A 918,618-nucleotide genomic window follows, 5' to 3' on the forward strand; every position below is an offset into this window, starting at 1 on the left:
CGGTGTAGACGAGCGGGAAGGCGCCGACGAGGGCGAACAGCAGGAAGAACGGGGAGATGTACAGGTACGGGGAGAGCTTGACGTCCCAGCGGCTGAGCCGTTGAGTGAAGCCGACCCGGCGGGGTGCCGGATCAGGGTTGCCGCGCGCAGGTGCGGGCGCGGGAGTGTGCAGGGCAGTCATCGGTGGCTCCAGGGCTGCGGAGTGCGGCGGCGTGGGGCGCCGTGGGTGCGAGTGGGCGGTGCGAGCATGCGGTGCGGTGAGGCACCGGCGGGCCGTGCCGGTCGGAGATCTTCCCGATCGGCACGGCCCGCGCGCGTCACATCAGGCCGAGGCCGTTGAACTCCTCGACCGCACTCTCCCAGCTGGAATCGGCGTCCTGCTCACCGGTCACGTCCACTCGCAGCACCGCGTTCTGCACGGCCTGGTGGATGGAGAAGTAGTTCGCTCCCTTGAACGGCACCACCTCGATCGCCTCGGCGCGGGAGGTGAAGATCTCCCCGATCGGGGCGTCGTTGAAGAAGTCGTTCGTCGCGGACTGGACCTCCTCGGAGGTCTGGGCCTCGATCTGGGAGGGGAAGGTTCCGGCGTTGCCGAACGCTTCGGTCTGCTGCTCCGGGTGAGTAAGCCAGGCAGCAAGCTCGGTCGCGGCCTCGGTGTTCGCACCCGAGGCGGGCACGGTCAGGAACGATCCGCCCCAGTTGCCACCGCCACCGGGGAAGACGTCGGCGAGGTTCCATCCGTCCACACCACCGGCGCGCTCCTCGACCGGACCGGTCATCCACGCCGGGCAGAGCATGGTGGCGAAGCCGTCGTTCTGGAATGCCGCGTCCCAGTCGGCACTCCACTGCTCCAGGCCGGCCGAGAGACCGTCGTCGACGGATGCGGAGAGGACCTGGTCGTAGAGGTCGCGGACTGCGGTGTTGGTGGACAGATCGAGAGCGTCACCGGTACCGGCGTCCTCATAGGCGGACTCGAGCTGGTTGACCATGCCCTGGTAAGTGGCCTGGGCGCCGTCGAACCAGGCCGCGTCGGAGTTGGCGACGAACTCGCGCCCCGCTGCGAAGTAGTCCTCCCAGGTGGCGTCGTCGCCACCGAGCAGCTCGGCCACCTCGGCCGGGTCGGTGGGCAGGCCTGCGGCTTCGAAGAGATCCTGCCGGTAGCAGATGCCCTCCGGGCCGATGTCGGTGCCGTAGCCGAGCAGGCGGCCGTCCGCCGTGGTGGCCTGGGCGACCTTCCAGTCGACCCACCGGCCCTCGAGCTCGGGGTCGGAAAGATCGGTGAACAGGTCGGGGTACTGCATCAGTTCGGGCAACCAGTCGACCTCGATGCCCTCGATATCGGCCAGGCCCTCGCCGCCGGCGGCGATCTTGGTGGTGAGGTTGGTGCGGGCGTCCTCGGAGGAGTCGGCGGTGATCAGCTCCACGGTGATCCCGGGGTGCTCCTCCTCGTAGCGGTCGAGCATCTCGTCGGTGTAGCCGAACTGGTTGAAGGTGGCGACGGTCAGAGTGATCTCGTCCCCGCCGTCCCCGGAGCCGGTGGTGCCGGGGTCCTCGGAGTCGCTCCCGCTGTCACCTCCTCCGCAGGCGGCAAGCGCGGTCATGGCCGCGATGCTGGTGGCTGCCAGGGTGATTCTCGTGCGTGTCGTCATGATGACGTCCTTGTCTGTGAGGGTCTTCGGTGACCGTGGTAGCGCTCCCACCCCCAAACGTGGAAGCGCTCCCACACGTAAGTCATCGTGCGGTGATCGACGGGAGATCGTCAACCCTGCGGTGTCGTGCCCAGGGTCGTTGATAGGCATCGCTGCAGGTCAGCGACCTGCAGCCGGTGACAATGTGTCCTGATTGTTATCTACTCGTGCCGTCGCCGGGCCGCCCGGCGGGCGAGTTTGCGCAGGCGGCGGAAGCTGGGTCGCGGTGGTTTCCACCCGACCGACTCCGGGAGCACCCAGCCGCGCCACTGTGCGAGCAGGCACAGCACGGCGCCGAGCGCGGCCCCGGCGAGGCTGCCGAACGTGCTCGCACCCAGCAGGGTGAGACCTGTCGCCAGGACGGCGGCGGCGAGTGCGCACGTGGCGTACAGGGTGGAGCGCCCCAGGATGCGGGGAACCTGGCGCATCACCACGTCCCGCACGAACCCTCCCCCGACGGCGGTGACGACCCCGAGCATCACAGCAGCCAGCGGGCCCAGGCCGACCGCGAGTGTCTTCTGCGCGCCCACGGCTGCCCACAGGCCCAGGGCGAGGGCGTCGATCGGCGCGAACGCCCGGTCCCAGATGCGGCCTTCGAGCCGCACGGCGAACGCGATCACGGCACCGGCGAGGGCGGTCAGGACGTAGGCGTTGTCCGTCAGCGCCACCGGTGGACCGGCCTGCAGCAACGTGTCCCGGATGAGCCCGCCGCCGAGGCCGGAGAGAATGGCCAGCACCGCGAATCCGATCGGATCGAGCCGGTGCGCCCGGGCGACGACACCGCCGAGGATCGCGTTGAACAGGACCCCGGTCAGGTCCAGCCAGCGGATGAGCGCCTCAGGGTCCACGTCACCCCGAAGTCAGACGCGCCTGGACGGCCGCCCGGAGCTCGGCCTGCCACGGCTGGCCCAGGTGCTGCTCGGCGAGGAAAGCCACCATCTGCGGTGGCAGGCTGTCGAGTGCGGCGAAGGTGGGCGCCGGCAGTGCTGCCTCCCACGGCACCAGATTCCACATCGGCGCAGCCGCCCGGGTGAACTGGCGGTCATGCTCGGCTGCGGAGGCTTCCTCCACGCCGTCCATGCTGCGCCAGTACCAGCGGCCGCGGGTGAAGGACGCGTTCAGCTCATCCCAGCCCCGGTAGCGCGAGCGCAGGCCGGCCGCGGCTGCGAGCGCCAGGTCGCGTCCTTCGGGCTCGCTGAGATACCCGGCTCCGACCCCGGCGCGAGCGAGCAGAATGACCCGGTCCAGGTCCCAGGCGAGGAAGTCGATCGACCGCGCCCCCTGCGCATCGGTGCGGATCCGCTCGAAGCGCAGGTACTCCTCGCGGGCGGTGGGCGAGGCCTTGGCCGCCCTGGCGAGATCCTTGCGGAGCTGGCGCTGCCCGGCCTGATCGAGGGAGAGCCAGTGCGCACGTTCGGCGTCGAAGGAGTTGCGGTGCCCGGAGACCAGCAGGCTGAGCATCTGCGCCACCAGGTCGGTGCGGGAGTGCACGTCCCACGACTCGGCGAGGATCCGTGCGCCCTCGCCAGGTGCGGGATAGCCGAAGACGTCCAACGGCTGGTTCGCCGCCACCGCATGGTGCCCACTGGCCACCAGTAGCCAGCCGGTGGGGTCCTGAGCGATCGTCTCTGGACCCCACTGGAAGGTCACGGTGTGTGCGCCGTTCTTGAACTCCTTGACCACCGCACGCTCGGCCCGTCGACGTTCACCGCGCTCACCGGCGCGGCGGTACAGCAGGGATATCCCGAACCAGCTGGCTCCGACGAACAGGATGACGGCGGCCCAGGCAGCAATCGTGATGAGGTCCACGGGAGATATCCCACCACAGACGCAGGATCTGCGGGTGAAAGGTCAGTTGCCGGCGGCGCGGAACTGCTCGATGACCGTGGCCGGAACGCGCTTCTTCGCGGGCACCTCGATGCCGCGCGCACGGGCCCATTCCCGGACGGCGCGGGTATCGACGGGCGTCTCATCACGGACGGATCCGCCGTCTGCCACACCGCCGCGCACCCGGCGTGCCGCGGCGGCGAACGGGGCCAGAGCGCGAACCAGCTTGTCACGGTTGGCGCCGTTGAGGTCGATCTCGTACACGGCGTCCTCGAGAGAGAACCGCACCGTGTGCTGTGCCTCGGTGCCGTCGAGGTCGTCGGTCAGGTCGATGATCGTCCTGGTGGCCACTTGGTCTCCTGAGTTGGGGGTCATCACTATCGTAGGTGGTGCCATGGCACGTTCCACCGACGGCGGTCGCTACTCTGACGCCATGACTTCCCGCCGGTCCGTGCGCACCGCTCTCAGGCGCGCGTGGGTGTGGGTCACTGCCGGCCGGTGGCGGCAGATCGGAGCGGGGGTAGCCGTAGGCATGCTGCTGGCACCGGTGGCCGTCGCTGTGGTGGGCGGATTCGCCGCCGCCGATGACGTGCAGGCGCAACGCTACGCCGTCGGGCAGCGGCTCGACCTGGGGCAGGTGGAGGTGGAGGTGCGATCGACGTTCGTCTCCGCCGACGTCCAGACCCACGCGCTTCCCGAGGAGGCGTCGGCATGGCTCGGCGTGGTGGTCGAGGTGGTCAACCGGGGGGATGAGGAGGTGATCCTCAGCCGCGACCTGCTCCGGGTGCCGGGAATGGACCCGCTGCAGGAGCATCCCCGGACCACGGTGGTGGTCAGCGACGAGTCGTTCTTGGTCACGCTTTCCCCGGATGTGCCGCACGAGGTCGCGATGCTGTGGCCGCTTGCGGGCACACCCGCCGCCCAGTCGGTGGAGGTCGAGCTCTATCCCGTGCTGGCGCAGGAGAGCATGCTCGACCCTGGCAACATCTTGTGGCAGGTCGAGCCGCTGCTGGGCGTGGTCGAGGTGCCCGTCACCGATGTGCCGCCCACGCTCGTGGATGAGGAGGAGTGATGCGACCGCGGCTCTCGCTGTTGCTCGGCGTCCTCCTCGTGCTTGCCGCCGGGGTGGGGGTCAACGCCGTGACCGCCGGGACCGAACCGTCCGGATCGGTGTCGACGCGTTTTGCACTCGGGGAGGATGTGCGTATCGGCGAGTTCCAGGTGCACGTGCACGACGTGCGCGCGGCTCAGACCCTCGACGATGACGGCGTGCCGCTGCAGACCAGCGGGATGTGGGTGATCGTCGACTACTCGGCCGCCACCACACGCGAGCCGGCCTACTCGCCCGGCCTCGGGCTCCGGGACTCCGAGGGTCGTACCTATGCGATCTCGAGCCGCTCTCCCGTGTCCGACTGGCGGGTCGCTCCGGACACGTGGACACGCGGTGAGGTCGCGTTCGAGGTGGCAGCCGATGCGCTCGGGGACCTCACGCTGTTCGTGTGGGCCTACCCGCGCACGGTGGCCGAGGACGTTCCCGTGGGCTACGGCGTCACGACGATCTCGCTCGAGGAGATCTCGGCCGATCGCGTGATCCTCGCCGAGCCCGAGCTGCTCGGTGAGGGGGAACGGTGAGCGGCGCATCCGCCGGCACAGCCGGTCCGCGTGGGAGGCGCCGCACCCTGGTGCTGACGCTCGTCGCCCTGATCTCGCTCATTGCACTCGGGTGGCAGGTGACCCGGGACGCGCGCGAGTCATGGTGGCCCAGCGGTCCACATGCGGCGCTCGGTGCGGGGGAGTCCCTTGACGGCGTCCAGGTGGAGCTGGTGGCGATCGAACCCGCCGCTCGCGTGCTCGAGTGGGACACGGTCTGGTCTCCGCCCGAGGGGTTCCAGCCGTGGCGGATCTCGTTGGCGGTGACTACGACGCAGGATGAGTACTCCTTCGTCACCACGCTCGTGGAGTCGGCCGACGGCAGGTTGTTCGAGGCGGGTCAGAACGTGCCGCTCAGCAGCGACGACTACGAGTGGTCACTGTCTGTATCTGCACCGGAGCCGGGGGAGGACCCGATCCCCGAGGTTCAGCACCTGCTGGTGCTGCTGCCCGAGGATGCCGAACCCGCAGCAGTCCGGATCGAGGAAGTCGTCCGCTACCCGGAGTACATCCGGCTCGAGGTGGAGCAGTAACTCGCCGCTCAGCGGACCGGGCGTTCTCGCAAGCGCAACGCAGTCGGTGCCCCCAGTCGCGCCAGCAGCCGGTCGGCCGTCGCCGCCAGCAGCGTGGCCGTGAGCACCATGACCAGGATGTCGGAGGCGGCCGTCAGCGGCGCCCACCATGCGTTCCACGCGAGGGCGTCGAGCCATGGCGTGATTGCCCGGAACGCGCCCCATACGAGGTAGGGGACGAATGTCAGCAGCAGGTACAGCAGGCAGTACGCCGCCAGGGGTGCCCATCCGGAGCGGACCATGAGGCCGAGGCCGCCGATGAGCATCCCGAACCGCCCCTGCGGCTGACTGATCCTCGTCCATGCTCGCACCACCCTCGGGTCCTCCACCCGGGAAGCGATCCGCTGTGCGAACGGCGCTTTCGCTGAGACGTCCGCCATGCTGACCAGCTCGTTGGTGCGGATGCCGTAGATCACCAGGCCGATCGTCAGCCACGCCAACGGGACCACGACGGCGGTGATCGCCCCGGTGAAGAGCACTCCTCCGGCCGCCACGAGCCAGGAGACCGCGCTGCCCAGGCCAGGCAGTGACAGAGCGACAGAGTCCCACCAGGCGGCCAGCGCCCGCGCGATCACCCGTGCGTGCCACCAGCCGCGTGCTTCGCCCATCGCGTAGGTGACCACGGAGGCGCCGAGCACGATCCAGACGAGCTCGAAGTACCCGACGATGACCCGCAATCCCATCCGGACCGGAGCGTCCTGGTCCGGCCAGAGCGAATCGCGTTCGACCACCTGCGAGCCGACACGTCGCAGTACCAAAGCGACAGCCACGATGGCGAGTACGAGCGGCGAGGTGGCTTCCGCCAGGCGGGTCGTCCCGTCGACGTCGTCGATGTCCATCCGGCCGATGTCGTCCCACACGCCCGCCAGGGCGTACACGCGGCGATCCTCGGTGAGCCCGCCGCCGCTCTCGTACACCACCAGGAATGGCACGAGCACGCTGCCGAGTGCCGCGATGAGGTCCCGCGCCATGCTGCGAGAACGGGCCCGGCGGCGGAGCACCAGGAGGATCGCGACCGTCGTCAGTAACGTGGCGAACGGCACCAGCGTCAGGGTGAGGAGTCCCGGGACCGCACCGAGTCGTCCGGCCAGGATGGACAGGTCCTGCAGGTACAGGTGCGCGGTCACGCCGACCAGGGCCAGTACCAGGACGGCGAACCAGTGTGTGCGCAGCAGGCGCGCGGTGGTGACCAGCAGGGCGATCAGCTCCACCGCGAGTGCGCGGAACGAGAACGGGTCACCAGCGTGGGCGACCGCGGCTGACTCCTCCTGCGGCGGGTTGCTCATGGGGGTGACGATAGCGAGTCGGTGACCTGCGCCGTCAGCGGGCCATCCGGGTGGCGAGCCAGGACATGACCTCCTGCGCATAGGCGTGGCGGACGCGGGATGAGGAGAGCGCCAGATCGTGCCGGCCGCCCTCGAAGCGGCGTACGGTCACATCGGCTCCGAGCCTGGGCGCACGCGTCCACGTGTGCGCCACGTTCAGCACGCAGTCGGCGCCGGTGAGATCCTCCGGAGACGGGTGGTTTGGGTGCCCGCTGCGCCCCGAGGTGCACACCAGAACCGGCACCTGGATGTCCAGGCCGCGCGCGACCCGGGCGTGCCCGCGCCGCACCGCCCGCAACCAGCCGGCGTGAACCGGGACGTCCTCGATTGGCTTCCAAGCCAGGTCGTAGTCCCAGTCGCCGCCGGTGGAGGTGTGCAGGCTGCGCCCGTACGGCTCACCCAGGGTGCCCACCCGCAGTAACGGGAAGCAGGTACCGAGCACGTCGATGAAACGGGTGGTGATCACCCGGTTCACCCAGGAGGAGTTGAGATCGAACCACGGGCTGTTGAGCACCAGGGCGTCCACGGCTCCAGGGTGGTCGGAGACGTACAGGGAGGTGATCAACCCGCCGGTGGAATGCCCGAGCAGCACCACCTGCTGCGCGCCGGCCGCGCGGACCCGGGCGAGTGCGAGACCGATCTCCTCGTCGTAGGTGGCCAGGTCCGCCACGAAGCTCGGCGTGCGGCCGGGACGGATCGACCGGCCGCAGTCGCGCAGGTCCAGAGCGTAGAAGTCGTAGCCGGCATCCAGCCACGCCTGGGCATGCTCGGTCTGGAAGAAGTAGTCGGTGAAGCCGTGCACATAGAGCACGGCCCGTGAGGGTGTCGCTGCTTCGGCTGGATCAGCAACGCCGAGGGGTGCCCTGGCGCTGACCAGGGTCGCGACGGGTTCGCCCGCCGCCTCGGGTCGCAGCCGCAGCGTCTCCTGCTGCCAGGGGTGTCCCAGAACGTCCGTCGTCATGCACCGAGACTACGGGTGACGTTCGAGTCCGGGCGCTGCTGCTCGGGCTGGGCTCAGTGCGTGCCGGCCAGTACCTGCGCCACCGTCGGCACGGTGCTGGCAGCCGGGCCGCACCCTGCGCCGGCTGCCGCGGTCGCGAGCACCGACGGTGCATCCGCCTCCGCATGCAGATCCTGCAGCAGCCCGATCGCCTCCGGCAGTTCACGCTGGTCGTCCTGCGGCTGCCACCGGCCGCCGACCACCTCATAGGAGGCGCGGGAACCAGTGGTCAGGTACTGCTCGATCCCGGCGATGAGCCGGTCCACGTGCTCGGAGGTGGTGCCGAGCCCGATGCTGGCGCGGAGCCCGGCTTCCAGCCCGCGCGCGGCGAGCAGCGGATGGGCACAGAACCGGCCGTCGCGCACTCCGATGCCATGTTCGGCGGAGAGATAGGCGGCCACCAGGCCGGCATCATGACCAGGCAGGCTGAACGAGACCACGGCTGTCGGCTCGGCCGAGTCCGCCCACAAGCGCAGCACCTGCACGCCCTCGATCCCCTCCAGCCCGTCGATCAGCCGTGCGCGCAGCGCAGCATCGTGCTGGGCCAGACGCGCGGCCACCGCCTCCAGCTGGGTGCAGGCCACCCCGAGTGCGATGGCCCCGATCACGTTCGGGCTGCCGGCCTCGTGCCGTTGCGGTGCGGGTTCCCACACGGTCTCCTCGACCGCGACGTTCGTGACCGCACCACCGCCGGCGAGGTACGGCGTGCCCACATCCAGCCAGTCCCGGCGCCCGATCAGCGCACCGGCGCCGTAGGGCGCGTACAGCTTGTGCCCCGAGACGGCCACGTAGTCGGCACCGGTGGCTTGCAGCGAGAACAGCCGGTGTGGGGCCAGCTGGGCGGCGTCGACCACCACGCGGGTTCCGGCCTCGTGCGCGGCGGCCACCACCTCGGCCACCGGCAACGACTCACCGGTCACATTTGAGGCCCCGGTGATCGCTACCAGGGCGTAGTCGCCGGCAGTCAGAGCCTCCCGCAGTGCCGTCACCGTCTCGGCCACGGATGCGCGCGCGGCGAGCACGTCGGCGCCGCGACGCTGCCACGGCAGCAGGTTCGCGTGGTGCTCGATGTCGAGCACCAGCACCCGTCCGGGTACGCACCCGCCGAGCAGGTTCAGCGAATCGGTGGTGTTGCGGGTGATGACCACCACGTCATCGGCCCTCGCCCCCACGAAGCGCCCGACCGCGGTGCGAGCCTGTTCGTACAGGGCCGTCGAGACCTGCGAGAGGTACCCCGCCCCACGATGCACGCTCGCATACAGCGGCAACGCCCGCGCGACGGCGTCCGCCACAGCCGCCAGTGCCGGTGCGCTCGCGGCATAGTCGAGGTTCGCGTAGCCGATCGACGAGGCGCCATCCCGCGGGACCGTCAGCGGGACCGTGGTCTCGGCGCCGACGAGCGGGAGAAGTGTGTGCTGCGACATGTGATCCTCCGGAAGGTCCGTCGGACCCCGAGGGGTCCGCGCTTGCCGGGCGCCACCGCGACGCCGGCCTGGTCGTCACCCGGGGCACCCCACCGCGGTTGGAGGGTTGCCGGCCAGCTAGCCGGGGCTGTTCGCTGGCGCTCATGACCTGACACCTAGGATGCCATAGCCGCCGATGGGGCGGTCCGGGTGTCTCAGTACGCGTACTGCTCGCTGCGTCGACCGTTCGATAATGACGGCGTGGCTGCTCCCGCGGGACCTGTCCTGTCAGGCCTGGTGGAAGCTCCCCTTCACCTGACCGAGGCGGCCCCGATCGTCGAGCGTGCAGATGGCAGTCCCATCCGGTGCGGCCAGGGTGAGGCCCTCGGGCGCCTCACCCAGGGTGAAACCCCGCCATTGGGCGTAGCCGCGGATCGCCCGGTCCCAGTTGCGGACCTGCCCGGCCTGGGCCACTTCCGCGAGCACCCGTGCCGCACGGATCGCGCTCGGTGGGGTGGGAGCCAGCTCGGGAGACTCGAGCAGAAGTGCCGCGACGGTGCCGCGGCCGGCATCGAGCGTGTAGTGCGTCAGCCCGCCGCAGATCAGACCGGCAGCGGCGCAGATGTGCCCGGCCACCTGGCGCGGTTCAGCGTCCAGGGGGACCTCGGCGTCCCGTAGTTGCGGGATCGCGTACTGCTCGCCGAACCCGCGTACCTGTTCGGCGCGTGCGACCAGGGGACCGGCGTACTGCGGGTTGGCCCACGCCCACAGCCACGACCGGGGGCCAGGTGCGGCGCTGCCCAGCAGGTGCGCCGTGGCGGTGAAGGTTCCCGCAGGGCCGGTGAACGTTGCGGTGCGGGTGTCGAGGTCGACGCCCCACGTGCGCTCTTCCTCGGGCCCGCACGCCTCCAAGCGGCCCAGGAGGTCGGACTGCCGGTCGTGAGCGGTGAGCAATGAGTCGTCGAGGACGTCCTGGAAGGAGCTGATCTGAGTCACGCCTTGAGATTACGACAGCAGCACCGACGATGACCCCGGTCTCGATTCACACACCGTGTGCAGACTGACGCATCTCCGGCGCGACATGGCTGTGTGTCAGTCTGCCGATCCTGGTTCAGACGGTGAGGTGCACGCCCCCTTACCCCCAGGAAGTGGCGACCACCACAGGCCTTACCCGGCCTGCGCCGTCGTGGGGCACGGGGTAAGGGGGCCGGGCGCAGACGGGACGTGACCACCCCATCCCCCGATGTCAGACCTCAGGAGCACAGTGAGGCTCATGCCGAGCACCGAGGAGCACACCATGAACACCCACGACGACCTGTTCCGAGCGGAGATGGCCGACCGTCGGGAGCGGCTGCTCACCCAGCTCGTCGTACCCCGCACCCGCCGGCGGCTGAACATCCGCCGGCTCATCGCTCAGCGTGCCGCCGCACAGACGGTACGAGCTCAGCCCAGCCTCGCTCACCAGGACCTGGAGCGGCGAGCCTGACAGCGCGGTGCATGACACGATGACCTCCGTGGCACGGGTCGGGTCTGAGATCGCGCTGGTCGCGCGCACTGCGGAACTCGCCCGCCTGGACGCCGTGTGGCGGGAGGCGGTCGGCGGGTCCGCAGCTGCCGTACTGCTGCCCGGGGAAGCCGGCGTGGGCAAGACCCGCCTGGTGGGCGAGGTCGCCGGCATCGCCGAACGCACCGGCGGGGTCGTCCTCATCGGGCATTGCGTCGGCCTCGGTGACGCTGCCCCGCCGTATCTGCCGGTGGTCGAGGTGCTCGAGCAGATGCGCGACATCGACGCCTCGTTGGTGGCGGACGCGCCGGCCCTGGCGACCCTGGTGGCGCGCGGTGGCACCGGGCGGACTTCAGAGCAGCTCCAGGTCTTCGACTCCTTCTTCTCGGCTCTGACCACCCTGGCCGAAAGGGCACCGGTCCTGCTGGTGATCGAGGACCTGCACTGGGCTGACGCCTCCACCCGCGATCTGCTGACCTTCCTGCTCGCCCGCGTCTCCGGGGAGGCGCTCGCGGTGGTGCTGACCTACCGTTCCGACGAGATGCACCGCCGCCATCCGCTGCGCCCGATGCTCCTCGAGATCGCGCGGATGCGGCGGGTGGAACGGCTTGATCTGGAGCCCTTCTCCGAGGCTGACGCACGCGAGTTCGCCCGGGCAGTGGCGGCCAGGGACGAGCTCGTGCCCCGAGACGTCGAGGTGGAGCAGATCGCGGCCCGATCCGGAGGTAACGCCTTCTTCGTGGAGGAGCTGCTCGCCGCACCTGGGAGCAGGTTGGCCGGACCTCTCGCTGACGTGCTCCTGGGTCGGATCGAGCAGCTCGACCCCGACGCGCAGCGCCTCGTGCGGGTCGCCTCGGTGGCCGGGCAACGTCGGGTGCGGCGCGCCACACTGCTGGCGGTCACCGAGTTCGACGAAGACAGGCTTGAACTGGCGCTGCGCGAATGCCTGGCCCGCTACGTGCTGGTGCTCGGCGAGGACGACACGGTCGAGTTCCGGCACGCGCTGCTCCGGGAGGCCGTCTACGCCGACCTGCTCCCCGGGGAACGGACCCGGACGCACGCGGCCTTCGTGCGCCTGCTGCAGGAACGACGCTATCCCGGCTGGCGGGGGGCGCAAGCGCATCACGCCACCCAGTCCGGCGACCTGCCCACTGCCCTCACGTCGCACATCGGTGCCGCACAGGAGGCCGAGGATGTCGCCGCCACCGCCGACGTACTCGCCCACCTGGAGCAGGCGCTGGCGCTGTGGGACGCGGTGCCCGACGCGGCCGAGGTCACGGGAACCGACGAGTTCACGCTGATGATCCGGGCCGCGGATGCCGCCGTCGCAGCCGGGCGCACCGAACGGTGCACGGCATTCCTGAGGTCCGCTCTCCGGCTCGCCGACGCCGGCGGTGACCCGATCGCCCGCGCCGGGGTGCGCCGTCGGCTGGCGAAGGTGCGCTATGCCGAGGACGACTGGGCTGAGGGGCGGCGGATCATCGGCGAAGCGTGGGAGCTGGTGAGGGACCAGCCACCGAGCGGAGAGCGGGCGTGGGTGCTGTCCACCCTCGCGTTCGGCGGACCGTCCGCCCAGCATCGTTCCTGGGTCACCGAGGCAGTCAGTGATGCCCGGCAGGCGGGTGCCGGGGACGCCGAGGCCGACGCCCTGATCTCCCTGTCCTACCTGCTGCTGCACGAGGGGCAGGAGAAGGAGGCGATGGCGGTCCTTGACCAAGCGCGCGCCCGTGCCGCTCAGGTGCGCGCCTACGAGGTGGAGCTGCGTGCCCACTTCAACCTCACCGTCGGTGAGTTCGAGCGCGGGAACCTGGCGCTCGCCGTGGAACACGCCCGTCGCGGGCTCGCCCGGGCCCGGCAGGAGGGGCTCGTCTGGGCGACCTATGGCCGGGAACTGGTGTGGTTGGCCATCCAGGTGTTCTATGCGGCCGGCGCATGGGATGAGGCGGAAGAACTCGCCTCGCCGCCGGGCGAGCAGGCGCCGGACTGGCTCTCGGCGGTCATCGGCTGCTCGGCCGCGCTCTTGGCCGCCGGCCGGGGGCGGTGGGAGGAGGCCGACGCTCGACTTGCGCGGGCGCGCACCTGCGGAATCTCCGATGAGGAAGTGCTCAAGATCGCGGCCTATGCGACGGCGGAACTGGGCCTGTGGCGTCACCGTCCCCACGAGGTGGTCGCCGACCTGGAGAGTCTGGTCGAGCGCAGCCTGGCTGAACACGCGGTGTCCGCAGCCACCGGCCACCACGGGCCACCGCTGCACCTGCTGCGGATCGGTGCTCTCGGGATCGCGGCGGCAGCGGACGCGGCTGCCCAGTCACGCTCCCACCATCACGACGATGCCGCCCAGGATGCTGTGGCCGCCGGCGAGAGATTCGCAGCTGTGGTCGCCCGGACGGAGCAGGAGGGTGCACCGCGTGGGGCGACGCTGGGACCGGAAGGGAAGGCGTGGCTGGCGCGAGCGGAGGCCGAGAGCGCTCGTCTGCGCGGCCAGGCAGCGCTGGGAGCGTGGGCACGCGTCATCGCCGCCTTCGACTACGGCGATGTGTACCAGCAGGCGGTCGTCCGATGGCGCTACGCCGAGGCACTGCTGACCGAACAGCGCACTGCGCCAACGCAGGAGGTCGAGCACGGCGAGGGTGCGCGGGAGCGGGCGTGCTCGGAGCTTCTGCAGGCGTTGCAGGTGGCGCAGGAACTCGGCGCCGCGCCGCTGAAGGCGGAGCTGGAATCCCTCGCGCGGAGGCACCGGCTCTCCGTGCCGGGCGTGCGGCTCGCCTCCACCGACCTGCTCACGCCGCGGGAGCGGTCGGTGCTGGAGCTCGTTGCCCAGGGTCTGACCAACAAGGCGATCGGCGCCCAGCTCTACATCAGCGAGAAGACCGTGAGCGTGCACCTGACGCGCGTCATGGCCAAACTCGGGGCGCACAGCCGCACCGACGCCGTCGCCCGTGCGTTGAGCCAGGGCCTGATCGAGGGGTTCTGAGCGGCAGGTCCCGACGGCGGCTCAGCAGGTGGCTGGGTCCGTGGAGCGTTCCGGCCGGTACTCCACCGAGACGTCCTCGGCACTTGCCGTCAGCGTCGGCCCGGCGTCGTCGGTTCCTTCGGCGAGTAGCACCTCCACCACGAGCGCACCCTCCTCGACCAACGGTTCCCACGCCGTCGGGAGCGTGGTCTCCTCGGTGATCCAGGTGACGTCGTTGAGACGTCCGAGCCGCCAGATGCCGCAGGCGTCGTCCACCGTGAGCCGGTAGGTCCACGGGATTCCGGGCTCGATCACCGCGCCGCTGGTGACCGGCTGCGGATCGGTGGATGCGTCCACCAGATCGGGGTCGAGGCCGATCTCACGGTCGGTTGCCGTGCTGCCCGGCTCGGACAGGTCCACAGCCACCACGGTGCGCTCCTCCGGGGCGCCGGCGGGCGGATCGTCGGCGCCGAGCTGCACGTGGAACGGGCCTTCCGGGAGCGCCTCGCGCTCGACCGCCACCACGTAGGCGTGCGGGTTCGCATCCTCGGTGCATGCTTGGGGTGAGCCCGGGATCACGATGTCAGCGTGCAGCACCCGGCCGGTGACCACGACATCATCGAGCCGGACCGGGCAGCTGGAGCCGTACAGGGCACCGAACCACACCACGATCTCGGTCTCCAGATCGACCTCCGGGGGCGCTCCCGCGACCCCGGCGCGTTCCCACAGGTCCGCGTACTGGTCGGCCGTCGTGGCCACCCCGGTGCGGAAGGTCTCGCCGGTCAAGTCCTCCCCGAGCAGACGCCACTGCTCGCCGGCGGTGGGCTGCTCCCCGGGCTCGACGACGTCCTGCTCCTCAGGTCCCGAGACGCAGATCGGCTCCCCGGCGAACTGATCCATGGCCTGCAGGTTCTCCTCGGAGAGCACCGTCAGATCCACCGTGACCACGCCACGGTCGGGGGCCGTGCCGATCCCGGCGATCACACCCTCGGGGGTCTCCTCCTGCACCCGCGCGGCGAGCTCGGCCAGCTGGTCCTGGGTGTGCAGCGCCTCGACGACGGCGATTCCCTCGCCGGGGAACTCGGTCTCGATCTCCGCGCGGAGCTCGGCGACGTCCTGCGTGAATGCCACGGCCACCCAGCCGTTGTGCTCCCGGTCGATCCAGATCCCCGCGTACCCGGGCTGTTGCTGCGCCCAGGTCTGCACGTCCTCCACCGGCTGATCGTTGCCCACGTACACCGGCTCGTCCCGGTAGGTCTCATCAGGCGCGCGCAGCGTGGTGACGTCTGCGCACGCGATGATGCTGTCGTCGACCGGCGGCGCACCGGGCGCGGACGGCTCAGCCGTGCCGCAGGCGGCCAGACCGGCGATGGTCACGATCGTCAGTCCGATTCCGAGACGCTTCGGGTTGCGCATCTGCCCCCACTTTCCGGGTTCACCACGATCATGTCCCGCGAACCGCTCGTGTTGCACCCGGCTCCAGCCTAGCCGCGATGTCCGAGGCGTGGGCAGGGACCACCAGTGACATGACAGCCCAGGCTCTGCGGTCCTACGATGCACGAGACCATCCAGAGCAGCTGAGAGATCTGGCTCGACGACGCTGCAGCAACCTCGCCCACGAAGGTGCTACCGCCAGAACCGATGGAGGAGTGCATGTCCGAGCAACTGTCCCACCCGGCCACCGCGGGCCCACCCGGTCACCGCTACCGATTGCTCACCGGCCCCGACGACGCCGCCTTCTGCGAGCGGGTCAGTGCGGCACTCGCCGAGGGTTACCTGCTGCACGGGTCGCCATCGGTGACCTTCGACGGCTCCCGTGTGATCGCGGCCCAGGCGGTGCTGTGGCCCTCTGACCCCGAAAGCCCGACCGTGGAGGTGCGGCCCCTATGAGTTATGCAGGTGACCTGAACCCGAAGGACGCGTGGGCGTTCCTGGCCGAGCACGCCGACGCCGCCCTGGTGGACGTGCGCACCCAGGCCGAGTGGTCCTTCGTCGGGGTTCCCCGGACCGACGAGATCGACCGCCCGACCCTGCTGATCGAGTGGAACACCTTCCCGAACGGCTCGCGCAACCCTGCCTTCCTCGACCAGCTGCGTCAGGCCGGGTACGAGGCCGGCGACGGCAAGCCGCTGGTGTTCATCTGCCGCAGCGGGCAGCGTTCGATCGCCGCCGCGGAGGCGGCCACGGCGGCCGGGTACGGGCCCGCGTACAACGTCAGCGACGGGTTCGAGGGGCCGACGGACACCGAGGGCCACCGCGGTCAGGTCGGGTGGCGCGCGGACGGCCTGCCGTGGACGCAGAGCTGAATAGGTTCGTCGACCAGTGAGCGATCCGCGTCCCCAGTCCAGCCTGCCCGACGGCCTCGGCCCGGCCACGCTCGCCGTGCGCGGCGGGCAGCAGCGCACCGAGTTCCGCGAGACCTCCGAGCCGCTGTTCCTCACCCAGGGCTACACCTACGACCGTGCCGCCGACGCCGAGGCCGCCTTCAAGGGTGAGGCCGACCGGTTCATCTACTCCCGCTACGGAAATCCCACGGTTTCGGCCTTCGAGGAGCGGCTGCGGTTGCTCGAGGGTTCCGAGGCGTGCTTCTCGACGGCGACCGGTATGTCTGCGGTGTTCACCTCCTTGGCTGCTCTGGTCGCCTCGGGTAGCCGGATCGTGGCCGGCAACGCGCTCTTCGGCTCCACCTTCGTGGTGCTGGACGACATCCTCGGCAAGTGGGGCGTGCAGGTCGACTACGTCAACGCCCACCGGATCTCCGAATGGGAGGAGGCGCTCGCCACCCCGGCCGACGTGGTGCTCTTCGAGACGCCCTCGAACCCGATGCAGGACATCGTCGATGTGCGCGCTGTCTGCGAGTTGGCGCATCGGGCCGGTGCGACGGTCATTCTCGACAACGTCTTCGCCACGCCGATCCTGCAGAAGCCGCATGAGCTGGGTGTGGATGTGGTGGTGTACTCGGCTACCAAGCACATCGACGGCCAGGGCCGGGTTCTCGGCGGGGCGATCCTCGGCAGCCGGGATTACATCGAGGGCCCGGTCAAGCAGATGATCCGCAACACCGGTCCGAGCCTGAGCCCGTTCAACGCCTGGGTGCTGCTCAAGGGCCTGGAGACGCTGGCGGTGCGGGTACGGGCGCAGACCGCCGCAGCACTGGAGCTGGCGACCTGGCTGGAGTCGCAGCAGGGAGTGCGAGGGGTGCGCTACCCGTTCCTGGACTCCCACCCGCAGGCTGAGCTGGCGCGAGCCCAGATGACCGGTGGGGGCACGGTGGTGACGATCGACCTGGACGTCGACGGCTCCCCGGAACAGATCAAGGAGCGCACCTTCGCGTTCCTGGACTCCCTGCAGCTGGTGGACATCTCCAACAACCTCGGTGATGCGAAATCGCTCATCACCCACCCGGCCACCACGACCCACTCGAAGATCGCACGGGAGAAGCGCTACGCCGTCGGGATCACCGACTCCACCGTGCGCCTCTCGGTGGGCCTGGAGGACGTCGCGGACCTGCAGGCCGATCTCACCCGGGCGCTTCGCACCCTCTGAAATCACACGTCGATCTGGCGGCTGTGGCGGCGGTGCGAGCAGCCAATTCGACGTGTGATTGTGGTGGTGGGTGTCAGTCGACGACGCCGTAGAGCCGGTCGCCTGCGTCACCGAGTCCGGGGATGATGTAGCCCTTCTCGTTGAGGTGATCGTCGACGGCGGCTGTCACGATGGTCACGTCCGCCCGGTCCCCGATGGCGTCCTGGACAGTGCGCAAGCCCTCGGGGGCGGCGAGCAGGGTCACGCAGATCACGTCACGGGCGCCGCGCTCGAACAGGTACTCGATGCTCGCCACGAGCGTGCCACCGGTCGCGAGCATCGGGTCGATCACGAAGCACTGCCGGCCGGTGAGGTCGTCCGGAAGCCGGTTGGCGTAGGTGATCGCCTCCAGGGTCTCCTCGTTGCGTTGCAGCCCCAGGAACCCGACTTCCGCGGTCGGGAGCAGGCGCGTCATCCCCTCGAGCATTCCGAGTCCGGCGCGCAGGATCGGCACCACGATCGGGCGCGGTTCGGCGAGCGCGGTGCCCATCGCGTGGGCGACGGGGGTGTCGATCTCCACCGACTCGGTGCGGATGTCCCGGGTGGCCTCGTAGGCCAGCAGCGTCACGAGCTCCTCGGTGAGCTGGCGGAAGATGGGAGAGGGAGTCCGCACGTCCCGCAGGACGGTCAGTTTGTGGGCGATGAGCGGGTGGTCGGCGACGTGCAGGCGCATGGGTGCCAATCTACGCGGTGGGATCGGTTGGGGGACACACGTTCCCGGTGCCGACGCCTGTCGCCGACCTAGGCTCCGGGCCCGGAGGTTGTGTCGCCGCCGGAGCGGGCACACTGGTGTCATGACGGAGAGCAGCCCGGAGCGCACGCTCATCATGGACGCGATGGGCCTCGCGCTCGACGAAGCCCGTACGGCGGGGGAGGCCGGAGATGTGCCGGTGGGCGCCGTCGTGCTCTCCCCGACGGGGGACGTGATCGGGGTGGGCCGTAATCGCAGGGAGGCCGACGGCGATCCCACGGCTCATGCGGAGATCCTCGCCCTGCGAGAAGCGGGCCAGCATCTGGGCGGGTGGCGCCTGACCGGCTGCACGCTGGTGGTGACGTTGGAGCCGTGCACGATGTGCGCCGGCGCGATCGTGCTGGCGCGGGTGCCGCAGCTGGTGCTGGGGGCGTGGGACGAGAAGGCGGGGGCGTGCGGGTCCACACGGGACGTCGTCCGGGACTCCCGGCTCAACCACCAGGTGCGGGTGACCGGGGGTGTGCGCGGTCAGGAGGCGGTGACGATGCTGCGGGAGTTCTTCGACCAGCGTCGCTGAGTCATCGGCCCACACTCGAGGAAGCGTCAGAGGGCGGCGTCGAGCGCCTGGAGGGTCTCGGAGGTGCCCGTGTGCAGGTGGAGGGTGGCCAACTCGTCGCCGCGAGTGGTGCCGCGGTTGACGATCGCCACCGGCATACCGTTCTTATGGGCGTGGCGAACGAAACGCAGACCGGACATCACAGCCAGGGACGAGCCCGCCACCAGCAGCGCCTCGCCGGAATCGACCATCGCGAATGCTCGCGCGACCCGTTCCTTGGGCACGTTCTCCCCGAAGTAGACGATGTACGGCTTGAGCATCCCGCCGCAGACGGTGCAGGCAGGGACGCGGAAGCCAGCAGTGGAGTCGATGACGGCGTCCGCGTCCGGGGCGATCTCCACGTCACCGACCTCACGGCTGAAGTCCGGGTTCAGTGCTTCGAGCCGCTCGTGCATCTGCGTGCGGGAGATTACCGTGCCGCACTGTAGACAGATGACCTCGTTGTAGTGGCCGTGCAGATCGATGACGCGTTCAGAGCCGGCGGCCTGGTGCAGCAGGTCCACGTTCTGCGTGATCACGCCGGTGACGAGACCACGCTGCTCCATCCGCGCCAGCGCGCGGTGTCCGTCGTTGGGTTCGGTGCGGCGCATGTGCCGCCAGCCGACATGGTTACGAGCCCAGTAATGACGGCGGAAACCCTCGTCTCCCACGAACTGCTGGTAGGTCATGGGGTTCCGAGGAGGCGAATCCGGGCCGCGGTAGTCCGGGATACCGGAGTCGGTGGAGACTCCAGCGCCGGTCAGCACGGTGAAGGTCCGGCCACGGAGGAGGTCGACGAGCCTGTCGACCTCGGCCTGTGAAGTGGTGGCGGTGGTCACTCCCCGAGCCTACGACCCGTCTCGGTTTGGGTGTACCGGTGGTGTCCGGGTACTCTGGCTCGCCGAGGTAGCGTGTCCGAGCGGCCGAAGGTGCAGCACTCGAAATGCTGTGTGGTTCATAGCCACCGTGGGTTCAAATCCCACCGCTACCGCCATGTGAGTAGAGCCCCGCCACGTCTTTCGGCGGGGCTCTACTCACATATCAGATGGGGGATTTGGGAGGAGCTCGCGCTAGCGAGGGACGGCTCCCACCGCTACCGCCATTGTGATGTCTCGCGACATCGTGAACGGGTGAACCCCCACCAGGGTGGGGGTTCACCCGTTTTTTGGTTGGTAGGTGCGGGTGGGGTCGAGGGTGAGTTCGCTGAGGATCTCGCCGGTGGTGGCGTTGATGACGGTGGCGTGGTCGTTGTGGACGAGGCAGGTGATCTCAGTGCGGGCGAGTCAATGCCGAGCACGCATGTGCCCGGAGCGGTTGTTGTCGTAGCGAACGCACCGAATCCACCCCGCGTCGTTGCGGGCCCCGTAATCGCTACTGCTACTGGCGATGCAGGCAGACGTTCACAGACGTCCACCCAGTTGACGGAGAGTCCATCTGCTCTCGGTCACGTCGCGGGCTTGACACCGGGTCTGTCGGGTTGGTTCTATGGCCGATAACGATTTCGGGACGTTTCGGTGTCGTGTTGATTCTTGTCGATCAGCACGCTCGGCGCGGTCCGATGGCGGCTGTGGGCGGGTTGGCAGTCGCGACTTCAGCTCAAGGAGGAGACTTTCGATGACTAGGTCCACGAGATTGCGTACCGGTGTGGCTGCGCTTGCGGCTGCCGGGGTATTCGCTCTCACCGCTTGTTCCGATGGTGGTGACGGAACCGACCCCGGCGGTGAGCCTGCCGAAGAGGTGTCCGGTGAGGGCATCGACGATGGCACCACGTTGACGATGTGGACCCGTGCTCCGCTCGAACGCCAGGCGGTCAATGCTGTGGAGGCGTACAACTCCTCGCACGAGAATCAGGTCGAGCTCGAGATCCTGCCGAACGACGACGTCGAAGGGCGCGTCGGCGCCGCAGCGCAGACCGATGCTCTGCCCGACCTTCTGGCCGGCGACGTGGTGCGCATCCCGTACTGGACCAGCCAGGGCATCTTTCAGGACCTGAGCGAACAGATCCAAGGGCTCGACACCCTTGACGATCTGCAGGTCGGGCACATCGATGCGGGCACCATCGACGGCGCGCAGCACACGCTGCCGTTCGTCACGGACATCTCCGTGATGGTGTGGAACAAGGACTTGTACGAGCAGGCCGGACTGGACCCGGAGGCCGGGCCCACCACCATCGCCGAGTTCACCGAGCACGCCGAAGCAGTCGCAGGCCTGGGTACCGACGGCGTGGCCGGGAGCTACCTCTCCGGTCAGTCCGGCGGCGCGCTCGTGTTCACCCTGCTGCCGTCGATCTGGGCTTCGGGAGACGAGCCGCTCAGCGAGGATGGCACCTCGGCCAACCTCGACAGCGGTTCTGCGCTCGATGTCTACGAGGCCTATCGCGGGCTGGCGGAGACCGAGAACGGGCTGGGTGCAGGATCGCAGCAGGAGACTGGCGCGACCTGGACTGCTCCCTTCCAGGAGGGCAATGTCGGCGTGATGCCCTACCCGTACACCGCCGTGACCGGCCTCTTCGAGACGGCGGACTTCGAGATCGGAGTCGGTCCGATCCCGGGCGTCGACGGCGGTGAGTCGACATTCCTGGGCGGTGACGCCATCGGCATCTCCTCCGACTCGGAGAACGCACCCCAGGCGTGGAACTTCATGCAGTGGCTGATGTCCGAGGATGCACAGCAGGAGGTCTTCGCCGACAACAACGATACGGCCGCGAACCTCGCGGTGCTCGAGTCGGGCTACGAGGGTGCGGATCCGCGCACCGCGATCGCCAATGCCACGGTTGAGCACGGGCGCACACCGGTGGCCGTGCACTTCAATGAGGCGTTCAACGCTGCTGGCAGCCCGTGGCAACTGCTCATCCAGGACGCGGTGTGGGGCGATGCCTCCACGATCAGCTCTCACAACGAGGCGATCAACACGATTCTGGCCCAGTAACCACCCCGCTTCCGCACGGACGATCGGGCCGGCCGGTGCCACACGGGCCGGCCCGATCGCGGGGTCGACGTCAAGGAGTCCGTCATGGCCGTCATGGCCGATACCGATGAACGCCAGGTCGTTCCGCACAGGCGTTCGCGATGGTCGCGCACCGACACGTTGCGTGGTTGGGCCTTTCTGGCACCGGCGTTGGCGTTGGTGGTTGTCTTCTTCATCGTGCCGGTCGGGCTCGTGGTGTACATGTCGGCCACGGACTGGACGTTGTTCGGCGGATTCACCGCCATGAACTTCCCCCAGAACTTCGTCGATATCGCCAGCGACCCGATGTTCGCGAAGTCGCTGGAGTTCACCCTCAAGTACACGGTGCTGACCACCGTGATCCTGATGCCCCTCGCGTTCTTCCTCGCCCTGCTCGTGCAAGAGGCTCGCCAGTGGAACAAGTTCCTGCGGACGGCGATCCTCCTTCCCTCCGCTCTGGGCATCGCCTCCTCCTCGTTGCTGTTCTACGCGCTGTACTCCCCGCAGGTGGGCCCCCTCAACCCGATCCTGGACTCACTCGGATTGATGGACGCCCAGCAGACGATCCTGGGCACCGCGGACGGGGCGCTGTGGGCCACCGTGGTGCTGGTGGTCTGGCGATTCACGGGCTACTTCATGCTGCTCACGCTGATCGGGGTTCAAGCGATCCCGGGCGACATCTACGAGGCCGCGAACCTCGACGGGGCGGGCCGCCTCAGGAAACTGCGCAGTATCACGCTGCCCATGCTCAAACCCACGATCGCGATGACGATGATCCTCTCGGTCACCGGATCGTTGCTCGCCTTCGACCAGTTCTTCATCCTGACCAAGGGTGGGCCGAACAACGAGACGTTGACGACGGTGCTGCTGATCTACAAGTACGCCTTCGAGACCAAGAAGGACCTCGGTATGGCTGCTGCGCTGTCCGTGGTTGTGCTCCTCGCCCTGGTGATCATCAACGTGCTCCAGCTGCGCGCCCTGGGCGTGGGCCGGTCCGAGGAGAAGTGATGGCGAACCTGCTCACCAAGCGCGTCGTCTACTACCTCCTGACGGCGCTGATTGCGATCACCTTCATCCTCCCGCTGGCCTGGGCCGTGGTGAACTCGATCGCGCCGAACTCCGCGACCTCTCAGTCAGACGGCTACGGCCTCGGCAACTACGGCGCTCTCGCCGTGTACGGCGAAGGTCTCACCACGTACCTCTCCAACTCGGTGATCCTCACCTTTGTTGCCGTTGCCGCGTGCCTGATCGCCGCCACGATGGCCGGATACGCCATCGCCCGCTTCACCTTCGCCGGCAAGGGTCTGATGTTCGTTCTGGTGCTCTCCATCCTGATGGTGCCCTATGCGGCGTTGCTGATCCCGCTGGTGGTATGGATGAGCGAACTCGGCCTGGACAACACGCTCGTCGGCGTCGGGTTCGTGCTCGCGTTGTTCCAATTGCCGTTCGGCACCTTCGTGATGCGAAACGCCTTCGAGAGCATTCCCAGCGAGCTTGAGGAAGCGGCCAAGCTGGATGGCTGCGGGACGTTCGCCACGTTCATGCGGGTGATGGTGCCGTCCGTCAAAGCCCCGATGGTCACGGTAGGCCTTTTCGTCTTCCTGAACGCGTGGAACGACTTCATGGTCCCGCTCTACCTCCTCGGTCCGCAGAACGCACCTCTGCCACTCGCCATGGTCAACATGCGACAGCAGGTGATGGGCGTGATCGACTACGGCCTCACCACCGCTGGCGTGGTCGTGCTCGCGATCCCGGCGGTCATTCTCTTCCTCGCATTACAGAAGTACTACATCAAGGGCCTCATCAGCGGGGCAGTCAAAGGTTGATACACGTCATGACGATCACTGACCGCACGTCTACGTCCACCTCTCGCGCACCGGTGGTGCCGTTGGCGCCCACGGCGCTGCGCCCGCTCGGGATCGATCAGGTGCGGCTCGACGATGGATTCTGGGGACGCCGCCAGGTGCTCAACGCGGCGGCCACCATCCCGCACTGCCTGCACTGGGAAGGTGAGGCCGGATGGATCGCGAACTTCGATGCCGTGCTTGAGGGCACGATCGCTGCCACCCGCACCGGTCGACAGTTCGCCGATTCCGACGTCTACAAACTGCTCGAGGCGATGGCATGGGAGATCGGACGGAGCGCGGATGCGTCACTGCAGCACCGGTTCGACGAGATTGTCGCCACGATCGAGCGCGTGCAGGGCGAGGACGGATATCTGAGCACCTGCTTCGGCAATCCCGGTCAGGCCGACCGCTACACGGATTTCGAGTGGGGTCACGAGCTGTACAACGCCGGCCACCTCATCCAGGCAGCGGTGGCTCGGCTGCGAACCGGTTTCGGCCGGGACGACGACCTGGTGCGGATTGCGTTGAGGGCGGCCGATCACGTATGTGAGACGTTCGGCACTGACGGGCTCCAGCGCGTGGGAGGCCACCCCGAGATCGAGGTCGCGCTGGTGGAGTTGTATCGCGCCACCGGAGAACAGCGCTACCTGGACCAGGCTCGCGTGTTCCTGGAACGACGGGGGCACCACACGCTGGCGGACATCGAGTTCGGCCGGGCGTATTTCCAGGACGACGTACCAGTCCGCGAGGCCGAGGTGCTGCGCGGCCACGCCGTGCGCGCGCTCTACCTCGCCGCGGGTGGCATCGATGCGGCGCTCGAGTCGGGCGATGACCAGCTGTTGGCGGCGGTCACTGCGCAGTACCGCCGGGCGCTCGCGCGCCGCACGTACATCACCGGCGGGATGGGTTCACACCATCAGGATGAGGCCTTCGGCGCCGACTACGAACTTCCGGCTGATCGCGCCTACTGTGAGACGTGTGCCGGCATCGGCTCGATCATGGTGGCCTGGCGTCTGCTGCTGATCACCGGCGATCTCACCTACGGTGACGTGATCGAACGCACGCTCTACAACGTGCTAGCCACGAGTGTGGCAGAGGACGGCCGTGCCTTCTTCTACACGAATACGTTGCACCAGCGCACCGCCGGGCACGCCGCCAGCGCGGACCGCATCTCCCCTCGCGCCCTCGATATCGGGCGCGCGGCGTGGTTCGAGGTGTCCTGCTGCCCCACGAACGTGGCCCGCACCCTGGCACAGTTCGGCACCTATGTGGCCACCACCTCCAGTGACGGCGTGACGCTCGTGCAGTACGCATCAGGCGATATCTCGGCCACGCTCGGCGATGGCCGCGATGTCCGTCTGCGAGTGACCACGGATTACCCGCACGAGGGCCGCGTGCGGATCGAGGTGCTGGATGCGCCCACGGATGCGTGGGAGCTGACGATCCGGATTCCCGGCTGGGCTGATGGAGCGACGGTCGATCTCGGCGACGGACGCGGACCTCGCAGCGCGCCGGCTCCGGCGTTCACCCACTCCGGCGTGCTGAGGCCGGGCACTGTGGTGCAGCTCGATCTCCCGCTCACGCCGCGGTGGGCGCATCCGGACCCGCGTGTGGACGCGGTGCGGGGCTGTGTAGCGGTCGAGCGTGGGCCACTGGTCCTGTGTGCCGAGTCCCTCGATCAGGTCGGCGCTGCGGATGTGTCCAGACTTGTTGTGGACTCCTCGGCCCCGATCAGGCCGATGAACGGTTCTGGTGCGGTGGCCTCCGGAGGGTTGCTCGACGTCGGTCATGCACCGCTCTTGTACGGACCCGAACCGCATGTGCCGACGATCGAGGCGGCACCGATCCGGTTGGTGCCCTATCACTCGTGGGGCAACCGAGGGCCGAGCACGATGCGGGTCTGGCTTCCGGCCATCGGAGACCTGCCATGAGCCGGGGGCCTGACAGCCCGGAGAGCGCCCAAGCCTGATACCTTTCGACGACGATTTCGGACGCGGTGGGCCATACGGCGAGATGCAGAGGACGGGGGTGACGATGGCGGAGAAGAGCCCCCAGCGGCGAGCCACGTTGCGCGACGTCGCCCGTGATGCCGGTGTCTCGGTCGCGACGGCCTCCAAGGCGCTGAACGGCCGCAAGGAAGTCGCCGAGGACACGCGACAGCGGGTGCGGGAGGCAGCCGAGGCGCTCCGGTTCACACCGAACTCCGTGGCTCGTAGTCTGCTGACGCGCCGCACCGGGACCGTGGGACTGCTGACGGGAGACCTCGAGGGCCGGTTCGTCATCCCGATCCTCATGGGCGCCGAGGATGCGTTCGGCGCCGGCCGCAACAACGTCTTCCTGTGTGACGCCCGCGGTGACTCGATCCGCGAGCGGTACCATCTCAATGCCCTGCTCGAGCGGCGCGTCGACGGGATCATCGTGGTGGGGCGCCAGACAGATCCGCGGCCGTCCCTGGGGCAGGATCTCCCGGTCCCTGTGGTGTACGCCTATGCCCCTTCGGACGATCCGCGCGATCTCTCCTTGACGCCGGACAACGAGTCGGGTGGGAAGATCGCCACCGAACATCTGCTCTCCCTCGGCCGCATGCGGATCGCGCACATCACCGGCGATCCTCAGTACGTGGCAGCACGGGATCGGGCGCGCGGATTCATCGGCGCGATGCGGGCCGCCGGCCTCGAGCCCTGCGGTCAGCCGATGTTCGCGGCCTGGACCGAGCAGTGGGGTCGCGATGCCGCTGCAGCTCTGTTCGAGCAATACCCGAACGTCGACGGAGTGGTGTGCGGGTCCGACCAGATCGCACGCGGCGTGATCGACACGCTGCGAGATCTCGGCAGGTCGGTTCCGGACGACGTTGCGATCGTCAGTCACGACAACTGGGAAGTCCTCGCGACCGGCTCGCGTCCGACCCTGACCAGCGTCGATGCGAATCTGCAGGATCTGGGCCGGCTGGCGGCGCGCAAGCTGTTCGACGCACTCAGTGGTGAGGACGTGGGCAGCGGCGTCCACCGGCTACCGGTGACGCTCGTGACCCGCGGTTCGTCGGTGCGCTCGCGCGCGTAGCACCGCGCTCACGGCATTTCCCCGCCCCGGCCGACCAGGCGTCCTGGCCGGACCTGGCGCTCGCCTCCCCGAGAAGGCTCGCGCCAGACAGCTGGGTGGAGGCCACTCAGTCCGAAACTTTCCGAAACCCTTTGACATTGGTTTCATCGGATCGGTACGGTCTCGTCAGCCGCTTCATCGACTCAACGACGAGAGGTATGCCGACCATGGCTGATGGAACCCGCCCGGGGAGTCTGCGCGCCGCAGTGGCCAGCGCGATCACCCTGGCCCTCGCAGTAACGACCCTGATGCTCGGCAGCGCACCGGCCAGTGCGGTGCCGAATTCCGACATCCCCTATCCCGAGTTCAGCGGATCCGAGAACCCCGTACCGGAAACGGGTGTGGACTACGCGCCGGGAGGCTATCTGCAGGAGGTCTTCGACGCCGATCTCGCGGCCGGCGCCGGCTCGAGTCCGGCCCAGGACTACTGGATCGACGGCATGCTCGCCCGGTACGGAACCGCTGGCGAGGCCGGGGACAACAATCAGTGGCTCTTCTCCCGCGGTCGCGCCGTGTTCATGAAGTCCCACTCACCCGCCCAGCTCGGCTTCGGTGGCCAGGTGGCCTATTGGGAGTCCATCGACGACCGCAGCGCCTACACGATCGCCGTCGAGCAGGGTGGTGAGCCCGTCTCCGTGTCCGAGACCACGTCCGAGCGCAAGCAGACGCCGAGCTACTGGCACTCCACCCACACCGCAGCCGGCCTCGAGCTCGAGCAGACGAAGTTCATCACGGACGGCAATGTCGCCATCACCGTGCTCGAGCTGAGCAACTCCGGTGGCAGCGACATCGACGTGACGCTCGCGGCGAGCTCGCCGTACGCCACAGTGGCCGGCGACGACGAGCTCACCGGCGTCGTGGACGCCTACAACGACCTCACGACCCTCTTCCCGCGCCTCTCCGGCGACGGCTTCGCCGTGGACGGCGATCGGCTCACCCGGGAGATCACCGTTCCGGCGGGTGAGGCGGTGACGACGAAGGTGCAGCTCGGTTTCGTGGCCGACGAGATCGACGCCTCCCGGGCGGAATACGACCACTACTCCGCGCTCGCCCCGTGGGAGGCCTACACCGAACACGTGAGGGCCTACAACCAGTGGTGGGCCGAGAACATCCCCTATCTCGACACCCCCGAGGACAACATCGACAAGGTGCTGTTCTACCGGTGGTGGCTGATGCGCTTCAACTTCCTCGATGCGAACATCCCCGGTAACGACTACCAGTTCCCGACGGCGATGGAAGGCGTGCTCGGCTACAACAACGCCATCGTGCTGACGACCGGTATGTTCATCGACGACCTCAAGTACTTCCGCGACCCGGTCTACTCCTACGGGCCGTGGGTAGGTGCCGGTGAGGTGTCCCGAAGCGGCAAGTACGTGGACAACCCGGGTGATCCCGCCAACTGGTCGAACAGCTACACCCAGTACATCTCCGAGGCTGCCTGGCGCGCCTACCAGTTGCACGGGGGCCCGACGGCGATTGCGGGCAACCTCGCCCGGTACGCCGAGTACGACGTGCGTGATCTGCTCGAGGACTTCGACGAGGACGGCAACGGTCTCATCGAGTACGACTGGGGCGCCATGACGGGCAACGACGCGGACGCCGTGTCCTTCGACTGGCGTGCCGGCAACCTGGACCGCACCGAGAGTGCCTACCTGTACTCGAACGCCCTCGCCTCCGCGCAGGCCTACCGAGTGGCCGGACAGCCCGACAAGGCCGAGGAGATGGAGGCCCTGGCAGACACGGTGAAGCAGGCAGTGCTCGACCACCTCTGGGACGAGGAGGAGAACCTCCTCAAGCACCGCCACGTGGAGACCGATGCTCTGGTGCCGTGGAAGGAGATCAACAACTACTACCCGTTCACTGTCGGCCTGATGCCTCGCGAGGGAGAGGCCGACTACGACGACGATTACGTCGAGGCGCTGCGCCTGTTCGGCGACGCCGACGAGTATCCGATCTTCCCCTTCTACACCGCGAACCAGGCGGACAAGGCCGAGGCCGCGGCCCAGGGGCACCCGGGCTCGAACAACTTCTCAGTGATCAACTCCACGGTGACCTTCCGCATGCTCTCCCGCGTGCTGCACGAGTACCCCAACGAGTACATCGATGCCGAGTGGTACAAGAAACTCCTGTACTGGAACGCATGGGCGCACTACATGAATGACGGTGACAACCGCCTCCCGGACCAGAACGAGTTCTGGTCCGACGGTTCGGCCGACCCGCAGAACATCGGCTACCGCTCCTGGATCCACCACACCATCCTCGGCACGACCAACTTCACGATGATCGAGGACGCGATGGGGCTGCGCCCGCGCGAGGACGGGATGATCGAGCTCGACCCGATCGAACTCGACTGGGACTACTTCACCGCGGACAACATCCGCTACCGCGACCGCGACCTCACCGTGGTCTGGGATGACGTGGACCACTACGGTTCCGCGGTGGCCGACGGCTACTCCGTCTACCTCGACGGCGCGCTCGCCTTCTCGGTGGACTCCCTCGCCCACGTGGTCTACGACCCGGCCACCGGCGATGTGCAGGTGCCGGACGGCGTCACCGTCACCTCCTCGACGGCGATCGATGTGCAGTCGCCCACGGAGGTCACCTTCGACGACGACGACCGCATCGTCTCGATGATGGCGAATGCGGGCGCCGATGTCGCGACGGCCAGCACCGGGAGCGAGAACCTCGCCGTCGGCGCCGCCGTCTCGGCCACCTACACCGATGACGCCCGCACACCAGAGGCGGCCGTGAACGGAACCACGATCAACGAACCGTTCTGGGGTAGCGCCGGTTCGCCGAACACTGAGGACACGTTCACGGTCGAGCTCGATGGAACCCAGACGTTCGACGACGTCCGGCTCTACTTCTACCGCTCGTCCTCCTCGGCGACCGTTCCGGGCTACTCCGCTCCGGCGATGTACACCGTGGAGTACCGCTCCGGTGGCCAGTGGCACAACGTACCGGGTCAGGCCCGCGAGCCCGCGCACCCGCAAGGCAACTACAACCACATCGGCTTCGAAGAAGTCACCGGTGACGCAGTCCGTGTCACCATGACCCACGCCGACGGTGCGCACACGGGACTCAAAGAGATCCAGGTGTTCTCGACCGGCATCGAGACGGCACCCGCCGATAACGCCGCACCACTGGTCCAGGCCTGGCAGGACGAGGGCACCTCGACCCCTGGTGCGGCGGCGCTCACGGGCAGCGTGCGCGACGACGCCCTGCCCACCGGGCACCTCGAGTCCGAGTGGACCATCGTGGACGCCCCCGAGGGAGCGTTCGCCACGTTCGCGGACCCGGCATCGGCGAGTACGACGCTGCGCTACTCCACCGAGGGCACCTATGTGGTCCGGCTCAGTGCCACCGACGGCGAAGAGACGTCCTCGGTCGACGTCACCATCGAAGGTGAGGCCAATTCCGGTGGCGGCAACCTCGCACCTGCCGCAACGCCGTCGGCGGAGTTCACGGCGAGCTGGAACGACGTCAACGCCGTCAACGACGGGGTGATCCTCCACTCCGGCGGTGCTCAGACCAGCCTGTGGGGTACCTGGTCGGGATCACACCCGGCCACCCGCTGGCTTCAGTACGACTGGGACAGCCCCGTCCGGGTCGGCTCCACTGAGGTGAGCTTCTGGTCGGATCAGGCGGACCCGTCCTCGAGTAACGGCGTGAACGTGCCGCAATCGTGGCGCGCGCAGTACTGGACCGGCGATGCGTGGGTGGACGTGCCCGACCCGGATGAGTACGGCGTGGCCCGGAACGAGCCGAACAGCACCTCCTTCGACCCGGTCACCACCACCAGGATGCGGCTGATTCTCGACGCCGCCGGATCGGACCCCTATGCGGCCGTCGGCGTGAGCGAGTGGAAGGTGTTCGCCGACGCTCCGGTGTCCGTCGAGCCCATCGACGTGCGCACCGCAGTGGGCGAACTGCCGGACATGCCGGCAACGGCGGACGCCATCTTCGCCGATGGAAGCCGCGAGGCGATGGAGGTGACGTGGCCGGCCATCACCGAGGATCAGGTCGCCGCCGAGACCAGCTTCACGGTCAACGGTCTCGTCACCGGGGCGCCGCAGGTGGCGGAGGCCACGGTGTGGGTCCGCGCGACGCCACCCGGTCAGATCAACCAGGTCGACGCCGTCACCGTTGACACGCTCGCCGGTGTGGAACCGGATCTGCCGGGCACTGTGGGTGTGCTCTACAACGACGGCTCCCGCCAGGACCTCCCGGTCACCTGGGATCCGATCGATCCCGCGGACTACGCCGACGATGGCACGTTCACCGTGGACGGCACTGTCGAGTCCGATATCGCCGGGCCCAAGGACGCCCTCGCGAACGTGACCGTCACCGGCGGTTCGTCCGGCCCCGACACCACCGCCCCGGTCGTATCGATCGAGCCGGCCGAGGAGCCCGCATCCGGCTGGCACACCGGCGCCGTCGAGGTCACCGTGGAAGCGAGTGACGATCGCGACCCCGAGCCCGTGGTCGAGGTCTCCCTCGACGGCGGCCCGTGGGAGGCGTACTCGGCACCGGTGCCGGTGTCCGGGGAGGGTGAGCACGAGGTACGTGCCCGCGCCACTGACGCCTCCGCGAATGTGTCCGAGGCCGCCGTCCTCGACGTGGCGATCGACAGCACGCCGCCGAGCGTGTCCGCAGTGGCGGACGAACACCTGCGCACCGTGACGATCCTCGCGACCGATGCGCTCTCCGGTGTCGAGCTCGTCGAGTACCGGCTCGACGGCGGAGCGTGGGCGGAGTATGACGGGAGCCTGCTCGTGGGGCCGGCCGCGGTGACCGTGGAGTACCGCGCGAGCGATGCTGCCGGTCACGGCTCCGAGATCGGGTCGATCGAACTCGACGAGGCGACCTCCTACAGTCTCAACCTCGCCCTGGATGCGACCCCCTCGGCGTCGGTGACGGCGGGGTGGAACAGCGTGGATGGTCTCAATGACAACGTGCAGCCGCAGACCTCCGGCGATGTGGACCCCAATGACAACGCCAACACGTGGGGCGCGTGGCCCGAGATCGGTGAGCAGTGGGTCCAATACGACTGGGACGAGCCGGTGACATTCGAGCGCCTCTCGGCCTACTTCGTGTCCAACCTCGACGGTGACGGCCTGGGGATCGACGTGCCGGAGAGCTGGGTCGCCGAATACTGGGACTCGGCATCGCAGGAGTGGACCCCGGTGCCGGATCCCTCGGACTACGGCACCGAGGTGGATCAGTACAACGAGGTGACCTTCACCGAGGTCACCACCGACCGGCTGCGCCTGGTCATGCAGGCCCGCGGGACCGAGGAGGGCGCCGGTTCGCTCGGTATCAAGGAATGGCAGGTCTGGCAGGACAGTGGCGAACCCGGACCGGATACGCAGGCGCCGGAAGTGTCAGCCGAGGTGACACCGCCGGTTCCCGCGACCGGGTGGCACACGGGCGCGGTCACGGTCACCGCAGCTGCTCTGGATGCACGCGATGACGATCCGATGATCGAGACCCGTCTCGACGGCGGAGCGTGGGAGCCCTATGAGTCGCCGGTGACGCTGGCGGAGGATGGTGAGTACCAGCTTGAACTGCGGGCCACGGACGAGGCGGGCAACGTCTCCGAGGTGACCCTCCTGGAGATCGGCATCGATTCGCTCGCACCGACGGCCTCGGCCACGATCGACGAGGACGAGCGCACCGTACGGCTCGAGGCAGGCGATGCCACCTCCGGTGTGGACCGGATCGAGTACCGCGAGGTTGGCGGGGCCGACTGGACGACCTATTCGGGGCCGATCGCCGTGGACGAGGAGGAGCTGACGTTCGAGTACCGTGCGGTCGACGTAGCAGGCCACGTCTCACCGCTCGCGGAGGTGACGATGCCCGCCGCCGATCCGGGGGGCGGTGGCGACCAGGTCACGGGGGAGGAGCAACTCCACATCGGCCGTACTCGGGCTGCCCCCGGAGACGAGGTGACGGTCGAGCTCACCGGTGGCGTGCCGGGTGCAACGTTCGTGATCGAACTGCGGTCCGATCCCGTGCAGCTCGGCACGCTCACGCTCGGGTCCGATGGTTCAGGGACCGTCACGGTGACGGTCCCCGCCGACACTGCCGGCGGCGAGCACCAGCTCGTGGCCGTGCTCGGCGAGATGGAGGTCTCCGCTCCGATCATGATCGTCACTGCCGCTGAACCTGGTGACAGTGATGGCTCTGGCGGAGGCGGGTCTGGGTCTGATGGTGGAGCCGACGCCGGATCTGACGGTGGCAATGGTGCGGGATCCGACGCAGACCTTCCCTCCACGGGGGCGGGTGTACTGGGTATTGCGGGCATCGCGTTCCTGGTTCTGCTCATCGGAGCGGCCCTGATCCGCGCCTCGTCCGGCAGCCGTCGCGGCGAAGACTCGCTCACGAGCTGAGTCGCTCACGGACTGAGTCGCTCACCACCCCGCCGGGCGCGGCGATCGCAGCGCCGCGCCCGGCCCCACGAGGAGGAGTCAACGATGACGCGCCATCTCCGCGTCGCGGCGGCCTCAGTCGCCGCCGCAGCGGTCACCGCAGTGCTGGTCGCCGTGCCCGCGGCCGCCTATGACAACCCGATCCTCGACGACGGGTCGTCCTACTCCGCCGATCCCGCCACCCTGGTGGTCGACGACACGCTGTACATCTTCGCCGGTCGAGACGAGGCGGGCGCCACCACCAACGACTTCATCATGAACGAGTGGCAGGCCTTCTCGACCACCGACGTCGCCTCGGACTCCTGGACCCATCACCCGGAGCAAATGCGGCCCGAGGAGGTGTTCGACTGGGCGACGCCCGGGCGCGCCTATGCCGGACAGGTGGTGGAAGGCACCGACGGACGCTACTACTGGTACGTCCCGGTACACGAGACTGGCAGCGCCTCGCCGGATCCGTTCGGGATCGGCGTCGCCGTCGCCGACTCGCCGCTCGGGCCGTGGACCGATCACGCCGGCGGACCGATCATCTCCCAGGAGATCATGGGCAACACCCTGCACAACATCGACCCCACTGTGCTGGTCGACGGTGACCAGGTCTACCTCTACTGGGGTTCCTTCTCACAGCTGCGCGGCATCGAGCTGGATGCGGATATGAAGACGCTCGTGGGTGATCCTGTCGCGGTCCACTCACTGACCGGCTTCTTCGAAGGTGCGTGGCTGTTCGAACGTGCCGGCACCTACTACATGGCGTACGCGGGCAACAATGCCGGACCAGCATCGTCATGCACGCCCGCGCACTACCACGCGTGTATCGCCTATGGCACGGCACCGGACCCGCTCGGGCCGTGGACGCATCAGGGCACGATCCTGCCGCCGGTCTCCTCCACCACGAGCCATCCGGCGATCACCGAGTTCGACGGCGAGTGGTACCTCGCCTATCACACGGCCGACGCCGAGGGCGGCAACCACTTCCGCCGTTCCGTCGCGATCGACGATCTCGAATGGGACGATTCGGTTTCACCTGCGCGGATCCTGCCCGTGACGACGACTCCGGAACAGGGCCCCGATCTCACGCCCCGCACCAATGTGGCCCCCTGGGCGCAGGCGTCCGCCTCGAATGAACCGATCCCGACCCAGTACTGGATCAAGGCGCTCAATGACGAGATCGTGCGCCCCAACCCGCTCCCGCCGGACGTCTGGGGCAGTTGGGCTCCGCAGCGACCCGCGCAGCAGTGGATCCAGTACGACTTCGGCCAGCCGGTGCGAATCGACAGCACGAGGATCACCTTCTGGCGCGATGTCCCGCCCGGCACGGGTAATGGCGTCTCCGACCCGGATGCATGGGTGCTCCAGTACTGGACCGGCACTGCGTGGAGCGACGTCCCAGAACCGTCCGGCTATCCGACCTCGACCACGCAGATGCACACGGTGACGTTCGAGCCGGTGACGACGTCGCGCGTCCGGGTCGTCATGGACGCCGCACCCGGGCCCGGAGGCATGTACTCAGCACTCGCAGTTCAGGAGTGGGAGGTGCACATGGCACTGGCCTCCGATTACGTGGCCAGTGAGGTGACGACGGAAGCAGGCACCGCGCCGGAGCTCCCGCCGACCGTCACGCTGACCTTCGACGGTGGGCACAGTGTCGAGACACCCGTGCATTGGAACGCCGTCGAGCCGGCGGACTACGCCGAGGAGGGCACGATCGTTGTCTCCGGAATGGCGGAGGGGTTCGGTTCGGGGGCCGTCGAGGTGGAGGTCGCCGTCCTGGGTGACGATCCGGACCATTCCGATACACAAGCGCCGGAGCTCTCGGTGCAGGTGGATCCGCAGGCACCAGCGTCCGGCTGGTTCACGGGCCCGGTGACCGTGACCGCATCGGCGGTTGATGCTATTGATCCGTATCCGGTGATCGAGACTCGTCTCGACGGCGGGGCGTGGGAAACGTATGAGTCGCCGGTGACGTTGTCCCGCGACGGTCGGTACTCGATGGAGTTGCGTGCTGCGGATAGGGCGGGCAACCTCTCCGAGGTGACAGTGCTAGACATCGGCATCGATGCTGAGGGCGCATCTGAGACTCCGGTCGGCGACATCGATTCGGAGGCTGACTCAGGGAACTATGAGCGCTCGAACCGAAGCGAGCAGCCTTCCACCTCTGGCGGAGAACTTGCTTCGACCGGAGCCGACCACACCGCGCTGGCACTGGGGTCAGCCCTAGCCACACTTCTGCTCGGCCTGGCATGCATTCGCGCCGCGGGGTGCCACCGTGAGGGCCACGACTCAAGCGGACTCGGTTCCTCGTGAAGTCATATGGGAGTGTTGGCCCGGACGGACGGACCAAGAGTGACCTGAGTCTGGACCATGCGTTGTTCGAGTGTCCGAGCCTCGATCCATGGATCGGCACGACGGGTAGTAACCAGTGGGGAGTGGCGGCAGCGCGGGTGAGGTTGAATGCCATCTCCGCGAGCACGAGCCAGGCCGCGTTTGCGGTGAACACGCCCGAGGGCGGGTTGCCCCTGATGATTGCGTGAGCCGGGTATGTCTTGCCCGGCGGCCTTGGGCCTCACCCCTGCAGCAGCGACTCTGCGCCGTCGATCCACACCTCGGTTCCACTGATGTGCGAGGCGGCGTCCCCGGCGAGGAAGGCCACGAGCTCTGCGACCTGTTCGGAACTGCCTGGTGTGTTTCCGGTCAGCGGAATCGGGCCGGCAGGGAACTCGACCGGGATCTTCGCGCTCTGGTTCCGCACGTCCGTGTTGTCCCCGATCGCGGTGTCGATGGCACCCGGGCAGATGGCGTTCACGCGGATTCCTCGCGGACCGAGCTCGACCGCCAGCATCTTCGCCAGGGCGATCTGGCCGGCCTTGGAGCTGGAGTAGGCCGAGGCCCCGCTGTTGGAGAAGATGCGGCTGCCGTTCACGGACGAGGTCACCACCACCGATCCACCTCGGCGCAGATGCGGTACGGCGTGCTTGATGGTGATGAAGGTGCCGACGAGGTTGATGTCCAGCGTCGAGCGGAACTCCTCGACCGTTAGCTCCTCGATCCCCGCCCACGTACCGTTGACGCCGGCGTTGGCAACCACCACGTCCAGCCCGCCATGCGCGTCCAGGGTGGCCTCCACGGCCGCCGAAACGGCATCGCTGTCAGTGACGTCAGCGACAGCGACGATTGCTTCGCCGCCGCGCTTGCGAATCGACTCTGCGACCGTCTCCAACTCGGATTCGGTCCTGCCGACGAGCGTCACCGCGGCCCCACGCTCGGCGAGCAGGTGCGCCGAGGCCGCTCCGATCCCTGAACCAGCGCCGGTCACCAACGCCACCTTGCCGCGCATCTTCGCTCTCCTTGAGTGTCGGGCCGTCCTGCCGCGTCCAACCTACGCGCGACCGTGCGGGTTTCGCCCGGGAAGCGCCGGCTGCTCGCTGACCGTGCCGACACGCGTACGTGAACCCGGCACTGCATGTTGCCGCAGACCGACGGAGCCGTGTCGATCCGCTCAGCGCTCTTCTGCTTGCGGCACCCGCATCACCACCCGTGCCCCGCCCAGCTCGGAGCCGGTGATCACCACGTCCCCGCCCTGGGCGCGTGCCACCTCCCGGGCGATCGCGAGGCCCAGCCCGGCGCCTCCGGAATCCCGCTCGCGCGCCTCGTCCAGCCGCACGAAGCGTTCGAACACGCGCTCCCGATCGGCCTCCGGAATCCCGCGCCCGTCATCGTCCACGCAGACTTCGCCGTCACTCACCCGCACGCGCACAGCCGAGTCGGCGTGCCGCACTGCGTTGTCGAGCAGGTTGCGCAGCACACGGGTGAGGGCTACCGCGTCACCTTGGCCGCGTCCGGCTCCCTCGACGGCGATCTGTGCCCCCGGGCGCGCGTCACGGACGGCGCCGCTCACCAGCTCCCGCAGGTCCACTTCGTCCTGGCGCGGGGGAGCGGACCCGAGCCGGGAGAGCAGGAGTAGATCCTCCACGAGCGCCTGCATCCGGCCCACTTCATGCCCGAGATCGGACACCAGCTCCTCCTGGGAGTAGCTGTTCGGGTGTGCGGCCGCCACGTCGAGGCTGGTGCGCAACGACGCCAATGGCGAGCGCAGCTCGTGCGCGGCGTCGGCGACGAAGGTGCGCTGCCGCGCGGCGGCCGCATCCAGTGCATCCAGCATCTCGTTCAACGTCTGTGCCAGTGCCCCCAGCTCGTCCTCCGCGCGCGGCACCGGCAGCGTTCCTGGCCCACCCGTACGCGCCACCCGCTCCGCCCCGCGGCGCAACTCCTCCACCGGGCGCAATGCCCGTCCGAGCACCAGCCAGATGGTCCACGCGAGCAGCAGGGTCAGCACCGGCACGATCGCCACCAGTGAGATCGCCAGGGCCCTCAGCAAGTCCCGGACCTCGGCCAGTGGCATGGTGACCACCACGGTTGCCGGTTCCCCGCGGTATTCGGTCGCGAGCGCCGCGAGCCGCACCTCCTCGTCATATGCCGTGCCCACGGTCGTGAGCGTCACCTCCCCGTCGCGGCTCATCCCCAGCAGCCGATCCAGCTCCGCTGTAGCAATCACCGGCAGCGTCCTGCTCGCGTTCGGCGAGGACGCCAGCACCTGTCCGTCGGCATCCAACAACTGGGCGATCTCCCCGGGCTGCGCCACCGGAAGACTCGCCGCGATCCGATCGTCGGTCGCCAGCCCGGCGATCGTGTTCGCCCGCGCCGTGGTGATCTCGTCCAGCGTCGCGACCCGGCCGCGGGAGAGCACCGTCGTCAGGGCGAGCGCCCCCAGCGCGAGGGTCACGCACAACAACCCTGCGGTCAGCAGGGTCAGCCGCAGCCGCAACGGCCGTCCGGACCACCGCCGTGGCGAGCCGTCCTGACCAGCCGGACCTGCGCCGTCGGGATTCACCCGCCCTGAACCCGATACCCGGCGCCACGCACGGTGGCGATGGCCTCCCGCCCGAGCTTGCGTCGCAGGTAGCCGACGTACTGTTCCACCACGTTGACGTCCTCCCCGACGCCGTCCCACACGTGATCGCGCAGCTCCACCTTGCCCACCGGCCGATCGGCGTGCCGCATCAGGTACTCCAGCAGCGCCAGCTCCCGCGTGGTCAGCTCCACCGGCACGCCTGCGTGCGTCACCGCCCGGGCCGCCGGGTCCAGGTGCAGATTCCCGACGGCGAGGGTCGGCGGGCGGCTCTGTGCCGGCCTGCGTAGCAGTGCTCTGATCCGGGCCAGCAGCACCACGAACGCGAACGGCTTCGTCAGGTAGTCGTCGGCCCCCACGTCGAGCCCGTCGGCCACGTCGTACTCGCCGTCCTTGGCCGAGAGCATCAGCACCGGCGTCCACACCTGCGCCTCGCGCAGCGCCGTCACCACGTCGTAGCCGTTGCGTCGCGGCAGCATGATGTCCAGCACGATCACGTCGTGCTCGCCCTCCAGCGCCGCCTGCAGGCCGGTCTCGCCGTCGTAGGCCACATCTACGGCGAACCCCTCCGCGACCAGGCCGCGGCGCAGGGCGCTCACGAACCCGCGCTCGTCGTCCACCAGCAGCACTCGCACCCGACCAGTATCGCCGCCCGCCCCGGGCCGGGCCCACGGGGATTCTCAGCGCGGTCTCAGCCACCGGCGCGCACACTGGATTCATGAGCACTTCTCGCACCCTCTCCCGCCGAGCCCGGTGGGCCGTCCCGGCAGTGGCCGCAGTGGTCGTGGCCGGCGCGCTCGCCGGCCCACCGCTGCTTGCTGCGGCGGATGAGCCCGCACTCCCGGAGGCCACCCCGGTCGAGCTACTCACCAGCATCGCCGAGGCCGAACCTGCCGCCCACTCCGGCACTGTCGTGCACACCGCGCGCCTGGGCCTGCCGACCGGCGGGCTCACCGAGATCACTGGTGCCGACCCGATCGGGCTGCTGGACGGCAGCTCGACGCTGCGCGTGTGGACCGACGGGGCCGAGCGTTCCAGGGTCTCCCTGCTCGGGTCCGCCTCGGAGTACTCCGTGGTGCACGACGGTCCGCAGGCCTGGACCTACTCCAGCACCGACGACGTCGTCACCCACTACACCCTGGATGCCGCCGCCCAGGCCCGCTACGAGGACGCACAGGAGGGTCAGACCCCGCCAGGAGCACCGGAGCTGCCCACCCCGGAAGAGGCAGCCCAGCAGGCACTCGAGCATGTCGAGGAGTTCTCCTCCGTCACCGTGCTGGAGCAGGCCACGGTCGCCGGCCGGGATGCCTACCAGTTGCAGATCACGCCCGGGACCGACGGCACGCTCGTCGAGCAGGTGCGGATCGCCGTCGACGGGGAAACCTTCACGCCGTTGCAGGTGCAGGTCTGGAGCAGCTCCGACACCTCGGAGACCCCCGCGCTCGAGGTCGGGTACACCGACATCACCTTCGCTACCCCGGACGATGCGGTGCTCTCCTTCAGCGCCCCGGCCGGTGCCGAGGTCGTCGAGGAGACGGTGTCGCTGCCCTCTGAGGAAGCATCCGGCGAAGCGTCCGCTGAGCACACCCCACCCGAGACCATCGGCGAGGGCTGGGAGTCGGTGCTCATCATCGACGACGTGGACCTTCAAGGCCTGCTCGCCGGAGACCCGGAAGCCCTCGCCGACGCTGCCGCATCCCACCCGATGCCCGGGTCGGACAGTGGCCAGGAGCTGATGGAGGAGTTCATGTCCGACTCCGAGGGCAACCACGGCCCACCCAGCCTGGACACAGCCGCCCTGTACGAGCAGCTGACGACCGAGGTGCCGGAGGGCCGGGTGCTCAGCACCACCTTGTTGAGCGTGTTGATCACCGACGACGGCCGCCTACTCATCGGGTCCGTGCCGGTCGAGACGCTGCAAGAGATGGCGTGACCGACACCCGCACGGCCGCCTCGCCCGCCGCCTCACCCACCCCGGGTGGTGCGGCGGGCTCGCCGCGTGCCGCACGCGCCCCTGAGGAGATCGCCGAGCAGGAGGGCGCCGAGTTCGCCATCCGCACGCAGGCGCTGACCAAGCGCTTCCGCTCCGGGCAGGTCGCTGTCAACGGCATCGACCTGCAGGTGCCGCGCGGAGCTGTCTACGGTTTCCTCGGCCCGAACGGGTCCGGGAAGACCACCACGATCCGGATGCTGCTCGGGCTGATCGGTCCGAGCAGCGGGCAGGCGTGGCTGCTGGGCCGGCCGATGCCGGCCGCAGGCGCGGATGTGCTTGCCCGGGTGGGTGCGCTGATCGAGGGGCCAGCGTTCCACCCGTGGCTGAGCGGGCGGGCGAACCTCGTGCGGTTGGATGCGTGTGATGCCACGGCTCCGCCGGACCGCAAGGGCCGGATCGACGAGGCGCTGGAACGCGTAGGGCTCGGGGCCGCGGCACACAAGAAGTACCGGCAGTACTCCCTGGGGATGAAGCAACGACTCGGCCTGGCTGCCGCATTGCTGCGCCGGCGGGAACTGCTCGTCCTGGACGAACCCACCAACGGTCTCGACCCTCAGGGCACTCGCGAGGTGCGCCGGCTCGTCGGTGAGCTCGCTGAGGCGGGCACCACCGTTCTGGTCTCCTCGCACCTGCTCGCCGAGATCGAGAACGTGTGCACACACGTCGGCATCATGAGCACCGGTCGCCTGGTGCTTCAGGGGGAGCGCGCCAACCTGACGTCCCAGGCAGACCGGCAGCTGTGGGTGCGCACGGATGCTGAGCACGCGGCCGGCGCCGCGCAGGTGCTCACCACCCTCGGCCTGACTGACGTGGTCACCGACGGCACCGAGCTGCATGCCCTCCTCGGTCAGACTCGCCCCGAAGACGTCACGCGCGCCTTGGTGACTGCCGGCATTCCGGTGCTGGGGCTGGCCGAGCGCGTTCCCACACTGGAGGACGTCTTCGTCCGGTTGACCGGGGAGGGTTTCGATGTCGCCCGCTGAAACCGCCACACCCGCGACGGCGCACCGCACCGGGGGTGGATTGCGTCGCTTTCTCGGCAGCGAGCTTCGCCTGGTGTTCGGGCGGCGTCGCAATGTGGTGCTGCTGCTCGGTCTGGCGGCCGTGCCGATCCTGCTCGGCGTGGTCATCTTCATCACTCAGGACAGCGTGCTGGGATCCCAGGGGCCGGGCTTCATCGGACGGGTCGCCGGCAACGGGCTCTTCCTCGTCGTGGCGGCACTGTTCACCTGCCTGCCGTTCCTGCTTCCCCTGACGATCGGCATCGTCTCCGGTGACACGATCGCCGGGGAGGCCGCGACCGGAACGCTCCGGTCCCTCGTCACCGTGCCGGTGCCGCGCACCAGGCTTCTGCTCGTCAAGGCGGTCGTGGCCCTGTGCTTCGCCGCAGCCGCGGTGATCACGATCGCGCTCGTCGGGTTGATCACCGGCTGGGCGTTGTTCGGGATCTCCGATCTCGTGCTGCTCTCCGGGGACACCATCACCGCTGGTGCAGGTCTGCTCCGAGTGCTCGGCGTGGCTGCCTACGTGGCGATGTCGATGAGTGGCCTCGTCGTGGTCGGTGTGCTGCTGTCCACCCTCACCGAAACCCCGGTCGCCGCCATGGCCGGGACGGTGACTGTCGCGGTCGTCTCCGCGGTACTGGACAGCCTGCCGCAGCTCTCAGCAATCCACCCCGGCTTGCTCACCCACTATTGGATCGACTTCGCCGAGTTCCTTCGCCTCGAGGTCGACCCGGCCGCGCTCGCACCCGGGCTGGTGGTCCAGGCCGTCTGGGTGCTGCTCGCCGGGACCATCGCCTGGAGCCGGTTCACCACGGCTGACATCAGTTCGTGATCGGGTCCGTCATCGCGGCGGCTTCAGCTCCCGCACCATGGCCCGCATCGCGTCGATCGCTGTGAGCGCGCCCTCGTAGTCCGGCAGGTTCGGTGCCGGCGACCACATGGCGTCCGCGTCGGTCATCGCAGCGGCATCGCCCACGATCTCGCCCAGGTCCGTCAGCAGTACCCCCTTGGAGGAGTCGCCGGCCAGGTTCGCCTGGATGCCTGCCACATCCAGGGGTGCATCCGAGGCGATGAGCGTCGCGTTGCCGAAGCGTGCTCCGTGCAGGACCGAACCCTGGATGATCATGCCGACGTGGTCGAAGAGCTCCCGCAGCGTGGCGATCTCGCGCCGGGTGAACTCCAGCTGCGGACCGGCCACCGAGTTGATCACGAGCACACCGGCCGGCCGTAGTGTCTTCTGGGCCGCGGCGAAGCACTCCAGGGACGTGAACGCCGGCGGGATGCGATTCGCGGCGAAGATGTCCAGCACGACGGCGTCCAGGTCACCAGCCGTCGGCGCCTCCAGCCAGGAGCGCGCATCACCGACCTCGATGCGCACTCCGGGCGGAGGTGGGAAGCGTGACTCCACCAGCGTCACCAGCGCCGGCTCCAGCTCCACCACCACCTGCTCGGCGTCGGGCCGGCGGGCCGCGATCGCGCGCGGCAATGTCAGCAGGCTGCCCCCCAGATGTGCTGACCGGGCCGGGAGCGCATCGCCGAGTGCGGCCAGCATCCACCGCACCGACGTCAGTTCCGGCGGCTGGTGGACCGGGCCCACGTGAGCCTGCCGGATGCCGTCGATCCGCAACGTCCAGCCCTCGCCGTCACGGATCAGTTCGGCTCGGCTCCCGTCGGAGAAGGTGACCTGTTCTGCGGCGTCCTGACCGCCGTCAGGACCATACGCGGTGGCTGGTTGGTCTGCCGGAGTCTCGCCGGATGGGGACATGTCCCCGATCCTGCCAGAGCCGCGTGTCCCCTCGGGTCGGTACGGTGTGGGCGGAGTAGTGCGTGAGAGAGCGGGAGGAGCCCAGTGACGATCTGGGAAGTCGGTGAGGACGACCGGCAGGTCGAAGGGGTGGACGAGACCGGTCGCCCCGATCCGCACTATGCGGCTGCGCTGGGGTTGGTGCCCGCGCCCCTCCCGCGCCGCGCCGTGGCCGCTGCCGTCGATGCCGCGATCTACCTGCTGCTGCAGGTGCCCTACTGGGTGTTCACCCTCCCGCTGCTGCTGAAGTTCCTTGACGCCCGAATCAGCTGGTACGGCTTCACGAATCATCCCCAGTTCATCCTCGCCGTGGTGATGCTGGCCGTCTCGTTTGCACTCAGCCTGGCCTACTGCATCGTCCAGCTCGTCTTCCACGGGCGCAAAGGAATCACCATCGGCAAGGGCATCATGGGCCTGCGCTCGATCAACGTCGCCACACTGGAACGTCCGGGTGTCTTTCGAGTCTTGCTGCGTGTCCTCGTGGTCTGGGCGTCCGGCGTGGTGCTGGTCGGCCCGCTGCTGTTCCTCCTCTCGCCGCTCTTCGATCCGGAGAAGCGGGGTCGTGGCTGGCATGACCGGGTCGGCAGGCTGTGGCTGGTGGACGTCCGCGAGGGCCTGCAGCCCTATGACGCCAAGCGCATGCGGATCGCCCGGAAGACCGTGACCGCGGAGCCGGTCGCCCAGCCCAAACCGCTGCCGTCGCTGGCTACTCCGGTCGACCCGGATGCCGCACAGGCCTATCGTCCGGGCGCACGCGTCAGCGCTGGCGTCCTCGGGGTGGCACGCCCGCACGGGGAGGGACCGCGGCCGGTGGTCGGCCTCTCCGGGATGGAGACCCCCCAGCCGGTGGGTGAGCAGGGTCAGCCAGTTCCGGGTCACCCCGTGCTCGGCGCCTACCGGCGCCCGTCCGAGCCGGAGGAGTCCGACGACGGCGCCCCCACCGAGCTCTCCGCCTCACCGTCGCCACATGGTCGTCCCGAGCAGGGGACGCCCGGGCCGGACTTTCCCGCATCGCCCTCAACTACTCCTGACGTACCGGCGCCGCCGGTCGCTGGACCGGTGGTGACTGGGTCGCCGTGGGGTGCTGCGTCTCCGGTCGCTGGCGGTTCCGAGGTCCCACCGGCCCCGCCGTCGCAGGCGCCTCCTGCCCCCGTCGGCGCGGCGCAGCACTCGCACGCTCCGGTACCTCCCAAGCCCGCCGCGAACCCGGCACCCGCGCCGCCCTCCGGCCCAGTGCCGGCTCACCCCCAGGCAGCGACGAGTCTGGCCCTCCAGCTCGACTCGGGCGAGGTGGTGCCGGTGTCGGGACCAGTGGTGATCGGTCGCAACCCGGTGGCGCCGCACACCGCACTGGATGCCCACCGGCATCCCATGTCTGACGACACCCGCTCGGTCTCGAAGACGCACCTGCTCGTGCGCCCGGGCCAGGGGGGGATCGAGGTGCTCGATCAGAACTCGACCAACGGCACCGGGATCGTACACCAGGGGATCGAGCGCGAGCTCGCGCCGGGCACCCCGGCCCTGGCGGTCGCTGGTGACACACTCAGGATCGGTGAACGGACCGCCACGGTCGTTCCCGCATGATGGTTTCGAACTCCGCACTGCCACGAAGGGGGCCTGACTCGTGAAGGTCAAGCTGATGCTGCACCGCGAGGGCCTGGCCCCGGCGGATATCGTGGTGACGGCCGACTCGACCGCCACCGCGGCCGACGTCGCTCGCTATATCGCCGACTCCGACCCGGCTCGTTCGATCATCGCCGGTGAGCACGATGTACTCACGCTGGCAGTGGCCCCACCGACGGCGGACCGACTCGAGCCGCTGCAGCCCGACGTGCCCATCGGGGAGGCCTCGATCGGTTCCGGCTTCGCCGCGTCGGTGCTCAACCTGGGCGCGCGATCTGCGCAGTCGACCCCGGCCGGCGCTCGCAGCGTCGGGGTGCTGCGAGCCACGGACGGCCCGTTGCGGGGCCAGGAGTTCCCGCTCTCGATGGGGCACACCTCCATCGGACGTGATCCCAGCAACGGGATCGTGCTCGCCGATCCGATGGTCTCCAAGCGGCACGCCCGGATCGAGGTTGGTGGTTACGTCGAGCTCGTCGACCTGAACTCGGCCAACGGTGTGCTGGTCGATGGTGAGCTCGTCCAGCGCGTGCGGCTGGTTCCCGGGAAGCCGTTCGTGATCGGCGGCACGACACTGGTGCTCTACCTGGCCAGCGACTTCGACGGCACCGGTGAGGACCCGGTGCTCGAGCGCGGCGGGGGGCTGCTGTTCAACCGGAGCCCGCGCGTGGAGGTCCGCTACCCGGGAACAGAGTTCCCGCCGCCGAGGCTGCCCACGGAGGCAGTGCAGAAGCTCTTCCCGTGGGTGATGCTGGTCGCGCCGGTGATCATGGCGCTGTCCATCTATTTCATCACCGACCGGCCGCGTGCACTCCTGCTGGTGGTCATGACCCCGCTGATGGCGTTGGGGAACTTCGTCAACCAGCGCAACCAGACCGGCAATAAGCGCAACCACGAACTGATGCTGTTCGAGCGGCAGTTCGAGGAGCTGGAGGAGAACTTCTACCGGGCCAAACCCGAGGAGGAGCGGGCGCGCAACGAGGAGGTGCCGCCGGTCGCCGAGGTCTTCGAGCACGCGATGCGCCTCGGCCCACTGCTGTGGACCAGGAGACCTGAGCACTGGAACTTCCTCGCCCTACGGCTGGGCATCAGCCGCGCTCCGTCGCGGAACTCGATCGCCGACCGTGACTCCCAGGATGGACTGCCCGAGTACATCGAACGCCTCGATCGTCTGAAGGAGCGCTACCGCTATGTCGATGGCGTTCCAGTGATGGACACCTTGCGCGATCTCGGTTCGATCGGTGTCTCAGGACCGACCGGGCCCGCCTCGGATGCGATGCGCGGGCTCGCCGTGCAGATCTTCGGACTGCACGCCCCGAACGAGGTCGTCTCCGTCGCTTTCACCGACGCGGAGTGGGCCGGAGAGCTGGAGTGGATCAAGTGGCTCCCGCACACCACCAGCGAGACGAGCCCGTTCAAGAGCCTCCCGCTCGCGGACTCGGCACCGGCGGCGAACGCCCTGCTGAACTCACTCGAGGAGTACGTCCTGCGGGGTGGGTCACGCCCGGACCCGCGGGGGCCGTTCGCGGAGCGGTGGACCCCGATGAACTATGGGCGCGACGTCAGCCGTGCTGCGGAGCAGATGAAGCGCCCGCATCCGATCAACGTGGTCGTCTTCGTCACCAACGACGCACCGGTGGACCGTGCGCGCCTGGTGCAGGTGCTCGAACGAGGGGCGGACGTGGGCGTCCACGCCGTGTTCGTCTCCCCGACCGTCGAATCGCTACCCGCTGTCTGCCGCGGCTACCTGGACGTGACCGCGGGACTCGAGGAGGTGACGGTCGGCCTGGTCCGCAGCGGTGAGGCCTACCAGGGGGTGAGTATCGAGGGGGTCTCGAATGCCTACATGCACACCTTTGCCAAGCGGCTCGCTCCGGTGGTGGACGCGAGCACCGTCGTCCACGACTCCTCCGACATCCCGAACTCGGTGATGTTCCTTTCCCTGGTGGGGCACGAGGTGGCCCGCGAGCCGCAGGCCGTGGTGGACCGGTGGCGCCAGAACAACACCATCGTGGATCGATCGGACACGCCCCGCCCGCGCCTGAAGAAGGCCGGAAATCTGCGCGCGATCATCGGTCAGGGTGCCAGCGACGCGATGACGCTGGACCTGCGTACCCAGGGGCCTCACGCTCTCGTCGGCGGGACCACCGGTGCCGGGAAGTCGGAGTTCCTGCAGGCCTGGGTGCTGGGAATCGCCTCCGCGCACAGTCCCGACCGGGTGACCTTCCTGTTCGTGGACTACAAGGGCGGGTCGGCGTTCGCCGATTGTGTGGAGCTGCCGCACTGCGTGGGATTGGTGACGGACCTGAGCCAGCACCTGGTGCGACGTGCTCTGACCAGCCTGCGGGCAGAACTGCACTACCGCGAGCACCTGTTCAACCGGAAGAAGGCCAAGGACCTGCTGGAGCTGGAGAAGCGGCAGGATCCGGAGTGCCCGCCGGCGCTGGTGCTCGTGATCGATGAGTTCGCAGCGCTCGCCGGGGAGGTTCCTGAGTTCGTCGACGGCGTCGTCGACATCGCCCAACGTGGCCGCTCGCTCGGAATCCACCTCATCATGGCCACGCAGCGCCCGGCCGGTGTGATCAAGGACAACCTGCGCGCCAACACCAACCTGCGGGTGGCCCTGCGAATGGCCGACGAGGCTGACTCCAAGGACGTCGTGGACGACCCCGTCGCGGCCACCTTCCCGCCCTCGATCCCCGGGCGAGGCATCGCCAAGACCGGCCCCGGGCGACTGGTGCCGTTCCAGTCCGCCTACGCCGGTGGCTGGACCACCGAGAATGAAGTGGTCTCCGCCGAGGTCCGGGTGGCCGAGCTGCGGTTCGGCTCCACGACCGAGTGGGAACCGGAGCGCCCCCCCGAGTCGGATTCCCACGACGAGGATCTCGGTCCCAACGATCAGCGGTGTGTGGTCAACACGCTCATCCGGGCTGCCGATCTTGCGAACCTGCCCATTCCTCGCCGCCCGTGGCTGGATGATCTTGCTCCTGTGGTCGACGTCCGCGATCTGCCCGCCGAGGGCGATGGCCGGGTGCTGCTCGGCCTGGCGGACCTGCCGGCACACCAGCGCCAGGACCCGGTCTACTTCGCACCGGACCGGGACGGTTCACTGCTGATCTTCGGAACCTCCGGCGCGGGCAAGTCGACCGTGCTGAAGACGATCGCGACCGCAGCGGGGATGCGACCGGATCTCGGCAGCACCCAGGTGTACGGACTCGACTTCGCCTCGGGTGCGCTCGGGGTGCTGGAACGGCTGCCGCACGTGGGATCGATCATCGATGGTGACGACGGCGAGCGCCTGCAGCGTCTGCTGCGCACACTCGACTCCGAGCTGAGCCGCCGCTCCGATGCCTTCTCGGCCGCGAACGCCGCGAACCTGAGCGAGTACCGCGACCTGGTGGACCCGTCGATGCCGCGGATCATCCTGCTCATCGACAACTTTCCCGAGTTCAAGAAAGAGTGGGAGATCTCCTCCGCGAGGGCCCCGTTCTACCGCATGTTCATGCGGATACTCGGTGAGGGCCGCCCGCTCGGTGTGCATGCGGTGCTCACGGCCGACCGGGGCGGTGCCGTCCCCACCGCCGTGGTCTCCAACATCTCCCGCCGGGTGATCCTGCGCCTGGCGGACCCGAACCAGTACTTCATGCTCGGGGCGCCCAAGGATGTCCTCGACGACCAGTCACCTCCGGGGCGGGCGGTCGTGGACAAGAACGAGGTCCAGACCGCCGTGCTCGGTGGCTCGACGAATGTGGCCGAGCAGACGAAGGTGCTCGATGAACTTGCCGAGCAGCTGCGTGAGAGGGGCATGCCGGAGGCGCCGCAGATCAGGTCGCTGCCGAGGCGCCTGAGCATCGAGGACCTGCCGGACCGCGTGGACGGGTTGCCGGTGGTGGGCATCGCCGACGACACCCTCTCTCCGCGCGGGTTCGACCCGATCGGCTCGTTCACGATCACCGGTCCGCCGCAGTCGGGCAAGACCAACGCGCTACGCGCCTTCGTGACGGCGGTGGAACGGTTCGATCCGGACGTCAAGCTGTTCCACTTCGGCAGCAGGCGCGCCCAGCTCACCGAGTTCCGGGACTGGGTGCGTAGCGCCACCCGTCCCGACGACGAGAAGGAGCTTGCGACCGAACTCACTGAGATCCTCGCGGACGAGAGCGTCCCGGGGAGGATCATGATCGTCGTCGAGGACGTTCCGCACCTGGCCGACGGTCCGGCGGACCGTGCCGTGCGCGCCATGCTGCAGGCGTTGAACAATAGCGATCACCTGCTGGTCGGCGAGGCCGACGTCTCGAGGGCGGGTGGTGGTTCCGGCGTGCTGGGCGAGTGGAAGTCGCCCCGCCAGGGGATCGCGCTCAAGCCCGATACCTACGATGGCGACACGCTGTTCAAGGTGCCGTTCGGGCGCGTCAAACGCACCGACTTCCCGGACGGGCGAGGGATCTTCGTCCAGGCCGGCCGCGCGGTGACCATGCACCTGCCGCTCGTGGACGGTGACGGACGCCGTCGGGAACCTCTGCCGGACACCGAGCGGGCCGTGCAGGGTTTGTGAGGGAGGCGGGTACCCCATGGGGACCAGTCCCCATTGAGCGGGCGGCCACGCCACCATAGAGTCCTTCCTGGGTGATCCAAGTAGGGGCCCGGAACCGATACGTAGGAAGGTTGGGATCGATGAGCGACTTCGGTGCAACGTACGACGAGATGGAGTCCACTGCTGACAAGCTGGACGACGGCAAGGACAGCATCGACACCGCGCTGGAGGAGTGCCAGGGGTACGTCGACGAGCTCGTCGAGGACGGGTTCAAGACCGAGAAGGCGTCCGGCAAGTTCAAGGACGGCTACGACGAGATGACCTCGGGCCTCAAGGATGCCTCCGAGGGAGTCAGCGAGATGGCGCAGGCGCTGCGGGACATGGCGCAGTCCATCCGCGATCTGGACGACCAGCTCGCCGGCGGCTGATCGAGACGACATCGGCTGTGGGACCGGCCGCGTATGGCCGGTCCCACAGCCTTTCGTGCGGACCGCCTGCGGTCCGCAGACATGGTCAGACAGTGGTGCGGGTGCACCGGCAAGGGTAGGGACAAGCGTGAGGAACCGGGGCCGTGGCTGACATCTACATCTCGCTGGACGAGCTGCGGGAGATGAGTACTCAACTCGGCGACATCGTCGAGGAGTTCGAGAACGCCACCAGCAATTCGGAGGCGTTGGAAGCCGCGATCGGCTACCCCTTCGGTGAGGGCAAACTGCGATCTGAGGCTCGCGAGTTCGAGGAGCGCTGGGACGACAAGCGCAACGATCTCAAGGAAGCTCTTGCAAAGGTCCAGGAGCACGTCGACGGCGTGATCGAAGGGGTCGAGGAATGGGAAACCGAGACCGCGCTTGCCCTCGAGCCGGAGGAGTGAGACCGATGCACGGGGAGAATGAGGGAACGGTTCGATGACATTCATGCCACTGTCGCCGCGCTACCGGACGATTCAGCATGTCGAGGGCAGCCCGCAGGAGATCATTTCGCGGGGGACCGACATCGAGACGCTCGGGGGCCAGATGCGCGAGAGCGCCGGCGTTCTGGAGAGCATCAAGAATCGGGCCACCGATCAGCAGGGGAAGGCGGTCGATGCGCTGCGCGAGTCGATCGGCGATTCGTATTCGGTGCTGTATGAGGCTGCTGACCTGTATGAACCCGTCGGGCCGGTGATCCGCGGGTACGGCGAGGCGTTGGAGTCGATCAAGCCGAAGATCGACGGGCACGCTGACACGTGCGAGACGTTGTGGAGCACGTTCTACAACCTGCCACCGGTCGGGTCGATGCGGATCCCGCGTGGCGCGGGCGGCTGGGGACAGCCGGACGAGGGGAGCCCGGAGGCCGAGCAACAGGCAGACGAGGACGCCGCCAAGCAGGAGGCCTACGAGAACTGGGAAGCCGAGGCGATCGCGTTCGACAACGACTACGACACGTGGGAAGAGGCCTACGACGACGCTGTCCAGGGCATCGGCGAGGAGATGGCCGACTCGATCAAGGACAGCTTCTGGGACAACTGGGGCGACTTCATCAAGGGCTTCCTCAGCTGGGCTTCGTTGATCCTCGGGATCGCCGCCCTCATCATTGGCGGCCCGATCCTCGCGGCCCTGGCTCTCGTTGCGGGTCTGGCCTACCTTGCCGTCACGATCTACGAGTACTCCGAGGGCGATGCCACCGGGTGGGACATAGCCTTGGCGGCACTCGGTGTCCTACCGGTCGGCAAACTGGCGAACCTGACCAAGGGGCTGCATTTCAACAAGGCAGCCTTCCAGGCGATGGGCAAGGGAATGCTCGGCAACTTCGGGAAGCTGAGCGGACCGGCTTTCAGGATCGCCGACGACTCTCTGATCGGGCTATGGCGAAGTGGTGGTGCCAGGGCGGGGATCACGAAGCTCCTCACCGGCGGTAAGGGGTTTGACGACGTCTGGGCCTCCCACCGCGCCTTCTATCAAGTCGACGACGCCGCCCGATACATGAACTCGGTGCGTAACCTCGCCGGGATCGACTTCGGTCTGAGCACGGTAGGGAACCTGCTCGGGCACTACGGTCGGGGTGCTTCGGTCACGCAGCTGACGCCGCTTCCTGACCTTCCGAAGACTCCAGGCTGGGTGGGTGTTGGCCTGTGACGGCGTTGCAGCAGGGATCCACGTGGTTCCTGGACGTCGTCGATGACCTGCAGATTCCGGGCTGGTTCTACGTTCCGGGGAACATGAGCAGTTCCGAGCAGCGGGAGTGGCTCGCCGCCTGTCTCGAGGCGCTCCCCACAGCTATTGGCACGCGGGGCTACGACGGGAACGAGATCGGCCCTGACGACGTGCTCCCCAGTCTGCGTGAGGCGCTTGAGATTCGTTCGACGTCGCCCTCGCACGGCATCTTCCAGGTCTGGCCCACGCGAGGGCCGGGGTCAGTGTTCTGCCATGTCACGATCCTCGACACCGCTGTGGCTCCCCGCTGGTCGGAGCTGGATGCCGTGTGCCACTCGATTGATGCTCCGCACATCGGTCCAGGGCTGCAGTGCTCGATCGAGGGGGTGGTCGAGCGTGACGGCACCCGGATGGATACGGCCTCGGTACACCTGGTGTTCGACGATGGCGAGACCACGCTGATGCTCAGCATCAACGAGTCGTTCGCACCACTGGTCGCGTACGCACTGCCTGGTCTGGTCGCGCTGATGGAATCGGTGAGGATGGTGGACGCCGGCGGCAGGCAATTCCGTTCGATCGCTCCGTCAGGTCTGCTGGAGGAAGCGCCGTGGAACGTGGAGGATGATCAATGAGCGTGCCGAGTCTGCGCGACGAGCTCGGGGTCCGTCCCGATCCCGAGTTCGAGATGAACCTTCCTGCAGGCTGGAGCCGGCAGGAGCCGGACGAGGAAACGCAAGCGCGGATGCTTGCCGCGGTCAAGCGCCGTCTGATGGAAAGTCACCGGCCAGACCTGTTCGCCCAGATGAAGACCGCGCTCGACCAGGCGTTCGAGGACATGCGAAAGAACGGCGTCTTCGCCTTCTTCTCTGCCACTGACCCCGGGCCTGACACCCTGTTCGTCCCTTCATCATTGAACGCCTCGATCCTGCGAGCCGAGCCGGAGCGATCTCTCGACGACGTGGCTCGCACCTTGTTCAGCAGCCACGGGGCGACGCCGCTGTTCGGTGACAAGCGGACTCTGCGGGCGGAGAAGGAGAAGAACACCCGGATGGGGACCGACACCGTCATCAATCACTCCGTGGTGTACCTGACACCGATCCCGGGATCGAAGCGTCGTCGGGCCCTCCAACTCGTGGCAGGATTCGCACGCAAGCCCGAGATGGCGCCGGACGATCCGTGGGTCGATTCGATGCGGCTCCTGTTCGACTCCTGCGTCTCGTCACTGCGTTGGCGGCCACCAACGCAGTGACGGCGAGTTCTCGGCCAACGACGAGGAGCAGTGTGAGGAAGCCGAAGACGACAGTGGAGGAGTGGGCCCGGACGGAGCCTTTCGTCGAACCGATCCGGTGGGGAGAAATCGAGGATGCCGTCCTCAGCCGGCGCCTGCCTCCTCGAGCGAACGAGTCGCTACGCGGGCTGCGCTTGGTCATCAAGGCCGTTGTCTTCGTTCTCGCCCTCGCTATCTACGGTGCCGGTGCCATCGGCCTCGCGGCTGTGCTGCTCGCCTCGGCTGAGGGAGCGAGCGAGGCAGACCCCTGGCACCGGGTGGCGCTCATCGCACTTCTGGTCGCCGTTGCGACGATGGCAGCGACAATGGCGGCCTGGCTCGGTGATGGGCGTCGACGCGGACCCTGGGATCTGATCGTCGCGGCGGTGACCGGAGTTGGTGCGTGCGGAGCAGGCGTTGTGATCTTCACCAGGTGGAGCGAGCCCGGGGTGGCGGGCGTGCTCGCAGCGATTGCCGGTGCGCTCGGCGTGGGCGGGTTGGTGGCTCTCTTGATGGCGTCCACGGGTCGTAACGACGGGCGTCGCCGCTGGAGTATCGATCCGGTCAAGGACCGTCGCTACCTCGAGGCACGACGGGCGGTCCTGCAGATCCTGATCGACCGTGGCTACGCCGGGGGACTCAGCCGCGGGCAGCTCCAGCAGCTGGAGACGGCGCCGTTCGGATCGTGGCACGAGTTCGATCACGGACCGGGCGATCGCGGATGATCAGGGCGCACCGAAGCGCGCGTCTGATCCTGGCTCTGATCGGTAGCGCTGTGTTGATCGCGGCCTGCTCCGGACCGACCCTGCCCAATAGCGTCATCGTCGGCACGACGGCGACGGTGGGGTGGCCCGGTCAGTTCCTCAGCGCCAACGCCGCAACTGTCGACGCGACGTCAGGCGATCTGGACGTGGCGGCGATGACCCGGTCCCGCTTCGCCGAACTCATCGACGGCGTGCCGGCGATCGATGAGAGTTTCGGAACTGTCGAGATCACCGACCCCGAGGGCTTCACCGTCCGATACGACCTCGCCGAGCCCGACTGGTCCGACGGGATCCCGGTGGACGCAGCAGACCTGCTGCTTGCGTGGGCTGCAGGTTCCAACGCATTGCTTCCCGACGACGTCGACCCGGCCGACCTCGACGACGGGGATGAGGGGGATGACGCGGGGGCCAGCGCGAACGTCCCGTGGTTCGACTCCGTGCCCACGGGGCTGAGCGAGACGCAGGATGTTCCTGCCTATGACGAGTTCGAGCGGGCCATCGAGGTCACCTATCCCGACCCTGTGGTGGATTGGCAGACCGCGCTGGACGTCGCCGTTCCCGCTCACGTGGTCGGGGCGCTCGCGTTCGGTCTGACCGACCCGATGGAGGCGAAGCAGGCCGTCATCGACGCGATCGTCGAGGCAGACACCAGCCGGCTCGCGACGATCTCGCGCGTCTGGAACGACGGTTTCACTCTCGGCGACGGCGATGGCAGCTCCATCCCGGAGGAACTGCTGCTCTCGAGTGGGCCGTACCGGGTGGAGGTGGTCGATCAGGCGCGCCTCGATGCGCAGCATGTCACGCTCGTGGTCAACACCCGGTACACGGGCACATCCACGCCCGAGTACGAGCGGATCGAGCTGACACCGGTGCCGACCTCGGACCCCCTGACCTACGTCGGGGAGACGCTCGACGTCGTCCAGGTGCCCCCCACCGCACCGAACCGTGAGACCACCCGCGAGATGGAGCGGCTCGACTACACCGTGGCCACCAGCCACACCGGCGAGCTCTGGGCGCTGGTACTGCGCAGCGACCGCGGAGAGTTCTCTTGGCAGAGTGCCAGGGAGGCATTCGTCGGTGCCGTGCCCGTGCGAGATGTCGCTGAAGCGGGTGCCGGGCCCTGGGCTGGACTACACGAGATCACCGACGTCGTGCTCTTTCCGCCGGGCACCGACGGCCACCAGATCGTCGGTGAGGATCTGGACCCGGAATCGCGCTTCGAGCACTCCGAGGAGGACGCGATCGCGGAGCGTGAAGCCGCCGGGATCGAGTCCGGCACGCGCATCTGCGTGCTGTACGACGCTGGTGAACGGTATGCGGTCGATGCCTTCCACGAGCTTCGCAGCAGCGTCGAACCCACGGGTTGGGACGTGCGCGACTGTGGCAGCGATAACCTCGAGCCGAGCCTTCATGATGACGGATGGGACGCCGTCCTGACTCGTATCCCCATACCTGAGACTACGGACGGGATCAGCGCGCAGTGGGGGAGCGACGGCCCAGCGAACCTCAGCGGCACCGCCGACGAGGAACGGGATGCTCTGATCGACCAACTCGCTCACACGGCCGATCACTACGAAGCCCGCGACATTCGAGTACAGATCGAGGCCTCCATCATCGACGAATCGATCGTCGTGCCATTGACCATGGACATCGCCGTCACCGTCTCGGATCGCGACATCGAGGTTCCTGGGCCACGCGGTGGCGCGAGAGCAGCCCTCATGTCAGGGGTCGTGGAGTGGCATCTCGCCGATTGATGCGCTGTTGTTCTGCGGCAGCCCCATCCGCGGATTACTGTGGTTGTTCACAGGTTGTTCAGTCGGTGCCCGGGCAGGTGCGCCGGTTGGGCGGCCATATAGCAGGGGAGTATTCACGTGGAAGAACAAGTTGAGACGGAGCCTCGGGACCGGGCAGCGACGACCCGTGCCCGCATCCTCCAAGCGGCGCTCGACGTCTTTGCCGAGGAAGGTTTCGATGCGGGTCTGCGCGCCATCGCCGCCCGCGCCGGCGTGACGGCCGGACTCATCACGCATTACTTCGGGTCCAAGACGCAGTTACGCATCGAGTGTGACGACTTCATCATCGAGCGTGTGGTCCAGGGACTCCCGGACCTGTTCGACATCGGCAAGATGGACGTGCAGTTCACCACCGATGCCGGTGCCGTGATGCGGAGCATGCGGTACAGCATGCGCGGATTGTCTGAGGGAGGCCCGCTCGCGGACCGGATCCTGGCGGTGACGATCGAGCACGTCTTGCAGACGATCACGGCAGGAGTGGAGAAGGGGCTCGTCGAACCCAGTGAAGACGAAGCCGAGCGTGCGCGCGTGGTGGTGCGCTACAGCGTCGGCGCAGCGATGCTGGACTTCGCACTGGACCCTCCTAAGAGCCCCGACGAGGTCCGGGATGGACTGGCACACTACTGGCGCAACGTCGTCCGGCCGATGATCCGGGTGACCGGCGGCCGTCACTTCGTCAGCTCCCCCAATCATGGGGGGTTGCTCGGCCGCTCAGCTTTCGAGGCCCCGAGGGCTCAGCACGGAAACCAGCCTGAGCTGGCGTGATGTCGTGAAGGCGACTGCCCGTGCGCAGCCGGAGCCGATGCGTTAGGCCCCGGTCAGCCAGATCGCTGCCAAGATCAGGGACCATCCGGCCGTGGCGACGCTGCTGATCACCAGCCCGGCGGTCGCCACGCCGATGCCCCCGACGTTCGTGCGGCGGATGCTCCGCAGCGCGAGCATGCCGCAGATGATCCCTGCCACGGCCGGCGCGTAGAAGAGTACGCCGAGGCAACCCAGCAGCAGCGCCGCGATTGCCAGACCGGACGTCCCGGGCGGTGAGGCCGAGTAGCCGGGGCCGGCGAACGTGCGCGCTGGATCCGGCATCGGCAGCGTGTAGGAGTTCACGAACGGCGACTGCTCGCGACCGGTCGCCATGGTCAATCCTCAGCTGAGGCGGACTCGTCGGTAGGCTCCGCCGTCGATAGGGGCGTGCACCCTTGGGGTGCAGGGATCTCGAGTTCGGGATCGATGTCGATCTCGTCCGCCGAGCGCAGCGTCTCGAATGTTGCGCCGAGCACGATGTCGACCGTCTGGTCGGAGCGGTCGTCGACGTCGATCACGGCGCCCGGGAAGAGTACGGCCGTGGTGAAGGCCGCCGCCAGACCATCCTGGCCGCTGATGATGCGGGCTGTGCCCGCGAACGGCGAGGACGCGTTCGCCGTCCTGCTGACGGCGATGCCACGCTCGCCGAGCTCCCCCGAGGTCCGCGCTGCAAGCCCTGACTCGCTGGTGCCGTTGAGCACGTTGGCCGAGATCTCGCCCAGCGGGACGTAGGTGGCGTCGGCGGGCGGGCACGGACCGGCGTCAGCGGTCTCCGTCGGTTCCGGGGAGCTGATCGCCACGTTGAACGGTGACGGAAGTACACCCACCCATACGGCACCTGCACCCAGGCCGATCAGAAGCATCGCGAGGATGAGCGTGCCGAAGATGACCGTCTGGCGCTGCTGCAGGTGGCGCCGTCTGGCAGCTCGAGCCTTGGCTGGGGTGGTCACGGTTACGAACTTAACGCACAATCGGCCGCCGTCGGTCGAGGCGGCGGCTGGTCAGTGCTGGTCACTGCTGGTCAGTGCTCTCACAGCTCGAGGACTCGTGCGTGGAGCACATTGCGCTGCTGCAACGCCGTCCGGAGGGCACGGTGGAGCCCGTCTTCGAGGTAGAGGACACCGCGCCATTGCACGACGTGGGCGAAGAGATCGCCGTAGAAGGTGGAGTCCTCGGCCAGCAGGCTGTGGAGATCGAGGGTCGCCTTGGTGGTGACCAGTTCGTCCAGGTGGACCTGCCGTGGCGGGATCGTGGCCCAATCCTTGGGTGAATGATGGCCATGGTCCGGGTAGGGACGGTCGTCGCCGACGGACTTGAAGATCACATCGACGATCCTAGGTGAGGAGATGGTGCGAGGCCTCCACCTTGGGTTGGATCTCATTGACCGGCGACTGGACCGTTTGGCTGACGCTGGGACTCCGTTCGAATCCGTTTCCAGCGTTCGAATCCACGTGTGAGCGGCCGAAGGTGGATTCGAACGCCGGACCTGGATTCGAATGATCGGCTGGCGGAGGATGGGGGAGCCGGCCTTCCTCGCTCCGCTGCGGAGGCCTCCCGAATCCGCAGCGCTCGATAGACGCCAGAAGCCCCGACCGAAAAGCGTGGTCGGGGCTTCTGGCATCTGGCGGAGGATGGGGGAGCCGTCGTCGCTCGTCCCTCGCTCCTCCTCCCGAATCCCGCAGCGTCCAGTACGTCTCAGAGCCCCCAGCCGAAAAGCGTGGCTGGGGGCTCTGAGCCGTGGCGGAGGATGGGGGAGCCGGCCTTCCTCGCTCCGCTGCGGAGGCCTCCCGAATCCGCAGCGCTCGATAGACGCCAGAAGCCCCGACCGAAAAGCGTGGTCGGGGCTTCTGACATCTGGCGGAGGATGGGGGATTCGAACCCCCGAGGGCTTGCACCCAACACGCTTTCCAAGCGTGCGCCATAGGCCACTAGGCGAATCCTCCAAGGCGACCTCCAGGGTAGCGGGTCGGCAGCGGCAAGACGAACTCACGTGGTGTGACGGATGACACCGGGGTCGCAGTGACCGGACGACGGCGCACCCTCCGCATCCGTTGTCCGGCACCGGCGCACGGGCGGTACAGTGGAACCAGACCCCTCGTGCGGCGTCATCTCACTGAACTCCCCCAGGGCCGGAAGGCAGCAAGGGCAGGTGGGCTCTGGCGGGTGTGCGGGGGGTCCTTTACACGTCCGACGGCAATGGTGCTTCCCGGCCCGTGCCTTCGCCCGAGCTTCTACCCCTTGTGGTGTTGATCTGACGTGCCGCGTGAGTCGGATCAACACCACAAGGTGCTCCGGGGCGCCGCCGCTCCTGATGCATCCGCAGATCGGTGGGATCCGGGCACCAGGACCCCGATCAGGGCCCACCTGCCGGATCGGCTGGACGCGATGTCGGTACTGCGGCCTATTGTGAGTCGGGTGAGCACTGCGTTGTACCGCCGATACCGGCCCGAGACGTTCGCTGACGTGATCGGTCAAGAACACGTCACCGAACCGCTGATGGCTGCGCTGGGCTCGGGCCGGATCAACCACGCCTACCTGTTCTCCGGTCCCCGCGGCTGCGGGAAGACCACGTCGGCGCGGATCCTGGCGCGATGCCTGAACTGCGCCGAGGGCCCGACGGCGACGCCGTGCGGTCGCTGTGACAGCTGCCTGGAACTCGCCCGTGGCGGATCGGGGTCGCTGGACGTGGTGGAGATGGACGCCGCCTCCCACGGTGGTGTCGACGACGCCCGCGAACTGCGGGAACGGGCGGCGTTCGCGCCCGCCCGGGACCGGTTCAAGGTGTTCATCATCGACGAGGCGCACATGGTGACCCCGCAGGGGTTCAACGCGCTGCTGAAGCTGGTGGAGGAACCGCCACCACACGTGAAGTTCGTCTTCGCCACCACCGAGCCCGAGAAGGTCATTGGGACCATCCGCTCGCGCACTCACCACTACCCCTTCCGGCTGGTTCCCCCGGACCGGCTCACTGACTACCTGCAGAGCCTGGCCACAGCCGAGCACGTACAGATCGACTCCGGCGTGCTCCCGCTGGTGGTGCGCGCCGGTGGTGGATCGGTACGCGACTCCCTCTCGGTGCTCGATCAGCTGATCGCCGGCGCGTCCGAGGGAGTGGTCGGGTACGAACGAGCCGTCGCGCTGCTGGGCTTCACACACGGCACCCTTCTCGACGACACGATCGACGCCCTGGCCGCGCGCGACGGCGGGAGTCTGTTCCGCGTGGTCGACCGTGTCATCGGATCCGGGCACGCGCCACGCCGCTTCGTGGAAGACCTGCTCGAGCGGCTCCGTGACCTCATCGTGGTCCGCGCCGCAGGCGAGCACGCCGGCTCAGTGCTGCGGGCGGTGCCCCAGGACCAGCTCAACCGGATGGAGGCTCAGGCCGGCCACTTCGGTGCGCACGCGCTCTCCCGTAGCGCGGACCTGGTCAACGAGGCGCTCACGGAGATGACGGGCGCCACCTCTCCACAACTGCAGTTGGAGCTGCTCTGCGCACGGTTGCTGCTCCCGGCCGCCGACGACGGAGTCGAGGGTTTCGGGGCCAGGCTCGACCGGGTGGAGGGTGCCCTCGCCGCAGGAACGCCTGTGCCCGCTGCCGTCCGTATGGCACCTGTCCAGCAAGCACCCCGGGCCGAGCCTGCGTCCGAACCCGCTGTGCGCCAGCCCGTGGACGAGCCTGCGCCTGCACCCCGGCAACCCTCACCTGAGCAGACCCAGGTGCCGGAACCCACCCAGAGGCAGGAGCAGGACTTCGCGCCCGCGCCGAGCGAGGGAACAGCGCCGCCGGTACCCCAGCCGGTTGAGGAACCCGCGCCGCCGGCGGCCCGCGACGAACGGCCCACTGGGATCGCCGAGTCGACTCCCGATCTCGCTCGTCCGGCCCCCGAGGTACCTGCTCCGGAGGCTGCACCATCGGTGCCCTCGGCGGCGCCGACGGTCCCGACGGCGAGTACGCCGGTCGAGGCCAGCGCACCCACCTCCGCAGCCGAGACGACGGGGATGACGGCCGACCAGGTCCGGCGCCGATGGCCCGAGGTCCTCGAGACGCTCGCCCGCCTCAAGCGCATCACGTGGGCGCTGATCTCCCAGGACGCACAGGTCGTCGACCTGACTGCGACCACATTGACGCTCGGCTTCTCCACTCCTGGACTCGCCTCCACCTTCCGCAATGGACCGCACGCCGACTTCGTCGCGCGGTCCTTGCAGGAGACGCTCGGTCTCGGGGTGCGAATCGACTCGGTGGTGGCCGACGGGTCGGCCCCTCCTGCTCGCGGCTCTGCCCCTGCGGCGTCCGCATCGGCTGCCCCACCTGTCTCGAGCGACTGGGGTTCACCCGCACCCTCGCCCGGGGGGAATCCGCCAGCGCAGCCGACGACCGGCCCATCCTCCAGCCAGCAGGCAGCCCAGAATCCGCCTTCGCCCGCAGCGCCCCCGTGGGACGTCCCGGAACAACGGGACCGCGAATCCCACTCCGGCCCGCGCTCGTCCTCCGAGGACGGCGACACCTCCGATGCGGAGGCTGACCCAGCCGCCCCCAGCGTCACGGCTCGAGAGGTGCCCGGCCAGGATGCTGCGCTATCGACGGCCCCGGCCCCGGCCCCGGCCCCGGCCCCGGCGCCCGCCGACGACTGGCCCGATCTGCCGCCGGCACCCGCAGACTGGGATCAGGAACCCCCGCCAGACGGAGATCCGCCGGCGCCCGATCCCGGTCCATCGCTGGACGGGGAACGTTCCACCGGCACGCCGGAGGGGATGACCTCGGCCCGCGATCAGGCGTTCGCCGCAGCGCGGCAGGCGAGGACCGCACCCGCGCCAGGAGTGACGCAGTCGGGTGAGGCAGCTCCCCGAACGCAAGCTCCGTCGTCGGCGTTCGAAGACGACTCCCCGAGCCCCGACGATCCGGATATTGAATCCACCGGACTGATCGGTGCGCCGCTCGTCGCACGCCTGCTCGGCGGTACTGTCATCGACGAGATCGTCGACCACCCGGACGGGAGTGACCAGTGAGCGCATACGACGGCGTGGTCCAGGAGCTGATCGACGAGCTCGGCCAGCTCCCCGGCGTCGGCCCCAAGAGTGCTCAACGCATCGCCTTCCACATCCTGTCTGCCGATACCGAACGCGTGCATCGGCTCGCCACCGCACTGACCGAGGTGAAGGCCCGGGTACGGTTCTGCGAGATCTGCGGCAACGTCTCCGAAGAGGACCAATGTCGCATCTGCCGCGACCCGCGCCGCGACAGCGCCCTGCTCTGTGTGGTGGAGGAAGCCAAGGACGTCGTCGCGATCGAACGCACCCGCGAGTTCCGCGGCCGTTATCACGTGCTCGGAGGTGCCATCAACCCCATCGACGGCGTCGGACCGGATGACCTGCGCATTCGTGAACTGATGACCCGCCTCGCCGACGGGGAGGTCACCGAGGTCATCATCGCCACGGACCCCAATGTCGAGGGTGAGGCCACGGCCACCTACCTGACCCGCATGTTGCGCCCGATGGGAATCGTCGTGTCCAGGCTCGCCTCTGGGTTGCCTGTGGGTGGAGACTTGGAATACGCCGACGAGATCACCCTCGGGCGGGCGTTCGAAGGGCGAAGGAGCATCGATGTCTGAATCGCTGGAGCTGGACTCCGACCTGCAGGCACTCGGCGGCGCCACCGCAGCGGTCGCCGAACGCTACGTGGAGACCATTCGCCAGGTCGCTTCCGGAGCGAGTCCGGAAGCAGCGATCCCGCTGCTGCTGCTAGCTGTCTCCGACCTCACCGCCGCCGGTGCCCGCCTCGGCGCAATCGTCGACGTGGTCCCTGCGGCCCGGTTCGAACCCGACGACGGCCCCGACCCGGACGTCGAGCCGCTGAGGCACTCCCTGGTGAACTTGCTCGACGGCGTCGATGAGTACCACGAGGTATCGGACCCGCTGGTCAGCCGCGATGTCACCGACGGCAGTCTCAGCAACGACCTCACCGACATTGCCCAGGCGCTGCTCGTCGGTCTCAACCACCAGCGCGCAGGGAACCTCTCCGAGGCGCTGTGGTGGTGGCAGTTCTCCTACCTCTCCGACTGGGGTGAGCGTGCCGCCAGCGCCGGCCGGGTACTCCTCGGGCTCATCGCCCACCTCCGACTCGATGTCGACCCCGACGTCGCCGGCGAGGCGGAGTTCGAGGCGTTGCACGCCGACGACTGACGCCGGCTCCACTCGTGGGCCGGGCCGTGGTACTACTTCCTGGTGACCGACCTCGCCATGCTGGCTGATGCGACTCTCACCCTCCCCGGATCGGCCGGCCTGGAGATCACCGTCTGGGTGCTGACGCTGCTCGTGTTTGCCGGGCTCGCGGCCGGTTTCGTCGACGCTGTCGTCGGCGGCGGTGGGCTGATCCAACTCCCCGCGCTGCTGCTGGTGCCGGGTATCAGCCCGGTGCAGGCGCTCGCGACCAACAAGGTCGGCTCGATCATGGGAACCTCGACGAGCTCGATCACCTACTACCGGCGTGTCCACCCGGATATGCGTACCGCTGCGCCGATGGCGATCGCGGCGCTGCTCGCGGCCGTCGGCGGAGCGGCACTGGCCGCCAACATCCCAGCTGAGGCGTTCAAGCCCATCATCATCGTGGTGCTGATCGCCGTCGCCGTGTACACGGTGGCCAGACCCCAGGTCGGGGTCTCCACGGAACTGAGGTGGACCGGCAACCACCATTACGGCATGGCGATGCTCGTCGGAGCTGCCATCGGCGCCTACGACGGGCTGCTCGGTCCCGGGACCGGCAGCTTCCTGGTGATCAGCCTGGTCAGTGTGCTCGGCTACGCCTTCCTACCGGCGACGGCGCTTGCGAAGATCGTGAACTTCGCCACGAATCTCGGGGCGCTCGCTTTCTTCGTCCCGCACGGTGCGGTGCTGTGGGGGATCGGCCTCGCCATCGGCTCGGCGAACATGCTGGGTGCGTACATCGGCGCCCGCACCGCAGTGGCACGAGGAAGCCGATTTATCCGGATCGCGTTCGTGGTCGTGGTGGCCGTGCTGATCGTCAAACTCGGGTGGGATGTCGCGCACGGGCGATGACCGCCGTCGGGGCCCTCATCGCTCTCCCGGATAGGCCGGGTGAGGTATCGAGATCCGGACGACCCCAGGTCCAGCACCCGGGACGCGGGTACCATGAACCGTTTGATATTGGCCTTTCGATCCCAACCCCCCGGAGCGCCCAGTGGCACTCATCGTCCAGAAGTTCGGTGGTTCATCCGTCGCGGATGCCGAGAGCATCAAGCGCGTCGCGAGACGGATCGTCGAGACGAAGCAGGCAGGGAACGACGTGGCCGTCGTCGTCTCCGCCATGGGAGACACGACCGACGAGCTGCTCGACCTGGCTTCACAGATCACGTCCACTCCGCCGTCGCGCGAGATGGACATCCTGCTCACCGCCGGTGAGCGGATCTCGATGGCACTCCTCGCGATGGCGATCCACGAGCTGGGCGTCGACGCGCAGGCTTTCACCGGTCAGCAGGCCGGGATGATCACCGACACCGCCTACGGCAACGCCCGCATCGTCGATGTCAGCCCCAACCGCATCCAGGAGACGCTCACCGCCGGAGGTGTGGCCATCGTGGCCGGCTTCCAGGGCGTCACCGAACACACCAACGACGTCACGACGCTCGGCCGCGGCGGGTCGGACACGACTGCCGTGGCGCTCGCCGCCGCTCTGAACGCCGCCGTCTGCGAGATCTTCACCGACGTGGACGGCCTGTTCACCGCCGACCCGCGCATCGTTCCCACGGCGCGCCGGATCGACCGGATCAGCATGGAGGAGACGCTCGAGATGGCCGCGCACGGTGCGAAGATCCTGCACCTGCGCGCGGTGGAGTACGCCCGCCGCTACGGTGTGCCGATCCACGTCCGCTCCTCGTTCTCCCAGCACAACGGGACGCTCGTCACCGACCAGGAAGAAGAAGGATCCATGGAACAACCGCTCATCTCCGGCGTCGCGCACGATCGCTCGCAGGCGAAGATCACGGTGCTCGGGGTGCCTGATGTTCTCGGGAGCGCCGCCCAGTTGTTCGAGGCTGTCGCCGCTGCCGGCGTGAACATCGACATGATCGTCCAGAACGTCTCCGCTCACCACTCCGGCGTCACGGACATCTCCTTCACGCTCCCGCACGAGCAGGGTGAGGCGGCGCGCGCCGCGTTGCAGGCCCTGGCTGCCGAGTACGGCTACCAGGAGGTCCAGTACGACGAGGGCGTGGGCAAGCTCTCTCTGGTCGGCGCCGGGATGCGCTCGCACCCGGGTGTCTCCGCCCAGCTCTTCGGTGCGCTGCGTGACGCCGGGATCAACATCGAGATGATCTCCACCTCGGAGATCCGCATCTCGGTGGTGACCCGCAGCGAGGACCTGGACGAGGCCGTGCGTGCCGTGCACAGCGCGTTCGGACTGGATGCCGACAAGGTCGAAGCCGTGGTCTACGGCGGGACGGGGCGCTGAGATGGGTGTGAACGTTGCCGTCGTCGGCGCCACCGGGCAGGTCGGAGCGGTCATGCGCCGCCTGCTCGACGAACGCGACTTCCCGCTCGACTCGCTCCGGTTCTTCGCCTCCGCCCGCTCGGCAGGTACCACTCTGGAGTGGCGCGGTCGGCAGATCGAGGTCGAGGACACCGCCACCGCTGACCTGAGTGGGATCGACATCGCCCTGTTCTCGGCGGGCGGGTCCACCTCCAAGGCGCAGGCTCCGCGCTTCGCCGAGGCGGGCGCCGTCGTCGTGGACAACTCCTCCGCATGGCGGATGGATCCGGACGTGCCGCTGGTGGTCTCGGAGGTGAACCCGGAGGCGATCGACCAGGCGCGCAAGGGCATCATCGCCAACCCGAACTGCACCACCATGGCCGCCATGCCGGCCCTGAAGGTGCTGCACGAGGCGGCCGGGCTGCAGCGGTTGATCGTCTCCACCTATCAGGCGGTCTCCGGCAGCGGCCTCGCCGGGGTGGACGAGCTCGACAGTCAGGTGCGCGGGACCGTGGACCAGCACATCGCCGGGCTCACCCATGACGGCTCCGCCGTGAAGTTTCCCGACCCGGTCAAGTACATCGCCCCGATCGCCTACAACGTGGTCGCCCTCGCCGGCAGCCTCGTCGACGACGGGTCGGGCGAGACCGACGAGGATCAGAAGCTGCGCAACGAGTCCCGCAAGATCCTCGGCCTGCCCGAGCTGCTGGTCTCCGGCACCTGCGTGCGGGTGCCGGTGTTCACCGGTCACTCCCTCTCGGTCAATGCCGAGTTCGAGCGTCCGCTGAGCCCCCAGCAGGCCGAGAAGCTGCTCGCCGAGGCGCCCGGTGTGCGCCTGGCGGACGTCCCGACGCCGTTGCTCGCTGCGGGTCAGGACCCCACCTTCGTCGGTCGTCTCCGGCAGGACCCGGGGGTTCCGGACGGGCGCGGACTGGCGCTGTTCATCGCGGGGGACAACCTGCGCAAGGGTGCAGCGTTGAACGCCATCCAGGTGGCCGAGCTGGTGGCTGCCAAGCAGACCGCTTCCGCCTGAGCGCACGCGAAGCTGCCCGCATCGCTGTGGGAAGAACGCTCGCCGATCGAGTCGCTGACAGCGGCCCGATCGGCGAGCGTTCTGCGCTGCGCTCCTTCAGCCGGTGAGAGCTCCCGATTCGATCCAGCCCTCGAGCCGTCTCGGTTCGTCGGGCTCGAGGGCGCGGTGCCGCTGCGGTCTCACGTGTTCGATTCCTTCTCGGTCACGGATCGCGCCGGATCGAGCAAGCGGCGCATTCCGACGTTGAATAGCTCGGGGTCGGGCGCGACGTCGCCGGCGAGCTGGATCAGGCCGGCGCCTTGATCCAGCGCGGCCAGTAGCTTGCCGACATCCGAGACAGCAAGCGTCTCGTGCTCGGCGCGAGCCTTCTGGGCGATCGCGTTGTAGTAGTCGAGGACTGCCACGAGGCGCTGATGCAACTGTGGCGCGATCGTCTCGTCTCGGGCTGCGCTGGCGATGAACTCCAGCGTAGCCAGCGCGAACCCCTGTGTTGCCGCTGGCGGGTAGCCCTCTCGCTCCGCTACGTCGTGCCCAGTAGAGGCAGGGTTGGTCGTCTGCTCGAACGGATCTGTCCGGTCGGCTTCCGCAAGCTCGAGATTCCGATCCATGACGGCAAGGAACAAGGCGGACTTCCCGTCGAAGTTCGAGTACACGGCGCCCTTGGAGAAGCCGGCTTCGCGCGCGATCCGATCCAGGCTCGCGGCGTGATAACCATCCTCGGCGAACACGCTGCGCGCCGCGAAGATCAGCGCCTCGCGCGTCTGTTGCTGTCGATCCCGGCGGGAGAGAGGGTCCGGAAGCTCACTCATGCCTCCAGAGTAGAGCGATTCGAGTCGCTTGACGTACTGCCAGTATCCGGATACCGTCAGTATATGCATACCGACGGTATCCGAACTGACGCGAGTGCCGATGTTCTCCGCATCACTGGCCTGACCCGGCGCTATGGACGCGTCGTCGCCAACGACGACATCTCACTCCGCGTCCGTGCCGGGGAAGTCGTGGGGCTGTTGGGTCACAACGGGGCGGGAAAGACCACGCTGGTTTCCCAGGTTGTCGGTCTGCTGAAGCCCGACGCCGGCGAGATCCGGGTGGGAAGCGCCGACGCCGTGCGCAATCCGGGCTCAGCACGTCGGCACGTGGCCCTTCAGCCGCAGGCGCACGCGCCCATCGACGGACTCACCCCACGCGCGGCGATCGAGATCGCCGCGCGCCTGCGCGGGCTCTCATCGCGCGATGCCCGTGCGGTTGCCGTCGATCTGGCCGCGGAACTCGATATCGGCCCCTGGCTGGACCAGCGCGCCCTGCCCGAGGGTGGTGGCCTCTCGGGTGGGATCCGGCGGTTGACGGGTTTCGCTATGGCTGTGGCAGCACCCACGCCGCTGCTCATCCTGGATGAGCCCACCAATGACATCGACGCGTCCCGACGCCGCTTGCTCTGGGACGCCGTGCGCCGCCGCGGGGATCTGGGGAGCGGAGTCCTGCTCGTCACTCACAACGTGGCCGAGGCCGAGCGGATTGTGGACGAGCTGGTCATTCTCGATCGTGGCCGTCTCGTCGCCGACGGATCACCGGCACGTCTGCGGGGAACCCAGGACAGCGACCTGCGCCTGGAGCTGCAGCTGCCGCCTGAGGGTGTGGACCCATCGGAGGAGGGCCTGGGCCTGCCGGTACTGCGTCGCGTGCGAACCGGACGGCGCACACTGCTGACCGTCGCAGCGAGCGAGGCAGCAGCTGCCGTTTCGTGGGCTACGGCCCACCATGCGGAGGGCCGGATCGAAGGCTTCTCGCTCGCACCGGCGAGGCTCGAGGACGCCTACCTGGCACTCACCGAGCCATCTGTCCCTGTGTCCGACGCGCCCGGCGTGGCCACCACTACCCCCCAGGCCGCCCCAACCAGCGAGGAGGCAAGCCATGTCTGAGTCCACCGCCACGCCAACGGCGTTCCCCGGCCCGCCCGTCGAGCCGATCGCCCCGGTCCAGGTGAGCTTGTGGACCAGCTTTCGTACCCTGATGCGCTGGTCGCTGGCGTCGATCGGTGCGATGCTGCCGCTCATCGTCATCGTCCAGGCCATGCTGGCCGCCGGGGTCGTGATCGGGTTCGGGTTCCTGATCCCCGGCATCACTGCGGATAGTGCCCTCGTCCTGTCCTCCGGTACGCCGACGATTCTGCTGCTGACCATCGGTCTGGTCATCGTTCCGCAGGGTGTCTCCCGCGCCAGGGCTTCGGGTGCGTTGGACTATCAGCGTGCTTTGCCCGTGTCGCGGCCGCTGTTGCTGCTGGTCGACCTCGTGGTGTGGACGCTCATTGCGCTGCCCGGGGTAGCGATCGGCCTCGTCGTCGCGTGGTTGCGCTACGACGTGACCTTCTCCTTCGACTGGCCGTTGCTCATCCTCGCCTCGTTGTTGGTGACGACGATGGCGACCAGTGTGGGATACGCGATCGCTGTGACGTTGCCGGCGATGCTGGCTCAACTCCTCTCGCAGGTGCTGGTGTTCCTCGTCTTGCTGTTCTCGCCGATCACTTTCCCGGCCAGTCAGCTACCGGACTGGTTCCAGGCGGTGCATGCGATCCTGCCTATCCAGCCCGCTGCGGATCTGATGCGGGCAGGGATTGCGTCCGACGTCTTCGCAGCGGACGGCCGAGATCTGCTGGTCCTGGCGCTCTGGACGGCGCTCGGTCTGCTGATCACCACCCGCGCCCTGGTGCGGCGGAAGTGACCTGATTGCCGGTGCGCCTAGGCTCGGCGCTGACGCGTCTGACGTGCCGGCAGCCCGAGCGGGTCGGCGCGCACGAGCGCGACTGCTCGCTGCAGCGCACCCGTGCGTACGACGTCTGCCCCGAGCGTGGAAGCGGTGATCGTGGGGTGCGGCGGATGGGTGTACTCCCGCAGTAGTTCCGTGGCCTGGGCGACGACCGGCTCGGCCGCGGGTGCGATGGCGCCCGCGACGATGATCCGCTCCAGGTCCAGCATCGTCGCTATCACCGCGCACACGCGGGCCAGACGGTCGGCCAGCTGGGCCACGATGTCAGTGGCGAGCGGGTCGCCATTGAGGGCGGCGGCGAACACATGCTCGGCGTCCGGGCCGGCCGTGCCAGCGCGCAGCAGAGCTGAGCCGGGCGGGACGGTCTTGTTCGCCATCGCCTCGTGCGCCATCTCCCGGGCTGCGTAGCCCAGGCCTTCCGGTCCCCCGACACCAGTGACGAGGTCGAGCAGGCGAAGCTCACCCGCGCCTCCGGACCGGCCCCGTAGCAATTTGCCGTCGACGATCAGGCCGGATCCGAACCGCTCACCGGAGAGCAGCACCCCGAAAGACTGCAGGTCTGTGCCTCCGCCGACGGCACCTTCGGCGACTGCGGCGAGGTTGGCGTCGTTCTCGACCTCCACGATGGGTGCCTGCTCGGAGAGTGCGTCGGCGAGCGCGGGATTCATCCGCTCCCAGAACTCGTGGCCGCGGGGAGAGGTGCCGGCAGCGTCGGTGGGTGCAGGGACACCGGCGACGATCGCCAGTACCTCCTCGCGCGCGACCCCGGCGTCCGTCAGCGCCCGGTCGAGTACTGCCAGCACAGTCTCACGGCGCAGCGCCGGATCGGTGTCCGCCTCGCCCAGGCTGGCCTCGGCCGCGCCGCGTGGGGTGCCGCCGAGATCGGCGACCGTCGCGGCGATGCGGTGCCACCCGGCGTCCACACCGACGACGTACCCGGCCTCAGCTGCGAACGCGTAGCGGCGCGCAGGGCGCCCCTTCTGGTAGGTGCCGGCGGATCGGGCGTCCTCGAGTTCGGTGATCCACCCGCGCTGCACCAGTTCGTCGCACATTCCCAGCACGGTCGACCGGGTCAGGCCGGTCGTTGCGATGACGTCACTGGCAGTGAACGGGGCGCCGTCCCAGACGGTCCTCAGCACTGTGGCCGCGTTGCTGCGCCGCAGGTCCTGCGGAGAGGTCACGACGGCGCTCGAGGTCACCCCTTGACTCTAACGGAGATCGCCGCCATGATTCATGCATTAAATCTTGCCAGTAGATTTAGTGCGAGAATCAACATCGGGCGAACCAGGCTCGATGCCGTCCTAGGGAGACAATGACGTGCTTACCTCACAGTCATCGGCGCCACCGGACCCCACCAGGAGAGCGTTCCTGGCCGGTGCCGGGCTCGCCGGTGCGGGGCTCGCTCTGAGCGGATGCACCGCAGGACCAGGAGCCGACGAGATCACCTTCTACCAGTCCAAACCTGAGGTCATCGGCTACTTCAATGACCTCGTCGAGCAGTTCAGCACCGACCGTCCCGAGGTCCGCGTGAGCCACGACTCGACCTCGAACCTCTCCGGCGGATTCGTGCGGAGCTCACCGCCGGACCTCGGGTGCCTGAACTACAACTTCGAAGTCGCACGGTTCGTCGACCGGGGTGCGCTCACCGACCTGAGTGACCTGCCGGCGGCCCAGCGGATCAACCCCGATCTGCAGCCACTGATCGAGCTCACTGCGAACTATCCGGGTCGCACGAGCGTGCTGCCGTACTCGCTGATGATGGCCGCGGTGCTCTACAACCGGGAGATCTTCGCCCAGCACGATCTCGACGTCCCGACCACCTGGCCGGAACTGATCGAGGTCTGCGACACACTGGCCGACGCCGGCATCACGCCGATCTACTCCACCTTCGCCGATCCCTGGACCGTGGGTCAGGGCCTGTTCGACTACAGCGTCGGGGGCATGGTCGACGTCACCGACTTCTTCACCCGGCTTCGCCAGCAGGGTAGCGACGTCGGCCCGGACTCGCCCGTCTCGTTCCAGAGAGACTTCGCCGAGCCCGTCCAGCGGATGCTCACCTTGGCCGCTTACTCCAACGACGACGCCACCAGTCGCGGCTATGGGGACGGCAATCTGGCTTTCGCGGGCGGCCAGGCGGCCATGTACCTGCAGGGGCCGTGGGCACTGACCGAGATCGCCAAGTCGAACGAAGCGATCGACGTCGGTGCGTTCCCGCTGCCGATGACCGACAGTGCCGACGACCTGCGCGTGCGGGTCAATGTCGACCTCGCACTGTGGATCCCCGAGATGTCCTCTCACCAGGATGAGGCTCGTGAGCTGCTGACCTACCTGATGCGGCCGGAGGTCATCAACGCCTACAACGAGTTCGCCAACGGCTTCGGCGTCACCACCGACGCGCCCGACGTGTCGAACCCGACACTCCAGGAGCTGCAGCCGTTCTACGACGACGCCGCGTTCTATCTCGGCGCCACCCAGCTCATCCCGCAGTCGATACCCGTGCACAACTACGCCCAGGCGCTGGTGACTGGTTCGGAGCCCGACCAGATCCTGCGCACGCTCGATGCCGACTGGGCCCGGCTCGCCTTCCGCTCCTGACTATCCCGAGAGGACTGCCATGGCAACCTCACTCACCAGTCGCAAGGTCGCGGCTGCTGACTCAGCGTCCGTTCCACCCCGGCGTAGCCGTGTGGACACCACCTTCTACCTGTTCTTGATCCCGTCGCTGGTGCTGTTCACCCTCGTCATCAGCCTGCCGGCGGTGATGGGGATCTTCTACAGTTTCACCGACTCCATCGGCTTCGGCGAGTTCGAGTTCGTCGGCTTCATCAACTACATCGCGATGTTCTCCGACCCGGCGATCCTCGGGTCCTACGCGTTCACGATCGGATTCTCGCTGGTCACCGTGCTCGTGGTGAACGCGGCCGCCTTCTTGCTGGCGATCGGCCTCACATCGAAGATCCGCGCCAAGACGGCCCTGCGCACGGTCTTCGTGATGCCGATGGTGGTGTCCGGAATCATCATCGCGTTCGTCTTCAACTTCCTCTTCTCCAACTCCCTGCCCCGGCTCGGTGCCGCGCTCGGATCGGACCTGCTCTCGCAGAGCATCCTCGCCAATCCGGACCTGGCATGGACGGCGATCGTGTTCGTGACCGCATGGCAGGCGATCCCGGCCACGATGCTCATCTATATCGCGGGGATCGTCGCGATACCGGGGGAGGTGTACGAGGCGGCTTCACTGGACGGTGCCTCACCGGCACGACAGCTGGTATCCATCACGCTTCCGCTCGTGGCCGGCTATGTGCTGATCAACATGGTGCTGGGATTCAAGAACTACTTGAACGCCTACGACATCATCGTCGGTCTGACCGACGGTGGACCGGGCACGGCCACGCGCAGCGTGGCCATGACCATCTTCTCGGGCTTCACCGGTGGTGACTACGCCTACCAGATGGCCAACGCCGTCATCTTCTTCCTCATCGCCGTCGCGCTGGCGATGCTCCAGCTACGTCTGACCCGCGGAAAGGTGTCGGTCTGATGTCAACGAACACTGTCTCAACGAGCGCCGTGCCAACGAGCGCCGGCCGCCCTGCGGCGCGCGCCGATCGACGTGATCGCGCCAACATTCCCGTCACCATCATTCTCGCGGTGGCGTCGCTCGCCGTGCTCGTACCACTGCTGGTGACGGTCTCGATGGCTCTGAAGTCGACTGCCCAGGCCGTCGACGGGAACGCGTTCTCGCTGCCCGATCCCGTCAGTGTCGCCGGGGTGGCCGAGGCCTGGGTGATGACCAACTTTCCACGGGGCTTCGTGGTCTCGCTGTTCGTGTCCACGGTCACCGTGGGCGGCGTCATCGTGTTGAGCGCGATGGCCTCCTATGCGATCTCCCGCAACTGGGAACGCCGCCTGTTCCGGTACTCCTTCTTCTACCTGCTGGGTGCGATGTTCCTGCCGTTCCCGGTGCTGGCGCTCTCCCAGGTCAAGCTCACCGGCCTGGTCGGTCTCGACAACCCTGCTGGCGTGGCGCTGCTGCACGTGATGTTCCAACTCTCGTTCAGTACCCTGCTGTTCACGGCCTTTCTCAGGTCGATCCCGGAGGAGCTGGAGGAGAGCGCCCGGCTGGACGGCGCCACGACTCGCCAGGCATTCTGGAGGCTCGTCTTCCCCCTCCTGGCACCGATGAGCGCGACCGTCGGAATCCTCGCCTTTCTGCATTCCTGGAACGACTTCATGATGCCGTCGCTGATCACGTCCGACCCGGCGTGGCAGACGCTCCCGGTGCTGCAGAGCATCTTCCAGACGCAGTTCAGCAACAATTACAACGTGGCGTTCGCCTCTTACATGATGTCCATGGCCCCTGCGATCGTGGTGTACCTGTTCACACAGCGGTGGGTCATGTCCGGCGTGACCCAGGGTGCGATCAAATAGTTGCCAGCAGCCGCTCACGGGCCCCCGTGTACGCGGCCCTTCCCCAGCTCGACGAGACAACCAGAAAGAAGAGCTACACCCCATGCCTCACTCCCTGGCCAGCGAACCCCGCGCCGAGGTTCTCGCTTCCGACCCCACATGGTGGCGGCAGGCCGCCGTTTACCAGATCTACCCACGTGCGTTCGCCGATTCCGACGGCAGCGGGCTGGGTGATCTGCGTGGGGTGACTGAGAAGGTCGACTATCTCAGCGCCCTGGGGATCGACGCCGTCTGGCTCAGCCCGTTCTACCCCTCGGCCCTGGCCGACGGTGGCTACGACGTCGACGACTACCGCGACGTCGACCCCAAGCTGGGGACGTTGGCCGACTTCGACGAGATGGTCGTAGCCCTCCACCGCGCCGGGATCCGGCTGATCGTGGACCTCGTGCCGAACCACACCTCGGACCGGCACGAGTGGTTCCAGGCTGCCCTCGCGACCCCGAAGGGCTCGCCCGAGCGGGACAGGTACATCTTTCGTGACGGCAAGGGCCCCGACGGCGCAGAGCCGCCCTCGGACTGGGGTTCCACCTTCGGCGGACCCGCCTGGCATCAGGTGGCCGACGGGCAGTGGTACCACCACTTCTTCGCCAAGGAGCAGCCGGACCTGAACTGGGACAACCCCGACGTCCGGGCGGACTTCCTGCACACGCTGCGGTTCTGGTCCGACCGCGGGGTGGACGGCTTCCGGGTGGACGTCGCGCACGGCCTGGCCAAAGATCTCCCGCTCGACCTGCCCAGCCAGAAGGCACTCGATGCGATGCCCCAAGACGGTACCCACCCGATGTGGGACCGGGACGAGGTGCACGAGATCTACGCCGAGTGGCGCGAGGTCTTCAACTCCTACGACCCGCCCCGTATCGCAGTCGCCGAAGCATGGGTGCCTGCGGATCGGCGTTGGCGGTACGCGAGCGAGCACGGGCTCGGGCAGGCCTTCAACTTCGACCTGCTCGAGGCGGACTTCGACGCCGCGCAGTTCCGGGAGATCATCACGTTCAACCTGGAGCTGGCCACCGAGTCGGGTTCGTCGACCACATGGGTCTTCTCCAACCACGACGTCGTCCGTCACGCCACCCGGTACGGGTTGCCTCCCCGGAACGGGGACGAGCGCAAGGCCGGGTCCGCTTGGTTGCTCAGCGGTGGCACCGAGCCGGTGCTGGATGCCGAGCTGGGCCTGCGGCGAGCACGGGCAGCGACGCTGCTGGAGCTCGCGTTGCCGGGTTCGGCCTACCTGTACCAGGGGGAGGAACTCGGACTGCACGAGGTGGCCGACATCCCCGCCGACCAGCGCCAGGACCCGACGTTCTTCCGCACCGGGGGCGCCGAGATCGGCCGTGACGGCTGCCGCGTGCCGCTGCCGTGGGCCACGGAGGGAGTCTCGTTCGGCTTCGGGTCCGTCGAGCCCGATCTGCCGCAGCCGGAGTGGTTCGGACGGTACTCGGTGCAGGCTCAGGATGGGGTGCCGGGCTCGACGTTGACGATGTACCGCGAGGCGCTCGCGCTGCGCCGGCAGCTGCAGACGGAGGAGACCCTGGAGTGGCTGGAGACTGGGGACGAGCAGGTGCTGGCGTTCACCCGGCCCAACGGCTGGGTGAGCGTCACGAACTTCGGAACCTCCGCCGTCGAGCTTCCGGCGGGTGAGGTGCTGCTCACCAGCAGCCCCCTGACGGCGGACGGTCGCCTCCCGGGCGCCACCACGGCCTGGCTGCGGCTGCGCTGATTCCCATCGGCACTCCCGCCCCATCGCCACTCCACTCGACCCCCGCATGTAGAATGCATGCATGGTTGCGATGCAGATTCGGGACGTCCCCGACGACGTACGTGATGCACTGGTCGAGCGAGCCCGCGAGTCGGGGCAGTCGCTCCAGGGTTTCCTGCTCAGCATGGTGGTCCGAGAGGCCAACTACACCCGGAACCGCGCCATCATTGCCGAGCTGGATTCGTGGACCACCGGCACAGGGGTCACGGGTGAGGACGTGCTCGCTGCGCTGGACACGGCACGGTCCGAGCGCTCGGGTGACGCCGGATGATCGTTCCGGATGCCTCGGCCGCTACGCTCCTGTTCACCGACCCAACCGCCGACTCGAGGGCTGCGTCGGCCCGGACGGTGCTAGCGGCAGACCCGGCATGGATCGTGCCGGAGCACTGGCACACCGAGGTGTTCAGTGCGATCCGCGGACTGTGGCTCGGTAAGAGGCTGGACGATGCCCACGCCGAACGTGCCGCCGAGACCCTTGCCCGAATGGTCGTCGGCGCTACCCCCACGGCCCCGCTCCTGCCGCGCATGTGGGAGCTGCGCTCATCGCTGAGCGCGTGTGACGCCGCCTACGTTGCCGCCGCGGAATCACACGCCTGCACCCTGGTCACTGCCGACGCCCGCATCGCCCGTTCCGGCGCCGCTCGCTGCGACATCCGCGTCATCGACTGACCACACGGCGGCGAGCACCCCGGCCTGTCACAGCCGGCCGAGCACGAACTCCAGCTCGGCCCGCATCTGCCGCACCCGTTCGTCATCGACCACCGACCCGTGCCCGGCGTCGTAGGTGTAGGTCTCCACCTCGCCGCCGTGGGAGCGCAGCATCGTCACGTAGTTCTCGATCTGCCGATAGGGGCAGCGCGGGTCGTTCGTGCCTGCGAGGATCAGCACCGGCGCGCGCACCTGGCCCACATAGGAGATCGGCGAGGCGTCGGAGTACGCCTGCGGCACATCGGCCGGGGAGCCGCCGAACAGCGACCGGTCGAACGCCTGCAGCGCGTCCATCTCGTCCTCATAGGCGGCCACGTAGTCGGCCACCGGCACGCCCGCTACGCCCAGAGCCCACCGGTCCGGCTGTGTGCCCAGTCCCAGCAGCGTCAGGTACCCGCCCCAGGAGGCCCCGGCAAGCACCGATCGCCCGGCGTCCACCACTCCGGCCTTCACCAGTGCCTCGTGCACGGCGGCGATGTCCGCCAGCTCGGTGTGCCCGACTCGCCCCTCCAGGGCGTCCCGCCAGGTGTTGCCGTACCCGGTCGACCCCCGGTAGTTCACGCTCAGCACCGCGAACCCGTGATCCACCCACGCGGCCGCGTACGGGCTGAAGGAGTCCGACTCGTGCCACGTGGGCCCGCCGTGCACCTCCACCACCACCGGATACGGCTCCTCGATGCCTTCCGGGCGCCGCAGCAGTGCGTGCACCAGACCACCGGGGCCCTCGGCCCAGACGTCCTCCACCGGTACCGAACCCGGGACGCGGTTCGCTCCCAGGTCCACCAGGCTCGCACCCGTTGATGCGACGATCACATCGCGCGGCTCGGCGGCGGAGGATCGGGCGAGCCACACCTCACCGTCAGGTCGTGCCGTGGCAGCCGAGACCGTCCCGACGGCGGCCCCCACCTGCCGCACGGTCCCGTCCACCAGGTCGTAGCGGTAGGTGAGCGTCCTGGCCTCGTGGTCCATGGCCACGAGCAGTCCGCGTCCGTCCGGGTACCAGTGCGCGTCCGCCACTTCGCCGGACAGGCCGAGGTCGATCGGCCGCACCGCACTGGTGGCGACGTCCCACAGCAGCAGCCGCCCCAGGTCGGTGCGCTCGTGCCGCACCAGCAGCCGGGTGTCCCCGGCGATCGGGGCGAATCCGAGCGCCGTCAGGCCGTGCCCTGGTCCGTCGTCCAATTCGCCGGCTGTGGTGCCGGTGTCCACCCGCAGCACCCGTAGCGCCGGGTGCCTGGAGTCGCCCCGCTCGGAGTGTTCGATCGCGACGAGGTTCCCGTCCCGGCTGAGCGCTGCCGCCTCCGCCGACTCGGCGTGGGCGTACAGCAGGCGCGGTTCGGTGCCGGCTGCCACTGGCCCTACGTAGAGCGTGTGGATCTGGGTCCCGAAGTCGCCACTGCGGCCGATGACGACGGTCCCATCCTCGGCGAGCAGCAGTCCCGCGTCGTAGCCGGTCGGCAGGGGGATCGGCCGCTCGGCGTGCCGGGTGGGGGTGGAGTCGAAGCGCTGCCGCCGCCACCGGCCGAACTCGTCACCGTCGGAATCGTCGAACCACCAGATCCACCGGCCGGAAGGGTCGATGGTGGCATCGGTGGTGCCGTTCGGGCGCTCTGTCGCACGCACCAGCCGCCCGGTCGACGGCGTCCATGAGTGCACTTCCAGTGTGCCCCCGACGCTGGCGACCACGACCGCCCGATCGGGGTCGAGCTGCGCCCACTCCGGTAACCCGAAACGCTGCGCCCGGAACCGGCGCTCCCAGTCGGGCGGTGGCCACTGACCAACCTGCCCGATCGGCTCACGCGGGATCACGCCTGCCGCCGGAAACGCACCAGGAGCGCAGCCACGCCACCGATCACGGCGAGAGCCGCCACGACGAACAAGGCGATCCGACCTGCCCCGGGGCCGTCGTCTGCTTCGCCTGCCGCGTCGTTGTCGGCGGCATCCTCACCTGCGTCGTCGTCCGCGGCGGGCTGTTCGCCCGACGGATCGGAGTCGGCGCCCGTGGGCGCTGTCTCGTTCGTCGGCTCGTCGTCGGTGGCCGCGGCCTCCTCGGCATCGGCGGTGTTCTCCGGCTCGGACTCGCCGGCCCCACCTTCAGCGGGCTCCTCCCCGGTGCCGGCCGTGGCCGTGAAGGTCAGCTCGCCGTCGATCGGGTGACCGTCGGCGGAGACCACGCGCCAGATCATCGTGTACTCGCCGGCAGCCAGGTCCGCTGCGAGCGGTTGCGTCACCTCAGGGCCGTTCAGCACGGGATCGCCCTCTCCCGCCTCCGCACCGTCCGGGCCGGTCACCTCGATGCTGGTGCCCATCTCCAGGATGTCCTCGTTGAAGGTCAGGACCACCTCGGTGGGCGGTGTGTCGAGCACCGCCCCGTCTTCCGGGTCGGAGGAGATGAGTGCACTGTGTGCCGACGCCGGGGCTGCCGGGAGAATCAGGGCGGTGGCGGCCGCAACGACGAACGCCACGATCGAGGTACGGGCGAGCGGAGAACGCATGGCATCAGCGTAAGCCCGGGCGAGACCTCCTCCGGCGAGTTGCCGGCTGTGGCCCGTGTGAGTCCGCTCGCACGGACCACAGCGGGCAACTCGCAGCTCCCGCCGCCGCCCATCACCGCGCGCAGATCGACGCGATGTGGATACATTGCAGGAGGCGAGTGCACCAGTCCCCGCAGAGCAACCAGTCGGGCCAGATCCGCGGGACCGGTCAGCCTCGCCAGGCCGAACCCACTGTCGGAAAGGGACCATCGATGCCGATCACCCACGAGGTGCGGGTTCACCCCAGCTCAGCGAACCTGCCTCGCACCGAGCAGCTCGCCTGGAAGCTTGCCGAGGTTGCGACCGACCCCGCTGACCTTCCCGGCGAGGTGGTGGATATGGTGATCAACCGCATCATCGACAACGCCGCGGTGGCCGCCGCCTCGCTGCTGCGTGAACCGGTCGTGGCCGCCCGCGGTCAGGCCCTCGCGCATCCCTACCATCCAGGTGCCTGCGTCTTCGGCCGCAGCTCCGAGCTGCGCGTCAGCCCCGAATGGGCAGCCTGGGCGAACGGCGTGGCGGTCCGTGAGCTCGACTTCCACGACACCTACCTGGCGGCCGACTACTCCCACCCGGGCGACAACATCCCCCCGATCCTCGCCGTCGCCCAGCACACCGGTGCCGACGGAGCCGCCCTCGTGCGCGGGATCGCCACCGGCTACCAGCTGCAGGTCGACCTGGTCACCGCCATCAGTCTGCACAAGCACAAGATCGACCACATCGCCCATCTCGGTCCCAGTGCCGCTGCCGGCATCGGCACCCTGCTCGGGCTGGAGACCACCACCATCTTCCACGCGATCGGGCAGGCACTGCACACCACCACCGCCACGCGGCAGTCGCGCAAGGGCGAGATCTCCACGTGGAAGGCGTACGCGCCCGCCTTCGCCGGGAAAGTCGCTGTCGAGGCGGTCGATCGGGCGATGCGCGGCCAGTCCTCTCCGGTGCCGATCTACGAAGGCGAGGACGGGGTGATCGCCTGGCTGCTGGACGGCCCGGACGCGAGCTACCAGGTGAACCTGCCCGCTCCGGGCGAGGCGAAGACGGGGATCCTGCGCACCTACACCAAGGAGCATTCGGCCGAGTACCAGTCGCAGGCGCTCATCGATCTCGCTCGCCGCCTGCACCGCACCCATCCCGAGCTGACCGACCCGGCGAACGTCGAGAGCATCGTCATCCACACCAGTCACCACACCCACTACGTGATCGGCTCCGGCGCGAACGACCCACAGAAGTACGACCCGCGCGCCACCCGCGAGACCCTCGACCACTCGATCCCGTACATCGTGGCCGTGGCCTTGCAGGACGGCGACTGGCACCACGAGCGCTCCTACGCACCCGAACGTGCCGCCCGGCCGGGCACGGTGGAGCTCTGGCGCAAGATCACCACCGCCGAAGATCCCGAGTGGACCCGCCGCTATCACAGCGAGGATCCGGCCGAGAAGGCATTCGGGGGCCGGATGGAGATCACCCTGACCGACGGGCGTAGGCTCACCGAAGAGATCGCCATGGCCGACGCCCACCCGCTGGGCGCCCGGCCGTTCGCGCGCGCCCAGTACATCGAGAAGTTCCGCACGTTGTCCGACGGCGTGCTGGAACCAGCCGAGTCCGCCCGGTTTCTCGAGTTGGTCCAGCGCCTGCCGGAACTGACCCCCGAGGAGGTCGTGGGACTGACGGTGGCTGCCAGATCCGGGTTGCTCGGCACAGTGCGCAACCCCAAGGGGCTGTTCTAGGTGCTGTATTCCACGCTCACCCCGGCGGCCAAGCGGGCGCACCTGCGCGAATCCCTGGCCAGCGGTCAGTTGCTGCGCTTCCCTGGGGCGATGAACCCGCTCTCGGCGCGGTTGATCGCAGAGAAGGGCTTCGAGGGCGTCTACGTCTCCGGAGCGGTGATCGCCGCCGACCTGGGTCTGCCCGATATCGGGCTCACCACGCTGCCGGAGGTGGCCACCCGTGCCGGGCAGGTCGCCCGGATGACCGATCTGCCTACCCTGGTGGACGCCGACACCGGTTTCGGAGAGGTGCTCAATCTCGCCCGCACGGTCCAGACCCTAGAGGACGCCGGCCTGGCCGGCTGCCACATCGAGGACCAGGTCAACCCGAAGCGCTGCGGTCACCTGGATGGCAAGTCCGTCGTCGACCTGGCCACCGCGACCCAGCGGATCACTGCCGCCGCCGATGCCCGGCGAGACTCCGCATTCCTGCTGATGGCCCGTACGGACGTGAGGGCACTGGAGGGGGTGAGGGCCGCCGTCGAGCGGGCGAAGGCCTTGGTGGACGCGGGGGCGGACGCCATCTTCCCCGAGGCCATGCGTGACCTGCGCGAGTTCGAGGCCATCGCCAGTGCCGTGGACGTGCCGGTGCTGGCGAATATGACCGAGTTCGGCAAGTCCGAGCTGTTCACCACGTCCCAGCTTGCCGATGCCGGGGTGCAGATCGTCATCTACCCGGTGACGTTGCTGCGGTTGGCGATGGGTGCGGTGGAGGACGGACTGGACCAGATTGCGGCCGCCGGCACCCAGGCCGAGCTGGTCGAACGTATGCAGACCCGCTCGCGACTGTACGAGTTGGTCGACTACAGCGGATACGAGGAGTTCGACGCGACCGTGTACCGCGGTCGCTGAGGAGTACGCGGTCGAGGAGGACCCATGACGGACATCCACAAAGGGCTCGCAGGCGTGGTGGTCGACACCACCGCGATCTCGAAGGTCAACCCGGACACCAACTCGCTGCTCTACCGGGGCTACCCGGTGCAGGAGCTGGCGGCGAGATGCTCCTTCGAGCAGGTCGCCCACCTACTCATCCACGGCGAACTCCCGACGACGGACGAGCTCGCCCAAGCGCAACGGCTGGAACGGTCGCTGCGGCCGCTCGACCCGCGCACCAGGGAACTGATCGACTCCCTGCCCGCCACGGCGCACCCGATGGATGTGGTGCGTACCGCCGTCAGCCAGCTGGGCACCTTCGACGACACGCTGGGCCAACCCGATGGGCTCACTGACCGGACGCTCAACCAGGGCCGGGCGATGTACCTGTTCGCGCAGCTGCCCTCGATCGTCGCCTACGACCAGCGCCGCCGCCGCGACCAGAAGATCATCGAACCGCGCGACGATCTGGGGTATGCGGCCAACTTCCTGTGGATGACCTTCGGGGCTGAGCCGGAGCCGGTGGTCGAGCAGGGTTTCAACGTCTCGATGATCCTGTACGCCGAGCACTCCTTCAACGCCTCCACCTTCACCGCACGGGTGATCGCCTCGACGCTCTCGGACCTGTATTCGGCCGTCACCGGTGCGATCGGGGCGCTGAAAGGGCCGCTTCATGGGGGCGCGAACGAAGCTGTGATGGCCACGTTCGCCGAGATCGGCACTGCGGATCGGGCGGAAGCATGGCTGGACGAGGCGCTCGCGGCCAAGCGCAAGATCATGGGCTTCGGGCACCGGGTGTACAAGCACGGCGATTCCCGGGTGCCGACCATGAAGGCCGTACTGGACAACCTGGTGGATCACTACGAGCAGCAGGACCTCGGCGAGCTGTACACCGCGCTCGAGCAGGCCATGACCGCGCGCAAGGACATCCTGCCGAACCTGGATTACCCGGCTGGCCCGGCCTATCACCTGATGGGATTCGACACCCAGATGTTCACCCCGTTGTTCGTCGCCTCGAGAGTGACCGGATGGGCCGCCCACGTGATGGAGCAACTGGAATCCAACGCGTTGATCCGGCCGCTGAGTGAGTACTCCGGGCCGGAGCAGCGGGAGGTACCGGGCCGGCGGGACTGATGTGTGCGGCGCCCCGGCTGGGTCCTGCGGCCGCAATAGCTCATAGCCGTATAGCAGCAATGCAGCAATGCTGCGCTGCGGTTGTCGTCGTAGGCTTGGAGTTATGAGTACGCTCACCAGTCATCGCTACCTCGGAATCCAGGGCCGGGGCACGATCGCGCTGCCCGCCGACGTCCGCCGGCGCCTGCACCTGGATGAGCCGGGCGCGCAACTTGAGATGGTCGAGCGCGCCGACGGTGTGATCGAATTGCGGGCTGCGCTTCCCGTGCCAGCCGACCAGCGATGGTTCTGGACTGATCGTTGGCAGGAGCGTGAGCGCGAGGTCGACGAGCACGTGGCGGCAGGGCGTGTGGCGGTGCATGAGTCGACTGAGGGCTTCCTCGATCACCTTGACCTCGACCGCGAGTGAAGTTCGAGACGACGCCGGCCTTCGACAGCGACTACCGCAGGCTCAAGCGGGAACACGCCCAGACGTTCAAGAAGGTGGTCCGGGAGAAGTTCGCGCCTGCTTGCGACGCTCACATCGAGGATCCCTCAGCACCATGGCCAGCCGGGCTCCGCGTGAAGTCGGTGCAGTCGGCACCGGGCGTACTTGAGATGCCTTGGTCCTTCGCCAGTCCGGACGGCCGTGCGACTTTCGAGCTGGTCACAGTCGGCGGCGAGCTGCGATGCCGGTGGCGGCGAGTTGGCGACCACGATGTCTTCAAGCAGCCCTGACCGACCGCGGGCCGCTCGGCGTCCTGTGACATCGCTGAGGGACCTCCGCCCACGTCGCGTCGAGGTGTCTTCAGAGGAGATCCTGCGCGAACTCAGAGGCGAGCGGTGATCACCCTCTGCCTCGACGTGACAGCGTCAGGCACCTGCTACGCTCCCGGTATGCATTCGGTTCGTTGGTATTGGTTTGCGTCGGCTCCGGCCGCCGCATCCTGCTGACGCGCGCGACCGGAGCCGACCAAGGCGTGGACCACGAGGTCCGCGCCTTCGCCATTTCAGGCGGGCGCTCCGGGCATCTTCGGCGGGTCCGCCCTCATCACACGAGACGAGGACCTGAGGATGACCACGACTGCCGCTGAACGCACCCACGATCTGCGGGTGCTACGGATGGACCCGCTGCCCACACCCGGTGAGGTGCTCGCCGAGCTGCCCTTGCCGGATACGTCCGCCGATCTGGTGGCACGCGCCCGTGCCGAGACCGCCGACGTGCTCCGGGGCGACGACGACCGGCTGCTGGTGCTGGTGGGCCCGTGCAGCGTGCACGACCCGGTCGCGGCGATCGAGTACGCCGGGCGGCTGGCCAGCGCTGCTGAGAGGTACGCCGACGACCTGCTCCTCGTCATGCGCGTCTACTTCGAGAAGCCGCGTACCACCACCGGGTGGAAGGGACTCATCAACGATCCGGGCCTCGACGGCAGTTACGACATCCCGCGCGGGCTGCGCCTGGCCCGGCAAGTGCTGCTCGACGTGCTCGCCGAGGGTGTGCCGGCGGGGTGTGAGTTCCTCGAGACGACCTCGCCGCAGTACATCGCCGACACTGTCAGCTACGGTGCGATCGGCGCTCGCACGGTCGAGTCGCAGGTGCACCGCCAACTGGCCTCTGGGCTGTCCATGCCGGTGGGTTTCAAGAACTCCTCCGACGGCGACCTCCAGGTGGCCGTGGACGCGTGCGTGGCCGCCGCCTCGCCGCAGGCGTTCCTGGGCGTTGACTCCGAGGCGAGGGCGGCGCTCGTGGAGACCGCGGGCAACCCGGACTCGCACGTGATCCTGCGTGGCGGGCGCCGGGGACCGAACTACGGGGTGGAGCATGTGCGCGATGCCGCCGAGCGGTTGGGGCGTGTCGGGCGCTCCGGTGTGGTGGTCGACGCCAGTCATGGCAACTCCGGCAAGGACCACGTGCGTCAGGCACAGGTGGCGGCGGAGATCGCGGGCGCGGTTGCTGCGGGTGAGCGCACAGAGGCCGGGGTGATGCTCGAGAGCTTCCTCGTCGCGGGAAAGCAGGAGCCGGCGCCGTCGGGCCTGACCTACGGCCAGTCGGTCACGGATGCCTGTATGTCCTGGGAGGTGACCGAAGGCGTGCTGGAGCAGCTCGCGGCCGCTGTACGGGCGCGCCGGGGGTGAGGCGCGCCGTCGGGGATGGGTGTGGCGTGGCTGGGCCGCCGGGGACGGGTGGCTGCGGTGTCGGCCCGCCCGGTGACTAGCCCGCCCGGTGACTAGCCCGCCCCGACCCCGCTTTCGTGGGTCCGAAACTCAGGGTCGAACCCCTTCAGGGGCCGAAAGATTGACCCGTGAAATCGGGTGCGCGAGTGCGAGCGGCGTGCGGGGGTCTGAAACTCAGGGTGAAACCCGAGTAGGGGTCAATTCTTCGGCCCGTGGGCGATGCCGCACACCGCGCGGGGACAGCCGTGCAATCGCGTGCGCGTCAGCGTGCGACGTAGCAGCGACATAGGGACGGCAGTCTCGGACCGTAACCAGGTAGACGCGAGGAACGGCGGACGAGGGCATGGCAACACCGGAGCATCAACCTGGGCCGCCGCAGATCCCTGGGCCCGGTTCCGCATTCCCCCAGGCTCCCGCGGTTGCACCGCGGCGCCGCGGATGGGTGGTGCTCCTCGCGGTCGCCGTGCCAGTTCTCGTGGGCGGCCTGGTCATCGCCCTGGTGCTGCCGCGGCTCCTCGGTGGGCCGTCGGCATCGGAGCCGCCGTTGCGTGCCTATCCCGAGCAACCGACCGAGGCGTGGACGCTGACGGCGTCTGAACTCACCGCCTCAGATGAGGGGTGGCTCCAGGGGGTGCCTGCATCTCTTGGTGAGGACACGATGGTGGTGGTCGCCGGCAGCGGAGAAGAGAGCGCGAGCATTGCTGCCATCAGCATCACGGGAGAAGTTCTCTGGCAGGTGGAGGAGGACCGGACCATCGCATGTGTGGTGGGCAACGACCGCATTGCGTGCGTGGTGGGGCCCGCCGGCGAAGAGATACTCGTTCTCGATGGTGACGGCTCCGAGCGCGCCCGGTTCCCCTCACCGGTCGCTGTCGATGCGATCTATCCGCTCGAGGACGGTGTGGCGCTGCTGGGAGACCGAGAGGAAGGATCCCCGGTGCTGCGCCTGCGGGACGACGGCACGCAGGTGTGGGAGCAGCGCCTGACCGTGCAGAACCCGGACTGGCTCCCACCGACTCTCGTCGAGGACGCCGGGACTCTCGTTGTGTCCTATCCGATCGACCAGCCGTGGGGCTTGCCGGCTGGTGACCCGTGGGAGTTCGACCTCGAGACTGGCCAACTCGTTGCCGCTGGTGGCACCACCTGCTGCAGGTTCGACGACGGCACCGTGCTCGAGATCGGCGAGAGTGCCAGCAGTTGGGTCAGTGTGGACGGCGAGGTGACCGTACTCCCGGGTCGGGCGACGTCCGCGCTCACCTGGGGAACCGAGCCCAGGCTGTGGGGGACCGCGGTGGCACTGGTTCCGAACTGGGATACCTTCACCGTGCTCGACCAGGCCACGCTGTCGGTGTACCAGCGTGGGAGTACCGTGCCGCTCGCGACAATCACCGATGTCTGGCCGGAAGAGGCAAGCAGCGAGTATGGCCCGGTGATTCCCGTAGTCGTGTCGCCGGAGGTGATCGTGCTGGTGATTGCGGACGCGAACGCGGCCTTCGCTCTGCGCGCATATACCCCGGAGGGGACGCGGCTGTGGTCGGTGACCTTGGACAGCGGGCTCCGGGGGCTCCCGATGAGCGATGGGGCCCGGGTGGTGGTCGACGATGACGACGGCACGATCCGGGCCTTCTCCATCCTGGACGGATCCGAACAGTGGCGCCTGCCGTCGGAGGCGCAGGGCATGCTCGTGCCGTTGGATCGGCACCTGATGCTGGTCTCCAATGGTGACGCCGACCATTCGATCACTCTGCTGAATCCATGACTCGCGAGGAGATGACCGTGGGCTCATTCATCGAGGCCCGTTCGCTGATCGTTGCGGGCGCCATCGTCGCCCTGCTTGCCGGGTGCACCGCCCCGGGCACTGCCGGAGGTTCGCAGACGCCCGCTGATTCTGGTGCCGGGTCCGATGCGAGCGCGGACAGCGGCGGCCCGGCCGATGGCGCTGCGGACGCTGGCGACGGCTCACAACCGGAGCCCCGGACTGAGCCCGCGGATACGGTGCTGGACCCGCTGTACCAGACCGGTCCCGGATACGCGGTGAGCCTCGGCGACTACCAGCTGATCACCGCGCAGTCGATGGAAGCAGTTGGAGTCGATTGCCCGAATGTGAACCCGTTCCACGTGGACGAGTTCGCCGGCACCGAGTACGCCTACTACGTCCGGGACGGGCAGCAGGATCTGCTCGGCCAGCTCCCGGAGTGCGACCCCACCAACCACGTGGGCAGCTGGGCACTGCTGGAGCGGGAGCCGGGCATCCCTGGGCTCGTCGAGGTCTCGTTCCAGGCGATCGACGAGGACTCCTTCCTGGTCGACGCGGATGAGGTTGAGCCGGTCGAGTGCCTCAGCAGCGACACGGCGGCCCTGTGCCAGGTGAGGGATCAGACGTGGGCGACATTCGCCTCCGCTCCCCTCGAAGGAGATCAGCAGGAGCAGTACGACCAGCTGACCGCGATGGCACAAGAGCTGCTCACCGTCGTGACTGAATCCGAGCAGGGGTACCTGCCGTCGTCGGGCGTGGACATGTACTACCCGCACGGTCCTGGCGTCCCCATTACTCTCGGCGACCTCGCGCTGGTGACGGCCGAGGACCTGGGGCTCTCGTTCCACCTGCGCGAAGCCGGTGGCACATGCGACCGCACCGACTACCTGAACTCCTCGACCGTGTACTACCTACCGGAGGGGTCGGGCGTGGCAGGGCTCGAGATGAGCGACGGCGACTGCAATCTCTTCAACGAGTTCCTCGCCGGCGACATCCCCGAACTGGTGAGGCTGGAGTCGCCCCACTACCAGATTCCGTACGGGCAGCCTCAGCCGGAGTCGAGCTCATGTGACCTCCAAGAGCAGGTCGTGTCCTGTTTCTACAACCGTGACGTCTATCAGGTGGGGCTGAGCCGTCAGCTCGGTGCATCCGACGGTCGTGACGACTGGGAGGCGCGGCTGCTCGAGATGGCTCACCAGTACGTCGACGTCCTCGCCGAGCAGGTCGAGGGTGGGACAGTCAGGATCGCCCAGGAGGAACTGCCGTCAGGCCTCTAGGGGCCTCACCACTCCCACCGGAACCCCACCCCCTCGCCTGATATCGCACCGAGATAGCGGTGAGCTTCGCCGTCGGCGTTGGGCGTGACCGGCTCAGCCGAGAGCGGACCGGACCCTAGTCGATCGGCGGACCATCGGCACCACTCCAACCGGCGCGGCCGGCAGCGAGGATGGAAGGCCACATGAACGGTGACGTTCTTCGCTTCGTTCCGGCTGACGCGCCGCACGAGCGGCTTGGGCGGGTGCTCGTGGGCGAACAGCACCTGGTACTCCAGGGACGCCGTCTCGCCAGGTTGGAGTGGCTCGGTCAGTGTGATGTCGACGGCGTGCAGGTCTGGTATACCGCTCGGGGTCATGTCGGCGGCACTGCCCCCGCGCAGTACCTGCACCGCGGTCACATCGCCGTCGAAGCGGCACTGCAGGTTCGCCACGGGTGCGTGGGCGCGGATCACCTGCACCGTGCGGTGCTCCACAGGACGCCCGTCCGGACCGAGCCGGTGGAAGTCATGCGCGGATACCGTCTGGTAGGCCGCCGCGGAACGGGGCGAGACCCTCCCGGTCAGGGGCACAGCGGGCGGGAGGGCTACGGACGGGTCGGGGTCCTCATCCAGCAGCAGGCTCCACGCGGTACGTGCTTCGGCGTCACTGATCCCGAACGCCTCGATGATCAGCTGCAGCATCGTCGGCGGCAACGACCGCCCGGAGAGTGCCCGCGAAACCCTGTCCTTGAGCCGCCGTGGGAGCGCGATGTCGAGTTCGGAGGCCTGGCCCGTCTCCCACAGGTGCTTGCTCAGCACCGTCGCAACAGCCGCCTGGCTCAGCCCCTGCCGGTGCCGTTTGCAGTAGGGCAGCCACACCTCCCGGTAGGAGCGGGTGAGCAGGTCGCATACAAAGGACGCCGCTCGTGGTTCAGTGCTGATCCTGGGTTCTTCAGTCAACTGCATGGTGGGTGGCCGGTCTCTCGCGCTCGCGTCGAGGTCACTGGTTGAGACTTCAACGTAGGGCCGAGGGGCGTCCGCCGGTAGGTGTACTTTCTCACCACAGGCGGCAGGAGGGTGTGGTGGTGGTAGAACGCAAGACGATCGGACTCGTTGAGGATCATCCCCTGGTCGCGCTAGGGCTGCAGGGCTCCCTGGAAGCCGACGGCGTAGCCTCCGTCTGGGCGCCGGCAGTCGCCGAACTCCTGCAGCTCGAGCGTCACCTGGACCTCGCTGTACTCGATCTGAACCTTGCCGACGGCTCTCGTGTGGCCGCGAATGTGGCTGCCCTCCGCGCCGCTGAGCTGAACGTGCTCGTGCTCACGGGCGCCGACAATGCCGCACTTGTGCGCGAGGCGGCCCGCAGCGACGTGCTCGGGATCGTCCGCAAGTCGCTGCCCGAGCACGAGGTACGAGAGGCGGTGCAGGCGGCCCTGCGCGGGGAGACGGTGACGTCGCTGGAGTGGGCCGCTGCCCTCGACGCCGACCCTGACCTCCCCGACGCTCGCCTGAGCCCCCGTGAGCGCGAGATCCTCGCTCTGTATGCCTCCGGGGAGCAGGCGAAGAGCGTGGCACGCGTCACCGGACTCACCGCCGCGACCGTGGCGAACTACATCAGCCGGATTCGCACCAAGTACGCCGATGTGGGCCGTCGGGCTGAGAGCCGCGTGGACCTGTACCACCGGGCCGTCGAAGACCGTCTCATCCAGGACGGCGGATGACCGAGTCCGGCGCACGCGCCCGGATCGAACGCCTCGTCGTGGTCGCAGTAGGGGTGGCTGCTGCTGCGTACACGGTCGTGTGGCTCGCGCTCGCCCAGAGCCAGTTCGGGCTGCTCACCCCCGGGTGGGGGCCGCTGTTGTACGTCCTGTGCAGTGCCCTCCCAGTGCTGGCCGGTGCGCTCGCCTTCCTCGGCAGGTGGATCGGTGGACCCGCGGGCCTGATGCGGTGGGCGCGAGTGGTTCTCGTGGGCTACTGCTGTGTCTACGCCTTCGCGTTGCTGGCGTGGGTTCCCCTGATGGTGGTTCCCACGATGCCCGGCGAGGGTGCTCCGTGGACATGGCAGATCTCCTCTATCCCGACGTCGGCCGCTGCGGCGATCCTGTCCGCCCGCCTGGCCTGGGCGTACTACGGCGGCGTCGTGGTCGCCACCACGCTGTTGCGTCAGCTGGCCTCACCCGGGCTGGAATGGCCGGTCGCCGTGCAGGACGGCCTGTTCCTGGCCATGCTGGCGGGGATCCTCACGCTGCTGATCCGGGTGACACTGGGTGCCGGTGGGGCGCTGGACGACGCCGCGGCGCAGGCACGAGATGCCGCCAGATCCGAGGCGGCGGCACGGAGCACCGCCTGGCACCGGGCACGGCTGGACGCACTCGTTCACGACCGCGTCCTGTCAGTCCTGCTCGCGGCCGGCCGGGCTGGGCCCGAGGCGCGCGAGCAGATCCGCAGCGCGGCACGGGCGGCCCTTGACGTGCTCGATCCCGCGGCCGAAGCCGCACCGATCTCCGGGCCGGAGATGGTGGCGCGACTGCGATCGGTTGTCCCCGACGGAGTGGTCGTGACGGTCGACAGTGCCGAAACTGCTGTTGCCACAGCGGCGGTGCCGGCCGATGTAGCCACCGCGCTCGTGGAGGCGGCGGGCGAGGCGGCGCGCAACAGCATGCGCCACGCCGGCCAAGCGCGCCGGGAGATCGCGATGCGCATCGATCACGGATCCGTTCGTATCACCGTGGCTGATGACGGGCGAGGATTCGAGCCGGCGCACGTTCCGCCGTCGCGGCTGGGACTGCGGGCGAGCATCGTGGACAGGATGGCGAGCCTGACCGGAGGCCGTGCGCAAGTGCACTCCCGGCCCGGGCGCGGAACCGTGGTCACCCTCACCTGGACGCAGAGCCGATGAGTGGGCGGACCCTGGCCGGGTTCTTCCGGCTCGACGAGTGGCCGGGGCGGGTGATCCTCGCGCTCTTCACCCTCAGCAACACGGTCAACACCCTCGCCACGCTGAACGCCGTCCGTTCCCCGGTTGCTGCGGTAGCGGCGCTGATCCTCGCCACAGCGGGGGCGGTGCTGCTGTTGCTGCCCACCCGCTCCTCGCGCTATCCGCGCGCTGCCGCCTATGCCGTGGTCCTCATCGTCGTCGGGCTCTCGCTCGCCTCCTGGAACCTGCCCGCCTCCGGCTGGCCCGGCTGGGCCTCGTGGAACTGGTTCGCCAGCACGCTGCTGCTGATCGTGCTGGTGCTGCGCGGCCGCGTGCTCGCTGCGTGGATTGGCTTCGCTCTTCACGTGCTGTTGGTGTTCGGGTGGGTGGCCCAGGCCGGGCGCCCACTCATCCAAGGGGTCGAGTTCGTCGTGCACCATGCCGTGCTGCTGGTGGTGTTCACCGTGTTCTCGAGTGTGCTGCGCCGCACCATGAGATCGATCGCCCAGGTTGAGCAGGCGCACCTTGAGCTCGTCAGCAGCAGGGCCTGGGCTGACGCCGCAGCCGGTGCGCGCGAGGAGCGGGTGGCCCGCGTGACGTTGGCGGCTGGTGACCTGCTGGAGATCCTGAGTGCGGACACCCCGCTGACGGACCAGCACCAGCGGGAATGCCTACTGGCGGAAGCCACCATCCGCGATGTGCTGCGCGGAGGCGTCCTGGCCAGTGACGACGTGCTGGCGGCCGCGCGGGACGCGCGCTTGCGGCACGTGACGGTACAACTCCTCGATGACGGCGGCCCCTCGCGCCCGGACGGCGGTGATCTCGAGCGGATGCACGAGGCGGCATGCGCCGCTCTTGAGCGCGCCGACGACGGGACGCTCACGATCCGGCGGCTTCCGCCAGGACGTCCCCAGCTGGCCACGATCCGCCTGGCCACTGCGGGCCGTGCTGAACGGCTCGACGTGCCCGCGCGCACACCGCAGCGCGACGTAGCCGCGACATAGGTTGGTGATCCTGACAGTATTGCCCGACCACTCCGAGGAGCGTCTGTGAGTGAGCCACCCTCTGTTGGTCGACCCCGACGGCGTTCAGCCAGGCTGGTCGTGATGGCCGCCATCGCCGTGGTGCTGGTTGTCGCAGTGATCGGTGGCATCTTGTGGTTCCGCGACGATACGTCCTCGCCTGCGCCGGTGGGGTCCGGCGACGCGGACGCACAGGCCGTGGCGGAGGTGTTGCGCGGCCTACCGCAGGATCCGGCGGCCGGTTTCAGCGCGGATGTCGCCGACGAGGTGGCGAGCGATCCGCACCAGTACGTGCCCGATGGGGCGGTGATCGAACCGGATCAGGAATCGTGGCAGGAACTGGCCGAGGACATGGGCACGGTGGATCTGGTGATGACGATGCCGGACGGCACCCAGCGTGAGTACCGCGCCGTCATGATCCGTGAGGAGGGGGCGTGGGTGGTAGCCGCGACGATCGAGATCGAGGTGACGGGATGACCACGAGAGCGATGCCGATCGAGCGGCGGGGAGGCCGGCGTGTGGTGCTGTTCGCCGCGTTGCTGGTCGTGGCAGTTGTGCTCCTGACAGCGGTGGTTGCCAGGCCGGCGGGCGCCGCACCTGCGGGTCCGGATGGGGCGGATGACCCGGGCGCCCCGGAGTGCACCGGGAGCGGACTGACCCACGCCGGGATTGACCCGGCTGACACGGCGAACGATGGTTCCGCGCTGACCCACGTCCCGCTCCAGGACGGCAGCTTTGTCCCAGTTGTGCTGGTGCACGGGTGGCGGGGATCGGTCGGCACCTGGGATCTGCACATGGACCTGAGCGAGAACGCGACGGCCGAACCGGGCACCTCGCACCGGTCGTTCGTGGGGAACCTGCAGGATGTTCCCGGGGTGAGCGTCTTCACCTTCGACTATTCCAGTGTCAATACGTCCTGGGTGACAGCCCCGGCGATCGGGCCCACCCTGGCTACCCACATCGCCTGTTTGCACGATGCCTTCGGCCAGGACGTGATCGTGATCGCTCACTCGATGGGTGGCCTGGCCACGAGGCAGGCATTCGCCGAAGCCCCCGAGGCGGCCGAGATGGTCAGCCAGGTGATCACCTACGGGACGCCGAACACCGGCTCCGACCTTGCAGCTGGGGGAGTCACCACCGCGGTGGCGTTGCTCGCCGTGAATGCGGCACCCGATCCGGACCGCACGATTCGTGACCTGGCCGGCGACGCCGCCGTGGACCTGGCCACGGGCTCCCAGGCACTCGCCGAGCTGCCGGACTGGCCGGACGGGCCCGCGGTTCATGCCTTGTACGGCGATACCAGCATCGAGATCCCGACAATGGGCCTTCTCGCGGGCCCGCGCCCTGGCGGTATCACCGTGGAGATGGGTGACATGATCGTCCCCACCTCCTCCGCCACAGCAGGGGCGAGTACCACCGACGGTGTCACGTGCGACTACTCCTACAGCCTGACCCGCCGGGCCGGCGAGGCAGTTGAAGAGCTCTTCCAGGTGCTGGGCACGGACCGTACCCGGGCAGGTAATCCGATCGGTGCGCGGGCCCCGTGTTTCCACGGCAATCTCATGCGTACCCTGGAGCTCCACAACGCGATGCTCGGGTATGTCGTCGACGACCTCGAGGCACGTGCTGTCCCCTCACTAGACCTCGACGAGAGCGCCGTGCCAGATGACCTGCGCGGCCAGTGGTGCTACCGCAGCAACCCGGACGACTGTTTCAGTTTCGCGGAGCAACTAGTCGAGCACCCCGGAAGCCTGTTCCTCGACTCTGGATCGGGCGAAGTGCGCTCAGACGGCAGTGTGGCTTATGGATTCTGCTTCGATCTCGGCACGTTCACTGACCCTGACGGGTGCGCGCGGGCCAACCTCTCCGGCTACACATTCTTCCCTGCGGGCGTGCCGTGGGACTGCGAGGCGGCCAACCCCCGCACTAAGGCACCAGAGTCATCTCCGTGGGAGTACGAGGGTGGATGCAACCCCGACTTCAGCGATCAGCACGACCTGGCAGAGGACCGGCTGGTCAGGTGGGCGAACCATCCTTTCGACGAGGATCTGAGTTTCCACGATGCCGAGCCCTGGTATCGCCGCTGACGTTCACCATTCCCACCCGAATCCGAACCCGACCCCCTCGGCCTCGATCGCCTCGACGAAACGGTGAGCTTCGCCGTCGGAGTTGAGCCGAACCGGCTCGGCGGAAACCGGCTCGGATTCCAGGTGGTCGGTGTTCCAGCGGCACCAATGAAGGCTGCGGGGGCGGCGGTCGAAGGCAACGTCGATGGCGACATTCCCGGAGCGTTTCAGGCTCACCCGCCGGAACAGCGGTTCGGGTGGCTCTTGGTAGGCGAGATCGTGCGGTACTCCAGGGACGCCGTCTGGCCGGCTTCGAGCGGTTCGGTGAAGGTGATGTCGACGGCATGGAGCCCCGGAATCCCGCTGGGGACCAACTCGGCCGCACGACCGCCGCGTGGCACCTGCACGACCGCGGCGTCGGTGTCGAAGCGGTACTGGAAGGTGGCCAGCGGGGCATGCGCGCGGATCACGTGCACGGTCCGCTGCCCTCGACTGGTGGGTCCGTCGGATTCGCGGCCACGCGAGCGATGCTATCGAGAATGCCCGCATGCATCGCCGGTGCTCGGCATACTGGGCCCGGAAGTCAGCAGGCCCACGTCTGAAGGAGACCCCATGACCACCGTCACTGTGCCCGAGCCCGTTCATTCGTTCATCGAGACCGTCAATGCCCACGACGAGCAAGGCTTCCTCGACGCGTTCACAGCCGACGGTTTCGTGGACGACTGGGGCCGGGTCTTCACTGGCCGGGCGGAGATCAAGGGCTGGAGCGACAACGAGTTCATCGGCGCGACTGGCGTGCTCACCCCGAAGTCGGTCACCACTGACGGCGACCTCGTCACCGTGATTGGTGACTGGCGCAGCACCCACGCGAATGGGCTCTCCCGGTTCGCATTCCGGATCGCTGGTGACAAGCTCGCCTCGATGACCATCCGCGAAGGCTGAGACCCGCAACGCCGCCGTTCCGAACGAGAAGGGTAACTTTCCAGATGTCCGTACTTGCCCGCCCCTCCCACCGCCGTTCCGAGGTCGGTGCTGCGGAGTTGTTCTTCGACCTGGTCTACGTCTTCGCGATCATCCAGCTCTCCCACCTGCTGCTGCATCACCTCTCCTGGCACGGTGCCGCCGAGACGGTGATCGTGTTCGCCGCCGTCTGGTGGGGCTGGAACTACACGGCATGGGCGATGAACTGGCTCGACCCGCAGCGCACCGGCGTGCACCTGTTCACCGGGGTGCTGATGCTCGCCTCGCTCGGAATGGCGGTCGCGATCCCGGAGGCCTTCGGTGACAAGGCATGGCTGTTCGTCGCCTGCTATCTCTTCGCCGGCGTGCTGCGCCCGGTGATGATGATGGTGGTCTTCCGTGGCCAGCAGATGGCGGCGAACTACCGGATGCTGCTGCTGTGGACGCTCGGAGCAGGCGTCTTCTGGGTGGCGGGCGCGTTCGTCGATGACGAGCTTCGGCTGTGGATCTGGCTGATCGCGGTGGTGATCGACTACGCGGCGCCGCTGATGAACTTCCGTGTGCCGGGTGTGGGCGCGGCGCCGATGCAGCTGTGGGACACCGACGCCGAGCACCTCGCCGAGCGCAATCGCCTCGTGTTCATCATCGCCCTAGGCGAGTCGATCCTGCTGATGGGTGGTGCCGTGGTGGACGCGGGCGATCTGACCGCGTCGCTGGCGCTCAGCCTGCTGCTGGGCTTCGCTGGGCTGTTCGTGCTTTGGTGGAACTACTTCGCGCTCGCCGGGCACCAGGTCGAAGGTGCCAAGACCACGACGGCGGCCCTGCGCTCCGCTTTCGCCTACGCCCATGCGTTCATGGTGCTGGGCGCGATCCTGTTCGCGGTCTCCGTGGAACTGCGTCTCTCCCACGAGCACCTGACGCCCACCGTGGTGATTGTGACCGTGGCCGGCCCGCTCGTGTACCTGGTCGGCAACCTGCTCTACCTGGGCTCGCGGTTCGGCCGGTTCGCCCGTTCCCGGTTCGTGGCGATGGCCGCACTGGTGCTGATCGGCGCGGTGGGCGTGCTCGTGGCAGACCAGCTGCCCCCGGTGGTGCTGAGCCTGGCCGTGCTCGCGGTCACGGGCTCCTTGGCTGCTCTGACTGCCTACAGCCGGAGCATCTCCCACGCTGAACGCTGACTTCTTCGACTTCCGGCGGCGACGCCGAGGAAGTCAGCGTCCGCAGGTGGGCTCGTGGGACCTGGTGGGGCTAGCGGATGAAGCGTGGACCCGTGGCTGGGTCGTAGGCGAGGGCGTCGGCGATGCGTTGACGGGAAGTCTCCTGCAGGTCCTCGGGCAACACATCCGACGGGAACCAGGCCACCTCGAGGGATTCGTCGTCGGCCACGTGCGCTGCGCCGTCGAGGTAGCGGCACCGGAAGGTGAGGTCGAGGTAACTGGCGCGGTCGCCGTTCGGGTAGGTGATCTCGTCCCCGCTGAGCGCTGAGACCAGGGCGTCCACCTCGACCCGGATCCCCGTCTCCTCGGCGACTTCCCGGATCGCAGCGACAGCCGGCTGTTCGCCCGGGTCGAGGATGCCGCTGATGACCGCCCAGCGGCCGGTGTCGGCACGGCGGCCGAGCAGGATGCGATCGTTGGCGTCGAACACCACGGCACTCACTCCGGAGAGCCACAAGTGAGCGGTGCCCACGTGACGGCGGAGTTCGAGCACGAAGTCGGGGACTGGCATGGACCGATCCTCGCACGGTGGCGAGCGGGTTCCGTGGCATTGCCAGCCGCCCACTACGATCTGGCGAGGCCATGATCGTGGCGCGATCGAACGAGGGAGAACCGTGGGCAGCTGGACCCTGTACCGGGACGGAAAGACCATCGCACCAGGAGAGGTGGTGGCACCCGGGCAGAGACTGAGCTGGCCGCGCACCATCGGCATCGGTGCCCAGCACGTGGTGGCGATGTTCGGTGCCACGTTCCTGGTGCCGTTGCTGACTGGTTTCCCGCCGGCGACCACGCTGTTCTTCTCCGCGATCGGGACGGCCGGGTTCCTGCTGATCACCCGGGGCCGGGTGCCGAGCTACCTGGGCTCGTCTTTCGCGTTCATCGCCCCCATCGGTGCCGCGACGGCGTCGCAAGGGATGGCCACCGCCCTCGGGGGAGTGCTCGTGGTCGGCGTATTGCTCGCCGTGGTGGGCCTCGTGGTCCATCTCGCCGGGGCGCGCTGGATCGATGTGGTGATGCCGCCGATCGTCACCGGCACGATCGTGGCGCTCATCGGCCTGAACCTGGCTCCGGCTGCGTGGGGCAACGTGCAGGCCGCCCCCGTGACGGCGGTGGTCACCATCGCTGCCATCGTTCTGATCACCGTGCTGTTCCGGGGCCTGCTGGGCCGGTTGGCGATCCTGCTCGGTGTGCTGGTGGGCTACGCGGTCGCGGTGGCTCGCGGTGAGGTCGGCTTCGACGCTGTGCGGGATGCCGCCTGGGTGGGCCTGCCGCAGTTCACTGCTCCGCACTTCGATGTCGCGGTGCTCGGGCTGTTCGTGCCGGTGGTGCTGGTGCTGATCGCGGAGAACGTCGGCCACGTGAAGTCCGTAGCCGCGATGACGGGGGAGAACCTGGACGACGTGATGGGGCGCGCACTGCTGGCCGATGGTGTGGCGACGACGCTCGCCGGCGCCGGCGGCGGTTCGGGTACGACCACCTACGCCGAGAACATCGGCGTCATGGCGGCCACCAAGGTGTACTCGACGGCCGCATACTGGGTGGCGGCAGGATTCGCGCTGCTGCTGAGCCTGTCCCCGAAGTTCGGAGAGCTGGTGGCCACGGTGCCGGTCGGTGTGCTCGGCGGTGCTGGCACAGTGCTGTACGGCATGATCGGCATCCTCGGTGCGCGCATCTGGGTGCAGAACAAGGTCGACTTCTCCGACCCTGTGAACCTCACGACCGCGGGTATCGCACTGGTGGTGGGGATCGCGAACTTCACCTGGGTCGCTGGTGATATGACGTTCGAGGGCATTGCTCTGGGCACGGCTGCGGCGCTGGGGATCTATCACGTCATGCGCGCTGTCGCCCGGTGGCGGGGCACGTCGGCGGAGCCGGCGAGCCCGGCGTCGGCGGCCAGGGAAGGCTGACGGTAGCCTGCGCCAGTCCTGTGGCTACGCCTGCGGCGGGCGTGTGGCACGGCGGGTGACGCCGTCGGTGCCGTGGACCAGGTCGAGCAGGTGGCTGAGCACAGTTCCAGCCTGCGTCACGGCACTGGCTCCGGCTTGCTCGACGAGGGCGGACTCCAGTTCGGTCCGAGCCTGGCGACTGTCGGTGACGAGTTCGTGCCCGCGCTCGGTCAGCGACAGCCTCCGGACTCGCGCATCGTCGGCGTCGGCTGCGCGCTGCACGTACCCGAGGCTCTCGAGCTCTCGGACGTACTTGGACGCGGCCTGCTGGGTGACGCCGAGGTGAGCCGCCAACTCGGTCACGGTCGGCCCGCCGTCGATGAGGTGCTGGATGACGTAGCCGTGCGACGTCCGCACGCCCTGATGGCCGAGGCGGTGCAGCCGCTCGAGCAGGTAGTCGTTGGCGGCCGATCCGGTCAGCCAGGCGAGGGTGGCGATGTCGAGGGAGGCGGGGTTGACGGCAGGCATGCCTCAGTTTCGCACAACCATGGTTGAGCATTTGTAGATCAACAACTACGGTTGTGGATATGAGATCTCAGAACGAAACTGACGCGCCGTCGACGACTGCATCCGAGAGTGAGCCGTTCACCGTGCTCCGCAGGCTCCACGAGGCGCTGGAATCCGGAGGGCATGGAGAGCAGTTGCGTGAGCTCTTCGTGCCGGAGGCAGAGCTGGTGGAGCGACCGAATGTGCTCAAACCGGATGGAGCCACAGCGACCGTCGGGGACATGATCGCCGCATCCACGGCTGGGGCGTCACTGCTCGCCGTGCAGCGCTACGCGGTGCACTCGTGTGTGGCAGCGGGGGATGAGGTGGCGGTCCGCCTGACCTGGGAGGGTGAGGTGGCAGCCGACGCCGGACCGTTCCGTCGCGGGCAGGTCCTCACCGCTCACATCGCCCAGTTCGCGACAGTCCGGGACGGGCGGATCGTTCGTCTGGAGACCTTCGACTGCTACGAGCCGTTCGATCGGTAGGTCGCGTGGCGGGGAAGCCGTGCTGCAGAAGCTCGTGCCGCCGGGAATTCCCGTTGAATAGGCGATGAGTTCGCGCCCGTCGGGGGAATGACAGGAGGCCCCTGATCTGCGTTTCCGCAGGTCAGGGGCCTCCATCTGTCGGGGTGGCGGGATTCGAACCCACGACCTCTTCGTCCCGAACGAAGCGCGCTACCAAGCTGCGCCACACCCCGGTGCAGCCCGGCCAGCATAGCGGAGCACAAGCCTGAGGGAGAAACTGGCGCTGTGTGCGCAGTCACATCCGCCGGCTGCATCCGTCGACGCCGTGGGGGCAACTGGCTCTAGCGGTCAGCGCGGCGTCAGCGTCAGCACTGTCACGCTCGGGCGGCACGCGAAGCGGACCGGCGTGAACGGGCTCGTTCCGACCCCGTTGGAGACGTGCAGGTAGGTGGATCCCGCCTCGCCGGCGGCGCCGGGCCAGCCGCTGAGGCCACTGGCGCGCGCGGTGTCGAGGTCGCAGTTGGTCACGAGCGCACCGTAGCCGGGCACGCAGAGCTGACCACCGTGGGTGTGCCCGGCGAGGATCAGGTCGCAACCGTCGGCGTGCATCGCGTCGAGCACGCGCCGGTACGGGGCGTGCGCCACGCCGAGGCGAAGCACCGGGGCGTTCGTATCGCCGGCCCGGCCGGCCAGTGGAGTGGGCATCCTGTCGCGGTCCAGGTGCGGGTCGTCGACGCCCACCAGGTCCACGGGAGTCCCGTTCACCTCGACGGCGTCCCTGCGGTTGGTCAGGTCGCGCCACCCTGCCGCGGCGAACGCCAGGCCGAGCTCGTGGGCCGGCAGGTCTTCGGGCTCAGGGGCAGCCTCATGACGGCGCGGATCGGCAAGCAGATAGCGGGCCGGGTTCTTCGGCTTCGGCCCGTAGTAGTCGTTGGAGCCCATCACGAAGGCCCCCGGACGCTCCAGTAGAGGTTCCAGCGCTCGCAGCACTGCTGGCATGGACTGCGGGTGAGCCATGTTGTCGCCGGTGTTGATGACCAGGTCCGGTTCCAGCTCCGCAAGGCTGCGCAGCCAACGGATGGTGCGGCGCTGCTGCGGGAGCAGGTGCAGATCGGAGAGGTGCAGAATCCGGATCGCGGCCGCCCCAGCGGGGAGGACTGGCGCACGCACGTGCCGGACCGTGTAGGCCTTCGCCTCGGCAAGGGACCAGGCGAGCACTCCGAAACCAGCAGCGATCACTCCGGCGCCGTATCGCCGCCCCAGTGTCCCTAGCGATGCGTGGTGCGCAGGTGTCATCTGCTAGTCGTCATCGCCATTGCCGGGCCCGTTGCCGTTCCCCGGTCCGCCATTCCCGTTGCCAGGTCCGTCGTCGTTCCCGTCGTCTCCGTCGTCATCGTTGTCGTCCGGCTCCTCCTCCGGTTCCGGACCAGAACTGAAGATCACTCCCACCTCGGAGCCCGGTCGGAGCTGGCTTCCCGCACCAGGTGTGGTACCGATCGCGCGGTCCACGGGCACCGAATCGCTGGGCTGACTGCTGGCCGAATAGGGTCGGAACCCAGCCTCACGGAGTACGTCACCGGCCTCGGGCCCGCTCATCCCGACCACGCTCGGCACCGGGCGCCGCTCACCGAAGATCTCCCGGTCGCGAGCGTCCTCGAACTCCTGGACCGGCATGCCGTCGACCGCCTGGGACATGTAGTCGTGCCAGATGGGTGCGGCCGTGTTTCCGCCATACCACTGTGAGCGATAGACGCCGTTGATGGTCGCGTCGAACATCGACCGGCTACTGCTCTCCGAGTATCCGACCCATACAGCGGTGGCGAGCTGCGGGGTGTAGCCGACGAACCAGGCAGCGGAGTCGTCGTTGGCTGTTCCTGTCTTACCTGCCACGGGCCGGCCGGAGATAATGGCGTTGGCGCCCGTACCCCCCGGGCTCACCACCTCCTGCAAGGCGTGATTCATCGCGTTAGCGATCCGTGGCTCGAGGACCTGGTTGCACTCGGCATCGGGCACCGCCAGTTCCTCGCTATCAGCATTGACGACGCTCTCGATCGCAATGGGCGTGCAGTAGGTGCCGCCCGAAGCAAAGGTGGCGAAGGCGGCCGCCATGGTCAAGGGAGCCACTTCGTTCGCACCGAGAGCCATGGACGGCACCACGGCCATGGAGTAGTCGCCGTACGGCTCGTCATAGTCCGGTCCGGTGTATGGCTCGCCGAGATCGACGGTCGCGTGATGGAACCCCATCCGTTGCACGGTATCGGCGATATCACACTGATTGAGTTGGTTGGACATGTTGACGAACGCGGTGTTCACCGACTCTTTGGTTGCCTCCAGCACCGTCATGGGCCCCGTTCCGAATCCGTCAAGATTGTTGGGCTCATACGGTCGGACATCGACGAACTGTGGCAGGCACGTGTTCCAGGATGACCGCGGGAAGGACTGATTCGGTGACCCGTCGACGATCTCATTCAGCGAATGCCCATCGATCAACCACTGAGTCAGAATGAACGCCTTGAAAGTCGACCCGGTCTGGAAGCCGTTCGACCCACCGTGGGAGTTGTCGGCGTTGAAGTTCACCTGCGTGGCCCGTGGTTCCTCGTCAGAGGGGGTGCCGTAGGGCGTGTTCTGCGCCATCGCCAGGATCCGGCCCGTGCCGGGTTCGATGGTCGAGGTGGCAGTGGACACCCCGGAGTCGTCGTCCACCGGGATGTTGCTGACCAGCGCGTCGTACGCCTGCTGCTGCATCTCAGGGTCGAGCGTGGTGTGGATCTGCAGGCCGCCGCGCACCAGCAACTGGTAGCGCTCGGCCTGGGTTTCACCGAACACCGTGTTGTCGAGGATCTCTGCGCGCACGTAGTCACAGAAGTAGGTGCTGATGCCGGCGTCGCAGCCGTTCGGTGTCGGCGTGACGTCCAGCATCTCCTCGATCGGGATCGCCACTGCCTCGTCGTACTCGGCCTGGGTGATCTTCCCCTGGTCGAGCAGCAAGCCGAGCACGGTGTCGCGCCGGTTCTCCCCGTTCTCCGGATTGACCACCGGGTTCCAACCAGCAGGATTCTGCGTCTGCCCCGCCAGGAGCGCCGCCTCAGCGATCGTCAGCTCAGCAGCGCTGTGGCCGAAGAAGTAGCGAGAGGCTGACTCGACGCCGTAGTGCGAGGGGCCGAACTGCGCGATATTGAGGTACCCCTCGAGGATCTGGTCCTTGCTGCGGTGCTGCTCCAGGGAGATCGCGAGTTTCGCCTCCCGCAGTTTCCGGCCCAATGTGGGTGCGGTGGCTGCGGCGATGGCATCCGCATCCTCGGCGTGTCGGCCGGCCTCGATGAGCACGTTCTTCACGTACTGCTGAGTAAGGGTGGACCCACCCTGAGTATCGGGACTGACCAGGTTCTGCACGGCAGCACGGATCAAGCCCTCGGGATCGACGCCGCTGTGCTCGTAGAAGCGCCGGTCCTCTACCGCGACCACCGCCTCCTGCATATTCTCGGAGATCTCATCGAGCGGACGCACGATCCGGTTCTCCAGATAGAACCGCGCCAGGATCGAGCCGTCGTTGGCCAGGATCACGCTCTGCTCGGAGAGCTCTTCGCTGCCGAGTTCGGTGGGTAGCTCGTCGAACATCCGCGAGGCCGCGTCGGTGGTCGCACCGACCGTCGCCACCGCCGGCATGATGAAGCCCGCCGAGAGCACGCCACCGACCCCGGCCACCATCAGGAAGGCCAGGAACATCGAGATCAGCTGCGCCACGTTGACCGTGCGGGAGGTCGATCGCGAGGGAGGAGCCATGGGCCAAGGGTACGATGCCCGGCTGACTGTGCCCACCGTCGCGCGCGGTTCGTGGCAGGCTTCACGCTCGGCGTCGGGGACGCCGTACGAGCCGCCGCGGATACCCTCCCGTTGATCAGGGGGTTCCATCGGCCCCCTCATCCGGGGTATAACTCCGGGGTGGCCCTGTGCCACCAACGATGCATCAGGTAGATCTCGGGGGAGATCACAGCGGGTCGTGGCCGATCGGCTGTTGATGGGTCACGCCACTCGCAGTGGAAGAGGTGGGGAATGAGCATGACCTTCGATGAAGACTGGACGCTCAAGGCAGCGTGCGCGAAGCGTTCGCCGGATGAGTTGTTCGTGCAAGGGGCGGCGCAACGCCAAGTGCGCGAGATCTGTTTCCAGTGCCCGGTGCGGATCGACTGCCTCGTGGATGCGCTCGACAACCGGATCCAGTTCGGTGTGTGGGGCGGGATGACCGAACGCGAACGCCGTGCATTGTTGCGCAGCGAACCGGACGTCGACTCCTGGCGGGCGCTGCTCGGCGATGTGGATGACGCCGAACTGGACGAGTTCGTCGGCATCCGGCGGAGCCGTCGGGTCATGCGCGCAGCGGGTGCCTGAGTACACAGGGCTCCTGTGCGGCCGCGCTGAGTGCGTAGGATCACTCGTATGACACGCTGGGAGTACGCGACAGTTCCGCTGATCATCCACGCCACCAAGCAGATCCTTGACCAATGGGGCGAGGACGGCTGGGAGCTCGTCCAGGTGGTGCCGGGTCCGGACAACAACGGGCTCGTGGCCTACCTGAAGCGGGAGAAGCAGTGACAGCGTCGCAGCGTCTGGCTGAGTTGGGCATTGAGTTGCCCGACGTTGTCCCGCCCGTGGCGTCCTATACCCCGGCCGTCCGCCAGGGTGATGTCGTCTACACCGCGGGCCAGTTGCCCTTGGTGGCCGGTGCGCTCCTGCACACCGGCAAGGTCGGTGACGGGGACGGACTCGTCAGCGAAGCCGACGCCCATGCTGCCGCCAGAGTCGCCGCACTCAACGCCGTCGCCGCTGCGGCTTCCGCGGCAGGCGGCGTCGACAACATCGCCCGGGTGGTCAAGGTCGTCGGCTTCGTGGCCTCGGAGGCCACTTTCACCGGCCAGCCCCGGGTGATCAACGGCGCCTCGGACGTGCTGCAGGAGATCTTCGGTGACGCAGGCGTGCACGCACGCTCCGCCGTCGGGGTGGCTGTGCTCCCGATGGACGCCCCTGTCGAGGTGGAGCTGATCGTCGAGGTGACCACCCCGTAAACGCAAGCGCTCGACGGCGACCCACCGGCCGCCGTCGAGCGTTTCGTTGCGTGTGGTTCAGCGAGCCCGGTGGGTGAGTCGGTCGATATCCACCAGCACCACCGTGCGCCCCTGCAGCTGAATCCAGCCGCGGTTGGAGAACTCGGCCAGGGCCTTGTTCACCGTCTCGCGGGTGGCACCCACCAGCTGGGCGAGCTCCTCCTGGGTGAGGTCGTGCGTGACCCGCAGACCGCCGTCGGTCCGTTCGCCGAAGCGACGACCCAGGTCCAGCAGCGCTTTGGAGACCCGGCCGGGTACGTCGGAGAAGATCAGGTCGGAGACCTTGTCGTTGGTGCGGCGCAGCCGCAGCGCGAGGGAGCGCAGCAGGTGCTGGGACACCTCCGGTCGCTGATCCAGGATCTGCAGCAGCCCCTGATGACTCAGCTCCACCAGCTCGGTGGTGGCCAGGGCGGTCGCGGTGGCGGTGCGCTTGCCTGGGTCGTACAGGGACACCTCGCCCAGGATCTCGCCCGGCCCGAGGATGGCGAGCAGGTGCTCCCGCCCGTCCGGGGCCATGTGCCCGAGCTTGACCTTCCCAGAGCCGAGGACGAACAGCCGGTCGCCAGCAGACCCCTCGTGGAAGATCTCCTCACCGCGGCGGAACGTGAGTTCGGCGGTGCGCTCGCGGACCGCGCGGTAACTCTCGTCGCTCAGTTCGGCGAAGAGTGGGGCGGATCGGACCACGGCCTCGTCCATCAGAAGAATCCCTTCATCTCGCTGTGAGGTCAGCCACAGTCTGCCACTCTCATGGTGTTTGGCGCGCCAGCAACGCAGGCTGAGACGGGATCGTTGTGATCGATGTGGGGCGGCTCACGATATGAAGACCACGTGAGGCAACCTTCCGCAGTGCTGGGCCGTGTACAGGGTATGACCAACCATCTGCAGGCTGAGGCGCGACCCGCCGCCTCCGAAGGCTCCGACCCGGTAGAGCCGGAGCCGGACCTGACGGTGGTGGTCGAGTCCGCGGCGAGGCAGAGCCGTGATGAGGAGTTCACGGAGTTCGTCCGTACAGCGGGCGCCGATCTCGCCCGGACTGCCTGGTTCCTCTGCGGTGACGACTATCAGGCTGAAGAACTGACGCAGCAGGCCCTCGTTCGCACCTATGTGAAGTGGCACCGGGCTCGCGCCGGTGACCCGCTGGCGTATGCGCGTCGAGTGCTCGCCAACCAGCGAATCGACTCCTGGCGCAAACGCCGCCGAGAGGTTCTCGCGGCAGAACCACCTGAGCGTGTCGGCGAGGACGAGACCGGGATGCTCGCCGAGCGTGACCGGCTCGTGCGGGCGCTCCTCGCTCTTCCTCCACGTCGACGCAAGATCGTGGTCCTTCGGCACCTCGTCGGCCTTCGCGAGTCCGAGGTGGCCGATGACCTCGGGATCTCCGTGGGCACGGTCAAGTCGACTGTATCCCGCTCCCTCGCCCAGTTGAGGGCGACGCTGGGCGAACACGACCACCTCGATGAAGGGACCATCCGATGAGCCGCGCACCCCACAACTCCCGGCCCGATCCGCTCATTGCGCGCTATCACCGTGCTGCTCCCGAGGTCAGCATCGACCCGGCAGCGGTGCTGAAGGCAGGGAAGCGGCGTCGCCTCACCCGGACGGCTGGCGCAGCAGCCGTTGCCGCGCTGACCGTGACGGGTGCCGGATGGGCCGTGACGGAGCTGCCGATGAGTTCCGGCACGGCGGTGGCTACCCAGGAGCCTACCGAGAGCACTGGGCAGCCGAGCGATGCGGTGGCCGAGGAGGTGCTCGCTCTCGCTGATGAGTTGGAGGCGAATGCACAGCCGGTGCCGGAGGGGATGGCCTTCCACTATGAGGGCACCGATTGGCTGGTGACGTCGAACACAGTGGAGATGATCGGTGAGGAGCGCACGTCGAATCCGGATGGCACGATCGTCCAGGTGGAGATCCTGGCGGGTTCGGGCAGCGACCTGGTCGTCGGTGATCCGATGCCGGCCGATGCTGAGCGCACCGAGACCGGCCCGATCGAGCAGGGGCGCCCCGACTGGGCGTTCGAGGAGGACCTCCCGCTCGATCCGGACGAGCTCCGTCAGGCCTGGGTGGACAGTTGTCCCTTGGCCCCATCAGTCGGCGCGACCGAGTACCGATGCGTCTACGTCGGTATGCAGGAAGCTGTGCCGATCGCGACCGACGCACTGGCCGCTGCCGCGCTCCGAGTCCTTGCGGCCGAGCCCGACGTCGAGATCGAACGGATCACCGACATGCTGGGCCGGGAGCGGATCGCCGCCACCTTCGATCTGCCCGACGAGGGACTGTGGAGTTACCTCATCGACCCCGAGACCGGCCGGATCGACGGTGCTCAGACCTCAGGTGAGTACAGCACCAGTATCGGCACGTTCACCACGGAGTGGGTCGACCCTGTCAGCGATTCCTGAGACCACCGAGGGGCGGGGCGAGGCTCGGCGGGCTACTCCAGCCCGCCGAGCCACTCGATCAGCAGCTCACTGACCTGCTCCGGCGCTTCCTCCGGCAGCCAGTGCCCGGCCCCGGCCACGCTCACCCGGGAGTAGGTGGCGTGCACGTAGTCGCCGTCCCGCCGGTAGGAGGAGTCGGTGAACACCGGGTCCGCCGTGCCGCGCATCGAGAGCACCGGCACTGTGATTGCCTTGTTCACCGCAGCCCGGTACCGCTGGCCGTCCACGCGGGGGGTGGACCGCAACGACCAGCGCAACTGCTCCATCGCGCTGTGCGCGACGAACGGCAGCCGCACCGCCTGGGTGTACAGGTCCACGCCCTCCGGTTCCCACCCGGGAGCCCCCCAGGCCCGCAGAAGGTGAGCGACGCCGTCGGCGTGGGTGAAGGACCGCTCCGGGAACCACGGCACCTGGAACCGTGCCAGGGTGCGCAGCGTGCTCACGGGCGCCACCCGGACCGACGGGGTGTGCAAGGGAACCGGGTGCGGGGCGGCGAGCACCCCCACCGCACGCGTGACCGCCGGGGCCATGGCCGGCATCGACCACGCCACCTGGCCTCCGAGGCCGTGTCCGATCACGACGGCGGAGCTCGCCCCGAGTGAGCCGATCACCCCGCGTACGTCCGCCACCATCGAGGGCGTGTCGTGACCGGAGGGCGGCTTGTCGGAGCCCGCGTAGCCGCGCAGGTCCATCGCTGCCACCCGGTAGCCGGCCTCTGCGAGCGCGGGGATCTGTGCCCGCCAGGCCCACCAGAACTGTGGGAAGGCGTGCAGCAGCACCACCAGCGGTGCCTGCCCATCGTCGGGCCCGGCCAGCGCCACATGGAAGCGACCGCCGTTGGCGGCGACCATCCGGTGGGTCCACGGGCCGGGTTGCTGCACAAGCGCGGGGTCGGGTGTCACGAGAGGCGAGGCTACCCGCGCGGCGCAGCAGAGCGAATCATCCGGGAGGTGGAGAGAAGAAATCCCTCGTCGATCTGGCGGTTGAGTTCGAACTGTCAACCACCAGATCGACGAGGGATTTCCACAACCACGGAATCGCACGTCGAATTGGCGGTTGAGGCACAGCCAAATCGACGAGGGATTTCGGGTCAGTCCTGTGCGGAGGAGCCCTTCATACCGCTGCTGATCAGATCCATGACGGAGCTGTCGGCCAGCGTGGTCACGTCCCCCACCTGCCGGTTCTCGGCCACGTCGCGCAGCAACCGCCGCATGATCTTGCCCGAGCGGGTCTTCGGCAGCTCCGCCACGACGAGGATCGAACGAGGTTTGGCGATCGGGCCGATCTCGGAAGCCACGTGGTTGCGCAGCGCCGCCACCACGTCCGCACCCTCGCCCACCTCGTCGGTCTTCTCCTTCGCGTCCCCGCGCAGGATCACGAAGGCCACCACCGCCTGACCGGTGGTGTCATCGCTGGCGCCCACCACGGCCGCCTCGGCCACCCACTCGTGGGAGACCAGGGCTGACTCGATCTCGGTGGTGGAGAGGCGGTGCCCGGAGATGTTCATCACGTCATCCACCCGGCCGAGCAGCCAGATGTCGCCGTCGGCGTCGTACTTGGCGCCGTCGCCGGCGAAGTAGGTGCCGGGGAAACGGGACCAGTAGGTGTCGGAGAACCGCTGCTCGTCGCCCCAGATGCCGCGCAGCATCGACGGCCACGGCTGGTCCAGCACCAGGTATCCACCGCCACCGGGGCCGACGGCCTCACCGGCGTCATCCCAGATGCTCACCGAGACGCCCGGCAGCGGCACCTGCGCCGAGCCTGGCTTGGTCGCAGTCACGCCCGGCAGCGGGGAAATCATGATCGCGCCGGTCTCGGTCTGCCACCAGGTGTCCACGATCGGGGCCTTGTCGCCACCGATCACGCGGCGATACCACATCCACGCCTCGGGGTTGATCGGCTCGCCCACGCTGCCCAGCAGGCGCAGCGAGGAGAGGTCGAACTTCGCCGGAACGTCGTCGCCCCACTTCATGCAGGTGCGGATCGCCGTCGGGGCCGTGTAGAGGATCGTGACGCCGTACTTCTCGACGATCTCCCACCAGCGGCCCTGGTGCGGGGTGTCCGGAGTGCCCTCGTACAGCACCTGCGTGGCGCCGTTGATGAGCGGCCCATAGGTGATGTAGGAGTGGCCGGTGACCCAGCCGACGTCGGCGGTGCACCAATAGACGTCAGTCTCCGGCTTGAGGTCGAACACGTTCCAGTGCGTGTAGGCAGCCTGGGTGAGGTAGCCGCCGGTGGTGTGCAGGATGCCCTTGGGCTTGCCGGTGGTGCCCGAGGTGTACAGGATGAACAGCGGGTGCTCGGCCTCGACGGCCACCGGCGCGTGCTCCGCGGACGCCTCGCCGAGGGCGTCGTGCCACCACACGTCCCGGCCCTCGGTCCAGGCCACGTCCTGCTCGGTGCGACGCACCACGAGCACGTGTTTGACGTTCGTCTCACCCTTGGCCAGGGCGTCGTCCACGGCCGGCTTGAGCGCGCTCGGCTTGCCGCGTCGGTACCCGCCGTCGGCGGTGATCACGGCGGTGGCGTCGGCGTCGATGATGCGTGAGTACAGCGCCTCGGCGGAGAAACCGCCGAATACTACCGAGTGGGCGGCACCGATACGCGCGCATGCCAGCATCGCGATCACGGCTTCGGGGATCATCGGCAGGTAGATAGCAACTCTGTCACCTGTCGCCACGCCCAGGGATTCCAAGGCGTTCGCGGCCTTGGACACCTCGCGCTGCAGGTCGGCATAGGTCAGGGTGCGGGTGTCGCCGGGCTCTCCTTCGAACAGGATCGCGGTCCGGTCGCCGTTGCCTGCCTCGACGTGCCGGTCGACGGCGTTGTAGGCGGCGTTGAGGCGCCCGTCGGCGAACCATCGCGCCGTCGGGGCGCCGGAGAAGTCCAGAACCTCGGTGAACGGGGTGTCCCACGTGAGGTGGCGGCGGGCCTGCTCGGCCCAGAACTCGAGGCGATCCGCTTCAGCGTGGGCATACAGGTCGCCCTTCGCATTGGCGGCGGCTGCGAACTCCTCCGACGGCGCAAAGGCGCGCGTCTCGGTCAGGAGGTTCTCCAGGGCGGGGTTGTGGTCGGTCACTGTTCCTCCGAGCAACGGCTATGGTGCATGGCTACCTACCTAGCCTATGCCCAACGCAGCCGGTTGCTGCAGGCGGTGGCAGCCTCACGGCTTGTCCCACGACGGCGGAGGCCGGCTCCCGTCGGGAACCGGCCTCCGGCAGAGGTACTGAAGCCGCTCAGGCCTCGGCAGCGATCTTGCGCCGCTCCTCGCGCCGACCCTGCCGCCGCGCTCCGTGGGAGACGATCCCGACGAAGATCAGCACAACCCCGTAGAGCAGCAACCGTCCGGCGTGCCCCTCGGAGATGAGGTGGTCGTAGACGTTCGTCCCGAACTGGCCGAGCCGGTCGAAGAGGGCGGACTGGTCGTTCAGGAAGTCGTTCACGATCACCGGGACGGCCAGGAATGCGGCACCGATGACAGTGCCGATCGACCCGACGATGATCGACCCCAACGAGGACCAGCGCGCGGCCAGCAGCAGCACGATCGCGCACAGGAGGCCTCCGGCCAGTTCCACGAGCCCGGCCACGTTCACGGCCTCGAGGTTGCGGTCCAGGGAGAAGGCGATCCGCTCGCCGCCGTCGGCCAGCAGGTACCAGGCGACGGGAGCGAAGACGATCGCGATGAGGATGCCCCACCAGTGCGCGGCAGCCCGGGATCGTGGGCCGTCATCCCAATCGCCGAACGGGTCGTCCTCCGCAGGTGCGGGTTCGGTCTGCACCGGTGCAGGGGCGACGGGGGTCGCAGGCGTGGGTGGAGCCGCGGTGGGTGGAACGGGCTCTGATGCGGGTTCACCGGTGCTCCGGCCGAAGCGACGCGCCCGCTCCTGCCGGAGCGCTGTGTCCTCGTCCTCGGTAGGCAGCTGCCGTGTGGCTGGCTCGGTGCCGAGTGTCGTCGTCGGTTCTGAGGTGGAGGGAGCCGGTGGCGGCGGTGGAGTCGGTTCGGACGGTTCAGGTGCCGCCGCTGCGTGGTCGGAGCGCGTGCTCTCGGTGTTTGTGACGTTCTCGGACGCGCTGGTGCCCTCGGTCGCCGCCTCGTCGGGCGCGGCGGTCGAGTCGCGGTCGTCGCGGTCGTGCGGTGGGACGGTGCTCACGTGGTCCTCCAGTTGGCTGGTGGCCACACCGTATCGATGCCGGGCCTCCGGAGTGATCGTGGCACGCCGGGGCGCCGCCAGCCAGGTGAGCCGATATCCACAGGTGAGTGCCGCCGTCGGTCTGTCCACACCCCGCCTCCTGAGCGGGCGAGTCGAGCTTGCACACCGGTCAGGGTGGAGACGTGAAGGGAGCAGCGATGAGTCAGGACGAACCGATCGTGGCCTTGCGGTCTGCCCGCACCGATGTGATCGATGCCGTGCGCGAGGTGGTGGCGCTTGCTGACCGGCCGGTGGTGGTGCATCCGCCCGGTGCCGGGCCGGCCCCGGCCCGGTTGCTCGTCGACAGCCTCGAGGAGCGCACACCGGAGGATCCGCTTTGGGTGCGACCAGGCTCGCGCTCGGTTGCTGTCAGGATGCAGGACGCGGATGTGTCGTCCCCGGCACTTCGACGGACACACGCGTCCGGTGAAGGTCGCCCGCTCCAGCTGCCCGCCGACGCGCAGGAACTGCTCACCCTGGTCCGCACCGCGGCGCGGGAGCGCCGGGCGAAAGTGATCGGCGTGGTCGGCGCCCGCGGTGGTGCCGGCGCCTCCTGCCTGGCTGCAGCCCTGGCCCGCACCGCCGTCGATCGTGGACTGGGGACGGCCCTGGCCGACCTCGACACATGCGGAGCCGGGGTCGATCTCCTGCTCGGGATCGAGCACAGCGGCGGGCTGCGATGGGCTGACCTCTCCACCGGGGACGGGTCCCTTCCGCACGACCAGCTCGCTGCGGCCCTGCCCTCGTGGGGCGGGGTGCGGGTGCTCTCGGCCGACTGGCGCGGAGGGCCGGATACGTCGCAGGGCTCCGAGGCGCTCGACGCCCTGGCGGCCGGGCACGATCTGCTCGTGCTCGATCTCCCCCGGGCGCAGGCGGTGTGGGCCGGGATGTGCGACGTCGTCTACGTGGTGACCACATGCGATGTGATGAGCGGCGCGGCCGCACGGATGCTGGCCGCAGGATGGCAGGGCGGGGATCTGCGGCTCGTGGTGCGTGGCCCCGCGCCAGGTGGCCTCACAGCCGCCGAGGTGGCGCAGGCATGTGGATTGACGCTGGCGGTGAGCATGCGGGAGGAACGGAGCCTGGCGGCTGCGCTCGAACGCGGGGTGGCGCCCGGGGAGAACCGGCGTGGGCCGCTGCGCCGAGGTGCGCTCGCTGCACTGCGGGATCTGGACCTGGTGGACGAATGAGCACCGGACTCACCGCGGTGCGGCAAGCCCTCCTTGACGGCCCGGCCGATGTGGGCCCGGCCGAGGTCAGCCGGGCGGTGCGCCGATCGGCAGGGCTGCGCCCCGACGGGGCGTTGCTCGACCTGGACCGCCAGGCACGGGCTGAGATGCTCGGCGCCGGACCGACCCTGCAGCCACTGCTCGACGATCCGGCAGTCAGCGACGTCGTCGTGAACGGCGACGGCTCGGTCTGGGTGGACCGCGGTGGCGGCCTGACGCTCCAACCGGGGCGGCTGCGTGAGACCCGCGCTCTCGCCACCCGGCTCGCTGCCGCCGCCGGGCAGCGTCTCGACGATGCCGCTCCGATCGCCGAGGGTCGTCTTCCGGATGGCACCCGGCTGCATGCGATGCTGCCGCCGCTGTGCGCTGAGGGGGCCGCGATCTCACTGCGGACGATGCGAACCCGGGCCTTCGACCCGACCGAGCTGCAAGCCTCTGGGATGCTCGGATCGCGTGGAGCCCAGGTGCTGGAGCGGTTGATCCAGGTGCGTGCGAACGTCCTGGTCAGCGGGGCGACCGGTGCGGGTAAGACGACGCTGGTGGCAAGCGCGCTCTCACTGGTGGCGCCCGGTGAACGGATCATCTGCATCGAGGAGGCGGCTGAGCTCGTTCCCGCCCACCCGCATGTGGTGCATCTGCAGGTACGCCGCCCCAATGTGCAGGGGGCAGGTGAGGTGACACTGCCGGACCTGGTGCGTACGGCGATGCGGATGCGCCCTGATCGGATCGTGCTCGGCGAGTGCCGCGGTGCGGAGGTGCGGGACGTGCTCGGGGCGTTGAACACCGGCCACGACGGCGGATGGGCCACGATCCATGCCAACACCGCTCGCGATGTGCCGGCCCGCCTCATCGCGTTGGGGGCATTGGCGGGTATGCCTCCGGGGGCTGTTGCCGTGCAGGCCAGGAGCGCCATCCACGCTGTGCTGCACCTGGTGCGACGCCAGGGGCGGCGCATGCTCGCCGAGGTGGCGGTGCTGCGCCCGGACGGCGCCGAGGACGTCGCCTGCGATCTTGCGCTCACGCTCGGCCCGGACGGCGATCTCATCGAGGCCAGTGCCTGGCCCGGGCTCGCCCGCACGCTGGACTCGGGTGAGCCGCGCTGATGCTCGCCCTCGCCGCCCTGTTGCTCGTCCTGGCGACGGCGTTGCTCACCGTTCCCGGACGTCGCCTACCGTCGATGCCCGCCACCGCGAAGACGGCTCGCCCGCGCCGCCCGCGCCGCCGGGATGCGCGTGCCCAGACACCGGTCGGCACCGTGCTGGTGGAAGTCGCCGCCCGTCTGCGTACCGGGGCGTCCGTCCAGGCTGCGTGGCGGGAGACGTGCGAGCGGTACCAGGATGTGCCCGGGCCGCTACGTGAGCTTGCGGGTACGACCGGGCCGGGTGTGATCGGGCCGGGTGCACCAGCCGCCGGCGCAGGACCGGGGGCCCTGGCGAGCGGCGCTTCTCCCCGGACAGACGCCGTCGCCGGGGCGGTGGCTGCGGTGCGTATGGCCGAGCGCCTCGGTGCGCCGTTGGCCGACGTCCTGGAATCCTGCGCCCACGGAGTGGCCGAGGCCGAGGAGGCGGCCGCGAACCGGCGCACCGCGCTTGCTGCTCCACGTGCGACGGCGCGGCTGCTGGCCTGGCTCCCGCTTGCCGGTGTCCTGCTCGGGCTGATCCTGGGCGTCGACCCGACCGGGGTGTTCCTCGACGGTAGCTGGGGCACGGTCAGCATGGCGCTCGGTCTTGCGCTCATGGCGGCCGGCCACCGATGGACAGGCGCCCTGGTCGCCGCTGCCGAACGCGCCGGCCGGTGATCTCGTGGGTGTGCTGGTGCTGGCCCTGGTCACCGCGTCGTTGCTGCCCTGGGCACTGACCCGCCCGGTCACCGGGCGCCCGGCCGACGGGCCGATCGTGTCCCGGCGGCGCCGACGCAGCGCACACCCGGGGCACGTCGATCCGGCCGTGCAACTGGACCTGGTGCGCAGTGCCCTCGCCGCCGGGGCATCCGTCCCCGCCGCGCTCGATGCACTCGGCGACGCGCTAGGCCGGGATGCCGGCGCCCAGCTGCGCCGTGTCGTGGCCGCACTCCGGTTGGGAGCCGACTGGGACGAGGCCTGGGACCTCATGGGGCCACCGGATACGACGGCGTCGACCCGATCAGCGCTCCAGACGGCCGATTCCAGCCGGATCCGCGACTGCCTGGCACCGGCATGGCGGGACGGCGTGGACCCGGACCCGCTGCTGCGGCAGGCAGCCGCGACGATTCGCAGCGGCCGTAGCGCTCGCGCGAGGGAGGCAGCGGCCCGGCTTGGAGTGCGGTTGGTGCTGCCGCTCGGCTGCTGCCTGCTCCCGGCGTTCGTGCTGCTCGGTCTCGTGCCCGTGCTGCTCTCCACTGGTGCCGACCTCATTCGGCCCTGACCGCCGCGACCGTGCTCGTGACCGTGGTGGCGAGCAGGTGCTGTCGTTTCCACAACCCGCCCCCTCCGGTCAGCGCCGCTGCCCGGGTGCGGCGCAGCCTGGTGACTCCCGGGGTCGACCGACCCCCGAACGAAGGAGAACACCATGACATCGACCACCATCCGGCCGGCTCATGTGGGCCGACCGGTAGCACGCACTCTCGCCCGGCGATGGGCTCGCCTATGCCGCCGGTCCGAGGCAGGGATGGCCACCGCCGAGTACGCGATCGCGACCCTCGCCGCTGTCGCCTTCGCCGGGCTCCTGCTGACGATCATGGGCAGCGACCAGGTGCGCGGCATGCTGGTGCGGATCATCCAGCAGGCCCTCTCGATCGGTTCCTGATGACCGGCGTCCGCGCACCGCGCGATCGCGGTTCGGTGACCGCCGAGCTGGCGATCCTGCTGCCAGCTGTGGTGCTGATGCTGGTGGCGGTTCTGACCGCGGCGGCAGCCGGCGTCGCTCAGGTTCGGTGCGCGGACGCTGCCCGTGCGGGTGCACGTGCCGCGGCACTGGGGGAGACCACCGGGCAGGTGGTGGAAATCGCCGAGCACGTTGCCGGGGCGGACGTCGAGGTGGGTGTCTCCCGCGACGGCGAGTGGGTCATGGTCGGGGTTCGTACGGGCCTCCCGCTGGGGCCGCTCGGCCGGCTGATCGAGGTATCTGCCGACGCGTCCACCCCCGTGGAGCCGGGATGGGCGGAGGGTGCGCCATGATCCGCCGAACCCGCGATCGCCGTGATCGAGGCTCGGCCACCGTCCTGGTGCTCGCCGTCGTGGCAACCGGCCTCGTCGCCATGGTTCTCCTCGGCGGCCTGGTCCACGCCAGCCTCGCCCGCGGTACCGCCCAGGCGGCAGCCGATCTGGCGGCCATCGCGGCCGCACGGGAGGCCACGCGAGGTGCACCGGACCCGTGCCGGATCGCCGCCGAGGTGGCCGAACGCAACGGCGCGGACCTCGCCTCATGCATCGTCGGGGATGGCGCACTGGTGGACGTCCGGGTCGATGTCCCCGCCGAGCCGCTACCGGGATGGTCACGGGCCGCCACGGCCGAGGCCCGCGCCGGCCCGGTCGGGATGGGATGAGGATGCGTACCGGATGGCGGTATAGCCGTCATCTGCTGCCCGCCTTGAGACACTGATGGAGTGACCTACCCCGAGCCCCTGACGGCGCTGCTCACCCCACGTCGGCAGCAGGCCGGTCTCGTGCACGTGGAGACTGTGCCGGCCCGTGCGGGTCGCCACGCACCGTGGCCGTCGTGGGCCGACGCCGACCTCGTCGCCGGCTACGCCGCACGCGGGGTGCAGCGCCCGTGGGAGCACCAGGTCGCAGCAGCCGAGGCCGCCTGGGCAGGCCGCCACGTGGTGCTGGCCACCGCCACCGGGTCAGGCAAGTCGCTGGCCGCGTGGCTGCCCGCCATCACTGCCGTGCGCGAGGCGTCCCGGAACCTCGGGACCAGTATCGCCGCGCTGAATCGGCGCCCCACCACCCTGTACCTGAGTCCCACGAAGGCGCTCGCGGCCGATCAGCTGCACGGGCTGGAGACGCTCCTGCGCAGCGCGCAGATCCGGGACGTGCGCGCCGCCACCTGCGACGGCGACACCGCGCTCAGCGAACGCGACTGGGTGCGAGACCACGCCGACCTGGTGCTCACCAACCCCGACTTCGTGCACTTCTCACTCCTGCCACGCCACCAGCGGTGGCAACGTCTGCTGCGCGGGCTGCGCTACGTCGTCGTGGACGAATGTCATGCCTACCGCGGTGTGCTCGGCGCGCACGTGGCCGTGGTACTCCGCCGCCTCCTGCGGCTCGCCGCCCACTACGGTGCCCGTCCGACGGCGATTCTCGCCTCCGCCACCACCGGTGACCCGGCCGTGTCGGCTGCCCGGCTGCTGGGCGTCGACACTGACGCATTGGTCGCCGTGACCGACGACGCCGCACCGGCCGGTCGCCGGACCGTCGCACTCTGGCAGCCGCCGGTGCTCGACGACGGTGCTCCGGTCGAGGAGATCGATGGTGGCGAGGGGGAGGACGGTGTGAACGCGTGGCGGCCGACGGGCACCCCGGCGGACGGCCCCCGGCGCTCCACCCTCGCCGAGACAGCGGAACTGCTCGCCGACCTGGTGCGTAGCGACAGGCGGGCCCTGGCCTTCGTGCGTTCCCGGGTGGGGGCCGAGGCGATCGCCGATCAGACCCGGTCGATGCTGCGGGACCGGCCCGGCGCTCTGGACAGAACCGCGACAGAACCGGCCGACACGGTCGCCGCCTACCGCGGCGGCTACCTGCCCGAGGAACGCCGCGAACTCGAACGCGCACTCCGCACCGGCGACCTGCGGGCGCTGGCCACCACCAACGCCCTCGAACTCGGCGTGGACATCTCCGGCCTGGACGCCGTGCTCATCGCGGGCTGGCCGGGCACCCGCGTCTCCTTCTGGCAGCAGGTCGGCCGCTCCGGCCGGGCGGGTGCCGAAGGGCTCGCTGTGCTCATCGCCAGCGACAACCCCCTCGATGCCTACTTGGTGCACCACCCCGAGACGATCTTCTCCACCCCGATCGAGGCGACCGCCTTCGATCCCGGCAACCCGTACGTCCTCGCCCCGCACCTGTGCGCTGCGGCCGCCGAAGTCCCCTTGACTGAGCAGGACCTGGTGACCTTCGGGCCCACGGCTGCCGACCTGGTCGGTGAGCTGGTCGCACGAGGCATGCTCCGCCGTCGCCGGAACGCCTGGTACTGGAACTACTCCCGGCCGGAGGATCCGGCCTCCCTGACCGACCTGCGCGGCGGGGGAGGACCACCGGTGCAGGTGGTGGAAGAAGGCACCGGGCGCGTGCTGGGAACCGTGGACGCCGGCCGCGCCGACGCCACGGTGCACACCGGAGCGATCTATGTCCACCAGGGCAGGACCTACCTGGTCCGGGACTACGCCGACGACGTCGCGATCGTCACCGAGGCGCAGGTCGGCTACCGCACGCGCAGCCGCAGCGAGAAGCAGATCAGCGTGCTCGAGACCCGGGCGGAGCAGCAGTGGGGGCCGGTGCGCTGGTGCTACGGCGCACTCGAGGTCACCGACCGGGTGGTGGGCTACGACCGGCGACGTCTGCCCTCGCTCGAGCTCATCGGCTCCTACCCGCTGGACCTGCCCGAGCACACACTGCGCACCACGGGCTGCTGGTGGACCGCAGCGCCGGAGGTGTTCGACGATCTCGGCCTCGCACCGGCTGACCTACCCGGGGCGCTGCACGCCGCCGAGCACGCCGCGATCGGGCTGCTCGGATTGGTCGCCACCTGTGATCGCTGGGACATCGGCGGCCTGTCCACCGCAGTGCATGCCGACACCTACCAGCCCACCGTCTTCGTCTACGACGGCTACCCCGGCGGGGCAGGATTCGCCGAGCGAGGATTTGCCGTGGCGAAGCAGTGGATCACCGCCACCCGGGACGCCGTCGCCGGCTGCTCCTGCGAGACCGGCTGCCCCGCGTGCATCCAGTCACCCAAATGCGGGAACAACAACTCCCCGCTGGACAAGGCCGGGGCGCTCGCGGTGCTGGGGCTGCTGGTGGAGTTGGCGCCGGAGTGACGCCTCACCCCCCGGTTACCTCAATGTGCGCGCCCTCTGAGATCGCCAGCGGATTGCGCGTCCTGTGCTCTTGATACGCCTCGTAATCCATGAGCATGGTGTAGATCGTGTAGCTGCCCGCCGGAATTGGGTTGCCGTAGCCATTGGCAGGGTTGTTGCAGCGATCGGCGAGTCCGTGGCCGGCTGTCTGTGTGTCGACCTCTCCGGGGGCGAGGTCGACACGGAGGATGGCGTCCGTGCCGAGTACCTGGGGCGAAACCACGATGCCGTCCTGAACGAGGATCGTCCACAAGTACATTCTGAAGCCCAACGTCTCACTGCTGACGTTCTCGATGGTGACCTCCGCGTTGGGGAACCTCCCATCGATAGCGGCCGGGACCAAGGGAGCGTCGCCCCACTCAGCCTCGATGCGCAGGCCAGTGCTGGTGGTCGGAGGGATCCAGGTGTCGCCACACTCGGGCAGGAACTCTGGCGGAGGTAGCAGTGCTGCTGGCTCTTCGGTGCGGGCTTCCTCGGTTTCGGAGGGGGCGCTCGGCTCGTCGGTCTCCGGATCGGGGCTCGGCTCCTCGGTCTCCTCGGCCGGTGCCTCAAGCCGCCCGCTGACGAACGTCAGCTCCTCGGCCGACGTCGCCCACCAGGCACCATCGTCCGCTGTCAGGGCACCCACCGAGACTGGCGCGGCACCGGTGAGATCGTCGACGCACACGGTCATCGCGTCCAGGCTGCGCCCGAGGCTTACCTCCCCGCCCGCAGGAACGGTGACAGCTCCCTGATCGGGACCCACGCTGTAGGCGAGGATCTGGTCCGTGCCCGGTGCCGCCACGATGACGTCGATCCGGTCGGTGAGGTGCACGTCCTCCTCGGAGCGCAGTGTCACGTCGATCGCGTGGGTGCCACCGGACGTGGTCACATCGACCTCGGCGTCGACGGCGTGCTCGATGCGGTCGGTGACCTCGCGCAGCGTCATCCCGCACCAGTCGCCGGCATCCCCGGTGGGTTCGACGGTCGGCGAGGGCGAAGCCGGCGGCGGTGCCTGCCAGTCCAGCAGGCCCGTCTGGGTCACGCCCCAGACGCCGCCGATGACGGCGGCGAGAGCGACCGTCGCCCCGGCCGCGGTGCGGCCCCGCCGCCGGCGCCGCACGTGCGAGGCGATCTCCTCCACCCTCCCGGTCAGCGGGTTCGGCCCGTCCATGCGCCTGCTCCGTTCCGCGTCCCTGCGCAGTTCGTCGTCGAGGTTCATGACTGGTCTCCTTCCACTGCCAGCACACGCGCCAGGCGCCCTTTTGCCTCGTGGAGGTAGCGCTTCACCGCTCCGGCTGAGAGGTAGAGCTCGTCGGCGATCTGGGGCACGGTCAGATCGGCGTAGTAGCGCAGTACGGTGCAGGCGCGCTGTCGTTCGGTCAGCGTCTGCAGGGCACGCTGCACGTCCACCCGGTCACCGGCACTATCCACCCATGCCGGGGCTCGGCCGTTGTGGTCGCTGGCGTCAGTGCGGGTGAACAGGTGGCGCACCGCCGACCACCGTTGCTGCCGCCGTGCCCGATCGAGGTAGAGACTGAAGATCGTCCGGCGCACGTACGCTTCGGCATACTCCAGCGCGTCGTCGCGGGAGCGGCGCCTGAGTGTGGTGAATACCTTCGTCAGCGCTTCCTGCGTGAGGTCCTCCCCCTCGGAGGAGTTGCCGCACAGCATCGTCGCGTACGCCGTCAGCGCCCGCCCCCGGGTAGCGATGAGGTCGGTGAGCACAGGCTCCCAGTGCGCCATGATCGTCCTCCTCTCCCCGGGTGCGGTCTGTCATGAACCTAGACGCACAGGGTCGGCAAACCGTTGGGCGCTCTCCCGGGTGGTGAGGCATGTCACGTTTTCCTGGTTAGACTCACCGGACACCCGCCACACCCGGGCGGGGTTACGTCTGTTCGTCGAGGAGGACGGATGCTGCAGCTCGGAACCTCGAGCCTCGTGATCGTGTCGGTGATCGCTGTCGTGGCGGTCGTGGCCCTGGTGCTCGCCGTGGTCCTGCGACGGCAAGTGCTGGCTGCCGGCGACGGAACCCCGGCGATGCAGTCGATCGCCACCGCGATCCAGGAGGGAGCCCAGGCCTACCTGAACCGGCAGTTCCGCACCTTGGCGATCTTCGCCGTCGTGGTGTTCGCCCTGCTGTTCCTGCTCCCCGGCGACGGTGGCGTGAAGCTCGGCCGCTCGATCGCCTTCCTGTTCGGCGCGGCGTTCTCCGCCGCGATCGGCTACCTCGGCATGTGGCTCGCCACCCGCGCGAACCTCCGCGTGGCAGCGGCGGCCACTGGCCCGAACGGACGCCAAGAGGGCGCACGAATCGCCTTCCGCACCGGCGGTGCCGTCGGGATGAGCGTTGTCGGTCTCGGTCTGGTGGGCGCCGCCGCTGTCGTGCTCGTCTACCGTGGCGACGCCCCCGCCGTCCTGGAGGGTTTCGGTTTCGGCGCCGCACTGCTGGCGATGTTCATGCGCGTCGGCGGCGGCATCTTCACCAAGGCTGCCGATGTCGGCGCCGATCTGGTCGGCAAGGTCGAGCAGGGGATCCCCGAGGACGACCCGCGCAACGCTGCCACCATCGCCGACAACGTGGGCGACAACGTCGGTGACTGCGCCGGTATGGCCGCCGACCTGTTCGAGTCCTATGCGGTCACCCTGGTCGCCGCACTGATCCTCGGCAAGGCCACGATGGGTGAGGCCGGCCTGGTGTTCCCGCTGATCGTCACCGCCATCGGGGCGCTGGTGGCGGTGCTCGGCGTCTTCATCACCAAGGTCCGCGGCAGCGAGTCCGGGCTACGGGCCATCTACCGCGGCTTCTACGTCTCCGCCCTCATCGGCGCCGCCCTGGCTGCCGTGGCCGCCTTCGTCTACCTGCCCTCCTCCTTCGCCGATCTCACCGGTGTCGGGGAAGCCCTCGCTGACCATGACGGCGACCCCCGCCTGGTCTCGGCCGTCGCCGTGCTCATCGGCGTGGTGCTGGCAGGCGTGATCCTTGGTATCACCGGCTACTTCACCGGCACGACGGCGAAGCCCACCCGGACCGTGGCAGCCGCCTCTCGTACGGGTGCGGCGACCGTTGTCCTCTCCGGTATCGGCGTCGGCTTCGAATCGGCCGTCTGGACGGCGGGCATCATCGCTGCTGCACTGTGCGGGCTGTTCCTGATTGCCGGCGGCTCGATCTGGCTGGCGCTCTTCCTCATCGCCCTGGCCGGTTGCGGTCTGCTGACCACGGTCGGGGTGATCGTCGCGATGGACACCTTCGGCCCGGTCAGCGACAACGCGCAGGGCATCGCGGAGATGTCCGGCGAGGTGGACGAGGCGGGGGCGCAGATCCTCACCGATCTGGACGCCGTCGGGAACACCACGAAGGCGATCACCAAGGGCATCGCGATCGCGACCGCGGTGCTGGCCGCGACAGCCCTGTTCGGTTCCTACGGCGACGCCGTCAGCATGGCGCTGGCGGAGCTCGGCGCGCAGGTCACCACGGACGGCACGGTCGCGGCCATGCTCAGTTACGAGATCATCAACCCCATCACGCTGGTGGGAGTGATTCTCGGTGGGGCGACCGTGTTCCTGTTCTCCGGGTTAGCGATCGACGCGGTCACCCGCGCCGCCGGGGCGATCGTGTTCGAGGTTCGCCGTCAGTTCCGTGACCACCCCGGCATCATGACCGGTGAGACCCGGCCGGAGTACGGCAAGGTCGTCGACATCTGCACTAAGGATTCTCTGCGCGAGCTCGCGACCCCGGGCCTGCTGGCGGCGTTCGCGCCGATCGCCGTCGGTTTCGGGCTCGGTGTGGGCCCGCTGGCCGGCTTCCTCGGCGGCGCGATCGGGGCCGGGGTGCTGATGGCGGTGTTCCTCGCCAACTCCGGTGGTGCCTGGGACAACGCGAAGAAGATCGTTGAGGACGGTCACTTCGGTGGAAAGAACTCCGAGGCTCACGCGGCGACAGTGATCGGTGACACGGTGGGCGACCCGTTCAAGGACACCGCCGGGCCCGCGATCAACCCGCTGCTGAAGGTCATGAACCTGGTCTCGGTGCTCATCGCACCGGCCGTGGTGATGCTCAGCGTGCCCGAGGATGCCAACCACACGCTGCGGATCGGGATCGCGCTCGGCGCCGCCCTGATCGCGTTCGCAGCGATCGTCGCTGCGAAGGTGCGTGCGGGCAAGATCGATATCACCGACGGCATCGATGAGAAGGAGACGGTCAGTACCGGCTCCTGAGCCTCGGTCTGACGGCAACGACACGGACGCGCAGATCTGCGGCTGCCTGAGCCTGCAGACCACGTATCCGTGTCGTTGCGGTCAGGGACTCCACTCGTCGACCGATGCGGCGAGGCTTAGCATCAGGTCATGGCTACCGCCCGCACGTACCCCGGACCCGCCCGCACTGCCCTGATCACCGGCGCCTCCCGCGGGATCGGACGCCACCTCGCCGTCGGCCTGGCCGATGCGGGCCTGGACGTCGCCCTCCTCGCCCGGGACTCGGGTCGGCTGCAGGAGGTCGCCCACGAGGTTTCTTCCCACGGGCGCAAGGCGCTCGTCCTGACGGCGGACGTCACCGATACCGACGCCGTCACCCGGGCGGTGGCCACCGCCGAGCAGGAGCTGGGCTCGGTGGACCTTCTCATCAACAACGCCGGGGTGATCGATGCGGAGGTGCCGCTGTGGGAGGCCGACCCGCAGGAGGTGCGGCAGGTACTGGACGTCAATGTCTACGGTGCGTTCCTGGTAGCCCGGGCGACGGTGCCGGGGATGCTCCTGCGCGGCGGGGGCCGGGTGGTTGACCTCAGCTCCGGCGCGGGCGTGCGGGACATGGACGTCATGGCCGGCTACAACATCGCCAAGACCGCGCTCTTCCGCATCGGCGGCGGGTTGCACGAGGCCGGGTACGAGCGTGGCCTACGCGCCTTCGAGGTGGCACCCGGCGTGGTCGCCACGGAGATGACGGCCGGCATGATCGCGCACGCCGACCGCACCGACTGGACGCCGCCGGAGGCCGTGACCGCGATCATCCGCGCGATCGCGACCGGCGAGCTGGACCATCTCTCCGGCTGCTACCTGCGGGCCGGTACAGACACGGTCGAGGATCTGCGGGCGCGTGCTGCCGCCGCGACTGACGGGCAGCCCACTGGCCGGCGCCTGACTGTCACGGATTGGGAGAGTCCTCTGGGGCAATGACCGGTGCGCCGCCTACCCACGAGTTCTTGCGCCCGGCACCGTGCCGAGGGGAGCAGTTCAGCGGCTGGCCTGGCTCGTGACAGGCGTCCACAGCCGATCGAGGGGCATGACGTGGAGGCGGTCGGCGTAGGTGTAGGAGCGAGACCCGGTGGTGAGGACGATTCCGCCAGCGAATCGCGGACCAAGGAGATCGCGTAGCTGGGCCAGACCGCGAAAGTCGGAGCCAGGTGCGCGTTCGTTGGCCTTGACCTCGAACGCGAGGACGGTTCCGTCGTCGTACTCGACCACCACGTCGACTTCGGCACCATCGCTGGTTCTCCAGTGACCGACGGTCACCGCTTCATCGAGCCAGGACAGTTGCTTGCGGATCTCTCCGACGACGAAGGTCTCCAGCAGGTGCCCGAAGTCGGTCAGTGATGCCGGGTCAAGTCCTGCGAGCTTGTCGGGTGTGAGCCGCAGGAGCCGGGCGGCTAGGCCGGAGTCGACGACGTGGACCTTGGGTTTGGCGCTCACTCGCGAGCGCAGTGTCTTGCCCCAAGCTGGTAGTCGTACGACGAGGAAGAGGTCCTCGAGCAGCCGGAGGTGACTGTCGACGGTGGCCCGGCTGACGCCAAGCTTGTCGGCAGTGGCGGAGAGGTTCACGAGTTGCCCGGTCTGCGCAGCGAGCAGGCCCAGCAGGTCCGTCATTGCTTGTCGTTCACGGATCCGGCTCAGTTCGAGAGCGTCCCGTTCGACCGATGCCCGGACGAAGTCGTCGAACCAGCGCGCCCGAGCCGAGCCGGAACGCCGCACTGCCAGGGGTAGCCCCCCGGCGCAGACGCGTTCCACGTAGTCCTGGCGGACGGTCTCGGAGGTCGGGATCTGCCCGACCGCGCCGTCAGGGTCGGCCCTGAGCGCCTCGAGCAGGTTCTCCCGGACTCCGGCGACCGCCGCCAGGTTCCCGACGACCGCCTCACGCACCTCGACGTCGTCCAGGTCGAGAACCGACCCTCGGGCGTCGGCTGCGATTCTACGCAGCACCGTGGATTTACCCACCGAGCGGGCCGTGCAATGCGATCACCGGTTCCACGGCGACCAGATCAGCCAGGCGCTCGCTGAGTCTGCGTGGCACGAGCGATTCCAGAACCATGGCACGAACTCAGCAGACATGAAGCCCGATACTTAGCAAATGTGAGTCACCGTATTGAGCAAACGTGAGCCGTTGAACGAAGCAACTATGCGAGCAGCTCGCCTTGCGACGTGGAGCAGGGGTGCCGACCGGCCAATGGCACGGGGACAACGTCGCGTAGGAATACGGAGCCCTGCTCGACATCGACGCGGTTGAGCGCGACGGTCCGGCTCGTGCGGCGTGGCGCTTCCATGCGAACAGGTGAGAATCCGGCCAGGGAATTCGTGGAGGGGTCGGTCGCTCGGGGCCGCCGGATGAGGATCGGTTTATGACCGTTGCTTGAGCCGAACGAGACTGCCACGAAGGTTCGCGCCGGTCGGGTCGGGTCGCACTCATGTGCGGCGCGCCTCCGTCATGATGGACTTGACCATTGCCTTCGACGGTTTGACGACGTGCATCGCCTCGATGCCTCGTTGCGTCCGGAGACGTAGCGCCAGATCGTGTGATCGAGCGCGGTCGGTGAGACCCCGAGTATCTCGGCTGCCTGAGTCACGACGTTGGCAGCTTCGTCAGGACGAAGGTACCCGAGGGTGGTCTCGCGGCGGATGAAGCGGAGGATCATTCGATCCGGTTTAACTCCGGGTACACCGGCGAGCATCAACATGTACCGCCACGTTATGCCGGACCGTTGACCATGGAGGCCGAGCCAGTCTCTCTTGAGGGCCGCTAGATCCTCGGTGTCGAGGCTGCGCAACTCGTACGTCGAGGTGACGCCACGCTGGTGGAGCGTCAGTGCTGTCGACCTGACCACCTCGGCCTTGAGGATTCCGCCTCGAGTCGAAGTCAAGTGGGGTTGCCAATGGTCGAGACCCACTCATCGACCCCGCCGAGGGTCTCGAACGTGCGCAGGAGTTCCTGCGTACCGTCTCGACTCGCGTGAGGCTGACGGTACTCGTGGTAGCGATGGACTACGTTTCGTACGCCGGCCCAGCGCACTCCGGTCGAATAGATGGAGGCGACGATGCATAGCGCGAGCGAGCTCGGGTACCCCTCGGGGGCCGCCCATGTCGAGCGTTCAGGCAGACGTCGAGTGGCCGCTTCGACTACTTGCTGTGCTGCTGAGTTGTCCACGCCTTCTCCGTACCTCGATGTGAAACTGCAACCTGGCGGTGTGCGGTCGACAATAGAACTAGCACCGCCACCCTCTCAGCGGATCGGAAAGTTTGGGTGTGCGTTCGGCTCGCGGGACGGCTCTGCCAGCGTGTTCAGAGTGCTCGGAGCGTGGCCACGGGTGCGAGTCGCATGTCCTTGAGTAGCGCTTGCGACCGCTCGGATTGAGCGAGCGCGGGAAGCTACTTTCTGGCGCGCCGGGCGGCGACAAAGAGATATGCGGCTTCACGCCGCATATTGAGCCGTGCGCCCAAGTATGGAGAGAGTGCTGTGAGCGCAGCAGGCGCCGCTACTCCTGCTCCGGCCAGCCCTCCGGTGATGCCGCCAACGACCATGGTCGCCACAGCGACGCCTCCTGGGATGACTGCCTGCCACCCGCGGTCGGTCATCGCCGTCTTCTGGAGTTTGTGGGATGCGGCCTCGAGCTGGTTTGCCAACTCTGTGATCGCGTCGACACTGTCGCCATCGCTTCTTGCAGTCTTCAAGGAAGCTCGGACCTGGCGTCGTAGGTCATCGACCGCATGCTCGTTCTTCAGGAGCTTTGCTAGGTCCGGGCTGCTCAGGCTGGTCAACTCTGGAATGTCAGCCCACAGAGCCGCCTGCGCTTCAGCGATCCGCACGTCACGTTCCCTTCTGCGCAGCAATCGTGCTTCGAACAGCGATGCCGACACGTACTCGGAGCCGAAAACGTCGGCTGCAACCACCCGCTCGTGCGTTCGCTGCACGAATGCCCCAACCGCGGAGTCCTTGACCTGGTTGATCCACGGTTCGTAATTGAACTCCGGGTCGTATGGCTGGAGCATTGTCATGGTGAAGTGTCTGGTCTGCCTATCCACCGAGTCCGGATCGGTGCGAGCGTGCAGCCAGAATCTCGCCTCCTCGCGAGCCAGGTCATCGGCCGCGCGAACGAGCAGGGCCTCGCGAGCAGTCGGCCCCTCCAAGATGAGTTGCCGACGCACCCAATCAGTTAGCGCCGTCACCTTCAGATCTCTCGCAGTCAGCTCCTGCACCGTTGGTCCTCGGGCCGCCATCGCCACTCCGGGCGGAACCGGGATCGCAATACCACTGGCCAGCAGTTCAGCGTTCATGAGTTCCGATGCTGCGACCTCCTTCAGGCGCCGCATGGTGGGGTTACTGCGCACGGTGCGGAACACGTGGTCCGGGTACAGCACATGGTCAGCTAAAAGAAGTGTGCGGCCGAGAAACTGGGCGACGTCGAGTTCCTGGTTCCACAGCATCGTCTGTCGCGGTGTCTGCTGCGCTAGTTGAGCTACTGTGCAAATGGTCGCAGCGGCGAGCTGAAGCACGGCCTCGGTGATGTCATCAGGCGGTGTGTCGTCACCAGAAGGCATGCCCGCCAACCGGCGAAGAACCTCAACGCGCAGCCCCCCGAGCTCCTCGACGCTCAACGCGTTCGCGCCGTTACCTAAAGCACCTGCCAGGTCGGCCTCCCAGTTCGTATAGGAGATCGAGCTCGGCTCCGGACCGCCCGACGGGATCGTGATGGGTGTCCCACCAGGCATCATGTCGACCAATGCATCATCCGCCACCGACGTTGACGGACTCACAAACCTGCTGCCGTCCCGGTCCAGCGGCAGCGGCGCACCCGGCTGGGAGGGGGGCCGCTGGTTCCCGTGGCATGTCTTGTACTTGCGTTCGGAACCGCACCAGCACCGCTCATTGCGTCCGTACGGGGCCAATAGATCGATGCGTTCCACGAGAACGATCATCTCGCAACCGGCCGCGTTCGGGGCGGATCAGGTTCACCGTAGCGTGGGACGGCGGCATACCAATCGGCAAGTGGCATAGCACTGGAGCCGTTCTGAGCGGTATGCAGCGACGTCGAATCGTCCTCCAACGTCCTCTGGCAGGGTTCTAATGTGCGGCCGTTCAGGCGATCACTTGGAGGGTGCCCGACGACCGCGCTCCACGAGCTCGTCATGCGAGCCGGCTGCTGCAGGCCGAGCCCAAACTCGGTCGCCCCTGCGCGCGGGCAGAGACCGGAGATCCGGTTCGTCTCCTTGCACGGTGGAGGATCGGGTCGAATAACAACATCGCAGGGCCGGTCGCATGGTCCATGCATGCAGCGTTCGAGGGAGGCGTAATTCCGGCGCGCGAGCGGTCACGTCCCACCGCCACGAGATCCGACATGTTCAAGCGCCGTCGTGGCGGGGCCTCGCCCCAACATGAGGCGCCAGGTGGTAGGGATTGCGCACCGTCAGTCCATGCCGCTTCGCGGCCGCCGGACCTCGGGTGGCGTCACTCGGACCAACAGGTCCTTGTCCGGCTGCCAGGAGTTCAACTCTCCCTCAATGGGAGTGGCCCGCACCACGAGAATGAGGTCGAGCTCCTCGCTGAGGAACGGCGTCGTCTGTACTCGCGGAGCAACGCCGTCCTTGAGGAAGACTCCTGGCCAAGGCGGGTAGGCCCCCGACGGTGTCAGCGAGAAGTCGACATACCAACGCCTGTTCCAGTGCGATTCAGGTATGTCGAGAATGTGTGCGGAGACGCCACCTCGTCCAGGATTCCGCGGATACGGATGGCGCTTGCCGAGAACCGCCGTATACATGGCTGCGAAGAGAGTTGGCTCGCGAAAGTCTGTGATCGGCCCGACATAGGTGTCGCGCAATACCTGCGAACCGTTACCGTCCGATGTCACATGGGTGACTCCCGACGCATGGAAGCTTGTCTTCGCGGATGCCCGTGGAAAGCGCCCGAAGTCTGCCGGCACCGTAATGGCAGTCGGCTGTCCCGGCACTATGCGTGTGCTCGGCAAATCGGGGGTTGGATGTGGAATGCCCCAGTAGAAGTTGGTGCCGCGCAACTCAATCCAGATTACGTAGCACATCGACTGAGTGGTCGCGTTGCGCAGGAAGATTCGTCCGCGCAGCCGTTTCCCCACCTCCGGCATGCGCCCATCCTACCCCAGGCTGGCATCGGGGCCGGCTCGGTGCTGTGCATGCGGCGCAACTGACAACCCGCGTCGATCGCGGCGAAAGGACGCGGGCCCACGAGCGGGCTCGCTCGTTCATGCGACCGCTCTCAGTGCTCCAGCGTCGACGACGATGCACGGGGAAGTGTCTGGCCATCATGCGAGGGTGTTGCCATGGCGAACGTGGGGGACAACCCGATCCGGAAAGCTGAACAGGATCTGCTCAAGCGGGCCTCTGGTGCGATCACCATCGCCGACGGCATCCGTGATGTCGACGCATCGGAGGGATACGTCGTCGCTGTCGTCGGCCCGTGGGGCTCGGGAAAGACCTCCATCGTCAACCTAGTCATGGAGGCACTTGCCAAGGACCCGACGTATCCCGTCATCGAGTTCAACCCGTGGGTGTTCTCCGGCTCGGACGAGCTGGTCCAGGTCTTCTTCCGCGAACTGGCTGCCCAGATGCGACTCAAGGGCGACCGCCTCGCCAAGATTGCCGAATCGGTCGACAGCTACGGCGAACTGTTCGAGCCGATCGCGGCGCTCCCGTTCATCGGCGCATGGTTCGCCAGGTTCCGGGGCGCGGCCAAAGCGCTCCACGAGTTTCAGGAGCGCAGGAAGGGCAGCGTCACAGAACAGCGCAACAAGCTGTCGGCAGAGCTTGCCAAGTTGCCGCAGCCGATCGTGGTCGTCGTTGACGATATCGACCGGCTCGAGTCCACCGAGATCCGCGACATCTTCAAGCTCGTGCGGCTCACGGCGAGCTTCCCGAACATCATCTACGTCCTCGCCTTCGACAGGCAGCGCGTGGAAGCCGCCCTCACGCAGTCCGGGTTCGACGGCCGGGCATACCTGGAAAAGATCGTTCAGCTCGGCTTTGACGTGCCGCCGGTGCCGGCGTCGGTACTTCTGCGGCTCCTTGGTGAGTCGCTGCAGGCCGCGGTCGAGGACCTGGGTGCGCTGGAACGGTTCAATGAGTCGGCCTGGCCCGACGTACTGGTCGAGATCATCCGCCCGTTGGTCTCGAACATGCGTGACATTAGCCGGTACAGCGCAGCCGTGCGGGCGACCACCCGCACCCTTGGGACGCAGGTCGAGCTTGTGGACATCATGGGCTTGGAGGCCCTCAGGGTCTTCCGACCCGACGTCTTTGACAAGCTCGTCGCAGCCCGCGAAGGCCTCACCACCCCTACGGCGGACTTCGCCGCGCGCAGTGAAGACCCGAACCTGAAGTCGCAAATCGAACAGCTCCTGGAAGCAGGAGCCGACATGCCTGATGTCGTCCGCGCGGTCGTGTCCAGGCTGTTCCCGGCTGCCCGCCGGCACATCGGCGACGGCAACTATGGAAGCTCGTGGCAGGCGGGGTGGCTTCGCAGCCGCCGTGTCGCCCACCCGGACGTTCTTGCCGTGTACCTGGAGAAGGTTAGCAACGAGACGCTTGAAGCATTCGGGAACGCTGAGCGTGCCTTCGAAGTCCTCGTCGACGAGGACGCACTCAACACACTGCTGCGTGCCATCAACCTCGAGGAGCTCGAAGACGTCATCAGCGCGCTCGAGGCGTTCGAGACCGAGTTCCCGGCTGACGCTGCGGTACCCGCATCTCGGGTGCTGCTCAACCTCCTTCCCGACCTACCGCAACGCCCGCGCGGGATGATGAGCTTTATCGACGAGCGACTAGTCGTCGTCAGGGTGATCCTTCGGCTCCTGCGCCGCCTGGACTCCCCGGAACAGGTGATGGACGCTGTTGGGCGCATCCTGGCCGCCGTCGGGTCGTTCTCGTCCCGGTTCGAGCTCGTCACCATCGTCGGCCACCGCGAAAACGCCGGGCACAAGCTGGTATCCAAAGACGACGCCAGGATTCTCGAGCTGCAACTGCGGGAACAGATCGAAACGGCGGACTCAGCTGACCTCGCCAAAGAGCGCGGACCGTTGGCGCTGCTCTACCACCAGAAGACCGTCGGAGACTCCGGAAAGCCCGTCACCGTCGACGCCTCAGACCTGCTGCTCGGCCGGGCACTCCTGCTCGACTCCCAATCGACCGTGCGGAGCCAGACCGTCGACAGCCGCTCCGTGCGCCGCACCGTTCGCCTCAACTGGACCATCCTCACGGACGTCTTCGACGGTGAGGACAACCTGCGCCGTGCCGTCGACGCTCTCCGGCCGCACGCTGAAGAGGGGCTTGCCGACGTCATCGATCTTGCCGACAGATACCTAACTGGTTGGCGCCCATCGGAGTGGGGAGACGACTAGATACAACTCTCGCAATACCGTGACAACTCCGGCGCAGGCCGCAAGTCCGGCCTCAGGTCATAGCGGGATTGACGCATCCATTTCGATCGTAAGTGCGACCGGCTACCGGCGAGCGGGCCGCTGCGGCAGCAAATTGGTTGCGTTCTGTCGGTGGCCCCCGGGAGAGACTGGAGGCCGGTTCGAGAGAGGTGAACACTGGTGCAGGTCGCGTTGATGGCTCCGATGAGCGAGGAGCTGGTCTGGGCCAACGTCATGCGCCCAGAGGCCCCGTTGGTGTATCTCGACCTCAACACGATCATCTATATCGCGAAGGCGCTGCGCGGGGACAGGAACGTGCCTACCGGATACGGGGAGTGTACGAGTCCGTTCTGCGGGCTAAGTCAGAGCAGCGTGCGGTGTTCCCGCTCGGCGGCCCGCACCTGTGGGAGGTCGCCAAGATAGCCGACCCGAAGGAGCGCCGACGCCTGGCCGAGGTCATGGAAGAGTTCTCGGACTTCAACTACCTCCCTGGCAGACGCACCGTCGCCGAGCTGGAGTTCGCCGCCGGCATCGCGAGGGTGATGGGCGAGCAGCCTCGCCTGGAGGCCATCTCGTTACTGCGTCCGACCTTCGGCCATGTATTCGGCATGTAGGCGGAATGAAGATCGTTGACGCCGACGGCCGCGACAGTTCCGCGGCTGTCCTGGGCGGGGATGACCGACGACGACTACTTCGCCCTCCGCCAACGCATGGCGTCGAGGTCGAGCGGCAACGGCTGCGAGGCCCCTCCGACGAGGAGCTGCTCGAACTCCGTAAGGACCCCAATTACCGGCCTGCGGTCGCCATCGCGAGCCACCAGAGCCGGGTCGAATGGGAAATCGACGCTCAGCGAGTCCTGAACAATGACCCGAAGTGGCGCCGCGGGCGGCTGCGCGACTTCGTCGCTGCCCGGGAGTTCGTGCACGAGTGGAACGACATGCTAGCCCGAATGCGGGTAGAGGGAGTCCGGTCGGGCTTGCCGGCCTTCGAGCCCGGCCAGGACAAGTTCCGTTCGTTCCTCAGTTCGATGCCCCACACCCAGGTGGCCGTCAGTATCAAGACGCAGAAGTACAAGAACCCGCGCCACACCTGGACGCCCAACGGCATCAGCGACATCGACGCCATGTCCGTGGCGTACGCCTACTGCGAGGCGGTCTTCCCGACAAGGCCATCCGTCACGCGCTGCTGAACTCCAAGGAACTCAGGTCAATGGGCACGTTCGTCGCGCGCCGGACTGGATAGCTGACAGACTGGCTCGACGCGCTGCCGGCTATCGTCGGACCGACATTCCTAGTTCCACACCCGCCCAAGAACCAAGTTGTGTCCCGGGCTCCGGCCAGAATGAAGACGTGACCACCTCTCTCGAACTCGCCATCAACGCACTCAGTGAGCCCAGCACCTCGACGGCAGACGCGTTCCGCACCCTGCTCGTGGTGTCCCGTCGCATCGACGCTCCCAACCTGAGCGACTGGCTGAACGCCGAGCTGAACGGATACCCGCTGGAGTCTGAAGTCCCTGACTACCGGTCGGCGAAGGCGTTGCCGATCGAGCTGCATTTTGACGGGCCCATGCGGAGTTCGACCAAGATGCACCTCTCACCCGGCGACCTCCCGGCCGAGCTGGGAGCCAGCCTGGCTAGTTACGCCCTTCGGGACCCCATCGCGGAGCTTGAGGCACTGGCAGCGGGCGACCGGAATCCCCATATGCCGCTACCGGCAATGTGGGTCGAGCTCTATCGACACTTCATCGAACAGGACAAGGTGCCGCGGCCGACCATGATGATTCTGAACAGGGCCGCGCTTACCATTCCGTCGACGCACTTGCGCGGAACCATCGATCGCGTCAAGACAGCAGCCCTCGACCTTGCCCTGAAACTGGAGGACGTCGCTCCCGAGGCAGGGAGCCCGGGTGGGCCGAAGGTCGACGAGGTTCCGCAACTGGCTCAGACCGTGAACGTCTACCTCACCCAGATCCACGGAGGCGGCGCGACGGTCGCGGTCGGTGCCGGCGCTCAGGCCGTCACAGTCAACGTCGGCGACTTGGAGGCCGTCTTGGCGCACGCGACCAGCTTCCTTGCAGCCTCCGAGGTCGAGGATCTCCGCCGAGCGCTCGCAGACGACGGCGACGAGCCTGGCGAGAATACCCGCACATTCCTTCAGCGAGTAAGAACCGGCGGCGCCGCTCTTGCCGTTGGCGTCGCATCATCAGGCGCCTACGAGGGACTCCTGGCGCTGCTGCAGCAAGCCTTTCCCGGATTCATGAGCTGACGGGTCACCCGCCTGACTGAGGACCCATGCTGGTCCGAAACTTCTCCTCCGCAGCGTGACCCGTCGCTCCGAACTGATGAGAATGGCTGATGGACGTTGACAAGGCGACGGTCATCAATTTCACCGTCGTGCAGCTGGTCCGCACCCCGACGGTCTTCGCGTTCATGGAGCACATCGACGGACACCTCGGCGCGAAGTTCGTCTTGATTGAGGTGACCAAGACCGGCGGTTTCGACTTGCTCGCCCTTTCCGACGCCGAACGTGACCGCTATCTCGCCCTCGCCGGGCGAGCGTGGGCCCCGCGGCAAGACGAGCACGACATGCAGGCTTCGAAGCTCCGGACGATGGTTCGCAAGCTCGACGAGCTCTCAACTCAAGTGACGGCGTGGCACTGGAACGTTCTGGCGTCGCCCGAACCGGTCCTCATCTCAGGCGACTCGCCGGTAGTGACATTGAACCCGATCGGATACCACTGGGCGGGCCTCATCCCGGAAGGTTCCCCGTTGTGGACGCCATTGAGCCCGACGATGCTCCTGGTCGCGGAACCGGTGAAGCCGCTGGTGGTGCAGTCGGTGTTGAAACGACGAGTTGGTTGCGTTTGTGACCGGTGCGCTGGCGCGGCCAGGCCGATCGGGCCCTGTTCAACGCACCGGGACGGGCTTGGCCGCCGGGGTTGGCCTTCCCGGCTCAGAAGCCGACGCTGCCGGAGCCAACGGTCACCTGGAGCAAGTCGGCCGAACCGACGACGTTCTCTGCCACGTATCGGCCGGTATCGTCAGCGGCTGTTGAGGCGCTGCTGGAGGAACTAGGCGCCGTCAACACTGTCGACTAACCGGACCGAGACATGCTGGCGGGAACACGAAGTTCGATTTTCCACCAGTGAAGATCACGGGGGGGGGGGGGTAGTTCCTACTTGTCGCCGTACGCGGTGGTGAATTTGTAGAGCTTGTCGAGGAGCTCGAGTGCGTTCTGGTGATCCTCGTTGGCGGCGTTGTATAGTCGGCCCTCGCGCAGCGCGTCGCGGAGAATCCAGCCGGCGCTGTGGCCGGCGTTGTAGAGCTCGGTCCCGAACTCTTTGGCCGTGGAGCGGACGGCGGGGTCCGGGTGGCCGGCGGCCATGACGTTGACCGCGGCGAGGTGGTGGTCCCGCTGGCCGAGGAACTTCTCGTAGAGCGCCTGGACGTCTTGGTCATTAACCGGGGCGTTGATGGCGAGCCGTTTGGGATTGATGATGATCTCAAGGTACTCCCGGATCGGGCCGAGGGTCTCGGCGTCGCGGCTGAGCTGTTCGCGACGGTGGGTCTTGTCCTGGGTGCGAACGTTGAAGAGAGTGGTCACGCTGGCGCCAAGGAACGCACCGGCGCCGCCGGCAAGGGCGACGACGAGTGCGATGGTTGTTTCGGTCACACCTCCATTCTGCCGGGAGGTCTCGATGGCCCGGCCGTTATTGGCCGTCCGGGTCGGTCAGCGGAGGCGGCTGGACTTGTCGAGGGTGCTGTCCTGCCACTCCATGAGGATCTTGTCGGGGAGGTCGAGCCCGAACTTCCGCAGGATCTGCTGGGCCAGGTCGACGCCGATGGCCCGTGGCGTGGCAAGCAGCGCCGGTGCCGGGTGCACGACTCGCGCGGTGAGGACTTCGGCATGGGTGATGTACCGCCCGTGAAGTTCGCGGTCCCAGCTGCCGGAGATGAGTTCGCGTCCGGCGATGTTCTGCAGGCTGACGTCGATGGCCACGGTCTCCGCGCCGAGCGCGGTGGCGTAGCGTGCGCCGAGCTCCGCGACCTCGACGAGGTAGAGGAGGATGTCCCAGACGGCGACGGCACCGGTCGCTTCCGGTGCCTCGGCCTTGAGTTCGGCGGCGTCGCGAAGGTCGGTCGCGATGACGCGGCGATGCAGGAACTGGCCGCTGGTGAACAGGCGCCACGCTTCCAGGTGGGGAATGATCTCTGCCTGGAGGTCCTGGGCGATCCAGTTTCCGTGGTGCGCCACGGGGTCGCGGTTGCTGAACATCGGCACAGGCCATCCGCGCAGCCGTACGGCCTGGGTGCCGGCGAAGTCCTCGAGCTGGCTGGGGCTGATGCGGCCGGTGTCGTAGGGCCCGGGCCGGACGGTGATGTCGGTGAAGGCCGACGTTACGATGCCGGACGCCAGTACGTCGCCGACTGGATCGTCGATCGAAGACGGTGCAGCCCACGCCTCGGAGGCTTCGGCGTCGAAAGCGGCGGTGTCTTGCTGTTCGGGGGAGAGCAGTGTGGACAGAGTGGATGGCGCGCTGGCGTACTGGGAGCGGCGGAAGTACTCGCGGACGCCTCTGTCGATGGCCAGGTTGTGCAAGTCGCGCATGTCCACCAGCGACGGTACCTGGCTCGACTGGGGTTTCCCACGGGGCCGGACATACGTCTGCCCGGCTTGCAGGACACCCGGGTAGTCTTTCTTGCAGATGTGCAGATCGATGTCGAACTCCTCGGCGTCGAGGACGACGACCTCGGCGTCGGAACTGAGCGTGAAGTGGTGCAGGTGGAAGGAGACCGGCGGGTCGCAGTACCGGGCGAGTTGGTCGCTGACGTTGTCGTAGTCGGTCCACTCGGCGACCTGGGCGGGGGGCAGGCCGGGCTTCATGGCGGCAATGTGGCCGTCATCGATTCCGAGGCACACCTGACCGCCGTCGCGGAGGTTCCCCATCGCCATGACGGCGCGGGCGACTCGTGCGATGTACTGCTTGTCGGTGATGCTCCCGGATCCCTTGACCTCGAACGACCGAGACTCTCGGCCCAGGCGGAGGCTGTCCTCGATGTCCTGCTGAGTCACCACGTCACGGAGTCTATCTTCGGTGCCGGACCGTGCCGCGAGGGAGGCGCGTCAATCTGGGCGGAAGGCAGCAGGAGCTCCGGTCGGCCGCGTAGGAGCGTTCCATATGAGGAACCACAACCGGCAAGATGCCCAGGCCAGAAGCTCATACAGACCCGGCCACCCGGCTGACGTCCCGTAACAGCCGTCCGGGCCTCATTACCGGGACCGGGACGCCTTCTGACATCCAGACATGACAGCCCCGAACCCACCACCAGACGTGGCCCAACGACTCAGCTTCAGGAGTCGCTGGTCGACCCACCCTGCCGACCTGCCTCGTGCGGTTCGGCGTCCACTGCAGCCTCGCCCAACGCCGACTCGGCGTGATCGTGCGGCTTCACCGGCCACAGCAACCCCAGCCCGACCACCAGCACCAGCACGATCCCGAGGATGCCCCAGTACTGGGCCTCGTCGGACGTCGTGGCGTCCGTGGTGGCGATTCCGACCGAGATGGCCACCGAGAACATCGCCGGTGCCAGGAAGCTCACGGCTCGCCCGGTGGTCGCGTACAGGCCGAACACCTCGCCCTCCCGGCCCGCCGGGATGAGCCGGGCGAGGAACGTACGCGAGGCCGACTGCGCGGGTCCCACGAAAGCAGCCAGGATCAGGCCGCACGTCCAGAACACGGTGCGGCCGCCGTCGTGCAGGAAGAAGATCAACAGGCCCATGACCACCATCGAGATCAGGGCGGCCATGATCACCCGCTTCGGGCCGATCGCATCGTCGAGCCGGCCGGCGAGGATCGTGGCGATCCCGGCGACGACGTTGGCGACCACACCGAAGATGATCACGTCTCCGGGGGAGAAGCCGAACACCCCGGCGGCGATCACCCCGCCGAAGGTGAACACCCCGGCGAGCCCGTCGCGGAAGACCGCGGAGGCCAGCAGGAAGTAGACCGTGTTGTGGTCGCGGTTCCACAGGTCGACCACCGTGCGCCACAGCAGTTTGTAGGAGCCGATGAGCCCGACCTGGGCCGTCTTCGGATCGCTGCGTCGGCGCCGGTCGCGCACCGTCAGCAGCACGGGGATGGAGAACGCTAGCGTCCACACCGCGCACAGCAGCATGCTGATCCGCACGTCGAGACCGTCCTCGCCGGTGACGCCGAACAGGCCGACGTCGGGCTCGATGAAGCCGAGGTAGACCACCAGCAGCAGGACGATCCCGCCGATGTATCCCATTCCCCAGCCCAGGCCGGAGACGCGGCCTACGTTCCGGGGCGTGGAGACATCGGCGAGCATCGCGTTGTAGTTCACGCCGGCGAACTCGAACGCGATGTTCCCGCCCGCGAGCAGCGCCAACCCCAGCCACAGGTACTCGGGGGCGGGCAGCACGAAGAACAAGCCCGCAGACGCAAGGATCACCAGGACCGTGTTGACCGCCAGCCACAGCGTGCGACGCCCGGCCCGGTCCGCCCGTTGACCCGTGACGGGGGCGAACAGTGCGATCAGGAACCCCGCACCTGCGAGCACCCAGCCGAGTGTGCGCTCGGCCTCCGGACCGAACGGGTCCGAGGTGAGGTAGACAGTGAACACGAAGGTGGTGATCACCGCGTTGAAGGCTGCCGACCCCCAGTCCCACAACGACCAGGCGATCACGGGCCAGGTGAGGGTCCGGTCCTTGGCGTCCCGAGGCAGGGGTGTGCTCGTCATGGAGACACTCTGGCACTCGCAGGTGGCCAGCGGGTGTACATCGGTCGAACCGAGGGGTTGCTCCGCGCCCGCGAAAGCGCGGGTGTGTCGTTGACATGCCGGCCGCGATCCTGGAAAGATCACCACGTTGGAATCGTTTCCAGGGGCTACTGGTGCCTCAAGTGGAAACGATTCCACTCAGTGCTCGACGGCGTGCCTCACTCCTCGTGCGCTGCCGCCCATCAATGACGAGGAGATCCGATGAAGCAGTCTCTGCCCTCCCTGCGCGCCCGGCTCAGGCATGCGGGGGTGATCCTCGCCGTGGCGGTCGGCCTCAGCATCACGGCCGTCCCCGCGCATGCGGCCGATACCGGCACCCTGAGCGTGGGAACAGCGCCCGCCACCGCCGCAGGCGAGGTGGACTACACCGTCTACCTGCCGGCCGGGTACGACACCGATACCGAGCGGCGCTACCCCACGCTCTACCTGCTGCACGGGCGAGGTGACACCCAGGCGGCGTGGCAGCAGGTGGCCGGAGACCTCGACGAGATGATCGACGAAGGACAGATCCAGCCGATGGTGGTCGTGATGCCGGACGCGCCCTGGAATGACCGGGGTAACTGGTACACCGACTCGCTATACACCGGCGACGCCTCGACCGGGGCCGGCGTGGCCGTGGAGACGGCCCTTGCCGCGGACCTGGTTGCCCATGTCGACGCCACCTACCGTACGGCGGCCGATCGCGAAGCGCGCGCCGTCGGTGGGTACTCGATGGGCGGTGCGGGCGCGTTGAGGTTTGCGCTGGCACACCAGGACACGTTCTCGGCCGCGATCGTGCTGAGTCCGGCCACCTACGTGCCGCAACCCCCGCCCGACTCCTCAGTCCGGGACTACGGAGCGTTCGGGGTCGAGAATGAGCTGTTCGACGCGGACCGGTACACCGCGCTCTCCTACCCGGCTTCCCTCGAGACGTTCGACCCCGCGCTTCCCGTGCACCTGTTCATCGCGGTCGGTGACGACGAGTGGGCGAATCCCGACCCGGCCCAGGCTGACCACGACCTCGATTTCGAGGCCGCGCGCCTGTACAACACGGTGCGGCGGGCACCGGGGATCACCGCCGAGCTTCGCGTCCTGGACGGCGGCCACGACTGGGACGTATGGCAGCCCGCCTTTCGTGAAGCCATCGTGGACGTCTCGCAGCGCCTGCGCACCGCACCCGCCGAGGGGTGGGACGCAGAGCTGTTCGGTTCGACCGGCGATGATCGCGCCGGCGGCATCGTCGAGACGGCCGACGGCGGCCACGCCATGGTGCTCAACCTCGGCGCCGACTGGGACGGGTACGCCACCGCCGGGAACATGGACGCACTGGTGGTGCGCCGCGACCCTGCCGGTCACGAGGTCTGGCGGCACGCGCTCGCGTCAGCGGGTAATGATCGCGCCTACGGGGTGGTGACCGGCGCCGACGGGACGCTTCTCGTCGCCGGGTATACCCGGGGCGACCTCGAGTCCGGGGCCGCGAACGAGCAGGATGACGGCTTCGTCGCCGCCATTGGCACCGGCGGGACGCGGGCATGGACCACGCAGGTGGGCGACCCTGCGGCTGCCGACCGCTTCTATGCCCTCGCAGCGGACGGCGCCGGCGGGGCCTACCTGGCCGGATACACCTCCGGGTCCTTCGCGGGTGAGGCGAGCGCAGGCGACAAGGATGCCGTGCTGGTGCGCGTGGGTCCCGCCGGCGACGTGCTATGGAGCGTGCAGCTCGGCGGCAGCGGTGAAGACAAGGCGCTCGCCGTCACCCCGGTCGACTCCGGCGTGGTCGTCGCCGGCGTCACCGGGGCCGGCATGCCCGGGACCGAGCACAGCGGCGCCGGTGACGGGTGGGTCGCCCAGTACGACGAGGATGGCGCCCAGACCTGGATCCGAGCCGTCGCCTCACCGGAGAACGACATGGTCAGTGGGCTGCTCACACTGGCCGACCAGACCGTGCTGGCGGTCGGGCACTCTCGCGGCACGATCGGGGCGCACCACCTCGGTGATAACGACATCGTGGTCCAGGCTCTTGACCAGGACGGGCAGGTTCTCTGGACCACGCAGACCGGAACGACGACCGACGACCGCGGCGTGAGCGCCGTTGCCGGCCCAGGTGGGGGCGCCACGATTCTCGCCACCACGTACGGGGCGATCGGTGAGCCACATGGCGGCGTGGACGTTGCGGCGATCCCGCTCGACGCCGCAGGCACTCCGGGTGCGGCCCTGCAGTTGGGGTCGGTGGAGCGCGACGGCGCCGACGAGTGGGACGAGGCCAATCTCTTTGCCGCGCCAGGCAGTGCCGGTGCGTGGCTGACGGGCCTCACCTTCGGTGGTGTCGACGGCCAGGCGAACGCCGGTGCCGGTGACGTTTTCGTCACCACGCTTCCGGTCACCTCCGATCCCGGACCTTCCGGGGAACCGACTGACGGCGCCACGGACGGCACCGGAGGCACCCCAACCTCGGGCGACCCGGGCACCGGTGGGGGTGCAGGTTCCGACGCGGCCGGCCCCGAACCGGGCGGTGACCTCGCCACTACGGGTGCCGGGCCAATTATGATCGGCGTGCTCGCGCTGGCGCTACTCGGTACCGGCCTCGCTCTGGTCCGGCGACGCCTCCTGCTCCGCGGAGCGTAGCGACAGGTACTGTCGTGCATCATGCACGATCCCCAGGTGGTGGCCCGGCTGCGTGCCGATCTCGACGGTGCTGGCTTCGGCGTTGACCAGCTCGCCGAGGTGCTCGGCACGGTGGCGACAGCGGCATTGGGTCGCGAGCAGGTGCTGCCGGCCGTGCGTGCAGCGCGCGCGGCCGGCCCCGAACCTGCCGCAGTGCTCGCCCGGCTGTTCATCCTCGGCGATACCGTCACCGAGGATGAAGCCGGGCGAGCACTGCCGCGCACTGGCGTTGACCGGGCGCAGCACGGTGGACTCCTGACGATCAATGATCGAGGACAGGTGCGTGGCGCCGTCGATCTGCGCCCCATCGATACGCCCCACGGCGCCTTTTACCTGGCCGCCGATCTCGGGGAAGCCACCACTGGACGTGCCGTCGAACGCGACCATGTGCTCGGCGTCGGCGGAGCGTCGCGGACTCTCGCGGAGCTGACGGTCAGGCGCCCGGTCCGCCGCGCACTCGACCTCGGCACAGGGTCTGGGGTGCAGGCACTCAACATCGCTCCATTCGCCGACCAGGTCGTGGCCACCGATCTCTCTGCCCGGGCGCTCACGTTCGCCCGCTTCAACGCGGCCCTGAACGGTGTCGAACTCGATCTGCGCGAGGGTTCGATGCTGGAGCCGGTGACTGGTGAGCGGTTCGACCTCGTCGTCTCCAACCCGCCGTTCGTGATCACGCCACGCGAGTCGGGGCTGACCGAGTACACCTACCGCGACGGCGGCCGGCGCGGCGACGACCTGGTCCGTGCCCTGATCACCGGGGTAGCGGACGTGCTCGCCCCGGGTGGCATCGCCCAGCTCCTCGGCAACTGGGAGGTGCACGAGGGGGAGGGGCTCTTCGATCGGATCCAGCAGTGGCTGGCCGATTCCGGCCTGGACGGCTGGGTGATCCAGCGCGAGAGCGCCGATCCGGCCGAATATGCCGAAACCTGGTTGCGCGACGGCGGCATCACCCCCGACCGCGACCGCCTCGCCTGGGACAAGGGGTACGCCGCGTGGCTGGCGGACTTCGAGGCTCGAGGCGTGACCGCCGTCGGGTTCGGCTACATCACCCTGCACAAGCCCAATATCCCCGACGGCGCAGCGTCGCCTCCGCAGCCGTGGCACCGTGTGGAGGAGGTCACCGGCACGCTGCCCGGTGCCCACACCGGCGGCCTGTGGCCGGCGATCGCGGACACACTGACGGCGAAGGATGCGCTCGCGCGGCTCTCCGACACCGAGCTCGCTGGCCACGCACTCACGGTGGCTACCGACGTGACCGAGGAGCGCCACTACCGGCCCGGGTCTGCGGACCCGGAGGTGATCGTGCTGCGGCAAGGGGGCGGCTTCGGGCGCACGGTGCGGGCCGACACGGCGCTGGCGGCCGTCGTCGGCACCTGCGATGGCGACCTGACCGTGGCGCAGATCGCCGCGGGCGTCGCAGCGCTCACCGGCCTTGAGAGGGACGCGGTGCTCGACTCTGTGCTTCCCGACGTCCGGGGGCTGGTGACTGACGGGTTGCTGAGACTGCCTCGGCGCTGACAGTGCGGTGGATTCCAGTCACTGTGTATGACTGCGATCGGCCGCACAGTACCGGAGAACATCCGCCCGGCGTGCCCTCCCAGCGATCTCCCAGCATTGGTGCTTACCGTGCAGCATCATGGCCACGATGACTCCCGCGCGACCGCCTGGTGCGATGCCCCCGGCACCGCAGCCGGGGCGCGCTCGTCTGCGCGGGGCCGTTCCTCCGCTGCTGGGTGCGGTGGCCTGCGCGGTGGCGGTGATCGTGATCTGGCGCATCTTCGTCACCACCGCCCGGGGGCAGCAGCTCGACGACGTCGCCGCTCTGGGTGCCTCCTTCGGGCGGGACACGCTCGAGCCGCTGCTGACCCCGGTGCTGACCGTCGTCTCCGTCCCGTTCGTCGCGGCCGCAGTGCTCGCCGCGGTGATCGGCGCGGTGATCCAGCGGCGCCCGGCGATCGCCCTGGGTGCGGTAGCCATTCTCGGCGGTTCGAACCTCACCACGCAGGTCCTCAAGGACGTGCTAGAACGTCCGGACCTGGGCGTCACCTACGCTCTCGGAAACTCCCTGCCGTCCGGGCATACGACCGTCGCGGCGTCGGTCGCGGCCACGGCCCTGCTGATCGCCCCACGCCGCTGGCGGGGCACGATCGCCCTCGCCGGTGTGGCCTACAGTGCGCTGACCGGGCTGGGCACCCTCGTTGGGGGGTGGCACCGGCCCTCGGACGTGGTCAGCGCCTTCCTCGTGGTCGCCGTCTGGTACTTCCTGGTGGAGGCGGCGCGCCAGTTCCCCGCCCGGGCTCCGCTTCCGCGTGGGTATCGGCCCGCGCCGCCGGTGAACGCGGCCACCGCTCTGGTGGTGCTCGGGACCCTGGCGGGGCTGATCTCAGCGGCGATCGGTGCCGGCGTGCTCAGCGCCCTTCCACCGGTGGGCACAGTGATGGCCGCCACGGGCGGCTTGACCACCGCGGCCTATGCGGGGGGTAGTCTCGCGGTGGCAGCCATCGCCTGCCTGACGACGGCTGGCATGCTGGTGATGCGGCCCTACCGCAGGGACTGACCCGCCACCAGGTACCGTGCGCGGTGCGACGAGACGGTCCGGCACGTTGTACCGTCGCACCTCGAGAGCACTGTGCGTAGCAGCGCACCCCGAACGAAGGAAGGTCCGCGTGACCGCAACGGCCCGCAAGCTTGTGATCGTGGAGTCCCCGGCGAAGGCGCGCACGATCGCTGGCTATCTGGGGTCCGGCTTCGACGTCGAGGCCAGCGTCGGGCACATCCGCGACCTCGCCCAGCCCTCCGAGTTGCCGGCAGAGATGAAGAAGGGGCCGTACAAGAAGTTCGCGATCGACGTCGAGAACGGCTTCGACCCCTACTACGTGGTGGATGCGGACAAGAAGAAGAAGGTCAGCGAGCTCAAGAAGCTCCTGAAGGATGCCGACGAGCTCTACCTCGCCACGGATGAGGACCGCGAGGGGGAGGCCATCGCGTGGCACCTGCTCGAAGTGCTCAAGCCGAAGGTGCCGGTCAAGCGGATGGTCTTCCACGAGATCACCCGCGAGGCGATCCAGCGGGCCCTGGCCGAGCCACGCGACCTGGACACCCGGCTCGTCGACGCCCAGGAGACCCGCCGCCTGCTGGACCGCCTCTACGGTTACGAGGTCTCTCCGGTGCTGTGGCGCAAGGTGCGTCAGGGCTTGAGCGCCGGGCGCGTGCAGTCGGTGGCCACCCGTATGGTGGTCGATCGCGAACGCGAGCGGATGGCGTTCCGCGCAGCCGAGTACTGGGACGTCAAGGGCTCCTTCACCGGTGGCCGCGGGGCGACGTCCGGCACCACCTTCGGTGCCCGCCTGGTGGCCGTCGACGGTGCGAAGGTCGCGACGGGCAAGGACTTCCGCGACGACGCCACGCTCAAGAACCAGAAGGTCCTGCACCTGGACGAGGCGACCGCCACCGGGCTGGTCTCGGCGCTCGAGGGTGCCGACGTCACGGTGAGCTCGGTCGAGGAGAAGCCCTACACCCGCCGTCCGGCGGCGCCGTTCACCACCTCCACGCTGCAGCAGGAGGCTTCCCGCAAGCTGCGGATGAACTCCCGCGCGGCGATGCGCACCGCCCAGACGCTGTACGAGAACGGCTACATTACCTACATGCGTACCGACTCGGTGGCGCTGTCGGGTCAGGCGATCGATGCTGCCCGCCGGCAGGCCACGGAGCTGTACGGGGCTGATTTCATCCCGGCCAAGCCGCGGTTCTACGCCTCCAAGTCCAAGGGCGCTCAGGAAGCACACGAGGCGATCCGCCCGGCGGGGGACTCCTTCCGCACCCCGGCGCAGGTATCCGGCGCACTCAGCGGAGACGAGTTCCGCCTGTATGAGCTGATCTGGAAGCGCACCGTGGCCTCGCAGATGGCCGATGCGAAGGGCTCGACGGCGTCCGTGCGGTTGCAGGGCACGGCATCCGATGGTCGTGTGGCCGAGTTCGCGGCCTCCGGCACCGTCATCACCTTCCGCGGCTTCCTCGCTGCCTATGAAGAAGGTCGCGACGTCGAGCGCTACTCCGACGGAGAGAATGCGGGTGGCAAGGATGCGCGCCTGCCGGACCTGCAGACGGGTGACGGCGTGGCGACCGATGCGCTGGTGGCTGAGGGGCACGAGACCTCCCCACCACCGCGCTACACCGAGGCCAGCCTGGTCAAGGCGCTGGAGGAGCGCGGTATCGGTCGGCCCTCCACCTACGCCGCCACGATCTCGGTCATCACCGACCGTGGCTATGTGTTGCGGCGCGGGCAGGCACTGGTGCCCAGCTGGGTGGCGTTCTCGGTGATCCGGCTGCTGGAGGAGCACTTCCCGAAGCTCATCGACTACGACTTCACAGCCGAGATGGAGTCCGATCTGGACCGGATCGCCGCCGGGGAGGCCGACCGGGTGGACTGGCTCGCCGGCTTCTACTTCGGTCGCGACGGCGCCGAAGGTCTGCAGAACCTGGTGGCGGACCTCGGAGAGATCGACGCCCGGGAGATCAACTCGATCGCGATCGCGGACGGGATCACCCTGCGGGTGGGTCGGTATGGGCCGTACCTGGAGGGAACGCCGTCGGAGGAGGGCGGGCAGGCGCGACGCGCCTCGGTGCCGGATGACATCGCGCCGGATGAGTTGACGGCTGAGAAGGCGGAGGAGCTGTTCGCCGCCAGCGCCGAGGACGGTCGCGAGCTGGGCGTGGACCCGGAGAGCGGGCACACGATCATCGCCAAGAACGGCCGGTTCGGTCCGTATGTGACCGAGGTGCTGCCCGAGCCAGAAGAACCGGCCAAGGGTAAGAAGAAGCCTGCCAAGCCGAAGCCGCGGACGGGCTCGCTGTTCAAGGACATGGACTTGGCGACCGTCGACCTCGCGGCCGCCCTCAAGCTGCTGTCGCTGCCACGGGTGGTGGGTACGGACCCGGAGTCCGGGGATGAGATCACCGCCCAGAACGGTCGGTACGGTCCCTACCTGAAGAAGGGCACGGACTCCCGCTCGCTGACCAGCGAGGATCAGATCTTCGACATCACCCTCGACGAGGCGCTGGAGATCTACTCCCAGCCCAAGCGCGGCCGGGGAGCCACGGCCGCGAAGCCGCTGAAGGAGCTCGGAGAGGACCCCTCGAGCGGGAAGCCGGTGGTCGTCAAGGACGGCAGGTTCGGACCATACGTGACCGACGGCACCACGAACGCCACGCTGCGGGCCGCCGACTCGGTGGAGACGATCACCGCAGACCGGGCGTACGAGCTACTCGCGGAGAAGCGCGCCAAGGGTCCGGCCAAGAAGAAGGCCCCGGCACGTAAGCCCGCGGCTAAGAAGGCACCGGCGAAGAAGGCTGCTACGAAGAAGTCCTGACCGCGGCGTGGTTGCTGGCCGCCGTGCACCTAGGGTAAAGCCATGACCATCCACGATCCCGCCTACGGTCCCGACCCTGCCGACGCCCCGCCGCTGCGCTGGGGGATCCTCGCTGCAGGCGGGATCGCGGCCAAGTTTGCCGCTGATGTGCCTGCACACTCCTCCGGCACGGTGGTGGCCGTGGGATCGCGCAGCCTGGAACGGGCTCAGGCGTTCGCCTCCACACACCAGATCCCGACGGCGCACGGCAGCTATGCGGACCTCGTTGCCGACGAGCAGGTCGAGGCGGTCTACGTGGCCTCGCCGCACTCGGAGCACCTCGAGCACGCGCTGCTGGCGATCGAGGTGGGAAAGCCGGTGCTGATCGAGAAGTCCCTGACCCGTAACGCCGCCGAGGCGCGGGAGCTGTTCGCGGCAGCGAAGGCTCGCGGGGTGTTCGTGATGGAGGCCATGTGGAGCCGTTTCCTGCCGCACATGGTCGCGATGCGGCAGATCATCGCCTCCGGTGAGATCGGCGAGGTGCACATGCTCACTGCCGAACACGGTCAGGGGCTGGACCACCTCGAGGACGAGCACCGGCTGAAGAACCCGGACTTGGCCGGTGGTGCGGTGCTCGACCTGGGTGTCTACCCGATTTCGTTCACTCAGGCGGTGCTGGGGGCCCCGGATCAGATCACTGCCGTGGGAACGATGACCACCACCGGGGTGGACGAGAGTGAGGCGATCACCCTGCGCTACGGCAACCGGGCGCTGGCACTGCTCGGCGCCAGCCTCAAGGGGGCCACACGCAACGCTGCCACGATCACGGGCACCAAGGGCCGGATCGAGATCGAGCCGACGTTCTACGCCCCCACCACGCTCACCGTGGTCCCACGCGAGGGCGAGCCGCGCTCGATCACCCCCGCCGTCGGTGGCGGATTCGAGTACCAGGCGGCCGAGGTGGCCCGCTGCGTCGCAGAGGGCCACCTGGAGTCCGACCTGCACACCTGGGCCCACACCCTCGCCGTCATGGAGACCATGGACGAGGTGCGCCGGCAGCTCGGGGTCGTGCTGCCGGGGGAGTGAGGTGCACGTCGGCCAGAGCAGCACGGCACAGGCGGTCTCCGGGCTGAGCCTGACCGGAGGAGAGGGCTGGACGGCGGCCCTCGCCGTCCGGGACGCCCTCCGCCTGCCGTGGTCGGCGGACGTTCCCGTGCTCGAGCCTGCTGTCCCGACACGCTCCGGCGGTGCTGCGGACGTCTCCGAGCGCGACTGGTTCGCGTGGCTACGGCAGGTGGCCGACGCGCCGCGATCGAGACCCGTCCCGCACCACAGCGCGCCGCTTCGGGAGGCTCAGCGCCAGGTGCGACCGAGCCTGCAGGAGCACGAGGAGATCTGGGACCGCCAGGTAGCCGACCTGGCTGACGCACTCCGGGACGTGCTCAGTGGGGCCATCGCGGGTGGCGGTCGTATCACCTACCTCATTCAGATCGTCCCGGTGGCCGGGGCGTGGAGCCTCGATGTCAGCGCGGCCCACCTGCTCGCCAGTCCCGCGGCGCTCGCGACCCCCGATGCCCGGCGGGAACTGCTCGGGCCGCGGCTCCGCCGTGCTGTCACCGGCTGAGGTTCTGGAACTGCCGGACCGCCAGCGGTACGAAGACGACCAGCAGCAGGACGGGCCAGATCAACGCTCCCGCGATCGCGTGCCCCTCGATCCAGTAGGTGCTGGTGGCCAGATCAACCCCCGGCGTCTGGAAGAGCTCGCGAATCGCGGATGCAGTCGAGGAGACCGGGTTCCAGGCGGCGACGGTGCCCAGCCAGCCGGGCATCATCTGCGGCGGTGCGAAGACCGAGGAGATGAAGCCGAGCGGGAAGGCGATCGCGAACAGGTTCCCGGCGCCCTCGGTGTTCTTGACCCGCAGGCCGATCCAGATCCCGACGAAGATCAGGGCGAACCGCAGCCACAGCAGCAGACCGAACGCCGCGAGCGTATCGGTGACCGGACCGGCGGGACGCCAGCCGATCGCCAGCGCGATGCCGACGATCACCGCGAGGTCCACCGCCGCCTGGATGATGTCTGCCACGCCCCGGCCCGTCACCACGGCGGAGGAGGACATCGGCATGGACCGGAAGCGGTCCATGAACCCCTTCTCCTTGTTGAACGCCACCGGGAACGCCGTGTTCATGAACCCGAAGGCGATCGTCATGGCGAACATGCCGGGCATGGCGTAGTCGATGTACCCCACGCCCGCACCCATCCCGGTCACGTCCATCGCGCTGCCGAAGACGTAGACGAACATCAGCACCATCACCACGGGCATCCCGAGCTGCCAGGCGAACGTGGACGGTTGGCGCAGCAGGTGCATGAACTCCTGCAGCACAATCGTCCAGGTGTCCTTGAACGCCCACAGCACGCGGCTTCCGGGAGTCTCGTCGGGTGCGGTGAGCGGCTGGGTCGATGTGGTGCTCATGAGGTCTCCTCAGTCGGTCCGGTCAGCACGGCCTGGTCGCCCGTCAGCTGGAGGAAGGCTTCGTCGAGGGTCGGGCGGCGGAGCGCGATGTCGGCCAGGTCGAGGCCGGCCGCCCGGATCTCGGAGGCCACGTCGGTCAGGGCGCGCACGCCGTCGGGTACCGGCACGCTCAGGGTGCTGCCGCCGGGTGTCGTGTCCGCCACGAGCTCGGTGACGCGCTGCACGAGCTCCACCGCCTGATCGAGGTCGGCGGGGTCGGCCACGGTCAGTTCGAGCCGCTCGTCGCCGATGCGGCGCTTGAGTCCCGCCGGGGTGTCCTCGACGAGATTGCGGCCGTGGTCGACCACGCTGATCCGGTCACAGAGCTGGTCGGCCTCGTCGAGGTAATGGGTGGTCAGCAGCACTGTGGTGCCCTGGGCCGCGAGCTGTCGGATCGCGTGCCACACCTCGCGCCGTCCGGCCGGGTCCAGCCCGGTGGTCGGTTCGTCGAGGAACAGCACCTGCGGTGCGAGGATCATCGAGGCCGCCAGATCGAGGCGGCGGCGCATCCCGCCGGAGAACTTCTTCGGCGCCCGGTTCGCGGCCTCGGCCAGGCTGAACTGCTCGAGCAGCTCGTCCGCACGTCGCGTGGCCGATCGCTTGTCGAGCCGGAACAGGCGCCCGAACATGGTGAGGTTCTGCCGGGCGGTCAGCAGATCGTCGACTGCCGTCTGCTGGCCTGTCAGGCCGATGGCCCGCCGGACCAGGCGTGCTGAGGTCTTGACGTCGTGACCGGACACTGTGGCCCGGCCTTCGTCCAGGCGGGTCAGCGTGGTCAGGATGCGCACGGTCGTGGTCTTGCCTGCGCCGTTCGGGCCGAGCAGCCCGTGCACGGTGCCGCGCGGGACGGCGAGATCGACGCCGTCGAGAGCGACGGTAGGGCCGTAGCGCTTGGTCAGGCCTCGCGCTTCGACCGCCAGGTCGGTTGGTGGCATGTCCCCTCCTTCTGGGTGCGGTGTACGCACAAACTACTGCGTACGACGCACCCGGTCAAACTGCGTACGATGCACGCGGAAAGATTGCTACAGTAGGAATCCATGGCCACCACCACATCCGAGTCGCACGAGAGCGAAGCGCACGCCCAGCTCGTCCGTGCTCTGGAACTGCTCTGGCACGGCCACACACCGACCGGACGCGGCCCCAAACCGGGGCTGACCGTGGAGGCGATCGTCGACGCAGCTATCGATGTCGCTGATGCCGACGGGGTCGAGGCGCTCTCGATGCGTCGGATCGCCCGGGAGCTCGGCGTGGGCACGATGAGCCTGTACCGCTACGTCCCGGACAAGAACGTGCTCCTCGCCCTCGTGCTGGACCGGGTTCTCGCACCGACAGGTGAGGCGCCACAGCCACCTCTCACGTGGCGCGACACGTTGGAGTCCAACGCGCGCTCCGCCCGAGCCCTGTACCTGCGGCACCGATGGCTGCTTCAGGTCAACATGACGCGACCAGCGCTCGGTCCGGGCACGGTGGCTGGCCTCGAGCGGACCATGGCGGGCCTGGTCGATCTGCCGCTCAGTGACAAGGAGCGGATGAACGTGGTGGTCGCACTCGAAGGCTTCGTGACCGGCGCGGTGCGCGAGCAGATCTTCTACGAGCAGATCGCTGAGGAGTCCGGACTCGACGACGAGGCCTTCTGGGGAGCCCAGTTGCCGTTCATGGAGGTTGCGATGACATCCGGGACCTACCCGACGATGGCCTCGCTGAGCAGCGACACCTTCGAAGGAACCTGGGAGGAGACGTTCGATCTGGGCCTGACCTGCTTCCTCGACGGGTTGGAGCGACGGGTCGGTCGGGGATAGTCGGTGGGCGCCGATACGCTGCTCCGGTGACCCCCGGACTGTTCATCTCCTTCGAAGGCGGCGACGGCGCCGGCAAGACCACCCAGCTGAACCGCCTCGCTGACTGGATCGCGGAGGCGACTGCGCGTGAGGTGGTGCGCACCCGCGAACCGGGAGGGACCGCCGTCGGGAAGACGTTGCGCGAAGTGCTCCTGCACGGAACGGATCTAGACCCACGCACCGAGGCGCTGCTGTTCGCCGCCGATCGTGCGTACCACGTGGCATCGCTGGTCCGGCCCGCCCTGGAACGCGGGGCCGTGGTTCTCAGCGACCGCTACCTCGACTCCTCAGTCGCGTACCAGTCGGGTGGCCGCGCGCTTCCGCCCGAGGAGGTCGAGCAACTCTCCCTCTGGGCCACCGAGAGTCTGCTTCCCGATCTCACCGTGCTGCTGGACCTGGACCCGGTGCACCTGGCTGAACGAATCGGCGACCATCCCGATCGGCTCGAACGGGCGGGCAGCGAGTTCCACCGCCGCACCCGGCAGGCGTTCCTCGACCGAGCCGCCGCCGATCCGGGTCGGTGGCTCGTGGTCGACTCCTCCCGGCCGAAAGGCGAGGTGGCCGAGCGGATCCGCAGCCGGGTCGAGACGCTGCTGGAGGACATGCCGTGAGCGTGTGGACCGAGCTCGTCGGGCAGGACCGTGCCGTCGAGGTGCTCTCCGCCGCAGCATCCGAACCTGCTGCCATGACGCACGCGTGGCTCATCACTGGCCCTCCCGGCTCCGGCCGGTCGGTGGCTGCACGCGCCTTCGCCGCTGCCCTGCAAGACCCTCACGACAGCGATGGCTCCAGCCACGAGGTCCGCACGGCGCTCGCGGGAACGCACGCCGATGTCACCGTCTTCGCCACCGAGAAGGTCCAGATCAGCATCGCTGAGGCCCGCGAGCTCGTCGGGCTCGCCCAGCGTTCCCCCTCCCAGGGGCGCTGGCGGGTGATCATCGTCGAGGACGCCGACCGCATGACCGAGCGCACCGCGAACGTGCTACTCAAGGCCATCGAGGAGCCGCCGCCGCGGACCGTATGGATCCTGTGCGCCCCGAGTCCGATGGATGTGCTCGTCACGATCCGCTCCCGTTGCCGGCCCGTGAACCTACGGGTTCCTCCGGCCGAGGCGGTCGCCGACCTGCTCGTGCGCCGCGACGGCATCGACCCCGAGCTGGCCCTCACCTGCGCGCGTGCGGCACAGAGTCACATCGGCATGGCGCGCCGCCTCGCCACCCATCCGGATGCCCGCGCCTACCGGGAGAAGGTCCTCGCGGTCCCCACCTCCATCCGGGGTGTCGGCGACGCGGTGCTCGCCGCCCAGACCCTCGTCGAGGACGCGACCGAGCAATCCAAGCTCGCGACCACCGAACGTGACGCCGCCGAGAAGGCCGAGCTGCTGCGCACACTCGGGGCCGAGGAAGGAGCCCGTATCCCGCCCGCGCTGCGTGCGCAGATCCGTCAGCTGGAGGAGGAGCAGAAACGCCGAGCCCGCCGCTCTCTCATCGACCTGCTCGACCGGGCGATGATCGATCTGCTCTCCTTCTACCGGGACGTGCTCGTCACTCAGCTGGGCAGTGACGTCCCGCTCATCAACCAAGCTCAGACCCAGCAGGTGCAGGCGATGGCCGGCGCCACCGCCCCGGAGCAGTCCGTGCACCGGATGCAGGCCGTGGGACTCGCACGCACCCGCATCGCCGCCGGAGCGGCACCGTTGCTCGCCGTCGAGGCCCTCACGATCGCGTTGCGCCCACAGGGGTGACGGCGGAGCTGCGCATCCCCCACACGTAGACTGCCGTCGTGGTCTTCTCCCGCGCGCGCCTCGCTGCCTCCGCCGTCGGCCTCGCACTGCTCACAGGGTGCACGACTGCCGCACCGATGGTGCAGCCCACCGACACCAGCGCACCCGTCCCGGACGAACTCGAGCAGTACTACACGCAGGAACTCGACTGGTCCGAGTGCGGGACCAACTTCGACTGTGCCGATGTCACGGTGCCCATGGACTACGACGAACCTGACGGGGAGACGATCACGATCGCCGTCAAGACCTTCCGCGCCGCCGACACGGCCCAGGGAACGCTGTTCGTCAACCCCGGTGGTCCCGGCGGCTCCGGCATCGAGATGGTCGAGAACATCAGCTCCTACTTCGGCTCGGAGCTGCTGCGCAACTTCGACATCGTCGGTTTCGACCCGCGCGGAGTGGGGGAGTCCTCTGCGGTGCGCTGCTACGACAGCGCCGAGCTCGAGGAGTACTACTCCCTGGAGTTCGACCTCGAGACCGACCAGGGGTGGGACGACTACGTCCAGGCGCTGACCGACTATGGCGACGCATGCGAGGCCAACACCGGCGAACTGATCGGCCACGTCGACACCATCAGCGCCGCGCGTGACCTCGACGTGCTGCGCGCCGTCATGGGCGAGTCGACCTTGACCTATCTGGGCTACTCCTACGGAACCTTGCTCGGCGCCACCTACGCCGACCTGTTCGGCGACAACGTCGGCCGGCTCGTCCTCGATGGAGCGATCGATCCCTCGTTGAGCTTCACCGAGGTCAGCACGGGCCAGGTCCGCGGCTTCGAACGGGCCTACCGCTCCTATCTCGAAGACTGCCTCGCCGGTGCCGACTGCCCGTTCTCCGGCACGGTCGACGAGGCCATGCAGCAGACGATCGATCTCGTCGAGCAGACACGCGACACCCCGGTCGAGACCAGCGATCCGGACCGGCCCGTCGACGACGCGTCTCTGTTCAACGCGATCACCGTCACCATGTACAGCCCGGCGTCCTGGCCGTCACTGACCAGCGCTATCGACGCGCTGCTCAAGGATGACGGTTCCCAGGTGCAGTTCCTCTCCGACTACGCGCTCGAACGCGAGGACGACGGCACCTACCCCGAGGACCAGGGTGCCTTCCGGGCAATCGACTGCCTCGACTATCCGGTCGAGCTGGACCGGCAGACCAGTACGGCGAACGCTGAGGCGAACGAGGAGCTCTCCGAGCTGTTCGGTGAGGCGTTCAGCTACGGGGAGCCCGGGTGCGCCACCATGCCCGTCGCCTCCGACGCCGTCCGGGAGGAGATCGCCGCCCCCGGTACGCCGCCGATCGTCGTCATCGGCACCACCCGCGATCCGGCCACACCGTATGAGTGGGCCGAGGCGCTCGCCGAGCAGCTCGAATCGGGCGTCTTCATCGGCTACGACGGCGACGGTCACACCGCCTATGGCGCGGGCAGCGCGTGCGTGGACGAGGCCGTCGAGGCCTTCCTGCTGGAGGGCCTCGTGCCGGAAGACGGCCTCACCTGCTGAAGCTGCGCCGTCGGGAGTGAACGTGAAGCCCGCCACAGGTGGGCTCTCGTTTTGGTGCAGCCCGACGGCGCCCGGTACAGTGGGTGCCGCCTCATCGCTGATGAGCGCGCCGCCTTAGCTCAGTCGGCAGAGCGATTCACTCGTAATGAATAGGTCAAGGGTTCGATTCCCTTAGGCGGCTCAGAGGATGATCGGCCCGGTTGCTGACGAAAGTCGGGACCGGGCCGTTCTGCTTTCGATCCGCTCCACATTCTCGACCCCAACCCACACCCCGATGGTCCTGCGAGGATTTGAAGCCTTACCCTGACCTACTCGCCCATGTTGGCAACTACTCGCAAGACCGAACAGGCGCGTACCTCATCGCGGAGTTGGCCCGGTCTGACGACTATGGGTCGGCTGACCTTCCCGGCCGGCTGCTTCTCGAAGAGGCCATGACGGCAATTGGGGCGGTCTCTTTGGTCGTGAGTTCCCCTCAGGGCCGGGAGCGCTTTAAGGTGTGCTCCCGACGTATCTGGCGCGTCAATCCGGCACCACAAGCATCCGGTGCGTCAGCCCGGCCACACCCACTCCGCCACCTCGGGGATGTCCTGCCCATGATCGCGGGTGTACTGGCGTGCCCGTAGCCGCGCGTCCGCCATCTGCTGACGCAGCCCAGCGGCCCGTGAGCCGAGCGAGGTCACCCGGTCGATCACGTCCATCACCAGGTGGTACCGGTCGAGGTCGTTGAGCATCACCATGTCGAACGGCGTGGTGGTGGTGCCCTCCTCCTTGTAGCCGCGCACGTGGATGTTCGGATGCCCGGTCCGGCGGTAGGTGAGCCGGTGGATGAGCCACGGGTACCCGTGGAAGGCGAAGATGACCGGCGCATCAGTGGTGAACACCTGGTCGAACTCGCGGTCGGTCAAGCCATGGGGATGCTCTGCGGCGTCCTGCAGCCGCATCAGGTCCACCACGTTCACCACCCGCACCCGCAACTCGGGCAGGTCCTGGCGCAACAGGTCTGCCGCGGCGAGTGTCTCCAGAGTCGGTACGTCCCCCGCGCACGCGAGCACCACATCCGGGTCCTCGCCTGCGACCTCGGCACCCGCCCACTCCCAGATGCCCAGCCCGCGTGCGCAGTGCGCCTGTGCCTCCTCCAATGGGAGAAACTGCGGCCCGGGCTGCTTCCCGGCAACGACGACGTTCACCAGCTGCCGGGAACGCAAGCAATGGTCGTAGGTGCACAACAGGGTGTTCGCATCCGGTGGCAGGTACACCCGCACTAACTCGGCCTTCTTGTTCATCACCACGTCGAGGAAGCCCGGATCCTGATGGGTGAAGCCGTTGTGGTCCTGGCGCCACACGTGGCTGGAGAGCAGGTAGTTCAGGCTCGCGATCGGTCGCCGCCACGGGATCTGGTTCGTGGTCTCCAGCCACTTGGCGTGCTGGTTGAACATCGAGTCCACGATGTGCACGAACGCTTCGTAGCTGGTGAAGATGCCGTGCCGGCCGGTGAGCAGGTAGCCCTCGAGCCATCCCTGGCACTGGTGCTCGGACAGCATCTCCATCACCCGCCCGGCGCGAGCGAGGTGGTCGTCCACCTCCGGGCGCAGGTACTCGGCATTCCACTGCTTGCCGGTCACCTCGTAGACCGCCTGCAGCCGGTTCGAGGCCACCTCGTCCGGCCCGAAGAGGCGGAAAGTCTCCGGGTTGAGTCGGATCACCTCGCGCAAGTACTCCCCGAGGGTGGTGGTAGCCGCACCGTGCGTAGCGCCCGGATCGGGGACGTCGACGGCGTGATCGGCGATGTCCGGCAGCACCAGGTCGCGAAGCAGCAGGCCACCGTTTGCGTAGGGGGTGTCGCTCATGCGCATCGGCCCTTGTGGAGCGAGTGCGGTGATGTCCTCGGCTACCCGACCGGCGTCGTCGAACAGGTCCTCGGGCCGGTAGGAGTGCAGCCAGTCCTGCAGCAGCTCCAGGTGCTCCGGATTATCCCGAGGCGCGGAGATCGGCACCTGGTGTGATCGCCAGGAGTCCTCCGTCACCTTCCCGTCGACCGTGGCCGGGCAGGTCCAGCCCTTGGGGGTGCGTAGCACGATCGCCGGCCACGCGGGTCGTTCTGTGGAGCCGGCCTCTGCTTCGGACTTGATCCGGGCGATGTGGTCGAGCACCTCGTCGAGCAGAGCCGCGAATCGCTCGTGAGTACTCACCGGGTCTTCGTCGTCGAACCCGCCGGTGAACACGTACGGGGTGTGCCCGTACCCGCGCAACAGCGCCGTCAACTCCTCTTCCGGGATCCGGGCGAGCACCGTCGGGTTGGCGATCTTGTAGCCGTTGAGATGCAGGATCGGCAGCACGACGCCGTCGGTGTGAGGGTTGAGGAACTTGTTGGAGTGCCAGCTGGTGGCGAGTGCACCGGTCTCGGCCTCGCCATCACCGATCACCGCCGCCACGAGCAGGTCCGGGTTGTCGAATGCGGCGCCGTAGGCGTGCGAGAGCGCGTACCCGAGTTCCCCGCCCTCGTGGATCGAACCCGGCGTCTCGGGCGCCGCATGGCTGGGGATCCCGCCGGGGAAGGAGAACTGGCGCATCAACCGGCGCAGACCGTCCTCGTCGCCGGTGATGTGGGAGTAGATCTGCGAGTAGGTGCCGTCCAGATAGGCGTTCGCCACCATCCCCGGGCCACCATGTCCTGGGCCGGTGATGTACAGCGCCTGCTGGTGCCGCTCGCTGATCACCCGATTCAGATGCGCGTAGAGGAAGTTCAGACCCGGGGTGGTGCCCCAGTGGCCCAGGAGCCGCGGTTTGATGTGCTCAGGTGCCAGCGGCTGCCGCAGCAGTGGGTTGTCGAGCAGGTAGATCTGGCCCAGCGAGAGGTAGTTCGCTGCGCGCCACCACCGGTCGACCTGTCGCAGCCTGGCGTTGTCTGGGCCCACGTGCGTGCTCATCTGAGTGTGCTCTCCCTCGCGAACTGCCGGCCGCAGCCGACGTGGACACGTCCACCTCCATCCAAACCCACGCGGCCGCAGTCTGCCTCCCGGGAGCCCGGCCGGATGGCGAGTCGCCGGAGCATGCGGCACAGTGACGCACAGGATCCGACTCGTCACGAAGAGGAGCGTCGCGATGCCCGGACTGGTGTTCATCGGAGCAGGACTCGCCACCGCCACAGCGGTCACGGCGTTGCGGGAGGCTGGTGACACCCGGCCGCTGACCATCGTCGGCGACGAGGGCGAGCTGCCGTACGAACGCCCCGGGCTGTCGAAAGGTGTCCTCCTCGGCGACGATCCGGTGGACTCGCTCTACGTGCACGACGCCGACTGGTACGCCGCGCACGACGTGAGCACGATCCTCGACGACGCCGCTGTTTCTCTCGACCCGAGGGCCCACACCGTCCGGCTCACCTCGGGTGAGGTTCTCGACTACGACGACGTCGTCGTCGCCACCGGCGCCGCGGCGCGCCGGCCATCGATCCCGGGCGTTGACCTTCCCGGTGTGCTCACCTTGCGTCGCATCCCTGAGTCGACTGCGCTGCGTGCGGCCTTCACGCCGGATCGCTCGGTGGTGATCGTCGGGGCTGGATGGATCGGCCTGGAGGTCGCCGCTGCGGCCCGGACAGCCGGTGCGTCCGTGACCGTCCTGGAGTCCGCCGACGTCCCGCTGCGAGCTGCGCTCGGCCCTGAGCTCGGCGCCCACTTCGCCCAGCTGCACCGTGATCACGGTGTCGATCTGCGCACGGGTGTGGCCGTGCAAGCTATCGAAGGCGAGGAGACGGTCACCGGCGTCGACGTCGACGGGCAGACGATCCCGGCAGACCTGGTGGTGCTCGGTGTCGGCGCCACCCCGAACATCGAGCTGGCTCAGGCCGCGGGACTGGAGCTCGAGAACGGTGTCGTCGTGGACGAGCAGCTGCGAGCGGCTGCGCACGTCTACGCGATCGGCGATGTCGCCGCCGCCCGGAATGCCGCCATGGGCACCACGCTCCGGGTGGAGCACTGGGACAACGCCAAGCGTCAGGGGGTGCTCCTCGCCGAGGTGCTCACCGGCTCCGGCGCCCGCTACGACTGGGCTCCCTACTTCTTCACCGACCAATACGACCTCGGGATGGAGTACGTCGGCCACAGTGCTCCCGATGACGAGGTGGTGCTGCGTGGTGCCCCGGAATCGGGGGAGTTCCTCGCGTTCTGGACTCGCGACGGCGCGCTCACGGCGGCCATGAACGTCAACATCTGGGACGTCTCGGACGATCTGCGCGCGCTGCTTGGGCGCTCGATCGCCCCGGCCCGCCTGGTCGACGAGTCGATCCCGCTCACCGAGCTGTGATCTCCCGGCGCGGCCGGACTTCCCGGCTGCGTGCAACGATGGGCTCGCTGGTGACACAGAACCTCTGACAGTGGCGTGCCGGCACCAGGAGAGGTCGATGACGAGCAATGACGAGACGTGGTTCGAGGACCAGTTCACCGCCCACGTCGACGCGGTCCACCGCTTCCTGCTGCGACGTGGCGCCGGCTCCGATGCCGAGGACCTCTGCGCCGACGTCTTCGCCACCGCCTGGCGCCGTCGGAACGATGTGCCGGGCGGGCACGAGCTTCCGTGGCTCTACCGCACCGCGGGTTTCATCCTCGCCAATCACCGGCGCAAGCTCCGTCCTGTCCCGGTGCCTGAGGTCCCCGAGGATCACGACGGCGCCCCCTCCGATCCCGCCGACCTCGCCTTGGCGGACGTCGAGCTCACGGAGGTACTGACGGCGTTGAGCGCCAAGGACCGTCACGTGCTGCTGCTGCATGCGTGGGAGGGCCTGGACGGCGTCGCGCTGGGGCACGCCCTCGGCATCAGCCGTGGTGGAGCGGCGGCTGCTCTCTCCCGTGCCCGGTCTCGCTTGCGGGAGGCGTGGCAGGAACGCGTCGGGGCGTGATTCCCGCCCACGATGCGCTGCACCTGCAACGTCTGACCTGATCACCACACAGGCACGGTAACGACCACCCCGAGACCGGGAGATCCGATGACTGATCACGACCACGAGGAACCGCTTGACCGGCTTCGCGCCAGCGACCCCGCCGCCGAAGCGCCGGCCGTGGACCGTGCCCGTGTGCGCGCGGCCGTGGACGCCCGGCTGGCGGGTGACCACTCGGCCGGCGGGGCGCCGGCCGATCAGCTGGCTGCGCGCCGTGGTCGCAGGTGGCCCCAGTACGCGGCCGCGGCCGCGGTGGCACTGCTCATCGGTGTCGGCGGATACTCGCTCGGTGCCTCCGGTGCAGGCGGCACTGGTATGGCCGCGGAGGACGCAGCGGTGGGAGACGGAGCCAGTTCGGAGATGGCGGAGCAGGACTCCGCGACCTCCGACATGGCGGCGCCGGGCCCCGGATCGTCGGAGGAAGCCGACAGCGCCAGCGAACTGTCCATCGGCCCGTACTCCCCGCGCACGGTGTTCACCGCGTCTGGGCTGAGCACCCAGGCGGGCTCCGCGCCCGTGTACGGACTGGACGCCTCCGGTGTGGCGACCGCCGAACGCGCCCGCCAGATCGCCGAGGCGCTCGGGCTCGAACCCGATCCGGTCGAGGAGGACGGCGCCTGGAGCATCGGCTCCTACGACACCGGAGAGCCCGTGCTGCGGCTCTACGCCGACGGCACGGTCGAGTACTCCGACCCGGCCCGCGATCCGTGGCGGTGCGGGGAGGCCACCGTGCGCGACGACGCTGATGATGTTGACGACGCCCCGGGCACCGAGGAGGGCGGCATTGAGCCCGCCTCGCCCGCGTGTGCTGATCCGCAGGGTGAGGCACCTGCCCCCGACGAGGCCGAGGCGATGTTCGCCGAGATGCTCACCTCCCTCGGTGTGGACCCGGCCGACTACGCCGTCACCGCCGACCGCGGTACGGAGGGCCCGGTCGCCTACGTGAACGCCGACCTGCTCGTCGAGGGCGAGCCGACCGGCGTCACCCTCGGCGGCGGGGTGACCCCCGACGGCGTCACCCACGTGTGGGGATCGCTGGCCGTCCCGTACGACCTGGGAAGCTACGACGTCGTCTCCGCTCAGGAGGCCGTGGAGCGGCTCATGGACCCCCGGTTCGGCGGGTCGAGCAGCGACGTGATGCCCTATGCGCTCGAGGACGCCCCGGTGGAAGGGCCGCCGCCGGCCTCTGAGCCCGAATCCATCGAACCGGGAGCGTCCATCCCGTGGCCGGTGCGGCAGGTCACCATCACCGGTGCCGAGCTGGGGCTGCAGAGTCTGTATACCGACTCCGGCCAGGTGCTGCTGGTGCCGACCTACACCCTCACCGGTAGCGACGCGGGTGGTGACGCAGGCACCTGGACCGTGATGGCCGTGGCCGAGAATGGCCTGGACCTGGGCTGATCCCACCCGTGGCAGACTGACACGGTGTCGAACGCGAGCACTCAGACCACCACCGATCCGGGCGTCGCCGGCCTGGTGACCGCCCTGCGCGCGGAACTCTCCGGTGATGTGGACGCCAGTACGCGTCGCCGCGCCGAGTACAGCACGGATGCCTCCAACTACCGGGTGGTCCCGCAGGTGGTGGTGTTCCCGCGCAGCACCGACGACGTGCTCGCCACCCTGCGCGTGGCCCGGGAGCGGGGGGTGCCGATCACCGCTCGTGGCGCCGGAACCTCGATCGCCGGCAACTCCGTCGGTACCGGTGTGGTCATCGACTTCTCCCGGTACCTGAACCAGGTGCTCGAGATCGACCCGGAGGCGCGCACCGCCCGTGTGCAACCCGGGGTGATCATGTCGGATCTGCAGAAGGCCGCCGCACCGTACGGGCTCCGGTTCGGCCCCGACCCCTCCACCCAGTCCCGCGCCACACTCGCCGGCATGATCGGCAACAACGCCTGCGGACCGCACGCCGTGGCTTGGGGGCGGACCGCCGACAACACCATCTCCCTCGACGTGGTGGATGGAGCCGGGCGACGCTTCACCGCGGGTGCCGGTGACCTCAGCGCCGTGCCCGGCCTGGAGGAGCTCGTCCAGGCCAACCTCGCCACCATCCGCACCGAGTTCGGCCGCTTCGGCCGGCAGGTGTCGGGCTATTCGCTCGAGCACCTGCTTCCCGAGAACGGGGCCGACCTGGCGAAGTTCCTCGTCGGTACCGAAGGCACTCTGGTCACCGTGCTGGAGGCGACTGTGCGGCTCGTGCCTATCCCGGCCGCGCCGGTTCTGCTGGCTGCGGGCTACCCGGACATGCCCAGTGCCGCCGACGCCGTGCCGGCGATGCTCGCCCACGGTCCCCTCGCCGTCGAGGGACTCGACGCCGAGCTGGTGGAGATGGTGCGCCGCCACAAGGGTGACCACGCCATCCCTGACCTACCCGAGGGTGCAGGATGGCTCCTCATCGAGGTGGGTGGTGACACCGAAACCGAGGCCCTCGCCAAGGCTCGTGAGATCGCTGCCGACGCCGGCACCGAGGCCGTGCAGATCGTGCCCGCCGGCCCGGAGGCGGCGGCCCTCTGGCAGATCCGTGCCGACGGCGCCGGCCTGGCCAGCCGTACCCTCGACGGTGCACAGGGATGGCCCGGGTGGGAGGATGCTGCCGTCCCGCCCGAGAAGCTCGGGGCCTACCTGCGCGACTTCCAGGCGCTTATGGTCGAACACGGCGTCTCCGGGTTGCCGTACGGGCACTTCGGAGATGGCTGCATCCACATCCGCATTGACTTCCCGCTCGATCCCGAGGACGGTCCGGCGGGTGTGGCCGTGTTCCGCCGATTCATGGTCGCCGCCGCCGAGCTGGTCGCCTCCCACGGGGGCTCCCTCTCCGGCGAGCACGGCGACGGTCGTGCTCGCAGCGAACTGCTGCCGCTGATGTACTCCCCGGAGGCGATCGCAGCCTTCGAGGCAGTCAAGGCCATCTTCGACTCCGGTGACGTGCTCAATCCCGGCGTCGTGGTCCGCCCGCGCGCCCTGGACGACGATCTGCGACGCCCGCACGTGCGGGCGCTGCCGATGCTCGCCGGGTCCGGCTTTTCCTTCTCCCATGACGGCGGCGACATGGCTATGGCTGTGCACCGCTGCACCGGAGTGGGCAAGTGCCGCGCCGATCTGCCGAGCTCGTTCATGTGCCCCTCCTACCTCGCGACCAAGGATGAGAAGGACTCCACGCGCGGCCGGGCCCGGGTGCTGCAGGAGATGGCCAACGGGTCGCTCGTGCAGGGCTGGGATGCTCCCGAGGTGCACGAGTCGCTCGATCTGTGCCTGTCCTGCAAGGCATGCTCCTCAGACTGCCCCACCGGGATCGACATGGCGCAGTACAAGTCCGAGGTGCTGCACCGCACCCACCGCGGCAAGATCCGCCCGGTCGCTCACTACGCGCTCGGCTGGCTGCCGCGCTGGGCCCGCGCCATCACCAGCGCGGGAGTGCTCGCGAAGGTGACCAACGCCGTCCTCGGGGTGCGTCCGATCGCTCGTCTCGTCCTCCGCCTCGGTGGCATGGACTCCCGGCGCAGCATGGTCACCTTCGCCGAGGAGCCGCTGCGCCGGTGGTGGCGCCGGCGCCCGACGGCGGAGCACACCGCTCCCGGAACCGCACCGTTGCGGGAGGTGCTGGTGTGGGCGGACTCGTTCTCCACGTATCTCGACACTGCCGGTGGCCGGGCGATGATCGCGCTGCTCGAGCAGGCCGGCTTCACCGTGCGGATGCCAGAGGCGAGCGCCTGCTGCGGCCTGACCTGGATCTCCACCGGCCAGCTCGACGGTGCCCGTACGCGGCTGCGGCAGACAATGGACGTGCTTGCCCCCTACGCCAAGGCCGGGATCCCGATCGTCGGGATCGAGCCTTCGTGCACCGCGGTGCTGCGATCGGACCTGCCGGACTTGTTCCCGGACGATCCTCGCGCCCGCTTGCTCGCGGAGAACACCCTGACCCTCGCCGAACTGCTCACGGGGGAGCATCGACCTGCGGGCTGGCGGCCGCCGGACCTGACCGGCACCACAGTGATCGCTCAGCCGCACTGCCACCAGCACGCCGTGATGGGCTACACCCACGATCTGGAGCTGTTGCGCCAGGCCGGTGCCGAGGTCACCACGCTCACGACCTGCTGCGGTCTCGCCGGTAACTTCGGGATGGAGACCGGTCACTACGACGTCTCGGTGGCCGTGGCGGAGCAGTCGATGCTCCCCGCACTGCGAGGAGCCCCCGACGGTGCGGTCTTCCTCGCCGACGGGTTCTCCTGCCGGACCCAGGCCGAGCATCTTGCTGGGGTTCGCGGCGTACACTTGGCCCAGTTGCTCACGACCCCTGGGGGCAGGGCGGATCGCGAGCAACCGTGAATCCCGCCTATCATCCATCGAGAACGGTCGCCTCAACGCCATGCCGTCCTTCGCCTTCGATTCCGGTCTCCTCGTCCCCACTGTGCTCGGCCGACGAACGAGCACGCCACTGACTCCTGAGCTGCGACGGGCGTTGCGGCAGTACCTGCTCGACGTCGTCGATGTGGACCTGCTGCCGATCTCCTGGTCGGACGAGGCCGAACCGGTGCTCACGGCGATGGATCCTGCGGGGCAGGTCGTTACCGCCATCGTGGTCGACTCGATCGACGGCGTCGGGCTGGTGCGCGCTCTGGCACGTGCTGGGGAGACAGCTGCCTCCTCATGGCTGGCGATCGCCTCCCGCCATCCCGGCGGGGTGGACGAGTTCCGCCGCGCCTGGTCTGCGTTCCGGGAGACTCGGCCCGCAGGTGCTCAACCCGGCCCGCAGCTGATCGTGCTCGCAGGGGCGGTCGACCCGGAGGTGCTCGCCGCGACCCGGGTGATGCACGGGGTGCTCGTGTATTCGGTCGATGTGCGGGAAGGATCGAACGGCGACGAGCTCGTCGATGTCTCGGCCGTGCACCGGCCCCGGGTGCGGGTGCTCGATCACGACGTGGTCCACGAACCCGAGCAGCTCGCGCTCCTGTCCGATGGCGCAGCCCCCGGCGCCCTCGTCGCCCTCGCCCCGCCCGCGGTAGCTGGGGACGAGGCTCCTCCGATCGAAGATACGGCGGTCATCCCACCGGTGGTGCCCGATGACGACGCTGGCGACGAGCTGCGCATCGACCCACAGCTGGTGGCCGTGGCCTCGCTCGTGGGCGCGCCGATGCCCATCGAGGCCCACACGAACGGTCAGTTGCGGACAGGCTCGTTGCAGGCGGACGGTACCGTCCTGGTGGACGGGGCGGCCCACCCCACGTTGGAGAGCGCGGCGGCACGCATCGGCGCCGAGCCCGCACACGCCTGGTCACTGTGGCAGATCGCTGGGTTCCCCATGGCCGACGCGCGCGACGAGGCCGCGCGGGCAGCGGAGGAAGAGTCGGCCGTCGAGACGCGGTCGCGACGTCGGCGCCACTAGCGATCAGAGGGAGGGTGGTGGTGCCGTGCTCTCCCGGACGACGAGCTCGGTGGCCAGATCCACCCGCAGTGCGGACGGTTGCTCCCCACGAGCGAGTGTGAGCACCATCTGCGTCGCGGTCGCGGCCATCTGCCGGAGCGGCTGGTGAACCGTCGTGAGCGTGGGGGAGTACCAGGACGCGATCGGTAGATCGTCGTAGCCGACCACGGAGAGATCCTCGGGGACGCGCAGGCCCAGTTCGCGTGCCGCGCGCAGCACGCCCACGGCCTGCATGTCCGAGCCCGCGAAGACCGCGGTGGGCCGGTCGGGGCGGCTGAGCAGGTCACGCGCGTGCTCTTCCCCGCGCCAGATGTAGAAGTCGCCCCAGCGCACCAGGGCAGGGTCGTAGCTGAGGCCAGCGCGCTCCAGGGCACTGCGGTACCCGTCCACCCGGGCACGCGAGCACAGCACGTCCGGCTGCCCGGAGATCACGGCGATCCGCCGGTGACCGAGGTCGAGGAGGTGCTTGGTCGCCGCCAGGCCTCCATCCCAGTTGGTCGAGCCGACAGCAGGCACGCCCGGGTGAGGCTCGCCGTCGGTGTCCACGACGACCGAGGGGATCCCGCGGGAGGTGAGCTGGTCGTGCTGGGCGTCGGTGAGCCGGGCGAGCACCAGGATCACCCCGAGTGGACGACGCGCGAGCACGTTGTCGAGCCAGTCCTGTGCCGGGCGGTGGCGGCCGCCGAGCTCGGAGAGCACCATGCCGGCGCCGGCGGTGGCGGCGCTCTCCTCGACGGCCCGGATGATCTCCATCGACCACTCGTTGGTGATCTCATGGAAGACCAGGTCGATCATCGCGGGCCCGGATCGTGCCGGACCTCGTGGGCGGCGCTGGTACCCGTGCCTGCTGACGACCTCCTCCACCCGGGCGCGTGTGGCGGCGGCGACATCGGAGCGGCCGTTGAGGACCTTCGAGACGGTCGGGACCGACACCCCGGCCTCGGCCGCGATCGAGGCGATCGTCGGCCGTGACGTCGCTGTCATCCGGAGCTCCTCTCGCAAGTTTCGGACCTGAAGGCTAGCACGCGTGTATCCGATCGACGAGCGACTCCCTGGCCCCGACGCTGTTGACGCTGCTTCTGCGGTGTCGTATGGTCATGCCACTATCGCAATGACCGCGAAAGTTTCGATCCCTCGCTGGGCGAAGCTGACCGACGAAGGAGTCCGATGGCGCTGCACGCCGACGCCGATACCCGCTGGCAGGACGACACCCTGCCGGTGACCTCCCGCGTGGACGCCCTTCTCGAGGACCTCACCCTCGAGGAGAAGGTGGCCCAGCTCGTCGGTCTGTGGGTCGGGGCCAACCCCGAGACCGGGGATGTGGCGCCGCAGCAGTCGGAGATGGCCACGGAGCCGGTCTCCTGGGAGCGGGCGATCCAGTACGGACTCGGCCAGCTGACGCGCCCGTTCGGAACCGTGCCGGTGGAGCCAGAGGCTGGAGCTCGGGGTCTTGCGGCCTCGCAGCGGGAGATCATGGCCGCCCAGCGGCTGGGCATCCCCGCCCTCGTGCATGAGGAGTGCCTGGCGGGTTTCGCCGCCTGGAAGGCCACCGCCTACCCGGTGCCACCCAGCTGGGGTGCGACCTTCGACCCCGAGCTGATCGCGCAGATGGCCGCACGGATCGGCGTCTCGATGCGCGCTGCCGGTGTGCATCAGGGTCTCGCGCCGGTGCTCGACGTCGCTCGCGACTACCGGTGGGGCCGGGTGGAGGAGACCATCTCGGAGGATCCGTATCTCGTTAGCGCCATGGGTGCTGCCTATGTCCGCGGTCTGGAGTCGTCCGGGATCGTCGCCACTCTCAAGCACTTCCCTGGCTACTCCGCCTCGCGCGCCGGACGCAACCTCGCTCCGGTCTCGATGGGGCCACGGGAGCTGGCCGACGTCATCCTCCCGCCGTTCGAGGCGGCTCTGCGCGCAGGGGCGCGCTCGGTGATGCACTCCTACACCGAGATCGACGGCGTTCCCACCGCCTCCGACGAGCGTCTCCTGACCGGGCTGCTGCGCGAGGAATGGGGCTTTGACGGGACCGTCGTGGCCGACTACTTCGGCGTGCGCTTCCTGCAGAGCCTGCATGGCGTGGCCGGTGACGCGGCTGAAGCTGCCGCACTCGCCCTGCGTGCCGGCGTCGACGTCGAGCTGCCCTCGGCCGACGCCTACCCCTCGTTGGTCGAGGCCGTCCGTGCGGGGGACGTGCCCGAGGAGCTCATCGACCGGGCGGTGCGTCGCGTGCTCGCCCAGAAGATCGAGCTCGGCCTGCTGGACGCCGGCTACACCCCCGAACCGGCCGGCCCGGTGGTGCTCGACGACGCCGAGAGTCAGCAGCTGGCGCTCCAGCTCGCCCGGGAAGGGCTCGTGCTTGTGGCCAACGACGGCGTTCTGCCCCTGGCCCGGGAGCGCCGGGTCGCGGTGGTGGGCCCACTGGCAGAGGACCCTTACGCCATGCTCGGGTGCTACTCGTTCCCCGCCCACGTCGGGGTGCGCCACCCCGAGCGGGCGATGGGTATCGACATCCCCACGGTGCTTGCCGAGCTGCGCACCCGGACGAACGCGACCCATGCCCGTGGTGTCGACGTCACCGACCCCGATACCAGCGGAATCGCCGAGGCCGTCACGACAGCCGCACAGGCCGACGTCTGCGTCGCCGTGGTCGGGGACCGGTCCGGTTTGTTCGGCCGGGGCACCTCCGGTGAGGGGTGCGATGCGCGCGACCTACGTCTGCCGGGCAAGCAGCAGGAGCTGCTGGAGGCCCTGCTCGCCGCCGGAACCCCCGTCGTCGTGGTGGTCCTCAGCGGCCGGCCCTACGCGCTGGGTGAGGTCGCGGACCGGGCGAGCGCCGTCGTCTGGGGCTTCTTCCCCGGGCAGCGCGGGGGGCAGGCACTGGCGGAGATCCTCACCGGTGAGATCGCGCCCTCAGGGCGCCTGCCGCTCAGCATCCCCGCCGAACCGGGCAGCGGACCCGGCACCTACCTGACCCCGCCACTCGGGCGGCCCAGCTCGGTCACCACCATCGACACCACACCCGCGTACTGGTTCGGCCACGGCCTGACCTACACCAGCTTCGACTGGACACCGGCCCAGGTGGCAGATCCGGTCTGGGACACCGCCGGCAGCGCGAGGCTCACGCTGCAGGTCCGCAACACCGGCGAGCGTGCGGGCACCGAGGTGGTCCAGCTCTACCTGCACGACCCCGTCGCCCAGGTCACCCGCCCCGTGGTGCGGCTCGTCGGCTTCGCCCGGCTCGACCTCGAGGCCGGCGAGCAGGCAACCGTGACCTTCGAGGTGCCGGCCGACGTCACCGCGTTCACTGGTCGCGACCTGCAGCGCATCGTCGAACCCGGGCGCATGCAGCTGCGGCTGGCGCGATCCGCCGGAGACGTCCAGAGCACCCTCGAGCTCGACCTCGTGGGCCCTGTTCGCACGGTCGGCCACGACCGTGAGCTGTTCTCGGCCGTTCACGTGGAGGTGAACTGATGGCTGCGGTGACCACGCCGAGGAGCGCCCCGGCCCAAGCCCCACCGGATCGCCCGCGCAAGGGCCGCCGTCGGGACGGCCGCCCGAGCCTGCGGCGCTCGATCAGACGCGACTGGCGGCTCTACACCTTCCTGGTGCTGCCGATCGTGTACCTGCTCGTCTTCAAGTACACCCCGATGGCCGGGAACATCATCGCCTTCCGCAGGTTCCGCCCCGGCGGGTCGATCTTCGGTGACGAGTGGGTGGGACTGCACTACATCGAGCAGTTCCTGAACGACCCGACCTTCTGGCGGGTGTTCACCAACACCCTGGTCCTGGGCTCGTTGACGCTGCTCATCGTCTTCCCACTGCCGATCATCCTCGCCCTCATGCTCAACGAGGTGCGCACACGCTTCTTCAAGCGGTTCGTGCAGACCGTCAGCTACCTGCCGCACTTCATGTCGATCGTGATCGTGGCCGGGATGGTGCTGCAGCTGACCTCCCTCAACGGTTCGGTCAACCAGCTGATCGAGGCGATCGGCGGCGAACCGATCTCCTTCATGCAGGATCCGGACTGGTTCCGCACGATCTACATCAGCTCCGAGATCTGGCAGACCGTCGGCTGGGGGACGATCCTGTACCTGGCAGCGCTGACCACCATCGACGACCAGCTCTACGAGGCGGCCCGCATCGACGGTGCCGGACGTTGGCTGCAGACGTGGCACATCACCCTGCCGGGCATCCGGCCCACGATGATGGTGCTGCTGATCCTCAACATCGGTCAGTTCATGGCCGTCGGGTTCGAGAAGATCCTGCTGCTGTACAACCCGCTGCTGTATCCCACCGCCGATGTGATCGCCACCTACCTGTACCGGGTGGGCATCGGCTCCGGCAGTTACTCCTACTCCACTGCGATCGGCCTGTTCGAGGCACTCATCGGGGTCACCCTGGTGATGACCGCGAACGCGATCTCCCGCCGAGTCTCCGGGAGCTCCCTGTGGTGACCACGAACCAGTCCCCCGACCTGACCCGCGTGCGGCCCACCACCGTGGCCGACTCCCGTGGCTATCGCGTCTTCCAGGTGGTGAACACCACCGTGCTGCTGCTCGTCGCCGCACTGACGTTGTATCCCTTCGTGAACCTCGTGGCGAAGGCCTTCAGCTCCGAGGGCTACATCGTGGCCGGGCAGGTGAACCTGATCCCGCGCGGCTTCAACACCACCACGTTCACCGCGGTGATGAGCGATGAGATGTTCTGGCTCAACTACCGCAACACCGTGGTCTACACCGTGGTGGCGACTGTGATCGCGATGGCGTTGACGACCACCTTCGCCTACGCCCTCTCCCGCCGTGAGCTGCGCGGGCGCACCTTCTTCATCGGTATGGCCGTGTTCACGATGTTCTTCAACGGCGGCCTGATCCCGAACTATCTGCTGATCAACTCCCTCGGCTTCAAGAACACCATCTGGGCGATCGTCATCCCGAACGCGATCAGCATCTTCAACCTGCTGATCATGAAGTCCTTCTTCGAGAACTTCCCGAAGGATCTCGAAGAAGCGGCCTCGATCGATGGCCTGACGACGTACGGCATCTTCGGCCGGATCGTGCTGCCGCTGAGCAAGGCGGTCATCGCCACGATGGTGCTCTTCTACGCAGTCTCGTTCTGGAACAACTGGTTCCAGGCGTTTCTGTACATGGACAGATCCGATCTGTACCCGGTGACCGTGTACCTGCGGAACCTGCTCGCCGCGGCCACCAGCACCGAATCCCTGGGCGCAGACAGCGCCCAGATCGCCGCGAATGTGCAGGCGGTGACGATGGTGCTCACCGTGCTGCCGATCGTGTGCGTCTACCCCTTCATCCAGCGCTATTTCGTGTCCGGAGTGATGCTCGGCTCCGTCAAGGGCTGAGTCTCGCCACCACCCACCTCGAACCGAACGAGGACGTTCCCAGGAGGAAAGAATGAGAAGGAATCGCCGCTCCGCGCTCGTCGCGGGCGCCATGATCACCGGGCTCGCGCTCACCGCGTGCTCCACCGACAGCGTCGGTGGGGGAGGTGAGGAAGCACCTGAGGAGCTCGGGGCCGTTGGCGCGATGGAGAACTTCGAGGCCGGGACCACCTTCGCGGCCACCGAGCCGGTGACCTTCAGTCTGCTCTACCGGGACCACCCGAACTACGCCTTCCAGGAGGACTGGGACATCCTGCAGCAGCTGGAGGAGAACCAGAACGTCACCTTCGACATGGTGAACGTCCCCCTCTCGGACTGGAACGACCGGCGCAACCTACTGCTCGCCGCCGGGGACGCCCCGGACATCGTTCCCTCCACCTACGTGGCCGACGCCGATCAGTTCGTCGCCTCCGGCACACTGCTGCCGATCTCGGAGTACCTGGAGCACATGCCCAACTTCACCGCCAAGGTGGAGGAGTGGGGTCTGACCGAGGACCTCGACCGCACCCGGCAGGAGGACGGCAGCTTCTACGTGCTGCCCGGGCTGCTGGAGAACCCCAAGCCCACCTACACGATCGCCATCCGGCAGGATCTGTGGGAAGGCGCTGGTCTCACGGAGGATCCCGAGACCTGGGAGGAGTTCGCCGACCAGCTCGAGACGATCGCCGAGACCTACCCCGAGATCGACTACCCCTACTCCGATCGATGGTCGATGAACGGGCCGATCGAGGCCACGCTGCAGGCCGCCGCCGGCAACTTCGGCACCGAGGCGGGATGGGGCTACGGTGACGGCGTGACCTGGAACGGCTCCGAGTACGAGTACACCGGCGCCCAGGACGGCTACCGTGATCTGATCGGGTACTTCGCCGACCTCGTCGACCGCGGCCTGATGGATCCCGAGTCCCTCACCCAGGATGACGACTCGGCGAAGGCGAAGCTCGTCAACGGCCAGTCGGCCGCGATCGGCTCCAACGATCAGGAGATCCTCGGCTACCGCACAGCGTTGGATGACGCCGGTGTCGAGGGCGCCGAGCTGCGTCAGATCGTGGTCCCCGCCGGCCCGGCCGGGAACCGGATGGACTCCTCCACCGGGGGCCGGTTCGAATCCGGGATCGTCTTCTCCTCCAGTGCCGCGCAGAATGACAACTTCGTCGCCATGCTGCAGTTCGTGGACTGGCTCTACTACTCCGACGAGGGCCTGGAGTTCGCCAAGTGGGGTGTCGAGGGCGAGACCTACACCACCTCGGGCGACGGCTCGCGCACGCTGGCCGAGAACATTGACATCAACGGCCTCAACCCCGGTGCACCGGAGGCACTGAACACCGACTACGGCTACCACAACGGGGTATGGATGCTCGCGCACGGATCCACCCAGGATCTGCTGGACTCCATGCTCCGGCCCGAGGTGGTCGACTTCCGGGCGGCGATGAACGAGAAGGAGGTCGCCGACCCGGGCCCCGCGATCCTCATGGACGAGCTCGAGCGGGAGCAGGCCTCGCTGCAGCAGGCCGCACTGGAGGACATCGTCATGCAGAACACGGCGGCGTTCATCCTCGGCCAGCGGCCGATGGCGGAGTGGGACGACTTCGTGGCCGAGCTCGAGGGTGCCGGCATGAACGACTACGTCGAGCTCACCAACACCGCCGCCGGGGTCGAGTGAGGTGACGCAGGCACGGCCGGGTACACCCCTCCCCGGGGAACCGGGGCGAGGTGTGCTCGGCCGTACCACGCTGGCACTGCACTGGGCACTCGTGCTCACCGTCTGCTGCGGCGTCGCCTCTGCGCCGGGACTGGTGATCGTGAGCCTTCTCGACGGCGCAGGCTCGCCGCTGTTCGGTGCCCTCGCCCTGATCCCGGTCGGACCGGCGTTCTCGGCCACGCTCTACGCGTGGCGAGAGCGCGTCACCGGGGAAGAGCAGGCTGCCCCCTGGCGGGCCTTCCGGCGCGGCTACGCCTCCGGGTTCGGGGACGTGCTGCGCGTGTGGGTTCCGGTGCTGGCGGTGCTGGCGCTGCTCGGATCCTCCGCACTGGCGGTGCTGGCCGGCGGCGCCCCGCGCGGGTACCTCACGCCGCTCGCCGTCCTCGCCCTCATCGCGGTGCTGGCGGGCGTGCAGGCCCTGGTGATCGCCACCTTCTTCTCCTTCCGCACCCGGGACACCATCCGCCTGGCCGTCCACCACACCTTCCGGCTCCCCGGAGCCACGGTGAGCGTGCTCGCCCTGGTGATCTGCGCCGTCGGGGTGCTCTGGCTCGCCGGGGACGGCGTGCTCGTGCTGCTCGGCGCCCTGTTCGCCCTGGCCCTGCGGCACGCCGACGCACCTCTGATCGACCACATCGAACGCCACTACACCACCCCCTGATCCGCAAGGAGCTCCATGTCCGCCCCCCGCACGCCCAAGGTTCTCTACGGTGGCGACTACAACCCCGAGCAGTGGACCCCAGACGTCTGGGAGGTTGACTACGCGGCCTTCGACCAGGCGCGCATCGACACCCTGACCCTCGGGGTGTTCACCTGGTCGCTGCTGCAGCCCGACGAGCAGACCTACGACTTCACCGCACTCGACGCCGCGGTGGAACGCGCCGTGGCCGGTGGCCGGAAGATCGTGCTCGCGACCGCGACCGGTGCGATGCCGCCGTGGTTGGGGCACCAGTACCCGGAGGTGAACCGGGTGGACTTCGAGGGTCGGCGTCACACCTACGGCCAGCGGCACAACCACTGCCCGAGTTCGCCGGTGTTCCAGCGCCTGTCCGCCGCACTGGCCGACCGCATCGCCGAGCGCTACACCGGCACCCCTGGTCTGGTCGCCTGGCATGTCGGCAACGAGTACGGCGGACCGGACGGGTCGTGCTATTGCGAGAACTGCGCTGCCGCGTACCGGGAGTGGCTGATGGAGCGCTACGGATCCCTGGACGCTCTCAACGAGGCCTGGAACACCACGTTTTGGTCCCACCGCTACACCGACGTCGCACAAATCCAGGTGCCGAACGCTCTCAGCGAGCACTGGAAGGGTCCCCACCACACGGCGTTCCAGGGCAACACCCTCGACTACCGGCGCTTCATGTCCGAGGCGCTGCTGGCGAACTACCGGGCCGAGAAGATGCGGATCCGCGCCCACGATCCCCACACTCCGGTCACCACGAACTTCATGGGTGCCTTCCGCCCGCTGGACTATCACCGGTGGAGCGAGGAGCTCGATTTCGCCTCCTGGGACAACTACCCGCCCGGGCGCGATCAGCACGTGCGCATGGCCTTCACCCACGACCTGATGCGCGGGCTCAAGGGCGGCGAGCCGTTCTGGGTGATGGAGCAGACACCGACCATGACGGCCAGCCGTGGCGTCAACCCGGTCAAGCGGCCCGGGGTGCTCGGCCTGTGGTCCTGGCAGGGGATCGCCCACGGCGCCGACGCGATGCTGTATTTCCAGATGCGCGCCTCCCGGGGAGCCTGCGAGAAGTTCCACGGTGCGGTGCTCGACCACGCCGGTCGCACCGACTCCCGCCCGTTCCGGGAGATCGCCTCACTCGGTGAACAGCTCGAGCAGCTGGGTGAGGCGGTAATCGGCGCCCGGACTCCGGCCAAGGTCGCTCTGATCTTCGACTGGGACAACTGGTGGACGACCGAGATCACCGACGGACTCAACCGCAACGTCTCCTATCTGGCCACCGTGTTGCGGTACTACGGTGCCGTCTGGGCTGCCGGAGCGGATGTGGATGTGGTGCCGATGACGGCGGACCTCACTGGCTACGACGTCGTCCTCGCTCCGTTGCTGCACCTGCTCAAGGACGATGTGGCCGAGCGACTGCACGCCGTCGCCGCCCGTGGTGGCACCGTGGTGACCTCGTTCTGGGCCGGGCGCGTGGACGAGTCCACCAACGCCTACCCGATGGACGCCCCGGGGCCGCTCGCGCCGACCTTCGGAATCCGGGTGGAGGAGATCGACTCGGCCGAACCGGGGGTGACGAACCCGGTGACGCTGACGTTGGACGCCGGGCCGGTGGTCTCCCCAGCCGACCAGGTGATGGAGCTGATCGTGCCGGCGGGTGCCGAGATCGTGGGGACCTACGGATCGGACTTCTACACCGGGACGCCTGCGGTCACCAGGCACCGGGTGGGGGAGGGCGCCGGTTGGTACATCGGCGCAGGTCTCGACGAGTCGGGCTTGGGTGCGATCGTGCGCCAGATCCTGGGCGGGTATGACCTCGTCGGGCCCTACGCAGGCCGGCTGGAGCACGCGGTGCGCGAGCGTGACGTCGACGGCCGGGTCGTGCGCACCCATTTCCTGCTGAACCACGGCGGCGAGCCGGTGGAGGTGACCGCGCACCTCGGCGGCACGGATCTGCTCTCGGGTACGCAGATTGCCGCCGGCCAGTCGTTGCGGTTCGAGCCGACGGACGTGCTGGTGCTACGCGAGGCCTGAGAGGTCGTCAGAGCAACGGCAGGATGGAGCGCAGGTCGGTCAGGCCGTCGCTGAGGAACTCGGGGCGCAGGGCCTGACTGGTGGTCACCTCGTCCCAGGTGCCGCGCCCGGAGGCCACCCGGATCCACACCGCGGCGTCATCCACTAGCACCGTGACGCCGGTGCGATCAGCGACCACCTGCGCGAACGCCTGCGCCACCAGCTGGCGTGCCCCGGCATCCACCGGTGCCGGGGCGGCGAGTGCCGGTGCCAGGTCGTATCCGTGCACCACCAGTTCGATCAGCCGGGTGAGCACGAAGTCGGGAAGTTTGATGGCTCCGCGCCGCCCCCGGACCACCACATCGCCCTGCTGGGCGAGGGCGTCGAGGTGGGCGAAGGCCCGCTCGGCCACCGCGTCGAGGCCGGCGAGCGGGTCATCCGCGATCTGCTGGGACATCTCCCGGGTGACGCGGTCGATCCGATCGGCATCAGCGGCATAGGAGGAGAGGTAGTCGGCTACGCTCAACGGCTCCGCGGATGGGTCCGGTTCGCAGGCAGTGATGGCGTCCAGGGCACGGCCCAGGTGCGCCATCAGGTCCCCGACGGTCCAGCCGGGCAGGGAGCTCGGTGTGGCGAGCACGTCACTGCCGACATCGTCCAGGCGCTCGCGCAGGAGGTCCCACTGGTCGCGCAGCTCGTCGCAGTATCGCGTCAACGTCACCATGGGCGATAGCGTCTCAGATATGGATGCACAGACGCGATGGGGATTCCTCGGCCCGGGTCGGATCGCCGAGAAGGTGGCGGCCGACTTCGAGCATGTGCGAGGAGGTGCCCTGGTGGCGGTGGGCTCGCGATCGGGCGAGCGGGCCGAAGCGTTCGCGGCTCGGCACGCAGAGCGGTCCGGGCATGCGGTCCGCGCACACGCCGGCTACGACGCGCTGCTTTCCGACCCCGAGGTGGACGCCGTCTACATCGCCACCCCGCACACCGACCACGCGAGCCAGGCCATCGCCGCCATCGAGGCAGGCAAGGCGGTGCTGGTGGAGAAGTCCTTCACCGCCACCCTCGACGGCGCCCGCCGGGTTGTCGAGTCAGCCCGCCATCACCAGGTGTTCGCGATGGAGGCGATGTGGACCCGCTTCCAACCAGCCGTCCGGGCCGCGAAGAGCCTGATCACCGACGGCGCGATCGGCGAGGTCCGTGCCGTCCAGGCCGACCTGGGCGTGCGTCGGGAGTTCGACCCGGACGACCGGATGTTCTCCCTCGAACTCGGCGGCGGCACCCTGCTGGACCTGGGCGTGTACGTCGTCTCCTTCGCCCAGCACATCCTCGGCACCCCGGACCGCGTGGTCGCGACCGGCTCCCGGCTGGAGACCGGGGTGGACGGTGAGGCGGGCATCCTGCTCGGCTACGACGACGGTCGCAGCGCCACCCTGCACACGTCCTTCCACATGCCCCTGCCGGGGCAGGCCCGCATCTACGGCACGCACGGCTGGATCGACATCCCGCCGCGGTTCCACCACCCTGTCTCCCTGGTGCTGCACCGCCAAGGTGAGGATCCGTTGCGCGAGCAGCTGCCGCCGTCGGGAGCCGGCTATGCCGAGGAGTTCATCGAGGTGGGACGCTGCCTGGCCGAGCGGCGCACCGAGAGCGACGTGATGCCGCTCGCGGACACGCTCGCCGTGCAGGCGGTGCTGGAGGAAGCGGCCGATCAGCTCGGGGTGCGTTTTACAGAACGCTGAGAAGCTCGGCCAGGATGGGTACGAGCTGGTCGTCCTCGATGAGGAAGCCGTCGTGCCCGTAGGGGGAGTCGAGCTCGCGGTAGATCCCGTGCGGCGCACCACGGGCGATCCGTGCCGACTGGGACGGCGGGAACAGCCGGTCCGAACGCACCGCCAGCGCGAGCGTGGGCATGGGCAGCGTCGCCAGGGCCGCCTCCACGCCGCCGCGGTCACGTCCGATGTCGTGGGTGAGCATCGACTCGGTCAGCACCACATAACTGTTCGCATCGAATCGACGCGCCAGCTTGTCCGCATGGTGGTCGAGGTAGGACTGGACCGCGAACCGTCCGCCACCACCCAGCGGGTTCTCCCCACCCTGCGGCAACCGGCCGAAACGCTCGTCCAGCTCCTCCGCACTCCGGTAGGTGGTGTGCGCGATCTGCCGCGCGATGCCCAGGCCCGTGTGCGGTCCGTCCCCGTCGGCGGCGTCGTAGTAGTCCCCGCCGCGGTAGCGCGGATCGGCCCGGATCGCACCGATCTGGGCGTGAGCCCAGGCGATCTGGTCAGCCGAGGTCTGCGCACAGGTGGCGATCGCGGCCAGCGCCGCCACCCGCTCGGGTGCGATCAGGCCCCATTCGAGCACTCGGTGACCACCCATCGAGGCGCCGATCACCAGTTTCCACTGTCCGATCCCGAGCCGGTCGGCCAGTTCGACCTCGGCCGCGACCTGGTCCCGTACGGTCACATACGGGAACCGGCTGCCCCACGGGGTGCCGTTCGGAGCGTCGGAGGCCGGGCCGGTGCTGCCCTGGCACCCGCCGAGCACATTGGGTGCCACCACGAAGAAGCGGTCGGTGTCGATCGTCTTGCCGGGGCCCACAGTCGACGACCACCAGCCCGGCGAACGGTGCCCCGGCCCTGCTTCGCCCGTGACGTGCGCGTCACCGGTGAGTGCGTGCAGCACCAGGATCGCGTTGTCCCCGGCGGCGTTCAGCTCGCCCCAGGTCTGGTATGCGAGGCGCACGTGCGGCAGGCGTCCGCCGGCTTCCAGATGCAATGGACCCAGATCGACGAACCGACGTTCCCCGACCGGATCGCCGTCACGCCAGGCTCCGGACGCAGGGATGGGCGTCTCCGGGGCGCGACGGCGCCCAGGGGAGCGCCGAGCCGGCGCGCTCTGCTCGCCCTTCTCGATGGTCACGGGGTCCACGGTAATTGCTCTGCGGTTCACACGCGCGCAGTGGCTCAGGCGCTCGCGGTCGCCGCGGCGCCGGAACGCACGGCGGCAGCCGCCTCGAAGCCACGCTCCAGGTCGGCGAGGATGTCGCCTAGGTGCTCCAGTCCCACTGACAAGCGCACCAGGCCGGGGGTGACGGCGCTCGCGGACTGTTCGTCCGCCGTCAGCTGGCTGTGTGTGGTGGAGGCAGGGTGGATCACCAGCGAGCGCACGTCACCGATATTGGCTACCAGCGAGTGCAGCTCGAGTGCATCCACGAAGGCCTTCCCCGCCTCGAGGCCACCCTCGATCTCGAAGGCGAGCACCGCACCGGGGCCCTTCGGAGCGTACTTCTGGGCGAGGGCGTAGTACGGGCTGGAGGGGAGCCCGGCGTAGTTCACCGAGAGCACATCGGCGCGGGCGTCGAGGAACTCGGCCACCTTCTGGGCGCTGCCCACGTGCCGGTCCATCCGCAGCGAGAGGGTCTCGATGCCCTGCAGCAGCAGGAAGGCGTTGAACGGCGAGATCGCCGGTCCGAGGTCGCGCAGCAGCTGCACGCGCGCCTTCAGGATGAAGGACATGTTGACCCCGAACGCGCCACCCTCGCCCAGGTCGCGGGCGTAGACGAGGCCGTGGTAGCTCGGGTCCGGGGTGTTGTAGTTGGGGAACTTCTCCGGGTTGTCGGCGTAGTTGAACGATCCGGCGTCCACGATGACGCCGCCGATCGAAGTGCCGTGACCGCCGAGGTACTTCGTGGCCGAGTGCACGACGACGTCCGCTCCGTGCTCGAACGGGCGCACCAGGTAGGGGGTCGCCACGGTGTTGTCGACGATGAGGGGCACACCGACCTCATGCGCGACGGCGGCCACGGCGGCGATGTCGAGCACGTCACCCTTGGGGTTGGGGATGGTCTCGCCGAAGAACACCTTGGTGTTCTCCTGCGCAGCAGCGCGCCACGCGTCCGGGTTGTCGGGATCGTTGACGAAGCTCACGGTGATTCCCAGCTTCGGCAGCGTGTAGTGGAGCAGGTTGTAGGTGCCGCCGTACAGGGACGAGCTGGCGACGACGTGGTCGCCGGCCTCGGCCACGTTGAGGATGGCGAGCGTCTCGGCTGCCTGGCCGGAGGCGACCAGGAGGGCGCCGACGCCACCTTCGAGGGAGGCGATCCGGTCCTCGACCACGGCCGTGGTCGGGTTGTTGAGCCGGGTGTAGATCGGGCCGAGCTCGGCCAGGGCGAACCGGTTGGCCGCCTGATCGGTGTTCTCGAACACGAACGAGGTGGACTGGTAGATCGGCACGGCGCGTGCGCCGTGATCGGAGTCGGCTGTCTGCCCAGCGTGGATCTGACGGGTCTCGAAGTGCCAGTCGGCGGTCATCGCGGGTCTCCTTCATCGGGGGCCGGGATGAGTGGGCTCGACATCTCCAAGCCCTCGAACCCAGCGTGATCGGGCTGAGCGTGCGCGTCAGCGCGGCGCTCGGCGGTCCATATCGTCACAGTACGGTCCGGCGGCGGTGATCTCATCTGGCTGACGGCAACGTCTCACATCGCGGATTCTTCCGGTGTGAGCGCACGGCGTGATGATCGATGGCTGTGGCAGATGTGACTACTGTGACTATTGCGCCTGGTGTTCACATTCGGTGCTACATCGACTACCTTGGGGAGCGGTCACGGCAGCCGCGTCAACACGACACGCCGAGTGGGTGTCGGTTCGTCGGCGTTTCGTGGCTGGTGACTATCCCTGATCGAGGAGACGTTGGTGCGAGTACAGAAGGTCTGGCGACCAGCTGCTGCGGCGCTGGGTGCTGTCGCGCTCTCCCTCGGTCTGCTGGTCTCCCCGGCCTTGGCCGACGTACCGAGCGACGATGACATTGAGGATGCGCAGGACGCCGTCGATGACACGGCCGCCCAGATTGCGGCGCTCGAAGTGCGGCTGGCCGCGAATGCTGCGGCCCGTGACGAGTCGCAGATGGCGGCGGCGATCGCGGCGGAAAAGTACAACCAGGCCGCCGTCGAGCGTGACCAGGCTCAAGCTGACGCTGATGCCGCAGCCGATGCAGCGGCCCAGGCCGATGACGACGTAGCCGCGGCCAGCCGGGATGTCGCCCGGATCGCGAACGCCGCCTACCGCAACGGTGGCGAGTTGCAACAGATCGGCATCTTCCTCTCTGCCGACGGTCTCGACGATGCGATCGAGAGCGCCACGACCTTCCGGATGCTCGGCGGCGACGCGGACGAGGCCTATCAGCGGCTCGACGCCGCCGAGCGGGTCGCCGACGTCATGCAGACCCGAGCTGATCAGGCGCTCGCCGATGCCGAGGCGGCAGCAGCCGATCTCGAGGAGGCGTCCCGGGAGGCCGACGCGGCAGCACTGACGGCTGAGAACGTCGTGGCCGACAATGAGGCGGAGCGGGACTCGTTGATCGTGGAGCTCGCGGCGCTGCGCAACACCACCGCTGAGCTCGAGGAGGAGCGCCAGAATGCGCTCGATGCTGAGCGCCGTGAACGGGAGAACGCCGCGGCTGCCGCAGCGATCGGTGCACCCGCCACGGAGCGTGAGGACGATCGGGACGAGTCCGGTTCGGGCCAGTCTGACTCAGGTCGGTCTGAGTCCGATCAGAGCGCCTCGCCGGATCCTGCTCCGAGTCCGGACCCTCGACCCAGTCCCGAACCGCAGCCAGAGCCCGAGCCGGAACCCAGCCCGGAACCGGAACCCAGCCCCGAACCGCAGCCTGAGCCGGATCCTGAGCCCGAGCCGGAGCCAGAACCGGAGCCTCAGCCCGATCCACCATCCACGCCCGCCAGCGCCGGCCAGGGTGCGGTGAACTGGGCGATGACGCAGGTCGGCGACCGGTACGTGCTCGGTGCCAGAGGCCCGGATGCCTGGGACTGCTCCTCGTTGACTCAAGCGGCCTACCGCTCGGTCGGCATCCATCTGCCGCGCACGTCCGGTGATCAGTACCGGGCCACCGCGAACGTGCCGATCGGCCAGATCCGCCCGGGCGACCTGATCTTCTACTCCAGCAACGGCCGGGCCAGTGGCGTCTACCACGTGGCCATGTATGCCGGCAACGGGATGCGGGTGCACGCAGGCAACCCCTCCACCGGAGTGCAGTACACCTCGATGTGGTGGGCGAACGTGCTCCCGATGGCCGGGCGGCCCTGAGCTCGCTCAGGTACTGAGCGAGGCGAGCTGTGCGGGCGTGAGCACGATCGCCGGAACGGAACGTGCGCCGTCGAGGATGGCCCCGAGAAGGCGGTGGTACCCGTCCAGGATGACCAGGCCACCCTGCCGCTCGACCGCGTGCACCGGATAGGCGCGATCGGCCGCGCGCACGCGTGCCAGATGATCGGGGTAGTGGAAGGGTGTCGCCAGCACGTCGCGCGGTGAGACCTGAAAGCGCCTGCCGTCGCGTTGCCACAGCGGTAGGTCGAGCAACCAGTCGAAGGCCGCCACCGGCACGTCGACCACCGGCTCGCTGACCGCCCACAGGTCCACCAGCAGCCACGCGTCGTCCCCGAACGCAGCGCGGATCGCCTGAGGGGTTTGCTGCAGGAGTTCCGCCCGACTGAGATCCGGCGCCGCCCGGTCCCGCGGCGGCATCGGCTCAGTGCCCGATGTGCGGCTGCGGGTGGGTGTACCCGGTCTCCTCGGCGCGGGTGAAGGAGTTACGGATCTCCTGTTCTGCGGCCTCGCGGCCGACCCAGTGGGCTCCCTCGACGGACTTGCCGGGCTCGAGGTCCTTGTAGACCTCGAAGAAGTGCTGGATCTCCAGCCGGTGGAACTCGGAGACGTCGTCGATGTCGCTGCGCCAGCTCGCGCGCTGGTCCCCGACCGGCACGCACAGCACCTTGTCGTCACCGCCCGCCTCGTCACGCATACGGAACATCCCCAGTGCGCGGCACCGGATCAGGCAGCCAGGAAAGGTCGGCTCCTCCAGCAGCACCAAGGCGTCCAGCGGGTCGCCGTCTTCGCCGAGCGTGCCGTCGATGTAGCCATAGTCGTCCGGATAGCGGGTGGAGGTGAAGAGCATCCGGTCGAGCCGGATGCGCCCGGTCTCGTGGTCCACCTCGTACTTATTCCGCTGCCCCTTGGGGATCTCGATGGTGACGTCGAATTCCACGGCCTGTCTCTTCCGCTCGCTGGGTGTGCTACCCCTAGTGTGGCCTACGCTGGCGCCCTTCGTGGACACGACGCGGGGTGAGAACCACGCTTGTCACGAGGGAAGATCGACGTTGCCGGAGGGAGGGTCAGTGTCTCAGCAGGGTTCGCCGCGACCAGTTCGCACGACGGCGTCCGGTCGCCCGCCCGCGCCACGCCGCCGGCCCTCATCCCCGGCCGCGCGTGAGGCTGCTCGGGCAGCGGCGCGCCGCCGCGTCTACCGGCGCCGCCGGATGACTGCGCTCTCCGTGCTGCTCGTGCTCCTGCTGGGGGGCTACGCAGCCCTGGACGCCAACGATGTGGTGCCCGGCGTGCTGACCCGGACGCCGCCGTGGCCCGACGCCGAGCCGTTCCCCGAGGTTGCCGCCGCGGGACTGACAGCGGCACCGGACCAGGTCCCCTCCCTGTCGGGGGAGGCGCCCGTGCCCAGCACCGAGGAACTCGCCGCGCTCGCTTCATCACTGGTCTCCAGTGGTGCGGTCGGACCAGCGCCGGGTGTGCTGGTCACCGATGTCCTCACGGGTGAGGATCTCTACGGCGCGCGTGCCGCTGAGTCGTACGTGCCGGCCTCGAGTCTGAAGCTTCTGACCGGACTGGCAGTGCTGGCCAGTTACGGCGACCAGCACCGGTTCGTCACCTCGGTGGTCGACGGCGGGAACGGCGACGGTGTCGACGTCGTCACCCTGGTCGCCGGGGGAGACCTCACCCTGGCGGCGGAGGAGGGAGACCCGAGCTCCGTCGTCGGGCATGCGGGCCTGGGGGACCTGGCGGCGGAGGTGGCCACCGAGCTCGCCGCCCAGGGGCGCACCGAGGTGCAGGTGAGCTTGGACGACACGCTGTTCACCGGGCCGGGACTGGCGCCGCGGTGGGGCCCGGTGGATCTCTCGGGTGGCTGGGCGATGCCGATGGCGCCGATCGCCGTGGACATCGGACGGCGGGACGGCACATCGGTGCGGTCCTCGGATGCGGCGTTGGACGCGGCGGAGACGTTCGCTGATGCTCTCGCGGGCGAGGGCATCAGCGTGACCGGCGATGTGCAGCGGGTGGCCGCGCCGGACGGGGCGAGTGAGCTCGGCGCTGTGGAGTCCGCGCCATTGCGCGACCTGGTGGCGTTCACCATGCAGCAGTCCGAGAACGTGCTCTCCGAGGCGCTGGGGCGCATGACGGCGGTGGCGACCGGGCATGAGGCGAGTTTCGCCGGCGCAGGGGAGGCCGTGCTCGCAGTGCTGGCAGATCTCGGGCTGGACACATCGGGAAATTCGCTGTCTGACACCTCCGGGTTGAGTTCGGAAAGTGTCGTGACGCCGCGGCTGCTCACCGATGCGGTGCGATTGGCGGCCGATGGATCCCATCCAGAGTTGACATCGTTGCTCGCGGCTGTGCCCGTGGCCGGACTCGAGGGAACCCTGAACAGCAGGCTGACCGACACCGCAGCGACGGGCGTCGTACGAGCCAAGACCGGGACCCTGCCACAGGTCGTGGCGCTCACTGGGATGGTCACCACGGAGGACGGACGTCTGCTCGCCTTCACCGTGCTGGCCAACGACTTCGATCGCGGCTCTGCCTATCTGGCGCGGATCGCCGTGGACGAGTGGATCTCCTCGGTGGCGGAGTGCGGGTGTCGTTGATGTCGAGTCTGTGGATGAATGTGAACCCGCAAGCGGCTGTCCTATGACGGTATGGCCAGCCCAGTAGGATCCAGCCGTGCTAGGTCGATCGTTCCAAGAGGTGTTGCGTTCGTCAGTTCTTGCCGTTTCCTCGGTGAGTTTCGCGATTGCCACCATCCTCGACCTCGCTGGTGCGCGGGGAGTGTGGCAGATTCTCGCTGTCTCGTTGAGCGTGGTGGGATTCGTGGCACTTGGCGCCTCCTCGATCGGCGCGTGGGTGGCCACCTCGCGACGTCGCCGACGGCATCGTGAGACGGCGCTGCGAACTCTCGATGTGCGCGACGTAGATCGAGGTGTTGCGGTGACGCATACGTCGGTATCGTCAGTCGAAGAAGGCGCAACTGGAGATTCCGGGGCCGATGACCTGCTCGCGAAAATCGGCCAGCCGAGTTCGGTTCGCTTGGCCGGCGGTCAGGATCTGATTGCAGTTGCTCAGGCCGGTAAGGACGCGATCGGTGAGGATCTGTTCTACGACCGCTCCGAACTTGCCTCCTACCTTGAGGCTCAGCGCGATGCCGTGTGGTGTATCGAGCGGATGGTGAGTGGTGAGCGACGGCTAGTGGGGTACGCGATCCTCCTCGCCCTCCGCCCGGTGACGGTTGAGCGGATCAAGTCAGGCGAGATTGCTTACGGCCGGCACATCCTTGCCACAGACATCGCGGACTCGATCGACGCAAGTGATGCCATGTATGTATCGATGGTGCATGGCTTCGACCTGGCGGCTCAGATTGACCTTGGTCTTGCCGTCCTGCGTCGCGTCATGCGCTCGCACCTGAAGCGTCGTCCGCAACTCATCTTGGCGCGGCAGGGATCGCATGCCGGCGGGCTGGGCATGAAGCGGCTGGGATTTGGGCGCTTCGGGTCTGCTCCGTATATCAAGGCGACCTACACCGATGCGCCTGCGTTCGCCTCGGAACTTCGGCGTCGTGAGCGCCTCTATCGGCGGCTGGGGAGCCGATAGCGCCGGTGGTCCGGCCGGGGAAGATCGGCGGGGGAGTGGGTGTGTGCGGCACCGGTGTCGGTGGTCGGTCGGACCTTATGGCTCATGGCGTCGATAGGTGCGTGGGCTAGTTTCTCGGATTCGGTCGCCTGTAGTGATGGTGTCATCGCGCGAAGGCTACGCGGGGCTACGGATCCATTGGCGTGTGCAGCTGCCGGCATGGTTGCTGGAGGGATCTTGCCTGCTCTGACCTGGGCGAACCGGGCGATGTCAGTGGTGGGTGGGAGAGTGTTTTCATGACCTCGACAGCAGCTCACGACAGCTTCTCGGTTCCGGCCGGGAAGGGTTTGTTGGCTGCGGTGCGGGCTACTGGGGTGGCGGCTCGCGCGGTGGAGGTCGAGCGGGCTGAACTCGTCCTGGCGTGGGTGAGGGAGGGGGCGATTATCCCGGGTGAGGTCTCCCCCGATGACGTGGTCGACGGCGGTGGGGTGTTCGATCCGGATGTGCATGCCGGTTTGCCGGGTACGCAGGAGCCGATGCGGTTGGCGGGTGCGGGTGCTCCGTGGGTGTCGGATCTAGGGTTTGTGTCGTTGGCGGCGGCGTTGGGGATGTCGAACGAAGCCGCCCTGGGGTACGTCGGCACCGTAGTCGAGTTGGCCTACCGGTTGCCGACCCTGTGGGGCCGGGTGCGGGCCGGGCAGGTCAGCATCACCCGGGCCCGGGCAGTGACCCGGTTGACGAAGCGACTCCCCGCCGATGGGGCAGCGTGGGTGGACTCCCAGGTGGCGTGGACGATCGGGTCGTGTTCGTCGGGCCAGATCGAGCGCACCGTCACCGCGGCGATGGAGTCCTTCGATCCCGACCGGGCTGAACGCGACCAGCAGGCCGCATTGGAGGGCCGGCGGGTGGACATTCGCCTGGGTGATCTCGCCACGGCCGCTGACCCCAGCGCGGGCGCTGTGGTGGCCTTTGATGGCGGGTTGGGTGTGGCTGACGCGCTGGACCTGGAAGCGGCCGTGGCAGCCCGCGCCGCCGGGTTGAAGACCCTCATGCCGGATGCGAGTGAGGATGTACGCCGTTCGATCGCGTTAGGTGACCTCGCCCGTGGGAAGGCCACGTTGGCGCCGGCCGCGACCGCGGATGCTCCGGGTGGCTCAGCCGTTCCGGGTGTCTCGACCAGGGCGTGCGTCACCGAGCCCGCCGGGGCTGGTGCCCCCACTGGCCCGGCCGAGACGACCGGGGACCCGGCCGCCACCGGCACCACGGGTCTGGAGGCCACGGGGCGCACGGTGATGCTGTACCTGCACCTGCGGGCCGATGCCCTCGACCAGCACGGTCGGGGTGTGGTGGGCCGGTGTGAGAACACTCGTTCGCCGGTCACGGTTGAGCAGGTGCGTTCCTGGTGTGGGAGCGCGGGGCGGGTGTTGGTGCGGCCGGTGATCGATCTGAACGATCAGTATTCGGCGTCCACATATGAGGCCAGTCCCAGGTTGCGTGAACAGGTGATCCTGCGCGACCAGCGGTGTAGGTTCCCGTTCTGCCCGCGCAGTGCTCGCACGGGGGATGTGGATCACATCACCCCACACGAGCAGGGTGGTCCCACCAGTTCACGGAATCTGGCGGTGTTGTGTCGGCGTCATCACCGGGTGAAGACTCACACCGACTGGACGTATGAGCTGCTCAGCCCGGGGATGTATTACTGGACCGGGCCCGATCGGGTGGCGTATCTGGTGAGCCCGGCGGGCACATTCGTACTCCCCGGCGTGACGAGTACCCCGGGTCAGCCGGTGATCAAGACCCGCCGTATCGCTATCGCGTCGATGAGAGCCAATGCCCGGGCTATGCCTACCCGCCGCCACCAGGTGCGACCAACGGCAGAGCTACACCCCAGTTCCAGTAGCACCGACCCGCCACCCTTCTGACCACCCCGCCCCGAACCCCGCCGACCCGCCCGTCGACGGGGATATCGGCATGCGGTGATCCTGGTGGGCGATGGTGCAAGCACGGATAGACAGGCACGGAGACGCCTACTCGTGACGCTCCGTGTGCTCGCTCACTGCCCGGCCACGACACTGTCCCTGTTGCCCACCCCACCCCGGCCATGCGCTCCCGTCAGCGAGCACACACCGCCCCAGACTTCGACCCGTACGCTGGAGGCATGACGCAGACAGCAGGCCGCCGGGACGCCGTCAACTGGCAGCTCGCTGCCTCTCGCGCCGCCGCGATCGTGCCGGCCGGTCCGCGCGTCGACCGGGAGACGCTGGCGGATTTCGTCGCCGAACTGCGCACCTGCGCCGCGGAGGCACCTGCGCACGTCGGAGCGGTGACCGGCCTGCTCGAGCCGGCCCTGCAGGCTGGCGCCGGCCCGGTCTACGTGGTGGATCGGCCACGGTGGGCCGCCGCGAATATCGCCATGCTGCAGGGCACGGTGGGCGATGTACTGCCCCGCCCGTCCGCGATGTGGGGTGACCGCTTTGCAGGTGAGGAACTGGGAGCTCTTCTGGCGCTCTTGTCGGCGAAGGTGCTGGGCCAGTACGACCCGTTCACAGGGCGGCTCGTGCTGGTGGCCCCCAACATCCTCCACGTCCACCGCGATATCGGTGCCGATCGGCGCGACTTCAGTATGTGGGTGTGCCTGCACGAGCAAACGCATGCACTCCAGTTCGCCGCCGCCCCCTGGCTCGCCGACCACATGCGCAGCACCATGCGCTCCCTCATGACCACCGTCTCCGACGCCGAGAACGGTGGCCGACGCCTCCAGGACCTCCTGCGTGCCCTCCCGGGAGTGATCACCGGCGAACGCAAGGACGCACCCGCCGGCGCACTCCTGGATGCCGTCCTCACCGAGGACGAACGCGACGCCGTCGAGGAGTCGGTGGCAGTGATGTCCCTGCTGGAAGGCCACGCAGACGTGGTGATGGACGCCGTCGGGAAGCGTGTGGTGCCCTCGGTGAAGAAGATCCGCAAAGCCTTCGAGAAGCGGCGCGACGGGACAGGCCCGCTCGACCTGCTGCTACGCCGCCTGCTCGGGCTCGACGCCAAGCTCGCGCAGTACCGCAATGGTGCAGTGTTCGTGCGTGCCGTCGTGGACCAGGTCGGGCACGAGGGCTTCAATGCTGTCTGGGCCGCCCCGGAACACCTGCCCCGGCCAGGTGAGATCGCCGACCCGGCGGCCTGGGTGCGGCGCGTGCACGGCTGATGCCCGGACCAGCGGCCCCGGTCGCCCGGCTGCGGCACACCACCCGCACGTTCCTCGCCGAACGACTCACCGCCGGTGACCTGGCGCGAGGTGACCTGATTCTGGTGGCCTGCTCGGGTGGGCCCGACTCCCTGGCTCTCGCGGCCGTCGTGGCCTTCGTGGCGCCGCGGCTCGGCCTCCGGGCTGGTGCCTGCGTCGTCGATCACCAGTTGCAGCCAGGCAGCGCCACGGCTGCGGCCACGGCCCGTCAGCGCTGTGACGAGCTGGGCCTCGACCCTGCCGAGGTGCTCACCGTCACGGTCACCGCCGGTGGACAAGGCCCCGAGGCCACTGCCCGGGACGCCCGCTATCAGGCGCTCAGCGAGGCTGCCGACCGACAGGGCGCGCGAGCGGTGCTGCTCGGTCATACTGCCGACGACCAGGCCGAGACCGTCCTGCTGGCGCTCGCACGCGGGTCCGGCACCCGCTCGCTGGCGGGGATGGCCACCGTCCGTGGACGGTTCTGGCGCCCACTCCTGACGGCGTCACGCGCCGACACCCACGACGCGTGCGCCTCGCTCGGCCTGCCGGTCTGGCACGACCCCACCAACGCCGTCGACGGTCCGTGGCGTACGGCCGACGGGCGCCCCCTGCCCCGGGCATCGGTGCGGCACCGGGTGCTGCCTGCTCTCACCGAGGCACTCGGTCCCGGTGTGCGCGCCGGCCTGGTGCGCACGGCGCGCCTCGCGCGCGAGGACTCCGACCTGCTGGACCGGCTCGCCGCCGAACAGTACGAACTCCTCGAGGCGAGGCATCCCGACGACGGAAGGGACGTCGTCGTGGACGCACGCCGGATTGGTGAACTCCCTACCGCGCTCAGACTGCGAGTGCTGCGCAGACTGGCGCTGGATGCCGGCGCACCCTCCGGGGTGCTGGGGCAGGTGCACATCGATGCGATCGATGCACTCGTCACCGCGTGGTCCGGGCAAGGTCCCGCTCAGCTGCCGGGCGGCATCACCGTCGCCCGGACCTGTGGCAGGCTTGTGCTGAGCGCAGGCCCGTCTGGTCCTGAATGAGAGCGGCGAACATCAGGGAGAGTGGAGTGGACGCGACCGACATGGGCTCTGACCTCAAGGAGGTCCTGCTCACTGAGGAGCAGATCGGCTCCACACTCGACCGGATGGCGGCCCAGATCGACGCCGACTACCAGGGCAAGGAGATCCTCCTCGTCGGCGTCCTCAAAGGCGCGGTGATGGTCATGGCCGACCTCTCCCGGCGGCTGCACACGAACCTGACGATGGACTGGATGGCCGTCTCCTCCTACGGGTCGGGCACCAAGTCCTCCGGCGTGGTGCGCATTCTCAAGGACCTTGATACCGACATCGACGGCAAGCACGTGCTCATCGCCGAGGACATCATCGACTCCGGGCTCACCCTCTCCTGGCTGCTCGCCAACCTGCGCAGCCGCAACCCCGCGTCCGTGAAGGTGGCCACACTCCTGCGTAAGCCCGACGCCGCGAAGGTCGAGGTGGACGTCGCCTATGTTGGCGTCGACGTGCCCAGCGAATTCGTCGTCGGCTACGGCCTGGACTACGACGGCCGGTATCGCAACCTGCCGTTCGTGGGAACCCTCGCCGAGCACGTCTATCAGCGCTGAGCGCATGGTCGGCGGTACTGCCATAGGCGAACATGTGCACGAGCACTCGATCTGGTCGTATAGCGTCACCCGGTAGAACTGCTAGCAGGAGGGACCGGGGCTCGGCCCCATAGGTGCGATGAACGTGAAGAAGCTGCTGCGTGGGCCGCTGATCTGGATCCTCATCCCGATCATCGTGATCGTCGTGAGTTTTCAGCTCCTCGGTGGTGGTGGCGTACGCCAGATCGACACCTCCGTGGGCCTGGAACTGCTCGAGGGCGACACGGTTGAGCAGGTCGAGATCACCGACGGTCACCAGCGTGTCAACCTGACGCTGAGCGAGCCCTACGTCGGCGAGGACGACACCGACTACGGCACCGATGTGGAGTTCTACTACGTCGCTCCCCAGGCCGAGACCGTGGCTGAAGCGGTCGCCGCTGCGGAGCCGGAGGGCGGGTACAACTCGGTCGTCCCGCAGACGCCCTGGTGGTCCAGTCTGCTGATGACCCTGCTCACCGTGCTGCTGCTGGTGGGTGTGTTCTGGTTCATCCTCTCCCGCATGCAGGGCGGGAACTCCCGGATGATGAACTTCGGCAAGTCGAAGGCCAAGCAGGTCTCCAAGGAGACCCCGTCCGTCACCTTCTCCGACGTGGCCGGTGCCGACGAAGCCGTCGAAGAGCTGCACGAGATCAAGGATTTCCTCGCCGACTCCTCCCGGTTCCAGGCCGTCGGGGCGAAGATCCCCAAGGGTGTGCTCCTGTACGGCCCGCCCGGAACGGGTAAGACGCTGCTGGCCCGATCCGTGGCCGGCGAAGCCGGAGTGCCGTTCTACTCCATCTCCGGATCCGACTTCGTCGAGATGTTCGTCGGCGTTGGTGCCTCACGTGTGCGTGACCTGTTCGAGCAGGCCAAGGCCAACGCCCCGGCCATCATTTTCGTGGACGAGATCGACGCCGTCGGCCGCCAGCGTGGCGCGGGCCTCGGCGGCGGGCACGACGAACGTGAGCAGACCCTGAACCAGCTCCTGGTGGAGATGGACGGCTTCGACGTCAACACCAACGTCATCCTCATCGCTGCGACGAACCGGCCGGACATCCTCGACCCGGCGCTGCTGCGTCCGGGGCGCTTCGACCGGCAGATCGCCGTCGAATCGCCCGACCTGAAGGGCCGCGAAGCGATCCTGGCCGTGCACGCCACGGGGAAGCCGATGGCGCCGGATGTCGACCTGCACGCCATCGCCAAGCGCACCCCGGGATTCACCGGTGCCGACCTGGCGAACGCCCTGAACGAGGCAGCACTCCTGACCGCCCGCACCAACGGCACCGTCATCGGCAACACCGAGCTCGACGAGGCCATCGACCGCGTCGTGGCCGGGCCACAGAAGAAGACCCGGGTGATGAACGAGAAGGAACGCAAGGTCACCGCCTACCACGAGGGCGGTCACGCGCTGGTGGCGGCGGCCCTGCGTTACACCGACCCGGTCACGAAGGTCACGATCCTCCCGCGCGGCCGGGCGCTCGGCTACACGATGGTGATGCCCAGTGAGGATCGGTACTCCACCACCCGCAACGAACTGCTCGACCAGCTCGCCTACGCGATGGGCGGCCGGGTAGCCGAGGAGATCGTCTTCCACGACCCCACCACGGGTGCCTCCAACGACATCGAGAAGGCCACAGCGACGGCCCGCAAGATGGTCAAGGAGTATGGGATGAGCGAGCGGGTCGGCGCGATCCGGCTCGGCACTGCCGACTCCGAGGTCTTCCTCGGCCGTGACATGGGACACCAGCGCGAGTTCTCCGAGGACGTCGCCGGGCTGGTGGACGAGGAGGTGCGCCGCCTCATCGAGAGTGCCCACGATGAGGCATGGGCGGTGTTGACCGAGTACCGGCACGTGCTTGACGCGCTCGCCCTGGCGCTGCTGGAGCGGGAGACGCTCAACCAGGCCGAGCTCGCCGAGGTCTTCTCCCCGGTCATCAAGCGCGACCCTCGACCGGTCTGGCTCTCCAGCCAGGAACGGACAGTCAGCCACATCCCTCCGGTGCAGACGCCCCTGGAGATCTCCCGCGGCGAGGAGCAGATGCCTCCCCAGGACGAGGTCGCCGCTGCTGGTGAGGACGGGCTGCCGGGTGCCACGGCCCCGACGCCTCCCGAGGGGGACCGGTGACCGACGGGGCCAGTTCTCCCCGCCCGGTGCGCCCGTATGACCCCGCGGGCGTGGAACGTGCCGTACGTGACCTGCTGGTCGCCGTCGGGGAGGACCCCGAACGCGAAGGACTGCAGGACACTCCCGCGCGGCTCGCCAAGGCGTATCAGGAGATCTTCGCCGGCTTGCGCCAACGCCCCGAGGAAGTCGTCCAGACCTTCTTCGACATCGACCACGAAGAGATGGTGCTCGTCCGCGACATCGAGGTGTACTCCACCTGCGAGCACCACTTGCTGCCCTTCCACGGGGTGGCGCACGTGGGCTACATCCCCTCCGAGGACGGCACCGTGACCGGGCTGAGCAAGCTCGCCCGGTTGGTGGACGTCTACGCCAAGCGCCCTCAGGTGCAGGAACGACTGACCACCCAGGTGGCCGACGCGCTGGTCGAACTGCTGGATGCGCGCGGCGTGATCGTCGTCGTGGAGTGCGAGCACCTGTGCATGTCGATGCGGGGGGTGCGCAAACCGGGCTCGCGTACCGTGACCTCGGCGGTGCGGGGGCTCATGCGCCAGACGGCGACCCGGGCTGAGGCGATGAGCCTCATCGCACGAGGCTGACGCTCGACGTGGGTAGGGTGGCCCGCGTGAGGGACGAGCTGCACCCGGACGAAGGGTCACGCACGCTCGTCATGGGCGTCGTCAACGTCACCCCGGACTCCTTCAGCGACGGCGGGCAGTGGTTCGAACCCGACGTCGCCGTCGCGCACGGCCGCCACCTGCTTGCTCAGGGTGCCGACATCGTCGATGTGGGCGGCGAGTCCACCCGGCCCGGTGCGGAGCGAGTGAGCCTGGAGGAGGAACTCGGCCGCGTACTCCCGGTGGTCACCGTGCTCGCCGGGGCGGGCGCCGTGGTCAGCGTCGACACGATGCGCGCGGAGGTGGCCGCCCATGCGCTCGCTGCGGGTGCACAGGTGATCAACGACGTGTCCGGCGGCCGCGCCGACCCGGAGATCGCGACCGTGGTTGCCGAGTCCGGGTGCCGGTATGTGCTCTCCCACTGGCGCGGGCACTCCGAGTTCATGAACGACCTGGCCGAGTACGACGACGTGATCACCGAGGTGTGCACCGAGCTTCTCACCCAGGTCGAGGCCGTCCGCTCCGCAGGTGTGGGCGACCATCAGCTCGTGCTCGACCCCGGGCTGGGGTTCGCCAAGGAAGGCGGGCACAACTGGGAACTGCTCGCCGGAGTGGACGACCTGATGTCACTGGGCTACCCGGTCCTGATCGGCGCATCCCGCAAGCGCTTCCTGGGTGAGCTTCTCCAGGCCGCCGGCTCGGAGTCCCTGCCCGCGTTCCGCGACCGTGCCACTGCCGCCGTCACGGCCCTGGTGGCGGCGCGAGGGGTGTGGGGGGTGCGGGTGCATGACGTGACCGGGTCCGTGGACGCCGTTCGAGTGGCCCAGGCCTGGCGCGCGGCCGAGAATGGGCGGCAACGAGCACCCGAGGAAGCGGACGGCGCACAGAAGGGGTCGCAATGACAGGCACCGAGGCAGCCCTCGACGAGATCCGCCTTCTGGGCGTCGGCGGGGTAGGCAGGCACGGGGTGTTCCCGGAGGAACGACGCGAGGGGCAGACCTTCCTCGTCGATGTGGTCATGGCGGTGGATACCCGTGCTGCGGCCGCCTCGGACGACCTCGCCAGCACCGTGGACTACGCAGCGGCGGCGCGGGAGATCGTCGACTTCATCGAGGGTGAGCCGGTCAACCTCATCGAGACGCTCGCGAACCGGATCGCCGAGGCGATGCTCTCCCGCACGGGTGTGCGGTCGGTGGACGTGACGGTCCACAAACCAGAGGCTCCCGTGGGCGTGCCGTATTCCGACGTCCAGGTGCACGTGCGGCGTTCTACCGACCGCCAGGACGCTGACGCCCCTGCGCCCGAGCCTGCCATTGCCAGAGCGGAGCCCGCCCCTGCCAGGGCGGAGCCGGAGCACGCCCAGCCGGATCTGGACGCCGCTCCTGAGCAGCCCGTGCCGGTCGTGCTTGCCCTCGGAGGGAACGTCGGCGACGTGCGCACCACCTTGCGTGGTGTGATCGCCGACCTCACCACGACCGATGGGCTCACGGTGGAGGAGATCTCACCGCTCGCGCGTACCTCGGCGGTTCTGCAGCCCGACGCGGTCGCACAGCCGGACTATCTCAACGCCGTCGTGCTCGCCACCACCACCCTCGCCCCACGTGAGCTCCTCGATCTCGCGCACCACCTCGAGGGAACATACGGACGGCAGCGCACGCAGCGATGGGGCGAGCGGACCCTCGACGTCGACCTGATCGTCTACGGCACGCTCACCTCGACCGATCCGGAACTCACTCTGCCGCACCCCCGCGCGAACGAGCGAGCCTTCGTGCTCGTGCCGTGGGCGCAGGCTGACCCGGACGCTTTCCTGCCGGGTCTGGGTGGCGGGCCAGTGGCCGCCCTTGCCGAGACCGCTCCCGATCGGGCCGGTGTGCGGTGGCTCGCGCTGGACTGGCTGGAGGATCCCGCGCCCCGCCCGGCGCCGGCCGCCGCCGTCTCCCCGTCCTCGCCACCTTCTCCCCCTGACGGCGTCCCTCACCTCCCGCAGGAGGCTCCTGCTGAGCCGGAGGACGACGTCGAGGAGGAGAATCTGGAAGACCTGGAGCTGCTCGCCCACGGGGACGAGGACTCCAGCGAGGCGGCTGAACCCGAGTCCGACGACCTGCTGCCGTGGGTGCGCAACCAACCCGCCGACGAGGCGCCGATCGCGCCCCGTTGGCAGCCGCTGCACCGGGACGAATGATCGCCACCCTGCGCTGGCCCACCCTCGGTGCCGTCACGGTGGTCGCCGGGACGGTCAGCATCGTCGCCTTGCGGTGGTGGACCACTCGCGGCAATGTCCCCCCGGACGTGCCGGTCCTGCTGGCCGGTGTGCTTGCCGCGATCGCTGCCTTGGTCCTGGTGCTCGGGATCCGGGTGCGGCGAGCGGTGGCGGACGCCCGCTTGGACGACCCGGTTGGTGCAGCGCGAGTGCTCGCACTGGGCCAGGCCGCCGCGGTGACGGCGGCCATCCACGTCGGATACCTCCTCGCCCAACTGGCGATGATCCTGCCTCGGCTGACGGCCCCGGAACCGCGCGAACAGTTGCTGCGCGTCGTCCTGGCGCTCCTGGCAGCGGGAGCGCTCGGTGTCGCCGGCATGGTGACCCAGTGGTGCTGCCGTGTGCCGGACGACGGTGACGAGGGTCAGGGGCGAGACGACGAGGACGACGCCGCGGCTGCGTGAGACCCGCCGTCGGTGCTGGGCGATGCGGTGACCGTCAGATCCACCGCACCGACCCCGGGCAGGGCTTGGCGCAACGCCTCCTCGGCGCGGGAGGTGACGTCGTCGGAGGTCGCCACCGTGGTCTCGGCCGGTAGCCGTAGCTGTGCCTGGACGGCGAGCCGGTGTCCGGTCCAGCGCAGCCGGAGGCGGCCGACGCCGGCAATGGTGGGGTCCGTGCCAAGGGTCGCCAGAGCGCGCTCGTACAGACCTGGATCGACGCCGTCGAGAAGGCGCCGGCCGACATCGCGGGCCGTGCTCCACAGCAGGACGAGGATCGCGGCGGTGATCACCAACCCGATGATCGGGTCAGCGAGCGGGAAGCCGGCCCACACTCCGATGACGCCCAGTACGACGGCCAGTGAGGTGAATCCGTCAGTCCGTGCGTGCATACCGTCGGCGACCAGAGCAGCCGACCCGATCCGCCGTCCCACCCGGATGCGGTAGAGGGCCACCAGCTCGTTCCCCGCGAAGCCGATCACCCCGGCAGCGAGCACCCAGCCGAGGTGCTCCAGGGGCTGCGGCTGAGTGAGCCGGCGGATCGACTCCACCCCTGCCACGACGGCAGAGAGCGCGATCATCGCCACGATGAACGCCCCGGCCAGATCCTCCGCACGCCCGTATCCATGGCTGTAGCGGGCACTGGGCGCCCGGCGCGAGAGCGCGAACGCGATCCACAGCGGGATGGCCGTCAGGGCATCCGAGAAGTTGTGGATCGTGTCGGCCAGCAGTGCCACCGACCCGCTCACGGCCACCACGGCCAGCTGAGCCAGCGCGGTCACGCCGAGGATGATCAGACTGGTGCGGACCGCGCGGATTCCCTCGGTACTCGCGGCGAGCGCGTCATCGATCGAGTCGGCGACATCGTGGGAGTGCGGGATCAAGAAGTGCCGGAGCCGGGCGGCGACACCGTGATGGTCGCTCATGGCCCAGTGCTCGACGGCCCCGTGCTCGGCCGATGGTGAGCCGGGTGCTCCTCGAGGGCGTGCTGAGCCTGGAACACCGCCTGTGTGACGAGGGTACGGGCGTGTTCGTCCACCAGTGAGTAGAAGACGCGGTTGCCCTCCTGTCGCGCTCGCACGATGCGGCCCCAGCGCAGTTTCGCCAGATGCTGGGAGACGGCGGTGGGCGGCTTGCCGACGGACTCCGCGAGATGGTTGACCGACATCTCCGCCTCGCGCAGGGCGAGAACGATCCGGATCCGGGTGGGGTCGGCCAGGAGTGAGAACACCTCGGCAGCCAGGTCGACGTAGGGCGAATCCACTCCGAACGTGCACGTCTGCGAATCTTCGAACACATGCAGATACTAGCACCAGTGACGAGGTCTGGTCCCAGATTGCCCGCAGCGTGAGTCACAATGGCGACCATGAGTTCCGGATCCGCGTTCGAGGTCGACGGTGCCCAGTGGCAGTCCGTCTCGCCCAAGCTCGTCCCCGTGCGCCAGATCGGTGTGGCGATCGGGCTCGGGATCCCGCTCGTTGCGTCGGTGGTGGTGGCGATCGTCACCACGCCGGTGGTGTGGGTGGCGCCGGCCGTGCTCGGCATTCTGCTCGTCTGGCTGTTGTGGCTGGTGCCGCGGCAGGTGCGTGCCATCCGGTACGCCGAGCTGGAAGACGAGCTCCTCATCCGTAAGGGAGTGCTCTTCCGGTCGATGACGGTCGTGCCCTACGGGCGGATGCAGTACGTGGACGTCGACGCCGGGCCTATCGCTCGGTCGATGGGCATCGCCCAGGTGCAACTGCACACCGCCTCCGCGCAGTCCGACGCCTCCATCCCGGGCCTGCCGGAGGCCGAGGCGGCACGCTTGCGCGATCAGCTCTCCGCCCGCGGCGAGGCCAGGTTGGCCGGCCTGTGACGTCGACGGATCACATCGACTGGCACCGTCTGCACCGCATCACGCCGGTCCTGAACGCGTGGAAGGTCGCCGCGGGGCTTTTCGCGGTCTTCGTGTGGCAGTCGGCCGACCAACTCGGTGAGCTCGACCTCGCCGTCACCACACTGCTGCTGATCGTCGCCGGGGTCATCGTGCTCGGGGCGCTGCTCGGTCTCGGCTTCTCCGCCCTGGCGTGGTCACGTACCAAGTACGGCATCACCGAGGACAGCATCTTTCTCCACTCCGGCGTGCTGTTCCGGCAGCAGCGCCACGTGCGCCTGGACCGCCTGCAGACGGTGGACGTCACCCAACCGCTGCTGGCGCGGTTCACCGGTTTCGCGGCGCTGAAGATCGAGAGTGCCGGAGGTGCAGGCTCCAACCTGACACTGGCTTATTTGCGCGAGGACGAGGCGCAACGGCTGCGCAACGAGCTCCTCGCCCGGGCTGCCGGGGTGCGGATGGAGACCGACGAGGCCGGCGTGCAGCACGCACCGGCAGCGCCGGAGATGCACCTGTACACCCTCTCCCCGGGTCGCCTCGTCGGATCCCTTGCGCTCTCCGGCGGGATCGTCACGATGCTCGTGGCAGCCGTCGGCCTCGTGCTCATCGCCATCGTCACCGAGAACCTCTCCTCGGTGTTCGCGATGGGTGCCCCGCTGATCGGTGCCGCTGCCTACTTCTGGAGCCGGTTCGCGGGCGAGTTCTCCTTCCGGGTGGCCACCTCGCCCGACGGCATCCGCATCCGTCAAGGTCTGCTCGAGTCCAAGGCTCGCACCGTCCCGCCCGGCCGGGTCCAGGCCATCCGGCTGGCCCAGCCGCCGCTGTGGCGGTTCAAGGGCTGGTGGCGGATCACTGTCAACATCGCCGGTTACGGAGCGGAGGAGACCACCGGTACCGTGCTCTTCCCGGTGGCCACCGAGGCCGAGGCGGCACATCTGCTCTCTCTCGTTCACCCCGATCTCGGGGACGAGCGGCCGCTGGAGGTCCTCCGCGCCGGCCTGACCGGGGACGGTGACGAGGAGGGTTTCCAGCACACCCCTGCGCGGGCGTGGTGGCTGGATCCCCTCACTTGGCGGCGCACCGGGATGCGTATGACTGGCACGGCTGTGCTGCTGCGCACCGGCCGGTGGTGGCGTTCTCTCGTTCTCGTCCCGCACGAGCGCATCCAGTCGCTCGGCGTCGCTCAAGGGCCGTGGGAGCGCAAGCTCGACCTGATGACCTTCTCGATCCACTCCACGCCCGGCCCCGTCACGCCGACGGTGCACCACCAGGACGCCGAGGCGACCAGTCTTCTGCTGGCTGAGATGACCCGTCGCGCCCGGAACGCTCGCCGCAGCGCCGGCCCCGAGCGCTGGATGACGCCGACCGAGGAGGGATCCGGGGCGCTGCACGAGGGTCGCGGCTTCGGCGGCGTTCTCCCGTCCCGCGTGGTCAGTTCTGCCGGGGTCCTCCCGGCCTCGCCTCGGGCCCTGACGGATGATCCTGGGAGAATGGCCACGTGAGCTCCCGTCCTGGCCGCCTCGGTGTCGGCATCGTCGGAGCCGGGCGCGTGGGGGCGGTACTGGCGAGCGCGCTGCGGGCCACCGGCCACGCCGTCGTGGGGGCCAGTGGTGCATCCGAGGAGACGCGCGAGCGGATCGAGGTGCTCCTGCCGAACGTTCCGGTGCTCGACGTGCGCGATGTCGTAGAGCGCAGCGAGCTGGTGCTGCTCACCGTTCCCGACGACGTCCTGGGCGACCTCGTCGCGGGCCTCGCCCGGCTGGGTGCCTTCCAGCCTGGGCAACTCGTGGTGCATACTGCCGGCCGGTACGGCGTCGGTGTCCTGGCCCCGGCGCGGGCTTGCGGTGCGATCCCGCTCGCGATCCACCCGGCGATGACGTTCACCGGCACCAGCGTCGACCTGAGCAGACTGGATGGGCTGCCCTTCGCAGTGACCGCCGACCCGCCGGTGCTGCCCATCGCCCAGGCTCTCGTGGTCGAGCTCGGGGGAGAGCCAATCGTCTTGCCGGAGGAGGCGCGTGCGCTCTACCACGCGGCTCTAGCGCACGGGGCCAACCACCTGGTCACCCTGACGAGCCAAGCGATGCGGGTGCTGACGGCCGCCGGGGTGAGTGATGCGGGAAGGCTGCTCACGCCGCTGCTCTCGGCAGCCCTCGACGGCGCACTGCGCGGTGGCGAAGTCACACTCACCGGGCCGGTGGCGCGCGGAGACTCCGGCACGGTGGCCGAGCACCTGGCGGCGCTCGCGGGGATCGTGGCGGCCGATCCCACGCTGGTGGACGTCCCGGAGACCTATGTCGCCCTCGCGCGGGCGACGGTGCAACGCACACTGGCGGGTCGGCGCATCTCCGAGCCGGCCGCCACGCGACTGCTCGACGTCCTGGACCCGGTGACAGATCCGGCGACGGACCACGAGGTGGAGGGCGGGAGCGGAACCGAGGTCGTCAGGACGGTGGCGCAGCTACGGCAGCGACGGGAATCGTGGAACCAGCCGGTCGCCGTCGTGATGACGATGGGTGCCCTGCACGAGGGGCACCTGGAGCTGGTGCGTGTGGCGCGAACACTCGCCCCCCGAGTGATCGTGACCATCTTCGTGAACCCGTTGCAGTTCGGCGCGGGTGAGGACCTGGATGCCTACCCGCGCACTCTCGACGCCGACGTCGAGGTGCTGCGTCAGGAGGGGGTGGACCTGGTCTTCGCCCCTCCGGAGTCCGAGATGTACCCCGACGGCGCACCTCAGGTCACGATGACGGCCGGCCACATGGGGGAGGTGCTGGAGGGAGCCGACCGCCCGGGCCACTTCGACGGCATGCTCACCGTGGTGGGCAAGCTGTTGCACCTGACCCGTGCGGACATTGCGATGTTCGGGCAGAAGGATGCCCAGCAGCTGGCACTCGTACGGCGAATGGTCTCCGACCAGAACATCCCGGTGCGGATCGAGGCAGTACCGATCGTGCGCGAGCCGGATGGACTGGCGATGTCCAGCCGCAACGCCTACCTGGACGAGGCGGAACGCGCTGCGGCACTGGTGCTCTCGCGGGCGGTGGCTGCCGGTGCGCAGGCCGCGGCCGACGGGAGTACCGTGGACGACGTGCTCGCGGCGGCTCAGCGCATACTGGACGAACGGGACCGGGATCTGGTTCGCCCCTCGTACCTGGAGCTCGTGGACGAACACACGATGACCGCGTGGGGTGAGCGGCACCCTGACGGGCGATCACCGAGCAGGGCCCTACTCGTCGTGGCGGCCCGGGTGGGCGCGACGCGTCTGATCGATAACGCGGTGGTCTCCTGGCCACTGCAGGAAGAGGCACGATGACCGGGATGCTGAGGCCGATGATGGTGGGCAAGATCCACCGCGCCACGGTGACGCAGGCCGATCTGAACTATGTGGGATCGATCACGGTCGACGCCGAGCTGCTTGAGGCTGCCGACCTGCCCGAAGGGCACCAGGTCGACGTGGTCGACATCACGAACGGATCCCGGCTGACGACGTACGTGATCGCCGGTGAGCGAGGGGCCGGGCAGATCTGCATCAACGGCGCGGCCGCGCACCTCGTGCACCCTGGCGACCTGGTGATCATCATCGCCTACGGGCTGATGCCCGATGCCGAGGCCCGCACCTATGCCCCTCCGGTGGTGCACGTGGATGCGCAGAACAAGATCCGCTCTCTCGGTCATGATCCGGGAGCGGTCGGACCGGGCAGTGGTCTGGCCACGGCCGCCGTCCCGTGGCACTCGAGCACGTCGTTACGATGACCGGGTGAACACCGAGAACTCGCCCCAGCAGCCCCCGGCAACGGACGTCGACGTCCCCGAGCAGGTGCGGGTGCGGCTGGAGAAGCGGGCCCGGATCCTCGACGAGGGCGGTCAGGCCTACCCCGTCTCAGTGCCGGTCACCCACACGATCGCGGCGATCCGCGAGGCCTATGACGGCACGCTGGAGGCTGGGGAAGAGACTCAGGACGTGGTCGGCGTCGCCGGGCGCGTGGTGTTCCAGCGCAACACCGGCAAACTGTGTTTTGCGACCTTGCAGGACGGTGAGGGCCGCACCCTGCAGGTGATGCTCTCCCAGCGCGAGGTCGGGGCCGACTCCCTGGCCGCGTTCAAGGCCGATGTCGATCTCGGTGACCACCTCTTCGCTCACGGACGCGTGATCGTTTCCCGCACGGGGGAACTCTCGGTCTTCGCTGATGACTGGCGGCTTGCCGCCAAGGCGATCCGACCCCTGCCGGTGCTGCACAAGGAGAGCTCGGAGGAGAACCGCGTGCGGCGCCGTCACGTCGATCTGATCGCCCGCCCGGCGGCGCGCGAGATGGTGCGCACCCGGGCGGCCGTGATGCGATCCTTGCGGGAGTCCTTTCACCAGCGGGACTTCCTCGAGATCGAGACTCCGATGCTGCAGACGATGCACGGAGGGGCCAGTGCGCGCCCATTCGTCACGCACATGAATGCCTACGACATCGATCTGTACCTGCGGATCGCACCGGAACTGTTCCTCAAGCGAGCCGTGGTCGGTGGAGTGGAGCGGGTCTTCGAGATCAATCGGAACTTCCGCAACGAAGGTGCCGATTCTTCACATTCGCCCGAGTTTGCGATGCTCGAGGCGTATGAGGCCTATGGCGATTACAACACCATGGCCACCTTGACCCAGGATCTCGTCGTCACCGCCGCTCGGGACGCCCTCGGAACGACGGTCGTCACCTTGCCCGACGGTAGCGAGTACGACCTCGGGGGAGAGTGGAAAGACATCCAGCTCTACCCTTCACTCTCGGACGCTTGCGGCGAAGAGATCACCCCGCACACGCCACTGGCCCATCTGCTCACATTGGCGGAGCGGGCCGACATCTCCCTCGACGAGAAGACCGCCACCCCGGGCAAGGTCGTCGAAGAGCTCTGGGAGCACTTTGTCGGCGACGATCTATATGCGCCGACGTTCGTGCGTGACTTTCCGCTTGATACCTCTCCGCTCACGCGCGCCCACCGCTCGCAGGAGGGTGTGGTGGAGAAATGGGACCTCTACGTGCGCGGATTCGAGCTCGCCACGGCATACTCCGAGCTGGTCGACCCTGTGGTGCAGCGGGAACGGTTCGAACAGCAGGCTCGGCTGGCTGCCCGTGGCGATGCTGAGGCGATGCAGGTGGACGAGGAGTTCCTGCAGGCGATGGAACACGGAATGCCCCCGTCGGGCGGTATGGGAATGGGGATCGATCGGCTCCTGATGGCTCTGACGGGTCACGGTATACGTGAGACGATCACCTTCCCGCTGGTCAAGCCGCGATCATGACCGCCGGCGATCTCGTCGCAGCTATTGCGCCTTCCCTCGGGCTCGCAGTGCTGTTCACGATCGTCATTCGGGCGATCGTGCAGGCAGATCGAAGAGAGCGACGAGCGCAGGCGCGCCTCGAGCAGGAACGAGCCGACCGAGAGCCAGGGGAATCTCACCCGGAAAACTTTTGACATCAATGCCATCGTCGTGCGATTCTTTCAGGGAAAGGCGAATATCGCGCGTTCGAAAGGAATGTTGACATGGCACAGAAGGTACGCGTGCTCCTCATCGATGACATCGATGGTTCGGACGCCGAAGAGACGGTCACGTTCGCGCTCGATGGGGTGACCTACGAGATCGACCTCAATGCCAAGAATGCAGCGAAGCTGCGTGATGATCTGGCGCCGTGGGTCGGCTCCGCCCGTCGCTCAGGTGGACGTAAGGTCTCCGGCCGGAAGGTTGGCGGATCGCGCTCGGGCAGCTCTGATGCCCAGAAGATCCGTGAATGGGCCAAGGCGAATGGTTACCAGGTGAGCGACCGTGGCCGGGTCTCGGCCGAGATTCGTGAGGCGTACGCCAAGGCGCACTGACCCGCATCTCATTGCACGTCATGGCATCCCACTGTGCGTATGGTGGGGTGCCATGACTGTATCGAGGCCATCATGAGCGTGAATCATCTCCTGGGTACCAATGGAACTGGTCCTGGCCACGGGATCTGGCGGGTGAGTGCGACAGACCTGTCCAGCTGGTCGCAGGCGGTCCCTGAGCTCGTCGCCGAGGCACCTGCCCCGACCTACCTCGCGATCCATCCTTCGGCCGAGCGGGTCTACGCCGTCGGTGAAGGAGCGGACGGAACAGTGGCGTCCTTCGATATCCGCGCCGACTGTTCACTGCGTCGGACGGCGCGGGTCGCGACCGGTGGTTCCTCGGCCTGCCATGTGCTCGTGCACCCGTGGGGTCAGTGGCTCTATGTGGCGAACTACGGCAACGGGGTTGCCTGTGCAGTCCGGCTGGACGAGGCCGGCGACGTCACCGACGAGGTCATCCTGTTGCCTCACCAGGGCAGCGGCCCGGTGTCGGATCGCCAGGATCACCCCCACGCACACTTCTGCGCGCTCAGCGAGGGCGGTGGCTGGCTGCTCGTCGCCGATCTGGGCACCGATCACCTCCGTGCCTACCCGCTCGAGAACGGTCGACCCGTCGAGCCCCCCGTCCTGACCGAGCTGCCCGCTGGCTGCGGCCCCCGGCATGTGGCCAGCCGGGCCGGCTACCTCTATGTGGCCGGTGAGCTCAGTGGTGAGGTCCTCACCCTGTCCTGGGACGAAGGGACTGGGCAAGGCCAGGTGCTGCACCAGGAGGCGGCATCCGGTGCCGAGGGCCTGCACCAGCTCTCCCACATCGAACGTCGCGGAAACTTCCTCTACGTCGGCGTGCGTGGCACCGATACGCTCTCAACTCTGGAGATTGCCGCCGACGGGGCCTCGGTGCGCCGCGTTGCGGAGGTTTCCACGGCCGCCTGGCCACGTCATCATGCGGTCACCGAGGACGCTGTGATCGTGGCGGGCCAGCACGCCGATCAGCTGGCGGTCCATCCACTGGTCGACGGCATCCCCGCGGAGATCGTCACTGAGCTGGAGCTGCCTGCTCCGATGTGCGTCCTCCCACTGTGACGACACCGGTGTAGGTACGGCAGACTGGAACCATGACCTACACCCTGGTACTGCTCCGCCACGGCGAGAGCGAATGGAACGCCAAGAACCTGTTCACCGGCTGGGTCGACGTGCCCCTCTCCGAGAAGGGCATCGAAGAGGCCCGGCGCGGAGGGCGGCTGCTCACCGACGCCGGTGTGCTGCCCGATGTGCTGCACACCTCGCTCCTTCGTCGCGCGATCACCACAGCGAATCTCGCCCTCGACGCCGCCGACCGCCACTGGATCCCGGTCAAGCGCTCCTGGCGGCTGAACGAGCGCCACTACGGGGCCCTGCAGGGCAAGGACAAGAAGCAGATTCGTGACGAGTTCGGTGAAGAGCAGTTCATGACCTGGCGCCGCTCCTACGACGTGCCGCCGCCATCCATCGAGCACGGGTCGGAGTACTCCCAGGACGCTGACCCGAGGTATGCCGGCGAGCCGATTCCGGACACCGAGTGCCTCAAGGACGTGCTCGCGCGCGCCCTGCCGTACTGGGAGTCCGAGGTGGTGCCCGACCTGAAGGAGGGCAAGGTGGTGCTCGTGGCGGCGCACGGCAACTCCCTGCGGGCCATCATCAAGCACCTCGACGGAATCGACGACGAGACGATCGCCGGCCTGAACGTCCCCACCGGTATCCCGCTGCTCTATGAGCTCGACGAGGAACTGCGCCCCCTGAACCCGGGCGGCCGCTACCTCGACCCGGAGGCGGCCAAGGAAGCCATCGCGGCCGTGGCCAATCAGGGGCGCTGACCGAACCTTCAGCACGCACACAACGACGACGGCGCCCACCTCGCGGGAGGTGGGCGCCGTCGTCGTTCTTGCGGAGCGTGTCCAGCCGGGCCGGTCAGTCTGAGGACACGCCGTCCAGATCACCCGTCACGAGGTAGGAGATGCGCTGTGCGACCGAGACGGCGTGGTCACCGAAGCGCTCGTAGAAGCGGGCCAGCAGCGTGACGTCCACCGTCTCGGTGGTCGTACCCCGCCAGTCCGGGGACAGTGTGGTCGTGAAGGTGCGCTGGTGCAGCTCGTCGAGCTGCTTGTCGTCGGACTCGATCGCGGCCGCCAGCTCGAGATCGTGGCTCTCGAGCAGGGCCACGATGTCGGTGGCGGCCCGGTTCGCCGCCTCGGCGAGGGCAGCGAATGTCTCCCGCGCCTGCTCTGGGATCGCCTGTTCTGGGTAGCGCATCCGCGTCACCTGGGCGATGTGGCGAGCGAGGTCGCCCATTCGCTCGATCGAGGCACTGATCCGCAGTCCGGAGACGATGACACGCAGGTCTGTGGCCACCGGCTGCTGCCGGGCGAGCAAGGTCACGCAGCGCTCGTCGAGCTCGGCCTCGATGGCATCGATCGCGTCATCGGCGGCGATGACCTGCTCGGCCAGCTGAAGGTCCGCGGATGCCAGCGCCGTGGAGGCATCGCGGACCCCGGCCTGGACGTGCCGGGCCATCTGCAGCAGCCCTTCACCGACCTGTTCCAGTTCCTGCTCGAAGATCGCTCGCACCGTCGTCCGTCCTCTCGTCCTGCGCCCGTCCGGGCACGTGCAGCGTCCATTCCACTACATCCGCACCCCTTACAGTCTCACGGCCGGGTGAATACCTGGTGCCGAGAAGGTGAACATCGCCCCGCCCGGACAGCGCCAGTGCGGACCGGCTTCCCCGCTGCGTCTAGTCTGGCGGCTGTGGACCAGGCATGGCTGATCATCGGCGTCGGCGTGCTCGGCCTGTTCGTCGGGGCGAGCGCTGCGCTCGCCTTTCGCGTGTCCGAACGCAGCCAGCGCGGCCCGGCCGCGAGAGAACCGGAGGGTGACGTGCTCGATGACGACGTCGCGGCCCTGCTGGCCGCGCTGCGCTCGCTCTCGGTTCTGGTCGGGCCCGCGGGCGAGGTGCTGCGAGCCGCTCCAGCTGCCTATACCGACGGCCTGGTGCGCGGCGGGCGCCTCGCGCATGCACCGCTGGAGGAGCTGGTCGAGCAGGTGCGCACCGGTGGATCCAGCCGGGACGAGCAGATGATCATCCCCCGCTCGCAGGTGCCGGGCTCGGACCGGCTGGCCTTCGATGTGCGGGTGGCGCCGCTGACCGGCGGCCGCGTCTTGGTGCTGGCCGAGGACCGAACGGCCGAGCGGCGGGTCGAGGAAGTGCGGCGGGACTTCGTCGCGAACGTTTCCCACGAGCTCAAGACACCCGTGGGCGCGATCGCACTGCTCGCGGAGACGGCGGCCGACGCCGCTGACGACCCGGACGCTGTCCGGCGGTTCGCTGCCGGGATGCAGCGCGAGACTGCGCGCTTGTCGGCACTGGTGCAGGAGATCATCGAACTCTCCCGGCTCCAGGCACCCGAACACGAGGTCGACTTCGTCGAGGTTCCGCTCGAGGCCGTCGTCGCCGAGGCAATCGACCGGATCGCCGTCGAGGCGCAAGCGCGGGACGTGACCGTCGTCGTCGGCGGCCAGACGGGCCTGTTCGTCCAGGGTGACCACGCGTTGCTCGTCACCGCCCTGCGCAACCTCCTGGACAACGCCCTGCGGTACTCCCCGACCGGGACGCGGGTGAGTGTCGGCATGCGTGAGGTGGAAGGCATTGCCGAGGTCGCCGTCGTGGACCAGGGCGTGGGCTTGTCTGCGGAGGACGCCAGTCGCGTCTTCGAGAGGTTCTACCGTGTGGACCCGGCCCGCTCCCGCGAGACCGGGGGCACGGGACTGGGCCTTTCGATCGTTAAGCACGTGGCCGCCAATCATGGCGGCGAGGTGAGGGTCTGGTCGACCCCCGGACGGGGTGCGACCTTCACGCTCCGCATTCCCTCTGTGGATGCACCGGAGAGTGAGAAGGACCCGCAGGCAACGACCGGTGCGCCGCATGACGGCGCAGAAGGAGAGAGACAGTGACCCGCATCCTGCTCGTCGAGGACGAGGACTCCTACCGGGAGCCGCTGACGTACCAGTTGACCCGGGAGGGTTTCGAGGTGGTCGCAGTCGCGACCGGATCCGATGCCCTGGTGGAGTTCGACAGGGTCGCCGTGGATCTGGTGCTGCTGGATCTGATGCTTCCCGGGCTCTCCGGGGTCGAGGTGTGCCGCGAGCTCCGTCAGCGCAGCTCGGTGCCGGTGATCATGCTGACGGCCAAGGACAGTGAGATCGACAAGGTCGTGGGGCTTGAGATCGGCGCGGACGACTATGTCACCAAGCCCTACTCCTTCCGGGAGCTCCTCGCCCGTATCCGGGCGGTGCTGCGGCGCGGCTCCGACGGCGGGGCCGAGCCCGCTGAGCCCGCGGTACTGTCCGTCGGGCGGATCCGGATGGACACTGACCGGCACGAGGTCACCGTCGGTGGAGACCCGATGGCGCTGCCGCTACGGGAGTTCGAACTGTTGGAGCTCTTCCTGCGCAACCCGGATCGGGTGCTCACCCGTGGCCAGCTGATCGACCGCGTGTGGGGTGCCGATTACGTGGGTGACACCAAGACCCTCGACGTCCACGTCAAGCGGATCCGGGCCAAGATCGAGGAAGACCCGGTACACCCGCAGGTGCTGGTGACCGTGCGCGGGCTGGGGTACAAGCTGGTGGCCGAGCGCTGAGCGCTCTGGCGTCACTCGCTGCTGGGCAGGTACTCCCCGTACGGGGGGATGTCTCCGTTGAGCACTGGGACCGGAAGCGTGATCGAGCCGGTCTGCTCGGTGGAGACCTGAAGCTCCAGCACCGCCCCCGGGGGTACCGGAACGGCCGGGAAGACCACGTCTTCATGGTCGGGGCTGAGGAGCAGCGTGGAATCGGCCTCGACCGTGAGCTGGATCCCTCCGGTGACCTCGGCGTTGCTGAGTGTCACCTCGACCGCCTCCGCACCTCGGTTGACCAAGGCTCCGAGCACGGTGCCCGGGGCGCCCTCCTCAGCGCTGAGCACCATGAGGTTCTCCACGAGGACCCGGACGTCGCCGCCCTCGAGTTCTCCCTGGACGCCGTCGCTGGGCGCGTAGGACTGCATGGTGGTGATCGGGCTGCACGCGCCGACTCCGACGGCTGTGGCTGCGGCCAGCGTCAGGGCGGCCACGAGACGACGGGTGCTGCGAGCCACAGGGCTCTCCTCTCCACGGTGCGGGCGTACGCCCCAACCTTAATGCCTGCGCCACCGCAGGAGCGTCTTCACCGCTCCTGCACATCTCGTTCGATGTGTCCGACGCCACTGACCTGCGCAAACATCATCAGGACGTAGGTGAGGCAGACCTTTCCCATGCTAAACTCGGTATCTGCGAAAGGGGAGTGCGAGCACATGACCTTCACAGTCGGCGAGACCGTCGTCTACCCGCACCATGGAGCGGCCCTCATCGAGGAGATCTCCAAGCGCATCATCCGGGGGGAGGAGAAGCTCTACCTGCGCCTGAAAGTGGCCCAGGGAGACCTCACCATCGAAGTCCCGGCAGAGAACGTCGATCTGGTCGGTGTTCGTGATGTTGTCGGCAAGGAGGGCCTGGAGAAGGTCTTCGAGGTGCTGCGCGCGCCCTATACCGAAGAACCCACGAACTGGTCCCGTCGCTATAAGGCGAACGTGGAGAAGATCGCCTCCGGTGACGTGATCAAGGTGGCGGAGGTCGTCCGTGACCTGTCCCGGCGCGATGCCGATCGCGGCCTCTCTGCTGGTGAGAAGCGGATGCTGGCCCGTGCCCGGCAGATCCTCGTCTCCGAGCTCGCACTCGCCGAGCACACGGAAGAGGAGAAGGCCGAGGCACTGCTGGACGAGGTTCTCGCCTCCTGAGCGTCACCGTGCCTCGCGTCGGGGTCGTGCTGACGGCAGCCGGTTCCGGTCAACGTTTCGGAGCCGATCTCCCGAAGGCACTGGTCCTGTTGCGAGGCCGGCCGCTGGTGGCGCACGCGGCCAGCCGGCTGGCCGCGTCCGGTGTCGTCGACGAGATCGTTGTGACGGCGCCAGCGGGCTTCCTCGAGCATGTCCATGCTGCCGTGACGAGCGCGTGCGACCTTCCGGTACGTATCGTCGCCGGCGGGGTCTCGCGTCAGGCATCGGTGGCTGCGGGCATCGCGACACTGACCTCGGCCGTGGAGGTCATCCTCGTCCACGACGCGGCCCGCCCGCTGGCGTCTGCGGCACTGGTGCGACGGCTGGTCGCCGCCGTGCAGTCGGGGATCGATGCCGCGATTCCGTCGGTTCCCGTCGTGGATACGGTCAAGGAGATCGGTCCGGGCGACCCGCCCGTGGCGGCGCGCACCCTGGAGCGATCGCAGTTGCGAGCCGTGCAGACCCCGCAGGCCTTTCGCGCCGCCGTCCTTCGTCGTGCGCACGAGGCTGGGGCCGCGCGCGCTAGGGATGAAGTGACCGCAGTCAGTGACGATGCCGGACTGGTGGAGGCCCTTGGCTTGCCTGTGCATCTCGTGGACGGGGAGGCGGCCGCGTTGAAGATCACGACACCGCATGATCTTGCGATCGCCGATATCCTTCTCTCCGAGAGCGATGGTGCGTTGTGAAGCTGCCACGAACCGGAATCGGCGTGGACATCCATGCCTTCGCGACCGACGGGCGCACGGGCCTGTTCGTGGCAGGGCTGTCGTTCCCGGACGAACCGGCACTCGAGGGGCACTCCGACGGTGACGTCGCAGCCCACGCCGCAGCAGACGCGCTCTTCAGTGCTGCCGGCCTGGGAGATCTGGGGCAGCAGTTCGGCACCAGCGATCCCCGTTGGGCGGGAGCCGCGGGGGTGAGACTGCTGGCCGAGGCGGCCGCACGGGTCCGGGCGGCCGGCTTCGAGATCGGCAACATCGCGGTGCAGGTGATCGGGAACCGGCCCAGGCTCGGTCCTGTCCGCGGCGAGGCGGAACGCGTGCTGTCCGACGCAGCCGGGGCATCGGTGACGCTCTCGGCCACGACCACCGACGGGCTGGGCTTCGCCGGACGCGATGAGGGCCTGGCGGCCATCGCGACGGCGCTTGTCGTCTAGATCTCAGGCTCGATGAGTGCGCGCAGCATGCGCCGGAGCTCCTCCTGCTCGCTGGTGCTGAGGCGTTCGAACATGGCCCGCTGAGCCTCGTCGCGGCTGCGTTCGATGTGCGCGACCAGGTCGCGTCCGGCGGCGGTCACCTGGACGTGCACCGCGCGCCTGTCTTCGGCGGAGCGGACCCGTTCGACCAACCCGCGCTCCTCCAGGCTGTCCACGACCTCCGTGGCGGATCGGGGGGCGATACGCAACCTGCCGGCGAGATCGGAGACGCGACCACCGTCGTCAGCCATCGCTTGCCGTAGCGCCATCGCATGGTGTGGCGACAGGCCCCACTCCTCGAGCGAATGCGCCCAGGCGCGGCGCATCCCGTGGGCTGCGTACAACAGCAGCTCGCTGAGATCGGCGTCGGGGCCCGGGGGCTCGCGGTGGCGGTGTGAGCGACCTTTCACCAGTGCAGCCTATCCTGCTACCCACATGATGAGGTAACCTCACTAACTGGAAACCTCAGCAAGCGAAAGGAGGGTACCCGTGCGACCGGAAACCCCGACCCGCATCGACCCTCGCGACAAGGCGCAACTGGCCGCGCACCCTGTGTCCGGACGGCGCGTGCTCGCACTCTTCCGGCCCCACAGTCGCGGCCTCGCCATCGTGCTCGCGCTCATCGTGGCCACGTCTGCAGTCGGTCTGGCGACCCCGTTCCTGACCCAGCGTGCCATCGACGATGCCCTCGCGAACTCTGACCTGCGTCTGCTCGTGATCCTCGTCGCCCTGATGGTGGCGGTCACGGTGATCATGAATGTCTTCGGCGTCATCCAGACGTGGTTGTCCACCACGATCGGGCAGCGCGTCATGCACGGCCTGCGCACGAACGTCTTCGCTCACCTGCAGCGCCAGCCGCTGGCCTTCTTCACCCGCACGCGAGGCGGCGAAGTGCAGTCACGGCTGACGAACGACATCTCCTCCATGCAGAACGTCGTGACCAACGCGGCGACCTCCGTTGCCTCAAACGTGACCACCGCCGTCGGGACGATCATCGCGATGGTCGCCCTGAGCTGGCAGCTGAGCCTGTTCTCGCTGCTGGTGCTGCCGCCCGCGATCTGGCTGACGCGCAGGGTTGCCCGGATGCGGCGGGAGATCACCGGCGAACGCCAGCGCACCATGGCGGGGCTGCATTCCCAGATCGAGGAGTCCCTCTCAGTCAGTGGAGCGGTGCTGGGCAAGACTCTTGGCGCGACCGGCTACCTCACGGACCGCTTCACCAGCACCTCTCGCGAACTGCTCGGGCTCGAGGTGCGCTCCCAGCTGGCCGGCCGCTGGCTGATGGCGGCGATGACGATCGTGATGGGTGTGATCCCGGCACTGCTCTACCTGATGGCGGGTCTCCCGTTCGGTCAGGACATCACGATCGGCACCCTGGTGGCGTTCGTGGCGTTGCAGTCCGGCTTGTTCCGCCCGCTGATGGGAGTGCTGAACGTTGGCGTGCAGGTCTACAGCTCGATGGCCCTGTTCTCCCGGATCTTCGAGTTCCTCGACCTGCCCGTGCCGATTGACGACCCGGCCGCGCCGGCTGCCGTGGATCGCAGCCAGGTGCGCGGGCACCTCCGCCTGGATGGCGTCACCTTCCGCTACCCCGGGGCGGATTCTGACGCCGTCCATCACCTCTCGCTCGACGTTCCCGCCGGGAGCAGCGTGGCACTGGTAGGTGAGTCCGGCGCCGGGAAGAGCACGGTCGCGTCGTTGCTGGCCCGCCTGCACGACCCAGACGAGGGCGGGATCACCATCGACGGTGTGGACCTGCGCGACATGCGGCTGACCGATGTGGCCGGACTCGTCGGCGTGGTCTCCCAGGAGACCTACCTGCTGCACGACACCATCCGGGAGAACCTGCGCTACGCCCGCCCGGAGGCCACCGATGCGCAGATCGAAGCGGCCGCCACAGATGCCCAGATCCATGGGCTCATCACCGGCCTCCCGGACGGCTACGACACGGTCGTCGGCGCTCGCGGATACCGCTTCTCGGGTGGGGAGAAGCAGCGCATCGCCCTCGCCCGGACCTTGCTGCGGGACCCTCGGATCCTCGTACTCGATGAGGCGACCAGCGCCCTGGACAACGAGACCGAGCGCGCCGTGCAGGCGGCGCTGGAGGTCGTCAGCCGCGGGCGCACGACCGTGACGATCGCGCACCGGCTCTCCACAGTCCGCGATGCCGACCGGATCGTCGTTCTCGACCACGGCCAGGTCATCGAGCAGGGCTCGCACGAGGACCTGGTGGCACGGGGCGGAAGGTACGCGGCGCTCGCGGCGCGGGAGCCGATGGGGGCTAGTGCACGGCTGCAGCACGGTAGTGCAGCAGCAGGTTTACTATAACCTCCTTGAATTTATCCTTCAGTACGGCTACTGTCAGCGTCACTCGGGACGATCCAGCACAGAGAGGTGTGGAGAGTGGACGACAGGATGTCGGTAGCGGACAGCGAATCGGCCGATCTCAGCAGGCTGCCGAGGCTGCGGCGTCGGCAATTCTTCGGGGCCGCGACGGCGGCGGCGACAACATCGCTGGTGGCAGGTGCGCTCGCTGCACCACGTGCTAGCGCCGCACCGGCGGGTCGGGAACCTGTGGCCGTGCCGCCGCGCGCGCCGGACCTGGCGACCAGCCCAGTGCCAGCGGCTGTGCCTTCGCCCGAAGTCATCGCATACCCGCCAGCGGCCTACGCGTCGGCTCCCACCGACCCAGGGGTACTCAATGTCAAGACCCTGTTCGGTGCCGCCGGGGACGGCGTCACCGACGACACTGCAGCGATCATCGCAGCGATCGATGCCGTCGAGAAGGAGGTTCGCGATTCCGTGCCCAACGAGGGCACCTACCACCCTGGTGCGAACTCCACGCAGAAGATCATCTACTTCCCCAAGGGGACGTACCTGGTCTCCGACACGCTGGTCTACTCCTTCACCTTCTTCGAGCGTAGTCCGAACACCAGTCTCGAGGGCCATACGTCGTTGCGCTTGCGCGGTGAGAGTCAGACCGAGACGACGATCAAGCTTGCCGACGGTGCGCCCGGTTTCGGGACCGGGGAGCGCAAGCCGGTCCTGTGCTGGGGCAAGGCGCCGTTGGAACGAGCCAACCCTCACAACAACACGGTTGGTTCGAACTTCCTCGAGAACCTGACCATCGACACCGGGTCAGGCAACCCTGGTGCCATCGGGGCGATCCTCACCGGATCGAACTGCAACGCGGTGCGCCATGTGACGATTCGCAGCGGTGATGGGGCGGGAGCTGCGGGTCTCGATCTCTACGTCGGGGGAACGCAGTGGTACGGGTACAACATCGATATTCACGGATTCGATGTGGGTCTGCGGTTCGCAGCAACTTATGCGTCGTGCTCCTCCTTTGAGCGGCTGAGCCTGTATGACCAGAACGTGCGAGCGGCGGAGGTGGCGGATGGGTCGATCGCTCTGTACCACCTCCGCACTGAAGGTGCGGTGCCGGGACTTCTCGTCGACGGTGACTCGGCGATGGCTACGGTTCTCGACTGCGCCATGATCACTCAGACGCCCGGTCTGTCGGCGATCGAGCTGCAGGAGGGCGTGCTTTACGCGAGGAATGTGCAGGTCGAAGGATTTGCGACGGGAATCTCGAGAGAGGGTACGGCGGTCGCTCACGGGGACGTGGAGAGATTTGTGTCGACCGAAGTGACGGCTGCGTTCCCCGAGGCCAGAGCTCCGTTGACACTGCCGATCATGCCGTCGCCGACCTTCGTGTGGCCTGACCCGGCCACATGGACGAGCGTCGCGGACTTCGGTGCCGTGGGTGACGCCACCGAGGCGGGCGGTGGCGAGGATGGCACAGACAACACCCAGGCTCTCAACGACGCGTTCGCGTCCGGAGCCGAGACGCTGTGGTTTCCGCCAGGTCAGTACCGAATCAGCGGGCGTGTGACCATCCCCGGAACGGTCAAGCGGATCAATTTCATGTACTGCCGCATCGTGGTGGACCCGGCGCTGATCCAGCCGCTCGGTACACCGGTGGCCGATGAGCTCCCGGTCTTCGACATTCGGGGGAACGGCACGGACGAGCCGCTCCTGATCGAAGACCTGTACACCCGTCCGCTCCCAAGCGCGGATGGCGCCTACCGGGTGTTCAAGCACATGTCGGATCGCACAGTCGTTCTCAGCGACATTCACTTGCAGCAAGGGCCTGTCTACAAGAACGGGCTCGTTCCCGGGGGCGAGGTCTACTTCGAGAATGTCGCGAGCAGGACTGCTTCAGGTCTTGGCAATCCGGCATTCGTCCTCAACGGCGGCAAGCAGGCGTGGGCACGTCACATCAATCCAGAGAACGGCCATCCTGAAATTCTGCTGCGCGATCACTCCAGCATGTGGATCCTGAGCCTGAAAAAGCAGGCTGACGGGACGTTGCTCGAGGTAACGGATGGGGCTCAAGCGGAGTTGCTCAGTGCCATCGTAGTGTCGATCCCAGAGATTCCAGTTGGGCGGCCGTTGCTGCGCTGTGTCGACTCCTCCATCGGCGCTTCCTTGGCCACCCGCACGTCACCGGTAGACCTCGACTACTGGAACAGGGTCATCCACGAGACGCGCGGCGGGGTCGATGGCTATGTGTTCCACGACGACCTCCCGCCGCGCGGGACAGCATCGCTGGCCGACTATCAGCGCTTCCTGCCGATGTACGTCGCACGATCGTGAGGTAGCGGCGGTTTCTGCTCAGAACAGCGTGGTGCCCCGCGACTCCAGGTCGAGCAGGTAGCGCTTGGCGGCCATCCCGCCGCCGTACCCGGTGAGTGACCCGTCCGCGCCGATCACCCGGTGGCACGGCACGATGATGGAGATCGGGTTCCGGTTGTTCGCCAGGCCGACAGCGCGGGCGGCACCTGGTTCCCCGACGGCGGCTGCGATCTCTCCGTAGGACCGTGTTTGCCCGTAGCCGATGGTCAACAGTGCCTCCCAGCACTGGTGCTGGAACTCGGTCCCGTGCAGACGGATCGGCACATCGAAGGTTGTGCGCTCACCCGCGAAATACTCCTCGAGCTGGCTAACCACGTCACGGAACGGTCCAGGATCGATCGTCGCGCCCTCAGCAAGGGTGACGGTGGTGTGCCCGGGGTAGAGCAATCCAGTGAGCGCTTCGCCGTCGCTGAGCAGCACCATCTGCCCGATGGGGGAGGGGAGATCGTGCCGGTATGTCATCGTGTTCCCTCCAACTGTGCGTGCCGCCACAGATGGTGAGCGGCATAGGTGCGCCACGGCGCGAACTCGGTGCCGCGGGGATCTGCGGGTCCGCCCCCGAGTGCCTCGGCCGCACGGCGTAGCACCAGATCCGTCCCACAGTAGGCGTCTGGGTCCCCGAGTGCCCGCATGCGCACGTACTGTGCCGTCCACGGACCGATTCCTGGCACGGCGAGCAGGCCCGCCTCGGCCTCGTCGGCGCTGCCCCCACCGTCCAGGTCCAGCCCGTCCACCACTGCCCGGGCCAGAGCGAGCACCGCCCGACGGCGTCCGGCCGGCATGGCGAGAATGCTCTCCTCCGGTCCGGCGTCCGTGCCGACGGCTGCCACCTGGGCGGGCGTCGGGAACAGGTGCGTCACTTCGCCCACCGGCACCGGTAGTCGCGTGCCCGCCGCACTCACCAGGCGAGCGGTGTGGGTGCGCGCCGCCGAGAGCGAGACCTGCTGGGCGAGCACCGCCCGGAGCGCGGTCTCGAAGCCGCCGGGATGCTGGGGTGCTCGCAAACCCGGCCGTGCGCGCACGAGCGGCCCCAGCCAGGGGTGCTCGCCGAGCCCAGCGACCACATCGGCCGGGTCCCGGTCCAGATCCGCGGTCCGGCGCAGCAGCACTTCGGCCTCACCCCTGTCGACCGGCTCGCTCAGGTGCACCCGCCCACGGAGGCGAGCTTCGCCGTCGGGGCGGTGGAGCTCGAGCACCCCCGGACCGGAGGTGAGGTGCACCGCGCGACGGTAGCGGACGCCGTCGAGGCCCTCCACCCCGGCGATCGTGCGGGCCGCAAGATAGGCCCACAGCGCCTCCCCGTCCAGGGGAGGGGTGAACGGTAGCGCGACCTCGACCAGATGCATGCCGGCATCGTGTCATCCGGGTCTGACATCGAGCGTCCGGCGCTGCGGCTAGCATCAAAGCATGCGACTGACGGAGACTGGCGCGCCGCTGGCCACCGCGGTACGGGACCGTCACCTCTCCGCGGTGCTCGCAGCGCTGATGGACAAGCCGCTCGCGCGTAAGGAGATCGCCGAACGCACCGGCATCAGTTTCACCACCATCACCGTGCTCGCCCAATTCCTGATTGCCTCCGGGCTGGTCGAGGAGGTCGCCAGCTCTGCTCCCGCGCGCTCCCGCGGGCGGCCGCGGACGCCGCTGCGTCTGGTCGAGGGGCGGCGAGGCAAGGTGGTCCTCGGGATCAACATCGGCGACTCCGACGTGGCGTGCGCTGCCTACTCACTGACCGGAGAACGGATCGAGGCTGCGGAGGAGGCCGTGCCCGGGCGAGAGCCGGGTCAGGTGCTTGAGGGCGTCGCGAGCCTCGCGCGGGGTGTGGTGGAGCGGATCGGCCGCTCGCGGGTGCTCGGGGTGGGGGTCAGCACTGGGGGTGTCATCGACTTCGAAGGAGGGCGAGTTGTCTACGGCCCGTTGCGTGGGTGGAAGGATGTCGAGGTTCGTGCGTACCTGACCGAGACCCTGGGGGTGCCGGTCGTGGTGGATGAGTCGGTGCGAACCTTGGCGTTGCTGCGCTTGTGGTGGGAGCGCGAGCAGGCCGACTCGATGATGGTCGTGTTCGCCCAGCGGGTTGTCGGATCGGCGCTGGTGATCCATGGCGAGCTCTACCGGGGGCCAGGTGCCACGGCCGGCGACATCAGTCACATGCCGGTGGCTGGTGGCCCCGGCATCCAGTGCCCGTGCGGCGCGGTCGACTGCGCGGGGATGCTTCTGACGAACACGGCAGTGCTCGAGCGTGCGATCGAGCTGGGACTGCTGCCTCCGGCCGCCCCGCCCAGTGCCATCAACGCGACCGCCGGCGCTAACGCCGAGCAGCTCGGCGAACTCCGGCGGGAGCGTGCGGTGCGGCTGGGCGAGACGATCGGTCATCTGCTGGAGATCATCGACCCGGAGAAGCTGATCCTCGTCGGCGGTATCGGCACCGCCGATGAGGTCGAGCTCTGCCTGGACACGGCGCGGCGGCGTGGGCGCACGACCACCGGCCGATCAGGCCATCAGATCGAGCACTGGTCCTACGACCACTCGATCTGGGCCCGGGCCTCTGCTGCCTTGGCCCTGGATGAGGTGATGCGTCACCCGACCCGTTCGCTCGACGCAGTGTCAGGGTGAGCCTAGGCCTCACGCCCCGGCGGCCCCCAGATGACGGCTCATGTGCTCGGCGATCCGCGGTAGATAGCGGTCCTGGGTGGCCGTCGGGGCGGTGAGTGCCGCCGTCAGTCGATCGGTCAGCGACGTGGGGATACGTCCTCGCTCGGCCAGCCGGTCGAGCGCGTTGGCGGACTGCAGGCGCACAGGTTCGTCGTCGTGGCCGAGCAGGGCGATGAGGTGCCCGATGGCGGCCTCGTCGGCCACGGCCTCGAGGGCGATGATCCGGATGCCCGGCACCGGGTCGTGCACCAGCAGCTCGAGCGTGCGTTGGTGCTCCTCGCGCAGTGCCGCATCGATGCCCGGGTGCTCGGGGCAGGTCAGCGCCGCCTGGGCAGCCCGCGCGGCCCAGGCGCGGATGGCCGAGTGTGGATGCGTCGCGTGCTCGCCGCTAGGGACCGGCTCGTGGCGGGCGACGGTGGCTGCCAGCGTCATGAGGGTGCCGAGGTCGCCGTCGCCGAGTGGCTCGAAGGAGCCCTCGAGGAGGAACCCGGTGTCGCCCACCTCCCGCATGTGGTCGTCGAGACTGGCGCTGAGACGGTCGCGGATGTCCGCATGGCGAGGGTCGCCGGCGAGGTTGTGCACCTCGTCCGGATCGGCCTGCAGGTCGTAGAGCGCCTCCGCGTGCTTGTGCTCCCAGAAGGTCCGCTGGACGGCGGGCAGGTCACCCGTGCGCGCGAGCTCCTCCCACTCCTGGACCGACTGCTGCTGCCACATGTACCCCAGGTGCTGGCCTGCAGGCAGGCACGGCTGGTAGTTGCGCAGGTAGCGGAAGCGGTGGTCTCGGACGGTGCGCTGCAGGTCGTAGCGTTCGTCCATCCGGGACCGGCCGCCGAACACCAAGGTGGGCGCGGGGCGGCGGTGCGGGCCCAACGCGGCCCGGCCGTGCAGGTGGTCCGGTGGGCGGATCCCGGCCAGGCTGAGCACGGTGGCTGGCAGGTCCATCAGCGTGATCGCCTCGGCGGACGGGCCAGGATCTGCGGCTGCATGTGCGCGCCAACGTTCCGGGACGTGTACGAGCAGGGGCACAGCGAGGCCCGAGTCGTAGCAGAAGCGTTTGCTGCGTGGCTGCACCCCACCGTGGTCGGCGTAGTAGACGACGATCGTGTCCTCGCTCAGGCCGTCGCGCTCGATCTCGTCCAGGACGGTACCGATCTGGTCGTCCAGCCGGCTCATGTGGTCGTAGTAGTGGGCCAGATCCGCGCGGACCGTCGCCGTGTCCGGCAGGTAGGCGGGCACGCGCACGCTGCCCGGGTCCGTGTCGGTCTGATCGTGACCGTCGAACAGGCAGCTCTCGTGGGTCTCCATGAAGTTGACCACGCTGAAGAACGGCTGGCCGGGTGCGCGGTCACGCCAGTGCGCGTCCTCGCTGCACTGGTCCCACGCCGCCTCGATCGAGACCTTCGCGTTGTAGTCGGTCTTGCTGGCGTTCGTGCAGTAGTAGCCGACCTGGCGCAGGTACGCGGTGAACGGGTGCACATGGGGCGGAAGGTCCACGTTGGCCCGCATGTGCTCGGCGCCGGGGACCGACCAGGGGTACATCCCGGTGATGATGCTGAACCGGGATGGTGCACAGACGGGGGCGACGGCGTACGCCTGGTCGTAGCGGATCCCCTCGGCGGCCAGGGCGTCGAGCCGGGGGGTGTGCGCCACCGGGTCGCCGTAGCAGCCCAGGTAGCGTGAGTTGTCCTCACTGACCAGCCACAGGATGTTGGGCTGTGCTGTTGACGGCGGCATTGCTCTCCTTCAAGTCGTCCGTTCAGCCGGGTAGGTCGGCGAACGGTGGGATCGGGTTCGGCGCCGGAACGCCGGCACCGATCTCGCTCAGGTAGTCGTCCAGCAGCCGGCCGAGTTCGGCGGCCCGGCGGGGATGCTCAGCGGCGACGTCCGACGACTCGGACTCGTCGTCGGCCATCCGGTACAGCTCGTCGCGGTCGGTCTCGTAGTGGCGGACCAGCTTCCAGCGCCCCGCCCTGACGGCGGTCGCCGGGGTAGCGCCGCTGTGGCTGTAGTGCGGGTAGTGCCAGTAGATCGGACCGCGGTCCTGCTCCTCGCCGCGCAGCATCGGCGCGACATCGACACCGTCGATGCCGACCGGAGGGAGTGTCGCGTCCGTCGCGCTGTTCAGCGTGGGGAAAAGGTCCACCAGACTGACGGGGGCGTCGATCACCGCTCCCGCTCTGGTGACCCCAGGCCACCGGACGAGCAAGGGGACCCGCACTCCGCCGTCGTAGGTCCAACCCTTGCCCTCGCGTAGGGGAAGGTTGCACGTGGGTGCCACATCGGTGGAGGACAGGCCGCCGTTGTCGGAGGTGAGCACGATCAGGGTCCGATCGGCTCGCCCGGACTCGGAGATCGCATCGAGCAGCCGGCCGACATTCGCGTCGAGGTTCTCGATCATGGCGGCGTAGCCGGGATCGCTCTGCGTGACGCGCCGGCGCACCAGGTGGTGGCGCCGGTGCCAGACCGGGTAGGGCTCACCGGTCTCGAATTCGGGCTGATCGTCGAGCAGAGAGCGCTTGCGTTCGTACTTCTCCACCAGCTCCGCCGGACCCTGGATGGGTGTGTGGACCGCGTAGTGCCACAGGTTCAGGAAGTAGGGCCGATCGCCTGCGGTGCGGATCAGGTCGATCGCCTCGTCGGTGAGCCGGTCGGTCAGGTACTCACCCTCGCGCCCATCCGGCAGGGTGTCGATGCCGTAGGGGCTGTGGTAGCTGCCCGGCCGGCCGCGTTCGCACCCTCCGACGTTGACGTCGAAGCCGTGCTGGTCCGGCCAGCTATGTCGTGGGCCGAGGTGCCACTTGCCGACGTGCCAGGTGGCGTAACCTGCCTCGCGCAGCGTTCGCGCTAACGTCACCTCGTTCGCCGGGAGCGCCGGCAGCGTGGGCACCTCACCCAGCCGGCCGACGCCGTGGCCACCGATGAACTGCGTCAGCCCGATCCTGGCCGGATCGCGCCCGGTGAGGATGGCCGCACGGCTGGGGGAGCAGACCGGAGAAGGGGCGTAGGCCTGCGTGAACCGGGCGCCGGAGGACGCCAGCCGGTCGATGTGGGGTGTCTCGTAGAACGTGCTGCCCATGCAGGCCAGGTCACGCCAGCCCAGGTCGTCAATGACGATGAGCACGATGTCCGGTCGGTGAACCACCCGTCCACCGTAGCGACCTTCGCTATTTAATCAAACCACCTTGATCTATACGGGTTCCGGTGCTAGCGTCCTCGCAACCCGCTGGAAAAACACAGAGAGGTGTGTCCCGTGCAGCACGACAAGCAGGTACAGGAATCCCAAACGATGAAGCGACGTGTGTTCCTGGGGACGGCGTCCGCTGGTCTCGTCTCGGCGATCGCAGCCGGACCCGCGGTTGCGGCGTCGCCGGGTTCGGGCCCGCTGCCAGCCGGCCTCGGAGCCGGTCGGTCCTGTGCTGCACCGGTGGTACCGGAGGCGGTTCCCTCCTCGGAGCTGATCCGGTTCCCGGAGGCTGCGTATGCGACTGAGCCGGATGCGCCGGGCGTGCTGAACGTGAAGACCCTGTTCGGCGCTGTGGGCGATGGCGTGACCGATGACACCGATGCGATCATCGCCGCGATCGACGCAGTGGAAGGCGGCATTGCCGACTCCATCCCGGAGGAGCGCCCATTCCACATCGGACCGCTCACGACGCAGAAGGTCATCTACTTCCCCGAGGGCACCTACCTGGTCTCCCGGACTCTCGTCTACTCCTTCCCCTACTTCACAACACGCCCCACCACCACCATCGAGGGCCATACCTCACTGCGACTACGAGGTGAGTCGCAGACCGGCACCGTCATCAGGCTGGCCGACAACGCCCCCGGCTTCGGCGAGGGAGAGCAGCGCCCGGTGCTCGCCTGGGGAAAGGCATACGAGAACGACAACCCGTACAACAACACTGCCGGCTCCAACTTTCTCGAGAACCTCACAGTCGATACCGGCAGCGGCAACTCCGGCGCGATCGGCGTGATCCTCAGCGGATCGAACTGCAACGCATTGCGGAACGTCACGATCCGCAGCGGTGACGGTGCCGGTGTGGCCGGGCTGGACCTGTTCGTGGCCGGTACGCAGTGGTACGGCTACAACGTCGATATCCACGGGTTCGATGTCGGTGTGCGGTTCGCCGACACCGGTGCGGCCTGCTGCGGGTTCGAACGGTTCAGCCTGTACGACCAGAACGTGCACGCCGTCGAGGTGACGTTCGGTTCGTTGTCGCTGTTCAACCTGCGCACCAACGGCTCGGTCCCGGCGGTCGTCGTCGATGGCGAGGGCGCGATGGCCACGATCACGGCGAGCGACCTGCGAACCGACGCCGCCGGTCTTGCGGCGATCACGCTCGGTAGGGGAGCACTCGCGGTCCGCGACGTGGCCGTCTCCGGTTTCGCCAGCGGGATCGAGCGTGACGGTGCCGTGGTCGAACCGGCATCCATCGGGCACTACGTCTCCGAAGGGCCGTTCACGGCGTTGCCGACCGAGCCTGCGACAGCGCTGGGTCTGCGGCCGCCTGCGCCGGGAGGGTTCACCTGCCCGCCGGGGCGTGCCGGCGCGTTGGGATACCCGCCCGGGCGCCCCTACGAGCACAGCTGGGGCGACCCGTCGACCTGGGTGAGTGTGGCCGATTTCGGTACCGTGGCAGACGCCATCGCTGATGACACGGCGGCGATCGCGGCCGCCTTCGCTTCGGGCGCGGCGACGATCTGGTTCCCGCCGGGACAGTACCGCGTCACCGACACGATCGAGATCCCGGGCTCGGTGAACCGCATCAACTTCATGTACTGCCGCATCAACGTCGACGAGGTCTTGGTGCAGCCCGCGGGAACGTCGGTCGAGGACGAGTACAGCGTCTTCCGGATCACCGGCTCCTACGACGACGAGCCCCTCCTTCTCGAGGATCTCTACACACGCCCGATGCCGTCCGTCCCGGGCGCTTACCGGATGTTCGAGCACGCTTCGGACCGCACGCTACTCATGCAGGACATGCATCTGCACCAAGCGGCGGCGTACCGGAACACGGCGCCTGGTGGCGTCGTGCACTTCGAGGCCGTCGCGAGCCGCACCAGCGGTGTGGGCGAAGGCAACCCGGCCATCGTCCTCGATGGCGGGAAGGTCGCCTGGGCTCGCCACATCAACCCCGAAGACGGCTTCCCCGACATCCTCGTGCGCGGCGGTTCCCAGCTGTGGGTGCTCAGCATGAAGAAGCAGAACAAGGGCACGATGCTGCACGTCGAGGGGAACTCCGTGGTGGAGATCCTCGGCGCCATCGTCTTCGGCGGACGTACGGAGGACGGGATCCCGCTGATCCGGTGCATCGACTCCACCGTGAGCGTCTCGCTCGCCCACCGCACCGCACCGGGCATCCTGCGCGGGTACACGCCACTGGTGCACGAGACCCGCGACGGTGTGGACGGGTACGTCCACGACAGTGAGCTCCCGGCCCGCAACGTTCCCCCGCTCTCGGATGCCGAACGCTTCCTGCCCCTGTACGTGGCGCGCCACACCGCCGCACAGCCGATCTGAAGGAGACCGTAGGTGACGCAGACCATCAGTCGCAGCGGCCGGCGGGCAGGTGGCACCGCCGCTCCGTCAGGCAGTCCCCCTGCTACCGGCCGCAAGCCGTGGCGCCGCCGCGACCGCGCGATCGCGAGCGTGGCCGTCCTGCCCCTCCTGCTGCCTTTCGTCCTGTTCGCTCTGGTGCCCATCGGCTACGTCGTCTACCTCAGTTTCACCAAGTACAACGGCGTTCTCGACCCGGTCTGGGTGGGCCTGAGCAACTACGAGATCCTCATCACGGACACGGTGTGGTGGCGGTCGGTACGCAACACGCTGATCTTCGGTGCTGGGTCGGTGGTGTTCGAGATCCCGCTCGCGCTGGGCCTGGCGCTCCTGCTCAACAGGCGGGTGCGCTTCGGTGGCGGCTTCCGGGCGATCTTCTTCATCCCCAACGTGGTCTCCATCGCCGTGATCGGCATCGTCTTCTACTTCCTGCTGCGCCCGGTCGACGGCGTGATCAACGGCCTGCTCAGCTGGACGGGGCTGGTCCCCGAGCACTACGACTGGCTCGGCTCGGGACCGAGCGCGATGGCCAGCCTGATCGCGATCGGCGTGTGGTCCGGGTTCGGGGTCAACACGGTGTTCTTCCTTGTCGGTCTGCAGACGATCCCGAAGGAGGTGGTGGAGAGCGCCACCCTGGACGGTGCCACCGGCTGGAAGCACTTCTGGCACATCACGTTGCCGCTGCTGGCACCGATCCTGCGGGTGGTCATCATGCTCACGATTATCTTCACGATGCGCTCGTTCGACATCGTCAAGACCCTCACCGACGGCGGACCGGCGGGCCAGACCGAGGTGATGTTCACCTACCTGTTCGGCTACTTCTTCAGCCTCGATCGCGGCGCGCAGTACGGCTACGCCTCGGCGCTCGCAGTGGTCGCGAGCATCATCATCGCGATCATCTCCCTGATCTACATGCGGTTCAGCCGGGACGGAGGTTCCCGATGAGCCCGACGACGCAGATGCGCGGGGGATACCGTGCGCGCCAGCGCACCGCGAACGTGGCGACCTACATCATTCTGATCTCGGTGGCGATCCTCACGCTGCTGCCTCTCGTGTACGCCTTCTTCGCCTCCTTCAAACCACTGGACGAGCTGCTCTCACAGGGCGCGCAGCTCTTCCCGGAGGAGTGGACGACAGGCAGCTATCAGGAGGTCTGGGAGCTGGGTGGGTTCCAGCGCTACTTCATGAACTCCATCCTGGTGGCGGCGGGTGTGGTCGCGGTCGACTTCTTGATCGCCTCCCTGATCGGGTGGATGCTCGCCCGCAACCTCCTCGTCTACGGCCGCGCACTGTCCGCTGTCATGGCGAGCGTGCTCTTCATCGGCGTGGGCACCGCAACGCTGTACCCACGCTTCCTCATCGCCCAGGCTCTCGGTATCGACAACCTCATCGGCATCATCCTGGTGGAGGTCTCCGGCATGTCGGTGATCCACACCTTCCTGGTCCGGGCGTTCGTGCAGACCCTGCCACCGGAGCTGGAGGACGCCGCGCGCGTGGACGGCTGCCGGACCTTCGGGGTCTACCGCAGGATCTCCCTGCCCCTGATGCGACCGATCCTGACCACCACGGTGATCCTCGCTTTCCAGGCTGCGTGGAATAACTTCCAGATCCCGTACGTGTTCACGCTCGCTCAACCGGAGATGCGCACACTCGTCGTCGGCGTGTACGCCCTGCGAACAGGGGGTGAGGTGACCGATCCCTACCACCTGATGATCGCCGGAGCGATGGTGGTGATCGTCCCGATCGTGGTCGTGTTCCTGCTGTTGCAAAGGCACTTCATGCGCGGGATGACCGAAGGCGGCGTGAAGGCATGAACAGCGCAAGCGTTCTCGAGTCCCGCTGGCACCGTGTGCTCGCCGTGTACGCCGATCTGGTGAAACTGTGCGCAATCACCGCGCTGCTCAGCCTCGGGGTGGTCACCATCCCGGTCGCGCTCGCCACGGCCTACGACGGCGTCCGGCACCTGGTGCGCACTGGTGACCTTCCGCCCTCGGGCAGGGCTGTGCAGGAGCTGTGGCGCCCTGCCACCGTGACCGGTCTGCCGCCTCTTGCCCTCGGAGCCGGAGCGGTCCTCATCGTGGTGCGCTCGCCGTCGCCCTTTCTCAGCGCGGCCGCCCTGGCCATCGCAGTGATCACGATCATCGTGCTCGTGCGTGCCGCGGCCACGATCTCCCGTTCACCCGGAGCGACCGATGCTGCGGCGTGGCAGAGGGTGCTGCGCGATCTCGTGCTGTACCCCGCGCAGACCGTGCTTCTCGTCCTGCCATGGGCAGTGGTCGCCCTCGTCGTGGTGTTCGTGCCGGTAGCGATGACGGTCCCGCTCTGGTGCGTCGCACTCTCCCTCCCACCGTGGGCCGGTGTGCTCACCGTCCGGTGGGCATCCACCCTCCTCACAACCCGTTCCACGCACGTCCTGACAGAGAGGTCAATCCCATGACACGACAACAGCTCCGGCGCCGTGGGCGCCTCCTCGGCGTCGGCGCCACCGTGGCCGCGCTGCTGGCCACTGCCGCATGCGGCGGCCCCGATACACCCGGTGGCGGAACAGAGGGTGGCGGCGTCGGCTCCGAAGGTCCCGTGACCGTCTGGACCGACAGCGGCGTCGACGCCCAGCTCGTGGAGCAGTATCTGAGCGACTGGGCCGAGGAGAACGGTGTCGACCTGACCGTCGAGCACCAGGTGGGCAACGAGTACCAGCAGACCATCCAGTTGGCGTTGCAGACCGGGAACGGCCCGGACGTGTTCGCCGGCAACCGCACCAACGTGCTCATCGCAGCCGGCTACGTGATGCCGCTGGACGACTTCGTCACCGACGACATCCGCGAGGCATACGGCGACCTGCTCGACCCGCCGCAGACCTACATGTCGGGCGGGAGCCTGTACACCCTCCCCAGTTCGATCACGACGACGAGGCTGGCCTACAACCGGGACATCTTCACCGCGGCCGGTCTCGATCCGGATGCCCCGCCCGAGACCCTGGGTGAAATGCGCGAAGCCTGCGAGGCGATCGTCGCGGCCGGAGACGCGTCCTGTGTCGGCGTCCCGCTGAACTGGAACGGCTTCGCCACGTGGTATGTCGACCGGATGGCGGCCTCCTCCGACGACGATCTGACCGTGCAGGGCGCGTTCCGGCTCAGCGAGCAGCAGTACGACTTCAGTGTCTACGAACCCGTGATCGAGTTCTTCCGCGAGGCAGTGGCGCAGGGCTGGGCCTACCCCGGCGCCAGCTCTGTGGCCAACGACATCATCCGCACCGAGTTCGCCGCCGGAAACATCGGGATGGTGATGTCGGCCTCCTGGGACGTCGGGGAACTCAACGAGGTCCTGAACACCGAGATCGGCTGGTCGGCCAGCAACATTCCGGTGCCCGACGGTGCGGAGTTCGTGCAGAACCTCGGCAGCAGCGGTGGCGGCTGGGCGATCAATGCCGCGACCGAAGCACCCGAGACTGCCGGGGCGATCGTGATGGCCCTCGCGAGCCCCGAGGTCGCCGAGATGAACGCCGCTGAGTTCGCCACCATGCCGATCCGCCCCGACGTCGAGATGCCGGACCGCGACGACCAGCTCCTCGACTACGCGCCGACCGATACCGACAACCCGACCCTCAACTCTCCCGTCGCAGGGCTCGCGATCCAGGGAGAGACCTATCGGGATGTCCTCACCGCGCTCGTGCTCGGCGATGAGGAGATCGCGCCAGCGCTGCAAGAGCTCACCGACCGCTACAACGCCGCCCTCGACGAGGCCGTGGAGGACGGTTCGGTGAACCTGGCTGACTACGCCGGGTCCTGACGCATCACCCACGGTTCGGCGGTCGGGTACCGGCTCGACCGCCGAACCGACCCGCAGACCGACATCCCACGAACGCCTGGAGACCCTTGATGCCACGAGATGGACAGCACCGTCCGGACCTGCCGGACGTGGTGGTCATCCACTGCCACGACCTGGGCAGACACCTCGGCTGTTACGGTGCCGCCACCGTGGCCTCCCCCCACCTCGACGCACTGGCCGCCGAAGGTGTGCTGCTCGAGCAGATGTTCGCCGCCGCTCCGCAATGCAGCCCCTCGCGCGCTGCGCTGTTCACCGGCCGGTGGCCGCATACCGCCGGTGTGCTCGGCCTGACGCACCACACCTTCGGCTGGGACCTGAACGCGGGTGAGAAGCACCTGGCCCGGCACCTCGGCGAGGCCGGATACCGCACCGAGCTTGTCGGGGTGATGCACGAGGCGCGGCGCGGCAGCAACGAGCAGATCGCCGCCGCCCTCGGGATCGACAGGGTCAGGACCGGGGGGCGGCACATGCAGGTCGCGGAGGCTGCCGAGGAGGCGGTTGCGCGGCTGGCCGGCGAGCCGGAGCCGTACTACCTGCAGGTCGGGTTCTCCGAACCGCACCGGTTGCCCGGAGAGCACGACGCCCCGGGCGTGATGGGTTTCCTGGGCGACGAGATCAGCCCCGACCAGAGTCTGGGTGTCCAGGTGCCGGCTTACCTGGAGGACACCGCGTCCGCCCGCGAGGAGGTGGCCGAGCTGCAGGGCGCCATCCGGGCGATGGACAGCGCTTCCGGCCGGGTGCTCGCGGCGATCGAGGCCGGTGGGCGTGCACACAACACCGTGGTGGTGTTCACCACCGACCATGGCCTTGCCCTGCCGCGCGCCAAGTGCTCGCTCTACGACCCGGGTCTTGAGGTGGCGTTCATCGTCCGTTGGCCGGCCGGTGGGTGGGACGGCGGACGCCGCCTGCACCGCGCGCGCACCAATATCGACGTCGTCCCCACCCTGCTGGATGCGCTCGGGCTCGAATCCACGGATGCGCCCCCGATGCACGGGGAGAGCTTCGCCGCAGACCTGGGCGGCGCCTTGGAGGTGGATGACCCCGAGGAGGTGATCTACGGTGAGATGACGTACCACGACTACTACGACCCACGGCGGTGCATCCGCACCCCCCGGGCCAAGCTCATCGTGAACTTCACCTCGGCCCCGGAGTTCATGGACCCGAGCCAGTCCTGGAACCGCCGATGCGTGCCCGTCGAGCGCCGGAACGGCAACGCCGGATCGCACCCTACGGTCGAGCTGTACGACCTCCTCGCCGATCCGCTGGAGCTGACCAACATGGCCGAGGACCCGGCCTACGCTCAGACGCGTGCCGACCTGCTGCGCCAGCTCGGCGACTGGATGCTGCAGACCCAGGATCCGCTGCTGGACGGAGCGGTGACCTCGCCGCTGCACCAGGACAGCCTGAAGGCGGTCCGGGGGTGAGTGACCGCGTGACGTTCCGCGTTCCGTGCGCCGGTCCGGTGCTACTGCCTGCGCTCAACGCCTGGGGTCAGGACGTCTACCTCCAGCAGGCGGACTTCGAGCTCGACCCGGTCACGGTCGCGGCGTCGTCCACGTCGGGGTCTCCCGTGCTCCTGGCCGAGGGTCTGTTCGTGGGTGTTCTCTCACCGATGCCCGGGACGAGGTTTCGCCGGGTGGACGGTGTGCTGGAGGTCAGCTCCGAGGCCGACCTATTCGTGCGTACCGGTGCCGAACCGTTCGACGCCTGGGCCGAGTACTCCCGTGTGGTCATCGGCGGCGGGTGGCGCACCGGCCCGACCAGTGCTTTCCACGACGCGGTCGAGTACTGCACCTGGGTGGAGCAGAAGGCTCGAGCGACGCGGACCGGGGGGACGGCGCGCGAAGCACTCGACGAGGGGATGCTGAACGAGTTCCTGGACCGTATTGATGCGATGGACCTGCCGCGCGGCAAGGTGACCATCGACGACGGCTGGGCACCCGGGAACGCCCCGGGCGGGGTCGGTGACTGGGAGCCGGACACCGAGCGCTTCGCCGACCTGGACAAGACCGCGGCCCGCATCCGCGCCCGCGGGCACGTCCCCGGCCTGTGGTTCGCCCCAGGTCGCGCGGCGCTGCGATCGGCCTTCCGGGCCGCGGACCCGGCGGCCTTCCACCCGGTGGCCGATGGCGCCGCCGAGACGGGGAGCCGGGTGGCCGAGGAGTGCTACGCGGACGCCACCAGCACCGTTCTCGACCACTACCGCCGGGTATTCGGCCGGTACGCCGGGATGGGCTTCGAAAAGTTCAAGCTCGACCTGTACTACGGCCCGAAACACCGGATGACCTCCCAGCTGCAGCTCGCCTACGCCGCCATCAAGGAGATCGACCCCGGCCTGGAGGTGGAGCACCACGTGCCGGACGTGTTCGCCAGCAGATGGGCCGACGTCGTCCGCAGCAACGACGTCCTCGTCGGGCCCGGGCGGCCGTGGCGTTCGGTGGCCACGGCGCACTGGCTGATCACGCGCTGGTCGGCGCCCGACACGGTGGTCAACCTCGATCACATCGGTGGCAACGCGGCCGACGTGACGGCCGAGGACTTCTGCGCGCACCTGGACCTGATGGACGGTGAGTACGGGCACCCGGTGGTCAGCCTGCTTCCGGACCGGTTCGGTGACGAGGTCGTCCAGCGACTGCGGCACTCCCTGGCGACCCACCACGCGGCCAGGCCGTTGCAGACCAGACCGCCGGCTCCGCCGTCGTGGGAGGACTACCAGCAGGCACGGGCCGAGCTACGGGCACGGGAGGATGAGGCATGACCGCGGGCATGGTGCGCACGGACGACTACCACGTGGATGTCGCTGTGATCGGCGGGGGCCTGGCAGGAGTGTGCGCCGCGATCGCGGCGGCACGGCAAGGCGCGGACGTCGCCCTGGTGCAGAACCGCCCGGTGCTCGGCGGCAACTCCTCCAGCGAGGTGCGGGTGTGGGTGTGCGGTGCGACGGCGCACGGGGTGCACCACTTCGCGCGCGAGACCGGGATCATGGGCGAGCTGTTTGTGGAGAACCAGTTCACCAACCCCGAGGGCAACCCGTACTACTGGGACCTGGTGCTGCTCGAGGCCGTGCGCGCCGAGCCGCGGATCCAATTGTTCCTGAACACCGACGTGACCGACGTCGAGGCGAGCGGCCCGGACGATGCGCGCCGAATCCACGCCGTGACCGGGTGGCAGTCCGGATCCGAACGGCGTGTCCGCGTGAGCGCCGGCGCCTTCGTCGACGCCACCGGGGACGGGCTCGTGGGGTACCTCGCCGGTGCCTGGTACCGGCTCGGCCGGGAGGCCCGGGAGGTCTACGGGGAATCGTGGGCACCGGAGGTCGAGGACGGGGCGACGCTGGGATCGACGATCCTGTTCTACTCCACCGATGCCGGCCGGCCGGTGAAGTTCGTGCCGCCGTCCTTCGCCGTCGACATCATGAAGACCGCCATCCCGGAGCTGCGACCCATCAGCGTGGAGGCGAAGGGCTGCCGCTACTGGTGGATCGAGTGGGGCGGCGAGCTGGACGTGGTCGCCGACAACGAGCGCATCCGGGATGAGCTGCAGGGTGTGGTGTACGGGATCTGGGACTACATCAAGAACTCCGGGAGGTTCGACGCGGACAGCCTGACGTTGGAGTGGATCGGGTCGGTCCCGGGCAAGCGGGAGTACCGCAGGTTCGAAGGTGGGTACACGCTCACCCAGCACGACGTGCTCGACCAGACCGTGTTCGACGATCGCGTGGCCTTCGGGGGCTGGTCCATCGATCTGCATCCCCCGGGCGGGGTGTATGCCACGGAGAAGGGCTCGCGGCACTGGCACCCGGACGGGAACTATCACATCCCGCTGCGCTGCCTGTACTCGGCGAACGTGACGAACATGTGGATGGGGGGCCGCAACATCTCCGCTTCGCACGTGGCGTTCGGTTCGGTCCGGGTGATGGCCACCTGTGGCTTGACCGGTGAGGCCGCGGGTCTCGGTGCCGCGGTCGCGCTCGCGGAGGGGGTCAGTCCGGCCGAGCTGGCGACGCAGCGGTTCGACGTGATGCGGCGGGCGCTGATCCGTTCGGACGCGTCGGTGCTCGGCTTGGTGCACGAGGACCCGGCCGACCTGGCGCTGCAGGCCAGCGTGGACGTCTCCTCCACCTGGGACCGCGTGGAGGAGACCGGCGCCGTCTCGGGCTCCTACCCGCTGACGAACCATCTGGGGATCCTCGTGCCCGTGGCGCCGGCGATCGACGGGGTGCAGGTGCAAGTCGATGCCTCGCGGGACACCGAGTTGGTTGCGGAGCTCTGGAGAACCGGGGCGCCCCATGTCTACCTGCCGAAGCAGCAGGTGGCCGTGGAGCGCGTGGGTGTTCCCCAGGGGAAGGGTGGGTGGGTACGCCTTCCCCTGGCCTGGCGGCCGAAGACCGAGTGCAACGCGGTCATCGTGCTGAGGGCCAATCCGGACGTGACAGTCTGCCTGCAGGACGAACCGATCCCCGGGGTGGCCACGATCGGGCACAAACCCTTGCCCGATGGCGAAGCCATGCCGGAGATCTGGCGGTACTGGCGGCAGGCGCTCGAGCATCACGTGCCGCGGCTGCGGTTGGACGCACCGACGGCCGCGTATGCGCCGCGGCGTGCGGTCGGCGGCTACGCGCGCCCCTATGCTGGTCCGCAGATGTGGGTCTCCGCCCCGTTCGCGGAGGACCCCGAGCCCTGGCTGCAGCTGACCTGGCATGCTCCGGCCGATGTGGGCGAGGTGACGATTGTCTTCGACGACGATGTGCAGGAGGACCTCGTCAACCTGCACCGTCACCGCACACCGTTCGAGGTGCTGCCGACTCTGGTGCGCGACTACCGCGTCGAGGTGGTGCCGGAAGGCGCCGACGAGTGGCAGGTCGTGGCCGAGGTGACCGGGAACCGGGTCCGGCACCGCCGCCATGAGCTGTCGCGGCGGGTGACGCGGCTGCGGGTGGTCGTCTCGGCGACGAACGGTGTGCAATCCGCGCGGATCGTCTCGGTGCGGGCGTGGGCAACTGCCGGTCAGCAATGAGCATGCACAGCGCGAGAATCGCCTCCGGCTCCGGTGAGCCGGAGGCGCCATCGTCGACGGATTCCTCCGCGTGCACTTCTCGGACATGAGGGCCGATCCGGGTGGGAAGCCGAACCTGGCGACCGAGGAGACCCGGCCCGTGGCCGCGTGCGGACCGGCACGCTCCGCACCGCGTCGAAGGGAGCGAACCTCACCTCCCGTCGCTAGACTCTCCGAGTGACTGTTCGCCTGCATGATTCCGCCACTCGCGAGGTTCGTGACCTCGCGCCCCGACGACCGGGCCATGTGGGGATCTACCTGTGCGGCGCGACCGTCCAGGGGGCTCCCCACATCGGGCACCTGCGCTCGGCGATCGCCTTCGACATCCTGGTGCGCTGGCTGCGCCGATCGGGTCTTGAGGTGACCTTGATCCGCAATGTCACCGACATCGACGACAAGATCCTCGTCAAGTCGGCCGAGGCGGACGTGCCGTGGTGGGCCTGGGCACACCGGTTCGAGCGGGAGTTCGCCGCCGCCTACGCCGCGCTCGGGGTCCTCCCGCCCACCTACGAACCGCGGGCCACCGGCCATGTGCCGGAGATGATCGAGCTGATCGACCGGCTGATCGAGCGCGGTCACGCCTACCGCGGCGAGGAGGGCAACGTCTACTTCGACGTGCACTCCTGGGGGAAGTACGGAGCGCTCACCCGGCAGCTGCTGGAGAATCTCTCCGTCGACGAGGACGAGGCCTCCGACAAGCGAGACCCGCGCGACTTCGCCCTCTGGAAGGCCACCAAGCCCACCGACCCCGACGGCGCCGCATGGTCCACCCCGTGGGGCCGGGGCCGGCCCGGCTGGCACCTGGAGTGCTCGGCCATGGCCCGCAAGTACCTCGGTGAGGGCTTCGACATCCACGGCGGCGGGATTGACTTGCGCTTCCCGCACCACGAGAACGAGCTCGCACAATCGCAGGCCGCCGGGTGGGACTTCACCGAGCTGTGGATGCACAACGCCTGGGTGACCGTCGGTGGGGAGAAGATGAGCAAGTCGCTCGGGAACTCCCTCACGGTGGACGCCGTGCTCGAACGCACGTCCCCCGTGGTGCTCCGTTACGCCCTCGGCGCCGTGCACTACCGCTCCACGCTGGAGTTCACCGATGACACACTCGCCGAGTCGAGTGCTGCATGGGACAGGATCAGCCAGTTCGTGACCCGCGCCGGTGAACTCGCCGGCGTCGTCTCCGGCGAGGACGTCGCCAGCGCGAGGCTTCCCGAGGCGTTCAGCGCCGCCCTGGACGACGATCTCAACGTCTCCGCAGCGCTCGCCGTCGTGCACGAGCACGTCCGCCGCGGCAACACCGCCCTCGCCTCAGGTGAGGACGCCACTGTCGCCACCGAGGCGGTCGCAGTACGGGCGATGCTGTCCGTCCTGGGCCTGGACCCGCTCGCCGAGCCGTGGGCCGGTGAGGCAGCCCATGACGGCGGAGCTCACCACGCCCTGTCCGTTCTGGTCGAGGCTGTGCTCGCCGAACGAGCCGAGGCCCGTGCGGCCAAGGATTACCCCCGTGCCGATCTGTTGCGGGACCGCCTCGCGGAGGCGGGAATCGTCGTCGAAGACTCTGCCGGCGGCGTCCGGTGGAGCGTGAAGGGTGGCACCCGTGGCCGGTAACTCGAAGCGTCCGGGGGCCGTGCGCAAGCCCGGCTCCAAGAAGGGCGCGCAGGTCGGAACAGGCGGGCACCGGCGTAAGGCGCTCGAAGGCAAGGGCCCGACGCCCAAGGCCGAGGACCGCCCCTACCACCCGGCGCACAAGCGTAAGGCGGCGGCCGAACGTGCTGCCGGGAAGACCGCGGGGGGCGCTCGGAGGGTCCAGCGGGTAGCCAAGAGCCACGAGCTGGTCGTCGGCCGCAACTCGGCGGTGGAGGCGCTGCGCGCGCAGATCCCGGTCAGTGCCGTGTACCTCGCAGCGGGAATCGATGCCGATGACCGCACCCGGGAGATCGTGGCCGCCGTGGCGGCACGGAATCTGCCCGTCAAAGAGATCCGCAAACCCGAGCTCGACGCGCTGACCGACCGGGCCGTGCACCAAGGCGTGGCCCTGGAGGTTCCCGCCTACTCCTATGCCGACCCGGCGGATCTGCTCGACATCGCGGCCGAGCGCGGCGATGCGCCGCTGATCGTCGCGCTCGACGGCATCACCGATCCGCGCAACCTGGGAGCCACGTTGCGCTCGGCAGGAGCGTTCGGGGTGGACGGACTGGTGGTGCCCTCACGTCGCTCCGCTGGCGTGACGGCCACGGCGTGGAAGGTCTCCGCCGGTGCGGCTGCGCGGGTGCCGGTGGCGCGTGCGACGAACCTGGTGCGTGCGTTGCAGGACTACAAGAAGGCCGGTTGCTTCGTCGTCGGCCTCGATGGTCACGGCGAGACCCGGATCGGTGACCTGGAGCTGGCGACCGAGCCCCTGGTGGTGGTGCTGGGGTCGGAAGGGAAGGGCCTGAGCAGGCTCGTCCAGGAGACGTGCGACCTCGTGGTGTCCATCCCGATGGCCGCGGCCACCGAATCGCTCAACGCGGGCACCGCCGTCGGGATCGCGTTGTATGAGATCGCGCAGCGCCGGAATCGGTAGGCTCGGACATATGAGTACCTCGACGTCGTGGCACCGTTGTCAGGGACAGATCACGGCGCCGGAGCAGCAGGTGCTGCGGGCGGCCGGCTTCCTCGACGGTGCCCTGGTGGTCGCGATCCTGGAGGCCGATCCGGAGGAGCCGACGACGGTCACCGTCACGGTCGCCACCGACGACGAGCAGCGGGTCGCCGTTCTGAACGAGTCCCTGACCTCGGTCATCCCCGGACCTCCGCTGACCGAACTGGTCGAGGCGCTCGCCGCCGAGTGCCAGGGGCGTGCGCTCTTCGGTGACGTGACGGCAGGCGACGATGATGACGACGAGGACCCGTTCGAACCGCATCTGGATATCGCGAGCGTCACCGAACGCGCTGTGATCCTCACGCCGGCCACCGGCGAGGAGCTCGACGATCTCGCCACCGACGCGACGATGAACGTGTACGCGCTCTCGGTGGCCGGTGGCTCGGCGGTCCTGGTCGAGGACGTCGCTGGGATCGACGATCTGGGACTTCGTGAGGGACGTCTGCCGGCGGTCGTGCTCGAGCAGCGCACCGTGCGTGCGGCGCTCTCCGTGGTCGGTGCGATGAGCGCGCAGCACGTGTGGGGCCTGGAGCGAGCGACGATCCCGGACGGGCATCTTGCCGAGTCTTTCGCCGAGCAGGTGCTCGGCCTGGACCTGCTCCTCGACCGGGCGCAGGAGGCGTGGCCGGGCGACCGGGACCGGCTCCGCACCGCTCTCCTGGGCGAGGTGCAGTTCGCGGATGTGCTCGGCTCGCTTGGCCTGGACGACGAGGCCGTGCGGCTCACCCGGTTCCTTGAGGGGGAGACCACCGCCTCGGAGGTGGAGGGCGCGCAGCTCATCGAGCCGCTGACCGTGTCCGAGCAGGTGCGCAGGCGCGCCCACGTGGCGGCCGAGGATGCCCGGCGGGCCGCCCACCAGGCTCGCGAGGATGCGCGCGCACGTGCCCATCAGGCGGCCGAGGATGCCCGCACCGGGATGACGGCCTTCGCAGATGCGGCCGAGGAACCGGTGCGCACCTGGGCCCCGTACGTCGTTGCCGGGGTGGAGGCCGCGCTCGGCGGACTGCTCTGGCACCGGGCCTCCCGCCCGGGCACCCGCCAGGGGTGGGCGATCGCCGGCAAGGTGACGGCGGGTGTGCTCTGGGGTGGTGCCGTCGCCAACGTGGCGGCGGCTGTGTGGCCGCGCGTGCGCGGCGAGCGCTGAGCCGACTGCATCCGATGGCCGTGACGATGCGCCAGGTGGCGAGCCACGCCGGGGTGTCGTTGAAGACGGTCTCGAACGTCGTGAACCAGTACGAGCACGTCAGTGTCGCGATGCGGGCTCGGGTGATGGCGGCGATCGACGAGCTGGGCTATCAGATGAACGTCACCGCGCGGAACCTCAGCACCGGCCGGACCGGCATGCTCGCGCTCGCCGTACCGGAGTTGCGACTGCCGTATTTCGCCGAGCTTGCCGATGCGGTGATGAGCGCCGCCGACCGGCTCGGATACACGGTGCTCATCGAGCCGACCACCGGTGATCCCGCCGGTGAGCTCGAGGTGCTGCGCAGCCCCCGGCGCAGTATGACCGATGGGCTCATCTACTCCCCGACAGCGCTTCGTGAAGCCGACGCCGCCGCGCTGGCTGTCGACTTCCCGATGGTGCTGCTGGGGGAGCGCTCATTGCGCTCGGATGTGGACCATGTGGCCATGGCGAATGAGGCGGGTGGGACGATGCTCACCGAGCATCTGCTCGCGCGCGGGTGCCGCCGGATCGCGCTGATCGGTGCGCACGATGCGGAGGTGGGTGCCGGCTCACTGCGTGTGCGCGGTGTGCGGGCGGCACTCGCCCGCGCCGGGCTGGATCCGGACGGTCTGCCGTCGGCCGGTTCGCAACGATGGTCGAGGGAAACCGGTCGGGCCGCCGCTGCCGAGCTGCTGGCCCGGGGGGAGACGTTCGACGCTCTGGTGGCACTCAACGATGCGATGGCGCTGGGGGCGATGCGCGCGCTGTGGGACGCCGGAGTGGACGTGCCCGGTGAGGTGCGGGTGGCCGGCTTCGACGACATCGAGGACTCGGAGTATGCGCGACCATCACTGACCACGGTGAATCCGGGCCGGGAGGAGATCGCGCGCACGGCCGTCCGGCTGCTCGTCGATCGCATCGAGGGGCGAGCCGACGCGGCCTCTGAGCATCAGGTTCCGGCCGAACTGGTGGTTCGCGAGTCCACCGGCTGAGAGATCGCTGGCGTGAGGGCCTTGACATCGCCGCTGCGGCAAGTCACCATTTACACCGGTGTAAATTTCGAGTGACGAGCAACGGCGCATCGGAGCGCCGGGATGGAGCCGACATGGGAACTGTCAGGAACGCACAGGTGTGGGGGGCGCTGGCACTCGCCGGCCTGGTCGCACTGGCCGGATGCTCTCGCGGAGGTGCTGCTGAGTCCACCGGAGACGAAGGCGATGTCACCATCCGGTTCGCCTGGTGGGGCAACGACGAGCGTGCCGCCGTCACGAACGCGGCCGTGGACGCGTTCGAAGACGCGAACCCGGGCATCGTCGTCGAGACCGAGTTCATCGACTTCAACTCCTACTTCGACCGCCTCGCCACCGCGACCGCAGGCGGTGACGCGCCGGACGTCATCACGATGGGCGGGGCCTACCCGCGCGAGTACGGCGACCGCGGGGCGCTGCTTGATCTGGCCGAGGTCTCCGAGTGGCTCGACCTCACCGAGATCGATGACAGTGCCCTCGCCAACGGCTACTTCAGCGACACCCAGTACGGCGTGCCCACCGGCGCCAACACCTTCGGCGCGATCATCAACCGGGATCTGTTCGCCGATGCCGGCGTGCCGCTGCCCGATGACGAGACGTGGACTTGGGAGGACTACGCCGACCTCGCGGTGCAGATCAGCGAGGCCACCGACGAGGACACCTATGGTGCCCAGGACCCGACCGCGGCTGACATGCTGGACGTCTACCTCTATCAGCACACCGGGCAGGGCCTCTACACCGAGGAGGGAACGCTTGCCGCACCTGCTGAGGTGATCGCCGACTGGTTCACCCTCACCACCGCGTTGCGGGACAGCGGCGGCACGCCGTCGGCCTCCCTCACCTCGGAGCTGAGCACCCAGACGGCGCCCGAGCAGAGTCTGCTCGGCCAAGGTCGCGTTGCCATGGGCTTCGGCTGGTCGAACAGTATCGGCGCCCTGCGTGAGGCATCCGGTGACGACATCGTGCCCGTGCGGGTCCCCGGGGACTCCGGTGAGCACGGTTCGGGCATGTGGCTGCAGGCGTCGCAGCTGTACACGATCAGCTCGGGAACCGAGCACCCGGCGGCAGCCGCGCGGCTCGTGGACTTCCTGGTCAGCAGCACCGAGGCGGCCGACCACATCGGCACCGATCGTGGCATCCCGTCCCACCCCGAGATCCGCGAGCACCTTGCGTCCGCAGGGCTGGAGGAGAACACTCAGATCGAGTTCGACTTCATCGGGAGGGTGAGCGAGTTCGTGGACGGCCATTTCGTGATCGGGCCGACCGGCTCCACTGAGACCGCGCTGATCGTGGACCGGCTCAATGACGCGGTGCTCTTCGACGAGATCACCCCCGAGCAGGCAGGCGAGCAGTTCGTGGACGAGGTCACGGAGGCCATCTCCTGAGAACCCAGCACTCGGTGAGGAGAATCGATCGGCGGGCGCTCGTCGAGCGGCACTGCGTTGAGGTGGACGGAAGTGATCCCCGCTCGCCCCTGAGCGTGGGCAACGGGGAGCACTGCCTGACGTTGGACGTGACCGGCACGCAGACCCTCCCTGAGTGCTACCCAGTGGCTGATCCTGCTGGGGGGCCCGACGGGACGCTGCTCGGGACGTTCACCCAGTGGGCGTGGCACTCGACGCCTCGCCCGCCGGGCGCCGAACTCGACGCCTTCCGTCGGCCCTACAGCACTGCACGCGGTCCGGTGCCCTACGTCGACGCACCACCGCTGAGCCGCGACGACTCGGGCCTGGATCCTGCGCTGCTCTGGCTCCGGTCCAATCCGCACCGCCTGCACCTGTACCGGATCGGCTGGGTGTTGACCGACGGGTTCCGGCAGCCGCACAGCGGTGAGATCACCGGGCATCAGCGGCTCGACCTGTGGACCGGGACTGCGCGCTCCCAGGTGCGCCTGGCTGGGCATCCGCTCACGGTGCGTACCGCATGCCATCCGGTCAGGGACGCCGTCGGGTGGGTCGCCGACGTGCCTGCGGGCGCGGTGGCGCTGGAGCTGGAGTTTCCCTACGGATCCGAGGCGTGGAGCGGCGGAGCGGACTGGGCAAGTCCTGAGCGCCATCGCACCCGGGTGCGCTCTCGGGCGCGCGGCACCGAGGTGGTGCGCACCCTGGACGGCGCCGACCACCATCGCCTGCGCCTCTGGCACGGACCGGAGCTCACGGTCAGACAGGTGGCCGAGCATCGCCTCCTCCTGGTTCCGTCCGGGTCGACGATCGAGCTGGTGGTGGAGGTGCTGCCGATCGCGGCCCCGGTCGGCAGGCCGCTGACGGCGTCCGGTGTGCTGACCGCATCGGCGCGGCACTGGCCGGGGTTCTGGAGGTCAGGTGGTGCCCTGGACCTGCACGGGTCGGATGATCCGCGTGCCGGGGAGTTGGAGCGCCGGGCCGTTCTCTCGCAGTACCTCACGGCGATCCACTGTGCAGGGTCGACGCCACCGGCCGAGACGGGCCTCATGGTCAACAGCTGGCGCGGGCGCTTCCACCTGGAGATGCACTACTGGCACGCGGCCCACTTTCCGCTGTGGGGAAGGCCGCAGCTGCTGGAACGGTCGATGCCCTGGTACCACCGGATCCTGGACGTGGCGCGGGGGATCGCCTCGGCGCAGGGATACGCCGGCGCCCGGTGGCCCAAGCAGGTTGCCCCGGATGGTCGTGAGAGTCCGAGCAACATCGGCCCGTTTCTGCTGTGGCAGCAACCGCACCCGATCCACCTCGCCGAGCTGCTGTACCGTGCGGGCTCGCCGGAGGTGGTCGAACGTCACGGTGAACTGGTCCTGGCCACTGCCGAGCTGATGGCCGATCTGGTGGAAGCCGGACCGGACGGGTACGCGCTCGGGCCGCCGCTGATACCGGCGCAGGAGTGCGACGCGGACCAACGCGAGCTGCTGCGTGATCCGCCGTTCGAGTTGGCCTACTGGCGTTGGGGGCTGGAGGTAGCGAACCGGTGGCGAGGCCATCTCGGTCTTCCGGTCGACCCGCGCTGGGCCGAGGTGTCAGCCTGGATGCGTCCCGCGCATGTGCGCGATGGGGTCTACGCAGCGGTGGGTGCACCGCCGTGGACCACGCGCCGTGATCACCCCTCGCACCTCTATGCCCTCGGTGTGGTGCCCGACACCGGGTACGTGGATCGGGCGACGATGTTGCGAACTCTCAAGGACGTGCTCGCGGACTGGGACTGGGAGAGCACCTGGGGCTGGGACTACCCGGCCATGGCGATGACGGCCGCCCGCTTGGGAGAGCAGGGACTCGCCGTCGATCTGCTGTTGGCAGACCGCCCGAAGAATGCCTACCTGCCGAACGGGCATAACTGGCAGACCGATTCGTTGCCGGCCTACCTTCCGGGCAACGGGGCGCTGCTCACCGCCCTGGCGCTCATGGCCGGTGGCTGGGACGGGGCGGACGGCATGGACGGCACGGACTCGTCAGCACCGGGTTTCCCGCAGAACCGGTCGTGGGTGGTGCGGCACGAGGGGCTGGTTCCGAGCCCATGAGGGTGCCCGCCCAATGATGTATCGTTGCATCATCAAGAGGACGACGGTTGGTTGTTCGACGCAACATATCTAGACTGTCGATAACCGTGACCTTCGAGGACGAGGATGGCTGTGACGACGCACGACACGCCCGCACGCCGGGCCCTGGTAGTACGAGGCGGCTGGGAGGGGCATGCTCCGGTCGAGGCGACCGACATGTTCCTGCCCTACCTGCGTGAGCACGGGTTCGAGGTAGAGGTGCACGACTCCCTCGACGTCTATGCCGACGCCGAGGTCATGGCCGCGACCGATCTGATCGTGCAGTGCTGGACGATGGGCACGATCGAGAAGGATCAGTTCTCCGGCCTGGCTGCCACGGTCGCGGCGGGTACCGGGTTCGCCGGATGGCACGGCGGGATCGCCGACTCCTTCCGTAACACCAACCATTACCTCCACCTGGTAGGCGGCCAGTTCGCCACCCACCCCTCCCGTCCGGCCGAGCAGTGCGTCGGGGAGCAGCAGGACAACTACCTGCCGCACCGGGTGAACGTCACCTCCGACCATGAGGTGGTCGCCGGTATCGAGGACTTCGACCTGGACACCGAGCAGTACTGGGTGCTCACCGACGATCTCATCGACGTGCACGCCACCACCACCCACCCCGCGCGCGAGGACCAGCCGTGGCACCGCGAGGTCACCTGCCCGGCGGTGTGGACGCGTAACTGGGGTGAGGGGCGCGTCTTCGTGGCCACCCCCGGGCACTCGGTGGACGTGCTCGAGCACCCGAGTGTGCGCACCATCATCGAGCGCGGACTGCTGTGGGCGGCGCGCGAGCAGGCGGGGGAGCAGAGATGAACGTGCGCATCGGCATCGTCGGCCTGGGCAAAATCCTCGACCAGTACCTCGCTACCTTCGATCGGCTCCCGAACGCCCGGGTCACGGCGGTCGCGGATCTGAACGCGGCACGCGCCGAGGAGGTCGCCGCCCAGGTGGGTGCGCGGGCTCTCAGCGTCGAGGCGCTGGTCGCCGATCCTGAGGTGGACGTGGTGCTCAACCTGACGATCCCCGCCGCGCACGCCGAGATCGCACACGCGGCGATCGCCGCTGGGAAGCCGGTGTACTCCGAGAAGCCGTTGGCGGCCACCACGGCCGACGGGATCGGAGTGCTGGAGGCGGCGCGGGCTGCCGGGATCCGCGTCGGGGGAGCGCCGGACACAGTGCTGGGCGCGGGGATCCAGACCGCACGAGCCGCCGTCGACGCCGGACGCATCGGTACCCCCACGTCGGCGACGGCCACCTTCGCCTGCCCGGGGCACGAGTCCTGGCACCCGAATCCGGACTTCTACTACCAGGCCGGTGGCGGCCCGCTGCTGGACATGGGTCCCTACTATCTGACGACGCTGGTAACCCTGCTGGGTGAGGTGACGTCCGTCGTCGGGGCCTCAGGCGCGGCGCACGAATCCCGCACGATCGGCTCTGGCCCGCGGGCGGGGGAAAGCGTACCGGTGGACGTGGCCACGCACGTGACAGGCATTCTCACCCATGCCAGTGGTGCGATCTCGACGGTGGTCATGAGCTTCGACACGGCCGGTACGGAGGCGCCGAAGATCGAGGTGCACGGGACGAAGGGATCGCTGAGCGTGCCGGACCCCAACCGGTTCGACGGCGACGTCCGGCTACGCGAGCTCGGTTCGCCCGAGTGGGCGGTGCTGGAGCCCTCAGCCGGTGACATCCCCGGCGGTCGCGGGATCGGCGTCGTGGACATGATGGTGGCTGAGAACGAGGCCGGGGTGCGGGCCTCGGGCGATCTCGCGTTGCATGTGCTTGAGATGATGGAGGGGATGCTCAGCTCTGCTGAGACGGGCCAGGCGGTCAGAATCTCCTCCCGGGTGGAGCGTCCGGCCCCGGTGCCCCTCACCACCACCCACCCCTAGCGGGTGCTGCCGCGGGTGAGGAGCCGGTGGGGCACCACCACCTCCGCTGGGGGCGTGCCGGCCCCTTCGATCCGGGCGATCACGAGGTCGACGGCGGCCCTCGCCACCGTGCGAACGTCCAGGTCGACCGTGGTCAGCGGGGGTGAGGTGTAGGCGCCTTCGTCGATCCCGTCCCAGCCGATCACCTGGACCTCGCCGGGGACGTCGCTTCCCAGCTCGCGCAACGCGTGCAGGGCGCCGACGGCGAGGATGTCGCTGGCACACACGAGGGCGTCGAACGGGCGGTCGGCCCGGTGCAGGTCCGTGACCGCTCGTGCCCCCGCGGCGCGGGTGTAGTGCGGTGTGCGGACGATCAGGTCCTCGCTCGCTCGCGACCCGAGTGCGTCCATGAAGCCCTCGGCCCGCAGCCAGCCCGTGCCGTACCGGTGCCCCGGGTCGGCGCCCAGGAACAGCGGGCTCGTCGACCCGCCGGCGAGGACGTGCTCGGTGGCCTCACGGGCGGCACGGTGGTTGTCGTAGATCACGTGGTCCAGTGGTGAGTCGGCCACGCGTTCGCCCAGCAGCACCAGCGGCACATGACTCTGCGCGGTCACGATGCTGGCGCCGTCCAGTGCGACGGGGCTGAGGATGACGCCGTCGGCCACCTGGGTATCGAATCCTCGTAGGGCTGCCCGTTCACGTGCTTCGTCTCCGCGGGTCTCCGTGATCAGCGCCGTGTACCCGCGCTCGGCGGCTGCTGCAAGCACCTCGTGCGCGAGGTCGGCGAAGTAGGGCGTGGTCAGTTCGGAGACGGCGAGAGCGATGATGAACGAGCGGCCGTACCGGAGCTGACGGCCGGCGGCGCTGCGGCGGTACCCGAGATCGGCGATCGCCTGCTCGACGCGTTCGCGGGTCGCGGGGCGCACGTTGATCTGCCCGTTCATCACGTTCGAGACCGTCTTCCAGGAGACTCCGGCACGTGCGGCGACGTCCTTGATGCTGGGTGGGCGCTGCGGACCGGGCTCCTCGGGCACGTCGGGTGATCCCTCTCTTGACGGGCGGACACTCTGCCACCTACGGTAGCGGAGACGACGATTACAACGTGAGAATCCAAATGCTGGATTCTTCCCCGAGACGATGAGGTTGCGCCATGACCGCCGAGATCCCCCGCCCGGAGCACCCTCGCCCGCAGGTCGTCCGCGACACCTGGATCAACCTCAACGGCCGCTGGGACTTCGAGTTCGACCCGGGTGACTCCGGGCTTGAACGTGGACTGCTCGAGACGGCTCTCAGCGGGACGATCGTGGTGCCCTTCGCTCCCGAGTCCGAGCTCTCGGGAATCGGTGACGTCGATTTCCACGAGGCTGTCTGGTACCGGCGGGAGGTGACGATCCCGGCCGGGTGGGCCGGTCTGCGGCCACAGCTCCACTTCGCCGCTGTCGACCATGACGCCACCGTGTGGGTGAACGGGAACGAGGTGGTGCGCCACCGGGGCGGCTTCACGCCGTTCACCGCCGACCTGACAGGTCTCGCCGAGGCCGGTCAGACGGTCACCGTGACCGTGCGGGCGCGGGACCCCCGCCGGGGGCCGCAGGCGCGGGGCAAACAGGCCACCTGGTACGCCAACACCGGCTGCCACTACACGCGCACCACCGGCATCTGGCAGACCGTGTGGCTCGAAGGTGTCCCCGAGGTGGCGATCGGACGCCCCCGGATCACTCCGGACGTGGCCGGCGGCCGGTTCCACGTGAGCGTGCCACTGACGGCGAACCGTCCCGGGCAGCGCGTGCGCGTCGAGGTGCGCGACGAGGCGGGCGTGGTGGCCGCGGACGAGGTGGCAGCGGATCTGGATCTGGCGCCGGCCGCCGTCGTGAACCTCCCGGCCGAGCGGGTGCACCTGTGGCAGCCCGGCGACCCCCACCTGTATGACGTGGACATCACCCTCCTAGATGGCGACACCGTGCTGGACCAGGTGGCCAGCTACGCCGGGCTCCGGTCGGTGAGCATCGACGGACGCAAGATCCTGCTCAACGGCAAGCCCGTCTTCCAGCGGCTCGTGCTGGACCAGGGGTACTGGCCCGAGAGTCTGATGACAGCACCGAGTGAGGAGGCGCTGGTGCGCGACATCGAGCTCTCCCTGGCTGCCGGGTTCAACGGGGCACGGCTGCACCAGAAGGTGTTCGAGGAGCGCTTCCTGTACCACGCCGACCGTCTCGGCTACCTGGTGTGGGGCGAGTTCGGCGACTGGGGTATCAGCGGCCATGGCACCCCGGGCGACCATCAGCAGCCGACGGCGTCCTTCGTCACCCAGTGGCTGGAGGCGGTGGAGCGCGACTACTCCCACCCTTCGATCATCGGGTGGTGCCCGCTGAACGAGACCTACCAGCACCTGCACGACCGGATCACCCAGCTGGACGACGTCACGCGCGCGATGTTCCTGGCCACCAAGGCCATGGACACCACCCGGCCCGTGCTGGACGCCTCCGGCTATTCCCACCGCGTGATCGAGACCGACGTGTGGGACTCCCACAACTACACCCAGGATCCGGAGCAGTTCGCCCGTGAGGTCGGTGGCCTGGCCCGCGGGGAGGCCCACACGAACACCGACGATGGCGCCACGATCTCCCAGCCGTACGCCGGGCAGCCGTACTTCGTCAGCGAGTACGGGGGCATCTGGTGGAACCCCGAGCGCGCAGCCGAGGCACTCGGCACGAAGCGCGACGACTCCTGGGGATACGGCGACCGGGTGCGCGACGAGGAAGGCTTCCACGAGCGTTTCGCGGGTCTGACGAACGCGCTCCTGGATGATCCGGAGATGTTCGGCTACTGCTACACCCAGCTCACCGACGTCTTCCAGGAGGAGAACGGGATCTACCGCTTCGACCGGTCGGAGAAGCTGGACGTCTCCCGGGTACGGGCAGTGCAAGAGCGTCCGGCAGCGTTCGAACGGGAGGGCTGAGGCCTCAGACGTCCTCGCCCAGCGCCCGCAGGGTGGCGGTGTCCAGACCGAGGATCGCCTCCTCGTCGGGGCGGTGCTGGAGCACGGTCTCGATGTAGTGCGGCACGACTTCGCTCATCGGGATGTCGTGCCCGGCCTCCTGCGCCATGAACCAGCGGTGCTCGAGCACCTCGTGGTAGATCTCGGCCGGTTCGAGCTTGCCGCGCATGTCCCGCGGGATCGCGCGCACAGTCGGCTCGAAGACATCCGCGAGCCACTCGTGGGCGACGAACTCCTCGTCCTCGTTCTGCTGCTCGGTGGCGGCCTGGTAGGTGTCCATATCGTTGAGGAGCCGGCGGGCCTGGTTCTCCTCCACGTCCAGCCCGGTCAGGCGCATCAGCCGCCGGTGGTGGTGGCCCGGGTCGACGACCTTCGGCTGGATGGACAAGGTGGTGCCGTCGATATCGGTCGTCATCTGCACTTCGCCGACGTCGTAGCCGAGCTGGTTCAGGCGCTGGATCCGCGCTGCGACCCGCCACCGATCGTCGGCGCCGAACTCCTCGACCCCGAGGAGCTCGTTCCACAGTTCCCGGTAGCGGGTGACGATCATCTCGCCCACGGCCACGGTGTCGACATCATCGACCAGCAGTTCCCCGGCCTCCAGGTCCATCAGCTCGCCGATGATGTTCACCCGCGCGATCTCGAGGTCGTACTCGCGCTGACCGTCGGTGAGGGTGTCGTGCAGGTCGCCGGTCTCAGCGTCCACGAGATAGGCGGCGAACTCGCCCGCGTCGCGCCGGAAGAGGGTGTTGGAGAGGGAGACATCGCCCCAGTAGAAGCCGGTCAGGTGCAGACGCACGAGTAATACGGCAAGCGCGTCGATCAACCGGGTGGCGGTGTCCGGGGCGAGGTACCGGCTGAACAGGGCGCGGTAAGGCAGGGAGAACTTCAGGTGCTGGGTGATCAGCACCGGGCTCAGCTCCTCGCCCTCGGGGGTGCTGCGCCCGGCGATCACCCCGACCGGCTCCACGGCAGGGACATCCAGCTTCTGCAGGTCGCGCAGCAGCTGGTACTCGCGATAGGCGACCGATTCGCCGATCTCCTTGACGGCAAGTACCTTGCCCGACAGACGCACGAAACGCACCACGTGCCGGGAGATACCGCGGGGAAGTGCGGCGAGATTCTCGGCCGGCCAGTCCTCGAGTGCGATGTGCCACGGCAGATCCAGGATGGCTGGATCCGGGGAGGCGGAGGTGATCTGCAAGGACTGCGGCATGGTCCTAGTCTCTCAGGTTCGGCGTTTGCGGCACCCTCTCGCCTGGGGCGGGTGCCCGGACATGCGAAACGGGGGCGGGCCGCAGTGGCCCGCCCCCGTTCCAGGGCTAGTGCGCCCGGATCACTCCGGCAGACGCTGGCCGGTGGCGGAGGAGAACAGGTGCTTCTGACCGTCCTCAATCTTGATGTAGACCGTGTCACCCTTCATCGGGGGGTTGCGCGGCTCGACGCGCACGATCACCTGGGCGTCGCCGGCACCGGAGGAGATGTGCTCGGAGGCCTCCTTGTCGAGCATCTCACCGTAGACGAAGGCGTCCGAGCCGAGCTCCTCGACCAGGTTCACCTTGATGCCGAACGATGCCTCGGTGCCCTCGGAGACGAGGTGCGTGGCCTCCGGGCGGAAGCCAAGGGTGATCTCGCCCTTGTCCTCCTCGGTGATCGCATCGAGGGTGGTGCGGGTCAGCGGGATGTGCGCCCCGCCGAGGTTGGCCTTGCCGTCGGCGACCTTGAAGGATCCCAGGTTCATGGCCGGGGAGCCGATGAAGCCAGCGACGAACACGTTCTGCGGTGTGTCGTACATGTCACGCGGGGTACCGACCTGCTGCAGCACACCGTCCTTGAGCACGCAGATCCGGTCACCCATCGTGAGGGCCTCCGTCTGGTCGTGCGTCACGTACACGGTGGTGACGCCGAGACGGCGCTGGAGCGAGGCGATCTGGGTACGGGTCTGCACACGCAACTTCGCGTCCAGGTTCGACAGCGGCTCGTCCATGAGGAACACCTGCGGCTGACGCACGATCGCGCGGCCCATGGCCACACGCTGACGCTGACCACCGGAGAGTGCCTTCGGCTTACGGTCCAGGTACTCGCTCAGGTCGAGGATCTTGGCGGCCTCTTCGACGCGCTGGCGGATCTCAGCCTTCGGCTTGCCGGCGATCTTGAGTGCGAAGCCCATGTTGTCGGCGACGGACATGTGCGGGTACAGCGCGTAGTTCTGGAACACCATCGCGATGTCGCGGTCCTTGGGCTGAACGTCGGTGACGTCGCGGTCACCGATGAGGATGCGGCCGGAGTTGACGTCCTCGAGACCGGCGAGCATGCGCAGGGACGTGGACTTACCGCAGCCGGAGGGGCCGACGAGAACGAGGAACTCGCCGTCCTCGACCTCGAGGTTGAGAGCGTCCACCGCGGGGCGCTCGGTGCCGGGGTAGATCCGGCTTGCGTGGTCATAGGTCACAGTTGCCATGACTGCGTCTTTCCCTTCACCGGCAGGTACGTGCCGGACGATCCGTTGTGAAGAGTGCCATGCGAGTGTCTCCGCTGACACGGCACCACCAGTCGGAGGTACCGCGGATCATTGTGTCACAGGTTCACTCGTGGTGATGTGACGCCCGCCACGATGCGAGATCGGTGAGCACCCGTGCCATCGCCGGTTCGTCCGCCACCCGGAAGGGTGCCACGGTCTCGGCGTGACCCACCTTGATGCCGAGGTCACCTGGGCCCAGCGTGGCCAGTGCGGTCTCGTCGGTCACGTCGTCGCCGGCGTAGAGCACCGCCACGTCGCCGAGTCGCTCGCGCAGGGCTGTCAGCGCGGCTCCCTTGGTCACATCGACCACTGCGAGCTCCACCACCTGGTTTCCGCGCATCGCGTGCACGCCGGGCCAGTGCCCCGGCCCGTCGTGGGCCGCACGGAGGGCACGCTCGGCCACATCCTCGGCCGCGGTGCGGGTGTGCAGCACGGCCGCGGCCGGTTTGTGCTCCACCCAGGTGCCCGGCTGGAGCGCGGCGATACTCTCGACGGCGGAGGTCACCTCGGCGAGCAGGTCCGCCTCGGCCCCGGCGAGGGTGAACGGCACCCGCTGCAGCGTGCCGTCGGCGTCGAGCTCAGCGGTCTCCGCCCCGTGGCTGCCGACCAGCCAGGTACGGGCCGGAGGTTCAGCGAGGTCTCGCAGCTGCTCGAGCGGACGCCCGGAGACCAGGGCGAGCTGGACGCCGTCGGCTGTTGCGAGCCGGCGCAGTGCCTCACTCGCCTCCGGGAGCGGCCGGGCGTCGGCCGGGTCGGGGACGAACGGGGCCAGGCAGCCGTCGAAGTCCAGGGCGATCAGGACGCTGGGTGCGGCGGCGAAGGTGCGCAGCGCCTCGGCGAACGGAACCTGACCAAGGTGACCTACGCCGTCGGGAGTGACATCGGGGGATGCGGACACGGTGACCTCCTGGCTGGGCTAGACGTGGCTGGTTCGCTGCGGCATGTTCTGCAGGACGGACAGGAACTTCTTCGCCCAGCTCTGCACATCGTTCTCCAGCACCCGTTTGCGCAGCGTGCGCATCCGGCGCCGTTGCTCGGCCGGTCCCATCGTCGCGGCCTTCAGGATCGCCTCCTTCATGCCCTCGATGTCGTGCGGGTTGATCAGTAGGGCGTGGCTGAGCTCGTCCGCGGCACCGGCGAACTCGCTCAGCACCAGGGCACCGCCCAGGTCCGGCCGGGCGGCGACGTACTCCTTGGCCACGAGGTTCATCCCGTCGCGCAGGGCGGTCACGAGCATGACGTCGGCGGCCCGGTAGAGAGCCACCATTTCCTCGAACGGGTAGGAGTGGTGCATGTAGTAGATCGCCGAGCGGCCCCAGGAGCCGTGGTCGCCGTTGATATTGCCGACCATCACCTCCACCTCCTGGCGCAGAGTCTTGTACTGCTCGACCTGCTCACGGCTGGGGCTGGCCACCTGCACCAGCGCGGTCCGGGGGACCGTGACCTTTTTCTCGGCCACCAGCTCACCGAAGGCCTTGATCCGGTGCCGGATGCCCTTGGTGTAGTCGAGCCGGTCCACACCGAGCATGAGGACGTCTGGATCGCCGAGCTCGGTGCGCAGCTGTGCGGCACGCTTGGTGATCTTCTCGGTGCGGGCGAGCTGGTCGACTTTCTGGGAGTCGATGGAGATCGGGAATGTCCCCACGCGAACGTGCCGTTCCGGGCGGTTCCAGTGCTGCCCGATGGTGATCTGCTGTCCGCGCGTGCTGTGGGAGGTGAAGCGGCGAACCGCGCGCAGGAAGTTCGCGGCGTCACCGGTGCGCTGAAAGCCGATGAGGTCGGCACCGAGAAGTCCTTCGATCACCTGCCGGCGCCACGGGAGCTGGCCGAAGAGCTCTACGGACGGGAAGGGGATGTGGTCGAAGAAGCCGATCCGCACGTCAGGGCGCAGCCGGCGCAGCATCTCCGGGACGAGCTGCAGCTGGTAGTCCTGCACCCAGACCGTCGCGCCCTTCTCGGCGGTGCCTGCTGCCGCCTCGGCGAAGCGGCGGTTGACCTCCACGTAGGAGTTCCACCAGATGCGGTGAAACTCCGGGGGCACGATCACGTCGTGGTAGAGCGGCCACAGCGTGGCATTGGAGAAGCCCTCGTAGTAGCGCGCGACCTCTTGTTCGCTCAACGGCACCGGCACCAGGTGCATCCCGTCGGCGTCGAACGGGTCGAGCAATTGGTCGGCCGAGCCGGACCAGCCCACCCAGGCGCCGTCCTGGGCGCGCATCACGGGTGCCAGGGCGGTGACCAGTCCGCCCGGTGCGGGAGTGGAGGAGACGTTGCCTTCCTCGTCCACGCGGATGTCAGCAGGGAGGCGGTTGGCGACGACGACGAACTCGTGTGGTGCTGGCATTCTTGCTCTGACCCCTTTTCTCCGGCGGCGCGTCCAGGCTACTTGGTCCGGTGGTGGCGTAGGTTGCCGGTATGGACGCAGGGCCCGAGCAGCGGCGGCCGATCCGGGAGGTCGGCGGGTACCGCCTGCTCGAGGTGCTCGGCTCCGGTGGGATGGGCACCGTCTACGAGGCGATCGACGCTGAGGACCGGCATGTCGCGGTCAAGCTCCTGCATCCGGTCTTCAGTGCTGACGACGCTGCACGCGAGCGGCTGCGACGGGAAGTGGCGACGCTGCACCGGGTGCGCGGTGAACATGTGGCGCGTGTGCTGGACGCGGAGGCTGACTCCGCCGAGGCGTTCATCGTCACCGAGCTCATCGACGGGCAGTCGCTGGAGGAGTCCGTGCGTGAGCACGGCCCGCTGGACGCCGAGGAGCTCGCCGACCTCGCGGACGGGTTGGCTGACGCGCTCGAGGCGATCCACGCCGTCGGGGTGGTCCATCGCGACCTGAAGCCGGGCAACGTCATGCTCACCGATGACGGTCCGGTGGTGATCGACTTCGGCATCTCCCAGCTCGCGGACGACCCTCGCCTGACCCAGACCGGGCTGGTGACCGGTACCCCCGGATACGTGGATCCGCAGGTGATGCGCGGCGCGGACCCGGGGCCGGTGGGGGACTGGTGGGGGTGGGCGGCGGTGCTCGTGTTCGCCGCCACGGGGCGTGGTCCGTTCGGGAACGCTCAGGGGGTGTTGCTGCGCGTAGAGGCCGGACGCGTCGACACCGAGGGTTTGCCGCCGCGGATAGCGCAGGTGCTGCGACGGGCTCTGCACCCGGACCCTGACCGGCGGATGCGCCCGGAGGTGGTGCGTCGCGCGCTCAGCGACCATGCGACCGGCCGGGAGCCGACGTCGCTGCTCGCCGATGGTGACGAACCGGACGAGAACCTGCACGAGCCGACGGGGCGCACAGCGTTGGTGGCAGATGATCCCGATCTGGCTGTGCCGGCGCCGCTGCCGCCCTCCATCCCACCAGGTTCGGCCCCTCCTGAGCACACGGCGGTGATGCCGCAGCAGCTGCGCGACCAGTACCCCTCCACGGCGCAGTACCCCTCCACTGCGCAGTACTCCTCCACGGCGCAGGGCGAGCAACCGCCACCTCCCGACGGCGCAGCTCGCCTCCCCGATCCGGTTCACCTGGGGACTGGGCCACCTCTCCCATCGATCCAGGCCGACCCGTCTGCACCGGTGGTGCAGCCTCCTGCGTATTCACTCGGCGCCGATGGTCTTCCCGAGCGCCCCGCATGGGCCGTGCCCGCCCGTGCCCGCCCGTGGCTGTCGCTGGTATGGCTGGTGGCGCTGTCGCTGCTCGGTGGCCTCTACCCCTCGGTGGTGATGCTCGCCGCCGTCGTGCTGGTCGTCATCTTCGGTGCCATCGGTTCGGACGCACGCGCACTGCGGCAGCGACGACTGAGCCGTGGCCCGGGGCGCTGGGACCTGCCGCGCGCCACCGCTGCCTTCCCGCTGCATGTGGTGCTCGGGTTGCTGCTGACACTGCCCGGGGTGGTCGTGGCAGCGGCCGGTGTGGTGATCGTGTGGGTGCTGGCCGTCCAGGCCGTCCCGCTGGTGTTCCTTGTGCCGGCGGTGGTGGCGGTCGCGCTGCTGCTGCTGTGGTGGACTCCCTCGAGCGGGAATGCCCGGGAAGGTCAGCGAACGGTGCTGCGAGTGCTCGCGCCCGCGGGTGCCGCCGCCGCGGTGTGGGCGCTGATCGCTGCCGGGGTTGGCCTGACCGCATTGGTCCTCACAGCCCTCGGCGACGGCGCGGTGCAGTGGTGGCCGTTCCCCGTGCCGCCGATGAGGTTCTTCTGACGCCGGCGCCTGCCGAAGGTGGGTCAGACTGCCGGAGTTGTGCAGATGCGCCGGTGCGTGCGGCCCGTGGAGGTCGGCCGCGTATCCTTGCGGTCATGTCCGGCTCGTTCCTGCACCACGCACGCGTTGTTCCGCGTGCGCTGCGGCGTGCTGCCCGGCTGTCCTCGCCCGCTGCGCTGGTGTCGGTGCTGAGTGGCTGGTCGGTGCTCTCGATCGTGCTGGGGCGGGTGCTGCTGCCCGCCGATTGTGTGAGCGCGGACGGCGTGGCCGGATTCGTGGCTGCGAACCTGGCGCAGATGCGCTCGGTGGCTGCTTGCCCGACCGGCACGCTCGGATACGGCCCGCACACCCTCGCCGCTGTGGGCGCCTGCGCAGCGCTGCTGGCAGCGCTGGTCGTGGCACATGTGACCCTCACCGGGGTGGCGCTCTGGGTTGCCCGGGCGGCGGCGGGCGTGCGCGGAGTCCTCGCGGCCCTGCGGATCCTCCCGGGCAAGGTGCGGGTGCCGCAGCTGCTGCCGCGGGCTGAGCAGCCTTCCTGGTACAGCCGCCCCGCTCGTACAGTCCTGCAGGTCCGCCCGGTGTGGCGCCGCGGGCCGCCGGTGCTCGTCTGAGTATCCGCCCCCACCCTTTCGACCTGTAGGCCGCGGCAGCGGCCGGACAAGGACTTTCCCATGGCAACCAGCAGCAAGCAGAGCAAGATAGAGCGGCGCGAAGCCGCCCGCAAGGAGGCCGAGCGTCTCCGCAAGATCCAGGATCAGCGCAATAAGCGCAACCGAGGCGTACTCATCGTGGTGGTCGTCGCCGTCGTGGCGCTGATCGCCGTCGCCGGCGTGATGATCTACCAGGCCTCCGGCCGCACGCTCCTGACGGACTACGAAGGCGAGAGCCCCGCGGGCTCGGACCTGCACGGTGGAATCACCTTCGGGGCCGACGGCGTCGGCTCGCCGAACGAGGGCGCCCCGACCGTCGACGTCTACCTCGACTTCCAGTGCCCGCACTGTGCAACCTTTGACGCCGTCAACGGCGAGGATGTCACGCAGGCGGCGGCTGACGGTGACGCCACGGTTGTGTACCACCCGGTGGACTTCCTGGACGGCGCCGCGATGAACTCGACCCGGTCGGCGAACGCGTTCCTCGTCATCGCCACCGAGGCTCCGGAAGCGGCGTCGGAGTTCATGGCCACGATGTTCGAGAATCAGGCGAACGACGTCACCGACGAACAGATCGCCCAGATCGCCGTCGATGCTGGCGTGCCCCAGGAGGTGGCCGACTCCTTCACCGAGGGCACCTACAACGAGTGGATCGAGCTGGCCTCTGACCAGGCCATCCGCGACGGTTACTCCGGCACGCCGGCGATCGTCATCGACGGTGAGGTCTGGGGTACCGACGAGAACGACCCGGCCGGGCAGTGGACCACCGAGGGGGCCCTGCTGGCCGAGCTCCAGAGTCGCTGACCACGTCGGCCGGGGCAGGCAGCGATTACGCCCAGCCCCGGCCGATCTGGCACACTCGACTCGCCCCTCGTGGGCGCGCCACCTTAGCTCAGCTGGTAGAGCACCCGCCTTGTAAGCGGACGGTCGTCGGTTCGAATCCGACAGGTGGCTCCGTGAACCTCACCCGCCTCCGGCGTTTTCCTCCTGACGGCGCAGAAGTCGTACCGTAGGGCCGTGTCCGAGACCAGCATCCCCACCGAACCTGCACGCGCCTATGTGATCGCCGGCTCCGAAGCGACCGGTGGCGCCGGGATCCAGGCAGACCTGCGGACGTTCCAGGCCCTGGGTGCCTACGGCTTCGGCACCCTCACCTGCATCGTCTCCTTCGATCCCGCGGCGGACTGGGTGCACCGGTTCGTCCCGGTCGAGTCCGCCGTGATCGCTGACCAGATCGAGGTGGCCCTGGCATGCCACGCACCGGAGGTCGTCAAGATCGGGATGCTCGGCACCCTCGGCACGATCGACACGGTGGCCGACGCGATCGCCGGCCACCCGTGGCGGCATGTGGTGCTCGACCCGGTCCTGATCTGCAAGGGGCAAGAACCTGGTGCCGCGCTCGACACCGACAACGCCCTCCGGGAGCGGATCCTGCCACTGGCCACCGTGATCACCCCCAATCACTTCGAGGCCCGCACCCTCGCAGGGATGGAGCGCATCGAATCGGTGGACGACCTCGCTGAGGCCGCCCGGCGCATCCACGCTCTGGGCCCGAGATATGTCGTTGCCAAGGGTGGCGTCGAGCTGGACGGGCCGGACGCCGTCGACGTGCTCTTCGACGGGACGACGACGACCGTGGTGAGTACCCCGAAGATCGGCGAAGAGCGGGTCAGCGGTGCCGGTTGCACGTTCGCCGCGGCCGTGACGGCGGAGCTCGCCAAAGGGACTGAGGTGACCGATGCCGTGCAGGTGGCCAAGCGGCTCGTGACCCAGGGGATCCTCGACCGGCTCTCCTCCCGTGCCCCGTTCGACGCCGTTCGGCTCGCCGGGCCGGTGCCCACGGAAGGCCCCGTGCAGATCCGCACCCTCTGAGCGGGTGGGGTTCTAGGCTCGCCTGTATGCGACCCGAGCACCTGAGCCTGTTCCGCCAACCCGGCACGCCCGCCGCACACCCCAGCGGCACCTGGGCCGTGGTGGCGATCGCCCGCCCCGACACCGAGGCCGACACTTACCCCTCGGCGCTGTGGCGCCTCAGCCTGGACAGCAGTGAGTTGCGCCCGTTCACTCACGGGCCGGGCGACTCGGAACCGGTGTTCTCTCCGGACGGGCGGTGGCTAGCGTTCATTCGTGCTGTCTCCGGTGGCAAGCCGCAGGTCGCGCTGATGCCTGCTGGCGGCGGAGAGCCACGAATCCTCACGGCACACCCGGCCGGTGTGTCCGGCCGGCTCGTGTTCTCCCCGGACTCGACGCGCCTCGCATACACGGCCCGGGTGCCCGAGGAGGGCCGGTACGGCACCGCTGACGGCGTCGGGTCCGATGCCGAGGCGCCGCGCCACATCACGCGGCTCACGTACCGCACCGACGGTCTGGGCTACTACGCCGACCGGCCCCAGCAGCTGTTCCTCGCGCGGATTCCCTCGTCCCGGTCCCCGTTGCTCGACCCGCTCGCCGACCCGCCGTTGACGACGGATGACGGTCAGAGCGCCCATGCTGCCGCAGGCGTCGAGGTCACGCAGGTCACCACCGAACCGTATGACCACGGCACTCCCGTCTGGACCCCGGACGGCGCGGGACTGCTGACGATCCGCTCGGCCCCCGACGCGATCGCCGGAGACCTGCTGCATCACCGGGCGGAGGCGGAATCCCAGGCAACCGTTCTCGACGTCGGCTCCCACGTGCCCGGTGCCGTGACCTTCGATGCCGCGGGGCGGCTCTGGCTGCTGCTCACCGATCAGGGTCCGGACCGGATGGACTTCATCGGCCGCTCGCCCGCGCTGTACCGCGCCGCACTGGACGGCACCACGCTCAGCGGCCTGACCCGCCTCACGGATCCGCACACGCTCACTCTGACCGGGGTGCTGGAACCGGCCGGGGACGGCGTCTTTCTCGTCGGGGCCGAACGCGGCGCCGCCCCGGTGCTCCGGTCCGACGGGGACACGGTGGTGGCTGTGCTCGACGGGCAGGTGGAGGCGCGTGCGGTCGCGGCGATGCCTGACGGCGCAGCCCTGGTGGCCGCCGGCAGTCCGGACAGCGTGGCTGACCTCTGGCACGTCCCGGCGGTGGCCGAGCCTCGGCGCGTGACCGACCTCTCCGCCCGGCTCCGGCGGGAGGCGGGCGCGGTCGAACCGGTCGAGCTGATCGCGAGCGGGGATGACGGCTACCCGGTGCACGGCTGGGTGAGCCTTCCCGAGGGTGATGGGCCGTACCCCGTGCTGCTGCTCATCCACGGCGGACCGGCCGCGCAGTACACGCCCACGTTCTTCGATGAGGTGCAGGTCTATACCCAGGCGGGCTACGCCGTCGTGTTCTGCAACCCGCGCGGTTCGATCGGCTACGGGCAGGACCACGTGCGGGCCATCATCGGGGCTTGGGGTGACCGGGACGCCGCCGATGTGCTCGCCTTCCTCGACGCGGCGCTCGCAGCGCATCCACGGCTGGATGCCGAGCGAGTGGGCGTGCTCGGCGGCTCCTACGGCGGCTACATGACGGCGTGGCTGACCACCCAGACGAGGCGGTTCGTCGCGGCGATCGTCGAACGCGGTTTCCTCGATCCGGTCAGCTTCGTCGGGTCCGCCGACATCGGATGGTTCTTCTCCCACGCCTACCTGGGAACCGACCCGGAGCAGATCGCTGCCCAGAGCCCGATGGCACATGTGGATCGAGTGCGGACACCGACCCTGGTGATCCACTCCGAGCAGGACTGGCGATGCCCGGTGGAGCAGGGCCAGCGCTGGTACACCGAGCTGCGCCTGCGGGACGTGGAGGCCGAGCTGCTGCTCTTCCCCGGGGAGGGGCACGAGCTGAGCCGCTCCGGTCGGCCACGGCACCGGGTGGCGCGGTTCGAGCACATCCTGCGCTGGTTGGCGAAGTACCTGCCGGTCGCCTGATCGCGCACAGCGGCGTTCGGCGATCGTCCGTCGCAGCAGCGCTGAGTAGCCCAGCCCGCGTCCAGACCGGTGCGGGAGTCGTTCATCTCGGTGATGTCGCCTATTCATCGCGAGCACGCCGGTGAGCCATCTGGCGTACCTAGCCTCGAGAGGCTCGTCGAAGCCTGTCTATGTGTGCACCGAGAGGAACCGTCACTCGTGATGTCTGGCCCCCACCGCAGAACCCGCACCGCAGTCGCCGCACTGTGCACCGCTCTGCCGATGCTGCTGTTGCCGACCGCGGCATCCAGTGCTCCGGTCGCGTCCGCGGCGACCGACCCCGTCGGCGATCTTCCACTGCTCAGCGACCCGTTCCTGCAGAGTCCTACCGCCGACGGCGTCCACGTGGTCTGGAACACGGAGTTCGAGGGAAGTAACCACGTCGTTCTCCTCGGTCCCCAGGTCGCCACGCTCACGGCCGAGCAAGCTCAGCAGGCCGCAGCCGGCGCGACCTTCACCGGTGTGCGCGTCATCCACGCCGAGTCCCTGAAGTACTCACGGCTCGCGGAGGACAGTTCCTCGCGTATCCCCGATGCGGTCAGGCCCACGGAGGAGGAGGGAATCGTCCACCGTGACGTGTGGCGCCATGAGGCGACGATCGACGGTCTCGCCACCGGTGAGGTCGTGCCGTACCGGGTCGTCTCGACCGATGCGGGGGATGCGGCCGTCTCAGGCACCTTCTCACTGCGTCCTTCCCCTGCCGCCGACGACGATCTGCGCATCCTCCTCACCAGTGACCACCAGGCCATGGCGAACACGGCCGCGAACCTCCAGCTGGCTGCTGAGACGATCGGTGACATCGACGGGGTCTTCCTCGCCGGCGACCTCGTCAACCATCCTGATCGCGCGTCGGAATGGTTCGACGATTCCCGAGGCAGCGCCTTCCTTGCGGTGCTGCAGGGCAATGGCAACCGGCTCGACAACCATGGCATCACCGCCTACCACGGCGGGGAGATCATCCAGAACGCACCCTTGTTCCCGGCCGTGGGCAACCACGAGGTGCACGGACGAGTTGCCGGTGCGGCGAGCATCGGGGCAGCCTACGGCTCACCCGTCCCGATCGCCGTCGCCGAGGCGGAGTACGAGAGGGTCGCGGCGGAGGTGAACCCCACGGACGATCCGCAGACGAGGGCGCAGTGGATCGAGGACAACTCGTTCAGCACCACGAGCTACGAGGAGATGTTCACGCTTCCGGACGACTCTCCGGGTGGCGAGACCTACTACGCCACGACCTTCGGTGGTGTCCGTCTCGTCTCGCTCTACTCCACGCGCATCTGGCGCAGCCCGACGGCGGTTGCCGATCCCGAGGAGCGGACGTCCTCCAGCAGGTACCAGGAGGCGGCATCGAGTCTCGATGAGCCACTGGAGCAGGGGTACGGCGAACACATCTTCGAGTCACTGGCCGTCGGCAGCGAACAATACGAGTGGCTTGAAGAAGAACTCGCGAGCGATGAGTTTCAAGATGCCGCGTATCGCATTGTCATGTTGCACGAGAGTCCGCAGGGCCTGGGTGACAACGTGATGCCGCAATTCGCTGATCCGGTTCGCATCGAGGAGACGAACGATTCTGGCGAGGTCATTGGCGTCCGCTACGAGTATCCGCCTGAGGGCAACATCTTGCGCCACGATCTGCAGCCGCTGCTCGAAGGAGCCGAGGTGGATCTGGTTCACAATGGCCACTCACACTTGTGGAACAGGTTTGAGTCGGAGAATGGCGTGAATTACCTGGAGACGTCGAATACCGGCAACACCTACGGCGCATACCACGAGCTCAGTGGCAGGTCGCGACCCCTACCAGGGCTGCCGTGGGATGACGAGAACTATCTTGCGCAAGGTAACCCCGGCGGGCTTGAGCCGATCGTCCCGAACGTGGAGCCGTTCACCGCGGAAGACGGTACGCCGCTGCCGTTCGTTCAGAGCAACGACCTGGCGGTCTTCGCGATGTTGGACACCGGAGCCGGTGAGGTGGTCTCGTACGCGTTCGATGTGCGCACCCCCGAGATCGACCCGTGGGTGATCGATCGCTTCGAACTCGGCCGCTCCGTGGGTGAGGAGCCCGGTGGTGAGGAGCCGGGTGGTGAGGAGCCGGGTGGTGAGGAGCCGGGTGGTGAGGAGCCGGGTGGTGAGGAGCCCGGTGGTGAGGAGCCCGGTGGTGAGGAGCCCGGTGGTGAGGAGCCCGGTGACGACGGTGAACCGGCTACCGTCACGCTGTCCACGTCCTCGGTAGTTGCCGGTGATGCGCTGGAGGTGAACGGCTCCGGATTCCCTCCTGGCGAGGAAGTGCGCATCGAGCTGCACTCTCATACGATCGAGCTCGCAACGGTCGAGGCCGATGGCTCTGGAACTGTCACTGCGCAGGTGACGATCCCGGCGACGGCTGTGGGTTCGCATCGAATCGTGCTCATCTCCGAGTCGGGCGTACGGGCCTCGGCCGCGCTGACTGTGACCGCCGCGGCGGGAGGAGGCGACCTCGCCGAGACCGGCTCGGACACCCCGGTCTGGATGGTCGCCGGCAGTGCCGCACTGCTCTTCGGCGGTATGACGATGTTCCTGGTGGCCCGTCAGCGTCGCACCATTCCCGAGAGCTGAGCCTGCAGTAATGACGGTGAGCCCCGGCGGGTCTGCTTCCCGCCGGGGCTCCCGCATGGCGGTAGGTATCCACCCGATGTCTCATGATGAAACAATCGGTTGCAGTGAAGGAAACTCTCTCGGAATCTCTATCGGGATGTCTGCCCGGATGGTGTGATGATCCACGTCAATGTTCGTCTACTCCAGAAGAATGGATCACCGCATGAAATTCGTCACCAAGTTGCTGGCTATTCTGGCGTTTGTTGCCGGAGTGAGCGTTATTGCTCCGGCGCCAGCTCAGGCTGCCGATCTCAATGATGCCGTCATCGCGAACTCGAGCTCGTCCACTCATGCCTTCGTCGTGTGCCGGGACTGGGCCAGCAACGGCACGTGTGCGTACGGCTCGCCCCGCGGGTGGCTGTATCCCGGCCAGAACACCCAGTCGAAGTTCGGGTGGGCGGATGCAGATGGATTCCATGTCGACGCAGGGTGCCGGGCCTACCTCGGGCAGGGCCGGACGGCTTACGGTCCGCAGTGGGTGAAGATGTACGGATCCTGGGGCTTGACGCAGACGGTCAACTACCGCTGCTGATCCGGACTGACCTGTAGCGCGGGTACCTCGGCCCACCTGGCCCGAGGTACCCGCGCTCACGTTCACAGGCGATAGCGCCGGGCCAGATTCTCGGCAGTGGACGGGCCTTCGGTGGCGGTGGCGATCCACGGGCCGGTGCCCGCTGAGGGGTCGAGCACACCCTCCTCGGCCCATCTGAAGTCTCCGGCCAGCACTTGTGCGGCCACTGCCTCGTCACCATCGTCGCTGTTACGCCACAACTCGCGGAAGAGGCGCTCCACCCGCACCCGGGACTGGCGGCAGAACGCGTCGGCGAGCCGCTGCCGGCTACCGGCTACCGGCTTGCGGGCCGCGTGCGCCTGCACGGCGGTCTGGGCGAACAGCTCGGCCCCGATGTCCACGACGCGTGCCAGGAATCCCTGCCGCTTCTCCAGGCCGCCCTGCCACCGGACCATGCCATAGAACGTGTTCCGGGCGAGCCGGCGGGAGGTTCGCTCGATGTACCGCAACGCCGGTGCGGCCGGGCCGTAGGACGCGAAGGAAGCTGGCAGGTCGCCCGGTCCGGCAACCAGTCGGGGCAGCCAACCGCCGTAGAACTTCGCGGCGTCCGTGGCTGCCCGGGCCCGGTCGGCTGAGTCGGCATCGGGGTCGATGAGCGCGCCTGCCACCCGGAGGTGCTCGTCCACGGCTTCCCGGGCGATCAGCAGGTGCATGATCTCGCTGGAGCCTTCGAAGATGCGATTGATCCGCAGGTCACGCAGCAGTTGCTCGGCGGGGACGGCGCGTTCCCCGCGCGCAGCCAGTGAGCGAGCGGTTTCATATCCCCGGCCGCCACGAATCTGCACCATCGCATCAGCCACCTGCCAGGCCATCTCACTGCACCACAGCTTGGCCAGGGCCGCTTCGATCCGGATGTCCGCAGTCTCGGAGTCGGCCAGCTCAGCGGCAATCTGTACCACTGCCTCCTGGGCATAGGTGGTGGCGGCGATGAAGGCGACCTGATGCGCGATGGCAGCATGCTTGCCGATGGGTACTCCCCACTGCACCCGCTCGCGCGCCCACTGCCTGGCGATAGTCAGGGACCACTTGCTGCCTGCCACGCACAGGGCCGGGATGGACAGTCGCCCCGTGTTCAATGTGGTCAGAGCGATCTTGAGGCCCTGACCCTCGCTTCCCACCACGTTGCGTGCCGGAACCCGCACCTGGTGGAAGCGAACCACCGCGTTCTCCAGCCCGCGTAGCCCCATGAACTCATTGCGACGTTCGATCGTGATGCCGGGGGTGTCGGCCTCCACGATGAACGCCGTGATCCCACCGGCCCGGCCGTCGGGATCGGGTGGCACCCGGGCCATCACCACGAACACCTCGGCGATCACGGCGTTCGTGGCCCACAGCTTGATCCCGTCGATCAGGTAGTCCCCCTCGGGGGTGCGGCTGGCGCTGGCATGCAGCCGCGCCGGGTCCGATCCCACATCGGGTTCGGTGAGCAGGAAGGCGGAGATCGCGCCCTCGGCGCAGCGCCGCAGGTAGATCTCCTTCTGCTCCGGGGTTCCGAACACCTTGACGGGCTCGGGGACCCCGATGGACTGGTGGGCCGAGAGCAGCGCACCCAGGCTGGGGTTCGCGCTCCCCGCGAGTATCAGTGCGCGGTTGTAGTCCACATGCGAGAGGGACGCACCGCCGTACTCGCGTGGAATGGTCATTCCGAATGCGCCGATCCGGGCGAGCCCGGCCAGTACCTCGTCGTCGATGTGGTCCTCGGCCTCGATCCGCGCTCCGTCGACGTGCTCGTCGAGATAGGTGCGCAGGTCTGTCAGGAACGCTTCCGCCCGGGGATCTGATGGTGGCGCTGTCTCGTCCGGGTGCGGCCAGAGCACCTCGGGCCGGAACCGGCCGAGGTAGAGCTCTCGTGCGAACGAGGCGTGTGTGAATTGGCTGCTGCGTGCCTCTTCGGCCACCCGGCGGGCTTCCCGCGCGGTGACCTCCGGTTGCGACATGAGGGCCTCCTCGGATGCTCCCACCAGTGTGATCGGTCGGGGCCGAGCCCGCCAGCGGACGCTATTGGGCCGTCCCGACGGCGCAGCGTCAGTTCATATGCCGCGTCTGCGCTGATTCCGGGGATGGTTGCGTGCGGTGCGCTCGTTGCCCCGCTTGTAGTTGCCGGTCAGCCGGGCCATCAGTTCCTGGGGATCTTCGCGCTCCACCCGGGCGACGAACTCCGCCGCGCGGTTGCCACGGAGGACGACGGCGGAGCGCCCGTGGTGGGTGATGTGCACCTGGCTGCCGTGGACGGTGTACTCAAACCCGTGCGCGTCAGGCATGGGAGTGTTCCTCCTGGTCGGGGAAGGACACCGGACGAGGTTCGGGTCGCTTGGGCAGGTGTGCGTCACCGGAGGAGCGCCCCCGCAGCCTGCGGGTCGCCCACGGGTACACGTCGCGGGCCATCCACTCTGCGTCCGCGCGGAGCCGCTCGGCGGCCGGGCGAACTGGCGGGCGCGGCAGCGGAACACGCCAGTTCGAGTGCTCCGGCGCCAGTCCCAGCGCGACCAGCGCGGCGTCGGCTACCCGTGCATGCCCCAGGCTGCTGAGGTGGATCCGGTCCTGCGCCCACATGCGCCAGTCCTGTAACGGATGTAGGCCCCAGACGTCGAGCACGGTGGCGCCATGGCGCTGCGCGATCGACCAGATGTGCGCGTTGTAGATCGCGACCTTGGGCCGGATCCGGCGCAGCAGTCCCGCATTGCGAGTATCGGTCCCCGTGGCCAGCAGCACGTCAGCGCCCGTGCGGCGAGCGGTGCGGACGGCGCGGTCCAGGCTGACGGCGAGCCGGTCCGGGTCTGCCCCGGGGCGCAACAGGTCGTTACCGCCGCCCACGATCGAGATCAGATCGGGTTCGGCGCTGAGGGCGCGGGGCAGCTGGTCGGTGAGGATCGGGTCGAGGAGACGGCCGCGGACGGCGAGGTTCGCGTACTCGAGCGGCTCCACCCCGTGCTGGGCCTGCCGTGCGGCGATCGCGGCAGCGAGCCGGTCGGCCCACCCACCGAGCTCGCCGGGGCGGTGGGGGTTCTCGTCCCACAGTCCCTCGGTCATGCTGTCGCCGATTGCGACGTACCGGCGCCACGGGAGAGTCGGGCTCGAGGTGCTCACCCGTCCTTCCTATCCCGGACGGTGCCCTCGCGCCAGGTCTTTGCCGCCCCGACGGCGACCGGTCACCTCCCTGGGAGGTGCCCCACTAGGGGAGGGTCCAGTCCACTGGGGCACCACCCTGCTCGGTCAGGAGTGCGTTGGCGCGGGAGAATGGACGTGAGCCGAAGAACCCTCGCGAGGCTGACAGGGGGCTCGGGTGGGTGGTCGCGATGATCGGGGTCTGGCCGAGCAGGGTGCGCAACGACTGGGCATCGCGTCCCCACAGGATTGCCACGAGCGGCTGGTTGCGCGCGACCAGGGCCTGGATCGCGGCGTCGGTCACGCGCTCCCACCCCTTGCCGCGATGGGAGGCCGGCTCGCCCGGTCGCACGGTGAGGCTGCGGTTGAGCAGCAGTACCCCGGCGTCGGCCCAGGCGGTGAGGTCGCCGGTCGAAGGGGCCGGCACACCGAGGTCCTCGGTGAGCTCGCGGAAGATGTTCTGCAGCGAGCGCGGAATCGGCCGCACGTGCGGCTGTACCGAGAACGACAGGCCCATCGCGTGCCCGGGCGTGGGGTAGGGGTCCTGGCCGACGATCAGCACCCGCACCCGCTCCAGCGGGTGGGTGAAGGCCCGCAGCACATGCTCACCCGCCGGGAGGTACCCGCGCCCCGCGGCGATCTCGGCTCGCAGGAAGTCGCCCATCGCGTGAATGTCGCTCTCGACCGGCGCCAGGGCTGTGGCCCATCCCGGGTCGACGAGGTCGGTGAGCGGGCGGTGCGGGGGTGCTGGCGTCGTCTCCACCGGCCCAGCGTAAGAGATTGCAGGCTCCCGGGCGGGTGCGACGGTGCCGCGCGATTATCACACCGAGGTGCGGCGAGGGCGAATGACACGGGTGTGGTTTGCCCGTAGGATGGCCGTCAGTTTGCAGATGTCCGATGCACAACGACCACACGAGGAGGACCGATGGCGGCAGCGCAACCGCTCCCCACGTCGAGCAGTACGGTCGAGTCCGGGCTCAGTGAACGCGATGCCGAGATCCTCGCCTTCGAGCGGCAGTGGTGGAAGTACGCCGGCGCCAAGGAGAGCGCGATCCGCGAACTCTTCGACATGTCTGCCACCCGGTACTACCAGGTCCTGAACGCCCTCATCGACGAGCCGGCTGCGCTCGCGGCCGAGCCGATGTTGGTCAAGCGCCTGCGGCGTATGCGTAGCGTGCGTCAGCGGGAGCGCTCCGCGCGTCGTCTCGGTCACGAGCTGTGACCGCCCGCTGACGGGTTAGCCTGCCTGTCGTGAGCAACCCGGACCCCTCCTACCCCTACGACGAGGACGAGTTCGACACCCTCGGTGCCGAGCGCACGCCCGAGGGCGTGCACCGTGCGCGGGTGCCGTGGTGGCGGCAGGCACTGCCGTTCCTGGTGGTGCTGGTGCTGGCCCCGCTGCTGGCGTTCGTGGTGGTGCAGGCGGTCTCCCGGGATACCGGTGGAGATCCGGAGCCCACCGCGAGCGTGAGCTCGTCGGAGACCGGCGGTGAGACGGAACCCACCGAGGAGCCTGCGGAGGGCGAGTCCGAGACGGACGCCGACGGCGCCGGCGATGGTGACGCGACCGACGAGCCCACCGACGACGAGACCGACCCCACGGACGAGCCGGCCGACCTTGACTTCGGCACCGCGGTCTGGGTGCTCAACGGTGCTGGTGTGGGGGGTCTCGCCGGAGAGAACCAGGGGGTTCTGGCCGCGGCCGGGTGGACGAACGTCGTGGCCGACGACTATGCCTACAGTCAGCCGGCGACGACCACCATCTACTACCGCGACGCGCAGATCGCTGCTGAGGCGGAGGCGATCGGGGCCGAGCTGGGCATCACCGACCTGGTCGAGGATGCGGCGGCGGCGCCGAACGGCATCTATGTGGTGCTGCGTCCTGACTTCGTTGGCTGACGAACGGTCTCGGCTGAGGAGATGGTGAGGGACGCCGTCAGGGGTTCTGTTCGAGGGCGACCAGGGTGAGCAGCACGAGCGCGCAGGTCCAGGCGAGCGGGGCGACGGCGGCCGGTGCGCCGTCGGGCCCGACCTTCTCAGGGATCGCGCCGGTGGTGGTGCGGTGGTTGTCGAGCCAGTCGAGCATCTCGATGGCGCGTGTGCGGTCGCCGAGGCTGGCTGCGGTCCAGGCGTAGAGCGCGGTCTGCGGAGTCCAGGAGTACTGCGTCTCCGGCCATGCGGCCCCCGGCGCCAGCCCGCCTCCGGGGCGGGTCATCGTCTCGATCGAGGCCCGCCACGCGGTGGCTGCACCCGGGAGCGGCTCGGCCACGAACGGTGGCAGCACGAAGGAAGCAGCGGCGTCCTGCAGGGATCGGCCTGGATAGCGACCGTAGCCGAAGGTGCCGAACCTTTCGGTGATGGCCTCCCGCAGCGCCTCTGCTGCCGCGGTGCTGCGGGTGGCGTTTCCGGTGTCGCCGCGCAGGTCGTGCAGTCGCGCGGCAGCTTCCAGGCCCGCGAGTACCGGTGCGGCGGTCCCGAGGGTCACCTGGGTCTCGCGGTGCTCCCAGTAGTCCGACGACGGCGCAGGCAGTGGAGACCGGTCACTCACCTGGGCGAGCAGGAAGGTCGTCGAACGCTCGATGAGCGGGGCGAAGCGGGTGAGCAGCGCGTCGCGTTCGCGGTCGGTCCCGACGGTGTCCGTCGCCTGCGCGAGAGCCCATAGTCCCCAGCCGGTTCCGTCTGTCTGGGTGCCGCGGTCGTCTGGAGGGAGTTGCTCGGCGACGGTGTACCGGGCGTGGAAGGAGCCGTCTGGGGCCTGGACGGCCTGGAGGTAGTCGAGGATCTCGAAGGCGTCGTGGTGGTGGCTGGTGGCGCTGAGTGCCGCGGCGATGAAGGCGGCATCGCGGGGCCAGACGTAGCGCCAGGCCGTACTGGCGCCGGCGATGGCCCCTCCGCCTCCGCGCAGCAGTGCGTGCAGGTCGAGTAGGGCGTCGTGGCCGAGGTCGGCGAACGGGGTGCCGGCTCCCGGGAGGGTTCCCGCAGCGAGCCATGTGCGGGTCTCCTCGGCGAGATGCTCGGCGGCGGCGATGGCGTCCTCGTTGGCGCCCGGGTCCGGGGCGAGGACGCGGGTGCCGGCGAGGTACCGGGGGGTCTCGCCGGTGGGGATGGTGGCGAGCGCTCCCGCGGCGGTGAGGCCGATTCCCTCGTGGTAAAGGCTGACGTTGTCGGCGCGGGTCTGCGGCGTTGTCAGCAGTCCGACAGCGATCAGCGCAGCCACGAGAACGGTGCCGCAGACGACGGGCAGCGGGCGTCCGGACATAGCGTCGAGCGTATCCCGGAGGCACACCTGGATCCTCTGTCGACGCGTCCAGCGCGCCACGCTCAGGATCTGAGACGTTATCGATTTGTGACATTTGTGAGGTGACATACACCTTGAACGTCCGTAGAGTCTGGCTGTCGCCGTCTGTTCACGGGGCGGCATCCAACTGCAAAGGCCACGAGCCCCGATCGGGGTGACGGGCACCACGCACACAAATGGCTCGGGGGAGTTACGTGCAGAAGAGAAAGCATGTCGCGCGCAGACGAGCGCGCACCGCATGGCAGCGGCCGCTGGCCGGCGCAACCGCCATGGTCGCTGCAGTCGCACTGGGGGCCGTCGGCCTCTCTGGCACGCTGTCACCAGCGGTTGCTGCGCCGGGCGATGACAGTGAGGCGCTCGCTGAACTGATCGACCTGGACGCGCTCGGACTCGGCGTCGTTGACGCGGTCCGGACCGAGTCCGGCTTCACCAGCGAACCGGGCCCGAACGACGCTGATCTCGACGTGTCCGTCCTGGAAGGCCTCGCTGACATCACTGTTGGCGGTGTCAACATCCCGCTGATCGGCGATGGCACCAACGATGGCCTGCTCGACCTCGGTCCCGGCGCCGAAGCGGGGCTGCTGAACGGCTACGCCTCCTCGCTCGATGGGCAGTCGTCCATCGCTGCGTCTGGTGCGCTCGGCGCCGACGGTGCGATCAACGCTGACGCCGGTGGCGACTCCGACGTAGCGACCGTTGACCTGACAGCACTGCTCGGCCAGCTGGGCGTGGACGGTCTGACGGACGAGATCGTCGACCAGGTGGGCCTCGAGCTCGGAGCGATCGCCTCCCGCGCCGAGGTCACCGACGGTGACAACGTCACGAGCGAGTACCTCATCGCCGATGCGCAGGTCGTCATCAGCAGCCCGCTGGTCGGAGACCTGAGCACGACTGTCCAGAACACCGTGGGGACCGCCGAGGACGCGGTCAACGGCACTCTTGGGCCGGATGGAGCAGTTCAGGGCCTGTTGGATGCCATTGATCTCGGGTCCGTTGGTATCCCGACGGTTCTGGAGATTGATCTTGGCTCGCCAACCCTCAACGCGAGTGTCGACCTCACCGGAGTCACGGACGGCATTCTGACCGACTCGATCAGTGACGGCGCGGTGTCGATCAACCTCGCCGACGGCACGATCGCCATCGACCTGGAGCAGCTGCACCCAGGCGGGCTGAATGGGCTGGACCCGAACACGCAGGTGCTGACCGCTGCCCAGATCGACCAGGTGCAGATCGGGGTCACGAACCTCCTCGATGACTTGCTTGACGACATCGTTCAGGCGGTTGACGATGCGATCCTCGGGACCAACGTCACCTTGACACTCGACCCGACCTTGGACGCGCTTGCTGGAACCCTGACCGGCGACGTAGGGGTCACACTCGCAGGGTCTCTTGGGGACTTCCTTGGGCTGACGGGAACGGACCCCGTTCTGGATGTCACGGGAAGTGTCACCGTGGACCTGCCGGTCCTGCCGGACGTCACTCTAGAGGCGGACGGGCTGTTCGACCTGATCGAGCCAGTCATCCTGGGTGCGCTCACTACTATCGGTGACGCCTTCGACGGCCTGCTGAACCCGGATGGCTCCGACGGTGCACCAGCACTCGGCGTGGTGGGCGTCTTGCAGGCCACCCTGTCTGGCGTGATCGGCGAGCTCGACGTGCTCGACCCGCTGCTCAGCCAGTTGCTCACGATCACGATCAACGAGCAGCCCACCGAGGAGCCGATCAACGCAGCGGGCGGCGACCTGGGTGACGGTTCCTTCACGGTCCGCGCCCTGGCGATCGATGTCCTCCCGGGGCTTGGTGCCGAGACGGGCATCGACCTTGCCTCCTCCTCGGTCCGTGCGACCGTTGACGACGGCGGCGACGCTGACACGAACGCCAACGCCTCGGCGTCGGCGGCCGCGTCCGCGACGGCGGACGACGACAACAATGCAGCGGCCGATGCTGCGGCTGAAGCCGCGGCGTATGCCGACAACACCACGGACTCCTCGGCTGCGGCCGACGTGACCGCGGCTGCTGCGGCTGATGTTGCTGCTGACACGGACGCCTCGCAGGATGCGTCGGCGGATGCGACCACGGACCCGGATGCTTCTGCTGCTGCGGCGGCAGAGGCGGCGGCGAACGCGGACAACACCTCCGACACCAACGCGGACGCTTCGGCAGCGGTCTCGGCGGACTCGACCTCGGACGCCACTTCGGAGGCTGCCTCGGCGGCTGACGCGGCGGCCACGGCGGACTCCTCCACCGACGCCTCTGTCGCGGCATCGGCTGACGCTGACTCGTCCACGGACCCGGACTCCTCGACGGACCCGGACTCGTCCACGGACCCGGACTCCTCGACGGACCCGGACTCGTCCACGGACCCGGACTCCTCGACGGACCCGGACTCCTCGACGGACCCGGACTCCTCGACGGACCCGGACTCGTCCACGGACCCGGACTCGTCCACGGACCCGGACTCCTCGACGGACCCGGACTCCTCCATGGATGCGGACACGAACACCAACGCCTCGGCGTCGGCTGCTGCTGCGGCGGACGCTGACGACGACAGCAACGCGGCGGCAGAGGCTGCTGCAGAGGCGGCGGCGTATGCCGACAACACGACGGACTCTTCGGCTGCGACCGACGTGACTGCGGCTGCGGCGGCGGAGACGGCTGCTGACACCGACGCCTCGCAGGATGCGTCGGCGGATGCGACCACGGACCCGGATGCCTCGGCTGCTGCGGCTGCAGAGGCGGCGGCGAACGCGGACAACAGCTCCGACACCAACGCGGATGCTTCTGCAGCGGTCTCGGCGGACTCGACGTCTGACGCCACTTCGGAGGCTGCTTCGGCGGCTGACGCGGCGGCCACGGCGGACTCCTCCACTGACGCCTCGGCGGCGGCTTCGGCCGACGCGGATGCTTCGGCGGCTGCTGCTGCGGACCCGTCCAGCGACGCGGACTCCGACGCAGACGCCGGTGACCTCAGCGCCACGGTTCTCTACAAGAGCATCGTGCGTGACACCGGTGTGGAGCAGGAGGCCTACGGCTTCGGTTTCGAGCCGGGTGAGTCGGTCACTGCGACCGTGAACTCCACCCCGTTCGACCTGACCGCCACGGCGGACGAGGACGGTGACGTCACGTTCACCTTCCCGATCGACGCTGACTTCGAGCTCGGTGATCACCACGTGACGATGGTCGGCGAGGTTTCCGGTGAGATCCTGGCGGAGAACCTCGACACCGACTTCGTGGTGACTGAGGCCAGCGGCCCGTCGCTCCCGGACACCGGTGCCGAGCTCGACCAGTTGTTCGGGCTGATCGCCGCGGCGCTCATGTGCCTCGGAGCTGGCCTGCTGCTGACCGGCAACCGGCGGTCGACAGTGCGCTGATCTGCATCTGCGGATGAGCACAGAATGAGGGTTCGGTCCCGGAGCGCACAGACGCTCCGGGACCGAACCTCGTCCGCTGACTGTTCTTGCAGCACGATGGCCCGGTGGGGAACGAACTGATATGACGAGCAAGGATGCGGCGGCTGACGCCGACGCAGTCGCGGAAGGACCTGCGGTGGACCCAGCCGGCGACGGTGCGGTCCGTACACCGCTCAGCAGGCTCAAGCGGGCCGTGGTGGTGGCGGCGGTCTTGTTCACCGCCTTCCACATCTTCGCCACGTTCCTGTGGATCGCGCCCGCTTCCGGACTCCGTCAGGTGATCCCGGGCGACCTCCTGCACCGGTACATGATCCCGATGCACGGGCAGAGCTGGAGCGTGTTTGCCCCCGAGCCCATCAATGGGGACTACCGTCTCCAGGTTCGCGCCACCCTCAACCGAGACGGTGAGGAGATCGAGACCGAATGGGTCGATGCAACGGCCGCCGAGCTCGACATGCTCACCCATAACCTCTTCCCGCCGCGCGCGGCGATCACGGCCAGTCAGGTGGCCAGCACCTTCCGTGGCGCTTACCTCGACCTCAACGACGAACAGGAAGAGATCGTCGCGCTCGGCTACTACAACGGCAACGACTGGCGTCCGCGGCTGGAATCTGCGCTGCGTTCACACGACAACGCCGGCGCCGTCGCCGAGTACATGCAAGCCGAGGAACTCGCCAATGCCTATGCTACCCAGGTGGCCTACGCCATGTGGGGCGAGGACGTCGTCCTAGTGCAGTTCGTCGTCAGCCGGCAGAACGTCGTCCCCTACGGGCAGCGCAACGAGCCCGACGCCGAACGCCCGGCTGTGCAGCCCTACGTCACCGGCTGGCGTGGCCTGATCGAGTATCCCGGTCAGTCGCGCGAACGATTCGCCGAGATCTTCCGCCCGGCCGTCGAGGAGTCCACCCGATGACCTCCCGCGCCCGCACCCTTGCTCGCACCAGTGCCCGTGCGACCGGCACACTCGTCGGCGATCTCTACGGTGCTGTTTCCTCGCTGGTACACCGCACTCTGACCTGGACCGAGAACTGGCTCGTCGGTGCCAAGCGTGCCCGATACGGACTCGCCGTCACCCGCATCCTCCTCGGACTGACCGCTTTGGGCCTGCTTGCCACGAACTGGCGCACCCGCTACTACGCCTTCGGAAGCGGCTCGGTCTGGAACGGCGAAGCAGCCCAGCCGCTGAGCGACTTCCCGCAGATCCCGCTGTTCAGCATCTTCCACCGGGTGGCGTTGAACGACTGGTCCTTCACGATCCTCTACGTCGCGCTCGCCTGGCTCGCGATCCTCGTGACCCTGGGTTGGCGCATGAAGATCGTGCTGCCGATCTTCTTCGTCGCCTGGACCTCGTTCATCGAGATGAACGACACCCTGGGCGATCAGGGCGACAACATGTTCCGCATCACCCTGCTGGCACTGCTGTTCGCCGACACCGCGGGCCGGTGGTCACTGGATGCGCGCCGCCGCGCTGATACCGACGCCCAGACCGGACCCTGGCTGCGCCGTGCCTGGAACGGTGAGCCGTGGGCGCCCGCATGGCTGACGAACCTGAGCCACAACCTCGTACTCGTCGCCGTCACCTGCCACGTGTGCTTCGTCTACGCCTCCGGTGCCCTCTTCAAGGCCGGGGGAGCGCCGTGGCAGCACGGGTACGCCATCTACAACCCGCTGCAGACAGTGCGTTTCGGGTCCTGGCCAGAGCTCAGTGACCTGCTGACCGCGTGGGCGCCCGTGGTCACGATCATCTCCTGGAGCTCGATCATCCTGCAGATGATCTTCCCGCTCGCACTGCTGTGGCGACCCTCCCGGGTGATTGCGCTCTTCGGCATCACCTCCTTCCACATCGGCATCGCCGTCCTCATGGGGCTGCCCTGGTTCTCCCTGGCAATGATCGCGATCGACGCGATCTTCATCCGGGACGTCACCTGGCGGAGGCTGGCCGACCGGATCACCGGGGCCTGGCGCAGCGCACGCGACCAGGACGGTGAGACCGACGAAAGTCCGCCAGAAGAACCCGAAGGCGCAGACTCCGACCCTCCGGATGAATCCGCACGGGAACGCGCCAGCGTGACGCACTGACCCCGCCCTCACCCACGACCAGGCAGACTGGAGGCATGGTGCGCACCAGCACGGACGCCGTCGTGATCGGATCCGGCCCGAACGGACTGACGGCCGCGGTCACCCTCGCCCGCGCAGGGCTCGAGGTGACCGTGCTGGAGGCGCAGCCGGTCGCCGGTGGGGGAGCCCGCACGCTGGCTTCACCCCTGGCCGACGGTCTGCGCCACGACATCTGCTCGGCTGTGCACGCCCTGGCCCTGGCCAGCCCGGCGTTCCGGGAGTTCGACTTCGCCGCACGAGGCGTCGAGTTGGTCAGCCCTGAGATCTCCTACGCACAGCCACTGGACGGTGGCCGTGCTGCGGTTGCCTATCACTCACTCGGACGGACCGTGGCTGAGCTGGGCGTCGACGGGACGGCCTGGCGGCGGTTCTTCGCCCCGCTGGTGGAGAACGCGGAACTGCTCACCGCTCTCGCACTCGGGAACCGGCGCGAACTGCCCGCCGGGGCGCTGAGTATCCGCGGGATCGCAGCGATGGCGGCGACCGCAGTGCGACTGGTGGAGCAAGGAAGCCCCGCATGGAATCTACGTTTTCGTGAGGATCTCGCCCCAGCGCTGCTGACAGGAGTCGCCGCGCACGCGATCTCCACTCTCCCGAGTCCGGCGGCCGCCGGTACCTCGATCATGCTCGCCACCTTGGCGCACACCGTCGGCTGGCCGATCCCCGTGGGCGGCTCCGGTGCCCTGACGGCGGCCCTGGTGTCGGACCTGGAGGCCCACGGTGGTCGTGTGGTCACCGAGCACGAAGTCACAGCCTGGCACGAACTCCCTCGTGCTCGCGCCTACCTCGCCGACACCTCGCCGGCCGGTCTGGTCCGCATCTGGGGCGACCGGATGCGCCCGTCGGTGCGTCATGCGCTGGAACGCTTCCGCTATGGCAATGCAGCCGCGAAGGTGGACTTCGTGCTCTCCGGGTCAGTGCCGTGGGCTGATGAGCGCGTGGGTCGCGCAGGCACCGTGCACGTCGGCGGGCGGCGGGAGGAGATGGCCCGTGCCGAGGCCGACGTTGCTGCCGGCCGGGTCCCGGAGCGCCCGATGATCCTGTTCTCCGACCCCACCGGTTCCGATCCGGCACGAGAGGTCGGGGGGCTGCGCCCGGGCTGGGCGTACGCGCATGTGCCGGCTGGCAGTGGTGTGGACGTCACGGAGGCTGTGACGGCGCAGATCGAACGCTTCGCGCCGGGCTTCAGGGACGTCGTCGTGAGTGCGCGCTGCACCCCGGCATCCCGGATGAGCGAGCACAACGCCAACTACGTGGGCGGAGACATCGCCGCCGGGGCGCTCTCGACATGGCAGATGGCGGCACGGCCCCGGCCCGCGCTGGACCCGTATGCGACGTCAATCCCGGGCGTCTACCTCTGCTCGCAGTCGGCGCCACCCGGACCAGGGGTGCACGGGATGGCCGGCTGGCACGCCGCCCGGCGCGCACTCTCGCAGCGGTTCTCCCTCCCGGTGCCCTCGCTCGCCCCCTGATTCAGTCCGCATCTTGCACTCTCGACCCGAGAGTGCCAATAATGGCATTAGCACTCTCGCACTGAGAGTGACAACTGTGGTCAGCGAGACGAGGCGCCGACCCGGTGCGTGACGTGAACGCATCGGATCGACGTCGTCCGTCGCGGGCGTCCCGCCGGCCGAAACCGAAAGCCAGTTCCGGAGGATCGAACCGCCAATGGCTAAGCAGATTGCCTTCAACGAGGAGGCCCGTCGCGGGATGGAGCGTGGGCTGAACGCCCTCGCCGACACCGTCAAGGTCACCCTCGGCCCGCGGGGACGCAATGTCGTCCTCGAGAAGAAGTGGGGCGCTCCCACGATCACCAACGATGGTGTGTCCATCGCCAAGGAGATCGAGCTCGAGGAGCCCTACGAGAAGATCGGTGCAGAGCTCGTCAAGGAGGTCGCCAAGAAGACTGACGACGTCGCGGGCGACGGCACCACCACCGCTACCGTGCTCGCCCAGGCGCTCGTGCGCGAGGGCCTGCGCAACGTCGTCGCCGGCGCCAACCCGATCGCCCTGAAGCGGGGCATCGAGAAGGCTGTCGACGCCGTCACCGAGCAGCTGCTCTCCTCGGCCACCGAGGTGGACACCAAGGCTCAGATCGCCGCCACCGCCGGCATCTCCGCCGGTGACCCGCAGATCGGTGAGCTGATCGCCGAGGCCCTCGACAAGGTGGGCAAGGAAGGCGTCATCACGGTCGAGGAGTCCCAGGCGCTGGGCCTCGAGCTCGAGCTGACCGAGGGTATGCGCTTCGACAAGGGCTACCTCTCGGCCTACTTCGTCACCGACCAGGACCGCCAGGAGGCGGTGCTCGAGGACGCCTACGTCCTGCTCGTCGAGGGCAAGATCTCCAACGTCAAGGAGGTCCTGCCGCTGCTGGAGAAGGTCATTCAGTCCGGCAAGCCGCTGCTGATCATCTCCGAGGACGTCGAGGGCGAAGCCCTGGCCACCCTCGTGCTCAACAAGATCCGTGGCACCTTCAAGTCCGTTGCCGTCAAGGCGCCGGGCTTCGGCGACCGCCGCAAGGCCATGCTCAACGACATCGCCATCTTGACCGGTGGTGAGGTCGTCTCCGAGACCGTGGGCCTCAAGCTCGACAACGTCGGCCTCGAGGTGCTCGGTACCGCGCGCAAGGTCGTCGTGACCAAGGACGAGACCACGATCGTCGAGGGTGCCGGTGACGCCGACGCCATCGCCGGACGCGTGGCTCAGATCCGCGCCGAGATCGAGAACTCCGACTCCGACTACGACCGCGAGAAGCTCCAGGAGCGCCTGGCCAAGCTCGCTGGTGGTGTCGCGGTCATCAAGGCCGGCGCCGCCACGGAGGTTGAGCTCAAGGAACGCAAGCACCGCATCGAGGACGCGGTGCGCAACGCCAAGGCTGCCGTGGAGGAGGGCATCGTCGCCGGTGGTGGCGTCGCGCTCATCCAGGCTGCTGCGCTCGCCTTCGCCAAGCTCGAGCTGGACGGCGACGAGGCCACCGGTGCCTCGATCGTGCAGATCGCGGTGGACGCTCCGCTCAAGCAGATCGCGGTCAACGCTGGTCTCGAGGGCGGCGTCGTCGTGGAGAAGGTGCGCGGACTGCCCACCGGCCACGGCCTCAACGCCGCGACCGGCGAGTACGAGGACCTGCTCGCCGCCGGTATCAACGACCCGGTGAAGGTCACCCGTTCCGCTCTGCAGAACGCGGCCTCCATCGCCGGGCTGTTCCTCACCACCGAGGCCGTCGTGGCCGACAAGCCGGAGAAGGCTCCGGCCGCACCGGCTGGTGGCGACGACATGGGTGGCATGGGCGGTATGGGCTTCTGACGACACACGTCGTGGAGGTTGGGAGCGAGGAACGAGCTTCCGGCCGAAACTGAGTGTGAGGAAGAAGCCCGGGCGGGCAAGGCTTCTAAGAAGCCAGCACCGCCTAAGCTGCTGAGCTCAGCACCCTGTCGAAAGCCCCCGGTTCCCTTGCGGAGCCGGGGGCTTTCGCATTGCCGGCACCGTTCTCCGCCGGCCGCCAGCAACTCCGAATAGCTCAGAGCCCGCGCAGCTCCGCCTTGAGGTTGGCGCGTGCCTGCGCCTGCCATCGTGCTGCGCCGACCCTCGTGCGGAAGAGCGGTTCCTGAGCGAGCAGGTGCTTCACGACGGCGGAGCGACCCGTCCGCCAGTCCGCGTCCGTGACGTGGGCGTACTCCGCCCGCACCTGCCGCTGATAGCGGGCGTAGCCGGCCTCGTCCCGGCCCAGGACCGCCAGGTCAGCATCGCAGAGCAGCGCACCGTGCGTATCGCCGGGCCCGGGGGAGTGGTCCCGCGTGAGCAGCACCAGGCGAACCGCCTCGTCGATCTCCGTGCGGTCCAGACCGGCCCCCGCCAGCGTGGACTGTGCCAGCTCGGCGGACGCCTGCTCGTCCACACCGGCGACGCCGCGGTAGACGGCGTCGTGGAACCAGGCAGCGAGCAGCACCGGCCGCGGCGCCTTCCTGGGAACGCAGAGGAGGTCCAGCGCCTCCAGCACATCCAGCAGGTGCGCACTCGTCTGATAACTGCGATGTGTCTCCTCCCACCGGTCGAGCAGGTCGTTCCCCAGGGTCGCGGCCGTGCCCGGCGCGGCTTCGGGCACCATCTGCTCCCAGCGGCTCAGCAGCGCAGCCCGGCGGTAGTGCGGGCGCTGCCGTGCCGGGATCCGCAGCCCGCTTGCCCGTAGCCGCCTGATCAGCTCCCCGGCCGGAACGCTCACTGCGCCGCGCGTCACCAGATCGTCGTGCATCCGCGCGGGCACGTCGTAGTGGTCGGCATCGAAGGCCCGGGTGCTGACCCCCGCCGCTGCGGCGAACGCGTGCAGCTCGGCGAGCGAGGCGTCTGAGACCAGGTGTGAGAACCAGGTGCCGTGTGCCGGCCACAGCGGCGGGTCGATGAGGATGGCCACCTCCTCAGCGTAGATCCGGGGCGAGCCGACCCGCTCAGCGGGCGAAGAGCCTCGTGTTCGTGGTCTCGGCCGCCTCGTACTCTCGGGCACCGGTGTCCAGCGCCAGCGAGATCTGCTCCAACGATGCTTCCACTTGCTGCTGCGTGGCACGCCACTCGGTGATGAGCGCCGTGAACGAGGCCGAGGCGCTCCCGTGCCACGAGCTCTGCAGCGAGGTGAGGTGCCGCATCATGTTCGTCACTTCGGTACGGATCGCCGCCGCCGACACCCGGGCGCTCGCACCTGCCCGCGCCACCTCCGCGCTGTCCACCTGGAACTGTGCCATCTCGTCCTCCTCGTTCTCCAGGCGGCCCTGTGCGCGCCCGGTACTCGGAGGCTAGGCAACAGGGGCGCAGCGGCGAGGTGCGTCGTCGTGAGGGTTGTGGACGCACCTGCATCGGCACGCATGTATCGGCACGCAGGTCAGGGCGAACGCATCCGCCGGGCCACCTGCGTCACTGGCGGGAAGCGCGCCGCCCGTACTTGATGGCCGGCATCTTCGGGGGCCGGCTCAGTGACGGTACTGTCCCCGAATCCGAGCGGTCGTCCACCTGCTCGCTCTGATCGGTGCGGGTTGCCGTCCGTTCCGCGTCGGGCGTCTCCTCGGGCTCAGACCTCTGTTCGGGCTCGGATTCCTGTGTGGTCTCCGCACGAACGGGCACCGGGCGGTCGTGGTCCTCGAGATCCGTCCGCTCCTCCTCGGCCAGTGTGGCCTCGGCATCGGCACTACCGGCGGCCGGGATCTCGGCGAGTGCAGCGGTCAGCCGGTCGTGCTCGGCAGTGAGGTTCTCGCGCGCGGCGTCCTCCCACGACTGCGCCAGCGGGCTGGCGAACAGATTGTTCCGGCCGAGCAGCTTGGTCACGATCGCCAGCCGGGCCTCCAGGTAGTCCCGGTCCGGGATGTGCCGGTACTCCTCGCGCACCTCGCGGCGATACGCCTGGTAGCGCTGCGGTTCGGACGCCAGCCCGCCGAGGTCGGCATCACAGAGCGCCTGGGCGTCGATATCGCCCTTCGGTGCGGCATGCCGGGAAATGGCGATGATCAACTCTGAAACCCTGTCGACCACGTCACTGGGCACGCCCAGCTCTGTCAGCTCCGCGCGGGCCAGGTCGGCCGAGGCGATCTCGTCCACACCGCCGCGGTGGGCGTAGGCCTGGCGGGCGGCCGCGTCGAAGGCAGCACCGTGGAACCAGGCCGCGATCCGAACCACATCCGGGTTGTGAGTCTCGGGAGCGAGTTCATCCACCCGGGCCAGCACCCCGATGAGCCGCTTCAGATTGTGGTGGATCCGGCTGGGATCTGACCAACGCTCGATCAACCGCTCACCGCAGGACTCGATCGCCTCGCGGTCGGCCGTCGCGCCGACGGCCTCCAGGCTCCGGCGCCATGCCGCGAGTACCCATCCCGGTGCGTCAACGACGCCCATCGCGCTCACGTTCCTCATTCGGAGAACAGGTTCACGTCATCGTAGACCCGCGCCGCCGCTTCTCGGACCCAGGAGAGGCGGCCAGGCGCCAACTGTTACCGCCATGTCATCTGCGCCAGCGGGGTGCCGGCCCACCCGCGACTACGCTGGGACCATGTCAGCAGCTGTTCCGGCCGCCGTGATCACGGTCTCGGACCGATGCGCCCGCGGGGAGCGGGCGGACCGGTCAGGGCCTGCGGCTGCTGCGATGCTCGCCGAGGCAGGCTACGACGTGGCACCTGTGGTGCTGATCCCGGACGGACAGGACACGGTCGAGAGCGCCATCCGATCGGCACTGGCCCGGGGAACCCGCGTGGTGCTGACCACGGGCGGCACCGGGGTCTCACCGCGAGACCTGACGCCGGAGGGCACCGCCCGCGTGCTGGACCGGCTGCTTCCCGGGGTCGCCGAGCAGATTCGCAGGCAGGACGCCGACGACGTCCCCACCGCGGTCCTCAGCCGTGGGCTCGCAGGGGTGGCTGGGCATGCCCTGGTCGTGAACGCGCCCGGTTCCGTCGGGGGCGTCACCTCGGCCGTACGCGTGCTCTTGCCGCTGATCCGTCACCTTCTTGATCAGCTGGACGGGGGCGATCACGCGTGAGTTCGACGTTGAATGACGCGCCGGTGGTCCGCGCGGCGATCTGCGCGCAACCGTTGGGCGTGGGCGCCCACCAGGATGCCGTGACCGGGCCTGCGGACGGTGCGATGGCCTGCTTCGTCGGGACAGTGCGGGACCACAGCCCGGATGCGGCCGGACGCGTCGTGCTGCTGGAGTACATAGCGCATCCAGACGCGCAGGAGACGCTGGAGCGGATCGCCGCCGACGTGGCGGACCGATACGGCCAGGTGCGGGTCGCCGTCAGCCACCGCACCGGTGAGCTGGGCGTGGGGGATGTAGCGATCGTGGCGTGCGTGGCGTCGGCCCACCGGGCGGACGCGTTCGACGCCTGCCGCGACCTGGTGGAGACCGTCAAGGCCGAACTGCCGATCTGGAAGAAGCAGGTGCTGGCGGACGGATCGCACACGTGGGTGGGGGCGCCGTGAGCACGAGTAGCCCCGTGAACGTCTCCGCCCACCTCGCCCGGCCCCTGGTCGACTCCTTCGGACGCGTGCACCGGGATCTGCGCATCTCCCTGACGGACAAGTGCAATCTGCGCTGCGCCTACTGCATGCCGCCCGAGGGTGTGCCGTGGCTGAGCAAGAACAACATCCTCACCACCGATGAACTTGTGCGAGTGGCCCAGGTGGCCGCAGCGTTGGGCATCGTGGAGGTCCGGCTGACCGGCGGGGAACCGCTGCTGCGCCAGGATGCGGTGGACGTGGTGCGCCGGATGGCAGCGATCGAGGGATCCACCGGGAAGCTCGAGGTCTCGATGACCACGAACGGGATGGCGCTGCCACGGGTGGCCGCCGATCTCGCCGATGCTGGTCTGGCGCGCGTCAACATCAGCCTCGACACCTTGAGCAAGGAACGCTTCCACGAACTCACCCACCGCGACCGGCTCGACGATGTGCTCGCCGGGATCGATGCGGCCCTCGCGGCCGGGCTGAACCCGGTGAAGATCAACGCTGTGGCGATGCGGGACGTGAACGATGACGAGTTGGTGGACCTCGTACGTTTCGCCGCCCGCTCCGGGTGCGAGATGCGGTTCATCGAGCAGATGCCCCTGGATGCCGGGCACATCTGGTCCAGGGTAGCGATGGTGCGCGGGGAGGAGATCCTGGCGCAGCTGGAGCAGGCGTTCGAGCTCACTCCGCTTCCCGGGCGTGGGGCGGCGCCTGCGGAACGGTTCCTCGTCGACGGCGGCCCCACCACCGTCGGCGTGATCCGGTCGGTGACGAAACCGTTCTGTGGGGCGTGTGACCGGGTCCGGATCACTGCCGACGGTCAGTTGCGCAACTGCCTGTTCGCGCGGGAAGAGTCGGACCTGCTGACGGTGCTGCGCTCCGGCGGGAGTGACGATGATGTGGCCGCGCTCATGCACCGGTGCATCGCCGGCAAGTTGCCGGGCCACGGGATCGACGATCCGGGCTTCCTGCAGCCGGACCGGCCGATGAGTGCGATCGGTGGCTGAGGCTCCCGCACCGCAGGCGCCGCCGGAGTTGGGCGTTCTGCCGCAGCTCCATGACGCACTGGCCGCCCATGGCACCGTGGCGCTCGGCGGATCCGGTCTGCTGCGCGCGCTCGGCCTCGACGTGACGGTCAACGACTGGGACCTCCTCACCGACGTCGCCCCGGACCTGGTGCGCGGTGTGGCCGAGGGGCTGGGCCTTTCCGTCCAGGAGGTGGCCGGCGACAGCACCAGGTTCGCCACCCGCACGCTGTTCGAGCTGACCGACCCAGGAACGGGTCGGGAGATCGACATCATGGTCGACTTCGCGATCCGCGACCAGGGCCAGGTTGTGCCGATCCCGGTGCGCCCGTTCCGCCGATGGCGCGGGCTCTGGCTCTCCGATCCGCGCGACTGGGAACTCGCGTACCGGCTGATGGGGCGCTGGGAGAAGGCTGCGATGGTGCGCGCGTGGCTCGCCGAGGCGGACGGTGCCTGAACGCCCGGTGACGGAGCGACCCGGTCGGTGAGACGGCCCCGCACAACCCGAGCCGCTCTGGCAGGTTAGGGGCATGGACTCTGCCGCTCTGCTCGATCTGCTCAAGGAGACGGCCGCAACCGTCATCACCCCGCGGTTCCGCGCCCTCGCCAGCGAGGAGGTGATCGAGAAGAGCCCCGGTGATCTCGTCACCGTCGCCGATCGTGAGTCGGAGGTGGTTCTCACCCGGGCACTGCAGGCGGCCTACCCGGACGCCCTGATCCTGGGCGAGGAGGCCACGGCTGCCGATCCGAGCCTGCTGGAGGCGTTTGCCGCCGCCGAGCACAGCTTCACGATCGACCCGGTGGACGGGACGAAGAACTTCGTGAACGGCTCCCCCGATCATGCGGTGATGCTCTCCGAGTTGCGCGGTTCGGAGGTGGTGCGGGCGCTGATCTGGCAGCCCGAGCACCAGGTAGCGTGGGTCGCCGAGAAGGGTGCCGGCACCTACCGCAACGGCGAGCGGGTGGCACCGATCGCCCGGGAGAGCGGGCCCGCGGGATTGCGGGGTGCGACGTCGTCGGTGCTCGGCGGGTCGGCGGCACCGGCCGGACTGCCCGCCATGCGGGAGTCCTGGTGGTGCGCCGGGGTGGACTATCCGAACCTCGTGACCGGCACGGTTGACTATCTCGCCTTCCGCAAGGACTGGCCGTGGGATCACGCGCCCGGTTCCTTGCTGGTCAGCGAGGTCGGTGGGTATGTCGGACGTCTCGACGGGGCAGCCTACGACCCGCGGGTGCTCACCGGGTGGATGGTCGCCGCGGCGACGCCCGAGATCTTCGAGGCCGTGCGGGGCCCGATCGCGGCTGCCCTGGCCTGAGGCTCAGCCGCCCGCGAACGGTGGCAGTACGTCGACCACGTCGGTCTCCTCCAGCGTGGTCGCATCTTCGGCCACCACCCCGTCGACGAGCAACGAGCACCGGGTGAGCACTCGCTCCAGCTGTTCACCGTGCCGCTCGACCATCAGCGCCCGCAGCTCCCCGATGGTGTTCGCGGCCAGGGACTCCCCGTGCCGGCCTGCGGCCTCCGCGGCGGCGGCGAAGTAGCGCACCTCGGTCATCGGTCCACCTCCTGCTGCTCGCTCGTCCAGGCATGGGCCAGTTCGCTGACCCGCTCCGCGACGACCCGCGCGTCACCGCCGGAGGCCACGGCGATCCCGGCGATGAACGCCGTCACCGGTGCGGCCGGACGATCCACCTGGTGCGCGACGTCGCGGGTCATGTCCAGTAGCGGTCGCAGATCGACCAGGCCCGGATGGACGTCCAGCTCGGCGCAGACGTGCTGCACCCAGGCCTCGATCGGGGGAAGGGCCTCGATCGGGGGAAGGTCAGTGCTCATCGCGTGCCTCGATTCTCCGCTGCCGAAGGGCTGGTGCCGAGTCTGCCAGACCCGGGGCCGATCGCGCCGCCCGCAGATCCTCCTCGGTGTCCACGTCCCGCCCGGCCGTACTCGTGACCGCGCGCAGACGCAGGGGTGTGAGGAGCCGCCGCAGCGAGGCGCCCTCCACCCGGCCCAACCGGTCGAGTTCGCTCTGCAACGACGCCCGGCGATAGAGGCCGGCGAGCCACTGCCAGCGCCCCTCCGGGTCCTGCAAGCACACCCCGTCCATGCTGGCCCCCGCCTCCGCCGCCACGGACAGCAGGTCGGCCACTGCCTCCTCAGCCTTGGGTAGATCGGCAGCCAGCAGCAGCACCCACGGTGCCGGTCCCGCCGGCCCGGGCGGCCCGGGCGATGCGGGTGGCGGCACGTCCGCCAGGGCGCGAAGACCGGCGTGCAGCGCGGCCACCGGACCCCCGAACGCCGGCTCCTCCCGGGAGCGGAGCACCCCGTCCGGCAGCGCGTGATGCTCGGGCCCGACCACCACGGTGCGCCGCGACCCAGCGCTCGCGCGCAGAGCCCGGTGCAGCAAGCTCTGCCCGCCCACCACCAGCGATGGTTTGTCCGCCCCGCCCAGGCGGGAGGCCCGCCCACCGGCCAGCACGACGGCGTCCCTCACCACCGCGGCCGGCGCACCAGCCCGAGGGGTGGGGTTGCCGTCGGACATCGGGCTACTCCGCCCGGTGCCAGTCGCCGGACTTCCCACCAGTCTTCGCGACCAGCCGGACCTCCTCGATCGAGGTGCCCTTGTCCAGACCCTTGACCATATCGAGCACGTTCAGCGCCGCCACACTCACCGCCGTCAGAGCCTCCATCTCCACCCCGGTGCGGTCCGCCGTGCGGGCCGTCGCCCGCAACGCCACTCCCTCGTCGGTGACCTCGGCGTCCAGCACGACGCCGTGCACACCGATCACGTGCGCCAGCGGGAGCAGCTCCGGAGTGCGTTTCGCGGCCGCGATGCCGGCGACCCGCGCCACCGCGAGCACATCACCCTTGGGTACCGACCCCTCGCGCAGGGCCGCGACCACGTGCGGCGCGCAGCGCACCAGTCCCTCGGCTGTCGCTGACCGGACAGTCGGCTGCTTCTCGGTCACGTCCACCATGCGCGCATGGCCGGCGTCGTCGAGGTGGGCGAAGCGGGGGGCCTCGGTCATCGGTCCGTTCCTTCCAACAGCTCGATCATGTCTCCGGCGTGTACCTCGGTCACATCAGCCGGCACACGCGCCAGCGCATCGGCCGAGGCGAGGGTGCCCACCAGGTGTGATCCCGACCCGCGGGCGCTCGCAGGCTGGACTTTCACGACCTCGACCGGATCGGTACCGGTGGCCGCGGTGACCACCCGCACGGGCATGAACTGTTCCCGCCCGGCAGGTGAGGTCCATCCCCGCCACGCACGGGCCGCCGTCACCGGGATCTCCTCGGGAACCACGCGGCCAGCGAGCCGGTGCAGCGCGGGGGCCACGAACACCTCGAAGGAGACGTACACGCTCACCGGGTTGCCCGGCAGGGTGAACATGAGCGTGTCGTCGCGCAGGCGACCGGATCCCTGCGGCTTGCCGGGTTGCATCGCCACCGGGCCGAACCACATCCGGGGCTCGGGAGCCAGCACGGCCTTGACCACGTCGTACGCGCCGACGCTGACGCCGCCGGAGCAGATGATGGCATCCACCTGGCCACTGGTCTCGGCGATCAGGCGGGCGAAGGCGACCTCGTCGTCGGGGACGGCACCGATGCGCACCGGTTCGGCGCCCGCTTGGCGCACCAGCTCGGCGAGCAAGTACGAATTGGAGTCCGGGATCTGCCCGTGCTCGGGCCGGGTGCCGGGGGTGATGAGCTCGCTGCCGGTGGAGATGACGGCCACCCGGGGGCGCGGGTGGACCCGAAGCCGGCCGTGACCGGCGGCGGCCGCGGCGGCGACCTGTCGCGCGCCCAGGGTGGTGCCGGCGGTCAGCACCACCTCACCGGCGCTCAGATCGTCGCCGGTGTGGCGCACGTGCCGGCCCACCTCGGGGGCGAGCGTCAGGCGCACATGCTGGGTTCCGCCGTCGGAGTACTCCACTGGCACGATCGCATCAGCGCCCTCGGGGAGCGGGGCGCCGGTCATGATGCGCGCGACAGCACCCGGGACGAGCGGGGCGATCCGGGTGGCGCCGGCGGGGATGTCGGCGCAGACCTCCAGGGTGCGCGGGCGCTGCTCGCTGGTGCCGGCCAGCTCCGCCGCGCGGACGGCGTACCCGTCCATCGCGGAGTTGTCGAACAGGGGGATCGGCGTGGTGGAGGTGACGTCCTCGGCGAGGACGAGGCCGCCGGTCCCGGCGAGGTCCAGGGTGCGCGGTGGCAGCGGCTGGACGTCGGCCAGGATGAGGTGGCGATGCTGGGCCGCCGTCCGGGTCATCGGCTCTCCCAGGCGGCGATGCCGCCCTCAAGCACGGTCACCGTGTACCCGTGGGAGGCGAGGTTGGTGGCGGCCTGCTCGGCGCGCGGTCCGTAGGCGCAGTACGCGATCACCTCCGGGGGGTCCCCGATCTCGCCCCGGCCGGCCTCGGTGAGGGCGCGAGCCAGGGGAACGAGACGGGAACCGGGGATGGAGCTTCGCATGTACTCTTCAGGCTCACGCACATCGAGGAGGATGAAGTCGTCGCGGCGGTGGCGCCGTTCAGTGAGACGGCGGTCGAGTTCGGCGGGGGTGAGGCGGGCGATCGGGGGTGGGGTTGGGCGGGGCTCAGCGGTGCCAGGGGGCTCAGCGGTGCCCGGGGCGGGCCGTGCGGCGGCGGTAGCGGTGGGGCTCGGGGCATCGGCGCTCGAGCGCAGCGGCAGTTCGGTCCACCGGGCGTTGAGCGCATCCAGCACCAGCACCCGGCCCAGCAGCGGCTCCCCGATCCCCGCGATCAGCTTGATCGTCTCGTGCGCCATCACCGCACCCACCTGACCGCACAGGGCACCCAGTACGCCGGCCTCAGCGCATGAGGGGATCTCACCCTCGCCGGGTTCGTGTGGGAAGAGGGTGCGCAGCCGCACGGGGTCCCGGCCCTGCGGCGGAGACGCCCAGAACACCGAGACCTGCGCATCGAAGCGCAGGACCGACCCCCACACCAGCGGCAGACCGAGCCGTGCGCAGGCGTCGTCGACCACGTACCGGGTGGCGAACGTGTCGGTGCCGTCGAGCACCACGTCCGCGCCGCGCAGGAGGGCATCGGCGTTGTAGGCGGTGAGCTGCTCGTTTCGGCGGTCGACGGTCAAGTCCGGCGCCAGCTCCCACAGAGTGGCGGCGGCCGAGTCCACCTTGGGCCGGCCCAGGTCGGAGACGCCATGGGCGATCTGCCGGTGCAGATTGGACCGTTCGACCACGTCGTGGTCGATGATCCGCAGCGTGCCGACCCCCGCAGCGGCCAGGTACATCAGCGCCGGGGAGCCGAGGCCCCCGGCGCCGACGACGGCCACTGTGGCACCGCGGAGCCGGCGCTGCCCGATCTCCCCCAGCTGGGGCAGCAGGATGTGGCGGGAGAGACGGTCCGTCTCGGCGCGGCTGAGCGCCGGACCCGGTTCGACGAGCGGCGGTAGCGGCATGGTCCTACGGTAGCCCGGCCGGTTCCGCCCGATGTGCGAACACAGACGACGGCCCACAGCCATGCTGTGCCAGATATGGCACAGGTTCGCTGAGGGCCGTCGATTGCGTCAGTGAGCGTGTGACGGGGCGTCGTGGGTGCAGATGCCCTGGATTCACCGCGGCGGCATCCGCAGGGCACCGTCCAGGCGGATCACCTCACCGTTGAGCAGCGGGTTGGCCACGATGTGTGCCACGAGGTCGGCGTACTCCTCGGGCCGGCCGAGGCGTGCGGGGTGCGGTACCAGCGCCTCGAGCGAGGCCCGCACCTCCTCACCCAGCCCAGCCATCATCGGCGTCTCGAACACTCCGGGGGCGATCGTCATCACCCGGATCGCCAGGCTGGCCAGATCCCGCGCGGCCGGCAGCGTCAGGCTTGCCACCCCGCCCTTGGAGGAGGAGTACGCCGCCTGACCGATCTGCCCGTCGAAGGCGGCCACGGAGGCGGTCATCACGATCACCCCGCGGTCGCCGTCCAGTGGATCGTTGCTGGCCATCGCTCCCGCGGCGGCCTCCAGCACTGCGAAGGTGCCGATCAGGTTGATCTCCACCACCCGCCGGTAGTCGGCGAGAGGGAGTATCCCCTGTTTGCCGAGGATCCGGCCCGGGGTGGCCACGCCGGCGCAGCAGACAGCGGCCCGTAACTCTCCCAGGCGCGTCGCCTGCTCGACGGCGGCCCTGACCTGCCCCTCGTCCGTCACGTCCGCGGGCGCGAAGCTTGCGGCTGGGCCCAGCTCCTCGGCCAGAGCAGCCCCGCGGGAGGTGGGCAGGTCCAACAAGACGACGCGGGCGCCGTCGGCGATGAACCGGCGGGCCGTGGCCTCGCCGAGGCCGGATGCGCCACCGGAGATGAGGGCAACGGAATCCTTGGTGATCTTCATGACCCGACGGTACGCCAGGCCAATCCCGTGCTGTTGACGAAGTCGTGAACCACGTTGCTCCGCGCCGAACGCCCCGCCAGTCCTGCAGCGCCTGGGAGACCATTCCTGCACAGTACGAAGGCTCCAGCCGCCGGTCCTGACGCCATCCACAGGTACTTCCTGCACATCCAGGCACGCGGTTCACCCAGGACCTCAGGCTGCTTGTGCCTCGTGTGCGGTGATGACGTACCCGTCCGGGTCGCGGAAGGCGAAGTGCAGGCCGAACGGGCTTGGTGCCACCGGGCGCACGATCTCCACACCGTCGGCAACGAGACGGTCGTGCAGACCTTGCGGATCGTCGACGCCCAGCCACAGCGCAGCGCCGAGCCCTGCCGGTCCCGCGTCGAGATCCGTGCCGGGTAGGGGTGTGCGCACGGCGAACGGGATCGGGGTGGTCTCGAAGACCACCGCTCCGGGCCGCTGCGTGCCTCGCGGCAGTCCGATATGAGTCTCGTAGAAGTCGGCCGATCGGGCGAGGTCGCGCACCTGCAGGCCGATGAAGTCGAAGCCGGTCATGTCTCACTCCTTGTGTGTCAATGTATTGACATCACCGTATGTCAGAATATTGACATGAGTCAAGGATCGTTGGAGGGCGTCACCGGCTACCTGCTCAAACGAGTACACGCCGCGCTGCGCGCCGAGATGGAAGCAGTGCTACGCCCGCTCGGTCTGACCGTGGCGCAGTACGCCTGCCTCGAGGTTCTCGACCGCGCGGACTCCGCCACGAGTGCCCACCTGGCGCGGGGAGCATTCATCTCCCGCCAGGCGATGACGGTGCTGCTGGCAGGAATGGAATCTCATGGTTGGGTGGAGGTCGTGCCGGGCAAGGGCCGGGCGCGGCCATATCGCATCACGACGGCGGGTCGTGCGGCGCTCGATCCTGCCCGGACCGTGGTGAACGACGTGGACGCGCGCATGGTCGGTGGTCTGGACCCTGCGCAGCGTCGCGACCTGCACGCACTCCTCGGGGAGTGCCTGCACGGTTTGACGGGATGAGAGAGTCGACTGTCTCAGGTTCGTGAGATATCGCCGCCGCGTGGCGCACCTGCGGCGATTAGCATGGCTCCCATGCCGCATTATCGGATCAGCGAAGCTGCCACTCTCTTGGGCGTCAGCGCCGACACCGTCCGCCGCCGCATCGACGCCGGTGACCTTCCCGCCGCCACGGATGACGCCGGCCGCGCCGTGGTGCCGGGGGAGGAACTCGCGCGGTGGGCTCAGCAGCGAGCCGCTGTGCCCGTTGGGCCAGGGCAGAGCGGCGGCTCCAGCGCCCGGAACCGGCTGGAGGGCCTCGTCACGGCGATCACCACCGACACTGTGATGGCGCAGGTGGAACTCCAGTGCGGGCCGTTCCGGATCGTCTCTCTGATGTCCTCGGAGGCCGTGCGTGATCTCGGCCTCGAGGTCGGCTCCCGCGCTGCCGCCGTGGTCAAGGCGACCACGGTGATCGTCGAGGCGCCGAGATGACATCACGACGGCGCAGGCTCGCCGCCGTCGGCGTGCCCGCCCTGGCCGCTGGTCTCCTTGGGCTGGCCGGGTGCGGCACCGCCGCGGCGCCCGAACCAGCGGAATCTCTCACCGTCTACGCCGCCGCCTCCCTGGTCGGGCCCGTGAGCGACCTGCTCGCCGAGTACGCCACCGACCACTCCGAGGTGAGCGTCGAACCCGCTGTCTTCGACGGGTCTTCCACCCTCGTCACCCAGATCACCGAGAGTGCCGCACCCGACGTCATCGTCACCGCGAACGAGACCACCATGGCCGACCTGACCGCAGCCGGGCTTGTCGACCAGCCTCATGTCGTCGCCACCAACACCCTCGTCATCGCCGTCCCCGAAGGGAACCCTGCCGGCATCGCCTCCCTGACCGATCTCGCAGATGTCGACACCGTTCTGTGCGCACCCCAGGTGCCCTGCGGCGACGCCGGCGCCACGCTGCTGCAGCTGAACCAGGTTGAGTTGGATCCCCTCAGTCTCGAGCAGAACGTCACCGCAGCCGCCGAGCGCGTGACCTCCGGTGCAGCCGAGGCCGCCCTCGTCTACGCCACTGACGTCGCCGCCCGCGAGGACCAGCTTGACGCGATCGTCCCGGCGCGTGCCGAGGAGGTGGTCAACCGCTACCCGGCCGCCACGCTGACCACCGCGAGCCCCGCCGGTGCCGAGTTCGTGGAACTGCTCGGCTCCGCACGCGGCACCGCGGTGCTCGCCGACTACGGGTTCGGACCCCCGTGAGCGCTCCCGTGAACGCCGTGCGCCCGGCACGTGAGGCGGGTGGTCGTATCCCGCCGCTGCTACTGGCCCCCGCCGTCCTCGCGGTCGCGCTGCTCACCCTCCCGCTGCTGGCACTCCTGCCCCGGGTCGACTGGGCGGGTGCGCCGCAGGCGCTCACGTCACCGGAAGCACTCGCCGCGGTGAGCCTGTCCCTGCGGACCGGACTGGTCGCCGTCGGGTGCTGCCTGATTCTCGGGGTGCCGCTCGCGCTGGTCCTCGCCCGCGCTCCAAGCCCCGTGGCCGCCGCGCTGCGGGTGCTGGTGACACTTCCTCTGGTGCTGCCGCCGCTCGTCGGCGGCCTCGCCCTGCTGTACCTGTTCGGCAGGCAAGGCTGGCTCGGGCAGGCAACAGGCGCCGTCGGGATCTCCGTGCCGTTCACCACGGCGGCGGTGGTGCTCGCGCAGACGTTCGTGGCGCTGCCGTTCCTGGTGATCTCCCTCGAGGGGGCCCTGCGCACGGCAGGCGGGCGTGCCGCCACGGTGGCCGCCACTCTCGGGGCCAGCCGGTGGACGGTGCTGCGCCGGATCACGCTCCCGCGGGCCATGCCGGGGCTGATCGCGGGTACGGTGCTCGCGTTCGCGCGGGCGGTCGGGGAGTTTGGTGCCACCGCGATGGTGGCTGGGAACGCGCCTGGGCGCACGCAGACCATCCCGATGGCCATCTACACCGCGTTCAACGGTGCCGGGGTGAGTCGGGACTCCGCACTGGCGCTCGCCGTGCTGCTGGTGATCGTGGCCCTGGTGATCCTCATCGGACTGCGTGACTGGCGCCGTCGGGAGGCCTGGTGAGCGAACTTCGCGCCGAGGTGAGCCTGGAGCGGCCCGGCTTCCGGCTCCACGTCGAGTTGATGGTCCCGGCCGGGAAGGTGCTGGCGGTGGTCGGGCCGAATGCGGCCGGGAAGTCGACCCTGCTGCAGGTGCTGGCGGGGCTGGTGCGACCGACATCCGGATCGGTGCGGCTGGGAGAGCGGGTGCTGACCGGGGACGGTCTCCACGTGCCGCCCGAGCGGCGTGGGGTCGGGCTGCTCGGCCAGGACCCGTTGCTGTTCGACCATCTGAGCCTGCGTGAGAATGTCGCGTTCGGTCCGCGGGCGGCGGGGGTGCGCCGGGGGCCGGCCCGGGAGGCGGCTGGCCGGTGGCTGGAACGGGTGGGGCTAGCCGGCCTGGCGGACCGGCGGCCGGGCACGATCTCCGGCGGGCAGGGGCAGCGGGTGGCGCTCGCCCGGGCGCTGGCCGCGCAGCCGCAGGTGCTGCTGCTGGACGAACCGCTGGCCGCCCTGGATGCCGAGGCCGCACCGGAGATCCGCCAGCTGCTCGGGGATCAGCTGCGTGAGACCGGGACGACAGCGGTCGTGGTCTCCCACGACATCCTTGACGCCGCGTTGCTCGCCGACGAGATCATGGTGCTACGAGACGGAGAGGTGGTCGAGTACGGCCCGGTGGCGCAGGTGCTGGCGGCCCCGGCCACTGCGTTCACTGCGGCGTTGATGGGTGTGACACTCGTGCCTGGGCTCGCCCGGGGCGGGATCGTGCACACGGCGTGGGGGCCGGTGCCGGCGGAGATTCCCGACGGCGTCCGGTGCGCCGTGCGTGTACCGCCGGCCGCCGTTGTGGTCGCCGGTGAGGGTGATGGCGTGCCTGCCAGAGTGCGGTGGCTGGAACCCGCCGCGGGCGGGATACGGGCGCGCCTGATCCATGCCGACGGTGCGGAACTGCTCGCCGACGTCGACCCGGCGCAGGTGGCGCCGGGTCTGGAAGCGGGGGCGGCCGTGGGGGTGCGGTTGGATCCGGGGCGGGTGAGCGTCGGGGCCGGGTAGATGCCGGTCTGTCCACAACCCGGGCGGACCGGTCCGCCCGGGTTGTGGGTGGCGCGCGGTCTCATGCTGTCATGACCGAAGGGACTGACTACCATGACTGCTATGACCACGCAGGCGCCCGGGTTGCCGCACGGACGGCCACTCACGCGCGCCGACCTGGATGCGCTCGATCCCGATGATGGGCACCGCTACGAGCTCATCGACGGGGTCCTCATCGTGAGCCCGGCGCCGCGCCACATTCATCAGCGGGCCCTGGGCAACCTCCACCTCGTGCTGCGCGCGGCTGCCACGGACGCGGTCGAGGTCCTCTTTGCGCCCTTCGACGTGGCACTCGCTGACGACACGGTGATGCAGCCGGACCTGCTGGTCGCCGAGCGGGAGGCCTTCACGGCGCGGGACCTCCCGACGGCACCGCTGCTGGCGATCGAGGTGCTCTCGCCCTCGACCCGGGGTATCGACCTGCTGCTGAAGAAGGACCGGCTCGAACGCGCTGGCTGTGCGAACTACTGGGTGGTCGACCCGGACGAGCCGTCGGTGACGGCATGGGCCCTGGCCGAGGGTGCGTTCCGCCAGGTCGCCCGCGCCATCGGTGAGGAAGGGTTCGAGGTCGCCGACCCATTCCCGATCCGGTTCACGCCGGCGTCGCTGATCGTCTGAGCCGCACGGTGATCGTCGCCCCGCCACCGGGTGTGGGCTGGTGTGCGACGGTTCCGCCGTGCGCGGCCACGATGGTTGCCACGATCGCCAGGCCCAGTCCGGAGCCGCCGGAGGAGCGGGTGCGGGAGGTGTCGGGCCGGTAGAAGCGTTCGAAGATGCGGTTGGCGTCTCGAGTGGGCACGCCCGGGCCGTGATCGACGACCGCCAGCATCGCATCGCCGTCGATCGTGCCCGTGTGCAACTCGACGGGCGTGCCGGCAGGGGTGTGCTGGACCACGTTGCCGATGAGGTTGGTCACCACCTGCCGTAGCCGGTCGGCGTCGCCGGTCACCCGCACCGGCCCGGAGGCGAGCAGTTCCACCGGGCGGGAGGGATCCAGAGCCTTCAGGTCCCCGACGGCGTCCCGTGCGATCGCCGTCAGGTCCACCTCGTCGCGACGCAGGTCCCGGCCCTCGTCGAGGCGTGCGAGGGCGAGCAGGTCGTTCACCAGGGATCCCATCCGGATCGCCTCGCTCTCGATCCGACCCATCGTGGTGGCCAGCTCCGCCGGCGGCACAGCGCCCATCCGGTACAGCTCCCCGTAGCCGCGGATGGAGGCCAGCGGTGTGCGTAGCTCGTGCGAGGCATCGGAGACGAAGCGTCGCATCCGCGCCTCGGAAGCCGCTTGTGCGGCGAAGGAGGTTTCCAGGTTCGCCACCATCGCGTTGAAGGACATCCCCAGTCGGCCCACCTCGGTGGTGTCCGGGGCGACCGGGGCGCGCCGGCTGAGATCTCCGGAGGCCACGGCGGCGGCAGTGTCCTCGATGTCTCGCAACCCGCGCAGGGAACGCTGCACGGCGACGTACCCGGCGGCGGCTGCAAGGGTCACCACGCCCAGGCCCACGAGCAGGGTGAACAACTGCATCCGGGCGAGGGTCGCCGTCACATCGTCCATCGGGAGGGCGACGGCTACGGTGACGGGCGTGTCCTGGCCGACGAACCCCCGCAGCAGCACCATCCGCCACGTCGAGGTGCCCTCGACCGAGCCTATGGTCTGGGTCTTGCCTGCCAGGGTGTCGAGCTGATCGTAGGTAACCGACGGGAAGTCCGGCACTGCGTCGGTCCCGGTGGTGGCGGGGATGTCCATGAACGTGGAGCCGTCGGCGGCCAGCACGCGCACGTAGTACGTCGTGACCGGTTGCTCCCGCTCGTCTTGCGGGTCGAACGGGCCACGGTTCTCCAGCAGCTGCACGGCGTTGTCGAGATTGTCATCGACCTGGGCGATCAGGGACTGTTTGAGCAACGTCATCGTCACCACGCCGGTGGCCACGAGTGCCGCCACGAGCAGGGTCACCATGATCAGCACGAGGCGCACCCGCAGCGGCATACGCGTCAGGACGGTCTCGCGCTGCTGGGCAGGCTCGTGTGTCGGCTCCTGGGCCGGCTCCGGCGCCGGCTCGTCCTGGGCCTCACTGCTCACGGAGCACGTACCCCACGCCGCGCTTGGTGTGGATCAGCGGTCCGGACGGTGAAGACTCGGCGAACGGGGCGTCCACCTTGCGGCGCAGATAGGAGATGTAGGACTCCACGATGGCCCCGTCGCCACCCCAGTTGTAGGCCCAGACGTGGTCAAGGATCTGCGCCTTCGACAGCACCCGACCGGCATTGAGCATCAAGTACCGCAGCAGGGTGAACTCGGTGGGGGAGAGGTCGATCTCCTCACCGGCCCTGCGCACCTCGTGCGCATCCTCGTCCATCACCAGGTCACCGACCCGCAGCATCGACTCCTCCTCGGCTGCCGCAGCCGTCTGCGCGCGGCGCAGCACCGCGCGGATCCGGGCGATCACCTCGTCCAGGCTGAAGGGCTTGGTCACGTAGTCATCCCCGCCGACGGTCAGCCCGGCCACCTTGTCGCCAGTGTCGTCCTTGGCGGTGAGGAACAGCACCGGAACGTGGGTACCGTTCTCGCGCAGCCGCCGGGTGACGGCGAAACCGTCGAGATCGGGCAGCATCACGTCCAGCACGATGAGGTCAGGGTCGCACTCGCGCGCCAGGCGCAGTGCTTCCTGCCCATCGGCGGCGACGCTCACCTCGAAGCCGGCGAACCGGAGGGAGGCCGAGAGCAGTTCGCGGATGTTCGGCTCGTCGTCGACCACCAGCAGCCGCGCCTCGGCGGAGGTGTCCTGTGCTGTGCTCATGGCTCCAGTCTGCGCGCGATGCCTGGATGTTTCCTGGGAAGCTGCTGGGAGTTGCCTACGTCGCGGTGCTCGATTCCAGGAGAAGGGGTCCGAAAGTGAGGGTCAACCCTGTTCATGGGCCGATTATTCGACCCCTGAGCCGGGTCGACCCTGATCTTCGGGCCCGTGGACCGGTCGACTGGGCTGCTACAGGTAGCGCGCCGGGTCGAACGAGGCCAGCGGGATGATGCGCACACGCGGCAGCGGCACGGTGAAGGCGTGGATGTCATCCTCCAGATCCACCACCTCCAGGCCGCGGTCGGCCAGCTCGGCGAACTGCAGGTTGACGAACTCCCGGAAGGCAATGAGCCCGACCCGGCGCTCGCCGTCCAGCAGGTCCTCCACCTGGGGGAGGAAGTCGCCGTCGTGGCTGGCCAGCAGCACGTCACCGGGCCGTGAGCGCAGCTCGGCGAGGGTGCGCTGGATACCGATGTCGACGACCTTCTCGCCCGGATCGCCCGACAGCGGGATCGGGTGGTAGCCCATCGCGAGCAGCGCCTGCACGAAACTCATCGGCATCTGGCCGCTGGTGGCGTTGAGGAAGAACAGCGCCGTGACCGGATTGCCCCAGCGCGAGCGCGCGTGCTCGGTGATCCGGTCCCAACGAGGCCGCTCGTCGGGGTTGGGTCGGCGTCCCAGCACGCTCATCCCGAGGGTGGCGTCGATGTTCTCGCCGTCCACCAGCAGGTACGTGCGGGGGCCGTCCGGAGTCTGCGACATGGACCCACAGTAGTGCGCAGCGCAGGCGGTGCCATCGACACGTGCCCTCAGCACGTCAATCGACACCCGCCCCACGAAGAAATCCCTCGTCGATGTGGCTGGCCACCTGACCAGCCAGATCGACGAGGGATTTCGGGAGGGGGTGCGAAGCGCCCCGGGTGACGTCAGCGGCGCGTGCCTAACTGCCGATCTGCCCGGCTGGACCGCCCGACTTCAGCGCTGCCAGGCGCGCCTCGACCTCGAGTGTGTCACCGGCGGTCTCCAACTCGTCGAACTGAGCGTCGAGCGAGCTGGCAGCGATCTCTGCCTGTCCGGCCACCAGGGCTTCCTGACGGCGCACCTGCTCCTCGTAGCGGGAGAGCTCGCTCGTGGGGTCCAGCACGTTGATCGAGGACACGGCGTCCTGCACCTTTGCCTGCGCTTCGGCGGACTTGGCGCGTGCGGCGAGCTGATCCCGCTTCACCTTGAGCTGCCCGAGCTTGTCCTTCATCACCGCGAGGCCGTTCTTCAGCTTCTCCACGACCTCGTTCTGGGAGGCGAGGATCGGCTCGGCCTGCTTGACCTCGCGCTCGAACTCCAACTGCTTGCCGAGCGCCACCTTGGCGAGATTGTCGTAGCGGTCGGCTCCGGCGGCGTTCCCCGCCTGGCGCATCTCGTCGGCCTTGCGGGAGGCGGCCAGCGCCTTGTTCCCCCACTCGCGGACGGCGGCTACGTCGTCGTTGTAGTCCTGTTCGGCCAGGCGCAGGTTGCCGATGGTCTGAGCCACGGCCTGCTCGGCCTCGGCGATGTTGTTGGTGTAGTCGCGCACGAGCTGATCGAGCATCTTCTGCGGGTCCTCGGCGCGGTCGATCAGGGAGTTGATGTTCGCCCGGGTGAGCTGGGCGATCCGGCCGAGGATGGTCTGCTTCTCCGTCATGGACGGTCCTTTCGCGTGAAAGTCGGGGTCTGTCTCGTGATGTTCAACGTGCGAGTTCCCGAGATCGTCTCGGGTGGATGTCCTCTCAGAAGCGACCGCCACCTCCTCGTCCGCGGCCACCGCCGCCTCCGAAACCGCCGCCGAAGCCTCCTCCGCCACCGCGCGAGCGACTGCCGCCGAAGCCGCCGTTGAACCCGCCCCCGAAGCCGCCGAGCCCGCCGCCACTGCCGCGACCGCCCCCGAGCGTCTGGCCGAGTATGCCGCCGAGGATCAGCGAGCCGACATCGACGCCCGATCCTCCGCGCCGCCCGTAGCTGCTGCGGCCACCGTATCCACCGCCGCCGAAGCCACCGTCGTGGTGGCTCTCCTCCCAGCGGCGCACGTCCGCATGAGCGAGATCGCGTGCCTGCGAGGCCGCCTGCCAGGAGCTGTTGATCCGCTCGATGGTGCGCGCCGGATCCGACTCCTGACCGGAGCGCGCCTGCCCGAGCAGATCTGTCGCATCGGCCAACCGGGTGCGCGCTTGCGGGCCGATGGCCCCGCGATGGGTCTCGATGTAGGCGTTGACCTGCCGGATGAGATCCTCGGTCCGTTGCAACCCGGCGGGGATCTTCGCTGCCGCGCGTTGGCGGGACTCGGCCTCCTCCCGGTGAGGTGCCAGGGCGTCGTCGAGGGCATCCTCGGCTCCGGTGATCTCCGCGAGTGCGGCGATCGGGTCCCCGCTCTCGCGGGCTGCCTCGGCCTGTTCGATCGCGGTGTGCGCTCGCGGGAGCAGTCCCTGCACCCGCGAGTCGTGGCCGGCGAGCCGCTCCACATCCACCAGGTCGGCCCGGATGGAGGCCAGGGCGGGGTCGAGCTTCGAGCGTGCCTCGGCCAGCTGCAGGCTGCCGTGGTGCACCGACTCGACCAGTGCCACGGCCTGGCCGAGTGCGTCTTCGGCGGTGCGCACATAGGCCACCGCCCCGTTGCGGTCCTCCTCGGCGAGCCGGTCGCGGCCGGCTCGCACCGCTTCTGTCGCGGCCGCGAGGAGCTGCCGTGCCTGGTCGGGCGCCTTGGCCACCGACTCCAGAGCCGTGGCTGGATACGTGGCACGCAGCTGGCCGAGCGCGTGCTCGGCCGGGCCGATGGTGTCGGTGATCTCCTGGACGCGCTGCTCGATCTCGTCGAGCGCTTGCGGGGCGCGGGCCTGCACGTTGCGCAGTTCGGCGAAGCCTTCCGCCTGGTCGTCCAGTGCCTGGTCCGCCTCGTCGCAGAGGGTCAGGATGCGGATGAGCTGTGCACGACGCTCGGCCTCTGAGGTCGCCGAAGCGGCACTCTCGAGCCGGTTCTGCGTCGCGAAGGCCTCACCCAACTGCTTCTTCGCACCGTCCAGTGTCGAACGAAACTCCTGGATCGCCTGCAACCCGAACTGAGCCTCAGCGAAGGCGAGTTCCTGCTCGGAACTGCGGACGGCGTCGTCGAGGGCAACCAGGGCCGAGCCGGCCCGCTGCTCCAGCTCTGGCAACGGTACCCGCGCCAGTTGTGCCTCGAGTGAATCCGGCGGAGGTGGTGGCGTGCCAGGCCGTCCGGGCGCGTCGCCGCGGGATGGCGCGCCTGCCCGCTGGCGCGAGCGCGACCAGGAGCGCAGCACCACGACGGCGATGATGACGACCACGCCGCCACCGAGCAGCCACCAGATCGCCGATCCACCGGACCCCCCGGTCGCCTCCTCCCGCAGCCCGTCGGCGAACGCGACGCCGGCCCCGGACCAGTCGTCGGAGGCCAGGTAGCTCTCGGCGTCGGCCGCGACCCGTTGGACCTGGGAGTCGGTGAGCGGGAAGCCTTGATCCAGGGACCAGGAGTAGGCGCGGTCTTCGACGGCGACAGCGAGCAGCGCGTCATTGACCCCCAGGTCGGACATGACGGCCGTCTCGTCCGCCCAGGTCTGCGCGGTCGACCCGTCGAAGGAGTCCACGTAGACCACGAACAGGTCCAGATCGGTCTCTGCGGCAAGTCGCTCGGTGGCGGCCTCGACGTCGTCCGCATTCGTCGAGAGGACCGCGTCAGAGGTGCGGTCCTCCACGTGACTTCCCACACGGAAGGGTTCCTCCGCCAGCCCGGGCGCCGCCGTCAGCAATGTCAGGACCCCGGCGGAGGCGGCAACGGCGAGCAGGCGCGAGATGGTGCGGTTCACTCCTCGATCTTCGCCGTTCGGCAGCGCCGGCGCAATGACGTCCGCAGGGGAGGTCTCACCACGTCGGTGCTGCGCCGCACGAACACGGCGTTGTGACCGCTATCACGAGCCGATTGGGTTGTGCTGGTATCCGGAGTTATGTTGCCTGCCGTGCCCCAGACTCCTTCCCCCGAACACGTCACTCCGGTGGTCACGGTGATCCAGCATCAGGACGACGTCCCGCTGGGCCTGCTCGCCGAGACCTTGGCCGACGTCGACGTGCGCCTCGTGCGCCCCGACGCCGGCGACCCGCTGCCCGCCGCTGCCGAGATCGATGCGCTCATCGTGCTTGGCGGCACCATGGCTGCGATCGACGATGCCGAGCACCCGTGGTTGCCGGCGGTGCGTGACCTGCTGGCAGACGCTGTCGATCGAGACGTCCCCACCCTGGCGATCTGCCTCGGCGCCCAGATGCTCGCCCTCGCCGGCGGCGGTCAACTCGAGGTGGCGGCGCCGGTCGGACCCGAACGCGGTGTGGTCGAGGTGCGGATGCGCCCCGACGCGTACAAGGATCCGGTGCTCGGCCCCCTTGTCGAGACGATCGGGCGGGATGTGCCGGTGCCTGCGATGCACAGCGATGCGATCACCGTGCTGCCCAAGAGCGCCACATGGCTCGCGTCCTCGTTGCAGTACCCCTACCAGGCGTTCCGGCTCCGTAGCGCGCTGGGTCTGCAGTTCCACCCGGAGGCGGACGAGGAGATCATGCGCCGTTGGGCCGTGAACGAGGGCCTTGACGCCGAGGAGCTGACCGCCGGCTATGACACGCACCGCGAAGCCCTGGCGATGGTGGCCAAGCAGGTCGCAGTCGCGTTCACCGCGCAGCTTCGCCGGCAGGTGAGTGCGGCGGGTTTCGGCCTCTGACGCACGCTCAACGCATCGTCTGGTCCAGGAACTCCCACACGCGCGCCTGCAACTCGGGTACGAACGCGTGCGGCGCATCCAGGAACACCCCGCGATAGGCCGATGCTGCCCCCGCCTGCTCGTATCGGGCGGCGATGTGCTCGTGTGCGGCGCGCATGCCCGCGACCGGGAACAGTGCGTCGCGTTCGCCGTAGCCCACCAGCAGCGGCCGTGGGGCGGCTGCGGCCGCGATGCCGGGCCAGTCCGCCACCCGCCCGATCCCCGGGTTCATCATCATCCACGTGTGGGTGTGCACGAAACCGTCGAGGATCTCCTCGAAGGCGGCCATCATGCACAGCACGGCGGCCGCTCGCACCTGGTCGCTCAACGCTGTCAGCAGGGCGGCGCGTGCGCCCCCGCCGGAGAGGCCCAGGACGGCGACCCCTCCGTCGCGTACATCGGCTCGCCTGGCGAGCAGATCGACGGCGATGAGATCCTCCCGGGCGACCATCCCGCCCCAGGAGGTGCCCAGCACGCCCAGCAGTTTGGCCATCGCATCCTCGTGCGGGCCGGCGTGGGCGTCGTAGCGTTCGGTCTCGCTGACCTCGCGCCCTGCTCGCCGCGCGTGAGCCTCCGCCTGGGCGAGCTGCAGTTCGGCGACGGCCCTCGTGCGGGCGGGCATCGCCGTCACCGGGATGCGCCTGCTGCCCCAGCCGAAGGCATCGTGCGCCAGCACGGTATACCCACGGCGGGCGAGATCGTCCGCCACGGCACGGCCGCCATACAGGTCGTCCCAGATCCGGCGGATCGCCGGTGGTGCGGGATCGGGCCCGTCGGCCACCTTCTCCTTGCCGATGTACTTCACCCCGCCGTGGCAGTGCAACACTACGGCGCCGGGGAGCGGGCCGGTCTCGCCGGCGGGGCGAAGCAGCCGTCCGCGCGCCGGTGGCCCGACGCCGGTGTCCCACTCCAGCTCCACCCCGGTGACGCCGTCCCGCGTCCAGGCCGCGACTTCCTGCGCCTCGGGCGGCGCCGGCTCGGTCCACACGCCGAGGGTGTCGATCAGCCGCTGCCGGATCTGAGCGCCCGAGGGCTCGTCGGAGCCGAACAGCGGGCCCTGTGATCGAGCCAGGTCCAACAGGCCGGACAGGCCTGCTAGATCGGCTGGTTCGGCAGGCTCTGGCGGGCGGGTCGGTTCGGTGGGTGTGGTGCTGTCGGTGTTCACGGTGTGTCCGGTCGTCGGTGGCATCGGTGCTCCGCTCAGCACACTAGCGGGTTCGTCAGTTTCATGTAAGCGGTTCCATCAACGGGTGGTCTTGGTTTATAGTCCGTCAGGTCATCAGCAAGTAACCGGTTTCACGATGTCGTGACCATGAACCAAGGGAGTCGACGATGACTCAGCTCAGCAGGCGGGGATTCCTCGCCGCCGCCGGAACGGTCAGCGTGGGAGCGCTCACCGCCTGCGGTTCGAACAGCAGTGGATCGAGCTCGGACGCGGTCGAGCTCACCGTGATGGCGTGGGCAGACGCCGGCCAGGCCGAACGCTACGAGCAGGAGTTCGCCACCTTCACCGAGAAGAACCCTGACATCGCCGTCTCGCTCGAGTGGATGGATGTGGGCAGCTACCAGGACAAGCTCAACACCCTCTTCGCTGCCGGCGACCCGCCGGACGTGATGTTCATGGTCGGACGATGGCTGGGGGAGTATGCCACCCGCGGCGTGCTGGCCGACCTGAGCGGCTCGGACCAGCTCGACTTCTCCACGATGAACTCCGGTCTGCTGCTGCAGGGGCAGTACCAGGGAGCGCAGTACGCGGTGCCGACCGGCTCCACGGCGATCGCGATGATCTACAACACGCGGATCGTTGCCGATGCTGGGCTGGAACTTCCCGACGACCGCACGTGGACCTGGGCGGACTATGCGGAGTTCAACGCCGAGATCTACGACGCGACCGGTGTGCACGGTGCCGGCTTCTACGTGCCGTGGTTGCCGACGATCACGCAGTACACGCGTCAGCACGGGCAGGATCTGTTCACTACCGACGGCACGCTCGGGGTGAGCGCCGAGACGATCACCGAGTACTTCCAGCTGATCACCGACATGCGCTCGACCGGGGCCTTCGCTCCTCCCGGTTCGCTGGAGGACAATGGCACCTCGGTGGAGCAGTCGCCGCTGGGCCGGGACTTCATCGCCTCGCAGATCATCCCCTCGAACACCTTCGGCGACTACAACTCCGTGATGGGCGGCGATCTGGTGCTGCGCCGGCTGCCCGGTGAGACCGAGGGCCCGCGCCCCGGCTACACGGTGACGCCCACACTGCTGTGGTGCCAGGCGGAGGCATCCGAGCACCCCGAGCAGGCGGCCCGGTTGATCGACTTCCTCACCAACGATCCGGACTCCTTCGCGGCCCGTTCCACGCTGCTCGGGGTGCCGATCAACGCCGAAGTCGCCGAGCAGGTCTCCACCGGTCTCGACGAAGACGCCCAGGAGTTCGTCGACTTCACGGTGGCGCTGCAGGAAGAGGAGCTGGCGCCGTACGAGATGGAGCCGGCCGGTGCGGGAGAGGTGCAGAACATCCTCGTGTCCCTGTCCACCGAGGTCGAATTCGAGCGGATGAGCCCGCAGCAGGCCGGCGAGGAGTTCATGAGCCAGGCCGGCGCGGCCCTCGAGGATGCGGGCTGAGCCCGATGGTCACGCTCACCGCTCCGCCTCGCTCGCGCACGTCTGCCGCTCCAGCAGAGCGTTCCCGACGGCGTCGCACGGCCGGGCAGGACAACGCCGCCTACGTGATGCTCATCCCGTGGGTCATCGGGATGCTGTTCACCCTGATCCCGTTCGGGGTCTCGCTCTACCTGGCCTTCACCGACTACAACCTGCTGCAGCCGGCCGAGTTCGTCGGCTGGGACAACTTCGTGGCGTTCGTGAACGATCCGAAGGCGATGACCGCCGCGGAGGTGACGCTGCGGTACACCTTCATCGCGGTTCCCGTCTCCCTGGTGGCCGCGCTCGGGGTGGCCCTGTTGCTGAACCGCGGCGTACGGGGCCTGAAGTTCTACCGGTCGGCGTTCTACCTGCCGTCCCTGATCGGCGCAAGCGTCGCGATCGTGATGCTGTGGCGTTCGATCTTCGGCTTCGACGGGATCGTCAACGGGTTCCTCGCCCGGTTCGGGATCGAGGGGCCGAGCTGGACCTCGGACCCCTCCTGGGCGCTGGTCACCCTCATCACGTTGAGCGTGTGGGGCTTCGGTGCCGCGATGGTGATCTTCCTGGCGGGGTTGCGGCAGATCCCGCGGATGTACTACGAGGCGGCATCGGTGGACGGCGCCACCCCGGTCCGGCAGTTCGTCTCGATCACGCTGCCGCTGTTGAGCCCGGTGCTGTTCTTCAACCTGGTGCTCGGGCTGATCGGGTCGCTGCAGACCTTCACCCAGGCGTACGTGTTCAGCGGTGGCACAGGCGGCCCTGCCGACTCCACGTTGTTCTTCAACCTGTACCTGTACCAGCAGGGGTTCCAGCAGTTCGACATGGGCTATGCCTCTGCACTGGCCTGGGTGATGTTCGTGGTGATCGCGATCTTCACCGCGATCAACTTCCTCGTCTCGAAGTATTGGGTTTTCTACAATGACTGAGCTCACCGCACCCCGCACGGCCCGGAGCACCTGGCGAGCGATCACCCAGAAGCTCGGCAGCGATGCGGTCTATACCGAAGAGCTCACCGGCACCCCGGCCACCCGGTTCCTGCGGCACGTGGTGCTGCTTGGCCTGGGGCTGTTCATGATGTACCCGCTGCTGTGGATGCTCTCGGCGTCCTTCAAGCCTAGCGGGGACGTGTTCAGCGATACCGGCCTCATCCCGGCCGCCACCGACTGGTCGAACTACGGCACCGGGTGGAACGCTCTCGAGCACGGCTTCCAGCTGTACTTGTTCAATTCGCTGCTGCTGGCGGTGGCGAACATCGTCGGGAACGTGTTCTCGTGCTCGATCACGGCCTATGTCTTCGCCCGGTTGCGCTTCCGTGGCCGGCGGATGATGTTCGCACTGACTCTGGGCACGATGCTGCTGCCCTCGCACGTTGTGCTGATCCCGCAATACGTGGTCTTCTCCAAGCTCGGCTGGATCAACACCTATCTGCCGTTGATCGTGCCGGCATTCCTGGCGACGAATGCGTTCTTCGTCTTCCTCCTCGTGCAGTTCATGCGGGCGTTGCCGATGGAGTTGCAGGATGCGGCCAAGATTGACGGTTGTGGTGCCATCCGGACCTACTGGTCGGTCATCATGCCGCTGACGGTCCCGGCGCTGGCGACGGTCTCGATCTTCACGTTCATCGCCAGCTGGAACGAGTTCTTCGGTCCGTTGCTCTACCTCACGGACCAGGAGCTGTTCACCGTGCCGCTCGCCCTGCGCCAGTTCATCGCCGCCGAGGGGTCGAGCGCATGGGGGCCGATGTTCGCGATGTCGGTGCTTTCATTGCTCCCGGTGATCGGGTTCTTCTTCATCGGTCAGCGCTACTTGATCAATGGCATCGCCACCACGGGGATGAAATGAGTACCCCTGATGCCGCGGCGGGCTGATCGCAGGCAGGTCTCCGGCGTGAGTGGCGCCGGCCGCGGATACGCTGGGGCCATGGCTGGTCGGGTCGGCGTGACGATCGCGGACGTGGCTCGGTTGGCGGGGGTCAGCTCAGCCACGGTCTCGCGGGCGCTCAACGGGCACCCGTCGGTGACCGCGGAGACCGAGCAGAAGGTCCGCCAGGCCGCCGGCCAGCTGGACTACGTGCCCAGTAATGTGGCGCGCAGTCTCTCGTTGGGCAGGACGCATACGGTGGCCCTGCTCATGCCCGACCTCTCGAACCCGATGTTCCAGCAGGTGCTGCGTGGCGTGAACCGCGCTGCAGCCGCCGAGGGGTACCGGGTGCTGGTGACTGACAGCATCGAGGATCCCGACCGAGAGGCCGAACTGGCGATCGAGGCCAGGCGTCGATGCGATGCGCTGATCCTGTGCTCGCCGCGTATGTCAGCACCGGAGCTGCACCGGGTGCTGGCGGCGACGCAACCGGTGGTGCTGGTGAACCGGGAGGCGGAGGCCGGGGCGACGCCGTCGGTGATCGTGGACTACGCCACGGGCGTGCGGCTGCTCACTGAACGTCTGATCGACCTGGGGCACCGGCGGCTGCTGTACCTCGCGGGACCGGCAGCGAGCCTGACGAATGCGGCGCGCGTGCACGCACTGCGAGCGGTGGAACGGGAGAACCCGGGAGTCGCCGTGGAGGTCGTGGCCTGCGGTGGATCCATCGAGGACGGGTCCGCCGCGCTCGGGCCGGTGCTGGCCTCCGGGGCGACCGCAGTGATCGCCTACAACGATGTGATCGCCTTCGGCCTGCTTGGCAAGCTGAACGAGGCCGGTGTACGCATCCCGCAGGATCTTTCGCTCGCCGGCTTCGACGACATCTCCTTCGCCCGGTACTCCACCCCACCGCTGACGACGATGGCCGTGCCACAGACCGAGTTGGGCCGGCTCGCCTTCGACCAGCTCACGCGGGTGCTGGAGGGTGCCACGGACTTGCCGGTGCTGCGGTTCACGCCGAGGCTGGCCGAACGCGGGAGTATCGGCCTGGTCCCGCGCGAGAGCGTGGAGCCGCGGTTGCTGGAGGAGTCGACGGCGCCCTTCGCGTGGCACCGCGACGAGGATGTGGCCGCGACTCTCGAGCTCGCCGGGTCGGTGCTTGCCCGGTATGAGCGGCGGCCGGTGATGCCGGATCTGTACTCGCCCCGCCCCTATCTGCACCCCCTCTACACCTTGGCGGGAGTTCCCCTGACCGCTGCCAGTCCACCGTTGCACCGGCATCAGCACGGGCTCTCGTTCGCGGTGCCGTTGGTGAACGGGACGAGTTACTGGGGAGGCCGTACGCACGTGCGGGATGTTGGCCCGGTGCTGCTGCCCAACCACGGCTCGCAGCTGGGCCATGACGCCACTGTGGCGGGAACCGAGCTGACCGAACGCTTGCGCTGGCACGCCGAGGATGGCGCCGTGCAACTGGAGGAGGAGCGGGTCCTGACGGCGCAGGTGCTCGCCGACAATGCCGGCTGGCGGTTGCGGTGGCGCAGTGAGCTGACGGCGACCCCGGGGCGGGTGGTGATCGAGAGCCCCCATGCCAGCGGTCGCGCCGATGCCGGCTACGGCGGCATCTTCTGGCGCTTCGCCGATGCCGAAGGCGTCGAGGCGTTCACGGCGGGCGGGGTCGACCCGCACGGGGCTCGCACCCCGTGGCTCGTGCTCCGATGCCACGGCGAGCGTCCGTGGTCGGTGGTGCTGACTCAGGTCGGATCCGAGCCGGTGCCGTGGCACGTGCGGCTGGGAGAGTACGTCGCGGCAGGTCCGGCGATCGCATGGGACGGGCCGATCATCATGGAGTCCGGGCAGAGACTCGCTGTGGGTCTGGATGCCGTGATCCTGGACCGGGCGGTCACGACCAGCGAGGTGTCGGACTTGCTCGAAGTGTGACTGGCGTCTGCCTGCGACCCCTGGACTAATACTAGAGCGTGTGCTCTAGTATTGCGGTATGAATGAGACAACACTGCGGCAGCCGCGTGCCGTGGCGGCCGGCTTCGGAGTCGCCGTGATGGTGCCCGGGATCGGGCTCGGGCTCGGCGGACCGGCACTGGCCTCCTGGCTGGTGGACCTGCTCGACCGCTCGCCACTGCCGACGCCGGGCCTGCTGCAGGTGATCGCCGGCCTGCCGTGGTCCTGGTCGATCCCGATCGGCGTGCTGCTCGGCGTGGTCGGCGGCGTGCTCCTCGCGATGACGATCGTGCGCGAGGCCCTGGAGCTGACCGTGGCGTCCGACCATCTGGAGTACCGCCAGGACGGCCGGGAGGGGTGGATCGAACGCACGGACGTGGCGAGCGTCCATCCGGACGGCAGGGACGTCGTCGTGCTCGACTCGGGTGGCCGTGCACTGGTGCGGCTGAATGCCGAGGCGCTGGACCGTTCGAGGCTGGTGCGGACTCTGCGTGAGTACGACTATCCGTGGCAGGAGGAGGACCCGTTCGAGGCGGACTATCACCGCTGGATGGATGGGCGCCCAGGTTTCACCGCGGCCGAGCACCGGTTGATCGGCCGGTGGCAGGAGGTGCGCCGCAAGGGCAAGGAGCGGGCCGAGGCCGAATCTGCGCTGCGCGAGGCGGATCTGGTGGTGCGCTACCGGGAGGGCCGGGTGCAGGTCCGCCGGGCGGGAGAGTCGAGCCGTGGCACGGACCGTCGACCCGCAACGTCATGAGGAACGGCGGCTGCACATCATCGATGCGGCCCTCACCGTCATCGCCGCCCGTGGCTACGATGGCGCCACCACGGCCGCGATCTGCCGCCAGGCGCGGATCGGGTCGGGCACCTTCTTCCACTATTTCCCGACCAAGGTAGACGTACTGCTGGCGATCCTGGAGTTGGGGACCGACGATGTCCGCAGGCTCCGAGAAGCGGTTGAGGGGATTGAGGACCCGGTGGCGGCCGTGCTGCGGATCGTCGACCAGCAGATCGAAGATGCGAGCGATCCACGTCTGGGTGGCTTTGTCCGTGCTGTGGCAGCGGTGATGACCGAGCCGCGGGTGGCGGCCGCACTCGGAGCCGACGAACGGGCCCAGCGCGAGCTGTTGACGCAGATCCTCGCTCAGGGGCAGGAGGGCGGCCGGGTGCGCACCGATCTGCAGGTCGAGCGGCTGGTCTCCTGGGTGCGGTTGCTGATGGACGGCTTCCTGGAGCAGATCGCCACCGATCCCGCGTTCACCGCAGAGCGGGAGGGCCCGATGTTGCGGGAGATCGTACGATCCGTGCTGACCGGTCAGGCCCCCGACCCCAGCAGGTCCACCGCGTCCACGATCGTGTAGGCGTACCCCTGCTCGGCGAGGAACCGCTGCCGGTGGGCGGCGAAGTCCTGATCCACGGTGTCGCGGGTGACGATGGCGTAGAAGTGCGCGGTCCGCCCGTCGGCCTTGGGTCGCATCACCCGGCCCAGGCGTTGCGCCTCCTCCTGACGGGAGCCGAACGACCCGGAGATCTGGATCGCCACCGCCGCCTCGGGCAGGTCGATGGAGAAGTTCGCCACCTTGCTCACCACGAGTGTGGTCAGCTCACCGGTGCGGAACGCCTCGAACAGCCGCTGCCGCTCGGGCACGGTGGTGCTGCCGGTGATCACCGGAGCGTCCAGCGCCTCGCTGAGCTCGGTCAGCTGGTCGATGTACTGGCCGATGATGAGCGTCTGCTCCCCGGCGTGCTTCTTCAGCAGTTCGCGCACCACCGCCGTCTTCGCCGATGCCGTCGCAGCCAGCCGGTACCGGTCCTCCGGTTCGGCCATCGCATACGCCATCCGGTCCGAGTGCGGTAGGTCGAGGCGTACCTCGGTGCAGTCGGCGGGGGCGATGTAGCCCTGGGACTCGATGTCCTTCCATGGGGCGTCGTAGCGCTTGGGGCCGATGAGGGAGAAGACCTCGTCCTCGCGCCCGTCCTCGCGTACCAGCGTGGCGGTCAGGCCGAGGCGCCTGCGGGCCTGCAGGTCCGCCGTCATGCGGAAGATCGGTGCGGGCAGCAGGTGCACCTCGTCGTAGACGATGAGGCCCCAGTCGCGGGCGTCGAGCAGGTCCAGGTGCGGGTAGGCGCCCTTCCGCTTGGTGGTGAGCACCTGGTAGGTGGCGATGGTGACCGGCCGGATCTCCTTGCGGGAGCCGGAGTACTCACCGATCTCCTCCGCCGTCAGGGAGGTGCGGCGCACCAGTTCATCGCGCCACTGCCGGGCGCTGACGGTGTTGGTCACCAGAATCAGGGTGGTGGTGCCGGACTGGGCCATCGCCCCGGCCCCTACGAGCGTCTTACCCGCCCCGCAGGGAAGCACGACGACGCCGCTTCCGCCGTGCCAGAAGGTCTCCACCGCCTCTTCCTGGTAGGGGCGCAGTGACCAATCACCGGTGTTGAGGGAGATGGCGTGCTTCTCGCCGTCGACGTAGCCGGCAAGATCCTCGGCCGGCCAGCCAAGCTTGACGAGCACCTGCTTGAGGTGGCCGCGCTCGCTCGGGTGCACAACGACGGTCGTCTCGTCGACCTTCGCGCCCACCAGGCCGGCGGTGCGCTTGGAGCGCAGCACCTCGGTGAGCACGGGCACGTCCAGCGCGTGCAGCACGAGCCCGTGGGTGGGGTGCTCCATCAACTGCAGCCGCCCGTACCGGGACATCGTCTCGGCGATGTCGACCAGCAGGGCGTGCGGCACCGGGTAGCGCGAGTACTGGATGAGGGTGTCGACCACCTGCTCGGCATCGTGGCCGGCGGCGCGGGCGTTCCACAGCCCCAGCGGGGTGAGCCGGTAGGTGTGGATGTGCTCGGGTGCGCGTTCGAGTTCGGCGAACGGGGCGATGGCGCGCCGGCACGCGCCAGCCTGCTCGTGGTCGACCTCGAGCAGCAGGGACTTGTCGGACTGGACGATCAGGGGGCCATCGGGCATCAGATCATTCTCTCACCTCTGCGCGACCCTCACACGGGCCGCACCGCCACGATCCGGTGCGGCGCCACGGTGATCTCGGCATCACGCCGCACGTCCCGCACCCGCACCCATCCGCCGTCCACGGTCAGCGGCTGCACTGTGCGCGACTCCGTCCCCCCACGCGGTCCCGCCATCACGAGCTCCACCTCGGTGCCGGAGCGTGCCGCCACCCGCAGCGCCTCCAGCACCTGTGGCGGCTCCGGAACGTCCGTCCCGCGGTCGGCGAGCAGCCGCCGGGCTCGCTCCTCCCCGGTGCGCATGTGCCGCACGGTCTCATCCAGATCCGTGGCGTCCGGCCCGTCCGCTGCGTCCTGGGAGTCCGGGTCCACCGCCGGGTGTGGCGCTCGCGCCCGGCTCACCGGCACCGCCACCACCGTGCCGTCGGCGGCCTCCAGCACCGGGTTCGCGCCCGCATCCCGCAGCGCCGCCACCAGTTCACCCGGTTCGGCGCGGGCAATCAGCACCGTCGGAGCGATCGCCCGCAACCCCAGGCCAGCGAGCATCGGCGCCCCCAGTAGCCGGGCGGCGGTCGCCTCGTCCACCCGTACGTAGGACCGTGCCGCACCCACCCGCACCTGCCCGTGCGTGCGTGCCGTGTCATGCACCAGATACTCCAGCGGTTGCGGCACCTGCCGGGCCACGCCGCGCAGCCGTTCCAGCAACTCCTGTGCCGTGTCGCCCCTTTCCAGCGCCCGCCGGATGCTGCCAGCGGTGAACCGAACCGTCACCGCGGCACCGTGGCTCTCCACTTCCGCCGCATCGGCTAGCAGCTCCGCCAGTGCCCGTCCCGGCCGCCCCGGGACGATCCCGGTCAGATCTCCCTGCAGAATCAGATCCTCGACGGCGGGGGGTAGCTGAGCGGTGAACGATTGCGCCAACCTTTCGCGCACCTGGGCGCGCTCATCCTGGTAGTCGGCGGGGCTGGGCCGTTCCGCTTCATCCCCGTACGCCGCGAGGAGAGCGCGGCCGGCTTCGGTGACCGCCCCCGCCCCTGTCAGCCCGAGCGCACCAGCCTCGGCGAGCACCGCCGTCACGGCAGTCTCGGGCGGAACCGAACGTGCACTGAACCAGGAGAGCCGTTCGCGTACGGCGCTCACCTCCGGCGCACTTCCGGGCGGCCATGCCGCCACCGCGGCCAGCACCCGACGGCGCAACACCGGCGCCCAGTGACGCTCCAGTGCCGGGCCGAGCGCCGACCGTAGCGTCCCGCGGTCATCGCGCGTACCCGCCAACCAGGGGGTACGCCGCCACCCGATCCAGCCGAGCACCAGATCCGCCCACCGCTCGCCGATCTCCTCACCGGCCCATTCCTCGGCCGCCACGGTCGGTGCCCAGGCAGTCCCGTCGTCGTCGTGGATACGCCCGACCAGTCCAAGCATGGTGGCGAGCTCCACCGCCAGCACCGCGCGCTCCGACGTCGCACTGATCCGGCTCGCCAGCTGCCGCAGCTCGCGTACCCCGACCCCGCCGGCTCGCAGCACCCGTGGCGGCTCCTGGCCCCAGGCCGTCAGCGCCTTGTCGATCTGACCGAGCAGGGTCTCGGCGGCGCGCACCGACTCCGCGGCCACGGTCTCCTCACCCCGGGTGGGCGCCTCGGCCAGCGGGGGAGCCCCCTGCAGCCCGCGAACCAGCCGGCCGCCCCGGGCGGCGATCCCGACCTCGCGTGGGAGTACCAGTTCCGTGCCTGAGCGGCGGACGAGCACATGATGATCGAGCAGCCACCGGGCCGCCGCCGGGATGTCGTGGGCCACGGTGCCCACCGGTGGCCCCCAGGTGAGGGCCTCCAGCATCCGCCGAGCGCCGTCCGGTGCGCGGGCCATCGTCTCGGTCAGAGCGTGTGCCGTGGTCGGCCAGCCCGCATCCGCCCGCACCGACAGTTCACCCAGCGGCGGACCCAACCCGAGCGGGTGGGAGCCCACGGCCTCAGCGAGCCCGGGTACGGGACGGAAGGTTCCGCCGTCGGAGACCACCAGGGCGAGTTCGGTGAGGATGGTGAGATACGGCGCAGCCTCGGCCCCGACGGCGGACGAGACCGCCTCGGACGTGCAGCCGGGCTGCAGCAGCACGAGCGCCTCGGCAACCACGCAGGTCGGGGAGTCGAGCGTGCCCAGGGCCCGTGCGAGCGAACCACGCGCCGTCGCCCGGCTCGCGAGCGCCGTGATCGACGTTGGCGGCGGGGAGGCCAGGTCCGGCCGGTGGCGCAGCAGTGAGGCGATCCGGGCGTCGTCCCAGGAACGCAGGACCTCGGCGAGATCGGGCGCGGAAGACACACCGGTGGACATCCTGCCCAGTCTACGGACCCACGGAGTGCCGGGCGGATCAGGACCCGTCTCAATCAGGTCGCCCAGGCCCGCTCCCGGCCGGTAAACTCGGTGTACGGGTGCGCCCAGGGCGCGCCCGTTCGTTCGATCCCGTCAAGAGTCAGGACATTCTCGTGCCCACCGGCAAGGTCAAGTACTTCGACGCCGACCGTGGTTTCGGCTTCATCGCCGCCGATGACGGCGGCGAAGTCTTCCTGCACGCCTCGGCGCTGCCCACCGACGTCACTGCGCCTCGCAAGGGCAGCCGTGTCGAGTTCAGTGTCGCCGACGGCCGCCGCGGCCCGCAGGCGCTGTCGGTGACCCTGCTGGACCCGGTCCCGTCGGTGGTGCGCGCCAAGCGGCGCCCCGCCGACGAGATGGCACCCATCGTGGAGGACCTGATCAAGTGGCTCGACAAGGCCGGCGGCCGGCTGCGCTCCGGGCGGTACCCGGACTCGGCGGACTCGGCACGTCTGGCGAAGCTGCTGCGAGCCGTTGCCGACGAGTTCGACGCATGACCCTGACTCGCGCGACGAGTCCGCACCCGCCGATGGAAGGCACCTCATGAGCACCGTCACCTTCACCGGAAAGGCGCCCTCGAGCCGACGCTCCACCAAGGACGCCGTGCTCGAAGGCGCGGTCGAGGTCGCGCGGGAGGCGCTGAGCTCCACCACCGACGGTGTGGGGGAGCACCTCGGGTTCGAACTCGAGTCCGAGCGGCTCGGGATCCACTGGTTCGCGGCCACGATGCCCGGCTACCTCGGTTGGCGTTGGTACGTCTCGGTCTCGCGAGCGCCTCGTTCGCGTACCGCGACCGTGTGCGAGAGCGGGCTGTTGCCCGGCGACGGCTCCCTCCTCGCGCCCGCGTGGTTGCCATGGTCGGAGCGTCTTGCCCCCGGTGACCTCGGCCCGACCGACCGGCTCCCGCATGTGGCCGATGACGAGCGGCTCGAGCGCGGATACGTCGCCACCGGCGAGCCCGAGCTGGACCGGCTCGCCATCGTCGAACTGGGACTGGGGCGCGACCGGGTGATGAACGCCAAGGCACTCGATGCTGCGGCCACCCGCTGGTACCACGGCTCTCAGGGTCCGGAATCCAGCGGCGCGCGCGTCGCCGGGAAGTCCTGTGCGGCATGCGGCTTCGTCGTGCCTCTGGCAGGCTCGCTCGGCCAGCTCTTCGGGGTGTGCGCCAACGAGTGGTCGCCCGACGACGGCAAGGTCGTCTCCCTCGACCACGGATGCGGGGCGCACTCCGAGACGGATGTGACGCCGCAGGGACACGAGTGGTCCCAGAGTGACCTCGTCGTCAACGAGCACGGTATCGACGTGGTGGAGAGCACGGACGTCTCCGGGGCCACCCCGGAGCCCGAGGCCGCCCCGGAGCCCGAGGCGTCTCAGGAGTCCGGGGGTGCTCAGGAGAGTGAGGCCACCCAGGAGACTGAGGCCGCCCAGGAAATCGCGGATGAGACGGCCTCGCCGAGCGGCTCCTGAATTCTCCACCTGACCAACCGGCCAAACCCTCGCTACGCTGGGAACTCGGGCATCGGCGTTCGGGAGTCGGTGCCGTGACGAGAGGATGGACCCATGAAGGGCAACTCGAGGGCACGTCGCACGATCGCAGCTGTCGTGACGGGTATCGGTCTGCTGCTTGCAGCACCCGTCGCAGCCGGGGCGACCACACTTAATTCTGATGCACCGGTCACGGCCGGCGGATTCACGATCCAGGGTGGAGGGAACGGGGCAGACGAAGAAGTCATCTGAACCTCCGGCTCGCGGTGACCGGTCTGGTGTTCCGGGCCGGTCACCGTCAGCCACTCCTCGTTCCTCCACCGCCGAGGGCCAGGCGCTGCGCCCGCTGATCCGCGGGGTGTATCTGCCGGCCCTGCTCTTCAGTGTCGGTATCGGTGCGATGACGCCCATGGTCGTCGTCAGTGCCACCGCACTCGGAGCCGATGGCGCGACCGCCGCCCTGCTTGCGGCTCTCATCCCGGTCGGTCACATCCTCGCCGACCTGCCCGCCGGCGCGGTCACGTCCCGCTTCGGTGAACGTGCCACGATGATCGGCTCCTCCGCGGTGGCGATGGTCGCCCTGGCCGCGTGTGCCCTCGCGCCGAACCTCGTGGTGCTCGGCGCCGGCGTGCTCGTCGCCGGAGGTACCGCCGCCGTGTACGGGCTCGCCCGGCAGGCCTATCTGACCGAGGTCATCCCGCCGATGCAGCGTGCCCGCGCACTGTCCTCGCTCGGCGGTGTAGGCCGGATCGGGATCTTCGTCGGCCCGTTCCTCGGTGCCGCACTCGTACTGGGACGCCCCGACCCGGCGCCCTCCTACTGGCTCGCTGCCGGCACCTCGCTGCTGTCCGCACTCGTGGTCTGGCGCGGCGCCCCGCACGAGACGCCGCGCCACCACACCCCTGACCGCCCCCGGGCCTCCACCTGGTCTGTGCTGCGTGATCAGCGTGCCATCTTCCTCACTCTCGGGGTCGCCGTCGTGCTCGTGGGCGCCATGCGCGGAGCCCGGCAGACTGTACTGCCGCTGTGGACGGAGAGCCTCGGTTACTCCCCGGCCGTCACCAGCATGATCTTCGGAATTGCCGGAGCCGTCGACATGCTGCTGTTCTACCCGGCCGGCAAGATCATGGACCGGATGGGCCGGCTGTGGATCGCGATCCCCTCGATGCTCGTCACCGGGATCGCGATGCTGTTCCTGCCGTTGACCGACGCACTCGTGACCGTGGGGATCGTCGCCGTGCTGCTGGGGCTGGGTAACGGGATCGGCTCAGGTGTGCTGATGACGTTGGCGGCCGATACCGCCCCCGAGCACGGCCGCCCACAGTTCCTCGGCGTCTGGCGGCTTTACTCCGACGCCGGGATGGCCACCGGCCCGCTCGTCGTCTCTGCCGGTGCCGCTCTCGGTTCCCTCGCCGCGGGGATCGCGGCCACCGGCGGGATCGGGTTGCTCGCCGTGCTGGCGCTGTGGCGCTGGGTGCCACGCTGGAGCGTGCACGCGAACCGGACCACCCGCCGTCGGGCAGGTGTCGGGTGAGCCGCCGCCTGGAGATCGGTGCGGCGCGGCTGCCCGGCTGGATGGCGCGGTTCGCCGCGCGGCACCCGGGGGCCACCGCGCAGGTCACCGCCGACGGCGTCCGGCTGGACACCCCGGACGGCGCCTGGGCGGAGGTCACCGCCTGGCCCGGGATCAGGCCGGAGCCATCGCCCACCGGCCTGATCGGCTGGGATTCCCTGGCCGACTGGGCTGCGGGGCCGCCGGCCTGTGCGTTCGTGCTGATCCGCCGTGGCGGATGGGCGGTCGGCCTGAGCCAGGGTGACCGGCTCGTCCGGCACCGCACCGGGCGGCGGTACGTGCAGTCGCGCACCGCGGCAGGTGGGTGGTCCCAGCAGCGGTTCGCGCGGCGGCGCGGCAACCAGGCGGATGCGCTGGTCGTGCATGTGGCGGGCGTGGTTGAGGAGCTGGTGGGGCAGTGGCGGGACGACCCCGGGCAGGGCGATGTCAGTTCGGGTGGTCTCGCGCTGAACGGTCTCGTGCTGGGCGGTCTCGTGCTGGGCGGGGACAAGGCGCTGGCCTCGGCGGTGCTCGCCGAGCTGCCCGGCGCAGGTGCGGGTCCTGGCAATTCCCGAGCTGGCAGTTCCCGAGCCGGCAGTCCCGCGACCCTCATGGCCGACCTGCCCCGGCGGGAGCTGTACGACTTGCCCGACCCACGTCTGGTGGTGCTGCGATCGGCTTTGACACGGGCGCGATCGGCCGTCGTGACGATCGATGACCCGGCTCTGAGGTGAGGATGCTCAGCGCCCGAGGCGGAACAACGACTCGTCGAGCATTCGCACCACACCGGTGAGGGTGGCATCGGCACCCAGGCGCGCCGGTTCGATCACCAGTGACCGGGTCATCATCGGGTGCGACCCGGCGTAGAGCTGGCTGCGGATCGCGGAGACGAACGGCTCCAGCGTCGCCAGCGCTCCGCCCAGGTAGACCGCCCCCGGGTTGAAGAAGTTCACGACGGCGCACAGCACCTCACCGAGCTGCCGACCGGCGGTCCGGGCGAGGGTGGTGGCGACGGGGTCGGCGTCGCGCACGCGGTCGAGAACGTCTGCCGTCGTCGTCACGTCATAGCCCTGTTCACGCAGCAACCGCACCAGCGCAGACCCGGAGGCGACCGTCTCCAGGCAGCCGTGATTGCCGCACGAGCACGGCGTCTCACCCGCGGCGCTGACCCGCGTGTGGGTGATGTCTCCGGCCACCCCGCCGGCGCCGTGGTAGACCGATCCGTGCACCACGATGCCCGCTCCGATCGCGGTGCCCGCCTTCACGGTGACGGAGTGCTCGACTCGTTCGGTGCGAGCGAAGTGTTCTCCGAGGGCCATCGCGTTCGCATCGTTCTCCACGACGACCGGCACTCCGGTCGCCTGCTCGAGCAGACCTCCGATGTCATGACCCTGCCAGCCGGGCATCCGGGACGGACTCTCGACCGTACGGCGGGTCACGTCGACCGGTCCAGGTAGCGAGATCCCGGCACCGACGAGCTGCCCGTCGACGGCCGGTCCGGTGGCGAGTGTCGTCAGCCCGGCGGCGACTGCGTCGATCACAGCCGGTGCCCCCTCGGTCAGATCAACGGGGATCTCGGTGGTCGCCACGATCCCGGCGCCACGGCGCACCAGTCCGATCCGGGCGTGCCCGCCGCCGAGGTCGATCGCGCCGAGGTACTCGTCCCGGTCGGTCAGGCGCAGTTCCCGGGGGCGGCGGCCACCGCTGGACTCCCCGGCCGGCCCTTCGACCAGGTGCCCCTCCGTCAGGAGCGCCTGGACGTGCTGGGAGACGGTTGAGGGTGAGAGGTCGAGCGCCTCCGCGAGCTCGCGTCGCGATCGAGCCCGGCCGGATCCGATCAGCATCAAGATCTCGTCCTGGGCGGCAGTGGTGCTCTTCCGTCGAGACATAGGACCAGCGTAGCGACTTCCTACGGACTTCGTGCGAAATAAACGTAACTTTGTTGTGACACTTCATGCATGGACAGGAAGAACATCGGATGTCTAGCGTATGAAGTACGTGAAGTTCTGACGTACTCCCCACCCGGGCAAAGGAGCATCCCGCACGATGGTCACCGCGCACGACTGGTTCACCCACGACCGATTCGGTCTGTTCATCCACTTCGGCCTGTACAGCCTGCTCGGCCGTCACGAGTGGGTCATGACCCACGAACGCACCTCACCCGAGGAGTACGAGAAGAACGCGCAGTTCTTCGACCCCGACCTGTTCGATGCTGTCGCCACGGCCAAGGCGGCGAAGGCGGCCGGCATGCGTTACGCCGTCCTGACAGCGAAGCATCACGAGGGCTTCGCCATGTACGACTCGGCTCTGACTGACTACAGCTCGAAGGCCACCTTCGGGCGGGACATCGTGGCCGAGTATGTGAAGGCATTTCGGGCCGAGGGCCTGAAGGTAGGCATCTACTACTCCCTCATCGACTGGCACCACCCCGACTTCACCATCGACTACCACCACCCGCTGCGCGACCGGCCCGACGCCCGCGAGCTCAACGAGGGCCGAGACATGGCCCGCTACCGCGAGTACCTGCACGGCCAGGTGCGGGAGCTGCTGACCAACTACGGCCGTATCGACTACCTCTTCTACGACTTCACCTACGTCGACGATCGCGACGGATGGGCCGGCAAGGGCCCGCAGGACTGGGACTCCGAGGGGCTCCTCGCGCTGACCCGTGAGCTGCAGCCGGACATCATCGTCAACGACCGGCTGTGGATCCCCGGTGATGTGGTCACCCCCGAGCAGTACCAGCCCGATGAGCCCATGACGCGCGACGGCGAGGAGGTCATGTGGGAGGCCTGCCAGACCCTGAACGGATCCTGGGGATACGACCGCGACAACCTCGACATCAAGTCCCCCGATCTGCTGCTGCGGATGCTGGTCGACACCGTCTCCAAGAACGGCAACCTGCTGCTGAACATCGGACCTGACGGGCGCGGTGGGATCCCGCCACGTGACCAGGTCTCGTTGCAGGCACTCGGGGAGTGGATGCGCCTGCACGAGCGGTCCGTGATCGGGGCCGGTGCCGCCGGCTACCAGGCGCCGTCGGGCACCGTGCTCACCCGCCGTGGCGATCGCCTCTACCTGCACCTGCTCACCTGGCCGTTCGGTCATGTGCACCTCGCTGACCTCGCCGACAAGGTGAGCTTCGCGCGGTTCCTGCACGACGGCTCCCAGGTGCGCGCCAGCCAGATCGACCCTGATCAGCAGGCGTGGAACACCGAACCGGGCGGCCAGGCACCGGGCACCCTCACCCTTCACCTGCCGACGACGCGGCCCGACGTGGCCATTCCCGTCATCGAGCTCTTCCTCGCGCCGGACGCGTGAGGACTGACCCACCACGAGAAACCATCCACAACGAGATTGGACGAACGATGAAGATCACCAGATCTCTGGCAGCGATGACCGCTGCCGGTGCGGCACTCGCCCTCGGCGCCTGCGGGACGCAGTCGGGAAGTGGCAGCGGAAGCGACGGCGATGGCGATGACACTGGCAGCGGCGCCTCGATCACCTGGGACATGTGGGCCGGCAGCGAGTCCGACATCGAAGCGCTCGAGGCGCAGCTCGCGATCGCCCAGGAGGAGAACCCCGACCTGGACATCTCCCTCCAGCACGCCCCGTGGAACGACTACTTCACCAAGCTGACCACCAACCTCGCCTCCGGCAACGTGGCGTGCGTGACCTCGATGAACGGCCAGCGCCTCTCCGGCTACCACGAGGCGTTCATGCCGCTCGGCGAGGAGGAGCTGGCGACCGCCGGGATCGACCCGGCCGACTTCACCGAGGGATCGCTGGACATCATGAGCTACGACGGCGAGCTCTACGGCATCCCCTACGACGTGGCAGCGATGCTCGTCTACTACAACAAGGACATGTTCGCCGACGCGGGCGTTCCCGAGCCGGCAGCCGGCTGGACGTTCGAGGACTTCGACGCCGCGCTGGACGGACTCGGTACCGACGGCACCGCCTTCGGCATGGGTATGGGCGAATTCCAGTGGATGGCCCTGCCGATCGCCCACGCCGGCGTGCAGCCGGTCGACGAGTCCGGCGCGCTGGACCTGACCAACCCCGCCTTCCTCGAGGCCTCCGAGTGGTACGCCTCGATCGCCGCCGACGGTCACGGGTCACTCCCGCCCTCGGCCTCCGACACCGGCTGGGGTGAGCAGGAGTACCAGGCAGGCAACGTCGCGATGGCGGTGGACGGCACCTGGAACGCTTCCAGCTACCTGAACAACGAAGCCGGCTTCGCCGCCGGCATGGTCGACATTCCCTCCGTCGACGGTGAGCGCCTGGGTCTGGTGCTCGGCTCGGGCTATGGCATCTCCGCCGACTGCGAGAACCCGGAGGCGGCGCTGCAGGTGCTCGGCTCGCTCGTGGGTGAAGCGGCGCAGGACCAGATCGCCTCCTCGGGTCGCAGCTACCCGGCGCGCATCAGTTCCCAGCCGCTGTACTTCGAGTCCCTCGACGAGGGTGTGCAGGACGAGGTGCAGGCCGCGTTCGAGGCCGTCTTCACCGGCCTGGAGGGGCAGCGCTCCACCGACGACTGGGCCCAGGTCAACGAGTCGATCCAGCCGAACCTGGTGACCGTCTACACCGGTCAGTCGACGATGACCGACGTGCTCGAGCAGACGCAGAGCCAGTTCGGCGACTGATCTGATGACAGCGACCGGAGCATCTGCAGCGCCGCTCAGGCGCGGACAGAGCAGGCTGCGACGGATCGAGTCCCGCCAGGCGCTGGGGTTCATCTCCCCGGCCCTGGCGGGCCTGACCGTGTTCACGATCGCCCCGGTGATCCTCTCGATCGTGATGAGCCTCTATGACTGGCCCGCGTGGGGGGACCGGACCTTCGTGGGCGGCGGCAACTATGTCGACCTGTTCACCCGCCACCCGGATTTCTGGCCGTCGTTGCGCAACTCGGCGATCTTCACACTGCTGTTCGTGCCGATGAACCTCGCAGTATCGCTGACTTTGGCGCTGCTGCTCAGCCCCCGCATCAAGGGCCGGGCGGTGTTCCGGGTGTTGTTCTTCATCCCGGTGGTCACCCCGATGGTGGCCAACGTGCTGGTGTGGAAGATGCTGCTGCAGCCGAACGGGCTGTTCAACGGGCTGTCCACCTCGATGTTCGGGATCGAGCTGCCCAGCTTCCTCAGCCACCCGCAATGGGCGATGGTGATGGTGGTGGTCATGTCCGTCTGGCAGGGCATGGGCTACAACATGCTGATCTTCTGTGCGGCGCTGGAGCAGCTCCCCGAACCGGTGTTGGAGGCCGCTCGCATCGACGGCGCGAAGGGGTGGCGGATGTTCTCCCGGATCACCCTGCCGCTGCTGAGCCCGGCGATCTTCTTCACCACGGTGATGACGATGATCACCTCGATGCAGGTCTTCGCCCAGCCGCAGCTGCTCACCGGCGGTGGCCCCGGCAACGCCACCATCCCGATCGTGATGTTCATCTACGACCAGGCCTTCACCTTCCAGCAGATGGGCCTGGCCGCCGCGGCCGCCTGGATCCTCTTCGCGATCATCATCGGCCTGACGGCGCTGCAGTTCTCCGCGCAGAAGAGGTGGGTCCACTATGAGGTCTGATGTGATCGCCGACGCCGCAGCCCGCCCGGGCGAGCAGCAGGTGGCACCTGCAGGCGTGGTTCCCCCGCGCAAGGAGAAGCAGCCGGTCACCGCCGGTGTGGTGGTCGCCTACGTCTGCGTGGTGCTGGCCGCCGTGATCTTCGCCGTGCCGCTGATCTACGCCCTGTTCTCGGCGCTCAAGCCCAATGACCAGATCTTCGCGGTACCGCCCACGCTGGTGGGAGACGAAGTGCGGTGGGGCAACTTCGTGGAGGTGTTCCGGTTCGGGCCGTTCTGGACCTATATCGGCAACTCCTTCTTCGTGGCCATCGCCGGCACGATCGTGGTCAACATCGTCTCCACCACCGCCGGCTATGCGTTCGGGCGACTGCGCTGGCGTGGCCGGGATGTGGTCTTCGTGCTGTTCCTGGTGACGCTGATGGTGCCGCAGGAAGTGCTCGTGGTGCCGATGTTCCAGCTGATGCAGTGGCTGGGGTGGGTGAACACCCCGCAGGCGCTGATCCTGCCGTTCGCCTTCACCGCCTTCGGGACGTTCCTGATGCGGCAGTTCTTCCGTGGGATTCCCTACGAGCTGGAGGAAGCCGCACGCGTGGACGGTGCCGGTCCGCTGCGCACGTTCGGTTCCATCATCCTGCCGCTGGCCCGGTCCGCGGTGGCGGTGCTGACGGTGTTCACGTTCATCAGCTTCTGGAACAGTTATCTGTGGCCGTTGATCGTGGTCAACGACTACGGCTACCTGGGCACACTGCCGATCGGCCTGGCCACCTTCTCGGGACAGTTCGGTACCCGCTGGGATCTGCAGATGGCGGCCTCGATCATCTCCATGATCCCGACCGCGATCCTGGTGATCGTGCTGCAGAAGCACCTGGTGAAGGGCATCGCGACCGCCGGGATCGCCGGCCGATGACGACAGGGCCGATGAGAGGACACACCATGAACCACCCGCCTCAGGCGGGCCGTCGCCCCCGGATCGCGATCGCCGGGATCGGCATCGAGTCCAGCGCCTATGCGGCTCACCGGGCCGGCTACCGGGACTTCCCGGTCCTGGAAGGCACGGCGGTGCTCGACCGGTATCCCTTCCTCGCCCCGGGCAGCGAGCTACGGGAGGGCGCAACCTGGATCGGCGTGCTCGTCACCAAGGCGATCCCCGGCGGGCAGGTGCTCGCCGGTGTCTACGAGGACCTGCGGGACCGGATCGTGGCGGGGCTGCGGGAGGTCGTGGCCGAGGGGCCGCTGGACGCGGTGTACCTCGATATCCACGGGGCGATGAGCGTGGTCGGGATGACCGATGCCGAAGGTGACCTGGTGGCGGCGGTGAGGGACGCCGTCGGGCCGGAGCCGTTGATCGCTGCCCCGATGGACCTGCATGGGAACATCTCAGAGCGGTTCTTCCACGAGGTGGACCTGCCCACCTGTTTCCGGATGGCCCCCCACGAGGACGCCTGGGAGACCCGCGAGCGGTCGGCGCGGGACCTGCTGGCGTGGATCGGTCGGGACGACCGCCCGGTACGTGCCTGGGTTCGGGTGCCGATCCTGTTGGCCGGCGAGCAGACCTCCACCCGGGTCGAACCTGCCCGCAGCCTGTACGGCCGTATCCCCGCGGTGACCGGACGTGCGGGCGTGACCGACGCCTCGATCTGGATCGGGTATGCCTGGGCGGACGAGCCACGCTGCCACGCGTCGGTGATCGTGACGGGGGATGACGAGGCCATGGTGGCGGCGTCGGCCGAGGAACTCGCCGAGGCGCTGTGGGACGTGCGCGAGGAGTTCGAGTTCGTCGGCCCCACGGGGAGCCTGGACGAGGCGATCGATGCCGCGCTGGCGCACCGGGCCGCCGGCCGCGCGCGGCCATACCTGATCAGCGACTCCGGCGACAACCCCGGTGCCGGTGGGTCCGGGGACGTTACCTGGACCCTCACCCGGGTGCTCGAGCGAGCTGATCTCGTGGGATCCCACGACGGCGTCCCTCGCCCCGCGCACGACCTTCCCCTCACCTACGTGGCCTCCGTCTTCGACGCCGACGCGATCGGTGAGCTGTGCCAACGCCAGGTGGGGGACGCCGTCGACGTGACAGTGGGAGCCCGGGTGGACGACCGGGTCAGCGGACCGGTGCGGGTGCGCGGCATCCTGCACGGCTTGTACACCGACCCCGTGGCGGGACGGGTGGCGGTGATCCGCGCCGGTGGGGTGCACGCGATCGTCACCGAGTTCCGCAAGGCATTTCACGCCACCGACGACTTCGCCCGGCTCGGGCTGGATCCCGGTGAGGCGGATCTGATCATCACCAAGATCGGCTATCTGGAGCCCACACTGCACGAGGTGGCCCAGGGGTGGACACTGGCGCTGACACCGGGCCCGGTGGATCAGGACATCGCCCGGCTTGCCCATGAGCGGATCGAGCGGCCGATGTTCCCCTTCGACGATTTCGAGACCGCACCACGGCTCCGGGCCGAGGTGGCCGGGAGCGGCGCGGAACGAGGCAGCCGGTGAGCGCACTGCTGGGCATCGACTACGGCGGTACCCGCACGAAGTTGTTGCTCGTGGACTCCGGGACGCAGGAGGTGCTCGACCGTCGCAGCGTGCCGACCGGGCGCCTGGCGGCGCTCGCCGACGCCGTGCGAGAGGTGACCACCGATCGGTCCGTGAGCCGGTTCGGCCTGACCATCGCCGGCACGCTGGACCCTGGCACCGGGGTGGTCGGCCGGAGCACGAACATGCCCTGGTTGGACGGCCTCGCGCCGGCGGCCGGGCTGGCCGAACAGGTCGGGATCCCCGGGGTGGCGGTGCAGGACGGGACCGCGATGGCGATCGCCGAGGCCACACTCGGCGCCGGCCGCGACGCACGCGACGTCTTCGTGATCGCGCTCGGCACCGGTGTGGCGGGCGCGCACGTGGTCGATGGGGAGGTCCGCGCCGGTGCCCACGGGGGTGCGGGCGAGATCGGTCACGTGGCGGTCGGCGCACCGCACACGTGTTCCTGCGGGCAGGTCGGGTGCCTGGAGACGCTCATCGGCGGCGGCCAGCTCGGGCGACGTTGGGAGCAGGAGCGGGCCGGCGCACAGGCTCCGGCGAGCAGTACGGCCACGGCGAGGGACGTCGTCATGGCAGCCGAGGCCGGGGATAGGGCCGCCCAGGCTGTGCTCGCCCGGGCGACCGATGGTCTCGCGCGGGCGATCCTGCAGGCGAGCGCACTGCTGGACCCGGGGGTGATCGTCGTCGGAGGTGGGCTCGCCCGGTCCCCCCGGTGGACCGTTCATCCTGCCGTGGAGGCGGCTGGCCGTGCGGCCACCTTCCACCGCCTGCCGGAGATCCGCACGGCGGCGCTGGGTGTGTGGGCTGGAGCCTACGGCGCGATGCTCGCCGCCGATACGGCAGCCGCCGGAAGCCCTCCGAGCGACTCCGGAGCGGCTCCGAGTACAAGGTTCACCGCCTCGTAGACAATCGGCAACGTCCCGTTCGCTTGCGACGGCGATCCTGCACGAGCAGACGACGCCGATGACAGGGCGAGCAAGGGGGCAGGCGATGAGGGTGCGCGCTCAGCGGGAGAGCGGAGCCGTCGCTCGCGCCGGCGGGCGAGCACGGGCCGACGAGACGAGCCGGTCCTGGTGGATGCGAGCCGACCACCCGCTCCCGCTGCAGTTGCGTCGCAGCCAGGACGGGCCGGTGCGGATCGTCGCCGCGAGTGCGTCAACGGTGCTGACCGGATTCCGCGACCCCGCCGAGGTGGCGAGTGATCTGGAACTGCTGCGCGTGCACGGGCTCGAGGACGTGATCTCCGTGCTGCGGCGCCCGGATCAGGGTGAGGCGCTGCTCTACGCGCTCGGCCTGATCTTCGCCACCGGCCGGGCAGCCCAGATCTCCCTCGCCCGGCGGGTGGCGGCGGCCGCCGCGGAGTGCACGGGCAACCCGGCGCTGCACCGGCTGCTCGGGGTGGCGCGGCACCACCCGGACGACCCCGGGTTGCTGGTGACGACGTTCCTGCACGAGAACCTCCTCGCGCCGGGGGACGTGCTCGACGTGAGCCCCGGCGCGGTGCATGGGCTGCTCGCCGGCCGGGCGCTGCACGTGGCGGCCGCGCGGGGACGTCCGATCACGGTCGGACTCTCGCTCGAACCTGTCCCCACCCAGGAGGTGCTGCAGCGGATCGCACCGCGGGTGGGCCCGGGGCGTCTGGTCCCTGGGGTGCTGCGCGGGGGCGTGCTGCGCTTCCCGCCGCTGGAGGATGTGGACCTCGTGCAGGTGGTGGGGGAGGCGTCGATGAGCATGGGCACGGCGGCGGACGTGATCGCCCTGGATGAGGCAGGGTGGGTGGACGCCGGCGGACGGGTGGCGGTGCAAGCCGGGGACACTGTGCCGGTCCCTGCCGGTCAGGTCCAGGTAGGGTCGCGCGGCCGGATGGTGCTGGTCAGCGCCACGGTGCCCGACGGTGCCAGGGTCGGCGTCTCGCTAGAGGTCTGATCGGCTCCACAGATCTGAACGGGCGGATCAGCGGGCGACGACGTTGAGGAGCTCGTCCCCTGCTCGCAGGCGGCGCAGGTTCTCGACGATCAGACGCTCAGGGCGCTCGGGACGCCCTCCGGCCGAGTGCGGGGTGATGATCATGTTCGGCGCCTGCCACAGCGGTGAGTCGGCCGGGAGCGGTTCGGTTGCAAAGACGTCGAGCGCTGCTCCGGCGATCGATCCGGACTCCAGTGCCGCCAGCAGCGCCGGCTCGTCCACGGTGGCGCCACGGCCGACGTTGACGAGCCAGGCGTGTCGGGGCAGTGCGTCCAGCACCTCGGTCCCGACCGCTCCGGTGGTGGCCGGTGTGGCCGGAAGGATGTTCACGAGCACATCGGTCTGTGGCAGCGCCGTCGGCAGCTCGGCCGGTGTGATCACCGGGTAGCCCTCACGCTCGCCCGCGGTCGTGGCGACGCCCGTGACCTGGGCGCCCAACGCCGTCAGGTAGCCCGCCAGGCGGGTGCCGATCCCCCCGAAGCCCCACACGAGCACCCGGGCCCCGGAGAGGGTGCTCAGATGCTCAGGTGCCCCGAACGGCTGGTTGACGTCCTCCCACGCGCGCCATGTCGAGTCGGCCTGTGCGAGCACCGCCTTGTCGAGCCGGCGAGCGGCGGCCAGGAGCAGGGCGAGGGTGTGCTCGGCCACCGGCGCATCGTGCAGACCGCGACCCGAGCACAGGGTGATCGCAGGATCGAAACCTGCGGCCTCGACGGCGTCTGTGCCTGCCATGAGCGCCTGGATCCACACGAGATCCGGCAGTTCGCCGGGCAGTGCACGCAGCCGTTCTCCCGGGTTTCCCCAGACCACGATCGCCTCGGCGTCGCGGTGCTCGTCCGGGATGGGCGAGTGCACGTCGTAGACCACGGTTGTGACGCCGTCGGGAGCGTGGACCTGCAGCGGGATCGAACTCGGAACCAGCAGCTTCATTCAGACATTCCTTGATCGTCGATGAGGTGGACACGGTGCGCCCACCAGTACCCGGCCGCGCCCAGTGCGATCCCCGCGACGGCGACCCAGGCATAGCGGCCGTCGGGGGAGCGTTCGGCCAGGTGCATCACGCCGAGGGTGAGCAGAGCGATCAGCCACGCGGTGGTCCCGACGAGGAACAGCGCCTTCGCGTTCACCTTCGCCGGGACGAGCTCCTTCGGGGCTTCTGGCACAGGTCGATCCTAGTGGGTGTGGGGTCAGTGTGAGTGTGGGCGCGGGGTGGTGGACAGGGTGTTCTGCTCCGGCCAGGCTTCTGCCAGGATGACGGCACATGAGCACCTCTTCCACGAGAGCCGCGACGGCGACTGGCCTGCTGGACCGATTCTTCATGATCACCGCACGCGGTTCGACGCTCGGGCGGGAGATCCGAGGCGGACTGGTCACCTTTTTCGCGATGAGCTACATCATCGTCCTGAATCCGCTGATCATCGGTACCGTCGCCGATGGTTCCGGCTCGTTCATCGGAGGGGACGAAGGACTCGCCGTGGCACGGGTGGCGGCTGCCACGGCGCTCGTCGCCGGAGTCATGAGCATCCTCATGGGCTTGGTGGCGAACTTCCCGCTCGCGCTGGCGGCCGGGCTGGGCCTGAATGCCGTGGTGGCGTTCTCGATCGCGGTCCTGCCGGAGATGACCTGGGCAGATGCGATGGGGCTGGTGGTGATCGAAGGGTTGATCATCCTGGTGCTCGTGCTGACCGGCTTCCGCGAGGCGGTCTTCCGGGCGGTGCCGAAGGAGCTGCGCACGGCGATCAGCGTGGGGATCGGGCTGTTCATCGCCTTCATCGGGTTGGTGGACGCCGGCATCGTGCGCATCCCGGTCTCGCTCGCCACCCCCGTGGAGATGGGCGTGGCGGGCTCGCTCGCGGGCTGGCCCGCGCTGGTGTTCGTGGTGGGACTGCTGCTCGCGATCGTGCTGCACTTACGCAAGGTGCGCGGTGCGCTGTTGATCGCGATCATTGCCGGGACCGTGCTGGCCGTGGTGATCGAGGCGATCGCGCATGTGGGTGGATCGGTGAACGCGGACGGTTCACCCAACTCCACCGGATGGCGGCTGAACAGCCCGGAGCTGCCGGATACCTGGGTGCGCCTGCCTGACTTCTCCCTGCTGGGTCAGTTCTCCCTCCTCGGGTCCTTCGAGAAGATCAGCGCTGTCACTGTGGTGCTGCTGGTGTTCTCGCTCCTGCTGGCCGACTTCTTCGACACCATGGGCACGATGGTGGCCGTGGGGAGTGAGGGCAAACTGCTCGACTCCGACGGGCACCCGTACGGAACCCGGCGGATCCTGGTGGTGGACTCCCTGGCGGCCGTGGCCGGTGGGGCAGGGTCGGTCTCGTCCAACACCTCCTACATCGAGTCGGCCGCGGGTGTGGGTGATGGGGCCCGCACCGGGTTGGCGTCAGTGGTGACCGGGCTTGCCTTCCTGCTGGCGACGTTCCTGGCTCCGGTGGTGGACATGGTGCCGTATGAGGCCGCTACTCCTGCGCTGGTGGTGGTCGGGTTCCTGATGATGACGCAGGTGAGCGGGATTGACTGGAAGAACGCCGAAGTGTCGATCCCGGCGTTCCTGACGATCGTGCTGATGCCGTTCACCTACTCGATCACGGCGGGTATGGGCGCTGGTTTCATCGCCTATGTGGTGATCAAGGTGGCGCTCGGGAAGGCGCGTGCGGTGCACCCGCTGATGTGGGTGACGGCGGTGCTGTTCATCCTCTACTTCGTGCGGGGGCCGTTGCAGTCGCTGGCTGGCTGAGTGGGCTGCTCTGTTCGGCTGGGTCGCGGGCTGAGTCGCAGGTTCAGGCAGGTTCGGGTACGGGCGCAAGGGGAGTGGCACACCGTCGCGAGCGGGTGTGGCCATGTCGTCGAACGAACCGGATCTGGGGTTGCCAGGTGAGAGGCGTTCGCTTAGAATGGAACGCATGTTCGACGATGCGAGGTGGGTGGGGCGCGTGAATGACGCTGCGTCCGACTCTGCGCTGGTAGCCGGGTGTGTTCAGCTCCTCGTCGAGCACCAGCAGTTGTCGCTCGCCGAGCAGCTCGCGGTCCAGCTTCCCGGCGGTGCGCTGCTGGACAGGTTGGATCTTCTCGACCTGGAAGCAGTCGACGAGGCGACATTGGTGGAGGTCGTGGCCGCAGCGCGCCGGGTCGAGGCCCGTGTGCAGGAGGTCGCGTTGCATGCTGCCGCGGAGTTGGCGCAGCGGCCGGCGATGAATCCCGAGGATCTGGCCGGCCATACCGAGGGTCCGAGCGACGTGACGGGGGACGAGCTCGCACTCCGGCTGTGTGGCACCAAGCGGGAGGGTCGCAAGCTGGTCCAGCGCGGCCGGTCGTTGCTGCGCACCCTGGAGCGGACGGGCGAAGCGCTGAAGTTCGGCTGGATCGACCTCCCGCGGGCTGCGGTGATCGCCGATGGGCTCGAGGGGGTCTCGTGGCAGGTGGCGATGGCCGTCGAGGAGGCCGTGATCGAGCGAGCCCCGCGTCGCACGGTGGCCCAGTTGCGTTCTGACGTGGCGAAAGCGCTGATCGCGGTCGATCCGGCCGAGGCTGAGGTTCGTGCGCAGGCGCGGCGTTCCGATCGGCACGTCAGTAGGCCACAGGCTCTTCCCGACGGCGTCGCCTCCCTGCGCGTGGAGGGCCCGGCCGCCGAGGTGCTCGCCTTGGACGTTGCCCTGGAGTCGACGGCTCGGTCAGCGAAAGCGCAAGGGGATCCGCGGACACTGGATCAGCTGCGCTTCGACGCGCTGACTGGACTCGGCTCGCGTGCCCTGGCCTCCGGGGTCTTCGGGGTTGATGGTGCCTGTGATGCAGTGCGAGTTGATGGACGAACCGCTGCGGGTGGCGCACCTGCCGGGCATGCTGATCGGAGCCTGGCGGGGACTGGTGTGCGTGATGGTGGTGCGGCGCTCGGAGTGGTCGGCGGACGGCGCCCGGAGATCCAGGTGGTCGTCACGCTCGAGCACCTCCAGGGTGGCCTTGCCTGTGGCGGCGCCGATGCCGATGCCGCTGAGTGCTTGTGCGCGGGCGCTCCCTGTGCCTGTGGCGGCGACGTGAACTCGATCCGGCTCGACGATGTCCCCATGCTCTCGGGCTACGGGCCCATCACCCCGACCGCGGCGCGAGCGATCGCGGCCGGCGGCATCTGGCGACGACTCGTCACCGACCCCGTCAGTCGAACGGTCGTCGATGTCGGGAGCGCCCGGTATCGACCGCCCGCGGGGATGGCGGAACTGGTCCGGGCGCGGGACGGCACATGTGTTCGGCCCGGATGTGGCCATCAGGCGCGATTCTGCCAGCTCGACCATACGGTGCCCTTCGACGCCGGTGGTCCCACTAGTGTGGCCAACCTCGGTCCACTCTGCGTGCGCGACCACCTCATCAAGACTCACGGCGACTTCACCGTGACGCAGCCGGAACCAGGCCTGTTCGAGTGGGTCACGCCGACCGGGCATCGGTACCGGCGAGAGCGCGAGGGCACCACCATCCCGGTGGGGATCGTGAAGCAGTCCGGTGACGATCCGCCGTTCTGAGACTCTCTGCGGATGAACGGGTGCGCGCCGTAGCGCCAGGTCTTTACTTAGCAAAAGTAACGAGTTATAGTAGGTGCCGCAATGGGAACTGAGCGTGCACCAGAGAGCGCCTGTGCGCCACGACCGCCGGGTGGCCTCGCCTCCCGGCTCCGGACGACGTTGCTGCGGACCTCGCGCAAGTTGCGGGCGGAGCACGCCGGGGATCTCAGTGAGGCCCAACGGGCAGTGCTGGGCGGTGTGGTCACGAACGGTCCCTTCACCCCCGGGGAGCTGGCGGCGCGAGAGCACGTCCAGCCTCCCTCGATGACCAGGATGATCCGCGGACTTGAGGAGTCGGGACTCCTGGCCCGCACGGCCCACCCCACCGATCGCCGCCAGGTGCTCGTGACCGCGACGGACGCCGGACGCGCCTACATCAAGGAGACCCGGCGCCGTCGGGACGAGTGGCTCTCGCGGCGGCTCGCCGCCCTGACGCCCGCGGAACGCCAGACCCTGTCCGATGCCGAAGAGATCCTGAGGAGGATCACCACCCAGTGAGCAGAATGTTCGCCTCGTTGCGCCTGTACAACTACCGACTCTGGTTCGCAGGCGCCCTCGTGGCGAACGTTGGCACCTGGATGCAGCGCATCGCACAGGACTGGCTCGTCCTCACCGAGCTCTCCGACAACTCCGGTATCGCCGTCGGCATCGTCACCGGACTGCAGTTCGTACCCGCAGTGCTTCTGACCCCCTACGCCGGGGTGCTGGCCGACCGCCTCGACAAGCGCAAGCTGCTGCTGGCCACGCAAGGAGCGATGGGACTGCTCGCCGCCGCGCTCGGCCTTCTGGTGCTGCTCGGTCAGGCCGAACTGTGGCACGTGTACGTCTTCGCACTGTTGCTCGGCATCGCCAGTGCCTTCGATGTGCCCGCCCGGCAGACATTCGTCGCTGAGCTGGTGCCCGCGTCGGGGCTTCCCAACGCGGTGGCCCTGAACAGCGCCTCGTTCAACGCTGCCCGGATGATCGGCCCGGCAGTCGCCGGTCTGCTGATCGCTGTGGTGGGGCCAGGCTGGGTCTTCCTCATCAACGCGGTCTCCTTCGCGGCGACCATCGCCGCGATGCTCGTGATGCGCACGAGTGAACTCCGTCAGGTGCCCCGCACCCCGCGGGCCAAGGGACAGCTGCGCGCAGGGGTCGCCTACGTGCGCCACCGCAGCGACATCGTTCTCATCATGATCGTCGTGTTCGTGGTGGGCGGCATCGGCCTGAACTTCCAGCTCACGTCCGCCGTGATGGCGAAGGTGGAGTTCGGCCGTGATGCGGGCGAGTACGGTCTGCTCGGATCCATCCTCGCCCTCGGCTCTCTCGCCGGCGCCCTGGTGGCGGCTCGTCGCAAGCGCCCCCGCGTGCGCGTGGTGATCATGGCGGCCTTCGGATATGCGATCTCGGCGACTCTGCTCGCGCTCGCACCCACCTACGAGCTGTTCGCGCTCGCGTGCATCCCCGCCGGCTTCAGCTCGCTGACGATGCTCACCTCGGCGAACGCCGCGATCCAGGTCAGTACTGACCCCGCGTTCCGCGGTCGCGTCATGAGCCTCTACGTGGTGGTGCTCTTCGCCGGCAACCCGATCGGTTCACCCCTGGTCGGATGGATCGCTGACGCCTGGGGGCCGCGCTGGTCGATCGGGGTCGGCGCCATTGCCGCCTTCGTCGTGGCTGCCGGCGCCGCAGTGTGGGCGGGGCGCAAGTGGGAGGTCGAGGTGCGCTACCGGATCGGGAAGCGGCCGCACCTGCAGCTGACCAATGCCGGCGAGCGGTCCAGTGCGAGAAGGCAGTCCCAGCCCGCCCACCCGTCCCAGCCCGTCCAGCCAGTCGAGTCAGAGCCTGTGACCGCCGTAGCTGCAGCCAGTGCACCTGATCCGGTCACTCCCGAACGAGGCGCCCAGGAGGTGGGCACGCCTGAACGGGCAGCCGATTCCGCCGATCCCGCCGCACCTCCGGCGCGCGGGTCGGCAGGCCGAGCTGCGCGGCGCCGCCGTACACCGGCGAGGCTGACGGGCACCACTCCGCGCCACTGACGTGGTGCCGGCTCAGCCATGTCGCTGCTGGACCGACGCCGGGTGTGTCCGTGGTTGGTCGGTTGTGCACTAGGGTGGTCGGTGACAAGCCCCCGGGGAGCGCGTTGGCGCTGAGAGTGCGGTCGGTACACCGGCCGCAGACCCGAGGAACCTGACCCGGTTCGCACCGGCGTAGGGAGTTGGGCACACAGATGGAGTATCGGCGTCGCCATGCGCGGGTACTCACGCTGTCGCGTCCTCGGGGGTCCATCCACGAGGAGGACCCACATGTCCCACACGAGTACACCTCCGGCCCCGGCAGCGGCGGCAGTGGCCGCGCCAAGCCCGGACGCCTACGGCATCGGCGCCCGCTTCTCGCTGCACCCGATGACCGACTCCTTCATCGACGTCATCCTCGGCGCCTTGGATGCCGCCGACTCCACCGGCCTGACGATCAGCACCGACGACGTCTCCACCCACGTCCGCGGCCGCGAGGACCGCATCCTCGCCTACCTCACCGAGGCGATCGCGCATGCCGGCCGCTCGGGCGTGCACACGGTCGCCCACGTGCTCCTCTCCCGCGGGTGCCCCGGGGAGGTGGCCTGCGAGATCGCCGACGGCGGAGCGTACGCCCCGCAGGTGCCTCAGATCCTGCGCAATGTGCCCGCCACGGGTATCCACGCCAGCGCCCACTGGGCGCTCTACCCGCTGGACGACGAGGGCACAGATCATATGGCCGGGATCTACGCCGCGATCGATCACGCCAAGCAGCTGGGCGTCTTCACCGGCTCCGAGCATTACGTGACCCGCCTGGACGGTGACCTTGCCGACGTCCTGGGCGCCGTCGTCGCCGGCTGGCTCCTGGTGGGCACCGACGTGCGGCACGTGACCACGCACGTGACCGTCTCGCTGAACTCCCCGAGCGGCCAGGCAGGTGCCCGATGAGCGCGAGGAGCCCCCACGGAGTCGGTCCGAGGGACGAGGGTCGGCGGAGTGAGGCACCGCAGGGCTCAGACCAGAAGGCGCCGATGAGCGCGAAGACCCCCCGACGGCGTCCGGTCACCTTGCACGATCTCGTCCTGCTGGCGGTGTTGGCGGTGGTGTTCGGATTCCTCTACTGGGCTCTGGTGCAGGTGTGGGGCTGGATGCAGGTGGCCATGGGCCCGCTCGGTGACCTGGCGCAGAATGTTCTCGTCGGCGGCTGGATGGTGGTGGCCCCGCTCGCCTTGTACATCGTGCGCAAGCCCGGGGCCGGGATCGTGGTGGAGATCGTCGCCTCGATCGTGGAGGTCGTCTTCCTCGCCTCCCCGGTCGGGCCGATGCTGATCTTGGTCGGTCTCATCCAGGGCGCCGGTGCTGAGGTGGCGTTCACAGCCACCCGCTACCGGCGGTACGGCTGGTGGGTGTTCGTGGCTTCCGGTATCACGGCGGCGCTCGCGAACCTGGCGCTCGGGATGGTCCGGTTCGGATGGATGGGGCAGGACTTCTTCGCCCTGCGCGTCGGCTTCCAGTTCGCCTCCGGGATCATCCTGTGCGGTCTGCTCGCCAAGGTCATCGGCGATGCGTTGCTGCGCACCGGGGTGCTTGACAACTACGCCATCGGGCGTGCGGCTCGGGAATCAGAGCGTGCGACCAGCCCCTCCGGCTCTGCCGGCACCTCCGAGACCACCTGAGCCATGGTCCTTCAACTGCGTGAGGCGTCGGTGCGCTATCCCCGTGCCGATGCGCCGGTGCTGCACGGTGTCGATCTGGACCTGGCCGCTGGCGAGCGGTTGCTCGTCCTCGGCCGGTCCGGATCGGGCAAGAGCTCGCTACTACGCGCACTGGCCGGGGTCGTGCCCGGCACGATCGAGGCCGACGTCACCGGGAGCTGGCAGGTGTGCGGTCAGGACCCGCGCACCACGCCGGTTCCCGAGCTGGCCCGTCACGTGGCCACCCTCACACAGGATCCGGCCGACCAGCTCTGCCTGCCTACTGTGGTGGACGAGGTGGGCTTCGCGCTCGAGAACCGGGCGGTACCGCCCGGGGAGATCGGTCCGCGAGTCGAGGCGGCGCTCGCAGCGGTGGGCGCCGGGCACCTCGCCGGTCGCCGCACCAGTGAGCTCTCGGGAGGTGAGGGTCAACGGGTCGCGCTCGCGGCGGCCCTCGTCGCCCGCCCGGAGTTGCTGCTCCTGGACGAACCGACCGCACTGCTGGACCCGGTCGCGGCCCGCGACATCGGGCGGCTGCTCGCCGGCCTCCCGGAGGCGAGCCTGCTGATCGAGCACCGCCTGGACGAGCTCGGTGCACTCCCTGAGCGCAGTCTGCTGCTCGGACCCGATGGGGGTGTGGCGGCCCTTGGGCGAACGGTCGATCTGCTGGCCGCCGAGGACGTCGCTGGGACCGGCACGTGGGTACCGGCGGGGGTGGAGGTGGCGCGCGCACTGCGCCGGCTCGCAGGTGCACCCTTTCAGCCCGACGCAGCAGTCTCAGGTGAGTCGCTCGGGTACGGGCTGCGGGCCCTCGACGCGAGCCTCCCACGGCCCCGGTTGGGGCCCGCGGGGTCGGCTGCGGCTGGTTCGGCTGCGGCTGGTTCAGCGCCGGCAGATGGGTGCCGGGAGCCGGGCGAGGTGCTGCTACGTGCCGACGACGTCACGGTCCGGCGAGGAGATCGTGCCGTGGTGCGGCAGGTGGATCTGCAGGTGCGGTCCGGCACCATCACGGCGGTGCTCGGCGCCAACGGCTCCGGCAAAAGCACCCTGCTGCTCGGCCTGGCGGGACTGCTCCCGGCCGACGGGGTGCGTGGCACGGGCCGGGTGGGCATGGTGTTCCAGAACCCCGAGCACCAGTTCCTCGCCCGATCCGCCCGAGGGGAGATCGAACTCGGACTGCAGCATGAGACATCCGGGAACACGCGCGACGGGCGCGCCGATGCCATCCTTGCCAGCTACGGTCTGGCCGAGGTGGCTGATCGCGATCCGTTCCGCCTCTCCGGGGGGCAGCAGCGCCGCCTGTCACTGGCCGCGATGGGCGCCATGGCTGATGACATGCTGCTCGCCGATGAACCCACGTTCGGCCAGGACCGTCGCACCACGCTCGCCGTCGCGGACCAGCTGCGCCGCATCGCCCGCCGCGGGGGAGCGGTGGTCCTGGTCAGCCACGATCTGCGCCTGGTCGCCTCGCTCGCCGACCAGGTGCTGCTATTGGCCCACGGGGCCCCGGTGGCGTCCGGTCCCACCGCCGACATCCTGACTCCGGATGTGCTCGGCCGGGCCGGTCTGCGTCTGCCACCGTTGCTGGAGGCGTGGATCGCCGACGTCCACGGCGACCCGCAGCGCCTGCCCGCGCTGCTCGACGCCCTCGACGAACTGGCCCTCGCCGAGCTCGCACGTGATGACGCGTCGCGATACCCGGACCTCGTCCCGTCGGCGCGATGAGGAGGGTGCATCGATGAGTTCTCCCGCGTTCGGCCGCCCGCTGCCGGCCGACTCCCTCCTGCACCGGCGTGACCCCACCGTCAAGGTACTCGTGGTGCTCGTGGTGTGCCTGGCGATCACCGCCGTCGTGGACCCCGTGACCCCGGCAGCGCTGTATCTGCTCGCCTGGCCTGCAGCGGTGCTTGCCGGCCGGATCCCGCCCGCCACGCTGCTACGGGCACACGTGCCCTTCGTAGCATTCGCGCTCAGCCTGCTGATGGTGAACGCAGCCACCCGGGACGGGGAGACGATCGCCCGGCTGCTCGCGGTCGATATCTCCGCCGAAGGGCTGACGATCGGTGCCGGCCTGGCGATGCGCACCCTGCTCATCGGGATCGTCTCGGTCACCTTCGTGCTCACCACCGATGGCGCCCGCCTGATGACCAGCCTGCACCAGCATCTGCGTCTCAGCGGCCGGTTCGCCTACGCCGTCCTCGCTGGATACCGGCTCCTCGAGCAGCTCCCCGAGACGTGGAGCACCATCCGTTCGGCCCAAGCCGCCCGCGACCCTCGCCGGCGGCTTCAGCACACCGGCCGCGGGCCGTCCGCCCGGCCGAAGGCGCTGGCTCAGGCGGCGTTCGCGCTGCTGGTGACCTCGCTACGCCGGGGTGAGCGGATGTCGATCGCCCTGGAGACCCGAGGATTGGGGGCGGGGTCGCGAACCATCGCTGCGCCGTCGGACCTGCGCTGGGCCGACGCCGCGGTGGCGTTCGTGGCCCTCGGTGTCACGGCCGCCGTGCTGCTGACCTCCTGGCGGCTGGGGCTGCTGCGCGGCCTGGGGGAGCTCGGCGTGTTCGGCTAGCTCGGGTCCGGCCAGCCCATCTCGATCATGTGCGTCAACGGCCCGGTCATCAGCCCGCCGTCCACCGGCAACGTCACCCCGGTGATCCAGGACGCCTCATCCGAGGCGAGGAAGGCGACGGCGGCCGCCACCTCTTCCGGCAGGCCCACCCGGCCCATCGGGTAGGCCGCCGTGATCCGCTCCAGCATGGCCTCCTGCGCCGGCCCCTGCTCGGTCCAGTTGCGGGTGAGGATGGTGCCGGGGGCTACGACGTTGGCGCGCACCCACCCGTGGTCGGCGCCGGTCGTTCTCCGTGCCTGCGGCCCGTGCGAGACGGCGATATTCGCGATCGCGTTGATCAGCCCGGCCTTGGCGGCCGAGTACGGGATGCCTCCGACGGCGCCCATCCCGTTCACCGACGCCGTCGCGACGATCCTGCCTCCCCCGGGTGACTCCAGCAGTGCGGGCATCGCCGCCTGGATGGTGCGCACAGCCCCGTGCAGGGTGGGATCGACCTGGGCGTGCCATCCCTCCTCGTCCAGGGTCTCCAGGGAGTCGAGCGCCGCCACGCCCACGTTCGGGACCAGCACGTCCAGGCGCCCGTACGCGGTTAGCGTGGCCTCGACGGCGGCGTGCACATCCTTGCGACGCGTGACGTCGCAGGTCACGGCGTGGCCGCCGATCTCGGTGGCCGTGGAGTCGGCGACGTGGGAGTCCACGTCGGCGACCATCACCCGGCACCCCTCCTCGGCGAGCCGCACGCAGATCGCGCGCCCGATGCCGTGTGCACCGCCGGTGACCAGGGCGACCCGGTCGGTCAGGCCACGCATCACAGTCGTTCGACCACGTAGTCCACGCACGCGGTCAGGGCGGCCACGTCCTCGGGGTCGACCGAGGGATACATGCCTACCCGGATCTGGTTGCGGCCCAGCTTCCGGTAGGGCTCGATGTCGACCACCCCGTTCTCCCGGAGCACCGACGCCACCCGGGCGGCGTCGACGGTCTCCGCGAAGTCCACCGTGCCCACCACGCTCGAGCGTGCCTTCGGGTCGGTGACGAAGGGCGTCGCGTATTCGGACCGCTCCGCCCAGTCGTAGAGGATCGACGCAGACCGGGCGCAGCGACTCGCAGCGAAACTCATGCCGCCGCCCGCCAGCAGCCACTCCACCTGTTCGGCCATGAGTACCAGCGTGGCGATCGCCGGGGTGTTGAGGGTCTGCTCCTTGCGGGAGTTCTCCACGGCCGCCGTCAGTGAGAGGGACTCGGGAACCCACCGCTGGGCCAGCTCCTCGACTCGTGCCAGAGCCGCGGGGGAGAGGGCTGCCAGCCAGAGTCCGCCGTCGGACCCCAGTCCCTTCTGCGGGGCGAAGTAGTAGGCATCGCACTGGTGCAGGTCGACTGGGAGCCCGCCGGCTGCGGACGTGCCGTCCACCAGCATCAGCGCCTCGGCGTCGTCCAGCCGTTCGACGGGGGCGACCACACCCGTAGACGTCTCGTTCTGAGCCCACGCGTAGGCGTCGATACCGTCCTCAGTCTGAGGCCGAGCCAGCGTCCCCGGATCGCCGGTGACAACGCTCGGGTCGGCGAGGAAGGGGGCGCGCCTGGCGGCCGTGGCGAACTTCGCTCCGAACTCACCGGTGCTCACGTGCTGGGACCGCTCGCGGATCAGCCCGAACGTCGCGGCATCCCAGAAGAACGTCGAGCCGCCGTTGCCGAGCACGATCTCGTAGTCCTGGGGAACATCGAGCAGCTCCCGCAGCCCCTCGCGCACCCGGGCGACCAACTGGCGCACCGGCGCCTGCCGGTGGGAGGTCCCCATCAGGGTCGTCCCCACAGCGGCGAGCGCATCGGACTGACCGGGACGGATCCGGCTCGGCCCACTGCCGAACCGTCCGTCGGCAGGCAGCATCTCGGTGGGCAGGGCCAGCGTCGTCATGGGGATCCCTTCGTGCGGTGAGCCGATCATCTCACCGTTGCCATCTCGTCATGTGCTTCCAAGATGTGGGCGCTCCACCCGGCCACGCGGCCGCAGGCGATCATCGCGGTGAACATCGGAGGCGGCACCTGGGCGAGGTCGAGGAGCACACTCGCCCAGAACAGGGCGTGACCGCCGTAGGCGGCGGCGGGCCGGATGCCACGCGCAGCGAGGGCCTCATACCCAGCGCGAGCGACGGCGTCGGCGATCTCCAGGCGCGGTGCCCCGAGGCTCCGGACAACCTCCCGCAGCGCCTCCACTCGCGGATCGGTGCCGTGGTAGCCGTCCTGGTGGAACCCGTAGAGGGCGCCGGCGTCCAGAGTCCGTTCCACCACGGCGCGCGGGTCGCCAGTGTGTTCGGCCTCGCGGATCAACGCCAGTGCCCGGACGGCGGCCCCTCCGCCCCGCGGTCCGCTCACCGCGGCCACCGCACCGGACAGGCACGCGGCTGCGTCGGCACCCGTCCGGGCGATCTGCCGGGCCACTGTGGTGGAGGAGGTGAGGCCGTGCTCGGCCAGCGCCACCCAGCACGCGTCTATCGCCCGGGCGTGGGCATCGTCGACCTCACCGCGCCAGCGCATCACGAACCGGCGCGCCGTGCCCTCGACCGTGTTCACCTGCCGCTGGCCGATGGCCGGCAGGTCGTCGTTGCGCGCGGACTGGGCAACGAACGACAGCGCCATCACCGATGCGCGCGCCAGATCGCTGCGTAGCTGATCCCGATCGACCTCGCCGATCGGGCGAAATCCCCACACTGGGGCGAGTTGTGCCAACGCGCTCTGCACGTCCACCCGGTGATCGCCGGTGCGTACTGTCAGCGGGAACGGCTCGGCGGGCGGAAGCGCGCGCCCCTCGGCACCGTCGACGAGCAGCCCCCAGACATCCTCGAACCCACCCCGGGCCACGAGATCGCGCACGTCCCGGCCACGGAAGTAGAGACCGCGCTCGGGGTCGACCGAGGAGATCGGTGCGGGAGCCGTCATACCGCTCAGGTTATCTGTGCCCCGGCGGTGGTCACGATCTGGTGTGGTCAAGGGCGGCTGGGACAGTAATGTGGCCTGCAGGACGTGTGGGCGCAGGCGATGGGGAGAAGGCTCGTGAGCGATCTGATCGACACCACGGAGATGTACCTGAAGACGGTTTACGAACTGATCGAAGAGGGCATCGTGCCGTTGCGAGCGCGTATCGCGGAGCGGCTAGGGCACTCGGGGCCGACGGTCTCCCAGACCGTGGCGCGGCTGGAGCGGGACGGTCTGATGGTCGTGACCGGCGACCGGCACCTGGAGCTCACCGATGAGGGCATGGCACGGGCGACGCGGGTGATGCGCAAGCACCGGCTCGCCGAACGGCTGCTGACCGACGTGATCGGGCTGGACTGGCCGCACGTGCACGAGGAGGCCTGCCGCTGGGAGCACGTGATGAGCCGGCAGGTGGAGGAGCGGCTGATCGCGTTGCTCGACCATCCCGGTTTCGACCCCTACGGCAACCCCATCCCGGGACTGGAAGAGTTCGGGGAGGCGCGCCCCGAGGCTGAGCTCGGCACCTGGCTGACCGATGTGCCGGCCGGCGCGGAGTACGTGATCACCCGGCTCGGGGAGCCGCTGCAGGTGGACACCGAGATGCTCGCCGAGCTGGAGAAGGCGGGCGTAGGGCCCGGTGTGCAGGTCTCGGTGGAGCGGGAGCGGGGGCTGGTGACCCTCGCGCGGAACGGTTCTGATGTGGTGCTCGAGCTCGGTGAGGACGTCGCCAAGCACGTCTTCGTCCGTCCGGTGTAAGCGCGCGACCGTGCGCCTGGGCGTGGGCCCCTCACGACCTCGATCTGTGGTTCATGTCACAATCGTGACCGGAATGTGACATTCCCGTGATCGTCGGGGTAGTGTGTGTCCCGCTCGACGAAACCCTCCTTCGACGAGTACCTCGGACAGACGCCTAACCCTGTCACTGTCTGGGGTCACGACATACCCGTGACAGGGGCGGGGGACCCACTTCCCGGTGCACCTGCACCTCGGGGTGAAGTCCACCGGAAGACCGGCGGACCGGGTGTAACTCCCACCCGAACCCGACAGCTCACCTCGTAGGCAGCAGGAGAGGCAAGCGAAATTGACCCAGTGCACTGATCGCGCGCGGCACCGCGCAGCGCAGCGCCCCGTGACCCCCCTCACGACGTTCGGCCAGGCCGTCCGTGGCCCGGTGGGACGGCGTACGGCAGCAGCCGTGGCTTCCTCCGGCGTGATCCTCGGACTGAGCGCCTCTGCGGCGATCGCGGGTCCGGTGACTCCGGGAACTGTCCCGGTGCGAACCGCGAACCTCGCGTCGGCCGTCGTTGCTGACGACGACTCGATCGCCGTCTCCGAGGTTGTCACCGTCGCGGCTGACATCTCCTGGAGCCTCGGCACCGAGGTTGAGGTCTCCGCCGAGGCTCCGCCACCTCCGCCGCCGCCGGAGCCCGAGCCCGAGCCCGTCACCTACGAGCGTGAGACGACCACGACGGCGCAGGCATCCCGGAGCGCCGAGCGCACCGAGGTCGCCGCGGCCCCGGCGCCGACGACCGATGTCTCCGGTGTTCGCGCCCAGATCATCGACATCGCGCACCGCTACGTCGGAACGCCGTACGTCTACGGCGGTAGCACTCCTTCCGGCTTCGACTGCTCTGGGTTCACCCAGTACGTCTACGCCCAGGTCGGTATCTCCCTGCCGCGTTCCTCCGGTGCGCAGGCCGGTGCCGGGTACCGTGTGTCGGCCTCCGAGGCGCTCCCGGGCGACCTGGTCTGGTGGCCTGGTCACGTCGGAATCTACCTCGGTGGCAACCAGCACATCGCGGCTCGCAACCCCGGGACGCCGCTGACTGCTGGCCCGATCTACAACTCGAGTCCGTCCTTTATCCGCGTGGTCGGCTGAGAACAGACCTCCCGAACGGGCCCGTTCCTGGACTTCCAGGAGCGGGCCCGTTCGTCGTCGGGTCCCAGTTGGTGACGCCGTGCGGGGCGGCGGAGGCGCAGCCCGGTCAGAGCATGCACAATTGACCCACCAAGGTCCGCGAAGGTCGGGGGTGGAAGAGGTCATGGAACACGAACAGGTCGTCCTCGTAGGTGTCGACGGCTCTGCTGCGAGCCTCAATGCCCTCGAATGGGCTGTGGCCCAGGCGCGACGAGTGGGTTGGCGGTTGCACCTGGTGTGTGCCTACGCTCTGCCGACCTTCGCGGCTGCGTCGCTGGACGGTGGCTACGCCACGCTTGACGACACCGCTATCCGCGATGGCGCCCAGGCTGCGCTCGACGAGGCTGTGGCGCGGGCGAGCGGGCGTGGTGTGGACGTCACGAGTTCCCTCGAGACTGGTGATCCGGCGGGTGTGCTCGTCGACCTCACCAAGCAGGTGTGCCTCGCTGTGGTCGGCACCCGCGGTAACAGCGGGTTCGCCGAGCGCATCCTCGGTACCGTCTCCTCGGCGTTGCCGGCACATGCCCACTGCCCCACCGTGGTGGTTCCGCTGCACGAGGACGACGGCGAGCCCCCGCTGCCGATCCGGCGCATCGTCGTCGGGGTGGATGGATCGGACTCGGCGAAGGTCGCCCTTGACCGGGCGATCGAGCAGGCCGAGGTGTGGGACGCAGAACTTACCGCGGTCGTCGGCGTGCCGATCGGCGCCGGCGCCGGACTGCTCGGCTGGCTCCCTGCCGCCGTCGACCGTGAGGTCGTGCTGGCCGACGTCACCGAGGGTCTGAACGTCACCGTGGACCGGGCGCTGGAGGGGCGCGAACTGACCGTCCGCCGGCACGCCCTCGACGGCTCCGGTGCGGAGTTGCTGTCGGAGTTCTCCACAGCCGTCGACCTGGTCGTGGTCGGCACCCGCGGGCGCGGTGGCTTCGCCGGCATGCTGCTCGGCTCGACGTCCCAGCAAGTGCTGCACCACTCTGCCTGCCCGGTGCTGGTGGTGCCCACGCGCATCCAGGACGAGGGATTGCCGCCGATTGCCATGGGATGGAAGCGGCGCCACTGACCGACGTCGTCAGGGCGCGACCGCGCGTGCGAGCGCATCCATCATCAGGTGCAGCTCCTCCTCGGTGACGCACAGCGGTGGTGCCAGCCGGATGGTGTGATCGTGGGTCTCCTTCGCGATCACGCCGTTCGCGGCCATCCGTTCGCTGACCTCCCGCCCGGTGCGCGCGAGGACGTCCACACCGAGCCACAGCCCGATCTGGCGTACCGCCCGCACATGCCCGGAACGCAGCAGCTGGTCGGCGCGGGCCGCGAGCACCGGCGCCAGCGCGGCCACCCGCTTCTGGAAGAGCCCCGAACGCAGCAACTCCGCCACGGCGAGACCGACGGCGCACGCCAGCGGGTTCCCCCCGAAGGTCGACCCGTGCGTGCCCGGTGTCAGCCCCCTGAGCACGTCGGCGCGCCCGACCACCGCCGATACTGGGACGATCCCGCCACCGAGCGCCTTGCCCAGCGTCGTCAGATCGGCTCGGATCCCAGCGAGATCCTGGGTGAGGATGGCTCCGGTACGGCCGAGCCCTGACTGGATCTCGTCGAGAATGAGCAGCACGTCCTGCGCGTTGCACGTCTCTCGCACCGCCGCCAGGTAGCCCTCCGGGGGCACGATCACGCCTGCCTCGCCCTGCACCGGCTCCAGCAGTACCGCGACCGTCGTCTCGTCGATCGCCGCGGCAAGGGCACCGGCGTCCCCGTACGGCACGATTCGGAAGCCCGGGGTGTATGGACCGAACCCGGTACGCGCCTCCGCATCGGATGACATCGACACGATCGTGGTGGTGCGCCCGTGGAAGGCGCCCTCTGCGACGACGATGGTTGCGGAGTCGGACGGAACGCTGCGCACGTCGTAACCCCACTTGCGGGCCGCTTTGATCGCCGTCTCCACCGCCTCGGCGCCTGTGTTCATGGGCAGGAGCATCTCGGTGCCGGTCAGGGAGGTCACGGCCTGCGCGAAGGGTTCCAGCAGCTCGTGTCTGACCGCGCGTGAGGTGAGGGTGAGGCGGTCGAGCTGTGCGTGAGCAGCCGCGACCAGGGCCGGATGGCGGTGCCCGAAGTTCAGGGCCGAGTAGCCGGCCAGGCAGTCCAGGTACCGGATACCTGCAGTGTCGGTCACCCACGCGCCCTCGGCGTGGGCGATCTCGATGTCCAGCGGGTGATAGTTGGGTGCCAGGGTGGTCATCGTCTCCTCGTTCCGACGGCGTCCTCGGCCAGCCGCAGCGCTCGAGCGGTCATCAGGTGCAGGGCGGGGGCCAGGAGCGGGTGCAGCAGGCGCAGCGGTCCAGCCAGGTGAACGTCTTCGGTCCAGTCCACACGGCACGTTCGGGGACCCAGCGGGGTGACCTGGATCGTGGCCGAGCCCAGCAGCACCGGCCCGACTTTCTCGAGAGTGGCCACGCCTGGGCGGGGGTGAGGTGCGCCGTCGGGAGGGTCTGCCCGGGTGACCAGCATGACGTCTCGGAACCTCCGGCCGGTCACGGCCACGATCGTGTCACCGACCTGGGCCGGGCCGGGGCGGGCGGTGATGCGGGTGAACGGGATCAGCGACTCGTGCAGTGGGAGCGTTGTCAGGCGGTCGAAGACGACGGTCGCGGACCCGGGGAGTACCCGGGAGGCAGTGGTGCAGGTCACCGGGCTACGGTCCCACGGCCGGCGTCGGACCGCGAGAGCGAGTTTCGCGCGCTGGCACGCGGGCGAGGTAGGGTTTCGGTGGTCCGCCCCCGTAGCTCAGGGGATAGAGCAACCGCCTCCTAAGCGGTAGGTCGCGCGTTCGAATCGCGCCGGGGGCACCGAGGCGCTTGCGCCGTGTGCCCACGCGGGATTCGGGAGGAGCGTAGCGACGGTTCGCGCCGGGGGCACCGAGGCGCTTGCGCCGTGTGCCCACGCGGGATTCGCCGAGGGGCGTAGCGACGGTTCGCGCCGGGGGCACCGAGGCGCTTGGTGCGGCATGATGGCCCGATGGCTGGACCACGACCCTCCCCGGACGTGCACCGCGTGACGCCGATGGGGGTGCCCGCGATCCGGGCGGCCGGACCCTGGGCCAGGCTGTGGCAACCGTTCTGGGCGGTTCCGCTCGCGATCTGCCTGGCGGCCGTGCTCCTCGGCGCGGCGATGCCTGAGATCGAGGGCGCGTTCGCAGGTTCTTTGCCGCAGATCTTCGATGGTGGCCCCGAGGGTGCCCGCAGCGTGCTCAGCACGATCGCCAGCGCGATGATCTCCGTGACTGGTCTGGTGTTCTCGATCACGATGGTGGTGCTGCAGCTGGCGAGCAGTCAGTTCAGTCCCCGGGTGCTCGGCAACTTCCTGCACAGCAGGGTCACCCAGATCACGCTCGGGGTGTTCGCGGCCTCGTTCATCTTCTCCCTCACGGTGCTGCGTGCGGTGCGCAACGCTGATGGTGACCAGGAAGCGTTCGTGCCGCAGATCTCCGTAGGTCTGGCGCTGCTGCTGGTGGGGCTGAGCCTGATCTCGTTGATCGCCTTCATCCGCGAGATCACCACCGCGATCCAGGTCTCACAGGTGATCTCCGATATCGGGGACACCACCGTACGGTTGGTGGAAGGGATGCGGCCCGAGCCGACGGGGGAGGACCAGCACGTCACCGGCAAGTACGCCGAGCCGGACGAGTCGGTGACCTGGGCGCCCGACCCCGACCAGCCCCGGCACCCGGTGCACATGGGCTCACGGCACGGCCACCTGGTCTCCATCGACTACGCCATGCTGCTCGCGATTGCGACCGAGTTCGATGTGATCGTGGCGTGCGAGATCGCCGTGGGTGACTTCCGCGCCGAACAGCAGCCGCTCGCCACCATCTGGGGCAGGTCAGTGGACTCGGCTGGCGGCGATGAGGTCACGGCCGCCGAGAACCGGGTGCGGTCAGCGTTCGCGTTCGCCACCGAGCGCAGCATGCTCCAGGACCCGGCGTTCGGGATCCGCCAGCTGGTCGACATCGCCGAACGCGCCCTCTCGCCCGGGATCAACGACCCCACGACGGCCGTTCAGGTGATCGACGAACTTCACCGGATCCTGCGCCCGCTCGTTCAGCAGCCGGACGCCCGCCCGTACATCACCGATGGCGACGGCACACTGCGTGTGGTGCACGCGCCTCCTGATGTGGAGACCCTGCTGCGCCTTGCCGTGAGCGAGATCGTCCACTACGGCTCCGGCTCCGTGCAGGTTCCTACCCGGATGCGCGCCATGCTGGATGACCTGGTGGCCATCTGCCGTGTCGAGCACAGGCCCGCCGTGGAGGATCTCGTTCGACAGCTCGACCCCTCTGAGGCGCCCCGGTGACCGGTGCGCATCACGAGATGGGTGTTCAGCGGCGGGTCAGCGCGGAGAACGCACGCATTCTCGTTAGCGTGGGTGCGTGAGGTCCGTCCGCCTGCCCCGACCCGGTGGCACCCGTGCCACCGATGAGCCGACCCCAGACACGGGCCGGCTGGACGCCTCAGAACCGCACGACACCCCGCGCGAGCGGGAGGTCGCCGCAGCCGTGGCCACCTGGCGTGGCAGGCTCACCGACCTCGTCGGAGGCAGCGCGCTGTGGGATGTCAATGCTCTGGGGGAGGCGATGGTGGAGCTCACCGCCGCCCACCCCTCCGGTATCGCCCAGCTGTACGCCGGTCGCAGCACCCCGCTGAGCAATCTGGTGCGAGAAGGATCGGCTCTCACCCAAGCGCGCCGCCGCGCGCGGGTCGTGGTGGCCCGTACCGAGGAACTCGCGCAACGGTTCGGGGTCGCCCCCACCTATGTGGCCATGGGCGTGGCGACATGGGAGTCGACCACTGCAGGGGAGCCTGCCGGTGCGGATGCACGCCCGTTGGACGCGGACGACCTGGCGCACCATCGCACGGGTGACGACGTCGATCTGCTCGATCCTGGTTCGGTGCCCGCGGTCCCGGCGCTGACCGCCGAGCCGGAGGACATCGTCCCGCGGACGGTGCACGCGCCGGTGTTGCTGCGTCCGGTCCGGGTGCGGGTGCACGGATCCGATGCCGAGATCGACCTGGAGATCGACCCGGCGGTGGAAGTGAACAGCCTCCTCGTGCGGGACCTGCGGGCCGCCGGTATTGATGTGGATGCCTCCGAAGTTGCGGGATCGACCACGACTGCGCATGGATTCTCCCCACGCCCAGCGCTGGAGCGGATCGCCGAGCTGGGCGCCGCGCTGCCAGGGTTCCGTCTCGAGCCCCGCATCGTGGTCGGAGCCTTCGTACACCCTGGGCAGGCGCTGGCCGACGATCTGGACACCCAGCAGCGTGAGCTGGCCACCCACGACGTGGTCGCGGCGCTCGCCGGCGTGGAGGGTGCGCGGGCGGCTGTGGCGACCGATGTGCCCGAGCCCGATCCCCAGGATCGTGATCCGGACGACGAAGCCGGGGTAGGCGATCTCGATCCCGGCCAGCAGGACGTGCTCGACGCTGTCGCTGCGGGCGGTCACCTGCTCGTCGACGCTCCGCCGGGGACCGACAGTGCCGCCACGATGGCCGCCGTCGTCGCACAGGCTGCCGCCGACGGGCGTCGCGTGCTCTACGTGCCCGGGACCCGGCGCGCGGGCCAGGCGCTCCTGGACGCGATGCGTGGCGCCGGGGTGAGCGACCTGGCGCTGGATCTGAGCAACGACCCACGCTGGCCGAGCACCGCGGCGGCACGCCTGATCGACGGGCTGAACCCGCCCGAGCCGGAGATCGATACCGAGACCCGTGCTGCCGAGCGTGCCCGGCTGCGCCAGGCGCGACGGGATCTCAGCGACCACTTGACCGCGCTGCACGCGGCTCGGGCGCCGTGGGATGCCTCCGCCTACGATGCGCTGCAGGCGCTCGCCGAGCTCACCTCCCAGCGTCCCGGCCCGCGCACTCAGGTGCGGGTGGCCACGCGGGCGGTACGGTCCATGTCCGAGCAGGATCGCCAGCACGCCCGCGAAGAGCTGGCCCGGGCTGCTGCACTCGGCGCGTTCCGCCTGCGTGCGGCCGACACCGCCTGGTTCGGTGCGCGACTGTCATCCGCGGAGCACGCCACCGCCACCCTCGAGCGTGTGCGCGAGTTGGGTGAGTTGTTGCCCGACCTCCGCGCCCAGATCGCCCGGACTGCTGCTCAGACCGGGCTCGACGAGGCGACCACCCTGGAGCAGTGGTCCGAACAGTTGCTGCTGCTGGACGGTATCCGTTCCTCCCTGGACGTCTTCACCCCGCAGGTGTTCGAACGGTCGGCCTCGGACATGGTTGCCGCGACCGGAACACGTTCCTGGCGGGCGCAGCACGATATCGCCATGGGCTGGGGTGTGCGGCGCCGCCTGAAGAAGCAGGCGCGCGACCTGCTACGCCCCGGCGGGTCCGTCGGCGACCTCCACGCCGAACTCATCGACGTCCAGGAGCGGCGCGATCTGTGGCGCCGGCACTGTGCAGGTGGCGGATGGCCCCGGCTGCCTGAGGGCATGCCCGAGATCACCCGGACCGAGGCGAAGATTGCCGGCCTCGTGAACGACCTCGATCCGGTCCTGGGCGCCACGCTCGGCGGACGCACCCTCACCGAGGTGCCGCTGGAGGAACTGGCCACCAGGGTCGCTCGTCTGGGCGCTGACGACGTCGCGCTGCGGCAGCTTCCCGAACGTGCCGCCGTCTTGGCGCACCTGAGCGACCTGGGCCTGGACGATCTGCTCGCCGACCTCACCCAGCGCCGGGTGCCCACCTCGCTCGTGGGTGCGGAGTTCGACCTCGCCTGGTGGTCGAGCGTGCTCGAGGAGATTCTCGCCGAGGACCCGGCATTGGCAGGACTGGAGACGTCCGTGCTGGAGGAGGCCGCCCTCACCCTGCGGGAGGCCGACCGGCAGCAGACCGTCTCCCTGACGGCGCCTGCGCTCGCGAAGGTGCGTGAGCGGGTCCGCTCCGCCATCGCTCACGACCGGACACGGGCACAAGAGTTCTACCGCGCTGTGCGGGGCGGAGCCACCGACCTGAAAGACCTGCTGGAGACCTACGGCGAGGTCGCCTGGGCGCCGCGGCCGGTGTGGGTGGTTCCGCCGATGGTGGTGCCGCAGGTGCTGCCGCCGGAGCGCACCGTCGACCTGGTGGTCCTCGATGCCGTGCAGCACGTGCCCACCGAGCAGGTGATCTCGGCGATCGCGCGATCTCAGCAGGTTGTCGTGGTCGGTGACTCGCGCCGCGGTGGTGCCGGTGGCGTGATCCCGCAGCTGTCGTGGCTGCCGACCTTGGCCCTGCACCCCGGCCGCGGCCGGCAGGACCCCGACGTCGCAGCGTTCCTGTCCGCTCACGGCTACGACGAGGCCGTCCGTCCACTTCCGACCCCTCCCGGTCACAGTGGCGTGCGTCTCGAACTCGTGGACGGCACCGGGATGCCGGTGCCGGGTGCCGATGTGGTCGAGAGTGTGCAGGCTGAGGTGGACCGGGTGGTCGACCTGGTGATCGACCATGCACTGAGCCGGCCGGAAGAGTCCCTGGCGGTCGTCGCACTCAACACCCGTCACGCGGACCGGGTGCGTGAGTCGGTGCTCTCGGTCGCCGCGGGCAGCGCCAGCATGTCGGCGTTCTTCGACCAGTCCCGCCCGGAGGCGTTCACCGTGGTGGACGTGGAGTCCGCGGCAGGGATGCGACGTGACGCCATCGTGCTTACGCTCGGGTTCGGCAAGACCCCGCACGGCCGGGTACTGCACCGGTTCGGTGCCATCTCCGGTCCCGACGGCGTCGCTTTCCTCGTGGATGCCCTGGACGCCGTCCGTAGCCGGTTGACAGTGGTCAGCTGCCTGGCTCCGGAGGACCTCGATCCGGAGCGGGTGCGTGCCCCTGGCTCGCAGATGCTCCGGGACCTGCTGCAGATGGCCTCAGCCGGGCAGATGAAGCGCCCGCAGGAGGACCCTGAGCTCGGGGTGGACCGGCTGCTGCTCGACCTGGCCGAGCGGTTGTGGCGGCGCGGGCTCACGGTAGTGCCGCGCTACGGCATCCCCGGCGGGATCCGCATCCCGCTGGCGGTCGGGCACCCAGCGCTGCCCGAGGAGCTGCTGCTGGCCGTGCTCACCGACGATGAGGACTACATGGCTGAGCCCAGTCTGCGTCGCCGTGACCGGCACTGGGTGGAACGCCTCGTCGATCGCGGGTGGAAGGTGTGCACCGTGTACTCTTCCGCCGTCTTCATGGATCCGCAAGGTGAGGCCGATAAGATCGCCGACGAGCTCGAGCTGATCGTCTCCGAACGCACCGGGATCCCGCCCGAGGAACGGCCCGCGCCTCCGCTCCGCTGGGACGAGTCCAGCGACGAGGGCAGTTCCCCGCTGGCAACCACCTCGGCAGCAGCACCCTCGGTGGCGACCACGTCCGCGGTGACCACCTCGGCCAGGGGTGTGGCGATGGTCGGCCAGGCCGGAGCGTCAGAGGTGCATGCGCACGTGCAGGCAGGTATTGCCTCCGGAGGATCCGAGCACGCGGACGACAGCGCAGACGAACGTGGTGAACGCCCCGACGTTCCCGCAGGGCAACCGTTGAGCCGCTATGGCGACGACGAGCTCGACTCCTTGGTGACGTGGATCTCCTCCGACGGGACACCGCGGACGGTTGAGGAGTTGCGGGAGGAGCTGCGCAGCGAGCTGGGGATCGCCAAGCGCGGCACCCACGTCGATGCCGTGCTCTCGGCGGCGGTGCGCCGATCCGGGCTCGCCCGGGAGGAGTCAGCCGGTGGCGAGCAGGATGCCGTGGGTGAGCCGGCTCAGGACTCGAAGACCGGCGACGAGTCGGTTCGGCACCGCGAGGGCAAGGACTGACCGTGCCCGAGCGTGAGTGCCCGAACGGGGACGACACTACGAGCGAGCGGCCACGGCGGCGCCATCGCCGCGCAGTTCACCCCGGCACCGGCCCCGAACCGCTGGTGGACCGGCGGCTCGTTGAGTCCGGTGAGGACCGCGCCCAGCGCGGCGAAGACGGACACGACGGCGGGACACCGGATCGCTCGGACGACGAGCGCTTCCTTCGCGACGTCCCGCCGCACTGGTCCTGACCGCCTGTTGCTGTGGGCGCCGGGCCAGGATGCCCGGTTCACGAGGCCTGCCTATGGCCCCGTTCACAAGCCCCCTTCACCAGGTGTGCTCAGGAGGTCTTCGTCGCCAGCAGGTCCCGGATCTCGGTGAGGAGCGCGACGTCCTCGGCGGGGGCGACCGGTTCCGGTTCCTCGCCGCGGGCGCGCCGCTCGGCGAGCTTGTTCATCGGCACCACCACGACGAAGTAGATGGCGGCGGCGACCAGGAGGAAGTTGATCAGTGCCGTCAGGACGGCACCGATCAGGATCTCGGTCGGTTCAGTGCCGGTCTGCTCCGCCGTGCGCATGGTGATGACCCAGATGCGGTCGAGGTTCGGCTGACCGAAGATCCCACCAATGAGCGGGTTGAGCACGTTCTCGACGAGCGCCGTGACCACGGCACCGAAAGCGGCACCGATGACCACGCCGACGGCGAGGTCGACGACGCTCCCGCGTGAGATGAAGTCCTTGAATCCCTGCAGCATGGCGAGCTACCAATCTGTTCGGCGTTGCTATGGCTGATCCCCCGGTACCACGACCGCTCGCACCGGAGCGAGAGCGCTGGCACCGGACAGCACAGTAGCGGCCTCAGGATCGATGGCCACTACAACGACACCAGAGGACTCCGAAGCCGTCATGTCCAGCAGTCCATTCGCGTCGCCGGTCTCGTCCAGACGAGCCAGGACAAGAGCGTCGTCCGCGACGAGCTCGGTTCCGTGATCGCTGCCCGTGCCATCCGGGAGTTGGGTCGACTCCTGCCAGGAGGCTGACTGGTAGAGCCGGAGCCTGTCACCGACCCGCACCAGTGCCATCAGCTGTGGATCGGCCAGGGTCACCGGCACCACCACTGTTCCTGCGGGGGCGGCATCCACCAGGCCGGGGGAGACCAGCAGGGTCTCGGCCACGGGCATGCCCTCCGGTAGCCCTGCGACCAGTGTGGCACCGATGAGCGCCTCGGCCGGCAGCGCGGCCGACGGCGGATCGAGTGCGGGCTCGGATCGCAGGTCGGCCGCGGAGAGCACGGTCCCGGCCGGAAGATCCCGGGCGGCGACCGTCACCGTGCCCGTCGGCTGCGCGGGCCGGAACTCCGACATCACGAGTAGACCGGCTGCGGTCAGGCAGAGGGCAGCCAGCACGAAGCGGAAGCGCCACAGCGCTCCGATAAGGCGAGGGGACGTCGTCATGGTCCGACGCTAGGACGCCGGAGCAGGCGGTGACGGCCGAAGGCCCCGGGCTGTGGACGGGGCCGCAGCGGGCCGGCATCGGCGAGCGGGCGCCCGCTCGCCTCAGGACGAGGTGGAGGCGGCCTTCGCCGGAGTGGATGAGCTCGAGGACTTCTCGGAACTTGAGCCCGACGAGCTTGAGCCCGACGAGCTTGAGCCCGACGAGCCGGATTCCGAGGATCCTGACGAACCGGAGCTAGACGAGCTGGACTTCGTGCTCCCCGACCTCTCACTGCCGGACCGGGAGTCGTTGCGGTAGAAGCCCGACCCCTTGAACACCACGCCGACAGCCGAGAACTGCTTACGCAGGGTCGGCTCATTGCACGACGGGCACACGGTCAGCGCGTCATCACTGAACGACTGGTAGATGTCGAAAGCGTGCGAGCAGGACGAGCACGCGTAGGCGTAGGTGGGCACCTGGTCCTCCGGGACTCGAGCGGGGCCGGCCCAAGATGGCCGACGCCATAGTCTACGCCGAACCCTCACCCGCCCTCGACCGCCGCCCACCAGCGTGCTAGCGGCTCGCCCTCCGCCCCCGTGCCTCGGCGCGGATCGAGGTTCCGGCGGCTACCCTCGGGAGGGTGTCTGGGACAACAGTGCTCCGCCGAGCAGGGCTCGGCCTGGCAGTCGTGCTCGTGATCGCACTGGTCGTCGCCACGGTGGCCACCTTCACTTTCGTGCGCCGCCCGCTGCCCGACCACGGGGGCACCGCCTCCTTGCCCGGGCTCGGTGGCGCCGTCGAGGTGATTCGGGATGAACGTGGCATCCCGCACCTGTACGCCGACACCGCGACCGACCTGTTCATGGCCCAGGGCTACGTCCACGCTCAGGACCGGTTTTTCGAGATGGACTACCGGCGCCACCTGACGGCAGGGCGCCTGGCCGAGCTCGTGGGACCGGCCGAGAGCGCCATTACCGCCGATCAGGTCATCCGCACGATGGGATGGCGGCGGGTGGCCGAGCAGGAATGGGACCTGCTCGAACCCGAGACCCGCACCTACCTGACCGCCTACGCCGACGGGGTGAACGCCTACCTCGCCGAGCGCTCGCCCAGCAGCCTCGCCCTCGAGTACACCGTGCTCGGTCTCCAGGTCGAGGTTGAGGACATCGCACCATGGCACCCGGTGGACTCCCTCGCCTGGCTCAAGGCCATGGCCTGGGATCTCGTGGGCAACTACGGTGAGGAACTCGAACGGGCCGCCGCGTACGGGCAGACCGGTGACGTGGACATGGTTGCCCAGCTCTTCCCGGAGTATCCAGCCGAACGGAACCTGCCCATCCTGCCGACCGCCGCCGAGATCGAGGCGAATGCTCAACTCGCCGCGGACGCCGATTCCACAGCGAGTACCGGTACCGACGCCGATGCCTCGGCGCCCGGAGGAGCCACCAGCACCGAGGTGCTCACCACCGACGCCACTGCAGCGTTGGAGTCCACGCTCTCGGCGCTCGCTGCCGTTCCGCACCCGCTCGGCAGCGGCGACGGTATCGGCTCCAACTCCTGGGTGGTCTCCGGCGAACACACCGAGTCCGGGCTGCCGCTGCTGGCCAACGACCCGCATCTGAGTCCGTCCGTCCCTGGCATCTGGTACCAGGCTGGGCTGCACTGCCGCAGCACTGGCCCGGAGTGCCCCTTCGACGTCAGCGGATTCACCTTCGCCGGGATGCCCGGGGTGATCATCGGTCACAACGCGGATCTCTCCTGGGGGCTGACGAACCTGACCGCCGATAGCAGCGACTTCTTCCTGGAGCGCACCTACCCGGACGGCACCTACCTGTACGACGGTGGGCGTCAGCGCCTCACCGAACGGGTCGAGACCATCGAGGTCAACGGGGGTGAGCCGATCGAGCTGACGATCCGATCCACCGAGCACGGTCCGATCGTCTCCGACGTGCTCACCTCGACCCGGGAAGCCGGCCAGATGCCGCTCCCGGAGATCTCACCACCGCCAGGCAGCGGCGGTTTCGCGGTGGCGCTCTCCTGGACGGCGCTGGAACCGGGCCGCACCATGGACGCGGTGTTCGCGATCAACACCTCCGCTGGTGCCGATGACATCGCCGCCGCGGCCGCCCTGTTCGAGGTGCCGACGCAGAACATCGTGTTCGCCACGACCGCCGGTGACATCGGCTATCAGGCGCCGGGTCGCATCCCCGTGCGCGAGGAGGTGCAAGACGGCGTGGTGCCCGCCGACGGGTCGTGGCCGCGACCGGGCTGGGATCCGCGTTATGACTGGCAGGGGTACCTGGATCCCGCCGATCTGCCCTCCGTGATCAATCCGGACTCGGGCGTGATCGTGGCCGCCAACCAGCCGGTGCTCGCTCCCGAGCGGTATCCCGACTTCGGAAGCGATTTCGCGTACGGTTACCGGGCGCAGCAGATCTACGACCGGATCTCCGAGATGGTGGAGACCGGTCCCGTGGGCGCCGAGGAGATGGCGCTCATCCAGGCCGATGAGACCGACCCTGCGGCCGAGATGCTGGTGCCGGTGCTGCGCGACATCGAATTCGCTGACGAGGACTTCGCCGATTCCGAGCTCGATGCGGACTTCGTGAACGAGGCGCTGGACCTCTTCGAGGACTGGGACTACGTCAACGACACCGACTCCGCCGCCGCCGCGTACTTCGCTTCCGTCTGGGCTAACCTCCTGCGGCTGACGTTCTGGGACCAGCTCCCTGCTGACCACCGTCCCAGTGGTGGCAGCCGGTGGATCGAAGCGGTCCGCGGTCTCCTCGCGGATGAGGACAGCCCGTGGTGGGACGACCGAGCGACGCTGAACGTGGTGGAGCAGCGCGACGAGGTCCTGGGCGAGGCGCTCATCGATGCCCGGGTCCAGCTGACCGTCTCCCTGGGCAAGGACCCCCAGGACTGGCGCTGGGGCGGGGTCCACACCTTGACCCCCACCCACGAGGTGCTCGGAGGCGATGCCGCACCCGCGATCGTGGCCGACTACATGAACTTGCCTACTGCCGAACTCGGTGGCGGGCCATCGATCGTCAATGCCAACGGCTGGCGCGCCGACGCCTGGACCGAGGGCTACCCGGACTTTGCTGTGACCGCGGTTCCTTCGATGCGGATGGTGGTCGACATGGCGGATCTGGACGCCTCGACGTGGGTGAACCTCACCGGCAGCTCCGGGCATCGGGCGTCAGGTCACTACGGCGACCAGTACGAGGCCTGGGCAGCTGGGGAGACGTATCCCTGGCCCTTCAGCAGGAGCGCGGTCGAAGCGGCAGAACAGCAGCGGCTCACGCTGCGACCCTGACGCGCGACTGTACCCGGCGTGATGCGGCTGAGCGTCGGTGCTGCTGAGTACCTCAGCGCCGCAGCCACTCCACACCCGAGGGTGTCAGGACGCCGTCCACGGGCCGATCGTGCGGAGCTGAGGGCAACGGGTCAGAGCACCGTTCATCGTCGAAGACCACCGCGATCACCGGTGTACCAGGGCGTGCGTGGGTGAGTACGCGGTCGTACCAGCCGCCACCCTGCCCGAGCCGGACTCCACGGTCGTCGACCCCGAGAGCGGGGGCGAAAATGAGATCCGCCCGCGCGACCGCCGCCTCACCGAGTCCGGGACCGTCCGGCTCCGGCGGACGGCCGGGGGCGCGCTCGGCGAGCGGGTCCCCAACCCGGTAGGCGGCCCAGTCCCGGGTCAGTCCCGGGCCGAGGACCGGCAGCAGGATCTCCACACCGGCCTCTCCCAGTACCTCCAGCAACGGCCCCGTGTCGGGCTCCGCGGGCCGGGCAGCGTAGGCGGCCACGGTCGTGACGCCGTCCAGCAGGGCGTGGGCGTGGACGGCGATGGCGTCCGCAGCTTCCCGGCGCTCGCGCTCGGGGCGGTCACGACGGTGACGGCGTACCTCCTCCCGGACGAGTTGTTTCGCGTCCTCGAGCTCCAGTCCGGCCGCGTCGGGGAGGCTGGGTGAGAGGGTCCACATGCCTCTACCTTCGCACCCTCGGACCCCGTTCGCCAGGGACCGGTGAGCATGAGGCTGACACATCTCGCCAGACGGACCGATACCGTGGGCCTCATGAGCGCAGTGACAAAGGCAGTGGTTCCCGTGGCAGGCCTCGGCACCCGGTTCGTGCCGGCGACGAAGGCGATCCCGAAGGTCATGCTGCCGGTGGTCGATACGCCCTCGATCCAGTACGTGGTGGAGGAAGCCGCGGCCGCCGGACTCACCGATGTGGTGCTCGTGACCGGTCGCGGGCAGTCCTCGGTCGGTGACCACTTCGATTCGGCGCCCGAGCTGGAACGGGTGCTCGAAGCCAAGGGGGACCAGGCACGCCTGGAGGCCGTGCGGGCCTCCTCCGAGCTGGCACAGGTGCATCTCGTGCGCCAGGGCGCCCCGCTCGGGCTCGGCCACGCCGTGCTCACCGCCGCCGCGCATGTCGGCGACGAACCCTTCGCCGTCCAGCTCGGGGATGACCTCATCGACGCCCGCGACCCGATCCTGCCGACGATGATCGCCGTCCAGGAAGCCCTCGGCGGGTCGGTGATTGCGCTGATGGAGGTCGAGCCGAGCCAGATCCATCTGTACGGGTGCGCCGCCGTCGAGCCTGTTCCGGCCGGTGCCCTCACAGGCGACCTCGCCTCCCAGAGCGAGGACATCGTGCGTGTACAGCACATGGTCGAGAAGCCCGACGCTGCCGACGCCCCCTCCAACCTGGCGATGATCGGACGCTACGTCCTCCACCCCGAGGTCTTCGATGTGCTGCGCACCACTGAACCCGGCCGCGGCGGGGAGATCCAGCTCACCGACGCCCTCGCCGAGCTCGCCGGCCGGCCCGGACCCGGTGGCGGTGTGCACGGAGTGATCTTCCGCGGACGGCGCTACGACACCGGTGACCGGCTCGACTACCTCAAGGCTGTCGTCCAGCTGGGCGCCGACCACCAGGATCTGGGTGAGGACTTCCTGAACTGGTTGCGCGGGTACGTGGCATCGCGATGACGACGGCCCAGCGATGAAGACCGTCTCGGAGCACCTCGGTGCGGTGCTGGACCTCCTGCAGCCGCTCCCGCCGCTCGACGTGGTGCTCCATGACGCCGTGGGATGTGTGCTCGCCGAGGACATCCTTGCCGGTGGCGACCTGCCCGAGCGCGACCTCGCCGGCATCGACGGATACGCCGTCATCAGCCGGGACGTCGATGGGGCCACACCGCAATCGCAGGTCACCCTGCGGGTGCTCGACGAGATCGTCGCCGGATCGGTGGACGACCACCGCGTGGTGACGGGATCGGCGTTGAAGGTGGCCTCCGGGGCGCCGCTGCCGGGCGGGGCTGACGCTGTGGTCCCGCTGGAGGACACCGACGGCGGTCGTGCGGCCGTGCACGTGCGCTCCGGTCCCGCACCGGGCTCCTTCGTGCGCAGGCAAGGGGAAGATCTGCGCACCGGAGAGATCGCGATCGCGGCGGGGGAGCGCATCGGTGCGCGGCAGATCGCCCTGCTCGCTGCGCTGGGGCGGGCACGGGTTGCCGTCCACCCGCGCCCACGGGTGGTGCTGGTCTCGGTGGGTGACGAGCTCACCGAACCGGGACGGCGAGCCAGTGCCGGGCAGGTGTTCGACGCCAACGGCCACGCACTGGCCACCGCCGTGCAGGACGCCGGTGGTGCGACGTTCCGGGTGGCGGCCGTACCGGACGAACGCACCCGCCTGGCCGAGACGCTGGAGGATCAGCTCGTGCGGGCCGATGTGGTCATCACCACCGGGGGGCTGAGCTACGGCGGGAACGACACCGTGAAGGAGGTCCTCGCACAGCTGGGGCAGGTGCGCTTCGACAACGTCGCCATCGCGCCGGGTCGGCAGTTCGGCGTGGGGGTGATCGGTGGCCAGACAAGTGGGACCTCGACTCCGGTGATATGCCTGCCCGGCGACCCTGCGGCCGCTCAGGTCGGATACGAGGTCTTCGTGCGGCCCGCCCTGTTGGCGATGGCCGGGCACAGCGAGCGGTACCGCCCGACGGTACCGGCCGCCGTCACGCAGGCCTGGGACTCCCCGGCCGGGCGGCGCCAGTTCGTTCCGGTCACGGTGCTCGGAAGCCCGGACACCGGCTACCGGGCGACCCCGGTGGGAGTCCCCGGTCGGCTGTCGGTCAGCGCGATGTCGCGGGCGAACGGACTGGCGGTCGTGCCAGAGGATGTCACGACGGTCGAGGCAGGGGCCCAGCTGCACTGCCTGGTGCTGGAGAGCTGAGGTGGAGCTGGAACTCGTGGCCCGGGAGCTGCGACTCCGGCCACTACGCCGGGCTGACCGGCGCGCATGGGAGGCGCTGCGCCGTCGTAACGCCGCGTGGCTGGCGCCCTGGGAGGCCACCTCCCCGGAGCCAGCCACCTATCGCCCCACGTTCCGGCAATACGTGCGTGACCAGGCGCGGGCCGCGAAGGAAGGCAGCGGCTACGCCTTCGTCATGGAGTACCGGGGCGAGATCGTCGGGCAGGTGACCATCGCCGGGGTGGTGCGGGGCTCGTTGCAGGCGGCCACCATCGGGTACTGGATCTCCGAGCACGTGGCCGGGCGCGGGATCACCCCGCTGGCGGTGGCGATGGCCGCGGACTTCTGCTGGTTCCGGCTCGGGCTGCACCGGGTGGAGATCAACATCCGGCCCGAGAACGCCGCCAGTCTGCGAGTGGTCGCCAAGCTCGGGTTCCGGGAAGAAGGGCTGCGGCCGGGCTACCTGCACATCCAGGGCCGGTGGGCCGACCACCGCAGCTTCGCGCTCAACCGGGACGAGGTAGGGGAGGGGTTGGCGGCCCGGTTGCGGGGTCGCTGACCGACACGCCGCGGCTGATCAGCGGATCGGGGCCGCGCTGGACATACCGTTCAGATCGTGGAGTTCGCCGGATGGGTCGCCCTGGCGATCGCGGTGATGATCTTCGGATACTTGCTTCCGACCGCGATCCGTTCCAGGCAGGTCGTCGTGGACTCGCGGGTGACCGACAGGTTCTCCGGGGGGCTGCGGGTGCTGGCCCGTACCGGTGAGGCTCCACCCACACCGACACCTATGAGCACGAGCCGCGGATTCCTGCACCGCACCGCGGCCGAGGAGGACAGACCGATGCACTCGCCCGTCGCTGCGCGGCCCGCTGCCGCGGATGTGCGCCGTGCGGCTGCAGCCCGCGCCGCGCGCGCCGCTGCCGCCAGCCGTCGTGCTGCCGCGGCGAAGCGCCGGCTCGTGCTCACCCTCGCGCTGCTCGCCCTGACCGCCGCCGGCTGGACCGTGGTCGGCCTGACGCCAGTGAACGTGGTGGCCGGGATCGTACCCACGGTCGCGTTCGGTGGCGTGCTCGTCCTCGGACGGCGTGCCGCCGCCCAGGCGAAGATCGCCGACGCCCGGTGGGCTGCCGAGATCGAACGAGCCCGGAAGGCCGAGCAGACGCGCGCCGCCCGGCGCCCCAAGCAGCCCGAGGCCAAGCCCTCCAGTCTGCGGATCGAACTCGATCCCGGTGCGCTGATGGCCGAGCATGCACCTGAAGCCGAGGAGCGTCGGGTAGATATCCCCGCCGGCGAGGGCTGGACCCCTGTGCCCGTGCCGGCGCCCATGTACACGATGAAGCCGGTCGCACGCCGGCGTGAGCCCGTGGTCGAAGACTTCTCGCAGCCCGGGGCCGGCGCGGAGGCCCCGACGGCGGAGGGTTCCGTTCCCGCGGAGAGCGCTGGTGCCGAGGTGGGTTCCGGCGGTGGTTCAACTGCAGGTGGGGCCGGCCGGGCCGTGCCTGCGCCGTCGGTGGACCTGCAGGCCGTGCTGGAGCGGCGACGGGCTGTGGGGCAGTAGGGACGCGAGGAGCGAGTCCCTACCCCTCAGGCGGGGGAGCCTGAAGCATCGCGCCAGGTGGAGCCATCAGACCACAACGGAGAGTTCGTCGTGGTGTCGAAGATGGACGATCCGGGCGGGAACGCACTCGCGGCGGGCCGAGATGCGCTCGAATGCGTTGGTGCTGGAAAGCCCTCGGGAGTTGTCTGCGCGGCACCCTCGATCACGTTCCCGGCGATCATGCCGGTGGATGGCTGGCGAGGAATGATCCCGTACGTCATCACGCCGCCACGGCTGTCCGTGATCTGATTCGTCATGATGGTGGTGTTGGTGCTGCTGCCTGCTGCAGGCGCGAACGCACCGATGCCGACGTTGCGGTAGGTGGCGTCGTCAGGGATGGGCGTGACGCCGTCGATGTAGTACTCGGAGCCGGGGTTGTGGACGCCGTTGCCCAGCACCGTGAGGTGGTCCGTCCCGTGGAAGAGGATCCCGCATCGCTCCGCGTTCCGGACGAGGTTTCCCACGATCACGTGGCGTTCGGCGAGCTGCTCGTAGTCACCCTGATCTCCGGAGGAGAAGGACGAGCTGTGGTTGAGTGGCATCCCGGAGATCATGATGCCCACCCCGTACCACGGGCCGTTTCCATCGCTGTTCCAGGTACCGACGCCGCGCAGCACACCCTCGACCACATTGCCTTGGACGAGGGTGTCGCACGTGCCACGGGTCAGCTCGATACCGCCGATGCCGGAGTTGCTGACGGTGTTGCCGACAATGGCGAGATGACTCGGTCCGATGTCGTCGCCGAAGCCGCCTGCGAAGATCCCGGAGAAGAACGATCCGGCAATCGTGTTGCCCGAGCACGTCACCTCGCGACAACCGCGTGAGAGTGAGACCCCGTTGTCGGCTGACCACTCGATGCGGTTGTGGTGAAACTGGACCGAGTGACAGAACGTGAACCCGACGTCTTTGCATCGACGGAAGTAGGTGTCTCGGACGGCGACGTTGCGGGCACCGTTGACATGCACCGGAAGGTGTTCGAGACCGTAGAACCGGCAGTTCTCGACCGTGATGCCGTTCACCTCACCGAGGGTAGGACTGGTGGGGGCGTGCGGACCTTGGGCGAAGATGCCGGTGCGCAGGTAGCCGTCCGAGGGGAACGGACGCGGCTGAGCGCCATCCCGGGCGTGACCGGAGGGTTCCCCGGTCATGCCACCGTCGAAGCCCAGGTTCCGGAACGTGATGTTGCGGGTGGAGGCGCTGCCGCCGATGAAGAACACCCGGGTCAGGGAGCCGGTCAGCGACGGGTCAGCACGCAAGGTGGTCGTGTCCGCACCCAGGCCTTCGATGGTGACGTTCGAGAGCCCGGTGAGATCGATCGGTGCCGTGAAGTCGTAGGTGGGTGCACTGGCGATCAGGTGCGCCCCGCCTGTGAGGGCATGGCACGCTGCCACGGCGTCCTCCCACGCTTGCTGGTCGGACGCAGTCCGGAAATCCTCGACGAAGAGTCGTCGCGTGAGTGGATCAGCGGCCGCTTCGGCTGGAGTGGCGAGTAGGGCGGCGAGCCCGCCGGTCGCTGCGAGGCCGGCGACCAGGGACCGGCGGGATGGTGATCGGGGGGTGTCGTCGTGACTCATCAGATCCGTCCTTGGTTCTGTGAAGGGTTCCAACAGGGTGATGTGATGCCCCACGCTGCACGTCAGCGGGGAGCGCCCAACCCGGGCTCGGGACGACCGTGCGCGATGTGAGCAGGGCGCCCGGGAAGTGCTATTCTGGGCACTGCCTTGGGGCTATGGCGCAGTTGGTAGCGCGTCTCGTTCGCAATGAGAAGGTCGGGGGTTCGAATCCCCCTAGCTCCACCAGTGGTGGTCGTCGGCTCATCCGACGTCCTCTGCGCTCACAGGAACGATCGCGCCATGGGCGCGGAGCGTGTCGCGCAGGTTCTCGATCGGTACCTCAGGCACGGTGGTGCCGGCCATGGTGGCGAGCGCGGCTGCTGCCCCGGCGGCTTGGCCCATAGCCATGCAACTGGCTTGGACCCGGAACGCGGAGTTTGCTTGCCGGTCTCCGCTGGCGATCCTGCCTGCTGCGAGGAGCCGCCCCTGCCCGCGGGGGATCAGTGCACGCAGCGGGATCGTCGGCACCACCCCCTGGGTGAGCTTCCGGACCCGGGTGGTGGCGCCGTCAGAGGTGTGGATGTCGATGGGGAAGAAGCTGTAGCTCACGGCATCTGGCCACACGCGGCCCGAGGTGTAGTCCTCCACACTGATCGTCACCTCACCATCGATCACGACCGACTCGCGGATCCCCACCTCTGGCGACCAGCTGTCCACCCTGAGTTTCTGCAGACCCGGCTGCCTGCGGAGGAATGTCACGATGCGGAGCAACGTACGGCGCGCCGCCACCTCAGCCGCGGTGCGCTCAGCGCTTGTAGCGGCCTCGATGCCGACGACGTGCATCGCATTGGCGCCCCGGTTCTTCAGGAACTGCCCCGCCGGATTCTCCGCGTTGGAGAAGTCCGTGGCGAGCAGTTCCCCGGACTCGATCGCTGCGACGGTGGCGGCATTGATCGCCGGCACGTCCAGGTCGGCGAGCTCGTACCCGCTCAGTCGCGCCATCAGCGTGCCCGGCTGTGGTTCGTCAGTGTTGCGGCGCGTCAAGCCGAGGTGGGCCACGGCATTCCCGTCGCCCGTCGCATCGACGACGATCCCGGCGGTGACATCGTGAACGCCCTCCTTGCCACACAGCGACACCCGCCAGCCGGTACGGGTGGCCTCAATTCCCGCGAGCATGGTGTGGAGCCGGAGCTCGGCCCCGGAGCCGAGCACAGCCTCATCGAGCACTGCCGCATGGATCGCCGGGGTTACGCGCACCGCGTGCATCCAGTGCGGGGCTTCCAGATCGGTGAAGTCCGGCAGGTCATCGCCTGCCAGGGACAGTGACCGCGTCACCAGCTCCCAACCGATGCCGGCGATCACCTGCCGGCCCCACGCGTGGAACAGTGCGGTCGTGAAGACTCCGGCCATCGTTGTGGTGCCGCCGAGCGCACCGTTCTTCTCCACGAGCAGCGTGCGGGCACCCAGCCGAGCCGCCTGTATCGCGGCCGGGCACCCGGCTGGCCCGCCACCGATCACGACGACGTCGTAGTCACGGGAGTCGAGAGTCATCGCCTCCTCCTCACAGTCCGGTCCCGCTCACGACTCGACCCGACTCAGCTGGACACCGTTCAGGCGATGGTGTCCGGCCTGAGTGCACCGCAGCCGGACGAGGGCGGTTGCGGGGTCGAGGTCGAAGAACCCGAGTGGCCGCCACGTGTTCGCACGCCACTGCTGGTCGACCTGCACGCGGGTGGTGCTCCCGTCCGCCAGCGTGATCTCGTAGGTGGCGCCGCGGGTGGTGTTTCCATCGGTGCCGTACCAGACGCTCACCAGATAGCGACCTGTCTCGCCGACCGCTGCCGTCCAGGTGCCGGTACGGTCGTCAGCGCTGCCATGTGCCCAACGGGAGCGCCGTCCGTCGTGCCCGGGAAGCGAGCTCGAGTACCAAGTACCGACCTCGGCGTAGTTGTCGGAGTGGTTGTCCCACACCGTTCTGGCCGAATCCGCAGATCCGATCTCGGCGGTGAACGGGTCCGTTCCTCCGGAGACGTTCACAGCACCCTCGTAGAGTGCATCGATGGTGGCGCCGGCGGGTGGCGTGACGGTGAACTCCACGTCGACACTCTGGCCGAGCTCGGCATCCACGCTGATCTCGGCCGGTTCGGCCGTCCATCCGTCTGGGAGCGCGACCGTGACGGGCGCGTCAGCTAGCGGTGCATCCACAGCCGTGATGGTCGCGGTCACGGAGGCGGAACTGCTGGCGTCGTCGTGGACCGGAGCCGATGTGACGTGCACCTGGGGCGGGCCGGCCTCACCGGCCAACGTGAAGCGTGCCGAGTGGGCGCGCGTGTAGAGCCCGGAGATGGCGGTCATGACGACGGATGCCGGCTGCTCCGGCGCCAAGGAGTAGACACCGAGGCTTCTCCACTGGGTGGCATCCTCCTGTTGATTGACGTGATGCTCGTGGACGCCGTCAGGCGTCACGACCTCGAACAGCACATCCTCGGAGGTTTGGCTGTTGCTGGGATACCAGACTGAGACGGTGTACTGCCCGGGGGTTGCGATCGTCGGGGACCAGGTGATCTGCCCGCCGTACAACCCCTCCGGGCTGTAGCGTGAGGACGTGCCGTCCGGGCCGTCAAGGCTGGAGGTGAGCCAGTTCCCCGACTCGCGATAGCCCGGGTCGTCTGGGCCGATGATCACATCGTTCGGGTTGCCGACGGCGACTGCGATGTTGACTGGCTCCAGGTCCGCGCCTGGGAAAACAGTCACGGTTCCTCCCGAGCCGGGTTCGGCTCCGGAGGCAGTGACGGTGAAGGTGAACTCCTCCAGGGTGCGGCCGTCGATCGCCCACTCCTGTTCTGCCGGCTCGGCAGTCCAGCCCGTGGGCAGTCCCAGCGTCGTGGTGCCGGTGAGCTCGAGTGGGCCGCGGTTCATCAACGTCAGCTGCACGGTCGTGCTCGCGCCCGGCCCGAGAAGATTGGCCTCACTGATGTCGCACGCGATCATGTCGATCGGGGGGAACACGGTGATCGAGCCAGGCGTCAGCACCTGATCGCCGTCGCCGTTCCAGCGCACGCGGCCGGTGACGGCGTATTCCCCGGAGGTGGCGTTGGCAGGCGGTCTCACGTGGAATGTTGCGTCGACGACGTCACCTGGGCCGATCTCGCTGGGTGCTGGCTGAATAGGCTCGACGGCCCAGCCGGTGCGGGCATAGACGAGGACCTCGACGTTCTCGATGACGTCCGCGGTGGTGTTCCGCACACGTGCGGTGACTGTGAACGGATCGCCTGGTGTGGTGGAAGGGCGCAGCAGCAGATCGCCGCCGACGTTCTGTCCTGCGGGGAGTTCCCCCGTGACGGTGGCAGGCAGGTGCAGATGCCGCTCCGGGCGCGCGTCGCCATCGACCGTGGCGCGATAGCTGAAGCTCGACGTCAGGGAGTGCACCGGTACGGTCCATTCGTACGGGTAGACCTTCTCCGGGACTGCGGTCCAGTCGCCGTCGTCCACGCGGTACTCCAGTTGCACGTCACTGCCGTCGCTGGCGCTGCTCTGGATGTAGACGTCGTATCCGGAGCGGTCCGGACGCGGCAGTGAGATCGCGCGGACCCGGTCCCTGGTACTGCCACCGCCGCCGTCGAAGTCGTCGAAGTGGTAGCTGACTCCGCTGCGGTCGGGGGTCTGAGCTTCCTGGTGCCAGGGCTGGAGACGCCCGGCTCCTGGCACCTTGATCGCGGTGATTCCGTGCGCACTGACGCGGACGTTGAGCCTGCCGCGCACGATCCGCCCCGGCCGCGGGCGACCATTGTCATGAGTGACTTCGACCTCGTAGTGACGGTTCGGATCGATCCCAGTCAGCTCTGGGTCGAAGGTGACGCGCCCACCCTGATTGCGATCGCTCTCGTTCGTCAGGCTGAGGTAGAACGCCTCGTCGGAGACGGCCGTGAGCCAGTTCAGTTGTGCGTCGTCAACGTCGACAATTCCCTTGGGGAGATAGGGCCACACATTCTCGTCGCCGTAGAACGTGCCGGGCTTGTGACCGTACGTCCGGAGCCGGAAGTACACGAACGTGCACTCGAAGGCGGACGGGAACTGGATCTGACCGCCGGAGCGGGTCTGGTGCTCACTCAGGAGGTAGTCCAGTGCGAGTCCGAGCTGCGCGGGGGCATGGTGGAAGTAGATGCAGCTGGTTCCGGGAGGACCTTCGATCGGGTACTCGGGGCGCATCGGGGCCGTGATGAACTGCCGGTTGTAATACCCGGGGTAGTTGGTGAACCGGCCGACCACCATGTTGTGGGCCATGTCGCGGATGAAGTCGTCTCCGACGGTCTCAGCCAGGCGGAGCAGGAACGGCGCCCAGATCGGATTCAGAGTGAATCCGCCGCCCGGGTTGATGAGGAAGGTGCTGAGCTGTTCGAAGGTGAGGCCGGTCGTCGATGCCATCCATGCTTCGACGTTCTCCTCGGTGATCGGCACCTCGCGGGGATAGTCAGGCAGTCCCGGGCTATCCACCCACTTGTAGTACATGTCGTCGATCGCCTCGCCCACTGGCGAGGTGATCGACGTGTCGGGCACGGGGCGGATCTCGAAGAGGCCCATGAACCGCTTGGCTTCACGGTGGGCAGCGTCGAGCAGCTCGGTGTCGCCGGTGAGCTCGTAGATCACGAACAGCTCCAGCCAGGCCTTCACGTAGCTGTACCCGAAGCTGCGGGTTCCGGCGTACTCGGTGTAAGGCGTCTCGATGTTGCGGCGCGCGTACCACTTGCCGACCTCGACCGCCTGCGCCAGCCACGCCTCGTCGCGGGTGAGTAGGTACGCCGAGATCGGGATGTTCATCGGCGTACGTCCCTGGAATGGGTACTTCCGGCGCACTGTCTCCAGCGCGATCGCATGGACGCCTGCCGACTGGCCACGGAGCAGCTCCCACAGCGGCACGATCGTATTGGCATCGCCGACCCAGCCACACAGGGGTGAGTAGTAGCCGTAGCCGGCCTTCGGCGTGTGGCCGATATCGCGCCGGGAGATGATGTGCTCAAGCAGTGGCCTGGCGCGACGGTTCCAGAAGTCCTCCGCCTCCTCGGGCCGGGAGGCAAGCAGGTTGGCGCTCAGCACGACGCTTGCTGTCGACGTCCGCACCTGCTGGTCGCCTTCGATGTTGGCGAAGCCCTTACCGCGGTTCCACCAGCCGGAGACTGAGGGGACGAAGTCGACGGAATCATCCCCATCCGGCTCGATGGCGATGAGGTCCATGATGTTGTGAACGGTGTCGGTCAGCGACGTGTCGTAGACGTTCTTGCGGTACCGGTCGAAGCCATACTCGCTGCGCGAGACCGCAACCTGCGTGTCATACAACGATCCTGCCTGAGCGACGATGCCGAACGCGTATCCGATCCGGTCTCCGGCGTTCAGAATGGAGCGGTCCCCTCCTGGCGGAGCGTAGGCGATGGTCTGCACAGCCTCGGACTCGTTGCGCAGGCTCATGGCGAACGGCTGGTCATGTTCGCCGAGGAACCGGCCGTGCTCGAACTCCAGGACGTCGGCCGGGATGTGCACACCGGTGGTGACCGGCACGTTCTCGCGTGCTGACTCCAGGAGCGCCATCGGCGCGAACAGCTCCCAGGCCTTGAGTGCCGTTGCCGGGCCGATCGCTCGTGCATGCTGGCGCGATCCGCACAGCACCTCGGTCACCTCGTCCTCAGCGTGGAGCGGACTCGCCTGATAGCCGACGACGTAGGCGGCGTCCTGGAGCACGTGCAGGGACCATTGCGCCTCGGGGCCGGTGCTGGTAATCGTCCACCGCACAGTCAGCTCCAGGACGTCCTGGACGCAGGCGGTTAGCTCAGCCGTGGTCTCGTCCAGGAGCTGGAAGGACTCCATGGCGAGCCAATGCGAGGAACCGGCTGGGTAATAGTTGCCGCCAGCGAGCAGTTCCGGCTCGCCCGCGACCACCACCCACTGGTCGTCGAACCGCTGACTTTCACCAGAAGCGGTGATCCAACCACTCTCGCTGCGCACGTCGATGTCGCGGACGATGGCTCCGGGGCGGGTGCCGTCGGGTCCGTCCCATGTGGCCCGGTAGAAGGTGATCCGGTGGTCCGCTCCCGCGATTGACTCCAAACGTTCGAAGTGCAGGCCGGGCTTGTCGAGGTCCCGCAGTGGCGCATCGAGGTCGAGCTGATCCAGCGCCCCCACGTCTGCTCGAGCCGACGGCGCGAACGCGACGTCGGCGATCGCCGGCAGTGCTCCCGCCGTGATGAGGAGGCCGATCATCTGCCTGCGGTTCGGGCCAGTGTGGTCGGGTGAGCGGTCGGTGGTGCTGGTCATGTCAGTGGTCCTCTCGGTCGTCAGTGACCGTTGCGCCGTCGTAGTGAATGCGGAGTCAACCGCGCATCCAAGATGCGTGATCCACAATCAGCTATCTAAGCATCATGATGTGGATGTAGCAACCAATCGCGTGTGAACGATTCCGTGGTGACCGGTAGCGGGCGCCTCGGGACGCGCGTGTCGCCGTGAGCCCAAATGCGAATGGTGAATGCATATGCTGAATGTTCGAACTCAGCGAGTGCTAGCGTGGCTGCGTACGCGCGAACGAAGGAGGGCGTGATGGCGAAGACGACTGACCGCGACAAGATGCCAGGGGCTCAGAGCATCGACCGTGCGCTTTCACTGCTCTCGGCCTTCACCCCGCAGCATCCGCAACAGCGGATCGCGGACTTGGTCGCGAGCAGCGGGCTGGGCCAGTCCACGGTCTCGCGCATGGTGTCGGCGATGCTCAGCCTCGGCTTCCTCAGCCACGACACCCGGAGCGGTCTCTACTCTCTCGGCCCGCAGGTGGTGAACCTCGCAGCGGTTGCTCTCAACCAGAATGTCGTCCACCATCAAGCGCGGCCGGTGGCACAAAGGCTGGCGGCCGAACTCGGTCTCGGTGTCAACGTCGCGCAGCGTTACGACGACCGGCTGTTCTACCTGTGCAACTTCGAGGGGGAGGCAGCGCCGCGATCGGCCACGTTGATCGGCCGAGGTGGCCCGCTGCACGCGACCGCTCTCGGCAAGTGCCTTCTACTCGACGATTCACCTGAAGAGATCGGCCAGGCGCTCGGCAGCTCGTTCGAGAAGTACACCGCCAGCACGATCACCACGCTCTCGGCTCTGCTCGAGGAACTGGAGCGCGTCCGTGAGCAGGGGTACTCGGTGGAGCACGAGGAACTCGCGCTTCGACGCGCGTGCGTAGCGGTGCCGATCCGCGACAGGGGAGGGAACGTAGTGGCAGCGATGTCAGTATCTGGCCCGCTCTCGGCCATTCGGCTGCCCGAGCGGGCAGATGAGCTCTCCGCGTTGCTGATCGAGCAGGCAGACCACGTGTCGACGGGGTTGGGTTTCTCAGCGCTCAGCGCCTGATGCGGCCTCAGTGTGTCCGCCCGAGACGCCTCGCACGTTCCATGGCGCGCTGTGCCGCGATACTGGCCAACGTGGCGATGCCCGCCGGCGCCACGAGCGGAACGACCACGGGCAAGTACCAGATCAGCAGCGCGGTTGCTCCGGCGGCGACAGCGGCCGCAACGAGGCACGGCAGCGCGCCGATCGCCACGAGCTGCCATGCCCGGCCCCAGGACGTGGTGACGTGCATCTGCCCGGCGTGAGGGACGCCGTCGGCAATCATCCAGGCAGGCAGCATCATGAGCCACGCCAGATACACCGCGCTCACGACAGTGACAGGAGCGGCGACCGGAGTGCCAGCGGCCAGCCGGAGATAGAACAGGAGCACCACCACGGTCACCAGGGGAAGGAGCAGGTGCTTCTGTGCGGCGAGGAAGTGCCTGCGCCAGTAGTGCCACGACCGACGGTAGTAGCCCGGCAGTACCTGATCGTCCAGGCCTAGGCGCACCTGGTGGTACAGGGTGAGCGTGGCCGGGGCGATCCCGGCGATGACAGCGCCGGCGAGCACCTGGGCAAGCCACGTGAGGCTGAGCGCCACGAGGCGGCATACCCAGGTCGTGACGAGCTCGATCAGGCCCGGAGACGAACTGCCGCGGCCGTAGTCGCCTGTGGCCATCAGTCGTCCTCCAGCCAGCGCGTGCGCATCCCCTCCCGCAGGAACGCCGACGGCGAGGCGATCGACAGGCCGGCATCGACGGGGAGAACCACGCCCGTGATGCCCGAAGCGGCCGGCGAGAGGAGGAAGCAGGTGGCGGCCGCCACCTCTGCTGCGGTGACGATCCGGCCCATCGGGTACCCGGCCGCGACGTCGTCGGGCAGGTTCTCATCCCGTTCGATGAAGGCCGGTGCCACCACGTTGAACCGGATGCCGCGTGGGGCGTACTCCAGCGCGGCCTGGCGCATCATCGTGGTCACGCCTCCCTTGGCGGTGGCATAGGCCGAGTTGCCCGGGTGCGCCACCGTAGCGTTCACCGACGAGATGGCGACGACGGAGCTCGACTGTCGTAGGTGGGGGATGGCTGCCTGCAGAGTGAAGAAGGTGGCGTCCAGCGTCCCCGTACGGACCGCACGCCAGCGTTCCGCGCTCGTCTGGTGGAGTTTGCCTCCACGCTGGAAGGCGAGCCCGGTGACGACGCCGTCGATCCCACCGAGGATCCGAGCTGCTTGGGAGAAGGCGTCGACGGCTTGCTCAGGATCTGACATGTCGGCCGTCACCGACGCCGTCAGCGCCGGCCGATCGTAGGGATCCTTGTTGATGCCGACGACCTGGGCCCCGTTGGCGGCGAGCTGATCGGTGATCTGTTGCGCGGTGTCCGAGCTCGATCCGACGACGACTGCGCGCATGGACGTTAATTCCTGACTGGTGTGAGGGGGAGCGGGGCGAGGATCTCGTGCAGCAGCGTACGCATCTGTGGGTGCAGTGTGCGTGCCGGCGCACGAACGGTCGCTGCGCTGATGATCCCGCGCTCGAGGAGCACTTCCTTGTGGATGGCCCAGGCCGGCCCGGACTGGAGCCCCCAGACGATGAGGGGAAGGATGAGGGCGAAGTGGGACCGTGCTTGTGCACGTTCTCCCTGCGTCCACGCCCGGTAGATCTCGACGAGGAGGTCGGTGAACTCGCATGCCGGCATCGTCCCGGCGGCACCGCAGGCGAGTTCGTCGAGGAAGAACTGGGCATTCTGACCGCCCATCACGGTGATCGGTTCGGCGGGCATCGCGCGCTGAACATCGAGCAGCTTCGGCAGGGTGGGTGATGCCTCGACCTTGACGCTGGTGATGCCGGGTAGTTGGGCCAGGTCGGCGATCAGCTCGGCCGACATGGCGACGCCGGTGGCGCCAGGTGCGTCCTGAACCATGATCTCGATACCTGCGGCCTGGGCGTCGGTAGCGAGAGCGCCGTAGAAGTCCAGGAGCTGTGTGCTCGAGGGAGTCACCATGAACGGTGGCAGCACCATGGCCACGTGTGCGCCCTGGTCTGCCACGTCGCGCAGCTGTTCGCGGGCTTGTGACAGGCCGGTCGCGCCTACTCCGGCCACGATCGGGAGCTCACCAGCGCTCGCGACGACGTCGCTGAGGATCTGCCGGCGCTCGGTCGCCGTCAGCGTGAAGGTCTCGCTGGCCATCCCGAAGGTGGCCACGCCAGCAGCCCCCGAGTCGACCTGGAACTCGACCAGCCGGTTCAGTGATCGGCGATCCAGGCTGCCATCGGGATGGAAGGGGGTAGCTAGCACCGGGATCACGCCGGCCATGGACTGAGAGTGCATCTCGTCTCCTCATTGACGGGAGTATGCGCATCGAAGAACGCTCACTAGGTTGTCTCAACCATATAGTAGATACACCAACCAAAGTGTGTGTACGATGATCACAACATCCCGAATTGGGAGCGTCTGAACGTGGACTCGCGACAACAGAGAGGTTGTGTGATGAACAAGAAGCATGGAGCGGGTGACCTGACTCGGCGCTCGGTTCTCCTGGGAACGGGGGTTGTGGCCACGACGGCAGGCTGCAACCTGATCGGTGGCTCGGATCCGGAGCCCACGTCGAGCGGCAGCGGCAATGGCGGCTCTGGTGTCGAACTGACGCTCGCCCTGGTTCCGGATCCGCCAGGAGCCTCGGAGTTCTACCGGGCGCAGATGGATCTCTTCGAAGAAGCCAACCCGGGGATCACGGTGAACGTGATCGAGAACCCGGCCGACCAGCAACTGAACGCGCTGGAGCTGATGTTCCAGCAGGGTGAGGCACCCGATGTATTCCGCTGCCAGGGCACGCCTGCGCTGACGCGATTTGCTGAGCGTGGCTGGACGGCGCCACTCGATGACCTCGTGACCGACGAGTTCACCTCCCGGTTCGCGGAGGGTTCACTCGCGCCCGCGTCCTCGGGTCTGCACTACGACGGCCATCTCATGAGCGTGCCGCTCGTGTGGGGTGACTGGGGTCCGACCGCCCTGTGGATGTACAACGCCGACATCCTCGCCGAGTACGGCTTCGACGCCCCGCCGGCCACCTGGAGTGAGATGGAGGAGATGGCCCGTGCGATCACGGAGGAGGGCAACGGCCAGGTGTTCGGGCTCCACCCCGATCGCCTGGACCTGATGATGTACGGGTCCGCTCCGTACGGCACGCTGCCCAACCTCGATCTGACGACCGGGAGCCCGCACCTGGCCGATGACACGCTGGTGGAGCTGGTGGAGATGTTCCGGCGGTTGCAGTCCGAGGGCGTCATCATCCCGGGCTGGGAGGTCGAAGGCGCCAGCCCCGCGTTCAGCGACTTCGCCGCGGGGCGGTTCGCCATGTACCCGTCGGCCACCTGGCATGTGGCCGAAGCGCGCAAACTGGCTCCGGACATGAACCTCAAACTTGCTCCGATCCCGGTACCGGACAGTGGCCGCCGTGCATACTCGCCTCGGAGTGCGGCCTTCCAGCCCATCTGGAGCATGTCCTCGGAATCGGCGCACCCGGAGGAGGCATTGCTGCTGATGGACTTCCTGGCCTCCATCGACTTCTACCGCGCCTACTACGAGGAGTTCGGCTCCTTCACCGCATCCCAGATCGCCTGGGAGGACCAAGCACGGGAGAACCCCGACCAGGCGGGTATCCTCGACGTGTCCGCCGAGACGCTGAGGACCGTCCCCAACCCGCAGCTCCTGGCTGAGGGTGCCGAGGACTTCTGGGCGGCGATCACCGGTGACCCCGAGCTCCGGGCGATCGACGTGGCTAAGGACGCGGTCATCAACGACGTCGACTTCCGGCCGCTGGCCGAGGGGATCGACCAGCGCGTGGAGGAGCTGCTCGTCGAAGCGGAAGCGGACGTCCCGAACATTCGCGACCTGCTGACCTTCGAGGACTACGACCCGCTGGCCGACTGGACCCGGAGCCAATGATCAGGTGCGATCGATGACAGCAGTGCCGGCCCAGCGCACACCGTCGTGGCGGCGCAGACGCCGCCGCGCGGTGCTGTGGGGGTGGCTGTTCCTCACACCGCTGGTCGTGCTCTTCACTGCCTTCAGCCTGTGGCCCATCGTGGCGTCGTGGTGGTATTCCTTCTTCGCTTGGGACGGGGTAGGCCCACCCGAGGTGTGGGTTGGCCTGGGGAACTTCGCCGAGGCACTGCAGGCGAGCTCCTTCTGGAACGCCTTCTGGAACTCGTTCGTGTTCTCCCTGGGCGCCCTGCTGGTGGAGTTCCCGCTCGCGCTGTGCTTCGCTCTCCTGCTGAACAGCGTGTTGCTACGCGGGCGCAACCTGTACCGGTTGGCCCTGTTCCTGCCGGTGGTCGCCACGACGGCGGTGATCGGTCTCGTTCTCGCGATCATGCTCGCGCCGGTCGGGGGCGTGGTGAACGAAGCGCTGCTGACCCTCGGCATCGTCGATCGACCGATCAACTTCCTGGGTGATCCGGACATCGCCCTGCCCACGCTTGTGGGGATCGACATCTGGAAGGGCTTCGGGATCACCTTGATCTACTGGCTGGCGGCGATCCAGACCGTGCCGAAGGACCTCTATGAGGCGGCCCGGCTCGACGGTGCGGGCGCGCGGCAACAGCTGGTCAACGTCACCCTTCCGGTTGTCATGCCGATCGCCGTCGTGATCTTCCTGCTCACCTTCCAGCGCAGCCTGAACACGTTCGAACTGGTCCAAGCGGTCACCGGCGGCGGACCGGTGTTCGCCACCGACGTGCTGCCGACCTACATCTACCGCTACGCCTTCGACGCGGAGATGGCGGCACCGCGATACGGCTTCGCCTGTGCCGTGGGCGTGCTCTTCGGCCTGTTCACGCTGATCATCACCTTGATGCAGAGCCCGGCGCTGGCCGGGCGACTGAGGAGGAGCGCGTCGTGACCATCGTGAGTCCTAGCACGACCGTCCGCACCGATCCGACGGCGCCGCCGCCACGACCGAACCGGGGGCGAGCCAGTGGAGACCGGCGCCGGATCCGTTGGTGGCACCTGTTCCTCCTGCCGTTCTGTTTCCTGTGGGTCTACCCATTCCTGTGGATGATCTCGGCGTCGTTCAAGTCACGTCAGGAGATGCTCCTCGGCGGTCTCCACCTGTGGCCGCAGGACTGGACGTTCGACAATTTCCAGCGGGCCTGGACCATCGGTCGCTTCGGCGAGTACACGGGCAACACGTTCACCTTCGCGATCACCGCGTTGGTGATCACCGTCGTCACGGCCTCGCTCGCCGGGTACGCACTCTCCGCCAAGGACCTGCCCGGCCGAAAGATCGTGATGGGAGTGCTAGTGGCCGCGATGTTCATCCCGCACGGCTACACGATCATCCCGGTCTTTGAGCTGGTCAACGCGCTCGGGCTGCAGAATGGTCTGCTCGGGGCCGCGCTCGCGCAGGCAGCACCCGGATTAGTGGTGCCCGTCCTGCTGTACGTCGGGTTCTTCGGCGGCGTCCCCAAAGAACTGGGTGAAGCGGCGCGGGTCGACGGCGCAGGGTACCTGCGGACGTTCGTCTCCGTGATGGCACCACTGGCCAAGCCGGTGACCGGGACAGTCGTGCTCATGAGCTTCATCGGTTCCTGGAACGCCTTCTTCGTTCCGCTGGTCTTCACCCTCGGCCGTCCCGACCTGCGTACCCTCGGTGTGGGGATGTACAACTTCTTCGGAACCGACACCACGGACTGGACGGGTCTCGCAGCAGGTGCCTCGATCAGTGTGATCCCGATCGTGATTCTCTTCCTCTTCTTGCAACGGACGTTCGTCGAAGGGATCGCCGGTGCCGTCAAGAGCTGACACGATCCGCTCCGTGGAGGCGTTCATCGTCCGCCTACCGAAGGAGGGAGCGCCCCCGGAGCGCTATCGCAGTGCCCCGCATGTGCGCAGCATCTACCCCTCCCACGACGAGATCCTGCTCGTGCGGATCGCCACAGACCATGCCGTGGGCTGGGGTGAGGCGCTGACCCCCGTGACGCCTGAGGCGCCCGCGGCCATCGTGACCGAGCTGCTCGCCGGGATGGTGATCGGCACGGTTGCCGGCCCGCCGGCTCCGCTCACCTTCCGGATGCAGGAGACGATGCGCGAGCGCGGCCACATGTCCGGCCACCACATGGATGCGGTGGCAGCGGTGGACATCGCGCTGTGGGACCTGTGGGGCCGGACCCTCGGTCAACCTGTGCACGCGCTCCTGGGCGGCGCCTATCGTGACGCCGTCCCGGTCTACCTGACCTCCGTGCCCGGTGACAGCCCTGAGGAGAAGGCGAGGGGCGCCGTCATGGGCTATCGCGACGGACACCGGCGGATGAAGCTGCACCTGAGCATGGAACCTGCTGGAGTGCTCGCCACGGTGGATGCGGTGCAGGGCGCGCTCGATGGGTCGGTGCAGGTGGCCGTGGACACCCACTGGGTGCACGACGTGGCGACGGCGCGGCCGCTGGGCCGTGCGTTCGACGAGCGCGGCGTCTGGTTCTTCGAGGCGCCACTGGCCCCCGAGGACATCGACGGGCATCAGTTCCTGGCCGCGGGAATGGCGACGCCGGTGGCGGTCGGGGAGGCGATGCGGAACCGGTTCGAGTTCGCACACTGGGCCACCAGGAACGCCATGCAGATCGCTCAGCCCGACATCGGCCGTACCGGGATCAGCGAGGGTGCCTCCATCGCGACAGCGCTGGCGGCGCACCACGTGCCGATCGCCCCCCATCACTCAATGGCGACCTCGCTCGCCTACGCTGCAGGGCTGCACGTCGCAGCCAGCGCCGAGCGCGTGCTGGCGATGGAGTTCGGACCGGGGACGGTGGAGAAGTCCAGGCCGCTGATGGACGCGTGGTTCATGGACGCGCCGGTCACCGATGGGGCGATCGCGCTCTCGGACCGCCCGGGACTCGGGGTCGAGGTCGACGAGGCTGCTGTGTGGGCGCTGGCCGGGGAGAACTGATGCCGGCGAAGGTCCTGCTCCGTTCGGGATGGCAGACCGTGAACATCGGCGATGTGGCGCACTCACCCCGGACATTGCGGGCATTCCAGCACGCGGCGCCTGATGCAGAGTTGGTGTTCTGGCCCCGGGTGCTGGGGGAGCGCGAGCGGGAGATGTTCCGCCGGCACTTCCCAGATGTGCAGGTGGTGGACGGTGCGCTGGACGAGGCGGGCCGACCGGACACTGCGGAACTGGCCCACGCCTGGGACACAGCTGACGTCCTCGTCCACGGGTCGGGACCTGGGCCGGTGTGCCGCGCGGATCTGCGCGCCTGGCAGCGTGAGAGCGAGCGACCGAGTGGGTTCTTCGGAATCACGGTCGATCCGTGGGAGGCTCCCGAGCCGGCCACGCTGGATGAGCAGGCGGTGATGATCGATACCTTGCCCGAGTCGTATCTGGGTGCCGAGCGCGACGTCTTCGACCACTCGGCGTTCATGTACTGCCGCGACTCGCTCTCCGCGCGCTTCCTGCGGCGGCAGAACGTCGCGAGCCCGGTGCTGGGATTCGGCCCCGATGCGACGTTGGTGCACGATCGCCACGACGAGGACGCGGCCAGTGACGTGAGCGCCGCCTATGGCCTGAGGGAGGGCGACTTCCTCTGTGTCCTTCCGCGGTTGCGGTTCACCCCGTATCACCGGATCCCGGAGAAGGGTGTCGCGGCGCGTCCGGAGAACTGGCGGCGTGACGCGGTGAATGCACTGCACACCGAAGCCGACATGCTGCCGCTGCGGGCGGCGATTACCGCATGGGTGCGCGACGGCGGCGGACAGGTACTCATCTGCCCCGAGATGATCCACGAGGTCGAGGTGGGGGAGCGATACCTGGCCCACGGCTACCCGCCCGATGTGCAACGCCATGTGCACCACCTCGACCGGTACTGGGAGCTGACCGAAGCGGCAGCTGTCTACGCCCGCGCTGCGGGGGTGCTGTCGGCAGAGTGCCACTCGCCGCTGCTGGCCGCCGTGTGCGGCACGCCGGCGCTGTACCTGCGCCAGCCCACGGACACGATCAAGGGGCAGATGTATCCCGACCTCGGCATGCCCATGGTGGAGCTGGAGCGCGACGGCACACCTGCGGTCCTGTCGTGGTTGCGGGAGCTCTGCGAACGTCCCGATGACCTGCGAGCTGACACTGTGCGGGCGCAGCAGCGGGCACGGAGCCTCATCGAGGAGATGGCACGCTCGGTCGCGGCTACGGTCTGAGGACGGCGTGCCGCCGACGGCGTCGGCCGCGTCTAGCGTGAGGTTGTCCGGGGTGAGCGCCGTCAACACGCCCACGAAGAACCTCCACGCCGTCTCGCAACCGGGTCGCGTGGCCGATCCTGACGCCCATCCATAGCGCCGGCCCGTTCCGAAGTCGGCGGCGCCCGCCGTGCTCAGGAGTAGGTGAGCTGGACGGTGGCCGTGCAGTCCGTACCTGCGACGAGCCGCACCCAATGGGCGCTGAATCCGGAGGGGAACACGTGGTTCTCATACCCGCCCGGCGGGACGGTGATGCGAGTGTAGGTGTGCCACTGGCCCGTACCCATGAAGTCGATCTCGACGTCGAAGGTGATCGCCTCGTCGGCCCCGTGGCTCAGGTGCATGCACTTGTGCTCGAAACCCGTCATCAGATACGGGTCCGACGGCGTCCCGGCAGTCACGTGCGTTTCCCACCATGGTCCACCCCACCCCTGCGGCTTCCCGAAGCTCCACAGGTCGTCAGTCTTGCCGAACCAGAGGTTGGCCTGTGGTTGCCCTGCGTGGGCATTGGCGTCGTGGATTGGTGTTGTCTGGTCGCCCGCGAGCACGAGCAGGCCGTTCCAGGAGCAGAAGTCGCCGACCACGCGCAGGTGCGAGGCAATCGGGCGGATCCCCCAGACCGCATTCTGGTAGGTGATGGAGGGCAGTTCGTAGAACATGCCGGAGGCGTCCATCAACAGCCGTTCGGACTCCACTTCACGGATCCGGGGCCACTCGGTCGTGAAGGCGTGGTCCTGGGTGTGGGTGGACTTCGGCAGCCGGTATGCCTGCCATCCTGTCTCGGGGAGGTGCACGTGCAACAACGCCGATGCCCGGTCCTGCCCGACGGCGAACGTGGCCTCGCCCATACCGTTCGCCGTGGCGAGGGTATTGAACTGAGTTCGTTCCAGGATCAGCCAAGATTCGCCGTCGAACTCTGCCAGCCGACCGTCGGAGAACCCACGATCAAAGTCATCGTGGAAGTAGGAGTTGTTCACCACTACGACCCGCCCGTTGTGCGTGATCGCATCCTTGAAGTGCGGGTAGCCATGCACGTCGAGCTCATCGAGCAGATCGAACAGCCGGGTGACGTTGAAGGTGTGCACGTCGACCTCGAAGAACTCGCCTTCCATGCCCAGTACGTAGACCTTGTTTTCCGGATCCTTCAAGTGACGCGCCGTCGCCGTCAGCCGGTGATCGATCAGTTCCGGGATGGTGGTGACGTTGCCGTCAACGTCGATGACGTGGGGACCGATGAAGAGCTGGTTCGATTCCTTGTGCACCAGTCGATTGGCGTACGTGCCGACTACGCTCGCGGGGTGCTTGAGCAGGGTGAAGCCGTCGTCGAGGCTGAACAGCCCGGTCCCGCCACCGGTTGCTGCTTTGTGCGCGACGTAGGTCACGAACCACAGCCGTCCCGCCCACGGCATCAACGCCCCGATGCCGGTCTCGGTTCGCACCGGGAGGTGGTCCGCCTTGACCGCCACCGATGGCACCACACCACTGATTGCGAACGGGGTCGTCGTGCTGGTCTTGTCCGGCATTCATCTGCCCTTCCGTCGTGGGCGTCGCGGCGGCGCCCGTCTCTGTGTGCCGGCCATCTTGCGTCCGGGCGGATGCGGCCGCTAGTCGGTCTGTGCTCTCTGCAGGTTGGCTGTCAGACTGTGCGCTGGACGCATAGTGAGGTGGTGTAGGTGGCGGAATCGACCTTGCTCAGAGGGCTTGGCCTGCTACGGCTGCTGGTGCGGGCAGAGGGGCCGGTCTCGGCTAGCGAACTCGCCCGCCTGAGTGGGATGCACCCGACGTCGATCTCCCGGACGCTGGCAGGACTGGTTGACGGCGGCTTTGTGCGGCGGGTGTCGTACCGGTCCTATGCGCCTGACTTGGGGCTGCTATCGCTGGGCCTTGATGCCGCCAGGCATTGCCCGCTGGCGACCGATCCGCAACTGGTGATGGAGCGCGCAGCTCGGCTGTTCGGCGGCCTGATGCTCTCGCTCTGTCTCGCATGGCGTGGATCGCTGTTCTACTTCGCTCAGACCGGGTTGAGCCTTGGCACCAAGCCATTCGTCGGGCATGGTTACCCGTTGCACCTGTCTTCGCCCGGACTGTTGTTTGCGCTGGAGGACAGCCAGGAAGATGCGATCGCGGCGCTTGAGCGCTCCCGACGGACGTTCGGATGGGATCGCCCGACTGCGCAGGTGCCGGCGGACCCGGCCATGGTGCTGGCATGGGCGAGGGGCGCTCGTACCGACGATGTGCTAATCCTGCGGAGGTGGGCCGGACCGGACCATGTGAGCGCGGCAATCCGGCTGCCTGACCACGAGGGGCACGCGATTGCCCTGACAGCGGCCGGCCCCGCCGCCATCCTGGGTGACGGCGAGATCCGCAATCGACTTCACCAGGTCAAGCACTGGCTGACCTCCGGCGGCATCATCTGAATGTCTCGTCGGGCTGCCTGTTGCAGCAAGCGGGGTTGACGGAGTGCTGGTCCAGGACAACCCGGACAGGTGTCTCACGACATGCCGTCCTGGATGTCTCTAGAGATTCCGGACTGAGACGTCTCCCGTGCTGAGCCCGGCGTGGCCCGAACGTGGCAGCTTCCAGCCGGTGCGTTCACTCGACCGGTGTGTTCACGCGGCGTTTGTGACGCACCCGTTGCTGCGGTTGCGCACGAGTGGTTCGATGGATGTGACGCCGCTCACCCAGTCGCGTCCACTCCGAACCGATCGACCGAAAGCACCGGTGCCACGATGTCCGATCAGCTCACTCTCGACCCCGCCACCACCGCCGTCGTGCTCATCGAGTACCAGAACGAGTTCACCTCACCCGGCGGCGTGCTGCACGACGCCGTCTCGGCGGTGATGGACAAGACCGAGATGCTCCCGAAGACCACGGCCTTCGTGGACGCCGCCCGGAAGGCCGGCTGCACGATCATGCACGCCCCGATCACGTTCGCGCCCGGCTACGGCGAGCTGACGAAGCACCCGTACGGGATCCTCGCCGGCGTCGTCGACGGCAACGCTTTCGTCAAGGGCACCTGGGGCGCCGCGATCGTCGACGACCTCACGCCCGTCGAGGGCGACATCCTGATCGAGGGCAAGCGCGGCCTCGACACCTTCGCCAGCACCAACCTCGACTTCATCCTGCGTAGCAAGGGCATCACCACGGTGATCCTCGGCGGATTCCTCACCAACTGCTGTGTGGAGTCGACCATGCGGTCCGCCTACGAGAACGGCTACCGGGTGATCACCCTGACCGACTGCGTCGCGGCTACGTCGGTCGAGGAGCACGACAACGCCATCACCTACGACTTCCCGATGTTCTCCCAGCCGATGGAATCGGCGGAGGTGGCCAAGGCGTTCTGATCCTCGCTCCTCAGAACGGCCGGTACCGCGAGGTCAGCGGACACTCGAACGGGTCCGCCTCACCGAGACCGACCCGGTTGAGATACCGGATGACGATCCCATAGGACTCGAACAGACCGGCCTCGGTGTACGGGATGTTCTTCTCGGCGCAATATTCGCGCACCATCGGCCGCACGAGCGGCAGGTTCACGCTCGGCATCCGCGGGAAGAGGTGGTGCTCGATCTGGTGGTTCAGCCCGCCCATGGCCCAGAAGATCGGACGACCTCCGCGGACGTTGCGGGAGGTGAGCACCTGACGGCGCAGGAAGTCGATCGTGTCGCGCTCGGCCAGCAGCGGCATACCTTTGTGGTTCGGGGCGAAGCTGGCGCCCATGTACACCCCGAAGACCATGAGCTGGACGGCGAGGAACGCCAGTGCCCACCACGGTCCCAGCGTCACGATCACCAGGGCCGGGAATCCGAGCAGCCGGATCGCCAGGAACAGCGCCTCGATCCGGCGGTAGCTCAGTTCCCGCTCCTCGACCAACGTGCGGACGGCGCTGACATGCAAGTTGAGGCCCTCCAGCGTCAGCATCGGGAAGAACAGCCACCCCTGCCGCCGGGTGATCCACCCGATCATCCCGGTCCGTTCGTGCACGTCCTCCGGGTTGAAGACCAAGGCCCCGGTCGCGATGTCCCCATCCTTGCCGATCGTGTTGGGCCGGTCGTGGTGCTTGCCGTGCTTGCGGGCCCACCAGCCGTGACTGAGCCCGACCACCAGGTTCGCGATGACCCGCGAGAGCCACTCGTTGCGGCTGGAGGAACTGAACACCTGCTGGTGTGCCGCATCGTGGCCGAAGAACGCTGCCTGAGTCAGCAGCACACCGAACAGCCCGGCCACGGCGAGCTGCCATGGGCTCTGTCCCAGCGTCAGCAGCAGTGCAACGGCGCCAGCGAAGGCCGCCGCGAGCACTGTGGCTCGCAGGGCATACCAGCCGCGGCGGCGCTGCATCAGACCGGAAGCCTTCACCCGGCGGGACAACTCCAGGAAGTCCTTGGCGGGGTTCACGCGCGCTGCCCGGCGTGGGGCAGCCTGGGCCGGTGGGGGCGCGAGGGTGTCGATCGTCGTCATGTCTGGCACCTTAGGAACCGGGTTCGACCCGGCGCGTCACCCGCACGAGCCATTCTCGTTCCCCTACTCAGGTAGGGGAGCGCGGTGGTCAGTCAGCCGCCGTTGACCGGAATCCGTGCATACAGCCGGTATCCGCCCTCGGCCCGCGGACCCGCCTCGACCGTGCCGCCCACGGTGGTGACGCGTTCACGGATGCCTGCCAGCCCCAACCCTGAGCCTGGGGCGTTCTCCTCATCGGAGACTGGCTCCGAGTTCAGCACCTGCACGGTGACGGCGCCCGCCTCGGTCGCCACGGTGACGTCCACCGTGGAACCGGGGGAGTGCCGCAGGGCGTTGCTCAGCCCCTCCTGGACCACCCGGAACGCCGTTAGCCCGACCGCCGGGGAGACCGCGGTGTCCGGGCCGGAGTAGCTGATCTGTGCACCGGAGGCGCGGGTGGCCTCGATGAGGTCAGGGATATCAGCCACGGTGGGGACCGGAGCGGTGGGGACCTCGCCGGTGCGCAGCAGGGCCAGGAGGGCGCGCATCTCGTTCAGGGCCTGGCGAGAGGAATCCGCGATGTCGTCGAATTCCTGCTGGATCTCCGGAGGGATGCCGGGTTTGCGGTACCGCGCCGTCGTGGACTGGACATTGATGACCGACATGCTGTGTGCGACCACGTCGTGCAGCTCGCGGGCGATCCGGTTGCGTTCCTCGAGATCGCGGCGGCGCTGCAACTCCTCGGCGCTGACACGTTCGGCCCGTTCGGCCCGGCCCAGATTCCGCATCCACAGGCGCCCGAGAATCGCCAGCATCCCCAGCCCCGCGCTGACCGAGGCGAGCACGATGCCGTTGGCCAGTCCGCCGTCGGGGATCTCCCCAGCGATCACCAGGAAGGCTCCCACGGTCAGTACGGCTCCTGCAGACCAGACCGCAGCGGCCCAGAGCCAATGGTGGCGTAGCGCGATTACCACGATCACCAGGCAATAGGCGATCAAGGTCGTCACCGGCCACGGCCAGGGGCCGTGGGGTGCAACGTCTGCTCCGGTGAGATTCGCCGTGGCGAGCATGGTGCCGAGCGCCGACAGCAGGATGACCGAACCCGCGCCACCTGCCCAGCGCACCGCGAGCACGAGGGCGGCGCTCTGGGTCAGCGCCAGGACCATCGCGATCGCCGGATGAACACCGTGCACGCTGGCCAGCACCGGCCAGTTGACGGCCAGCAGGATCACCGCGGTGAAGCCGGTGCCGACCCACGCCCACCCGTTCGCGCCCATCGCCAAGGACGGGGTTGCGTACGGATTGCCCGAGGACCGCCCTGAACTCGCCGCCGATGGTGCTCCGCCCAACATGGTCTGGGTGATCAGCCCATCCGCCCGGGCGATCCCGCGGACCACCCACGGCAGGCTGATCAGCGCACCCGCGCCGATCAGCAGGTTGATCACCGAATCGAGGACATACATCCCCAGCGCGGTCTCTGGCGCGAGCTCCGGGGCGATGAGTTCCAGCAGCAGTGGCCAGCCGGTGCCCTCACTCTGCTCGCCGGGAATGAAGAGCTTCCAGAACCAGGAGGTCAGGCCTCCCAGTGCCACACCCAGCCAGGTCACCGCGAGAACGAAGGTGATCAGCCGCAACGGGAAGGCGATGATCGCTTCGAACACCAGGTCGAGCCAGCGGCGTGGATCGGTCATCACCCGCATCAGACCGGTCACGCTCTTCTGGGTCGGGCGGTAGCGTGGCCGCGCCACCGGCCGGCCCCAGTCCCGCAGCCGGCTGCGGGAGAGATCGGCCATGCTGGTGGCGAGCAACAACGTCATCGGCATGAGCAGCGCGCCCAACCAGATCACGAAGGTGCCGATCGACAGAACGCTCAACGGCACCAAGAGGCCGAAGCTCACCACGGCCAACGGCAGCCCGGGCAGAATGTAGCGGTAGTCGCGGCCAAGCCGCGAGAGTCGAGTGGGTGGTGCCTGCGCGTCCATTCCCGGCACCTTATGGTCACCTCGTCTCACGTCGCGTCCCTCGTGGGAGCCAATCCGCCCCTACCTGCGAGGGATTTCTGCTTCGGTCGCCGCACGCCGGCCGGTGCGCCGATAGTTTGGGACCATGCTCCCTCATTCCTCACCCGGCACGTCGGCGGACGAGCAGCGGGAGATCCGGGTGGCGATCGTTGACGATCAGTCCATGATTCGCGCGGGATTCGCTGCACTGCTCGACGCTCAGCCCGGCATCACCGTGGTCGGCACCGCCGAGGACGGGCTGGGCATCACGGATCTGGTGCGCCGTACCCAGCCGGACGTGGTGCTGATGGATATCCGCATGCCGAAGGTCAGTGGCCTCGACGCCACCCGTGCCATTGGTGCCATGCCCGGTACGCCGCCACGCGTGGTCATCCTCACCACCTTCGATGCCGATGAGTACATCTTCTCCGCCCTGCGCGCCGGTGCCAGCGGCTTCTTGCTCAAGGACTCGCCTCCCGAAGAGCTGATCCACGCGGTGCGAGTGGTCGCCTCAGGCGAGGCACTGCTCTCGCCGAGAGTGACCCGCTCGTTGATCGCCGACTATGCGGCCCGGCCGCACCGCCCTTCCGGGCCGGGCCCGGAGCTGAGCGAACTCACCGAGCGTGAGCTCGAGGTGATGGGCGCCGTGGCCCGCGGCTACTCCAACGCCGAGATCGCGAGTGAGCTTTTCGTCTCCGAACAGACCGTCAAGACCCACGTGAGCCGCATCCTGAGCAAACTGGGGCTGCGCGATCGCACCCAGATGGTCATCACCGCCTATGAGTCCGGACTGGTCCGCCCAGACCGGTGACTCCTTACACCCGGGTCCGGAGCGGGGAGAGCTGCCGGCCGCCGTCGCCGGCATTGCCCGGATCGAGCCACGCCTCGAAACCTGCGCGCACACCGGGCCACTCGCCGTCGGTGAGAGAAAACCATGCCGTGTCCCGGCTACGTCCCTTCACCACCACCGCCTGCCGGAACGTGCCCTCGTAGCTGAAGCCAAGGCGGGCAGCGGCCCTGCGCGAGGGAGCATTCAGGCTGTCGCACTTCCACTCGTAGCGGCGATAGCCGAGGTCGTCGAAGACGTACCGCATGAGGAGGTAGTGCGCCTCGGTGGACGCCCAGGTGCGCTGTAAGGCACGGGAGAAGGTGACCCACCCCACTTCGATCACGCCGTTGGCGGGATCGTGGCGCATCAGCGCCAGCGTGCCCAGGGCACGCCCGGTGGAGTTGTCCACGACGGCGTAGTGCCGGGGGTCCGTGCTGCTCGCCACGCCCTGTGCCCAGTCGTGATAGTCCTCCCGAGCGGTGAATGGGCCGACTCCGAGGTGCGTCCAGTCCCGAGCATCGGGGGCAGCGGCGTACGCGTCATACAGATCGTCGGCGTGCCGGGCAGGCTCGAGGCGCTCCAGCGTGCAGTACCGGCCGCGGAGTGTTCCGGCCGCCGGGCGGTGCGCCGGACTCCAATCCCGGACCACGTCGCCGACGGGCTGGCCGAACTCGTTCACCTCGGTCACGCTGCTCCTCTCCTGCCTGCCATGTACGCCGGTGGCGGACCGATCATGTCAGAGTGGCGTCATGACTCGAGGAAGGCGGGGCAGATGAGCGCGGGAGATGATCACGGCCCGACGGGCGGCTTCACAGTGGACGTGTGGAGTGACGTCATGTGCCCGTTCTGCTACATGGGCGATGCGCTGCTCACGCAGGCGCTGGAGCACTTCGGCCGGCCGGTCGAGGTGCGGTATCACAGCTTCCTCCTCATGCCCGACCTGACCAGCGACGTCCCGGTCTCCGTCGACGAGCTGCTCTCCAGCAAGCACGGCATCCCCCGCGAGCAGGCGGCCGCGATGAACGAGCAGGTGGCAGCGCGGGGGCGGGAGCTCGGACTCGACTACCGCTTCGACCGGGCGGCGGCGGTCACCACCCGGAAGGCGCACGAACTCAGCCATCATGCCGCCGCCCACGGCAGGCAGCGCGAGATGATCCAGCGCCTGTTCCGGGCCTACTTCACCGACGGGCTCAACATCGCCGACCCGCAGGTGCTCGGCGACCTCGCCGCCGAGACCGGGCTCGACCGGGAGTCCGCACTCGCGGCCCTGGCCAGCGGCGAGCATGCCGATGCCGTCGAGGCGGACCGGCGGCAGGCGCAGGAAATCGGCGTCACGGGCGTGCCGTTCTTCGTCTTCGCCGGCCGGTACGCAGTCTCGGGTGCCCAGCCGCTGGAGGTCTTCGTGCAGGCGCTGCAGACGAGCTGGGACGAGACCCGCGCCGCCGGCGCACAGGCCGGGTCCTAGGCTGCACCCATGGCCACCGTCATCCTCGTCCGGCATGGACGTTCGACCGCTAACGTCGACGGCGTCCTCGCCGGTCGCACGCCAGGTGTACTTCTCGACGACCTCGGCCGGGAGCAAGCCGAGCGCACCGCGCAGCGGCTCGCCGTGGTTCCCCTGGTGGAGGTCGTCTCCAGTCCGATCGAGCGGTGCGTGCAGACCGCCCGGACTCTCCTGGAGCAGCAGGACGATCTCGAGTTGAGCCTGGACGAAGCCCTCACCGAGTGCGACTACGGGCGCTGGCAGGGCCTGTCGCTGGGCGACCTCGTCAAGGAGCCGCTGTGGCCGGTGGTCCAGAGTCAGCCCTCCGCCGTCGTCTTCCCCGGGGGCGAGTCACTGGCGGCGATGCAGGCCCGCGCGGTGGGCGCCATCCGGCGCCGCGATGCTGAGATCGAGGCGAAGCACGGCGCAGGTGCGGTCTGGGCCGTGGTCAGCCACGGTGACATCATCAAGTCCGTCCTCGCCGATGCGCTGGGTATGCACCTCGACCTCTTCCAACGCCTCAATGTGGGGCCGGCGTCCATCTCCGTGGTCCGCTACGGCGCCGCCCGGCCGGATGTGGTCTCGACCAACACCGAGTTCGGTGACCTGACGTGGTTGCGTTCGGCCGCACCTGTGGCAGATGCGCCGGTCGGGGGCGGGGCCGGGCGCGAGGCGGGGCGCGAGAGCGCAGGCCTTCACGACGGCGCAAGCTCCGCCTCGTAGACTGGTCGCCATGCCGACTCTCGTCCATGAGTACGACTGGCCCGATCGCGTCGTCGTCGGGACCGTCGGTCGCCCCGGTGAACGCACCTTCTACCTGCAGGTCCGACACGGCGCCCGCTCCACCAGCGTGGCGCTCGAGAAGGAGCAGTCCGTCCTGCTCGCCGAGAAGATGGACGAGTTGCTCGACGAGGTGTCGCAGAATCCTGACCACCCCGCCACCGCCCCGAAGGACGTGCCGGCCGAACTGGTCGACTCCGACCCCCTGGAGCAGCCCGTCGAGGAAGATTTCCGCTCCGGAGCGCTGGGTTTGGGCTGGGACCCCCGGACGGCGCAGATCGTCATCGAGGCGTTCGCCTTGGAGGTCTCGGACGAGGGTGACGTGGACTCGGATGAGGACGCAGCGTACGAGCCGAGCGAGGTGCTCCGCGTGCGGATCCCGGTCGGCACCGCGCGAGCGTTCGCGCAGCGCACGCGCGAGGTCGCGCTCGCCGGGCGCCCCATCTGCCCGCTCTGCGCTCGCCCGGTCGACCCGGACGGACACGTCTGCAACCTGCTCGATGACCGGTGAGAGCCCGATCGCACTCGACGAGCAGGACCTGCAGGCCGGGGAGCTGACGCTTGAGGGGCGGATCACCGTCGCCTCCAACGCGACGTTCGTCGGCAGGATCGGTGACGTCCGCGTGGTCTACAAGCCGGTCGCCGGCGAGCGGCCACTGTGGGATTTCCCGGACCAGACCCTCGCCTCCCGTGAAGTAGCGGCCTACCTCGTCTCCGAGGTCCTTCAGTGGCGGATTGTCCCCCGCACGTGGGTGCGTGACGGACCGCTCGGGCCCGGCATGGTGCAACTGTGGCAGGAGCCGGATGCGGAGCAGGATCCGGTGGACGTCGTCGCCTCGGCCGCGGTGCCGCAGGGCTGGCGTACCGTGCTCGAAGGCAGCGACGAGAGCGGGCAGAGCGTCGCCGTCATCCACGAGAACTCTCCCGCACTGCGCCGGATCGCCGTCTTCGACGTGCTCGTCAACAATGCCGATCGCAAGGGCAGCCACATCCTGCCGGCTACCGACGGTCACCGGCACGGCGTGGACCACGGGGTCAGCTTCCACACCGAGCCCAAGCTGCGGACGGTGCTGTGGGGATGGATCGGCGAAGCCCTCGATTCCGGCGAGATCGCCGGGGTGGAGCGGGTGGTCTCGGGGCTGAGCGGCGATCTCGGGCAGCCGCTCCGTGCCTTGCTGAGCGGGCCGGAGCTCGAGGCCCTCGCCGCGCGATGCGAGCGACTGCTTGCCACCGGCACGTTCCCACCCCCGGAAGGGGACGCGCCTGCGGTCCCGTGGCCGCTGTTTTGACGAGCGGTGAGCACCTACGGCTGGTGCGCTCACACGAGTGGGAGGGGCCGCCGTCGCCGGCTCATGAGGGGAAGCTGACGCCCGCCAGCTCAGCGGACACCTGCCAGATCCGCGCCGCGTCCTGTTCGCTGCGCAACGGGGCGTACAACGACTGCTGTGTGGGCGCGCCGCCGATGTGGCCGGGGCCGTCGGGTCCGTACAGCAGCCCGCCCCCGGCCTTCGGCGAGGTGGCCGCCAGCAGTGCGGGCAGGGCGGCCGACTCCGGTGTGCCGGCCAGGATGCCGCGGGCGGAGAGCCACCGGATGAGACGCACCGCCGTGGTGTCGGTGCTGCGGCCGATCTCCGGCCGCGCGGCCAGCAGGTTCGTCGGAGCCACCCCCGGGTGGGAAAGGTTGCTCGTGATGCCCCATCCGCCTGCCTGACTGCGTCGTTGCAGTTCGAGACCGAACAGGCCGAAGGCGATCTTCGACTGGCTGTATGCCTTCCGTCCGTCGTAGCTGCGGGCGAACTGCAGGTCGTCCCAGTTCACCGTCCCGCGACGGGCGGCGATGCTCACCTGTGAGGTGACCCGGGCCCGGCCCGCTCTCAGCAGTGGAAGGATCTGCCCGACGAGGGCCACATGTCCGAGGTGATTCGTGCCGAGCTGCAGCTCGAATCCGTCGGCGGTGAGTTGCCTGTCCGGCGGGGTCATCAGGCCGGCGTTGTTGATCAGCAGGTGGATCGGCTCGCCTTCGGCGAGGAGCGTCTGACCGAGTGCCCTCACCGAGTCCAGGCTGGACAGGTCGAGCGTGCGGAGCGAGACTCTCGCTCCAGGCACCTGGTCTCGGATGTGTGCCGCGGCGGCGTCCCCCTTGCGCGGGTTTCGTACCGGCATGATCACCTCGGCGCCGGCTGCGGCGAGCCGTCTCGCCATGATCATGCCCATCCCGTCGCTGGCGCCCGTGATGAGGGCTCGTTTGCCGGTCAGGTCAGGGATCGTGATGTCGACGGTTCGCCGTGCCATGGGTGCTCCTCGTTCGCGGATCGATGCGATTGATCCTCGCCGGGTCGTCCGGGTGTATCCACGGCCTGGTGATCCCAGGCTGGCGGGGGGAGGGGGATCGGTGATCCGTGGCTGCGGGAGCCCGGTTCGCGGTACAAACATCAGGACGCACCCGAAGGAGTCACCATGATCGACCGCACAGGCCTCGCGGAGTTCCTCCGTCGGCGCCGCGAGGCGCTGCAACCTGAGGATGTCGGCCTGCCGCGTGGCCCGCGACGCAGGACCAGCGGACTCCGGCGCGAGGAAGTCGCGGCCCTGTGCCACATGTCGACGGACTACTACTCGCGGCTGGAACGTCAGCGGGGTCCGCACCCGTCACCGCAGATGCTCGCCGCGATCGCTCAGGGCCTGCACCTGTCGCTGTCCGAACGCGACCACCTGTTCCGGCTCGCCGGTCAGAACGCGCCCTCGCGGGAGGGTCCCAGCGAGCACGTCACCCCGGGGGTGTTGCGGATCCTCGATCGCCTCACCGACACTCCGGCCGAGGTGGCCACCGAACTGGGGGAGACGCTCCGCCAGACACCTGCGAGCGTGGCCCTGGTCGGCGACAACACGCGGTTCACCGGTCCCGAGCGGAGTCTCGGCTACCGGTGGTTCACCACCTCGGGGGCTCGGTCGATCTATGCCCCCGAGGATCACGACTTCCTCAGCCGCATGTACTGCTCCGGCCTGCGTGAGCTCGCCACCCTGCGAGGGCCCGGCTCTCGCGCCGCTCACTTCGTGGATCTGCTGCTTGCGAGCAGTGAGGAGTTCCGGAACGTGTGGGACCGGCACGAGGTCGGCATCCGTCCCCGCGAGATCAAGCGATTCGTACACCCGGAGGTGGGCTCGCTGGAACTGATCTGCCAACGGTTGCTCGATCCGGACCAGTCGCACGGGGTGCTTGTCTACACCGCAGTGCCTGGCAGCGAGAGCCACGAGAAGTTGCAGCTGCTCTCGGTGATCGGCGCGCAGACGTTGAGGTGATCGCGGGCTACCGCAGGTACGGCTCCACCCAGGCCGACGCGATCCGCGCCGCGCGCTGAGCCTGCCCGGGCTCGGTCAGCAGGTGATCGGCCCCCTCCAGAGAGACGAAACTGCGCGGATGGCGGGCCATCCGGAAGATCTCGCTGGCGTTGTCGATGCCGACGGTGTTGTCGATGGGGGAGTGCATGATGAGCAGTGGCCGGTCCAGGGTGCTGACCTTGTCCGTCAGGTCCGCGCTCCGCACATCCTCCACGAAGGCACGCTTGAGGGTCAGTGCCCGCCCTCCGATGAGCCACTCGGCGCTGCCGTCCTGGCAGGCGCGGCCCACCACTGCGTCGTAGTGACGTTCCACATTGCTCGGGTCCGAGGGCGCCCCGATGCTGACGACGGCGCCCACGTCGGCATCCCGGCCGGCGGCGATTGCGGCCGCACCACCCCAGGAGTGGCCCACCAGCACCGAGACCGGCGTGCCACGCTCGGCCATGAATCGCGCGGCCGCCACCGTGTCGTGAACCTTCACCGTGAACGATCCGTCGCCCCAGTCGCCCTCGGAGTCGGAGAGCCCCAGGGCGTCGAAGCGGAGCATCCCGATGCCCTCGGCGGCGAGTTGCCTGCAGATTCGCACGGCCGCGGGGGAGTCCTTACCGAGGGTGAAGCCGTGCACGAAGATCCCCCATCCTCGCGCCTCGCCCTCGGGCACGTCGAGCACACCCGCGAGTGTCGGTCCCGTCGAGCTCGGGAAGCGCACCCGCTCGGCCATTCGTAGTCCTTCCAGCATGAGTCCTCGGACGGACACCGTACCGCCTGCCACCGCGCCGACCCGGTGGTGGCCTGACGTAGCTCAGAAGCCGAGATGAGCGGTCGCAGATGCGCGAATCCGCAGTCGCGCTAGGCTGCATATGAGGGTCTGGGTGCACCCAGGCCCGGCTGCAAGGAGCAGGCCATGGGCAAGGTGGACAGCGACTACCTGGTCGTTGGCGCCGGCGCCGCGGGTATGGCATTCACCGATGCGCTGATCGATCACAGTGACGCGAGCGTCACGCTGGTGGACCGACGCCCCGGCCCCGGCGGGCACTGGTTGGACGCCTACCCGTTCGTACGCCTGCATCAGGCCTCCTCGTTCTACGGGGTGGCCTCGACACTCCTCGGTGAGGGACGCCGTCAGACCCAGGGCCCCGAAACGGGACTGCACGAACGGGCAGACCGTGAGCAGATCTGCGCCTACTACCAGTCAGTACTGAACGATCGCTTCGTCGCGTCCGGACAGGTGCGGTTCATTCCCCGTAGCCACTACGACTGGGACCGGCGCGTACTCACGTGCGACGGCACCCGGTACGAGGTGTCGCAGCGTTGCCGGATCGTAGACGCACGGTATCTCGCCCCCGAGATCCCAGCGACGACCCCGCCGCCCTTCGAGGTCGCCGACCAGGTTCGCGTCGTGGCCGTCAACGATCTCCCGCGAGTGGACGACGCTCCGAGCCAGTACGTCATCGTGGGGTCGGGGAAGACGGCCACCGATGCCGTGATCTGGTTGCTCGGCCAAGGCGTCGACCCGGAGGCGATCTGCTGGGTGCGGCCGCGTGAACCGTGGATGCTCAATCGCGCCAAGGTGCAGCCAGATCCGGACGTGTTCCTGGGTATGGCGGCCGACATCTTCGAGAGTGCGGTGGCCGCGCGGTCGGTCGACGACCTGTTCCTCCGACTCGAAGAGGCCGGCGTGATGATGCCCATCAACCGGGCACTCACGCCCACGATGGCGCGGGCTCCCACACTGGCCACGTGGGAGCTGGACCTGCTGCGCAGTATCGAGAACGTGGTCCGGCGCGGGCGCCTGCGGCGCGTGGAGCGAGGGCGGCTGAACTTCGACGGCGGCGCTGTAGACGTCCACGATGACGCTCTGGTCGTGCACTGCGCAGCGCACGGGCTACGCCATGAATCGTCGATGCCGATCTGGGGGCGCGATGCGATCACTGTTCAGCCGACCCGGGCCGGGTTCCCGTGCTTCGGAGCGGCGCTCATCGGCTACATCGAAGCCACCCGGGTCGGCGACGATGCGAAGAACCAGGTGTGCCCCTCCTCGCCCTACCCGAGCACACCGGCGGACTGGGTGAGAACGAACATTCATGGAACGAGATCGGCGATGGCGTTCGGTGCGGAGCCGGACATTGCCGCCTGGGCGCACACCGTGGCACTGAACCCAGCCCGCGTACCCGCTGGACTCAGCTCGCCGGCGTTGCAGGCCGTGCAGCACAGACTGGCCACACAGACCGGTCCGGGCCTGGCTGCGCTCGTCCGGCTCCATGAGCGAGAGGTGTGAGGCTCGCAGAGCGCACAGGATGCTGGCCGAGGAGTCGATCAGATCTGCTAGCCTGCGGGAAGCCCAGCCTCCTTCGACCCGAAGAGATCCTGGGCAGACGCAACCGCGTCGGGCGTGTGGACGGACTTCGTTTCCGAGTCGTGCGCCAGCGGTGAGGGCCGTTCCTATCCGGATCACTCTGAGCCCAGCGACCGTCCCATGGTCTCGTGCGGACTCCGTGCCAGCGCGAGACGTGTGTCTCTCGTGTCCAGGAGTGTTTCGTGTCTGTGCCCCTGTCTGCATCCTTGCGCTCGTCCCGGCGTCGGCCGGTCCACCTACCTCCTGCCGTCCCCGACGGGACGATGATGACAGGCGCCGAAGCGGTCGTGCGCTCCCTGGAGCGACTCGGGGTGCGCGACGTCTTCGGGATTCCCGGCGGATCCATCCTCCCCACCTACGACGCGCTGCTCTCCTCGAGCCGGATCCGGCACGTGCTCGTCCGCCACGAGCAGGGTGCCGGGCATGCGGCCGAAGGCTACGCATGCACCACCGGTCAGGTCGGTGTCGCGATGGCAACCAGCGGCCCCGGCGCGACGAATCTCGTCACGGCACTCATGGACGCCCAGCTGGACTCGGTGCCACTGCTGGTGATCACCGGTCAGGTCTCCTCCCATGTGCTCGGAACAGACGCCTTTCAGGAAGCCGATATCGTCGGCATGACACTCTCGGTGACCAAGCACTCCTTCCTGGTCACCGATGCTGCGGACATCCCCACTGTTCTCGCGCACGCACACTCGCTGGCCACCGCCGGCCGGCCCGGGCCGGTGCTCGTCGACATCACCAAGGATGCGCAGCAGGAGACTGCGCCGTTCGCGTGGCCGACGTCAAACCCTCCCGACCATCCCGAGCGCGGTCGCGTCCGCCACTCCCAGGTGCGACGGGCTGCGGAGGAGATTGCCGGAGCGCACCGGCCCGTACTGTACGTGGGCGGGGGTGTCGTCCGCGGACGGGCCGCAGACGAGCTGCGCGAGCTGGCCGAGGTAGTGGGTGCCCCGGTGGTGACGACGCTCAATGCCCGTGGCGCCTTCCCCGATTCCCATCCGCTCGCACTGGGAATGCCCGGCATGCACGGAACGGTCCCCGCCGTGCTGGGAATGCAACGCGCCGACCTGCTGATCGCCGTCGGTGCACGATTCGACGAGCGGGTCACCGGCGTCCGGAGCAGTTTCGCACCGCAGGCGCGCGTGGTCCATCTGGACGTCGACCCCGCCGAGATCTCCAAGGTTCGCCATGCCGATACCCCCATCGTTGCTCACGTGCGCTCGGCACTGCCTCAACTGGCACAGGCTGTTCGGAGCATCGAACCGGCCGACCGAGCCAGCCTGGTGCCGTGGTGGGACGAGTTGAACCGGCTCCGTCGTGACTTTCCGCTCGGCTACCCGCCTGCCAGTGACGGACGGATCCCGGCCCAGCAGGTGATCCAGCAGCTCGGCCACCTCACCGGTCCCGAGGCCATCTACGCGACCGGCGTCGGGCAGCACCAGATGTGGGCCGCGCAATTCCTGCCGTTCGAGCGCCCCTATGCGTGGCTCAGTTCAGGTGGCGCCGGGACGATGGGCTATGCCATCCCCGCGGCCATGGGTGCGAAGGTCGCCGCGCCGGGGCGGGTGGTGTGGGCCATCGACGGTGACGGGTCGTTCCAGATGACGAACCAGGAACTGGCGACCTGCGCCATCGAAGGCATCCCCCTCAAGGTTGCCGTGATCAACAACTCCTCGCTCGGGATGATCCGGCAGTGGCAGACGTTGTTCTACGGGCAGCGGTACTCCCACAGTGACCTGGGACCTGAGCGGCAGGCTCCGATCCCGGACGTCGTGGGTCTGGCCGAAGCGTACGGGTGCGTGGGGTTGCGGGTGGAGCGCGAGGCCCAGATCGACGCCGCGATCGAGACGGCACTCGGGATCCATGATCGGCCGGTGGTGATCGACTTCGTGGTCAGTCGCGATTCGATGGTGTGGCCGATGGTGCCGCAGGGCGTCAGCAACGATCAGATTCGCTACGCGCACGAGCGTTCGTTCGGCGAGGAGTGACGGCGCCTCAGGCAGACACTCTGTGTCACGCCCGGGTCTCGTGTGGCCATTGCTCGACCGCCACATCGATCTTCGCCCGGGTGCCCCGGTTGACCTTCTCCACCAGCTCCAGAACCGCACCACCCGACTTCCGAGGCGGCTTCCAGGTGCCCACCACGACGCCGTCGACGAGCACCGCCGGCCGGAACACCCCGTTGCCGCCCGGCACGAGCGCACGCAGCGCTTCCGGGCTCGCGACCAGGGACCGGTCGGCGTAGCCGAGGATCCACTCGTCGAAACCGGGGACCAGGTCGACCTGCGGAGTAGCGTCGTCGCCCGGGTCGCAGGCGTGTGCCTCATGGCCTGGCTCCTGATCATCGGCGAGCATCCAGGAGGCGGTGCCGTCCACGCTCACCTCCATCAGGTCCTCGACCGTGGCCGCGGCCTTCCGCAGCTGTGTCTTCGGCAGTTTGGTCCACCACGCGAGGTCGGCGAGCGTCACCGGCCCGCGGGCGGCGACGTAGCCTCGGATCACCTGGGCCAGTGCCGCGTCCGGATCCGCTTCCCGGGAGGTGGTGGTGAGTTCGAGTAGCTGGTGGCCGGTCTCGGCGAATCGGCCCCAGTGGATCAGTGCGTCGACCGCCAGGTGCATCAGCAGGTGGTAGCCGCGCCCGTTCGCGGTAGCGATTCCCGCCGTGTCCCACAGCTCCATCGCCTCGCCACGGGTGCGTGGGCGCTCGTGCAGCGCCTCGGCCAGCAGGTCGCGTGCCCGACCGATCGTGTGATCGTCCAGGCCGAGCTGTTCCCGACGGCGGGTGGTCGCCCTGTGCGTTCGCTCCGCCGTGAGGGACAGCAGGGTGGCGAGGTGCCCCGGTGTGGTGGCGAACAGCGTGCCTCGCATCGGCCAGGACCGCACCAGGTAACCGGAATCGAAAGCCTGCCGGACGTCGTCGACGGTGGTGCCCGGGCGCGAGCGGATCGCGATAGCCCGCAGCACGGCGGGCAGATCCTGACCCTGGAGCGCGACAGCGCGCTCGACCACCTCGGCCGGGCTCAGAGGGGATCCGCCCAGCAACTGCCGCTGCCGGCGTCGTCCGCGCGCCAGCTGTACCGGGATCTCACGGTTCATGGTGCATCCTCCGGCGGACCATGATGCGGTGCCGCCTGTCGTCGATGGGATTGTCCGGGTCGAGCTCACCGTCCGCAGCGTGACTGAACCCGGCCTTCTCCAACGCCCGCCAGGAGCGCGTGTTATCGGCATGGACTGCCACGACGACGTCACCGGCATCATCGTGCACCGCCCACTGCTGACGCACGAGCCGGTCGATCATCTCCGGCCCGACGCCGCGACCGAGCGCCGACTCCTCCCCGATGAGGTAGTCGATGGACACGGCGTCCCCGGGTACAGGAACGATCTGCCGCATCTGGGTGAGGTACTCGCGCTCATCGGAGTAGCGATACCACTGGATGAGCCCGATCGGCCGGTTGTCGAGGTGCACGATCCAGGTGGGGACGCGATCGCGGCCGTCGATGCGAGGGCCGTACTCACGCTCAAGAGCAGCGGGATCGGACGGATCGGCCCACCAACGTGCGACCGCTGGCACCGTGAGCCACCGGCCCAGCAACGGCAGGTCGGCCCGCGTCAGCGCGGTGAAGGTGAGGTTCATGAGAACAAAACCTACGACGCGTCCTGGCGTCGCACCATCTCGGCGATCCACACCGGCGCATACGGGGAGGTGCACCCGGGGGAGGTGGGGTAGTCCTCCAGCACCCGCAGCCGCTCACCGATCGCGATTGCCCGGTTCCGATGGCCGGGATGAGTGATCCCGATCTGCGCCAGGCACGTGTTCATCGCCCACTGCAGGCGGTCCGGGGCCTGCGCCATCTCCACCTCGATCACTCCCAGCAGGTGGTCCAGATCGAGTCCCTCCGGCTGCTTCACCACCCGGTCCGCAGTGAGCGCCCACCCGGCGCTGGCAACCACCGGGTCGGAGTCGGCCATCCACACCTGCCGCAGCGTTTCCAAGTGCGGGCTCTTCTTCACCACGTAGTTCACGAGCCAGTCATGCACCTTCGGTGGGCGAGCCTGCCGGAGCATCGCATCGAGCTGCTCGCGCTCGAACGCCTTCGGGCGGCAGATCAGCAGGGCGAGTAGCCGCGCCGCAGCGTCAGCGGTGTCCCACAGCGCGAGTGCGAGGTCCTGCTGGGTCTTGAGTCGCTTCGCGATGGCGCGGAGTCTGCTGAGATTCACCCCGTGATCGTCGCCGCGGGCCTCGTTGGCCTCCCGCATCGTCGGGTCCTCAAGTGCGGCAAGCTCGGCGAGCACGGCGTCCAGGTGCTCGTGCTGGTGTGCTGGCTCAGTCATCTCATGCACCTCCGGGTTTCCTGCTCAGCCTAGGACGGCCTGTGCTGCAACCGGACGAAAACGACGGGAATACAGCCACCTGGGCCTGCATACGCAACACATGGCAGTATGTCCGTCGATTTCATCCCGGTCCGTCCGGTTCTGGTCAGCCCTACACTCTCGGGCATGACGACACGCCTCGCCGTCCACTCCTGGGGAACCACCGATCGCCCGGCCCTCGTGCTCCTGCACGGGATTACGGATTCCGGCCTGTGCTGGGCAGATGCGGTCGCCCGGTGGGAGCGCGACTACCGGGTGGTGGCCCCGGATGCTCTCGGGCACGGGGATTCAGACCGGTTCCGGCCCGACGAGCTCGACATCGGGCCGGTGGACGCGATGGCTGATGAGGTGATCGCCCTGCTGGAGACTCTGGTCTATCCGGTCGTGCTGATCGGCCACTCCATGGGTGGTGCCACCGCCGCGGCAGTGGCGTTCCGCCGTCCGGACCTCGTCGGATCGCTCGTGCTCGAAGACCCGGCCTGGCGGGACCTGACCGGCGCCGAGGAGCGTGAACGCGGCCAGACCTTCCTCGCCGGCAGAGGAGAACCGAACCCGGTCTGGCCCGCTGCCGAGATCGCACCCTGGCAGGAGGCTCACGCCAAGACAGACCGTGACTTCCTCGCGCTCGGGCGAGTGGCGCCGTCGGAACCCTGGCGAGAGCTGGTGGCCGGGTTGGCCATGCCGACCCTGATCGTCACCGGGACCGAGGGGGTCATCATCGACCACTCGCAGATGGCCGAGATCGAATCGATCGGCAACCCGCGGGTGCAGATCGAGGTGATCGAGGGTGCTGGGCACTGCGTGCGCCGGGACCGGACGGAGGCCTTCCACGCGCTGGTGGACACGTGGATCAGCCAGCGGCTCGCGTCACGCCCCTCGTGAGTCCAGCTCGGCTCGGACCTCCGCCAGCGTCTGTTCCAGGTACCCGGTGATCTCCGGATCGACTCCGTGGCCGGTGAGGTCACCCGCGATCTGTTCCCACTCGTGCAGCGCCTCGGCGAGGCGGCCCGCCGCACGGAGCACGCGGGCAACATCGTCACGAGCGTCGATCGTGCGCGGGTCCGTGGCTCCCCAGCGGGTGATCGCGATCTGCGCGCAGGCGCGCAGGTGCTCCTGTGCAGCGCCCAGGTCTGTCTCCGCCCGCAGGCGCCCGAGCAACTGGCGGGCGTGGAACATCTGCTCAGAGCCAGGTTCGGTGAGAGTGTGCAGAGCACGGACGACGTCCTCGAGTAGCGGCGTCGCCTCGGCGGCCCGGTCGGTGTGGGTGAGCGCCGCCGCCAGTTTCGCTTGTGCCGTGCGCAGCGGGAGCGAGTCAGCGCCGAAGATGCGCTCGCAGTCCTGCACGTGCCGCTCCAGCAGCCGGACGGCGGTGGCGGCGTCACCGGTTCGGAGTGCGATCTCGGCGACGAGCCGCCGGGTCGATTGCACGTCGGGGTGATCCCACCCGAGCACCTCCACCTCCCGGGCGTGCAAGGCCGTCAGCACGTCGACACCTTCCTGGGGGTCTGAACCCTCTGCCAGCGCGCTTCCGAGCTGGCGGCGCAGCAGGAAGGTGCTGGGGTGGTCAGGTCCGAGGGCCTGGTGGTGGATCACCAGTAGCGCACGCTGCAGTTCCACTGCCTCCTCGTGCTGACCGGCCATGTGCAGACCGGCGGCCCGGTTGCGCCGCACCGTGAGGGTACGGGGGTGCTCGGGACCGAGGGCTCGTACGCAGTCCGCTTCGAGGGCGGTCAGGAGCGAGAGTGCCTCCTCGGTATGCCCGTGGTCACCGAGGAGGGCAGCGAGGGTTCCGCGCATCCCGAGGAGGAGGCCGTCATCGCCGGTGAGATGCTGCGTGCCGAGCGCGACGGTCCGCCGGATCAGCTCCACGGCTTCCTCGCCGCGCCCCGCTTGCGAGAGGGCGCTCGCCAACGTCGCATGGGTGGCGAGGGTGTCCGGATGCGCGGCACCGCGTACCTGCTCCATGCGCGCGGCCAGTTTCTGGTGGGCGCGGACCGCATCGTCGGTGCGGTACAACCCGGTCAGCACCTGGGCCCGCAGGTTCAGCACCTCCAGGTCGAACAACTCCGGAGCGCCAGGCGCGTGCGCCGCTGCCTCGGCGTCCGCCAGCGCCTCGACGAGCCGGCCGCTGAGCTGGAAGGCATGCCCGCGCAGCAGATGGGCGCGGGCCAGCCGGTCCGGAGATGGGCCGGCCTCGATCACCCGCGTCAGGAGCCGAAGATATCGCGGAAGGTCGCGCTGATCGTCCCAGCTCAGTTCCGCGGCCGGGCGGATGGCGTCGGCCAGTACGTCCGGATCGCGCAGGAACCCCTCAGCGTGCAGCACCGCAGCGAGATCGGCGAGATGGTGCCGTTCGGCGACCTCCAGTCCGGTGAGATGCTCGGTCAGGAACGCTCCCAGCGCCGCCCCGATCGCGGTACGCACCTCGGTACGGTCCTCGTCGAACAGGAACGTGTCGTCCTCGGCAGCGATCTCGCGTTGGTCCCGCTCGGTGAAGGTGTGCAGCATGGTGCTCACCGACCTGGCCCAGGAGTAGGCGTCGCTGCCGGTGTGCAGCGCCTCGGCGATCTCCGGCAGTGACGGCCAGTCCAGCTCGCGTAGCGCGGCGAGCAGCAGGTCGGTGTTCCACTCGCCGGCTCCGGTGGTGGCGTCCAGGAGTACTGGGATACCCAGGGTCGCCAGGCTGAGCGCCTCCCGCACCGTCTCCGGCAGCTCGCGCCACAGTTCGGCGTACAGTCCGCGGATCTCTGCTGGCGCCTCGGCGATCGTCGCCGCGTCGAGCCGCAGCTCGCCCGACCGGCCACGGCGGCGCACCCGCGGCAACTGGCAGAACAGTTCGAGGGCAAGTGGGTTCGGGTAGCGTCCGGCGATGTGCGCCGCTGTCCGCTGCTCCACCTGCGGGTAGTGGCTGCGCACGATCGCCTCGAGCGCCGCCGGGTCCAGCGCGGCGAGCGAGGCATCGACTCCGAACGGCTGCGGTGCCCGCTCACTCCGGTGGTCCAGGCGCACCACCCGGTCTCCCGCAGCGGTCAGGGCGCGCCGGACGTGCTCGTTATCCTCGGTGCGCCCCGGCCACGAAGTGGAGATCACCAGCACCGATGCGGTCCCGCTCACCAGCGATCCGAGCAGGTCGGCCAGGCCCGCGTCGGCGTCATGCAGGTCCTCGACGACGATCACCACGGGCAGCTCCGGTACGGCGAGCCGGTCAACCATTGCCGCGGTCTCGGCCACGAGATCACTGGCGGCGATTCGTTCGCTGGAGTCGAGCCGCTCCCGTCGCTCGGCCGCCGCTCGCACCCCTGCCACTCCGCGCTCGCCCAGCCACCGCACCAGCCCCAGACCCGGGATCGCTGCCCCCACCACCGCCTCGACCGCCGTGCCAGCCACCTCCATCGCCGCCTCGTCCGCCGCCGCGAAACCGAGATCCTTCAGGCCCGATCGCCATCGCCCGTGCCTGGGTGCGACGTGGCGCCAGGCGTCCTCCAGGTAGTCAGCGTGCGCCTGCAGCTGTGCGAGGTCGTGCCGCAGCGAGGCCGAGGAGACTCCACCCCGCAGTGAGCAGGCGATCCCCCACCACATGAAGGCCGGGAGGCTGCCGGGGGTGTGCTCGACCTCCGGGACGAGACGTTTGCGCCGCGCGCCCACCTCCTCGGGAACTTCCGCGCCGAAGAGATCGCCCGGCCAGTAGTGCGGCTCCGGCTGCCGATGCGCCGCCAGCTGGCGGTAGAGCTCGCGCAGCAGACGCGTCTTGCCCCAGCCAGAGGGCGCCTCGAGCGCGATCCACTGCGCCGGTTCGCCCGCCCGGATCCGGTCGTAGGCCTCGAGCAAGCCCGTCACGACGGCGGAGCGTCCTTCCCCCACGAACGCTGGCTCGGGCACGGCTCACCTCTCGATCGACCCGGGCGGTGTGCCGGGTGGCTGCCTCCTATCCTGGCCGGATCCTCGGTTGCTGTCACCGCACGGTCCACCAGGTGCGGCTAGCACCGGACGGAGCTCGAGCCTCGACTGGCTCGGCGGTGGCCCTCGAGGGTTCGCCAGCAGGTGCTGCCGCGCAACAGGCATCGCCCTCCTGGCGGCCTCTTACACTCTGCGCAAGGAGGTGCGGATGTCGGAGCGAGTACCGGACGAGATCGTCGCGCTCTTGTCTGCCCACGCCGAGGAGAATGAGCAGGAGAAGATCGCCCGCCGGCTGCGCGGGAGCAGTCGCCCGCTCGGGGTGCGGATGAAGACGGTCTTCGACCTCGCCAAGACCTACCGCGACATCGACCTGGGTGACGTGCCGCGGTTGCTGCGAGCCCCCTGGTACGAGGTGCGGATGGTCGGCGTGAGCATCCTGGACTTCCGCGCCCGCCTGCGCCTGACCGACGACCAGCGAGCCGAGCTTGCGCGGCTTTATCTCGACCATCACGACATGCTCGACACCTGGGACTTCGTCGACCGGGCAGCGCCCCGGGTGATCGGCGGCTGGCTGCTCACCCGCTCCGATCGCAGCATCCTCGACACCCTCGCCGCATCGCCCCACACCTACGAACGACGCTCGGCGATCACTGCGACGTTCTGGCTCGTCCGGCACGGCGAGGTCGCCGACGCTTTGCGCATCGCCGAGACTCTCGCCCGTGATCTGGAGCCGGATGTCACATCGTCGGTGGGTGTGGCGCTTCGCGAGGTGAGCGTGCAGGACGAGGCCGCCGTCGTGGCGTTCCTGCGCCGGTGCCGAGGTGACCTTCCTCGGCCGGCGCTACGCACCGCCGTCGGGAAACTGGACGCGACGCTGAAGGCTGAACTCACCGCACGGTGATCAGACGCGGTGATCAGAACAATGCCTGCAACCCCAGGCTCGCACCCGTGACCACCAGCCACAGCACGCCGCCGAGCACCAGCGGCGTCGGGCCGGTGCGGCGCAGCGCGGGCAGGTCGGTCGCCAGCCCGATCGCGGCCAGAGCTGCCGTGATCAGCACAGTGGAGGTCTGTGCACTCGCGGCCTGGATGTCAGTAGGGATCAGGCCCAGCGTATTCAGCGCCGCCACGGCGACGAATCCGACCAGGAACCACGGCACTAACCGCCACACCGGGCGCCTCGCAGCGGTGGGGGAATCACGGCGGGCGACCACGGCGGCCAGTACGAGGCATATCGGGATGATGGCCAGCGTCCGGCTGAGCTTGACGACCACCGCGGTGTGCGCAGCCTCGGGGGAGTAGCTGCCCGCCGCAGCGACCACTGAGGACATGTCGTTCACGGCCGTGCCCGCGAGCACCCCGAACGCCTCGTCGCTTAGTCCCAACGCGTGCCCGAGTGCGGGGAAGGCCAGCACGGCGGCGATATTGAACACGAACACGGTGCTCAGCGCGTACGCCACCGTGGCCCCGGCCGGGCGCAGCACGGGCGTGACTGCAGCGATCGCCGAGGCTCCGCAGACCGCGGTACCCACCCCGATCAGCGTGCGCAGGTCCCGGTCCACACCCAGCAGGCGCCCCAGCCCGACGGCGGCCCCCAGGCAGATCAGCAACGTTCCGATGGTCACGGGCAGGGCCTGGCTCCCGACGGCGGCTACCTCACCGAGGGAGAGGTGTACCCCGAGCAGGACGACGGCGGCCTGAAGCCCCCACCGGCTCGCGACCGGGAGTGCGGGCGCCCAGGCGTGCCGGCGGCGAGGCCCCGCCGCGGTGGCGACGATGGCGCCCGCGACCACGGCGAGCACTGGTGCACCGACCAGCGGGACCGCCCGGCCCGCCAGGGTGGCGGCAGCAGTGAGCACGGCGCAGAGGAGGACTGCGGTGAGCACCGGCCCCCTGCCCGCCCGGCCCACTATCCCCGCCGTCCCCGCCGGCCGAACGTTGAGTTGCTCGGCGTCGCGCGCCTGAACGCCGAGCAACTCAGCGTTCGCGCCAGGTGGTGGGGTCGGTGGTGCCATGCTCTCGATGCTGCCGGTGCCAACGCGCATCCACTACCTACCGGATCCCTAGATGGATATAGGCTGAAGCTATGCCGGCGCCGCACGATGTCACCCTCGACATGCTGCGCCTGCTCGTCGCGGTGGCAGATCGTGGCAGCATCTCGGCCGCTGCACGCGCCGCCGGGGTGAGTCAGCCCTCGGCCAGCGCGCGGATCAAGGACCTGGAGCGGCGCCTCGGGCTGGAGCTGGTGGAACGCCGCAGCCGGGGTGCTGAACTCACACCCGACGGAAGGGCTGTCACCGACTGGGCGCGAGCCGTCGTCGAGTCCGCTGACGTGCTGGTCACCGGAGCCCGGGCGCTCGCCTCCCAGCACGACGCGCAGCTGGTGGTCGCGGCGAGCCAGACCGTGGGGGAGTACCTCATGCCCGCGTGGTTGGCCGCCTACCGGCGCCGCAGCGAGGGGCGGCCGGTGCGGCTGCGGGTGATGAACTCCGCGGATGTCGTCGCGGCGCTGCGCTCGCGGGAGATCGACTTGGGATTCATCGAATCGCCCGCCGTGCCCTCGGACCTGGCCCGGCGGCGGGTAGGGACCGACCGGCTGGCGCTCGTGGTCGGTCCGGAGCACCCGCTGGCCCGGCGGCGCCGCCCGCTCACCCGCGACCAACTCGTCGGGATGGCGCTGGCCTCACGCGAGGACGGGTCGGGAACCAGGGATGCGCTCACGCGGGCGCTGGGGGAGCCGGTTCAGCCGGTACTCGAGCTCGACTCGAACGCCGCGGTGAAGGTGGAAGTTGCCTCGGGCGGGTATCCCGCGGTGCTCTCGGCGCTCGCGGTGGGGGCCGAGCTCGGCGACGGTCGCCTCGTGGAGATCGACGTGCCGGACGTGGATCTGCGACGGCACCTGCACGCGGTCTGGCGGCGCGGTGCCCGGCTTCCCGCGGCGGCCGAGGACTTCCTGCGGGGCGTGCTCGGCCGCTGAGCCCTGCCTGTTCGGCAGCGGGGCCTGTCTGTTTGGCTGCAGATTCTCCGCCCGCCGGTTCGGCCGCAGAGTCTCCGCCCCGAAACGGGACCGCCCTCTGGAATCGATCGTCGATCTGGCGGCAGGCCCACCCCCTCACGAAATCCGTCGTCGATCTGGTTGTCGGGAGGCGACAACCAGAACGACGAGCGATTCCTCGAGCGAGAATCAATCGTCGATCTGGCTGGCCATCAGTAGCCAGATCGACGTTTGATTTTCGAGAGGGGCGGCGTCACCGTCGCCGTCACCGTCGCCGTCACCGTCGTCGGCGCCCGACAAGGCGGCGGTCTTCGCCGAAGTGGCCCGGGTGCTGTGCCCCGGGGGCCGGCTCGCCCTGGGCCACGCAGACGTATGGCGTCAAGAGCGTGAGCCTGCTGGCCACGAAATGAGTGCTGGCCCGGGAAGGGCCAGAGTGGTGATCGACGTCAGCGAGCCATCCCGAGGAACGCCATCAGCGCTCGTTCGATCTCGACCAGGCGCTCGGTGCTCACGCGGCCCACGCGTGTGCCGACGCTGGATCGCCGCACCGTGGTGAGTTTGTCGATCATGATGTCGCTGTGCCGGGTGAGGCCCGCCTCGCCGGATCGCAACCGGAGCCGCAGCAATGGTGCATCGGTCAGGGACGTCGTTAATGGCAACACCGTCACCGAGCCGGTCTGGGCGAACGCGTCGTCCTGAACAATGAGGGCCGGCCTCGGCTTGCTCGCATACACGCCGCCCGCCACGGTCCAGATCTCGCCGCGGTTCACTCCTCGTCCCAGTCGACCGAGACCTGTTCGATGAACTCCTGATCGTCGGTGTGAGCATCTGCCTGGGCGACGAGGGCCGACTGGCGTGCTGCCTCGGCTGCGAACACCTCGCTGCGGACGTCTGGCACCCAGATCTGCACCGGCCGGTAGCCGCGCTCCCGCATGCGGCGCCGGTACTCGGACACGCGCTCCCTGACTGCCATCCTTCGATGTTACATGTTACGACCCGGGCTGGACAGTGGTTCCGTGCCCGACGGGTGCGAACGCTGGTTGTTTGCGGCACTTGGAGGCGGATGCCGCAGAACCCAGCGTCCACCCGTGGAGGCGCGCCCGGGCGTCGGGGAGGCCTGCTGCGAGGCGACGGACCGGCAACGTGAAAGAACTATTGCGAAAGATATGTTGCACGTCTACAGTCGGGGTATGCGGATCAACGACCCCGGTGCCATGCGCGCCCTCGCCCACCCCCTGAGGATCGAGCTGTTCGAGCGGCTCGCGATCGAGGGCACCGCCACGGCCAGCGAGCTCGCGGAGCTGGTTGGCTCCACGCCGGCGAACTGCTCCTTCCACTTGCGTACCCTGGCCAAGCACGGCTACATCGAGCGGGTCGAAGGTGTGACCGGCCGGGATCGCCCGTGGCGTGTGATCGATATCGAGCAGTCCTGGTCGGCGGGCGAGCGCGACGGCTCCGAACGTGACCTCGCCGGGCGCGCCCTGGAGTCCTCCTTCCTGGAGTGGGAGACCGAACGGTTGCGGCGTGCGGCCGGGCGAGCTGCGCCGTCGGGGTGGAAGAACGCATTGAGCACGACGGGTGCCACGCTCTTCCTCACTCCCGAGGAGGCCGCGCAGATCTCCGAGCGGATCGGCGAGATCGTGAACGAGTACGTGCCCCGCTGGGACCAGCCCGAACTGCGCCCCGACGGCGGCCGCCCGGTCCGCCTGTTCACGGCCACCTACCTGGTGGAACCCGCCCAGGTGGCCGAAGGCGTTGTGCCCGAAGGCGACACGACCGACAAGGACGACCAATGAAGACGCTCTTGCAGCACCGCCTCTTCCGCCGCCTGCTTGGCGGCTGGACCGTCGGCAACCTCGCCGACAGCGCCCTGTTCCTGACCCTGGCCGTGTGGGCGAAGGATCTCACCGGATCCTCCAGTGCGGCGGGACTGGTGTTCTTCGCCCTCGCGCTTCCCTCGCTGCTGGCGCCGCTGCTCGGGCTGCTCGTGGACCGGGTCCGCCGCAAGCCGCTGATCGTGACGGCGAACCTCGTGGCCGCCGGCGGCGCCGCCTCGCTGGTGCTGATCGACGGCCCGGGGATGCTGTGGCTGCTTTACGCCGTCACGCTGCTCTACGGCGCGCTCGGCGTGCTCAACGGCGCCGCCCAGTCGGGGCTGCTGCGTGACCTGCTGCCCGATGATCAGCTCGACTCGGCCAATGCGATGCTCTCTACGGTCGACAACGGTCTACGCATCCTCACCCCGGCGATCGGAGCCGGACTGTACGTGCTCTGGGGCGGCCCTGCGCTGGGCCTCGGGGTGGCCGCTCTGCTGGTGATCACCGCCGCACTGATCGCCTCGGTTCCGGTGGTCGAGTCAGATCCCGACAGCGAGCGGAGCACCTTCTGGGCGGACGCCGTCGCTGGCTTCAAGCACCTGCGCTCGGTGCCGCTGCTGCTGCGGATGGTGATCGTGGTGGCCGCCGCATTCGGGGTGATCGGGCTCTTCGACACCGTGCTGTTCGAAGTGGTCGAGCACGGGCTGGGCATGGATCCGGCGTTCTTCGGGGTGCTGATGAGCCTGCAGGGGGCCGGTGCGATCCTCGGCGGTGTGACGTCGGCGATGGTGCTGCGGCGGTGGGGCCCGGCCCGGACCGTCGGTACATCGCTGGCGGTCGTCGGGCTGGCATCGGTGGCATTCACGGTCGACGTCGTGGGACTACCCCTGCTGCCCGTGGCCGTCGTCGCGATCCTCGTGGCCGGGGCAGTGATCCCGTGGATGATGGTCGCCATGATCACCACGCGGCAGCGACTCACGCCGCCTCGGTTGCAGGGCCGCACCGCGGCGGCGACCAACATCTCGATGACGCTGCCACAGATCCTCTCGATCGCCGCCGGTGCGGCGTTGGTGACCGTGGTGGACTACCGGGTGCTGCTCATCGTCGCGGGTGTGGTGCTCGGGGCATGCTCGGTGGTGCTGCTGGCCGGGCGGGTACAGTCGACGCCAGCGGAGTCCGCCGAGGAGGAGGCGGATCCTGCTCAGAAGCCTGCGGAGCCCGCCGAGGAGTCCGATGCCACGCAAGCAGCCACCTGAGTTGGGACCAGACAGTACCGGCGCCGATGAACCGAGCGCAGACCCGCGGCCCGGCGCGCGGTTCGCCGGAGCGGGTCTGGATGACTTCGAGGCGCTCGCGGACCACGTCACTGAGGTCACGCGCGGTGTGATGATGGGCCGGCCGATGCTGCGCTTCGAGGGCACGATGATCGCCTGCCTGGACGACGGCATGCTCGGCATCCGGCTCGGCCAGGGGAGTGCGGCGTTCGCTGAGGCGATGGAACTGCCGGGTGCCACCCGCTTCGCTCCGGGGCGAGGGTCGAAGGAGTTCAAGGATTGGGCCGCCATCCCGGCCGCTCTCAGCGGCGAGTGGGCCTACTTCGTGGCGGCGGCGATCGAGGCGCACCGGGCGTGAGGTGACGCGTACCCGATAGTCGCCGAGCGCCGGGTGTCACGGATCGTCGTCTCCCGCCGTACAGGACGACGTCTGGTGGCACCTACTCGGGGGCGCCGGGGGTGCCCGGTCTGCCCGGGCCGCCTGGGGAGCGAACGGCCGGTGCGATTCGCTCCGCCCCGGCATACACGGTCAGTCGATCCCCCCGCGAGAACCCGATCAGCGTCATGCCCGACTCCTGCGCCAGCTCCACCGCCAGTGTGCTCGGTGCACTGACCGCTGCGAGCGCCTCGATTCCCGCCAGATGCGCCTTCTGCACCAGCTCGAAGGACGCCCGGCCCGAGACCTGCAGCACCGTGCTCCGTAGCGGCAACCGATCAGCCAGCAGCGCCCAGCCCACGATCTTGTCCACGGCATTGTGCCGGCCCACATCCTCCCGCAGGCACAGCAGCTCGCCGCCCGCGGTGAACACACCTGCCGCATGTGTGCCACCGGTGCGCTCGAACTGTGACTGCCCGGCGCGCAGCGCATCCGGCAAGGTGAGGAGCACCTCAGGTGAGAGGCGCGCCTGGGAGGGGTCGCCGTCGAGGGCGGCGAAGGCCGACTCCTTGGTGACCGCCTCGATCGAGGACGTCCCGCAGATGCCGCACGAGGAAGAGGTGTACACCGACCGTTCGGCACTCGCCGGTGGCGGCGCGACCCCGGGCGCGAGCGTCACGTCCACGATGTTGTAGGTCGCCTGCCCGTGCTCGTCCACGCCCGGGCCGTACGAGATCTGGGCGATCTGGTCAGTGGCGTGCACCACCGACTCGCTCACGCAGAACCCGGCTGCCAGCTCAAAGTCGTGCCCCGGCGTGCGCATGGTCACCGCGAGCGAGCGCCCGCCCACCCGGATCTCCAGCGGTTGCTCGCCTGCGAGGTATTCGGTGCGCTCCCGACGGCGTCCGTCGGCCTGGATCTGGAGCGTACGGTGCCGCGTGCTCACCCGGGCCACTACTACCTCCTGACGTTAGGCTCACGGCAACGGTACGGGAGGCACCATGGCACGAGCACCAGAGCACGGGATCGACGAGTCGGAACTCCGGGTCGGAAACCCGAAGCAATCGGCCGCCGGAGTGCCTGGCGTGCTGCACGCGATGGAATCCGCCCTGGATCAGATGGGGCCGGTGCGCACCGCGAAGACGCTGCTCGCGGTGAACCAGACCGACGGTTTCGACTGTCCCGGCTGCGCCTGGCCCGAAGCCGAGAAGCGACATACCGCAGAGTTCTGCGAAAACGGGGCCAAAGCGGTGGCCGAGGAGGCCACGAGGAGGCGCGTTCCGCCGTCGTTCTTCGCCGAGCACTCCCTTGCCGATCTCGCCGAGAGAGATGACTACTGGCTCGGCCAGCAGGGTCGCCTGACCCACCCGATGGTGCGGGAGGAGGGTGCCACCCACTACCGGCCGATCTCCTGGGACGACGCCTTCGACCTGATCGCTGAGGAGCTGGGTGCCGGCGAACCTGATCAAGCGATCTTCTACACCTCCGGCCGCACCTCCAACGAGGCGGCGTTCCTGTACCAGCTGATGGTCCGCGGCCTGGGGACGAACAACCTGCCGGACTGCTCGAACATGTGCCACGAGTCCTCCGGGGCGGCGCTCACCGAGACCATCGGCATCGGCAAGGGGTCCGTGAGTCTGGCCGATGTGGAGAACGCCGAGCTGATCCTGGTGGCCGGGCAGAACCCGGGTACGAACCATCCTCGGATGCTCTCCGCCTTGGAGAAGGCGAAGGCCCGCGGGGCGGTGATCGTTGCCATCAACCCACTGCCCGAGGCCGGGCTCGGCACGTTCCACAACCCGCAGAGCCTGCGGGGGGTGACCCGAGGCACGCGGCTGGCGGACGACTTCCTGCAGATCCGCCTCGGTGGGGACCAGGCGCTGTTCCAAGCACTCGGGGCTCTGTTGATCGAGGCCGGCGCCCTTGATCACGAATTCCTCGTCGATTCGGTTGCTGGGTTCGACGCCTACGCCGACCATGTGCGTCACCTCGACTGGGACGACGTGCTCACCGCTACCGGGCTGACCCGCGCGCAGATCGAGGCACTGGCCGACCGGCTGATCGGCTCCGACGCCACGGTGGTGTGCTGGGCGATGGGGCTCACCCAGCACCCGCACGCCGTGGCCACGCTGCGCGATGTGGTGAACGTGCTGCTCCTGCAGGGCAACATCGGCAAGCCAGGAGCGGGCGTGTGCCCGGTGCGCGGGCACTCGAACGTGCAGGGTGATCGCACCATGGGGATCTTCGAGAAGATGCCCGAGTCGTTCCTTTCGGCGTTGGATCGGGAGTTCTCCTTCATCGCGCCGCGTGAGCACGGATACGACACGGTGGCCGCGATCGAGGCGATGCGTGATGGCAAGGCGCGGCTGTTCATGGCGATGGGCGGGAACTTCCTGCGCGCCACCCCGGACACCGCGCTGACTGAGGCTGCCATGCAACGGATGGCCTTCACGGTTCAGGTATCCACGAAGCTGAACCGGTCGCACGTGATCACGGGGCGGCGGGCACTGATCCTGCCCGCGCTCGGACGTACGGACCGGGACGTGCAGGCCAGTGGTCCGCAACGGGTCACCGTGGAAGATTCCATGAGCGCGGTGCACGCCTCGTCCGGGCGGCTGGAGCCGCCGTCGGCGCACGTGCTCTCCGAGGTGAGTATCGTCTGCCGGCTCGCCGAGCGAGTGTTTCCCGACGGCGGCCCTTCCGCTGGCAACGCGAGTCGCCCCGGCGGTGTGCCTCAGGTGGACTGGCGAGCGCTGGAGGGCGACTACCGGCTGATCCGCGACCACATCTCCCGCGTGGTGCCGGGCTTCGAGGACTACGAGTCGCGCATCGACGAGCCGGGCGGGTTCGTGCTGCCGCACCCGCCGCGGGATACCCGTTCGTTCGCACTTCCTGGCGGGAGAGCGGTGATGACGGCAAACGCACTCGAGTACCCGCGGGTGCCCGAGGGCCGGTTGCTGCTGCAGACGATCCGCTCACACGATCAGTTCAACACCACCATCTACGGCAAGGACGACCGGTACCGGGGGATCACCGGCGGGCGGCGGGTGGTGTTCGTGCACGACGATGACCTCGCCGAGCGAGGGCTGGCCGATGGGGACATGGTCGACCTGATCTCCGAGTTCAACGGGACCGAACGCCGGGCGGAGGCGTTCCGCGCCGTGGCCTACCCGACCGCGCGCGGGTGCATCGCCGCCTACTTCCCGGAGACGAATGTGTTGGTTCCGGTGGACTCCTATGCCAGGACCTCCCGCACACCGGCGTCGAAGTCGGTGGTGGTGCGGCTGGAGCGCAGCCGCTAGCACAATCGCTCGTCAATCTGGTCGCTGGGCCACGCCGACGTTTCTCGTCATTGTGGCTGGGCGGCGGTCGTGGTGGTGCACCAGAGACAGCCTGGGTGACTTCCCGGACTGGCGGGACTAGCCAGATCGACGAGGACCTGCTGTGCGGTGAACGATTCGTTGAACGATGAAACTGTACGGTTTCGTTCAATTGAGGTAGCGTGCCCGCTATGACGCGATCTGTCGTGCCCCCTTCCGCGCCCGGCTCCGCCCGATCCCGCCGATCCCGCGAGACGCTGACCGTCGCTGCCACGGCTGCGCTGGCGGGAGCCCTGCTGACGGCGCCGGCCAGCGACGCGGTCGCCGAGACTGTTGTCTCCCAATCCTCGGCGGAGGGGATCGCGCTGGCCGGAGGTGCCGCCGATTCGGCGACAGTCGACGTGACAGGCGCGAGCGGTTCGATCCGTTCGGTCGAGATCCGAGTTTCGGACCTGGCCCATTCCAACCCGGGCGACCTCGAGATGAGCCTGACGTCACCGGCCGGCACCCAGATCGGGCTCCTGGGATCCTGTTCAGGGAGCTTCGAAGTCACAGAACTCGACCTGCGCTTCGCTGCTAAGGGCACGCCGCTCACCGAGTACGCCTTCCTCCACACCGCAATCCAGCCCATCGCCCCCACCGCCTGCACTGGAACTCTGCCCACCGATCTGACCGCCCTCGTCGACGAGGACCCGAACGGCACCTGGACCCTCACTGCGCAGTCGGCGGCCGCCACCGGATCGATCGAGAGCTGGACGCTCGATCTCGTCACCGGCGAGGCGCCACGGATCGCCTACACCACCGGGCTCGACAACCCGCTCGTCGTCGACGCCTCGGCCTCACTGCTCTACCACCGTCCCACCCTGACCGCGCCATTCACGGTCACCGCGCCACCCAGCCACGGCAGCCTCAGTCTCGACGTCAGCGCTGGCGGCTTCACCTACGCCCCGGACGCTGGGTACTCCGGCCCCGATGTGTTCAGCGGCACTGACTCCGATGGGACCCCGTTCACCGTCGACCTCACAGTCGCACCCTCTGGGGTCGAGGGCGGCACCACCCGGATCGCGGCCTCGACCACCCCGTTCGAGCTCGGGGTGGGGGGCTCGATCGGTTCCTCGCCCACCTCGACCGCGATCGATGTCGACGGCGGCGCGCAGGTGGTCGCGGAGGCGGAGATCACCCTGGTGGGGTTCGAGCATGAGCTGCTGCGCCACGTGATGGCCGCGGTCGAAACGCCGGATGGCACGGCCTCCACACTGACCGACAACTGCGGCGACGATTACTCCATCTCGGGCGATATCACCTTCGCCGACGGCGGCGTCCCCCTCCCGGATGGCCTCACCGGAACGCCCGGTGAACTCACCAGCGGCACCTACGCGCCCCAGCGCTGCATCTTCCCCACGAGCGCCCAGCCGGGTATCGGCGAGATCACCGATGTGGGCTTCGAGCCGCTGATGGCCACACCCGCTGACGGTGACTGGGAGTTCTACCTGTACGACGACGGCCCGGGGGCTGAGGGGACAGTGGCCGGATGGCTCCTACGGCTGGTGACTCTCGACGAGGGCGACGTCGCGCCCGCCACCGATCCGGCGCCGCACGTCTTCCGCACGAGGCCGCAGACACCGCTGTACGTCGACGGCTCCTCCACCTCAGTCGCTATCGACGCCCCGGTGGAGGAGATCGCCTCGATCGACGACGAGGCCACCGCCGGTGAGGTGACTTTCGACGATGCCACCGGAAGCTTCGCCTACAGCCCCGCGGAGGACTTCGCCGGAGTGGACACGTTCGACATTCACACCACCGACACCATGACCACCGTGGTCGTCGTCGTCGACGGGGTGCCCGGCCCGAACCTGCGCACCTACGTTGCCGACGACGGCCGCGGTCTGAGTATCCCCAGCTCCGGTTCGGTCGAGCAGAGCCTGACGATGACCGATCCCGACAACCCGCACGCCCCGGACCTCGCGCCCGCCTCGATCGTCGACGTCTCCGCGACGCTCGTCGGGTTTGAGCACAGTTACCCCACGGACCTCATCGTCACCCTGCAGAACGGGTCGCGGTCTGTCCAGCTGCTACGTCACTGCGGCAGGGGCGGGTTTGAGGTCGAGGACCGCGTGATCGAGTTCGCCGATGGCGCTCCGGCGGCTCCGAGTGACGTCGAGCTCGGGTCTGGCCGGTTCGCGCCCACCGTCTGCCTCGGCGAGTCCGAGGAACCCGGAACAGCTGCTACGTTCGGCGAGGCGTTCGCCGGGCAGAATCTGGTTGCCGACGGGCCCTGGACGCTACGTGTCGACGACCTCTGGGACTACGACGACGGTGCTGTGAGCTCCTGGCGGGTATCCGTGACCACCCAGATCGACCTCACCGTCGAGGATGGGCGCTTCATGACGCCCGAGGACACCGAGCTCACGATGCCGCTGCCGGGCGGACTGGCACTGCTGACCTCGGGGACGGCCGCGCCTGAGGCGACCTACGCCGTCGTGAGCGGACCTAAGCAGGGGACTCTCGATCTGGAGCCGGACGGCTCCTTCATCTACACGCCGGAGCCCGACTTCTGGGGCACCGCCTCCTTCACCGCGACCGCCTCGGCAGCCGGCCACACCACCGCCCCCGCGACGGTCACCCTTGATGTGCTTCCGGTCAACGACCCACCGGCCGCGACCGACGCTGCGTTCGAGGTGGTCGCTGGTGAGGCCTTGGAAGAGGATCTCACCGGCCACGCCAGCGACGTCGACGGCGACCCGCTGGCCTTCACTGTGGCGACGCCGCCCGAGCACGGCGCTCTCGAGCTCTCCGAGGACGGCTCGTTCACCTACCGCAGCGACGAGGGTTTCGCCGGCACCGACGAGTTCGTGTTCGCGGTCTCCGACGGCGTACCGGCGCCCTCTCCGTCGGGGAGCGCGGCACAGGCGGCAGAGATCGAGGCAGTCGGTGCGCAGGCGCGGGTCATCATCGAGGTGCTGCCCGCCGAGGCTCCCTCGCCCAGCGATCCCTCGCCCAGCGATCCCGCCGATCCTGATCCCACCGACTCGCACCCGACCGGGACCGGTGACCACCCCGACGCGCCGGGAACGAGCACCACGGGGGAGGTCGACCTCCCCAGCACCGGTTCGCCGGCATTCCCGATGGCTGCGCTGACGGCGCTGCTCCTGGCCGCCGGAGCGAGCGTTCTCCTGGTGCGGCGCCGGTCGGTGCTCGGATCGGACGTGCCAGACTGAGGGCCATGACCGGCGGAACGCGATCTCGTGGCGGTTCCCGCCCCGATCCCACCGTGCGTGACCGCGTGCTGAACGCGTTCCTCGACCAGATCACCGAGCGTGGCCTGGGGAACGTCTCGATGGATGCCATCGCCAAGGCTGCCGGCGCCTCGAAGGCGACGATGTACCGGCGCTGGCCGTCCAAGCGGGATCTGATCCTTGACGCCTATGCCGTGGAGTCGGCGCCCATCACGGACCTGCCCGAGAGCCTGACACTGCGGCAGTTCGTCGATCTGGTCTTCGCCGGAATCGACGAGCCGGAGGCTCGCCGCCGGAACCGGCAGCTCCTCGCTGAATTGCTCGCCGCGCTCGGCCACGACGGCGTCGCCCGGCAGATGGCCGTGGAGCGCCACCAGTTCTGGCGGCGGGTCCTGATCGATCTGATCATCCAGGCGCAAGACGAGGGACTGGTCCCGTCCGGCCGGGACCCGGCCCTGCTGGCCGAGACGGTTGCCGCGCTCACCACCCTCCGGCACCTCTATGCCGAGCAGTATGAGGGGACGGCGGAGACGGTCTGGCGGATGCTGACCGCCTCCGACCCGCTCGACCGGGCGACCTCCGATTCGCCCGACCGCACCGGGTAGCATCTCAGCCCGCCACGCGCCGGCCAGGCCCCCGATTGGTCAGCGGCAGGCGATCGTCTCGGCCGGAACCGGCAGATCGAAATCGACCGTCACGGTCTCGCTCTGGGTGAGGGCGTCCTGCAACGTCGCCACACCGCGCACGCTGGTGCCACCGGCATCGAGAGTGACCTCGTCCACGCTCTCCGGGGCGCCGAACACGCCTTCGGGTCCGGACCATGCGACGTCGTTATACGGCGCTCCGGCGATCTCTTCGATGTAGACGTCGATCTGGATCCGCTCGCCGTCGTGCTCGCCCAAGCCCTGGAGCTCCAGCTGCCGCTCCACCATCTCCTGCTGCAGCGGCTCGCAGTTGCGCAGTTCGGTGATCTCGTACTGGACATCGTCGACGGTCACGAGGCCGAGGACGGCCCCGGCAGCGTCCTGGCCCGCGCCGGCCTCCTCGGTGGGCTCGTCCCCAGCATCCTCTGCTGCTGGCTCATCCGCAGCCGGAGCATCCGCATCTTCCGTGCTCTCCGTCTCGGTGCCAGCGGGCTCGTCGGTACCGGAGTCAGCGGCAGGGGAGGTGCAGGCTGCCACGCTCAGTACCAGCCCGGTGATCAGGGCGGCTGCCGGCGCGTGGTGCGCGGTGGTGGTTCGCATCGATGGTCTCCTCAGGATTCTCACGGGCAGGTGACGGCGGCCACGAAGTCGCCCACCAACGGGTCCTCCGAGCCGGGCGTTCCGTCGAACGATCCGACGGCGGTCGCCTCGGTTCCGACCAGCCGGACCAGCGGGGTGGTGCCACTGCCCGACAGCCACTCGGTGTCGCCACCCTCGTCACGCTGGGCGGTCACCATGGAGTTGCTGTTCAACTCGCGTTCTGCCGTGCCGCCGACGAGGGAGAGGTTGACGTACTCGTCCTCCCACGCCCAGCCGACTCCGGAGCCGATCGTGCGGCTCCACCTCATTTCGGCGCGGCCGAGCGCGGTCTCTCCTTGGGCTGTCACCTCGAAGACGCCGGCGTCGGGGACGTCCTCGATCCGGCACTCCACGTCGTCGAAGTCGAGCCGGTCGCTCGCGAACTCGATGTAGGCGCTACCCGGCTCGGCGGCGTCGACGTCAGGGTGGAGGCTGTCGGCGAGGAGGACGTCGAGGTAGCCGCCCGCCGCTGCGGTGCCGGGCTCGTCCTCATCCTGCCCCGTGTCCCCGGACTGATCGGCGTCCTCGGACGGACCCTCGCCGGAGTCCTCGGCCACAGCACTACCCTCGGCCGGGTCATCACCCGGCTCCTGAGCCGGTGCGGCGTCGGAGCACGCAGCCAGCAGCGCCGCCATGGCAAGCGCGGCCGCGGACGGACCGGTCCGGCGGAGGGAGCGCGTACTCATCGACCCGTCTCCGTCATCGTGGTGACGCGCCGGCGAGCGAGTACGAGCAGCAGGGCCCCGAGCATCGTCAGCCCGGCGGCCGCCGCGAGCGGCTGTGACGTGGCGCCCGTGGCGGCGAGCGTGTCGCCGGTGGTACCTGTCGTCTCGGTGGATTCCGGACTCTGCGTCGGCTCCGGTGTGGGCGTCGGATCCGTGGTCTGGGTGGGCTCGGGCTCCACAGCTGTGGGGATCACCTCGATCACGACGGCGTCCGTCAGCTGGGTCTCGTGCGTTCCGGTGATCGTGTGCGCACTTGCCGTCGGGAATGTGACCTGGTCACCGTCCACCACGTCCGTGGCCACGTCGGAGGTGAACGTGGTCTCGGCCGTGACGTCACCCAGGGAGAGACCGTCGGCGTCGAAGCCCTCCGCAGTGAGCGTCACGCTATCTCCCTCGTCGACCTCGGTGGCCGAGGCGTGCACGACGATCGCGGCCAACTCGGGAGCGGGCTGCTCCCAGACTGCGGTCAGTGTGGCGTCGCCGTAGATCGGGTCTCCGGCAGACCACGCCTGCGCGTCGTCCTGCGTCCCGGCGTCCTCGATAGTCCACCCGGTGAACTCCAGGTCGGAGTGTGCGGGAGAAGGCAGGAGCGACTCGGGCACTGTGGTCCAGAGTGTTCCCTCGGTCAGCTCGCTCAGCGGGAGGAACAGCGGTGCCGGCATCGGTGTCCCTGCCGTCGGGTCGCTGAACTGGATCTCGACGTACGGTGAGGTTGCCAGTTCATGCCAGGTCGGCCACGTGAAGCCGCCGCTGGCTGCCTGGCCCTCGCCTTCGCGCCATAGGTGCTCGATCTGCGGACTCGTCTCGCTCTGTTCACTGGCGAAGGGGCTGTCACCGGTACTGGGCTCGGCGCCGAGGAAGAGCACGTTCTCCAGATCCGGATTGTCTCCGAACACCCCCGCCCCCAGGGACGTGATCGAGGCCGGGATGGTGAGCGTCTGCAGATTGTTGTGGGAGAACGTCTTGTCCCAGAGGGTGGTGAGCGTCTCCGGTAGAGTCACCGATGTCAGCGCGTTCCTGCGGAAGGCATGCTGTCCCAGGAACACGAGCTCGGGAAGGTCCACCGAGGTGAGGTTGTTGCTGATGAACGCGTAGCCTTCGATCCTGGTGACGGATTCCGGAAGGTCGATCTCGGTCAGATCGTTCATCCCGAACGCGTAGGGGCCAATGGTGGTGAGGCCGGCAGGCAGCGTCGCCGATGCGATGTCGGTGTCGCGGAATGCGGCCTGCGCAATCTCCACCACCGGAGCCGAGTTTCCGCCGATCGTGACCTCGTCCTGCAGGGCGACGTCCGGATGGGCCGGGTTCGTGGCCTCCGAGTAGGAGACGGCCACCGCGCCGGCCCCGGGGTTCCCCTCGACAGCGAGCTCATAGGTGACGCCGTCAACCTCGACGGTATCCGCAGCATGGGCCGCGGTGGCACCGGTGAGCGCCGCGACGGGCAGGAGCAGGGCTGCCAGAACCAGGCGTAGCCGCCTGATTCCTCGGTGACGAACGGACATGTGACCCTTCCTGAGAGCTTCGACTGCACGGGTGTCGAACACGATAGGTTGGGGTCGGCGAGACGGCGATGGTCAATGATTGACCATCGTCTGCGACGGGTGGGAGGGGATGGTGTGCGGGGCGCTTTGACGGTCACCTCGAACGGTGCCGGGCGGATATCGGAAGCGCTCGTCACCCAGCGAGCGGTGCTGCTGACCGGCCCCGCGGGGATCGGCAAGTCTCACCTCCTGCGAGTCATGGCCGCCGTGCTCTCCGAGGAGGGCAGGTCCGCGCCGTTGCTTTCGCCGAACAGTCTCGGCCGGGACATTCCGCTGGGTGTGTTCGCCGGAGTGCTCGATCTACCGGCGACGACGCTGAGCTCACCGATCGCCGTGATCGATGCCTTCTCCCGGCACCGTTCCTCCACTGTGCTGCTGGTGGACGACGTCGCTCACCTGGACGAGGCCTCGGCGTGGGTGGTGGCGCACCTGGTAGGCACCTCCCGGGTGAAGGCCGTGCTCACTGCCAGGTCGATGGACACGGTGCCCTCCGCCGTCCATGATCTCTACGACCGGGGCGAGCTGGTCCAGGCGAGTGTCGCTGAGCTCAGCGACGACGAGGCGACCGGACTCGCCACTGAGTATGCCGGGGGAGTGCTCACTCCCGCGGCGGGTGCCGCCGTGCTCACGGCGGCTCAGGGCAACGCGCTCCACCTGCGGGAGATCGTGCGCGGGAGCCAGGCAGACGGGCGCCTGGTACTGACCGAGCACGGCTGGGACCTGCAGGGTCAGCCAGCGCTGACCCCACGCCTGGCACAACTGATCGGTGTGCGGTTCGACGCGCTCGACGACGAGGCGCTTGAGGCGGCCTCCCTGATCGCCATTGCGGGCGAGTGCCCGGCCGAGGTGATCGATCCGGCGGCCCGCCGCACGCTCGCCCGCGCCGGTGTGATCGGGCCTGCCATCGACGGGTGGTTGCGGACGAGCCATTCGCTGGACGGGGAGTATCTGCGGTCGCGATCCTCGGCTGCGCTGTGGCGTGACTTGACCGCGGAGGCCATCGACGTGCTGCGATCGCCGGCTGCAGCCGCACGCCCGGACGCTGGCCGGCGTGCGAATTTGCTCGCCCTCGATCTCGGCCACGCCATGGACGAGGAGGCGGTGCTGCTCCTGGCTGAGCACGCTCTGGCCGCCTCCGACGAACACCTGGCGCTTCGCGCGGCGCAGGCCGTGCTCTCCCAGGACGACGCCTGCACGAGCGCACTCCGGATCGCCGGCCAGGCGTGCTCCGTGCTGGGCCGTACCAGGGAGGCAGACTCCTATTTCGAGGCGGCGCAGGCGCGGGCGCAGACACCGGCCGAGCGGTCGCTGGTCGCGTGGGCGCTGGCGAACCACCTCGGACTTCGCCATCACGATGCTCCGGCGGCGCTTGCCGTTTTGCGGCAGGCGCTCGCAGTGGTCAAGGATCCGGACCAGCAGGCTTCCTTGCAGCTGGCCGCAGGGCGTTGGGCCTCGGTGGCGGGTCTGAGCGCCGCGGCCCCTGCCCTCGAACCGGTTCCAGCGGCGAGTGGTGTCGAGGAGGCGATGGGGCTGGTCACCCTGGCCGTCGGTGGCGTGATCGCCGGTCCGCTGCAGGAGACCGGGCAACTGCTGAACCAGTTGCGCCGGGTACCCGCTGACGTTCTGTTAGCCACTCCGGGCGGAGCGATGCTGGGCGAGCTCGCAGGTGTGATGGCCCTGTCGTTCACCGGTGATGTCGTCGCTACCCGCGGCCGGCTTGAAGCCCTGCTGAGTGCGTCCGATGAGCTGCCACCCGAGGCTGTCGGGACCTGGGAGTACGCGCTGGGTTTCGTCGAGCTTCTCTCGGCGGATGCTGAGCGTTCCTACGAGCTCGCCGTTGCCGCGGCCCAGCACCTGGCCTGGCGTGACCCCGCGGGACTGCTCCCCGCGGCCCAGGCGCTCACTGGGGCGGCCGCGCTCGCGACCGCCCGCCAGGCGGAGTCCGTTCGTGCGTTCGATGCCGTCCCCGAGGCTGCGGGTGGAGACCCCAAGGTGGTCATGCTGCGGGCGTGGGCGGAGGCCTGGCAGGCCAAGTCCGACAGCCGGCCCGATCAGGCGGCGGACCTCCTCGTCGAGACTGCCCAGTGGCTGCTGACCGTGCAGCACACCTACTTCGCCGGGATGCTCGCCCACTGTGCGGTCCGGTGCGGGCGCCGGCTGGACGATGCGGCTGCGGTGCTGCACGCCGCGCACGCAGCCGCCGGTGGCGGCCTGCTGCAGATTCTCGAACGCCATGTCGAGGCGGTCCGCGCCGGCGACGTCGAGGCGCTGGGCACCGTGGCCGACGAGGCGTGCGAACTCGGCCTGGTGGTCACCACGATCGATACCTGGCTCGGTCTGGCCGACGGTGACGCCGACCTCGGTGAGCTGCGGGTGCGCCGGTTCCGGGCGACTGCGGAGCGACTGCGCGCCCAGCACCCCGGGGCCGCGTTGTGGCGTGCCGGTCCTGACCGGTCCCTGGTGCTCACCGCACGGGAGTTGCAGGTGGCCGAGATGGCGGCGCGCCGGTTCGCCTCGAAGGAGATCGCTGCGGCCAATGGGGTCTCAGTGAACACGGTGTCCAAGCAGCTCGCGTCCGTCTTTCGCAAGCTGGGAGTCTCCACCAGGTCCGAACTGCGGGAGTTGCTCGGTGAGGAGGGCTCAGCGCCCGCCGGGACGGCAGGGGCATTGGTGGGTCGCGCGGACTCCTGACACCCTTACTCCTGCACACCCTCATTCCTGTCTCCTCGGGCGAGCACGCCCGAGATGAGTAGTTGGACGAGCGTGGCGGCCTCGTAGCGGGAGTCGCTTGCAGCGCCGATGCAGAGGTTCCCGATCCCTTTGAGGACGTTGTACGCATCGACGTGCGATGCGGCGGCGTGGCGTGACTCGAGCGCCGCCTCAAGGAGTGAGCCGCAGACCGGGACGAGACGGTCGACGAAGTAGGCGTGCAGTGCATCGGCCTCGGAGTTGTCACCCTGCAGTGCGCCAGCGAGCCCGTGCTTGGTGACCAGGAACTCCACGAACAGCGCCGCCCACGCCCGCAAGGCCGCCTCGGGCGTGGGACTCTGCGCGAGCAGTTGCGGGCCAGCGTCTGCGCATGCTTCGACCTGGTGCCGGTACACCGCAACCACGAGCTCCGCACGTGTCGGAAAGTGACGGTAGATCGTCCCCACGCCAACGCCCGCCTTCGCGGCGATCTCCCGTACCGGAGCGTCGACCCCGGACGTCACGAACACCGCTGCCGCTGCGTCGAGCAGTGCCTGCTTGCTCTGACGCGGGCGACCCACCGGCCTGGCCGGTGCATCGCTCGACTGCTCTCTCTGTCCCTCAGTCATGAGTTCCTCCACGCGTACCTGACGCGACGCACTTGCATTACGGAGCGACGTTCCGTAATGTTTGGGAACGGCGCTCCGAAACCAGTATGGCAGAGCGATCACACCTGTGAAGGGAACTCGTATGACCTCATCAATCGTGTACGCACTCGACGGCATCGTGGGCACCGGCGCTCCAGTCATCTCGGTCGCTCCCGTCGAACTGTCCGCCCCCGGCCGTCCGGTCCCGCTGAACGTGCGCGTGTCCGCCCCGGCGACCGGCACCAATCTCCCCGTCGTGCTGTTCTCCCACGGCAACGGGTGGAACCTCGACGGGTACGCACCGCTCACGGCGTTCTGGGCCTCCCGCGGGTTCGTGGTGATTCAGCCGACACACCTGGACTCGCGCCGGAACGGGTTCGGGTTCGACCATCCTTTTTTCCCGACGATCTGGACCGAGCGGATCGCGGATCTCACCCGCATCCTCGACCAACTCGACACCATCGAAGCTGCTCTGCCCGGCTTTGCCGGCCGCATCGACCGCACCCGCGTCGCCGCCACCGGTCACTCCTGGGGCGGGCACACCGCCCAGTCGCTCCTTGGCGCACGGATCGTCGATGAAGCCGGCCACGTCGGTGAGGACATGTCCGACAGCCGCGTGAGCGCGGGCATTCTGTTCGCTGCGACCGGGCTCGGTGGTGACGACCTGCACCCGTTTGCCCAGGCGAACTTCCCGTTTATGCGCCCCTCGTTCCAGGAGATGGCCACGCCGACCCTTGTCATCGCGGGCGACCACGATCAGTCCGCGATGTCCAGCCGCGGACCTGACTGGTTCACCGATGCGTACACCTACAGCCCTGGCGCCACCGACCTCCTCACCTTCTACGGTGCCGAGCACGCGCTTGGCGGGATCGTCGGCTACGAAGTCGCCGAGACCACCGACGAGAACCCGGAGCGCGTCGCCGTCATCCAGCGGATGAGCACCGCCTATCTGCGAACCGCTCTCCACGTCGATGCGAGCAGCTGGCCGGCCGCCCGTGCCGCGTTCAGCGACAGCCTCGACCCGATCGGGCGCCTCGACAGCAGGTGAGCGGCAGCGGTCCATGAGACGGCGACGTGACGTCTCGCGCACGGGACGAATCCGGTGACTCAGTCCTCGGTGAGCTGCCCTGCCTCCAGGTGCCAGCGCCGCGTCGAACGCACAGTGGCCAGCATCCGCCGGTCGTGGGTGACCAGCAGGACCGTGCCGGTGAAACTCTCCACCGCCTGCTCCACCTGCTCGATCGCGGGCAGGTCGAGGTGGTTCGTCGGCTCGTCCAGCACCAGCAGGTTCACCCCACGCGCCTGCAGCAGGGCAAGCCCGGCCCGGGTGCGCTCTCCGGGGGAGAGGGCATTCCCTGGCCGTGACGCCGCATCGCCTCCGAGAGCGAACTTCGCCAGCAGCGTGCGGACTTCTGCCTCGGGCCAGTCGGGCACCTGAGCCGCGAACGCCTCCGCCAGCGGCATCGCGTCGTCGAACAGTCCGCGCGCCTGGTCGACCTCCCCGACCGCCACCGACGCGCCCAGCGAGGCGCGCCCAGCGTCCGGGGTCAGGCGCCCCAGCAGCAGTGCCAGCAGCGTGCTCTTGCCCGACCCGTTCGCCCCGGTGATCACGATCCTGTCCCCGGCGATGACCTGCGCACTGACCGGACCGAGGGTGAAGTCACCGCGCCGCACCACCGCTTCATCCAGTGTGGCCACGACCGAGCCCGACCGTGGTGCCGCCGCGATCGACATCTGCAGTACCCACTCCTTGCGGGGCTCGGGCACCTTCTCCAGGCGCTCCAACGCCCGCTCGGACTGGCCCACCTTCGCCGCTTGCTTCTCCGAGCGGGCCACTGCCCGGTGCACGATGTGCTTGTCGCCGTCCGTGGCCTTCTTGCGGGCGTTGCGTACGCCTTTGTCCACCCACTCCTTCTGCGTCTGCATCCGCGAGCGCAGCCCGGCTGCCTTGTCGGCGTACTCCTCGTACGCCTCTCGTGCCCGCTGCCGCGCCAGTTCCCGTTCGGCCAGGTAGGCCTCGTACCCACCGCGGTACACGCTCACCTGCTGCTGGGCTCTGTCGAGCTCCACGATGTCGGTGACGGTGCGTGCGAGGAACTCCCGGTCGTGGCTGACGATCACCAGCGCCGCCCGCGTCTGGGTCACGAAACGTTCGAGCCGGTCCAGCCCGTCCAGGTCCAGGTCGTTCGTGGGCTCGTCGAGGAGCAGCAGGTCGTAGCGCTGCAGCAGCAGCACCGCCAGGCCCACGCGCGCCGCCTGCCCGCCGGAGAGGGACGTCATCGGCGCGTCCAGGCTCGCGTTCAGGCCCAGATCATTCACGACGGCGGGGGTCCGGTCGGCCAGGTCCGCTCCGCCCAGCGCCAGCCACCTGTCCAGGGCGACGGCGTAGGCATCAGCTGCGGCGCCGTCGTCGTGGTTCGTCGCCATCGTCTCGGCGGCGGCGTCCATCGCCCGGGTGGCCTCGGCCACCCCGGTGCGCCGGTCCAGGAAGTCGCGCACGCTCTCGCCCGGAACTCGCTCGGTTTCCTGCGCGAGCAGGCCCACGCCCGCATGTGGTGGGGTAAGCGTGAGGGATCCGGTGACCTCCGCCGTCGTGGAACCTGCGAGCACGGAGAGCAGTGTGGACTTGCCCGCCCCGTTCGCCCCGACCAGGCCCCAGACGTCGCTCGGGGCGATCGTGAACGTGAGGTCGTCGAAGAGCTGGCGGGCGCCGAACGCCGCCCCCAGCCGCGAGACGTGCAGGGTGGCGGACATGCCGGTCAGCCTACGTCTCGCGGCTCACCCACCCCAGGGAATTCTGCGGCGACGGCTGGGACCTGTGTGGCGCGACGGCGGTGCGCGAGCAGCGGCGCGCCGACGATGAGCCCGAGGACCAGCACGGCTGCCAGGACCAGGCCGGCCCCGGTGAGCGTGGCCCACCCGGCACGCTCGGCGGCGGCCTCTGCCAGCGACCCTGCCCTGTCGATGTCCCCGACCGAGAGGGCCCCGGCTGCGGCAGTGGTCACGGTCTCGATCCGCAGCACTGCCTCGCCGAGCTCGGAGACCGGGTCACGTTCGGCCGCCACGAGCTGGGTGACCTCGGCGACCTGCCCGATCGTCGCTGCCGCCCGGGGGAGGGCGGCCTCGAGCGCGGCATAGTCCTCGGCGGACTCGGCCTCCTCGTAGCCTTCGCGCACCTGCTCGGGTACGTCGAGTCCAGCCTCATCGGCCGCGACCTGGACGGCGAGGGCATGAGCGGCCACCGGCGTCAGCGCTGCCATCGACTCCTGCGCCGCAGCGAAGTCCCAGTCAGTCATCTCGGTACGCAGCCCGAACGGCGCCTGCCAGTGGCCGTGATCGAGGGCAGCGTACTGCGCCCGGGCCTCAGCGCGGACGTCCAGATCAGCGGCCTGCTCGGAGGCAACAACCCACGTCCGGAACGCCGATTCGGCGTCCAGCCCGCCACGTTCGGCAGCCAGATCCAGGAAACGCCGCCAATCCACGGCGCCGCGATTGTCCTGCGACCCCGGTTCCTCGTAGGCGCTCTCACCGGCATAGGCCGCCGAGACCACGGCGGTGAACGTCGCATCGTCGGCGTCGGAGAAGACGTCCTGGATCGCGGCTGCGGAGGCCGGGTAGCCGTAGGAGTCGGTCTCGGTCTGTTGATGAGCCCCGCTCCACTCCAGCAACGGCAACGCATGGTCGCCGTCCCGGTCCGGTCTCGGCCTGCGTTCGCCCTCCCCACCGAGGCGCTCGATGGTGCGGTGCGCCGTCTCCTCCGTCAGCCCCTCCTGCAACCAACGCCCGCTGAACTGCGGGGGAGCGAACCAGGCGTGTCCCAGCTCGTGGTAGAGCGTGACCTCGTCGAGGTCCTCGCCCACGACGATCTCATCGCCCCACCCGTCGAACCAGGCGTACCCGATCACGTGCGGGGAGACGTCTTCCCGCACAGTGCGCACCTCGGCCGGCCACGGGCTGCCCACCAGTTCCTCGAGCACCGGCATCCCCGTCTCGATCCGCTCGACGGCGAAGTCGCGCCACACCTCGTCCCCAGGCAGGCTCTGCACGTCGAGTGCCACCACGCCACCGATCGGGACCTCCACGGTCTCGGACTGGTCCGGGTCACGTAGCGAGATCGGCGTCCACACGCCCCAGTCGTCGATGTACTCCTCGGTCCGGTAGACCCGGTGCTGGCCCTGCAGCTCGGAGTCGAGCTCGGTGGCCGCGTGCAGCTCCAGACCGCTGGGTGCCACCACTTCTACGCTCACCGAGCCCTCGTCGCCGATGGCCTGAGCCACGAACACGGCGTAGCCGGGGCCCACCCGGGTGACCTCCTCCGAGCGCAGCGGCGCCCCCGCGATCGTGTAGCTCCACTCGATCGTGCGACTCTGCCCGTACCGCAGCGGTGGGAACGACGCGCGCGCCCAGTGGTGGGTGGGATCGGCCTCGTCCGCAGTGATCCGGACCGTGAGTGCCGTTCCGCCACTGACGGCCTGCACATCCGTGGCGCTGGCAGGTACGCCGATGCCGTAGTCGGTCCAGTAGTAGTACTGCGCTCCCTGGTCCGGGGTGACGTTCGTGATCGTCGTGGTCACCTCGGCGGTGAGCGCACCTTCCTCGCCGACGACGTAGCGCGCGTGGGTCTCTTCGGTGAGCCCTTCGGCGGCGTTCGCCGTTGGGGTGCCCGGCAGGCCCACCAGGAGCAAGGCCAGCACCAGGACGGCGCAGGCCCGCCATGCCGTGGCGGGTGCAGGTGCGGTGCAAGGTCTCGTCACGTCGCGCTCCGTCGTCGGCCCCCAGGGAGCGGCCCGCAGGCCGCACGCAGCACCCTAGCGGGCCCGCCGCTGTGATGGGTCGACAAAGTCGGCCCGGTCGGGTGCGGTCAAGAATCGACGGAAATACTGCCACATCGTGCTCTATTTGAACTGGATGGCAGTATTCCCGTCGATTCCTGACGCAGCGGCGCGAGGGTCAGCGCAACGGGGTGGCGTGCTCGGGCACCCGCTCCCCCTCGCGCACCGGTCCCGGCGGCGTGCCGTCACCGAACGGACGGCCGCCGAGCTGCTCGCGGTGGTGCGGCTCCAGCCAGTTCGCCAGGTCCGGACCCTTCGGGACGATGCCGTTCGGGTTCACGTCGGTGTGCACCACGTAGTAGTGCTCCTTGATCTGGGCGAAGTCGACTGTGTCCCCGAAACCGGGGGTGGTGAACAGGTCGCGGGCGTAGGCCCACAGCACCGGCATCTCGCTGAGTTTGGACCGGTTGCACTTGAAGTGGCCGTGGTAGACGGCGTCGAACCGCGCCAGCGTGGTGAACAGCCGCACGTCGGCCTCGGTGATGGTGTCCCCGACCAGGTAGCGCTGGGTCGCCAGGCGCTCGGAGAGCCAGTCCAGCCGGGAGAACAGCTGGTCGTAGGCCCTCTCGTAGGACTCCTGCGAGCCGGCGAAGCCGCACCGGTAGACGCCGTTGTTGACGTCTTGGTAGACGACCTCAGCGACGTCATGGATCTCATCGCGCAGGTGCTCGGGGTACAGGTCCGGGGCGCCGTCGCGGTGGTGAGCAGTCCACTGGGTGGAGAAGTCGAGCGTCATCTGCGGGTAGTTGTTGGTGACGACGGCCCCGCTGGGGATGTCCACGATCGCCGGCACTGTGATCCCGCGCGGGTAGTCCGGGGTGCGGGCGAAGTAGGCCTGTTGCAGCCGCTCGATCCCCAGCACCGGGTCCACGCCGCCCGGGTCGAGGTCGAAGGTCCAGGAGCGTGCGTCGTGCGTGGGGCCGCATAGCCCCATCGAGATCGCATCCTCCAGCCCGAGCAGGCGGCGCACGATGATCGCCCGGTTCGCCCACGGACAGGCGCGCGCGGCGACCAGCCGGTACCGCCCCGGCTCGACCGGATAGCCGTCCCGGCCGTCGGCGGTGATCCGGGTCTCGATGTAGCGGGTGTCCCGGGTGTACTCCTTGCCCGGCTCCACGTAGGTGCCCTGCTCGTCAGCCATGAGCCCAGCGTACGAGGTCGTGCGTGCCGGCGGGGTAGCCCCGCACGCCGCACAAGAGATATGGTGAGCCTTACCTAACTTCCCGCGTCGTCGGGATTCTCCGACTCCTGAAGGTGACCGCCTTGAGCAACATCACCGTGACCCATGCAGATTCCGGCCTGATCCAGGTGGAGGTGCTGCGCCGGGAGCGGATCACCCCGCACATGACCCGGGTGACCTTCACCGGAGCGGCGCTGGCCGACTTCGAGTACCAGGGTTTCGACCAGTGGTTCCGCTTGGCGATCGGTATCCACGACGACGATCGCTTCGACAATCTGCCCAGCAGGTTCGGCATCGGCGGCTACCTCAAGTACCTCGCACTGCCGAAAGGCACTCGCCCGGTGATCCGCAGCTACACCGTGCGTGCGTTCCGGCCGGGATCCCTGGAGCTGGACGTCGACTTCCTCGTGCACGGCACCGAGGGCATCGCCGGGCCGTGGGCTGCGTCCGCCGAACCCGGAACTCAGGCCGCCTTCATCGATCAGGGTTGCGGCTGGAAGCCGGTACCAGCCGACTGGACCTTGCTCGTGGCCGACGAGAGCGGCCTGCCCGCCGTGGCCGGCATCCTGCGGGACATGCCCCGCGACGCCGTTGGGCACGCCATGATCGAGCTCTACGACGCTGCTGATCGGCAGGAGCTCGATGCCCCGCCCGGGATGCAGGTGCACTGGCTCGAACGCGACCCGGACACCGATCCTGGGACCGTGCTGCTACCGGTACTCGCCGGCATGGATCTTCCCGCCGGCGAGGTCTATGCGTTCGCCGTCGGAGAGTCCGCAGTCGCCACCGGGGCCAGGCGCCACCTCGTGCGCGAGCGCGGTGTAGCGAAACAGAACGTCACCTTCGCCGGCTACTGGAAGGTGGGACGAGCCGCCGGCTGAGGTGCCCTCTGCTCGCGCGGAGGTCGAACGAGGTGTCGGTGCATCGGTGGAGTCACTCTCACGCCCGGCTACGAAGTAGCGTGGGAGTACCGTCATCCCCTTCTCGCCCCCGGAGTTCCCACCGTGCCGCTTCCGCTCGTTCCCCTGCCCCGCCACGTCCAGCTCCACGACGGCGGAGCATCCGTTGCCCTGGACGGCGCTGTTCTCGTAGCACCCCCGGGTGTGGCCGGACATGCGTCCGGCATGCTCGGGCTGGCACTCACCGAGGAGACGGATCTCGGCGGGGCGAGCTGCGCCGTCGTGATCTCCGTGGAGCCAGGGGAGGGCGAGGAGTACACGCTGCGCGTGAGGGAGAATCGGATCGAGGTGACCGGCGCTGAGCGGGGGGTGCTGCGCGGGCTCGTCACCCTGGTGCAGCTGCGCGACCTCGACCTGCCGGGCGCTCCGGCCGGGGTGGTTCCCGCCGTGGAGATCGCCGACGGTCCGCGGTTCGGATACCGCGGGCTCATGGTCGACATCGCCCGTCACTTCTTCGACGTTCCCGTGCTGGAACGGGTGATCGACCTGATGGCGCTGTACCAGCTGAACGTCTTGCACCTGCACCTCACCGATGACCAGGGATGGCGGATCGAGATCCCGGGCCGGCCGGAGCTGACGGACATCTCCGGAGCCACGGCGGTCGGTGGCGCCCCGGGCGGGTTCCTCACCAGCGACGACTACTCCCACCTGGTGCGCTACGCCGGGCAGCGGGGCATCGATGTGGTGCCCGAGATCGACATGCCCGGTCACACCAACGCCGCCATGCACGCGATCGGAGAGCTCACCGAGACCGGGCATCCGACCCCGGTCGATACGAGCATCGAGGTCGGCAACTCGATGCTGCGCCTCGGCAACCCGGCAGTCGCACCGTTCCTGGCCGAGGTATTCGGTCATGTCGCCGCGCTCACGCCCGGCCGGTTCCTGCACGTGGGAGGGGATGAGGTGCTGAAGATGGACCGTGAGGAGTATGCCGGCTTCATCGAGCTGCTCACCCGCGTGGTGGCCGAGACCGGCAAGTCGCCGATGCTGTGGGGTGAGGCCGCCGTGGCCGGGCTGCCCGGCGATGCGCTGATCCAGTTGTGGGACTCCACCAAGGATCCGGCGCCGATCGTGGCCGCCGCCGAGAAAGGCGCGACGGTGGTGCTCAGCCCGGGCAGCCGCGTCTACCTCGACATGCAGTACCACGAGGACTACCCGCTCGGGCTGCACTGGGCCGGCTACGTGGAGACCCGCGACACCTACGAGTGGGACCCGCTCGAGTACGCACCCGACCTGCCCGCCGATGCTGTGGTGGGAGTGGAAGCGGCCATCTGGACCGAGACGATCGTCACCGAGGACGACCTCTACACCATGCTGCTGCCGCGCCTGGCTGCGGCGGCGGAGGTGGCGTGGAGCGCACAGGAGAACAGGGACTTCGACGACTTTGCTTCCCGGGTGCGGGCACAGACGCAGCTGTGGCGTGAGCGGGGTCTTGCCTTCCACCCGAGTCCCGAGGTTTTCGGCTGACGAGGTGTGGGCAGCCATGGTGAGACGTCGGCGAGGGATCGTGCACGGACCGGGCAGCCTTGTTAGCGTTGCCACGTGACTGATATCGAGATTCCTGACCTGTCCCTGCGCGACGGTACGACGATTCCCCAGCTGGGCTTCGGCGTCTGGCAGGTACCCGACGATGAGGCTCAGGTGGCCACTGAGGAGGCAATCCGGGTCGGCTACCGGTTGATCGACACCGCCGCCATCTATGGCAACGAGTCCGGCGTGGGCCGGGCGATCGCCGCCTCCGGTGTGAACCGGGACGAGCTGTACATCACCACCAAGCTGTGGAACGGCGAGCAGGGCTATGACTCGACCCTGCGGGCCTTCGACGTCTCGATGGACAAGCTCGGCCTGGACGTGCTCGACCTCTACCTGATCCACTGGCCGTGCCCGAAGGCCGACAAGTACACCGACACCTGGAAGGCGTTCGTCGAGCTCAAGAACTCCGGCCGCGTGCGCTCGATCGGTGTGTCGAACTTCCACGCCCCACACCTGGAGAAGATCATCGAAGCCACCGGAGAGGTGCCGGTGCTCAACCAGGTGGAGCTGCACCCCTATCTGCAGCAGGGCGCGCTGCGGGAGGTCAACGCATCCCACCAGATCGCCACCGAGGCATGGTCCCCGCTCGGGTCCGGGCACGGACTGCTGGAGGATGCCGTGCTGGCCTCGATCGCGCAGGCGCACCAGGCCACCCCGGCACAGGTGGTGCTGGCCTGGCACCTGCAGCTGGGCAACGTGGTGATCCCCAAGTCGGTGACCCCCTCGCGCATCGCGGAGAACTTCGCCTCCGCCGCGCTGACTCTCACGGACGACGAGATGACCGCGATCGCGGGCATCGACGCCGGTACTCGCTACGGCGGTGACCCGGACACGTCCAACTTCGGGCTGGAGTAGGTCACGGACCCAGCTGTCGGCCAGGTCGGCAGCTACGCACGGCGCCGTTGCAGTTTCGGCTGCGGCGGCGCCGTCGTCATTCCTCCCGCCGGTGATCGACCGATTCCTCGCCGGGGGTGAAGTTGACGTCGATTATCCGCGCATAACCGACGTCAACTTCACCCCCGGTGGGTTGGTTGTCGGTGGGTTGGTTGTCGGCCGTCAGGCTCGTGGCGTCCGTGACCCGGTGAGCAGGAGCCCCATGACCGTCATGATCGTCAGCGCGCACCCCACGATCACCACCGGAACCTGCCAGCCGCCGGTGAGTGTGTGCAACCCGCCCACCAGGGTGGGTGCCACGGCAGCCATCGAGTAGCCCACCGACTGCACCGTGGCCGAGGCCTTCCGCGCCCGGCTCACCTGGGTGAAGCGTCGAGCGATCAGCGTGAACACCAGCACGAAGTTCGCTCCCTGGGCCGCACCGGCCAGGCTCACGCCCACCATCCAGGCCCCCGGAATCAGCAGCAGGGCGGCTGGCAGGCACAGCCATGCCACGGCGATCCCGACGAAGCTCGCCCGCAGGCCCGCGTACCGGATGCCCACCGACGCCCCGAGGCTGCCCAGTACGGCGAACCCCTGGAACAGCGATGCGGCCGCCCCCGACGAGGCGATCGACACCCCCGCCAGGTCCGAGAGGATCAACGGCAACCACGCCGTCAGCCCGTAGTAGCTGGAGGCCTGCATCCCGAACATCGCGCACAGTGCCCATGTGTACTTCTCGGCCAGCACGCTCCGGTTCCCGACGGCGTCGCTTGCCCCCGGTGTCTCATCCCGCCCGGGCGTGGTCGCTTCGGCGGTCGGTGTTCCCTCCGCGGGGGTGCGCGTGTTGCCCCGATCTGTCGCCTGGTTGGCTGGCGGGCCGACAGATCGCGGCAACGCGTCCGGCGCCGGACCCTCCGGCGGTACAACCCGCCACCACCACGCGATCGCGACGATCGCCAGCAGCCCCCAACTGAGCAGCGCCCACCGCCAGCCGAGGCTGAGGGCGAGGGACGCCGTCAGGGCGGTCGAGACCATGGTGCCGGCGTTGATGGTGGCCGTGTAGATCCCGGTGACCGTGCTGACCCGGCTCCGGAACGACCGCTGCGTGATCGCCGGCACGGCCACGTTTGCCGTGGTGATACCCAGGCCGATGAGCACCGTGCCGGCGAATGCGGTGGCAGCACCACCCAGGTCGGCCGACCGTACGCCCGTTCCGGCCAGGATGAGCAGCAGCGCCAGCAGCACCCCGGACCGCAGGGAGATCCTGCCCAGCAGCGCAGCGGCAGCCGGTGTGGTGAGCGCGAAGCAGAGCACCGGGATTCCGGTGAGCAACCCGGCAGCTGCGGCGGTGAGGTGAAGCTCGTCCGAGACCTGCGTGACCACCGGAGGCAACGCCGTCAGCGGGGTCCGGAGGTTGAGTGCGGCGAGCAGGATCGCCACCAGCAGCACGCCACTGCTGCCGAGCGCCGCGTGCAGGCGGCGCATCAGACCCAGCTCGGCAGGAGGATGTGCAACCGCCAGAACCAGTACGGAACCCACTGGTTGGACCAGACCGGCCAGTAGAACGCCCCCACCACGACGGCGAGGATCACGATCGCGGCGGCCGTCCAGATCCCCGGGCGGCGCTCACGCAACGGCAGCTCGCGTGAGCCGAGCAGCGCACCGATCGCGAATGTCAGTGCCAGGGCCACGAACGGGACCAGCGCCACGGTGTAGAAGGTGAAGATCGTCCGGTGGGCGTAGGCGAACCACGGCAGGTAGGTGGCTGCGTAGCCGGTGAGTATCGCCCAGGCGCGCCAGTCCCCCCGGCGCAACGCCGCCCACAGCACCAGCAGCAGCGCCAGTGCGGCCCCCCACCACACGATCGGGTTGCCGACCGAGGTGATCGCCCCGACGCAGCGCTCGGCGCCGCACAGGTCCATCGACGTGGCGTCCTCGACGTCACGCCAGGCGAAGGAGGTCGGTCGCCACTGGATCAGCCACCCGGCCGGGTGCGACATGTAGGTGTGCTCGGAGACCAGGCCGTTGTGGAAGTCCCACATCTTCAGGTGGTACTCCCACCAGGAGTTGAGCCAGTCCGGCATCCAAGTGCGCTGCGGTGCCTGCGCAGCGGCGTTCACGTCGGTGGCCCACTGCCGGTTGTAGGAATTCGGATTCAACCACCACGGCAGCCACGTCAGCACATAGACGGCGGCGGCCGTGGGCACGAGGGCGAGGAACGAGGGGATGCCGTCGCGGAGCGCGCCGCCGCCGAACCACAGCGGTGCACCCACGGCGCGGCGGGCCGTGATCGACCAGGCCACCACGACGATCCCGAAGACGGCGACGGCGTAGATGCCCGACCACTTCACCCCGCACGCCAGGCCCAGGCACACGGCGGCGACCAGCAGCCACCAGCGCATGCCCACACGCGGCCCCCACGGGTCGCGGAACCTGCCATGGGAGGCCAGTTCAGTAGCGGCACGAGCGGCGAGTCTTCGTCGATACTGCTCGCGGTCCAGCAGGACGGCGCCGAAGGCGGCCAGGATCCAGAACTGCAGGAACACGTCGAGGATCGCGACGCGCGACATGGTGATGTGGACGCCGTCAACCGCCAGGAACAGGGCCGCGGTGCAGCCCAGTAGCGCCGAGGAGAACAGGCGGCGGCCGATCCGGGCCAGCAGCAACACCGAGAGAGTGCCGATCACGGCGGCGCTGATGCGCCATCCCCAGGGCGTCTCCGCTCCGAGCAGGCGCATGCCGAACGCGATCATCCACTTGCCGACGCTGGGATGGACGACGTAGTCGGCTTCGGTGCGCAGGTCGGAGAAGTCACCCGCGGCGAAATTCTCGTCCGGTTCCTCGTTCCAGTCGCCCTCGTAGCCGAGCGTGAGCAACGAGTACGCCTGCTTGACGTAATACGTCTCGTCGAAGACCAACCGGGCGGGGCGATCCAGGTGCACCAGGCGCAGCACGCCGGCGACGGCGGTGACCAGCAGGGCACCGATCCACCCCCAGAGGCGAGAACCGGTGGCGGGGTTCAGGAGCCGGTCGGTGAGGGACTGCTCGATTTCGGCGGCCGACCGCCCGGTGAGGTCGACCTCGCGCGGGTGCCACCAGCGGCGGCTGACGCGGGGCTCAGGCGGGGTGGCGGCTGATACGGCCTGCGGGGGTGCGTCCAGCGCAGCATCTGGCGCGCGCTCGGGACTCACCTACCTGAGTCTAGGTGGTTCGGTGGTCGCTGGCCGTTGTGGTGTCACTCGTGGATCACGTGTGGTGGATGCGGAACGGGTCGACGATGGCGACGCCACGGATCGTCGAACCCGTGCTGAGACCTTCAGTCCAGAGTTCGCGGGCGCTCACCGATGCGGCGCTCTCCACGATCAGGGAATCGAAGATCGACAGAGAGTGTTCCGTGGCGGTGTGCGCGGCGCGGGCGACCAGTGCCTCGTCTGTGGAAACGACGGGGTAGTGGATCGATTCGATCGCCCGTGCCGCGTCGAGACGTGAGACGCGCAGCTTCCGGGTCAACACAGCATGTAACTCGACGAGGACCTGCCTCGATCAAGTCCGCGGTCCCTTCTCGCTGGCGGGCGATCGCGTCGTCGGCATCGGCGTACCTGCGCAACTGCGAAGCCAGGAAAGCGTTCACGGACTCGCCGCGTTCGATCGCTCGGATTCTTGCGCGCTTGAGTGTGTCCGCGTCGACGGTGATGGTCACATTCGCCATAGGTCCAGCATGGGCTCGCAACCGTGTAGCACGAAAGTCGTGTAGCACAGACGCGTGCGGGACGGCCAATGTCAGACTTGACGGACATCGGAGTCAATGTCAGACTTGACGGACATCGGAGCCAATGTCAGATCTGGCGGACACGGAGGGCTCACATGCTGGCGGTCACCCCAGATGACTGGAGCAACATCGTGCGGGATCGTCGTCGCGACCTCGGACTTACCCAGGCTGCGCTCGCCGAGCGCATCGGGATGACCAGGCAGTGGGTGGTCCGGTTCGAGAACGGCTACGCCGAGACGGCAACGATCGAGCACGCAACGCGTCTCGCCGAGGTCTTGGAGCTCGAGATCGACATCCAGGTCCCAGTGCCGTGAGCGCGCATCTGACCGCTTACCTCGACGGCACCCGAGTGGGCTGGTTCGAGCGGCACGCGGCGGGAGTGGCGTTCGCATTCGACGATGGATGGCGAAGGTCCGCCAGGCGGTTAGAACTCTCGCTCTCCATGCTGAAATCGCGGCGCGAGCACCGCGGCGACGCGCCGATCAACTTCCTCTGGAACCTCCTGCCTGACAACGACGCGGTGCTCCAGCGGTGGGGTAGCAGGTTCGGGGTCAGCCCCCGAAACCCCATGGCTCTGCTGACGCATGTAGGGCTCGAGGCCGCGGGTGCCGTACAACTCTCCGAACACGATGATGCGATCCTCTCCGCACCCGCGGGCGCGGAGAGGATCAGCGAGCAGCAGCTTGCCGAACACATCCGCTCCCTTCGAGCCGATCCCAGCAACTGGTTGCTGCCTGGCCACGTGGGCGGCTACTTCTCGCTGGCGGGCGCTCAGTCGAAGTTTGCCCTCACCTGGACTGGACGTAGCTGGGCGGTGCCGACAGGGCGTTCTGCTTCGACCCACATCGTCAAGCCGGGCATCTACGGACTTGACCAGGGTGATCTGAATGAGCACCTGACGATGCGTGCCGCATCGCTGCTCGGTCTGAGTGTCGCGAACAGTCGCGTGGAGCAGTTCGACGATGAACGGGTGGTCGTCGTCGAACGCTATGACCGCCGTCGGAGGGCCGACGGTGTTGTCCGCCTCCACCAGGAAGACCTCGCCCAGGCGCTTGGGGTCCATCCGGCGCGGAAGTACCAATCCGAAGGAGGGCCCGGTCTCATGCAGATCGTCGACGCCATCCGCCAGGCACGGGGGCGAGACGCGGGATCGAGCATCGCTGCGATCTTCGATGCCACCCTCTTCAACTGGGCCGCCCTCGGGACGGACGGCCATGCCAAGAACTACTCCTTGCTCCACGACCAGGTGCGTGGACCCCGGCTTGCCCCGCTCTACGACCTCACGACCGCTCTGCCCTACCCTTCCCTCAACGACCGCAGGGCCAGGCTCGCGATGTCCTACGGCAAGCGCTACAAGGTGGCTGAGATACGGCCCCGGCACATTCTCCGAGAAGCCCGCGCCATCGGGATCGACGAGGAAGAGGCTGTGCGTCGTGCGCGACACCTCGTGAGTGGGCTCGCCGAGGCATACAGCCAGGCTGCAGGCGAAGTCCAGCTCGACGATGCGAGTCGCGCCTTCGTCGCCACCCTCATCGACGCAGCCCATGCCCGCTGTCGCACACTGACAGCACAACTCGACGAGATGTCGGTGCCGTGACGCGCACGTGAGTCTCCCGGCCTCACGATGCGGCACACTGGCAGGCGTGCCGACCGAGATCCGCCCCGGAACGATCGTCCTCGCCGCAACCCCGATCGGTGATCCCGACGATGCCTCGGTGCGGCTGCGAGGTCTGCTCGCCTCAGCCGACCTGATCGCCGCGGAGGACACCCGGCGGCTGCGGGCGCTCGCGGCCCGCCTCGAGGTGACCATCGGCGGCCGGGTGGTCAGCTACCACGAGCACAACGAGGCCGGCCGGGGTGAGGAACTGGTGCAGGCTGCTCAGGACGGGCAGATCGTGCTCGTCGTGACCGACGCCGGCATGCCCGCCGTCTCCGACCCCGGCTACCGGGTGGTGCGCGCCGCCGCCGAGGCAGGCGTCCCCGTGACGGCGGCCCCCGGCCCGAGTGCCGTTCTCACCGCGATCGCACTCTCCGGTCTGCCCAGTGACCGGTTCTGCTTCGAGGGCTTCCTTCCCCGCAAGGCGGGGGACCGGGAGCGCGTGCTCACCGCCCTCGCGACCGAGCAGCGCACCATGGTCTTCTTCGAGTCCCCGCACCGGATCGAGGCCACCCTGACGGCGATGGCCGGCGTGTTCGGGGGCGCTCGCCAGGCCGCGGCGTGCCGGGAGCTGACCAAGACCTACGAGGAGGTACGCCGGGGCCCGCTCGCGGAGCTGGTCGAATGGGCCGGGGGTGAGATGCGGGGAGAACTCACCGTGGTGGTGACCGGTGCTGCACCCGAGGTGAGCCGACCGGAGGACTACGTGGACGCCGTCCTGGAACGGGTGGCGACGGGAGAGCGACTGAAGGAGGCGGTGGCCGCAGTTGCCCATTCGGTCGGGGTGAGCAAACGGGAGCTGTACGAAGCGGCGTTGCGGGCGCGGTGAAGCCGGCGCGCGCACGACGGGCACGACACACATGGCGGGGAAGGCTGTGGGACCTTCCCCGCCATGTGATCGCACTAGCTGGCGGTCATCCTGCGGCGGATGAGCACTCCGCCGAGGAGTAGCGCGAGAGCCAGGCCGGTGACGCCCATCAGGCCGGCGGCACCCGTGGTGGGCAGCCCGCCCTGCTGGTCCCCGCCGGGGGTCTCCTGATCGCTGCCCGGTGACTCACCGCCGGGGACTCTCCGCCCGGCGTCTGATCACCAGGCGTCTCGTCCTCCCCACCGGGGGTTTCCTCTCCGCCCGGGTTCTCCTCGCCGGCAGCCGGGAGGATCATCAGCGCGGACGAGGCCTCGAGCATCGTGCCCGGATCGGCGACGCGGATGGTCGCGAGCCCGTCGGTGGCCGATTCGGGAATCGTAACCGTGGTGGTGAAGGAGCCATCCTCGCCCGCTGTCGCCTCGCCGATGATGAGATTGTCCGGCTCCAACCGGATCTCGAGATCGGCCAGCGCGGAGAAGTTGCGGCCGGTGATCTCCAGCGACTCGCCCACGCGGACCTCGTCGATGGAGAGCTCCAACGATGGGGGTACGACTTCGGCGGGTGCCACGGGTGCGCTCGGGGCGCTGGTCAGCGTGAGCGACGGGTAGTCCGGATGAGCTCCCGTGACCTCCACCCGCAACGTCCGGCCCACCTGCTCCTCACCAGGGGTGAAGGCGGGGTCGGTCGCGCCGTCGAGTATCGCCGTGTCGGCGAACCACTGGTAGGCCAACGTCACGCCGTCCGGACCCCAGGTGCCCGCCTCGGCGGTGACCGTTTCGCCTGCCTGCGGGGTGCCGTCGATCGTGGGCACCTGGCCGGTGATCCCGGCAACCGTGACCGTCAGGGACTGCGTGGCGTTGTTGACCGCGAGGGTCAGAGTGGCTTCACCCGCCCGCAGGGCGTGCAACTCGTTGGTGGCGGGGTCGAGTGCCAGTACGGCGTGCGCCGGAGCCTGGGCCGGGTCACCGATCCAGACACCATCGGACCCGGTCCAGGAGTGGCTCATGGGCCACGCCACGGGCACCACTCGGGTGTCGTCCTGGGTGATGCTCGGCTCCAGGGTGAGGACGTCACCGGCGAGCAGGGTGGTCTCCTGCGCAGCCAGTGCCTGGACCGCGGCTTCGTCCTGGGCCTCTTCCTGGCCGTCGCCCGGGATGCCGAGGTCGATCTCCTGCACGCGCGTCATGACTTCGGCCTCGATCCAGGGCGCCACCGGGCCTTCCTGTGCTGCCTCCCGGTCGATGCCCAGCATCGTCCACCCCGTGAACGAGCCGAACGAGCTCGTGGTGGGGTTCTTGCCGGAGTTGCCGTTGATGAGCATCGGGATCCCGTCCTCGGTCTTCGCGTGGAAGATTCCGACGTGGGCGCCGACGAGCGCGACGGGCTTGCCGGAGCTCTCGGTGAACTCCTGCAGCCAGCGTCGCTGGTCCTCGGCGTCGAGCCGGTTGCTCATCTGGCTGGCGCGCTCCGGCAGTGGGTCGTCGATCGGCATGTGCTGGGCCACGACGACCGCGTCGATCTCCGGGTTGGCGGCTGCGTCGTCGAGCTGGCGTTGCAGCATGTGCAGCTGATCCACGTTGTGGGAGAACTGCGAGGGGGAGTTGTCGAGGGTGATGAAGCGGACGCCGTCGATGTCGAACGTGCCGAACGTGTCCCCGAACTCGGCGACGAAGTTGTCGATCGGCGCACCGGCGATCTCGTGGTTCCCGGGCACGTAGTACCAGGGGAAGTCGGCCCCGGCGAGCTCGTCGTCCAGGACCTCGCGGGCGAGGTCGAAGTCCTCGGTCGCGGCTTCGTCGACGAGATCGCCGTTGATGATGAGCACATCAGGCTCTGCCGCCACGATCTCCTGGAGAGTCTCACGGGCGGCCTGCACGATGCTGCTGTCCGGGTTTCGCCCCACGAATTGGGCGTCCGACATGACCGCGACCCGCAACGGGGCATCGGCCGTGGCGCCGGTCTCGGCGATCACGTCATCGGTGAGGAGCTCCTCGCTGGGCAGCTCGACCTGCGGGGGAACCTGGGCGGTGAGATCGTCGAACCACATCGTGCCGGTGTACGACTGCGCGCCCGAGGTTTCGTAGGCACTGACCATCCGGATCCGGATGGGGTAAGGCGTCCCCTCGGGGACCGGGTAGCTGATCTGCTGCCATTCGGTGCCTTCCGGGGCGGGGCCGTAGATGTACTTCCAGGCGCCATCGGCGTCGGAATAGCCGACGTAGGTCTCCGCGTTGGCGCCGCTGCTGGACTCGCCACGCACCCACAGCGTGATCTCGCTCGGCTGTCCCGGAACCTCGTAGCCGGGATGATCGGCCTCCGGCCGCGCGTTCGCAGTCCGGGTGCCGGTCGACTGGGAGAAATCGTAGGTCAGCGCCACGGCACCGTTGCCGTCGTGGCCTGCGCCCGGGGCAGGGTCGGCCGAGGAGGTGGACCGAGCACCGGTGGTGCGCCAGGTGTCGACATCCTCGAAGTCGAACACCATGCGCTCCTCGAAACCCACCGTGAACGCCACGTCGATGCTCGTCTCATTCACGGTGAACGTCATCCGCGCCGAGGCGGTCTCAGCGTCGGAGCTGACGACGTAGGTGCTGTGCTCACCGGGTTCGAGAATGAAGGTCCTGTCCTCGTCGCCCTCCACGGTGATGTCCTGAGCCTCGATGGGCGCGCGGAAGCCGTCATCGTCGTGGCCGTAGATGGTCAGCTCGCGAGCGGTAGCCCGGTCGGGAAGCTGGAGCGCTGATTCGGAGGTGCTCAGACGCTGCAACTGGCCGAGCACGGTGATGTCGAGGGTGCCGCTGGCATCGCCTGTCGCAGCAGTGACCTGGGCCTCGCCGGCGTCGTTGCCGGTGACCGTTGCTGTGCTGGCCGAGCCCGGTGTCACGCTGGCTGAGCCGGACCCCGTCCACTCCGGGGCGGTGTCCGGGATATAGGTGCCCATCTCGTCCACGCCGTGGGCCACGAGCGTGCGGTGCAGGCCGGGGAACACCCGTGCCGTCTCCGGTGCGTCCATCTGCGTGCGGACGACGTACTGGTCGACGATGCCGCTACCTTCCTCGACGAAGAGGCCGATGCCGTTGGGAACCGGGCGCTCGTACCCGTCCGACGGAGTGTTGGGCACATTCGGGTCGAGGCTGAACGTGCTCATCGACCGCTCGCTGGGCTCCGTGGTGGGCTCGCGCACCGACATGGTGGAGGAACCGCCACCGTCGAGGTTGACGGCGTCGTCGGCGCCGAGCTGGTCGAAGAGGGTGCCGAACTGGGTCAGGCTCAGCCCACGGCTGGTCTGCATCCGTCCGTCGACCGTTACCAGCAGCATGGTGTTGCCGCCGTCAGTGAAGCCGACGCCGGTACGTGGGTGCAGGTTCTGGTCGCTGTGGGGCTGGACAGTTCCGTCTTCCAGCAGCAGGTGATTGGCGCCGATGGCGCTGGCGATCTCGCCGGCGGTGGAGGTGACATCTTGGGTGATCTCCACGGTGTCGCCGGCGCTCAGTTCGCGCAGAGCGTCCGCGGCATCTCCTGCACGGGCCGCGAGATAGACGACGCCGGCCGGCACTGCTCCTGTGCCGGCCCCCTCGGATACCTGCACGACCGTGTTGGCGTCGGTGTCGATCGCCACCTCGACCGCACCCTCACCTGCGGCGCGGGTGCGCGTGTAGTCGCCCCAACGGCTGTCGAAGAGCGCGACGTTCCCGGACTGCAGGATCGGGGTGTTGACTCCGGAGATCTCGATCTCGAGGTCGCCGTTGAACACGGCGCGGCCGGTGTACTCGACCGGTGCGATGCTCCCGCGACCATCGGTGGTGAACACCACCGGCTGGTCGCCTGCGCCGTCGGGCACGGTGACGATCCCGGCGGTGGAGGAGATGCCGATCCCCTGCGGGGCGTTGGAGTTGTTGATGTCGAAGAAGCTGCCGTTGACCGCGGCGACCGCTCCGTTCTCCGCCATCATCTGCGAGACGGGTACGGCGTCCGAGACCACCCCGGGGTACATGTAGTCGGCGCGGACCTGCCCGGATCCGAGGTCGGCCACGAGAATGTCCATGTCCAGGCGGCCCTCGTCCTCGATGCGCGTCACGCTCACGAGGTCCACGCCTGGGGCCACAGTGCGATGGTCTTGATAGGTGATCACCGCGTGACCGGAGTCATCGAGGTTCATGGACTCGATGAGGTCGGCGTTCGATGCGTGGGCGGGGGTGCTCAGGGTGACCGTGACCAACGGCGCGGCGACGATCGCGCCCAGCAGGGTGGCGAGGCCTCGTCGGCCCGGCGCTGAGCGCCTCGGTGGTGCTGTGAGCAGGGACAAGACGGACTCCTCCGAGCAGGTACTGATTCGTGCATGAATCTGGATGCACGACGTGGCCGTGAATGGCCTCGCAGATGCTCAGGCTAGGAAGGTCTCATGACCGAGCAGTGACCCGGCGGTGGCCGATGGGTGTACAACGTCGATCAGTTCTCCGGGGCCGACCCGTGAAGTGACCCGACGAGGGCTGCCTGAGTGTCGGGGATCAGCTGCGCAGCGACACTCAGGCCGCATTCGCGGGCTTATGGGGCACGATCGCTCCGTGGGCTCGCAGTTCCCGTCGGATCTGGTCCAGCGGGGCGTGGGCGAGGTCTGTCCCGGCGCTCGCAGCGACGGCGGCGGTGGCGCCGGCGACCTGTCCGGTGGCCATGGCGGTGGCCTGGACCCGGAAGGCGGAGTTTGCGTCCTGGTCGCCGTCGATGCAGCGTCCGGCCACGATGATCCCGGCGTCCTGCACTGGGATCATCGCGTCTCTGGGAATGGTGGCCACGGTGGGTTCGCTCAGGTAGGTCTTCGCGATGCCGTCACCGTCCGGGCGGTGGATGTCGATGGGGTAGAAGGAGTAGCACAACGAGTCCTCCCAGGTGGTGCCGGCCAGATACTCCCCGCCGGTGATCTGCCGCCTGGCGACGATCGTGTGTGTTTCGCGCACGCCCACCTCGGCCGCGGCCCACTCCACCTGCACTCCCTCCAGCCCGGGTTGGCGGCGCAGGAACCGCACGATGCGTAGCATCGCCGATCGACCGGCGACCTCGGCGTCGGTGCGCCCGGAGCTGGTGGCGCCGTCAGTTCCCGGCAGGTGGATCGCGTTCTCGCCACGTTTGGCCAGGAACGGGATGATCACGTGCGCGCCCTTGGCTCCCAGATCGGCTGGCTGCAGCTCACCCTCGTCCAACGCACGTTGGCACGCAGCTTCCAGGGCCGCCCGATCCAGGTCCTCCATGTCGTAGCCGCTCAGGCGCATGGTCAGGGTGGCCGGCTGCAACGCCTCGTTGCGGCGGCGCCGCAGCCCGAGGATCCCGACGACGTCCGCGTCCCCCGTACAGTCCACCAGGTGGGTAGCGCTCACCCGGGTGAGGCCCTCCTTGCCGCACAGCTGCACCGCATAGCCGCCGCTCGTGCGCTCGGCGCTGGCGACCATGGTGTGCAGGCGAAGCTCGGCACCGCTGGCCGCGACCGCCTCGCTCAGGACCGCCGCGTACAGCGGGATCGGCACCCGGACCTGCAGTTTCCAGTGGGGCCGGTGATAGTCGGTGAAGTCCGGCAGCTCCCACCCGGCGAGCTCGATCGTGCGGGCGACCAGATCCCACCCGATCCCGGCGATCACCTGCTCTCCCCAGGCGTGGAACAGGCCCGGCAGGTTGATCCCGGCCGTCGTGGTGGTGCCACCAAGACCGCCGTTCTTCTCCACCAGCAAGGTGCGTGCCCCCAACCGGGCCGCCTGGATGGCCGCCGGAACACCAGCCGGTCCACCACCGACCACGACCACGTCATACTGCTCGGCCGTCACGATCCGTCCTCCTGGCTGTCGATGGCCCCGATGCGGGTGGCCCGTGTGCTGGTCGTGTTGCCGGTCCGTTCGCTGGTGGCGTCGTCACGGACCAGCAGGTCGTCCGAGAGGTGAGGCGCGGGTGCCGGCACACCTGCGATCGTCGACCGGAACGCCTCGGCGTGCTCGGCCCGCGTGCCCACGACACTGCGTGCTGTCAGACTCAGCTCGCGCTCGTCGCCGGAGCCGGGCCAGCGCGACGTGACTGTGGTGGGCGCCCAGGAGACCTCGATCGGGTCCGCGCGCTCCGTCGCAATGGCACCCCGTACCTCATCCGCATCGCCGCGCACACGCTCCCGCATCCGCAGCGTCCCCACAGCGGCGAGCGGCCCGGTCACATCCAGCCCGCCGTCGCCCGCGCGCAGAACGACCTCGAGCCGATCACCGGAGCGGACCACGCGACCACCCATACTCATCGCGGCGACGCCGATCTCGATCACCACGGAGTCTGCGACCACCTGCACCACCTCACCTGGTGGCACAGCATCCCCGTCGTGTAACGACTCCTCACCGGCGAACCACCGCGAGTCGGCCGCGTTGACCTCGAACACCGCCGACAACCGGTCGCCTGGGATCAGCTCCCCGGCCGGCAGCATGTCCAGGTGGATATGCCGGTCTCCGCCGGGAAGCGCCAGGCCGACCGCCCACAGCACCCGATCGCGCTCCTGCACCGACGAGAACGACCCTGCCGCGACGTCCTCGCCGTCGCGCAGCACCCGCAACCGCACTGTGCTCGACCTGCTCGACCTGCTCGACCTGCTCGATCCGGCTGCGCCACCGCAAACCCACTGCCCGAGCAGCACCCGCCGCTGCAGCCACGTATCCGACTGGTTGATCGACCCCAGCGTGAAGTTGGGCGTCAGCCATGAGGTGGCCACCTGCTCGTCCAGCGCCGAACTGCCGGCCTGCTCCCGTGCGGTGTCTGGATCGCGGAGCACCACGAGCTCGCGGTGCTGGTGGTGAGAGGGCTGCTGACGCCCCGGTTCACGCTGGTGCCGCGCTCCCGGTGCGAAATGACCCAGCAGATCCTCGGGAACCCGCGGGTGCAACAGCACCGGCCACACCAGTGGCGTGCTCACCTCAGGCAGCGTCACCTGCTCATGCCCGGGCATCGGCCCTCCGGCCGCCTCTGCCAGAGCGAGCGCCAGATAGGCCGCCAGCGCCGGAAGATGCGTGACGTCGTCGGCGTACGCGCGGGACATCGGACCGGCGATCTGGCCGATCCCCGCATTCCAGCGCACGGCGAGGTGCTCCCAGTGGCGGTGTTGCACCCGGGCCAGCAGACCGCCGTCAGGAAGCCCTAGCTCGGCCATGGCCTGCAGACCTTCTGCGGCCACCAGCCAGTAGGTGGGGCTGGCGAACTCGGCGAAGGTGCCGGTTCGGTCGATCCGGGCGGCCAACCGGCGCAGGCGGTCCGCGGCGTACGCGGTCATGTCCGCGTCCTCGAGCAGTAGCCCAGCCGCGGCCGTCACGTAGGTGCCCTTCACGGCGATATTCGTGTAGTCCAGGTGCACCTCCCGCCGGCGGATCGAGACGGCCGCATGCCCGACGGCGGAGCGCGCCGCCGCAGCCACGTCGCCGGAGAGCCGGTCGCCGTGCCGGAGGAGCGCCATCGCCAGGGTGCGCCCGTTGAAGTCGGCCTGGTTCCAGTCCGGTGGCACCATCCGCGCCACCGGTTCCTCGGCGAAGTACCCCCACAGGCCGTAGGTGGGCGATGTTGTGTCGGCGTCCTGCCCGGTGGCCAACGCTGTCAGTACAGCCTCGGCGTCACCGATGCGCCCGGCCTCCAGCAGAGCGAGGGCGTAGTAGCCGCTCGGGACGTACCGGTGGGCGTGAGCATTCCCGATGCGCGTATGGATCGGGTTGGGCTCGGCCCACTCGCGCAGGAGCCCGAGCGCTGGGTCATAGGCGTGGTCTCCGTAGGCGAGCACCGCCGAGAGCAGGTGCTCGCGCAGGTTCTCGATAGGGATCGCACGGGGAACGCCGACCGTGGTGCTCATGGGGGTGGGCGAACTCGCCTCGGCTGTGCTGCCCCCGTCTGTCCTCTGCTGATCGATCACAGTACCCTCACCATTCCGCGTAGCTGCCGTCCGTGCGCTGCCACACCGGCGACCGGTGCCGTTGCGGGTCGGCAGCCGCGGCTCGAACCGCATCCTCGTCCACGGTGATACCGAGACCGGGTGCGCTCGGCCGCACCAGGGCGCCGTCGCGAAACGTGAACGAGGCCGGGTCCACGAACCGGGCCAAGGTCCCGGCACCAGGGTTGTGCAGCTCCAGGTGGCACTCCTGCACCATGACCTCCTGGACGGCGAAGCCGAGTTGGGCACACGAGGCGAAGGCCACAGGACCAGTGGCGCAGTGTGGGGCCAGAGCGACATTGCGCAACGAGGCGACGGCGGCGATCCTCATTGCCTCTGAGATGCCGAAGCAGTGCGAGAGATCCGGCTGCAGCACCCGCACACCGGAGTTGATCACACCGGCCACCTCCCACCGGTCGTAGAGTCGCTCCCCGGTGGCGATCGGCACCGTGGTGCCTGCCGTGAGCGCACTCAGCTCACCTTGGAACTCCGGTGGCAGCGGCTCCTCCACGAACGCCGGCCGCAACGGCTCCAGCTCGGCCAGCAGCACCCGCGCGTCCGCCGCACTGACCCGGCCATGAAAGTCGATCGCGAACGTCCGATCCGGTCCCATCACCTCGGCGAGCTGTTCCCACCGGCGCACCGTGGCATGTAGCCGCGCCGGTGTCTCGAGGAAGTCGCGCGGGCCCTCCGGTGCGGTCTTCACCATCCGGTAGCCGGCCTCGATGAGCTCCTGCGCGCGGCCGGCCAGGGCGGCATCGTCGGCCCCATTCGCGGGCGCGTACAACGGCAACACCTCGCGCACCGGACCGCCGAGCAGCACGTGCACCGGCACCCCCAGGGCCTTGCCGAGCACGTCCCACAGCGCCTGGTCCAGGCCGGCGACCGCCGAGCCCAGGATCGGTCCGCCGCGGTAGAAGCCCGACTTGTGCATCCGCTGCCACAGCCGCCCGATCTGCACCGGTTCGCCGATCAGCAGGTCAGCCAGCTCACGTACGGCCGCTTCGACAGTCTCGGCCCGGGACTCCAGGATCGGCTCGCCCCAGCCGGCGATCCCGGCGTCGGAGCTGACTTTGACGAGCAGGAACCGGTCCGAGACCCGGAAGGTCTCGACCGCCGTGATGCGGAGATCGGCCTCGCCCATCCGCGCTGCTGTGGCGGGATCAGCGGCTGGCATGGAGTACCCGGTGCTCATGGCGCGAACAGTGCCCCGTCGGTCCCGCGTACCCCGAGCGCCCATTCATCGTGGCGGGAGAGGACAGGAGGGAAGGCGGCGGCAGCCTTCTCGTCGATGTCGATACCCCATCCCGGCGCCTCGTTCGGTCGCAGGTAGCCGTCCTCCACTCGTGGGGTTCCGGGGAAGATCTCGTGCACCGCCTCGGGGTAGACATGGCACTCTTGAATTCCGAATGCCGGGCTCGTCACGTCGATCGCCACATTCGCCGCGGCACCGATCGGGGAAACGTCGGCGGGGGAGTGCCAGGCGGTCTGCACCCCGTGCATCTCGGCGAGTGTGGCGAGCTTGCGGGCGGCCGTGAACCCGCCGATGGCGCTGATGTGGCAGCGGATCAGATCCACCCCGCCACCGGTCACCAGACGCGCCGCCTCAGTGAGCGACGTGCACAGCTCCCCGACGGCGATCGGCACCGGTGAGGCGGCGCGCACCTCGGGCAGATGGTCGAAGTACTCCGGGGCGAGGACGTCCTCGAGGAAGAACAACCGGTATGGCTCCAGCGAGCGGGCCAGGATGACGGCCTGCTTCGGCGTCAGCCGGGAGTGGACGTCGTGCAGCAGGTTCACGTCCTCGCCCAGTTCGGCCCGGGCGCGGGCGAACAGCTCCGGGGTGCGGGCGAGATAGTCGGTCACCGACCAGCCGTCCGGGTTGGCCGCTCCCGGGTAGCCGCCTGCGACGCCGGGTGCGCCGTAGGTTCCGATGCCACGCTGACCCACCTGGAGGCGCACATGCTGCCAGCCGGCGCCCATGAACTCGCGGGCTTTGGCCAGTGTTTCCTCGATCGTGGCGCCGGAGGCGTGCGTGTAGGTGGGCACGGCGGTGCGGACCCGGCCGCCGAGCAGCCGGTAGACCGGCATCCCGGCCTGTTTGCCGAGGATGTCCCACAGGGCCATATCGATCCCGGAGAGGGCGTTGTTCGCCACGGGTCCGTTTCGCCAGTACGCACTCAGGTGTGCCGAGCGGCCGATGTCTTCGATATCGCCCGGATCGCGACCCATCAGCAGACGAGCCAGGTGTTGCTCGACGTACTCCACGACGGCGGCGTACCGCTGGGTGAAGGTGGCGCAGCCGAGCCCGTACAGACCGGGTTCAGTGGTGTCCACCCGTACCACCACGACCGGCATCCCCTCCGGTGCGGTGACGATGCAGCGCACCCCGGCGATGCGGACGTCGCCGGAGGACTGCCAGGGGGGCAGGACGGTCGGGAAGGCAGGGGCAGGGCTGTCAGGCATTTGTATCCTCAGCAGTTCAGGGGGGTTGCGATCGGGTCAGGAAGAAGCCGCAGGTCCGGGGGTAGCAGGTGCTGGGGCGCGAATCCGAACAGTTCGGTCGGGGCCGTCAGGTCCACCGGTGCGGTCCGGCCAAGGAACTTCCGACGGCGTTCCACCCCTGGCCAGTACCGGTTGAGCAGGTCTTCGGTGGGGTAGGGGGCGCTGGTCTGGGGCGCAGCCACGTGCACCACGTGCGCGCCGTGGACGCGAGGTGAGAGGGCGTCCGCCATCGCCGCCGCGGCGTCCCGCGTTTCCAGATAGAGCCACAGGTCCGGGGCTCCCGCGGAGGGGTCCCGGGCGATTCGGCTCGCATCGGCGAGGAGCCGGTCGTCCAGCTCGGGGACCTCACCGAGCCCACCCACCAGTGGCAGGCGTAGGCAGACGACGTCGAAGCCGTGCCGTCGTGCCAGGGCAGCGGCGGTGGCCTCGTCCACCCACTTGGAGTGGGAATAGCTGTCGGCGGCGATCGTCGGTGCGTCGGAGTCCAGCGGCAGATAGGCGGGAGCGGCCGCCGGATCGGCGCTGAACCGGATTCCCAGGGCGTTGATGCTGCTCGCGATCGAGATCCTGCGCACCCCGGCCTGGCCGGCCAGGTCCAGCACGGTGTAGGTGGCACGGGTGTTCATCCCGAACACCTCAGGCCCGCTCGCCAGGGACGGCGCCGGGATCGCCGCGAGGTGGATCACCGCGTCCACCCCGGTGAGACTGTCAGCGACGGGGGCCGGGTCAGTGGCGTCGCCGACCACCACGCGATCGGCGCCGAGATCGCCGAGATCGCCGGGATCGGTCAGTGTCAGCGCTGTCGATCGGATCCCGCAGGCGCGCAGGTGCCGGAGCACGGCGCGGCCGATCAGGCCCGCCGCACCCGTGACCAGGGCGTGCCGAGGCGGCGAGGCATGGGCCGCCGTCGGCGGATTCGTACTCATCCCTTGAGCGCTCCTGCCTGGCCGGCGCCGCGCAGGAACTGCTTCTGGAACAGCAGGAACAGGGCCACCGGGATGATCACGGAGATGAACATTCCGGCCATCATCAACGAGGTCTCAGCGGTCTCCTGCAACCGGGGCAGAGCCACCGAGAGGGGCTGCTTGTCCGCGTCCGGTAGCACCAGCAGCGGCCAGAGGAACTCCTTCCACGCCTGCACGATCGTCAGTAGCGAGACCACCCCGATGATCGGAGTCGACATCGGCAGCACCAGGAATGCGAAGATCCGGAACGGTCCGGCGCCGTCGATCTTCGCTGCCTCGAACAATTCATGGGGGAGGGCGTCGAACATCCGGCGCATGATCAGTACGTTGAAGGCGTTTGCTGCCGAAGGCAGCCACACGGCCCAGAAAGTGTTCAACAGGTTCACCCCGACCAATGGCACATCCAGCACGGTCAGGTACAACGAGACGAGGCTGATCACACCCGGGATGAACAAGGTGGCCAGCACCAGTGCGGAGACGACCTTGCCGTAGCGAGGCCTGAGCACGCTGAGCGCGTAGCCGCCGGTGGTGGCGACCAGTAGCCCGAAGAACCAGGATCCGACGGCGATCCACACCGTATTGCCCAGGTACTTGCCGAACTCGATGCGGGTCCATGCGTCGTACAGGTTGCCCCACTGGATGCCGCTGGGCCACAGCCCGAACGGGTCGCGCAGGATGTCCTGTGTGCTCGAGACAGCCGACTTGAACAGCCACAGCAGGGGGCCGGCCGAGATCAGCACGAGCGTGCCCACCACCAGGATGGACAGGAGAGTCAACCCGACTCGCACACCGGGTTGCTTGCGGTCGTGTACCGAGAGGATCGAGCGCTCGGAGGCGAATGCGGCGGCATCGGCGCGTCGGCGCGCCCGGAAACTGGTGGCGGTCATGTCTGGCTCCAACGCCGGGTGGCCCACAGATACAGGGCGGAGAGCAGGGAGAGAGCCAGGGCGAGGAGCAGGCTGAGCGCGGTGGCCTTGCCGTAGTCACCCTGGATGAAGGCGTAGCGGTAGATCAGCATCAGCACCGAGACGCTGCGGTTGGCAGGCCCGCCGCCGGTCATGATGTAGGGCTCGGCGAAGATCTGGAACACCCCGATCAGCTGCAGCAGCAACATGATGAGCATGACGCCGCGCATCTGCGGGAGGGTGATGTGCCAGAAGCGCCGCCAGATCTTCGCGCCGTCCATCTCGGCTGCCTCGTACAGCTCGGTCTGCACCGAGCGCAGTGCAGCCAGGTAGATGATCGTGGTGCCACCGAACCCCGCCCAGGTGGCCTGGACGATGATCGCCGGGATCACGAGGTCAACGTCGTTGATCCAGCCGAGTGGTCCTGCACCGAACCAGCCGAGCACCTGGTTGAACAGGCCGTTCGCATCGGGTGCGTAGAACTGCTTCCACAGCAGCACGGCCACCACCGGGGGGATGATCACCGGCAGGTAGACCAGGACGCTGGCCACCGGCCGGGACCGGCGCAGCTCGCCGATGAAGATCGCCAGCAGGATCGGGACCGGGAATCCGATCAGCACCGAGACCAACGTGTACTGCGTGGTGTTCCAGACGGCGGTGGCCAGCAGTGGATCGTTGAAGACGTTGATGAAGTTGGTCCAGCCGATCCACTCGGCGGCTCCGACGAAGTTGGTGCGTTGCAGGCTCATCATGACCGAGCGCAGGATCGGCCACCACGAGAAGAATCCGAACGCGATGAGCAGCGGGAGCATGAACACCAGCGTGCTGAGCCCGCCACGGCGCACCCAGGTGATCGGGGTGCGCGAGCGCGGGCGAGTCAGCCCGCGGGTGCCGGACATCCCGCGAGGTGAAGCGGCGCCGTCGGGGGTGGTCGTGGCGGAACGCCCGCGTGAAGTGGCGTGGGCCGTCAGGTCGGACATGAGGGGAACCTTCTCGTCAATGAGGGGCAACGGTGGAGGCTGGGCGTGCTGCGCCCAGCCTCCACCCGGCGATCAGCCGGCGTCGATCTGCTGCTGGACGCTGGTCTGCGCCTCCGAGAGCAAGGTGTCGATATCCGCATCCTCCTCGGTGAGCACAGCCTGCACGACGGCGTCGAGGGTGGCGTACAGCTCCTGCGCCTTGACCGGGGGTTCCGGTACCAGCGGGATGTCGGCGATCGTGGAGGTGTAGGGCTCGAACTGCTCGACCGGCGCGTTGATGTACTCGGCGATCCACTCGGTGTACTGCTCCTCCACGTCACCACCGAGCACGGGCAGCAGCGGCGGGTAGACGGGGAGGTCGTCGGCAGCGCGGCTGGAGGCGAACTCCACAGCGGCGTCCTCGTTCAGGTAGCGCTGGAACTTCACGAACTCGATCCACTCCAGCGCTGCCGCAGCCTCCTCGGGAGTGGCATTCGGGCTGACCATGGCGATGGCTCCTCCGGCGAGCGTGCCGAGCGCATCCTCGGACTGTGGCAGTCCGGCCACACCGAAGTCCTCGGGTGCCAGCCCGCGGTTGACCACCAGGTTGCCGTAGGAGTCGGCACCGTTGACCGTCATTGCCAGCTGACCGGCACCGAGGTCGTTCATGATGTCGTCCTGGTTCATGAGGAAGTTGGCCCCCATGGACTCGTCTTCCCAGCGCAGGGTGCGGTAGAACTCCAGCGCTTCGGCGGTGGCGCCGGTGTCGGCGAAGATCGCGGTGGCGTTGCCGTCACTGTCCACCTCCTCCATCCCCCCGCCGAATGCGTAGGAGAGAGTGGAGAGGGTCCACCCACCGGTGTTGTCGGTGGTCATGGTGGCGAAGCCCGTGGCGTCGGTGTTCTCGGTGATCTGCTGTGCAGCGTCTCGGACCTCCTCCCACGTGGTCGGCGGGCTGTCCGGGTCGAGCCCGGCCTCGGCGAACAGCCCGCGGTGATAGACCAATCCCATCGTGTAGGCCTGGTAGGGCACGCCGTAGATGTTGCCATCGGAGTCCTGCACGGTGGCCAGAATCGAGGGGTCGAGCTGGGAGAGTGCCTCACTGCCTGCCACGAGGTCGGTGAGGTCGTAGACCTGGCCCCTGCCGATGAGGGCCTGGATCTCGGTGAACGGGATCTCCAACGTGGTCGGTAGCGTGCCGCCCTGCAGCATCGGGATAAAGGTGTCGGAGGACCAGGTGGTCTCCTCCGGCTCGACCGTGATATTCGGATGGTCGGCCTCGAACTCCTCGACCATGGCGAGCAGGTTCTCGCGAGACTCGGGGTTTTCGGTCGGAGCCAGGTTGCCGACCGTGATGGTGACCGGCGCGTCGGTGTCGACGTCGGCGGGGTCGCCCTCGCTTTCCGGATCGGTGCCGGCGCAGGCGCCGAGCGCCAGCGCCATGGTGGTGCCCAGTGCCGCGGTGGCGACACAGCGTCGGGACAGCCTCATCGTTGAAACCTCTCTCAGGTGGGGGTGCGCTCATGAATCATGTCGGCTTCGCCGTCGGTGCCACAGCCGCGTGTTGCTCGGTGTCGCCCGTCCGGGAACCGACGATGAGAAAGCGCTTTCGCACGAGTATGGGGAGCGGGGTCGGCTGCTGTCAAGTCGTTGGAGGGTTCGTGATCGACTCGAGGAAACCGTGGCGCCGTGCGTGCGGTAGGGCTGTGCCGCCGTTGTGAGGCTCATGCGTGATGAAGGCCGCGGGAGGTCGCATGTGCGAAACCGGATACCCGGTAGTCGCTAGCATGGCGTCATGGCAGCTCGGAAGAACGTGACGCTCAGCGATGTCGCCGCCGCGGCCGGCGTGTCGTTGTCCACAGCGTCCAAGGCGCTCAACGGCGGCGGCCGAATCGGTGAGGTGACCCGCCTGCGGGTGGTCGAGACGGCTGAGCGGCTCGACTTCCGGCCGAACGCGCTCGCGCAGTCCTTCGCTCTGGGACGCAGCCGCACGGTCGGGTTGCTCACGCAAAACGCCGTCGGTACCTGGTCCGGGCCGATCCTGGTGGGGGCGACGAGTTTCCTGGGGCGGCACGAGCAGGCGGCGCTGCACTACGACGCCCACTTCGACATCGCCACCTTGAATGCGAACGTCCGCAAGCTTCTCGCCCGCCGCATCGACGGGCTGCTCATCCTGGGTGAGGGGCCCGAACATGTGCTGCGGTCGGTGACCCAGGACTTCTCGGTGCCGGTGGCCTATGCCTTTGCCAGCACGGACGACAGTGGCGATGCGATCTTCATGCCGGATGGGGAGATGATCGGTCGCGTCGCGGCCGAGCACCTGCTGGAGATCGGGCGCCGAAAGATCGCCCACATCGGTGTGGACATCAATGCCCCTGCCACGGAGCGCACGCGTGGCTTCCATGAGGCGATGGCCGCCGCCGGGGTGCAGGTGGCCGGGGAGCAGACCAGCGGAGGGGACTGGAAGGCCGAGTGGGGCGAGCAGGCCATGCTGCGCCTGCTCGAGGAAGGCGTCGATTTCGACGGACTCTTCTGTGCCAACGACGTGATCGCCGAGGCGGCGGAGAAGGTGCTGCTCGCGCGTGGCCTCTCCGTCCCGGATGACGTGGCGATCGTCGGCGTGGACAACTGGGAGGGCGTCGTCGCGCGGCGCCGGAGCCACCTGACCACGGTGGACCCGCAGCTCGCCGCTGTCGGTGCCGCGGCTGCGGAATACGTGGTCGAGGGGCGCAACGATCCCGGGGTACACCGGCTTCCGGTGAGTCTGGTGGTCGGGGCGAGCTCCGTCGCCTGAGGCGCGGACGAGCAGTGGATATCCGGATATCCACAGATTTGGATCACCGCGCCGCACGTGTTGGCGCGGATCCGTACGCTCGGCCCGCATGACGTCACTGGTGCCGGACGGCTACGCGGCCACACTCGAACAACTCAAGCGCGAGGTCCATGGGGCGCGCCTGCGGGTTCAGCGTCAGGCCAACACCGAGCTTCTGAAGTTGTGGTGGCGCATCGGGCGGACGATCCTCGAACGTCAGGCAGAGCATGGATGGGGTGCGAAGGTGCTCGAGCAGTTGGCCGCTGACCTACGTGCCGAGTTCCCGATGATGAAGGGGTTCTCGCGCCGGAATCTGCACTACATGCGGTCGTTCGCCCAGGCGTGGCCGGAAGAGGCCGTAGTTGTGCAACGACCCGTTGCACAACTGCCGTGGGGGCATGTTATCGAGATGCTCGACAAACTCGACGATCAGGATCTTCGCGAGTGGTATGCGGCGAAGGATGTTCACCACGGATGGTCGCGTCCGGTCCTGGCGGCGCAGATCTCGACGCGTCTGCATGAGCGTGAGGGAGCTGCCCCGACGAACTTCTCCTCGGCGCTGGACTCGCCCGACTCGGACCTGGCGCAGCAGTTGACGAAGGATCCGTACGCGCTCGACTTCCTTTCTGGCGACAGCGATATCAGAGAGAGGGAGCTCGAGGATCGCCTCGCGTCACGCATCGTGGACACGCTGCGCGAACTGGGGCACGAATTCGCCTTCGTGGGCCGGCAGGTCCACTTCGAGGTGGACGGTTCGGACTTCTATGCGGATCTGGTGTTCTTCCATGTCGAACAACTGCGCTACGTGGTGATCGAGCTCAAGACCGAGCGGTTCGCACCAGGGCACGCGAGCCAGCTGGGCTTCTATGTCTCTGTGATCGATGACCGGCTACGACTGCCGGAGAAACATCTCCCCACGGTGGGCATTCTCATGGTCGCCGACAAGAGCGACACCGTGGTGCGCTACTCCCTGGCGGGAACCAACCAGCCCATTGCCGTGAGCCGGTACGAGCTTTCCCAGGAGGACCGGGAGGGTCTCCCGGACGAGCGCGCACTGGTGTCGGCGTTTCGAGATGGTTTGCGCCCGTAGGCCCGCCGTACTCGCGTCCGGCTCACCACGGCGGGGCGCCCCTGTGGGCCGGTGACCTGCCGGAGCGGCGGGTGCTCCGCCGTCGTGCTCGATGAGAGGTGACGCCAGGGTGCCCGGACTTCCTCGCAACTACTGACGCCCCTGTGGGCCGGTGACCTCTCCACGGCTGCTGGGCTTGTACACGCGGCGCCCTGCGCGCTATGGTCGCCATCAAGAGTATGCGAAAGTGCTTTCTCGCAGACTCGAGACAGTGACGTCGAACGTAGGAGACACCATGCGTCCTCGAGGACGAACCCGGCCCGCTATCGCGGGCCTGACCACCGCCACTCTGGCGGCAACAGTGGCTCTATCCCTGGGATCGGTGGCACCGACTGCCCAGGCGATCGCTCCCGATGCGACGGCCACCTTCACAGCGTCGCCCGAGCTCACTGGGGTCGACCGTGTGCGGCCTGGCGATCGGGAAACCGATCCAGCAGCAGTGACCACCACGGTGGATGGTGTGCAGTGCTGGCAGATGCAAAACGACCCTTACGTGCGCTACGCCTACGTGGACGTGGCCGATGAGGTGATCCCCGAGGACGCGACCCGGGCGGTCATCACCGTCGACTACTACGACGTCGGCACCGGCGGGTTCGACATCCACTACGACTCCACGTCCAATCCGTGGACCGGCTCTCGCAATCAGCAGCTCACCGACACCCACACCTGGCGGACCACGTCCTTCGAGCTGAACAACATCAACTTCGCGAACCGTTCCAACGGCTACGATTTCCGGCTCAACGTCAAGGCCGCTCAGGGCAACATGCCACCGGTCTGCTTCTCCGGCGTGCAGATCTCCTTCACCGACGCCCCGCTGGCGGCGCTGCAGTCCCTGGCGATCATGAGCCCCTCCACGATCTTCGGTACGGGCGAGGCCGCGATCGAGGTGGCCACCCCGGCGGAGGAGGTGACCTGGCAGCTGAACGACTCCCAGGGTGTCGCCCTGGAGACCGGGACCACCGCGGTCACCAGCGGTGACGCGTCGATCGACCTGAACCACCTCGGTGTGGGGTACTACACGATTGACGTGACCGCCACGATCAACGGTGAACCCGTCACCCGGCACGCCTCCCTGGCCGTGCTCGAGGCTCCACCCGAGGGCTGGGACGGCGACGAGGCGACCTTCGGTGCCCAGTTCCACCGCGGCTGGCAGCCGGATGCCGAGACCGAGGCGTTGATCGACGCCATGGAGCTCGCCGGGTATGGCATCAGCCGCCAGGCCACCACCTGGGGTGCGATCGAGCGGGAGCTCGGCGTCTACGGCTTCGAGGAAGAGGGGGTGCGTGTCACCACCGAGCTCAACAGCCGGGGCATCGACACGATGTGGAACGCCGGTCTGAAGAACTCGCTCTACGACGACGGCCGAACCCCCGCCAGCGACGAGGCGATCGCTGCCTTCGCGGCCTACGCCGGCGCCACGGCGGAGTACTACTCCTCGAACGGCATCACCCACGACGTGGGCATCCTCAACGAGTACAACTCCTCCGGATTCAACAACGGCTCCTGCGGACTCACGCCCGCCTGCTACCTGGAGATCCTCGAGCCGACCTCGGCCGCCATCCATGGCGCGGATCCCGAGGCGAACGTGATCGCTCCGGTGACCGCTGGCGTGCAGCTCGCCTGGGCCGAGGACTTCATCGCCCAGGGTGGTCTCGACCTCATCGACACCTACGGCGTGAACTACTACGGGTACGCCGAGAATGGTCCGGGTACCCCGCCCGAAGAGGGCACGGATCTGATGGACAACCTGCCGCAGCTGGTGCAGATGGTGCGTGCGGAGGCGCCGGACATGCCGATCCGGGTCACCGAGAACGGGCACCCCACCCACACCGCCGGATCCACTCAGGCGCAGCAGGCCGACCAGGCGATCCGCGCGCTCGTGCTCGCCCAGGCCGCCGGCGTCGACGAGCACATCTGGTATGACCTCTACGATGACGGATTCGATCCGGGCGAACGGGAGAACAACTTCGGCCTGATCAACCGCGCCGACGCCACCTCGTGCTACAAGTGGATCTGCCCGAGCGTGGAGGGCTACGAGTACGGGGCCGTGCACGGCATCACGCCCAAGCCCGGATTCGTCTCGCATGCCACGCTGATCCGGCAGACTCTCGGGCTCGAGCAGGGTGACCGAGACAACCTCGGTTCCGACTCGGCCTACTCCTTCCCCTATACGGACGGGGAGCACACCAACCGCGTCATGTGGAGCACCGGCAGCGACTACGTCACCGTCACCTCCGCCGACGGGTTCACCCTGACCGACCAGTTCGGCCAGGAGCAGCAGATCGGCGCCGGGGACTACACCCTCGAGCTCACCGGCTCCCCGGTGTTCGTCGGTGGCGAGGTGCAGATCGCCTCGGCGAGCGCGCCCGTTCAGGTAGAGGTTCCGGAACAGGTGGTTCAGGGCAACGAGGTGCCGGTCACGGTGTCATTTGGCCGCCCTGGCCCGTTGCCGCCGACGGTGCTTGTCGGCGTCGGCGACGTCGAGCAGGAGGCGCGGGTGCGCCCGGGCGGGCAGGCCACGGTGATGCTTCCGGCCACGGAGCTGCTCGGCGAGCGGGAGATCACTGTCGACATTGCCAGCGCTCAGGACCGGGGCCGGCCGTGGACACAGCATGCCGGCACCCGGGTGCGTGCCATGACCGAGGTGATTGAACCTTTCGAGGTATCGGTGCGGCCTCGTATCGCCTCTACTGACGGCGGCTTCGAGTACGCGCTGGAGGTCTCCATCGCGAACAACTCCACGACGGCGGCGCTTCCGATCGAGGAGATCGACTGGTCCGTGGGTGGTGCGGTAGGACTCGAGACCGACGTGACGGACGTGCCCGCGGGTGAGTCCGGCACGGTACTGATACCGGTCGCTGACGCGCGCCTGTTCACCAACCAGTCATACGACGTGACCGTCACGGCGTCGGGTCAGGTGAAGACCGACGAGGGCGCGGTGAGCTTCTCGCCCATCGAACCGGCCGATGCGCCCACACTGGACCCGATCGACCTGAACGACATCGGCCAGTGGCGCTCGATCCGGGGTGGCGTGCGCGAGGGTGCGGCGGACCTCGGCGGTGATCTGCGGTTCACTTCCACCGCTGACGCACTGGTGATGCACGCGAGGATCAGTGACGACGTGCACCTGGCCGACCGGGCCGATCCGGCGCTGAGCTGGCAGGTCGATTCCATCCAGTTCAACACCTACGATCTCTTCCCCACGGTGCTGGGCGGTGAACGGGTGGAGATCGCTGCCTCGTTGTACGACGACGGGCCGATCGTGTACACCTTCAGCCCGCCGGCCGGTCAGAGTGCCGGTCTCACTCCCGGTGCCGAGGCGGACATCGTCCGCGACGAGACAGCCGGCACCACCACCTACGACCTGACGATCCCGTGGGCTTCTCTTGGCTATGACGGTCCGCCTGCGGGCGTGTGGGGTCTGTCGTTCCTGGTCAACGACGCCGACGGTGACGTGGTCGGCGCCGATGCCCGCTCCGGGTACATCGAGTGGGGCAGCGGTGTCGGTGGTGCGCCGAAGGATCCGAGCAAGTTCCGCACGGTGCAGATCGTCGGGCTGGACGGTTCCGCCTGACCGATGGTGTCCGGCCCGCTCGAGCCGGACACATGAGAAGGAGGCTGACGGCGGAACTCACCGTCCGCCGTCGGCCGCTGCAGACCAGGGGAGACCATGACTGCACGGTTGCTGCTCACGTTCGATGACCGGAACATCGGCAGCTGGGTGCGGGCATTGCCAGCGTTCGAGACCGCCGGCGCCCGGGTGACTTTCTTCGTGGTGGAGGCCGACCTGCTCGACGAGCGCGAGCAGGCCGGCCTCCGCCGGCTGCTGGGGGCCGGGCACACGGTCGGCTCGCACGGCGCTCGCCACCGCAACGCCGATGAGACGATCGCTGCCTGGGGAGCGCCGGAGTACCTGCGGCGCGAGATCGACCCGAGCGTGCAGGCGCTCCGCGCCCTGGGTGCCCGTGCGCAAACCTTCGCCTACCCGAACAGCCGGCGGGACGCCGTCAGCGATCACACGTTGCTGGGCACGTTCGACCGGCTCCGGGGTGGCGGGGAGCGTGGACTCGACCTGGCCAGTGCGCGGAGGGCCATCGCGGCGGAGGTTCCTTCCCAGCGGGTGCTGCCGGCCCGCGGCTGGGATACCGGGCGTGGGACCTCGTCCCATGTCGACGATGCCGGCGTTCTCTCGGCACTGCTACGCACCCTGGCAGACGACGGTGGCGTGCTGGTGCTGTACGCCCACGACATCGCCGAATTCAGCGAGCACCATCACGTCCACCCGGAGCGGCTCGTGCAGGTGCTTGAGGAAGCGGCTTCCTATGGCCTCGAGATGTGCGGATTCGACGAGCTCGACGCCCCAGTCAGCAGTACGGGCTCAGGTGTGCGGTGATGGCGTCGACAGTGGGCCTCCGGAACTCCTACCTCACCTACCCGCACGCGAACGGCTTCTACGGCGGTGGTCGCTGTGTCGCTCTCGGGGTCTACGGGCCGCAGCCGTGGATCGCCGGAGTGGACCTGCGCGGTGGCGCGAGCGAAGTACTGATCGGTCCGGAGTGGTTTCCGCAGGTGGGTTCCGGGGCGGTGCTCTGGTTCGATGTCGCGCTGGACGCCGAGGTCCTGGTGAGCTCGTGGGGTGGGCGCGTGATCGCCCGGGACCTGCGTGGCACAGATGTGGACGTCGTGTACGCGGTGCCGCCGGGTTGGGAGCTGGACGGGCTGTGCAGCATCTCCCGCGACGGCGCCAGGGTGCTGATCGTCCGGCGCCGCGCGGGAGTGAGCGAGATCCTTGAGGTCGAGCGCGGGACCGGCCGGTCCCGGCTGGTGGTGAGCCATGGGTGGTATGCCAATCACGCCCACTACTGCCCGCACGACGAGGCGTGGGTCGCTTACTCCCACGAGGGCTCGGCCGGGAGCGTGTCCGATCGTGTGTGGGCGTGGCATGCCACAGCGGCTCCCGACGGCGTGAACGTGGTCGATCAGAGTCGGCTCGCCGAGCCTGATGGGCACGCTGGTGGGCACGTGTGGCTTGGCCATGAACGGTGGGCATTCCACGACGCCGCGGCCGTGGTGGTCGCCTACGGTGACAGTCCCGTCGGTCCCCGCGGTGTCTACCTGGTGCACGCTGACGGGCGCGTACCGGTGCTGGTCTCGCGGGCCGACCGGGATTGGCATTGCGGCATCAGCCGCGACGGCCGGGCCGTGGTGGTCGACACAACTGGCCTGGAGGGCGCGCCCGGGCGCGGCTGGGCCGGTGCCGCTGGGCTGAGCTCAGTGGTTCACGTCGACCTCGCCACCGGGGCGCGGACGGAGCTCGCTCGGACGCAGGTGCGTGATCACCCCTTCCACCCGCACCCCTGCTTCACGCCGGACGGTGCGGCCGTGCTGTACAACGCCGTCGAGCGGGCAGCGGACGGGACGGTGGGACGGTCGGTGGCGAGCGTTGCGGTGCCGGCTGCTTCCTCGTGACCACGAGGGCGGCCTGTGTGTCGTGGATCGGCAAGATTTCGACACTCAAGCCACCATCGTCGGTCCTGGTCGCGTCCTTCGCGTGGGTGAGACACGGCCCCGATGACTGGTTGTCCACAACCCACTGAGGTGACTTCAGCAGAGTGGGTGTGGCTGGTTCTACGGTTCACGGATGGAGAACCGCGGTGAGCATCCGAACCCGCATGATGCGGTGTTCCGGAAGGTGGTGGGGGAGCCGGTGAATGCGGCGTCGGTGCTGGCTGCAGCGTTGGCACCCGAGCTCGCCCAAGGGTTGGATCTGGCGGGGCTGCGGCCCGAGCCCGGGGCGCTCGTCGATGAGGAGTTGCGCGAGCTGTACACCGACCTGTTGTTCAGCACCCGGTTGAACGGCGATCCGGCGCATGTGCTGGTGTTGATCGAGCATCAGTCGAGCCCTGATCCGTTGATGCCGCTGCGGATCCTGGAGTATGTCACCCGGATCTGGCGTCGTCATCTGGGCGCTCGGCGCCGAGGGCGCTCGGGACAGCCGCATGATGGGGACGGTCCGGTGAGGCTGCCGGCGGTGGTGCCCGTGGTTGTCTACCAGGGCCAGCGCCGGTGGAACGCGCCGGACAGTTTGGAGGGGTTGTATGACCCTGCCGCGGCGGAGGTGCTGGGGTCGTTGTTGCCGCGGCATGAGTTCGTGCTCCATGACTTGACAGGCGTGGAGGTGGCCGAACTCTTGGCGGCGCCGTTGACGCCGGCGGCGCGGTTGGTGTTGGCGATGCTGATGTTCGCGCCCCGTGAGCAGCATCTGGCTGCGGTACTGGAGCGGTTCGTCGATGACGTGATGGTGCTGGCGCAGCGCGCCCGGGTGGATGAGATGTTCGGGGCTATCATGAAGTACGCCTACCAGGTCAGTGACACAGAACGAGACGAGTTGAAGTCGTTCTTCGATCAGCTCGGGCCGGAAGCACAGGAGGCTTATATGTCCACCACACTCGAACGAGGCGTCGCTCAGGGACGGGCCGAAGGACGTGCTGAAGGGGTCGCGCGTACGTTGACCCGTCTGCTGGTCAAGCGATTCGGTCCTCTCTCACTCGAGCAGACCGTCCGGATTGAGTCCGCGACACTTGAGGAGCTCGATGCTTGGGCCGACCGGGTTCTCGATGCCACCAGCGTTGACGACGTCCTCCGCTAACCCGAAACCTCAGTTCTCGCCAGAGAGCACGTCGGCAGCGAGCAGGTTGTTCCCGGCTGTCAGCCCGCCGTCGATCATGAGGGTGGTTCCGGTGATCCAGGATGCGTCCTCGGAGCTGAGGAAGGCTGCGGCATTGGCGATGTCTTCTGGCGTGCCGAGGCGGCCGGCCGGGTACCAGCGGGTGACGCGGTCGATGATGCCGGGATCGCGGCGGCGTCGTTCGTCCCAGGCGCCGGGGGTGATGACGGTGCCGACGCCGATGCCGAATGCGCGGATCCCGTCGCGGCCGTAGCGCACGGCAGTGCTGCGGGTGAGGGAGTTGAGGCCCGACTTCGCGGCACTGTAGGCGGCGTTGCCGTAGTACTGGTAGGCGTTCACGGAGGAGATGTTGCAGACGACCCCGTAGCCCCGTTCGCGCATGGCGGGCAGGGCGGCCCTGGTGCACAGGTAGGGGGCGCGCAGGGCGATGGCGACCTGTTCGTCCCACCGGTCAGGCGCGGTCTCGAGCAGGTCCTCGTCGTAGGCGTAGGCGGCGTTGTTGATGAGCACATCGACGCCGCGCGTCCGGTCATTGATCTCGGCGAAGAGAGCATCGACGGCGGCTTCGTCGGTGATGTCGACGGTGTGGGTGTGTATGGCCACATCGTGCTTCTCGAGCTCTGCGGCAAGCTCCGCGAGGGCGTCCGGGCGGACGTCGACGAGTTCGAGGGCGGCACCGTCGGTGGCGAATCGGCGCGCGATCGCCGATCCGATGCCTCCGGCGGCACCGGTGATGAGGACGACTGGAGTCGTGGCCATGGTGGTCCTTGTGATCGGTGAGGGGGTCAGAAGATGGTGCGCACGGCGCTGCGAACGCGGTACTGGTCGTCGATGACCGGGATGGCTCGCCATCGGTCGAGCGTGGTGCACGGGTGGGAGATGCCCAGTTTGACCAGATCACCGACGCGTAAGTGGCTGGTCTCGACGATGGTGTGCTGGTCGTTGAAGGAGCGGATCCGGGCGGCGCCATCGGGGATGGATTCGGTGTGTCCGTCGCGGTAGCGGGCCAGTAGCGGCGGCATCCCGGCGTCGGAGGAGATGTCCCGGCGGCCGGCGTCCAGGATGGCGAGGCCCGCCTCGGGGGTGGAGAGCACGCGAGCCCAGACCTCCAGCGCGGGGTGCAGACCCTCTGGGCCGCCGAGCGGGGTGGCGTCGGCGTAGAGGCCGTGGTCGTGAATCAGGTAGCAGCCGGAGCGCAGCACGACCTCGGTACCCGGAACGCCCGTGAGCTCCTCGGCGACGAGGTCGAAGTACATACTGCCGCCAGCGCTCAGGATCGCCCCGGCCGAGAGCAGACTCCGGTCGAGCAGGTCCACGGTGAGGGTACGTATCCGTGACAGGAACGCCCGGGCGGCAGCCTCGGTCGCGTCGGTTCGTGAGCTGCCAACCACACCCTCGAACCCCGCGACCCCAGCCAGCCGCAGCCCTGCGGCGCCAGCGATCGCTTCGGCGACTGCGATACCCGTGTCGTGGTCTCGTACCCCCGCTCGCCCGTCCGGCTCGCCTACTTCCACGAGTACGGGAAGCGGCCGCATGGCGTGGGTCGCGATCTGATCCAAGCGCCCGACGGCGTCCGTGCTGTCGGCGAAGACCAGCACCTCGAGTGCGGCATCAGTTGCCATCCGCTCGACCAACCAGGACAAGCCGACCGGGTCGAGGCATTCGTTGGCGATCATCACCCGCGTCGCGCCTATGGCGATCATGGCCCGGGCCTGCCAGGCGGTCGCGGCTGTCATGCCCCAGGCGTCGTCGGCGAGCTGCCGGGCGATGAGCTCGGGAGACATGGTGGTCTTGCCGTGCGGGGCGAGCGCCACGCCGTGACGGGAGCAGAAGTCGCTCATCGCCTGCTGGTTGTGGTCGAGCGCGTCCTCATGGAGCACCGCCAGCGGTGTGGAGAAGTCGGTGAGCGCGTGCCAGCCCTGATCCCCGATCGAGTCGGAGCGCACGCCTTCCCCGGACGGCGGGAAGCTCTTGTGCGTCCAGTCGATCGCCCAGTCGCCGGCCGATCCGATCGTCATCAGTGGGACCTGACGGCGACCACGTCGATCTCGACCAGGATGTTCATCAGGGTCGAACCGACCGTGGTGCGCACCGGGCGGGTACCGGTGAAGCGCCGTCCGTAGACCTCGTTGAACGCGGCGAAGTGCTCGTGCAGGTGCTCCAGGTGCACGGTGACCTTCACGACATCGGCGAGTGTGAGGCCGGCGGCGGCCAGGGCGCGTTCGACGTTGTCGATGACCGCATCGGTCTGCGCTTCGATGCCTTCGGGGACGGCTCCGGTGGCCGGATCCATCGGGCCGAACCCGGCCGTCCACACGGTGTCGCCATGGCTGGCCACGTGCGAGTACGGACCGGCTGGGGTGGGCAGGTCGTCGCTGATGATGAACTCAGGCATGCTCGTCTTCTCCTTGGTGATTCAACTGGTGGTGGTCAGTAGTCCCAGGTCAGGGCTCGGCCCGGGAGTGCGGCGGTCAGGGTGCCCTCGTGGAGCACCTGCTCTCCGCCCACCCACACGTCCTCGATGCCCTCGCTGAGCAGGGTCGGTTCGGCGTAGGTTGCCCGGTCGGTGACCCGGCTGGGGTCGATGAGGAGTACGTCCGCAGCCGCACCCTCACGCAGAATGCCGCGATTCCCCAGCCCGAACCGTTCAGCGGGGCGGGCGGCGAGGTGCTCCGCGGCCTGCGTCCAGGTCCAATCGCCGAGCTCGCGCACGTGGTGGCCGAGGAAGCGTGCGAACGTGCCCCGCGCACGGGGGTGCGGGTGGCCGCCGACGAAGATGCCGTCCGAGCCGCCCAGGTGACCTTCGTGCTGCAGCAGGGCACGCATATCGGCCTCACTGTTCGTGGGCGGCTGCTCGAACACCGCCGTGACCGCACCACCGGTGGCTCGCAGTAGTTCGATGGCGAACGAGTCCAACTCGTTGCCGGCCTGCTCGGCCGCCGCCCGCAGCGTGAGCCCTTCCGCCGCCTCGAAGCCCGGGGCGTTGGCGATCGTGGCTTTGTCGAAGGCCGCGTAGTCCGAGGCTTCCCAGTGCCGCCGCACGTCGCCCGCGGTGCCGGGTGAACTGAGCGCGTCCACCAGGTTGCCGGGGGCCAGTGTGAGCAGTTCCGCGGGCAGCAGGGGGATCGTCAGCAGCGAGAATCCGCGCAGGTAGGGGTAGGAGTCGAAGGTCAGATCGACGCCGTCATCAGCGGCATCGTCCATCAGGCGGGTGAGGAGACTGGCCGGGCCGTGCAGATGGGAGACGTGCACGGCCACACCACTGGTGGCGGCGATCTGGTGCACCTCGCCCAGGCCGACGACGGACTCGTCCTCGTACCCGCGCATGTGTGTCACATACGGTCGCCCGGCCTCGGCCAGCAGCCCCCCGATCTGGGACAGCTCGTCGACGTCCGCGTACAGGCCGGGCACATAGTGCAGCCCAGTCGACAGACCCACGGCCCCGTCGGCGAGACCCTGCGCCACCAACTCCATCAGGCCGTGCCGCTGAGACCGGTCCAGCTCGGGCGAGAGCCCGGCCACCTGGTAGCGCAGCGTTCCGTGCGGGAGCAGGTGAGCGGTGTTCACGCGCACCGCACCGGTCAGTGACCGGCGCAGCTCTGCCCACGTGACGCCGTCGGACCACACCTGAGGGAGGGGCCCGTTGATCCCGGCGAAGTACGACGCCGACCACGCGGCCGCTGCGCCGTGCGCGGGACCGTAAGAGACGCCGTCCTGCCCCGTGACGATCGTGGTGACTCCCTGGCGCAGCAGCGCCAGCTGCACCTCCGGGGAGAACACCTGCCCGTCGGCGTGGGAGTGGGCGTCGATGAAGCCCGGCATGATGAGCCGTCCGGTGGCGTTCACCTCCACCTCGCTCGGGCGTTGCGGGAGCCTCCCGATCCCGGTGACGGCGGCCCCTTCGATCCGTAGGTCCGCTTGCCTGGGTGAGGCACCGGTGCCGTCGACGATCGTGCCCCCGCGCAGAATGATCGGTGCGGTCATCGCGGCGTGCCCACGATCTCCTGGATTTCGGCCACCGCGTCCACCAGGGAATCCAGTGAGGTCCGGTAGGTCAGCGCGCTCACGCTGACGGCGCCCGAAGGAAGGGTGGGTGAGCCGAGCCAGACCGGAACCGCGAGGCAGCTGATCCCGGTCTCGTTCTCCTCGGCCTCGGTGGCATAGCCGCGCTTGCGGATCAGGGCGAGCTCGGCGGCGAACCGGTCCGGGTCGGTGATCGTGCGGGGCGTGCGGGAGACCAGCTCGGCCTTGCGCGCCCAAGCGCGGACGCCATCATCACTGGTGAGGGCGAAGGACAGCAGCAGTTTCCCGCAGGCTGTGCTGTGCACCGGGTTGCGGCCGCCGATCGTCGAGGTGAGCCGGACGCTGCCCTCGGCGGGGTCGACCTTCGCGCGGTAGACGATGGAGGAACCATCGAGTACGGCGTAGTGCACTGTCTCGCCGAACCGGTGCGCCAGGGCCTGCAGTGCCGGCTGGATCCTCAGGTATTCCGGGCGTTCCTCGTGGTTGGCGAACGCGAGCCGGATGAACTCATCCCCGAGGAGGTAGGAGCCCCGCTCGTCCTGCCGGGCAAAGCCCATCTTGCGCAAGGACGCCAGGGCGCGGTGGATTGTCGGTTTCGATCCGCCGACGGCCTGGCTCAGCTCGTCCAGGCTCGCCCCACCGCTGCGCTGGGCGAGTTCACGCAGCACCGTCAGCACGCGTTCTGCGCCCACGACGCGCGGACCGTCGTCGGTCATCGGGCCTCCTGGTGACCACCGCGAATGCTCTGTCCCGACGACTCTACGGTATTCTGTTTGTTTGAAGCAACGCTCAATAGTTTGAATCTTCTGACCAATGATGGACGGGATGTATGGAACTGCTGGTGGGAAGTGCCGCGCTTCACGACGGGATCGTGGGGGAGGGGGTCGCCACGGTGGACGTCACTGGTGGCGACATCTGCGATGTCACGCCGATCGCGGGGACGTCCGGGAGCGATGAGTCGACGGGTGCGATGTACCTGGCCTACGACGCGCAGCGTCAGGTGGCCTACAGCGTGCTCGGATCGACGCTGACAGCCTGGCAACGTGCCGGGCACGGTTGGGGGCAACTGGGATCGCAGCCGACCGGCGGTGAGGTGGCCTGCCATGTCAGCGTGCACCCGAGCGGGCGGTTCGTCCTGGTCGCGAACTACGAAGGTGGGAACGTCAGCGTGTTCCCGTTGCGGGCGGACGGCACGCCCGAGCCGACCTCGCATACGGAGCGGCTGGTGGGCGGTGGCCCATGCAGTCCTCGACAGGACGCCGCGCACCCGCACATGATCACCACGGCTGGGCCCGATGGGGAGGTCTACGTCGTTGATCTGGGTGGAGACCAGATCGTGCGGTACGAGCTGACGGCCACGGGTGGCTTGGTCCGGCGCGGTGAGCTCAGGCTTCCTCCCGGGACTGGTCCGCGGCACATGGTCGCCCGCGGTTCCTTCGCCTACGTTGTCGGGGAACTTGCCGCGACGCTGATTCCGGTCGATCTGGCGACCGGCGCGGTGGGTGAGCCGGTGTCCACGCGACCGCCCGGTGAGGCGGGGGAGTGCTACCCCTCGGCGGTGGTGCTCGATCCGCAGGGGTGGTTCTGCTACGTGCTCAACAGGGGGCCGAACACCATCGCGACCTTCGACATCGCCGGGGAGCCGCGCCTGGTGGAGACCGCTCCCAGTGGCGGGGACTACCCGTGGGACGCCGTGATTTCGGATGGGTACCTGTATGTCGCGAACCAGCGATCGGGAACGCTTGCGAGCTTCAGCCTGGATGCGCGCACCGGTGTGCCGACTCCCGTCGCCACCGCTTCGATCCCGCATGCGCTCTGTATCGCGCCGGGTCTGGCGAGCTGAGGAGATCAAGGCGCTCGCTGGTCATGGTGGAAGCCCTCGCCCTGGTAAGTTGATTCGATGCGCGAATCAACTGTCTCGAGTCCGCTGAACGTCACCGTCTGGGGCGAGAACCTCCACGAGTTCCACGACGCCGAGCACATGGCTGCCCTCTACCCGGACGGCATGCACGCCACGATCGCCGAAGCGATCTCGTCGCTCCTGGGCGAGAGGGTGAACGTCCGTACCGCCACTCTGGACCAGCCCGAGCACGGGCTTTCCGACGAGGTGCTGGCCTCCACTGACGTGCTCACCTGGTGGGGGCACATGGGCCACGACAAGGTCGATGACGCTGTGGTGCGCAAGGTGCACGATCGCGTGCTCGCCGGGATGGGCCTCATCGTGCTCCACTCCGCCCACTTCTCCAAGATCTTCAAGGCCCTGATGGGGACCACCTGCTCGCTCCAGTGGCGGGACAGCAACGACACCGAGCTGGTCTGGACGGTCAAGCCCGACCACCCGATTGCCGACGGCGTCCCGCACCCGATCCGGATCGAGGGTCAGGAGATGTACGGGGAGCTGTTCGACATCCCCGAGCCGGACGAGCTGGTCTTCATCTCCTCCTTCACCGGGGGAGAGGTGTTCCGGTCCGGCTGCACCTGGCGCCGTGGCAAGGGCAAGGTCTTCTACTTTTCTCCGGGTGACCAGGGGTATCCCGTCTATCACCACCCGGATGTGCAGCGGGTGATCGCCAACGGAGTGCTGTGGGCGGCGCCCTCGCCGCGGGCGACGTTCGAGCGGCCCGATGTGGTGAGTCAGCCCGCGCCGCGATTCAGTGCGGATGACTTCGCGCGCGTTGCTCCGGGTATGCAGGCAGGGCAGGAGGGGCACCGATGAGCGCGAGGAGCCCCCACGGAGGGGCGCCGAGGGACGAGGTGCATCGGAGTGAGGCACCGAAGGGTTCAGACCGGACAGTACCGATGAGTGAGGAGGCGGCGAACGCACCACTGCGCGCTGGCGTCGTCGGCCTCGGCTGGGCCGGACAGCAGCACATGGCCGGGTATCACGCGCTGGACGGCGTGGAGCTGGTTGGTCTGGCCGGGATGGAGGAGCACCTGCTTGCCGAGCTCGGGAAGCGCTACGACGTCCCGGGCCGCTACGCGAGCCTGGAGGCGATGCTGGCCGAGGCCAACCTCGATGTGCTCAGCATCGCCACTCCGACGGCGATGCACGCACCGATGGCGATCGCTGCCCTGGGCGCCGGGGTGCACGTGCTGTGCGAGAAGCCGATGGCCCCCACGGCCGCCGAGGCCGAACGGATGGTTGAGGCGGCTCAGCGCGCCGACCGAGTCCTGGAGATTACGTTCAACAAGCGCCACCGCGCACCCGCGCGGACGCTGCGCCGGTTGGTCGCCGACGGCGTGCTCGGCCGGGTCTACTACGCGAAAGCCGGCTGGGTGCGCCGCAAGGGCATCCCCGGGCTGGGCACCTGGTTCACGCGAAAGGAGTCCGCCGGTGGCGGGCCGATGATGGACATCGGGATCCACGCCCTCGACCTGGCGCTGCACGTGCTTGGCGAGCCGGGCGTGCGGACCGTATCGGCGGCGACCTACGCGGAGTTCGGCCCACGGGGACGCGGTGGCGGCAGCTATGGCGTCGGAGCCCGGACGGCCGAGGACACCACGGTGTACGAGGTGGAAGACTTGGGTACTGCCCTGCTCCGGCTCGACAACGACGCCACGCTCATGCTCGAGGCCAGCTGGGCGCAGTTCGTCGACCATGACCGCTTCTATCTGGAGTTGTTCGGCACCGAGGGTGGTGCGCGGATCGAGGTCGAGGGCCCCGACGCCCCGCAGATCCACGTGACCACCGATGTGGACGGGATTCCCGCGAACCTCGTCCCGGACATGCTCCCCGACGCCGGGCATGAGGCCAACGTGGCCGACTTCGTCGAGCTGGTGCGCAGCGGATCTGACAACGCGCGCGGGCAGGTCGGACTGTTGCGGACCCACGTGATCGACGCCTGCTACGCCTCGGCCGATCAAGGTCGAGAAGTCACCCTGTAGCGGCCCGGCCGGCTGTCGAGGCCGTGACGCCCCATTCTCGAAATCACACGTCGATCTGGCTGGTCTGACCAGCCAGATCGACGTGTGATTCCCGGGGAGAGGTCCCGGCGACCAGCCAGATTGACGTGTGATTTCGGGAGGGGTTGACGGACTCCCTCAAGCGGTGTTGACTACGTAGTCATGACCAGGGTGACTACGCAGTCAACCGATGGCGAGGACGCCGTCGGGGACTCGCTCCGGGACTCCGTCCGAGATTCTGCTCGCGCGGTCTCCGCCTCCGGGCTCGGCGCCCCGATCGGCTCAGGCGCGCGCCCTGTCATGACCGACGTCGCCCAGCGCGCCGGGGTCTCCCAGAAGACCGTCTCCCGGGTGGTGCGCGGCGAGGCGAACGTGAGCGACGCCGTCCGGGAACGTGTGAACGCTGCCATCGCCGAGCTGGGCTTCCGCCCCAACGCCGCAGCCCGGGCCCTGGTCAGCAAGCGCAGCAACGCCGTCGGGATCCTCACCCCGGCCACAGCACTGTACGGGCCCTCGGCCGAGTTGCTGGGCCTGGAGCGCGCCGCCGGCCGCGCGGGTCTGGCCGTGCTGATCGCCTCCGCCGAAGGCGGGGACGCCCAGACCGTCACCGCCGCGATCCGCCGGCTCGTCGACAGCGGTGTGGACGGCCTGCTCATGGGCAGCCTGCTCACCTCCGAGGGAGTGGACGAGACCGAGCTGCATGGCAAGCCGGCGGTCGTCGTCGGCGATCCGCCCGAGGGCATGCATCTTCCCGCAGCCGTCACCGATCAGAAAGCAGGAGCGCGTGCGGCGATCGAGCACCTGCTCACACTCGGCCACCGGACTGTGCATCATCTCGCCGGCCCGGCCGCCTGGCACTCCGCCGCAGCCCGCACCGAAGCCTGGCAGCAGGCGCTCCGGGCGGCGGGCCGTCCGCTCACGACGCCCGCGATGGGCGACTGGACGTCCCGCTCCGGCTACGAGCTCGGCCGCCGGCTCGCCGCCGATCCTGACGTCACCGCCGTGTTCGTCGGCAACGATCAGATGGCGATCGGCCTGCTGCGCGCGCTGACCGAAGCGGGCCGCCGGGTGCCCGAGGACGTCTCGGTGGTCGGCTTCGATGACATCCCCGACGCCGAGTACCTCCCCGTCCCACTGACGACCGTGAAACAGGACTTCCAAGAGCTGGCCGACCGCGCCGTCGAGATGTTCACCTCCCTGGTGGACGAAGGCGCCACCAACCATGCCGACCACCACGACGACCGCCTGATCGTCACCCCCGAGCTCGTCGTCCGGCGGAGCACCGCCCCGCCGCCGGCGTCCGGTCGCTGAGGCGACCACCCAGGCCCACCCGGGCCGACCACCCCTGATGTCTACGAGGAAGTAGCACTCATGAAACCGCACCCCTTCCGCCGAACCGCAGCCCCGGTGGTGGCTTCCCTGAGCGCCCTGGCGCTCGTGGCCTGCACCGGCGGGTCCGAGGACGGCTCCGACTCCGGCAACGGTGGCGGCGAGACCGAGGCGATCACCGCCGAACAGTTCGAAGAGGCGATGAGCACTCCCACCGAACTCACCTTTTGGTCCTGGGTGCCCGACATCCAGAACCAGGTGGACATGTTCGAAGAGGCCTACCCCGAGATCGATGTCGAATACGTCAACGTCGGTCAGGGCGCCGAGCACTACCAGCAGATGCGCACAGCGATCCAGGCCGGTTCCGGTGCCCCCGACGTCGCCCAGGTGGAGTACCAGCACCTGGCCTCCTTCCGCCTCGGCGGCGACCTGCTCGACCTCACCCCGTACCTGCAGGAGGACCTCTCCGCCGCCTACCCGGACTGGGTGTGGAGCCAGGTCTCAGCCGACGGCGGCCTGTGGGGCATCCCGCAGGACACCGGCCCGCTCGGCAGTCTCTACCGCACCGACCTGTTCGCCGACGCCGGCATCGAGGTGCCCACCACCTGGGACGAGTTCGCCCAGGCCGCCGCCGACTACCGCGAGGCTATGCCGGACAGTTACCTCACGAACATGCCCGGCAACGACCCGGGCCAGTTCGTCGGCCTGCTCTGGCAGGCCGGGGCTCGTCCCTTCGCCTACGACGGCGCAGAGACCGTGACCATCGACCTCGACTCTCCCGAGGTGCTCCAGGTAGTCGAATACTGGCAAGGCCTGATCGCCGACGACCTGGTCTCGGTGGACCCGGACTTCAACGACCAGTGGTACCAGGCCCTCGCGAACGGCAAGTATGCCAGCTGGCAGGTGGCCGCCTGGGGGCCAGTGTTCCTGCAGGGCACCGCCGGCAACACCAGTGGACTGTGGGCCGCCTCCACGCTGCCGCAGTGGGAGGAAGGCCAGAACATCTCCGGCAACTGGGGTGGGTCCACCGACGCGGTGCTCTCCTCGACCGACAATCCGATCGCGGCGACCGAACTGGCCCGGTGGATCAACGTCGAAGAAGCGCCCGCCACACGGTTCGTGCAGGAACAGTTCCTCTTCCCGCCCTCGCTGAGCATCCTGGAGTCCGAGGAGTTCCTCGCCGAGGAGTCCGAGTTCTACGGCGGCCAGCAGGTGAACGCCACCTTCGCGGAGATCTCCGAGACGGTGCCCACCGATGACTTCGGGTGGCTACCGTTCATGGACTTCGCCTACTCCGCCTACAACGAGACCCTCGGCAGTGCGATCGCCGACCGGGGTGACCTCGTTGCCGGGCTGCAGGCGTGGGAGGCCGAGCTGGTCGAGTACGCCGAGTCCCAGGGCTTCACGGTCGAGTGAGCGCGGCGGTGGGTGGCCGGTCGCCGGCCGCCCACCGCAGCTCCCGCCCAGGCCACCCATGCCCAAGGAGACCACGATGACGTCTACCGCACCCCCTGCCCCGGCCCAGCCACCTCCGCAGCGCACCGCGAACACGCTCAGTACGCTCCGCCGTCGGGAAGCCCGCGCCGGCTACCTGTTCGTGCTGCCCTTCATGATCGTGTTCGTCGCGATGCTGATCGTGCCGCTCGGCTACTCCGGCTACCTGTCGGTGTTCCGCGAGCAGCTCATCGGCGGGACCTCGTTCGTGGGCCTGGAGAACTATGCTCGCGCCCTCAGCGACGCCACATTCACCGGCGGCGTGGCCCGGATGGCGTTGTTCCTGGTGATCCAGGTACCGATCATGCTCGGCCTGGCGTTGCTGTTCGCGCTGGTGCTGGACTCGGGTCGATTGCGACTGCAGAAGTTCGTGCGCCTGGCGATCTTCATCCCCTATGCCGTTCCCGGTGTGATCTCGGCGCTCATGTGGGGGTATCTTTACGGTCCCGATTTCGGCCCCTTCGCCCAGCTCGGCGAGGCGAGCGGGCTCGGCAGCCCGGACTTCCTCTCCGCCGACTTCATGCTGTTCTCGATCATGAACATCGTCACCTGGGGGTTCATCGGCTACAACATGATCATCATGTACTCGGCGCTGCGGTCGATCCCCACCGAGATCTACGAGGCGGCGCGGGTGGACGGCGCCGGTGAGGTGCGCATCGCCACCGCCATCAAGATCCCGGCGCTGCGCCCGGCACTGGTGCTGACCACCATCTTCTCGGTGATCGGAACCTTCCAGCTGTTCAACGAACCGAACATCCTGCGCACCATCGCCCCGAATGTGATCGGCAACGGCTACACCCCGAACCTGTACGCCTACAACCTGGCCTTCGTGGGCCAGGAGGTGAACTACGCGGCCGCGATCGCGTTCCTGCTCGGCTTCGTGATCATGGTCGTCTCCTACATCTTCCAGCTCAGCACCTCCCGGAAGGAGGCCACCCGATGACGGCGCCCGCTCCCACATCCTCGACGCCCACCTCGAGTGGTCGTCGCCCAGGCGCGCGGGCCCGGCCGAGCATGCTGCTCACCGTGGTGATGCTCGCCGTGGTGGCCTACTTCCTGCTCCCGCTGTGGTGGCTCTCGGTGGCGTCCACCAAGTCCAACGCCGACCTGTTCTCCTCCTTCGGACTGTGGTTCGCCGACTCTTTCAGTCTGCTCGGCAACCTCGGTGACGTGTTCACCTTCCAGAACGGGATCTTTCTCGCCTGGGCCCGCAACACCGTCGTCTACGCCGGAGTCAGCGCCCTCGGTGCTGCGGTCCTCGCCACCGCAGCCGGGTACGCCTTCGCCACGTTGCGATTCAAGGGCAGCACGGCACTGTTCGCGATCATCCTCGGCTCGATCATGGTGCCCCTGACGGCGCTCGCGATCCCCACGTACCTGCTGTTCGCCAAGGTGGGACTGACCGATACCCCGTGGGCGGTGATCCTGCCGTCGCTGGTCAGCCCGTTCGGGGTGTACCTGATGCGGGTGTACGCCGATGGCGCGGTCCCGCCCTCTTTGCAGGAGGCAGCCCGGGTCGACGGCGCAGGAGAGTTGCGCATCTTCGTCACCATCGTCTCGCGCTTGCTGGCACCGGGATTCGTGACTGTGCTGCTGTTCGCACTCGTGAGTACGTGGAACAACTACTTCCTGCCGCTCATCATGCTGAACAGTCCCGAGTGGTACCCGCTCACCGTGGGCCTGGCGCAGTGGCAGTCCACGTCGCAGGCAGGCTCGGGATCGCAGGCGTTGTTCTCGATGGTGATCACCGGTTCGCTGGTCTCCATCGTGCCGCTGGTGATCGCGTTCCTGTTCCTGCAGCGGTACTGGCAGTCCGGCCTAGGGACCGGTGGTGTGAAGCAGTAGCTCCTCGTCCGCGCCGACCGGCCACCCGCAAGCACAACCCAGCACACACCTGCCGAAGGAGTTCTTCCTTGTCTGACCTGCCCGCTACCGACGTCAATGACCGCGTGCGTTTTGGTGCCGCCTACTACGTCGAGTACCACCCCACCGATGCCGGCCGTGACCTCGACCGTGACTTGGATCTGATGGCCGAGGCCGGATTCAGCGTGATCCGGGTGGGAGAGTCCACCTGGTCCACGTGGGAGCCGGAGGACGGCCGTTTCGAGCTCGACTGGCTCCAGCCGGTGCTCGACGGTGCGCAGGCGCGAGGGATCGACGTCATCCTCGGCACCCCCACCTACGCGGTGCCGCCGTGGCTGGCGCGCAAGTACCCGGAGATCGCGGGGGAGCGGCACACCGGCCAGCGCAACCACTGGGGTGCGCGGCAGGAGATGGACCTGACGCACGCCGCGTACAGGTTCTACAGCGAACGGGTGATCCGGGCCGTCGTCGGGCGCTATGCCGACCACCCGGCTGTGATCGGCTTCCAGGTGGACAACGAACCCGGCCTGCAACTGCTGCACAACGAGAACATCTTCCAGGCGTTCGTCGATCACCTGCGCCACACCTACGGCGACGTGGAGACCCTCAACCGCGAGTGGGGGCTGGTCTACTGGTCGCACCGGCTCAGCACGTGGGCGGATCTGTGGCGGCCCGACGGCAATGCGCAACCGCAGTACGACCTCGCCTGGCGCCGCTTCCAGACGCAGCTGGTCACCGACTTCATCGCCTGGCAGGCCGGCATTGTGCGCGAGATCGCCCCGTCGCAGAAGTTCGTGACGACCTGTATCGCCTACTCCCGCCCGGGGGTGGACGACCCGGAGCTGACGTCGGCGCTGGACGTGACCGCCGGCAACCCCTACTACACGATGCAGGATGGTCTGGCGCTGCCCTCGGCCGAGAACGTGCCACAGGGTTGGTCCACCACAGGCACCTGGACGATCTTCCACAGCGCCGACCGGATGTACTCCTCCAAGCAGGCGCCGTTCCTGGTGACAGAGACCAATGCTGGAGCCATCGGGGGGCCCGCCACGAACGTGCCGGCCTTCGACGGGCAGTGGCGTCAGGTCGCGTGGGCCATGATCGCCCGCGGGGCCCGGATGATCGAGTACTGGCACTGGCACACGTTGCACTACGGCACCGAGACGTATTGGGTCGGGGTGCTCCCGCACGATCAGCAGCCGGGGCGGGTGTATGAGCAGCTGGCCGCGCTCGGCGGTGAGATCACGACGGCGGAGGCGCACCTGCGTGGCCTGGTGCCGGACGCTGCTGTGGGATTGCTCTGGTCGAACGAGTCCAAGCGTGGCCTGATGGGGCAGCCCTCACTCGCCCGGGCTGACGGATCCGGTGACCCGAGCAGCTACGAGCAGATCGTCGGGGCGTTCTACCGTGGCGCGTTCGAGGCCGGCGCGCCGGTGCGGATCGTGCACGACGGGCAGCTGGCGCCACGCGAGCCGGGGGAGGTAGCCGCTGAGCTGCCGGTGCTGCTGGTGCCGGCGCTGTACGTCGCTACTGATGAGCTGCTCGACTGGCTGCGGGCCTATGCCGAGGCCGGTGGTCACCTGGTGCTCGGGCCGCGCACCGGGTATGCCGACGCCGAGGCCCGGGCCCGGTTGGAGGTTAAGCCCGGGCGGTTGGCTGAGGCTGCCGGGGTGGACTACCAGGAGTTCTCGAACCTCTCCGTTCCGGTGCCTGTGCGGGGGAGCGGCCTGGACGTTCCCGAGGGCGCCACGGCGACGGCGTGGGCGGACTACCTGCGTGTGTCTGGCGGTGCGGAGGTGCTGGTCGAGTACGACCACCGGGCTTTGGGCGCCTATCCGGCGGTGACCACCGCTCCCGCGGGAGCGGGGCGGGTGACGACGGTGGGGACCGTTCCGGACCCGGCGCTCGCGGCCGCCGTGCTCCGGTGGGCGGCCCCAGGTGAGGGCGATGCCTGGCGGGCGCTCGCGGGTGGGTCGGTCACGGTGACCTCGGCGACCAACGGTGAGGGCCGCCGTCTGCGGGTGGTCCACAACTGGTCCTGGGAACCGGCGACGGTCACGCTGCCGGCAGCGGTGACGGACCTGTTGGGTGACGGCGCCGGTCTCGCCGCGGGGGAGAGGCTCGAGCTGGGTGCCTGGGACGTGCGGGTGCTCCTGGAGGACTGACGCACGGCGTCAGCCCTCACATGACAGGGATCCTGTGAATGGGGAGCCTGAATGGGCACGAGAGAACGTGTAGTCCTGGGTCAGAGGCGCACCGGCTCCCGCGCAGGAGAGGCCGGGACGGTCCGGTAGGGAGCGGCCACGAACCTGGCGTTCTTGGCCCGGTACCGGTGCATCATGTCCGGCCAGAGGGTGGTGAGGTTCCCGCTGCGGGGATCGACGTACCAGCTCGCGCATCCGCCCGATAGCCAGACTGTTCCCTCGGCGCGTTCGCGGACCGAGCGTACGTACTCCTCTTCTGCCTCAGCAGAGACTTCGAGGATGACCTCGTGCTCGAGCCCGTGCGCGATGGCGCCGTGCAGGTAGTCGATCTGGCTCTCGATGATGTAGACCACCGAGCCGGCTCCCAGGCCCGAGTTCGGGCCGTTCATCAGAAACAGGTTCGGGAAGTTGTGGACCGCGACGCTCGCGAAGGCCTGCCCGCCGGTGGACCACTGGTCCGCCAGTAGCACGCCGTCCCGGCCGGTGAGCCGGTGCGCGATCGGCAGGTCGGTCGCCTCGAAGCCGGTACTGAGCACCAGGGCGTCGAGCTCGAGGTGCTGCCCTCCGGTGAGCGTCACGCCCGAGGGTGTCACCGAGGTGATGCCGCTGGTTTCCAGCGTGACGTCGTCCCGGCAGAGGGCCGGGTACCAGTCGTTGGAGAGCAGCACCCGTTTGCAGCCGATGGTGTAGTCCGGTGTGATCTTCGCGAGCAGTTCGGGATCGCTCACCTGGGCTCGGCGGTGCCCGTCCGCCAGCGCCTCGATCTCCTCCAGGAACTCCGGCACCATCCTGCGCTGCGGATACCGGCTCTCATTGCCCCAGAACAGCCGATTGCGCAGGTCACGCGCGACATCGGGCATGCGGGCGAACAGCCGCCTGTCCGCATCGCTGAACTCTTCGTCGAAGCGCGGGATGACGTGCGGAGCCGTGCGCTGGAAGACCGTGAGGTGACCGGTGCGCTCGGCGATCGCCGGGACGATCTGGATCGCCGAGGCACCGGTGCCCACCACACCCACGCGCAGGCAGTCGAGCGATTGGCTGTGGTCCCAGCGTGCCGAGTGGAAGATCGTGCCCTCGAACCGGTCCAGTCCGGGGATGTCCGGCAGACGCGGATCACTCAGATGCCCGGTGGCGGCCACAAGGAACTGTGCACGCACGTGACCTCGGGGCGTCTGGACCGACCAGACTTTCTGGTCCTCGTCCCATCCCGCGGCGAGTACCTCCGCGCCGAACCGGATCTTCGGCATCACCCCTTCGTCCCAGGCTGCCTCGCGTAAGTACGCGTGGATCTCTGGCTGCGAGGCGTAGGTGCGCGACCAGTGCGGGTTGGGGCGGAAGGAGTAGGAGTACAGGTGCGATTGGATGTCGCAGGCAGCGCCGGGGTAGGTGTTGTCCCGCCAGGTACCACCCACGTCGTCGGCTCGCTCGAGCAGGACCAGATCCCGGATGCCCTCCCGCATCAACCGGATGGCGAGGCCGAGACCAGCGAAGCCGGTCCCGACGATGGCCACCTGGACGTCGTCGAGCATCTCCTGGTTGGTGTGGTGCAGCATCTTTCTCCTAGCGGCGGGTGTACTACGCCTGGTATCCGGGCAGGACGGTGCCCGCCGGAACGGCGCGCGGTGATCCGATGTGGTCTTCGATGGCGGCGAAGATCTCCGCGGGTCGCTCACTCAAGGCGGCGTGGCCGGCGTCGATCTCCAGGTAGCGGGCGTTCTCGATCGCCCCGAACAGCTCACGGCTGTGGTGCACCGGCACCATCGCGTCGGACCGCGAGCCGATCACCAGTGTGGGGGCGGTGATCCGGCCAAGTGCGTCGGTGATGTCGATGCTGGCGTTCAGCTCCAGCTCGGCTCGCGGGTCGCGGCGGGCCCGCCGGCGTTCGTACAACGACTGGAGCTGGTACTCGGGCAGCTCCCGCAGGAAGACCGGTGCGTGCGCGGTGGCGAGCGTGAGGTCACCGAACGCCTGGGAGCCCTCGGCCAGCAGAGTTCGCCACGCCCGGTTGCGCAGCTGCTGGTGCCGGTCGGTGCGCCGCCAGCCGTTGATGAGGGTCAGTGTGGCGGTAAGTTCCGGCGTCTCGGCCGCTGCCTTCGCGGCAACCACGGCGCCCAGGGAGTAGCCGATCAGGTGGACCGGACCGCCCGCGGCGCCATCGATGGCACTTCGTACCTGGCGGGCGAGGCCGTCGACGGTCGGCCGGGCCCCGGGGGTGAGGTCGAGGCCAATCGTGCGACGCACGGCGGCCAGCATCGGATAGAGAGCCCAGTAGTCGGTCGCGGTGCTTCCCCCGGTGCCGTGCACGAGCATGGCGGCTCCGCCTGAGCCCCCTGTGGGCTCGGAACCTGGGGCGCTATCGCACAAGGTGACTGTCACGTCGCCGACGGTGATCTCCGAGACGATGGCGCCGGAAGGGTGGGCCCCAGCGCCGGTCATCGGGAGCCGTCCACGATCAGCGGGTCGAGCTGGGCGAGTAGCCGGGCCCGGGTGCGCGTCCAGATCGAGTCGGGCTCGAAGTTCCGGACGGCGGTGCGCTGGATCTCGTGCATGTAGATGCCGTGGCAGTTCTGGGCCACGTCCCGGGCGACCACGTGTGAGAACAGGGCGCCGGATCGTTGTCCCTCCTCGATCAGTCCGGCGACGAGCCGGATCGACCGATCACCTTGGGCGATGTTGCGCGCGCGGGCGGGGTTGCGTTCGTTGAACCCCTCGGCCAGGTAGAGGGCGCCGTTGACCGGGTGCCGGCGGTAGAACTCGCACCGAGCCTCGTAGATCGCCAGGATGCGCTCGCGCAGGTGTGCGCCGGAATGCCGCGCCTGGCTGAGTGCTCGGGTGGCGTCCGCCTCGTCGATCTCGTTCAGCAGATCGTCCAGTTGGGAGCTGTAGGCGAGGGTGAGCAGATCGACCTTCTGATCCACGTGCCGGAAGAGGGTCGCCTCCCCGATCCCGGCCTCCTTGGCCACGGCCTGCATGGTGATCTCGTTGTAGTCATGCTCAGCGAAGAGCGCGACGGCGGCCGTCCTGATCTTCTCGAGCGTCGCCTCTCGCTGGCCTACTCGGGTGATCGTCATCGGTGACTCCCCTCGGTCACGGCCGGTCGTAGGGTGAGCACGACCTTGCCTGCGTTCTGATTACTCTGCAGCCGTTGATGGGCGAGAGCGACCTCGGACCAGTCATAGACCCGGTCGATGACGGGCGCGATCCGCCCCGCCGCCAGACTCGCGCCGATCAGGTCGTCTAGACCCCGCAGCAGCGATGCTTTGTCCTCGTCCGAGCGTGAGCGCAGCGTGGAGAACGTGATCTGGATGCGTTTGGCCATCAGGTGTCGAAAACTCAGTGGAAGCTCGTAGCCGCCCAGCCCCCCGATGACGACCCACCGGGCGTCGGGAGCCAGGCACGCGGCGTTCTGCTCCCAGTACGAGGCTCCGATCGGGTCGAGAACCACGTCGACGCCGCGCCCGTTCGTGGCATCCAGCACTGCGTCGGCGAACGGCCCGCTGTGGTGGTCGAGGCTCGTCGCAGCACCGAGGCGACGGCACAATGCCGCCTTCCCAGCGCTGCCGGACGTCGTGATCACGCGTGCCCCGAGCTCACGTGCGATCTGGACGGCGGCGGTTCCCACCCCGCTGGCACCGGCGTGGATCAGCACAGTCTCGGCGGGCTGGAGCCGGCCGATCACGACGAGGTTGAGGTAGGCGGTGGCGAACGTCTCGGGGATGCCGGCCGCGTCGTGGAAGGACATGCCGTCCGGGATCGCCATGGCTAGGCCCTCCGGGACTACGGCTTGCTCGGCGTAACCTCCGCTGGGCAGCAGTGCGCACACACGATCGCCTTCGTGCCACCGGGTCACGCCAGGGCCGGTCACACGGACGACCCCGGCGATCTCCAGGCCTACCAGCGGGGAGGCACCTCGAGGCGGCGGATAATTTCCTGCCACTTGCAGAAGATCAGCGCGGTTCACTCCGGCTGCGCGGACGTCGACGAGCATCTCGCCCGGGCCTGCGGTGAGGTCTTCCAGCTCAGTCAGGTGGAGCACGGTGCCGTCGTCGGCCTGCACGAGCGCACGCATGGCTCAGTCTCCCTTCAGGCCGAGGCTGCGTCCGCCGTCGACGACGATGTTGGTTCCGGTGATGAAGTCGGACCGGTCCGAGGCGAGGAAGGCGACGGCATGGGCGATGTCATTCGGTGTGCCGTGACGTCCGACGTAGTTCTTGACGGGGGCTTGCGGGTTGACCGGGCTCCGTGGGATCAGGCCGGGGGAGACGCAGTTGACGGTGATGCCGTGCTGCCCGAGCTCCATGGCCAGCGATTTGGTCAGTGCGAGTACGCCGCCTTTGGCGGCGGCGTACTCGACGAGATTGGCCTTGCCCTGGACCCCGATCACGGAACCGATCGTCACGATGCGACCAGTGCCGGCCTCGATCATCGGCTCGATGACGGCCTGGCAGCAGCTGATGACGCTGCGCAGATTGACCTCCAGCAGTTCGTCGATCACCTCAGGATCCTGGTGGCGCAGGGCATGGATCCGGCTGCGGGCACTCCCGCCCGCGGAGGTGACGAGCGCAGCAACCGGCCCGAGCCGGTCAGAGACGGCGGTGAACGCCTGAGTGATGGCGGCACCGTCGCGCAGATTGACAGCGACGCCGACCGCGTCGACGCCATGGCCGCGGATCTCGTTTGCGACCTCCTCGGCACGTGCCTCGTCGACGTCGAGTAGGGCGATGTCATAGCCCATACCCGCCAGCTGAATGGCGCTGGCGCGACCGATCGCTCCAGCTCCGCCGGTGATCGCTGCGACGCGGCGGCTGCTCATGAACGTTCTCCGATCAGTGCGTCGACCTCGATGCCGCATGAGGCGAGCACCCACCGCTGCGTGGCCAGCTCGTGGTCCAGGTCGAACGGGTTGAGGACCTCGCCGCGAATCGCACGGGCGAGCTCGGTGAGTTGGGTCTCATAGCGATCCCGCGGGGTCTCGAAGGCGATCTCGTGCACCCCGGCGGAGTAGCGACCGCATGGTTTGTCGAGCCGCAGGGTCAGCGCCGGTGGCTCCAGCGGGCGGATCTCGATCGAGCCCTGATCACCGACCACGGTGAGCTGTCGACGTGGCATCCCGTCGTTCTCGGCGATACAGCTGCGCACGGAGACCGTGGTGTACGGGTACTCCATCACGGCGAAGCCGTTGTCGAGGATCTCCGGCTGGTCGGCTCGGGTGGGACGCAAGAACGGGGTGATCCGGTCCGGCTCTCCGAGCAACCACACCACCAGGTCCACCAGATGGCTACCGAAGATGTACATCGCGCCCCCGGTGAACTGTCCGAGCCAATGCCGGTAGTCCTCGGTGTGGCCCCGGTTCATCTCCGCGTGCACTTCGAAGACCGTTCCCAGCCAGCCGCGGCGGACCGCCTCCACGCAGAAGGCGACCGCGGGGTTGCTGCGGTACATGTACCCGAGCTGGACGAGGAGGTCCTTCGACCGAGCAAGCTCGATCATGGCCGCGAAGTCCGCGAAGCGTTCACCGCCCGGCTTGTCCAGGTGCAGGTGCATCCCTGCCTCGAGACAGCGCGTCGCGGTGGGGACGAGGTCGAAACCATCGGTCTCCACCGCGACGGCCTGCAGGCCCGGTGTCGCCAGCAGTTGCGCCTCACTCATGAAGGAGACGCCCTCGTAGGCTGAGTTGCTGCCGCGTTCGGCCAGCCATCGGGGGTCCTCCTCGGCGACTCCGACCACCTCGTAGAGGTCGGAGAGCAGCCTGAGGGTGTTCATCTTCTGCGAGGCGTGGTTGTGGCCGATACCGATCTGACCAACCTTGATGCGCTGGTGCGACACGCGTGATGCTCCTTGACTCAGGGTGGACGAGGCTCACTGGCTGTTCGCCAGTGCCTCCTCGTACTCGGCCTTGATGGTGGCGCCGTCGCCGGCGAGCCAACCGTCCACCAGCGCGTCCCAGTCCGCGATCGAGCGACGGCCCTGGATGACCTCGTTCTCCATGTCGGACAGCGACGTGCTGAAGTTGGCGCCAGTGGCGTCCTCGGTCTCGGAGGTGAGTCCGAACGTCGGGTCGTACACGCCGATCGCGCCGAGCTGAGCCTGCGCGTCGTGCACGGCCTGGACCTCGTCGGCCTCGCGCCCCGGCATGTAGACCACCTGTGGGCCGTCGGCGAGGTACTGCTGCCCGAGCCGGACGTTGTTCACCGAGTCCTCGTTCACCACCGGGTTGCTGCCGTTGAGGCTGTGCTCCTCACCCTCACGCCCGAACTTGTTGAACAGGTACTCCGAGGTGCCGAATGGTGCCGCGAGCATGTTCAGCACGCCGAGAATCGTCTCGGCGCGATCGGCACTGTCGTTGTTGATGAAGCACAGGCTGTGGACCTCCTTCGGGTGTCCGCGACGGGGTGTGCCGTCGCCGCCGTCGTGCCCGGGGAAGCCGAGCACTCCGACCTTGAAGCCTTCGACGTCGGTGTTCGCCGCGTAGGCAGCGGTGATCGCGAGGTGACTGTGGATGGTCATCAGACCGCTACCGCCATAGAAGCCGTCGTGCAGCGCGCCCTGGATGCCGGAGGTGGTCCAGTCAGGGTGGAACGTCCCGGCGTCGTAGAGCTCCTTCGCAGCGTTGAGCGCCCCGTGGTACTCGTCCCGGAACTCCAGCTCGTGGGTGAGGGTGCCGTCGTCGTTGAGCTCCCAGGTGACCGGCACGCGGAACATGCCCTTGAGGTAGGACATCGGGTTGCGCGCCAAGGCGAACTGGTTCTCCTCCGGTCGGGTCATCGCCACGCACAGGTCGAGGAGCGACTCGTAGTCGGTGACGTCGACCTCGATGCCCTGCTCGTCGCAAATATCCTGGCGGACCATCATGTAGAAGCTCGACGCCAGGCCACGGTGGATCGGCACGGCGCGCACGACGCCGTCGAAGCTCGCCATCTCCCATGCGGGGGTCGGGATGTTGGCCAGCGCGGGGTAGGCCTCGATCTTGTCGCCGGCGAGGTACTCGGACAGGTCCAGGGCGACCGCGTTGAACATGCCCGCCTTGTCCGCACGACGGGCCGGGGTGTTGTAGGGGACGCTCACCAGGTCCGGCAGGTCACCGCCGGCCACCGTGGTCGCGAGTTTGGAGTCGTAGTCGGTGTTGACCAGGGTGAGGTCCATCTGGGATCCGAGCCGGGTGTTGAGCTCCTGCCAGAACGGGTTGTCACCCATCGGTGCAGGCACGGTCCCCTGAGGGGAGGTCAGAGCCGTGATCGGGTTGCCGTCGCCGGGTGCGCCGTCGGTGATGGCCACTGGGTCGGTGGGGTAGTTCGCGAACGCGTCCAGGGCGCCGTCGGGGGAGCCGGGGAAGTCGGCAGTGACCCCCGTGAACGGGATGTGGTGGGGCAGGCCGGAGCCTCCGCTTCCCCCGGTGGTTCCGCTTCCGGAACCGGTGGGATTCGGGTCGGCGCTCCCGCTGGTCCCGCAGCTGCTCAGGACGACGGCGCCCGCACCTGCAGCAGCGATTCCGCCGAGGACTGCCCGTCGGCTGACGTGCGATGCCATGACATCTCCTTTGATCGATCGGCACTCGGTCCGCCGGTCGAACGACCGCCGGCGGTGGCCCACCTTGGCACTTGTGAGAGTCTACTATCAAGTGCAATGCTACGCAGTGGTTGTGCACCTGTGCACAACGCATTGTCAGGGCCTGATCGCTCACAGAATGTCACGACATTGCAACGACAACGGAGTCGTACCGATTCCTGACGAACGCCGGAGTGTGCGTGAGTCTTGACTCTCGTCAATGCGATGGTGCTGGACACCTGAGGAGGTGACCGATGATCCGATCGACCGACGATCTGCGTGTCTTCCTCGCCGTGGCGCGCACTGGTCGACTCGTCCAGGCGGGTGCACTGCTCGGGGTCGATCACACGACCGTCGGCCGACGGATCTCGGCCCTCGAACGCACCGCCGGCCGGCGGCTCTTCGACCGCCGGAGCGAGGGATGGGAACTCACCCCCGACGGTGAGCGGTTGCTCGGCCCGGCGGAGGCGGTCGACGCTGCCCTTGCCTCGGCCCATGAGGCGCTCGAGAGCGGCGAGCGGACGCTGACCGGGACCGTGCGGATCCTCGCCACCGACGGTTTCGGCGCGTTCCTCGTTCCACCGGTGCTGCGCACGCTCCGGGAACGCCATCCGGGACTCGTCGTCGAGCTGGTCACCGAGACCCAGCACATCGGATCCAGCGTGCGCGACTTCGACGTGGCGGTCACGCTCGAGGAACCCGCCTCCAGCCGGCTGGTCCATCGCCGTCTTGCCGATTATGTCCTCCGGCTCTACGCCACGCCGGAGTACCTGGAGCGGCATCCGCCCGTCGGCACGGTCGAGGACCTACGCGCCCACACACTCATCTGGTACGTCGATCGGCTGCTGAACGTCGAACCCCTGCGCGTGCTGCATGAGGTCCGCCCGACGGCGGCCAACATCCAGTCCACGAACGTGGTCGCGCACTGGCAGGCGGCCGCCGCCGGAGCGGGGATCGCGTTGCTGCCGTGCTACATCGCCGAGGAGGACCCGCGGCTGACCCAGGTGTTGCCGGACCTGGAGGTACGGCGCACGTATTGGATCTCCAGCCCGGCCGAACACGCGCGCCTGGCCCGGGTGCGTGCTGTGGTCGGGCTCATCGATGAAGCGATGCGCCGCAGCCGCTCCCGTCTGATCGGGGGTGTGCATTGATGCACGCCTGCTCGGCAGGTTTGGCCATTGTCCGTGCAACCGGACCGGTGCGAGCGTGATCGCCATGAACCGACTGACTCAGTGGGTCGATGGTGCGGCGACGGCGCCCGATCCGGACGCAGCCGTCCGCGACGTCCTCGATCCCGCCACCGGAGGCGCCATCGGCCAGGTCGAGCTCGCCGATGCCCAGACCGTGGACCGTGCCGTGACATCCGCCCACGATGCCTGGCGGCAATGGCGCACGGCGTCACTCGCCACGCGCACCCGGGTGCTGTTCTCCTTCCGCAACCTGCTGCTCGAGCATCGCGACGAGATCGCCGGCCTCATCACCGCCGAGAACGGCAAGGAACTTTCCGACGCCAAGGCTGAGATCACCCGAGGGCTGGACGTCGTAGAACTCGCGTGCGGCATCGGATCGTTGCTGAAGGGCGAGCGATCCTTGTCCGTCTCGACAGGAGTCGACGTCTCCTCGGTCCACCAGCCGCTCGGTGTGGTCGGCGTGATCAGCCCGTTCAACTTCCCGGCGATGGTCCCGCTCTGGTTTGTCCCGATCGCCATCGCCTGCGGGAACGCCGTGGTGCTCAAGCCCAGCGAGAAAGTCCCGGCCGCCTCGATGCGGATGGCCGAGCTGTGGCAGCAGGCAGGACTACCCGACGGCGCCCTCACCGTCGTCAACGGTGAGCAGGAGGCGGTCGAAGCCCTCATCGACCACGACGACGTCGCGTCCATCTCCTTCGTCGGCTCGACACCTGTGGCACGAGCCGTCTACGCCCGCGCTGCGGTGCGCGGCAAGCGCGTCCAAGCGCTCGGCGGCGCCAAGAACCACCTGGTGGTACTGCCGGATGCGGACGTCGACCTGGCGGCCGACGCGGCCGTCAGCGCCGCCTTCGGCGCGGCCGGCCAGCGGTGCATGGCGATCTCGGTAGCAGTCGCCGTCGGGGAGGTCGGTGACCGCTTCGTCGAGGCCGTCGCGCAGCGCGCCCGCTCACTCCGGGTGGGGGACGGGCGCCGCGGCAACGATCTGGGTCCGCTCATCACCCGCGAGCACCGCGACCGCGTGGCCTCCCTGGTGGAGGCCGGAGTCGCGGCCGGTGCACGGGCCGTCGTCGACGGGCGCGAGGTGAACCCCGACGGCGATCCGGACGGCTTCTGGTTCGGGCCGACGGTGCTCGATCACGTCGAGCCGGCGATGAGCGCCTACGCCGAGGAGATCTTCGGACCGGTGCTCTGCGTGGTTCGCGCCGAGACAGCTCAGCAGGCTCTCGACCTTGTCAACGCCTCCCCCTACGGAAACGGTGCCGCAGTGTTCACCCGCGACGGCTCCGCGGCCGCGGCCTTCGAGCGAACGGTCGAGGCGGGGATGGTCGGCGTCAACGTGCCGATCCCCGTACCTGTCGCGCCGTACTCGTTCGGCGGATGGAAGGACTCGCTGTTCGGGGACAGTCGTGCCTACGGCGCCGAAGGGGTGCGCTTCTTCACACGCAGCAAGGTGGTCACCTCCCGGTGGCCCACGTCGCACGATGCGGGACTCGAGCTCGGGTTTCCGCAGGCCGACTGACGAGGGGGAGAGATGAGTATCACCGAGAACGTCGCCGGCGCCGTCGGGACGGATACGGCTGAGCACGAGTACCGCGCACTCGGCGTGCCGCCGACGATGCGCGCGGCCATCCTGCCCGGGGTCGGTGAGCCCCTGCGGGTCGAGACCATCGCGACCCCGCGACCGCGCGCCGGGGAGGTACTCGTGCGGGTGGCTGCGTGCGGCGTCTGCCACACCGACTTGCATGTGATGCGTGGAGAGGTGCCCTTCGTGACGCCGGCAGTGCTCGGCCACGAGATCTCCGGGGAGATCGTGGCCCTCGGTGCGGGCGTGTCCGAGCATGCCGAGCTCGCCGTCGGGATGCAGGTCGTGTGCGGATTCATCATGCCGTGCGGCCAGTGCCGGGCGTGCGCACGTGGCCGGGACGACCTGTGCCACGACTTCTTCGCCAAGAACCGGTTGCGTGGCGTGCTCTACGACGGGCACAGCCGCCTGCACGATGCCGGTGGCGAGGAAATCGCCATGTACTCCATGGGCGGCCTCGCCGAGTACGCCGTGGTGCCTGCCACCGGGGTCACCGCGTTGCCGGACGGACTGCCCGTCGAGGAATCCGCCGTTCTCGGGTGCGCGGCGTTGACTGCCTATGGCGCTGTGCGCCGGACCGCTGACCTGCGCTTCGGGGAGACCGTCGCCGTGGTCGCGATGGGGGGTGTCGGATCGAACATCGTCCAGATGGCCCGCGCGTTCGGCGCCGCACGAGTGATCGCCGTCGACATCAGCAGCGCCGCGCTCGAGACAGCGCGCGGGCTCGGTGCCACGGACGTCGTCGATGCCTCCTCCGGTGACCCGGTGGCACAGGTGCGCGCCCTCACCGGCGGGCAGGGGGTGGACGTGGTGTTCGAGGCGCTCGGTCTGCCGTCGACGTTCCGACAAGCCTCCGACATGCTCGCCGACGGCGGCCGGATGGTCGCCGTGGGAATCGCCGACGGCGCAGCCACAGCGGACGTGGAGATCACCCGACTGGTCCGGCGCAGCCAACGCATCCTGGGCTCCTATGGCGCCCGGACCCGTACCGACCTGCGGCACGTCGCCGCGATGGCGGGCGCCGACCTGGTACGCCCGCACGAGACCGTCACGACGAGTTACCCGCTCGCCGACGTCGACCGGGCCTACCGGGCGCTCGCCGATGGCGAGATCGTCGGTCGTGCCGTCATCCGGATGGGCAGCGCCAGCTCCCCTCCGTCCCCCTGTCCGTCCGACCCACCTCGATGAGGAGGCGACCCCAGGTGAGTGCCCCCACCACCACCCGACCAGGTTCGGCCAGCCGGCCGGACCGCCGAACCGACCGGCAGCGCGCCCCCGGCGGGCCGCAGCAACGTCACGTGACGTTCTGGACCCGGATGCGCCGCGACGGCGGCCTGCTGCTGCTCGCCGTGCCGGGCATCATCCTGACGCTGCTCTTCCACTACGTGCCGCTGCTGGGCAACGTCATCGCGTTCAAGGACTACCAGCCCTACATCGGCATCCTGGAGGCGCCGTGGGTCGGGTTCGAGAACTTCTCGATCATCATCAACGGTGACCCCGCGTTCCTGAACGCGCTGAAGAACACCCTGGTAATCTCCCTCATCCAGATCGTGGTGGTCTTCCCCGTGCCGCTGGCGCTCGCGCTGCTGCTGAACTCCCTCATGGGGGAGAAGGTCAAACGCGTGGTGCAGTCGGTGCTGTACATGCCGCACTTCATGTCCTGGGTGATCGTCGTGGCGATCTTCCAGCACATCCTCGGCAACGGTGGGCTGTACAACAACTTCGCCCGCATGAACGATCTGCCGCTGCTCGAGCTGGTGGGTAATCCCGACCTGTTCATCCCGCTGATCACCTCCCAGGTGATCTGGAAGGACGCCGGCTGGGGGATGATCATCTTTCTCGCGGCCATCTCCCGTGTGGACCTGGAGCAATACGAGGCGGTCGCGGTCGATGGTGGTGGCCGATGGCGCCAGCTCTGGCACGTGACCCTGCCCGCGATCCGCGGTGTGGTGATCCTGCTGCTCATCCTGCGCCTGGGCGATGCCCTCACGGTCGGGTTCGAGCAGATCTACCTGCAGCAGACGGCCGTGGGGCTGCAGGCCTCGGAGGTGCTCGACACCTACGTCTACAACCGCGGCGTCGTCGGCGGGAACTGGAGCAGCTCGGCCGCCGTCGGGCTGGTCAAGGGTGTGGTGGGCACGATCCTCGTGCTCGGCGCCAACAAGGTGGCGCACATGCTCGGCCAGGCCGGCGTCTACCAGAAGGAGCAGAAGTGACGACCGTGACGGCCAGCCAGCGGCAGCAGCGCCTGCGCAACATCAACGGTGCGCGTCCTCCCGGCATCCCGATGCGGGCCACTAAGGGCCTCGTGCTGCTGATCGCCTGCTTGCTCGTGATCGTGCCTTTCGTCGTGGTCGTCTCCACGAGCCTGGCCACTCCCGATCAGATCCGCGACGCCGGAGGCTACGTGCTCTGGCCGGAGAACCCCACGTTCGCCGCGTACGAGTCGATCTTCCGAGGAGGGGTCGTCACCAGGGCGACGCTGGTGTCCATCGGCGTGACCGTCGTCGGGTCGGGTCTGTCGGTGACCGTGGTGGCCCTGCTTGCCTATGGACTCTCCCGCCCGGGGACCGTGCTGCACCGGCCGATCCTGCTGATGGTGCTGTTCACCATGCTGTTCAACGCCGGCATGATCCCGAACTACCTCCTCATCAAAGAACTCGGGCTGATCGACTCCTACTGGTCGCTGATCCTGCCCACGCTCGTCTCCGGGTTCCAGGTGGTGCTGATGCGGGCGTTCTTCATGGAAGTGCCCAAGGAGCTCATCGACGCCGCCCGGATCGACGGGGCGAGCGAGCTGCGGATCCTTGCCACCGTGATGCTGCCGTTGTCGAAGGCAGCGATCGCCGTGATCGCCCTCTTCAACGCCGTCGGCTACTGGAACGCGTTCTTCAACGCCGTGTTGTACATGAACTCGGTGGAGAAGTGGCCGCTGCAGCTGGTGGTGCGCACGTATGTGGTGGAGGGCTCGGCCGTCGGTGTTGACGCCGGTGCTGAGGTGATTCCGCCGCAGCAGGCCCTGCAGATGGCGATCGTGGTGGTCAGCCTCATTCCCATCTTGCTCGTCTACCCGTTCCTGCAGAAGCACTTCGCCAAGGGCGTGATCATCGGCGCCGTCAAGGGCTGACGCCGCCTCCTGAGCCGGTGAGCAGGACCTGCTTGCCTCGATGCCCCCTGCCCGCACACGTCTGGAAGGAGGTCGCAATCCTTGCATCTCGTGCCGGTCTGCCCACTGCGGTCGGCACACCCATGAAGAAGCACTCTGCGTGAACAAAGGAGTTCTGAATGTCATTGTCCATGGATCGACGTCGCTTTCTGACCGTTGCCGGAGCCACTGGTGCGGGAGCGCTGCTGCTTCCCACGGCCGCGATGGCAGCCGAGCCGGCACCACCATCCGAACCGTTGGGCCCCTTGCTTCGCGGTGAGGACGGACGCCCGCTCATGTTCAAGAAGCACGGCCTCTACAGTCACGACTACAAACGGTCCTGGCACGACCTGCCCACCGGCGACGTGCTCGCTGCCCACGACCCCGGCACCATCGAGTGGACCGACGTGATCGGCGAGGAATTCCGGCAGGAGTTCCACGACCAGGACGAGGTGGTCATCCGTGATCTCAACCTGCGACTGCGGTGGAACACCTCCAATGTGGCCAAGTGGGACAAGTCGCTGTTCTACATCTCCAACGTCAAGCGGATCGTCGTCGAGAACGTCAACATCGAGTCCCTCGATCCCGACTTCCGCACCTGGAGCGACTTCCTCATCGAGGGAGCCGACGAGGTCATCTTCCGCAACTGCTACTTCGCCGGGGCCACGCGCAGCTATCATCTGCGCATCGAAGCGGTGGCCAACGTCTTCGTCGACCGGGTGGAGATCGCCGGACTGGACGGGGTGGACGGCGACGGCGTGCCCTATCGCGGCCGCACCGGCGCCGGGATCTGGCTGGAGAACGGCCAGTCCGGTCGTGAAGATGGTGACCCGAACAACCCGTCACTGAGCGCCGAGCACCCGCGGGACCCACAGTGGGCAGTCATCCAGAACTGCTACTTCCATAACGGGATCGACGTGCCGATCGGCGGCAACCGCGATGCACTCCTGGCCCACCACTACCCGGACGGTGCGGTGTTCAACAACGTGGTGCGGAACTGGTTCCGGGACGACATGGACGCCGGGTTCGACCTCGGAGCGCGCCGCAAGGAGGACTTCCTCCAGGGCAAGACCATGCGGGTGGAGCGCAACATCCTGGAGAACGTCTCCTTCTACAAGAACCCGGCGTTCCTGGAGACCGACTGTCGGCTGCTGTGGACCAACAATCTCCTGATCAACACCAAGCTCGACTTCTACGCCTCGGACCAGGAGGTCAACCACATCCACAACACCTACATCCAGGACCTGGACGCTTTCGCCAGCGACGACATCCGCTCGCTCGCAGCACGTGGCGCGACGTCCTACCACTGGAAGTTCGGCGCCACCGGCGGCTGCACCTTCAACCTGGAGAATGGGCTCACCGTGTTCCGCACCGGCGGCGGATTCTCCCCCTGGTACGCCAACACCTCCTCCGACCCGGAGAAGGTGATCGAGACCGCGCGGCCGGACCACATGGTCTACGGTGTGGGCGGGATGCACTCCCAGTGGCTCAAGCACGACGTGGCCGGATGGGGCTATGACACCTTCGAGGACTGGCAGGCCGGCACCGGCTTCGATGCCAGCAGCGTGGTCGAGGATCCGCAGACCGAGTGGTTCGTGGACTACGCGGGCAAGGACTTCCGCCTTGTCGAGAACCTCTGGCCGGACGTCCCCTCGCACGACTACCTGCATCACCCTGAGATAGCGATGCGCATCACCCGTGACTTCAACGGCAGGCCGCGCACCATGGGCAACCTCGCCCCAGGGGCGTTCAACGCGATCTGATCCACAAGAAGCGCCCGGTCCGAGTGTTGGACCGGGCGCTTCTGCGTTGGCCGCTCCTGTGGGCGTCAGCTGTAGTTGAACGCCCCGGGCCGGACGTTGCTGGTGGTGCGGGATTCACCGTTGAAGTCCCGATCGACCCGCAGGTGCGGATCGGCGTGGTTCACGAACGAGGTGTCGGCCACGCCGCTCCACAACGAGCTGCCGGAGAGGCGGTAGTCGCCGCCGAGGTAGTCCTCGAACCAGTTCGGGTCGGGGGCCGCGGTGACGCTGTTGGCGTCGTTGCCGGTGGTCGACTGCCAGCTGGAGAAGGTCGAGCAGACGGTGCTGTCGACCGTGCTGTTGAGCCATTTCGTCGACGAGGTGGAGGTCCCGTAGGCATTGTGATCGGCACTCCAGCCCGCCCACTTGCCGGCGGATCCGGAACTGTTGGCGTACACGATGTCCGGCGAGGAGTCCTCGGTGTACACCACGCAGTTCTCTAGAACCGTCGGTCCGGAGAAGGAACCAAGCTTGAAGCAGTACCCCGTTGCGCCGCGCTGAGCGAGCGACTGCAGGCTGATCGGAGCCAGATCGATGTCCCACAGCATCGTGTTGTGCACGTAGTGACTCGTGCTCGATCCGCCGCCGTGATAGTCATCCAATTTGGCGTTGATGATCAGGTTGTTGGCGAGAAGGATCCGGTTCGGGCCGATGGTTCCCACGGGCGTCTTGAAGAAGGTGGTGTTGCGCAGAATGTTGCGCTCCACGCGGACGTTCTTGTCCTGGAACTGCGGCTCGTCGCGGCGGAACCCGATGTCGATCGAGGAGTCCATTCCATGGGCCTGCGGTCCGCCGGAGGGTTCGTTCCGGAACCAGTTCTCGATCACATTGTTGAAGATGTAGCCATCCGCCGGGCTATGGATCAGGATGCCGTCCTGGTTGCGCTCGTTGCCGTCGTCGTCCCAGCTGTTGTGGATGTAGCAGTGCTGGATCGTCTGCTGCACTGGCTCGCGAGCATAGGGCGTGTCGACACCGTCGTCGCTGCCGCTGGTGGCGCCGTTGTTGATCATGATGCCGCCGCCTGCGCGGGGGCCGTTGGTGCCCGGCAGCTCGAGCCCGACGATCTCGACATTCTCGATCAAGATGTTGGCCACACCTTCGAGGAAGATGTGCTGACGGTCGACCGGGCCGGCGAAGTAGCAGTTGCGGATGATCACCTCGTCGGCGCCCTCCACGCGGATCACGTGGGACGTGATGTAGTCCGGATCGAGGTTCTCCACGTAGACGTTCTCGATGGTCACCTGGTCGACGTCCTTGAAGCGCCACAGGCAGGTGCCCGTCTTGTTCGCCGAGGTGGCGTTCCAGGTCAGGCGCAGGTATTGGTTCGAGACGGTCTGGCTGCTCTGGAAGTCGTAGAGCTGCTGCACATTCTCGCCGGTCACGTTCGACCAGGTGATACCCGACAGATCATGCGAGCCGAGCACGTCGCCGGTGTCCAGGCTGGTCCAGCTTCCGGTGTAGTCGTCGGTGTAGGGGTTGCTCATCCGCAGCGGTGGTCGGATGGAGTGTCGGGCGCCAGGGCCGTCCACGGCGGCCGCGGCCCCGGCCGGGCCGAGCGCGAGACCGGCGCCCACGGCGCCTGTCATGCCCAGGAAGTGACGTCGTTGCATTCCTTCAGTCATGCGAACTCCCTTGTTCATCGGTGAATCGGCCCCGGTTCCGGGGACGTCTCGACGGCGTCGCGCGGGGGAGCGCCGCACCTGCTCGGTGCGGTAGGTCGCCGTGATGGGGCGGGCCCAGTGACCGCGGTGTCTGCTGGGAAGCGCCTTCCACCTCCAGGGTAGGGCGAGGACAACGGTCCGGCTATTACTTCTTCGGCATGCTGTGATGCCCTGCGCGCTGCTTCGCCGGTGCGGGTTTGCCTACCGGACGGCGCTCGTCGGAAGCGAACGGGCCCGCGAGCAGCTCGTCCGGGCCGAGGCCACGCTTGTGGTCCTGCTTGCCCACCGCCGTGCCGAACCTGTCGGCGAAGACGGCTGCGTCGTCCACCGGTGTGAACCCGATCGCCCGCCCGGCGTCGAGTCGCAGAGGGCTGTGGGTGTTCTGGGAGAAGCCCCACACCACGTGCCCGCCGGTGGCCTCGGTGGTGGCGACTGCCTCGATGAGCCGCACCATGTCGTCGGGGGAGAGCCAGGTGGTCAGGGCCCGCGCGTCGGGCGGCTCCTCCTTCACTGTCCCGAGGCGAGCGGTCACCACCGTCATCCCGAACCGATCGGCATACAGCCGGCCGAGTGACTCCATCGCTGCCTTGCTCCACCCGTAGTAGGTGTCCGGGTGCGGGGCAGGTTCGGGATCCTCGGCTGCCTGCGCCACCGTCAGCATGCCGACCGCGTGCAGCGACCCGCCGAGCAGCACCCGCCGCACACCGGCCGCGCGAGCAGCCTCCAGGACGGTGCGGGTGCCGGTCACGTTCAGATCGAGGGTCGCCTCCCAGGTCTGCTCGTCGCGATGGGCCGCGAGGTGCACCACCACGTCGGCCCCCTCGACGGCGTCGGCTGCCACCTCGGGATCGGTCACCGAGCCGGTGATGCTCTCCTCGCCCGGCTGTGCCTGCACGGCAGTCACGTCGAGGCAGCGCAGCCGGTGCCCGCGGGCCAGCAACCGGGGCCGGATCATCGCCCCGATGATCCCGGCGGCTCCGGTGAGCAGGATGGTCACCGGTCGCTCGTCGGCCGGCATCGTCACCGGCTGAAAACGTCGATGGCGCGCGGAGTGCCCCACGGGTTCTCCTCCTGAACGGCCGGCGGCAGCAGCGCCTCCGGGGTGCTCTGATAGGTCACCGGGCGCAGGAATCGATCGATCGCCGCGGTGCCCACGCTGGTCACGCGCGCATCGGTGGTCGCCGGGAACGGTCCGCCGTGCACCATCGTGTGCGCGACTGCGACTCCGGTGGGCCAGCCGCCGACGATGATCCGGCCCGCCTTGCGTTCCAGCAGGCGCAGCAACGGCACCAGCACCGGCGACTCCTCAGTCTCGGCGTGCACGGTTGCGGTCAGCTGCCCCGGCAGCGCCCGGACTGCGGCGAGCAGGTCCTCCTCACCCGCGTACCGGGCGATCAGGCCTGCAGCCCCGAACATCTCCGTGTGGGTGCGTTCATCGGCGGCGATGCGGGCGGCACTGGTGCTGAACACTTGCGGTGCCGCCGCGGTCGCGGCCCCGCCCGGCGTCCCGCGTCCCACCTCCGTCACACCATCGAGGCCCCCGACGGCGGAACTCGCCTCCGCGAGGGCGTCACCGATCCCAGCGGTCAGCATGGTCTGCCCGACCCTGGACTCGAGGAGGCGAGCGACCTCGGCGACGAAACGGTCGCCGTCGGGGCCTTCCGGGACGAGCAGCAGACCCGGCTTGGTGCAGAACTGTCCCGCCCCGAGGGTGAGGGAGTCCAGGTAGGCGGCAGCGGTGGCGTCGGTCAGAGCCGAGGGGAACAGGATGGCCGGGTTGAGGCTGCTCATCTCCGCGAAGACGGGGATGGGATCGGGGCGCGACTGAGCCGCTGCCACCAGGGCCAGGCCGCCGGAGCGAGATCCGGTGAAGCCGACTGCTGCGATGGCGGGGTGCTGCACCAGGGCGGTGCCGAGCACACGGCCGCGGCCCACCAGTGCCGAGTGCGTCCCGCCCGGGAGGCCGGCGGCCGCGACGGCGTCGGCGATGTGGCCCGACACCCGGGCGCCGGTGCCCAGGTGTGCCTGGTGTGCCTTGACGATCACCGGACACCCCGCGGCCAGGGCCGAGGCGGTGTCACCGCCGGCATTGGAGAAGGCCAGCGGGAAGTTGGAGGCCCCGAACACCGCGACCGGCCCGACCGGGATGCGGTGGAACCGCAGGTCCGGGGTCGTGTCCGTGGCGTGGTCGATCCGTACGTCCAGGTAGCTGGCCTCGTCCAGCAGCGAGCTGAACAGGCGCAGCTGACCGGTGGTGCGCGCCAGCTCGCCCTGCAGCCGGGCGATCGGCAACCCGGTCTCGGTGTGGGCGACGGTGACGATCGCCTCCTCGTCGCCCGCCAGCCGGGCGGCGATGTCCTCGAGCAATTCGGCACGCTGCTGCGGTGAGGTCGCGCGCAGGGTCTCGAAGGCGTCGGCCGCAGCGCGCGCGGCTCGATCGATCTGATCCGGGCCGGCGCATGCGTAGGACGCGAGGCGTTCGCCGCTGGTGGCATCCACGCTGTGCAGCGTCTCGTCGGCGGCGCCGTCCTCCCACTGGCCGGCAACAAGGACTGGCTGCCGGGTGGTCGGGGTGGTGGTCCGGCTCATCGCGTCGCTCCCATCGTCGCGGGACTGGTGGCTGTGCTGGTCCCGGGCGTGGCCGTGATCTGGGCGACCAGCGGCCGGAGCAGGTCCATCTCTTCGGAGGTCAGGTCGGTCAGCGGCGGGCGGACGCGGGAGGTGGGGCGGCCGGCAGCGCCGAGCGCGGCCTTCACGATCGAGACGGCATACCCGGGGCGGCGGTTGCGGATATCGAGATAGGGGAGCACGAACTCCCGCAGGCGTCGATCCACGTCGGCCCGGTCGCGTCGGCGCACCGCGTCGTAGAAGGCGAGGGCGAACTCCGGTGCGAAATTGAACATGGCCGAGGAGTACGTCGTCATCCCCAGTTCCAGGAACGCCAGCGCGCACGTCTCGGCCGTGGGCAGGCCACCGATCAGCGTGAGCCGGTCCCCGAGGGTGACGTGCACGCGGGTGACGAGCTCGACGTCGCCGGTGCCGTCCTTGAAGCCGATCAGGTTCGGGCAGTCCTGGGTGAGGCGAGTGAGTGTGCCCACGTCGATCGTGGCGTTCGCCCGGTTGTAGTGGATGACGCCAAGGTTGGTAGCGGCGCAGACGGCCTGGACGTGGGCGCGCAGGCCCTCGGGTGAGGACTCCATCAGGTAGGGCGGGAAGAGCAGGATCCCGTCGGCGCCGGCGCGTTCGGCGTCCCGAACCTGCTCGACGGCCAGCGCCGTGCTGGCGCTGGCCGGGGCGAGGACGGGCACGCGCCCGTTGACCTCGTCCACGGCGAAGCGGACCACGCGGGCCACCTCGGGTGGGGTCAGAGAGAAGATCTCGCCAGTGCCGCCCGCCGCGAACAACCCAGCCACCGGGTACTGCGCCAACCAGCCCAAGTGATCGCGATAGGCGTGCTCGTCCACCTCGCCGGAGGAGTCGAAGTGAGTCACGGGGAAGGAGAGCAGGCCGCTGCCCAGGCGGGTGGCCAGTTCCGTCGGATCAGTCGCGGGCATGAGGTCTCCGTCCAGTGGGCTGGGAACGCTCCGCACGCTAGGAGATGTGGCAATACCTGTCCAACGCAATCTCTGCATCTTGTGATGCGCTGGAGGTATGGGGGTCGTGGGTGCCCTGGTTCTATGACGCCCAGGGCGGTTCAGGCAGTTCAGGGCGCTCCGACGGTCGCGGCCAGTGACGGTAGGCCGTTCAGCGCGCGGCGCAGGGCAGGGTTCGACGTCGAGGACCGCCAGACCGCGTGCAACCGGACCACCGGTTCGCGCCAGCCGGCGATCTCCCGGAACGTGACGCCGTCGGGATGCATCCGGGTGGCCGAGCGCGGGACGATCGCCACGCCGCGGCGGGCAGCGACCAGGGCGAGCATCGAGTGCACCTGCGTCAACCGCTCGTGACGGTGGGTGCTCACCCCGGCGAGTACCGCCGAGCTGAGCTCGTCGAAGTAGGCCGCGTCCGTGGCCGAATATCCGATCACGGTGCGTCCCTCCAGGGCGGAGGGGGTGACGTCGTCGGCGCTGGAGAGCGGGTCCTCGGAAGGGAGGGCGAGCACCAGGCGCTCGCGGTGGATCGCCCGCGACGAGAACTCCTCGCCGGTCGGGAGTGTGCGGGTCAGCGCAAGGTCGAGGCGCCCGTCCCGCAGGTGGTCCAGTTGCCGAGCACTCACCCACTCGTGTAGCACCACCTCGACCTCCGGCAGGTGGTCATCGAGGTCGCGCAGGACGTCTCCGAGTACCCCGATGGCCGCCGTGGCCGTGAAGCCGAGGCGGATCACTCCGGCCTGCCCGCGGGCGGCCCGGCGGGCGAGGTCTGGTGCGGATTCGCTCAGGGCCAGGATCTGCCGGGCCTGCGCCAGCAGTGCCGTGCCCGCGGCGGTGAGCTCGACCCCGCGGTGGGAGCGCAGCAGCAGTTCGGCCCCTACCGTGCGCTCCAGCTTCTGGATCTGCCGGGAGAGCGGAGGCTGGGTCATCTGCAGCCGCTGCGCCGCACGACCGAAGTGCAGCTCCTCAGCCACGGCGACGAAGGCGCGCACTTGCTCCAGGGTCATGTTCATGCACTGAAGGTATCAATGCATGCGCGATTGGCGTTAGACCGGTATCGAGTGGTCGGTCTACGGTGGTCACACGTCCCGTTGTCCCGCCGTCGGCTCCGAGCAAGGAGGGCCACGGTGCCGCGCCTGAGGAGCTCCCACGGCATGACCGATCATCGGATCATCGATCTGACCATCACGCCGATCGCGTTCTCCGACCCGCCGCTGCTCAACTCGACCGGAGTGCACGAGCCGCTGGCGCTGCGAACGATCGTCCAGCTTGAACTGGCCAACGGGGTGCACGCCGTGGGGGAAGGCCGCGCTGGTGCGATCGGTGCCGACGCCGGGGCGGCTGTTCGGGACGCCGTGATCGGTCAGGACGTCTTCGCCACCACCCGTATCGGGGCAGCGGTGGCAGACGCGATCCGCACCGTGCAGCCTGGCGCCGGCCGCCACGCGCAGCTCTCCGCCGTCGCGCCTATCGAGGTCGCGTGCCTCGACGCCCAGGGGCGCACGGCCGGGGTTCCCGTCAGCGACTTGCTGGGCGGCGCCGTCCGGGACTCGGTTCCCTACAGCGCCTACCTGTTCTACAAGTGGGCCGGGCACCTCGATGCCGAGGCGGACGCGTGGGGCGAGGCGTTGGATCCGGACGGGATCGTGCGGCAGGCGGAACGGTTGGTCGATGAGTATGGTTTCGGATCTCTCAAGCTCAAGGCCGGTGTGTTCGAACCGGATGTGGAGATGGACACGATCCGGGCGCTGGCCCAGGAGTTCCCCGGTCTTCCGCTGCGGATCGACCCCAATGGCGCCTGGACCCATGAGACTGCGCTGCGGGTGATTGCCGAGATCGGCGATCTGCTGGAGTACGTCGAGGACCCGGTGCTCGGGATCGAACCGATGGGGCGCATCCACGCCGAGACCGGGGCCGAGCTCGCCACGAACATGTGCCTGGTCGAGGCCGAGCACGTGCGCCCGGCCTCTGAACATCGTGCCGTGCAGATCCTGCTCACTGACCACCACTACTGGGGCGGGCTGCGGGTGACCAAGGAGCTGGGAGCGATCTGCGACGCGCTCGGCATGGGGGTGTCCATGCACTCCAACTCCCACCTTGGCATCTCGCTCGCAGCCATGACCCACGTGGCCGCCGCCGTGCCCAATCTCGCCTATGCTTGCGACACGCACTGGCCCTGGAACCGTGTGGACGACATCGTGCCGCGCGGACAGTTGGAGATTCACGACGGATCACTCACCGTGCCGACCCGGCCGGGCCTCGGGGTGGATCTGGACGCTGACAAGGTTGCCGAACTGCACGAGCGCTACGTGGCCTCGGGCCGTACCAGGCGGGATGACACCGGCTACATGCGGCGGGTGGATCCGGCCTACGACCCGACGCTGCCGCGGTTCTGACGGACCTGTGATGGACCGCTGATGGAGACTGTCGCCTACCTCTACCCGTGGGACGTCCTGGGCGACCCCGGGATCGTCGATCGGATCCGGTCGGTGGGCGCGGACCGGGTCGCACTGGCCGCCCACTATCACGCCGTCCGCGCTGCGACGCCGAATCATCCCCGCCACGAGATCATCGACGCCGCCTGGTCAGCGCTCTACCTGCCGGCTGTGGGGGAAGGCGAGATCCCGATCGAGGAGCCTGCCTGGACGGCACCCGACGCCTTCCTGCGGGCGCGGGACGTACTGGCCGGCGCCGGCCTTTCGGTCGCGGCGTGGATCGCACCGCTGCATGCCGATCCACGAACCTGGCGAACCACCGCGCGGGTGGTGGACGTCTACGGAACGGTGCACCGCCACGCCGTCTGCGCCTCCTCGCCGCACGCGGGGGTCCTGGTCGAGCGGATCGCGGCTTCCCTGCGTGCCGCTGGGGCCGAGGATGTCGTGGCCGAGGCGATCGGCCAGCTCGGCATCGACCACGCGCACCAGCACGAGAAGACGTCGGGAGCGGACTGGGAGCTGGCGCAGAAGCGGCTGCTGTCGGTCTGCTTCTGCCACGACTGTGCCCACGCCCACGGTGACAGGACAGCGGAGCTGGCGGACGCCGTCGGGGCCGGAGTGCGGGCCGATCCTGACGCAGCAGCGGATGCGTTGGCACAGTGCGAGGAGCTCGTGCTCGGCCTGCGAGGGCGTTCTACGGGCGACCTCTACCAACGCCTGCGCAGGCAGTTTCCAGCGCTCACCGTGCACGCGAGCCCTGACCCGTGGGCCACCGGTGCCGGGACACCGGCCGTGTGGATGCCGGACGCAGACAGTGTGGTCGGCAATGCCTGGCACCGGTGCGATCCGGATGCGCTCGCGGCGATCCGGGTGCCTTCTCCGCAGGCGCGGCTCGGCGCCTACGTCACCCTCCTCTCGCCTGACCTGACTGCGGACCGACTGCGGCGGCACCTCGCGGAGCTTCAAGGGGCCGGCGTGGACGAGCTGCACCTGTATCACCTGGGCCTGGCCTCGGAGCGGAGGCTGCAGGTGCTGCGGGAGGTGAAGGCGTAGCAGCGCATTCGATGGTCCAAGCCGCCGTCGACGCCACTGAGGCCGGCGATATCGGCCAGTTGTCCGCAGGCGCCTGCTTCGAGAACGTGGTGATTGATGAGGTTCACGGCGCAGCCAACGACTCGATCGTGATCCGGGCAGCACCAGGCGAGGAGGTCATCATCAACGAAGCCGCCCCGCGACTCCTCGAACCGAACGACCTCTGGAACCTGCTCAAGTCCGACCACCCGGACACCATCGTCAAGGCTGTGGAGGACGTGATCGCGGGCGACGCCGTCCTGTCGCCGCGCAGCACCCGGCAGCTGCTCGATCGGTTCCGCGACGAGCCCGGTGGGGATGCTCGTGCACAGGCGCGTGAGCTGGTGGCCACGCTGTCGGAACATGAGATCGAGGTGGCACGCGGAGTGGGACGCGGACTGTCCAACGCGAACGTCGCCGGCGAACTCTACGTCTCCGAGGCCACTGTGAAGACGCACCTGAGTTCCGTTCAGGCAAAGCTGGGCGCTCGCAACCGGGTGGATGTAGCCGTGCTGGCCGAGCGGGCCGGGTTGCTGACCGAGTAGCGCGGCGTTTGACACACGTCCGGCACTCTGAGCCACCGCTGGAGATGGGTCGGGCTGCCCGGCCTGTGTCCGATGGTCGGTTGTCGGACAGCGTCAGTCGCCGGACGGCTCCAGTCGGATTCCCGCCGCGGCCATCTCCGCCCGCGCCGCCTGACCAAGTTCCTTGCTCACGGGCACGGTCAGATCGGTCATGACCCGCGTGGCCAGTCCCTCCTTGACGGCATCCAACGCCGTCTCCTTCACGCAGTGCGACTCCGCAATCCCGACAATGTCCACCTCGGCGACCCCAGCCTCGGCGAGGATCGTCGTCAACCGGCGCCCGCCGTCGTCAGTGCCCTCGAACCCCGAGTACGCGGCGGCGTACGCCCCCTTCTTCACCGACGCATCCGGGGCGAGGTTGGCCAGGGCTGGGTGCAACTCGGCCTCGGCCGTGCCGGCCACGCCGTGCGGTGGCCAGGTGTCGACGAAGTCCGGAGTGTCTGAGAAGTGCTCGCCCGGGTCGATGTGCCAGTCCTGTGTGGTCACCACGAGGTCGTAGTCGTCCCGGTGGGCTGCGGCGTACGCCGAGACACGCTCGGCGACGGCGTTCCCTCCCTCGACAGCCAGCGCGCCACCTTCGCAGAAGGTTGGCTGCACATCGACCACCAGGAGTGCGCGATGCGTGGTCATGGTCACTCCTCTCGTCCGTGGAGCATGCTCCTCCTACTGTGCACCCGCGGCGTCGTCATCGGCCACCGAAGCCGCCGCCGCCGTCCGTATCCGAGCGCCCCGGCACATCGCTGGTCGGCTCGCGCCCGAACTCCGGATCCGTCGCGGTGCGCCACCACGGGTCGTGACTGTGCTCCGCCCCCACGACGGACTTCGGGTCTCCGTCGACGATCCGCCCCAGGTTGTACAGCGACTCGCTGTCGTGGTCGTAGTAGTTGCTGTGCTGGCTGAAGTCGTACGTCCACCCGCGGTCGGCGGACTCCGCCTCGAAGCGGGTGGCGCCGAAGTCCTCGGAAGAGGGGTCGATCCCCAGGCCGCCGGGGTTGTGATAGGCACCCTCGTCGCCGAACAGCGCCACCGGGTCGCGACTGTTGCGCCCCACGTACACGTTGTCGGCGCCCACGCTGAAGTCGTCAGCGGTCTCAGCCGGTCCCGCGCCCGGGCTGCCGATCAGGGCCACATTGTCAGCGGCCAACCCATGATCGGTCGCCGCATAGGAGGTGGTGGTCGATCCGTAACTGTGCCCGATCACGGTCAGATGCGCCTTGTCCTCGCGTGAGGCCCGCAGTCCGTCGATCGCATCGGCGAGGCGAGTTCCGCCGTCCTCGGCCCGCCCGCGGGTCACGGTGTCGATGTCGACGGCACTCTCCGGGGTGTCGTATCCGAGCCAGAACATGCTCGCCACACTCGAGCCGTCACCCCCGTAACGCGCCGATTCGTACAGGTTCGCAGCCTTCGTCGCATAGCCGGGGGCGTCGTCCATCTCCGTGGTGATGCCCGGAACCTGCACGGCCACGTCATCCGCGGTGTCCAGATCCCCCACAGCGACGGCGACCCGTCCGTCTCCCGAGAACGCGTCCGGGTCGTAGAGCCACAGGGTGCCACCGGGCTTGTCTCCGGTAAGGGGGTCGGTGAAGTCGTCGAGCTGGCTCAGCGCCTTGCGGGCCGCGCGGGCGTTCGCGAGCGTCTTCGCCTCGGCCTCGGTGAGGGTGCCGAGTCGTTCCTTCTCCGACAGGGCGCTCAGGTCACGATCGAGGAGGATGCGGTTCGCGGCGTCGCGCGCCGAGGCGGGCAGCCCGTCGCCGTTGCCAACCAGCTCTGGCAGCGCCTCGATCGCTGCCTGCCGCTCGGCCGGGGAGAGGTTCTTCCACCACGCGGCCCGGTCCTGCGGGCTGACCGGTTCCGGAATCGAGAGGGCAAGCACCTGGGCGAGGAAGGACAGACTCGCCCAGTGCGCGTCGTCGAACTCGGCAGCCTCCAGTGCTGCGGCGAGATCCTCCTCGCTCTCGGTCACCCGCTGCTCGAACGCGAGTTGCGCCGCCGCGAGCGCTGCGTAGCTGACGCTCAGGGTTGCCGCCCGCAGCCGCAGGTCGTCCTGGGCATCCTCGTCCGACGCGTCCGAGACGGCGACATCTTCGATGAGCTGCACACGCAGCGTGTCGAGATTCGCGCTGGTCTCCGACAGTTCCTGCCAGTCGGCCAGGTGGCCACGGCGCTGTTCGGCGAAGACCTCGACGGCGCCGCCCACTCCGCGCAGCACCTGCGCCGCGCCCGCATGCTCAGCCGCAGCGTTGGAGATGCGCTGCTGGTGGGTCAGGAACGCCAGCCCGATCCAGGAATCGCCCAGATCGGACAGACGCGAGGCCGTCTCAGCGGCCGACTCGCACTGGTCCGCCTGGGTGGCCAGGCCCAGGGCGACCTGCTCGCACTGGCTGGGGTCGCCGTCCGGCTCGGGCAGGAGAACCACGGCCTCCGGAACCATGACCGTGCTCACGAGGCCGGGGTCCGCATCCGCAGCACCGTCCGGCCCGGCGACACCTGCACGAGTGCCAGCGTGGCGCCCTCCCGGTCGGCCAGCACCCGGGGCAGGCCGGCCGGGGGGAGGAGCACCTGCCAGCCATTTGCCCGCAAGGTCGCGGCCGCGGAGGCGAGTGCCTCCGAACCGATCCCGGTGGTGGCAGTCACGGTGCTCTCCCGCTGCTCGTCGCGACCATCGCCCACCCACCGGTGCTGCGCCTGCGCTGGTACGCCCGGCAGGAGCGCCTCCCACAGCGCCTGGACGTCCCGGTCGATCTCCTCGGCGGATCTGGCAGGCACGGCGGTCGAGGCGGCTGCACGAGGTGGTTCCGGCGCGTCCACGATCGCGAGGTCGACATCCCGGTGGCGCTGACGTACCACCGACCAGAACGGGTCCCCGGAGATCGGTGTCGATGAAGTCCCAGTCACGAGCCCTAGCCTGTCAGCCAGGACCCGTCGATGGCATGGTGCGAACTCCCCATTTCCTTCACGGTGCCTCCCCATTCACCCTGCTCGCCCTCACACTCACCCAGTAGCGTTGATCTATGGACTTCCGCCGCATCGAGGGGCTTCCCCCGTACGTCTTCACGATCATCGACTCCCTCAAGCTCGAGGCACGTCGAGCCGGTCGGGACGTGGTGGACCTCGGCTTCGGGAACCCGGACCTGCCCAGCCCGGAGATCGCCGTCGAGAAGCTCGCCGAGGCAGCCCGCAACACCCGCAACCACCGCTACTCATCCTCCCGCGGTATCCCGAACCTGCGGCTGGCGGTCGCGAATCACTACAACCGCCGGTTCGGTGTGACGCTCGACCCGGAGTCCGAGGTACTGACGACGATCGGTGCCAAGGAAGGTTTCAGCCACCTGATGTGGGTGCTGCTGCAGGCCGGGGATGCCGCGATCGTGCCTACCCCCAGCTACCCGATCCACATCTGGGGCCCGTACTTCGCCGGGGCGGACGCCCGGCAGGTGCCCATCGGTGACGGCACCGACGGCGCCGGGTACATCGACCGGGTGATGGAAGCCTGGGAGCTCGGCTGGCCCAAGCCGCGTGTGATCGTGCTGTCCTTCCCGCACAACCCGACCACGTCCACCGTGGAGTTGGCGGACCTGCAACGCCTCGTGGACTGGGCCCGCGAACGGGACGTGGTGCTCGTGCACGACCTCGCCTACGCCGACATGTGCTTCGACGGGTGGCAGCCTCCTTCGCTGATGCAGTGCGAGGGCGGCAAGGAAGTTGGCGTCGAGCTGTACTCGATGACCAAGTCGTACTCGATGGCCGGCTGGCGGGTGGCGTTCCTCGTGGGCCGCAAGGACGTCATCAAGGCTCTCGTGCAGCTGAAGAGTTACCTCGACTACGGCACGTTCCAGCCGATCCAGATCGCGGCGACCGTCACCCTGAACGAGGCCACCGAGTACCCGGCCGAGCTGAGCGGCATCTACCAGTCCCGGCGCGACACCCTCTACGACGGGTTGCAGCGCGTGGGCTGGGACATCCTCAAACCGAAGGGAACCATGTTTGCCTGGGCGCGCATCCCCGAGCCCTATCAGGAGATGGATTCCATCGAGTTCGCCCGGCACCTGGTCACCGAGTGCGACGTCGCCGTCTCCCCGGGCGTCGGGTTCGGACCGGGCGGGGAGGGGTACGTGCGGTTCGCTCTCATCGAGAACGAGCAGCGCATCGGGCAGGCGGTGCGCAACATCCGGCGGGGGCTGACGAGGCTGACCACCGGGTAGTCGCCGCGTACGCTCGTGCCATGCCCACTGCGCTCGTCACCGGAGCCTCCTCCGGCATCGGACTGACCTTCGCCCGCCACCTCGCCCAGCGTGGCCTGCACCTCGTGCTGGTGGCCCGCAGCGCCGACCGGCTGGAGGTGGTGGCTGCCGAGTGCCGGGCCCTCGGGGCGCCCGAGGTGGAGGTACTCCCGGCCGACCTGGGGAGCGAGGCCGGGATCACCGCGGTGTGTGAGCGACTGCGTGGCGAGGACGTGCATACGCTCGTCAACAATGCTGGCCTGTCCATCGGCGCACCCTTCGCCGAGGCCACCGAGGAAGCTCTGAGCCACCAGCTCACCGTCAACGTCGAGGCCGTGCTGCGGCTGACCCGCGCCGCCGTGCCCGGGATGACCGAGCGCGGCAGCGGCGCGATCATCAACGTCGCCTCCATCGCAGCCCTGTTGCCCGGCCGGGGGAGTACATACTCGGCGTCGAAGGCGTGGGTGCTGCAGTTCACCGAAGGTCTGGCGATGAACCTCGCCGGCACCGGTGTGCGCGTGCAGGCGCTCTGCCCGGGCTTCGTGCGCACCGAGTTCCACGACGCCGCCGGTATCGACATGAGCCGCACCCCCGACTGGATGTACATCGACGCCGACCACCTCGTGGCCACCTCCCTGCGCGACCTCGGCCGCGGCAAGGTCGTCAGCGTGCCCGGTGCGCTCTACGCGGGCATCGCCGTGGTCGCCAAGCTCGCGCCACGCAGCGTGATCCGCCGGCTCGCCGCCGGGATCAAGTCCCGGGGGAGGGACTGATGGCCGACGGCGCAGCCTCAGCAGACGTGGACGTCGCCTCGGGAGGCCGCTCCCACGACCTACGGAAGGCGCCAGGCGCCGGCCACGCACCGGACGCCGTCGGGAAACCTGCTCCCCGCCAGATCGGGGCACGCACCTTCGACTTCGCCCGCCGAACAGCCGTGATGGCGATCGTGAACCGGACCCCGGACTCCTTCTACGACGGCGGACGCACCTTTGCGCTGCGGGCTGCGGTGGACGCGTGCCTGGCCGCCGTTGCCGACGGCGCGGACTGGGTGGACATCGGCGGGATGGCCTTCTCCCCGGACACCCCCGAGGTGAGCGCCGCGGAGGAACTGGACCGGGTGCTCGGCGTGATCGAGGCGGTGCGCGCCGCCAGCGACGTGGTGATCTCGGTGGACACCCAGCGGCCCGAGGTGGCACGGGCCTGCGTGCTCGCCGGGGCAGACGTGGTCAACGACACCACCGGGCTGCGAACCGACGGTATGGCGCAGGCTGTGGCCGAGACCGGGGCGAGTGTGGTGATCGCGCACTCGATCGCGCAGCCGCACCGCCACCATCGACGTCCGGAATATGGCGACGTGGTCGGCGAGGTGGCGGCGTTCCTCAGCTCACAGGTGCAGGTGGCGCTCGCGGCCGGGGTGCCGGCCGAGCGGATCATCATCGACCCGGGGCACGACCTGAACAAGAACACGCGGCACTCGCTGGAACTGGTGCGCCGACTCGAGGAGATCACCGCGCTCGGGTATCCGACGCTGGTGGCGCTCTCGAACAAGGACTTCGTGGGGGAGACGCTGAACCGGGAGCGCCCGGAGCGGTTGTGGGGAACCCTCGCGGCCACTGTCATGTGCATCGAACGCGGGGCGCGGATCGTGCGCGCCCACGAGGTGGCGGCCACCGTGGATGCGGCGCGGATGGCCGAGGCGGTGCTGGGGCTGCGGGAGCCTGCCTACCTGCGGCACAACGTGTCATGAGCGCGTTCACGGAGGAGGAACTGCTCGCCGCCTACTCGGTGGCCGATCGGGACGAGGCGCACCTGCGGGCGAACATGATCGCCAGTATCGACGGCGCTGCCACCCATGCGGGACTCTCCGGCGGGCTGAACAGCCCCGCCGACAAGCAGGTGTTCGACCTGCTGCGGCGCCTGGCGGACGTGGTGATCGTCGGGGCCGGGACGCTGCGCGCCGAGGGGTACGGGGGACTGCGCCTGGGCGAGGTAGACGTGGCCTGGCGCCGCGAGCGCGGGCTGGCCGATCACCCGGTGCTGGCGATCGTCTCCTCCCGGCTCGCGCTGGACCCTGGCTCAGCGCTGTTCACTGAGGCACCTCAGCGTCCGCTCGTGCTGACACACGGGGAGAGCCCCGGCCGGCAGCAGGCCGCGCTCGCGGAGGTTGCGGAGGTCGTGCTCTGCGGGCAGGGCGCGGTGGACCCGGTGCGGATGCGGGCCGAGCTCGTTGATCGTGGACTGACGCAGATGCTGTGCGAAGGCGGCCCGCACTTGCTCGGCACCCTCGCCGCCGCGGACGTGCTGGACGAGTTGTGCCTGACCCTCAGCCCGCTGCTGGAAGGCGGGGATGGCCTGCGCCTGACACGGGACGCGCCGCTCGTGCACCGGCCGATGCGCCTGGCCGGGATGCTGCGGGCGCAGGACATGCTGTTCTTGCGGTATCGGTGCTGAGCGCCGCGTGCGGTGAGGAGCATCCCGCGCGAGGGTGGCCTCAGTGTCGTTGCGAATGCGCTGTTCGACACTCAGACCGCCCGCGTTGCGGGTTTCGCATGCACCCGTCTGGCCGCGACCGATCACGCGAGCGGCAGCCCGGACCCCGCCTGAGCCCGCTCGTCGTGGAGATCGATGACCTGCTGCTCGACCGCGTCCGGGGCGGGCCCGCCGGTGGAGACGAGGGTGCAGGTGGCGTGGCCCTCGCTGGCGGAGGCATATTTCTGTAGCCACGGGTTCACGATGTGCCCGAACCGCTCGTACGGATACGTCACGGTCAGGGCCCGGTGCCCCACGCGCCAGGGCTTCGGCGTCAGACGTGCCCGGTAGGTCTCGTGGGTCGCGCACAGGGTCACGTACAGCGGGTCCGAGTCCAGCTCGCGCAGCAGCTGCTCGGCCTCCGGACTGCCGGGATGCAACCGGGCCCCGGTGACGATCACCCGCAGTCCCGCGGCCGTCCGATAGGTCCGGAATCCCCAGTGTGGATGCCGGGCCGCCACTGCCTCGATCGTCGCCAGAGCCGCCGCACCTGCTCCCGTGGCGACAGTGGGTGCCGTGTGCGGGGCAGTGCGGGACGGCGTGCCATGCGGGTAGGGCGCTGGAGTGGCGATCAGATCGGATGTGGACCGTCGTCCGAACAGCCGGGCGAAGAAGCCACGCTTCGGCTCCGCGGTGGGCCCGCCCTGCCGAGGCGTACGGTCGTGCCGGGGTCGTCGGTCCTGCCGCATGCCCCGACCGGACGGAAGATCGACATCGGCGATCAGCACCGCGTCGGTGTTGAGCACCTCGGCGCCGTACCGGTTCCGGGTGATCGCGGCGATCAACTCACCGTCACTCCCGGTGACCTCCATCAGGATTTCCTCCCGCAAGGGAACCCGGGGGTAGTACCCGCCGCGGGCCAGCTCCCGCCCGGCACGAACCGCCGCAGCCGCCTCTTCCAGGCGCCGCCGGGCAACCTGCGCCGCCTCAGTGAGCGACGAGGTGGACCACCCGTGGAGGGTGAGGAAGAACTCCTTGCCGTCCGGGGAGTGCACCTCGCCGGTGGCGTCGGTCCAGAACCGAGGCAGGGGCTTCATGCCTGCACCCTACGGTCGCGAACGCCCCGCAACCAGCGGTCTGCGAACCAGACGGCCACGAACAGCACTGAGAAGAGCAGGAGGACCCCCAGGCAGGTGATCGCCACCGCGGGCCACCCCTCGGCCCGGAAGTTGACGAACGGGTAGGGGAACCAATCCGTGATCCCGCCGACGATGAGGGTCGCCGCGAGCCAGAGAACCGGCCACACCGTTGCGCCGACCACGGCCAGGACGTCGACCCGTGACCGTGGACCCACCAGCAGCCACCCCGCCACGCACAACACCGGCACGACCACGTGCAACATCGTGTCCGCGACGAACGACCAGCCGCTCAGATCCAGCAGTGGCCGGAGCAGGAAGAAATGCACCAACCCGGTCACCGTGATCCCGACCACGCCGGCGAGTCGCACGATCCGGAACACCCGTCCATCGCGCTGCGGGTCCAGCCCGAGCATGACCGCCGAAACCGCGACGAGCACATTGCTCTGAATCGTGAAGTAGGAGATCAATCGCCACAGCCGGGTCCCGAGCGGCGGCACCTCCGTCGCGAGCAGCACCGCCGCACCGGAAGCGGAGAGCACCAGCTGCAGGGTCAGCGCGCTCAGGGCCACCACAGCGGTCACCACATGAACGCAGCGAGCGAGGGACACGAGCCCATCTCCTCCCCTGGCGACCACCCACCTGGATGCTGCCCCCATCGGGCCGCATGCGCGTGGCTACAGTGTCACGCTCGATCCTAGACGGACCCGGGCGCACTGATGCGGAAGGTCCTGGGTGCGCAGGACACCCTGTGCCCGAGGAGTTCGCCCGGACCTGCGCCAAGAAAGATGTCATGGAAGAAAGAAAGATAGTAATCTTCCTCAATGGCGCTCAACATCAAGGATCCGGAGACGGACCGGCTTGCCCGAGAGCTCGCCGACCGGATGGGGGTGTCCATCACGGCCGCCCTCAAGGCTGCACTCACCGACAGGCTCGCGCGCACGACTCCGAAGGTAGACGTGGTCTATACCAGCCTCGTCGCCGTCGGTGAGCGAGGGAGGGCGCGAGCGGTGCTGGACGATCGTCCTGTCGATCAGATCATCACGTATGACGACCACGGTCTGCCGGCGTGATCGCCGTTGACACCTCGGCACTGGTCACCATCGTTCTGGGGGAGCCCGAGCTCGAACGATTCGCCGCGATCATGGCCAGCAGACCGTGCGTGGTGAGCACTTCCAGCATCACCGAGGCAGCGCTGGTGGTCCAGACACGCCAGGGACCGGACGCCGTCGAGGATCTGCGGCGAGTGCTTCAGCAGGCGAAGGTCGAGATCGCCCCGGTGGACGAGGAGCAGGCGTGGTCGGCCCACGCTGCCTGGCAGCGGTTCGGCAAGGGAAGGCATCCTGCCGGGCTCAACTACGGTGACTGCTTCTCCTATGCTCTGGCGAAGACTCGCGCGGTACCCCTGCTCTACCAGGGGGAGGGCTTCACGCAGACCGACATCGAGCCGGCGCGCTGACGCCGGACTGTACTGACAGCAGGCCTTGCTGGCACCAGGCCTGGAGCAGTCCAGTTGCGGCAGCGAGAGATGTCGGCCGTCGCCGCCGACGCGCGGCTGGGGTAGGGCCCATGACCACTAGGATCGAGTCTATGACCCACATCCTCTCGGCCGTGGCGTGGCCCTACGCCAACGGCCCCCGGCACATCGGTCACGTTGCAGGTTTCGGCGTCCCCTCGGACGTTTTCAGCCGGCACATGCGGATGGCGGGTCACGACGTGCTGATGATCTCCGGCACCGATGAGCACGGCACCCCGATCCTGGTGCAGGCCGAACAAGAAGGCGTCTCCCCGCAGGAGCTCGCGGACCGCTACAACCGGGTGATCGTGGAAGACCTCACCTCCCTGGGGCTGTCCTACGACCTGTTCACCCGTACCACCACGCGCAACCACTACGCCGTCGTGCAGGAGATGTTCCGCACGGTGCACAAGAACGGGTACATGGTGGAGAAGACCACCATGGGTGCCATCTCGCCGTCGACCGGGCGCACCCTGCCGGACCGCTTCATCGAGGGCACCTGCCCGATCTGCGGCTACGACGGCGCCCGGGGTGACCAGTGCGACAACTGCGGAAACCAGCTCGACCCGATCGACCTGAAGAACCCGCGCAGCCGCATCAACGGCGAGACGCCGAAGTTCGTCGAGTCCAACCACTTCTTCCTTGACCTGCCCGCCTTCGTGGACGCCCTCGCCTCCTGGCTGGAGACCCGCAACGGGTGGCGCCCGAACGTGCTGAACTTCAGCCGCAACCTCCTCGAGGACGTACGTCCCCGAGCCATGACGCGCGACATCGACTGGGGCATCCCGGTGCCGCTGCCGGGCTGGGAGGACAACCCCAGCAAGCGGCTGTACGTCTGGTTCGACGCCGTGATCGGCTACCTGTCCTCCTCGATCGAGTGGGCTCGGCGCCAGGGCACCCCGGAGGCCTGGCGGGACTGGTGGACCAACCCCGACGCGCGCTCGTACTACTTCATGGGTAAGGACAACATCACCTTCCACTCCCAGATCTGGCCGGCCGAGCTGCTGGCCTACGACGGCGGAGGCTCGCGTGGGGGAGAACCTGGCACTTTTGGTTCGCTCCAGCTGCCGACCGAGGTGGTGAGCTCGGAGTTCCTGAACGTGGAGGGTCAGAAGTTCTCCTCCTCCCGTGGCGTGGTCATCTATGTGCGCGACATGCTCGCCCGCTATCAGCCGGACGCCTTCCGCTACTACGTGGCGGCCGCTGGCCCCGAGAACCAAGACGTCGACTTCACGTGGGAGTCGTTCCTGAGCCGCACCAATGACGAGCTGGTGGCCGGCTGGGGCAACCTGGTCAACCGCACGGCGAGCATGGTGGCGAAGAACTTCGGTGAGATCCCGTCGGCGGGCGAGCTCGCCGACGTTGACCGGGACATCCTCGCGAGCACGAACAAGGCCTTCGCCACGGTCGGGTCCGCGATCGAGGCGAACCGGCAGCGGCATGCCATCTCGGAGGCGATGCGAACCGTCGCCGAGGTGAACCGGTACGTGTCCGAGACCCAGCCCTGGAAACTGAAGACCGACCCGGAGCGCCTGGCCACCGTGCTGCACACCACCACCCAGGCGGTCAGCGACTGCAATACGCTGCTCGCCCCGTTCCTGCCGCACTCCGCCCAGGACGTGCACACCACCTTGGGGGGTAGCGGGACCTTCGCTCCGCAGCCGCGGATCGAGGAGGTCACCGATCTGGACGACGACTCCCGCCACTACCCGGTGATCACGGGGGACTACCGAGGTGAGTCCGGTTTCCCCGCGTGGGAGTCACGGCCCGTCGCGCCCGGAACTCCGATCGCCAAACCGACCCCGGTGTTCACCAAGCTGGACGACTCGATCGTCACCGAGGAGCTGGAGCGGCTGCGCGAGAAGGCCGATGGCGCGTAAGCGCGAGAAGGGCTTCCCGCCCGCTCCCGAACCGCTTCCGATCGCCGTGGTGGACAACCACACCCATCTGGAGTCCATCGCTGGCATCCTTCCCGACGACGTCCCCGACCCTGGTCTGACTGGTCACCTCGAGCAGGCCCGCGCGGTAGGGGTGACGGCGATGGTGCAGATCGGTTGCGATCTGGACTCTGCCCGTTGGAGCGTGCACGCAGCCCAGCAGCATCCCGAGCTCGTTGCCGGGGTGGCGATCCACCCGAACGAGGCCGTCCTGCACGCAGGCGTCCGAGAGGTGGCCCCCGATGGTCTGGAGCCAGATCCGCAGGCCCGGCACGAGAAGAGCTTGGATGAGGCTATCGCCGAGATCGCCGAGCTGGCCCGGGTAGATCGAGTACGCACGGTGGGGGAGAGCGGGCTGGACTACTTCCGCGCCGGTGAGCAGGGACGTGCGGCCCAGCGGGAAGCCTTCCGCGCGCACATCGCACTCGCCAAAGAGCTGGACCTGCCGCTGCAGATCCACGACCGGGAGGCACATGAAGATGTGCTTGAGGTGTTGAAGCAGGACGGTGCGCCGCGGCGTACCGTGTTCCACTGCTTCTCGGGGGACGCCGAGATGGCCGCTGAGTGCGTGCGGCGCGGCTACTACCTCTCGTTCTCCGGCACCGTCACCTTCAAAGCGGCCGAGGAGCTCCGCTCGGCAGCGATGCTTGCGCCGGCTGAGCAACTGCTCGTGGAGACGGACGCGCCGTACCTGACCCCACATCCCTATCGAGGGCGGCCCAACGCCCCGTACCTGGCCGCGCACACGCTACGGGTGCTCGCCGAGGTGCGTCAGGAGAGCCTGGAGAGGCTCTGCGAGAGTGTCCGGACGACGTCGGAACAGCTCTACGGACCCTGGTGAAGCAGGTGAGCCGGTCGTGACACATCCCACGATGCGGGCAAGATCCGACCCGGAATCTGGCATATCAGGTCACGAATCGGTTACGGTCAGGGAGCGACCCATCCCTCCTGGGCCGCTCAAGGCAAGAACAGGACCCCTCCCCGTGCCCCAGAGCAACACCACGTCCCGCCACCGCGCAGACGCCCCAGTCACCACCACCCTGCCCCGTCCCATCCGTCGTGCGATCGGCGCTGCCGGTCTTGCCGTCGTCCTGGCGGGCTCGCTCGCGTTTGCGGCGACGCAGTCCTCCTCCGGCGACAACATGGCTGAGCAGGCGAGTCTGGCCGGTGCCGGGCAGTACAGCGTCGACCGGACCGACTACTGGAACCAGGTTTCCCGTGGCGGGGACAGTGCGCGCGAGGCGCTGAACGAGGCGGGGGAGTCTGTCTCCTTCACCGTGACTGTCGATGATCGCGAGGTGGACATCACCTCCAACGCGCGGACACTGGCCGACGCTCTCATCGAGAACGGCATCGTCGTCGGTCTGGATGACAACGTCTCGGTCCCGATGAACAGCCTGCCCACCGAGGGCGCGGATGTGCAGATCGAACGCGTGGGCACCGTGTTCGGCACGGAGACCGAGACCCTCGAATACGAGACCATCGAACGCGAGACCTCCGCTCTGGAGCGGGGGGAGACGCGCACCGAGACCGAGGGCCGCGAGGGAGCACGGGTCATCGCGTACACCGCCGTGTACGAGGGCGGTGAGGAGATCTCCCGGACCACGACCGCCGAGATCCTGGTGTCGGCGCCGGTGGATGAGGTCATCCTCGTCGGCACGGCTGCGCCGCAGCCTGCCGCACCCTCCAGCTCGTCGAGTGCGTCGGATTCCGAGTCGGACTCCAGCGAGTCATCAGCGCCCAGCGGCAGTTACTCCGGGAGTGACCCGCGCTCCATCGCCCGCCAGATGGTCGAGGCACGTGGCTGGGGCAGCGATCAGTGGAGCTGCTTGGACTCCCTCTGGCAGCGCGAGAGCAACTGGAACCCCTACGCCCAGAACCCGACGTCGGGGGCCTACGGGATCCCCCAGTCGCTGCCTGGTTCGAAGATGGGCTCGGTTGCCTCGGACTGGCGAACCAATCCGGTCACCCAGATCACGTGGGGCCTGAACTACATCTCCGGCCGGTACGGCACCCCCTGTGGTGCCTGGGGCCACTCCCAGTCTGTGGGCTGGTACTGAGCCGGGAGTGACCGCGTCCGGACGACCGAGCGTGGCGCGCGGCAGCACCACGTGCGCAGGCTCACAGCCGCCCGCCTCGACCACTGCATAACGATTGGGTTACATTCGACAGGTCGCGGGCCCTGGTGAGGGTGCTGATCTGCGCCTCCTGCCCGACAGCGGCGCCTGTGTGCCGCTGAACGTCTGAAACCCCCTCCCCCTCCAGAGGATGTCTTGTGTCTTTCTTCCGCCGCACCGCCGAGCCCAGCCCCGCCGATCCCGGGGAGTCCTGGGACGTGCCAGAGACCGAGGCGCAGCCATCGCCCCCCGCTCACGGCCGTCGCCGACGGGTGATCGTGGGAAGCGTCGCTGCGGTCGCGCTCGTGCTCGGCGGCTCCACCGCCGCGATCGCCGCCGCGCACAAGTCCGTCGAGATCGACCTGGACGGCCAGACCTACAGCCACAGCACCTTCGCCGGGGACGTCGACGGACTGCTCGATGAAGCCGGTATCGACCTCGGCCCCCACGATGAGGTCGTGCCCGGCGTCGACGAGCGCCTGACCGACAACGCCGAGATCGTCGTCCGGACCGCCCAGCAGCTGACGATCACCGAGGGAGGCCAGGAACGAACCATCTGGACCACTGCCCTCTCCGCAGCCGGTGCGCTCCAGGATCTGGCCGCCACGGGGCGCGAGGCATCAGTGGTGGCGTCCCGGTCTTCCGACGGGCGAGCCGACCTCGACCTTCCGCTGGCGGTCGATGGCGAGATCGTCATCGCCGTCGACGGGGAGGAACGCACCGTGAACGCCGACGGCGCCGTCTCCCTCGCCGAGGTGCTGCTACGCGCTGAGGTCGAGCTCGCAGCGCAGGACGACGCCACGGTCACCAGCGCCGACGGTGACGTCCTCGTCACGGTGACCCGCCGGTCGACCGAGACCGAGACGCAGACCGAGGTCATCGAGCACGAGTCCGCCGAACGTGGAACCGATGAGCTCTACGTCGGCCAGTCCCGGGTGGTGCAGGACGGTCAGGACGGTGAACGCACGCTGGAGATCGTCAACCAGCTCGTCAACGGCGAGGTGGTCAGCACCAAGGTGACCTCCGACGAGGTCACGACCGAACCGGTCACCGAGATTACCGAGGTCGGGACTGCCGAACGCCCCGCCCCGGAGCCCACCACGTCCAGCAGCTCGGGCAGCTCCAGCTCCTCGGGTTCCTCTGGTGGGTCGAGCTCGGCCGGCAGTGGCGTATGGGCGGCTCTGGCTCAGTGCGAGTCCGGTGGCAACCCGCAGATCGTCAGCTCCAACGGCCTCTACTACGGGCTGTACCAGTTCTCGCTGAGCACCTGGCAGTCGGTGGGCGGTTCAGGCTTGCCGACCGAGGCGTCCGCAGCCGAGCAGACTCAGCGCGCCCAGGCGCTGCAGGCCCGCTCCGGTTGGGGGCAGTGGCCTCACTGCGCCGCCCAGCTCGGTCTCCTCTGAGCCCAGTCCACTCCAGAAATCGCTCGTCGATCTGGCTGCTCACGAGCAGCCAGATCGACGAGCGATTTCAGGTACCGCTGGCGAAGAGGCGAGGGTGGCAGCCAGATCGACGAGCGATTTCAGGTACCGCTGGCGAAGAGGCGAGGGTGGCAGCCAGATCGACGAGCGATTTCTGGGGGAGTGGGTACGAGCGTCGCGACCGACCTTCACGCGGCCGACTAGGCTCGCCCCGTGACCACCCCCAACCCGGCCGGCGAGACCGTCCACCTGCTGACAGCCTCCGACATCCGGGCCCTGGCGTCGCGCCTGGGAATCCGTCCTACCAAGACGCTCGGTCAGAACTTCGTCACCGACGGCGGCACGGTCCGCCGCATCGTGCGCACGGCCGGTGTGACGCCATCGGACACCGTGCTGGAGGTGGGCCCGGGGCTGGGCTCGTTGACACTTGGACTCCTGGAGACCGGGGCACGGGTGATCGCCGTGGAGATCGACCCCACCCTCGCCCGCGCCCTCCCCGGTACTGTCGCCGAGCACGCACCGGTCGCCGCGCAGCGGCTCACCGTCGTGACCGCTGACGCCATGCAGGTGACCGAGCTCCCGGCCGTTCCGACCCGTCTGGTGGCCAATCTGCCCTACAACGTGGCCGTGCCGGTCCTGCTGCACCTGCTGGAACGGTTCGAATCCCTGACCGAGGTACTCGTCATGGTGCAGGCCGAGGTGGCCGACCGGCTGGTCGCCGGCCCCGGATCGCGCACCTACGGCATTCCCTCCGCCAAAGCCGCCTGGTACGCGGCCGCCACGCGTGCCGGGTCGATCGGCCGCACCGTGTTCTGGCCGGTGCCGAACGTGGATTCCGCGCTGGTGCGGATGGTCCGCCGTGACCCGCCGGCGGTGGCGGTGAGCCGGGTGGCAACCTTCGCCTGCATCGATGCTGCCTTCTCCCAGCGTCGCAAGACGCTACGCTCGGCGCTGTCCGGGTGGGCCGGATCGGCGACACTCGCCGAGCAGACGTTGCGGGAGGCAGGGGTGGACCCGAGGACCCGAGGTGAGCGCCTCGACATCGCCCAGTTCGCTGCGGTGGCCGCTGCCCGTGGTGCCGTGCGCGAGGCAGAGCGGTGAGCGAGCCGATCGGTGAGGCGGCGGCCGCCGGCGCCGTGCATGTGCGTGCCCCCGGCAAGATCAACCTCGTGCTGAAGGTCGGTCCGCTCGCCGACGACGGATATCACCCCCTGGCCACCGTCTTCCAGGCTGTCTCGCTGTATGAGGACGTGATCGCCACCCCGGCCGAGGAGATCGAGATCTCCGTGACCGGTCGTCACGCCGAGAAGGTGCCGACGGACGAGTCCAACCTCGCCCACCGGGCCGCTGCGCTGCTCGCCGAGGCGACGGGCACCGCTGAAGGTGTGCACCTGCGCATCACCAAGAACGTCCCCACCGCGGGCGGGATGGCCGGTGGATCGGCCGACGCCGCCGCCGCGCTGCTCGCCTGTGACCTGCTCTGGGAGACCGGACTGGCGCGCGAGGAGCTGGGGCACCTGGCCGCCGAGCTGGGCGCGGACGTGCCGTTCGCTCTCACGGGCCAGACCGCCCTCGGCCGCGGCCGAGGGGACGAGCTCACCCCGGCACTGGCACGGGGCCGCTTTCACTGGGTGCTGGCACTCTTCGATGAGGGGCTGTCCACGCCGGAGGTCTTCTCCACCTGGGACCGGCTCGCCGTCGCGCAGGAATCGTCGCGGAACGCCGCAACGCGTCCGGCGGACCCAGTGCCAGAGCCGCTGGACGTGGGTGAGGAAGTCATGCAGGCGCTCGTCTCCGGCCAACCTCACCGCCTCGCCGAGGTTCTCGTCAACGACCTCACCGTCGCGGCCACCGAACTGCGCCCCGCCGTCGGAATCGTGCAGGAGCAGTCGCTCGCAGCCGGCGGGCTGGCCGCTGTGGTCTCCGGTTCCGGGCCGACCGTGGCCACACTCGCCGCAGATCACGCCAGCGCGCTGGAACTGGCCTCGCAGCTGCGGAGCAAGCAGGTGGCAGACGAGGTGCTCGTTGTCACCAGTCCTGCCCCCGGGGCCAGGCTCGTCGAACCGGTCCGCGACAACGTGTAGGACGACGTCACTCAGGCGGCGTCGGTGCTGTCGCCCGACAACGCCGGTCCTACGCGTGCCGCCCGCACATTGCCGTCGGAGTCCTTCGTGTCCCGTGGGAGCACCGGCCATCGTCGCAGCAGAAGGTTGCGTAGTTCCGCGTCAGCCTGGTTGACCATCGAGGTCCATAGGAACGCGATCGTCAGCAGGCCCACTGCCACGGCCGTGATCAGCACCGCCGGCCACCGCAGGCCGGCGAAGAGCGTCGTCGATGCGGCAAAGATGTCCATCGGCACGGTCGAGAGGATCATCCACACGGGCCCAAGCACGAGGCCGATCCCGGCGAGAGCAGCCAGCACCTGCGCCATCGGCACCGACCGGTGCTCGGCGTAGGCTGCCAGCACGGTCGGCTCCGGTCTCGCCGCCTGCGGGTCGACCACGACGCGGTGCAGGTACCGGCGCTCAGCGGTGATCCCGGCGCCGGTGACCACGTTCCCGATGGCGGCTCCCGCGAGTACCGCCACGATCAGGGCCGCGAATCCCCACATGCCGAGGTCGACGAGTTGTTCGGTCCCGTCGTCGAGTGTGGCTCGCGGGCCGGCTGACCCGCCGGGCCAGCGCTCCGCATCCGGATGCGTCACCACGATCAGCGCCTGCAGCAGCAGCAGCGCCGCACCTGCAAGCGCCCCGGCCACGCCGGTGATCCGCGATCCGATCCGCACGCGCGGATCTCTCCCGGTGTTCCCTGCTGCGGGCAGCACTCCATGGCGCCGGGCGTGCGACCAGGCGGCCGTTTCGTCGGAGGTGGTCCAGTGCGCCGCGATCTGCTGGCGACGCTCCCGGTGCGCGGGGAGGGTCACGCGGTGGATGTGACGCAGCCCCGCAATCACCACAACGGTCAGCGCCCCGCAGGCGAGGCCGACGAGCAAGCCCTCGCCCCAGCCCTCGACCACGGCGTACCCGATGAGCATGAGCGCGAAGAGGCCGAACACGCCGATCGTCATGATGAGGAACCCGATGATCGGCATGTTCTCCGTCACCACCCGTTCGACCTGCAGCGGCGCCGGCACCGCCTCCCGCGAGGCGCCATTGCGGGCAGCCGTCACCAGCGCATGGGAGGTCGAGATCCGCTGGACCGCCAGGGCCAGGCATACCAGTGCGCCCACCAGGTAGCCGAGTATCAGCAGTACGAGCAGGCTCAGCCGGGTGGTCTGGTCCACGGCATCCACGACGGCGCTGCTCACCTCCCCTCCCATGCCCAGGTCGTAGAGCGCGTCCCAGAGGATTCCCTCCTCGGCGAGCAGACCCGACGCGAAGACCGCGCCGAAGGCCGCCAGCAACCCTGCTGCCATCGGGACCAGCGTGCGGCGCGCGTCCCGCGCGATCGTGCCGGCCAGACCCAGGGGGTATTCACGCCAGTGGTGAGTGCTCACCGGGGTCTCAGACATGCTCACTCAACTCCAGCCACTGCTCTTCCAGTTCCTCCTGCTCGCGCTGCAGGGCCCGGATGCCCTCCATCTGCTTCGCCAGTCCCTCGTAGTCGGACTGGTCGTGGTCGGCCAGGGCGGTCTGCCGCTTGCCGATCTCGGTGGATACCTTCTCCATCCGCCGCTCCACGGAGGTGAGCTTCTTCTGCGCGGCCCGCAGTTCTGCCCCGCTCAGACCCGGCTGTGCCTGAGTCGGGGAGTCCGTGAGCGCTGCAGACCTCGCTCCCGAGCCAGAGCTGTGACGCTGCTGCTCGTGCCGCAGCCGCAGGTACTCGTCCACCCCGCCGGGTAGGTGACGCAGGCGCCGGTCGAAGATCCCGTACTGCTGATCGGTGACGCGCTCGAGGAAGTAGCGGTCGTGCGAGACCACGATGAGTGTGCCCGCCCACGAGTCCAGAAGGTCCTCCATGGCCGCGAGCATGTCGGTGTCGAGGTCGTTCGTCGGCTCGTCCAGGATCAGCACGTTCGGCTGGTCGAGGAGGATCAGCAACAGCTGAAGCCGGCGCTGCTGCCCACCGGAGAGGTCCTTGACCGGTGTCGACAACTGCGCGGAGGCGAAGCCCATCCGTTCCAGCAGCTGACCCGGCGTCAGCTCTGCCGCCTTCGAGCCCGTACCGAGGGTGTAGCTGGTGCGCAGCCGTCCGATCACCGTGCGGACCGGCTCGTCCAGGTGCGGATCCAACTCATCCATACGCTGGGTCAGTGTGGCCACCTTGACCGTCTTGCCGCGCTTGACCCGGCCGGTGCTGGGTTGCACAGCGCCGGAGATCAGCCCAAGCAGCGTCGACTTGCCGGCTCCGTTCACCCCGAGGATGCCGGTGCGTTCGCCGGGGGCGATGCGCCACTCCACGTCGCGCAGCACCTCATGGTCGCCGTAGGCCACGGAGACGTCCAGCAGGTCCACCACATCTTTGCCGAGCCGTGCCACGGCGAGCGACTGAAGTGTGGTCGGGTCACGAATCTCGGGCACATCGGCGATGAGGGCGTTCGCGGCGTCGATGCGGAACTTGGGCTTCGACGTCCGCGCGGGCGCACCGCGCCGCAGCCAGGCCAGTTCCTTGCGGGCGAGGTTCTGCCGCTTGGCCTCGATGGCGGCGGACTGCCGGTCCCGCTCGACGCGCTGCAGGATGTACGCCGCGTAGCCGCCGTCGAAGGGCTCCACGATCCGGTCGTGCACCTCCCAGGTGAGGGTGCACACCTCGTCGAGGAACCAGCGGTCGTGCGTCACGACCATCAGACCGCCGGAACTGGCCGACCACCGTCGCTTCAGGTGCTCGGCCAGCCAGGTGATCGCCTCCACGTCCAGATGGTTGGTCGGTTCGTCCAGGGCGAGCACGTCGTACTCACCAGCCAACAGCCGCGCCAGCGCCACTCGGCGGCGTTGCCCGCCGGAGAGTGAGCCCACGCGCCCTTCCCAGGGCACATCCGTCAGCAGCCCGTTGACGACGTCGCGCACCTTGGCATCGCGGGCCCACTCGTGCTCGGGGCCGTCGCCGACGACGGTGTGGGAGACCGTGTCCTCGTGATCGAGGGTGTCGGCCTGGTCGAGCACACCGATGGTGACCCCGCCACGTACGGTCACCCGCCCGGAGTCAGGCAGGAGACGGCCGGCGAGCATCGCCATCAGGGACGACTTGCCGTCGCCGTTGCGTCCGACGATGCCGATGCGGTCTCCCTCGTTGATCCCGAGGGAGACGGAGTCGAAAACGGTCTTGGTGGGGAAATCGAGATGCAGGGCTTCAGCCCCGAGAAGGTGCGCCATATCGCCTCATAGGCTACCGGCGTCGTGCGAGCCGGGTACCGCACCGAGCGGATGTCAGGGGGTGGAGCTAGCGTGATGACCACGATGACGACGGAGGTTGTGATGGACATCATTCTGCTGCCGGGACTGTGGTTGCCTGGTGCGATCTGGGACGAGACCGCAGCGCGGTTGCGAGAGCTTGGGCATCAGCCGATCACCCCCGCACTTCCAGGTGTGGACGACGGTGACCTGCACGCCACGTTGGAGAACCAGGTCTCCGAGGTGGTCGCTGCCGTGGACGCGGCGACGAGCCCGGTGGTCGTTGGGCATTCCGCAGCAGCGACGCTGGCGTGGCTGGCAGCGGATCGTCGCCCGGATGCGGTGTCCCAGGTGGTGATGATCGGAGGATTTCCCGCCGCGCAGGAATCGGCGTATGCGGACTTCTTCCCGGTGGCCGATGGTGTGATGCCCTTCCCGGGGTGGGAGCCCTTCGAAGGCCCGGACGCTGCCGATCTGGATGATGATGCTCGTTCCCGGCTGGAGGCGATCGCGGTCCCGGTACCGGCGGCCGTGGCTCAGGCCGAGGTGCGGTGGCACGACAAGCGCCGGTTCGACGTTCCCGTGATCGAGATCTGCCCGGAGTTCAGCCCCGAGGAGATGCGCGGATGGATCGACTCCGGCGACATCCCGGAGCTGGCGAGCGCTCATCACCTGGAAGCCGTCGACATCACGTCCGGTCATTGGCCGATGGTGACCAAGCCGGTGATTCTGGCCGAACTGCTCGCCGGCGTCAGTCCTCGAACTGGGTGAGCAGGCTGCGCAGGATGCGCGCCAGATCCTCGTCCTCGCCTGTGTCCAGCACGCCGAGAAGCTCGGCTTCCCGGCGCAGCAGGTCCTCCATCGCGGCGTCGACGACGTCCCGTCCCTGCGCGGTCAGCCGCACCCGGACCACGCGCCGGTCGGTCGCGTCCGCGGTGCGGACCACCAGGCCGTGCAGCACTAGCCGGTCGATGCGGTTGGTCATCGTGCCCGAGGAGACCAGCATCTGGGCGATGAGATTCCCCGGTGTCAGCTCGTAGGGCTCACCGGCACGCCGCAGCGCGGAGAGCACGTCGAACTCCCATACCTCAAGGCCGTGCCTGCTGAATGCCGAACGCCGGGCGAGGTCCAGGAGCCGGGATAGGCGGGAGATGCGCGAGAAGATCCGCAATGGCGCGACGTCGAGATCGGGGCGTTCGCGGACCCACGCCTCGACGATCCGGTCGACTTCATCCACCGCGGCCATGGATCGAGATTACTCGATATCGAGAGATCTGCTCGGACGTATCGCCTATGCCGGTGTCTGCCGCAGACCGATCCCGTTGGTCGGCGCGAACATTCGTCATCCGGCATCGCTGCCTCCCGTGTCGGGTACCGCTGCCTCCCGTGTCAGGCGTGGCCGTCCTCGGTCCTGTTCGGGGTGCGTCCACGGGGTCGCATCGCCGCGCGAGTGAGCCGGGGTTCGGCTTCCAGCGACTGCAGCCCGTTCCACGAGAGGTTGACCAGATGGGCGGCCACCTCGTGCTTCCCGGGTGCGCGGGCGTCGAGCCACCATTGGCCCGTCAGGGCGATCATCCCCACCAGCATCTGTGCATACATAGGCGCGGTTGCCGGATCGAGACCCTGGCGCTCGAACTGCGGTGCGAGCACCTCCTCCACCTGGGTGGCGACGTCGCCGATCAGGGAGGAGAACGTCCCGGTGGCCTGAGCAACGGGCGAGTCCCGGACGAGGATCCGGAACCCATCGGTGTTGGTCTCGATGTAGTCCAGCAGTGCCAGGGCGGTCCGTTCCACGATCACCCGTGGGTGGCCGCCCTCGCGCAGCGATCCGGTCAACGCGGTGAGCAGGATCGCGACCTCGCGGTCCACGATCACCGCATAGATGCCTTCCTTGCCCCCGAAGTGCTCATAGACGACAGGTTTCGAGACCCCGGCCCGGGCAGCGATCTCCTCCACGCTGGTGCCCTCGAAGCCCTTGTCGGCGAACAGCGGCCGGGAGACCTCCAGCAACTGCTCGCGGCGCTCGTGGCCGGTCATCCGGGTGCGGGTGACGCGTCGTGTGGGTTCGCTCACGCCTCCATCATGCCGTGCCATGGCAACGAGGTGGCAGTGCGGTACACCGCCCTGGGTCGCCGTGACGACCACTCCGGTGCCATCCGCCCGCACGTCGCAGGTATGCTCGCATGCGTCCCGCGCACCGGCGTGCGCGGGCATTCCGCCCTGGTGTAATGGCAGCACGCCGGCCTTTGGTGCCGTGTGGTCCGGGTTCGAATCCTGGGGGCGGAGCCCACCTCAATCAGATGTGGCTGCAGATGTGGATGCTCTGCCGGTGGTCGAATCCCGCTCCGGGTGCCTGCCACGGAATCGAGCGTCGCAGCGGGATTCGACCAGAGCGCGGACGCGGGCTGCGGGTCCCTGTTCAGCCGTTACAGTGGCCTGTGTGAGCCTGACGCCACCCGCTGCCGTGATCGTTCTTGCCGCAGGCCAGGGCACCCGGATGAAGTCCGCGACGCCGAAGGTCCTGCACCGTCTCGCCGGGCGTTCCCTGCTGGGGCACGTTCTCCATGCGGCGACCTCGCTGCGTCCGGAGCGACTCGCCGTCGTGGTCCGCCACGAGCGCGATCTGGTGGCCGCGCACGCACGTGAGCTGGAGCCCTCGGTGCTGATCGCCGACCAGGACGAGGTGCCCGGTACCGGTCGCGCCGTCGAGTGCGCTCTCTTGGCGCTGGACGCTGCCGTGCAGTCCGAACACCTCGCCGAGCGGGACGAGCGTGCTCCGCTTGCGGCGGCCGATGGCGGGATCGCGGGGCCCGTGGTGATCCTCTCCGGGGACGTGCCGCTGCTGGATGGCCCGACATTGGGCTCGCTGGTGCAGTCCCACCAGGACGAGGGCAACGCCATCACCGTGCTCACCACCGTCCTCGACGACGCCACGGGGTATGGCCGGGTCGTACGCGACGAGAATGACCAGATCGCCAAGATCGTCGAACACCGGGACGCCACCGAGGCCGAGCGTGCGATCAAGGAGATGAACTCCGGTGTGTACGTGATGGACTCCGGTGTGCTGCGGTCGGCGCTGGCCGAGGTCGACCGCGCCAACGATCAGGGCGAGGTGTACCTCACGGACGTCATCGCTCTCGCCCGCCGCCGGGGTGGCGACGTGCGAGCGGTTGTCACCGCGGACCCGACACTCGTCGAGGGAGTCAACGACCGAGTGCAGCTGGCCGCCCTCGGCGCCGAGCTGAATCGCCGCATCGTCACCGACTGGATGCGTGCCGGGGTGACGGTGGTCGATCCTGGGACCACCTGGATCGACGGCGATGTCCAGCTCTCCCCGGACGTCACCATCCTGCCCGGCACCCAGCTTCACGGAACGACCACCGTGGGCACCGGCAGCGTCATCGGCCCTGACACCACGCTCACCGACGTCGCGATCGGCGAGAACTCGACCGTCACCCGCACCCATGGCACCGGCGGGCAGATCGGGAACGACGCCACCGTGGGGCCGTTCACGTTCTTCCGCCCCGGGCTCGAACTCGGAGAGCGGGGCAAGCTCGGGGCGTTCGTGGAGGTCAAGAACTCTCAGATCGGCGCCGGGACGAAAGTGCCGCACCTGTCCTACATCGGTGACGCCACCATCGGTGAGGAGACCAACATCGGAGCGGCCAGCATCACCGTCAACTACGACGGCGTGAACAAGCACCGTACGGTGATCGGCTCCTACGCCCGTACCGGCGCCGACAACATGTTCGTGGCCCCGGTCCGGGTGGGGGACGGGGCCTACACCGGGGCCGGGACGGTCGTCAGGCGGGACGTCCCACCAGGGGCGCTGGGCGTGACGACCGGCAACCAGCGCAACATCGAGGGGTGGACGGCCAGTCGCCGTCCTGGCACACCTGCTGCCGAGGCAGCCGGACGTGCCCTCGGTGACCAGTTCTCTGCACAGGCACAGGCCGAGGCCAGCCGCCGTCAGACCGACTCCCACACCCCCGACCCGAGCTGAGACACCGCCCCATGAGGAGTACCCAGACCATGACAGGTATCACGAGCCACGGCGAGAAGCGCTTGGTGCTGGTCTCCGGTCGTGCCCACCCCGAGCTCGCTCAGGCCGTGGCCGACGAACTGGGCATCGAGGTGGTCCCGACCACGCTGTACGACTTCGCCAACGGTGAGATCTACGTCCGGTTCGCCGAGAGTGTCCGTGGCGCCGACGCATTCGTGCTGCAGTCGCACACTGCTCCGATCAACGAGTGGATCATGGAGCAGTTGCTGATGACCGACGCGCTCAAGCGCGCGTCCGTGAAGCAGGTGACGGCGGTCATGCCGTTCTACGGGTATGCCCGCCAGGACAAGAAGCACCGTGGGCGTGAGCCCATCTCGGCCCGGCTGATGGCGGACATGTTCGCCACCGCGGGAGCCGACCGGCTGATGAGCGTGGACCTGCACGCGGCGCAGACTCAGGGATTCTTCAACGGTCCGGTCGACCACCTCTGGGCAATGCCGATCCTCACCGACTACGTGCGTACCCGGGTCGATCTCGCCAACGCCGCTGTCGTCTCGCCGGATGCCGGCCGGATCCGGGTGGCCGAGCAGTGGGCGGCCAAACTCGGTGGCGTCCCGCTGGCCTTCGTGCACAAGACTCGCGACATCACGCGCCCGAACCAGGCTGTGGCCAACCGGGTGGTCGGCGATGTGGAGGGCCGTGACTGCGTGCTCGTGGACGACCTCATCGACACCGGCGGCACGATCGCCGAGGCCGCGAAGGTGCTGATGGCAGCCGGGGCCAAGAGCGTGATCGTCGCGGCCACCCACGGCGTCCTCTCGGATCCGGCCGTGCGTCGGCTCACCGAGTCAGGGGCCCGTGAGGTGGTCATCACCGACACCCTGCCGATCTCCGCGGACAAGCACTTCGAGCAGCTCACCGTGCTCTCGATCGCTCCGTTGCTGGCTCGCGCGATCCGGGAAGTGTTCGACGACGGTTCGGTCACCAGCCTGTTCGACGGGAACGTCTGAGCCGGACGCCTGGTGAGTTCCTCGCAGATGCCCGCCTCGTGGAGGTCGTCTGTGGTTCCGGCTGCGGCGTTGCTCGGGTAGACTGCACCGGTTGCCTCGGCGAGGGGTGGGAGTTCTCCCACCCGTGATCGACGCGGCGGATCCCCGACGGGCCTGGTCCGTGCGGTGTGTTCGCTCGCTGTCGCCCGCCTGGCGTGCCCACCACCACACCGTCTGCGAGAGAGATCCATGGCTAGCAACGAGAACCGCGTCTCCGCCTCCGTCCGCTCCGACTTCGGCAAGGGCGCTGCGCGCCGCACCCGCCGACAGGGTCTGACCCCGGCCGTCCTGTACGGCCACGGCACCGACCCGGTGCACCTGTCCCTGCCGACGCACGAGACGTGGCTGATCCTCAAGGACAACCCGAACGCGCTGCTGACCCTCGACATCGACGGTCAGACCGAGCTCGCGTTGCCACGTGACATCCAGCGGCACCCGGTGCGCTGGACACTCGAGCACGTCGACCTCATCCTGGTGCGCAAGGGCGAGAAGGTCGTCGTCGACGTCCCGGTCCACGTCGAGGGCGAGACGGCCTCCGGAACCAGCTACACCCTGGAGGCGTCGAGCATCAGCCTCGAGGCCGAGGCCACGCACCTGCCCGAGTACGTCGAGGTTTCGGTCGAGGGCCTCGAGGACGGCGACATCGTCCGCGCCGGTGCTCTGACCCTGCCGGAGGGCAGCACCCTGGAGACCGACCCGGAGACCGCCGTCGTGGTCGTCTACGTGCCGCGTGAGGAGCCCTCCGAAGACGAGGCCGAGGACACCGAGGCAAGCGCTGCGGAGGCCCCGGCCGCGGCCTCCGCCGAGTCCTCGGACGAGTCCTGATCCGAGTCCATCTGATCTGAACCGAGCGCGATGACCGATGTGAACCGGCCGTGGCTGGTGGTGGGCCTGGGGAACCCCGGGCCCACCTACGCCGCGAACCGCCACAACGTCGGTCATATGGTGCTCGACACTCTTGCCCGGGACGTCCCGGGCGGTTTCGTCACGCACAAGTCCCGGGCCGCCGTCCTCGACGGCCGGCTCGGGACTGTGTCGTCCGGTGCTCCTGGGCCCCGGGTGGTGCTGGCGAAACCTGCCAGCTACATGAATCTCTCCGGCAAGCCCGTGGCCGCACTGATGCGGTTCTACGACGTGACCGCCGACCGGCTGCTGGTCGTCCATGACGAGCTCGACCTGCCGCTCTCGACCCTCCGCCTGAAGCAGGGGGGCGGAGAAGGCGGTCACAACGGGCTCAAATCGATCTCCCAGGCGCTCGGCACCCGTGACTACCTCAGGCTGCGCGTCGGTATCGGCAGACCGCCCGGACGGATGGACGCAGCCGACTATGTGCTGCGCGACTTCGCCGCCGCTGAGCGAGACGAACTCGCCGTCACGTTGGTCGACGCGGCGGATGCCGTCACGGACCTCATCAACGAGGGACTGCTCCGGGCCCAGACCCGCTGGCACGCGGCACGCCCGTGACGGCGGTCGGCTCCGGGCGCCACGAACCACGATGCCCGACCTCAGTCCGGTCCGTCATTGCGGAGTAGAGTGGTTTCTCGCAACCCGCCACCCGGATACCGGCAGTGGCGGGCCGTTCGTGCTGCCTGCTTCGGGATCGATATCTCATGACTCTCACCGGTGTGCTCTCCGCCTTCCGCGCCGACCCCGGCCTGCGTGCGCTGGTCGAGGCGATCCCGTCCCGTGGCACGCTCGACGTCTCCGCCTCCACCGGTGCGCGGGCGCCGATGCTCGCGGAGTTGGCGATGCAGGGGACCCGTCCGCTCGTCGTGACGGTGGCCACCGGGCGCGAGGCCGATGAGCTCGCCGCCGCGCTGGGTGCCTACCTGGACCCGGCGGGAATCGCCGTCTTCCCGGCTTGGGAGACGCTGCCGCATGAGCGCCTCTCCCCGCGCAGCGACACGGTCGCCCGGCGGATCGCGGTACTTCGCCGGCTCGCTCACCCCGATCCTGCTGGTGACGGCGCAGGTGCCGCCGAGCCGGCCAGTGGCGCCGGTGGGTCGAGTGCGCCGATCCAGGTGCTCGTCCTGCCCGTGCGGGCGATGCTGCAGCCGGTCGTGGCCGGCCTGGGGGACCTGACACCGGTGGCGCTACGTGCGGGAGACAACGCGCCGATGGAGCGGGTGGTCGACCAGCTCGTCGCCGCCGCCTACACCCGCGTCGACATGGTGGAACGCCGCGGCGAGTTCGCCGTCCGTGGCGGTCTGCTGGACGTCTTCGCGCCCACGGAAGCGCACCCGCAACGCATCGAGTTCTGGGGTGACGAGGTGGAGGAGATCCGCTGGTTCTCCGCCGCCGATCAGCGCTCCCTCGAGATCAGTGACGACGGCATGTGGGCGCCACCCACCCGGGAGATCCTGCTCACCGACGACGTGCGCCAGCGCGCCGCCGACCTGATGCCCACGCTGCCGGGGGCGGCGGAGATGCTCGAGAAGCTCAGCCAGGGCATCGCCGTCGACGGGATGGAGTCCCTCGCGCCGGTCTTGGTGGACGAGATGGTCCCCTTCCTTGAACTCGTCCCTGACGACGCCCTGCTCGTGCTGCACGACCCCGAGCGGATCCGCCGCAGGGCGCATGATCTGGTGGCGACCACCGAGGAGTTCCTTGCCGCCGCCTGGACCTCGGCCGCCGCGGGAGCCAACACTCCCATCGACCTCTCCCAAGCGAGCTTCGCCACCCTCGAGGACACCCGGGACATCGCCCGCCGGCGTGGCCTGGGCTGGTGGGCCGTGGGTGGATTCACCGGTGATTCCGAGCTGGAGGAGTTCGCTGACCATCCCGACGACGGTGCTGCTCCCGGTGTGAGCGTGGCGACGCGTGATGTTGCGGGCTATCGCGGAGAGACCGCCCGCGCGGTGGCCGACCTGAAAGAGCTGACGGCGCACGGCTGGCGGCTCGTGCTCGTTACCGAGGGAGCGGGCCCGGCCAGGCGCATGGTCGAGCAGCTGCTCGAGGCCGAGGTGCCCGCCCGGCTGGTCTCCGAGATCGCTCCCGCCGGACCCGAGGCGAGGGACGGCGAGGACCCGGACCTTCCGCCGTCGGGAATGGTGCTGGTGACCACGGCCAGCATCGGCCGTGGCTTCGTGGCAGAAGATCTCCGCCTGGCCGTCTTCACCGAGGCGGACCTGACAGGGCGGGCCGGAAGTTCCACACGGGACATGCGCACGCTTCCCTCGCGGCGCCGCAACGTGGTCGATCCACTCGCCCTGCGGCCCGGCGACCACGTCGTACATGAGCAGCACGGCGTGGGTCGCTTCGTGGAGCTCATCCAGCGCACCGTGGGGGTGGGCAAGTCCGCGGTCACGCGCGAGTACATGGTGATCGAGTACGCCGCTTCCAAGCGTGGGCACCCCGGAGACCGGTTGTTCGTGCCCACCGACTCCCTGGACCAGGTGACCAAGTACACCGGCGGGGAGTCGCCGAGCCTGAACAAGATGGGCGGCTCGGACTGGGCCAAGACCAAGGGGCGCGCCCGCCGCGCCATCAAGGAGATCGCCGGTGAGCTGATCCGGCTCTACTCGGCCCGGATGGCCACCGAGGGCCACGCCTTCGGACCGGACACGCCGTGGCAGCGTGAACTCGAGGACGCGTTCGCCTTCGTCGAGACTCCCGACCAGCTCTCCAGTATCGACGAGGTCAAGTCCGATATGGAGAAGCCGGTCCCGATGGACCGCCTCATCTCCGGTGACGTGGGCTACGGCAAGACCGAGATCGCCGTCCGGGCTGCATTCAAAGCCGTGCAGGACGGTAAGCAGGTGGCCGTGCTGGTACCCACCACGCTGCTCGTGCAGCAGCACCTGGACACCTTCAGTGAGCGCTACACCGGCTTCCCGGTGACCGTGAAGTCGCTCTCGCGATTCCAGACCGCGGCCGAGGCCGAGGCCGTGCGTGAGGGGGTGCGTACCGGGGCCGTGGACGTGGTGATCGGGACCCACCGGCTCATCACCGGGGAGGTCCGCTTCAAGAACCTGGGCCTGGTGGTGATCGACGAGGAGCAGCGGTTCGGGGTCGAGCACAAGGAGACCCTCAAGCAGCTGCGTACCAACGTCGACGTGCTCGCCATGTCGGCTACGCCGATCCCGCGCACCCTGGAGATGGCTGTGACCGGGATCCGGGAGATGTCGACGCTCGCCACCCCGCCGGAGGAACGCCACCCTGTCCTGACGTATGTGGGGGCCTACGCGGAGAAGCAGATCACTGCCGCGATCCGCCGCGAACTCCTGCGCGAGGGGCAGGTGTTCTACGTGCACAACCGGGTGGAGTCCATCGACCGCGCCGCCTCCCGACTCCGTGAGCTTGTGCCCGACGCCCGGATCGCCGTGGCCCACGGGAAGATGAACGAGCACGAGCTCGAACGCGTGATCGTGGACTTCTGGGAGCGGCGGTTCGACGTGCTCGTGTGCACCACGATCGTCGAGACCGGGCTCGACATCTCCAATGCGAACACGCTGATCGTCGAACGTGCGGATGTCTTCGGCCTCTCCCAGCTGCATCAGCTACGAGGCCGCGTGGGGCGCGGCCGGGAGCGTGCCTACGCCTACTTCCTGTATCCGCCGGAGAAGCCGCTCACCGAGACCGCGCACGAGCGGCTGCAGACCATCGCTGCCCACACCGACCTCGGTGCGGGGATCCAGGTGGCCATGAAGGACCTGGAGATCCGGGGAGCAGGCAACCTCCTCGGTGGAGAGCAGTCGGGGCACATTGCCGGCGTCGGGTTCGATCTGTACGTGCGGATGGTCTCCGAGGCCGTCGCGGCCTTCAAGGGGGAGCAGACGCAGGAGCTCTCCGAGCTCAAGGTCGAACTACCGATCGACGCGCACGTGCCGCACGATTACATCAGCCACGAGCGGCTCCGCCTGGAGGCCTACACCAAGCTTTCCCAGGCAGCCGATGCGCAGGCGATCGACGCCGTCCGGGAAGAGCTCGTGGACCGCTATGGGCCGGTACCCGAACCCGTCGAGCGGTTGTTCGCCGTCGCGGGGCTTCGGGTGAAGGCACGTGCCGCAGGACTGGCCGACATCACCTCCCAGGGCAAGTACATCCGATTCGCCCCGGTTGAGCTCGCCGAGTCTGCTCAGCTGCGCCTCAAGCGACTCTTCCCGGGCACCGTGCTCAAGCCCGCCGTCCGCACGATCCTGGTGCCTGCACCGATGACCTCACGCGTGGGCGGGCAGCCGTTGCGGGACGAGGCGCTGCTCACGTGGGTGGGGGAATTGATCGACGCGGTCATCGCACCCGATGCAAGCGTCGCCGCCGCGGCGGCTCTCGCGGCACGTTCCTGAGCACCGGAAATCCCTCACGCCGCGCACAATTCGGCATGCGCTTTCCGTGCGTATTCCGTGATCCTTGATTGCCTGACCTGTCATTTTTAGCCACGTCTACACCGGTGTAAACGGATGATATTTGAATGCCCGTTCAGGGTGATGAGAGGGTGACGGAAGGGTGATCGCGAGGGTGATGCCCTCGCCTTATGGGCCTTGGAACCGTTGAAATCGCAGCGTTTCTAGAGCATTCGTCGACTGCGCTCCCGCGCTCGGTACGACCGCGGGTGATCTACCCCCGGATTGTCGAGCCATGGGCAGAGTGAAGGTCCGGTGCTAGCGTGCGGCTCAGCGAGATAGCAGTCGCACATTCTCCGTAGTACGCGGGTGCGCGGCTTCCATTTCGCGTACCTTTTCGAACCCGCGGGCGGGTCGAATTGACGTGCGTTCATGCAGGACCAGGGAGGAACCGTGCGAGGCGTGACTTCACAGGCAGGGTTGGTGCGGCACGCGGCAGGGATGCCCGATGCTGGTGCCGGCCGGAGACGCAAGATCATTCTGGGATGGGTCGTCGCGTTGGCGCTCGGCCTCGGAGCCCCGGCCTCCATCGCGGCGTCCGCCATGGCGGACGAACTGGCCGGTGAGAGCGAGAGCAGCACGGCCGAGTCGGAGACGACGAGTGCGAGCGCGTCCGAGACGACCGAGTCGACCGCGGAGTCGACGGACGAGTCCACCGCTGGTTCCGAGGAGGAGACCACTGACAGCGGTGAGGACTCGACCGGCTCCACCGAGGACGCCACGGGAACCGCGGGATCCGATGGCGAGACCGATGATGGTCAGGATGCCGGCGGTGACTCGGCGGCGAGTGAGGACGACTCCACGGGAGGTGACTCCTCGGGTGAGGACGGCACCGGCGAGGAGACCTCGACCGACGGATCCGATGGTTCCACCGAGGATGCCAGTGGTACGGCCGAGGGTGGATCCGACGGGACCAGCGGCTCGGAGTCGACTGACGAGAGCACGACCGAGGAGCAGAACTCCGAGGAGGACGCAGCATCCGAACCGGAGCTCGCAGCCGCCAACGAGATCTCTCCCCTGGCGTTGGAGCTCGACTGTGACGCGTGGCCGGTAGGGACGCCTGCAGGGTTCGAGATCGACGGCAACCTGTGCGCCAATCCCGGTAGTTCAACTGGTCTGGACTGGTCCACCGTGGGCGGCCAGCCCGTCTACACCGACCCGTACGGCAACTCCGACCCGACCCAGTTCACGCAGGGCGCTGACGAGACCAACTGGCCCTGGTCGGCGGGGCAGACCGGCGGATCGGGTAGTGGTCAAGGTGGCAAGGAGGATGTCGGCAATGTGTACGCCTTCTCCACCACCTCGGGCGGGGACGTCTTTGCGTTCCTCGGCTTCGAACGGGAAGCGACGAACGGTTCCGTGGCCTACCGGGTTGAGCTCAACCAGCTACCCGGCGGTCCGAGCCCGGACCGTTCGGTGGGGGACCTGCGGCTGACGATCGATCAGACGGGCAACGAGACCATCTCATTGGTCGGTGCCGATACGTGGAACGGTACGTCCTGGGACTCGCTCGGCTCGCTGGGCGGTTTCACCGGGCAGGTGAACCAGGACACCACCTTCAACCTTGCTGACGACGAGCTCGACGCCGGCGCGTTCGCCGAAGTGGCCATCAATCTCACCACCCTGTTCGGCGAGGCCGGCTGCAGTGGCGAGTACGGCACGCTCAACGTCCGCTCCAGCGCTTCCCCCTCGCCCACGGCGGCCCTGAAGGACTGGATTCCCGCCATCTCCCTCAACGTCCCCAGCACCTGCGCCTCGGTGCAGGTCGACAAGACTTGGGTGATCGACGGGCAGAGCTACGACGACGGCGCCCAGCCGTTCGGTGACGCCACCCTGGAACTCACCGGGCAGGACGCTCCCGAGTTCGGCGAGACGTACACCGAGCACAGCGACACCACCGACTACGAGGCCGGGGACGTCATCACCATCGGTGAGCAGGTCACCGGGCTTCCGCCCGGCTGCACCAACGTGCCCTCCGGTGATCTCGGTGACCATAGCCTCTCCACGGGCCTGAACACCTACACGGTGACCAACACCGTCACGTGCACCTACCTCACTCTGGTCAAGGAGGTCGTGGGCGAGGCAGACCCGACCGAGTGGACCCTGACCGCGGACGGCCCCACGCCCGTGAGCGGCGTGAGCGGCTCGGATGCCGTCACCCAGGCACACGTCGCACCGGGGGAGTACACCATCGGTGAGACCGGCGGTCCCGAGGGCTACCAGCAGACCGACCTCGTGTGTACCCCCAACGAGGTCGACGGTGAGGCCGTGATGGTGAACGCAGGGGACGCCGTCACGTGCACCATCACCAACACCGCCGAGGTCGGTCTGCAGGTTCTCAAGACCTGGGTCGTGGACGGGGAGCAGTTCGCCGACGGCGACCAGCCGGTCGGCGAGGCCCAGCTCACCCTGGACGGCGCCGACGCCGACTTCGGCACCGTCTATGACGGATATGTCGTCGGGTCACAGGTCGTCGTGGCCGAGGAGGTCTCCGGCCTCCCCGAGGCGTGCGACCTCGTCACCACGATCGATGGCGAGGAGACGGCAAGCGTCGACCACACCATCACCCTCACCCCCGATCCGAACGTCCTTGAGGTCGTCAATACCGTCACCTGCACCCAGACGATCACTCTCATCAAGGACGTCGAGTTCGGCAGCGCGCTGCCGAGCGAGTGGACCCTGACGGCGGTGGGCCCGGAGGACCACACGGTCACCGGGGCGAGCGGGTCGCCGGAGGTGACGGACCAGCCGGTCGTCGCTGACGAGCCCTACGCGCTGAGCGAGTCCGACGGTCCGATCACCTACGTGCAGAGCGGCGAGTGGGTCTGCGAGGACGCCGAGCAGCAGGTGGTCGAGGTCGTCAACGGTGAGGTGACCGTCGCCTACGGCGCCAGCGTCACCTGCACAGTCACGAACACCACCGCGATGATCACCATCCTCAAGCACATCGACGACGGTTCCACCGACGTGCTCTCGCCCGAGGACTGGACCCTGGTCGCCACCCCGGACTGCGGCATCGCCGAGCTCCCCGTGGTTGAGGTGACCGGTGCCGAGACCGAGAGTGCAGACAACACTGCTGAGATCCTTCCGGACTGCAGCTACCTGCTCACCGAGGAACTGGCCGAAGGTAGCCCCATCGCCTACCGCGAGGTTGCCTTGCAGGTCTGGGACCCCGATGCCGCGGAGTGGGTGACGGTCGCCGACAACGCGGTGAGCGTGGAGCAGGGTGAGCACGGGATCTACCGGTTCGTCAACGACGCACCGCCGGCGGTCAACCTTCCCCTCACCGGTGGCACGAGTACCGACGCCGTGACCTTTGCCGGTCTCACGTTCCTGGTCATGGCCGCAGGGCTCGTCTTCTACCAGTGGCACCGCCGCCGGGAAGCCGGGGTGAGGTCATGACCGGCTCCGGAGCCGGCGGCAGTCCGACCGGTACCGCGCCAGGTATAGACATCCGCAGCACTCGCACCCAGGAGGAAAGAATGTCCCGTAGTCACCGGCCGCTGAGGCGGCTCGCAGCGGCGGTGAGCACAGCCGCACTGGGCGTACTCGGCATCGTCGCCCTGTCCGCCCCCGCTGGGGCTGCGCCAGGCCCCAACCTCGACCCCGAGGCCACCGGATCGCTGACGATCCACAAGTACGAGAGCCCCAATGAGGACCCAGGGCTGCCGAACGATGGCAGCGAAATCCCGGATCCAGGCTTGAACCCGCTGGAGGGTGTGGAGTTCACACTCACACAGGTCACCGATATCGATCTGACCACCAACGAGGGCTGGAACGAGGCCGACGCCCTCGCGACGTCAGTCGCCGCCGGAGGCGATCTGGGCGGGCACACGACCTCCGTCGTCGGAAGCCAGACCACCGCTGCGGACGGGACGGCGTTCTTCGGCGACCTGCCGATGGGCGTCTACTACGTCGAGGAGACGGCACCTGGCCCGAACCAGATCGTCGCCCCCGTTGAGCCGTTCATCGTGACGGTCCCGCTCCCGACCACGGTCGACGAGGAGTCGATCTGGCTCTACGACGTCCACGTCTACCCGAAGAACGCTCTCGGAGAGAACGAGAAGAGCCTCGACGATTCCGACGCCTACGGTCTCGGTGACACCGTCTCCTTCGCTGTCGACTCGGCCATCCCGAGCTTCTTCGGCACCGAGGAACTCGCCAGCTACAGCATCGTCGACGAGTTGGACACCCGGCTCGCCTACACCGCCGGAACCACGGTGGTCAGCGCGGTCGACAGCGGTGCCGCGGACATCGGCCTCGCCCCGGCCGACTACACGATCACCGAGCCTGCCGGCCCCACCGGTGGGACTCTCACGGTCGAGTTCACCGCCTCCGGCCTGGCCAAGCTGGCCGCAGCCCCGGGTGGAACGGTGACGGTCGAGTTCGATACCACGGTCACCGCGATCGGCGACGGCACGATCACCAACGACGCGATCACCTTCATCAACGACCACGAGATCAACTCCAACACCGTCGAGACCCTCTGGGGAGCGGTGGAGATCTTCAAGTTCGACGAGGAGACCCTGGACGGGCTCGAGGGTGCGGTCTTCGAGGTCTACCTCGACGAGACCGGCGGCGACCCGATCGCCGTGGACGGCGCGACCGAGTTCACCACGGACGAGAACGGCCGCGTCGTGATCCCGGGCCTGAAGGTCGGTACCTACTGGATCGAGGAGACCGTGGCGCCCGAGCGCTATCTCGGCGTCACCGACAGGATCCAGGTGACCGTCGTCGTGGGCTCCATCGAAGAAGCCGTGCTGGTGGAGGTTCCGAACGAGAAGATCCCCGACGTCGAGCTGCCCCTGACCGGTAGCCAGGGTGTGGCGCTGTTCACCACGCTCGGAATCGGCCTGATCCTCGTCGGCGGCGGCACGGCCATCCTGCTGGCACGTCGCGGAGCGCGCCGCTGAGTCTCGATGGCTAGGTGAGGGAGGCGGACCAACTCCATCCCCCCCGGGGTTCCGCCTCCCTCACCTCATTCGTGGCACGTGTCCTGACCGTCCGTGGAGGGAGAGATCGGTGAGTGCGATCTGGGAGTTGGAACGCGCCGATCCCGATGCGGAGCCGCCACGCTCGCCCCACAGTCGTGCCGATCGCCACCGTGGCCGACGCGGCGGCTGGCGGTTGCGCCCGCTCTCCGTCGTCGTGGCGCTGGTGTGCGTGCTGGGTGTGGCGCTGCTGCTGGTCCCCACGGCCGCGAACTGGTTCGCGACATCCGATCACGCCGAACGGATCGTGGCACTCAACGAAGACGTCGAGGTGATCGGTCCGCAGCAGCAGACCGCTCAGCTGGGCGCGGCCCGGGTCTACAACGACTCCCTGACCGGGGGTGTTGCCACGGTGGGAGCCGGTCAGAACGTGCCGTTCGCCGACCGGGGTAACGGCGCCGAGTACGAGCAGATTCTGGCAGCCGCTGACGGGGGCACGATGGCCCGGCTGGTCATCCCGTCGATCGGCGTCGACCTTCCCATCTACCACGGAACCAGCGACGAGGTGCTGCTGCGCGGGGTCGGCCACCTGGAGGGCACATCCCTTCCGGTCGGCGGTCCAAGTACCCATGCCGTCCTGACGGCGCACCGCGGGCTCGCCTCCGCGGAACTGTTCACCCACCTCGACCAGGTCGAGGTGGGTGAGACGTTCACGATCCAGATCTACGGTGAGGTCCTCACCTACCAGGTGATCGAGCGCCAGGTCGTCGAGCCGGACGAGACGCAGACTCTGTACCCTCGGCAGGGGGAGGACCTCGTCACTCTCGTCACGTGCACCCCCCTCGGCATCAACAGTCACCGCATCCTCGTCACCGCCGAGCGCGTGCTGCCCACCCCGCTCGACTCGCTAGAGATCGCCTCCCAGCCGCCGGCTCCGGCCCCGTTCCCGTGGTGGGCGCTCGCGCTCGCAGGCACGGTGCTCGCAGCCGGGGCCTACGTCTACCTCACAGGCCGGCCGCGCCCTTCCGAGCGCAGCCGGCCCGGCGCAGCCTGAGGTCAGGTCGTCACCAGATCCCGACGGCGGAACGCCAGCAGTCCGACCGCTGCCAGAACCAGTGCCACCAGGGTCTGCACCAGCAGCGGGGCTGCCGTGATCGCTTCACCCGGGACGGCGGGTGTGTAGTGCCACGGCGAGATTGCCAGGAGCGCCTCGGGGAGCTCGAGCAGCTCGCCGAAGAAGGCTGCCAGGCCGCTGAAGGTGACGACCGCCGTCGCGATAGGCAGCAACCTGGGGGAGAAGCCGTACAACGCGCATGCCAGGCCGACGATCACGAGGACGGCGGGCGCTCCCACCAGACCCGCGACCGTCAGTTCGCCGACCAATGACCAGTCGCCGGTGCTCGACGCGGCCGTCAAGCCCATCGCAGCACAGGCCAGCACCAGCAGCACGATCGAGGCGACCGCGGTGACTAGGATGTGGCCGGCCAGCCATGCCTGCTTGCTGACCGCTGTCGCCAGCACCGGCTCGGCGCGGCCGTCGAGCTCTTCCGCACGTACCCGCATCACGGCGAGCAGGGCGTAGACGGCGACGGCGATCACCATCATCACCATCAGCGTGTTGAGGTACCCGAGCACGGGGTCCGGACCCGTGGTGAACATCTCACCCATCGTGCCGGTCATGTCCGCGAACGAGTCCACGAACGGGCCCGTCGTGCTCCCGTACACCAGCCCGGCCACGACGAGTCCCAACACCCAGCCGCGGATCCCGCCCCGGTGCAGTCGCAGCGCCAGCGCGATCGGGTTCGTCACCCACGGCGCCGCAGATGCCCGACCCCGCCGGGAAGCGCGCAGCCCGGCCCCGAGGTCCCGGCGGTCGGAGAGCCGGTAGGCAAGCACGATCAGGGCGATCGAGACCACCGCCGAGATTCCCAGCGGCCACCACCGCTCGTCCACGAACGCCCGTGTCTGCTGCGACCAGGCGTACGGCGTCAGCCAGGACAACACGTTGCCGTGCTCGCTCGACATGTCTCCAGTGGCGCGCAGCACGTAGGTGCCACCGAGGACAGCCCCGGCTATCGCGCTGCCTACCCGCGAGTACTCGCTCACCTGGGCACAGACGAACGCGACCCCGGCGAAGACCATCCCGAAGGCGCCGACTCCCACGGCCACCAGCAGCGATCCCGACGCCGGGGCGTCGAAGGCTAGCAGCCCGCCGAGCACCGCCAGCGTCACCGCCGCATTGCCGATCGCGGCCATGATCAAGGTTGCGGTGAGCGCTGCGTACCGGCCCACCACATTCGCGCGGATCAACTCGGCGCGCCCGGTCTGCTCCTCGACTCGCGTGTGCCGCGAGACGAGCAGGATGTTCATCAGCGCAGCTGCCAGCATGAAGTAGATGACATAGAGCGCTGTGAAGAACGTGACGTAGCTGAGCCCCTCGCCGAGACCGTAGCCGGGGCCGCCGAGCAGCCCGACCATCGGCCCCGAGGTGAACGCGCTGAGCTCGGCCAGCTCGGCCTCGCTCGGGAACAACGTCTCGAAGGCGGTGAAGAAGTACGGCACGAAGATGCCGATGCCGATCACCCATGCCGGCAGCCTGATCCGGTCGCGGCGGAACATGAAGCGCAGCAGCTTCCCAGTCCCGGTGAACGGGCCGGACGGACGCCCGCTGCTCGCCTGCGGGCTGGTCGGCCGGGCTCCCACGACGGCGCTCATCGCCCGCTCCTGGACGTGGTGGCGCTCGTGTGGTCGCCCCGTGCGGGCTCTGCCGGACGAGCTCGGTCAGCCGGACGTGCTGCACCTGCTGAAGGGACGCCGTCACCGGTGCCGTAGTGGCGCAGCAGCAGCTGCTCGAGCGTGGGCGGGTGCGCCACGATCGACCGCACGCCCAACGGGGCGAGCTGCTGCAGCACGGTCGGGACGTGCTCGCCATCGACCTCGAACCGCGTCTGACCGTCCTCGACGGCCAAGCCGTGCACCCCGGGCAGATCGGCCAAGGCATCGGCGGGCTGCTCGGTGGTCACGGTCACGGACGTGCGCGTCAGGTGCCTGAGCTCGGCGAGGGTTCCGGTCTCGATCGTCTGACCGGCACGCACGATGGAAACGCGGTCGGCGAGCACCTCGACCTGGGCGAGGATGTGGCTGGAGAGCAGCACGGACGTTCCGGCGGCCTTCGCCTCGCTGATGCACTCCTGGAAGACGGCCTCCATGAGTGGGTCGAGGCCTGCCGTCGGCTCGTCCAGGACGAGCAGGTCCACCTCACTCGCGAGTGCGGCCACCAACGCCACCTTCTGGCGGTTGCCCTTGGAGTAGGTGCGCCCCTTCTTCCGCAGATCCAGGTCGAAGCGCTCCGCGAGCGATTCCACGAGGGAGCGATCAGCCCCGCCGCGCAGCCGGGTGAAGACGTCGATTGCTTCCCCGCCGGTGAGGTTCGGCCACAGTTCGACGTCGCCGGGCACGTAGGCCAGCCGCCGGTGCAACGCGACAGCCTCGGCCGCCGGATCCTCACCGAAGAGCCGGACCGTTCCCGAGGTGGGGCGCAGCAGCCCGAGCAGGATACGGATCGTGGTGGTCTTACCCGCGCCGTTGGGCCCGAGCAGGCCGTGCACTTCTCCCGGGGTGATGGACAGGTTCAGGCCGTCAAGGGCGCGGACGCGGCCGTAGTCCTTGACGAGGTTCTCGATGGTGATGACGTCGGTCATCGGATGCCTCCAAGTGGAAGGGTGGGCGACAAGGGTCGCCAACGAGTGAAGGGGAGCGCGGTGCTCCGGGTTGAGTGCTGGGAGCAGCACTGTCGTGACCGACCGGCGAGAGGCTGGCCGGCAGTTGGCCGGTAGTTGGCCGGTACGGTGTGCAGTTGTGGCGCTGGTGCGCCTCAGGTTCGCTCGGGTGGGTCGGTGGCGACGTCGTGCGGAGCGGGGACGGAGCCGCTCTGCTGGTTGCCGTAGCCGGCGTCGAGCACGGCGTCGAGGATCCGCCTGTCGGCGAAGATGCCGTCGGTGTAGATCTCGAGGCTGGGCAGCATGGACCGCTGCATGAAGGCACGCATCATCGCCGCGGGGTCGCGTGGCCCGTCGTCACTGGCGAGCCGGATCTGCAGCAGCAGGCCGCCCAGCCCTGCGTAGGTGAGGTAGCGGGCGCGTGCTTCGGGGTCGCGGCTGGGCTTGATCGTTCCCGACCGTTCACCTTCGGCCAGGTAGTCGACGGCATCGGCGATCATGTGCTCGATGAGGTCGCGCGCCAGGTTGCCGCCGTCGATGAGGCTGGCAATCACGTAGCCCGTGAGCGGTGCGTACTCCTCCATGTGGGCGAGTTGTTCCAGCAGGCTCCGCGTGTCGCTGGTCATCGATTCCATCTTGACCTGGCGCACTTGCGCGAGCACGTGCTCGTCGCACGCGCGGCGAAGATTCTCCTTGGAGCCGAAGTGCCGGATCACCAGAGCGGCGCTCACCCCGGCATCGGCCGCGATCTCGCGCAGTCCGACACTGAAGCCGTCAATCCCGAACCGGCGCACGGCAGCGGCGAGGATCCGCTCGGGCGTGCTTCCCGAGCCGCTCTCCCCTCCTGCCGCACCTGTCATGTGACCAGTGTAAACGCTCGTTTACAGCCTCGGCAAGTGGAGTGGTTGACGGCGCATTGCCCCGATCTGTCGGGCGTGGCCGGTGTCATGCGACAGACCGGGGCAACGGGCGAACTGGATGGTCTGACGCGCGCCAGCCGCGGTTGATCAGCGCGCGTCTCACCTGGTCGATGACCGCGGCAGGGTCCCTGCGGTAGTGGGACCGGTTCACCCGGATCACGAGCCATCCGGCCTCGGCCAGATCGTTGAGGCGGTCGACGTCATGCTCGTACTGCCGCCTGTCGGTGCGGTGCTGGTCGCCGTCGTACTCGACGATCACACGGAAGTCGCGATAGCTGAGTTCGACAGTCGCGAGGAACCGACCCTCCTCGTTGATGATCTCCCGGTTGACCTCGGGTTCAGGCAGACCCGCCGCGATGAGGTCGAGGCGCAGCACAGTCTCGCGTGGAGAGTCGGTTCCCGGCCGGATGAGGCGGGCGGCATCGACGAGACGTCGCTGACCCGGTCGCCGACCGTGTGCCTCGATAGCGCGTGCCAGCAGCTCGGGTGTGGCGAGCGGGCGTCTGCGTCGCAGGAGTCCATCGCCGAGGACGACGAGCTCACGGACGGTGAGCGTGTCCGCCAACTGCAGGAGCACGCTCGCGCCGGACGCCACGCGCAGGCCACGCATGCTGCGGATCTGGGTGTTGTCAGGATGGAGCCGATGGCCGCGGATGCGACGACCGCGTGGTGCACGTGCGGGAGCGAGGACGGCCATGTCGAGGTGATCGCCGGTGTGCAGCGGAGTTGGCAGTCCGTGGAGGCGAGCCGCGGTGAGGTGGGAGACGAAGGTATCCGGGCGCAGCACCTGGTACGCCAGGCACCGCTCGTGCAGGCTGAGATCCAGGGGACCGGGGACGCGCAGTCCGTGGAACGGGGCGGCCAGGTCGCCGCGACGCAACCGTTCGGCTGAAACACCGGACGCGAGCGCCTGCTGGACGGTGAACGCGCGATCGCGCATGCCGTCGGGGAGCGGGTGCGGACGTGACATGCTGCCCAGCATGGCGTTCCGGGGGAGCCGCGGGCTGGTGGTGCCGTGCGTCCTGTGGATGCAGTTCGGGTATCCACAGGTGCGAGGTCGCCCCTGTTGCCCCGATCTGTCGTATGGGCGCGCGCGGGGGCGACAGAACGAGGCAACGGCCGCTACCTGGTGAGTGCTCCGATGGAGCCGGCCACCAGGTCTGCGGCGGCCACCAGGTCTGCGACGTCGATGTCCGCGCCCGCCGTGAACCGGACCGAGGTCTGCGCCACCTCGGGCGCGATCCCGCACGCCAGCAGCACGTGCGAGGGCTCATCCGACCCGGCCGCGCACGCGGAGCCACTGGAGCTGATCACCCCCCGCCGCTCCAGCTCCAGTAGCACCGCCTCGCCCGAGACGCCGGGGAAGCAGAAGGAGGCGTGATTCGGCAGCCTGCCCAATCTCCCGACGGCGGAGCCACCCTCCCGCGCCGATGTCGCCTCAGTCTGGGGGTGGGGAGGAACGGCCGGGATGTGCGGGGCAGTGGCGGGACCCGCGTCGTCCCGCACGTGCGATGCTCCGGTGAGCTGCGCCGTCGGGACCTGCGTGAGCACATCGGCGGTGAAGGCAGCCATCGCAGCCCCGACCTGGGCCACCCGCTCCTCGCGCCCGGACTCGGCCAACGCCAGCGCCACCCCCAGCGCCACCGCCCCGGCGACATTCTCGGTCCCCGAACGGCGATCGCGCTCCTGTCCGCCGCCGTGCAGCACCGGCTCCACCGCCAGCCTGCCCCGCAGGAACACCACCCCGATTCCCTTTCCGGCACCCACTTTGTGCCCGGACAGGGACAGGGCGTCGACCCCCAGAGCCCGCACGTCGAGGCTGAGCCAGCCGGCTGCCTGCACCGCATCGGTGTGCATCAGCGCGCCGACCTCGTGGGCCACTGCTGAGAGAGCCGCGATGTCCTGCACGGTCCCGATCTCGTTGTTCGCCAGCGCCACGCTCACGAGCGTGGTGTCCTCGCGCAGCACCGCGCGCAACGAGTCGGGCGTCACCACCCCCTCGCGGGTGACAGGCACCATCGACACCTCGAAACTGTGCACCCGGCGCAGGTAGTCCACCGACTCCAGGACGGCTTCGTGCTCGATCGCGGCGGTCACCAGATGCCGGCCGCGGGGATTGGCCAGGGCGAGACCTTTGATGGCGAGATTGGCGCCCTCGGTCCCGCCGGAGGTGAAGGTGACCTCGCTCGCCCGCGCTCCCAGCACTGTTGCAACTGACCTCCGGGCTCCGGACAGCCCGGCCGCTGCCCGTTCCCCCACACCGTGGTGGCTGGAGGGGTTGCCGAACTCACCGGTCAGGTAGGGCCACATCGCCTCTAGTGCCTCCCGGCGCATCGGCGTGGTGGCAGCGGCATCGAGGTACAGGTTCATCACCGGATCACCTGCACCTCATCGGGGGTCCACCCGCACGTCCAGGCCCAGATCCAGAGCCGGTGCCGAGTGCGTGAGTGCCCCGACGCTGATCACGTCGACGCCCGCCTCGGCGATCGCGCGCACCGTGTCCAGGCGCACGGTTCCCGAGGCCTCCACGATCGCGCGACCGGCCACCATGTCCACCCCGGTCCGCAGATCGGCGAGGGAGAAGTTGTCGAGCATGATCGTGTCCACCCCGGCGGCCAGCACAGGTTCGATCTGATCGACGCGATCGACCTCCACCTCCACGTGCACTGTGTGTCCCAGGCGCGTCTTCGCGGCACGGATTGCCTCGGTCAGTCCGAGCCCCGCTGCCCGCGCCACGGCGAGATGGTTGTCCTTGACCATGACCGCGTCGGAGAGCGAGAACCGGTGATTCGACCCGCCGCCGGCCAGCACGGCGTGTTTCTCCAGCGCTCGCAGCCCGGGCGTGGTCTTGCGGGTGTCGGCGATCCGTGCCCCGGTCCCGGCCACGGCGTCCACGAACGCCGCCGTCAGCGTGGCGGTACCGGAGAGGCGTTGCAGGAAGTTCAGGGCGATCCGTTCGGCCCGCAGCACCGCCGTTGCCGGGCCGCTCGCCTCGGCGAGGATCTCGCCTGCGTGGAAGCGGGTCCCGTCGACCATCCGCCAGCTGAGGGTGGCACCTGTCTGTGTGAAGGCCTCGGTCGCGACCTCCGCCCCCGCGAGGGTGCCGTCGACGCGAGCGGTGAGCTGCGCCGTCGCGAGGGCCGACGACGGAACGAACGCAGCGCAGGTCACGTCGCCCCACGGTGCATCCTCGGCGAGGGCAGCACGCACCACCTGCTCCACATGAGCGGGGTCGAGCGTCGGCATCCAGGTCATGAGGCGGTCTCCAGCAGGTGGGCGTCGTCGGTGCGAAAGTGGGCGCCGGCAGAGCGTGTGCGTGCGCGTGCGGCCCGGGCCATGAGCCGGGCGACGAGCAGCAGGTTCGCAGTCTCATGCTCGGCGACGGTGCCCGCGGTGGCGCCGGCTGCGGTCCACCCGGCCAGGGTCTCCTCGGCCTGTGCGAGCCCATCGTCGTCTCGTCCCAGCCCGACGGCGTCCCACATCACCCGTTGCAGGTCCGCCCGGGCGCCGCTCACCGTGGCACCTGCCGGGTGCTCGGCGGTGATCGCTGGTTCGTTCTGGTCGGCGACGTCCAACGCCGGCGTGTGGCTGAGGGGGGTCGGGTCGGTGAGCGAGAGTGCCGCCCGGTGCCCGAACACCGCCCCCTCGAGCAGCGAGTTGGAGGCGAGCCGATTCGCACCATGCACACCCGTGCGGGCCACCTCCCCGACGGCGTACAACCCCGGGATCGACGTCCGCCCGGCCAGATCGGTGGCGACCCCGCCCATCCAGTAGTGCGCGGCGGGAGTGATCGGCACCGGTTCGCGCGCCCAGTCCAGGCCGGCTGATCGCACAGCGGCGTCGATACTGGGGAATCTCCCGGCGAGCCGGTCGCCGAGCCGGGTGGCGTCGAGCACGACCGGAGCACCAGTTTCGCGCATCCGATCGGCCACTGCGCGTGCCACTACATCCCGCGGTGCGAGCTCGGCGTCGGGGTGTACGCCGATCATGAATCTGCTTCCGGCGCTGTCCCGCAGCACGGCGCCCTCCCCGCGGACGGCCTCGGAGACCAGGAAGTTCCCTGGCAGGGCGAGGGTGGTCGGGTGGAACTGGTAGAACTCCAGATCGGCCAGTACCGCTCCGACGCGGGCGGCGAGGGCCACTCCGTCGGCCGTGGCAACGTCGGGGTTGGAGGTGTATGGGTACAGCTGTCCGGCGCCGCCGGTGGCCAGCACGACGGCGTCGGCCTGGATCTCCTGGACCACACCGGCTCCTGCAACCCTGTCTGACCCCGCCCCGTCTGACCCAGCCCCACCTGGGGTGAGAGTCCGTACGCCACGCACGCGTCCGCCGTCGGTGATCAGCTCGGTGACCAGGGTGTGCGGGCGTATCTCGATCCCGCGGTGGGTGACGGCCGCGAGCAGTGCTCCGGCGATCCCGGCACCGGTGGCGTCGCCGCCGGCGTGAAGGATGCGCGCGACCGAGTGCGCGGCCTCCAGGCCGCGGGAGAGGGCCCCGTCCGGGGTGCGATCGAACGGGACACCGGCGGCGATGAGGTCGGCGATGCGGTCTGGCCCGTCGCCGCACAGGGTCTGCACGGCCTCGGCGTCGCACAGGCCCGCGCCGGCAGTGAGGGTGTCGGCCACGTGGCTGGCGATACTGTCGCCGGGGGCCGGCGGCCGGGTGACTGCCGCGATGCCGCCCTGGGCGGCATCGGTGTTGGACGCCCTCGGATCGGCCTTGGTGAGCACCAGGACGTCCTCGGGAGCAGGGTGGGCGAGGGCGCACACCAGGCCGGCGATACCGGTGCCGACGATGATGGTCCGCATCAGGACGCCTGAGGTTTGGCCGCAAGCATCCGTTCCAGCGCGATGCGGGCGGGCTCGGCGACGTCGGCGGGAACGCTGATCCGGTTGACGACCTCACCGGCCACCAGCGACTCCAGCACCCAGGCGAGGTAGCCCGGGTGGATCCGGTACATCGTCGAGCACGGGCACACCACCGGGTCGAGGCAGAAGATGGTGTGCTGGGGGTACTCGGCGGCCAGGCGCTGCACCAGGTTGATCTCGGTGCCGATCGCGAAGGTGGTGGGTTCGGTGGCCGCCGCGATGGCCTTGGTGATGTAGTCGGTGGACCCTGATTCGTCAGCTGCATCCACCACAGGCATCGGGCACTCCGGGTGAACGATCACCCGGACGCCGGGGTGTTCGGCGCGGGCCTGCTCCACCTGCGCCACCGTGAAGCGGCGGTGCACCGAGCAGAATCCGTGCCAGAGCACCACCTGAGCGTCGAGGAGAGCCTGCTCGTCATTGCCGCCGAGGGGTTTGTTCGGGTTCCACATCGGCATCCGGTCCAAGGAGATGCCCATCGCCTTGGCGGTGTTGCGGCCCAGGTGCTGGTCGGGGAAGAAGAGCACGCGCTGGCCGCGCTCGAACGCCCACTCCAGCACCGTGGCGGCGTTGGAGGAGGTGCACACGATGCCCCCGTTGCGGCCACAGAATCCCTTGAGGGCGGCGGAGGAGTTCATGTAGGTGACCGGGATGACGGGCTGCAGACCGTCGGGAGAGGAGTCAGTGGTGTCCCGGTACACCTCCATCAGCTGCTCCCAGCACTCCTCCACCTGGTCGATATCGGCCATATCGGCCATCGAGCAGCCGGCGGCGAGGTTCGGCAGAATCACGGCCTGGTCAGGCTCGGAGAGCATGTCAGCGGTCTCGGCCATGAAGTGCACGCCGCAGAACACGATCGCCTCCGCCTCGGGGCGGGTCAGGGAGGCGTTCGCGAGCTGGAAGGAGTCGCCCACGAAGTCGGCGTGGGCGATGATCTCCTCGCGCTGGTAGAAGTGGCCGAGGATCACAAGCTTCTCGCCGAGGGTCGCTTTCGCGGCACGGATGCGCTCGTGCAGGTCCTCGGTGGTGGCCCGCTTGTACTCCTCGGGCAGTTCCCCCTGCCGTGGTGCGGTGGTGGGGATCTCGTCCGCCATCGAGGCGCCCGGGCCGTACCCGGGCTGTGGGTCGAACTCCCACGGCCCTTGGGCCAGATCGGGAGAGCAGGTGCTGCCGGGGGCCTGCTGGGTGGTGATCAGCTGGATCCGGGTGTCGACGGAGGCGGTCTGGCTCATCGGGAGCTCCTCATGGCCGGGGTGGTCGGTTCAGGTGTGGTCGGTGCTGTGGTGGTCGTGGCCAGCGGACCCAGGTCCACTGGCGCGATCGCGGTGTTGTAGCGGTAGAGCCGTGCGGGGCGGTGCCGCCCGCCCGTGCGGAAGGAATCAGTGGGCACGACGGCGTCGCTCGCCTCCACCTGCCGGCGGAAGTTGGCAGGATCGAGGGTGCGGTCCAGCACCAGCTCGTGGACTTCGCGCAGTTCCTTGAGGGTGAAGGTCTCGCCGAGGAAGGCGTGGGCGATCCGGGAGTACTCGACCTTGGTGCGAAGTCGCCACAGGGCATAGTCGACGATGAGGTTGTGATCGAAGGCCAGCGTCGGCAGCGTGTCGGCTGCCAGCCAGCGCACGTTCTGACTGACGCGGGCGCGGGCGGCTTCCTCCTGGCCGACGAGTGCCCAGTACACGATCGAGACGACCCGTTCGCGATCGGAGGCGGTGCGCTCGGGGGTGCCCGCCGCTCGTGTATCGGCGGCTCCCGGTGTGTGGGTCGTGTCGGTTGTGTCGAGCATCGATCGATCTGGATCGCCGAAGGCGTAGAGCTGCTCCAGGTAGGCCGAGCGCAGACCGGTGGTCTCTTCCAATGTGCGGGCCGCCGCCTCGGTGAGGCCCTCGTACGCGCGCAACGGACCGCCGGGTAGGGCCCAGTAGCCGTCATAGGGGTCGCGGACCCGGCACACCAGGGGCAGGGAGAGGATCGGCCGGGAGTCCTCCGCTGAGGCGCGGCGAACGGCGCGCCGATCCGGCTCGCGCAGGGCGAAGATCACCGTGGAGACAGCGAGTTGCACGGGGTCTCCTTCCGGGCCGCCTGATCGCCGTGGTGAGTTAAGAGTACACCTGACCTGTACTCCGCGTCGATGTAAAGGTCGAAACGACCATATTACTTGGTGGGGGTGTGGGTGTGGGCATGGGTGTGGGCATGGGCACGGTGGTGGCCGGTCGCCCGCGCCGACGGGTGGCTGCCCTCAGGTGCTGTGCTCGAGGACCCGGATCGCGAGCTGCACGCGGTTCGTCACGTGCAACTTGTCGAAGAGGCGACCCAGGTGTGTCTTGACCGTGGTGGTGCTCAGGTACATCGCCTCGGCGATCTCGGAGTTGGTGAGACCTTGGGCCACGAACTCGCCGACCTCCCACTCCCGTGGTGTGATCCCGACTGGCACTGCGGGCACTGAGGGCACTGAGGGCACTGAGGAGTCCGGCGTCAGGGACCGATCGGCTTCGATCGCCCACGTGACCAGACGCGTGAGCACCGGTGCGGAGAACTGAGGGCTCCCGCCCACGGCGCCCTTGATCGCCGCGATCACCTCTGCCGGTTGGGCGTCCTTGAGCAGGAAGGACACAGCACCCGAGCGCAGGGCCTCGAGGACGTACCCGTCGGTGTCGAACGCCGTCAACACGATGACCCGGGCACGAATGCCCTCGTTCTGCAGGCGGCGCGTCGCTTCCAGGCCGTCGCAACCGGGCATGCGCACGTCCATGAGCACGACGTCGGGATCGAGTGCGCGTGCCTGATCGATCGCCGTGGCGCCGTCGGTAGCCTCACCGACCACGCGGATCTCGTCGACCCCGTCGACCAGCATGCGCAGGCCTGCCCGCATCAGCGACTCGTCATCAGCGATGAGGACGCGGATCGGTGACGGTGCCTCGACCGAGGGCTCCTCCGTTCTCACGTGTGCCACGGGATCCTCACCTCCACCTCGAACTGGTCGTGCCGGGTGTGGCCCCAGCGAGCCGTTCCGCCGACGAGTCGGGCGCGCTCGGCGACACCCACGAGGCCGAATCCCGTCCCGAGCGTGTGCGGCTGCGAGCCTAGGGCTGGGTTCAGCGCACGCAGCACCAACTCGGTGCCGGTCAGTTCCAGCCGCAACGCGAGAGCGGCGCCCGGGGCGTGTTTACGCGCGTTCGTGATCAGTTCGGAGCAGATGCGCACCAGCGAGGTGCCCGTCGTCGGTGACTGCTCCTGAAGCGCGTGTGGCGTGGTCCCCCGCCAGGAGACGGCGACCTTCTGACCTGTGGTGCGTGCCTGGTTCGCGAGCGCATCGATGGTCGTTGCCACTGGCAGGGGATCAGTGACTCGCTCCCGCTCCTCGGAGCCCGGGTGGCTTGCGTACCGAAGGGTCGAGAGCACTTCCCGAAGCACCGCATTGGCCTCGCCAGCGCACGTGTGGATCGTCCGTGCCGCCTCTCGTATCCGCATTGGTGGAAGGTCGTTCCGGTGAGCGAGAGCGCCGGCATGGACCGAGATGAGAGAGAGCTGGTGCGAGAGCGAGTCGTGCATATCGCGGGCGATGGCGCTGCGCTCCTGTGCACGTGCGCGAGCGATGTCAGCCTCGCGCTCGCGGCGCGTGGCTTCACGGGCGCGTTCAGCGGCTGCGGCCTGGTGGCGCAACGAGGTGATCAGCGCGGCCCGGGTTCCACGAGCGCGGCCCCACATCAGGGCGGCGATCGCCACTGCGGCTACCGCCACCGCTCCGATCAGCCGCCATGTCAGCGGTTCGCCGCTGGAGAGCGGATGGACCCACGCCACGGCGAACGTCCCGGCGACCATGATCGCCACCACTGCGCCGTCCCACGCAGGTGAGCGGCGGCCCCCGATCCGCACCATCGCGACCATGCTCGCGGGCACACTCCAAGCGCTGAGGCTGCCCGCGACCACGAGCAACAGATTGCCGGAACGCGACCCTCGGACCGGACCTGACGCGATGCCTGCGACGAGGCCCACCAGCAGGTCGAGGACCATCAGTGCGATGATCGATGCGGCCGGCTCGGGCTCGTTCTCCTCGAGCGCCAGCCCGTATGTCGCGACGAAGGCGAGTGCTCCCGTCACGCAGCAGCAGGACGAGATCAGCACCGCCCGCGCAGTGCGGCGCGCTCGTGGTCCGAACCGCTCCACGCTCCGGTTGGGTGCGGCGACCGGCGTGGCGACGGAGATGGTCATCGCGCCAGCATAGGAATCGTCTGGGTGCCGCGAGATCCTCCGAACGGACGAGTTCGCCAGCGGGTCATCGAACCTGTCGGAGGATCCACGCGGTATGAGCGGTGCGCCATGGTGACCTGATGACACCACACCTCACCGGTCAGGTCACGGCTCCAGTCCCGGCCTCACGCCAGCAGCAGGAAGGATCAGTGCCCGCTCCTGTGCCGTACCACCGGCTTGCGCACCTGCAGCGGCGAACGTCGCGGTGGTGGCGCCCGCTCCTGACGTTGTTGCTCTCCGCGGCGTTGTGGTGCGGATTTCTGATCGTCGCAGGTCTGCTCGGGCTGCTGCTCTGGTGGTTGGTGCCGGGTCTGCCGCAGCCGACTCCGGGCCTCGACGACCCACGCAATCCGAGCGACATGCTCATCGCCTTCGGCATGATCGCCCTGCTCCTCCCGTCCGTGGTGCTCGGCAGCCGGTGGGGCGGTGGTGCGCCGCGGATCGTCCACTCGGTGCTCGGGTGCGTGCGATGGCGGCTGCTGCTGCGCGCAGGCGTGGTGGTCGTGCCGCTCTACGCGATCGTCTCGTGGACCTCCTTCCTGCTCGGCCCGCCCGCGGACGCCTCGATGCCGCGCCTCGACCTTTCGCTGGCGGCACTCCTCGTGATCGTGGTGGTGGTGGTGCCCCTGCAGAGCGCTGCCGAGGAGTATGCGTTCCGCGGCTTGCCGCAGCTGGCCCTGGGGACCTGGCTACGCTCTCCGGTGTGGGGCATCATGCTGCCCGTGCCGCTGTTCATCGTCGGGCATGGGTACGACGTGGTGGGCCAGGTGAGCGTGGGGATGTTCGCTCTTTGCGCAGGGTTTCTGGTCTGGAAGACCGGCGGCCTGGAGCTCGCCGTCGTCATGCACGTGGCCAACAATCTGCCGCTGGCCGTGATCGCTCCGCTCAGTCCCTCCTCGATGCATCAGGGTGCCGTCGATCCGGCGCATCTCCTGATCGACCTGCCCCTGACGATTGGCGTGACGGCCGGTCTGACACTCTGGGTGTCGCGGATCCACGGCCTCAGAGTGCTCGAACCGCTCCGCGGTCCTGGTGCCTCGCCGTCGTGATGCATCGCCTCGCCGGCGATGCATCGTCTCCCCGGCTCCGGGCTCTACGATGGGAGCAGCCGAACCACACCGCTGAAAGGTCCGTGTCAATGACGTCCCGCTTGCGCCGTATCGCCGCACCCGCTGTGGCCGTGATCACCGCCGCCCTGCTCGCTGCCGGGTGCGCCGGTCAGCCGGGCGCAGCAGCCGTGGTGGACGGTGAACCGATCACCGAGTCTGACCTGACCGACGCCTCGACCACACTGGCCCCGTTCCTGCAGGAAGGGGTGGCCCCCGCAGCCCTGCTCGCGGCCATGATCCAGGCCCCCGTGCTGATGGACATCGCTGCCGAGCGTGGGATCGCCATCTCCGCCGATCAGGCGCAGCAGCAGTTGGCCGCGAACGCCGAAGCGGGTGGGATCGAGGTGCCGGAGGAGTACTCGCCGGAGACGATGGAACTCGCGCGGTACCTCTTCCTCGTGAATATGGTGAACCAGAGCCCGGATGCCCAGGCCATCAACGAGGAGTTCGCCGCCGAGCTGGCCGAGCTCGATGTCGAGGTGAGCCCCCGTTACGGAACCTGGAATCCCGATCTTTCCCAGGGATCGACCATCCAGGCCACCGCGCCAGAATGGATCGCGCCCGTCGCGCCAGAGCAGGCATGACCGGGTTCGGCGGGGCCCGCTCCACGGACGTTCCGCTCGATGACGACGTCCCGGGCGACCCCCTGCGAGCCGCCGTTGCGGTGATGGACCGTCTCCGGTCCCCGGGCGGCTGCCCGTGGGATGCCGAGCAGACGCACGCCTCACTCGCTCCGTACTCGATCGAAGAGGCGCACGAGGTGGCCGAGGCCGCCGAGAACGGCGACCGGGAGCACCTGCTCGAAGAACTCGGAGACCTGCTGCTGCAGGTGCTGTTCCACGCCCGGATCGCTGCTGAGGGGAGTCTGGGAGAACCGTTCACCATGGACGACGTTGCTCGCGGACTGGTCGCGAAACTCACCTCCCGGCACCCGCACGTGTTCGGCACGGGTGCTGGCAGCGCGTCCGGGCAGGGCGAGAGCAGCGCTGTGACAGCCTCGGATGTCAACGAACGCTGGGAGCAGCTCAAGGCGGCGGAGAAGCAGCGCACCTCGCTCCTGGACGGCATCCCCACCTCCATGCCCGCCTTGGCGCGCACACAGAAAGTGGTGCGCCGCGCTCAGCGTGCCCAGGTGCCCCTTCCCGAACCTGGTGAGGACCTGGCAGGGCGACTGGACGCCGTCGTGCGGGATGCGGTGGCTGCCGGGGTGGACGCTGAAGCGCTGCTACGGAAACGGCTACGCGTGCTCGAAGACGTGGTGCGCCAGGCCGAGCGCCCGGGTGTGCCATCTGCCGAGACTCGCGCGCCCTAGCAACGCTCGCGCTATTACAGTAGTCCGTGGACACCGCCGACCTCGCGTGACGCGGGGCCGGTCCCAGAAATCCATGTGAAGGAGTCACTGTGGCCAGTATCGAGGCCGTCGGAGCACGCGAGATCCTCGACTCTCGTTGCAACCCGACCGTTGAGGTGGAAATCGCCCTGGAGGACGGTTCGTTCGCACGCGCCGCTGTTCCCTCCGGTGCCTCCACCGGTGCATTCGAAGCCGTGGAGCGCCGGGACGGCGACAAGGGCCGCTACCTGGGCAAGGGCGTGGAGAACGCCGTCGCCGCTATTACCGAGACCATCGCCCCGGAGATCCTCGGCCTCGACGCCGCGGACCAGCGTCACCTCGACCAGACCCTGATCGACCTCGACGGCAGCCCGAACAAGGGCAAGCTCGGCGCGAACGCCATCCTCGGCGTCTCCCTCGCCGCTGCCCGCGCCGCCGCCGAGAGCGCCGACCTCTCCCTCTTCCGCTACATCGGCGGCCCGAACGCGCACGTGCTGCCCGTGCCGATGATGAACATCCTCAACGGTGGCTCGCACGCCGACTCCAACGTGGACATCCAGGAGTTCATGATCGCTCCGATCGGTGCGAGCTCCTTCAAGGAGGCGCTGCGCTGGGGTGCAGAGGTTTACCACGCCCTCAAGTCCGTGCTCAAGGAGCGCGGCCTCGCCACCGGCCTCGGCGACGAGGGCGGATTCGCCCCGAACCTGGAGAGCAACCACGCCGCGCTGGACCTGATCATCGAGTCCATCGAGAAGGCCGGCTACACCCCGGGTGAGCAGATCGCGCTCGCCCTGGACGTGGCCTCCACCGAGTTCTTCTCCGACGGCACCTACCAGTTCGAGGGCAAATCCATCACCCCGGCCGAGCTGATCAGCTACTACGAAGACCTCGTGGCCCGGTACCCGCTGGTCTCCATCGAGGACCCGCTGAGCGAGGACGAGTGGGACTCCTGGTCCGAGCTCGTCGCCAAGATCGGCGACAAGGTGCAGATCGTCGGCGACGACCTGTTCGTCACCAACCCCGAGCGCCTCGCCAAGGGCATCGAGACCAAGGCGGCGAACTCGCTGCTGGTCAAGCTGAACCAGATCGGTTCGCTCACCGAGACCCTGGACGCCGTGGAGCTGGCGCAGCGCAACGGCTTCACCGCGATGGTCTCCCACCGCAGCGGCGAGACCGAGGACACGACCATCGCCGACCTCTCGGTGGCGGTGAACGCCGGCCAGATCAAGACCGGTGCCCCGGCGCGCGGCGAGCGGATCAACAAGTACAACCAGCTCCTGCGCATCGAAGACGAGCTCGATGCGGCTGGCCGCTACGCCGGCAAGAGCGCCTTCCCGCGGTGGAAGGGCGCCAGCGCCTGAGCATGACGCTGCGGTAGTCATGCGGCGGCCGGCTACGGCACGCGCTGACGGCGGGTACCCACACGGGTGCCCGCCGTCACTGGTGTGGGGCGCAGGTGAGGTTGACCGGCGTGGATCGAGGCGGGTCGAACGTGCCTCAGCGACTCGCGCTCAGGCGATACCCCGGATCGGCGGGCGAGTGGGCGACCATAGGGACATGCCTGCCCGCCGTCCGCCCGCGCCGCGTACTCGCGCGTCCGCCGGCTCGGGCACGGGCACGGCCACCACATCGCGCACGTCCCCGGCACGCACCACACCACCCCGTGCGAGCGCTGCGCGCACCGGCAGTACCGGACGCGGACGAGGGTCCGGCCCCGCCCGATCGGGCACACGCTCGACCCCGAGCCAAGCCTCGGCTCGCCCGCGCGGCAAACCGGCACCCACGTCCTCGACAGCGCGACGTGGCTCCCGCGGGAGTGCTGTTCACGAGGAGGTCGATGAACCTCGCCAGATCACCGTGCGTGGCCTGGTGCTGTTCGTGGTGATCCTGATGGCGTTCATCGTGCTGGCCCCCACCTTGCGTGCCTACGTCTCGGTGCAGGAGGAGAGCCGGGACCTGGCCGCGCAGATCTCGGCCACGCAGGAGCGCAACGCTCAGCTGCAGGCCCAGATCGACCAGTGGAACGATCCCGTCTACATCCAGTCCCAGGCCCGGGACCGACTAGGATTCGTGATGCCGGGCGAGACGCCGTACCGTGTGGTCGATCCCGAGATCGTGACCGGGGAGGAACCGGCCGGTGCCGACGATCAGGGTCCGGTCTCGGTGCCTCCGACCGGCCCGTGGTACCTGACCGTGTGGGACTCGGTGCAGGTGGCCGGTGAGGTCGATGACTGACGAGCGGAGCACAGTGACGGACGAACAGCTGTTGCCCGGTGACCTGGACGTGGTGGCCGAGCAGCTCGGGCGCGAGCCGCGGGGAGTGGTTGCGGTGGCGGCACGGTGCGTGTGCGCTCGCCCGCTGGTGGTGCGGACGCGACCCCGCCTGGACGATGGCACGCCCTTCCCGACCTCGTTCTATCTCACCTCGCCAGGAGCCGTGGGCGCGGTCAGCACCCTCGAGGCGAACGGCGTGATGCGGGAGATGACCGACCGGCTTGGCGAGGACGAGGAACTGGCGGCGGCCTACGGGCGCGCGCACGACGACTACCTGCGTCGCCGGGCCGAGCTCGGTGAGGTTCCCGAGATCGACGGCATCTCCGCCGGTGGCATGCCCACCCGCGTCAAGTGCCTACACGTGCTCGTCGCCCATTCCCTCGCCGTCGGGCCCGGCATCAATCCGCTCGGGGACGAGGCCCTGGCGATGATCGCCGAGACCTGGCGTCCCGACCGCTGCACCTGCTGAAGCGCTGCCCCTGACGGCGTCCCCGGCGTTGGTGAGGGAAAGGGGCCGTCGTTGGTCGGCGGGCATGGCAGGCTTGGTCTGTGACTCGAGTGGCTGCCATTGACTGCGGGACGAACTCCATCCGGCTCCTGATCGCCGATCGATCTGACGGCGTGCTCAGTGACGTGTTGCGGCGGATGGAGGTGGTCCGGCTCGGTCAGGGCGTCGACCGGACCGGCGAGTTCGATCCGGCGGCGTTGCAGCGGACGCTGCAGGTCACCCGCCGGTATGCCGAACTGTGCGAGGAGCACGACGTGGAGGCGGTGCGCTTCGTCGCCACCTCCGCCACCCGGGATGCCCGCAACCGGGCTGTCTTCATCGACGGGGTGCGGGATGCGCTCGGTGTCCAGGTGGAGGTCATCTCCGGGACGGAGGAGGCCGCGTTGTCCTTCGCCGGTGCGGTCAGCATCCTTGACGAGAGTGCTGCCTCGGACCGGCTCGTGGTCGACATCGGTGGCGGGTCGACCGAGCTGGTTCTGGGGGGTGGGCAGGTGCCCGACTCCTCCATCTCTCTCGACATCGGGTGCGTCCGGATGACCGAGCGTCACCTGCACGACGACCCGCCGACGGACGCTCAGATCACCTCGGCCATCGTCGATGTGAGGGCTGCGCTGGACGAGGCGGCCGCGGTGGTGCCCCTCGAGCGGGTGGGCACGATCGTGGGCGTGGCGGGTTCGGTGACCACGGTGACGGCGCACGCCCTCGGGCTGCCCAGCTACCAGCCCGAGCGGATCAACGCCTCCCGTCTGCCCATCGACGACGTCCGCGTGGCCTGTGCGGATCTGCTCGCCATGCCTCGCACCCGGCGCGAGGCGCTCGGATTCATGCATCCGGGACGCGTGGACGTGATCGGCGGTGGAGCGCTCATCTGGTCCGAGGTGCTGGCCCGGGTGGCCGCTGAGGTTCGGGGTGCCGGGGGAGTCCTCACCGAGGCGATCACGAGCGAACACGACATCCTGGACGGGGTCGCGTTGTCGGTGTCCAGCTGACATAGCCTCCGCGTCCGTGAGCCGTGGCCGCCCTTGAGCCGTGGTCCGGGCGGGGTGGCCCCTCAGCCAGCCTCGGTGATCCCCTCGTACAGCCCGATGGTGTTGCCATCGGTGTCGGTGAAGATCGCCCACCAGCTGGTCTCGCTGATCGGCTGCTTGTCCATCACGACCGTGCCGCCGAGAGCGGTGACCTTCGCCAGCGTCTCCTCGATCGAGTCGACCTCCACGTAGGAGCGGGGCTGGGTGAAGCCCTCCTCCCGCGGAGCCAGCCCGCCGCCACTGATCTTGTTGGGTGCCTGCCACATCGGATAGCCCTCGAAGCCGGGCATCTCGGCGATCTGCCAGCCGAACAGTTCACCGTAGAAGCGGGACGCCGCTCCGGTGTCGCTGACCGGGATGTCGATGTGGGTGATGTCGCCGTGTGCCATGGCACTCTCCTTGCCGGAACGGGTCGTCACCGCTGCAGTGACGCCATCACCGCCGAGTCTGGCACCGGGTACTGACATCGCACCAGAGGTCGGATGCTGGCAGGCCGGTGCGTAGACGTCCGTGGCTGTGGGCGCCGGACGGTAACCTGCTGGGTGTGAGCAACGAGATCGAGATCGGCCGCGGCAAGCGCGGCCGCCGCGCCTACTCCTTCGACGACATCGCCGTCGTGCCCTCCCGTCGGACGCGGGATCCCGAAGAAGTCTCCGTAGCCTGGCAGATTGATGCCTATCAGGTGGAGCTTCCCGTCCTGGCTGCACCGATGGACTCGGTGATGAGCCCGGAGACCGCGATCCAGCTGGGCGAGCTTGGCGGGATCGGTGTGCTTGATCTTGAGGGCCTGTGGACGCGGTATGAGAACCCCACCGCACTGCTGGAGGAGATCGCCCAGCTCCCGGCCGACGGGGCGACGGCGCGGATGCAGGAGATCTACGCGGCGCCGATCATTCCCGAGCTGATCACAGCCCGGCTCAAGGAGATTCGTGCGGCCGGGGTGACGGTCGCGGGAGCTCTCTCCCCACAGCGCACCCAGGAACACTGGCGCACGGTGGTGGACGCCGGGGTGGACCTCTTCGTGATCCGCGGCACCACCGTCTCGGCCGAGCACGTCTCCGGCAACGCCGAGCCCCTGAACCTCAAGCGATTCATCTACGAGCTCGACGTCCCCGTGATCGTCGGCGGAGCCGCCACCTACACCGCAGCCCTGCACCTGATGCGCACCGGTGCCGCCGGAGTGCTCGTCGGGTTCGGCGGCGGGGCCGCGCACACCACCCGACAGACCCTGGGCATCCACGCCCCACTGGCCAGCGCTGTCGCGGACGTCGCGGCTGCGCGCCGTGACTACCTGGACGAGTCCGGTGGCCGGTACGTGCACGTGATCGCCGACGGCGGTGTGGGCCGCAGCGGCGACCTCGTGAAAGCGATCGGATGCGGGGCGGACGCCGTCATGCTCGGCGCCGCCCTCGCCCGGGCCGCGGAAGCTCCGGGTCGCGGATGGCACTGGGGCCCGGAGGCGCACCACCCGCAGCTGCCTCGCGGGGAGCGGGTGCACGTGGGCAGCGTCGGGAGCCTCGAGGAGATCCTGCTCGGTCCCGGCAACCGCGCTGACGGGACGTTGAACATGTTCGGTGCGCTCCGCCGTGCCATGGCCACCACCGGATACTCCGACCTCAAGGAGTTCCAGCGCGTGGAAGTTGTGGTCTCGCCCTACTCGCCCCGGTGAGCACAGCGCCACAGGAGGCGTGTGCACCGAGGGCACCCTCGGTGGCCGCGGGCTATGAGGCCTAGGACGTCACTGTGGCGGCGGCGTCTCGGCTAGTTCACGGCATGAGGAGAGCGAGGGTGAGGAATCCAAGTGCGAGCGCGGGCAGGGCGCCTTGCACCGTCGCCGCCCGAGCCATCGCAGGATTCTTCGTCACCAGCACCACCGCCGCCAAGAGCATCGACCCGGCACCCGCATAGATCAGCGTCCGCCCGGCTCCCGCGGGGCCGGTGCCCGTCGCCACCAGGATCACCCCGATCGCGGTCGCCAGAGCCAGGAACAGGTTGTAGAAGCCCTGGTTGTAGGCCAGCTCCTTGGTGGCCTGCGCCTGCTCACGGGTGGTGCCGAAGGTCGCTCGCCCACGGGGCGTGTCCCAGGCGAACGATTCCAGAACGAAGATGTAGACGTGTAGCAGTGCGGCGAGTGAGGCGAGCAGGAGCGCGACCGTGAGCATGGTACGCAGCCTACGGCGCCGCGCGTCACCTACGGCGAATCGCAGGTGGAATACTGACGCGTGGCAGCGACAGGCCCGACCACGGAGCAGTGATGACGCAGGAGATCGAGTACCGCATCGAGCACGACACGATGGGTGAGGTGAAGGTCCCGAAGAACGCCACCTATCGAGCGCAGACCCAGCGAGCGGTGGAGAACTTCCAGATCTCCGGTAGCGGGATCTCCCGGCACCACATCGCTGCCCTGGCGCACATCAAGCGTGCCGCGGCGCAGGCCAACGCCGAGCTCGGAGTGCTCGACGAGGCACGGGCGCTGGCGATCGGCGGTGCCGCGGACCGGGTGATCGCCGGCGAGTTCGACCACGACTTCCCGATCGACGTCTTCCAGACCGGCTCGGGCACCTCCTCGAACATGAACACCAACGAGGTGATCGCCACCCTCGCCAGCACCGAGGCGCTCGACGTGCACCCGAACGACCACGTGAACGCCTCGCAGTCCTCCAACGACACCTTCCCCGCCTCGATCCACATCGCCGCCACGCAGGCCGTGATCGAAGAGCTGCTGCCGGGCCTCGAGGTCCTCGCCAGCTCGCTGGAGGCGAAGGCCGCGGAGTTCGCCGATGTCGTCAAGTCGGGCCGTACGCACCTGATGGACGCGACCCCGGTCACCCTCGGTCAGGAGTTCGGCGGGTACGCCCAGCAGATCCGCAACGGCATCGACCGGGTGAACGCAGCCTTGCCGCGACTGGCAGAACTGCCGTTGGGCGGCACCGCCGTCGGTACCGGGATCAACACCCCGCCCGGGTTCGCACCGCGGGTGATCGAGCTGATCGCCGAGCGCACCGGGCTGCCGCTGACCGAGGCGCCGAACCACTTCGAGGCCCAGGGCGCCCAGGACTCTCTCGTGGAGACGTCGGGACAGTTGCGGACCATCGCGGTCTCGCTGGTGAAGATCTGCAACGACATCCGCTGGATGGGCTCCGGTCCGCGCACCGGCCTCGGGGAGATCGCGTTGCCGGACCTGCAGCCAGGCTCCTCGATCATGCCGGGCAAGGTGAACCCGGTGATCCCCGAAGCCACGCTGATGGTCAGTGCCCAGGTGATCGGCAATGACGCCGCGATCGCGTTCGCGGGTGCCTCCGGGTCGTTCGAGCTGAACGTGATGCTGCCGGTGCTGGCCCGGAACATCTTGGAGTCGATCACCTTGCTCGCGAACGCCTCGACCCATCTGGCTACCAAGTGCGTGGACGGGATCACGGCCAACACCGAGCGCGCGCTGCAGCTGGCCGAGTCCTCACCCTCGATCGTGACGCCGCTGAACCGGCACATCGGGTACGAGGCGGCCGCGAAGATCGCCAAGCACTCAGTGGCCGAGGGGATCACGATCCGCCAGGCCGTCGAGGACCTCGGGTATGTCGAGCGGGGTGAGATCACCGCCGAGGTGCTCGATCAGGCGCTGGACGTGGCCACCATGACGCATCCCTGACATCTGACAACGGGGAGTGGCACCTACCGGCCGGTGGGTGACCGTGCCTGGCACCCACCGGCCGTGAACTAGCGTATGGACCCGCTCAGTGCTGCGCCTGGCGAGCCCTGAGTGCTCGCTGCATGTCGTCCAGCCCTTCGCGTACGTACCGCTTCGCGGCCGGGTTCGCTGAGGATGTCGCCAGCCACTGGCTCACGCGGTCCACTGCCTCGGCCGAGACGAGCGGGAGCGGGAACATGGACGTCAGGGCTGTCGAGGCACGTTGCACGCCCTTGTCCTCCCAGATGGTCTCGGCCGCCGTGAGGTACTTCTCCAGGTAGGGCGCGAGCAGGTCGGCCTGTCCGAGCGTGGCGAAGCCCAGGGCGATCTGGCGCTGGGTCTCGTTGGCCACGTCGTCCCGCTCGACGGCATCCCGCCATGCCTGAGCCTTGGCCGCAGCGTCGGGGCGGACGGCGCGGGCCATGCCGGCACGCTCCTGACCGGAGATGGTGTTGTCCCGTTCCAGTTCGGCGGTGATCTGTGCCTCCCCGGCGCGGTCGGTGCGCGTCAGGGCAGTCAGCAGTGCCCAGCGCAGGTCCGTGTCCACGGTCAACCCCTCGAGCACGACCGACCCGTCCAGCAGGCCGGCGATCAGGTCCAGGCTCGCACCGGTCTCGGCGCTGCCGGCCAGGGCGCGCGCGAAAGCCAGCTGATGGTCGCTGCCCGGCGCCGCCTGAGCGAGGAGGTCACGTACCCCGGTTTCCCAGGTGGTGCGCAGCTTCTCCCGCTGGTCCGGATCGGTGTAGAGCTCGATGGCGGTTCGCACGAAGACGGGCAGCCGGGAGACCGCTGTCAGGTCGGACTCGGTGCCGATACCGGTGAGCACCAGCTCAACGAAGGTGGCCGCGGGCATCTGAGCGTCGCGGGTCATGTCCCATGCCGCACCCCACAGGAGGGCGCGGGTGAGCGAGTCCGGGGAATCCTGGATGTGCGCCACCGCCGTAGCCAGGGAGCGCTCATCGAGGCGGATCTTGGCGTAGGTGAGGTCGCCGTCGTTGAGTAGCAGCAGGTCCGGCTGAGCCTTGCCCACCAGCTCCTCGATCTCGGTCAGCTCGCCGCGAACGTCCACCTCGACCCGTTCCCGCAGGGTGAGGGCGCCGTCGGCCAGGTCGTACAGGCCGATCCCGATCCGGTGACGGCGCAACGTGGGGAAGTCCGATGACGCCCCCTGGCGCACGGCAAAGGTCTCGTACGCTCCGCCGTCGGAGATGGTGAACTCTGGGGTGAGGACGTTCACGCCCGAGGTCTTCAGCCACTCATCCGCCCAGGACGCGAGCTCACGGCCGGAGGCAGCTTCCAGAGCCCGCAACAGGTCCGCGAACTCGGTGTTGCCGAAGGCGTGCTCGGTGAAATACGCGCGTAGGCCGGCGAGGAACTCCTCCAGACCCACCCAGGCCACCAGCTGCTTCAGCGTGGAGGCACCCTTGGCGTAGGTGATCCCATCGAAGTTGACCTCGACGGCCTCCAGGTCGTGGTTGTCCGCGGCGATCGGGTGTGTGGAGGGCAGCTGATCCTGCCGGTAGGCCCAGTTCTTGCGGGCATTGGTGAAGGCGGTCCACACCTCGGTGTACTCGGTGGCGCTGGCCATCGCGTGGTGCGAAGCCCACTCGGCGAAGGACTCGTTCAGCCACAGGTCGTCCCACCACTTCATGGTGACCAGGTCGCCGAACCACATGTGCGCCATCTCGTGCAGGATGGTGTTCGCGCGCTGCTGGTAGAAGGAGTGGGTCTGCCGGGAGCGGGGCAGGTACTCGTCGCGGAAGGTGACGGCGCCGGCGTTCTCCATCGCGCCCATGTTGTACTCGGGAACGTACAGCTGGTCGTACTTGCCGAACGCGTAGGGGACGCCGAAGGTCTCCTCGAAGAAGGCGAAGCCCTGCTTGGTGACGTGCAGCAGGGTCTCGACGTCCAGGTGCTCGGCGAGGGACTGGCGGCAGTAGTGGCCCAACGAGATGGTGCCGTGTGCGCCTTGATAGACGTCGAGCACCTCGTGGTACTCCCCGGCCACCAGAGCGGTGATGTAGGTGGACATCCGCTCGGTGGTGGGGAAGGACCACGTGGCGGTGCCCTCGCCGGCGGGGGCAGGCTCAGGGGTGGGTGCGTTGGAGATGACTCGCCACTGCTGCGGTGCGGTGACGGTGAAGGTGAAGACCGACTTCAGGTCGGGCTGCTCGAAGGTGGTGTACACGCGACGGGCATCCGGCACCTCGAACTGGGTGTAGGTGTAGACGCGATCGTCGGCTGGGTCGACGAAGCGGTGCAGTCCCTCGCCGGTGCGGGAGTAGGGGAGCGTAGCGCTCACGCGCAGCTCGTTCTGCTCCGCCAGCTCGCGCAGCAGGATCCGGGAGTCGGTGTAGACCTCGGCCGGGTCCAGGGCGGTGCCGTTCAGGGTGATCGAGTGGACCTCGGCGCCCACCAGGTCGGCGAAGGTAGCGGCGCCGGGGCGCGAGCAGGAGAACCGGATCACGGTGCTGCTCGCGAAATGGGTGTCCGAACCGGTCAGGTCCAGATCGATCGTGTAGCTGTCAACGGAGAGGAGCGCGGCGCGGGTAGCGGCCTCGTCTCGGGTGAGGTTGGTTCCAGGCATGGGGTCGATCTTGTCATGCGGGTGGGACAGGCGGGTGCGCATCGGGGATACGGAACGTCGGTACTGACCGGTGCTGACAAGGATGTAGTCGGTGTTCTGACTCGATCTTCGAGGCTGACGGCTGCGGGGGAGCGAGGTCCTCACTTCTTGCCGTTCCCGCAGGTCAGAGTGAATGTCAGTGCTCGGTGGCAGGGTGTGGACCATGAGATCGACGGCTGCGGCAACCGAGGCGGGCGAGGCGCCCGGTGCGTCCGTGGTGCTGGCTGCGGTTCGGTCGATTCGGTCCGGGCTGAGGTCTGCGGCTACCAGCGCCGATCTCGCCGCTCTGGGTAACACCGGGCGCGTGGATCTCCTACGGGAGCTGGAGGAATTGGCCGGGTCGGTCGCGGCGGTGCAGGCACGGCTGTCGGCAGATCTGGATGCCTCGATCCGTGCGGAGCGGGCAGGGGTGGGAATCCCGCCCGAGCAGCAGGGGGCCGGGGTGGCGACGCAGGTGGCGCTGGCCCGCCGGGTCTCGCCGGTGCGGGGCGGCCAGTACCTGGGAATGGGTAAGGCGCTCGTGAACGAGATGCCGCACACGATGGCGGCGCTGGCAGGCGGTGAGCTGAGCGAGTGGCGCGCCACCCTGCTGGTGCGGGAGTCCGCATGTCTGAGCGTCGAGGACCGGGCGGCATTCGACGCGGAACTGTGTGCTGATCCCGAGCGGTTCGCCGGGTGGGGAGACAAGCGGTTCGTTGCCGAGGCGCGTGCCCTGACGACTCAGCTGGACCAGGCGGCGTTGGTGCGAAGGGCGGCCAAGGCTGAGGCGGATCGGCGGGTGACCATCCGGCCGGCGCCGGACGTCATGGCGCAGGTGACGGCCTTGGTCCCGGTGGCACAGGGAGTGGCCGTATACGCGGCGTTGACCCGTCGAGCGGACGAGTTGAACGCCCAAGGTGATCCACGCAGCACCTCTCAACTGATGGCCGACACCCTGGTCGAACGGGTCACGGGGCATGCCCGTGCTGAGGATGTCCCGATCCAGGTGCAGGTGGTGATGAGTGACCGGGCCCTGTTGGACGGAGCCGACGAGGCCGCGCACGTGAATGAGTACGGAACCGTGCCCTCGCGATGGGCTCGGGAACTCGTCGCCCGGGCTGCGGAACAGGGTGGGGCAGTGGATGCCTCTCGAAGACGGTCGCACGAGACGCGCGGGGTGGGCGTGTGGGTCCGTCGTCTCTTCACTCGGCCCGCGAGCGGGGAGCTGGTGGCGATGCAGTCACGTGCCCGTCGGGCTCCGGCGGGGCTGGCGGCCTTCATCAGGGCCCGCGATCGCACGTGCCGGACGCCGTGGTGCGACGCACCGATCCGCCATATCGATCACGTCACCGACCACGCCGGCGGCGGGCCGACCGAGGAGTCGAACCTGCAAGGCCTGTGCGAGGCGTGCAACTACGCCAAGACTGCCCCGGGATGGTCGGCGCGGGCCGAGTACGACGTGGCGGGTGGAAGTGAAGGCGTGCGGGGCGGGCCGCCACATGGATCCCGGTTCGCCGACACCGCATGCGGCGGCCATCGCGTGCAGACGACGACGCCGACCGGGCATGCCTACCTTTCTCGGCCGCCCCGGCCACCCGGATTCACCACGCCGCTTCGGTTGCCCGGGTCCGTGCTTCCACCGCTCGCACTCGCCCGCACCCTTCGACCACCAGGCTCAGCGGCCGGCACGTTCTTGAACCGTGCAGACGAACGCGCCGCTGCCTACGCCCGTGAGCTCGAGGAGGCCTATGCCGGCGCCGGACCACCGACGCTCACATCGGCGGGCCGGGTCCGGGGGTCACCCGTGGCAGCGTGAGTCATGCGGGTGAGTCATGAGGACCAGGGACCCGGGACGCCCCGGTTCTTCAGTTGTGCCGCAGCACGAGCTCGTCGACCACCCGGCCCCGGTCCGGGGCGTAGCCACTCTCTTCGCCGACCAGGTGGAACCCGTTCCGACGCAGCACCACCATCGCTGCCGCGTTGTGCCGCGCGACCCGGGCGGTCACCGGACGGTGCGGCACTTCCTGCAGGAAGGCGCCAAGAGCTTTCGTGGTGATCCCGCGCCCCCAGTAGGCGCGGTCGATCCAGAAGGAGACCCGGTGCTCGTCCGACTCCGAGCGGCCACGGATATGGCCGACCACGCGGCGTTCGTCATCGTCGTCGATCTCGATCGTGCGCACGTCGGCGGTCTCGTCCGCGCGCAGGTGGCGCCAGTGAGCGTTGAACGCCTGCCGTTCGTTCGGGTCCTCGAAGGTGTCGCCGGCGAGGGAAGCTGCCTCCGGGTCGCGGAGCTGAGTGAAGAAGGCGTCGAGGTCGGCATCCTCCACCGGACGCAGGAACACCGTGACCTGGCTCTGGCTCATCTGGTCACCTCCGTAGGCCCATGGTAAGTGGGTGTGATCTCTGTCACCAGCGGGCGCTCGCGAGCGGCTCGCGTCGAGGGCCTGAGGTCTCGGACGTGCCGGAACGCGGCTGTGCTCAGATCGCCTGCACGACCCTCGCGGCTTCTCGCGCGATCTCCCATTCCTCGTTCGTGGGAACCACGAGGACTGTCACCGGGGAGTCCTGCACCGAGATGCACGAGACCGCTCCCGGCCGCACGCTCTTGTTGGCCGCCTCGTCGAGCATGATCCCCAGGTTCTCCAGACCGCGCAGGGCGCCGGCGCGGACGGGCGCGCTGTTCTCGCCGACACCTGCCGTGAACACCACGGCGTCCACCCGGCCCAGCGCGGCCGTGTAGGCGCCGATGTACTTGCGCAGCCGGTAGCAGTAGACGTCCAGTGCAAGCCGGGCGTCGTCGTCGCCGTGCTCGGCAGCGTCCACGACATCGCGCATGTCGTTGCTGCCGGCGAGCCCCAGCAGCCCCGAGCGCCGGTTCATCACCGTGTCGATCTCGTCGATGCTCATCCCGGCCGTCCGCGCGAGGTGGAACACCACCGCAGGATCGATGTCCCCAGTGCGGGTGCCCATCACCAGGCCCTCCAGCGGCGTGAGTCCCATGGACGTGTCGACCGACCGGCCGCCTGCCACCGCCGTGGCCGAGGCGCCGTTGCCAAGGTGGAAGACGATGAGGTTCGCCGACTCCGGTGCCAGGCCCAGTTCCCTTGCAGCGGTGCGTGCGACGTATTGGTGCGAGGTGCCGTGCGCCCCGTATCGGCGCACCCGGTGAGCCTGGGCGATCTCCCGGTCGAGAGCGTAGGTGGCGGCGTGGGCGGGCATGGAGCGGTGGAAGGCGGTGTCGAAGACCGCAACCTGGGGCAGGTCGCCGAAAGTGGCCTGCGCTGCCCGGATCCCGGCCAGATTGGGAGGGTTGTGCAGCGGTGCCAGGTCCGAGACGTCCTCGATCGCTGCCACCACCTCGGCGTCGATGCGCACCGAGGCGCTGAACTCCGGTCCTCCCTGCACCACGCGGTGCCCGACCGCCATCAGATTCGCGCTCGCGAGCTCTGGGCCGAACGCCTCGAACGCCTCCCGCATGGCCGCCATTGCCGCACCATGGTCGGGCAGCGGCAACTCGCGTTCGTGCACGTCCTCGCCCACCTCATGGCGCAGGTGCCCCACGGCACCGGTCTGACCCACCCGCTCCGCCAGCCCCGAGGCGAGCGCCGTACCTGAGGCGGCGTCCACCACCTGGTACTTGAGCGAGGAGGAGCCGGCGTTGATGACCAGGACGTGCTGCGCCGTCCTGGGCTCGCCCGCGGTGCCCATCACGCCTCCTCGCCCTGTGCCTGGACGGCGGTGATCGCCACCGTGTTCACGATGTCCTGCACGAGTGCGCCCCGGGAGAGGTCGTTGACCGGCTTGCGCAGGCCTTGCAATACCGGCCCCACGGCCACCGCACCAGCACTGCGCTGAACCGCCTTGTAGGTGTTGTTGCCGGTGTTCAGATCCGGGAAGATCAGTACGGTGGCCCGGCCGGCTACCTGGGAGTCCGGCATCTTCGTTCGTGCCACCTCGGCGTCCACGGCGGCGTCGTACTGGATCGGCCCCTCCACCACCAGGTCGGGTCTCCGCCGTCGCACCTCGGCCGTCGCGGCCCGCACCTTGTCCACATCGGCGCCGCTGCCGGACTCGCCCGTGGAGTAGGAGAGCATCGCGATCCGCGGCTCCACCCCGAACTGTGCCGCGGTCGCCGCCGAGGAGATCGCGATATCCGCGAGCTGCCCGGCGTCCGGATCCGGGTTCACCGCACAGTCGCCGTACACGAGCACCTGGTCGGTCAGGCACATGAAGAACACCGAGCTGACGATCGAGACCCCCTCAGCGGTCTTGATCGTCTCGAAGGACGGCTTGATCGTGTGCGCCGTGGTGTGGCGGGCGCCGGAGACCATGCCATCGGCGAGGCCCTCGTAGACCATGAGGGTGCCGAAATAGGAGACGTCGGTGACGATCTCGCGGGCGCGCTCGACCGTCATGCCCTTGTGCTCGCGCAGCCCGGCGTAGGTGCGGGCGAAGCGCTCCCGCAGCTCGGGATCCTTCGGGGAGAGCACCCGCGCCGCCGTCAGGTCCAGGCCCAGCTCACTGGCCCGGGCGCGGATGGTGGCCTCGTCGCCGAGCAGAGTGAGGGCCGCCACCTCGCGCGCCAGCAGCGTGCTCGCCGCCCGCAGGATCCGGTCGTCCTCACCTTCGGGCAGCACCACGTGCTTGCGGTCCGCGCGGGCGCGTTCGAGCAGCTCATGCTCGAACATCAGCGGCGTCACCACGGTGCTGCGCGGCACATCCACGGCGTCGAGCAGCCGTTCGGAGTCGATCGCCTGCTCGAATGTGGATCGGGCAAGGTCGAGCTTGCGCTGGGAACCGGTGGAGAGCAGCCCCGGTGTCCGGGCTGCGCGGCTGGCGGCTTCGAACGTGCCCAGATCGGTGGTGATGATCGGCAGCCGCTGACGCAGACCGTCCATCAACCGGGTGGTCTGTTCCGACGGAGCGAACCCGCCGTTGAGGATCAGCGCGGCCAGTGAGGGGAAGTTCTCGGCGGCGTGTGCCGCGACGAGCGCGAGGATCACCTCGGACCGGTCACCCGGCACGATCACCACGGCCCCGTCGGAGAGGCGCTGGAGGATGTGCTCCATCGTCATGCCGCCGACGATCAGTTCCTCGGCCTCACGATCGAGCAGTTCATCGTCTCCTGTGACGAGCGTGCCGCCGGTCGCCCGCATCAGATCCCGCACACTCGGCGCTGCCAGCAGCGGCACGTCCGGCATGACCCACGCCGGCACCGGCAGGTCAGCGAGGTTCGCCCCGATCTCAGCCATGTGCTCCGGCCGCGCCCGGTTCGCGACCACCGCCACTAGCGAGGCGTGCGCTCCGGCCAGCTCAGCCGCCGACACGTCCACCATCTGCCGCACATCACCCGCCTCGCGATCCACCGCGGAGACCACGAGGACCACCGCCGAACCGAGGTTCGCGGCCACCCGGGCGTTGAACGCGAGCTCGGTCGGCCCGGCCACGTCGGTGTAGTCCGAGCCCACGATCACGACGGCGTCACACCGGTCGGCCACGTGGTGGTAGCGCTGCACGATGGTCGCCAGTGCGCCGTCGGGGTCGGCGTGCACGTCGTCGTAGGAGACGCCGACGCAGTCGTCATAGGTGAGGTCGACACCGTCGTGGGCGAGGAGCAGCTCGACGACCGAGTCCCTGTCGGCGTCGCCGCGGGTGATCGGGCGGAACACCCCGACCCGGCCGACTCGCCGGACGAAGGATTCCAGCAGTCCGAGGGCGACCGAGGATTTCCCGGTGTGCCCTTCGGGTGACGTCACGTAGACACTGGTCACCATGAGCCGCTCGTCTCCTGTCTGCTGAAGCCTGCCCGTGCTCGCCCACGCTACCGGCGCGGGCGGCTCCCGGGGCAGGGTCCTTCGTCCCGGGTGCTCACCGCGGCACCGTGCCGCGGTGCGTATTCTGGACGGGTGAGTGCGAGTGGACGCGCCGGCGGGCTGTCGGACTGGATCCGGGCAGCGACCCGTCCGCGACTGCTCGGGATCCTGGTGATCCTGCTCGCCGGGGCCGCGCTGTGCATCCGCCTGGGTGCCTGGCAGTTGGACCGCGCCCAGATCCGGGGCAACCAGGAAGCCGAGGTGGCCGCCTCGGCCCGCGAGAACGGACCGGCGCTGCCGCTGGCGGACGTGCTGGGGTTGGGGGAGGGGCTGACGCAGGAGCAGCTCGGCCAGCGGGTCGAGGTGGCCGGCGAGTGGGAGCCCGACCTGCAGGTCTTCGTGGAGGGCCGCGGGTACGAAGGCGAGCTCGGGTACTACGTGCTTTCGGCGTTACGCGTGAGCGAGGACGACGCGCTGCTGCCGGTAGTCCGCGGATGGGTGCCCAGCACCGACGAGGCGGCGCTCGCGGTTTCCCCGGGTGAGGTCGAGGTGATTGGGTTCCTCGCCAGTCCGGAACACGCTGAACGAGGGATCGACCCCTCGGCCGGCACCGGTGCGGTGGTCGAGTCGGTGAGCCCGGCTCAGCTGGTGAACTTCTGGAACGAGCCCACCTACGCGGTGCACCTGCGGTTGGCAGCTACGGATCTCACCGGTGCAGGGGACTCAGCCTCAGCCGACGTCCCCACCCCGGTCGGCCCGCCCGAGATCCCCGACGGTGGGCTGAACGTGCGCAACCTCGCCTACGCCGCCGAGTGGTGGATCTTCGGCGGGTTCGCGCTGGTGCTGTGGTGGCGGATGGTGCGCGACGAGGTGCGCCACCTGCGGCAGGAGAGCGCTCCCGCCTGACGGCGTGCCGGGCGGGCCCTACCAGGTGGCCTCGAACTCGGTGGCGACCTCGTGCACCCGCTGGGCTGCGCCGTCGGCGCGTGAGGCCACCAGCTCGGCGAGGGTCTGCTCCACCTCCTGCGGGCCGAGGCCCGCGAGTTCCTCGACCCCCGAGCCGGCGACGGCGGAGCTCCAGTCGGTCCGGATACGTGCGGCATCCGCGGGGTCGGCCGCCATGTTCTCGGCCGCGTCGATCGTGGCCGTGCACACCTGCGCGAGGTCGGCCACCGGGCACTGCACCCGTAGCGCGTCGGCGACCGCCTGGTTCGCCTCGGCCAGGTCGGCTCCGGCGTGAGCGGTCATGAGCGTCGGTGCGGTGCCGCAATACCTGCGGATGGCTGACAACGGCTCCGACAGTCCGGCGCGCAGACCCGCCAGGGCGGCCTGGGCGGTCTCGAACTGTTCACGTTCGGCCGTTGTCGGCTCCAGTCCGGCCGGGACGGCGGGTGGTCCGGGGGCGAGGTCTGCTTGCTCGGCGTAGGAGGTCAGCGTGGTGCAGGCGGCGTTGATCGCGTCAGCTGTCGCCGGGTCCTGACTCTCGCTTCCGGGCCAGACGGGGGTGAGCGCTGGTGCCGGACCGGGCGTGAGGTCGACCGACTCGACGAGGCTGGGAGCGAGCGCGGCGGACTGCTCGGCCTCCCAGGCCGTCAGGTCCGCGTGCCAGGCCTCGAGTGCGGCGGTGCGTTCAGGATCGGATTCCTGGCAGGCCGCAAGCCCGATGGTGGCAGCGGCGATGACCGCGACGAGGCAGGCGGTGGCAGCGCGACGGGAAGGCACGGGGTCCACGGTAGCGGGGCGGCGACGGTGAGAGACTGTGATCATGACGGACTCGGAGGCCATGGACAACGCCACCACTGCTGATGCTCAGGACATGCGTGACCGCGGGGCGTTCACGCGCTACCGGATCATGGCGTTCATCACCGGCGGGATGCTCCTGCTGCTGTGCCTGGAGATGCTGCTGAAGTACGTGGTGCAGGTCAATGGGGTGGACGCCGATGGCAGTGCGCGCCCGGTGATCGGATCGTGGGTGGCCTTCGTGCACGGGTGGATCTACGTCGTCTACGCCGTGACGGTCTTCGACCTGTGGAGCCGGATGCGATGGAGTTTCGGCCGGATCGTGCTGCTCATCGCCGGTGGCGTGATCCCGGTGCTCTCCTTCGTGATGGAGCAGAAGGCCGGCCGGTGGGTCACCGAGACGCTTCAGGCGCGCCAGAGCGCGAGCTGAGTCCTCTGCCGAGGCGCGGCCACTGGCGCCGGCCCCGGAGGTTCGAGCGGGCCCGTGGGGCCACTATCCTTCTCGGGTGAGTGCCGCCACCGATCCTGCCCTGCCCCGGCCCGTTCTCGTCGTCGACTTCGGCGCCCAGTACGCGCAGTTGATAGCCCGCCGTGTGCGCGAGGCGGACGTGTTCTCCGCGATCGTGCCCCACACCATGCCGGTGGCGGACATGCTCGCCAAAGACCCGGCCGCGATCATCCTCTCCGGCGGGCCCGCCTCGGTCTATGCGGACGGCGCGCCCGCGGTGGACCCGGCGTTGTTCGAGGCCGGGGTGCCGGTGCTCGGCATCTGCTACGGCTTCCAGGCGATGGCGCGGGCGCTCGGCGGTACCGTCGCCCACACGGGCACCCGCGAGTACGGCGGCACGACCGTCACGGTGGACGAGGCGGGCACGCTGCTGCACGGCTCGCCGCAAGCACAGACCACATGGATGAGCCACGGCGATGCGGTGCACGAGGCCCCGGCGGGGTTCGAGGTGCTCGCCACCTCGCCCGGATCCCCCGTGGCGGCCTTCGAGGACCACCAGCGCCGCCTGTACGGGATGCAGTGGCACCCCGAGGTCAAGCACTCCGAGCGGGGACAGCAGGCGCTGGAGAACTTCCTGTACCGGGCCGCCGGCCTCGAGGCCTCGTGGACGGCGGGCAACGTGATCGCCGATCAGGTGGCCGCGATCCGCGCCCAGGTCGGGGATGCCAAGGTGATCTGTGGTCTGTCCGGAGGTGTGGACTCCTCCGTTGCTGCTGCCCTCGTACAGCGGGCGATCGGTGACCAGCTCACGTGCGTCTTCGTCGATCACGGGCTCCTGCGCAGCGGTGAGGCTGAGCAGGTCGAAGAGGACTTCGTCGCGGCCACCGGCGTGAACCTCAAGGTGGTGGATGCTTCCGAGCGATTCCTCAGTGCGCTCGCGGGGGTGAGTGACCCCGAGACGAAGCGCAAGATCATCGGCCGGGAGTTCATCCGGGTCTTCGAGCAGGCCGCGCGGGAGGTGGTCGCCGATGCCGGTGAGCACGGCGAGGACGTGAAGTTTCTTGTCCAGGGCACGCTCTATCCGGACGTGGTCGAGTCCGGCGGCGGTGAGGGCGCGGCCAACATCAAGTCTCACCACAACGTCGGCGGGCTCCCGGAGGACCTGCAGTTCGAGCTGATCGAGCCCCTGCGCACGTTGTTCAAGGATGAGGTCCGTGCTGTCGGGCTCGAGCTGGGGGTACCGGAGGCGATCGTCTGGCGTCAGCCGTTCCCCGGGCCAGGGCTGGGCATCCGGATCGTCGGTGACGTGACCGCAGACCGGTTGGAGACACTGCGCGCGGCCGACGCCATCGCCCGGGCCGAGCTGACTGCCGCCGGGCTGGACCGGGAGATCTGGCAGTGCCCGGTGGTCCTGCTTGCTGACGTTCGTTCGGTGGGGGTGCAGGGCGACGGCCGCACCTACGGTCACCCGATCGTGCTGCGCCCGGTCTCCTCCGAGGACGCCATGACGGCGGACTGGACCCGCGTGCCCTTCGACGTGCTCGCGCGTATTTCCACTCGCATCACCAACGAGGTCGCCGAGGTCAACCGGGTGGTGCTGGACGTGACCAGTAAGCCGCCGGGCACCATCGAGTGGGAGTGAACGTCCCGGTGGCATGAGCTGACGAGCGGAGGGAGCGCATCGTGCGTATCGTCCACGTCTCCGACTGCTACGCCCCGCGCGTGGGCGGCATCGAGAGTCAGGTGGAGGATCTGGCGGCGCACCAGGTCCAGCGCGGCCATGCCGTGCACGTGCTCACCGCGACCGCGGCTGAGGCCGGCACCGAGTCCACCGTGGGCCGGTATCGCGAGTCGGTGACCCAGGCCTCCGGGGTGCGCCTGCACCGGATGGCCTCACCGATGACCTTCGGCCTGCCCGTCCACCCACGCGGACGTGCCCTCGTGCGACGCGCCCTGCAGGTGCTGGACCCGGACGTGGTGCACGTGCACGCGGGCGTCGTCTCACCGTTTGCCTACGACGGCGCCCGTGCAGCACGGGCACTCGGCCTGCCTGTGGCCCTCACCTGGCACTGCATGCTCGACGGCGTGGAGCCCCTCCTCGCACTGGGATCCCGGGCCATGGGCTGGCGGCAGGCTCCGGTTGCACTGAGCGCTGTGAGCGGAGTGGCGGCCGAACGTGTGGCCGCGGCGCTGGGCCGCACGGACGTCAGCGTGGTCCCGAACGGACTGGACCTGACGCCGTGGCGAGCGGTGGCCGCCCGGGGCGAGCGGCCGCCGTCGGGGAGCGGACCGTTGCGGGTGGTGGCCACGCAACGGCTGGCGCCGCGCAAACGTGCCGTGCCACTGGTGCGCACCGTGATCGAGGCTGCCGAGCAGCTCGGGCCCGACGGCGCAGGTCGCCCGCGCATCCACCTCACCGTGGCCGGGGGTGGGCCCGCCGAGCACGGGGTGCGCACCGAGGTGGCGTCTGCGGGGGCCGAGGAGGTGGTGACGGTCCTCGGCCGCGTCCCGCGGCCGACACTGCCGACCCTGTACCGGGACCAGGACGTCTTCCTCACCTCATCCACGCTGGAGGCGTTCGGGATCGCCGCGCTGGAAGCGCGCGCTGCAGGCCTGGCCGTCGTGGCGCAGGCAGGGACCGGGGTGAGCGAGTTCGTCGAGGATGGACGCGAGGGGTTCCTCGTCCGCGGGGACGAGGCGGCGACCCAGGCGCTGGTGCGCCTCGCCGAGGATCGGGAGCAATTGGCCGGGATCCGGAGCCACAACAGCTCCGAACCGCCGCCGATGTCCTGGGCCGACGTCATCGGGCGGGCCGAGCGCGTCTACGCACGAGCCCGGGAGGCGGTGGGCCTCCCGGGCTCGGGATGAGGATGCGGACTCCCCGATCCGTCAGCTCGTGGGCCGTCAGTTCTTGGGGCGACCACGTGCGGCGGAGACGAGCGCCCCCACCAGCAGGGTCGCTCCTGCGATCGCCAGGATCCCGATGAACACGGTGGCTGGGTCGAGGCGTGCACCCAGGCCGATCGCGATCACCACCGCTCCGAGCAGTATCAGCACCAGACCCCACACGACGGTGCGCAGGCGCGTGCCCTCCCGGGCGGGCTCCGGCGTCGCGGCGCCGTTGTACTCGACAGTGCTGGTGGACGACATCGGAACGGTCTCCTCGTGCTCGACATTCTGGTTCATGAGGTACTCCTGAGGGTGTGCGCCCTGCTGCTCGGCATTCATCGGAGTGCTCCGGTCGGTGTTCATGACCGCTCCTCGATCACGATCTCGCCGAATCCGAGATCGACCTCCAGCCGCAGGGGTTCGACACCCTCCGGCGACTCGGACTCCGGAGAGTTCAGGGTGATCTCCCGGTTCCCGCCGAAGCGCCAGCCGTAGTCCAACTCACCGTCGACTGTCTGGGAGGACCGGCCCTCGACCTGCGCCGTCCAGCCGTCGAGGTTCCGGGTGCTGATCTCACCGGTGACGGAGGTCTCGATGCTGATCGGCATACCCTCGGGCACCTGGACGATGATCTGGCCCGCACCCATCTCGACCTCCACCGGATCGGTCACCGTGATCCCCTCGAGATCACGGAGGTCAACCCGGAGTGCACCGCCTGCCAGCTCGTCGAAACCGTCGGCAGCTTCGGACGCGGTGCCCGGGCGCCACGTCTCGTCGCTGTAGGCGGTGGAGTCGTTCCAGTCGAAACGGTGCACGACGTCCGCCGAGTGCGCCAGCGCCATCGGGACGGCGACCAAGGCCGCCAGGGTCCCCAGCACTCCGAGGCTGCCGGAGCGGCGTCCCATCAGTCCGGCGAGCACTGCGCCGAGGCCGAAGAGCGTGACGGCGGAACCCAGCGCGAGTAGTTCCACGCTCCAGCCGCTGCCGGAGATGGCACCAGCCCACGGATCGATCCATGCACTGCTGAGGCCGGTGTAGTCGGCCGCGAGCAGGAGGGCGATCACGAGCAGGATCAGGCCGAGGGTGACACGGACGAGGGTGGCCCCGGGCCCAGGAACGCGGGGCTTCGGCGGTGGCGGAGGGGTAGGGGCCGGTTGGGGAGTGGGCGGTTGTGGCGGACCGGCCGGCGGGATTGGCGGGGTTGGCGGGATCGACTCAGTGGTGCCACCGGGGCCGCCCGGGTGCTGAGACTGCGCGGTGGCGTCGTCGTGGGTGGTGCTCATGGTGTCGTTCGGATCGCTCTCGGTCGAATCGCTCTGGTGGGTGTCATCGCTATGGCTGGACTCGGCCGGGTCGTCCTGATCGTCGGTGCCGGAAGTCTCGTGCAGCGGTTTGGCTGGTTCCCCCGCCGTGCTGTCGCTCTCAGCACCGCCTTCGGACGCACCGCCCTCGGACGCGCTGCCGGAGAGCTGCCCATCGACCGTCGCAGGCGCGGGGACCGCCTGGCTGCCTGCTGCCGCGAATGGGACAGTCAGGGCTGACGATGGCTGGTTGCCCGGGGCCGTGGCGGGCGACGGGCCTCTTTCCGGCGGGGGAGGAGGCGAGCCTGCGCTGTCATGGAATGGGGTGGCGGGGCCACCCGAGGGTTCTGACGGGCCTGCCCGGCGGCCTTGCTGGATGGCGAGCACCACGACGGCGGCTAGGGCGATCAGTGCGATCAGCCCGACGCTGAACACCAGTCCATCCCAGCCGCTCCACCAGAAGCCGGCCCGGGAGAAGCCGATGATCACCATGACGATCGCACCAGCGAGCGCGGCGTCGAAGCGCCCGCGGAAGGCCTCCTGCAGGTGGATCCGGCCATCGGACCGCTCGGGCAGGAGTGCCCAGGCCAGGCCGTACAGCAGCAGGCCCAGCCCGCCGAACAACGTCACCAGCAGCAGAGCCCCCCGCACGATCAGCGGGTCGACGCCGAGCCGGTGGGCCAGGCCCGCGGCCACACCACCGATCCAGCGGTCATCGGTACGGGAGATGCCGATGCGTCGCAGCGAGTCGAAGAAGCTGTCCGCTGCCTGTGGAGGCTGCGGGGCAGAGAAGTTCGAAGTCATGACCACGAGTCAACTCCTCCACGGCTTCGGGCGGTATCGGGGGACACCCTGAACGACCCCTGAATCGGCCAGGTCCGGACCGGGTCGCAACCCTGATCTGCCCCTGAGGTGCTGGGCCACGGGCGTCTGTGAGCGCCGCCGCGTGCCACGATGTTGCTGTGACCCAGGCCGAGACTCCGAGGACGCACCGTGGTGCGGTCCCGTTGCGTCGGCCTGTCCAGGGCCGGCTCCTGCTCGGGGTGAGCGCCGGACTGGCGCAGCATCTGGCCGTGCCCGTGACCGCCGTCCGGTGGTTCTTCGTGATCCTCACACTGGTGTTCGGTGCCGGGGCTGTGCTCTACGCCTGGTTCGCGCTCACGGTGCCGGGCGGGGACCCGCAGGAGGCGGCGGCGCAGGCCCGGCCCACCAAGCTGACCCGGCTGGTGCCGCGACTGCGTGCCGTGACGGCCAGCACTCGCGGATCCGATCTGGTGATTGGTGCCGTCCTCCTGCTGGTGGCAGCACTTCTGCTGGCCAGCCAGGTGCAGGACTGGTTCGGCGGCGCCTGGTTGCTGCCTGTGGTCGTGCTGGTAGCCGGCGCTGCGTTGGCATGGAGCCAGATCGAAGTGACCGAGCGGCAGCGCCGCACGGGGCAGCCGGTGCGACGGACGTCAGTGCTGCTCCGCGTGGGTGGAGGGGTGGCGCTGGCGCTGCTGGGCGTAGTGATCTTCGTGGCCCGCGGCAAGCCGCTCGGTGACGTGGTCAACGGTGTGCTGGCTGGGTTGGCCATCCTGGCAGGCACGGCCTTCGTGCTCGCTCCACTGGGTCTGCGATTGTGGCGCGACCTGGTGGCTGAGCGGGCCGCGCGGGCACGTGAGTCCGAGCGTGCTGACATTGCCGCACATTTGCACGATTCGGTGCTGCAGACCCTCTCGCTGATTCGCGCCCGGGCGGATGATCCGGCGTTCGTGCGCCGGATGGCACGGGGGCAGGAACGCGAGCTGCGGGACTGGCTGTATGCGGACCGGCCCGAGCCCGGGGAGTCGATCGCGCAGGTGCTACGCGAGGCCGCTGGTGAGGTTGAGGACCACCACGGCTCCGAGATCGATGTGGTGACGGCCGGGGATGCGGTGCCTGACTCGGGCACGGCTGCGCTCACGGCGGCGGCGAGGGAAGCGATGGTCAACGCGGTGGTGCACGGTGCCCCTCCGGTCTCGATCTACGTCGAGGTCGGGGAGAAGGCGACCGAGGTGTACGTCCGTGATCGCGGGGAGGGGTTCGACGTCGACTCGGTGAGCGAGGACCGGCACGGGGTGCGGCACTCGATCTTCGGACGCATGCACAGGCACGGGGGTAGTGCGGACATCCGCAGCGACAGCACCAGGGGTACGGAGGTGCGCCTGCGGATGCCACATCAGGTGCGAGAAGACTGGGGTGGGACGGATTCGGGCAGTTCCGGCTCCGGCGGCGACGATTCTGATGGCGACGGCCAAGGTACGGGAGGAACGACATGAGCTTGCGGGTAGTTCTGGTCGATGACCATCGGATGGTGCGCGTCGGGGTCCGTAGCGAACTGGCAGACGACCTCGTGGTGGTCGGTGAGGCCGCCGACGTACCCTCGGCCGTGGCCACGGTGCATGAGCAGCGACCGGACGTGGTGTTGCTCGACGTGCACCTGCCCGGCGGTGAGGGCGGCGGTGGCGCCGAGGTTCTCCGTCAGTGCTCCGATCTGCTGGGCGATGTGCGCTTCCTGGCGCTCTCGGTCTCGGATGCCGCGGAGGACGTGGTCTCGGTGATTCGGGCCGGTGCGCGGGGATACGTCACGAAGGCGATCGCCGGAAGCGATCTCTCGGACGCCATCCGCCGCGTGGCAGGCGGGGACGCCGTGTTCTCGCCACGACTCGCGGGATTCGTGCTCGATGCTTTCGGTACTGCGGCCACCGATGTGGCCGTCGCCGACGACGAGCTCGACCGGCTCTCCGCTCGGGAGCAGGAGGTGATGCGCCTCATCGCCCGGGGCTTCACCTACCGGGAGGTGGCGAGTGAGTTGTTCATCTCGATCAAGACGGTCGAGACACACGTCTCGGCCGTGTTGCGCAAACTTCAGCTGAGCTCGCGGCACGAGCTCACGCGGTGGGCGGCGGTGCGGCGGCTGCTCTGACGAGCACCAGCGCGACCGTGGCTCCCGGGCATCCTTGACTAACTTACACCCGTAAGGCAAGGTGGTGAGTGCTGAAGGGAGTCCTGACATGGCGATGCCTCGTTGGTGGGGACAGATCAACAAGCGCTTCTTCAATCCCCGGGCGATCGCCCGGGGGAAGTGGCCCGTGCTGGTGCACGAGGGCAGGAGCAGCGGTGCGGAGTACCGCACGCCCATGGATGCTCATCCCGTCCCGGGCGGCTATCTCTTCGTACCGGTCTACGGACTGCAGTCGGACTGGGTGCGCAATGTGCTCGCGGCCGGCCGCGCCCGTCTGGTTGTGGACGGGCGCGAGGTGGAGCTGACGGCTCCACGGGTGGTGGGTGAGGAGGTCTGGGCGGACGTGCCGGAGGAGATCTCTCCGCCGCCGTCGGTGTTGCGATTGCGTGACTTCCTGCGCATGGACCTCGTCCAGCGCTGACCGGCGACTCGTCCAGGGCGAGCCGCCGCAGACGTCGAGGTAGCGTGGAGGTCATGAGTCGCATCGCCATCATCGGAGGGCACGGCAAGATCGCCCTCCTCCTCTCGAAGATCCTCGCCGACCGTGGAGACGAGGTCACCTCGATCATCCGCAACCCCGAGCACTCGGCTGACGTCGAGGCGACCGGGGCGCAGGCCCTCGTGGCCGACGTCGAGCATCTCAGCGCGACTCAGATCGCCGAGGCGATTGCCGGTCACGACGCGATCGTCTGGTCCGCCGGCGTCGGCGGGGGCAACCCGGCCCGCACCTACGCCGTCGACCGAGATGCCGCGATCCGCACCATGGACGCCGCCCAGCTCACCGGGATCCTGCGCTTCGTGATGGTCTCCTACCTCGGTGCCGGCCCGGACCACGGGGTTCCGGAGGACTCCGCCTTCTTCCCCTACGCCGAGGCCAAGGCGGCGGCCGACGAGCATCTGCGCGCGACCGCCCTCGACTGGACGATCCTGCAGCCGAGCCGGCTGACCGACGAGCCGGGTAGCGGGCGTATCGCCCTCAGTCAGGAGCGTGGCGAGATCTCGCGTCAGGACGTGGCCGCGGTTGCGGCCCGGGTGCTCGAGCGGGCCGACACGGTGAGTGTCTCGGTTCCGTTCGTCGGTGGCCAAGTGCCGATCGATGAGGCGCTTGACTCCGTCGTCGGCTGAACGCCCGTGAACCGGGTGTGGTCAGGTCGCCTCACCGGCCCCGGGTGGCGAGTTCCTGTGCCAGTTCCACCAGTCTCTCCACCTCGGAGTCTGCGAGCGGATCGACGCTTGCGGCTCGCCTGACCTCGGCGTCGGCGGCGAGGCCGTCGCAGATGTAGATCAACGCACGGGCAACCAGTGCGTCAGGAACGGCGCCGGCCAGCGTCTCCCGCCAGGCGTCCTGGGCGCGCACCAACGCAAGTGCGGCGCTCTGGTGTGCTCCGCGCGCGAGGATGGCGATCGCCGCGTAGTAGAGCTCGAACTCAGAGTCGGCGCGTGCGGAGGTGCGCACGATGTAGTCGACCGGACCTGCCTCAGCGTTGCGCATCCGATCGGTGTCGGCCGCGACCAAGTCGCCGAAGAAGTCTGCGAGGCCCTCGGTCAGTTCGTCCTTGGACGGGAAGTGGTAGAGCAGGCCTCCCTTGGAGACGGAGGCGCGATCGGCGACGGCGTCGAGTGTGGCGGCCCGCTCACCCTGGGTCACGAGGATCTCGGCGAATGCGTGCAGCACCTTCGCGCGTGCTGCCGGGGGTGGCGGCATGCCGATCAGGGTACGCCAGGTGTCGGAGATCACTCGTCACTCAACCGTCCAGCCGGTACAGTAACGAATGTTCGTCCGATCGCCGGTCTTGCCGACCCGCGCTGCCCGGGAGGTGTCATTCATGTCGCTCACGTTCGACCCCCAGGTCGATCCAGGTCACGACCGCACGGTCGTGCCGGTCACGCCGCTCTCGCGTCGGCGCCGGTGGCTCGCCCTGGCGGTGCTGATGCTCCCGGTACTGCTCGTCGCCGTGGACAACACCGTGCTCAACTTCGCGCTCCCGCAGATCAGCGAAGCGTTGCAGCCGACCGGCACCCAGCTGCTGTGGGTGATCGACATCTACCCACTCGTGCTCGCGGGACTGCTGGTGCCCATGGGCGCGGCAGCTGACCGATTCGGACGGCGGCGCATGCTGTTGATCGGTGCCGCCGGCTTCGCGCTCGTCTCAGTCGGCGCTGCCTACGCGCCCACGGCCGCAACCCTCATCGCCGCGCGTGGGCTACTCGGGTTCTTCGGGGCGATGCTCATGCCATCGACCCTGTCGCTGCTGCGTCACATCTTCACCGATCGCCAGGAACGTCGGACGGCTATCGCCGTCTGGGGTGCTGGTTTCGGGGGAGGGGCCGCGCTGGGGCCGATCGTCGGCGGCTTCCTGCTCGAACACTTCTGGTGGGGGTCGGTCTTCCTGCTCGCGGTAGGTGTGCTGGTGCCGTTGCTCGTGCTCGCGCCGCTGTTCGTTCCCGAGTCGGCCGACCCGCGCGCCCAGCCGGTCGATGCGGTGTCGGTGCTGGTGGTCCTGGCCGGGATGGTGGCGCTCGTCCTGGGGGTCAAGACCTTCGCCAAGGATGGGGCGAGCATTGTCGCCTTCGGAACCTTCGCCGTCGGGCTGGGCCTATTGACGGCGTTCGTGCGCCGGCAGCGGCGCGTGCGCCATCCGATGATCGAGCTCGACCTGTTCCGGCGCGGTGGATTCTCCGGCGCGGTGCTGATCAACCTGCTCTCGGTGGTCGCGCTCGTCGGCTTCCTCTTCTTCGCCTCCCAGGATCTGCAGCTCGTGCACGGCCTCGCGCCGATGCGGGCCAGTCTGGTGCTGCTGCCCGGGGTGTTCGGGATGGTCCTGGCGGGGCTGCTGGCTGCTCGGCTGGCGCGGCGGGTTCGCCCGGTGGTGATCGTGACCGGTGGCCTGCTGCTGTCGGCGAGCGGGTACCTGCTGGTGGCGCTGGGATCGGCTGACCTGACGCTGCTCGGTGTGGCCTTCGCGATGGTGGCGATCGGGATCGGGGCGGCCGAGACGCTCTCGAACGATCTCATCCTGTCGTTGGTCCCGGCGGAGAAGGCAGGGGCGGCTTCGGCCATCTCCGAGACTGCCTACGAGGTGGGATCGGTGCTGGGGACGGCGATCCTCGGCGGCTTGCTGACCAGTGCGTATACCCGCTCGGTGGTCGTGCCGGACGGTGTGGCTGGTGGGGATGCGGCGGCGGCCCGCGAGACCCTCGGTGGTGCGGTCGAGGTGGCCGGCAGGCTTCCGGCCGAGCAGGCGCAGGCCTTGGTGGCTTCGGCTCAGGATGCCTTCGCCTCCGGGATCTGGCTCACGTCGCTCATTGGTTGCGTGCTCGTGCTCGGCGCGGCTGGGATCGCCGTCGGCGCGCTACGCCGGGCCAGGTGAAGGTTCGAGCCCCACCCTCGAAATTGCTCGTCGATCTGGTCGACCAGATCGACGAGCAATTTCGCGAACGAACCGGTTCTGACGTAGTGTCAGAATCATGGACATCGTGTACGGAATTGTGTTGGTTCTCCACCTCATCGGGTGGGCGATGGTGCTCGGTGGGGCGATCTATGGCATGCGTAGCGCCGAGCTGAGCAAGGGAATGCTGCACGGCATCCTGACGGCGCTGGTCGCCGGGATCGTCATGGTTGGCCTGGCCTCGGCGGGCGTGGCAGGCAACGAGCCCAACAACATCAAGATCGGCGTCAAGCTCATCATCGCGCTGGTGGTGACCGGCATGGTCATCTACGGCGGCCGCAACAGCGAGAAGGTGACCCGCGGATACCTCGGGGGGATCGCGGGTCTGACCACGCTCAATGTCGCCATCGCGGTGCTCTGGAGCTGAGAAGTCGCGTGGTCACGAGCGGTCGCCAAGGCGCATCCGGCCTGCCCGGAGCCGATAGATGAGACCCTGGCCACACTTTGCCTGATGTTCACCTGATGTTCATCTAACGTTCCCTGTCTTGCCGGCGCGCTGACCCCCTTGGCACCGGTTGACTTGGACCGTGCCCATGACTGACGGGATTGGCGAGATGAGCCACCAGCAGCCCGAGCGAATCGTCACCTCAGACCCCGAGACCCCCGTCGCCGGCACCACGGTCCTCACTGCGGGCGAGATCAGCGCCGACACGGTCGCTGAGAGTCCGCTCCGCGGGCCGTTCGACTCACTGATCGCTGAAGGGCGAGCGCGGTCGGTCGTCAACTGGCTCTCCGTCGTCGTCTCGGTCTACGTCCTGATCTCCGCCGTCGGAGTGATCGGGGCCGGCTTCAAAGCGGCCACCGGCGGCCAGGCCGAAGCACTGTTCGGCTTCGCCAGCAACCCGATCGTGGCGCTCATGGTGGGCGTGCTCGCCACTGCGGCCACCCAGTCCTCCTCCACCACGACCTCCATCACGGTGGGTCTGGCAGCGGGTGGGTTGCCGCTGGAGATCGCGATCCCGATCATCATGGGTGCCAACATCGGCACCACGCTCACAAACACCCTGGTGAGCGTCGGAATGATCCGCAACAAGGATGACTTCCGGCGTGCCTTCGCCGCCGCGACCGTGCACGACTTCTTCAACCTCCTCGCCGTGCTCATCCTGCTGCCGCTGGAGATCGCGACAGGCTTCCTGGAGCGCGTATCCGGGTGGCTTGCTGGTGCACTCACCGGGGTGGGCGGGGTCGACACCGACAGCGTGGACGTCGTCGGTGCGGCAACAGCGCCGCTGGAGAGTCTCGTCGGCTCGCTCACGGAGCCGTTGGCCGCACCCTGGGGCGGACTGGTGATGATCGCCGTCGGCGTGGCGCTCATCCTCCTGTCGATCACCTTCATCGGGAAGGTGCTCAAGGTCCTGATGGTCGGTCAGGCCAAGCGGGTCCTGCATGGCGCCATCGGCCGCGGGCCGATCAGTGGCATCGCCTCCGGAGCCGTGGTGACGGCGATCGTGCAGTCGTCCTCGACGGCCACATCGCTGATGATCCCGCTTGCCGGTTCGGGCACGTTCACACTGCGTCAGATTTACCCATTCACGCTTGGCTCGAACATCGGCACCACCGCGACCGCGCTGCTGGCGGCACTCGGTCTGAGCGGGGTCGACGCCGCCCTCGGACTGCAGGTCGCGCTGGTGCACCTGCTGTTCAACCTGACCGCCACGGCCGTCATCTTCGGGATCCCGTTCCTGCGTGCCATCCCGATCAAGGGCGCCACCTGGCTGGCCGGCCGATCGGCGGAGAACAAGTCCTTCGCCGCGGTGTGGGTGCTCGGGGTGTTCGTCGTTGTTCCTGGCCTGTTGATCGCTGCCACCACCATCTTCTGAGAGGCCGATCGTGAACTCCACCAGCGACCACGATCCATCCACCCCCGAACCGGCCGACGAACACCCGCCCCTCACCGAGGAGGACGTGCCACGTTCCCTCGAGGAGATCGACGCGGCCCTCGTGCGTCTGATGGCCGAGACCGAGGCGACAGTCAACCGGCTCCGCGCCGAGCTGGCCGAGCGCCGTCAGCACGAGGCACAGCACGCCGAGATCGAGCGACTCGAACACCACCTCGCCGAGGCCACAGTGAACTGGTCGAAGGTCAAGGAGTTCTTCGAAGAAGTGCTTCGTGAGCTGACCGGCCGGCAGGCGGCCGCCCCTGGCGAGGACGAGCGCCCCCTCGGACGTCCCGCAGGCGACGAGAGGCGGAGCGGCCCGGGAACGGAGGAGCGATGACCCCGACGAACCGGCGCGCTGCCGCAGCCACGCTGGCCGGTGTGGCCGCACTGGCACTGGCTGCCTGTACGGGTCAGGCGTCCGCCACCGACCAGATCGAGATCTCGGGATCGTCCACCGTGGCTCCCATCACCGAGCACGTTGCCAGAATGGCCGGGCAGGACGTGTCGGTGACGGCGGAGGGCACCGAGGACGGGTTCGCGCGCTTCTGCGCGGGTGAGACTGCGATCAACAACGCCTCCGAAGCCATCCCCCAGGAGTTCCTGGACGCCTGCGAGGCCGCCGGGGTGGAGTTCATCGAGCTGCCGATCGCCTGGGACGCCCTCGCTGTGGTGGTGCATGCCCAGAACGAGTTCGCCGACGACGTCACGATCGAGGAGCTGGGCGCGATCTGGGCCCCGGACTCGAGTGTGCAGACCTGGCAGGACGTGCGGCCGGAGTGGCCGGACTCCGAACTCACCCGCTACGGGCGACCGGATGGGTCGGGCACGTTCGCCACCTTCACCCATCAGGTCAACGGCGAAGCGGGCCAGATCGTCGAGGGAGTGCAGTCCTCGGACGACATCACCGAACTCACCGGCTGGGTCGCGGACGACCCGGGGGCGATTGCCTTCATGGGCATCGGCAACTACCTCGGCAGCGCCGAGACGCGCGACGAGCTGACCACCGTGAGCATCGATGGGGTGGCACCCTCGCGCGAGCGCGTCCAGGATGGCAGCTACGAGCCGCTGAGCCGGCCGCTGTTCATCTACGTCTCCACGACTGCGCTGGAGTCAGAGGACGTGACGGGGTTCGTCGAGGCCTACCTGGAGCAGGCGCAGGCTTCCGCAGCCCTGACGTTCTTCTACGCTCTGGACGACGAGCTCACCGCGGCGGCCGCGCAGCGTTTCGAGGCGCGCGTGACCGGGTCGGTGTTCGATGGTGACCCGTTCGGTGAGGTCGATCTGCTCGAGGCGCTCACGTCCTGATGCGGATGGGCCGATTCATGCGGCTACCTCAGCAACGGCACGCGATGCGGCACCATGGGGCGCAATGACTGAGGCAACTGAGACCGAAGTCCGCTCGCGCGGTTCCGTGGGTGAGGTGTTCTGGATCTTCCTGCGGCTCGGCTTGACGTCCTTCGGCGGTCCGGTGGCGCACCTCGGCTACTTCCGGGAAGCCCTGGTGCAGCGGCGCCGCTGGCTGACCGATGCCGCCTACGCCGACATCGTGGCGCTGTGCCAGTTCCTGCCCGGCCCCGCCTCCAGCCAGGTCGGTATGGCGCTCGGCCTGCGCCGAGCGGGCATCGGCGGGATGCTGGCCGCCTGGTTCGCGTTCACGATGCCCTCCGCCATCGTGCTCGTGGCCTTCGCCTACGGCGTGTCCGCGTGGGGAGATCTCGACGGCGCAGGCTGGCTTCTCGGACTGAAAGCGGCGGCCGTGGCCGTGGTTGCCCAGGCGGTGCTCGGGATGGCCAAGACGCTCACCCCGGATGCGCCGAGGGCTACCATCGCCGCCGCCGCCATGATCCTGGTGCTGTTGGTGCCGAGCACCGTGGTGCAGGTGGTGGTGATCGCAGCGGGTGGTCTGGCCGGGCTGCTGTGGCTGCGGGCACGGGAGGATGCGGTGCCCGGCGACGACAGCGACCTGGCTCTCCCTGTGTCGCGCCGCACCGGGGTGATCTGCCTGAGCCTCTTTGCCCTGGTGCTCGCGGGGTTGCCGATCCTGGTAGCACTCACCACTGACCCCACCCTCCGGCTCGTGGACCTGTTCTACCGGGCCGGGTCACTGGTGTTCGGCGGCGGGCACGTGGTCCTCCCGCTGCTGGAGTCCGAGACTGTGGCCACGGGGCTGGTCGGGCATGACACCTTCCTCGCCGGGTATGGGGCCGCACAGGCGGTGCCTGGCCCGCTGTTCACCTTCGCCGCCTATCTCGGGGCCAGCACCACCGCGGGACCAACGGGAGTTCTCGGCGGCGCGATCGCGTTGCTGGCGATCTTCCTGCCCGCGGCGTTGCTGGTGCTCGGGGTGCTGCCGTTCTGGGACCGCCTCCGGCGGGTGCGGGCCGCGCGGCGCGCACTGCTGGGAATCAACGCGGCCGTGGTGGGCATCCTCGCCGCCGCGTTGTACGACCCGGTGTTCACACAAGGTGTGACCTCCGCGACCGCCCTGGCGCTGGCCGTGGCGGTGTTCATCGCGCAGACCTGGTGGAAGGTGCCCGCCTGGGCGGCAGTAATTGGTGCAGGGGTCGTCGGCTTCTTCGTGCTGTAGCCCGCGCCGTCAGAACGGCCGATCGGGGTGACGGTGATGCGTCTGTGGACACGTGCGTTCGATGTCGGACCGAGCGCATAGGCTCGGGTCGCGATGACATCACTGTTCGACGACCTGCCCCTGTTCCCCTCCGCCACGGTTCCCGTTGGCGGTGACTCCCACCTGCCCGGTGTGCCCTCCCGGACTGCCGACGAGGCTAGCCCCGCGGAGGCGACACCCGGGGAGAGCGAGGGGCCGCCGTCGTTGGCCGCCGAAGCACTCCTCGACGGGCTGAACCCGCAGCAGAAGGCCGCGGTGGAGCACACCGGCGGGCAGCTGCTCATCATCGCCGGCGCCGGATCGGGCAAGACCCGCGTGCTCACGCACCGCATCGCCTACCTGCTCGCCACCGGGCGGGCGCGCCCGGGGCAGATCCTCGCGATCACGTTCACCAACAAGGCGGCCGCGGAGATGCGTGAGCGCGTCGCCGAACTGGTGGGCCCGCGTGCGGCGGTGATGTGGGTCTCCACCTTCCACTCCGCGTGCGTGCGGATCCTGCGGCGGGAGGCGAAGACGCTGGGGATCCGATCGTCCTTCTCCATCTATGACGCCGCCGATTCCCAGCGGTTGATGACGCTCGTGTGCCGCGAGCTGGACCTCGACCCCAAGCGTTACCCGCCGAAGGCGTTCAGCCGGCGCGTCTCGGACCTGAAGAACGAGCTGATCGATCCTGACAGCTACGCCGGCGAGGTGAGCGAGTCCAACCCCTACGAGCAGAACCTGCTCGCCGCCTACCGGCTCTACAACGAGCGTCTCCGGCAGGCGCACGCGCTCGACTTCGACGACATCATCATGACCACGGTCAGCCTGCTGCAGGCCTTCCCGGCCGTGGCCGAGCACTACCGCCGCCGGTTCCGGCACATCCTGGTGGACGAGTACCAGGACACCAACCACGCCCAGTACATGCTGGTGCGTGAGCTCACCGGTGTCACAACCGAGATCGCCGACGGCGCAGGTTCTGTTGCCGAGGAGGGCGCCCTCGCGGCCCTCCCGCCCGCCGAGCTGACCGTGGTGGGTGACTCCGACCAGTCCATCTACGCCTTCCGCGGTGCCACGATCCGCAACATCCTCGAGTTCGAGGCCGACTACCCGAACGCGCGCACCATCGTGCTCGAGCAGAACTACCGCTCCACCCAGACGATCCTCACGGCCGCGAACGCGGTGATCGCGAAGAACTCCGGGCGGCGCGCGAAGAACCTGTGGACCGACTCCGGCGACGGCACCCAGATCGTGGGGTACGTCGCCGACAACGAGCACGAAGAGGCGCGCTTCATCGCCGAGGAGATCGACCGGCTCATCGACGCCGGGACCCTCGCCCCGAAAGATGTGGCGGTCTTCTATCGCACCAACGCCCAGTCGCGTGCGCTGGAAGAGGTGTTCATCCGCACCGGACTGCCGTACAAGGTAGTGGGCGGCACCCGCTTCTACGAGCGCAAGGAAATCAAGGACGCGATCGCCTATCTGCGGTCGATCGCCAACCCGGACGACTCGGTGAACCTGCGCCGCATCCTGAACGTCCCCAAGCGCGGGCTGGGGGATCGGGCCGAGGCGATGCTCGCCGCGCACGCCGAACGTGAACGAGTCTCGTTCGGGGCGGCGATCGAGGATCTCGACAACGTCCTCGGGCTGGCCACGCGATCGATGACGGCCGCGCGCGGGTTCGCGGACATGATGCGCGAGCTGCGGGCGCTCGCGGACGGCGGGGCCACACCGGCGGAGGTGCTGGACGCCGCACTGGACAACTCGGGCTATCTGGGCGAACTACGCGCCAGCAACGACCCGCAGGACCACTCCCGGGTGGAAAACCTGGCTGAGCTGCATGCGGTGGCGGCCGAGTTCACCGAGAACGAGCCCGAGGGCGACCTCGGGGACTTCCTGGAGCGGGTCTCCCTCGTGGCCGATGCCGACCAGATTCCCGACGACGATGCCGGCATGGTCACCCTGATGACGGTGCACACAGCGAAGGGTCTGGAGTTCCCGGCGGTGTTCGTCACCGGGATGGAGGACGGCACGTTCCCGCACCAGCGGGCGCTCGCCGATCCGGACGAGCTCGCCGAGGAGCGACGGCTGGCGTATGTGGCACTGACGCGCGCCCGGGAACGGCTGTACCTGACCCGCGCCGGGGTGCGGACCTCGTTCGGGATGCCGAACGAGCAGCCCGCGAGCCGGTTCCTCTCCGATGTCCCTCCGGAGCTGCTGGACTGGAAGCGCGAGGAGTCCTCGATGGCGACCCTGCGTGCCGGGCGTGGGGGATACGGCGGGTTCGGCGGCCAGGGTGGATCCGGAGGTGGGCGGCGAGGTTCGCGCGGTCCGTCCGGTCCTGCGGTGACCACCACCCGGGGGGAGCGACCCGCGTCTTTCGGCTCGGCCACGCCGCGCGGGGACGTGCCTACGCTCGACATCGGCGACCGGGTCACCCACGACGCCTACGGCATGGGGCGGGTGGTGGCCCTGGAAGGAACGGGCAGCAACGCCGTCGCCAAGATCGACTTCGGTGGCAGCGGGACCAAGCGGCTGTTGCTGCGGTACTCGCCGGTGGAGAAGTTGTAAGGGTGCTGTGACGTCGGCCCTCGGCGGTGTCTGGGAGACGTAGCGTCGAGGCGATGGACTCCCGAGCGCAGCGACCTGATGCGATCCCAGCAGCGTCGGCTGTTGCTGCGTGGGAGGTCGAGGATCGCAGGAGCAGGCGTCGCGAACGTCGGCTGCTGGTCAGTGGCGGAGTCTGCTCACTAGCACTGATGGTCCTCTGGCCGACGGTTGCGCTGCTCGGGCGCGGCAACGACAACGCCGAGCACAGATGCCACGACGCCATCGACGCCTGGTCCGTGGAGTCGCGACTTGAGAACCCACCGGCGCGGCTGTATTGCCGGGCCGAGGGTGGCGACTGGGTCCTGGTGGCGGACTGGACCGCGTTCACTGTCGTGACCGGCCTCCTGGGCCTGGGGATGCTCGCGTGGGCGTTCGTGCTCTGGTGGCGCGAGGCAGGCCGCTGACCCGCGCCTGGCACGGGAGGGCGACACGACGCAGACGCGACATGACGCAGGCGCGACGCGCCCTGCGTCTGACCGGGAGCTGCGCTCGCCGCGCACTACCCTAGGTGCGAGGCGAGGAGGACGGTACGTGGCTGCGCACATCGACGCTGCCGGATCGGCACCGGCGGCAGCGCTCCGTCGAGGACGGATCGAGGGTCTGGATGGCGTGCGCGCGCTCGCCATCATCGGCGTGCTCATCTACCACCTGCGCCCGCACAGCCTCCCCGGCGGCTACCTCGGCGTGGACGTCTTCTTCGTCATCTCCGGCTTCCTCATCACCACCCTGCTGATCCGCGAACTGCGTGCGAACGGACGTCTCGACCTGCGTTCGTTCTGGACCAGGCGCGCGAGGCGGCTGCTCCCCGCGCTCGTGACCGTCGTGGTGGTCTCGGTCAGCCTCGCCTATTTCGCCGGTGACGACCTCCTCGTCAACATCGGCCGCCAGGTGCTCGGGGCGCTGACGTTCTCCAACAACTGGGTGGAGATCGGCGCCGGGTCGAGCTACTTCAACACCACCGCCCCGCAACTGTTCGTGAACTTCTGGTCGCTGGCGGTGGAAGAGCAGTTCTACCTGCTGTGGCCGCTGCTGTTCGTGGTGATCATGGCCGTGACCAAGACCGGCCGCCAACGTGTGGGAGTGCTGCTCGCGCTCGCCGCGATTTCGGCGCTGCTGATGGCCCTGCTCTTCACCCCCGGCCAGGACGCGACCCGTGTTTACTACGGCACCGATACCCACGCATTCGGGTTGATGATTGGTGCCGCGCTCGCGCTGAGTGGCGCGGGGGAGTCAGCGAACCTGTTCGCCCAGGCCTGGTACCGGCGGCTGCGGGTGCTGCTCGGGATCGCGGGACTCGCCGGCCTGATCGCGCTGATGATCTGGCTCGACCCCACGCAGACCATCGCCTACCGGGGTGGGATCCTCGCCGCCTCCCTCTGCACCGCCCTTGTGCTCGGCGCCCTCCCGGGCCGCCCCAACGTGATTCAAGGACTGTTCCAGCTGCGTCCGCTGGCATGGGTGGGAGAGCGGTCCTACGGCATCTACCTGTGGCATTGGCCGGTGATTCTGCTGATCGCGGCCTTCGCCCCTCCCACCGCGCCGGACTCGGTGGCGAGCTGGGTGCAACGCGGTGCCGCCCTGGTTCTCACTCTCGCCGTCTCCGCCGCTTCCTACCGGTGGATCGAGACACCGGTGCGGCGTCACGGCTTCCGTGAGTGCGCGCGCCTGGTTGGCGCCGCACTTGCTGCCCCCGGTCGTCTCACCGCACCGCGGACGGCGTTGCTCGCCTCGACGGTCTGTCTCGCCCTGTTCTCGGTGGCAGTCGCCACGGCTCCCGACCGATCCCAGGTGGAGATCGCCATGGACGAGGCCGCCGGAGTGGTGGACGCCTCCGGCGGTGGGACGCCACCCATCGCCGGTGAGACCGGCGACAGCACAGAGCGCGCCCCCGAGGCCGGGCCTTCGCCCAGTGAGGACGGCGCGGGAGCAGGGGATACCGGCGAGAGTGCTGACGACGCGGATGGTGCCGAGGAGGGCACGTCGGCGGGTGAGTCCGGGGACACCGGGGGAGAGGAGGCTTCCGAAGGCGGTGAGGGGACGCCGTCGGGAGACTCCGAGGAGCAGACGGACGCGCCCATCGGGGAGCGGATCAGCGGGTTCGGTGACTCGATGATGTACGTGGCGGCCCCCGGACTGACCGCGACGTTCCCAGGGATGAGCGTCGATGCCGAGTCGAACCGGCAGTGGCCCGCCGTCGCGGAGGTGGTGCAGTCGGCAGCTGCCGACGATGCCGTACGGGACATCGTGGTCATCGCGGCCGGGACCAATGCGGGCGTGCGTGATCCGGGACTGGTGCGCGAGACCCTTGACGCACTCGGCCCGGACCGGCAGATCGTGCTCGTCAACATCTACGGCTCGTCCTTCTGGGTGGAAGAGTCCAACGACAATCTCGACGCCATCGCGGCCGACTACCCGAACGTGGTGGTCGCGGATTGGTACACCGCCGCAGTGGAGCACCCCGAGGACCTGCAGCCGGACCGGATCCACCCCGACATGGAAGGCATGTACCTCTACGCCGAGGTCGTCCAGGCCGCCCTGGACGAGTTGCTCGAGTAGACCCACCGATGACGGCAGAGCTCGCGTCGGCGGGCAGTGTGCGCCGACGTGACGCATCGCACTGTTGCGACTCCGGATAGCGCTTACCAGAGCCCCGCGGCAGGTATTTCGCGCGGTAGGGTGACTCGGGGAATAGTCCCGAGCGTCCCGAGATCCGGGACCAGCGTGTGGCGAGGAAAGGCGAGGCGCAGGTGGACCTGTTCGAGTACCAGGCACGAGATCTCTTCGAGAAGCACGGAGTACCCGTGCTGGACGGTGTGGTCGCCACCACGCCCGACGAGGCACGCGCCGCGGCCGAGAAGCTGCTGAACGCAGGCAGCTCCGTCGTGGTGGTCAAGGCACAGGTGAAGGTCGGGGGTCGCGGCAAGGCCGGCGGCGTGAAGATCGCGAAGTCCGCCGACGAGGCCGCCGAGCGCGCCGGTGAGATCCTCGGGATGGACATCAAGGGCCACACCGTGCACCGGGTGATGATCGCCGCCGGTGCGGACATCGCTGAGGAGTACTACTTCTCCATCCTGCTGGACCGCTCCGAGCGCCAGTACCTGGCGATGTGCAGCGTGGAGGGTGGCGTCGAGATCGAGCAGCTCGCGGTCGAGCGGCCCGAAGCGCTGGCCAAGGTGGGTGTGGACCCGCAGGTCGGGGTGGACGAGGCCAAGGCCGCCGAGATCGTCCAGTCCGCCGGCTTCCCCGCCGAGGATGCCGAGAAGATCGCCGCGGTGCTGCGCACGCTGTGGACCGTCTTCTCCGCGGAGGACGCCACGCTCGTGGAGGTTAACCCGCTCGTCAAGACCGGATCTGGGGACATCATCGCCCTCGACGGCAAGGTCACGCTCGACGAGAACGCCGACTTCCGTCACCCCGAGCACGCCGACCTGGCTGACAACTCCGCCACGGACCCGCTTGAGCTCAAGGCCGCCGAGAACGACCTCAACTACGTCAAGCTCGACGGTGAGGTCGGCATCATCGGCAACGGCGCCGGGCTGGTCATGTCCACGCTCGACGTGGTTGCCTACGCCGGAGAGGCGCACGGGGGCGTCAAGCCCGCCAACTTCCTCGACATCGGTGGCGGCGCGAACGCGCAGGTGATGGCCGCCGGGCTGGACGTCATCCTCGGCGACGAGCAGGTCAAGGCCGTCTTCGTGAATGTCTTCGGTGGGATCACCGCCTGTGACGAGGTCGCCAACGGCATCGTCGGTGCTCTCGACCTCCTGGGCGACGCCGCGACGAAGCCGCTGGTCGTGCGGCTGGACGGCAACAACGTCGAGAAGGGCCGGGCGATCCTCACCGAGCGCAACCACCCGCTGGTGACTCTCGCCGAGACCATGGACGGCGGCGCCGACAAGGCTGCTGAGCTGGCCCACGCCGCCGCGCCGGCCACCGCCTGACCCGCCCCGACTGCCCGAAAGAGCGATACAGACATGTCGATCTACCTGAACTCTGACTCCAAGATCATCGTCCAGGGCATCACCGGCGGGATGGGTGCCAAGCACACCGCCCTGATGCTCGACTCCGGCGCCACGATCGTCGGTGGCGTGAACGCCCGCAAGGCTGGCACCACGGTTGAGCACAAGGACAGTACTGGCAACGACGTCACGTTGCCCGTGTTCGGCACCGTGTCCGAGGCCATGGCCGAGACCGGTGCGAACGTTTCCGTGCTGTTCGTCCCGCCCGCCTTCACCAAGGACGCCTGCATCGAGGCCATCGACGCCGGCATCGACCTGATGGTGGTCATCACCGAGGGAGTGCCCGTCCAGGACACCGCCGAGGTGTGGTCCTATCTCGAGGGCAAGAAGACCCGCATGATCGGGCCGAACTGCCCCGGCATCATCACCCCGGGGGAGTCGCTGGCCGGGATCACCCCGCACACGATCACCGGCTCCGGGCCAATCGGACTGGTGTCCAAGTCTGGCACCCTGACCTACCAGATGATGTACGAGCTCAAGGACTTCGGCTTCTCGACCGCCATCGGCATCGGCGGCGACCCGATCGTGGGCACCACCCACATCGACGCACTCGAGGCGTTCGAGAACGACCCCGAGACCGAGCTGATCGTGATGATCGGTGAGATCGGCGGAGACGCCGAGGAGCGTGCGGCGGCGTACATCGCCGAACACGTCACCAAGCCGGTCGTCGGCTATGTCGCGGGCTTCACCGCCCCCGAGGGTAAGACGATGGGCCACGCCGGTGCGATCGTCTCCGGCTCAGCCGGTACCGCTCAGGCGAAGAAGGAAGCGCTCGAGGCCGTCGGCGTCAAGGTCGGCAAGACCCCGTCCGAGACGGCGCAGCTCGCCCGGGACGTCCTCGCCGGCTGACATACCAAGCCGGGATCCGACCGACACGCCGCCCCGCCACCCTCGTGGCGGGGCGGCGTTGCCGCACCATGGGACCAATGAGCCCTGCCCGCACCCCGACCCCAGCGCACGATGCGCCTCGTATCGCGCCCCGGGTGGTCGAGCACACCTCGACGCGGCGCGCGCTACGTACCCCAGAGGGGGCACTGCGAGGTCTGCTCGCTGGTGCTGAGGCGGTGCTCCTGAGCTGGCTGGTGGTAATCGTGCCGGCCATCGCCACCTATGTGGCCACAGCCTCAGCGCCCGCCCTGGGGTCGGCCGGCTGGCTGGAGGCGGCCCGGGTCGGGACCGCCGCCTGGCTGCTCGGGCACGGCGCCTCGGTCTCGCTCGACGGACTGGAACTCTCGCTCATCCCGCTTGGGGTCACCGTCCTGGCGGTTGCCCTGATGGCCGGGTCGGTGCGTCGCGCACGTCTGCCCGGGTGGCCCGCGGCCATGATCTCGGCTGCGGTGTATGTCGCATTCGCGATGCTGTTCGTCGTCTTCGCCGGACTACCCGGCGCGAACCGGGCCTTGGTGGGAGCCGCACTCGTGGCGGGTGTGGGCACCGTCCTCGGATTCCCGACGGCGTCCCTCCCCTCTCGCGTTCTGGCAGCCCTGGCCAAGGTCCCTGGCTGGATACGGACCGCATTCGGTGGTGCGTGGCGGGCGCTGGCCCTGCACCTGCTGATCGCAACGGCGGCGGTGGTGACGGCCGTCGTCGTGAACTTCGGCCAGGTCCGTGACCTGCACGAGGGTCTGCATCCGGACATTGTCAGCGGGATCGTTCTTGTCCTTGCGCAGCTGCTGGCGCTGCCGAACCTGGTGGTCTATGCCGCTTCCTTCTTGCTCGGCCCAGGATTTGCGGTGGGGGAGGGCACGGCGTTCACCCCGTCTGGTGTGGAGGCCGGACCGCTGCCGATGGTGCCGGTGCTGGGTGCGCTCCCGGGACCCGATTCCCTGGCCGGCCAGTTGCCTGTGCTTGGTGTTGTGGGGCTCGTGTCCGGGGTGGCTGTGGGTGTATGGCTGGCCCGCCGGCTGCGGGCCCGGACGTTGGTCGACGCGGTCGCGACGACGCTCGGCACGGCCCTGCTCACCGGCGGCGGGATGGCTACCCTCGTAGCGCTCGCCTCCGGCGCGGCTGGCCCGGGCCGGATGGCCGTGATCGGGGCGGACCCGTTCAGCGTGGGCCTGGCGCTGCTGTGGCAGGTGGGAGCGCCCGCACTGGTGCTGGTGCTCCTGTCACACCGGAGCACCGTCGCATGGGCGGGGCAGCTCACCGCACGCGCGCGCCGGGCAGGCGGCACCTGGTGGGAGCAGGTTCGCGGGTAGGACTGGCTACTCGGTCCCGAAACGCTCTGCCACAGCTTCGGCGAACTCGGTCTCGCACTTCTCCTGGGCGCCGAGCGTCAGGGCCGAGTCCAAGCACTCCTGACGCTCCAGCTGGGCCTCCCACACCGCAATCGGGGCGAGCGAGCTGAAGGTCAGCATGCCCGCCATCGCCACTCCGACGGCGAGGAAGATCATGAACGGGCCCGTCAGCCCCACCTTGCGGTGCACCAGCAGCGCGCGGACGCCGAAGACGATCCCCGCCAGGAAGAACAACGGAGCCGCGACCTGCCACGGGATCGGCCAACGCAGCGCCAGCAGTCCACAGAACAGCAAGATGCCGAACTTCAGCACCGATCCGCTGGCCTTGCGCGCCTCCTCCGGCGTGGGAGTGCGACGTTCCTTGGGTGTGCCGCCTGGGCCGCGTTCATCATGGCCCCGGCCGCCGGATTCCTGATCACCTGGACCGCCTTCAGGCCGTCCCTGCGCATCCCGCGGTGGCCAGTGCCGTTCCGGCGGCGGTGGCGCATTCGGGTCAGGCGGCGCGTAAGGGTTGGGCACTACTCTCCTTGAGTCCGTTCTCCGAGGAGCATTGTCCCAGAGCCCGTGCTGCTGCCTGAACTCGCACTCGAATCCACCTGCGACGCCGGAATCCCGCTCCGTGTACCCGTTCGGGGGCTCGAACGCCAGATCGGGATTCGAATGCGGCTGAGGTTTCGTACTCCGGATCGGGACCAGAGCCACGCCCCGAGTCGAACGTGGCTGCGAACTCGCCGGTAGGGTGACCGATCGTGAGCACTCCACCCGCCCAGCGACTCGTCGTCCTCATCTCCGGCGGCGGGTCCAACCTCGCCGCACTCCTCGAGGCCACCCGGGATCCCGGCTACGGGGCGCAGGTGGTGGCCGTCGGGGCGGACCGGCCCAGCGCTGCGGGCTTGGACCTTGCTCGCGAAGCAGGCATCCCCACCTTCGTGGAGCGGGTGGGTGACCACCCCGACAGGGAGGCCTGGGACGCAGCCCTGACGGCCGCCGTCGGGAAGCATGAACCGGATCTGGTGATCTCGGCTGGCTTCCTGAAACTCGCAGGGGAGCGTTTCCTCAACCAGTTCGGCGGGCGCTATCTGAACACGCACAACTCGCTGCTGCCCGCGTTCCCCGGCATCCACGGACCGAGGGAGGCGCTCGAATACGGCGTGAAGATCGCCGGAGCCACCCTGTTTGTGGTCGATGCGGGCGTGGACACCGGGGTGATCATCGCGCAGGTGGCGGTACCGGTGCTCGACGACGACACCGAGGACACGCTCACCGAGCGGATCAAGGTGGCCGAGCGGGCCCAGCTGGTGGACTCCGTGGGCCGGCTGGCACGCGAAGGCTGGCGGGTTGAGGGGCGCCGGGTGATCATCGGGCGGTGACGGGACCGACACAGATGCGTCGAGCCGTGCACCACTGTGCCGGGGCTGACGCTGGGATGTCCCTCCCGCCACGAACTCCGGGAGCCACCATCATCCACGTGAGCGGCGTCCACCCTTGGTCGACCCGGTAGGCTGGTCCCGGCCGTGACTGGCGTGAGGTGGAGTACCACCGGGGAGCGGCCCGACAGCAGCGACTTCGTGCACCGGCCGCCTGGGTGCCACGTCCCGAGCCGGAAGCGACCCCGCGTCCGGACCACCCCTCGAGACCCACCAGGAGTACGCCGTGACTGACCAGATCCCCCTTCGCCGGGCCCTCGTCTCCGTCTTCGACAAGACCGGCCTCGACGCCCTCGCCACCGCCCTGCACGCCGCCGGAGTCGAGCTCGTCTCCACCGGGTCCACCGCGTCGACGATCGAGGCCGCGGGCGTCCCCGTCACCCGCGTGGAGGACGTGACCGGCTTCCCCGAGTGCCTCGACGGGCGCGTGAAGACCCTGCACCCGCGCATCCACGCCGGAATCCTCGCCGACCGCCGTCTGCCCGACCACGTCTCCCAGCTGGAGGACCTGGACGTGCGGCCCTTCGACCTCGTGGTGGTGAACCTGTACCCATTCGCCGACACTGTCGCCTCCGGTGCGAGCGAGCAGGACTGCATCGAGAAGATCGACATCGGCGGGCCCTCCATGGTGCGCGCCGCCGCGAAGAACCACGCGAGCGTGGCCGTGGTGGTCGACCCGGCCCGCTACGACGGGGTGATCGCCGCAGCGCAGGCAGAGGGCTTCACCCTCGCCCAGCGCCAGGCACTCGCCGCCGACGCGTTCCGCCACACCGCCACCTACGACGTGCATGTCGCCTCCTGGATGGGCAACGTGGTTGCCCCCGACGACGACGGCTCCGGCTTCCCCGGATGGATGGGTGCCACCTGGGACCGCACCAGCGTGCTGCGCTACGGCGAGAACCCCCACCAGCGGGCGGCGCTCTACACCACCGGCTTCGGTGACGCCGGCCTGGCCGGTGCCGAGCAGCTGCACGGCAAGGCGATGAGCTACAACAACTACGTCGACGCCGACGCCGCCTGGCGGGCCGCCCACGACCACGGCGATGCGCCGACGGTCGCGGTGATCAAGCACGCCAACCCGTGCGGCATCGCCGTCGGGGCCACCATCGCCGAGGCGCACGCGAAGGCTCACGCCTGTGACCCCGTCTCCGCCTTCGGCGGCGTGATCGCCGCCAACGCCGAGGTCACGGGGGAGATGGCTGAGCAGATCGCCCCGGTGTTCACCGAGGTGGTGCTCGCACCGTCCTACACGCCCGAGGCGCTCGAGATCCTCACCCGGAAGAAGAACATCCGCGTGCTCACCGTGGCCACCCCGCCCAGCGGCGGCGGTCTGCGCGAGATCTTCGGCGGCGTGCTGGTGCAGTCCCCGGACAAGATCGACGCCGAGGGCGATGACCCCACCACCTGGACCCTCGCTGCCGGTGACGCCGCCGACGAGGCCACGCTCGCCGATCTCGCCTTCGCGTGGCGGTCGGTGCGGGCCGTGAAGTCCAACGCCATCCTCCTCGCTTCCGGTGGCGCGTCCGTGGGCGTTGGCATGGGTCAGGTGAACCGGGTCGACTCCTGCAAGCTGGCCGTGGAGCGCGCCAACACCGGAGACGTTGAACGTGCGCGCGGCGCGGTCGCATCCTCGGACGCGTTCTTCCCGTTCGCCGACGGGCTGCAGGTGCTGCTGGACGCCGGAGTAAAGGCCGTCGTGCAGCCGGGCGGCTCCATCCGCGATGAGGAAGTCATTGCCGCTGCGAACGAGGCCGGAGTGACGCTCTATCTGACCGGAACCCGCCACTTCGCCCACTGAGACACCGCCGAGCGCTTCCTTCTGCGGCTGCTGTGCGACATGGCCGTAGAAGGAGGCGCTCCGCTCCGGCGGCCCTGATCAGCGTTCGTCGGTACCCACGAGCGCCTTCTTCAACGGCACCGCCGTATCCACCGCGAGGGCACGGTCCAGCCGGGGCAACTCCCCCCGCCCGAGCAGTTTGCGCACCGCCGCCACCTCCCGTGGGGCGTCGGCGATCACAGCACCGGTGAGCCGATCCCCTTCGAACGCCAGCGTTGTCCACGGTCCGCTGTCAGGATCGCCCCGGGTGACCTGATCGTCGGTCAGCCGCCCGAACACGGTCAGATGGTGGCCGAGCTGGGTGGAGTACACATAAGGGGCGGGCTCGGGCCGGCCATCCTCGGCTGTTCCCACAAGCGCCCGGGCGAGCCGCGCCGGGTCCAGCAGCGCGGCCGACCAGTGCCCGCCGGGCGTCGGCCCGAACACCGGGTGCACCCGCTCGGCCACGTCACCCACCGCCCACACGCCCGGGTGAGCCGTACGCCCAGAGGCATCCACCGGCAGGTGACCGGACGCCGTCAGCGGGAGAGTATCCGCGAGCCAGGCCGAGTTCGGTCGCGCACCGATAGCGCACAGCACCGTGTCGGCCTCCAGGCGGGTTCCGTCGTCGAGGGTCACGACGGCGTCCCGTGCGCTGGCCACGGTGGCGTGAGTGCGCAGGTGGACGCCCTGGGCGGCGTACCAGGGGGTGGTGCGGGCGCCCAGGCCGGGGCCGAGCTGGCGGTTCAGGGGGCTGGGACCGGCCTCGACGACCGTGACCTCACATCCCACGTCCGCCGCGACGCCGGCGACCTCGGCGCCGATCCACCCAGCCCCGACGATCACCAACCGGGAGCCGGGGGTGAGGCGCTCGCGCAGGCGAGCTGCGTCGTCGAGGGTGTGCAGGGTGAGCACACCGGACCAGTGGGCGGGCAGGGCGGCGTGGGATCCGGTGGCCACCACGATGGCGTCGGCCTCGAAGTGTTCGCCCGTGGCGGTCTCGACGGCGGGGAGATCGCCCAGGTCGAGTCGCGTGGCGCGTGTTCCGAGGCGGACGTCGTCGGCCAGAGTCAGGAGGTCCTGCGCGAGGTCGTCGGCGAGCCACACCGGGTCGGGGCGACTCAGCAGCTCCTTCGACAGCGGTGGGCGGTCGTAGGGGAGATGCTGCTCGCCGCCGAGGATGCGCACATGTCCGGTGAATCCGGACTCGCGTAGCTCGGCGGCAGTGCGCAGGCCCGCGAGCCCGGCGCCCACCACGAGGACACGTTCTGGGAGTGGCGGTAGCGGTGTGGTCACCCGGTCACGCTACCCGCGGCGGTAGGCTCACTGGCGATGATCAGCTCCCGGCCCGTCAGGCGGCCCGTCGAACCCGGCCACTGGCGCCGCTACGTGGTGATGTGGGTGGCGCTGGCGTGGATCGTGGGCGCGATGGTGACGATGACCGTGGTGGGCGTGCGCGCCGGGATCTTGGTGCTCGCTGCGGAGCTGCTGGTGCTCGGGTTCGTCCGGGCGGTGGCACCCGCGCCGGGGCCGTACGGCATCACCAGCCGGTCGCGGGCGTTCGATGTCGCGATCCTGATGCTCAGTGGTGCTGGCATCGTGGTGCTGGCGCTCACCGCGACGGGGCTCGACCCCGCCTGGCCGGGCTGAGCAGAGACGCAACCGACGGCCCTCAGCGGGTCTGTGCCAGATGTGGCACAGGTGGGCTGAGAGCCGTCGACTGTGACGGTCAGGACTGCTTGGGCTCGCCCTCCGGCTCCTCGCCCTCGTCTTCCTGGGTGGACGTGAGGTCCGCGTCATCCAGCGTGGCGACGTCGAAGTCCTCGGTGAAGGCGTCATCGCGCTCCGGAGCTTGAGCGTCGGAGGACTCCTCGGCCCCCTCGGCACCCGTCGGCTCGACGGTTTCGTCGTCCGCGATCACCTCGACCGGCTCGTCGTCGCTGAGGAGATCGTCGTCCTCGTCCCCGTTCTCGTCGTCCCACTCGGCGTCGGCGGCCAGCGGTTCGGGCGCGAAGACGGTGAAGAGCATCGCCGCCAGCGCCGCACCGAGCAGCGGGGCCACCCAGAACAGCCACAAGTCGCCGAGCGCGCCGTTCTCAGCGAAGATCGCCGCAGCCGCGGCACGCGCCGGGTTCAACGCACCGCCGGTGAGGGTGTAGGTGGCAACCGACAGGCCGGCGTAGGCCAGGCCGATCACCACCGGCGCGCCGAGGGCCCCGCGGCGCAGGTTGCGGCCGGCTGCCAGTGCGATCGCGACGAACAGTGCCGTGGCGATCGCCGAGATCAGCAGCGTCGGCACGATGTCGGTGGAGACCGCGCCGTCGGAGAGCCGGCCGAGCACCGAGTTCTCGCCGACGCCGCCCGCCAGCGGGGTGAACATCGACCGCGTCGAGGCCTGCCCGACCGCAGCGGGGAGCGCTGTCGGCACTGTCACGAACAACAGCGCGGCGGCTCCGACGCCACCGATGAGCTGCGCCACCCAATAGGGGAGCAAGTCGGCCCAGGAGATCCGGCCCGTGATCGCAGCGCCGAGCGACACTGCCGGGTTCAGGTGCCCACCGGAGACGTGGCCGATGATCGCGATCGCCGCGATCGCTCCGGCGCCCCAGGCCAGCAGCTTCGCGCCGTCGTCGGGCGTCGAGGTCACTCCGGCGTAGAGGGTGGCCCCGAAACCGATGAGGACGAGGATGAACGTTCCGAGGATCTCGGCACCGAAGCGCGACAGTAACGGCCGTTCGGCGGGGGCGAGCTCGGGTGTGGTCTCCGGTGCGGACATTCGTCTTCCCATCGGTCGGATATGCGGGGTGCGAATCGCGATCGCGCGGCGAGCCTGGCAGCCGAACCTGGGAGTTTCCCGAGAGCCGGACCTGCATGGTTACTCGTCCCTGCAGACGGTACAGGTCCATTAGCCTGGGACCACCGGGCGCTGTCGCGCCCTCAGGCCGTCAGCGAGGGCCGCTGCTACCTCAGGAGGAGACCTCAACCATGACTCAGCCCGTCAATGTGACCGTCACCGGAGCCGCCGGCCAGATCGGCTACGCGCTGCTGTTCCGGATCGCCTCCGGTCAGATGCTCGGCCCGGACACCCCCGTGAAGCTGCGCCTGCTGGAGATCCCGCAGGGTGTGAAGGCCGCTGAGGGCACCGCGATGGAGCTCGACGACTGCGCGTTCCCGCTGCTCGCCGGGATCGACATCTTCGACGACCCGACTGCCGGGTTCGACGGCGCCAACGTGGCCCTGCTGGTGGGTGCCCGTCCGCGTGGAGCGGGGATGGAGCGCAGCGACCTGCTTGAGGCCAATGGCGGCATCTTCGGTCCGCAGGGTGCGGCCATCAACGCCGGCGCCGCCGACGACGTGCGGGTGCTCGTGGTGGGCAACCCGGCCAACACGAACGCGCTGATCGCCTCCGCGCACGCCCCGGACGTGCCCGCGGACCGGTTCACCGCGATGACCCGGCTCGACCACAACCGCGCGCTGAGCCAGTTGGCGCAGAAGACGCAGACCCCGGTCTCCGACATCGCGAACCTCACCATCTGGGGCAACCACTCCGCCACCCAGTACCCGGACATCTTCCACGCCACCCTCGCCGGCAAGCCGGCGGCCGAGGTCGTCGACGACCAGGACTGGCTGGAGAACACCTTCATCCCCACCGTGGCCAAGCGTGGTGCGGCGATCATCGACGCCCGCGGTGCGTCGTCGGCGGCGTCGGCGGCGAACGCGGCCGTGGACCACGTCCACGACTGGGTGGCCGGGACACCCGACACTTCCTGGACCTCTGCGGCCATCCCCTCCGACGGCTCCTATGGCGTGCCCGAGGGCATCATCTCCTCCTTTCCGGTGCGCTCGAAGGGCGGGGCCTGGGAGATTGTGCAGGGGCTGGACATCAACGACTTCTCCCGTCAGAAGATCGACGCCTCGGTGAACGAGCTGGTCGAGGAGCGGGACGCTGTGAAGGGGCTGGGTCTGCTCTGATCAGACTCCTCCTGAGTCGCTCGATCTCAACAAGATGCGCGAGGCCGCACCGTTCTCGGTGCGGCCTCGCCGCATGCCGGGCAGTGCCTCTCGTTCTGGCCTCCACGAGCGGCTAGGTTGGAGCGTGGCCGATGCCGTCCTACCCGAAGGTTGACCGTGCACGACACCACTGCTCGCACCGAGCACCGCCTGCGCCGCTTCATCTCCGAACGCCTGCTTCCTGCGAAGTACCGCGCCCGGGAACCTCTGGGGATCACAGCCTGGGAGGTGCCGGACGAGCCCGTGCCGTTCACCGAGGCGGTAAACCAGGAGTACCGGCCGTTCGAGGCCGGCACCCCGTGGGGTCGCCCGTGGAGCACCGTCTGGTTCCGCCTCACCGGCGCTGTGCCCACCGAGTGGGCGGACCAGATCGCCGAGGAGTGCGAGCTCGAGCTCGTGGTGGATCTGGGATTCACGACGGCGCAACCCGGCTTCCAGGCCGAAGGCGCCTTGTGGACGCCGGAGGGCCGCATCCTCAAGGGCCTCGAGCCCCGCAACCAGCATCTCGGCCTCGCCCCGGGCACCCGAGAGCTCGACCTCTTCGTCGAGGCCGCGGCCAACCCGGACGTGCCGGACGGGCAGTGGATCAAGCCCACACCGATGGGCGACAAGGCCACCGCTGGCACTGACCCGATCTACACCTTCCGTGCCGCCGACCTCGCCCTGCTGGACCGCGACGTCTTCGAGCTCACGGCGGACGTCCTCGCCCTGCAAGGGCTCATGCTCGAACTCGACCCGACCTCGCCGCGGCGTGCACAGATTCTGCGCGCGCTGGAGGACATGATGGACGCCGTCGACCCCGACGACGTTGCAGGTACCGCCGCACAGGGCCGTCGCCTCCTCGAGGGGGTGCTCAGGGCCAGGGCGACGGCGTCCGCTCACCAGGTGCACGCCGTCGGGCATGCGCACATCGACTCCGCCTGGCTGTGGCCCGTGCGGGAGACCGTACGCAAGTGTGCCCGCACCTTCTCCAACGTGCTCGACCTGATGGACCGGGACCCGGAGTTCACCTTCGCCTGCTCCTCCGCGCAGCAGTACGCCTGGATCAAGGAGTACTACCCGGAGCTGTACACGCGGATCGCCACCAGGGTGCGTGAGGGCCGGTTCATCCCGGTGGGCGGCATGTGGGTGGAGTCCGATACCAATATGCCAGGCGGGGAGGCGATGGCTCGCCAGTTCGTGACCGGCACGCAGTTCTTCATCGACGAGTTCGGCGTGGAGCCGCGCGAGGTGTGGCTGCCGGACTCATTCGGCTACTCCGGCGCCCTGCCGCAGATCGCCAAGGCCAGCGGGAAGGAGTACTTCCTTACCCAGAAGATCTCCTGGAACGACACGAACACGATGCCCCACCACACCTTCGACTGGCAGGGCATCGACGGCACCCGCATCTTCACCCACTTCCCGCCGGTGGACACCTACAACTCGATGCTGGACGCCACCGAGCTGGCTCGCGCGGAGCGGCAGTACGCCGAGAAGGGACGCGCGAACACCTCGCTGGCTCCCTACGGCTACGGCGACGGCGGGGGAGGACCCACCCGGGAACTCGTCGCCCAGGCACACCGGGTGGCGGATCTCGAGGGCTCCCCGCAGGTGGTCCTGTCCACGCCGGAGGAGTTCTTCGACGCCGCCCGCACCGAGTACCCCAGCCCGCCGGTGTGGACGGGCGAGATGTACCTGGAGTACCACCGCGGTACCTACACCTCCCAGCACCGCACCAAGGCCGGCAACCGACGCAGTGAGCACTTGTTGCGTGAGGCCGAGCTGTGGGCGAGTACCGCGACCGTGCGGGTGGGCGCCGAATACCCCGCCGAGTCGTTACAGCGGATCTGGCGGCAGGTGCTGCTACAGCAGTTCCACGACATCCTCCCCGGCTCCTCGATCGCCTGGGTGCACCGTGAGGCGGAGCGGCATTACGAGGAGATTATTGCCGAGCTGAACGCGATCATCGAGACCGCCATCGGCCACCTGGTGAGGGACGGGGAGAGGGACCTGAGCCTGAACGCCGGACCGTACGCCGTCGGGGGCGTGCCTGCCCTGGGCGGTGCGACCACGTCCGAGCCCCACGCTGAGGCGCGACTGGAGGCCGTGGGCAGCGACTGGGTGCTGACCAACTCCCGTGTGCGGGTGACCGTGGACGAACGCGGCCTGATCACCTCGCTGGTCGATCTGGCGGCTGATCGGGACGTGATCCCGGCCGGGCGCGTGGGGAACCTACTGCAGGTGCATCGGGACATCCCGAACGAGTGGGACGCCTGGGACATCGACGCCCACTACCGGCATGTGGTGACCGACCTCGATATGGCCGACGAGATCACCACCGAGACGCACGGGCACGCGGTGGCGGTGGTGGTGCGGCGCACGTTCGGGCAGTCGTCCATCACCCAGCGCATCGAACTGGCCGCCGAGGGCGACGTGCAGATCACCACCGAGGCGGACTGGCACGAGCGGCAGAAGCTCCTCAAACTGGCCTTCCCGCTGGACCTGGCTGCGGAGCGTGCGACCTCCGAGATCCAGTTCGGGCACATGCACCGCCCGACGGCGGTCAACACCTCCTGGGATGCCGCACGTTTCGAGACGGTCGCGCACCGGTGGGTGCACGTGGGCGAGCCGGACTTCGGCGTCGCCGTGGCCAACGACGTGACCTACGGTCACGACATCCATGCCGACACCGACGACGCGGGGAACCCGATCACCGTGGTGCGCCAGTCGCTGCTGCGGGCGCCGTTGTTCCCCGACCCCGACGCCGATCAGGGCCGGCATGTGCTGCGCACGACGGTGGCTGTCGGTGTGGGCATCGATGGCGCCGTGCGTGCTGGGTACGCGACCAACCTGCCGGTGCGACGGGTGCGTGGGGAGCGTGAGGTCGCACCGCTGCTGGCCGTGGACCACCCGGGTGTAGTGGTCGAGGCGGTCAAGCTCGCCGAGGACGGCTCCGGCGACGTGGTGGTGCGGCTCTACGAGGCGCACGGGCAGCGCGCCGAGGCCGTGGTCACGGCCGGGTTCGAGACCACGGGTGCGGTGGAGACAGACCTGCTGGAGCGGCCGGGGCCGACGCGGGCCGGGGTGCGGGCGAGCGGTGAACGGGCGCACCTGAGTCTGCGTCCGTTCCAGCTGTGCACGCTGCGCTTCTCGCGCGCCTGACCTCAACTCCGCAGGTCGAACGCTGACCTGTTCGGCGTCTCGGGCCGCAACGCCGACCAACTCAGCGCTCGCGCTAGGTGTCAGCGCTCGCGCTAGGCGGATTGGGGGAGGTCTCCCCGGCTTCGCTGGGTGTGCCGCGCGGCGGGTCTCGCTACAGTGCGCATATGGCGCAGCGATTCAACCCACCTCCGGGCTGGCACGTTCCTGCCGGCTTCACACCGACTCCGGGCTGGCAGCCGGATCCGTCGTGGCCGGCGCCGCCTACGGGCTGGAACTTCTGGGTGGATGATGCTGCCGGCTACGGCTCGGCCAGTGGGTTTGGCATGGGCGGCGGATATGGAGAGGCGGGCGGGTACGGTCAGTCCGGGTACTCCGCTGGCCCGGGTATGCGCCACGCCGGCGGCCCTGGGATCGAGGATCCGCGCAACCCCGGGATGCGCGCGGCGGGCTCGCCCGGGGTGCACGGTGCCGGTGGCGCCTACGATCCAGCCCCTTCCACCGGTGCGGCAGGACCGCACGATGCAGGGCACGCAGGTGCACACGGGAACCCGTACGATCCGTCTCCGAACACCGGGCAGCCGGGCCAGTACGACCCGTCGTCCGTGTCTGGCAGCGTCCACCTGGCGATCGCCGAGAAGAAGGTGAAACTCGCCGGCAAGCAATCGTTGATGGGGATCGTCTTCGTCGCCGTTGCGGTGATCATCAACCTCGTGAGCGGCGACCGCGCGACGTTTCTGTGGGGAGTCCTGCTCGTCGGGGTGTTCATCACGATCAGGGGGATCGTCAACTACGTGAAGGCGCGCAAGGACCTGTCAGCCGCTCGTGCGGCGACCGGCGGCGGTCTCTATGGCACTGACCTGGGCGGCTCCGACCCAGGGTTCGGCGGCAGCCGGAACGACGACCTGTACCGCTGACGCGCTTCGCCACCACGTGGCAGCTCACACGACTCGACCCTCGCAGGTCGCGCGACCCGGAACAGTCGCACACTGCCACGCTCTTCCCCTTGCCCGTCCCTCTACCTGCCCACCGCCTCCACCTGCCCGCCCACGGGCCGAACTATCGGCCCCTTCTCGGGTTCGACCATGAATTTCGGACCCTTCGAGAAGCGGGCCACGTCTGGTACCGATCGCTGCGGCAGATGAGGTGGTGAGCGCCGGCCGAACTGAGCGCTCACCAGGAACCGACGGGGAGACCTCCCCGTTGGGTGGATGTGTGGATCGCGGGTATCGCTCGGTACTGTCAGCACCATGACACAGCGCTTCAATCCTCCGCCCGGCTGGCAGGTCCCGTCTGGATTCGTGCCTACACCAGGGTGGCAGCCGGATCCGTCGTGGCCGGCAGCTCCGGCCGGCTGGAACTTCTGGGTGGACGATGCCACTGATTCTGCAACGGCCGGCGCCCATGGTTCGGGAGTTCCCGGTGCGGCAACGTCCCCCGGGATGGCTGACGCGGGAACCCCAGGAGTGCACGCTCAGGCGGGTGCATATGACCCGGCGCCCAGCGCGGGGCAGCCAGGAACCTACGCGAGCGGGCAGCCGGGTGCGTACGGTCAGGCGGGTTCGTACGGACCCAGCCCCGCCACCGGTGCTGGTGCTATCAATCCCGCGGTGGCCCCCGGCGCCGGCGGATTCGACGCCTCACAAGCGGCGGGCAGCGCCAGTATGGCGTTGGCAGAGCAGCAGGTGAAGAGCCAGAAGGGCGCGATGCTCATCGGGTTCGGAGTGGCGGCAGCCGCGGTGCTGATCACGATCGTGTCGCTTGCCATCGCGGTGAGCCAGGGTGGTGACCGGTTCTGGTTCCCCTGGTACTTCGGCCTTCTCGGCCTCGCGCTGGGAATCCGCGGCGCCATCATGCACCGCAAGGCGAAGAAGGAGCTGGCAGCCGCGCAGGCAGCATCAGGCGGGGGTCTGTACGGCTCCGGGATGGGCGGCACGGATTTGCCGGGTTCCGGTAGCAACCCGAACGGCGACCTGTACCGCTGACCCACTGACGGGTCCAACAAGCTCCAGCATCGTCAACATCCGCGCGACTCGACGATCGACAACTCTTGACTCCTTAGTCGACAAACTCTCGACTGAGACGTCAATATTTTCTCGACTGGCGGTTCTACATTCTCTCGACTAGAAGGTCCACAAACTCTAGAATCGCTCCATGGCTGCCGATCCGAGAACGTACCTGCCGCGCGTGGTGGACGAGGAGCTGGATGACCTCCTGCGCATCTCCGGCGCCGTCCTGATCGAGGGGCCGAAGGCCTGCGGCAAGACGGAGACCGGGCGGCGGGCAGCCTCGAGCGAGGTGCGCGTGGACGTGGATCCGCAGGTCGAAACGATCATGGCAGTTGATCCGGCGCTGCTCCTGACCGGTGAAACGCCGCGACTTCTTGACGAGTGGCAGGCGGAGTCGCAGCTGTGGAACTTCGTACGACGAGCGGTGGACGACCGCCAGCAGAAGGGGCAGTTCATCCTCACTGGGTCGGCGCAGCCGGTCGAGGACGCACGAATGCACTCAGGGGCCGACCGTATTGCCCGACTGCGGATGCGGCCGATGACTCTCTGGGAGTCAGGCCAGTCGAGCGGCGAGGTGAGTCTTCGGTCGCTGCTGGCAGGTGAGGACCCGTCGACCGTCGTCAAGGAGCCTGACCTGGCAGGTATCGTCGCCGCGCTCGTCCGCGGGGGGTGGCCGAGTGTCCAGGGTGCGTCCCTCGCCGATGCCCGAACCGAGATCCAGCACTATGTGGATCTCCTCGCCGAAGTGGACATCAGCGCCGTCTCCGATCGTCGCCGGGACCCGAACCGGGTGCGCCAGCTGTTGCGCTCGTTGGCACGCGGTTCGGCAACTGAGTCGAGCATCTCCACCTTGGCCTCGGACGTGGTCGAGAGCGGGGACGTGCTCGCGTGGGAGACCGTCGTCGACTATCTCGACGCCCTTGCCCGGCTCATGGTGGTCGAAGATGTCCCTGCCTGGTCCCAGCACCTACGGTCCAGCGCGACCTTGCGCAAGGCGCCCAAACGGCACTTCGTCGACCCGTCGCTGGCGGTCGCTGCTCTGGGTGCCGGGCCGGAGGCGTTGATGCGTGATCTCAACTTCACCGGGCAGTTGTTCGAGTCACTGGTGGTCAGGGATCTACGCGTCTATGGCCAGCGGCACGGGATCAGAGTGTTCCACGCACGGGATTCCTCCGGGCGTGAAGCAGACGCAGTCCTGCAGCGGCGCGACGGTGCGTGGATGGCAGTCGAGATCAAACTTGGGCCAGGCGCAGTCGACGACGCAGCGAACTCCTTGCTGCGGTTTGCCGAGAACGTCGACGAACGCACCGGTCAGTTCCTGGGGTTGCTCGTTATCACGGGTTGGGGCCTCGCACACCGCCGCGACGACGGTGTGCAGGTCGTGCCGCTGACCGCCCTGCGGGACTGACTTTCAGCACCGACCGCCCTCGGTGTTCAAGCGTCAGCGGAACACGACCGTCCGGTGCCCGTTCAGCAGCACCCGGTGCTCGGCATGCCAGCGCACCGCGCGGGCGAGCACCCGGCGCTCCACGTCCTGCCCGATCGCCACGAGCTCGGTGACGTCGTCGGCGTGGGTCACCCGCTCCACGTCCTGCTCGATGATCGGCCCCTCGTCCAGCGACGCCGTCGCATAGTGGGCGGTGGCGCCGATCAGCTTGACGCCGCGGTCGTGGGCCTGGGCATACGGGCGAGCGCCCTTGAAACTCGGCAGGAACGAGTGGTGGATGTTGATCACCCGGCCCGCCAGCGCGGTGCACACCTCGTCGGAGAGGATCTGCATGTAGCGGGCCAGCACCACCAGCTCGACGTCGAGCTCCTCAACGAGTTCCAGCAGCCGCGCCTCCGCCTCGGCTTTCGTTGCCTTCGTGACCGGCACGTGATGGAAGCCCACCCCGTAGAACTCCGCCAGCGGCCGCAGCACGGTGTGGTTGGAGACCATGCCCACGATGTCGATCGGCAACCGCTGCGAGTGCGCCCGGTTCAGCAAGTCGCCCACGCAGTGCTCGGTGGTTGAGCCCAGGACCAGCGTCCGCATCGGGCGGCCCACCCGGTCCACGAGCCACGACATCGTGAACTGTTCGGCCACGGGCGCGATCGCAGTCTCCAGCTCGTTCTGCGTCAGGTCTCCTTCGACCTGCACCCGCATGAAGAACAGCCCGGTCTCCGGATCGCCGAACTGCTGGGACTCGGTGATGTTCCCGCCGCTGGTCGCGATCGCACCCGCCACGGCGTGCACGATCCCGGGCCGGTCCGGGCAGGAGAGGGTCAGTACCCAGTGGGTGGCAGGTTCGGGATTGGCTGCATTCATCACATCCGCGAGCGTAGTGCGCCACAGGTCACGAGGTGGACACGCTCGCCCGATGCGGTACGCACGGAGTGCTCGGGGATGGAAGGATGGGTGCCATGGATGAGCTGAAGATCGACGTCGTGGACGCCGAGCATGCCGGTGAGCTGCTCACCGTGCGCCGTGCCGCTTTCGTGACCGAGGCCCAGCTCTACGACGATCCGCACATCCCCGCGCTCACGCAGACCCTCGACGAGCTCGTGGAGGATCTGGAGCGTCCCGATGTCGTCACCCTCGGTGCCTGGGATGGTTCGCGCCTGGTGGGGTCGGTGCGGGTCGGCCTCGAAGAGGACCGTGCTCTGCTCGGCCGGCTCGCTGTCGCCCCAGACCTGCAGGGCCAGGGCATCGGCACGCAGCTGCTGATGTCCGTCCTGCACTACCTGCCCGAGCAGACCCAGGAGGTCTGGGTGTTCACCGGACAGGACTCCAAGCAGAACCTCTCGCTCTACGCCAAGCACGGGTTTGAGCACCAGTACGACCAGAACGCTGGCGACCTCACCTACGCCTATCTGCGCAAGATCCTCGGGGGGATGGCAGGCGAGGAGGAGAGCTCCGCCGTCGGCGGCTGAAGGACCTCACGACGGCGGCCCTCACCCTGGCTACGCAGGGTGCCAGCTGCAGGGTGCCTGGGTAGGTACCCACCTGGTGAGGTGAACGTGAATAGCCGGTGTTCGCCGTCGGCGGCTCTTGCTAGGCTGATCCCATCGCGACTGGCGCAGGTGGATCACCACCGGGGAGCGATGCATAAGACGAGCCTCACGGTCGCCCGCCTGGGCCGCGAGGGAACCGCCGATGCATCCACCTGGAGGATCCATGACCCAGTCCACCGTGCACCCGTCCACCCCGCTGCGTGACCAGAGCCTCGCCGAACTCGACCCCGAGATCGCTGCCGTCCTCGAGGGGGAGCTGGGCCGCCAGCGCGACACCCTCGAGATGATCGCGAGCGAGAACTTCGTCCCCCGCGCCGTCCTGCAGGCGCAGGGGTCGGTGCTGACCAACAAGTACGCCGAGGGCTACCCCGGCAAGCGGTACTACGGCGGCTGCGAGCAGGTCGACATCGCCGAGAACCTGGCGATCGACCGGGCCAAGGCGCTTTTCGGTGCCGAGTACGCGAACGTGCAGCCCCACTCGGGAGCGACGGCCAACGCCGCCGTGCTGCACGCTTTGGCCACCCCGGGCGACACCATCCTCGGGCTGTCCCTCGCACACGGTGGGCACCTGACGCACGGGATGAAGATCAACTTCTCCGGCAAGCTCTACAACGTGGCCGCCTACGGCGTGGACCCCGAGACCTACCGCGTGGACATGGACGCCGTGCGCGAGGCCGCCCTCGAGCACAAGCCGAAGGTGATCATCGCCGGGTGGTCCGCCTACCCGCGCCAGCTCGATTTCGCCGCCTTCCGCGAGATCGCCGACGAGGTCGGTGCCTACCTGTGGACCGATATGGCGCACTTCGCCGGCCTGGTGGCAGCGGGGCTGCACCCGAGTCCGGTGCCGCACTCCGACGTGGTTTCCACCACTGTGCACAAGACCCTCGGTGGCCCGCGTTCCGGCCTGATCCTGGCCCGGGACGCCGAGGCCTTCGGAAAGAAGCTGAACTCGGCCGTCTTCCCCGGCCAGCAGGGTGGCCCGCTGATGCACGTGATCGCCGCGAAGGCGGTCGCGCTCAAGGTCGCCGCGGGCGAGGAGTTCAAGGCTCGACAGGAGCGCACGATCGCCGGCGCACAGATCCTCGCCGAGCGGCTCACCGGATCCGACGTCGCCGGCGCCGGGGTGTCGGTGCTCACTGGCGGCACCGACGTCCACCTCACCCTGGTGGACCTGCGGGAGTCCGCTCTCGACGGGCAGCAGGCAGAAGACCTGCTCCACACCGCCGGCATCACCGTGAACCGCAACGCCGTGCCCTTCGACCCGCGCCCGCCGCGGGTGACCTCCGGCCTGCGGATCGGCACCCCTGCCCTGGCATCCCGCGGGTTCGGCGAGACCGAGTTCCGCGAGGTGGCCGACATCATCGCCACCGTGCTCGCCGCCGGCCAGGGCGCGGACATCGAGGCCGCGACGGCACGGGTGAAGGCGCTGACGGACGGGTTCCCGCTCTACCCGGGGCTGCAGCAGTGACCGCGCGGATGCTGCCGGGCAAGCCGGTGGCCGAGGCGGTGCTCGCTGACCTCGCGCCACGGATCGAGGCGCTCGTCGCCGCTGGGCACAGGCCAGGGCTGGGCACGATCCTGGTGGGCGACGACTCCGCATCAGCCGGGTATATCCGGATGAAGCAGGACAAGGCCGCCGAGCTCGGCTTCACGTCCCCGCACATCCACCTGCCGCAGGATGCGACGCAGGCGGACGTGCTGGCGGCGATCGCGGAGATGAACGAGGCAGACGATGTGCACGCGGTGCTCATGCAGCACCCGACCCCGCCGCAGATCGACTTCGATGCTGCGCTACTCGCTCTCGACCCGGACAAGGACGTGGACGGCCTGCACCCGGTGAACATGGGGCGACTCGCGCTGGGCATGCCCGGCCCGGTTCCGTGCACTCCGGCTGGGATCGAGACGCTGCTGGCGCACTACGAGATCCCGATCGCCGGTCGTGAGGTGTGCATCCTGGGCCGGGGAACCACGCTGGGGCGTCCGCTCGCCCTGCTGCTCTCCCAGAAGCGCCCGACGGCCAACGCAGCCGTGACCGTGGTTCACACGGGTGTTCCGAACTGGGCCGACTACACCCGCCGTGCGGAGGTGGTCATCGCCGCGGCCGGCGTGCCGGGAATCCTGCAGCCGGAGCACCTGACGGCGGGAGTCACCGTGGTCGGGGGAGGTGTCCGTTACGAGGGGCGCAAGCTGCTCCCGGATGTGGATGAGGCGTGCGAGGCCGTAGCCGGCGCGATCACACCGCGTGTGGGTGGTGTGGGCCCGACGACGATCGCGATGTTGTTCAAGAACGCCGTGGAAGCTGCCGAACGCCGGGTGGGGACCGGCGGTCGGTAAGGCACAGCGCCGGGTAGGGACTGGCGCCTAGCAGAAATCGCTCGTCGATCTGGTCGCCAGATCGACGAGCGATTCTGTCTGCCGTGGTGCTCAGCCGAGGAAGCGGATGAGGAGTCTGCGAAGGTCAGCGAGCTCGGCGTCGTCAAGATCGTGCGTGACGAGCCCGGCGATGGCGTCGGGAACATTGAGGGCGGTGAGTGCACCGTAGCCCTCGCCGGTGATCTCCACGATGTGCCGGCGGCGGTCATCGGGGTGGGGGGAACGGCGCACGTATCCGGAGCGTTCGAGCCCGGCGATGATGCGGCTGGTGGTCTGTTCGGTGACGCCCAGGTGGTCGGCGATCTCGCGCTGGGAGTGACCACCGCCAGCGAGGACGGCCAGCACTGGTAGCGAGGCGTGGCTGAGCGACCACTGGGCAAGGTAGGCGTCCCAGGCGCGCTCGACCCGTCGGGCGGCTGCCGAGAGCAGGCGTCCGGTGGGCCACGCCTCCGGCGGTTCGGCAACGCCGGGCCCCGGTGTGGGCTCGGCGTGGTCAGGTGGGGACGGGTAGGGCACGGTTCCATCCTGGCACGGCCGGGTTGGCCGGCAATCGACCGGCATTTCGCGAGCTCGTGCCGTCAGCGAGGGACGTGGAACTTCCTCACGTTCTGCCGCTTGCGTTGGAGGCGGCACCGTGAGCACAATACTAAGCATGCTGACTAATTCGCGTCGCGGCACCCTGCTTCGCTCTCTTCTCGTCGCATGCGCCCTCCTGGCCTGGCTGGCGGTCGGTGCCTTCGGCGGGATGGCCCAGGGGCAGCTGTCCACCGTGCAGGAGAACGATCCCTCGGTGTTCCTGCCCGAGAGTGCCGAGTCCACCCGCGCTTCGGAGATCATCGACGAGTTCTCCGTCGACGAGACCTTTCCTGCGCTGGTGGTCATCGAGCGCTCCGACGGAGGCGCGCTCGATCGGGAGGATTTCGCGGTCATCGGTGACGTGGCTCAGTCGATCCCGGGACTCGACCTGCCAGATGAGACCACGATCGGCGATTACCTGAGCGCCGAGCAGGTCCCCGCGATCCCAAGCGAGGACGGTGAGGCGGCGCTGCTGCCGGTCTCGCTCGACGCCGCCACGGCCAGTGACCTCATCGGTGAGGAGGAAGACCGGGTCTCGGTCGCCGTCGTGGATCGGCTGCGCGCCGAGGTGAGCCAGACGCTGCCCGACGCCGGGCTCGAGGGGTGGGTGACCGGGCCCGCCGCCGGTGCGGCCGACCTGGTCTCCGCCTTCGCCGGCATCGACGGGATCCTGCTCGGCGTGGCGCTGGCGGTGGTGTTGGTGATCCTGGCTTTCGTCTACCGTTCGCCGCTGCTGCCGTTCGCGGTGATCCTGACGTCTGTGTTCTCGCTGTGCTTGGCGGCGCTGGTGATCGTGCCGCTCGCCGGGGCGGATGTGCTGCTCCTGAACGGGCAGAGTCAGGGCATTCTCTCGATCCTGGTGATCGGTGCGGCCACCGACTACTCGCTACTGCTGGTGGCGCGCTATCGCGAGGAGCTCACCCGCCACGAGCACCCCGCCGCAGCGATGCGGGCGGCCTGGCGGGCGACGCTGGAGCCGATCGCTGCCAGCGCCGGCACCGTGATCGTGGGGCTGCTGTGTCTGCTGCTCTCGGACCTCGGCTCGAATGCGAGCCTCGGTCCGGTGGCCGCGATCGGCATCGTCGCCGCCGTGTTCGGGGCGCTGACCTTGCTGCCGGCGCTGCTGCTCATCCCGGGTTCCAGGGCCAGGGTGATGTTCTGGCCCAAGAGGCCCGTGCTCGACGGCGCAGGTCGCCACCGCGAGGAAGGTTCCCACGGTCTGTGGGCGCGGGTGGCGGACGTGGTCGGCCGTCGGGCGCGGCGGGTGTGGGTCGTCACGGCGATGGCGCTGCTCGCCCTGGCCGCGTTCGTTCCCACGTTTGACGCCGCGGGCACCAGCGATAACGACGTCTTCCTCAATGAGACCGAGTCGGTCACCGGGGAAGAAGTGCTGGCCGACCACTTCGCTGTCGGGACGGTGCAGCCGGTGGAGATCGTCGCGGACGAGTCGGCTGCTGCCGACGTGGTCGCGGCCGCCGAGCAGGTGCCTGGGGTTGTGAGCGCATCGGTGCTCACGGACTCCGGCCAAGGCAACTCGGACCAAGGCGGATCACCACCGGGTGGGTCGGACGAGGCAGGATCGGGTCAGGACGGCTCCGGTGCGGGAGCGCCCACGGAGGGTGAACCACTCGTAGTCGAGGGCCGGGTGCTCGTGGAGGTCATCACCTCCGACTCCGCCGAGAGTCAGGAGGTGCTGACCACGGTGACCGCACTGCGGGAGGCGATGGCCGCCGTCGAGGGGGAAACGCTCGTAGGCGGGGCGGCAGCGGAACGCCTGGACACCCAGGAGACCGCGGAGCGGGATCTGCGCACGATCGTTCCGGTCGTGCTCGTGGTGATCGCAGTGATGCTGATGCTGCTGTTGCGCTCGCTGGTGGCACCGCTGGTGCTACTGGCCGCCAACGTGCTCTCCTTCGCTGCCACGATGGGACTGGCGGCGATCGTCTTCAACCACGTGCTCGACTTCCCTGGGGCCGATGCCACCGTGCCCCTGTACGGGTTCGTGTTCCTCGTCGCGCTGGGCATCGACTATTCGATCTTCTTGATGACGCGCGTGCGCGAGGAGTCCTTGCAGCTGGGTACCAGGGCGGGGGTGCGACGCGGCCTGGCAGTGACCGGGGGAGTGATCACCTCCGCCGGACTGGTGCTGGCAGCCACATTCTCGGCGCTGTGGGTGATCCCGCTGCTGTTCCTGGCACAGCTGGCGTTCATCGTGGCCGTGGGTGTGCTGATCGACACCTTCGTGGTGCGCAGCCTGCTGGTGCCCGGTGTCGTTCACGACCTGGGGCGGCGTTCGTGGTGGCCCTGGGCGAAGCGGGTGCCCGCCGACCCGCAATGACATTGCACGACGATCTGGTCGCCACATCGACGTGCAATTCTGTGGATGGGTGGGCTGGGGCGAGGTGTCGGTGTGTGTCGGTGGGTCGTGATGGGATGGATCCATGCCGACAACGCCCCTGAGTATCGCCACGTTCAACGTCAACGGGATCCGCGCCGCCTTCCGGCGTGGGATGGACGCATGGCTGGCCGAGCACTCGCCCGATGTGCTCCTCCTGCAAGAGGTGCGCGCCACCGACGAGATCGTCGAGGGCTACCTCGGAGAGGGCTGGCATCTCGCTCACGAAGAGGCCAACGACAAAGGCCGGGCCGGGGTGGCGATTGCCTCCCGCCTCCCGCTCGACGGCGTCCGGTTCGGTGTGGGCGATCCAGCCGCCCGGGCCGATGGTGAAGTGGGCCGTTGGGTGGAGGCAGACGTGCGGGAGGGTGGCCGGCCGGTCACCGTGATCTCGACGTACATCCACTCCGGGACCGTGGGCACGCCGTCGATGGAGGAGAAGTACGCCTTCCTGGACAAGGTGACCGCGCGGATGGGGGAGCTGGCTGAGCAAGGGAGGGCCGCCGTCGTCGCGGGGGACGTGAACATCGGCCACACGGAGCGTGACATCAAGAACTGGAAGGGAAACCGGAAGAACGCCGGGTTCCTGCCCGAGGAGCGCGCCTACCTCGATCGATGGACCGCGGAGCTCGGCTGGGTGGACCTCGGGCGGCGTTTCGCTGGTGACGTCGACGGGCCGTACACGTGGTGGTCATGGCGGGGCAAGGCATTCGACAACGACTCCGGCTGGCGTATCGACTACCAGTTCGCCAGCCCCGCGCTCGCTCCGTTCGCGGCTGAGGCGGTCGTGGACCGGGCGCCGGCCTATGACCAGCGGATCTCCGACCATGCGCCGCTGCGGGTCAGGTACGAACTCGAGGGAGCAGCGTGAGCGAGTGAGCCAGTCCCGTGGCCTGAGTCCGGCCACGCGGCCGCCGGATGCGGTTGCACGACGTGACGGGGGCAGACGAATGCGTGGTCGAACTGCTCACGCGGGCGTCTCGGGAGAGGCAGGCGTCTCCAGGGAGTCAATGGCCGGCTCACCGGCGCGGGGAAGTTCGGTCATGCGCCAGAGTGGCGACAGCACCACGGGCATCGCCGCCAGCACCGTGCCCGCCACCGGCACCCACAGTGCTGTCGTGGTGCCCCAGGCGCTGCCGAGCCACCCGCCCAGCAGTCCTCCGAACGGGGAGATGCCCCAGACGATGAACCGCACCGAGGCGTTCATTCGGCCCAGTAGTCGCGGTGGGCACAGGCGCTGCCGGAAACTCACCGTGGCGATGTTGTAGACCACCATCAGGTACATCGTGGCGAACAGGCTCGCCGTCAGGGTGAGGGCTGGTGGAACGGGGAGCACAGCGGCCAGCGGAAGCAGCGGCAGCGGGACTGCCATACCGAGCGCGGCGACGGGGATGATGCGTGCCTCGCCGATCCAGGTGATCACACGCTCGCCGGAAACCGCGCCCAGCAAGCCGCCGATGGACGCACCGGAGAGAATGAGGCCCATCGTCGCCTCGGACTGGCCCAAGGTGCGCAGGATGTAGAGCGCCTCGAGTGCCGCCACGATGCCCCAGAACAGGTTGCCGAGCGCTGTGCACGCCACCATCCGGATCAGCAAACGTTCGGAGAACACGAAGCCCAGGCCCTCGCGGATCTCCACCGCCAGGGGGCGGCGGTCCTCACGGCGTGGGAGCGTTTCGCGTGCCTTGATACGCCACACGAAGACCGCGGAGATGAGATAGCCGACGGCGTTGATCCCGATCACGGTGCCGGGAGTGAACCAACGCAGCAGGTTCCCGCCGATCGCCGGACCACTCATTCGTGCCGCCGATGCTGTCGCCTGCAGCTTGGAATTGCCCTCCACCACATGATCCATCCCGACGAGGGAGGGAATGTATGACTGGTGCGCGACGTCGAAGAACACCGTCGCACCGCCGAGGGCGAAGGCAGCGGCATAGAGCAACGGCATGGAGGCGTGGTCGGTCAGTGCCGCCAGAACCACCACCACGAGCACGATCGCACGCAGCAGGTCGGCGCCGATGAGTACCCGGCGCTTGTGCATGCGGTCCACCCACGCGCCGGTGGGTAGCCCTATCAGGAGGAAGGCTGCCATGCCGGCGGCGGAGAGCAATCCCATCTGCCATTCCGTGGCTGTCAGTATCTGCACGGCCAGCACTGGTAGGGCGATGCTGGTGAGTTGGGCACCGAGCTGGCCGAACGCATCGCCGGCCCACAGGTGCCGGAAGTCGCGATGTCGCCACAGGCTCGGCCCGGGTGCTGGCGTCGCCGCTGCTGCGGCGGGTCCTGCTTGTGGGCTCGTCATAAGGATAGTCTTCGCCAGTGATTGGGAACTGTCAATCACTTGTATGGTTCGCCGGGCTGATCCATGGAGCGGTTTCCGCTTGCGAGGCGGTCGGGACCAGCCGCTTCCTTTGGCAAGGCGCCCGAAGGTCGGCGCAGGTGTGCGAGCGACGGATACGCTGAAGGTATGACCGAGGGCTCCACGGCCGATGTTCCCGGTGCTGAGGCGGACGCCGACGCCCGCGCCTTGTCCTCCGCGCTGCGGATGCGCATCCTGCGCCTGTGCCTCGACGAGGCACTGACGAACAACGACATCGCGGCGAAGCTCGGCATGAACCCCGCGACCACCTACCACCACGTGCGGATGTTGGCCGAGCGTGGGTTTCTCGCTGCCGAGACGGAGAGGCGGGGGCGGCGTGGGGCGCGAGAAGTGCCCTATCGAGCCACGGGGAAGTCCTGGGACGCGCCACTGGGGCCCGGGCAGAGCCGGGTCCTGGTGCAGGCCTTTCTGGACGAGTTCGCACAGGCCGATCCCGACGACGCCGCAATCATCCGGCTAGGCGTGCGCCTGAGTCCCGAGCGCCGTGACGAGCTGATATCCAGGATTGCCGAGCTCTTCACCGAGGCGAAGGCGGTCGGGCCCGACCCGGACGGTGAGCCATGGTCGCTGTTTTTCGTGGCCCACGAGGACGTCGGGCGGCGCTGAGCGCGTCGAGTGGGAGCGCGATGCTGACGTTCGGCCCGAACGGTGGCTTTGGGGTGCATGCGGGTCGTGACGTCGCGTGATCGCGACCGCAGCGCCACGACGTCGCTGCGTTCCTTCGCGGTGTTCACGCGTAGACTTCCGGCTCGTGCAATTCGACACCCGGTTCGCCGCCTACGGCGTGATCATCGAGTCCCGCCGCGGCAGCGAACACATCCTGCTTGCGCTCTGGAACGAGTCCGACCGCCCCCGCTGGACCATGCCCGGCGGTGGTGCCGACCTCGCGGAGACCGCTGAGCAGACGATGGTGCGGGAGGTGTGGGAGGAGACTGGCTACACGGTCGAACCGGGCCCGCTGCTCGGCATCGACACCCACCATGTGCCCGCCGAACGTCGTCTGCACGGCACCCTGCCGATGAAGGCAGTGCGGGCGCTCTACGGGGCCACGATCATCGGTGGCGAACTACGGCACGAGGTTGACGGCAGCACCGACGAGGCGCGTTGGATCCCGCTCTCGGACGTGCACACCCTGGACCGGGTGGAACTGGTGGACGTGGCGATCGACTTGTGGGGCTCACGGCCGTGAGGCTGCGGAATCCCCTTTCAACTCTCGAACCACCACACGGCCGTCCGTCGTGTGGTTCGGTGGCGGGAAGGGGATTCCACGCGAAGTGCTGGATGTGCCGGTGGAGCGGGTCGGGCCCGGATCAGTGGGCCGGGCCCGCAGCGGTCGCCGTCAGGAACGCCGGCGCACCAAAGCCGGCATCGGCGAAGGCCTGTTCGACCGTAGCCGACACCGCCTCACCCGTACCGGCCTCGATCAGCGCGATCGCGGACCCGCCGAACCCGCCGCCGGTCATCCGGGCACCCAGTGCGCCAGCCGAGCGAGCGGCCGTCACAGCCACGTCGAGCTCCGCGCACGAGACCTCGTAGTCCTCGGCGAGGGACGCGTGCGAGGCGTCCATCAGGTGCCCCACCTCATGAACCCGTCCGGCGTCGAGCAGGGCGACGAACTGCTGCACCCGTTCGATCTCAGTGACCACGTGCCGCACCCGCTTCCGCGACTCCTCGTCAGGCAGGGCGGCCAACGCCCCGTCCAGTCGGTCCGGCGAGATCTCCCGCAGCGTCGGCACCTCGAGCGTCTCCGCCGCTGCTTCACAGGTCGCACGCCGCTGCGCATACTGACCGTCCACGAGGCTGTGCTCGGCTTTGGTGTCGATCACCAGCAGTTCCAGCCCTGCCTCAGTAAGGTCGAATGGGATGTGTCGCACCGACCCGTCCCGGCAGTCCAGGAGCAGCGCATGACCTTCGCGGGCGCGCAGCGAGGCCGCCTGGTCCATCCCGCCAGTGTTGGCACCCGCGATCTCGTTCTCGGCACGAATGGAGGCATCCACTAGCTCGACGCGCCCGGAATCCGTGCCGGCGTCCGGGCCTGTCCAGCCCGGCGCATCGGCGAATGCCACCGCGAACGCGCACTCCAGTGCCGCCGACGAGCTCAGCCCCGATCCATACGGGACGCACGAGGCCACCGCAGCGTCGAAACCGCCAACCCGGTGCCCGGCCTGCTCCAGCGCCCAGGCCACCCCGACCGGATATGCTCCCCAGCCCTGAACGGCGCCGGGCGCGACCGCGTCCAACTCGGCCGACCACACGCCGGGCTCTCGCTCGGAGACCAGGCGGGCTGCGCCGTCATCGGTGCGCCGCAGGGCCACGTACGTGCGGTGGGGCAGCGCGATCGGCAGGCACAGGCCACCGTTGTAGTCGGTGTGCTCACCGATGAGGTTCACCCGGCCTGGCGCCGACCACACGCCATCGGGCTCGCCGATGAAGGTGCCGGCGAAGGTCTGGCGGGCTTGGGCCGCGCCCTCGTCCTCGGTCCAAGCATGCACGGTGGCTCTCATGCAATCTCCTTGAGCCGGTCGGCAATCTTCTCCGGGGTGGTGTCGCTGATCCAGGCTCCCATCCCGGACTCCGAGCCGGCCAGGTACTTCAGCTTCCCGGGCGCGCGCCGGATCGAGAACAACTGCAGGTGCAGGCGCAGATCGTCCCGGCCGTGAACCACGGGAGCCTGATGCCAGCCGGAGATGTAGGGCAGCGGCATCGGCGTGCCGTCGGCGTCGACGAAGAACTGGTCCAACCGGCGCAGCAGGTTCAGGTACAGCCCGGCGAAGTCGGTGCGTTCGGCGTCGGTGGTGGCGGGCAGGTCCGGTACGTCCCGGCGCGGTGCCACGTGCACTTCGACCGGCCAGCGCGCCGCCGCCGGCACATAGGCCACCCAGTGCTCGGACTCGCCCACGATCCGCCGCCCCGAAGCCAGTTCGCCCTCGAGCACGTCCTTGAGCAGGTTGCGCCCCGTGCGCTGGCGGTGCGCGACCGCCTGGTGCAGCATCGTCTGGGTCTTCGGGGTGAGGAACGGGTAGGCGTAGATCTGCCCGTGCGGGTGATGCAGCGTGACACCGATCTCCGCGCCGCGGTTCTCGAAGCAATACACCTGCTGGACGCCGTCGATCGCGTGCAGCGCAGCCGTGCGATCCGCCCACGCCTCCACGATGGTGCGCATCCGGGTGGGGGTCACCGAGCTCAGCGAGGCGCCGGCGTCCGGTGAGAAACAGATCACCTCACACCGCCCGACGGCGGGGCGAACCGGGTACAGATCGTTGCCATCGAGGTGGGTGGTCTCGTCCGGTTCGCCGGGGACGCGCATCAGTGAGGGAAAGCGGTTCTCGAAGACCACGACGTCGTAGTCGGTGGCAGGGATCTCACCGTCGGTGTACTCGGCGCCGGGCTTGGCGGGGGCCAGCGGATTGGTGTCCGGCCCGGGCAGGAACGTGCGGTTCATCCGGTGTGCGGCCATCGGGACCCACTCGCCGGTGAGCACGTCGTAGCGCATCTGCGGTCCGGTCACCGGCTGGGTCACCCCGTCGGGGCCCTCGATCGGGGCGAACCGGTCGGGTAGGGGGCGCGGATCGTCCAGGCGGCGGGTCTGCTCCCCGGAGACGTACGGCTCTGAATCGTCGTAGTAGAAAAAGTCTCGGCCGTCGGCCAAGGTGGTGGGTGTGCGGCGCACGCGCGTGGTGCTGAGGTCCGGGAGTCCAGTCACGCCACCAGTGTGTCACAAGTTCGCACTAGTTCGCACACAATGTGACATGGCGGCGGGAGGGGATCAGTGGTCAGCGAGGTCGTGCACAATACGACGATGAGGTTCCGGCCGAGTCCCCGACGGAGCGTGCGATGACGCACGGCCAGTCGACGACGGTACGCGCGAGCGACCCCGTTGCGTCCGAGACGGCAGCGACGAGCGCTCCCGACCCAACCGTGCCTCCACCGCCGGTCGGGGTCCCCGTCCCACCCGGCCATGTGCGCATCGGCGTCGCCATCCCTGTGCCGGAGCCGTATGCCGCCAGCCTCACCAGGGCGAGGTTGCGTGCCGACGACCCGCTCGCTCGTTCGATCCCCCCGCACATCACGCTGCTGCCTCCCACCGACATCCCGGAGGACGCGATCGCCGACGTGCAGGCCCACCTCGCGCGGATCGCCACCGATCAGCGGCCCTTCGTGGTCGAACTCAACGGCACCGATACCTTCCGGCCGGTCTCGCCGGTCGTGTTCGTCCAGCTCAGCACCGGAACCGATGCCTGCACCGCGCTGCAAGAAGCGGTCAACGACGGGCCGCTGGCACAGCGGCTCCGCTTCCCGTTCCACCCGCACGTCACCCTGGCCCATGCCGTGGATGAGTCCGCCCTGGACGAGGCAGCCGACACCATGGCCGAGTTCGACGCGGTCTTTCCCGTGGCGCACTTCTGTCTCTACGAGCATGGCGAAGACGGTGTCTGGCGCGACGTGTGCACCTACGCCCTGACCTCCTGACGGCGTTCGGGACACATTCAGGACGACACCGGCGGGAACCTGCCACGCGGGCCGCGCAGAGCGCCCGATGGCGATCCACCTGTCAGTTCCTTCCCTGACAGGTAGATGCATCGTCGGCCCGGTTTCGACATGCTGGACCCATGGCAGGCACGAACACCGGACTGGCAGGCTTCATCGACTGGCTGAAGAAGACCCGCGTGATGCGGGCGCTCTCGAGATATGGGGCAGCCAACGGCAACCTCCTCGCGGGCGGGATCGCGTTCGCCGGGCTGTTCTCGGTGTTCGGTGCCCTCACGATCGCCTACACCGCGTTCATGAAAGTGCTGGGCGGGAACGAGGAGCTGCGTCAGCAGGTGATCGACGCCGCGGCCGAGTCGCTACCCGGACTGATTCGGACCGAGGAATTCGACGAAGGAATGATCAGCCCCAGCCAGTTGGAGTTCAATACCGGCACCGGGATCGTCGGCATCGTCGCCGCCCTCGTCCTGATCAACATGGCCTTCCGCGTGCCCGCCGCGCTCCGGTCCTCGATTCGCACCATGTTCGGTCTCGTCTCTCCGCCCGAGCACCCGGTGCTGGGCAAGTTGCGTGATGTGCTCGGGTTCGTGGGTCTGGTGCTCTCGGTGATCCTCACCTCCGCGATGGGCATCGCCGCCGGAGCGGCCGGTGAGTGGCTGCTCTCGCTCGCCGGCTGGGAGAGCACCAGCGCCGGGCAGTGGCTGCTGCGCATCTTCGGGCTGGTGATCGTGCTGCTCGTGGACTGGGCCGTGTTCATGTGGATCTTCCGCACCCTGGCCGGAGTGAGGCCCCCGAGGCACGACCTCGTGATCGGGGCGCTGCTCGCCGCGATCGGTGCCGGTGCGCTGCGTTATCTCGGCACCTCCGTGGTCGGGGGCAACCTCAGCGAGAACCCGATCTTCGCCTCCGCTGCTGTGCTCGGCACCCTGCTGTTGTGGATCAACCTGGTGGTGCGAGTCACGCTGCTCATGGCGGCGTGGACCGCGAACGCGCCCGCCCACCCCGAGGTGGCGGACGAGATGATCACCCACTTCGACGAGACGCCGAACTACGTCACCCTCAGCGATCCCAGGACACTCGAGTGGCAGCACGACCCGGTCACCGGGCGGGTGCAGCCCGAGTTCCCGCCACCACCGGAGCCTTACTGGGGCGGCCTGATCGGCTGGGTCGGGCGCAAGATCAGCGGCGCGCGGCGGGCCTGAGCGCTCGGGCGCGTACGGGTGGGTACGGAATCGACGGCCGTGACCGGTGCCGTGCCACATGAGGCACGGTGTGGCTGAGGACCGTCAGTTCGGTACGGGTGGATAGGCTCGGCCGATGACGCAGTCCTTTCATGCCATCGTGCCTGCCGGGGGAGCAGGGACCCGCCTATGGCCGCTCTCGCGGCAAGGGAACCCGAAGTTTCTCCACGATCTCACCGGCACCGGCCGCACCCTGATCCAAGGCACCCTCGACCGGCTCGCCCCCCTCAGCGACAGCGTGCTCGTGGTCACCGGCCAGCCTCACGTCGACGCGGTCGCCGACCAGCTGCCCGAGCTCCCCGCCGAGAACGTCCTCGTCGAACCGTCCCCGCGGGACTCCATGGCTGCGATCGGGCTGGCAGCCGCTGTATTGAATCGCCGCCACCCAGGCCAGGACGTCATCCTCGGATCCTTCGCCGCCGACCACGTCATCACCGATCACGCCGCCTTTGCCGCCGCCGTACGCACTGCCGTGGCCACGGCTGCCGAGGACTACGTCGTCACCATCGGGATCGGGGCCACGGAGCCGTCCACGGCGTTCGGCTACATCCATGTCGGCGATCCGATTGCCACCGGTGCCCACCAGGTGCTCGGCTTCACTGAGAAGCCCGACGCGGAAACCGCCGCCGAGTATCTCGCCACCGGTGCCTACCGGTGGAACGCGGGGATGTTCGTGGTGCGGGCGCGAGTGCTGCTCGACCATCTCGCCCGGCTCCAACCAACCCTCGCAGCCGGGCTGGAGGAGATCGCGGCCGCATGGGACACCACGGACCGCGACGCCGTCCTCACCCGGCTCTGGCCCACTCTGACGAAGATCGCCATCGACCATGCGATCGCCGAACCTGTGGCCGCGGCCGGGGGAGTGGCCGTGGTGCCGGGCGAGTTCGACTGGGATGACGTCGGCGACTGGCGCTCCCTCGGACGGCTGCTGACCACCGGTACCGATGGTGTGCGCACGCTCGGTGACCCGCAGGACGTGCTCTCCCTCGATTCCCCAGGATCGGTCGTGGCTCCCACCTCCGGACGGCGCGTGGTGCTCCTCGGGGTGCCGGACGCCGTCGTGGTGGACACCCCGGACGCCCTGTTGGTGACGACCCGTGACCAGGCACAGCGGGTCAAGGACGTGGTCGACCGGCTCGCCTCCGAGGGGGGAAGCCTCATCTGATCGCCGACGGCGCAGGTCACCGCTGCGGGCCCGGCGCCCGGCGCGGTGGTCACCTCGCAGGTACCCTCAGGCGGGTGCACACCAACACCCGCCGGCTCACTGCAATCCTCGACGACCTCGCCCACGAGCTGATCGCGTTCCGCCGAGACGTGCACGCCCACCCTGAGCTCGCCCGCACCGAGAAGCGCACCAGCGACCGGCTCGCCGAACTGTTCGAGCTGGCGGGACTGCAGGTGCACCGGTTCACCCCGACGGGTCTCGCCGTCGACATCGACCCGCCTGGGACCAGCGCGGGACCAGCATCCCGCCGCCATCGCCGGGTGGCGTTGCGGGCTGATCTGGACGCCCTCCCGGTGCAGGAGGCGACAGGCCTGGAGTTTGCGTCGACGGTGCGGGGCGTAAGCCACGCGTGCGGGCACGATGTGCACACCACCGTGGTGCTCGGCGCCGGCCTGGCGCTCGCACGTCTCGCCGAGGAGCAGGGGCTCCCCTCCGGTGTGCGGTTGCTGTTCCAGCCGGCTGAGGAACTGCAGCCGGGTGGTGCACTGGATCTGCTCAAAGCGGGCGCGCTCGAAGGCGTCGACCGGATCTTCGCCATCCACTGTGACCCGAAGCTGGACGTGGGGCATGTGGGCACGCGGATCGGTCCGATCACGTCCGCCTCCGACACTGTGTCGGTCACTCTCACCTCCTCCGGGGGGCACACCTCGCGCCCGCACCTGACCTCTGACGTCGTCTACGCCCTCGGGCTGGTGGCCACCACCACCCCGGCAGTGCTGGGCCGGCGCCTGGATCCGCGGGCCGGGGTCAATCTCACCTGGGGGGCGATCAAGGCAGGTACGGCATCGAACGCGATCCCGACCACCGGCACCATCTCGGGGACATTGCGTTGCCTCGACGTGCGCGCATGGGATCAGGCCGAGCACCTGCTGCGGGAGGTGGTCGAGCAGATCGTCGCCCCAACCGGGGTGGAGGTGGACGTGCAGATCGTGCGCGGAGTACCACCGGTGGACAACGACGGCGAGAGTGTGCGGCTGATGGAGGACGCGGCGGAGGCAATCCTCGGCGACGACGCGGTGCAGCTCACGGAGCAGTCGCTCGGCGGGGAGGACTTCGGCTGGTACCTCACCCAGACCCGGGGGGCGATGGCACGCCTCGGTACCCGCGCCCCTGGTGGACGCAGCTACGACCTGCACCAGCCTGAGCTCATCGTGGACGAACGAGCGATCGGCGTCGGGGCGAGGTTCCTGGCGCAGGTGGCCTTGGATGCCGGCCGTCGATTGCACGAGGAGCACGGAGTGACCAGCGAAGTACCAGTTCGATAACAACTGCCCCCTGTGTCTCAGCATGTAACACAGATGTCGGCGTACGGGGCTATCGTCGCAGGCAGCCGCTCGGACGGACCGATGCCGAGCCGTCTCTCACAAGGAGTAGCGACGTGAAGAAGACCCTTCCCGCAGCACTGGTGGCTGCAGCAGCCCTGACCCTCGCCGCCTGCGGCGCCGCACCCGAGGAGGAGCCCGAGGCCACCGGAGAAGAGACCACCGCGGGGGAGGAGACCGGTGGTGAGAGCACCGACTTCACCGCATGCCTGATCTCCGACGAGGGCGGCTGGGACGACGCCTCGTTCAATGAGTCGGCATTCAACGGCCTCACCCAGGCTGAAGCCGATCTCGGGATCGAGGTCCGCGATGCTGAGTCCACCGACCCGGGCCAGTACGCCGCCAACGCCGACGCGATGGTGCAGGCCGGATGCTCCCTGACGGTCGGCGTGGGCTTCGCCCTCGAAGACACCATCCAGGAAGTTGCCGAGGCGAACCCGGACCTCAACTTCGCCCTTGTCGACTCCGCGTTCTCCGACGCCGAGTTCAACCCTGTCGAGCTGGACAACGCCAAGCCACTGCTGTTCAACACCCAGGAGGCCGCGTTCCTCGCCGGCTACCTCGCTGCGGGGATGACCGAGACCGGCACCGTGGCCACCTACGGCGGCCAGCCGTTCCCCTCGGTGACGATTTTCATGGACGGCTTCGTCGACGGCGTCGCCGCCTACAACGAGGCGAACGGCACCGACGTCCAGGCGCTGGGCTGGGACAAGGAGGCCCAGAACGGGTCGATGACCGGTGACTTCACGAACACCGAGAACGGCTACAACACCACCCAGCAGTTCATCGCCGACGGCGCCGACATCATCCTCCCGGTCGCCGGCCCCGTGGGATCTGGATCGCTGCGTGCCGCCGCTGAGCACGAGGGTGTCTCGGTGATCTGGGTCGACTCGGACGGGTACGAGCAGCCGGCGAACGCTGACTATCAGCAGCTCATCCTCACCTCGGTGCTCAAGCAGATCCAGACTGCGGTCTACGACACGATCGACTCCTCGGTCGGCGGCGAGTTCTCGGCCGAGCCGTACGTGGGCACCCTGGAGAACGGTGGCGTGGGCCTGGCCCCGTTCCACGATTTCGAGGATGCAGTGCCGGCGGAACTGCAGGCCGAGATCGAGGATCTGCAGGCGCAGATCATCGCCGGTGAGCTCGAGGTCACCTCGCCCAGCGCCAACTGATCGAAGGACAGTGACGCGTGGCCCGGGTGCGAGCGCACCCGGGCCAGGCGTGTCTGCGGCGATCATGCGGGCTAGAGTGCGGCGAGACGGCACCGGCGCCGCAGGAGACAGGAAGGGACGAGATGACGCTCGAGCTTCGCGGGATCACCAAGCGATTCGGCTCTCTCGTGGCCAACGACCGGATCGACCTCACCTTCGAACCGGGCCGGATCCACGCACTGCTCGGGGAGAACGGCGCCGGTAAGTCCACGATGATGAACGTCCTCTACGGGCTGTACACCCCGGACGAGGGCCAGATCCTCATCGACGGCGTACCGGTGACTTTCCACGGACCCGGAGACGCCATGGCGGCCGGGATCGGCATGGTGCACCAGCACTTCATGCTGATCCCCGTCTTCACCGTCGCCGAGAACGTGGTGCTCGGGCACGAACCCACGGGACCACTGGGCATCATCGGCCTGGAGCAGGCACGCACACTGGTGCGGGAGATCTCGGCGCGGTTCGGTTTCGACGTGGATCCGGATGCGAAGATCGAAGATCTGCCGGTCGGGGTGCAGCAGCGGGTGGAGATCATCAAGGCGCTCTCCCGGGATGCGAAGGTGCTCATCCTGGATGAGCCGACGGCGGTGCTCACCCCGCAGGAGACCGACGAACTGATCGAGATCATGCGTCAGCTGCGTGACTCCGGTACGGCCATCGTGTTCATCACCCACAAGCTGCGGGAGGTGCGCGCCGTGGCCGACGAGATCACCGTGATCCGGCGGGGGAAGGTCGTCGGAACGGCCTCGCCGACCGATTCCCAGGCCGAGCTCGCGTCGCTGATGGTGGGCCGGGATGTCTCGCTCGGAGTCGAGAAGGGACCGGCCGAGCCGAACGAGCAGGCTCTGGAGGTTGCCGGCCTCAGCGTCCTGGACGCCGTGGGCTCGCCGGTGGTGCGGGACGTGTCGTTCACGATCCGCGGCGGTGAGGTGCTCGCCGTGGCCGGTGTGCAGGGCAACGGGCAGTCCGAGCTCGCTGAGGTGATCCTCGGGCTGCGCAAGGCCACCGCAGGCTCGATCACCCTGGACGGGACCGAACTGCTGGGTAAGAGCGTGGATCAGGTGCTGCGCGCGGGTGTGGGATTCGTGCCTGAGGACCGCAGCAAGGACGGACTCATCTCCTCCTTCTCGATCATCGAGAACTTCGTGCTGGACCAGTATGCCCAGGAGCCCTATGCGAAGGGTCCGGCGATGCAGCTGGGTGTCGCGCGGCAGAAGGCAGCCGAGGCTGTGGAGGCCTTCGATGTGCGGACAACGTCGATCGACGACCCGGTCAGCACGCTCTCGGGCGGGAATCAGCAGAAGGTCGTCCTTGCCCGGGAGATGTCCCGCCCGCTGCGGTTGTTCGTCGCCTCACAGCCCACCCGTGGCCTCGACGTGGGGTCGATCGAGTTCGTCCACCAGCGCATCATTGCCGAGCGCGACGCGGGCACCCCAGTGCTGATCGTGTCCACCGAGCTCGATGAAGTGCTCTCCATCGCCGACCGGATCGCCGTGATGTACCGCGGGTCGATCGTCGGCATCGTCGAGGCCGGCACCGATCGCGACGTGCTCGGACTGATGATGGCGGGCGTGCCACCCGAGGAGGCGCGGCAAGAGGCCGTGGAGCACCCGACGGCGATGCACGAGGTCGAGGGCGAGGAACCGAGTTGAGCGAGAACAACGACGGGCATGACAAGCCCGAAGGGACGGGCGCGAAGCCGGACGCCGCGAAGCCGGACGCCGTCCCACCCTCACAGGCGGACGCGCTCCAGCAGTCTGCAGCGCACACGGAAGCCGAGCCTGATGGCAGGGGGCCCGAGGACTCCGGTCATGCCGGTGATGCTGGTGGGACCCCGGTCGTTCCGGACACCACACCGCGACCGCACCCGGTGGATGACGGGCCGACGAGCAGCCAAGCGCGCTGGGCGACGTTCCGGCACGAGATGCTCACTGGCAGCTGGCTCCTGACGCTCCTGGCGATCGTCGCAGCTCTGGTGATCAGTTCGGTCCTGATCGCGGTGGCCGATGCCGATGTGCGCGCCTCGGCCGGGTACTTCTTCGCCCGCCCCGCCGATCTGCTCTCGGCCGCGTGGTCGAGCATCGCCGGCACCTACGTCGCTCTGTTCCGGGGCTCGGTCTTCGACTACACGGTGCTCACGGGCGGCGGGGTCGCCGAACTGGGCCGCGCGATCTCGCCGCTGACGAAGACGATGGTCGAGGCGACCCCACTGATCCTGGCGGCACTGGGTATCGGGGTCGGGTTCCGATCCGGGCTGTTCAACATCGGCGCTCAGGGGCAGGTCCTGATGGGGGCCGCAACCGCCTCCCTCGTGGGATTCACGTTCGTCCCGCCCGGCACCGGCCCCTTCTCCTCCCTGCTGCACCTGGTGCTGGCCCTGGGTGCGGCGGTGCTCGTCGGCGGGTTGTGGGCGGGGATCGCCGGCATCCTCAAGGCCCGCACCGGCGCCAACGAGGTGATCGTGACGATCATGCTGAACTGGATCGCCACCTACCTCGTGGCGTACCTGCTCACCACTGCGGTGTACCGCGTGCAAGCCAACCGCCCGATCGCACCGCATGTGGCCGAAACTGCCGAGTTGCCTTCACTCCTCGGTGGCTGGTCGCCGCTGCACTGGGGCTTCCCCCTCGCGCTGCTCGCCGCCCTCGGCGTGTGGTGGCTCATGGAGCGTTCGACGATCGGCTTCCAGTTCCGGGCAGTCGGGGCGAACATGCACGCCGCCCGCACCGCCGGCATCTCCGTCAACCGGGTATTCGTGTTGGTGATGGTCACGGCCGGCATGCTCGCCGGCGCCGGTGGAGCGATGCAGATCCTCGGCGTCGAGGGAACCTTCCGTGCCAGTAGTGCGGGCACGATCGGCTTCGATGCGATCACCGTGGCGTTGCTCGGGCGCAACCGCTCCGGCGGGATCGTCGCCGCCGCGATGCTCTTCGGGGCGCTGCGCGCGGGCGCCGCTCTCATGCAGACCGTGGCCGACACCCCGGTCGACATCATCCTCGTGATCCAGGCGGTGATCGTGTTGTTCATCGCGGCTCCGCCGCTCGTGCGGACGCTGTTCAGGCTGCCCGATCCGCAGCGCACGCGAGTCGCGGCCCGTGCGAAGGAGGCCACCCGATGAGTGTCAGCGCTCCTACCCGCCCGACGCGCGATCCCGTCCTTCTCGCCCCGATCTCGTGGCGCACGCCCATCATCATGACGGTGCTGGCGGCGCTCGCGTTGTTCGGGTTCGCGCTCTTCACACCGGCGGGGCTCGAGTCGACGATCGAACTCACCGGTGCCAGCGCCGCGTGGCAGCTGCCGGACCTGGTGATCGGCTCCCGCGCGGCGGCTCTGGCGCTGGTTCTGGTGGCGTTCGCCCTGGCTGGGCTGAGCTTCTGGACCGCGCAGAACCGCCGTCGCTCGATGGCGGTGCCGGTGGTGTTCGGGATCTGCCTGGTGTTCGCGTTCCTGATCTGGGCGGTGGCTGGGAATGCCTCCGGTCTCCCCTTGCCGTTCCTGCTCAGCACGGCCATGACCGCGGCGCTGCCGCTGATCTTCGGCGCATTCGCCGGGCTCCTGTGCGAGCGTTCCGGCGTCATCAACATCGCGATCGAGGGGCAGCTGCTGGCCGGCGCCTTCCTCACGGCCGTCCTGGCGACTGTCGCCGGCAACGCCTACGTCGGGCTGATCGCTGCTCCGGTCGGCGGTGCCCTCGTGGGACTGATCCTCGCCGTCTTCTCCATCAAGTACCGGGTGGATCAGATCATCGTCGGCGTGGTGGTCAACGTGCTGGTGCTGGGCCTGACCAGCTACCTGTTCTCCACGGTGCTCTCCGACGATCCGCTGCGTCTGAACAACCCTCCGCAGCTGCCTGCATTGCGTATCCCGTTGCTGGCGGACATTCCAGTGGTCGGTGAGGCTCTCTTCAACCAGAACATCATCGTCTACGCCATGTACGCGGCCGTGGTGGCCCTGCACATCGGCCTGTTCCGCAGCCGCTGGGGACTGCGTGTGCGGGCCGTGGGTGAGCACCCGAAGGCAGCCGACACCGTCGGTATCGACGTCAACCGCACCCGCTATCGCAACGTCGTGTTCGGGTCGGCGGTGGCTGGTTTCGGCGGTGCGTCGATGGTGGCGGCCGGGCTCGCGTTCACCAAGGAGGTCACCGAGGGGCGCGGCTACATCGCGCTGGCCGCGATGATCCTGGGCCGCTGGAGCCCCACCGGCGCGCTCGCCGCGGCCCTGCTGTTCGGTTTCGCCGACTCCCTCAACCGGGTGCTGAACAACATCGGCTCCCCGGTGCCGTACGAGATCCTCGCCATGCTGCCCTACCTCGCCACGATCTTCGCGGTGGCCGGCCTCGTCGGGCGGGTGCGCCCGCCGGCGGGCGCCGGGAAGGCCTACCCCTCATGACGGCGGAGCCTCCCGGCGAGGTGACCTCACCCGGCATGGGGAGGGACGCCGTCGACTGGGACTCGTTGCGGGAGGCGGCACGGCAAGTGATGCGGCGTGCCTACGTGCCCTACTCGCGCTATCCGGTCGGGGCGGCGGCGCTCACGGACGCGGGGGACGTCGTCGTGGGCTGCAACGTGGAGAACGCCGCGTACGGGGTGACCCTGTGCGCCGAGTGCTCACTGGTGTCGGCACTGATCACCGGTGGCGGTGGGCGACTGGTGGCCTTCACGTGCACCAACTCGCGTGGGGAGCAGATCATGCCGTGCGGCCGGTGCCGGCAGCTGCTGTGGGAGCACGGCGGCCCGGAATTGCTCGTCGATTCGGTGTCCGGGATCCGCACGATGAACGAGGTGCTCCCGGACGCCTTCGGGCCCGAGGACTTGGGCCGGGGCCGGCGCGAGACCTGAGCGCATCGAAATCCGTCGTCGATTTGGTCACTGACGGGCAGCCAGATCGACGAGGGACTTCGGGGCCGGCGGTCGTAAGGTGAGGCTATGAGCCACGACGCAGTCGACGTGATCCGGACCAAGCGCGACGGCGGGCAACTTTCGCCCGACCAGATCGACTGGGTGATCGACGCCTACACCCGCGGCGATGTAGCCGAGGAGCAGATGTCGGCGCTCGCGATGGCGATCCTGCTGCGCGGGATGACTCGCGCCGAGGTGGCACGGTGGACCGGCGCGATGATCGCCTCAGGGGAGCGGATGGACTTCTCGGCCCTGACCCGCCCGACTGTGGACAAGCACTCCACTGGCGGCGTGGGCGACAAGATCACGCTGCCGCTGGCGCCGCTAGTGGCCGTGTTCGACGTGGCCGTGCCGCAGCTCTCCGGCCGCGGGTTGGGGCACACCGGCGGCACGCTGGACAAGCTGGAGTCGATTCCCGGCTGGAGGGCGGCGCTGAGCAATACCGAGATGCTCGCCCAGCTCGACGACGTCGGGGCCGTGATCTGTCAGGCAGGCTCGGGGTTGGCCCCGGCTGACCGCAAGCTCTACGCGTTGCGGGACGTGACCGGCACCGTGGAATCCATCCCGCTGATCGCGTCCTCGATCATGAGCAAGAAGATCGCCGAGGGCACCGGTGCCCTGGTGCTTGACGTCAAGGTCGGGTCCGGCGCCTTCATGAAGGACCTCCAGGATGCCCGTGAGCTCGCCCGAACGATGGTGGACCTTGGCACCGACGCCGGCGTGCGCACCAGCGCATTGCTGACCGACATGTCCACCCCGCTGGGGCTGACTGCCGGCAATGCGCTCGAGGTGCGCGAGTCCGTGGAGGTGCTCGCCGGGGGAGGCCCGCCGGATGTCGTCGAGCTGACCCTCGCGCTGGCACGGGAGATGCTGGATGCAGCAGGTCGGCCCGACGCCGACCCGGCGGCGGCGCTCGCCGACGGCAGGGCGATGGATTCCTGGCGGGCCATGATCATCGCGCAGGGTGGCGACCCGGACGCACCGTTGCCCACCGCCCGGCACACCGAATACCTGCTCGCGCCCGCGGACGGGGTGGTGATGGAGATGGACGCCTACGCCGTCGGGGTGGCAGCCTGGCGACTTGGCGCCGGCCGGGCGCGCAAGGAAGATCCGGTGCAGGCGGCGGCCGGAGTGGAACTGCACGCCAAGCCCGGCGCCCTGGTCAGGGCCGGGGAGCCGCTGATGACCCTGCACACCGACACCCCGGAGCGCTTCACCCGCGCGATGGCGGTGCTCGACGATGCCGTGCAACTGGCACCCGAAGGATCGCGCCCGGCCCGAGCCGGTATCGTGCTCGATCGGATAGGAAGCTGACGAGAGGGAGGCAGCAGGAGTGGAGCCGGCCGAGTACGACGACGAGCACGACGACCCGGACGAGGCCCGTTCCGCCGAGGGGGACGATGCCGAGGAGCAGCAGACCCGTCGTCCGCGTTCGGTGTACGGGGTCGGTACAGAACCTGATGTGCGGTTCTCTCTCGCGAACGAGCGCACCGCGCTGGCGTGGCTGCGCACCGGTCTGACACTTGTGGCTGGTGGTGTCGCACTCACCACTCTCGCCTCTTTCGGTGAGGGCAACGAGGTGCTCGACATCATCGCCGGGATGGCCTGCCTGGCCGGTGGAGTGCTCGCACTGGCAGCGATCTCGGGCTGGCGACGGCGCGAGCGGGCGCTGCGTCTCGGGGAGCCGTTGCCTGCGCCACGGATCCTGCCGGTGCTGGTGGCGGCGGTTGCCCTGTTCGCCCTGGCGATGGCCGGGTATGCGGTCTACCAGGTGGTGGCGTGAGAACTCCCGTGACCACAGCCGGGCTGGAGGGAGACTCCGGAGCGCAACCGCAGCGCACGATGCTCTCCTGGCACCGGACCGTGCTCTCGGTGACGCTCGGTACCTTGGTGGTTTCGCTCACCGCGCAGCGTCAGGAGCACTCGATCATCGCGGCGATCGCGGCGCTGACCGCGTTCGCCCTGCTGGCCACCGTGCTGCGCAGCCTGCGGCGATGGGGACCGTACGCCCCCGCCCGGTGGGATGTGCTGCGGCTGACGTGCGGTGCCGTGGTGGTGCTGGCGGGAATGGGGCTGATGCTCGCCATGGCGAACCTGGTGGGCTGAGGGGACGCGCCTGGTGGTGACTCGCGGATAGGCTCGGCCTCATGACGCTCTCCCCGGATGTGATCGCGACCCTGCCGAAGGTGCTGCTGCACGACCATCTCGATGGCGGGCTGCGCCCCGAGACGATGATCGAGCTCGCCGCGCAGGTCGAGCACGAGTTGCCCGCCACCGACCCTGACGAACTCGGTCGCTGGTTCGTTGACGCCGCCGACTCCGGCACGTTGGTGCGCTACCTCGAGACCTTCGAGCACACCGTGGCCGTGATGCAGACCGAGGAGGCGCTGCACCGGGTGGCCAAGGAGGCGGTGCTCGACCTGGCCGCCGACGGCGTGGTCTACGCCGAGCAGCGGTACGCGCCTGAGCAGCACCAGCGCCGGGGCCTGAGTCTGCAGCAGGTGGTCGATGCGGTGCACGCGGGGATTGCCGACGGCGTAGCCCAGGCCGCCGAGGAAGGCATGCGTATCGAGGTGGGGACCTTACTCTCGGCGATGCGGCAGGCCGACAACGCCGACGAGATCGCCGAGCTCACGATCGCCAATCGTGATGCTGGGACTGTCGGGTTCGACATCGCCGGGCCGGAGGACGGCTTCCCGCCCTCACGCCAGCTCAGCGCGTTCCGGATGCTGCGCGAGGCGAACATGCCCTACACCGCGCACGCCGGGGAGGCTGCCGGTGTGGAGAGCGTCTGGGAGGCGCTGCAGGTATGTGGTGCGCTGCGGTTGGGGCACGGGGTGCGCATCATCGAGGACATCGAGATCGAGACCGTGGAGGACGGGCTGGACGCCACCTTCGGTCAGGTGGCCGCCTGGGTGCTGGACCGCCAGATCCCGTTGGAGGTGTGCCCCTGCTCGAATCTGCAGACGGGCATTGCGCCGACGATCGCGAAGCACCCGGTGAGCACGCTGCGGGACCTGGGTTTCGCCGTCACGATCAACACCGATAACCGGCTCATGTCCGGCACGTCGATGACCCACGAGATGCAGGTGCTGGCCGGCGAGGCCGGCTGGGACCTGGACGATCTGGAGGAGGCGACGCTACAGGCCGCGTGGAACGCATTCGCGCCGTATCACGTGAAGCAGGCGATCGTGATCGACCAGATCATTCCTGGGTTCGAGGCGGCACGCGGCTGACATGCCCCACGGGAGGACGCAGGCTCCATCTCGCGCGAGTCCGAGACCCTCCGTACGTGGGTGCGGCTGCTCACCGCGATAGTCTCGCCGGGCGGAAGGCTCCGCCACGGGGAGCAGCACCTCGGTGCTCGGGGCCGCAGTCAACTATGAATATTGTAGTTTGGACTACTGTAGTCATAGTAAAATGCAGTCATGGTGTCTCGACGCTCGTACGGTTCGTACAACGACGGCTGTGCGTCTGCCCACGCGCTCGATCTCGTCGGGGACCGATGGACGCTGATCGTGGTCCGGGAACTGCTGCTGGGCCCCAAGCGCTTCTCCGACTTGGAGCGGGACATCATCGGAATCGGACCGGCCGTCCTCACCCAGCGCTTGCAGGACCTGACTGCCCGGGGCATCGCCGAACGCCACCGGCTGCCTGGACCGGGGCGGGCCGATGCCTACGAGCTCACCGCGTGGGGCTATCAGCTGGAAGCGGTCAATACGGCGCTCTCAGCGTGGGCGGTCGCCTCCCCAGATCTTCCCCGCGATGCGGATATGAGCGCCGACACCCTCGTCCTGGCGATGCGAGCCCATGCACGGCCACTTCCCGGACTCACGCACGAGTGGCGTGTGAGCCTGAACCTGAGTGACTCCCGGCGCGCTGACGCCGAGCCGGTGGAGTATCTGGCGCGGGTCACCGAGCGCGGTGCGGAGGTGGTCAAGACGTTCTCCCCGCAGCAGGTGGACGCCACGGTCGCGGCCACGACGCGGGAGTGGAAGTCATGCGTGATCGGCGGGGTCGCGCTCGAGGATGCCCCCGGTCTCCACGTCGAGGGAAGTGTCGATGCGGTGCACCGGCTGATCGACGCGACCTCGCTTGCGGGCCCGAGCCTGCAGGCGTAGCCCTATGCGCCGGTCTCCCGCGGCGATCGCGCGCGCGTGAGACACCTCACCGCGCCGTGCAGGTGGCGGCTGTCGATGACATACGCTCATCGGAGCTCAGCTCATCGATACCGCTGCGATCCAGCTATCACCCCGAGGAGATCACCGTGCGCGTACGCGCTCTCATCCCCGCCGCTGCACTCGCCCTCACCCTGGCGGCGTGCACGGACCCCAGCGGCAGCACCGACGGCGACCAGAGCCCCGGTGCCACCGAAGCCTCGTCCCAGTGCGAGACCGGCGCCCTGCCGACCATCACGGATGGCACGCTCACCGTCGGAACGTCGGTTCCCTACGAGCCCTGGTACGTGGGCGAGGACCCGGCCACCGGTGAGGGATTCGAGTCGGCGCTGGTGTACGCGGTGGCCGAGGAACTGGGCTACAGCGTCGATGACGTGGTCTGGGAAGAGGTGACCTTCGAGCAGATCGTCGCCCCGAGCATCAAGCCGTTCGACTTCGCGGCCTACCAGACCACCATCACTGAGGAGCGGGCCGAGGTGGTGGACTTCTCGTCCCCGTACCTGACCACCGCCCAGGGTGTGGTCGTGGACGAGTTGGGTGACTATGCGGACGCCGCAGCGCTCGCCGACTTCGAGGGCGCCCGGGTGGGCGTCACAGCCGGTCAGACCTCGATGCCGATCTCTGAGGCCGCGTGGGGCGACGCCGTCGAGCTCGTGCCCTATGACGATGCCGGCCAGGCGATGCAGGCGATGACCAACGGGCAGATCGACGCTATGGTGATGGACGTCAACCAGGCGATGGCGGCCTCTACCGTGTACTTCCCGGACTCGGACGTGATCGGCACGCTGCCCGAGGAGGGGGACCCGTCTCAGCTCGGGTTCGTGCTCGACCGGGATTCCGAGCTGACCTCGTGTGTCTCGGCCGCTGTGGAGGCACTCGAGGAGGACGGGACGATCGCTGAACTGAGCAGCGAGTGGCTGGGGACCGAGGGGATCCCCGAGCTCGGCTGATCCGACCCGCATGACCACCTGGCAGCCGTCTGAGAGAGCGCTGCAGCGTGCCGCCTACCGGGCGGGGCGCCGTCGGCGTTCGTTCGGCGTGGCACTGCTCAGCACCGTGGTGGTGGCGGCCCTGGCGTGGTGGGTGCTGGTGACCTCGCCCGGCTGGGAGCGCGCACGGGAGACCTTCTTCGACCCGGCCGAGTTCACCGACGTACTGCCCGGGATCGCCGAGGGGCTGTGGCTGAATCTGCGAGTCTGGCTGATCGCCGGGGCAGTCTCGCTGGTGCTCGGATTGCTGCTGGCGATTGCCCGCACGACGACGTCCGCTGCGCTGTTCCCCCTCCGCGCCCTGGTCGTGGGGTACGTGGACATTTTCCGTGGTGTGCCGGTGCTGCTGGTGCTGCTGCTGGTGGGCTTCGGACTGCCGGCGCTGCGGCTGCCGTGGCTGCCGAACCAGGCGGCGTTCCTCGGCTCGCTCGCTCTGGTGCTCACCTACTCGGCGTACCTGTCGGAGATCTTCCGCGCCGGGATCGAGTCGGTGCACCCCTCGCAGGTGGCGGCTGCCCGGGCGTTGGGCCTGACACGCGGGCAGACCACCCGGCGCGTGGTGGTACCGCAGGCCGTTCGCAACGTGGTGCCGGCGCTGCTGAACATGGTGGTGGCGCTGCAGAAGGACTCGGGGTTGATCTCGGTGCTGGGCGCCGTGGACGCGATCCGGGTGGCCGAGATCGCGGTGACCGGGAGCTACAACTTCACCCCGTATGTGGCCGCCGGCTTCCTGTTCCTGCTGGTGTCGGTACCGCTGACGCGGGCGGTGGATGCGTACAACGCTCGCCGGGGCTGGCGGGGCGCGCGTGGTGCTGCGGTGGGCATCCGATGAGCACGACGGCGCCCCCTCCTTCCTCGTCCGGCTCACCTTTGCTGCGGGTGAGCGGGCTGCGCAAGTCCTTCGGTGATCACGTGGTGCTCGACGATCTCGACCTGGAGGTCGCCGAGCACGGTTGCGTGGTGCTCATCGGTGCCTCCGGCTCGGGCAAGTCGACCCTGTTGCGGGCGATCGACCTGCTGGAGGAGGTCGACGATGGTTCGATCGAGCTGCGCGGTGTGGACCTGGCCGACCCGTGGGTGGACGCCGATGCGGCCCGGGCGCGGATGGGGATGGTGTTCCAGGCCTACAACCTGTTCGGCCACATGAGCGTGCTGGACAACGTCACCCTCGCGCCGCGCCTCGTGCACGGGCGGGATAAGCGGGAGGCTGAGGCGGCCGCGGTGGAGATGCTGACCCGCGTGGGCCTGGCGGACAAGATCCGCGCCTACCCGGACCAGCTTTCCGGCGGTCAGCAGCAGCGCGCGGCGATCGCCCGGGCCCTGGTCAACGATCCGGAGCTGCTGCTCCTGGACGAGGTGACGTCGGCGCTCGACCCCGAGCTCGTGGGGGAGGTGCTGGAGCTGCTCGCTGAGCTACGCCGCGAGGGGATGACGATGCTCATTGCCACGCATGAGATGGCGTTCGCCCGGGACGTCGCCGACCAGGTGTGTTTCTTGCATGAGGGGCGCGTGCACGAATCGGGCACTCCGGCGCAGGTGCTGGGAGACCCGCAGCGGACCAGGACGCGGGAGTTCCTGGCGCGGCTGCACGCGTGAGCTGATCTCACGCGGCGGGCGTGAGGCTGTCGCGGACCCTCAGGGACAGGTTGATCGTGAGCAGCGGTACCCGCGGGTGCGGAGTCATCCACGACCTCCCGGACGAGCTGCACGCGGCTCTCCGCCAGCGTGCTCGAAGCGAAGGGATGACGATGTCGGACTATGTGAGCAAGGTGCTGGAGCGAGACCTCTCCAGACCAACAGTTGCGGAGTGGGTCGCACGGCAACGGGGTGGTCCGACGCGCGAGAACGACGTCATGTCAGCACTGGGCGCGGTGCGCGAGCGGGCACTGGTCGCCGACGTAGAGATCCGACTGATCACCTGAGGCACCGCAAGAGGCTTCTCACATCCCCTTCGGGTGCCACACCGTCTTCGTCTCGGTGAACGCGAGGATCGACTCCAGCGACTGCTCGTCCTTCCAGTTCGGCTCACTCTCACCGGCCGGCCGTCGCACCCGCTTGAGGTTCTCGGCGGCGTCCGCCTCCAACTCGCCCCAGGTCAGGTCGGCGGCCCCGGCGGCCCCGACGGCGCCTGCCAGCTCGAGGGCGTTCACGTCCAGGTGTCGGGCCAGGGGAGAGGCGAGCTCCGCCGTCCTGCCGGTGAGCACGTTGACCACACCGCCGGGCACGTCGGAGGTGGCGAGCACCTCGCTGAGCGTGATCGCCGGCAGCGGGCGGTCCTCGGAGGCCACGAGCACCACGGTGTTGCCGGTCACCAGGATCGGTGCGAGCACGGAGACCAGTCCGAGCAGCGACGACTTCTGTGGGGCGATGGCTGCCACCACACCGGTGGGTTCGGGCACCGAGAGGTTGAAGTATGGGCCGGCCACCGGGTTCGCATTCCCTGCTACCTGTGCCACCTTGTCGGTCCAGCCCGCGTACCAGACCCACCGGTCGATGGCGGCGGAGACGGCATCCTCGGCCCGCCGCGCCGAGAGCCCCTCACCGGCGGCCACATCGGCCACGAACTGGGCCCGGCGTCCCTCCAACAGTTCAGCCACCCGGTACAGCACTTGCCCGCGGTTGTACGCCGTCGCGCCGGCCCAGCCGGGCTGTGCCGCCCGGGCGGCGCGCACCGCGTCCCGGGCATCCTTGCGGGAGGCCTGCGCCGCGTTCGCTGCGAATGTGCCCTTCGCGTCGGTCACCTCGTAGGTGCGGCCGGACTCCGAGCGGGGGAACTTCCCGCCGATGAACAGCTTGTAGGTCTTGCGTACGTCCACCCGTGCCGCCGTTGTGGTGCTCATCGCGACTCCCTCTGGTCTGAGCGCTGCGGTGCCTCGCTCCGGAGGCCCTCGTTCCTCACGCCGCCTATTCGGGGGCTCCTCGCGCTCATCCGATCCCTCCCTTGACGTAGGGCGCCAAGCCGTGCCGCCCGCCTTCGCGCCCGTACCCGGACTCCTTGTACCCACCGAACGGGCTGGTCGGGTCGAACCGGTTGAAGGTGTTCGCCCACACCACACCGGCGCGCAGCTTGTCCGCCATCGCGAGGATGCGCGACCCCTTCTCAGTCCAGATACCGGCCGAGAGGCCGTAGGGGGTGTTGTTCGCCTTCGCCACCGCCTCGGCCGGGGTACGGAAGGTCAGCACGCTCAGCACCGGCCCGAAGATCTCCTCCCGGGCGATACGGTGCGCGGCGGAGACGTCGGTGAACACCGTCGGGGCGAAGAACCAGCCCTTCTCCGGCAGCGGGCAGTCGCTGGTCCATCGGGTGGCGCCCTCGTCCTCCCCGGCCTGCGTCAACTCGCGGATCCGGTCGAGCTGACGGGCCGAGTTGATGGCACCCACGTCGGTGTTCTTGTCCAGCGGGTCGCCCACGCGCAGTGTGCCGAGGCGGTCCTTGAGGCGGTCCACCAGCTCGTCCGCGATCGACTCCTGCACCAGCAGCCGCGACCCGGCGCAGCACACCTGCCCCTGATTGAAGAAGATGCCGTTCACGATGCCCTCGATGGCCTGGTCCACGGGGGCGTCGTCGAACACGATGTTCGCGGCCTTGCCGCCCAGTTCCAGCGTGGCCGGCACCCGTGAGCCCGCCAATTGGCGGGCGATCTGCCGTCCGACGGCGGTGCTTCCGGTGAAGGCCACCTTGTCCACATCCGGGTGGGTCACCAGGGCCTGACCGGTAGGGCCGGCACCGGTGACGATGTTCACCACCCCCGGGGGCAGGTCAGCCTGGCGTACCAGGTCGGCGAAGAGCAGCGCCGTCAGCGGGGTGGTCTCCGCCGGCTTGAGCACCACGGTGTTCCCGGCGGCGAGCGCTGGTGCGATCTTCCATGCCAGCATCAGCAGCGGGAAGTTCCACGGGATCACCTGCGCGGCCACACCGCGGGGCTGCGGGTCCGGGCCGAAGCCGGCGTGCTCGAGCTTGTCGGCCCAGCCGGCGTAGTAGAAGAAGTGTGCCGCCGCCGTCGGCACGTCCACATCGCGTGCCTCGCGGATCGGTTTGCCGTTGTCGAGGGTCTCCAGCACCGCGAACTCGCGGGCGCGTTCGGCCAGCAGGCGGGCGATGCGGAACAGGTACTTCGCCCGTTCCGAGCCCGGCATCGGGCCCCAGATCTTCTCTTGGGCCTTGCGGGCCGCGCGGACAGCTCTGTCAATGTCCGCCTCGTCGGCCTCAGCCACCTCGGCGAGGACTTCCTCAGTGGCTGGGTTGACGGTCTTCATCGCCTGCCCGGAGGCGGCGTCGGTGAACTCGCCGTCGATGAACAGCCCATAGGAGGAGTCGATGTCGACGACGGCGCGTGACTCCGGGGCAGGTGCGTACTCGAAGCGGGACATAGCAGCCTTCAGTCTCAGTCGATCGTGACGTAGTCGGGGCCGGAGTAGGCGCCGGTGGCGAGCTTCTGACGCTGCAGCAGCACATCGTTGAGCAGCGAGGAGGCGCCGAACCGGAAGAACTCGGGGTCCAGCCAGGCTTCCCCGGCCACCTCGTTCACAGCCACCAGGTACTTGATCGCGTCCTTGGAGGTGCGGATCCCGCCGGCGGGTTTGACGCCCACCTGCACGCCGGTGGCGGCGAGGAAGTCGCGCACGGCTTCCAGCATGAGCACGGTCACCGGCAAGGTGGCGGCGGGAGAGACCTTCCCGGTCGAGGTCTTGATGAAGTCGGCCCCGGCGAGCATCGACAGCCAGGAGGCGCGGCAGACGTTGTCTGCTGTAGCGAGCTCGCCGGTCTCCAGGATCACCTTCAGGTGCGCGGGTTCTCCGGCTCGCTGCTGGCAGATCTCACGGACGGCGATGATGTCGTCGTAGACCTTGCGGTAGTCACCGGAGAGGAATGCGCCGCGGTCGATCACCATGTCGATCTCCTCGGCTCCGGCCTCCACGGCGTCGGTGGTGTCGGCGAGCCGGGCGGTTCGACCCGCACGACCGGCGGGGAAAGCCGTCGCCACGGCGGCCACGTTGATCGGTGCCGATCCCAGGGCCTGCTTCGCCACGGTCACCATGTCGCCGTACACGCAGACGGCGGCCGGTCGCGGGCAGCTCGGGTCGCCTGGTTCGGGGGTGAGTGCCTTCGCGACGAGTGAGCGCACCCGGCCGGGGGTGTCGGCGCCCTCGAGGGTGGTCAGGTCGGTCATCGTGATGATCGTGTCGAGCGCCCACGCCTTTGACGTGGTCTTGATCGAGCGGGTGCCGAGCACGGCCGCACGCCCGTCCAGGCCCACCTGATCTACGCCCGGCAGACCGTGCAGGAAGGTGCGCAGCGCGCGGTTGCTCAGGTCTGCCGATCCGACGACGGCGGTCGCGTCCGCAGCGACCTGGTCCGCCGTGCGCGCGGCCGGGTGGGTGCCGCCACTGGTCGAGCGCGCCGGGGTAGTCGAGCGCGCGGGGGACGTCGCAGTCATGCGCCCGAGTCTACGTCCTGTGCGACGCGCGTACTGGAGAGAACCCAGCCACCCGGCGGTCGGAAGGCTAGTGCCCGGAGGTGTTCGACCCGAACGCCTGCAGGTAGCGCGGTCCACGAGTGGAGAGCTCGGACTTGAAGTGGCGCGCCCAGGCCGAGTACGGGCGGGCGGCGAGTTGCTCGTTGGCGAACCGGTCGTCGTCGGAGATCTCGGTGGTGCAGAACGCCGGGATCGTCAGATCCGTGACAGGGCTCTCGCGCTCGCATTCGGCGATCACCAGCGGGGCGTTCGTGCCGAGGAACTGGTCCAGCACCCAGCCGTCCTCTCCGAGCCAGACGGCGTGGCGCAGCTTGATCACCTTCGCCCCGCCGCGACGCACCATCTCCTCGGCCACGATCGGGTCCAGCTCGCGCTCGGCCTCGTAGCGGGTGCCACCCGCAGCCGGGCCCTTCGCGGTGAGGGTGCACAGCTCCCACTGCCCGGTGAGTTCGTTGAGGATCGTGGCGGCGTCGGTGGCCGTGTCGGCGCGGGCGAGCGGCGCGGGGGCCGGCGCCTGCAACCGCACCCGCAGCGCGTACCCCTCGGAGGCGAGGAAGTAGGACTGCACGATCACGTCCGGCGTCGGCTCGTCCCACAGGTCTGTGGGCAGCGTGCGCACGAAGAACTTGCGCTCGAACTCGAAGTCGCCGTATCCGGCCTCACTCATACCGCACACGCTACCCGCTTGCCCCGGAATCGCCTCAGATCCCGCGCCGGAGGATGCTCAGACGGATCGAGATGCACTCTGGATGTTCGCTGGCGTCGATGAGAGGGTAGAGAGCGTGCGCACGAAGGTCACCAACGCCGGCGAGGGCGAGACCCGGACTGATGTCGCGTTGCCGGACTTTCCGTATGAGGGTGGGCTCCAGCCGCATGTCGATCTCTATGACAAGGACCTGATGGCCGACCTCGAATCTTGGCCCACGGCCTGAGCAAACGGTCGGCGCGTCAGGTGCGCGCCTCGTGCCGTACCGGCTTCAGCCGCTGAGGTGCATCGGTAGCCGGAGTCCACTCGCAGGTAAAGGTGCCGCGGTAGCCGAACAAGAACCCGAACACCGAGTTCACCACCCGCAGGTCGATGTGGAACTGCTGCTCGGCATCGTCGTACCACTCCCGCAGCCGTGCTCGTCCGCTGAACAGCATCGGGAAGGAGAACCCGACCGGGCCGGTGTAGAAGCGTTGGGCATCTGTGGTGATGACCAGCCCGCCCCGCTCGTCGGCGTGAAGCTCCAGGTCCACCGCCAGGTGCTGATGCGTGCCCAGGTAGTCCACGATCCCGTTCTCGGTGAAGATCATCGTGGCGTCGAAACGGCGCCGCCTGCCGCCGATCTCGTACTCGCGCACCACGGTGACGGTCTCGCGGCCGTACGGGTCCAGGTAGGGGTAGTTCTCCACGGTGAACGGCACCAGCGTGCCCACGTCCGGCACCAGGATGTTCCGCAGCCGGCCGATCTGCAGGAATGGGACCGTCCACCACGGGCCGCGTCGGATCTCCCACATCACCCCACGCCCCGTGCAGGCCTCGCCGGAGTCCAGCCCCACACCGAACCGGCGCTGCAGCATCGGGTGCAGGCGCTCGAACTCGTCACCCATCGCGCGGGCGAAGATCGACGTCATCGGTGGCGTCCCTTCGGGTCGGCCAGCGAGGCAAGCGTGGCAGGTGCATCCGCCAGGTGATCGGCCCGACGGCGTCCCCCGGCCCACCGGGCGTGCAGAGCTGGGTCCTGACTTAACTGCCAGACCCGCTCGAGGGGTGCCGCGATACTGATCTCCACATAGATCCCCCGGGTGCCCCATACCTGCCGAGCGTACGCCCGGGCGAGCCGTGATCGCCCGGGCGCGCTCCGCCGTCATGGGTCTATACCCACTGCACCAGCTGGAAGATCACCCCGTTCGGGTCGCGCATCTGGAAGTACCGCTCGCCCCAGGATTCAGTCTCGATCGGGGTGGCGATCTCGACCCCTTCGCCTCGCAGCCGTGCGTACTCGGCGTCGATGTCATCCACCACGAAGACCACCAGCAGGCCATCGGCGTGGCCGGCAGCCGAGGGCGGCTGGAAGGTGGACAGGCCCGTGCGCAGGTAGATGAGGTTGAACCCCGCTTCGGGGTGGGCCAGGGAGGCGAACCCGTCGGCTGACATCTCCTCGGCGAACCCCAGGTGGCGCGTGGCCCACGTGGCCGAGGCGGTGACGTCGTCGACATTCAGGCTCAGGGCGGTGGCGGTGATGGGCATAGGTGACTCCAATCTCTGTACGATGTACGGAGATAAGAAGGCTGGGAGGGGAGGATCTATTCCATGGCCGATCCAGATCGCTTGCTGACCTTGCTGTGGCGTCACGACCTGCCCACGCATCGTCGGCGCGGGCCAGTGCCTGGGCATTCAGTCGATGAGCTCGTACACGCCGCGGTGGCCCTCGCCGATCACGACGGGATCACTTCCGTCACGATGCGCGCCCTCGCCCGGGAGGTCGGGATCGCCCCGATGTCTGTCTACACGCACGTACCCGACCGGGAGGCACTGCTGGCACTGATGGTCGACCACGTGCTCGGCGAGCTGCCGACCGCCTCATGGGGCCGCCTCGGGTGGCGGCGCCGGGTGCGGCAGGTGGCCGACGCGCACCTGGCCCTGCTCGCCGCACATCCCTGGCTCACCGACGCCGACGCCCTGAACCGGCCCTCGCTCGGGCCGGGTGGCGTCGGAGCCTATGAGTGGGAGCTGGGGGCGTTCACTCCCCTCGGGCTCGACGATCTGAGCACCGACCGCGCACGGGCGCTGGTGCTCGCCTTCGTGCGGGAGAACGCCCGGTCGGGCCGGCAGGCGCGAGCTGCTGCGGCTGCGCAGAGTGATCAGGATTGGTGGGACGCACACGGGCCGGTGCTCGCGCAGGTGGCCACCGCGGGCCGGTACCCGCTCGCGACCCGCATCGGCTCGGCGGCGGGTCAGGTGCAAGGGTCGGCCTATGACGGCGACGGGGCGTACGAGTTCGGGGTGGAACGGATCATTGACGGTCTCGCGGCGATGCTCAGGTGAAAAACCGGAACAACGGCGAGTCCGGGGAGATCACCTCGTAGTGGAGCCCGGAGGCATCCATCCGCTCGCGGAGGGGCTCATAGCCGTCCGCCGATCCGAGCGTCAGACCCACGAACGCCGGCCCGGTCTCCCGGTTGGAACGCTTGGTGTACTCGAACAGGGAGATGTCGTCCTCCGGTCCGAGCACGTGGTCCAGGAAACGGCGCAGGGCTCCGGGCTCCTGCGGGAAGTCGATCACAAAGTAGTGCCGCAGGCCGGAGTGGAGCAGGGCACGCTCCTCCACCTCGGCGTAACGGGAGATGTCGTTGTTCCCGCCGGAGAGCACGCACACCACGGTCTGGCCCGGGTGGATCTCCACCGGTGCCCCTGATCCGGCCGGGCCCACGGCAGCGAGCGCGAGCGTCCCGGCCGGTTCGGCGACGATCCCCTCGGTCTGATACAACGCCAGCATCTCCGCGCAGAGCCTGCCCTCAGGCACCGTGGTCATCGCCAGCTGCAGTGCTGAGGCGATCTCGAACGGGACCTGACCGACCTGACGCACCGCGGCGCCGTCGACGAAGGTATCGATCTCCTCCAGCCGCACCGGTCCGCCGGCCACCAGTGCCGCTGCCATACTCGCCGCCCCGCCTGGCTCCACGCCGACCACGCGTGTGCCCGGGCACGCATCGGCGAGGTACGTGCCCATCCCGGCGATCAAGCCGCCGCCGCCCACCGGCACGACCACCAGATCCGGAGGATGGCCCAGCTGGTCGTGCAGCTCTTTCGCCACCGTGCCCTGCCCGGCGATCGTGCGCGCGTCGTCGAACGGGTGCACCTGTACGGCACCGTCCGCCTCTGCGAAGTCCCGTGCCGCGGCCGACGCCTCATCGAATGTCGACCCCACGGGCACCAGCGTCACCTGCTCGCCACCCAGTTCGGCGATCCGTTCCAGCTTCTGTTTCGGCGTGGTCCGAGGAACGAAGATCCGCCCGGCGATGTCCAGCTCGTGGCAGGCCTTCGCCACACCCTGCGCATGGTTCCCGGCGCTCGCGCATACCACCCCGCGAGCCCGCTCGGACTCGGTCAGGCGCAGCATCAGGTTGAACGCGCCCCGCACCTTGTACGAGCGCACGCTCTGCTGATCCTCGCGCTTGAGCAGCACCGTGGCGCCGGTGGCGAGACTCATCCGCTCCCACCGTTGCAGCGGGGTGCGTTCAACAGCGTGCTGGACCCGTTGCGCCGCCTCCCGGACGGCGGCAGCGGTCACGGTGGGAGAGAGCGCGGGCATGAACCGGAGTCTAGAGGTGGTCGCGGCGGGCGCCGATTCCGTCTTGTCGGGGGCATGTGTTAGACCGGGGGCATGGATGCTTGGCTCGTTGCCCTGATCACGATCGCCGCCGCTGCGGCTGGAGTGGTGGTCCTGCTCCTCGCCGCCAACGTGGTGCTGCTGCGCATCGGGCGCCGGATCCGCCTCGTCCGCACCGCCTGGTTGAAGATGCGACGTCCGCTGGCCGCGCTGCTGCTCTCGATCGCTGTGCGCGTCGCGGTGTCCCAGACGCTGGAGGACTCCACGCTGCGGACGGTGGCGATGCACGCGCTGCTGATCGCGATCCTCGTCTCAGCCGTCTGGTTCGTCGAACGGCTCGTCCTGGCCTGGCTGGTGCACCTGCAGGAGCACATGATGGCGCGGATGCACGACGACGATCGGGCACGACGCCGGGTCGAGACGCAGATGATCCTCATCCGCCGCATCGTGGATGTCGCCTTTGCAGTGATCGCCGTGGCGATGGTGCTCCTCACCTTCCCGGGTGTGGAGCGGATCGGTGCGACCGTGCTGGCCTCGGCCGGTCTGTTCTCCGTGGTGCTCGGTATCGCCGCTCAGTCCACTCTCGGGAACGTCTTCGCCGGTATGCAGCTCGCCTTCACCGATGCGATCCGCATCGGGGACGTCGTCGAGGTCGACGGTACGTGGAGCACGATCGAGGACATCACCCTCTCCTACGTGGTGGTCAGCATCTGGGACGAGCGTCACAAGGTGCTGCCCTCGACCTACTTCACCACCACGCCGTTCATCAACTGGAGCCGCACAGGTGACACCGTCACCGGGGTCATCTACTTCTCGCTCGACTGGCGGGTCGATCTGACCCGTCTGCGCGCGGCCTTCGAGAAGATCGTCGACGAGAGCGGACTGTGGGACGGGCGCGCGCGTTCGATCCTGGTCACCGACTCCACCGGGGACCGGCTGACTGTGCGGGCGCTCGTGACCAGCGTGAACAGCGACGCCGACTGGACCCTGCGTTGCTATGTGCGTGAACACCTGGCGATGTGGGTGCGTGAAAACAACCCGGAGGCGCTGCCCGTGCAGCGGGTGATCCTTCCCGACGAGCTCGAACGCGCCACCGTGGAACGACCGGCCGTTCGACGAGACTGAGGCGATAGCACCGGTCCGAGACGGCACTCGTCCGGCTCAGAGGCCGGCTGCCTCACTCACGTCGGCGATGAGGTCCTGCAGCCTGGTGGCCGCTCGCGCGCGTGCCGAGGCCACCGGTTCGCCGTCCTCCACCGGTTCGACCACTTCCAGGTAGCACTTGACCTTCGGCTCGGTGCCGCTGGGGCGCACGATCACGCGGTCCCCGGCCCCCGTCAGATACAGCAGCCCGTCGGTGGGCGGCAGGTCCGGCTCGCCTGGAGCGCCGCCGTCGCGCAAATCGACTGCATTCACGACGGCGGAGCCCGCCAGTGCGGTCGGCGGCGCCTGCCGTAGGCGCTCCATCGTGCGGGAGATCCTGGCCAGATCGCTCACGCGCACCGTGAGCGGTGCTGTCGCGTGCACTCCGTGCGTGCGTGCCAGATCATCGAGAGCGCCGAGCATCGTCCGCCCCTGCGCATGCAAGCCGGCGGCAAGGTCGGCGATCCGGACGGCGGCGCTGATGCCGTCCTTGTCACGGACGGCGCCGGGGTCGACGCAATAGCCGAGTGCCTCCTCGTAGCCGTACACCAGGCCCGGCACCCGGCTGATCCACTTGAACCCGGTCAGCGTCGAGCGGTGCTGCAACCCATGCGCGGCAGCGATCGAGGCCAGCAGCCGCGAGGAGACGATGGAACTGGCCAGCACCGCCTCAACCGCATCGCCGGACGCCAGCCGTGCCGCCTGCTCCCCAAGCAGGGCGCCCACCTCGTCACCGGTGAGCTGCCGCCAGCCACCCTCGGTGCCGGGGTCGGGAACGGCAACGGAGCAACGGTCGGCATCCGGATCGTTCGCGAGCACCAGGTCCGCGTCGCCGGCGCGCGCTGCCGCGAGGGCCAAGTCCAGCGCTCCGGGTTCTTCCGGGTTGGGGAAGGCGACGGTAGGGAAGTCGGGATCGGGGTCAGCCTGCTCACGGACAAGCTGGACGTCGCCGAACCCTGCCGTCCGCAACACCTCATGCGCAAGCGCGCCACCCACCCCGTGCATGGGAGTGAGCACGATCCGCAACCCGGCCCGGGCTGGAGCGGAGGTCTCGTCACTGGTGAGGGATGCGGCGCGGGTGAGGTACGCCGTCGTGAGATCTTCCCCGAGCACCTCGATCGTGCCGCCGGTGCGCTCAGCATCCTCGGCCGCACGCGGGACGGACGCCACGGAGACCACCGCGGCGATGTGAGCCGCGATCTCAGCATCGGCCGGTGGCACGATCTGCGCCCCCTCACCGGCGCCGGTGACAACTCGACCACCGAGGTAAACCTTGTACCCGTTGTCCTCGGGTGGGTTGTGCGAGGCGGTCACCATCACCCCGGCGTCAGCACGCAGGTACCGGACGGCGAACGCGAGCACCGGCGTCGGCAGCGCCCCGGGGAGCAGCAACGCCCGCCCTCCCTCGCCCGCGACCACCTCGGCGGTGTCCTGCGCGAAGGCCTGGGACCCGTAGCGGGCGTCGTACCCGATCACCACCGTGGGCGCGGCGCCCCGGAGAGACTCGCGCAGGAACGCCACCAGCCCCGCGGCGGCACGGATCACCACCGCCCGGTTCATCCGGTGCGGACCCGCGCCGAGCCGTCCTCGCAGCCCCGCAGTGCCGAACGTCAGCGGGCCGGAGAACCGGTCAGCGAGGCCGGCCAGCGCGGCTTCGCGCTCGGCTTCCTCCACCCCGCCACCCTCGGCGTAGGTCAGCAACTCGCGCAGCTCGTCGACCGTCGCCGGGTCGGGATCGTCCTCGACCCAGGTGCGCACCTGGGTGAGCAGTTCCTCGTGATCGCCCCCGGCGCTCATGGCAGCGCCCGGCGCACGATCTGGGCCAGCAGCTCCGAAATGCGGGGTGCCGCAGCCTGACCCGCCTCGAGCACCTCCGCGTGCGAGAGCGGCTCCGGCGAGATCCCCGCCGCCAGGTTGGTCACCAGCGAGACGCCCAGAACCTCCAGCCCCGCGTGCCGGGCCGCGATCGCCTCCAGCGCCGTCGACATCCCCACCAGGTCGCCCCCGAGCCGGCCGGCCATCTGCACCTCCGCGGGCGTCTCGTAGTGCGGGCCCCGGAACTGGCAGTAGACGCCCTCGTCCAGGCTGGCGTCCACCTCCCGGGCGATCGCTCGCAGCCGCGGGGAGTACAGATCGGTGAGATCGACGAACGTCGCGCCCTCCAGCGGGGAGGTCGCGGTGAGGTTGAGATGATCGCTGATCAACACCGGCGTGCCGGGCGCCCACTCCGGACGCAGCCCGCCGCACCCGTTGGTCAGCACCACGATCCCGGCGCCGGCGGCCGCCGCTGTTCTCACGCCGTGCGCCACCCGCCGCACACCCCGGCCCTCGTAGAAGTGCGTTCGCGCGCCCAGCACCAGGGCGTGCCGGCTGGTGCCCTGGGCGTCGGTGTAGCGCACCGAGCGCAACGTGCCCGAATGCCCCGGAACACCAGAGCGGCTGAAACCAGGAACCTCCTCGGCCGGGATCTGCGCGATCGTCTCGCCGAGCACGTCCGCCGCCGGTCCCCACCCGGAACCGAGGACGAGGGCGATGTCGTGCCGTTTGACCCCGGAGCGGTCGGCGATCACGGCAGCTGCCTGCCGCGCTGCCGCCATCGGGTCGGTCGCGGGGTCGTCAAGGTCGAGGGGAGTGCCGGTCTCGGGCGTCGTCTTGCTCACAGGAGCGAAGATACCTGCGCAGGCGGCACAATGGGCCGGGTGACGACGACACCAGATGCACCAGCAACGTCCGAGCAGAGCAGTGGAGTGGGCAGGTCCAGCACCCGGGAGGGGTCCCGCGTCGTCATCGTCGGGGGAGGACCGGGCGGCTACGAGGCGGCGCTCGTCGCGCGCCAGCTCGGTGCCGACGTCACCCTCGTCGAACGCCAGGGCCTCGGCGGATCTGCGGTACTGACTGACGTCGTCCCCTCCAAGACCCTCATCGCCACCGCCGAATGGATGACCCTCACCGAGAGCGCCGGCGAGCTCGGCATCCGGCCCCGCGCCGACGAGGAGATCTCCTACGATGCCGACTTCGGCACCGTCAACGCCCGTGTCATGGCGCTCGCGAACAAGCAGAGCACCGACATCCGCACCCGGCTGGAACGCGAAGGCGTCCGCGTGATCGATGGCACCGGGCGCCTGAACGGCCCGCACGAGGTGATCGCCACCACCAGGCACGGTCAGATGCAGCTTCCCGCCGACGTTGTCCTGCTCGCCACCGGCGCCAGGCCGCGTGAGCTGGCGACGGCGCAGCCCGACGGCGAGCGCATCCTCACCTGGACCCAGCTGTACCACCTGAACGAGATCCCGGAGCGACTCATCGTTGTCGGTTCCGGGGTGACCGGGGCAGAGTTCGCGGGAGCCTACAACGCTCTCGGTGCCGACGTGGTGCTGGTCTCCAGCCGCGACCGGGTCCTGCCCGGTGAGGATGCCGACGCCGCCGAGCTGATCGAAGAGGTTTTCAAGAGGCGAGGGATGGAGGTGCTCTCCAGATCCCGCGCGGCGTCCGCACGGCGGACCGAGGACGGGGTAGAGGTCGAGCTTGCCGACGGGCGGATCGTGACCGGCTCGCACTGCCTCATCGCCGTCGGCGGGGTTCCCAATACCGAGGATCTCGGACTGGCCGAGGCCGGGGTCGCAGTGAACGAGCGTGGCCACATCCAGGTCGACCGCGTCTCCCGCTCGACCGTCCGGGGTGTGTACGCGGCCGGCGACTGCACCGGCGTGCTGCCGCTTGCTTCGGTGGCTGCGATGCAGGGCCGGATCGCGATGTGGCACTCGCTCGGGGATGCGGTCTCACCGCTCGACCTCGGGCAGGTCTCAGCGAACATCTTCACCGCCCCGGAGATCGCCACCGTCGGGATCGCGCAGCACAAGATCGACTCCGGCGAGGTGGACGGGGCCGTCACCACGCTTCCCCTGGCGCGCAACCCCCGGGCGAAGATGCTCGGCATCAACGAGGGATTCGTGAAGCTGTTCTCCCGCCGGACCTCGGGCACCGTGATTGGTGGTGTGGTCGTCGCCCCACGCGCGAGTGAACTGATCTTCCCGATCACCTTGGCGATCTCGAACCGGCTCACCGTCGATCAGGTAGCCGGAGCGTTCACGGTCTACCCGTCGCTGTCCGGCTCGATCGCCGAGGCTGCGAGGACGTTGCACGACGCCCGCGGATAGCGGCCCCGGACCAGATCCGTGAAGGCGGCGAGTTCATGGGCGAGTTGAGCCGGCGACGGTGGCATGAGTGTCGAGAATCCGCTGTTCTGCGACACTCATGCCACCCTCGTGGCGTGCACCGGCCGGGGGTGCGGGTGGTTAGGCTCGGACCATGCCCGACACCCCCGCCGCACTGCCTGACCCGCGTGAGGTCGACCCGGTCACCCTCACCCGGGCGATCTGCGACATCCCGAGCGTCAGTGGGGACGAAGCGACGCTTGCCAACGCTGTCGAAGACCTGCTGCTGAGCGCCGACCATCTCGATGTCCACCGCGACGGTGACACGATCGTGGCGCGTACGCATCTGGGCCGCGACCGGCGCGTGGTGATCGCCGGACACCTGGACACCGTCCCCATCCAGGACAACCTCCCCACCCAGCTGCTCCACCGTGAGGGCGCGGAGATCCTCTGGGGCCGGGGAACTGTCGACATGAAAGGCGGTGTCGGCGTCGCACTGCACCTGGCTCTCACCCTGACCGAACCGGTGGTCGACGTCACCTGGGTGTTCTACGACAACGAAGAGGTCGAGGCCACCAAGAACGGCCTCGGCCGGGTGGTGCGCACCCACCCGGACTGGCTCACCGGCGACTTCGCCGTCCTCGGCGAGCCCACCGCCGGGGGCATCGAGGGCGGATGCAACGGCACCCTGCGCGTGGAGGTCCGCACCCGGGGCACCACCGCCCACTCGGCCCGCGCGTGGAAGGGGCACAACGCCGTCCACGATGCCCACGAGATCCTCGCCCGGCTCGCCGCCTACACGCCCGCTGAGGTCGAGGTGGACGGTCTGGTCTACCGGGAGGGGATGAACGCCGTCGGGATCCGTGGCGGCATCGCCACCAACATGATCCCGGACGAGTGCGTGGTGACCGTGAACTACCGGTTCGCCCCCTCGGCGACCGTGGCCGAGGCGTACCAGCACGTACGGGAGTTGTTCGACGGTTTCGAGATCGAACTCACCGACTCCTCCGCAGGTGCACGCCCCGGTCTGGACGCCCCGGCTGCACAGGACTTCCTCGCCGCCGTGACCGCCGTCACTGGGGGCGAGGCGGGCCCGAAATACGGCTGGACGGACGTGGCCCGGTTCACCGAGCTCGGGATCCCGGCCGTCAACTTCGGCCCCGGTGACCCCTCGCTTGCGCACGCTGACGACGAGCACGTCCCCACCGACCAGATCCGTACCTGCGCGGCCGCCCTGGCCGCCTGGTTGACCACGCCGGCCGGCGAGCCCTCCGGCGAGACGAAGGAGCGTTCATGACCACCGAGCCGCAGCACACCCGTACCGGTCAGTACTGGAAGGGGCCGGTCCAGCTGCGTGGCCGGCAGATCCCGGAGAAGACGACCGACGAGCGCCTCCTGGAACCCTCGCAGGGCACGGACTGGGTGCACTCGGACCCGTGGCGGGTGCTGCGCATCCAGGCCGAGTTCGTCGAAGGGTTCGGCGCGCTCGCCGAGCTCGGTCCCGCCGTGAGCGTCTTCGGGTCCGCCCGCACCAAGCCCGACGAGCCCGACTACGAGCTCGCACAGGACATCGCACGGCGAATCGTCGAGGCCGGATACGCCGTCATCACCGGCGGCGGCCCCGGGGTGATGGAAGCCGCGAACAAGGGCGCCTATGACGCCGAGGGCATCTCGGTCGGTCTGGGCATCGAGTTGCCGTTCGAGCAGGGAATGAACCGCTATGTGGACCTCGGCGTCAACTTCCGGTACTTCTTCGCTCGCAAGACCATGTTCGTGAAGTACTCCGAGGGTTTCATCGTGCTCCCGGGCGGGTTCGGCACCATGGACGAGTTGTTCGAATCTCTGACGCTCGTGCAGACCAAGAAGGTGAAGCGGTTCCCGATCGTGCTCGTGGGCACCGACTTCTGGGGCGGGCTGGTGGACTGGATCCGTGGCACCCTCGCCGAGCGAGGCACGATCTCCGAGCACGACCTCGACCTGCTCCATGTCACCGACGACCCCGCCGAAGCGGTGGACGTGGTCGTGCGCGCCAACCGTAGCCGGCGCCGTGAGGAGATGGCCGCCGCTGCCGAGGCGGCCGCTCGCGCCGGAGCCGGTGGGCCGGAGTAGCCCGTGTGGATCACCTGGGTCAGCTGGCTGCTGCTCGGTGTTTGCGCACTCGTCGCGGTGGTCGCGGCCGCCGTCTCCAGCGGGCGCTGGCCGGTCACGATGGGCGATCCCTACCCCGGTGACCGGGAGAATCCGGACCCGTTCGTGGACCATGTGATGGAGTCCCGCGTCACACCTGACATAGAATGGGTACCGAAGAGCTCCACACCAGGTCGCGCGGGGGATGACACGCCCGCGACCGGCGCGGGCGCATCACGCGAGGAAGAATAAGGGAGAACCCCCATGGCCGCCATGAAGCCCAGAACCGGTGACGGACCTCTCGAGGTCACCAAGGAGGGCCGTGGGATCATCATGCGCGTGCCGCTCGAAGGTGGTGGTCGCCTCGTGGTCGAGCTCAAGCCGAACGAGGCCGACGAGCTGAGCGCTGCACTCACCGCCGTCGCCGGCTGAGGATGCCTCACCCCCCAACAGCCACCACCGGACCATCTGCCCTCACCCGGCAGCAGCTGATCGACTGGGGCGATCAGGCCACACTGGCGTTCGCTGTCGCCCCTGAAGATCACGACGGCGGAGCTCAGCCGGGCGTGCGACTCGCCGAGGTGCCGGGGTATGGGACCGATCTGGCAGCCTGGGCTGCCGAGGCCGGTGCGAGCGGCGTGGCGGGTGAGTCCGTCACGGTCACGCTGCCGTCGATGCCCGTCTGGGACGGGCTGCCCCGGCGCCTGGTGTTCCTCGGCATCGGTGACGGATCGCCGCGGTCTGCTCGTCGGGCCGGTGCTGCACTTGCGCGCAGTACGCGGGGACGGGAGCACGTGGTTCTCGCCATCGGCGATCTGATGACGGGTGAAGCTCTGACGGCCGTCGTCGAAGGCGTGCAGCTTGGTGCTTACGTGCCGCCCTACGTCGGTAGCCGTGAGCAACCGGCACCGGTCGGCCAGGTCACGATCTGCTCTGCAGCGAGCAATGACGTTCCGCGTGCGGTGGACGACGGGTGCGTCGCCGCCGAGACCACACTCGTCAGCCGCCGGCTTGCAGCGGCACCCTCGAACATCAAGTCGCCGCAGTGGCTGGCCGATCAGGCTGTCGAGCTGGGCCGCGAGAACGGGCTGCGGGTGCACGTCCGGGACGAGCGCTGGCTGGCCGAGCACGGTCTCATCGGGATTCTCGCCGTCGGAGCCGGATCGGTGTCGCCGCCGCGGCTGGTCACCGTGGAGCACCCCGGATCCGGGACTGATCGTGCGCCGGTGGTCCTGGTGGGGAAGGGGATCACCTTTGACACCGGGGGACTCTCGCTGAAGCCACGCGAGGCGATGATCCCGATGAAGACTGATATGGCCGGTGCGGCCTCGGTTCTCGGTGCGGTGCTGGGTGCCGCCAGTTCCGGTCTGCCGGTCCGGGTGATCGGGGTGTTGCCGCTGGCCGAGAATGCGATCGGCGCCTCGTCCTACCGCCCCAGCGACGTGATCACCATGGTCGACGGCACCACCGTGGAGATCGGCAACACCGACGCCGAGGGACGTATGGTGCTCGCGGACGCGATGGCCTGGGCGCGCGCCGAGTATCAGCCGTCCACTCTCGTGGACGTGGCGACACTGACCGGGGCCGCGAGCCTCGGCCTCGGCAAGCGCCACGCCGCCCTGTACGCGACCGACGACGCTCTCCGGCAGGAACTGGAAGCAGCGGCTGTGCGCTCGGGAGAACAGGTGTGGGCCATGCCCTTGGTGGAGGAGTACCGCAGCGCTCTGGAGTCGAGCGTCGCCGACCTCTCCCACATTGCCACCGACCCGAAGGTCGGTGGCGGCTCGATCACAGCCGCCCTGTTCCTGCAGCATTTCGCCGGAGACCAGCCGTGGGCGCACCTGGACATTGCAGGGCCGGCCAGAGCAGCCGCGAATGAGCACGAGGTCAGTCAGGGTGCCACCGGGTTTGGAGCGCGGTTGCTGCTGCGCTGGCTGCAGGCGTTGGACTGGTAGGTCGCCTCACGTCCTGCCGGGCAGCGCCACGTCTTTTCACCGAGGCCGGCTGCTCAGGGCCGGCTGCTCAGGGCCGGCTGCTTCGGGTCGGCTGTTCAGTGCTCGCCGTTCAGTGCTCGGCGGCGACCGGTGCGTCCGACTCCTCGGGCTTGGTGATGAAGAAGGCCAGCACCACGGCGACCGCGGCGATGCATCCGGCGATGAAGAACGCGTTCTGGGCACCGGGTGCGCCGGCTTCGGCCACGGACAGCCCCTCGGCCTGCCCTGCGTGCAGTGCGGTGGAGTAGACCGAGATCAGCAGCGCGGTCCCCGCCGCTCCAGCGACCTGCTGCAACGTGTTCAGCGCCGCGGAGCCGTGCGAGTAGAGCGAGCGTTCGAGCGAGCCCAGAGAAGCAGAGAACAGGGGAGTGAACGAACCGGCCAGGCCCAGCGACATGGCGATCTGCGTACACACCAGCAACGCCACCGGCGTCTGCAGGTCAGCGCTCGAGTACACGAACATCGCGGCCGTGATCAGGATCGTTCCGGGTACCAGCAAGGTGCGGGGACCACGCGCGTCGTAGATGCGCCCCATGAGGGGGCCGAGCAGTCCCATGATGACCGAACCCGGCAGGAGCACCAGACCCGACTGGGTCGCGCCCAGCCCGACCACATTCTGCAGATATTGCGGAAGTAGCGAGAACGTGCCGAACATCGACAGCGCCACGATCGACATGATGATGACCGCGATGACGTAGTTGCGTGAGGTGAATACCCGCAGGTCGAGCAGTGCGGCACTGCGGCGCTGCAGAGCGAGTTGGCGCCAGACGAAGATGCCGAGGAACACCACGCCCGCGGCGACGGCGGACCAGGGGAGGGCGTCGCCGCCGTTCGATGCACCGCCCGTCTCACCACCGTGCCCACCACCGAGTTGGCTCAGGCCGTACACGATGCCTCCGAAGGCGAGAGCGGAGAGCACGATGGAGACCACGTCGATCGGGGCTCGGTTGGTGACCCCGAGGTTGGTGAGCCAGCGCGCACCCAGCGTCATCGCGACCAGTGCGATGGGCAGAACGATCCCGAACAGCCATCGCCACCCGAGGCTGTCGAGCACGACACCTGAGAGTGTTGGTCCGATCGCCGGGGCCAGCGCGATGACCATCCCGACACGTCCCATCATGCGGCCGCGGGACTGTGCAGGCACCACGTTCATGATGGTCGTCATCAGGAGCGGCAGCATGATGCCGGTACCGGCAGCCTGGACCACCCGGCCGGCGAGAAGGGTGATGAAACCCGGTGCGACGAGGCAGATCGTGGTCCCCAGCACGAACGACGTGATCGCTGCCAGGAAGATCTGTCTCGTGGTGAACCGCTGGATCAGGAATCCGGTCGTCGGGATCACCACGGCCATCGTCAGCATGAAGGCGCTCGTGAGCCACTGACCCTGCTCTGGCGGGATGCCGAGACTCCGGTTCAGCTCCGGGATGGCGATGGCCATCGTGGTCTCGTTGAGGATGGCCACGAACGCTGCCGCCAACAGCAGCCAGATCACCTTCATGCCTGCGGGGTCGATCTCCTCAGCCCGGCTCGGCTGGGCAGGCACAGTTGTTATATCAGCATTCACAGGATGGCTCCGCAGCAGAAGAGGGACCGAGGCAGGCGGCACAGGGGGACTGCGGCGGTGAAAGGCCCCCGCAGGCAGTCAGTTCATCCTAACGAGGGCATGCACGTGAATATTTCGAGCCGGGTGGTCCTGGGCCCATCCCCGAGCGTGTGAGAGGTTCCGCCAGCAGGTTTCGACTGGCGGAACCGCCTAGCGCAGTACCGCTACGAGCAGCCCGTCACCCACCGGCAGCAGGCTCGGCAGGAGACGCTCGTCCTCGCGGATCCGGCGCCCGAGCTCGCGCATCGCGACAGTCTGTTCGTCGCGCCGGGCCGGGTCGGCCACCCGGTCGTGCCACAGTGCGTCCGTGACGGCGAGGATCCCGCCGGTGCGCAGCATCCGGATCGCCTGATCGGCGTCGTCGGATGCCTCGGCGGGGTCGCCGTCGATCACGACCATGTCATAGGCAGAGTCCGCCAGCCGGGGAAGGACGTCGAGGGCCCGGCCGGAGATGGTGCGCGTGCGCGTGGAGCGCACCTGCGCGGTAGCGAACGCCTCCTTCGCGGCGCGTTGGTGCTCCACCTCGACGTCGATCGTGGTCAGCACGCCGTCGGCCGCCATACCCTCGAGCAGCCACAGGCCCGAGACCCCGGTCCCGGTTCCAACCTCGGCCACCGCATGCGCCTTCGCCGCCGCCGCGAGCATGCGCAGCGCCGCACCGGTCCCTGGCGAGACGGGCGTGACGCCCAACTCCTCGGCACGCCCGCGGGCGGCCTGGATCGGTTCGGCCTCGACGAGGAAGTCCTCGGTGTAGGCCCAACTCTGGGCCTTGTCGGCAGCGATGGTGGGCCTCCAGGGTGTGCGGCGAGAGCAGCGGACGGGTGTCCCGATGGTAGCGCCGAGGAGCCGTACGGGCCGGGAGGCGCCCAGTACGGGCCTGAACAAGGGTCCCGGAGGGCAGCTCAGGTAGGGAACCGGGCGCATGACAGGGGAGTCGGGGCCGCCTGGCGTTCTCAGGAAGTTCCCAGGTTGCCAACGTACGATGGGTACCGTCATGGACACCACATCGCCGCTGCCCACCGCCGACCACCTGGCCTCAGACGCCGGGCGCGCCGACGGGCTCTGGCAGCCGCCCACCTGGGAGCAGATCGTCCGCGACAACTCCGACCGGGTGTTCCGGCTGGCGTACCGCCTGACCGGCAATCGCGCTGACGCCGAAGACCTCACGCAGGAAGTGTTCGTGCGGGTGTTCCGGTCGCTGAACTCCTACTCGCCCGGCACGTTCGAGGGATGGTTGCACCGCATCACCACGAACCTGTTCCTCGATGGGCAGCGCCGGAAGAAGCGGATCAGGTTCGATGCGCTGGGACCGGCCGCCGAACGTGTGCCGGCCTCCGGCGAGTCCGGGTCTCCGGAGCGACGATTCGAGCACGATCACCTCGACTCCGACATCCAAGCCGCACTGGACGGGATGAAGCCGCAATACCGGGCAGCTGTCGTGCTCTGTGACATCGAGGGCCTCTCCTACGAGGAGATCGCCGCCGTCCTGGATGTCTCGATGGGAACGGTCCGGTCGCGGATCCACCGCGGTCGGGCCCAGTTGCGCAAGGCGCTGGCTCACCGAGCCCCGAGTCCGCGTGCCGGCGAATCTGCGCCCGTGCTCCGCCCGGAGGGCGCCCTGTGAGCCATCTGGGTCCCCTCGTCTCACCCTTCGTCGACGGTCAGCTCACGCCCACCAGAGCGGCGCGTGCACAGCAGCACCTGTCCGACTGCGCGGCGTGCCGTGCCCAGGTGGAGGCGGAGCGCACTTGCCGGGACACAGCACGGTCCGCTCAGGCCATCCCGGCCAGCCCCGATCTGACCGAACGTCTGCTGGCTCTGAGCATCCCGGGCAGCACCTCCGGCCGGTTCGCCGGTCCCGGTGAGGTGGAACGTGCGGTACGCAGCACCCGGCTGCGGGTGCTCTCCGGCGCCGTCGCCTCGGTGGGGGTCTTCGTCGTGGCGCTGTTCGTCCTCGGTGGTCAGCAGCGTTCGGTCGATGACCTGACGGCGATGGTTCCTCAACTCAAGGATCCAGCGGTGCTCGCCGGAAGCCAAGTCTCCAGTGCCGTGGGGTCCTCCGGCGCCGCCGGGATCTCTGCTCCAGGCCGTGAGCAGCTCTCCGGGACCGTCTTGGACTGGATGGCGGCGGCCGGCTGGTCCGCCCCGGATCGGCTCCCAACCGGGATGCGGGTGGAGAACATCGCAGTGTTCGATGATCCCGATGCCGGAGCCCCCGTTCTGCAACTCGACATCGCCGGTGACGCAGGTGTGGTCCATGTGACAGAGCAGCACGGAGTGCTCGACCCAGCCATGACCGCAGCCCTGGAACCGGTGATCATCGGTGGTCACGAGGTGTTCCACGTCGCAGGCGACTGGTGGGTTGCGCAGTGCGGCGGATCGGTAGTCGCGGTCTCCTCGGGCGAGGACCCGACCGCGGCTCACGCGCTCATCGCCGAGTTGGGCGACGGTGAGTCCCCGGGTGTGGTGGATCGTCTCACCAACGGTCTGCAGGTTCTGCTGGCCGGATCGTGACCTGGCACCCACCCGAGCCGCCGCGCGGATCCACCACATCGGTGGGTTCGCCAGACACGGCTGCCTTCACCCCGGAGCTACCAGCAGCACCTGCCGCACCGGGTGTCTCGTCGCGGTCAGAGGCGTTCAGCACTGTCCCCGCTCGCCGTCGGCGTGGCGTGCCCGGAGGGATGGTCGCACTGCTGATGCTCCTGAGCCTGCTCATCGGACTGATCGCCGGGGCCATCGGGGGCGCCAGGCTGATGACGCCACCCGACGCGAGCCTGCCTGACCCGAGCGGATCGTCGGCGCCCCCGGACCGGGAGCTCACGGAGGGATCGGTCGCCGCGATCGCAGCGGACGTGCTACCCAGTACCGTCTACATCCGTACCCGTACCGGGGGTGCCGGTGGCTCGGGCAGCGGATTCGTGCTGCGTGAGGACGGCTACATCGTGACCAACTATCATGTGATCACCACTGCCGAGCAGGTGACCGTGGTGCTCTCCGACGGTAACCAGGTGGAGGCCGATGTCGTCGGTTCGACCGTGGACTACGACCTCGCTGTCCTGCATGTGGACGTCGATGGCCTGGAGCCGCTGGTGCTCGGTGACTCCGATGCCCTGCGGGTCGGTGACCCAGTGGTGGCGATCGGTGCACCACTCGGTCTGGAAGGCACAGTGACCGCGGGGATCGTCAGCGCGCTGAACCGGCCGGTCAGCGTGCCGGGCGAGGAAGGCGCCTCCTTCCTCAACGCCATCCAGACCGACGCCGCGATCAACCCTGGCAACTCCGGCGGCCCGCTCGTCAACGCCGCTGGGGAGGTGATCGGAGTGAATTCCGCGATCGCCTCGACAGCCAGCTCACCCACGGCCGCCGGCAGTGTCGGCCTGGGCTTTGCCATCCCCAGCACGCAGGTGCGCCGGACGGCCGAGCAACTCATCGAGTCCGGTACCGCGACGTACCCCATCATCGGGGCCACCTTGGACGGCCAATACCAGGGCGAGGGGGTGCAGGTCCTGCCGGAGGGCTCCGACGCCGATCTTCCGCCGCTGGTGCCGGGCGGTCCCGCAGAGCAAGCTGGGCTGGAACCCGGTGACGTGATCGTCGCCATCGACTCCGAGCCGGTGACCTCTGCCGATGAGCTGATCGTGAAGATCCGGGCACACGCTCCCGGTGACGTGGTCACGTTGACTGTCCGTGAGGACGGTTCCGACCGTGACGTGGAGGTCACCCTCGGGGAGCAGGAGAGCGAGTGATTCATCGCGCATGCACCGGGCACAGGTTCGCTGAGGCTAGGCTGCTCCTGTGCAGATGAACGTCGAGGAGCTCCTGATCATCGCAGTGGTTGCGGTGATCCTGATCGGTCCTCAGCATCTGCCCAAGTACGCCGAACAGCTCGCACGGCTGGTGCGTACGCTGCGTGACATGGCGCGGGGAGCCACCGAGTCGATCCGTGAGGAGCTCGGACCGGACGCCGACCTGGACTTCAGCAAGCTCGACCCACGCCAGTACGACCCGCGGCGGATCGTCCGGGATGCGCTGCTGGATGAGGTGAATCCCAACGGGTCCCGGACCAAGCCCAGCGGAACGGGAACCCGGAACCGGTCGGCGTCCAACGCCGGTCGAGCGGCCAGTGGCGCAGCCGCGGCGACGTCGACGGCCACTCGCACGAAGGACGAGACCGACGACGCGACAGATCCCATTGACGACGGTCAGGCGACCACGGCATCCGATGCAGCCGCCGAGAACGATGCCGGTACCGACGCGGTCGTCGAGAATCCACTCGCCAACGGTGCCCCATTCGACGACGAGGCAACCTGAGCCGAGCCGACGGTCGGCCTGGTTGATCTGAGTCTCAGCCCACGGGTGAGATCGCGAGCTTGCGCCCGGCGAGGCCGCGCTGGCGAGTCCCGAGCGTGCGGGCCACGTCACGCAGCACGATCGCGGCCTCCGAGTCGTCGTCAGAGGTGACCAGCGGGGCTCCCGAATCCCCGCCCTCACGCAGTGCCACCTCCAGCGGCACCTGCCCCAGGAGGGGAACCTCGGCGCCGAGGGTCTCCGAGAGCTGGTCGGCGACCCGCTGGCCCCCACCGGCGCCGAAGACCTCCAAGCGGGAACCGTCCTGCTGCACCATCCAGGACATGTTCTCGATCACTCCGGCCACTCGCTGCTTGGTGGCCTGCGCCATCGAACCCGCCCGCTCGGCCACCTCCGCGGCGGCGAGCTGTGGTGTGGTGACGACCAGCAGCTCAGCGTCCGGCAGCAACTGCGCCACCGAGATGGCGATGTCGCCTGTGCCCGGGGGCAGATCGAGCAGCAGCACGTCCAGGTCGCCCCAGAACACGTCCGCCAGGAACTGCTGCAACGCCCGGTGCAGCATGGGGCCACGCCAGACGACGGCGCGACCGGGCTCGGTGAACATCCCGATCGAGATGACCTTCACGTCTCCGGCCACCGGCGGGAGGATCATGTCGTCCACCTTGGTGGGCGGCAGCTCCACCCCGAGCATCCGGGGCAGGGAGAAGCCGTACACATCCGCGTCCAGCACGCCCACCTTGAGACCGTCGGCGGCCATCGCAGCGGCAAGGTTCGCCGTCACGGTGGACTTGCCGACCCCGCCCTTGCCGGAGGCCACGGCGTAGACCTTGGTGAGGTTGTCCGGCTGTGAGAAGGGGATCACCGGCTCGGCCATCCCGCCACGGAGCTTGGTGCGCAGGGCAGTGCGTTCGTCGTCCGTCATGACGGTCATGCTCACCTCGGTGCGCGTGACACCCTCGACGGCGTTGGACGCGTTGGTGACGTCCCGCGTGATGGTCTCGCGCAGTGGGCAGCCGGACGTCGTCAGGGCGATCGTGACCTGAACCGCCGCACCCGCATCGCCCTCCTCGAGCACGACGACGTCGCGCACCATGTCGAGGTCGGTGATCGGCCGCCGGATCTCCGGGTCGAGCACCGAGGTCATGGCTTCGCGGACGCGTGCGATGAGCGCTTCAGACATGTCTCGAGTCTACGTCCGCGACTCGCTGCCGCCGTCCGCGGGTGTGGTCCCGGATACACCGTGGGACGTGGTCTCGCCCGGGGGTTGCTTGCCTGAGCCCGCCGGCTGCTCGTCCAGGGCGGGGACCTCTCGCTCGGCCTGCAGCTCCTCCAGCAGGCTGCGCAGTTCGCTGCGCACGAAGTCGCGGGTGGCGACGTCGTTCAGTGCCAACCGGAGAGAGGCCATCTCCCGCGCCAGGAACTCGGTGTCGGCGAGATTGCGTTCGGCCCGCTGCCGGTCCTGCTCGGCCGTGACCCTGTCGCGGTCGGTCTGCCGGTCCTGTGCCAGCAGGATCAGCGGTGCCGCGTAGGACGCCTGGAGCGAGAGCATCAGGGTGAGGAGGGTGAAGTTCAGCGCCCGTGGGTCGAACTGGAGCGACTCCGGTGCCAGCGAGTTCCATGCCAGCCACGTTCCGCAGAACAGCGTCATGTACAGCAGGAACCGCGGTGTTCCCATGAATGTGGCGATCGCCTCAGCGGCCTTGCCGAACGCGTCCTTGTTCCTGCGGCGGGGGAACAGGCGGCGCCGGTTCGTCCGTGGCGTGTCGAGACGATCAGACACCGTTGCCCCCCATCGCCGCGTCGGTCACCTCGTCGTCGGCCTCCCGCCAGTCCTCAGGGAGCAGGTGGTCGAGCACATCGTCAACGCTGACGGCGCCGAGCAGCCGGCGCTGTTCGTCCACCACGGGCAGTGCTGTCAGGTTGTAGGTGGCCAGCAGCCGCGTGATCCGGCCGATCGGCGCTTGCGGGCCGACGGCTTCGATGTCCTTGTCCAGCAGGCCACCGATCGCCTCGTGCGGCGGCTCACGCAGCATCCGTTGCAGATGGATCACGCCGAGCAGCTTCCCGGTCGGGGTCTCCTGCGGCGGGCGGGTGACGAAGATCATCGCCGCCAGGGCGGGGGTGACGTCCTGGCGGCGCGCGTGTGCCAGAGCCGTTGCCACCGACGCTTCGGGTCCGAGCATCACCGGTTCGGTCGTCATCAGACCACCGGCGGTGTTGTCGTCGTAGACCAGCAGCCGGCGCACGTCCTCGGCCTCGTCCGGCTCCATCAGATCCAGCAGTTCACTCGCCTTGTGCGTCGGGAGTTCGGCGATCAGGTCAGCCGCATCATCGGGCTGCATCTCGTCGAGCACCTGTGCTGCGCGCTGAGCGGCAAGGGCGGAGAGGATAGCCACCCGGTCGTCGTCACCGAGCTCTTCGAGGACATCGGCCAGCCGTTCGTCAGGCAACGCCGATGCCACCTCGATGCGTCGTCGTTCGGGCAGGTCGTGCACCACATCCGCGAGATCAGCGGGTTTGAGATCGTCCATCGTCGCGAGCAGGGCCGTCGCGCCCTGCTGCGCCGCTGAGGGCGCCAGCCCCGTGATGTCGTTGACGTCGATCACCGACGTGTGCCCACGCCCGAAGAAGCGGCGACCAGTGCCGGGCCGTTCGTCCCGGACGAACAGCTTGGTCACCAGCCAGTCGCGGTTGCGCTGCTGCTCCAAGCCGACGTCCTGAATGGTGACCTCCCCACTGCCGTCCCGCAGCGAGACCACGCGGTCGAGCAGCTGCCCCATCACGAGGGTCTCGGCCGCACGCCGCTGGAACCGGCGCAGGTTCAGCAGCCCGTTCGTGATGACGGCGCCCGGATCGATCGCCGTCACCCGGGAGAGCGGAAGGAACACCCGGCGTTTACCGGGGACCTCCACGACGAGCCCGACGGCGCGGGGTGCTTGGCGTACCCGCAGCAGCACCACCACATCGTGCACCCGGCCCACACGGTCCCCGAGGGGGTCGAAGACGCCGATCCCGGCGAGCCGGGCGACGAAGATCCGCGTGGTGGTCGTGCTCACAGTGGTCAGCCTATGTCAGCGGGGCCCCGCATGGGCAGATGGGCGAGGCGCGTGAACGCTGGAGTTTGACCCGACGGTGACGTTATGGATGACACGGCCGTTACTGGTGGGGGACAATTGCCCCATGCCAGCTATGAATCCGACCGACCCGCGGGCCGGGATGCAGCCGCGCGGTGAAGAGATCGCCACCTACGACAGCTACCTCGAGGCCCAGCGTGCGGTCGACTTCCTCGCGGACCGCGAGTTCCAGGTGAGTGCCGTGACCATCGTCGGCACCGACCTGAAGATGGTGGAGCGGATCACGGGCCGGCGCACCTACCCGAACGTCGCGCTGCGGGGCGCGGCTTCTGGTGCCTACTTCGGTTTCTTCATCGGCATCCTGCTGTATCTCTTCGGTGGGGACCTTGTGACGGCGCTGCTTCCGGCGCTGTTGCTCGGCGCCGGGGCGGGGATGCTGTTCGCCGTGATTGCCTATGCGATGTCCGGCGGCAAGCGTGACTTCACCTCCACCTCTCAGGTGGTGGCAGGATCCTTCGCGATCCTGTGCCTCGCAGAGAAGGCGTCCGCGGCCCGCGAGCTGCTCGGAACGCTGGCGCAGGAGCGTGGCGCCGAGCCGCCCTCCTTCGGCAGCTGACGACGGACCCAGAACTGACGACTGACCCGGTTGCGGTCGACGAGCCGGCATCACCGCTCGCGGACGATCACCCCACCCGCTCGGCCACCAGGAACCCACCGGCGTCGAGCACCTCGGTGAACACGCTTCCGGGGAACTTCGCAGTCGCGTAGGCGACCACGTCCTGCGGAGGATCCTGGCCGTAGACACCGGAGCCTGTGTGCACGACGACGTAGTCGACCGGATCGGGACCCACGGCTGCGCTGACGTTGCCCACCCAGTACACCGTGGTGCGGGGCGCTAGATAGGCCATGAGCGTGATGTCGGTGGCGACGCTCGCCCCGTCAGGGATCGCCGCGAGTACCTGCTCGGCGCCCGCGACGTCGGCCGAGTCACGGTAATAGCCGGCATCGGCGAGCCGCCACAGCGGGAACTGGGTGGTGATGGCCACCGCCAGTGCCAGCAGGCCCGCACCGATCGCCGCGGCGTAGCGCCGCCATCTCAGGACCAGCAGCGCATCGACGGTGGCGCACAGCACCACCGGCATCAGGATCGCTGAATAGTGCCAGTCGGTGCTCCAGTGGAACGGCACGTCCGAGCTCAGGCGCCACGCGAAGGTGGGCAGCGTGATCAGCGCGAGCGGGCTGCGCAGGGCGAGGAACGCCGTCGGCAGGAACACCATGACCACCAGGCTCGCCTTCGCGCCCGCACCGGTGAACAAGGTCCCGACGGCGGCACCCGGGTCAGCAAGTAGCGTCGCCACGATCGAATCGTCGGCGTAGTCCCACACCCCGTCCGGGTTCAGGGCCGGGAGGATCACCTGCGTGACCAGCACGAACGCCCCCACCCCACCGACGGCGGTTACCAGACCGAGCCGACGTGATCCACGCAGCGCGGCGACCACGCCCACCATCGCCACCGTCAGGCCGAGATCCTCCTTGATTCCCAGCAACGGCAACGCCCACAGCACGGCCGCCCGATGGTCGCGCCGCACCAGCGCCGCGCAGCTGGCGGTCAGGAAGGGGAGTGCGAGTGCGATCTCGTGGAACTGGGACGCCACGGCGCTCTGCAGCCCCCACGAGAGTCCGTACGCGAGACCGATGAGTGAACCGGCACCTACTCCCAGGTGCCGGACCGTGCACCCGGTGAGCACGGCCGCTGAGATCCCGATCAGCACGTTCTGCAGCACCAGCAGGGTCAGCCCGGAGGGTGCGACGGCGTAGAAGGGAGCCAGGAGCGCCAGGAGCGGGTGAAAGTGATCGCCGAGGAGCATGAACCCCTCACCCTTGATCGGGACGATCGGACTGCGCACCTCCGCATAGGCGCGCAGCAGCTGGGTGAAGATGCCCAGGTCCCAGGAGGGTGACTCGAAGCGTGCCCACTGCCGTACCGAGAACAGCACATACACGGCGCTGGTGAGTACACCCACGGCCGCCGCGGTCAGCAGGCGCGGGCGGCCACGTACTCCGCCCCACCGGCCCCCGGGCTCGGGTGAGGTGATCTCGTCGGCGGAAGGGCCGCCGTCGGGGAGGGCAGGTTCGGTGTCCGGCACGTGCTCAGGAACGCAACGAGGCCATCCAGGCCTCCACCTCATCGGACCGCCGGGGCAGAGCTGCGGAGAGATTCTCCACACCGGTGGCGGTGACCAGCACGTCGTCCTCGATGCGGACCCCGATCCCGCGGTTCTCCGGCGGAACTGCCTCGTCGTCGGCCTTGAAGTACAGGCCCGGTTCGATCGTGAAGACCATCCCTGGCACCAGCTCGGCATCGAGGTACATCTCGCGGCGAGCCTGGGCGCAGTCGTGCACGTCGAGGCCGAGATGGTGACTCGTCCCGTGCGGCATCCACCGGCGGTGCTGTTGCCCATCCGGGGTGAGTGCTTCCTCGGCGCTGACCGGGAGCAGGCCCCACTCGGCGAGCCGGTGCGCCAGCACGGTCACGGCGGCTGTGTGCACGTCGCGGAACTTCAGGCCAGGCTTCGCGGCGGCGAACGCCGCGTCGGCGGCATCGAGCACGGCCTGGTAGATCCGGCGCTGGACGTCGGTGAAGGTACCGTCGACCGGCAGAGTGCGGGTGACGTCGGCGGTGTAGAGGGAATCGACCTCCACACCGGCATCGACGAGGACCAGCTCACCGGAGCGCACCGGACCGTCGTTGCGGATCCAGTGCAGGGTGGTGGCGTGGTCCCCGGCGGCGGCGATGGTGTCGTAGCCGGTGCCATTGCCCTCCTCCCGGGCGCGGGCGCCGAATGCTCCCTCGATCACACGCTCGCCGCGGCGGTGCCCGGTGGCGCGAGGGAGCGCTCGGACGATGTCGGCGAAACCCTCGATGGTGGCGTTCACGGCGAGCCGGAGCTCGTTGACCTCCCACTCGTCCTTGACCAGCCGCAGCTCGGAGAGTGCCTCAGCAAGAGCAGCGTCCTCGGCGGCTCGCGCCTCGACGACCTCGGCACCGGTCTCCTGCCCCGTGGCCGCACGTACGGACTCGACGAGGGCGGTCACGGCCTCGTCCGCCTCCGGGACCACCCGCAGGCGGACCTGACCGGCGTCCTTGGCGAGAGCGTCGCCGAGCTCGTCGATGTGTGCGCAGCGTATGCCAGTCCGAGCTTCCAGCTCCTCCAGCGTCGGCCGGGCACCGACCCAGAACTCCCCGTAGCGGGCGTCAGCGTAGAACTCCTCGGTGTCACGGGCCGCGAGCGGGCGGAAGTACAGGACGGCCTCGTGGCCGCCGCCTAGCTCCGGGTGCAGGACGAGGACGGCGTCCGGTTCTTCGTCCGTGCCCAGACCGGTCAGGTGCGCGAAGGCCGAGTGGGGGCGGAACCGGTAGTCGGTGTCATTCGAGCGGACCTTCAGCGGCCCGGCTGGGAGCACCAGCCGGTCACCGGGGAAGAGGTCGCTGAGCCGTTCCCGGCGGCCCTGGGCATGGTCGGCGACACCAGCCCGGGAGGGCGAGTCGCGGCGACGGGGTGCCCAGTCGGAGGCGATGAAGGCGCGGAAAGCGTCCGAGCTCGGGCGCTGGGATCGGTTCGAGCCTCGATCGGCGAGCTGTTGCCCGGTGCTGCCCTGCTCGTCGCGCCCGCTCGGTTCGGTGGGCGTGGTGACGTCCTCGGAAGAGACCATGCACCCATGATCGCAAACCCCGGCGCACGATGCGGATCGGCGCCGGCACGATGGGCCGGGCACCCGGCGGTTGTGCCTGCGTCTCGTATGCTGAACAGCGTGCGCATCGATCTCCACACGCATTCGCGCGTGTCCGACGGAACCTCCGCGCCCGCCGATCTGCTGGCTGAGGCCGCGACCGCCGGGCTCGACGTGGTGGCCCTGACCGACCACGACACCACCGCCGGGTGGGATGAGGCGGCGGCCGCGGTGCCGGAGACGGGAGTGGGGCTGCTGCGCGGTGCCGAGATCTCCTGTACGGCAGGAGGAATCAGCGTGCACCTGCTCAGCTATCTGCACGACCCCGGCGACGCTCCCCTCGCCGCCGAGCTCGAACGTTCGCGTACGTCCCGGGACGGCAGGGCCCGGGCCATCGTGGACCGGCTCACCGACGACTTCGACATTTCGTGGGAGGACGTCGCCGCCCAGGCGGCTGACGGGGCCACTCTCGGCCGCCCGCACATCGCCGACGCGCTCGTGGCAGCCGGTGTGGTGCCGGACCGGTCGGCCGCCTTCGCCTCGATCCTGGCGCCGTCGAGTCGCTACTACGTGCGCTACCACGCCCCGGACGCCGTCGAGGCGGTCCGGATGGTGCGGGCAGCGGGTGGAGTGCCGGTGTTCGCGCACCCGCGAGCGAGTGTGCGGGGGCGGATCGTCGCCGACGACGTCGTGCGTGAGATGGCGGATGCGGGGCTGGCCGGCCTGGAGGTCGACCACCGCGACCACACCGGTGCCGACCGGGCCCGGTTGCGGGCGCTCGCCGGTGAGCTGGGACTGTTCGTCACCGGGGCGAGCGACTACCACGGAGTCGGCAAGCCGAACCGCCTGGGGGAGGAGACGTCGTCGGAAGCCGTGCTTGATGCGATTGCGGCCGCTGGATCGCTGGGGGTGCTGTTCCCGTGAGCGCAGTGATCGACGGGACCTTGTTCGCCACCACGTTCCTGACGTTGTTCGTGATCATGGACCCGCCCGGGACGGTGCCGGTCTTTCTGGCGTTGACATCCACTATGACCGCCAAACAGCGCGCGAAGGCGGCGCTTCAGGCGGTGAGCGTGGCGTTCGGGGTGATCGTGGTGTTCATGCTGTTCGGCCAGCACCTGCTGAACTTCCTGCACATCTCGGTGCCGGCGCTGCAGGCCTCAGGCGGTTTGTTGCTACTCCTGGTGGCGATGGACCTGCTTACCGGTAAGACCGAGGAACCGACGCCGTCGGGAAAGGTGAACGTGGCACTGGTTCCGCTGGGGACGCCGTTGCTGGCCGGCCCGGGTGCGATCGTCGCCGCGATGCTCGCGGTCCAGGGGTCCGAGGGCAGTGCGGCTGAGTGGGCCGCGATCGTGGCCGCGATCGTGGCCGTGCACCTCTGCCTGTTCCTGGCCATGCGGTTCGCCGGCATCATCCACCGGGTGCTGGGTGAGGGAGGCACCATCTTGGTGACGAGGATCGCGGGCCTGCTGCTGGCGGCCATCGCGGTGCAACTCATCGCCGATGCGGTGCGGGCGTTCGTGCTGGCGGGCTGAAGCCCTCGGGGTGGGTCCTCGCTGAGGTCATCGCTACCGTCGGCATGGTTGTCCGGGTGAGGTTGTCGTCGATACTGGCGCCAGGATCGACGACAACCTCACCCACGTGATGCTGGGATCGTGCTATTCGGTGGGGCGGCCTCCGCGAGTGCGGCGGCGCCGGCGCCGCTGCTGCCCCTCACCCCCGGTGTTCTCACCGCTGTTTCCCGCGTGACGGCGGCTCTCACCCGAACGCTGTCCGTCACCACCACGGCCACGGCCTTCGCTACGTCCTGCGCCCCGGCCGCCGCGGCCCTCATCGGAGCGTCCGTGGCCACGCCCGCGACCCTTGCCACCGCCCTTGCCGGTCTCGCCGAGATCCTCGACCGTTTCGGCTCCGAGCCCGGCGCGGGTGCGTGCCGCTCGCGGCAGCCGCCCCTTGGTTCCCTCAGGAATGCTGAGATCGGCGTACAGGTGGCCGGAGGAGGAGTACGTCTCCGGCGGCTCGCCGAGCCCCAGCTCCAGGGTGCGGTCGATGAGGTTCCACTTGGGCATGTCGTCCCAGTCCACGAAGGTGATCGCGGTCCCGGTGTTGCCGGCACGACCGGTGCGCCCGATGCGGTGCACGTAGGTCTTGTCGTCGTCGGGGCACTGGTAGTTCACCACGTGCGTGACGTCGTCGATGTCGATACCGCGGGCAGCGACGTCGGTCGCCACCAGCACGTCGACCTTGCCGTTGCGGAAGGCACGCAATGCTTGTTCCCGTGCCCCCTGGCCCAGGTCGCCGTGGATCGCCGCCGCGGCGAACCCGCGGTCGTTGAGGTCGTCCGCCACCTTCGCACAGGTGCGCTTGGTGCGGGCGAACACGATCGTCAGCCCCCGGCCCTCGGCCTGCAGGATCCGGGCGAGCATCTCAACCTTGTCCATCGCGTGGGCACGGTAGGCAAGCTGGCGGGTGGTCTTGAGGGTGGCACCCTCGTCACCCGGGTCGTGGGCGTGGATGTGCGTGGGCCGCGTCATGTACCGGCGGGCCATCGCGATGACCGGGCCCGGCATGGTGGCCGAGAAGAGCATCGTGTGCCGCGTGGCCGGGGTGGAGGCGAGGAGCGTCTCCACATCCGGCAGGAAGCCGAGGTCGAGCATCTCGTCGGCCTCGTCGAGCACCACGGTGCGCACCTTGCCGAGGTCGAGGTGTCGCTGCTTGAGCAGGTCGATCATGCGGCCCGGAGTTCCGACGACGACCTCGACGCCCTTCACGAGTGCCTCGATCTGCGGTTCGTAGGCGCGGCCTCCGTAGACCTGGAGCACGCGGACCTTGCGGCGCCGCGAGGCTGTGGTCAGGTCACCGGCCACCTGCACCGCGAGCTCGCGGGTGGGGACGATGACCAGCGCCTGCGGTTTGCCCGCATCACGCAGATCGTCCCAGCCGTCCTCACCTGGCGCGATGACTGCCTGGAGCAGCGGTACGCCGAAGCCCAGGGTCTTGCCGGTGCCGGTCTTGGCCTGGCCGATGATGTCCCGGCCCTGCAGTGCCACGGGCAGGGTGAGCGCCTGGATGGGGAATGGGTGGGTGATACCGACGTCGCTGAGCGCGCCGGCGATGTCGTCACGGACACCGAAATCGGCGAACGTCTTGGCGACCTCGGCGTGCGGGTCGGCGATCTCGCCGGCCTCGACGGTCTCGCTGACGAGGGCGTCGAGATTCTCGACAGCCTCGTCGGTCTGGATGTTGTCAGTCACGGATGTGAACCTGTTCGCTTCTCGGTGGATCGCGCCGCACGCCTGCGCCCACGCTGCGCGGGGCGGACGAGTCTCACCTGGTCGTGGTAGCCGATCGCAGAATGTCAGTGCCAGCCGTGCTGGCGAATATCGCGTGATCTACCTGTTCGGGCGACCGGGCAACCGTGTACGCCATCCATGCTACTGCCTGGGTGGGCCGATCCCGCCGTTGGTGTGCGCTACACCTCCTTCCGTGCTGCTGGTGTGCGTCGCACGCCGACGGCGATCAGATATCCCAGGGTCCAGAACTCGCCCACGGTGGCGGGCACGGTGAGCAGACCAGCGAGCGTGCCTGCTCCCGGCAGGAGATAGGCCACGAACGCACTCAGCAGGTAGCCCGCGCCACCGACCAACAGCGTCCAGCCGAGCGGGGCCGGCAGCCAACCCGAGGTGAGGACCAGGTGGCCCATCGGGATCAGCCAGAGGCCGAAGAACGGGGTGCCTGCACTCCAGAAGTGGTCGGCGATGACATAGGAGAGCTGCACCGTCCCGGCGGGATCCCCGGCGATTGCGCTCCCCGGGTCTGCGGCCACTGAGGCTGCAGTGGCCAGCAGAGTGGCGCTTCCCATGATCGCTACGGCGTTCATCAGCCCGAAAACTGCGAGCGCGGCCGCGGCGAACGGGCTCATAGTCCGGAAGAGGCGATAGAACCACACAGCGGTGAGCGTCTGGGCGATGACAGCGCCCATTTCCAAGGCGACACCGAATCGGGTGAGGACAGAGTGTGCGTTCAGGTTCGCCAGCGTGGCAGCAGCATCGTCGGGGACGAACAGCTGGCTGCGGATCGCCAGGAAGCCCAGCATCCCCGTCACGCCGAGGCCCAGGTAGAGCAGCCCGGTGATGCGTGCCGTCCGGACGCGCGTGCGCTGCTCGTCGGCCTCGTTCGTGCCCAGGGCGGGCGGTGTGGTCGTGGTCATGGCGATCTCCTGTCGTGGTTCTTACGCCGTAAGGCAACCATACGACGTAAGGTTCGTCAACAATGGTCTGAGGAGTCATTGACCGCGACAGCCAAGGAGGACGGATGAGCGACGGGAAAGCGCGCGCACCACTGAGCCGCGACCGGGTGCTGTCCGCGGCTCTGAGGATCGCCGATGTCGACGGGTTGCCGGCGGTGACCATGCGCCGGGTTGCCGGCGACCTGGAGGTCGAGGCGATGTCTCTCTATCACCACGTGCGGAACAAGGAGGAACTGCTGGACGGGCTGGTGGAGTCCGTCGTCGGAGAGGTTCTGACGGAGGTCGGTCTCGCCGAGGCGGCCGCGTCACCGGCGAGTGAGGACTGGCACGCTTCCCTCAGGCGGCGGTGCCTGATCGCGCGCACCGTCATGGTGCGTCACTCGTGGGCGCCCGGGCTGATCGGGTCGCGGCCGACGATCCCGGCGCCGCTCTACCTGTACTTCGAGGAGATTCTTGCCGTACTGGTCGGTGGCGGCTTCACCTACCACCTGGCGCACCAGGCGTTGCACAGCCTGGGGAGTATGGCGCTCGGTTTCGCGCAGGAGCTGTTCAATCCCGCCGACTCAGGCGGGCAGGTCGACGAGGGGGCCGCCGAGGCCGACCTCGCGGCGATGGCCGAACGCCTCCCGCACCTGACGACGATGGTGGCCGCCGAACTGCACGATCACGATGAGGATCCGCTCGGCTGGTGCGACTCGCAGCGCGAGTTCGAGTTCACCCTCGACCTGTTGCTGGACGGGCTCGCCCGCCAACTCCAGGCGGATTCAGTATGAAGTTCCGACGGCGAGTATCAGATGGCGCCGAAGCCCACCGGCCGCGGCGTGGGCGCTCCGATCTCGACGAATCCGAGGGAGGTGACCGGCACGACAACCCGGCGCCCCTTGGCGTCGGTGAGGTCCAGGACGGCTGAGGAGTCGCCGTCGGCGGCCTTGTCGAGTGCCTCGTTGACGGCAGCCACGATGGCATCCGCGTCATCGGAGACCTCCAGGGCCAGCTCGCGGTTGATGTGCTTGACGCCGATGGTGATGTCCACGTTCTCTCCGTGCTCTGTCGGGATGTCCCGCGACGGCAGGCCGCGGGACGGTGATTGGTTCGCTTCTGTGCACCATCGTATGTCCCTCGAAGATGAGACGATGGACTCATGCGCCTCCCGCGTTCCCTTCGCCTCCTCGCGGCTCTGACCGCTATGGGTGTGGTGGCGCTCGGTGTGATGCTCATGGCGCAGGTGGCCGCACACGCACCGCAGATGGACCAGCCCGTTGTCATACGTGCCGACGACGCCAGCCGGAGCCAGCAGCGGCCCCCGGCCCCGGCCCCGGCGCCCACGCTCGCCGGGCCCTCGTCCGATGGTGTCCCGATCGACCCCGCTCAGCCGGATCCCATCCAGCCGGACCCGGTTCCTGAAACTCCCCCGGCCCTCACCGCCGCCGAGCGAGCAGATCGGGAGGCGGGCGTCCTCGACCGCGAGGTCCCGGCTGCGGGCTCAGGCGAACTGATCATCGTCTCAGGCGCGGACGACGCACCGCAGGAAGCCGAGCGAACCATCGACGTGCGGGTCGAGGTGGAGGAGGGCCTGGCCATCGATGCCGAGGTGTTCGGCGACTTCGTCATGACGACTCTCAATGATCCCCGTGGGTGGGGGCACCAGGGTGATCTGGTCTTCGCCCGCACCGACGGTGAGGCGGACATGCGGGTGGTGCTGGCCTCTCCCGAACTCACCGACCGGATGTGTGCACCGTTGCGCACGGTGGGGGAGTACTCCTGCGGGCGGGAGGGCCACGCGGTGCTCAACGCCGTCCGGTGGGCGAACGCGACCGATGCCTTCCTCGCCGAGGCGACCATCACCGACTACCGGCACTACCTGGTCACCCATGAGGTCGGACACCTGCTCGGGCACCAGCATCGGGACTGTCCTGCTGCGGGCGACGTCGCCCATGTCATGCAGCAGCAGACGATCTCACTGCAAGGATGCCAGCCGAACGGATGGGTCGCCCCCTGATTCACCGATGTCGGTGGGGCATGATGTGATCGTCTCGTGCCTTCGACCACTGCCTTCGTCACGCGCCTCAGCGACGCGGCTGAGGCCGCGCGTCAGGCCATCCGGGCTGGGGGGCACCACGTGGTGCACGGTGCACCAGGTTCGGGGAAGAGCACGACGGCGGCTCTCACCCTGACCGACTGGGTCACCGAGGGCCGGGGTGAGGCGGTGCTGCTCGTCCCGACGCGGCGGCGTGCAGCGCAGGTGCGAGACGAGATCGCGTCCCGGCTGCAGCGGACCACGGGTTCAGTCCTGGTTCGGACGCCTGCGTCACTGGCGTTCGCGATCCTGCGGCTGCGGGCCAGCCACCTCGGGGAACCGCCACCCACCCTGGTCACCGGACCGGAGCAGGACCAGATCCTCGCCGACCTGCTGGCCGGCCATGCCGTCGGTGACGGGGCGCCGATCGACTGGCCCGCGTCGATCGGTGCGGAGACTCTCGGTCTGCGTGCCTTCCGGCACGAGTTGCGAGATCTGCTCATGCGCGCAGCGGAGGCGGGACTCGACGGCGACGGACTCGCCGCATGGGGTGAGCACTACGGACGGCCCGAGTGGCGCGCGGCCGGGCAGCTGCTGACCGAGTACACCCAGGTTCTGACCCTCGGACAGACCACACCTGACCGTGGCGCGCGCTATGACGCCGCCACCATCGTCGACGAGGCGGTGATCGCGCTGCGCACGTGGGCTCAGGCCGTGCCGGAGGCGCCCCGGCCCAGGTGGTCGCTGGTCCTGCACGACGACTACCAGGACGCCACCCTGGCCACTGCGCGGCTGCTGGACACGTTTGCCGAGGATGGCAGCCAGATCGCGGTGCTCGGAGACCCGGACCTGGCTGTTCAGCAGTTCCGGGGCGGAGTGCCGGCGTTGCTGCACACCGCCACGTTGCCGCCTGGGCAGGACGGCGCGTGGGGAGCACAGGCGCATGTGCTGGACCAGGTATGGCGGCACCCGGCTCCGATCCGCAACGCCCTGATCACCTTGACCGAGCCGTTGCCCGTCATGGGCGAGACACGACGGCGGCGCGCCCCGGCCGAGGATGGGCCCGCCCGGGTCGGGGCGGTTCTGGTGGCTAGTGAGGCGCAGCAGGTCGCCTACATCGCTCGCCATCTGCGAGAGAAGCACGTGCACGATGGCGTGCCCTGGTCGCAGATGGCAGTGATCGTGCGGTCGGGATCGCTGGTCGGCGCCGTACGGCGGGGGCTACGCACGGCCGGGGTTCCGCTCGCGATGGCCACCGCGGACCGGCCTTTGCGTGAAGAACCGGCAGTGCGACCGCTACTCGTCGCGCTGCGTTGCGCGATCGCCGCGGAGGTGGCGCCCCAGGATGCGGCGGCGCTCCTCACGTCCCCGCTCGGTGGTCTTGACGCCGTCGGGGTGCGGGCATTGCGGCGTGCCCTCCGGCACCAGGAGCGCTCCGACGGCGGGGGCCGGCTCTCGGAGGATCTGCTCAGCGACCTGTTCTCTCCTGTGGTGCAGCCTGACGGGGGCAGTGAGGTGGCAGTGGAGTCCGCCGACCCGGTGAGTGCACTTCCGGAGCGGCTGGCCCGTGGCGTGCGCTCCGTGCTGCGAGTGCTGACCGCTGGGGCTGAGGAACTCGCCCGAGACGGTGCCACCGTGGAGACGGTGCTCTGGGAGATCTGGGACGCCACCGGGCTCGCGTCCGCGTGGCAGCGGCGGGCGTTGGCAGGCGGTTCCGGAGGGGATCGGGCGGACACCGATCTCGACGCGGTGATGGCGCTCTTCCGTGCGGCGGAACAGTTCGTCGACCGCAGCACGCTCGCCTCGCCGGCGAAGTTCCTCGAACACCTCGCAGCTCAGGACTTCCCAGCGGATACGTTGGCTGCGCACGGAGACGCCGGTGACGCGGTGGCCGTGCACACACCGGCGGGAGCAGCCGGCGGCGAGTGGGATGTGGTGGTGGTGGCCGGGGTGCAGGATGACACCTGGCCGGACCTGCGGATCCGGGACACGCTCCTGGGGGCGGCGCAGCTGGCCGATATCGCCACCGAACGCCACGTGGCGACCACTGATCGTGCCGGACGGGCCGAGGTGGATGCCTTCCGCCGGGCTCGTCGTGAGGTCTACGAGGGTGAGCTGCGCACATTCGTGTCCGCGTGCTCACGAGCTCGTCGGGATCTTCTGGTCACGGCCGTGCTCGATACCGATGCCCGGCCGTCGGTGTTCGTGGAGACGTTGCTGCCCGACGATGAGGAACTCCCCGCTGTGACGCCGGTGGCGGCTCCGTTGGACCTGCGCGGGCTGGTCGGGCGACTGCGGGGTGAGTTGCGACCCGCGCTGGCCGGGGCGGGAGATGCTGGTCACGATGTGCCCAGTGGTGATGTGCTCGGTCGTGATGTGTCCAGTGGCGATGTGCTCAGTGACGTGGGCGCTGACCGCCGCGTGCGTGCGGCGGCCGCGCTGCTCTCACATCTAGCCGAACACCACGTTCATGGAGCCGACCCGGGGCAGTGGCCCACCTTCCGTAGTCCCAGCACGACCAGTCCGCTGTGGGAAGAGGGGGAGCCTGTGACGGTCTCGCCCTCCACTCTCGAGGACGTGACCACCTGCCCCCTGCGGTGGGCACTGACCCGGCACGGTGGACGCCCAGGCGACTCCGCCGCGCAAGGTCTGGGCAACCTGGTGCACGAGATCGCTGCCCAGCATCCGCGCGGTAGTGAGCCGGAGCTGCTGGCGGCACTTGCCGAGCGCTGGCACGAGCTCGATCTAGGAGATGGATGGGTCGCACGCCGCGAGCGAGAGCGAGGCGAGGACATCATGCGCAAACTGGCCCAGTACATCGCCGAACGGGCCGACCGGCCGGTAGCCGCCGAGGTCGAGTTCTCGGTCGACCTCGATGATGGCGGCGTGCGGCTGCGCGGGCGTGTCGACAGGGTCGAGCACACCTCGACCGGTCTACGGATCGTCGACCTCAAGACCGGTAAGACGCCAGTGTCCAAGCCGGAGGCTGAACGTCATCCGCAACTGGGCAGCTACCAGGTTGCCGTCCAGCACGGTGCTTTCGCGGCACTGGCCGCCGAGTCGTCGCCGGGCGCGTCAGAACCTGGCGCGGACGAGGGCGGCGTCGATAGTGAGGGAGCCTCCGACGGTGCTGCGCTGGTCTACCTCGGCGCCGGGACCAAGAAGGTCTCGCAGCGGGAGCAGCGGCCGCTCGCGGAAGACCCGGAACCGGGATGGGCCGAGGAGACGGTCTTGTCCGGAGCCGCTGCGATGGCTGCCGCGACCTTCGAGGCCCGGCCGAACCCCCGCTGCCGGATCTGCCCGGTGCGGACGTCCTGCCCGGCACAGCAGAATGGCGGGAGGCTCCAGCTGTGAGCATCGTGTGGACCGCAGCACGGATCGCCGAGACGCTCGGGCAGCCGCCGCCGACCGATGAGCAGCAGGCGGTGATCGAGGCGGGCCTCGATCCCATGCTCGTCGTGGCAGGAGCAGGGTCAGGTAAGACCGAGACGATGGCCTCCCGCGTCGTGTACCTGGTGGCCAACGGCATCACTGCACCGGGAGAGATCCTGGGGCTGACGTTCACCAGGAAGGCTGCCGCCGAGCTGTCAGCGCGGATCCGTTCGCGGTTGCGACGGCTGCAGCGGGCCGGGGTGACGATCGGGGATTCGGTGGCTGACCGGCCCAGGATCGCGACCTACAACTCCTATGCGGCGGCGATCGTCGCTGATCATGCCCTGCGCATCGGCGTGGATCCGGATGCCACCTTGATCGGTGACGCCGGGCGCTACCAGCTCGCCGAGGTGGTCGTGAACACCTGGGGCGGGAACATCGAGACGCCTTCGGCGGTGACCACCGTGATCGATGCTGTGGCGGCCGTCGCAGCGGAGCTCTCTGAGCATGGTCGAAGCCCGCGCGAAGCGGCGGAGGAGATGCGGCGGATCCTGGTCGAGGTCAGCGAGAAGGAGATCGAGCCCGGATCGCGATCGAAGGGTCCGCTGGAATCCGCCCGCAAGCTCCTCACCTCGCTTCACACCAGAGTGCAGCTGATGGATCTGGTCGAGGCATTCATCGACCGCAAGAGAACCGATGGTGTGGTCGACTTCGGTGACCAGGTCCGCATCGCTGCGACTGTGGCGATGCAGGTGCCCGACGTCGGCGCCGCTGAGCGGTCCCGCTACCGGGTGGTGCTCCTGGACGAGTACCAGGACACCTCCGTCGCTCAGGTCCAACTGTTGCGCGCGTTGTTCGCCGAGGGGCACCCCGTGACCGCCGTCGGGGATCCGAACCAGGCGATCTATGGATGGCGCGGGGCTGCGGCCGGAACCCTGCTCGACTTCCCTGACGCCTTTCCGGCCGCTGATGGCGAACCGGCCCGGACCGCGCATCTGTCCACCGCGTGGCGCAACGACCTCGCGGTGCTGCGTGCCGCGAACGTCGTAGCAGGCCCGCTACGGACGGGCGGTGTGGTCGAGCTGCGTCCCCGACCGGGCGCCGGCGACGGCGCCGTGCACGCCCGCTATCCCGAGACGGCCGTCGAGGAGGCGGCGACCGTCGCTGACTTCATGCGCCGGCACTGGCGACCGGATTCCTCTGCTGCTGTGCTGTGCCGACGACGGGTGCAGTTCCCGGTGATCGAGCGTGCGCTACGGGAGGTGGGACTGCCCTGCCAGGTGGTCGGCCTGGCCGGGTTGCTCTCCACTGCCGAGGTTGCGGATGTGCGTGCCGCACTGCAGGTGGCCCACGATCCCGCCCGCGGCGACGCGCTGATGCGCCTGCTCACCGGGCCGAGTGTGAATCTGGGAGCCACCGACCTGCGGGTGCTCGCCGAGTGGTCCCGGGCCCAGGCGCGCGCCTGGGCGCAGGAAGGCGACATCGAGGACCCCCTCGTCGGGGCCGATATCGGCAGCGGTGCACTGTGGGAGACCAGCGCCCGCCAGCAGGCAGCCACCCAGCGCTCGGAAGCCGATCGGAGGAGCGTCTCCGACGAGAAGGCTGAGGTCCTCGAACCGGTGGAGCTAGCCAGTCTTGTGGAGGCCATCGACCGGCTGCCTCCGCACTCGTGGCGCACCGGGCAGGGTCGATCGCTGAGCAGTGTTGCCCGCGATCGGCTGAGCCGGCTCGCGGATCAGATTCGGCACGTCCGCTCGCTGACCCACCTCGCCGTCCCTGAGCTGGTGACGGCCACTGAGCAGGCCCTCGATCTCGACATCGAGGTGCTCGCGACCAGCGGCGGTTCCGCCGGCCACGCGCGCCGCCATCTGGACGCATTCACAGCGGCGGCCGCGGAGTTCGCCCACAGCACCGATGCTCCGAGCCTTGGGGCCTTCCTGACGTATCTGGACGTCGCTGAGGACGAGGAGCGTGGACTGGAGGTGGAGGAGGCTGAGCCCGATCCGCACGCCATCCAGGTGATGACCGTGCACGCCGCCAAGGGCTTGGAGTGGGACACGGTGGCCGTCGTGGGGATGAATGTGGGCGACTTTCCATCGTTCACCCCGCCTCCGGCACCGAACAAGCCGTACACAGGCAGCGGGTGGCTCACCGGGATCGCCTCCCTGCCGTACTCCCTGCGCGGAGACCACGCGTCGCTACCCGAACTCGACCTGGCTGCCCCCGCGACACACTCCGGAGTCGAGGAAGCCATCGCCGAGTTTCGATTGGCCGAGGGGCAGCGCCTGCTGAACGAGGAACGGCGGCTCGCCTACGTCGCGCTCACGCGTGCGCGCCACCACCTCCTGCTCACGGGCTCCTTCTGGGGTGAGCGCAAGACAGTCAACCGTCCGTCGCCGTTCCTGGAGGAGGTGCTCGCTGTGGGGCTGGCGCACACCGGTGGCGCGTGGCCGGCGACCAGCGCGCATGAGACGAACCCGGCCGAGGACGATGTCACCGCGGTCTCCTGGCCGGCTCCGCCGTCCCGGACGGGCGAGTGGCGGCTGCGGTGGTGGGACTCCCTGGCACCGGGGCGCGATGGCGCGGACGACGTGCCCGGATCGCTGCCTACCGACGTGCAGCAATGGTGGCGCGAGGCCGAGTTGCTGCTGGCCGAGCGGGAGCGAAACCGGAACCTCACCACGGAGCCGCCGGCACACCTGTCCGCGTCCGCGGTGGTGTCCCTCGCCCAGGACGCCGAGGCGTTCCGCCGCGCCCGCCGCCGCCCCGTTCCCCTCCGGCCGAGCGTGCACGCGCGCCGCGGTACCCGGTTCCATGCCTGGGTGGAGCAGTACTTCGGCAGCCGCGCCCTGATCGACTGGGAGTCGTTGCCCGGGGCCGAGGACGAGGATGGATCCGCCGACGATGCTGCTCTGGCCGAGATGCAGCGGGCCTTCCTCGCCAGCGAGTGGGCGAGCCGCACCCCGGTGGACGTCGAGGTCGACATCGAGACGCCCGTGCAAGGGGTGATGATCCGGTGTCGGATCGATGCGGTGTTCGCAGAAGGAAACGGGGTCCACATCGTCGACTGGAAGACCGGCTCTCCGCCACGCGACCCGGAGTCCACGCGGGCGCGGCAGATGCAGCTCGCCCTGTACCGGATCGCATGGTCCCGGCTGCATCACGTGCCGCTGACGGAGGTCCGCGCCTCGTTCTACTACGTGGCTGAGGGTGTCACCATCAGCGGCGATGACCTGGGCGAGGAAGACGTCACTGCTGTGCTCGGCGGGCTCTCGATCCCGTCGTGAGTGAGGTCACGTTCGTATTCGGGAATGTCATTGAATAGTCAATAGTTCGCGCCAGTATGAGCATCGATACGACGACCCGACCCTTTCCGCACCTCAGCGTCGAGGCCGAGACGGCCGACAGGCTCTTCCTCGAGGCTCGCACAGCCCGGGAGTTCGCGGCTGCCGACGTCGCAGACGAGCAGGTTCGAGCCGTCTACGACCTGGTCAAGTACGGCCCCACAGCCATGAATACGGTGCCCATGCGACTTCTGGTGGTGCGCAGCGAGCAGGCGCGGGAGCGTCTGGTCGCCCACATGGCCGAGGGCAACAGGGAACGCGTCGTCGCCGCGCCATTGAGCATCGTTGTGGCCTACGACCCTGCTTTTCACGAGCACATGGACCGCCTGTTTCCGCACGTACCCGGCATGCGCGACAAGCTTGCCGGCAATCCTGAACAGCGGTCTGCCATGGCCCGCGACAACGCACTGCTCCAGGCCGGGTACCTCATCGTCGGCCTACGCGCGGCCGGGCTCGCGACCGGCCCGATGAACGGGATGGATCACGCCGGCATCGACGGTGAGTTCTTCGCAGAGAACGGGTGGAGATCTCTCATGGTCGTCAACGTCGGGCCCACCGAGGGATCGGGTACCTCTCATCCGCGTGGTGAGCGATTGAGCTTCGACGAAGCCAGTCAGACCGTCTGAGCATCTCAGCTCTGCCTGGCCCAGGTGTGGTGCCGACGATGAAAGCGGAGCGTCAGGTCAGCGGAGGAAGGTGCACGGTCGGCGTTTCGTCGTCTCCCCGCCTGGCCGGGCGTTCGTCACCCACCCGGATCGCCCCACCCGCAGGTCCGGGCGGCTCGTGGCGCTCCTCACGCAGCGCCCGAATCTCGCTCAGATCCCCGGTCTCGGCATCGTCGCCGACCAGCACGCCGGCTCGATGGCCGGCCGAGTCACGGACGTTGGACGCATCGTCGCGGTCGTCCTCGTTCCACTCTTCACCGTTGCTCCACTCTTCACCGTCGATCGGCTCGGCTAGGACAGGCTCCAGATGGCCTATCGGGGGAGCGTCGGCGACATCCTCCTCGAGCTGGCGCAGCATCTCGATCGCCTCATCGATCACCCGGCCGTCCCGGGCGCGTACTCCGTACATCAGCCAGCGCACCAGAGCGAGCTCACCGGCCAGGACCGCACGGTCGGCGAGGTGGTCATCACCGCGCTCGGTGCGCGCCAGGGAGTAGGCCTCAAGGATGGAGTCCAGCGACTCCTCCGGTGCGGCTGCCAGCAGCCACGCCAGGTCGTCGGCCGGGTCGGCCACCCGGGCGTCCGACCAGTCGAGGATCGCGACGACGTCACCTTCGGCCACCAGGACATGCTCGGCAGCCAGGTCACCGTGCACCGGCGTGGCCCGGAAGCGCCACAACGTCACGTTCTCCAGCGCATGCTCCCACCGCCGTAGCAATGCCGAGGGCACGTACCCGGTCTTGGCGGCCTCGTCGACCTCGGAGAGCCGGCGGCGCCGGTAGGAGTCGGCGTCGTAGACCGGCAACCCGGCTTCCCCCACGACCGTGGCATCGAGCTCGTGCAAAGAGGCGAGCGCGCGCCCGACCTGCGCCGCCAGTCCAGGGCCGGGGCGGAGTGAAGCGAGATCGAGGGGCGTGCCCTGCAACTGGGGATAGACCATCGCCCGTCCCCCCTCGGGCAGAGGCGCAAAGCCTGCCGGGCGCGGAACATCGAAGCTCAAGACACCGCCATCCACGGCCGTAGCCAGCTGCCTCAGGAGCGACACCTCTCCCTCCAGGGCGGCACCGGCGGAGGCCCGGCGCGGGGCGCGCACGATCCAGCGGCGGCGGGAGGCGTCCAGCACGCCGACGACATCGAAGTCCGCACCCGGGTTGCGCGGTGGCCGTGTGGCGACGATGTCCAGGCCCGGGATCGCGACGGTCGCGAGTGCAGCGAGGGCGAGTGGGGAACGAGGAGTCGCGGACACATGCTTACGGTAGGCCAGGCAGGCACGGTGGGCTGGTTGATCGTCGGCGCGTTGCCCGATCTGCGGTGTGCGAGGCTGACGGCATGGATTCCGATCTGCTTCCCCTGGCCCGGCCCGGCATCGATCGCGACGCCCGCCAGCGCGGGAGGGCCGAGCTGATCGGTGAACTCCGTGCGCAGGCCGGCACCCGGGTAGTGCATGTGCGTGAGGGCCGTGTGGCTGCCACCAGCCAGCCCGACGGCGACCCTCGCCTGGTCCTGGACGTGGCGGCCACCGACCGGTCGTTGTGGCTCTATCTCGGTCGGGACGAGGAGGCTGCCTATCTCGCAGCCGTGGAGGAGGCGTCGGAGCAGACTTCCCGCCGCACCGATGACCCGCAGGGCGCCAGCAGTGCCAACTACCTCAGCATCCGCGATGTCGGGTGGCAGCTCTCTGGCCGGGACGCCGCGCTGGCAGCGACGGCACTGGCCCTGGCGAACTGGCATGCGACCCACCGGTTCTGTCCGCGTTGCGGCACAGCCACCGAGATCATCGACGCCGGGTGGGTGCGCCGGTGCCCAGTCGACTCCTCGCAGCACTTCCCGCGCACGGATCCGGCGGTGATCATGGCGATCACCGATCCCGACGATCGTTTGCTGCTCGGGCACGCGACGCACTGGCCCGAAGGCCAGTACTCGGTACCGGCTGGGTTCGTCGAGCCGGGCGAGTCGCTCGAGGCGGCAGTCCGGCGCGAGGTACACGAGGAGACGGCGGTGCGGGTGGACGAGGTCACCTATCGGGCCAGTCAGCCGTGGCCGTTTCCCGCATCCCTGATGCTGGGTTTCCGCGGTCGCACGCAGGACCGTGAACCCGCCCCGGACGGCGTCGAGATCAGCGCCGCCCAGTTCGTGACCCGGGATGAGGTCACGCGGGCGTGCGCGAACGGATCGATGCGACTGCCGCGCCCGACCTCGATCGCATGCAGCCTCATCGAGGAGTGGTTCGGCCGGCCGCTGCCGCGGTAGCCACCGTCATGGCGCCAGTCGGGCGGTGACCTCTGCCAGTGACGGATTGGTCGCCGCCGTGCCGTCCGGGAAGACGACCGTGGGCACCGTCCGGTTTCCGCCGTTGACCTGCTCGACGTACGCGGCCGCCTCCGGGACCTCCTCGATGTTCACCTCGGTGAACGCGATTCCGGAACGGGTGAGCTGGCCCTTGAGACGATGGCAGTAGCCGCACCAGGTCGTGCTGTACATCAGGACGCTGCCGGCTTCAGGCGTGGTGGTCATAGCCGGAGCAACCCCGGCACCGGCTGGGTTGTTCCTGCCGATGCCGACCGATGCCTACCGATGCCGTTGTGGACCGGTCACGTCGCTGTCGGTCCCGGCTGTCACAATCGACAGCGATGACAGACCCGGACCAGCTCCTCGAGGCACTCGACCCCGACCAGCGCGCCGTGGCCGAGCAGCTCACCGGCCCGGTGTGCGTGCTCGCGGGCGCCGGCACGGGCAAGACCCGAGCGGTCACCTACCGGATCGCGCACGGAGTGCACTCCGGGGTGTACAACCCACAGACCGTGCTCGCCGTCACCTTCACCGCCCGAGCGGCGGGGGAGATGCGCACCCGGCTGCGCGATCTCGGGGTGCCGGGTGTGCAGGCTCGCACATTCCACGCGGCCGCGCTTCGTCAGCTCTCCTACTTCTGGCCCAGTGCGATCGGCGGGGGCGTACCGCGGATCATGGAGCACAAGGCCCCACTGATCGGTGAGGCTGCCGGACGTCTTGGTCTCTCGGTGGACCGGCTGGCCATCCGTGACCTCGCCGCCGAGGTCGAGTGGGCGAAGGTCTCGCTGGTGACCGCTGACGACTACCCGCGGGCCGCCGCCGCGACTGACCGTAGCGGGGTGGCCGGATTCGATCCCACGACCATCGCGCGGCTGTTGTCGGTCTACGAGGACGCCAAGACCGACCGGAACGTCATCGACTTCGAAGACGTCCTGCTGCTGACTGTCGGCATTCTGGCAGAGCGTGCCGACGTCGCCGAGAGGGTCCGCCGCCAGTACCGGCACTTCGTCGTCGATGAGTTCCAGGATGTCTCCCCGCTCCAGCACCGGCTGCTCGAGCTCTGGCTCGGCGGACGGGATGACTTGTGCGTGGTCGGTGACGCGGCTCAGACGATCTACTCCTTCACCGGTGCCACCCCCCGGTACCTCACGGACTTCTCACGCCGGTACCCGGAGGCGACCGTGGTACGCCTGGTGCGCGACTACCGGTCCACGCCGCAGGTGGTCTCCCTCGCCAACTCCGTCCTCGCCGGTGCCGGCCGATTCCGGTCGGCAGCCTCGGTGGAACTGCAGGCGCAGCGACCCTCCGGTCCCGCGGTGCGATTCGTGGCGCACGACGACGATGAGGCCGAAGCGAGCGCGGTTGCGGCTCGGGCGGCCGAGCTGATCCGCAGCGGCGTTCCCGCCGCCGAGATCGCTGTGCTCTACCGCACCAATGGGCAGTCAGAAGCGTACGAGCAGGCGCTGAGCCGTGCCGGGATCGGCTACTTGGTGCGAGGGGGCGAACGGTTCTTCTCACGAAAAGAGGTGCGTGACGCCGTCGTGCTGCTGCGCGGGGCGGTGCGCAGCCAGGGTGAGACGCCGCTGCCGGACGCAGTACGTGACGTGCTCACCAGCGCCGGCTGGGCACCGGAGGCCCCTGCAGCACGTGGAGCAGTCCGGGAGCGATGGGAGTCGCTCAACGCGCTCGTGCAGCTGGCCGATGACCTCTACGCCGCGAGGCAGGCTGACATGGGTGAGCTCGTCGCCGAACTCACCGAACGCGCCGCCGCCCAGCATGCCCCGACCGTCGACGGCGTCACCCTGGCCTCGTTCCATGCCGCGAAGGGGTTGGAATGGGACGCGGTCTTCCTCGTCGGAGTCTCGGACGGGCTCCTGCCGATCTCCATGGCCGAGACCGAGGACGCCGTCGCAGAGGAGCGGCGGCTGCTCTATGTCGGGATCACGCGCGCCCGCGAGCACCTCGAGCTCTCGTTCGCCCGATCACGCAACGCCGGCGGACGAGGCACCCGCAGACCCTCACGGTTCCTCGATGGCATCTGGCCCAGCGATGAGCGACCTGCGCGTCGTCGCCGGGGTAAGGCAGCCCGTGCCGAGGCGCTCGCCTCCTCACTGACGCTGGAAGACGCTGACCCGGAGGTGTTCGACCGGCTCCGGACCTGGCGAGCCGCGACGGCGCAGAGTCTGGACAGGCCCGCGTTCACGGTGCTGCACGACAGCACACTCGTCGCGATCGCCGCTGCCCGGCCCACGCATATGCGTCAGCTCGCGATCTTGCGGGGAATCGGCCCCACCAAACTCGAGGCGTATGGCGCCGAGATTCTCGCCGTCGTCCGCGACGATGGAGGATCCGAGGGCCCCGGCGACGGGGCCTGAGAAAGAAATCTGAAGAAACTTCGAAAAAAGACTTGGGCGTTCGTGGATGGCGTCGTAGTCTGAATCCCGTTCCGAGACAGCAGAGCCGTCGCCTAGCCAGCGAGAAGCGGTTCCCGAGGCCTGAGGAGGTGAGCGCAGTGGAGATGAAGAACCTGATCAGCACGTCGGCGATCAACGCCCGGTCTGGCAGCACCTGCGCGCTCACCATGGCGCGCTTGCGTGCTGCTGCCGGCGTGATCGGCGGGAGCAGCACCGATATCGGTGCCAACTCCCTCGGCGCGCCCGCCCCCGGCTCCGTCCCGGATCTGAACTGACACCACTCCTGTCGCAGATCAGGCCGCGGAGCCCAGCACGGGTCCGCGGCCTTACTCGTTCCTCGAGGTCCACCTCGGCGAGTGAAGCCCGGTCCCATTCCCGGCTCACCCACCATGCCTCAGGAGCATCTCGTGCAGTACACCTCAGTTCTCGACCATCTGACCCGTGGTGGTTCGGCGACTGGCTGGAACTTCCCCTCCACTTCCGTCGATCTGACAGCCACCGACGACCAACCCCTGCCCTGCCAGGACGCCTCCACGCAGGACCTCTGGTTCGCTGAGCGCACTGACGAGGTCGAGCGGGCCAAGGCCTTGTGTGCCTCCTGCCCGCTCAAGGCCGAATGCCTCGCCGGCGCGGTGCAGCGGCGTGAGCCGTGGGGGGTCTGGGGTGGGGAGGTCTTCGTCGACGGGGAGATCGTGGCGCGCAAGCGTGGCCGCGGCCGCCCCCGCAAGAACGACCAGCTCGCGCCGTCCGCCTCACGCAGCACCTCCGCTGCGTGAGGCGGGCCGCCGCGTCCTCATGGGCGCTGGGGGCGGCCCCACAGCTCGGGGGTAGCTGCCTGCGGCTGGCGGGCAACCCTCGCCCACGCCGGGTGCTCAATCGTGGGCTCGCACCAGCGTCGCGGACGTGCAGCCGCATTCGGGATGCGGGTGCCACCGGCGCTCGACCGGGACCGGCTCCCACGCCGTCAGTTCCAACGTCGATCCGTCGACCAGGACCTTGCGACCATCCGCGTGCGCGAGCAGCATCTGCGCCGCCAGCGCCGCACCAGCCCAGGCCAGCGACGTCTCCGGGCCAGCAGGCACCCGGGCTGCGGCCTGCGTGGCCACCGCGGGCCAACGGTCGTCGTGCTCACACCGGTAGAGATCCAGGCACCGCGTACAGACGCTCAGACCTGGCCGTACCAACGGCCCGACCGTGAGTCCTAGCTCTCCGACGACGACGCACAGGTGCGTGACGTCCTCTCGCATCAGCGCTCGCACCGGAACCGGGTCCACGACATCCCGGTGCACCAGCACCACGAGATCAGGCCGGACGCCCTCCGGCGCACTCACCCGCAGGTGGGGTGCGGCCGTACGAAGGATCGACAGTGCTACACGCTCGCGCGGATGGCCGACATCCCGCGGATGATAGAGACCGGGTGAGACGTCCTCAGGCCGGACCCGCCCGCCGTCGCGCACGAGGACGGTGCCGACACCGGCCTCGGCGGCGATCAGTGCCAAGCGCAGCCCGAGGCGGTCCATCCCGCGCACCTCCACCACCGTGCCGGAGCGGTCGGCGGGTCGCTCGACACCGCAGACCGCTGCCCGATGCCAGTACGCAGCGTCCGGACCTACGTCGCAGCCATGGGGCCGGTCGGTGAGGAGATTCGCGCTCCGCAGCCGCTCCACCAGACGCTGGATCTGCCGACTTGGCAACCCCAGCTGGTTGCCACGCTCGCGCAGGATCGACGCGTCGAGGGCACGGGGGACCTCCTCGACAAGTCGTTGCTCAGCATCGCTCAACCCCTCCAGCACGATGGCGCAGCGCGGATCGATGCCCAGCTGGCTCACCCCCGGCTGCCGCCAGAACACTTCGAAGCCCGGTCGTAGTCGCATCCTCGTCCTCCTCGCTGCGAGCGTTCCACACGAGGAACGACCGCGAAGGCTTCTGACCCGAACCTGTGGATAAACGGGGAGGTGCTGTGCCAGGCTGGCGATGTGAGAGGTCGTGAGCAGGCGCGCGTTGTCGACGGCGTCACCGTCCTGGTGCGACGCAGCAGCCGACGGCGTAAGACCGTCTCCGCCTACCGGGAGCACGGTCGCACGGTTGTCGCCATCCCCGGCCGGTTCAGCCGGGCCGAGGAAGAAGCCTGGGTGCGCCGGATGCTCGCCCGCCTGGCCGCAGGCGATCGCCGTCGGTGCCCAGACGAGGACGCCCTGACCCGACGTGCTCGTGAGCTTGCCGAGCGATACCTGGATGAACGTGCCGTCCCTACCTCGGTGACCTGGGTCGACAACCAGGGCTCACGGTGGGGGTCCTGCACCCCGGACTCCGGCACGATCCGGATCTCCGACCGCGTGCAGGGCATGCCCGGGTGGGTGCTCGACTACGTGCTCTTGCACGAACTGGCCCACCTGATCGAAGCCGGGCACGACGAGAACTTCTGGGCACTGCTCGAGCGGTACCCGAAGACCGAACGCGCCCGCGGATTCCTCCTCGGCGTCACCCACACCGAGGAGAACTGAACTCGCCGGGGGACGTGGGCGGGCCTGTCGTCACCTGGTCACCTGACACAGGCTTGACAGTCTGCCCTACCGCAGAACCTGGCTGACGGTGTGTCGCTCTGCCGGGAGGGGGTCAGACGGTCGTTCAACGCTGGTCTGGGTCGCCCTCGCCGCTGCGGTGGTCCGGATCGCCACTGTCGTCGGGGTGATCCCGTGCCGGCGGGCTCTGCTCCGGCCGGTCCTCCCCGTCGAGCATGGCGGCCAGGGCCGCATCCATCTCGGAGTCGGCGATCGCCTCCGCCGCGCGCTTGGTGAGGAATTCCCCTGGTGCGTCCAGATCGGTATCGGTTGGGAACACGTCCGGGTGGGACCACAGCCGGTCCCGACCCTCGACGCCCTGTTCGCGTGCCACCAGCCCCCACAGCGTGGCCGCATCTCGGGCACGGCGCGGGCGCAACTCAAGACCGACCAGAGAACGGAAGGTGTCCTCTGCGGGGCCGCCGGCCGCGCGCCGTCGGCGAAGCATCTCCCGCAGCGGGACGGCGTGCGGCAGGTGCGGGGCGACGGCGGCGGCCGTCACCTCCTCCACCCAGCCCTCGACGAGCGCGAGTGCCGTCTCGAGTCGCAGGAGTGCACGCTCCTGTGCCGGAGTGCGCTGCGGGGAGAAGATGCCGCCCGAGAGCGCGTCCCGCAACTGCTGCATATCTGTCGGGTCGATACTTCGAACTGCCTCCTCCATCTGCTCGAGGTCGATCTCGATGTTGCGGGCGTACTCCTCGACGGCACCGAACAGATGAGAGCGCAGCCACGGCACGTGGGTGAACAGGCGGGCATGGGCCGCCTCCCGGACGGCGAGGAAGTGCCACACCTCGTCCTCCGGAGCGTCCAGCCCGTCCGCGAAGGCGCTCACGTTCGCCGGCACCAGCAGTAGCCCCGGTTCGGTCAGCAGCGGAAGACCGACATCGGTGCCCCCAAAGACCTCCCTCGCGAGCGTTCCTGCTCCCTGCCCCACCTGCATCGCGAAACTTGCGGCACCGAGGGTGCGCATCATGCCTGACAGGTCGAGCCCGGCCATCGGCATCGCCGCCCCAGGTCCGTCCTGGCCGGCGTCGAGGGTAGTCGCCAGCGCCTCGGCCACCGATGTTCCGACCGGCTCGGCCACCGCCCGCCAGGTAGGCAACGTGCGCTCGACCCACTCCGCACGTGAGGCCGCGACGGCCTTACCCCCCGACGGCGGTAGTTCTGTCGCCACATCCAGCCACAGGTCGGCCACCGACAGGGCCGTCCGTACCCGCTCCGCGTCGGCGGCGCTGACGCTGGCATCGCCGCCGGCGTGGGCGGCCTGACGTGCGACGTCCTTGGCCATCCGCCAGTGACTGTCGGAGTCGTTGCCCGAGGCCATCAGCTGTTGCATCTGTGCCATCGCAGCCTGCACCTGCGCAGGATCGGTTGGCATCCCGGCTCCGGCGAGCTGCGCCGGATCGATCCCGCTCGCCTCGAACGCTCGCATCGCCTCCTCGGCGCCCTCGGCCCCCAGCAACTGCTCGAGCATCCGGCGTAGCTGTTCCCGCGCGTTCTCGTCGGCCATGCCTCACGGTAACCACACCGCGCTGCATGCGGCACCGTCGATATGGTGCCTTTCGCTCAGGGCGCACCCGCCGACAGTGGGTGATCGACAGGGGATGATGGGGGACATGTCTGCCACACCAGCCCCTGATCGACCGCGTGTACTGGATCGGATCGGGACGCGATCGATCACGATGACGATCTCCGGGTTCGCCACGCTCGGACTGCTGTTGCTCATGCTTCTCACGCCGGTGCCGTATGCGGTGCAGGGTGCCGGCCCCACGTTCGACGCACTCGGCGCACTCGAGGAGACCGAGCTGATCACCGTCTCCGGCGCGCAGACGTACCCGACGAGTGGGCAGCTGCTGCTGACCACGGTGACCACCGCCGGCGGGCCAGGTTTCCCTGTCGATGCCGGAAGCGTGGTGCGGGGGTGGTTAGACCCGGGACGCCGGGTGCTGCCCGTCGAAGCTGTGATCGATCCGGACGTGACCGCCGAGGAGCAGGACCGGCTCGCCCAGCAGCAGATGAGTTCATCGCAGGAGAACGCAACCGTCGCAGCCCTGACCGCCCTCGGGTACGACGTGCCGGCCGAGCTGACCATCGTCGGGGCAGATCCGCAGCTGGGCGCGGACGGGATCGTGCGTGAGGGGGATATGCTCACCGGCATCGCTGTGGGATCGGAGCGCACCACCGTGACCACCTATCAGCAGCTCGCGGAGGTGCTCGCTGCGACGCCGGGTGGAACGCCGGTCCTGCTCGAGGTCGACCGGGACGGGGAGAGCACGGATCTGGAGATCGTCACCACCGGCAACGGGGACGGCGGCAGCGTGCTTGGAGTGTTCCTCGACGCCGAGTTCAGCTATCCGATCGACGTGCAGATCCAGATCGACAACGTCGGTGGCCCGAGCGCCGGCACCATGTTCGCGCTCGGGATCATCGACGAGCTCACCCCGGGGGAGATGACCGGGGGGCATGTGGTGGCCGGCACCGGCACCATCAGCCTGGAGGGCACGGTCGGTCCGATCGGCGGGATCACGTTGAAGATGTACGCCGCCGAACGCGACGGCGCTGAGTACTTCCTGGCTCCAGCCGCCAACTGCGGTGAGGCTGTCGAGGACATCCCTGACGGCCTCCACGTGGTCAGCGTGAGCACACTGGAGGAGGCGAGGGACGCCGTCGAGGCCATCGGTGACGGTCAGACGGACGGCCTACCCTCCTGTTGACGGAATCGCTCGTCGATCTGGCGGCTGGAGCGCCGCCAGATCGACGAGCGATTCCGTCCCGCTAGGCGAGTGTGGCCGAGAGCGCCTGCGCGAGGCCCGGTACCGCGTCCGGGCCGCCACCGACGGCGTCATCGGAGTCATTCGCTCGCGATCGCAGGGCGCACCAGGTCTCCCCGGTGCGCAGCACCCCGACGGCGATGCGGACGTCCTGCCGTGCGGGGTGGGCCATCAGGAAGGCGAGCCCTTCGTCCGGGTCCTGCGGCATCTGCGCTTCCGCCTCCGGTGGCACGACCATGCGCTCGACCACGATCGCTGCACCGTCGACAGTCTCCGGCCACGCCAGCTGGGCCAGCAGATCCTCGAGAGTTCCGGCCTCCGGCAGACCGTCCTGCTCGATCGAGGTGAGGTGTTCGGGATCCTCGCCGGCTCCGGCGGGGAGCTCGTGGACCAACTGGGGGCTGGTGGTGAGGATCTGGCTGGTCCGCACCAGCGAGAACACGGCGATCTCGGAATCCCAGCCACGGCCTGCGACGTGCCGTTCGATCTCGGTCGTGGCCACGGCGAGGGAGCGGGTACGTGCGCTCAGCTCAGACGTCATGGTCACATGGTCGCAGCCGGGCGCAGGTATGCGAAACTTCATGGACGGCTCATGCGTTGGTAGCAGTGAGGGTCCGTACGTGGTCGTGCCCGGCCGCCCCGGTTCCTCACGCCGAGCCGACCGACTCCGACGACGACCACGAGGTGTAGTTCGTGTCATCCGCCGCAAGCCGACCCACAGCCCCTACCGGGGCACGCCGCCGTGGACCGCTCCTGCCCACTCTGCTGGTCATCGCCGGCATCGTGGTGGCATTCCTGATCCTGGCCCGGTTCTGGACCGAATGGCTGTGGTTCGAGCAGCTCGGTTTCAGCCAGGTCATCCGGACCGAGTGGCTCAGCAGGGCAATTCTGTTCGTCATCGCCTTCCTGGTGATGGGCGGCGCCCTCTGGATCAACCTGCGGCTCGCGTACCGCAACCGCCCGATGTACGTGCCGACGACGCCACAGCAGCAGGACCTTGACCGCTACCGCGAAGCGTTCGAGCCGCTGCGCCGGGTGGTCTTCACCGGTGGGCCGATCGTCGCAGGCTTCTTCGCAGGCTCCGCTGCTACGGCGCAGTGGCAGAACGCCCTGCTGGCGTTCAACGGCAACGCCTGGGGTTCGGCTGACCCGCAGCACGGGATCGACCTGTCGTTCTACGTCTTCGTGCTCCCGTTCGTGCGGTTCATCGTCTCGTTCCTGATGACCACGGCGATCATCACCGCGATCGCGACGATCTTCACCCACTACCTCTACGGAGCGCTGCAGCCAGCTGGGAACGGCGAGCGGATCACCCGTGCGGCGCGGATCCACACGGCCGTTCTCGCCGCTGTCATTGTCGCGATGATCGCCGCCAACTACTGGCTGGACAGGTACTCGATCCTGTCCAATCAGGGCGATCGGTTCGACGGCGCCTCCTTCACCGACATCAACGCTGTCCTTCCCGCGAAGGCGATCCTGGCCGCCGTGGCGGTGTTCGTCGCGCTGCTGTTCGTGTGGACCGGGGTTCGCGGCAACTGGCGACTGCCGGCCGTCGGTGTGGCGCTCATGGTGGTGTCCGGGATCCTCGTCGGCGGTGCCTACCCGGCGATCGTGCAGTCGGTGCGAGTCAACCCGAACGCGCAGTCCCTGGAGGCCGAGTACATCCAGCGCAATATCGAAGCCACCTATGACGCCTACGGCCTGGATAGCGTCGAGGTGGAGCGGTACGAGGCGAACACCGTGGCTGAGGCCGGTGCGTTGCGTGAAGACGCCGACTCAACGGCCAGCATCCGCCTGCTCGACCCCAATATCGTCTCCCCGACATTCCGGCAGCTCCAGCAGAACCGGCAGTACTACGACTTCCGCGAAACGCTGTCGGTGGACCGCTATGACGTTGACGGCCAGAGCACGGACACCGTGATCGCCGTCCGAGAACTCAACCTCGAAGGATCGCAGGAGCGCACCTGGGTCAACGACCACACCGTGTTCACGCACGGCTTCGGCGTCGTCGCCGCACAGGGAAACACCATCTCTTCGGACGGTCGGCCGGAGTTCATGGAGCGAGGTATCCCCAGCACGGGAGTGCTCGGTGAGTACGAGCCGCGGATCTACTTCAGCCCCAACTCCCCGGACTACTCGATCGTGGGTGCCCCGGAGGGTACCCCGCCGTGGGAGCTGGACTACCCGGACGACGCGGCGCCCAACGGGCAGGTCAACACGACCTTCAGCGGCGACGGTGGCCCTGCGATCGGGGGCTTCTTCAACAAGCTCCTCTACGCTGCCCGTTTCGGTAGCGAGCAGATCCTGTTCTCCGACCGGGTGACCGACGAGTCGCAGATCCTGTACTACCGCGACCCGGTCGAGCGTGTCTCGCGGGTCGCGCCGTTCCTGACCACCGAGGGCTCGACCTACCCGGCTGTCGTGGACGCCAACGACGACGGGATGGGTGAGGTCGTCTGGGTCGTGGACGCCTACACCACGTCGAACGAGTACCCCTATTCGGCCCGGCAGGAGCTGGAGTCGGCCATCACCGATTCCCTCACGGAGTCCGAGCAGCTCGCGGCGGTGGCACTGCCGGAGTACATCAACTACATCCGCAACTCCGTCAAGGCAGTGGTCAACGCCTATGACGGTTCGGTGACCCTGTATGCGTGGGATCCGGAGGATCCGGTGCTGCAGACGTGGATGGACATCTTCCCCGGTTCGATCCGCCCCATGGAGGAGATCAACGGGGACCTGATGAGCCACCTGCGCTATCCGGAGGACCTGTTCAAGGTCCAGCGCGAACTGCTCACCGAGTACCACGTGACCGACGCCGCGACGTTCTACACCGGTGGTGACTTCTGGCGGATTCCGGACGACCCGGCGCAGGCCGATGTGCCGCAGCCGCCGTACTACCTCACGTTGGCCATGCCCGGGCAGGAGCAGGCGAACTTCTCGCTCACCTCCTCGTTCATCATCGACAGTGACGAACGGAACGTGCTGACCGGGTTCATGGCGGTCAACGCGGAACCGGGTGAGACTGCCGGGGAGATCTCTGAGGACTACGGCACGATCACGTTGCTGGAACTGCCGCGTGACGTGACCGTGCCCGGCCCAGGGCAGGTGCAGAACAACTTCGACTCCGATACCGCAGCGGCGAACGAGCTGAACATTCTCAGCCGCGGCGGGTCGCAGGTGCTCCCGGGCAACCTGCTCACTCTGCCTGTCGGCGGCGGTGTGTTGTACGTACAGCCGGTGTACGTCCAATCCACCGGTGGAACCCAGTTCCCACTACTGCGGCGCGTGCTCGTGGCATTCGGTGATGAGATCGGGTTCGCCCAGACCTTGGACGAGGCGCTCGACCAGGTCTTCGAGGGCGACTCCGGAGCGAATGCAGGTGACGCCGAGGTCGAACCGGAGCCTGACGGTACCGATGGCGGCACAGATGACGGGTCCGGCGACGGAACCGATGACGGGTCCGGTGACATCCCCGCCGACGCGCAGCAGCGTCTCAATGCGGCGCTCGCCGAGGCCGGGCAGGCGATCGAGGACTCCAACGCCGCGCTCGCCAATAGCGACTGGACCGCCTACGGCGAAGCCCAGGATCGCTTGCAGGCCGCGTTGGAGGATGCCATCGCTGCTGAGGCCGAGATCAGCGGCGAAGCTCCTGCCGATGCTCCGACGGACGAACCGGCCGACGAACCCGCGGACGGCTGATCCCACCCCGCCGAACGCTGAGTTGCTCGGGGTTCTCGCATGAGATGCCGAGCAACTCAGCGCTCGACGGCGAACTGGTGTGATCGGGCATACACCGGCAGGATTTGATCCCCCTCGGTTCGCCCCGTAGAGTGGTGTTCACCGACGCGGGGTGGAGCAGTTCGGTAGCTCGCCGGGCTCATAACCCGGAGGTCGGAGGTTCAAATCCTCCCCCCGCCACCAGAACACGAAGGCCCCGATCTACGGATCGGGGCCTTCGTCGTACTCGTCCAGAGTCGCGCCCATGTCGGGCGTCGTCGCATCCGACCAGGCTCACCTGCCCAGGACGACGCGCTCCAGGAAGTCGTTGGAGAACTTGCCCTCTGGGTCGTAGCGGCTCACCAGTGACCGGAAGTCACCGATGCGCGGGTACATGCCGGCAATCCGATCGGGGTCCATCGTGAACCACTTGCCCCAGTGCGGACGTGCTTCCAGCTCGGCGAGTGCTTCCTCGATCTTGCCCAGCAGTGCCCGCACCTTGCCCGGCTCCGGATGCAGCGTGAAATGGATCGCCACGGTGTCCCGCCCGTAGGAGCCCGACAGCCACAGCTCGTCAGCGGCCACGGTGCGGATCTCGCAGGTCTGCAGCAGTGGCGCGATGATCGGTCCCAGTTCACGCAACGCCTCGAACGCCGCCACCGCCTGGTGGCGCGGCAGCAGGTACTCGGCCTGGATCTCCCGCCCGCTGCTCGGAGTGAACCCCATCTTGAAGTGCGGCAGCCGGTCCTGCCACGGCCCGGGCTCACCGAGTTGCTCGGTGCAGTTCACGGGATCGCGGCCAGCCGGATGGGCCTTGCGCACGGCCGCCTTGCCTACTGGCAGCCCCGCCTCGCCCTCGCGACTCTTCAGCCATACACTCACCGTCGGTTCGTTCCAACGGGTGAAGATGCTCACGCTGTAGGCCGCCGAGGTGAGGGCATCGAAATCGGTGAGTACGTACTCCCACGGCACCTCGTCGACGACGTACTGCGCCACCTCGTAGGTCGGTTCCACACGCAGGGTCACCGTGGTCAGCACTCCGAGTGCCCCTAGGTGCACCACGGCGCCGAGGAAGTCATCGTCTTCGGCGGTCAGAATCTGCAGCTCACCATCGGCGTCGATGAGCTCGAGTCCGACCACCTCGGCGGCCAGGCTGCCCACGCGGTCGCCGGATCCGTGAGTTCCGGTTCCGATCGCTCCGGCTACGGCGATATGCGGTAGTGAGGCCATGGCCCCGAGTGCCCAGCCCGCCCGGTGTAGTTCGGTGGCGAGGTCGCCGTAGCGCGTGCCGGCGCTCACGGTGACCGTGTGATCCTCGCTGTTGACGTGCACGGTACGCGGCAGCGCTTCCATGCTGATGAGCTCGCCGGGGGAGTCCGGCAAGTCGTGGAAGGAGTGCCGTGACCCCAGGGCCCGGATCTTCGGCGTTTCGGCCACGATCCGGCGCACCGCGTTCAGCGTGTCCGGCTGGTGGATCGTCGTGGCCCGGTAGGTGTAGGAGCCGGCCCAGTTCTCTTCGGTCATCTCACGTCCTCGTCTCAAGCGCGCACCGTCAGTCTTCCAGTCTCGACCACGTCCACGTCTCGTCGACATGGCTGGTGGATCGCTCGGCTGCAAGTTCAGCGCGTTCGCGGCGGTGCAGCGCCCGTCCGGTCGAGGCGATCACGACCAGGCCCACGCCGATCACGACCAGGCTGGGCCATGCAGGGCCATCGACCTCTACCATCGCCAGTGCACCGCACGCCTGGGCCACGGCCTGCGCTGCGAGCGCCGGTGCCACTCCCGCACGAAGCGCCGCCAGCTCCACCGTTGCCTTCGGTCCCAGGTCGCCGGCGCGGCGGCACAGATGCACCATGAGGTGCAGTCCTGCGAGCACGACGGCGGTGCGTACCATCTCCGGCGTGCCCAGCATGGTCTCGGCGTCAGCCGGGTGCGTCACCTGGTACACGGCCACTGCCAGCACACCGATGGCGGGCACGGGCCCGTGCGGTACCACGGCGACCACGACGGCCAGCAGCGCGGCGATGACCAGGGTGGCTGCGCCGTCGGCGATCACCACGCCGACCACGGCCAGGGCCGCAGCCGCCAGCACCCGCAACGTCCATGCGGGCACGGCGGTCCCGGTACGTACCAGCACCACGGGATCGGGGCGTTGCCGCGGCTCTCGGGCCGCTGTGAACCAGTCGAGCACGGCGCCAGAGTGAGTGCCATCGTTGGTCACCGGCGCCACCTCCTCGGTCGCACGAGCAGCCGCCATGTGGCCGCGACCTCATGCGCGGTGCCCCGCTCGTGTGTCCAGTGCACTACCTCGACGTCCGCCCGGCGTAGCCGTTCCAGCCGCAGCGTGCGCTCCAGCCGCACCAACCGGAAGGCTGCGAGTGCATTCGCATCCAGGGTGCCGGTGCGCAGTGACGGCAGAGTGTCCACAGCGATCAGCCGGTGGCCCTGGGCGCGCCACTGCTGGGCCACGCGTGCGGCCTCGTCGTCGAGGAAAGTGGAGAACAGCACCACCAGGGCGCCTGCGGGGACCTGGGGAGCGCGCACCCGGGTGCTGGGGAAGCTCTCCGGTGCGATCCGCGCCAGCCGGCTCGTGATCCGGTCCAGGTGACGGCGTCCGCCAGCTGGTGGAACGGGTCGTCGCCGGAGCCCCAGGTCGTCCAGGCCCACCCGGTCCCCGGCCGCCACCACTGCACGGGCGACAGCCGTGGCCGCCTCGCGGGCCACGTCGAGCGAGATCGCCTCGTCCACGGCCGCCACCCGCCCGCCGCCCCAGGTGGACACGTCCGGCCCGACGGCGTCCCGCGAGTCGACCACCAGTATCACCGTTGCGTCGGCGGTGGCGAAGGTGCGCCGGGTGTAGAGGCTGTCCAGTCGTCCGGTGCGGGGGTCGTAGGATCGGCGCGCGGTGACGCGCCAGTCGATCCGTCGCAGCCGGTCGCCGGGCACGAACGGGTGCACGTCTCGCACGTCGTCGCCGTCCCCGCCGCGCCGGGAGGTGTGCGGTCCGGTCAGGCCCTGCAGCCGCGGGGGCAGTGGTAGCCCGGCCAGCTCGCGGGAAGCCGGGTAGACGACGACTGGGATCGGGCCGCACTGATGCACGTGCGTGTGCGTGATGGAATCGAAGCCGGACAGCACATGGTCGGTACGGAAGAGGTGGTTGATGCCGGTCCGGGCCGTGGTCACTTCCACTGGGACCTGCCGCGGGCTGTCAGCGGCGAGCAACGCCTCGTTCGAACGGTGACCGGGGGAGGAGACCCGGACTCGTACCGTCTCGGCTCCGGGCGGGGGCGCAAGCATGATGGTTCCGGCGACTGTGCCTGCCTCCAGCAGGCCAGTGGCCCGCTCGATGGTCACCCGGCCGGGCGCCGTCGGGCCGGTGAACCAGCCCCAGGCGAAGGTGAGCAGGAACGGAACTCCGATCGCTGCCACCTCCGGCCGGCCGACGAGCAGACCCAGCACGAGCGCCAGGGCACCTGCCGCAGCGCACGTCAGCGCGGCCGTCCCCGTGGCGAGCCCGGGCTGTGCGGGGCGAGCGCCGGGCCGTTCGCTCACGCGTGCGCGGACCGGCCGGCGGTCGCGGCCGGGCTCGGAACCTGGTCGAGGAGCTCGGCGACCACATCGGCCCCGGTGGTCGCGGCCGCCCAGGCAGCCGGGGTGAGCGTGAGGCGGTGGGCCAGCGCCGCCACCGCTACCGTCTTGACGTCCTCCGGGGTGACGTACTCGCGCCCGTCCAGCACCGCGAGCGCCCGGGCCACCAGCAGCAACGCCTGCGATCCCCGGGGCGAGGCGCCGACCTCCACCGCAGGGTGTGCTCGTGTGGCTGCCGCAAGGTCCACGCAGTAGCGCACCACGTCCGGATCCACGTCGACCGCCTCCACCCCCGCCTGCATGGCACGCACGGTCTCCGGCGTGGTCACCTGACGTACGCTCGCCCGCTCGCTGCGGCGCGCCAGCCGGCGTGTCAGCACGTCGGCTTCCGCCTCGGCAGGCAGGTGCCCGACGGCCAAACGCACCATGAAGCGGTCCAGCTGTGCCTCCGGCAGCGGATAGGTGCCCTCGTACTCGACAGGATTGGACGTGGCGAGCACGTGGAAGGGAGCAGGCAAGGGGAAGCTCGTGCCTTCGACCGTGACCTGCCGCTCGGCCATGGCTTCCAGCAGTGCGGACTGAGTCTTGGGTGCGGTGCGGTTGATCTCGTCTGCGAGGAAGAGACCGGTGAACACCGGTCCCGGGCGGAACGTGAACTGGGCCTGGCCGGGGTCGTAGGCGTAGGAGCCGGTGATGTCCGCAGGCAGTAGGTCGGGGGTGCACTGCAGGCGGGCGAACTCCAGTCCGAGCGCCTGTGAGAGGCAGCGGGCGGCGAGAGTCTTGCCCAGGCCAGGAACGTCCTCGAAGAGCACGTGGCCACTGGCGAGGATCGTCGCCAGGGCGGTGCGCAGCGGCCCAGCCATGCCCACGACGGCGGTGCTCACCTCCGCGAGCACGTCTCCGCCCAGCCGGGCGACCTCGGGGACGGAGATCGGGCAGGTCTCGGTCTGGCTCATCGTGTCTCTTTCGGTGTGGGGTGCAGCAACGCTTCGGCCGCGACTATGGCGTTCTCAGCCGCGGCACGGGTGGGTGGGGGGACCTGCTCGGGAGCGTCCAGCCACTGGGCGATCTCGGGCCCGAAGATCTGCTCAGCGGTGCGGCGGCGCTGATGCTCGGTCAGCTCGAGCACGTCGGTGAGGGTGCGGTGCAGGCGGTCGGCGCCAGTGCTCGAGAGGCGCCCTCGTGAGGCCAGCATCCAGGTGAGACTGGAGACGTCCCGGCGTGCGCCGTCGCGGCGACCGTACGGGAGAACAGGCCAGGGGGAGCGGGCCGCGAAGGGCAACCATCCGGTGAGCAGGGCAACGGCGGCCACGCATGCGCTCAGCAGGAGTGCCCGTGGCAGGTCGACCCCGATGCCCCAGGACGCGGCAGTGAGCCCAGCGGCTGCCACCAGCCACCATCCACGGCGCCGGTAGCGACTCACGGTGCTGGCAGAACGTGTGCCTGTGGTTCCCAGGGCTTGGCTCATGTGTGCGCTCCCGGTGCCGTGCCCGGTGGTGTGGCCGGCCCGGCATCCACGGAGGCTGGTGCGGGCCAGCTTTCGGTGATCTGCGTCAGGGCTGCCGCGGCGGCGCGTACCTCGGCTGTGCCCGGGGCCCGAGTGGAGAAGCGCGCCTGGTGGTACAGACCCAGCAGCGAGGTCACAGCCGCCTCATCGGCGCCGGTACGCGCGAGGACCGAGGTCGTGAACTCCGTGGGGGTCTGAGCCGGGCGACGGTGGACGCCTGTGGCCTCCGCTGCCTCCTCCAGGGCGAGCCACGCGGCCACGATCGCATCCCGCGGCGGCCCGGCCTGCTCCAGCTGCGTCACTGCCGCCTGCGCTCCCCGGTGCAGTGCCGGGATATCGGGCTCGTTCTCGACGGCCCTGGTGCCGGCGAGAGTGGCAGGTGGCTCCGGCTCCGGAGGGTGCGGACGGCGCCACCACAGCACCCATCGCACCAGGAGCGCGAGCAGGACCAGCGCCAGCACGCCGGCGCCCACCCACAGCAGCCAGCCGAGGTCCGGTGTGGGTAGATCGGAGTCGAGCGGCGGCGGTGTCGCGGTCGCGGTCGCGGTGGGCAGGTCCATGGTCGGCCTGGCCGGCGGAGGGCTGGGAGTCTCCTGACCGGCGTCGAAACGGGGCGTGAGCTGCCACGGGCCGGCGACGGCCGCCGCCAGAACCGCCGCGGACACCAGCACCCCGACGGCAGCGGTACGCGCGAAGGCACCTCGTGGACGCCGCATCGGGCCAGTGAGATCGAACCCGGAGGAATCAGGGGCCACGGTGTCAGCGGCGGTAGGTGACGATCCGGAACCGGATCCCGGTGCGGCTGGTCTGCCAAGGTCCGTGCTCGGCCACCCACTGTGCTCCGATCACTGGGGCGTAGGTGTCTCCCTCGACGACCAGGTCGATCTCGGTGACCACGAGCACATCGGCGGCGCCGATCGCCTGTTCGTACACCTGGCCGCCGCCGCAGATCCAGGCGTCCTCCTGTGCCACCAGGGCGAGTGCTTCGTCGAGTGTTCCGACCACCTCGGCCCCCTCGGCCCGGTACTGCGGGTTGCGGGTGAGGACGATGTTGCGCCGGCCGGGCAGCGGGCGGAACCTCTCCGGCAGCGACTCCCACTGCTTGCGCCCCATCACGACCGCGTCACCGGACGTGGACTCGCGGAAGTGACGCAGGTCTTCCGGCAGGTGCCACGGCAGGTCCTCATTCTTGCCGATCACCCGGTCGTGAGCCTGAGCCCAGATCATCCCCAGCATCGGTTCCCCCTCCGGTCGCGCCTGCCGCTCATCTTTGGCACCTCCTCGTTCACACGGCCACGGGCGCCTTGATGGCCGGGTGGTGGGCGTAGTCGAGCACGTCAACGTCGTCGTAGGTGTAGGAGAACAGGTCCGTGGCCCGGTGCAAGCGCAGCGCCGGGAACGGGTAAGGCGCCCGGGTGAGTTGCTCGCGCACCTGGGCGATGTGGTTGTCGTAGATGTGGCAGTCGCCGCCGGTCCAGACGAACTCGCCCGGCTCCAGATCGGTCTGCTGGGCCACCATGTGCGTGAGCAGAGCGTAGGAGGCGATGTTGAAAGGGACTCCGAGGAACAGGTCGGCGCTGCGCTGGTAGAGCTGGCAGGACAGGCGCCCATCGGCGACGTAGAACTGGAACAGCGTGTGGCACGGCGCGAGAGCCATCTTGTCCAGTTCGGCGACGTTCCAGGCCGAGACCAGCATGCGGCGCGAGTCCGGCTGCTCGCGCAACTGGCGAAGCACTCCGGCGAGCTGGTCGATGTGCCCGCCGTCGGGGGTGGGCCAGGAACGCCACTGCACCCCGTAGATGGGCCCCAGCTCGCCGTCGGCGTCGGCCCATTCGTCCCAGATCTTCACGCCGTGTTCGCGCAGGTAGGCGGTGTTGGACTCTCCGCGCAGGAACCACAGCAACTCGTGCACCACTGATTTCAGGTGGACCCGTTTGGTGGTGATCAGCGGGAACCCGCGGGAGAGGTCGTAGCGTAGCTGGCGCGCGAAAACTGAACGGGTCCCCGTCCCGGTCCGGTCCGACTTGGGGGTGCCGGCGGCGAGGACGTGCGCCAGCAGGTCCTCGTACTGGGTGTCGGGTGCGACGAGGTTGCCAGGCGCGGCAGGTGTGGCCGCAGCCTCCGGCGCCGGCGAGGAATCTGGTATCTGTGGCATGGCTGCTCCTTGGTCAGTCTCCGGCGGGTCGGGGCTGGTCGGACCGCTCGACCAGCTGGGACGCGTCGCTGAACAGGTCCGACTGGCCGGAGGCGAGTGCGAGTCCGCTGTGCTCAAGACCGCGGCCGAACTCCGCCGGTGCTGGGCCGAAGGCGGCATCCAGTCCCTCGATGAGGCTCTTGCCCATCACGCGGCCGCCGATGTAGCCGATCGCGGCGCCGATCCCGAACGGCAGCAGCCGCCCGAGCATCACCGAACTGCTCTTGGTCACCACAGCCTTGGCCATCCTGCCCCGCAGTGTCTTGTTCACCGTCTTGACCGTGGCGACCGGCAGCCGGGTGAGCAGCACCTGCGCCCAGGTCGCCGTGGACAGGCCGAGCTGGTGCTCGAGCAGCTCGGGCCCGTTCTCGCCCAGCAGCGTGGTCAGCAGCAGCGCCCGGCGGCGGGAGACGTCGTCGGTGGCGATCCCGTGCACCTCCGCGACGGCCAGGCACAGGGCGGCCGATGCTGCCATGAACGCTGCCACCTGACCGGCGGTCAGGGTCAACGCGACTCCGGTCCCGACGACGGGGAAGGCTGCCACCGCCCCGACGGCACCGCCCGACGCACTGACAGCCAGCAGGTAGCGGCGCTTGAGTAGCTCGATCAGCTCGGTGGGCGTGGCGTCGGGATGGGTGGCCCGCAGATCGTCGACGTAGCGGCGCACCTGGGAGGACGGGATGGTGGTCGCGGTGTCGATCAGGTCGTGGAGGCGGGCCATGGCTTCAGCCTACGGGTATCGGCGATCTACGGTAGCGTCGCCGCTCGCGTGGATATGACGGTCAACTGTTGTCGGCCAGCGTGGCCCGCAACTGCCCGGCGGCCGCCGTCAGTGTGGTTCCGTCCGCGCCTACGGTGTCAGCCAGACTGATGAACCGCTCCAACGCGTGGGCTGCCTGCGTCCACCTTTCGGCGCTCGCGTGGCGCTCAGCGGTGTCGAGTTGGGCGGTCAGCCGAGCCTGCTCCGCCGTGGTCAACGACCCCGCCGACACCAACTCGTCGAGCTCCGCGTGGAGCGTCTGGAAGGTCGGTGGTGCAGGCTCCGGCTCCTCGGCAGGCACGAGCCACAGGCTGCGGAACTCTGTGGAGTCCTTCTCATTGGCGATGCCGTCACCCCAGCGGTACCAGCCTGCACGTCCCGCGCCGTCGTTCTCGTTGAGCACCACACTCACCGAGATCAAACCGTCCTCGGACCGGGCAGGCGCCAGGTACTCCCACGGGAGGGCCACCTCATAGGTCGTGGTGGCGGTGGTCTCGTCTCGGGCCACGGCGAGGTCGATCCCGCTCAGGTCGGCATCGTTGTGGTCGGCCGCCAGCCAGCGGAACACCTCCGGGCCGGTGTCGGTGAGCGCGAAGCCGAGTTCGGACCACCCGGTGGTGTTCGGTTCGCCCGGCGCCCCGGCACCGACGGCCAGCTGGAGTGAGTCGCCGCTCCAGATGGCGTCATCGTGCGCCGGTTGATGGTGGACATCGTCGTCAATCTCGGCGGTGAGGTACAGCGAGTCCTCGTCCCAGGTGAACCACAGTCGGCCGCCCAGATCCTCCGCGCCCGTCCAGTCGGTCGAAGGCGGAACACCGTCGGTGCCCAGCTCGATCGCGGGCGTTGCGCCGACGGCCGCGTCCATGGCGCCGTCGACGGTGAGCGCGTGGGACTGCGCGTGTGTCAGTGCGCCGACAGGGTAGACCGGGCCGTGGGTGCTGATGCGGTATCCGTCCGCGGTCTCCACTGTGGCGCTCCACGTGGTGCCGTCGGTCAGCGCTGACAGATCCACCTCTTCGATCACCCGTTCACCAGGGGTGAGGGCACCACCTTCCAAGAATGCTCCGGACTCGCCCGTGCCCTCGATCTGCCAGGTGACGTTCGCGAGGGAGGCTTCTTGAGTCGATCGGTTCCCCACGCTCAATCGCAGCACGCTCAGTCCATCCTCGGCGATCGCATGCGATCCCTCGATGCCCAGTGGCTCTGCCACGTCCAGCGGCGCGGCGAGGATCCCGACGTCCTGCCCACCGACTCGCAACGTTGCGAGCACATCACGCTGCCCGACGACGTCCCTTGCGGGAGCTGTGACCGGAACGGACGCGGAGTCACCAGCCGGCACCGATGCGGAGTAGGTCGTGCCCTCGATCACGAGATCCACCTGGGTGGGCGCAGCACCATCGGTGTTGTCCACTACCCACTCGCCGGCGGTCGGGGAGCCGATGAAGCCTTGCTCGAAGGTGAGGGTGTGGGCGTCGGAGAGTGTGACGGCTCCGGTGTCCCCGCTGAGATAGACCGGGTCTCGGGTGACCGACAGGGTGACCTCACCGGAGGCATCGGGGGTGAGTACCTGCTCGCGGCCCATCATCGTGGTGACCGTCACCGGACCGCTTGCGGCCACTGCGATCGTTCTCGGCGTGAGAGACCACACCACCTGCGTGCGGTCTGCTCCGCTGCCTGCATCGAACGTGACCACGTTCGTGTTCGTTCCGAGTTTCTCGTGGCCGGTCTGCTCGAGTCCATTCACCTGCCGCATGTACACCGCGCTCGCAACGTAGGCGGGCTTCGGTACGTAGGAGCCTTCCGGTGCGCCGACGAACTCGACCAGTCCGAACCCGTCCTCGACGTCGGACGCGTCGTTCCCCTTCTCCATGAGGTTGTAGATGACGTGGTGGTCGATATCGGCCGCCGCCGCGAGCGCTTGCGCGCGAACGGTCACGCTGGCCTGAATCTCGGGAGTGACCGCATTGCCGGCATCACCGGTGGGCCATCCTTGTTCGGAGATGTTCAGCGGAAGCACCGGGCCGTAGGAGTCCATCAGATCGCGCAGTGCAGCAATGGATCCCATGGCGTCTTCCGGGCCGCGTGGGTAGACGTAGGGATGGATGGACACTTCATCCATGTAGTTCAGGGCGCCGAGCGCGAAGAGATCGTCGAACCAGTCGAGCGGTACGTGAACGGTGGCCGCGCCGATCACCACGGCGTCCGGGTTCTCGGCCTTGATCGCCGTGTAGGTGGCTTCGAGGAGAGCGAAGTAGGTGTCCGCACGGGAGTCTGCCGGGCCTGGGCGCCCGAATCCACCGTTCCATTCGTTCCACACCTCGAAGGTGACGCGATCGACGCCGAAGTCGCGGACCGCTTGCGCTGAGTACTCGGCGAAGGCGGCGATCCCCTCCGGGGTGGTCGGTGGCAGGGCAGACTCGTAGTTCCCGTTGCCAAACCCGAGGATCATCTGCAGATCGGTGCCCTGTTGTTCGAGCACGGGCGCATAGGACTCGACGACGCCGGGCCACTCGATCACCCCGGGCTGGACCTCGGAATCAACCCACAACACGCTGTCGCGCACCATGCCGTATCCGGCCGTGGTGATCAGCGGTGCGATCTCGGTGTCCCAGCCGGCGGAGAAGTGAGTGGCGATCCCGTACTGATCTGATCGCTGGCCGACCCACGGGTCGAGGATGCCCACGGTGGTTCGGTTCTCGACGGTCGAGCCATCACCGGTGGTCCCGGTCAGCTCGACGTCGTACCAGCCCGGCTCATCGAGGTCCAGCGTGATCGTGCCCTGCAGAGCCGCAGCTGTTCCGGAACCGGTGTCGACGACGTTGCCACCGAAGTCCCGCACGATCCACGCGATGTCCTCCGCTTCGGACACGTAGTCGAAGGCGACGATGTCGCCCGTGGTGAACACATTCCCCAGAGTGGTCGGTTCGATCGCGATGTCGGGCAGTGTCACCTCAAGGGCTGCGGCATCCAGCTCAAAGGACGCCGGATGGTCGCGATCGAGGATCTGGTAGCCGAGGACGAGGATCCGCACCTCTTCGAGCAGACCGTGGAATACGCCGTCGTCGGCGCCGCCGAAGTGCAGGTAGGAGTCTCCCGCGGTGAAGTCATCGATCACCACTTCGCGCCAGCTCCCGTCGGCGGTCAGCGACACCCGTTGCTGATGCCATTGGTTCGAGGTGTCCTTGAATCGGATCAGGACGGCGTTCAGATCGTCTGTGCGGATCTGGGCCCGGAATCGTTCGGCGTCCACGGCAAAGCCGCCGCGGCTCAGGCGGTAGGTCCCGTACGGGTCGGAAATCTGCGTCTCGACACGCAACGCGCCGGACCCGGCAGCGGCATCGGTCGTCACAGACTCGACGGAGCCGACGGCAGTGGTGGAGCCACGGCCCCACCACTGGTCCAGGCTGCCGGATTCGAACTCCCCGAGGACATGCGGCACGCCGATCGGCTCGGGAGATGCGTCGTTCACTGTGACGGATACAGCGTCGAGCCATGCCACCACACTCTGGCTCGGATCGATGGCGTCGGTACCGACCACGATCACGGATACTGCCGTGAGTGGAGCGTGCCACGCGCCGTCGTTCGCGCCACCAAAGTGCAGGTAGTCGGCTCCGGAGGTGAATGAACCGATCTCGAACTCGTGCCACGCGTTGTCTGCGGGCAGATCGAGACGCTGTTGGTGCCACTGCCCGGTGGCGTCCTGGACGCGGAACCGCAGTGCCGTCAGGTGCTCGGACCGTGCTGCCAGCGATACCGCCGTCGCGTCGAGGTTCAGGCCGCTGCGCACGCCGGTCAGCCACCCGCCGTTGCTGACATCGACGTCGTACCGCAGGCCCATGGTGCCGGAGGGCGCATCTGTCACTGCGGGGGTGATGGCCCCCTCAGCGCCCTGAGACGGGCTCGCAGTCCAGGCGTCCAGCCCTTCAAAGTCCCCGACGACGACCTCCCCGTCCGCGGTGGTCACAGTCACCGCATCGATCTGGACCACGGCGGCAGTGGTGGCGTCGAGTACCCCGGAGTTCTCGACGATCACGGCGACGGCCGTCAGTGCGCCATGCCAGACGCCGTCGTTGGCCCCACCGAAATGCAGATAACCGTCACCCGAGGTGAAATCGGTGACGGAGATCTCCTGCCACGTCGCACCGGCTCCGGTGGCGATGGACTGCTGATGCCACTGTCCGGTGGAGTCCTTGCCGCGCACGATGATGTGTTCGAGGTGCTCGGAACGCAGGCCGAACGTCAGTGCCGTGGCGTCGAGCGCGAGGTCCGCTCGGGTGGTGGTGACCCATCCACCCGCGGCGAGATCTGCGTCGATCTGCAGGGCACCAGATCCAGCGACCGCATCCGTCAGCACGGGGGCCATCGAGCCCACTGCACCGTGCGACTGCGACTGCGACCATCCCTGGAGTGCCTCGAAGTCCCCGACGACCACTGGGTTCTCATCGGCAGTTGCCGGTGGAGCAGGAGCCAGCAACGCCAGACCGAGCGCCAGCACCAGAACGAGGGCGGCCGGTAGGTGGCGATTGCTCGGTCGTGGGCGAGGGTGCGCGGCTGCGCGCGGGTGCCGGTAGGGCATGGTCTCCATGGCGAGGCTCCTCGTTGAGCGGGTCCACCGGTTCGCCGGTGGTCAGGAAGGATGATGCGGCGCGATCGCAAAGTGATCGCGAAGCGCAACTGCTTGCGCAACGGACTCAGAATGTCGGTAGAAGAGCCCTCGTGTCAAGAAGGCGTGCGCCGATTGGTGGTGCGCAAGCATTGCCATCGCGGCGATGTGATGGGCTGCTGCGTGCCGTGCACTGCGGTAACGTGAGGTTATGTCTCCCGCATCCCAGGTGACCCTGAGCGACGTGGCCTCGGTCGCCGGGGTCTCCCTTTCCACGGCGTCGCGCGCACTCCGCGGCGAGGGCCGTATCGCACAGGCGACCCGCGACCGGATTGTCGACGCGGCGCGTCGGCTGGATTTCCAGCCCAACATGCTGGCGCAGTCGTTCGCGAGCGGCCGATCTCGTACCGTCGGGATCCTCAGCCAGCGCGCTGTCGGCACCTTCTCGGCGCCGATCATCATCGGGGCGGTCCGGGAGCTCGGGCAGTCGGACAATGCCACGTTGCTCTACGATGCGGACTTCAGCCTGCAGACGCTCACGTCGAACATTCGTAAGCTGCAGTCCCGCCGGATCGACGCCTTGCTGATGGTCGGCGACACACCGGACCGAGCCTTGCCGTCGGTGACGGATGCCTTCCCGGTCCCGGTCGCGTATGCGTTTCTCGGCACGACCGATCCCGATGATGCTGTGTTTCTGCCGGACTATGTGCAGGCTGGACGACTGGCAGGCGAGCATCTGCTGGAGATCGGTCGCACGCGGATCGCGCACATCTCGGCCGCACCGACGGAGGCCACCGTGCGGTTGCGTGAGCAAGGCGTCCGGGAGTCGTTGCAGGACGCGGATCTCGACCTGGTCGCGTCGCTGACCGAGGGAGGGACCTGGTCGCGACAGTGGGGAGTGCTGGCCGCCGAGCGACTGCTGGCCAGTGGCGTGGACGTGGACGCCATCTTCTGCGGGAATGACCAGATCGCGTTCGGTGCGATCGAGACACTACGGGCGCGCGGTCTGCGGGTCCCGGACGACGTCGCGATCGTCGGCATGGACAACTGGCCCGGTGTGATGCCTCATCAGGACGTCAATGGACTCACGACGGTGGACCCGCGGCTGACCGAGCTTGGTGCCGCTGCGGCGGCCTATCTCACCGGTGGGCAGAGCGCCACGGGGGCGCAGGTGCAGCCGTGCTCCCTCATCATCGGCCAGTCGACCGTGCCTCCAGTCGCGGCGTAGGCGACTCACCATTCGCCGTAACTACCATCACGGCGTTGCCAGATCGGTAGGGGAGTGTGTTCGGGTGCCGCGGCAGCCGCGCGGACCGCGGCCTCGTCGACCTCGACACCGAGTCCTGGTGCGAGCGGACGGCGTAAAGTGCCCTCGTGCACGTCGAACGCGCTGTGATCGACGAACCGGAGCAGCGGATTCCGACCGGGCTCGTGCAACTCCAACGGACACTCCTGCACCATCACCTCTGGAACAGCGAAACCCACCTGGACGCACGCTGCGAACGCGAGCGGACCGGTGGCACAGTGCGGTGCGAGCGCGACGTCATGGATCGAGGCGAGGGTCGCGATCCGCATGGCCTCGGAGATTCCGAAGCAATGGGAGAGATCGGGCTGGAGCACGGCGATACCCGACTCGATGCGCTGGGCGACCTCCCACCGGTCATAGAGCCGTTCACCGGTAGCAATCGGCACCGTGGTGGCTGCGCAGAGTGCGCCGAGCCGGTGCTGGTACTGGGGGGCTACCGGTTCCTCGACGAAGGCGAGTTGTAGCCCCTCGAGTTCGGCTAGCAGGCCGCGCGAACCCGGCAACGAGAGACGACCGTGGAAGTCCACGGCGAGGAGCCGATCCGGGCCCACGCTCTCGTGCACCGCGGTGATCCGGTCCATCGTGTGCCGGATCCTCTCGGATGTCTCGGCGAACTCTCGCGGACCGTCCGGTGCTGTTTTGACCATGCGGTAGCCCGCCTCGGTCAGCTCGGTGGCCCGATCCCGGAGGGCAGAGATGTCCGAGCCGTGGCACGGGGCATAGAGCGGCAGTACGTCTCGTACCGGGCCTCCGAGGAGCTCGTGCACGGGGACTCCGAGCGCCTTCCCCGTCAGGTCCCACAGCGCCTGGTCGATTCCAGCGACGGCGGAGCCCAGTATCGGGCCACCGCGGTAGAAGCCTGATTTGTACATCCGCTGCCAGAGGCGCTCGATCTCGACGGGGGCGCCGATGAGGAGGTCGCGTAGCTGTGCGACGGCAGCGACGACTGTGTCCGCTCGGGCCTCGAGCACGGGTTCGCCCCAGCCGACCAGACCGTCGTCGGTGCTGACCTTGACGAAGGCGCACCGAGAGGAGACCACGAAGGTCTCCACGTCGACGATCCGCCGGCGACTCATGCTCACTGCTGTACCGCCTGACTGAGTTGTTCCGGACCGCAGTGTTCATGACCGAGGGCGTACCTCGCACGGAAGCCGAACAGCGATTCGGCGGGATCGAGATCCAGTGGAACGCTGGTGCCCGGGAATGGTCGTGCTCGGCTCACCTGCGGCCAGTGCTTGTCCAGCAGGTCCTCGGTGGGGATCGGCACGTACGTGCTCGGAGCCGCCACGTAGACCACATGCGCTCCGCAAAGGCGTGGCTGCAGTGCTTCGATCGCAGCACGTCCCGCGTCGCGCGTCTCCAGGTAGGACCATAGGTCAGGGGCTCCTGATGCCGGATCGGCCGCCATGGGGCGTGTCATCTCTTCGAGCCTGCTGTCCAGTTCGGGCACGTCACCGAGCCCGCCTACCAGTGGGTACCGCAGGGCGACGACGTCGAAGCCGTATCGCCGTTGTAGCGCTCGCGCCGTGCTCTCGTCGACCCACTTCGACATCGAGTACGGATCGGCTGCGTAGGTCACGGCATCAGCGTCCAGTGGCAGATACTCGGGCGCAGCCCCCGGTACCGGGGTGAATCTCAAGCCGAGCGCGTTGACACTGCTGGCCAGGCTGATCCGGCGCACCCCGGCGGCGCCGGCGGCGTCGAGCACTGTGAACGTGGCCGAGGTATTGCCGACGAAGACCTGCTCCGGTGTGCCCAGACTGGGTGAGGCCAGAGCGGCCAGATGGATGACGGCGTCCACCTGGTCGAGCGCATCCTCGACCGTCCGGCGGTCCGATGCGCTGCCGACGACCACCCGGTCTGCGGTCAGATCTCCAGGATCGCTCAGCACCAGGGCGGTGGTCGCCACGGCCGTGTCGCGCAGATTCCACAGCACACTGCGGCCGATCATCCCCGCAGCTCCGGTGACCAGGATGCGTTCGACGCCCGGAATGCTCATCCTTTCAACGCCCCCGCCTGGCCCGCCCCGCGAAGGAACTGCTTCTGGAATACCAGGAACAGCCCCACCGGGACGATCACCGAGATGAACATGCCGGCCATCATCAGCGAGGTCTCGGCGGTTTCCTGCAGGCGCGGCAGCGCTACAGAGAGGGGTTGTTTCGTCGGGTCCGGCAGGGCCAGCAACGGCCACAGGAAGTCCTTCCACGCGGTGATGACGGTCAGCAGGGAGAGCACTCCGAGGATCGGTTTCGACAGAGGCAGCACGATGGCCACGAACACCCTCAGATGGCCGGCGCCATCGATCCGTGCGGCCTCGAACAGCTCACGTGGCAGTGAGGTGAAGAAGCGTTGTGCCAGCAGGACGTTGAAGGCGTTCGCAGCTGAGGGCAGCCACACGGCCCAGAAGGTGTTCAGCAGGTTCACCCCGAGCACAGGCAGATCGAGGATGGTGAGGTACAGCGGTACGAGCGAGATCACTGCGGGGATGAACAACGTGGCGAGGACGGCGGCCGAGATGATGGGCCCGTATCGAGGACGCAGGATCGCTAGGGCGTACCCGCCCGTGGTGGCGACCAGAATCCCGAAGAACCACGACCCAGCGGCCACCAGCACGGTGTTTCCCAGGTAGCGGGAGATCTCCACCCGGATCCACGCGTCGGCCAGGTTGTGCCATTGCACGCCACTGGGCCACCACTGCAACGGGGCAGCCAGGATGTCTTGGGAGGTGGATATCGCGGACTTCAGCAGCCACAGGAGGGGGCCGGCCGCCGAGATCAGGAGGCCGGCGATCACCACCACGTTCAGGATCAGGATCACAGTGCGCACACGAGGATCACGGCGGTCGTTGACGGAAAGGATGGTGCGCTCGGAGGCGCGGTCCTGCTTGCTCTCCTTCCGCCGGAGTTGACGTCGCGTTGAGGTCGAGGTCATGTGGTGCTCCATCTGCGGGTGGCGCCGAGATACAGCGCAGAGAGAAGACCGAGCGCGATGGCGAGCAACAGCGAGAGTGCGGTGGCCTTGCCGTAGTCGCCTTGAACGAACGCGTAGCGATAGACCAGCATCAGGATGGTCACCGAACGATTCGCGGGCCCCCCGCCGGTCATGATGTACGGCTCGGTGAAGAGCTGGAAGACGCCGATGAGCTGGAGGAGCAGCATGATCAGCATGACCGGCCGCATCTGCGGCAGAGTCACGTGCCACAGGCGTCGGAGCGGGTGGGCTCCGTCTACCTCGGCCGCCTCGTAGAGCTCGGTGTTGATCGACATCAGCGCTGCGAGGTAGATGACCGTGGCGGTCCCGAAGTTCGCCCAGGTGAGTTGCACGACGATGGCCGGGATGACCATTGCCGCGTCATTCAGCCAGGCGAATGGCCCGGCGCCGACCCAGGCTGCAATTGTGTTGAACAGACCGCTCTCGCCGGGTGCATAGAAGAGCTTCCACAGCAATACTGCGACGACCGGCGGAATGATCACCGGCAGATACACCAGTGCTGATGCGAGGGCCCTGCTTCGGCGGAGTTCTCCGATCACCACGGCCATCAGGATCGGCACCGGGAAGCCGATCAGCACCGATAGCCCGACATACTGCACCGTGTTCCACACCGCAGTGCTGAGTAAGGGATCCGCCAGTACCCTCTGGAGGTTCTCCGCACCCACCCAGGTGGGCGGTGAGATCAGGTTGGTCCGTTGGAAGGTCATCACCAACGCTCGGAGGATGGGCCACCAGGAGAAGACCCCGAAGCAGACCAGAAGGGGCACGAGGAAGAGGAGTGTGGTGAAGCGGCCGGACCGTAGCCACTGGGCGGCTGCGAGGGCCGGGCGCTGGTGCGTCCGTGAGGTCCTGACTTTCGTGGATCTGCGGTCGGGTGCGTGCTTGTCGCGATGGCGACGCTGGGTTGCGACGATCATCTGATCTGTCCAGGTGCGTGGATCAGCCCGCGGCGATCAGGTCGTTGATCTGGGTCTGAGCCTGCTCGAGCAAGGCGGCGATGTCCGCGTCCTCCTCGGTCAGGACGGACTGTACGACCGGGTCGAGTGCGGCGTACAGGTCCTGGCCCTTCACCGGAGGTTCGGGGACCAGAGTGATCTGGGGGACGTTGTCGACGTACGGCGCGACGTTCTCCGCCGGTACGTTCACGTACGGCGCGATCCACTCACCGTAGGGCGCCATGACCTCCTCCGAGAGGATGGGCATGAGCGGGGGCGAAACGCTCAGGCCGTCCTCCGCGCGGGCAGAGGCCCACGACTCGGCCTGCTCCTGATCGGTGTACTGCGAGAAGTAGTACCAGTCCATCCACTGCACACCGGCCGCGGTCTCGCCCTCGGATGCTGTTGCGGTCACGATGCTGATCGCTCCGCCACCAAGGTTGCCGACGGCACCCGGCTGCTGCGGGAGTACGGTCACGCCGTAGTCGTCGACGTCCATCCCACGGTTGGCCACGACGTCGTTGATGATGTCGGCACCGTCCACGATCATGCCGACCTGTCCCGAAGCCAGGGCGTTGCGCGAGTCGTCCAGGCTCACGAGGAAGTTCGCGCCCATCGAATCGTCTTCCCAGCGAAGGGTGCGGTAGAACTCCAACGCCTCGGCGGTGGCCCCGTTGTCGGCGAACGTCGCACGGGCGTCGGTGCCGGTTCCCTCCTGGACCACATCGCCGAAAGCGTAGGAGAGAGTGGTCAGTACCCAGCCGCCGGTACTGGTCATGGTCATCGGGACGAACCCGGCGGCGTCGGTGTTCGCCGTGATCTGTGCAGCGGCGGACCTGACCTCGTCCCAGGTGGCCGGAGGCTGGTCGGGGTCCAGCCCGGCGTCAGCGAACACGGCCCGGTTGTACACCAAGCCCATCGAGTATGCGGAGTACGGGACGCCGTAGACGTTCCCATCCGGGCCGGTGACCTGGTCCATCACCGACTCGTTGATGGAGGAGAGGACCTCGCTCGCCGCGACATGGTCAGTCACGTCGGCGACCTGCTCGCGCTCGATCAAGGTCTGGATCTCTGTGAACGGGATCGCCAGCACGGTCGGCGCGGTGCCCCCGGCGAGGAGCGCATTGAACGTCTCCACGTCGAACTTCGTCTCTACAGCCTCGACTGTGATGTCCGGGTGAGCCTCGTTGAAGGCTTCCACCTGCTCGAGCATCGCGTCCCGGCTGGCCTCGTTCTCGGTCGGCGGAAGGCCGCCGACGGTGATCGTCACATGCTCGTCCGAGCCAGCGGGATCTGCGGAATCGCCCGCAGAGCAGGCGGTCAGCAGAAGCCCGGTGGTCAATGCCGCAGCGATCGCTGCTGCAGCCCTGGGTGTCGTCGTCATCGTCAAACCCTTCGAGAGTTGTGCGCAAGCACTTGCGCATTGGATCGAGAATCTCACGTTGTGCGTTGCTATGTCAATGCGATCAACGTCCGGGCGCGATGCGCAACTAATCCCATCAGCGATGGCACGAGCTCGGTGTGGGCGCAGCGGCCGATGCGATCGTCAGTCGTCAACCGTCCCGGTGGTGGAGGGCGTGCGGTGTTCCCGGATCTGCAGGGACGGTAGCGCCTTCGGACCGGACGGCATCGCGCACAGCGTCAACGGAGACCGACGACGGATCGGCTTTCGAGACGAGACTGGCGTAAGCGCCGGCAGCTTGCCCCATACCCATACAGCTTGCTTGGACGCGGAAAGCGGAGTTCGCTTCGCGGTCTCCGCAGATCGACCGTCCCGCCACCACGACCCGGCGGCTGCCGACCGGCAACAGCGCGCCCAGCGGGATTGTCGGCACGACTCCGAACGCCAGTGATCGGCAATCAACTCCGTCACCATCGGGACGATGGATGTCGATTGGGAAGAAGCTGTAGCTGATCGCGTCCTCCCAGAGCCGGCCGTTGATGTAGTCGGCTCCGGTGATCCGCTCCTGTCCGACGATCGTTGTGGTCTCGCGGATGCCTGTCTCCAAGGCAGCCCACTCGATCGAGACGTCTTCGAGCCCCGGCTGGGCTCTCAGAAAGGTCAGAATCCGGACGAGCGTGCGCCGACCCGCCACCTCGGCTGCGGTGCGCTCTGCGCTGGTCTGAGCCCTGATCCCGGTGACGTGAATGGCGTTCTGTCCCCGGTTGCGCAGGAAGCCGCGAAGCGGCGCGCGTGCGGTGTTGAAGTCCCGAGGGTCCAGCCGATGCTCGGCGACTGCCTCGTCATAGGCCAGGTCGAGTGCGTCGAGATCGAGATCGTCGAAGTGATAGCCGCCCAGGCGCACCATGAGAGTCCCCGGCTGCAGATCCGAGCTCTCCTGGCGAGGGAGGCCGAGCTGGCCCACGACGTTTGCATCACCCGTGGCGTCGACGACTGTGCGGGCATGCACAGTGCGCAGCCCTTCCTTGCTGCAGACCGTGACGCGCACACCGTCCTCGTCCTCCTGCACTCCGGCGAGCATCGCATGCAGAAGCAGCTCGACCCCGGCCTCGATCACCATCTCATCGAGCACGGCGGCGTAGATGACCGGCACCACCCGCACAGACAGCTCCCAGTGCGGCCGCTGCCACTGCGTGAAGTCCGGTAGTTGCGCACCAGCACGTTCGACCGCTCGGCTCACCGCGTCCCAGCCGATGCCGGTGATGATCTGCTCACCCCAGGCGTGGAACAGGCCCGGCATGTAGACCCCCGCGACGGTCGTGGTCCCACCCAGCGCCCCGTTCTTCTCGACCAGCAACGTCCGTGCGCCCATCCGCGCAGCCTGCACCGCAGCCGGATAGCCCGCCGGCCCGCCCCCGACGACCACGACGTCGTACTGGTCACCATCCCGGAGCTTTCCCATCATGTGTCCCTACTTCCTTGCCGTTGGACGGAGCAGTCCTCGCGTGGTTTGCCGGGAGAGCGCCGCGGACGCCGTCGGAGCGGCAACGGCGGTGGAACCGGCGTGATCGCTGTGTTTGCGGGGCAGGACGCTTGGTGATCGTCGTCAGGGTGCCAGCAGCGCGCCGTCGGGGCTGCGGACGCCAAGTGCCCACCTGTCGTGACTCGAATCTGTGGGCGGGAAGCGCGCCGCTAGCTCCTCGTCGAGATCGATGCCCCAGCCCGGGGTCTCGTGAGGTGCGAGGTGGCCTCGGGTGGGTGTGAGAGTGCCGGGGAACACGTCGTGCACGGCCTGCGGGTAGACGTAGCACTCGAGGATCCCGAACGCAGGGCTGGTGACGTCGAGTGCGACGTTCGCAGCCACACCAACGGGTGACACGTCGGGCGGCGAGTGCCATGCGGTCCGGATGCTGTGCAACTCGGCAAGCGCGACCAGCTTGCGCGCCTGACTCAACCCTCCGATCGCGCTGATGTGGCACCGCAGGTAGTCGACCGAGAGCGTGGTGACCAGGCGTGCGGCCTCGGTCAGGGACGTGCACAGCTCGCCTGCGGCGATCGGGATCGGGGCGGCCGTGCGTACTTCGTCCAGCCGTCCGAAGTGCTCGGGCGCGAGGACATCCTCCAGGTAGAGGAGGTGGTACGGCTCGAGGCGCCGGGCGAGCAGAATGGCCTCCTTCGGGTCGAGTCGCGAGTGCGCATCATGCAGAAGCTGTACCTGGTCGCCGAGAGTGTCCCGGGCCTGTTCGAAGAGCCGGGGGGTCGCATCGAGATACTGCCGGACATCCCAGCCGTCCGGATTGGGTGCATCTGGATAGCCGCCACCGACTCCTGGGTAGCCGTAGGATCCGAGCCCTGGCTGCGCTGACTGCAGTCGCACGTGCTGCCAGCCAGCAGTGATGATCTCGGCCGCACGTTCAAGCGTCTCCTCCACGGTGGCGCCTGAGGCGTGCGTGTAGGTCGGCACCTGGGCGCGGACTCGACCTCCGAGGAGGGCATACACCGGCACGCCGAGTGACTTGCCGAGCAGGTCCCACAGCGCCATGTCGACGCCCGAGAGCGCGTTGTTGCTGATCGGGCCCCCACGCCAATAGGGGCCGTACTGGATCGCGCGGCTGATGTCTTCGATGTCACCCGGATGGCGGCCGACGACCAGCCGGCTCACGTGTTCCTCGACGGTCGTCACTACCGAGCGCCATCGTTGGGTGAAGGTCGCACACCCGAGCCCGTATAGCCCTGGTTCGTTCGTGTCCACGCGCACGACCACGAGTGGCGTGCCTCCTGGAGCCGTGACGATAGCCCGCACCGCAGTGATTCGCAGCCCATCGCGGGCTGGCCACGGTGGCAGTGCTGTCGCGAAGGCAGGCTCGGGTGGACTAACGATCATGTCTCCCCCATGGTCGTCACGTGGACGTGAGTCCCCAGGTGCTCTCCTCGGTAAAGCAAGCGCTTGCGCAGCATGGCAATCATTCAAGCCCAATGGCCTGGTGCTGTCAATGAGTAACCTCGCGCAATAGGTTGCTCATTGAGGCCGGTCGATGCCTGAGGTACTCAACACTGCGCTGTTTCGGCGGCACCTCACGGCGTGTTGCGTACTGTGCAACGGATCGGGCACAGTCGTGCAATGTCCTCGACCGCTGCCGTGCCACGCGAGCCCTCTGGTCGTACTGGGGTGCGCGCGCTTGCGCGTGGATTGGCCGTTCTCGATGCCGTCGGCGCAGCGGATGACGGCATCGGCGTGACGGAGGTCTCCCGCGCCGTCGGGATCGACAAGGCGACCGGCTCTCGATTGCTCGCCACCCTGCGTGATGCCGGGTATGTCCGGCAGCGCGAGGATCGGAGGTTCGAGCTCGGTTCCCGGGCTGGCTGGCTCGCCCAGCGGTATGTCAGAAGGGTCGACGAACTCTGCCAAGTGGCCGGTCCGCATCTGGCGAAGCTCCGGGATGAGACCCAGGAGACCGTGCACCTCGCGATTCAGGAGAACACCGACGTGGTCTACCTCGCCCAGGAGGTGCCCGAACGCAGCGTTCGAGTGCACTCGGCGATCGGGACCCGACTTCCGATGTATCGAACCGCGATGGGCCGGGCCATCATCGCCGAGCTTCCGGAGCCTGAACGAGAACGGTTGATCGGCGCGCTCCTGCGCGAAGCCGATCGCAGCGGCGATGAGATCGACCCGGCGGTGATCGAGGCCGATGTGGAATCCGCTCGGCGACGGGGGTGGGCAGCCATTGATCGGCACGACGACGTGACCCGGCTCGCGGCTGCCATTGGTGGCCCGGAGGGCGCTGTTGTCGGGGCGATCGCCTTGAGTGGTCCGAGCTACCGGATGGAGGATCGGATCACTGAACGCGCGGCTCAGGTCCGTTCCTGTGCGCGCAGGATCGCAGCCTCCCTCGTCGAGCGAGCGAGCGCGGTCTGAGGCGCACGTCACCTGTCACAGCGACATGCCGCCGTCGACGACGATCTGTTGGCCGGTGATGTAGGCGCTCGATTCCGAGCACAACAGCAGCGTCGCGGCCACACAGTCCTCGGGCGTGCCGAGGCGGCCCGCAGGGATCTGCGCGATGACGTCGCGTTGGTAGTCGGGATCGGCCAGGGCGTGCTCGTTGCGAGGTGTGGCGATAGTTCCCGGAACGACCGTATTCACGGTGACGCCTGCGGACGCAACCTCGCGAGCCAAGCCCGAGACAAGGGTCTGCTGCGCAGCCTTCGTGGCTGCGTAGGCGAGCATTGCCGCATGAGGGCGGTGCTGCTGGATGCTCCCCATCAGCACCACCCGGCCGTATCCCCGCGTGACCATCGGACGAAGCGCACCTCGCACCAGTGCGTAGCTCTCGATCAGGTTGGCTCGGACCTGGCGCTCGACTTCAGCGTCTGTTGTGGCCGACCAGTCGGTGCGGATCTGCACGGACGCACAGTGCACGAGGATCTCGACCGGGCCCGCCGCGCGGGCGAGTGCGTCGCCTGAACCTGTCTGCGTGAGGTCATGAGTGAGGTCACCGATCAGGTCTTCATTCAGTCCATGCCGCAGGACTGTGGCGCCTCTCTCTTCGAGCGTTCGCGCCACTGCCAGCCCGATCCCGCTGCTCGCACCGGTGACCAAGGCGGTCCGTCCGGCGATACCAGCGGTGAGGTAGGTGTCCATCGCCGTCAGAGTCGTCCGTGCCGTCGATACACGGCCACCGGATCCTCGCCGGAGCGGAACTCCGCGCGACTGATTTTCTCCTGAGCGATCAGGGCCTCGGTGCGCTCGAGCACGTCCACCACAACGGTTCGCGGGATGACCACGACGCCGTCGACGTCTCCCATGATGAAGTCCCCTGGAGAGACCGACACGGTGGCAGTGATCGCCCCGCGCAGCGCCACCGTTCGTTGCCAGTCGTAGTAGCTCCAGCGTCCTACGGCCTCGACGGGGGTGAGGTAGCGACAGAAGACCGGAAAGTCGCGGTCGAGCAGGAACCTGGTGTCCCGAGAGCCGCCGTCTACGACCGCGCCGATCACGCCACATGCTTCGCCGACAGTGGCGTTCATCTCGCCGTAGTGGGCGGCTTGGGTGTCCGCGCTGCAGTCCCGGACGTCGATGACTGGTACTCCGGCGGCTCGCATGGCGGTGAACAGCTCGATCCGGCGCGCGCGTAGGTTCTCATCCCCTGTGGGGTCCGGGATCCCCTTGACCGTGAACGCCGGTCCGGCCAGAACCCAGTGCTGCGCGACGGGTTTGACGTCGGTGGCCAATGCCTGGTGCGGGTATCCGAGCTCGTCGAGCACGTCGTACACGGCCCCCGAGTAGGTAGCTCGGTACCGGGTGATGAGGTCAGCGACGGGGACGCCGTACTCGTACGGGCGTGGTGTAGGTGGGGACGTGGACATCAACGCTCCTTGCCGGTCGATCATCTGTTGCGTAGAGTGATACGCGGTGTTGCGACGAACAGTACAGCACACTCGAGGCGAAGAGGATGCGAGCGATGAAGATCGTCGATGTACGGGCCCGCACGGTGGCGGTGCCCACGACTGGCATGCTGCGACACAGCAGCGGTGTCCACCCGGGCTATCTGATGCGCACCATCATCGAAGTGATCACCGATGAGGGAATCGTCGGCCTCGGTGAGGTCGGGGGTGGCGACCAGCGTGGAGCGATCGAGAAGCTCAAGCCCCGGGTGATCGGACGGGACCCGTTCCACCTGGAGATGATCAAGACAGCCGTCTTGCGTTCGGTGTACTACCTCTCGAACGCGCGGCTCTACGCCGCGCTCGAGATCGCTTGCCTGGATATCCAGGGCAAGGCGCTCGGCAGGCCGGTCAGCGATCTGCTCGGCGGACGAGTGCGCGACGAACTCCCGTTCATCGCCTACGTGTTCTGGCGCTACGACCGCCCGCAGGGGGGCGACGACACCCGGGCGGAGGATCTCGCCGACGAGTGTGAACGCTTGACCGAGGAGCTGGGTGTGCGCGCGATGAAGCTCAAGGCGGGTGTGCTTGCGCCGGAGGAGGAGGTCCGGGTGCTCGAGCTATGTCGAGAGCGACTGGGGTCGGATTATCGGCTCCGGATCGATCCCAACGGTGTCTGGTCGGTCCCGACCGCGATCCGGATGGGACGGCGTCTCGAATGCCTCGACCTGGAGTACTACGAGGACCCCGCCTGGGGGCTCACCGGCAACGCCGCTGTTCGCGACCAGGTGCGGATACCGATCGCCACGAACATGTTCCCCGCGCGGTTCGACGATCTTGCACCGGCGATCCGTCTTGCCGCCGTCGATGTCGTCCTCACCGACCTCCACTACTGGGAGGGCCCTCGCGGCGTGCGAGACCTGGCTGCCATCTGCCGAACCTTCGGTCTCGGAGTGGCGATGCACTCCGGGACGGAACTCGGGATCGAGCTCGCCGCAATGCTCCATACCGGCAGCACCATCAACGAGATGATCACCGCCGGCGATGCCCACTATCACCACCTCGTCGACGACGTGATCGCCGGCGGAAAGCTGCCCTACGTCAACGGGGCGATCGCCGTCCCCACCGGTCCCGGCCTCGGTGTGGAGCTGGACCCGGAGAAGATGGACAAGTACGAGCGCTACTTCGAGCAGGTCGGTGACTACTACGCCCGATTCCATCGCGACGAGCGCCGGCCTGACTGGATGCCCACTATCGGTGGACTGTGATCGAACTGTCGTCAGGGCCGTTCGGATTCGGCCAAGTGCACCCCGTGCGGTAGGCCCGCGGCCAAGGTGCGGCCCACCGTGCATGCCTGCTCGGCTGCACGGGAGATCACCCGGACGAGGGCTTCTTTCTCCCGCTCGCTCAGTGACTCGGTGTCCAGGAGTACGTCCACCTCTGCGGAGGTGTACCGGTTCTGTTGCTCGTCCTTCTCCGTGCTCACCACGGCGCCGCCCGTGAAGTCCTCGCCAAGGCGCCGCCCGATGGGCAAGTCCGCGCTCATCATCGTGCAGGCAGCGAGGGCTAGAGCCATCAGCTCACCGGGGTTGAATACCCCATCGATCTCTCGAGGGCCGATCGCCACCTCGCCGCCGCGGTCGTTCCGGGCGACGTACTGGCGGGTGCCGGTGCGTTCGATGCGAAGTCCTGAGGTGGGCAGTTCCATTCCCCGATCATCGCACCGGTTCGGGCTGCGGATCCATGTCGTCCCGGGTGACCAGATGTCGATAATTGGAAATTGCGTCTAGTAGTTGGAACAGTGCTCTACAGTGTGATCCGAGGCTCAGTCGATCGGGTGCCGGCTGCCTGCGCTCCATCTGCGGCACGGGGCTGCCCGATCGGCGTCCGTTCCACTGCCTTGCCCAACCGTGCCGGCACGGGCCGTCGTGTCCACGAGCTGAAACGAGGACGAAGTGAAACTGCTACGCATCGGACCGGCGGGCCACGAGGTGCCGGCCGCATACGTGACGGACGAGACCTACGTGGACCTCTCGGACGTCGTCGGGGACTTCAATGAGGCCTTCTTCGCCTCCGGAGGAATTGAGCGCATTCGCGACGTCGTTGAGATGCGGACCGTGCGAGGTGACGTGCATCCCGTCCGCGGGCAACGTCTCGGACCTCCGATCGCACGACCGCACCAGATCCTGTGCATCGGTCTGAACTACAGCGACCACGCGGCCGAGACCGGACAGGATGTTCCTGCCGAACCCATCGTGTTCACCAAGTCCCCGAACACCCTCATCGGTCCGAACGATCAGGTCCGCATCCCACGGGGTGCCACCAAGACGGACTGGGAGGTGGAGCTTGGCATCGTGATCGGCCGGCGCACCAGCTACCTCGACTCGCCGGAGCAGGCGCGTGATGCCATCGCCGGGTGGGTCGTGGTCAACGATGTGAGTGAACGCGCATTCCAGATGGAACGTGGCGGGCAGTGGGCCAAGGGAAAGTCGGCCGAGACGTTCAATCCCGCCGGCCCCTGGCTGGTGACCACCGATGAGGTCGAGGACGTGCTCGCTCTCGACATGTGGCTTGACGTCAACGGGGTGCGCAGGCAGTCCGGTTCCACCGCGACGATGGTCTTCGACCCGTACACGATCGTGCACTATCTGAGCCAGTTCTTCGTGCTCGAGCCAGGGGACCTGATCAACACCGGAACGCCACCTGGTGTGGGCATGGGGTATCAGCCGCCCATCTGGCTGGCTCCTGGTGATGTCATGGAACTCGGCATCGGTGGCCTGGGTCGGCAACGCCAGGAGGTGATTGCTCCGCGGTGAGTGGCGCCGCGAAGCTACCGCTCGATGTGCCCCGTCCGCTCACGGGCGGGATGATCGCAGACAGCGATCTCCTTCCGTAGTCGCAACCAGCCCTGCCGCACCGACGCCGCAGAGAAGTGGAGTGCTCATGTCCAGGTATGTGTACCCGTTCGACCAGGGGGATAAGGATCAGAAGGATCTGCTTGGTGGCAAGGGGGCGAATCTTGCGGAGATGACGAAGATCGGTCTACCGGTGCCGCCGGGATTCACGATTACGACGCAGGCGTGCCGGGCCTACATGAAGGATGGTCATGTTCCGCCCGAGTTGCGCGTCGAGGTGACGATGGCGATCCGGGAGATCGAGGACCGGATGGGGCGCAGGCTCGGCGACTTCCATGACCCGCTGTTGGTCTCGGTGCGCTCGGGTGCGAAGTTCTCCATGCCCGGCATGATGGAGACGGTGCTCAATGTGGGGCTCAACGATGCGTCGGTGAAGGGGCTGGCGGAGTTCTCCGGTGATGAGCGTTTCGCGTGGGACTCCTACCGTCGGTTGATCCAGATGTTCGGGAGGACGGTGCTGGGGATCGATGGTGATCTGTTCGCTGAGGCGCTCGAGGAGGCCAAGCGGGCCAGCGGTGCTATTACGGATGTGGATCTGAGTGCCGCCGACCTGAAGGGACTGGTCGAGCGGTTCAAGCAGATCGTCCGCGAGCAGCGGGGGCGGGACTTTCCGCAGCATCCGCGCGAGCAGCTCGATATGGCGATCGAGGCGGTGTTCGATTCCTGGAACACCGAACGGGCGCGGTTGTACCGGCGCCGGGAGCGGATCCCGCACGATCTGGGCACCGCAGTGAACGTGGTGACGATGGTGTTCGGCAACTTGGGGGAGAGTTCGGGAACAGGTGTGTGCTTCACCCGGGATCCCTCGACGGGACACTCCGGCGTCTATGGTGACTACCTGGCGAATGCGCAGGGGGAGGACGTGGTCGCGGGGATCCGTAATACCCTGCCGCTGGCTGAGCTTGAGTCCTTGGACAAGACATCGTACGGCGAGCTGCTGCAGGCGATGCGGCGCCTGGAGACTCACTACCGGGACCTGTGTGATATCGAGTTCACCATCGAACGCGGCACGTTGTGGCTGCTGCAGACCCGGGTCGGCAAGCGCACTGCTGCGGCCGCGTTCCGGGTGGCAACCCAGCTGGTCGATGAGCATCTCATTACCATGGATGAGGCCATCGCCCGGTGCACAGGGGCGCAGCTGTCCCAGCTGTTGTTCCCGCAGTTCGACGCGACCGCGGAACGGGAGCTGCTGACCAAGGCGATGCCGGCGTCCCCGGGTGCGGCAGTGGGCGAGATCGTTTTCGACAACGCCCAAGCCCTGGAGCGTACTGGCGAGGGCGTGAGCGTGATCCTGGTGCGTCGGGAGACGAATCCGGACGATCTGCAAGGGATGATCGTGGCCAGCGGTGTGCTCACCTCCCGCGGTGGGAAGACCTCACATGCCGCCGTGGTCGCCCGGGGTATGGGTAAGTGTGCCGTGGTCGGTGCCGAGGAGATCGACGTCGATCCAGCGGCGCAGGAGATGCGAGTGGCTGGCCGGGTGCTGACGGCGGGGGAGACGATCGCCATTGACGGCTCCACGGGCGAGGTCTTCCTCGGCGACGTTCCCGTGGAGGACTCACCTGTGATGGTCTACATCGCCGCCGGGCTCGAGGCGGGTCTGGCCGCGGCCGAGGACGAAGCAACCGCAGAACTGATCCACGCCGTCGACAGGGTGATGAATCACGCCGACGCGAAACGACGCATGCAGGTGCGGGCGAACGCCGATACCGCCGAGGACGCCAGGCGGGCACGTGTGCGTGGCGCCCAGGGGATTGGACTGTGTCGAACCGAGCACCAGTTCCTGGGTGATCGACGCCGAGATATCGAGCGTGTGGTCCTGGCCGAGGCCGACGACGAGCGTGAGGCAGCGCTCGCGGAACTCCTGCCGGTGCAGCGTCAGGACTTCATCGAGCTGCTCGAAGCGATGGACGGCCTGCCGGCCACGATCCGGCTGATCGACCCGCCCCTGCACGAGTTCCTCCCGGATCTGACGGACCTTGCGGTCAAGGTCGCCCGAGCCGAAGACGAGGGCACCGTGGACGAGCGTGACGTGGCACTGCTGGCCGCCGTACGGCGAATGCACGAAGCCAATCCGATGCTCGGCCTACGTGGGGTACGGCTCGGCCTGAAGCTGCCCGGGCTGTTCGCCCTGCAGATCCGGGCCATCGCCGAAGCCACCGTGCAGCTGCGCAAATCCGGCAAGGACCCCCGCCCAGAGATCATGGTGCCGCTGGTCGGATCGGTCCGCGAACTGCACCTGGTGCGCGAGCAGGCCGAGGCGATCCTCGCCGAGGTCGGCGCAGCCCACGACATCCGGCTCGACCTACCGATCGGGTGCATGATCGAACTTCCGCGTGCCGCACTGACCGCCCATCGGATCGCGGAGGAAGCGGACTTCTTCTCCTTCGGCACCAATGACCTCACCCAGACCGCCTGGGGCTTCTCCCGCGACGACGTCGAGGGAGCCTTCTTCGCTGACTACCTGGAGAACGGCGTCCTGACCATCTCCCCGTTCGAGACCATCGACAGCGACGGAGCAGGGGCACTCGTGCTCACCGGTGTGGCCGGCGGCCGGTCCACCGTTCCAGGCCTGCATATCGGCGTCTGCGGAGAGCACGGCGGCGATCCCGAGTCGATCCACTTCTTCCACGATGCCGGCCTCGACTACGTCTCCTGCTCACCCTTCCGCGTCCCGATCGCCCGCCTCGAAGCAGGACGCGCCGCCGTCGCAGCACAAGACGCCACCGTGTGATCAGACCAGACTCAGCGCCAACGTGGATCGACCTGGAGCTTCGGCCCGGGCCCAGCCCCGGCCGGCGGTGTTCCGTCGAACGCCTTGGCCAGGCCGTCGAGTCCAATGGTCGCCTGGACCAGCGGGCGAGGGTCGACCGATCCGTCCGCATAAGCGGCGATCGTTTCGGCTAGGCCCGCCGAGGCGCCGAGGATCCCGACGGCGGTCACATCCTTCAGGACGAGCGCGCGGCTGTCGATCGAGCTGGGGCGCCCGGCCACCCCGATATAGACAACGCGCTTGCCCGGTTCCACGTGGTCGAGCGCCATCGCCGGGAGGTGGGTGGCGTTGGTAGCGTCGATGACCGCGTCCCAGGCAAGCTCGGGTAGGTCCGTCGCACTCCAGACCCCATCGAAACCGAACGATGCGGCAAACGCGAGGGACGCCGTCGTGGTTCCCAGCAGGTGTACCTCGGCTCCGGCAGACCGCGCGAACAGTGCGGCCAGCAGTCCGATCGTTCCGGGCCCGGCGATCAGCACACGATCGCCGGGTGCCAGCCCAGCAGCCTTCACGGCACGCAGCGCGTTGCCGCCAGGTTCCACCAAGGCGCCGGCGGTGTCGTCCACCGTTTCTGGAAGCAGGTGTAGCGCCGACGCCGGCACCAGGAGTTGTTCAGCGAGCGCACCGGGCCAGCCGTGCCGGACGCCGATCTCGGAGCGGGAGTCGCACACATGATGCCGCCCGGAGTTGCACCGGTAGCAGGTGCCGCAGCCCAGCATGGTGTCACCGGTGGTGCGCCGGCCCAGGAGGCCCGGGTCGACTCCGTCCCCGACGGCGCTGATGGTGCCGCACCACTCGTGGCCGAGTCGGAGTGGATAGTGGGCGAAACCGTCGGTGAGGTAGGCCATCTCGCCGGTGTAGAACTCCTGGTCGGTTCCGCAGACACCGACGCGGGCGATATCGACCACCACGTGGCCCGGACCCGCGGTGGGTGCTTCGACATCGAGAACTGCGGCGGTGTACGGCGCCGTCAGCACGAATGCCCGCATCAGTCCTCCTCCTCCGGGCGATCGCTACCGCGGGCGACGATGGCCCGGATGGTCTCGACATCCGCGATCAGCGTGCTCAGCGGTGTGCGGTGCGCGAGCGCACTGATGCTGATCGCTCCCCGGTACCTGGACGGCGACGAGCTGGCGGGCACAGCCAGGCAGGCGATGCCGGGCTCATTCTCCTGGTCGTCCACCGCGAACCCCTGGGCGCGGATCTGTTCGAATTCAGCGTGCAGGTCTGCGGGTGTGGTCAGGGTGTGATCGGTAGGCCGGGCCAGCGGGACATCTCCGATCCAGTCGACGATTTCGCTCATGCTGGTCAGCCTTTCGGCGAGAAGGAGCTTGCCTACTCCAGTGGCATGCGCTGGATTGCGGCCACCGATCACCGAACTGATCCGCATCGCCCCGGTCGGAGGGTCCACCTTGGCGCGATAGACCACGTCTCGGCCGTCCAGGACGGCGTAGTGCACGGTTTCTGCGAACCGGCGGCACAGCTCATCCAGGGCAGGGGCGATGCGTACGTGCTCGGGGCGCTGCTCATGATGGGCGAACGCCAGGCGGAGGAACTCGTCCCCGAGCAGGTATCGACCGTGGCCATCCTGGATGGCCAGGCGCTGGCGGCGCAGTGCTGCGAGCGCTCGGTGCACGGTGGGCTTGGCGCTGTCGACTCGCCGGGACAACTCGTCGAGCGTGACGCCGTGCGGGTGCTCGGCCAGCTCGATCAGCACTGCCAGCACGCGGTCTGTGCCGACCAGTCGCGTCTCCTGAGTCATCTCTGCCGTCCTCGAGTTGGTGATTCGTCCCACGTGTTGTTCAATATGCTAGAGCGCAGATCCACTAAATGGAAAGTGACGCGATGAGTCAAGAAGCGCCCCGCAGTGCACAGTGGTACGCGGGTCAGGACCGCAACAGTTATATCCACCGTGCCTGGATGCGACGCGGAGCGCCCGCGGACTCCTTCGACGGCAAACCACAGATTGCGATCGCCAACACCGCCTCGGACCTGACGCCGTGCAACGCTCATCTGGACGAGGTGGCACAGCACGTGAAGATGGGAGTCTGGGAGGCGGGCGGCGTGCCGCTGAATCTTCCCGTGGTCTCGCTCGGAGAGACCCAGATGCGCCCGACGGCCATGCTGTGGCGGAACATGGCCGCGATGGCCGCCGAGGAGATGTTCCGGGCCAACCCGGTGGACGGGGTCGTGCTCCTCGGCGGGTGCGACAAGACGATCCCGGCTCTCCTGATGGCCGCGGCTTCAGTCGATATCCCGGCGATCGTCGTCCCGGGCGGTCCGATGGCCACCGGGACGTTTCGCGGTCGCCCACTCGGGTGTGGGACCGACGTCTGGCGGCTCAGTGAGGCCTCTCGCGGTGGCGAGCTCAGTTCTGAGGACTTCCTGACGTCGGAGTCCTCGATGATCCGTAGCCGCGGGCACTGCAACACGATGGGCACTGCGTCCACGATGGCGCTGGTCGCCGAGGCACTCGGCGTGGTGCTGCCCGGGCTGGCCGGTACCCCTGCGGTGGACAGCAACCTGCTCGCCGGGGCACACGAGACCGGCCGGTTGATCCTGGAGATGGTGCGTGCGGACCGGCGCCCCAGCACCATGATCACGCGCGCGTCGTTCCACAACGCGATCGTCGCGCTCGCGGCGATCGGCGGCTCCACCAACGCCGTGGTGCACCTGCTTGCGATCGCCGGCCGGCTCGGCGTCGAGTTGACCCTGGACGACTTCGACCGGACCGGTGCCGAGGTGCCGCTCCTGGTCAACTTGCAACCGTCCGGAACGTTCCTGATGGACGACTTTCACCGTGCTGGTGGATTCCGCTCAGTGCTGCGCGAGGTGCGTGACCTCCTCGACCCCGAGGCGATCACCATCACTGGTCGCCCACTCGTGGATGGTCTGGACAGCGCGAGGATCTGGGACGAGGAGGTGATCCGGAGCCGGGCCGAACCGCTCCAACGGGACGCCGGTATCGCCGTTCTGCGGGGCAATCTGGCACCGGGCGGTGCCGTGATCAAGCCCTCGGCTGCCTCGGCGCACCTGATGCAACACAGCGGTCCGGCGGTCGTCTTCGAGAGCATCGAGGATCTCCGCGCCCGCATCGACGACCCCGACCTGGACGTGGACGAGAACTCGGTCTTCGTACTCCGCGGGTGTGGCCCGAAGGGGTACCCGGGCATGCCGGAGGTCTCGAACATGCCCCTGCCGCGAAAGCTGCTGGAACGCGGAGTGCGTGACGTGGTGCGCATCTGCGACGGGCGGATGAGCGGGACGGCGTACGGCACCGTGGTGCTGCATGTGGCGCCGGAAGCCGCCGCCGGCGGGCCGTTGGCGTTGGTGCGCACCGGTGACACCATTCGCCTCGACGTTGGTGCCCGCACCATCGACGTCATGCTCACGCCGGAGCAGCTCGCGGCGCGTACACCTGATCCGCGCAGCGTCGCCGGCTATGCGCAGCCGACGCGCGGGTGGGAGCGGCTGTATGTCGACCATGTGTTACAGGCCGACACTGGCGTCGACTTGGACTTCCTGGTCGGCTCGTCCGGTTCGCAGGTGCGGCGTGAATCGCACTAGCACTCACTCAGTCCATCGCGGCCGCCGGCTGGTGTCCGAACCGATCTCGCAGCACGATCGAGCGTAAGGAGCAAGAACATGACCCGAAGAGCAGTGGTCACCGGCGGGGTCAGCGGCCTCGGCGCGGCAACAGTCGAGCGACTGGCCGCCGACGGCGTGCAGACCATCACTGTCGATGTCGCTGACGGCGCCGATGTCATTCTCGACATCTCTGACGCGGCAGCGGTACGCGCGGCCGCAGCGGAGATTGGCCCGGTCGACATCGTGATCAACAGTGCGGGGATCGTCGGTCCGAATAGGCCCTTCTGGGATGTCGACGAGGAGGAGTGGAAGCGCACGTTCGCCGTCAACGTGGATGGGACCTTCAACGTGTGCCGAGCGTTCGCGCCCGCCATGATCCGGTCTGGATGGGGGCGGATCGTGAACTTCGCCAGCATGGCCGGAAAGGACGGCAACCCGAACATGGTGGCTTATTCGGCTACCAAGGCCGCCGTGATCGGCATGACGAAAACCATGGGCAAAGACCTCGCGGAGTATGGCGTGCTGGTGAATGCGATCGCCCCCGCAGTGGTCTCGACACCGATGAATGCCTCGACGGCGCCCGACGTGCTCGCCCACATCACCAGCCTCATCCCGATGAAGCGGGTAGGACGTGCCGATGAGGTGGCCGAACTTGTCGCCTGGCTCGCCTCGGACAAATGCTCGTTCTCCACCGGTGCCGTCTACGACATCTCCGGCGGGCGCGCCACCTACTGACGATCGCGCCGGACCGGGGCGAGGTGCTCCGGTCCAGTGAGGTAGGGCACACCGCCGGCGCCCGTCCAACGCAGACCCGTCCGACAGTGGAAGATGGGTAGGGACGTACATGGCGATTCGGGGAGACGATCAGGGGCGTGGGGACGCAAGATGGATCAATGACCGTGGCCGACCTGACCTCAGCCGTCGATCCCGCCGTGGCGTTGGCCCACCGGTGGGCGGGCGCGACGTCCGCGGGATCGACCTCGGCCGAGAGTCGTACTTCGGCACGCCTGGCAAGGTTGGTCGCGGACCCGGCGGGTCTCGACCTGGCGGTGCGTTTCGTCGACCGGGTCGCCCGGCCCGAGGATCTCACTGTTGCTGCTCGGGAGCTGGGACGCCTGTCGACTGAGGCTGCCAGCGGATTCCTCTCTGCACCTGACCGGGCGATGCTCGGCCTCGGATCAGCGGTCGCGCGTCTTGCCCCGTCGGTCGTCGTGCCGTTGGCTCGCCTGCGTCTGCGCCAGCTTGTGGGCCATCTCGTCGTGGATGCGTCCGACCCCGCGCTTGGTCACCATCTGGCACAAGCCCGTGCCCATGGGCGCCGCTCGAACGTCAATCTCCTCGGTGAGGCGGTGCTGGGGGAGCAGGAGGCCGCAGCCCGCGCGGCGCGCACCCGTCTGCTGCTTGAGCGCGACGACATCGACTATGTCTCGATCAAGGTCTCCGCGCTCGTCTCCCAGCTCAGCACCTGGGATACCGAGGCGATGGTGCCGCGTGTGGTCGACCGGCTCCGGCCCCTGTACCGCACCGCAGCACGGAAGAGCCCGACGGCGTTCGTCAACTTGGACATGGAGTCCTACCGCGACCTCGATCTCACCGTGAGCGTCTTCGAGGCCATCTGCTCCGAGCCCGAGTTCACCGGGCTGGAGATGGGTCTCGCGCTGCAGGCCTACCTGCCGGACTCCTACCTGGCGATGCAGCGGCTGGTCGACTTCGCGCTCCGCCGCCGCGCTGCGGGCGGGGCTCCGATCAAGATCCGCCTGGTCAAGGGGGCGAACCTCGCGATCGAGCGGGTCGAGGCCGAGCTGCACGGGTGGGCGCAGGCGCCCTATGCCACGAAGGCAGAGGTCGACGCGAACTACGTGCGCATGCTCGACACCTTGCTGCGCCCGGAGGTAGCCGCTGCCGTCCGCACAGGGGTCGCCTCACACAACCTGTTCGACCTCGCCCTGGCGCACCAGCTGGCGACTGCGCGGGGGGTGAGTGACGCCGTCGATGTGGAGATGCTGCAGGGGATGGCGCCGGCGCAGGCGAGGGCGGTGGCGCGGGACGTCGGATCTGACCGCCCCTTGATCCTGTACACCCCGGTGGTGGCCCCCCAGGACTTCGACGTCGCGGTCTCCTACCTCGTGCGGCGCTTGGAGGAGAACGCGGCACCGGAGAACTTCATCCATGCCGTCTTCGCACCGCACGCCGGGGACGCGCCGGACCACTCCCCGATGCTCGAACAGGAGGAACGCTTCCGCGCCTCGGTGCAGGACTCCGGCAGTGTCTCGGCAACCCCGCGCCGTAGCCGCGCGCGCCCGCCGGCCGGAGCGTTCTTCGCCAACACCACCGACTCCGACCCTGCACTGCCGGAGGTCCGGTGGGCGGCGCAGGAATGGGTCACCCAGCCAGCCAGGGAACTGACCTCCCCGGAGCTCGTCTCGATCGGGGCCGTCGACGAGGTCGTCGAACGGGGCCGGCTCGCGCAGCCGGGCTGGGCCGAACGGAGCTCGGCCGAGCGTGCGGCGGTGCTGCGCACGATCGCAGACGAGCTCGAGCGCCGTCGTGGGGAGATGGTCACCGCGGCCGCACACGAGGGTGGCAAGACCGTCGCCGAGTCGGATCCCGAGGTCTCCGAGGCGATCGACTTCGCCCGCTATTACGCCGACCGTGCCGAAGAGCTCGACGAGATCGCCGACGCCGAGGGGCTGAGCTTCACCCCTGACACGCTCGTGCTGATCACCCCGCCATGGAACTTCCCGATCGCGATCCCCGCAGGCGGGGTACTTGCGTCCTTGGCCGCCGGGTCGGCTGTGGTCCTCAAACCGGCTCCGCAGGTGCCCGGTGTTGCGGAAGTGGTCGTGGAGGCGATCCACGCTGCCTTCGCCGCGCACCGGGCCCCGGAAGAGTTGGTCCAGATCGTACGCACCGACGAGGGCGAGATCGGCCGGCATCTGGTGGCCCATCCCGGAGTGGACACGGTCATCCTGACCGGTGCCTACGAGACGGCTCGGATGTTCGAGCGGTGGCGTAGCGATCGCCCGGCCGGGGCCCGGGTACTCGCCGAGACAAGCGGGAAGAACGCGCTCGTCGTCACCCCGAGCGCCGACATCGACCTGGCCGTCGCCGACGTGATCCGCTCGGCGTTCGGCCACGCCGGGCAGAAGTGCTCGGCGGCTTCGCTGCTGATCCTCGTCGGGCCGATGGCACGTTCGGAACGGTTCCGGAGTCAACTGGTGGACGCGGCCGGATCGTTGCGGGTGGGATGGCCCCAGGACCTCGGCACAGCGATGGGGCCGCTCATCGGCCCGGCCGAGGGGAAGCTGGCGCGAGCATTGACCACACTGGAGCCAGGCGAGTCCTGGCTGATCGAACCACGGCAGCGCGACGATGAGGGCAAACTGTGGTCACCGGGGATCAAGACCGGAGTCCAGCCCGGATCGCCGTTCCATCTCACCGAGTACTTCGGCCCTGTGCTCGGCATCATGGCCGCCGACTCGCTGGAGCAGGCAATCGAGTGGCAGAACGCGACTGGCTACGGTCTCACCGGAGGATTGCACAGCCTAGACGAGGACGAGATCCGGCACTGGCTCGCCCACGTGGAGGTGGGCAATGCCTACGTCAACCGCCACATCACCGGGGCGATCGTGCAGCGGCAGCCCTTCGGAGGGTGGAAGCACTCCTCGATCGGCCCGGGTGCCAAGGCCGGTGGGCCGAACTACGTCGCTCAGCTCGGCACCTGGTCCACGGTGCAGCGCCCCGTGGGCGAGGGTGCTGTGGGGCGTCGCGTGCGTGCACAGCTGGAAGCGATTCTGCGGCTGAGCGACGATCCGGCCGAGCAGGAGTGGTTGTGGGTCTCGGCGCTGAGCGATGCGTGGGCGCGGGATCAGGTTTTCCAGCGCGAGACCGACCGCACCGGCCTCGCGGCCGAGGCGAACGTGTTCCGGTACCGCCCCGTGCCGATGGTGACGGTGCGGGCGAGTGCGTCCGCCGTCCCGGTGGAGGTTGGGCGGATGGCCCTCGCTGCCGCCTGCGCAGGAGTCCCGGTGGAAGTCTCGATGCATCCCGATGTCGGGCAGGTCGTCGACGCCCGCCTCGGGCTCGATGCCGTCGGCTGGGGATGGCAGACCGAGACCGACGAGGCGTTCGAGGCCCGTGTCTCACGAGGGGAGGTCGCCGGGCGCATCCGCGTGATCGGCTACCAGGAGAACCTCGTGCGGGCCGCCTGCACCGAGACCGCCGACGCCACGCTGCTCCACGGTGAGGTCCTTGCCTCCGGCCGACGCGAACTGCTTTCGGTCCTGCGGGAACAGGCTGTTAGCCGCACCATGCATCGACTCGGACATGTCGCAGCGGAGACGAACTCACCGACCGGGACGGCCGTCGGCGTGGATGGTCGCTGACCCCGGGCCAGGCTGCGCCAGTCGTCGATCGAGGCGTGCCGTGATGTGACCGGGAGGGCATCATTCGCGTAGCTGGGCGCCGCGAGCCTCGTCCCACGTCATGAGGTGCTCTGCTGCCCGGTCCCACGGGCGGGTCCACCCGAGCTCGGTGAACAGATGGTCGAGCAGGTTGCCGGTGAACCCCCACACCCAGCCGCTCGGCACCCGGAAGCCGGCGGAACGGTGACCCGCGAGCAGGACGTTCGCCCGCGCCGTCGGGGAGAGCAGCCGTGCCACCGGAACCCGCAGGGTGTGCAACACCTCGCCGTCGGTGCTCGGCGTCGTCGGAGGCACCGTGTCTGCCCATCCCAGGACCGGGGTGACCGCGAAGGAGCTGACCGGAACGAGCACCTGGGGGAGGGCGCCGAGCAGCTGCACGTGGTGCCGGGCGATACCGGTCTCCTCCTCGGTCTCCCGGAGGGCGGCACCGGTCGGTCCGTCGTCGGAGGCCTCGATGCGACCACCAGGGAGCGCGATCTGACCGGGATGCTGGCGCAGCGCCGGAGAGCGTTGGACGAGGAAGAGATCCACGGCCGGTGGTTCCGTGTCGCCTTCGGTCTGGCCCGGGGTGAACAGGGCGAGGACGGCGGCACGACGGAACGTGGCGGCGAGCTGGGCGTCATCAGCGTGCGGTCCTGCGAGAGGCACGAAGCGTCCTTCGTGCACCCGCGCCAGGAGCCCGAGCAGGTCGGTCAGCGCGGCATGCGGCACACAGGCATCCTAGTGGCGCGTGTCGGACGCTTCTTGCACACACCACGAGAGGTTCCGCCAGTAGGGAAGGGGATTCTGGGGAGGGCGTGCGTGTGCCAGGATGAGTCCGAGGGGACGACCGAACGGGGAATCGATGGTGGATGATCGGGTGCGCGAGGAACCAGGAACCGCGACGTCGGGTCCGGCGGCGGCCACTCCGAGCAAGCAGGACGTGCTGGTCGTCACCAGCGTCGAACGCCGCTTCGGTGACCTGAAGGCCGTTGACGGGGTCTCACTGAGCATCCGCCCCGGTGAGACCTTCGGGTTGCTCGGACCGAACGGGGCCGGTAAGACCACCACCATCACGATGATCGCCGGGCTGCTCGCCCCGGACCGCGGCACGATCGAGGTCGCGGGGGAGCGGATGCTCCCCTCCGCTGTGGCTGTGAAGCGCCACATCGGACTGGTCCCACAGGACCTGGCGCTCTACCCAGATCTCAAGGGCCGGGAGAACCTGCGCTACTTCGCCCGTTTGCAGGGCCTGCGCGGGGCAGACCTGAAGCATCGCGTGGACGAGGTGCTGGAGGTGGTAGGCCTCGCCGACCGGGCCAAGGACCCGGTGAAGGAATACTCCGGCGGGATGAAACGGCGGCTGAACATCGCCGTCGGACTGCTGCACCGGCCCAGCCTGCTCATCCTGGACGAACCCACGGTGGGGGTGGACCCGCAGTCACGCAACGCCATCCTGGAATCGGTGGAGGCCCTCGCCGGCGAGGGCATGGCGGTGCTCTACACGACGCACTACATGGAAGAGGCTGAACGGCTCTGCGACCGGATCGCCATCATCGACACCGGACGGATCCAGGCTGCGGGGACCCGCAGCGAGTTGATCCGGATCCTCGGCTCCTCTGACCAGGTGCGCCTGAGCGGTACCGGTGACCTGCGCGCCGCCTCCTCCGCCGTGGCTCAGGTGCGTGGGGTGGAACGCGCCGACGTGACCGACGGTGAGGTGCTGGTGACCGCGGCCGACGCACCCGCTGCGCTCGCGGCCATCGTGACCGCGGCGAGCGCCCACCTCGAGCTCGCCGACGTCGAGATCACCCGCCCGGACCTCGAGCAGGTCTTCCTGCACCTGACCGGCAAAGCGCTGCGGGACTGAGATGGGTGCCGTGTGGACGATCGTCACCAAGGACCTGCAGCAGCGGTTGCGTGACAAGTCGGTGCTGATCTTCTCCATCGCCGTACCGCTGGCGCTGATGACCGTGCTCAACCTGGTGATCCCCACCGGCGCCGACGACGTGGAGCTGGAACCGGTGACGGTGGCCGCCTCGATCGACGCCGATGACGAGCTCGCCGATGTGGTGGTCTCCAGCCTGGCCGGCCTGAGCGTCTTCCAGGTGACGGTGGCCGACAGCGAAGATCCTCGGGCCGCGGTGGATGCTGGTGATGCGGATCTCGGTCTGATCATCCCGCCGGGCCTGACCGAAGACTTGCGCTCGGGTACCGAGCACTCCGTGCAGATGGTGATCGGTGACAGCGCCGGCCTGTCCGCGAACATCCTGATCGCCGTCACCGATGGGCTGCTCAGCGAGATGCGCGCGCGCAGCGTCTCCGCCGCCGCGGCGATCGAGGCGGGCCTCGGCCCCGAGGTCGCCGCCCAGTTGGCACAGCAGGAGGTGGATGCGGCAAGTGCGATCACCGCCGAGGCAGGAGCGGCCTCCGATGAGCAGCTCAGTGCTGGCGGGGCGCTGATCGCCGGTCAAGCGGGCCTGTTCCTGATGTTCACCGTCGGCTTCGGGGTGCTCTCCATGGTGGCCGAGCGAGAGAGCGGTACTCTCGCGCGGCTGCGGTCGATGCCCATCCGGCCCGGTTCGATCGTGCTCGCCAAGGCACTCGGTGCGTTCGTTCTCGGGGTCCTGGCCACCTCGGTGCTGCTGACCGCAGGATCACTGCTGTTCGGGGTCACCTTCGGCAATGTGGGCGCCGTGGGTGTGCTGGTGCTGTGCGCGGTGGCCGCCGCGACCTCGCTGACCTTCATCGTGGTCCGCCTGGCACGCACTGCGGAACAGGCGAACATCGTGCAGACCATCCTCGCCCTGGTCCTGGGCATGTCCGGCGGCGCATTCTTCCCGATCGCTGCGAGCGGCGCGCTCGGGGCGGTGCTCGATGTGAACCCGATCGCCGCATTCACCCGCGGGTTGGGCATCACCGCCGGAGGCGGCGGGCTCAGCGACCTGACGGGGCCAGTGCTCACCTTGCTCGCCTTCGCCGCGGTATGCCTGCTGGTCTCCCGCGTGATCCCGGACCGGGGGGAGACCCGATGAGAGCCGTGGGCGCGATCGCCGGAGTCGAGCTGCGCCGGTTCCTGCGGGACCGGTCCAACATCTTCTTCACCTTCATCTTCCCGCTGCTGCTCGTGGTGGTGATCGGTGCCCAGTTCGGCGGTGGAGCGAGCAACGGCCGGGTACTGCTCACCGAGGCACAGTCGAGTCTTGGGGAGGATCTCCAGGCCACGCTCACCGCGGCCGATGTGACCGTGGACGCCTCGACGGCCGATGCCGCCGCCGAGTCCCTCGCCCGGGGCCGGGCTGATGTGGCCATCGTGATCACCGCCGAGGACGCAGCCGCTTACGATGCCGGGGAACCGGTGCGGGTGGAGGTGATCCAGGCCTCCACCAACGGCGCGCAGACGGCGGCGCAGCGGGTGCAGACCGCCCTGAGCGAGCTGGCCACCACCCGCGCGCAGCTGGCTGCACTGACCGGCGCCGGCGCAGCGCCGGATGTTGCGACTCAGGCACTCGAGGCCGCTGAGGAGGAAGTGCCACCGCTGCAGGTCGACGTGGTGGACGTGAACGAGATCAGTCAGGCGTTCGCCGGGGTGACCGGTTTCGACGTCGGGGCCGCCTCGCAGGTGCTGCTCTTCGTGTTCATGGCGGCGCTGGCCGGGTCCGGCACGTTGATCGACGCACGCCGCAACGGGGTGATCGCGCGCACCCTCGCCGCACCGGTCGGCACCGGGAGTGTCGTGGCCGGCCAGGCGCTGGGCCGATGGACGATCGCGATCTTCCAAGGGGCGTACGTGATGGCCGGGACGTCGCTGCTGTTCGGCGTCACCTGGGGCAACCTGCCGGTTGCGTTGCTGGTGCTCGCTGTGTTCGCCGCTGTAGCGGCAGGGTTCGCCATGGTGATCGGTTCGCTGCTGGACAACGAGGGCGCCGCCACCGGTCTCGGTGTCGGGCTCTCCCTGGTGCTCGCCGCGCTCGGCGGGTGCATGTTCCCGCAGGAGCTCTTCCCCGATGCGCTGCGAACTGTCAGTTCCTTCACCCCGCACGGGTGGGGGTACCGGGCGTTCGCCGAGGTGCAGCGCCACGATGCCGGGGTGGCGGAGATCCTCCCGCACCTGGGGGTGCTCGCCGCCTTTGCGCTCGGCGCACTGCTGCTGGGGTCGCTGCTGCTACGGCGCAGCCTGGGCCGCGCGATCTGAGGTCAGGCGAAGCCGTCGAAGGTCACGCCCCGCAAGTCCGCCAGCGCGGTGGCCTGCTCGGCCACGGCGCCGCGGTCCGCCCGGGTGAGCGGCACCCATTCCGTCAGGCGTAGGCGAAGGTGCCCCTTCGCCGTCGTGGGCCGCCACAGGGCAAGGATCCGTCCGTCTCGCACGACGGCGCCCGGTCGCCCCAGCACGGGAAACAGTGCCTTCCGTTCGGTCGCCGAGGCGGCCAGGAGGTGGCGGTCCTTGGCCTGCAGGAACGGATCGTAGGGGCCGAGGATGCGCACGACCCCGGACTCCTCGTCGCCCGTGAGCGCTGGCAGATTCCCGGCCAGAGCGAACGTGGCGGTCTCATTGACCGTCACTGGCACGGCGTCCTCGGGCCAGTGGGCACGCACTTCTGCGACAGGAGCGTCCAGGTAGGCCGCGACCTCCTGCATCGTCCCGGTACCGAAGAGCGAGAGGTATGCCCGGATCGGCTGCAGGTGCGTGGGTGCGGAACTGGCGCCGTCGGGCTCCCGCATGGGCCCGGGCACGTCGCTGCTGGGCCAGTCCGCGATCGGGCGGAGTACCGGCGGTGAGGTACCGGGAACCAGCTCCAGGCCGGCAAACAGAGCCGCGAGGCGGAAGGGTTGCTCGTAGGTATGGATCGCTTGGCAGGGGCGGCACTCGCGCAGGTACGGCTCCGGGAGCCGCCGGGTGAGCTCGGCCGACATCTCTCCCTTGACGATCTCAGCGGTGGCAATGTCATGCATCTCGCTGGCGACCCGGTCGAGGGCATCGAGCACGGCAATCCCGGCCCGGCGCAGCGGTGCGGCGGCGTCGAAGATGCGCTTGCCCGCGTCTGCTTCGGAGAACGGGGAGACGGCGCGCCGCACCTGCCCGAGTTCGTCCCTGCGGTAGGCGTGCGGGGCGCCGCGCAACGTCCACGCCAGGGCGAACGGGCAGCGCGGATCGTCGGTGAGGCTCGCGTCGAGGCCGCGTACCCGCAGTGCCCAGGCTGCGCCGTCGGGTCCGGTGTCCTGCACACCGAGGTTGAGGATCGGTGCATCGCCGGGGTCGGTGACCGTGCCAGGAGCGGCTGTCAGGCCGTGGCGGGCCATGCGGAACCGCAGCACTTGATCGGCGGTGAGGCCGGCAGCCGGTGCCGGGGAGGAAGGGGACGTGCGGGCCATGACAGGACGTTACCGCTGGCGCCGCTCCGTGACCCGCAGCAGCGGCATGTCCGATCGGCACCACGCCGCACCACCACGATGTCCGGATGCTGGACGCGACCGGAGTGAATTGGTCGGCCTCGGTTGCGGTCGTTCATGATGGCGGCATGACCGCGATCCCACCCGCCTCGGAGCGAATGCGCGACTGATCTGTTCGCGTGTGGGACCACCTGCGCCGTCGGCCGTGCCGACGTCCCTGCCAACACCCGGCACACCCCTGCCCCTCTCCTCATCGAAAGGACCACCCATGTCCAGCCTGTCCCGTCGCCATGTCGGCGTCGCCGTTCTCGCCACGACCGCCGCTCTCACCCTCGCCTCGTGTGGAGGTTCCGCCGACGGCGCAGCTTCCGGTTCCGAGGACGATCCCATTCGTATCGGTGTCGTGAACTCCTCCGAACCGCAGTGGGAGGTGTTCGAGACGGCCGCGGAGGCCGAGGGGATCGCCGTGCAGATGGTGAACTTCTCCGACTACCAGCTGCCGAACCAGGGACTGAGCGACGGCGACCTGGACCTCAACCAGTTCCAGCACCTGCAGTTCCTGGCCAAGTACAACGTCAACACCGGTAGCGACCTCACCCCGATCGGCGCCACGGCCGTCTACCCGCTGAGCCTGTTCTCGCTGGACTACGCGAGCGTGGAGGAGATCCCGGAAGGCGGCGAGATCGCCATCCCGAACGACGAGACGAACCAGGCCCGCGCCCTGCTGGTGCTGCAGGAGGCCGGTCTGCTCACCCTCGAGGGTGGTGGTAGTGCGTTCTCCACCCCGGCTGACGTGATCGCCGAGGAGTCCCGGGTGAGCGTGACTCCGGTGGACGCCGCACAGACGGCGCTCGCCCTGCAGGATGTGGCCGCCTCGATCATCAACAACGACTTCGTGGCCGATGCGGGTCTGGTGGCTGAGGACGCGATCTTCTCCGACGATCCCGCTTCGGACGCTGCGGCTCCGTACATCAACATCTGGGTCGCCAGCGCGCAGGAGGCGGACAACGAGACGTTCGCCCAGCTCGTGGAGCTGTACCACTCACCCGAGGTGGAGGAGGCGGCGTTCGAGTCCTCTGGTGGGAGCGCGGTGTTCGTGAACAACCCGGCCGACGAGCTGCAGGAGATTCTCGCTCAGATCGAGAGCGACTTCTCGCAGTAGTGACGTCCTGGCACACTGCTCCCCGGGTGAGCGCGCTCGCCCGGGGAAGCAGGACGTGCGTGGAGGAGACCCATGACTGAACCGATCATCGCCTTCCGGGAGGCGAGCAAGGTGTTCACCGCCCGCAACGGTGACGTCCGCGCGGTCGACGGAGTGTCCTTCGACATCACCCCCGGGGAGATCTTCGGCGTGATCGGGTACTCCGGCGCCGGGAAGAGCACCTTGGTGCGACTCATCAACGCCCTCGAGCCGGCGACCTCCGGTTCAGTGGTGGTGGACGGTCTGGACCTGACCACGTTGCCGGAGTCCCGACTGCGCCAGGTGCGCGCCGGGATCGGGATGATCTTTCAGCAGTTCAACCTGCTCGGCTCGCGCACCGTCGCGGCGAATGTGGCCTACCCGCTGGAGGTGGCCGGCTGGCCCAGAGCCAGGCGGGACGCGCGGGTGGCCGAGCTGCTGGAGTTCGTCGGGATCACGGATAAGGCCGGGGTCTACCCGGCCAAGCTGTCCGGTGGGCAGAAGCAGCGGGTGGGCATTGCCCGCGCGTTGGCCACCAATCCGCGCATCCTGCTGGCCGACGAGTGCACCTCGGCGCTGGACCCCGAGACCACCGCCGACGTGCTCGCCCTGCTGCGGCGGGTGAACACCGAGTTCGGGATCACCGTGGTGGTGATCACGCACGAGATGGACGTGGTGCGCTCCCTGTGCGACAGGGTGGCTGTGATGGAGCATGGCCGGGTGGTCGAGCTGGACGACACCTACCGGGTGTTCTCCGCCCCGCAGCACCCGGTGAGTCGCCGGTTCGTGGCGTCGGCACTCAAAGATCGCCCGACGGCGGACGTGCTGGAGCGGTTGCGTGTTCGCCATCCTGGGCGGCTGGTGACGGTCGGTGTGGACGATGCCGGCCATTCCACCTCCCGGCTGAACGAGGTGCTGCGAGATGCCGGAGTCGACTCCACCGTCGTCTATGGAGGGATCACCGAGGTCGCCCAGCGCCCGTACGGCTCGCTCACCCTGGAGCTCACCGGGAAGCCGGCCAACATCCAGCAGGGGGTGACGGCGTTGCGCGCCTTCTCCGACGTGGTGGACCTGGGGACGGCGAGTACGCCGCTTGAGGACCCGACGATGGCACCGATCGTGGAGGGTGGTCGCTGATGGACTGGGAGCGACTCGTCCCGTTGCTGATCACCGCGGCCGGTGAAACGGCGTTCATCGTGCTCATTGCGATGGCCGTGGGCGGCCTGTGCGGGCTGGTGATCGGTCTGGGTCTGTATCTGTTCCGGCCCGGGAACCTGTTGGCGAACAGGTTCGCCTTCGGAGTGCTGAACGTGGCCGTGAACATCGTGCGGCCCATCCCGTTCATCATCTTCCTGGTGGCGATCGGACCGCTGAACAGACTCGTCACCGGGAGCACGATCGGGATCGAGCCGTTCACGTTCGCGCTCTCGTTTATGGCCACGTTCGTGTTCGCCCGCCTGGTGGAGCAGAACTTGCTCGGTATCGACCCGGGCGTGGTGGAGGCTGCGCGAGCGATGGGCGCGGGTCCGGTGCGGATCATCGGGAGCGTGTTGATCCCGGAAGCGCTCGCCCCGCTGATCCTCGGGTTCACGTTCCTGTTCGTCGCCGTCCTGGACGCCTCGGCGATCGCCGGGTACCTCGGAGCCGGCGGCCTCGGGGACTTCGCGATCGTGCACGGGTACCGCCAGTTCGACTGGGGCGTCACCGCAATGGTGGTGCTCGTGATCATCGTGATCGTGCACGCTGTGCAGTGGCTGGGCAACACCCTGGCGCGCAAGGCGCTGCGGCGCTGATCGGCCAGGGGTCGCGGGCCCGTGTGCTGGCTGATCCCGTGACGGCCGTAAAGTGGAACCCGTGTCCACGATGGGTGATCTGATCGACCAGCACAGCGACCTGGCAACACAGGACGCGGAGTGGCTCCATCTCCTCGTCGGCGACTGGCAGGTGATCTCCGACCTCGCGTTTGCCGACCTGGTGCTGTGGCTGCCGACCACCGAAGACGACTTCGTTGCGGTCGCGCACGCCCGACCCTCCACCGGCGCCACCGTGCACCACGACGACGTCGTGGGCCAGCGCGCTCCAGCCGGGTTGCGGGAGACGCTACGGCAGGCGCGCGGTGCGCAGGCCGTGAACCGGGCCCGGGAGGCGCGCTGGAACGGCACGTTCGCGATCCGGGAGGAGACCATTCCCGTCGTGCGAGCCGGACGCACCTTGGCCGTGATCGCGCGGGAGACCTACCTGGGGGCGAGCCGTACCCCGAGCCGGCTCGAACTCAACTACGTCGAGTCCGCGGACGAACTGTGCGGCATGATCGCCCGGGGCGAGTTCCCGCTGGCGAACGCAGCGACAGGCCCACGGCGCGGTGCTCCGCGGGTGGGCGACGGTCTGGTCCGGCTCAATAGCGAAGGAGAGGTGCTCTACGGCAGCCCGAACGCGCTGAGTGCCTTCCACCGGTTGGGGGTCACTGACGAGATCGTCGGCCGCACCCTCGCGGAGGTGGTCACGCCACTGGTGGAGGTCAACTCGCCGGTGGACGAGTCGTTGCCGCTGGTGGTGATGGGGCGCGCGGCCTGGCGCACCGAGATGGAGGCTCGCGGGGTGAGCCTGTCGCTGCGGGCGCTGCCGGTCACCGAGTACGGGCAGCGAGTCGGCGCGGTGCTCCTGGTGCGCGACGTCTCGGAGTTGCGGCGCCGTGAACGCGAGCTGCTCACCAAGGACGCCACCATCCGGGAGATCCACCACCGGGTCAAGAACAACCTGCAGACGGTGGCGGCGCTGCTGCGGCTGCAGGCCAGACGCACCGATTCCACCGATGCCCGGTCGGCGCTGGAGGAGGCGATGCGACGCGTGGCCACGATCGCCACTGTGCATGAGGCGCTCTCGCAGACCATCGACGAGGTCGTCGACTTCGACGAGGTGTTCGGCCGCACGCTGCGCCTGGCAGCCGACGTCGCCTCGGGGGAGACGCACGTCAAGACTGTCCGCAACGGCACCTTCGGACGGGTGCCCGCTACTGATGCGACCGCGCTCGCGGTGGTGCTCACGGAGTTGGTGACCAACGCCGTCGAGCATGGACTCGCGGGCATCGGGGGCACGGTGACGATCGACGCCGACCGGTCCGGTCACCACCTCGAGGTACGGGTGGCCGACGACGGCCGGGGGATGGAGTCCGAGATCGCGATGAACGGTCTCGGCACACAGATCGTTCGCACCCTGGTGGCGACCGAGCTCGACGGCACCATCACCTGGGAGCCGGTACCGACCGGGGGGACCGCCGTGATCCTCAAGGCGAGGCTGGGGGAGACGCGGGAGAGCTGACCATCAGCGCGGTCGAAGCATGCCGACGGCCGGCCACCCGTTCGGGTGACCGGCCGTCAGAGCCTCGATCGTGGGGCTGTCGCGTCAGCTGGCGCGGCGGGCGCGGGCGGTGCGGCGCTTGAGCGCGCGGCGCTCGTCCTCGGACATCCCGCCCCAGACACCAGCATCCTGGCCGGACTCGATGGCCCACTTCAGGCAGGTGTCCACGACGGTGCAACGACGGCACACGGCCTTCGCCTCGTCGATCTGCTGCAGAGCAGGGCCAGTGTTGCCGATGGGGAAGAACAGTTCCGGGTCCTCGGTCAGACACGCGGCTTCGTGACGCCAATCCATGCGTATACTCCTTCGCCAGGCGTGCGGGCGCGCTAGAACCGGATTCACTCCGTGCAGGGGTGGGGTGGTCCGCGCCGTACGCGCTCTTTCACTGAGAACAACTCTCACACGAGCCCCCAAATGTGCACAAGGGGTTACGTCACAGTTTCGTGTTGGTAGCGCTGAGAGATCTGTCACAGCACGTACCCTGATCGTGTGCCCGACACGACCTCTGAGCCTCACAATGTCCCGCTGCGGGTCGCCCTGCTGCTCGCCGTTCTCGAAGCTGCCGTGCTGATCCTCGTCGGTGTGATGGGGGTTGTCTCCTCCGCCCTCGCTGGTGGTGCGATGCTCGCCATCAACGTTGGTGTGCTGGTGGTGCTGGTGCTTTTCGCGCTGCTCCTCGCAGCGGCGGTGCGTGCGTTGCACGAGGGACGCCGCTGGGGGCGCGGCCCGGTCATCACCTGGCAGCTGCTCCAGGTCGCGGTGCTCGTCTCCTCGTTCGCGCAGTTGCCCTGGTGGCTGACCATTCCCGGGATCGCGGCCGCGATCGCGGTGACTGTGTGTCTGCTGCTACCGACCTCACTGGCTGCCACCTCCGGCTCGGGCAACCCCGACGCCGTCCTCTGACTCTCCTGGGCCGGCTGCCGCCACCATGGCGACCTGGAGCGGTGTCGCGCGTCCGCGATGCAGCAGTACCGCGCGTCCGGGCGGGCTTTCTGGCTCCTGGTGTGGCCGTAGCAATGCCGGTGGCAGGTGCCCGAGCGGCACCCCGGCGAGGGCGATCGTCACGTCGGCCTCCCGGAGCCGAGCGCCCAGCGGATGCGCCGCGGTGAGTGCGCCGTCGGGCCGTGTTGCCGCGATCAGCAGGGTCTGTGGATCATCGGCCCCGTCCGGTAGCCGGCCGCTGGTGAGCCGGTCGGCATCGTCGATCACGACGGCGGCCCCCACCCCATCCGTGGCTGTGGTCGTGGCCATGGGTTGCGACACGGTCCGTGGCTCCCCAGCGATCTGCCAGCCCAGCGCTCGTAGCTGGGTGATGAGAGTGAGCACGGTGGTGGTGCGGCCGGAGCCGGGCGGGCCGGCCACCAGCCAGGTCTGCCCCGGACGTGGGTGGAGACGCAGGAGTCCGGCGTCATCGCCGCCTCGTCCGAGGATCAGGCTGTGGTCCGCGGCGTCATGCTCGCCCTGATCCGGGCCGGAGGGGAGGGCCACCATGTCGGGCAGGGGACGGATTCGCCAGGGTGGGCTGGGCGGGTGGCCCCAGGCGCCGGCGTCAGGTTCTGTCACCGCGATCTGCATCGTCACTGCTCCACCTCGCTCGACCAGCACTCCGCGGCCCGGTGGCCACCCGGTGCCGACGAGCTCTCGCGGCACCCCTGCCATCACAGCGTCGGCCTGGTCGCGTGGGCACAGCACGAGGTGGCGGTCCACCACGCCCGCCCAACGATGGGCTGGTGCCGGTGCGGTGAGCAGCAGGTCCAGCCCGATGCGGCGGCTGCGCCGCAGCAGGTTGCCGAGCAGCTCTGCACCTTCCCCGGGAGCTCCGGTCTCCTCCAGGGCCGCCAGGACGGTGTCGATGTCGTCGATCGCCAGCAACGCCGGCCCTTCGCCGCGGCCGAGGCCGACCAGCATCCGGCGTACGCGGCGCACATCCTCCGGGTCGCACCAGGTCCCGGCCGCGGGTGCCGACGCACTGTCCCAGCTGCCCGCTCCCTCTGCGATCACGTGCGTCGCCGTGCCTACGCGCAGCGACGCCTCAACCACGGTTTGCAGCACGGTGGTGCGTCCCGTTCCTGCCGGCCCGGACACCAGCAGGGTGCCACCGGGCCAGTACCAAGTCCCCAAGCGCTGCTCCTCGGGTACGTCGGTCCGAGCGATCGGCATCGGGAACCGGGCACCAGCCGGTGCCGATCCGGCGTGGCCTGCGAGTTCCGCGGGCGTGCAGCGTTCTGGCAACGGCGGTGCCCACGGCGATCGGCGCGCCCGACGCCACGGTTGCCGCTGTTCGAGCGCATCGGCGGCCGCGTTCAACTGCGAGATCCGCTCGGTCAACCAGCCCGTCTGCGCCGGTCCGCACCACGCGGCCTGGAGCACCTGCCGGCCCTCGGTGCGCAGCACCGCGCGCCCGGGAATCCGGGGGAGTCGAGCAGGCGTCGACTCTCCGATCGCGTCCTGGGCGTCGGACTCCTCGAGCACCCGCAAGCACAACCGGGTGGTGAGGTTGGCGCGCATGTCCGCGGTGATCGCGCCCCCCGGCCGCTGCGTGGCCAGGACGAGGTGGATCCCGAGCGAACGTCCCTGAGCGGCCAAGCGAACCAGTGCATCGAGCTGGTCAGGGTGGGCATCGGCCATCGCCCGGAACTCGTCCACGACCACCACCAGACGGCCGAGCGCCTCGGATCCGTCCGGCCGGAGCCGCTCGTAGCCCGTCAGGTCGTTTGCGCCGACCGCGGCGAGCAGTCGCTCACGGTGGTGCAGCTCAGCCCGCAAGCTGGCCAGCGCCCGTGCGGTCGCTGCCGCATCCAGGTCGGTGACGAGACCGACGACGTGGCGCAGCGTCCAGAGCGGGCCGAAGGTGGCGCCGCCCTTGTAGTCGATGAGCACGAACGAGACATCCTGGGGCGATCGCGCGTGCGCGATCGCGAGAATCCACGCGACGAGTAGCTCGGACTTGCCGGAACCGGTGGTACCCGCGACGAGTGCGTGCGGTCCGTCCTGGGCAAGGTCGAGTTCGACCGGGCCTTGCTGACCGGCCCCGACGATCCCCGGCAGTCCTGGCAGGTTCTGGGACCAGATGTCCAGCAGCTGCGTGTGCTCCGCTGGGCCGAGGAGCGCGCCCAGATGGATCTGGGCCGGCAGCCTCCCGGCGTCCGGCCGGTGTGCGGCGAGCGCGGTCACGAACTCCTCCGCCCACTGCTCGCTCACCAGCCGGTCGTGAACTGGGCGCACCGCGATCACGGTGGTGCACCACGGCGGCACGTCAGCCACGCGTGCCGCCAGCACGAGATGAGCGGCGTCGGGGTCGTATGTCGGTGAGGGCTCGGTGCTGGTGAGGTCGTGCACCCGCAGCGAGGGGTCGCCGTCGGGAGTGCGCTCGGCGAGCGGGGCTGCCCACCCCCAGTCCTCGGGTGCGAGGACGGCGCAGGCGCGGGTGGCAGCGGTACGCGCCACCACCCATCGTCCGAGGCCGCGCACGGCTGCCGGTTCGCCCACGAGCGCGATGCCCTCACCGGCTGCCGGCGGTTGACAGTGCCGCAGGGCCTCGGCCAGGCGGAGATGCCGAGGTGAGAGCACACGGCCTGGCCGGGTGGGGCGCGGTGCGCGTTCGTCGGCGTTGCCGAGCTCCCAGCCCTGCTCGTCGGGCCCGGGGGCTGCGCCTGGCCACGCGAGTGCTTCGGCGGGATCGGCGAACGTCACCCGAGGAGGGGGGACGGGATCTGGACCGGGTCGCCGGAGCCTGCGGCGTGCCCGCTCGCGCAGCACCGGCCAGAGCACGGCCCCCACGATGGCCAGCGGCATCGCGAGCATGAGCAGGATCCGCCAGCCACCACCTCCACCGGAGAGCAGTAGCGGGATCATGGTCAGCGAGATCAGCACGGGGAGCAGCAACCGTCCCAGCAGACCGTCGGAGACGGGCTGCTCAGGTTCCGGCAGGTCGCGCAGCGCGGGATGGGCCCGTACCTGCAACACGGTCGATCCGCTGATCACTAGGCTCCCGACCGGGGCGGACTGCCATCGGTGACCCAGGCGCCGCTTGCGCGCCAACCGTGTTGACCCGGTCGACCCAGCTGACTCGGCTGACCCGTGCGAGGATCTGCGCGCGGCCCGCAAGACCGTGCCGTTGGCCGAGCCGAGGTCACGTACGCGGACCCGACCTCCTCGATCGCGGGCGCCCAGGTGCTCCCGCGAGAGCAGGGGGTCCGGCACAGACAGGTCCACATGCTCGGCCCGCCCCACGGTGGCCTGTTCGGCGCCCAGCGGAACCACCCAGCCCAGACCAGGACCGGAGACGACGGCGAGGTGATGGCGTTCAAGAGCGGGCACGCATCACACGATGCGCGTAGTCCAGGGCATCCGCCCAAAGGTGCGCACCGGGGTTGTGGATGGCGCAACATCGACCTCGCGCGATCCGGGCTCAGTGGTCGCGAAGCAGGTCGATCAGTTCGTCCTTCGTCATGTCGGAGTAGCCCGATAGCCCGAGCTCCTTGGCGCGGTCCTGAAGTTCGGGAACGGTGCGGTCCTGGTAGTCGGTGGCCTCGCCACCGCGGCGCCCGACCTCCGACTCGCCCTCTTGGGCAGCGGCGTTGGAGATCCGTGCAGCCTTCTCCTTGGAGGCCCCGTCCTCCCGGAGTTCCTCGTACATCTCGGGATTCTTGATCGATGAAGGTACATCGCGTTCGGGCATGTCACTCCTATCCTCGTGGTCCTGCTGCTCTCGTGCTACAGCGACTTGCCGCCGGTGACGGCGAGGATGCAGCCGCTGGTGTAGGAGGCTTCGTCGGAGGCCAGGTAGACGTAGGCGCCGGCGAGTTCGGCCGGCTGCCCGGCGCGGCCTAGTGGGGTGTCCTGGCCGAAGGACGCCACATGGTCTTCCGACCATCCGGTGCTGGGGATCAACGGCGTCCAGATCGGCCCAGGGGCGACTGCGTTCACGCGGATCCCGCGTTCACCAAGCGACTGGGCCAGAGCCTTCACCAGGGCGGCCTGGGCCGCCTTGGTCATCGCGTAGTCAACCAGGCCAGGGCTGGGGTCGCACGCTTGGATCGATGTCGTGATGATGATGCACGAGCCCGGGCCCAGATGCTCGGCCGCCGCGCGGATCGTGATCAGCGGTGCCATGAAGTTCGTCTCGACCACCCGGCGTATCTCAGAGGTCTCCAAAGCGGTGATGTCGGAGATGTCGTGCTGGTACCCGGCGTTGAGAACCAGGACATCCAGCCCGCCGAGGGCATCGAGCGACTGGGCCACCACCTCGGTGTTGGCGCTCTCGTCACGGAGATCGGCGGGAAGCTGCACGACTGGTGGCCCTGCTGAGCCGATCAGGTGGACCGTCTGGGCTGTGTCGTCGGACTCCTCGGGGAGGTAGTTGAGCGCGAGGGCGCTACCTTCGCGGGCGAACGCGATCGCCACGGCTCGTCCGATCCCCGAGTCGGCCCCGGTGATCAGGGTGCGGCGGCCGGCAAGGCGCCCGTGCCCGACGTAAGTTTCAGCACCACTGTCGGGTACGGGATTCATCGCCTCGTGGCTGCCCGGCGAGTCCTGTCGCTGCCCGGGGAACTCCCCGGAGTGGTAGGCCGTTCTCGGGTCGTGCATCCCGTCCACTCCCATCGGCGCTGCTCGAGCGCGGTTGGTCAGTGCATGCCCTGCCCACGCTAGCCAGACCCGTCAGATCTCGCACGAGGACTGGACGCGTCCAGAGAGTCCCCTGTGCGCTCCCGGCGATACCCCTCTCGCGTTCCCTGCCCCGCCGCGCGTGGACGTTACCGGTCACAATGCGGTCGAGGACCGCGTAGATTGGCCGACATGGACTATCGCTCACTTGGCCGATCGGGGCTCGTCGTCTCGCCGCTGTGTCTCGGCACCATGAACTTCGGCCCCCGTACGAACGAACAGGAATCCCACGCGATCCTGGATGCTGCGCTAGAGATGGGAATCAACTTCGTCGATACTGCGAACGGCTACGGCGAGCACGCGGGACAGACCGAGGAGATCGTCGGGCGCTGGATCGCTGGGGGTGGCAGTAGACGGGAGCGCACCGTGCTCGCGACCAAACTCCACCATCCGATGACCGAGTGGCCGAACGATCGGGGTCTTTCGGCGCGGAACATCCGGCGGGCGTGCGATGCCTCCTTGCTGAGGCTGCAGACCGACTACATCGATCTTTATCAGATGCATCACATCGACCGCAGCACCCCGTGGGAAGAGATCTGGGAGGCGATGTCAGTACTGCGGCAACAGGGGAAGATCCTCTACGTGGGTTCGTCGAACTTTGCCGGCTGGCACCTTGCGACGGCGCAGGGGGTGGCCTCAGAGCTCGGTCTGCTTGGGCTCGTCAGCGAGCAGTCTCTGTACAACCTGCTGAGCCGATGGGTCGAACTCGAGGTGCTGCCTGCGGCAGAGCACTTCGGCATTGGCATCGTCCCCTGGTCACCCGTCGCGGGCGGTCTCCTGGCCGGAGTGCTGGCCAAGCAGCGCGAGAATGTGGCCGGCCGCGGCAGTGCCAACGAAGCGGGCATCGCACGGCACCGGGAGCAACTCCAGGCCTACGAGGTGCTCTGCGCTGAACTGGGGGAGTGGCCGGCCGATGTTGCGCTCGCATGGTTGCTCACACGTCCCGCGGTGACCGCCCCGATCATCGGCCCGCGCACATGCGACCAGCTGCAGGGTGCTGTGCGTGCGCTCGAGGTGACGTTGGAGAGGCCGACCTTGGAGCGCCTCGACGAGTTGTTCCCCGCACCCTTCCCCCATGGCGGCAAGCCGGCCCCGGAGGCCTACGCGTGGTAGGAACTGCATCACGGGCGGCCCACTGGTGGCGTCCACCGACTGAGGGTGAGGAGACGCGATGAGCCCGGGGGGTGCGAAGAGATCTGCGACGATCTATGACGTGGCCAAGCGCGCTGGCGTCAGCCACCAGACGGTCGCGCGGTTCCTCAACGGGGATGGCGGCATCCGCCCGTACAACCGCGTCAAGGTCGAGGCGGCGCTCGAAGAGCTCCAGTATCGGCCCAATATGGTTGCCCGATTGCTCGCCACCAACCGCACCTACCGGCTGGGTGCGCTCGGGTTCGAAATCGCTGGGCACAATCCGGGATTGGTCCTGCAAGGAGCCAGCGATGCCGCACGCGAACTCGGATACATCGTCGAGGTGATGGGGCTCGATCCGCTGGACCCCGGGATGCTCGCGGGCGGAGTCGAGGAACTGGTCCGCAAGGGTGCGGAGGGATTGCTCATCACCTCACCGACCGTGGGTACCGCCGCGGCCCTCGCCGAGCTCGACATCGAGGTGCCGATCGTGATCGTCGGTGGCGACGGCGCCGCCGCCAGTGAGCGCCGCGGCGCTCGGCTCGTACTCGATCACCTCACCGACCTCGGGCACACCCAGGTCGCGCATCTGGCCGGCCCGCCGGAATGGACGGCGGCGCAATTCCGGTTGACCGAATACGAGCGCTGGGCGGGTGAGGTCGGCACAGTTCCGGTGGTCTGGCCGGGCGACTGGGACTTCGAGTCGGGCTATCGCCGTGCCGAGATGCTGCCGGGTAGCGGCGTCACGGCGGTCTTCGCGGCCAACGACCGGATCGCCATGGGGGCGTTGTTGCGGATGCACGAGCTGGGGATCCGGGTGCCCGAGGACGTGAGTGTGGTCGGCTTTGACGATCTGTCGATGTCCGGATACACCTATCCGCCACTGACCACGGTGCGGATGGAGTTCGAGCGCAGTGGCCGGGTGAGCGTGGCGCGGCTGATCGCCGCAATCGAGGGCCGAGAGCACGCCGGCGACTACCCCGAGCACCGGCTCGTGGTGCGCCGTTCCAGTGGGCCCGTGCGCGCCTGATCCACGCGCGTCCGGTCGGTGCGGGCATCGCATCGGAAGTCCGCTTCGGTGCTGAGGCGTTGCGCTCGCGTGATTCGTGCGTCTAGACTCGCAGCACGAAATGTGACCGGTAACGTTTTGAAGCCACGAAGGAGTGTCTCCATGTCCCGAACAGCCTCCCGGCGCCACATATCAGCGGCCCTGTGCCTCGCTGGCACGGCGGCCTTGTCCCTGGCCGCATGCACGACGGGAACCGCGGATCCGGCGCCTGATCCCGAGTCACCCGTTGTCCTGGAGTACTGGTCATGGGCTCCGAACATCGAGGAGGTGGTCTCGATCTGGAACGAGGCCAATCCCGATATCCAGGTGGAGGTCAACAACTCAGCCGGTGGTGGCGAGATCACCGCAAAGCTCCTGGCGGCGGCGGAGGGCGGCAACCTGCCAGACCTGTCCAACATCACCTACGACAACCTGCCGACGCTGGTGGTGAACGAGATCGCCGACGACGTCTCGGACGCCATGGGGGACCGGGAAGCCGACACCGCAGTGCCCGCATGGAATCTCACCACCTTCGGTGGTGTGAACTACGCTGTCCCGCAGGGAACATCACCGCAGATGCTCTTCTACCGCACCGACGTCTTCGCCGAACTCGGACTGGAACCACCAACTACGTGGGACGAGTACGCGCAAGCAGCCCGCGTGATCCGTGAGAACGACCCGGATACCTACCTCGCGACCTTCCCCTCCAATGATGCCTCGCTCTTCGCTGCACTCGCCCAGCAGGCAGGCGGTCAATGGTGGTCCAACGACGGCGAGCAGTGGAGCGTCGACATCGACGGTGACGCGAGTGTTCGCGTCGCGGACTATTGGCAAGGTCTGGTCGATGAAGGCGTCGTGGCAACGATGAACACCTACACCCCGGAATGGCAGGCCGCAGTCGCCGATGGCACGCTCGTCAGCTGGCTCGGTGCGGTCTGGTCACCCCCGCTCATCGAGCAGAACGCCCCCGACACCGCCGGACTGTGGCGCGCCGTGGAGATTCCCCAGTGGGATCCGGAACCGGCAGCCGGCGTGATGGGCGGCTCGGGAACAGTGGTCACCACGCAGACCGAGCACCCCGAGCAGGCGCGTGAATTCGCGCTCTGGCTGAACACCTCCCCGGAGGCGATCGAGGCATACATCGAGCACGCGAGCATCTGGCCCTCGGCGCTCGAAGGGCGCGAGATCGACGCGCTGCAGTCCCCGCCGGACTTCATGTCCGAGCAGAGTGACTACTACGAGCTTGCAGCCAGGATCGATGAGTACACGGTGCCGGTGACCTGGGGCCCGAACGTTGCCTTCGGCTTCGACTCCTTCAGCAACGCCGTGAGTGAAGCCCTGTCAACCGGCACGAGCTTCGCCGACGCACTCACCGTCGTCCAGCAGAGCGTCGTCGAGGAGATGGCGTCACTGGGCTATCCGGTCGAGTGAGGCGGAGCGAGACTGTGTCAGCGATGTTGGTGCCAGCGGCTTCAGCACGATCTCGACGGCGGCGCATCACCGGGCGTGCTGTGGCGCCCTGGGTGTTCCTCACGCCGGCACTGGCGATGATCACCGGTGTTCTCACGATTCCCCTGGGGTACGCGCTGTGGGTGAGTCTGCATCGGCAGCGCATCTCCGGGGGCGGCCTCGGGGTGGCGGAGGAGGTGTTCGTCGGGCTCGAGAACTATGTGCGTGTGTTGGCGCGTCCAGACCTGCTTCCATCGGTGGGGCGGATGCTGATGTTTGCGCTGATCTTCGTGCCGATCACGCTGACGCTGGCATGGGTCTTCGCGCTCATGCTGGACAACGAGAGCACCAGGCTCCGACGCGTCACCCGCATCGGCATCTTCATCCCTTATGCCGTCCCCGGCGTCATCGCGGCGCTCATGTGGGGCTTTCTCTACCTGCCAGGAGTCAGCCCGTTTCACGATTTCGCTGCAGCCGTGGGTACGCCGCCGCCTGACTTCCTGGGTGCGGGGTCGATCGTGGCCTCGATCGCGAATATCGCGATCTGGGGTGCGGTCGGATTCAATACCGTCATTCTCTACACGGCGCTGCGGGGCGTGCCCGGTGAACTGTATGACGCCGCCAAGATAGACGGGTGCAATGCAATCCAGTTGGCGCTGAGGATCAAGACACCACTGATCGTCCCCGGCCTCGTGCTCACCGGGATGTTCACCATCATTGGCTCGCTGCAGGTCTTCAGTGAACCCAACACGATGGTGCTGCTCTCGGCTGCGATCGGTTCGGACTGGGTGCCGATGATGGTGGTCTACCGGGACGCCTTCATCACCAACGACCTCTACGGCGCATCGGCGTTGTCCATGCTCATGACGGCAGCGACCGTTCTTGCCTCCCTGCTGGTATTTGCGATCACGCGCTGGCGTGCCACCCGAGGAGGTGCCTGATGCGCACTCGTGGACTGATCCCAACTACCGTGCTGGTGCTCGGTGCTGTGTACTGCCTGTTCCCGGTGTACTGGCTGGTGGCCGCTGCTACCAAACGATCTTCGGAACTGTTCTCCACGCCGTCCGTCGTGCCGAGTTTCACCGGCGGCTTCGCGGAGAACATTCAAGGACTTCTCCAGTTCGCCGGGGGCGCGTTCTGGGGTTGGAGTCTCAACAGCGTGATCTATGCCGGAGGTGGAGCGCTCGGCGCCACCGCGATTGCCGCGATGGCGGGATTCGCGCTGGGGAAGTATGAGTTCCGTGGCAAGCGAATCGTCCTGGGCTACGTACTGCTCGGGGTGCTGGTGCCGGGAATCATCCTCGCGATCCCGCAGTACCTGCTGATGTCGACCATTGGCCTGGCGGGGACGCACTGGTCGATCCTGCTGCCGGTGATGATCAGCCCGTTCAGCATCTACCTGGCTTGGATCTTTAGCATGTCGGCTATTCCGGACGAGATGTTGGAGTCAGGGCGCCTGGACGGCGCGGGGGAGCTCCGCCTGTTTCGTAGCATCGGGCTCCCGATGCTGACGCCCGGACTGATCACGGTGTTCCTACTGCAGTTCGTTGGGATCTGGAACAACTTTCTGCTGCCGTTCATCATGGTCACGCAGCGGGATCTGATGCCACTGACTGTTGGTTTCTACTCAATGATGAACCAGGGGACGGACCAGACGAATGTCTACAATTTCGTCATTATGGGTTGCCTCTTGGCTGTCGCGCCGCTTATCGCACTCTTCCTCTTCTTGCAGCGCTACTGGAATCTCGATCTGGTGACCGGATCCCTCAAGGGCTGAAGCCCCCAACCTTTCAAAGGACGTGAATGTGGATTTCCTTCCTAACGGCGCCTGGCCGGTCATGCTCACCCCGTTCCGGGACGATCACGCGATCGACTGGGATGCGGTGGAGGCTTACACCGACTGGCTGATCAGGACCGGCGCTGCCGGGATCTTTGCTGTCGCGCTCTCCAGCGAGATGTATGACCTGACGCCCGCCGAACGTGTCGCGCTGACGCGTCGGGTCTCGGACGTGGCTGACGGGCGGGTACCGGTGATCTCCTCCGCGCTCGGTGGCGAACCTGCGCAGATCGCTGCCGCGGCGGCGGCTCAGGTGGAGGCCGGTGCCGCAGCGGTGGTGCTCATCGCCTCAACGCTCGCCACTGCGGAGGAGTCCGATGACGTGCTCTTCACTCGGGTTCAGACGGTGCTGGAGGATGTACCCGATGTCCCGTTCGGGATCTATGAATGCCCGGTGCCCTACAAGCGGCTCCTGACCCTGGAGACCGTCAGGGCTCTCGCGAGTACTGGACGATTCGTGTTCTACAAGGACACAAGCCACCGCATGGACACCATGACGGCCCGTATCGGGGCCAGTCGGGGCACCCCGCTGAAGCATTACAACGCGGAGATTTCCTCCCTGGTCAGCACGCAGCGTGCGGGTGGTCACGGGTTCTGTGGGTATGCAGCGAACATCTATCCGGACCTGGTGGCCTGGCTGTGTGCGAACTACGAGTCGGAAGCGGTCGCCGAGGTCGAACGGGTGCAGCGCCTGCTCAGCATCGCCGAGCACGGTATCAATAGCCGCTACCCCAGCAGCGCGAAGTACTTGCTGGCCCACCGTTCCGGTCTGCAGGTGCTTCCCGTGAGCAGGTGGAAGCCGGAGCCGATCGGACCACATGAGGGACAGCCGTTGATCGACCTCGTCGACTACATCGACTCACTCGACCTCCCTGGACTACGCACCTGCCAGTAGGGATTGACAGGGTGCCTGCCACCGGCTCGACGTTGTGATGGTCGGGCCGGTGGCGTCCGGCGCCCCGTCAGCTCGCCGGCCTCACTCGACCCCGAGCGCCGCCACCGGGGAGGTGCGCACCGCCGACCGGGCCGGCAGAGCCGAGGCGAGCAGCCCGGCCACCAGTGCTACAGCAGCCACCAGGGCCAGGTCGCGCCAGGGGACCATGAGCGGGACCTCAGCCACGGAACTGAGCATCACGGTCGAGCCCGCCCAGCCGTACAGCAGTCCGGCGATCGCACCGATCAACGCTCCGGCGCCGGCGATCAGTACTCCCTCCAGGGCCAGCATGCCCCGCAGCTGAGCCTTCGTCAGACCAAGGGCGCGCAACATGGCCGACTCCCGCCGGCGTTCGATCACCGACAGCGACAGCGTGTTGGCCACGCCCACCAGGGCGATCACGACGGACACTCCGAGCAGTCCGACGACCACCGCGAGAAGGGTGTCCACGACCTGCCCGTAGGCGGCGCGCTCGACCGCGGCACCGCTGATCTCCGGTGCCTGCAGCCCGTCCACGGTTTCCGAGAGGTCGGTGAGCGTGGACTGCACGCTGCGGACGGCGTCACGTTCGTTCGCATCGTCGGCCAGTCGTGCCCACAGCATCGAGGCGGGAGCCACCTCGCCGAGCTCGGCGAAGGTCGCCGGGTCCAGCAGCGCGACCATCCCGTCCAGCCCCGTCACCCGAGCAGTGACCGTGACCTCGGCCGATCCTGCCTCGGGACCGGACCCGCTCAGTGTGAGTCGATCCCCATCCTTGATGCCCTGCCAACTGGCCATCTCACTGGGTACCACGACGATCCCGGGCTCCGGCTGTGCCGCGGCAGGATCGCGCAGCACGTTCTGCAGTTCGCCCTCCTCGACTGCCGCGACGGTCAGCCATGTGCTGGTGCCGTCCTCGTTCGCAGCGTCCACATCCCTCCGGCTCAGCAGTACCGATTCGGTGACTCCGTCCACCTTCTCGACGGCGCTGATCTGCACGTCGGAGAGGGAATCTCCCGTGGCCACGCTCAGGTCGACGGGGAACCGTGCGTCGAGTTCGTTGGTGAGGGTCTCGCGCGCGGACATCGCACCGGTGCTCATCATCGTCACGAGTGCCACCCCGATCAGCAGGGCGCTCGCGGTCGACGCGGTCCGCTTCGGATTGCGTACGGAGTTCGCGATCGCGATCTTCCCGGTGACGCCCCGTCCGGCGAGCCGCCCGACGAGCCGGATCAGGCGAGGCACGACGAACACGCTCCCCACGAGCAGGCCGACGAGGGAGACGATCCCGCCGAGCAGGCCGACCCCCAGCGCCAGCAGGATCGTGTCCTCGGAGTCCGACCCGGACGAGCGGACCGCGACCATGGCCAGGGCGAGCAGACCGAAACCGCCGACGAGGAGTGCAGTGCTGAGCACTGCCCGCGCCCGCCCGGCCCTGGGGGCGTCCCGGCCTTCCATCGGGTGCAGCGCGGCGAGTGGAGCCACACGGGTGGCCATGCGGGCGGGGACCAGCGCGGCGGCCGTCGTTACGAGGACGCCGGTGATCAGCGGTGCGAGGATCACGGCCGGGGTGAGGGTCAGCCCGGCGTCGATGGGTACCTCCAGCTCGAGAGTGGAGAGCACTGCGAGCCCAGCGGCCACCAGGCCGCTACCGAGCGCAATCCCGGCGATCGAGGCGAGAGTGCCGAGGATCGCGGCTTCCAGCAGGACCGAGCGACGCACCTGCGCCTTCGCCGCTCCCACACATCGCAGCAGCGCCAGGGTGCGCGTGCGCTGGGCGACGAGCACCTGGAAGGTGTTCGTGATCACCAGGGCCGCCACCGCGAGGGCGACGGTCGCGAACGCGAGCAACAGCACGGTCATGATCTGGTCGTTGCCGGTGAGCTGGGCGGTCGTGACCTTTGCCTGTTCCTCGACTGTGCGCACGTGGACACCCGGGTCGACCAGGCCGCCGACGGCGTCTCGCACGTCCTCCAGATCGGCACCGCCGGCCAGAGCGAGGGTCAGCTCGTAGTGTGCGGGATCTCCGTCCCAGACCAGGGTGAGCAACTCGCTCAGTTGTTCGGGCTCGATGAGAGCGGAGGCGCGGTTGAACAGGAACGCATCGGGTTCGTCCAGCAGGCCGACCACGGTCAAGGTGGCGGTCTGCGACTGGTTCGTTCCGCCGTCGGGGGAATCCGGATCGGCTTCCCAGTACTCCACGGAGGAAGAGATCTCGTCCCCGATACCCACCTGCAGGCGTTCGGCCACGGCGGTGGTCAGCGCCACCTGACCAGGCGCCGTCGGGAGTTCTCCCTCGGCCAGATCAGCCGATTCGAGGGAACTGTCGGGGGCTGCTCCGCCGAGGGTGACGTACTCGGTGCGGCTGGGACCGCTCGCCTCGGCTCCCAGCAGTGCCATCGTGTGCACGGCGTCGACGTCCTCGACCGCAGCGATCGAGGCGAGGTCGTCGTCGGTGAGACCGCCGGATGCGACGACCACGAGATCGGCACCGGAATAGGACGAACTGACCGAGTTGTAGGTGGTGCGTTCGATCGTGGCCGTCGCAAGCAGGCTGGCCGCTACGAAGGCCGTCCCGAGCATGATCGCGATCCCCGCAGCGACCAACCGGCCGGCCGAGGCGCGCATCTGGTGCAGGGTGAGCCTGAGCATCAGCCGGCCACCGCCGTCTGATCGATCGTGCGCAGTGCGTCCAGCCCTGACATGACCGACTCCGGCGTCGGGGACTCGATGGTTCCGGCGATCTGCCCGTCGGCGAGCAGCACCACCTGGTCGGCGTAGGCCGCGGCGGTCGGGTCGTGGGTGACCATGACGATGGTCTGCCCGAGCTCGCGGACGCTGCGGCGCAGGAATGAGAGCACTTCCGCGCCCGAGCGGGAGTCGAGGTTGCCGGTGGGTTCGTCGGCGAAGATCACGTCCGGCCGGGTGCTTAGGGCTCGCGCGATCGCGACCCGCTGCTGCTGCCCGCCGGAGAGCTGGTGCGGTTTGTGCGTGAGCCTGTCCCGCATGCCGAAGGTGTCGATCAGGGTGTCCAGCCAGCTCTGGTCCGGGCTTGTCCCGGCCAGCTCGGAGGGCAGCGTGATGTTCTGGTAGGCGGTGAACATGGGCAGCAGGTTGAACGACTGGAAGACGAAGCCGATGCGCTCACGGCGCAACTTCGTGAGCTCGTTGTCTCCGAGCGCGGTCAGCTCAGTCTCCCCGAGAAGCACCTGCCCGGAGGTGGCCGAGTCCAGGCCCGCGAGCAGGTGCATGAGGGTGGACTTCCCGGAGCCAGAGGGGCCCATGATGGCCGTGAACTGGCCGGACTCGAACTGGATGGAGACGTCGTTCAGAGCGGTCACGGCGATGTCTCCGCTGCCGTAGACCTTGGTGAGGTGGCGGGCACTCACGGCACTGACAGCACTGACGGCGGCGCCCCGGGTACCGGGCGGTGGTGTTGTGGTCATATCTCGACCATAGGAGCCGGTCCGGTGCGGGCGCGTCTGGCCGTGGGTGGGTTCTCGGGTCATCCTGTGGGTTGACCTCTCGCGAGCCCGCGTCAGACCGCGAGGGCGGCCTGACTGTCGAAAGTCGTGCCGAGATCGACACTCAGGCCGCCGTCGCGGACTGGGCCGGATGGGGCCGGATTGGCGATCAGGTGCCGGGGCTGACCAGACCTGTTTCGTAGGCGGTGACGACGGCCTGGACCCGGTCGCGCGCGTCGAGCTTGGCCAGCACACGCCCGACGTGCGTCTTCACGGTCGCCTCCGCGACGAACAGGTCGGAAGCGATCTCGGTGTTGGAGCGTCCGCGGGCCATGAGCATCAGGACCTCCCGCTCCCGGTCGGTGAGGGAGTCCAGGACGGCGGCCGATGCCTTCTGCTCATCCGGCAGCACGGTCGCGAGGTGCTCGATCAGACGACGCGTGCTCGAGGGTGCGATCACCGCCTCGCCGTGATGCACGGTGCGGATGGCGGCCAGCATCTCCTCCGGCGGGGTGTCTTTGAGCAGGAAGCCGCTGGCACCGGCCTTGATGGCGCGCAGGACGTACTCGTCCAGGTCGAAGGTGGTGAGGATGACGACCTTCGGTGCGCTTCCCACGCGGGTGGCGGCCGGGTCGGTGAGCGCGGCGGTGGCAGCCAGGCCGTCCATCTGCGGCATCCGGACGTCCATGAGCACCACGTCCACCTCGTGGCTTGTCAGCAGTCGTACAGCCTGCGCACCGTCTCCGGCCTCGATGACGACCTCCATGTCCGGCTGGGAGTTGATGACGAGGGCGAACCCGGCGCGGACGAGTTGCTGGTCGTCCACTAGCGCCACCCGGATCGGTGCGGGGGGTGGTACGTCGGTCATGGACGGTTGTCCTCTCGGTACTGATCCATCTGCTGGTTGTTCTGGGGCGTGGGGCGCTGCTCGGGCGGTCCGGTTTGGGCGCTGCCGTCGTGGCCGATCGGTACCTGCTGTGCAGGAGTGTGCCAGGTCTGAGGGTGGGCGGCCGGGACGGGGATCTCGGCCCGGACACGGAAGCCGCCGCCGGGGCGCGGCCCGGCGCTGAGGGTGCCTCCGAGCATCCCCGCGCGTTCGCGCATCCCGAGCAACCCTTGCCCGGCGCCGTCGGAGCCTGCGGCCGCACCGCGACCGTCGTCGTCGATCTGGAGCACGAGGTTGGCGTGCTGCCACTGGACGAGAACGGTCGCATGGGCGTCCGGCCCGGCGTGCTTGAGGATGTTGGTCAGCGATTCCTGCACGATCCGGTAGACCGTCAGTCCCGCTCCCGGTGGCAGCGGGCGGGACTGACCCATCCGGACCAGGGATACCGCGAGCCCGGCATCGCGTACCTGCTCCACCAGCGACTCCAGGTCCTGGGACTCCGGCTGTGGTGTGAGCGGACCGTCGGCCTGGTCGCTGCGCAGCACGCCAAGGATCTTGCGCATGTCCGCCAGCGCGGCGCGGCCGGTCTCGGAGATCGTGGTGAGGGCCTTCGTTGCCGCCTCGGGGTCATGGGCGGCGGCGTAGCGGCCACCGTCGGCCTGGGCGATCACCACGGACAGTGAATGGGCGACGATGTCGTGCATCTCCCGGGCGATCCGGGCGCGTTCGGCCTGGGTGGCGATCTGCGCCTGCTGGTCCCGCTCGATCTCCAGGCGTGCGGCGCGTTCGGCGAGGGTCTCGCGCTGCTGCACTCGGGTACGCCGGACCAGGCCGAGGGCCCAGGAGCTGAGCACCATCGCCGCGAGGAGGCCGAAGACCGTGGTGCTGCTGAAGACTGCCGCCTCCAGGCTGGAGGGGCCGTTGTAGGTGGTGAACCAGACGGTGACGATCGCGCATCCGAAGAGTGCGCTGTAGAGGGCTGTGCGGCGCGCCCAGCGTGGACCGTAGACGGTGACGGCGTACAGCGCGGCGAAGATTGTCAGGTCGGAGGCGGTGAGGATCACACCGCTGAGCACGTGCACCAGGGCCATCGCGTAGACCGCGACGACGGAGGCCACCGGCCGGGTGCGCCGCCATGCCAGTGCCATCGGCATTCCGATGCTGGTGAGCACGCTGACGACGGCGCCCAGCGACGAGAGACTGGTCGACACCCCGATGGCGAGGGAGAGCATGCCCAGGGTCCCGGTCAGCACGAATGCTGCCACCAGATCGACGGCGAAAGGTGAGTACCGCCGTACGGGCAGGCTTGGGGGTGGGTCGACAGGCGTCATGATCTTGTCAGCGTAGGCGTGCCCGGCATGGGCCGTCGTCCGACCACGGGCGGACGTAGGCACTCGTGAGTAGGTCCACGGGTGCAGCCGTGTCCACAACCCCCCGATGGTCGGCAGCGAGGGTGGTGGAGGTCGCTCGATGCTGGGCCGATGAACGAGGAGATACCAGAACCCACTGATCCGACTGACCTCACCCGCCCTGCGGACCTCGGTGTGGGACCTGCGCAGCGGTTGTTGACCGAAGTCGACCTCGCGCGATGGGCGAGCTTCATCCACCAAGGAGAGTCGTCTCGTACCACGTTGTGGCTGCTGTTGCTCGATGGCGCCGGACGGTCACTGCCGGAACTGATCGCGATCGACGATGTCGAGCCGGGCCCGCATCCGGTCTTCATCGCGAATCTTCTGGAGCTGGTGGAGATGACGCTCGCCACTATCGCTCCGGGCGGGTCGATGGTGGCCATGCTGGAGCGGCCGGGCACGCCCCACCGCACGCCCGCGGATCGTGAGTGGAACGAGGCGGTGCGATGGGAGGCCCGGCAGCGTGGCATCCCGGTGCAGGCGTTCTTCGTGGCCTGTGCCGGCAGGATCCTGCCGATGACGTTGGACGATGCGGCGTGAGCACCGGTGCAACTCGGGTGTGCTGACCGCAGAAGTCGGTGACGCGTGTGAGCGAGGCGATGCCTGCACACGATCAACAACTGACCTTCCAGACGCGGTCATGGTTCGACGCAGCCGGGCCCGGCCTCAGGCGTCAGACGTAGCCCGGGCGGCGGTCGCGTCAAGATAACTGGCGCTGGTGCCGTTGCTGCCGGAGGGCCAGCAGCGCCGCGCCGAGGACCAGGAGGGTTGCGCTGGCGGCTAGTGCGAGGAGCACATTCGCGCCCGTGTCTGGCATCTCCTGGCCAGGATCGGTATCGGTCGGTTCGCTGGTGGGCGGGTTGGTCGGTTCGCTGGTGGGCGGGTTGGTCGGTTCGCTGGTGGGCGGGTTGGTCGGTTCGCTGGTGGGCGGGTTGGTCGGCTCGGTGGGGGGATCGGTCGGTGCAGGTGCCACGCTAAGGGTGAACTCCGCGGTAATGGGATCGCCCACGAACACGGTGAACGTCACATCGCCGGCGGCCTCGGGAGTACCTGAGATCTCGCCCGTCTCGGTGTCGAGGTCGAGTCCTGCCGGAAGGTCGCCCTCGAACATGCCCCAGGTGTACGGGCCGCCGTTGCCGCCGTCCGCCTCCAGCGTGACCGAGTACTCCTCGCCGACTGTCCCGTCCGGGAGGGAGTCCGTCACAATCACCAGCGGGTCGAGCAAGGTCAGGGTGCCGTTCACGTATTCGAAGGTGTAGGAGTCGTCCGCTCCGTCGCTGCAGAACGTGGTGGCGGCATCCATGTCATAGCCGCAGGTCGGCAGGGTGTCCAGGTCGTCGATCGTGTCGTCGTCCCAGAAGCCGGTGTAGCTGGCCGTCACCTCCGGCTCGAACGCACCCTCGTAGGTCGTGGCGTCGCCTGCCGTGACCGTGATGACCCCGCCGGAACGTTCCACCGCGCCGGCATCACACGCGCTGGCCACCAGCCGCGGGTAGCCGTCGCCGCGCTGATCGACGCCACCGGGGCACAACTCGATCGTCTCCTCGCTCCACGGCGCCGTGGAGCCGGTGGGCACCAGGTTCACGGCCGGGCTCGTCGACCCGGGAAGCACTGTGCGGCTGGGACCGCCGTTGTCACCGAGCGGTTCGAGCAACGGGTCCGCGACAACGCTCGTGTCGGCATCCAGTTCGCAGGTGTCATCCGAGGCGACGTTGAAGCCGCCGTCGGTCAGGTTGGACAGGTCGCCCTCGCAGGCCGGCGCGCCATCGGGGGAGTGCACGATCGAAGCGATCGCAGTCGCTGTGGTGTCCTCGCTCAACACGAGGCCGCCCTCAGCATTGTCCGCGACAGTGCTGCCCGCGAGCAGCAGTGGTGCCGCGGGGATGTCGCCGAACTCGTCACCGATCGCCTCCGTACTGATGCCGAAGCCGCCGTTCCCGGCGATGGTGCTCGAGAGGACGAGGCCGCTGGAGACGGTGCTGATCCGCAGGCCGGAACGCGCATTGGTCGACACCTCGGTCCGCACCAACTCGATATCGCCGGGCCAGTCGGAGCCCGTCGGGCCAACAATGGCGCCGTAGCCGGTGATCGGCACACCGAAGAGATCGTCGAGGTCGGTGCGCACGTTGTCGCTGATGATGCTGTCCGTCAGTGACAGGCTGCCGCCCTGCACCATCGCGCCCCCGGCGTTGCCGGTGATCGTGAGGTCGTGTCCGGTGACTGTTGCAGAGAACCGGAGGGCGATGCCACCGAAGCCGAAGGCGGACCCCAGGTGCGGGTCGAGGCCGTTACCGGTGATCTGGGTGCCGGTCAAGTCGATCGTGGTCCGCCGTTGCGAATGCGGCTCCTCGACGGCGAAAACACCTGCCCATTCGTTGTCAGCCACGACGCCACCGGTCATCGTGACATCGGCATAGCCCGCGAACAGGCCCAGGATGTTGCGGCTGAGTTCGGTGTCGGTCACGACCGCATCGACGGGACCGTCCAGGTACAGGCCAGCGCCTGGTATCCCGTCATCGGTAGCTCCGCCGTCGTTGTCCGTCACGGCGCTGTTCGTGAGCTCCAGGCTGGATTCGGCGAGCGAGGCGATGGCCTGCACCCCGGTCTCGTTGTTCGCGATGGTGCTGTCGCTGATCTGCGTCTGGCCGTGCTCGACGTTGACCCCGAAGGCATGGCCCGTGATCTCGGTGCCGGTGATCGAGACGGTGAGCGGAATGGATTCACCCTCCGTCGTGTCAGTCCGTCCCCAGATGCCAGCACTCTGGCTTGCGCCGGTGTTGTCGGACACGGTGCTGTTGATCAGCGTGACATCGCCACCGTCGGGCAGCATCATGCCGTTGTCGTTGCCCGAGATCGTGACGTCCTCTCCGGTGAACGTGCCACCGTCGTAGATCACCACCCCACCGCGGAACGTCCCGCCCGAGGGGTCGCCGCTGTCGATGATCGAGGTCCCGGTCACGTTGAATGCCGCATCGGAGGAGTAGCCGAAGAGTCCGCCACCGATTCTGCCCGATACCGTTCCGCCCGTGATCGTCGCCACACCCCTCGTCACTGCAACGCCGGTGAGCTCGGCGGCGATGGTGGACGAGTTGATCGTGACCATCGCCGGTGCGGGGTCTACCAGTGCAATGTCACCCACTGCGACGCCGGTGCCGACTCCCGTGATCGTCGCGCCGTCGATGGTGACGGTGCTGCCGGCGTCCGCAACGACGCCTGCGCCTGCGGGTGCTAGCTCGTCGCCGGTGATGCTGATTCCCGAGAGCATCGCGGTGCTGTCGGCGGCAATCCGGATCGCCGGCTCTGAGCTGGGCATGGCGTTGTCGTCCGTGAAGCCGATGTCGGCGATCGTCACCGCGCCGGCGGCCGCATCGATGAGCACCGCGGGCATGCTGTCGGGGGCGAGGTTGGTCAGTGTCACCTCGTCTGCCCCCGCACCCTGCAACGTCACCGGGGTGGCGATCGTCAGAGCCTCGTCGTAGTCGCCGGCCGCGATCGACACGATGTCATCGGGAGGGGCCAACGTCAGTGCCGCGCCGATCGTGGCGCACGCATCCGTGCCCGGGGCTTCGCCACAGTCCGGCCCGTCGGTTCCGGCGGTGGCATCGACGTACCAGGTGCCGTCGGCAGCGGTTGCTGGTGGGGCGCCCCCCGCCAGGATCAGGGCGGTCGTGGCGACGACGGCCGAGCCGAACGCAAGCAGGCGGTGGCCGTGGACTCGATGGTCGTCCATCCCGGACGTCGTGCGTGGCAGGCTGGCCCCGGAGGCGTGCATCGCTGGTCCCCATTGTATTTGGTTGAACGCGTGTCCGTGAGACAGTACCGCCCATTGGGCGATACCGGAAGTCCCGCAGATCGGAACCTGCGCCTGACTTCGATGATGGGGCCCGCGCCGGGGCATGAACCTATTGTGGGGCCTGGCTTCATACCGGATCGGTGAGGCTCGCGTCGTTGTTCTGCACCGACCCCACTCGTGAGTCCACTTCGTACCAGCTCAGTGGGGGAGTGGGCAGCGTCAAGGCGGCGAGTGCTTCGTCCGGCGTGGTGATGGCTGGGTCGAGCCAGGGCCCGATCGCCTCATGGGACAGGACAACCGGCTCCCGGTCATGGATCGCTTCCAGGCCACCGCGTGCATCCTCGGTGACGATCGTGGTCGAGAGCACCCACCGGTCTGGGTCATCGCGGCTCTTGGCCGGGTCTGGCCACCAGGCGTACAGACCGGCGAACGCCAACGGCTCGTCGTCGCTGCGGTGGATGTAGAAGGGAGTGCGCTTCGGCTTGGACTGCCCAGGCACGTCTTCCTTCAACCACTCGTAGTAGCCGTCGGCCACCACCACGCAGCGTCGGCCGCGCAAGGACTTCGCGAACGCTGACTTGGTCGCGAGACTGTCGCTGCGGGCGTTGAACATCCGCGCGCCCACGCTGAGGTCCTTCGCCCACCCGGGCACCAGTCCCCACCGGGCCACGTGCAGCTCTCGTCGTGGAGGAGGGGCCGGCTGGCGGGCTTGAGCGTCGTCGGGAGCCTCGGATGCCGGCTTGGGCACGCGATCGACCACGATGCGCGCGCCGTCGGTGGGTGCGACGTTGTAGCTCGCCGGCAACTGCGCGGCGCGCTCGGTGATCTCTTCCACGTCGAACGCATCCGCCAACGCCTGCGCCTCCCGGAACGAGGCATATCGACCGCACATGGCTTCAGAATCGCACGAGTTGAGGGGCATTCGCCCTGTCAGGGCAGACGGAGCGCTCGGACGAGCCGCGATGGCAATGCTGGCTGAGATCGTATTCATCGCGGTCGTGCGTCAGCATGGTTCACAGGTGTGAATCCTGACAGGAGGTACCGATGCCGCGGTTCGTCACCACCTGGCACGTCGATGCACCACCCGAGTCGGTGTGGCCGGTGCTCAGTGACGTCGAATCGTGGCCGCGATGGTGGCACTGCTTCCGCCGCGTCGTGCTGGTGCGATCCGGGGACGAGGCCGGCGAAGGCATGCGCGTGCAGCTGACTCTCGACGTGGGCTACCGGCTGGTGTTCGGCACCGAGATCACCTCCTCCGTCCCGGGACGGTCGGCCCGTGCTCGTGTGGTCGGTGACCTCAGCGGTATCGGTTCCTGGTCAGCACGCAGCGACGGCGACGCCACTGCGATGACCATCGTCTGGGACGTTCAGGTGCAGCGCGCGTGGATGCGCCACGCACAGCCTCTGGTCGCACCGTTCTTCGCGTGGTCACATGCCCGGGTGATGGCTGCGGGCGAGCGCGGCCTACGCCAGGTGCTGGCGACCGGGGAACTGGCCGGGTAGGGATAGCCTCGGCGAGTATGGAGATCAGTGCGGGCGAGGTGACCACCCTGGGCCGTGAGGAGCTGGTGGAGCTGTACTCCGCCGTCGGGTGGAGCGCCTACACCCGTGATCCTGACGCCCTGCTGCGTGCGGTGCGCGGCTCCCACCGGGTGTGTGTGGCTCGGGATCGGCAGACACTGGTGGGGCTGGCACGGACGATCTCCGACGGCGTCACGGTGGTCTACCTGCAGGACGTGCTTGTACGCCCCTCGCACCAGCGCACCGGCCTCGGCCGCGAGTTGCTCACCCGGCTGCTCGGAACCTACGGCGACATCCGCCAGCAGGTGCTGCTCACCGACGACCGCCCGGAGCAACGGGCCTTCTACTCCTCGCTCGGGTTCGTCGAGACGCACGACCACGAGCCGCCACTGCGCTCGTTCGTGAGACTGCGCTGAGATGGTCCAGACGCGCATCGTAGGATCGCAACCGATGAGCGAGGACAATGTGGACCAGCCGAAGACCTGTTGCGCACCGGCGCGGGAGGCGCCAGGAGCGCCCGTGGAGGGCCAGCGCAGGGAGGTGGCGCCCGGGGCCGGTCGCGACCAGCACACGGTCGAGCAGTGTCCAGTGCCCGCGCAGACCTTCCACATGGGCGACGCTGATGGCGTCGGCTACCACGCCGACGGCGAGACGCCCGTGCACCCAGTGACCCTGGACGCCTTCTCGATCGACGCCACCTCGGTGACGAATGCTGACTTCGCACGCTTCGTCGAAGCGACCGGATATGCCACCGAGGCCGAGACGTTCGGGTTCTCCGCGGTCTTCCATCTGGCGCTCGCGGCGCCGCAGGAAGCGATCATGGGCCAGGCCGCGGGTACCCCGTGGTGGCTCGGGGTCAAGGGCGCCGACTGGGCGCACCCGGACGGGCCGGACTCCACCTGGGAGGGGCGCGAGGATCACCCGGCCGTGCACATCTCCTGGAACGACGCCCAGGCGTACTGCCAATGGGCCGGCCGGGCGCTGCCGACCGAGGCCCAGTGGGAGGCCGCCTCCCGCGGTGGCCTGGACGGCAAGCGGTACCCGTGGGGGAGCAGGTTCCCGGGGGAGAAGAAGCAGTGGCGCGCGAACATCTGGCAGGGGCGCTTCCCTGTCGACAACACGGTGGAGGACGGTTTCCTCACGACCGCGCCGGTGCGCACCTTCGAACCGAACGCGTACGGGCTGTGGCAGACGGTGGGCAATGTGTGGGAGTGGTGCGCGGACTGGTTCGACCCGCGCTACTACGCCCAGTCGCCGGCCGCGAACCCGGCCGGTCCCGAGCAGGGGCAGGCACGCGTCATGCGCGGCGGGTCGTTCCTGTGCCACGACTCCTACTGCAACAGGTACCGCAACGCCGCCCGCAGTTCCAACACTCCCGACTCGTCGATGTCGAACGCGGGGTTCCGGACGGTCGGGACTGCCTGATCGGCTGACTGGCCGCCAGGCCCACCGAGCGCGTCGAACTCACGGAGCGAGTCGAAACACCGAGCCGGCCCTCCGCTCACCGCTCACCGCCCTCTGCCCACCGGCCCTCCACAGGGCCGAATGATTGACCCCTTCTCGGGTTTACCCCTGAGTTTCGGGCCCGGGGACGCAGCTGACTGCGCGTGAACGGCCCTAGGTCGACGTGTGGCGATTGCCGGGTCCGCAAGGGGCCGAAATTTCGGCCCTTTCTCGACATCAACCCCGAGTTTCAGGCCCCTGGAGACATCAACTCTCGATGGTCGCGCTGATCCCCGACGGCGCCGGCTCGCCCGGTCCTTGCAGGTCCACCCGACGCGCGCCACAGCTACAGCGCACGTAGAGCACGGTGCCCATCGTGGTGCCGTGGCGGGACTCGACATGCCAGCCGTGCTCGTGCTGAGTGAGTGGCTGATTGATCTGGATCATGGCTGGTGTGGTGGTCATGGAGCAATCCTGATGTAATGCCCTTATGCATCTCAACCCTTACGGCGAGTATGCGGTGGTGTTGGCTGCTTCTCTCGCCAATGACTGGCCTGCAGACCGCGCCGGTATCGAGGCCCGGACGCGGGAGTTCGGCATGACCCAGCCGTTCCCGGAAGCCCCGGACGACCACGCCCGGACCCGGCTCGTGATCGATGAGTGGCTGGAGGTCGTGGACGCTCCGGACGAGGACAGCCGCGCCTCCACCCTGAATGCTCAGATGGCCGCTGTGACCGCCTACCCTCGCCTGACCGACCACGACGACGAGGGGTGGCATCTGCACTACCGCGACGACGGCAACTCCTTGCCGCATGTGCTGGCGGCCGTGATCAGCGTGGGCACCGCCCTGCACCTGACCACCCGCGGCATGCATCGTTTGCGCCGATGCGCGGCGGGGGAGGGCCCGGGAGACCCGTGCTCCGCCGTCGTGGTGGACGTGACGCGCAACGGCAGACAACGCTACTGCTCGGTACGGTGCGCGAACCGCGCCGCGGTGCGACGGCACCGGGCGCGACTCGCCTGAGGTGATTCGGCCCGCCCGGGGACCTGGAGCGACGGCGGCATCCCGGCTGGGTCGAGACTGTGGTGAGCCCGGAGATGACGGTCGTGCTCGGTGGCCCGTCGTTGGATCACACCTGTGCGTGCGCGATTCAGCGGTGCCCTACCAGGCAGCGAGTACCAGGGCACCGGTGAGGAGCAGGTAGATGCCGAGCCAGACCGCTGTCGATGGCTGCGGCCGCCGGTAGTAGGCGACGGCGCGTTCTTTGAGCGGCGAGTGGTAGCGCGTTCTCGCCACCCACCAGAGCAGCAGGTGCCAGATCAGCGCGGCGCAGATCGGCTGACCGATCCCGATGACGACCGCGGCGACCGTCCGCCACGACTCGTCCGGGACGATCCGGGAGATCCCGAAGGCGATGGCGGCCAGCGGTGCGAAGCCGAGGACGAAGCCGAGGAACCCGGGAAGGAGTTGACTGCCGACGAAGCCGGCCCGGGTGAACCGGCGCAGGGTGTAGTCGAAGACAGGCATGGGCCCCGCGCCCGACCAGGTGCTGCCCCGGCGGACCGAGGCCGTCGCTTCGTCCTCCATGGGCATCCCCGAGGCCTCGAACACTTTGATGACATGCTCGACCGGATCGGCATCGGCCAGACCCCGGCGAGTGGCTCGGATGCTCAGCAGCAGGGGGAGCCCACCGATCGCGATGGCCGCCACCATGGCCGCCGCCCAGGGAAGGGGGACGTTCGCACCGATCTCGCCCAGGTAGATCCCGTTCAGGGTGAGCAGCGCGAGCACCAGTACCACGATCCACACGGTCCGCAGCGTCCGCGCCCAGCGCGGGATGCCGTGGAAGTCGTGCCGGACCGGCCCGTAGGTGAGCGACTTCGGAGTCGGTGGCATCTCGAAGACACGCAGCCGTGCCCTCTGGTCGCCGCCGCGCTGGAGGATCTCCCCCTCACCCGCGACGGTGGTGATCGTGCCGTGTGCGCCGGTCACCTCCACCGCACCTGGACCGCCGCGGACCGTGACGACTTCCCGCTTGAAGCGGCCGGCACTCACATAGGCTCGCGCCGTCTGCTCGCGATACTCGTGGACCTGATAGGGCTGGTTCGTCATCGCACGTTCCGGGTCGGGTAGTTCCGACGGTATCCGAGTTCTGATGGTGGCGGGCCATATCGTCCCCGGGCGACGGGGTGATAGCCGAGGTCTCCCTTCCGGTGCTGGAGCGACGACACCGGGCGCAGCCGGGCTCAGGGCAGGGGAGCGGCAGGGCGAAGGTCAGTACGGGAGAAGTCGTCGCCCTTGAACAGGAGGGGTTCACCGGTACGCGCGGCGAGGGCGTAGCTGAAACAGTCGCCGAAGTTCAACCGAGCTGGATGCCCTGAACCACGCCCGTAGTCGCGGGCCGCCTGGCGTGCCGTCTTGGCGTCCTCCGCCGTGACGTCCACGACAGTGATGTCGAGCGTGTCGAGCACTTCATCGAGCCTGCGCCCAAGGACGGGATCACCGATCCGGTCGGTGACGATGGCGAGTTCGAGGTAGTTCGCGGCCGAAAGGTAGGCGTGCTCGGCCGCTACAAGGGCTTCCCGGAAGGCAGATTCTTCCTCCTCGCCTTGCAGGATCGCGACGATCGCTGAGGTGTCGACGATCATCGGGGAAGCCCCTGATCGTCGTAGAGATCGTCAGTCGAGAGGGAGGCGCCCGCCGCGTGCAGGCGGGTGCGCACGTCGTGGAGCAGGAAGTCCAGATCTGCGGATCTCGCCGCTGCCGTTGTCGCGTCGAAGCTGCTGAGGTACTGCTCCAGGGCGGCCTCGATCGCGCTTGTCTGGCTCGTGCCAGCCCGCCGTGCTGCCTCGCGTGCTAGTTCATGCACCCGTTCATTCTTGATGTTCAGGCTCATCGGTCACCCCTTCTACCATGGTAGAAAACCATTCCACAATGGTAGAACGGGTCGTGCCTCTCGTCTACACAGGCCGCTCGGCAGCTGGCGCCGAGAACACTTCATCTATCCCCTCCCACGCGGCCTCCCGCACGAACACCGGCACCCTGTCGCGCCGGGTGACGTCGGCATCCACCGTCGCTGCGCCGTCGTGGGCTTGCCCGGACCACACGTCCACCCACGCCCCCTCCGGCAGGTATACCGGCCAGGTGCGCGCACCCGGCTCCAACACCGGTGCTACCAGCAGGTCGTCCCCGAGCAGCCACTGCACCGGGTGCTCCCACACGTTCCGGTCGCCCGGGTGGTCGAAGTACAGCGGTCGCATCAGCGGCCGAGACGTCGCCACCGTCTGTCGCGCTGAGGCGGCCAGGTAAGGCACCAGCCGCTCCCGCAGCTCCACCAGTGCCCGCACCTCGGAGATCACACGGGAGTCCCCGGTGCGCTCGGCGATGTTCCAGGGGGTGCGGTCCACCGACGGGGTGCGGTGGTGATTGAACTCGGAGTGGTATTGCATGATCGGCACGAACACGCTCGCTGCCATCGCCCGCACGTACAGCTCCGGTTCCGGGATCGGCCCGGAGAACCCGGCGATGTCCCAGCCCCAGTAGACGATCCCGCACGCCGCGGCGCTCAGCCCGGCCAGCATCGACCACCGGAACGCCTCCCAAGTGGAGTTCTCGTCTCCCGCCCAGAACGCGCCGTGGGCCTGCGAGCCGGTGAATCCGGCCCGGCTGAATGTCACCGGCGCCTTCCCGCACGATTCGAGCAGCCGTCCATAGGCGGCCGCGTACCCGGTCGCGAAGGTGTTGTTCCCCTCGTCCCCGCGGCGGCCGTCCAGGTACACGAGATCCGACCCCCAGGCGTGCTCACCGCCGTCGGTCTTGAACCCGTCGATCCCCACCTCCTCCACCAGGTACCGGCGCTTGGCCGTCCACCAGTCGGCGGCCCGCTCGTCGGTGAGGTCCGGCATCAGCCCGAGCGGGAACCACCAGCCACGGTTGCGATACGGCCGCAGGGTCCCGTCCGGCGCTTCCTCCTGGACCAGGACATCCGCCTCGATCGCCGCCCGGGCGTCCGCCTTCGCCTGACCGACCGGGTGCGGGCGCATCTTGATCAGCGGGATCTGCCACAGGTGCACCCGCACGTCTTGGGCGTGCAGGGAGTCGACCATGCCCTTCGGGTCCGGCCAGGCGCCGTCCGCTGGGAAGGTGAAGTCGACCAGACGCATCGGCCTGCCGTCCTCGTGCACCTCGTACTCGGCATCCCGGAAGGCGGTGAACGTCTGCTCGTCGCTCCATGCCTCGATCACCACGTTGCCCACCGGGATCCGGTGCTCGCGATGCAACGCCAGTTGCCGCTCAACCTCAGCCTGAGTGTTCCACTCGTTGCCGCTGGCCCACAGCCTGAACACCCAGTCCGGCAGTTCGGTCGGGCGTCCCACCTCGGTCAGGAAGGCATCCAGGACGGCGGCCGGCTCGCCCGCGTAGGTCGCCACACCCAGCAACGGCGTGGTCCTCGACGGCGCATCCACCTCCGCAGTGATAGTGAGCCGGTCCGGGCTCGCCTCACCGATGTCGAACCACACCCGGCGTGAGGTCTGCACATGAAAACCCCAGCCCGCACCGCCTACGACGTGCGCGAACGGCATCGGCAGGTAGGTGCGCCGGTGCGCGCCCTGGCTCTTGTACTGCTCGAACACCACCGAATCCAACGACGCGCCACGGTGGTCGAGGGCGTCGTAGCGCTCCCCGAACCCGGTCACGTGCTCGCCGGGTGCGAGCGGCAGGGCGAAGCGCACCTGGTGCACCCGTTCGCCGTCGTCGAGCACCTGGGTACCGGGGAGGCTCCCGACGGCGGCCCCCGCCAGGTCCAGCACGTCGCCCGCGGTGTCGCGCCAGGTGGCCACCCGGCACGTGTAGTGCCGGGTTCTCTGATCCTCGCCCGCGGTGTGCCCGACGAAGCGGTAACGCAGTGTGCTTCCGGCGGCCGGTGCGGTGATCTCGGTCTGCCACCCGCCCGCCTGGCGGGCCTGGCGTGCCTGCGCGGAGGCGAGGTGGCCGCCGTCGGTGGACTGCCCACGAGAGGACCGGGTCACCGGTGCCAGCGCCACCGTGGTGACCGGTCCGTCGTCGATCTGGCACTCCAGGTCCACGGCGGTGACCTCGGCGGAGGTACGCACGCCCAGACGCAGTGACTCCCCAGCCACCGGCTGCACGGGCGAGCGTTGTTCGGTGTCGTGAGCGTAGGGGTGCCCGGAGCCGAGTGGCCGGTGCCGGATCATGTGTTCTCCTCCTTCAGCTCCGCCGCCAGGCGAAGCACCATCGCGTGGGACCACAGCAGCGGTGTTGCCACCGGTCCCCAGCGGTCGATCCATTCGGTGCGGTAGTGCGGTGCGAGCAGGTGCCCGTCCACCTGCTCGGGTAACAGGCCGTCCGTTGTCGCGGTGCCGGCCGCCCAGTCGAGCAGCTCGCCAGCCCGTGCGGTGTTCCCGGCGCGTGCGTGCGCGAGGCCGAGGAAGCAGGACAGCAACGGCCACCGGCCGCCGCCGTAAAAGGTGTCGGCCCGGAAGCGGTACACACCGCCGTCGGTGCACAGCTGCTCCTCGATCGCGGCGATCGTGGCCGCGGCGAGCTCGGACTCCGGCTCGATCACCCCGAGCGGACCGATCAGCGCTGCCAGACTGGCGTCCACGGCGTCGGTGCCGAGCCACTTGGTCAGGTGCCCGTGGGCGACCCCGCGGCTGGTGATCACGTCCATGGCCGCCTTCGCCCCATCGCGAGCAGCATCAGCCCGTGTGCCAGTCACCAGGCCCGAGTCGGCAGCCGCGCGCAGGCCGGCCACGATGCACCCCAGGGTGGAGACGTGCACCTGCTCGGCGTGCTCCTCCCACCAGTCGTAGCAGGGCCGCTGCCACGAGCTGAGTAGGTAGTCCACGGTGAGTTCGGCAGCCGACCGCCACCGCGTGACGTCGAGTCCGTGCCGTGCGGCGTGCTCGGCGGCGGCCCACAGCCAGGTGCCGTACCCGTCGAGCTGGAAGTCCCACCATTCGTCTGCCCCGGGGGTGCCGGCCATCGTGAAGCGCGTCGGCAGCATCTGCTCCTGCGGCACCGGCTCACCGGCCGCGTCGGCCGCGACCACCCGCTCGATCGGCGTGCGATGGGCCTTGACCACCCGGGCGCACCAGTCCAGGAACGCCGAAGGTGAGGCGACCTCCCCGGTGGAAGAGACGCCGTCGGCGATGAACGCTCCGTCCCGGAACCAGCAGTACCCGCGGTAGGCGGAGAACGTGGGGCTTGCCGGGTAGGCGCCGCTCGGTTCCTGCAGGGAGGTGATGAGGTCGCGGGACGTCTCCAGCAGCGGGGCATGGGCAGTGGTGGTCATCAGCATGTCTCCACGGGGTCGCCGGGTGCCCTCGCGGGAGTGGAGGGCACCCGGCGTCGGGTCGGTACGGGCGGGATCAGCCGAGGAGGGCGTTCACGCGTTCCTCGGCCGAGGCGAGCGCCTCCTCGACGCTCTTACGCCCGGCTGCGGCCTCGGTGAGCTCTTCGGTGACGATGTCCTGCATCTCGGCCTGCCCGTCGCCGATGGAGGGGGCGAGTGCCACCTGCTCGAGGGAGTCGAACACGGCCTGCCGGTTCGCCGGGTTGTCCTGCTGGAGGTAGGTGTCCAGCTGGGCCTGATCGGCGATCGGGGGCAGCTCCCAGCCGGACTCCAGGCGCACGTCCACGGTGGTCGGTGAGCTGGTGAGGAACTGGGCGAACTCCGCGGCAGCGGCCTGGTTCTCGGACGAGGCCGAGACGCCCACGGCGTTCGAGAACAGGGCACTCGCCTGCTGGGCGTCACCCGGCTCGACGGCGATATCCCAGGCGAAGTCGGCTTCGGCGAGGGCGCCGAACATCCAGATGCCCGTGTGCCACATCGCCAGCTCGCCGCCCGCGAACAGCCCGCTGTCGAAGTCGGGTGTGCCAGCGCCCTGCTCCGCCGTGGGCATCGTGGTGCCGGACTTGTTCACGAGCCACTCGGCCGCCGCGATTCCTTCGGGCGAGTTGAAGGCGACCGCGGTGCCGTCCTCAGTCAAGAACTGCCCACCGGCCTGCGCCACGGTCTTGTAGTACTCGTGGTAGCTGATCGGCTGGTAGTCGCCCCACACCCCGGCATCGGCGTCGGTGAGCGCCTCGGCGGCCGCTCGTTCGTCCTCCCACGTCCAGTCCGCGGTGGGGTACTCCAGGCCGGCGGCGTCGAACAGGTCCTTGTTGTAGAACAGCACCACGTTCGAGAACGAGCTCGGCAGGGCGTACTGCGTGCCGTCGGTGGCGTATGCCTCGGCGAGGGAGGTCTGATAGACGCTCGTGTCGACGTCCTCCAGCGGGGCGAGCACCCCGCTGGCCTGGTAGGAGGCGTAGTTCGCGAACTCGATATCGAACACGTCGGCCACGGTGCCGCCGGCCAGGTCGGTCTGCAGCGCCGTGAAGTAGTCCGCGTAGGGGAGTGTGGTCACCTCGACCGTGATGTTCTCGTGCTCGGCCTGGAACGCTTCGACGATGGTGTCGAGGTTCTCCTCGTTGCCGCCGGCGGAGATGAAGTTGGTGTAGGTGATGGTGACCGGGCCGGCGTCGGTGGCCGGCTCGGTCGTGGCGTCATCCGGATCGCCGGTGCTGCCTGAAACGCAGGCGGTCAGGGTCAGGCCGAGCGCGGCAGCGATGCCGGCGCCAGCCATCCAGCGGGTGCGGGTCATGAGGATCTCCTTCGATTCTTCTGGGTGAGTCAGGGTTCGGGATGTCACTTCAGTCCGGTGCCCGCGACGCCTTGGATGACGTACTTCTGAGCGAACAGGTAGAGGGCGAGCATGGGGAGGACGCTGACGACGGAGCCGGCCATCATCACGTCCCACTGGGTGGTGTACTGCCCCTGCAGGCCGGCGAGGGCCAGCGGCAAGGTTTGTAGGTGCTCCGAGCGAAGGATGATCAGCGGCCACAGGAAGCCGTTCCAGCTGCTCATGAACGCGAAGACCGCCAGGCTCGCCAGGGCGGGCCCCACGAGGGGGAGGATGAGGCGGGCGAAGATACGGAAGTGTCCGGCGCCGTCGATGGTGGCGGCCTCGTCGAGCTCACGGGGCACCGAGTTCATCGCCTGGCGCAGCAAGAACACCCCGAACGCACTGGCCACCCCGGGCAGCAGCACGCCGAGGTAGGTGTCCACCAGGCCGAGGCTGCGCATCTGCACGAACAACGGCACGATCAGCACCTGGATCGGGATCATCATCGTGGCCAGGTACAGCCCGAAGACCACGCCCCGCCCCGGGAAGGCCAGCCTGCTGAAGGCGTAGCCAGCCAGGGAGCTCGTGACCAGCTGAAGGGTCGTCGTCGTGATGGCCAGACCGAGGGAGTTGGCGATCACGCGGGCGAACGGGGTGTTCGCGAACAGCTCGCGGTAGGCCGCCAGGGTCGGGTCGTCCGGGATGAGCTGCGGGGTGGCGTCCAGTCCGGCACCGGACGAGAGCGAGGTACTGACCGTCCATGCGAACGGGAAGAACATCACCAGTGCGCCGAGGGCCACCACGGCGGTCAGCAGGATGCGGCGGATGCGCTCAGGCATAGGTCACCCACCTGCGCTGTCCGATCAGCTGGATCACCGTTACGGCGAGCACCAGCAGGAACAGCAGCCAGGACAGCGCCGAGGCCTCTCCGGCCGAGCTGTACCGGAACGTCAGGTCGTAGATCTGCTGCACCACCACGGTGCTGGAGCCGGCCGGCCCGCCCCCGGTCATCGCATAGACCTGGTCGAACACCTGGAAGCCGTTGATCAGCGAGATGACCACGACGAAGAAAGTGGAGGGGGATAGCAGCGGCAGGGTGATGTTCAGCAGCCGCCGGAATCGCCCGGCGCCGTCGATCATGGCCGCTTCCTGCACATCGGTGGGGATCGCCTGCAGCCCCGCGAGCAGGATGATCATGACGAACCCGAGGTCCTTCCACGCCGAGGCGAGGATGATCGAGGGCATCGCCCAATACGGGTCGGTCCACCAGCCGGGCCCATCGATCCCCAGCCCGCCGAGCATCGCGTTCACCACGCCCACCGACGGGTTCAGCAGCCACCGCCACACCAGCGCCACCACGATCCAGCTGGTCACCACCGGCAGGAAGTAGATCCCGCGGAGCAGGTTCCGGGCCGGGATGAGACTGTTCAGGGCCAGCGCCAGGGCGAGCCCGCCGATGTAGACCAGCGGCAGATATCCGACGACGTAGTACAGCGTGTTCGCGAACACTCGGCGGGTGGCGTCATCAGTGAGCAGGGTGGCGTAGTTCTCCAGTCCGACCCACTCCATCACCCCGATCAGGTTCCACGAGTGCAGGCTTGTCCAGAAGGCGCCGATCATCGGGTAGATCGTGAATGCCAGCAGCGGCAGGGCGCTGGGCAGCAGGAACGCCAGCACGGTCAGGGTGTAGCGCAGCCGGCTGCCGCGCCTGGTGCGCCGAGGCGGCGGGAGTGGGCGCGTGGTGCGCGAGATCCCGACGGCGGAGGGTGCAGTCATCGCCTCACGCTCCGTTCCCGGCGGGGCTGGCTGTGCTTGTTGCGCCGGCAGGTGTCTCGCCGATGGCGAGGCGCTCGCGGACGAGGCGACCCTGCTCACCGGAACGGCCGACGGCGTCGAATGGGGTGGACAGCACCAGGGCTGCGGCACCCTGGGCCCACCGGTCGTCCTGCCACGTCTCGACCGTGACGGGCACGTGCCGGGTGTGCGGGATGAGCGCGGCGCGGAAGGCGGGTTCGAATCCGGCCTGCCAATGAGTCCAGGCGGTGACGCCTTCGCCGAGCACGATCACGGCCTCCGGGTCGAGCAGGTTGACGACCCCGGCGAGGGTGCGGCCGAGGTGGGTTCCGGCGCTGCGGTAGATGTCCACGGCGATCGGGTCGCCGGAGTCGGCGCTGGCGCGCAGGGCATCGATCTCGGCGCCCGCGGGCAGCAGCCCGGCGGTGGCGGCCTGGCGCAGCAGGGCGCGTTCGCTGATCAGGGTCTCCAGGCAGCCGGTGCTCCCGCACACGCATGCAGGCCCGTCGGTCAGGACGGGCATGTGGCCCAGTTCGCCGGCACCTCCGCGCCAGCCGCGCAGCACGTCGCCGTCGGTGATGAGGCCGGCACCGATGCCGGTGCCGATGGTGACCACGAGGGCATGCCCCAGCCCGCGGCCGCTGCCGTAGAGCGCCTCGGCCATGGCGAGGGCGTTGACGTTGTTCTCCACCAGGACGGGAAGATCCACCGCGCGGCGAAGCGTCTCTCCGACCGGTACGCGCATCCAGCCGAGCTGGGTGGAGTCCACGGTGCCCGCGTCCTGCTCGTCGACGGTGCCGGGTACGCCGACGCCGATGCCGAGCAGCGGGCCGGGGGCGCACTCGGCGATGAACGACACGGTGATGCCGGCCAGGTCGCTGAGCGCCGTTCCGGCCGCTGCGTCATAGGGGCGCGTGGCGGACCGGTGGACGGTGCCGTCGATACCGACTTCGACGAGGGTGATGTGGTCGGCCACGACCTTGATCCCGATCGCGCGCCCGCTCTCGGCCGCCAGCCCGAGCAGCCGGGCCGGGCGTCCGCCCTGGGAGGGGGAGTGGTCCAGCTCGGTGAGCAGACCGTCGGTGATGAGCCGCTTGGTCGCTCCGGTGATGAGCGCGGGGGAGACGCTCAGTGCGCGGGCCAGTTCAGCACGGGACGTGGGTCCGTGTGCGCCAATGTGTGCGAGCACCGCTGAGCGGGTCACATCGGTGCGTGCCGCCGTCCGAGCCAATCTTCACTCCTTTGTTAAGTGGTGAAGAAAGAGTAGACAGATGTCTGCGGTGTGGTCAAGCGGTGGGGGTGGTGGACGGGCGAGGGCTCGTCGATCAGAGTTTCAGAGCGCCCAGGTCCGAGCCGGTGCTGGGCTCAGGGGCTCAGGCGTCCGCGGACCCCTCGCGATAGATCTTTGCGCGGGCGATCCGGCCGTCCCGCAGGTCGAAGATGGCAACCAAGGCGGCCTGCCTGTGCTGGCCGTCATGAGTCCAGGTCTCGGTGAGCTCAGCGGCCACCACGCCTGCGCCGTCGATGATCCGATGCAGCTCTAGGTGGGGAGTCAGTCCGGCCATCGCGGTGGCGAAGAACTCCCGGAGGGTCCCGGGCGGCACCTCGTGGTCACCGGTGACCCACGTGGCGTCGGGGTGGAGATCGGCCATGAGGGCGTCGACATCGCCGCTGTTGAAGGCGTTCAGGTGGCGACGGATCAGGTCGGCGGACGACATGAGGCCAGCCTAGGGTCGATCTGAGGGGTGTGCTTCGCACATGCGCGGCGACCCGACTGCTGCACCCAAATGAGGTGCTATGCGGTTGCGAGCAGTCAGCACGTGACTGCTCATCACCGCGCAGTGAGTTGTCAACGGCACTGCCCGCCGATTCCGCAGCCCAGCGCTCAGCGATCTCACACCATGCCCAGGTCTTGCACTCATGGCACTGTCACACTCCGGCCCTCTCCTCCGACACGTCAGGTGTCACCACCACGTGGCACCAACAATGAGAGGAACTGCCATGACCCGTCTCGACCTGGCGCGGACGAACAAGCTCGGCTACGCGGCTGTGATCGGCCTGGAAGGCTATGCCCGTAGGGCCGTCGACCCGGTGCTCTATGACCTCATCAAACTGCGCGCCTCGGTCCTGAACGGCTGCGGCTACTGCGTCGACATGCATGCCACCGACGGCCGCCAGCGCTCGATCCCGCTCCGCAAGCTCTTCGCCGTGTCCGCCTGGCAGCACTCACCCACCTTGTTCGACGACCGTGAGCGAGCAGCGCTCGCCTTGACGGACGCCGTGACCCGCTTGGGTCCGGACACGGTCACCGATGAGATCTGGGCGGATGCGGCCGCGCACTTCGATGAGGGTGAGCTCGGTGGGATCGTCTTCGCCATCGCCACCATCAACGTCTGGAACCGGCTCGCCATCGCCACCGAGATGGCACCTCCGGTGGATGCCAAGCACCCGGTGGAATGAGCCCGGTAGGTGCGCAGTACCGTGGCCCGCATGACCCATGCCTCGCCGGCCGCCGACGCATGGAGCCGTGAGCAGCACCGCCTGACAGGCATCGCCTACCGGATGCTTGGGGACTACGGTCTCGCGGAGGACGTCGTGTCCGAGGTGGGACTGGCGGCGGTCCGCGCGGAACGGGAGGGTACGGTCCGCATCTGGCCGGCGTGGCTGACCACCGTGTGTGTACGCCGATCGATCGACCGTCTCCGGCAGGTCGTCTCCACGCGGGAGGATTATGCCGGCCCGTGGCTGCCGGAACCGGTCGCCACGGACCGGCTGCCGGAGGACGTCGTCGCCGACCGGGAGTTGCTCTCGATCGCGCTGCTGCACATGGCCGAGCAGCTCAGCCCGGAAGCGCGCGCGGCGCTCGTGCTGCACCGTGGGATGGGTATGAGCGCCGTCGAGATCGCCGAGATCCTTCAGCGAAGCCCCGCCGCGGTCCGACAGCTCATCTCCCGCGCCGAGCGCCGGCTGCAGATCGATTCCCGCGCGAGCATTCCGCCTGCTGCCACACCGGGTGTCCTGGCCGAGCTCGTCCAGGCGATCGAGACCGGGGAGATCGACCAGATCCTGCACCTGCTGACCGACGATGCGATTCTCTGGACCGACGGTGGCGGCCGGGTGCGTGCCGCACTGAATCCGATCTACGGTGCCGAGCGGATCGCCCGGTTCATGGCCGGGGTGTTCGCGAAGGCCACGGCTGGGCGCCCACCCCCGCAGGCGAGCGTGACGGTCCTGGACGTGAACGGCGAATCCGCCCTCGACGTGCGGCTGGGGCCGCGCCGTGATCTGGTGGCGGTCGATCTCGATGCCGCGGGCAGGATCCGGGCGATACGCCAGATCGCCAACCCGGACAAGCTCACCCGCGTTCCGGTGTGAGCTGCACGGCCTGTTCTGACCAACAACTGCGGGACGGCCTGGATGGTTTCTGGCAACCCATGGTCGCTGTCGCGCCGTGACGCGAAGGGCGTTCCACTCGACGGACCTTTTCCACAAGCACGCCCGTGAGATCCGTTTTCTCGCTAGCGTGTGGGGACGTCATCGATGCCGGCGGGAGCGTAAAGGGGGAGTGATGGCGAACGGGACGGCGTTGCTGGAGTCCGAGGTGCGCGAACTGATCCGGCGTCGAGGACTCGACCCGGCCGCAGATGATGCCGATCTGCGCACACTCATCGCCGATGCTGTCGCAGACTACGAGGACCGGTCCCTGCGCGGGTTGGTCCCGCGGCTGGCCGACCTGGAGCTGACATCCAAGCAACTCCACGACGCGATCTCAGGACTGGGTCCGCTGCAGCGCTACCTCGACGACCCAGAGGTCGAGGAGATCTGGATCAACGGCCCCAACCAGGTCTTCGTGGCCCGGCGTGGGCGCCCCGAGCTGACGACCACTCTCCTCACCGAGGAGGAGGTGCGCGATCTGGTCGAGCGCATGTTGCGCACGTCTGGGCGTCGACTGGATCTGAGTACCCCGTTCGTGGATGCGAGTCTGCCTGGTGGCGAGCGCCTGCACGTCGTGATCCCGGATGTCACCCGGCGTCATTGGGCGGTCAACATCCGCAAGTTCCTGGTCCGGGCTCGACGCGTGACCGATCTGGTCGGACTCGGGTCGCTGACGGACGAGGCCGCCGCGTTCCTGCACGCATCCGTGGCCAGCGGGCTGAACGTGCTCGTCAGCGGGGCGACCCAGTCTGGGAAGACCACCATGATCAACGCGCTCGGCGGGTCGATCCCAGCGAACGAGCACGTGATCACCTGCGAAGAGGTATTCGAGCTGCAGCTCGCAGGTCGAGATGTGGTCTCGCTGCAGTGCCGACAGCCTAATCTCGAGGGCACCGGCGAGATCCCGCTACGGCGCCTCGTGAAAGAGGCGCTGCGCATGCGTCCGGACCGGCTCATTATCGGTGAGGTTCGCGAGGCCGAGTCTCTTGACATGTTGATCGCGCTGAATGCGGGTATCCCTGGCGCGTGCACGATCCACGCCAACTCGGCCCGGGACGCCGTGGTGAAGATGTGTACCTTGCCCTTGCTGGCCGGAGAGAACGTCTCGGACCGGTTCGTAGTGCCGACTGTCGCGGCAGCGTTCGACCTGGTGATCCACCTCGACCTCGACCACACCGGGCGGCGGCAGGTGAGTGAGATCGTGGCACTGTCCGGTCGTGTGGAGCAGGGTGTGGTGGAGGTGTCCACCGTCTTCGAACGTCATGGGGGTGACCTGGTCCGCGGCGACGGATTCCCGCCGCACCCCGAGCGCTTCGCGCGCGCAGGCTTCGACCTCACCGAGATGCTGGCGAGGCGTTGAGGCGATGGGGACCGTAGCCGGACTGCTGCTCGGCGCTGGGTTGCTCTGCATCTGGTGGTCGTGCTGGCCACGCGAGCAGCGATCACCGTCAGCACGGACCAGCCGCGCGCAGGATCTCCTCGTCCAGGCGGGGATGCCGGGAGTCAGTCCGGGAGGTCTGGTTGCCGTCTCGGTGGCACTGGCCCTGGTGGTGCTCGGCGTCGTCTACGTCTTGACGACGTCCCTTCCAATCGCCGCCGCGTTCGCCGTTCTGGCCGGTCTGGGTCCGCAGGCTTATGTGCGTGCCCGGGCCCGACGGCGCAGGGTCGCCTTGCGGGAACTGTGGCCCGACGTCGTGGATGACCTCTCGTCGGCCATCCGAGCTGGCATGAGTCTGCCGGAGGCGCTGATCAGCCTGGCTGACCGGGGCCCGGAACAATTGCGCGGCGAGTTCACATCCTTCGCCGAGGACTACCGGGCCACAGGCCGCTTCACCGACTCCCTGGACCGGTTGAAAGCACGCCTGGCCGACCCGGTTGCGGATCGGCTCATCGAGGCGCTGCGCTTGACACGCGAGGTTGGCGGTACCGACCTGGGGCGCCTGTTGCGCACCCTGTCGCAGTTCCTACGCGAAGATCTCCGGGCACGCGGTGAGCTGGAGGCGCGGCAGTCCTGGACCGTCAACGGTGCCCGGCTCGCCGCAGCATCGCCGTGGCTGATCCTCGCCATGCTCAGCACCAGGCCGCAGACGACCGACGCCTTCAGTTCCCCTGCCGGCGCCATGGTCCTGTTGCTCGGCGGGCTTGCATGTGCAGGCGCCTACCTGCTGATGGTGCGCATCGGCCGGCTCCCCGAGGACGAACGGGTGATGCGGTGATGTTCGGACACCTCTCACTGACCGGGGCGGGCATCGGCATGATGTTCGGCCTGGGTTGCTGCCTGGTGCTGTGGCGCCTCGCCGCGCGGCAAGTACGGCTCATCGACCGGGTCTCGCCCTACCTGCGCGACCAGGTGGGCACCTCTCGCCTGCTCGAAGCCCCGGCGACTCACACGCCCTTCCCCACTGTGGAACGCATGCTCCGCCCAGTGATCGGCGATGCCGCGGCCTTCTTCGAACGTCTCGGGAGTACGACGATCAGTATCCGGCGCCGTCTCGTGCGGGCCGGTTATCCAATGACGGTGGAGCAGTTCCGCACCGAGCAGGTGATCTGGTGCGCGCTGGGACTTGCTGCGGGACTGCTGTTCTCCTTCGTGCTGGCCGCCGCCCGAGGAACATCGGTTGCCGCGTTGGTGGTGCTCGTCGCTCTCGCCGGTCTAGCCGGCGTCCTCGCCCGCGACTACATGCTCACCCGCCAGGTTCAGGCTCGTGAGAAGCGCATCGTGACCGAGTTCCCCACGATCGCCGAGCTCCTTGCGCTGGCGGTGGGTGCTGGAGAAGCGCCGGTGGCAGCTCTCGATCGGGTGGCGCGAACTACTCGCGGTGAGCTGTCCGGTGAGCTGACCCGCACGCTCGCCGACGTCCGTTCCGGGCGCAGCCTCACCGACGCGCTCGAGGGGCTGTCGCAACGGACGGACCTGCCGGGTATCGCGCGGTTCGCCGAAGGCGTGGCGACGGCGGTCGACCGGGGAACGCCGCTGGCCGATGTTCTCAGAGCCCAAGCCCAGGACGCCCGCCGGGTGGGGCACCGAGCACTGATGGAGGAGGGCGGCAAGAGGGAGATCGCGATGATGGTGCCGGTGGTCTTCCTGTTGCTGCCCATCTCGGTGGTGTTCGCCGTGTTCCCAGGCTTGGCGGTGCTCTCCCTATGACCCGCACGACACCGATCCGAGACGACGAGAGATGACGAGCATGAAGCGAAGGAGACGACGATGCGACGCAGATTGATCGGATGGAAGGCGCAGGTGATCGCCCGCCTGCACGATGACCCGGAGCGGGGCGACGTCCCGGGATGGGTGCTCGTGACCTTGATGACGGCCGGATTGGTGGTCCTCATCTGGGCGCTGGCCGGTGAAGCGCTCACTCAGGTCTTCGAGACGGCGATGGACCGCGTGCTGAGCCAGTGAACGAGTCCGAGCGCGGCTCGGCGCTGGTCGACTTCCTGTTGGTCTCCGTGCTGGTGACGGCCCTCGTGCTCGGCGTCGTCCAGCTTGCGCTGACGCTGCACGTGCGCACCGTGCTGGTCGACGCCGCGGCTGAAGGCGCCCGGTACGCGGCCCTCCACGAGAGCTCTCTCGCAGCCGGACAGGACCGGACGGCCCAGTTGATCGGGACGACCTTGCCCGACGACTATGCCTCCGATATCACAGCCGAGACGGGGTCGATCGATGGAGTCGACCTGGTCGAGGTCCACGTTCGAGCGCCCATCCCCGTGCTGGGGTTGTTCGGCCCGTCGGGCGTGATCGCCGTGACCGGGCGGGCGGTGGCCGAATGATGCGTGCGATGCGATGGTTGCGCCGTCGGTGGGCTGCGGTGCAGGCAGGCACCGACCGGGGGAGTGCCGTGGTGGAGTTCCTTGGGGTCGCGCTCATCCTCCTTGTGCCGACCGTCTACCTGATCGTCACGCTCAGCCGTGTGCAGGCGGCCGCCTTCGCCGCAGACGGTGCGGCCCGGGACGCGGGCCGTCTGATCGCACAGGCCGACACGATGGCCGAGGGAGTCTCGCAGGCCCAGCTGGCCGTGGAGCTGGCGTTCGCCGACCAGGGCTTCACCATCGACGGGGAGCATGCGCTCGAGGTGACCTGCCAGGAGGACCCGTGCCTGAGCCCTGGTGCGTACCTGCACCTGGAGGTGAGTACTGATGTGGACCTCCCGCTCGTGCCTGAGTTGCTCGCTGGTGCCCTTGCCACCCAGGTGCACGTACAAGGGGAGGCGCTCACCGCCGTCGACGACTTCCGGGAACTGCCGTGACTCAGACACTGCTGACCCGGCTACGCGCACGCTGGCGGGTGCAGGGCCGCGACGACGGTCAGATCTTGTTGCTCTCGCTGGTCTACGGCGTGGTCACGCTTGCCCTCGTGCTCGTCGTGGTGTCGGTGAGCGCGATCTACCTCGAACGTAAGCGGCTGCTCTCGCTCGCCGATGCGCTCGCCGCGGATGCGGCAGACGCGGTCGACGAGACATCCTTCTACGGCGGCACGGCAGTCGATCCCGGTGACCTTCCCCTCACGGATGCCTCCGTCCAGGGCGCCGTGGCCGACTACCTGGCAGCAGCCCCGGCCGGTGTCGCGGAGTTCGAGGACTTCGGCGTGGTTCCGCCGACAGGAAGCCCTGATGGCCAGACGGCGCAGGTATCACTGACCGCGCGGGTGCGGCCCCCGCTGGTGCCGTGGGCGATCATCCCGTTCGCGGACGGATTCGTCATCGAGGTCACGGCTTTCGGGGTGGCAGACGACCTCTGAACTGCGACCCCGACCTCGATACGCCCGGTCGTGACGAGACCGATGATCGGCAGCACTCATGATCCTCTCGTGACTGACTAGAGCGCCAGCAGTGCGAGCGGAACCGTCGCGCACAGACTGAGGACGAAGACCAGACCGGTCCCCAGATGGGGTCGCCGGTAGTACGCGGCGGCGCGCTCCCTCAGTGGAGGATGGAAACGGGTCTTCGCGGTTCCCCACTGCAGGACATGCCAGAGCAGGGCCGCGGCGACCGGCTGGGCCAGCAGCAGGCTGATGAGGCGCGCCGTGCGGGCGGCCGGGCCGTCGACCAACACCGAGACTCCGAACGCGAGAGCCGCGGTCGGAGCAAAAGCGAGGGTGTAGGCGACGAACCCGCTCAGCATCGCACCGGCAATCGCAGCGCTGCGCGTCAGACGAGTCAGTGTGTAGTCCACGATGGGGAGGAGTGTCTGACCACTCCGCAACCGCCCGCGGTGCACTCCGGCGCTCGCCTCGTTCTCCATCGGCACACCCGCACGCTCGAACACGCCGATTGCGGCATGGACGGGTTCGGCTTGTGCCATGCCCTTGCGGGTCGCGCGGATCTCCAGCAGGAGCGGAACCCCGAGTGCGGCGATCGCGGCGATCGCCACCGCCGCCCATACCGCGTCGACCCCCAGGTCGATCTCACCCAGGAAGATCCCGTTCGCCGTAAGCACCGCGATGATCAGCATGACGATCCATACCGTCCGCGCAGTGCGAGCCCAGCGCGGGATGCCGTGGAAGTCGTATCGGACTGCCCCGTAGAACGGTGACTCCGGAACCTCCGGGAGTTCGAACACCCGGAGCCGCTGGGAGCCGGGAGTGGGACGCTTGAGGATCTCCACACCACTGGTGATCGTCGCCAAGGCGCCGTTCTCGCCGGTCACCTCCACCGCACCGGCTGTGCTGCGCACTGTGACCACCTGACCGTCGAAGCGGCCCGCGCTGACGTAGACGCGCGCCGAGTGCGGAAGGTCCTCCGGGTCGTATTCGGATGAGTCCGTCATGTGCTCCCTCAGGGGTAGTCGGCCCAGGCCATCTGTCCCATGTCCATCATGCTGTGGAACGCGGCACAGTCGACGAGCGCCCGCGTCAGCATGACCCGGTTCACGGCAGCCACGGAATCCGGAGTCGTTGGGTTACCGCTGTGCTGCCATGGAGGCGGTGCGGAGGACATCGGCATGAGTCTCCCGGCTCGGGTCTGTCACCGCAATGAGAGAAGTCCCCATGGCCACGGCCGAACTGGCTCCCCACCATTGTCTGGAATACCCCTAGGGGGTACCGTGTTCGGGACGGTATGGCGAACGACAGGACGCAGATGAGCACCCACGACCACAGCATGCACACCGGTCGCGAGCACGAAGAACCCGGTGAACACGGCCCCAGCGGCCACGGTCACGACGAGCACAGCGGTCATCGCCATCACCAGCAGCAGAGCGGCCATGACCACCATGAGCGCAGCGACCACCACCAGCAGGGTGGCCACGACCACCAAGCCCACCATGAACACGGCGACCATGTCGCCCAGTTCCGCCGGCTGTTCTGGATCATGCTCGCCCTGGCGGTGCCCACGGTGGCCCTCTCACCGGCCTTTGGGCACCTGCTCGGGTACGCTCCGCCGTCGGGAACTGCGTGGATTCCCGCCGTGCTCGGCGTGGTGATCTACGCCTGGGGCGGGCGGCCGTTCCTCACCGGCGCGGTCTCGGAGCTGCGTTCACGCGCGCCCGGCATGATGCTGCTCATCGGCATGGCGATCACTGTGGCATTCCTCGCCTCGGCCGGTGCCACGCTCGGGCTCCTGCCGCACGACCTCGAGTTCTGGTGGGAGCTGGCCCTACTCGTGGTGATCATGCTGCTCGGCCACTGGATCGAGATGCGATCGCTCGCCCAGACCTCCTCCGCGCTGGACTCTCTCGCCTCCCTCCTGCCGGATGAGGCCGAGCGCGTGGACCACGGCGGTGAGATCGTCACGGTCGCCCCGGGTGAACTGACCCAGGGAGACATCGTGGTCGTCCGCCCCGGCGGGCGCATCCCCGCCGACGGCGAGATCATCGACGGCCGGGCTCACCTGGACGAGTCGATGATCACCGGGGAGTCCGCTCCGGTCGCGCGTGGGGAGGGAGAGACCGTGGTGGCCGGCACCGTCGCCACCGACTCCGGGCTCCGGGTGCAGATCACGGCCGTGGGGGAGCAGACGGCGCTCGCGGGCATCCAGCGCATGGTCGCCGAGGCGCAGTCCACCTCCACGAAGGTGCAGCGGCTGGCCGATCGAGCCGCGGGCTGGCTGTTCTGGTTCGCGCTCGGCGCGGCCGTGCTGACCGCGGTGGTCTGGCTCGCGCTCGGGAGTCCGGATCAGGCGCTGATCCGCGTGATCACCGTGCTCGTGATCGCCTGCCCGCACGCGCTCGGGCTGGCGATCCCGCTGGTGGTCTCGATCTCCACCGAGCGGGCCGCGCGCGCCGGAATCCTGGTCAAGGACCGGCTCGCGCTGGAACGTGCCCGGACGATCGACACCGTGCTCTTCGACAAGACCGGCACGCTGACCAAGGGCGAGCCCGCGGTGCAGCACGTCGCCGGCGACGACAGCGACGAGGTGCTGCGCCTGGCTGCGGCCGCCGAAGCCGACAGTGAGCACCCGCTGGCACGAGCGATCGTCCGGGCGGCCGAGCACCTCACGCTACCGCCGGCCTCGGGTTTCTCCTCGGAGCCGGCTGTCGGCGTCCGAGCGCAGATCGATGGCCAGGAGGTGCGCGTCGGGGGACCGGCTCTGCTCACGCAGCTCGGTGCGGACGCGCTCCCGGAGACCGTCGCGTGGGCTGAGCGGGGCCACACGGTCTTGCACGTGAGCCGCGAGGGAACCGTGATCGGCGCTCTTGCCCTCGCCGACGAGATTCGCAGCGAGTCGCGCCAGGCCGTGGCAGATCTGCGCGCCGAGGGTGTTCGAGTCGTCATGATCACCGGTGATGCCGAACCGGTCGCCCAGGCTGTGGCCGAGGAACTCGGGATCGACCAGGTGTTCGCGCAGGTGCGCCCCGAGCACAAGAATGCCCGGGTTCGTCAGTTGCAGGACGAGGGCCGGGTGGTGGCGATGGTCGGCGACGGCGTGAACGATGCCCCGGCGCTCGCCCAGGCCGATGTAGGAATTGCGATCGGAGCCGGCACGGATGTGGCGGCCGCATCGGCGGGAGTGATCCTCGCCGGCGATGATCCCCGGTCGGTGTTGCAGGTGGTGCGGCTTTCCACCGCCAGTTATCGCATCATGGTGCAGAACCTGTGGTGGGCCAGCGGTTACAACCTCATCGCCGTGCCGCTCGCCGCGGGGGTGCTCGCGCCCATCGGGTTCGTCATGCCCATGGCAGTCGGAGCGTTGCTGATGAGCGCGTCCACCGTCGTCGTGGCCCTCAACGCACTGCGATTGCGGCGGGTTGATCTGCGGGCCTGACCGGGTCGACACGGGGGCGTTGAGCTGGGGCGCCCAGCTGCACGAGTCGACCCAACTGTGTCGATGCGGTCACAGAGACTGGCAGAACCACGACGGCGGAGCTCACCATCCGTAGGTGTGCTCCGCCGCCGTGGGGACAACAACGAGGTCGTCACAGGACCGCGCGCAGGAACTCCTTCGTGCGTTCGTGCGTGGGGTTGGAGAACATCACGTCGGGCTGAGCGTCTTCGATGATGTGACCACTGTCGAACATGAGCACCCGGTCGGAGACGTCCTGGGCGAACTGCATCTCGTGGGTCACGATCAGCATCGTGATGTCGGTGGTCTCGGCCAGGTCGCGCAGCACGTTCAGCACGTCGCCCACGAGTTCGGGGTCCAGTGCCGAGGTGACCTCGTCCAGCAGCAGGATCTCCGGGTCCATCGCCAGCGCGCGGGCAATGGCCACTCGCTGTTGCTGACCACCCGAGAGGCGGCTCGGGTGCTGGTCGGCCTTGTCACCCAGACCGACCTGCTCCAGGAGCTCCTTCCCGCGCGCGCGGGCCTCCTCCTTGGACTTGCCGAGCACGTGCACCGGCGCTTCGATGATGTTCTCGATCACGGTCATGTTCGGGAACAAGTTGAACTGCTGGAACACCATCCCGATCCGGCGGGTCAGCTGTGCGACGTCCTTGTGACGGCGGGCTACGCGCTTGCCGCCACGTTCGAGGTGTGTCAGCGGAACGCCGTCGACGTGGATGTAGCCGCCGGTGAGCTCCTCAAGGGTCATGACCAGGCGCAGGATCGTCGTCTTGCCCGAACCGGACGGCCCGATCAGCGTGACACGCTGACCGCGCTCGACCTGGAAGTTGAGGTCGTTCAGCACGGTCAGATCGCCGAACTTCTTGACGACGTTCTCGAACGTCAGGGCAGGTGCTCCCGGCACCTGCTGCAGGGAATCATCAGTAGGTGGCAAGGCGGTTCTCCAGTTTGCGCATGAGGACGGCGGTCGGGTAGCTCGCCGCAAGGAAGATCAGACCGGCCAGGATGATCGGTTCGCCATAACTGAAGTTCTTCCCACCGAACTCCCGTGCGGCGGTCACCATCTCCGGTACCGAGATCATGATGAGGAACGGGGTGTCCTTGAACATCGCGATCGCCCAGTTGCCGAGTGAAGGAACGGTGGCACGCAGGGCTTGCGGAATGATCACCGCCCGCCAGGTGCGGGCCTTTGACATGGACAAGGCCGTGGCGGCCTCCCACTGCCCTGGGCGGATGGACTCGATCCCGGCACGGTAGGACTCCGCCATGTAGGTCGAATAGTGGATCGCGAAGACCACGAGTCCGATCGTGAGGAACGAGACATCGGTGGTAAGCAGGACCGCGTAGAGGGCGACCAGCTGCAGCGGAATCGGCGTCATCCGGATGATGTCGAGGATGCGGAAGACGATCGCAGCGACCGCCTTGGGTGCCTCACGAAGGACGATGGCCCAGATCAGGCCCAGAACGGCTGCGCCGATCGAGGAGACGACGGTCACCAGCAGAGTGACGCGTAGGAAGGCTTCGAGGAGTTTGGGCAGCGCCTGCGCTGCCAGGTCCCAGCTCCAGTCCATGTCAGCCCACCCCCGCGATCGCTTCGGCGCGCTTGACCGCCTTGCGGCTCTCCGGCTTCAGGCCGAGGCGGCGCTGGGCACGCATCTCCAGCACGCGCATTCCGCTGGACAGCAGTGAGTTCACCGCGTAGTAGATGGCAAAGGCGCAGCCGAACGAGAAGAGCTTGCCCATCGTCCGGACGAGATCGTCGGCCACGAACGTCACGTCCTGCAAGGTGATGAAGCTCGCCAGAGCCGTGCCCTTGACCAGCATGACGAGCAGATTGTTCAGACCCGGGAGCATCAGAGCCCAACCCTGCGGCCAGATGATGCGCACCATGCGCTGCACGGAGCCCATGGACAGAGCCGTCGTCGCCTCCCACTGGGCCTTGGGCACAGCAGCAAGCGATCCACGGACAACCTCGGCGCCGTAGGCACCGTAGTTGAGTCCGAGCGCCATGATCCCGACCGGGATCGGGTCGAAATCCAGGCCCATCTGCGGAAGGACGTAGAAGAAGAAGAACAACTGCACCACGAGTGAGGTGCCGCGGAAGAACTCCACCACTGCCCGTGCCGGTGCGCGAAGCCATGCGCTCGGGCTCAGTGTCAGCAGCCCGAGCAGCACGGCGATCACGAAGGCCACGACGGCGCCGCCTAGGCCGAGCTGGAGGGTAACCACCAGCCCGTCCCAGAAGCGCGGCGCCGCCGTGCTCAGATCATCGAGGAACGCGTCCACGAGAAGGGGGCTCAGCCAGCCTCGGGAAGCTCGCCGGCGCAGAGCATCTCGGTGGTGATGTCCTCCGGTGCGTACTCGGCCTCACTGAAGCCGAACTCGCCGACCACGGACTCGAAGTCCGCGGCGCTGCCGATCACGCTGCGGTAGGCCTCGTTGTAGGCCTCACGGAACTCGTCGTCCTCCGGGCGGAACACGGTGGCACCCGCGCCGACCTGGGAGACGCCGTCAACCACTGCGACGAAACCATCGGTCACCTCGACTGCGACGTCGGAGTTGCGCTCGGCGAGCGCGTGCAGCGAGATCGAGGTGAGGGCGAAGGCATCGACACGTCCCGCCTCGACGAGCTCCATACCGTCCTCCGGCGCGCCGACCGTCTCCAGCGCGATTCCCAGGTCCTCGGCGTAGCCCTGCTCGATCGCACCACTCATCGCGGCGAGCGTGAGGTCGGTGTCGACGAGATCCTGGAGGGTGGCCAGGCCGTTGGGGTTGCCCTCCGGCACCATCAGCGCCGTCGTGTACATGATCTCGGGAACACCGAAGTCTGCCTGCTCGCAGCGCTCCGGCAGGATCGACATCCCCGCAGAAATCGCGTCGAAGCGGCCGGCGTTCAGCCCCGGGATGAGGGCATCCCAGTCCACCACGGTGGCCTCGATGTCATCGATCCCGAGCTCGGCGAAGACGGCCTCGTGGATGGCGATCGTGGCGCCGGTCGGGTTTCCTTCGTCGTCCAGGAAGCTGTAGGGCTCCTCACCGTTGATGCCCACGGTGATGGTGCCGGACTCCTGGAGCTCGGCCAGGGTGCCGCCGGCGCTGTCGCCGCCGTTTCCGCCGTTCGTGTCGTCGTTGCCACCTTCAGTGTCGCCACCGCCGCACGCGGCCAGTCCGAAGGCGATTGCCCCCGCGGCTGCGGTCAGCGCGACACTCCGTCGCGTCGTGATTGTCATCTTGATCCCTTCGGTTGGACGAGGCCAAGCCTCCCGGTCACCAACCCCCGTGCACTGGGGGTGCGGCCCCCTCTGTCGCCTCGCCAGGACGGACGTCCGGCGAAGTTGATCAGGCGCGCGGTACCGGACGGGTCACCCCGACTGGTCTTCGATGCGACTCCACGCTAAGCAACGGGGCGTGAGTGCTCAAACGGACCACACCCGTGCGCAGGTGTGTCGTGGACCCTCGGGTGGGGACCGAGCAATCTGTGTGATCCTGCGGATTTGACGTCACCTTCGCCCTCGTGGAATGGGTGAGCGGGAGGCGCGTGACGCCGTCGGCCATCGTTATCATTCCGAGACGATCTCCACAGGAATCTTTGACTCCAGTAAAGCTGGCTTTGCCAAGCATTGACGTTCGGGCCGGCGGCGTCTGATGCAGCCGACGTCCTCACCTGACCGTCTGGGCACTCGTGTAGGTCCCTGTTGTCGCTCGTAGCCTCGTGCGATCATGTGCTCGTGGGATTCCAGATCGCCAATGAGCCGGCAGCCGACCAGGTCCTCGACGAGCACCCGTTCGCCGTGCTGGTCGGGATGATGCTCGACCAGCAATACGGGATGGAGCATGCGTTCCGGGGTGGGTGGAAAGTGCTCACCCGGTTCGGCACGCTGGACCCGGCCGCCATCGCGACGGCAGACCCTGACGAGTTCAAGGCCATGTGCTCGACTCCGCCGGCGATCCACCGGTTCCCCGGGTCGATGGCTGGGCGCCTCCAGGAGCTCGCCCGGATTGTGGCCGACGATTACGACGGCGATGTCACCCGCCTGTGGTCTGAGGCGGCTTCGGGTAAAGAGCTGTTGAAGCGAGTCATGGAGTTGCCCGGCTTCGGGAAGCAGAAGGCGCAGATCTTCGTCGCGCTGCTTGCCAAGCAGCTCGGGGTGCGTCCGGACGGATGGCAGGAAGCAGCGGGGGACTACGCGCTCGATGGGTACCGCTCGGTCGCGGACGTCGTCGACGCCGAGTCTCTGCTGCGCGTACGTGAGTACAAGCAGGCCAAGAAGGCTGCCGCCAAGACTTCCTGACGACCTGCAGGAGGTCGTCACGCGGTACGTGCTTTGCAGGCCGATGACCGGTGTCGGCAGTATCACAGCAATCCGGCGCGAATCGATTCGACCGGATGGCCGAGCCGCCCGGAGAATGGTGTAGCCCGCTGTTCTTCCGCGCTCTACCTCCGGGAATCCCGCCGTGACCTCCGACGCTGCCCCTCGCGCCCGCGCCGACCACCTGCCCGTCGATGACGTCTCACTGCCGACTGCGGCACCAGACGCTGACGAGTCGCCAGTGACCCCGCCGGCTCTTGCGTCGAGTCAGACTGCGCTGGACGGTGTGCCAGCGGATGTGGTGATCGATGCGACTCGGCCGAGCACCAAGGTGCGCCGCACCGATGCGCGCGGCACGGTGGCGCCGGCACCACCGACCACCCGGCGACGTACCTCCCCCAAGCTGGTTCTCCTCTTGGGGTCCATGGCTGCCCTCGGCGCTCTGACCGTCGACATGTACCTGCCGTCGCTGCCCGAGGTCGTCCGAGATCTGGCCGCGGGCGAGGCGTCGGTGCAGTTCACGATCACCGCCACGCTGATCGGTGGCGCGCTCGGGCAGCTGCTCATCGGTCCGCTCTCGGACAAGTACGGCCGGCGACTGCCGGTGCTGGTGGGCATCGTCGTGCACATCATCGCCTCGCTGCTGTGCCTGACGGCCGCCGATGTGGCCCCGCTGATCGTGCTGCGGATGATCCAGGGGATGGGCAACGCCGCAGCCGGCGTGGTGGCCGTGGCCGTGATCCGCGACCGTCTCTCTGGTGCCGACGCCTCGGCCGTGCTCTCGAGGCTGATGCTGGTGATCGGGGTGGCACCGTTGCTCGCGCCCACTTTCGGCACACTCATCGCTGCCGTCTGGGACTGGCGGATGGTCTTCGCCGCACTGGCGCTGTACGGCGTGGTGCTGCTGGTGATCGTGTGGCGCTTCCTGCCCGAGTCGCTTCCCGTGGAGCGACGCAACACCGGATCAGCTCGGTCGGTGCTCGGGACCTACCGGGTGCTGCTGGCGGATCGGCAGTTCGTCGCCCTCGCCCTGCTTCCCGGGTTGGGGATGGCTGCCTTGTTCGCCTATGTCTCTGGTTCGCCATTCGTGATCCGCGAGGGATATGGCCTCTCTGAGGGACAGTTCTCCCTGCTGTTCGCGATCAACGGCATCGGACTCGTTCTCGGCTCCCAGCTCAATGCTGCGCTCGTGCGGCGCTTCTCCCCGGTTCGTCTCATCCGGCTGGCACTGCCGATCTCGACCACGCTGGCCGTGGTGCTGCTGGTGATCGCCGCGACCGGTTTCGGCGGTCTGATCGGACTGTGCGTGCCGCTGTGGCTGATGCTTTTCGTCAACGCCCTCGTGCCGCCGAACGCCTCTGCGATGGCACTGACGCGCCACGGAGAGCGCGCAGGGTCCGCGGCGGCGCTCATCGGCTTCTCCCAGGCCGGCGTCGCTGGGATGGTGGCGCCCGCGGTCGGGTTGCTGGGCGCGACGGCGACCGCGATGAGCGTGGTGATCGTCGCTGCGATGGTGGCCTCGACGCTGGTGCTCGCACTCGGCACGCCCGCCTATCGGCGCGGCGGGTGGACCTTGGCAACTGACCAGAGCTGAGACGTCTGGTGCGGATGCTGACGCCTGCGGCGTTTCATGGGCGTGGTCAGTCCAGATGGGCTGCCGATGGTGATCCTGTTTGGCGGACGGGCGCCGGACGGGGCACAGTGGACGGATGAGGTCGAGGAGCCCCCGCGTAGGTACGGCGAGGAACGAGGTGTGCCGCAGCGAGGCACCGCAGAACTCAGACCATGGGGCGAGGATGAGGTCGAGGAGCCCCCGCGTAGGTACGGCGAGGAACGAGGTGTGCCGCAGCGAGGCACCGCAGAACTCAGACCAGAGGGGTACCGCATGAGTGCCACAGCGACGTCGACTCCGATGTCCGAGGTGCTGCAGCTGCAGCGCAACGCCTTCCACCGGGACGGTTTTCCTGATGCGGCCACTCGCCGCGACCGGATCGATCGGTTCGCCCACGCCGTGGTGGCTCACACCGACGAGCTGGTGGAGGCGATCTCGAACGACTTCGGTCATCGTCCAGAGGTCACCACGCTCGTCTCGGATATCGCGACGCTCGCGTTGGACGCCGAACTCGCCCGTGCGCGTGTGGGTTCCTGGATGCGCCCGCGGCGCCCGTGGGGCCGCGTCCCCGGCGCGGTGGCCAGCGCCGTCGGGCTGGATGCCGCCATTCACCCGGAGCCTTTGGGCGTGGTCGGAGTCATGGGCATCTGGAACTTTCCGATCAACCTGACCGCGATCCCGGCCCTGTCCGCACTGGCGGCCGGGAACCGGGTGATGATCAAGATGTCAGAAGCCGTACCCGCCACTGCCGAGGTGTTCGCGAACGCCGTCCACGACGCCTTCGACGTCGAGGAGGTGGCGGTGGTGACCGGCGATGTGGAGGTCTCCCGCGAGTTCGCTGGTCTGGCGCTCGATCACTTGTTCTTCACCGGGTCTGCGGCAACGGGGTCAGCAGTCATGGCGGCGGCTGCCAAGAACCTCACGCCAGTGACCTTGGAACTGGGCGGCAAGAATCCGGTTGTTCTCGCGCCGGCTGCGGCGGGTGAGAAAGCGGTGGTGCGGCGCGCGGCGGCGAGAGTGGCGACGGCGCGTCTGGTGAACGCCGGTCAGGCGTGTATCGCCCCTGAAGACGTGTACGTGCCGACGGAATCCGCCCGCACGTTCGTCCAGGAGGTCTTCTCAACCTGGGGTCGTGTGGTGCCGGACATGTTCGAGCGCGATGAGATGCCCACGCTCATCTCGGATAGTGCCTATGAGCGGATCACCGCGCTGCTGGAGGACGCTGCGGAGAAGGGGGCGCAGGTGCTCACGGCCGTCCGATCGGACGACAGCGGCCAGGAGGCATTGCGCTCGGCGCGGATCATGCCGCCCACGGTGGTGCTCGGGGTGACGGAGGAGATGAGCATCGCCCACGAAGAGGTCTTCGGACCGGTGCTCGCCGTCCACCCGTATGACCATCTGGAGGATCTGCTCGAGGAGTTGGCTGAGAAGCCGGAGCCGCTGGTGGCGAGCTGGTTCGGTCCGGACGACGTCGACTACCGCACATTCGTGGCGCGTACCCGCTCCGGTGGGGTGGCCCGCAACGACTACGCGCTCTCGCAGTCCGTTCCGGGCTTGCCGTTCGGCGGTGTGGGTGCCTCCGGTATGGGGCAGTATCACGGCAGGTTCGGGTTCGAGACGTTCAGTCACCGACGGTCGGTGGTTGGTTCCGATCTGCCGTTCTCGATCGTCGATCTCCTCACGCCGGGGGAGTCAGCCAAGGTGCCGGACGCGGTCCGACGTGGGCTCTCCGCCTACCGCACGCTGCTCTCGCGGCGCCTGCGCTGACGCGCGGGCTGGGCGCCTGGATCGCTCGGTGAGCCCGGTCGACGTGATCGGGGCCAGGTCGATCGCGTACCCTTGCCGCTTGTGGCTACCGACTTCCCCGTAGAGATCCAGGGTCTGCTCAAGATCCTCGACTCGATCACCGCCGTCAGTGACCCGGACGCGTTGCGGGAGCGGATCGCCCAGCTCTCGGAGGAGGCGGCCGCCCCGGACTTGTGGGATGACCCCGAGGCAGCGCAGCAGGTCACGAGCCAACTCTCCTACGCGCAGACTGAGCTCGAACGCCTGGAGCGGCTCGCCGAGCGGATCGGCGATCTCGGTGCGCTGGTGGAGCTGGCCCAGGAGGAGGACGACGCCGATACCCTCGCCGAGGCTGAGGCAGAGCTGGGGACCATCCGCGCCGCGCTGGAGGATCTGGAGATCCGGACCCTCCTCTCGGGCGAGTACGACCAGCGCGAGGCGGTCGTGACGATCCGCGCGGGAGCCGGTGGTGTGGACGCCGCCGACTTCGCAGAGATGCTCATGCGCATGTACCTGCGTTGGGCCGAGCGCAAGGGGTACCCGACGGCGGTTCTCGATACCTCCTACGCCGAGGAGGCGGGCCTGAAGTCGGCGACGTTCGAGGTGAAGGTTCCGTACGCCTTCGGCACCCTGAGCGTGGAGGCCGGGACGCATCGCCTGGTGCGGATCTCCCCGTTCGACAATCAGGGTCGCCGGCAGACGTCGTTCGCGGCGGTCGAGGTGATCCCGCTGATCGAACAGACCGACAGCGTCGAGATCCCGGAGTCGGAGATCAAGGTGGACGTCTTCCGCTCCTCCGGGCCCGGTGGGCAGAGCGTGAACACGACCGACTCCGCCGTGCGCATGACCCACATCCCCAGCGGCATCGTCGTCTCGATGCAGAACGAGAAGTCGCAGATCCAGAACAGGGCCGCCGCCCTGCGGGTGCTCCAGTCCCGGCTGCTGCTGAAGCGCCAGGAGGAGGAGAGTGCGGCCAAGAAGGCGATGGCAGGGGACGTCAAGGCCTCCTGGGGTGACCAGATGCGCTCGTACGTCCTCCAGCCGTACCAGATGGTTAAGGATCTGCGCACCGAGCATGAGGCGGGCAACCCGTCGTCGGTCTTCGACGGGGACATCGACGGTTTCATCAACGCCGGGATCCGCTGGCGTAAGCACCAGCAGCTCGACGCCGAGGCCGGCGCGTAGCACCTCCCGATCGCGCCGCTGCTCGAGCCGCACGCTCGGCGCGTTCGAATCCCCCTGCGTGATTCCTCCGCGGTCTCGGGATTCCGATGGGGTCGGCGTGGGGTCGAGGGTGCTCCGAGTTCCCGCGCTCACGACGCCTGTGACCGCGGGAACACGCTCACGGGCGCGCGGCGTGTCACCCGGGCAGGACCAGATTGGCTGCATACCCTGCAAGTGGCCAGGTTTCGCCCTTCCCCTTCCCCAAGACTGGCCAGGCAGCGCAGTGATCCGTTTCAAGAAAGTCTCCAAGGTGTACGCCCGTGGGGCGCGCCCTGCCCTGGACCAGGTCTCGCTCGAGGTCGGCCGGGGTGAGTTCGTGTTCCTCGTGGGAGCCTCGGGCTCGGGCAAGTCGACCTTCCTGCGTCTCGTGCTGCGAGAAGAGCGCCCCACCAACGGGTCCGTGTTCGTGGCGGGCCGGGACCTGGCGAACCTCTCCCAGTGGAAGGTGCCGCAGCTGCGCCGTCAGATCGGGTGTGTCTTCCAGGACTTCCGGTTGCTTCACAACAAGAACGTCTTCGACAACGTCGCCATCGCCCTGCAGGTGATCGGCAAGCCCCGGCACCACGTGATGACCACCGTGCCGGAGACGCTGGAGATGGTGGGGCTGGCCGGGAAGGAGAAGCGGCTCCCGCACGAGCTCTCTGGCGGTGAACAGCAGCGGGTCGCCATTGCCCGCGCGTTCGTCAACCGCCCGGCGATCATCCTGGCCGACGAGCCCACCGGGAACCTGGACCCCACCACCTCGGTCGGCATCATGCGTCTGCTCGACCGGATCAACCGCACCGGAACGACAGTGGTCATGGCAACCCACGACGACGAGATCGTCGACCAGATGCGCAAGCGCGTGGTCGAGCTGGTCGACGGGCAGATGGTGCGTGACCAGGACCGCGGCGTCTACGGCGCGGCGCGTTAGGGCGGGGGACACACGATGCGACTTCAGTTCGTCCTTTCGCAGATCGGCAACGGGCTGCGCCGGAACATGGCGATGGCCGTCTCGGTCGTGCTCGTGACGTTCATCTCGCTCACCTTCGTTGGTGCGGCGGTCCTGCTGCAGATGCAGGTGGGCAACATGAAGGACGAGTGGTACGACCGCGTCGAGGTCTCGATCTATCTGTGCCCGCCGGACTCCTCGGTCCCCACGTGCGCCGGGGGTGAGGCAACAGAGCAGCAGGTGGAGCAACTGCAGGGCGTGCTGACTTCCGACTCGCTCAGCCCGTACGTGGAGGAGGTCTTCCTCGAGACGAAGGAGCAGGCCTTCGACGCTTTCCAGGAGCGCTTCGGTGATCAGGACTGGGCGCAGCGGATCACCGTGGACCAGATGCAGCAGTCGTTGCGGGTCAGCCTCGTTGACCCGGAGCTATACCAAGTGGTCGCCGATGAGGTGGCCGGGCGCGATGGAGTCGAAGAGGTGATCGACCAGCGATCGATTCTTGAACCGCTCTTCCTGGTGCTCAACCGCGCGACTATCCTGGCGGCGGGCCTGGCTGCGGTGATGATCGTGGCCGCGGTGCTGTTGATCACGACCACGATCCGGCTCTCCGCGATGAGCCGGAGCAGAGAGACGTCGATCATGCGGCTCGTCGGCGCCTCGAACTTCTTCATCCAGCTTCCGTTCATGCTCGAAGGTGCCATTGCTGCCCTGCTTGGTGCCGTGCTGGCGAGCACCGGGTTGTGGCTGGGAGTACGCTCCATCATCGAGAACTGGCTCGCCGAATCGGTGCGCTGGGTCAACTTCGTCAACACCGGGGACGTGCTCGTAGTCGCACCCTTGTTGGTGGCGATCGGGATCGTGCTCGCGGCCATCAGTTCGCTGGTCAGTCTCAGCCGGTACACGAAGGTGTGATCATGGCACGACGACGTCCGTTCCGATCCCACGGTCCCTCACGTTCGGCGCGGGGTGCCCTGGCCGCAGCCCTGGCGTGCTCACTCGCGCTTCTCGCCGGCCCGGTCGCTGCCGATACGCGCGACGATCTCGAGGAGCAGCAGGAGCAGAACGAGGCGGAGCGTGAAGAGCTCGCTGCGATGCTCGAGGGCACCGAGTCCGAGCTCGCGGATGTGTACCTCGAGCTGGACGATATCGAACGCCGGCTGCCGATGGCCCAGGACGAGCTCGCGGTCGCCAATGACGAGCTGGCGGCAGCAGAGCGCCACGCGGCGTCCGTGCAGGACCGGCTGGGCGTGGCCGAGGCGCAGCAGGCGGATCTGACCTCGGAGATCTCCAGCACCGAGGGCGAGATCACCGAGACCGAGTCGGCGATGGGGGAGGTGGCCCGATCTGCCTATCGCGGTGGTGAGGGTGCCTCCGCGCTGTCGGTGGTCTTCGCCGCTGACGACGCCGACGACTTCGCCGTCCAGTACTCGGTGATGAGCTCGGCGCTACGCTCACAGAACCAGACGCTCTCCGACCTGGAGAGCCTGGTGGCGGTGAACCGCAACCGGCAGGCCCGGTTGGACGCGGTGACCACACGGATCGGTGAGTTGAAGGTCGAGGCCGACAACGCCGTCGCGGTGGCAGATGCGGCCCGTCAGGAGGCGGCGGACCTCGTGGCCGAGATCGAGCAACTGCAGGCCGATCAGGAGGCGCGGGCGGGGGAGCTCGAGACATTGCGAGAGGACTACACCGACCAGATCTCGCAGATCGAGGCCGACAACGATGAGATCGCGGACGAGATCGCCGAGATCGACCGGCGGGAGCGCGAGGCCGAACGTGAGCGGCAGCGTCAGGCCGCTGAACGGGCGCAGGCGAGTCGCTCAGACGACCGGGACACCGGAAATTCGGGTGGGTCTGGCGGGTCCGGCGGATCCAGTTCGGAGGGCTCCGGCAGCTCGTCGAGCGGATCGCTGATCCCACCAGTCCCGCAGCCGTTGTACGTGACCTCCGGGTACGGGATGCGCTGGTACCCGATCACGGGCGGCTACTACATGCACCAAGGTGTGGACCTGCGTTCGGCGTGCGGGAACTCCCAGGTGGCCTCTGCCGCAGGAACGGTGTCCGCGGTCCGTCCGGCTCCGAACGGCACACACGGCAACCAGGTGATGATCAACCACGGCACGATCAACGGCAGCAGGTACGTGACCGTCTACAACCACCTGTCCCGATTCGCGGTAAGCCAAGGCCAATCGGTCTCGCAGGGGCAGACGATCGGCTACACCGGCGCCACCGGCAATGTCACCGGCTGCCACGTGCACTTCGAGGTGTGGCGCAACGGCTCTACGATCGACCCGATGGGCCTGCCTGCGTTCTGACCGGCTGCACCTGCGCAGATCGGGCAGGACGCGCCTCCGCATGGTCACCCGGGGTGACCTTGTCGTCGATGATCAGCCGATAACCGACGTCAGCATCACCCCCGGTGAGGGAGTTGTCGGCCGGGTTTGAGGTGGCGCGGCTGATCACCAGCAGCGTAAACAGATCGAGGGATCCGGCCCGTGCGCCGTACAGTGGACCGGCGAAGGAGACCAGAACTGATGAGCAACAAGGCCAAGGGTGCAAAGAAGAAGGCGAGTGGCGCCGTCGATCCGAAGACCGTCAAGACGGTGGTGGCGCGGAACAAGAAGGCACGGCACGACTATCACATCGATGCCACCTACGAGGCAGGGCTCGCACTGACTGGGACCGAGGTGAAGTCACTGCGTGCCGGGCGCGCTTCCCTGGTGGACGGGTGGGTGTACGTGGACGCCGGCGAGGCTTGGTTGGAGAGCGTGCACATTCCCGAGTACACCGAGGGAACCTGGACGAACCACTCTCCGCGCCGCAAGCGCAAGCTCCTGCTGCACAAGGAGCAGATCCTCAAGCTCACGCAGCGTACGAAGGAGAAGGGTTTCACCATCGTGCCGCTCGAGCTCTACTTCGTCGGCGGCCGGGCGAAGGTGGAGATCGCCGTCGCCCGAGGAAAGCAGGAGTGGGACAAGCGGCAGGCCCTGCGGGAGAAGCAGGACGCCCGAGAAGCACAGCGGGCAATGAGCCTGCGCCGCAACCGTTAGGCACGACGGCGTAGCTCGCCACCAGCGCTGCGGCGCGCTCAGCGCCCCTGGTAGACGAAAGCCGGGATCGCGGCAGCGACCCTGCCCAGCCATGCGGCGCGTGCGGCGAGCTCGGCCGGATCGGGCACACCCTGCCGGAAACTCACGAGCTGGTTCCCGACGATCTGCAGCGTGGTCTGCGGTGGCCCGTCCTGCATCGCGGCGATCACGGTGGGGGCGAGCAGGGCGTGCGCGAGCCTGTCGTCGGCGGTGACCACCCGCAGACGTTCATTGAACTCGTGCGACTCGGTGTCGAGGTCGCTCAGCAGTCCGAGCGATGTGGCGGCGGCCCCGCCCCGGCCCTCACTGAGCAGGTTGAACGTCGGCAACGGTCCAGGCAGTTCGAGCGTGCACATGGAGTGGTTCGAACCCGAGACCGTCACTCGCGTGCGCCGCCGGTTCGCCTCATTGCTCCAGCCCCGTCCCTTGGTGCCGCACGCCACGGCTGAGCGACCTGCCACCTGGCGATGCATGACGTGGCTGGTTCGCGCCGATCGGGCGTCAGGGAACAGATGCCGCAGCCGGAGCCGGTCCAGCACGGCAGCGTCGGTGCCGACGTAGGTCCATCCAGCCGGCTGCGCAGCAGCGGCGACATCGGCGGCGCTACGCCGGTCCGCTCCGCTCCCGCGCAGGGCAGCGACCACGGCGAGTGCGGCGATCCCGACTCCGAGGAGGATCGCGCCAACGGTCACCACGATGATCCAGGGGGTGTCCATGGGGGCTCCTCAAGTGCTCGGTCGCGGGCGACGGTCAGGCCTCGTGGCAGCCGCAGGATTGCCGTGCCACGAAAGTGAAGTCCAGCAGTTCATGCACCGGCGTGTCCCGTGCGTCCGGGTCGCGGACGATGTCGATCGCCCGCGAGGCGAGGGCCTGGGTGGGTTGCTGCACCGTGGTCAGTGGTGGGATCGAGACCCGGCTGTTGGCCGTGCCGTCCAGGCCGACCACCGCCACATCCGCCGGGACGCGCAGGCCCAGGCTGTGTGCGGCATGCAGTACACCGAATGCCTGCTCGTCGGTGACGCAGTACACGGCACGCGGTGGGTGGGCGGCGAGCTCTTCGGCTGCGACCTGCGATGCGGCATACCGTGACGTGGGGGAGGACCAGTGGTGGGCGGTGACTGCGTGGCCGGCCAGAGCTTGCTCGTATCCGCGCTCGTGCTGACGGGCACCCACCGAATCGGTGGGTCCGTTGAGGATGGCGATCTCCCGGTAGCCGTGCTCGATCAGGTGACGTGTGGCGGCGCGGGCGGCGGCGGTGTAGTCGATGGTCAGGGTGGAAGCTGCGGCGCCCTCGGGCAGCGGGTGTAGCGCCACCACCGGGATGCGGGACTCGGTGAACAGGCTCAGATCGGGGTCGTCCTGCAGCGAGACGTAGACGACGGCGTCCACCTGCCGGTCCACGAGCGAACGTACGTGGCGAGCTTCCTGCACCGGGGAGAGTGCAGCGTCGCAGATCAGCAGCAGGTGATCGATCTCCCCGGCGGCGTCCTCCAGTGCACGAGCCGTCTCGGCGAAGAACGGGTTGCAGATGTCCGGCACGATCAGCCCGATGGACCGCGTCGACCCGGCACTGAGGGCGCGGGCGAGCATGTTCGGCCGGTAGCCGAGCTCAGCTGCCGCCGCCAGCACGCGTTCCCGCGTCGCCGGGGCCACGTTCCGCGGCCCGTTGTTGAACACATAGCTCACGACGGCGTTCGACGTCTTGGCCAGGCGCGCCACGTCCCGGGCGGTCACCATGGGCATGATCTCCTCGGGTCAGCGGGCGGTCATCAGCAGGATACGCAGCAGCAGGTCGCCAGCAGTGTGGCCCCTCACGCGTGCGTCCCTTCGTGTCGGCATGGCGGCCGTGAAGCTGATCAGGTCTCTTGCGGGTGCCGGATCGAGCCTGCTAACGTCCATCTAACCGGATAGATGTCGTGAGCGCCACATCCCCACCACCGATCCCCGGGCGCCACGCCGACCCGCACCCCTCCCTCCACCGAAGGTCCTCATGATGATCCCTCGTACTCCACACGCACGTGTCGTCGCCGTCGCAGCAGCCGTGACGTCCGGCGCACTTGCTCTGGCAGCCTGCTCATCCGCGCCGGAGACTCCCTCGACTGGCGAGGCGACACCCAGCACCATCAACCTGCTCGGCCCGGAGGACCCGGCCACGTTCGCTCCTCTCATCGAGGGATTCGAGGGCTCGCACGAGGGCTACTCGGTGGAGTACACCCAAGTCCCCTTCGACCAGCTGAACTCCACGCTCCAGCAGCGGCTCGGTGCCGAGGACTCGACCATCGACGTCTACACCGTTGACCAACCCCGGGTCGCCCAGCTGGCTGCCCAGGGCTACCTCGTCGACCTCACCGACCTCGCTGACGAGGCTCAGGAGGTGATGAGCCCCACCATGTACGACGTCAATGTCATCGACGAGCAGATGTGGGCTGCCTCCATCTGGGACTCCACACAGCTGATGTTCTACAACGTCGACGCGCTCGCGGCCGCCGGTGTCGAGCCGCCGAGCTCCGACCCATCCGAGCGCTGGACCTGGGAGCAGACGGTCGCCGCCGCCGAGCAGGTGCAGGCCGCCGGTGAGACCGAGTGGGGTCTGATCCTGGAGCAGATCGAGTACTACTACCAGCTGCAGCCGCTCATGGCCTCGCTCGGTGGCGGATCGGGCATCACCGGCGAGGACGCGCTCACCCCCGACATCACCAATGACGCGTGGGTCGAGGCCATGACCTGGTACGGCGACCTGTTCGCCGACGGGCTCGCCCCGCGCGGAGTCGGCAGCTTCGAGACCAGCCCGATCTTCGCCGACGGCGAGTCGGCGTTCTTCGTGGGTGGTCCCTGGGATGTCGGGGTCTTCTCGGAGTCCGAGACGAACTGGGCCGTGGCACCGATGCCGTACTTCGACGGTGGCGAGCAGGTCACACCGACCGGCTCCTGGTCCTGGGGAATCAACCCCGCCTCGCAGAACCAGGCCGCAGCGCTGCTCTTCCTCGAGTACGCCACCCTCAACCCCGAGGGCAACCTGCTCAGCACCGAGGCGACCACGATCATCCCCGCCAACGCCGAGGCCGCGGCCGCGTATCTCCCCCAGCTGGAGGAGCTCGCCGGGGACCGCAGCGCGGGCGTGGCCGACCTGATCACCTACGAGCTGGAGAACACCGCACTCGCCCGGCCGCTGACCGTTGGCTACGTCCAGTTCGAAGAGGTCATGAACACCGCCTTCGCGGACATCCGCAACGGCAGCGACCCGGCCGAGCGGCTGGCTGAGGCCACCACCCAGCTCGAGGACGCCTGGAGCCAGCTGCGATGACCTCGACGATCGCCGGGCGGACCAGGAAGGTGCGCCGAGGATACGGTCGCGTCGCGCTCGCCTTCCTGGCACCGGCGATCGTGGTGCTCGTCCTCGTCCGCCTCGTCCCCGCCGCCTCCGCCCTCTACGGAAGCCTGACCCGGTCCTCGCTGCTCACCGGCGACACCCGGTTCGTCGGCTGGGAGAACTACGCCGAGCTGCTCGGCAACCCGGACTTCCGTGGCGCCGTCGGCGTGACCGTGCTGTTCACGCTGATCATCAACCCGTTGCAGGTGGCGATCGCCTTCGCCCTTGCGGTGCTGTTCACCCGCCGATTGGCGGGCGTGCGGTGGTGGCGGTCCCTGGTGATCCTGCCGATCGCCGTTCCGCCGGCCGTCTCGGCGGTGGTCTGGAACGTGATCTACCGGCCCGACGACGGCCTGGCCAATGCGGTACTCAGCGTGCTCGGACTGCCTCCCCAGCCGTTCCTCACCTCGCCCGACCAGGCGCTCGCGGCCATCATCGTGCTGCTCTCCTGGGTGGGCGTGGGGTACTGGATGCTGTTCCTCATCGCCGGCATCAACGATGTGCCCGGCGAGCTGTACGAGGCGGCTGCCTTGGACGGCGCCGGACCGTGGCGCAAGTTCTTCCACATCACCCTGCCGATGTGCCGGCGTCCCCTCGCCTTCGTGCTGGTGGCCGACACCGTCTCCAACCTGCTTGTCTTCGCCCCCGTGCAGATGCTCACCGGCGGCGGACCGGAAGGGTCGACCAACCTGCTCATGTACGACATCTACACCCGCGCCTACACCCTCGGTGACCTGGGCCGAGCCCAGGCCGAGGTCGTCGTCCTGGTCCTGCTCACCGTGGTGATCGTGGCCGCGCAGTTCCGCATGCTGCGTGGCGACAGTGAGGGGGCGTGAGATGAGCCGACGCCGAACGCGACTTCCCCTGACCATCCTGGCGGCCGCCGTCGGGATACTCTGTGCGATCCCGTTGCTGTGGGTGCTCACCAACTCCCTGCGCCCCGGTGCCGAGACCTTCGGCACCATCAGCCCGCTGAGCTGGGAGACCTTTCTCACCCTGACCCCGAACGTGGACAACTACGCCGCGCTCGCCGGGACCTCGCTCGGGCGAGGAATCCTCAACTCGATCATTGTCAGCGTGGCGACTGTCGCCGTCGGGCTAGTGATCTGTGCCATGGCGGCGTTCGCACTCGCAGCCCTGCCCTTCCGGGGCCGTAGCGCCGTGTTCTCCGTGATCGTGCTCAGCTTCCTCATCCCGTTCGACGCCATCGCCATCCCGCTCGCGGACGTCTTCCGCACCTGGAACCTGCAGAACACCTTCACCGGCCTGATCCTGCCCGGCCTCGGCAACGGGATGGCGGTCTTCCTGCTGCGGCAGTTCTTCCTCGCCGTGCCCGAGGATCTGGCCGAAGCGGCGAGGTTGGACGGGCTCGGGTGGTGGGGCATCTTCTCCCGCATCTACGCCCCGCTCGCCCGCCCCGCCATGATCGGTGCCGCACTGATGCTGTTCCTGTTCCAGTGGCAGGCCTATGTATGGCCGCTGCTGATCGGCACCGACTCCGAGCACATCCTCGGACCCGTCGCGCTGGCCAATATGCAGGGCCAGTTCAGTGTGGACTACGGGCTGATGTTCGCCGGAGCGGTCGTGCTCATCGCTGTGCCGCTGGTGATCATCCTGACGCTGCAGCGCTACTTCATCCAGTCCGTCACCACCTCCGGCCTCAAGTGAGCCCGGTGAAAGCGAGCATCACCGCCCCATGAGTACCCACCACAGCGTCGTCCTCGACACCGACCTGGGCACCGACGTCGACGACGCGATGGCCCTCGCCCTGCTGCTCGGCTCTCCGGAGGTGGAGCTGGCCGCGGTCACCACCGTCTACGGGGACACGCTCCTGCGTGCTCGGCTGGTGCAGCGGTACGCAAGCCTGGCCGGACGGCGCCTGCCGGTCTGGGCGGGAGAGGCTGCCACCCGCTCCGGTCGGGAGGTCTGGTGGGCCGGCCACGAGGGGTCGCTGCACCCTGGCCTGGAGGCTGAGAATGTCGAGCCCGGCGACGGCGCAGCCTCCCTGGCCGAGGCCGTCACCTCCCGGCCGGGCCGGGACGTGCTCGCCATCGGACCGCTGACGAATCTGGCCCTGGCTCTCGAGCGCACACCTCCCATGGCGGGCTCCGCCCGCGGATTCTGGCTCATGGGTGGCGACTTCACCGCACCCGAGCCCGAGCACAACATCCGCTCCGACATTGACGCGGCCCGGGTGGTCTTCGACTCCGGCGCCTCCATCGTGATCGCCGGGGTGGACGTGACCCGGCAGGTGCGGATCGAGGCCCGGCAGCTCGAGCAGATCGCCGGCGCCGGACGGATCGGGGCGGCCCTGGCTGCCGACATCGACCAGTGGTGGAAGTTCTGGAATGAGACGTGGAACGTCCCGCACGATCCGGTGGCGGTGCTCGCGCTGTTGCGTCCGGAGCTGGTGACGCTCTCGGAGCCGGGGCGAGTGCACGTCAGCGACGATGGGGTCACCACGCACGAGGTGTGGCCGGACGGGAACGTGCGGGTCGTCCTCGAGCTGGACGCCGCTCGTGTGGCCGAGGAGATCGTGACCAGGATCGTCCGCGCGGGGGAGGCTGCCGCCACGTAGCGATCCGTACGATGGACGGCATGCGTCGACCGATCCTCCTGGGCAGGCTGTTCCCGTTACTGGCTGTGGCGGTGATCGCGGCACTGGCCCTGCTGGGATCGCCCACGGCGGCGCAGGCGGACGCCGAGGACGCATGGTCGATCGAGCAGTACCACGTGAACGCCGTGGTGCACCCCGAGGGCACGATCGACGTGACCATCGATATGACGTTCGACTTCGCCGACGAGGCCGGGCATGGGCCGTTCCTGACCCTGGTGGAGCGGCAGGAGATCCCGGACGACCCGGACCACTACCGCGTGCTGGAGTACACCGGCATCACGGCATCCTCGAACTCCGGGGCGCCGGCCGACGTGCACACCGAATCCGACGACGGTGGGCTGATCGTCTACGTCGGTGACGAGGACCAAGAAGTCTCTGGGGCTCAGCAGTACACGATCTCCTACACCGTGGCCGGGGTGCCCAACTCGGGTGCCGGCGCCGACGGCCAAGATGAGATCTTCTGGAACGTGATCGGTTCCGCGTGGGAGGTGCCGATGTCCGACGTGCTCGTCGAGATCGACGGACCGCACGCCATCCGCGACGCCGCGTGCTACGTGGGACCGGTGGGCAGTGACGACATCTGCTCCAACGCGACCTACCGGTCCGACGGTACAGCCTCGTTCGACGAGCCTGCCCTCGGCAGCGGTGAGGGGTTGACCATCGTGCTCGCCTATGAAGCGGGCACTTTCGGGGGGATCGAGCCCATCCTGGACAGGCGCGTCACCTGGTCGAACTTCTTCGGCGTCGGAACGTTCGCACCCTGGTTGGGGCTACTGCTCGGCGGTGGGGGGATCGCGGCCGTGGTGGTGCGCGCCCGCCAGCGCGGGCGCGACCGCGCCCACCTGGGACTGACGCCCGGCCTCACCCCGGTCGATGGTGCCGGCGGGTATGGGGAAGGCGCTGCGGCGGGTGGTGCCGTCGCCGTCCGCTTCACCCCGCCCGACGGCGTCACGCCCGGTGCCGCCGGCACTCTCCTGGACGAAGTGGCTCACACCCACGATGTGACTGCCACGATCGTGGACCTCGCGGTGCGCGGGTACCTCACCATCGAGGAAGTGCCCGCGGATGAGAGCAACGACGGCACGCCGGACTGGTGGCTGCGCCGCACCCTCACCGGGCCGCAGGCGAGCTGGGAGGGGCTGCTTCCGTTCGAGGAGACCATCCTGCGGGGTGTGTTCCCGGGCAGCGATCCGACCGTGCGGATGTCCGAGCTCGGGGCCGAGTTCGCGAAGTCGATGACGCGGACGCAGTCCAAACTCTACGACCGGGTGGTCGAACGCGGCTGGTTCCGCAACTCACCGCAGCAGGTGCGGAACGCCTGGGTGGCGGTGGGTGGGTTGATTCTCGTTGGGGGAATCGGAGCGACCATCGCGCTCGGGGTGCTCACCGGCTGGGGATTCGCCGGGCTCGCGGTGGTGCTCACCGGGATCGCGGTGATGATCGCGGCGTCCTTCGCGCCGGCGCGGACAGCGGACGGGACGGCAGTGCTCGCCCAGACCCTCGGTTTCAAGCAGTACCTGGAGACCGCGGAGGCGGATCAACTGCGGTTCGAGGAAGGGGAGGACATCTTCTCGAGGTACCTGCCGTTCGCGATCGCCTTCGGAGTGGCCGAGCACTGGGCGGGGGTGTTCGCCGAGGCGGCCGCGGCCGGGCAGGTGCGGATGCAGCCCACGTGGTACGTCGGCGCCACGCCCGGGCTATGGACGGCGGCCGCGTTCACGAGTGTCTCCGGCTTCGCGAGCTCGGCGTCGGTGTCGGTCGGGGCGGCCGTCTCGGGCACTAGTGGTGCTTCCGGCTTCTCCGGCGGCAGCGTCGGCGGCGGTGTCGGTGGGGGTGGCGGCGGAGGTTGGTGAGATGGGTAGATTGGTGTGCGACCCACACTCAACCACGAGGAGCCAGCCATGGGCTTCGCCCTGCACCGCCTGCCCCTGCGCCTGACCGCGGGAGCATTCATTCTGAACTCCGGCGTGAACAAGCTGAGCCTGGATGCCGAGTCCGCTGCCGGCTTGCAGCAGATGGCACTCAATGCCTTCCCGCAGTTGGAGGCGCTCTCTGCCGGGGATTTCGGCACCTACCTGGCAGCGGGCGAGGTTGCTTTGGGCAGCTCGCTGCTCACCCCGTTCCTGCCGAGCAAGCTGGTGGGTCTGGGACTGACGGCGTTCGCGTCGGCGCTCGTTTTCACCTACCTGCGTACGCCGGGCCTGACCGAATCCGACGGGATCCGCCCCACCCAGGCCGGTATCGGGATGGCGAAGGACATCTTCCTGCTAGGCATCGGCCTGGCGCTGCTGCTGGAGAAGAAGAAGTAGTCCCGGAGCCGGGCCGGGTGAACTCGCGACGGCGCCGTGGCCCGGCACCGGTCCGCCCGGGACGAGGCTGAGCTCAGTCCGCTGCGGGTCAGCCCGCCACCGGACGCGCCGGTCGCTTGCTGCGGTTCCCAGCCTCGGCCGCGATCTGCTTCTTCGTGGCCGCGAAGGAGCAGATCGGGCACGTGGTCAGGTCGTGACGCTGCGCCGGGCAGAACTCACGGCCGAAATAGATGATCTGCAGATGTCGGCGGTTCCACACCTCGCGCGGGAACACCTTCTTCAGATCGGCTTCCACCTTCTCCACCGATGTGCCGGTGCTCAGCCCCCACCGGCGGGCGAGCCGGAAGATGTGGGTATCGACGGGGAAGGCAGGGATGTCGAAGCCCTGTGCCATGACGACGCTGGCCGTCTTGTGCCCCACCCCTGCCAAACCCTCCAGGAACTCCCAGTCGGGAAGAACCTCACCACCGGCGTCGACGATCTGACCGGCCGCCGTCCAGACGTTCCTGGCCTTGGTCGGCGCCAGGCCCACCTGCCGGATCAGCTCCAGGATTCGCTCCGGTCCCAGGGCATACATCTGTGACGGCGTGCTCGCCTCGGCGAACAGCGCCGGCGTGACCTGGTTGACCTTCGCGTCGGTCGTCTGCGCCGAGAGCGCGACCGCCACCAGCAGGGTGTAGACGTTGACGTGATCCAGGGCGATCGGGGGGTCGGGGTAGAGGTCATCGAGGATCTCACCGATTCGCTCGGCCTTCTCTGTCCGTCGCACCAGGTCAGCCTACCGATGCGGCGGGCCGTGAGGACGGGCGGGCGGTGCTGGCGAGGATGTGGGCGAGTGCTCGGGGGCCTGCGGAAATAACCGTGACAGCACGAGTGTTGGGAACTGTAGAATGATGCGATGACGTCGGCGGACTTGAGCTGCCGGGGTCGGTGAACAACTCAACAGGGGGGTGATCGGTTTCGACGACGGTTGTCGTTCCAGGAGAAGCGGGTCGAGGATGCAAGGTCATCTCGTCAACGCTCCTTGCAAACCAATAGGTGCCGATTCCAAGCGCACCGACTTCGCCCTCGCCGCCTGAGCGAGCTCCGAAGTCCGTCAGCCCGGGTTAGCTCTCGCCCCGGTTCCTGGCGTCAGCTAGAGAGCCACTGCTCGTAACCCTCGTCATCGGGGTTGCGGGGACATCTAGATGACTGAGCCCGTCAGCGACTTGTCTGCGTGATCGCTGGGGCTGAGAAAATCTACTAGCAGACTGCGCCCGGAGAAGTCCTGGTTCCGCACTGTCGGACGCGGGTTCGATTCCCGCCACCTCCACTCACGATGAAAGACGGCCCACGCGTTTCGGGCCGTCTTTCATCCTTGTGCACGCAGAGACTGTCAGGAGCTGTGCTTCACGGTGCGGTAGATCGCGAGCACGATCAGTGAGCCGATGATCGCCGTGATCAGCGACCAGAACCAGTTGCCGGTCAGCGCGAGGCTGAACTCCCCGTGGAAGATCAGGTTGCCTAGCAGCCCTCCGACGAGTGCACCGATCACACCGAGCACGATGGTGGCAAGAATTCCACCGCCCTGCTTGCCGGGCATGATGAGCTTTGCCAGCGCTCCGGCGATGAGCCCGATGATCACATAAAAGACGATGGTCATGGTGAAGTCCTCCGTGGACGTACAGCAGTGTCGTCCCGGCGGCTTGAGACGAACCGATCATGCCCGAACCGCGTCGCAGCGTCAATCGGTGTGACGTCGGCGGATCGTCAGGTCGACACCTGGTTCCGGTGCCCCGCGACGACCTGCCCGGCCACCGTCGCGAGCTTGGAGTTCAGCTGGTTGGAGGTGGTCCGCAGGATCTCGAACGCGGCGTCGTCTGAGATGCGGTGGTAGGCCATCAGCAGACCGATGGCCTTGCCGATCTCCCGGTTGGAGGCCAACCCTTCACGCAGGGTAATCACCTGATGGTGCTCGGCGGAGGCCTGGAGTGCGACGGATGTGAATGCCGCGAGGATGGCTGCCTGGTTCACGCCCTCGTCTGTGAAGCCGCCGGGTCGATCGCTGAAGAGGTTCAGAGCGGCGACCTTGCGGCCATGATGGGCGATACGGAAACCGAGCATGCCGCGGATCGGGGTTTCGGCCAGGAGGAGGCTGCGTAGTTCGGGCCATGGAGCGTCCGGGTCGTGGAGGTCGGGTGCGAGCTGTGGCACCTCCTCCTCGATCGCGTCCACGCAGGGCCCGGAGCCTGAGACGCGTTCGTACCGGTCCACGGCAGCGGCGATCTCATCTGTCGCGGCGGGCGTCGTCCATTCCTCGCCGCGGCGCAGCATCAGGCTCGCGCGATCGCAGCCGGTGATCAACGTCGTGGCCGCATGGCAGACCACGGTGTAGGTCGTCTCATAGTCGTCACTGGCGTAGAGAAGGTCGCCGAGCTGCCGGAAGGTGCGAGCGGAGGCTGACTGGGCGTCGTCGTTCACCGTCGGAACCATGGTGCTCCTCGTTCTCGTCTGACCGGCCGATCATCCGGCAACTCAGTATCACTCGTCCTGGCGCGCCGTGGCGCGGGAACGGCGCGGGAACCACTAGCGTCGTGGCCGGGGCACTGGACGACAGGAGGGGTGATGTCTGACTGCGCGATCAGCACCGACGGGCTGCGCAAGAGTTATCGCGGCGTCCGGCGGCGCGTGGCCGTCGATGGGCTGGACCTGCGTGTTCCCGTGGGCGGGGTGCACGGGTTCCTGGGGCCGAACGGGTCGGGGAAGACGACGACGATCCGAATGCTGCTGGGATTGATCCGCCCGGATGACGGGGAGATCCGGATCTTCGGTCACGAGGTCCCAGCCGCGCTGCCGGACGTGATCGCCCGGGTCGGCGCGATCGTGGAGTCGCCGAAGTTCTTCCCGAACTTCACCGGTCGGCAGAACCTGGAGCTGCTTGCCTCGGCGATCGGCACCAAGCGGCGTCGCGTCAGCAAGGTGCTGGCCGAGACCGGTCTCGCCGACCGCGCCGGTGACCGCTTCGCCACCTACTCCCTGGGCATGAAGCAGCGACTCGCGATCGCGGCAACGCTGCTGAAGGAACCCGACCTGCTGATCTTCGACGAACCGACCAACGGCCTCGACCCTGCGGGGATCCACGAGATCCGCACCACGATGCGCAGGCTCGCTGACGAGGGCCGGACGGTGCTGGTCAGCAGCCACATCCTGGCCGAGGTCGAGCAGATCGCCGACACGGTCTCCATCATCGGACGCGGGCGTCTGATCGCCTCTGGCTCGGTGGCCGAGATCATCGGCGACCGGGCGGAGTCCGTGCGTGTGGTCCTGCGTCCGGACGAAGGGGAAAGCGCCAAGGGCGTGCTCACCGCAGCAGGGTTGACGGTCCGGCTCGATCATGGGGACTTGCTCGTCGACGGTGCCACCGACCCGGCCGACGTCAACCGCCTGCTGGCCGAGCAGGGCTTGTACGCACGAGAGCTGGGAGGAGTGCGCGTGGGCCTTGAGTCCGTCTTCCTCGAACTCACCCACGACGCCGAGCTCGGCCGTACGCGCCGGCGAGATCGCCGCCATGGCACCGGGGATGAGGCCGCCTGATGCTGCTGCGTACTGAGTTGCGGCGCCTGCGGATCCGGCGCCTGGTGTGGTTGTTCGTGGTCGCCGGGATCCTCGGTTCCTTCTTCGTCCTGTTCACCACGTGGGTTTCCGCCCAGCCGATCACCGACGAGATGCGCGAGCAGGCCGAGATGGCCTACCAGGACCAGCTCGAGCGGTGGGAGGAGCACGGCGAGGAGGAGATCGAGCGCTGCGAGGAAGATCAGGCGCGGATGGCGGATGAGACGGGGGAGAATCCCGGTTTCGACTGCGCCGACATGATGCCGCAGCGCGAGCACTTCCTCCCGCACGAGCAGTCGCTCGCCGAGCACGTGGAGTGGCCGGGCCTGACCAGCGCAGTCATGATCCTTGGCGTGGTCGGCCTCGCCATCGGTACGACGGCGGTCGCGGCCGAGTTCTCCAGCGGCGCGATGGCCACCCTGCTCACTTTTCAGCCGCGGCGGCTGCGCGTCTATGCCGCCAAGGTCGGCGCTGTCGCCCTCGCGACCGTGCCCCTGTCGCTGCTGTTGTGCACCATCCTCGGTGTCGGGATGTGGGCGGTCTTCGAGATCCGCGGGCTCGATGCAACCGTCAGTGATGCCTTGCTCTGGACGGCGGTCCGCGCCCTGGCTCTCCTGCCGGCGGCGGCGATTGTCGGCGCCGTGCTCGCGTTCCTGCTGCGGTCCACCGCGGTGGTGCTGGCCGTGGTCGCCGGGTTCGCGATCGCCTGGGAGGCGATCGGGGTGGGCATGGCTCAGACACTCGTGCCGTTCTCGATCCGCGCCAACCTCGTCGGCTGGCTGCAGTACGGCCATACCTACTTCGTGAATGCCTGTGAGTCTCAGCCGGACGGCAGCGTGTTCTGCGACAGCACCGAGCAGACAGTCTCCTTCGCCTGGAACGCCGGTTTCCTGGCCGTCGTCGGGGTGGTGCTCATCGCCGTCGGGGCGCTCGTGTTCCGCCGTCGCGATCTCTCCTGACGGGTTCCCACTCGGTCAACGCTGAGTTGCTCGGCGTTTCGGCGCCGGATGCCGAGCAGCTCAGCGTTCGCCGATGCGGTGTGGTGAGTCAGCGGAAGCGCTGCACCGCCAGCGGTGCCGCCGCGGCGATCTCGCGCACCGCCGGGTGTTCCGCACGGGCGAGCACCTCACCGATCGCGCCGCTGGCGACGAACTGCCCGTCGGCGAGGAAGTGCACTGACGGGCACATCCGCTCCACGAGCTCCAGGTCGTGGGTGATGATCACTGCCGCGGTTCCGAGCTGCTCCAAGAGCGCACCGATCCGGCGGGCCATGTCCCCGCGTGACTGTGGATCCACGGCCGTGAAGGGTTCGTCCAGCACTAGGATCTCCGGCCGGGTGGCGAGAGCGGTCGCCAGCGCCACTCGCTGGCGTTCGCCGCCGGAGAGGGTGAGCATCACGCGGGAGGCGAAGTGCTCAGGCAGCGCGACGGCGTCCAGCAGCTCTGCGGTGGACGTCGCGTGTGTGCGCCCCGCCTTGCGGGCCTCCTTCACGGCTGTCTTGAGGTTGCCCGCCACCGTCAGCCGGGGGTCGGTGATCGTCAATGAGTCCTGCGACTGGAACCGGACCGCCGCGGTGAAGTCTTTCTTGTTCTTGCGAGGCAGGCGGCTCACCGTGCGTCCCTCGTAGGTCACCTGACCTCGCGTGGGTCGCATGCTCCCGCGCAGCAGCCGCGCGAGCGTGGTCTTGCCGACGCCCGAGGGTCCGATGATCCCCAACGGCGCATCACCAGCGGTGATCGTGAGGTCGATACCGCGGATGACCTCGTTGCCGGGGTAGCCACCCCAGAGGTCGTGGGCCTGGAGGACCGAACCGGCCATGCGCGCTGTGCTCCTTCATGAGTGGGCAGGGGACTGCCTGCATGCTATCCGCCGTACATTGATGCCCCGGCCTCGCGCCATCCCACGCGGCGAACGCTGAGTTGCTCGGCATCTGGCGAGCAAACGCCGAACAGCTCAGCGTTCGCAGGGACGGGGCGTGGGGCCGAGGAGCGCTGTCGCCATCGCGGAGTGCGCCGAATCTTCACTGCTGGGGTGGAACATGCCGGCCAGCACGTCCCGGTATAGCCGACCCAGTTCGCTCCCGGTCCGGTAGGACGATCCGCCGGCCACCTGGACCGATGCCGTCACCACCTCCCGGGCCACCTCGCTGGCCCGCCACTTCAGCGCCGACAGCCGCGGGAACCAGAGATCGCCGTGGTCCACACTCTCGTCCACGTCCCGTGCCAGCGCCTCGATCTGCTGGGCCACGCCGTCCAGAGCGATGCCTGCCGAGGCGATACGGCGCCGCACGTCCGGATCGTGAGCCAGCGGTGCGCCGTCGTTCTTGCGGGAGGTCCGGGCCCGCGCGGCCTCGACAGCCAAGGAGAGTGCGCGCTCGGCGATCCCGGTATAGACGGCGGCCAGCAAGATCTCGAAGCAGGCAAAGATGCCGAAGATCAACGGGTCCGTGCTCGGCCCCGGATCGATCCGGCGGATCACTCGCTCCGCCGGGGCGTACCCGCCGCGCAGCAGCGTGGTCTGCGACTGCGAGGCCCGCTGGCCGAGGGTGTCCCAGTCGTCCAGGATCTCCACCCGACCGGCACCCACTTCGTCCCGGTCGAGAAAGGCGAACACCGACTTCGGAGCATCGGGGCTCGTGGTGTCCGTGCCGAAGACGCCCAGGCGTGTCCACGCGGGGGAGAGCGAGGTGAAGATCTTGGTGCCGGTGAAGCGGTAGCCGCCCGCGCTCTCAGTGCTGTCGGGCTCAGCCTGAGTCGTCGAGCCGAAGAGCATCAGGTCGTTGCCCGGTTCGGAGATCCCGAACGCGAAGATCTCCCCGGCGGCCGCTTCCGTCAGGACCTGGTCGGCGAAGGTCTCGCCGCGCGCGCGTACGACGTTCGCCACGCCGACCCACACCTGATGCATGTTGACCGCGAGTGCTGTGGCCGGCGCGGCTCCTGCGAGCGCCTGCTGGGAGCGGGTCAACTCGGCCAGGCTCAGACCGCCGCCGCCCCAGGTGGCGGGCACATGTGCTCGCAGATAGCCGGCCTGCACCAGATCGGCGAGGTCGTCGGTGAAGAAGGTGTTCTCACGGTCGTAGCGCGCGGCGCGGGATCGGATCGCCTCGAGGAGGCCGGGATCGAAGAACTGGTCGTCGCTCACCTGCCCAGCGTAGGCGCGGATACGCATGATCTACCGATGTGGCGGCAGCGGTGTCGTCCCTAGCGTCCGGAGGGCACTGCCTTCTGGGCCACGACGCGCCCAGGTTCGGATTCGAGAGGACACCATGCAACAGACACCACGGGCGCGCTGGCGAACGGCGCTCGCCGCAGTCACGACGGCGGCGCTCACCGGAGCGGGAATGGTCGCCGTGGCGGCACCCGCCCAGGCCGCGCCGACCACGCTCACGTTCGATGATCCGAGCGGTACGGCCTGGACTGTGCCCGCCGGGGTGAGTTCGATCGAGGTGATCGTGGTCGGCGCTGCTGGCGGTGGGGGCGAGACACTCAACATTCCCGGCACCGGGATCCCGCTCTCCGGCGATGGTTCCGGCGGTGCCGGCGCCGTGATCACCGGAACGATGGGCGTGAGTGCCGGGCAGACCCTGACGTTCTATGGATCCACGATGGGCGGTCCGGTGGGCACCAGGCACGAGCCCGGCGGTGGAGGTGACGGATTCGTGCGCGGTGGCCAAGGAAACACCGGATCTCTCTTGGGCAAGGCCGGCGGTGGTGGCGGCGGTGCGAGCGCGATCGTCAGCGGCGTAGCCCCGCTTGTCGTGGCCGGTGGCGGCGGCGGTGGTGGCGGACGTGGCGCGGGATTTGCGAACTGCCATGGCGGCCACGGGGGGCACAGCGGAGAGGACGGCCAAGGCGGGTACGGGATCTGCAGTGGAGCGGGAGCTGGAGGCGCGGGCGCCAGTCCATTCCTGTATCAGCAGCCCGGTGGCCCGGGCAGCGACGCCGGCAACAGCTCCAGCGGCGGTGGAGGTGGCGGCGGTGGCGGTGGCTACGCGTTCAGCGGGAGCGGTGGCCGCGGCAGCAGCGTGGGCGGCGCTGGCGGTGGAGGTGGAGGTGGCGGCGGCTCGTTCGCGACTGTCGACGCCCTCTCCACCGAGCTCGATGATCAACTCCGGGACGGGTTCGTCCAGATCACCTTCGATCCCACATTCGCCACCAGCACGACCGTGACGGCAGAGCCTGCTTCAGGTCTGGTCACCGGACAGGAGACAGATGTGCGGGTCGAGGTTGCGAACCTGGACACCTCGGAAGTCCCGGCTGGCGCGGTGACTCTCACCGATGGTGACTCCTCGTTCGGACATGCACACCTCGACGGCGGTGAAGCCGTCTTCCGGGGAGTCCAGCTGCCAGTCGGCACCACCACACTCAGTGCGGAGTACCGGCCGGACAATGAGAAGTTCTCGGGATCGGCTGGAACACTGGACATCACGGTCGATCCTGGGCAGACCACTACCACCCTCCAGATCGACCCGGAGGATGCTGTGCACGGGCAGGATGTGAACCTCCGCGCCCTCGTCGCGCCTGTCTCCCCGGCGTCGGGAACAGTCGCCGGGGAGGTCTCCTTCGAACTGGATGACGGCCCGCTCGGCACGGCATCTGTGAGTGACGGCATCGCGGAACTGGACATCCCGGCGGACTTCATCGGAACCGGCCGGATCACCGCCTCTTACGAGGGGTCTGCGTCCTTCCGGTCCTCCGCCTCCAGCGGTGTCACCCTTGCCGTGGACAGGGCAGTCTCGACCCTGAGCCTCGACCTGCTCCCGGCAGATCTCATCGTCGGCGAGACGTCCTCGGCGGTCGCGATGGTTGGCACAGCTCAGCCCGGCGCCGCCAGCACCGAGGGCACCGTGCAGTTCTTTGTCGAAGGCCAGCCGTGGGGCGAGCCGGTCGACGTCGACGATGATCGGGCGACCACGCCCCTCGATGCACTGACGGTCGCAGCCGGTGATCACGAAATCAGTGCGATCTACAGTGGCAATGGCGAGCGCACCGCGGCCGAGAGCGAGCCGGAGGTGCTCTCGGTGGCGCCCGCCGACGCGCATGTCACCCTCGAGGTCGCCCCTGACAGGCCGGTGTACTACGGCGACGTGGTGACTCTGGATGCGTCGATTGTGCTCATCGAGCCGGCCATGACCGCTGTGGGGGGTGCGATCGCGTTCTTCGCCGGAGACGAGCTGCTCGGCACGGCACCAGTCACCGAGGACGATCCGGGCACGGACGGCAGCGGGGGCGGAGCGGATGGACAGACCCCAACCGAGGCCGCGTCTGTCTGGGAGCCACGCAGCGCAGCGGCGCAGCTGGTACTGGACGGCCTTTCTGTGGGCGTGCATGAACTGCACGCCCAGTACCTGGGAACCGACTCGGTGAACCCCGCCCGATCTGAACCGGTGGGCCTGGAGGTGCTCAGCACACCCGTGCTGGTGACAGTGGCGACCTCACCGGAGCAGTCCGAGGAGGGCACGGAGGTCACGATCAGTGCCATCGTCGAACCCGACACCGACAGCGCGCACGTGCCCACCGGGCGGGTGCAACTGATTCTCGACGGAACCGCGTGGGGAGAGCCTCTGGATCTCATCGACGGCGGCGCCTCGACCCTGACGTCGGTGCTCCCCGTCGGTCAGACGCAGGTGCAGGCGCGCTACCTCGGTGACGACGGACACGAGGTGGGCACCTCACCTGAGGTTCCCCACACGGTCACCGCGGCGCAGATCGAGGACGCCGACAGCGATTCTGATGGGACCGCTGGCTCTAGCGGCAGTGACGGTTCTGACGCGACGGACGGCGCGCATGGCACCGGAACCGATCTCGCGAGCACCGGTGCGAGTATCGGTGCGGCGGCACTGCTCGCGCTCCTGCTGCTTGCCGCCGGGGTCGTTGTGACGACCACCCGGCGCACGGCTCGGTGTCGATGATCGGCTGATCTCAACCGCGTGCGGACCTGGCCAGTGCTGTGGCTAGGTCCGCACGCGAATTCACCCCGAGCCGGGTAAAGATGTGCCCGACATGGGTGTCGACAGTGCGCAGGGACACCACCAGCCGCTCGGCGATCTCCCTGTTCGACAGGCCGGCGCGGACAAGGGTGGCGATCTCCTGCTGGCGAGGGGTCAGGGTCACCGCGGGCAGTGGTGCAGGCACCCAGACGCCCCGGCCGACCAGCCGCCCGGCGATCCGTGCGGTGAGCGTCTCATCACCTTCCGCCAGGGCTTGGGTGTGCGCCAGGAGTTCGGGGGGAATCAGACCGTCCACCCGGACCGCAGCCTGCGCCACGCCGTCCACCTGCTCAGCCGTGGGTCGGCGGTGGCGTGCGGTCGCGACGCAGCCCAGGTGCCGCGCCAACAGCACACCGAGCCACAGTTTCTCGCGGGCACACTCTTCGGCCACTGCCGCACACCGGGAGTCGATGTCTGGCTCCTCCAGTGCCACCGCAACAGCCAGGACGCGCACCTCGTTATCGCTGGACACCGCCCGGGAGCCGCGAGAAGCGATCCGATCGTAGGACTGCCGTGCTCGGGCAGCACCGTCGAGATCACCCAGCGCGGCGAGGCAGTAGGCGAGCCCAGCCCACGCTGTCCCCGCAAACCCCGTGGGGTCGCGTAGTGCGAACCCCGACAGGGCTCCGCGGTAGTGATCGGCCGCCGCGGACCACTCACCCCGTGCTGCGTGGAACCGTCCTGAGCCCAGTTGGGTGACGGCGTCGTCGTATCGTGCCCACCGGTCCTCCGTGTGAGGCGGGTGCGTGGCTCGCTCGGGGTCGCCGAGCCAGATCGCTGCCATGAAGCGCGCGGCGACGATCTCGGAGAGCAGCCAGGGCCAGCCGACGGCCTCATGCCAGGAGGACAGCGCGCCGTCGGCGATCGCTATTGCCTCCTCGCCCCGCCCGGACTGACCGAGGCCGAGGACCAGGGAACCGATGACACTCAGACGCAGCTCCGGATCCGCGCACTCACGGGCGAACCGTTCCAGCAGCGGCAGGCCCTCGGCAAACCGGCCGGCGTAGGCGAGCCGGATCATCCGGTCTGCCGCCTGAGCCTCGTGCAGGCCGGGGTCGGCCAGGGGCCCGCTCGCCGTTGCCGTCACCGTAGCCAGCGCGGCATCGGCGTCATCGTCGCTGAACTGCTGCAAGTCGGCGCGCAGTTGGGCGTAGCGCCAGCACAGCCGGTTCTGGCTCGCCGTCAGATGCGGGAGTACCCGGTCCAGGTCCGCTCGCGCCGAGTCGTCCGCCCCGGCGAACCTCGCGGCTTCCGCCCGCACCAGGAGCAGGTCGATGGCGCGGGCCTCGGCCGGTTCGAGCAGATCCAGGGCGGCGTCGCTGAGCCGTCGCGCCAGCGGAAGGTCGGCCACGGTGGCCGCTGCGTGCACGGCGGCCACCAGATCCTCCGCGGCGGGCCGCACCTCGCAGGTCAGGGCCCAGTCGACCATGGAGAACAGCGCCGCCGGGTGGGACCTCTCGGACCGCGTCGCCGTTCCTCGGGAGCCCAGCCGATGGAAGAGTTCCCGACGGCGTCCGGGCAGGAGCGTAGCCCGGCTCACCTCAGCGTGGAGGGGGTGAGCGAGGCGGGCTCGGGGGACGCCGTCGTGGTGGTGGGATTCGGTCACGACGAGACCGCGCTGGACGCTGCGCTGGAGCGTGCCGTCTGAAACGGAGCCGTGCAGCCGGTGGATGGCGGTGGGGCCCGCCAGCGCGAGCAGATCGATGAGATCACGCTCGTCTTCGGCCAGGCCCGTCAGTTCGGCTGCGATCAGGTCGGTGAGACGGTCGCCCACCACAGAGTGGTCACGCCAGATCCAGGCCCCATCCACCCGCACCAGGACGTTCGCCTCCCACAGCGAACGCACCAGCTCGCGCAGGTAGAGCGGATTGCCGCCGGTCAGATGCCATGCGTCGCGTGAGGTCTGCCGGGCCACAGGTCCGGCCAGGGCGGCGGTGAGGAGTTCCTCCACCTCGGCAGGACCGAGGGCACTCACGTCGATCCGCTCGATCCGGCCTCGACGGAGCAGTCCTTGCAGCGGTGCCGGAGGTCCGGGCTGACGCCGGCACGTGCTCACCAGCTGGGCCGTTCCTGCGTGCACGAGCTCGGCGAGCACCACGGCGGTCGCTTCGTCCACCAGGTGCACATCGTCGACGACGAGCGTGGGGACGGGCTCCAGCTGCGAGAGCGAGTCCGTGCATGCCGCGACGAGGCGGCCGATGGCGTCCGGTCCTGGGACATCGGAGGAACCGATGAGCGGTTCGAGGACGGTCCATGGGGTGGCGATCATCGCCGCCGGTGTGCGCAGCCAGATCGTCGTGGAGTGTTCTCCGCTCTTCGTGCCTGCCGCGGGCTCTGTGCGGGACCCGGATGTGGTGCGTGATTCAGCGGCGGTGACCTCGCCCGCCATCAGTGACGTCTTACCCACTCCTGGATCGCCGATCAGCATCACGCTGGTCCCCTCGGCGAGAGTGGTGCGCAGCGGCTCTCGGACGGCCGGGCGCCTCAACTCCGGCCAGGGTGCTGTGAGAGTTCCGGCCGCCGGGGCGGGAAGGTGACGAGACGGCACCAACTCACGCTACCGCGAGGAGTTGGGCGACCGTGCAGAGTCTGGTGAGCGGTGCGGTTCAGCGCGCACCCTGGCGGGCTCTCGACGGGGTCCGGCCGTTCTGCACGGTCGACGGCAGTCCGCACCAGACGATCGAGCAACTGTGGCTGGAGTGACGTGTGGGACAAAACGGACGTAAGTGTGGCTTCGGATGGTCCAGATCGGCGGAAACACGCCGAGAAGCGCCCTCAAATTGCCCGATCACGGCGTGTGAAGTCGTAGTGTGACGACAGCGCTCCCCGATCGGGGAGCGGCCACGAACGAAGGGAAATCTCCGTGTCCGTCAACCGCACTGAGCTCGTTGCCGCCATCGCCGAGAAGGCTGGACTGACCAAGACCGACGCCGACGCCGCTCTGGGCGCGCTGCAGGAGGTCCTGGTGGAGTCCCTGGGTAAGGGTGAGGCTGTCAAGGTGACCGGCCTGCTCTCCGTGGAGCGCGTCGAGCGCGCCGCGCGCACCGGTCGCAACCCCCGCACTGGCGAGGAGATCCAGATCCCCGCCGGCTACGGCGTCAAGGTTTCCGCTGGCTCCGCCCTGAAGAAGGCCGTCGCCAAGTGATCTCCGGCGGCCGCTGAAGGTCGCCACTGACGAAGGGGCGTGGGAGTGATCCCGCGCCCCTTCGTCATGTCCGCGTGCCATGGGGCTCGTGACTGTGTGGTCCATGACGGCGGAGCCACGGGTTGCCGAGACCAGGTCGCCTCGACGTACGCCTTCTTTGCGTTCGCCCCTGGTGGCCGGCTCTGTCCGCGGGCGAGTGTTGACGCGTGTTCAGGGCGGCGCGCAGCGGTCCCTGCCTATCCCTGCTTATGCCTGTCCTCGCTTCGCCTGCCTCTCGCGTGCGCGCCCTACAGCCTCCTGTTCTCGTTTGACCGCCTCGCGGAGCTTCTTCTCCGCCTCACGAACGGCCTTCTGAGCCTCGCGGCGGGCACTGCGAGCGGCGCGCACCCGTGGGTCTTTCGGGAAGGCATCAGTGTCCGCGTCCTCCGAGGGGGTTGGGACCGAGGCTGGTGCGCCCTCCGAGCGAGCCTGCACATACTGCTTCACTCCGTCGAGGATGCGTTCCAGTCCGAAGGCGAACGGATCGGCATGAGCGGTGAAGACGCCCGCATCGATCGCCTGCCGGAGCGCTGGGAACTGCTCCGGCGTGACGAGCGTGGCGACGATGTGCGCCACTTGACGGTCGAGATCCTCGGGGGAGACCCCTTCGGCGCGAGCGCGTTCCTCGTATCCGCGCTCCACGTGAGCGGTCCACCGGGCGTGTCCGGTCATCGTCAGCATCACGGCGACTCGTTCGAGCGGCTCGAGCGGCGTGTCCTCAAGAAGTCCGAGAGCGGCGTCCATCCAGGCCAGGTTCGCTGGAGTGCTCGGGATCCCGTCGATGGGCAGGTCCAGCATCCACGGGTGCGCGGCGTGGACCGCCAGGGTTTCCCGGTACCACTGGATCATCCCCTCACGCCACGTGGGTGCCTCCGTGACGGTCAGCGGCGGGACGCCGAGTGCGGCCTCGCCCATCAGGAGCAGCAGGTCGTCCTTGCGCGTGACATACCGGTACAGCGACATCGTGGTGAAGCCGAGGCGTTTCGCCACTGCAGCCATGGAGACGGCGCCGAGGCCGTCTGCGTCGGCGATCTCGACGGCGACGTCGACGATCCGTTCCAGGCTCAGCTCCCGCTTGGGTCCGCGCTGTTGCGGGTGGGCGGCCACGCCCCACGCGAGTGCGATACCGCGGGGAAGCTCGATCTCGTCCGGTTCGGTGTCCATCGCCTCAGCCTAGTTCTGTGTATGGCATAGACAACTCCAGTGTATGTCGCATACAGTTTATGGCGTACACGATACTGAGGAGGAGCGATGGATGACGCCATCGACGTGCGCGGCATACGCAAGTCGTTCGGTCAGGTGCAGGTGCTCGCAGGGGTGGACCTGACGGTGAGCCGCGGGAGTGTGCATGCCCTGCTTGGTTCTAACGGCGCCGGCAAGACCACACTCGTGACGATCCTGGCGACGCTGCTACGGCCCGACGCGGGGACCGCGACCATCGCCGGTGCCGACCTGGCTGACGATCCGCTTGCTGTCCGCCGGAGGATCGCGCTCACCGGGCAGTCGGCCGCCGTGGACGAGGTACTCACCGCGGAGGAGAACCTGCGAATGATGGCGTGCCTGCGCGGGCTCCGGGGCCGGGCGGCTCGCCAGCGCTCACGGGAGCTGATCGAGCGATTCGGCCTGGCGGACGCGGCCGATCGGCGTGTCAAGACCTACTCCGGCGGAATGCGACGCCGGCTCGACCTAGCGCTGAGCCTCGTGGTGGCCGTGCCCGTGGTGTTCCTGGACGAACCGACCACCGGCCTCGATCCGCGCAGCCGACGCGAGCTGTGGGATGTCATCCGCAGCCTCCGCCAGGACGGCGCCACCGTGCTGCTGACCACGCAATACCTGGAAGAGGCCGATGAGCTGGCCGACATGGTATCGATCCTGCGTGACGGGCGCGTCGTCGCCGAAGGCTCACCGGCCGAGCTCAAGCGAACGGTCGGCGAGGACGTGGTGGAGGTGAGGGACGCCGTCGGGACGGTGCTTCACAGCGAGCCTACGGACGGTACCTCTGCCGGCCTGCGCCGGGCGCTCGATGCGATTGACGCGCATGGCCTCTCCGGTGAGGTGGTGGTGCGCCGGCCCAGCCTGGACGACGTGTTCTTCGCACTGACCAGCCATACCCAGAGCCACGACACGACCGAGAACCCCGGCGACCAAGCAGGCAGCCTCGCCAGCGCAGAAAGGATCCCGTCATGAGCGCACCTGTTCACGCCGCTGCGCCAGCGGCAGCACGACTTCGGCCCGGTGCCGTGGATGCCGTCTTCATCGCGCGTAGCCTGCGCCATAGCGTGCGCAACGTCGACGCCATGCTGATGGCGATCCTGCTGCCGGTGATGCTCATGCTGCTGTTCGTCTACGTCTTCGGCGGTGCGATCGACTCGGGCGGGGACTACGTGAACTACGTGGTGCCAGGCATCATCCTGCTGTGTGCCGGGTTCGGTGCCTCCTCGACCGCCATCGACGTGGCCGGCGACAAGGCGTCCGGAATCATGGACCGGTTCCGCACCCTGCCGATCCGCAGCTGGGCGGTCGTGACCGGGCACGTGGTGGCGAGCCTGGCCCGTAACCTCGTCGCGACGGTGGTGGTGCTCGGCGTGGCGCTCGCGATCGGGTTCCGGCCCACGGCGGATGCAGGCGAGTGGTTGCTCGCCATCGTCGTAGTCGCGGCCTACATCCTCGCGATCACCTACCTTTTCGCAGCGATCGGGCTCGCGACGGGCAGCCCGGAGGCAGCGAACGGGTACGGCTTCGTGCTGCTGTTCCTGCCCTACCTCTCCACGGCGTTCGTCGGCGCCGAGACGCTCCCGTCGTGGTTGCGTGGGTTCGCCGAGCACCAGCCGATCACCCCGGTGATCGAGACCTTGCGCAGCCTCCTGATGGGCACACCAGCCGGAACCGCGCCGTTGCTCGCCCTCGTCTGGATGGTGGCGATCCTCACGACGGCAGTGGTGTGGTCGGCGATCGTCTTCGCCCGGCAGGGTGGTCGGCGATGATCGAGGTGAAACGCGCCAGCTCGCTCGGGCCGGGAGCACGAGGAACGGTCGCCCGGCTCCTGACACAGACCTTCGCCGAGGACTTCGCCCCGATCTCCACCGCCACCGACCGGCTGGCCGCGGCCTTCGAGCACATGGTGCTTCTCGACCGGTTCCACGTCGCGTTCCAGGACGGGCAGCCGGCCGGGATCGCGACGGTCACCGAAGGTGAGCAGGAGGTCTTCGCGCCCCGCTGGGCACCGTTCCGTCGTCACCTCGGCGCGGTCCGCGGCACGGTCGGATACCTCGTGGTCCGCACGGCTTTCATGGGTGCCGATCCGGGCGCCACGCCGGGCCGAGCCGAGATCGGGTTTGTCGGCACCGTGCCCAAGTACCAAGGGCAGGGGGTGGCGACTGTTCTGCTCACGGAACTGATGGCGCTGTCAGGTCACCACACGTACGTACTGCGAGACATCAAGGACACCAACGAGGCTGCCCTTGGCCTGTACCGCAAGCTCGGTTTCGTCGACCATTCCCGCCGCCCGGCCCGATTTTCCGCGCGAGCGGGGTTCGGTGCGTACGTCACCATGATCCGTGCACCCGGATGAGCTGGACACGTGCGGGCGCGGGACGCCGTCAGGCTTCGTACAATGGAGACATGAGTCAGCCCACCGGACCGCAGGGACCCCAGGAGACCGAACGCCTGTCCTCGGGGCCGGGCACCGATGTGCTGGAGCGTGAGGAGACCCGGGAAGAAGCCTCGCCCGGCGATGCCGAGCGGTATGCGCACTACGTGAAGAAGGAGAAGATCACGGCGGCCGCCGTCTCTGGCGGCCCGGTCGTGGCGCTCTGCGGCAAGGTCTGGACCCCGAACCGGGATCCGAAGAAGTTCCCGATCTGCCCCGCCTGCAAGGAGATCTACGAGGGCATCACCGGAGGCGGTGGCGACGGTGAGGATTCCTCCGGCGGACGTCGCGGCTTCTTCGGCTTCGGCTCCAAGAAGTGACCGGGCCGAGTTCCTCGGCCATCACTGCGAACACCACGACCTCTCCAGCCGGATCAACAGGTTCGGCAGGGTCCACCAGTGCGGCCTCCAACCTTCCACCCGCCTACCCCGCGCGAGCCCCGTGGGGCACGGCCTCCCGGTTGCGCGCCTGGCAGGCGGCAGCGCTCGAGTCCTATCTGGAGCGCAACCCGCGCGACTTCCTCGCCGTGGCGACCCCGGGTGCCGGGAAGACGACCTTCGCGCTGCGCGTGGCCACCGAGTTGCTGGAACAGCGGGTGGTGCAGCGGGTGACGGTCGTCGCGCCGACCGAGCATCTGAAGACTCAATGGGCCGACGCGGCCGGGCGGGTCGGGATCCGTATCGACCCGAACTTCCGTAACGCCCAGGGGCGTCACGGCTCTGCCTACGACGGCGTCGCTCTCACCTATGCCCAGGTGGCTGCCAACCCCAACCTGCACCGTGCCCGGACCGACGCCGCACGCACTCTGGTGATTCTGGACGAGGTGCACCACGCCGGTGACGCACTCTCCTGGGGGGACGCCATCCGGGAAGCGTTCGACTCCGCCACCCGGAGACTGTCGCTCACCGGCACGCCGTTCCGCTCGGACACCTCACCGATCCCGTTCATCACCTACGAACCCGACGCTGACGGAATCCGTCGCTCCCGGGCCGACCACACCTACGGGTACGGCGACGCGCTTGCCGACCACGTCGTGCGTCCAGTGATCTTCCTGTCTTATTCGGGGCAGATGCGCTGGCGCACGAAGGCTGGGGACGAAGTGAGCGCGCGGCTAGGTGAGCCGCTCACCAGGGACCTGATCGGACAGGCCTGGCGCACTGCCCTGGACCCGGAGGGGGAGTGGATTCCCTCGGTGCTCATGGCGGCTGACCGCCGTCTCACCGAGGTGCGCAGGCATGTGCCCGACGCCGGGGGCCTGGTCATCGCGACCGACCAGACCAAGGCGCGTGCCTATGCCGCGCACCTGCAGCGGATCACCGGTTCGGCTCCCGTCGTCGTGCTCTCGGACGACTCCGACGCCTCTCGCCGGATCGAAGAGTACGCCCAGGGTGACCAGCGGTGGATGGTCGCGGTGCGGATGGTCTCCGAGGGAGTCGACGTGCCGCGTCTGGCCGTGGGTGTGTATGCGACCTCCACCGCTACCCCGTTGTTCTTCGCCCAGGCGGTCGGACGATTCGTCCGGGCGCGTAAGCGAGGCGAGACCGCGTCGATTTTCCTGCCGTCCGTGCCAATCCTGCTCGCATTGGCCAACGAGATGGAGACCGAGCGCGATCACGCCCTGGATCGCAAGAGCGTCGGGGATGAGGCAGTCGAGATCTTCGCCGCCGAGGACGCGGAGCTCGCTGCGGCCAACAAGGAGGAGAAGGCATCCGAGGACCTCATGCTCCCCGGCTTCGAGGCGCTCGAGGCGCAAGCCTCCTTCGACAAGGTGCTCTTCGACGGCGGTGAGTTCGGGATGGGCGCCGAGCTGGGATCGGAGGAGGAACAGGACTTCCTCGGTATTCCTGGGCTGCTGGATGCCGATCAGGTCACCACCCTGCTGCGCTCGCGACAGGCAGATCACGTGGCCGCGCGCCGTCAGAGGGGTGTGGCCGAACCCGCGCCGGTGGACGACCATCGGGTCGTGGCTGAGCTGCGCAAGGAGCTCAACCAGCTGGTGAAGGCGTGGGCGCGGCGCAGCGGTACCCCGCACGGGGTGGTGCATACCCGCTTGCGCGAGCACTCCGGCGGGGGAGACGTGGCGACGGCGTCCGCGGAGCACCTCCGCACCCGTATCGCCAAGGTCCGGCGCTGGTTCGTCGGGCAGTCCTGACGGCGCCGCGTTCACGGACGTGAGACGAGCGGGCGAGTTTGCGCTGTGGAGGGGGCTGAAACTCAGGGTCGACCGCCTTCAGGGGCCGAATAATCGACCCCTGAGGCCGACCAGCTGTCGTCGGTGACCCACGCGAGCTGGAGAGGGGCCTGAAAGTCGGGGTCAACGCGCCTCAGGGGCCGAATAATCGACCCATGAATCACACCCCTGGTGCGGCGGTGACCTCAGCCCCGCTGCGGGCCTGAAACTTGGGGTCAACCCGCTTCATGGGTCAATAGTTCGGCCCCGGAGCGGGGCGGGTCGACCTTGAGTGTCTCTCAGACCGCGATGTGTGTGGTCGGGATGGCGGGATCCCCGGCCGAGAGGCGGCGCGCGTATGGGGACAGCTCGGCTCGCGAGGTGCGGTGGCGCTCGGCAGCTCGAGTGACGCCGTCGGAGCCGGTGAATCCCGACTGCACGACGCCGTCCAGGACGAGGGGCACATGCAACCCGCGCAGACTGTCCTCGGCGGGCTCCCACCCGGCGAGCGCTCCGCTGACCACGACTTCCTCGACTGCCCGGCCGGCAGTGTCCACCCGGCGGGCAGCGGCCTTACGCCCACCGACGCTCGACTTCGAGGCGGATGCCTTCTGCACCGGCTCCATCACGCCGTCGCTGTTCTCACGCTGGACCAGCTTGTAGACCATTCCGCAGGTCGGCGCCCCGGATCCGGTCACCACTGAAGTGCCCACACCGTAGGAGTCGACCGGGGCGGCGGCGAGGGAGGCGATCGCGTGCTCGTCCAGGTCGGAGGAGACCACGATCTTCGTGCCGGCAGCGCCGAGGGAGTCGAGCTGGTCGCGCACCTCCCGGGCCACCATGCCCAGGTCTCCGGAGTCCAGGCGTACTGCGTCCAGGCCGGTTCCGGCGGCTGCGATCGCACGGCGCACGCCCTCGGCGATGTCGTAGGTGTCAACCAGCAGTGTGGTGGCATCTCCGAAGGAGGCGACCTGTGAGGCGAATGCCGAGGGCTCGTCGTCATGCAGCAGTGTGAAGGCGTGTGCGGCGGTGCCGATCGTCGTCAGACCGTACCGGCGGCCCGCCTCCAGATTGGACGTGCCTGCGAACCCGCCCACGACGGCGGCCCGAGCGGCGGCGACCGCGGCGTACTCATGTGCGCGCCGACCACCCATCTCCAGACAGGGCCGGGTGCCAGCGGCACTGGTCATCCGCGACGCCGCCGACGCCACTGCCGAGTCGTAGTTGAGGATCGAAAGCACCAGCGTCTCCAGCAGCACACCTTCGGCGAACGACGCCTCGACCGTCATCAACGGAGAGCCAGGAAAGAACACCTCGCCCTCGGCATAGCCGTAGATCTCACCCGTGAAGCGGTAGTTCGCGAGGAACTCCAGCGTCTGGTCGTTCACGATGCCACCCTCGCGGAGGAACTCCAGCTCGGCATCGGCGAAGCGGAATGTGCTCAGCGCCTCCAGCACCCGTCCGGTTCCGGCCACCACGCCATAGCGGCGTCCGGCAGGCAGGCGCCGGGTGAAGACCTCGAAGACGCATCGCCGGGACGCCGTGCCGTCGGCGAGCGCCGCCTGCAGCATCGTCAGCTCGTAGCGGTCGGTGAGCAGGGCCATGCTGGGCTGGGTGCCCCTCTGTGACGCGGACATGAGGCAACGGTAACGGCCCCAGGTCGATCGAGGTGCTGGTACCGGGCTGCCTCGGCGCGCGCGGATCCGTACGCTGGGGCCATGGTCGTCGCCAGTACCCCCGTCAGCACGCCGGACACCGAGTCCGTCACCGATGCTGCCGAAGCGATCGCGCCCGATCGTCCGTGGCGCACCATTGTCTGGAACGACCCGGTGAACCTGATGAGCTATGTCACCTACGTCTTCCGTAGCTACTTCGGCTACTCGGAGCAGAAGGCAAGAACCTTGATGCTGCAGGTGCACCACGAGGGACGCAGCGCCGTCTCGCACGGCAGCAGGGAACAGATGGAGGTGGACGTGCAGGCGATGCACTCCTTCGGGCTCTGGGCCACACTCGCCCAGGACGGCGACTGATGCGAGCCTTCGTCCGCCGTCGGGGTGCGTTCGTGGCCGAGGTGAGTCCGGATGAGCGCACCATCCTTGCCCGCGTAGTGGCCGATACCTGCGAGTTGCTCGGCGCACCGGTTTCCCGGGAACCCCCTGACGGCGCAGCCCGCCCCCGTGGGGAGGGTACGGATCCGTTGTTCCTGGCGTGGCCTGCCGATGGGATCGCCGCTCCCAGTGACCCGGCTCTGGCCCGGCTGTTGCCTGACGCCAGTGTCACCGATGAGGAGGTCTCGGCCGAGTTCCGCCGGCTGACCGAGGTCGATCTGCGGGAGACGAAGGCGGCGCGATTGCGGATGGTGTGGGCTGCTCTGCAGGTCCCTGGTGATGAGGTGCGGGTATCGCCGGAGCATGCGATGGACTGGGCGGGTGCGCTCAACGACGTCCGGTTGGTGGTGGCCGAGCGGCTCGGGATCCGCACCGAGGAGGACGCCGAGGCGTTGCACGGGGCGCTCGAGACCCCGCAGCACGGGCCGACGACGCCGCACAGCGAACGGGACGAGATCCGCGAGGCGCTCGGCATGCTCTACTCCGCCCTGACCTGGTTGCAGGAGTCGCTGCTGCAGGTGATGCTGCCCACACTCGACCGCTGAGCGGTGCGTGCCCAGTCCAGCGGGCCTACCCTCGTGGAGGTGAGCGACGCACCTATCGGCATCTTCGACTCTGGTGTCGGAGGCCTGACGGTCGCGCGGGCCGTGATCGACCAGCTGCCGAACGAATCCGTGCGCTATGTGGGCGACACGGCGCATGGACCCTACGGTCCGCTGCCGATCGCCGAGGTGCGCGCGCATGCGCTGGCGGTGATGGACGATCTCGTCGCCTCCGGGGTGAAGATGCTCGTCATCGCCTGCAACTCTGCCTCTGCCGCCGTGCTACGAGATGCGCGTGAGCGGTACACGATCGGCCGGGGCGTCCCGGTGGTCGAAGTGATCCAGCCCGCCGTCCGGCGTGCGGTCGCCGCTACCCGGTCGGGGCGCATCGGTGTTATCGGCACGCGGGCCACCATCGATTCGCGCGCCTATGAGGATGCCTTCGCCGCCGCTCCGCACCTGCAGTTGACCACGACGGCGGCCCCTCGGTTCGTGGAGTTCGTCGAGCGAGGCATTACGTCCGGCCCGGAGCTGCTGGGGGTGGCGCGGGAGTATCTTGCGCCGGTGCTGGCGGCGGATGTGGACACGCTTGTGCTGGGGTGCACGCACTATCCCCTGCTGACCGGTGTGGTCCAGTACGTGGTGGGGGACGCCGTCACGTTGGTCAGCAGTGCGGAGGAGACCGCCAAGGACGTCTACGCCGCACTGGTCGCGCACGGGCTCGAGCGCAGCGACGAAGCGCCTGCCTCCCACGCCTTCCTCAGTACGGGCGAGCCCGCCGCTTTCACCCAGCTCGCGCGGCGCTTCCTCGGCCCCGAGGTCGGCGCCGAGTCCGCGGCCGAGATCACCGGTGAGATTCCGGCGGTGATGCACCCGTGAGACTCATCGTTCTCGGCTGCTCGGGATCGGTATCCGCACCGGACTCGGCATCCTCGTCCTACCTGGTGGAGGCCGACGACGGTGCCCGCACCTGGCGCGTGGTGCTCGACCTGGGATCCGGTGCGTTCGGGCAGCTGTTGGGGCAGGGTGAGCCTGCATCGGTGGATGCGGTGTTGTTCTCGCATCTGCATGCCGACCACATGGTCGATGCTGCCGCGATGCACGTGTACCTGAGGTATGGACCCCAGGGGCCGTACCCGGTGATGCCGGTCTACGGCCCGTCCGAGACCGCCGCCCGCATCGCCCAGGTGTGCGGAAACGGGGAGACGGTCGACGGCGAGTTCGAGTTCCGCTCCTGGGTTACGGGCCAGGAGGTGCGCATCGGCCCGATGGTCATCCGGGTGCACGAGGTTCGCCACCCGGTGCCCGCGTACGCCATCCGCATCGAAGGGCCCGGCGAGGATGGCGGCCGCGCGGTCCTGACCTACAGCGGCGACACCGACACCTGCGAAGGTCTGATCGAGGCCGCACGCGAGGCCGACCTGTTTCTCTGCGAGGCCGCGTTCAGTGAGCCCTGTTCGGCGCCCCGGGGCATCCACCTCACCGGCCGGCGGGCTGGCCAGAGCGCCGCGCGGGCCGGTGCGCGGCACCTGCTGTTGACCCACATCCAGCCCTGGGTGGACAGCAGTGCCGTCGCGGCCGAGGCGGGCAGCGAGTACGGCGGACCGGTGGATCTCGCCCGTCCTGGGGCGCTCTGGCGGGTGTGACACATCCCACCGTGCGTGTGGTGATGTGGCTGCCCCCGTGCCCGGAGCGAGGGCGAGCGAGCGCGGACCGCCGACCGCCTCGAGTGGTGCGATCGTGCCGTTCTCGTCCCTACCCTGCGGGTGTGCTCGGGCCCGGATCGTGGGGCAGGAACGGGTGGCGTGGCGGCTAGGGTGTGATCGTCCACGCACCAGACGTGGGTGTCACGGAGTGGTAAAGGCTCGGTAGTCTCCCGCTATGACCGATGCATCGGAAGCGACCGTGACCACGCCCGCGAACGGGATCGCCACCGGCTCCCGGACGGGAGCAGTGCTCGAGATGCCAGACGCACTCCGGCACGACGTACGCCTGCTCGGTGAGCTGCTCGGAACAGTGCTCACCGAGAGCGGTGGACCCGAACTGCTGGCCGACGTCGAGCGGCTACGCGAACTGACCATCTCCGCCTACGACGACGCCGGAAGCGACGCTTTCGCCCGCGCCGAGGAGCTGGTGGAGTCCTTCACCCTCGACCGGGCCGAGAAGGTGGCCCGCGCGTTCACCTGCTACTTCCACCTCGTCAATCTCGCCGAGGAGTTCCACCGTGTGCGCGCACTGCGCTCCCGCGAGAGCGGGAAGGCGGCCACCGGCCGTGCTCCGGAGGACTCGCTGAAGGGAGCCTGGGCCTTCCTGACCGAGGAGGTCGGCGAGGACGAGGCCCGACGACGTCTGGACGGACTCGAGTTCCGTCCCGTCCTGACGGCGCACCCCACCGAGGCCCGGCGCCGCGCCGTGGCAGCGAGCATCCGCAGCATCTCCGAGCTGCTCGCCGAGCGGGACGACCCGCGGCTGGGGGACGCCGGGCTGGAGGCCAACCGCCGTCAGCTGCTCTCCCAGATCGACCGCCTGTGGCGCACCTCGCCGCTGCGCAGCACCAAGCCCACCCCGCTGGACGAGGTGCGCACCGCGATGGGCATCTTCGACCAGACCCTGTTCAGCGCACTACCGCAGATGTACCGCAAGGTGGACGCGCTCCTGCAGGACCCGGACTCTCCGGCACCGCTTCAGGCGCCCGCGTTTGTGCGCCTCGGCAGCTGGATCGGCGCCGACCGGGACGGCAACCCGAACGTCACGTCCTCCATCACTCGCTCGGCGGCGGCCATCGCCTCCGAGCACGTGTTGACCGCGCTGGAGGAGGCCGCCGACCGGGTCGGCCGTGCGCTCACCCTCGGTGCGGACACCACTCCGGCATCGGAGGAGCTGGAGGGGTTGTGGAACCGTCAGCGTCAGCTCTCCACCGAGCTGACCGACGAGGTGGCCGGCAAGTCACCGAACGAGCCGTACCGGCGCGTGATGCTGGTGATCGCCGAGCGGATCGCCGCCACCCGCCGCCGGGATGCCGACCTCGGCTACGACCAACCTGAAGAGCTCCTGGCCGATCTCTCCGTCGTCCAGTCCTCTCTCGTGGCCGCGGGTGATGCCCGTCAGGCGTATGGCGACGTGCAGGACCTGATCTGGCAGGTGCAGACCTTCGGATTCCACCTCGCTGAGCTCGAGGTACGCCAGCACTCGAAGGTGCACAATCAGACCCTGGAGGACATCGACTCCGGCGGCGAGCTGAGCCCGATGAGCCAGGAGGTGCTGGAGACCCTGCGCACCATCTCCTCGATCCAGCGGCGCCACGGTGAGTTGGCCGCGCATCGCTACATCATCTCCTTCACCACGTGCGCCGCGGACATCGCAGCCGTCTACCGGCTCGCGGAGGAGGCGCTCGGCTCCGCCGAGGACGCCCCCACGCTGGACGTCATCCCGCTGTTCGAGACCTTCGCCGACCTGCAGGCCAGCACCGACGTGCTGGAGGAGATGCTGACCCTTCCCCAGGTGCAGGCGCGACTCGAGGCGACCGGACGCCGTCTGGAAGTGATGCTCGGCTACTCCGACTCCTCCAAGGACGTCGGGCCCGTCTCGGCTACCCTCGCTCTCTACGACGCGCAGGAGCGCATCGCGAAGTGGGCTGCCAAGCATGACATCAAGCTGACGCTCTTCCATGGCCGCGGCGGTGCGCTCGGACGAGGAGGCGGCCCCGCCAACCGCGCCGTGCTCGCTCAGCCGCCGGGCTCGGTGGACGGCCGGTTCAAGCTCACCGAGCAAGGTGAGGTCATCTTCGCGCGGTACGGCGACCCGGTGATCGCCCAGCGTCACATCGAGCAGGTGGCCGCCGCCACCCTGCTGCAGTCCACCCCGGCTATCGAGGAGCGCAACTCCACCGCCGCGCGGGACTTCGCCGATATCGCCGCCACGATGGACAAGGTGTCGCGAGACCGGTTCTACGAGCTCGTCCACACCGAAGGGTTCCCGGCCTGGTTCGGTGAGGTCACCCCGCAGGAGGAGGTCGGCTGGCTGCCGCTGGGCTCGCGCCCTGCCCGCCGTGGGCTGAGCATGGAGTCCCTGGAGGATCTTCGGGCGATCCCGTGGGTGTTCGCCTGGACCCAGGCGCGCATCAACCTCACCGGCTGGTTCGGTCTCGGCACCGCTCTCGCCGGTGTCGGTGAGGTGGAGCGGCTGCGGGACGCGTACAAGCGCTGGCCGCTGTTCGCCACGATGATCGACAACGTCGAGATGTCGCTGGCCAAGACCGACGAGCGGATCGCCCGCCGGTACCTGGCACTGGGGGACCGGGAGGACCTCGCGCAGCTGGTGCTGGACGAGCTCGCCCTCACCAAGCAGTGGATCGTGGACATCACGGAGCAGGAGCGGCTACTGGCCGGGCACCGCGTGCTCGGCCGCGCGGTGATGCTGCGCAGCCCCTATGTCGACGCCCTCTCGCTACTGCAGCTGCGGGCACTGCGGACGCTGCGTGCCGAGGACTCCGCCGACAGCGAGCACGACGAGGCGATCCGCCGGCTCATGCTGCTCAGCATGAATGGCGTGGCGGCAGGGCTGCAGAACACCGGCTGATCTGCGCGGAGGCAGGCGCGGATAGGAAATCGCTCGTCGATCTGGTGGCGTGATCGCCAGATCGACGAGCGATTTGCTGTTGTATGCCAGTTCCACGGCATCCGCGCCGGGGCCTGTGCCATGTGGATCCGACTGGGCGCCCGGTTCACGGCAGGGAGGGGCTGGCCGCTGCCGTAGGCTCGATCGCATGACTGAGAGCACTCCTGCATCCGCCGCCCGCGCGGACGGCCGCCGCCCCGACGAACTCCGCCCTGTGACCTTCCACCGCGGCTGGTCCGACCAGGCCGAGGGGAGTGTGCTGGTCGAGTTCGGCGGCACCCGGGTGCTGTGCACCGCCTCGTTCACCGAGGGCGTCCCACGCTGGCGCAAGGGGTCAGGCCTGGGCTGGGTGACCGCCGAGTACGCGATGCTTCCCCGCTCCACGAACTCTCGCTCGGACCGTGAGTCCGTCAAGGGGAAGATCGGGGGACGCACCCATGAGATCTCCCGCCTGATCGGCCGCTCGCTGCGCGCGATCATCGACGTCTCCGCCCTCGGTGAGAACACGGTCGTCCTCGACTGCGACGTGCTGCAGGCCGACGGCGGCACCCGCACCGCCGCGATCACCGGCGCCTATGTGGCCCTCGCCGACGCCATCGCCTGGGGCCGGGAGAACGGGGCGGTCAAGGCCGGTGCCACCGTGCTGACCGACTCCGTGGCCGCCGTCAGCGTGGGCATCATCGACGGAACGCCGATGCTCGATCTTCCCTACGTCGAGGACGTGCGTGCGGAGACGGATATGAACGTCGTGGTGACTGGCGCCGGCTCGTTCGTGGAGGTGCAGGGCACGGCCGAGGGGGCACCGTTCCATCGCGCCGAGCTCGACTCCCTCCTCGACCTCGCGGTCGCCGGCACTGCGCGCTTGACGCAGCTGCAGAAGCAGGCGCTGGCAGCACCGCTCAGCCGCCGCGGCGCGCCGGGGCCGCTCGCATGACGGCGCACGAGCAGCAGGGCGCAGAGGTGAACGCTCGGCTGGTGCTCGCCACACACAACCAGCACAAGGTGGCTGAACTCAGGGCCATCCTCAACGCCGCCGGGGTACCGGCCGAGGGTGTGGTCGGTGCCGGTGAGGTGGGGGCGAGTGAGCCGGTTGAAGACGGCGTCACCTTCGCCGAGAACGCTTTGATCAAGGCGCGTGCACTCGTCGCGCACACGGGCGTCGCTGCTGTGGCCGATGATTCCGGCCTCGCTGTGGACGTGCTCGGTGGGGCGCCGGGGATCTTCTCCGCCAGGTGGGCGGGCAGGCACGGTGACGACGCAGCGAACCTCGATCTGCTGCTCGCCCAGCTCGCCGACGTCCCCGCCGAGCATCGGGCGGCCGGGTTCGTCTGCGCGGCGGCCTTGGTGGCACCGGACGGCACCGAACACGTGGAGGTCGGCGAGCTGCGGGGGACACTGCTCACACAGCGCCGGGGGACCGGCGGATTCGGCTACGACCCGATCCTGCAGCCCGACGGCGAGGACCGCTCGTGCGCCGAGCTCACGGCCGAGGAGAAGAACGCCATCTCCCATCGAGGGAAGGCCTTCCGTGCGCTAGCACCGCACATCGCCGCTGTGCTCATCTGAGTTCGGGATTGTGCTCATCTGATATCGTCGTCTCGACGACCACGCAAGGAGCCGAGATGACCTCCCTCAACGACGAGAACCTGCGCGACCTCGATCCGGCGGTCGCCGTGCCGGACTACGACCGCTCCGAGCTCCGGGTGGGCATCGTCCACATCGGCGTGGGCGGCTTCCACCGGGCCCACCAGGCGATGTACCTGGACCGGCTGATGGGCGAAGGAAAGGCGCACGACTGGGCGATCTGCGGGCTCGGCCTGCTCCCGGGGGACGCTCGGATGCGCGCCGCGCTCCTCGGTCAGGACGGCCTCTACGCGCTGGTCGTCAAGCACGCCGACGGTCACAACGAGGCGCGAGTGATCGGCTCGATCGTCGACTACGTCTTCGCCCCCGACGACCCGGAGGCCGCCCTCATGCGCCTGGCCGACCCGGCGGTCAGGATTGTCTCGCTCACCGTGACCGAGGGTGGCTACAACGTTCATCCGGTCACGGGGGAGTTTGATCTGACCGACCCGGCGGTCCGGGCCGACCTCGCACCTGAGGCGACGCCGTCGACCTCCTTCGGTTACGTCGTCGAGGCGCTACGGCGCCGCCGCGAGAACGGAACGGCGCCCTTCACGGTGATGAGCTGCGACAACATCCAGGGCAACGGCGAGGTTGCTCACCGGATGTTCTCCGCCTTCGCCCGCGCCAAGGACGCCGATCTCGCTGACTGGATCGAGTCCCGCGTTCCCTTCCCGAACTCCATGGTCGACCGCATCACCCCGGTCACCACCGATGCCGACCGCACCCTCGTCGCCGACGAGCTCGGGATCGACGACGCCTGGCCGGTGGTCACCGAGCCGTTCAGTCAATGGGTGCTCGAAGACCGTTTCGCCGCGGGCCGGCCCCCGTACGAGGAGGCCGGTGTGCAGGTGGTCGAGGACGTCGAACCCTACGAGATGATGAAACTCCGGCTGCTCAATGCCAGCCACCAGGCGCTCGCCTATGTCGGCTATCTCTCGGGCTACCGGCTCGTGCACGACGTGTGCCAGGACGAACTCTTCGCCCGCTTCCTGCGTACCTACATGGACACCGAGGCCACGCCCACACTGCGTCCTGTGCCCGGCGTGGATCTGGACGACTACAAGTCGACGTTGATCGAGCGGTTCTCCAACCCGGGTGTGCGCGATACCGTCGCCCGGCTATGCGCGGAGTCCTCCGATCGGATCCCGACCTGGCTGGTCCCGGTCATCCGGGACAACCTCGCCAGCGGTGGCGAGATCCAGTTGTCTGCGGCGGTCGTGGCCAGTTGGGCCCGCTACGCCGAAGGTGTCGATGAGCAGGGCGAACCGATCGAGATCGTGGATCGCCTTGCCGACCGCGTCCACGCGGCGGCGCTGCGCCGGACCGAGGATGACGTGGCATTCCTGCGCGATCGGGATCTGTTCGGCGATCTGGTAGATCACGAGCGCTTTGTCGACGCCTACCGCTGGGCCCTGGACTCGTTCCATGCCCGCGGGGCGCGCGCGACTGTCGCCGCCCTCATCGAAGGCTGAGCGCGCCGGAGCGTCAGTCCTGCTGTTCCATCAGCGCCCGGGCGCACTCGGCGTCGAGGACGAAAGTGGAGGCGATGTTTCCCAGCGCGGCGGCCCGCACGGCCGGAGCGACCCCCGCGCCGAAGCCGCACGCCACCACCTCGGGGGTGCGGCGCAGCTGATCGAGGCGAACCGCCACGACGCGCTCGTCAAGCGCGGTGTGGACGTCGTGCCCAGCGGCGTCGAAGAGCCGCCCTGAGCATTCCCCGACGGCGCCGATCGCCTCCGCCTCTTCCCGGTCGGCCTGGGTGATGTTCGGGTAGACGGTCGAGGCCTGACGCGACCAGCCACCGATCGCCACCACCGCGAGATTGAGGGCGTCAGCGCGCGTGAGGGCCTCGGCGATCTGGGGTTGCTCACGCAATCCGGCGGCCGTGGCCGCGTCGCGGACCACGAGTGGTGCCCAGATGGGCCACGTGCGTACCCCTCGCAGGCTCTTGAGTCGCTGGATCATCTCGACCGAGTCGCCACTGTCGGCCACTGGCATCGCGCCGACCAGCTGGACGATCTCGCAGGGCTCGAGGTGATCCAGGTGCATGGTGGCTCGTTCGATCGTGCGTGACCAGGACATGCCGACCGTCATCCCGTCTCGCACGCGGTCGCGGATCGTGTCGGCCACGGTCCGCGCGAGTAGGTCGCGTCGCTGTGAGGGGTCCGAATGCGACGGGCTGATGATGACCCGCACGCCCAGGTCGGCGGAGACGCGAGCACCGAGGTCGGAATCGGATTCCTCCGGGAGGGCGATCGAGATCCGGACGATCCCGCGTTCGCGGGCCGTGCTGAGCAGACGCGCAACCTGGAACCGGGAGAGGTCGCGCTCCTTGGCGATCTCTACCTTGGACTTGCCCTCGAGGTGGAAGTCGATGCATACATCGCGCATGAGCGCGAGCTCGTCCTCGTCCATAGTCTCGGCTCCGCTCTCACAAATGATGATGAAGGTGTTGCTCATTTGAGTGTATCGGACTACTGTAACCACCAACAGATGAGCACACGGTGATGCTCAAACGAGCGGCGATGGTGTAAGTCCGCCGCTGCCACACCGACGTGAGGACGACGATGTTCCCCATCCACCTTTCGGGATCCGCGCTGGCCGGATCAGCAGATCCACCCCACCGCCCACGGGACTGGACGCGACGGCGGGCGGCGGCCCTGGCCGGCGTCGCCTCGATCGCCCTCGCCGGTTGCGCCGGAGCCGGCGCTGTCGGCGGGGGAGACGGGCAGGAGCAGATCGTCGTGGCGATCGTCTCCAACCCGCAGATGCAGGATGCGATCTCGCTGCAGGACGAGTTCCGTGCCGAGCACCCGGACATCGATGTGCGCTTCGTGAGCCTGCCCGAGAACGAGGCGCGAGCGAAGATCACCGCCTCGGTGGCTACCGGCGGCGGCGAGTTCGACGTGGTGATGATCTCCAACTACGAAACTCCGATGTGGGCAGCGAACGGGTGGATCGAGAACCTCCAGCCCTACGCCGAGGCGACCGAGGGGTACGCACCCGAGGACTTTGTGCCGAGCGTCGCCGAGGCGCTCTCCTATGAAGGGGACCTGTATTCGGTTCCCTTCTACGGTGAGTCCTCCTTCCTCGCCTATCGCGAGGATGTGTTCACCGAGCAGGGCCTGGCGATGCCGGAACGCCCGACCTGGGCCGAGGTCCGCGACCTCGCTGCCCGGCTGCACGACCCGGAGGCCGGCTTCTCCGGGATCTGCCTGCGCGGACTCGCCGGCTGGGGTGAGGTGATGGCCCCCTTGACCACGGTGATGAACACCTACGGCGGCAGCTGGTTCGACGCCGACTGGAACGCTCAGCTGGACACGCCCGAGGTACATGCCGCCGTCAGCGATTATGTGAACTTGGTCCGTGACTACGGTCAGCCGGGCGCCGCCACCTCCGGGTTCGGTGACTGCCTCACCCGCTTCGCTCAGGGCAATGCCGCCATGTGGTACGACGCCACCTCGATGGTCTCCTCCATCGAGGACCCGGCCTCCTCCACGGTGGCCGGTGACGTCGGCTACGTGCCCGCCCCGGTCAGCGAGACCGAGTCAGCGGGCTGGCTCTACTCGTGGTCCCTGGCGATTCCCACCACCAGTGAGCACACCGACGCCGCCTGGGACTTCGTCTCGTGGATGACCAGCCCGGATTACATCCAGCTGGTGGGCGACGAGCTCGGCTGGGAGCGGGTACCGCCGGGCAGCCGCCTGTCCACCTACGAGATTCCCGAGTATGCCGAAATCGCCCAGGCGTACTCCGAGCCGACCCTGACCTCGATGGGGCTGGCGAGCCCGGAGAACAGCTTCACCGAGCCGGTGCCGTACCCGGGCATCCAGTTCGTCGGGATCCCCGAGTTCCAGGACCTGGGCACCCGCGTGGGCCAGCAGATCTCCGCGGCGATCGCCGGCCAGATCACCGTGGACCAAGCGCTCGAGCAGTCCCAGCGGTACGCCGAGACGGTGGCCGACTCGTATCAGGAGGAGAACTGAGATGAGCACCCTCGTTGAGAAGCATCACCGTCGTGAGGCTGAGCGCCGGGCCGATGTGAAGACACCTGCGCAGATCGAGCGTGCGGAGGCATGGCGCCGTCGGGCACCGCTGCTGCCGGCGCTGATCTTCACCATCATCGTCACCCAGGTGCCGTTCCTGGTGACCATCTGGTACTCGCTGCGCTCGGAGAACTTGCTCCGCCCCGACGGCGACCGGTTCGTGGGGTTGAGCAACTACGCGGACCTGTTTGCCGACTCCACCTTCCGTGGCGCTGCTGTGAACAGCGTGATCTTCACCCTCGGCTGCGTGGCGGTGGCGATGCTGCTGGGGATCGGGCTTGCGCTGCTCCTGGATCGCAAGTTCGTGGGCCAGGGGCTGGCACGCACGCTGCTGATCACCCCGTTCCTGATCATGCCGGTGGCCGGGGCGATGATCTGGAGCGTCTCGATGCTCAACCCCACCTACGGGATGGTGAACTGGCTGATCGGCCTGGTTGGGATCAACCCCGTCGACTGGACCTCCACCTACCCGGTGCTGAGCATCCTGTTCGCGTTGGTGTGGCAGTGGACCCCGTTCATGATGCTGCTCGTGCTGGCCGGTTTGCAGGCTCAACCCAAGGACGTGCTGGAGGCAGCCCAGATGGACGGTGCCGGCTGGGGCAAGACCTTCGTGTCCATCACCCTTCCGCAGCTGCGCCGCTACATCGAGCTCGGCGTGCTGCTGGGAGCTATCTACGTGGTGAACACCTTCGACCAGATCTACCTGATGACGGCCGGCGGGCCGGGTACGGCGAGCGCGAACCTGCCGTTCTACATCTACCAGCGGGCGTTCCTCGGCTTCGACATCGGCCAGGCCGCCGCCATGGGTGTGGTGGTGGTGATCGCCACGATCATCGTGGCCACCTTCGCCCTGCGCCTGATCTTCCGCAGTTTCGAGCAGAAGGACTGATCATGACGACGACGTCCCCTGAGATCCGTAGTTCCGGTGCCCCTGGCGGGGTCCGACCTACTCGCCGTGACCGTGGTGAGGGCGTGCGCGGCGGTTTGCTGACCGCGCTCACCTGGGTGATCGCGATCGCGTTCTTCTTCCCGGTCGCATGGATGGCCATGACGGCGTTCAAACAGGAAGCCGAGGCGGCCTCGAACCCGCCGACCTGGTTCTTCACGCCCACGTTGGATCAGTTCCGGGCCGTGATCGAGGGCGGGGCGGGGGTGTACTTCGCGAACTCCCTGATCGCCACGGGCGTGTCCACGTTGCTCGTGATCGCGCTGGCAGTGCCGGCCTCATATGCGCTGGCGATCCGACCGGTGAAGAAGACGCAGGACGTGCTGTTCTTCTTCATGTCCACCAAGATGCTGCCGGTGGTGGCCGTGATCGTGCCGATCTACGTGATCGCGGGGCGGCTGCACGTCCTGGACACCATCTGGACCCTGGTGGTGCTGTACACGGCCATGAACCTGCCGATCGCGGTGTGGATGATGCGCTCCTTCTTCCAGGAGATCCCGGGTGAGGTGCTGGAGGCGGCGTCCATGGACGGTGCTGGGCTCATGCGCACGCTACGCGCGGTGCTCATCCCGATGGTGGCGCCCGGCCTGGCTGCGACGGCCCTGATCTGCGTGATCTTCGCCTGGAACGAGTTCTTCTTCGCACTGAATCTGACGGCGGCCCGGGCGGCGACGGTGCCGATCTTCATCACCTCCACGATGACCAGTGAGGGCCTCTTCCTGGCTCGCCTCTCCGCCGCGAGCCTGCTGGCGTCCTTGCCGGTGCTGATCGCCGGGTGGGTGGCGCAGAAGCAGCTCGTGCGTGGCCTCTCGATGGGTGCGATCAAGTAGTCCGCCCGCGAGGGTGGCTTGAGTGTCGGAAATCCACCGGCTGATTCGTGACACTCAAGCCACCCTCGTGCCTGTGTTACCAGCTGCGCGGTGGTTCTAGGGTTGCTCCATGGTTCCCGAGATGGCTGAGGTGCTGGCGGCCGGTGAGTTGACGCTCCGCCTCCTCGAGCCGGCCGACCACGCGGAGCTCCATGCGATCTTCTCAGATCCGCGGACCCACACGATCGGTAGTGGTCCCGTCCGTGATGCCGAGGAGACGAGGCAGTGGCTGGACCGCCGCAGGGTGCGACGTACCGAGCACGGCGTCGCGTGGTATGCCGTCCGGCGGCCGGATGGATCGATGATCGGTACCGCAGGACTGTTGATAGGGCGTACTGAGCCGCATCCAGAAATTGGATTCGAGATTCGCCATCAGGACCAGCGGCGTGGCTTTGGGACGGCTGCTGCCATGGCGGTGGTCGCAGAGGCGTATCGAGCGGGATTCGAGCAGGTGTGGGCGACCGTGCGCCCATGGAACGTCGGCTCGCTGCGGGCGTTGGATCGTGTCGGGTTCCGTCCGCAACGCGTTGAGCGTGACGAGCACGGTGAGCTCATCTGCCTGCTGCACCGCGCGACGGTGGCCTGAGTGTCGTTCGGGGCGCGAGAATCGGCACTCAAGCCACCCTCGTGTAGCTGCGCACCTGGCGCCAGAGCACGACGGCGGCCCGCCACCCCAGCAGCAGGGCCCCCAGGGTCACGAGAGCAACCAGGGGGAAGGCGCCGGAGAGACCACCTCCGGTGAGTCCGCGCAGCGCGAGTCCGCCGGCTGCTGTGATGAGCCAGACCAGCACGCCCGTCGGCCACACCAGATGCGGGTGGCGCCATGCCCGGGACACGAGCCAGCCCGCGACGAGAGCGGCCAAGAACGGCCATGCTGTTCCGAGCGTTCCCAGCAGTACCCCGGCGTCGTGGTGGGTGCCGCGCCCGGCAACCACGAAAATCAGCACCGCCAGTACGTCACTGGCGATAGCCCGCCAGTGACGAGCGGTCGATCGTGACGGAGCGGGCGCCAGCGGGTGGGTGTTGTCGCTCAGACCAGCCGCCCAACAGTCGCGAGTGCCGTGCGCACCAGGGCCCCGTGCCCGTCCACCATGTCTGCCTGCACCATCGGGGAGACAGCCTCCTCCGGCGTGAACCAGCCGATGTCGAGAGCATCCTGCTGGGGGCTGCAGTCGCCGTCCACAGGGACGATGTAGGCCAGCGCGACGGCGTGCTGGCGCGGATCGTGGTACGCGGTGATTCCTGGGGTGGGAAAGTACTCGGCAACGGTGAACGGCGTGAGTGTGACCGGCAGCCGGGGGAGTGCCATCGGGCCGAGGTCCTTGTCGAGGTGACGGGCAAGTGCGTCGCGGATCAACTCGTGGTGCATCACCCGGCCGGAGACGAGGGCGCGGGAGATGCCACCGTCGCGCGGGGTGCGAAGGAGCAACCCGATCTGCTGGATCACACCGTCCGGGTCGACCCGCACGGGGACCACGTCGACATACAAGATGGGCAACCGGCGGCGAACTGCCGCCAGCTCGTCGGGTTCGAACCAACCGTCGCCGGTCTCGATCGCAGTCTCGCTCATTACGTGCCGTACCCCGTCGATGAACTCTCGATGAACTGTGCTGGTGCCAGGATCTCACGCACCAGAACCCGGGCGGTCGGTTTCCACAGCAATCGGTTCCTTCGTCACAGTGCGCGAGGCGGGGCCGTCGCTTCGCTCCTCCTCGTCCCGCTCGGGCAGGGTTCCTTCGTCACAGTGCGCGAGGCGGGACTCGAACCCGCACGCCCGAAGGCACAGGAACCTAAATCCTGCGCGGCTGCCAGTTACGCCACTCGCGCGCGTGGTCCTAGCGTAGACCGTGGCCGGGTGCCCTCGTGCACCCCCACGGTGCGGACGCGCCTGGGCGACCCTTTAGCCTGGGTGCCGTGACGCTCGCACCCCGACCCTCCGCCGTCCTCGTGCTCGACTTCGACGGGACTCTGTGCATCGGTGACGATCCGGTGCTCTTCTACGCCGAGGAGATCCAGCGCCGCCACGATGCGGCCCGTGGCCTCGTGGACCACACCCGGGAGTTCTTCGCCGGGGTGCGTGACATACCCGATGCCCCGGACGGCTATCATGCCGTCGCGACGCTGGCCACCGCAGCCGGCGTCCCGAGTTCCGTGCTCGGCGAGGGCTACCTCGCCTCCCGCCGCCGGCTCGATGAAGGGGAAGGCGAGACCAACCCGCCCGACGGCGTGGCGGAGCTCCTCACGCAGGTGCGTCACCTCGGGGTGCAGGTGGTGCTGGTCACGAACGCGCCAGCGGTGGGTGCGCAGAGCTGGATCGAACGGCAGGGACTCGGGTTGCTGATCGACAGACTGTGGCCGGATGCCGGAAAGCCGGCGGCCATGCCCGGGATCCTTGAGGAACTCGCTGCCAGTCTCACCGACCCGGGCCGGCTCGCGAGCGTGGGCGATGTGTGGATCAACGACGTGGAGCCGGCCGTGCGACGTGGCTCGGCAGGATTCTTCATCGACAGGTTCGGGCGGGGAGACGGGCCGTGCACCGCCGCAGCGCCCACATTCGAGGAACTGGCGCCGGCGATCGCATCGTGGGCTCGCGAGCACCTCGGGGCGGACGAAGCAGCGTCCTGAACGAAGTGCCGCAGGGACCGACTCGCCGGGAAAGTCTCGATCGTTCCGTGAGTGTTTACCGGACTGCAACCCTGTATCCCTAGCGCGTTCGTCTTTGCCTCAGTAGCGTGCAACTCGTGTTCACCGCACCCGCGGCTGACGTAATGACGTTGCGGGGGCAACCGATGGTGCCGATCGGCACCCTGACCTCACGAGGGTGAAAGATGAAGCGTGCGATGCGATTCGCGGCGATCGGCGCCGTGGCTGCGCTTGCTCTGACGGCATGTGCGAGCGAGGAGCCGGCCGATGATGAGACGACCGCCGAGGAGACCGGCGGCGAGGATGCCGGTGACGAGACCGGAGAGGACATGGCCGACCCCGAGGAGCTGGTGCTCGGCCTGGTGCCGTCCCAGGACATGGATGCGCTGGTGGAGGACGCCGACCAGCTCGGCGCCTTGATCGAAGCCGAGCTCGGCATCCCCGTGACGACCACCGTGACCGACAGCTACGCAGGCCTGGTGACCGCGATGCAGACCGGTCAGGCCCACATTGGCATGTTCGGGCCGATCGCCCTGGTTCAGGCTGCCGACCAGGCCGGTGCCCAGATCGTGCTGCAGTCGGTGCGCTACGGCACGTCGACCTACCACACCCAGTGGTTCACCAACGATCCGGACACCTACTGCCTGGACGAGGTCGTGGAGGTCGAGCAGGAGGACGGCGCGATCTACACCTTCTGCAACGGCACCGACGAAGCGGAGACCGGCCCGGCCGGCGAGGACGCCCTGGCCCTCATCGAGCAGGACACGCAGATCTCGATGGTCGACGAGTCCTCCGCATCCGGCTACTACTACCCGGCGACCCAGCTCGAGCGGGTCGCGGGCCTGGACCCGCTGGCGCTCAACACGCTGTTCGCGGGCGGTCACCCGAACTCGATCATCAACGTGGCCAGCGGTGACTACGCAGTGGGCGTCAGCTTCGATGACGCCCGTGACAACGTGGTGGAGGAGAACCCGCAGATCGGTGAAGAGGTGACGGTCTTCGCCTACTCCGACGAGATCCCGAACGACGGTGTCGCCGTTGCCGGTGACCTTTCCGAGGACCTGCAGCAGCGCATCGCCGATGCGATGGTCGCTGTGATCGAGACCGAGGAAGGGGCTACCGCCTTCGACGAGGTGTACTCGATCGAGGGACTCGTGGAGGCCGACCTGGACGCTCTCGACGCCGCCCGGCAGGTCGAGGCGAACTTCGCCGGCCTGTGACCGCCAGCTAGCTCTCGGCGCGGGTGGGGTGTGCATGCACCCCGCCCGCGCCGACGCGTGAGAAGGAATCACATGATTGAGTTCCGCGACGTGTCCGTCACCTACCCGAACGGCACCAAGGCTCTCGACGGCGTCGACCTCACCATCCCGGACGGGCAGTTCGTCGTGGTGGTCGGACTTTCCGGTGCCGGGAAGTCCACGCTGGTGCGCACCATCAACGGCATCGTGCCGGCCACCGGTGGTGAGCTGTTGGTGGACGGGGCGCCCGTGGCGGCCGCCAACCGGAGACAGCTGCGTCGGCTGCGCTCCCAGGTCGGGATGATCTTCCAGTCGTTCAACCTGGTGAACCGGACGACGGTGATGAACAACGTGCTCACCGGCCGGTTGCACTCGGCAGGTTTCCTGCGATCGGTGTTCGGGTGGTTCTCCGCCGCGGACAAGGAGATCGCCTTCGATGCCCTGGAACGTGTGGGCATCCTGGAGAAGGCCTACGTACGCGCCTCTCAGCTCTCCGGCGGTCAGCAGCAGCGCGTCGCGATCGCCCGCGGGCTCGCGCAGCAGCCACGGGTGATGCTCGCCGATGAACCTGTCGCCTCGCTCGACCCACCCACTGCAGACGCCGTGATGCGGGACCTGCAGCGCATCAACCGCGAGCTCGGTATCACCACCGTGGTGAATCTGCACTTCCTGGACCTGGCCCGTCGCTACGGTGACCGCATCATTGGCATGCGCGCTGGGAAGGTGGTCTTCGACGGGACTGGCGCTGAAGCCGATGACGCGGTCTTCGAGTCCATCTACGGACGCTCCCTCACCGCCGAGGATGTGGTCGAGAAGAAGGCGGGGCCGGTGACGTGAACGCACCCGTTGCCAGCGACAGGCCGCCGCCCGCGGACCGGCCGGTCAAACCGCCACCGTCGATCGGCACGATCGTCGGGCTGCTCGTCTTCGCAGCGATCAGCGTCTACGCTGCCATCGGAATCGAGTTCACGCTCCGGCCCCTGTGGGAGGACGTGAACCGCGGCCGGGAGATCATCGCCCGGTACTTCGACCCCAACTGGGCCATCCTGACCCGGCCGGCAGTCCGTGAGGGGTTCCTGGAGACCCTCTACATCGCGATCATCGCCACGCTGGTGGGGTGCCTGATCGCGCTGTTCTGCGCGATGCTTGCCTCCAAGGTCTCAGCACCCAACACGCCGGTGTACCGGATCACCAAGCTCGTACTCTCGGTGCTGCGGTCATTGCCGGACCTGGCGTGGGGTCTGCTGTTCGTGGCGTTCGTGGTGAACGGACCTCTCGCAGGCGTGCTCGCGCTGATCATGTTCAACATCGGCATCGTCGCGAAGCTGACGTCCGAGAGCATCGACGCTGTCGATCGCGGTCCGATCGAGGCAGTCGAAGCGGCCGGTGGTAGCCGGTTCCAGCGTGGCCGGTACGCCGTGCTGCCGCAGGTGGCGCCCAACTACCTCTCGTACTGCTTCTATGTCTTCGAGATCAACATCCGCGCCTCGGCCGTGCTCGGAATGGTCGGTGCCGGCGGTCTCGGTGTGGTGATCAACATCCTGGTATCCCGGCTCCAGCACGAGGACCTGGCGGCCGTGGTCTACGCGCTCGTCGTCGTGGTGTTCATCCTCGATCAGGCATCCCGGGCCGTGCGACGGAGGCTGACATGAGCGCGCGCGAGACTCCTCCGGCCACGCAGGCATCCCTCGCCCGCCCGCGCCCACCCTCGAAGGTGCGCAGCACGGTCTGGCTGCTGGTGAGCGCCGCGATCGTGCTTTTCGCGATCTGGCAGGTGAATGCCGACTGGTCCCGGTTCGGCAACATCTTCACCGAGGCTCCCCGGTATGTCGCCCTCATGGGTCAGGGCGTGATCGAGAACCCGTTCACGATGCCGTGGAGCGAGTACTGGACCAAGAGCCTGGCCCTCATGGTCGAGTCGCTGCAGATGGCCTGGATCGGCACGCTCATCGGTGCCGTGCTCTCCTTCCCGGTCTCCTTCCTCGCTGCGAGCAACACGGCACCGCGCGTCGTGGTCATCATCACGCGGCAGGTGCTCAACATCATTCGTGCGGTTCCGGAGATCGTGCTCGCGCTGGTGTTCATGATCCCGGTGTTCGGGCTGGGTCCGCTCGCGGGTGCGATGGCCCTGGGAGTCGGATCGGTGGGGACACTCGGCAAGCTCTCGAGCGAGGCGATCGAGGGTATCGACCGGGGCCCCTTGGAGGCGCTCGATGCGGCTGGTGCGTCGAAGCTGCAGCAACTGCGCTGGGCTGTCGTCCCGCAGGTGCTGCCGGAGATCGTCGCCTTCTGGCTCTACCGGTTCGAGATCAATATCCGCGCCGGCGCGATCCTCGGCATCGTCGGTGCCGGAGGTATCGGCTCGATCCTCGACCAGCTCTTCAACGCCCGTGAGTGGGGGCGGATCGGGATCACGCTGGTGGTGATCATCGTCGTCACCGTGATCGTGGACCAGATCTCAGCGAAGGTCCGGCAGCGCATCATCGCCGGACCGGGTGCGCCCGCGGCGGCGAAACACCTACGTGAGCGGGTCGCGGTGTGATGAACGGCAATCCGGAGCCGGGGAGTGTCCCGGCGCTGATCCGCGCTGGCGTCGCAGGCCTGCACCCGAGCGAACAGCGCGTGGCCCAGGTGTTCATCGATCGCCCCGAGTGGACGATCGAAGCCTCCGCTCAGGAGGTGGCAGATGCCGCGGACACCTCGCGGGCAACGGTGGTGCGAACAGCCCAGCACCTGGGATTCTCCGGCTACCCGCAGCTCCGGGTCCTGCTGGCCCGGGACGTCGGCCTGAGCACCCGCGCTGTCAACGAGACAGAGCCCAAGGACGCTGCCGGCGTGGTGCGGGCAGTGGTGCGGGACGTGGCCCGGGCAGCCGACGACCTCGCTCTGCTGCTGAACGGTGACGATGTTCTTCGAGGTGTGGAGCTGCTGCTCGCTGCTCAATCGGTGCTCGTGATCGGGAATGGGCTGTCTGCCCCGGTGGCGATGGAAGCCGCGATGCGTCTCAACGCGATCGGCCGCAGTGCTGATGCGCCGATGGATCATGTCGCACAGGGAGTGCGAGCTCGGCTTCTCGGCCCCCAGGACCTGTGCATCGTGGTCAGCGGGACCGGGAGCACCCGGCCCACGGTCCAGGCGGCGCGGGCTGCCAGAGATGCCGGGGCGGGGCTGATCGCGTTCACCGCGTTCACGGGCTCACCGTTGACGGAGATCGCCACGGTGAGCTTCGTCTCGGGGCTGGGTGCTTCCTCGTTCCGCGACGAGATCACCCGGACCACGCGCCTGAGCCAGACGATCATGGTCAATGCTCTGATCCGGGCGCTCATCCAGGCAGACCCGGAGAGCGCCCGGCTCGCGCAGGCGCGGATGCTGGACGTGATCGGCGAGGTGTTCCTGCAGGACCCGCCCTGACAGGACTAGTCCCGCTGCCTCGACCTACAGGACTGGTCAGTCGATGCCGAGATCGCGACGGAGCTTGGCGACGTGGCCCTTGGCGCGCACGTTGTACTGAGCCTCGGTGACGGTTCCGTCTTTGCCGACGACGACGGTCGAACGGATCGCGCCGACATAGGTTCGTCCGTAGTTCTTCTTCTCACCCCACGCCCCGTAGGGATCGAGTGCGGTGTGCTCGACGTCACTGACCAACGGGAAGGTCAAGGACTCGTCATCGGTGAACTTCTTGAGCTTCTCGACCGGGTCCGGTGAGACGCCCACGACGGAATAGCCGGCCGCGGTCAACGACGCGAGCGAGTCGCGGAAATCGCACGCCTGCGTGGTGCAGCCCGGCGTACTGGCGGCGGGGTAGAAGTACACGATCACGCCGTTCTCGGCGGATTCTCGTGCCTCGGCGAGAGAGAACGAACTGCCGTCGGCGGTGGGCAAGGTGAAGTCGGGCGCGGCCTGGCCCGGCTCGAGTCGCGGCATGGATGACCTCCGTGGTTAGGGTGCGGCTCCACCCTACGTGGCGTGCGTCACTGCCGGTGTTCCCGGTTCGCATCGGCGGTGCGAGCCCTGCTATTATCGATGACGCGCTCGCACCTCTAGCTCAATTGGCAGAGCAAGTGACTCTTAATCACTGGGTTCCGGGTTCGAGTCCCGGGGGGTGTACCCCAGACGGCCCGTCAGCACCACGCTGGCGGGCCGTCGTCGTTCCCACGAGGCCGTGAGTGCACCCGGTCAGCGTCCGCCGGCCCGCCTTGTGATCGCGTCGCTAGGGACGCCGGACGAGGAGGGCGCCCGGTAGGAGCGAGATGCTCACGGCGGAGACCAGACCGAAGCTGTCTCCGTCGAGCTGGATGTGCTGCGCATCGTCGAACCGGGCCGTGAACGTGCGATCGCGCACATACTGCATGGCGCGCAGGTCGGGTGCCGCGCGCAGGACGACGCGTCCACCTTCCGTGCGGTGGAGCATCCCGCCGATCCCGAGCCGGGCTGCCACGCGGAGCCACTGCCAGAACCCTTTGGGGCGCAGCAGGATGACGTCGAGCAACCCGTCGTCGGGTTCGGCGTCCGGAAGCAGGAGGATGCCGGCCGGGAGTGTGCCGCAGTTGCCGACGATCACGGTGTGTGCAAGGACTGTGCGCTCGGCGGCGCTGCCCACCTGATAGTGCATCTCGAACTGTTCGTTGCCGAGCACCGACCGGCTGATCGGCTCCGTGTAGGCAAGCCAGCCGATCCGCTTCTTCAGACTGCTGTTGGTGTCGTTCGCCATCCGCGCGTCGAGGCCCACGCCGGTCATCACGAGGAACATGTGCGTGCTCACCCGGCCGTCCGGGTGCGTGAGCCGGGCGACGCCGACGTCGATCGCGTGTGCCGAGCCGGTGAACGCCGCGTGCACAGACGTCTCGATGCTGCCCATGAGGCCGAGGTTGCGGGCCAACAGGTTTCCTGTTCCGGTGGGTACGACTGCGATCGGTGTCCCGCTCGAGTGCAAGACCTCGGTGACGGAGCGGAGGGTGCCGTCACCGCCGACCACGATCACGACCGTCGGGGCATGTTTCAGCGCGGCGCGCGCGACGTCGTGCCCGGGATCGTCGGCGGAAGTCTCGAGCCACACCGAGGGACACCATCGCCCCGCCTGCTCCTCGACGGCGACCGCCGACCGTAACCGTGCCACGTCCACCTTCAAGGGATTGACGACCAGCACGGCCCGGCGCTTCTCGCTAGGCAGGTCCTCCTCGGAGTTCTGTCCTGGCACGCGCACACCACCCCTCGGGGACTCGACCTGTGCCGCTCTGGCGGGCCTGCTCGCCTGGCACGGGACCGACGTTGTCGTGATCATGATCCCATCACGCCCAGGGGAGACCGGGAAGTCGAACCTCGTCATTACGACCATTGGAGCGTGGGCAGGTCCTGGTGGACCCGTGACCGCCTGCGGTCCTATCGTGAGGATCGGCGCCGGCGGGAGCCGGTCGACACCTTTCGGGTCACCGGACGTCGCCGATCGAGTGCGCCCTCACCGCCGAGCACCCCGAGGAGATCCTCCACATGACAGCCACCGGCACCTCTCCCTACCGAAACCTCGGCCGCAGCGGAGCTGTCGTCTTCGAACAAGCGCTGGGGACGATGACCTTCGGCAAGGAGGCCGACGAGGAGACCTCGCACGCCCTCATCGATGCCTACCTCGAGGCCGGGGGCAACTTCCTCGACACCGCCGACGTCTACAGTCAGGGCGTCAGCGAGCAGATCATCGGACGGTGGCTCGCGGCCCACCCCACGCAAGCGCAGCAGGTGGTGATCGCCACCAAGGGCAGGTTCCCCATGGGTGCTGGTCCGAACGACCTGGGTACCTCGCGCCGTCACCTGCGCACTGCACTGGACGATTCGCTGCGTCGCCTGGGTGTGGACCATATCGACCTGTACCAGCTGCATGCATGGGACGCCCTGACGCCGCTGGAGGAGACGTTGCGTTTCCTCGATGACGCCGTCTCCGCCGGCAAGATCGGGTACTACGGGTTCTCGAACTTCACCGGCTGGCAGCTCACGAAGGCCGTGCACCTCGCTGAGCGGCATGGCTGGGCCCTCCCGGCGACTCTGCAGCCGCAGTACAGCCTGCTCGTGCGCGGCATCGAGCACGAGATCGTGCCCGCCTCACTCGACGCCGGGATCGGCCTGCTGCCCTGGTCTCCGCTGGGGGGCGGCTGGCTCAGTGGGAAGTACCAGCGTGACGTCCCCCCGACCGGCGCAACCCGTCTCGGTGAGAACCCGGAGCGGGGGATGGAGGCGTGGCGCAAGCGCAACGACAGCGAGCGCACCTGGCGGATTCTGGACGCAGTCACGGACATCGCTGAGGCTCACGGCTCGAGCCGGTCGCAGGTGGCGCTCGCATGGCTCAGTGCCCAGCCCGGCGTCACGTCGGTGATCCTCGGAGCGCGGTCTCTTGACCAGCTCCGTGACAATCTCGGTGCCGTGCAGCTGCACCTGACCGACGACGATCTCACGCGCCTCACTGAGGCCAGTGCGCCCGAGACGGAGGACTACCCCTACGGTGTGCCCGGGGTCAACCAGCGGCATCGCAAGATCGAGGGCGGTCGCTGAGCGCCTCGACTCAGCGGGCGAGTGGCACCGGCGTCCGGTCGAGGTTTAGTACGGTTTCATCGTGACCACCTCACCCGACGCCGGTGCACGGCTCGCCCTCGTGACCTGTTCCGCACTGCCCGATCTGCATCCTGAGGATGCCCCGTTGATCGAGGCGCTCGCCGAACGTGAGGTCTCTGCCGATGTCCTCGTGTGGGACGACCCTGAGGTGGACTGGTCCGTGTACGACCTGGTGGTGCTGCGCTCGGTATGGGACTACACCTCCCAGCGCAAGAAGTTCCTCTCGTGGGCCGGTTCCGTGCCGCGCCTGGTGAACCCGCCGAACGTGGTGCGCTGGAACATCGACAAGCACTACCTGCAGGCGCTGGAGGACCACGGGCTGCCCGTCGTCCAGACCACCTGGCTGGAGCCGGAGGCCGGCTATGACAAGCGTGGCCTGCATAACCGGTTCCCGGCGCGTGAGGACTTCGTGATCAAGCCCGCCGTGGCAGCAGGTTCGGAAGGTGCGGGCCGGTACACGGCCACCGATGCGAACTCCCGCCGGTACGCGATCGAGCACGCGAAGAACCTGATCGAGGCGGGCCATAGTGTGATGGTGCAGCGGTACATGCCGGAGGTGGACTCACACGGTGAGATTGCGCTGGTGTTCTTCCACGGAACCTTCTCGCACGCGATGCGCAAGGACGCCATGCTGACCGGCATCGACGACCCGAATGCCTTCCAGGTGGAGGAGATGGAGGCCTACAAGGCCACCCACGCGGAGATCGAGGCGGCGCAGCGAGCCCTCGCCTTCGCCCGTGCCCGGATCCCTGGCCGGAGCATCTCCAGCCGGCCGCTGCCCTACGCCCGGGTGGACCTCATTCCTTCCGGACGCACCCCGGTGGTGATGGAGCTCGAACTCATCGATCCCGCCCTGCACTGCTCCCTGGGTCGCGACGCGATGGCCCGCTTCGCCGACTCGCTCGCCGCGGAGATCCGGATGGGTCCGGACTCGAACAATATTGACCTCGCCTGACCCACGCTCTCGCCTGGTCAGGCGCCGGTCTCGTTGTCCACAGCGGCCCCGTCGGTCGAGTCGGTGCCCCGGCGAGCCCGCCGTACCAGCGCGACGGTCACGGTGATTGCGGCGGCCCATACGACCCAGCTGACGGCGTGGTGCAACCAGTACGCGCCGTCGTCGAGTTCGGCGGTGGGGATGATGAGGTTTGCGTAGGCGTACACCAGCACCGTGTTCAGGAGCGCATGCCCGAGCACGGCCGGCCACACCGAGTGCGACAGATACCGCACTGCACTGAGGACGAACGCGGCGAGGAAGAGGTTCACGGTCGTGGCCAGCACTTCACGGCCCGGGATGGTGCCGTCCGCGAGATAGGTCGCGGTCAGCGGGAGGTGCCACAGCGACCACACCACCGCTATCGCCGTGCTCGCTCGCCAGAATCCCCACGGTGCCAGAAGCGTGGTGAGGTAGCCGCGCCAGGCCACCTCCTCGCCGATGGTCATGACCGTGGTGACCACGACGAGCGGGAGGATCAGAGCGGCGGTTGAGGCTGCGCCGTCGGCAATCGTGAGTTCCTCCGCTCCGACGCCGACCGAGACGGCGATCGTGATCGCCGGCACCAGCACCAGCACCACGATCACCAGCAGGCCGGCCCGCCCGATCGGGGCAAACGGTCGCAACGGTGTGATGGCGGACTGACGTAGGAACGACGTGCCACGCCGGGTGATCAGGTGCACCCCGAGCATCACCACCAGCGGGAGCCACTGCAGGATGGGTGTGAGCGGGCCGAGCAGATCGGTGCTGGCGCCACCGAACCAGATCGGGGCCATCGCTGCTGCGGTCAGGAGCAGCAGGACGATCACGAACCGGATGAACGTGCGGGCCGCCTCGCTGGGCAGAGGCCCCGCACGGTGCCAAGGAAGAAGGATCGGGTCGCTATTTGTACGCCGTACAGACTCCATGTGGACGACTATACTTCTTCGATGCCACACCGCCGCAACCGAGGCCCTCGCGGTGACCTCGACCTCGAGCGTGTGCTGGATGCGGGCGAGGCACTGCTGGCCAACGGAGCGCCAGATCGCGTGAGTATCCGGGCGGTCGCCGCGTTCCTGGACGTGGCCCCGAATGCTCTCTACACCTACGTCTCCTCCAAGGCCGAGCTGCATCAGCGGCTCGCCGACCGTGGTCTCGCCAGGATCGATCTGGAGTCGCTCGCCGCAGGCGCGGGTACTCCTGCCGATCGGCTGCTCGCGTTTGCGGTGGAGGCGCGCCACACGCTGCTCGCCCATCCTGGGGTGCTACGCATCCTGGCCACGACCCCGGTACGAGGGCCCGCGTCCGTGGCGCTCAACGAAGCACTGCTACAGACGTGCCGGGACGGCGGACTGGACCTCGCAGGAGCCCGGAGCCTGATCTACGCCCTCACCGTGTTCCTGCACGGCTACCTGTTCCTGGAGATCGGCGATCGTGAACGCGACCAGGAACCGGAGCCGTTCGATGTTGACCTGTCGACGGCCCCGCTCACCGCTCGGATGGCTCACCTGCCCTGGGACCCCGCGGGCGAGTTCGCTCGCGGTGTCAGAGCTTTGCTGTCCGGGCATGGACTGCCGGCTCAGGCCGACTCACATGAGGCATCCGCTGACACAGATCGGCCCGGCCACCGCGAGGTAGCCGGGCCGGATCGCGCCGGGTGAGTGTGCCAGGTCAGGAGTGCTCAGGTCAGGGAATGACGGCGTCCGGCATGTTGTCCATCGCCGCCCGGTTGGCCGCAGCGATGCTCCACGCGGTCTCCCGCGGTGAGACTCCTGTACGCATCGACTCCTCCAGCAGCCGCGCGACCTTGGTGCGCATCTCGGTGTAGAGCCGGTCGAAGGAGTCGGCAGGGTCGGTGCCCACCCACCCGAACAGCAGCCACCAGGCCCATGCCGCGGCGCCGGTGTTGGCGACGATGTCCGGGACCACCATCACGTCCCGCCCGGCCAGCATGGCCTCCGCCTCCCGGGTGACGCCGGTGTTCGCGGCCTCGACGATCACCGATGCGGCGACGTCGTCGACGTTCGCGGGTGTGATCGCGTAGGAGATGGCAGCGGGAACGAGGATGTCGGCCTCCACCGCCAGGACTGCCTCGCGGGGCAACTGGGTGACGGTGAGCGGCACCCGGCTGCGGTCGATGGTCCCGTAGTCGTCGCGCAGATCGAGCAGAGCGGGCACGTCGAGCCCGTTCGGGTCGTATAGCGTGCCGAGCGCATCGGCCATCGCCACCACGTGCACGCCAGCCTCGTGCAGGTAGAACGCAGCGGCTCCGCCCATCGTCCCGACTCCCTGGATCGCGACCTCGGGTTGCATCCATGCGCGCGTCTCGAAGACGCCGAGGCAGGCCTGCGCCACGCCGTAGCCTCCGATCACGTCACCGAGGACGCACCCGTCGTCGGTCATGATCTCCAGCCCGGCGCGCACCCGGTTGAGAGTGTCCGCCGGGTTGCTCGAGCGCTGGATCGCCGCGTGGAACGACTGGCCGAGTCCGACGGCGGCGAACGCGTCATCGATGCGCTGCTGGGTCACGCCGAGGTCCTCAGCGGTCACCCAGTGGGCGTCCAGCCACGGCTTCATATCGGCGAAGAAGCGCTCCAGCACGCCGGTGGCGCGTGGGTCCTGCGGGTCGAAGTCGATCCCGCCCTTGGCGCCACCGACCGGGAGCCCGAAGACGGCGGTCTTGGCGGCCATGCCGCGGGCCAGGTCCTCCACCTCGGAGAGCGTGCATCCCGGGCGCATCCGGGTACCGCCGGTAGCCAGGCCGGAGACGAGGGTCTGGATGACGAGGTAACCGTGAGCGCCGGTGACCGGGTCGGTCCAGTGGATCCGCCGGTACGGCTCGGTTCGGGTCTCGACGCCTGTCAGCGACTGGCCGGCGCGGCCGTCGTCGGCGGATGGGTTCTGCCACCGTGTGTCGAGAGTCGTCATCACGATCACCTCCTGCTGGTCGTCTTCTCGGTCCCTGAGGAGAGCCCTGACGGCGTCCCTCACCTGGTGCTTCCAGCGTGCGGGCGGCACGGCCGTACGTCTAGCAACGGTTCATGCACGGAATCGTTCAGTTCTGCTTCAGGTTCGGCCTCCGGCGCGTACTCTGGCCGATATGGAGCTGTCTCTACGCCGCCTACGGATGCTGCGCGAGCTCCATCGCCGCGGAACTGTGACCGGTGCGGCAGCAAGCCTGCACTACAGTCCGTCGGCGGTGTCTCAGCAGCTCGCTCAGCTGGAGCGTGAGGTGGGTGCCACCCTGTTCGAACGGATGGGACGCCGGATTCGCCTCACCGAGCTGGGGGTGTTGCTCACCGAGCACGCTGAAGACATCCTCGATTCGGTCGAGCGTGCCGAGATGGCGCTCGAACACGCTCAGGGCGGTGTGGTCTCGCGGCTCGAAGGAGGTGTGTGGGCATCGGTCGCCTCGGGCCTGCTCCCGACGGCGTTGGCCCGGCTCGCCGAGGAACACCCCGGTATCGAGGTACGCACCACGGAGCTGGCTCCCGAGGACACCGCCGGAGCCGTGCTGGACGGCTCGCTCGACTTCTCATTCGTCATCGACTACTCCGACTACGCCATGCCGTGGGATCCCGCGCTCGCCCGGGAGGTGATCGCGGTGGAGCGGCTGCACGCCGCCGTGCCCGCCGGGTCGATTCTCGAGACCAGCATTTCCCTGGCTGCGCTCGCAGAGACCTCCTGGGTGCTCGCTGGGCCCCGTTCTCACTTCGGCCGGGCCGTGCGGATCGCCTGCCGCCGCAACGGATTTGAACCCCGGATCGCACACGAGGTCGAAGAGCAGTCCACCGCGCTGGCGATGGTAGCTGGCGGTCTGGGTGTCACCTTGGTCTCGGACCTCGTGCTCGACGTCGTTCCTGACGGCGTGGACATCATTGCGCTGACAGAGCCGGTCCTGCGCACCGTCTCCCTTGCCCACCGGGCCACCACTCCCACCCGGCGCTCCCTGGAGCTGGTGATCGACGCGGTGCGTGCCGCGGCAGCTGAGCGAGGGTTGGCGGCGAGCTCGACACCGCCGTGACCGGGTGCGCAGGCTACATGGGGAGTCAGAGCCGGGGCGCGGGAAGATCGAGCCGTGCAGTGAGGCCTCCTCCCGGGTTTGCTTCGAGCGTCAGCGTCCCTTCGTGCGCGTGGGCGATGGCAGCGACGATTGCGAGGCCGAGCCCGTGGCCGGTGCCGCGCGTGACGGTGCGGCCGTTGCCGCGGGCGAAAGGTTCGGTGAGTTGATCGAGCGTGTCGTCGTCGATGACGGCGCCGGTGTTGGTGATCGTGAGACGTGTCCGGTCGGCGTCGGTTGAGGTGGCGATCGCGATCTTCCCGCCGGCGTGGTTGTGCCGGGCGGAGTTGCGCAGCAGGTTGGAGATGGCCTGGCGCATCAGGATCGCGCTCCCGAGGGTCCTCGCGCCGATGTCGTCCACTTCGACCGTGAGGTCCTTGGCCTCGATCTCGTCGGCGAGCTCTGTCATGACCTCGTCGATGAGTGGGGTGAGGTCAACCGGTTCGGGGGCAAGGAGGGCGTTACTCGCACTGGCGAGGTCGAGAAGGGCCTCGACGGTGTCGATGTGGGACTGGTTGACGTCGCGGATGCGTTCGGCCAGTGCGCGGAGCTCGCGGGCGTCAGCGTCCGGGTCTGCGAGGGTGACATCGATCATGGTCTTGACGGTGGTCAGCGGGCTGCGCAGCTCGTGGGAGGCGTTGGCGGCGAACCGTCGTTGTGCCTGGAAGGAGTGCTCGAGCGAGGCGAGCATGCGATCGAAGGTTTCGGACAGGTCGCGGATCTCGTCCCGGGGGCCATCCATGTGGATGCGGTGGTCGAGATCGCCGTTGGCCGCGCGGTTGGCGGCGGTGTTGATCGCGGCGATCGGCTCGATGATGCGACCGGCCATCACCCACCCGAGCACGGCCCCCAGGACGATGAGGATGCCGAGCGCGATCGCCGAGGCGATCAGGAGGTTCTCGAGGAAGTCGTCGGCGCTCCTGATCTCCAGGGGCTGGGCCGTCCCGAATCCGGTGGGCTCGGTGGGGCCGGAGGCGGCGTCGGGGGACGCGCTCGGATCGATTTCGGTTGCTTGGCGCACCTGCAGGTCGTAGCTCGGTACGTACCGCATGTAGAGATAGAGCAGTGCGATGAACACAAGGCCGCACACGGCGACGAGGCCGGCATAGCTCGCGCACAGGCGCGCGCGGATCGTCAGTCTGCGCCTGCGCGAGGCGGATCGCAGTTCCTGCGCGCTCATGCGGCAGTGCCGAACCGATAACCGGCACCGGGCACGGTCTGGATGACCCAGGGCCGGCCGAGGCGTTTGCGAAGGTTTGAGACGGTGACGCGGACAGTGTTGCTGAACGGATCCGCGTTGGCGTCCCAGGCCTGCTCGAGCAGAGTTTGTGCCCCCAGAGCTCCGCCGTCGGCCTTCATGAGGGTGTGCAGGACGGCGAACTCCTTCGGGCTCAGACGGATGAGGCGCCCACTGCGGTAAACCTCGCGGCGGAACGGGTCCAGCCGGACGCCGTGTGCGTCGAGGACCGGCGGACTGGCCGGTTGGTTACGGCGTTCCAGGGCGCGTAGACGCACGACGAGTTCCGGGAACTCGAACGGCTTGGGCAGGTAGTCGTCGGCACCCAGCTCGAACCCGGCCACCCGGTCGTCCAGGGTGCCGGCAGCGGTGAGCATCAGCACGCGGACCTCCGGATGTTCGCGGGCGAGGCGAGAGCAGACCTCGTCGCCGTGGACACCGGGCAGGTCGCGGTCGAGAACCACGATGTCGTAGTTCTCGTCAATGACAGCGTCCAGCGCTCGCGTGCCGTCATGGACAACGTCCGCGGCGATCGTCTCGCGTCGCAATCCGGTGCGGATGGCGTCAGCGAGGTAGGGGTCGTCCTCCGCGATCAAGACGCGCATCGCATACCTCCGCTGATGTGTTGCCGACTGTACGGCAGCGAACCACACGAGGCGTTGTGAGGACATAAAGGAAATCCTGAACGTCTTGAGAACACCACTCTTGATCGACTGGTCGGAGCCGTCGGAGAAACCACGGTCACGATCTTGAGGAGTGCTGATGAGTCAACCACGCCGAACCGTCACCTTTGCCACCACAGTGGCGGCCCTGCTCTTGGCGGGCGCGAGCCTGGCCGGATGCAGCAGCGATGACCCGGACACGACTGAGGAGGGCTCGGGGCAGTCGTCGTTCTCCAGCGCGGAGGAGTATCAGCTCGCGTTCGCCGAGTGCATGCGCGATCAGGGCGTCGACATGCCGGATCCCGGGGAGGACGGCGTAGAGATCGGCGCCGGACAGGGCGAGGGGTTCATGGAGGCTGCCGAGATCTGTTCGGACGCGCTCGGCACGCCGCCCGGGGGTGAAGGTGGCGCTCGACCGGCGCAGGGCCAACGTGAGTTCGACCTGGCGATGGCGCAGTGCCTGCGTGAGAACGGCCTCGAAGTCCCTGACCCAGCGCCTGACGAGGGGCTGACCGTTCCGATGGACGCCGGGCAGGATCTGCTCGCGGAGTGCGGGGCGGTCGCCGACGAGGCCGTGGGAGCCACGCCGTGACGGCGATCCAGCACAGGAACGGTCCCGAGGCCGAGACCTCATCATCCGATTCCACCGATGCCCTTCCACCGCAGAAGCGTTCACGACGCCGGGTCGTCTTCGGCGTCCTCGCCGGAATCGTCCTTCTCGGAGCGACGGGGGCGGGGGCTTGGGCAGTCTCTACCGGCGCGTTCGCGGACTCCGGCCAGGACGACCTACAGCAGCAGTTCGCAACCGAGCTCGTCGCGCGTGGCGATCTGGAAGAGAGCACCAACGCGACCGGAACCTTGCGATACGACGGATCTCGCGCGGTCCAGGCGGGACTAGCGGGCACGGTGACCAGGCTGCCCAACCCGGGGGCCATCGTCGCTGGCGGTGAGAGCTTGTACTCGATCGACGATGCACCCGTGTTCCTGCTGCGCGGCGAGACGCCCGCGTGGCGGGGGTTCGCCGGCGGGATGGAGGACGGCACCGATGTACGACAGTTGGAGCAGGCGTTGAACGATCTCGGCTTCTTCACCGACGAGCCCGACGAGCAGTTCCGGTGGACGACCACCGAGGCGATCATGGACTGGCAGGAATCCCACGGGCTCGAACGCACCGGGGAACTGCCGTTCGGTTCCATCGTCTTTGCAGGCGGCGACCTGCGCATCGGCACGCTGACCGCGAACGTCGGTGACCAGGTCGCGGCGGGAACTGACCTGTTCGAGGCGTCCGGCACCACCCAGATCGTCGATGTGGAGCTCGGTCTGGCGGACCAGCAGCTCGCGGTCCTCGACACGGCGGTTGTGGTGCGCCTGCCCGGAGGCGAGGAGACGTCCGGGACGATCGTCTCTGTTGGCACACCGACCGAGACCGAAAGCTCGACCGGTCAAGCGACGACGGTGATACCGGTCGTGATCGCACTCGAGGACCCGGACGCCGCAGCAGCGTTCCAGGAGGCCTCGGTCACGGTCGAGATCCCGAGCCAGTCCCGTGAGGACGTCCTCTCGGTCCCGGTCGGCGCGCTCCTGGCGATCAGTCCCGATCAGTTCGGAGTCGAGGTGGTCGGCGCCGACGGTTCAACCCGTCAGGCGCCGGTCGAGACCGGCCTGTTCGCCGGTGGCCGCGTGGAGGTCACCGGCGACGGTATCGCCGAGGGAACAGAAGTGGTGGTCCCGCAACGATGAGCACTGTCATCACACTCGACAACGTCCAGCGCGCGTACGGCGACCCCCCGGTCCTGGCCTGCGCGGGAGTCTCGTTGCAGATCCACCGGGGGGAGTTTGTCGCCATCGTCGGGCCGAGTGGGTCGGGTAAGTCCACCCTGCTCAACCTGATCGGAACCCTGGATCGGCCGACCGCTGGCAGCGCCCATATCGACGGCCTGAATGTCGAAGACCTCGACGACCGTGCGTTGTCGGCACTGCGGGCCCACCGGATCGGCTTCGTCTTCCAGCAGTTCCACCTCGCCGAGGGAGTCACCTCCCTCTACAACGTCGCCGATGGGTTGCTCTACACCGGAGCACCGCTCGGCGAACGCCGTCGCCAGGCCGAGGTTGCACTCGAGCGGGTGGGCCTGGCCCACCGCCTGCACCACGTTCCGCATCAGCTCTCCGGAGGCGAGCGCCAGCGGGTCGCGATCGCGCGCGCCGTCGTAGGTAACCCGCCGTTGCTGCTGGCGGACGAACCCACCGGGAACCTCGACAGCACGGCCGGAGCGTCGATCGTCGAACTGCTGCACGAGCTGAACGCCCAGGGCACCACCGTGGTGGTCATCACCCATGACCGCGAGCTTGCCGCCAGGCTTCCCCGTCGTATCGCCATCAAGGACGGGCGTGTCGTCGCCGACTCCGCCCAGGAGACCCGCGCATGAGTGCCGTCACGACACCCACGACACCCACGAGCCCGACACCCACGACGAGCGGTCCGCCGCAACGCTCGCGGCTGCTCCTGCGCGACGTCCTTCGCCTCGGTACGACCGGACTACGCACCCGGCCGACGCGGGCGGTCCTGTCCGCCCTCGGCATCGCGATCGGCATCGCGGCGATGATCGCCGTCGTCGGGACCTCGTCATCGAGCCAGGCCCGCCTGAATGAGCAGCTGTCCCAGCTCGGCACGAACCTCCTCACCGCGACTGCCGGTACCAGCTTCACCGGCGAGCAGACGAGCCTGCCCCCAGACGCTCTTGGGAAGGTCACCCTGATCGAGGGGGTCGAGTCGGCCAGCAGTACCGCGGCACTTCCGGTGAACGTGTACCGCAGCCCCCTGTCGGACGCGGCCGCCACCGGTGGGATCACCACCATGGTCGCCGACCACGACCTGCTGGACGTCACCTCCACTGAGGTTCGCTCGGGGACCTGGTTGAACGATGCGACCGCCGGCCTGCCCACCGTCGTCCTCGGCGATACCGCCGCTGCACGCCTCGGCATGGTCACGCCCGGCACCCAGGTGTGGCTCGGCGGGCAGTACTTCACTGTCATCGGGATCCTTGCGCCCTCGGCCCTCGCACCCGAGCTCAACACCGCGGCCCTCATCGGCACCGGGGCCGCGGAGAGTCTCTTTGGCTATGACGGCTCACCAACCGTGATCTACGAACGCTCTGCCGATGGTGCGGTTGAGGTCGTCCGTTCCCTTCTCGCGCCCACGATTTCCCCGCAATCACCGGGCGATGTGGACGTCTCACGCCCCTCGGACGCGCTCGCCGCGCAGAGCGCCGCGAACGACGCCTTCACGGGACTTCTCCTCGGCCTGGGGTCGATCGCTCTGCTCGTCGGCGGCATCGGGGTGGCGAACACCATGATCATCTCGGTGCTGGAGCGCCGTCGCGAGATCGGGTTGAGGCGTGCCCTGGGCGCGACCCGCCACCACATCCTGATCCAGTTCCTCGCCGAAGCGCTCCTGCTGTCCGCGCTCGGCGGCATCTTCGGCAGCCTCCTGGGAGCAGCCGCCACAGGCGTGATGGGCCTCATCAACAGCTGGCCCTTCGCCCTGCCACCGGCCGCCATCGCCGTGGCGGTCGGTGCGACCCTCCTCATCGGAGCGATCGCCGGTCTCTACCCCGCCGTCCGCGCCGCGCGTACACCGCCCACCGCCGCACTCAACTCGTGACGCGCGCCACCGCCCGATCGCCCTTCGGCCCGAACATATGCAGGATCTCGACGGCGGTGTCCCCGGCCGGGCCGAACCAGTGCGGAACCGAAGCGTCGAACTCGGCCGTCTCGCCCGGTGTGAGCTCGTGCTCGTCGTCGCCCAGCACCAGCCTCAGGGTGCCAGCGAGAACGTAGAGCCAGGCGTGGCCCTCGTGGGAAGTCAACTGGGGCTTGCGTGGCCCTAGCACGTGCTTGAACACCTGAACCCGGCCGGGGTAGCGCGTCAGTGGCACGATCACTCCGCCACGGGTCTGACGACGGGGCTCCAGATGGACGCGCGGGTCACCGGTGCCGGGAGCGTCGACGATCCGGTCCAGCGCCACTCGATAGATGCGGGCCAGGGGGATCAACAGTTCCAACGTGGGCTGGCGATGTCCCGTCTCCAGCCGCGAGAGTGTGCTCACCGACGTGCTGGTCTGCTCGGCGACGTTCTCGAGCGAGAGTCCACGTGACCGGCGAATCTCACGGAGTCGGGGCCCGATACCGCTGAGGATCTGAGCGACGTCTGCATCCACGGGGAGATCTTTGCAGATTCTGCAAACCTCCGCCGCGTGCGCTCAGTCCTGCCCGCAGGATGACTAGCGGCACAGCATGTGGCATGTCATGAGAGCGGAGATCCGGATGAGCGAGACCATGGTTGACCAAGCATCCGAGCTGAACGCGCGGCAACGGTGGACAGTGATGGTGGTCTGCGCCCTGGCACTCTTCCTCGTCGGGCTTGACACGACGATCGTCACGATCGGGCTACCGCAGATCGCCGCGGGCGTCAGCGCGGACCCAGGGCGGATGGCATGGGTGGTCGACGCCTACACCGTCGTCTTCGCGAGCCTGCTCATCACGGCCGGTGCGCTGGCGGACCGGTTCGGTAGGCGGCGGGTGTTCCGTACCGGCCTGATGGTCTTCGGGCTCGCGTCCCTGGCGTGCGCGGTGGCACCCTCGCTCAGCTTCCTGATCGTCGCCCGCCTCGCACAGGGTGCCGGTGCCTCGATGCTGTCGCCGGTCGCCCTGGCGATCGTGGTCAACGTGATGCGCGATCCGGCCGAACGTGCCCGGGCGATCGGCGTCTGGGGTGCGGTGTTCGGTCTGAGTATGGCGGCAGGTCCGGTGACCGGCGGGGCGCTGATCGCGGCATTCGACTGGCGGTCGGTGTTCTGGATCAACCTGCCCGTGGTGGGCGTGTCACTACTCCTGGTCGCGGCCGTGGTCCCGGAGTCGCGCGGGTCGCGGTGGCGGCGGCTCGACATCCCGGGCCAGCTCCTGCTGGTGCTCTTCCTGGGAGGGCTCGTCGCACTACTCATCGAAGGGCCGCATCTGGGGTGGCTCTCGCCCGTAGTGATCGTCGGCTACGTGCTGGTGCTGGTCGTCGCGATCGTGTTCGTCCTGGTGGAGTCCCGCAGCCGAGAGCCGTTGATCGCGCCCAGCCTGTTCCGGGTGGTGAGCTTCACGGGTGCCGTGCTCGGTGCAGTGGCGATCTTCGTGGCGTTCAGCCTGACCCTGCTCGTGACCACCGTTCTCTTGCAGGAGGGCTCCGGCCGATCGGCTCTCGCTGCCGGGGCGCTCACGCTCCCGATGGCGGTGGCCGCCACCGTCTTCGCGCCGATCTCGGGCAACCTCGTCGCCCGCGTAGGGCCACGCCTGCCGCTCCTCGGTGCGGGCGTCGCGGTGGTGGCGGCCGGAGTGTGCCTGCTGATCGCGCTGTCGGTCTGGGTCACGGGATTGAACGTCCCGCTGCTGGTGGTCGGATATGTGCTGCTGGGGGTGGGAGTCGGGCTGGCCAACGCCCCGATCACGAATACCGCGGTCAGCGGTCTGCCGCCGGACCGCGCCGGAGTGGCCGGGGGGACGGCGTCGACGGCGAGGCAGCTCGGGACTGCACTCGGTGTCGCGCTCGGCGGCAGCCTGGTCGCTCAGTCCGCATCGGAGGATCTTGCCACCAGCACGCTCGCCGGGTGGCTGGTGGTGATGCTGTGCGGCGGCATTCTCATCCTGGTGTCTCGCACCGCTGTGGATGCACGGCTGGGCTGATCGGCGCCACCAACGGCCTCACCTTCGTGGTCGCACCGACCGCGAGCACAGCGCTCTACGGCCGCTGCGAGCCGCTGCCGGTGGTCGTCGCTGCCGCGATCGTGGCAGCGGTCACCGTGTTCGTCCTGGTGCATCCACACCTCCCGCGTGCTCTGGAGGTGGGGGGAAGCTCGACACACGCCGAGTTCCGCGCTGCCCTCTCCGATTTCCCAGGGGCCTCAGAGATAATCCTCCAACCGGGCGATCGTCAAGCCTGCTTCGTCGGCCATCCGCTGGATCTGCTCGAGGTTCGCCGGTAGATCGTCGGTGAAGTGGGTGAGGATGATGTCACCGGGCAGCAGCTCGTCGCCGTGCGCGAGCGAGACGTGCCCGTCCTCCGCCGTACCGCTCCAGTGCACGACGGTGGTGATGTCGCACGCGGCGGCGGCCTCGGCCGTGCTCGCGTCCGAGGCTCCGTACGGAGCACGCAGGAGGGAGCCGATCGCACTGGGGTCGAAGTTCTCCTGCAGCATCTCCACCATCCCGCAAATCTCCTCCTCCTGACCGGCCGGCGCGAGTTGCCTCAAGTCCGGGTGATTCATGGTGTGCGAGTGCACGCGGTTCCCGAGGGCCACGTACTCCTCGAAGTACGAGGCGTGCAGGCGCACCGGTTCGGCGTTCAGGAAGAGCGAGACCGGCATCTGGTGCTCTCTGACCAGGTCCAGTGCCCGTGGGCTGGGGTAGTGGCCGTCGTCGATGGTCACGAAGATCACGCGGTCGTCGGTGTCGACCTGGTGGATCACCTCGTTCGTCCCGCCACCATCGCTCGCCTGTTGATCGGTGGCGCCCATCGGCTCCGGCTCGGACCCGGACGAGAGAGTGCCGGTCACCATGTCACGGAGGGCCTGCACGGCTTCGGGCCCGACGGCGGTGGTCACCGTGGCACCGGTCAGCACCAGCACTGTGGTCACCGCGGCTATCAGGCGACCACGCGGCCTTCGCCGGTCCTGAGGTGAGCGGGCGGAGGAACTGGAGTTCTGTGTCGTGGTCATGCCTCGACGGTGCCCATCCGGTGGTGCAGTCCCGTGGCGGCGATGTCGCAGCTGTGTCGCAACCTCCTTCTGTGACCTGCATGCGACCTTCCGGTGACCTGGAGCCGACTCCGAATCGGAAGGGTCACCGGCATGACCTGTCCGACCAGTCCGCTGTCCCAGCGTCATGCCCAGTCAGTGGTGCCGCCATCCGGGGCGGCACGGACTGCGCACATCGCCTCACTCGACGGGTTGCGCGGCATCGCCGTTGCCGGGGTGCTGCTCTTCCACACTGGTCACCTCCGAGGAGGCTTCCTGGGAGTCGACCTGTTCTTCGTCCTCTCCGGTTTCCTCATCACCTCCCTGCTGCTGCGGGAGATGCGTGGTGGGAGCATCTCGTTGACCGCATTCTGGGCGCGTCGGCTCCGGCGGCTCTTCCCGGCGCTCGCCGTGATGCTGGGCGCCGTCACGCTCACCGTGTGGGGGCTGGAGCGCGCGGGTGCAGCGATCGAGACCGACCTCGTACGGACCACGCTGGCCGATGGCTTCTGGGTGCAGGTGAATCTGGCGAACTGGCACCTCCTCGCCCAGGACGCCGGCTACTGGGAGGCGTTCGGGCAGGCGCGCGTCTTCTCCCACCTGTGGAGCGTCGCCGTCGAGGAGCAGTTCTACCTCGTGTGGCCGATCCTGCTGATCGTGGCGCTGACGCTCGTGCGGCGCCGGTCCGAGGGGACGATGCAGTGGGCGGTCCTGAGCGCGTGCGGCGTGCTGGCGGCGGCGTCCCTCGCCCTGATGGTGCTGCTCTACGACCCTGCCGACTCCACCCGTGTGTACACGGGCACCGACACACGGGCGTTCTCGTTGCTGCTCGGTGCGGCGGCAGCGACCGAACCGCTCCAGCGCTGCTTTCAGGCGCTGTTGGCGGTGCTGGGCCGAGCCGTGAGCGCCGTGCTGACCGTGCTGGTGGCGTCACTGCTGACTCCGTGGTTCCTCGTCGACGGGACGAGCTCGACCACGCTGTTCACCGGTGGCCTGTTCCTGCACGCCCTGGCAGCCGCCGTGCTCATCGGCATGTGCGCGGCCGCCCATGCCCAGGCGGGGTGGGCGCCTCGCCCGCTCGGCACGTTGCTGGAGGCACGGCCGCTGCGCTGGCTCGGGCAGATCTCCTACAGCCTCTACCTCTGGCACTGGCCGGTGATCGTGCTGCTCCCGCCGGAGCGTGCGGGCATCGACGGAACGCTTCACACCGTGGTGGTACTTGGCCTGTCGGTGGCGCTGGCCGCGGCATCGACGCACCTGGTGGAGAATCCGTTGCGGTTCCGGGCGGGCTGGACGCGAGGCCGCGCCGGTGCCCTGCTCTTCGTCCTCGTCAGCGTCGCACTGCTGGGGTTGTGGTCGCTCCTGCCGGAGCCGACGGGGCCCCAGATCGACATCGGCAACCTGTGAGGACCGGCCCGGCTACAGGAGCGGGCAGGTGCGCGGTTCTGTCAGCGGGTCTGAGCTCGTGGCAGGGATGTCGGTGAACGTCAGACGCACCTGCATCTCCGGTGAGCCCCCCGCCTGAACGTGCGTTGCCAGCACCGTGCAGACGATCTGGTTCACGCCGTCGGAGGTGACATCGCCGGTCGGCAGCGGCAGACGCACATCGATGACGTCCTCTCCGACGGTCACATGGGTGGTGTGCACCGCCACCTCCGCGATCCCGGTTGCCAGACCGGAGCCGCCCGGACCGGTCAGCAACAAGGAGACAGCCTCCTGCATGGACCCCAGACGCCGGGTCTGACGTTCCTGGGGTACCAGCTCGCCGTCGTCGAGAAAATACAGAGTCACACCGGGCGCCAGACCGGTGGGTGCCTGCGGGCCCTGCTCCACCGGGGAGGGTTGCACCGCGCAGCCGCCGACTCCGGCTAGAGCGACCAGGAGCGCCACGTGGCGCAGCCAGCTGGTCATCGTTCCTCACCTTCTCGTGTGCCGTCCGCCCGGGGCAGCCACATCGTGAACTGGGCTCCGCCGTCGGGGGTGTTCGCTGCGGTGAGACTCCCGCCGTGGAGTGCCGTGTTCTCCCAGGCGATGGCGAGCCCGAGTCCGCTCCCGTGGCTGCGCGCACGGGCGGCATCAGCCTTGTAGAAGCGCGTGAAGATCCGCGGCAGCACATCCTCACCGATGCCGGAGCCGGAGTCGGTGACGGTCACCTCGACGGCATCCGGTGCGGCGGAGAACGCGATCCGTACCGGTGGTGCGCCGTGCCGGCGGGCGTTTCCGACCAGGTTGGCCAGGGCGACGTCGAGGCGCCGCCGGTCCGCCTGCACGACCAGGTCGGCGCCCTCGGGAGAGGTGAAGGTGACGTCCTGCGTCCAGCCGCGGCTACGGACACAGTCGCGGGCGAGGACGAGAAGATCGGTGGGCTCCAGGCGCACCGCGGCCGTGCCGGCATCGAATCGCGCGATCTCCATGATGTCCTCCACCAGGCGCACCAGCCGCCGGGTCTCGACCAGTGCCATCCGGGCCGACTCCTGCGCCGCATCGGTGCCCGTGTTCGTGCCGGGGTCGGTGGCGGACCTGTGCTGGAAAGCGTCGTCGAGCACTTCCACGGCCGCGGTGAGTGTCGACAGTGGCGTGCGCAGCTCATGGGAGACATCGGCAGCGAAGCGCCGAGCGTCGTCCTGGATCCGGGCCATCGAGACCATTGACTGCTGGAGCGACTCGGCCATCTCGTTCACCGTGCTGGTGAGCTGCGCCAGCTCGTCGACACCGCGCGGATGCGTCCGGGCGTTGAGGTCGCCGTCGGCCAGCCGCCGGGCCGTGGTGCGCAGTCGCCGTACCGGCGCGAGCACAGTGCGGGAGGCGAGCAACGCCAGCAGCACGGCGACCGGCAGCACGAGCGCGGAGGTGCCGATGGCGGTGCGCGTGAGAGCGTCGATGTCAGCGTCGACGGGGGAGAGGTCCTGTGCTCGATAGACCTCGACCCCGGAGGGGCTGCGGGTGCCATCCGGTGCGGTGAGCATCACCGGGGCTCCGATAACCACCCAGGGAGTGTCTTCCACCATGACGCGTTGCGTGAAGGTGCCCCCTGGCGCCGTGGCGTCGGTGACGGCGTCGCGCAAGTCACTGGTGATGAGCCCGTCTTCGGCGATGAAGATGCCAGAGGCCGACTGCGCGTCCTGGTAGATCGCGAGGGCATGCGGCCCGACCGCGGCGCGGAGCTGGTCGAGTGCATCCCGGCTCGGCGGGTACTCGACTGTTGGCGCGGCGGCGGTCACCTGCGCGACCAGGGCGTCGGCATGCTGTTGCTGGCTGGAGTCGGTGAGCGCCCGAGAGGCGTACTGTGCGCCCGCCCACGCGGCCGCGCTCGCTCCGAGGACTGCGATCAGGACGAACACGAAGACGAATCTCCCGCGTAGCCCACGCAGCCCACGCAGCCCACGCAGCCTGCCCAGCCCCTGCGGCCTGCCCGGGCGGAGCCTCCGCCGTCGCTCCTGACGCGGTGCCACACTCACACCGGGCCGAACCGGTATCCGAATCCGCGCACGGTCTGGACGTACTCGGGGTGGCCGGGGCCGTCCTCGATCTTCGCCCGCAGCCGCATGATCCCGTTGTCCACCAGCCGCGAGTCCCCGAGGTATCCGTGCCCCCAGACCTCCTCCAGCAGCTGTTGCCGGCTGAAGACACGGCCGGGGGAGCGAGACAGCGTCAGCAGGAGGCGCAGTTCCGTCGGCGTCATCGGAACCGGAGCGCCACCCAGGGTCACCGTGAGCGACTCGGTGTCGATACGCAGGGAGCCGTGGGAGCGGACGCCGTCGAGATCGCTGATCGCCCGGCGCAACACCGCCCGGATACGGGCGTCGAGCACCGCCGGCTGGACCGGCTTCACGACGTAGTCATCTGCGCCCGCCTCCAGTCCACCGACGACATCGAGGTCGTCCGCGCGTGCGGTGAGCATGATCACCGGCGCCTGCGAGTCCAGACGGAGCCGGCGGCACACCTCGAATCCGTCGATCCCCGGGAGCATCAGGTCGAGGACCACGATGTCGGGCGCCTCCTCGGTGAATCTCGACAACCCGTCCTCACCGGTGGCAGCCGTGATCATGGTGTAGCCGTACCTTCCCAGGGCCAGTTCCAGGCTGCGTCGAACGAGGGGGTCGTCTTCGATGAGGAGAACTGAGGTCACGCCAGCCAGTCTAGGAACGAACCCGCCGCGCCGGAGGCCGGAGCCGGGGAGGACCGTTCTTTGCGACAGGACTGTGACACCTACGTGCCGGGGCGGCGACATCCGGCGTGCAGAGTCGACCACATGATGATCAAGCACACCAGAACTACCGCGACGACCACCGCACTCCTCGCAGCATTCATGCTGGCGTCCTGTGGTGGCGGGCCCGGCGAAGACACCGGCGACGAGACCGGCTGGACCGAGTCGGAGGCGGCGGCCGACGCCGGCGTCTCACCACTGCTCCTCCTCGGAGACTCGGTGGCGGCAGGTCAAGCTCTGCCGCTGTCCCAGGCGGTGGCGTCCAGCGGGGCGTACTTCGTCGACGAGACCTCCACGGGGGGCGGCAACGTGGTGGGGCCTAACGCGGAGGCCCAGTGGGAGGAGCTGCCGGAGCGTCTCGCAGAGGCGGAGGGTGGCGTCGTCGTCTACCAGATCACCAGCTACGACTGGGGCACGCGGGAGGACCAGCGCGAGGCGTACGTGCGGCTCGCGAGCGTAGCCGCCGATTCCGACGCGGACCTGCTGCTCGTGTCCATGCCCCCCATCGAGCCCGACGAGTTCTACGCCGACCACATGGATGAGCTAGCCGCCACCTCCGAGGTCGCTGCCGAGGTGGCGGCACAGGACGACGGCACCGAGTTCCTCGATGCCTCCGAGGTCTGGGGCGAGGAGTACTCGCGCGAGCACGACGGGCAGGTCTACCGGAGCAGTGATGGGATCCACACGTGCCCGCAGGGTGCCGCCGAGTTCGCGAGCTGGCTGCTCGATGAGCTCGTTGGGCTGTATCCGGGCTTCGAGCCCGCTGACGCAGAGGAGTGGGCTAACGCCGGGTGGTCCTCGGACGAACTGTTCACGGGCTGCTGAGCCCGCCGAGGCGGTTGCGATTCCAGCAGCATTCCAGATCCCGCTGCGGGCGCACGGGGTCCTCCTGGAGGACGACCCCGTCGCCACGCCGATATCGGTCGCTGGAAGGTCGAGTGATATCGGCGTGGCTCCGTAGCGTCGTTGACGGAGGAGCCATGAGGCTCTCGCCCATCGACGACAGGGAGAACTCATGATCGAGGTGGAGGCGCTGACGAAGTGCTACGGGTCCACCAGAGCCGTGGACGGGTTGACCTTCACAGCGCCGTCGGGGACGGTGACGGGCTTCCTCGGTCCGAATGGCGCCGGCAAGTCGACGACGATGCGGATCATCGTGGGGCTCGAACGCCCGACATCGGGCAGGGCCTCGATCGACGGTCAGCTGTACGCGGATCTCGTCGCGCCGCTGCAGGCGGTCGGTGTCATGCTCGACGCCCGCTCGGTGCACCCCGGGCGGACGGCGTTCCGCCACCTGCTGGCGCAGGCGCGCACCCATGGCATCTCGCGTTCGCGGGTGGATGAGGTGATCGAGATGACCGGGCTGGAGTCGGTCGCAGGCCGCCGGGCGGGGACCTTCTCGCTCGGGATGGGCCAGCGCCTGGGGATCGCCGGTGCCCTCCTCGGCGACCCACACACGCTGATCCTCGATGAACCGGTCAACGGTCTCGACCCCGATGGCGTCCTGTGGGTGCGCGGACTCGTCCGTGACCTTGCGGCACAGGGCCGGACCGTTCTCCTCTCCTCGCACCTCATGCACGAGCTGGCCCTGTGTGCGGATCAGGTCGTGATCATCGGAAAGGGGCGTCTGCTCGCTGACGCCTCGGTCCCCGAGCTCACGGCCGAAGGTGGATCGCTCGAGGATGCTTACCTGAAGCTGACCGCAGATGCGGTGCAGTTCCGGGGCCGGAGCGCCGCGGATTCCGTTGTCCCCACCACGGGAGGGACCCGATGAGCGCGTCCGCATCTTCTCCCACCGCCACGTCGGCCCGCCCGCCCGCTGTGTCCGGCCGAGGCGCGACCTTCGGGCGCGTGATCGCCGCGGAGTGGACCAAGATCGCCAGTCTGCGGTCCTCGTACCTGCTCGCAGCCGGCACCGTCGCCGTGTCCGGGGCTCTCACCTACCTGTCGGCGAATGCCTCCGCGGGAGACCCGGGATTCGACCCGCTCGGCTCGCTCACCTCGGCACTCGTCCTGACGCCGGTCGGACTTCTCGTGCTCGGCGTGCTCGTGGGAACGGGAGAGTTCAGCACCGGGACCTATCAGAGCACCTTTACGGCAGTGCCACGGCGTCTTCCCGTGCTCGCCGCTCAGGTGGTGGTCACTGCCGCATTCGCACTCCTGGTCTCGCTGGCGGCCGTGGGCGCAGCGGTCCTCGGAATTCTGCCGGCCGCCGGCTCCCGAGGAATCGCCCTGGACCTGACGGGGGAGCAGACGATGCAGATCCTCGCCGGAATGGTGATCTATCCCATGGGTATGGCGCTGTTCGGCGTGGCCATCGGGGCGCTGCTGCGACGCCCGGTCCGTGCCGTCGTCACAGCGGTGACACTGACCCTTGTGCTCCCCATCGTGCTCATGCTCGCGGCCGATATGGCGACTGACCCGATGGCCCCGAGCCAGCCCGGGAGTTCCCCGCCGGCACAGGCCGTGGTCAACACCGCCGTCACCTTCTCGCCGAGTGGGGCCGGTTCGCTGCTGACCGTGCCGGAAGGCACCGGCGTCGAGGGCGCCCCTGACCTCGGCCGGTGGGGAGGGGCAGGCGTTCTCGGTGCCTGGATCCTTCTCCCGCTCGCAGGGGCCGCCGTGCGCCTGCGCACCCGCGACGCGACCTGAGGAGCTCGATGAATCGCGCGACCAGTACTCCTCAGCACCGGCTGGAATCCACGCGCCGCGGGCCGGCGGCCTCGACCACGGCACCCGCGCGGCCTGGTGTCACGTTCACCCGCGTTCTCGCGGCAGAGTGGACCAAGCTACTCAGTCTGCGTTCGACGCTGTGGACCGCAGTGGGAACGATCCTCGTGGCGGTCTCTCTCGCCTACGCACTGGGTCTGTTCGTCCGCCCCGGCGACGACCAGTCCGGGGCGTCGCTGATCGTCTCCGGCTACCTCCTCGCCCAGCTCGGCGCCCTGGTCCTGGGTGTTCAGGTGGGAACGGGCGAGTACGGCGCCGGTACCTTCAGAGCCACGTTCACCGCTGTTCCCCGGCGCCTGCCGGTGCTCGTGGCGCAGGTGGTCGTCACGATCGTTGCCGCGTTCGGGACGGCGGCCGTTGCGCTCGTCGCCTCGTACCTGGTGACGATCGGTGCGCGTTCTGACCACGGGCTCATCGTCACCATCACCGACAGTGAAACAGCCCGGATCCTGGCCGGATTCGTCGTGTATCTGACGGGCGTCGCGCTGGTAGGGCTCGGCATCGGCGCGTTGCTGCGTCGCCCCAGTGCAGCCCTCGTTGCCGGGGTGTTGATGGTCATCGTGATCGACCACCTGCTGGCGGTGAACCCCGGGAGGATCGCCGACACGGTGCGTGCCCTCCTGCCGGGCTCCGGCGCCCGTCTGCTCATCGACGACGCCGGGCTCGCTGTGCTGGATGCGACGAGCCTGGGACCCCCGCTCGGAGCCTGGGGCGGGACAGCCGTTCTCGGTGGCTGGGTGCTCGCGTTGCTCCTGGCCGGGGGATACCGGTTGCGTCGCCATGACCTCACGTGAAGCGTGCGCAGCGGGACCTGTCTGCGCAGGTGTGCCGCTCTGGGCCCCGGCGGGGCGATAGATGGGAGAGTGAGGTCGTGACGACTCGGCGCACCACCGGATCCCTGCGGCTTCAGGGTGCGGACTCGGCCGCGCCACTGACGCAGATGCAGGTCCAGCGGCGGGGGCCACTGGGGCGCCTCGTCGCCGCGCATCCCCGGATCGCGGACGTGGCGCTGATGGTGGCGGTGTTGCTTCTCGGGCTGCTGACTGTGCTGTTCGCGTCCCAGACTGTCCGGGGAGCGACTGGCCTGGGCTTGTACCCGCGGGAGGCGCGTGCGTCGTGGCTGGTCCCAACCGCCTGGCTCGTTGGGGCTGCGGTAGGGGCGGTGCTACTACTCGCCCGGCGAGCGCGGCCGCTGACCGTCACAGTGGCGCTGTGCGTCCTGGCCGTGGCGTCCCTCACCAGTGCGGGGGTCCTGGGGGTGGTGGGAGTCTGCCTCGCGTGTGCGCTCTACGCGGTTGCCTCCGACCGGCCTCCGCGGACCACCTGGCTCAGTTGCGCGGCCGTGTTCGTCACCGTCTCGATCGCGATGTGGTGGTGGCAGGACATCGGTCTGGCAGAGATCTTGCTCTGGAGTGATCCGATCATGACGCCGACGGGTGACCCGGTCCAGCAGCTCCCCGAGCCGCTCTTCTCGCCGGGGCGTCGATCGGCGTCGGTGTTCCTCCTGCTCGCTCTCCTGCTGCTGGGGGTGGCAGCCGGGTCTGGAGTGCGGGCCCGGCGGTTGCACGCTCTCGGACTCGTGGAGCGATATGAGGCGATGGCCCGCGATCGTGACAAGAGTGCGGCGCTCGCCCGCGCTGCCGAGCGGTCGCGCATCGCACGTGAAATGCACGATGTCGTCGCGCACAGCGTCTCGGTGATGGTCGCTCTTTCCGACGGCGCTGACAAGGCTCTTGAGCGTGCGCCGGACAGTTCACGCCAGGCCCTGCGTGAGCTTTCCAGTACTGGTCGGACGGCCTTGTCGGACATGCAGCGCGTGCTGGAGGTATTCGATCCCGACGATGCCGACGACGATGGGCACCCCGACCTGGCTGAAACTGCTGCGACTGACCTGCGTACCGTCGTCGAGAGGCTCCGCGTGGCCGGCCTTCCGGTCACGGCCTCTGGTCTGGAGACAGAGCTCCCGCAGGACACCTCACTGCGTCTGGCCGTGGTGCGCATCGTCTCCGAGAGCCTGACCAACGTGCTCCGGCACGCTCCCGGTGCTTCGTCCGTGGAGGTCACGCTGCGGCGCAGCGGCACGTTCGTCGAGGTGGAGATCATCGATTCCGGTGGCACACGGCCCGGCGCCGGCGGCACCGGGCGGGGTGTCGTCGGGATCCGTGAGCGGGTCGCGCTCCTGGGTGGCCATGCTGAGATCGGCCCGCGGACGGACGGAGGATGGCGTGTCGGCGTCGTCCTGCCGTCGACCGGTGGCCACGAGGGAGAACGCCGATGACGACAGTGCTGCTGGTGGACGATCAGGCTCTGGTGCGGATGGGCTTTCGGCTCGTCATCGAGACCGAGCCCGACCTCAAGGTGATCGGCGAGGCGTCGGATGGCAGGATCGCGCTTGAGCAGGTGGCGGCATTGTCGCCCGACATCGTGCTGATGGACATCCGGATGCCCGGCATGGGTGGAATCGAAGCCACACAGCGGCTGGCTGCGGAGCACCCGTCCACGCGGGTGCTCGTGCTGACCACCTTCGATGTCGATGAGTATGCGTTCGCCGCATTGCGCGCGGGAGCGAGTGGATTCCTCGCGAAGAACGCCCGCCCGGACGAGCTCGTCGAGGCGATCCGCACGGTGGCCTCAGGCAGCTCCGTCGTCGCACCGCGGCTGGTGCGCCGCATGCTCGACCTGTTCGCCGCGCACCTGCCCGCCGACACCGGTGCTGGTCACACCGAAGACGGACTCGATCCTCGCCTGCATGTCCTGACCCCACGAGAGCTCGACGTGCTGCGGTGCGTGGCGGAAGGGCTCTCCAACGCGGAGATCGCCGCGCGTCTGGTCCTCTCGGCTACGACGGTGAAGACCCACGTCGGCCGGATCCTGGCCAAGCTCGGCGTGCGCGATCGGGTGCAGGCGGTGATCGCAGCGTATGAGTATGGTCTCGTTGGCGTGGGGGAGGGCGACGGCGGACCTCACCCTGGCCTGCGCCCCATTGACTGAGGTCGTGAGGCCTCAGGGACTCCCACCAGCAGTGCCTCGGTCGGGAGCGTATGCCAGCCGGACAGTGACACGCAGCCCTCCGGGTGCACGTGCCGAGATGGCGAGCCGTCCGGCGTGCGCCTCGCAGATGCTGGCGACGATCGCCAGCCCGAGGCCCACCCCACCGCGCTGATCGTTGTGCAGGCGTTCGGTCGCCCGCTGAAACGGCTCGGTCAGCGTCGAGATCGCCTGCGGTGGCACTGGTTCCCCGGTGTTCTCCACCGTGAGCAGCACGGTGTCACGGTCGACGGCGGTGCTCACCCAGACCGAGCCGCCGGCGCCGTCGTTGTGCACGATCGCGTTGTGCACCAGATTGGTCACCAGCTGCAGCAGAAGGGTGGGGGAGCCGGCGGTCTGTGCCACCTCACCGGAGACGTCGAGGGCGATACCCCGTCGCTCGGCGAGAGGCAGCAATGTCTCGGTGGCTTCTTCGGCCAGCAATGAGAGGTCGACGCGCTCGCGGGCGAACGTCCGGCGACCAGCATGGCTGAGCACGAGCAGCGACTCGGTGAGGGTGATGGCTCGTGTATTCACCTCGTGCAGGCGTGCGATCAGCTGATCGACGTCACGGTCCGGATCTGCGCGGGTGGCCTCGAGCAGCGACTGCGTCGTGGCCAGGGGTGTGCGTAGTTCATGGGAGGCGTTCGCCGCGAACCGCTGCTGCTCCGCGACGTGCGCCTCCAGCCGTTCCAGCATCACATCGAAGGCGTCGGCGAGTTCATGGAACTCGTCGTTGCGCCCCTCCATCCGGATCCGGTGCGAGAGGGAGCCGGTCGAGGCGGCGCGGGTGGCACTGGTGATTCGCGCGAGCGGCGCGAGTATCCGGCCGGCGAGGAGCCAGCCGCCGGCGAGCCCGAATACCAGGAGTAGCACCCACGCCAGGGCGATCCGCGGGGCAAACGCTCGCTCGAGATCGGAGCGGTTCGGGACGAAGGGTCCGCGCGTGTCGATTGGCCCGTCGGGCACGTACCGCAGCAGGAACACCCACACGACAGCGAGCAGCAGTGTGCCTGCGATCATGACCAGCCCGGCGTAGCTCAGCGTGAGCTTGACCCGTACGCTCACGCCCGGTCGTCTCGACACCGTCACTGCCGCAAGTCCATGGATTCGGTGTCGATGCGGTAGCCGACTCCCGGGATGGTGGCGATCACCCACGGCTCACCGAGGCGCTTGCGCAGCGCGGAAACCGTGATCCGCACGGCGTTGGTGAACGGATCGGCGTTCTCGTCCCAGGCGCGCTCCAGTAGCTGTTCGGCACTGATCACCCCGCCGCCGGCAGCGGCGAGCACCTCCAGCACGGCGAACTGTTTGCGGGTGAGCGGGACGTACCGGCCGTCCCGGTAGACCTCGCGCCGGAACGGGTCCACTCGCAGACCGGCGATCTCCAGGACAGGGGGCCGCTGGTGGGATCGCCGGCGGTGCAGCGCCCGGATGCGCAGCACGAGCTCACGCATCGCGAACGGCTTGGTGAGGTAGTCGTCGGCGCCGAGCTCGAACCCGGACGCCTTGTCATCGAGCCGGTCGGCGGCGGTGAGCATGAGGATCGGAGTGCCGGTGCCGGAGTCGATAATGTGCCGGGCCACTTCATCTCCTGATGGTCCCGGGATGTCCCGGTCCAGCACGGCCACGTCGTAGTCATTGACCGCCAGCAGCTCCAGGGCAGTGTCCCCGTCGCCGGCGATGTCGGCGGCGATTGCCTCGAGCCGCAGACCGGTCCGGATGGACTCCGCCAAGTAGGGCTCGTCCTCGACGATCAGCACGCGCATCCTGTGATGTTACGAGCCGGGACCTATCGCCGGCGTATCGAGAACTGCATACGCCGGCGCAACACGGCCCCACCTTGACTGGCGTGATGAGTCGCAACAGATCAGTCGTTCGCACCCCTCGCATCCTTCTCGTCGTCGGCGTGGCCGTCGCGATACTGGCCGGCCTGGTCGGTTACCGCGCGCTCCTCCCGTCCGCGCCGGCAGCGCTGGAGGTGCTCGAGGGCGGACACCGGGGCGACCCGGACGAGGCCGACGGCGTCATTCCCGACGGCGCCAATGTGTCTGTTTTCGATGACGACGCCCCCGCTGTGGCGAACCTTGAGCCGGATCTTCTCGACGCCGTCCGCCGTGCTGCCGCGGATGCCGAGCGGGACGGCGTCGCGTTCCAGGTCACCAGCGGCTGGCGCTCGGCCCGCTTCCAGCAGCAACTCGTGGACGAAGCCGTTGCACAGTACGGCTCCGAGGATGAAGCAGCGCGCTGGGTAGCCACGGCTGAGACCTCGGCCCACGTCTCTGGCGAGGCGATCGATATCGGACCTGTCGATGCCATGTCGTGGCTGTCTCAGCACGGCGGGCGGTACGGGCTGTGCCAGGTCTACGGCAATGAGCCTTGGCACTACGAGCTGCGCCAGGAAGCCGCCGAGCGCGGGTGCCCGCCGATGTTCGCCGATCCCACTGAGGATCCTCGGCTGCAGTGATGCCGCCCCGAGGGCGGCCTGGATGTCGTCGAAGCGCGTTCGAACGACACTCAGGCCACCGTCGCGATGGGCACCAGGTCAGAGCACGGCTGCGTAGCTCGTCTCGAGCGTCGCCGTGCGCTCGGAGCTGAAGAGATCCACCTGCTCGTCGTGCACGTGTGCCACGAGGGCGTCGAGGCAGAGGTGATACCCGGTGGCGGTGCTCTGGAACCCCCGAGGCGCCGGGTCGACCGCGTGTACGGTCACGGTCAGGTGAGTTCCGCCGTCGGCCGCCTCTAGCTCGAACCGGAGACGCTCGGTGTCCCAGGTGAACTCGAACGTGCGAGGTGGGTCCCAGGTCAGCAGCTCGCCGGGAAGGCTCGCATCATTCAGATCGAGCCCGGCGGCCTCGATCTCGGACCCGGCCTGCTCGATCGCCTCCGGCCAGAAGGTGATTGTCAGGGGACCGCCGGCCACTCGTTCGCCGATGATGTCGGCGGGGAACCAGTGGCGCAGGTGTTCAGACTCGGTGATCGCTCGCCAGACCTTCTCCGGGGGGTGGCGCAGTTCCCGTTCGTATCGCAGCACGACTCCTTCGCCCTCGCGGGTGACGGTGCCTAGGTGGGTGTCGGACATCAGCTCTCTCCTTCGTCATCGGTCATCTCGTCCAGGTGTGCCTCGAGTGCATCGAGGCGACCCGCCCAGGTGCGCCGGTAGGGCTCGAGCCACTGATCGAGCTCGCGTAGCGGTTCCGACACCAGCGCGTAGTGCCGGCGCGGCCCGTCGACGCGGGCGTTCACCAGATGCGCCTCGTCCAGCACTTTCAGGTGCTTGGAGACGTTCGGTTGTGCCGTCCGGAGCAGGTCGACCAGCTCCGAAACCATCAGATCCTGCTCGCGCAGCAGGTCCAGGATCCGGCGCCTGGTCGGGTCGGCCAACACAGTGAACGGATCTCGAGCGGGCATGGTGTCAATATTCCTGATGCAGAATATGTCTGTCAAGGAATATTCGAGAAGGGGGAGCCGGTGCCGCTAGTGCGAGATCCAGTCAGGACTTGCCGGCCGCCGGCCGGTACGATCGGACGCATGACGTACACGGTCTTCCTGCTCGGCTAGTTTCCGCTAGCCATTCTCAGCGGCTCCGCGCCCGCGGCTAGCGATGCGGGAGCAGTTCTCCGGCGGCTCCCGACCGCTGACCGGAAGAGTTCGTCATGTCTTCTGCGCGCGTTTCCGATGCGCTGTACCGTTACCACTTTCCCCTTGACTCGAAGGTCGTCGTGCGCGCCACGACAGGCCTGGAACAGCTCGTGGCGACTGAAGTCACCGCCGCCGGCCACTCCGTCGAGGGGGTATCGAAGCGCCAGATCAATGTGTCGCCTGCTGCGGGATCGATCCTGACACGCCCGCCCCGGCTTGCTGACGATGCCTTCGCCGTCGCGGCCCAAGTTCCCGACCCGGGTCCCGGGCGCGTTCCCCTGTGGGAGAGCGCTGACAGTCTCGGTCAGGTTGGTCGTGCGTGGGTGGGTCCGCCAACGTTCGCCGTCTCAGCATCGTTTGTCGGGCGACGAAATTACTCCCGCTTCGATATCGAAGACGCTGTCGGTCGCGCGTTGTCGCGGCAAGGTATCGGCAGCTATGTCTCCCGTCGCAACGGCGGGGTGCCGCCACGCGATGCCGCGCCGTGGCGCGTCACGTTGGACGGATCGACGATGTACGTCGGTCTGCGCCCCTTCCCTGCGCCCCTCCACCGGCGCCCGTGGCGGGCACGCACGGTTCCCGGGAGTCTCCACCCGCCGGTTGCGGCGGCAATGGCTCGTCTCGCTGGGATCGACAGCCACCACACAGTGGTCGACCCCTGTTGTGGTGCAGGAACGATCCTGATCGAGGCTCATATGTGCGCACCTGCGGCTGGGTTCGTCGGACGTGACATCGCCCCCAGCGCGATTGCGATCGCCCGGCACAACAGCGGTGGGCGACCGATCGAATGGAAGCGCGGCGACGCGAGCGCATGTGATGTCCCACCGCACAGCGTGGATCGAATCATCACGAACCCACCCTGGGGCATCCGTCAGCGGGCCGGCGACCTCGCCACGTTCCTGACCGAGTGGCACAGAGTGATCCGGCCGGACGGGCTGCTCGTCGTGCTGCTGGATGAAGCCCAGGAGCGCGTCATGATTCGTCGCCGGGACTGGGCGCTCACCGCCACGTATCCGCTCAGCGTCGCAGGCAGACACCCGCGCATCTTTCTTGCCGTACCTCGATGAGCTCCGAGAGGGCGCCCCCCGTGGTTCTCGGGTGCCGGTGGAGTGGGGTGGCCGGGCTATTCGTGGGCTGATCTCGCTGTCACAACATGAGCGAGGCCCGGGCTCCGCCCCACCGTGGTCGGTGAGGGAAAGAGTCCGGGCCTCGCTCGTCTGGGGTGGCTAACGGGGCTTGAACCCGCGACCCCCGCGACCACAACGCGGTGCTCTACCAACTGAGCTATAGCCACCAAGTACATCCGCACACAGCGGCTGCGATCCACCAGTGTAGCGAACGATCCGGGTGTCTCGGGACGCCGCACGATGTGTCTGTGGGCACACCCGGGAGCGGCACTGCTGGTTCTCAGGCGGGCGGTTCCGCCTTGGCAGGGAGCGTGGGGGAGGAGGCGATCAGGGCGGCTGTGCGCTGTGCTGATTTGGAGTCCGGCTGTTTGGAATCGTCGGGGAACAGCACTGCGCGGTAGTAGCGCAACTCGTCGATGCTCTCGGCGATGTCGGCGAGTGCGCGGTGCCCACCATCCTTCTTCGGGGAGTTGAAGTACGCCCGTGGGTACCAGCGCCGCGCCAGCTCCTTGATGGAGGAGACGTCGATGATTCGGTAGTGCAGATGCCCGGTCAGCTCGGGCATGTCGCGCTCCAGGAAGGCTTTGTCGGTGCCGACCGAGTTGCCCGCCAGTGGTGCTTTGCCCGCCTCTGGCACGAACTGCTTGATGTACTCGAGCGTCTGCGACTGCGCGTCGGCCAGCGCAATCCCGTTCGGTAGCTCATCGAGCAGTCCGGAGGTGGTGTGCATGGTGCGCACCACCTCGTTCATCTGCTCGACGGCGCCCGGCGGGGGAGCGATGACTAGGTCCAGACCGGGATCGAGGGTGTGCAACTCGGAGTCGGTCACGAGCACGGCGATCTCGATCAGCGCGTCGTTGTGGAGGTCGAGGCCGGTCATCTCGCAGTCGATCCAGACGATCGGATCGCCGCGGCCAGGGGTCTTGGACGGAGAACTCACGCGCCTCACTGTATCGACCACCGCCGACAGGGGGTCACAGCCGTCGCGAACGCCTCCAAATCGGACTCGTCATCAAACGCATCAAACCGGTTGACCTCCGAGAATCAAACCGGTTAACGTCACCACTAACAGTCCAACGAAGGAGATCCCGAGATGCCGCAGCTGCCGAGCCCGGCGAAACCGACCATCGGTGACGTGGCTGCCAAAGCAGGAGTGACCAAGGCGACCGTCTCGCACGCCTTCAGTGGTCGCCGTCCGATCTCGGAGGCGACCAAGGCTCGCGTGTTCGCCGCGGCCGAGGAACTGCAATGGTTGCCCAGCGCTAGCGCCCGAGCGTTGGCCACCAGTCGCGCTAACGCGATCGGCATCGTGCTGGCGCGGGACCCGGAGATCATCGCCTCCGACACCTTCTTCCCGGCCTTCATCGCTGGGGTCGAGGCCGTGCTGGGCAAGGCAGAAGTAGCCCTCGTCCTTCAAGTGGCTGGTTCCCGGGACGCCGAGGAACGCGCCTACCGTGCGATGGCCAGCGGCCGGGCCGACGGTGTGATCATCCTCGACCTGCATCACGCCGACTGGCGGGTACCGTACGTGCACCAGCTCGGTCTGCACGCCGTGGTGCTCGGCGCCTATGACGACCCCAGCCCGTTCACCTGCGTACGTACTGACGATGCCAGCCCGACCACGGATCTGATCGAGCACCTCCGGTCCCAGGGTCACACCCGGATCGCCCACGTAGCGGGACCGTTGGACTACGTGCACTCCCGCGTGCGCGCCCGGGCCTACCTGTCCGCCGTCGGGAATGCCGACCTGCTCGCCGAAGGTGACTTCGGTGCAGCCAGCGGTCGCGACCGCACCGCCGAACTGCTCGCGCTTCCCGACCCACCCACCGCGATCGTCTACGCCAACGACACGATGGCCATCGCGGGCCTGTCGTACGCGCGCAGCATCGGACTGTCCGTCCCGGACGACCTTGCCGTCGCGGGTTTCGACGACGACCACCTTTCCGCCCATCTATCACCGGCTCTGACCACTGTGGCCACCGACCCCATCGAACGGGGCCGCGTCTGTGCCGAAGCACTGCTCGCCGACATTGCCGGTGAGCCCGCGCGCACCATTCAGCTCGACTGCAACCGGCTCCAACTGCGTGCCAGCACGCAGGTCCACCCCACTCTCCAAGGAGAAGAACGATGAAGTTCACGAAGACTGCGGCACTCGTTGGTGCCGCGACCCTGATGCTCGCCGCCTGTTCCGGCGGCGGCGAAGATTCGGGAGGTGACGGCGGCGGTGCTGCGACCGGCACCGGCCCGATCGAGATCTGGCTGTCCAACAACGAGGCCGAGATCGCCTGGGGCGAGGCCGTGGTGGAGGCGTGGAACGCCGAGAATCCCGACCAGGAGGTCACCGCCCAGGAGATCCCTGCTGGTTCCTCCTCCGAAGAGGCCATCACCGCGGCGATCACCGCCGGCACGGCACCATGCCTGGTGTACAACATCGCCACGGCAGCCGTCTCCGGCTGGGTGCAGCAGGGTGGCCTAGTCGACCTGAGCACCTTCGACGATGGCGCGTCCTACATCGAAGAACGTGGCGGCGACTCCACCGCCGCCTATCAGAGCGATGGCGGCTACTACCAACTGCCGTGGAAGTCCAACCCGGTCATGGTGATGTACAACAAGGATCTGTTCGAACAGGCCGGGCTCGACCCGGAGAACCCGGAGATGAGCACCCACGCGGACTTCCTCGACGGTGCCCGGCAGATCGTCGACTCCGGCGTGGAGTCCGCCATCTGGCCCTCTCCGACGAATGAGTTCTACCAGCCGTGGTTCGACTTCTACCCGCTCTACCTCGCTGAGACCGGCGGCACCCAGCTCGTCGAGGACGGCGCCGCCACCTTCGACAATGAGGCCGGTGCCGCAGTGGCCGACTTCTGGTCCACCATCTACACCGAGGGCCTCGCCCCGCGCGAGGCCGCCACTGATGACGCGATGGTCTCCGGCACCACGGCGATGCAGCTCGCCGGACCGTGGGCAATCGCCTCTTACGGCGACAGCGTGGACGTCGGCTTCATGCCGGTGCCCACCACCGGCGGGAGCGAGGACGTCGTGACCTTCGCCGACTCCAAGAACGTCTCCCTGTTCACTGCCTGCGAGAACCAGGCCACGGCCTGGGAGTTCCTGAAGTTCTCCACCAGTGCGGACTCCGACGGGCAGCTCCTGGAGGCCACCGGGCAGATGCCGATGCGCACCGACCTGGCCGGCACCTACCCGGACTACTTCGAGGCGAACCCGATGTACGCGGCGTTCGCCGATCAGACGGAGCGGGTGGCCGACGTGCCGAGCATCCCGAACTCTGTGGAGGCCTGGCAGGTCTTCCGCGAGTCCTACTCCTCGGCAGTGATCTTCGGCAACACCACCATCGAGGAGTTCCTCTCCGGTTCCGCCGAAGAGATCACCGGGCTCGTGGGCTGACATGGCGGACGTGGCCACACCTCCCGCGCGCACTCCGTCGGGGTCGCGCGCGGGAGGGCCCGACCTTCGTCGACGACTGCGGGTCTTGCTCGGCCGGCACCCGATCGGAACCATCTTTGCGCTGCCGTACATGGTGTTCGTGGCGCTGATCTTCGCCTACCCGCTCGTGTTCGCCTGCTACATCGCCTTCCACGACTACTTCTTCACCGCACCCGGGGTGGAGGTGGAGCGCCCGTTCGTGGGGCTGGCGAACTTCATCGACGTGCTCACCGACCCCCAGGTGCTGGAGTCATTCCGCAACACTGCGGTGTTCCTGGTGATCAACGTGCCGTTGACGGCGGTGGCCGCCCTGGTCCTGGCCAGTGCCCTGAACGCGGGGATCCGTTGGGCGGCCGCGTTCCGGGTGGCGTTCTATGTGCCCTACCTGACGGCGAGCGTCTCGCTGGTGGGCGTGTGGATGCTGCTGTTCTCCTCCGGTGGGCTGGTGAACAGCGTGCTGGGTCCGCTCGCACCGGACCCGTCCTGGCTGGTGAACTCCGCCCTGGCGATGCCGAGCATTGCCCTCTACGTCACCTGGAAGCAGCTCGGCTTCTACATCCTGCTCTACCTCGCCGCCCTGCAGAACATCCCGAGCGAGTTGCACGAGTCCGCCGCCACCGACGGCGCCAGTGCGCTGCAGAGGTTCCGGCACGTGACCATCCCGGGGGTGCGCAATGCCACCACGCTGGTCCTCATCCTGGCGATCATCACCGGGGCGAACCTGTTCACCGAGCCGTACCTGCTCACCAACGGCGGTGGTCCGGACGGTGCCAGCCTCACGCCCGTACTGCTGATCTACCAGAAGGGCATCCAGCAGCAGAACCCGGACACCGCCGCAGCGATGGGCATGATCCTCGTGATCATCGTCGGGCTGCTCTCGCTCACTGCCAACCGCCTCACCAGGGAGAAGTGAGATGACCCGGACCACTGCCTGGTGGCGCTACGCCATTCTCGCCGCTGCCGCCCTCGTCTTCGCGTTCCCGTTCTATTTCATGGTGGTGGGTGCATTCCAGCAGAACCCCACCAACACCCCGGACGAGATGTTCCCGCGAGAGGGGTGGACGCTCGGTAACTTCACCGCGATCGACTCACGGATCGACCTGCTCGGCTCGCTGACGAACTCACTGATCTTCACCGCCGGTGTGCTGCTCGGGACCGTGACCTTCGGCCTACTCGCCGGGTACGCCCTGGCCCGGCTGGACTTCCGCGGCAAGAGCGCCACGTGGGTGCTGATGATGCTCGTGCAGATGGTGCCCTTCCAACTGCTGATGATCCCGTTGTATGTCCAGATCACCCGCAGCTATGGCCTCGGCGACACCTATCTCGGGATGATCCTGCCGTTCTTGATCAACACCACCGCCGTGTTCATCTTCACCCAGTTCTTCAAGGCGTTGCCGAAGGAGATCTTCGAGGCGGCCCGCATCGACGGTGCCTCCGAGTTGCGGATCCTGCGCTCGGTGGCTGTGCCGATGGTGCGGCCCGCACTCGTGACCGTGGTGCTGGTGACGTTCATCGGCCCGTGGAACGAGTTCCTCTGGCCGTTCCTCATCACCAAGGACACCTCACTGCAGCCACTGGCGGTCTCGCTGGCCAACTACATCTCCAATGTGGCCCAGTCCACCGCCAACCCGAACGGGGCAATCCTCGCCGGCGCCACCGCGCTCGCGTTCCCCGTGGTGATCCTCTTCCTGCTGTTCCAGCGCTACTTCACCGCCTCCGACATCGGCGCTGCCGTCAAAGGCTGAAAGGAATCCATGCCTACCGTTCCCGTCACCGATCCCGCCGTCAGCGAACCTGGCATCTTCACCGGGGCCACCTTCCCGCTCGGGCCGTTCACCCCGTACGAGAACAACCCGATCCTGCGCCCCCGTGGGGACTCCTGGGAGTCGGCCAACCTGTACAACCCGGCCGCCCTCGTAGACGGCGATCAGGTGCTGCTGCTCTACCGCGCCCACGCCGACGACATCGTCTCCCATATTGGCCTGGCCAGGAGCTCAGACGGGTACCACTTCGAGCGCGAGGATGCCCCGATCCTCTCCCCGAGCGAGGACTACGAACGCTACGGCTGTGAGGATCCGCGCATCGCCGTCATCGACGGCACTTACTACCTCACCTACACCGGCTGGGACCGCCACAGCGCCCAGCTGTGCCTGGCCACCTCCACCGACCTGCGCACCTGGACCAAGCACGGGCCGCTGTTCGAGGACTTCGACACTTTCGCCACCGTGGATCCTCGCGGGTTCAACTGGTCCAAGGCCGGCGTGATCGTGCCGTTCCAGATGCAGGGCACGTGGTGGATGTACTTCGGCGAAGGTGCGATCTACTGGGCCACCAGCGAGGACCTGATCCACTGGACGCCCGGCACACCCGACGCCGAGCCGATGTACGCGCCCACCCCCGGCTCCTTCGACGCCGACCTCGTGGAGATCGGCACCTCCCCGGTGCTCACCGGCAACGGGCTGCTCGTTTTCCTCACCAACGGCGCCACCCGCACCGTGCACGCCGACGGCCGCGTCGATGTCGACTACCGATGCGGGCAGATCGCCATCGACCCGGACAACCCCACCCGCGTACTCGCCCGGCTACAGGAACCCTGGCTGCGCCCACAGACCTTCGAGGACACCCACGGCCTGGTCTCCAACGTCACCTTCGTGGAGGGCCTGGTGAAGTTCGGCGGCACGTGGTTTGCCTACTACGGCCAGTCCGACACCACACTCGCTGTGGCCGTGCACGATCCCGCCCAGGGCTGGGGTTCCACGGTCACCATCCCCGACGGCGGAGGGTCACGATGAGCGCCTCACGTCGAGCATTCCTGGGGCTCGCTGCCGGCACGACGGCGGCCCTCGCCACTGGTTCCTCTGTTGCCCTGGGTTTCGCCCCAGCTCATGCGACGCCCCTGAGTCCCAGCAGCCTCGGTGGCTCCGCGCGCCTGACAAACCTGGACCACCTGCGCTTCTTGACCGATGAGGTGTCACTGCCTGAACTGGCGCATCACCGCACGTTCGACCAGGGAACGCCCGGCCTCGCCCCGTGGACCTACGCGGACTTCGACGGCCAGACGTTCACCCGCGTCGGCGGCGGCACCCTCGACCCTGCCACCGGGCACTGGACCCAGGGCGCCTATAACGCCGACGACATCGCACGGGCCGCCGTCGTCTTCCTGCGTGACTGGCAAGCCAGCGGTGATCCACGCAGCCGGGACCACGCCGTCGGGACCTTGCGCACCCTCGCCTACCTGCAGAACGACACCGGTCCCGACGCCGGGCGCGTGGTGCTCTGGCAGCAGAGCGACGGCACCCTGAACCCGAGCGCCGAACCCGTGGAGCTTCCGGACCCGTCGGACTCGGCCGAGTCCTACTGGCTCGCCCGCACCGTGTGGGCGTTCGGCGAGGGTTATGCCGTACTCGCCGGCGCGGGACGGCAGTTCGCAGAATTCGTCGAGTTCCTCCGCGGCCGGCTGCACCTGGCTCTGACGGCACTGGGCGAGGAGTCGCTCGCCCGGGTCGGAGACCTGGTGCGAAGTGACGGCGTGGAACTGCCCGACTGGCTCATCGCCGGCGGAGCGGACGCCACCGCGGAGGCCGTGCTCGGGCTGGCCGCCGCGCATGAAGCTGACCCCGATGATGCCGTGGTGGCGGGTGCACTGCGCGAGTACGCCGAGGGCATCGCCCGGATGGGCACCAGCACCGATGCGTGGCCGTTCGGCGCCGTGCTGCCGTGGACCGGCTCGCTCGGGTTCTGGCACGGGTGGGGAGCGGCTGCGCCCGAGGCACTTGCCCGCGCCGGGAGGGTGCTCGGCCGTCCCGACCTGGTGGACGTGGCAGTAGCCGACGCCGGCTCCTTCACCCCACTGCTGCTCGCCACCGGCGGCCCGGTGAACGCCTGGGCACCCACACCGGCCGAGGCGCAGATCGCCTACGGCGTGCACGGGCGGGTGGCCGCTGCGCTCGCAGCCTCGGAGGCAACCGGAGGTCCCGGGCTCGCCGAGGTGGCGGCGCTCGCCGCCGGCTGGTTCTTCGGTGCCAACCCCGCCGGTGCGCAGGTGTACGACCCGGACACCGGAATCACGGTGGACGGGATCGAGCCGGACGGGCGGATCAACCGCAACAGCGGAGCCGAGTCCACCATCCACGCACTGCTCACCACGCTGCTACTGGACGAGCATCCTGAGGTGGCTGCCATCGCACGGTCGATGAGCGGCATCGAGTCCACCCACGGGGTCAGCGTGGTGGAGGCCGAGGCGGCGACGCTGAGCGCCGGGTGCGTGGTGGAACGCCCCGACAGCGGTGCGTGGACCGGAGAGGGCAACCTGTCCGGTGGTGCGTACGTGAGCGTGCCGGCGGGGGAGTGGGTCGAGTTCGAGGTGGATCTTCCGGGTGATGCCGAGCTGCACCCGATCGTCTGGCAGCGTGCCGAGGAGGCGGGCGACGCCCGGTGGGAGGTCGTCGACGGTCCCGTTCTTGGATCCACACCAGCCGGCGGTCTCGGGGATGCCGGGCTGACCGAGGCGCCCGGCGCGCTGCGACCGCTCCCGCTGGAGCGTCCGCTGCCGGCTGGGCGGACGCGGGTGCGATGCACCAGCACCGGCGACCTGCGCCTGGACGGGGTGCTGATTCGCCCCGCGGTGGCCAGCGCCGTGTATCGCACCCAGACCGGGGAAGCGGCGCTCTACGTCAACGCCTCCGACCGCACCCAGCTCATCGACGCACTCGCCGGCGGCACGGGCCGCACCTTCACCATCAGAGGGATCCAGCGCGGGCAGGCTCGTGCCGGACGTCGTGTACGCATCCTCGGTAGAGGATTCGCGATCACCCGGTAGCGCCGCAGGAGCGCACCAGGGCCCCGCAGGAACGAATCCTGCGGGGCCCTGCTGGTCATTCAGCGCATCGACGCCAGCCGCCACCACCGAACGGCTGACGCGGAGGCGCTAGCTGGCTCGGATGAAGTCGGTGTTCTCCTTCTGCTGAGCAACTGTGGTACTGGCAGCAACTGTGCCCGGGGCAGCAACTGTGCCCATGGCAGCAGAAAGGCGGCCGGTGGACCGACCGCCTCGAGTGAGTTGCGCGATGATCTGCCGGATCCTCAGTTCCCGCACGATGCTCCTGCGGTGGGTGAGTTCGGCGAGCCGCTGCCTGTGCTCGAGGCGATGTATCTCGTAGATGACGATCGGGTGCATGAGTGGATCCTGCTTTCGTGGTGGTGTGGACGTACCCGGCCGGGCACGGTGACCACCCTGGCAGGGTGCAGGTCTCCTGGTCACGGCTTTTTCCGCCGTCAGCGATCAGGAGCTTGCGGCCAGCAGCACCGCCACCCATGACCACCCGAGAAGGATGGTCAGCCGCTGCCACAGCCCGGCGTGCGGCGAATCCTGTTCCCACGCCTGGCCGAAGACGAGGAACCCCGCCGTGCTGGCCGCGGCGGCTACCGCCGAGTGCAGCCGGAGCGACCCGCCGCCCAACTCCGGTGTGAGGGCCGCGATCACCGCTGCGATCGGCACCGCCGCGAAGACCACCACGCCGGCACAGTCGTGTAATCGGTGCTGGCGCGAGAACGTCGATGGATCACCCGCAGGAGTGCCTGCCGGATACCCGCGCATCGGATCCATCGTGAACACACCAGACGCGACCAGCGCGAGCCCGAAGACTGCGATCGCCACGGTCAGCAGCACGTTCGCGCCGAGGAGTGCGAGGCTCCCGACGGCGACTCCCGCGCCACAGACGATGAAATTCGCCTTCTGTATCCAGCCCCGTCGCCCCAGGGAAAGCGCGCTCACCGGGTGGTAGCGGGGGCGGTAACCCGGTCGGGTCCACCCGTCGGCGGTGAAGACGATCATGAACAGCACAGCCGCGCTCGCACCGACCCATCCCCAGGCAGTCACCCGTCTACTCCCACCGGAACAGGGCGGCCGCCACCCCGAACCCGACGACGGCGGTCACCGCCATCCCGATCAGGGACGGGGCCTCGACGGGGGCGCCCACCCACGCCGCTCCGAGTCCTTGGACCGCCCCACCGAAGGGCAGGGTCGTACCGATCGTCGCCAACGGGTCGGGCAGAGTCGTCATTCCGCCGAACAGGCCACCCAGCGCGCCGACGGCGAAGAAGGCCACCAGCCCGATCGCCACCGCTGAGTTCGGCGTCGGGGCGAGTGCGGCCACCATCATCCCGATCCCGTACATCGCCAGGCTCGCCAGGGCGAACACACCGACCGCGACCCCGAGATCCTCGGGTGGTCCAGCTCCGAAACCCACGACGGCCACCGCGAGCGCCAAGGTGAGGCCCAGGAGTGCCTGCAGGATGCTCACCACTGCTTGCGCCACCAGCACGAGCGCTGGAGATGCCGGGGTGACCGCCAACCTCCGCAGGATGCCCGTGCGCCGATAGTAGGCGAGGAAGCTGGGCATGTTCACGATCGCGATCATCGCGATCACGATCGTCAGCGCCAGCGGCAGCACGAACACCTCCAGTGCCGTGCGCCCGTTCTGTACGACCCGCGTGCTGGCGCTCGAGGCGCTCATCAGCAGGATCAGCAGCGGCAGTCCGAGCGGCACGATCAGGCCCGCGGTGTCGCGCGCGACCATCTTGGCCTCACACACCACCAGCGTGCGCCAGGCGCGCAGACCGGGACGTCGAGCCTGGATCTCGGCGGTCATGGGATCTCCTCCGGTTCCTGCCCTGTGAGGGTCACGAAAGCCTCATCGAGAGAGGAGGCCCCCACTCGATCGGTCAGCCCGCTCGGCGTGTCGAGCGCTGTCACCTGCCCAGCCGCGAACAGGGCCACCCGGTCGCAGAGGGCCTCCACCTCCTCCATGGCATGACTGACCAGCAGCACCGTCGCACCGCTGGACCGCAGGTTCTCGACCGTCCGCCACATCTCACGCCTGGCGCGGGGATCCAGCCCTGTGGTCAGCTCGTCCAGAATGACCACTCGTGGCCTCCCGACCAGTGCGAGCGCGATGGAGAGCCGCTGCTGCTGCCCGCCGGAGAGTTTCTCGAACCGAGTGGTGACCTGCTCGGTCAGGCCGACCTGCTCGATCAATTCGCCAGTGGGCACCGGGTGGGGGTACAGGCTCGCATACAGGTCGACCAGCTCGGTGACGGTCAGAGACCCGTGCAGTTCCGACGACTGCAGCTGGACGCCCAGTACCTGGCGGACCTTTCCACGGTCTGCCTCGGGGTCCAGTCCGAGCACGCGAACCGTCCCCTGATCGGGTCGGCGCAGTCCGGCGATCATCTCCACCGTGGTGGTCTTGCCGGCCCCGTTGGTCCCGAGGATGCCGAGTACCTCGCCACGGTGGACGCTCAGACTGATCCCAGCCACCGCCTCGGTGCTGCCGTAGCGTTTTCGTAGATCGATCGCCTCGATCGCTAGATCGTGAGAAGCCATATCTCGACGCTAGGCAACCGGGCGCTCGTGCACAGGTGCCGGTGGTCACCACCTCGACCCATGACTTCTGGCACGGGCGCCATCTACGGGCGGGCCCGTACGCTGATGGGATGCGGCGGATGGGGTCGGACGAGTGGGCGGGCTTGGTGATGCTCGCGGTCGCCGTCGGCGTCTCGCTCCCGGCGCTGCTCGGTCTCGTGCCCACCGAGATCGGCCGCGGCCCGTGGATCGCCGTGCTGAGCGTGTTCGTGGTGTGTCTCCTGCTGGCGGTCCTCGCCGACGGCCGTCGAAGCCGGTATGCCGCGCTCGCCGGAGCGGTGCTCAGCTCGTGGGCGCTCGTGCTGACCGTCCACGTCTCGGGGCTCCTGCCCGTGATCCTCGTGGTGATGGCAGCCGTCAGTGCCTACCTGGTGTCGGTCCGGGCAGTCGCAGGAATTGTGGCAGCGAACACCGTGGTGCTCTGGCTCGCCCATCTACCGGTGGAGACATTCGCCGAGCCCCTTGTCTTCGCCGAGCCCCTTGTCATGGTTGGTTTCTACCTGCTGATCCAGGTGGCCTCGGTGCTCAGCTCCCTCGCTCTCATCCGAGAGCAGCGGATGCGTCGCGACCTAGCCCGCGCGCACGTCGAACTGCAGGCTGCCAGCGTGCTGATAGAGCAGTCGGCCCGGTCCGCGGAGCGGTTGCGGATATCGCGGGACCTGCACGACCTCATCGGGCACCAGCTGACCGTGCTGACCCTCGAGCTGGAGGCCGCCCGCCACCGGGGCGCAGAACATGGGCGTGACCATATCGACCGCGCGGATCGGGTGGCGCGGGACCTTCTCGCTGACGTGCGGCACACCGTCTCGGAGCTGCGGGCGACCCCCGCCGACCTGACGGAGGCGGTGCGGCGCGTTGTCGAGGACATTCCCGGGTTGGAGGTCGAACTCGACATGGAGCCGGTGGTGAGCCTCGACGAGGAGAGAAGCGCTGTGGTCCTGCGCGCAGTGCAGGAGATCGTCACCAACACCCTCCGGCACGCCGAGGCCCGCACCCTGTCCATCCACGTCGCTCAGGACGGGCAGGAGGTGGTCGTCACCGGATCCGACGACGGCCGCGGGGGCGAGCGGCCCACCTGGGGAAACGGACTGCGCGGGATGTCCGAACGACTGACTGACCTCGGCGGCCGTCTCGATATTGATGGTCGTGGCGGATTCACCGTCATCGTCCGGGTCCCGGCGATATGACACGCGTGGTCGTGGTCGATGACCAGGCGCTGGTACGCCAAGGCATCCGTACGTTGCTGACCATTGCCGAGGTCGACGTTGTCGGGGAGGCCGACGACGGAGAACGTGCTGTGGTGGTCGTGGCCGAGACGGCACCCGACGTGGTGCTGCTCGACCTGCGGATGCCCGGCAGGGACGGTATATGGGTGCTGGAGCAGCTGCAGGAACGCGGTCTGGACGTGCCGGTGCTGGTGTTGACCACCTTCGACGACGACGCCCTGGTGCTCCAGGCTCTCGGAGCCGGGGCGCGCGGCTATCTGCTCAAGGACGTCACCGTCGACCAGCTCACCCGTGCGGTGCGCACGTTGGCTGACGGCGGCACGCTGGTCTCCCCATCACTCACCGACCGCCTGTTGCGGGCCATCCGTTCCGGACCCGTGCCGGGCGGAGCCAGAAGTGCGGTCCTCGAGGACCTCACCCCGCGCGAACAGGAGGTCTTGCGGCTGGTGGCTGAGGGGCACAGCAACCGTCAGATCGCGCAGACGCTTCACCTGGCCGAGGGAACGGTGAAGAACCACGTCTCGACCGTGCTGGTCAAACTCGGGGCCAGAGACCGCACGAACGCCGTCCTGCGGGCTCTGCACCACGGCCTCCTTGGTTAGTCCTCCGGCGGTGTGCGGTCCTCGCCGTGCACCCCGTCCCACCAGTCCAGGACCCGGCGGGCGTGGAACGTCAACCACTTCGATGGTTCGCCGGCCGGCACGTCGACCTCGAACCACACACGGCCCGGGTGGCGGCCGGCTTGCAGCCAGGTGCCGTCCGGCTGCTCGGCCGCCCGGATCATCTCGATCGCCTGACCCATCCGCGGATCAGGAGCGCTCTCGTCGGCCAGGCAAGCGGCCCGGAAGTAGCCTGCCGCCCGCAGCACCGAGTAGGACCACCGGAATGGGAAACGGAACTCGGTGACCCAGTCGCCCACGGTCTCGCCGGTTCCACGCTTGCGGAACAGCTCCCGCTCGAGCAGGTACTCCTCGGCTGTCCGTCGAGCGGCGCGGATCTCATCGGTGCCGCCGGTGATGAGCTCCCAGTCGAGGATCCCGAAGAGGCTGTTGAGGGTGGAGTGGAACGAGGACCGTGTCGAGCCCTCCACCCACTCACAGTTCCACCCACCGTCTGGCAGCTGGTGGGTCACGAACCACTCCGCGATCCCGGTGACCTCGGCACCGAGCCAGGCGCCGTTGGCGAGTGTGTAGCCGTTGATACAGGCGTCCACCTCACCGCCCCAGTAGGGCAGGTCGTCGTACTCCCAGCGGCTGTTGGCCGCGAGTTTGTCGGCCGTTCCGGCGATCGCCGACGGCGGAGCTCCCCACTCCCGCAACGCGTTCAGGCTCCAGGTGGTCGCCGTCCACGGCTGACCTTCCTGGTGGAAGAGGTCCTCTGAGAAGTCGGACGGGAAGTACGCGCCACCGGCCCACTGGCCGTCGAGATCCTGCGCGGCTAGCAGGCGAGCACCGAAGCCCTCGGTCACCACCCGCTCCCGGGTGGCGCCCCACACATGCTCGGGCTCGTGCATCAGATCCCGCTCAACCTGCCAACGCAACGCAGGATCGGAGTCCAGGAGCCAACTGAGCAGAGACGACGCCGTCATGTCAGCCAGCGTACTCAGCCCACCCCGGGAGTGGGGAGGGCAGAGCGCGCTGGCCCCGCGACGTCAGGACTTGCGGTTGTAGATGAACATCGAGATCGGTCCGAACACGGCGACCAGCACCACGCAGTAGATCAGCACAGTCATCATCGAGCCCACGTCGTAGATGCCCGACATCAGTTCGCGCACCGAGGTGACCACGACTGAGACCGGGTTGACGTCGACCGCGGCCTCGAGCCAGCTCGGCATGGTCGTCGGGTTGACGAAGATGTTCGAGGCGAACGTCAACGGCATCAGGATGAACATCGAGATCCCCATCGCTGCCTGCTCGCTGCGCACCGCGAGTGAGACCACGGTCCAGATCCAGGAGACGCTGAAAGAGAACACCAACAACATCAGGAACGCTGCCAGCACACCGAGCAGACCGCCCTCGGGCCGGAAACCCATCACGAAGCCAACGATCAGGATGATCGCGCCGGCGAGGGTGTAACGCACCTGGTCGCCGAGCAGCGCGCCGACGAGCTGAGCCGGTCGCCAGGTCGGCAGGGAGCGGAACCGGTCGAAGACGCCCTTGGAGATGTCCTTGTTCAGTGTCAACCCGGTGTACATCGTGATCATGATCAGTGTCTGCACGAAGATGCCCGGGATGAGCCACTGCACGTACTGATCCACCGACCCGGCGAGCGCACCGCCGAAGATGTACGTGAACATCACTGTCATCATGATCGGGAAGATCGTGACGTCGAAGAGCTGTTCGGGGACGTGCTTGATCTTCAGCAGCGCCCGCCAGCCATAGGTGAGCGACGCGCTGACCGGCCCGGACCGATGCGGTCGGTCCTGCTTGCTGACGAGGATCTTGCGGATCCGTTCCGGTTCGGCCGTCGTGGTAGGAACCTGCGGCTGTGTGGTCGTGGTCATCAGGCACTCACCTTCTGCTCGTCTGCAGCGTTCCCGGTGGTCTCGGACTCGGCAGGTTGCCCGGTGAGGGCGAGGAACACCTCGTCCAGGCTCGGGTGCCCGAGCGCGAACGTCTCGATCTCGATGTCGGAGCTCTCGAGCGCATGCAGCGCTTCAGCGGCCCGGGAGCCAGCGTCCAGCCGCAGCAGGAGAGCAGACGGGTCGGATTCGCGGGTGACCTCGGCGTCGATACTGGATGCCAGGATCTCAGCCGCATGCTCACGCTGAGCAGGATCTGCCACGCGCACTTTCAGGGCACCTGAGCCGACCTGTGCCTTGAGTTGGCCGGGCGTGCCCTCTGCGATCACCCGGCCGTGGTCGATCACAGCCAACCGGTCGGCGAGCTGGTCGGCTTCTTCCAGGTACTGCGTGGTCAACAACACGGTGGTTCCGGCAGCCACCAGCGTGCGGATGATGTCCCAGACCTGGTTGCGACTGCGCGGATCGATCCCGGTCGTTGGTTCATCGAGGAACATCAGCTCGGGCGTGACAAGCAGGGAGCCGGCGATGTCGAGCCGGCGGCGCATCCCGCCTGAGTACTTCTTCACCTGCCGAGTGGCGGCATCGGCGAGGCCGAAAGCCTCCAGTAGATCGAGCCCGCGGCGGCGAGCCGCGCGGGCGGAGAATCCGAGCAGCCTGCCCAGCAGCACCAGGTTCTCGATCCCTGTGAGGTCTTCGTCCAACGAGGCAAACTGCCCGGTGAGAGCGATCTTCTCCCGGATGGTTGCCCCTTCGGTGAACACGTCATGTCCGAGCACGCTCGCTCGGCCGGCGTCGGGCCGTAGGAGGGTGGCGAGCATGCGGATGGCGGTCGTCTTGCCGGCGCCGTTGGGGCCGAGGACCCCGTAGACCCCGCCGCGCGGGATCGACAGGTCCACTCCGTCCACGGCGATATTGTCGCCGAACTTCTTCACCAGACCCTCGGTCTGGATGGCCAGGTCGTGTGAGCTCACGCAGGGATCCCTTCCAGTACGTGACCAGTGGGCGCGCCATCGAGACGGTTACAGAACTCGGGCGCGCACCATCGCGGTCTTCTGACTCTATGGTCTGACGGAACAGGCGCTCCGTCCAGGGTTTTCTGACGTCGATTCAGCATGAGCCGGACTCTAGGGGTGAGCACCGACATCGACCTCGGAGCCGGTCGCGCCCCAGCGATCGCCGGTCAGGGTCCGCTCGAATCTACGTACGGCCATCGAATCCAACTGCAGCTTCCGTTGGCTGGATTCGCGCGCAAGAGATGGATTCGAATGCGCTCGCGGTGCCTCAGCGCTAGCGCGCCTCGGTGCCCCCGGCAGGGCCGTCGCTGCGCTCCTCCTCGTCCTGCGGGCGCACAGCTCCTTCGTCGCTGGTGCCCCCGGCAGGACTCGAACCTGCAACCTACGGAGTATCACTCATCACCTACTTGGTGACCCCAACTGTTCCCTGTTTGGCCTGACACGGCGCCGATTGCTTCCTCCACGCTACCGCCGTCTGGTGGTCGATCGTCACCAATTTGGGGGATAAATTGGTGACAGCCTCTGCTGGTAGGTTGGGGCACGTTCTGGGAGGAACCGCCGGCACTGCAAGTCACTACGGGGCGCTGTGAGCGCCTGGAACGGACTCCACCCATGGACACCTGCCCCAACCCTCCCCAGAACCCACAGAGCCCAGCAGACGCCTTCCTGGAGTACCTGGAGGAACTCGGCGTAGACGTTGACGACTTGCTGGAGTACCTGGTGGAACTCGACTGCATCGCCGTCACCCACCACCCCGGCTACGTGCGCTGTGCTGCATGGGCCACCAGGGATGAAGTGCTCGATGCAGTGGACGCCTTGAACGCCAACGGCACTCCACCCGCAGCAGTGGCCACCTGCCCTGACACAGGGGCACTGGTGCTCGGATACGCACTGTAGTTACTGGCCTACGGAAGGCTCGATAGGTGGGCCGGTGTTGGTGCCCGGTCCGGTGCTCAACGCTCCGGCGACGTACTGAGTTGTGTACGCCCTGGAGTAAAGGCGGGGGTATGACCCGCGCGCGCAAGATCTCCCTGACCGCCTGTGTATAGCGGTCGTCTTCCTGCCACCTTCGCGGGGGTCGATGAACAGCACAGCGCCCCACCTACCGCAAGGGGCAGATGGGGCGCTGTGGGCCGCTTGCTAGGGACTACTTCCGCGATTGGCAGCCGTCGTGACAGACGGCCAGGTTCTCCATGGTGTGCGAACCGCCTTCGCTCACCGGCACCACGTGATCAAACGTGAGTAAGTCCGGGCCACGCTCACCGATCCGACGCACCGGCTCATCGCAGACATGGCAGATGCCGCGATCCCGAGCCAGCACGGCGCGTAGGTTCACTTGCTCCACGATGCCGCCCCTGGCGCGCACACGCGCTGCGCCCTTGGCCGCGCTCACCCGCAGTACCTGGTCCCGCTTCAGGCACTCCGGGTTCTGGCAGCGTGACCGTGCCCCTCGCTTCAGCGGATACAGGTTGCCGCAGAGCATGCAGTTGCCGTGCCAGTCCAGATCCTGCCGGAACTGGTACCGCCGCTTCCTGGACTCTGCGTAGCACTGTTTGGTGCAGTAGCGCTGGGTGCTACGTGCGATGCGGAACGTCTCGCCGCAGATAGCGCAGTCGGTCACCATCACCTTCATGGTTCAGTCGCTGACCGTGGCCCGTGCGGACAGCTCGACCGGTACGCGCACCACGTCGCGACTGGTTGGCATGCCGTCATGGGTGATGTTGCACGATCCTGCCTGGCCGGCGCTCGCGGCATGGACGTATCCGATACCGGGGATCAGGCGGCCAACGTGGGACTCCATCACCGCTGCCACGGTGGCCTGTACGCCCTGCACGCTGGGAACCTGGCGCGTGATGTAGGCGCTGCCCCGGTAGGTGCACTCCATCTGCCCATCACGGACCGTGACAGAGTGCTGCACCTCGGACATACGAGCACCGCCAATCTCGCCTTCCAGAGCGCGACTGAGCGCCTTCCAGCGGTAGGCGTGTGGCTCACCCACCAGTAGCGGGGCAGTAGTGGCGGTGCGAACCTCGGCACGCATGCTGGTGTGGACGGCACCCATCGAAAGGTGCCTGGAGCGCTGCCCCGGCTTGATGGACAGCACCGAGCCGTGCCCACCAAGCAGAGGCTGCTGCCAGGTCGGAGAGGGCACCTGCCGCAGGTAGTCGATGCCGTCCCCAACGGGATTGATTGACGTGATAGACAGCCGCACGGTGGAGAAGCCTTCGGTGCGCTTGTGGACTGGCGGCTCTACCTGGCGGACCGTGAGGACAGGCTCAGTGGTCACGCCAGGCACCTGCCCCGGCTCCAGCACCTTCACTGGCACACTCAGAGCGTCAGCGAGGGCATCGGCTGCGATGTGCAGTGGGTCAATGGCGGTAGCAGTGGTGGTGGTGGTCATCGGTCCGCCTTCGCCTGGTCGGTAACTGTGGCTGCGAGGGACTCCAGCAGTGCGTGGGTGTCGATAGGCATGATCGCCTCGCCATCCACGATCAGCCGTTCCTGCCTATTGCGCCGGTCGTAGGCAGATCCGCTCTTACCTCGCTGCTGGACATATACCGGCCAGTCCTGAGTGACATTCCCTAGCGTGAGCCCAGCGTCCCGTGCCTGCGACTGGAGGTCGGTAATCCCCGCATTCCAGGCGCGTGCAGCAGCAACGGCGGAACGGGCGGCAGCAGCCATTGCCTCGCGCGCTTCCTGGAGGCGTGAGCCAATCTCGGAATCTTCCCCACCTTCTGGCAGGTTGGCTGTCACAGTTGCCGCCGTGTGGACTGCGAGCGCCATTCGGTATGATTCTTCCGCTTGCTGTAGGCGAGCCTTCGCAGGCTCTACCAGTAGCAGCGCCCGACGCTTTTCGTCATCCGCCTTCGCTAGATCCTCAGCGGAAATGGAGCGATCGTTGGCCGTGAGCCGTCGCTCATACTCAGCAGCCTTTGCGGAGGCTGTTTCAGCCGCAGTCTCAGCCCTAGTGGCCTGAGCCCTTGCGGTAGTCAGTTCGGTTCTTGCCTTCGTCAGTTCTTCAGTCATGTTCTTCCTTCCAGTAGTTCATGAGAGCACTCAGCGGTAAGTTGCTAAGTTGCAGCCAGCTCGGACTTCCCCTCGACTTCGTCTCGGTCCGATCCTCGCCGGTGGCTTTGATCCAGCGAGAGGACTATTCCCTCGTTGGGGGCCAGAGGCCCCACAAAGGGAGACAGGGCTCTTTGGGCTTAGCCCTATTGGGCTGTCTGGGGGCCAGAGGCCCCACCTAGAGCAAATCTCTCTCGGTGGACTCAGTACCTGGCGCTGGCGGTGCGACGCGGAGCGGAGCAAGTGAGCCAGCGCTGGTTGCCAAGTCGCCTATTGCATGGTCGCTCAGCAGTCGCTTCGCTCGCTTCGCTTATATAGGAAACGTCGCATCCCTGTGTTTCCAACGGTTCTGAGAGGTTACGGTGCCGTAGGTTAGGCCCGAAACGTCGCACTCTAGGCCGCTGTCGATGCCACGGCATCACGAGCGCGCCTTGCAGCATTGCGGCAAGTGCTCCCGCAGTACCTGGCATCACGTCTTGTGCTCTGCAATTGGCGTTGGCACACCTCGCAGGGCCGTTCTCCGGTCCGTTCCGCTGCCGCCTGCCACGAGACCGAAAGCATATGCCGCAGACGCGCCCTCGTCGCTTCCAGGTTGCCGTCTCGATTGAGCACCCATCTGCCGCTGCCGTTCTGCACGAGCACCGGAGAATCGTTGGCACGAAACATTGCACCAGGATCCTGGCAGCCGCCAAGCTCGCCAGGGACCAGGTGCCGTTCATACGCGGTCCTCGATCCGAACTGCGCAGTGCGACCAGCCGCTAGGCAGGCGTCGCACGCGACGGCTCTAGGTCCACTCATGCAGTGGCCACAATCGTTGACTCCAGCCATGCATCTGCATCGCTCTGGCGGTAGCGGACAACCTTTCCACGCTTCGCAAACGCTGGCCCTGTGCCGCTGCTTCTCCAATTGGCGAGCGTCTGGCGGCTCACTCCGAGGTAGTCGCCAAGTTCGGCCGGCGTGAGCCAGTAATTCTTTGTCGTCATGAAGGTTCGACCCCTTTCACATAAGGGAGTCGGAACCGTTCACGCACGCGCTGGCTTAGCGAAGGCCCCGACTCCATTGCCGGTTGAATGCGGAACGGCACAGCAGACCGTTCCATCCTTCACTAGCCTCTTGGGCCACGTAACCGGGGGCGTGACGTCCCGGTCCCGTGCTCTGCGCTTCCTGACCCCTCGCGCTGAGTTCAAGCCTTGCCAGTAGGTTTGGAACTGGGTGTTCCGTTGCGGGCACTTTCGGTGCCGTACCTTGGCGCTTCAATTCCCTATTGTACGAGTAGGTACCGCAACCCGCGCAAGCGTGACTATTTGGCACCAATTATGCTACCGTGCAGGCATGGCTAGAGCAGCGACCCCCGTAGGCGAGATTGGCAAGATCACCGCCACCCACCAGGTGCACCGTGATGGAGCTTGGCGCAACCTGACCGGCGATGAGAGGCCGTCCAAGGGAGAGAAGCACCGTTGGCGTGCACGTGCCCGCTACCGCGAGTCGATCAACGCCTACCGGGCCATGGAGCGCTACGCCGACACGAAGGCGAAGGCAGAGCGCCAGTTGCGCGATGCAGTGCGTGACCAGTCAGAGCATGCCGCACGCACACAGGGACGTGCCGACCAGCCGCTAGGCGACGCTGCCGCTGCCTGGCGCTCGCAGATGGAGCAGCGCAAGGATCTATCCGATAAGAGTAAGCGGGTTTACCGCGACGCCTGCACACGCTTCATCGAGTCCAACTCGGAGGTGAACCGCCTCGCACTGGTAGAGGTCGATCTGGTGGAGGTCACGCGCTTCCTGATGCACGTTGCAGAGCGCCACGGCTCTGGCTCAGCCAAGACGGCACGGTCGGTCCTCTCAGGCGTGCTGGAGGAAGCGGTACAGGCTGGCGCGCTGCCTATGAACGTGGCCCGTGGCGCTCGCATCCCCAAGATGAAGCGTGACGTGGACGCAGACGGCGTGAGCGAGGATCGGGCCATGCTGCTGGAGTCGCTAGGCGTGCCCCGTCGTGAGTGGACACGGGACACGGACCGGGCCATGACCAGGGAGCAACGCGACCAGGTGTGTGCGTTCGTTACCTATGACGAGATGGCTCGGACCCGAGACGTTGCGGACCTGGTGCAGTTCCTTGCCGGTACGGGCGTGAGGATCAACGAAGCACTCGCGCTGCGCTGGCAGGACGTAGACCTGACCGCGGACTCCGGCACAGCGTTTATCCGTGGCACCAAGACGGAGCGCTCACAGCGCCTGCTGCACCTGCCTACGTGGCTGGTGGACGTGCTGCGACAGCGCCAGGCAGAGCGTGGCAGCCGTGGCTACGTGTTCGGCTCACCGCACAAGGGGGACCTGCATCGCCGTGACGGTAGTGCAGTAGACAAAGCACTGCGCTCCATCCTGGACCGTGCAGGCTACCCATGGGCCACAGCGCACACGTTCCGCCGTACCGTCGCCACGCTGCTGGTGGATGCAGGACTGTCCGTGGCAGATGCTGCTGACCAGTTGGGGCACGAGGACACCAGCATGACGATGCGCGAGTACCTCGGTCGCGGTAGGGGCAGGCGCGATGTTGCAGACGCCCTGTAGGAGAGGGCACGTGCAGCCAATTTGGGGGATAAATTGGTGATCGAGCACCGCTGTACCGAGGAATCGTTGCAATGGTGCCCCCGGCAGGACTCGAACCTGCAACCTACGGATTAGAAGGCCGTTGCTCTATCCATTGAGCTACGAGGGCGTCCGCCTAGGATATCGAGGTACGGGGTCCCTCGATATCCAGCGACCCCGCGGCGCGCCCACCCGGCGCGCGAGTTGGCCCACGACTTCGTAAGGCGGCAGGCTAGGCACGTGAGTTCGACCCCCGCAACTTCGCCGCCCGAGCCGGGCACCGATTCCGACGACGCCTACGAGGACCTCGCCGGCCGCGTGCCGATGGTCGAGGTTATTGAACACCTGCTCACCAACGTTGACGCAGCGTCGCTGCCGCTTGAGGTTCCCGGCATCGGCGAGTATCGCGCTCGCAGGGACAGGTTGGCCACCCAGATCCGCCACCACCTGTTGCCACGGCTCAAGCAGGTGGCCGCCCCGGTCATCGTCGTCGTCGGCGGTTCCACGGGTGCGGGCAAGTCCACCATCGTCAACTCCGTCGTGGGCGAGGAGATCACCGAGGCGGGGGTGCTGCGGCCCACGACCCGTCAACCCGTCCTGGTAGTTCACCCCAAGGACGCCGAGCTGATGGACGAGCACCCGGTCACCCAGGTGGCCGGCGTCTCGACCACCGAGAACATCCCCCGGGGGATGGCACTGCTGGATGCGCCGGACCTGGACTCGGTCCATGCCGGCAACCGCGGCCTAGCCGACCAGCTCGTCGAGCTGGCCGATCTCTGGGTGTTCGTGACCACCGGCTCCCGGTACGGCGACGCTGTGCCATGGACGCGACTGAGGGCAGCATCCGAGCGAGGTGTCTCGCTTGCCGTCGTCCTGAACCGGGTGGATCCGGATGCGCTTTCCACAGTGCGCCGGGACCTGTTCGAGCGCCTCGACGGTCAAGGGTTCGGCTCCGTACCCTTCTTCGTGGTTCCCGACGTCGGACCGCATGAGGGTGTTCTGAGCGAGGACCGGATCCGCGAGTTCACCCAATGGCTCACCGTGCTCGGTGCGCGCAGCCAGTCACGCAGCGTCATTGCGCGTACCGTGCGCGGCGCGTGGCCAGCCCTGCGCCAGGATGTCCAGCAGGTGGCCTTAGCCCTGGAGGAGCAGTGGCGGGCTCGGGTCAGTCTGCGCAATCAGCTCACCGGCGCCGCGACCGGTTCCGCGGACCAGGTGCGGGAGGATCTGACTACCGGCGCCGCTGCCACCGGCGCACCGACGACGGCCTGGCTCTCCGGGGCCAGTACGGGCGGGCCGTTGGCACCGTTGGTCGCCCCGGCCGCCAACCTCTTCGAGTCGTGGCGCTTCCGCCGCGCCGCGCCTGCCCGCGCCGAGGCGATCCGTTCGTTGCGAGAGGTTGCCGTGCAGGCCGCCCGTACCCTCATCGACGAGGCTGCTGAGCGGGCGGAACGAGCCATTCGGACGACGGCGGAGCAGTCCGACGCCGGACGTCACCTCGCCGCTTCAGTCACCGCCGAGGAGTGCCGGCAGGCACGTGCCGAACGACTCACCGTGCTCTTCGCTGAGTGGGACGACGTCGTGGCGGAGCTGTGCGAGACGCTGCCGTTCTCCGGTGAGGACGCTGGCCTAGACGGCGGTGGTAAGGCAGCCTTGGTCGAGGCCGCGGCTGTCGGCCTGGACGGGGCCGCACGCGCAGTGACGCGCTTGCTGGGGGAGCGAGGTGACGCCGTCGTGGGACGCTTGAGCAGCGACCTGGGCTCCTGGGCGCACATGGCCGTCACAGCCGAGTCCGAACCGTTCGTCGCTACGCTCGACGCGTTGGGTATGGATGAGGACTCTGCCCGTAGCCTGCGCCTGCGAGCCTCCGAGCTGAAGGGGTACATGTGAGTGAAGTCGTCGAGACCGCCCGCCCGGCCGATGGTGTCGGCACCGTGCTCGGTCACCGGGTGGAGGAGATCTCGGCAGCGCTCGACGCCGCTGGTGACCTGATCCCCTCCGAAGCCCATGACCAGGCTCAGGCGGATCTTCGGCGCGTCATGCGCCGGCTCGAGCTCGGCGTGGACTACACGGTCGTGGCCCTGGTCGGAGGAACCGGGTCCGGCAAGTCGAGCCTGTTCAACGCGGTCTCCCATCTTGAGTTCGCAGATGTCGGTGTGATCCGCCCGACGACGGCGCGCGCTGCGGCCTGCGTGTGGGGCAGCAAGGCGACGGCGCTGCTGGACTTCCTCCAGGTCGCACCGGACCGGCGCATCCAGCGTGAGTCCGCCCTCGACGGTGACTCCGAGGACGATCTGGCGGGCTTGGTCCTGCTGGATCTGCCCGACCATGACTCGGTCGAATCCGGCCACGCCGATCAGGTCCAGCGTCTGTTGCCGCTCATCGATCTGCTCGTGTGGGTCGTGGACCCGCAGAAGTACGCCGACAACGTCCTGCACGAGGAGTACCTGCGAGCACTGGCCGACCGGCACGAGGCGATGGTCGTGGTGATCAACCAGATCGACCGCCTGCCGGATGCCGCCCGCGACCGCGTGCGGTCCGACGTGCAGCGCCTCCTGGTCGAGGACGGTCTTGCCGACGTGCGCATCGAGATGGTCTCCGCCCGGGAAGGCTCCGGGGTCGACCAGCTCCGTGCGCTGCTCGCGCGGGTGATCAGTGGAGAGTCGGTTGCCGCGCGGACCGCGAGGGACGAAACCGCGGCGATCTGCCGGCGGCTCTCCGTGCACCTCGGGCCGCAGGATCCGCAACCGCCGTCAGCGCAGGAGACTGCTGAGCGCCTCGCACTGGCCGCCGGAGTGCCCTCGGTCGCCGAGTCGGTCCGGACCGCCGTCAGCTCGGCGCGCGCCGTTGCCCTGGCGCCTGTGCAGGAGCCGGCGAGTAGCAGGATCCAGGCGATCCGGGACCGATGGATTGCGCAGGCCACCGAAGGGCTCCCGGGAGCGTGGACAGAGGCCGTGCTCGAAGGGGTGGCGTCATCGGAGGAGTTCGGGGCGCACGTCTGGCAGGCGCTGTCGGGCTCCGCGCTCCCTTCTGGTCGTGACCGGGCCGCTGCGACGTTGCGGCTGCTCGGGCTCGTCATCGGCGGCTTCGCCGTGGCACTGGTGATCGCCGCTGGAGCCGTGATGTCCACCTCGGGTGTGGTGGCGGCATCGATGGCCGGGGCCGCACTCGCGCAGGTGTTCGTGTGCATCGCGTTCCTGATCGCGGCTCGTCGCCGGCGCCGGCAGACGGGGCACGAGCGAGCCGAGGACTACCTCCAGCGCACAACCGATGCACTCCGGGTCGTGGTCGAAGATGATCTGGTCGAACCAACGGCGGCACCGCTGCAGCGTCACGCGATCGTGCGCCGAGGTATCTCCTCGCCTGATCGCTGACTGGTCTGCCGCAGGGATGGGCCGGCCCATGCCCGATGTTCCTTCGTCCACAGCCCCATGCGGGCGGACCTCGGTTGTCGCATTCCTGCCTGCACTCTGGGTTCAGCGCCGGAGGGCCCGGTGCTGAACTGGAGGAGACGAGATGGTCAACGAGGTGGATGTGACGATCCGCGGCTACATCGGGCACGACCCGACCCTCATGCACGGTGAAGGCAAAGTGCCGTACCTGCGCCTGAATGTGGGGAGCACCCCGCGCATCCGGGACCGTGAGGGTCAATGGTCGGACGGGGCGACGCAATGGTTCGCAGTCAAGTTCTTCGGTGAGTTCGCCGTCAATGTTGCCAGGAGCATCCGGCGGGGAGACGCCGTGGTTGCCCGTGGTCGGCTCGAGCACGAGGAGTACGTGAGCAGGGACGGTGAGGATCGGTGGAGCGCCACGATCATCGCGAACGCGTTCGGGCCGGATCTGCGTCACGCCGAGGCGAACGTGCGCCGGAGCAGCTGGGCAGCCGAGGTGGCCCAGCGAGCGGCGGAACGGGCCCAGCACGGTCTTCCGGATGTCTCCGGCATGGAGGAGGTGCCCGAGAACTGGGACACGAGGACAGATCAGGCTGAGTTCGGCACCGGCGATGCAGATGGTGCTGACGACCCGCAACACGACGGGGCAGATCCCGGTGAGCTGGCGTCCACCGACCGACCGGTGAGCGAGGAGTTGCTGGTCGAGCGGGTCTCCGCCTGAGCAGATGACTCGGCCACAGGTACACCCCAGTGCGTCGAGGGCCGTAGGCTGGGAGATGCGATCCACCCGAACTGATCTGGGAGAACTGTGGCCGAGTACATCTACTCGATGGTGAAAGCGCGCAAGGCGCACGGTGACAAGGTCATCCTCGACGACGTGTCGATGTCGTTCCTGCCCGGTGCGAAGATCGGCATGGTCGGCCCGAACGGAGCCGGAAAGTCCACGATCTTGAAGATCATGGCCGGTCTGGACACCCCCTCCAACGGAGAGGCACGGCTTTCGCCCGGGTACTCGGTGGGCATCCTGTTGCAGGAGCCGCCCCTGAACGAGGAGAAGACAGTCCTCGGCAACGTCGAGGAGGGCATGGGCGCGATCAAGGCAAAGCTCGACCGCTTCAACGAGATCGGCAACTTGATGGCCGAGCCGGACGCCGACTTCGACGCCCTGATGGCAGAGATGGGAAGTCTGCAGGCGGAGATCGACGCGGCGGACGCGTGGGACCTGGACTCCCAGCTCGAGCAGGCGATGGACGCGCTGCAACTACCTCCGGGCGAAGAGGCGGTCACTCACCTCTCCGGTGGCGAGCGGCGCCGCGTCGCGCTCGCCAAGCTGCTGCTGGAGCAGCCCGACCTGCTGCTGCTGGATGAGCCGACGAACCACCTCGACGCCGAGTCCGTGCAATGGCTCGAGCAGCATCTGGCCAAGTACCCCGGCGCCGTCATTGCCGTCACCCACGACCGGTACTTCCTCGACCACGTGGCAGGCTGGATTGCCGAGGTCGACCGTGGTCGTCTTTACCCCTACGAAGGCAACTACTCCACCTACCTGGAGAAGAAGGCTGCACGGCTGGACATCCAGGGCAAGAAGGACGCCAAGCTCGCCAAGCGACTCAAGGACGAGCTGGACTGGGTGCGTTCCTCCGCCAAGGGGCGGCAGGCGAAGTCGAAGGCTCGTCTGGCCCGCTACGAGGAGATGGCAGCGGAAGCCGAGCGCACTCGCAAGCTCGACTTCGAGGAGATCCAGATCCCGCCTGGTCCACGACTGGGATCGGTGGTCATCGAGGCCAGCGATCTGCGGAAGGGCTTCGGAGACCGGCCGCTGATCGATGGCCTCTCCTTCACGCTGCCCAGGAACGGCATCGTCGGCGTCATCGGCCCGAACGGTGTCGGAAAAACGACCCTCTTCAAGACGATCGTCGGCTTGGAGCCGCTCGACGCTGGCGACTTGAAGGTTGGCGAGACCGTCGACATCTCGTACGTCGATCAGGGGCGCGGTGGGATCGACCCCAAGAAGACGCTGTGGGAAGTGGTCTCCGATGGCCTCGACTTCATCCAGGTCGGGAACGTGGAGATCCCCTCGCGTGCGTATGTCTCTCAATTCGGTTTCAAGGGCCCCGACCAGCAGAAGCCGGCCGGTGTGCTCTCCGGTGGTGAACGCAACCGGCTCAACCTTGCCCTGACCCTCAAGCAGGGCGGGAACCTGCTGCTGCTGGACGAGCCGACCAACGACCTGGACGTGGAGACGCTCGGCAGCCTTGAGAACGCGCTGCTGAACTTCCCGGGCTCGGCGGTGGTCATCTCCCACGACCGGTGGTTCCTCGACCGCGTCGCCACGCACATCCTTGCCTATGAGGGAACCGACGAGAACCCCGCGAACTGGTACTGGTTCGAGGGCAACTTCGCCGACTACGAGGCCAACAAGGTCGAACGGCTCGGACAGGAAGCGGCCCGTCCGCACCGGGTTACCTATCGCAAGCTCACGCGGGACTGATCCGGATGGCGCGGGTGCGCGTGCCGGTTCCGGTCCGCTGGTCAGACCTGGACGCCTACGGGCACGTCAACAACGCTGCGATGCTGACCCTCCTGGAAGAGGCCCGCATCGCGACGTTCTGGACGAACGGCCAGGTCGCCAGCGGTACAAACGTCCTGGCCGGCGGCCCGGAGGCGAGCAGCTACACGCTGGTGGCGCGCCAGGAGATTGAGTACCTCGCGCCGCTCGGGCACTCCCATGAACCTGTGATGGTCGAGTTGTGGATCGGGCGCATCGGCGGTGCGAGCCTTGAGGTCTGCTACGAGTTGCTCTCACCCGGCGGGGCGGTTGCAGCCAAGGCGGCGACCTCCATCGTCATGGTGGACGCTGCCACCGGACAGCCTCGGCGACTCAGCGACGAAGAGCGCGCGGCTCTTGCCCCGCTCGTCGAGGATCCGATTGAGTTCAGGCGCCGCTGACACAACACGGCGCCGACCGTGCCCGACCGTGCCCGACAGTGCCTGATCGTGCCGGCCCGGGTGCGGACAGAAGAACGGGGCAGCCCGCCAGGGCCGCCCCGTTCGTGGTGGGTTCCCGTGCGATCAGCTCAGCGGGGTGAAGTCCCGGCTGGCGATGTGCTCCGGTCGCGGTGCCGGTGCTGCATAGGGCTCCACCAGTGCGTTCTCAACGGAGTTGAACACCATGAACACGTTCGACCGGGGGAACGGGGTGATGTTGTTCCCGGAGCCGTGCATGATGTTGGAGTCGAACCACAGGGCGGAGCCGGCCGGACCGGTGAACTGGTCTATCCCGTACCGGTGGGCCATCTGCGTCACCGCCTCCTGGCTGGGAACGCCCACGGTCTGCTCCTTCAGCGAGGACGTGTGGTTGTCCGCTGGGGTTTCACCCACGCCTGGGGCGTAGGTTTGGTGCGACCCTGGCATCACCATCAGTCCACCGTTGAACGGGTAGTTCGGCGTCAGCGCGATCGAGCAGCTGACGGCCCGCGGTAGCGGCATCCCGTCCTCGGCGTGCCAGGTCTCGAAATCTGAGTGCCAATAGAACCCGCTGCCCTTGAACCCGGGCATGTAGTTGACGCGGGTCTGGTGCAGGTACACCTCGGAGCCGAGCAACTGCCGGGCCCGGTCGAGTACGCGTGGGTCGCGGCTCAGGGCGTCGATGGCCTGGCTGAGCTTGGTCACCTCGAACACTGAACGGACGTCGCCCGTCGACTTCTCGGTGATCAGACGCGGGTCGCCTGTCAGCGAATCGTCGGAGGAGAGCCGGCGCAACTCGGCGGAGTAGAGCTCGATCTCGTCGCCGGTGATGAAGTCCTGGAGGATCGTGAAGCCACGCTTCTCGTGTTCCTCCAGGGCGTCGGCGTCGAACGGACCGTCCGCGGCTGAGCCCCAGACAGTCTGGTGCTCGCGTTCGAACGCCGGACCGGGCACCTCTCCGGTGCGGGTCGGGTAGAGATCCTGCTGGATCGTCGTGGTGGTCATGGCCAATTCCCTTCTCCCGGGACGTTCCGGGTGTCGTGAACTTTCCTTGTCCGTCCTAGTGGCCTAGGCCGGACCCACCAACGTCGAAGGCTGCGACTCCTCGCCCGCTCCGGATCGGAACAGGCGAGGAGCCGCAGCCCTCGCGTGAGGCTTCAGGCTTCCTCAGTGACCAGCGGGTAGACCCCGTTCTCGTCGTGGACCTCCCGACCGGTCACCGGGGGGTTGAACACGCACACCGTACGCATATCGGTGCGCGGAAGTACACGGTGCTTGTCGTGGTTGTTGAGCAGATACAGCGATCCGGGCTTGAGCTCGTGCACCTCGTTGGTCGCGAGGTCGATGATCTGCCCCTCGCCTTCGACCACGAAGACGGCCTCGTAGTGGTTGGCGTACCAGAACTCGTTCTCGGTACCCGCGTACAGCGTGGTCTCGTGCACCGAGAACCCGACGCCCTCCTTGGCGAGCACGATGCGCTTGCTGCGCCAGTTGGGGGTCTTGATGTCGGAGTCGGTGTCGTTGATCTCATCGATGGTACGCACGAGCATGGGGCTTCTGCCTTTCGAATCGGTGGCCGTAGTCGGGCCGGGGGATGGAGTGGCTCTCAGGCCGAGAGCACAGTAGCCACGGAGTCGGCGATGATGTCCAGTCCCCGGTTCAGCTCCTCGTCGGTGAGGGTCAGCGGCGGCAGCAGCTTGACCACCTCGTCCTCGGGACCGGAGGTCTCCACGAGCAGCCCGCGTGTGAAGCACTCCTTGGCGACCTCGCCGGCCTTGGCGGACTCTCCGAACTGCAGTCCTCGCGCCAGGCCCCGGCCCTTGGAGATGAGGTTGGCGTCGGGGTACTTGGCGACGAGAGCGTTGAACGCTCCCTCGATCACCATGCCCTTGGCAATGGTCGACTTGTGGAGGCTGTCGTCGCTCCAGTACTGCCGGATCGTCTCGGCGCCGGTAGCGAAGGCCGGGGCGAATCCGCGGAAGGTGCCGTTGTGCTCACCGGGCTCGAAGACGTCGAGCTCGGGCCGCACGAGCGTCAGCGCGAGCGGGAGTCCGTAGCCGCTGATGGACTTCGACAGCGTGATGATGTCGGGCACGATTCCCGCCTCTTCGAAGCTGAAGAACGGGCCGGTCCGGCCGCAGCCCATCTGAATGTCGTCGACGATCAGGAGCATGTCTTGCTTCTTGCACAGCTCCGCAAGGCCCTGCAGCCACTCCACGCGGGCGCTGTTGATGCCGCCCTCACCCTGCAGCGTCTCCACGATCACAGCCGCCGGTTCGTTCAAGCCGGAACCGGCGTCCTCAAGCAGCCGCTCCAGGTACAGGAAGTCGGGCACGTCATGCTCGTCGTCGAAGTAGTCGTCGTAGGGCATCGGGGTGGCATGCACCAGCGGGATGCCGGCGCCGCCCCGCTTCATCGAGTTCCCGGTCACGGACAGTGCACCGAGGGTCATGCCGTGGAATGCGTTCGTGAAGTTGACGATCGCCTCCCGGCCGGTGATCTTTCGCGCCAGCTTCAGCCCGGCCTCGACAGCGTTGGCGCCTCCGGGACCAGGGAACATGACACGGTGGTCCAGACCCCGGGGCTTGAGGATGTTGTCAGAGAAGGTCTGCAGGAACTCGCTGCGGGCAGTGGTGAGCATGTCGAGCGAGTGCACCACGCGGTCCGAGCTCAGGTAGTCCAGCAGTACCTGCTTCATGTGCGGGTTGTTGTGTCCGTAGTTCAGGCTGCCCGCACCAGCGAAGAAGTCGAGGTAGGCAGTGCCGTCCTCGGCGTACATGGTGGCGCCCTGTGCTCGGTCGAACACCACCGGCCAGGAGCGGGAGTAGCTCCGGACGTCAGATTCGAGCGCCGTCGTATCGGTCGTCATCAGACTCATGCCATTCTCTCGTGGTCGCGGCTGGTATCAGCCATCATCGGTGAACGTGAATTCTCGTACGGCGGTCCGTCAAACCCGGGCCAGTGCCGGATCCGGCGGGCTCAGTGGAGATCCATACCTGTGATCTCGAGTCGTGGCTCACTCGGGTGATCGTCGGGGAAGTCCTCGGCGCTCACCCCCTCGGTCCAACTCAGGGTGCCCCCGTGTGCGCGCGCTACGGCCGCAAACAGGGCGCGCGAGGCGTCGTTCGACTCCTCCACAGTCGCCTCCAGCGTCGTGCCCTCGGAGTGTGCGTGCAGGAGATCCTCCAGCATGCGCCGGGCGAGACCTCGGCCTCGAGCGCGGGAACTGACCGCCACCTGCCAGACGAACAGATGATCTGGCCGTTCCGGGGGCTGATACCCCAGCACGTAGCCGACTGGCTCCCCGCCGAGCAGTGCGATCCGGCAGGTCGCGGCGAAGTCCGCGGCGAAGATCAGGTAGGCATACGAGGAGTTCAAGTCCAAGCCGCACTCGCGGGCCAGGTTCCACATGGCTGCGCCGTCGGCGACGACGGTGCGGCGGATCTCCAGGTCGTCGTTCGATGTCGAAGGGCTCGGGTCTGCTGATGTGGTCGCCATACGGACCTCTACGGTAGCCATTGTGCTTCCGGATGGGAACCAGCGCATCGCTCCACCGACGCCGTATGGGCCGCGTCGCCTTCCCCTGTCAGCGGTGTGGTGATGCGGAAAGGTCAAGGGTCGGCTACCACCCTCCGGGGGTCGTCCAGTTCAGTCCGTATAGTGAGACGAATCGGGTGCTCGCGGCGTGATGTCGCGGAAATGAGGGCTGGGTCACAGGTGTCAGGGGGTGTGTGTCCCATCGATCGAGGCAGGGTCGGTAGCCAGCCAGTAAGGTGTGAGGCGTGCACCCGGTGGAGCGTCGATGACCAGTCCGCTGCGACGAGATATCCATGCTGTTCTGTTGCCAGGTTTCTCCGGCACCGCGGTTCCGCACTGGGTTGCTGAGGCCGAGGATCTGGGCGGCGTCCTGCTGTTCGGCCAGAACACGCCTGACCTTGAGACCACGGTCGGCCTCACCCAGGCGTTACGTGCCGCGCAGCCCGGGTTGCTGGTGGCGATCGATGAAGAGGGTGGGAATGTCTCGCGTCTGCAGGCCCAGGAGGGTTCCGACCTGCCGGCACCGGCCGCCCTCGGTGCCATCGACGACGCCGCGCTGACAGAAGCCTGTGCACACGCGATGGGAGATCTCATCGCGGCCTGCGGTATCGACCTCACGTTTGCGCCCGTGCTGGATGTGGCCGCGCGGCCCGACAATCCCGTGATCGGTCCCCGGTCCTTCGGTGCAGACCCTGCGCTGGTGGCGCGGCACGGACGGGCAGTGATCCGAGGGCTCCGTGCCGCCGGTGTGCTCAGCGGCGGCAAGCACTTTCCCGGGCACGGTGACACCGACGTCGACTCTCATCTCGCGCTGCCGCGCCTGGACGTGACGGACGCTGAACTCAGTGCACGCGACCTCCCGCCCTTCGTCGAGGCGTTCGCCGAACGTATGGATACGCTCATGGTCGGGCACCTCATCGTGCCCGCCTGGGATCCGCACTCGCCTGCGTCACTGTCCGCGGTGGCGATCGACCGTGCGCGCGCTCTGGGCTTCACCGGCCCGGTAGTCACCGATGCGCTGGACATGAAGGCGGTCTCGGCGGACGGCGTCGGCGCGGCCGCGGTGCGGGCGCTCGCCGCCGGAGCGGATCTGCTGTGCCTGGGTTCCACTGCCGAAGTTCCCGACGACGCAGCTCACTTCTTCCATGTGCGCGACACGATCGAAGACGCCGTCCGGGCAGGAGAACTCGACGCGGGCCGTATCCGCGAGGCAGCCGAACGCGTACGAATGCTACGCAGCCGCTCCGGCCGGCCGGTGCCGGACCTCCAACGTGTCAGAGCGCGCGTCGAGACTCTCGGCCTGGAGGCCGCCAGGCGCGGGCTGCGCGTCCACGGTGACGTCGGGTTGCGGGCGGGGGACGTCGTCGTCGACCTGATCACTCGCTGGGACCAAGCGGCCGGTGCCACCTCCGGGCCGGTCGTCCGCGAACTCACCAACGTCCTCGGACTGACGCCGCTGAGTGCAGCTGATGTGCCCCGTGTGATGGCCGGCGCTCGCCTGGCAGTCGTGGCCCGGGAGTCTGACGGTCGCCTGCTCCGTCTACTCGCTGACTACCCGGACGCGGTTCTCATGCATGTCGGGGTGGAGGGTGCGGCCCCGGATCACCCGCATATCGTCTACACCCACGGGATCGCGCGAGCCAGCGCTCGCGCGGCAGCCATCGCCTGCGGCTCTTCCAGGAGACTTCGCACCGGCGACGTTCAGGAGGACACATGACACCGCACCCGCAGGACACGCCATTGCATGTGCAGTCCGCCACGGAGGACCGCAATCCGCGCACCACCGAGATCGATACGCTCGCCTCGGGCGACCTCGTGCGTCTGATCACCACCGAGGATGCTGCCGTCGTACCGGCCGTGGCCGCGGCGGGCCCGCAGATCGCGGCTCTGGTTGACCTGGCAGTCGATGCGCTCGGCTCCGGCGGGCGGATCATCTACGTCGGGGCCGGCACGTCAGGTCGCCTCGGCGTGCTCGACGCGGTCGAACTGCTGCCCACCTACCGCGTGGGCTCTGACCAGGTGGAGGCGTTCCTCGCCGGGGGAAGTGAAGCGATGACTGCTCCCGTCGAGGGGGCTGAGGACGACCCCGCGGCCGGAGCGGCGGCCGTGGCGGAGGTCGGGCCGGGCGATCTCGTGGTGGGCCTGGCGGCGAGCGGACGCACGCCTTTTGTGGGCGGTGCCCTGGAACGGGCACGGTCCCGCGGCGCCGCGACCGGGCTGATTGCCTGCAACCCGCGTGCCACGCTCGCCTCGTCGGCCGATGTGGCCGTACTGGTCGATACCGGCCCGGAGGTGGTCACCGGGAGCACGCGGATGAAGGCAGGTACCGCGCAGAAACTCGTGCTCAACACCTTGTCCACCGCGACGATGGTGAGGCTGGGAAAGACCTACTCGAACTTGATGATCGACGTGCTGCCGACGAACGAGAAGTTGCACGCCCGGATCGTGCGAATGCTCGCGCAGGCCACCGGGCGCCCGGCCGATCAGTGCCGGGCGGCGCTGACCGAGGCGGGAGACGTGCGCACGGCGCTCGTGTGTCTGCTCGCTTCAGTGGACGCGGTCGCGGCGCGCGCCGCACTGGCGCAAAATCCCCCGGACCCCGCGCGCGCGGGGGATCCGGCGGGGATCCGAACGGCCGTCGCCGAGCTCGGCGGACAAGCCGTCGCGCCCGGCGAGTAGACCCGCCGAGCGCGACGGGCGATCAGCGCAGCCAGGGCAGGCGCTGGACGATGGTGGTACCCGCCCACCACTTGCCCAGGCCCCAGGTGTCCCCGGCGAGAGTGACTGCGGCGATGATCAGCAGCAGCGCTTCGTGCCAGTGCGAGTCGATGATCGGGTTGGTGGCCGGCTCGCCGATCCAGGGCAGTGCCACCAGGTACATGAACAGCATCAGCAGCGCGCCGCTGACGGCGGCGATGCGCAGACCGGCCCCGGTGATCATGGCTACGCCGATACCGAGCAGACCGATCATGAACAACGCGTCCCCGAACGGGTTGAGGAACAGATCCTGGAACAAGCCTGCCAGCGGTTGCGACGGGTCGAGGTTGCCGAGGTACCCCTGGGCGGGTGTGCCACCGTTGATCCAGGCACGTTCAGATGGGGTGGTGAAGCCGAGGCCGAAGGTCTTGTCCAGGAAGGGCCAGAGAAAACTGAAGCCGATCACGATACGGCCGATCGCGAGAGCCCGTCGGGCCCACACGGAACGGATGAGGTCTTCCTGCGTCCTCACGCTCGTGGCGGTCTGAGAGAGTGTCGTGCTCATCGTCGGTGTCCTTGTCTACGTGGGTTCTGGTGCGAACCCCGTGACACGCAGTCTCCTCCGGCGCCGTCCCCCCGCCCTAGGGCCGAAGGTCCCACGGACTCTCTCCTGTCCGCGGGTCAGCCTTGGCTCTGCGGCACCCGGAGCATCCCCTCCTGGGCGATCGTCGCGACCAGCCTGCCACTGCGGTCGAACACCTTCGCCTCACCCAGGCCACGACCACCCTGGGCGGAGGGCGAGGACTGCGCGAACAGCAACCACTCCCCAGCGTCGACATCCCGGTGCCACCACATGGCGTGGTCGAGACTGGCCACACTCGCTTCCCTGGTCATCCACGACAGGCCGTGTCTGCGCATGATCGGCTCCAGCATCACCTGATCGCACGCGTAGGCCAGCATGGCCCGCTGCTGTAGCTGATCACCGGGGATCGGTGCCCGTGCCCGCATCCACAGGAACTGCCGGTCCGAGTGTTCTGCGGCAGGTCCGGTGAACAGGTTCCCGCTGACATGGCGCAGATCGAAGGCGCCGTTGCGGTAGAAGAACTGCGCGACCGGGTGGTCGAGCGAGTTGAACAGGGCCACCGAGCTCGGCAGCGACTCCGGCTCGGGTACCTCCGGCATCGGATCAGCATGGTCCAGTCCTGGCTGCTCGGATTGGAAGCTCGCGATCATCGACAGGATCGGCTTGCCGGATTGCAGCGCGTGGGTCCGCCGAGCGCTGAACGATCGACCATCTCGCAGCCGCTCCACGGCAAACGTGATCGGATCCTCCAGCGACCCGGGCCGCAGGAAGTAGCCATGGACTGAGTGCGGTAGTCGGCCGGGGTCCATCGTGCGCCCGGCGGCCAGCAGCGCTTGCGCGAGCACCTGCCCGCCGTAGACGCGGCCGTGCAGCTGTGGCAACGAGGTTCCGACGAAGGTGTCAGCGTCGGTCTGCTCCAGGTCGAGCGCAGCCAGCACCGCGGCCAGCGGCATCGGCTCCTCGCGGTGTTCGCTCATCACTCCTCCTCGAAGGTGTTCACCAGGGAGTGCGCGGCGCGCTCCAGGTAGTCCCACAGTGTGGCGCGCTGGATGGGGGCCAGGTCGGCTTCGTCCACGGCCACACGCATGAAGTCCAGCCACCGGTCTCGGGCGGCGGGGGAGACCCGGAACGGCGCGTGCCGCATCCGCAGTCGCGGGTGACCGCGGGTCTCGGAATAGGTGGTCGGCCCGCCCCAGTACTGCTCGAGGAACATCCGCAGCCGGTCCTCGGCGGGCCCGAGATCGGCATCGGGGTACATCGGGCGCAGCAGGTCATCGCCGGCGACTTGCTCGTAGAAGCGGTGCACGATGCGGCGGAAGGTCGCTTCGCCGCCGACCGCTTCGTAGAAGGAGGGCTGGCGTTCGCTACGCAGCGGCCCCGCGGCGGATAGCCCCAGGGTGGGGCGGTTGCCTGCAGCGCTCTCGGGATTGGTGCTCACCGTCCCAGCGTAAGAGATCGCGCGGACGGGCGTAGCCGACGCACGACGGCAGATGCGAGCCGGGCGACCTGTCCATGGTCCTCAGCAGGCCGTTCCCGCTACAGCGCCAGGTCGGCGAGTACGGGGAGCGCCTCACGCACCGCGCGCCGTGCGCCGTCTGCACTGTCCGCGGCGAGAGCGAGCCCGGCCGCCGCCTGGCACTCCTGGTGGGTCACCGCGCCGAGTAGGGCGGCTACGTCCCCCAACGCCCGTGGTGTCATCGACAGGCTCGCTACGCCCAGTCCCACCAGCACGGCAGCCAGAGCCGGTGAAGCGGCGGCCTCTCCGCAGACCCCGACAGGGCGTCCCTGCGCCTGTCCACCCATGCATGTGAGCTGGATCAGCCGCAGCACCGCCGGGTCCCACGGGGTAGACAGGGGTGCGAGCGCACCCAGGAGCCGGTCGGCCGCGAGGGTGTACTGCACGAGGTCGTTGGTGCCGATCGAGGCGAACGCAGCGCGTGCCAGCAGCGGCCCGGCGAGCAAGGCTGCGCTGGGCACTTCGACCATCACCCCGGCAGTCCGGAGCCCGTGTGCCGTACAGCGAGCCACGAAGTCCTCGGCCTCGGCCACCCGGCTGATCATCGGAGCCATGACCCACACGTCCGCCTCGTGCTCGCCGGCGGCCCGGGCGATCGCCATCAGCTGGTGGTCGAGGACGTCCGGGTTCTGCCACGACGTGCGGTAGCCGCGTACCCCCAGCGCGGGGTTGGTCTCGTCGGTATCTGTCAGGAACGGGAGTGGCTTGTCCGCCCCGGCGTCCAGGGTGCGGATCACGACCTTCTTCCCTGCGAACGCCGCCATCACGGGCCCATAGGCCGCGACCTGCTCGTCGATGGTGGGCTCGTCGTCCCGATCCAGGAAGCAGAACTCAGTCCGGAACAGGCCCACCCCCTCGGCTCCCGAGGCGGCGGCGGGCTCGGCGTCTTCCGCCTCCCCGACGTTCGCGAGCAGCTCTACCCGATGGCCGTCCTTCGTGGTGCCCGGGGGAGTGAACGTGCGCACGGTGGTCCGCTCGCGGGCTGCAGTTACCGCTTCCTCGGACGGGTCCAGGTAGACCTGACCGGCCCCACCGTCGACGAGGACGACCATGTCGGTGCTGATCTGCTCGACTGCCTGCCCGATACCGACGACGGCGGGGATGCCGATCGCCCGGGCGAGGATTGCGGTGTGCGAGGTAGGTCCGCCCTCTTCGGTGACAAGACCGCGGACGACCTCCGGATCCAGTTGCGCCGTATCGGCTGGAGCCAGGTCGCGGGCGAGGAGGATGAACGGTTCCTCCCGGCGCGGCACTCCCGGCGTGGGCGCGCCCAGCAGGTGCGCCACGATCCGGTCCCGCACGTCGATCACGTCGCGCGCACGTTCGGCGAGGTAGCCGCCGAGCGACTCGAACTGGTCGGCAACCGCACCCGCGGCCTCCCAGATTGCCCGCTCTGGGCTGACCCTGTCCGCGCGCACCCGCTCCTGGGCATCACGCACCAGCGTCGGGTCCTGGGCGATCTGCGCTGTGGCCTCCAGCACATCTCGTGCCGTGCCGTCGGTCGCCTCCGCTCGGTCGGCCAGGTCTCTCCCGACGGCGCTGGCCGCCTCCGCGATGGCCGCAGCGCTGGCCTCGGGATCGGCCGAGCTGCGCCGTTTCGGTGGCTCACCGGCGGCACTGGTCATCCACACCGCCGGACCGGCGGCGCGCCCTGGTGAGACACCTGCTCCCGAGATGACTACCGGATGGTCGCCGTGCGTCATGGATCGCCTCCCCGTCGTTGGTTGCTGATCATTGTGCTGGTGGGCAGTGCCCAGGGCCACGCGGTTGTAGAGTGGGATGTATCACAGAGCGATCACATCGACGAAGAAGGAGTGGACGTGACGAAGGCTGAAGAGTTCCTCGCGGCACTGGGCGGCGACCAGAACGTGGTCGACCTGGAGCCGTGCATCACGCGGTTGCGGGTCGAGGTGACCGACCCGGGGCTCGTGAACGAGGACGGCCTACGTTCACACGGTGCCTTCGGTGTGGTGCGGTCCGGTCGCGTGGTGCAAGTGGTCGTTGGGCCGGAGGCGGATGATCTTGCTGCCGAGATTGACGGGCTGCGCTCGGGGGCTTGACCCTGCGGACGCTGGTCGGAGTGCGGTGCCGATATCAACTGCTGGTGCCGACGCGCCCGTCACCAGTGTCTCTGGCAGGATCGGGCCAAGCAGATCATGGTGAGCCGGATCGATGCTGGAGCGGACCGCCATGCCGCCGAACCGACTGATGGGGAGCGTTGGACCACGCCGTGACCGAAGTGAGCACTGACGCCCTGAGTGAAGACTTGCGTGCGCTCGCGGCTACCTACGGGGTGGCGACCGACTTCTGGGATTTCCACGGCGAGCACCGGGACGTCCCGGCTGCCACGGTGCGTGCTGCGCTCGCTGCGATGGGAGTGCGAGCCGGCTCCGCTGAGGAGATCCTCGCCGAGCGCACCCGCGCCGATCTCGCGCCGTGGCGCCGCGTGCTGCCTCCGTGCGTGGTGATGAGGCAGGGGACTGAAGCCACCGTGCCCGTCCATGTCGACGACGGTATGGCAGTGCGGGCACATGTGGTGCTCGAGTCCGCAGGCATCGTCGAGCTCGCACAGTCGGATCGCTGGGTCGAGCCGCGAACGATCGACGGTCGGTCCGTCGGTGAGGCGACCTTCATCTTGCCGGACGATCTGCCGCTGGGATGGCATGAGGTCGTGGTTGTGGTCGGGCTCGACGAGGAGAGCCGTGCACCGCTGGCCGTCACCCCGGTCACACTCTCGCTCCCGCAGTTGCGAGAGGACCTCGGAGGCCGCGCGTGGGGCCTGATGGCGCAGTTGTACTCGGTGCGCTCCCACCGCTCGTGGGGCATCGGGGACTTTGCGGACCTGGCCGAGCTCGGGGCGCTCGGGGCCGAGGTCGGGGCGGATTTCTTGCTCATCAACCCGGTGCATGCGGCCGAGCCGAGCGTTCCGATCACGCCGTCTCCCTACCTGCCGGCGACGAGACGGTTCGTCAACCCGATCTACATCCGTCCCGAAGAGGTTGCCGAAGCGGCGTACCTGCCCAATAACCAGCGCACGCTCCTGGAGTGGGGAGCACAGTCGGTGCAGGTCATGAACACCGATGCTTCGCCCTTGGACCGGGATGAGGTCTGGCAGGAGAAGAAGTCGGCTCTCGAGACGATCTTTGCCGCGGGCAGAAGCCGCTCGCGACAGGGCGAGTTCGACCGGTTCCGCACTGAACAGGGACAGGGTCTGGAGGACTTCGCACTGTGGTGCGCCGCCCGGGAATCCTTCGGTTCGGATCAGTGGCCCCTCACCGACGGCGCCACCTCGGGGGCGATTGCCGCGCTGCGTCGTCAATTGGCGGAACGGGTCACCTTCCACTGCTGGTTGCAGTGGGTGGCAGATGAGCAGTTGGCCAGGGCACAGCGGGTCGCGCGCGAGGCCGGTATGCGGATCGGAATCATGCAGGACCTGGCGGTCGGCGTGCATCCGGACGGGGCCGACTCGTGGTCGATGCGGCACGTGCTCGCCCGGGGGATGTCGGTCGGCGCGCCGCCGGACATGTACAACCAGCAGGGTCAGGACTGGTCCCAGCCGCCGTGGCGGCCCGATGCACTCGCCGAGGTGGGGTATGCCCCCGTGCGCGATCTGGTCCGTACGGCACTGCGTCATGCGGGTGCGCTCCGGGTTGACCACATCATGGGTCTGTTCCGGTTGTGGTGGATACCCCACGGATGCAGCGCGGGCGAGGGTACCTACGTCAGCTACGACCACGAGGCGATGGTCGGCGTGCTGGCGCTGGAGGCGCACCGGGCCGGGGCCGTGGTGATCGGTGAAGACCTGGGAACGGTCGAACCGTGGGTGCGCGACTACCTGAGCGAACGGGGAGTGCTGGGCACGTCGGTGCTGTGGTTTGAACAGGAGGATGCTCGTCCCAGGCCGCCGGAGGACTACCGCGAGCTGGTGCTCGCGACCGTCACCACCCACGATTTGCCGCCCACCGCCGGCTACCTGGCCGAGGAGCACGTCGATCTGCGGCACCGTCTCGGACTGCTGACTGAACCGGTGGAACGCGTACGACTGGCCGCACGAATCGAGCGAGAACGCATGCTCCAGGGTTTGCGTGAGCGGTTCCTGCTGCCTGAGGACCCCACGGAGCGGCAGATTGTGGAGGCCCTGCATCGCTACATTGCCCAGACACCCGCCGTCCTGGTGGGGGTCTCGCTCGCCGATGCGGTGGGTGAGCGCCGCGCTCAGAACCAACCCGGCACCGACACCGAGTACCCGAACTGGAAGATCCCGTTGGCTGACGGTGCCGAACAGGCTGTGCTCGTCGAGGATCTTCCGGGCAACGCCCGGTTCGCGTCGCTGCTGACGGCCCTGACCCACGAGCTCCGCGAACGTGGGTGAGGACGGTCGATGACGCTGCATGTGCTCGCCCCGGTGTCAGGGGACGTGATGGCGATGTCGCAGGTTCCGGACCCGGTCTTCGCGCAGGAGATCGTCGGCCCTGGGGCCGCCATCGACCCGTTGACTGCCGCCGGTGGTGACCCCGTGGACGTGCTCGCCCCGATCTCCGGGCGCATCCTGAAACTACACCCGCACGCCTTCGTGGTGGTGGCTGCGTCGGGTCAGGGGGTGCTGGTGCATCTGGGTGTCGACACGGTCCAACTCGGCGGCGAGGGCTTCACTGTGCATGTGGCCGAGGGTGAGAGCGTGGAACGACGTCAGCGGATGGTGACATTCTCGCCACGGGAGATTGCCGACGGCGGACGCTCGCCCGTGTGTCCGGTGGTCGCGCTGGAGGCGGTGACAGACACGGTACGAGTCAGCCTGCGCGCATCCGTCCAGGCGGGGGAGCCTCTGTTCGAGTGGATTGGTTGAGGGCTCAGCCCGCCGAACGGTCCGCCTGCTGTGCGGCCAGGGCTCGTCGTACCGTGTCGCGGTTCTCCAGCATCAGGCGGCGCAGCGCCGGCGTCCGGTCGCCGAGCTGATCGAGGAAGGCGTCGGTGCGGGTGAGTACGTCCACCCCGGTCGAGGTGTCGATGTCGGCGATCCGGGAAGGGTACAGACCGACCACGATGTTCTGTGCGATCTCGTTCGTACGTTCGGCCCACACTCCCTCGATCGCTTCGAAGTAGCGATCAGCGAAGCCGGCCAGCAGGGCTCGGCCTGCCTGCCCGTGCACGCGTGCGAAGCCAGCGATCAGAGCGCTCTGGACGGCATTCGGGAGGTCGCCGGCATCCACCACGGAGGCCCAGACAGCCTCCTTGGCCTCCCTCGTCGGCAGGGACGCCCGGGCAGCTGCCGCGGCTCTGCGTCCGGCCGCGGTGGAGTCGCTCCTCCTCAGCCGCGATCTCGCGCTCGCCGACCGCCCCCAACGCTGCTAGGCCGCTCAGGAGTTCCCATCGCAGATCGGTGTCCACGGTCAGACCCTCGAGAGTTGTCTCGCCCGCGAGTATCCCGGTCAGTGTGGCACGGTGCTGTGCGGTGGTCGCGTGGGTCGCGAACGCCTTGAGGAGCTGGAACTGACTGTCCGACCCAGGTGCGGCTGCGTTGGCGAGGTCCCAGAGTCGATCCGCGACGGTAGTCCTGACGCGTTCGGAGTTCGCCGGGTCGGTGTAGAAGGTCACGGTGGTGGCGAGTTGGCGCAGCAGCACCAACGCCATGGTGGAGTCGGTCTCGGCACCAACACTGTCCGTCACCATGTCGATGAAGCGACGCGCTGGCCACTCCCCGTCCCGGGTCATGTCCCACGCGGAGCTCCAGACCAGGGAGCGGGGAAGGGAATCGGTGAAGTCACTCAGGTGTTCGACGGCAGTCTCCAGCGACTGCGGGTCGAGGCGGACCTTCGCGTACGCCAGGTCCTCGTCATTGACCAGGATCAGCTGCGGTCGGTCGATCCCGACGAAGTCCGGCACCGGGGTGCTTGCCCCGTCGATGTCGAGTTCGACCCGGTGGGTGCGCCGCAGATGCCCCTTGCCATCGATGTCATAGCCGCCGACCGCAATGCGGTGCGGGCGCAGAGCCGGGTGCTCGTCGGGCGCCTCCTGGCTGATGAAGAAGGAGGCGATCCTGCCCATGGAGTCCACCTCGATCTGCGGACGCAGCGTGGTCACGCCTGACTCTTGCAGCCACACACGTGACCAAGCGCTCAAGTCGCGACCACTGGTGGCTTCCAGCTCGGCGAGCAGATCGCGCAGCTCGGTGTTGCCGCGGGCATGCTTGCGGAAGTACGCCTGCACGCCGGCGAGGAAGGCCTCCTGCCCAACCCACGCGACGAGTTGCTTGAGCACCGAGGCGCCCTTGGCGTAGGTGATGCCGTCGAAGTTGACCTCGACGTCCTCGAGGTCGTTGATCTCGGCCACGATGGGATGGGTGGTCGGCAGCTGGTCCTGCCGGTAGGCCCACGACTTCTCCAGTGAACTGAACGTGGTCCACGCCTGCGTCCACCGCGTGGCTTCAGCGGTGGCCAGCGTGGAGGCGTACTCGGCGAACGACTCGTTCAACCACAGGTCGTTCCACCAGCGCATGGTGACCAGATCGCCGAACCACATGTGTGCGAGCTCGTGCAGGATCGTCACGGCTCGCCGTTCGATCGTGGCCTCGGGCACCTTGGACCGGAAGATGTAGTTCTCCACGAAGGTCACGCAGCCGGCGTTCTCCATCGCACCGGCGTTGAACTCCGGCACGAACAACTGGTCGTACTTCTCGAACGGGTAGGCCATGTCGAAGGCCTCCTCGTAGAAGGCGAACCCGGCGCGGGTGATGTCGAGGACGTTCTCCGTGTCCAGGTGCTCGGCGAGCGAGGCCCGGCAGAACACGCCGAGCGGGATAGTCCTGCCGTCGCGTGAGACCAGTTCTCCGGTCTCACGGTGGTACGGGCCGGCCACGAGAGCCGTGACATAGCACGGCAAGATCCCGGTGGGCTCGAAGGTCCAGGTGGCTGCGCCGTCGTGGGTCGCTCGAGGTGCGGGAGTGGGGGCATTGGAGACCACCTGCCAGTGCTGGGCAGCGGTGACAGTGAACTGGAAGGTTGCCTTCAGATCAGGTTGCTCGAAGACGGCGAACATTCTCCGGGTGTCGGCCACCTCGAACTGGGAGTACAGGTAGATCTCGTCGTCGACCGGATCCACGAACCGGTGCAGCCCCTCACCGGTGTTCATGTAGGCACAATCGGCCACCACGTGGAGTTCGTTCTCGGCCCGGAGGC

At 68.6% G+C, this 918,618-nt stretch carries 811 protein-coding genes, 13 tRNA genes, 2 other RNA genes, 4 pseudogenes and 6 riboswitches (2 of these 836 running past the window's edge); of the genes and pseudogenes, 506 read left to right on the top strand and 324 right to left on the bottom strand.

Annotated elements, in window-relative coordinates:
* The 5 genes from IM660_RS02825 to IM660_RS02845 form a co-directional block, all read right to left on the bottom strand.
* Positions 1-181: the 5' end (the start) of a carbohydrate ABC transporter permease gene (locus tag IM660_RS02825; RefSeq protein ID WP_193497920.1), read on the bottom strand. Its footprint begins 992 nt before the window's first position; only the first 181 of its 1,173 coding nucleotides appear in the window; its start codon is at positions 179-181; the stop codon falls past the left edge of the window.
* Between the two features lie 136 nt (positions 182-317).
* The gene (locus tag IM660_RS02830; protein ID WP_193497921.1) at positions 318-1,649 is read right to left on the bottom strand and encodes an ABC transporter substrate-binding protein; all 1,332 of its coding nucleotides are present in this window, start codon (positions 1,647-1,649) and stop codon (positions 318-320) included.
* 200 nt (positions 1,650-1,849) lie between these two features.
* On the bottom strand, positions 1,850-2,536 hold the full coding sequence (locus IM660_RS02835; protein WP_193497922.1) for a trimeric intracellular cation channel family protein: 687 nt from the start codon (positions 2,534-2,536) through the stop codon (positions 1,850-1,852).
* A 1-nt stretch (position 2,537) separates the two neighbouring features.
* Entirely contained in the window at positions 2,538-3,497 is a 960-nt protein-coding gene (locus IM660_RS02840) for a DUF1266 domain-containing protein (RefSeq protein WP_193497923.1), read from the bottom strand.
* Between the two features lie 42 nt (positions 3,498-3,539).
* A complete protein-coding gene (locus IM660_RS02845; RefSeq protein WP_193497924.1) occupies positions 3,540-3,866 on the bottom strand; it encodes a histone-like nucleoid-structuring protein Lsr2 in 327 nt (108 codons plus the stop codon).
* A gap of 43 nt (positions 3,867-3,909) precedes the next feature.
* Between IM660_RS02845 and IM660_RS02850 the strand changes: the two genes are divergently transcribed.
* From IM660_RS02850 to IM660_RS02860, 3 genes are read left to right on the top strand one after another with little or no spacing between them, the layout of a single operon-like run.
* Positions 3,910-4,587, top strand: coding sequence for a hypothetical protein (locus IM660_RS02850; protein ID WP_193497925.1), 678 nt, complete (start codon positions 3,910-3,912; stop codon positions 4,585-4,587).
* Positions 4,587-5,147 (top strand): DUF4352 domain-containing protein, encoded by a 561-nt coding sequence (locus IM660_RS02855; protein ID WP_193497926.1) that lies wholly within the window; start codon positions 4,587-4,589, stop codon positions 5,145-5,147. The genes IM660_RS02850 and IM660_RS02855 overlap by 1 nt, the downstream gene beginning before the upstream one ends.
* The gene (locus IM660_RS02860; protein WP_193497927.1) at positions 5,144-5,698 is read left to right on the top strand and encodes a hypothetical protein; all 555 of its coding nucleotides are present in this window, start codon (positions 5,144-5,146) and stop codon (positions 5,696-5,698) included. Before IM660_RS02855 ends, IM660_RS02860 begins: the two co-directional genes overlap by 4 nt.
* A gap of 8 nt (positions 5,699-5,706) precedes the next feature.
* Here the strand turns inward: IM660_RS02860 and IM660_RS02865 are convergent, their stop codons facing one another.
* The 4 genes from IM660_RS02865 to IM660_RS02880 all read right to left on the bottom strand — a co-directional run bounded on the left by IM660_RS02865 (position 5,707) and on the right by IM660_RS02880 (position 10,461).
* Entirely contained in the window at positions 5,707-7,023 is a 1,317-nt protein-coding gene (locus IM660_RS02865) for a hypothetical protein (RefSeq protein WP_193497928.1), read from the bottom strand.
* Positions 7,024-7,057: 34 nt separating this feature from the next.
* Positions 7,058-8,023 carry an alpha/beta hydrolase gene (locus IM660_RS02870; RefSeq protein WP_193497929.1) on the bottom strand — a complete coding sequence of 322 codons (966 nt, stop codon included), beginning with the start codon at positions 8,021-8,023 and terminating at the stop codon, positions 7,058-7,060.
* 53 nt (positions 8,024-8,076) lie between these two features.
* The gene (locus tag IM660_RS02875) at positions 8,077-9,486 is read right to left on the bottom strand and encodes an aminotransferase class V-fold PLP-dependent enzyme (RefSeq protein ID WP_193497930.1); all 1,410 of its coding nucleotides are present in this window, start codon (positions 9,484-9,486) and stop codon (positions 8,077-8,079) included.
* A gap of 33 nt (positions 9,487-9,519) precedes the next feature.
* A riboswitch (SAM riboswitch) is annotated at positions 9,520-9,635 on the bottom strand.
* Positions 9,636-9,753: 118 nt separating this feature from the next.
* Positions 9,754-10,461, bottom strand: coding sequence for a DUF6882 domain-containing protein (locus tag IM660_RS02880; RefSeq protein ID WP_193497931.1), 708 nt, complete (start codon positions 10,459-10,461; stop codon positions 9,754-9,756).
* 277 nt (positions 10,462-10,738) lie between these two features.
* Here IM660_RS02880 and IM660_RS02885 point away from each other — a divergent pair, with 277 nt between their 5' ends.
* Both IM660_RS02885 and IM660_RS02890 read left to right on the top strand, forming a co-directional pair.
* Positions 10,739-10,951 (top strand): hypothetical protein, encoded by a 213-nt coding sequence (locus tag IM660_RS02885; RefSeq protein WP_193497932.1) that lies wholly within the window; start codon positions 10,739-10,741, stop codon positions 10,949-10,951.
* A 19-nt stretch (positions 10,952-10,970) separates the two neighbouring features.
* A complete protein-coding gene (locus tag IM660_RS02890; RefSeq protein WP_193497933.1) occupies positions 10,971-13,943 on the top strand; it encodes a helix-turn-helix transcriptional regulator in 2,973 nt (990 codons plus the stop codon).
* A 21-nt stretch (positions 13,944-13,964) separates the two neighbouring features.
* Here IM660_RS02890 and IM660_RS02895 read toward each other — a convergent pair whose 3' ends face one another.
* Complete coding sequence (locus tag IM660_RS02895) at positions 13,965-15,338, bottom strand: hypothetical protein (protein WP_193497934.1); 1,374 nt, start codon at positions 15,336-15,338, stop codon at positions 13,965-13,967.
* A 145-nt stretch (positions 15,339-15,483) separates the two neighbouring features.
* Positions 15,484-15,570: riboswitch (SAM riboswitch) on the top strand.
* Positions 15,571-15,575: 5 nt separating this feature from the next.
* On the opposite strand from IM660_RS02895, the gene IM660_RS02900 reads away from it, so the two are divergent.
* From IM660_RS02900 to IM660_RS02910, 3 genes are read left to right on the top strand one after another with little or no spacing between them, the layout of a single operon-like run.
* Positions 15,576-15,812 (top strand): DUF1737 domain-containing protein, encoded by a 237-nt coding sequence (locus tag IM660_RS02900; protein WP_193497935.1) that lies wholly within the window; start codon positions 15,576-15,578, stop codon positions 15,810-15,812.
* Complete coding sequence (locus tag IM660_RS02905) at positions 15,809-16,228, top strand: rhodanese-like domain-containing protein (RefSeq protein ID WP_159620964.1); 420 nt, start codon at positions 15,809-15,811, stop codon at positions 16,226-16,228. The genes IM660_RS02900 and IM660_RS02905 overlap by 4 nt, the downstream gene beginning before the upstream one ends.
* Before the next feature lie 16 nt (positions 16,229-16,244).
* Positions 16,245-17,468, top strand: coding sequence for an O-succinylhomoserine sulfhydrylase (locus IM660_RS02910; protein WP_193497936.1), 1,224 nt, complete (start codon positions 16,245-16,247; stop codon positions 17,466-17,468).
* Between the two features lie 73 nt (positions 17,469-17,541).
* Here IM660_RS02910 and upp read toward each other — a convergent pair whose 3' ends face one another.
* Positions 17,542-18,180, bottom strand: a complete 639-nt coding sequence (upp, locus tag IM660_RS02915; protein ID WP_193497937.1) for a uracil phosphoribosyltransferase — start codon at positions 18,178-18,180, stop codon at positions 17,542-17,544.
* A gap of 121 nt (positions 18,181-18,301) precedes the next feature.
* Here upp and tadA point away from each other — a divergent pair, with 121 nt between their 5' ends.
* Positions 18,302-18,775, top strand: a complete 474-nt coding sequence (gene tadA, locus IM660_RS02920) for a tRNA adenosine(34) deaminase TadA (protein WP_246465101.1) — start codon at positions 18,302-18,304, stop codon at positions 18,773-18,775.
* A gap of 26 nt (positions 18,776-18,801) precedes the next feature.
* On the opposite strand, the gene IM660_RS02925 is transcribed toward tadA, so the two are convergent.
* Positions 18,802-19,632 (bottom strand): NAD-dependent protein deacetylase, encoded by an 831-nt coding sequence (locus IM660_RS02925; RefSeq protein ID WP_193497938.1) that lies wholly within the window; start codon positions 19,630-19,632, stop codon positions 18,802-18,804.
* A 66-nt stretch (positions 19,633-19,698) separates the two neighbouring features.
* Here IM660_RS02925 and IM660_RS02930 point away from each other — a divergent pair.
* The 8 genes from IM660_RS02930 (at position 19,699) to IM660_RS02965 (ending at position 35,417) form a co-directional block, all read left to right on the top strand.
* Positions 19,699-19,787 (top strand) — tRNA-Ser (locus IM660_RS02930).
* 620 nt (positions 19,788-20,407) lie between these two features.
* The gene (locus IM660_RS02935) at positions 20,408-21,721 is read left to right on the top strand and encodes an ABC transporter substrate-binding protein (protein ID WP_193497939.1); all 1,314 of its coding nucleotides are present in this window, start codon (positions 20,408-20,410) and stop codon (positions 21,719-21,721) included.
* 84 nt (positions 21,722-21,805) lie between these two features.
* A complete protein-coding gene (locus IM660_RS02940) occupies positions 21,806-22,747 on the top strand; it encodes a carbohydrate ABC transporter permease (protein ID WP_246465103.1) in 942 nt (313 codons plus the stop codon).
* The gene (locus IM660_RS02945; protein WP_193497940.1) at positions 22,747-23,565 is read left to right on the top strand and encodes a carbohydrate ABC transporter permease; all 819 of its coding nucleotides are present in this window, start codon (positions 22,747-22,749) and stop codon (positions 23,563-23,565) included. Before IM660_RS02940 ends, IM660_RS02945 begins: the two co-directional genes overlap by 1 nt.
* A gap of 8 nt (positions 23,566-23,573) precedes the next feature.
* Complete coding sequence (locus IM660_RS02950) at positions 23,574-25,517, top strand: glycoside hydrolase family 127 protein (RefSeq protein WP_193497941.1); 1,944 nt, start codon at positions 23,574-23,576, stop codon at positions 25,515-25,517.
* A gap of 103 nt (positions 25,518-25,620) precedes the next feature.
* Positions 25,621-26,646, top strand: a complete 1,026-nt coding sequence (locus IM660_RS02955) for a LacI family DNA-binding transcriptional regulator (protein ID WP_193497942.1) — start codon at positions 25,621-25,623, stop codon at positions 26,644-26,646.
* A gap of 206 nt (positions 26,647-26,852) precedes the next feature.
* On the top strand, positions 26,853-33,077 hold the full coding sequence (locus IM660_RS02960; protein WP_193497943.1) for an OmpL47-type beta-barrel domain-containing protein: 6,225 nt from the start codon (positions 26,853-26,855) through the stop codon (positions 33,075-33,077).
* 84 nt (positions 33,078-33,161) lie between these two features.
* Positions 33,162-35,417 carry a family 43 glycosylhydrolase gene (locus IM660_RS02965; RefSeq protein WP_193497944.1) on the top strand — a complete coding sequence of 752 codons (2,256 nt, stop codon included), beginning with the start codon at positions 33,162-33,164 and terminating at the stop codon, positions 35,415-35,417.
* A 259-nt stretch (positions 35,418-35,676) separates the two neighbouring features.
* Here IM660_RS02965 and IM660_RS02970 read toward each other — a convergent pair whose 3' ends face one another.
* From IM660_RS02970 to IM660_RS02980, 3 genes are all read right to left on the bottom strand, one after another.
* Positions 35,677-36,447 (bottom strand): SDR family oxidoreductase, encoded by a 771-nt coding sequence (locus IM660_RS02970; RefSeq protein ID WP_193497945.1) that lies wholly within the window; start codon positions 36,445-36,447, stop codon positions 35,677-35,679.
* Positions 36,448-36,609: 162 nt separating this feature from the next.
* On the bottom strand, positions 36,610-38,001 hold the full coding sequence (locus IM660_RS02975; RefSeq protein WP_193497946.1) for a sensor histidine kinase: 1,392 nt from the start codon (positions 37,999-38,001) through the stop codon (positions 36,610-36,612).
* On the bottom strand, positions 37,998-38,654 hold the full coding sequence (locus IM660_RS02980; protein WP_193497947.1) for a response regulator transcription factor: 657 nt from the start codon (positions 38,652-38,654) through the stop codon (positions 37,998-38,000). The genes IM660_RS02975 and IM660_RS02980 overlap by 4 nt, the downstream gene beginning before the upstream one ends.
* An 83-nt stretch (positions 38,655-38,737) precedes the next feature.
* Between IM660_RS02980 and IM660_RS02985 the strand changes: the two genes are divergently transcribed.
* From IM660_RS02985 to IM660_RS02995, 3 genes are all read left to right on the top strand, one after another.
* Complete coding sequence (locus IM660_RS02985; protein ID WP_193497948.1) at positions 38,738-39,952, top strand: LolA family protein; 1,215 nt, start codon at positions 38,738-38,740, stop codon at positions 39,950-39,952.
* A gap of 89 nt (positions 39,953-40,041) precedes the next feature.
* Positions 40,042-40,995 (top strand): ABC transporter ATP-binding protein, encoded by a 954-nt coding sequence (locus IM660_RS02990; RefSeq protein ID WP_210769115.1) that lies wholly within the window; start codon positions 40,042-40,044, stop codon positions 40,993-40,995.
* Entirely contained in the window at positions 40,982-41,848 is an 867-nt protein-coding gene (locus tag IM660_RS02995) for an ABC transporter permease (protein ID WP_193497950.1), read from the top strand. The genes IM660_RS02990 and IM660_RS02995 overlap by 14 nt, the downstream gene beginning before the upstream one ends.
* A 9-nt stretch (positions 41,849-41,857) precedes the next feature.
* Here the strand turns inward: IM660_RS02995 and IM660_RS03000 are convergent, their stop codons facing one another.
* Positions 41,858-42,781 (bottom strand): spermidine synthase, encoded by a 924-nt coding sequence (locus tag IM660_RS03000; RefSeq protein WP_193497951.1) that lies wholly within the window; start codon positions 42,779-42,781, stop codon positions 41,858-41,860.
* An 84-nt stretch (positions 42,782-42,865) separates the two neighbouring features.
* On the opposite strand from IM660_RS03000, the gene IM660_RS03005 reads away from it, so the two are divergent.
* From IM660_RS03005 to IM660_RS03050, 10 genes are all read left to right on the top strand, one after another.
* Positions 42,866-44,404: an RDD family protein gene (locus tag IM660_RS03005; RefSeq protein ID WP_193497952.1), complete on the top strand. Its 1,539-nt coding sequence runs from the start codon at positions 42,866-42,868 to the stop codon at positions 44,402-44,404.
* 55 nt (positions 44,405-44,459) lie between these two features.
* The gene (locus IM660_RS03010) at positions 44,460-48,992 is read left to right on the top strand and encodes a type VII secretion EssC family protein (RefSeq protein ID WP_246465104.1); all 4,533 of its coding nucleotides are present in this window, start codon (positions 44,460-44,462) and stop codon (positions 48,990-48,992) included.
* Between the two features lie 119 nt (positions 48,993-49,111).
* Positions 49,112-49,399: a WXG100 family type VII secretion target gene (locus IM660_RS03015; RefSeq protein WP_193497954.1), complete on the top strand. Its 288-nt coding sequence runs from the start codon at positions 49,112-49,114 to the stop codon at positions 49,397-49,399.
* A gap of 143 nt (positions 49,400-49,542) precedes the next feature.
* Positions 49,543-49,842 (top strand): flagellar protein FlgN, encoded by a 300-nt coding sequence (locus IM660_RS03020; RefSeq protein ID WP_193497955.1) that lies wholly within the window; start codon positions 49,543-49,545, stop codon positions 49,840-49,842.
* A 43-nt stretch (positions 49,843-49,885) separates the two neighbouring features.
* Entirely contained in the window at positions 49,886-51,085 is a 1,200-nt protein-coding gene (locus tag IM660_RS03025; protein ID WP_193497956.1) for a hypothetical protein, read from the top strand.
* A complete protein-coding gene (locus IM660_RS03030; protein ID WP_193497957.1) occupies positions 51,082-51,735 on the top strand; it encodes a hypothetical protein in 654 nt (217 codons plus the stop codon). The genes IM660_RS03025 and IM660_RS03030 overlap by 4 nt, the downstream gene beginning before the upstream one ends.
* Positions 51,732-52,352, top strand: coding sequence for a protein TPRXL (locus IM660_RS03035; protein ID WP_193497958.1), 621 nt, complete (start codon positions 51,732-51,734; stop codon positions 52,350-52,352). The genes IM660_RS03030 and IM660_RS03035 overlap by 4 nt, the downstream gene beginning before the upstream one ends.
* 32 nt (positions 52,353-52,384) lie before the next feature.
* Positions 52,385-53,095 (top strand): hypothetical protein, encoded by a 711-nt coding sequence (locus IM660_RS03040; protein ID WP_193497959.1) that lies wholly within the window; start codon positions 52,385-52,387, stop codon positions 53,093-53,095.
* Positions 53,092-54,888, top strand: a complete 1,797-nt coding sequence (locus IM660_RS03045; protein ID WP_193497960.1) for a periplasmic substrate-binding domain-containing protein — start codon at positions 53,092-53,094, stop codon at positions 54,886-54,888. The genes IM660_RS03040 and IM660_RS03045 overlap by 4 nt, the downstream gene beginning before the upstream one ends.
* Before the next feature lie 117 nt (positions 54,889-55,005).
* On the top strand, positions 55,006-55,692 hold the full coding sequence (locus IM660_RS03050; protein ID WP_193497961.1) for a TetR/AcrR family transcriptional regulator: 687 nt from the start codon (positions 55,006-55,008) through the stop codon (positions 55,690-55,692).
* A 42-nt stretch (positions 55,693-55,734) separates the two neighbouring features.
* Here the strand turns inward: IM660_RS03050 and IM660_RS03055 are convergent, their stop codons facing one another.
* The 4 genes from IM660_RS03055 to IM660_RS03070 form a co-directional block, all read right to left on the bottom strand.
* Positions 55,735-56,064 carry a DUF4190 domain-containing protein gene (locus tag IM660_RS03055; protein WP_193497962.1) on the bottom strand — a complete coding sequence of 110 codons (330 nt, stop codon included), beginning with the start codon at positions 56,062-56,064 and terminating at the stop codon, positions 55,735-55,737.
* A 2-nt stretch (positions 56,065-56,066) separates the two neighbouring features.
* Complete coding sequence (locus IM660_RS03060) at positions 56,067-56,681, bottom strand: LytR C-terminal domain-containing protein (RefSeq protein WP_193497963.1); 615 nt, start codon at positions 56,679-56,681, stop codon at positions 56,067-56,069.
* A gap of 80 nt (positions 56,682-56,761) precedes the next feature.
* Positions 56,762-57,055, bottom strand: a complete 294-nt coding sequence (locus IM660_RS03065; RefSeq protein ID WP_193497964.1) for a type II toxin-antitoxin system VapB family antitoxin — start codon at positions 57,053-57,055, stop codon at positions 56,762-56,764.
* Between the two features lie 531 nt (positions 57,056-57,586).
* Positions 57,587-57,674: transfer RNA gene (locus tag IM660_RS03070), tRNA-Ser, on the bottom strand.
* Positions 57,675-57,817: 143 nt separating this feature from the next.
* Between IM660_RS03070 and ffs the strand changes: the two genes are divergently transcribed.
* The 7 genes from ffs to IM660_RS03105 all read left to right on the top strand — a co-directional run bounded on the left by ffs (position 57,818) and on the right by IM660_RS03105 (position 65,246).
* Positions 57,818-57,914: signal recognition particle sRNA small type (gene ffs, locus IM660_RS03075), an RNA gene on the top strand.
* 232 nt (positions 57,915-58,146) lie between these two features.
* Positions 58,147-60,738: a DNA polymerase III subunit gamma and tau gene (locus tag IM660_RS03080; protein ID WP_193497965.1), complete on the top strand. Its 2,592-nt coding sequence runs from the start codon at positions 58,147-58,149 to the stop codon at positions 60,736-60,738.
* On the top strand, positions 60,735-61,340 hold the full coding sequence (recR, locus tag IM660_RS03085) for a recombination mediator RecR (RefSeq protein ID WP_193497966.1): 606 nt from the start codon (positions 60,735-60,737) through the stop codon (positions 61,338-61,340). The genes IM660_RS03080 and recR overlap by 4 nt, the downstream gene beginning before the upstream one ends.
* Positions 61,333-61,911 (top strand): DUF5063 domain-containing protein, encoded by a 579-nt coding sequence (locus IM660_RS03090; RefSeq protein WP_193497967.1) that lies wholly within the window; start codon positions 61,333-61,335, stop codon positions 61,909-61,911. The genes recR and IM660_RS03090 overlap by 8 nt, the downstream gene beginning before the upstream one ends.
* Before the next feature lie 57 nt (positions 61,912-61,968).
* Positions 61,969-62,784, top strand: a complete 816-nt coding sequence (locus tag IM660_RS03095; protein ID WP_193499192.1) for a TSUP family transporter — start codon at positions 61,969-61,971, stop codon at positions 62,782-62,784.
* A gap of 142 nt (positions 62,785-62,926) precedes the next feature.
* Positions 62,927-64,195: an aspartate kinase gene (locus IM660_RS03100; RefSeq protein WP_193497968.1), complete on the top strand. Its 1,269-nt coding sequence runs from the start codon at positions 62,927-62,929 to the stop codon at positions 64,193-64,195.
* A 1-nt stretch (position 64,196) separates the two neighbouring features.
* Entirely contained in the window at positions 64,197-65,246 is a 1,050-nt protein-coding gene (locus tag IM660_RS03105; RefSeq protein ID WP_193497969.1) for an aspartate-semialdehyde dehydrogenase, read from the top strand.
* Positions 65,247-65,425: 179 nt separating this feature from the next.
* On the opposite strand, the gene IM660_RS03110 is transcribed toward IM660_RS03105, so the two are convergent.
* Positions 65,426-66,055, bottom strand: a complete 630-nt coding sequence (locus IM660_RS03110; protein WP_193497970.1) for a TetR/AcrR family transcriptional regulator — start codon at positions 66,053-66,055, stop codon at positions 65,426-65,428.
* A gap of 63 nt (positions 66,056-66,118) precedes the next feature.
* On the opposite strand from IM660_RS03110, the gene IM660_RS03115 reads away from it, so the two are divergent.
* Together IM660_RS03115 and IM660_RS03120 are read left to right on the top strand one after the other, a co-directional pair.
* Positions 66,119-67,165 (top strand): ABC transporter ATP-binding protein, encoded by a 1,047-nt coding sequence (locus IM660_RS03115; RefSeq protein ID WP_193497971.1) that lies wholly within the window; start codon positions 66,119-66,121, stop codon positions 67,163-67,165.
* On the top strand, positions 67,158-67,964 hold the full coding sequence (locus IM660_RS03120) for an ABC transporter permease (protein WP_193497972.1): 807 nt from the start codon (positions 67,158-67,160) through the stop codon (positions 67,962-67,964). The genes IM660_RS03115 and IM660_RS03120 overlap by 8 nt, the downstream gene beginning before the upstream one ends.
* A 17-nt stretch (positions 67,965-67,981) precedes the next feature.
* Here the strand turns inward: IM660_RS03120 and IM660_RS03125 are convergent, their stop codons facing one another.
* Positions 67,982-69,208 (bottom strand): ROK family transcriptional regulator, encoded by a 1,227-nt coding sequence (locus tag IM660_RS03125; RefSeq protein ID WP_193497973.1) that lies wholly within the window; start codon positions 69,206-69,208, stop codon positions 67,982-67,984.
* A 118-nt stretch (positions 69,209-69,326) separates the two neighbouring features.
* On the opposite strand from IM660_RS03125, the gene IM660_RS03130 reads away from it, so the two are divergent.
* From IM660_RS03130 to IM660_RS03155, 6 genes are all read left to right on the top strand, one after another.
* Positions 69,327-70,604 (top strand): ABC transporter substrate-binding protein, encoded by a 1,278-nt coding sequence (locus IM660_RS03130; protein ID WP_193497974.1) that lies wholly within the window; start codon positions 69,327-69,329, stop codon positions 70,602-70,604.
* Positions 70,605-70,623: 19 nt separating this feature from the next.
* Positions 70,624-71,544 (top strand): carbohydrate ABC transporter permease, encoded by a 921-nt coding sequence (locus tag IM660_RS03135; RefSeq protein WP_193497975.1) that lies wholly within the window; start codon positions 70,624-70,626, stop codon positions 71,542-71,544.
* Complete coding sequence (locus IM660_RS03140) at positions 71,544-72,434, top strand: carbohydrate ABC transporter permease (protein WP_193497976.1); 891 nt, start codon at positions 71,544-71,546, stop codon at positions 72,432-72,434. Before IM660_RS03135 ends, IM660_RS03140 begins: the two co-directional genes overlap by 1 nt.
* Positions 72,435-72,516: 82 nt before the next feature.
* Positions 72,517-74,190, top strand: a complete 1,674-nt coding sequence (locus IM660_RS03145) for a glycoside hydrolase family 13 protein (RefSeq protein ID WP_193497977.1) — start codon at positions 72,517-72,519, stop codon at positions 74,188-74,190.
* Between the two features lie 61 nt (positions 74,191-74,251).
* A complete protein-coding gene (locus IM660_RS03150) occupies positions 74,252-74,500 on the top strand; it encodes a hypothetical protein (protein WP_193497978.1) in 249 nt (82 codons plus the stop codon).
* The gene (locus IM660_RS03155) at positions 74,497-74,898 is read left to right on the top strand and encodes a type II toxin-antitoxin system VapC family toxin (protein ID WP_193497979.1); all 402 of its coding nucleotides are present in this window, start codon (positions 74,497-74,499) and stop codon (positions 74,896-74,898) included. Before IM660_RS03150 ends, IM660_RS03155 begins: the two co-directional genes overlap by 4 nt.
* Before the next feature lie 27 nt (positions 74,899-74,925).
* Here the strand turns inward: IM660_RS03155 and IM660_RS03160 are convergent, their stop codons facing one another.
* Both IM660_RS03160 and IM660_RS03165 read right to left on the bottom strand, forming a co-directional pair.
* The gene (locus tag IM660_RS03160; RefSeq protein ID WP_210769067.1) at positions 74,926-76,746 is read right to left on the bottom strand and encodes a S9 family peptidase; all 1,821 of its coding nucleotides are present in this window, start codon (positions 76,744-76,746) and stop codon (positions 74,926-74,928) included.
* Positions 76,743-77,432, bottom strand: coding sequence for a copper resistance CopC family protein (locus IM660_RS03165; protein ID WP_193497980.1), 690 nt, complete (start codon positions 77,430-77,432; stop codon positions 76,743-76,745). The genes IM660_RS03160 and IM660_RS03165 overlap by 4 nt, the downstream gene beginning before the upstream one ends.
* Before the next feature lie 251 nt (positions 77,433-77,683).
* On the opposite strand from IM660_RS03165, the gene IM660_RS03170 reads away from it, so the two are divergent.
* The 8 genes from IM660_RS03170 to IM660_RS03205 all read left to right on the top strand — a co-directional run bounded on the left by IM660_RS03170 (position 77,684) and on the right by IM660_RS03205 (position 86,434).
* Positions 77,684-79,201: an MmgE/PrpD family protein gene (locus IM660_RS03170; RefSeq protein ID WP_193497981.1), complete on the top strand. Its 1,518-nt coding sequence runs from the start codon at positions 77,684-77,686 to the stop codon at positions 79,199-79,201.
* Positions 79,202-80,092, top strand: a complete 891-nt coding sequence (gene prpB / locus IM660_RS03175) for a methylisocitrate lyase (RefSeq protein WP_193497982.1) — start codon at positions 79,202-79,204, stop codon at positions 80,090-80,092.
* A gap of 24 nt (positions 80,093-80,116) precedes the next feature.
* Positions 80,117-81,247: a bifunctional 2-methylcitrate synthase/citrate synthase gene (locus IM660_RS03180; RefSeq protein ID WP_193497983.1), complete on the top strand. Its 1,131-nt coding sequence runs from the start codon at positions 80,117-80,119 to the stop codon at positions 81,245-81,247.
* Between the two features lie 103 nt (positions 81,248-81,350).
* The gene (locus IM660_RS03185; RefSeq protein ID WP_193497984.1) at positions 81,351-81,656 is read left to right on the top strand and encodes an AbrB/MazE/SpoVT family DNA-binding domain-containing protein; all 306 of its coding nucleotides are present in this window, start codon (positions 81,351-81,353) and stop codon (positions 81,654-81,656) included.
* On the top strand, positions 81,653-81,964 hold the full coding sequence (locus tag IM660_RS03190) for a hypothetical protein (protein WP_193497985.1): 312 nt from the start codon (positions 81,653-81,655) through the stop codon (positions 81,962-81,964). Before IM660_RS03185 ends, IM660_RS03190 begins: the two co-directional genes overlap by 4 nt.
* Positions 81,965-82,300: 336 nt before the next feature.
* A complete protein-coding gene (locus IM660_RS03195; RefSeq protein ID WP_193497986.1) occupies positions 82,301-83,362 on the top strand; it encodes a 3-deoxy-7-phosphoheptulonate synthase in 1,062 nt (353 codons plus the stop codon).
* Between the two features lie 382 nt (positions 83,363-83,744).
* The gene (locus IM660_RS03200) at positions 83,745-85,160 is read left to right on the top strand and encodes an outer membrane protein assembly factor BamB family protein (protein WP_193497987.1); all 1,416 of its coding nucleotides are present in this window, start codon (positions 83,745-83,747) and stop codon (positions 85,158-85,160) included.
* Entirely contained in the window at positions 85,157-86,434 is a 1,278-nt protein-coding gene (locus IM660_RS03205) for a hypothetical protein (RefSeq protein ID WP_193497988.1), read from the top strand. The genes IM660_RS03200 and IM660_RS03205 overlap by 4 nt, the downstream gene beginning before the upstream one ends.
* A gap of 5 nt (positions 86,435-86,439) precedes the next feature.
* On the opposite strand, the gene IM660_RS03210 is transcribed toward IM660_RS03205, so the two are convergent.
* On the bottom strand, positions 86,440-87,372 hold the full coding sequence (locus IM660_RS03210; protein WP_193497989.1) for a hypothetical protein: 933 nt from the start codon (positions 87,370-87,372) through the stop codon (positions 86,440-86,442).
* Positions 87,373-87,497: 125 nt separating this feature from the next.
* On the opposite strand from IM660_RS03210, the gene IM660_RS03215 reads away from it, so the two are divergent.
* The 5 genes from IM660_RS03215 to IM660_RS03235 all read left to right on the top strand — a co-directional run bounded on the left by IM660_RS03215 (position 87,498) and on the right by IM660_RS03235 (position 92,438).
* Positions 87,498-88,133: a response regulator transcription factor gene (locus IM660_RS03215; RefSeq protein ID WP_246465106.1), complete on the top strand. Its 636-nt coding sequence runs from the start codon at positions 87,498-87,500 to the stop codon at positions 88,131-88,133.
* Entirely contained in the window at positions 88,130-89,311 is a 1,182-nt protein-coding gene (locus tag IM660_RS03220; protein ID WP_193497991.1) for a sensor histidine kinase, read from the top strand. The genes IM660_RS03215 and IM660_RS03220 overlap by 4 nt, the downstream gene beginning before the upstream one ends.
* Positions 89,308-90,333 carry a hypothetical protein gene (locus IM660_RS03225; protein ID WP_193497992.1) on the top strand — a complete coding sequence of 342 codons (1,026 nt, stop codon included), beginning with the start codon at positions 89,308-89,310 and terminating at the stop codon, positions 90,331-90,333. Before IM660_RS03220 ends, IM660_RS03225 begins: the two co-directional genes overlap by 4 nt.
* A gap of 102 nt (positions 90,334-90,435) precedes the next feature.
* Positions 90,436-90,828, top strand: coding sequence for a hypothetical protein (locus IM660_RS03230; RefSeq protein ID WP_193497993.1), 393 nt, complete (start codon positions 90,436-90,438; stop codon positions 90,826-90,828).
* Complete coding sequence (locus IM660_RS03235) at positions 90,825-92,438, top strand: esterase/lipase family protein (protein WP_193497994.1); 1,614 nt, start codon at positions 90,825-90,827, stop codon at positions 92,436-92,438. The genes IM660_RS03230 and IM660_RS03235 overlap by 4 nt, the downstream gene beginning before the upstream one ends.
* A 3-nt stretch (positions 92,439-92,441) precedes the next feature.
* Here the strand turns inward: IM660_RS03235 and IM660_RS03240 are convergent, their stop codons facing one another.
* Together IM660_RS03240 and IM660_RS03245 are read right to left on the bottom strand one after the other, a co-directional pair.
* Entirely contained in the window at positions 92,442-92,654 is a 213-nt protein-coding gene (locus tag IM660_RS03240) for a hypothetical protein (RefSeq protein ID WP_193497995.1), read from the bottom strand.
* Positions 92,651-92,893 (bottom strand): hypothetical protein, encoded by a 243-nt coding sequence (locus IM660_RS03245; protein ID WP_193497996.1) that lies wholly within the window; start codon positions 92,891-92,893, stop codon positions 92,651-92,653. The genes IM660_RS03240 and IM660_RS03245 overlap by 4 nt, the downstream gene beginning before the upstream one ends.
* A 136-nt stretch (positions 92,894-93,029) precedes the next feature.
* Between IM660_RS03245 and IM660_RS03250 the strand changes: the two genes are divergently transcribed.
* Positions 93,030-93,359 carry a nuclear transport factor 2 family protein gene (locus IM660_RS03250; protein WP_193497997.1) on the top strand — a complete coding sequence of 110 codons (330 nt, stop codon included), beginning with the start codon at positions 93,030-93,032 and terminating at the stop codon, positions 93,357-93,359.
* A 44-nt stretch (positions 93,360-93,403) separates the two neighbouring features.
* Positions 93,404-94,555 (top strand): low temperature requirement protein A, encoded by a 1,152-nt coding sequence (locus tag IM660_RS03255; protein WP_193497998.1) that lies wholly within the window; start codon positions 93,404-93,406, stop codon positions 94,553-94,555.
* Between the two features lie 70 nt (positions 94,556-94,625).
* Here the strand turns inward: IM660_RS03255 and IM660_RS03260 are convergent, their stop codons facing one another.
* On the bottom strand, positions 94,626-95,105 hold the full coding sequence (locus IM660_RS03260; protein WP_193497999.1) for an NUDIX hydrolase: 480 nt from the start codon (positions 95,103-95,105) through the stop codon (positions 94,626-94,628).
* A gap of 103 nt (positions 95,106-95,208) precedes the next feature.
* Here IM660_RS03260 and IM660_RS03265 point away from each other — a divergent pair, with 103 nt between their 5' ends.
* Positions 95,209-96,501, top strand: a complete 1,293-nt coding sequence (locus tag IM660_RS03265) for a uracil-xanthine permease family protein (RefSeq protein WP_246465108.1) — start codon at positions 95,209-95,211, stop codon at positions 96,499-96,501.
* Positions 96,502-96,525: 24 nt separating this feature from the next.
* On the opposite strand, the gene IM660_RS03270 is transcribed toward IM660_RS03265, so the two are convergent.
* The gene (locus IM660_RS03270) at positions 96,526-97,008 is read right to left on the bottom strand and encodes a MarR family winged helix-turn-helix transcriptional regulator (RefSeq protein ID WP_193498001.1); all 483 of its coding nucleotides are present in this window, start codon (positions 97,006-97,008) and stop codon (positions 96,526-96,528) included.
* Positions 97,009-97,067: 59 nt separating this feature from the next.
* Between IM660_RS03270 and IM660_RS03275 the strand changes: the two genes are divergently transcribed.
* Entirely contained in the window at positions 97,068-97,514 is a 447-nt protein-coding gene (locus tag IM660_RS03275; RefSeq protein ID WP_193498002.1) for a nuclear transport factor 2 family protein, read from the top strand.
* A 138-nt stretch (positions 97,515-97,652) separates the two neighbouring features.
* On the opposite strand, the gene IM660_RS03280 is transcribed toward IM660_RS03275, so the two are convergent.
* The 3 genes from IM660_RS03280 to IM660_RS03290 all read right to left on the bottom strand — a co-directional run bounded on the left by IM660_RS03280 (position 97,653) and on the right by IM660_RS03290 (position 101,276).
* Positions 97,653-97,726, bottom strand: a tRNA-Pro gene (locus IM660_RS03280).
* Between the two features lie 115 nt (positions 97,727-97,841).
* Entirely contained in the window at positions 97,842-98,789 is a 948-nt protein-coding gene (locus IM660_RS03285) for a metallophosphoesterase (RefSeq protein ID WP_193498003.1), read from the bottom strand.
* Between the two features lie 3 nt (positions 98,790-98,792).
* Positions 98,793-101,276, bottom strand: coding sequence for a penicillin-binding protein (locus tag IM660_RS03290; RefSeq protein WP_193498004.1), 2,484 nt, complete (start codon positions 101,274-101,276; stop codon positions 98,793-98,795).
* A 276-nt stretch (positions 101,277-101,552) separates the two neighbouring features.
* On the opposite strand from IM660_RS03290, the gene IM660_RS03295 reads away from it, so the two are divergent.
* Genes IM660_RS03295 through IM660_RS03300 form a run of 3 tightly spaced genes read left to right on the top strand, consistent with a single transcriptional unit; the run spans position 101,553 to position 102,556 of the window.
* Positions 101,553-101,882, top strand: coding sequence for a WhiB family transcriptional regulator (locus tag IM660_RS03295; RefSeq protein ID WP_193498005.1), 330 nt, complete (start codon positions 101,553-101,555; stop codon positions 101,880-101,882).
* A gap of 48 nt (positions 101,883-101,930) precedes the next feature.
* Positions 101,931-102,086, top strand: coding sequence for a Sp36 family protein (gene sp36 / locus IM660_RS19725; RefSeq protein ID WP_159623696.1), 156 nt, complete (start codon positions 101,931-101,933; stop codon positions 102,084-102,086).
* Positions 102,083-102,556 (top strand): RidA family protein, encoded by a 474-nt coding sequence (locus IM660_RS03300; protein ID WP_210769180.1) that lies wholly within the window; start codon positions 102,083-102,085, stop codon positions 102,554-102,556. The genes sp36 and IM660_RS03300 overlap by 4 nt, the downstream gene beginning before the upstream one ends.
* Positions 102,557-102,613: 57 nt before the next feature.
* Here the strand turns inward: IM660_RS03300 and IM660_RS03305 are convergent, their stop codons facing one another.
* Positions 102,614-103,291 (bottom strand): Crp/Fnr family transcriptional regulator, encoded by a 678-nt coding sequence (locus IM660_RS03305; RefSeq protein ID WP_159623692.1) that lies wholly within the window; start codon positions 103,289-103,291, stop codon positions 102,614-102,616.
* A gap of 132 nt (positions 103,292-103,423) precedes the next feature.
* Between IM660_RS03305 and IM660_RS03310 the strand changes: the two genes are divergently transcribed.
* Together IM660_RS03310 and IM660_RS03315 are read left to right on the top strand one after the other, a co-directional pair.
* Positions 103,424-104,071 carry a SigE family RNA polymerase sigma factor gene (locus tag IM660_RS03310; RefSeq protein ID WP_246465109.1) on the top strand — a complete coding sequence of 216 codons (648 nt, stop codon included), beginning with the start codon at positions 103,424-103,426 and terminating at the stop codon, positions 104,069-104,071.
* Entirely contained in the window at positions 104,068-104,991 is a 924-nt protein-coding gene (locus tag IM660_RS03315) for a hypothetical protein (protein WP_193498007.1), read from the top strand. Before IM660_RS03310 ends, IM660_RS03315 begins: the two co-directional genes overlap by 4 nt.
* A gap of 32 nt (positions 104,992-105,023) precedes the next feature.
* Here the strand turns inward: IM660_RS03315 and IM660_RS03320 are convergent, their stop codons facing one another.
* The 3 genes from IM660_RS03320 to IM660_RS03330 all read right to left on the bottom strand — a co-directional run bounded on the left by IM660_RS03320 (position 105,024) and on the right by IM660_RS03330 (position 109,310).
* Positions 105,024-105,932, bottom strand: a complete 909-nt coding sequence (locus IM660_RS03320; RefSeq protein WP_246465110.1) for an alpha/beta fold hydrolase — start codon at positions 105,930-105,932, stop codon at positions 105,024-105,026.
* Positions 105,933-106,120: 188 nt separating this feature from the next.
* Complete coding sequence (gene acs, locus IM660_RS03325; RefSeq protein WP_193498008.1) at positions 106,121-108,109, bottom strand: acetate--CoA ligase; 1,989 nt, start codon at positions 108,107-108,109, stop codon at positions 106,121-106,123.
* A 157-nt stretch (positions 108,110-108,266) separates the two neighbouring features.
* Entirely contained in the window at positions 108,267-109,310 is a 1,044-nt protein-coding gene (locus IM660_RS03330) for a hypothetical protein (RefSeq protein WP_193498009.1), read from the bottom strand.
* A gap of 68 nt (positions 109,311-109,378) precedes the next feature.
* Here IM660_RS03330 and ssd point away from each other — a divergent pair, with 68 nt between their 5' ends.
* The 8 genes from ssd (at position 109,379) to IM660_RS03370 (ending at position 116,464) form a co-directional block, all read left to right on the top strand.
* Positions 109,379-110,410: a septum site-determining protein Ssd gene (gene ssd, locus IM660_RS03335; RefSeq protein WP_193498010.1), complete on the top strand. Its 1,032-nt coding sequence runs from the start codon at positions 109,379-109,381 to the stop codon at positions 110,408-110,410.
* Complete coding sequence (locus IM660_RS03340) at positions 110,407-111,552, top strand: TadA family conjugal transfer-associated ATPase (protein WP_193498011.1); 1,146 nt, start codon at positions 110,407-110,409, stop codon at positions 111,550-111,552. Before ssd ends, IM660_RS03340 begins: the two co-directional genes overlap by 4 nt.
* Positions 111,552-112,247, top strand: a complete 696-nt coding sequence (locus IM660_RS03345; protein ID WP_193498012.1) for a type II secretion system F family protein — start codon at positions 111,552-111,554, stop codon at positions 112,245-112,247. The genes IM660_RS03340 and IM660_RS03345 overlap by 1 nt, the downstream gene beginning before the upstream one ends.
* 4 nt (positions 112,248-112,251) lie before the next feature.
* Positions 112,252-112,851: a type II secretion system F family protein gene (locus IM660_RS03350; RefSeq protein WP_246465111.1), complete on the top strand. Its 600-nt coding sequence runs from the start codon at positions 112,252-112,254 to the stop codon at positions 112,849-112,851.
* Between the two features lie 144 nt (positions 112,852-112,995).
* Positions 112,996-113,232, top strand: a complete 237-nt coding sequence (locus IM660_RS03355; RefSeq protein ID WP_193498013.1) for a DUF4244 domain-containing protein — start codon at positions 112,996-112,998, stop codon at positions 113,230-113,232.
* Positions 113,232-113,603 (top strand): TadE family type IV pilus minor pilin, encoded by a 372-nt coding sequence (locus IM660_RS03360; RefSeq protein WP_193498014.1) that lies wholly within the window; start codon positions 113,232-113,234, stop codon positions 113,601-113,603. Before IM660_RS03355 ends, IM660_RS03360 begins: the two co-directional genes overlap by 1 nt.
* Positions 113,600-113,971 (top strand): Rv3654c family TadE-like protein, encoded by a 372-nt coding sequence (locus tag IM660_RS03365; protein WP_193498015.1) that lies wholly within the window; start codon positions 113,600-113,602, stop codon positions 113,969-113,971. Before IM660_RS03360 ends, IM660_RS03365 begins: the two co-directional genes overlap by 4 nt.
* Positions 113,972-114,031: 60 nt before the next feature.
* Positions 114,032-116,464: a DEAD/DEAH box helicase gene (locus IM660_RS03370; protein WP_193498016.1), complete on the top strand. Its 2,433-nt coding sequence runs from the start codon at positions 114,032-114,034 to the stop codon at positions 116,462-116,464.
* Positions 116,465-116,468: 4 nt separating this feature from the next.
* Here the strand turns inward: IM660_RS03370 and IM660_RS03375 are convergent, their stop codons facing one another.
* The gene (locus IM660_RS03375; protein WP_193498017.1) at positions 116,469-117,704 is read right to left on the bottom strand and encodes a hypothetical protein; all 1,236 of its coding nucleotides are present in this window, start codon (positions 117,702-117,704) and stop codon (positions 116,469-116,471) included.
* Complete coding sequence (locus IM660_RS03380; protein WP_193498018.1) at positions 117,701-118,228, bottom strand: sigma-70 family RNA polymerase sigma factor; 528 nt, start codon at positions 118,226-118,228, stop codon at positions 117,701-117,703. Before IM660_RS03380 ends, IM660_RS03375 begins: the two co-directional genes overlap by 4 nt.
* 168 nt (positions 118,229-118,396) lie before the next feature.
* Here IM660_RS03380 and IM660_RS03385 point away from each other — a divergent pair, with 168 nt between their 5' ends.
* Both IM660_RS03385 and IM660_RS03390 read left to right on the top strand, forming a co-directional pair.
* Entirely contained in the window at positions 118,397-120,700 is a 2,304-nt protein-coding gene (locus tag IM660_RS03385; RefSeq protein WP_193498019.1) for a sodium-translocating pyrophosphatase, read from the top strand.
* Positions 120,701-120,829: 129 nt separating this feature from the next.
* Positions 120,830-121,657 (top strand): SDR family NAD(P)-dependent oxidoreductase, encoded by an 828-nt coding sequence (locus IM660_RS03390; protein WP_193498020.1) that lies wholly within the window; start codon positions 120,830-120,832, stop codon positions 121,655-121,657.
* 57 nt (positions 121,658-121,714) lie between these two features.
* Here the strand turns inward: IM660_RS03390 and IM660_RS03395 are convergent, their stop codons facing one another.
* The 3 genes from IM660_RS03395 to IM660_RS03405 all read right to left on the bottom strand — a co-directional run bounded on the left by IM660_RS03395 (position 121,715) and on the right by IM660_RS03405 (position 126,846).
* The gene (locus IM660_RS03395) at positions 121,715-122,692 is read right to left on the bottom strand and encodes an ATP-binding protein (protein WP_246465112.1); all 978 of its coding nucleotides are present in this window, start codon (positions 122,690-122,692) and stop codon (positions 121,715-121,717) included.
* 1,425 nt (positions 122,693-124,117) lie between these two features.
* The gene (locus tag IM660_RS03400; RefSeq protein WP_193498021.1) at positions 124,118-125,653 is read right to left on the bottom strand and encodes an SEC-C domain-containing protein; all 1,536 of its coding nucleotides are present in this window, start codon (positions 125,651-125,653) and stop codon (positions 124,118-124,120) included.
* Positions 125,654-126,153: 500 nt separating this feature from the next.
* Positions 126,154-126,846 (bottom strand): hypothetical protein, encoded by a 693-nt coding sequence (locus tag IM660_RS03405; RefSeq protein ID WP_193498022.1) that lies wholly within the window; start codon positions 126,844-126,846, stop codon positions 126,154-126,156.
* 195 nt (positions 126,847-127,041) lie between these two features.
* Here IM660_RS03405 and IM660_RS03410 point away from each other — a divergent pair, with 195 nt between their 5' ends.
* The 5 genes from IM660_RS03410 (at position 127,042) to IM660_RS03430 (ending at position 132,208) form a co-directional block, all read left to right on the top strand.
* Positions 127,042-129,114, top strand: a complete 2,073-nt coding sequence (locus IM660_RS03410) for a P-loop NTPase fold protein (protein WP_193498023.1) — start codon at positions 127,042-127,044, stop codon at positions 129,112-129,114.
* 353 nt (positions 129,115-129,467) lie between these two features.
* Positions 129,468-129,746: a hypothetical protein gene (locus IM660_RS03415; protein WP_193498024.1), complete on the top strand. Its 279-nt coding sequence runs from the start codon at positions 129,468-129,470 to the stop codon at positions 129,744-129,746.
* A 5-nt stretch (positions 129,747-129,751) separates the two neighbouring features.
* Positions 129,752-130,321 (top strand): hypothetical protein, encoded by a 570-nt coding sequence (locus tag IM660_RS03420; protein ID WP_193498025.1) that lies wholly within the window; start codon positions 129,752-129,754, stop codon positions 130,319-130,321.
* A 160-nt stretch (positions 130,322-130,481) separates the two neighbouring features.
* Positions 130,482-131,399, top strand: coding sequence for an AbiTii domain-containing protein (locus IM660_RS03425; protein WP_193498026.1), 918 nt, complete (start codon positions 130,482-130,484; stop codon positions 131,397-131,399).
* 89 nt (positions 131,400-131,488) lie between these two features.
* Positions 131,489-132,208: a hypothetical protein gene (locus IM660_RS03430; RefSeq protein WP_193498027.1), complete on the top strand. Its 720-nt coding sequence runs from the start codon at positions 131,489-131,491 to the stop codon at positions 132,206-132,208.
* A gap of 100 nt (positions 132,209-132,308) precedes the next feature.
* On the opposite strand, the gene IM660_RS03435 is transcribed toward IM660_RS03430, so the two are convergent.
* From IM660_RS03435 to IM660_RS03445, 3 genes are all read right to left on the bottom strand, one after another.
* The gene (locus IM660_RS03435) at positions 132,309-132,806 is read right to left on the bottom strand and encodes a hypothetical protein (RefSeq protein WP_193498028.1); all 498 of its coding nucleotides are present in this window, start codon (positions 132,804-132,806) and stop codon (positions 132,309-132,311) included.
* Between the two features lie 57 nt (positions 132,807-132,863).
* Positions 132,864-134,210: an AlbA family DNA-binding domain-containing protein gene (locus IM660_RS03440; protein WP_193498029.1), complete on the bottom strand. Its 1,347-nt coding sequence runs from the start codon at positions 134,208-134,210 to the stop codon at positions 132,864-132,866.
* A gap of 275 nt (positions 134,211-134,485) precedes the next feature.
* Complete coding sequence (locus IM660_RS03445) at positions 134,486-135,895, bottom strand: MFS transporter (RefSeq protein ID WP_193498030.1); 1,410 nt, start codon at positions 135,893-135,895, stop codon at positions 134,486-134,488.
* Positions 135,896-136,135: 240 nt separating this feature from the next.
* On the opposite strand from IM660_RS03445, the gene IM660_RS03450 reads away from it, so the two are divergent.
* The 6 genes from IM660_RS03450 to IM660_RS03475 all read left to right on the top strand — a co-directional run bounded on the left by IM660_RS03450 (position 136,136) and on the right by IM660_RS03475 (position 145,549).
* The gene (locus IM660_RS03450) at positions 136,136-138,538 is read left to right on the top strand and encodes an alpha/beta hydrolase (RefSeq protein ID WP_193498031.1); all 2,403 of its coding nucleotides are present in this window, start codon (positions 136,136-136,138) and stop codon (positions 138,536-138,538) included.
* A 21-nt stretch (positions 138,539-138,559) separates the two neighbouring features.
* Positions 138,560-140,095, top strand: coding sequence for a DUF7059 domain-containing protein (locus IM660_RS03455; RefSeq protein ID WP_193498032.1), 1,536 nt, complete (start codon positions 138,560-138,562; stop codon positions 140,093-140,095).
* 118 nt (positions 140,096-140,213) lie between these two features.
* Complete coding sequence (locus IM660_RS03460) at positions 140,214-141,134, top strand: phosphatase PAP2 family protein (RefSeq protein WP_193498033.1); 921 nt, start codon at positions 140,214-140,216, stop codon at positions 141,132-141,134.
* 109 nt (positions 141,135-141,243) lie between these two features.
* Complete coding sequence (topA, locus tag IM660_RS03465) at positions 141,244-143,946, top strand: type I DNA topoisomerase (protein ID WP_193498034.1); 2,703 nt, start codon at positions 141,244-141,246, stop codon at positions 143,944-143,946.
* A 42-nt stretch (positions 143,947-143,988) separates the two neighbouring features.
* The gene (locus IM660_RS03470) at positions 143,989-145,011 is read left to right on the top strand and encodes a Gfo/Idh/MocA family protein (protein WP_193498035.1); all 1,023 of its coding nucleotides are present in this window, start codon (positions 143,989-143,991) and stop codon (positions 145,009-145,011) included.
* 1 nt (position 145,012) lies between these two features.
* Entirely contained in the window at positions 145,013-145,549 is a 537-nt protein-coding gene (locus IM660_RS03475; RefSeq protein WP_193498036.1) for a hypothetical protein, read from the top strand.
* Here the strand turns inward: IM660_RS03475 and IM660_RS03480 are convergent.
* Positions 145,539-146,396 (bottom strand): ABC transporter permease, encoded by an 858-nt coding sequence (locus IM660_RS03480; RefSeq protein ID WP_193498037.1) that lies wholly within the window; start codon positions 146,394-146,396, stop codon positions 145,539-145,541. The two genes, IM660_RS03475 and IM660_RS03480, sit on opposite strands and share 11 nt — an antisense overlap.
* Positions 146,393-147,370 carry an ATP-binding cassette domain-containing protein gene (locus tag IM660_RS03485; protein ID WP_193498038.1) on the bottom strand — a complete coding sequence of 326 codons (978 nt, stop codon included), beginning with the start codon at positions 147,368-147,370 and terminating at the stop codon, positions 146,393-146,395. The genes IM660_RS03480 and IM660_RS03485 overlap by 4 nt, the downstream gene beginning before the upstream one ends.
* 102 nt (positions 147,371-147,472) lie before the next feature.
* Between IM660_RS03485 and IM660_RS03490 the strand changes: the two genes are divergently transcribed.
* From IM660_RS03490 to IM660_RS03510, 5 genes are all read left to right on the top strand, one after another.
* A complete protein-coding gene (locus tag IM660_RS03490) occupies positions 147,473-148,234 on the top strand; it encodes a TetR/AcrR family transcriptional regulator (RefSeq protein WP_193498039.1) in 762 nt (253 codons plus the stop codon).
* 26 nt (positions 148,235-148,260) lie between these two features.
* Positions 148,261-148,884, top strand: coding sequence for a dTMP kinase (gene tmk, locus IM660_RS03495; protein ID WP_210769069.1), 624 nt, complete (start codon positions 148,261-148,263; stop codon positions 148,882-148,884).
* A complete protein-coding gene (locus IM660_RS03500) occupies positions 148,881-150,017 on the top strand; it encodes a DNA polymerase III subunit delta' (protein WP_193498040.1) in 1,137 nt (378 codons plus the stop codon). Before tmk ends, IM660_RS03500 begins: the two co-directional genes overlap by 4 nt.
* A gap of 38 nt (positions 150,018-150,055) precedes the next feature.
* Positions 150,056-151,558, top strand: coding sequence for an alpha/beta hydrolase (locus IM660_RS03505; RefSeq protein ID WP_193498041.1), 1,503 nt, complete (start codon positions 150,056-150,058; stop codon positions 151,556-151,558).
* Between the two features lie 108 nt (positions 151,559-151,666).
* Positions 151,667-151,739 (top strand) — tRNA-Thr (locus IM660_RS03510).
* 367 nt (positions 151,740-152,106) lie between these two features.
* Here the strand turns inward: IM660_RS03510 and IM660_RS03515 are convergent.
* Positions 152,107-154,485 carry a phosphoketolase family protein gene (locus IM660_RS03515; RefSeq protein WP_193498042.1) on the bottom strand — a complete coding sequence of 793 codons (2,379 nt, stop codon included), beginning with the start codon at positions 154,483-154,485 and terminating at the stop codon, positions 152,107-152,109.
* Between the two features lie 175 nt (positions 154,486-154,660).
* Between IM660_RS03515 and IM660_RS03520 the strand changes: the two genes are divergently transcribed.
* The 5 genes from IM660_RS03520 (at position 154,661) to IM660_RS03540 (ending at position 161,871) form a co-directional block, all read left to right on the top strand.
* Positions 154,661-155,857 carry an NAD(P)/FAD-dependent oxidoreductase gene (locus tag IM660_RS03520; protein ID WP_193498043.1) on the top strand — a complete coding sequence of 399 codons (1,197 nt, stop codon included), beginning with the start codon at positions 154,661-154,663 and terminating at the stop codon, positions 155,855-155,857.
* A gap of 97 nt (positions 155,858-155,954) precedes the next feature.
* Positions 155,955-156,449, top strand: coding sequence for an RNA polymerase sigma factor (locus IM660_RS03525; protein WP_193498044.1), 495 nt, complete (start codon positions 155,955-155,957; stop codon positions 156,447-156,449).
* An 87-nt stretch (positions 156,450-156,536) separates the two neighbouring features.
* Positions 156,537-157,889, top strand: coding sequence for a hypothetical protein (locus tag IM660_RS03530; protein WP_193498045.1), 1,353 nt, complete (start codon positions 156,537-156,539; stop codon positions 157,887-157,889).
* Positions 157,890-157,913: 24 nt separating this feature from the next.
* Positions 157,914-160,814 (top strand): FAD-binding and (Fe-S)-binding domain-containing protein, encoded by a 2,901-nt coding sequence (locus IM660_RS03535; RefSeq protein ID WP_193498046.1) that lies wholly within the window; start codon positions 157,914-157,916, stop codon positions 160,812-160,814.
* 40 nt (positions 160,815-160,854) lie between these two features.
* Positions 160,855-161,871 carry a hypothetical protein gene (locus IM660_RS03540; RefSeq protein ID WP_193498047.1) on the top strand — a complete coding sequence of 339 codons (1,017 nt, stop codon included), beginning with the start codon at positions 160,855-160,857 and terminating at the stop codon, positions 161,869-161,871.
* A 3-nt stretch (positions 161,872-161,874) separates the two neighbouring features.
* Here the strand turns inward: IM660_RS03540 and IM660_RS03545 are convergent, their stop codons facing one another.
* Positions 161,875-162,894, bottom strand: coding sequence for a LacI family DNA-binding transcriptional regulator (locus tag IM660_RS03545; RefSeq protein WP_193498048.1), 1,020 nt, complete (start codon positions 162,892-162,894; stop codon positions 161,875-161,877).
* 183 nt (positions 162,895-163,077) lie between these two features.
* Here IM660_RS03545 and IM660_RS03550 point away from each other — a divergent pair, with 183 nt between their 5' ends.
* From IM660_RS03550 to IM660_RS03575, 6 genes are read left to right on the top strand one after another with little or no spacing between them, the layout of a single operon-like run.
* On the top strand, positions 163,078-165,381 hold the full coding sequence (locus IM660_RS03550; protein ID WP_193498049.1) for a beta-xylosidase/alpha-l-arabinosidase: 2,304 nt from the start codon (positions 163,078-163,080) through the stop codon (positions 165,379-165,381).
* A complete protein-coding gene (locus IM660_RS03555) occupies positions 165,381-166,364 on the top strand; it encodes an ABC transporter permease (RefSeq protein ID WP_193498050.1) in 984 nt (327 codons plus the stop codon). Before IM660_RS03550 ends, IM660_RS03555 begins: the two co-directional genes overlap by 1 nt.
* On the top strand, positions 166,358-167,269 hold the full coding sequence (locus IM660_RS03560) for a carbohydrate ABC transporter permease (RefSeq protein ID WP_193498051.1): 912 nt from the start codon (positions 166,358-166,360) through the stop codon (positions 167,267-167,269). The genes IM660_RS03555 and IM660_RS03560 overlap by 7 nt, the downstream gene beginning before the upstream one ends.
* Before the next feature lie 52 nt (positions 167,270-167,321).
* On the top strand, positions 167,322-168,968 hold the full coding sequence (locus IM660_RS03565) for an ABC transporter substrate-binding protein (RefSeq protein ID WP_193498052.1): 1,647 nt from the start codon (positions 167,322-167,324) through the stop codon (positions 168,966-168,968).
* 1 nt (position 168,969) lies between these two features.
* Complete coding sequence (locus IM660_RS03570) at positions 168,970-169,668, top strand: YesL family protein (RefSeq protein WP_193498053.1); 699 nt, start codon at positions 168,970-168,972, stop codon at positions 169,666-169,668.
* A gap of 15 nt (positions 169,669-169,683) precedes the next feature.
* Complete coding sequence (locus IM660_RS03575; RefSeq protein WP_193498054.1) at positions 169,684-171,726, top strand: beta-galactosidase; 2,043 nt, start codon at positions 169,684-169,686, stop codon at positions 171,724-171,726.
* A gap of 7 nt (positions 171,727-171,733) precedes the next feature.
* Here the strand turns inward: IM660_RS03575 and IM660_RS03580 are convergent, their stop codons facing one another.
* Complete coding sequence (locus IM660_RS03580) at positions 171,734-172,429, bottom strand: maleylpyruvate isomerase N-terminal domain-containing protein (protein WP_193498055.1); 696 nt, start codon at positions 172,427-172,429, stop codon at positions 171,734-171,736.
* Between the two features lie 19 nt (positions 172,430-172,448).
* On the opposite strand from IM660_RS03580, the gene IM660_RS03585 reads away from it, so the two are divergent.
* Positions 172,449-173,447, top strand: coding sequence for a Gfo/Idh/MocA family protein (locus IM660_RS03585; RefSeq protein ID WP_193498056.1), 999 nt, complete (start codon positions 172,449-172,451; stop codon positions 173,445-173,447).
* Here IM660_RS03585 and metX read toward each other — a convergent pair.
* Both metX and IM660_RS03595 read right to left on the bottom strand, forming a co-directional pair.
* Positions 173,434-174,621, bottom strand: a complete 1,188-nt coding sequence (gene metX / locus IM660_RS03590; RefSeq protein ID WP_425503879.1) for a homoserine O-acetyltransferase MetX — start codon at positions 174,619-174,621, stop codon at positions 173,434-173,436. The two genes, IM660_RS03585 and metX, sit on opposite strands and share 14 nt — an antisense overlap.
* Positions 174,622-174,671: 50 nt before the next feature.
* Positions 174,672-176,018 carry a bifunctional o-acetylhomoserine/o-acetylserine sulfhydrylase gene (locus IM660_RS03595; RefSeq protein ID WP_193498058.1) on the bottom strand — a complete coding sequence of 449 codons (1,347 nt, stop codon included), beginning with the start codon at positions 176,016-176,018 and terminating at the stop codon, positions 174,672-174,674.
* Between the two features lie 381 nt (positions 176,019-176,399).
* Between IM660_RS03595 and IM660_RS03600 the strand changes: the two genes are divergently transcribed.
* A complete protein-coding gene (locus IM660_RS03600) occupies positions 176,400-177,806 on the top strand; it encodes a C40 family peptidase (protein ID WP_193498059.1) in 1,407 nt (468 codons plus the stop codon).
* Positions 177,807-177,812: 6 nt separating this feature from the next.
* On the opposite strand, the gene IM660_RS03605 is transcribed toward IM660_RS03600, so the two are convergent.
* Both IM660_RS03605 and IM660_RS03610 read right to left on the bottom strand, forming a co-directional pair.
* Positions 177,813-178,244 (bottom strand): hypothetical protein, encoded by a 432-nt coding sequence (locus IM660_RS03605; RefSeq protein ID WP_193498060.1) that lies wholly within the window; start codon positions 178,242-178,244, stop codon positions 177,813-177,815.
* Positions 178,245-178,248: 4 nt separating this feature from the next.
* Complete coding sequence (locus tag IM660_RS03610) at positions 178,249-178,764, bottom strand: inorganic diphosphatase (RefSeq protein WP_193498061.1); 516 nt, start codon at positions 178,762-178,764, stop codon at positions 178,249-178,251.
* A 271-nt stretch (positions 178,765-179,035) separates the two neighbouring features.
* On the opposite strand from IM660_RS03610, the gene dacB reads away from it, so the two are divergent.
* From dacB to IM660_RS03665, 11 genes are all read left to right on the top strand, one after another.
* Positions 179,036-180,430, top strand: a complete 1,395-nt coding sequence (gene dacB, locus IM660_RS03615) for a D-alanyl-D-alanine carboxypeptidase/D-alanyl-D-alanine endopeptidase (protein ID WP_193498062.1) — start codon at positions 179,036-179,038, stop codon at positions 180,428-180,430.
* Positions 180,431-180,770: 340 nt separating this feature from the next.
* Positions 180,771-181,430 carry a hypothetical protein gene (locus IM660_RS03620; RefSeq protein WP_193498063.1) on the top strand — a complete coding sequence of 220 codons (660 nt, stop codon included), beginning with the start codon at positions 180,771-180,773 and terminating at the stop codon, positions 181,428-181,430.
* 275 nt (positions 181,431-181,705) lie between these two features.
* The gene (locus IM660_RS03625; RefSeq protein ID WP_193498064.1) at positions 181,706-183,331 is read left to right on the top strand and encodes an HNH endonuclease; all 1,626 of its coding nucleotides are present in this window, start codon (positions 181,706-181,708) and stop codon (positions 183,329-183,331) included.
* A gap of 236 nt (positions 183,332-183,567) precedes the next feature.
* On the top strand, positions 183,568-184,608 hold the full coding sequence (locus tag IM660_RS03630) for a zinc-dependent metalloprotease (protein ID WP_193498065.1): 1,041 nt from the start codon (positions 183,568-183,570) through the stop codon (positions 184,606-184,608).
* Positions 184,608-185,663: a tRNA lysidine(34) synthetase TilS gene (gene tilS / locus IM660_RS03635; protein ID WP_193498066.1), complete on the top strand. Its 1,056-nt coding sequence runs from the start codon at positions 184,608-184,610 to the stop codon at positions 185,661-185,663. Before IM660_RS03630 ends, tilS begins: the two co-directional genes overlap by 1 nt.
* Positions 185,664-185,689: 26 nt before the next feature.
* Positions 185,690-186,244 carry a hypoxanthine phosphoribosyltransferase gene (hpt, locus tag IM660_RS03640; RefSeq protein ID WP_193498067.1) on the top strand — a complete coding sequence of 185 codons (555 nt, stop codon included), beginning with the start codon at positions 185,690-185,692 and terminating at the stop codon, positions 186,242-186,244.
* A gap of 118 nt (positions 186,245-186,362) precedes the next feature.
* Positions 186,363-188,387 (top strand): ATP-dependent zinc metalloprotease FtsH, encoded by a 2,025-nt coding sequence (ftsH, locus tag IM660_RS03645; protein WP_193498068.1) that lies wholly within the window; start codon positions 186,363-186,365, stop codon positions 188,385-188,387.
* Positions 188,384-188,983: a GTP cyclohydrolase I FolE gene (gene folE, locus IM660_RS03650; RefSeq protein WP_159621171.1), complete on the top strand. Its 600-nt coding sequence runs from the start codon at positions 188,384-188,386 to the stop codon at positions 188,981-188,983. The genes ftsH and folE overlap by 4 nt, the downstream gene beginning before the upstream one ends.
* 71 nt (positions 188,984-189,054) lie before the next feature.
* Positions 189,055-189,903, top strand: a complete 849-nt coding sequence (folP, locus tag IM660_RS03655) for a dihydropteroate synthase (RefSeq protein WP_193499198.1) — start codon at positions 189,055-189,057, stop codon at positions 189,901-189,903.
* Positions 189,900-191,183, top strand: a complete 1,284-nt coding sequence (folK, locus tag IM660_RS03660) for a 2-amino-4-hydroxy-6-hydroxymethyldihydropteridine diphosphokinase (RefSeq protein ID WP_193498069.1) — start codon at positions 189,900-189,902, stop codon at positions 191,181-191,183. The genes folP (IM660_RS03655) and folK overlap by 4 nt, the downstream gene beginning before the upstream one ends.
* Positions 191,180-191,665, top strand: coding sequence for a DUF3180 domain-containing protein (locus tag IM660_RS03665; protein ID WP_193498070.1), 486 nt, complete (start codon positions 191,180-191,182; stop codon positions 191,663-191,665). The genes folK and IM660_RS03665 overlap by 4 nt, the downstream gene beginning before the upstream one ends.
* Here IM660_RS03665 and IM660_RS03670 read toward each other — a convergent pair.
* Entirely contained in the window at positions 191,626-192,627 is a 1,002-nt protein-coding gene (locus tag IM660_RS03670; protein ID WP_193498071.1) for a cation diffusion facilitator family transporter, read from the bottom strand. The two genes, IM660_RS03665 and IM660_RS03670, sit on opposite strands and share 40 nt — an antisense overlap.
* Positions 192,624-192,998, bottom strand: coding sequence for an ArsR/SmtB family transcription factor (locus tag IM660_RS03675; RefSeq protein WP_193498072.1), 375 nt, complete (start codon positions 192,996-192,998; stop codon positions 192,624-192,626). Before IM660_RS03675 ends, IM660_RS03670 begins: the two co-directional genes overlap by 4 nt.
* Before the next feature lie 60 nt (positions 192,999-193,058).
* On the opposite strand from IM660_RS03675, the gene IM660_RS03680 reads away from it, so the two are divergent.
* The 9 genes and pseudogenes from IM660_RS03680 (at position 193,059) to IM660_RS03715 (ending at position 201,280) form a co-directional block, all read left to right on the top strand.
* Positions 193,059-193,556, top strand: a complete 498-nt coding sequence (locus tag IM660_RS03680; RefSeq protein WP_193498073.1) for a PH domain-containing protein — start codon at positions 193,059-193,061, stop codon at positions 193,554-193,556.
* Positions 193,553-195,076 carry a PH domain-containing protein gene (locus tag IM660_RS03685; RefSeq protein WP_193498074.1) on the top strand — a complete coding sequence of 508 codons (1,524 nt, stop codon included), beginning with the start codon at positions 193,553-193,555 and terminating at the stop codon, positions 195,074-195,076. Before IM660_RS03680 ends, IM660_RS03685 begins: the two co-directional genes overlap by 4 nt.
* Positions 195,073-195,960: pseudogene (locus IM660_RS19730) on the top strand (Rossmann-like and DUF2520 domain-containing protein); the annotation flags it as partial. The gene IM660_RS03685 and the pseudogene IM660_RS19730, both read left to right, overlap by 4 nt.
* A gap of 66 nt (positions 195,961-196,026) precedes the next feature.
* A pseudogene (gene panC, locus IM660_RS19735) lies at positions 196,027-196,890 on the top strand (pantoate--beta-alanine ligase); the annotation flags it as partial.
* Positions 196,887-197,330, top strand: a complete 444-nt coding sequence (gene panD, locus IM660_RS03695; protein ID WP_246465114.1) for an aspartate 1-decarboxylase — start codon at positions 196,887-196,889, stop codon at positions 197,328-197,330. The pseudogene panC and the gene panD, both read left to right, overlap by 4 nt.
* A gap of 4 nt (positions 197,331-197,334) precedes the next feature.
* A complete protein-coding gene (lysS, locus tag IM660_RS03700; protein WP_246465116.1) occupies positions 197,335-198,858 on the top strand; it encodes a lysine--tRNA ligase in 1,524 nt (507 codons plus the stop codon).
* 242 nt (positions 198,859-199,100) lie between these two features.
* Positions 199,101-199,430, top strand: coding sequence for a histone-like nucleoid-structuring protein Lsr2 (locus tag IM660_RS03705; RefSeq protein ID WP_193498077.1), 330 nt, complete (start codon positions 199,101-199,103; stop codon positions 199,428-199,430).
* 72 nt (positions 199,431-199,502) lie between these two features.
* Entirely contained in the window at positions 199,503-200,510 is a 1,008-nt protein-coding gene (locus tag IM660_RS03710; protein ID WP_193498078.1) for a lactonase family protein, read from the top strand.
* A gap of 32 nt (positions 200,511-200,542) precedes the next feature.
* Positions 200,543-201,280 (top strand): phosphoglyceromutase, encoded by a 738-nt coding sequence (locus tag IM660_RS03715; protein WP_193498079.1) that lies wholly within the window; start codon positions 200,543-200,545, stop codon positions 201,278-201,280.
* A 94-nt stretch (positions 201,281-201,374) separates the two neighbouring features.
* On the opposite strand, the gene phoU is transcribed toward IM660_RS03715, so the two are convergent.
* A complete protein-coding gene (gene phoU / locus IM660_RS03720; RefSeq protein ID WP_193498080.1) occupies positions 201,375-202,031 on the bottom strand; it encodes a phosphate signaling complex protein PhoU in 657 nt (218 codons plus the stop codon).
* Between the two features lie 177 nt (positions 202,032-202,208).
* Here phoU and IM660_RS03725 point away from each other — a divergent pair, with 177 nt between their 5' ends.
* A complete protein-coding gene (locus tag IM660_RS03725) occupies positions 202,209-203,411 on the top strand; it encodes a sensor histidine kinase (protein ID WP_193498081.1) in 1,203 nt (400 codons plus the stop codon).
* The gene (locus IM660_RS03730; RefSeq protein ID WP_193498082.1) at positions 203,408-204,100 is read left to right on the top strand and encodes a response regulator transcription factor; all 693 of its coding nucleotides are present in this window, start codon (positions 203,408-203,410) and stop codon (positions 204,098-204,100) included. Before IM660_RS03725 ends, IM660_RS03730 begins: the two co-directional genes overlap by 4 nt.
* An 11-nt stretch (positions 204,101-204,111) precedes the next feature.
* Here the strand turns inward: IM660_RS03730 and IM660_RS03735 are convergent, their stop codons facing one another.
* Positions 204,112-204,594: a hypothetical protein gene (locus IM660_RS03735; protein WP_193498083.1), complete on the bottom strand. Its 483-nt coding sequence runs from the start codon at positions 204,592-204,594 to the stop codon at positions 204,112-204,114.
* A 195-nt stretch (positions 204,595-204,789) separates the two neighbouring features.
* Here IM660_RS03735 and IM660_RS03740 point away from each other — a divergent pair, with 195 nt between their 5' ends.
* From IM660_RS03740 to ispF, 3 genes are read left to right on the top strand one after another with little or no spacing between them, the layout of a single operon-like run.
* A complete protein-coding gene (locus tag IM660_RS03740; RefSeq protein WP_159621188.1) occupies positions 204,790-205,272 on the top strand; it encodes a CarD family transcriptional regulator in 483 nt (160 codons plus the stop codon).
* Positions 205,273-205,298: 26 nt separating this feature from the next.
* Positions 205,299-205,997 carry a 2-C-methyl-D-erythritol 4-phosphate cytidylyltransferase gene (gene ispD / locus IM660_RS03745; protein ID WP_246465118.1) on the top strand — a complete coding sequence of 233 codons (699 nt, stop codon included), beginning with the start codon at positions 205,299-205,301 and terminating at the stop codon, positions 205,995-205,997.
* Complete coding sequence (ispF, locus tag IM660_RS03750; RefSeq protein ID WP_193498085.1) at positions 205,994-206,467, top strand: 2-C-methyl-D-erythritol 2,4-cyclodiphosphate synthase; 474 nt, start codon at positions 205,994-205,996, stop codon at positions 206,465-206,467. The genes ispD and ispF overlap by 4 nt, the downstream gene beginning before the upstream one ends.
* Here ispF and IM660_RS03755 read toward each other — a convergent pair.
* On the bottom strand, positions 206,464-206,916 hold the full coding sequence (locus IM660_RS03755; protein WP_210769071.1) for a MarR family winged helix-turn-helix transcriptional regulator: 453 nt from the start codon (positions 206,914-206,916) through the stop codon (positions 206,464-206,466). The genes ispF and IM660_RS03755 overlap by 4 nt on opposite strands.
* 79 nt (positions 206,917-206,995) lie before the next feature.
* Between IM660_RS03755 and IM660_RS03760 the strand changes: the two genes are divergently transcribed.
* Together IM660_RS03760 and IM660_RS03765 are read left to right on the top strand one after the other, a co-directional pair.
* Positions 206,996-208,834 carry an ABC transporter ATP-binding protein gene (locus tag IM660_RS03760; protein WP_193498086.1) on the top strand — a complete coding sequence of 613 codons (1,839 nt, stop codon included), beginning with the start codon at positions 206,996-206,998 and terminating at the stop codon, positions 208,832-208,834.
* A gap of 75 nt (positions 208,835-208,909) precedes the next feature.
* A complete protein-coding gene (locus tag IM660_RS03765; protein WP_193498087.1) occupies positions 208,910-211,165 on the top strand; it encodes a glycosyl hydrolase family 28-related protein in 2,256 nt (751 codons plus the stop codon).
* 18 nt (positions 211,166-211,183) lie between these two features.
* On the opposite strand, the gene IM660_RS03770 is transcribed toward IM660_RS03765, so the two are convergent.
* Both IM660_RS03770 and IM660_RS03775 read right to left on the bottom strand, forming a co-directional pair.
* The gene (locus IM660_RS03770) at positions 211,184-211,666 is read right to left on the bottom strand and encodes a methylated-DNA--[protein]-cysteine S-methyltransferase (protein ID WP_193498088.1); all 483 of its coding nucleotides are present in this window, start codon (positions 211,664-211,666) and stop codon (positions 211,184-211,186) included.
* Entirely contained in the window at positions 211,663-212,550 is an 888-nt protein-coding gene (locus IM660_RS03775) for a DNA-3-methyladenine glycosylase family protein (RefSeq protein ID WP_193498089.1), read from the bottom strand. The genes IM660_RS03770 and IM660_RS03775 overlap by 4 nt, the downstream gene beginning before the upstream one ends.
* A 61-nt stretch (positions 212,551-212,611) precedes the next feature.
* On the opposite strand from IM660_RS03775, the gene IM660_RS03780 reads away from it, so the two are divergent.
* A complete protein-coding gene (locus IM660_RS03780) occupies positions 212,612-213,814 on the top strand; it encodes an ROK family transcriptional regulator (protein ID WP_193498090.1) in 1,203 nt (400 codons plus the stop codon).
* A gap of 9 nt (positions 213,815-213,823) precedes the next feature.
* Here the strand turns inward: IM660_RS03780 and IM660_RS03785 are convergent, their stop codons facing one another.
* On the bottom strand, positions 213,824-215,587 hold the full coding sequence (locus IM660_RS03785; protein ID WP_193498091.1) for a sulfatase-like hydrolase/transferase: 1,764 nt from the start codon (positions 215,585-215,587) through the stop codon (positions 213,824-213,826).
* Positions 215,588-215,609: 22 nt separating this feature from the next.
* Positions 215,610-216,995 (bottom strand): sulfatase, encoded by a 1,386-nt coding sequence (locus IM660_RS03790; protein WP_193498092.1) that lies wholly within the window; start codon positions 216,993-216,995, stop codon positions 215,610-215,612.
* Between the two features lie 144 nt (positions 216,996-217,139).
* On the opposite strand from IM660_RS03790, the gene IM660_RS03795 reads away from it, so the two are divergent.
* The 16 genes from IM660_RS03795 (at position 217,140) to IM660_RS03870 (ending at position 238,527) form a co-directional block, all read left to right on the top strand.
* Positions 217,140-219,374, top strand: a complete 2,235-nt coding sequence (locus IM660_RS03795; RefSeq protein ID WP_193498093.1) for a glycosyl hydrolase family 28-related protein — start codon at positions 217,140-217,142, stop codon at positions 219,372-219,374.
* Positions 219,375-219,386: 12 nt separating this feature from the next.
* Positions 219,387-220,355: a carbohydrate ABC transporter permease gene (locus IM660_RS03800; protein ID WP_193498094.1), complete on the top strand. Its 969-nt coding sequence runs from the start codon at positions 219,387-219,389 to the stop codon at positions 220,353-220,355.
* On the top strand, positions 220,352-221,224 hold the full coding sequence (locus IM660_RS03805; RefSeq protein ID WP_193498095.1) for a carbohydrate ABC transporter permease: 873 nt from the start codon (positions 220,352-220,354) through the stop codon (positions 221,222-221,224). The genes IM660_RS03800 and IM660_RS03805 overlap by 4 nt, the downstream gene beginning before the upstream one ends.
* Entirely contained in the window at positions 221,221-221,847 is a 627-nt protein-coding gene (locus IM660_RS03810) for a hypothetical protein (RefSeq protein ID WP_193498096.1), read from the top strand. Before IM660_RS03805 ends, IM660_RS03810 begins: the two co-directional genes overlap by 4 nt.
* The gene (locus IM660_RS03815) at positions 221,844-223,199 is read left to right on the top strand and encodes an ABC transporter substrate-binding protein (RefSeq protein ID WP_193498097.1); all 1,356 of its coding nucleotides are present in this window, start codon (positions 221,844-221,846) and stop codon (positions 223,197-223,199) included. Before IM660_RS03810 ends, IM660_RS03815 begins: the two co-directional genes overlap by 4 nt.
* Before the next feature lie 89 nt (positions 223,200-223,288).
* On the top strand, positions 223,289-224,662 hold the full coding sequence (locus IM660_RS03820) for a sulfatase family protein (RefSeq protein ID WP_246465120.1): 1,374 nt from the start codon (positions 223,289-223,291) through the stop codon (positions 224,660-224,662).
* Entirely contained in the window at positions 224,659-225,996 is a 1,338-nt protein-coding gene (locus tag IM660_RS03825; protein ID WP_193498098.1) for an alpha-amylase family protein, read from the top strand. The genes IM660_RS03820 and IM660_RS03825 overlap by 4 nt, the downstream gene beginning before the upstream one ends.
* On the top strand, positions 225,993-228,254 hold the full coding sequence (locus tag IM660_RS03830; RefSeq protein ID WP_193498099.1) for an FAD-dependent oxidoreductase: 2,262 nt from the start codon (positions 225,993-225,995) through the stop codon (positions 228,252-228,254). The genes IM660_RS03825 and IM660_RS03830 overlap by 4 nt, the downstream gene beginning before the upstream one ends.
* 216 nt (positions 228,255-228,470) lie before the next feature.
* Positions 228,471-229,901 carry a cysteine--tRNA ligase gene (gene cysS / locus IM660_RS03835; protein ID WP_193498100.1) on the top strand — a complete coding sequence of 477 codons (1,431 nt, stop codon included), beginning with the start codon at positions 228,471-228,473 and terminating at the stop codon, positions 229,899-229,901.
* Positions 229,891-230,856: a 23S rRNA (guanosine(2251)-2'-O)-methyltransferase RlmB gene (gene rlmB / locus IM660_RS03840; RefSeq protein ID WP_193498101.1), complete on the top strand. Its 966-nt coding sequence runs from the start codon at positions 229,891-229,893 to the stop codon at positions 230,854-230,856. Before cysS ends, rlmB begins: the two co-directional genes overlap by 11 nt.
* A 10-nt stretch (positions 230,857-230,866) precedes the next feature.
* On the top strand, positions 230,867-232,078 hold the full coding sequence (locus tag IM660_RS03845; RefSeq protein ID WP_193498102.1) for a hypothetical protein: 1,212 nt from the start codon (positions 230,867-230,869) through the stop codon (positions 232,076-232,078).
* Positions 232,079-232,092: 14 nt separating this feature from the next.
* Complete coding sequence (locus IM660_RS03850; protein ID WP_193498103.1) at positions 232,093-233,091, top strand: LacI family DNA-binding transcriptional regulator; 999 nt, start codon at positions 232,093-232,095, stop codon at positions 233,089-233,091.
* A 113-nt stretch (positions 233,092-233,204) separates the two neighbouring features.
* Positions 233,205-234,512, top strand: coding sequence for an ABC transporter substrate-binding protein (locus tag IM660_RS03855; RefSeq protein ID WP_193498104.1), 1,308 nt, complete (start codon positions 233,205-233,207; stop codon positions 234,510-234,512).
* Positions 234,513-234,526: 14 nt separating this feature from the next.
* Complete coding sequence (locus IM660_RS03860; protein WP_246465122.1) at positions 234,527-236,614, top strand: hypothetical protein; 2,088 nt, start codon at positions 234,527-234,529, stop codon at positions 236,612-236,614.
* 105 nt (positions 236,615-236,719) lie between these two features.
* The gene (locus IM660_RS03865; RefSeq protein WP_193498105.1) at positions 236,720-237,448 is read left to right on the top strand and encodes a ThuA domain-containing protein; all 729 of its coding nucleotides are present in this window, start codon (positions 236,720-236,722) and stop codon (positions 237,446-237,448) included.
* Positions 237,445-238,527: a Gfo/Idh/MocA family protein gene (locus IM660_RS03870; protein ID WP_193498106.1), complete on the top strand. Its 1,083-nt coding sequence runs from the start codon at positions 237,445-237,447 to the stop codon at positions 238,525-238,527. Before IM660_RS03865 ends, IM660_RS03870 begins: the two co-directional genes overlap by 4 nt.
* Here the strand turns inward: IM660_RS03870 and IM660_RS03875 are convergent.
* The gene (locus IM660_RS03875; RefSeq protein ID WP_193498107.1) at positions 238,524-239,540 is read right to left on the bottom strand and encodes a LacI family DNA-binding transcriptional regulator; all 1,017 of its coding nucleotides are present in this window, start codon (positions 239,538-239,540) and stop codon (positions 238,524-238,526) included. The genes IM660_RS03870 and IM660_RS03875 overlap by 4 nt on opposite strands.
* Positions 239,541-239,656: 116 nt before the next feature.
* Between IM660_RS03875 and IM660_RS03880 the strand changes: the two genes are divergently transcribed.
* The gene (locus IM660_RS03880) at positions 239,657-241,465 is read left to right on the top strand and encodes a glycoside hydrolase family 2 protein (RefSeq protein ID WP_193498108.1); all 1,809 of its coding nucleotides are present in this window, start codon (positions 239,657-239,659) and stop codon (positions 241,463-241,465) included.
* A 4-nt stretch (positions 241,466-241,469) separates the two neighbouring features.
* Here the strand turns inward: IM660_RS03880 and IM660_RS03885 are convergent, their stop codons facing one another.
* The 4 genes from IM660_RS03885 to IM660_RS03900 form a co-directional block, all read right to left on the bottom strand.
* Positions 241,470-242,720 (bottom strand): DUF4032 domain-containing protein, encoded by a 1,251-nt coding sequence (locus IM660_RS03885; RefSeq protein ID WP_193498109.1) that lies wholly within the window; start codon positions 242,718-242,720, stop codon positions 241,470-241,472.
* A 120-nt stretch (positions 242,721-242,840) separates the two neighbouring features.
* Positions 242,841-243,965, bottom strand: a complete 1,125-nt coding sequence (locus IM660_RS03890; RefSeq protein WP_193498110.1) for an ABC transporter ATP-binding protein — start codon at positions 243,963-243,965, stop codon at positions 242,841-242,843.
* Positions 243,966-244,089: 124 nt separating this feature from the next.
* Entirely contained in the window at positions 244,090-244,923 is an 834-nt protein-coding gene (gene otsB, locus IM660_RS03895; protein WP_246465124.1) for a trehalose-phosphatase, read from the bottom strand.
* A gap of 18 nt (positions 244,924-244,941) precedes the next feature.
* Positions 244,942-246,369: an alpha,alpha-trehalose-phosphate synthase (UDP-forming) gene (locus IM660_RS03900; protein ID WP_193498111.1), complete on the bottom strand. Its 1,428-nt coding sequence runs from the start codon at positions 246,367-246,369 to the stop codon at positions 244,942-244,944.
* Between the two features lie 71 nt (positions 246,370-246,440).
* Here IM660_RS03900 and IM660_RS03905 point away from each other — a divergent pair, with 71 nt between their 5' ends.
* The 8 genes from IM660_RS03905 (at position 246,441) to IM660_RS03940 (ending at position 255,952) form a co-directional block, all read left to right on the top strand.
* Positions 246,441-248,216, top strand: a complete 1,776-nt coding sequence (locus tag IM660_RS03905; RefSeq protein ID WP_193498112.1) for a protein kinase domain-containing protein — start codon at positions 246,441-246,443, stop codon at positions 248,214-248,216.
* 95 nt (positions 248,217-248,311) lie between these two features.
* Positions 248,312-248,827 carry a hypothetical protein gene (locus tag IM660_RS03910; RefSeq protein ID WP_193498113.1) on the top strand — a complete coding sequence of 172 codons (516 nt, stop codon included), beginning with the start codon at positions 248,312-248,314 and terminating at the stop codon, positions 248,825-248,827.
* Positions 248,828-248,887: 60 nt separating this feature from the next.
* Positions 248,888-249,670 carry a DsbA family protein gene (locus IM660_RS03915; protein ID WP_193498114.1) on the top strand — a complete coding sequence of 261 codons (783 nt, stop codon included), beginning with the start codon at positions 248,888-248,890 and terminating at the stop codon, positions 249,668-249,670.
* 77 nt (positions 249,671-249,747) lie between these two features.
* Positions 249,748-249,820: transfer RNA gene (locus IM660_RS03920), tRNA-Thr, on the top strand.
* 63 nt (positions 249,821-249,883) lie between these two features.
* Positions 249,884-250,738, top strand: a complete 855-nt coding sequence (locus IM660_RS03925) for a hydroxymethylpyrimidine/phosphomethylpyrimidine kinase (protein ID WP_246465125.1) — start codon at positions 249,884-249,886, stop codon at positions 250,736-250,738.
* A 26-nt stretch (positions 250,739-250,764) separates the two neighbouring features.
* The gene (locus tag IM660_RS03930; RefSeq protein WP_193498115.1) at positions 250,765-252,753 is read left to right on the top strand and encodes a S9 family peptidase; all 1,989 of its coding nucleotides are present in this window, start codon (positions 250,765-250,767) and stop codon (positions 252,751-252,753) included.
* A 201-nt stretch (positions 252,754-252,954) separates the two neighbouring features.
* Positions 252,955-255,381, top strand: a complete 2,427-nt coding sequence (locus tag IM660_RS03935) for a metallophosphoesterase family protein (protein WP_210769072.1) — start codon at positions 252,955-252,957, stop codon at positions 255,379-255,381.
* A 202-nt stretch (positions 255,382-255,583) separates the two neighbouring features.
* Positions 255,584-255,952 carry a hypothetical protein gene (locus IM660_RS03940; RefSeq protein WP_159621210.1) on the top strand — a complete coding sequence of 123 codons (369 nt, stop codon included), beginning with the start codon at positions 255,584-255,586 and terminating at the stop codon, positions 255,950-255,952.
* A gap of 62 nt (positions 255,953-256,014) precedes the next feature.
* Here the strand turns inward: IM660_RS03940 and IM660_RS03945 are convergent, their stop codons facing one another.
* From IM660_RS03945 to IM660_RS03960, 4 genes are all read right to left on the bottom strand, one after another.
* Positions 256,015-257,928 (bottom strand): acyl-CoA dehydrogenase family protein, encoded by a 1,914-nt coding sequence (locus tag IM660_RS03945; protein ID WP_193498116.1) that lies wholly within the window; start codon positions 257,926-257,928, stop codon positions 256,015-256,017.
* A 93-nt stretch (positions 257,929-258,021) separates the two neighbouring features.
* A complete protein-coding gene (locus tag IM660_RS03950; RefSeq protein WP_193498117.1) occupies positions 258,022-258,252 on the bottom strand; it encodes a hypothetical protein in 231 nt (76 codons plus the stop codon).
* Positions 258,245-259,078: an SGNH/GDSL hydrolase family protein gene (locus IM660_RS03955; protein WP_193498118.1), complete on the bottom strand. Its 834-nt coding sequence runs from the start codon at positions 259,076-259,078 to the stop codon at positions 258,245-258,247. Before IM660_RS03955 ends, IM660_RS03950 begins: the two co-directional genes overlap by 8 nt.
* Before the next feature lie 85 nt (positions 259,079-259,163).
* Positions 259,164-259,859, bottom strand: coding sequence for a uracil-DNA glycosylase (locus tag IM660_RS03960; protein ID WP_193498119.1), 696 nt, complete (start codon positions 259,857-259,859; stop codon positions 259,164-259,166).
* A gap of 162 nt (positions 259,860-260,021) precedes the next feature.
* On the opposite strand from IM660_RS03960, the gene IM660_RS03965 reads away from it, so the two are divergent.
* On the top strand, positions 260,022-260,318 hold the full coding sequence (locus IM660_RS03965; protein WP_193498120.1) for a DUF3263 domain-containing protein: 297 nt from the start codon (positions 260,022-260,024) through the stop codon (positions 260,316-260,318).
* A 29-nt stretch (positions 260,319-260,347) separates the two neighbouring features.
* A complete protein-coding gene (locus tag IM660_RS03970) occupies positions 260,348-260,995 on the top strand; it encodes a LytR C-terminal domain-containing protein (RefSeq protein ID WP_193498121.1) in 648 nt (215 codons plus the stop codon).
* Positions 260,996-261,032: 37 nt separating this feature from the next.
* On the opposite strand, the gene IM660_RS03975 is transcribed toward IM660_RS03970, so the two are convergent.
* Positions 261,033-262,355 carry a glycoside hydrolase family 15 protein gene (locus IM660_RS03975; protein ID WP_193498122.1) on the bottom strand — a complete coding sequence of 441 codons (1,323 nt, stop codon included), beginning with the start codon at positions 262,353-262,355 and terminating at the stop codon, positions 261,033-261,035.
* Between the two features lie 308 nt (positions 262,356-262,663).
* On the opposite strand from IM660_RS03975, the gene IM660_RS03980 reads away from it, so the two are divergent.
* The 5 genes from IM660_RS03980 to groL all read left to right on the top strand — a co-directional run bounded on the left by IM660_RS03980 (position 262,664) and on the right by groL (position 271,225).
* Complete coding sequence (locus tag IM660_RS03980; protein WP_193498123.1) at positions 262,664-265,765, top strand: choice-of-anchor G family protein; 3,102 nt, start codon at positions 262,664-262,666, stop codon at positions 265,763-265,765.
* Positions 265,766-265,886: 121 nt separating this feature from the next.
* Positions 265,887-266,717, top strand: coding sequence for a DUF5819 family protein (locus IM660_RS03985; protein WP_246465127.1), 831 nt, complete (start codon positions 265,887-265,889; stop codon positions 266,715-266,717).
* Entirely contained in the window at positions 266,714-267,883 is a 1,170-nt protein-coding gene (locus IM660_RS03990) for an HTTM domain-containing protein (protein ID WP_193498124.1), read from the top strand. The genes IM660_RS03985 and IM660_RS03990 overlap by 4 nt, the downstream gene beginning before the upstream one ends.
* Before the next feature lie 35 nt (positions 267,884-267,918).
* Positions 267,919-269,394, top strand: a complete 1,476-nt coding sequence (locus IM660_RS03995) for a phytoene desaturase family protein (RefSeq protein WP_193498125.1) — start codon at positions 267,919-267,921, stop codon at positions 269,392-269,394.
* Positions 269,395-269,590: 196 nt separating this feature from the next.
* Complete coding sequence (gene groL / locus IM660_RS04000) at positions 269,591-271,225, top strand: chaperonin GroEL (protein ID WP_193498126.1); 1,635 nt, start codon at positions 269,591-269,593, stop codon at positions 271,223-271,225.
* A 214-nt stretch (positions 271,226-271,439) separates the two neighbouring features.
* Here groL and IM660_RS04005 read toward each other — a convergent pair whose 3' ends face one another.
* The 3 genes from IM660_RS04005 to IM660_RS04015 all read right to left on the bottom strand — a co-directional run bounded on the left by IM660_RS04005 (position 271,440) and on the right by IM660_RS04015 (position 273,796).
* Positions 271,440-272,330 (bottom strand): DUF4031 domain-containing protein, encoded by an 891-nt coding sequence (locus tag IM660_RS04005; RefSeq protein ID WP_193498127.1) that lies wholly within the window; start codon positions 272,328-272,330, stop codon positions 271,440-271,442.
* Between the two features lie 34 nt (positions 272,331-272,364).
* Entirely contained in the window at positions 272,365-272,655 is a 291-nt protein-coding gene (locus IM660_RS04010) for a WXG100 family type VII secretion target (protein ID WP_193498128.1), read from the bottom strand.
* A gap of 169 nt (positions 272,656-272,824) precedes the next feature.
* The gene (locus IM660_RS04015) at positions 272,825-273,796 is read right to left on the bottom strand and encodes an HD domain-containing protein (protein ID WP_193498129.1); all 972 of its coding nucleotides are present in this window, start codon (positions 273,794-273,796) and stop codon (positions 272,825-272,827) included.
* 154 nt (positions 273,797-273,950) lie between these two features.
* Between IM660_RS04015 and IM660_RS04020 the strand changes: the two genes are divergently transcribed.
* The 5 genes from IM660_RS04020 to IM660_RS04040 all read left to right on the top strand — a co-directional run bounded on the left by IM660_RS04020 (position 273,951) and on the right by IM660_RS04040 (position 277,244).
* Positions 273,951-274,436, top strand: coding sequence for a MogA/MoaB family molybdenum cofactor biosynthesis protein (locus tag IM660_RS04020; RefSeq protein ID WP_193498130.1), 486 nt, complete (start codon positions 273,951-273,953; stop codon positions 274,434-274,436).
* A complete protein-coding gene (locus IM660_RS04025; protein WP_246465128.1) occupies positions 274,433-274,879 on the top strand; it encodes a molybdenum cofactor biosynthesis protein MoaE in 447 nt (148 codons plus the stop codon). The genes IM660_RS04020 and IM660_RS04025 overlap by 4 nt, the downstream gene beginning before the upstream one ends.
* Positions 274,876-275,910 (top strand): GTP 3',8-cyclase MoaA, encoded by a 1,035-nt coding sequence (moaA, locus tag IM660_RS04030; RefSeq protein WP_246465130.1) that lies wholly within the window; start codon positions 274,876-274,878, stop codon positions 275,908-275,910. The genes IM660_RS04025 and moaA overlap by 4 nt, the downstream gene beginning before the upstream one ends.
* Positions 275,903-276,385 carry a hypothetical protein gene (locus IM660_RS04035; protein WP_193498131.1) on the top strand — a complete coding sequence of 161 codons (483 nt, stop codon included), beginning with the start codon at positions 275,903-275,905 and terminating at the stop codon, positions 276,383-276,385. The genes moaA and IM660_RS04035 overlap by 8 nt, the downstream gene beginning before the upstream one ends.
* 73 nt (positions 276,386-276,458) lie before the next feature.
* On the top strand, positions 276,459-277,244 hold the full coding sequence (locus tag IM660_RS04040) for an inositol monophosphatase family protein (protein WP_193498132.1): 786 nt from the start codon (positions 276,459-276,461) through the stop codon (positions 277,242-277,244).
* Between the two features lie 3 nt (positions 277,245-277,247).
* Here IM660_RS04040 and IM660_RS04045 read toward each other — a convergent pair whose 3' ends face one another.
* From IM660_RS04045 to IM660_RS04080, 8 genes are all read right to left on the bottom strand, one after another.
* Positions 277,248-277,484, bottom strand: a complete 237-nt coding sequence (locus tag IM660_RS04045) for a MoaD/ThiS family protein (protein ID WP_193498133.1) — start codon at positions 277,482-277,484, stop codon at positions 277,248-277,250.
* Positions 277,481-277,762 (bottom strand): DUF6457 domain-containing protein, encoded by a 282-nt coding sequence (locus IM660_RS04050; protein ID WP_193498134.1) that lies wholly within the window; start codon positions 277,760-277,762, stop codon positions 277,481-277,483. The genes IM660_RS04045 and IM660_RS04050 overlap by 4 nt, the downstream gene beginning before the upstream one ends.
* On the bottom strand, positions 277,752-278,468 hold the full coding sequence (mobA, locus tag IM660_RS04055) for a molybdenum cofactor guanylyltransferase (RefSeq protein WP_246465131.1): 717 nt from the start codon (positions 278,466-278,468) through the stop codon (positions 277,752-277,754). Before mobA ends, IM660_RS04050 begins: the two co-directional genes overlap by 11 nt.
* Before the next feature lie 4 nt (positions 278,469-278,472).
* The gene (gene moaC / locus IM660_RS04060; RefSeq protein ID WP_193498135.1) at positions 278,473-278,955 is read right to left on the bottom strand and encodes a cyclic pyranopterin monophosphate synthase MoaC; all 483 of its coding nucleotides are present in this window, start codon (positions 278,953-278,955) and stop codon (positions 278,473-278,475) included.
* Complete coding sequence (locus IM660_RS04065) at positions 278,952-280,196, bottom strand: molybdopterin molybdotransferase MoeA (protein WP_193498136.1); 1,245 nt, start codon at positions 280,194-280,196, stop codon at positions 278,952-278,954. The genes moaC and IM660_RS04065 overlap by 4 nt, the downstream gene beginning before the upstream one ends.
* Entirely contained in the window at positions 280,193-281,368 is a 1,176-nt protein-coding gene (locus IM660_RS04070) for a ThiF family adenylyltransferase (protein WP_193498137.1), read from the bottom strand. Before IM660_RS04070 ends, IM660_RS04065 begins: the two co-directional genes overlap by 4 nt.
* 153 nt (positions 281,369-281,521) lie before the next feature.
* The gene (locus IM660_RS04075; protein WP_193498138.1) at positions 281,522-282,286 is read right to left on the bottom strand and encodes an SDR family NAD(P)-dependent oxidoreductase; all 765 of its coding nucleotides are present in this window, start codon (positions 282,284-282,286) and stop codon (positions 281,522-281,524) included.
* Positions 282,287-282,478: 192 nt separating this feature from the next.
* Positions 282,479-282,841: a VOC family protein gene (locus IM660_RS04080; RefSeq protein WP_193498139.1), complete on the bottom strand. Its 363-nt coding sequence runs from the start codon at positions 282,839-282,841 to the stop codon at positions 282,479-282,481.
* A 54-nt stretch (positions 282,842-282,895) separates the two neighbouring features.
* Between IM660_RS04080 and IM660_RS04085 the strand changes: the two genes are divergently transcribed.
* The 6 genes from IM660_RS04085 (at position 282,896) to IM660_RS04110 (ending at position 287,065) form a co-directional block, all read left to right on the top strand.
* The gene (locus IM660_RS04085; protein WP_193498140.1) at positions 282,896-283,321 is read left to right on the top strand and encodes a MarR family winged helix-turn-helix transcriptional regulator; all 426 of its coding nucleotides are present in this window, start codon (positions 282,896-282,898) and stop codon (positions 283,319-283,321) included.
* A 72-nt stretch (positions 283,322-283,393) separates the two neighbouring features.
* The gene (locus tag IM660_RS04090; RefSeq protein WP_193498141.1) at positions 283,394-283,792 is read left to right on the top strand and encodes a TOBE domain-containing protein; all 399 of its coding nucleotides are present in this window, start codon (positions 283,394-283,396) and stop codon (positions 283,790-283,792) included.
* Entirely contained in the window at positions 283,789-284,553 is a 765-nt protein-coding gene (gene modA, locus IM660_RS04095; RefSeq protein WP_193498142.1) for a molybdate ABC transporter substrate-binding protein, read from the top strand. The genes IM660_RS04090 and modA overlap by 4 nt, the downstream gene beginning before the upstream one ends.
* Positions 284,550-285,380 (top strand): ABC transporter permease, encoded by an 831-nt coding sequence (locus IM660_RS04100; protein WP_425503856.1) that lies wholly within the window; start codon positions 284,550-284,552, stop codon positions 285,378-285,380. The genes modA and IM660_RS04100 overlap by 4 nt, the downstream gene beginning before the upstream one ends.
* Positions 285,377-286,408: a sulfate/molybdate ABC transporter ATP-binding protein gene (locus tag IM660_RS04105; RefSeq protein ID WP_246465132.1), complete on the top strand. Its 1,032-nt coding sequence runs from the start codon at positions 285,377-285,379 to the stop codon at positions 286,406-286,408. The genes IM660_RS04100 and IM660_RS04105 overlap by 4 nt, the downstream gene beginning before the upstream one ends.
* 102 nt (positions 286,409-286,510) lie before the next feature.
* Positions 286,511-287,065: a Uma2 family endonuclease gene (locus tag IM660_RS04110; RefSeq protein WP_210769073.1), complete on the top strand. Its 555-nt coding sequence runs from the start codon at positions 286,511-286,513 to the stop codon at positions 287,063-287,065.
* Here IM660_RS04110 and IM660_RS04115 read toward each other — a convergent pair.
* The 5 genes from IM660_RS04115 to IM660_RS04135 all read right to left on the bottom strand — a co-directional run bounded on the left by IM660_RS04115 (position 287,040) and on the right by IM660_RS04135 (position 293,090).
* Complete coding sequence (locus tag IM660_RS04115) at positions 287,040-288,524, bottom strand: sensor histidine kinase (protein WP_246465134.1); 1,485 nt, start codon at positions 288,522-288,524, stop codon at positions 287,040-287,042. The genes IM660_RS04110 and IM660_RS04115 overlap by 26 nt on opposite strands.
* The gene (locus tag IM660_RS04120) at positions 288,514-289,242 is read right to left on the bottom strand and encodes a response regulator transcription factor (RefSeq protein WP_193498144.1); all 729 of its coding nucleotides are present in this window, start codon (positions 289,240-289,242) and stop codon (positions 288,514-288,516) included. Before IM660_RS04120 ends, IM660_RS04115 begins: the two co-directional genes overlap by 11 nt.
* Before the next feature lie 186 nt (positions 289,243-289,428).
* On the bottom strand, positions 289,429-290,001 hold the full coding sequence (locus IM660_RS04125) for an NYN domain-containing protein (protein WP_193498145.1): 573 nt from the start codon (positions 289,999-290,001) through the stop codon (positions 289,429-289,431).
* 178 nt (positions 290,002-290,179) lie between these two features.
* Positions 290,180-290,917 carry a PspA/IM30 family protein gene (locus IM660_RS04130; protein ID WP_193498146.1) on the bottom strand — a complete coding sequence of 246 codons (738 nt, stop codon included), beginning with the start codon at positions 290,915-290,917 and terminating at the stop codon, positions 290,180-290,182.
* An 85-nt stretch (positions 290,918-291,002) separates the two neighbouring features.
* A complete protein-coding gene (locus tag IM660_RS04135) occupies positions 291,003-293,090 on the bottom strand; it encodes a TPM domain-containing protein (protein ID WP_193498147.1) in 2,088 nt (695 codons plus the stop codon).
* A 150-nt stretch (positions 293,091-293,240) separates the two neighbouring features.
* On the opposite strand from IM660_RS04135, the gene IM660_RS04140 reads away from it, so the two are divergent.
* Positions 293,241-293,990, top strand: a complete 750-nt coding sequence (locus tag IM660_RS04140; protein WP_246465135.1) for a type 1 glutamine amidotransferase — start codon at positions 293,241-293,243, stop codon at positions 293,988-293,990.
* A 7-nt stretch (positions 293,991-293,997) separates the two neighbouring features.
* Here the strand turns inward: IM660_RS04140 and IM660_RS04145 are convergent, their stop codons facing one another.
* On the bottom strand, positions 293,998-295,218 hold the full coding sequence (locus IM660_RS04145) for a dienelactone hydrolase family protein (protein WP_193498149.1): 1,221 nt from the start codon (positions 295,216-295,218) through the stop codon (positions 293,998-294,000).
* A gap of 143 nt (positions 295,219-295,361) precedes the next feature.
* On the opposite strand from IM660_RS04145, the gene IM660_RS04150 reads away from it, so the two are divergent.
* From IM660_RS04150 to IM660_RS04175, 6 genes are all read left to right on the top strand, one after another.
* Positions 295,362-296,651, top strand: coding sequence for an ABC transporter substrate-binding protein (locus IM660_RS04150; protein ID WP_193498150.1), 1,290 nt, complete (start codon positions 295,362-295,364; stop codon positions 296,649-296,651).
* A 5-nt stretch (positions 296,652-296,656) separates the two neighbouring features.
* Positions 296,657-297,598: a carbohydrate ABC transporter permease gene (locus IM660_RS04155; RefSeq protein ID WP_193498151.1), complete on the top strand. Its 942-nt coding sequence runs from the start codon at positions 296,657-296,659 to the stop codon at positions 297,596-297,598.
* A complete protein-coding gene (locus IM660_RS04160) occupies positions 297,591-298,514 on the top strand; it encodes a carbohydrate ABC transporter permease (RefSeq protein ID WP_193498152.1) in 924 nt (307 codons plus the stop codon). The genes IM660_RS04155 and IM660_RS04160 overlap by 8 nt, the downstream gene beginning before the upstream one ends.
* Before the next feature lie 78 nt (positions 298,515-298,592).
* Positions 298,593-300,470, top strand: a complete 1,878-nt coding sequence (locus tag IM660_RS04165) for a DUF6807 family protein (protein ID WP_193498153.1) — start codon at positions 298,593-298,595, stop codon at positions 300,468-300,470.
* A 58-nt stretch (positions 300,471-300,528) separates the two neighbouring features.
* Complete coding sequence (locus tag IM660_RS04170) at positions 300,529-301,245, top strand: YqeB family protein (protein ID WP_193498154.1); 717 nt, start codon at positions 300,529-300,531, stop codon at positions 301,243-301,245.
* On the top strand, positions 301,214-301,849 hold the full coding sequence (locus tag IM660_RS04175) for a TetR/AcrR family transcriptional regulator (protein ID WP_193498155.1): 636 nt from the start codon (positions 301,214-301,216) through the stop codon (positions 301,847-301,849). Before IM660_RS04170 ends, IM660_RS04175 begins: the two co-directional genes overlap by 32 nt.
* Here the strand turns inward: IM660_RS04175 and IM660_RS04180 are convergent.
* The gene (locus IM660_RS04180; RefSeq protein ID WP_193498156.1) at positions 301,804-303,453 is read right to left on the bottom strand and encodes a DNA repair helicase XPB; all 1,650 of its coding nucleotides are present in this window, start codon (positions 303,451-303,453) and stop codon (positions 301,804-301,806) included. The two genes, IM660_RS04175 and IM660_RS04180, sit on opposite strands and share 46 nt — an antisense overlap.
* Positions 303,454-303,482: 29 nt before the next feature.
* Entirely contained in the window at positions 303,483-305,774 is a 2,292-nt protein-coding gene (locus IM660_RS04185; protein WP_193498157.1) for a helicase-associated domain-containing protein, read from the bottom strand.
* 152 nt (positions 305,775-305,926) lie between these two features.
* On the opposite strand from IM660_RS04185, the gene IM660_RS04190 reads away from it, so the two are divergent.
* From IM660_RS04190 to IM660_RS04205, 4 genes are all read left to right on the top strand, one after another.
* Positions 305,927-306,310, top strand: a complete 384-nt coding sequence (locus IM660_RS04190) for a cold-shock protein (RefSeq protein WP_159621259.1) — start codon at positions 305,927-305,929, stop codon at positions 306,308-306,310.
* Positions 306,311-306,356: 46 nt separating this feature from the next.
* On the top strand, positions 306,357-307,283 hold the full coding sequence (locus IM660_RS04195; RefSeq protein ID WP_193498158.1) for a DUF3027 domain-containing protein: 927 nt from the start codon (positions 306,357-306,359) through the stop codon (positions 307,281-307,283).
* A gap of 199 nt (positions 307,284-307,482) precedes the next feature.
* Entirely contained in the window at positions 307,483-308,835 is a 1,353-nt protein-coding gene (locus IM660_RS04200) for an MFS transporter (RefSeq protein WP_193498159.1), read from the top strand.
* Positions 308,832-309,587 (top strand): acVLRF1 family peptidyl-tRNA hydrolase, encoded by a 756-nt coding sequence (locus tag IM660_RS04205; RefSeq protein ID WP_193498160.1) that lies wholly within the window; start codon positions 308,832-308,834, stop codon positions 309,585-309,587. Before IM660_RS04200 ends, IM660_RS04205 begins: the two co-directional genes overlap by 4 nt.
* A 6-nt stretch (positions 309,588-309,593) precedes the next feature.
* Here the strand turns inward: IM660_RS04205 and IM660_RS04210 are convergent, their stop codons facing one another.
* On the bottom strand, positions 309,594-310,742 hold the full coding sequence (locus IM660_RS04210) for an ROK family transcriptional regulator (protein WP_193498161.1): 1,149 nt from the start codon (positions 310,740-310,742) through the stop codon (positions 309,594-309,596).
* A gap of 157 nt (positions 310,743-310,899) precedes the next feature.
* Between IM660_RS04210 and IM660_RS04215 the strand changes: the two genes are divergently transcribed.
* The 7 genes from IM660_RS04215 to IM660_RS19905 all read left to right on the top strand — a co-directional run bounded on the left by IM660_RS04215 (position 310,900) and on the right by IM660_RS19905 (position 318,888).
* Positions 310,900-312,174, top strand: a complete 1,275-nt coding sequence (locus IM660_RS04215) for an alpha-L-fucosidase (protein WP_193498162.1) — start codon at positions 310,900-310,902, stop codon at positions 312,172-312,174.
* Between the two features lie 47 nt (positions 312,175-312,221).
* Positions 312,222-313,499, top strand: a complete 1,278-nt coding sequence (locus IM660_RS04220) for an ABC transporter substrate-binding protein (protein ID WP_246465136.1) — start codon at positions 312,222-312,224, stop codon at positions 313,497-313,499.
* A gap of 4 nt (positions 313,500-313,503) precedes the next feature.
* Positions 313,504-314,430, top strand: a complete 927-nt coding sequence (locus IM660_RS04225; protein WP_159621265.1) for a carbohydrate ABC transporter permease — start codon at positions 313,504-313,506, stop codon at positions 314,428-314,430.
* Complete coding sequence (locus IM660_RS04230; RefSeq protein WP_193498163.1) at positions 314,420-315,337, top strand: carbohydrate ABC transporter permease; 918 nt, start codon at positions 314,420-314,422, stop codon at positions 315,335-315,337. Before IM660_RS04225 ends, IM660_RS04230 begins: the two co-directional genes overlap by 11 nt.
* A gap of 26 nt (positions 315,338-315,363) precedes the next feature.
* Positions 315,364-316,920, top strand: a complete 1,557-nt coding sequence (locus IM660_RS04235; RefSeq protein WP_193498164.1) for a M81 family metallopeptidase — start codon at positions 315,364-315,366, stop codon at positions 316,918-316,920.
* Positions 316,917-317,867 carry an ROK family protein gene (locus tag IM660_RS04240; RefSeq protein WP_193498165.1) on the top strand — a complete coding sequence of 317 codons (951 nt, stop codon included), beginning with the start codon at positions 316,917-316,919 and terminating at the stop codon, positions 317,865-317,867. The genes IM660_RS04235 and IM660_RS04240 overlap by 4 nt, the downstream gene beginning before the upstream one ends.
* An 85-nt stretch (positions 317,868-317,952) precedes the next feature.
* Positions 317,953-318,888 (top strand): cupin domain-containing protein, encoded by a 936-nt coding sequence (locus IM660_RS19905; protein WP_193498166.1) that lies wholly within the window; start codon positions 317,953-317,955, stop codon positions 318,886-318,888.
* Positions 318,889-318,915: 27 nt separating this feature from the next.
* Here the strand turns inward: IM660_RS19905 and IM660_RS04250 are convergent, their stop codons facing one another.
* Positions 318,916-319,857: an NAD(P)-dependent oxidoreductase gene (locus IM660_RS04250; protein ID WP_193498167.1), complete on the bottom strand. Its 942-nt coding sequence runs from the start codon at positions 319,855-319,857 to the stop codon at positions 318,916-318,918.
* A complete protein-coding gene (locus IM660_RS04255; protein ID WP_193498168.1) occupies positions 319,854-320,090 on the bottom strand; it encodes a hypothetical protein in 237 nt (78 codons plus the stop codon). Before IM660_RS04255 ends, IM660_RS04250 begins: the two co-directional genes overlap by 4 nt.
* A gap of 98 nt (positions 320,091-320,188) precedes the next feature.
* On the opposite strand from IM660_RS04255, the gene IM660_RS04260 reads away from it, so the two are divergent.
* The 8 genes from IM660_RS04260 (at position 320,189) to IM660_RS04295 (ending at position 329,734) form a co-directional block, all read left to right on the top strand.
* A complete protein-coding gene (locus IM660_RS04260; RefSeq protein WP_193498169.1) occupies positions 320,189-321,667 on the top strand; it encodes an NCS2 family permease in 1,479 nt (492 codons plus the stop codon).
* A gap of 166 nt (positions 321,668-321,833) precedes the next feature.
* Complete coding sequence (locus tag IM660_RS04265) at positions 321,834-323,441, top strand: HNH endonuclease signature motif containing protein (RefSeq protein WP_210769074.1); 1,608 nt, start codon at positions 321,834-321,836, stop codon at positions 323,439-323,441.
* Between the two features lie 81 nt (positions 323,442-323,522).
* Complete coding sequence (locus IM660_RS04270) at positions 323,523-323,978, top strand: MarR family winged helix-turn-helix transcriptional regulator (RefSeq protein ID WP_193498171.1); 456 nt, start codon at positions 323,523-323,525, stop codon at positions 323,976-323,978.
* Complete coding sequence (locus tag IM660_RS04275; RefSeq protein WP_193498172.1) at positions 323,975-325,498, top strand: MFS transporter; 1,524 nt, start codon at positions 323,975-323,977, stop codon at positions 325,496-325,498. Before IM660_RS04270 ends, IM660_RS04275 begins: the two co-directional genes overlap by 4 nt.
* An 83-nt stretch (positions 325,499-325,581) precedes the next feature.
* A riboswitch (TPP riboswitch) is annotated at positions 325,582-325,695 on the top strand.
* 70 nt (positions 325,696-325,765) lie between these two features.
* A complete protein-coding gene (locus IM660_RS04280) occupies positions 325,766-326,422 on the top strand; it encodes a YkoF family thiamine/hydroxymethylpyrimidine-binding protein (protein ID WP_193498173.1) in 657 nt (218 codons plus the stop codon).
* A gap of 83 nt (positions 326,423-326,505) precedes the next feature.
* Positions 326,506-327,150 carry an ECF transporter S component gene (locus tag IM660_RS04285; RefSeq protein WP_193498174.1) on the top strand — a complete coding sequence of 215 codons (645 nt, stop codon included), beginning with the start codon at positions 326,506-326,508 and terminating at the stop codon, positions 327,148-327,150.
* Between the two features lie 3 nt (positions 327,151-327,153).
* Positions 327,154-328,893 carry an ABC transporter ATP-binding protein gene (locus IM660_RS04290; protein WP_193498175.1) on the top strand — a complete coding sequence of 580 codons (1,740 nt, stop codon included), beginning with the start codon at positions 327,154-327,156 and terminating at the stop codon, positions 328,891-328,893.
* Positions 328,894-328,906: 13 nt separating this feature from the next.
* Positions 328,907-329,734, top strand: a complete 828-nt coding sequence (locus IM660_RS04295) for an energy-coupling factor transporter transmembrane component T family protein (RefSeq protein WP_193498176.1) — start codon at positions 328,907-328,909, stop codon at positions 329,732-329,734.
* Here IM660_RS04295 and IM660_RS04300 read toward each other — a convergent pair.
* From IM660_RS04300 to IM660_RS04310, 3 genes are read right to left on the bottom strand one after another with little or no spacing between them, the layout of a single operon-like run.
* Positions 329,731-330,543 (bottom strand): SDR family NAD(P)-dependent oxidoreductase, encoded by an 813-nt coding sequence (locus tag IM660_RS04300; RefSeq protein ID WP_193498177.1) that lies wholly within the window; start codon positions 330,541-330,543, stop codon positions 329,731-329,733. The two genes, IM660_RS04295 and IM660_RS04300, sit on opposite strands and share 4 nt — an antisense overlap.
* The gene (gene serC, locus IM660_RS04305; RefSeq protein WP_193498178.1) at positions 330,543-331,649 is read right to left on the bottom strand and encodes a phosphoserine transaminase; all 1,107 of its coding nucleotides are present in this window, start codon (positions 331,647-331,649) and stop codon (positions 330,543-330,545) included. Before serC ends, IM660_RS04300 begins: the two co-directional genes overlap by 1 nt.
* 26 nt (positions 331,650-331,675) lie before the next feature.
* Entirely contained in the window at positions 331,676-332,671 is a 996-nt protein-coding gene (locus tag IM660_RS04310) for a citrate synthase (RefSeq protein WP_193498179.1), read from the bottom strand.
* 114 nt (positions 332,672-332,785) lie between these two features.
* Here IM660_RS04310 and IM660_RS04315 point away from each other — a divergent pair, with 114 nt between their 5' ends.
* From IM660_RS04315 to IM660_RS04325, 3 genes are all read left to right on the top strand, one after another.
* Complete coding sequence (locus IM660_RS04315; RefSeq protein WP_193498180.1) at positions 332,786-333,463, top strand: iron-dependent transcriptional repressor DtxR; 678 nt, start codon at positions 332,786-332,788, stop codon at positions 333,461-333,463.
* A 141-nt stretch (positions 333,464-333,604) separates the two neighbouring features.
* Positions 333,605-333,783, top strand: a riboswitch (cyclic di-AMP (ydaO/yuaA leader).
* 53 nt (positions 333,784-333,836) lie between these two features.
* Positions 333,837-334,586: a C40 family peptidase gene (locus IM660_RS04320; protein WP_193498181.1), complete on the top strand. Its 750-nt coding sequence runs from the start codon at positions 333,837-333,839 to the stop codon at positions 334,584-334,586.
* 163 nt (positions 334,587-334,749) lie between these two features.
* The gene (locus tag IM660_RS04325) at positions 334,750-335,685 is read left to right on the top strand and encodes a universal stress protein (protein ID WP_193498182.1); all 936 of its coding nucleotides are present in this window, start codon (positions 334,750-334,752) and stop codon (positions 335,683-335,685) included.
* A 9-nt stretch (positions 335,686-335,694) separates the two neighbouring features.
* Here the strand turns inward: IM660_RS04325 and rocD are convergent, their stop codons facing one another.
* Positions 335,695-336,861 carry an ornithine--oxo-acid transaminase gene (gene rocD / locus IM660_RS04330; protein WP_193498183.1) on the bottom strand — a complete coding sequence of 389 codons (1,167 nt, stop codon included), beginning with the start codon at positions 336,859-336,861 and terminating at the stop codon, positions 335,695-335,697.
* The gene (locus IM660_RS04335; RefSeq protein ID WP_193498184.1) at positions 336,858-337,310 is read right to left on the bottom strand and encodes an SRPBCC family protein; all 453 of its coding nucleotides are present in this window, start codon (positions 337,308-337,310) and stop codon (positions 336,858-336,860) included. Before IM660_RS04335 ends, rocD begins: the two co-directional genes overlap by 4 nt.
* A gap of 85 nt (positions 337,311-337,395) precedes the next feature.
* On the opposite strand from IM660_RS04335, the gene IM660_RS04340 reads away from it, so the two are divergent.
* The 4 genes from IM660_RS04340 to IM660_RS04355 all read left to right on the top strand — a co-directional run bounded on the left by IM660_RS04340 (position 337,396) and on the right by IM660_RS04355 (position 343,685).
* Positions 337,396-337,468 (top strand) — tRNA-Arg (locus IM660_RS04340).
* A 169-nt stretch (positions 337,469-337,637) separates the two neighbouring features.
* Positions 337,638-338,972, top strand: a complete 1,335-nt coding sequence (locus IM660_RS04345; protein ID WP_193498185.1) for a DUF2254 domain-containing protein — start codon at positions 337,638-337,640, stop codon at positions 338,970-338,972.
* 76 nt (positions 338,973-339,048) lie between these two features.
* Positions 339,049-343,452: a hypothetical protein gene (locus tag IM660_RS04350; protein WP_193498186.1), complete on the top strand. Its 4,404-nt coding sequence runs from the start codon at positions 339,049-339,051 to the stop codon at positions 343,450-343,452.
* Positions 343,453-343,454: 2 nt separating this feature from the next.
* Positions 343,455-343,685: a hypothetical protein gene (locus tag IM660_RS04355; RefSeq protein ID WP_193498187.1), complete on the top strand. Its 231-nt coding sequence runs from the start codon at positions 343,455-343,457 to the stop codon at positions 343,683-343,685.
* Between the two features lie 89 nt (positions 343,686-343,774).
* Here the strand turns inward: IM660_RS04355 and mscL are convergent, their stop codons facing one another.
* Positions 343,775-344,188 (bottom strand): large conductance mechanosensitive channel protein MscL, encoded by a 414-nt coding sequence (gene mscL / locus IM660_RS04360; RefSeq protein WP_193498188.1) that lies wholly within the window; start codon positions 344,186-344,188, stop codon positions 343,775-343,777.
* A 27-nt stretch (positions 344,189-344,215) separates the two neighbouring features.
* Positions 344,216-344,887, bottom strand: a complete 672-nt coding sequence (locus IM660_RS04365) for an SAF domain-containing protein (RefSeq protein WP_193498189.1) — start codon at positions 344,885-344,887, stop codon at positions 344,216-344,218.
* Between the two features lie 52 nt (positions 344,888-344,939).
* Between IM660_RS04365 and IM660_RS19985 the strand changes: the two genes are divergently transcribed.
* Positions 344,940-345,185 (top strand): hypothetical protein, encoded by a 246-nt coding sequence (locus IM660_RS19985; RefSeq protein WP_343072108.1) that lies wholly within the window; start codon positions 344,940-344,942, stop codon positions 345,183-345,185.
* A gap of 14 nt (positions 345,186-345,199) precedes the next feature.
* On the opposite strand, the pseudogene IM660_RS19990 reads toward IM660_RS19985, so the two are convergent.
* Positions 345,200-345,433, bottom strand: a pseudogene (locus IM660_RS19990) (FmdB family zinc ribbon protein); the annotation flags it as partial.
* 74 nt (positions 345,434-345,507) lie between these two features.
* On the opposite strand from IM660_RS19990, the gene IM660_RS04375 reads away from it, so the two are divergent.
* Positions 345,508-348,186 (top strand): penicillin acylase family protein, encoded by a 2,679-nt coding sequence (locus IM660_RS04375; protein ID WP_193498191.1) that lies wholly within the window; start codon positions 345,508-345,510, stop codon positions 348,184-348,186.
* Positions 348,187-348,238: 52 nt separating this feature from the next.
* Here the strand turns inward: IM660_RS04375 and IM660_RS04380 are convergent, their stop codons facing one another.
* Positions 348,239-348,859, bottom strand: a complete 621-nt coding sequence (locus IM660_RS04380) for a 5-formyltetrahydrofolate cyclo-ligase (RefSeq protein WP_193498192.1) — start codon at positions 348,857-348,859, stop codon at positions 348,239-348,241.
* Positions 348,860-348,952: 93 nt separating this feature from the next.
* On the opposite strand from IM660_RS04380, the gene IM660_RS04385 reads away from it, so the two are divergent.
* Genes IM660_RS04385 through IM660_RS04400 form a run of 4 tightly spaced genes read left to right on the top strand, consistent with a single transcriptional unit; the run spans position 348,953 to position 352,695 of the window.
* Positions 348,953-349,873, top strand: coding sequence for a UTP--glucose-1-phosphate uridylyltransferase (locus IM660_RS04385; RefSeq protein ID WP_193498193.1), 921 nt, complete (start codon positions 348,953-348,955; stop codon positions 349,871-349,873).
* 13 nt (positions 349,874-349,886) lie between these two features.
* Positions 349,887-351,116 (top strand): molybdopterin molybdotransferase MoeA, encoded by a 1,230-nt coding sequence (locus IM660_RS04390; protein ID WP_193498194.1) that lies wholly within the window; start codon positions 349,887-349,889, stop codon positions 351,114-351,116.
* A gap of 1 nt (position 351,117) precedes the next feature.
* Positions 351,118-351,693: a GNAT family N-acetyltransferase gene (locus tag IM660_RS04395; protein WP_246465138.1), complete on the top strand. Its 576-nt coding sequence runs from the start codon at positions 351,118-351,120 to the stop codon at positions 351,691-351,693.
* 57 nt (positions 351,694-351,750) lie between these two features.
* Complete coding sequence (locus IM660_RS04400) at positions 351,751-352,695, top strand: hypothetical protein (RefSeq protein WP_193498196.1); 945 nt, start codon at positions 351,751-351,753, stop codon at positions 352,693-352,695.
* 26 nt (positions 352,696-352,721) lie between these two features.
* Here the strand turns inward: IM660_RS04400 and IM660_RS04405 are convergent, their stop codons facing one another.
* Positions 352,722-354,308, bottom strand: a complete 1,587-nt coding sequence (locus tag IM660_RS04405) for a right-handed parallel beta-helix repeat-containing protein (protein ID WP_193498197.1) — start codon at positions 354,306-354,308, stop codon at positions 352,722-352,724.
* 149 nt (positions 354,309-354,457) lie between these two features.
* On the opposite strand from IM660_RS04405, the gene IM660_RS04410 reads away from it, so the two are divergent.
* Positions 354,458-354,533, top strand: a tRNA-Ala gene (locus IM660_RS04410).
* Between the two features lie 15 nt (positions 354,534-354,548).
* On the opposite strand, the gene IM660_RS04415 is transcribed toward IM660_RS04410, so the two are convergent.
* Together IM660_RS04415 and IM660_RS04420 are read right to left on the bottom strand one after the other, a co-directional pair.
* Positions 354,549-355,838: an FAD-dependent oxidoreductase gene (locus IM660_RS04415; RefSeq protein ID WP_193498198.1), complete on the bottom strand. Its 1,290-nt coding sequence runs from the start codon at positions 355,836-355,838 to the stop codon at positions 354,549-354,551.
* A 27-nt stretch (positions 355,839-355,865) separates the two neighbouring features.
* A complete protein-coding gene (locus IM660_RS04420) occupies positions 355,866-360,593 on the bottom strand; it encodes a golvesin C-terminal-like domain-containing protein (protein ID WP_193498199.1) in 4,728 nt (1,575 codons plus the stop codon).
* A gap of 279 nt (positions 360,594-360,872) precedes the next feature.
* On the opposite strand from IM660_RS04420, the gene IM660_RS04425 reads away from it, so the two are divergent.
* Entirely contained in the window at positions 360,873-361,667 is a 795-nt protein-coding gene (locus IM660_RS04425) for an IclR family transcriptional regulator (RefSeq protein ID WP_159621302.1), read from the top strand.
* Between the two features lie 7 nt (positions 361,668-361,674).
* On the opposite strand, the gene IM660_RS04430 is transcribed toward IM660_RS04425, so the two are convergent.
* Genes IM660_RS04430 through IM660_RS04440 form a run of 3 tightly spaced genes read right to left on the bottom strand, consistent with a single transcriptional unit; the run spans position 361,675 to position 363,970 of the window.
* Positions 361,675-362,322 (bottom strand): DUF624 domain-containing protein, encoded by a 648-nt coding sequence (locus IM660_RS04430; protein ID WP_193498200.1) that lies wholly within the window; start codon positions 362,320-362,322, stop codon positions 361,675-361,677.
* A complete protein-coding gene (locus IM660_RS04435; RefSeq protein ID WP_193498201.1) occupies positions 362,322-363,050 on the bottom strand; it encodes an SDR family NAD(P)-dependent oxidoreductase in 729 nt (242 codons plus the stop codon). Before IM660_RS04435 ends, IM660_RS04430 begins: the two co-directional genes overlap by 1 nt.
* A gap of 5 nt (positions 363,051-363,055) precedes the next feature.
* Positions 363,056-363,970 (bottom strand): dihydrodipicolinate synthase family protein, encoded by a 915-nt coding sequence (locus tag IM660_RS04440; RefSeq protein ID WP_193498202.1) that lies wholly within the window; start codon positions 363,968-363,970, stop codon positions 363,056-363,058.
* 159 nt (positions 363,971-364,129) lie between these two features.
* Here IM660_RS04440 and IM660_RS04445 point away from each other — a divergent pair, with 159 nt between their 5' ends.
* Genes IM660_RS04445 through IM660_RS04465 form a run of 5 tightly spaced genes read left to right on the top strand, consistent with a single transcriptional unit; the run spans position 364,130 to position 369,823 of the window.
* The gene (locus IM660_RS04445) at positions 364,130-365,587 is read left to right on the top strand and encodes an ABC transporter substrate-binding protein (RefSeq protein WP_193498203.1); all 1,458 of its coding nucleotides are present in this window, start codon (positions 364,130-364,132) and stop codon (positions 365,585-365,587) included.
* Between the two features lie 13 nt (positions 365,588-365,600).
* Complete coding sequence (locus IM660_RS04450; RefSeq protein ID WP_193498204.1) at positions 365,601-366,542, top strand: carbohydrate ABC transporter permease; 942 nt, start codon at positions 365,601-365,603, stop codon at positions 366,540-366,542.
* Positions 366,539-367,444, top strand: coding sequence for a carbohydrate ABC transporter permease (locus tag IM660_RS04455; RefSeq protein WP_193498205.1), 906 nt, complete (start codon positions 366,539-366,541; stop codon positions 367,442-367,444). The genes IM660_RS04450 and IM660_RS04455 overlap by 4 nt, the downstream gene beginning before the upstream one ends.
* Positions 367,428-368,582 carry a mandelate racemase/muconate lactonizing enzyme family protein gene (locus IM660_RS04460; RefSeq protein ID WP_193498206.1) on the top strand — a complete coding sequence of 385 codons (1,155 nt, stop codon included), beginning with the start codon at positions 367,428-367,430 and terminating at the stop codon, positions 368,580-368,582. Before IM660_RS04455 ends, IM660_RS04460 begins: the two co-directional genes overlap by 17 nt.
* On the top strand, positions 368,582-369,823 hold the full coding sequence (locus IM660_RS04465; RefSeq protein WP_193498207.1) for a polysaccharide pyruvyl transferase family protein: 1,242 nt from the start codon (positions 368,582-368,584) through the stop codon (positions 369,821-369,823). Before IM660_RS04460 ends, IM660_RS04465 begins: the two co-directional genes overlap by 1 nt.
* Positions 369,824-369,996: 173 nt before the next feature.
* On the opposite strand, the gene IM660_RS04470 is transcribed toward IM660_RS04465, so the two are convergent.
* The gene (locus IM660_RS04470; protein WP_193498208.1) at positions 369,997-371,385 is read right to left on the bottom strand and encodes a hypothetical protein; all 1,389 of its coding nucleotides are present in this window, start codon (positions 371,383-371,385) and stop codon (positions 369,997-369,999) included.
* A 150-nt stretch (positions 371,386-371,535) separates the two neighbouring features.
* Between IM660_RS04470 and IM660_RS04475 the strand changes: the two genes are divergently transcribed.
* Positions 371,536-372,279: a helix-turn-helix domain-containing protein gene (locus tag IM660_RS04475; protein ID WP_193498209.1), complete on the top strand. Its 744-nt coding sequence runs from the start codon at positions 371,536-371,538 to the stop codon at positions 372,277-372,279.
* Positions 372,280-372,591: 312 nt separating this feature from the next.
* Entirely contained in the window at positions 372,592-373,206 is a 615-nt protein-coding gene (locus IM660_RS04480; RefSeq protein ID WP_193498210.1) for a cysteine hydrolase family protein, read from the top strand.
* A gap of 10 nt (positions 373,207-373,216) precedes the next feature.
* On the opposite strand, the gene IM660_RS04485 is transcribed toward IM660_RS04480, so the two are convergent.
* Both IM660_RS04485 and IM660_RS04490 read right to left on the bottom strand, forming a co-directional pair.
* Positions 373,217-374,317 carry a fatty acid desaturase family protein gene (locus IM660_RS04485; RefSeq protein ID WP_193498211.1) on the bottom strand — a complete coding sequence of 367 codons (1,101 nt, stop codon included), beginning with the start codon at positions 374,315-374,317 and terminating at the stop codon, positions 373,217-373,219.
* A 92-nt stretch (positions 374,318-374,409) separates the two neighbouring features.
* The gene (locus tag IM660_RS04490) at positions 374,410-376,278 is read right to left on the bottom strand and encodes a sensor histidine kinase (protein ID WP_193498212.1); all 1,869 of its coding nucleotides are present in this window, start codon (positions 376,276-376,278) and stop codon (positions 374,410-374,412) included.
* Positions 376,279-376,402: 124 nt separating this feature from the next.
* Here IM660_RS04490 and IM660_RS04495 point away from each other — a divergent pair, with 124 nt between their 5' ends.
* Complete coding sequence (locus IM660_RS04495) at positions 376,403-377,107, top strand: response regulator (protein WP_193498213.1); 705 nt, start codon at positions 376,403-376,405, stop codon at positions 377,105-377,107.
* Positions 377,108-377,111: 4 nt separating this feature from the next.
* Here IM660_RS04495 and IM660_RS04500 read toward each other — a convergent pair whose 3' ends face one another.
* Entirely contained in the window at positions 377,112-377,813 is a 702-nt protein-coding gene (locus IM660_RS04500) for a GNAT family N-acetyltransferase (protein ID WP_193498214.1), read from the bottom strand.
* An 84-nt stretch (positions 377,814-377,897) separates the two neighbouring features.
* On the opposite strand from IM660_RS04500, the gene IM660_RS04505 reads away from it, so the two are divergent.
* Genes IM660_RS04505 through IM660_RS04520 form a run of 4 tightly spaced genes read left to right on the top strand, consistent with a single transcriptional unit; the run spans position 377,898 to position 380,677 of the window.
* A complete protein-coding gene (locus IM660_RS04505) occupies positions 377,898-378,590 on the top strand; it encodes a DsbA family oxidoreductase (RefSeq protein ID WP_193498215.1) in 693 nt (230 codons plus the stop codon).
* 9 nt (positions 378,591-378,599) lie between these two features.
* On the top strand, positions 378,600-379,331 hold the full coding sequence (locus tag IM660_RS04510) for a histidine phosphatase family protein (protein WP_193498216.1): 732 nt from the start codon (positions 378,600-378,602) through the stop codon (positions 379,329-379,331).
* 10 nt (positions 379,332-379,341) lie between these two features.
* The gene (locus IM660_RS04515) at positions 379,342-379,899 is read left to right on the top strand and encodes a DUF3090 domain-containing protein (RefSeq protein ID WP_193498217.1); all 558 of its coding nucleotides are present in this window, start codon (positions 379,342-379,344) and stop codon (positions 379,897-379,899) included.
* Positions 379,889-380,677 carry an SCO1664 family protein gene (locus tag IM660_RS04520; protein WP_193498218.1) on the top strand — a complete coding sequence of 263 codons (789 nt, stop codon included), beginning with the start codon at positions 379,889-379,891 and terminating at the stop codon, positions 380,675-380,677. Before IM660_RS04515 ends, IM660_RS04520 begins: the two co-directional genes overlap by 11 nt.
* 61 nt (positions 380,678-380,738) lie before the next feature.
* Here IM660_RS04520 and IM660_RS04525 read toward each other — a convergent pair whose 3' ends face one another.
* On the bottom strand, positions 380,739-381,680 hold the full coding sequence (locus tag IM660_RS04525) for an SDR family oxidoreductase (protein ID WP_193498219.1): 942 nt from the start codon (positions 381,678-381,680) through the stop codon (positions 380,739-380,741).
* 165 nt (positions 381,681-381,845) lie between these two features.
* Between IM660_RS04525 and IM660_RS04530 the strand changes: the two genes are divergently transcribed.
* Positions 381,846-382,685: a helix-turn-helix transcriptional regulator gene (locus IM660_RS04530; RefSeq protein ID WP_193498220.1), complete on the top strand. Its 840-nt coding sequence runs from the start codon at positions 381,846-381,848 to the stop codon at positions 382,683-382,685.
* Positions 382,686-382,692: 7 nt separating this feature from the next.
* On the opposite strand, the gene IM660_RS04535 is transcribed toward IM660_RS04530, so the two are convergent.
* On the bottom strand, positions 382,693-383,445 hold the full coding sequence (locus IM660_RS04535) for an alpha/beta hydrolase family protein (RefSeq protein WP_193498221.1): 753 nt from the start codon (positions 383,443-383,445) through the stop codon (positions 382,693-382,695).
* A gap of 183 nt (positions 383,446-383,628) precedes the next feature.
* Between IM660_RS04535 and IM660_RS04540 the strand changes: the two genes are divergently transcribed.
* Together IM660_RS04540 and IM660_RS04545 are read left to right on the top strand one after the other, a co-directional pair.
* On the top strand, positions 383,629-385,002 hold the full coding sequence (locus IM660_RS04540) for an NAD(P)-binding protein (RefSeq protein WP_193498222.1): 1,374 nt from the start codon (positions 383,629-383,631) through the stop codon (positions 385,000-385,002).
* Between the two features lie 341 nt (positions 385,003-385,343).
* Positions 385,344-387,071 carry an acetolactate synthase large subunit gene (locus IM660_RS04545; RefSeq protein ID WP_193499214.1) on the top strand — a complete coding sequence of 576 codons (1,728 nt, stop codon included), beginning with the start codon at positions 385,344-385,346 and terminating at the stop codon, positions 387,069-387,071.
* A 25-nt stretch (positions 387,072-387,096) separates the two neighbouring features.
* On the opposite strand, the gene IM660_RS04550 is transcribed toward IM660_RS04545, so the two are convergent.
* The 3 genes from IM660_RS04550 to IM660_RS04560 are packed head-to-tail and all read right to left on the bottom strand — an operon-like array spanning position 387,097 to position 389,415.
* Positions 387,097-388,179, bottom strand: coding sequence for a winged helix DNA-binding domain-containing protein (locus IM660_RS04550; RefSeq protein WP_193498223.1), 1,083 nt, complete (start codon positions 388,177-388,179; stop codon positions 387,097-387,099).
* Positions 388,169-388,717 (bottom strand): GNAT family N-acetyltransferase, encoded by a 549-nt coding sequence (locus IM660_RS04555; RefSeq protein WP_193498224.1) that lies wholly within the window; start codon positions 388,715-388,717, stop codon positions 388,169-388,171. Before IM660_RS04555 ends, IM660_RS04550 begins: the two co-directional genes overlap by 11 nt.
* Before the next feature lie 11 nt (positions 388,718-388,728).
* Entirely contained in the window at positions 388,729-389,415 is a 687-nt protein-coding gene (locus IM660_RS04560) for a DNA alkylation repair protein (protein WP_193498225.1), read from the bottom strand.
* Between the two features lie 165 nt (positions 389,416-389,580).
* On the opposite strand from IM660_RS04560, the gene IM660_RS04565 reads away from it, so the two are divergent.
* Entirely contained in the window at positions 389,581-390,336 is a 756-nt protein-coding gene (locus tag IM660_RS04565; protein ID WP_193498226.1) for an alpha/beta fold hydrolase, read from the top strand.
* On the opposite strand, the gene IM660_RS04570 is transcribed toward IM660_RS04565, so the two are convergent.
* The gene (locus IM660_RS04570) at positions 390,322-393,333 is read right to left on the bottom strand and encodes a tetratricopeptide repeat protein (RefSeq protein ID WP_193498227.1); all 3,012 of its coding nucleotides are present in this window, start codon (positions 393,331-393,333) and stop codon (positions 390,322-390,324) included. The genes IM660_RS04565 and IM660_RS04570 overlap by 15 nt on opposite strands.
* A 226-nt stretch (positions 393,334-393,559) precedes the next feature.
* On the opposite strand from IM660_RS04570, the gene IM660_RS04575 reads away from it, so the two are divergent.
* Positions 393,560-394,252 (top strand): DNA alkylation repair protein, encoded by a 693-nt coding sequence (locus IM660_RS04575; protein WP_193498228.1) that lies wholly within the window; start codon positions 393,560-393,562, stop codon positions 394,250-394,252.
* Positions 394,253-394,265: 13 nt separating this feature from the next.
* Here the strand turns inward: IM660_RS04575 and IM660_RS04580 are convergent, their stop codons facing one another.
* On the bottom strand, positions 394,266-395,366 hold the full coding sequence (locus IM660_RS04580) for a YeiH family protein (RefSeq protein ID WP_193498229.1): 1,101 nt from the start codon (positions 395,364-395,366) through the stop codon (positions 394,266-394,268).
* Between the two features lie 71 nt (positions 395,367-395,437).
* Between IM660_RS04580 and IM660_RS04585 the strand changes: the two genes are divergently transcribed.
* The gene (locus tag IM660_RS04585) at positions 395,438-396,328 is read left to right on the top strand and encodes a LysR family transcriptional regulator (protein WP_193498230.1); all 891 of its coding nucleotides are present in this window, start codon (positions 395,438-395,440) and stop codon (positions 396,326-396,328) included.
* Positions 396,329-396,792: 464 nt separating this feature from the next.
* Here the strand turns inward: IM660_RS04585 and IM660_RS04590 are convergent, their stop codons facing one another.
* Complete coding sequence (locus tag IM660_RS04590) at positions 396,793-397,116, bottom strand: type II toxin-antitoxin system PemK/MazF family toxin (RefSeq protein ID WP_193498231.1); 324 nt, start codon at positions 397,114-397,116, stop codon at positions 396,793-396,795.
* Entirely contained in the window at positions 397,113-397,319 is a 207-nt protein-coding gene (locus IM660_RS04595; protein WP_159621332.1) for an antitoxin MazE-like protein, read from the bottom strand. The genes IM660_RS04590 and IM660_RS04595 overlap by 4 nt, the downstream gene beginning before the upstream one ends.
* Before the next feature lie 217 nt (positions 397,320-397,536).
* Between IM660_RS04595 and IM660_RS19740 the strand changes: the two genes are divergently transcribed.
* From IM660_RS19740 to IM660_RS04610, 3 genes are read left to right on the top strand one after another with little or no spacing between them, the layout of a single operon-like run.
* The gene (locus tag IM660_RS19740) at positions 397,537-398,142 is read left to right on the top strand and encodes a winged helix-turn-helix domain-containing protein (protein ID WP_210769075.1); all 606 of its coding nucleotides are present in this window, start codon (positions 397,537-397,539) and stop codon (positions 398,140-398,142) included.
* Positions 398,139-399,419, top strand: coding sequence for an MFS transporter (locus IM660_RS04605; protein ID WP_193498232.1), 1,281 nt, complete (start codon positions 398,139-398,141; stop codon positions 399,417-399,419). Before IM660_RS19740 ends, IM660_RS04605 begins: the two co-directional genes overlap by 4 nt.
* Entirely contained in the window at positions 399,397-399,795 is a 399-nt protein-coding gene (locus IM660_RS04610; protein ID WP_193498233.1) for a hypothetical protein, read from the top strand. The genes IM660_RS04605 and IM660_RS04610 overlap by 23 nt, the downstream gene beginning before the upstream one ends.
* A gap of 82 nt (positions 399,796-399,877) precedes the next feature.
* Here the strand turns inward: IM660_RS04610 and fdhD are convergent, their stop codons facing one another.
* Positions 399,878-400,759, bottom strand: coding sequence for a formate dehydrogenase accessory sulfurtransferase FdhD (fdhD, locus tag IM660_RS04615; protein ID WP_246465140.1), 882 nt, complete (start codon positions 400,757-400,759; stop codon positions 399,878-399,880).
* Positions 400,760-400,814: 55 nt separating this feature from the next.
* On the opposite strand from fdhD, the gene IM660_RS04620 reads away from it, so the two are divergent.
* The 3 genes from IM660_RS04620 (at position 400,815) to IM660_RS04630 (ending at position 406,974) form a co-directional block, all read left to right on the top strand.
* The gene (locus tag IM660_RS04620; RefSeq protein ID WP_193498235.1) at positions 400,815-403,115 is read left to right on the top strand and encodes an FdhF/YdeP family oxidoreductase; all 2,301 of its coding nucleotides are present in this window, start codon (positions 400,815-400,817) and stop codon (positions 403,113-403,115) included.
* A 209-nt stretch (positions 403,116-403,324) separates the two neighbouring features.
* Positions 403,325-406,351: a tandem-95 repeat protein gene (locus IM660_RS04625; protein ID WP_193498236.1), complete on the top strand. Its 3,027-nt coding sequence runs from the start codon at positions 403,325-403,327 to the stop codon at positions 406,349-406,351.
* Positions 406,352-406,356: 5 nt separating this feature from the next.
* On the top strand, positions 406,357-406,974 hold the full coding sequence (locus tag IM660_RS04630) for a TetR/AcrR family transcriptional regulator (RefSeq protein ID WP_193498237.1): 618 nt from the start codon (positions 406,357-406,359) through the stop codon (positions 406,972-406,974).
* A 39-nt stretch (positions 406,975-407,013) separates the two neighbouring features.
* On the opposite strand, the gene IM660_RS04635 is transcribed toward IM660_RS04630, so the two are convergent.
* From IM660_RS04635 to IM660_RS04645, 3 genes are read right to left on the bottom strand one after another with little or no spacing between them, the layout of a single operon-like run.
* Positions 407,014-407,613, bottom strand: coding sequence for a hypothetical protein (locus tag IM660_RS04635; RefSeq protein WP_193498238.1), 600 nt, complete (start codon positions 407,611-407,613; stop codon positions 407,014-407,016).
* 20 nt (positions 407,614-407,633) lie between these two features.
* A complete protein-coding gene (locus IM660_RS04640) occupies positions 407,634-408,338 on the bottom strand; it encodes a hypothetical protein (protein WP_193498239.1) in 705 nt (234 codons plus the stop codon).
* Positions 408,335-409,879: a leucine-rich repeat protein gene (locus IM660_RS04645; protein WP_193498240.1), complete on the bottom strand. Its 1,545-nt coding sequence runs from the start codon at positions 409,877-409,879 to the stop codon at positions 408,335-408,337. Before IM660_RS04645 ends, IM660_RS04640 begins: the two co-directional genes overlap by 4 nt.
* A 126-nt stretch (positions 409,880-410,005) precedes the next feature.
* On the opposite strand from IM660_RS04645, the gene IM660_RS04650 reads away from it, so the two are divergent.
* Positions 410,006-412,609 (top strand): LuxR C-terminal-related transcriptional regulator, encoded by a 2,604-nt coding sequence (locus IM660_RS04650; RefSeq protein WP_193498241.1) that lies wholly within the window; start codon positions 410,006-410,008, stop codon positions 412,607-412,609.
* A gap of 5 nt (positions 412,610-412,614) precedes the next feature.
* On the opposite strand, the gene IM660_RS04655 is transcribed toward IM660_RS04650, so the two are convergent.
* A complete protein-coding gene (locus IM660_RS04655) occupies positions 412,615-413,235 on the bottom strand; it encodes a TetR/AcrR family transcriptional regulator (RefSeq protein ID WP_193498242.1) in 621 nt (206 codons plus the stop codon).
* A gap of 121 nt (positions 413,236-413,356) precedes the next feature.
* Between IM660_RS04655 and IM660_RS04660 the strand changes: the two genes are divergently transcribed.
* Positions 413,357-414,301 (top strand): alpha/beta hydrolase family protein, encoded by a 945-nt coding sequence (locus IM660_RS04660; protein ID WP_193498243.1) that lies wholly within the window; start codon positions 413,357-413,359, stop codon positions 414,299-414,301.
* 59 nt (positions 414,302-414,360) lie between these two features.
* On the opposite strand, the gene IM660_RS04665 is transcribed toward IM660_RS04660, so the two are convergent.
* From IM660_RS04665 to IM660_RS04675, 3 genes are all read right to left on the bottom strand, one after another.
* On the bottom strand, positions 414,361-416,007 hold the full coding sequence (locus tag IM660_RS04665; protein WP_193498244.1) for an ABC-F family ATP-binding cassette domain-containing protein: 1,647 nt from the start codon (positions 416,005-416,007) through the stop codon (positions 414,361-414,363).
* A gap of 5 nt (positions 416,008-416,012) precedes the next feature.
* Positions 416,013-418,007, bottom strand: a complete 1,995-nt coding sequence (locus tag IM660_RS04670; protein WP_193498245.1) for a hypothetical protein — start codon at positions 418,005-418,007, stop codon at positions 416,013-416,015.
* Between the two features lie 196 nt (positions 418,008-418,203).
* Positions 418,204-419,226, bottom strand: coding sequence for a glutathione S-transferase family protein (locus IM660_RS04675; protein ID WP_193498246.1), 1,023 nt, complete (start codon positions 419,224-419,226; stop codon positions 418,204-418,206).
* Between the two features lie 113 nt (positions 419,227-419,339).
* Between IM660_RS04675 and IM660_RS04680 the strand changes: the two genes are divergently transcribed.
* The 3 genes from IM660_RS04680 (at position 419,340) to IM660_RS04690 (ending at position 422,612) form a co-directional block, all read left to right on the top strand.
* Positions 419,340-420,146, top strand: a complete 807-nt coding sequence (locus tag IM660_RS04680) for a siderophore-interacting protein (RefSeq protein WP_246465141.1) — start codon at positions 419,340-419,342, stop codon at positions 420,144-420,146.
* Positions 420,147-420,269: 123 nt separating this feature from the next.
* Complete coding sequence (locus tag IM660_RS04685) at positions 420,270-421,691, top strand: family 20 glycosylhydrolase (protein WP_193498248.1); 1,422 nt, start codon at positions 420,270-420,272, stop codon at positions 421,689-421,691.
* A 75-nt stretch (positions 421,692-421,766) separates the two neighbouring features.
* A complete protein-coding gene (locus IM660_RS04690; protein ID WP_193498249.1) occupies positions 421,767-422,612 on the top strand; it encodes an aldo/keto reductase in 846 nt (281 codons plus the stop codon).
* Between the two features lie 201 nt (positions 422,613-422,813).
* Here the strand turns inward: IM660_RS04690 and IM660_RS04695 are convergent, their stop codons facing one another.
* Genes IM660_RS04695 through IM660_RS04705 form a run of 3 tightly spaced genes read right to left on the bottom strand, consistent with a single transcriptional unit; the run spans position 422,814 to position 426,143 of the window.
* Complete coding sequence (locus tag IM660_RS04695; protein WP_193498250.1) at positions 422,814-424,118, bottom strand: MFS transporter; 1,305 nt, start codon at positions 424,116-424,118, stop codon at positions 422,814-422,816.
* Positions 424,118-425,824: a dolichyl-phosphate-mannose--protein mannosyltransferase gene (locus tag IM660_RS04700; RefSeq protein WP_193498251.1), complete on the bottom strand. Its 1,707-nt coding sequence runs from the start codon at positions 425,822-425,824 to the stop codon at positions 424,118-424,120. Before IM660_RS04700 ends, IM660_RS04695 begins: the two co-directional genes overlap by 1 nt.
* A 55-nt stretch (positions 425,825-425,879) precedes the next feature.
* Positions 425,880-426,143 carry a PIN domain-containing protein gene (locus IM660_RS04705; protein ID WP_193498252.1) on the bottom strand — a complete coding sequence of 88 codons (264 nt, stop codon included), beginning with the start codon at positions 426,141-426,143 and terminating at the stop codon, positions 425,880-425,882.
* A gap of 354 nt (positions 426,144-426,497) precedes the next feature.
* Between IM660_RS04705 and IM660_RS04710 the strand changes: the two genes are divergently transcribed.
* Genes IM660_RS04710 through rsmI form a run of 3 tightly spaced genes read left to right on the top strand, consistent with a single transcriptional unit; the run spans position 426,498 to position 428,888 of the window.
* Positions 426,498-426,716 (top strand): helix-turn-helix transcriptional regulator, encoded by a 219-nt coding sequence (locus IM660_RS04710; protein ID WP_193498253.1) that lies wholly within the window; start codon positions 426,498-426,500, stop codon positions 426,714-426,716.
* Positions 426,713-427,999 carry a type II toxin-antitoxin system HipA family toxin gene (locus tag IM660_RS04715; RefSeq protein WP_193498254.1) on the top strand — a complete coding sequence of 429 codons (1,287 nt, stop codon included), beginning with the start codon at positions 426,713-426,715 and terminating at the stop codon, positions 427,997-427,999. The genes IM660_RS04710 and IM660_RS04715 overlap by 4 nt, the downstream gene beginning before the upstream one ends.
* A 46-nt stretch (positions 428,000-428,045) precedes the next feature.
* On the top strand, positions 428,046-428,888 hold the full coding sequence (rsmI, locus tag IM660_RS04720) for a 16S rRNA (cytidine(1402)-2'-O)-methyltransferase (protein WP_193498255.1): 843 nt from the start codon (positions 428,046-428,048) through the stop codon (positions 428,886-428,888).
* A 148-nt stretch (positions 428,889-429,036) separates the two neighbouring features.
* Here rsmI and IM660_RS04730 read toward each other — a convergent pair whose 3' ends face one another.
* The 9 genes from IM660_RS04730 to IM660_RS04770 form a co-directional block, all read right to left on the bottom strand.
* The gene (locus IM660_RS04730; RefSeq protein ID WP_193498256.1) at positions 429,037-433,230 is read right to left on the bottom strand and encodes a phosphodiester glycosidase family protein; all 4,194 of its coding nucleotides are present in this window, start codon (positions 433,228-433,230) and stop codon (positions 429,037-429,039) included.
* 220 nt (positions 433,231-433,450) lie between these two features.
* Entirely contained in the window at positions 433,451-434,737 is a 1,287-nt protein-coding gene (locus tag IM660_RS04735) for an FAD-dependent oxidoreductase (protein ID WP_210769076.1), read from the bottom strand.
* Entirely contained in the window at positions 434,734-436,776 is a 2,043-nt protein-coding gene (locus tag IM660_RS04740) for a hypothetical protein (RefSeq protein WP_193498257.1), read from the bottom strand. Before IM660_RS04740 ends, IM660_RS04735 begins: the two co-directional genes overlap by 4 nt.
* A 67-nt stretch (positions 436,777-436,843) precedes the next feature.
* Positions 436,844-438,049: a galactonate dehydratase gene (dgoD, locus tag IM660_RS04745; protein ID WP_210769077.1), complete on the bottom strand. Its 1,206-nt coding sequence runs from the start codon at positions 438,047-438,049 to the stop codon at positions 436,844-436,846.
* Positions 438,046-439,320 (bottom strand): enolase C-terminal domain-like protein, encoded by a 1,275-nt coding sequence (locus tag IM660_RS04750; protein WP_193498258.1) that lies wholly within the window; start codon positions 439,318-439,320, stop codon positions 438,046-438,048. Before IM660_RS04750 ends, dgoD (IM660_RS04745) begins: the two co-directional genes overlap by 4 nt.
* 8 nt (positions 439,321-439,328) lie before the next feature.
* Entirely contained in the window at positions 439,329-440,285 is a 957-nt protein-coding gene (locus IM660_RS04755; RefSeq protein WP_193498259.1) for an NAD-dependent epimerase/dehydratase family protein, read from the bottom strand.
* A complete protein-coding gene (locus tag IM660_RS04760; protein WP_193498260.1) occupies positions 440,282-441,211 on the bottom strand; it encodes a carbohydrate ABC transporter permease in 930 nt (309 codons plus the stop codon). Before IM660_RS04760 ends, IM660_RS04755 begins: the two co-directional genes overlap by 4 nt.
* Positions 441,208-442,209, bottom strand: a complete 1,002-nt coding sequence (locus IM660_RS04765; RefSeq protein WP_246465142.1) for a carbohydrate ABC transporter permease — start codon at positions 442,207-442,209, stop codon at positions 441,208-441,210. Before IM660_RS04765 ends, IM660_RS04760 begins: the two co-directional genes overlap by 4 nt.
* 72 nt (positions 442,210-442,281) lie before the next feature.
* A complete protein-coding gene (locus IM660_RS04770; protein ID WP_193498261.1) occupies positions 442,282-443,679 on the bottom strand; it encodes an extracellular solute-binding protein in 1,398 nt (465 codons plus the stop codon).
* 304 nt (positions 443,680-443,983) lie between these two features.
* Here IM660_RS04770 and IM660_RS04775 point away from each other — a divergent pair, with 304 nt between their 5' ends.
* From IM660_RS04775 to IM660_RS04800, 6 genes are all read left to right on the top strand, one after another.
* The gene (locus tag IM660_RS04775) at positions 443,984-444,982 is read left to right on the top strand and encodes a LacI family DNA-binding transcriptional regulator (RefSeq protein WP_193498262.1); all 999 of its coding nucleotides are present in this window, start codon (positions 443,984-443,986) and stop codon (positions 444,980-444,982) included.
* Positions 444,983-445,070: 88 nt separating this feature from the next.
* Positions 445,071-446,090: a PDDEXK nuclease domain-containing protein gene (locus IM660_RS04780; protein ID WP_193498263.1), complete on the top strand. Its 1,020-nt coding sequence runs from the start codon at positions 445,071-445,073 to the stop codon at positions 446,088-446,090.
* 361 nt (positions 446,091-446,451) lie between these two features.
* The gene (locus IM660_RS04785) at positions 446,452-449,703 is read left to right on the top strand and encodes a DOMON domain-containing protein (RefSeq protein WP_193498264.1); all 3,252 of its coding nucleotides are present in this window, start codon (positions 446,452-446,454) and stop codon (positions 449,701-449,703) included.
* A gap of 96 nt (positions 449,704-449,799) precedes the next feature.
* Entirely contained in the window at positions 449,800-450,522 is a 723-nt protein-coding gene (locus tag IM660_RS04790; protein ID WP_193498265.1) for a polysaccharide deacetylase family protein, read from the top strand.
* Entirely contained in the window at positions 450,522-451,598 is a 1,077-nt protein-coding gene (locus tag IM660_RS04795) for a hypothetical protein (RefSeq protein ID WP_193498266.1), read from the top strand. The genes IM660_RS04790 and IM660_RS04795 overlap by 1 nt, the downstream gene beginning before the upstream one ends.
* Positions 451,599-451,770: 172 nt before the next feature.
* The gene (locus IM660_RS04800; protein WP_193498267.1) at positions 451,771-452,778 is read left to right on the top strand and encodes an Rpn family recombination-promoting nuclease/putative transposase; all 1,008 of its coding nucleotides are present in this window, start codon (positions 451,771-451,773) and stop codon (positions 452,776-452,778) included.
* Positions 452,779-452,787: 9 nt separating this feature from the next.
* On the opposite strand, the gene IM660_RS04805 is transcribed toward IM660_RS04800, so the two are convergent.
* The 5 genes from IM660_RS04805 to IM660_RS04825 are packed head-to-tail and all read right to left on the bottom strand — an operon-like array spanning position 452,788 to position 457,556.
* The gene (locus tag IM660_RS04805) at positions 452,788-453,576 is read right to left on the bottom strand and encodes an SDR family NAD(P)-dependent oxidoreductase (protein WP_193498268.1); all 789 of its coding nucleotides are present in this window, start codon (positions 453,574-453,576) and stop codon (positions 452,788-452,790) included.
* 26 nt (positions 453,577-453,602) lie between these two features.
* Positions 453,603-454,835 carry an alanine racemase gene (locus IM660_RS04810; protein WP_193498269.1) on the bottom strand — a complete coding sequence of 411 codons (1,233 nt, stop codon included), beginning with the start codon at positions 454,833-454,835 and terminating at the stop codon, positions 453,603-453,605.
* Positions 454,835-455,212 carry a RidA family protein gene (locus IM660_RS04815; protein WP_193498270.1) on the bottom strand — a complete coding sequence of 126 codons (378 nt, stop codon included), beginning with the start codon at positions 455,210-455,212 and terminating at the stop codon, positions 454,835-454,837. The genes IM660_RS04810 and IM660_RS04815 overlap by 1 nt, the downstream gene beginning before the upstream one ends.
* Positions 455,213-455,247: 35 nt before the next feature.
* The gene (locus tag IM660_RS04820) at positions 455,248-456,801 is read right to left on the bottom strand and encodes an N-acyl-D-amino-acid deacylase family protein (protein WP_193498271.1); all 1,554 of its coding nucleotides are present in this window, start codon (positions 456,799-456,801) and stop codon (positions 455,248-455,250) included.
* On the bottom strand, positions 456,798-457,556 hold the full coding sequence (locus IM660_RS04825; protein WP_193498272.1) for an IclR family transcriptional regulator: 759 nt from the start codon (positions 457,554-457,556) through the stop codon (positions 456,798-456,800). Before IM660_RS04825 ends, IM660_RS04820 begins: the two co-directional genes overlap by 4 nt.
* A 113-nt stretch (positions 457,557-457,669) precedes the next feature.
* Between IM660_RS04825 and IM660_RS04830 the strand changes: the two genes are divergently transcribed.
* The 8 genes from IM660_RS04830 (at position 457,670) to IM660_RS04865 (ending at position 467,594) form a co-directional block, all read left to right on the top strand.
* Positions 457,670-458,683 (top strand): lactonase family protein, encoded by a 1,014-nt coding sequence (locus IM660_RS04830; RefSeq protein ID WP_193498273.1) that lies wholly within the window; start codon positions 457,670-457,672, stop codon positions 458,681-458,683.
* A gap of 57 nt (positions 458,684-458,740) precedes the next feature.
* Positions 458,741-459,556, top strand: coding sequence for a ThuA domain-containing protein (locus IM660_RS04835; RefSeq protein WP_193498274.1), 816 nt, complete (start codon positions 458,741-458,743; stop codon positions 459,554-459,556).
* Between the two features lie 83 nt (positions 459,557-459,639).
* Positions 459,640-460,725 (top strand): Gfo/Idh/MocA family protein, encoded by a 1,086-nt coding sequence (locus tag IM660_RS04840; protein WP_193498275.1) that lies wholly within the window; start codon positions 459,640-459,642, stop codon positions 460,723-460,725.
* Between the two features lie 180 nt (positions 460,726-460,905).
* Positions 460,906-462,054, top strand: coding sequence for a LacI family DNA-binding transcriptional regulator (locus IM660_RS04845; RefSeq protein WP_193498276.1), 1,149 nt, complete (start codon positions 460,906-460,908; stop codon positions 462,052-462,054).
* A 60-nt stretch (positions 462,055-462,114) separates the two neighbouring features.
* Positions 462,115-463,488, top strand: a complete 1,374-nt coding sequence (locus IM660_RS04850; protein ID WP_193498277.1) for an ABC transporter substrate-binding protein — start codon at positions 462,115-462,117, stop codon at positions 463,486-463,488.
* Between the two features lie 76 nt (positions 463,489-463,564).
* Positions 463,565-464,509, top strand: a complete 945-nt coding sequence (locus tag IM660_RS04855; RefSeq protein WP_193498278.1) for a carbohydrate ABC transporter permease — start codon at positions 463,565-463,567, stop codon at positions 464,507-464,509.
* Positions 464,506-465,411: a carbohydrate ABC transporter permease gene (locus IM660_RS04860; protein WP_193498279.1), complete on the top strand. Its 906-nt coding sequence runs from the start codon at positions 464,506-464,508 to the stop codon at positions 465,409-465,411. Before IM660_RS04855 ends, IM660_RS04860 begins: the two co-directional genes overlap by 4 nt.
* A gap of 68 nt (positions 465,412-465,479) precedes the next feature.
* On the top strand, positions 465,480-467,594 hold the full coding sequence (locus IM660_RS04865; protein WP_246465143.1) for a beta-galactosidase: 2,115 nt from the start codon (positions 465,480-465,482) through the stop codon (positions 467,592-467,594).
* Positions 467,595-467,674: 80 nt separating this feature from the next.
* Here IM660_RS04865 and IM660_RS04870 read toward each other — a convergent pair whose 3' ends face one another.
* From IM660_RS04870 to IM660_RS04900, 7 genes are read right to left on the bottom strand one after another with little or no spacing between them, the layout of a single operon-like run.
* Positions 467,675-469,186: a flavin-containing monooxygenase gene (locus IM660_RS04870; protein WP_210769078.1), complete on the bottom strand. Its 1,512-nt coding sequence runs from the start codon at positions 469,184-469,186 to the stop codon at positions 467,675-467,677.
* Positions 469,187-469,208: 22 nt separating this feature from the next.
* On the bottom strand, positions 469,209-470,069 hold the full coding sequence (locus tag IM660_RS04875) for an alpha/beta fold hydrolase (RefSeq protein WP_193498280.1): 861 nt from the start codon (positions 470,067-470,069) through the stop codon (positions 469,209-469,211).
* Positions 470,066-470,704 carry a TetR/AcrR family transcriptional regulator gene (locus IM660_RS04880; RefSeq protein WP_193498281.1) on the bottom strand — a complete coding sequence of 213 codons (639 nt, stop codon included), beginning with the start codon at positions 470,702-470,704 and terminating at the stop codon, positions 470,066-470,068. Before IM660_RS04880 ends, IM660_RS04875 begins: the two co-directional genes overlap by 4 nt.
* Positions 470,701-471,702, bottom strand: a complete 1,002-nt coding sequence (locus tag IM660_RS04885; RefSeq protein ID WP_193498282.1) for an NAD(P)H-quinone oxidoreductase — start codon at positions 471,700-471,702, stop codon at positions 470,701-470,703. Before IM660_RS04885 ends, IM660_RS04880 begins: the two co-directional genes overlap by 4 nt.
* A 3-nt stretch (positions 471,703-471,705) precedes the next feature.
* On the bottom strand, positions 471,706-472,446 hold the full coding sequence (locus IM660_RS04890; RefSeq protein WP_193498283.1) for an SDR family oxidoreductase: 741 nt from the start codon (positions 472,444-472,446) through the stop codon (positions 471,706-471,708).
* Entirely contained in the window at positions 472,443-473,459 is a 1,017-nt protein-coding gene (locus IM660_RS04895) for a Gfo/Idh/MocA family protein (protein ID WP_193498284.1), read from the bottom strand. Before IM660_RS04895 ends, IM660_RS04890 begins: the two co-directional genes overlap by 4 nt.
* A gap of 33 nt (positions 473,460-473,492) precedes the next feature.
* Complete coding sequence (locus IM660_RS04900) at positions 473,493-475,160, bottom strand: type 2 periplasmic-binding domain-containing protein (RefSeq protein WP_193498285.1); 1,668 nt, start codon at positions 475,158-475,160, stop codon at positions 473,493-473,495.
* Between the two features lie 272 nt (positions 475,161-475,432).
* On the opposite strand from IM660_RS04900, the gene IM660_RS04905 reads away from it, so the two are divergent.
* The 6 genes from IM660_RS04905 (at position 475,433) to IM660_RS04930 (ending at position 482,858) form a co-directional block, all read left to right on the top strand.
* On the top strand, positions 475,433-476,329 hold the full coding sequence (locus IM660_RS04905; RefSeq protein WP_193498286.1) for a LysR family transcriptional regulator: 897 nt from the start codon (positions 475,433-475,435) through the stop codon (positions 476,327-476,329).
* 64 nt (positions 476,330-476,393) lie between these two features.
* Positions 476,394-477,887 carry a CoA-acylating methylmalonate-semialdehyde dehydrogenase gene (gene mmsA, locus IM660_RS04910; protein ID WP_193498287.1) on the top strand — a complete coding sequence of 498 codons (1,494 nt, stop codon included), beginning with the start codon at positions 476,394-476,396 and terminating at the stop codon, positions 477,885-477,887.
* Between the two features lie 12 nt (positions 477,888-477,899).
* Positions 477,900-479,138: a zinc-binding dehydrogenase gene (locus IM660_RS04915; protein ID WP_193498288.1), complete on the top strand. Its 1,239-nt coding sequence runs from the start codon at positions 477,900-477,902 to the stop codon at positions 479,136-479,138.
* A 14-nt stretch (positions 479,139-479,152) separates the two neighbouring features.
* A complete protein-coding gene (locus tag IM660_RS04920; protein WP_246465144.1) occupies positions 479,153-480,166 on the top strand; it encodes an ABC transporter permease in 1,014 nt (337 codons plus the stop codon).
* A complete protein-coding gene (locus IM660_RS04925; protein ID WP_246465145.1) occupies positions 480,163-481,077 on the top strand; it encodes a carbohydrate ABC transporter permease in 915 nt (304 codons plus the stop codon). The genes IM660_RS04920 and IM660_RS04925 overlap by 4 nt, the downstream gene beginning before the upstream one ends.
* Before the next feature lie 158 nt (positions 481,078-481,235).
* Entirely contained in the window at positions 481,236-482,858 is a 1,623-nt protein-coding gene (locus IM660_RS04930) for a hypothetical protein (protein ID WP_193498290.1), read from the top strand.
* Positions 482,859-482,923: 65 nt separating this feature from the next.
* Here IM660_RS04930 and IM660_RS04935 read toward each other — a convergent pair whose 3' ends face one another.
* The 5 genes from IM660_RS04935 to IM660_RS04955 form a co-directional block, all read right to left on the bottom strand.
* Entirely contained in the window at positions 482,924-484,519 is a 1,596-nt protein-coding gene (locus IM660_RS04935) for a right-handed parallel beta-helix repeat-containing protein (protein ID WP_193498291.1), read from the bottom strand.
* Positions 484,520-484,703: 184 nt separating this feature from the next.
* Positions 484,704-485,618, bottom strand: a complete 915-nt coding sequence (locus IM660_RS04940; protein ID WP_193498292.1) for an NAD-dependent epimerase/dehydratase family protein — start codon at positions 485,616-485,618, stop codon at positions 484,704-484,706.
* Entirely contained in the window at positions 485,579-487,147 is a 1,569-nt protein-coding gene (locus IM660_RS04945; RefSeq protein WP_193498293.1) for an aldehyde dehydrogenase (NADP(+)), read from the bottom strand. The genes IM660_RS04940 and IM660_RS04945 overlap by 40 nt, the downstream gene beginning before the upstream one ends.
* Positions 487,144-488,112: a 5-dehydro-4-deoxyglucarate dehydratase gene (kdgD, locus tag IM660_RS04950; protein ID WP_193498294.1), complete on the bottom strand. Its 969-nt coding sequence runs from the start codon at positions 488,110-488,112 to the stop codon at positions 487,144-487,146. Before kdgD ends, IM660_RS04945 begins: the two co-directional genes overlap by 4 nt.
* A gap of 149 nt (positions 488,113-488,261) precedes the next feature.
* The gene (locus IM660_RS04955) at positions 488,262-489,161 is read right to left on the bottom strand and encodes a LysR family transcriptional regulator (protein ID WP_210769079.1); all 900 of its coding nucleotides are present in this window, start codon (positions 489,159-489,161) and stop codon (positions 488,262-488,264) included.
* Between the two features lie 141 nt (positions 489,162-489,302).
* Here IM660_RS04955 and IM660_RS04960 point away from each other — a divergent pair, with 141 nt between their 5' ends.
* From IM660_RS04960 to IM660_RS04970, 3 genes are read left to right on the top strand one after another with little or no spacing between them, the layout of a single operon-like run.
* On the top strand, positions 489,303-490,544 hold the full coding sequence (locus tag IM660_RS04960) for an enolase C-terminal domain-like protein (protein WP_193498295.1): 1,242 nt from the start codon (positions 489,303-489,305) through the stop codon (positions 490,542-490,544).
* 21 nt (positions 490,545-490,565) lie between these two features.
* Positions 490,566-491,636 (top strand): hypothetical protein, encoded by a 1,071-nt coding sequence (locus IM660_RS04965; protein ID WP_193498296.1) that lies wholly within the window; start codon positions 490,566-490,568, stop codon positions 491,634-491,636.
* Between the two features lie 11 nt (positions 491,637-491,647).
* The gene (locus IM660_RS04970; protein ID WP_193498297.1) at positions 491,648-492,199 is read left to right on the top strand and encodes a response regulator transcription factor; all 552 of its coding nucleotides are present in this window, start codon (positions 491,648-491,650) and stop codon (positions 492,197-492,199) included.
* Between the two features lie 93 nt (positions 492,200-492,292).
* Here IM660_RS04970 and IM660_RS04975 read toward each other — a convergent pair whose 3' ends face one another.
* Genes IM660_RS04975 through IM660_RS04985 form a run of 3 tightly spaced genes read right to left on the bottom strand, consistent with a single transcriptional unit; the run spans position 492,293 to position 495,133 of the window.
* Positions 492,293-492,868 (bottom strand): isochorismatase family protein, encoded by a 576-nt coding sequence (locus IM660_RS04975; RefSeq protein WP_193498298.1) that lies wholly within the window; start codon positions 492,866-492,868, stop codon positions 492,293-492,295.
* A gap of 55 nt (positions 492,869-492,923) precedes the next feature.
* Positions 492,924-494,681: an alpha/beta hydrolase gene (locus tag IM660_RS04980; RefSeq protein WP_193498299.1), complete on the bottom strand. Its 1,758-nt coding sequence runs from the start codon at positions 494,679-494,681 to the stop codon at positions 492,924-492,926.
* Positions 494,678-495,133 (bottom strand): hypothetical protein, encoded by a 456-nt coding sequence (locus IM660_RS04985; RefSeq protein WP_193498300.1) that lies wholly within the window; start codon positions 495,131-495,133, stop codon positions 494,678-494,680. Before IM660_RS04985 ends, IM660_RS04980 begins: the two co-directional genes overlap by 4 nt.
* Positions 495,134-495,249: 116 nt before the next feature.
* On the opposite strand from IM660_RS04985, the gene IM660_RS04990 reads away from it, so the two are divergent.
* The 4 genes from IM660_RS04990 to IM660_RS05005 all read left to right on the top strand — a co-directional run bounded on the left by IM660_RS04990 (position 495,250) and on the right by IM660_RS05005 (position 498,909).
* A complete protein-coding gene (locus IM660_RS04990) occupies positions 495,250-496,440 on the top strand; it encodes an aminotransferase class I/II-fold pyridoxal phosphate-dependent enzyme (protein ID WP_193498301.1) in 1,191 nt (396 codons plus the stop codon).
* 20 nt (positions 496,441-496,460) lie between these two features.
* Entirely contained in the window at positions 496,461-497,231 is a 771-nt protein-coding gene (locus tag IM660_RS04995) for an SDR family NAD(P)-dependent oxidoreductase (protein ID WP_193498302.1), read from the top strand.
* A gap of 164 nt (positions 497,232-497,395) precedes the next feature.
* Positions 497,396-498,205, top strand: a complete 810-nt coding sequence (gene folP, locus IM660_RS05000; protein WP_246465261.1) for a dihydropteroate synthase — start codon at positions 497,396-497,398, stop codon at positions 498,203-498,205.
* Positions 498,202-498,909: a pyrimidine reductase family protein gene (locus IM660_RS05005; protein ID WP_193498304.1), complete on the top strand. Its 708-nt coding sequence runs from the start codon at positions 498,202-498,204 to the stop codon at positions 498,907-498,909. Before folP (IM660_RS05000) ends, IM660_RS05005 begins: the two co-directional genes overlap by 4 nt.
* 122 nt (positions 498,910-499,031) lie before the next feature.
* On the opposite strand, the gene IM660_RS05010 is transcribed toward IM660_RS05005, so the two are convergent.
* Positions 499,032-500,024 carry a hypothetical protein gene (locus IM660_RS05010; RefSeq protein ID WP_193498305.1) on the bottom strand — a complete coding sequence of 331 codons (993 nt, stop codon included), beginning with the start codon at positions 500,022-500,024 and terminating at the stop codon, positions 499,032-499,034.
* The gene (locus tag IM660_RS05015) at positions 500,021-500,674 is read right to left on the bottom strand and encodes a Pr6Pr family membrane protein (RefSeq protein WP_193498306.1); all 654 of its coding nucleotides are present in this window, start codon (positions 500,672-500,674) and stop codon (positions 500,021-500,023) included. Before IM660_RS05015 ends, IM660_RS05010 begins: the two co-directional genes overlap by 4 nt.
* Before the next feature lie 213 nt (positions 500,675-500,887).
* On the opposite strand from IM660_RS05015, the gene IM660_RS05020 reads away from it, so the two are divergent.
* From IM660_RS05020 to IM660_RS05055, 8 genes are all read left to right on the top strand, one after another.
* The gene (locus tag IM660_RS05020) at positions 500,888-501,136 is read left to right on the top strand and encodes a type II toxin-antitoxin system VapB family antitoxin (RefSeq protein WP_193498307.1); all 249 of its coding nucleotides are present in this window, start codon (positions 500,888-500,890) and stop codon (positions 501,134-501,136) included.
* The gene (locus IM660_RS05025; protein ID WP_246465146.1) at positions 501,133-501,522 is read left to right on the top strand and encodes a type II toxin-antitoxin system VapC family toxin; all 390 of its coding nucleotides are present in this window, start codon (positions 501,133-501,135) and stop codon (positions 501,520-501,522) included. The genes IM660_RS05020 and IM660_RS05025 overlap by 4 nt, the downstream gene beginning before the upstream one ends.
* Positions 501,523-501,653: 131 nt before the next feature.
* Positions 501,654-503,459 (top strand): methionine--tRNA ligase, encoded by a 1,806-nt coding sequence (metG, locus tag IM660_RS05030; RefSeq protein ID WP_193498308.1) that lies wholly within the window; start codon positions 501,654-501,656, stop codon positions 503,457-503,459.
* Positions 503,449-504,357, top strand: coding sequence for a TatD family hydrolase (locus IM660_RS05035; RefSeq protein WP_193498309.1), 909 nt, complete (start codon positions 503,449-503,451; stop codon positions 504,355-504,357). The genes metG and IM660_RS05035 overlap by 11 nt, the downstream gene beginning before the upstream one ends.
* A 142-nt stretch (positions 504,358-504,499) precedes the next feature.
* A complete protein-coding gene (locus IM660_RS05040) occupies positions 504,500-505,576 on the top strand; it encodes an aggregation-promoting factor C-terminal-like domain-containing protein (protein WP_193498310.1) in 1,077 nt (358 codons plus the stop codon).
* Between the two features lie 215 nt (positions 505,577-505,791).
* Complete coding sequence (locus IM660_RS05045; protein WP_246465147.1) at positions 505,792-507,036, top strand: resuscitation-promoting factor; 1,245 nt, start codon at positions 505,792-505,794, stop codon at positions 507,034-507,036.
* Between the two features lie 231 nt (positions 507,037-507,267).
* Positions 507,268-508,155: a 16S rRNA (adenine(1518)-N(6)/adenine(1519)-N(6))-dimethyltransferase RsmA gene (gene rsmA, locus IM660_RS05050; protein WP_193498311.1), complete on the top strand. Its 888-nt coding sequence runs from the start codon at positions 507,268-507,270 to the stop codon at positions 508,153-508,155.
* Positions 508,152-509,138 carry a 4-(cytidine 5'-diphospho)-2-C-methyl-D-erythritol kinase gene (locus tag IM660_RS05055; RefSeq protein WP_246465149.1) on the top strand — a complete coding sequence of 329 codons (987 nt, stop codon included), beginning with the start codon at positions 508,152-508,154 and terminating at the stop codon, positions 509,136-509,138. The genes rsmA and IM660_RS05055 overlap by 4 nt, the downstream gene beginning before the upstream one ends.
* A gap of 11 nt (positions 509,139-509,149) precedes the next feature.
* Here IM660_RS05055 and IM660_RS05060 read toward each other — a convergent pair whose 3' ends face one another.
* Positions 509,150-510,565 carry a hypothetical protein gene (locus tag IM660_RS05060; protein WP_193498312.1) on the bottom strand — a complete coding sequence of 472 codons (1,416 nt, stop codon included), beginning with the start codon at positions 510,563-510,565 and terminating at the stop codon, positions 509,150-509,152.
* Positions 510,558-512,366: an ABC-F family ATP-binding cassette domain-containing protein gene (locus tag IM660_RS05065; protein ID WP_193498313.1), complete on the bottom strand. Its 1,809-nt coding sequence runs from the start codon at positions 512,364-512,366 to the stop codon at positions 510,558-510,560. The genes IM660_RS05060 and IM660_RS05065 overlap by 8 nt, the downstream gene beginning before the upstream one ends.
* 75 nt (positions 512,367-512,441) lie before the next feature.
* Here IM660_RS05065 and IM660_RS05070 point away from each other — a divergent pair, with 75 nt between their 5' ends.
* Complete coding sequence (locus tag IM660_RS05070) at positions 512,442-513,155, top strand: alpha/beta fold hydrolase (protein ID WP_246465150.1); 714 nt, start codon at positions 512,442-512,444, stop codon at positions 513,153-513,155.
* On the opposite strand, the gene IM660_RS05075 is transcribed toward IM660_RS05070, so the two are convergent.
* Positions 513,136-513,630: a MarR family winged helix-turn-helix transcriptional regulator gene (locus IM660_RS05075; protein ID WP_193498314.1), complete on the bottom strand. Its 495-nt coding sequence runs from the start codon at positions 513,628-513,630 to the stop codon at positions 513,136-513,138. The genes IM660_RS05070 and IM660_RS05075 overlap by 20 nt on opposite strands.
* 143 nt (positions 513,631-513,773) lie before the next feature.
* Complete coding sequence (locus IM660_RS05080; protein ID WP_193499227.1) at positions 513,774-514,421, bottom strand: TetR/AcrR family transcriptional regulator; 648 nt, start codon at positions 514,419-514,421, stop codon at positions 513,774-513,776.
* Positions 514,422-514,598: 177 nt separating this feature from the next.
* Here IM660_RS05080 and IM660_RS05085 point away from each other — a divergent pair.
* From IM660_RS05085 to IM660_RS05125, 9 genes are all read left to right on the top strand, one after another.
* Positions 514,599-514,670: transfer RNA gene (locus IM660_RS05085), tRNA-Gln, on the top strand.
* Positions 514,671-514,824: 154 nt separating this feature from the next.
* Positions 514,825-516,387 carry a bifunctional UDP-N-acetylglucosamine diphosphorylase/glucosamine-1-phosphate N-acetyltransferase GlmU gene (gene glmU, locus IM660_RS05090; protein ID WP_193498315.1) on the top strand — a complete coding sequence of 521 codons (1,563 nt, stop codon included), beginning with the start codon at positions 514,825-514,827 and terminating at the stop codon, positions 516,385-516,387.
* A 29-nt stretch (positions 516,388-516,416) separates the two neighbouring features.
* A complete protein-coding gene (locus tag IM660_RS05095) occupies positions 516,417-517,397 on the top strand; it encodes a ribose-phosphate diphosphokinase (RefSeq protein ID WP_159621444.1) in 981 nt (326 codons plus the stop codon).
* A 228-nt stretch (positions 517,398-517,625) separates the two neighbouring features.
* The gene (locus tag IM660_RS05100) at positions 517,626-518,261 is read left to right on the top strand and encodes a 50S ribosomal protein L25/general stress protein Ctc (RefSeq protein ID WP_193498316.1); all 636 of its coding nucleotides are present in this window, start codon (positions 517,626-517,628) and stop codon (positions 518,259-518,261) included.
* Positions 518,262-518,291: 30 nt separating this feature from the next.
* Positions 518,292-518,900, top strand: a complete 609-nt coding sequence (gene pth / locus IM660_RS05105) for an aminoacyl-tRNA hydrolase (protein WP_193498317.1) — start codon at positions 518,292-518,294, stop codon at positions 518,898-518,900.
* Between the two features lie 146 nt (positions 518,901-519,046).
* Positions 519,047-522,721 carry a transcription-repair coupling factor gene (gene mfd, locus IM660_RS05110; protein WP_193498318.1) on the top strand — a complete coding sequence of 1,225 codons (3,675 nt, stop codon included), beginning with the start codon at positions 519,047-519,049 and terminating at the stop codon, positions 522,719-522,721.
* Between the two features lie 459 nt (positions 522,722-523,180).
* Positions 523,181-526,180 (top strand): LPXTG cell wall anchor domain-containing protein, encoded by a 3,000-nt coding sequence (locus IM660_RS05115; RefSeq protein ID WP_193498319.1) that lies wholly within the window; start codon positions 523,181-523,183, stop codon positions 526,178-526,180.
* 80 nt (positions 526,181-526,260) lie between these two features.
* Entirely contained in the window at positions 526,261-527,691 is a 1,431-nt protein-coding gene (locus IM660_RS05120) for a SpaH/EbpB family LPXTG-anchored major pilin (protein WP_193498320.1), read from the top strand.
* Positions 527,692-527,800: 109 nt separating this feature from the next.
* Positions 527,801-528,763, top strand: a complete 963-nt coding sequence (locus IM660_RS05125) for a class C sortase (protein WP_281389296.1) — start codon at positions 527,801-527,803, stop codon at positions 528,761-528,763.
* Between the two features lie 2 nt (positions 528,764-528,765).
* On the opposite strand, the gene IM660_RS05130 is transcribed toward IM660_RS05125, so the two are convergent.
* From IM660_RS05130 to IM660_RS05180, 11 genes are all read right to left on the bottom strand, one after another.
* Positions 528,766-530,424 (bottom strand): ABC transporter permease, encoded by a 1,659-nt coding sequence (locus tag IM660_RS05130; protein ID WP_193498321.1) that lies wholly within the window; start codon positions 530,422-530,424, stop codon positions 528,766-528,768.
* Positions 530,421-531,410: an ABC transporter ATP-binding protein gene (locus IM660_RS05135; RefSeq protein ID WP_193498322.1), complete on the bottom strand. Its 990-nt coding sequence runs from the start codon at positions 531,408-531,410 to the stop codon at positions 530,421-530,423. Before IM660_RS05135 ends, IM660_RS05130 begins: the two co-directional genes overlap by 4 nt.
* A 173-nt stretch (positions 531,411-531,583) precedes the next feature.
* Positions 531,584-532,288 carry a TetR/AcrR family transcriptional regulator gene (locus tag IM660_RS05140; RefSeq protein ID WP_193498323.1) on the bottom strand — a complete coding sequence of 235 codons (705 nt, stop codon included), beginning with the start codon at positions 532,286-532,288 and terminating at the stop codon, positions 531,584-531,586.
* Between the two features lie 85 nt (positions 532,289-532,373).
* Positions 532,374-533,318 (bottom strand): DUF559 domain-containing protein, encoded by a 945-nt coding sequence (locus IM660_RS05145; protein ID WP_193498324.1) that lies wholly within the window; start codon positions 533,316-533,318, stop codon positions 532,374-532,376.
* A 152-nt stretch (positions 533,319-533,470) separates the two neighbouring features.
* A complete protein-coding gene (locus IM660_RS05150; RefSeq protein WP_193499229.1) occupies positions 533,471-534,718 on the bottom strand; it encodes a cysteine desulfurase family protein in 1,248 nt (415 codons plus the stop codon).
* A gap of 18 nt (positions 534,719-534,736) precedes the next feature.
* Complete coding sequence (gene nadC, locus IM660_RS05155) at positions 534,737-535,603, bottom strand: carboxylating nicotinate-nucleotide diphosphorylase (RefSeq protein ID WP_246465152.1); 867 nt, start codon at positions 535,601-535,603, stop codon at positions 534,737-534,739.
* Complete coding sequence (gene nadB, locus IM660_RS05160) at positions 535,600-537,156, bottom strand: L-aspartate oxidase (protein WP_193498325.1); 1,557 nt, start codon at positions 537,154-537,156, stop codon at positions 535,600-535,602. Before nadB ends, nadC begins: the two co-directional genes overlap by 4 nt.
* A complete protein-coding gene (gene nadA / locus IM660_RS05165) occupies positions 537,156-538,448 on the bottom strand; it encodes a quinolinate synthase NadA (protein WP_193498326.1) in 1,293 nt (430 codons plus the stop codon). The genes nadB and nadA overlap by 1 nt, the downstream gene beginning before the upstream one ends.
* Positions 538,445-539,275 (bottom strand): NUDIX hydrolase, encoded by an 831-nt coding sequence (locus IM660_RS05170; RefSeq protein WP_193498327.1) that lies wholly within the window; start codon positions 539,273-539,275, stop codon positions 538,445-538,447. The genes nadA and IM660_RS05170 overlap by 4 nt, the downstream gene beginning before the upstream one ends.
* A 177-nt stretch (positions 539,276-539,452) precedes the next feature.
* Positions 539,453-540,166, bottom strand: coding sequence for a response regulator (locus IM660_RS05175; RefSeq protein WP_246465154.1), 714 nt, complete (start codon positions 540,164-540,166; stop codon positions 539,453-539,455).
* Positions 540,154-541,425, bottom strand: a complete 1,272-nt coding sequence (locus IM660_RS05180) for a sensor histidine kinase (protein WP_193498328.1) — start codon at positions 541,423-541,425, stop codon at positions 540,154-540,156. The genes IM660_RS05175 and IM660_RS05180 overlap by 13 nt, the downstream gene beginning before the upstream one ends.
* A 119-nt stretch (positions 541,426-541,544) precedes the next feature.
* Here IM660_RS05180 and IM660_RS05185 point away from each other — a divergent pair, with 119 nt between their 5' ends.
* From IM660_RS05185 to IM660_RS05215, 7 genes are all read left to right on the top strand, one after another.
* On the top strand, positions 541,545-542,513 hold the full coding sequence (locus IM660_RS05185) for a CPBP family intramembrane glutamic endopeptidase (protein WP_193498329.1): 969 nt from the start codon (positions 541,545-541,547) through the stop codon (positions 542,511-542,513).
* Positions 542,514-542,602: 89 nt separating this feature from the next.
* Positions 542,603-543,157, top strand: coding sequence for a hypothetical protein (locus tag IM660_RS05190; RefSeq protein ID WP_193498330.1), 555 nt, complete (start codon positions 542,603-542,605; stop codon positions 543,155-543,157).
* Positions 543,154-543,885 carry a nucleoside triphosphate pyrophosphohydrolase gene (locus tag IM660_RS05195; RefSeq protein ID WP_193498331.1) on the top strand — a complete coding sequence of 244 codons (732 nt, stop codon included), beginning with the start codon at positions 543,154-543,156 and terminating at the stop codon, positions 543,883-543,885. The genes IM660_RS05190 and IM660_RS05195 overlap by 4 nt, the downstream gene beginning before the upstream one ends.
* Positions 543,886-543,974: 89 nt before the next feature.
* Positions 543,975-545,264, top strand: a complete 1,290-nt coding sequence (eno, locus tag IM660_RS05200; protein WP_193498332.1) for a phosphopyruvate hydratase — start codon at positions 543,975-543,977, stop codon at positions 545,262-545,264.
* Between the two features lie 196 nt (positions 545,265-545,460).
* Entirely contained in the window at positions 545,461-546,138 is a 678-nt protein-coding gene (locus IM660_RS05205) for an FtsB family cell division protein (protein ID WP_193498333.1), read from the top strand.
* Positions 546,131-546,646, top strand: a complete 516-nt coding sequence (locus IM660_RS05210) for a DUF501 domain-containing protein (protein ID WP_193498334.1) — start codon at positions 546,131-546,133, stop codon at positions 546,644-546,646. The genes IM660_RS05205 and IM660_RS05210 overlap by 8 nt, the downstream gene beginning before the upstream one ends.
* A gap of 80 nt (positions 546,647-546,726) precedes the next feature.
* On the top strand, positions 546,727-547,674 hold the full coding sequence (locus IM660_RS05215; protein WP_193498335.1) for a Ppx/GppA phosphatase family protein: 948 nt from the start codon (positions 546,727-546,729) through the stop codon (positions 547,672-547,674).
* 62 nt (positions 547,675-547,736) lie between these two features.
* Here the strand turns inward: IM660_RS05215 and IM660_RS05220 are convergent, their stop codons facing one another.
* Positions 547,737-548,102 carry a VOC family protein gene (locus IM660_RS05220; protein WP_193498336.1) on the bottom strand — a complete coding sequence of 122 codons (366 nt, stop codon included), beginning with the start codon at positions 548,100-548,102 and terminating at the stop codon, positions 547,737-547,739.
* A gap of 155 nt (positions 548,103-548,257) precedes the next feature.
* On the opposite strand from IM660_RS05220, the gene IM660_RS05225 reads away from it, so the two are divergent.
* Complete coding sequence (locus tag IM660_RS05225; RefSeq protein WP_193498337.1) at positions 548,258-549,382, top strand: GuaB3 family IMP dehydrogenase-related protein; 1,125 nt, start codon at positions 548,258-548,260, stop codon at positions 549,380-549,382.
* A gap of 97 nt (positions 549,383-549,479) precedes the next feature.
* On the opposite strand, the gene IM660_RS05230 is transcribed toward IM660_RS05225, so the two are convergent.
* On the bottom strand, positions 549,480-549,875 hold the full coding sequence (locus IM660_RS05230; protein ID WP_193498338.1) for a DUF1304 domain-containing protein: 396 nt from the start codon (positions 549,873-549,875) through the stop codon (positions 549,480-549,482).
* A gap of 92 nt (positions 549,876-549,967) precedes the next feature.
* On the opposite strand from IM660_RS05230, the gene IM660_RS05235 reads away from it, so the two are divergent.
* The gene (locus IM660_RS05235; RefSeq protein WP_193498339.1) at positions 549,968-551,359 is read left to right on the top strand and encodes a class II fumarate hydratase; all 1,392 of its coding nucleotides are present in this window, start codon (positions 549,968-549,970) and stop codon (positions 551,357-551,359) included.
* A gap of 85 nt (positions 551,360-551,444) precedes the next feature.
* Here the strand turns inward: IM660_RS05235 and pepN (IM660_RS05240) are convergent, their stop codons facing one another.
* Positions 551,445-553,985: an aminopeptidase N gene (pepN, locus tag IM660_RS05240; protein ID WP_193498340.1), complete on the bottom strand. Its 2,541-nt coding sequence runs from the start codon at positions 553,983-553,985 to the stop codon at positions 551,445-551,447.
* Positions 553,986-554,187: 202 nt separating this feature from the next.
* Between pepN (IM660_RS05240) and IM660_RS05245 the strand changes: the two genes are divergently transcribed.
* Positions 554,188-555,819, top strand: a complete 1,632-nt coding sequence (locus tag IM660_RS05245; RefSeq protein ID WP_193498341.1) for an HNH endonuclease — start codon at positions 554,188-554,190, stop codon at positions 555,817-555,819.
* Between the two features lie 49 nt (positions 555,820-555,868).
* Here the strand turns inward: IM660_RS05245 and IM660_RS05250 are convergent, their stop codons facing one another.
* The 3 genes from IM660_RS05250 to pta all read right to left on the bottom strand — a co-directional run bounded on the left by IM660_RS05250 (position 555,869) and on the right by pta (position 559,777).
* Complete coding sequence (locus IM660_RS05250; protein ID WP_193498342.1) at positions 555,869-556,366, bottom strand: GNAT family N-acetyltransferase; 498 nt, start codon at positions 556,364-556,366, stop codon at positions 555,869-555,871.
* Between the two features lie 115 nt (positions 556,367-556,481).
* Positions 556,482-557,711 carry an acetate kinase gene (locus IM660_RS05255; RefSeq protein ID WP_193498343.1) on the bottom strand — a complete coding sequence of 410 codons (1,230 nt, stop codon included), beginning with the start codon at positions 557,709-557,711 and terminating at the stop codon, positions 556,482-556,484.
* On the bottom strand, positions 557,711-559,777 hold the full coding sequence (gene pta, locus IM660_RS05260; RefSeq protein WP_193498344.1) for a phosphate acetyltransferase: 2,067 nt from the start codon (positions 559,775-559,777) through the stop codon (positions 557,711-557,713). Before pta ends, IM660_RS05255 begins: the two co-directional genes overlap by 1 nt.
* A 132-nt stretch (positions 559,778-559,909) precedes the next feature.
* Here pta and IM660_RS05265 point away from each other — a divergent pair, with 132 nt between their 5' ends.
* Complete coding sequence (locus tag IM660_RS05265) at positions 559,910-560,722, top strand: SURF1 family protein (protein WP_193498345.1); 813 nt, start codon at positions 559,910-559,912, stop codon at positions 560,720-560,722.
* A gap of 18 nt (positions 560,723-560,740) precedes the next feature.
* On the opposite strand, the gene IM660_RS05270 is transcribed toward IM660_RS05265, so the two are convergent.
* Positions 560,741-561,538, bottom strand: a complete 798-nt coding sequence (locus IM660_RS05270; protein ID WP_193498346.1) for a hypothetical protein — start codon at positions 561,536-561,538, stop codon at positions 560,741-560,743.
* 43 nt (positions 561,539-561,581) lie between these two features.
* On the opposite strand from IM660_RS05270, the gene IM660_RS05275 reads away from it, so the two are divergent.
* The 3 genes from IM660_RS05275 (at position 561,582) to IM660_RS05285 (ending at position 564,872) form a co-directional block, all read left to right on the top strand.
* Positions 561,582-561,986 (top strand): DUF3817 domain-containing protein, encoded by a 405-nt coding sequence (locus IM660_RS05275; protein ID WP_193498347.1) that lies wholly within the window; start codon positions 561,582-561,584, stop codon positions 561,984-561,986.
* Positions 561,987-562,062: 76 nt separating this feature from the next.
* Positions 562,063-563,646: a glutamine-hydrolyzing GMP synthase gene (gene guaA / locus IM660_RS05280; RefSeq protein WP_246465155.1), complete on the top strand. Its 1,584-nt coding sequence runs from the start codon at positions 562,063-562,065 to the stop codon at positions 563,644-563,646.
* A gap of 41 nt (positions 563,647-563,687) precedes the next feature.
* Positions 563,688-564,872 (top strand): glycosyltransferase, encoded by a 1,185-nt coding sequence (locus IM660_RS05285; protein ID WP_193498348.1) that lies wholly within the window; start codon positions 563,688-563,690, stop codon positions 564,870-564,872.
* A 36-nt stretch (positions 564,873-564,908) separates the two neighbouring features.
* Here the strand turns inward: IM660_RS05285 and IM660_RS05290 are convergent, their stop codons facing one another.
* Together IM660_RS05290 and IM660_RS05295 are read right to left on the bottom strand one after the other, a co-directional pair.
* Positions 564,909-565,256, bottom strand: coding sequence for a hypothetical protein (locus IM660_RS05290; protein WP_193498349.1), 348 nt, complete (start codon positions 565,254-565,256; stop codon positions 564,909-564,911).
* Positions 565,253-566,998 (bottom strand): PspC domain-containing protein, encoded by a 1,746-nt coding sequence (locus IM660_RS05295; protein ID WP_193498350.1) that lies wholly within the window; start codon positions 566,996-566,998, stop codon positions 565,253-565,255. Before IM660_RS05295 ends, IM660_RS05290 begins: the two co-directional genes overlap by 4 nt.
* 158 nt (positions 566,999-567,156) lie before the next feature.
* Between IM660_RS05295 and IM660_RS05300 the strand changes: the two genes are divergently transcribed.
* From IM660_RS05300 to IM660_RS05315, 4 genes are all read left to right on the top strand, one after another.
* Complete coding sequence (locus IM660_RS05300; RefSeq protein ID WP_210769080.1) at positions 567,157-568,491, top strand: ATP-binding protein; 1,335 nt, start codon at positions 567,157-567,159, stop codon at positions 568,489-568,491.
* A complete protein-coding gene (locus IM660_RS05305) occupies positions 568,488-569,138 on the top strand; it encodes a response regulator (protein WP_193498351.1) in 651 nt (216 codons plus the stop codon). The genes IM660_RS05300 and IM660_RS05305 overlap by 4 nt, the downstream gene beginning before the upstream one ends.
* An 88-nt stretch (positions 569,139-569,226) precedes the next feature.
* The gene (locus tag IM660_RS05310; protein WP_193498352.1) at positions 569,227-569,598 is read left to right on the top strand and encodes a nitroreductase/quinone reductase family protein; all 372 of its coding nucleotides are present in this window, start codon (positions 569,227-569,229) and stop codon (positions 569,596-569,598) included.
* Between the two features lie 53 nt (positions 569,599-569,651).
* Entirely contained in the window at positions 569,652-570,302 is a 651-nt protein-coding gene (locus IM660_RS05315) for an SDR family oxidoreductase (protein ID WP_193498353.1), read from the top strand.
* A gap of 31 nt (positions 570,303-570,333) precedes the next feature.
* Here the strand turns inward: IM660_RS05315 and IM660_RS05320 are convergent, their stop codons facing one another.
* Entirely contained in the window at positions 570,334-570,882 is a 549-nt protein-coding gene (locus IM660_RS05320; protein WP_193498354.1) for a TetR/AcrR family transcriptional regulator, read from the bottom strand.
* 121 nt (positions 570,883-571,003) lie between these two features.
* Between IM660_RS05320 and IM660_RS05325 the strand changes: the two genes are divergently transcribed.
* The 12 genes from IM660_RS05325 (at position 571,004) to IM660_RS05380 (ending at position 585,938) form a co-directional block, all read left to right on the top strand.
* Entirely contained in the window at positions 571,004-572,548 is a 1,545-nt protein-coding gene (locus tag IM660_RS05325; protein WP_193498355.1) for an MFS transporter, read from the top strand.
* A gap of 97 nt (positions 572,549-572,645) precedes the next feature.
* Positions 572,646-572,993: a hypothetical protein gene (locus IM660_RS05330; RefSeq protein WP_193498356.1), complete on the top strand. Its 348-nt coding sequence runs from the start codon at positions 572,646-572,648 to the stop codon at positions 572,991-572,993.
* 166 nt (positions 572,994-573,159) lie between these two features.
* A complete protein-coding gene (locus tag IM660_RS05335; protein WP_246465156.1) occupies positions 573,160-574,446 on the top strand; it encodes a Na/Pi cotransporter family protein in 1,287 nt (428 codons plus the stop codon).
* 10 nt (positions 574,447-574,456) lie between these two features.
* Positions 574,457-574,843 carry a hypothetical protein gene (locus tag IM660_RS05340; protein ID WP_193498357.1) on the top strand — a complete coding sequence of 129 codons (387 nt, stop codon included), beginning with the start codon at positions 574,457-574,459 and terminating at the stop codon, positions 574,841-574,843.
* Positions 574,840-575,811, top strand: a complete 972-nt coding sequence (locus IM660_RS05345) for a substrate-binding domain-containing protein (protein WP_193498358.1) — start codon at positions 574,840-574,842, stop codon at positions 575,809-575,811. The genes IM660_RS05340 and IM660_RS05345 overlap by 4 nt, the downstream gene beginning before the upstream one ends.
* 64 nt (positions 575,812-575,875) lie before the next feature.
* Complete coding sequence (gene chrA, locus IM660_RS05350; protein WP_193498359.1) at positions 575,876-577,093, top strand: chromate efflux transporter; 1,218 nt, start codon at positions 575,876-575,878, stop codon at positions 577,091-577,093.
* 93 nt (positions 577,094-577,186) lie between these two features.
* The gene (pcrA, locus tag IM660_RS05355) at positions 577,187-579,682 is read left to right on the top strand and encodes a DNA helicase PcrA (RefSeq protein WP_193498360.1); all 2,496 of its coding nucleotides are present in this window, start codon (positions 577,187-577,189) and stop codon (positions 579,680-579,682) included.
* 53 nt (positions 579,683-579,735) lie between these two features.
* The gene (locus IM660_RS05360) at positions 579,736-580,125 is read left to right on the top strand and encodes a hypothetical protein (protein WP_193498361.1); all 390 of its coding nucleotides are present in this window, start codon (positions 579,736-579,738) and stop codon (positions 580,123-580,125) included.
* A 127-nt stretch (positions 580,126-580,252) separates the two neighbouring features.
* Complete coding sequence (locus IM660_RS05365; RefSeq protein WP_193498362.1) at positions 580,253-582,277, top strand: acyltransferase family protein; 2,025 nt, start codon at positions 580,253-580,255, stop codon at positions 582,275-582,277.
* A gap of 191 nt (positions 582,278-582,468) precedes the next feature.
* Entirely contained in the window at positions 582,469-583,662 is a 1,194-nt protein-coding gene (gene sucC, locus IM660_RS05370; RefSeq protein WP_193498363.1) for an ADP-forming succinate--CoA ligase subunit beta, read from the top strand.
* Between the two features lie 33 nt (positions 583,663-583,695).
* A complete protein-coding gene (gene sucD / locus IM660_RS05375) occupies positions 583,696-584,589 on the top strand; it encodes a succinate--CoA ligase subunit alpha (RefSeq protein WP_193498364.1) in 894 nt (297 codons plus the stop codon).
* A gap of 77 nt (positions 584,590-584,666) precedes the next feature.
* On the top strand, positions 584,667-585,938 hold the full coding sequence (locus IM660_RS05380) for a cell division protein PerM (protein ID WP_193498365.1): 1,272 nt from the start codon (positions 584,667-584,669) through the stop codon (positions 585,936-585,938).
* Positions 585,939-585,944: 6 nt separating this feature from the next.
* Here the strand turns inward: IM660_RS05380 and IM660_RS05385 are convergent, their stop codons facing one another.
* Positions 585,945-586,496: a hypothetical protein gene (locus IM660_RS05385; protein ID WP_193498366.1), complete on the bottom strand. Its 552-nt coding sequence runs from the start codon at positions 586,494-586,496 to the stop codon at positions 585,945-585,947.
* Positions 586,497-586,726: 230 nt separating this feature from the next.
* Between IM660_RS05385 and purN the strand changes: the two genes are divergently transcribed.
* Together purN and purH are read left to right on the top strand one after the other, a co-directional pair.
* Positions 586,727-587,347 carry a phosphoribosylglycinamide formyltransferase gene (gene purN, locus IM660_RS05390; RefSeq protein WP_193498367.1) on the top strand — a complete coding sequence of 207 codons (621 nt, stop codon included), beginning with the start codon at positions 586,727-586,729 and terminating at the stop codon, positions 587,345-587,347.
* Positions 587,348-587,481: 134 nt separating this feature from the next.
* A riboswitch (ZMP/ZTP riboswitch) is annotated at positions 587,482-587,571 on the top strand.
* Between the two features lie 59 nt (positions 587,572-587,630).
* On the top strand, positions 587,631-589,202 hold the full coding sequence (purH, locus tag IM660_RS05395; protein ID WP_193498368.1) for a bifunctional phosphoribosylaminoimidazolecarboxamide formyltransferase/IMP cyclohydrolase: 1,572 nt from the start codon (positions 587,631-587,633) through the stop codon (positions 589,200-589,202).
* A 78-nt stretch (positions 589,203-589,280) separates the two neighbouring features.
* On the opposite strand, the gene IM660_RS05400 is transcribed toward purH, so the two are convergent.
* On the bottom strand, positions 589,281-590,516 hold the full coding sequence (locus IM660_RS05400; RefSeq protein ID WP_193498369.1) for an NAD(P)/FAD-dependent oxidoreductase: 1,236 nt from the start codon (positions 590,514-590,516) through the stop codon (positions 589,281-589,283).
* 36 nt (positions 590,517-590,552) lie between these two features.
* Between IM660_RS05400 and IM660_RS05405 the strand changes: the two genes are divergently transcribed.
* Positions 590,553-590,870, top strand: a complete 318-nt coding sequence (locus IM660_RS05405; protein WP_193498370.1) for a DUF3017 domain-containing protein — start codon at positions 590,553-590,555, stop codon at positions 590,868-590,870.
* 79 nt (positions 590,871-590,949) lie between these two features.
* Here IM660_RS05405 and IM660_RS05410 read toward each other — a convergent pair whose 3' ends face one another.
* Complete coding sequence (locus tag IM660_RS05410; protein ID WP_193498371.1) at positions 590,950-591,996, bottom strand: MIP/aquaporin family protein; 1,047 nt, start codon at positions 591,994-591,996, stop codon at positions 590,950-590,952.
* Between the two features lie 209 nt (positions 591,997-592,205).
* Between IM660_RS05410 and IM660_RS05415 the strand changes: the two genes are divergently transcribed.
* From IM660_RS05415 to IM660_RS05435, 5 genes are all read left to right on the top strand, one after another.
* Positions 592,206-593,192 carry a malate dehydrogenase gene (locus IM660_RS05415; protein ID WP_193498372.1) on the top strand — a complete coding sequence of 329 codons (987 nt, stop codon included), beginning with the start codon at positions 592,206-592,208 and terminating at the stop codon, positions 593,190-593,192.
* A 156-nt stretch (positions 593,193-593,348) separates the two neighbouring features.
* Entirely contained in the window at positions 593,349-596,372 is a 3,024-nt protein-coding gene (locus IM660_RS05420; RefSeq protein ID WP_193498373.1) for an alpha-mannosidase, read from the top strand.
* 164 nt (positions 596,373-596,536) lie between these two features.
* Positions 596,537-597,286: a hypothetical protein gene (locus tag IM660_RS05425; protein ID WP_193498374.1), complete on the top strand. Its 750-nt coding sequence runs from the start codon at positions 596,537-596,539 to the stop codon at positions 597,284-597,286.
* A 333-nt stretch (positions 597,287-597,619) separates the two neighbouring features.
* The gene (locus tag IM660_RS05430) at positions 597,620-598,354 is read left to right on the top strand and encodes a hypothetical protein (RefSeq protein ID WP_193498375.1); all 735 of its coding nucleotides are present in this window, start codon (positions 597,620-597,622) and stop codon (positions 598,352-598,354) included.
* 169 nt (positions 598,355-598,523) lie between these two features.
* The gene (locus IM660_RS05435; protein WP_193498376.1) at positions 598,524-599,786 is read left to right on the top strand and encodes an ATP-binding protein; all 1,263 of its coding nucleotides are present in this window, start codon (positions 598,524-598,526) and stop codon (positions 599,784-599,786) included.
* Positions 599,787-599,819: 33 nt separating this feature from the next.
* On the opposite strand, the gene purU is transcribed toward IM660_RS05435, so the two are convergent.
* Positions 599,820-600,686: a formyltetrahydrofolate deformylase gene (purU, locus tag IM660_RS05440; RefSeq protein ID WP_193499235.1), complete on the bottom strand. Its 867-nt coding sequence runs from the start codon at positions 600,684-600,686 to the stop codon at positions 599,820-599,822.
* Positions 600,687-600,772: 86 nt separating this feature from the next.
* On the opposite strand from purU, the gene IM660_RS05445 reads away from it, so the two are divergent.
* From IM660_RS05445 to IM660_RS05455, 3 genes are all read left to right on the top strand, one after another.
* The gene (locus IM660_RS05445) at positions 600,773-601,291 is read left to right on the top strand and encodes a GNAT family N-acetyltransferase (RefSeq protein WP_193498377.1); all 519 of its coding nucleotides are present in this window, start codon (positions 600,773-600,775) and stop codon (positions 601,289-601,291) included.
* A gap of 127 nt (positions 601,292-601,418) precedes the next feature.
* Positions 601,419-601,505: riboswitch (ZMP/ZTP riboswitch) on the top strand.
* A gap of 30 nt (positions 601,506-601,535) precedes the next feature.
* Positions 601,536-602,840: a serine hydroxymethyltransferase gene (gene glyA, locus IM660_RS05450; RefSeq protein ID WP_193498378.1), complete on the top strand. Its 1,305-nt coding sequence runs from the start codon at positions 601,536-601,538 to the stop codon at positions 602,838-602,840.
* Positions 602,837-603,706, top strand: coding sequence for a bifunctional 5,10-methylenetetrahydrofolate dehydrogenase/5,10-methenyltetrahydrofolate cyclohydrolase (locus tag IM660_RS05455; protein ID WP_210769081.1), 870 nt, complete (start codon positions 602,837-602,839; stop codon positions 603,704-603,706). Before glyA ends, IM660_RS05455 begins: the two co-directional genes overlap by 4 nt.
* A gap of 90 nt (positions 603,707-603,796) precedes the next feature.
* Here IM660_RS05455 and IM660_RS05460 read toward each other — a convergent pair whose 3' ends face one another.
* Positions 603,797-604,261 carry a MarR family winged helix-turn-helix transcriptional regulator gene (locus IM660_RS05460; RefSeq protein WP_246465159.1) on the bottom strand — a complete coding sequence of 155 codons (465 nt, stop codon included), beginning with the start codon at positions 604,259-604,261 and terminating at the stop codon, positions 603,797-603,799.
* A 136-nt stretch (positions 604,262-604,397) separates the two neighbouring features.
* Between IM660_RS05460 and IM660_RS05465 the strand changes: the two genes are divergently transcribed.
* The gene (locus tag IM660_RS05465; RefSeq protein WP_193498380.1) at positions 604,398-606,659 is read left to right on the top strand and encodes an MMPL family transporter; all 2,262 of its coding nucleotides are present in this window, start codon (positions 604,398-604,400) and stop codon (positions 606,657-606,659) included.
* A 103-nt stretch (positions 606,660-606,762) separates the two neighbouring features.
* Entirely contained in the window at positions 606,763-607,587 is an 825-nt protein-coding gene (locus IM660_RS05470) for an exodeoxyribonuclease III (protein WP_193498381.1), read from the top strand.
* Positions 607,588-607,683: 96 nt separating this feature from the next.
* Here the strand turns inward: IM660_RS05470 and IM660_RS05475 are convergent, their stop codons facing one another.
* A complete protein-coding gene (locus IM660_RS05475) occupies positions 607,684-609,018 on the bottom strand; it encodes an MFS transporter (RefSeq protein ID WP_193498382.1) in 1,335 nt (444 codons plus the stop codon).
* Between the two features lie 165 nt (positions 609,019-609,183).
* On the opposite strand from IM660_RS05475, the gene IM660_RS05480 reads away from it, so the two are divergent.
* Both IM660_RS05480 and IM660_RS05485 read left to right on the top strand, forming a co-directional pair.
* The gene (locus IM660_RS05480; RefSeq protein WP_193498383.1) at positions 609,184-609,702 is read left to right on the top strand and encodes an ArsR/SmtB family transcription factor; all 519 of its coding nucleotides are present in this window, start codon (positions 609,184-609,186) and stop codon (positions 609,700-609,702) included.
* Positions 609,703-609,847: 145 nt separating this feature from the next.
* The gene (locus IM660_RS05485) at positions 609,848-610,285 is read left to right on the top strand and encodes an NUDIX hydrolase (protein ID WP_193498384.1); all 438 of its coding nucleotides are present in this window, start codon (positions 609,848-609,850) and stop codon (positions 610,283-610,285) included.
* Positions 610,286-610,406: 121 nt separating this feature from the next.
* Here the strand turns inward: IM660_RS05485 and galK are convergent, their stop codons facing one another.
* Entirely contained in the window at positions 610,407-611,600 is a 1,194-nt protein-coding gene (gene galK, locus IM660_RS05490; RefSeq protein WP_193498385.1) for a galactokinase, read from the bottom strand.
* The gene (galT, locus tag IM660_RS05495; protein WP_193498386.1) at positions 611,597-612,799 is read right to left on the bottom strand and encodes a galactose-1-phosphate uridylyltransferase; all 1,203 of its coding nucleotides are present in this window, start codon (positions 612,797-612,799) and stop codon (positions 611,597-611,599) included. Before galT ends, galK begins: the two co-directional genes overlap by 4 nt.
* Positions 612,800-612,930: 131 nt before the next feature.
* Here galT and IM660_RS05500 point away from each other — a divergent pair, with 131 nt between their 5' ends.
* The 18 genes from IM660_RS05500 to IM660_RS05585 all read left to right on the top strand — a co-directional run bounded on the left by IM660_RS05500 (position 612,931) and on the right by IM660_RS05585 (position 630,576).
* Positions 612,931-613,566 (top strand): 2'-5' RNA ligase family protein, encoded by a 636-nt coding sequence (locus tag IM660_RS05500; protein WP_193498387.1) that lies wholly within the window; start codon positions 612,931-612,933, stop codon positions 613,564-613,566.
* A 140-nt stretch (positions 613,567-613,706) separates the two neighbouring features.
* Positions 613,707-614,786, top strand: a complete 1,080-nt coding sequence (locus IM660_RS05505; protein ID WP_193498388.1) for a YihY/virulence factor BrkB family protein — start codon at positions 613,707-613,709, stop codon at positions 614,784-614,786.
* 115 nt (positions 614,787-614,901) lie between these two features.
* The gene (locus tag IM660_RS05510) at positions 614,902-615,990 is read left to right on the top strand and encodes a mannose-1-phosphate guanylyltransferase (RefSeq protein WP_193498389.1); all 1,089 of its coding nucleotides are present in this window, start codon (positions 614,902-614,904) and stop codon (positions 615,988-615,990) included.
* A 74-nt stretch (positions 615,991-616,064) separates the two neighbouring features.
* Positions 616,065-617,315, top strand: coding sequence for an amidohydrolase (locus tag IM660_RS05515; protein WP_193498390.1), 1,251 nt, complete (start codon positions 616,065-616,067; stop codon positions 617,313-617,315).
* 113 nt (positions 617,316-617,428) lie between these two features.
* Positions 617,429-618,547: a BMP family lipoprotein gene (locus tag IM660_RS05520; RefSeq protein ID WP_193498391.1), complete on the top strand. Its 1,119-nt coding sequence runs from the start codon at positions 617,429-617,431 to the stop codon at positions 618,545-618,547.
* Between the two features lie 122 nt (positions 618,548-618,669).
* A complete protein-coding gene (locus IM660_RS05525; RefSeq protein WP_193498392.1) occupies positions 618,670-620,238 on the top strand; it encodes an ABC transporter ATP-binding protein in 1,569 nt (522 codons plus the stop codon).
* Positions 620,235-621,704 (top strand): ABC transporter permease, encoded by a 1,470-nt coding sequence (locus IM660_RS05530; protein ID WP_246465161.1) that lies wholly within the window; start codon positions 620,235-620,237, stop codon positions 621,702-621,704. Before IM660_RS05525 ends, IM660_RS05530 begins: the two co-directional genes overlap by 4 nt.
* Entirely contained in the window at positions 621,701-622,978 is a 1,278-nt protein-coding gene (locus IM660_RS05535) for an ABC transporter permease (RefSeq protein WP_159621533.1), read from the top strand. The genes IM660_RS05530 and IM660_RS05535 overlap by 4 nt, the downstream gene beginning before the upstream one ends.
* Positions 622,975-623,427 (top strand): cytidine deaminase, encoded by a 453-nt coding sequence (locus IM660_RS05540; protein WP_281389299.1) that lies wholly within the window; start codon positions 622,975-622,977, stop codon positions 623,425-623,427. The genes IM660_RS05535 and IM660_RS05540 overlap by 4 nt, the downstream gene beginning before the upstream one ends.
* A gap of 87 nt (positions 623,428-623,514) precedes the next feature.
* Positions 623,515-624,801 carry a thymidine phosphorylase gene (locus IM660_RS05545; RefSeq protein ID WP_193498393.1) on the top strand — a complete coding sequence of 429 codons (1,287 nt, stop codon included), beginning with the start codon at positions 623,515-623,517 and terminating at the stop codon, positions 624,799-624,801.
* Between the two features lie 19 nt (positions 624,802-624,820).
* The gene (locus IM660_RS05550) at positions 624,821-625,270 is read left to right on the top strand and encodes a YidH family protein (RefSeq protein WP_210769082.1); all 450 of its coding nucleotides are present in this window, start codon (positions 624,821-624,823) and stop codon (positions 625,268-625,270) included.
* A complete protein-coding gene (locus IM660_RS05555; protein WP_193498394.1) occupies positions 625,267-625,593 on the top strand; it encodes a DUF202 domain-containing protein in 327 nt (108 codons plus the stop codon). Before IM660_RS05550 ends, IM660_RS05555 begins: the two co-directional genes overlap by 4 nt.
* A 41-nt stretch (positions 625,594-625,634) precedes the next feature.
* Positions 625,635-626,723 carry an adenosine deaminase gene (locus tag IM660_RS05560; RefSeq protein ID WP_193498395.1) on the top strand — a complete coding sequence of 363 codons (1,089 nt, stop codon included), beginning with the start codon at positions 625,635-625,637 and terminating at the stop codon, positions 626,721-626,723.
* Positions 626,724-626,915: 192 nt separating this feature from the next.
* On the top strand, positions 626,916-627,608 hold the full coding sequence (locus tag IM660_RS05565; protein ID WP_193498396.1) for a winged helix-turn-helix transcriptional regulator: 693 nt from the start codon (positions 626,916-626,918) through the stop codon (positions 627,606-627,608).
* A 146-nt stretch (positions 627,609-627,754) separates the two neighbouring features.
* On the top strand, positions 627,755-628,615 hold the full coding sequence (locus IM660_RS05570) for an ABC transporter substrate-binding protein (RefSeq protein ID WP_193498397.1): 861 nt from the start codon (positions 627,755-627,757) through the stop codon (positions 628,613-628,615).
* Between the two features lie 10 nt (positions 628,616-628,625).
* On the top strand, positions 628,626-629,486 hold the full coding sequence (locus IM660_RS05575) for an amino acid ABC transporter permease (RefSeq protein WP_193498398.1): 861 nt from the start codon (positions 628,626-628,628) through the stop codon (positions 629,484-629,486).
* Positions 629,483-630,250, top strand: a complete 768-nt coding sequence (locus IM660_RS05580; RefSeq protein WP_193498399.1) for an amino acid ABC transporter ATP-binding protein — start codon at positions 629,483-629,485, stop codon at positions 630,248-630,250. The genes IM660_RS05575 and IM660_RS05580 overlap by 4 nt, the downstream gene beginning before the upstream one ends.
* 56 nt (positions 630,251-630,306) lie before the next feature.
* Positions 630,307-630,576 carry a FitA-like ribbon-helix-helix domain-containing protein gene (locus IM660_RS05585; protein ID WP_193498400.1) on the top strand — a complete coding sequence of 90 codons (270 nt, stop codon included), beginning with the start codon at positions 630,307-630,309 and terminating at the stop codon, positions 630,574-630,576.
* Positions 630,577-630,594: 18 nt separating this feature from the next.
* Here IM660_RS05585 and IM660_RS05590 read toward each other — a convergent pair whose 3' ends face one another.
* From IM660_RS05590 to IM660_RS05605, 4 genes are all read right to left on the bottom strand, one after another.
* Entirely contained in the window at positions 630,595-631,494 is a 900-nt protein-coding gene (locus IM660_RS05590; RefSeq protein WP_193498401.1) for an aldehyde dehydrogenase family protein, read from the bottom strand.
* Positions 631,495-631,579: 85 nt separating this feature from the next.
* Positions 631,580-633,025: an aldehyde dehydrogenase family protein gene (locus tag IM660_RS05595; protein WP_193498402.1), complete on the bottom strand. Its 1,446-nt coding sequence runs from the start codon at positions 633,023-633,025 to the stop codon at positions 631,580-631,582.
* Between the two features lie 14 nt (positions 633,026-633,039).
* Positions 633,040-634,092 carry a deoxyribose-phosphate aldolase gene (deoC, locus tag IM660_RS05600; RefSeq protein WP_193498403.1) on the bottom strand — a complete coding sequence of 351 codons (1,053 nt, stop codon included), beginning with the start codon at positions 634,090-634,092 and terminating at the stop codon, positions 633,040-633,042.
* 67 nt (positions 634,093-634,159) lie between these two features.
* On the bottom strand, positions 634,160-634,798 hold the full coding sequence (locus IM660_RS05605) for a CYTH domain-containing protein (protein WP_193498404.1): 639 nt from the start codon (positions 634,796-634,798) through the stop codon (positions 634,160-634,162).
* A 115-nt stretch (positions 634,799-634,913) separates the two neighbouring features.
* Between IM660_RS05605 and IM660_RS05610 the strand changes: the two genes are divergently transcribed.
* Entirely contained in the window at positions 634,914-635,063 is a 150-nt protein-coding gene (locus IM660_RS05610; protein ID WP_193498405.1) for a hypothetical protein, read from the top strand.
* Positions 635,064-635,079: 16 nt separating this feature from the next.
* On the opposite strand, the gene IM660_RS05615 is transcribed toward IM660_RS05610, so the two are convergent.
* Positions 635,080-635,748 (bottom strand): DUF4166 domain-containing protein, encoded by a 669-nt coding sequence (locus IM660_RS05615; RefSeq protein ID WP_193498406.1) that lies wholly within the window; start codon positions 635,746-635,748, stop codon positions 635,080-635,082.
* Positions 635,749-635,989: 241 nt separating this feature from the next.
* Positions 635,990-636,364, bottom strand: a complete 375-nt coding sequence (locus tag IM660_RS05620; RefSeq protein WP_193498407.1) for a VOC family protein — start codon at positions 636,362-636,364, stop codon at positions 635,990-635,992.
* 63 nt (positions 636,365-636,427) lie between these two features.
* Here IM660_RS05620 and IM660_RS05625 point away from each other — a divergent pair, with 63 nt between their 5' ends.
* Positions 636,428-637,162: a TetR/AcrR family transcriptional regulator gene (locus tag IM660_RS05625; protein ID WP_193498408.1), complete on the top strand. Its 735-nt coding sequence runs from the start codon at positions 636,428-636,430 to the stop codon at positions 637,160-637,162.
* Here the strand turns inward: IM660_RS05625 and ilvA are convergent.
* On the bottom strand, positions 637,155-638,429 hold the full coding sequence (gene ilvA, locus IM660_RS05630; protein ID WP_193498409.1) for a threonine ammonia-lyase IlvA: 1,275 nt from the start codon (positions 638,427-638,429) through the stop codon (positions 637,155-637,157). The genes IM660_RS05625 and ilvA overlap by 8 nt on opposite strands.
* 72 nt (positions 638,430-638,501) lie before the next feature.
* Between ilvA and IM660_RS05635 the strand changes: the two genes are divergently transcribed.
* Complete coding sequence (locus tag IM660_RS05635) at positions 638,502-639,572, top strand: mechanosensitive ion channel family protein (protein WP_193498410.1); 1,071 nt, start codon at positions 638,502-638,504, stop codon at positions 639,570-639,572.
* Positions 639,573-639,608: 36 nt separating this feature from the next.
* On the opposite strand, the gene IM660_RS05640 is transcribed toward IM660_RS05635, so the two are convergent.
* The gene (locus IM660_RS05640) at positions 639,609-641,387 is read right to left on the bottom strand and encodes a phospho-sugar mutase (protein ID WP_193498411.1); all 1,779 of its coding nucleotides are present in this window, start codon (positions 641,385-641,387) and stop codon (positions 639,609-639,611) included.
* A complete protein-coding gene (locus IM660_RS05645) occupies positions 641,384-642,187 on the bottom strand; it encodes a purine-nucleoside phosphorylase (RefSeq protein WP_193499240.1) in 804 nt (267 codons plus the stop codon). Before IM660_RS05645 ends, IM660_RS05640 begins: the two co-directional genes overlap by 4 nt.
* A 93-nt stretch (positions 642,188-642,280) precedes the next feature.
* Between IM660_RS05645 and IM660_RS05650 the strand changes: the two genes are divergently transcribed.
* From IM660_RS05650 to IM660_RS05675, 6 genes are all read left to right on the top strand, one after another.
* The gene (locus IM660_RS05650) at positions 642,281-643,747 is read left to right on the top strand and encodes an NAD(P)H-quinone dehydrogenase (RefSeq protein WP_193498412.1); all 1,467 of its coding nucleotides are present in this window, start codon (positions 642,281-642,283) and stop codon (positions 643,745-643,747) included.
* 151 nt (positions 643,748-643,898) lie between these two features.
* Complete coding sequence (gene dapE, locus IM660_RS05655; RefSeq protein WP_193498413.1) at positions 643,899-645,041, top strand: succinyl-diaminopimelate desuccinylase; 1,143 nt, start codon at positions 643,899-643,901, stop codon at positions 645,039-645,041.
* A complete protein-coding gene (locus IM660_RS05660) occupies positions 645,038-645,853 on the top strand; it encodes an LOG family protein (protein WP_193498414.1) in 816 nt (271 codons plus the stop codon). The genes dapE and IM660_RS05660 overlap by 4 nt, the downstream gene beginning before the upstream one ends.
* A gap of 3 nt (positions 645,854-645,856) precedes the next feature.
* A complete protein-coding gene (locus tag IM660_RS05665; RefSeq protein WP_193498415.1) occupies positions 645,857-646,123 on the top strand; it encodes a hypothetical protein in 267 nt (88 codons plus the stop codon).
* 12 nt (positions 646,124-646,135) lie between these two features.
* Positions 646,136-646,303, top strand: coding sequence for a DUF3117 domain-containing protein (locus IM660_RS05670; RefSeq protein WP_193498416.1), 168 nt, complete (start codon positions 646,136-646,138; stop codon positions 646,301-646,303).
* A gap of 2 nt (positions 646,304-646,305) precedes the next feature.
* Positions 646,306-647,826: a leucyl aminopeptidase family protein gene (locus IM660_RS05675; RefSeq protein ID WP_193498417.1), complete on the top strand. Its 1,521-nt coding sequence runs from the start codon at positions 646,306-646,308 to the stop codon at positions 647,824-647,826.
* Between the two features lie 109 nt (positions 647,827-647,935).
* Here IM660_RS05675 and IM660_RS05680 read toward each other — a convergent pair whose 3' ends face one another.
* Together IM660_RS05680 and IM660_RS05685 are read right to left on the bottom strand one after the other, a co-directional pair.
* Positions 647,936-649,363, bottom strand: a complete 1,428-nt coding sequence (locus IM660_RS05680) for an MDR family MFS transporter (protein ID WP_193499241.1) — start codon at positions 649,361-649,363, stop codon at positions 647,936-647,938.
* Between the two features lie 255 nt (positions 649,364-649,618).
* Positions 649,619-650,464: an O-methyltransferase gene (locus tag IM660_RS05685; RefSeq protein WP_425503859.1), complete on the bottom strand. Its 846-nt coding sequence runs from the start codon at positions 650,462-650,464 to the stop codon at positions 649,619-649,621.
* Here IM660_RS05685 and sigE point away from each other — a divergent pair.
* From sigE to IM660_RS05705, 4 genes are read left to right on the top strand one after another with little or no spacing between them, the layout of a single operon-like run.
* Entirely contained in the window at positions 650,463-651,092 is a 630-nt protein-coding gene (gene sigE / locus IM660_RS05690; RefSeq protein ID WP_210769083.1) for an RNA polymerase sigma factor SigE, read from the top strand. The two genes, IM660_RS05685 and sigE, sit on opposite strands and share 2 nt — an antisense overlap.
* Positions 651,089-651,982, top strand: a complete 894-nt coding sequence (locus IM660_RS05695) for an anti-sigma factor family protein (RefSeq protein WP_193498419.1) — start codon at positions 651,089-651,091, stop codon at positions 651,980-651,982. Before sigE ends, IM660_RS05695 begins: the two co-directional genes overlap by 4 nt.
* Positions 651,983-652,023: 41 nt before the next feature.
* Positions 652,024-653,217, top strand: coding sequence for a S1C family serine protease (locus tag IM660_RS05700; RefSeq protein WP_246465162.1), 1,194 nt, complete (start codon positions 652,024-652,026; stop codon positions 653,215-653,217).
* A 55-nt stretch (positions 653,218-653,272) separates the two neighbouring features.
* Positions 653,273-653,782, top strand: coding sequence for a twin-arginine translocase TatA/TatE family subunit (locus tag IM660_RS05705; protein ID WP_193499244.1), 510 nt, complete (start codon positions 653,273-653,275; stop codon positions 653,780-653,782).
* Between the two features lie 34 nt (positions 653,783-653,816).
* Here IM660_RS05705 and IM660_RS05710 read toward each other — a convergent pair whose 3' ends face one another.
* The 3 genes from IM660_RS05710 to IM660_RS05720 are packed head-to-tail and all read right to left on the bottom strand — an operon-like array spanning position 653,817 to position 656,835.
* Positions 653,817-654,959 carry an Mrp/NBP35 family ATP-binding protein gene (locus IM660_RS05710; RefSeq protein ID WP_193498420.1) on the bottom strand — a complete coding sequence of 381 codons (1,143 nt, stop codon included), beginning with the start codon at positions 654,957-654,959 and terminating at the stop codon, positions 653,817-653,819.
* A 9-nt stretch (positions 654,960-654,968) separates the two neighbouring features.
* Entirely contained in the window at positions 654,969-655,559 is a 591-nt protein-coding gene (locus tag IM660_RS05715; protein WP_193498421.1) for a DUF1003 domain-containing protein, read from the bottom strand.
* On the bottom strand, positions 655,552-656,835 hold the full coding sequence (locus IM660_RS05720) for a magnesium transporter MgtE N-terminal domain-containing protein (RefSeq protein WP_193498422.1): 1,284 nt from the start codon (positions 656,833-656,835) through the stop codon (positions 655,552-655,554). The genes IM660_RS05715 and IM660_RS05720 overlap by 8 nt, the downstream gene beginning before the upstream one ends.
* Before the next feature lie 124 nt (positions 656,836-656,959).
* Here IM660_RS05720 and IM660_RS05725 point away from each other — a divergent pair, with 124 nt between their 5' ends.
* Positions 656,960-657,469 carry a YflT domain-containing protein gene (locus IM660_RS05725; protein ID WP_193498423.1) on the top strand — a complete coding sequence of 170 codons (510 nt, stop codon included), beginning with the start codon at positions 656,960-656,962 and terminating at the stop codon, positions 657,467-657,469.
* A 67-nt stretch (positions 657,470-657,536) separates the two neighbouring features.
* On the opposite strand, the gene IM660_RS05730 is transcribed toward IM660_RS05725, so the two are convergent.
* Positions 657,537-659,000 (bottom strand): DUF2079 domain-containing protein, encoded by a 1,464-nt coding sequence (locus tag IM660_RS05730; RefSeq protein ID WP_193498424.1) that lies wholly within the window; start codon positions 658,998-659,000, stop codon positions 657,537-657,539.
* 4 nt (positions 659,001-659,004) lie between these two features.
* Positions 659,005-660,567: an aminopeptidase P family protein gene (locus IM660_RS05735; protein ID WP_193498425.1), complete on the bottom strand. Its 1,563-nt coding sequence runs from the start codon at positions 660,565-660,567 to the stop codon at positions 659,005-659,007.
* A 99-nt stretch (positions 660,568-660,666) separates the two neighbouring features.
* Here IM660_RS05735 and IM660_RS05740 point away from each other — a divergent pair, with 99 nt between their 5' ends.
* Together IM660_RS05740 and IM660_RS05745 are read left to right on the top strand one after the other, a co-directional pair.
* Complete coding sequence (locus IM660_RS05740) at positions 660,667-661,509, top strand: PHP domain-containing protein (protein WP_246465163.1); 843 nt, start codon at positions 660,667-660,669, stop codon at positions 661,507-661,509.
* On the top strand, positions 661,506-662,123 hold the full coding sequence (locus IM660_RS05745) for a MarC family protein (protein ID WP_193498426.1): 618 nt from the start codon (positions 661,506-661,508) through the stop codon (positions 662,121-662,123). The genes IM660_RS05740 and IM660_RS05745 overlap by 4 nt, the downstream gene beginning before the upstream one ends.
* Positions 662,124-662,246: 123 nt before the next feature.
* Here IM660_RS05745 and IM660_RS05750 read toward each other — a convergent pair whose 3' ends face one another.
* Together IM660_RS05750 and IM660_RS05755 are read right to left on the bottom strand one after the other, a co-directional pair.
* On the bottom strand, positions 662,247-663,842 hold the full coding sequence (locus tag IM660_RS05750; RefSeq protein ID WP_246465164.1) for a DEAD/DEAH box helicase: 1,596 nt from the start codon (positions 663,840-663,842) through the stop codon (positions 662,247-662,249).
* Positions 663,843-664,060: 218 nt separating this feature from the next.
* A complete protein-coding gene (locus IM660_RS05755; protein ID WP_193498427.1) occupies positions 664,061-664,798 on the bottom strand; it encodes a DUF4386 domain-containing protein in 738 nt (245 codons plus the stop codon).
* 104 nt (positions 664,799-664,902) lie between these two features.
* Between IM660_RS05755 and IM660_RS05760 the strand changes: the two genes are divergently transcribed.
* Positions 664,903-665,610 (top strand): TetR/AcrR family transcriptional regulator C-terminal domain-containing protein, encoded by a 708-nt coding sequence (locus IM660_RS05760; protein ID WP_193498428.1) that lies wholly within the window; start codon positions 664,903-664,905, stop codon positions 665,608-665,610.
* Between the two features lie 17 nt (positions 665,611-665,627).
* Here IM660_RS05760 and IM660_RS05765 read toward each other — a convergent pair whose 3' ends face one another.
* Positions 665,628-665,870: a DUF3107 domain-containing protein gene (locus IM660_RS05765; RefSeq protein ID WP_193498429.1), complete on the bottom strand. Its 243-nt coding sequence runs from the start codon at positions 665,868-665,870 to the stop codon at positions 665,628-665,630.
* Positions 665,871-665,978: 108 nt separating this feature from the next.
* Here IM660_RS05765 and IM660_RS05770 point away from each other — a divergent pair, with 108 nt between their 5' ends.
* The 4 genes from IM660_RS05770 to IM660_RS05785 are packed head-to-tail and all read left to right on the top strand — an operon-like array spanning position 665,979 to position 674,196.
* Entirely contained in the window at positions 665,979-666,836 is an 858-nt protein-coding gene (locus tag IM660_RS05770; protein ID WP_246465165.1) for a DUF3152 domain-containing protein, read from the top strand.
* 36 nt (positions 666,837-666,872) lie between these two features.
* Entirely contained in the window at positions 666,873-670,208 is a 3,336-nt protein-coding gene (locus IM660_RS05775; RefSeq protein ID WP_193498430.1) for an ATP-dependent helicase, read from the top strand.
* A complete protein-coding gene (locus IM660_RS05780; RefSeq protein WP_246465166.1) occupies positions 670,205-673,513 on the top strand; it encodes an ATP-dependent helicase in 3,309 nt (1,102 codons plus the stop codon). The genes IM660_RS05775 and IM660_RS05780 overlap by 4 nt, the downstream gene beginning before the upstream one ends.
* Before the next feature lie 56 nt (positions 673,514-673,569).
* Positions 673,570-674,196 (top strand): malonic semialdehyde reductase, encoded by a 627-nt coding sequence (locus IM660_RS05785; RefSeq protein ID WP_193498431.1) that lies wholly within the window; start codon positions 673,570-673,572, stop codon positions 674,194-674,196.
* A 52-nt stretch (positions 674,197-674,248) separates the two neighbouring features.
* Here the strand turns inward: IM660_RS05785 and IM660_RS05790 are convergent, their stop codons facing one another.
* Positions 674,249-675,481: a macrolide 2'-phosphotransferase gene (locus IM660_RS05790; protein ID WP_193498432.1), complete on the bottom strand. Its 1,233-nt coding sequence runs from the start codon at positions 675,479-675,481 to the stop codon at positions 674,249-674,251.
* A gap of 83 nt (positions 675,482-675,564) precedes the next feature.
* Here IM660_RS05790 and nudC point away from each other — a divergent pair, with 83 nt between their 5' ends.
* Positions 675,565-676,485 (top strand): NAD(+) diphosphatase, encoded by a 921-nt coding sequence (gene nudC, locus IM660_RS05795; protein WP_193498433.1) that lies wholly within the window; start codon positions 675,565-675,567, stop codon positions 676,483-676,485.
* Between the two features lie 6 nt (positions 676,486-676,491).
* Here the strand turns inward: nudC and IM660_RS05800 are convergent, their stop codons facing one another.
* Positions 676,492-676,749 (bottom strand): mycoredoxin, encoded by a 258-nt coding sequence (locus IM660_RS05800; RefSeq protein WP_193498434.1) that lies wholly within the window; start codon positions 676,747-676,749, stop codon positions 676,492-676,494.
* Between the two features lie 116 nt (positions 676,750-676,865).
* Here IM660_RS05800 and IM660_RS05805 point away from each other — a divergent pair, with 116 nt between their 5' ends.
* The 3 genes from IM660_RS05805 (at position 676,866) to IM660_RS05815 (ending at position 679,714) form a co-directional block, all read left to right on the top strand.
* Complete coding sequence (locus tag IM660_RS05805; protein WP_193498435.1) at positions 676,866-678,899, top strand: ATP-dependent DNA helicase UvrD2; 2,034 nt, start codon at positions 676,866-676,868, stop codon at positions 678,897-678,899.
* 137 nt (positions 678,900-679,036) lie between these two features.
* The gene (locus IM660_RS05810) at positions 679,037-679,213 is read left to right on the top strand and encodes a hypothetical protein (RefSeq protein ID WP_193498436.1); all 177 of its coding nucleotides are present in this window, start codon (positions 679,037-679,039) and stop codon (positions 679,211-679,213) included.
* Between the two features lie 114 nt (positions 679,214-679,327).
* A complete protein-coding gene (locus IM660_RS05815; protein WP_193498437.1) occupies positions 679,328-679,714 on the top strand; it encodes a WhiB family transcriptional regulator in 387 nt (128 codons plus the stop codon).
* Between the two features lie 96 nt (positions 679,715-679,810).
* Here IM660_RS05815 and IM660_RS05820 read toward each other — a convergent pair whose 3' ends face one another.
* The gene (locus tag IM660_RS05820) at positions 679,811-680,812 is read right to left on the bottom strand and encodes a hypothetical protein (RefSeq protein ID WP_193498438.1); all 1,002 of its coding nucleotides are present in this window, start codon (positions 680,810-680,812) and stop codon (positions 679,811-679,813) included.
* Between the two features lie 102 nt (positions 680,813-680,914).
* Between IM660_RS05820 and IM660_RS05825 the strand changes: the two genes are divergently transcribed.
* Complete coding sequence (locus IM660_RS05825) at positions 680,915-681,442, top strand: M48 metallopeptidase family protein (protein WP_193498439.1); 528 nt, start codon at positions 680,915-680,917, stop codon at positions 681,440-681,442.
* A 124-nt stretch (positions 681,443-681,566) separates the two neighbouring features.
* Here IM660_RS05825 and IM660_RS05830 read toward each other — a convergent pair whose 3' ends face one another.
* On the bottom strand, positions 681,567-683,009 hold the full coding sequence (locus tag IM660_RS05830; RefSeq protein ID WP_193498440.1) for a zinc-dependent metalloprotease: 1,443 nt from the start codon (positions 683,007-683,009) through the stop codon (positions 681,567-681,569).
* A gap of 106 nt (positions 683,010-683,115) precedes the next feature.
* On the opposite strand from IM660_RS05830, the gene IM660_RS05835 reads away from it, so the two are divergent.
* A complete protein-coding gene (locus IM660_RS05835) occupies positions 683,116-684,213 on the top strand; it encodes a YlbL family protein (RefSeq protein ID WP_246465167.1) in 1,098 nt (365 codons plus the stop codon).
* A gap of 61 nt (positions 684,214-684,274) precedes the next feature.
* On the opposite strand, the gene IM660_RS05840 is transcribed toward IM660_RS05835, so the two are convergent.
* Complete coding sequence (locus IM660_RS05840) at positions 684,275-684,811, bottom strand: PPA1309 family protein (protein ID WP_193498442.1); 537 nt, start codon at positions 684,809-684,811, stop codon at positions 684,275-684,277.
* Positions 684,812-684,963: 152 nt separating this feature from the next.
* Between IM660_RS05840 and IM660_RS05845 the strand changes: the two genes are divergently transcribed.
* The gene (locus tag IM660_RS05845; RefSeq protein ID WP_246465168.1) at positions 684,964-687,969 is read left to right on the top strand and encodes a UPF0182 family membrane protein; all 3,006 of its coding nucleotides are present in this window, start codon (positions 684,964-684,966) and stop codon (positions 687,967-687,969) included.
* Positions 687,970-688,114: 145 nt separating this feature from the next.
* Positions 688,115-688,191 (top strand) — tRNA-Met (locus tag IM660_RS05850).
* 90 nt (positions 688,192-688,281) lie between these two features.
* On the opposite strand, the gene IM660_RS05855 is transcribed toward IM660_RS05850, so the two are convergent.
* The 10 genes from IM660_RS05855 to IM660_RS05900 all read right to left on the bottom strand — a co-directional run bounded on the left by IM660_RS05855 (position 688,282) and on the right by IM660_RS05900 (position 700,621).
* On the bottom strand, positions 688,282-689,511 hold the full coding sequence (locus IM660_RS05855; protein ID WP_193498443.1) for a D-arabinono-1,4-lactone oxidase: 1,230 nt from the start codon (positions 689,509-689,511) through the stop codon (positions 688,282-688,284).
* 28 nt (positions 689,512-689,539) lie between these two features.
* Positions 689,540-690,244, bottom strand: coding sequence for a hypothetical protein (locus tag IM660_RS05860; protein WP_193498444.1), 705 nt, complete (start codon positions 690,242-690,244; stop codon positions 689,540-689,542).
* The gene (locus IM660_RS05865; RefSeq protein WP_193498445.1) at positions 690,205-691,539 is read right to left on the bottom strand and encodes a DUF58 domain-containing protein; all 1,335 of its coding nucleotides are present in this window, start codon (positions 691,537-691,539) and stop codon (positions 690,205-690,207) included. Before IM660_RS05865 ends, IM660_RS05860 begins: the two co-directional genes overlap by 40 nt.
* Complete coding sequence (locus IM660_RS05870; protein WP_193498446.1) at positions 691,536-692,531, bottom strand: AAA family ATPase; 996 nt, start codon at positions 692,529-692,531, stop codon at positions 691,536-691,538. The genes IM660_RS05865 and IM660_RS05870 overlap by 4 nt, the downstream gene beginning before the upstream one ends.
* A complete protein-coding gene (locus IM660_RS05875; RefSeq protein WP_193498447.1) occupies positions 692,528-693,043 on the bottom strand; it encodes a hypothetical protein in 516 nt (171 codons plus the stop codon). The genes IM660_RS05870 and IM660_RS05875 overlap by 4 nt, the downstream gene beginning before the upstream one ends.
* Entirely contained in the window at positions 693,040-693,798 is a 759-nt protein-coding gene (locus IM660_RS05880; protein ID WP_193498448.1) for a DUF4129 domain-containing protein, read from the bottom strand. Before IM660_RS05880 ends, IM660_RS05875 begins: the two co-directional genes overlap by 4 nt.
* Positions 693,799-693,841: 43 nt before the next feature.
* Complete coding sequence (locus IM660_RS05885) at positions 693,842-694,318, bottom strand: dihydrofolate reductase (protein WP_193498449.1); 477 nt, start codon at positions 694,316-694,318, stop codon at positions 693,842-693,844.
* 49 nt (positions 694,319-694,367) lie between these two features.
* A complete protein-coding gene (locus tag IM660_RS05890) occupies positions 694,368-695,237 on the bottom strand; it encodes a thymidylate synthase (protein ID WP_193498450.1) in 870 nt (289 codons plus the stop codon).
* Positions 695,238-695,250: 13 nt separating this feature from the next.
* Entirely contained in the window at positions 695,251-695,997 is a 747-nt protein-coding gene (locus tag IM660_RS05895; protein ID WP_193498451.1) for a hypothetical protein, read from the bottom strand.
* 61 nt (positions 695,998-696,058) lie between these two features.
* On the bottom strand, positions 696,059-700,621 hold the full coding sequence (locus IM660_RS05900) for an FIMAH domain-containing protein (RefSeq protein WP_193498452.1): 4,563 nt from the start codon (positions 700,619-700,621) through the stop codon (positions 696,059-696,061).
* A gap of 229 nt (positions 700,622-700,850) precedes the next feature.
* Between IM660_RS05900 and IM660_RS05905 the strand changes: the two genes are divergently transcribed.
* Positions 700,851-701,867 carry a LacI family DNA-binding transcriptional regulator gene (locus tag IM660_RS05905; RefSeq protein WP_193498453.1) on the top strand — a complete coding sequence of 339 codons (1,017 nt, stop codon included), beginning with the start codon at positions 700,851-700,853 and terminating at the stop codon, positions 701,865-701,867.
* A 5-nt stretch (positions 701,868-701,872) separates the two neighbouring features.
* On the opposite strand, the gene dgoD (IM660_RS05910) is transcribed toward IM660_RS05905, so the two are convergent.
* The 7 genes from dgoD (IM660_RS05910) to IM660_RS05940 all read right to left on the bottom strand — a co-directional run bounded on the left by dgoD (IM660_RS05910) (position 701,873) and on the right by IM660_RS05940 (position 710,157).
* Positions 701,873-703,021 (bottom strand): galactonate dehydratase, encoded by a 1,149-nt coding sequence (dgoD, locus tag IM660_RS05910; RefSeq protein WP_193498454.1) that lies wholly within the window; start codon positions 703,019-703,021, stop codon positions 701,873-701,875.
* A 2-nt stretch (positions 703,022-703,023) separates the two neighbouring features.
* Positions 703,024-703,944 (bottom strand): NAD-dependent epimerase/dehydratase family protein, encoded by a 921-nt coding sequence (locus tag IM660_RS05915; RefSeq protein WP_193498455.1) that lies wholly within the window; start codon positions 703,942-703,944, stop codon positions 703,024-703,026.
* The gene (locus tag IM660_RS05920) at positions 703,941-704,876 is read right to left on the bottom strand and encodes a carbohydrate ABC transporter permease (protein ID WP_193498456.1); all 936 of its coding nucleotides are present in this window, start codon (positions 704,874-704,876) and stop codon (positions 703,941-703,943) included. Before IM660_RS05920 ends, IM660_RS05915 begins: the two co-directional genes overlap by 4 nt.
* On the bottom strand, positions 704,873-705,853 hold the full coding sequence (locus tag IM660_RS05925) for a carbohydrate ABC transporter permease (RefSeq protein ID WP_193498457.1): 981 nt from the start codon (positions 705,851-705,853) through the stop codon (positions 704,873-704,875). The genes IM660_RS05920 and IM660_RS05925 overlap by 4 nt, the downstream gene beginning before the upstream one ends.
* Positions 705,854-705,875: 22 nt before the next feature.
* Positions 705,876-707,255: an ABC transporter substrate-binding protein gene (locus tag IM660_RS05930; RefSeq protein WP_193498458.1), complete on the bottom strand. Its 1,380-nt coding sequence runs from the start codon at positions 707,253-707,255 to the stop codon at positions 705,876-705,878.
* A 169-nt stretch (positions 707,256-707,424) separates the two neighbouring features.
* Entirely contained in the window at positions 707,425-708,738 is a 1,314-nt protein-coding gene (locus IM660_RS05935) for an FAD-dependent oxidoreductase (RefSeq protein ID WP_193498459.1), read from the bottom strand.
* A gap of 141 nt (positions 708,739-708,879) precedes the next feature.
* Positions 708,880-710,157, bottom strand: a complete 1,278-nt coding sequence (locus tag IM660_RS05940; RefSeq protein ID WP_193498460.1) for an enolase C-terminal domain-like protein — start codon at positions 710,155-710,157, stop codon at positions 708,880-708,882.
* Positions 710,158-710,394: 237 nt separating this feature from the next.
* Between IM660_RS05940 and IM660_RS05945 the strand changes: the two genes are divergently transcribed.
* A complete protein-coding gene (locus tag IM660_RS05945) occupies positions 710,395-711,192 on the top strand; it encodes an IclR family transcriptional regulator (RefSeq protein WP_193498461.1) in 798 nt (265 codons plus the stop codon).
* A 15-nt stretch (positions 711,193-711,207) separates the two neighbouring features.
* On the opposite strand, the gene IM660_RS05950 is transcribed toward IM660_RS05945, so the two are convergent.
* Together IM660_RS05950 and IM660_RS05955 are read right to left on the bottom strand one after the other, a co-directional pair.
* Complete coding sequence (locus IM660_RS05950; protein WP_193498462.1) at positions 711,208-711,918, bottom strand: SDR family NAD(P)-dependent oxidoreductase; 711 nt, start codon at positions 711,916-711,918, stop codon at positions 711,208-711,210.
* A gap of 5 nt (positions 711,919-711,923) precedes the next feature.
* Positions 711,924-712,643 carry an RraA family protein gene (locus tag IM660_RS05955; RefSeq protein WP_193498463.1) on the bottom strand — a complete coding sequence of 240 codons (720 nt, stop codon included), beginning with the start codon at positions 712,641-712,643 and terminating at the stop codon, positions 711,924-711,926.
* A 95-nt stretch (positions 712,644-712,738) separates the two neighbouring features.
* Here IM660_RS05955 and IM660_RS05960 point away from each other — a divergent pair, with 95 nt between their 5' ends.
* Entirely contained in the window at positions 712,739-713,929 is a 1,191-nt protein-coding gene (locus tag IM660_RS05960) for an enolase C-terminal domain-like protein (protein ID WP_193498464.1), read from the top strand.
* 11 nt (positions 713,930-713,940) lie between these two features.
* Here the strand turns inward: IM660_RS05960 and IM660_RS05965 are convergent, their stop codons facing one another.
* Positions 713,941-714,369 (bottom strand): OsmC family protein, encoded by a 429-nt coding sequence (locus IM660_RS05965; protein WP_193498465.1) that lies wholly within the window; start codon positions 714,367-714,369, stop codon positions 713,941-713,943.
* A 247-nt stretch (positions 714,370-714,616) separates the two neighbouring features.
* Between IM660_RS05965 and IM660_RS05970 the strand changes: the two genes are divergently transcribed.
* A complete protein-coding gene (locus tag IM660_RS05970; protein ID WP_193498466.1) occupies positions 714,617-715,477 on the top strand; it encodes a fumarylacetoacetate hydrolase family protein in 861 nt (286 codons plus the stop codon).
* A gap of 127 nt (positions 715,478-715,604) precedes the next feature.
* Entirely contained in the window at positions 715,605-718,310 is a 2,706-nt protein-coding gene (gene ppdK / locus IM660_RS05975; protein WP_193498467.1) for a pyruvate, phosphate dikinase, read from the top strand.
* Between the two features lie 11 nt (positions 718,311-718,321).
* Here the strand turns inward: ppdK and IM660_RS05980 are convergent, their stop codons facing one another.
* Together IM660_RS05980 and IM660_RS05985 are read right to left on the bottom strand one after the other, a co-directional pair.
* Positions 718,322-719,338, bottom strand: coding sequence for a zinc-dependent alcohol dehydrogenase (locus IM660_RS05980; RefSeq protein ID WP_193498468.1), 1,017 nt, complete (start codon positions 719,336-719,338; stop codon positions 718,322-718,324).
* A complete protein-coding gene (locus tag IM660_RS05985; protein ID WP_193498469.1) occupies positions 719,338-720,111 on the bottom strand; it encodes an IclR family transcriptional regulator in 774 nt (257 codons plus the stop codon). The genes IM660_RS05980 and IM660_RS05985 overlap by 1 nt, the downstream gene beginning before the upstream one ends.
* Before the next feature lie 83 nt (positions 720,112-720,194).
* On the opposite strand from IM660_RS05985, the gene IM660_RS05990 reads away from it, so the two are divergent.
* The 3 genes from IM660_RS05990 to IM660_RS06000 all read left to right on the top strand — a co-directional run bounded on the left by IM660_RS05990 (position 720,195) and on the right by IM660_RS06000 (position 726,322).
* The gene (locus IM660_RS05990) at positions 720,195-721,916 is read left to right on the top strand and encodes an IlvD/Edd family dehydratase (protein ID WP_193498470.1); all 1,722 of its coding nucleotides are present in this window, start codon (positions 720,195-720,197) and stop codon (positions 721,914-721,916) included.
* A 78-nt stretch (positions 721,917-721,994) separates the two neighbouring features.
* Positions 721,995-722,672: an SDR family NAD(P)-dependent oxidoreductase gene (locus IM660_RS05995; protein ID WP_193498471.1), complete on the top strand. Its 678-nt coding sequence runs from the start codon at positions 721,995-721,997 to the stop codon at positions 722,670-722,672.
* Positions 722,673-722,830: 158 nt separating this feature from the next.
* Entirely contained in the window at positions 722,831-726,322 is a 3,492-nt protein-coding gene (locus IM660_RS06000) for a proline dehydrogenase family protein (RefSeq protein WP_193498472.1), read from the top strand.
* A 60-nt stretch (positions 726,323-726,382) separates the two neighbouring features.
* On the opposite strand, the gene IM660_RS06005 is transcribed toward IM660_RS06000, so the two are convergent.
* Positions 726,383-727,072, bottom strand: coding sequence for an NUDIX hydrolase (locus tag IM660_RS06005; RefSeq protein ID WP_193498473.1), 690 nt, complete (start codon positions 727,070-727,072; stop codon positions 726,383-726,385).
* 148 nt (positions 727,073-727,220) lie between these two features.
* Here IM660_RS06005 and IM660_RS06010 point away from each other — a divergent pair, with 148 nt between their 5' ends.
* The 3 genes from IM660_RS06010 to IM660_RS06020 are packed head-to-tail and all read left to right on the top strand — an operon-like array spanning position 727,221 to position 730,535.
* Positions 727,221-728,210: an ABC transporter ATP-binding protein gene (locus tag IM660_RS06010; RefSeq protein WP_246465170.1), complete on the top strand. Its 990-nt coding sequence runs from the start codon at positions 727,221-727,223 to the stop codon at positions 728,208-728,210.
* 1 nt (position 728,211) lies between these two features.
* The gene (locus tag IM660_RS06015; protein WP_193498475.1) at positions 728,212-729,375 is read left to right on the top strand and encodes an ABC transporter permease; all 1,164 of its coding nucleotides are present in this window, start codon (positions 728,212-728,214) and stop codon (positions 729,373-729,375) included.
* Positions 729,372-730,535, top strand: a complete 1,164-nt coding sequence (locus tag IM660_RS06020; protein ID WP_193498476.1) for an ABC transporter permease — start codon at positions 729,372-729,374, stop codon at positions 730,533-730,535. The genes IM660_RS06015 and IM660_RS06020 overlap by 4 nt, the downstream gene beginning before the upstream one ends.
* A 2-nt stretch (positions 730,536-730,537) precedes the next feature.
* Here the strand turns inward: IM660_RS06020 and IM660_RS06025 are convergent, their stop codons facing one another.
* Positions 730,538-731,713 (bottom strand): DNA glycosylase AlkZ-like family protein, encoded by a 1,176-nt coding sequence (locus IM660_RS06025; RefSeq protein WP_193498477.1) that lies wholly within the window; start codon positions 731,711-731,713, stop codon positions 730,538-730,540.
* A gap of 286 nt (positions 731,714-731,999) precedes the next feature.
* Between IM660_RS06025 and IM660_RS06030 the strand changes: the two genes are divergently transcribed.
* From IM660_RS06030 to IM660_RS06045, 4 genes are all read left to right on the top strand, one after another.
* Positions 732,000-732,893, top strand: a complete 894-nt coding sequence (locus IM660_RS06030; RefSeq protein WP_193498478.1) for a MetQ/NlpA family ABC transporter substrate-binding protein — start codon at positions 732,000-732,002, stop codon at positions 732,891-732,893.
* A gap of 72 nt (positions 732,894-732,965) precedes the next feature.
* On the top strand, positions 732,966-734,048 hold the full coding sequence (locus IM660_RS06035) for a methionine ABC transporter ATP-binding protein (RefSeq protein ID WP_193498479.1): 1,083 nt from the start codon (positions 732,966-732,968) through the stop codon (positions 734,046-734,048).
* Positions 734,048-734,704: a methionine ABC transporter permease gene (locus tag IM660_RS06040; protein WP_193498480.1), complete on the top strand. Its 657-nt coding sequence runs from the start codon at positions 734,048-734,050 to the stop codon at positions 734,702-734,704. Before IM660_RS06035 ends, IM660_RS06040 begins: the two co-directional genes overlap by 1 nt.
* Positions 734,705-734,774: 70 nt before the next feature.
* The gene (locus tag IM660_RS06045) at positions 734,775-736,229 is read left to right on the top strand and encodes a sensor histidine kinase (RefSeq protein ID WP_193499250.1); all 1,455 of its coding nucleotides are present in this window, start codon (positions 734,775-734,777) and stop codon (positions 736,227-736,229) included.
* Between the two features lie 84 nt (positions 736,230-736,313).
* Here the strand turns inward: IM660_RS06045 and IM660_RS06050 are convergent, their stop codons facing one another.
* Positions 736,314-736,562 carry a WhiB family transcriptional regulator gene (locus IM660_RS06050; RefSeq protein ID WP_159622799.1) on the bottom strand — a complete coding sequence of 83 codons (249 nt, stop codon included), beginning with the start codon at positions 736,560-736,562 and terminating at the stop codon, positions 736,314-736,316.
* Between the two features lie 195 nt (positions 736,563-736,757).
* Here IM660_RS06050 and IM660_RS06055 point away from each other — a divergent pair, with 195 nt between their 5' ends.
* Complete coding sequence (locus tag IM660_RS06055) at positions 736,758-737,171, top strand: hypothetical protein (protein WP_193498481.1); 414 nt, start codon at positions 736,758-736,760, stop codon at positions 737,169-737,171.
* Here IM660_RS06055 and IM660_RS06060 read toward each other — a convergent pair.
* The 3 genes from IM660_RS06060 to IM660_RS06070 form a co-directional block, all read right to left on the bottom strand.
* Positions 737,124-740,588, bottom strand: coding sequence for an FtsK/SpoIIIE domain-containing protein (locus IM660_RS06060; protein ID WP_193498482.1), 3,465 nt, complete (start codon positions 740,586-740,588; stop codon positions 737,124-737,126). The two genes, IM660_RS06055 and IM660_RS06060, sit on opposite strands and share 48 nt — an antisense overlap.
* Before the next feature lie 91 nt (positions 740,589-740,679).
* Positions 740,680-740,949 carry a DUF7218 family protein gene (locus tag IM660_RS06065; protein ID WP_159622796.1) on the bottom strand — a complete coding sequence of 90 codons (270 nt, stop codon included), beginning with the start codon at positions 740,947-740,949 and terminating at the stop codon, positions 740,680-740,682.
* A gap of 35 nt (positions 740,950-740,984) precedes the next feature.
* Positions 740,985-741,857 (bottom strand): SDR family oxidoreductase, encoded by an 873-nt coding sequence (locus tag IM660_RS06070; RefSeq protein ID WP_193498483.1) that lies wholly within the window; start codon positions 741,855-741,857, stop codon positions 740,985-740,987.
* 210 nt (positions 741,858-742,067) lie between these two features.
* Here IM660_RS06070 and IM660_RS06075 point away from each other — a divergent pair, with 210 nt between their 5' ends.
* The 6 genes from IM660_RS06075 to IM660_RS06100 all read left to right on the top strand — a co-directional run bounded on the left by IM660_RS06075 (position 742,068) and on the right by IM660_RS06100 (position 748,295).
* Positions 742,068-743,048, top strand: a complete 981-nt coding sequence (locus tag IM660_RS06075) for an aldo/keto reductase (protein ID WP_193498484.1) — start codon at positions 742,068-742,070, stop codon at positions 743,046-743,048.
* A 58-nt stretch (positions 743,049-743,106) separates the two neighbouring features.
* On the top strand, positions 743,107-744,096 hold the full coding sequence (locus tag IM660_RS06080; protein ID WP_193498485.1) for a LacI family DNA-binding transcriptional regulator: 990 nt from the start codon (positions 743,107-743,109) through the stop codon (positions 744,094-744,096).
* A 141-nt stretch (positions 744,097-744,237) separates the two neighbouring features.
* A complete protein-coding gene (locus IM660_RS06085) occupies positions 744,238-745,545 on the top strand; it encodes an ABC transporter substrate-binding protein (protein ID WP_193498486.1) in 1,308 nt (435 codons plus the stop codon).
* Between the two features lie 23 nt (positions 745,546-745,568).
* Positions 745,569-746,504 (top strand): carbohydrate ABC transporter permease, encoded by a 936-nt coding sequence (locus IM660_RS06090; protein ID WP_193498487.1) that lies wholly within the window; start codon positions 745,569-745,571, stop codon positions 746,502-746,504.
* Positions 746,504-747,340 carry a carbohydrate ABC transporter permease gene (locus IM660_RS06095; protein ID WP_193498488.1) on the top strand — a complete coding sequence of 279 codons (837 nt, stop codon included), beginning with the start codon at positions 746,504-746,506 and terminating at the stop codon, positions 747,338-747,340. The genes IM660_RS06090 and IM660_RS06095 overlap by 1 nt, the downstream gene beginning before the upstream one ends.
* Before the next feature lie 28 nt (positions 747,341-747,368).
* Positions 747,369-748,295 carry a dihydrodipicolinate synthase family protein gene (locus tag IM660_RS06100; protein ID WP_193498489.1) on the top strand — a complete coding sequence of 309 codons (927 nt, stop codon included), beginning with the start codon at positions 747,369-747,371 and terminating at the stop codon, positions 748,293-748,295.
* An 81-nt stretch (positions 748,296-748,376) separates the two neighbouring features.
* Here IM660_RS06100 and IM660_RS06105 read toward each other — a convergent pair whose 3' ends face one another.
* The 4 genes from IM660_RS06105 to IM660_RS06120 form a co-directional block, all read right to left on the bottom strand.
* Positions 748,377-750,965 carry an ABC transporter permease gene (locus tag IM660_RS06105; RefSeq protein ID WP_246465171.1) on the bottom strand — a complete coding sequence of 863 codons (2,589 nt, stop codon included), beginning with the start codon at positions 750,963-750,965 and terminating at the stop codon, positions 748,377-748,379.
* Positions 750,965-751,759: an ABC transporter ATP-binding protein gene (locus tag IM660_RS06110; protein ID WP_193498490.1), complete on the bottom strand. Its 795-nt coding sequence runs from the start codon at positions 751,757-751,759 to the stop codon at positions 750,965-750,967. The genes IM660_RS06105 and IM660_RS06110 overlap by 1 nt, the downstream gene beginning before the upstream one ends.
* Positions 751,760-751,946: 187 nt before the next feature.
* Entirely contained in the window at positions 751,947-752,645 is a 699-nt protein-coding gene (locus IM660_RS06115) for a response regulator (protein WP_193498491.1), read from the bottom strand.
* Entirely contained in the window at positions 752,642-753,994 is a 1,353-nt protein-coding gene (locus tag IM660_RS06120) for a sensor histidine kinase (protein ID WP_246465172.1), read from the bottom strand. The genes IM660_RS06115 and IM660_RS06120 overlap by 4 nt, the downstream gene beginning before the upstream one ends.
* Positions 753,995-754,144: 150 nt before the next feature.
* On the opposite strand from IM660_RS06120, the gene IM660_RS06125 reads away from it, so the two are divergent.
* Positions 754,145-754,612: a hypothetical protein gene (locus IM660_RS06125; protein ID WP_193498492.1), complete on the top strand. Its 468-nt coding sequence runs from the start codon at positions 754,145-754,147 to the stop codon at positions 754,610-754,612.
* Positions 754,613-754,772: 160 nt separating this feature from the next.
* Here the strand turns inward: IM660_RS06125 and IM660_RS06130 are convergent, their stop codons facing one another.
* Together IM660_RS06130 and IM660_RS06135 are read right to left on the bottom strand one after the other, a co-directional pair.
* The gene (locus tag IM660_RS06130) at positions 754,773-757,970 is read right to left on the bottom strand and encodes a right-handed parallel beta-helix repeat-containing protein (RefSeq protein ID WP_193498493.1); all 3,198 of its coding nucleotides are present in this window, start codon (positions 757,968-757,970) and stop codon (positions 754,773-754,775) included.
* Positions 757,971-757,992: 22 nt separating this feature from the next.
* Positions 757,993-758,757 (bottom strand): SOS response-associated peptidase, encoded by a 765-nt coding sequence (locus IM660_RS06135; protein ID WP_193498494.1) that lies wholly within the window; start codon positions 758,755-758,757, stop codon positions 757,993-757,995.
* Positions 758,758-758,909: 152 nt separating this feature from the next.
* Between IM660_RS06135 and IM660_RS06140 the strand changes: the two genes are divergently transcribed.
* Genes IM660_RS06140 through IM660_RS06150 form a run of 3 tightly spaced genes read left to right on the top strand, consistent with a single transcriptional unit; the run spans position 758,910 to position 760,811 of the window.
* Positions 758,910-759,368, top strand: a complete 459-nt coding sequence (locus IM660_RS06140; RefSeq protein ID WP_193498495.1) for an SRPBCC family protein — start codon at positions 758,910-758,912, stop codon at positions 759,366-759,368.
* A 17-nt stretch (positions 759,369-759,385) separates the two neighbouring features.
* A complete protein-coding gene (locus IM660_RS06145) occupies positions 759,386-759,802 on the top strand; it encodes a GNAT family N-acetyltransferase (protein WP_193498496.1) in 417 nt (138 codons plus the stop codon).
* Positions 759,803-759,836: 34 nt separating this feature from the next.
* Positions 759,837-760,811, top strand: a complete 975-nt coding sequence (locus IM660_RS06150) for a formylglycine-generating enzyme family protein (RefSeq protein WP_210769085.1) — start codon at positions 759,837-759,839, stop codon at positions 760,809-760,811.
* 285 nt (positions 760,812-761,096) lie between these two features.
* Here IM660_RS06150 and IM660_RS06155 read toward each other — a convergent pair whose 3' ends face one another.
* On the bottom strand, positions 761,097-761,294 hold the full coding sequence (locus IM660_RS06155) for a hypothetical protein (protein ID WP_210769086.1): 198 nt from the start codon (positions 761,292-761,294) through the stop codon (positions 761,097-761,099).
* A gap of 25 nt (positions 761,295-761,319) precedes the next feature.
* Between IM660_RS06155 and IM660_RS06160 the strand changes: the two genes are divergently transcribed.
* A complete protein-coding gene (locus IM660_RS06160) occupies positions 761,320-761,853 on the top strand; it encodes a CGNR zinc finger domain-containing protein (RefSeq protein ID WP_193498498.1) in 534 nt (177 codons plus the stop codon).
* Between the two features lie 138 nt (positions 761,854-761,991).
* Here the strand turns inward: IM660_RS06160 and IM660_RS06165 are convergent, their stop codons facing one another.
* The 10 genes from IM660_RS06165 to IM660_RS06210 form a co-directional block, all read right to left on the bottom strand.
* Positions 761,992-762,942 carry a hypothetical protein gene (locus IM660_RS06165; protein ID WP_193498499.1) on the bottom strand — a complete coding sequence of 317 codons (951 nt, stop codon included), beginning with the start codon at positions 762,940-762,942 and terminating at the stop codon, positions 761,992-761,994.
* Positions 762,943-763,076: 134 nt separating this feature from the next.
* Positions 763,077-763,478: a type II toxin-antitoxin system VapC family toxin gene (locus IM660_RS06170; RefSeq protein WP_193498500.1), complete on the bottom strand. Its 402-nt coding sequence runs from the start codon at positions 763,476-763,478 to the stop codon at positions 763,077-763,079.
* A complete protein-coding gene (locus tag IM660_RS06175; protein WP_193498501.1) occupies positions 763,475-763,726 on the bottom strand; it encodes a type II toxin-antitoxin system VapB family antitoxin in 252 nt (83 codons plus the stop codon). Before IM660_RS06175 ends, IM660_RS06170 begins: the two co-directional genes overlap by 4 nt.
* Before the next feature lie 64 nt (positions 763,727-763,790).
* Positions 763,791-766,046, bottom strand: a complete 2,256-nt coding sequence (locus tag IM660_RS06180) for a glycoside hydrolase family 31 protein (RefSeq protein ID WP_193498502.1) — start codon at positions 766,044-766,046, stop codon at positions 763,791-763,793.
* A complete protein-coding gene (locus tag IM660_RS06185; protein WP_193498503.1) occupies positions 766,043-767,146 on the bottom strand; it encodes a glycoside hydrolase family 15 protein in 1,104 nt (367 codons plus the stop codon). The genes IM660_RS06180 and IM660_RS06185 overlap by 4 nt, the downstream gene beginning before the upstream one ends.
* Before the next feature lie 76 nt (positions 767,147-767,222).
* A complete protein-coding gene (locus IM660_RS06190) occupies positions 767,223-768,500 on the bottom strand; it encodes an ABC transporter substrate-binding protein (protein WP_210769087.1) in 1,278 nt (425 codons plus the stop codon).
* 44 nt (positions 768,501-768,544) lie between these two features.
* Positions 768,545-769,360, bottom strand: coding sequence for a carbohydrate ABC transporter permease (locus tag IM660_RS06195; protein ID WP_193498504.1), 816 nt, complete (start codon positions 769,358-769,360; stop codon positions 768,545-768,547).
* On the bottom strand, positions 769,353-770,297 hold the full coding sequence (locus IM660_RS06200; protein ID WP_193498505.1) for a carbohydrate ABC transporter permease: 945 nt from the start codon (positions 770,295-770,297) through the stop codon (positions 769,353-769,355). Before IM660_RS06200 ends, IM660_RS06195 begins: the two co-directional genes overlap by 8 nt.
* Before the next feature lie 4 nt (positions 770,298-770,301).
* The gene (locus tag IM660_RS06205) at positions 770,302-771,546 is read right to left on the bottom strand and encodes an ROK family transcriptional regulator (RefSeq protein ID WP_193498506.1); all 1,245 of its coding nucleotides are present in this window, start codon (positions 771,544-771,546) and stop codon (positions 770,302-770,304) included.
* Positions 771,547-771,688: 142 nt separating this feature from the next.
* Entirely contained in the window at positions 771,689-772,033 is a 345-nt protein-coding gene (locus IM660_RS06210) for a nuclear transport factor 2 family protein (RefSeq protein WP_193498507.1), read from the bottom strand.
* A gap of 283 nt (positions 772,034-772,316) precedes the next feature.
* On the opposite strand from IM660_RS06210, the gene IM660_RS06215 reads away from it, so the two are divergent.
* The 9 genes from IM660_RS06215 to IM660_RS06255 all read left to right on the top strand — a co-directional run bounded on the left by IM660_RS06215 (position 772,317) and on the right by IM660_RS06255 (position 778,488).
* Positions 772,317-772,775 carry a carboxymuconolactone decarboxylase family protein gene (locus IM660_RS06215; RefSeq protein ID WP_193498508.1) on the top strand — a complete coding sequence of 153 codons (459 nt, stop codon included), beginning with the start codon at positions 772,317-772,319 and terminating at the stop codon, positions 772,773-772,775.
* Between the two features lie 30 nt (positions 772,776-772,805).
* Positions 772,806-773,690 (top strand): sigma-70 family RNA polymerase sigma factor, encoded by an 885-nt coding sequence (locus tag IM660_RS06220; protein ID WP_193498509.1) that lies wholly within the window; start codon positions 772,806-772,808, stop codon positions 773,688-773,690.
* 193 nt (positions 773,691-773,883) lie between these two features.
* On the top strand, positions 773,884-775,110 hold the full coding sequence (locus IM660_RS06225) for a TadA family conjugal transfer-associated ATPase (protein WP_193498510.1): 1,227 nt from the start codon (positions 773,884-773,886) through the stop codon (positions 775,108-775,110).
* A 4-nt stretch (positions 775,111-775,114) separates the two neighbouring features.
* Positions 775,115-775,966, top strand: coding sequence for a type II secretion system F family protein (locus tag IM660_RS06230; RefSeq protein WP_193498511.1), 852 nt, complete (start codon positions 775,115-775,117; stop codon positions 775,964-775,966).
* On the top strand, positions 775,966-776,898 hold the full coding sequence (locus IM660_RS06235) for a type II secretion system F family protein (protein WP_193498512.1): 933 nt from the start codon (positions 775,966-775,968) through the stop codon (positions 776,896-776,898). Before IM660_RS06230 ends, IM660_RS06235 begins: the two co-directional genes overlap by 1 nt.
* A gap of 60 nt (positions 776,899-776,958) precedes the next feature.
* A complete protein-coding gene (locus IM660_RS06240) occupies positions 776,959-777,153 on the top strand; it encodes a hypothetical protein (protein ID WP_193498513.1) in 195 nt (64 codons plus the stop codon).
* Complete coding sequence (locus IM660_RS06245) at positions 777,150-777,521, top strand: TadE/TadG family type IV pilus assembly protein (protein ID WP_193498514.1); 372 nt, start codon at positions 777,150-777,152, stop codon at positions 777,519-777,521. The genes IM660_RS06240 and IM660_RS06245 overlap by 4 nt, the downstream gene beginning before the upstream one ends.
* Complete coding sequence (locus IM660_RS06250) at positions 777,521-777,997, top strand: pilus assembly protein (RefSeq protein WP_246465174.1); 477 nt, start codon at positions 777,521-777,523, stop codon at positions 777,995-777,997. Before IM660_RS06245 ends, IM660_RS06250 begins: the two co-directional genes overlap by 1 nt.
* Positions 777,994-778,488, top strand: coding sequence for a pilus assembly protein TadG-related protein (locus IM660_RS06255; protein WP_193498515.1), 495 nt, complete (start codon positions 777,994-777,996; stop codon positions 778,486-778,488). Before IM660_RS06250 ends, IM660_RS06255 begins: the two co-directional genes overlap by 4 nt.
* Positions 778,489-778,565: 77 nt before the next feature.
* Here IM660_RS06255 and IM660_RS06260 read toward each other — a convergent pair whose 3' ends face one another.
* Both IM660_RS06260 and IM660_RS06265 read right to left on the bottom strand, forming a co-directional pair.
* Positions 778,566-779,516: a hypothetical protein gene (locus IM660_RS06260; protein ID WP_193498516.1), complete on the bottom strand. Its 951-nt coding sequence runs from the start codon at positions 779,514-779,516 to the stop codon at positions 778,566-778,568.
* Positions 779,517-779,524: 8 nt separating this feature from the next.
* Entirely contained in the window at positions 779,525-779,686 is a 162-nt protein-coding gene (locus IM660_RS06265) for a hypothetical protein (RefSeq protein ID WP_193498517.1), read from the bottom strand.
* A 141-nt stretch (positions 779,687-779,827) separates the two neighbouring features.
* Between IM660_RS06265 and IM660_RS06270 the strand changes: the two genes are divergently transcribed.
* Positions 779,828-781,951, top strand: coding sequence for a heavy metal translocating P-type ATPase (locus IM660_RS06270; protein ID WP_246465175.1), 2,124 nt, complete (start codon positions 779,828-779,830; stop codon positions 781,949-781,951).
* 151 nt (positions 781,952-782,102) lie between these two features.
* Here the strand turns inward: IM660_RS06270 and ehuA are convergent, their stop codons facing one another.
* From ehuA to IM660_RS06290, 4 genes are read right to left on the bottom strand one after another with little or no spacing between them, the layout of a single operon-like run.
* Positions 782,103-782,882: an ectoine/hydroxyectoine ABC transporter ATP-binding protein EhuA gene (gene ehuA / locus IM660_RS06275; RefSeq protein WP_425503880.1), complete on the bottom strand. Its 780-nt coding sequence runs from the start codon at positions 782,880-782,882 to the stop codon at positions 782,103-782,105.
* Between the two features lie 7 nt (positions 782,883-782,889).
* Positions 782,890-783,540 carry an amino acid ABC transporter permease gene (locus IM660_RS06280; RefSeq protein WP_193498518.1) on the bottom strand — a complete coding sequence of 217 codons (651 nt, stop codon included), beginning with the start codon at positions 783,538-783,540 and terminating at the stop codon, positions 782,890-782,892.
* Position 783,541: 1 nt separating this feature from the next.
* Positions 783,542-784,255 carry an ectoine/hydroxyectoine ABC transporter permease subunit EhuC gene (gene ehuC, locus IM660_RS06285; protein ID WP_193498519.1) on the bottom strand — a complete coding sequence of 238 codons (714 nt, stop codon included), beginning with the start codon at positions 784,253-784,255 and terminating at the stop codon, positions 783,542-783,544.
* A gap of 11 nt (positions 784,256-784,266) precedes the next feature.
* On the bottom strand, positions 784,267-785,199 hold the full coding sequence (locus tag IM660_RS06290) for a transporter substrate-binding domain-containing protein (RefSeq protein ID WP_246465179.1): 933 nt from the start codon (positions 785,197-785,199) through the stop codon (positions 784,267-784,269).
* 498 nt (positions 785,200-785,697) lie between these two features.
* Here IM660_RS06290 and IM660_RS06295 point away from each other — a divergent pair, with 498 nt between their 5' ends.
* From IM660_RS06295 to smpB, 8 genes are all read left to right on the top strand, one after another.
* Positions 785,698-786,261, top strand: a complete 564-nt coding sequence (locus tag IM660_RS06295; RefSeq protein ID WP_193498520.1) for an HhH-GPD-type base excision DNA repair protein — start codon at positions 785,698-785,700, stop codon at positions 786,259-786,261.
* Between the two features lie 163 nt (positions 786,262-786,424).
* Positions 786,425-787,873 carry a multidrug effflux MFS transporter gene (locus IM660_RS06300; RefSeq protein WP_246465180.1) on the top strand — a complete coding sequence of 483 codons (1,449 nt, stop codon included), beginning with the start codon at positions 786,425-786,427 and terminating at the stop codon, positions 787,871-787,873.
* A 291-nt stretch (positions 787,874-788,164) separates the two neighbouring features.
* Positions 788,165-789,658 (top strand): aldehyde dehydrogenase family protein, encoded by a 1,494-nt coding sequence (locus tag IM660_RS06305; protein WP_193498521.1) that lies wholly within the window; start codon positions 788,165-788,167, stop codon positions 789,656-789,658.
* An 81-nt stretch (positions 789,659-789,739) separates the two neighbouring features.
* Entirely contained in the window at positions 789,740-790,861 is a 1,122-nt protein-coding gene (prfB, locus tag IM660_RS06310) for a peptide chain release factor 2 (RefSeq protein WP_193498522.1), read from the top strand.
* Between the two features lie 262 nt (positions 790,862-791,123).
* Positions 791,124-791,813 carry a cell division ATP-binding protein FtsE gene (gene ftsE / locus IM660_RS06315; RefSeq protein WP_193498523.1) on the top strand — a complete coding sequence of 230 codons (690 nt, stop codon included), beginning with the start codon at positions 791,124-791,126 and terminating at the stop codon, positions 791,811-791,813.
* 15 nt (positions 791,814-791,828) lie between these two features.
* The gene (gene ftsX, locus IM660_RS06320) at positions 791,829-792,743 is read left to right on the top strand and encodes a permease-like cell division protein FtsX (protein ID WP_193498524.1); all 915 of its coding nucleotides are present in this window, start codon (positions 791,829-791,831) and stop codon (positions 792,741-792,743) included.
* Positions 792,744-792,745: 2 nt separating this feature from the next.
* A complete protein-coding gene (locus IM660_RS06325) occupies positions 792,746-794,146 on the top strand; it encodes a M23 family metallopeptidase (protein WP_193498525.1) in 1,401 nt (466 codons plus the stop codon).
* Between the two features lie 219 nt (positions 794,147-794,365).
* A complete protein-coding gene (gene smpB / locus IM660_RS06330) occupies positions 794,366-794,881 on the top strand; it encodes an SsrA-binding protein SmpB (protein ID WP_193498526.1) in 516 nt (171 codons plus the stop codon).
* Between the two features lie 38 nt (positions 794,882-794,919).
* Here smpB and IM660_RS06335 read toward each other — a convergent pair whose 3' ends face one another.
* Both IM660_RS06335 and IM660_RS06340 read right to left on the bottom strand, forming a co-directional pair.
* Positions 794,920-795,636, bottom strand: coding sequence for a hypothetical protein (locus IM660_RS06335; protein WP_193498527.1), 717 nt, complete (start codon positions 795,634-795,636; stop codon positions 794,920-794,922).
* 34 nt (positions 795,637-795,670) lie between these two features.
* Positions 795,671-796,663, bottom strand: coding sequence for a LacI family DNA-binding transcriptional regulator (locus tag IM660_RS06340; RefSeq protein WP_193498528.1), 993 nt, complete (start codon positions 796,661-796,663; stop codon positions 795,671-795,673).
* A gap of 250 nt (positions 796,664-796,913) precedes the next feature.
* On the opposite strand from IM660_RS06340, the gene IM660_RS06345 reads away from it, so the two are divergent.
* From IM660_RS06345 to IM660_RS06370, 6 genes are read left to right on the top strand one after another with little or no spacing between them, the layout of a single operon-like run.
* Complete coding sequence (locus tag IM660_RS06345; protein ID WP_193498529.1) at positions 796,914-798,224, top strand: ABC transporter substrate-binding protein; 1,311 nt, start codon at positions 796,914-796,916, stop codon at positions 798,222-798,224.
* The gene (locus IM660_RS06350) at positions 798,221-799,126 is read left to right on the top strand and encodes a carbohydrate ABC transporter permease (RefSeq protein ID WP_193498530.1); all 906 of its coding nucleotides are present in this window, start codon (positions 798,221-798,223) and stop codon (positions 799,124-799,126) included. The genes IM660_RS06345 and IM660_RS06350 overlap by 4 nt, the downstream gene beginning before the upstream one ends.
* Position 799,127: 1 nt before the next feature.
* Entirely contained in the window at positions 799,128-799,958 is an 831-nt protein-coding gene (locus IM660_RS06355; protein ID WP_193498531.1) for a carbohydrate ABC transporter permease, read from the top strand.
* Between the two features lie 28 nt (positions 799,959-799,986).
* Positions 799,987-800,868, top strand: coding sequence for a nucleoside hydrolase (locus IM660_RS06360; protein ID WP_193498532.1), 882 nt, complete (start codon positions 799,987-799,989; stop codon positions 800,866-800,868).
* A 20-nt stretch (positions 800,869-800,888) separates the two neighbouring features.
* Positions 800,889-802,760 carry a DUF2207 domain-containing protein gene (locus tag IM660_RS06365; RefSeq protein ID WP_193498533.1) on the top strand — a complete coding sequence of 624 codons (1,872 nt, stop codon included), beginning with the start codon at positions 800,889-800,891 and terminating at the stop codon, positions 802,758-802,760.
* Positions 802,761-802,808: 48 nt separating this feature from the next.
* Positions 802,809-803,216, top strand: coding sequence for a hypothetical protein (locus IM660_RS06370; protein WP_193498534.1), 408 nt, complete (start codon positions 802,809-802,811; stop codon positions 803,214-803,216).
* Positions 803,217-803,304: 88 nt separating this feature from the next.
* Here the strand turns inward: IM660_RS06370 and IM660_RS06375 are convergent, their stop codons facing one another.
* Positions 803,305-803,985: an endonuclease III domain-containing protein gene (locus IM660_RS06375; protein ID WP_193498535.1), complete on the bottom strand. Its 681-nt coding sequence runs from the start codon at positions 803,983-803,985 to the stop codon at positions 803,305-803,307.
* 177 nt (positions 803,986-804,162) lie between these two features.
* On the opposite strand from IM660_RS06375, the gene ssrA reads away from it, so the two are divergent.
* Positions 804,163-804,531: a transfer-messenger RNA gene (gene ssrA / locus IM660_RS06380) on the top strand.
* 60 nt (positions 804,532-804,591) lie between these two features.
* On the opposite strand, the gene IM660_RS06385 is transcribed toward ssrA, so the two are convergent.
* On the bottom strand, positions 804,592-804,858 hold the full coding sequence (locus tag IM660_RS06385) for a GlsB/YeaQ/YmgE family stress response membrane protein (protein WP_193498536.1): 267 nt from the start codon (positions 804,856-804,858) through the stop codon (positions 804,592-804,594).
* A 107-nt stretch (positions 804,859-804,965) separates the two neighbouring features.
* Positions 804,966-805,688: a GAF and ANTAR domain-containing protein gene (locus IM660_RS06390; RefSeq protein WP_193498537.1), complete on the bottom strand. Its 723-nt coding sequence runs from the start codon at positions 805,686-805,688 to the stop codon at positions 804,966-804,968.
* A gap of 132 nt (positions 805,689-805,820) precedes the next feature.
* Here IM660_RS06390 and IM660_RS06395 point away from each other — a divergent pair, with 132 nt between their 5' ends.
* Both IM660_RS06395 and IM660_RS06400 read left to right on the top strand, forming a co-directional pair.
* A complete protein-coding gene (locus IM660_RS06395; protein ID WP_193498538.1) occupies positions 805,821-806,789 on the top strand; it encodes an ABC transporter ATP-binding protein in 969 nt (322 codons plus the stop codon).
* On the top strand, positions 806,789-807,766 hold the full coding sequence (locus tag IM660_RS06400) for an ABC transporter permease subunit (RefSeq protein ID WP_193498539.1): 978 nt from the start codon (positions 806,789-806,791) through the stop codon (positions 807,764-807,766). Before IM660_RS06395 ends, IM660_RS06400 begins: the two co-directional genes overlap by 1 nt.
* Before the next feature lie 88 nt (positions 807,767-807,854).
* On the opposite strand, the gene IM660_RS06405 is transcribed toward IM660_RS06400, so the two are convergent.
* Together IM660_RS06405 and IM660_RS06410 are read right to left on the bottom strand one after the other, a co-directional pair.
* A complete protein-coding gene (locus IM660_RS06405; RefSeq protein WP_193498540.1) occupies positions 807,855-808,625 on the bottom strand; it encodes an ABC transporter ATP-binding protein in 771 nt (256 codons plus the stop codon).
* 135 nt (positions 808,626-808,760) lie between these two features.
* Positions 808,761-809,948 (bottom strand): acyl-CoA dehydrogenase family protein, encoded by a 1,188-nt coding sequence (locus IM660_RS06410; RefSeq protein WP_246465181.1) that lies wholly within the window; start codon positions 809,946-809,948, stop codon positions 808,761-808,763.
* 124 nt (positions 809,949-810,072) lie between these two features.
* On the opposite strand from IM660_RS06410, the gene IM660_RS19910 reads away from it, so the two are divergent.
* Positions 810,073-812,718, top strand: coding sequence for an Ig-like domain-containing protein (locus tag IM660_RS19910; RefSeq protein ID WP_193498542.1), 2,646 nt, complete (start codon positions 810,073-810,075; stop codon positions 812,716-812,718).
* A 10-nt stretch (positions 812,719-812,728) separates the two neighbouring features.
* Here the strand turns inward: IM660_RS19910 and IM660_RS06420 are convergent, their stop codons facing one another.
* On the bottom strand, positions 812,729-815,344 hold the full coding sequence (locus IM660_RS06420; RefSeq protein ID WP_193498543.1) for a helix-turn-helix transcriptional regulator: 2,616 nt from the start codon (positions 815,342-815,344) through the stop codon (positions 812,729-812,731).
* Between the two features lie 32 nt (positions 815,345-815,376).
* On the opposite strand from IM660_RS06420, the gene IM660_RS19915 reads away from it, so the two are divergent.
* Together IM660_RS19915 and IM660_RS06425 are read left to right on the top strand one after the other, a co-directional pair.
* Positions 815,377-815,499, top strand: coding sequence for a hypothetical protein (locus IM660_RS19915; RefSeq protein ID WP_281389300.1), 123 nt, complete (start codon positions 815,377-815,379; stop codon positions 815,497-815,499).
* Between the two features lie 160 nt (positions 815,500-815,659).
* Positions 815,660-815,941, top strand: a complete 282-nt coding sequence (locus IM660_RS06425) for an HU family DNA-binding protein (RefSeq protein WP_159622749.1) — start codon at positions 815,660-815,662, stop codon at positions 815,939-815,941.
* A gap of 246 nt (positions 815,942-816,187) precedes the next feature.
* Here IM660_RS06425 and IM660_RS06430 read toward each other — a convergent pair whose 3' ends face one another.
* Entirely contained in the window at positions 816,188-817,144 is a 957-nt protein-coding gene (locus IM660_RS06430; RefSeq protein ID WP_193498544.1) for a TetR/AcrR family transcriptional regulator, read from the bottom strand.
* A gap of 87 nt (positions 817,145-817,231) precedes the next feature.
* On the opposite strand from IM660_RS06430, the gene IM660_RS06435 reads away from it, so the two are divergent.
* The 5 genes from IM660_RS06435 to IM660_RS06455 are packed head-to-tail and all read left to right on the top strand — an operon-like array spanning position 817,232 to position 821,781.
* On the top strand, positions 817,232-818,167 hold the full coding sequence (locus IM660_RS06435; RefSeq protein WP_193498545.1) for an ABC transporter ATP-binding protein: 936 nt from the start codon (positions 817,232-817,234) through the stop codon (positions 818,165-818,167).
* Complete coding sequence (locus tag IM660_RS06440; protein ID WP_193498546.1) at positions 818,164-818,964, top strand: ABC transporter permease; 801 nt, start codon at positions 818,164-818,166, stop codon at positions 818,962-818,964. The genes IM660_RS06435 and IM660_RS06440 overlap by 4 nt, the downstream gene beginning before the upstream one ends.
* Complete coding sequence (locus IM660_RS06445) at positions 818,961-819,551, top strand: GNAT family N-acetyltransferase (protein ID WP_193498547.1); 591 nt, start codon at positions 818,961-818,963, stop codon at positions 819,549-819,551. The genes IM660_RS06440 and IM660_RS06445 overlap by 4 nt, the downstream gene beginning before the upstream one ends.
* 50 nt (positions 819,552-819,601) lie before the next feature.
* A complete protein-coding gene (locus IM660_RS06450; RefSeq protein ID WP_193498548.1) occupies positions 819,602-819,949 on the top strand; it encodes a DUF3039 domain-containing protein in 348 nt (115 codons plus the stop codon).
* A 20-nt stretch (positions 819,950-819,969) separates the two neighbouring features.
* Positions 819,970-821,781, top strand: a complete 1,812-nt coding sequence (locus IM660_RS06455) for a DEAD/DEAH box helicase (protein ID WP_193499260.1) — start codon at positions 819,970-819,972, stop codon at positions 821,779-821,781.
* A 317-nt stretch (positions 821,782-822,098) separates the two neighbouring features.
* On the opposite strand, the gene IM660_RS06460 is transcribed toward IM660_RS06455, so the two are convergent.
* Positions 822,099-823,436, bottom strand: coding sequence for a nicotinate phosphoribosyltransferase (locus IM660_RS06460; protein WP_193498549.1), 1,338 nt, complete (start codon positions 823,434-823,436; stop codon positions 822,099-822,101).
* Positions 823,437-823,517: 81 nt separating this feature from the next.
* Between IM660_RS06460 and clpS the strand changes: the two genes are divergently transcribed.
* The 8 genes from clpS to IM660_RS06500 all read left to right on the top strand — a co-directional run bounded on the left by clpS (position 823,518) and on the right by IM660_RS06500 (position 832,164).
* On the top strand, positions 823,518-823,829 hold the full coding sequence (clpS, locus tag IM660_RS06465) for an ATP-dependent Clp protease adapter ClpS (RefSeq protein WP_159622755.1): 312 nt from the start codon (positions 823,518-823,520) through the stop codon (positions 823,827-823,829).
* Entirely contained in the window at positions 823,829-824,452 is a 624-nt protein-coding gene (locus tag IM660_RS06470; RefSeq protein ID WP_193498550.1) for a DUF2017 domain-containing protein, read from the top strand. The genes clpS and IM660_RS06470 overlap by 1 nt, the downstream gene beginning before the upstream one ends.
* Positions 824,453-824,491: 39 nt before the next feature.
* Positions 824,492-825,328, top strand: coding sequence for a glutamate racemase (gene murI, locus IM660_RS06475; RefSeq protein WP_246465182.1), 837 nt, complete (start codon positions 824,492-824,494; stop codon positions 825,326-825,328).
* Positions 825,325-826,095, top strand: coding sequence for an MBL fold metallo-hydrolase (locus IM660_RS06480; RefSeq protein ID WP_193498552.1), 771 nt, complete (start codon positions 825,325-825,327; stop codon positions 826,093-826,095). Before murI ends, IM660_RS06480 begins: the two co-directional genes overlap by 4 nt.
* Before the next feature lie 235 nt (positions 826,096-826,330).
* A complete protein-coding gene (locus IM660_RS06485) occupies positions 826,331-829,027 on the top strand; it encodes a phosphoenolpyruvate carboxylase (RefSeq protein ID WP_425503863.1) in 2,697 nt (898 codons plus the stop codon).
* Between the two features lie 187 nt (positions 829,028-829,214).
* Positions 829,215-830,000 (top strand): ribonuclease PH, encoded by a 786-nt coding sequence (gene rph, locus IM660_RS06490; RefSeq protein ID WP_193498553.1) that lies wholly within the window; start codon positions 829,215-829,217, stop codon positions 829,998-830,000.
* Positions 829,997-830,632, top strand: a complete 636-nt coding sequence (rdgB, locus tag IM660_RS06495; RefSeq protein WP_193498554.1) for an RdgB/HAM1 family non-canonical purine NTP pyrophosphatase — start codon at positions 829,997-829,999, stop codon at positions 830,630-830,632. The genes rph and rdgB overlap by 4 nt, the downstream gene beginning before the upstream one ends.
* Before the next feature lie 56 nt (positions 830,633-830,688).
* Positions 830,689-832,164, top strand: a complete 1,476-nt coding sequence (locus IM660_RS06500) for a mannitol dehydrogenase family protein (protein WP_193498555.1) — start codon at positions 830,689-830,691, stop codon at positions 832,162-832,164.
* 13 nt (positions 832,165-832,177) lie between these two features.
* Here IM660_RS06500 and IM660_RS06505 read toward each other — a convergent pair whose 3' ends face one another.
* Positions 832,178-833,152 carry a sugar-binding transcriptional regulator gene (locus tag IM660_RS06505; RefSeq protein WP_246465183.1) on the bottom strand — a complete coding sequence of 325 codons (975 nt, stop codon included), beginning with the start codon at positions 833,150-833,152 and terminating at the stop codon, positions 832,178-832,180.
* Positions 833,153-833,259: 107 nt separating this feature from the next.
* On the opposite strand from IM660_RS06505, the gene IM660_RS06510 reads away from it, so the two are divergent.
* From IM660_RS06510 to IM660_RS06525, 4 genes are all read left to right on the top strand, one after another.
* Positions 833,260-834,678 (top strand): ABC transporter substrate-binding protein, encoded by a 1,419-nt coding sequence (locus IM660_RS06510; RefSeq protein ID WP_193498556.1) that lies wholly within the window; start codon positions 833,260-833,262, stop codon positions 834,676-834,678.
* A 1-nt stretch (position 834,679) separates the two neighbouring features.
* A complete protein-coding gene (locus IM660_RS06515) occupies positions 834,680-835,627 on the top strand; it encodes a carbohydrate ABC transporter permease (protein WP_193498557.1) in 948 nt (315 codons plus the stop codon).
* Positions 835,628-835,629: 2 nt separating this feature from the next.
* Complete coding sequence (locus tag IM660_RS06520) at positions 835,630-836,514, top strand: carbohydrate ABC transporter permease (protein WP_193498558.1); 885 nt, start codon at positions 835,630-835,632, stop codon at positions 836,512-836,514.
* A gap of 109 nt (positions 836,515-836,623) precedes the next feature.
* Positions 836,624-837,139 (top strand): GNAT family N-acetyltransferase, encoded by a 516-nt coding sequence (locus IM660_RS06525; protein WP_193498559.1) that lies wholly within the window; start codon positions 836,624-836,626, stop codon positions 837,137-837,139.
* A 28-nt stretch (positions 837,140-837,167) separates the two neighbouring features.
* Here the strand turns inward: IM660_RS06525 and IM660_RS06530 are convergent, their stop codons facing one another.
* The 3 genes from IM660_RS06530 to IM660_RS06540 all read right to left on the bottom strand — a co-directional run bounded on the left by IM660_RS06530 (position 837,168) and on the right by IM660_RS06540 (position 838,380).
* Entirely contained in the window at positions 837,168-837,500 is a 333-nt protein-coding gene (locus tag IM660_RS06530) for a DUF3054 domain-containing protein (protein WP_246465184.1), read from the bottom strand.
* A gap of 83 nt (positions 837,501-837,583) precedes the next feature.
* Positions 837,584-838,123, bottom strand: coding sequence for a DUF4916 domain-containing protein (locus IM660_RS06535; RefSeq protein WP_159622139.1), 540 nt, complete (start codon positions 838,121-838,123; stop codon positions 837,584-837,586).
* 175 nt (positions 838,124-838,298) lie between these two features.
* Positions 838,299-838,380, bottom strand: a tRNA-Leu gene (locus IM660_RS06540).
* 87 nt (positions 838,381-838,467) lie between these two features.
* On the opposite strand from IM660_RS06540, the gene IM660_RS06545 reads away from it, so the two are divergent.
* From IM660_RS06545 to IM660_RS06570, 6 genes are all read left to right on the top strand, one after another.
* Positions 838,468-839,178: an HAD family hydrolase gene (locus IM660_RS06545; RefSeq protein WP_193498560.1), complete on the top strand. Its 711-nt coding sequence runs from the start codon at positions 838,468-838,470 to the stop codon at positions 839,176-839,178.
* 203 nt (positions 839,179-839,381) lie between these two features.
* A complete protein-coding gene (gene phnD, locus IM660_RS06550) occupies positions 839,382-840,416 on the top strand; it encodes a phosphate/phosphite/phosphonate ABC transporter substrate-binding protein (protein ID WP_193498561.1) in 1,035 nt (344 codons plus the stop codon).
* A gap of 72 nt (positions 840,417-840,488) precedes the next feature.
* Complete coding sequence (phnC, locus tag IM660_RS06555) at positions 840,489-841,271, top strand: phosphonate ABC transporter ATP-binding protein (RefSeq protein WP_193498562.1); 783 nt, start codon at positions 840,489-840,491, stop codon at positions 841,269-841,271.
* On the top strand, positions 841,268-842,086 hold the full coding sequence (phnE, locus tag IM660_RS06560) for a phosphonate ABC transporter, permease protein PhnE (protein WP_193498563.1): 819 nt from the start codon (positions 841,268-841,270) through the stop codon (positions 842,084-842,086). The genes phnC and phnE (IM660_RS06560) overlap by 4 nt, the downstream gene beginning before the upstream one ends.
* Positions 842,083-842,976: a phosphonate ABC transporter, permease protein PhnE gene (gene phnE, locus IM660_RS06565; RefSeq protein WP_193498564.1), complete on the top strand. Its 894-nt coding sequence runs from the start codon at positions 842,083-842,085 to the stop codon at positions 842,974-842,976. The genes phnE (IM660_RS06560) and phnE (IM660_RS06565) overlap by 4 nt, the downstream gene beginning before the upstream one ends.
* Positions 842,976-843,845, top strand: a complete 870-nt coding sequence (locus IM660_RS06570) for a MurR/RpiR family transcriptional regulator (RefSeq protein WP_193498565.1) — start codon at positions 842,976-842,978, stop codon at positions 843,843-843,845. Before phnE (IM660_RS06565) ends, IM660_RS06570 begins: the two co-directional genes overlap by 1 nt.
* A gap of 36 nt (positions 843,846-843,881) precedes the next feature.
* On the opposite strand, the gene IM660_RS06575 is transcribed toward IM660_RS06570, so the two are convergent.
* Positions 843,882-844,358 (bottom strand): peroxiredoxin, encoded by a 477-nt coding sequence (locus tag IM660_RS06575; protein ID WP_193498566.1) that lies wholly within the window; start codon positions 844,356-844,358, stop codon positions 843,882-843,884.
* A gap of 110 nt (positions 844,359-844,468) precedes the next feature.
* Between IM660_RS06575 and IM660_RS06580 the strand changes: the two genes are divergently transcribed.
* Positions 844,469-844,541: transfer RNA gene (locus IM660_RS06580), tRNA-Lys, on the top strand.
* 103 nt (positions 844,542-844,644) lie between these two features.
* Here IM660_RS06580 and IM660_RS06585 read toward each other — a convergent pair.
* Positions 844,645-845,631: a diacylglycerol/lipid kinase family protein gene (locus tag IM660_RS06585; RefSeq protein WP_246465185.1), complete on the bottom strand. Its 987-nt coding sequence runs from the start codon at positions 845,629-845,631 to the stop codon at positions 844,645-844,647.
* A gap of 290 nt (positions 845,632-845,921) precedes the next feature.
* On the opposite strand from IM660_RS06585, the gene IM660_RS06590 reads away from it, so the two are divergent.
* Positions 845,922-846,971, top strand: a complete 1,050-nt coding sequence (locus tag IM660_RS06590; protein ID WP_193498567.1) for an aldo/keto reductase — start codon at positions 845,922-845,924, stop codon at positions 846,969-846,971.
* A 61-nt stretch (positions 846,972-847,032) separates the two neighbouring features.
* Positions 847,033-847,986 carry an ATP-grasp domain-containing protein gene (locus tag IM660_RS06595; RefSeq protein ID WP_193498568.1) on the top strand — a complete coding sequence of 318 codons (954 nt, stop codon included), beginning with the start codon at positions 847,033-847,035 and terminating at the stop codon, positions 847,984-847,986.
* A gap of 17 nt (positions 847,987-848,003) precedes the next feature.
* Here IM660_RS06595 and IM660_RS06600 read toward each other — a convergent pair whose 3' ends face one another.
* Positions 848,004-848,930, bottom strand: coding sequence for a CPBP family intramembrane glutamic endopeptidase (locus tag IM660_RS06600; protein ID WP_193498569.1), 927 nt, complete (start codon positions 848,928-848,930; stop codon positions 848,004-848,006).
* Between the two features lie 21 nt (positions 848,931-848,951).
* Between IM660_RS06600 and IM660_RS06605 the strand changes: the two genes are divergently transcribed.
* A complete protein-coding gene (locus IM660_RS06605; protein ID WP_193498570.1) occupies positions 848,952-849,662 on the top strand; it encodes a TetR/AcrR family transcriptional regulator in 711 nt (236 codons plus the stop codon).
* A 25-nt stretch (positions 849,663-849,687) separates the two neighbouring features.
* On the opposite strand, the gene IM660_RS06610 is transcribed toward IM660_RS06605, so the two are convergent.
* The gene (locus tag IM660_RS06610; protein ID WP_193498571.1) at positions 849,688-850,929 is read right to left on the bottom strand and encodes a Glu/Leu/Phe/Val dehydrogenase dimerization domain-containing protein; all 1,242 of its coding nucleotides are present in this window, start codon (positions 850,927-850,929) and stop codon (positions 849,688-849,690) included.
* A 172-nt stretch (positions 850,930-851,101) separates the two neighbouring features.
* Between IM660_RS06610 and IM660_RS06615 the strand changes: the two genes are divergently transcribed.
* A complete protein-coding gene (locus tag IM660_RS06615; RefSeq protein WP_159622153.1) occupies positions 851,102-852,025 on the top strand; it encodes a LysR family transcriptional regulator in 924 nt (307 codons plus the stop codon).
* A 25-nt stretch (positions 852,026-852,050) separates the two neighbouring features.
* Here IM660_RS06615 and IM660_RS06620 read toward each other — a convergent pair whose 3' ends face one another.
* Together IM660_RS06620 and IM660_RS06625 are read right to left on the bottom strand one after the other, a co-directional pair.
* Complete coding sequence (locus IM660_RS06620; protein WP_193498572.1) at positions 852,051-853,241, bottom strand: sensor histidine kinase; 1,191 nt, start codon at positions 853,239-853,241, stop codon at positions 852,051-852,053.
* The gene (locus IM660_RS06625) at positions 853,238-853,903 is read right to left on the bottom strand and encodes a response regulator transcription factor (RefSeq protein WP_193498573.1); all 666 of its coding nucleotides are present in this window, start codon (positions 853,901-853,903) and stop codon (positions 853,238-853,240) included. Before IM660_RS06625 ends, IM660_RS06620 begins: the two co-directional genes overlap by 4 nt.
* Positions 853,904-854,060: 157 nt before the next feature.
* On the opposite strand from IM660_RS06625, the gene IM660_RS06630 reads away from it, so the two are divergent.
* From IM660_RS06630 to IM660_RS06645, 4 genes are read left to right on the top strand one after another with little or no spacing between them, the layout of a single operon-like run.
* Entirely contained in the window at positions 854,061-854,552 is a 492-nt protein-coding gene (locus IM660_RS06630; RefSeq protein ID WP_193498574.1) for a hypothetical protein, read from the top strand.
* On the top strand, positions 854,549-855,700 hold the full coding sequence (locus IM660_RS06635; protein ID WP_193498575.1) for an efflux RND transporter periplasmic adaptor subunit: 1,152 nt from the start codon (positions 854,549-854,551) through the stop codon (positions 855,698-855,700). Before IM660_RS06630 ends, IM660_RS06635 begins: the two co-directional genes overlap by 4 nt.
* Positions 855,697-856,386 (top strand): ABC transporter ATP-binding protein, encoded by a 690-nt coding sequence (locus IM660_RS06640; RefSeq protein ID WP_193498576.1) that lies wholly within the window; start codon positions 855,697-855,699, stop codon positions 856,384-856,386. Before IM660_RS06635 ends, IM660_RS06640 begins: the two co-directional genes overlap by 4 nt.
* Positions 856,383-857,621, top strand: a complete 1,239-nt coding sequence (locus tag IM660_RS06645) for an ABC transporter permease (RefSeq protein ID WP_193498577.1) — start codon at positions 856,383-856,385, stop codon at positions 857,619-857,621. The genes IM660_RS06640 and IM660_RS06645 overlap by 4 nt, the downstream gene beginning before the upstream one ends.
* Here the strand turns inward: IM660_RS06645 and IM660_RS06650 are convergent.
* A complete protein-coding gene (locus IM660_RS06650) occupies positions 857,611-858,177 on the bottom strand; it encodes a helix-turn-helix domain-containing protein (protein WP_193498578.1) in 567 nt (188 codons plus the stop codon). The two genes, IM660_RS06645 and IM660_RS06650, sit on opposite strands and share 11 nt — an antisense overlap.
* 106 nt (positions 858,178-858,283) lie before the next feature.
* Between IM660_RS06650 and IM660_RS06655 the strand changes: the two genes are divergently transcribed.
* Entirely contained in the window at positions 858,284-859,687 is a 1,404-nt protein-coding gene (locus IM660_RS06655) for an MFS transporter (protein WP_210769088.1), read from the top strand.
* A 218-nt stretch (positions 859,688-859,905) separates the two neighbouring features.
* Here the strand turns inward: IM660_RS06655 and IM660_RS06660 are convergent, their stop codons facing one another.
* On the bottom strand, positions 859,906-860,718 hold the full coding sequence (locus IM660_RS06660) for a polysaccharide deacetylase family protein (protein WP_246465186.1): 813 nt from the start codon (positions 860,716-860,718) through the stop codon (positions 859,906-859,908).
* A gap of 132 nt (positions 860,719-860,850) precedes the next feature.
* Between IM660_RS06660 and IM660_RS06665 the strand changes: the two genes are divergently transcribed.
* On the top strand, positions 860,851-862,143 hold the full coding sequence (locus IM660_RS06665) for an acyltransferase family protein (RefSeq protein WP_193498580.1): 1,293 nt from the start codon (positions 860,851-860,853) through the stop codon (positions 862,141-862,143).
* Positions 862,144-862,155: 12 nt separating this feature from the next.
* Here IM660_RS06665 and IM660_RS06670 read toward each other — a convergent pair whose 3' ends face one another.
* The 3 genes from IM660_RS06670 to IM660_RS06680 are packed head-to-tail and all read right to left on the bottom strand — an operon-like array spanning position 862,156 to position 864,865.
* On the bottom strand, positions 862,156-862,647 hold the full coding sequence (locus tag IM660_RS06670) for a hypothetical protein (protein WP_193498581.1): 492 nt from the start codon (positions 862,645-862,647) through the stop codon (positions 862,156-862,158).
* A complete protein-coding gene (locus tag IM660_RS06675; protein WP_246465187.1) occupies positions 862,644-864,188 on the bottom strand; it encodes a sensor histidine kinase in 1,545 nt (514 codons plus the stop codon). The genes IM660_RS06670 and IM660_RS06675 overlap by 4 nt, the downstream gene beginning before the upstream one ends.
* A 2-nt stretch (positions 864,189-864,190) precedes the next feature.
* Positions 864,191-864,865 (bottom strand): response regulator transcription factor, encoded by a 675-nt coding sequence (locus IM660_RS06680; RefSeq protein WP_193498582.1) that lies wholly within the window; start codon positions 864,863-864,865, stop codon positions 864,191-864,193.
* Positions 864,866-864,988: 123 nt separating this feature from the next.
* Here IM660_RS06680 and IM660_RS06685 point away from each other — a divergent pair, with 123 nt between their 5' ends.
* The 6 genes from IM660_RS06685 to IM660_RS06710 all read left to right on the top strand — a co-directional run bounded on the left by IM660_RS06685 (position 864,989) and on the right by IM660_RS06710 (position 870,664).
* Positions 864,989-865,768 (top strand): SGNH/GDSL hydrolase family protein, encoded by a 780-nt coding sequence (locus tag IM660_RS06685; protein WP_210769089.1) that lies wholly within the window; start codon positions 864,989-864,991, stop codon positions 865,766-865,768.
* Positions 865,769-865,958: 190 nt separating this feature from the next.
* Positions 865,959-866,717 carry an ABC transporter ATP-binding protein gene (locus IM660_RS06690; protein WP_193498583.1) on the top strand — a complete coding sequence of 253 codons (759 nt, stop codon included), beginning with the start codon at positions 865,959-865,961 and terminating at the stop codon, positions 866,715-866,717.
* Entirely contained in the window at positions 866,714-867,595 is an 882-nt protein-coding gene (locus tag IM660_RS06695; RefSeq protein WP_193498584.1) for an ABC-2 transporter permease, read from the top strand. The genes IM660_RS06690 and IM660_RS06695 overlap by 4 nt, the downstream gene beginning before the upstream one ends.
* 8 nt (positions 867,596-867,603) lie before the next feature.
* Positions 867,604-868,467, top strand: a complete 864-nt coding sequence (locus IM660_RS06700) for an ABC-2 transporter permease (RefSeq protein ID WP_193498585.1) — start codon at positions 867,604-867,606, stop codon at positions 868,465-868,467.
* 77 nt (positions 868,468-868,544) lie between these two features.
* Positions 868,545-869,951, top strand: coding sequence for a sensor histidine kinase (locus IM660_RS06705; protein ID WP_246465188.1), 1,407 nt, complete (start codon positions 868,545-868,547; stop codon positions 869,949-869,951).
* Positions 869,948-870,664, top strand: a complete 717-nt coding sequence (locus tag IM660_RS06710) for a response regulator (protein ID WP_193498586.1) — start codon at positions 869,948-869,950, stop codon at positions 870,662-870,664. Before IM660_RS06705 ends, IM660_RS06710 begins: the two co-directional genes overlap by 4 nt.
* Before the next feature lie 12 nt (positions 870,665-870,676).
* On the opposite strand, the gene IM660_RS06715 is transcribed toward IM660_RS06710, so the two are convergent.
* Positions 870,677-871,768, bottom strand: a complete 1,092-nt coding sequence (locus IM660_RS06715) for a sensor histidine kinase (RefSeq protein WP_281389304.1) — start codon at positions 871,766-871,768, stop codon at positions 870,677-870,679.
* A gap of 20 nt (positions 871,769-871,788) precedes the next feature.
* A complete protein-coding gene (locus IM660_RS06720; RefSeq protein WP_193498588.1) occupies positions 871,789-872,469 on the bottom strand; it encodes a response regulator transcription factor in 681 nt (226 codons plus the stop codon).
* 86 nt (positions 872,470-872,555) lie between these two features.
* Here IM660_RS06720 and IM660_RS06725 point away from each other — a divergent pair, with 86 nt between their 5' ends.
* Entirely contained in the window at positions 872,556-873,167 is a 612-nt protein-coding gene (locus IM660_RS06725) for a M15 family metallopeptidase (RefSeq protein ID WP_193498589.1), read from the top strand.
* Positions 873,168-873,245: 78 nt separating this feature from the next.
* Here IM660_RS06725 and IM660_RS06730 read toward each other — a convergent pair whose 3' ends face one another.
* Together IM660_RS06730 and IM660_RS06735 are read right to left on the bottom strand one after the other, a co-directional pair.
* Positions 873,246-873,782: an SRPBCC family protein gene (locus IM660_RS06730; RefSeq protein ID WP_193498590.1), complete on the bottom strand. Its 537-nt coding sequence runs from the start codon at positions 873,780-873,782 to the stop codon at positions 873,246-873,248.
* Positions 873,782-874,111 (bottom strand): ArsR/SmtB family transcription factor, encoded by a 330-nt coding sequence (locus IM660_RS06735; RefSeq protein WP_193498591.1) that lies wholly within the window; start codon positions 874,109-874,111, stop codon positions 873,782-873,784. Before IM660_RS06735 ends, IM660_RS06730 begins: the two co-directional genes overlap by 1 nt.
* A 245-nt stretch (positions 874,112-874,356) precedes the next feature.
* Between IM660_RS06735 and IM660_RS06740 the strand changes: the two genes are divergently transcribed.
* The gene (locus IM660_RS06740; protein WP_193498592.1) at positions 874,357-875,409 is read left to right on the top strand and encodes a TRM11 family SAM-dependent methyltransferase; all 1,053 of its coding nucleotides are present in this window, start codon (positions 874,357-874,359) and stop codon (positions 875,407-875,409) included.
* 151 nt (positions 875,410-875,560) lie between these two features.
* Here IM660_RS06740 and IM660_RS06745 read toward each other — a convergent pair.
* Both IM660_RS06745 and orn read right to left on the bottom strand, forming a co-directional pair.
* Positions 875,561-875,636: transfer RNA gene (locus tag IM660_RS06745), tRNA-His, on the bottom strand.
* Positions 875,637-875,749: 113 nt separating this feature from the next.
* The gene (orn, locus tag IM660_RS06750) at positions 875,750-876,409 is read right to left on the bottom strand and encodes an oligoribonuclease (protein ID WP_281389305.1); all 660 of its coding nucleotides are present in this window, start codon (positions 876,407-876,409) and stop codon (positions 875,750-875,752) included.
* 153 nt (positions 876,410-876,562) lie between these two features.
* On the opposite strand from orn, the gene IM660_RS06755 reads away from it, so the two are divergent.
* From IM660_RS06755 to IM660_RS06780, 6 genes are read left to right on the top strand one after another with little or no spacing between them, the layout of a single operon-like run.
* Positions 876,563-877,600 (top strand): LacI family DNA-binding transcriptional regulator, encoded by a 1,038-nt coding sequence (locus IM660_RS06755; RefSeq protein WP_193498593.1) that lies wholly within the window; start codon positions 876,563-876,565, stop codon positions 877,598-877,600.
* Positions 877,597-878,874 (top strand): extracellular solute-binding protein, encoded by a 1,278-nt coding sequence (locus IM660_RS06760; RefSeq protein WP_193498594.1) that lies wholly within the window; start codon positions 877,597-877,599, stop codon positions 878,872-878,874. Before IM660_RS06755 ends, IM660_RS06760 begins: the two co-directional genes overlap by 4 nt.
* A 1-nt stretch (position 878,875) precedes the next feature.
* The gene (locus IM660_RS06765; protein WP_193498595.1) at positions 878,876-879,826 is read left to right on the top strand and encodes a carbohydrate ABC transporter permease; all 951 of its coding nucleotides are present in this window, start codon (positions 878,876-878,878) and stop codon (positions 879,824-879,826) included.
* A 1-nt stretch (position 879,827) separates the two neighbouring features.
* On the top strand, positions 879,828-880,658 hold the full coding sequence (locus tag IM660_RS06770) for a carbohydrate ABC transporter permease (protein ID WP_193498596.1): 831 nt from the start codon (positions 879,828-879,830) through the stop codon (positions 880,656-880,658).
* A gap of 9 nt (positions 880,659-880,667) precedes the next feature.
* The gene (locus tag IM660_RS06775; protein ID WP_246465189.1) at positions 880,668-881,705 is read left to right on the top strand and encodes a glycoside hydrolase family 130 protein; all 1,038 of its coding nucleotides are present in this window, start codon (positions 880,668-880,670) and stop codon (positions 881,703-881,705) included.
* Positions 881,702-883,732, top strand: coding sequence for a hypothetical protein (locus IM660_RS06780; RefSeq protein ID WP_193498597.1), 2,031 nt, complete (start codon positions 881,702-881,704; stop codon positions 883,730-883,732). Before IM660_RS06775 ends, IM660_RS06780 begins: the two co-directional genes overlap by 4 nt.
* 108 nt (positions 883,733-883,840) lie before the next feature.
* On the opposite strand, the gene IM660_RS06785 is transcribed toward IM660_RS06780, so the two are convergent.
* From IM660_RS06785 to IM660_RS06800, 4 genes are all read right to left on the bottom strand, one after another.
* Entirely contained in the window at positions 883,841-884,089 is a 249-nt protein-coding gene (locus IM660_RS06785) for a hypothetical protein (protein WP_193498598.1), read from the bottom strand.
* A 105-nt stretch (positions 884,090-884,194) separates the two neighbouring features.
* Positions 884,195-884,791, bottom strand: coding sequence for a DUF998 domain-containing protein (locus tag IM660_RS06790; RefSeq protein WP_210769090.1), 597 nt, complete (start codon positions 884,789-884,791; stop codon positions 884,195-884,197).
* 4 nt (positions 884,792-884,795) lie between these two features.
* On the bottom strand, positions 884,796-885,563 hold the full coding sequence (locus IM660_RS06795; protein WP_193498599.1) for an ABC transporter permease: 768 nt from the start codon (positions 885,561-885,563) through the stop codon (positions 884,796-884,798).
* Complete coding sequence (locus IM660_RS06800; protein ID WP_193498600.1) at positions 885,560-886,297, bottom strand: ABC transporter ATP-binding protein; 738 nt, start codon at positions 886,295-886,297, stop codon at positions 885,560-885,562. Before IM660_RS06800 ends, IM660_RS06795 begins: the two co-directional genes overlap by 4 nt.
* 41 nt (positions 886,298-886,338) lie before the next feature.
* On the opposite strand from IM660_RS06800, the gene IM660_RS06805 reads away from it, so the two are divergent.
* Complete coding sequence (locus tag IM660_RS06805) at positions 886,339-887,523, top strand: sensor histidine kinase (protein WP_246465190.1); 1,185 nt, start codon at positions 886,339-886,341, stop codon at positions 887,521-887,523.
* Positions 887,520-888,164 carry a response regulator gene (locus IM660_RS06810; protein WP_193498601.1) on the top strand — a complete coding sequence of 215 codons (645 nt, stop codon included), beginning with the start codon at positions 887,520-887,522 and terminating at the stop codon, positions 888,162-888,164. Before IM660_RS06805 ends, IM660_RS06810 begins: the two co-directional genes overlap by 4 nt.
* Here IM660_RS06810 and IM660_RS06815 read toward each other — a convergent pair.
* The 3 genes from IM660_RS06815 to IM660_RS06825 form a co-directional block, all read right to left on the bottom strand.
* A complete protein-coding gene (locus IM660_RS06815; protein ID WP_193498602.1) occupies positions 888,161-889,150 on the bottom strand; it encodes a squalene cyclase in 990 nt (329 codons plus the stop codon). The genes IM660_RS06810 and IM660_RS06815 overlap by 4 nt on opposite strands.
* Before the next feature lie 63 nt (positions 889,151-889,213).
* On the bottom strand, positions 889,214-890,065 hold the full coding sequence (locus tag IM660_RS06820; protein ID WP_193498603.1) for an ABC transporter permease: 852 nt from the start codon (positions 890,063-890,065) through the stop codon (positions 889,214-889,216).
* Positions 890,065-891,057, bottom strand: a complete 993-nt coding sequence (locus IM660_RS06825) for an ATP-binding cassette domain-containing protein (protein ID WP_246465191.1) — start codon at positions 891,055-891,057, stop codon at positions 890,065-890,067. Before IM660_RS06825 ends, IM660_RS06820 begins: the two co-directional genes overlap by 1 nt.
* A 654-nt stretch (positions 891,058-891,711) precedes the next feature.
* On the opposite strand from IM660_RS06825, the gene IM660_RS06830 reads away from it, so the two are divergent.
* Positions 891,712-891,996, top strand: a complete 285-nt coding sequence (locus IM660_RS06830) for a heme oxygenase-like domain-containing protein (RefSeq protein WP_193498604.1) — start codon at positions 891,712-891,714, stop codon at positions 891,994-891,996.
* Positions 891,997-892,246: 250 nt separating this feature from the next.
* Here the strand turns inward: IM660_RS06830 and IM660_RS06835 are convergent, their stop codons facing one another.
* The 4 genes from IM660_RS06835 to IM660_RS06850 form a co-directional block, all read right to left on the bottom strand.
* Entirely contained in the window at positions 892,247-892,720 is a 474-nt protein-coding gene (locus tag IM660_RS06835; protein WP_193498605.1) for an HNH endonuclease, read from the bottom strand.
* A gap of 15 nt (positions 892,721-892,735) precedes the next feature.
* Positions 892,736-893,500: a hypothetical protein gene (locus tag IM660_RS06840; RefSeq protein ID WP_193498606.1), complete on the bottom strand. Its 765-nt coding sequence runs from the start codon at positions 893,498-893,500 to the stop codon at positions 892,736-892,738.
* On the bottom strand, positions 893,497-894,126 hold the full coding sequence (locus IM660_RS06845) for a hypothetical protein (RefSeq protein ID WP_193498607.1): 630 nt from the start codon (positions 894,124-894,126) through the stop codon (positions 893,497-893,499). The genes IM660_RS06840 and IM660_RS06845 overlap by 4 nt, the downstream gene beginning before the upstream one ends.
* 833 nt (positions 894,127-894,959) lie before the next feature.
* Positions 894,960-895,148, bottom strand: coding sequence for a helix-turn-helix domain-containing protein (locus tag IM660_RS06850; protein ID WP_193498608.1), 189 nt, complete (start codon positions 895,146-895,148; stop codon positions 894,960-894,962).
* Positions 895,149-895,497: 349 nt separating this feature from the next.
* Between IM660_RS06850 and IM660_RS06855 the strand changes: the two genes are divergently transcribed.
* A complete protein-coding gene (locus IM660_RS06855; RefSeq protein ID WP_193498609.1) occupies positions 895,498-896,733 on the top strand; it encodes a tyrosine-type recombinase/integrase in 1,236 nt (411 codons plus the stop codon).
* A 72-nt stretch (positions 896,734-896,805) separates the two neighbouring features.
* Here IM660_RS06855 and IM660_RS06860 read toward each other — a convergent pair.
* Positions 896,806-896,881, bottom strand: a tRNA-Arg gene (locus IM660_RS06860).
* A 110-nt stretch (positions 896,882-896,991) separates the two neighbouring features.
* On the opposite strand from IM660_RS06860, the gene IM660_RS06865 reads away from it, so the two are divergent.
* The 5 genes from IM660_RS06865 to IM660_RS06885 all read left to right on the top strand — a co-directional run bounded on the left by IM660_RS06865 (position 896,992) and on the right by IM660_RS06885 (position 903,092).
* The gene (locus IM660_RS06865) at positions 896,992-898,641 is read left to right on the top strand and encodes a GTPase domain-containing protein (RefSeq protein WP_193498610.1); all 1,650 of its coding nucleotides are present in this window, start codon (positions 896,992-896,994) and stop codon (positions 898,639-898,641) included.
* On the top strand, positions 898,638-900,125 hold the full coding sequence (locus tag IM660_RS06870) for a GTP-binding protein (protein WP_193498611.1): 1,488 nt from the start codon (positions 898,638-898,640) through the stop codon (positions 900,123-900,125). Before IM660_RS06865 ends, IM660_RS06870 begins: the two co-directional genes overlap by 4 nt.
* Positions 900,126-900,267: 142 nt before the next feature.
* A complete protein-coding gene (locus tag IM660_RS06875; protein ID WP_193498612.1) occupies positions 900,268-900,864 on the top strand; it encodes a single-stranded DNA-binding protein in 597 nt (198 codons plus the stop codon).
* 87 nt (positions 900,865-900,951) lie between these two features.
* On the top strand, positions 900,952-902,634 hold the full coding sequence (gene ettA, locus IM660_RS06880) for an energy-dependent translational throttle protein EttA (RefSeq protein ID WP_193498613.1): 1,683 nt from the start codon (positions 900,952-900,954) through the stop codon (positions 902,632-902,634).
* 5 nt (positions 902,635-902,639) lie between these two features.
* On the top strand, positions 902,640-903,092 hold the full coding sequence (locus tag IM660_RS06885) for an acyl-CoA thioesterase (RefSeq protein ID WP_193498614.1): 453 nt from the start codon (positions 902,640-902,642) through the stop codon (positions 903,090-903,092).
* Between the two features lie 123 nt (positions 903,093-903,215).
* Here the strand turns inward: IM660_RS06885 and thpD are convergent, their stop codons facing one another.
* The 4 genes from thpD to ectA all read right to left on the bottom strand — a co-directional run bounded on the left by thpD (position 903,216) and on the right by ectA (position 906,608).
* Complete coding sequence (gene thpD, locus IM660_RS06890; protein ID WP_193498615.1) at positions 903,216-904,115, bottom strand: ectoine hydroxylase; 900 nt, start codon at positions 904,113-904,115, stop codon at positions 903,216-903,218.
* A gap of 152 nt (positions 904,116-904,267) precedes the next feature.
* The gene (locus tag IM660_RS06895; protein ID WP_193498616.1) at positions 904,268-904,660 is read right to left on the bottom strand and encodes an ectoine synthase; all 393 of its coding nucleotides are present in this window, start codon (positions 904,658-904,660) and stop codon (positions 904,268-904,270) included.
* A 56-nt stretch (positions 904,661-904,716) separates the two neighbouring features.
* Positions 904,717-905,988 carry a diaminobutyrate--2-oxoglutarate transaminase gene (gene ectB, locus IM660_RS06900; protein ID WP_193498617.1) on the bottom strand — a complete coding sequence of 424 codons (1,272 nt, stop codon included), beginning with the start codon at positions 905,986-905,988 and terminating at the stop codon, positions 904,717-904,719.
* 101 nt (positions 905,989-906,089) lie between these two features.
* Positions 906,090-906,608 carry a diaminobutyrate acetyltransferase gene (ectA, locus tag IM660_RS06905; RefSeq protein WP_193498618.1) on the bottom strand — a complete coding sequence of 173 codons (519 nt, stop codon included), beginning with the start codon at positions 906,606-906,608 and terminating at the stop codon, positions 906,090-906,092.
* A gap of 304 nt (positions 906,609-906,912) precedes the next feature.
* Here ectA and IM660_RS06910 point away from each other — a divergent pair, with 304 nt between their 5' ends.
* Together IM660_RS06910 and murQ are read left to right on the top strand one after the other, a co-directional pair.
* Positions 906,913-908,364 (top strand): glycoside hydrolase family 3 protein, encoded by a 1,452-nt coding sequence (locus IM660_RS06910; RefSeq protein WP_193498619.1) that lies wholly within the window; start codon positions 906,913-906,915, stop codon positions 908,362-908,364.
* Positions 908,361-909,326 (top strand): N-acetylmuramic acid 6-phosphate etherase, encoded by a 966-nt coding sequence (murQ, locus tag IM660_RS06915; protein ID WP_193498620.1) that lies wholly within the window; start codon positions 908,361-908,363, stop codon positions 909,324-909,326. The genes IM660_RS06910 and murQ overlap by 4 nt, the downstream gene beginning before the upstream one ends.
* Positions 909,327-909,348: 22 nt before the next feature.
* Here the strand turns inward: murQ and IM660_RS06920 are convergent, their stop codons facing one another.
* The 4 genes from IM660_RS06920 to ptsP form a co-directional block, all read right to left on the bottom strand.
* The gene (locus tag IM660_RS06920; RefSeq protein ID WP_193498621.1) at positions 909,349-909,909 is read right to left on the bottom strand and encodes a DoxX family protein; all 561 of its coding nucleotides are present in this window, start codon (positions 909,907-909,909) and stop codon (positions 909,349-909,351) included.
* A gap of 116 nt (positions 909,910-910,025) precedes the next feature.
* Positions 910,026-910,904 (bottom strand): acyl-CoA thioesterase, encoded by an 879-nt coding sequence (locus IM660_RS06925; protein ID WP_193498622.1) that lies wholly within the window; start codon positions 910,902-910,904, stop codon positions 910,026-910,028.
* Positions 910,904-911,299 carry a globin gene (locus IM660_RS06930; RefSeq protein ID WP_193499274.1) on the bottom strand — a complete coding sequence of 132 codons (396 nt, stop codon included), beginning with the start codon at positions 911,297-911,299 and terminating at the stop codon, positions 910,904-910,906. Before IM660_RS06930 ends, IM660_RS06925 begins: the two co-directional genes overlap by 1 nt.
* A gap of 164 nt (positions 911,300-911,463) precedes the next feature.
* The gene (gene ptsP / locus IM660_RS06935) at positions 911,464-913,146 is read right to left on the bottom strand and encodes a phosphoenolpyruvate--protein phosphotransferase (RefSeq protein ID WP_193498623.1); all 1,683 of its coding nucleotides are present in this window, start codon (positions 913,144-913,146) and stop codon (positions 911,464-911,466) included.
* A gap of 117 nt (positions 913,147-913,263) precedes the next feature.
* On the opposite strand from ptsP, the gene IM660_RS06940 reads away from it, so the two are divergent.
* From IM660_RS06940 to IM660_RS06950, 3 genes are all read left to right on the top strand, one after another.
* The gene (locus IM660_RS06940; RefSeq protein WP_193498624.1) at positions 913,264-913,503 is read left to right on the top strand and encodes a PTS sugar transporter subunit IIB; all 240 of its coding nucleotides are present in this window, start codon (positions 913,264-913,266) and stop codon (positions 913,501-913,503) included.
* 170 nt (positions 913,504-913,673) lie between these two features.
* The gene (gene malQ / locus IM660_RS06945; protein ID WP_193498625.1) at positions 913,674-915,815 is read left to right on the top strand and encodes a 4-alpha-glucanotransferase; all 2,142 of its coding nucleotides are present in this window, start codon (positions 913,674-913,676) and stop codon (positions 915,813-915,815) included.
* Between the two features lie 9 nt (positions 915,816-915,824).
* Complete coding sequence (locus tag IM660_RS06950; protein ID WP_193498626.1) at positions 915,825-916,289, top strand: PTS sugar transporter subunit IIA; 465 nt, start codon at positions 915,825-915,827, stop codon at positions 916,287-916,289.
* Positions 916,290-916,293: 4 nt separating this feature from the next.
* Here IM660_RS06950 and pepN (IM660_RS06955) read toward each other — a convergent pair.
* A pseudogene (pepN, locus tag IM660_RS06955) lies at positions 916,294-918,618 on the bottom strand (aminopeptidase N) (it continues 256 nt past the right edge of the window).

Source organism: Ruania alkalisoli, from assembly GCF_014960965.1.
In the GTDB taxonomy this organism is placed as follows: domain Bacteria; phylum Actinomycetota; class Actinomycetes; order Actinomycetales; family Beutenbergiaceae; genus Ruania; species Ruania alkalisoli.

Excerpts from the sequence above, each read along its gene's own strand:
- IM660_RS02830 (WP_193497921.1), bottom strand. The coding sequence starts at position 1,649 with ATGACGACACGCACGAGAATCACCCTGGCAGCCACCAGCATCGCGGCC.
- IM660_RS02850 (WP_193497925.1), top strand. The coding sequence starts at position 3,910 with ATGGCACGTTCCACCGACGGCGGTCGCTACTCTGACGCCATGACTTCC.
- IM660_RS02855 (WP_193497926.1), top strand. The coding sequence starts at position 4,587 with ATGCGACCGCGGCTCTCGCTGTTGCTCGGCGTCCTCCTCGTGCTTGCC.
- IM660_RS02865 (WP_193497928.1), bottom strand. The coding sequence starts at position 7,023 with ATGAGCAACCCGCCGCAGGAGGAGTCAGCCGCGGTCGCCCACGCTGGT.
- IM660_RS02870 (WP_193497929.1), bottom strand. The coding sequence starts at position 8,023 with ATGACGACGGACGTTCTGGGACACCCCTGGCAGCAGGAGACGCTGCGG.
- IM660_RS02875 (WP_193497930.1), bottom strand. The coding sequence starts at position 9,486 with ATGTCGCAGCACACACTTCTCCCGCTCGTCGGCGCCGAGACCACGGTC.
- IM660_RS02885 (WP_193497932.1), top strand. The coding sequence starts at position 10,739 with ATGCCGAGCACCGAGGAGCACACCATGAACACCCACGACGACCTGTTC.
- IM660_RS02890 (WP_193497933.1), top strand. The coding sequence starts at position 10,971 with ATGACCTCCGTGGCACGGGTCGGGTCTGAGATCGCGCTGGTCGCGCGC.
- IM660_RS02895 (WP_193497934.1), bottom strand. The coding sequence starts at position 15,338 with ATGCGCAACCCGAAGCGTCTCGGAATCGGACTGACGATCGTGACCATC.
- IM660_RS02900 (WP_193497935.1), top strand. The coding sequence starts at position 15,576 with ATGTCCGAGCAACTGTCCCACCCGGCCACCGCGGGCCCACCCGGTCAC.
- IM660_RS02905 (WP_159620964.1), top strand. The coding sequence starts at position 15,809 with ATGAGTTATGCAGGTGACCTGAACCCGAAGGACGCGTGGGCGTTCCTG.
- upp (WP_193497937.1), bottom strand. The coding sequence starts at position 18,180 with ATGCGCCTGCACGTCGCCGACCACCCGCTCATCGCCCACAAACTGACC.
- tadA (WP_246465101.1), top strand. The coding sequence starts at position 18,302 with ATGACGGAGAGCAGCCCGGAGCGCACGCTCATCATGGACGCGATGGGC.
- IM660_RS02935 (WP_193497939.1), top strand. The coding sequence starts at position 20,408 with ATGACTAGGTCCACGAGATTGCGTACCGGTGTGGCTGCGCTTGCGGCT.
- IM660_RS02940 (WP_246465103.1), top strand. The coding sequence starts at position 21,806 with ATGGCCGTCATGGCCGATACCGATGAACGCCAGGTCGTTCCGCACAGG.
- IM660_RS02945 (WP_193497940.1), top strand. The coding sequence starts at position 22,747 with ATGGCGAACCTGCTCACCAAGCGCGTCGTCTACTACCTCCTGACGGCG.
- IM660_RS02950 (WP_193497941.1), top strand. The coding sequence starts at position 23,574 with ATGACGATCACTGACCGCACGTCTACGTCCACCTCTCGCGCACCGGTG.
- IM660_RS02955 (WP_193497942.1), top strand. The coding sequence starts at position 25,621 with ATGGCGGAGAAGAGCCCCCAGCGGCGAGCCACGTTGCGCGACGTCGCC.
- IM660_RS02960 (WP_193497943.1), top strand. The coding sequence starts at position 26,853 with ATGGCTGATGGAACCCGCCCGGGGAGTCTGCGCGCCGCAGTGGCCAGC.
- IM660_RS02965 (WP_193497944.1), top strand. The coding sequence starts at position 33,162 with ATGACGCGCCATCTCCGCGTCGCGGCGGCCTCAGTCGCCGCCGCAGCG.
- IM660_RS02970 (WP_193497945.1), bottom strand. The coding sequence starts at position 36,447 with ATGCGCGGCAAGGTGGCGTTGGTGACCGGCGCTGGTTCAGGGATCGGA.
- IM660_RS02985 (WP_193497948.1), top strand. The coding sequence starts at position 38,738 with ATGAGCACTTCTCGCACCCTCTCCCGCCGAGCCCGGTGGGCCGTCCCG.
- IM660_RS02995 (WP_193497950.1), top strand. The coding sequence starts at position 40,982 with ATGTCGCCCGCTGAAACCGCCACACCCGCGACGGCGCACCGCACCGGG.
- IM660_RS03000 (WP_193497951.1), bottom strand. The coding sequence starts at position 42,781 with ATGTCCCCATCCGGCGAGACTCCGGCAGACCAACCAGCCACCGCGTAT.
- IM660_RS03010 (WP_246465104.1), top strand. The coding sequence starts at position 44,460 with ATGCTGCACCGCGAGGGCCTGGCCCCGGCGGATATCGTGGTGACGGCC.
- IM660_RS03015 (WP_193497954.1), top strand. The coding sequence starts at position 49,112 with ATGAGCGACTTCGGTGCAACGTACGACGAGATGGAGTCCACTGCTGAC.
- IM660_RS03025 (WP_193497956.1), top strand. The coding sequence starts at position 49,886 with ATGCCACTGTCGCCGCGCTACCGGACGATTCAGCATGTCGAGGGCAGC.
- IM660_RS03035 (WP_193497958.1), top strand. The coding sequence starts at position 51,732 with ATGAGCGTGCCGAGTCTGCGCGACGAGCTCGGGGTCCGTCCCGATCCC.
- IM660_RS03045 (WP_193497960.1), top strand. The coding sequence starts at position 53,092 with ATGATCAGGGCGCACCGAAGCGCGCGTCTGATCCTGGCTCTGATCGGT.
- IM660_RS03055 (WP_193497962.1), bottom strand. The coding sequence starts at position 56,064 with ATGGCGACCGGTCGCGAGCAGTCGCCGTTCGTGAACTCCTACACGCTG.
- IM660_RS03090 (WP_193497967.1), top strand. The coding sequence starts at position 61,333 with ATGTCTGAATCGCTGGAGCTGGACTCCGACCTGCAGGCACTCGGCGGC.
- IM660_RS03095 (WP_193499192.1), top strand. The coding sequence starts at position 61,969 with ATGCTGGCTGATGCGACTCTCACCCTCCCCGGATCGGCCGGCCTGGAG.
- IM660_RS03105 (WP_193497969.1), top strand. The coding sequence starts at position 64,197 with ATGGGTGTGAACGTTGCCGTCGTCGGCGCCACCGGGCAGGTCGGAGCG.
- IM660_RS03110 (WP_193497970.1), bottom strand. The coding sequence starts at position 66,055 with ATGAGTGAGCTTCCGGACCCTCTCTCCCGCCGGGATCGACAGCAACAG.
- IM660_RS03115 (WP_193497971.1), top strand. The coding sequence starts at position 66,119 with ATGCATACCGACGGTATCCGAACTGACGCGAGTGCCGATGTTCTCCGC.
- IM660_RS03120 (WP_193497972.1), top strand. The coding sequence starts at position 67,158 with ATGTCTGAGTCCACCGCCACGCCAACGGCGTTCCCCGGCCCGCCCGTC.
- IM660_RS03135 (WP_193497975.1), top strand. The coding sequence starts at position 70,624 with ATGGCAACCTCACTCACCAGTCGCAAGGTCGCGGCTGCTGACTCAGCG.
- IM660_RS03140 (WP_193497976.1), top strand. The coding sequence starts at position 71,544 with ATGTCAACGAACACTGTCTCAACGAGCGCCGTGCCAACGAGCGCCGGC.
- IM660_RS03145 (WP_193497977.1), top strand. The coding sequence starts at position 72,517 with ATGCCTCACTCCCTGGCCAGCGAACCCCGCGCCGAGGTTCTCGCTTCC.
- IM660_RS03150 (WP_193497978.1), top strand. The coding sequence starts at position 74,252 with ATGGTTGCGATGCAGATTCGGGACGTCCCCGACGACGTACGTGATGCA.
- IM660_RS03155 (WP_193497979.1), top strand. The coding sequence starts at position 74,497 with ATGATCGTTCCGGATGCCTCGGCCGCTACGCTCCTGTTCACCGACCCA.
- IM660_RS03165 (WP_193497980.1), bottom strand. The coding sequence starts at position 77,432 with ATGCGTTCTCCGCTCGCCCGTACCTCGATCGTGGCGTTCGTCGTTGCG.
- IM660_RS03170 (WP_193497981.1), top strand. The coding sequence starts at position 77,684 with ATGCCGATCACCCACGAGGTGCGGGTTCACCCCAGCTCAGCGAACCTG.
- IM660_RS03180 (WP_193497983.1), top strand. The coding sequence starts at position 80,117 with ATGACGGACATCCACAAAGGGCTCGCAGGCGTGGTGGTCGACACCACC.
- IM660_RS03185 (WP_193497984.1), top strand. The coding sequence starts at position 81,351 with ATGAGTACGCTCACCAGTCATCGCTACCTCGGAATCCAGGGCCGGGGC.
- IM660_RS03195 (WP_193497986.1), top strand. The coding sequence starts at position 82,301 with ATGACCACGACTGCCGCTGAACGCACCCACGATCTGCGGGTGCTACGG.
- IM660_RS03200 (WP_193497987.1), top strand. The coding sequence starts at position 83,745 with ATGGCAACACCGGAGCATCAACCTGGGCCGCCGCAGATCCCTGGGCCC.
- IM660_RS03205 (WP_193497988.1), top strand. The coding sequence starts at position 85,157 with ATGACTCGCGAGGAGATGACCGTGGGCTCATTCATCGAGGCCCGTTCG.
- IM660_RS03220 (WP_193497991.1), top strand. The coding sequence starts at position 88,130 with ATGACCGAGTCCGGCGCACGCGCCCGGATCGAACGCCTCGTCGTGGTC.
- IM660_RS03225 (WP_193497992.1), top strand. The coding sequence starts at position 89,308 with ATGAGTGGGCGGACCCTGGCCGGGTTCTTCCGGCTCGACGAGTGGCCG.
- IM660_RS03230 (WP_193497993.1), top strand. The coding sequence starts at position 90,436 with ATGGCCGCCATCGCCGTGGTGCTGGTTGTCGCAGTGATCGGTGGCATC.
- IM660_RS03235 (WP_193497994.1), top strand. The coding sequence starts at position 90,825 with ATGACCACGAGAGCGATGCCGATCGAGCGGCGGGGAGGCCGGCGTGTG.
- IM660_RS03250 (WP_193497997.1), top strand. The coding sequence starts at position 93,030 with ATGACCACCGTCACTGTGCCCGAGCCCGTTCATTCGTTCATCGAGACC.
- IM660_RS03255 (WP_193497998.1), top strand. The coding sequence starts at position 93,404 with ATGTCCGTACTTGCCCGCCCCTCCCACCGCCGTTCCGAGGTCGGTGCT.
- IM660_RS03260 (WP_193497999.1), bottom strand. The coding sequence starts at position 95,105 with ATGCCAGTCCCCGACTTCGTGCTCGAACTCCGCCGTCACGTGGGCACC.
- IM660_RS03270 (WP_193498001.1), bottom strand. The coding sequence starts at position 97,008 with ATGCCTGCCGTCAACCCCGCCTCCCTCGACATCGCCACCCTCGCCTGG.
- IM660_RS03275 (WP_193498002.1), top strand. The coding sequence starts at position 97,068 with ATGAGATCTCAGAACGAAACTGACGCGCCGTCGACGACTGCATCCGAG.
- IM660_RS03285 (WP_193498003.1), bottom strand. The coding sequence starts at position 98,789 with ATGACACCTGCGCACCACGCATCGCTAGGGACACTGGGGCGGCGATAC.
- IM660_RS03290 (WP_193498004.1), bottom strand. The coding sequence starts at position 101,276 with ATGGCTCCTCCCTCGCGATCGACCTCCCGCACGGTCAACGTGGCGCAG.
- IM660_RS03295 (WP_193498005.1), top strand. The coding sequence starts at position 101,553 with ATGACCTTCGATGAAGACTGGACGCTCAAGGCAGCGTGCGCGAAGCGT.
- sp36 (WP_159623696.1), top strand. The coding sequence starts at position 101,931 with ATGACACGCTGGGAGTACGCGACAGTTCCGCTGATCATCCACGCCACC.
- IM660_RS03305 (WP_159623692.1), bottom strand. The coding sequence starts at position 103,291 with ATGGACGAGGCCGTGGTCCGATCCGCCCCACTCTTCGCCGAACTGAGC.
- IM660_RS03315 (WP_193498007.1), top strand. The coding sequence starts at position 104,068 with ATGAGCCGCGCACCCCACAACTCCCGGCCCGATCCGCTCATTGCGCGC.
- ssd (WP_193498010.1), top strand. The coding sequence starts at position 109,379 with ATGAGTCAGGACGAACCGATCGTGGCCTTGCGGTCTGCCCGCACCGAT.
- IM660_RS03340 (WP_193498011.1), top strand. The coding sequence starts at position 110,407 with ATGAGCACCGGACTCACCGCGGTGCGGCAAGCCCTCCTTGACGGCCCG.
- IM660_RS03345 (WP_193498012.1), top strand. The coding sequence starts at position 111,552 with ATGCTCGCCCTCGCCGCCCTGTTGCTCGTCCTGGCGACGGCGTTGCTC.
- IM660_RS03355 (WP_193498013.1), top strand. The coding sequence starts at position 112,996 with ATGACATCGACCACCATCCGGCCGGCTCATGTGGGCCGACCGGTAGCA.
- IM660_RS03360 (WP_193498014.1), top strand. The coding sequence starts at position 113,232 with ATGACCGGCGTCCGCGCACCGCGCGATCGCGGTTCGGTGACCGCCGAG.
- IM660_RS03365 (WP_193498015.1), top strand. The coding sequence starts at position 113,600 with ATGATCCGCCGAACCCGCGATCGCCGTGATCGAGGCTCGGCCACCGTC.
- IM660_RS03375 (WP_193498017.1), bottom strand. The coding sequence starts at position 117,704 with ATGAACCTCGACGACGAACTGCGCAGGGACGCGGAACGGAGCAGGCGC.
- IM660_RS03380 (WP_193498018.1), bottom strand. The coding sequence starts at position 118,228 with ATGGCGCACTGGGAGCCTGTGCTCACCGACCTCATCGCTACCCGGGGG.
- IM660_RS03385 (WP_193498019.1), top strand. The coding sequence starts at position 118,397 with ATGCTGCAGCTCGGAACCTCGAGCCTCGTGATCGTGTCGGTGATCGCT.
- IM660_RS03390 (WP_193498020.1), top strand. The coding sequence starts at position 120,830 with ATGGCTACCGCCCGCACGTACCCCGGACCCGCCCGCACTGCCCTGATC.
- IM660_RS03405 (WP_193498022.1), bottom strand. The coding sequence starts at position 126,846 with ATGCCGGAGGTGGGGAAACGGCTGCGCGGACGAATCTTCCTGCGCAAC.
- IM660_RS03410 (WP_193498023.1), top strand. The coding sequence starts at position 127,042 with ATGGCGAACGTGGGGGACAACCCGATCCGGAAAGCTGAACAGGATCTG.
- IM660_RS03420 (WP_193498025.1), top strand. The coding sequence starts at position 129,752 with ATGAAGATCGTTGACGCCGACGGCCGCGACAGTTCCGCGGCTGTCCTG.
- IM660_RS03430 (WP_193498027.1), top strand. The coding sequence starts at position 131,489 with ATGGACGTTGACAAGGCGACGGTCATCAATTTCACCGTCGTGCAGCTG.
- IM660_RS03445 (WP_193498030.1), bottom strand. The coding sequence starts at position 135,895 with ATGACGAGCACACCCCTGCCTCGGGACGCCAAGGACCGGACCCTCACC.
- IM660_RS03450 (WP_193498031.1), top strand. The coding sequence starts at position 136,136 with ATGAAGCAGTCTCTGCCCTCCCTGCGCGCCCGGCTCAGGCATGCGGGG.
- IM660_RS03455 (WP_193498032.1), top strand. The coding sequence starts at position 138,560 with ATGCACGATCCCCAGGTGGTGGCCCGGCTGCGTGCCGATCTCGACGGT.
- IM660_RS03460 (WP_193498033.1), top strand. The coding sequence starts at position 140,214 with ATGGCCACGATGACTCCCGCGCGACCGCCTGGTGCGATGCCCCCGGCA.
- IM660_RS03470 (WP_193498035.1), top strand. The coding sequence starts at position 143,989 with ATGACCATCCACGATCCCGCCTACGGTCCCGACCCTGCCGACGCCCCG.
- IM660_RS03480 (WP_193498037.1), bottom strand. The coding sequence starts at position 146,396 with ATGAGCACCACATCGACCCAGCCGCTCACCGCACCCGACGAGACTCCC.
- IM660_RS03485 (WP_193498038.1), bottom strand. The coding sequence starts at position 147,370 with ATGCCACCAACCGACCTGGCGGTCGAAGCGCGAGGCCTGACCAAGCGC.
- IM660_RS03490 (WP_193498039.1), top strand. The coding sequence starts at position 147,473 with ATGGCCACCACCACATCCGAGTCGCACGAGAGCGAAGCGCACGCCCAG.
- IM660_RS03515 (WP_193498042.1), bottom strand. The coding sequence starts at position 154,485 with ATGAGCACGCACGTGGGCCCAGACAACGCCAGGCTGCGACAGGTCGAC.
- IM660_RS03520 (WP_193498043.1), top strand. The coding sequence starts at position 154,661 with ATGCCCGGACTGGTGTTCATCGGAGCAGGACTCGCCACCGCCACAGCG.
- IM660_RS03525 (WP_193498044.1), top strand. The coding sequence starts at position 155,955 with ATGACGAGCAATGACGAGACGTGGTTCGAGGACCAGTTCACCGCCCAC.
- IM660_RS03530 (WP_193498045.1), top strand. The coding sequence starts at position 156,537 with ATGACTGATCACGACCACGAGGAACCGCTTGACCGGCTTCGCGCCAGC.
- IM660_RS03540 (WP_193498047.1), top strand. The coding sequence starts at position 160,855 with ATGCCGTCCTTCGCCTTCGATTCCGGTCTCCTCGTCCCCACTGTGCTC.
- IM660_RS03545 (WP_193498048.1), bottom strand. The coding sequence starts at position 162,894 with ATGACAGCGACGTCACGGCCGACGATCGCCTCGATCGCGGCCGAGGCC.
- IM660_RS03550 (WP_193498049.1), top strand. The coding sequence starts at position 163,078 with ATGGCGCTGCACGCCGACGCCGATACCCGCTGGCAGGACGACACCCTG.
- IM660_RS03555 (WP_193498050.1), top strand. The coding sequence starts at position 165,381 with ATGGCTGCGGTGACCACGCCGAGGAGCGCCCCGGCCCAAGCCCCACCG.
- IM660_RS03565 (WP_193498052.1), top strand. The coding sequence starts at position 167,322 with ATGAGAAGGAATCGCCGCTCCGCGCTCGTCGCGGGCGCCATGATCACC.
- IM660_RS03575 (WP_193498054.1), top strand. The coding sequence starts at position 169,684 with ATGTCCGCCCCCCGCACGCCCAAGGTTCTCTACGGTGGCGACTACAAC.
- IM660_RS03580 (WP_193498055.1), bottom strand. The coding sequence starts at position 172,429 with ATGGTGACGTTGACGCGATACTGCGACGAGCTGCGCGACCAGTGGGAC.
- IM660_RS03585 (WP_193498056.1), top strand. The coding sequence starts at position 172,449 with ATGGATGCACAGACGCGATGGGGATTCCTCGGCCCGGGTCGGATCGCC.
- IM660_RS03595 (WP_193498058.1), bottom strand. The coding sequence starts at position 176,018 with ATGACCGCCGACTGGCACTTCGAGACCCGTCAGATCCACGCTGGGCAG.
- IM660_RS03605 (WP_193498060.1), bottom strand. The coding sequence starts at position 178,244 with ATGCCGCCGCGGGACCGGGCGGCGCCGGATCTCAGTCGGGCGGAACTC.
- dacB (WP_193498062.1), top strand. The coding sequence starts at position 179,036 with ATGACTGCGCTCTCCGTGCTGCTCGTGCTCCTGCTGGGGGGCTACGCA.
- IM660_RS03625 (WP_193498064.1), top strand. The coding sequence starts at position 181,706 with ATGACCTCGACAGCAGCTCACGACAGCTTCTCGGTTCCGGCCGGGAAG.
- IM660_RS03630 (WP_193498065.1), top strand. The coding sequence starts at position 183,568 with ATGACGCAGACAGCAGGCCGCCGGGACGCCGTCAACTGGCAGCTCGCT.
- tilS (WP_193498066.1), top strand. The coding sequence starts at position 184,608 with ATGCCCGGACCAGCGGCCCCGGTCGCCCGGCTGCGGCACACCACCCGC.
- ftsH (WP_193498068.1), top strand. The coding sequence starts at position 186,363 with ATGAACGTGAAGAAGCTGCTGCGTGGGCCGCTGATCTGGATCCTCATC.
- folP (WP_193499198.1), top strand. The coding sequence starts at position 189,055 with ATGGGCGTCGTCAACGTCACCCCGGACTCCTTCAGCGACGGCGGGCAG.
- folK (WP_193498069.1), top strand. The coding sequence starts at position 189,900 with ATGACAGGCACCGAGGCAGCCCTCGACGAGATCCGCCTTCTGGGCGTC.
- IM660_RS03665 (WP_193498070.1), top strand. The coding sequence starts at position 191,180 with ATGATCGCCACCCTGCGCTGGCCCACCCTCGGTGCCGTCACGGTGGTC.
- IM660_RS03670 (WP_193498071.1), bottom strand. The coding sequence starts at position 192,627 with ATGAGCGACCATCACGGTGTCGCCGCCCGGCTCCGGCACTTCTTGATC.
- IM660_RS03680 (WP_193498073.1), top strand. The coding sequence starts at position 193,059 with ATGGCGACCATGAGTTCCGGATCCGCGTTCGAGGTCGACGGTGCCCAG.
- panD (WP_246465114.1), top strand. The coding sequence starts at position 196,887 with ATGACCGGGATGCTGAGGCCGATGATGGTGGGCAAGATCCACCGCGCC.
- IM660_RS03705 (WP_193498077.1), top strand. The coding sequence starts at position 199,101 with ATGGCACAGAAGGTACGCGTGCTCCTCATCGATGACATCGATGGTTCG.
- IM660_RS03710 (WP_193498078.1), top strand. The coding sequence starts at position 199,503 with ATGAGCGTGAATCATCTCCTGGGTACCAATGGAACTGGTCCTGGCCAC.
- IM660_RS03715 (WP_193498079.1), top strand. The coding sequence starts at position 200,543 with ATGACCTACACCCTGGTACTGCTCCGCCACGGCGAGAGCGAATGGAAC.
- IM660_RS03740 (WP_159621188.1), top strand. The coding sequence starts at position 204,790 with ATGACCTTCACAGTCGGCGAGACCGTCGTCTACCCGCACCATGGAGCG.
- IM660_RS03770 (WP_193498088.1), bottom strand. The coding sequence starts at position 211,666 with ATGACATACCGGCACGATCTCCCCTCCCCCATCGGGCAGATGGTGCTG.
- IM660_RS03775 (WP_193498089.1), bottom strand. The coding sequence starts at position 212,550 with ATGCATCTGGTCGAGGTCGCGCTACCGTTCACCCCTCCCCTGGACGGG.
- IM660_RS03780 (WP_193498090.1), top strand. The coding sequence starts at position 212,612 with ATGCGACTGACGGAGACTGGCGCGCCGCTGGCCACCGCGGTACGGGAC.
- IM660_RS03785 (WP_193498091.1), bottom strand. The coding sequence starts at position 215,587 with ATGCCGCCGTCAACAGCACAGCCCAACATCCTGTGGCTGGTCAGTGAG.
- IM660_RS03795 (WP_193498093.1), top strand. The coding sequence starts at position 217,140 with ATGAAGCGACGTGTGTTCCTGGGGACGGCGTCCGCTGGTCTCGTCTCG.
- IM660_RS03805 (WP_193498095.1), top strand. The coding sequence starts at position 220,352 with ATGAGCCCGACGACGCAGATGCGCGGGGGATACCGTGCGCGCCAGCGC.
- IM660_RS03810 (WP_193498096.1), top strand. The coding sequence starts at position 221,221 with ATGAACAGCGCAAGCGTTCTCGAGTCCCGCTGGCACCGTGTGCTCGCC.
- IM660_RS03815 (WP_193498097.1), top strand. The coding sequence starts at position 221,844 with ATGACACGACAACAGCTCCGGCGCCGTGGGCGCCTCCTCGGCGTCGGC.
- IM660_RS03820 (WP_246465120.1), top strand. The coding sequence starts at position 223,289 with ATGCCACGAGATGGACAGCACCGTCCGGACCTGCCGGACGTGGTGGTC.
- IM660_RS03830 (WP_193498099.1), top strand. The coding sequence starts at position 225,993 with ATGACCGCGGGCATGGTGCGCACGGACGACTACCACGTGGATGTCGCT.
- IM660_RS03845 (WP_193498102.1), top strand. The coding sequence starts at position 230,867 with ATGAGTACCTCGACGTCGTGGCACCGTTGTCAGGGACAGATCACGGCG.
- IM660_RS03850 (WP_193498103.1), top strand. The coding sequence starts at position 232,093 with ATGGCCGTGACGATGCGCCAGGTGGCGAGCCACGCCGGGGTGTCGTTG.
- IM660_RS03855 (WP_193498104.1), top strand. The coding sequence starts at position 233,205 with ATGGGAACTGTCAGGAACGCACAGGTGTGGGGGGCGCTGGCACTCGCC.
- IM660_RS03865 (WP_193498105.1), top strand. The coding sequence starts at position 236,720 with ATGGCTGTGACGACGCACGACACGCCCGCACGCCGGGCCCTGGTAGTA.
- IM660_RS03870 (WP_193498106.1), top strand. The coding sequence starts at position 237,445 with ATGAACGTGCGCATCGGCATCGTCGGCCTGGGCAAAATCCTCGACCAG.
- IM660_RS03880 (WP_193498108.1), top strand. The coding sequence starts at position 239,657 with ATGACCGCCGAGATCCCCCGCCCGGAGCACCCTCGCCCGCAGGTCGTC.
- IM660_RS03885 (WP_193498109.1), bottom strand. The coding sequence starts at position 242,720 with ATGCCGCAGTCCTTGCAGATCACCTCCGCCTCCCCGGATCCAGCCATC.
- IM660_RS03890 (WP_193498110.1), bottom strand. The coding sequence starts at position 243,965 with ATGGCAACTGTGACCTATGACCACGCAAGCCGGATCTACCCCGGCACC.
- IM660_RS03900 (WP_193498111.1), bottom strand. The coding sequence starts at position 246,369 with ATGCCAGCACCACACGAGTTCGTCGTCGTCGCCAACCGCCTCCCTGCT.
- IM660_RS03905 (WP_193498112.1), top strand. The coding sequence starts at position 246,441 with ATGGACGCAGGGCCCGAGCAGCGGCGGCCGATCCGGGAGGTCGGCGGG.
- IM660_RS03910 (WP_193498113.1), top strand. The coding sequence starts at position 248,312 with ATGTCCGGCTCGTTCCTGCACCACGCACGCGTTGTTCCGCGTGCGCTG.
- IM660_RS03915 (WP_193498114.1), top strand. The coding sequence starts at position 248,888 with ATGGCAACCAGCAGCAAGCAGAGCAAGATAGAGCGGCGCGAAGCCGCC.
- IM660_RS03930 (WP_193498115.1), top strand. The coding sequence starts at position 250,765 with ATGCGACCCGAGCACCTGAGCCTGTTCCGCCAACCCGGCACGCCCGCC.
- IM660_RS03935 (WP_210769072.1), top strand. The coding sequence starts at position 252,955 with ATGTCTGGCCCCCACCGCAGAACCCGCACCGCAGTCGCCGCACTGTGC.
- IM660_RS03940 (WP_159621210.1), top strand. The coding sequence starts at position 255,584 with ATGAAATTCGTCACCAAGTTGCTGGCTATTCTGGCGTTTGTTGCCGGA.
- IM660_RS03945 (WP_193498116.1), bottom strand. The coding sequence starts at position 257,928 with ATGTCGCAACCGGAGGTCACCGCGCGGGAAGCCCGCCGGGTGGCCGAA.
- IM660_RS03950 (WP_193498117.1), bottom strand. The coding sequence starts at position 258,252 with ATGCCTGACGCGCACGGGTTTGAGTACACCGTCCACGGCAGCCAGGTG.
- IM660_RS03965 (WP_193498120.1), top strand. The coding sequence starts at position 260,022 with ATGGCGGCAGCGCAACCGCTCCCCACGTCGAGCAGTACGGTCGAGTCC.
- IM660_RS03975 (WP_193498122.1), bottom strand. The coding sequence starts at position 262,355 with ATGTCCGGACGCCCGCTGCCCGTCGTCTGCGGCACCGTTCTCGTGGCT.
- IM660_RS03980 (WP_193498123.1), top strand. The coding sequence starts at position 262,664 with ATGGTCGCTGCAGTCGCACTGGGGGCCGTCGGCCTCTCTGGCACGCTG.
- IM660_RS03985 (WP_246465127.1), top strand. The coding sequence starts at position 265,887 with ATGACGAGCAAGGATGCGGCGGCTGACGCCGACGCAGTCGCGGAAGGA.
- IM660_RS03990 (WP_193498124.1), top strand. The coding sequence starts at position 266,714 with ATGACCTCCCGCGCCCGCACCCTTGCTCGCACCAGTGCCCGTGCGACC.
- IM660_RS03995 (WP_193498125.1), top strand. The coding sequence starts at position 267,919 with ATGGTGCGCACCAGCACGGACGCCGTCGTGATCGGATCCGGCCCGAAC.
- groL (WP_193498126.1), top strand. The coding sequence starts at position 269,591 with ATGGCTAAGCAGATTGCCTTCAACGAGGAGGCCCGTCGCGGGATGGAG.
- IM660_RS04010 (WP_193498128.1), bottom strand. The coding sequence starts at position 272,655 with ATGGCACAGTTCCAGGTGGACAGCGCGGAGGTGGCGCGGGCAGGTGCG.
- IM660_RS04015 (WP_193498129.1), bottom strand. The coding sequence starts at position 273,796 with ATGGGCGTCGTTGACGCACCGGGATGGGTACTCGCGGCATGGCGCCGG.
- IM660_RS04020 (WP_193498130.1), top strand. The coding sequence starts at position 273,951 with ATGTCAGCAGCTGTTCCGGCCGCCGTGATCACGGTCTCGGACCGATGC.
- IM660_RS04040 (WP_193498132.1), top strand. The coding sequence starts at position 276,459 with ATGGACTCTGCCGCTCTGCTCGATCTGCTCAAGGAGACGGCCGCAACC.
- IM660_RS04045 (WP_193498133.1), bottom strand. The coding sequence starts at position 277,484 with ATGACCGAGGTGCGCTACTTCGCCGCCGCCGCGGAGGCCGCAGGCCGG.
- IM660_RS04050 (WP_193498134.1), bottom strand. The coding sequence starts at position 277,762 with ATGAGCACTGACCTTCCCCCGATCGAGGCCCTTCCCCCGATCGAGGCC.
- mobA (WP_246465131.1), bottom strand. The coding sequence starts at position 278,468 with ATGTCCGACGGCAACCCCACCCCTCGGGCTGGTGCGCCGGCCGCGGTG.
- moaC (WP_193498135.1), bottom strand. The coding sequence starts at position 278,955 with ATGACCGAGGCCCCCCGCTTCGCCCACCTCGACGACGCCGGCCATGCG.
- IM660_RS04065 (WP_193498136.1), bottom strand. The coding sequence starts at position 280,196 with ATGACCCGGACGGCGGCCCAGCATCGCCACCTCATCCTGGCCGACGTC.
- IM660_RS04070 (WP_193498137.1), bottom strand. The coding sequence starts at position 281,368 with ATGCCGCTACCGCCGCTCGTCGAACCGGGTCCGGCGCTCAGCCGCGCC.
- IM660_RS04075 (WP_193498138.1), bottom strand. The coding sequence starts at position 282,286 with ATGAAGATCACCAAGGATTCCGTTGCCCTCATCTCCGGTGGCGCATCC.
- IM660_RS04080 (WP_193498139.1), bottom strand. The coding sequence starts at position 282,841 with ATGACCGGCTTCGACTTCATCGGCCTGCAGGTGCGCGACCTCGCCCGA.
- IM660_RS04085 (WP_193498140.1), top strand. The coding sequence starts at position 282,896 with ATGAGTCAAGGATCGTTGGAGGGCGTCACCGGCTACCTGCTCAAACGA.
- IM660_RS04090 (WP_193498141.1), top strand. The coding sequence starts at position 283,394 with ATGCCGCATTATCGGATCAGCGAAGCTGCCACTCTCTTGGGCGTCAGC.
- modA (WP_193498142.1), top strand. The coding sequence starts at position 283,789 with ATGACATCACGACGGCGCAGGCTCGCCGCCGTCGGCGTGCCCGCCCTG.
- IM660_RS04110 (WP_210769073.1), top strand. The coding sequence starts at position 286,511 with ATGACCACGCAGGCGCCCGGGTTGCCGCACGGACGGCCACTCACGCGC.
- IM660_RS04120 (WP_193498144.1), bottom strand. The coding sequence starts at position 289,242 with ATGAGCACAGCACAGGACACCTCCGCCGAGGCGCGGCTGCTGGTGGTC.
- IM660_RS04125 (WP_193498145.1), bottom strand. The coding sequence starts at position 290,001 with ATGTCGCAGACTCCGGACGGCCCCCGCACGTACCTGCTGGTGGACGGC.
- IM660_RS04130 (WP_193498146.1), bottom strand. The coding sequence starts at position 290,917 with ATGACGGAGAAGCAGACCATCCTCGGCCGGATCGCCCAGCTCACCCGG.
- IM660_RS04145 (WP_193498149.1), bottom strand. The coding sequence starts at position 295,218 with ATGCCACCGACGACCGGACACACCGTGAACACCGACAGCACCACACCC.
- IM660_RS04150 (WP_193498150.1), top strand. The coding sequence starts at position 295,362 with ATGACTCAGCTCAGCAGGCGGGGATTCCTCGCCGCCGCCGGAACGGTC.
- IM660_RS04155 (WP_193498151.1), top strand. The coding sequence starts at position 296,657 with ATGGTCACGCTCACCGCTCCGCCTCGCTCGCGCACGTCTGCCGCTCCA.
- IM660_RS04160 (WP_193498152.1), top strand. The coding sequence starts at position 297,591 with ATGACTGAGCTCACCGCACCCCGCACGGCCCGGAGCACCTGGCGAGCG.
- IM660_RS04165 (WP_193498153.1), top strand. The coding sequence starts at position 298,593 with ATGGCTGGTCGGGTCGGCGTGACGATCGCGGACGTGGCTCGGTTGGCG.
- IM660_RS04170 (WP_193498154.1), top strand. The coding sequence starts at position 300,529 with ATGAATGAGACAACACTGCGGCAGCCGCGTGCCGTGGCGGCCGGCTTC.
- IM660_RS04180 (WP_193498156.1), bottom strand. The coding sequence starts at position 303,453 with ATGCCCGATGGCCCCCTGATCGTCCAGTCCGACAAGTCCCTGCTGCTC.
- IM660_RS04185 (WP_193498157.1), bottom strand. The coding sequence starts at position 305,774 with ATGTCCACCGGTGTGTCTTCCGCGCCCGATCTCGCCGAGGTCCTGCGT.
- IM660_RS04195 (WP_193498158.1), top strand. The coding sequence starts at position 306,357 with ATGAGCACCGTCACCTTCACCGGAAAGGCGCCCTCGAGCCGACGCTCC.
- IM660_RS04200 (WP_193498159.1), top strand. The coding sequence starts at position 307,483 with ATGCACCGGTCACGGCCGGCGGATTCACGATCCAGGGTGGAGGGAACG.
- IM660_RS04210 (WP_193498161.1), bottom strand. The coding sequence starts at position 310,742 with ATGTCTCGACGGAAGAGCACCACTGCCGCCCAGGACGAGATCTTGATG.
- IM660_RS04215 (WP_193498162.1), top strand. The coding sequence starts at position 310,900 with ATGGTCACCGCGCACGACTGGTTCACCCACGACCGATTCGGTCTGTTC.
- IM660_RS04220 (WP_246465136.1), top strand. The coding sequence starts at position 312,222 with ATGAAGATCACCAGATCTCTGGCAGCGATGACCGCTGCCGGTGCGGCA.
- IM660_RS04225 (WP_159621265.1), top strand. The coding sequence starts at position 313,504 with ATGACAGCGACCGGAGCATCTGCAGCGCCGCTCAGGCGCGGACAGAGC.
- IM660_RS04230 (WP_193498163.1), top strand. The coding sequence starts at position 314,420 with ATGAGGTCTGATGTGATCGCCGACGCCGCAGCCCGCCCGGGCGAGCAG.
- IM660_RS04235 (WP_193498164.1), top strand. The coding sequence starts at position 315,364 with ATGAACCACCCGCCTCAGGCGGGCCGTCGCCCCCGGATCGCGATCGCC.
- IM660_RS19905 (WP_193498166.1), top strand. The coding sequence starts at position 317,953 with ATGAGGGTGCGCGCTCAGCGGGAGAGCGGAGCCGTCGCTCGCGCCGGC.
- IM660_RS04250 (WP_193498167.1), bottom strand. The coding sequence starts at position 319,857 with ATGAAGCTGCTGGTTCCGAGTTCGATCCCGCTGCAGGTCCACGCTCCC.
- IM660_RS04260 (WP_193498169.1), top strand. The coding sequence starts at position 320,189 with ATGAGCACCTCTTCCACGAGAGCCGCGACGGCGACTGGCCTGCTGGAC.
- IM660_RS04265 (WP_210769074.1), top strand. The coding sequence starts at position 321,834 with ATGTTCGACGATGCGAGGTGGGTGGGGCGCGTGAATGACGCTGCGTCC.
- IM660_RS04270 (WP_193498171.1), top strand. The coding sequence starts at position 323,523 with ATGGGAACTGAGCGTGCACCAGAGAGCGCCTGTGCGCCACGACCGCCG.
- IM660_RS04280 (WP_193498173.1), top strand. The coding sequence starts at position 325,766 with ATGTCCCACACGAGTACACCTCCGGCCCCGGCAGCGGCGGCAGTGGCC.
- IM660_RS04285 (WP_193498174.1), top strand. The coding sequence starts at position 326,506 with ATGAGCGCGAAGACCCCCCGACGGCGTCCGGTCACCTTGCACGATCTC.
- IM660_RS04290 (WP_193498175.1), top strand. The coding sequence starts at position 327,154 with ATGGTCCTTCAACTGCGTGAGGCGTCGGTGCGCTATCCCCGTGCCGAT.
- IM660_RS04295 (WP_193498176.1), top strand. The coding sequence starts at position 328,907 with ATGAGTTCTCCCGCGTTCGGCCGCCCGCTGCCGGCCGACTCCCTCCTG.
- IM660_RS04300 (WP_193498177.1), bottom strand. The coding sequence starts at position 330,543 with ATGCGTGGCCTGACCGACCGGGTCGCCCTGGTCACCGGCGGTGCACAC.
- serC (WP_193498178.1), bottom strand. The coding sequence starts at position 331,649 with ATGACGACGCTGGCCCTGCCCACCGAGATGCTGCCTGCCGACGGACGG.
- IM660_RS04310 (WP_193498179.1), bottom strand. The coding sequence starts at position 332,671 with ATGACGGCTCCCGCACCGATCTCCTCGGTCGACCCCGAGCGCGGTCTC.
- IM660_RS04325 (WP_193498182.1), top strand. The coding sequence starts at position 334,750 with ATGGAACACGAACAGGTCGTCCTCGTAGGTGTCGACGGCTCTGCTGCG.
- rocD (WP_193498183.1), bottom strand. The coding sequence starts at position 336,861 with ATGACCACCCTGGCACCCAACTATCACCCGCTGGACATCGAGATCGCC.
- IM660_RS04345 (WP_193498185.1), top strand. The coding sequence starts at position 337,638 with ATGGCTGGACCACGACCCTCCCCGGACGTGCACCGCGTGACGCCGATG.
- mscL (WP_193498188.1), bottom strand. The coding sequence starts at position 344,188 with ATGCTGCAGGGATTCAAGGACTTCATCTCACGCGGGAGCGTCGTCGAC.
- IM660_RS04365 (WP_193498189.1), bottom strand. The coding sequence starts at position 344,887 with ATGACGACGTCCCCTCGCCTTATCGGAGCGCTGTGGCGCTTCCGCTTC.
- IM660_RS04380 (WP_193498192.1), bottom strand. The coding sequence starts at position 348,859 with ATGTGGACCCTCTCACCCAGCCTCCCCGACGCGGCCGGACTGGAGCTC.
- IM660_RS04385 (WP_193498193.1), top strand. The coding sequence starts at position 348,953 with ATGAGCGCAGTGACAAAGGCAGTGGTTCCCGTGGCAGGCCTCGGCACC.
- IM660_RS04390 (WP_193498194.1), top strand. The coding sequence starts at position 349,887 with ATGAAGACCGTCTCGGAGCACCTCGGTGCGGTGCTGGACCTCCTGCAG.
- IM660_RS04405 (WP_193498197.1), bottom strand. The coding sequence starts at position 354,308 with ATGAGTCACGACGACACCCCCCGATCACCATCCCGCCGGTCCCTGGTC.
- IM660_RS04415 (WP_193498198.1), bottom strand. The coding sequence starts at position 355,838 with ATGACTCTCGACTCCCGTGACTACGACGTCGTCGTGATCGGTGGCGGG.
- IM660_RS04420 (WP_193498199.1), bottom strand. The coding sequence starts at position 360,593 with ATGACCAGCACCACCGACCGCTCACCCGACCACACTGGCCCGAACCGC.
- IM660_RS04425 (WP_159621302.1), top strand. The coding sequence starts at position 360,873 with ATGGCGAAGACGACTGACCGCGACAAGATGCCAGGGGCTCAGAGCATC.
- IM660_RS04430 (WP_193498200.1), bottom strand. The coding sequence starts at position 362,322 with ATGGCCACAGGCGACTACGGCCGCGGCAGTTCGTCTCCGGGCCTGATC.
- IM660_RS04435 (WP_193498201.1), bottom strand. The coding sequence starts at position 363,050 with ATGCGCGCAGTCGTCGTCGGATCGAGCTCGGACACCGCGCAACAGATC.
- IM660_RS04440 (WP_193498202.1), bottom strand. The coding sequence starts at position 363,970 with ATGCACTCTCAGTCCATGGCCGGCGTGATCCCGGTGCTAGCTACCCCC.
- IM660_RS04445 (WP_193498203.1), top strand. The coding sequence starts at position 364,130 with ATGAACAAGAAGCATGGAGCGGGTGACCTGACTCGGCGCTCGGTTCTC.
- IM660_RS04450 (WP_193498204.1), top strand. The coding sequence starts at position 365,601 with ATGACAGCAGTGCCGGCCCAGCGCACACCGTCGTGGCGGCGCAGACGC.
- IM660_RS04465 (WP_193498207.1), top strand. The coding sequence starts at position 368,582 with ATGCCGGCGAAGGTCCTGCTCCGTTCGGGATGGCAGACCGTGAACATC.
- IM660_RS04470 (WP_193498208.1), bottom strand. The coding sequence starts at position 371,385 with ATGCCGGACAAGACCAGCACGACGACCCCGTTCGCAATCAGTGGTGTG.
- IM660_RS04480 (WP_193498210.1), top strand. The coding sequence starts at position 372,592 with ATGTCCGATCAGCTCACTCTCGACCCCGCCACCACCGCCGTCGTGCTC.
- IM660_RS04485 (WP_193498211.1), bottom strand. The coding sequence starts at position 374,317 with ATGACGACGATCGACACCCTCGCGCCCCCACCGGCCCAGGCTGCCCCA.
- IM660_RS04490 (WP_193498212.1), bottom strand. The coding sequence starts at position 376,278 with ATGGACGCGCAGGCACCACCCACTCGACTCTCGCGGCTTGGCCGCGAC.
- IM660_RS04495 (WP_193498213.1), top strand. The coding sequence starts at position 376,403 with ATGCTCCCTCATTCCTCACCCGGCACGTCGGCGGACGAGCAGCGGGAG.
- IM660_RS04505 (WP_193498215.1), top strand. The coding sequence starts at position 377,898 with ATGAGCGCGGGAGATGATCACGGCCCGACGGGCGGCTTCACAGTGGAC.
- IM660_RS04510 (WP_193498216.1), top strand. The coding sequence starts at position 378,600 with ATGGCCACCGTCATCCTCGTCCGGCATGGACGTTCGACCGCTAACGTC.
- IM660_RS04515 (WP_193498217.1), top strand. The coding sequence starts at position 379,342 with ATGCCGACTCTCGTCCATGAGTACGACTGGCCCGATCGCGTCGTCGTC.
- IM660_RS04520 (WP_193498218.1), top strand. The coding sequence starts at position 379,889 with ATGACCGGTGAGAGCCCGATCGCACTCGACGAGCAGGACCTGCAGGCC.
- IM660_RS04525 (WP_193498219.1), bottom strand. The coding sequence starts at position 381,680 with ATGGCACGGCGAACCGTCGACATCACGATCCCTGACCTGACCGGCAAA.
- IM660_RS04530 (WP_193498220.1), top strand. The coding sequence starts at position 381,846 with ATGATCGACCGCACAGGCCTCGCGGAGTTCCTCCGTCGGCGCCGCGAG.
- IM660_RS04535 (WP_193498221.1), bottom strand. The coding sequence starts at position 383,445 with ATGGCCGAGCGGGTGCGCTTCCCGAGCTCGACGGGACCGACACTCGCG.
- IM660_RS04540 (WP_193498222.1), top strand. The coding sequence starts at position 383,629 with ATGGGCAAGGTGGACAGCGACTACCTGGTCGTTGGCGCCGGCGCCGCG.
- IM660_RS04545 (WP_193499214.1), top strand. The coding sequence starts at position 385,344 with ATGATGACAGGCGCCGAAGCGGTCGTGCGCTCCCTGGAGCGACTCGGG.
- IM660_RS04550 (WP_193498223.1), bottom strand. The coding sequence starts at position 388,179 with ATGAACCGTGAGATCCCGGTACAGCTGGCGCGCGGACGACGCCGGCAG.
- IM660_RS04555 (WP_193498224.1), bottom strand. The coding sequence starts at position 388,717 with ATGAACCTCACCTTCACCGCGCTGACGCGGGCCGACCTGCCGTTGCTG.
- IM660_RS04560 (WP_193498225.1), bottom strand. The coding sequence starts at position 389,415 with ATGACTGAGCCAGCACACCAGCACGAGCACCTGGACGCCGTGCTCGCC.
- IM660_RS04565 (WP_193498226.1), top strand. The coding sequence starts at position 389,581 with ATGACGACACGCCTCGCCGTCCACTCCTGGGGAACCACCGATCGCCCG.
- IM660_RS04575 (WP_193498228.1), top strand. The coding sequence starts at position 393,560 with ATGTCGGAGCGAGTACCGGACGAGATCGTCGCGCTCTTGTCTGCCCAC.
- IM660_RS04580 (WP_193498229.1), bottom strand. The coding sequence starts at position 395,366 with ATGGCACCACCGACCCCACCACCTGGCGCGAACGCTGAGTTGCTCGGC.
- IM660_RS04585 (WP_193498230.1), top strand. The coding sequence starts at position 395,438 with ATGCCGGCGCCGCACGATGTCACCCTCGACATGCTGCGCCTGCTCGTC.
- IM660_RS04595 (WP_159621332.1), bottom strand. The coding sequence starts at position 397,319 with ATGGCAGTCAGGGAGCGCGTGTCCGAGTACCGGCGCCGCATGCGGGAG.
- IM660_RS19740 (WP_210769075.1), top strand. The coding sequence starts at position 397,537 with ATGCGGATCAACGACCCCGGTGCCATGCGCGCCCTCGCCCACCCCCTG.
- IM660_RS04605 (WP_193498232.1), top strand. The coding sequence starts at position 398,139 with ATGAAGACGCTCTTGCAGCACCGCCTCTTCCGCCGCCTGCTTGGCGGC.
- IM660_RS04610 (WP_193498233.1), top strand. The coding sequence starts at position 399,397 with ATGCCACGCAAGCAGCCACCTGAGTTGGGACCAGACAGTACCGGCGCC.
- IM660_RS04620 (WP_193498235.1), top strand. The coding sequence starts at position 400,815 with ATGGCACGAGCACCAGAGCACGGGATCGACGAGTCGGAACTCCGGGTC.
- IM660_RS04625 (WP_193498236.1), top strand. The coding sequence starts at position 403,325 with ATGACGCGATCTGTCGTGCCCCCTTCCGCGCCCGGCTCCGCCCGATCC.
- IM660_RS04630 (WP_193498237.1), top strand. The coding sequence starts at position 406,357 with ATGACCGGCGGAACGCGATCTCGTGGCGGTTCCCGCCCCGATCCCACC.
- IM660_RS04635 (WP_193498238.1), bottom strand. The coding sequence starts at position 407,613 with ATGCGAACCACCACCGCGCACCACGCGCCGGCAGCCGCCCTGATCACC.
- IM660_RS04640 (WP_193498239.1), bottom strand. The coding sequence starts at position 408,338 with ATGAGTACGCGCTCCCTCCGCCGGACCGGTCCGTCCGCGGCCGCGCTT.
- IM660_RS04645 (WP_193498240.1), bottom strand. The coding sequence starts at position 409,879 with ATGTCCGTTCGTCACCGAGGAATCAGGCGGCTACGCCTGGTTCTGGCA.
- IM660_RS04655 (WP_193498242.1), bottom strand. The coding sequence starts at position 413,235 with ATGACTGAGGGACAGAGAGAGCAGTCGAGCGATGCACCGGCCAGGCCG.
- IM660_RS04660 (WP_193498243.1), top strand. The coding sequence starts at position 413,357 with ATGACCTCATCAATCGTGTACGCACTCGACGGCATCGTGGGCACCGGC.
- IM660_RS04665 (WP_193498244.1), bottom strand. The coding sequence starts at position 416,007 with ATGTCCGCCACCCTGCACGTCTCGCGGCTGGGGGCGGCGTTCGGCGCC.
- IM660_RS04675 (WP_193498246.1), bottom strand. The coding sequence starts at position 419,226 with ATGGCTGACGAGCAGGGCACCTACGTGGAGCCGGGCAAGGAGTACACC.
- IM660_RS04695 (WP_193498250.1), bottom strand. The coding sequence starts at position 424,118 with ATGCGCCGCCTGCACGCGGCGCTCGGCAGCAGTGGCGTGCTGCTGGTG.
- IM660_RS04710 (WP_193498253.1), top strand. The coding sequence starts at position 426,498 with ATGCTGGCGGTCACCCCAGATGACTGGAGCAACATCGTGCGGGATCGT.
- IM660_RS04740 (WP_193498257.1), bottom strand. The coding sequence starts at position 436,776 with ATGAGCACCACGGTCGGCGTTCCCCGTGCGATCCCTATCGAGAACCTG.
- dgoD (WP_210769077.1), bottom strand. The coding sequence starts at position 438,049 with ATGAGCACCGGGTACTCCATGCCAGCCGCTGATCCCGCCACAGCAGCG.
- IM660_RS04750 (WP_193498258.1), bottom strand. The coding sequence starts at position 439,320 with ATGCCTGACAGCCCTGCCCCTGCCTTCCCGACCGTCCTGCCCCCCTGG.
- IM660_RS04755 (WP_193498259.1), bottom strand. The coding sequence starts at position 440,285 with ATGAGTACGAATCCGCCGACGGCGGCCCATGCCTCGCCGCCTCGGCAC.
- IM660_RS04760 (WP_193498260.1), bottom strand. The coding sequence starts at position 441,211 with ATGACCGCCACCAGTTTCCGGGCGCGCCGACGCGCCGATGCCGCCGCA.
- IM660_RS04765 (WP_246465142.1), bottom strand. The coding sequence starts at position 442,209 with ATGTCCGACCTGACGGCCCACGCCACTTCACGCGGGCGTTCCGCCACG.
- IM660_RS04770 (WP_193498261.1), bottom strand. The coding sequence starts at position 443,679 with ATGAGGCTGTCCCGACGCTGTGTCGCCACCGCGGCACTGGGCACCACC.
- IM660_RS04775 (WP_193498262.1), top strand. The coding sequence starts at position 443,984 with ATGGCAGCTCGGAAGAACGTGACGCTCAGCGATGTCGCCGCCGCGGCC.
- IM660_RS04780 (WP_193498263.1), top strand. The coding sequence starts at position 445,071 with ATGACGTCACTGGTGCCGGACGGCTACGCGGCCACACTCGAACAACTC.
- IM660_RS04790 (WP_193498265.1), top strand. The coding sequence starts at position 449,800 with ATGACTGCACGGTTGCTGCTCACGTTCGATGACCGGAACATCGGCAGC.
- IM660_RS04795 (WP_193498266.1), top strand. The coding sequence starts at position 450,522 with ATGGCGTCGACAGTGGGCCTCCGGAACTCCTACCTCACCTACCCGCAC.
- IM660_RS04800 (WP_193498267.1), top strand. The coding sequence starts at position 451,771 with ATGGAGAACCGCGGTGAGCATCCGAACCCGCATGATGCGGTGTTCCGG.
- IM660_RS04805 (WP_193498268.1), bottom strand. The coding sequence starts at position 453,576 with ATGGCCACGACTCCAGTCGTCCTCATCACCGGTGCCGCCGGAGGCATC.
- IM660_RS04810 (WP_193498269.1), bottom strand. The coding sequence starts at position 454,835 with ATGACGATCGGATCGGCCGGCGACTGGGCGATCGACTGGACGCACAAG.
- IM660_RS04815 (WP_193498270.1), bottom strand. The coding sequence starts at position 455,212 with ATGCCTGAGTTCATCATCAGCGACGACCTGCCCACCCCAGCCGGTCCG.
- IM660_RS04820 (WP_193498271.1), bottom strand. The coding sequence starts at position 456,801 with ATGACCGCACCGATCATTCTGCGCGGGGGCACGATCGTCGACGGCACC.
- IM660_RS04825 (WP_193498272.1), bottom strand. The coding sequence starts at position 457,556 with ATGACCGACGACGGTCCGCGCGTCGTGGGCGCAGAACGCGTGCTGACG.
- IM660_RS04830 (WP_193498273.1), top strand. The coding sequence starts at position 457,670 with ATGGAACTGCTGGTGGGAAGTGCCGCGCTTCACGACGGGATCGTGGGG.
- IM660_RS04835 (WP_193498274.1), top strand. The coding sequence starts at position 458,741 with ATGCGCGAATCAACTGTCTCGAGTCCGCTGAACGTCACCGTCTGGGGC.
- IM660_RS04840 (WP_193498275.1), top strand. The coding sequence starts at position 459,640 with ATGAGTGAGGAGGCGGCGAACGCACCACTGCGCGCTGGCGTCGTCGGC.
- IM660_RS04845 (WP_193498276.1), top strand. The coding sequence starts at position 460,906 with ATGACCAGGGTGACTACGCAGTCAACCGATGGCGAGGACGCCGTCGGG.
- IM660_RS04850 (WP_193498277.1), top strand. The coding sequence starts at position 462,115 with ATGAAACCGCACCCCTTCCGCCGAACCGCAGCCCCGGTGGTGGCTTCC.
- IM660_RS04855 (WP_193498278.1), top strand. The coding sequence starts at position 463,565 with ATGACGTCTACCGCACCCCCTGCCCCGGCCCAGCCACCTCCGCAGCGC.
- IM660_RS04860 (WP_193498279.1), top strand. The coding sequence starts at position 464,506 with ATGACGGCGCCCGCTCCCACATCCTCGACGCCCACCTCGAGTGGTCGT.
- IM660_RS04870 (WP_210769078.1), bottom strand. The coding sequence starts at position 469,186 with ATGCTGCACCACACCAACCAGGAGATGCTCGACGACGTCCAGGTGGCC.
- IM660_RS04875 (WP_193498280.1), bottom strand. The coding sequence starts at position 470,069 with ATGACCGGCGCTGGGGCCCACCCTTCCGGCGCCATCGTCTCGGAGATC.
- IM660_RS04880 (WP_193498281.1), bottom strand. The coding sequence starts at position 470,704 with ATGACGATCACCCGAGTAGGCCAGCGAGAGGCGACGCTCGAGAAGATC.
- IM660_RS04885 (WP_193498282.1), bottom strand. The coding sequence starts at position 471,702 with ATGCGTGCGCTCGTGCAGGCCGACGACGGCACCGTGCTCCACCTGACT.
- IM660_RS04890 (WP_193498283.1), bottom strand. The coding sequence starts at position 472,446 with ATGAGCAGCCGCCGCGTCGCAGCGATCACCGGCGGAGCTGGAGCGATC.
- IM660_RS04900 (WP_193498285.1), bottom strand. The coding sequence starts at position 475,160 with ATGGCATCGCACGTCAGCCGACGGGCAGTCCTCGGCGGAATCGCTGCT.
- IM660_RS04905 (WP_193498286.1), top strand. The coding sequence starts at position 475,433 with ATGATCCGATCGACCGACGATCTGCGTGTCTTCCTCGCCGTGGCGCGC.
- mmsA (WP_193498287.1), top strand. The coding sequence starts at position 476,394 with ATGAACCGACTGACTCAGTGGGTCGATGGTGCGGCGACGGCGCCCGAT.
- IM660_RS04915 (WP_193498288.1), top strand. The coding sequence starts at position 477,900 with ATGAGTATCACCGAGAACGTCGCCGGCGCCGTCGGGACGGATACGGCT.
- IM660_RS04930 (WP_193498290.1), top strand. The coding sequence starts at position 481,236 with ATGTCATTGTCCATGGATCGACGTCGCTTTCTGACCGTTGCCGGAGCC.
- IM660_RS04935 (WP_193498291.1), bottom strand. The coding sequence starts at position 484,519 with ATGACTGAAGGAATGCAACGACGTCACTTCCTGGGCATGACAGGCGCC.
- IM660_RS04945 (WP_193498293.1), bottom strand. The coding sequence starts at position 487,147 with ATGAGCCGGACCACCACCCCGACCACCCGGCAGCCAGTCCTTGTTGCC.
- kdgD (WP_193498294.1), bottom strand. The coding sequence starts at position 488,112 with ATGCCCGCGACTGATCCGACGGAACTGGCCACCCGCCTGGGCAGCGGC.
- IM660_RS04955 (WP_210769079.1), bottom strand. The coding sequence starts at position 489,161 with ATGAACATGACCCTGGAGCAAGTGCGCGCCTTCGTCGCCGTGGCTGAG.
- IM660_RS04960 (WP_193498295.1), top strand. The coding sequence starts at position 489,303 with ATGACCGATCATCGGATCATCGATCTGACCATCACGCCGATCGCGTTC.
- IM660_RS04965 (WP_193498296.1), top strand. The coding sequence starts at position 490,566 with ATGGAGACTGTCGCCTACCTCTACCCGTGGGACGTCCTGGGCGACCCC.
- IM660_RS04970 (WP_193498297.1), top strand. The coding sequence starts at position 491,648 with ATGGTCCAAGCCGCCGTCGACGCCACTGAGGCCGGCGATATCGGCCAG.
- IM660_RS04975 (WP_193498298.1), bottom strand. The coding sequence starts at position 492,868 with ATGACCACGCATCGCGCACTCCTGGTGGTCGATGTGCAGCCAACCTTC.
- IM660_RS04990 (WP_193498301.1), top strand. The coding sequence starts at position 495,250 with ATGGACTTCCGCCGCATCGAGGGGCTTCCCCCGTACGTCTTCACGATC.
- IM660_RS04995 (WP_193498302.1), top strand. The coding sequence starts at position 496,461 with ATGCCCACTGCGCTCGTCACCGGAGCCTCCTCCGGCATCGGACTGACC.
- folP (WP_246465261.1), top strand. The coding sequence starts at position 497,396 with ATGGCGATCGTGAACCGGACCCCGGACTCCTTCTACGACGGCGGACGC.
- IM660_RS05005 (WP_193498304.1), top strand. The coding sequence starts at position 498,202 with ATGAGCGCGTTCACGGAGGAGGAACTGCTCGCCGCCTACTCGGTGGCC.
- IM660_RS05010 (WP_193498305.1), bottom strand. The coding sequence starts at position 500,024 with ATGAAGCCCCTGCCTCGGTTCTGGACCGACGCCACCGGCGAGGTGCAC.
- IM660_RS05020 (WP_193498307.1), top strand. The coding sequence starts at position 500,888 with ATGGCGCTCAACATCAAGGATCCGGAGACGGACCGGCTTGCCCGAGAG.
- metG (WP_193498308.1), top strand. The coding sequence starts at position 501,654 with ATGACCCACATCCTCTCGGCCGTGGCGTGGCCCTACGCCAACGGCCCC.
- IM660_RS05035 (WP_193498309.1), top strand. The coding sequence starts at position 503,449 with ATGGCGCGTAAGCGCGAGAAGGGCTTCCCGCCCGCTCCCGAACCGCTT.
- IM660_RS05060 (WP_193498312.1), bottom strand. The coding sequence starts at position 510,565 with ATGTCTGAGACCCCGGTGAGCACTCACCACTGGCGTGAATACCCCCTG.
- IM660_RS05065 (WP_193498313.1), bottom strand. The coding sequence starts at position 512,366 with ATGGCGCACCTTCTCGGGGCTGAAGCCCTGCATCTCGATTTCCCCACC.
- IM660_RS05070 (WP_246465150.1), top strand. The coding sequence starts at position 512,442 with ATGACCACGATGACGACGGAGGTTGTGATGGACATCATTCTGCTGCCG.
- IM660_RS05075 (WP_193498314.1), bottom strand. The coding sequence starts at position 513,630 with ATGGCCGCGGTGGATGAAGTCGACCGGATCGTCGAGGCGTGGGTCCGC.
- IM660_RS05080 (WP_193499227.1), bottom strand. The coding sequence starts at position 514,421 with ATGACCGGCCACGAGCGCCGCGAGCAGTTGCTGGAGGTCTCCCGGCCG.
- IM660_RS05095 (WP_159621444.1), top strand. The coding sequence starts at position 516,417 with ATGACAGGTATCACGAGCCACGGCGAGAAGCGCTTGGTGCTGGTCTCC.
- IM660_RS05100 (WP_193498316.1), top strand. The coding sequence starts at position 517,626 with ATGGCTAGCAACGAGAACCGCGTCTCCGCCTCCGTCCGCTCCGACTTC.
- pth (WP_193498317.1), top strand. The coding sequence starts at position 518,292 with ATGACCGATGTGAACCGGCCGTGGCTGGTGGTGGGCCTGGGGAACCCC.
- mfd (WP_193498318.1), top strand. The coding sequence starts at position 519,047 with ATGACTCTCACCGGTGTGCTCTCCGCCTTCCGCGCCGACCCCGGCCTG.
- IM660_RS05120 (WP_193498320.1), top strand. The coding sequence starts at position 526,261 with ATGTCCCGTAGTCACCGGCCGCTGAGGCGGCTCGCAGCGGCGGTGAGC.
- IM660_RS05130 (WP_193498321.1), bottom strand. The coding sequence starts at position 530,424 with ATGAGCGCCGTCGTGGGAGCCCGGCCGACCAGCCCGCAGGCGAGCAGC.
- IM660_RS05135 (WP_193498322.1), bottom strand. The coding sequence starts at position 531,410 with ATGACCGACGTCATCACCATCGAGAACCTCGTCAAGGACTACGGCCGC.
- IM660_RS05140 (WP_193498323.1), bottom strand. The coding sequence starts at position 532,288 with ATGACAGGTGCGGCAGGAGGGGAGAGCGGCTCGGGAAGCACGCCCGAG.
- IM660_RS05145 (WP_193498324.1), bottom strand. The coding sequence starts at position 533,318 with ATGTCACGTCCGCACCCGCTCCCCGACGGCATGCGCGATCGCGCGTTC.
- IM660_RS05150 (WP_193499229.1), bottom strand. The coding sequence starts at position 534,718 with ATGAACCTGTACCTCGATGCCGCTGCCACCACGCCGATGCGCCGGGAG.
- nadC (WP_246465152.1), bottom strand. The coding sequence starts at position 535,603 with ATGACCTGGATGCCGACGCTCGACCCCGCTCATGTGGAGCAGGTGGTG.
- nadB (WP_193498325.1), bottom strand. The coding sequence starts at position 537,156 with ATGCGGACCATCATCGTCGGCACCGGTATCGCCGGCCTGGTGTGCGCC.
- nadA (WP_193498326.1), bottom strand. The coding sequence starts at position 538,448 with ATGAGCCAGACCGCCTCCGTCGACACCCGGATCCAGCTGATCACCACC.
- IM660_RS05180 (WP_193498328.1), bottom strand. The coding sequence starts at position 541,425 with ATGACCATCTCCGTCGCCACGCCGGTCGCCGCACCCAACCGGAGCGTG.
- IM660_RS05185 (WP_193498329.1), top strand. The coding sequence starts at position 541,545 with ATGACACCACACCTCACCGGTCAGGTCACGGCTCCAGTCCCGGCCTCA.
- IM660_RS05190 (WP_193498330.1), top strand. The coding sequence starts at position 542,603 with ATGACGTCCCGCTTGCGCCGTATCGCCGCACCCGCTGTGGCCGTGATC.
- IM660_RS05195 (WP_193498331.1), top strand. The coding sequence starts at position 543,154 with ATGACCGGGTTCGGCGGGGCCCGCTCCACGGACGTTCCGCTCGATGAC.
- IM660_RS05205 (WP_193498333.1), top strand. The coding sequence starts at position 545,461 with ATGCCTGCCCGCCGTCCGCCCGCGCCGCGTACTCGCGCGTCCGCCGGC.
- IM660_RS05210 (WP_193498334.1), top strand. The coding sequence starts at position 546,131 with ATGACTGACGAGCGGAGCACAGTGACGGACGAACAGCTGTTGCCCGGT.
- IM660_RS05220 (WP_193498336.1), bottom strand. The coding sequence starts at position 548,102 with ATGGCACACGGCGACATCACCCACATCGACATCCCGGTCAGCGACACC.
- IM660_RS05230 (WP_193498338.1), bottom strand. The coding sequence starts at position 549,875 with ATGCTCACGGTCGCGCTCCTGCTCGCCTCACTCGCCGCACTGCTACAC.
- IM660_RS05235 (WP_193498339.1), top strand. The coding sequence starts at position 549,968 with ATGACGCAGGAGATCGAGTACCGCATCGAGCACGACACGATGGGTGAG.
- pepN (WP_193498340.1), bottom strand. The coding sequence starts at position 553,985 with ATGCCTGGAACCAACCTCACCCGAGACGAGGCCGCTACCCGCGCCGCG.
- IM660_RS05245 (WP_193498341.1), top strand. The coding sequence starts at position 554,188 with ATGAGATCGACGGCTGCGGCAACCGAGGCGGGCGAGGCGCCCGGTGCG.
- IM660_RS05250 (WP_193498342.1), bottom strand. The coding sequence starts at position 556,366 with ATGAGCCAGAGCCAGGTCACGGTGTTCCTGCGTCCGGTGGAGGATGCC.
- IM660_RS05255 (WP_193498343.1), bottom strand. The coding sequence starts at position 557,711 with ATGGGCACCGCGGGCGAGCCCAGGACGGCGCAGCACGTCCTGGTCATC.
- pta (WP_193498344.1), bottom strand. The coding sequence starts at position 559,777 with ATGGTGACCAGTGTCTACGTGACGTCACCCGAAGGGCACACCGGGAAA.
- IM660_RS05275 (WP_193498347.1), top strand. The coding sequence starts at position 561,582 with ATGACGGACTCGGAGGCCATGGACAACGCCACCACTGCTGATGCTCAG.
- IM660_RS05290 (WP_193498349.1), bottom strand. The coding sequence starts at position 565,256 with ATGAACACCGACCGGAGCACTCCGATGAATGCCGAGCAGCAGGGCGCA.
- IM660_RS05295 (WP_193498350.1), bottom strand. The coding sequence starts at position 566,998 with ATGACTTCGAACTTCTCTGCCCCGCAGCCTCCACAGGCAGCGGACAGC.
- IM660_RS05305 (WP_193498351.1), top strand. The coding sequence starts at position 568,488 with ATGAGCTTGCGGGTAGTTCTGGTCGATGACCATCGGATGGTGCGCGTC.
- IM660_RS05310 (WP_193498352.1), top strand. The coding sequence starts at position 569,227 with ATGGCGATGCCTCGTTGGTGGGGACAGATCAACAAGCGCTTCTTCAAT.
- IM660_RS05315 (WP_193498353.1), top strand. The coding sequence starts at position 569,652 with ATGAGTCGCATCGCCATCATCGGAGGGCACGGCAAGATCGCCCTCCTC.
- IM660_RS05320 (WP_193498354.1), bottom strand. The coding sequence starts at position 570,882 with ATGCCGCCACCCCCGGCAGCACGCGCGAAGGTGCTGCACGCATTCGCC.
- IM660_RS05325 (WP_193498355.1), top strand. The coding sequence starts at position 571,004 with ATGTCGCTCACGTTCGACCCCCAGGTCGATCCAGGTCACGACCGCACG.
- IM660_RS05330 (WP_193498356.1), top strand. The coding sequence starts at position 572,646 with ATGGACATCGTGTACGGAATTGTGTTGGTTCTCCACCTCATCGGGTGG.
- IM660_RS05335 (WP_246465156.1), top strand. The coding sequence starts at position 573,160 with ATGACTGACGGGATTGGCGAGATGAGCCACCAGCAGCCCGAGCGAATC.
- IM660_RS05345 (WP_193498358.1), top strand. The coding sequence starts at position 574,840 with ATGACCCCGACGAACCGGCGCGCTGCCGCAGCCACGCTGGCCGGTGTG.
- chrA (WP_193498359.1), top strand. The coding sequence starts at position 575,876 with ATGACTGAGGCAACTGAGACCGAAGTCCGCTCGCGCGGTTCCGTGGGT.
- pcrA (WP_193498360.1), top strand. The coding sequence starts at position 577,187 with ATGACATCACTGTTCGACGACCTGCCCCTGTTCCCCTCCGCCACGGTT.
- IM660_RS05360 (WP_193498361.1), top strand. The coding sequence starts at position 579,736 with ATGGACTCCCGAGCGCAGCGACCTGATGCGATCCCAGCAGCGTCGGCT.
- sucD (WP_193498364.1), top strand. The coding sequence starts at position 583,696 with ATGTCGATCTACCTGAACTCTGACTCCAAGATCATCGTCCAGGGCATC.
- IM660_RS05380 (WP_193498365.1), top strand. The coding sequence starts at position 584,667 with ATGAGCCCTGCCCGCACCCCGACCCCAGCGCACGATGCGCCTCGTATC.
- IM660_RS05405 (WP_193498370.1), top strand. The coding sequence starts at position 590,553 with ATGATCAGCTCCCGGCCCGTCAGGCGGCCCGTCGAACCCGGCCACTGG.
- IM660_RS05410 (WP_193498371.1), bottom strand. The coding sequence starts at position 591,996 with ATGTCCGCACCGGAGACCACACCCGAGCTCGCCCCCGCCGAACGGCCG.
- IM660_RS05415 (WP_193498372.1), top strand. The coding sequence starts at position 592,206 with ATGACTCAGCCCGTCAATGTGACCGTCACCGGAGCCGCCGGCCAGATC.
- IM660_RS05425 (WP_193498374.1), top strand. The coding sequence starts at position 596,537 with ATGGCGCAGCGATTCAACCCACCTCCGGGCTGGCACGTTCCTGCCGGC.
- IM660_RS05430 (WP_193498375.1), top strand. The coding sequence starts at position 597,620 with ATGACACAGCGCTTCAATCCTCCGCCCGGCTGGCAGGTCCCGTCTGGA.
- IM660_RS05435 (WP_193498376.1), top strand. The coding sequence starts at position 598,524 with ATGGCTGCCGATCCGAGAACGTACCTGCCGCGCGTGGTGGACGAGGAG.
- purU (WP_193499235.1), bottom strand. The coding sequence starts at position 600,686 with ATGAATGCAGCCAATCCCGAACCTGCCACCCACTGGGTACTGACCCTC.
- IM660_RS05445 (WP_193498377.1), top strand. The coding sequence starts at position 600,773 with ATGGGTGCCATGGATGAGCTGAAGATCGACGTCGTGGACGCCGAGCAT.
- glyA (WP_193498378.1), top strand. The coding sequence starts at position 601,536 with ATGACCCAGTCCACCGTGCACCCGTCCACCCCGCTGCGTGACCAGAGC.
- IM660_RS05465 (WP_193498380.1), top strand. The coding sequence starts at position 604,398 with ATGCTGACTAATTCGCGTCGCGGCACCCTGCTTCGCTCTCTTCTCGTC.
- IM660_RS05470 (WP_193498381.1), top strand. The coding sequence starts at position 606,763 with ATGCCGACAACGCCCCTGAGTATCGCCACGTTCAACGTCAACGGGATC.
- IM660_RS05475 (WP_193498382.1), bottom strand. The coding sequence starts at position 609,018 with ATGACGAGCCCACAAGCAGGACCCGCCGCAGCAGCGGCGACGCCAGCA.
- IM660_RS05480 (WP_193498383.1), top strand. The coding sequence starts at position 609,184 with ATGACCGAGGGCTCCACGGCCGATGTTCCCGGTGCTGAGGCGGACGCC.
- galK (WP_193498385.1), bottom strand. The coding sequence starts at position 611,600 with ATGAGAGCCACCGTGCATGCTTGGACCGAGGACGAGGGCGCGGCCCAA.
- IM660_RS05500 (WP_193498387.1), top strand. The coding sequence starts at position 612,931 with ATGACGCACGGCCAGTCGACGACGGTACGCGCGAGCGACCCCGTTGCG.
- IM660_RS05505 (WP_193498388.1), top strand. The coding sequence starts at position 613,707 with ATGGCAGGCACGAACACCGGACTGGCAGGCTTCATCGACTGGCTGAAG.
- IM660_RS05510 (WP_193498389.1), top strand. The coding sequence starts at position 614,902 with ATGACGCAGTCCTTTCATGCCATCGTGCCTGCCGGGGGAGCAGGGACC.
- IM660_RS05525 (WP_193498392.1), top strand. The coding sequence starts at position 618,670 with ATGACGCTCGAGCTTCGCGGGATCACCAAGCGATTCGGCTCTCTCGTG.
- IM660_RS05535 (WP_159621533.1), top strand. The coding sequence starts at position 621,701 with ATGAGTGTCAGCGCTCCTACCCGCCCGACGCGCGATCCCGTCCTTCTC.
- IM660_RS05540 (WP_281389299.1), top strand. The coding sequence starts at position 622,975 with ATGACGGCGGAGCCTCCCGGCGAGGTGACCTCACCCGGCATGGGGAGG.
- IM660_RS05545 (WP_193498393.1), top strand. The coding sequence starts at position 623,515 with ATGAGCCACGACGCAGTCGACGTGATCCGGACCAAGCGCGACGGCGGG.
- IM660_RS05560 (WP_193498395.1), top strand. The coding sequence starts at position 625,635 with ATGACGCTCTCCCCGGATGTGATCGCGACCCTGCCGAAGGTGCTGCTG.
- IM660_RS05565 (WP_193498396.1), top strand. The coding sequence starts at position 626,916 with ATGGTGTCTCGACGCTCGTACGGTTCGTACAACGACGGCTGTGCGTCT.
- IM660_RS05575 (WP_193498398.1), top strand. The coding sequence starts at position 628,626 with ATGACCACCTGGCAGCCGTCTGAGAGAGCGCTGCAGCGTGCCGCCTAC.
- IM660_RS05580 (WP_193498399.1), top strand. The coding sequence starts at position 629,483 with ATGAGCACGACGGCGCCCCCTCCTTCCTCGTCCGGCTCACCTTTGCTG.
- IM660_RS05590 (WP_193498401.1), bottom strand. The coding sequence starts at position 631,494 with ATGAGCACCACAACGGCGGCACGGGTGGACGTACGCAAGACCTACAAG.
- IM660_RS05595 (WP_193498402.1), bottom strand. The coding sequence starts at position 633,025 with ATGTCCCGCTTCGAGTACGCACCTGCCCCGGAGTCACGCGCCGTCGTC.
- deoC (WP_193498403.1), bottom strand. The coding sequence starts at position 634,092 with ATGACTGCGACGTCCCCCGCGCGCTCGACTACCCCGGCGCGCTCGACC.
- IM660_RS05605 (WP_193498404.1), bottom strand. The coding sequence starts at position 634,798 with ATGAGTGAGGCCGGATACGGCGACTTCGAGTTCGAGCGCAAGTTCTTC.
- IM660_RS05615 (WP_193498406.1), bottom strand. The coding sequence starts at position 635,748 with ATGACGTCGATCTTCGCCCGCGCGATGGGTGACGAGTTCGAGCGCCTG.
- IM660_RS05620 (WP_193498407.1), bottom strand. The coding sequence starts at position 636,364 with ATGCCCATCACCGCCACCGCCCTGAGCCTGAATGTCGACGACGTCACC.
- IM660_RS05625 (WP_193498408.1), top strand. The coding sequence starts at position 636,428 with ATGGCCGATCCAGATCGCTTGCTGACCTTGCTGTGGCGTCACGACCTG.
- ilvA (WP_193498409.1), bottom strand. The coding sequence starts at position 638,429 with ATGCCCGCGCTCTCTCCCACCGTGACCGCTGCCGCCGTCCGGGAGGCG.
- IM660_RS05635 (WP_193498410.1), top strand. The coding sequence starts at position 638,502 with ATGGATGCTTGGCTCGTTGCCCTGATCACGATCGCCGCCGCTGCGGCT.
- IM660_RS05640 (WP_193498411.1), bottom strand. The coding sequence starts at position 641,387 with ATGAGCGCCGGGGGCGATCACGAGGAACTGCTCACCCAGGTGCGCACC.
- IM660_RS05645 (WP_193499240.1), bottom strand. The coding sequence starts at position 642,187 with ATGGCGGCAGCGCGGCAGGCAGCTGCCGTGATCGCCGACCGCTCCGGG.
- IM660_RS05650 (WP_193498412.1), top strand. The coding sequence starts at position 642,281 with ATGGGCCGGGTGACGACGACACCAGATGCACCAGCAACGTCCGAGCAG.
- dapE (WP_193498413.1), top strand. The coding sequence starts at position 643,899 with ATGCCCGACACCCCCGCCGCACTGCCTGACCCGCGTGAGGTCGACCCG.
- IM660_RS05660 (WP_193498414.1), top strand. The coding sequence starts at position 645,038 with ATGACCACCGAGCCGCAGCACACCCGTACCGGTCAGTACTGGAAGGGG.
- IM660_RS05670 (WP_193498416.1), top strand. The coding sequence starts at position 646,136 with ATGGCCGCCATGAAGCCCAGAACCGGTGACGGACCTCTCGAGGTCACC.
- IM660_RS05675 (WP_193498417.1), top strand. The coding sequence starts at position 646,306 with ATGCCTCACCCCCCAACAGCCACCACCGGACCATCTGCCCTCACCCGG.
- IM660_RS05680 (WP_193499241.1), bottom strand. The coding sequence starts at position 649,363 with ATGAAGGTGATCTGGCTGCTGTTGGCGGCAGCGTTCGTGGCCATCCTC.
- sigE (WP_210769083.1), top strand. The coding sequence starts at position 650,463 with ATGGACACCACATCGCCGCTGCCCACCGCCGACCACCTGGCCTCAGAC.
- IM660_RS05685 (WP_425503859.1), bottom strand. The coding sequence starts at position 650,464 with ATGACGGTACCCATCGTACGTTGGCAACCTGGGAACTTCCTGAGAACG.
- IM660_RS05705 (WP_193499244.1), top strand. The coding sequence starts at position 653,273 with ATGAACGTCGAGGAGCTCCTGATCATCGCAGTGGTTGCGGTGATCCTG.
- IM660_RS05710 (WP_193498420.1), bottom strand. The coding sequence starts at position 654,959 with ATGTCTGAAGCGCTCATCGCACGCGTCCGCGAAGCCATGACCTCGGTG.
- IM660_RS05725 (WP_193498423.1), top strand. The coding sequence starts at position 656,960 with ATGCCAGCTATGAATCCGACCGACCCGCGGGCCGGGATGCAGCCGCGC.
- IM660_RS05735 (WP_193498425.1), bottom strand. The coding sequence starts at position 660,567 with ATGGTCTCTTCCGAGGACGTCACCACGCCCACCGAACCGAGCGGGCGC.
- IM660_RS05755 (WP_193498427.1), bottom strand. The coding sequence starts at position 664,798 with ATGACCACGACCACACCGCCCGCCCTGGGCACGAACGAGGCCGACGAG.
- IM660_RS05760 (WP_193498428.1), top strand. The coding sequence starts at position 664,903 with ATGAGCGACGGGAAAGCGCGCGCACCACTGAGCCGCGACCGGGTGCTG.
- IM660_RS05770 (WP_246465165.1), top strand. The coding sequence starts at position 665,979 with ATGCGCCTCCCGCGTTCCCTTCGCCTCCTCGCGGCTCTGACCGCTATG.
- IM660_RS05785 (WP_193498431.1), top strand. The coding sequence starts at position 673,570 with ATGAGCATCGATACGACGACCCGACCCTTTCCGCACCTCAGCGTCGAG.
- nudC (WP_193498433.1), top strand. The coding sequence starts at position 675,565 with ATGGATTCCGATCTGCTTCCCCTGGCCCGGCCCGGCATCGATCGCGAC.
- IM660_RS05800 (WP_193498434.1), bottom strand. The coding sequence starts at position 676,749 with ATGACCACCACGCCTGAAGCCGGCAGCGTCCTGATGTACAGCACGACC.
- IM660_RS05805 (WP_193498435.1), top strand. The coding sequence starts at position 676,866 with ATGACAGACCCGGACCAGCTCCTCGAGGCACTCGACCCCGACCAGCGC.
- IM660_RS05815 (WP_193498437.1), top strand. The coding sequence starts at position 679,328 with ATGCCTCAGGAGCATCTCGTGCAGTACACCTCAGTTCTCGACCATCTG.
- IM660_RS05820 (WP_193498438.1), bottom strand. The coding sequence starts at position 680,812 with ATGCGACTACGACCGGGCTTCGAAGTGTTCTGGCGGCAGCCGGGGGTG.
- IM660_RS05830 (WP_193498440.1), bottom strand. The coding sequence starts at position 683,009 with ATGGCCGACGAGAACGCGCGGGAACAGCTACGCCGGATGCTCGAGCAG.
- IM660_RS05835 (WP_246465167.1), top strand. The coding sequence starts at position 683,116 with ATGTCTGCCACACCAGCCCCTGATCGACCGCGTGTACTGGATCGGATC.
- IM660_RS05840 (WP_193498442.1), bottom strand. The coding sequence starts at position 684,811 with ATGACGTCTGAGCTGAGCGCACGTACCCGCTCCCTCGCCGTGGCCACG.
- IM660_RS05855 (WP_193498443.1), bottom strand. The coding sequence starts at position 689,511 with ATGACCGAAGAGAACTGGGCCGGCTCCTACACCTACCGGGCCACGACG.
- IM660_RS05860 (WP_193498444.1), bottom strand. The coding sequence starts at position 690,244 with ATGGCGGCTGCTCGTGCGACCGAGGAGGTGGCGCCGGTGACCAACGAT.
- IM660_RS05870 (WP_193498446.1), bottom strand. The coding sequence starts at position 692,531 with ATGAGCCAGACCGAGACCTGCCCGATCTCCGTCCCCGAGGTCGCCCGG.
- IM660_RS05875 (WP_193498447.1), bottom strand. The coding sequence starts at position 693,043 with ATGAGCCAAGCCCTGGGAACCACAGGCACACGTTCTGCCAGCACCGTG.
- IM660_RS05880 (WP_193498448.1), bottom strand. The coding sequence starts at position 693,798 with ATGCGGCGTCCACGAGGTGCCTTCGCGCGTACCGCTGCCGTCGGGGTG.
- IM660_RS05885 (WP_193498449.1), bottom strand. The coding sequence starts at position 694,318 with ATGCTGGGGATGATCTGGGCTCAGGCTCACGACCGGGTGATCGGCAAG.
- IM660_RS05890 (WP_193498450.1), bottom strand. The coding sequence starts at position 695,237 with ATGCCACAGATACCAGATTCCTCGCCGGCGCCGGAGGCTGCGGCCACA.
- IM660_RS05895 (WP_193498451.1), bottom strand. The coding sequence starts at position 695,997 with ATGGCCCGCCTCCACGACCTGATCGACACCGCGACCACCATCCCGTCC.
- IM660_RS05900 (WP_193498452.1), bottom strand. The coding sequence starts at position 700,621 with ATGGAGACCATGCCCTACCGGCACCCGCGCGCAGCCGCGCACCCTCGC.
- IM660_RS05905 (WP_193498453.1), top strand. The coding sequence starts at position 700,851 with ATGTCTCCCGCATCCCAGGTGACCCTGAGCGACGTGGCCTCGGTCGCC.
- dgoD (WP_193498454.1), bottom strand. The coding sequence starts at position 703,021 with ATGAGTCGCCGGCGGATCGTCGACGTGGAGACCTTCGTGGTCTCCTCT.
- IM660_RS05915 (WP_193498455.1), bottom strand. The coding sequence starts at position 703,944 with ATGAGCATTCCGGGCGTCGAACGCATCCTGGTCACCGGAGCTGCGGGG.
- IM660_RS05920 (WP_193498456.1), bottom strand. The coding sequence starts at position 704,876 with ATGACCTCGACCTCAACGCGACGTCAACTCCGGCGGAAGGAGAGCAAG.
- IM660_RS05925 (WP_193498457.1), bottom strand. The coding sequence starts at position 705,853 with ATGATCGTCGCAACCCAGCGTCGCCATCGCGACAAGCACGCACCCGAC.
- IM660_RS05930 (WP_193498458.1), bottom strand. The coding sequence starts at position 707,255 with ATGACGACGACACCCAGGGCTGCAGCAGCGATCGCTGCGGCATTGACC.
- IM660_RS05935 (WP_193498459.1), bottom strand. The coding sequence starts at position 708,738 with ATGATGGGAAAGCTCCGGGATGGTGACCAGTACGACGTCGTGGTCGTC.
- IM660_RS05940 (WP_193498460.1), bottom strand. The coding sequence starts at position 710,157 with ATGATCGTTAGTCCACCCGAGCCTGCCTTCGCGACAGCACTGCCACCG.
- IM660_RS05945 (WP_193498461.1), top strand. The coding sequence starts at position 710,395 with ATGTCCTCGACCGCTGCCGTGCCACGCGAGCCCTCTGGTCGTACTGGG.
- IM660_RS05950 (WP_193498462.1), bottom strand. The coding sequence starts at position 711,918 with ATGGACACCTACCTCACCGCTGGTATCGCCGGACGGACCGCCTTGGTC.
- IM660_RS05955 (WP_193498463.1), bottom strand. The coding sequence starts at position 712,643 with ATGTCCACGTCCCCACCTACACCACGCCCGTACGAGTACGGCGTCCCC.
- IM660_RS05960 (WP_193498464.1), top strand. The coding sequence starts at position 712,739 with ATGAAGATCGTCGATGTACGGGCCCGCACGGTGGCGGTGCCCACGACT.
- IM660_RS05965 (WP_193498465.1), bottom strand. The coding sequence starts at position 714,369 with ATGGAACTGCCCACCTCAGGACTTCGCATCGAACGCACCGGCACCCGC.
- ppdK (WP_193498467.1), top strand. The coding sequence starts at position 715,605 with ATGTCCAGGTATGTGTACCCGTTCGACCAGGGGGATAAGGATCAGAAG.
- IM660_RS05980 (WP_193498468.1), bottom strand. The coding sequence starts at position 719,338 with ATGCGGGCATTCGTGCTGACGGCGCCGTACACCGCCGCAGTTCTCGAT.
- IM660_RS05985 (WP_193498469.1), bottom strand. The coding sequence starts at position 720,111 with ATGACTCAGGAGACGCGACTGGTCGGCACAGACCGCGTGCTGGCAGTG.
- IM660_RS05990 (WP_193498470.1), top strand. The coding sequence starts at position 720,195 with ATGAGTCAAGAAGCGCCCCGCAGTGCACAGTGGTACGCGGGTCAGGAC.
- IM660_RS05995 (WP_193498471.1), top strand. The coding sequence starts at position 721,995 with ATGACCCGAAGAGCAGTGGTCACCGGCGGGGTCAGCGGCCTCGGCGCG.
- IM660_RS06000 (WP_193498472.1), top strand. The coding sequence starts at position 722,831 with ATGACCGTGGCCGACCTGACCTCAGCCGTCGATCCCGCCGTGGCGTTG.
- IM660_RS06015 (WP_193498475.1), top strand. The coding sequence starts at position 728,212 with ATGGGTGCCGTGTGGACGATCGTCACCAAGGACCTGCAGCAGCGGTTG.
- IM660_RS06020 (WP_193498476.1), top strand. The coding sequence starts at position 729,372 with ATGAGAGCCGTGGGCGCGATCGCCGGAGTCGAGCTGCGCCGGTTCCTG.
- IM660_RS06025 (WP_193498477.1), bottom strand. The coding sequence starts at position 731,713 with ATGGCCCGCACGTCCCCTTCCTCCCCGGCACCGGCTGCCGGCCTCACC.
- IM660_RS06030 (WP_193498478.1), top strand. The coding sequence starts at position 732,000 with ATGTCCAGCCTGTCCCGTCGCCATGTCGGCGTCGCCGTTCTCGCCACG.
- IM660_RS06035 (WP_193498479.1), top strand. The coding sequence starts at position 732,966 with ATGACTGAACCGATCATCGCCTTCCGGGAGGCGAGCAAGGTGTTCACC.
- IM660_RS06040 (WP_193498480.1), top strand. The coding sequence starts at position 734,048 with ATGGACTGGGAGCGACTCGTCCCGTTGCTGATCACCGCGGCCGGTGAA.
- IM660_RS06045 (WP_193499250.1), top strand. The coding sequence starts at position 734,775 with ATGGGTGATCTGATCGACCAGCACAGCGACCTGGCAACACAGGACGCG.
- IM660_RS06050 (WP_159622799.1), bottom strand. The coding sequence starts at position 736,562 with ATGGATTGGCGTCACGAAGCCGCGTGTCTGACCGAGGACCCGGAACTG.
- IM660_RS06065 (WP_159622796.1), bottom strand. The coding sequence starts at position 740,949 with ATGCCCGAACGCGATGTACCTTCATCGATCAAGAATCCCGAGATGTAC.
- IM660_RS06070 (WP_193498483.1), bottom strand. The coding sequence starts at position 741,857 with ATGCACGACCCGAGAACGGCCTACCACTCCGGGGAGTTCCCCGGGCAG.
- IM660_RS06075 (WP_193498484.1), top strand. The coding sequence starts at position 742,068 with ATGGACTATCGCTCACTTGGCCGATCGGGGCTCGTCGTCTCGCCGCTG.
- IM660_RS06080 (WP_193498485.1), top strand. The coding sequence starts at position 743,107 with ATGAGCCCGGGGGGTGCGAAGAGATCTGCGACGATCTATGACGTGGCC.
- IM660_RS06085 (WP_193498486.1), top strand. The coding sequence starts at position 744,238 with ATGTCCCGAACAGCCTCCCGGCGCCACATATCAGCGGCCCTGTGCCTC.
- IM660_RS06090 (WP_193498487.1), top strand. The coding sequence starts at position 745,569 with ATGTTGGTGCCAGCGGCTTCAGCACGATCTCGACGGCGGCGCATCACC.
- IM660_RS06095 (WP_193498488.1), top strand. The coding sequence starts at position 746,504 with ATGCGCACTCGTGGACTGATCCCAACTACCGTGCTGGTGCTCGGTGCT.
- IM660_RS06105 (WP_246465171.1), bottom strand. The coding sequence starts at position 750,965 with ATGCTCAGGCTCACCCTGCACCAGATGCGCGCCTCGGCCGGCCGGTTG.
- IM660_RS06110 (WP_193498490.1), bottom strand. The coding sequence starts at position 751,759 with ATGACCACAACACCACCGCCCGGTACCCGGGGCGCCGCCGTCAGTGCT.
- IM660_RS06115 (WP_193498491.1), bottom strand. The coding sequence starts at position 752,645 with ATGACCGACGTACCACCCCCCGCACCGATCCGGGTGGCGCTAGTGGAC.
- IM660_RS06120 (WP_246465172.1), bottom strand. The coding sequence starts at position 753,994 with ATGACGCCTGTCGACCCACCCCCAAGCCTGCCCGTACGGCGGTACTCA.
- IM660_RS06125 (WP_193498492.1), top strand. The coding sequence starts at position 754,145 with ATGAACGAGGAGATACCAGAACCCACTGATCCGACTGACCTCACCCGC.
- IM660_RS06130 (WP_193498493.1), bottom strand. The coding sequence starts at position 757,970 with ATGCCCCGGCGCGGGCCCCATCATCGAAGTCAGGCGCAGGTTCCGATC.
- IM660_RS06135 (WP_193498494.1), bottom strand. The coding sequence starts at position 758,757 with ATGTGCGGTCGATATGCCTCGTTCCGGGAGGCGCAGGCGTTGGCGGAT.
- IM660_RS06140 (WP_193498495.1), top strand. The coding sequence starts at position 758,910 with ATGCCGCGGTTCGTCACCACCTGGCACGTCGATGCACCACCCGAGTCG.
- IM660_RS06145 (WP_193498496.1), top strand. The coding sequence starts at position 759,386 with ATGGAGATCAGTGCGGGCGAGGTGACCACCCTGGGCCGTGAGGAGCTG.
- IM660_RS06150 (WP_210769085.1), top strand. The coding sequence starts at position 759,837 with ATGAGCGAGGACAATGTGGACCAGCCGAAGACCTGTTGCGCACCGGCG.
- IM660_RS06155 (WP_210769086.1), bottom strand. The coding sequence starts at position 761,294 with ATGACCACCACACCAGCCATGATCCAGATCAATCAGCCACTCACTCAG.
- IM660_RS06160 (WP_193498498.1), top strand. The coding sequence starts at position 761,320 with ATGCATCTCAACCCTTACGGCGAGTATGCGGTGGTGTTGGCTGCTTCT.
- IM660_RS06165 (WP_193498499.1), bottom strand. The coding sequence starts at position 762,942 with ATGACGAACCAGCCCTATCAGGTCCACGAGTATCGCGAGCAGACGGCG.
- IM660_RS06170 (WP_193498500.1), bottom strand. The coding sequence starts at position 763,478 with ATGATCGTCGACACCTCAGCGATCGTCGCGATCCTGCAAGGCGAGGAG.
- IM660_RS06175 (WP_193498501.1), bottom strand. The coding sequence starts at position 763,726 with ATGAGCCTGAACATCAAGAATGAACGGGTGCATGAACTAGCACGCGAG.
- IM660_RS06180 (WP_193498502.1), bottom strand. The coding sequence starts at position 766,046 with ATGATCCGGCACCGGCCACTCGGCTCCGGGCACCCCTACGCTCACGAC.
- IM660_RS06185 (WP_193498503.1), bottom strand. The coding sequence starts at position 767,146 with ATGACCACCACTGCCCATGCCCCGCTGCTGGAGACGTCCCGCGACCTC.
- IM660_RS06190 (WP_210769087.1), bottom strand. The coding sequence starts at position 768,500 with ATGACCCGCACCCGCTGGATGGCTGGCGCCGGCATCGCTGCCGCGCTC.
- IM660_RS06195 (WP_193498504.1), bottom strand. The coding sequence starts at position 769,360 with ATGCCTGAGCGCATCCGCCGCATCCTGCTGACCGCCGTGGTGGCCCTC.
- IM660_RS06200 (WP_193498505.1), bottom strand. The coding sequence starts at position 770,297 with ATGACTGCACCCTCCGCCGTCGGGATCTCGCGCACCACGCGCCCACTC.
- IM660_RS06210 (WP_193498507.1), bottom strand. The coding sequence starts at position 772,033 with ATGTCGTCCGCCGACCTGATCCGTCGCCACCTGAACGCCTTCAACAGC.
- IM660_RS06215 (WP_193498508.1), top strand. The coding sequence starts at position 772,317 with ATGACCCGTCTCGACCTGGCGCGGACGAACAAGCTCGGCTACGCGGCT.
- IM660_RS06220 (WP_193498509.1), top strand. The coding sequence starts at position 772,806 with ATGACCCATGCCTCGCCGGCCGCCGACGCATGGAGCCGTGAGCAGCAC.
- IM660_RS06225 (WP_193498510.1), top strand. The coding sequence starts at position 773,884 with ATGGCGAACGGGACGGCGTTGCTGGAGTCCGAGGTGCGCGAACTGATC.
- IM660_RS06230 (WP_193498511.1), top strand. The coding sequence starts at position 775,115 with ATGGGGACCGTAGCCGGACTGCTGCTCGGCGCTGGGTTGCTCTGCATC.
- IM660_RS06235 (WP_193498512.1), top strand. The coding sequence starts at position 775,966 with ATGTTCGGACACCTCTCACTGACCGGGGCGGGCATCGGCATGATGTTC.
- IM660_RS06240 (WP_193498513.1), top strand. The coding sequence starts at position 776,959 with ATGCGACGCAGATTGATCGGATGGAAGGCGCAGGTGATCGCCCGCCTG.
- IM660_RS06250 (WP_246465174.1), top strand. The coding sequence starts at position 777,521 with ATGCGTGCGATGCGATGGTTGCGCCGTCGGTGGGCTGCGGTGCAGGCA.
- IM660_RS06260 (WP_193498516.1), bottom strand. The coding sequence starts at position 779,516 with ATGACGGACTCATCCGAATACGACCCGGAGGACCTTCCGCACTCGGCG.
- IM660_RS06265 (WP_193498517.1), bottom strand. The coding sequence starts at position 779,686 with ATGTCCTCCGCACCGCCTCCATGGCAGCACAGCGGTAACCCAACGACT.
- IM660_RS06270 (WP_246465175.1), top strand. The coding sequence starts at position 779,828 with ATGAGCACCCACGACCACAGCATGCACACCGGTCGCGAGCACGAAGAA.
- IM660_RS06280 (WP_193498518.1), bottom strand. The coding sequence starts at position 783,540 with ATGGACTGGAGCTGGGACCTGGCAGCGCAGGCGCTGCCCAAACTCCTC.
- IM660_RS06290 (WP_246465179.1), bottom strand. The coding sequence starts at position 785,199 with ATGACAATCACGACGCGACGGAGTGTCGCGCTGACCGCAGCCGCGGGG.
- IM660_RS06305 (WP_193498521.1), top strand. The coding sequence starts at position 788,165 with ATGAGTGCCACAGCGACGTCGACTCCGATGTCCGAGGTGCTGCAGCTG.
- ftsX (WP_193498524.1), top strand. The coding sequence starts at position 791,829 with ATGCGACTTCAGTTCGTCCTTTCGCAGATCGGCAACGGGCTGCGCCGG.
- IM660_RS06325 (WP_193498525.1), top strand. The coding sequence starts at position 792,746 with ATGGCACGACGACGTCCGTTCCGATCCCACGGTCCCTCACGTTCGGCG.
- smpB (WP_193498526.1), top strand. The coding sequence starts at position 794,366 with ATGAGCAACAAGGCCAAGGGTGCAAAGAAGAAGGCGAGTGGCGCCGTC.
- IM660_RS06335 (WP_193498527.1), bottom strand. The coding sequence starts at position 795,636 with ATGGACACCCCCTGGATCATCGTGGTGACCGTTGGCGCGATCCTCCTC.
- IM660_RS06340 (WP_193498528.1), bottom strand. The coding sequence starts at position 796,663 with ATGCCCATGGTGACCGCCCGGGACGTGGCGCGCCTGGCCAAGACGTCG.
- IM660_RS06345 (WP_193498529.1), top strand. The coding sequence starts at position 796,914 with ATGATCCCTCGTACTCCACACGCACGTGTCGTCGCCGTCGCAGCAGCC.
- IM660_RS06350 (WP_193498530.1), top strand. The coding sequence starts at position 798,221 with ATGACCTCGACGATCGCCGGGCGGACCAGGAAGGTGCGCCGAGGATAC.
- IM660_RS06355 (WP_193498531.1), top strand. The coding sequence starts at position 799,128 with ATGAGCCGACGCCGAACGCGACTTCCCCTGACCATCCTGGCGGCCGCC.
- IM660_RS06360 (WP_193498532.1), top strand. The coding sequence starts at position 799,987 with ATGAGTACCCACCACAGCGTCGTCCTCGACACCGACCTGGGCACCGAC.
- IM660_RS06365 (WP_193498533.1), top strand. The coding sequence starts at position 800,889 with ATGCGTCGACCGATCCTCCTGGGCAGGCTGTTCCCGTTACTGGCTGTG.
- IM660_RS06370 (WP_193498534.1), top strand. The coding sequence starts at position 802,809 with ATGGGCTTCGCCCTGCACCGCCTGCCCCTGCGCCTGACCGCGGGAGCA.
- IM660_RS06385 (WP_193498536.1), bottom strand. The coding sequence starts at position 804,858 with ATGACCATCGTCTTTTATGTGATCATCGGGCTCATCGCCGGAGCGCTG.
- IM660_RS06390 (WP_193498537.1), bottom strand. The coding sequence starts at position 805,688 with ATGGTTCCGACGGTGAACGACGACGCCCAGTCAGCCTCCGCTCGCACC.
- IM660_RS06395 (WP_193498538.1), top strand. The coding sequence starts at position 805,821 with ATGTCTGACTGCGCGATCAGCACCGACGGGCTGCGCAAGAGTTATCGC.
- IM660_RS06400 (WP_193498539.1), top strand. The coding sequence starts at position 806,789 with ATGCTGCTGCGTACTGAGTTGCGGCGCCTGCGGATCCGGCGCCTGGTG.
- IM660_RS06405 (WP_193498540.1), bottom strand. The coding sequence starts at position 808,625 with ATGGCCGGTTCGGTCCTCCAGGCCCACGACCTCTGGGGTGGCTACCCC.
- IM660_RS19910 (WP_193498542.1), top strand. The coding sequence starts at position 810,073 with ATGCAACAGACACCACGGGCGCGCTGGCGAACGGCGCTCGCCGCAGTC.
- IM660_RS06430 (WP_193498544.1), bottom strand. The coding sequence starts at position 817,144 with ATGGACACCGAACCGGACGAGATCGAGCTTCCCCGCGGTATCGCACTC.
- IM660_RS06435 (WP_193498545.1), top strand. The coding sequence starts at position 817,232 with ATGGATGACGCCATCGACGTGCGCGGCATACGCAAGTCGTTCGGTCAG.
- IM660_RS06440 (WP_193498546.1), top strand. The coding sequence starts at position 818,164 with ATGAGCGCACCTGTTCACGCCGCTGCGCCAGCGGCAGCACGACTTCGG.
- IM660_RS06445 (WP_193498547.1), top strand. The coding sequence starts at position 818,961 with ATGATCGAGGTGAAACGCGCCAGCTCGCTCGGGCCGGGAGCACGAGGA.
- IM660_RS06450 (WP_193498548.1), top strand. The coding sequence starts at position 819,602 with ATGAGTCAGCCCACCGGACCGCAGGGACCCCAGGAGACCGAACGCCTG.
- IM660_RS06460 (WP_193498549.1), bottom strand. The coding sequence starts at position 823,436 with ATGTCCGCGTCACAGAGGGGCACCCAGCCCAGCATGGCCCTGCTCACC.
- clpS (WP_159622755.1), top strand. The coding sequence starts at position 823,518 with ATGGTCGTCGCCAGTACCCCCGTCAGCACGCCGGACACCGAGTCCGTC.
- IM660_RS06470 (WP_193498550.1), top strand. The coding sequence starts at position 823,829 with ATGCGAGCCTTCGTCCGCCGTCGGGGTGCGTTCGTGGCCGAGGTGAGT.
- IM660_RS06485 (WP_425503863.1), top strand. The coding sequence starts at position 826,331 with ATGACCGATGCATCGGAAGCGACCGTGACCACGCCCGCGAACGGGATC.
- rph (WP_193498553.1), top strand. The coding sequence starts at position 829,215 with ATGACTGAGAGCACTCCTGCATCCGCCGCCCGCGCGGACGGCCGCCGC.
- rdgB (WP_193498554.1), top strand. The coding sequence starts at position 829,997 with ATGACGGCGCACGAGCAGCAGGGCGCAGAGGTGAACGCTCGGCTGGTG.
- IM660_RS06500 (WP_193498555.1), top strand. The coding sequence starts at position 830,689 with ATGACCTCCCTCAACGACGAGAACCTGCGCGACCTCGATCCGGCGGTC.
- IM660_RS06505 (WP_246465183.1), bottom strand. The coding sequence starts at position 833,152 with ATGAGCAACACCTTCATCATCATTTGTGAGAGCGGAGCCGAGACTATG.
- IM660_RS06510 (WP_193498556.1), top strand. The coding sequence starts at position 833,260 with ATGTTCCCCATCCACCTTTCGGGATCCGCGCTGGCCGGATCAGCAGAT.
- IM660_RS06515 (WP_193498557.1), top strand. The coding sequence starts at position 834,680 with ATGAGCACCCTCGTTGAGAAGCATCACCGTCGTGAGGCTGAGCGCCGG.
- IM660_RS06520 (WP_193498558.1), top strand. The coding sequence starts at position 835,630 with ATGACGACGACGTCCCCTGAGATCCGTAGTTCCGGTGCCCCTGGCGGG.
- IM660_RS06525 (WP_193498559.1), top strand. The coding sequence starts at position 836,624 with ATGGTTCCCGAGATGGCTGAGGTGCTGGCGGCCGGTGAGTTGACGCTC.
- IM660_RS06535 (WP_159622139.1), bottom strand. The coding sequence starts at position 838,123 with ATGAGCGAGACTGCGATCGAGACCGGCGACGGTTGGTTCGAACCCGAC.
- phnD (WP_193498561.1), top strand. The coding sequence starts at position 839,382 with ATGAAGCGTGCGATGCGATTCGCGGCGATCGGCGCCGTGGCTGCGCTT.
- phnC (WP_193498562.1), top strand. The coding sequence starts at position 840,489 with ATGATTGAGTTCCGCGACGTGTCCGTCACCTACCCGAACGGCACCAAG.
- phnE (WP_193498564.1), top strand. The coding sequence starts at position 842,083 with ATGAGCGCGCGCGAGACTCCTCCGGCCACGCAGGCATCCCTCGCCCGC.
- IM660_RS06570 (WP_193498565.1), top strand. The coding sequence starts at position 842,976 with ATGAACGGCAATCCGGAGCCGGGGAGTGTCCCGGCGCTGATCCGCGCT.
- IM660_RS06575 (WP_193498566.1), bottom strand. The coding sequence starts at position 844,358 with ATGCCGCGACTCGAGCCGGGCCAGGCCGCGCCCGACTTCACCTTGCCC.
- IM660_RS06590 (WP_193498567.1), top strand. The coding sequence starts at position 845,922 with ATGACAGCCACCGGCACCTCTCCCTACCGAAACCTCGGCCGCAGCGGA.
- IM660_RS06600 (WP_193498569.1), bottom strand. The coding sequence starts at position 848,930 with ATGGAGTCTGTACGGCGTACAAATAGCGACCCGATCCTTCTTCCTTGG.
- IM660_RS06605 (WP_193498570.1), top strand. The coding sequence starts at position 848,952 with ATGCCACACCGCCGCAACCGAGGCCCTCGCGGTGACCTCGACCTCGAG.
- IM660_RS06610 (WP_193498571.1), bottom strand. The coding sequence starts at position 850,929 with ATGACGACTCTCGACACACGGTGGCAGAACCCATCCGCCGACGACGGC.
- IM660_RS06615 (WP_159622153.1), top strand. The coding sequence starts at position 851,102 with ATGGAGCTGTCTCTACGCCGCCTACGGATGCTGCGCGAGCTCCATCGC.
- IM660_RS06620 (WP_193498572.1), bottom strand. The coding sequence starts at position 853,241 with ATGAGCGCGCAGGAACTGCGATCCGCCTCGCGCAGGCGCAGACTGACG.
- IM660_RS06625 (WP_193498573.1), bottom strand. The coding sequence starts at position 853,903 with ATGCGCGTCTTGATCGCGGAGGACGACCCCTACCTCGCTGACGCCATC.
- IM660_RS06630 (WP_193498574.1), top strand. The coding sequence starts at position 854,061 with ATGAGTCAACCACGCCGAACCGTCACCTTTGCCACCACAGTGGCGGCC.
- IM660_RS06640 (WP_193498576.1), top strand. The coding sequence starts at position 855,697 with ATGAGCACTGTCATCACACTCGACAACGTCCAGCGCGCGTACGGCGAC.
- IM660_RS06645 (WP_193498577.1), top strand. The coding sequence starts at position 856,383 with ATGAGTGCCGTCACGACACCCACGACACCCACGAGCCCGACACCCACG.
- IM660_RS06655 (WP_210769088.1), top strand. The coding sequence starts at position 858,284 with ATGAGCGAGACCATGGTTGACCAAGCATCCGAGCTGAACGCGCGGCAA.
- IM660_RS06660 (WP_246465186.1), bottom strand. The coding sequence starts at position 860,718 with ATGACCACGACACAGAACTCCAGTTCCTCCGCCCGCTCACCTCAGGAC.
- IM660_RS06665 (WP_193498580.1), top strand. The coding sequence starts at position 860,851 with ATGACCTGTCCGACCAGTCCGCTGTCCCAGCGTCATGCCCAGTCAGTG.
- IM660_RS06670 (WP_193498581.1), bottom strand. The coding sequence starts at position 862,647 with ATGACCAGCTGGCTGCGCCACGTGGCGCTCCTGGTCGCTCTAGCCGGA.
- IM660_RS06685 (WP_210769089.1), top strand. The coding sequence starts at position 864,989 with ATGATGATCAAGCACACCAGAACTACCGCGACGACCACCGCACTCCTC.
- IM660_RS06690 (WP_193498583.1), top strand. The coding sequence starts at position 865,959 with ATGATCGAGGTGGAGGCGCTGACGAAGTGCTACGGGTCCACCAGAGCC.
- IM660_RS06695 (WP_193498584.1), top strand. The coding sequence starts at position 866,714 with ATGAGCGCGTCCGCATCTTCTCCCACCGCCACGTCGGCCCGCCCGCCC.
- IM660_RS06700 (WP_193498585.1), top strand. The coding sequence starts at position 867,604 with ATGAATCGCGCGACCAGTACTCCTCAGCACCGGCTGGAATCCACGCGC.
- IM660_RS06710 (WP_193498586.1), top strand. The coding sequence starts at position 869,948 with ATGACGACAGTGCTGCTGGTGGACGATCAGGCTCTGGTGCGGATGGGC.
- IM660_RS06720 (WP_193498588.1), bottom strand. The coding sequence starts at position 872,469 with ATGCGCGTGCTGATCGTCGAGGACGAGCCCTACTTGGCGGAGTCCATC.
- IM660_RS06725 (WP_193498589.1), top strand. The coding sequence starts at position 872,556 with ATGAGTCGCAACAGATCAGTCGTTCGCACCCCTCGCATCCTTCTCGTC.
- IM660_RS06730 (WP_193498590.1), bottom strand. The coding sequence starts at position 873,782 with ATGTCCGACACCCACCTAGGCACCGTCACCCGCGAGGGCGAAGGAGTC.
- IM660_RS06735 (WP_193498591.1), bottom strand. The coding sequence starts at position 874,111 with ATGCCCGCTCGAGATCCGTTCACTGTGTTGGCCGACCCGACCAGGCGC.
- IM660_RS06740 (WP_193498592.1), top strand. The coding sequence starts at position 874,357 with ATGTCTTCTGCGCGCGTTTCCGATGCGCTGTACCGTTACCACTTTCCC.
- IM660_RS06755 (WP_193498593.1), top strand. The coding sequence starts at position 876,563 with ATGCCGCAGCTGCCGAGCCCGGCGAAACCGACCATCGGTGACGTGGCT.
- IM660_RS06760 (WP_193498594.1), top strand. The coding sequence starts at position 877,597 with ATGAAGTTCACGAAGACTGCGGCACTCGTTGGTGCCGCGACCCTGATG.
- IM660_RS06765 (WP_193498595.1), top strand. The coding sequence starts at position 878,876 with ATGGCGGACGTGGCCACACCTCCCGCGCGCACTCCGTCGGGGTCGCGC.
- IM660_RS06770 (WP_193498596.1), top strand. The coding sequence starts at position 879,828 with ATGACCCGGACCACTGCCTGGTGGCGCTACGCCATTCTCGCCGCTGCC.
- IM660_RS06775 (WP_246465189.1), top strand. The coding sequence starts at position 880,668 with ATGCCTACCGTTCCCGTCACCGATCCCGCCGTCAGCGAACCTGGCATC.
- IM660_RS06780 (WP_193498597.1), top strand. The coding sequence starts at position 881,702 with ATGAGCGCCTCACGTCGAGCATTCCTGGGGCTCGCTGCCGGCACGACG.
- IM660_RS06785 (WP_193498598.1), bottom strand. The coding sequence starts at position 884,089 with ATGCACCCGATCGTCATCTACGAGATACATCGCCTCGAGCACAGGCAG.
- IM660_RS06795 (WP_193498599.1), bottom strand. The coding sequence starts at position 885,563 with ATGACCGCCGAGATCCAGGCTCGACGTCCCGGTCTGCGCGCCTGGCGC.
- IM660_RS06800 (WP_193498600.1), bottom strand. The coding sequence starts at position 886,297 with ATGGCTTCTCACGATCTAGCGATCGAGGCGATCGATCTACGAAAACGC.
- IM660_RS06810 (WP_193498601.1), top strand. The coding sequence starts at position 887,520 with ATGACACGCGTGGTCGTGGTCGATGACCAGGCGCTGGTACGCCAAGGC.
- IM660_RS06815 (WP_193498602.1), bottom strand. The coding sequence starts at position 889,150 with ATGACGGCGTCGTCTCTGCTCAGTTGGCTCCTGGACTCCGATCCTGCG.
- IM660_RS06820 (WP_193498603.1), bottom strand. The coding sequence starts at position 890,065 with ATGACCACGACCACACAGCCGCAGGTTCCTACCACGACGGCCGAACCG.
- IM660_RS06830 (WP_193498604.1), top strand. The coding sequence starts at position 891,712 with ATGGACACCTGCCCCAACCCTCCCCAGAACCCACAGAGCCCAGCAGAC.
- IM660_RS06840 (WP_193498606.1), bottom strand. The coding sequence starts at position 893,500 with ATGACCACCACCACCACTGCTACCGCCATTGACCCACTGCACATCGCA.
- IM660_RS06845 (WP_193498607.1), bottom strand. The coding sequence starts at position 894,126 with ATGACTGAAGAACTGACGAAGGCAAGAACCGAACTGACTACCGCAAGG.
- IM660_RS06850 (WP_193498608.1), bottom strand. The coding sequence starts at position 895,148 with ATGACGACAAAGAATTACTGGCTCACGCCGGCCGAACTTGGCGACTAC.
- IM660_RS06855 (WP_193498609.1), top strand. The coding sequence starts at position 895,498 with ATGGCTAGAGCAGCGACCCCCGTAGGCGAGATTGGCAAGATCACCGCC.
- IM660_RS06875 (WP_193498612.1), top strand. The coding sequence starts at position 900,268 with ATGGTCAACGAGGTGGATGTGACGATCCGCGGCTACATCGGGCACGAC.
- IM660_RS06885 (WP_193498614.1), top strand. The coding sequence starts at position 902,640 with ATGGCGCGGGTGCGCGTGCCGGTTCCGGTCCGCTGGTCAGACCTGGAC.
- thpD (WP_193498615.1), bottom strand. The coding sequence starts at position 904,115 with ATGACCACCACGACGATCCAGCAGGATCTCTACCCGACCCGCACCGGA.
- IM660_RS06895 (WP_193498616.1), bottom strand. The coding sequence starts at position 904,660 with ATGCTCGTGCGTACCATCGATGAGATCAACGACACCGACTCCGACATC.
- ectB (WP_193498617.1), bottom strand. The coding sequence starts at position 905,988 with ATGAGTCTGATGACGACCGATACGACGGCGCTCGAATCTGACGTCCGG.
- ectA (WP_193498618.1), bottom strand. The coding sequence starts at position 906,608 with ATGGCGACCACATCAGCAGACCCGAGCCCTTCGACATCGAACGACGAC.
- IM660_RS06910 (WP_193498619.1), top strand. The coding sequence starts at position 906,913 with ATGACCAGTCCGCTGCGACGAGATATCCATGCTGTTCTGTTGCCAGGT.
- murQ (WP_193498620.1), top strand. The coding sequence starts at position 908,361 with ATGACACCGCACCCGCAGGACACGCCATTGCATGTGCAGTCCGCCACG.
- IM660_RS06920 (WP_193498621.1), bottom strand. The coding sequence starts at position 909,909 with ATGAGCACGACACTCTCTCAGACCGCCACGAGCGTGAGGACGCAGGAA.
- IM660_RS06925 (WP_193498622.1), bottom strand. The coding sequence starts at position 910,904 with ATGAGCGAACACCGCGAGGAGCCGATGCCGCTGGCCGCGGTGCTGGCT.
- ptsP (WP_193498623.1), bottom strand. The coding sequence starts at position 913,146 with ATGACGCACGGCGACCATCCGGTAGTCATCTCGGGAGCAGGTGTCTCA.
- IM660_RS06950 (WP_193498626.1), top strand. The coding sequence starts at position 915,825 with ATGACGCTGCATGTGCTCGCCCCGGTGTCAGGGGACGTGATGGCGATG.